The organism is Micromonospora sp. WMMD736 (assembly GCF_049179015.1).
Lineage (GTDB): Bacteria > Actinomycetota > Actinomycetes > Mycobacteriales > Micromonosporaceae > Micromonospora.
Genome location: NZ_JBMHMI010000001.1, coordinates 5920911 through 6839379, shown reverse-complemented (window position 1 = coordinate 6839379; position 918469 = coordinate 5920911). Strand labels below are relative to the sequence as shown.

Annotated in this window: 867 protein-coding genes, 7 tRNA genes, 8 pseudogenes and 3 riboswitches (2 of these 885 only partly in view); of the genes and pseudogenes, 388 read left to right on the top strand and 494 right to left on the bottom strand. The window is 71.7% G+C overall.

Translation table 11 applies throughout. The features are described from left to right. From ACN269_RS31125 to ACN269_RS31105, 5 genes and pseudogenes are all read right to left on the bottom strand, one after another. A protein-coding gene (locus tag ACN269_RS31125) for an aminotransferase class V-fold PLP-dependent enzyme (RefSeq protein WP_421475841.1) crosses the window boundary here: on the bottom strand, positions 1-406 show its 5' end (the start). 632 nt of this gene lie to the left of the window's left edge; only the first 406 of its 1038 coding nucleotides appear in the window; the start codon lies at positions 404-406; the stop codon falls past the left edge of the window. 105 nt (positions 407-511) lie between these two features. Further along, a complete protein-coding gene (locus ACN269_RS31120; protein ID WP_421475840.1) occupies positions 512-2680 on the bottom strand; it encodes an FUSC family protein in 2169 nt (722 codons plus the stop codon). A gap of 114 nt (positions 2681-2794) precedes the next feature. Continuing rightward, positions 2795-3892, bottom strand: a complete 1098-nt coding sequence (locus ACN269_RS31115) for a ricin-type beta-trefoil lectin domain protein (protein WP_421476668.1) — start codon at positions 3890-3892, stop codon at positions 2795-2797. Between the two features lie 126 nt (positions 3893-4018). Beyond that, positions 4019-5026 (bottom strand): annotated as a pseudogene (locus ACN269_RS31110) (serine/threonine-protein kinase); the annotation flags it as partial. Positions 5027-5392: 366 nt separating this feature from the next. Then, positions 5393-6778 carry a cation:dicarboxylate symporter family transporter gene (locus ACN269_RS31105; RefSeq protein WP_421475838.1) on the bottom strand — a complete coding sequence of 462 codons (1386 nt, stop codon included), beginning with the start codon at positions 6776-6778 and terminating at the stop codon, positions 5393-5395. A gap of 90 nt (positions 6779-6868) precedes the next feature. On the opposite strand from ACN269_RS31105, the gene ACN269_RS31100 reads away from it, so the two are divergent. Then, complete coding sequence (locus tag ACN269_RS31100; protein ID WP_421475836.1) at positions 6869-8449, top strand: ATP-binding protein; 1581 nt, start codon at positions 6869-6871, stop codon at positions 8447-8449. Continuing rightward, positions 8446-9141 carry a response regulator gene (locus ACN269_RS31095; RefSeq protein WP_421475834.1) on the top strand — a complete coding sequence of 232 codons (696 nt, stop codon included), beginning with the start codon at positions 8446-8448 and terminating at the stop codon, positions 9139-9141. The genes ACN269_RS31100 and ACN269_RS31095 overlap by 4 nt, the downstream gene beginning before the upstream one ends. A gap of 67 nt (positions 9142-9208) precedes the next feature. Here ACN269_RS31095 and ACN269_RS31090 read toward each other — a convergent pair whose 3' ends face one another. Together ACN269_RS31090 and ACN269_RS31085 are read right to left on the bottom strand one after the other, a co-directional pair. Then, complete coding sequence (locus ACN269_RS31090; protein WP_121654474.1) at positions 9209-9523, bottom strand: transcriptional regulator; 315 nt, start codon at positions 9521-9523, stop codon at positions 9209-9211. Then, a complete protein-coding gene (locus tag ACN269_RS31085; RefSeq protein WP_421475833.1) occupies positions 9523-9915 on the bottom strand; it encodes a type II toxin-antitoxin system RelE/ParE family toxin in 393 nt (130 codons plus the stop codon). Before ACN269_RS31085 ends, ACN269_RS31090 begins: the two co-directional genes overlap by 1 nt. Positions 9916-10191: 276 nt before the next feature. Between ACN269_RS31085 and abc-f the strand changes: the two genes are divergently transcribed. After that, positions 10192-11829 carry a ribosomal protection-like ABC-F family protein gene (gene abc-f, locus ACN269_RS31080; protein ID WP_421475831.1) on the top strand — a complete coding sequence of 546 codons (1638 nt, stop codon included), beginning with the start codon at positions 10192-10194 and terminating at the stop codon, positions 11827-11829. 54 nt (positions 11830-11883) lie between these two features. On the opposite strand, the gene dnaE is transcribed toward abc-f, so the two are convergent. Further along, positions 11884-15414, bottom strand: a complete 3531-nt coding sequence (gene dnaE, locus ACN269_RS31075; RefSeq protein ID WP_421475829.1) for a DNA polymerase III subunit alpha — start codon at positions 15412-15414, stop codon at positions 11884-11886. Positions 15415-15557: 143 nt separating this feature from the next. Here dnaE and ACN269_RS31070 point away from each other — a divergent pair, with 143 nt between their 5' ends. The 7 genes from ACN269_RS31070 to ACN269_RS31040 all read left to right on the top strand — a co-directional run bounded on the left by ACN269_RS31070 (position 15558) and on the right by ACN269_RS31040 (position 21947). Next, positions 15558-16178, top strand: coding sequence for an L-threonylcarbamoyladenylate synthase (locus ACN269_RS31070; RefSeq protein ID WP_421475827.1), 621 nt, complete (start codon positions 15558-15560; stop codon positions 16176-16178). Positions 16179-16469: 291 nt separating this feature from the next. After that, entirely contained in the window at positions 16470-16811 is a 342-nt protein-coding gene (locus ACN269_RS31065) for a PadR family transcriptional regulator (RefSeq protein WP_421475825.1), read from the top strand. After that, the gene (locus ACN269_RS31060; RefSeq protein ID WP_421475824.1) at positions 16808-17758 is read left to right on the top strand and encodes a permease prefix domain 1-containing protein; all 951 of its coding nucleotides are present in this window, start codon (positions 16808-16810) and stop codon (positions 17756-17758) included. The genes ACN269_RS31065 and ACN269_RS31060 overlap by 4 nt, the downstream gene beginning before the upstream one ends. A 102-nt stretch (positions 17759-17860) precedes the next feature. Further along, positions 17861-19198: a sensor histidine kinase gene (locus ACN269_RS31055; RefSeq protein WP_421475822.1), complete on the top strand. Its 1338-nt coding sequence runs from the start codon at positions 17861-17863 to the stop codon at positions 19196-19198. Beyond that, positions 19195-19914, top strand: coding sequence for a response regulator (locus ACN269_RS31050; RefSeq protein WP_421475820.1), 720 nt, complete (start codon positions 19195-19197; stop codon positions 19912-19914). Before ACN269_RS31055 ends, ACN269_RS31050 begins: the two co-directional genes overlap by 4 nt. 81 nt (positions 19915-19995) lie before the next feature. After that, on the top strand, positions 19996-20889 hold the full coding sequence (locus ACN269_RS31045) for an ABC transporter ATP-binding protein (protein ID WP_421475818.1): 894 nt from the start codon (positions 19996-19998) through the stop codon (positions 20887-20889). Then, the gene (locus ACN269_RS31040) at positions 20886-21947 is read left to right on the top strand and encodes an ABC transporter permease (RefSeq protein ID WP_421475816.1); all 1062 of its coding nucleotides are present in this window, start codon (positions 20886-20888) and stop codon (positions 21945-21947) included. The genes ACN269_RS31045 and ACN269_RS31040 overlap by 4 nt, the downstream gene beginning before the upstream one ends. Positions 21948-22059: 112 nt before the next feature. Here ACN269_RS31040 and ACN269_RS31035 read toward each other — a convergent pair whose 3' ends face one another. Then, positions 22060-23112 (bottom strand): peptidoglycan-binding protein, encoded by a 1053-nt coding sequence (locus ACN269_RS31035; RefSeq protein WP_421475814.1) that lies wholly within the window; start codon positions 23110-23112, stop codon positions 22060-22062. Between the two features lie 252 nt (positions 23113-23364). On the opposite strand from ACN269_RS31035, the gene ACN269_RS31030 reads away from it, so the two are divergent. Then, positions 23365-24363 carry a helix-turn-helix domain-containing protein gene (locus ACN269_RS31030; RefSeq protein WP_421475813.1) on the top strand — a complete coding sequence of 333 codons (999 nt, stop codon included), beginning with the start codon at positions 23365-23367 and terminating at the stop codon, positions 24361-24363. Positions 24364-24497: 134 nt separating this feature from the next. Here the strand turns inward: ACN269_RS31030 and ACN269_RS31025 are convergent, their stop codons facing one another. From ACN269_RS31025 to pgsA (ACN269_RS30995), 7 genes are all read right to left on the bottom strand, one after another. Beyond that, positions 24498-25250 (bottom strand): YebC/PmpR family DNA-binding transcriptional regulator, encoded by a 753-nt coding sequence (locus ACN269_RS31025; RefSeq protein ID WP_421475811.1) that lies wholly within the window; start codon positions 25248-25250, stop codon positions 24498-24500. A gap of 259 nt (positions 25251-25509) precedes the next feature. Then, positions 25510-26112 carry a pyridoxal 5'-phosphate synthase glutaminase subunit PdxT gene (gene pdxT, locus ACN269_RS31020; protein WP_421475809.1) on the bottom strand — a complete coding sequence of 201 codons (603 nt, stop codon included), beginning with the start codon at positions 26110-26112 and terminating at the stop codon, positions 25510-25512. Positions 26113-26114: 2 nt separating this feature from the next. Then, positions 26115-27053, bottom strand: coding sequence for a pyridoxal 5'-phosphate synthase lyase subunit PdxS (gene pdxS / locus ACN269_RS31015; protein ID WP_421476666.1), 939 nt, complete (start codon positions 27051-27053; stop codon positions 26115-26117). A gap of 122 nt (positions 27054-27175) precedes the next feature. Beyond that, positions 27176-27679 (bottom strand): hypothetical protein, encoded by a 504-nt coding sequence (locus ACN269_RS31010; protein ID WP_421475807.1) that lies wholly within the window; start codon positions 27677-27679, stop codon positions 27176-27178. Positions 27680-27762: 83 nt separating this feature from the next. Next, positions 27763-28923, bottom strand: a complete 1161-nt coding sequence (locus tag ACN269_RS31005) for a glycosyltransferase family 4 protein (RefSeq protein ID WP_421475805.1) — start codon at positions 28921-28923, stop codon at positions 27763-27765. 13 nt (positions 28924-28936) lie between these two features. Next, complete coding sequence (locus ACN269_RS31000; RefSeq protein ID WP_421475803.1) at positions 28937-29866, bottom strand: phosphatidylinositol mannoside acyltransferase; 930 nt, start codon at positions 29864-29866, stop codon at positions 28937-28939. Positions 29867-29888: 22 nt separating this feature from the next. After that, positions 29889-30518, bottom strand: a complete 630-nt coding sequence (pgsA, locus tag ACN269_RS30995; protein WP_421475801.1) for a phosphatidylinositol phosphate synthase — start codon at positions 30516-30518, stop codon at positions 29889-29891. Between the two features lie 251 nt (positions 30519-30769). Between pgsA (ACN269_RS30995) and ACN269_RS30990 the strand changes: the two genes are divergently transcribed. Beyond that, the gene (locus ACN269_RS30990) at positions 30770-32926 is read left to right on the top strand and encodes an elongation factor G-like protein EF-G2 (protein WP_421475799.1); all 2157 of its coding nucleotides are present in this window, start codon (positions 30770-30772) and stop codon (positions 32924-32926) included. Positions 32927-33312: 386 nt separating this feature from the next. On the opposite strand, the gene ACN269_RS30985 is transcribed toward ACN269_RS30990, so the two are convergent. Next, positions 33313-34371 carry an aldo/keto reductase gene (locus ACN269_RS30985; protein ID WP_421475797.1) on the bottom strand — a complete coding sequence of 353 codons (1059 nt, stop codon included), beginning with the start codon at positions 34369-34371 and terminating at the stop codon, positions 33313-33315. Positions 34372-34468: 97 nt separating this feature from the next. Here ACN269_RS30985 and ACN269_RS30980 point away from each other — a divergent pair, with 97 nt between their 5' ends. Then, positions 34469-34951, top strand: a complete 483-nt coding sequence (locus tag ACN269_RS30980; RefSeq protein ID WP_421475795.1) for a hypothetical protein — start codon at positions 34469-34471, stop codon at positions 34949-34951. 34 nt (positions 34952-34985) lie between these two features. Here ACN269_RS30980 and ACN269_RS30975 read toward each other — a convergent pair whose 3' ends face one another. Then, the gene (locus ACN269_RS30975) at positions 34986-35498 is read right to left on the bottom strand and encodes an HIT family protein (protein WP_421476665.1); all 513 of its coding nucleotides are present in this window, start codon (positions 35496-35498) and stop codon (positions 34986-34988) included. A 176-nt stretch (positions 35499-35674) separates the two neighbouring features. On the opposite strand from ACN269_RS30975, the gene ACN269_RS30970 reads away from it, so the two are divergent. Continuing rightward, the gene (locus tag ACN269_RS30970) at positions 35675-36403 is read left to right on the top strand and encodes a D-Ala-D-Ala carboxypeptidase family metallohydrolase (RefSeq protein WP_421475793.1); all 729 of its coding nucleotides are present in this window, start codon (positions 35675-35677) and stop codon (positions 36401-36403) included. Between the two features lie 69 nt (positions 36404-36472). Here the strand turns inward: ACN269_RS30970 and thrS are convergent, their stop codons facing one another. Continuing rightward, positions 36473-38482 (bottom strand): threonine--tRNA ligase, encoded by a 2010-nt coding sequence (thrS, locus tag ACN269_RS30965; protein WP_421475792.1) that lies wholly within the window; start codon positions 38480-38482, stop codon positions 36473-36475. Positions 38483-38679: 197 nt separating this feature from the next. On the opposite strand from thrS, the gene ACN269_RS30960 reads away from it, so the two are divergent. Then, the gene (locus ACN269_RS30960; RefSeq protein ID WP_421475790.1) at positions 38680-39606 is read left to right on the top strand and encodes a DUF1775 domain-containing protein; all 927 of its coding nucleotides are present in this window, start codon (positions 38680-38682) and stop codon (positions 39604-39606) included. A gap of 195 nt (positions 39607-39801) precedes the next feature. Here the strand turns inward: ACN269_RS30960 and ACN269_RS30955 are convergent, their stop codons facing one another. After that, positions 39802-40755, bottom strand: coding sequence for an ADP-ribosylglycohydrolase family protein (locus ACN269_RS30955; protein WP_421475788.1), 954 nt, complete (start codon positions 40753-40755; stop codon positions 39802-39804). Between the two features lie 73 nt (positions 40756-40828). Between ACN269_RS30955 and ACN269_RS30950 the strand changes: the two genes are divergently transcribed. Both ACN269_RS30950 and ACN269_RS30945 read left to right on the top strand, forming a co-directional pair. Continuing rightward, positions 40829-41518: a response regulator transcription factor gene (locus ACN269_RS30950; RefSeq protein ID WP_074318485.1), complete on the top strand. Its 690-nt coding sequence runs from the start codon at positions 40829-40831 to the stop codon at positions 41516-41518. Positions 41519-41547: 29 nt separating this feature from the next. Beyond that, the gene (locus ACN269_RS30945; protein WP_421475786.1) at positions 41548-42951 is read left to right on the top strand and encodes an ATP-binding protein; all 1404 of its coding nucleotides are present in this window, start codon (positions 41548-41550) and stop codon (positions 42949-42951) included. A 323-nt stretch (positions 42952-43274) separates the two neighbouring features. Here ACN269_RS30945 and ACN269_RS30940 read toward each other — a convergent pair whose 3' ends face one another. Next, positions 43275-44297: an adenosine deaminase gene (locus tag ACN269_RS30940; RefSeq protein WP_421475784.1), complete on the bottom strand. Its 1023-nt coding sequence runs from the start codon at positions 44295-44297 to the stop codon at positions 43275-43277. Next, complete coding sequence (locus ACN269_RS30935) at positions 44294-45088, bottom strand: trans-aconitate 2-methyltransferase (protein ID WP_421475782.1); 795 nt, start codon at positions 45086-45088, stop codon at positions 44294-44296. The genes ACN269_RS30940 and ACN269_RS30935 overlap by 4 nt, the downstream gene beginning before the upstream one ends. Positions 45089-45170: 82 nt before the next feature. Here ACN269_RS30935 and ACN269_RS30930 point away from each other — a divergent pair, with 82 nt between their 5' ends. Next, positions 45171-46154 (top strand): aldo/keto reductase, encoded by a 984-nt coding sequence (locus ACN269_RS30930; protein ID WP_421475780.1) that lies wholly within the window; start codon positions 45171-45173, stop codon positions 46152-46154. A gap of 94 nt (positions 46155-46248) precedes the next feature. Next, a complete protein-coding gene (locus ACN269_RS30925; RefSeq protein ID WP_421475778.1) occupies positions 46249-46443 on the top strand; it encodes a hypothetical protein in 195 nt (64 codons plus the stop codon). 108 nt (positions 46444-46551) lie between these two features. Here ACN269_RS30925 and ACN269_RS30920 read toward each other — a convergent pair whose 3' ends face one another. From ACN269_RS30920 to ACN269_RS30905, 4 genes are all read right to left on the bottom strand, one after another. Beyond that, a complete protein-coding gene (locus ACN269_RS30920) occupies positions 46552-46755 on the bottom strand; it encodes a cold-shock protein (protein ID WP_011905669.1) in 204 nt (67 codons plus the stop codon). 288 nt (positions 46756-47043) lie between these two features. Continuing rightward, on the bottom strand, positions 47044-47316 hold the full coding sequence (locus ACN269_RS30915; RefSeq protein ID WP_421475776.1) for a DUF4235 domain-containing protein: 273 nt from the start codon (positions 47314-47316) through the stop codon (positions 47044-47046). Then, positions 47313-47675: a DUF3618 domain-containing protein gene (locus tag ACN269_RS30910; RefSeq protein ID WP_396802475.1), complete on the bottom strand. Its 363-nt coding sequence runs from the start codon at positions 47673-47675 to the stop codon at positions 47313-47315. The genes ACN269_RS30915 and ACN269_RS30910 overlap by 4 nt, the downstream gene beginning before the upstream one ends. Then, complete coding sequence (locus ACN269_RS30905) at positions 47672-48106, bottom strand: phage holin family protein (protein ID WP_355053394.1); 435 nt, start codon at positions 48104-48106, stop codon at positions 47672-47674. The genes ACN269_RS30910 and ACN269_RS30905 overlap by 4 nt, the downstream gene beginning before the upstream one ends. A gap of 275 nt (positions 48107-48381) precedes the next feature. On the opposite strand from ACN269_RS30905, the gene ACN269_RS30900 reads away from it, so the two are divergent. Next, positions 48382-49374 carry a trypsin-like serine peptidase gene (locus ACN269_RS30900; protein ID WP_421475774.1) on the top strand — a complete coding sequence of 331 codons (993 nt, stop codon included), beginning with the start codon at positions 48382-48384 and terminating at the stop codon, positions 49372-49374. A gap of 57 nt (positions 49375-49431) precedes the next feature. Here ACN269_RS30900 and ACN269_RS30895 read toward each other — a convergent pair whose 3' ends face one another. The 3 genes from ACN269_RS30895 to ACN269_RS30885 form a co-directional block, all read right to left on the bottom strand. After that, the gene (locus tag ACN269_RS30895; protein ID WP_421475773.1) at positions 49432-50619 is read right to left on the bottom strand and encodes a mechanosensitive ion channel family protein; all 1188 of its coding nucleotides are present in this window, start codon (positions 50617-50619) and stop codon (positions 49432-49434) included. Between the two features lie 83 nt (positions 50620-50702). Beyond that, entirely contained in the window at positions 50703-51524 is an 822-nt protein-coding gene (locus tag ACN269_RS30890; protein WP_421475772.1) for a DUF1206 domain-containing protein, read from the bottom strand. 59 nt (positions 51525-51583) lie between these two features. Further along, positions 51584-51949: a hypothetical protein gene (locus ACN269_RS30885; RefSeq protein WP_421475770.1), complete on the bottom strand. Its 366-nt coding sequence runs from the start codon at positions 51947-51949 to the stop codon at positions 51584-51586. Positions 51950-52024: 75 nt separating this feature from the next. Here ACN269_RS30885 and ACN269_RS30880 point away from each other — a divergent pair, with 75 nt between their 5' ends. Then, on the top strand, positions 52025-53251 hold the full coding sequence (locus ACN269_RS30880; protein WP_421475769.1) for a cysteine desulfurase-like protein: 1227 nt from the start codon (positions 52025-52027) through the stop codon (positions 53249-53251). Further along, positions 53248-53538, top strand: coding sequence for a GNAT family N-acetyltransferase (locus ACN269_RS30875; protein WP_421475767.1), 291 nt, complete (start codon positions 53248-53250; stop codon positions 53536-53538). The genes ACN269_RS30880 and ACN269_RS30875 overlap by 4 nt, the downstream gene beginning before the upstream one ends. Before the next feature lie 2 nt (positions 53539-53540). Here the strand turns inward: ACN269_RS30875 and ACN269_RS30870 are convergent, their stop codons facing one another. Further along, positions 53541-55034, bottom strand: a complete 1494-nt coding sequence (locus ACN269_RS30870; RefSeq protein WP_421475765.1) for a glycoside hydrolase family 3 protein — start codon at positions 55032-55034, stop codon at positions 53541-53543. Positions 55035-55243: 209 nt separating this feature from the next. On the opposite strand from ACN269_RS30870, the gene ACN269_RS30865 reads away from it, so the two are divergent. The 4 genes from ACN269_RS30865 (at position 55244) to ACN269_RS30850 (ending at position 58703) form a co-directional block, all read left to right on the top strand. Continuing rightward, complete coding sequence (locus ACN269_RS30865; protein WP_355237685.1) at positions 55244-55369, top strand: hypothetical protein; 126 nt, start codon at positions 55244-55246, stop codon at positions 55367-55369. 89 nt (positions 55370-55458) lie between these two features. Further along, on the top strand, positions 55459-56409 hold the full coding sequence (locus ACN269_RS30860) for a TIGR03557 family F420-dependent LLM class oxidoreductase (RefSeq protein WP_421475762.1): 951 nt from the start codon (positions 55459-55461) through the stop codon (positions 56407-56409). A gap of 74 nt (positions 56410-56483) precedes the next feature. After that, positions 56484-58115 (top strand): RecQ family ATP-dependent DNA helicase, encoded by a 1632-nt coding sequence (locus ACN269_RS30855; protein ID WP_421475760.1) that lies wholly within the window; start codon positions 56484-56486, stop codon positions 58113-58115. Between the two features lie 84 nt (positions 58116-58199). Further along, a complete protein-coding gene (locus tag ACN269_RS30850; RefSeq protein WP_421475758.1) occupies positions 58200-58703 on the top strand; it encodes a hypothetical protein in 504 nt (167 codons plus the stop codon). Here ACN269_RS30850 and ACN269_RS30845 read toward each other — a convergent pair. Continuing rightward, a complete protein-coding gene (locus ACN269_RS30845) occupies positions 58693-60282 on the bottom strand; it encodes an MFS transporter (RefSeq protein ID WP_421475757.1) in 1590 nt (529 codons plus the stop codon). The two genes, ACN269_RS30850 and ACN269_RS30845, sit on opposite strands and share 11 nt — an antisense overlap. Before the next feature lie 79 nt (positions 60283-60361). Here ACN269_RS30845 and ACN269_RS30840 point away from each other — a divergent pair, with 79 nt between their 5' ends. Together ACN269_RS30840 and ACN269_RS30835 are read left to right on the top strand one after the other, a co-directional pair. Beyond that, positions 60362-61123 carry a TetR/AcrR family transcriptional regulator gene (locus tag ACN269_RS30840; RefSeq protein WP_421475756.1) on the top strand — a complete coding sequence of 254 codons (762 nt, stop codon included), beginning with the start codon at positions 60362-60364 and terminating at the stop codon, positions 61121-61123. A 9-nt stretch (positions 61124-61132) separates the two neighbouring features. Then, positions 61133-62161 (top strand): helix-turn-helix domain-containing protein, encoded by a 1029-nt coding sequence (locus tag ACN269_RS30835; RefSeq protein WP_421475754.1) that lies wholly within the window; start codon positions 61133-61135, stop codon positions 62159-62161. A 169-nt stretch (positions 62162-62330) separates the two neighbouring features. Here the strand turns inward: ACN269_RS30835 and ACN269_RS30830 are convergent, their stop codons facing one another. The 8 genes from ACN269_RS30830 to ACN269_RS30795 are packed head-to-tail and all read right to left on the bottom strand — an operon-like array spanning position 62331 to position 70991. Beyond that, on the bottom strand, positions 62331-63314 hold the full coding sequence (locus tag ACN269_RS30830; protein ID WP_421475753.1) for a DNA topoisomerase IB: 984 nt from the start codon (positions 63312-63314) through the stop codon (positions 62331-62333). Next, the gene (locus ACN269_RS30825) at positions 63298-64251 is read right to left on the bottom strand and encodes a glycosyltransferase family 9 protein (protein WP_421476663.1); all 954 of its coding nucleotides are present in this window, start codon (positions 64249-64251) and stop codon (positions 63298-63300) included. The genes ACN269_RS30830 and ACN269_RS30825 overlap by 17 nt, the downstream gene beginning before the upstream one ends. Next, the gene (locus ACN269_RS30820) at positions 64248-64949 is read right to left on the bottom strand and encodes an SDR family oxidoreductase (protein WP_421475751.1); all 702 of its coding nucleotides are present in this window, start codon (positions 64947-64949) and stop codon (positions 64248-64250) included. The genes ACN269_RS30825 and ACN269_RS30820 overlap by 4 nt, the downstream gene beginning before the upstream one ends. Then, the gene (locus ACN269_RS30815) at positions 64946-66448 is read right to left on the bottom strand and encodes a PfkB family carbohydrate kinase (RefSeq protein ID WP_421475749.1); all 1503 of its coding nucleotides are present in this window, start codon (positions 66446-66448) and stop codon (positions 64946-64948) included. The genes ACN269_RS30820 and ACN269_RS30815 overlap by 4 nt, the downstream gene beginning before the upstream one ends. Positions 66449-66464: 16 nt before the next feature. Then, positions 66465-67148 carry a D-sedoheptulose-7-phosphate isomerase gene (locus ACN269_RS30810; RefSeq protein ID WP_421476661.1) on the bottom strand — a complete coding sequence of 228 codons (684 nt, stop codon included), beginning with the start codon at positions 67146-67148 and terminating at the stop codon, positions 66465-66467. After that, positions 67145-68362: a glycosyltransferase gene (locus tag ACN269_RS30805; protein WP_421475748.1), complete on the bottom strand. Its 1218-nt coding sequence runs from the start codon at positions 68360-68362 to the stop codon at positions 67145-67147. The genes ACN269_RS30810 and ACN269_RS30805 overlap by 4 nt, the downstream gene beginning before the upstream one ends. Beyond that, a complete protein-coding gene (locus tag ACN269_RS30800; RefSeq protein ID WP_421475746.1) occupies positions 68347-69321 on the bottom strand; it encodes a glycosyltransferase in 975 nt (324 codons plus the stop codon). Before ACN269_RS30800 ends, ACN269_RS30805 begins: the two co-directional genes overlap by 16 nt. After that, the gene (locus ACN269_RS30795; protein WP_421475744.1) at positions 69318-70991 is read right to left on the bottom strand and encodes an HAD-IIIA family hydrolase; all 1674 of its coding nucleotides are present in this window, start codon (positions 70989-70991) and stop codon (positions 69318-69320) included. The genes ACN269_RS30800 and ACN269_RS30795 overlap by 4 nt, the downstream gene beginning before the upstream one ends. A 155-nt stretch (positions 70992-71146) precedes the next feature. Here ACN269_RS30795 and ACN269_RS30790 point away from each other — a divergent pair, with 155 nt between their 5' ends. Further along, the gene (locus ACN269_RS30790) at positions 71147-71593 is read left to right on the top strand and encodes an SRPBCC family protein (RefSeq protein WP_421475742.1); all 447 of its coding nucleotides are present in this window, start codon (positions 71147-71149) and stop codon (positions 71591-71593) included. A gap of 138 nt (positions 71594-71731) precedes the next feature. After that, positions 71732-72499 (top strand): polyprenol monophosphomannose synthase, encoded by a 768-nt coding sequence (locus ACN269_RS30785; protein ID WP_396802498.1) that lies wholly within the window; start codon positions 71732-71734, stop codon positions 72497-72499. Between the two features lie 51 nt (positions 72500-72550). Here ACN269_RS30785 and ACN269_RS30780 read toward each other — a convergent pair whose 3' ends face one another. Beyond that, positions 72551-74161: a phytoene desaturase family protein gene (locus tag ACN269_RS30780; RefSeq protein WP_421475741.1), complete on the bottom strand. Its 1611-nt coding sequence runs from the start codon at positions 74159-74161 to the stop codon at positions 72551-72553. Between the two features lie 72 nt (positions 74162-74233). On the opposite strand from ACN269_RS30780, the gene ACN269_RS30775 reads away from it, so the two are divergent. Then, positions 74234-75667 carry an aldehyde dehydrogenase family protein gene (locus ACN269_RS30775; protein ID WP_421475739.1) on the top strand — a complete coding sequence of 478 codons (1434 nt, stop codon included), beginning with the start codon at positions 74234-74236 and terminating at the stop codon, positions 75665-75667. Between the two features lie 72 nt (positions 75668-75739). Here the strand turns inward: ACN269_RS30775 and ACN269_RS30770 are convergent, their stop codons facing one another. Beyond that, complete coding sequence (locus ACN269_RS30770; protein WP_421475737.1) at positions 75740-76141, bottom strand: ChaB family protein; 402 nt, start codon at positions 76139-76141, stop codon at positions 75740-75742. 166 nt (positions 76142-76307) lie between these two features. Here ACN269_RS30770 and ACN269_RS30765 point away from each other — a divergent pair, with 166 nt between their 5' ends. The 4 genes from ACN269_RS30765 to ACN269_RS30750 all read left to right on the top strand — a co-directional run bounded on the left by ACN269_RS30765 (position 76308) and on the right by ACN269_RS30750 (position 78645). Further along, on the top strand, positions 76308-77285 hold the full coding sequence (locus ACN269_RS30765) for a YihY/virulence factor BrkB family protein (protein WP_421475735.1): 978 nt from the start codon (positions 76308-76310) through the stop codon (positions 77283-77285). A gap of 83 nt (positions 77286-77368) precedes the next feature. Then, on the top strand, positions 77369-77785 hold the full coding sequence (locus tag ACN269_RS30760; protein WP_421475733.1) for a DUF2795 domain-containing protein: 417 nt from the start codon (positions 77369-77371) through the stop codon (positions 77783-77785). 47 nt (positions 77786-77832) lie between these two features. Next, positions 77833-78294 (top strand): SRPBCC family protein, encoded by a 462-nt coding sequence (locus ACN269_RS30755; RefSeq protein WP_421475731.1) that lies wholly within the window; start codon positions 77833-77835, stop codon positions 78292-78294. 99 nt (positions 78295-78393) lie between these two features. Further along, positions 78394-78645, top strand: coding sequence for a hypothetical protein (locus tag ACN269_RS30750; protein WP_421475729.1), 252 nt, complete (start codon positions 78394-78396; stop codon positions 78643-78645). On the opposite strand, the gene ACN269_RS30745 is transcribed toward ACN269_RS30750, so the two are convergent. Continuing rightward, positions 78600-79871 (bottom strand): MFS transporter, encoded by a 1272-nt coding sequence (locus ACN269_RS30745; RefSeq protein WP_421475728.1) that lies wholly within the window; start codon positions 79869-79871, stop codon positions 78600-78602. The genes ACN269_RS30750 and ACN269_RS30745 overlap by 46 nt on opposite strands. A 157-nt stretch (positions 79872-80028) precedes the next feature. Between ACN269_RS30745 and ACN269_RS30740 the strand changes: the two genes are divergently transcribed. Further along, positions 80029-80238 (top strand): hypothetical protein, encoded by a 210-nt coding sequence (locus tag ACN269_RS30740; RefSeq protein ID WP_355053423.1) that lies wholly within the window; start codon positions 80029-80031, stop codon positions 80236-80238. A 92-nt stretch (positions 80239-80330) separates the two neighbouring features. On the opposite strand, the pseudogene ACN269_RS30735 reads toward ACN269_RS30740, so the two are convergent. Both ACN269_RS30735 and ACN269_RS30730 read right to left on the bottom strand, forming a co-directional pair. Continuing rightward, a pseudogene (locus ACN269_RS30735) lies at positions 80331-80876 on the bottom strand (hypothetical protein); the annotation flags it as partial. Between the two features lie 67 nt (positions 80877-80943). Next, positions 80944-81384 carry a hypothetical protein gene (locus tag ACN269_RS30730; RefSeq protein ID WP_421475726.1) on the bottom strand — a complete coding sequence of 147 codons (441 nt, stop codon included), beginning with the start codon at positions 81382-81384 and terminating at the stop codon, positions 80944-80946. A gap of 161 nt (positions 81385-81545) precedes the next feature. Between ACN269_RS30730 and ACN269_RS30725 the strand changes: the two genes are divergently transcribed. Continuing rightward, the gene (locus ACN269_RS30725; RefSeq protein ID WP_421475724.1) at positions 81546-81899 is read left to right on the top strand and encodes a DUF6401 family natural product biosynthesis protein; all 354 of its coding nucleotides are present in this window, start codon (positions 81546-81548) and stop codon (positions 81897-81899) included. Between the two features lie 62 nt (positions 81900-81961). Here ACN269_RS30725 and ACN269_RS30720 read toward each other — a convergent pair whose 3' ends face one another. Next, the gene (locus ACN269_RS30720) at positions 81962-82825 is read right to left on the bottom strand and encodes a mechanosensitive ion channel family protein (RefSeq protein WP_421475722.1); all 864 of its coding nucleotides are present in this window, start codon (positions 82823-82825) and stop codon (positions 81962-81964) included. A 198-nt stretch (positions 82826-83023) separates the two neighbouring features. Between ACN269_RS30720 and ACN269_RS30715 the strand changes: the two genes are divergently transcribed. The 3 genes from ACN269_RS30715 (at position 83024) to ACN269_RS30705 (ending at position 87287) form a co-directional block, all read left to right on the top strand. Next, on the top strand, positions 83024-85156 hold the full coding sequence (locus tag ACN269_RS30715; RefSeq protein ID WP_421475720.1) for a SpoIIE family protein phosphatase: 2133 nt from the start codon (positions 83024-83026) through the stop codon (positions 85154-85156). Between the two features lie 62 nt (positions 85157-85218). Then, positions 85219-85896, top strand: a complete 678-nt coding sequence (locus ACN269_RS30710) for an HAD family hydrolase (RefSeq protein WP_421475719.1) — start codon at positions 85219-85221, stop codon at positions 85894-85896. Positions 85897-86000: 104 nt separating this feature from the next. Beyond that, complete coding sequence (locus ACN269_RS30705) at positions 86001-87287, top strand: cation:proton antiporter (RefSeq protein WP_421475718.1); 1287 nt, start codon at positions 86001-86003, stop codon at positions 87285-87287. 18 nt (positions 87288-87305) lie between these two features. Here ACN269_RS30705 and ACN269_RS30700 read toward each other — a convergent pair whose 3' ends face one another. Next, complete coding sequence (locus tag ACN269_RS30700) at positions 87306-88244, bottom strand: NAD(P)/FAD-dependent oxidoreductase (protein WP_421476659.1); 939 nt, start codon at positions 88242-88244, stop codon at positions 87306-87308. A gap of 94 nt (positions 88245-88338) precedes the next feature. Here ACN269_RS30700 and ACN269_RS30695 point away from each other — a divergent pair, with 94 nt between their 5' ends. After that, positions 88339-88554: a DUF3072 domain-containing protein gene (locus tag ACN269_RS30695; protein ID WP_421475717.1), complete on the top strand. Its 216-nt coding sequence runs from the start codon at positions 88339-88341 to the stop codon at positions 88552-88554. Between the two features lie 10 nt (positions 88555-88564). On the opposite strand, the gene ACN269_RS30690 is transcribed toward ACN269_RS30695, so the two are convergent. Then, entirely contained in the window at positions 88565-89065 is a 501-nt protein-coding gene (locus ACN269_RS30690; RefSeq protein WP_421475716.1) for a metallophosphoesterase family protein, read from the bottom strand. Positions 89066-89098: 33 nt separating this feature from the next. Continuing rightward, positions 89099-90931 (bottom strand): glycoside hydrolase family 15 protein, encoded by a 1833-nt coding sequence (locus ACN269_RS30685; protein ID WP_421475715.1) that lies wholly within the window; start codon positions 90929-90931, stop codon positions 89099-89101. Positions 90932-91051: 120 nt separating this feature from the next. Here ACN269_RS30685 and ACN269_RS30680 point away from each other — a divergent pair, with 120 nt between their 5' ends. Then, positions 91052-91633, top strand: a complete 582-nt coding sequence (locus ACN269_RS30680) for a general stress protein (protein WP_421475714.1) — start codon at positions 91052-91054, stop codon at positions 91631-91633. Between the two features lie 115 nt (positions 91634-91748). Here the strand turns inward: ACN269_RS30680 and ACN269_RS30675 are convergent, their stop codons facing one another. Genes ACN269_RS30675 through ACN269_RS30665 form a run of 3 tightly spaced genes read right to left on the bottom strand, consistent with a single transcriptional unit; the run spans position 91749 to position 93016 of the window. Continuing rightward, positions 91749-91991 carry a hypothetical protein gene (locus ACN269_RS30675; RefSeq protein ID WP_421475713.1) on the bottom strand — a complete coding sequence of 81 codons (243 nt, stop codon included), beginning with the start codon at positions 91989-91991 and terminating at the stop codon, positions 91749-91751. Positions 91992-91994: 3 nt separating this feature from the next. Continuing rightward, a complete protein-coding gene (locus ACN269_RS30670; protein WP_421476657.1) occupies positions 91995-92582 on the bottom strand; it encodes a DUF1684 domain-containing protein in 588 nt (195 codons plus the stop codon). Beyond that, the gene (locus ACN269_RS30665) at positions 92579-93016 is read right to left on the bottom strand and encodes a winged helix-turn-helix transcriptional regulator (protein WP_421475712.1); all 438 of its coding nucleotides are present in this window, start codon (positions 93014-93016) and stop codon (positions 92579-92581) included. The genes ACN269_RS30670 and ACN269_RS30665 overlap by 4 nt, the downstream gene beginning before the upstream one ends. Before the next feature lie 61 nt (positions 93017-93077). Here ACN269_RS30665 and ACN269_RS30660 point away from each other — a divergent pair, with 61 nt between their 5' ends. Together ACN269_RS30660 and ACN269_RS30655 are read left to right on the top strand one after the other, a co-directional pair. Beyond that, the gene (locus tag ACN269_RS30660; RefSeq protein WP_421475711.1) at positions 93078-94085 is read left to right on the top strand and encodes a hypothetical protein; all 1008 of its coding nucleotides are present in this window, start codon (positions 93078-93080) and stop codon (positions 94083-94085) included. Then, positions 94082-94498: a VOC family protein gene (locus tag ACN269_RS30655; protein ID WP_421475710.1), complete on the top strand. Its 417-nt coding sequence runs from the start codon at positions 94082-94084 to the stop codon at positions 94496-94498. Before ACN269_RS30660 ends, ACN269_RS30655 begins: the two co-directional genes overlap by 4 nt. 64 nt (positions 94499-94562) lie before the next feature. Here ACN269_RS30655 and ACN269_RS30650 read toward each other — a convergent pair whose 3' ends face one another. Then, complete coding sequence (locus ACN269_RS30650) at positions 94563-95132, bottom strand: TetR/AcrR family transcriptional regulator (protein WP_421475709.1); 570 nt, start codon at positions 95130-95132, stop codon at positions 94563-94565. A 61-nt stretch (positions 95133-95193) separates the two neighbouring features. Between ACN269_RS30650 and ACN269_RS30645 the strand changes: the two genes are divergently transcribed. Continuing rightward, positions 95194-95682 (top strand): FBP domain-containing protein, encoded by a 489-nt coding sequence (locus tag ACN269_RS30645; RefSeq protein WP_421475708.1) that lies wholly within the window; start codon positions 95194-95196, stop codon positions 95680-95682. A gap of 11 nt (positions 95683-95693) precedes the next feature. Here the strand turns inward: ACN269_RS30645 and ACN269_RS30640 are convergent, their stop codons facing one another. Further along, positions 95694-96410 carry a hypothetical protein gene (locus ACN269_RS30640; RefSeq protein WP_421475707.1) on the bottom strand — a complete coding sequence of 239 codons (717 nt, stop codon included), beginning with the start codon at positions 96408-96410 and terminating at the stop codon, positions 95694-95696. 424 nt (positions 96411-96834) lie between these two features. After that, positions 96835-97368, bottom strand: coding sequence for a GNAT family N-acetyltransferase (locus ACN269_RS30635; RefSeq protein ID WP_421475706.1), 534 nt, complete (start codon positions 97366-97368; stop codon positions 96835-96837). A 157-nt stretch (positions 97369-97525) separates the two neighbouring features. Between ACN269_RS30635 and ACN269_RS30630 the strand changes: the two genes are divergently transcribed. Together ACN269_RS30630 and ACN269_RS30625 are read left to right on the top strand one after the other, a co-directional pair. Then, positions 97526-98008 (top strand): MarR family winged helix-turn-helix transcriptional regulator, encoded by a 483-nt coding sequence (locus ACN269_RS30630; RefSeq protein ID WP_421475705.1) that lies wholly within the window; start codon positions 97526-97528, stop codon positions 98006-98008. Between the two features lie 11 nt (positions 98009-98019). Next, positions 98020-99006: a pirin family protein gene (locus ACN269_RS30625; RefSeq protein WP_421475704.1), complete on the top strand. Its 987-nt coding sequence runs from the start codon at positions 98020-98022 to the stop codon at positions 99004-99006. 98 nt (positions 99007-99104) lie between these two features. Here the strand turns inward: ACN269_RS30625 and ACN269_RS30620 are convergent, their stop codons facing one another. From ACN269_RS30620 to ACN269_RS30595, 6 genes and pseudogenes are all read right to left on the bottom strand, one after another. Continuing rightward, positions 99105-99254 (bottom strand): DUF397 domain-containing protein, encoded by a 150-nt coding sequence (locus tag ACN269_RS30620; RefSeq protein ID WP_421475703.1) that lies wholly within the window; start codon positions 99252-99254, stop codon positions 99105-99107. Next, positions 99251-99947: pseudogene (locus tag ACN269_RS30615) on the bottom strand (DUF5753 domain-containing protein). The gene ACN269_RS30620 and the pseudogene ACN269_RS30615 overlap by 4 nt, the downstream one beginning before the upstream one ends. Positions 99948-100025: 78 nt before the next feature. After that, entirely contained in the window at positions 100026-100424 is a 399-nt protein-coding gene (locus ACN269_RS30610) for a hypothetical protein (RefSeq protein WP_421475702.1), read from the bottom strand. A gap of 56 nt (positions 100425-100480) precedes the next feature. Next, complete coding sequence (locus ACN269_RS30605; protein ID WP_421475701.1) at positions 100481-100759, bottom strand: hypothetical protein; 279 nt, start codon at positions 100757-100759, stop codon at positions 100481-100483. Positions 100760-100869: 110 nt separating this feature from the next. Beyond that, positions 100870-101178, bottom strand: a complete 309-nt coding sequence (locus tag ACN269_RS30600) for a hypothetical protein (protein WP_421475700.1) — start codon at positions 101176-101178, stop codon at positions 100870-100872. Positions 101179-101325: 147 nt separating this feature from the next. Next, the gene (locus ACN269_RS30595) at positions 101326-101916 is read right to left on the bottom strand and encodes a TetR/AcrR family transcriptional regulator (protein ID WP_421475699.1); all 591 of its coding nucleotides are present in this window, start codon (positions 101914-101916) and stop codon (positions 101326-101328) included. Positions 101917-101990: 74 nt separating this feature from the next. On the opposite strand from ACN269_RS30595, the gene ACN269_RS30590 reads away from it, so the two are divergent. Beyond that, positions 101991-102488 (top strand): GNAT family N-acetyltransferase, encoded by a 498-nt coding sequence (locus ACN269_RS30590; RefSeq protein WP_421475698.1) that lies wholly within the window; start codon positions 101991-101993, stop codon positions 102486-102488. A 115-nt stretch (positions 102489-102603) separates the two neighbouring features. On the opposite strand, the gene ACN269_RS30585 is transcribed toward ACN269_RS30590, so the two are convergent. Further along, a complete protein-coding gene (locus ACN269_RS30585) occupies positions 102604-102732 on the bottom strand; it encodes a hypothetical protein (protein WP_354973754.1) in 129 nt (42 codons plus the stop codon). Positions 102733-102861: 129 nt separating this feature from the next. Between ACN269_RS30585 and ACN269_RS30580 the strand changes: the two genes are divergently transcribed. Next, positions 102862-104451, top strand: coding sequence for a phospholipase D family protein (locus tag ACN269_RS30580; protein WP_421476655.1), 1590 nt, complete (start codon positions 102862-102864; stop codon positions 104449-104451). Here the strand turns inward: ACN269_RS30580 and ACN269_RS30575 are convergent. After that, on the bottom strand, positions 104400-105155 hold the full coding sequence (locus ACN269_RS30575) for a hypothetical protein (protein WP_421475697.1): 756 nt from the start codon (positions 105153-105155) through the stop codon (positions 104400-104402). The two genes, ACN269_RS30580 and ACN269_RS30575, sit on opposite strands and share 52 nt — an antisense overlap. A 380-nt stretch (positions 105156-105535) precedes the next feature. On the opposite strand from ACN269_RS30575, the gene ACN269_RS30570 reads away from it, so the two are divergent. Then, positions 105536-106369, top strand: a complete 834-nt coding sequence (locus tag ACN269_RS30570) for a SigB/SigF/SigG family RNA polymerase sigma factor (protein WP_421475696.1) — start codon at positions 105536-105538, stop codon at positions 106367-106369. A gap of 48 nt (positions 106370-106417) precedes the next feature. After that, positions 106418-109255 carry an ATP-dependent helicase HrpB gene (gene hrpB, locus ACN269_RS30565; RefSeq protein ID WP_421475695.1) on the top strand — a complete coding sequence of 946 codons (2838 nt, stop codon included), beginning with the start codon at positions 106418-106420 and terminating at the stop codon, positions 109253-109255. Positions 109256-109262: 7 nt separating this feature from the next. Here the strand turns inward: hrpB and ACN269_RS30560 are convergent, their stop codons facing one another. Next, positions 109263-109988, bottom strand: a complete 726-nt coding sequence (locus tag ACN269_RS30560) for a PP2C family protein-serine/threonine phosphatase (RefSeq protein WP_421475694.1) — start codon at positions 109986-109988, stop codon at positions 109263-109265. A gap of 249 nt (positions 109989-110237) precedes the next feature. Here ACN269_RS30560 and ACN269_RS30555 point away from each other — a divergent pair, with 249 nt between their 5' ends. Next, positions 110238-112847, top strand: coding sequence for a glycoside hydrolase family 9 protein (locus ACN269_RS30555; protein ID WP_421475693.1), 2610 nt, complete (start codon positions 110238-110240; stop codon positions 112845-112847). A gap of 60 nt (positions 112848-112907) precedes the next feature. Here the strand turns inward: ACN269_RS30555 and ACN269_RS30550 are convergent, their stop codons facing one another. After that, the gene (locus ACN269_RS30550; RefSeq protein ID WP_421475692.1) at positions 112908-113774 is read right to left on the bottom strand and encodes an aminoglycoside phosphotransferase family protein; all 867 of its coding nucleotides are present in this window, start codon (positions 113772-113774) and stop codon (positions 112908-112910) included. A 120-nt stretch (positions 113775-113894) separates the two neighbouring features. Then, on the bottom strand, positions 113895-114551 hold the full coding sequence (locus ACN269_RS30545) for an HAD family hydrolase (RefSeq protein ID WP_421475691.1): 657 nt from the start codon (positions 114549-114551) through the stop codon (positions 113895-113897). Between the two features lie 98 nt (positions 114552-114649). Between ACN269_RS30545 and ACN269_RS30540 the strand changes: the two genes are divergently transcribed. The 4 genes from ACN269_RS30540 to ACN269_RS30525 all read left to right on the top strand — a co-directional run bounded on the left by ACN269_RS30540 (position 114650) and on the right by ACN269_RS30525 (position 117969). After that, positions 114650-115900, top strand: a complete 1251-nt coding sequence (locus ACN269_RS30540) for a DUF222 domain-containing protein (RefSeq protein ID WP_421475690.1) — start codon at positions 114650-114652, stop codon at positions 115898-115900. Between the two features lie 113 nt (positions 115901-116013). Then, positions 116014-116208, top strand: coding sequence for a hypothetical protein (locus tag ACN269_RS30535; protein ID WP_421475689.1), 195 nt, complete (start codon positions 116014-116016; stop codon positions 116206-116208). Beyond that, a complete protein-coding gene (locus ACN269_RS30530) occupies positions 116208-117422 on the top strand; it encodes an MFS transporter (protein ID WP_421475688.1) in 1215 nt (404 codons plus the stop codon). The genes ACN269_RS30535 and ACN269_RS30530 overlap by 1 nt, the downstream gene beginning before the upstream one ends. A gap of 13 nt (positions 117423-117435) precedes the next feature. Next, entirely contained in the window at positions 117436-117969 is a 534-nt protein-coding gene (locus ACN269_RS30525) for a GNAT family N-acetyltransferase (protein ID WP_421475687.1), read from the top strand. Between the two features lie 3 nt (positions 117970-117972). On the opposite strand, the gene ACN269_RS30520 is transcribed toward ACN269_RS30525, so the two are convergent. The 5 genes from ACN269_RS30520 to ACN269_RS30500 are packed head-to-tail and all read right to left on the bottom strand — an operon-like array spanning position 117973 to position 122547. Continuing rightward, positions 117973-118230 (bottom strand): UBP-type zinc finger domain-containing protein, encoded by a 258-nt coding sequence (locus tag ACN269_RS30520; RefSeq protein WP_421475686.1) that lies wholly within the window; start codon positions 118228-118230, stop codon positions 117973-117975. After that, a complete protein-coding gene (locus tag ACN269_RS30515) occupies positions 118227-119801 on the bottom strand; it encodes a Na+/H+ antiporter (protein WP_421475685.1) in 1575 nt (524 codons plus the stop codon). The genes ACN269_RS30520 and ACN269_RS30515 overlap by 4 nt, the downstream gene beginning before the upstream one ends. Positions 119802-119848: 47 nt before the next feature. Further along, positions 119849-120814: a TIGR03885 family FMN-dependent LLM class oxidoreductase gene (locus ACN269_RS30510; RefSeq protein ID WP_421475684.1), complete on the bottom strand. Its 966-nt coding sequence runs from the start codon at positions 120812-120814 to the stop codon at positions 119849-119851. Positions 120815-120854: 40 nt separating this feature from the next. Further along, positions 120855-122270 carry an NADP-dependent succinic semialdehyde dehydrogenase gene (locus tag ACN269_RS30505; RefSeq protein WP_421475683.1) on the bottom strand — a complete coding sequence of 472 codons (1416 nt, stop codon included), beginning with the start codon at positions 122268-122270 and terminating at the stop codon, positions 120855-120857. 13 nt (positions 122271-122283) lie between these two features. Continuing rightward, entirely contained in the window at positions 122284-122547 is a 264-nt protein-coding gene (locus tag ACN269_RS30500) for a DUF6343 family protein (RefSeq protein ID WP_203149328.1), read from the bottom strand. A gap of 190 nt (positions 122548-122737) precedes the next feature. On the opposite strand from ACN269_RS30500, the gene ACN269_RS30495 reads away from it, so the two are divergent. Next, positions 122738-123589 carry a GDSL-type esterase/lipase family protein gene (locus tag ACN269_RS30495; RefSeq protein ID WP_421475682.1) on the top strand — a complete coding sequence of 284 codons (852 nt, stop codon included), beginning with the start codon at positions 122738-122740 and terminating at the stop codon, positions 123587-123589. Between the two features lie 24 nt (positions 123590-123613). On the opposite strand, the gene ACN269_RS30490 is transcribed toward ACN269_RS30495, so the two are convergent. The 3 genes from ACN269_RS30490 to ACN269_RS30480 all read right to left on the bottom strand — a co-directional run bounded on the left by ACN269_RS30490 (position 123614) and on the right by ACN269_RS30480 (position 125496). After that, positions 123614-124357: an EcsC family protein gene (locus tag ACN269_RS30490; protein WP_421475681.1), complete on the bottom strand. Its 744-nt coding sequence runs from the start codon at positions 124355-124357 to the stop codon at positions 123614-123616. 46 nt (positions 124358-124403) lie between these two features. Continuing rightward, a complete protein-coding gene (locus ACN269_RS30485) occupies positions 124404-124550 on the bottom strand; it encodes a hypothetical protein (RefSeq protein WP_355237852.1) in 147 nt (48 codons plus the stop codon). 106 nt (positions 124551-124656) lie between these two features. Continuing rightward, positions 124657-125496: a peptidase M23 gene (locus tag ACN269_RS30480; RefSeq protein ID WP_421475680.1), complete on the bottom strand. Its 840-nt coding sequence runs from the start codon at positions 125494-125496 to the stop codon at positions 124657-124659. A gap of 401 nt (positions 125497-125897) precedes the next feature. Between ACN269_RS30480 and ACN269_RS30475 the strand changes: the two genes are divergently transcribed. The 4 genes from ACN269_RS30475 to ACN269_RS30460 all read left to right on the top strand — a co-directional run bounded on the left by ACN269_RS30475 (position 125898) and on the right by ACN269_RS30460 (position 128905). Then, a complete protein-coding gene (locus tag ACN269_RS30475) occupies positions 125898-126818 on the top strand; it encodes a proteasome assembly chaperone family protein (RefSeq protein WP_421475679.1) in 921 nt (306 codons plus the stop codon). 72 nt (positions 126819-126890) lie between these two features. Continuing rightward, a complete protein-coding gene (locus tag ACN269_RS30470; RefSeq protein WP_421475678.1) occupies positions 126891-127688 on the top strand; it encodes an exodeoxyribonuclease III in 798 nt (265 codons plus the stop codon). 48 nt (positions 127689-127736) lie between these two features. After that, positions 127737-128054, top strand: coding sequence for an antibiotic biosynthesis monooxygenase family protein (locus tag ACN269_RS30465; RefSeq protein ID WP_421475677.1), 318 nt, complete (start codon positions 127737-127739; stop codon positions 128052-128054). Between the two features lie 596 nt (positions 128055-128650). Then, positions 128651-128905: a winged helix-turn-helix domain-containing protein gene (locus tag ACN269_RS30460; protein ID WP_421475676.1), complete on the top strand. Its 255-nt coding sequence runs from the start codon at positions 128651-128653 to the stop codon at positions 128903-128905. Between the two features lie 47 nt (positions 128906-128952). On the opposite strand, the gene ACN269_RS30455 is transcribed toward ACN269_RS30460, so the two are convergent. After that, positions 128953-130212 (bottom strand): hypothetical protein, encoded by a 1260-nt coding sequence (locus tag ACN269_RS30455; protein WP_421475675.1) that lies wholly within the window; start codon positions 130210-130212, stop codon positions 128953-128955. Between the two features lie 431 nt (positions 130213-130643). On the opposite strand from ACN269_RS30455, the gene ACN269_RS30450 reads away from it, so the two are divergent. Continuing rightward, positions 130644-131519 (top strand): alpha/beta fold hydrolase, encoded by an 876-nt coding sequence (locus ACN269_RS30450; RefSeq protein WP_421475674.1) that lies wholly within the window; start codon positions 130644-130646, stop codon positions 131517-131519. A 106-nt stretch (positions 131520-131625) separates the two neighbouring features. Here ACN269_RS30450 and ACN269_RS30445 read toward each other — a convergent pair whose 3' ends face one another. Then, positions 131626-132291: a class F sortase gene (locus tag ACN269_RS30445; protein WP_421476654.1), complete on the bottom strand. Its 666-nt coding sequence runs from the start codon at positions 132289-132291 to the stop codon at positions 131626-131628. A gap of 220 nt (positions 132292-132511) precedes the next feature. Continuing rightward, positions 132512-133108 (bottom strand): hypothetical protein, encoded by a 597-nt coding sequence (locus ACN269_RS30440; RefSeq protein ID WP_421476652.1) that lies wholly within the window; start codon positions 133106-133108, stop codon positions 132512-132514. A gap of 130 nt (positions 133109-133238) precedes the next feature. Between ACN269_RS30440 and trmB the strand changes: the two genes are divergently transcribed. Together trmB and ACN269_RS30430 are read left to right on the top strand one after the other, a co-directional pair. After that, positions 133239-133946 (top strand): tRNA (guanosine(46)-N7)-methyltransferase TrmB, encoded by a 708-nt coding sequence (trmB, locus tag ACN269_RS30435; protein ID WP_421475673.1) that lies wholly within the window; start codon positions 133239-133241, stop codon positions 133944-133946. Positions 133947-133998: 52 nt separating this feature from the next. Continuing rightward, positions 133999-136512, top strand: coding sequence for a DEAD/DEAH box helicase (locus tag ACN269_RS30430; RefSeq protein WP_421475672.1), 2514 nt, complete (start codon positions 133999-134001; stop codon positions 136510-136512). Here the strand turns inward: ACN269_RS30430 and ACN269_RS30425 are convergent. Next, on the bottom strand, positions 136490-137671 hold the full coding sequence (locus ACN269_RS30425) for an acyltransferase family protein (protein WP_421475671.1): 1182 nt from the start codon (positions 137669-137671) through the stop codon (positions 136490-136492). The genes ACN269_RS30430 and ACN269_RS30425 overlap by 23 nt on opposite strands. Positions 137672-137805: 134 nt before the next feature. Here ACN269_RS30425 and ACN269_RS30420 point away from each other — a divergent pair, with 134 nt between their 5' ends. Together ACN269_RS30420 and ACN269_RS30415 are read left to right on the top strand one after the other, a co-directional pair. Next, the gene (locus tag ACN269_RS30420; protein ID WP_421475670.1) at positions 137806-138450 is read left to right on the top strand and encodes a hypothetical protein; all 645 of its coding nucleotides are present in this window, start codon (positions 137806-137808) and stop codon (positions 138448-138450) included. A 506-nt stretch (positions 138451-138956) separates the two neighbouring features. Beyond that, positions 138957-139538 carry a hypothetical protein gene (locus ACN269_RS30415; protein WP_421475669.1) on the top strand — a complete coding sequence of 194 codons (582 nt, stop codon included), beginning with the start codon at positions 138957-138959 and terminating at the stop codon, positions 139536-139538. A 136-nt stretch (positions 139539-139674) separates the two neighbouring features. On the opposite strand, the gene ACN269_RS30410 is transcribed toward ACN269_RS30415, so the two are convergent. The 5 genes and pseudogenes from ACN269_RS30410 to ACN269_RS30390 form a co-directional block, all read right to left on the bottom strand. Next, positions 139675-140622, bottom strand: coding sequence for an ABC transporter substrate-binding protein (locus ACN269_RS30410; protein WP_421475668.1), 948 nt, complete (start codon positions 140620-140622; stop codon positions 139675-139677). Positions 140623-140882: 260 nt separating this feature from the next. Then, positions 140883-141671 (bottom strand): annotated as a pseudogene (locus ACN269_RS30405) (ABC transporter ATP-binding protein); the annotation flags it as partial. A gap of 20 nt (positions 141672-141691) precedes the next feature. After that, positions 141692-142780 (bottom strand): FecCD family ABC transporter permease, encoded by a 1089-nt coding sequence (locus ACN269_RS30400; protein ID WP_421475667.1) that lies wholly within the window; start codon positions 142778-142780, stop codon positions 141692-141694. Next, on the bottom strand, positions 142777-143823 hold the full coding sequence (locus tag ACN269_RS30395) for a FecCD family ABC transporter permease (protein ID WP_421475666.1): 1047 nt from the start codon (positions 143821-143823) through the stop codon (positions 142777-142779). The genes ACN269_RS30400 and ACN269_RS30395 overlap by 4 nt, the downstream gene beginning before the upstream one ends. Before the next feature lie 60 nt (positions 143824-143883). Then, on the bottom strand, positions 143884-145818 hold the full coding sequence (locus ACN269_RS30390) for a multicopper oxidase family protein (protein WP_421475665.1): 1935 nt from the start codon (positions 145816-145818) through the stop codon (positions 143884-143886). Positions 145819-145937: 119 nt separating this feature from the next. On the opposite strand from ACN269_RS30390, the gene ACN269_RS30385 reads away from it, so the two are divergent. Continuing rightward, positions 145938-146297, top strand: a complete 360-nt coding sequence (locus ACN269_RS30385) for a YciI family protein (protein WP_421475664.1) — start codon at positions 145938-145940, stop codon at positions 146295-146297. A gap of 5 nt (positions 146298-146302) precedes the next feature. On the opposite strand, the gene ACN269_RS30380 is transcribed toward ACN269_RS30385, so the two are convergent. After that, positions 146303-146788: a cytidine deaminase gene (locus tag ACN269_RS30380; RefSeq protein ID WP_421475663.1), complete on the bottom strand. Its 486-nt coding sequence runs from the start codon at positions 146786-146788 to the stop codon at positions 146303-146305. A gap of 3 nt (positions 146789-146791) precedes the next feature. Here ACN269_RS30380 and hrpA point away from each other — a divergent pair, with 3 nt between their 5' ends. Beyond that, entirely contained in the window at positions 146792-150838 is a 4047-nt protein-coding gene (hrpA, locus tag ACN269_RS30375; RefSeq protein WP_421475662.1) for an ATP-dependent RNA helicase HrpA, read from the top strand. 52 nt (positions 150839-150890) lie between these two features. On the opposite strand, the gene ACN269_RS30370 is transcribed toward hrpA, so the two are convergent. Beyond that, positions 150891-151823, bottom strand: a complete 933-nt coding sequence (locus ACN269_RS30370; protein ID WP_421475661.1) for a LysR family transcriptional regulator — start codon at positions 151821-151823, stop codon at positions 150891-150893. An 83-nt stretch (positions 151824-151906) separates the two neighbouring features. Here ACN269_RS30370 and ACN269_RS30365 point away from each other — a divergent pair, with 83 nt between their 5' ends. The 7 genes from ACN269_RS30365 to ACN269_RS30335 all read left to right on the top strand — a co-directional run bounded on the left by ACN269_RS30365 (position 151907) and on the right by ACN269_RS30335 (position 160575). Then, positions 151907-152590 (top strand): succinate dehydrogenase cytochrome b subunit, encoded by a 684-nt coding sequence (locus ACN269_RS30365; protein ID WP_421475660.1) that lies wholly within the window; start codon positions 151907-151909, stop codon positions 152588-152590. A gap of 1 nt (position 152591) precedes the next feature. After that, positions 152592-154529 carry a fumarate reductase/succinate dehydrogenase flavoprotein subunit gene (locus ACN269_RS30360; RefSeq protein WP_421475659.1) on the top strand — a complete coding sequence of 646 codons (1938 nt, stop codon included), beginning with the start codon at positions 152592-152594 and terminating at the stop codon, positions 154527-154529. Next, on the top strand, positions 154526-155287 hold the full coding sequence (locus ACN269_RS30355; RefSeq protein ID WP_421475658.1) for a succinate dehydrogenase/fumarate reductase iron-sulfur subunit: 762 nt from the start codon (positions 154526-154528) through the stop codon (positions 155285-155287). The genes ACN269_RS30360 and ACN269_RS30355 overlap by 4 nt, the downstream gene beginning before the upstream one ends. A 775-nt stretch (positions 155288-156062) precedes the next feature. Next, complete coding sequence (locus tag ACN269_RS30350; RefSeq protein ID WP_421475657.1) at positions 156063-157247, top strand: zinc-dependent alcohol dehydrogenase; 1185 nt, start codon at positions 156063-156065, stop codon at positions 157245-157247. Beyond that, on the top strand, positions 157244-158206 hold the full coding sequence (locus ACN269_RS30345) for an SDR family NAD(P)-dependent oxidoreductase (protein ID WP_421475656.1): 963 nt from the start codon (positions 157244-157246) through the stop codon (positions 158204-158206). Before ACN269_RS30350 ends, ACN269_RS30345 begins: the two co-directional genes overlap by 4 nt. Before the next feature lie 108 nt (positions 158207-158314). Beyond that, entirely contained in the window at positions 158315-159316 is a 1002-nt protein-coding gene (locus ACN269_RS30340; protein ID WP_421475655.1) for a serine hydrolase, read from the top strand. 113 nt (positions 159317-159429) lie between these two features. Further along, a complete protein-coding gene (locus ACN269_RS30335; protein ID WP_421475654.1) occupies positions 159430-160575 on the top strand; it encodes an MBL fold metallo-hydrolase in 1146 nt (381 codons plus the stop codon). A gap of 6 nt (positions 160576-160581) precedes the next feature. Here the strand turns inward: ACN269_RS30335 and ACN269_RS30330 are convergent, their stop codons facing one another. Further along, a complete protein-coding gene (locus ACN269_RS30330; protein ID WP_421475653.1) occupies positions 160582-162093 on the bottom strand; it encodes a deoxyguanosinetriphosphate triphosphohydrolase family protein in 1512 nt (503 codons plus the stop codon). Positions 162094-162217: 124 nt separating this feature from the next. Here ACN269_RS30330 and ACN269_RS30325 point away from each other — a divergent pair, with 124 nt between their 5' ends. Further along, positions 162218-164704, top strand: coding sequence for a Tex family protein (locus ACN269_RS30325; RefSeq protein ID WP_421475652.1), 2487 nt, complete (start codon positions 162218-162220; stop codon positions 164702-164704). A gap of 600 nt (positions 164705-165304) precedes the next feature. After that, on the top strand, positions 165305-165766 hold the full coding sequence (locus tag ACN269_RS30320) for a hypothetical protein (protein ID WP_421476650.1): 462 nt from the start codon (positions 165305-165307) through the stop codon (positions 165764-165766). On the opposite strand, the gene ACN269_RS30315 is transcribed toward ACN269_RS30320, so the two are convergent. Continuing rightward, on the bottom strand, positions 165702-166649 hold the full coding sequence (locus ACN269_RS30315; RefSeq protein WP_421475651.1) for a DUF389 domain-containing protein: 948 nt from the start codon (positions 166647-166649) through the stop codon (positions 165702-165704). The two genes, ACN269_RS30320 and ACN269_RS30315, sit on opposite strands and share 65 nt — an antisense overlap. Positions 166650-166875: 226 nt before the next feature. On the opposite strand from ACN269_RS30315, the gene ACN269_RS30310 reads away from it, so the two are divergent. The 5 genes from ACN269_RS30310 (at position 166876) to ACN269_RS30290 (ending at position 172453) form a co-directional block, all read left to right on the top strand. Next, positions 166876-168003 carry an aminotransferase class I/II-fold pyridoxal phosphate-dependent enzyme gene (locus ACN269_RS30310; protein ID WP_421475650.1) on the top strand — a complete coding sequence of 376 codons (1128 nt, stop codon included), beginning with the start codon at positions 166876-166878 and terminating at the stop codon, positions 168001-168003. Continuing rightward, positions 168000-169055, top strand: coding sequence for a GNAT family N-acetyltransferase (locus ACN269_RS30305; RefSeq protein WP_421475649.1), 1056 nt, complete (start codon positions 168000-168002; stop codon positions 169053-169055). Before ACN269_RS30310 ends, ACN269_RS30305 begins: the two co-directional genes overlap by 4 nt. Further along, positions 169052-169684, top strand: coding sequence for a sugar transferase (locus ACN269_RS30300; protein WP_421475648.1), 633 nt, complete (start codon positions 169052-169054; stop codon positions 169682-169684). The genes ACN269_RS30305 and ACN269_RS30300 overlap by 4 nt, the downstream gene beginning before the upstream one ends. Continuing rightward, positions 169681-170454, top strand: a complete 774-nt coding sequence (locus ACN269_RS30295) for a GNAT family N-acetyltransferase (protein WP_421475647.1) — start codon at positions 169681-169683, stop codon at positions 170452-170454. Before ACN269_RS30300 ends, ACN269_RS30295 begins: the two co-directional genes overlap by 4 nt. Before the next feature lie 199 nt (positions 170455-170653). Continuing rightward, positions 170654-172453, top strand: coding sequence for a polysaccharide biosynthesis protein (locus tag ACN269_RS30290; RefSeq protein WP_421475646.1), 1800 nt, complete (start codon positions 170654-170656; stop codon positions 172451-172453). A gap of 75 nt (positions 172454-172528) precedes the next feature. On the opposite strand, the gene wecB is transcribed toward ACN269_RS30290, so the two are convergent. The 5 genes from wecB to ACN269_RS30265 all read right to left on the bottom strand — a co-directional run bounded on the left by wecB (position 172529) and on the right by ACN269_RS30265 (position 178548). Then, positions 172529-173653 carry a non-hydrolyzing UDP-N-acetylglucosamine 2-epimerase gene (gene wecB / locus ACN269_RS30285; RefSeq protein ID WP_421475645.1) on the bottom strand — a complete coding sequence of 375 codons (1125 nt, stop codon included), beginning with the start codon at positions 173651-173653 and terminating at the stop codon, positions 172529-172531. Then, positions 173650-174888 (bottom strand): glycosyltransferase family 4 protein, encoded by a 1239-nt coding sequence (locus ACN269_RS30280; protein WP_421475644.1) that lies wholly within the window; start codon positions 174886-174888, stop codon positions 173650-173652. Before ACN269_RS30280 ends, wecB begins: the two co-directional genes overlap by 4 nt. Further along, positions 174885-176012, bottom strand: a complete 1128-nt coding sequence (locus ACN269_RS30275; protein WP_421475643.1) for an NAD-dependent epimerase/dehydratase family protein — start codon at positions 176010-176012, stop codon at positions 174885-174887. The genes ACN269_RS30280 and ACN269_RS30275 overlap by 4 nt, the downstream gene beginning before the upstream one ends. Then, the gene (locus ACN269_RS30270; protein WP_421475642.1) at positions 176006-177046 is read right to left on the bottom strand and encodes an SDR family NAD(P)-dependent oxidoreductase; all 1041 of its coding nucleotides are present in this window, start codon (positions 177044-177046) and stop codon (positions 176006-176008) included. Before ACN269_RS30270 ends, ACN269_RS30275 begins: the two co-directional genes overlap by 7 nt. Before the next feature lie 236 nt (positions 177047-177282). Then, entirely contained in the window at positions 177283-178548 is a 1266-nt protein-coding gene (locus tag ACN269_RS30265) for an O-antigen ligase family protein (RefSeq protein ID WP_421475641.1), read from the bottom strand. A 550-nt stretch (positions 178549-179098) separates the two neighbouring features. On the opposite strand from ACN269_RS30265, the gene ACN269_RS30260 reads away from it, so the two are divergent. Beyond that, the gene (locus ACN269_RS30260; protein WP_421475640.1) at positions 179099-180409 is read left to right on the top strand and encodes a hypothetical protein; all 1311 of its coding nucleotides are present in this window, start codon (positions 179099-179101) and stop codon (positions 180407-180409) included. On the opposite strand, the gene ACN269_RS30255 is transcribed toward ACN269_RS30260, so the two are convergent. After that, positions 180344-181645 (bottom strand): glycosyltransferase, encoded by a 1302-nt coding sequence (locus ACN269_RS30255; RefSeq protein ID WP_421475639.1) that lies wholly within the window; start codon positions 181643-181645, stop codon positions 180344-180346. The genes ACN269_RS30260 and ACN269_RS30255 overlap by 66 nt on opposite strands. After that, positions 181642-182772: a glycosyltransferase family 4 protein gene (locus ACN269_RS30250; RefSeq protein ID WP_421475638.1), complete on the bottom strand. Its 1131-nt coding sequence runs from the start codon at positions 182770-182772 to the stop codon at positions 181642-181644. Before ACN269_RS30250 ends, ACN269_RS30255 begins: the two co-directional genes overlap by 4 nt. A 127-nt stretch (positions 182773-182899) precedes the next feature. On the opposite strand from ACN269_RS30250, the gene ACN269_RS30245 reads away from it, so the two are divergent. Then, the gene (locus ACN269_RS30245) at positions 182900-184144 is read left to right on the top strand and encodes a glycosyltransferase family 4 protein (protein WP_421475637.1); all 1245 of its coding nucleotides are present in this window, start codon (positions 182900-182902) and stop codon (positions 184142-184144) included. Here the strand turns inward: ACN269_RS30245 and ACN269_RS30240 are convergent. From ACN269_RS30240 to ACN269_RS30225, 4 genes are all read right to left on the bottom strand, one after another. Beyond that, entirely contained in the window at positions 184141-184665 is a 525-nt protein-coding gene (locus ACN269_RS30240; protein ID WP_421475636.1) for a DapH/DapD/GlmU-related protein, read from the bottom strand. The genes ACN269_RS30245 and ACN269_RS30240 overlap by 4 nt on opposite strands. Beyond that, positions 184637-186151, bottom strand: a complete 1515-nt coding sequence (locus ACN269_RS30235; protein WP_421475635.1) for a lipopolysaccharide biosynthesis protein — start codon at positions 186149-186151, stop codon at positions 184637-184639. Before ACN269_RS30235 ends, ACN269_RS30240 begins: the two co-directional genes overlap by 29 nt. Next, positions 186151-187098 carry an NAD-dependent epimerase/dehydratase family protein gene (locus ACN269_RS30230; RefSeq protein WP_421475634.1) on the bottom strand — a complete coding sequence of 316 codons (948 nt, stop codon included), beginning with the start codon at positions 187096-187098 and terminating at the stop codon, positions 186151-186153. Before ACN269_RS30230 ends, ACN269_RS30235 begins: the two co-directional genes overlap by 1 nt. A gap of 103 nt (positions 187099-187201) precedes the next feature. After that, on the bottom strand, positions 187202-187882 hold the full coding sequence (locus tag ACN269_RS30225) for an acyltransferase (RefSeq protein WP_421475633.1): 681 nt from the start codon (positions 187880-187882) through the stop codon (positions 187202-187204). A gap of 195 nt (positions 187883-188077) precedes the next feature. Here ACN269_RS30225 and ACN269_RS30220 point away from each other — a divergent pair, with 195 nt between their 5' ends. Both ACN269_RS30220 and ACN269_RS30215 read left to right on the top strand, forming a co-directional pair. Next, the gene (locus ACN269_RS30220) at positions 188078-191179 is read left to right on the top strand and encodes a M14 family zinc carboxypeptidase (RefSeq protein WP_421475632.1); all 3102 of its coding nucleotides are present in this window, start codon (positions 188078-188080) and stop codon (positions 191177-191179) included. Positions 191180-191280: 101 nt separating this feature from the next. Continuing rightward, positions 191281-192192, top strand: coding sequence for an NAD(+)/NADH kinase (locus ACN269_RS30215; protein ID WP_421476648.1), 912 nt, complete (start codon positions 191281-191283; stop codon positions 192190-192192). Positions 192193-192341: 149 nt separating this feature from the next. Here ACN269_RS30215 and pgm read toward each other — a convergent pair whose 3' ends face one another. Together pgm and glgC are read right to left on the bottom strand one after the other, a co-directional pair. Beyond that, positions 192342-193985 carry a phosphoglucomutase (alpha-D-glucose-1,6-bisphosphate-dependent) gene (gene pgm, locus ACN269_RS30210; protein ID WP_421475631.1) on the bottom strand — a complete coding sequence of 548 codons (1644 nt, stop codon included), beginning with the start codon at positions 193983-193985 and terminating at the stop codon, positions 192342-192344. A gap of 31 nt (positions 193986-194016) precedes the next feature. Further along, on the bottom strand, positions 194017-195249 hold the full coding sequence (glgC, locus tag ACN269_RS30205; protein ID WP_278138510.1) for a glucose-1-phosphate adenylyltransferase: 1233 nt from the start codon (positions 195247-195249) through the stop codon (positions 194017-194019). Between the two features lie 72 nt (positions 195250-195321). On the opposite strand from glgC, the gene glgA reads away from it, so the two are divergent. From glgA to glgB, 4 genes are all read left to right on the top strand, one after another. Continuing rightward, entirely contained in the window at positions 195322-196527 is a 1206-nt protein-coding gene (gene glgA / locus ACN269_RS30200; protein ID WP_421475630.1) for a glycogen synthase, read from the top strand. A gap of 4 nt (positions 196528-196531) precedes the next feature. Next, positions 196532-197011 carry a hypothetical protein gene (locus tag ACN269_RS30195; RefSeq protein WP_421475629.1) on the top strand — a complete coding sequence of 160 codons (480 nt, stop codon included), beginning with the start codon at positions 196532-196534 and terminating at the stop codon, positions 197009-197011. Positions 197012-197165: 154 nt separating this feature from the next. Further along, positions 197166-199406: a maltotransferase domain-containing protein gene (locus ACN269_RS30190; RefSeq protein ID WP_421475628.1), complete on the top strand. Its 2241-nt coding sequence runs from the start codon at positions 197166-197168 to the stop codon at positions 199404-199406. After that, positions 199394-201496 (top strand): 1,4-alpha-glucan branching protein GlgB, encoded by a 2103-nt coding sequence (gene glgB / locus ACN269_RS30185; RefSeq protein WP_421475627.1) that lies wholly within the window; start codon positions 199394-199396, stop codon positions 201494-201496. Before ACN269_RS30190 ends, glgB begins: the two co-directional genes overlap by 13 nt. Positions 201497-201586: 90 nt before the next feature. Here the strand turns inward: glgB and ACN269_RS30180 are convergent, their stop codons facing one another. The 5 genes from ACN269_RS30180 to ACN269_RS30160 all read right to left on the bottom strand — a co-directional run bounded on the left by ACN269_RS30180 (position 201587) and on the right by ACN269_RS30160 (position 205374). Further along, on the bottom strand, positions 201587-202117 hold the full coding sequence (locus ACN269_RS30180; protein WP_421475626.1) for a hypothetical protein: 531 nt from the start codon (positions 202115-202117) through the stop codon (positions 201587-201589). Positions 202118-202193: 76 nt separating this feature from the next. Further along, on the bottom strand, positions 202194-203093 hold the full coding sequence (locus ACN269_RS30175) for a hypothetical protein (protein ID WP_421475625.1): 900 nt from the start codon (positions 203091-203093) through the stop codon (positions 202194-202196). An 80-nt stretch (positions 203094-203173) separates the two neighbouring features. Continuing rightward, positions 203174-203617: a hypothetical protein gene (locus tag ACN269_RS30170; protein ID WP_421475624.1), complete on the bottom strand. Its 444-nt coding sequence runs from the start codon at positions 203615-203617 to the stop codon at positions 203174-203176. 125 nt (positions 203618-203742) lie between these two features. Beyond that, positions 203743-204708: an aldo/keto reductase gene (locus ACN269_RS30165; RefSeq protein ID WP_421476646.1), complete on the bottom strand. Its 966-nt coding sequence runs from the start codon at positions 204706-204708 to the stop codon at positions 203743-203745. Between the two features lie 6 nt (positions 204709-204714). Beyond that, positions 204715-205374, bottom strand: coding sequence for an NADPH-dependent FMN reductase (locus tag ACN269_RS30160; RefSeq protein ID WP_421475623.1), 660 nt, complete (start codon positions 205372-205374; stop codon positions 204715-204717). Positions 205375-205427: 53 nt separating this feature from the next. Between ACN269_RS30160 and ACN269_RS30155 the strand changes: the two genes are divergently transcribed. Continuing rightward, on the top strand, positions 205428-206267 hold the full coding sequence (locus ACN269_RS30155) for a helix-turn-helix domain-containing protein (protein WP_421475622.1): 840 nt from the start codon (positions 205428-205430) through the stop codon (positions 206265-206267). A 125-nt stretch (positions 206268-206392) separates the two neighbouring features. On the opposite strand, the gene ACN269_RS30150 is transcribed toward ACN269_RS30155, so the two are convergent. Further along, positions 206393-207433 carry an App1 family protein gene (locus tag ACN269_RS30150; RefSeq protein WP_421475621.1) on the bottom strand — a complete coding sequence of 347 codons (1041 nt, stop codon included), beginning with the start codon at positions 207431-207433 and terminating at the stop codon, positions 206393-206395. Positions 207434-207549: 116 nt separating this feature from the next. Between ACN269_RS30150 and ACN269_RS30145 the strand changes: the two genes are divergently transcribed. The 4 genes from ACN269_RS30145 (at position 207550) to ACN269_RS30130 (ending at position 211868) form a co-directional block, all read left to right on the top strand. After that, positions 207550-209193, top strand: coding sequence for an ArnT family glycosyltransferase (locus ACN269_RS30145; RefSeq protein WP_421475620.1), 1644 nt, complete (start codon positions 207550-207552; stop codon positions 209191-209193). Between the two features lie 51 nt (positions 209194-209244). Further along, the gene (gene yaaA / locus ACN269_RS30140; RefSeq protein ID WP_421475619.1) at positions 209245-210042 is read left to right on the top strand and encodes a peroxide stress protein YaaA; all 798 of its coding nucleotides are present in this window, start codon (positions 209245-209247) and stop codon (positions 210040-210042) included. A gap of 107 nt (positions 210043-210149) precedes the next feature. Then, a complete protein-coding gene (locus tag ACN269_RS30135; RefSeq protein WP_421475618.1) occupies positions 210150-210842 on the top strand; it encodes a hypothetical protein in 693 nt (230 codons plus the stop codon). A 63-nt stretch (positions 210843-210905) separates the two neighbouring features. Next, a complete protein-coding gene (locus ACN269_RS30130; protein WP_421475617.1) occupies positions 210906-211868 on the top strand; it encodes a TAXI family TRAP transporter solute-binding subunit in 963 nt (320 codons plus the stop codon). Positions 211869-211959: 91 nt separating this feature from the next. Here ACN269_RS30130 and ACN269_RS30125 read toward each other — a convergent pair whose 3' ends face one another. The 3 genes from ACN269_RS30125 to ACN269_RS30115 all read right to left on the bottom strand — a co-directional run bounded on the left by ACN269_RS30125 (position 211960) and on the right by ACN269_RS30115 (position 214446). Beyond that, positions 211960-213387 carry a sensor histidine kinase gene (locus tag ACN269_RS30125; protein WP_421475616.1) on the bottom strand — a complete coding sequence of 476 codons (1428 nt, stop codon included), beginning with the start codon at positions 213385-213387 and terminating at the stop codon, positions 211960-211962. A gap of 9 nt (positions 213388-213396) precedes the next feature. Beyond that, entirely contained in the window at positions 213397-214053 is a 657-nt protein-coding gene (locus tag ACN269_RS30120; protein ID WP_421475615.1) for a response regulator transcription factor, read from the bottom strand. 81 nt (positions 214054-214134) lie between these two features. Further along, a complete protein-coding gene (locus ACN269_RS30115; RefSeq protein ID WP_355050324.1) occupies positions 214135-214446 on the bottom strand; it encodes a hypothetical protein in 312 nt (103 codons plus the stop codon). Positions 214447-214543: 97 nt separating this feature from the next. Here ACN269_RS30115 and ACN269_RS30110 point away from each other — a divergent pair, with 97 nt between their 5' ends. Next, the gene (locus ACN269_RS30110; RefSeq protein WP_421475614.1) at positions 214544-214882 is read left to right on the top strand and encodes a DUF952 domain-containing protein; all 339 of its coding nucleotides are present in this window, start codon (positions 214544-214546) and stop codon (positions 214880-214882) included. Between the two features lie 77 nt (positions 214883-214959). Here the strand turns inward: ACN269_RS30110 and ACN269_RS30105 are convergent, their stop codons facing one another. The 3 genes from ACN269_RS30105 to ACN269_RS30095 form a co-directional block, all read right to left on the bottom strand. Then, on the bottom strand, positions 214960-216717 hold the full coding sequence (locus ACN269_RS30105; protein ID WP_421475613.1) for a CDP-glycerol glycerophosphotransferase family protein: 1758 nt from the start codon (positions 216715-216717) through the stop codon (positions 214960-214962). 351 nt (positions 216718-217068) lie between these two features. Next, on the bottom strand, positions 217069-219165 hold the full coding sequence (locus ACN269_RS30100; protein ID WP_421475612.1) for a DUF6077 domain-containing protein: 2097 nt from the start codon (positions 219163-219165) through the stop codon (positions 217069-217071). Positions 219166-219306: 141 nt separating this feature from the next. Continuing rightward, the gene (locus tag ACN269_RS30095) at positions 219307-219945 is read right to left on the bottom strand and encodes a TetR/AcrR family transcriptional regulator (RefSeq protein WP_421475611.1); all 639 of its coding nucleotides are present in this window, start codon (positions 219943-219945) and stop codon (positions 219307-219309) included. 178 nt (positions 219946-220123) lie between these two features. On the opposite strand from ACN269_RS30095, the gene ACN269_RS30090 reads away from it, so the two are divergent. From ACN269_RS30090 to ACN269_RS30075, 4 genes are all read left to right on the top strand, one after another. Continuing rightward, complete coding sequence (locus ACN269_RS30090) at positions 220124-221017, top strand: ABC transporter permease (protein WP_421475610.1); 894 nt, start codon at positions 220124-220126, stop codon at positions 221015-221017. Between the two features lie 43 nt (positions 221018-221060). After that, positions 221061-221831 carry an ABC transporter ATP-binding protein gene (locus ACN269_RS30085; protein ID WP_421476644.1) on the top strand — a complete coding sequence of 257 codons (771 nt, stop codon included), beginning with the start codon at positions 221061-221063 and terminating at the stop codon, positions 221829-221831. A 146-nt stretch (positions 221832-221977) separates the two neighbouring features. Next, positions 221978-223486, top strand: a complete 1509-nt coding sequence (locus tag ACN269_RS30080; protein WP_421475609.1) for a D-ribitol-5-phosphate cytidylyltransferase — start codon at positions 221978-221980, stop codon at positions 223484-223486. Positions 223487-223528: 42 nt separating this feature from the next. Then, positions 223529-225199, top strand: coding sequence for a CDP-glycerol glycerophosphotransferase family protein (locus tag ACN269_RS30075; protein WP_421475608.1), 1671 nt, complete (start codon positions 223529-223531; stop codon positions 225197-225199). A 4-nt stretch (positions 225200-225203) separates the two neighbouring features. On the opposite strand, the gene ACN269_RS30070 is transcribed toward ACN269_RS30075, so the two are convergent. From ACN269_RS30070 to ACN269_RS30050, 5 genes are all read right to left on the bottom strand, one after another. After that, positions 225204-225950, bottom strand: a complete 747-nt coding sequence (locus tag ACN269_RS30070; protein WP_421475607.1) for an alpha/beta fold hydrolase — start codon at positions 225948-225950, stop codon at positions 225204-225206. Positions 225951-226084: 134 nt separating this feature from the next. Beyond that, positions 226085-226933 (bottom strand): C39 family peptidase, encoded by an 849-nt coding sequence (locus ACN269_RS30065; protein WP_421475606.1) that lies wholly within the window; start codon positions 226931-226933, stop codon positions 226085-226087. A 233-nt stretch (positions 226934-227166) separates the two neighbouring features. Further along, positions 227167-227307, bottom strand: a riboswitch (cyclic di-AMP (ydaO/yuaA leader). Positions 227308-227592: 285 nt separating this feature from the next. Then, entirely contained in the window at positions 227593-228360 is a 768-nt protein-coding gene (locus tag ACN269_RS30060) for a hypothetical protein (protein WP_421475605.1), read from the bottom strand. A gap of 165 nt (positions 228361-228525) precedes the next feature. Then, positions 228526-228990, bottom strand: a complete 465-nt coding sequence (locus ACN269_RS30055) for a hypothetical protein (protein ID WP_421475604.1) — start codon at positions 228988-228990, stop codon at positions 228526-228528. Positions 228991-229163: 173 nt separating this feature from the next. Then, the gene (locus ACN269_RS30050) at positions 229164-230363 is read right to left on the bottom strand and encodes an acyltransferase family protein (protein WP_421475603.1); all 1200 of its coding nucleotides are present in this window, start codon (positions 230361-230363) and stop codon (positions 229164-229166) included. A gap of 245 nt (positions 230364-230608) precedes the next feature. Here ACN269_RS30050 and ACN269_RS30045 point away from each other — a divergent pair, with 245 nt between their 5' ends. Continuing rightward, entirely contained in the window at positions 230609-231772 is a 1164-nt protein-coding gene (locus tag ACN269_RS30045) for a glycosyltransferase family 2 protein (protein WP_421475602.1), read from the top strand. A gap of 101 nt (positions 231773-231873) precedes the next feature. After that, entirely contained in the window at positions 231874-232926 is a 1053-nt protein-coding gene (gene pseI / locus ACN269_RS30040) for a pseudaminic acid synthase (protein WP_421475601.1), read from the top strand. Between the two features lie 283 nt (positions 232927-233209). Here pseI and ACN269_RS30035 read toward each other — a convergent pair whose 3' ends face one another. The 4 genes from ACN269_RS30035 to ACN269_RS30020 are packed head-to-tail and all read right to left on the bottom strand — an operon-like array spanning position 233210 to position 235892. Continuing rightward, a complete protein-coding gene (locus tag ACN269_RS30035; RefSeq protein WP_421475600.1) occupies positions 233210-233641 on the bottom strand; it encodes a hypothetical protein in 432 nt (143 codons plus the stop codon). Further along, positions 233625-234380, bottom strand: coding sequence for an SDR family NAD(P)-dependent oxidoreductase (locus ACN269_RS30030; RefSeq protein WP_421475599.1), 756 nt, complete (start codon positions 234378-234380; stop codon positions 233625-233627). The genes ACN269_RS30035 and ACN269_RS30030 overlap by 17 nt, the downstream gene beginning before the upstream one ends. Then, complete coding sequence (locus ACN269_RS30025; protein ID WP_421475598.1) at positions 234373-235644, bottom strand: AMP-binding protein; 1272 nt, start codon at positions 235642-235644, stop codon at positions 234373-234375. Before ACN269_RS30025 ends, ACN269_RS30030 begins: the two co-directional genes overlap by 8 nt. Beyond that, positions 235641-235892 carry a phosphopantetheine-binding protein gene (locus ACN269_RS30020; RefSeq protein ID WP_421475597.1) on the bottom strand — a complete coding sequence of 84 codons (252 nt, stop codon included), beginning with the start codon at positions 235890-235892 and terminating at the stop codon, positions 235641-235643. Before ACN269_RS30020 ends, ACN269_RS30025 begins: the two co-directional genes overlap by 4 nt. 99 nt (positions 235893-235991) lie before the next feature. Between ACN269_RS30020 and ACN269_RS30015 the strand changes: the two genes are divergently transcribed. Further along, positions 235992-236501, top strand: coding sequence for a GNAT family N-acetyltransferase (locus tag ACN269_RS30015; RefSeq protein ID WP_421475596.1), 510 nt, complete (start codon positions 235992-235994; stop codon positions 236499-236501). A 100-nt stretch (positions 236502-236601) separates the two neighbouring features. Here ACN269_RS30015 and ACN269_RS30010 read toward each other — a convergent pair whose 3' ends face one another. Next, positions 236602-238335 (bottom strand): hypothetical protein, encoded by a 1734-nt coding sequence (locus tag ACN269_RS30010; protein ID WP_421475595.1) that lies wholly within the window; start codon positions 238333-238335, stop codon positions 236602-236604. Between the two features lie 354 nt (positions 238336-238689). On the opposite strand from ACN269_RS30010, the gene pseB reads away from it, so the two are divergent. From pseB to ACN269_RS29975, 7 genes are all read left to right on the top strand, one after another. Further along, the gene (pseB, locus tag ACN269_RS30005) at positions 238690-239673 is read left to right on the top strand and encodes a UDP-N-acetylglucosamine 4,6-dehydratase (inverting) (RefSeq protein ID WP_355050345.1); all 984 of its coding nucleotides are present in this window, start codon (positions 238690-238692) and stop codon (positions 239671-239673) included. Beyond that, on the top strand, positions 239670-240827 hold the full coding sequence (locus ACN269_RS30000; protein WP_421475594.1) for a DegT/DnrJ/EryC1/StrS family aminotransferase: 1158 nt from the start codon (positions 239670-239672) through the stop codon (positions 240825-240827). The genes pseB and ACN269_RS30000 overlap by 4 nt, the downstream gene beginning before the upstream one ends. 10 nt (positions 240828-240837) lie before the next feature. Continuing rightward, positions 240838-241689, top strand: coding sequence for a hypothetical protein (locus ACN269_RS29995; RefSeq protein ID WP_421475593.1), 852 nt, complete (start codon positions 240838-240840; stop codon positions 241687-241689). Beyond that, positions 241679-243511, top strand: a complete 1833-nt coding sequence (locus ACN269_RS29990; protein WP_421475592.1) for a class I SAM-dependent methyltransferase — start codon at positions 241679-241681, stop codon at positions 243509-243511. The genes ACN269_RS29995 and ACN269_RS29990 overlap by 11 nt, the downstream gene beginning before the upstream one ends. A 203-nt stretch (positions 243512-243714) precedes the next feature. Continuing rightward, positions 243715-244437, top strand: coding sequence for a cytidylyltransferase domain-containing protein (locus ACN269_RS29985; RefSeq protein WP_421476642.1), 723 nt, complete (start codon positions 243715-243717; stop codon positions 244435-244437). Further along, positions 244434-245492: a PseG/SpsG family protein gene (locus ACN269_RS29980; protein ID WP_421476640.1), complete on the top strand. Its 1059-nt coding sequence runs from the start codon at positions 244434-244436 to the stop codon at positions 245490-245492. The genes ACN269_RS29985 and ACN269_RS29980 overlap by 4 nt, the downstream gene beginning before the upstream one ends. Before the next feature lie 158 nt (positions 245493-245650). Beyond that, positions 245651-246283, top strand: a complete 633-nt coding sequence (locus ACN269_RS29975; protein WP_421475591.1) for an alpha-ketoglutarate-dependent dioxygenase AlkB — start codon at positions 245651-245653, stop codon at positions 246281-246283. An 18-nt stretch (positions 246284-246301) separates the two neighbouring features. On the opposite strand, the gene ACN269_RS29970 is transcribed toward ACN269_RS29975, so the two are convergent. The 4 genes and pseudogenes from ACN269_RS29970 to ACN269_RS29955 form a co-directional block, all read right to left on the bottom strand. Beyond that, the gene (locus ACN269_RS29970) at positions 246302-248611 is read right to left on the bottom strand and encodes a DNA topoisomerase (ATP-hydrolyzing) (RefSeq protein ID WP_421476638.1); all 2310 of its coding nucleotides are present in this window, start codon (positions 248609-248611) and stop codon (positions 246302-246304) included. Positions 248612-249028: 417 nt separating this feature from the next. Next, a pseudogene (locus ACN269_RS29965) lies at positions 249029-249778 on the bottom strand (LAGLIDADG family homing endonuclease); the annotation flags it as partial. Between the two features lie 54 nt (positions 249779-249832). Further along, positions 249833-250090 (bottom strand): annotated as a pseudogene (locus ACN269_RS29960) (DNA gyrase subunit A); the annotation flags it as partial. 32 nt (positions 250091-250122) lie between these two features. Then, a complete protein-coding gene (locus ACN269_RS29955) occupies positions 250123-252180 on the bottom strand; it encodes a DNA gyrase/topoisomerase IV subunit B (protein ID WP_421475590.1) in 2058 nt (685 codons plus the stop codon). A 491-nt stretch (positions 252181-252671) separates the two neighbouring features. Here ACN269_RS29955 and ACN269_RS29950 point away from each other — a divergent pair, with 491 nt between their 5' ends. After that, the gene (locus ACN269_RS29950) at positions 252672-253928 is read left to right on the top strand and encodes a hypothetical protein (protein WP_421475589.1); all 1257 of its coding nucleotides are present in this window, start codon (positions 252672-252674) and stop codon (positions 253926-253928) included. 53 nt (positions 253929-253981) lie between these two features. Here the strand turns inward: ACN269_RS29950 and ACN269_RS29945 are convergent, their stop codons facing one another. Then, a complete protein-coding gene (locus ACN269_RS29945; protein WP_421475588.1) occupies positions 253982-254152 on the bottom strand; it encodes a hypothetical protein in 171 nt (56 codons plus the stop codon). A 185-nt stretch (positions 254153-254337) separates the two neighbouring features. On the opposite strand from ACN269_RS29945, the gene ACN269_RS29940 reads away from it, so the two are divergent. Together ACN269_RS29940 and ACN269_RS29935 are read left to right on the top strand one after the other, a co-directional pair. Then, complete coding sequence (locus ACN269_RS29940) at positions 254338-254967, top strand: hypothetical protein (RefSeq protein WP_421475587.1); 630 nt, start codon at positions 254338-254340, stop codon at positions 254965-254967. Positions 254968-255150: 183 nt separating this feature from the next. Further along, positions 255151-255516 (top strand): hypothetical protein, encoded by a 366-nt coding sequence (locus tag ACN269_RS29935; RefSeq protein ID WP_421475586.1) that lies wholly within the window; start codon positions 255151-255153, stop codon positions 255514-255516. A 52-nt stretch (positions 255517-255568) separates the two neighbouring features. Here the strand turns inward: ACN269_RS29935 and ACN269_RS29930 are convergent, their stop codons facing one another. Continuing rightward, entirely contained in the window at positions 255569-256516 is a 948-nt protein-coding gene (locus ACN269_RS29930) for a DUF72 domain-containing protein (protein WP_421475585.1), read from the bottom strand. Between the two features lie 139 nt (positions 256517-256655). Here ACN269_RS29930 and ACN269_RS29925 point away from each other — a divergent pair, with 139 nt between their 5' ends. Beyond that, the gene (locus tag ACN269_RS29925; protein ID WP_421475584.1) at positions 256656-257159 is read left to right on the top strand and encodes a DinB family protein; all 504 of its coding nucleotides are present in this window, start codon (positions 256656-256658) and stop codon (positions 257157-257159) included. A 103-nt stretch (positions 257160-257262) separates the two neighbouring features. Then, a complete protein-coding gene (locus ACN269_RS29920; RefSeq protein ID WP_421475583.1) occupies positions 257263-257541 on the top strand; it encodes a hypothetical protein in 279 nt (92 codons plus the stop codon). Here the strand turns inward: ACN269_RS29920 and ACN269_RS29915 are convergent. Both ACN269_RS29915 and ACN269_RS29910 read right to left on the bottom strand, forming a co-directional pair. Then, positions 257510-259582, bottom strand: a complete 2073-nt coding sequence (locus ACN269_RS29915; RefSeq protein ID WP_421475582.1) for a glycogen debranching N-terminal domain-containing protein — start codon at positions 259580-259582, stop codon at positions 257510-257512. The genes ACN269_RS29920 and ACN269_RS29915 overlap by 32 nt on opposite strands. Further along, positions 259579-260004 (bottom strand): SCP2 sterol-binding domain-containing protein, encoded by a 426-nt coding sequence (locus ACN269_RS29910; protein ID WP_421475581.1) that lies wholly within the window; start codon positions 260002-260004, stop codon positions 259579-259581. Before ACN269_RS29910 ends, ACN269_RS29915 begins: the two co-directional genes overlap by 4 nt. 229 nt (positions 260005-260233) lie before the next feature. Here ACN269_RS29910 and ACN269_RS29905 point away from each other — a divergent pair, with 229 nt between their 5' ends. Further along, entirely contained in the window at positions 260234-260407 is a 174-nt protein-coding gene (locus ACN269_RS29905) for a hypothetical protein (RefSeq protein WP_421475580.1), read from the top strand. A gap of 19 nt (positions 260408-260426) precedes the next feature. Here ACN269_RS29905 and ACN269_RS29900 read toward each other — a convergent pair whose 3' ends face one another. Further along, entirely contained in the window at positions 260427-260936 is a 510-nt protein-coding gene (locus ACN269_RS29900) for a mycothiol transferase (protein ID WP_421475579.1), read from the bottom strand. A 78-nt stretch (positions 260937-261014) separates the two neighbouring features. Between ACN269_RS29900 and ACN269_RS29895 the strand changes: the two genes are divergently transcribed. Then, positions 261015-261530, top strand: a complete 516-nt coding sequence (locus ACN269_RS29895; RefSeq protein ID WP_421475578.1) for a 2'-5' RNA ligase family protein — start codon at positions 261015-261017, stop codon at positions 261528-261530. Positions 261531-261546: 16 nt separating this feature from the next. Here ACN269_RS29895 and ACN269_RS29890 read toward each other — a convergent pair whose 3' ends face one another. Next, entirely contained in the window at positions 261547-262374 is an 828-nt protein-coding gene (locus tag ACN269_RS29890) for an SDR family oxidoreductase (protein WP_421475577.1), read from the bottom strand. A gap of 311 nt (positions 262375-262685) precedes the next feature. On the opposite strand from ACN269_RS29890, the gene ACN269_RS29885 reads away from it, so the two are divergent. Next, the gene (locus tag ACN269_RS29885) at positions 262686-262871 is read left to right on the top strand and encodes a hypothetical protein (RefSeq protein ID WP_421475576.1); all 186 of its coding nucleotides are present in this window, start codon (positions 262686-262688) and stop codon (positions 262869-262871) included. A 7-nt stretch (positions 262872-262878) separates the two neighbouring features. Here the strand turns inward: ACN269_RS29885 and corA are convergent, their stop codons facing one another. Continuing rightward, a complete protein-coding gene (gene corA, locus ACN269_RS29880; protein WP_421475575.1) occupies positions 262879-264009 on the bottom strand; it encodes a magnesium/cobalt transporter CorA in 1131 nt (376 codons plus the stop codon). A gap of 189 nt (positions 264010-264198) precedes the next feature. On the opposite strand from corA, the gene ACN269_RS29875 reads away from it, so the two are divergent. The 4 genes from ACN269_RS29875 to ACN269_RS29860 all read left to right on the top strand — a co-directional run bounded on the left by ACN269_RS29875 (position 264199) and on the right by ACN269_RS29860 (position 269045). Beyond that, positions 264199-266148 carry an amino acid transporter gene (locus ACN269_RS29875; RefSeq protein ID WP_421475574.1) on the top strand — a complete coding sequence of 650 codons (1950 nt, stop codon included), beginning with the start codon at positions 264199-264201 and terminating at the stop codon, positions 266146-266148. An 86-nt stretch (positions 266149-266234) separates the two neighbouring features. Beyond that, a riboswitch (SAM riboswitch) is annotated at positions 266235-266346 on the top strand. Positions 266347-266769: 423 nt separating this feature from the next. Then, positions 266770-267495 (top strand): ABC transporter substrate-binding protein, encoded by a 726-nt coding sequence (locus tag ACN269_RS29870; protein ID WP_421475573.1) that lies wholly within the window; start codon positions 266770-266772, stop codon positions 267493-267495. 39 nt (positions 267496-267534) lie between these two features. Further along, on the top strand, positions 267535-268305 hold the full coding sequence (locus ACN269_RS29865) for an amino acid ABC transporter permease (protein ID WP_421475572.1): 771 nt from the start codon (positions 267535-267537) through the stop codon (positions 268303-268305). Further along, positions 268302-269045 (top strand): amino acid ABC transporter ATP-binding protein, encoded by a 744-nt coding sequence (locus tag ACN269_RS29860; RefSeq protein WP_421475571.1) that lies wholly within the window; start codon positions 268302-268304, stop codon positions 269043-269045. Before ACN269_RS29865 ends, ACN269_RS29860 begins: the two co-directional genes overlap by 4 nt. A gap of 26 nt (positions 269046-269071) precedes the next feature. On the opposite strand, the gene ACN269_RS29855 is transcribed toward ACN269_RS29860, so the two are convergent. The 3 genes from ACN269_RS29855 to ACN269_RS29845 all read right to left on the bottom strand — a co-directional run bounded on the left by ACN269_RS29855 (position 269072) and on the right by ACN269_RS29845 (position 275546). Next, positions 269072-270367 (bottom strand): hypothetical protein, encoded by a 1296-nt coding sequence (locus ACN269_RS29855; protein WP_421475570.1) that lies wholly within the window; start codon positions 270365-270367, stop codon positions 269072-269074. A 137-nt stretch (positions 270368-270504) separates the two neighbouring features. Then, the gene (locus tag ACN269_RS29850; RefSeq protein ID WP_421475569.1) at positions 270505-272079 is read right to left on the bottom strand and encodes a Na+/H+ antiporter; all 1575 of its coding nucleotides are present in this window, start codon (positions 272077-272079) and stop codon (positions 270505-270507) included. A gap of 116 nt (positions 272080-272195) precedes the next feature. Next, the gene (locus ACN269_RS29845; RefSeq protein WP_421475568.1) at positions 272196-275546 is read right to left on the bottom strand and encodes a BTAD domain-containing putative transcriptional regulator; all 3351 of its coding nucleotides are present in this window, start codon (positions 275544-275546) and stop codon (positions 272196-272198) included. Positions 275547-275669: 123 nt separating this feature from the next. On the opposite strand from ACN269_RS29845, the gene ACN269_RS29840 reads away from it, so the two are divergent. From ACN269_RS29840 to ACN269_RS29830, 3 genes are all read left to right on the top strand, one after another. Further along, positions 275670-276566, top strand: a complete 897-nt coding sequence (locus ACN269_RS29840; protein WP_421475567.1) for an alpha/beta fold hydrolase — start codon at positions 275670-275672, stop codon at positions 276564-276566. A 291-nt stretch (positions 276567-276857) separates the two neighbouring features. Further along, complete coding sequence (locus tag ACN269_RS29835; protein WP_421475566.1) at positions 276858-277307, top strand: hypothetical protein; 450 nt, start codon at positions 276858-276860, stop codon at positions 277305-277307. Further along, positions 277268-277693 (top strand): hypothetical protein, encoded by a 426-nt coding sequence (locus ACN269_RS29830; RefSeq protein WP_421475565.1) that lies wholly within the window; start codon positions 277268-277270, stop codon positions 277691-277693. Before ACN269_RS29835 ends, ACN269_RS29830 begins: the two co-directional genes overlap by 40 nt. 2 nt (positions 277694-277695) lie before the next feature. On the opposite strand, the gene ACN269_RS29825 is transcribed toward ACN269_RS29830, so the two are convergent. The 3 genes from ACN269_RS29825 to ACN269_RS29815 form a co-directional block, all read right to left on the bottom strand. Further along, positions 277696-279861, bottom strand: coding sequence for a hypothetical protein (locus tag ACN269_RS29825; protein ID WP_421475564.1), 2166 nt, complete (start codon positions 279859-279861; stop codon positions 277696-277698). Positions 279862-279868: 7 nt separating this feature from the next. After that, complete coding sequence (locus ACN269_RS29820; protein WP_421475563.1) at positions 279869-281071, bottom strand: low temperature requirement protein A; 1203 nt, start codon at positions 281069-281071, stop codon at positions 279869-279871. Between the two features lie 90 nt (positions 281072-281161). Next, entirely contained in the window at positions 281162-282082 is a 921-nt protein-coding gene (locus tag ACN269_RS29815; RefSeq protein ID WP_421475562.1) for an SDR family NAD(P)-dependent oxidoreductase, read from the bottom strand. A 130-nt stretch (positions 282083-282212) separates the two neighbouring features. Here ACN269_RS29815 and ACN269_RS29810 point away from each other — a divergent pair, with 130 nt between their 5' ends. Then, positions 282213-283046 carry a helix-turn-helix domain-containing protein gene (locus ACN269_RS29810; protein WP_421475561.1) on the top strand — a complete coding sequence of 278 codons (834 nt, stop codon included), beginning with the start codon at positions 282213-282215 and terminating at the stop codon, positions 283044-283046. A 14-nt stretch (positions 283047-283060) separates the two neighbouring features. Here ACN269_RS29810 and ACN269_RS29805 read toward each other — a convergent pair whose 3' ends face one another. The 5 genes from ACN269_RS29805 to ACN269_RS29785 all read right to left on the bottom strand — a co-directional run bounded on the left by ACN269_RS29805 (position 283061) and on the right by ACN269_RS29785 (position 288058). Beyond that, positions 283061-283828 carry a TetR/AcrR family transcriptional regulator gene (locus ACN269_RS29805; RefSeq protein ID WP_421475560.1) on the bottom strand — a complete coding sequence of 256 codons (768 nt, stop codon included), beginning with the start codon at positions 283826-283828 and terminating at the stop codon, positions 283061-283063. A 94-nt stretch (positions 283829-283922) separates the two neighbouring features. Beyond that, on the bottom strand, positions 283923-285098 hold the full coding sequence (locus tag ACN269_RS29800) for a zinc-dependent alcohol dehydrogenase (protein ID WP_421475559.1): 1176 nt from the start codon (positions 285096-285098) through the stop codon (positions 283923-283925). Further along, positions 285095-285637, bottom strand: coding sequence for an SRPBCC family protein (locus tag ACN269_RS29795; protein ID WP_421475558.1), 543 nt, complete (start codon positions 285635-285637; stop codon positions 285095-285097). Before ACN269_RS29795 ends, ACN269_RS29800 begins: the two co-directional genes overlap by 4 nt. A 97-nt stretch (positions 285638-285734) precedes the next feature. Further along, a complete protein-coding gene (locus ACN269_RS29790) occupies positions 285735-287348 on the bottom strand; it encodes an MFS transporter (protein WP_421475557.1) in 1614 nt (537 codons plus the stop codon). Between the two features lie 14 nt (positions 287349-287362). After that, positions 287363-288058 (bottom strand): SDR family NAD(P)-dependent oxidoreductase, encoded by a 696-nt coding sequence (locus ACN269_RS29785; protein ID WP_421475556.1) that lies wholly within the window; start codon positions 288056-288058, stop codon positions 287363-287365. Positions 288059-288210: 152 nt separating this feature from the next. Between ACN269_RS29785 and ACN269_RS29780 the strand changes: the two genes are divergently transcribed. The 3 genes from ACN269_RS29780 to ACN269_RS29770 all read left to right on the top strand — a co-directional run bounded on the left by ACN269_RS29780 (position 288211) and on the right by ACN269_RS29770 (position 291301). Then, complete coding sequence (locus ACN269_RS29780; RefSeq protein ID WP_421475555.1) at positions 288211-289500, top strand: histidine kinase; 1290 nt, start codon at positions 288211-288213, stop codon at positions 289498-289500. Next, a complete protein-coding gene (locus tag ACN269_RS29775) occupies positions 289488-290153 on the top strand; it encodes a response regulator transcription factor (protein ID WP_421475554.1) in 666 nt (221 codons plus the stop codon). Before ACN269_RS29780 ends, ACN269_RS29775 begins: the two co-directional genes overlap by 13 nt. 86 nt (positions 290154-290239) lie before the next feature. Next, a complete protein-coding gene (locus ACN269_RS29770; RefSeq protein WP_421475553.1) occupies positions 290240-291301 on the top strand; it encodes a Gfo/Idh/MocA family protein in 1062 nt (353 codons plus the stop codon). 11 nt (positions 291302-291312) lie between these two features. Here the strand turns inward: ACN269_RS29770 and ACN269_RS29765 are convergent, their stop codons facing one another. The 3 genes from ACN269_RS29765 to ACN269_RS29755 all read right to left on the bottom strand — a co-directional run bounded on the left by ACN269_RS29765 (position 291313) and on the right by ACN269_RS29755 (position 293622). Then, positions 291313-291534, bottom strand: coding sequence for a hypothetical protein (locus ACN269_RS29765; protein ID WP_421475552.1), 222 nt, complete (start codon positions 291532-291534; stop codon positions 291313-291315). Positions 291535-292171: 637 nt separating this feature from the next. Next, positions 292172-292393 (bottom strand): hypothetical protein, encoded by a 222-nt coding sequence (locus tag ACN269_RS29760; protein WP_355050387.1) that lies wholly within the window; start codon positions 292391-292393, stop codon positions 292172-292174. A gap of 158 nt (positions 292394-292551) precedes the next feature. After that, entirely contained in the window at positions 292552-293622 is a 1071-nt protein-coding gene (locus tag ACN269_RS29755) for a hypothetical protein (protein ID WP_421475551.1), read from the bottom strand. Here ACN269_RS29755 and ACN269_RS29750 point away from each other — a divergent pair. Further along, complete coding sequence (locus ACN269_RS29750; protein WP_421475550.1) at positions 293612-294604, top strand: hypothetical protein; 993 nt, start codon at positions 293612-293614, stop codon at positions 294602-294604. The genes ACN269_RS29755 and ACN269_RS29750 overlap by 11 nt on opposite strands. Before the next feature lie 11 nt (positions 294605-294615). Here the strand turns inward: ACN269_RS29750 and ACN269_RS29745 are convergent, their stop codons facing one another. After that, positions 294616-297282 (bottom strand): AAA family ATPase, encoded by a 2667-nt coding sequence (locus tag ACN269_RS29745; RefSeq protein WP_421475549.1) that lies wholly within the window; start codon positions 297280-297282, stop codon positions 294616-294618. A gap of 86 nt (positions 297283-297368) precedes the next feature. Continuing rightward, entirely contained in the window at positions 297369-298460 is a 1092-nt protein-coding gene (locus ACN269_RS29740) for an NYN domain-containing protein (RefSeq protein WP_421475548.1), read from the bottom strand. A 219-nt stretch (positions 298461-298679) separates the two neighbouring features. Between ACN269_RS29740 and ACN269_RS29735 the strand changes: the two genes are divergently transcribed. Beyond that, positions 298680-300719: a glycosyl hydrolase family 28-related protein gene (locus tag ACN269_RS29735; RefSeq protein WP_421475547.1), complete on the top strand. Its 2040-nt coding sequence runs from the start codon at positions 298680-298682 to the stop codon at positions 300717-300719. A gap of 40 nt (positions 300720-300759) precedes the next feature. Here the strand turns inward: ACN269_RS29735 and ACN269_RS29730 are convergent, their stop codons facing one another. The 4 genes from ACN269_RS29730 to ACN269_RS29715 all read right to left on the bottom strand — a co-directional run bounded on the left by ACN269_RS29730 (position 300760) and on the right by ACN269_RS29715 (position 304872). Continuing rightward, the gene (locus ACN269_RS29730; protein WP_421475546.1) at positions 300760-301392 is read right to left on the bottom strand and encodes a CG0192-related protein; all 633 of its coding nucleotides are present in this window, start codon (positions 301390-301392) and stop codon (positions 300760-300762) included. Positions 301393-301407: 15 nt separating this feature from the next. Further along, the gene (locus tag ACN269_RS29725; RefSeq protein WP_421475545.1) at positions 301408-302496 is read right to left on the bottom strand and encodes a cellulose binding domain-containing protein; all 1089 of its coding nucleotides are present in this window, start codon (positions 302494-302496) and stop codon (positions 301408-301410) included. Between the two features lie 48 nt (positions 302497-302544). After that, the gene (locus ACN269_RS29720) at positions 302545-303591 is read right to left on the bottom strand and encodes a nitronate monooxygenase (protein ID WP_421475544.1); all 1047 of its coding nucleotides are present in this window, start codon (positions 303589-303591) and stop codon (positions 302545-302547) included. A gap of 165 nt (positions 303592-303756) precedes the next feature. Next, a complete protein-coding gene (locus ACN269_RS29715; RefSeq protein WP_421475543.1) occupies positions 303757-304872 on the bottom strand; it encodes a hypothetical protein in 1116 nt (371 codons plus the stop codon). 286 nt (positions 304873-305158) lie between these two features. Between ACN269_RS29715 and ACN269_RS29710 the strand changes: the two genes are divergently transcribed. The 6 genes from ACN269_RS29710 to ACN269_RS29685 all read left to right on the top strand — a co-directional run bounded on the left by ACN269_RS29710 (position 305159) and on the right by ACN269_RS29685 (position 312680). Next, complete coding sequence (locus tag ACN269_RS29710) at positions 305159-305626, top strand: hypothetical protein (protein WP_421476637.1); 468 nt, start codon at positions 305159-305161, stop codon at positions 305624-305626. Then, positions 305626-307017 (top strand): hypothetical protein, encoded by a 1392-nt coding sequence (locus tag ACN269_RS29705; protein ID WP_421475542.1) that lies wholly within the window; start codon positions 305626-305628, stop codon positions 307015-307017. The genes ACN269_RS29710 and ACN269_RS29705 overlap by 1 nt, the downstream gene beginning before the upstream one ends. After that, the gene (locus ACN269_RS29700; RefSeq protein ID WP_421475541.1) at positions 307014-308399 is read left to right on the top strand and encodes a VWA domain-containing protein; all 1386 of its coding nucleotides are present in this window, start codon (positions 307014-307016) and stop codon (positions 308397-308399) included. The genes ACN269_RS29705 and ACN269_RS29700 overlap by 4 nt, the downstream gene beginning before the upstream one ends. Positions 308400-308413: 14 nt before the next feature. Beyond that, complete coding sequence (locus tag ACN269_RS29695) at positions 308414-309526, top strand: ATP-binding protein (protein ID WP_357171515.1); 1113 nt, start codon at positions 308414-308416, stop codon at positions 309524-309526. Beyond that, positions 309523-312342: a hypothetical protein gene (locus ACN269_RS29690; protein ID WP_421475540.1), complete on the top strand. Its 2820-nt coding sequence runs from the start codon at positions 309523-309525 to the stop codon at positions 312340-312342. The genes ACN269_RS29695 and ACN269_RS29690 overlap by 4 nt, the downstream gene beginning before the upstream one ends. A gap of 65 nt (positions 312343-312407) precedes the next feature. After that, positions 312408-312680: a hypothetical protein gene (locus tag ACN269_RS29685; protein ID WP_421475539.1), complete on the top strand. Its 273-nt coding sequence runs from the start codon at positions 312408-312410 to the stop codon at positions 312678-312680. 78 nt (positions 312681-312758) lie between these two features. On the opposite strand, the gene ACN269_RS29680 is transcribed toward ACN269_RS29685, so the two are convergent. Further along, positions 312759-313049, bottom strand: a complete 291-nt coding sequence (locus tag ACN269_RS29680) for a flavin reductase (protein WP_421475538.1) — start codon at positions 313047-313049, stop codon at positions 312759-312761. Between the two features lie 428 nt (positions 313050-313477). Between ACN269_RS29680 and ACN269_RS29675 the strand changes: the two genes are divergently transcribed. Beyond that, positions 313478-313687, top strand: a complete 210-nt coding sequence (locus ACN269_RS29675) for a helix-turn-helix transcriptional regulator (RefSeq protein WP_421475537.1) — start codon at positions 313478-313480, stop codon at positions 313685-313687. A gap of 45 nt (positions 313688-313732) precedes the next feature. Here ACN269_RS29675 and ACN269_RS29670 read toward each other — a convergent pair whose 3' ends face one another. After that, a complete protein-coding gene (locus ACN269_RS29670) occupies positions 313733-315001 on the bottom strand; it encodes an Nramp family divalent metal transporter (protein ID WP_421475536.1) in 1269 nt (422 codons plus the stop codon). A 180-nt stretch (positions 315002-315181) separates the two neighbouring features. On the opposite strand from ACN269_RS29670, the gene ACN269_RS29665 reads away from it, so the two are divergent. Genes ACN269_RS29665 through ACN269_RS29655 form a run of 3 tightly spaced genes read left to right on the top strand, consistent with a single transcriptional unit; the run spans position 315182 to position 317486 of the window. Continuing rightward, a complete protein-coding gene (locus tag ACN269_RS29665) occupies positions 315182-315589 on the top strand; it encodes a GntR family transcriptional regulator (RefSeq protein ID WP_421475535.1) in 408 nt (135 codons plus the stop codon). Between the two features lie 20 nt (positions 315590-315609). Further along, on the top strand, positions 315610-316500 hold the full coding sequence (locus ACN269_RS29660) for an ABC transporter ATP-binding protein (protein ID WP_421475534.1): 891 nt from the start codon (positions 315610-315612) through the stop codon (positions 316498-316500). Continuing rightward, on the top strand, positions 316497-317486 hold the full coding sequence (locus ACN269_RS29655; protein WP_421475533.1) for an ABC transporter permease: 990 nt from the start codon (positions 316497-316499) through the stop codon (positions 317484-317486). Before ACN269_RS29660 ends, ACN269_RS29655 begins: the two co-directional genes overlap by 4 nt. A 58-nt stretch (positions 317487-317544) precedes the next feature. Here ACN269_RS29655 and ACN269_RS29650 read toward each other — a convergent pair whose 3' ends face one another. Continuing rightward, positions 317545-318372 (bottom strand): ABC transporter permease, encoded by an 828-nt coding sequence (locus ACN269_RS29650; RefSeq protein ID WP_421475532.1) that lies wholly within the window; start codon positions 318370-318372, stop codon positions 317545-317547. After that, entirely contained in the window at positions 318369-319334 is a 966-nt protein-coding gene (locus tag ACN269_RS29645; protein WP_421475531.1) for an ATP-binding cassette domain-containing protein, read from the bottom strand. Before ACN269_RS29645 ends, ACN269_RS29650 begins: the two co-directional genes overlap by 4 nt. 91 nt (positions 319335-319425) lie before the next feature. Here ACN269_RS29645 and ACN269_RS29640 point away from each other — a divergent pair, with 91 nt between their 5' ends. After that, positions 319426-319764 carry a hypothetical protein gene (locus ACN269_RS29640; RefSeq protein ID WP_421475530.1) on the top strand — a complete coding sequence of 113 codons (339 nt, stop codon included), beginning with the start codon at positions 319426-319428 and terminating at the stop codon, positions 319762-319764. Here ACN269_RS29640 and ACN269_RS29635 read toward each other — a convergent pair. From ACN269_RS29635 to ACN269_RS29610, 6 genes are all read right to left on the bottom strand, one after another. After that, a complete protein-coding gene (locus ACN269_RS29635; RefSeq protein WP_421475529.1) occupies positions 319761-321023 on the bottom strand; it encodes an ROK family transcriptional regulator in 1263 nt (420 codons plus the stop codon). The two genes, ACN269_RS29640 and ACN269_RS29635, sit on opposite strands and share 4 nt — an antisense overlap. Positions 321024-321135: 112 nt before the next feature. After that, the gene (locus ACN269_RS29630) at positions 321136-322242 is read right to left on the bottom strand and encodes a substrate-binding domain-containing protein (protein ID WP_421475528.1); all 1107 of its coding nucleotides are present in this window, start codon (positions 322240-322242) and stop codon (positions 321136-321138) included. Between the two features lie 51 nt (positions 322243-322293). Continuing rightward, complete coding sequence (mmsB, locus tag ACN269_RS29625; RefSeq protein WP_421475527.1) at positions 322294-323592, bottom strand: multiple monosaccharide ABC transporter permease; 1299 nt, start codon at positions 323590-323592, stop codon at positions 322294-322296. Beyond that, a complete protein-coding gene (gene mmsA, locus ACN269_RS29620; protein WP_421475526.1) occupies positions 323589-325136 on the bottom strand; it encodes a multiple monosaccharide ABC transporter ATP-binding protein in 1548 nt (515 codons plus the stop codon). Before mmsA (ACN269_RS29620) ends, mmsB (ACN269_RS29625) begins: the two co-directional genes overlap by 4 nt. 828 nt (positions 325137-325964) lie before the next feature. Next, complete coding sequence (locus ACN269_RS29615) at positions 325965-326195, bottom strand: tautomerase family protein (protein WP_421475525.1); 231 nt, start codon at positions 326193-326195, stop codon at positions 325965-325967. 29 nt (positions 326196-326224) lie between these two features. Further along, positions 326225-326941, bottom strand: coding sequence for an SDR family NAD(P)-dependent oxidoreductase (locus tag ACN269_RS29610; RefSeq protein ID WP_421475524.1), 717 nt, complete (start codon positions 326939-326941; stop codon positions 326225-326227). A 68-nt stretch (positions 326942-327009) separates the two neighbouring features. On the opposite strand from ACN269_RS29610, the gene ACN269_RS29605 reads away from it, so the two are divergent. Beyond that, positions 327010-327630 carry a TetR family transcriptional regulator C-terminal domain-containing protein gene (locus tag ACN269_RS29605; RefSeq protein ID WP_421475523.1) on the top strand — a complete coding sequence of 207 codons (621 nt, stop codon included), beginning with the start codon at positions 327010-327012 and terminating at the stop codon, positions 327628-327630. 235 nt (positions 327631-327865) lie between these two features. Here ACN269_RS29605 and ACN269_RS29600 read toward each other — a convergent pair whose 3' ends face one another. Beyond that, positions 327866-328264, bottom strand: a complete 399-nt coding sequence (locus ACN269_RS29600) for a hypothetical protein (protein WP_421475522.1) — start codon at positions 328262-328264, stop codon at positions 327866-327868. A gap of 292 nt (positions 328265-328556) precedes the next feature. On the opposite strand from ACN269_RS29600, the gene ACN269_RS29595 reads away from it, so the two are divergent. From ACN269_RS29595 to ACN269_RS29580, 4 genes are all read left to right on the top strand, one after another. Beyond that, positions 328557-329813: a ricin-type beta-trefoil lectin domain protein gene (locus ACN269_RS29595; protein ID WP_421475521.1), complete on the top strand. Its 1257-nt coding sequence runs from the start codon at positions 328557-328559 to the stop codon at positions 329811-329813. A gap of 124 nt (positions 329814-329937) precedes the next feature. Continuing rightward, positions 329938-330960 (top strand): DUF4331 family protein, encoded by a 1023-nt coding sequence (locus ACN269_RS29590; RefSeq protein WP_421475520.1) that lies wholly within the window; start codon positions 329938-329940, stop codon positions 330958-330960. Between the two features lie 115 nt (positions 330961-331075). Beyond that, on the top strand, positions 331076-331621 hold the full coding sequence (locus tag ACN269_RS29585; RefSeq protein ID WP_421475519.1) for a hypothetical protein: 546 nt from the start codon (positions 331076-331078) through the stop codon (positions 331619-331621). Between the two features lie 40 nt (positions 331622-331661). Beyond that, positions 331662-332621, top strand: coding sequence for a hypothetical protein (locus ACN269_RS29580; protein WP_421475518.1), 960 nt, complete (start codon positions 331662-331664; stop codon positions 332619-332621). A 69-nt stretch (positions 332622-332690) separates the two neighbouring features. Here ACN269_RS29580 and ACN269_RS29575 read toward each other — a convergent pair whose 3' ends face one another. The 4 genes from ACN269_RS29575 to ACN269_RS29560 all read right to left on the bottom strand — a co-directional run bounded on the left by ACN269_RS29575 (position 332691) and on the right by ACN269_RS29560 (position 337611). After that, positions 332691-333143 carry a pyridoxamine 5'-phosphate oxidase family protein gene (locus tag ACN269_RS29575; RefSeq protein WP_421475517.1) on the bottom strand — a complete coding sequence of 151 codons (453 nt, stop codon included), beginning with the start codon at positions 333141-333143 and terminating at the stop codon, positions 332691-332693. A gap of 356 nt (positions 333144-333499) precedes the next feature. After that, entirely contained in the window at positions 333500-336505 is a 3006-nt protein-coding gene (locus ACN269_RS29570; protein WP_421475516.1) for a fibronectin type III domain-containing protein, read from the bottom strand. 142 nt (positions 336506-336647) lie between these two features. Then, positions 336648-336878, bottom strand: a complete 231-nt coding sequence (locus ACN269_RS29565) for a DUF2188 domain-containing protein (RefSeq protein ID WP_421475515.1) — start codon at positions 336876-336878, stop codon at positions 336648-336650. Between the two features lie 73 nt (positions 336879-336951). Next, positions 336952-337611: a M23 family metallopeptidase gene (locus ACN269_RS29560; protein WP_421475514.1), complete on the bottom strand. Its 660-nt coding sequence runs from the start codon at positions 337609-337611 to the stop codon at positions 336952-336954. Between the two features lie 79 nt (positions 337612-337690). On the opposite strand from ACN269_RS29560, the gene ACN269_RS29555 reads away from it, so the two are divergent. The 3 genes from ACN269_RS29555 to ACN269_RS29545 are packed head-to-tail and all read left to right on the top strand — an operon-like array spanning position 337691 to position 341403. Next, the gene (locus ACN269_RS29555; protein ID WP_421475513.1) at positions 337691-340105 is read left to right on the top strand and encodes a PEP/pyruvate-binding domain-containing protein; all 2415 of its coding nucleotides are present in this window, start codon (positions 337691-337693) and stop codon (positions 340103-340105) included. Between the two features lie 28 nt (positions 340106-340133). After that, positions 340134-340823, top strand: coding sequence for a hypothetical protein (locus ACN269_RS29550; RefSeq protein ID WP_421475512.1), 690 nt, complete (start codon positions 340134-340136; stop codon positions 340821-340823). A 13-nt stretch (positions 340824-340836) separates the two neighbouring features. Continuing rightward, on the top strand, positions 340837-341403 hold the full coding sequence (locus ACN269_RS29545; RefSeq protein ID WP_421475511.1) for a TetR/AcrR family transcriptional regulator: 567 nt from the start codon (positions 340837-340839) through the stop codon (positions 341401-341403). Between the two features lie 53 nt (positions 341404-341456). Here the strand turns inward: ACN269_RS29545 and ACN269_RS29540 are convergent, their stop codons facing one another. The 4 genes from ACN269_RS29540 to ACN269_RS29525 form a co-directional block, all read right to left on the bottom strand. Next, complete coding sequence (locus ACN269_RS29540) at positions 341457-342773, bottom strand: hypothetical protein (RefSeq protein WP_421475510.1); 1317 nt, start codon at positions 342771-342773, stop codon at positions 341457-341459. 12 nt (positions 342774-342785) lie between these two features. Further along, a complete protein-coding gene (locus ACN269_RS29535; protein WP_421475509.1) occupies positions 342786-344312 on the bottom strand; it encodes an alkaline phosphatase D family protein in 1527 nt (508 codons plus the stop codon). A gap of 113 nt (positions 344313-344425) precedes the next feature. Next, positions 344426-345403, bottom strand: coding sequence for a hypothetical protein (locus ACN269_RS29530; protein ID WP_421476635.1), 978 nt, complete (start codon positions 345401-345403; stop codon positions 344426-344428). A gap of 5 nt (positions 345404-345408) precedes the next feature. Beyond that, the gene (locus tag ACN269_RS29525; protein ID WP_421475508.1) at positions 345409-346683 is read right to left on the bottom strand and encodes an MFS transporter; all 1275 of its coding nucleotides are present in this window, start codon (positions 346681-346683) and stop codon (positions 345409-345411) included. Between the two features lie 223 nt (positions 346684-346906). Between ACN269_RS29525 and ACN269_RS29520 the strand changes: the two genes are divergently transcribed. Further along, positions 346907-348283, top strand: a complete 1377-nt coding sequence (locus tag ACN269_RS29520; RefSeq protein ID WP_421475507.1) for a DUF7594 domain-containing protein — start codon at positions 346907-346909, stop codon at positions 348281-348283. A 341-nt stretch (positions 348284-348624) separates the two neighbouring features. Here ACN269_RS29520 and mmsB (ACN269_RS29515) read toward each other — a convergent pair whose 3' ends face one another. The 18 genes from mmsB (ACN269_RS29515) to ACN269_RS29430 form a co-directional block, all read right to left on the bottom strand. Further along, positions 348625-349875 carry a multiple monosaccharide ABC transporter permease gene (mmsB, locus tag ACN269_RS29515; RefSeq protein WP_421475506.1) on the bottom strand — a complete coding sequence of 417 codons (1251 nt, stop codon included), beginning with the start codon at positions 349873-349875 and terminating at the stop codon, positions 348625-348627. Further along, entirely contained in the window at positions 349872-351410 is a 1539-nt protein-coding gene (gene mmsA, locus ACN269_RS29510; RefSeq protein WP_421475505.1) for a multiple monosaccharide ABC transporter ATP-binding protein, read from the bottom strand. Before mmsA (ACN269_RS29510) ends, mmsB (ACN269_RS29515) begins: the two co-directional genes overlap by 4 nt. Before the next feature lie 82 nt (positions 351411-351492). Further along, positions 351493-352638, bottom strand: coding sequence for a multiple monosaccharide ABC transporter substrate-binding protein (gene chvE / locus ACN269_RS29505; RefSeq protein ID WP_421475504.1), 1146 nt, complete (start codon positions 352636-352638; stop codon positions 351493-351495). 211 nt (positions 352639-352849) lie between these two features. After that, the gene (locus ACN269_RS29500) at positions 352850-353845 is read right to left on the bottom strand and encodes a LacI family DNA-binding transcriptional regulator (protein WP_396802060.1); all 996 of its coding nucleotides are present in this window, start codon (positions 353843-353845) and stop codon (positions 352850-352852) included. A 401-nt stretch (positions 353846-354246) separates the two neighbouring features. Further along, positions 354247-356382 carry a family 43 glycosylhydrolase gene (locus ACN269_RS29495; protein ID WP_421475503.1) on the bottom strand — a complete coding sequence of 712 codons (2136 nt, stop codon included), beginning with the start codon at positions 356380-356382 and terminating at the stop codon, positions 354247-354249. 356 nt (positions 356383-356738) lie between these two features. Further along, on the bottom strand, positions 356739-358241 hold the full coding sequence (gene araA, locus ACN269_RS29490; protein WP_421475502.1) for an L-arabinose isomerase: 1503 nt from the start codon (positions 358239-358241) through the stop codon (positions 356739-356741). A gap of 26 nt (positions 358242-358267) precedes the next feature. Next, complete coding sequence (gene yjfF, locus ACN269_RS29485) at positions 358268-359260, bottom strand: galactofuranose ABC transporter, permease protein YjfF (RefSeq protein WP_421475501.1); 993 nt, start codon at positions 359258-359260, stop codon at positions 358268-358270. After that, on the bottom strand, positions 359257-360327 hold the full coding sequence (locus ACN269_RS29480) for an ABC transporter permease (RefSeq protein WP_421475500.1): 1071 nt from the start codon (positions 360325-360327) through the stop codon (positions 359257-359259). The genes yjfF and ACN269_RS29480 overlap by 4 nt, the downstream gene beginning before the upstream one ends. Further along, entirely contained in the window at positions 360324-361865 is a 1542-nt protein-coding gene (locus tag ACN269_RS29475) for a sugar ABC transporter ATP-binding protein (protein WP_421475499.1), read from the bottom strand. The genes ACN269_RS29480 and ACN269_RS29475 overlap by 4 nt, the downstream gene beginning before the upstream one ends. 187 nt (positions 361866-362052) lie before the next feature. Next, positions 362053-363045: an ABC transporter substrate-binding protein gene (locus tag ACN269_RS29470; RefSeq protein WP_421475498.1), complete on the bottom strand. Its 993-nt coding sequence runs from the start codon at positions 363043-363045 to the stop codon at positions 362053-362055. A gap of 121 nt (positions 363046-363166) precedes the next feature. Further along, positions 363167-363859, bottom strand: a complete 693-nt coding sequence (locus tag ACN269_RS29465; RefSeq protein ID WP_396802069.1) for an L-ribulose-5-phosphate 4-epimerase — start codon at positions 363857-363859, stop codon at positions 363167-363169. After that, on the bottom strand, positions 363856-365538 hold the full coding sequence (araB, locus tag ACN269_RS29460) for a ribulokinase (protein ID WP_421475497.1): 1683 nt from the start codon (positions 365536-365538) through the stop codon (positions 363856-363858). Before araB ends, ACN269_RS29465 begins: the two co-directional genes overlap by 4 nt. Before the next feature lie 544 nt (positions 365539-366082). Beyond that, on the bottom strand, positions 366083-366871 hold the full coding sequence (locus tag ACN269_RS29455) for an ABC transporter permease (RefSeq protein WP_421475496.1): 789 nt from the start codon (positions 366869-366871) through the stop codon (positions 366083-366085). Next, positions 366868-367836: an ATP-binding cassette domain-containing protein gene (locus ACN269_RS29450; RefSeq protein WP_421475495.1), complete on the bottom strand. Its 969-nt coding sequence runs from the start codon at positions 367834-367836 to the stop codon at positions 366868-366870. Before ACN269_RS29450 ends, ACN269_RS29455 begins: the two co-directional genes overlap by 4 nt. A 33-nt stretch (positions 367837-367869) precedes the next feature. Further along, a complete protein-coding gene (locus ACN269_RS29445; protein ID WP_421475494.1) occupies positions 367870-368712 on the bottom strand; it encodes a DUF4097 family beta strand repeat-containing protein in 843 nt (280 codons plus the stop codon). Positions 368713-368770: 58 nt separating this feature from the next. Beyond that, on the bottom strand, positions 368771-369298 hold the full coding sequence (locus ACN269_RS29440) for a hypothetical protein (RefSeq protein WP_421475493.1): 528 nt from the start codon (positions 369296-369298) through the stop codon (positions 368771-368773). A gap of 69 nt (positions 369299-369367) precedes the next feature. Further along, on the bottom strand, positions 369368-370576 hold the full coding sequence (locus tag ACN269_RS29435) for an FUSC family protein (protein WP_421475492.1): 1209 nt from the start codon (positions 370574-370576) through the stop codon (positions 369368-369370). A 95-nt stretch (positions 370577-370671) separates the two neighbouring features. Next, positions 370672-371640, bottom strand: a complete 969-nt coding sequence (locus ACN269_RS29430; protein WP_421475491.1) for an SDR family NAD(P)-dependent oxidoreductase — start codon at positions 371638-371640, stop codon at positions 370672-370674. Between the two features lie 83 nt (positions 371641-371723). Between ACN269_RS29430 and ACN269_RS29425 the strand changes: the two genes are divergently transcribed. Together ACN269_RS29425 and ACN269_RS29420 are read left to right on the top strand one after the other, a co-directional pair. Beyond that, positions 371724-372650 carry an AraC family transcriptional regulator gene (locus tag ACN269_RS29425; protein WP_421475490.1) on the top strand — a complete coding sequence of 309 codons (927 nt, stop codon included), beginning with the start codon at positions 371724-371726 and terminating at the stop codon, positions 372648-372650. Positions 372651-372802: 152 nt separating this feature from the next. Beyond that, a complete protein-coding gene (locus tag ACN269_RS29420) occupies positions 372803-374998 on the top strand; it encodes a hypothetical protein (RefSeq protein WP_421475489.1) in 2196 nt (731 codons plus the stop codon). A 12-nt stretch (positions 374999-375010) separates the two neighbouring features. On the opposite strand, the gene ACN269_RS29415 is transcribed toward ACN269_RS29420, so the two are convergent. Continuing rightward, the gene (locus tag ACN269_RS29415; RefSeq protein ID WP_421475488.1) at positions 375011-375760 is read right to left on the bottom strand and encodes an SDR family oxidoreductase; all 750 of its coding nucleotides are present in this window, start codon (positions 375758-375760) and stop codon (positions 375011-375013) included. Positions 375761-375883: 123 nt separating this feature from the next. On the opposite strand from ACN269_RS29415, the gene ACN269_RS29410 reads away from it, so the two are divergent. Further along, positions 375884-376534, top strand: coding sequence for a class I SAM-dependent methyltransferase (locus ACN269_RS29410; protein WP_421475487.1), 651 nt, complete (start codon positions 375884-375886; stop codon positions 376532-376534). Between the two features lie 5 nt (positions 376535-376539). Here the strand turns inward: ACN269_RS29410 and ACN269_RS29405 are convergent, their stop codons facing one another. After that, the gene (locus tag ACN269_RS29405) at positions 376540-377070 is read right to left on the bottom strand and encodes an adenylate kinase (RefSeq protein ID WP_421475486.1); all 531 of its coding nucleotides are present in this window, start codon (positions 377068-377070) and stop codon (positions 376540-376542) included. Positions 377071-377170: 100 nt separating this feature from the next. Here ACN269_RS29405 and ACN269_RS29400 point away from each other — a divergent pair, with 100 nt between their 5' ends. From ACN269_RS29400 to ACN269_RS29390, 3 genes are read left to right on the top strand one after another with little or no spacing between them, the layout of a single operon-like run. Further along, on the top strand, positions 377171-378529 hold the full coding sequence (locus tag ACN269_RS29400) for a hypothetical protein (protein ID WP_421475485.1): 1359 nt from the start codon (positions 377171-377173) through the stop codon (positions 378527-378529). Beyond that, positions 378526-379134 carry a hypothetical protein gene (locus tag ACN269_RS29395; protein WP_421475484.1) on the top strand — a complete coding sequence of 203 codons (609 nt, stop codon included), beginning with the start codon at positions 378526-378528 and terminating at the stop codon, positions 379132-379134. The genes ACN269_RS29400 and ACN269_RS29395 overlap by 4 nt, the downstream gene beginning before the upstream one ends. Before the next feature lie 4 nt (positions 379135-379138). Beyond that, positions 379139-379741, top strand: coding sequence for a hypothetical protein (locus tag ACN269_RS29390; RefSeq protein WP_421475483.1), 603 nt, complete (start codon positions 379139-379141; stop codon positions 379739-379741). Between the two features lie 50 nt (positions 379742-379791). Here the strand turns inward: ACN269_RS29390 and ACN269_RS29385 are convergent, their stop codons facing one another. Continuing rightward, complete coding sequence (locus tag ACN269_RS29385; protein ID WP_421475482.1) at positions 379792-382392, bottom strand: LuxR C-terminal-related transcriptional regulator; 2601 nt, start codon at positions 382390-382392, stop codon at positions 379792-379794. Positions 382393-382639: 247 nt separating this feature from the next. Here ACN269_RS29385 and ACN269_RS29380 point away from each other — a divergent pair, with 247 nt between their 5' ends. From ACN269_RS29380 to ACN269_RS29370, 3 genes are all read left to right on the top strand, one after another. Then, positions 382640-383827 carry an RNA ligase RtcB family protein gene (locus ACN269_RS29380; protein ID WP_421475481.1) on the top strand — a complete coding sequence of 396 codons (1188 nt, stop codon included), beginning with the start codon at positions 382640-382642 and terminating at the stop codon, positions 383825-383827. Beyond that, positions 383824-384483: a peptide chain release factor H gene (prfH, locus tag ACN269_RS29375; RefSeq protein WP_421475480.1), complete on the top strand. Its 660-nt coding sequence runs from the start codon at positions 383824-383826 to the stop codon at positions 384481-384483. The genes ACN269_RS29380 and prfH overlap by 4 nt, the downstream gene beginning before the upstream one ends. 88 nt (positions 384484-384571) lie before the next feature. Then, on the top strand, positions 384572-385957 hold the full coding sequence (locus ACN269_RS29370) for a glycoside hydrolase family 43 protein (RefSeq protein WP_421475479.1): 1386 nt from the start codon (positions 384572-384574) through the stop codon (positions 385955-385957). A gap of 19 nt (positions 385958-385976) precedes the next feature. On the opposite strand, the gene ACN269_RS29365 is transcribed toward ACN269_RS29370, so the two are convergent. Beyond that, on the bottom strand, positions 385977-386870 hold the full coding sequence (locus tag ACN269_RS29365) for an alpha/beta fold hydrolase (protein ID WP_421475478.1): 894 nt from the start codon (positions 386868-386870) through the stop codon (positions 385977-385979). A gap of 183 nt (positions 386871-387053) precedes the next feature. Between ACN269_RS29365 and ACN269_RS29360 the strand changes: the two genes are divergently transcribed. After that, complete coding sequence (locus ACN269_RS29360; protein WP_421475477.1) at positions 387054-387881, top strand: PIG-L family deacetylase; 828 nt, start codon at positions 387054-387056, stop codon at positions 387879-387881. Positions 387882-387893: 12 nt separating this feature from the next. On the opposite strand, the gene map (ACN269_RS29355) is transcribed toward ACN269_RS29360, so the two are convergent. Further along, complete coding sequence (gene map, locus ACN269_RS29355; RefSeq protein ID WP_421475476.1) at positions 387894-388712, bottom strand: type I methionyl aminopeptidase; 819 nt, start codon at positions 388710-388712, stop codon at positions 387894-387896. Between the two features lie 101 nt (positions 388713-388813). Between map (ACN269_RS29355) and ACN269_RS29350 the strand changes: the two genes are divergently transcribed. Continuing rightward, entirely contained in the window at positions 388814-389080 is a 267-nt protein-coding gene (locus ACN269_RS29350) for a helix-turn-helix domain-containing protein (RefSeq protein ID WP_421475475.1), read from the top strand. Positions 389081-389728: 648 nt separating this feature from the next. Then, positions 389729-391207 carry an arabinofuranosidase catalytic domain-containing protein gene (locus tag ACN269_RS29345; RefSeq protein ID WP_421475474.1) on the top strand — a complete coding sequence of 493 codons (1479 nt, stop codon included), beginning with the start codon at positions 389729-389731 and terminating at the stop codon, positions 391205-391207. A 142-nt stretch (positions 391208-391349) separates the two neighbouring features. Here the strand turns inward: ACN269_RS29345 and ACN269_RS29340 are convergent, their stop codons facing one another. Further along, positions 391350-392699: a PHB depolymerase family esterase gene (locus ACN269_RS29340; RefSeq protein WP_421475473.1), complete on the bottom strand. Its 1350-nt coding sequence runs from the start codon at positions 392697-392699 to the stop codon at positions 391350-391352. Between the two features lie 352 nt (positions 392700-393051). Between ACN269_RS29340 and ACN269_RS29335 the strand changes: the two genes are divergently transcribed. Continuing rightward, the gene (locus tag ACN269_RS29335) at positions 393052-393621 is read left to right on the top strand and encodes a hypothetical protein (protein WP_421475472.1); all 570 of its coding nucleotides are present in this window, start codon (positions 393052-393054) and stop codon (positions 393619-393621) included. On the opposite strand, the gene ACN269_RS29330 is transcribed toward ACN269_RS29335, so the two are convergent. Beyond that, positions 393587-394375, bottom strand: a complete 789-nt coding sequence (locus ACN269_RS29330; protein ID WP_421475471.1) for a phosphatase PAP2 family protein — start codon at positions 394373-394375, stop codon at positions 393587-393589. The two genes, ACN269_RS29335 and ACN269_RS29330, sit on opposite strands and share 35 nt — an antisense overlap. An 83-nt stretch (positions 394376-394458) precedes the next feature. Continuing rightward, complete coding sequence (locus ACN269_RS29325) at positions 394459-396099, bottom strand: MDR family MFS transporter (RefSeq protein WP_421475470.1); 1641 nt, start codon at positions 396097-396099, stop codon at positions 394459-394461. A gap of 176 nt (positions 396100-396275) precedes the next feature. Here ACN269_RS29325 and ACN269_RS29320 point away from each other — a divergent pair, with 176 nt between their 5' ends. Beyond that, positions 396276-396893 (top strand): TetR/AcrR family transcriptional regulator, encoded by a 618-nt coding sequence (locus ACN269_RS29320; RefSeq protein WP_421475469.1) that lies wholly within the window; start codon positions 396276-396278, stop codon positions 396891-396893. A 6-nt stretch (positions 396894-396899) separates the two neighbouring features. Here the strand turns inward: ACN269_RS29320 and ACN269_RS29315 are convergent, their stop codons facing one another. Beyond that, positions 396900-398501 (bottom strand): arabinofuranosidase catalytic domain-containing protein, encoded by a 1602-nt coding sequence (locus tag ACN269_RS29315; RefSeq protein WP_421475468.1) that lies wholly within the window; start codon positions 398499-398501, stop codon positions 396900-396902. Between the two features lie 193 nt (positions 398502-398694). Then, positions 398695-400530: an RICIN domain-containing protein gene (locus tag ACN269_RS29310; protein ID WP_421475467.1), complete on the bottom strand. Its 1836-nt coding sequence runs from the start codon at positions 400528-400530 to the stop codon at positions 398695-398697. Between the two features lie 298 nt (positions 400531-400828). Here ACN269_RS29310 and ACN269_RS29305 point away from each other — a divergent pair, with 298 nt between their 5' ends. From ACN269_RS29305 to ACN269_RS29290, 4 genes are read left to right on the top strand one after another with little or no spacing between them, the layout of a single operon-like run. Next, complete coding sequence (locus ACN269_RS29305; RefSeq protein WP_421475466.1) at positions 400829-402070, top strand: sugar ABC transporter substrate-binding protein; 1242 nt, start codon at positions 400829-400831, stop codon at positions 402068-402070. Positions 402071-402087: 17 nt separating this feature from the next. Beyond that, entirely contained in the window at positions 402088-403059 is a 972-nt protein-coding gene (locus ACN269_RS29300) for a carbohydrate ABC transporter permease (RefSeq protein ID WP_421475465.1), read from the top strand. Beyond that, the gene (locus ACN269_RS29295) at positions 403056-403880 is read left to right on the top strand and encodes a carbohydrate ABC transporter permease (protein WP_421475464.1); all 825 of its coding nucleotides are present in this window, start codon (positions 403056-403058) and stop codon (positions 403878-403880) included. Before ACN269_RS29300 ends, ACN269_RS29295 begins: the two co-directional genes overlap by 4 nt. Before the next feature lie 32 nt (positions 403881-403912). Then, positions 403913-405625, top strand: a complete 1713-nt coding sequence (locus ACN269_RS29290; protein WP_421475463.1) for an amylo-alpha-1,6-glucosidase — start codon at positions 403913-403915, stop codon at positions 405623-405625. Between the two features lie 79 nt (positions 405626-405704). Here ACN269_RS29290 and ACN269_RS29285 read toward each other — a convergent pair whose 3' ends face one another. Next, positions 405705-406718, bottom strand: a complete 1014-nt coding sequence (locus ACN269_RS29285; RefSeq protein WP_421475462.1) for a LacI family DNA-binding transcriptional regulator — start codon at positions 406716-406718, stop codon at positions 405705-405707. Between the two features lie 215 nt (positions 406719-406933). Between ACN269_RS29285 and ACN269_RS29280 the strand changes: the two genes are divergently transcribed. Together ACN269_RS29280 and ACN269_RS29275 are read left to right on the top strand one after the other, a co-directional pair. Next, entirely contained in the window at positions 406934-407383 is a 450-nt protein-coding gene (locus ACN269_RS29280) for an iron chaperone (protein ID WP_421475461.1), read from the top strand. Between the two features lie 44 nt (positions 407384-407427). After that, positions 407428-407745, top strand: a complete 318-nt coding sequence (locus ACN269_RS29275) for a hypothetical protein (protein WP_421475460.1) — start codon at positions 407428-407430, stop codon at positions 407743-407745. Positions 407746-407820: 75 nt separating this feature from the next. Here the strand turns inward: ACN269_RS29275 and ACN269_RS29270 are convergent, their stop codons facing one another. Beyond that, the gene (locus tag ACN269_RS29270; RefSeq protein ID WP_421475459.1) at positions 407821-410670 is read right to left on the bottom strand and encodes a glycosyl hydrolase family 95 catalytic domain-containing protein; all 2850 of its coding nucleotides are present in this window, start codon (positions 410668-410670) and stop codon (positions 407821-407823) included. Between the two features lie 464 nt (positions 410671-411134). On the opposite strand from ACN269_RS29270, the gene ACN269_RS29265 reads away from it, so the two are divergent. The 4 genes from ACN269_RS29265 (at position 411135) to ACN269_RS29250 (ending at position 415468) form a co-directional block, all read left to right on the top strand. Then, complete coding sequence (locus ACN269_RS29265) at positions 411135-412709, top strand: glycoside hydrolase family 43 protein (RefSeq protein WP_421475458.1); 1575 nt, start codon at positions 411135-411137, stop codon at positions 412707-412709. A gap of 31 nt (positions 412710-412740) precedes the next feature. Beyond that, on the top strand, positions 412741-413781 hold the full coding sequence (locus tag ACN269_RS29260; RefSeq protein WP_421475457.1) for a LacI family DNA-binding transcriptional regulator: 1041 nt from the start codon (positions 412741-412743) through the stop codon (positions 413779-413781). 128 nt (positions 413782-413909) lie between these two features. Beyond that, on the top strand, positions 413910-414314 hold the full coding sequence (locus tag ACN269_RS29255) for a YciI family protein (RefSeq protein WP_421475456.1): 405 nt from the start codon (positions 413910-413912) through the stop codon (positions 414312-414314). Between the two features lie 8 nt (positions 414315-414322). Further along, a complete protein-coding gene (locus ACN269_RS29250) occupies positions 414323-415468 on the top strand; it encodes an RNA polymerase sigma factor (RefSeq protein WP_421476633.1) in 1146 nt (381 codons plus the stop codon). An 18-nt stretch (positions 415469-415486) separates the two neighbouring features. Here the strand turns inward: ACN269_RS29250 and ACN269_RS29245 are convergent, their stop codons facing one another. Further along, positions 415487-416167, bottom strand: a complete 681-nt coding sequence (locus ACN269_RS29245) for a DUF6891 domain-containing protein (protein WP_421475455.1) — start codon at positions 416165-416167, stop codon at positions 415487-415489. Between the two features lie 103 nt (positions 416168-416270). Then, entirely contained in the window at positions 416271-417161 is an 891-nt protein-coding gene (locus tag ACN269_RS29240) for an SGNH/GDSL hydrolase family protein (protein ID WP_421475454.1), read from the bottom strand. A 205-nt stretch (positions 417162-417366) separates the two neighbouring features. Here ACN269_RS29240 and ACN269_RS29235 point away from each other — a divergent pair, with 205 nt between their 5' ends. Then, a complete protein-coding gene (locus tag ACN269_RS29235) occupies positions 417367-418080 on the top strand; it encodes a hypothetical protein (RefSeq protein ID WP_421475453.1) in 714 nt (237 codons plus the stop codon). A 7-nt stretch (positions 418081-418087) separates the two neighbouring features. Here the strand turns inward: ACN269_RS29235 and ACN269_RS29230 are convergent, their stop codons facing one another. Further along, positions 418088-418924 (bottom strand): alpha/beta fold hydrolase, encoded by an 837-nt coding sequence (locus ACN269_RS29230; RefSeq protein WP_421475452.1) that lies wholly within the window; start codon positions 418922-418924, stop codon positions 418088-418090. Positions 418925-419338: 414 nt separating this feature from the next. Between ACN269_RS29230 and rph the strand changes: the two genes are divergently transcribed. The 3 genes from rph (at position 419339) to ACN269_RS29215 (ending at position 423707) form a co-directional block, all read left to right on the top strand. Further along, positions 419339-421954 carry a rifamycin-inactivating phosphotransferase gene (gene rph / locus ACN269_RS29225; protein ID WP_421475451.1) on the top strand — a complete coding sequence of 872 codons (2616 nt, stop codon included), beginning with the start codon at positions 419339-419341 and terminating at the stop codon, positions 421952-421954. A 147-nt stretch (positions 421955-422101) separates the two neighbouring features. Continuing rightward, positions 422102-422458, top strand: a complete 357-nt coding sequence (locus ACN269_RS29220) for a YciI family protein (RefSeq protein WP_421475450.1) — start codon at positions 422102-422104, stop codon at positions 422456-422458. 73 nt (positions 422459-422531) lie between these two features. Next, positions 422532-423707, top strand: a complete 1176-nt coding sequence (locus ACN269_RS29215) for an RNA polymerase sigma factor (protein WP_421476631.1) — start codon at positions 422532-422534, stop codon at positions 423705-423707. Between the two features lie 16 nt (positions 423708-423723). Here the strand turns inward: ACN269_RS29215 and ACN269_RS29210 are convergent, their stop codons facing one another. The 3 genes from ACN269_RS29210 to ACN269_RS29200 form a co-directional block, all read right to left on the bottom strand. Further along, positions 423724-424122, bottom strand: coding sequence for a VOC family protein (locus ACN269_RS29210; RefSeq protein ID WP_421475449.1), 399 nt, complete (start codon positions 424120-424122; stop codon positions 423724-423726). A 91-nt stretch (positions 424123-424213) separates the two neighbouring features. After that, the gene (locus tag ACN269_RS29205; RefSeq protein WP_421475448.1) at positions 424214-425755 is read right to left on the bottom strand and encodes a non-reducing end alpha-L-arabinofuranosidase family hydrolase; all 1542 of its coding nucleotides are present in this window, start codon (positions 425753-425755) and stop codon (positions 424214-424216) included. 496 nt (positions 425756-426251) lie between these two features. Then, positions 426252-427568 (bottom strand): cellulose binding domain-containing protein, encoded by a 1317-nt coding sequence (locus ACN269_RS29200; RefSeq protein ID WP_421475447.1) that lies wholly within the window; start codon positions 427566-427568, stop codon positions 426252-426254. Positions 427569-428152: 584 nt separating this feature from the next. On the opposite strand from ACN269_RS29200, the gene ACN269_RS29195 reads away from it, so the two are divergent. Further along, entirely contained in the window at positions 428153-430273 is a 2121-nt protein-coding gene (locus ACN269_RS29195) for a glycogen debranching N-terminal domain-containing protein (protein WP_421475446.1), read from the top strand. A gap of 90 nt (positions 430274-430363) precedes the next feature. Here ACN269_RS29195 and ACN269_RS29190 read toward each other — a convergent pair whose 3' ends face one another. Then, positions 430364-431572: an alcohol dehydrogenase catalytic domain-containing protein gene (locus ACN269_RS29190; RefSeq protein ID WP_421475445.1), complete on the bottom strand. Its 1209-nt coding sequence runs from the start codon at positions 431570-431572 to the stop codon at positions 430364-430366. Positions 431573-431751: 179 nt separating this feature from the next. Between ACN269_RS29190 and ACN269_RS29185 the strand changes: the two genes are divergently transcribed. From ACN269_RS29185 to ACN269_RS29170, 4 genes are all read left to right on the top strand, one after another. Next, positions 431752-432708: an RNA polymerase sigma factor gene (locus ACN269_RS29185; RefSeq protein WP_421475444.1), complete on the top strand. Its 957-nt coding sequence runs from the start codon at positions 431752-431754 to the stop codon at positions 432706-432708. Between the two features lie 51 nt (positions 432709-432759). Continuing rightward, entirely contained in the window at positions 432760-433512 is a 753-nt protein-coding gene (locus tag ACN269_RS29180) for a GNAT family N-acetyltransferase (RefSeq protein WP_421475443.1), read from the top strand. Between the two features lie 137 nt (positions 433513-433649). Further along, entirely contained in the window at positions 433650-434105 is a 456-nt protein-coding gene (locus ACN269_RS29175) for a hypothetical protein (RefSeq protein WP_421475442.1), read from the top strand. Between the two features lie 2 nt (positions 434106-434107). Next, a complete protein-coding gene (locus ACN269_RS29170) occupies positions 434108-434413 on the top strand; it encodes a winged helix-turn-helix domain-containing protein (protein ID WP_421475441.1) in 306 nt (101 codons plus the stop codon). Between the two features lie 31 nt (positions 434414-434444). Here the strand turns inward: ACN269_RS29170 and ACN269_RS29165 are convergent, their stop codons facing one another. Further along, positions 434445-435056: a YdeI/OmpD-associated family protein gene (locus tag ACN269_RS29165; protein WP_421475440.1), complete on the bottom strand. Its 612-nt coding sequence runs from the start codon at positions 435054-435056 to the stop codon at positions 434445-434447. Positions 435057-435174: 118 nt separating this feature from the next. Continuing rightward, positions 435175-436443, bottom strand: coding sequence for a cellulose-binding domain-containing protein (locus tag ACN269_RS29160; protein ID WP_421475439.1), 1269 nt, complete (start codon positions 436441-436443; stop codon positions 435175-435177). Between the two features lie 384 nt (positions 436444-436827). Between ACN269_RS29160 and ACN269_RS29155 the strand changes: the two genes are divergently transcribed. Further along, positions 436828-438810 (top strand): GTP-binding protein, encoded by a 1983-nt coding sequence (locus ACN269_RS29155; RefSeq protein ID WP_421475438.1) that lies wholly within the window; start codon positions 436828-436830, stop codon positions 438808-438810. Here ACN269_RS29155 and ACN269_RS29150 read toward each other — a convergent pair. Beyond that, entirely contained in the window at positions 438773-439273 is a 501-nt protein-coding gene (locus ACN269_RS29150) for a YcxB family protein (RefSeq protein WP_421475437.1), read from the bottom strand. The genes ACN269_RS29155 and ACN269_RS29150 overlap by 38 nt on opposite strands. A 92-nt stretch (positions 439274-439365) precedes the next feature. On the opposite strand from ACN269_RS29150, the gene ACN269_RS29145 reads away from it, so the two are divergent. Further along, complete coding sequence (locus ACN269_RS29145) at positions 439366-439926, top strand: hypothetical protein (RefSeq protein ID WP_421475436.1); 561 nt, start codon at positions 439366-439368, stop codon at positions 439924-439926. Between the two features lie 22 nt (positions 439927-439948). Next, on the top strand, positions 439949-441169 hold the full coding sequence (locus ACN269_RS29140) for an MFS transporter (RefSeq protein WP_421475435.1): 1221 nt from the start codon (positions 439949-439951) through the stop codon (positions 441167-441169). 11 nt (positions 441170-441180) lie between these two features. On the opposite strand, the gene ACN269_RS29135 is transcribed toward ACN269_RS29140, so the two are convergent. Beyond that, positions 441181-442419, bottom strand: coding sequence for a hypothetical protein (locus ACN269_RS29135; RefSeq protein WP_421475434.1), 1239 nt, complete (start codon positions 442417-442419; stop codon positions 441181-441183). Positions 442420-442691: 272 nt separating this feature from the next. Between ACN269_RS29135 and ACN269_RS29130 the strand changes: the two genes are divergently transcribed. Then, complete coding sequence (locus ACN269_RS29130; RefSeq protein ID WP_421475433.1) at positions 442692-444215, top strand: RICIN domain-containing protein; 1524 nt, start codon at positions 442692-442694, stop codon at positions 444213-444215. 64 nt (positions 444216-444279) lie between these two features. On the opposite strand, the gene ACN269_RS29125 is transcribed toward ACN269_RS29130, so the two are convergent. Further along, entirely contained in the window at positions 444280-445404 is a 1125-nt protein-coding gene (locus ACN269_RS29125) for a glycoside hydrolase family 53 protein (RefSeq protein ID WP_421475432.1), read from the bottom strand. A gap of 25 nt (positions 445405-445429) precedes the next feature. Next, entirely contained in the window at positions 445430-446620 is a 1191-nt protein-coding gene (locus ACN269_RS29120) for a cellulose binding domain-containing protein (protein ID WP_421475431.1), read from the bottom strand. 224 nt (positions 446621-446844) lie between these two features. Between ACN269_RS29120 and ACN269_RS29115 the strand changes: the two genes are divergently transcribed. The 5 genes from ACN269_RS29115 (at position 446845) to ACN269_RS29095 (ending at position 451085) form a co-directional block, all read left to right on the top strand. Continuing rightward, positions 446845-447672: an SAM-dependent methyltransferase gene (locus ACN269_RS29115; protein ID WP_421475430.1), complete on the top strand. Its 828-nt coding sequence runs from the start codon at positions 446845-446847 to the stop codon at positions 447670-447672. A gap of 161 nt (positions 447673-447833) precedes the next feature. Continuing rightward, positions 447834-448208 carry a hypothetical protein gene (locus tag ACN269_RS29110; protein ID WP_421475429.1) on the top strand — a complete coding sequence of 125 codons (375 nt, stop codon included), beginning with the start codon at positions 447834-447836 and terminating at the stop codon, positions 448206-448208. A gap of 110 nt (positions 448209-448318) precedes the next feature. After that, on the top strand, positions 448319-448774 hold the full coding sequence (locus ACN269_RS29105; protein WP_421475428.1) for a hypothetical protein: 456 nt from the start codon (positions 448319-448321) through the stop codon (positions 448772-448774). A 157-nt stretch (positions 448775-448931) separates the two neighbouring features. Further along, on the top strand, positions 448932-449651 hold the full coding sequence (locus ACN269_RS29100; protein WP_421475427.1) for an alpha/beta fold hydrolase: 720 nt from the start codon (positions 448932-448934) through the stop codon (positions 449649-449651). A gap of 63 nt (positions 449652-449714) precedes the next feature. Next, positions 449715-451085 (top strand): carbohydrate-binding protein, encoded by a 1371-nt coding sequence (locus ACN269_RS29095; protein WP_421475426.1) that lies wholly within the window; start codon positions 449715-449717, stop codon positions 451083-451085. 62 nt (positions 451086-451147) lie between these two features. Here ACN269_RS29095 and ACN269_RS29090 read toward each other — a convergent pair whose 3' ends face one another. From ACN269_RS29090 to ACN269_RS29080, 3 genes are all read right to left on the bottom strand, one after another. After that, a complete protein-coding gene (locus ACN269_RS29090) occupies positions 451148-452251 on the bottom strand; it encodes an NADAR family protein (RefSeq protein WP_421475425.1) in 1104 nt (367 codons plus the stop codon). Between the two features lie 130 nt (positions 452252-452381). Continuing rightward, a complete protein-coding gene (locus ACN269_RS29085) occupies positions 452382-453089 on the bottom strand; it encodes a TMEM175 family protein (protein ID WP_421475424.1) in 708 nt (235 codons plus the stop codon). A gap of 107 nt (positions 453090-453196) precedes the next feature. Continuing rightward, a complete protein-coding gene (locus ACN269_RS29080) occupies positions 453197-455512 on the bottom strand; it encodes an ATP-binding protein (RefSeq protein ID WP_421475423.1) in 2316 nt (771 codons plus the stop codon). A 116-nt stretch (positions 455513-455628) separates the two neighbouring features. On the opposite strand from ACN269_RS29080, the gene ACN269_RS29075 reads away from it, so the two are divergent. The 3 genes from ACN269_RS29075 to ACN269_RS29065 all read left to right on the top strand — a co-directional run bounded on the left by ACN269_RS29075 (position 455629) and on the right by ACN269_RS29065 (position 459328). Next, on the top strand, positions 455629-456231 hold the full coding sequence (locus ACN269_RS29075; RefSeq protein ID WP_421475422.1) for a hypothetical protein: 603 nt from the start codon (positions 455629-455631) through the stop codon (positions 456229-456231). A 143-nt stretch (positions 456232-456374) separates the two neighbouring features. Next, entirely contained in the window at positions 456375-457643 is a 1269-nt protein-coding gene (locus ACN269_RS29070; RefSeq protein ID WP_421475421.1) for a prolyl oligopeptidase family serine peptidase, read from the top strand. A gap of 260 nt (positions 457644-457903) precedes the next feature. Further along, entirely contained in the window at positions 457904-459328 is a 1425-nt protein-coding gene (locus ACN269_RS29065; RefSeq protein ID WP_421475420.1) for an APC family permease, read from the top strand. A gap of 63 nt (positions 459329-459391) precedes the next feature. Here the strand turns inward: ACN269_RS29065 and ACN269_RS29060 are convergent, their stop codons facing one another. Beyond that, a complete protein-coding gene (locus ACN269_RS29060) occupies positions 459392-460219 on the bottom strand; it encodes a hypothetical protein (RefSeq protein ID WP_421475419.1) in 828 nt (275 codons plus the stop codon). A gap of 60 nt (positions 460220-460279) precedes the next feature. Here ACN269_RS29060 and ACN269_RS29055 point away from each other — a divergent pair, with 60 nt between their 5' ends. Beyond that, positions 460280-461761 carry a histidine decarboxylase gene (locus ACN269_RS29055; RefSeq protein ID WP_421475418.1) on the top strand — a complete coding sequence of 494 codons (1482 nt, stop codon included), beginning with the start codon at positions 460280-460282 and terminating at the stop codon, positions 461759-461761. Between the two features lie 47 nt (positions 461762-461808). On the opposite strand, the gene ACN269_RS29050 is transcribed toward ACN269_RS29055, so the two are convergent. The 7 genes from ACN269_RS29050 to ACN269_RS29020 all read right to left on the bottom strand — a co-directional run bounded on the left by ACN269_RS29050 (position 461809) and on the right by ACN269_RS29020 (position 470022). Beyond that, a complete protein-coding gene (locus tag ACN269_RS29050) occupies positions 461809-462732 on the bottom strand; it encodes a serine hydrolase (RefSeq protein ID WP_421475417.1) in 924 nt (307 codons plus the stop codon). Beyond that, positions 462725-463345, bottom strand: coding sequence for a hypothetical protein (locus ACN269_RS29045; RefSeq protein ID WP_421475416.1), 621 nt, complete (start codon positions 463343-463345; stop codon positions 462725-462727). The genes ACN269_RS29050 and ACN269_RS29045 overlap by 8 nt, the downstream gene beginning before the upstream one ends. 161 nt (positions 463346-463506) lie before the next feature. Next, positions 463507-464007 (bottom strand): SigE family RNA polymerase sigma factor, encoded by a 501-nt coding sequence (locus ACN269_RS29040; protein WP_421475415.1) that lies wholly within the window; start codon positions 464005-464007, stop codon positions 463507-463509. Next, entirely contained in the window at positions 464000-464881 is an 882-nt protein-coding gene (locus ACN269_RS29035) for a hypothetical protein (RefSeq protein ID WP_421475414.1), read from the bottom strand. The genes ACN269_RS29040 and ACN269_RS29035 overlap by 8 nt, the downstream gene beginning before the upstream one ends. 475 nt (positions 464882-465356) lie before the next feature. After that, positions 465357-465626 (bottom strand): hypothetical protein, encoded by a 270-nt coding sequence (locus ACN269_RS29030; protein ID WP_421475413.1) that lies wholly within the window; start codon positions 465624-465626, stop codon positions 465357-465359. Between the two features lie 207 nt (positions 465627-465833). Next, a complete protein-coding gene (locus ACN269_RS29025; protein WP_421475412.1) occupies positions 465834-469019 on the bottom strand; it encodes a penicillin acylase family protein in 3186 nt (1061 codons plus the stop codon). 259 nt (positions 469020-469278) lie between these two features. Continuing rightward, on the bottom strand, positions 469279-470022 hold the full coding sequence (locus ACN269_RS29020) for a TetR/AcrR family transcriptional regulator (RefSeq protein WP_421475411.1): 744 nt from the start codon (positions 470020-470022) through the stop codon (positions 469279-469281). 101 nt (positions 470023-470123) lie between these two features. On the opposite strand from ACN269_RS29020, the gene ACN269_RS29015 reads away from it, so the two are divergent. Further along, entirely contained in the window at positions 470124-471353 is a 1230-nt protein-coding gene (locus ACN269_RS29015) for a DUF418 domain-containing protein (RefSeq protein WP_421475410.1), read from the top strand. On the opposite strand, the gene ACN269_RS29010 is transcribed toward ACN269_RS29015, so the two are convergent. The 5 genes from ACN269_RS29010 to ACN269_RS28990 all read right to left on the bottom strand — a co-directional run bounded on the left by ACN269_RS29010 (position 471335) and on the right by ACN269_RS28990 (position 474134). Further along, entirely contained in the window at positions 471335-471928 is a 594-nt protein-coding gene (locus tag ACN269_RS29010; RefSeq protein ID WP_421475409.1) for a dihydrofolate reductase family protein, read from the bottom strand. The two genes, ACN269_RS29015 and ACN269_RS29010, sit on opposite strands and share 19 nt — an antisense overlap. 32 nt (positions 471929-471960) lie before the next feature. Then, positions 471961-472785 (bottom strand): TIGR02452 family protein, encoded by an 825-nt coding sequence (locus ACN269_RS29005; protein ID WP_421475408.1) that lies wholly within the window; start codon positions 472783-472785, stop codon positions 471961-471963. A gap of 29 nt (positions 472786-472814) precedes the next feature. Next, positions 472815-473387 (bottom strand): GNAT family N-acetyltransferase, encoded by a 573-nt coding sequence (locus tag ACN269_RS29000; RefSeq protein ID WP_421475407.1) that lies wholly within the window; start codon positions 473385-473387, stop codon positions 472815-472817. Between the two features lie 67 nt (positions 473388-473454). Beyond that, positions 473455-473916 carry an NUDIX domain-containing protein gene (locus ACN269_RS28995; RefSeq protein WP_421475406.1) on the bottom strand — a complete coding sequence of 154 codons (462 nt, stop codon included), beginning with the start codon at positions 473914-473916 and terminating at the stop codon, positions 473455-473457. Positions 473917-473921: 5 nt separating this feature from the next. Continuing rightward, on the bottom strand, positions 473922-474134 hold the full coding sequence (locus ACN269_RS28990; RefSeq protein ID WP_421475405.1) for a hypothetical protein: 213 nt from the start codon (positions 474132-474134) through the stop codon (positions 473922-473924). 71 nt (positions 474135-474205) lie between these two features. On the opposite strand from ACN269_RS28990, the gene ACN269_RS28985 reads away from it, so the two are divergent. Further along, entirely contained in the window at positions 474206-475138 is a 933-nt protein-coding gene (locus ACN269_RS28985; protein WP_421475404.1) for an aminoglycoside phosphotransferase family protein, read from the top strand. Positions 475139-475190: 52 nt separating this feature from the next. Here ACN269_RS28985 and ACN269_RS28980 read toward each other — a convergent pair whose 3' ends face one another. Continuing rightward, positions 475191-475877, bottom strand: coding sequence for a Type 1 glutamine amidotransferase-like domain-containing protein (locus ACN269_RS28980; RefSeq protein ID WP_421475403.1), 687 nt, complete (start codon positions 475875-475877; stop codon positions 475191-475193). A 92-nt stretch (positions 475878-475969) separates the two neighbouring features. After that, positions 475970-476821: a hypothetical protein gene (locus ACN269_RS28975; RefSeq protein WP_421475402.1), complete on the bottom strand. Its 852-nt coding sequence runs from the start codon at positions 476819-476821 to the stop codon at positions 475970-475972. Between the two features lie 185 nt (positions 476822-477006). Here ACN269_RS28975 and ACN269_RS28970 point away from each other — a divergent pair, with 185 nt between their 5' ends. The 5 genes from ACN269_RS28970 (at position 477007) to ACN269_RS28950 (ending at position 484139) form a co-directional block, all read left to right on the top strand. Further along, positions 477007-479859, top strand: coding sequence for a BTAD domain-containing putative transcriptional regulator (locus ACN269_RS28970; protein WP_421475401.1), 2853 nt, complete (start codon positions 477007-477009; stop codon positions 479857-479859). Between the two features lie 106 nt (positions 479860-479965). Then, on the top strand, positions 479966-480199 hold the full coding sequence (locus tag ACN269_RS28965) for a holin (protein ID WP_421475400.1): 234 nt from the start codon (positions 479966-479968) through the stop codon (positions 480197-480199). Positions 480200-480305: 106 nt separating this feature from the next. Further along, positions 480306-482576, top strand: a complete 2271-nt coding sequence (locus ACN269_RS28960; RefSeq protein WP_421475399.1) for a glycoside hydrolase family 44 protein — start codon at positions 480306-480308, stop codon at positions 482574-482576. 119 nt (positions 482577-482695) lie between these two features. Then, positions 482696-483877: a HEAT repeat domain-containing protein gene (locus tag ACN269_RS28955; protein ID WP_421475398.1), complete on the top strand. Its 1182-nt coding sequence runs from the start codon at positions 482696-482698 to the stop codon at positions 483875-483877. Positions 483878-483965: 88 nt separating this feature from the next. Next, entirely contained in the window at positions 483966-484139 is a 174-nt protein-coding gene (locus ACN269_RS28950) for a hypothetical protein (RefSeq protein WP_421475397.1), read from the top strand. A gap of 53 nt (positions 484140-484192) precedes the next feature. Here the strand turns inward: ACN269_RS28950 and ACN269_RS28945 are convergent, their stop codons facing one another. From ACN269_RS28945 to ACN269_RS28935, 3 genes are all read right to left on the bottom strand, one after another. Next, positions 484193-484855: a hypothetical protein gene (locus ACN269_RS28945; protein ID WP_421475396.1), complete on the bottom strand. Its 663-nt coding sequence runs from the start codon at positions 484853-484855 to the stop codon at positions 484193-484195. Positions 484856-484879: 24 nt separating this feature from the next. Beyond that, a complete protein-coding gene (locus tag ACN269_RS28940) occupies positions 484880-485320 on the bottom strand; it encodes a CU044_5270 family protein (protein WP_421475395.1) in 441 nt (146 codons plus the stop codon). Positions 485321-485450: 130 nt separating this feature from the next. Continuing rightward, on the bottom strand, positions 485451-486077 hold the full coding sequence (locus tag ACN269_RS28935) for a maleylpyruvate isomerase N-terminal domain-containing protein (RefSeq protein ID WP_421475394.1): 627 nt from the start codon (positions 486075-486077) through the stop codon (positions 485451-485453). A gap of 45 nt (positions 486078-486122) precedes the next feature. Between ACN269_RS28935 and ACN269_RS28930 the strand changes: the two genes are divergently transcribed. Both ACN269_RS28930 and ACN269_RS28925 read left to right on the top strand, forming a co-directional pair. Continuing rightward, positions 486123-487112, top strand: a complete 990-nt coding sequence (locus tag ACN269_RS28930) for a hypothetical protein (protein WP_421475393.1) — start codon at positions 486123-486125, stop codon at positions 487110-487112. Positions 487113-487302: 190 nt separating this feature from the next. After that, a complete protein-coding gene (locus ACN269_RS28925) occupies positions 487303-488358 on the top strand; it encodes an FUSC family protein (RefSeq protein ID WP_421475392.1) in 1056 nt (351 codons plus the stop codon). A gap of 94 nt (positions 488359-488452) precedes the next feature. On the opposite strand, the gene ACN269_RS28920 is transcribed toward ACN269_RS28925, so the two are convergent. Then, a complete protein-coding gene (locus ACN269_RS28920) occupies positions 488453-488917 on the bottom strand; it encodes a winged helix-turn-helix transcriptional regulator (protein WP_421475391.1) in 465 nt (154 codons plus the stop codon). Between the two features lie 17 nt (positions 488918-488934). On the opposite strand from ACN269_RS28920, the gene ACN269_RS28915 reads away from it, so the two are divergent. After that, the gene (locus tag ACN269_RS28915) at positions 488935-489729 is read left to right on the top strand and encodes an SDR family NAD(P)-dependent oxidoreductase (RefSeq protein WP_421475390.1); all 795 of its coding nucleotides are present in this window, start codon (positions 488935-488937) and stop codon (positions 489727-489729) included. A 182-nt stretch (positions 489730-489911) separates the two neighbouring features. Then, complete coding sequence (locus ACN269_RS28910; protein ID WP_421475389.1) at positions 489912-490562, top strand: ATP-grasp domain-containing protein; 651 nt, start codon at positions 489912-489914, stop codon at positions 490560-490562. On the opposite strand, the gene ACN269_RS28905 is transcribed toward ACN269_RS28910, so the two are convergent. Both ACN269_RS28905 and ACN269_RS28900 read right to left on the bottom strand, forming a co-directional pair. Then, positions 490559-491086, bottom strand: a complete 528-nt coding sequence (locus ACN269_RS28905) for a hypothetical protein (RefSeq protein ID WP_421475388.1) — start codon at positions 491084-491086, stop codon at positions 490559-490561. The two genes, ACN269_RS28910 and ACN269_RS28905, sit on opposite strands and share 4 nt — an antisense overlap. A gap of 127 nt (positions 491087-491213) precedes the next feature. Further along, entirely contained in the window at positions 491214-491411 is a 198-nt protein-coding gene (locus tag ACN269_RS28900) for a VOC family protein (RefSeq protein WP_421475387.1), read from the bottom strand. Between ACN269_RS28900 and ACN269_RS28895 the strand changes: the two genes are divergently transcribed. Next, positions 491393-493192 carry a hypothetical protein gene (locus ACN269_RS28895; protein ID WP_421475386.1) on the top strand — a complete coding sequence of 600 codons (1800 nt, stop codon included), beginning with the start codon at positions 491393-491395 and terminating at the stop codon, positions 493190-493192. The genes ACN269_RS28900 and ACN269_RS28895 overlap by 19 nt on opposite strands. A 93-nt stretch (positions 493193-493285) precedes the next feature. Beyond that, positions 493286-493684: a DUF2809 domain-containing protein gene (locus tag ACN269_RS28890; RefSeq protein ID WP_421475385.1), complete on the top strand. Its 399-nt coding sequence runs from the start codon at positions 493286-493288 to the stop codon at positions 493682-493684. A gap of 63 nt (positions 493685-493747) precedes the next feature. On the opposite strand, the gene ACN269_RS28885 is transcribed toward ACN269_RS28890, so the two are convergent. The 11 genes from ACN269_RS28885 to ACN269_RS28835 form a co-directional block, all read right to left on the bottom strand. Then, the gene (locus ACN269_RS28885) at positions 493748-494371 is read right to left on the bottom strand and encodes a DUF6518 family protein (protein ID WP_421475384.1); all 624 of its coding nucleotides are present in this window, start codon (positions 494369-494371) and stop codon (positions 493748-493750) included. Positions 494372-494511: 140 nt separating this feature from the next. Continuing rightward, on the bottom strand, positions 494512-494769 hold the full coding sequence (locus tag ACN269_RS28880) for a DUF6196 family protein (RefSeq protein WP_421475383.1): 258 nt from the start codon (positions 494767-494769) through the stop codon (positions 494512-494514). Then, positions 494697-495158, bottom strand: a complete 462-nt coding sequence (locus ACN269_RS28875; protein ID WP_421475382.1) for a nuclear transport factor 2 family protein — start codon at positions 495156-495158, stop codon at positions 494697-494699. The genes ACN269_RS28880 and ACN269_RS28875 overlap by 73 nt, the downstream gene beginning before the upstream one ends. Before the next feature lie 144 nt (positions 495159-495302). Next, positions 495303-495749 carry a hypothetical protein gene (locus ACN269_RS28870; RefSeq protein WP_421475381.1) on the bottom strand — a complete coding sequence of 149 codons (447 nt, stop codon included), beginning with the start codon at positions 495747-495749 and terminating at the stop codon, positions 495303-495305. Between the two features lie 244 nt (positions 495750-495993). Beyond that, complete coding sequence (locus ACN269_RS28865; protein ID WP_421475380.1) at positions 495994-496779, bottom strand: MerR family transcriptional regulator; 786 nt, start codon at positions 496777-496779, stop codon at positions 495994-495996. Positions 496780-496934: 155 nt separating this feature from the next. Next, the gene (locus ACN269_RS28860) at positions 496935-498065 is read right to left on the bottom strand and encodes a serine hydrolase domain-containing protein (RefSeq protein ID WP_421475379.1); all 1131 of its coding nucleotides are present in this window, start codon (positions 498063-498065) and stop codon (positions 496935-496937) included. 180 nt (positions 498066-498245) lie between these two features. Next, positions 498246-498998 (bottom strand): nuclear transport factor 2 family protein, encoded by a 753-nt coding sequence (locus ACN269_RS28855; RefSeq protein WP_421475378.1) that lies wholly within the window; start codon positions 498996-498998, stop codon positions 498246-498248. Further along, the gene (locus tag ACN269_RS28850; protein ID WP_421475377.1) at positions 498995-499213 is read right to left on the bottom strand and encodes a hypothetical protein; all 219 of its coding nucleotides are present in this window, start codon (positions 499211-499213) and stop codon (positions 498995-498997) included. The genes ACN269_RS28855 and ACN269_RS28850 overlap by 4 nt, the downstream gene beginning before the upstream one ends. Before the next feature lie 82 nt (positions 499214-499295). Further along, positions 499296-499547, bottom strand: a complete 252-nt coding sequence (locus ACN269_RS28845; protein WP_421475376.1) for a hypothetical protein — start codon at positions 499545-499547, stop codon at positions 499296-499298. An 11-nt stretch (positions 499548-499558) separates the two neighbouring features. Then, positions 499559-499780: a hypothetical protein gene (locus tag ACN269_RS28840; RefSeq protein ID WP_421475375.1), complete on the bottom strand. Its 222-nt coding sequence runs from the start codon at positions 499778-499780 to the stop codon at positions 499559-499561. 95 nt (positions 499781-499875) lie between these two features. Next, positions 499876-501072, bottom strand: coding sequence for a helix-turn-helix domain-containing protein (locus ACN269_RS28835; protein ID WP_421475374.1), 1197 nt, complete (start codon positions 501070-501072; stop codon positions 499876-499878). A gap of 155 nt (positions 501073-501227) precedes the next feature. Here ACN269_RS28835 and ACN269_RS28830 point away from each other — a divergent pair, with 155 nt between their 5' ends. Continuing rightward, positions 501228-501629, top strand: coding sequence for a hypothetical protein (locus ACN269_RS28830; protein ID WP_421475373.1), 402 nt, complete (start codon positions 501228-501230; stop codon positions 501627-501629). Positions 501630-501730: 101 nt separating this feature from the next. Here ACN269_RS28830 and ACN269_RS28825 read toward each other — a convergent pair whose 3' ends face one another. The 3 genes from ACN269_RS28825 to ACN269_RS28815 form a co-directional block, all read right to left on the bottom strand. Then, on the bottom strand, positions 501731-501967 hold the full coding sequence (locus tag ACN269_RS28825) for a hypothetical protein (RefSeq protein ID WP_421475372.1): 237 nt from the start codon (positions 501965-501967) through the stop codon (positions 501731-501733). A 307-nt stretch (positions 501968-502274) separates the two neighbouring features. After that, positions 502275-502346, bottom strand: a tRNA-Val gene (locus ACN269_RS28820). A 50-nt stretch (positions 502347-502396) separates the two neighbouring features. Beyond that, on the bottom strand, positions 502397-502954 hold the full coding sequence (locus ACN269_RS28815; RefSeq protein ID WP_421475371.1) for a TIGR02611 family protein: 558 nt from the start codon (positions 502952-502954) through the stop codon (positions 502397-502399). 294 nt (positions 502955-503248) lie between these two features. On the opposite strand from ACN269_RS28815, the gene ACN269_RS28810 reads away from it, so the two are divergent. Further along, on the top strand, positions 503249-503680 hold the full coding sequence (locus tag ACN269_RS28810) for an SsgA family sporulation/cell division regulator (protein ID WP_007457244.1): 432 nt from the start codon (positions 503249-503251) through the stop codon (positions 503678-503680). A 102-nt stretch (positions 503681-503782) separates the two neighbouring features. On the opposite strand, the gene ACN269_RS28805 is transcribed toward ACN269_RS28810, so the two are convergent. Next, a complete protein-coding gene (locus ACN269_RS28805; protein WP_421475370.1) occupies positions 503783-504559 on the bottom strand; it encodes a RhlG family 3-oxoacyl-ACP reductase in 777 nt (258 codons plus the stop codon). A gap of 178 nt (positions 504560-504737) precedes the next feature. Here ACN269_RS28805 and ACN269_RS28800 point away from each other — a divergent pair, with 178 nt between their 5' ends. Beyond that, the gene (locus ACN269_RS28800; protein ID WP_421475369.1) at positions 504738-505712 is read left to right on the top strand and encodes a helix-turn-helix domain-containing protein; all 975 of its coding nucleotides are present in this window, start codon (positions 504738-504740) and stop codon (positions 505710-505712) included. Positions 505713-505719: 7 nt separating this feature from the next. Beyond that, positions 505720-506175 (top strand): RrF2 family transcriptional regulator, encoded by a 456-nt coding sequence (locus tag ACN269_RS28795; protein ID WP_030333674.1) that lies wholly within the window; start codon positions 505720-505722, stop codon positions 506173-506175. Positions 506176-506179: 4 nt separating this feature from the next. On the opposite strand, the gene ACN269_RS28790 is transcribed toward ACN269_RS28795, so the two are convergent. Next, the gene (locus tag ACN269_RS28790; RefSeq protein WP_421475368.1) at positions 506180-506791 is read right to left on the bottom strand and encodes a malonic semialdehyde reductase; all 612 of its coding nucleotides are present in this window, start codon (positions 506789-506791) and stop codon (positions 506180-506182) included. Continuing rightward, entirely contained in the window at positions 506788-507348 is a 561-nt protein-coding gene (locus ACN269_RS28785; RefSeq protein ID WP_421475367.1) for a flavin reductase family protein, read from the bottom strand. Before ACN269_RS28785 ends, ACN269_RS28790 begins: the two co-directional genes overlap by 4 nt. 310 nt (positions 507349-507658) lie before the next feature. On the opposite strand from ACN269_RS28785, the gene ACN269_RS28780 reads away from it, so the two are divergent. Beyond that, on the top strand, positions 507659-507838 hold the full coding sequence (locus ACN269_RS28780) for a DUF4236 domain-containing protein (RefSeq protein ID WP_421475366.1): 180 nt from the start codon (positions 507659-507661) through the stop codon (positions 507836-507838). A 163-nt stretch (positions 507839-508001) separates the two neighbouring features. On the opposite strand, the gene ACN269_RS28775 is transcribed toward ACN269_RS28780, so the two are convergent. Continuing rightward, positions 508002-508928 carry a hypothetical protein gene (locus ACN269_RS28775; RefSeq protein WP_421475365.1) on the bottom strand — a complete coding sequence of 309 codons (927 nt, stop codon included), beginning with the start codon at positions 508926-508928 and terminating at the stop codon, positions 508002-508004. 24 nt (positions 508929-508952) lie between these two features. Continuing rightward, complete coding sequence (locus ACN269_RS28770) at positions 508953-509474, bottom strand: VOC family protein (protein WP_421475364.1); 522 nt, start codon at positions 509472-509474, stop codon at positions 508953-508955. Between the two features lie 49 nt (positions 509475-509523). Here ACN269_RS28770 and ACN269_RS28765 point away from each other — a divergent pair, with 49 nt between their 5' ends. Both ACN269_RS28765 and ACN269_RS28760 read left to right on the top strand, forming a co-directional pair. Next, on the top strand, positions 509524-509985 hold the full coding sequence (locus ACN269_RS28765) for a MarR family winged helix-turn-helix transcriptional regulator (RefSeq protein WP_421476629.1): 462 nt from the start codon (positions 509524-509526) through the stop codon (positions 509983-509985). Between the two features lie 57 nt (positions 509986-510042). Further along, positions 510043-511731 (top strand): tetratricopeptide repeat protein, encoded by a 1689-nt coding sequence (locus ACN269_RS28760; protein WP_421475363.1) that lies wholly within the window; start codon positions 510043-510045, stop codon positions 511729-511731. A gap of 12 nt (positions 511732-511743) precedes the next feature. Here ACN269_RS28760 and ACN269_RS28755 read toward each other — a convergent pair whose 3' ends face one another. Continuing rightward, complete coding sequence (locus tag ACN269_RS28755) at positions 511744-513102, bottom strand: ATP-binding protein (RefSeq protein ID WP_421476627.1); 1359 nt, start codon at positions 513100-513102, stop codon at positions 511744-511746. A gap of 71 nt (positions 513103-513173) precedes the next feature. Then, positions 513174-513830, bottom strand: coding sequence for a response regulator transcription factor (locus ACN269_RS28750; RefSeq protein WP_421475362.1), 657 nt, complete (start codon positions 513828-513830; stop codon positions 513174-513176). A gap of 97 nt (positions 513831-513927) precedes the next feature. Here ACN269_RS28750 and ACN269_RS28745 point away from each other — a divergent pair, with 97 nt between their 5' ends. Together ACN269_RS28745 and ACN269_RS28740 are read left to right on the top strand one after the other, a co-directional pair. Further along, positions 513928-515049, top strand: coding sequence for a LolA family protein (locus ACN269_RS28745; RefSeq protein WP_421475361.1), 1122 nt, complete (start codon positions 513928-513930; stop codon positions 515047-515049). 183 nt (positions 515050-515232) lie between these two features. Beyond that, the gene (locus tag ACN269_RS28740; RefSeq protein ID WP_421475360.1) at positions 515233-517524 is read left to right on the top strand and encodes a HelD family protein; all 2292 of its coding nucleotides are present in this window, start codon (positions 515233-515235) and stop codon (positions 517522-517524) included. Between the two features lie 50 nt (positions 517525-517574). Here the strand turns inward: ACN269_RS28740 and ACN269_RS28735 are convergent, their stop codons facing one another. Then, positions 517575-518000, bottom strand: coding sequence for a hypothetical protein (locus ACN269_RS28735; RefSeq protein WP_421475359.1), 426 nt, complete (start codon positions 517998-518000; stop codon positions 517575-517577). 290 nt (positions 518001-518290) lie between these two features. Between ACN269_RS28735 and ACN269_RS28730 the strand changes: the two genes are divergently transcribed. Further along, the gene (locus ACN269_RS28730; RefSeq protein ID WP_421475358.1) at positions 518291-518665 is read left to right on the top strand and encodes a hypothetical protein; all 375 of its coding nucleotides are present in this window, start codon (positions 518291-518293) and stop codon (positions 518663-518665) included. Positions 518666-518732: 67 nt separating this feature from the next. Here the strand turns inward: ACN269_RS28730 and ACN269_RS28725 are convergent, their stop codons facing one another. The 4 genes from ACN269_RS28725 to ACN269_RS28710 form a co-directional block, all read right to left on the bottom strand. After that, positions 518733-519695, bottom strand: coding sequence for a sporulation protein (locus ACN269_RS28725; protein ID WP_421475357.1), 963 nt, complete (start codon positions 519693-519695; stop codon positions 518733-518735). A gap of 183 nt (positions 519696-519878) precedes the next feature. Further along, the gene (locus tag ACN269_RS28720) at positions 519879-520907 is read right to left on the bottom strand and encodes a HEAT repeat domain-containing protein (protein ID WP_421475356.1); all 1029 of its coding nucleotides are present in this window, start codon (positions 520905-520907) and stop codon (positions 519879-519881) included. Between the two features lie 119 nt (positions 520908-521026). Next, positions 521027-521248, bottom strand: a complete 222-nt coding sequence (locus ACN269_RS28715) for a DUF397 domain-containing protein (RefSeq protein WP_421475355.1) — start codon at positions 521246-521248, stop codon at positions 521027-521029. Beyond that, positions 521245-522117: a helix-turn-helix domain-containing protein gene (locus ACN269_RS28710; RefSeq protein ID WP_421476625.1), complete on the bottom strand. Its 873-nt coding sequence runs from the start codon at positions 522115-522117 to the stop codon at positions 521245-521247. The genes ACN269_RS28715 and ACN269_RS28710 overlap by 4 nt, the downstream gene beginning before the upstream one ends. A gap of 334 nt (positions 522118-522451) precedes the next feature. Between ACN269_RS28710 and ACN269_RS28705 the strand changes: the two genes are divergently transcribed. The 3 genes from ACN269_RS28705 (at position 522452) to ACN269_RS28695 (ending at position 523582) form a co-directional block, all read left to right on the top strand. Continuing rightward, entirely contained in the window at positions 522452-522700 is a 249-nt protein-coding gene (locus ACN269_RS28705; RefSeq protein ID WP_421475354.1) for a DivIVA domain-containing protein, read from the top strand. Positions 522701-522792: 92 nt separating this feature from the next. Further along, positions 522793-523029 (top strand): hypothetical protein, encoded by a 237-nt coding sequence (locus tag ACN269_RS28700; protein ID WP_421476623.1) that lies wholly within the window; start codon positions 522793-522795, stop codon positions 523027-523029. A 52-nt stretch (positions 523030-523081) separates the two neighbouring features. Next, complete coding sequence (locus ACN269_RS28695) at positions 523082-523582, top strand: hypothetical protein (RefSeq protein WP_421475353.1); 501 nt, start codon at positions 523082-523084, stop codon at positions 523580-523582. A 7-nt stretch (positions 523583-523589) separates the two neighbouring features. Here ACN269_RS28695 and ACN269_RS28690 read toward each other — a convergent pair whose 3' ends face one another. Further along, positions 523590-524366 carry a DeoR/GlpR family DNA-binding transcription regulator gene (locus ACN269_RS28690; protein WP_421475352.1) on the bottom strand — a complete coding sequence of 259 codons (777 nt, stop codon included), beginning with the start codon at positions 524364-524366 and terminating at the stop codon, positions 523590-523592. 37 nt (positions 524367-524403) lie between these two features. Continuing rightward, positions 524404-526392 (bottom strand): beta-galactosidase, encoded by a 1989-nt coding sequence (locus ACN269_RS28685; RefSeq protein ID WP_421475351.1) that lies wholly within the window; start codon positions 526390-526392, stop codon positions 524404-524406. A 281-nt stretch (positions 526393-526673) separates the two neighbouring features. On the opposite strand from ACN269_RS28685, the gene ACN269_RS28680 reads away from it, so the two are divergent. From ACN269_RS28680 to ACN269_RS28650, 7 genes are all read left to right on the top strand, one after another. Continuing rightward, positions 526674-528002, top strand: coding sequence for an ABC transporter substrate-binding protein (locus ACN269_RS28680; RefSeq protein WP_421475350.1), 1329 nt, complete (start codon positions 526674-526676; stop codon positions 528000-528002). A gap of 21 nt (positions 528003-528023) precedes the next feature. Then, on the top strand, positions 528024-528980 hold the full coding sequence (locus ACN269_RS28675; protein ID WP_421475349.1) for a carbohydrate ABC transporter permease: 957 nt from the start codon (positions 528024-528026) through the stop codon (positions 528978-528980). Then, positions 528977-529858, top strand: a complete 882-nt coding sequence (locus ACN269_RS28670; RefSeq protein WP_421475348.1) for a carbohydrate ABC transporter permease — start codon at positions 528977-528979, stop codon at positions 529856-529858. Before ACN269_RS28675 ends, ACN269_RS28670 begins: the two co-directional genes overlap by 4 nt. Next, positions 529855-531990, top strand: a complete 2136-nt coding sequence (locus tag ACN269_RS28665; protein ID WP_421475347.1) for an alpha-galactosidase — start codon at positions 529855-529857, stop codon at positions 531988-531990. Before ACN269_RS28670 ends, ACN269_RS28665 begins: the two co-directional genes overlap by 4 nt. A gap of 95 nt (positions 531991-532085) precedes the next feature. Then, positions 532086-532487, top strand: a complete 402-nt coding sequence (locus ACN269_RS28660) for a YciI family protein (RefSeq protein WP_421475346.1) — start codon at positions 532086-532088, stop codon at positions 532485-532487. Between the two features lie 3 nt (positions 532488-532490). Then, on the top strand, positions 532491-533834 hold the full coding sequence (locus ACN269_RS28655) for an RNA polymerase sigma factor (protein WP_421476621.1): 1344 nt from the start codon (positions 532491-532493) through the stop codon (positions 533832-533834). Further along, positions 533834-534157, top strand: a complete 324-nt coding sequence (locus tag ACN269_RS28650) for a DMT family transporter (protein ID WP_421476619.1) — start codon at positions 533834-533836, stop codon at positions 534155-534157. The genes ACN269_RS28655 and ACN269_RS28650 overlap by 1 nt, the downstream gene beginning before the upstream one ends. Before the next feature lie 79 nt (positions 534158-534236). Here ACN269_RS28650 and ACN269_RS28645 read toward each other — a convergent pair whose 3' ends face one another. Beyond that, positions 534237-535631: a cellulase family glycosylhydrolase gene (locus tag ACN269_RS28645; protein ID WP_421475345.1), complete on the bottom strand. Its 1395-nt coding sequence runs from the start codon at positions 535629-535631 to the stop codon at positions 534237-534239. 375 nt (positions 535632-536006) lie between these two features. On the opposite strand from ACN269_RS28645, the gene ACN269_RS28640 reads away from it, so the two are divergent. Further along, positions 536007-536969: a TIGR03557 family F420-dependent LLM class oxidoreductase gene (locus ACN269_RS28640; RefSeq protein ID WP_421475344.1), complete on the top strand. Its 963-nt coding sequence runs from the start codon at positions 536007-536009 to the stop codon at positions 536967-536969. Positions 536970-536971: 2 nt separating this feature from the next. Then, positions 536972-537823, top strand: coding sequence for an alpha/beta fold hydrolase (locus ACN269_RS28635; RefSeq protein WP_421475343.1), 852 nt, complete (start codon positions 536972-536974; stop codon positions 537821-537823). Between the two features lie 113 nt (positions 537824-537936). On the opposite strand, the gene ACN269_RS28630 is transcribed toward ACN269_RS28635, so the two are convergent. The 7 genes from ACN269_RS28630 to ACN269_RS28600 all read right to left on the bottom strand — a co-directional run bounded on the left by ACN269_RS28630 (position 537937) and on the right by ACN269_RS28600 (position 544370). Beyond that, on the bottom strand, positions 537937-539046 hold the full coding sequence (locus ACN269_RS28630; RefSeq protein ID WP_421475342.1) for a hypothetical protein: 1110 nt from the start codon (positions 539044-539046) through the stop codon (positions 537937-537939). Positions 539047-539094: 48 nt separating this feature from the next. Then, positions 539095-539895, bottom strand: coding sequence for an endonuclease/exonuclease/phosphatase family protein (locus ACN269_RS28625; RefSeq protein ID WP_421475341.1), 801 nt, complete (start codon positions 539893-539895; stop codon positions 539095-539097). A gap of 8 nt (positions 539896-539903) precedes the next feature. Then, a complete protein-coding gene (locus ACN269_RS28620; RefSeq protein ID WP_421475340.1) occupies positions 539904-541394 on the bottom strand; it encodes a phosphatase PAP2 family protein in 1491 nt (496 codons plus the stop codon). Positions 541395-541463: 69 nt separating this feature from the next. Continuing rightward, on the bottom strand, positions 541464-542465 hold the full coding sequence (locus ACN269_RS28615) for a YihY/virulence factor BrkB family protein (RefSeq protein WP_421475339.1): 1002 nt from the start codon (positions 542463-542465) through the stop codon (positions 541464-541466). Then, complete coding sequence (locus ACN269_RS28610; protein ID WP_421475338.1) at positions 542458-543462, bottom strand: diacylglycerol/lipid kinase family protein; 1005 nt, start codon at positions 543460-543462, stop codon at positions 542458-542460. Before ACN269_RS28610 ends, ACN269_RS28615 begins: the two co-directional genes overlap by 8 nt. A gap of 93 nt (positions 543463-543555) precedes the next feature. Further along, positions 543556-544134, bottom strand: a complete 579-nt coding sequence (locus tag ACN269_RS28605) for a Clp protease N-terminal domain-containing protein (protein ID WP_421476617.1) — start codon at positions 544132-544134, stop codon at positions 543556-543558. After that, entirely contained in the window at positions 544134-544370 is a 237-nt protein-coding gene (locus ACN269_RS28600) for an HTH domain-containing protein (RefSeq protein ID WP_354820950.1), read from the bottom strand. The genes ACN269_RS28605 and ACN269_RS28600 overlap by 1 nt, the downstream gene beginning before the upstream one ends. A 170-nt stretch (positions 544371-544540) precedes the next feature. Here ACN269_RS28600 and ACN269_RS28595 point away from each other — a divergent pair, with 170 nt between their 5' ends. The 5 genes from ACN269_RS28595 to ACN269_RS28575 all read left to right on the top strand — a co-directional run bounded on the left by ACN269_RS28595 (position 544541) and on the right by ACN269_RS28575 (position 551638). Next, positions 544541-545401, top strand: a complete 861-nt coding sequence (locus ACN269_RS28595; RefSeq protein WP_421475337.1) for a universal stress protein — start codon at positions 544541-544543, stop codon at positions 545399-545401. A gap of 65 nt (positions 545402-545466) precedes the next feature. Then, positions 545467-547860, top strand: a complete 2394-nt coding sequence (locus ACN269_RS28590) for a phosphoketolase family protein (RefSeq protein WP_421475336.1) — start codon at positions 545467-545469, stop codon at positions 547858-547860. Positions 547861-547871: 11 nt separating this feature from the next. After that, positions 547872-548717 carry a universal stress protein gene (locus ACN269_RS28585; protein WP_421475335.1) on the top strand — a complete coding sequence of 282 codons (846 nt, stop codon included), beginning with the start codon at positions 547872-547874 and terminating at the stop codon, positions 548715-548717. A 151-nt stretch (positions 548718-548868) separates the two neighbouring features. Further along, positions 548869-549864, top strand: coding sequence for an Acg family FMN-binding oxidoreductase (locus ACN269_RS28580; RefSeq protein ID WP_421475334.1), 996 nt, complete (start codon positions 548869-548871; stop codon positions 549862-549864). A 97-nt stretch (positions 549865-549961) separates the two neighbouring features. Further along, entirely contained in the window at positions 549962-551638 is a 1677-nt protein-coding gene (locus ACN269_RS28575) for a GAF domain-containing protein (protein WP_421476615.1), read from the top strand. 106 nt (positions 551639-551744) lie between these two features. On the opposite strand, the gene ACN269_RS28570 is transcribed toward ACN269_RS28575, so the two are convergent. Continuing rightward, positions 551745-552383, bottom strand: coding sequence for a response regulator (locus tag ACN269_RS28570; RefSeq protein ID WP_421475333.1), 639 nt, complete (start codon positions 552381-552383; stop codon positions 551745-551747). A gap of 194 nt (positions 552384-552577) precedes the next feature. On the opposite strand from ACN269_RS28570, the gene ACN269_RS28565 reads away from it, so the two are divergent. Then, the gene (locus tag ACN269_RS28565; protein ID WP_421475332.1) at positions 552578-553552 is read left to right on the top strand and encodes an Acg family FMN-binding oxidoreductase; all 975 of its coding nucleotides are present in this window, start codon (positions 552578-552580) and stop codon (positions 553550-553552) included. Between the two features lie 3 nt (positions 553553-553555). On the opposite strand, the gene ACN269_RS28560 is transcribed toward ACN269_RS28565, so the two are convergent. The 11 genes from ACN269_RS28560 to ACN269_RS28510 form a co-directional block, all read right to left on the bottom strand. Beyond that, a complete protein-coding gene (locus ACN269_RS28560) occupies positions 553556-554206 on the bottom strand; it encodes a TOPRIM nucleotidyl transferase/hydrolase domain-containing protein (RefSeq protein WP_421475331.1) in 651 nt (216 codons plus the stop codon). A gap of 136 nt (positions 554207-554342) precedes the next feature. Then, complete coding sequence (locus ACN269_RS28555; protein WP_421475330.1) at positions 554343-556379, bottom strand: beta-galactosidase; 2037 nt, start codon at positions 556377-556379, stop codon at positions 554343-554345. Positions 556380-556450: 71 nt separating this feature from the next. Beyond that, on the bottom strand, positions 556451-557422 hold the full coding sequence (locus tag ACN269_RS28550; protein WP_421475329.1) for an acetylxylan esterase: 972 nt from the start codon (positions 557420-557422) through the stop codon (positions 556451-556453). Between the two features lie 42 nt (positions 557423-557464). Beyond that, complete coding sequence (dgoD, locus tag ACN269_RS28545; protein ID WP_421475328.1) at positions 557465-558610, bottom strand: galactonate dehydratase; 1146 nt, start codon at positions 558608-558610, stop codon at positions 557465-557467. Then, entirely contained in the window at positions 558607-559872 is a 1266-nt protein-coding gene (locus ACN269_RS28540) for an enolase C-terminal domain-like protein (RefSeq protein ID WP_421475327.1), read from the bottom strand. Before ACN269_RS28540 ends, dgoD begins: the two co-directional genes overlap by 4 nt. 55 nt (positions 559873-559927) lie before the next feature. Then, positions 559928-562150: an FAD-dependent oxidoreductase gene (locus ACN269_RS28535; RefSeq protein ID WP_421475326.1), complete on the bottom strand. Its 2223-nt coding sequence runs from the start codon at positions 562148-562150 to the stop codon at positions 559928-559930. A 21-nt stretch (positions 562151-562171) separates the two neighbouring features. Next, the gene (locus ACN269_RS28530; protein WP_421475325.1) at positions 562172-563011 is read right to left on the bottom strand and encodes a carbohydrate ABC transporter permease; all 840 of its coding nucleotides are present in this window, start codon (positions 563009-563011) and stop codon (positions 562172-562174) included. Next, positions 563008-563955 carry a carbohydrate ABC transporter permease gene (locus ACN269_RS28525; protein WP_421475324.1) on the bottom strand — a complete coding sequence of 316 codons (948 nt, stop codon included), beginning with the start codon at positions 563953-563955 and terminating at the stop codon, positions 563008-563010. Before ACN269_RS28525 ends, ACN269_RS28530 begins: the two co-directional genes overlap by 4 nt. 6 nt (positions 563956-563961) lie before the next feature. Then, positions 563962-565272 carry an ABC transporter substrate-binding protein gene (locus ACN269_RS28520; RefSeq protein WP_421475323.1) on the bottom strand — a complete coding sequence of 437 codons (1311 nt, stop codon included), beginning with the start codon at positions 565270-565272 and terminating at the stop codon, positions 563962-563964. Further along, positions 565269-566165, bottom strand: a complete 897-nt coding sequence (locus ACN269_RS28515) for an NAD-dependent epimerase/dehydratase family protein (RefSeq protein ID WP_421475322.1) — start codon at positions 566163-566165, stop codon at positions 565269-565271. The genes ACN269_RS28520 and ACN269_RS28515 overlap by 4 nt, the downstream gene beginning before the upstream one ends. Further along, the gene (locus ACN269_RS28510; RefSeq protein WP_421475321.1) at positions 566162-569347 is read right to left on the bottom strand and encodes a sugar-binding protein; all 3186 of its coding nucleotides are present in this window, start codon (positions 569345-569347) and stop codon (positions 566162-566164) included. Before ACN269_RS28510 ends, ACN269_RS28515 begins: the two co-directional genes overlap by 4 nt. 357 nt (positions 569348-569704) lie before the next feature. Between ACN269_RS28510 and ACN269_RS28505 the strand changes: the two genes are divergently transcribed. Further along, positions 569705-570406, top strand: a complete 702-nt coding sequence (locus ACN269_RS28505; RefSeq protein WP_421475320.1) for an IclR family transcriptional regulator — start codon at positions 569705-569707, stop codon at positions 570404-570406. A 66-nt stretch (positions 570407-570472) separates the two neighbouring features. Here the strand turns inward: ACN269_RS28505 and ACN269_RS28500 are convergent. Both ACN269_RS28500 and ACN269_RS28495 read right to left on the bottom strand, forming a co-directional pair. Further along, a tRNA-Val gene (locus ACN269_RS28500) sits at positions 570473-570547 on the bottom strand. Positions 570548-570594: 47 nt separating this feature from the next. After that, positions 570595-570667, bottom strand: a tRNA-Gly gene (locus tag ACN269_RS28495). Positions 570668-570816: 149 nt separating this feature from the next. On the opposite strand from ACN269_RS28495, the gene ACN269_RS28490 reads away from it, so the two are divergent. The 6 genes from ACN269_RS28490 (at position 570817) to ACN269_RS28465 (ending at position 579568) form a co-directional block, all read left to right on the top strand. Further along, on the top strand, positions 570817-571062 hold the full coding sequence (locus tag ACN269_RS28490) for a DUF6458 family protein (RefSeq protein ID WP_421475319.1): 246 nt from the start codon (positions 570817-570819) through the stop codon (positions 571060-571062). A 100-nt stretch (positions 571063-571162) separates the two neighbouring features. Beyond that, the gene (locus tag ACN269_RS28485; RefSeq protein WP_421475318.1) at positions 571163-571897 is read left to right on the top strand and encodes a GNAT family N-acetyltransferase; all 735 of its coding nucleotides are present in this window, start codon (positions 571163-571165) and stop codon (positions 571895-571897) included. Between the two features lie 88 nt (positions 571898-571985). Beyond that, positions 571986-572918 carry an ABC transporter ATP-binding protein gene (locus ACN269_RS28480; RefSeq protein WP_421475317.1) on the top strand — a complete coding sequence of 311 codons (933 nt, stop codon included), beginning with the start codon at positions 571986-571988 and terminating at the stop codon, positions 572916-572918. Then, positions 572915-573634 carry an ABC transporter ATP-binding protein gene (locus ACN269_RS28475; protein ID WP_421475316.1) on the top strand — a complete coding sequence of 240 codons (720 nt, stop codon included), beginning with the start codon at positions 572915-572917 and terminating at the stop codon, positions 573632-573634. The genes ACN269_RS28480 and ACN269_RS28475 overlap by 4 nt, the downstream gene beginning before the upstream one ends. 7 nt (positions 573635-573641) lie before the next feature. Then, entirely contained in the window at positions 573642-576815 is a 3174-nt protein-coding gene (locus ACN269_RS28470; protein ID WP_421475315.1) for an FtsX-like permease family protein, read from the top strand. After that, positions 576812-579568, top strand: a complete 2757-nt coding sequence (locus tag ACN269_RS28465; protein WP_421475314.1) for an FtsX-like permease family protein — start codon at positions 576812-576814, stop codon at positions 579566-579568. Before ACN269_RS28470 ends, ACN269_RS28465 begins: the two co-directional genes overlap by 4 nt. Before the next feature lie 97 nt (positions 579569-579665). On the opposite strand, the gene ACN269_RS28460 is transcribed toward ACN269_RS28465, so the two are convergent. The 3 genes from ACN269_RS28460 to ACN269_RS28450 all read right to left on the bottom strand — a co-directional run bounded on the left by ACN269_RS28460 (position 579666) and on the right by ACN269_RS28450 (position 579934). Further along, positions 579666-579740: transfer RNA gene (locus ACN269_RS28460), tRNA-Val, on the bottom strand. Positions 579741-579756: 16 nt separating this feature from the next. After that, positions 579757-579827 (bottom strand) — tRNA-Cys (locus ACN269_RS28455). Between the two features lie 34 nt (positions 579828-579861). Further along, a tRNA-Gly gene (locus ACN269_RS28450) sits at positions 579862-579934 on the bottom strand. A 386-nt stretch (positions 579935-580320) separates the two neighbouring features. Here ACN269_RS28450 and ACN269_RS28445 point away from each other — a divergent pair. Both ACN269_RS28445 and ACN269_RS28440 read left to right on the top strand, forming a co-directional pair. Next, positions 580321-580923, top strand: coding sequence for a TetR/AcrR family transcriptional regulator (locus tag ACN269_RS28445; RefSeq protein WP_421475313.1), 603 nt, complete (start codon positions 580321-580323; stop codon positions 580921-580923). A gap of 73 nt (positions 580924-580996) precedes the next feature. Beyond that, positions 580997-581578 carry a TIGR03086 family metal-binding protein gene (locus tag ACN269_RS28440; RefSeq protein ID WP_421475312.1) on the top strand — a complete coding sequence of 194 codons (582 nt, stop codon included), beginning with the start codon at positions 580997-580999 and terminating at the stop codon, positions 581576-581578. A gap of 20 nt (positions 581579-581598) precedes the next feature. Here the strand turns inward: ACN269_RS28440 and ACN269_RS28435 are convergent, their stop codons facing one another. After that, positions 581599-581868, bottom strand: coding sequence for a hypothetical protein (locus ACN269_RS28435; protein WP_421475311.1), 270 nt, complete (start codon positions 581866-581868; stop codon positions 581599-581601). A gap of 53 nt (positions 581869-581921) precedes the next feature. Here ACN269_RS28435 and ACN269_RS28430 point away from each other — a divergent pair, with 53 nt between their 5' ends. Next, the gene (locus ACN269_RS28430) at positions 581922-584846 is read left to right on the top strand and encodes a M36 family metallopeptidase (RefSeq protein ID WP_421475310.1); all 2925 of its coding nucleotides are present in this window, start codon (positions 581922-581924) and stop codon (positions 584844-584846) included. A 45-nt stretch (positions 584847-584891) separates the two neighbouring features. Here the strand turns inward: ACN269_RS28430 and ACN269_RS28425 are convergent, their stop codons facing one another. Further along, positions 584892-585746, bottom strand: coding sequence for a hypothetical protein (locus ACN269_RS28425; RefSeq protein ID WP_421475309.1), 855 nt, complete (start codon positions 585744-585746; stop codon positions 584892-584894). 171 nt (positions 585747-585917) lie between these two features. Here ACN269_RS28425 and ACN269_RS28420 point away from each other — a divergent pair, with 171 nt between their 5' ends. From ACN269_RS28420 to ACN269_RS28400, 5 genes are all read left to right on the top strand, one after another. Further along, positions 585918-586586 carry a class I SAM-dependent methyltransferase gene (locus ACN269_RS28420; protein ID WP_421475308.1) on the top strand — a complete coding sequence of 223 codons (669 nt, stop codon included), beginning with the start codon at positions 585918-585920 and terminating at the stop codon, positions 586584-586586. A gap of 9 nt (positions 586587-586595) precedes the next feature. Then, entirely contained in the window at positions 586596-587774 is a 1179-nt protein-coding gene (locus ACN269_RS28415) for a cytochrome P450 (RefSeq protein ID WP_421475307.1), read from the top strand. A gap of 35 nt (positions 587775-587809) precedes the next feature. Beyond that, complete coding sequence (locus tag ACN269_RS28410) at positions 587810-588649, top strand: polysaccharide deacetylase family protein (protein WP_421475306.1); 840 nt, start codon at positions 587810-587812, stop codon at positions 588647-588649. A gap of 83 nt (positions 588650-588732) precedes the next feature. After that, positions 588733-589650: an ABC transporter ATP-binding protein gene (locus ACN269_RS28405; RefSeq protein WP_421475305.1), complete on the top strand. Its 918-nt coding sequence runs from the start codon at positions 588733-588735 to the stop codon at positions 589648-589650. Then, positions 589647-590441, top strand: coding sequence for an ABC transporter permease (locus ACN269_RS28400; protein WP_421475304.1), 795 nt, complete (start codon positions 589647-589649; stop codon positions 590439-590441). Before ACN269_RS28405 ends, ACN269_RS28400 begins: the two co-directional genes overlap by 4 nt. A 31-nt stretch (positions 590442-590472) precedes the next feature. On the opposite strand, the gene ACN269_RS28395 is transcribed toward ACN269_RS28400, so the two are convergent. From ACN269_RS28395 to ACN269_RS28380, 4 genes are read right to left on the bottom strand one after another with little or no spacing between them, the layout of a single operon-like run. Beyond that, positions 590473-591156, bottom strand: a complete 684-nt coding sequence (locus tag ACN269_RS28395; RefSeq protein ID WP_421475303.1) for a response regulator — start codon at positions 591154-591156, stop codon at positions 590473-590475. Further along, positions 591156-592724, bottom strand: coding sequence for a sensor histidine kinase (locus ACN269_RS28390; RefSeq protein ID WP_421475302.1), 1569 nt, complete (start codon positions 592722-592724; stop codon positions 591156-591158). Before ACN269_RS28390 ends, ACN269_RS28395 begins: the two co-directional genes overlap by 1 nt. A 54-nt stretch (positions 592725-592778) precedes the next feature. Further along, a complete protein-coding gene (bioD, locus tag ACN269_RS28385; RefSeq protein WP_421475301.1) occupies positions 592779-593519 on the bottom strand; it encodes a dethiobiotin synthase in 741 nt (246 codons plus the stop codon). Continuing rightward, positions 593516-594652, bottom strand: coding sequence for an 8-amino-7-oxononanoate synthase (locus ACN269_RS28380; RefSeq protein ID WP_421476613.1), 1137 nt, complete (start codon positions 594650-594652; stop codon positions 593516-593518). Before ACN269_RS28380 ends, bioD begins: the two co-directional genes overlap by 4 nt. A gap of 296 nt (positions 594653-594948) precedes the next feature. On the opposite strand from ACN269_RS28380, the gene bioB reads away from it, so the two are divergent. Genes bioB through ACN269_RS28365 form a run of 3 tightly spaced genes read left to right on the top strand, consistent with a single transcriptional unit; the run spans position 594949 to position 596675 of the window. After that, positions 594949-595944, top strand: coding sequence for a biotin synthase BioB (bioB, locus tag ACN269_RS28375; protein ID WP_355051766.1), 996 nt, complete (start codon positions 594949-594951; stop codon positions 595942-595944). 1 nt (position 595945) lies between these two features. Continuing rightward, on the top strand, positions 595946-596164 hold the full coding sequence (locus ACN269_RS28370; RefSeq protein ID WP_421476612.1) for a hypothetical protein: 219 nt from the start codon (positions 595946-595948) through the stop codon (positions 596162-596164). 4 nt (positions 596165-596168) lie between these two features. Further along, positions 596169-596675, top strand: coding sequence for a GNAT family N-acetyltransferase (locus tag ACN269_RS28365; protein WP_421475300.1), 507 nt, complete (start codon positions 596169-596171; stop codon positions 596673-596675). A 67-nt stretch (positions 596676-596742) separates the two neighbouring features. On the opposite strand, the gene ACN269_RS28360 is transcribed toward ACN269_RS28365, so the two are convergent. From ACN269_RS28360 to ACN269_RS28345, 4 genes are all read right to left on the bottom strand, one after another. Then, on the bottom strand, positions 596743-599229 hold the full coding sequence (locus ACN269_RS28360) for a non-reducing end alpha-L-arabinofuranosidase family hydrolase (RefSeq protein WP_421475299.1): 2487 nt from the start codon (positions 599227-599229) through the stop codon (positions 596743-596745). A 227-nt stretch (positions 599230-599456) separates the two neighbouring features. After that, positions 599457-602354 carry a glycoside hydrolase family 9 protein gene (locus ACN269_RS28355; RefSeq protein WP_421475298.1) on the bottom strand — a complete coding sequence of 966 codons (2898 nt, stop codon included), beginning with the start codon at positions 602352-602354 and terminating at the stop codon, positions 599457-599459. 179 nt (positions 602355-602533) lie between these two features. After that, positions 602534-603610: a GNAT family N-acetyltransferase gene (locus ACN269_RS28350; RefSeq protein ID WP_421475297.1), complete on the bottom strand. Its 1077-nt coding sequence runs from the start codon at positions 603608-603610 to the stop codon at positions 602534-602536. Between the two features lie 90 nt (positions 603611-603700). Then, positions 603701-604402, bottom strand: coding sequence for an amino acid-binding protein (locus ACN269_RS28345; protein WP_421475296.1), 702 nt, complete (start codon positions 604400-604402; stop codon positions 603701-603703). A 145-nt stretch (positions 604403-604547) separates the two neighbouring features. On the opposite strand from ACN269_RS28345, the gene ACN269_RS28340 reads away from it, so the two are divergent. Further along, a complete protein-coding gene (locus ACN269_RS28340; protein WP_421475295.1) occupies positions 604548-605627 on the top strand; it encodes a phosphotransferase family protein in 1080 nt (359 codons plus the stop codon). Then, positions 605627-606838, top strand: a complete 1212-nt coding sequence (locus tag ACN269_RS28335; RefSeq protein WP_421475294.1) for an acyl-CoA dehydrogenase family protein — start codon at positions 605627-605629, stop codon at positions 606836-606838. Before ACN269_RS28340 ends, ACN269_RS28335 begins: the two co-directional genes overlap by 1 nt. A gap of 115 nt (positions 606839-606953) precedes the next feature. Here ACN269_RS28335 and ACN269_RS28330 read toward each other — a convergent pair whose 3' ends face one another. The 6 genes from ACN269_RS28330 to ACN269_RS28305 all read right to left on the bottom strand — a co-directional run bounded on the left by ACN269_RS28330 (position 606954) and on the right by ACN269_RS28305 (position 613637). Next, positions 606954-608000, bottom strand: coding sequence for a LacI family DNA-binding transcriptional regulator (locus tag ACN269_RS28330; RefSeq protein WP_421475293.1), 1047 nt, complete (start codon positions 607998-608000; stop codon positions 606954-606956). A gap of 79 nt (positions 608001-608079) precedes the next feature. After that, complete coding sequence (locus tag ACN269_RS28325; protein ID WP_421475292.1) at positions 608080-609513, bottom strand: GH1 family beta-glucosidase; 1434 nt, start codon at positions 609511-609513, stop codon at positions 608080-608082. Then, a complete protein-coding gene (locus ACN269_RS28320) occupies positions 609510-610355 on the bottom strand; it encodes a carbohydrate ABC transporter permease (RefSeq protein ID WP_355051884.1) in 846 nt (281 codons plus the stop codon). The genes ACN269_RS28325 and ACN269_RS28320 overlap by 4 nt, the downstream gene beginning before the upstream one ends. A 70-nt stretch (positions 610356-610425) precedes the next feature. Then, complete coding sequence (locus tag ACN269_RS28315) at positions 610426-611412, bottom strand: carbohydrate ABC transporter permease (RefSeq protein ID WP_421475291.1); 987 nt, start codon at positions 611410-611412, stop codon at positions 610426-610428. A 110-nt stretch (positions 611413-611522) separates the two neighbouring features. Beyond that, positions 611523-612833, bottom strand: a complete 1311-nt coding sequence (locus ACN269_RS28310) for an ABC transporter substrate-binding protein (protein WP_421475290.1) — start codon at positions 612831-612833, stop codon at positions 611523-611525. A gap of 258 nt (positions 612834-613091) precedes the next feature. Continuing rightward, a complete protein-coding gene (locus tag ACN269_RS28305; protein WP_421475289.1) occupies positions 613092-613637 on the bottom strand; it encodes a plasmid pRiA4b ORF-3 family protein in 546 nt (181 codons plus the stop codon). Positions 613638-613787: 150 nt separating this feature from the next. Here ACN269_RS28305 and ACN269_RS28300 point away from each other — a divergent pair, with 150 nt between their 5' ends. The 10 genes from ACN269_RS28300 (at position 613788) to ACN269_RS28255 (ending at position 625452) form a co-directional block, all read left to right on the top strand. Continuing rightward, complete coding sequence (locus tag ACN269_RS28300; RefSeq protein ID WP_421475288.1) at positions 613788-614534, top strand: pyrimidine reductase family protein; 747 nt, start codon at positions 613788-613790, stop codon at positions 614532-614534. A gap of 185 nt (positions 614535-614719) precedes the next feature. After that, positions 614720-616471: an ATP-binding protein gene (locus ACN269_RS28295; protein WP_421475287.1), complete on the top strand. Its 1752-nt coding sequence runs from the start codon at positions 614720-614722 to the stop codon at positions 616469-616471. A 13-nt stretch (positions 616472-616484) separates the two neighbouring features. Then, entirely contained in the window at positions 616485-617633 is a 1149-nt protein-coding gene (locus tag ACN269_RS28290) for an exonuclease SbcCD subunit D (protein ID WP_421475286.1), read from the top strand. Next, positions 617633-620107 (top strand): AAA family ATPase, encoded by a 2475-nt coding sequence (locus tag ACN269_RS28285; RefSeq protein ID WP_421475285.1) that lies wholly within the window; start codon positions 617633-617635, stop codon positions 620105-620107. Before ACN269_RS28290 ends, ACN269_RS28285 begins: the two co-directional genes overlap by 1 nt. After that, positions 620104-621069, top strand: coding sequence for a hypothetical protein (locus ACN269_RS28280; protein WP_421475284.1), 966 nt, complete (start codon positions 620104-620106; stop codon positions 621067-621069). The genes ACN269_RS28285 and ACN269_RS28280 overlap by 4 nt, the downstream gene beginning before the upstream one ends. A 14-nt stretch (positions 621070-621083) precedes the next feature. After that, positions 621084-621941 carry a spermidine synthase gene (locus ACN269_RS28275; RefSeq protein ID WP_421475283.1) on the top strand — a complete coding sequence of 286 codons (858 nt, stop codon included), beginning with the start codon at positions 621084-621086 and terminating at the stop codon, positions 621939-621941. Between the two features lie 134 nt (positions 621942-622075). Next, positions 622076-622768 (top strand): sigma-70 family RNA polymerase sigma factor, encoded by a 693-nt coding sequence (locus ACN269_RS28270; protein ID WP_355051883.1) that lies wholly within the window; start codon positions 622076-622078, stop codon positions 622766-622768. Then, complete coding sequence (locus ACN269_RS28265; RefSeq protein WP_421475282.1) at positions 622765-623547, top strand: anti-sigma factor family protein; 783 nt, start codon at positions 622765-622767, stop codon at positions 623545-623547. Before ACN269_RS28270 ends, ACN269_RS28265 begins: the two co-directional genes overlap by 4 nt. Before the next feature lie 203 nt (positions 623548-623750). Continuing rightward, entirely contained in the window at positions 623751-624401 is a 651-nt protein-coding gene (locus ACN269_RS28260; protein WP_421475281.1) for a hypothetical protein, read from the top strand. A gap of 130 nt (positions 624402-624531) precedes the next feature. Then, positions 624532-625452 (top strand): DNA-3-methyladenine glycosylase family protein, encoded by a 921-nt coding sequence (locus ACN269_RS28255; protein WP_421475280.1) that lies wholly within the window; start codon positions 624532-624534, stop codon positions 625450-625452. Between the two features lie 16 nt (positions 625453-625468). Here the strand turns inward: ACN269_RS28255 and ACN269_RS28250 are convergent, their stop codons facing one another. After that, positions 625469-625972 (bottom strand): DUF1990 family protein, encoded by a 504-nt coding sequence (locus ACN269_RS28250; RefSeq protein WP_421475279.1) that lies wholly within the window; start codon positions 625970-625972, stop codon positions 625469-625471. A gap of 87 nt (positions 625973-626059) precedes the next feature. Here ACN269_RS28250 and ACN269_RS28245 point away from each other — a divergent pair, with 87 nt between their 5' ends. Then, positions 626060-626542 carry a GNAT family N-acetyltransferase gene (locus ACN269_RS28245; protein WP_421475278.1) on the top strand — a complete coding sequence of 161 codons (483 nt, stop codon included), beginning with the start codon at positions 626060-626062 and terminating at the stop codon, positions 626540-626542. Here ACN269_RS28245 and ACN269_RS28240 read toward each other — a convergent pair. Continuing rightward, the gene (locus tag ACN269_RS28240; protein WP_421475277.1) at positions 626517-626939 is read right to left on the bottom strand and encodes an SRPBCC family protein; all 423 of its coding nucleotides are present in this window, start codon (positions 626937-626939) and stop codon (positions 626517-626519) included. The genes ACN269_RS28245 and ACN269_RS28240 overlap by 26 nt on opposite strands. Before the next feature lie 134 nt (positions 626940-627073). Beyond that, entirely contained in the window at positions 627074-627286 is a 213-nt protein-coding gene (locus tag ACN269_RS28235; RefSeq protein WP_421475276.1) for a hypothetical protein, read from the bottom strand. A 135-nt stretch (positions 627287-627421) separates the two neighbouring features. On the opposite strand from ACN269_RS28235, the gene ACN269_RS28230 reads away from it, so the two are divergent. Genes ACN269_RS28230 through ACN269_RS28220 form a run of 3 tightly spaced genes read left to right on the top strand, consistent with a single transcriptional unit; the run spans position 627422 to position 630641 of the window. Continuing rightward, positions 627422-628537: an ATP-dependent DNA ligase gene (locus tag ACN269_RS28230; protein WP_421475275.1), complete on the top strand. Its 1116-nt coding sequence runs from the start codon at positions 627422-627424 to the stop codon at positions 628535-628537. Between the two features lie 58 nt (positions 628538-628595). Continuing rightward, entirely contained in the window at positions 628596-630167 is a 1572-nt protein-coding gene (locus ACN269_RS28225) for an alpha/beta hydrolase (protein WP_421476610.1), read from the top strand. Between the two features lie 21 nt (positions 630168-630188). Further along, the gene (locus ACN269_RS28220) at positions 630189-630641 is read left to right on the top strand and encodes a GNAT family N-acetyltransferase (protein WP_421475274.1); all 453 of its coding nucleotides are present in this window, start codon (positions 630189-630191) and stop codon (positions 630639-630641) included. A gap of 482 nt (positions 630642-631123) precedes the next feature. Here the strand turns inward: ACN269_RS28220 and ACN269_RS28215 are convergent, their stop codons facing one another. The 12 genes from ACN269_RS28215 to ACN269_RS28160 form a co-directional block, all read right to left on the bottom strand. Continuing rightward, complete coding sequence (locus ACN269_RS28215) at positions 631124-631807, bottom strand: ABC transporter ATP-binding protein (RefSeq protein ID WP_421476608.1); 684 nt, start codon at positions 631805-631807, stop codon at positions 631124-631126. A 53-nt stretch (positions 631808-631860) separates the two neighbouring features. Then, positions 631861-632856 carry an ABC transporter ATP-binding protein gene (locus ACN269_RS28210; RefSeq protein ID WP_421475273.1) on the bottom strand — a complete coding sequence of 332 codons (996 nt, stop codon included), beginning with the start codon at positions 632854-632856 and terminating at the stop codon, positions 631861-631863. A 1-nt stretch (position 632857) separates the two neighbouring features. After that, the gene (locus ACN269_RS28205; RefSeq protein WP_421475272.1) at positions 632858-635554 is read right to left on the bottom strand and encodes an FtsX-like permease family protein; all 2697 of its coding nucleotides are present in this window, start codon (positions 635552-635554) and stop codon (positions 632858-632860) included. Continuing rightward, on the bottom strand, positions 635551-638736 hold the full coding sequence (locus ACN269_RS28200) for an FtsX-like permease family protein (protein ID WP_421475271.1): 3186 nt from the start codon (positions 638734-638736) through the stop codon (positions 635551-635553). Before ACN269_RS28200 ends, ACN269_RS28205 begins: the two co-directional genes overlap by 4 nt. Positions 638737-638843: 107 nt before the next feature. Next, the gene (locus ACN269_RS28195; RefSeq protein WP_421475270.1) at positions 638844-638999 is read right to left on the bottom strand and encodes a hypothetical protein; all 156 of its coding nucleotides are present in this window, start codon (positions 638997-638999) and stop codon (positions 638844-638846) included. Then, positions 638996-639211 carry a helix-turn-helix domain-containing protein gene (locus tag ACN269_RS28190; RefSeq protein ID WP_355051732.1) on the bottom strand — a complete coding sequence of 72 codons (216 nt, stop codon included), beginning with the start codon at positions 639209-639211 and terminating at the stop codon, positions 638996-638998. The genes ACN269_RS28195 and ACN269_RS28190 overlap by 4 nt, the downstream gene beginning before the upstream one ends. After that, positions 639211-639669 carry a DUF2975 domain-containing protein gene (locus ACN269_RS28185; RefSeq protein WP_421475269.1) on the bottom strand — a complete coding sequence of 153 codons (459 nt, stop codon included), beginning with the start codon at positions 639667-639669 and terminating at the stop codon, positions 639211-639213. Before ACN269_RS28185 ends, ACN269_RS28190 begins: the two co-directional genes overlap by 1 nt. 93 nt (positions 639670-639762) lie before the next feature. Continuing rightward, positions 639763-640500, bottom strand: coding sequence for a VOC family protein (locus tag ACN269_RS28180; protein WP_421475268.1), 738 nt, complete (start codon positions 640498-640500; stop codon positions 639763-639765). A 29-nt stretch (positions 640501-640529) separates the two neighbouring features. Further along, positions 640530-641276: an MBL fold metallo-hydrolase gene (locus tag ACN269_RS28175; RefSeq protein WP_421475267.1), complete on the bottom strand. Its 747-nt coding sequence runs from the start codon at positions 641274-641276 to the stop codon at positions 640530-640532. Positions 641277-641336: 60 nt separating this feature from the next. Then, the gene (locus ACN269_RS28170) at positions 641337-642563 is read right to left on the bottom strand and encodes a hypothetical protein (RefSeq protein ID WP_421475266.1); all 1227 of its coding nucleotides are present in this window, start codon (positions 642561-642563) and stop codon (positions 641337-641339) included. Between the two features lie 54 nt (positions 642564-642617). Next, complete coding sequence (locus tag ACN269_RS28165; RefSeq protein ID WP_421475265.1) at positions 642618-643868, bottom strand: DUF222 domain-containing protein; 1251 nt, start codon at positions 643866-643868, stop codon at positions 642618-642620. Between the two features lie 68 nt (positions 643869-643936). Then, positions 643937-644125, bottom strand: coding sequence for a hypothetical protein (locus ACN269_RS28160; RefSeq protein ID WP_421475264.1), 189 nt, complete (start codon positions 644123-644125; stop codon positions 643937-643939). Between the two features lie 88 nt (positions 644126-644213). Between ACN269_RS28160 and ACN269_RS28155 the strand changes: the two genes are divergently transcribed. After that, on the top strand, positions 644214-644522 hold the full coding sequence (locus tag ACN269_RS28155; protein WP_421475263.1) for a hypothetical protein: 309 nt from the start codon (positions 644214-644216) through the stop codon (positions 644520-644522). On the opposite strand, the gene ligD is transcribed toward ACN269_RS28155, so the two are convergent. Further along, entirely contained in the window at positions 644519-645541 is a 1023-nt protein-coding gene (gene ligD / locus ACN269_RS28150) for a non-homologous end-joining DNA ligase (protein WP_421475262.1), read from the bottom strand. The genes ACN269_RS28155 and ligD overlap by 4 nt on opposite strands. Before the next feature lie 47 nt (positions 645542-645588). Between ligD and msrB the strand changes: the two genes are divergently transcribed. Then, positions 645589-645993, top strand: coding sequence for a peptide-methionine (R)-S-oxide reductase MsrB (gene msrB, locus ACN269_RS28145; RefSeq protein WP_421475261.1), 405 nt, complete (start codon positions 645589-645591; stop codon positions 645991-645993). Here msrB and ACN269_RS28140 read toward each other — a convergent pair. The 3 genes from ACN269_RS28140 to ACN269_RS28130 form a co-directional block, all read right to left on the bottom strand. Further along, the gene (locus ACN269_RS28140) at positions 645959-646564 is read right to left on the bottom strand and encodes a DUF305 domain-containing protein (protein WP_421475260.1); all 606 of its coding nucleotides are present in this window, start codon (positions 646562-646564) and stop codon (positions 645959-645961) included. The genes msrB and ACN269_RS28140 overlap by 35 nt on opposite strands. Before the next feature lie 61 nt (positions 646565-646625). Continuing rightward, positions 646626-647372 carry a lytic polysaccharide monooxygenase gene (locus tag ACN269_RS28135; protein ID WP_421475259.1) on the bottom strand — a complete coding sequence of 249 codons (747 nt, stop codon included), beginning with the start codon at positions 647370-647372 and terminating at the stop codon, positions 646626-646628. A gap of 109 nt (positions 647373-647481) precedes the next feature. Further along, the gene (locus ACN269_RS28130; RefSeq protein ID WP_421475258.1) at positions 647482-647757 is read right to left on the bottom strand and encodes an isoamylase early set domain-containing protein; all 276 of its coding nucleotides are present in this window, start codon (positions 647755-647757) and stop codon (positions 647482-647484) included. Between the two features lie 154 nt (positions 647758-647911). On the opposite strand from ACN269_RS28130, the gene ACN269_RS28125 reads away from it, so the two are divergent. From ACN269_RS28125 to ACN269_RS28115, 3 genes are all read left to right on the top strand, one after another. Further along, positions 647912-648172 carry a Prokaryotic metallothionein gene (locus tag ACN269_RS28125; RefSeq protein ID WP_355051720.1) on the top strand — a complete coding sequence of 87 codons (261 nt, stop codon included), beginning with the start codon at positions 647912-647914 and terminating at the stop codon, positions 648170-648172. 47 nt (positions 648173-648219) lie between these two features. After that, positions 648220-648687 (top strand): GNAT family N-acetyltransferase, encoded by a 468-nt coding sequence (locus ACN269_RS28120; protein WP_421475257.1) that lies wholly within the window; start codon positions 648220-648222, stop codon positions 648685-648687. Positions 648688-648804: 117 nt separating this feature from the next. Next, positions 648805-649935 carry a lytic polysaccharide monooxygenase auxiliary activity family 9 protein gene (locus tag ACN269_RS28115; RefSeq protein WP_421475256.1) on the top strand — a complete coding sequence of 377 codons (1131 nt, stop codon included), beginning with the start codon at positions 648805-648807 and terminating at the stop codon, positions 649933-649935. A gap of 215 nt (positions 649936-650150) precedes the next feature. Here the strand turns inward: ACN269_RS28115 and hemQ are convergent, their stop codons facing one another. Genes hemQ through hemE form a run of 3 tightly spaced genes read right to left on the bottom strand, consistent with a single transcriptional unit; the run spans position 650151 to position 653364 of the window. Next, entirely contained in the window at positions 650151-650852 is a 702-nt protein-coding gene (gene hemQ, locus ACN269_RS28110; RefSeq protein ID WP_421475255.1) for a hydrogen peroxide-dependent heme synthase, read from the bottom strand. After that, entirely contained in the window at positions 650849-652258 is a 1410-nt protein-coding gene (hemG, locus tag ACN269_RS28105; protein WP_421475254.1) for a protoporphyrinogen oxidase, read from the bottom strand. Before hemG ends, hemQ begins: the two co-directional genes overlap by 4 nt. An 8-nt stretch (positions 652259-652266) precedes the next feature. Further along, on the bottom strand, positions 652267-653364 hold the full coding sequence (gene hemE, locus ACN269_RS28100; RefSeq protein WP_421475253.1) for a uroporphyrinogen decarboxylase: 1098 nt from the start codon (positions 653362-653364) through the stop codon (positions 652267-652269). Between the two features lie 137 nt (positions 653365-653501). On the opposite strand from hemE, the gene ACN269_RS28095 reads away from it, so the two are divergent. Continuing rightward, complete coding sequence (locus ACN269_RS28095; protein ID WP_421475252.1) at positions 653502-654077, top strand: DUF3000 domain-containing protein; 576 nt, start codon at positions 653502-653504, stop codon at positions 654075-654077. 28 nt (positions 654078-654105) lie between these two features. On the opposite strand, the gene ACN269_RS28090 is transcribed toward ACN269_RS28095, so the two are convergent. Together ACN269_RS28090 and ACN269_RS28085 are read right to left on the bottom strand one after the other, a co-directional pair. Continuing rightward, positions 654106-654870, bottom strand: coding sequence for a hypothetical protein (locus tag ACN269_RS28090; RefSeq protein ID WP_421475251.1), 765 nt, complete (start codon positions 654868-654870; stop codon positions 654106-654108). A 143-nt stretch (positions 654871-655013) separates the two neighbouring features. Then, the gene (locus tag ACN269_RS28085; RefSeq protein WP_421475250.1) at positions 655014-656204 is read right to left on the bottom strand and encodes a S1C family serine protease; all 1191 of its coding nucleotides are present in this window, start codon (positions 656202-656204) and stop codon (positions 655014-655016) included. A gap of 206 nt (positions 656205-656410) precedes the next feature. On the opposite strand from ACN269_RS28085, the gene ACN269_RS28080 reads away from it, so the two are divergent. The 4 genes from ACN269_RS28080 to ACN269_RS28065 all read left to right on the top strand — a co-directional run bounded on the left by ACN269_RS28080 (position 656411) and on the right by ACN269_RS28065 (position 662307). After that, positions 656411-657736: a ribonuclease D gene (locus ACN269_RS28080; RefSeq protein WP_421475249.1), complete on the top strand. Its 1326-nt coding sequence runs from the start codon at positions 656411-656413 to the stop codon at positions 657734-657736. Positions 657737-658083: 347 nt separating this feature from the next. Next, complete coding sequence (locus tag ACN269_RS28075) at positions 658084-659280, top strand: thiolase family protein (RefSeq protein ID WP_421475248.1); 1197 nt, start codon at positions 658084-658086, stop codon at positions 659278-659280. Further along, positions 659277-661337 carry a 3-hydroxyacyl-CoA dehydrogenase NAD-binding domain-containing protein gene (locus tag ACN269_RS28070; protein ID WP_421475247.1) on the top strand — a complete coding sequence of 687 codons (2061 nt, stop codon included), beginning with the start codon at positions 659277-659279 and terminating at the stop codon, positions 661335-661337. Before ACN269_RS28075 ends, ACN269_RS28070 begins: the two co-directional genes overlap by 4 nt. Positions 661338-661506: 169 nt before the next feature. Beyond that, positions 661507-662307 carry a hypothetical protein gene (locus tag ACN269_RS28065; protein WP_421475246.1) on the top strand — a complete coding sequence of 267 codons (801 nt, stop codon included), beginning with the start codon at positions 661507-661509 and terminating at the stop codon, positions 662305-662307. Positions 662308-662368: 61 nt separating this feature from the next. Here the strand turns inward: ACN269_RS28065 and ACN269_RS28060 are convergent, their stop codons facing one another. The 5 genes from ACN269_RS28060 to ACN269_RS28040 form a co-directional block, all read right to left on the bottom strand. Further along, positions 662369-662782 carry a VOC family protein gene (locus ACN269_RS28060; protein WP_421475245.1) on the bottom strand — a complete coding sequence of 138 codons (414 nt, stop codon included), beginning with the start codon at positions 662780-662782 and terminating at the stop codon, positions 662369-662371. A gap of 170 nt (positions 662783-662952) precedes the next feature. Next, positions 662953-664137, bottom strand: a complete 1185-nt coding sequence (locus ACN269_RS28055) for a sensor histidine kinase (RefSeq protein ID WP_421475244.1) — start codon at positions 664135-664137, stop codon at positions 662953-662955. Beyond that, on the bottom strand, positions 664134-664802 hold the full coding sequence (locus tag ACN269_RS28050; protein ID WP_421476606.1) for a response regulator transcription factor: 669 nt from the start codon (positions 664800-664802) through the stop codon (positions 664134-664136). The genes ACN269_RS28055 and ACN269_RS28050 overlap by 4 nt, the downstream gene beginning before the upstream one ends. An 85-nt stretch (positions 664803-664887) precedes the next feature. Then, complete coding sequence (locus tag ACN269_RS28045; RefSeq protein ID WP_421475243.1) at positions 664888-666174, bottom strand: PQQ-binding-like beta-propeller repeat protein; 1287 nt, start codon at positions 666172-666174, stop codon at positions 664888-664890. Further along, complete coding sequence (locus ACN269_RS28040; protein ID WP_421475242.1) at positions 666171-667448, bottom strand: PQQ-binding-like beta-propeller repeat protein; 1278 nt, start codon at positions 667446-667448, stop codon at positions 666171-666173. Before ACN269_RS28040 ends, ACN269_RS28045 begins: the two co-directional genes overlap by 4 nt. A gap of 146 nt (positions 667449-667594) precedes the next feature. Between ACN269_RS28040 and ACN269_RS28035 the strand changes: the two genes are divergently transcribed. Further along, entirely contained in the window at positions 667595-669421 is a 1827-nt protein-coding gene (locus ACN269_RS28035) for a hypothetical protein (protein ID WP_421475241.1), read from the top strand. A 36-nt stretch (positions 669422-669457) separates the two neighbouring features. Here ACN269_RS28035 and ACN269_RS28030 read toward each other — a convergent pair whose 3' ends face one another. After that, positions 669458-671503, bottom strand: a complete 2046-nt coding sequence (locus ACN269_RS28030; protein WP_421475240.1) for a hypothetical protein — start codon at positions 671501-671503, stop codon at positions 669458-669460. A gap of 156 nt (positions 671504-671659) precedes the next feature. Here ACN269_RS28030 and ACN269_RS28025 point away from each other — a divergent pair, with 156 nt between their 5' ends. Next, positions 671660-672856, top strand: coding sequence for a hypothetical protein (locus tag ACN269_RS28025; protein WP_421475239.1), 1197 nt, complete (start codon positions 671660-671662; stop codon positions 672854-672856). A 219-nt stretch (positions 672857-673075) separates the two neighbouring features. Here the strand turns inward: ACN269_RS28025 and dxs are convergent, their stop codons facing one another. The 3 genes from dxs to ACN269_RS28010 all read right to left on the bottom strand — a co-directional run bounded on the left by dxs (position 673076) and on the right by ACN269_RS28010 (position 678431). Next, positions 673076-675025: a 1-deoxy-D-xylulose-5-phosphate synthase gene (gene dxs, locus ACN269_RS28020; RefSeq protein ID WP_421475238.1), complete on the bottom strand. Its 1950-nt coding sequence runs from the start codon at positions 675023-675025 to the stop codon at positions 673076-673078. A gap of 81 nt (positions 675026-675106) precedes the next feature. Continuing rightward, positions 675107-676369 carry a class I SAM-dependent RNA methyltransferase gene (locus tag ACN269_RS28015; protein ID WP_421475237.1) on the bottom strand — a complete coding sequence of 421 codons (1263 nt, stop codon included), beginning with the start codon at positions 676367-676369 and terminating at the stop codon, positions 675107-675109. Next, positions 676362-678431 (bottom strand): APC family permease, encoded by a 2070-nt coding sequence (locus ACN269_RS28010; RefSeq protein WP_421475236.1) that lies wholly within the window; start codon positions 678429-678431, stop codon positions 676362-676364. The genes ACN269_RS28015 and ACN269_RS28010 overlap by 8 nt, the downstream gene beginning before the upstream one ends. Positions 678432-678594: 163 nt before the next feature. Here ACN269_RS28010 and ACN269_RS28005 point away from each other — a divergent pair, with 163 nt between their 5' ends. Together ACN269_RS28005 and ACN269_RS28000 are read left to right on the top strand one after the other, a co-directional pair. Then, entirely contained in the window at positions 678595-679260 is a 666-nt protein-coding gene (locus ACN269_RS28005; protein WP_421475235.1) for a potassium channel family protein, read from the top strand. A 3-nt stretch (positions 679261-679263) separates the two neighbouring features. Then, positions 679264-679953 (top strand): potassium channel family protein, encoded by a 690-nt coding sequence (locus tag ACN269_RS28000; protein WP_355053285.1) that lies wholly within the window; start codon positions 679264-679266, stop codon positions 679951-679953. Between the two features lie 24 nt (positions 679954-679977). On the opposite strand, the gene ACN269_RS27995 is transcribed toward ACN269_RS28000, so the two are convergent. The 4 genes from ACN269_RS27995 to dut all read right to left on the bottom strand — a co-directional run bounded on the left by ACN269_RS27995 (position 679978) and on the right by dut (position 682357). Further along, entirely contained in the window at positions 679978-680661 is a 684-nt protein-coding gene (locus ACN269_RS27995; protein ID WP_421475234.1) for a DUF3159 domain-containing protein, read from the bottom strand. 25 nt (positions 680662-680686) lie between these two features. Continuing rightward, complete coding sequence (locus tag ACN269_RS27990; RefSeq protein ID WP_421475233.1) at positions 680687-681067, bottom strand: OB-fold nucleic acid binding domain-containing protein; 381 nt, start codon at positions 681065-681067, stop codon at positions 680687-680689. A 116-nt stretch (positions 681068-681183) separates the two neighbouring features. Then, positions 681184-681834: a DUF3710 domain-containing protein gene (locus ACN269_RS27985; RefSeq protein ID WP_421475232.1), complete on the bottom strand. Its 651-nt coding sequence runs from the start codon at positions 681832-681834 to the stop codon at positions 681184-681186. A gap of 25 nt (positions 681835-681859) precedes the next feature. Further along, the gene (gene dut, locus ACN269_RS27980; RefSeq protein ID WP_421475231.1) at positions 681860-682357 is read right to left on the bottom strand and encodes a dUTP diphosphatase; all 498 of its coding nucleotides are present in this window, start codon (positions 682355-682357) and stop codon (positions 681860-681862) included. A gap of 85 nt (positions 682358-682442) precedes the next feature. On the opposite strand from dut, the gene ACN269_RS27975 reads away from it, so the two are divergent. Beyond that, a complete protein-coding gene (locus ACN269_RS27975; RefSeq protein WP_421475230.1) occupies positions 682443-682976 on the top strand; it encodes a DUF3093 domain-containing protein in 534 nt (177 codons plus the stop codon). 19 nt (positions 682977-682995) lie between these two features. Here the strand turns inward: ACN269_RS27975 and ACN269_RS27970 are convergent, their stop codons facing one another. Together ACN269_RS27970 and ACN269_RS27965 are read right to left on the bottom strand one after the other, a co-directional pair. Then, a complete protein-coding gene (locus tag ACN269_RS27970; RefSeq protein WP_421475229.1) occupies positions 682996-683793 on the bottom strand; it encodes a hypothetical protein in 798 nt (265 codons plus the stop codon). 120 nt (positions 683794-683913) lie between these two features. Then, positions 683914-684210: a DUF4193 domain-containing protein gene (locus ACN269_RS27965; protein WP_007075406.1), complete on the bottom strand. Its 297-nt coding sequence runs from the start codon at positions 684208-684210 to the stop codon at positions 683914-683916. A gap of 435 nt (positions 684211-684645) precedes the next feature. Here ACN269_RS27965 and ACN269_RS27960 point away from each other — a divergent pair, with 435 nt between their 5' ends. Beyond that, a complete protein-coding gene (locus ACN269_RS27960; protein WP_421476604.1) occupies positions 684646-685164 on the top strand; it encodes a LytR C-terminal domain-containing protein in 519 nt (172 codons plus the stop codon). 36 nt (positions 685165-685200) lie between these two features. On the opposite strand, the gene ACN269_RS27955 is transcribed toward ACN269_RS27960, so the two are convergent. Continuing rightward, positions 685201-686022 carry an inositol monophosphatase family protein gene (locus ACN269_RS27955; protein WP_421475228.1) on the bottom strand — a complete coding sequence of 274 codons (822 nt, stop codon included), beginning with the start codon at positions 686020-686022 and terminating at the stop codon, positions 685201-685203. A gap of 290 nt (positions 686023-686312) precedes the next feature. Here ACN269_RS27955 and ACN269_RS27950 point away from each other — a divergent pair, with 290 nt between their 5' ends. Next, positions 686313-687938, top strand: coding sequence for an RNA polymerase sigma factor (locus ACN269_RS27950; protein ID WP_421475227.1), 1626 nt, complete (start codon positions 686313-686315; stop codon positions 687936-687938). A gap of 245 nt (positions 687939-688183) precedes the next feature. Continuing rightward, positions 688184-688417, top strand: coding sequence for a DUF7455 domain-containing protein (locus ACN269_RS27945; RefSeq protein ID WP_355234582.1), 234 nt, complete (start codon positions 688184-688186; stop codon positions 688415-688417). Positions 688418-688703: 286 nt separating this feature from the next. On the opposite strand, the gene ACN269_RS27940 is transcribed toward ACN269_RS27945, so the two are convergent. The 3 genes from ACN269_RS27940 to ACN269_RS27930 form a co-directional block, all read right to left on the bottom strand. Next, positions 688704-690437, bottom strand: coding sequence for a DEAD/DEAH box helicase (locus ACN269_RS27940; protein WP_421475226.1), 1734 nt, complete (start codon positions 690435-690437; stop codon positions 688704-688706). Between the two features lie 179 nt (positions 690438-690616). After that, entirely contained in the window at positions 690617-691258 is a 642-nt protein-coding gene (locus ACN269_RS27935; protein WP_421475225.1) for a trimeric intracellular cation channel family protein, read from the bottom strand. A 40-nt stretch (positions 691259-691298) separates the two neighbouring features. Next, on the bottom strand, positions 691299-691517 hold the full coding sequence (locus ACN269_RS27930) for a DUF3039 domain-containing protein (RefSeq protein ID WP_007456912.1): 219 nt from the start codon (positions 691515-691517) through the stop codon (positions 691299-691301). 88 nt (positions 691518-691605) lie between these two features. On the opposite strand from ACN269_RS27930, the gene ACN269_RS27925 reads away from it, so the two are divergent. After that, positions 691606-692541, top strand: a complete 936-nt coding sequence (locus tag ACN269_RS27925) for a pseudouridine-5'-phosphate glycosidase (RefSeq protein WP_357393597.1) — start codon at positions 691606-691608, stop codon at positions 692539-692541. Further along, positions 692538-693440 carry a carbohydrate kinase family protein gene (locus ACN269_RS27920; protein ID WP_421475224.1) on the top strand — a complete coding sequence of 301 codons (903 nt, stop codon included), beginning with the start codon at positions 692538-692540 and terminating at the stop codon, positions 693438-693440. Before ACN269_RS27925 ends, ACN269_RS27920 begins: the two co-directional genes overlap by 4 nt. 29 nt (positions 693441-693469) lie before the next feature. On the opposite strand, the gene ACN269_RS27915 is transcribed toward ACN269_RS27920, so the two are convergent. After that, positions 693470-693829: a DUF3099 domain-containing protein gene (locus ACN269_RS27915; RefSeq protein WP_421475223.1), complete on the bottom strand. Its 360-nt coding sequence runs from the start codon at positions 693827-693829 to the stop codon at positions 693470-693472. Between the two features lie 104 nt (positions 693830-693933). Between ACN269_RS27915 and ACN269_RS27910 the strand changes: the two genes are divergently transcribed. Together ACN269_RS27910 and ACN269_RS27905 are read left to right on the top strand one after the other, a co-directional pair. Then, positions 693934-694233, top strand: a complete 300-nt coding sequence (locus ACN269_RS27910; RefSeq protein ID WP_421475222.1) for a hypothetical protein — start codon at positions 693934-693936, stop codon at positions 694231-694233. Positions 694234-694235: 2 nt separating this feature from the next. Then, entirely contained in the window at positions 694236-694547 is a 312-nt protein-coding gene (locus ACN269_RS27905) for a hypothetical protein (protein ID WP_421476602.1), read from the top strand. A gap of 3 nt (positions 694548-694550) precedes the next feature. Here ACN269_RS27905 and ACN269_RS27900 read toward each other — a convergent pair whose 3' ends face one another. Further along, entirely contained in the window at positions 694551-695135 is a 585-nt protein-coding gene (locus ACN269_RS27900) for an HhH-GPD-type base excision DNA repair protein (protein ID WP_421476600.1), read from the bottom strand. A gap of 96 nt (positions 695136-695231) precedes the next feature. Between ACN269_RS27900 and ACN269_RS27895 the strand changes: the two genes are divergently transcribed. The 3 genes from ACN269_RS27895 (at position 695232) to sigB (ending at position 698445) form a co-directional block, all read left to right on the top strand. Beyond that, positions 695232-696716, top strand: coding sequence for a DUF7059 domain-containing protein (locus tag ACN269_RS27895; protein ID WP_421475221.1), 1485 nt, complete (start codon positions 695232-695234; stop codon positions 696714-696716). After that, positions 696716-697138 (top strand): D-aminoacyl-tRNA deacylase, encoded by a 423-nt coding sequence (dtd, locus tag ACN269_RS27890; protein ID WP_421475220.1) that lies wholly within the window; start codon positions 696716-696718, stop codon positions 697136-697138. Before ACN269_RS27895 ends, dtd begins: the two co-directional genes overlap by 1 nt. A 314-nt stretch (positions 697139-697452) precedes the next feature. Continuing rightward, positions 697453-698445, top strand: a complete 993-nt coding sequence (sigB, locus tag ACN269_RS27885) for an RNA polymerase sigma factor SigB (protein ID WP_421475219.1) — start codon at positions 697453-697455, stop codon at positions 698443-698445. Positions 698446-698526: 81 nt separating this feature from the next. On the opposite strand, the gene ACN269_RS27880 is transcribed toward sigB, so the two are convergent. The 5 genes from ACN269_RS27880 to ACN269_RS27860 form a co-directional block, all read right to left on the bottom strand. Further along, positions 698527-701082 (bottom strand): GNAT family N-acetyltransferase, encoded by a 2556-nt coding sequence (locus ACN269_RS27880; protein WP_421475218.1) that lies wholly within the window; start codon positions 701080-701082, stop codon positions 698527-698529. Positions 701083-701098: 16 nt separating this feature from the next. Continuing rightward, a complete protein-coding gene (locus tag ACN269_RS27875) occupies positions 701099-702280 on the bottom strand; it encodes an acetoin utilization protein AcuC (RefSeq protein WP_421475217.1) in 1182 nt (393 codons plus the stop codon). A gap of 48 nt (positions 702281-702328) precedes the next feature. Continuing rightward, a complete protein-coding gene (locus ACN269_RS27870) occupies positions 702329-703189 on the bottom strand; it encodes a sulfurtransferase (protein WP_421475216.1) in 861 nt (286 codons plus the stop codon). 323 nt (positions 703190-703512) lie between these two features. Next, the gene (locus ACN269_RS27865) at positions 703513-703761 is read right to left on the bottom strand and encodes a flavin reductase (RefSeq protein ID WP_421475215.1); all 249 of its coding nucleotides are present in this window, start codon (positions 703759-703761) and stop codon (positions 703513-703515) included. Next, positions 703761-704036, bottom strand: coding sequence for a hypothetical protein (locus ACN269_RS27860; RefSeq protein ID WP_421475214.1), 276 nt, complete (start codon positions 704034-704036; stop codon positions 703761-703763). Before ACN269_RS27860 ends, ACN269_RS27865 begins: the two co-directional genes overlap by 1 nt. 475 nt (positions 704037-704511) lie before the next feature. Here ACN269_RS27860 and ACN269_RS27855 point away from each other — a divergent pair, with 475 nt between their 5' ends. Then, positions 704512-705306, top strand: a complete 795-nt coding sequence (locus ACN269_RS27855) for a helix-turn-helix domain-containing protein (RefSeq protein WP_421475213.1) — start codon at positions 704512-704514, stop codon at positions 705304-705306. Next, a complete protein-coding gene (locus ACN269_RS27850; protein WP_421475212.1) occupies positions 705293-705481 on the top strand; it encodes a DUF397 domain-containing protein in 189 nt (62 codons plus the stop codon). The genes ACN269_RS27855 and ACN269_RS27850 overlap by 14 nt, the downstream gene beginning before the upstream one ends. Positions 705482-705544: 63 nt before the next feature. Here the strand turns inward: ACN269_RS27850 and ACN269_RS27845 are convergent, their stop codons facing one another. The 38 genes from ACN269_RS27845 to ACN269_RS27660 form a co-directional block, all read right to left on the bottom strand. Then, on the bottom strand, positions 705545-705784 hold the full coding sequence (locus tag ACN269_RS27845) for a hypothetical protein (protein ID WP_421475211.1): 240 nt from the start codon (positions 705782-705784) through the stop codon (positions 705545-705547). 39 nt (positions 705785-705823) lie between these two features. After that, positions 705824-706024 (bottom strand): hypothetical protein, encoded by a 201-nt coding sequence (locus ACN269_RS27840; protein ID WP_421475210.1) that lies wholly within the window; start codon positions 706022-706024, stop codon positions 705824-705826. Then, entirely contained in the window at positions 706021-706377 is a 357-nt protein-coding gene (locus ACN269_RS27835) for a dATP/dGTP diphosphohydrolase domain-containing protein (RefSeq protein WP_421475209.1), read from the bottom strand. Before ACN269_RS27835 ends, ACN269_RS27840 begins: the two co-directional genes overlap by 4 nt. Further along, complete coding sequence (locus tag ACN269_RS27830; RefSeq protein WP_421475208.1) at positions 706374-706592, bottom strand: hypothetical protein; 219 nt, start codon at positions 706590-706592, stop codon at positions 706374-706376. Before ACN269_RS27830 ends, ACN269_RS27835 begins: the two co-directional genes overlap by 4 nt. Beyond that, positions 706592-706786 (bottom strand): hypothetical protein, encoded by a 195-nt coding sequence (locus ACN269_RS27825; protein WP_421475207.1) that lies wholly within the window; start codon positions 706784-706786, stop codon positions 706592-706594. Before ACN269_RS27825 ends, ACN269_RS27830 begins: the two co-directional genes overlap by 1 nt. Further along, positions 706783-707088, bottom strand: a complete 306-nt coding sequence (locus ACN269_RS27820) for a hypothetical protein (protein WP_421475206.1) — start codon at positions 707086-707088, stop codon at positions 706783-706785. The genes ACN269_RS27825 and ACN269_RS27820 overlap by 4 nt, the downstream gene beginning before the upstream one ends. Next, positions 707085-707474: a hypothetical protein gene (locus ACN269_RS27815; protein ID WP_421475205.1), complete on the bottom strand. Its 390-nt coding sequence runs from the start codon at positions 707472-707474 to the stop codon at positions 707085-707087. The genes ACN269_RS27820 and ACN269_RS27815 overlap by 4 nt, the downstream gene beginning before the upstream one ends. Positions 707475-707492: 18 nt before the next feature. Further along, a complete protein-coding gene (locus ACN269_RS27810; protein ID WP_421475204.1) occupies positions 707493-708029 on the bottom strand; it encodes a WhiB family transcriptional regulator in 537 nt (178 codons plus the stop codon). Between the two features lie 59 nt (positions 708030-708088). Continuing rightward, on the bottom strand, positions 708089-708823 hold the full coding sequence (locus ACN269_RS27805; protein ID WP_421475203.1) for a DUF2786 domain-containing protein: 735 nt from the start codon (positions 708821-708823) through the stop codon (positions 708089-708091). Between the two features lie 29 nt (positions 708824-708852). After that, the gene (locus tag ACN269_RS27800; protein ID WP_421475202.1) at positions 708853-709239 is read right to left on the bottom strand and encodes a hypothetical protein; all 387 of its coding nucleotides are present in this window, start codon (positions 709237-709239) and stop codon (positions 708853-708855) included. Positions 709240-709329: 90 nt separating this feature from the next. Then, the gene (locus tag ACN269_RS27795) at positions 709330-709650 is read right to left on the bottom strand and encodes a hypothetical protein (protein ID WP_421475201.1); all 321 of its coding nucleotides are present in this window, start codon (positions 709648-709650) and stop codon (positions 709330-709332) included. A 25-nt stretch (positions 709651-709675) separates the two neighbouring features. Then, the gene (locus ACN269_RS27790) at positions 709676-710140 is read right to left on the bottom strand and encodes a hypothetical protein (protein ID WP_421475200.1); all 465 of its coding nucleotides are present in this window, start codon (positions 710138-710140) and stop codon (positions 709676-709678) included. After that, positions 710137-710358, bottom strand: coding sequence for a hypothetical protein (locus ACN269_RS27785; protein ID WP_421475199.1), 222 nt, complete (start codon positions 710356-710358; stop codon positions 710137-710139). The genes ACN269_RS27790 and ACN269_RS27785 overlap by 4 nt, the downstream gene beginning before the upstream one ends. Continuing rightward, positions 710355-711626: an RNA ligase family protein gene (locus ACN269_RS27780; protein ID WP_421475198.1), complete on the bottom strand. Its 1272-nt coding sequence runs from the start codon at positions 711624-711626 to the stop codon at positions 710355-710357. The genes ACN269_RS27785 and ACN269_RS27780 overlap by 4 nt, the downstream gene beginning before the upstream one ends. Positions 711627-711636: 10 nt before the next feature. Then, positions 711637-712200, bottom strand: coding sequence for a hypothetical protein (locus ACN269_RS27775; protein ID WP_421475197.1), 564 nt, complete (start codon positions 712198-712200; stop codon positions 711637-711639). A gap of 2 nt (positions 712201-712202) precedes the next feature. After that, a complete protein-coding gene (locus ACN269_RS27770) occupies positions 712203-712427 on the bottom strand; it encodes a hypothetical protein (protein WP_421475196.1) in 225 nt (74 codons plus the stop codon). Further along, entirely contained in the window at positions 712424-712633 is a 210-nt protein-coding gene (locus ACN269_RS27765) for a hypothetical protein (RefSeq protein WP_421475195.1), read from the bottom strand. Before ACN269_RS27765 ends, ACN269_RS27770 begins: the two co-directional genes overlap by 4 nt. Next, the gene (locus tag ACN269_RS27760; protein WP_421475194.1) at positions 712630-712944 is read right to left on the bottom strand and encodes a hypothetical protein; all 315 of its coding nucleotides are present in this window, start codon (positions 712942-712944) and stop codon (positions 712630-712632) included. Before ACN269_RS27760 ends, ACN269_RS27765 begins: the two co-directional genes overlap by 4 nt. 30 nt (positions 712945-712974) lie before the next feature. Then, entirely contained in the window at positions 712975-713562 is a 588-nt protein-coding gene (locus ACN269_RS27755; protein WP_421475193.1) for a DUF2637 domain-containing protein, read from the bottom strand. Between the two features lie 2 nt (positions 713563-713564). After that, complete coding sequence (locus tag ACN269_RS27750) at positions 713565-714176, bottom strand: hypothetical protein (RefSeq protein WP_421475192.1); 612 nt, start codon at positions 714174-714176, stop codon at positions 713565-713567. Positions 714177-714225: 49 nt separating this feature from the next. Then, positions 714226-714855, bottom strand: a complete 630-nt coding sequence (locus tag ACN269_RS27745; protein WP_421475191.1) for a hypothetical protein — start codon at positions 714853-714855, stop codon at positions 714226-714228. An 85-nt stretch (positions 714856-714940) separates the two neighbouring features. Next, positions 714941-715267 carry a hypothetical protein gene (locus tag ACN269_RS27740; RefSeq protein WP_421475190.1) on the bottom strand — a complete coding sequence of 109 codons (327 nt, stop codon included), beginning with the start codon at positions 715265-715267 and terminating at the stop codon, positions 714941-714943. 12 nt (positions 715268-715279) lie between these two features. Continuing rightward, positions 715280-715885, bottom strand: a complete 606-nt coding sequence (locus ACN269_RS27735) for a hypothetical protein (RefSeq protein WP_421475189.1) — start codon at positions 715883-715885, stop codon at positions 715280-715282. 11 nt (positions 715886-715896) lie between these two features. Further along, on the bottom strand, positions 715897-716358 hold the full coding sequence (locus ACN269_RS27730) for a hypothetical protein (protein WP_421475188.1): 462 nt from the start codon (positions 716356-716358) through the stop codon (positions 715897-715899). A gap of 47 nt (positions 716359-716405) precedes the next feature. Further along, a complete protein-coding gene (locus ACN269_RS27725; protein WP_421475187.1) occupies positions 716406-716900 on the bottom strand; it encodes a hypothetical protein in 495 nt (164 codons plus the stop codon). A gap of 43 nt (positions 716901-716943) precedes the next feature. After that, complete coding sequence (locus tag ACN269_RS27720) at positions 716944-717189, bottom strand: hypothetical protein (RefSeq protein WP_421475186.1); 246 nt, start codon at positions 717187-717189, stop codon at positions 716944-716946. A gap of 13 nt (positions 717190-717202) precedes the next feature. Beyond that, a complete protein-coding gene (locus ACN269_RS27715; protein WP_421475185.1) occupies positions 717203-717475 on the bottom strand; it encodes a hypothetical protein in 273 nt (90 codons plus the stop codon). Beyond that, positions 717472-718317, bottom strand: coding sequence for a Ku protein (locus ACN269_RS27710; protein ID WP_421475184.1), 846 nt, complete (start codon positions 718315-718317; stop codon positions 717472-717474). Before ACN269_RS27710 ends, ACN269_RS27715 begins: the two co-directional genes overlap by 4 nt. Further along, positions 718314-718694, bottom strand: a complete 381-nt coding sequence (locus tag ACN269_RS27705; RefSeq protein WP_421475183.1) for a hypothetical protein — start codon at positions 718692-718694, stop codon at positions 718314-718316. Before ACN269_RS27705 ends, ACN269_RS27710 begins: the two co-directional genes overlap by 4 nt. Beyond that, entirely contained in the window at positions 718694-718873 is a 180-nt protein-coding gene (locus ACN269_RS27700) for a hypothetical protein (RefSeq protein WP_421475182.1), read from the bottom strand. Before ACN269_RS27700 ends, ACN269_RS27705 begins: the two co-directional genes overlap by 1 nt. Next, positions 718858-719283, bottom strand: coding sequence for a hypothetical protein (locus tag ACN269_RS27695; RefSeq protein WP_421475181.1), 426 nt, complete (start codon positions 719281-719283; stop codon positions 718858-718860). Before ACN269_RS27695 ends, ACN269_RS27700 begins: the two co-directional genes overlap by 16 nt. Next, positions 719280-719714 carry a hypothetical protein gene (locus ACN269_RS27690; RefSeq protein WP_421475180.1) on the bottom strand — a complete coding sequence of 145 codons (435 nt, stop codon included), beginning with the start codon at positions 719712-719714 and terminating at the stop codon, positions 719280-719282. The genes ACN269_RS27695 and ACN269_RS27690 overlap by 4 nt, the downstream gene beginning before the upstream one ends. Positions 719715-719728: 14 nt before the next feature. After that, a complete protein-coding gene (locus ACN269_RS27685; protein ID WP_421475179.1) occupies positions 719729-719938 on the bottom strand; it encodes a hypothetical protein in 210 nt (69 codons plus the stop codon). Further along, the gene (locus ACN269_RS27680; RefSeq protein ID WP_421475178.1) at positions 719935-720213 is read right to left on the bottom strand and encodes a hypothetical protein; all 279 of its coding nucleotides are present in this window, start codon (positions 720211-720213) and stop codon (positions 719935-719937) included. Before ACN269_RS27680 ends, ACN269_RS27685 begins: the two co-directional genes overlap by 4 nt. A 23-nt stretch (positions 720214-720236) precedes the next feature. After that, entirely contained in the window at positions 720237-720524 is a 288-nt protein-coding gene (locus ACN269_RS27675; RefSeq protein WP_421475177.1) for a hypothetical protein, read from the bottom strand. Positions 720525-720644: 120 nt separating this feature from the next. Next, on the bottom strand, positions 720645-721016 hold the full coding sequence (locus ACN269_RS27670) for a hypothetical protein (protein WP_421475176.1): 372 nt from the start codon (positions 721014-721016) through the stop codon (positions 720645-720647). A 102-nt stretch (positions 721017-721118) separates the two neighbouring features. Further along, complete coding sequence (locus ACN269_RS27665) at positions 721119-721850, bottom strand: hypothetical protein (RefSeq protein WP_421475175.1); 732 nt, start codon at positions 721848-721850, stop codon at positions 721119-721121. 139 nt (positions 721851-721989) lie between these two features. Beyond that, a complete protein-coding gene (locus tag ACN269_RS27660; RefSeq protein ID WP_421475174.1) occupies positions 721990-722844 on the bottom strand; it encodes a hypothetical protein in 855 nt (284 codons plus the stop codon). 417 nt (positions 722845-723261) lie between these two features. Between ACN269_RS27660 and ACN269_RS27655 the strand changes: the two genes are divergently transcribed. The 26 genes from ACN269_RS27655 (at position 723262) to ACN269_RS27530 (ending at position 744635) form a co-directional block, all read left to right on the top strand. Further along, entirely contained in the window at positions 723262-723465 is a 204-nt protein-coding gene (locus tag ACN269_RS27655; RefSeq protein ID WP_421475173.1) for a hypothetical protein, read from the top strand. A 25-nt stretch (positions 723466-723490) separates the two neighbouring features. Beyond that, a complete protein-coding gene (locus ACN269_RS27650) occupies positions 723491-723694 on the top strand; it encodes a hypothetical protein (protein WP_421475172.1) in 204 nt (67 codons plus the stop codon). A gap of 287 nt (positions 723695-723981) precedes the next feature. Beyond that, positions 723982-724266 carry an HNH endonuclease gene (locus ACN269_RS27645; RefSeq protein ID WP_421475171.1) on the top strand — a complete coding sequence of 95 codons (285 nt, stop codon included), beginning with the start codon at positions 723982-723984 and terminating at the stop codon, positions 724264-724266. A gap of 247 nt (positions 724267-724513) precedes the next feature. Then, a complete protein-coding gene (locus ACN269_RS27640; protein ID WP_421475170.1) occupies positions 724514-724768 on the top strand; it encodes a hypothetical protein in 255 nt (84 codons plus the stop codon). A 321-nt stretch (positions 724769-725089) separates the two neighbouring features. Next, positions 725090-725518: a hypothetical protein gene (locus ACN269_RS27635; protein ID WP_421475169.1), complete on the top strand. Its 429-nt coding sequence runs from the start codon at positions 725090-725092 to the stop codon at positions 725516-725518. Positions 725519-725524: 6 nt separating this feature from the next. Further along, positions 725525-725594, top strand: a tRNA-Ser gene (locus tag ACN269_RS27630). A gap of 16 nt (positions 725595-725610) precedes the next feature. Further along, positions 725611-727266 (top strand): terminase, encoded by a 1656-nt coding sequence (locus ACN269_RS27625; protein WP_421475168.1) that lies wholly within the window; start codon positions 725611-725613, stop codon positions 727264-727266. A gap of 10 nt (positions 727267-727276) precedes the next feature. After that, complete coding sequence (locus tag ACN269_RS27620; RefSeq protein WP_421475167.1) at positions 727277-728776, top strand: phage portal protein; 1500 nt, start codon at positions 727277-727279, stop codon at positions 728774-728776. 85 nt (positions 728777-728861) lie between these two features. Beyond that, on the top strand, positions 728862-729359 hold the full coding sequence (locus tag ACN269_RS27615; protein ID WP_421475166.1) for a hypothetical protein: 498 nt from the start codon (positions 728862-728864) through the stop codon (positions 729357-729359). A 96-nt stretch (positions 729360-729455) separates the two neighbouring features. After that, complete coding sequence (locus tag ACN269_RS27610) at positions 729456-730562, top strand: hypothetical protein (protein WP_421475165.1); 1107 nt, start codon at positions 729456-729458, stop codon at positions 730560-730562. A gap of 69 nt (positions 730563-730631) precedes the next feature. Beyond that, positions 730632-731102, top strand: coding sequence for a hypothetical protein (locus ACN269_RS27605; RefSeq protein WP_421475164.1), 471 nt, complete (start codon positions 730632-730634; stop codon positions 731100-731102). A gap of 1 nt (position 731103) precedes the next feature. Continuing rightward, positions 731104-731442 carry a phage head-tail adapter protein gene (locus ACN269_RS27600; RefSeq protein ID WP_421475163.1) on the top strand — a complete coding sequence of 113 codons (339 nt, stop codon included), beginning with the start codon at positions 731104-731106 and terminating at the stop codon, positions 731440-731442. Then, positions 731442-731855: a hypothetical protein gene (locus ACN269_RS27595; protein WP_421475162.1), complete on the top strand. Its 414-nt coding sequence runs from the start codon at positions 731442-731444 to the stop codon at positions 731853-731855. The genes ACN269_RS27600 and ACN269_RS27595 overlap by 1 nt, the downstream gene beginning before the upstream one ends. Further along, a complete protein-coding gene (locus tag ACN269_RS27590) occupies positions 731855-732349 on the top strand; it encodes a hypothetical protein (RefSeq protein ID WP_421475161.1) in 495 nt (164 codons plus the stop codon). Before ACN269_RS27595 ends, ACN269_RS27590 begins: the two co-directional genes overlap by 1 nt. 13 nt (positions 732350-732362) lie before the next feature. Then, positions 732363-733106, top strand: coding sequence for a hypothetical protein (locus ACN269_RS27585; protein ID WP_421475160.1), 744 nt, complete (start codon positions 732363-732365; stop codon positions 733104-733106). Positions 733107-733224: 118 nt separating this feature from the next. Beyond that, a complete protein-coding gene (locus tag ACN269_RS27580; protein ID WP_421475159.1) occupies positions 733225-733545 on the top strand; it encodes a phage tail assembly protein in 321 nt (106 codons plus the stop codon). Between the two features lie 107 nt (positions 733546-733652). Next, complete coding sequence (locus tag ACN269_RS27575; protein WP_421475158.1) at positions 733653-733931, top strand: hypothetical protein; 279 nt, start codon at positions 733653-733655, stop codon at positions 733929-733931. Next, positions 733931-737599, top strand: coding sequence for a hypothetical protein (locus ACN269_RS27570; RefSeq protein ID WP_421475157.1), 3669 nt, complete (start codon positions 733931-733933; stop codon positions 737597-737599). Before ACN269_RS27575 ends, ACN269_RS27570 begins: the two co-directional genes overlap by 1 nt. Position 737600: 1 nt before the next feature. Further along, entirely contained in the window at positions 737601-738485 is an 885-nt protein-coding gene (locus tag ACN269_RS27565; RefSeq protein WP_421475156.1) for a phage tail family protein, read from the top strand. Further along, positions 738485-740806, top strand: a complete 2322-nt coding sequence (locus tag ACN269_RS27560) for a siphovirus ReqiPepy6 Gp37-like family protein (RefSeq protein ID WP_421475155.1) — start codon at positions 738485-738487, stop codon at positions 740804-740806. Before ACN269_RS27565 ends, ACN269_RS27560 begins: the two co-directional genes overlap by 1 nt. A gap of 17 nt (positions 740807-740823) precedes the next feature. Further along, positions 740824-741048 carry a hypothetical protein gene (locus ACN269_RS27555; RefSeq protein ID WP_421475154.1) on the top strand — a complete coding sequence of 75 codons (225 nt, stop codon included), beginning with the start codon at positions 740824-740826 and terminating at the stop codon, positions 741046-741048. A 66-nt stretch (positions 741049-741114) separates the two neighbouring features. Beyond that, the gene (locus ACN269_RS27550) at positions 741115-741801 is read left to right on the top strand and encodes a hypothetical protein (protein ID WP_421475153.1); all 687 of its coding nucleotides are present in this window, start codon (positions 741115-741117) and stop codon (positions 741799-741801) included. Positions 741802-741811: 10 nt separating this feature from the next. Next, positions 741812-743197 (top strand): fibronectin type III domain-containing protein, encoded by a 1386-nt coding sequence (locus ACN269_RS27545; RefSeq protein ID WP_421475152.1) that lies wholly within the window; start codon positions 741812-741814, stop codon positions 743195-743197. A 7-nt stretch (positions 743198-743204) separates the two neighbouring features. Beyond that, positions 743205-743522: a DUF2746 domain-containing protein gene (locus ACN269_RS27540; protein WP_421475151.1), complete on the top strand. Its 318-nt coding sequence runs from the start codon at positions 743205-743207 to the stop codon at positions 743520-743522. A 10-nt stretch (positions 743523-743532) separates the two neighbouring features. Further along, positions 743533-744345, top strand: a complete 813-nt coding sequence (locus ACN269_RS27535) for a M15 family metallopeptidase (RefSeq protein WP_421475150.1) — start codon at positions 743533-743535, stop codon at positions 744343-744345. Positions 744346-744353: 8 nt separating this feature from the next. Then, positions 744354-744635: a hypothetical protein gene (locus ACN269_RS27530; RefSeq protein ID WP_421475149.1), complete on the top strand. Its 282-nt coding sequence runs from the start codon at positions 744354-744356 to the stop codon at positions 744633-744635. Between the two features lie 47 nt (positions 744636-744682). Here the strand turns inward: ACN269_RS27530 and ACN269_RS27525 are convergent, their stop codons facing one another. Further along, a complete protein-coding gene (locus ACN269_RS27525; RefSeq protein WP_421475148.1) occupies positions 744683-744919 on the bottom strand; it encodes a hypothetical protein in 237 nt (78 codons plus the stop codon). A 61-nt stretch (positions 744920-744980) separates the two neighbouring features. Here ACN269_RS27525 and ACN269_RS27520 point away from each other — a divergent pair, with 61 nt between their 5' ends. After that, positions 744981-745439: a hypothetical protein gene (locus ACN269_RS27520; protein ID WP_421475147.1), complete on the top strand. Its 459-nt coding sequence runs from the start codon at positions 744981-744983 to the stop codon at positions 745437-745439. 55 nt (positions 745440-745494) lie between these two features. Here ACN269_RS27520 and ACN269_RS27515 read toward each other — a convergent pair whose 3' ends face one another. Next, a complete protein-coding gene (locus tag ACN269_RS27515) occupies positions 745495-746889 on the bottom strand; it encodes a hypothetical protein (RefSeq protein ID WP_421475146.1) in 1395 nt (464 codons plus the stop codon). A 112-nt stretch (positions 746890-747001) separates the two neighbouring features. Then, positions 747002-747367 carry a hypothetical protein gene (locus ACN269_RS27510; protein ID WP_421475145.1) on the bottom strand — a complete coding sequence of 122 codons (366 nt, stop codon included), beginning with the start codon at positions 747365-747367 and terminating at the stop codon, positions 747002-747004. 321 nt (positions 747368-747688) lie between these two features. Here ACN269_RS27510 and ACN269_RS27505 point away from each other — a divergent pair, with 321 nt between their 5' ends. The 20 genes from ACN269_RS27505 (at position 747689) to ACN269_RS27410 (ending at position 757335) form a co-directional block, all read left to right on the top strand. Continuing rightward, a complete protein-coding gene (locus ACN269_RS27505; protein WP_421475144.1) occupies positions 747689-747913 on the top strand; it encodes a hypothetical protein in 225 nt (74 codons plus the stop codon). After that, positions 747913-748869, top strand: a complete 957-nt coding sequence (locus ACN269_RS27500; protein WP_421475143.1) for a hypothetical protein — start codon at positions 747913-747915, stop codon at positions 748867-748869. The genes ACN269_RS27505 and ACN269_RS27500 overlap by 1 nt, the downstream gene beginning before the upstream one ends. Beyond that, on the top strand, positions 748866-749135 hold the full coding sequence (locus tag ACN269_RS27495; RefSeq protein WP_421475142.1) for a hypothetical protein: 270 nt from the start codon (positions 748866-748868) through the stop codon (positions 749133-749135). Before ACN269_RS27500 ends, ACN269_RS27495 begins: the two co-directional genes overlap by 4 nt. Continuing rightward, entirely contained in the window at positions 749132-749605 is a 474-nt protein-coding gene (locus ACN269_RS27490; RefSeq protein WP_421475141.1) for a hypothetical protein, read from the top strand. The genes ACN269_RS27495 and ACN269_RS27490 overlap by 4 nt, the downstream gene beginning before the upstream one ends. Then, the gene (locus tag ACN269_RS27485; protein WP_421475140.1) at positions 749605-750063 is read left to right on the top strand and encodes a hypothetical protein; all 459 of its coding nucleotides are present in this window, start codon (positions 749605-749607) and stop codon (positions 750061-750063) included. Before ACN269_RS27490 ends, ACN269_RS27485 begins: the two co-directional genes overlap by 1 nt. Position 750064: 1 nt before the next feature. Continuing rightward, positions 750065-750862, top strand: a complete 798-nt coding sequence (locus ACN269_RS27480) for an AAA family ATPase (protein ID WP_421475139.1) — start codon at positions 750065-750067, stop codon at positions 750860-750862. A gap of 12 nt (positions 750863-750874) precedes the next feature. After that, the gene (locus ACN269_RS27475; protein WP_421475138.1) at positions 750875-751060 is read left to right on the top strand and encodes a hypothetical protein; all 186 of its coding nucleotides are present in this window, start codon (positions 750875-750877) and stop codon (positions 751058-751060) included. After that, positions 751057-751305 carry a hypothetical protein gene (locus tag ACN269_RS27470; RefSeq protein WP_421475137.1) on the top strand — a complete coding sequence of 83 codons (249 nt, stop codon included), beginning with the start codon at positions 751057-751059 and terminating at the stop codon, positions 751303-751305. The genes ACN269_RS27475 and ACN269_RS27470 overlap by 4 nt, the downstream gene beginning before the upstream one ends. 127 nt (positions 751306-751432) lie before the next feature. Then, positions 751433-751873 carry an endonuclease VII domain-containing protein gene (locus ACN269_RS27465; protein ID WP_421475136.1) on the top strand — a complete coding sequence of 147 codons (441 nt, stop codon included), beginning with the start codon at positions 751433-751435 and terminating at the stop codon, positions 751871-751873. Continuing rightward, the gene (locus ACN269_RS27460) at positions 751870-752352 is read left to right on the top strand and encodes a hypothetical protein (protein ID WP_421475135.1); all 483 of its coding nucleotides are present in this window, start codon (positions 751870-751872) and stop codon (positions 752350-752352) included. Before ACN269_RS27465 ends, ACN269_RS27460 begins: the two co-directional genes overlap by 4 nt. A gap of 107 nt (positions 752353-752459) precedes the next feature. Next, on the top strand, positions 752460-752777 hold the full coding sequence (locus ACN269_RS27455; protein WP_421476598.1) for a CHC2 zinc finger domain-containing protein: 318 nt from the start codon (positions 752460-752462) through the stop codon (positions 752775-752777). After that, positions 752659-753282 carry a toprim domain-containing protein gene (locus ACN269_RS27450; protein WP_421476597.1) on the top strand — a complete coding sequence of 208 codons (624 nt, stop codon included), beginning with the start codon at positions 752659-752661 and terminating at the stop codon, positions 753280-753282. The genes ACN269_RS27455 and ACN269_RS27450 overlap by 119 nt, the downstream gene beginning before the upstream one ends. 13 nt (positions 753283-753295) lie before the next feature. Next, on the top strand, positions 753296-753763 hold the full coding sequence (locus ACN269_RS27445; protein ID WP_421475134.1) for a hypothetical protein: 468 nt from the start codon (positions 753296-753298) through the stop codon (positions 753761-753763). Beyond that, positions 753760-754167 carry a deoxycytidylate deaminase gene (locus ACN269_RS27440; protein ID WP_421475133.1) on the top strand — a complete coding sequence of 136 codons (408 nt, stop codon included), beginning with the start codon at positions 753760-753762 and terminating at the stop codon, positions 754165-754167. The genes ACN269_RS27445 and ACN269_RS27440 overlap by 4 nt, the downstream gene beginning before the upstream one ends. Before the next feature lie 8 nt (positions 754168-754175). Then, the gene (gene thyX, locus ACN269_RS27435) at positions 754176-754856 is read left to right on the top strand and encodes an FAD-dependent thymidylate synthase (RefSeq protein ID WP_421476595.1); all 681 of its coding nucleotides are present in this window, start codon (positions 754176-754178) and stop codon (positions 754854-754856) included. Next, positions 754853-755368: a hypothetical protein gene (locus tag ACN269_RS27430; RefSeq protein ID WP_421475132.1), complete on the top strand. Its 516-nt coding sequence runs from the start codon at positions 754853-754855 to the stop codon at positions 755366-755368. Before thyX (ACN269_RS27435) ends, ACN269_RS27430 begins: the two co-directional genes overlap by 4 nt. Beyond that, positions 755365-756105 (top strand): ribonuclease H-like domain-containing protein, encoded by a 741-nt coding sequence (locus ACN269_RS27425; protein ID WP_421475131.1) that lies wholly within the window; start codon positions 755365-755367, stop codon positions 756103-756105. The genes ACN269_RS27430 and ACN269_RS27425 overlap by 4 nt, the downstream gene beginning before the upstream one ends. After that, positions 756102-756419, top strand: a complete 318-nt coding sequence (locus ACN269_RS27420; protein ID WP_421475130.1) for a hypothetical protein — start codon at positions 756102-756104, stop codon at positions 756417-756419. The genes ACN269_RS27425 and ACN269_RS27420 overlap by 4 nt, the downstream gene beginning before the upstream one ends. After that, the gene (locus ACN269_RS27415) at positions 756416-756946 is read left to right on the top strand and encodes a hypothetical protein (protein WP_421475129.1); all 531 of its coding nucleotides are present in this window, start codon (positions 756416-756418) and stop codon (positions 756944-756946) included. The genes ACN269_RS27420 and ACN269_RS27415 overlap by 4 nt, the downstream gene beginning before the upstream one ends. Continuing rightward, a complete protein-coding gene (locus ACN269_RS27410; protein ID WP_421475128.1) occupies positions 756943-757335 on the top strand; it encodes a hypothetical protein in 393 nt (130 codons plus the stop codon). Before ACN269_RS27415 ends, ACN269_RS27410 begins: the two co-directional genes overlap by 4 nt. A 126-nt stretch (positions 757336-757461) precedes the next feature. On the opposite strand, the gene ACN269_RS27405 is transcribed toward ACN269_RS27410, so the two are convergent. Together ACN269_RS27405 and ACN269_RS27400 are read right to left on the bottom strand one after the other, a co-directional pair. After that, positions 757462-758913, bottom strand: a complete 1452-nt coding sequence (locus ACN269_RS27405) for a recombinase family protein (RefSeq protein ID WP_421475127.1) — start codon at positions 758911-758913, stop codon at positions 757462-757464. Next, on the bottom strand, positions 758906-759163 hold the full coding sequence (locus ACN269_RS27400; protein ID WP_421475126.1) for a hypothetical protein: 258 nt from the start codon (positions 759161-759163) through the stop codon (positions 758906-758908). The genes ACN269_RS27405 and ACN269_RS27400 overlap by 8 nt, the downstream gene beginning before the upstream one ends. 30 nt (positions 759164-759193) lie before the next feature. On the opposite strand from ACN269_RS27400, the gene ACN269_RS27395 reads away from it, so the two are divergent. Further along, on the top strand, positions 759194-759892 hold the full coding sequence (locus tag ACN269_RS27395; protein ID WP_421475125.1) for a metal-dependent transcriptional regulator: 699 nt from the start codon (positions 759194-759196) through the stop codon (positions 759890-759892). A 13-nt stretch (positions 759893-759905) separates the two neighbouring features. On the opposite strand, the gene ACN269_RS27390 is transcribed toward ACN269_RS27395, so the two are convergent. Together ACN269_RS27390 and ACN269_RS27385 are read right to left on the bottom strand one after the other, a co-directional pair. Further along, positions 759906-760454 carry a hypothetical protein gene (locus ACN269_RS27390; RefSeq protein ID WP_421475124.1) on the bottom strand — a complete coding sequence of 183 codons (549 nt, stop codon included), beginning with the start codon at positions 760452-760454 and terminating at the stop codon, positions 759906-759908. Between the two features lie 88 nt (positions 760455-760542). After that, entirely contained in the window at positions 760543-760797 is a 255-nt protein-coding gene (locus ACN269_RS27385) for a DUF5522 domain-containing protein (RefSeq protein WP_421475123.1), read from the bottom strand. 50 nt (positions 760798-760847) lie between these two features. On the opposite strand from ACN269_RS27385, the gene ACN269_RS27380 reads away from it, so the two are divergent. Then, the gene (locus ACN269_RS27380) at positions 760848-761807 is read left to right on the top strand and encodes a MerR family transcriptional regulator (protein ID WP_421475122.1); all 960 of its coding nucleotides are present in this window, start codon (positions 760848-760850) and stop codon (positions 761805-761807) included. Here the strand turns inward: ACN269_RS27380 and ACN269_RS27375 are convergent. Further along, positions 761783-762718, bottom strand: coding sequence for a DUF2332 domain-containing protein (locus ACN269_RS27375; RefSeq protein ID WP_421475121.1), 936 nt, complete (start codon positions 762716-762718; stop codon positions 761783-761785). The two genes, ACN269_RS27380 and ACN269_RS27375, sit on opposite strands and share 25 nt — an antisense overlap. A gap of 138 nt (positions 762719-762856) precedes the next feature. Between ACN269_RS27375 and ACN269_RS27370 the strand changes: the two genes are divergently transcribed. Continuing rightward, a complete protein-coding gene (locus tag ACN269_RS27370; RefSeq protein ID WP_421475120.1) occupies positions 762857-763969 on the top strand; it encodes an FAD-dependent monooxygenase in 1113 nt (370 codons plus the stop codon). Positions 763970-764144: 175 nt separating this feature from the next. Here ACN269_RS27370 and pyrE read toward each other — a convergent pair whose 3' ends face one another. The 5 genes from pyrE to nrdR form a co-directional block, all read right to left on the bottom strand. Next, entirely contained in the window at positions 764145-764669 is a 525-nt protein-coding gene (gene pyrE / locus ACN269_RS27365; RefSeq protein ID WP_421475119.1) for an orotate phosphoribosyltransferase, read from the bottom strand. Positions 764670-764698: 29 nt separating this feature from the next. Continuing rightward, positions 764699-765667 (bottom strand): CU044_5270 family protein, encoded by a 969-nt coding sequence (locus ACN269_RS27360; protein ID WP_421475118.1) that lies wholly within the window; start codon positions 765665-765667, stop codon positions 764699-764701. An 18-nt stretch (positions 765668-765685) separates the two neighbouring features. Beyond that, positions 765686-766255, bottom strand: a complete 570-nt coding sequence (locus ACN269_RS27355) for an RNA polymerase sigma factor (protein ID WP_421475117.1) — start codon at positions 766253-766255, stop codon at positions 765686-765688. Positions 766256-766493: 238 nt separating this feature from the next. Continuing rightward, on the bottom strand, positions 766494-769400 hold the full coding sequence (locus tag ACN269_RS27350) for a vitamin B12-dependent ribonucleotide reductase (protein WP_421475116.1): 2907 nt from the start codon (positions 769398-769400) through the stop codon (positions 766494-766496). 35 nt (positions 769401-769435) lie between these two features. Further along, positions 769436-769936, bottom strand: coding sequence for a transcriptional regulator NrdR (nrdR, locus tag ACN269_RS27345; RefSeq protein ID WP_421475115.1), 501 nt, complete (start codon positions 769934-769936; stop codon positions 769436-769438). A 518-nt stretch (positions 769937-770454) separates the two neighbouring features. Between nrdR and lexA the strand changes: the two genes are divergently transcribed. Then, positions 770455-771240 carry a transcriptional repressor LexA gene (gene lexA / locus ACN269_RS27340; RefSeq protein WP_421475114.1) on the top strand — a complete coding sequence of 262 codons (786 nt, stop codon included), beginning with the start codon at positions 770455-770457 and terminating at the stop codon, positions 771238-771240. Positions 771241-771356: 116 nt separating this feature from the next. Here lexA and ACN269_RS27335 read toward each other — a convergent pair whose 3' ends face one another. Together ACN269_RS27335 and hflX are read right to left on the bottom strand one after the other, a co-directional pair. Beyond that, complete coding sequence (locus ACN269_RS27335) at positions 771357-773126, bottom strand: hypothetical protein (protein WP_421475113.1); 1770 nt, start codon at positions 773124-773126, stop codon at positions 771357-771359. A 50-nt stretch (positions 773127-773176) separates the two neighbouring features. After that, on the bottom strand, positions 773177-774631 hold the full coding sequence (gene hflX, locus ACN269_RS27330; RefSeq protein ID WP_421475112.1) for a GTPase HflX: 1455 nt from the start codon (positions 774629-774631) through the stop codon (positions 773177-773179). Positions 774632-774816: 185 nt separating this feature from the next. Here hflX and ACN269_RS27325 point away from each other — a divergent pair, with 185 nt between their 5' ends. After that, positions 774817-776283, top strand: coding sequence for an NAD-dependent malic enzyme (locus tag ACN269_RS27325; RefSeq protein WP_421475111.1), 1467 nt, complete (start codon positions 774817-774819; stop codon positions 776281-776283). 335 nt (positions 776284-776618) lie between these two features. Here ACN269_RS27325 and dapF read toward each other — a convergent pair whose 3' ends face one another. From dapF to ACN269_RS27310, 3 genes are read right to left on the bottom strand one after another with little or no spacing between them, the layout of a single operon-like run. Then, complete coding sequence (gene dapF / locus ACN269_RS27320) at positions 776619-777476, bottom strand: diaminopimelate epimerase (RefSeq protein WP_421475110.1); 858 nt, start codon at positions 777474-777476, stop codon at positions 776619-776621. A gap of 7 nt (positions 777477-777483) precedes the next feature. Next, positions 777484-778503 carry a tRNA (adenosine(37)-N6)-dimethylallyltransferase MiaA gene (gene miaA / locus ACN269_RS27315; protein ID WP_421475109.1) on the bottom strand — a complete coding sequence of 340 codons (1020 nt, stop codon included), beginning with the start codon at positions 778501-778503 and terminating at the stop codon, positions 777484-777486. Continuing rightward, positions 778386-779111: a hypothetical protein gene (locus ACN269_RS27310; RefSeq protein WP_421475108.1), complete on the bottom strand. Its 726-nt coding sequence runs from the start codon at positions 779109-779111 to the stop codon at positions 778386-778388. The genes miaA and ACN269_RS27310 overlap by 118 nt, the downstream gene beginning before the upstream one ends. Before the next feature lie 201 nt (positions 779112-779312). Here ACN269_RS27310 and ACN269_RS27305 point away from each other — a divergent pair, with 201 nt between their 5' ends. From ACN269_RS27305 to ACN269_RS27290, 4 genes and pseudogenes are all read left to right on the top strand, one after another. Continuing rightward, positions 779313-780521: a DUF349 domain-containing protein gene (locus ACN269_RS27305; protein WP_421475107.1), complete on the top strand. Its 1209-nt coding sequence runs from the start codon at positions 779313-779315 to the stop codon at positions 780519-780521. A gap of 1054 nt (positions 780522-781575) precedes the next feature. After that, a complete protein-coding gene (locus ACN269_RS27300; protein WP_421475106.1) occupies positions 781576-783183 on the top strand; it encodes a cellulase family glycosylhydrolase in 1608 nt (535 codons plus the stop codon). Positions 783184-783473: 290 nt separating this feature from the next. Next, positions 783474-783875 (top strand): annotated as a pseudogene (locus tag ACN269_RS27295) (cellulose binding domain-containing protein); the annotation flags it as partial. A 69-nt stretch (positions 783876-783944) separates the two neighbouring features. Beyond that, positions 783945-784844, top strand: a complete 900-nt coding sequence (locus ACN269_RS27290) for a pectate lyase family protein (RefSeq protein ID WP_421476593.1) — start codon at positions 783945-783947, stop codon at positions 784842-784844. 46 nt (positions 784845-784890) lie between these two features. On the opposite strand, the gene miaB is transcribed toward ACN269_RS27290, so the two are convergent. The 8 genes from miaB to ACN269_RS27250 form a co-directional block, all read right to left on the bottom strand. Further along, a complete protein-coding gene (miaB, locus tag ACN269_RS27285; protein WP_421475105.1) occupies positions 784891-786369 on the bottom strand; it encodes a tRNA (N6-isopentenyl adenosine(37)-C2)-methylthiotransferase MiaB in 1479 nt (492 codons plus the stop codon). Positions 786370-786444: 75 nt separating this feature from the next. Next, positions 786445-790293 (bottom strand): FxSxx-COOH system tetratricopeptide repeat protein, encoded by a 3849-nt coding sequence (gene fxsT / locus ACN269_RS27280; RefSeq protein ID WP_421475104.1) that lies wholly within the window; start codon positions 790291-790293, stop codon positions 786445-786447. Between the two features lie 30 nt (positions 790294-790323). Then, the gene (gene fxsT, locus ACN269_RS27275) at positions 790324-794199 is read right to left on the bottom strand and encodes an FxSxx-COOH system tetratricopeptide repeat protein (RefSeq protein ID WP_421475103.1); all 3876 of its coding nucleotides are present in this window, start codon (positions 794197-794199) and stop codon (positions 790324-790326) included. Beyond that, entirely contained in the window at positions 794189-795439 is a 1251-nt protein-coding gene (locus ACN269_RS27270; protein ID WP_421475102.1) for a TIR-like protein FxsC, read from the bottom strand. The genes fxsT (ACN269_RS27275) and ACN269_RS27270 overlap by 11 nt, the downstream gene beginning before the upstream one ends. Then, positions 795436-796101 carry a TIR-like protein FxsC gene (locus ACN269_RS27265; RefSeq protein WP_421475101.1) on the bottom strand — a complete coding sequence of 222 codons (666 nt, stop codon included), beginning with the start codon at positions 796099-796101 and terminating at the stop codon, positions 795436-795438. The genes ACN269_RS27270 and ACN269_RS27265 overlap by 4 nt, the downstream gene beginning before the upstream one ends. Before the next feature lie 53 nt (positions 796102-796154). Continuing rightward, the gene (locus tag ACN269_RS27260) at positions 796155-796967 is read right to left on the bottom strand and encodes an aminoglycoside N(3)-acetyltransferase (protein ID WP_421475100.1); all 813 of its coding nucleotides are present in this window, start codon (positions 796965-796967) and stop codon (positions 796155-796157) included. Then, complete coding sequence (locus tag ACN269_RS27255) at positions 796960-799290, bottom strand: FxsB family cyclophane-forming radical SAM/SPASM peptide maturase (RefSeq protein ID WP_421475099.1); 2331 nt, start codon at positions 799288-799290, stop codon at positions 796960-796962. Before ACN269_RS27255 ends, ACN269_RS27260 begins: the two co-directional genes overlap by 8 nt. A gap of 4 nt (positions 799291-799294) precedes the next feature. Continuing rightward, positions 799295-799486 carry a hypothetical protein gene (locus ACN269_RS27250; RefSeq protein WP_421475098.1) on the bottom strand — a complete coding sequence of 64 codons (192 nt, stop codon included), beginning with the start codon at positions 799484-799486 and terminating at the stop codon, positions 799295-799297. A gap of 139 nt (positions 799487-799625) precedes the next feature. On the opposite strand from ACN269_RS27250, the gene ACN269_RS27245 reads away from it, so the two are divergent. Then, entirely contained in the window at positions 799626-799880 is a 255-nt protein-coding gene (locus tag ACN269_RS27245; RefSeq protein WP_421475097.1) for a DUF2277 family protein, read from the top strand. A gap of 90 nt (positions 799881-799970) precedes the next feature. Here ACN269_RS27245 and ACN269_RS27240 read toward each other — a convergent pair whose 3' ends face one another. Together ACN269_RS27240 and selD are read right to left on the bottom strand one after the other, a co-directional pair. Beyond that, on the bottom strand, positions 799971-800450 hold the full coding sequence (locus ACN269_RS27240; protein ID WP_421475096.1) for a hypothetical protein: 480 nt from the start codon (positions 800448-800450) through the stop codon (positions 799971-799973). A gap of 216 nt (positions 800451-800666) precedes the next feature. Beyond that, positions 800667-801656, bottom strand: a complete 990-nt coding sequence (selD, locus tag ACN269_RS27235) for a selenide, water dikinase SelD (protein ID WP_421475095.1) — start codon at positions 801654-801656, stop codon at positions 800667-800669. A 194-nt stretch (positions 801657-801850) separates the two neighbouring features. On the opposite strand from selD, the gene ACN269_RS27230 reads away from it, so the two are divergent. From ACN269_RS27230 to ACN269_RS27215, 4 genes are all read left to right on the top strand, one after another. Then, on the top strand, positions 801851-802606 hold the full coding sequence (locus tag ACN269_RS27230) for an amino acid ABC transporter ATP-binding protein (protein WP_421475094.1): 756 nt from the start codon (positions 801851-801853) through the stop codon (positions 802604-802606). A 57-nt stretch (positions 802607-802663) separates the two neighbouring features. After that, positions 802664-803599, top strand: coding sequence for a glutamate ABC transporter substrate-binding protein (locus tag ACN269_RS27225; protein ID WP_421475093.1), 936 nt, complete (start codon positions 802664-802666; stop codon positions 803597-803599). Positions 803600-803680: 81 nt separating this feature from the next. Further along, entirely contained in the window at positions 803681-804337 is a 657-nt protein-coding gene (locus tag ACN269_RS27220) for an amino acid ABC transporter permease (RefSeq protein WP_421475092.1), read from the top strand. Positions 804338-804368: 31 nt separating this feature from the next. Next, positions 804369-805241 carry an amino acid ABC transporter permease gene (locus ACN269_RS27215; RefSeq protein WP_421475091.1) on the top strand — a complete coding sequence of 291 codons (873 nt, stop codon included), beginning with the start codon at positions 804369-804371 and terminating at the stop codon, positions 805239-805241. A gap of 61 nt (positions 805242-805302) precedes the next feature. On the opposite strand, the gene rny is transcribed toward ACN269_RS27215, so the two are convergent. The 7 genes from rny to ACN269_RS27180 all read right to left on the bottom strand — a co-directional run bounded on the left by rny (position 805303) and on the right by ACN269_RS27180 (position 813650). Further along, positions 805303-807069, bottom strand: coding sequence for a ribonuclease Y (rny, locus tag ACN269_RS27210; protein ID WP_421475090.1), 1767 nt, complete (start codon positions 807067-807069; stop codon positions 805303-805305). Positions 807070-807642: 573 nt separating this feature from the next. Then, positions 807643-808326 (bottom strand): regulatory protein RecX, encoded by a 684-nt coding sequence (locus ACN269_RS27205; protein WP_421475089.1) that lies wholly within the window; start codon positions 808324-808326, stop codon positions 807643-807645. 14 nt (positions 808327-808340) lie between these two features. After that, positions 808341-809387 carry a recombinase RecA gene (recA, locus tag ACN269_RS27200; protein ID WP_088990914.1) on the bottom strand — a complete coding sequence of 349 codons (1047 nt, stop codon included), beginning with the start codon at positions 809385-809387 and terminating at the stop codon, positions 808341-808343. 185 nt (positions 809388-809572) lie between these two features. Next, positions 809573-809773, bottom strand: a complete 201-nt coding sequence (locus ACN269_RS27195) for a DUF3046 domain-containing protein (RefSeq protein WP_421475088.1) — start codon at positions 809771-809773, stop codon at positions 809573-809575. A gap of 4 nt (positions 809774-809777) precedes the next feature. Beyond that, the gene (locus ACN269_RS27190) at positions 809778-811145 is read right to left on the bottom strand and encodes an MFS transporter (RefSeq protein WP_421475087.1); all 1368 of its coding nucleotides are present in this window, start codon (positions 811143-811145) and stop codon (positions 809778-809780) included. 100 nt (positions 811146-811245) lie between these two features. Then, positions 811246-812850: an FAD-dependent oxidoreductase gene (locus ACN269_RS27185; RefSeq protein ID WP_421475086.1), complete on the bottom strand. Its 1605-nt coding sequence runs from the start codon at positions 812848-812850 to the stop codon at positions 811246-811248. 110 nt (positions 812851-812960) lie between these two features. Further along, on the bottom strand, positions 812961-813650 hold the full coding sequence (locus ACN269_RS27180; protein WP_421475085.1) for a TetR/AcrR family transcriptional regulator: 690 nt from the start codon (positions 813648-813650) through the stop codon (positions 812961-812963). Positions 813651-813739: 89 nt separating this feature from the next. Here ACN269_RS27180 and ACN269_RS27175 point away from each other — a divergent pair, with 89 nt between their 5' ends. Then, positions 813740-813970: a hypothetical protein gene (locus ACN269_RS27175; protein WP_421475084.1), complete on the top strand. Its 231-nt coding sequence runs from the start codon at positions 813740-813742 to the stop codon at positions 813968-813970. Between the two features lie 26 nt (positions 813971-813996). Here the strand turns inward: ACN269_RS27175 and ACN269_RS27170 are convergent, their stop codons facing one another. Together ACN269_RS27170 and ACN269_RS27165 are read right to left on the bottom strand one after the other, a co-directional pair. Beyond that, complete coding sequence (locus tag ACN269_RS27170; RefSeq protein WP_421475083.1) at positions 813997-814692, bottom strand: UdgX family uracil-DNA binding protein; 696 nt, start codon at positions 814690-814692, stop codon at positions 813997-813999. Positions 814693-814939: 247 nt separating this feature from the next. Beyond that, entirely contained in the window at positions 814940-816280 is a 1341-nt protein-coding gene (locus ACN269_RS27165) for an aminotransferase class I/II-fold pyridoxal phosphate-dependent enzyme (RefSeq protein WP_421475082.1), read from the bottom strand. 34 nt (positions 816281-816314) lie between these two features. On the opposite strand from ACN269_RS27165, the gene ACN269_RS27160 reads away from it, so the two are divergent. Beyond that, positions 816315-817559: a bifunctional pyridoxamine 5'-phosphate oxidase family protein/GNAT family N-acetyltransferase gene (locus ACN269_RS27160; RefSeq protein WP_421475081.1), complete on the top strand. Its 1245-nt coding sequence runs from the start codon at positions 816315-816317 to the stop codon at positions 817557-817559. After that, entirely contained in the window at positions 817556-818227 is a 672-nt protein-coding gene (gene leuE / locus ACN269_RS27155) for a leucine efflux protein LeuE (RefSeq protein WP_421476591.1), read from the top strand. The genes ACN269_RS27160 and leuE overlap by 4 nt, the downstream gene beginning before the upstream one ends. 47 nt (positions 818228-818274) lie before the next feature. Here leuE and ACN269_RS27150 read toward each other — a convergent pair whose 3' ends face one another. From ACN269_RS27150 to ACN269_RS27105, 10 genes are all read right to left on the bottom strand, one after another. Continuing rightward, positions 818275-819204 (bottom strand): sporulation protein, encoded by a 930-nt coding sequence (locus ACN269_RS27150; RefSeq protein WP_421475080.1) that lies wholly within the window; start codon positions 819202-819204, stop codon positions 818275-818277. Positions 819205-819282: 78 nt separating this feature from the next. Next, on the bottom strand, positions 819283-820347 hold the full coding sequence (locus ACN269_RS27145) for a hemolysin family protein (RefSeq protein WP_421475079.1): 1065 nt from the start codon (positions 820345-820347) through the stop codon (positions 819283-819285). Next, positions 820344-821711, bottom strand: coding sequence for a hemolysin family protein (locus tag ACN269_RS27140; protein WP_421475078.1), 1368 nt, complete (start codon positions 821709-821711; stop codon positions 820344-820346). The genes ACN269_RS27145 and ACN269_RS27140 overlap by 4 nt, the downstream gene beginning before the upstream one ends. Positions 821712-821872: 161 nt before the next feature. Next, on the bottom strand, positions 821873-822256 hold the full coding sequence (gene mnhG, locus ACN269_RS27135; protein ID WP_421475077.1) for a monovalent cation/H(+) antiporter subunit G: 384 nt from the start codon (positions 822254-822256) through the stop codon (positions 821873-821875). Further along, positions 822256-822519 carry a monovalent cation/H+ antiporter complex subunit F gene (locus ACN269_RS27130; protein WP_421475076.1) on the bottom strand — a complete coding sequence of 88 codons (264 nt, stop codon included), beginning with the start codon at positions 822517-822519 and terminating at the stop codon, positions 822256-822258. Before ACN269_RS27130 ends, mnhG begins: the two co-directional genes overlap by 1 nt. Beyond that, positions 822516-823115 (bottom strand): Na+/H+ antiporter subunit E, encoded by a 600-nt coding sequence (locus ACN269_RS27125; protein ID WP_421475075.1) that lies wholly within the window; start codon positions 823113-823115, stop codon positions 822516-822518. Before ACN269_RS27125 ends, ACN269_RS27130 begins: the two co-directional genes overlap by 4 nt. Next, the gene (locus tag ACN269_RS27120) at positions 823112-824617 is read right to left on the bottom strand and encodes a Na+/H+ antiporter subunit D (RefSeq protein ID WP_421475074.1); all 1506 of its coding nucleotides are present in this window, start codon (positions 824615-824617) and stop codon (positions 823112-823114) included. Before ACN269_RS27120 ends, ACN269_RS27125 begins: the two co-directional genes overlap by 4 nt. Continuing rightward, entirely contained in the window at positions 824614-825102 is a 489-nt protein-coding gene (locus ACN269_RS27115; RefSeq protein ID WP_421475073.1) for a Na(+)/H(+) antiporter subunit C, read from the bottom strand. Before ACN269_RS27115 ends, ACN269_RS27120 begins: the two co-directional genes overlap by 4 nt. Continuing rightward, positions 825099-827930 carry a Na+/H+ antiporter subunit A gene (locus ACN269_RS27110; protein WP_421475072.1) on the bottom strand — a complete coding sequence of 944 codons (2832 nt, stop codon included), beginning with the start codon at positions 827928-827930 and terminating at the stop codon, positions 825099-825101. Before ACN269_RS27110 ends, ACN269_RS27115 begins: the two co-directional genes overlap by 4 nt. A gap of 123 nt (positions 827931-828053) precedes the next feature. Continuing rightward, the gene (locus ACN269_RS27105; RefSeq protein WP_421475071.1) at positions 828054-828440 is read right to left on the bottom strand and encodes a hypothetical protein; all 387 of its coding nucleotides are present in this window, start codon (positions 828438-828440) and stop codon (positions 828054-828056) included. 178 nt (positions 828441-828618) lie between these two features. Here ACN269_RS27105 and ACN269_RS27100 point away from each other — a divergent pair, with 178 nt between their 5' ends. Continuing rightward, positions 828619-833391 carry an Lhr family helicase gene (locus ACN269_RS27100; protein WP_421475070.1) on the top strand — a complete coding sequence of 1591 codons (4773 nt, stop codon included), beginning with the start codon at positions 828619-828621 and terminating at the stop codon, positions 833389-833391. A 315-nt stretch (positions 833392-833706) separates the two neighbouring features. Here ACN269_RS27100 and ACN269_RS27095 read toward each other — a convergent pair whose 3' ends face one another. After that, complete coding sequence (locus ACN269_RS27095) at positions 833707-834315, bottom strand: hypothetical protein (protein ID WP_421475069.1); 609 nt, start codon at positions 834313-834315, stop codon at positions 833707-833709. Positions 834316-834417: 102 nt separating this feature from the next. Here ACN269_RS27095 and ACN269_RS27090 point away from each other — a divergent pair, with 102 nt between their 5' ends. Both ACN269_RS27090 and ACN269_RS27085 read left to right on the top strand, forming a co-directional pair. Beyond that, on the top strand, positions 834418-835218 hold the full coding sequence (locus ACN269_RS27090) for an SAM hydrolase/SAM-dependent halogenase family protein (RefSeq protein WP_421475068.1): 801 nt from the start codon (positions 834418-834420) through the stop codon (positions 835216-835218). A 37-nt stretch (positions 835219-835255) separates the two neighbouring features. Then, positions 835256-835498, top strand: a complete 243-nt coding sequence (locus tag ACN269_RS27085; RefSeq protein WP_039905669.1) for a CPCC family cysteine-rich protein — start codon at positions 835256-835258, stop codon at positions 835496-835498. A 27-nt stretch (positions 835499-835525) separates the two neighbouring features. Here ACN269_RS27085 and ACN269_RS27080 read toward each other — a convergent pair whose 3' ends face one another. Further along, the gene (locus tag ACN269_RS27080; RefSeq protein WP_421475067.1) at positions 835526-836794 is read right to left on the bottom strand and encodes a hypothetical protein; all 1269 of its coding nucleotides are present in this window, start codon (positions 836792-836794) and stop codon (positions 835526-835528) included. A gap of 109 nt (positions 836795-836903) precedes the next feature. Here ACN269_RS27080 and ACN269_RS27075 point away from each other — a divergent pair, with 109 nt between their 5' ends. Continuing rightward, entirely contained in the window at positions 836904-837713 is an 810-nt protein-coding gene (locus ACN269_RS27075) for a DNA-formamidopyrimidine glycosylase family protein (RefSeq protein ID WP_421475066.1), read from the top strand. Between the two features lie 72 nt (positions 837714-837785). Next, a complete protein-coding gene (locus ACN269_RS27070; protein WP_421475065.1) occupies positions 837786-841532 on the top strand; it encodes a hypothetical protein in 3747 nt (1248 codons plus the stop codon). Positions 841533-841550: 18 nt separating this feature from the next. On the opposite strand, the gene pspM is transcribed toward ACN269_RS27070, so the two are convergent. The 7 genes and pseudogenes from pspM to ACN269_RS27035 form a co-directional block, all read right to left on the bottom strand. Then, complete coding sequence (gene pspM, locus ACN269_RS27065; RefSeq protein WP_421475064.1) at positions 841551-842336, bottom strand: phage shock envelope stress response protein PspM; 786 nt, start codon at positions 842334-842336, stop codon at positions 841551-841553. A 25-nt stretch (positions 842337-842361) separates the two neighbouring features. Then, positions 842362-843234: a PspA/IM30 family protein gene (locus ACN269_RS27060; RefSeq protein WP_421475063.1), complete on the bottom strand. Its 873-nt coding sequence runs from the start codon at positions 843232-843234 to the stop codon at positions 842362-842364. A gap of 202 nt (positions 843235-843436) precedes the next feature. Beyond that, positions 843437-843895: a helix-turn-helix domain-containing protein gene (locus ACN269_RS27055; protein WP_357122511.1), complete on the bottom strand. Its 459-nt coding sequence runs from the start codon at positions 843893-843895 to the stop codon at positions 843437-843439. A gap of 303 nt (positions 843896-844198) precedes the next feature. Next, positions 844199-844690 (bottom strand): annotated as a pseudogene (locus ACN269_RS27050) (CinA family protein); the annotation flags it as partial. A gap of 152 nt (positions 844691-844842) precedes the next feature. Next, the gene (gene pgsA / locus ACN269_RS27045) at positions 844843-845436 is read right to left on the bottom strand and encodes a CDP-diacylglycerol--glycerol-3-phosphate 3-phosphatidyltransferase (protein ID WP_421475062.1); all 594 of its coding nucleotides are present in this window, start codon (positions 845434-845436) and stop codon (positions 844843-844845) included. A gap of 77 nt (positions 845437-845513) precedes the next feature. Further along, positions 845514-847025 carry a 30S ribosomal protein S12 methylthiotransferase RimO gene (rimO, locus tag ACN269_RS27040; protein ID WP_421475061.1) on the bottom strand — a complete coding sequence of 504 codons (1512 nt, stop codon included), beginning with the start codon at positions 847023-847025 and terminating at the stop codon, positions 845514-845516. A gap of 80 nt (positions 847026-847105) precedes the next feature. Beyond that, positions 847106-848029 carry an ornithine cyclodeaminase family protein gene (locus tag ACN269_RS27035; RefSeq protein WP_421475060.1) on the bottom strand — a complete coding sequence of 308 codons (924 nt, stop codon included), beginning with the start codon at positions 848027-848029 and terminating at the stop codon, positions 847106-847108. 94 nt (positions 848030-848123) lie between these two features. Beyond that, positions 848124-848192: riboswitch (guanidine-III (ykkC-III) riboswitch) on the top strand. A 35-nt stretch (positions 848193-848227) separates the two neighbouring features. Here ACN269_RS27035 and ACN269_RS27030 point away from each other — a divergent pair. Beyond that, positions 848228-848542 carry a DMT family transporter gene (locus ACN269_RS27030; RefSeq protein WP_421475059.1) on the top strand — a complete coding sequence of 105 codons (315 nt, stop codon included), beginning with the start codon at positions 848228-848230 and terminating at the stop codon, positions 848540-848542. Positions 848543-848606: 64 nt separating this feature from the next. Here the strand turns inward: ACN269_RS27030 and ACN269_RS27025 are convergent, their stop codons facing one another. Further along, entirely contained in the window at positions 848607-851060 is a 2454-nt protein-coding gene (locus ACN269_RS27025; RefSeq protein WP_421475058.1) for a DNA translocase FtsK 4TM domain-containing protein, read from the bottom strand. 114 nt (positions 851061-851174) lie between these two features. Between ACN269_RS27025 and ACN269_RS27020 the strand changes: the two genes are divergently transcribed. The 3 genes from ACN269_RS27020 to ACN269_RS27010 all read left to right on the top strand — a co-directional run bounded on the left by ACN269_RS27020 (position 851175) and on the right by ACN269_RS27010 (position 854395). Further along, positions 851175-851645: a YbjN domain-containing protein gene (locus ACN269_RS27020; RefSeq protein WP_421475057.1), complete on the top strand. Its 471-nt coding sequence runs from the start codon at positions 851175-851177 to the stop codon at positions 851643-851645. Beyond that, complete coding sequence (locus ACN269_RS27015; RefSeq protein ID WP_421476589.1) at positions 851594-853213, top strand: YbjN domain-containing protein; 1620 nt, start codon at positions 851594-851596, stop codon at positions 853211-853213. Before ACN269_RS27020 ends, ACN269_RS27015 begins: the two co-directional genes overlap by 52 nt. A 123-nt stretch (positions 853214-853336) precedes the next feature. Beyond that, positions 853337-854395 carry an LPXTG cell wall anchor domain-containing protein gene (locus tag ACN269_RS27010; RefSeq protein WP_421475056.1) on the top strand — a complete coding sequence of 353 codons (1059 nt, stop codon included), beginning with the start codon at positions 853337-853339 and terminating at the stop codon, positions 854393-854395. 71 nt (positions 854396-854466) lie between these two features. Here ACN269_RS27010 and ACN269_RS27005 read toward each other — a convergent pair whose 3' ends face one another. The 5 genes from ACN269_RS27005 to ACN269_RS26985 form a co-directional block, all read right to left on the bottom strand. Further along, positions 854467-856155 carry a ribonuclease J gene (locus ACN269_RS27005; protein WP_421475055.1) on the bottom strand — a complete coding sequence of 563 codons (1689 nt, stop codon included), beginning with the start codon at positions 856153-856155 and terminating at the stop codon, positions 854467-854469. Between the two features lie 52 nt (positions 856156-856207). Continuing rightward, positions 856208-857134, bottom strand: coding sequence for a 4-hydroxy-tetrahydrodipicolinate synthase (gene dapA / locus ACN269_RS27000; RefSeq protein WP_421475054.1), 927 nt, complete (start codon positions 857132-857134; stop codon positions 856208-856210). A 47-nt stretch (positions 857135-857181) separates the two neighbouring features. Beyond that, positions 857182-857922: an FAD-dependent thymidylate synthase gene (gene thyX, locus ACN269_RS26995; protein ID WP_421476587.1), complete on the bottom strand. Its 741-nt coding sequence runs from the start codon at positions 857920-857922 to the stop codon at positions 857182-857184. 583 nt (positions 857923-858505) lie between these two features. Continuing rightward, positions 858506-859018: a DUF2752 domain-containing protein gene (locus ACN269_RS26990; protein ID WP_421475053.1), complete on the bottom strand. Its 513-nt coding sequence runs from the start codon at positions 859016-859018 to the stop codon at positions 858506-858508. 4 nt (positions 859019-859022) lie between these two features. Next, the gene (locus ACN269_RS26985) at positions 859023-860252 is read right to left on the bottom strand and encodes a winged helix-turn-helix domain-containing protein (protein ID WP_421475052.1); all 1230 of its coding nucleotides are present in this window, start codon (positions 860250-860252) and stop codon (positions 859023-859025) included. Between the two features lie 80 nt (positions 860253-860332). On the opposite strand from ACN269_RS26985, the gene ACN269_RS26980 reads away from it, so the two are divergent. Next, positions 860333-860884 (top strand): GNAT family N-acetyltransferase, encoded by a 552-nt coding sequence (locus tag ACN269_RS26980; RefSeq protein WP_421475051.1) that lies wholly within the window; start codon positions 860333-860335, stop codon positions 860882-860884. Here ACN269_RS26980 and ACN269_RS26975 read toward each other — a convergent pair. Beyond that, positions 860783-862057 carry a glycosyltransferase 87 family protein gene (locus ACN269_RS26975; RefSeq protein WP_421475050.1) on the bottom strand — a complete coding sequence of 425 codons (1275 nt, stop codon included), beginning with the start codon at positions 862055-862057 and terminating at the stop codon, positions 860783-860785. The two genes, ACN269_RS26980 and ACN269_RS26975, sit on opposite strands and share 102 nt — an antisense overlap. A 36-nt stretch (positions 862058-862093) precedes the next feature. Between ACN269_RS26975 and ACN269_RS26970 the strand changes: the two genes are divergently transcribed. Then, positions 862094-862687 (top strand): GNAT family N-acetyltransferase, encoded by a 594-nt coding sequence (locus ACN269_RS26970; RefSeq protein WP_421475049.1) that lies wholly within the window; start codon positions 862094-862096, stop codon positions 862685-862687. Positions 862688-862697: 10 nt separating this feature from the next. Here the strand turns inward: ACN269_RS26970 and ACN269_RS26965 are convergent, their stop codons facing one another. The 4 genes from ACN269_RS26965 to ACN269_RS26950 all read right to left on the bottom strand — a co-directional run bounded on the left by ACN269_RS26965 (position 862698) and on the right by ACN269_RS26950 (position 867035). Next, positions 862698-863582, bottom strand: coding sequence for a carbohydrate ABC transporter permease (locus ACN269_RS26965; RefSeq protein ID WP_421475048.1), 885 nt, complete (start codon positions 863580-863582; stop codon positions 862698-862700). A gap of 1 nt (position 863583) precedes the next feature. Further along, positions 863584-864705, bottom strand: a complete 1122-nt coding sequence (locus tag ACN269_RS26960) for a carbohydrate ABC transporter permease (RefSeq protein ID WP_421475047.1) — start codon at positions 864703-864705, stop codon at positions 863584-863586. A 70-nt stretch (positions 864706-864775) separates the two neighbouring features. Beyond that, entirely contained in the window at positions 864776-866023 is a 1248-nt protein-coding gene (locus ACN269_RS26955; RefSeq protein ID WP_421475046.1) for a sugar ABC transporter substrate-binding protein, read from the bottom strand. A 25-nt stretch (positions 866024-866048) separates the two neighbouring features. After that, a complete protein-coding gene (locus ACN269_RS26950) occupies positions 866049-867035 on the bottom strand; it encodes a LacI family DNA-binding transcriptional regulator (protein WP_421475045.1) in 987 nt (328 codons plus the stop codon). Between the two features lie 145 nt (positions 867036-867180). Between ACN269_RS26950 and ACN269_RS26945 the strand changes: the two genes are divergently transcribed. Further along, positions 867181-869271: a glycogen debranching N-terminal domain-containing protein gene (locus ACN269_RS26945; RefSeq protein ID WP_421475044.1), complete on the top strand. Its 2091-nt coding sequence runs from the start codon at positions 867181-867183 to the stop codon at positions 869269-869271. Between the two features lie 238 nt (positions 869272-869509). Here the strand turns inward: ACN269_RS26945 and dapB are convergent, their stop codons facing one another. The 16 genes from dapB to rimP all read right to left on the bottom strand — a co-directional run bounded on the left by dapB (position 869510) and on the right by rimP (position 886614). After that, on the bottom strand, positions 869510-870262 hold the full coding sequence (dapB, locus tag ACN269_RS26940) for a 4-hydroxy-tetrahydrodipicolinate reductase (RefSeq protein ID WP_421475043.1): 753 nt from the start codon (positions 870260-870262) through the stop codon (positions 869510-869512). Positions 870263-870310: 48 nt separating this feature from the next. Then, a complete protein-coding gene (locus ACN269_RS26935) occupies positions 870311-871708 on the bottom strand; it encodes a M16 family metallopeptidase (protein WP_421475042.1) in 1398 nt (465 codons plus the stop codon). A gap of 47 nt (positions 871709-871755) precedes the next feature. Beyond that, a complete protein-coding gene (locus tag ACN269_RS26930; protein ID WP_421475041.1) occupies positions 871756-874143 on the bottom strand; it encodes a polyribonucleotide nucleotidyltransferase in 2388 nt (795 codons plus the stop codon). Positions 874144-874370: 227 nt separating this feature from the next. Then, positions 874371-874640: a 30S ribosomal protein S15 gene (rpsO, locus tag ACN269_RS26925; protein ID WP_007456699.1), complete on the bottom strand. Its 270-nt coding sequence runs from the start codon at positions 874638-874640 to the stop codon at positions 874371-874373. Between the two features lie 192 nt (positions 874641-874832). Further along, positions 874833-875762: a bifunctional riboflavin kinase/FAD synthetase gene (locus ACN269_RS26920; RefSeq protein WP_421475040.1), complete on the bottom strand. Its 930-nt coding sequence runs from the start codon at positions 875760-875762 to the stop codon at positions 874833-874835. A 77-nt stretch (positions 875763-875839) separates the two neighbouring features. Next, complete coding sequence (gene truB, locus ACN269_RS26915) at positions 875840-876724, bottom strand: tRNA pseudouridine(55) synthase TruB (RefSeq protein ID WP_421475039.1); 885 nt, start codon at positions 876722-876724, stop codon at positions 875840-875842. 31 nt (positions 876725-876755) lie between these two features. Then, positions 876756-878078 (bottom strand): MATE family efflux transporter, encoded by a 1323-nt coding sequence (locus ACN269_RS26910; protein ID WP_421475038.1) that lies wholly within the window; start codon positions 878076-878078, stop codon positions 876756-876758. A gap of 554 nt (positions 878079-878632) precedes the next feature. After that, entirely contained in the window at positions 878633-878842 is a 210-nt protein-coding gene (locus ACN269_RS26905) for a DUF6186 family protein (RefSeq protein WP_396803935.1), read from the bottom strand. Then, positions 878842-879249, bottom strand: coding sequence for a hypothetical protein (locus ACN269_RS26900; RefSeq protein ID WP_421475037.1), 408 nt, complete (start codon positions 879247-879249; stop codon positions 878842-878844). The genes ACN269_RS26905 and ACN269_RS26900 overlap by 1 nt, the downstream gene beginning before the upstream one ends. A 112-nt stretch (positions 879250-879361) precedes the next feature. Then, entirely contained in the window at positions 879362-880420 is a 1059-nt protein-coding gene (locus tag ACN269_RS26895; RefSeq protein ID WP_421475036.1) for a DHH family phosphoesterase, read from the bottom strand. Further along, on the bottom strand, positions 880417-880911 hold the full coding sequence (rbfA, locus tag ACN269_RS26890; RefSeq protein ID WP_421475035.1) for a 30S ribosome-binding factor RbfA: 495 nt from the start codon (positions 880909-880911) through the stop codon (positions 880417-880419). Before rbfA ends, ACN269_RS26895 begins: the two co-directional genes overlap by 4 nt. A 129-nt stretch (positions 880912-881040) precedes the next feature. After that, positions 881041-881337: a DUF503 domain-containing protein gene (locus tag ACN269_RS26885; protein WP_421475034.1), complete on the bottom strand. Its 297-nt coding sequence runs from the start codon at positions 881335-881337 to the stop codon at positions 881041-881043. Between the two features lie 90 nt (positions 881338-881427). Beyond that, positions 881428-884433 carry a translation initiation factor IF-2 gene (infB, locus tag ACN269_RS26880; RefSeq protein WP_421475033.1) on the bottom strand — a complete coding sequence of 1002 codons (3006 nt, stop codon included), beginning with the start codon at positions 884431-884433 and terminating at the stop codon, positions 881428-881430. A gap of 93 nt (positions 884434-884526) precedes the next feature. Then, entirely contained in the window at positions 884527-884859 is a 333-nt protein-coding gene (locus ACN269_RS26875) for a YlxR family protein (RefSeq protein WP_421475032.1), read from the bottom strand. 16 nt (positions 884860-884875) lie between these two features. Continuing rightward, positions 884876-885919, bottom strand: a complete 1044-nt coding sequence (gene nusA, locus ACN269_RS26870; RefSeq protein ID WP_421475031.1) for a transcription termination factor NusA — start codon at positions 885917-885919, stop codon at positions 884876-884878. Beyond that, complete coding sequence (rimP, locus tag ACN269_RS26865; protein ID WP_421475030.1) at positions 885916-886614, bottom strand: ribosome maturation factor RimP; 699 nt, start codon at positions 886612-886614, stop codon at positions 885916-885918. The genes nusA and rimP overlap by 4 nt, the downstream gene beginning before the upstream one ends. A 153-nt stretch (positions 886615-886767) precedes the next feature. Between rimP and ACN269_RS26860 the strand changes: the two genes are divergently transcribed. The 7 genes from ACN269_RS26860 (at position 886768) to ACN269_RS26830 (ending at position 893257) form a co-directional block, all read left to right on the top strand. Then, the gene (locus tag ACN269_RS26860) at positions 886768-887295 is read left to right on the top strand and encodes a hypothetical protein (RefSeq protein ID WP_421476585.1); all 528 of its coding nucleotides are present in this window, start codon (positions 886768-886770) and stop codon (positions 887293-887295) included. Beyond that, a complete protein-coding gene (locus ACN269_RS26855; RefSeq protein WP_421475029.1) occupies positions 887292-887729 on the top strand; it encodes a ferritin-like domain-containing protein in 438 nt (145 codons plus the stop codon). Before ACN269_RS26860 ends, ACN269_RS26855 begins: the two co-directional genes overlap by 4 nt. Positions 887730-887781: 52 nt before the next feature. Beyond that, positions 887782-888384, top strand: coding sequence for a PadR family transcriptional regulator (locus ACN269_RS26850; RefSeq protein ID WP_421475028.1), 603 nt, complete (start codon positions 887782-887784; stop codon positions 888382-888384). Next, positions 888381-889115, top strand: coding sequence for an ABC transporter ATP-binding protein (locus ACN269_RS26845; RefSeq protein WP_396803771.1), 735 nt, complete (start codon positions 888381-888383; stop codon positions 889113-889115). Before ACN269_RS26850 ends, ACN269_RS26845 begins: the two co-directional genes overlap by 4 nt. Positions 889116-889132: 17 nt before the next feature. Next, positions 889133-891907 carry an FtsX-like permease family protein gene (locus ACN269_RS26840; RefSeq protein WP_421475027.1) on the top strand — a complete coding sequence of 925 codons (2775 nt, stop codon included), beginning with the start codon at positions 889133-889135 and terminating at the stop codon, positions 891905-891907. A gap of 75 nt (positions 891908-891982) precedes the next feature. Further along, positions 891983-892483, top strand: coding sequence for a nitroreductase family deazaflavin-dependent oxidoreductase (locus ACN269_RS26835; protein WP_421475026.1), 501 nt, complete (start codon positions 891983-891985; stop codon positions 892481-892483). 36 nt (positions 892484-892519) lie between these two features. Continuing rightward, complete coding sequence (locus ACN269_RS26830) at positions 892520-893257, top strand: nucleotidyltransferase domain-containing protein (RefSeq protein WP_421475025.1); 738 nt, start codon at positions 892520-892522, stop codon at positions 893255-893257. 7 nt (positions 893258-893264) lie between these two features. On the opposite strand, the gene ACN269_RS26825 is transcribed toward ACN269_RS26830, so the two are convergent. After that, positions 893265-893978: a VIT1/CCC1 transporter family protein gene (locus ACN269_RS26825; protein ID WP_421475024.1), complete on the bottom strand. Its 714-nt coding sequence runs from the start codon at positions 893976-893978 to the stop codon at positions 893265-893267. Between the two features lie 55 nt (positions 893979-894033). Then, positions 894034-894891 (bottom strand): type I methionyl aminopeptidase, encoded by an 858-nt coding sequence (gene map / locus ACN269_RS26820; protein WP_421475023.1) that lies wholly within the window; start codon positions 894889-894891, stop codon positions 894034-894036. A 95-nt stretch (positions 894892-894986) separates the two neighbouring features. Here map (ACN269_RS26820) and ACN269_RS26815 point away from each other — a divergent pair, with 95 nt between their 5' ends. Next, positions 894987-895301: an STAS domain-containing protein gene (locus ACN269_RS26815; RefSeq protein WP_421475022.1), complete on the top strand. Its 315-nt coding sequence runs from the start codon at positions 894987-894989 to the stop codon at positions 895299-895301. Positions 895302-895318: 17 nt separating this feature from the next. Here ACN269_RS26815 and ACN269_RS26810 read toward each other — a convergent pair whose 3' ends face one another. From ACN269_RS26810 to ACN269_RS26780, 7 genes are all read right to left on the bottom strand, one after another. Further along, positions 895319-898978: a SpoIIE family protein phosphatase gene (locus tag ACN269_RS26810; RefSeq protein WP_421475021.1), complete on the bottom strand. Its 3660-nt coding sequence runs from the start codon at positions 898976-898978 to the stop codon at positions 895319-895321. Between the two features lie 193 nt (positions 898979-899171). Beyond that, positions 899172-899723, bottom strand: a complete 552-nt coding sequence (locus ACN269_RS26805) for a pyridoxamine 5'-phosphate oxidase family protein (RefSeq protein ID WP_421475020.1) — start codon at positions 899721-899723, stop codon at positions 899172-899174. A 47-nt stretch (positions 899724-899770) separates the two neighbouring features. Further along, entirely contained in the window at positions 899771-900520 is a 750-nt protein-coding gene (locus ACN269_RS26800; protein ID WP_421475019.1) for a gamma-glutamyl-gamma-aminobutyrate hydrolase family protein, read from the bottom strand. Between the two features lie 55 nt (positions 900521-900575). Beyond that, positions 900576-901343, bottom strand: a complete 768-nt coding sequence (locus ACN269_RS26795) for a 3-oxoacyl-ACP reductase (RefSeq protein ID WP_421475018.1) — start codon at positions 901341-901343, stop codon at positions 900576-900578. Between the two features lie 5 nt (positions 901344-901348). After that, positions 901349-902704 carry an aldehyde dehydrogenase family protein gene (locus tag ACN269_RS26790; RefSeq protein WP_421475017.1) on the bottom strand — a complete coding sequence of 452 codons (1356 nt, stop codon included), beginning with the start codon at positions 902702-902704 and terminating at the stop codon, positions 901349-901351. A 122-nt stretch (positions 902705-902826) separates the two neighbouring features. Beyond that, positions 902827-904191 carry a glutamine synthetase family protein gene (locus ACN269_RS26785; protein WP_421475016.1) on the bottom strand — a complete coding sequence of 455 codons (1365 nt, stop codon included), beginning with the start codon at positions 904189-904191 and terminating at the stop codon, positions 902827-902829. Between the two features lie 115 nt (positions 904192-904306). After that, a complete protein-coding gene (locus ACN269_RS26780; RefSeq protein WP_421475015.1) occupies positions 904307-905857 on the bottom strand; it encodes an amino acid permease in 1551 nt (516 codons plus the stop codon). Positions 905858-906312: 455 nt separating this feature from the next. Here ACN269_RS26780 and ACN269_RS26775 point away from each other — a divergent pair, with 455 nt between their 5' ends. Beyond that, on the top strand, positions 906313-906702 hold the full coding sequence (locus ACN269_RS26775; protein WP_421475014.1) for a hypothetical protein: 390 nt from the start codon (positions 906313-906315) through the stop codon (positions 906700-906702). A 58-nt stretch (positions 906703-906760) separates the two neighbouring features. On the opposite strand, the gene ACN269_RS26770 is transcribed toward ACN269_RS26775, so the two are convergent. From ACN269_RS26770 to pcaF, 6 genes are all read right to left on the bottom strand, one after another. Then, positions 906761-907507, bottom strand: coding sequence for an MBL fold metallo-hydrolase (locus ACN269_RS26770; RefSeq protein ID WP_421475013.1), 747 nt, complete (start codon positions 907505-907507; stop codon positions 906761-906763). A gap of 5 nt (positions 907508-907512) precedes the next feature. Then, positions 907513-908106, bottom strand: coding sequence for an MBL fold metallo-hydrolase (locus ACN269_RS26765; protein WP_421475012.1), 594 nt, complete (start codon positions 908104-908106; stop codon positions 907513-907515). A 55-nt stretch (positions 908107-908161) separates the two neighbouring features. Further along, positions 908162-908662, bottom strand: a complete 501-nt coding sequence (locus ACN269_RS26760; RefSeq protein ID WP_421475011.1) for a DUF456 domain-containing protein — start codon at positions 908660-908662, stop codon at positions 908162-908164. Positions 908663-908726: 64 nt separating this feature from the next. Next, positions 908727-910889 carry a putative bifunctional diguanylate cyclase/phosphodiesterase gene (locus ACN269_RS26755; RefSeq protein WP_421475010.1) on the bottom strand — a complete coding sequence of 721 codons (2163 nt, stop codon included), beginning with the start codon at positions 910887-910889 and terminating at the stop codon, positions 908727-908729. 4 nt (positions 910890-910893) lie between these two features. Beyond that, positions 910894-911706 carry an SAM-dependent methyltransferase gene (locus ACN269_RS26750; protein ID WP_421475009.1) on the bottom strand — a complete coding sequence of 271 codons (813 nt, stop codon included), beginning with the start codon at positions 911704-911706 and terminating at the stop codon, positions 910894-910896. Positions 911707-911861: 155 nt separating this feature from the next. Continuing rightward, the gene (gene pcaF / locus ACN269_RS26745; RefSeq protein WP_421475008.1) at positions 911862-913067 is read right to left on the bottom strand and encodes a 3-oxoadipyl-CoA thiolase; all 1206 of its coding nucleotides are present in this window, start codon (positions 913065-913067) and stop codon (positions 911862-911864) included. 106 nt (positions 913068-913173) lie between these two features. Between pcaF and ACN269_RS26740 the strand changes: the two genes are divergently transcribed. The 4 genes from ACN269_RS26740 (at position 913174) to ACN269_RS26725 (ending at position 917431) form a co-directional block, all read left to right on the top strand. Further along, entirely contained in the window at positions 913174-914139 is a 966-nt protein-coding gene (locus ACN269_RS26740; protein WP_421475007.1) for a glutathione S-transferase family protein, read from the top strand. Beyond that, complete coding sequence (locus tag ACN269_RS26735) at positions 914132-914800, top strand: DUF998 domain-containing protein (RefSeq protein ID WP_421475006.1); 669 nt, start codon at positions 914132-914134, stop codon at positions 914798-914800. The genes ACN269_RS26740 and ACN269_RS26735 overlap by 8 nt, the downstream gene beginning before the upstream one ends. 200 nt (positions 914801-915000) lie before the next feature. Continuing rightward, positions 915001-916296: a dicarboxylate/amino acid:cation symporter gene (locus ACN269_RS26730; protein ID WP_421476583.1), complete on the top strand. Its 1296-nt coding sequence runs from the start codon at positions 915001-915003 to the stop codon at positions 916294-916296. 67 nt (positions 916297-916363) lie between these two features. Then, a complete protein-coding gene (locus ACN269_RS26725; RefSeq protein ID WP_421475005.1) occupies positions 916364-917431 on the top strand; it encodes an NADH:flavin oxidoreductase/NADH oxidase in 1068 nt (355 codons plus the stop codon). A gap of 52 nt (positions 917432-917483) precedes the next feature. Here the strand turns inward: ACN269_RS26725 and ACN269_RS26720 are convergent, their stop codons facing one another. Beyond that, positions 917484-918469, bottom strand: partial view of an ATP-binding cassette domain-containing protein gene (locus ACN269_RS26720; RefSeq protein ID WP_421475004.1) — the final stretch only. The gene runs 2623 nt beyond the window's last position; 986 of the gene's 3609 nt are visible here — the last part of the coding sequence; its start codon lies beyond the right edge, outside the window — the gene reads right to left on this strand; it ends in the stop codon at positions 917484-917486.

Here is a 918469-nt window from a genome sequence, read left to right as displayed (position 1 = left end):
CCGTGTCGGCGTCGATCGCGTCGACGAGCCCGTCCACCGGCACGGTGCGGACCGTGACGCCGCGCTCCTCCTGCACCAGCCAGGGGAACAGGTTCGAGGTGAACTCGACCTCCGGAACGACCACCGTGGCGCCGGCCGGCAGCGACGCCGCCACCGGCGCGAGCATCTGGGAGACCGTCGCGCCGACGGCCACGTCGGTGTCGGGCACCCCGATCAGACCGGCGAACGCCGTCCGGGCCCGCTGCACCGACTCGCCCCAGCCCTCCCAGGAGGTGCTGCCGACACGCCACTGGGCCAGGGAGTCCTGCAACGCCGTCCAGGCCGGCTCGGGCGGCAACCCGTACGAGGCGGTGTTCAACCAGCCGGGCTCCGGCTTCCACAACTGCTGCGCCTGCGCGATCTCCATACCATCGACGTTAGGCCTGGTCACCGCGGGTCAGCCACGGCCAATCGGCAATCGGCGGCCTGCCGGGCGGAGGAGGCCTACCGGTCATCCCCGGACCGGGCCGGCTCACGGTCGCCGTGCGTCACCGGCGTGGATCCGGGTGAGGCTGTTGGCGAGCCCGGCGAGCCACCGGTCGACCTCCACCAGGTGCCGCACCGCGGCGGCGTCGACGTCGCCGAGCAGCGGACGGAGCCGGTCCACCTCGTCGACGCAGTCGGTCGGTACGGGCATCGGCCCGGCCGGCCGACCCTGCGTCACCTCGCCGGCCAGGTCGTCGTACGCCGAGCGCAGGTGCCCGGCCGTGTCCCGCAGCAGTGCCGCGGCCGCCGGCCAGCCGGCCAGGCAACCGGGCGGGTTCCGGCGCAGCAACGACTCGGCGCCGGGCACCACGTGGTGGCCGGCGCTCAGGGCGGCGTCCCAGTTCACCCGAGCGCGTCGTGGGTCGTGGCGCTCGGAGTGGTACTGGCAGTAGGACGAGTCGACCAGGATCATCCGCCGGCCGACCCGGTCGAAGTCGTGCTCGGGTGGCCGCCCGTCGCCGAGCACCGCCTCGACGGTCCGCTCCACCGCCGTCCCACTGACCGCCAGGTAGCGGGCGGCGTTGTGCCGCAGGTCGTGGCCGGCCCCGCGCGGCCACATGGCCACCCCGGCGAGCACGCCGATCACCGCGCCGAGTCCGACGTCGACCAGCCGCGCCTCGGCGAGCCGCCACCCCTCAGGGCTGAGCTGGCTGAACACGACGGTCAGCAGCAGGGTGAACAGCGCCTGCTGCCACACCGGGCCGAGCAGGCGACCGACGCCGAACGCCAGCAGCAACGAGACCGGCAGTACGACGGCGTACACGACGGGCGCCTCGACGAGGAGCACCAGCAGGCCGCTGGCGACGACGCCCGCGATGGTGCCCAGCACGGCGGGTCGCAACGCGGTGCGGGTGTCGGCGGCCGAGGTGCGCAGCACGGTGAGAGTCGCCAGGAGCACCCAGAAGCCGTGGTTGAGGTGCAGCACCCCGGCCGCCACCCGGGCGACCGCCAGCGCCACGGCCAGTCGCAGCGCGCTGTGCAGGTGCGCGGAGCGGGGTGCGAGGTGGGCGCGGAACTGCCGCCAGTACAGCGTCCACGCGCGGTGTCGCGCGTACTCGAAGAGCCGGGGATAGGCCTCGACGTCCGCGGTGTGCGCCCCGGCGGCGATCCGGGTGCCGACGGCGAAGATCCGTACCTGGTCGGCGAGGGCCAGCGCGGTCGCGTCCCGGCACATCCGGGGTACGTCCGGCCCCTCCCCGCCGCCGGCCGACCCCGCCGGGTAGTCCGCCTCGGCGGCGCGGATCGCGGCGTCCAGGTCCCGCAGGTCCACCTGGGGCGCGTCGGAGAGCAGGCCGCGGCTGGCGGCCCGGGTCGCGTCGGCGCACGGGCGAAGCAGGTGGGCCGCCGCCAGGTCCGGGATCGGCGTCGACGGGGCGTCCGTCGCTAGCCGGTCCGCCGTGGCCAGCACCTCCCGCAGCGCCGACGCGGAGATCCGCAGCGCCCGGTCCTGGGCCCCGGCGGCGGTGGGGGCCGACTCCGGAGGGTTGCGGGCCAACCCGAGCACGGCCACCAGGTCGTACGCCCGTTCGCGCCGCCTGTCGTCGGCACCGCGACCACCCCCGGGGGCGGTCAACGCGTCGGCCGTGGCGTCGAGGAAGGCCGCGACGCCGTCCGCCGCTCGGGCGAGCATCTGCCGGTAGGAGACGGGAACCGGGTCGGGCCAGAGCACCACCTCGGCCGCGGCGAGCAGCACGATCGCGAGGGTGACCCCGCCGAGGCGCTGCGGGAGGCTGCCCGGCTGGTACGGCGGGAACGACGCCAGGATGTAGAAGAGTTGGAACGCGCTGGCCAGACCCACCAGGCGCGGGCTGCCGACCCCGGCGAACGTCACGACGAACCCGACGACCAGCATCCCGCCGGCTGCCGCCCAGGTGCTCCAGGCCAGGAGCGTGCCGGCGGCGATCAGCGCCCAGACCGCCGGCAGCGACGTGACGAGGATCCGCGCCCGCCGTGCCGCCGGCCCGGGCAGTTGCGCGAACGATCCGGCGGCGATCGTGCCGAACAGCGCGTACGTGGCGAGCAGTGGGCTGCCCGCGCCGTAGCGGCAGGCGTAGAAGAGGACCGACGCGACCAGGGTCAGCCGGGCTGCGCGTCGCAGGACGGCGTCACCAGGGTCACGGCGGCGAAGCCGACCGAGGAGGCTGGTTCCGAGCACGACCGCTCCCCCGGTTCGTCGCAGCGCCCGTGTCCGCTCCACCATTCTCCGCCGGGACCCGTCGGGGGCGACGGCGTTTCGCGACAAATCATCGCCGCGCTCATGGCACAGACCTCAGGTGGCCCGCCACTTCTGGTTGGCGTTGCCGGTGCACTGCCAGATCTGCAACCGGGCGCCGTTGTCCGGGTTCGAATCGACCACGTCGACACACCTGTCCGCCTTGGTGTTCACCAGGTCGTACGCCTTGTTGAGGGTGAACCTCTGCGACGACGCTCCGGAGCATTCGGCCAGGATGACGGCGGCCCCGTCCTGGGTGGAGTGGCCCGCGACATCCAGGCACATGCCCATGGATCGGACAGTGCCGTCCGACGGGAAGGTCCACAGCTGCTTGGCGGTGCGCCGGCAGTCCCAGATCTGCGGTCGCGCGCCGGCGTAGGGATTGCCGTCCTGGATGTCGATGCAGCGGTCACTGAGGAAGCTGGAGATCTGCTTGCCGGCGGGTGCGCTGGACTTCGTCGGAGACGGCGGCGGAGCGGACGGCTGCTGCGCCTGGTCTCCTGGTTCGGTCGTGCCGCTGCCGGTCCCGGTGGATGCCGGCGGCCCGACGCTGACCGACGGCGGCGGACCGGCGGACCGGGACGGAACGGTCGCCGCCGGTAGACCCTGGAAACCATCCGTGATCAGCGCGAACAGGGGCGCGCTCGCGGACCATTCGGCGGCGGAGGTGGTCCAGTCGATGGAGTACGCGTGCCCGTTGTGGCCGACGAACAGGCGGCTCGCCGCGTGTGTCCGCGTGTCGTCCTGGTCGGTGTACGTCCACTCCCATTCGGCGGCCCGCGCCTGGTAGCGCAGCGCCGCGAGCCGGACCGGCCGGTACTCGGCGTACCGCCCGCGTTCGGCGTCCTCGCGCTCCCGCAGGGCGGCGACCAGGTCCGCCGGGACGGTCCGAAGCTCGTCGACGACGAGCACCCGGCTGCCGCCCTGCTCGCGGAAGACGACGCGCCCGCCGCCGCGCAGCGCCTGCCAACCGTCCGGAACCGGCACGAGGAAGCGGGGATCGTCACGGTAGTAGCGCCATCCGGCGGGCGCTGGCGGCAGCACCCGGGACACCGGCGTCTCCGCGATGCTCGGGTTGGCGGTCGGGTCCGGTGATCCGACGACGCCCGCCCCGCCCAGCACTCCGCCGTACCGCAGCGCCGCCGTCACCACCATGACGAGCAGCAGCGCGGCGGCCAGCGTCCCGATCAGCCGGACCCGACGACGGCGCGGTGGCCCGGACGACGGCTCGTCGAGGACCGTCGACGACGCGCCCGGGCCGACGGTGACGAACTCGGGCACGATCGCTGGGCGGGACACCGGGTCGGTGGCGTCGCTGCCGGCCACGTCATCGGCAGCCGGCTCCGGGACGGCGGGCACCGCCGGGGCGGGCACCGCCGGGGCGGGCACCGCCGGGGCGGGCACCGCCGGGGCGGGCACCGCCGGGGCGGGCACCGCCGGGGCGGGCACCGCCGGGGCGGGGAGCGTGTCGGGGGCGGCGGCCTGACGCAGCAGTCGCTCGGCGTCGTCCGCGCCGATCCGTTGGTCCGGTTCCCGCCGCAGCAGTCCTTCGAGGAGCGGGGTCAGCCGGCCGGCTCGCTGAGCCGGCGGTGGCGGCTCGGTGGCCAGGGCCGCCAGCGTGGCGAGCGGCGACGAGCGGTGGTACGGGGTGCGTCCCTCGACGGCCGCGTAGAGGGTGGCACCGAGTGACCACAGGTCGGCGGCCGGCCCCACGTCGCCGTCGGTGGCCCGCTCGGGCGCGAGGAACGCCGGCGAGCCGAGCACCATCCCGGTCTGGGTCATCCGTGGGTCGCCGGGGAGGGTGGCCAGCCCGAAGTCGGTCAGCACCACCCTGCCGTCGTCGCCGAGCAGCACGTTGGCCGGCTTGACGTCGCGGTGCAGCACGCCGGCCCGATGTGCGGCCCGCAGCGCGCCCAGGATGCCCAGCCCGATCCGCGCGGCGCGGTCCACCCGCATCGGCCCCTCGGCTTCGAGCACCTGGTGCAGCGACCGGGACGGGACGAGCTCCATCACGATCAGGGGGTCGCCGCCCGCGTGCAGCACGTCGAAGACGCGTACCACGTTGGGGTGGCCCAGGCGGGCGACGGCCCGCGCCTCGCGCATGGACCGTTCGCGCATCTCCCGGCGTTCGTCGTCGCGCAGGCCGGGCGGTGCCACCAGCTCCTTGATGGCGACGTCGCGCTGGAGCATCTCGTCGCGGGCCTGCCACACGCGGCCCATCCCGCCCTGGCCGAGGGGACGGACCAGCCGATAGCGATCGGCAAACAATTGTCGGGGCGCATCGAGCACGCCAGCAACGTACCGGGCGAAGTTTACGAACCCCAATTCTGGGGCGAGCGAGAATGCGACAGTTGGATACGTCACACGCAAGATCGACTACTGATCGGTAGTTCATTTTCCGCTAACCTTCGGCGACTCTCGCACCGCTGTCGCCCAGCGCGATGTTACCGACACGTACGTCGGTCGAACCGCCGCCACTATCGAAACAATTCGAATTATCGGATGCCCGCATCCGCTGGAATTCGACTTTTCCGCATTAGGCGTGGCCGACCAGGAATCGTTGATGCCGGGGTTCGGGGGCGTAGGGGAACCCCGGCACCACCGATCCCGAATCGGCCACCACCACGAGCGGCCGACGGGCGGGATCGGACGACGTCAGGCCGGCGCCCCGGCGGCCGCGGCCGGCTCCTCGTCGTGCCGCCGCGACTCCGCCTCGTCGTCGTCCTCGTCGAGCATCGTGGCCTCGTCGAACGGTTCGTCGCCGCGCAGGACCCCGGCCGCCCGGTCCCGGTCGAACTCACCGGTCCAGGTGCCCACCAGCACGGTCGCCACCGCGTTGCCGGCGAAGTTGGTCAGCGCCCGCGCCTCCGACATGAAGCGGTCGATGCCGACGATCAGGCCGACCCCGTCGACGAGGTCCGGGCGGTGTGACTGGAGGCCACCGGCCAACGTGGCCAGCCCGGCGCCGGTGACGCCGGCCGCACCCTTGGACGCGATCACCATGAACAGCAGCAGCGAGATCTGCTCCCCGACCGCGAGGGGCTTGCCCAGCGCGTCGGCGATGAACAGCGACGCCATGGTCAGGTAGATGGCCGTGCCGTCGAGGTTGAAGGAGTACCCGGTCGGCACGGTGATACCGACGACCGGCTTGCTGACACCGAAGTGCTCCATCTTGGCGATCAGCCGGGGCAGCGCCGACTCCGACGACGACGTCGACAGGATCAGCAGGAACTCCCGGCCCAGGTAGCGCAGCAACGAGAAGATCGAGATCCGGGCGACGAACCAGAGCAGCGCGCCCAGCACCACCAGCACGAAGATCAGACAGGTGGCGTAGAAGCCGAGCATGATCGCAGCGAGGCTCTTGAGGGCGTCCACGCCGGTCGCGCCGACCACGGCGGCCATCGCGCCGAACGCGCCGACCGGCGCCAGCCACATGATCATCGCGAGGACCTTGAAGACGACCCGTTGGATGACGGCGATCGCGCCGAGGACGGGCTCACCGCGTCGGCCGAGCGCCTGTACGGCGAAGCCGACGAGCAGCGCGACCAGCAGCGTCTGGAGCACCTCCCCCTCGGTGAGCGCGGAGAACAGCGTCGTCGGAATGACCCCGAGGAGGAATTCCGTCGTACCGCCGGCCTCGTCTCCGGCGGCGGCCTTGCCGGCGCCCGCGAGGTCCTGTCCCAGGTCGAGGCCGGAGCCGGGGTGGATGAGGTTGCCGACGACCAGGCCGATGGCGAGCGCCACGGTCGACATGGTCAGGAAGTAGCCGAGAGCCAGGCCGCCGACCTTGCCGACCTTCGCGGCCTGCCGGACCGAACCGACGCCGAGCACGATGGTGCAGAAGATGACCGGGCTGATCATCATCTTGATGAGGTTGACGAAGCCCGTGCCGATGGGCTTGAGTTCCTTGCCGAACTCGGGGGCGACCAGGCCGACGACGATGCCGGCGAGCACGGCCACGACGACGGCCAGGTACAGGTAACGGGTACGGTCCCGGCGGGCCGACGGTTCCGCCGTGGTGGTGGATGCGGTGGTGTCCATGTCGACAATGTGAAGCGCGTCTCACCCGTTGACAGCCTTGCGGTCATTCTGTTCACCGCTGACCGGGGAAAGTCCGAGGAGGTGCCGGAGGTGGCCCGACGGCAGTGGAGCATCGCGGGGCAACTCTTCGCCCTCCAGGCGGTGGTGGTGACGTTGCTCGTACTGGCCGGCGCGGCGGGCGCTGTCTGGCTGGCCCGCTCCGACTCCCGGCAGGCCGCCCAGGAGGAGGTGCTCGCGGTGGCGCAGACCGTGGCCAACTCCCCCGACGTCCGCGCCGCCCTCACGACCGCCGATCCCGCCCGCACCCTGCAGCCGTACGCCGAGTCGACCCGGCACGACACGGGCACCGACTTCGTGGTCGTGATGGCCCCCGACCGCACCCGCTTCTCCCATCCCACCCCGGAGCTGATCGGCGAGCCGTTCGTCGGCGAGATCGGGCCCGCCCTGGCCGGCCACGCGTTCACCACCACCAACGTCGGGACGCTCGGCGAGTCGGTGCGCGCGGTCGTTCCGGTGTACGACCAGCAGCGGCGCATCGTCGGCCTGGTCTCGGTGGGCATCACCACCCGCGCGATCAACCGGAAGCTGCTGCGCCAGCTCCCCGTGCTGTTCGGTGTCGCGGCACCGGCGCTCGCGCTCGCCGCGACCGGTTCGTGGCTGCTCAGCCGCCGCCTGCGCCGCCAGACCCACGGCCTGGGACCGACACAGATGACCCGGATGTACGAGTACTACGACGCCGTCTTGCACTCGGTGCGCGAGGGTCTCGTGGTGCTGACCACCGACCGGCGGATGGCGTTGATCAACGACGAGGGCCGGCGGCTGCTGGGCCTCGACGCCGACGAGCCGGTCACCGACCAGCCGGTGGCCGACACCGACCTGCCACCGGCGGTGGCCGAACTGCTCGCGGCCGGCCGCGACGCCCTCGACGAGCCCCTGCTGGCCGGTGACCGGGTGCTGGTGGCCAACCAGCGGACCGCCCGCTTCGAGGGGGCGGCGCTCGGCACCGTGCTGACCCTGCGCGACCAGACCGAGCTACGAACCCTGGCCAGCGAGCTGGACTCGGTGCGCGCGCTCACCCAGGCGTTGCAGGCGCAGACGCACGAGTCGGCCAACCGGCTGCACACCGTCCTCACGCTGGTGGAGCTGGGCCGCGTCGACGAGGCTGTCCGGCTCGGCACCCGGGACCTCGCCCTCGCCCAGCAACTGACCGACCGGGTGGTCGACGCGGTCACCGAGCCGGCCCTGGCCGCCCTGCTGCTCGGCAAGTCCGCGCAGGCCGGAGAGCGCGGCGTGGACCTGGTGATCGAGCCGGACTGCCACCTCGACGACAGCCCGCTGCCGACCAACGACCTGCTCACCGTCGTCGGCAACCTCGTCGACAACGCCCTGGAGGCCGTCGCCGGTACGCCCCCGCCGCGCACCGTACGGGTCTTCGTCGGCACCGTCGACGACGAACTGGTGGTTCGGGTCGCCGACAGCGGTCCCGGGCTGGCGAAGGAGCGGGTGGCGGACGCGTTCCGGCGCGGCTGGTCCACCAAGAGCACCGGGCGAGGGCTCGGGTTGGCGCTGATCGGGCAGGTGGTCCGCCGCCACGGCGGAAGCGCCGAGGTGACCCGCTCGGACGCCGGCGGCAGCCTGTTCATCGTGAGACTCCCGGGAACACGGTCGTGAACGACATCCGGGTGCTCGTGGTCGAGGACGAGCCGCTGCTGGCCGAGGCGCACGCCGCGTACACCGAGCGGGTGCCCGGCTTCGCGGTGGTCGGGGTGGCACACACGGCACGGGCGGCGATGGCCGCCCTGCGCGCCAACGGCGGCGGCGACGTGGACCTCGTACTCCTGGATTTTCGGCTGCCCGACCTGCACGGCCTGGACGTCTGCCGGGCGCTGCGCGCGGCCGGCAGCAGCGTCGACGTGCTGGCGGTGACGTCTGCGCGGGACCTCACGGTGGTGCGCACCGCCGTCTCCCTCGGGGTGACGCACTACCTGCTCAAGCCGTTCACGTTCGCGGCGTTCCGCGACAAGCTGGACCGCTACGCGGACTACCGGGCACAGGCGCTCGCCGACGGCGAGGTGGCCGCCCAGCACGACGTGGACCGGATGTTCGCCACGCTGCGCGGCGCGACCGGGCACAGCCTGCCCAAGGGGCTCGACGCGCAGACCCTCACCCGGGTACGCGCCGCGCTGGCCGACGGGTCCGGTCCGCGGGTGGGGCTGTCCGCGACCGAGGTGAGCACGGCGACCGGCATCTCCCGGGTGACCGCCCGCCGCTACCTGGAGTACCTGGTGACTATCGACCGCGCCGCCCGCCACCCCCGCTACGGCACTCCCGGCCGCCCCGAGGTCGAGTACCGCCCCCGCTGAGGTCAGCGGACCTCAGCGGTGCCCGGGTGGACGTTGGCGTGGTCAGGGCATTGCTGCTGATCAACGATCAGGCGATCTGCCGCAAGTCGTCGCCGTAGTCGAAGATGATCCGCATCCGGGCACCGAGCGCGCGGGCATATCGGCTCAGCGTCGCGACCTCGTTGGCCTCAAGATCACCGTTCTCGATCTGGCTGACTCGGCCGGGCGTGACACCCATCAACTCGGCCACCTGGCGCTGGGTCAAACCCAGCCGCTTACGCTCCTCGGCGAGGTGGAACGCGCTGATCCACGCCTCCGTTCGGGCACGTTCGGCGTCGAGCGCCTCATCGTCCCCGTCGTGCAGCTCGGCCCGGATGTCATTCCAATCATGGAAGTCGCTCATCAGCCCTCCCTCCGCTTCCTCTCGAAGGCAAGCCAGCCCTCGTACGCGATCTCGGCCAGCGGAATCGCCTGGTCATACCATCGATTCCAATTCCCCGCCTTGTTGCCGGCCACCAGCAGGACGGCCTGAGACCAGGGATCGAAGACGAACAGCACCCGAACGGCGACCTCCCGCCCAGATCTCGGGCGGAGTTCCTTGAGGTTGCTGATGGCAGAGCCTCGGAGGGTGTCGACAAGTGGACGCCCGAGGCCCGGCCCGGTCTCCGCGAGCAAGTCGATCGCCACGTTGACCGACCGATACGTCGCAGGGTCGGCCTGACGCAGAGATCGCAACCAGTCGCGGACTTCCGCTGTCGTCTTGATCGCCCAGCGACGTGGCGGCTCATGAGACATGGGACAACTATAGCTCGGCCTATACACCGATCGTTGCGACCTAACCCGGTGGCGGGTCGGAGATCCGTTGTTAGACTCGGCGGCGTTGGGTCAGCGGTACGACCAGGGAGACCAGACATGGCGGGTGACGACGACATCTCCGGGTGAGACCGGACGTGTTCGGCCATAGGTTCGGCGCGCCTCTGCGCGGCCGGCGTGGCCATGTCGTCGTTCCACCGGTCCCGTTCGTCGTCGGGCGGCTTACGCACGCCCAGCCCACCCTCTGAGGTCACTCGCATGTCTGACGCTTTCATCGTCTGCTCGAACCTGTCCTTCTCCTGGCCGGACGACACCCCGGTCTTCTCCGAGCTGTCCTTCAGCGTCCCCGGCGGTCGCACCGGCCTGGTCGCGCCCAACGGCGCCGGCAAGAGCACCCTGTTGCGGCTGATCGCCGGGGAGCTGCAACCCACCGGCGGGAGCGTCACCGTCGACGGTCTGCTCGGGTACCTGCCGCAGACCCTGCCGCTGGCCGGGGACCTGGCCGTGTCGCAGGTGCTCGGCGTCGCCGAACGGATCGCGGCGCTGCACGCCATCGAGGCCGGAGACGCCAGCGAGGCGCACTTCGCCACCATCGGCGACGACTGGGACATCGAGGAACGCACCCGCGGTGAGCTGGACCGGTTGGGCCTCGGCGACCTGGCGCTCGACCGGCCGTTGCGCACCCTCAGCGGCGGGCAGGTGGTCTCCCTCGGCCTGGCCGCGCAGCTGCTGCGCCGCCCGGACGTGCTGCTGCTCGACGAGCCGACCAACAACCTGGACGTGGCGGCCCGGCACAAGCTCTACGACGTGCTCACCGACTGGTCCGGGTGCCTGCTGCTGGTCAGCCACGACCGGGAGCTGCTGGACCGGATGGACCGCATCGCCGAGTTGGAGCGCGGCGAGATCCATTGGTACGGGGGCAACTTCACCGCGTACACCGAGGCGGTGCGGGCGGCGCGCGAGGTGGCCGAGAGCAACCTGCGCAACGCCGAGCAGGAGGTCAAGCGGGAGAAGCGGGAGATGCAGCAGGCCCGCGAGCGGGCCGACCGGCGGGCCAGCAACGCCTCGAAGAACCTGAAGAACGCCGGGCTGGCCCGGATCGTCGCCGGTGGGCTCAAGCGCAGCGCGCAGGAGTCGGCGGGCAAGGCCCAGGACACGCATTCCGCGCGCCTCGGTCAGGCCAAGGCGCGACTGGACGAGGCGGGCCGGGCCGTCCGCGAGGAGGACCGGATCGTCGTGGACCTGCCGGACACCACCGTCCCGGCCGGACGGACGGTCTTCACCGGTACGGGGATGCGGGCCCGCTTCGACGACCGGGAGCTGTTCGGCGGCGACGGCGCGGACCTGGTGATCCGGGGTCCGGAGCGGATCGCGCTCACCGGGGCGAACGGCGTCGGCAAGTCGACCCTGCTGCGCCTCGTCGACGGTGACCTCGAACCGGCCGGCGGCGACGTCAAGCGGGCGGACGGACGAATCGCGTACCTGTCGCAGCGCCTCGACCTGCTGGACCTCGACCGGACGGTGGCGGAGAACTTCGCCGCGTACGCGCCGAGCCTGCCGGACGCGCGGCGGATGAACCTGCTGGCGCGGTTCCTGTTCCGGGGTGCCCGGGTCAACCTGCCCGTCGGCGTGCTCTCCGGCGGGGAACGGCTGCGCGCCACCCTGGCCTGTGTGCTCTGCGCGGAGCCGGCGCCGCAACTGCTGCTGCTCGACGAGCCGACGAACAACCTGGACCTGGTCAGCGTCGGCCAGTTGGAGAGCGCGCTGACCGCGTACCAGGGGGCGTTCGTGGTGGTCAGCCACGACGAACGGTTCCTGGCCGAGATCGGCGTGCAGCGGTGGCTGCGGCTGGCCGACGGCCAGCTTCGCGAGATCGCGGCCCCCGACCAGGACTAAGACCGGCGCGGACGCGGCCCGGCCGGACGTGCGCCGGCCGGGTCGCGCGGCCGGTCAGCTCACGTTGGCCGGGCCGAGGACGCTCTTCAGGTCACCCATCAGCGCGGTGGTCGCCGCGACCCGGAACGGTCCCAGCCGCAGGGTGGTGGTACGGCCGCCGTTGAGCAGCTTGACGTGCACCTCGGTGTCGCCGGGGTGCAGCACCAGGGTCTCCTTGAGCCGTTCCACGAGCGGTGGCGTGCACCGGTGCACCGGGATGGTGAGGGTGACCGGCTTGTTGGTGGCGCTGGTGCTGACGTCCGGCATGGACATGTCCATCGCCATGATGCGTGGGGTGTCGTCGCGGCGGTCCACCCGACCCTTGACCACCACGATGGCGTCCTCGGCGATGTACTGGCCGATCACCTCGTAGGTGTTGGGGAAGAACAGCGTCTCCACGCCACCGGCCAGATCCTCCAGCGTGGCCGAGGCCCAGGCCCGACCCTGCTTGGTGACCCGCCGTTGCACGCCGGAGAGGATGCCGGCGAGGGTGACGACCGCACCGTCGGGCACCGCGCCGTCCTCGGCCAGGGAGGCGATGGTGGTGTCGGCCGCCGCGCCCAGGATGTGTTCCAGGCCGAACAGCGGATGGTCGGAGACGTACAGGCCGAGCATCTCCCGCTCGAAGGCCAGCTTGTCGCGCTTTTCCCACTCGCTGTCGCCGATCACCGGCATCACCGTCGTGCTGCCGGTGTCCGCGTCGCCGAAGCCGGCGCCGAACAGGTCGTACTGGCCGACGGCCTCCTTGCGCTTGACGTCGGCGTACGCGTCGATGGCGTCGGCGTGCACCGCGAGCAGGCCCTTGCGGGGGTGCTCCATGGAGTCGAACGCGCCCGCCTTGATCAGCGATTCGATGGTCTTCTTGTTGCAGACCACCGCGTCCACCTTGGACAGGAAGTCGTAGAAGTCGGTGTACTCGCCCTTCTCCTCGCGGCACCGCATGATCGAGGCGACCACGTTCGCGCCGACGTTGCGGACCGCCGCCAGGCCGAAGCGGATGTCCCTGCCGACCGGGGTGAACGGCCCCGCCGAGGTGTTCACGTCCGGCGGCAGCACCTGGATGCGCATCCGGCGGCACTCGGACAGGTACAGCGCCATCTTGTCCTTGTCGTCGCCGACGGACGTGAGCAGCCCGGCCATGTACTCGGCCGGGTAGTGCGCCTTGAGGTACGCCGTCCAGTAGGAGACCAGGCCGTACGCGGCGGAGTGCGCCTTGTTGAAGGCGTAGCCGGCGAACGGCACCAGGACGTCCCACACGGCCTGGATCGCCTCGTCGGAGTAGCCGCGCTCGCGGCAGCCGTCCCGGAACGGGATGAACTCCTTGTCGAGGATCTCCTTCTTCTTCTTGCCCATCGCCCGGCGCAGCAGGTCCGCCTGGCCGAGCGTGTAGCCGGCGAGGATCTGCGCGGCGCGCTGCACCTGCTCCTGGTAGACGATCAGGCCGTGCGTCGGCGCGAGGATCTCCCGCAGCGGCTCCTCCAGCTCCGGGTGGATCGGGGTGATCTCCTGGAGGCCGTTCTTGCGCAGCGCGTAGTTGGTGTGCGAGTCGACACCCATCGGACCGGGCCGGTACAGGGCCAGGACGGCGGAGATGTCCTCGAAGTTGTCCGGCTTCATCAACCGCAGCAGGGACCGCATCGGGCCGCCGTCGAGCTGGAACACGCCCAGGGTGTCGCCGCGGGCCAGCAGCTCGTACGCCGCCGGGTCGTCCAGCGGAAGGGCCAGCAGGTCGAGCTTGAGGTTGTGGTTCAGCTCGATGTTCTTGACCGCGTCGTCGATGATCGTCAGGTTGCGCAGGCCGAGGAAGTCCATCTTCAGCAGCCCGAGCGACTCGCAGGTCGGGTAGTCGAACTGCGTGATGATCGCCCCGTCGGCGTCGCGGCGCATCAACGGGATGTGCTCGATGATCGGCTCGGCGGACATGATGACCCCGGCGGCGTGCACACCGGTCTGCCGGATCAGCCCCTCGATGCCCTTGGCCGTGTCGATCACCTTGCGGACGTCCGGGTCGGAGTCGTACAGGCCGCGGATCTCGCCCGCCTCGGCGTACCGGGGGTGCTTCGGGTCGAAGATGCCGGTGAGCGGGATGTCCTTGCCCATCACGGCCGGCGGCATCGCCTTGGTGATCCGGTCGCCGACCGCGTACGGGTATCCCAGCACCCGGGCCGAGTCCTTGATCGCGGCCTTCGCCTTGATCGTGCCGAAGGTGGCGATCTGGGCGACCTTGTCCTCGCCCCACTTGTCGGTGACGTACTTGATCACCTCGCCGCGCCGACGCTCGTCGAAGTCGATGTCGACATCCGGCATCGAGACCCGCTCGGGGTTGAGGAACCGCTCGAAGATCAGACCGTGCGGGATCGGGTCCAGGTCGGTGATGCCCAACGCGTACGCGACGAGCGAGCCGGCCGCCGAACCACGGCCCGGACCCACCGCGATGCCCTGGCTCTTGGCCCACTGGATGAAGTCGGCGACCACGAGGAAGTACGACGGGAAGCCCATCTGGTTGATGACGCCCAGCTCGTACTCGGCCTGGACGACGTGCCCCTCCGGAATGCCGTTCGGGTAGCGGCGGGCCAGGCCGGCGAAGGTCTCCTTGCGGAACCAGGACTCCTCGGTCTCCCCCTCGGGGACCGGGAAGCGCGGCATCAGGTTGTGGAACTCGAACATGCCCTTCGGGTCGACCTTCTCGGCGACCAGCAGGGTGTTGCGGCAGCCCTGCTGCCACAGCTCGGACGAGTCGACCGCGCGCATCTGGTCGGCGCTCTTGACGAAGTAGCCGCCGCCCTCGAACCGGAACCGGTTGGGGTCGTCGATGTTGCTGCCGGTCTGCACGCATAGCAGCACGTCGTGTGCGGTGGCCTGCGCCTCGTGGGTGTAGTGCGAGTCGTTGGTGACCACCGGCGGGATGTCCAGCTTGCGGGCGATCTCGGTGAGCCCCTCGCGGACCCGGCTCTCGATGGAGAGGCCGTGATCCATGATCTCCAGGAAGTAGTTCTCCTTGCCGAAGATGTCCTGGTAGCTCGCGGCGACCTTGAGCGCCTCGTCGAACTGACCCAGCCGCAGCCGGGTCTGCACCGCACCCGACGGGCAGCCCGTCGTGGCCATGATCCCCTCGGCGTGCTCGGCGATCAGCTCCATGTCCATCCGAGGCCACTTGACGTAGTGCCCCTCCATGGACGCCCGCGAGTTGAGGGTGAACAGGTTCTTCAGGCCCTGCGCGTTCTTGGCCCACATGGTCTTGTGGGTGATCGCGCCGTTACCCGAGACGTCGTCGCTCTTCTGCTCCGGCCGGCCCCACTTGACCCGCGCCTTGTGATAGCGCGACTCCGGTGCCACGTACGCCTCGACGCCCAGGATCGGAGTGATCCCGGCGGCCATCGCCTGGTTGTAGAAGTCGTTCGCGCCGTGCATGTTGCCGTGGTCGGTGATCGCCACCGCCGGCATGCCCAGCCGGTTGGCCTCGGCGAACAGGTCCTTCAACCGGGCCGCTCCGTCGAGCATCGAGTACTCGGTGTGCACGTGCAGATGCGCGAACGAATCAGCCATGCGTGGCGCCCCCCGGCGGTGTGGATCTAGGTGGTCGGAGCCGACCGGCACCTACCCTACCGAGGTGATCTCGGCGGCTCCACCGTCCGCGCCGAGGGTGGCCCGCATCTCCTGTTCGCACCGGACAGGCCTAGGCTCGACGGGTGGCCAGGTACTACGACGTACACCCGGAGAACCCGCAGCCCCGCGTGATCGGGCAGGTTGCCGACCTGATCCGTGGCGGCGGCCTGGTCGCCTACCCGACGGACTCCTGCTACGCGCTGGGCTGCCAACTGGGCAACCGGGACGGGCTGGACCGGATCCGCGCGATCCGCGACCTGGACGACCGACACCACTTCACCCTGGTCTGCCGGGACTTCGCGCAGCTCGGCCAGTTCGTCCAGATCAGCAATGCGGTGTTCCGGCTGGTGAAGGCGTCCACGCCGGGCAGCTACACGTTCATCCTGCCGGCCACCAAGGAGGTGCCCCGCCGGATGCTGCACCCGAAGAAGCGGACCGTCGGTGTCCGCGTACCCCGGCACACGGTGACCCAGGCGCTGCTCGCCGAGTTGGGCGAGCCACTGGTGTCCAGCACCCTGACGCTGCCCGGCGAGGAAGAGCCGATGACGCAGGGCTGGGAGATCAAGGAACAGCTCGACCACCAGCTCGACGCGGTGCTGGACGCCGGCGAGTGCGGCATGGAGCCGACGACGGTGATCGACCTGTCCGGCCCGGAGCCGGAGATCCTGCGCCGAGGCGCCGGAGACGTGTCCCGCTTCGAGTAGTTCGCCCGGCGCGGCGACGCCGCGCCCGCCGCTGCCCGCTGACCCCGCACCCCTCCCCCGCCGGCCGCGTCCCGCCGCCCTGCGGCGCGGCGGATATCACCATGCGCTCCTTTGCTCTGCGTCAACGGAGGCGACACCTGTGGCCCGTCACTGTCGCCTCCGTTGAAGCAGAGCAAAGGGGAAGCGACAGCAGGTCGATCCGCCCCCAGCCCGCCCCCGCCACAGCATTGCCAGCAGACACATCACTATCTCCGTAGACAACAGTGTGTGCCACACAGTATGGTGTGACACATGGTTAGCGAGGACGTTCTACGGACGCATCTGCAGGAGTTGCGTCGAGGCACCGTCGTGGTGGCCAGCCTGGTCGCGCTCCGGCGACCGGACTACGGCTACGCACTGCTGCAACGGCTCACCGACCACGGTTTCCCGGTGGACGCGAACACGCTCTACCCGCTGCTGCGCCGCCTGGAGGACCAGGGCCTGCTGACCAGCGAGTGGAACACCGAGGAGAGCCGACCGCGCAAGTTCTACCGGACCAGCGACGAGGGCGAGTCGATGCTGAGCCGGCTCCTGGACGACCTCGCCGCCGTACAGACCTCCATCAACGGGTTGATCCAAGGAGCGGACCGATGAACACCCTGACCGATCGCTACCTCGCCGCCACCCTGCGCTCGGTGCCCGCCCCGCGCCGCGACGAGATCGCCACCGAGTTGCGCGCCTCCATCGACGACATGATCGAGGACCGGACCGACGGTGGGCAGGACGCCAGCACCGCCGAGCGGGAGGTGCTCACCGAGCTGGGCAACCCCGACCTGCTCGCCGCCCGGTACGCCGACCGCCGACTGCAACTCATCGGCCCGACCTACTACCTGATCTGGCTGCGACTGCTGAAGCTGCTGCTCAGCTTCATCCCGGCGCTCGTCGGCACGATCGTCACGGTGGTCGAGGCGGCGGAAGGAAAGGGTTTCGGCGCCATCGGTCCCGGCATCGTGACGGCCATGCAGGTGGCCGTGCAGATCGCCTTCTGGCTCACCCTGACCTTCGCCGTCATCGAGCGCAGCCAGACGGCCGTGGACCTGCCGAAGTGGACGGTCGACCAACTGCCCGACGCGCCGGTGCGACGGGGCATCCCCCTCGCCGACACCATCGCCTCCGTAATCATGCTGGTGCTGACCATCGCGTACCTGCCGTTGCAGCACTACCACTCCTGGGTGAACGGCAGCGACGGCGAGAACATTGCCATCCTCGACCCGGCGCTGTGGTCGTTCTGGCTGCCGGCCCTGATCGGGGTGCTGGTCCTCAGCGTGGTCTTCGAGATCGTCAAGTACCGGATCGACCGCTGGACCTGGCCCCTGTTCGGCACGAAGGTGCTGCTCGACCTGGCGTTCGCGGTGCCGCTGGCCTGGCTGGCGCTCTCCGACCGGCTGCTCAACCCGGCCCTGGCCGAGCGCCTGAGCTGGGTGGCGGAGCCCGACAACCGGGACGGTCTCGGCCTGGCCATCGCGGTGGGCGCGGCCGCGATCGTGGTCTGGGACCTGATCGACACCGCCCGCAAGACCCGCCAGCAGACGACCGCTTGAGCGACACCGCAGACGGCGGCCCGGCGCGTACCCCGCGCCGGGCCGCCGCCCGTCCACCCGCCCGGCCGACGGGCCCGCCGAGCGACGTGGCATCGTTCCTGGATGAGCACGGCAACGCGGGAGGAGTGGGCCCGACCGGGTCCGACGGCGGAACAGCGCCGGAACGACATCTGGATCGGCCTGGGGATCACCGCGCTGGCGCTGGTCAGCCTCACCCTGGCCCGCAGCACCGGAGCGTTCCTGCTGGGTCCGCCGCCGTCCGGGCCGGAGCAGCTGTTCTGGACCGTCGCCGTGACCGTGCCGCTGATCTGGCGACGGCGGTGGCCGGGCGTGACGCTGCTGGTCGTCGCGGTGGTGTTCGTCGCCGCTCAGGCCCGTTCGGCACCGGAGACCCAGTTCTCCGCGTGGGCCCTGTTCTGCGCGCTCTACACGGTCGGCGCCTGGGGGCAGAACCGCCAGCTGGCCCGTCGGCTGCGCATCGGCGTGATCGCCGCGATGTTCGCCTGGTTGGGGATCTACTACGCGGTGATGATCGACCACATCCCGGCGGATGCCTTCGCCGACGCGGTCGGTCCGGTGCCGCCGACGCTCGCCATGATGGTCACCGGCGTGCTGCTCAACGTGCTGGTCCTCGGGTTCGCGTACTTCTTCGGTGAGACCGCCTGGGTGGCCGCCCGCCGCGAGCACGAGCTGCGCGCCCAGGCCGAGGACCTGCGCCGGTCGCAGGCCGCCGCCCGGGAACGGGCGGTGCTCGGCGAACGCGTCCGGATCGCGCGGGAGCTGCACGACGTGGTCGCCCACCACGTGTCGGTGATGGGTGTGCAGGCGTCCGCCTGCCGGCGGGTGTTCGACCGCGACCCGGGCAAGGCCCGCACCGCACTGACCGCCATCGAACAGAGCGCCCGCACCGCCGTCGACGAGCTGCGCCGGATGCTCGGCGTACTGCGGGCCTCCGCCGGCACCGACGCCGCGCCGCCGGCGGCCGGCGGCGTCGACCGGATCGGCGAGCTGGTCGAGCGGGCCCGGGCCGCCGGCCTGACGGCGACCCTCGGGGTGTACGGCGAGCCGGTCGCGTTGCCCGAGTCGATCTCCCAGACGGCCTACCGGGTGACGCAGGAAGCGGTGACCAACACCCTGAAGCACGCCGAGGCGGCTCTGCTGGACGTGCGGGTTCGGTATCTGACCCGGGAGGTGGAGGTCGACGTGACCGACGACGGGCGCGGCGTTGGCCCGGCCGGTGCGAGCGGGTTGGGCCTGCTCGGCATGCGCGAACGGGTCACCGCCCACGACGGTGAGTTGGAGGCCGGGCCACGAACCGGCGGCGGCTGGCGGGTCCGCGCCCGCTTCCCCCTCGACGGGTCGACGGACCGCACGATCAGTCCGCAGCGGGAGCCGGCCGACCGGCGTCCGGCGGCAGCCGACGCGGAGTCTCCGGCGTGAGCGCGGCGGCCCAGCACGCAGCCGACACCGGCAGCCCGACGGTCCGGGTGCTGCTCGCCGACGACCAGCACCTCGTCCGTACCGGATTCCGGGTCATCCTGGAGGTGGAGGACGACATCGAGGTGGTCGGTGAGGCCGCCGACGGCGAACGGGCGGTCACCATGACCCGGGCCACCCGCCCCGACGTCGTACTCATGGATGTGGAGATGCCCGGGATGGACGGCCTGGAGGCCACCCGGCGGATCGTCGCCGACGGCCCCAGGGCCCCCGCGGTGTTGATCCTCACGACCTTCGACCGCGACGACTACCTGTTCGCCGCGCTGCGGGCCGGGGCCAGCGGCTTCCTGCTCAAGAACGGCACGCCGGAGGAACTGGTCGAGGCGATCCGGGTGCTGGCCAGGGGCGATGGTCTCCTCGCCCCGGAGATCACCCGCCGGGTGATCTCCACCTTCGCCCGCCCCGGCGACCCGGCGGGCATCGCCCACCGGGGCCCGGACGCCGAGGCCGCACTGGCCGAGCTGACCCCGCGCGAGCGGGAGGTGCTGATGCTGGTCGCCGCCGGGTCGAGCAATGCGGAGATCGCCACGACCATCCATCTGGGCGAGGCCACGGTGAAGACGCACGTGAGTCGCGTGCTGGCCAAACTCGGCCTGCGTGACCGGGTACAGGCGGTGGTGTTCGCGTACGAGAACGGGGTGGTCCGGCCCGGCGGGTGACCGGCGTCCACCCTGCGGCGGACCCGTCCACTCAGCCGCCGGACGGACGGCGCGGCGGCGCAGTCGATCTAGCGTGAGTGCGTGACCAGAACGCTTCGTCTCGACGGCGTCGACCGCAGCTTCGGCGACCGTCAGGTGCTCAGGAACGTGTCCTTCGAGGTGTCCGCCGGCCGGATGACCGGTTTCGTGGGCGCCAACGGCGCCGGCAAGACCACCACCATGCGGATCATCCTGGGTGTCCTCGCCCCCGACGCCGGCGAGGTGAGCTGGGGCGGTACGACGCTGACCCGGCAGGACCGTCGGCGCTTCGGCTACATGCCGGAGGAGCGGGGCCTCTACCCCAAGATGACGACCCGCGAGCAGGTGACCTACCTGGGCCGGCTGCACGGGTTGGACGCCGCCGCGGCCCGGCGCTCCACCGACGCGCTGCTGGACCGGGTCGGGCTCGGTGAACGCGGCGACGACCTGCTGGAGACGCTGTCGCTGGGCAACCAGCAGCGCGCCCAGATCGCCGCCGCGCTGGTGCACGACCCCGAGGTGCTGGTGCTCGACGAACCGTTCTCCGGCCTCGACCCGCTGGCCGTGGAGACCGTCGTGGCCGTGCTGCGGGAACGGGCCTCGGCCGGCGTGCCGGTGCTCTTCTCCAGTCACCAGCTCGACGTCGTGGAGCGCCTCTGCGACGACCTGGTGATCATCGGGGACGGGGTGATCCGGGCCGCCGGCAGCCGGCAGCAGCTGCGCGACTCGTACACCGTGCCCCGGTTCGCGCTGGTCGTGGAGCACGACGCCGGCTGGGTACGCGACCAGCCCGGGGTGACAGTGGTCGAGTTGGACGGCGCGCGGGTGGTCTTCGACCTGCCGGCCGGCACCGACGAACAGCCCGTGCTGCGGGCGGCCCTGGAGCGCGGCCCGGTCCGCTCCTTCCACCCGGTCAGTCCCTCGCTCACCGAGATCTTCCGAGAGGTCACCCAGTGAACGTCACCCAGGCCACCCGGCTGGTCGCCGAACGCGAGATCCGGGTCAAGCTCCGCGACCGGACCTTCCTGTTCGGCACCCTGTTCTTCCTGCTGATCGCCGCGGCGGGCACCATCCTGCCGCCGCTGTTCTCCGGCGGGCCGTCCACGGTGGCGGCGACCGAGAGCGTGGCCGCCCCGCTGCGCGCCGCCGGGCTGGAGGTCCGGGTCGTCCCCGACGACCGGGCCGCCGAGCAGGCCGTCCGCGACGACGACGTGGATGCCGCGGTGGTCACCGGACCGGCCGTCCTGGCCATGGACGAGGCCCCCGACGACGTGGTGCGGGCCCTGAGCACCCAGCCGACCGTCCGCCTGCTCGACCCGGACGCGGTCGATCCGGTGGTGGCGTTCCTGGTGCCGTTCGTCTTCGCGTTCGTCTTCTTCCTCACCTCCCAGACCTTCGGCGTGCAGATCGCGCAGAGCGTCATCGAGGAGAAGCAGACCCGGATCGTGGAGATCCTGGTCGCCGCCGTGCCGGTGCGGGCCCTGCTGGCCGGCAAGGTGGTCGCCGGGGCCATCCTGGCGTTCGCGCAGATCGCCCTGATCGCCGTGGTGGCGGTGCTCGGGCTGCAGATCGGCGACAGCGGAGGGCTGCTCACCCTGCTCGCCCCGGCGATCGGCTGGTTCGTGCCGTTCTTCCTTGTCGGTTTCGTGTTGCTCGCCGCCATGTGGGCGGCGGCCGGCGCGCTGGCCAACCGGCAGGAGGACATCGCCGCGGTGTCGACCCCGGTGCAGCTCGCCGTCATGCTGCCGTTCTTCGCGGTGATCTTCCTGAACGACAACGCCACCGCGATGCGGGTGCTGTCCTACCTGCCGTTCTCGTCGCCCACGGCGATGCCGCTGCGGCTGTTCACCGGCGACGCGGCCGGGTGGGAGCCGATCGTCGCGCTGGTCATCCTGCTGCTGGCCGCCGGCGCGTTCGTGGTCGCCGGGGCCCGGGTGTACGAGGGGTCGCTGCTGCGCACCAACGGCCGAACGTCGCTGCGCACCGCCTGGCGGGAGCGGGAGACGATCGGTTGAGCTGGTAGGCCACCCCGGCACGGGCGTCGGTGCCCCTATCGGAGGCCGACGCCCGCTGCCGTACGGCACCGTGCGCCGCATCAGCGGCTTCGCCGAGGCGGCCGGATCCGCGTCACGGTGTCGGCGGGCAGTCCCAGTGGCGGAAGTCCCCGGTGCGCGACCAGATGTCGCGTGCCGCACCGATGTTCCAACCCGGATCCAGCGCCGTCCGGCGGTCGACACCGAGCCGGGACAGCTCCGTGTCGCTGAACTGGAACAGGCCCCAACGCCGCGACCCGTCGGCGGTCACCTCCACCCGCAGCGGGTCCAACCCGGACAGGCACCGCGCCAGCCGCACGGCCTCGGACGGGTCGTCCGGGAACCTCGCCCGGAGGTACGTGCTGATCCGGTTCTCCGTCCACCGGATGGGCGGCACCGGATCGCCCTGGAGCGCGTCGAGCACCGGCCCGTCCACCGTGCCGCTGACCTCCAGGGCGGCCAGCGCCTGGAAGGCGATCACCCGGCTGGTGGTGTCGGGTCCGAACCACCCGTCGACGGGCACGCCCAACCCAGCCGCCACCAGCCGCTCCTGGAGATCCAGCACGCAGGGGCCGTACATGCCCTGGCGGAGGACGAGGGGGCACGGGCCGCTCGACCCAGCGTCGTTCGACCTGGGGATCATGCGGTCACCGCCGGGCAGCAGCGCGCCCACGGTCAGCGCTCCCACCAGCGCCAGCGCCCCCAGTGACAGTCGGCGACGCGCCGGCCGGGTCGCCGCTCGTGGTAGGTCGGTGGAGTGGCGGGGACCGGCCGCCCCGGCGGACGCCGCAGCGGCAGGCGGCGGGGCGGGGTACGCCGGCTCGTCGGGCGTCGGTTGGCCGGTGGGACGCGTCGGCTCGTCGAGTTGCGCTTCGATGTCGCGGCGGAGGTCGAGCCACCGATCGATGTCCGGTGTGGACGTGCCGCACGCCGCCAGCAACGCCACGACGGTCCGCTCCCGGGGCAGGGTGTTCCGCCCCAGCATGGTGGCGAGTGTGCTCGGCGGGAGCCAGTGCCCGGCCGCCGAGGCCTGGCGGCTGATCTCCCGGTACGTCAGGCCGGAACGTCGCCGTACGTCCCGAAGTGATGCCACGTACTCCCCCGCGGTGGCAGCCTGCGGCACCGGATCCCGGACAGCGTCAATCATCGGATCTCCCCCGTGTCGATGATGTGTCGTGTTCGGACCGGTCCCCGGTCCGAACGCGACGGCCCGTACGCCGGTCAGCGGCGGTGGGCGTCGACGAAAACGCTAGATAGCCGGGTCGCGCGGGACAATGCCCTGATCCGGACCATGCGGTGTCCACGCAGCTCACCGTGGCCTGTCCGGGTTTGTCCGACCACCTCGGACAGACGCCCGGACGGCTTGCCCGAACGCGTGCGGGGTCAGCAGAATCGGGCGATGACCACGGGGGGACTTCGACCGGATGAGGCGGCCGACCCGGCTGCTCTCATCGACCTGCTGCGCCAACTCAAGGACCGCTCCCGGCTAACGTTCCGACAACTCGAACAGCGTGCCGCCGCGGCCGGCGACGTGCTGGCGCGCAGCACCGCCGCCGACCTCCTACGGCGATCCACCCTGCCGCGTCCCGAGGTGCTGGCGGCATTCGTCCGCGCCTGCGGCGCGTCCGACGAGGTCGACGAGTGGCTGCGGGCGCGGCACAGACTGGCCGCGGGCGCGTACGTCTCGGCCGAACCGCCCGTGGACACGTCGTCCGGAGTCGGCACGGACGACGTGCTGACCGTCGGCCCGGACGAGGCACGATCGCGCTGGTTCACCCGGCCCGCGCCGCTGGCACTGCTCGTCGTCGCCACCCTGCTCGTCGGGCTCGGTGTGTGGTTCTGGTGGCCCCAGGAGAACGAGCGTCGGACGTCGGAGAAGACGGCCGTCGGCGCCTCGGCCGACGAAACGGCGTCCGGCACCGGCCAGGGATCGCCGGCCAGCGGTCGGAGCCAGATCAGGCTCGCCCGGGACCCGCAGCTCTGCATCAGCGAGGGTCGCGATCGCAGCGCCCAGTACGAGAACGAGGTGGCGGCCCAGCGCCCCTGCGCGGGCGCCACACCCCCGGAGACCTACCTGGTGCCGGTGACCGACGGCATGTACTTCGTCAAGTGGGAGCATCCGATCAAGGGGGTCGGCTGCCTCACCGTACGCCGCGAGGACCCCGGGCAGAATCTCGTCGAGCCCCAGCACCAGTGCCGCACCGACTCCTGGGACCAGCTGTTCCGCTTCCTGCCGACCGGGTCGGCACCGAACGCGTACCGCCTACGACCTGCCGGCAGTGACCTGTGCCTCGGTATCCGCGACGACGACACGGAGGTGCCGGCGGAGATCGCCGCCGAGCCGTGCACGGGCCAACCCGACCAGGTGTTCCTGGTCGACCCGGTGCCCGCGAAGTAACACCAGTGCTCGGCGCTCGGCGCTCGGCGCGTGATCGACTCCGGTTCACGGAAGTGGGGGTGTCCACGCGCGTCGGACACCCCCACTTCCACGACATCGAGTCGATCAAGCACCCGGCGGACGAGGGCTGGACCTCAGGCGTCGACGGCGGCCATCACGTCGTCGGAGACGTCGAAGTTCGCGTAGACGTTCTGCACGTCGTCGCAGTCCTCCAGGACGTCGATCAGCTTGAAGATCTTGCGGGCGCCCTCCTCGTCCAGCGGCACGTTCATGCTGGGCACCAGGGACGACTCGGCCGACTCGTACTCGATTCCGGCATCCTGGAGAGCGGTGCGCACCGGGATCAGGTCGCCCGGCTCGGAGACGATCTCGAACGCCTCGCCCAGGTCGTTGACCTCCTCGGCACCGGCGTCGAGGACGGCCATCATTACGTCGTCCTCGCTGGTGTCGGCCTTGGGGACGATCACCACGCCCTTGCGGGAGAACATGTACGACACGGAGCCGGCGTCGGCCAGCGAGCCACCGTTGCGGGTGAGCGCGGTCCGTACCTCGGTCGCCGCCCGGTTGCGGTTGTCGGTGAGGCACTCGATCAACATCGCCACGCCGTTGGGGCCGTACCCCTCGTACATGATGGTCTGCCAGTCGGCGCCGCCGGCCTCCAGGCCGGAGCCCCGCTTGACCGCGCGGTCGATGTTGTCGTTGGGAACCGAGTTCTTCTTCGCCTTCTGGATGGCGTCGAACAGCGTCGGGTTACCGGCCGGGTCACCGCCGCCGGTCCGGGCGGCCACCTCGACGTTCTTGATCAGCTTGGCGAACATCTTGCCGCGCTTGGCGTCGATGACGGCCTTCTTGTGCTTGGTGGTCGCCCACTTTGAGTGGCCGGACATCTTCTACCTCCGTCTGTCATTGCACGCCTGCGTCGACTGCCGCACCGATTCCGCGCCGCATCCGGCGATCCGGCGGCCGGTCGGCCCCGCGGGAAGTGCCGCGCCGGGCGACGGCCCTGCCGAACCGCGGCAATCTTACCGAGGTCACACCCCGCCGTGTCACACCCGGGACCCGCCCAGGGCGGCGGCGCGGCGTGCGGGCCCGCTCAGACCAACGGCGCGGGAACCCGATCCATGCCCGCGCGGCGGGGTCGAGCGCTCAGGCGGTCCGCGCCAGCTCGACGAAGTACGCGTGCAGGCGCAGGTCGCCCGTCAGCTCGGGGTGGAAGGAGGTGGCCAGCAGGTTGCCCTGCCGGACCGCCACGATCCGCTCGGCGGCCGGGCCACCGGTCACCGTGCCGATCACCTCGACGCCCGCGCCGACCCGCTCGACCCACGGCGCGCGGATGAACACCGCGTGGAAAGGCTCGCCCGTCACGCCGGTGATCTCCACCGGCGCCTCGAACGAGTCGACCTGACGCCCGAACGCGTTGCGCCGTACGGTCATGTCGATGCCGGCGAAACCGCGCTGGTCGACGCGGCCGTCCAGCACCTCGGTGGCCAACATGATCATGCCGGCGCAGGAGCCGTAGACGGGCATGCCGTCGGCGATCCGCTTGTCGATCGGCTCGCGCATCTCGAAGATGTCGACGAGCTTGCTGATGGTGGTGGACTCGCCGCCCGGGATCACCAGACCGTCGACCGCGTCCAGCTCGCCCGGACGGCGGACCGGGCGGGCGTCCGCACCCGCCGCGGTCAGCGCCGCCACATGCTCGCGGACGTCACCCTGCAGGGCGAGGACACCGATGGTGGGCGGGTTCATCCTCACCAACCGCGCTCGGCCAGGCGGTGCGGCTGGGGGATCTCGTCGACGTTGATGCCGACCATCGCCTCGCCCAGACCACGGGAGACCTTGGCCAGCACGTCCGGATCGTCGTGGAAGGTGGTCGCCTTGACGATCGCGGCGGCCCGCTGCGCCGGGTTGCCGGCCTTGAAGATGCCGGAGCCGACGAACACGCCCTCCGCGCCGAGCTGCATCATCATCGCAGCGTCGGCCGGGGTGGCGATCCCACCGGCGGTGAACAGCACGACCGGCAGCTTGCCGCTCTCAGCGACCTCCTTGACCAGCTCGTACGGGGCCTGCAGCTCCTTGGCCGCCACGTACAGCTCGTCGGCCGGCAGCGACGACAGCCGGCGGATCTCCTGGCGGATCTTCCGCATGTGGGTGGTGGCGTTCGAGACGTCACCGGTGCCCGCCTCACCCTTGGAGCGGATCATGGCCGCGCCCTCGGTGATCCGGCGCAGCGCCTCGCCCAGGTTGGTCGCGCCGCAGACAAAGGGCACCGTGAACGCCCACTTGTCGATGTGGTTGGCGTAGTCGGCCGGGGTGAGCACCTCGGACTCGTCGACGTAGTCGACGCCCAGCGACTGGAGGATCTGCGCCTCGACGAAGTGCCCGATGCGGGCCTTGGCCATCACCGGGATCGACACCGCCGAGATGATGCCGTCGATCATGTCGGGGTCGCTCATCCGGGACACCCCGCCCTGCGCGCGGATGTCGGCGGGCACCCGCTCCAACGCCATCACCGCGACGGCGCCGGCATCCTCGGCGATCTTGGCCTGCTCGGCGTTGACGACGTCCATGATCACGCCGCCCTTGAGCATCTCGGCCATGCCCCGCTTCACGCGGGCCGTGCCGACGACGGGGGCGGTGCCGGTGGTCGAGGCGGTGGTGTCGGACACGGGTCGGCGCTCCTTGGACATGCGGTGGGCGGTGGCAGCGAAAATGCTACGCACGGCGCAACGCCGCTTCGACAGCCAATCGGAGGGCCGGTGGCCTGCTCTGTGGCCCCGCTCACGGTCCGCCGGCACCGTGTCCGGCCTGGTCAGCCGGCCGGCACGTCCGCCGGCACGACGAGCGTCGGATCGTCGATGTCGAAGTACCGCGGCCACTCGCGGCCCCGCCCCATCCGCAACAGGCGCACCAGCGGACGGCTACGCGCCGCCCGGGCGTCGCGGACCAGGTCGGTGTGCACCTGCCGGGACAACGCGAGCCGGCGGCTCGCCGCGATGACCGCCGTGCAATCCGCGTCGGCCGGATCCAACCGCACCCCTCGCAGTTGCCGGGTCAGGTCGTTCTCCGCCGCCTCCCGCTCGTCCGGCGCGGCGTCGAGCGCGATCCGGGCCGCCGCGTACAGCTCGACGCCGAACCGCCGCTCCGCCAGCACCGCGGCGGCCGCCGCCCGGCGCAACAGGTGGGCGTCGAGGGCCCGCGCCGCCAGCTCCGCGCGGGCCTGCAGCCGCTCGACCCGGCCGGCCGTCCAGATGAGGTACGCCGCAAGCACCCCCACGAGCACGCTCGCGGCCACCACCCACCACATGTGCGGCATCGTAGTGCTGCTCCGTTTCTCCTTCATCGCGCACGTCACCGCCCGTCACCGGCGTCACCAGGCGCACCACGGGTCACTCCGGTTCAGCTCAGCCCCACCCACTCCTGGTCGATGACCCGTCCGTCGGTCGCCTCGATCGCCGCTGCGTATACCTCCAGAACACGGCGGGCAACCGTGGGCCAGTCGAAATTCGCCACCACCTGATCACCGCAGGCCGTCAACGCGGCCCGTGCTCCCGGATCGTCGAGCAGCTCGGAGAGGGCGTCGCGCAGCCCCGCCGCGTCGCCGGTCGGGAACAACCGTCCCGCCCGCCCGCCGTCGAGCACCCGACGGAACGCGTCCAGGTCACTCGCCACCACCGTGGTGCCGGCGGCCAACGCCTCGGTGAGGATCATGCCGAACGACTCGCCGCCGGTGTTCGGCGCCACATAGAGGTGCACGCTGCGCAGCATCCGCGCCTTGTCCGCCTCGGAGACCAGACCGAGGAACGTCACCCGCTCCCGTAGGTCGGCGGGGAACTGGTCGTACAGGTCGTCGGGGTCACCCGGGCCGGCGACCAGCAGCCGCAGTCCCGGGCGGGTCGCCGCCAGCGCCACGAAGGCGTCCCGCAGCACCGGGAAGCCCTTGCGCGCCTCCGTGAACCGGCCCAGGAAGCCCAGCGTGCCGCCGGTGCCCGGCCCGCACTCCCCCGGCCACTCCGGCAACGGCACGGCGTCGGCGAACTTCGCCACCGCCACCCCGTTGGGGATCTCCACCGCGCCGCCGTCCATGTGCTCGACCTGCACCTTGCGGGCCAGCGCGCTCACCGCGATCCGGGCGGTGATCCGCTCCAACACGATCTGCAGCACGCCCTGCGCGGCGGCGAGGACCCGCGAGCGGGTCATCGCCGTGTGGAAGGTGGCCACCACCGGTCCGCGCGCCGACAGCACCGCCAGCAGCGACAGGCTCAACGTCAGCGGCTCGTGCACGTGCAGCACGTCGAAGTCACCGTTGGTGAGCCACCGCCGGACCCGGGCCGTGGAGACCGGGCCGAACGCGATCCGGGCCACCGACCCGTTGTACGGCAGCGGCACCGCCCGACCGGCGGACACCACGTACGCCGGCAGGTCGGCGTCCTCGTCGGCCGGAGCGAGCACGCTGACCTCGTGGCCGAGGCCGATCAGCGTCTCGGCGAGGTCCACGACGTGGTTCTGCACGCCGCCGGGCACGTCGAAGGAGTACGGGCAGACGATACCGATCCGCATGCGTCCACCCCCTTCAGGACCGACCCGAGGTCGGCACCGACAGCTCCGTGCCGCCCGCGCCGCGCTGGTCCAGCCACATCCGCTGCAACATGTGCCAGTCTTGCGGATGCCGGGCGATGCCCGTCGCCAGACGGTCGGCGATCAGCTGGGTCAGCGACCGGACCCGCTGGTCCAACGGCCCCGCCTCCGGGCCGGGCACCGGGAGCGGGCCGGAGAGCGAGGCGCACGCGGCGTCCTGCTCGTACCACATCGAGGCCACGTAGAGCGGCGCCCCGGTGTGGAGCGCGAGCAGCGCGGGCCCGGCGGGCATGCGCGTCTTCGCGCCGAAGAAGTCCACCTCGACGCCGCGGGCCGACAGGTCCCGGTCGGCCAGCAGCGGCACCACCGCGCCCGAGCGCAGTCGGTCCAGCAGCACGTCGAACGGCGGCCGCGGGCCGCCGTGGGTGGGCAGGATCTCCATGCCCAGCTTCCCCCGGAACGCCAGGAACCGCTTGTACACGCCCTCCGGCTTGAGCCGTTCCATGACCGTGCTGATCGGCCAGCCGGTGGCCGCCACCCAGGCGCCCGCCGCGTCCCAGTTGCCGGCGTGTGGCAGCGCCACCACCGCGCCCCGGCCGGCGGCGACGTCGGCGGCCAGCAGCTCCGCGCCGTCGAGCCGGAACCCGGACAGGATCTGCGCCCGGCTCAACGACGGCAGGCGGAACGCCTCCATCCAGTACCGGGCGTACGAGCGCAGGCCACGCCGCACGAGATCGTCCAGCTCGGCCTCGGGCACCTCCGGGCCGACCACCCGGCGCAGGTTGGCGCGCAGTCGAGCCGTACCCCCGCCGCCCTTGCGGTACGCGCGGTCGGCGCCCTTCGCGAACGCCGCCGCCGCCAGCGACCGGGGCAGCGCGCGGACCAGCCGCCAGCCGGCGAGGTAGCCCAGCTCGGTGAGGTTCACGCGGCCCGGCCGCCGGTCGCGCTCACGCCCGGCCGTCCGGCTGGAGCTGCTGGGCCTGGCGGTAGACGTGCGCCATGCGCTGCCCCACCGTGAAGATCGAGATGGCGGCCAGCAGCCAGAGCGCGATCTCCAGCGCCGGCTTCACGCCCACGCCGGTGAGGATGCCGCCGACGCCGACGATCAGCAGTCGCTCGGTACGCTCGGCGATGCCCACGTTGCAGGTCATGCCCAGCCCTTCGGCGCGCGCCTTCACGTACGAGACGAGCCCGCCGGCGGCCAGGCAGAGCAGCGCGGCGGCGACGCCCGAGTGGTCACCCCGGGTGGCCAGCCAGTACGCCACCGCGCCGAAGACGGCGCTGTCGGCGACCCGGTCCATGCTCGAGTCCAGGAACGCGCCGAACCGGGTGGAGCCGCCGCTCATCCGGGCCATCGTCCCGTCGAGCAGGTCGGTGAGCGCGAACACGGTCACGATCAGCGCGCCCGCGACCAGATGGCCGCGGGCACCGAAGCCGAGCGCGCCGACGAGCACACCGACGGTGCCCGCGACGGTAACGACATTGGGGGTGACGCCCGCGCGCAGCAGGGCACGGGCAATCGGCTCGACGACGCGGGTCATCCCCGCGCGGGCCGACACTTGGAAGATCTTCGCCATGGCGGTCCCCACGATAACGGTCCGCGCAGCTCCGGCCATAACGCCGGTCCCGACGACCCGCCCGGGGCAGGCTTGTGCGTGTCCGGCAACGGGTGTGAGATCGAGCCGGGAGGTGAGCCAGCTCACCCGTCCGCCCGTTGATTTCCCACATCGCAGCAGACCACCGGAGGATATCGCCGCGCACTCGCCCCGGGCCGCTTTCACCTCGCGCGGCGGTCGCCACCCACCACCGGCTGAGGGAGGTGCGCCCCATGGCGCAGAAACATCAGGACAAGGGGTCCGCCGGCGGCACGCCGGTGGTGACCGAACCCGCGCGGGTCCGCAACGTGGCGCTCGTCGGGCACTCCGGCGCGGGCAAGACCACGCTCGTCGAGGCCCTGCTCGCCGCCACCGGCACGATCGGCCGGGCCGGCAGTGTCGTCGACGGTACGACCGTGGGCGACCACGACCCCGCGGCCGTACGCCAGCAGCGCTCGGTGAGCCTGTCGTGCGCGCCCCTGCTGCACGACGGCATCAAGGTCAACCTGTTGGACACGCCCGGGTACGCCGACTTCGTCGGGGAGCTGCGGGCCGGTCTGCGGGCCGCCGACGCCGCGCTGTTCGTGGTCTCCGCCGCCGGCGGCATGGACGCGGCCACCGTGGCCCTGTGGGAGGAGTGCGCGGCGGTCGACATGCCGCGCGCCGTCGCGGTGACCCGCCTGGACGCGCCGCGCGCCGACTTCGACGAGACGGTCGCGCTCTGCCAGCGGGTCTTCGGCGACAACGTGATGCCTCTCTACCTGCCGATGCTCGGCGACGACGGCGTCTCCACCGAGGGTCTGCTCGGGCTGATCACCCGCCGGGTCTTCGACTACACCGCCGGACTGCCCGCCGACGTCCGCGACCCGGACCCGGAGCACCAGCCCGCCATCGACGAGTCCCGCAACGAGCTGATCGAGGGGATCATCGCCGAGAGCGAGGACGAGACCCTCATGGACCGCTACCTCGACGGCGAGGAGATCAGCACCGAGGTGCTCGTCGACGACCTGGAGAAGGCCGTCGCGCGGGGGCACTTCTATCCGGCGGTGCCGGTCTGCGCCGAGACCGGCGTCGGCCTGGACGCGCTGCTGGAGGTGCTGACCGCGGCGTTCCCGTCGCCGCTGGAGCACGAACTGCCGGCGGTCACCGGGGTGGACGGCTCGCCCCGCCCGCCACTGACCTGCGACCCGGACGGCCCGCTCGTCGCCGAGGTGGTCAAGACCACCGTCGACCGGCACGTCGGCCGGGTCTCGCTGGTCCGGGTCTTCTCCGGCACGCTGCGTCCCGACGACACGGTGCACATCTGCGGGCACGGCATGGCCGAGCGCGGGCACCCCGACCACGACGCCGACGAGCGGGTCGGGCACCTCTACACCCCGCTCGGCGCCACCCTGCGCGAGGTGCCGCACTGCGTCGCCGGTGACATCTGCGCGATCACCAAGTCGCCAAGCGCGGAGACCGGTGACACCGTGTCGGCCAAGGACGACCCGCTGCTGATCGCGCCGTGGGAGATGCCGGAGCCGCTGCTGCCGGTGGCGATCGTCGCCCGCAGCCGCGCCGACGAGGACGCCCTCGCCCGCAACCTCGCCCGGCTGGTCGCCGGCGACCCCACCCTGCGGCTGGAGCGCAACCCGGAGACCCACCAACTGGTGCTCTGGTGCATGGGCGAGGCGCACGCGGACGTCCTGCTGGACCGGCTGCGCGCCGGCGGCGTCGAACTGGACACCGAACCGGTGCGGGTGTCGCTGCGCGAGACGCTGACCGCCCCCGCGCGGGGACACGGCCGGCACGTCAAGCAGTCCGGCGGCCACGGCCAGTACGCGGTCTGCGACATCGAGGTCGAGCCACTGCCCCGGGGCGCCGGCTTCGAGTTCGTGGACCGGGTCGTCGGCGGCGCCGTCCCGCACAACTACATCCCGTCGGTGGAGAAGGGCGTCCGCGCCCAGATGGAACGCGGACTGGTCGCCGGCCACCCGGTGGTCGACCTGCGGGTCACCCTGGTCGACGGCAAGGCGCACAGCGTCGACTCCTCCGACGCCGCCTTCCAGACCGCCGGAGCGCTGGCGCTGCGCGACGCGGCCGAGCGCGGCCAGCCGGCCCTCCTGGAGCCCATCGACGAGGTGACCATCCGGGTGCCGGACGGCTCGGTGGGCGCCGTGCTGGGTGACCTGTCCGGCCGGCGCGGCCGGGTGCTCGGCACCGAACCGGACCCGGACGCCGACGGCCGGACCCTGGTCCGCGCCGAAGTGCCGGCCCTGGAACTGCTGCGCTACGCCGTCGAGCTGCGCTCGATGACCGCCGGCACCGGCACCTTCCGCCGCCACTTCGTCCGCCACGACCCGATGCCCACCCACCTGGCCGACCAGACCCGCAAGGAACACACCCCGTAGGACCCCTCCTCCGAACCGCGTTCGGGCTGGCCCGGTCGCCCGCGCGCCGTCTCTGACAGCCGCCGGCCGCGGAGAGCCGTCGCGAGCGGGCGAAGGGCGCCCTAGGTGTTCGCGTCCTGTCGAGCTGCCCCATATTCGGGGCACGCAGCGGACGAGGACGGCCGAAGAGGAAGGGTCCGCGCGCACATGGCGTGTGGGCCCCGGCGGGCCGAGAAGCTGTTCGCTTGTCCCACATCTGGGGCAGCTCGACAGGACGACACCAGCACAGGACCCGGCCGGCACAGGACCCGGCCGGCACAGGACCAGGCGAGGCTGGCGCGCGCCGTCACGACACGGCGGGCCGGCGGCACGCCGCAGAGGCTGGACGGGCGTGCGCTCTGGGTGGGTCAGGGGTGGGTTTGGGGGTGGGTGGGGCGGGGCCAGTGGGGGCGGTCGGCGTCGCGCAGGGCCGCGGTGCGCAGGGCGGCCAGCTGGCGTTCCACCTCGACGAACTGGTCGGGCGGCAGCGGGCCGCGGTGCAGGGCCGCCGCGTTCTCCTCGACCTGCGCGACGGTACGGCAACCCGGGATCGGGATGGCCCGCCCGCTGCGGGCCCAGATCCAGCCCAGCGCACCCTGGGCGAGGGTACGACCGTCGGCCGTCAGCGCGGCACGGACGGCGCCGACCCGGCGCAGCCACTCCGGCGCCGGCCGGCCACCCCGGAACCACTCCAGCCAGCCCGGCGTCAACCCGCGTACGTCGTCGCGGGGCAGCGTGGACGCGGCCGTGTACTTGCCGGTGAGCAGTCCCATCCCGAGGGGCCCCTGGTCGACGCTGGCCAGGTCGTACTTGTCGCAGACGGCGAGCACCTCGGGGGCGTCGCGCAGCACCGACAGGGCGTGCTGCACGGCGGCAGCGGCCGGGGCGGCCTGCCCGAGCGCGGCGGCCCGGTCGGCGCGGTCGGTGCTCCACCCGTACGCCCGGATCAGACCCTCGGCCACGAGATCCTCGCAGGCGGCGAACAACGCCTCCGCCCGGTGCACGGGCAGGTCGGCCAGGTGGAGCTGGTAGAGGTCGATCCGGTCGGTGCCCAGCCGGCGCAGCGAGGCGGTGACGGCCCGCCGCAGGTAGGCCGGTGACGCGTCCTCGCCGGTGGCCTGCCGGGTCGCCTCGTCGAACGTGTAACCCCACTTGGTGGCGATCACGGCGTCGTCCCGGTGGCCGGCGAGCGCCCGGCCCAGCACCCGCTCGCCGTGCCCCGCGCCGTACGTGTCGGCGGTGTCGAAGAGGGTCACACCCAGTTCGAGCGCGCGGCGTACGGCCCGCACCGACTCGTCGTCGTCGACGGCGCCCCAGCCCAGCGGCTGACTGCCCTCCGCCCATGGGCCGGCGATCGCCCAGCATCCCATGCCGAGGGCGCTGACCTCGATGCCGCTGCGCCCCAACACCCGTGTCGTGACTGCCATCGGCCGATCGTGCCACCTCCGAAGGGCCGGGGCGTAGCAACCAGGGACGAGGAAACGCGGTACGCCTGCGCCGACGACGTACGGCATGATCGTCGGCATGCGACGGCTGGGCGTGGACATCGGCGGGGTGCTCATCGAGCCGGCCGACGACGACGCCGACACCTCCTTCTTCGGTGCGCACTACCTGCGTACACCGATGGTCGACGGCGCGTTCGACGCGCTCGCGGCGCTCGGGCCGGCGTTCGACGAGGTGCACCTGGTCTCCAAGTGCGGCGAGTCCACCGAGCGGCGGACCCGCCAGTGGCTGGCGCACCACGACTTTCCGGATCGCACCGGGATCCCGGTCGAGCGGGTGCACTTCTGCCGGACCCGTCCGGCCAAGGCGCCGATCGCCCGCCGGCTCGGCCTGACCCACTTCGTGGACGACAAGCTGGAGGTGCTGGGTTACCTCGACTCGGTGCCGCACCGGTTCCTGTTCCGGCCCCGCCCGGCGCAGGTCGCCGCGTACGCCGCGCTGCTGCCGCTCGTACACCGGGTCGAGAGCTGGCCGGAGTTGGTTGCGCTGCTACGCGCCGACTAGCCGGACCGGCGCGGACGTCGCGCGGGCGGCGTGGTCAGGACGGCCAGGCGCGGGCGAGCAGGTCGCGGGTGTCGTGCAGCAGTTGCGGCAGCACCTTGGTGCGGCCGATCACCGGCATGAAGTTCGCGTCGCCGCCCCAGCGTGGCACCACGTGCTGGTGCAGGTGGGCGGCGATGCCGGCGCCGGCGACGCCACCCTGGTTCATGCCCAGGTTGAAGCCGTGCGCGTTGCTCACCTTGCGGATCACCCGCATGGCGGTCTGCGTGTGGGACGCCAACTCGACGGTCTCCGCCTCGTCGAGGTCGGTGTAGTCGGCGACGTGCCGGTACGGGCAGACCAGCAGGTGCCCGGGGTTGTACGGGTAGAGGTTGAGCACGACGAAGACCCGCTCGCCGCGGGCCACCACGAGGGTCTCCTCGGCGGGCAGCCCGGGGGCGAGACAGAACGGGCAGCCGGTCGGCTTCTCGTAGCCCTCGGCGGGGCGGTCCTCACCCGAGATGTAGGTCATCCGGTGCGGCGTCCAGAGCCGCTCCAGGCCGTCCGCCATGCCGCCGCTGTCCGCGTGTCGCTCCGCCCCTGTCACGAGCCGATCCTACGGAGGCAGGCCGGCGGGCCGCGACACCCGTGACCGGAAACTCCCTGCTGCAACTTCTTGACGTAGTCGAGACTCAGCCGTGAAACTTCCATCCATTCATTTCATTTGATCGATGGATGGAGAACTTCATGATCCGTCAGCTCGGCAGGATCCTCGCCGCGCTCACGCTGGCCGCCGTCACCACGGTGACCGGGGTCACCCTCACCTCCAGCGCCGCGCACGCCGACGGCTGCTACACCTGGGGTCGCACCCTGTCCCAGGGGATGTCCGGCGAGGACGTCCGGCAACTCCAGATCCGCGTCGCCGGCTACCCCGGCTACGCCGCCGTGCTCACCATCGACGGCGCCTTCGGCCCGGCCACGCGGTCGGCGGTGATCCGCTTCCAGCAGGCGTACGGGCTGGGCGCGGACGGGATCGCCGGACCGCAGACCTTCAACCGGCTCTACGCGCTCCAGGACGACGACTGCACGCCCGCCAACTTCAGCTATGCCGAGCTGAACAACTGCAACAGCACCTGGTCCGGGGGCGCGGTCTCGGCGAGCACCGCCCGCGCCAACGCGCTCGTCTCCATGTGGAAGCTCCAGGCGCTGCGGCACGCCCTCGGCGACGTACCCATCGCGATCAGCAGCAGTTTCCGCAGCTACGCCTGCAACAGCGCGGTCGGCGGGGCGTCGAACAGCCGGCACCTGTACGGCGACGCGGTCGACCTGGTCGGCTCACCGTCGTTCTGCCGGCTCGCCCAGCAGGCCCGCTACCACGGCTTCGGTCAGATCCTCGGCCCCGGCTACCCGGACCACAACGACCACACCCACGTGGCGGCGGTCGGCGGCTGGTCGGCACCGAACTGCGGCATCTGACATCAGGCGCGGCCTCCCGTGCCGCGCCGCCGGCCCCTCCCGTGCCTGCCGGTCGCCGCACCGGCCGCGCTACTCCGCGGCGGCGGAGGGACCGATGTTGGTGCGGGAGGTGACCACGTCGAGGACGTGGGTGACCGCCTCGGCGACCGGCACGCCGTTGCGCTGGGAGCCGTCGCGGTAGCGGAAGGAGACCGTACCGGCGGCCACGTCGTCGTCACCGGCGATCACCATGAACGGCACCTTCTGCTGCTGCGCCGTACGGATCTTCTTCTGCATCCGGTCGTCGCCCGCGTCCACCTGGGCGCGGATGCCCTCGGCGCGCAGCGCCGCCACGAAACCGTGCAGGTAGTCGGTGTGGTCCTCGCGGATCGGGATGCCGACCACCTGCACCGGCGCCAGCCAGGCCGGGAACGCGCCCGCGTAGTGCTCGGTGAGCACCCCGAAGAACCGCTCGATCGACCCGAACAGCGCCCGGTGGATCATCACGGGGCGCTGGCGGCTGCCGTCGGCGGCCTGGTACTCCAGCCCGAACCGCTCCGGCTGGTTGAAGTCGACCTGGATGGTGGACATCTGCCAGGTCCGGCCGATCGCGTCGCGGGCCTGCACGGAGATCTTCGGCCCGTAGAACGCCGCGCCACCCGGGTCGGGCACAAGCTCCAGGCCGGAGGTCGCGGCGGCGGTCCGCAGCGCCTCGGTGGCCTCCTCCCAGTCCTCGGCCGCGCCGATGAACTTGGGCGAGTCGTCGCGGGTCGACAGCTCCAGGTAGAAGTCGTCGAGGCCGTAGTCGCGCAGCAGGTCGAGCACGAAGCTCAGCAGCGTGGACAGCTCACCGGCCATCTGCTCGCGGGTGCAGTAGATGTGCGAGTCGTCCTGGGTCAGGCCCCGGACCCGGGTCAGGCCGTGCACGACGCCGGACTTCTCGTACCGGTAGACCGTGCCGAACTCGAACATCCGCAGCGGCAGCTCCCGGTACGACCGCCCGCGCGACCTGAAGATCAGGTTGTGCATCGGGCAGTTCATCGCCTTGAGGTAGTAGTCCACGCCCTCCAACTGCATGGGCGGGAACATGGTGTCCGCGTAGTACGGCAGGTGACCGGAGGTCTGGAACAGCTGCGCCTTGGTGATGTGCGGGGTGTTGACGAACTCGTACCCCGCCTCCTCGTGCCGTCGCCGCGAGTAGTGCTCCATCTCCCGACGGATGATGCCGCCCTTGGGGTGGAAGACCGCCAGGCCCGAGCCGATCTCGTCGGGGAAGCTGAACAGGTCGAGGTCCGCGCCGAGCTTGCGGTGGTCGCGCCGGGCGGCCTCCTCCAACAGCTTCAGGTACGCCTTCAGCTCGTCCCGGGTCGGCCACGCGGTGCCGTACACCCGCTGGAGCTGGGGGTTCTTCTCCGACCCCCGCCAGTACGCGGCGGCGGAGCGCATCAGCTTGAACGCGCCGATCAGGCGGGTGGTCGGCAGGTGCGGGCCCCGGCACAGGTCCGACCAGCAGACCTTGTCCTCCTTGGCGTCGAGGTTGTCGTAGATGGTCAGCTCGCCGCCGCCCACCTCCATCACCTCGTCGGTGTCCAGGCCCTCGCCCTTGACCTCGATCAGCTCCAGCTTGAACGGCTCGTCGGCCAGCTCGGCGCGCGCCTCGTCCAGGCTGCCGAAGCGGCGGCGACGGAACCGCTGCCCGGACTTGATGATCTCCTGCATGCGCTTCTCGAGCTTGCTCAGGTCGTCGGGCTGGAACGGCTTGTCGACGTCGAAGTCGTAGTAGAAGCCGTTCTCGATCGGCGGCCCGATGCCCAGCTTGGCCTCGGGGAAGACGTCCTGCACGGCCTGGGCGAGCACGTGCGCGGTGGAGTGCCGCAGCACGTTCAGCCCGTCCGGCGAGTCCAGGCTGACCGGCTCGACGACGGTCTCCTCGGCCGGTGACCAGTCCAGGTCACGCAGCTGGCCCTGCGGGTCGCGGACCACGACGATCGCCTTGGGGCCGTTCGCGGGCAGTCCGGCCGCGGCCACCGCGTCGGCCGCCGTCGTCCCGGCGGCGACGACGACGGGGTCGGCCACGGCGGGGGTACGGGGTGCGGACACGGTGACTCCTCCAAGCGGTACGAAACGGTGCCGGTCCTCGGCTCCTGCCGATGCTATCGGTCGCGACGTCGGCACCTTCCGGACGGCTCGCGTTGAACCCCGCACGGTCGCCGTTGAACCTTTCGCGCCCCGCATCCGAACTAGGTGGTGTGGCCGGAAACCGGTGCCGGTCGCGCCGAGACGGATGGGGGCACGAGATGGCGAGCACGCACGGCGGTGGGCGCCCGCGGCGGATCGTGGCGGTGACCGCGCTGACCGCGGCCGGGCTGCTGCTCTGGCCCACTGCGGCGGCGCAGGCCGCGGACGTGACGACCACCCCGACCCAAGCGCGGCAGGGCGACGCCGTACGGCTGGAGTTCAGCGTGCCCGAGGAGCGGGCCGGCACGGCGACCAAGCAGGTCGAGATCCGGTTGCCGGCCGACGCGCCGGTGGCCGAGGTCTACCCGATGTCGGTCGACGGCTGGGCACCGAAGATCGACTCCAAGACCCTGGACAAGCCGCTCGCGGGCATCCACTCCTCCGGGGTGAGCACCGTGACCACGGCGGTGACGTGGGTCCGCGTCGGCGCGGGTGCGACCGGCCCGGCCAAGCTGGCCCTGTCCATGGGCCCGTTGCCGCAGGCCGAGCGGCTCACCTTCGAGGTCGTCCAGACGTACGCCGACGGCACGGTCGTCCGGTGGGCGGACGCCGGTGGTGACCACCGCGCGCCGGTGCTGACGCTGCTGCCGGCGGACCCGGCGGCAGCCGGACCGGCGGCGCACGGTGGCCATGGCGCTCCGGCGGCGGGCGCGGCGAACGGTCCCGCCGCGGGCGCGCAGGGCGCCGACGGCGCTTCCGGCGGCGGTGGCACGGCGGCCGGCTCCGGCGAGGAGTCCGGCAACGCGGACGCGATGCTCGCCGCCGGCCTGCTGGCCGGCCTGGGGGGCGGCGCGGCGATCGGCTGGCTGGTCAGCCGGTTGCGGCGACGTGACCCGGCCGAGGACGCGGCCCTGGCCGAGGTGACCGGTGCCACGGAGACCGACACGGCGCCGCCGACGTCGCGGCCGGACGGCCCGGACGAGCCCACGGAACCGGCGCCCGCGGCGGAGCTCGCCTCGGCAGCCACTCCCGCCCGTACCGGCTGAGACAGCTCCGGTCGGCGGGCCTCGACTCATCGCCGGGCCCTGGCCGTCGCCCTACAGGCGTCCTTTGCTCTGCTTCAACCCAGGCAACACTCATGCCCCCACACTGTTGCGTGGGTTGAAGCAGAGCAAAGGTGTTGTGGCACCCCTGGCAGGCTCTGCGCGCGGCCGGCGCGGCCGGGCCGGGCAAGCGAGTCGTCAGGGCAGCCAGGCGGGTAGCGGCTCGCGGGCGGCCAGCCACGCGTCGGGGACGCCACCCGGGGTGCCGACCCCGGTGTACGCCGCCACCACCGCACCCGCGATGGCGGCCGTGGTGTCCACGTCACCACCGGCGCGTACGCACGCCCGGATCGCCGCCGGGTAGTCGTCGAGGTGGTTGGCGGCCACCCAGAGCGTGAACGCGACGGTGTCCTGCGCGGTCACCCGGGCGCCGTTGCCCAGCGCGGCCACCACGCGGGGCAGCGGACGGCCGAGCAGGCCGATGCCCCGGTGCAGGCCACGGTGCACCTCGGTGCCCGCGTCGAGGGCGGCGGCGACCCCGGCGAGGAGCCGGGCTGGGGCCGGTCGGTGGCCGTCGAGGCGGGCCCGGGCGGCGAGCGCGGCGGCCACCGCCACGGCGACCGCGCCGGCGATCCCCTCGGGGTGTGCGTGGGTCACCTCGGCCGAGGCACGGGCCTGCGCCGCCGCCCGAGCCGTGGAGTCGGCGAAGTACGCGCCCAGCGGCCCCACCCGCATGGCTGCCCCGTTGCCGCAGGAGCCCTGCCCGTCGAAGGCGGACGCGGCGGCCACCGGCCACGGGGTGCCGGTGCGGATCAGCCGCAGGATCAGCATCGCGCCCGCGCCGTAGCCGCGTCGCGCGTCGCAGCGCTCGGCGAACGCCAGCGCCAGCCGGTCCCGGTCGATGGTGCCCGAGGCGGCCAGTTCGGCGACGACCGAGCAGGCCATCTCGGTGTCGTCGGTCCAGGCCCACGGCGCCGGTGGCAGGATGGCCGCGCCCGACGGGCCGGCCCACGGGTCGAGCGCGTCGTCACCGGGAACGACGGCCGTGGCCGGCGGGGCGTACCGCTCGCCGAGCGCGTCGCCGGTGGAGAGGCCGGCGAGACTGTCCCGGGCGAGCGCCAGCCGAGCGTCGGCGAACAGGGTGAAGGACATCGTCGTACCAGCTTGCCCGCTTCCCAGGTACGTCGCAACGCGATCAACTTGCCAGGCCAAGTACCGTCTTGTCGTGGCCTCCGTGCTCCTGGTCGAAGACGATCACGTCGTACGCGGCGCGATGCTGCGGTCCCTCGCTGACCGGGGGCACGCCGTGCACGCCGTGGGCACCGCCCTGGACGCGCTACGACGGGTCGCCGCCGAGACACCCGACCTGGTGGTGTTGGACCTGGGCCTGCCCGATCTGGACGGCTCGGACGCGCTGCGGATGCTGCGTGGCATCACCGACATCCCGATCATCATCGCCACCGCGCGCGACGACGAGCAGTCGGTGGTCAAGCTGCTGCGCGCCGGGGCCGACGACTACATGGTCAAGCCGTTCACGGGCGCGCACCTGGACGCCCGCATCACCACGGTCCTGCGGCGCGCCGGGCGGGCCAGCCGGACGGTGCAGCCGGCGGTGCACACCGTCGGCGGGCTGCGGGTGGACGTCGGTGAGCGCAGCGCCCATCTCGACGGGGAGCCGCTGGCGCTGACCCGTAAGGAATTCGACCTGCTGGCGTATCTCGCCGCACGACCCGGGCGGGTAGTGTCCCGCCGGGAACTCTTGGAGGAGGTATGGCGGCAGCCATCGGTCGGCGAGGATCAGACCATCGACGTACACCTGTACTGGCTTCGCCGAAAGATGGGCGAGTCCGCGGCGAAGCCGCGCTACCTGCGCACCGTGCGGGGGGTCGGGTTCCGGCTGGTGGCACCGGACTGAGGACGGCGCTGGCCCTGCTCACGGCCGGCATGTGCAGCCTCGTCGCGCTCGCGTTCCTGATCCCGCTCGGGTTGAGTCTGCGGGGGCAGACCCGGGAGGAGGCGATCGCCGACGCGGCCCGACGCAGCGCACTGGTGACCGGCGCGTTGGCGGTGAGCACGGACAAGGCGGTCGTCGAACGGGCCGTCGTGGCCAGCGGCGACGACGGCGCGGCGAGACCGGTGGTGTACGGGTTGGGGCTCGACGAGTCCGCGGGCCGCGCCGGTGGCGCCGACCTGGACCGGGCCCGCGCCGACCGGCGCTCGCTGGTCACCGACGTCGACGGCGGGGTGGTCCGGCTCGACCCGGTGGTCCTCGGCGACCGCACGGCCGTGGTCGAGGTGTTCGTGCCGGACTCGACGCTGGGTGAGGGCGCCGGTGGCACCTGGTTGCTGCTGTTCGCGGTGGGCGCGGCGATGGTCGGCGCGGCGGTGCTGGTGGTCGACCGGGTGGCGGCGCGGGCGGTGGACGCCACCCAGGGGCTGGTCAAGGCCACGCTGGCCGTCGGCGACGGCGACCTGAGCGTACGCGTGGATCCGACCGGCCCCCGCGAGCTGGCGGAGGCCGGGTACGCCTTCAACCGGATGGCCGAACGGTTGGACGCGGCCCGCACCGACGAGCGCGAGTTGGTCGCCGACCTGTCGCACCGGCTGCGGACGCCGTTGACCGTGCTCCGGCTCGACGCGGAGGCGCTGGAGTCCGACGACACCAGCGTGGGCTCGTTCAGTCCGGCGGAGCTGGACCGGCTGCGGGGCATCCGCCGCATCCGACAGGCGATCGTCACCCTCGAGGGTGAGATCGACGTGCTGATCAAGACCACCCGCAAGGCGGTGGCGCACGAGGCCGGCCCGGCCAGCTGCGACGTCAGCGAGGTGGTCCGGGACCGGATGGTGTTCTGGGCGGCGCTGGCCGGTGACCAGAACCGGCCGCACCGGGTCACCGGTGCCCAGCTGCGTATCCCCGCGCCCGTACCGCGGGCAGAGCTGGCCGCCGCGTTGGACGCGGTGATCGGCAACGTCTTCCGATACACGCCGCAGGGCACCGCGTTCGAGGTGGCCGTGTCCCGCCGCGACGGGTACGTGGCGATCCGGATCGACGACGCCGGCCCGGGGATCGCGAACCCGGATCGGGCGCTGCGGCGGGGCGCCAGCGACCAGGGCTCGACCGGGCTCGGCCTGGACATCGCCAAGCGGGTGGCGTTGCAGGCGAACGGCTCGGTCAGCATCGACCGGGCCCGGCTGGGCGGCGCCAGCGTGGTGATGCTGCTCGCCGACCCGGACGCCACGCCCCGGCAGGTCAACCGGTTCGGCCTCGTGGGTCGGATGGCCCGCGACGCCCGGGATCAGAAGAGCAGCGGTCGCCGCTGGCCCCGTCAGCGCCCCACCGACGACTGAGCGCCGTCCAGCGTCGGGCGACGACCGCCCGATCGACGACCGAGCACTGTCGACCGACGGCCGAGGTCCTTCGGCCGATCGGTTGACGGGCGCGCTCCGATCGGCGGGGTGGGCCGGGGCTGTGTGGCGGCGCAAGTCTTCCTTAGATCACGGTTAACGAGCGCGGTCAGACGCTTGCGGACTGACAGGATCAGTGCACGAACCCACAAGTTCCACCGGCCAGCGCACCGCGCACCCACCGGCCGGTGGAGCCGTGCGCGCGGCGGGAGTTTCAGGTCCCCCCACACCCACGCTCCCGCCGCGCGCCCCGCTCACTCCGTAGCTCAGCCGGCGTCGGCCGCGTACGCGTCGATCTCCTCGATGATCCGCTGCTGGCCGGCCGGGTCGAGGAAGGACGCGATCACCGCGTTGCGGGCCAGCTCCGCCAGCTCCCCCGGGCCGGCACCGAGCAGTCGGGCCGCCACCGCGTACTCGTCGTTGAGGGTGGTGCCGAACATCGGCGGGTCGTCGGAGTTGATGGTGACCAGCAGCCCGGCCTCGACCAGCCGGGGCAGCGGGTGCTCGTCGAGGCTGGCCACCGCCCGGGTCCGGACGTTCGAGGTCGGGCAGATCTCCATCCCGATCTGCCGCTCGGCGAGGTAGGTCAGCAGCTCCGGGTCCTGGGCGGCGGAGATGCCGTGCCCGATCCGCTCCGCGCCCAGCTCGTGCAGGGCGTCCCAGATGGTCTGCGGGCCGGTGGTCTCGCCGGCGTGCGGCACCGAACGCAGCCCGGCGGCGCGGGCCTGGTCGAAGTAGGGCCGGAACTGCGGCCGGGGCACGCCGATCTCCGGGCCGCCCAGACCGAAGCTGATCAGCGAGTCCGGCCGCTCGTCGAGGGCGATCCGCAGCGTCTCCTCGGCGGCCGGCAGGCCGGCCTCGCCGGGGATGTCGAAGCACCAGCGCAGGTCGAGGCCGAAGTCGGCGGCGGCACGCTTGCGGGCGTCCTCGATCGCCTCGCAGAACGCCGGCGCGGGGATGCCCCGCCGGACGTGCGAGTACGGGGTGATGGTCAGCTCGGCGTACCGGACCTGCTGACGGGCCAGCTCCCGGGCCACCTCGTGGGTGAGGAGCCAGACGTCGTCCGGGTCCCGGATGAGGTCGACGACGCTCAGGTAGACCTCGACGAAGTGCGCGAAGTCGCGGAACTCGAAGTAGCCGGCGAGCGCGTCCGGGTCGGCCGGAACGGGCGTGTTGCCCTCGTGGCGGGCGGCCAGCTCGGCGACGATCCGGGGCGAGGCGGAGCCGACGTGGTGCACGTGCAGCTCCACCTTGGGCAGACCGGCGATGAAGGTGGTCAGATCGGTCACGGATTCTCCTGTGCGGGGGCGCCGGTACGGGCGACGACGAAGACGCGGCGAAACGGGAAGGACACCTGGCCGTGCCGGACCGGGTAGGCGGCGTTGAGGCGTACCCCCAGCTCGGCCCGGAAGGCCGACCAGCCGGCGGCGTCCAGCGCGGCTCGCACGGGTCGCAGCGCGGTGCCCTCCATCCAGGCCAGTACCGGGTGGTCGGCGGCGGGATCGGCCGGCAGCAGGTGCACGTAAGTAGTCTCCCAGGCGTCCACCGCGCAGCGGGCGGCGGTCAGCAGGTCGGCGTAGTCGGCCGGGTCGTCGACGGGATCGGCCCGCTGGAGCGGGGCCAGCTCGGCCCGCCAGGCCGGGCGGTCGGCGACCTCGCGCAGCGCCCGGTGCGACGGGGCGGCGAAATTGCCGGGAACCTGCATGGCGAGCCAGGCGCCGGCAGGCAGCTCGACGGCCCAGCGGCGCAGCAGCTCCTGGTGACCGGGCACCCATTGCAGCGCGGCGCTGGTCAGCACCACGTCCTCGTCGCCGGTGGGACGCCAGTCCCGCAGGTCGGCGACGGCGAACTCGACCCTGGTCGGCAGGGCCCGCGCGCGTTCGATCATCTCGGGCGCGGAGTCGAGGCCGACGACCCGGGCGTCCGGCCAGCGTTCGGCCAGGAGGGCGGTGAGGTGGCCGGGACCGCAGCCGAGGTCGACCACGGTCCGGGGCCGGACGGCGGGGATCCGGTTGAGCAGGTCGTGGAAGGGGCGGGAGCGCTCGTCGGAGTAGCGCAGGTACGTCGTCGGATCCCACATCGCCGCCTCCAAACCGTACGTCCGTCTTGTTGACGGTACGACTCGCGTGGCAGCCCGGCAACCCGATCACTAGGCTCAGGGCATGGAACAGCGCAGCTTCAACCGGCTCGGCCGGACCGTCGGAGTGGTCGGCCTGGGCGCCTGGCAGCTCGGTGCCGACTGGGGAACGGTCAGCGAGGCCGACGCCATGGCCGTGCTCAGCGCCGCCGTGGACGCCGGAGTCACCTTCCTGGACACCGCCGACGTGTACGGCGACGGCCGCAGCGAGCAGCTGATCGGCCGTTTCCTGCGCTCCCGACCGGACGCTGGGCTGACCGTCGCCACCAAGATGGGCCGGCGCGTCGAGCAGCGGCCCGAGGCATACACCATGGCCAACTTCCGGCAGTGGACCGACCGGTCCCGGGCCAACCTCGGGACGGACACCCTGGACCTGGTCCAACTGCACTGCCCGCCGACCGCCGTCTTCGCCGACGACGCGGTCTTCGACGCCCTGGACACCCTCGTCGCGGAGAAGGCCATCGCGGGGTACGGCGTCAGCGTCGAGACCTGTGACCAGGCGCTGACCGCCATCGCCCGGCCCGGCGTGGCCAGCGTCCAGATCATCCTCAACGCCGTCCGGCACAAGCCGCTGGAGCAGGTGCTGCCGGCGGCCGCCGAGGCCGGCGTCGGGATCATCGCCCGGGTGCCGCTGGCCAGTGGCCTGCTCTCCGGCCGGTACGACGAGCACACCGAGTTCCCCGCCGACGACCACCGCAACTACAACCGGCACGGTGCGGCGTTCGATGTGGGCGAGACCTTCTCCGGCGTCGACTACACCCAGGGGCTCGCGGCCGTACGCCGGCTCGCGCCGCTTGTCGACGCCGACCGCACCATGGCGCAGTTCGCGCTGCGGTGGGTGCTGGACCAGGCCGGCGTCACCGTCGTCATCCCGGGCGCGCGCGACGCCGAGCAGGCGCGGCGCAACGCCGCCGCGGCGGACCTGCCGCCACTCACGCCCGCTCAACTGAGCGGCGTACGCGAGGTCTACGACGAGCTGATCCGCCCGCAGGTGCACGACCGGTGGTGAGCCGCCGATCCCGGGTGCTCGCGTCGCGCCGTCGGTACGACGATGCTGGACGCCCGGGGCGGCGTGCCGCCCGAGGCGGCGAGGAGGGTGCGCGATGAGAGGCTGGCTGACACTCACCCTCGGCCTGCTGGCCGTGGTGATCGGTGCGGTGTGGACGGTGCAGGGCCTCGGCTTCGTCGACGGCAGCCCGATGACCGACGAGACGCTCTGGGTGGTGGTGGGCCCGATCGTGGCCGCCGCCGGGCTGGTGACGCTCTGGTTGGGGCTGCGCTCGCGACGCCGGCTGTGAGAGCCGGCCTGAGCGGGTGAGCGGTGGACGTGGAAAGCCCCGCATCCCGGAGCGGGATACGGGGCTTCACTTCAACGAGCCCTGACCGGCGGGGGCCGGCCAGCTGTGTCAGAGGGGACGGACCTGCTCGGCCTGCGGGCCCTTCTGACCCTGGGCGATCTCGAACTCCACCCGCTGGTTCTCCTCCAGCGTGCGGTAGCCGCTGGTCTGGATGGCCGAGAAGTGGACGAACACGTCAGCACCCCCGCCGTCGACGGTGATGAAGCCGAAGCCCTTGTCAGCGTTGAACCACTTCACGGTTCCCTGCGCCATGTGTATCTCCTTCTAAAACTGGCGGCCGTGCACGCCGTGCGGCCGATTGGCCGTTTTCGAGCAGCGGCGTCTGAGGCGGCCCCCACGAAGGAGACTTCTCTCAACCCACGCCATCTCGCAACAGCGTGGAACAGCAAATCACGTACGCAAAAAGTCTGCACGACCTGTCCGACGAATTTCTCCGACATGTGACCTGACGGATGCCCGAGATCGCTGGGCGGCGTTGCGAGTCGTGCGAAAGGCCCCCCTCCCGTCGATGGGGAAGGGGGCCTGACATCGATGTCCTGGTCAGTCCGGCCAGTGGCCCGTCATCCGACGGACGCCGACCGCTCCGCCCCGGTCCACGGCGGCGCGGACCACCGCGAAGATGGCCCCCTGCAACGCCGCGGCGGCCAGGATCTCGCCCCAACCGCGGTCCTCGTCGGTGGCGCTCGGCGCCTCGCCGTCGCCCGCCGTGACCTTCCAGACCTGCCGGAAGATCGCGCCGGCCACCGTACCCGCGGCGATACCCAACAACACGCCGACCGGCCGGTACGCGACCTTGCCGATGCTCCTGCTCACCTACGCCTCCCCCGCACGATCATCAGCACCACCACGGTGGCCACCGCGCTGGCGGCGATCGCCGCCCACGGCACCGGGTTGCGTCGAACCAGCTCGCTCTTCTCGCGGACCAGGCCGCCCTTGTCGTACGCCTGCGCGCGAGCCATCCCGGCGCCGCGCGCGGCCTGCCCGCGGACCCGGGCCACGGTCTGCGCCGCCTGCTCGCGCATCCGCTCCTTCGCCTGCTCGGCGGACTCCTTCAGACGGGCCTTGACGTCCGCCTTGGCGGCCAACGCCTCCATGGTCTCGCCCAGCTCCACCCGGGTACGGCGGATCTCCTCGCGCAGGGCCTCGGTGTCGCCCGTCCCGTTGCCCGTCATGCCCGCCCCCTGTCCTTCACGGCGGCGGCCACGGTGTCCACGTCGGCACGGAGGCTGCGGACCGTCGCCGCCGGCACCGGCGGGACCGCACGACTGACCTGCTTCTTGCCCACCAGCGCGAGGATGCCGGCCACCAGGAAGAGCGCCACCGCCACGATCAGCGCGGCGGCCCAGGCGGGCAGCACCAGGTCCAGCAGCAGGATGGCGGTGACGACGAGCGCGCCCAGGCCGTAGAACGCCAGCGCTCCGCCGCCGCCGAACAGGCCGATCCCGATGCCGGCGTGCTTGCCCTTCTGGGTCAACTCCGCCCGGGCCAGCGCCAGTTCGTCCCGTACCAGGCGGGATACCTGTTCGGTGGCCCGCTGCACCAGCTCGGCGGTGGAGGGCTCGCTCCCGTTGCGGGATGTGCGGGCATTCGCCACGTCAGCCATGCTGTCCTCCTTTCCTCATCACCGCGCTGTATGCCCGGAGTCGCCGCTCGTCAATCCTAAAGCGCGCCGAGCAGGCATCTGTCCGTGTCGGGCGACCGCCGCGCCGCGCATTGGCGCAGCGGTTCCCGAGAGGTGAAGAGATGCCCGGCAGCAGATCCCCCACCCAAGCCCGCCCAAACCTCTCACCCACCCCCATCGCGGCGGGTGGCACCACGACCATCGACTCCTCATCGCGGCCTGACAGGTTCCTGACATCGTTTCCGCACGATGGGCCGATGAGAAAAACGCGAGCCACGCTCTGCGCCGTGGCGCTGCTACCCGCGCTCGTCCCGGCCACCCCGGCCGCGGCCCAGCGGGCCGAGGTCACCACCCGGGACGGTGCGCTCACCGCCGGGCAGCAACGGGCGGTCGACCGGTACTGGACCCCGGACCGGATGCGGATGGCCGGCGCGCTCGTGCCGGAGATCACCCCGATGCCGCCGGACGACGACACGCCGGACGACGCGACCGTCCCGCCCGCCGACCAGCCCGACCCCGGCGCGGTGTGGACGCACGGTGGGGCGGTCACCAGGACGGTGGGACGGCTGTTCTTCACCTTCAACGACGGGTACGACGGCAGCTGCACGGCAACCTCCGTCCGCAGCCCCAACCGCAGCACGGTGGTCACCGCCGCACACTGCTTCCGGGGTACGGGGGACCCCGCCGACGCGGACACCTGGAACCACAACGTGTACTTCGTGCCCGGCTACCGCAACGGCAGCAAGCCGTACGGTGGTTTCAGCGTCCGCGTCATGTTCACGTCGAGCCGGTGGGACACCGGCACCGACTCCAGCGAGGTCGCCGTCGCCGGCTACGACACCGGGGTAGCGGTGGTCAACCCCCGGGCCGACGGCCGGCGGCTCGGCGACGCCGTCGGCAGCCAGGAGATCGCCTTCCAGCCGCCGGTGAACGGCGAGTTCGTCCACGCGTTCGGCTATCCGCACGTGCAGTCGGGTACCCAGTGGCTCGGCGCCCGCATGGTCCACTGCGCCGGTGCGGCGCGACCCGGGCCGGACGCCCCACTGCTGTTCGGCATGCGCTGCGACATGGCCCACGGCGCGAGCGGCGGCCCGCACCTCGTCGGCTTCGACCCCGCGACCGGTCACGGCGTCGTCGTCGGGGTCACCACCACCGGCAGCGACCTGGCCGGCGGCCCGGAGGAGCGTTCCTACGCCACCCGCCTGGGGTCCGCCGCGAAGCTGCTCTACGACCGCGCCGCCCGACGCTGAACCACGGTGATCAGGGGGTTCCGGTCGGCGCCCCCTGATCACCATGGCCGGCCGGGGTCAGGGGCGGGATTCCTCGGGGCCCACGAAGGCTTCGCTGCGGGCGTCGCCGTCGTCGCTGCCGCCGAAGACACGGGCGTCGTCCGGCGCCTCGGTGTCCGACGGGCGGCGTACCGGCCGCCTGGGCTGCACCCACTGCCAGGGCAGGTTGCTGGTGGCGTCGCCCAGCTCGGTCCGGACGCGGGGCATGGCGGTGGGCCGGTTGTCGCGGATCCAGCCGACCAGGTGCTCGCGGACGAGGGCGCGCAGGTCCCACAGGCTGCCCGCGTCGGCGGCGCTGACCAACGCCCGCAGCCGCACCATCCCGCCGGTGGCGTCGGTGACCTGGAGGACGCAGACCCGGCCGTCCCACAGCTCGGTGCCCTCGACCAGCCGGCGCAGCTCCTCCCGCATGGTCTGCACCGGCACGGCCCAGTCGACGTCGAACTCGGCGGTGCCGAGGACCGCCGCCTCGGTACGGGTCCAGTTCTGGAACGGCTTGCTGGTGAAGTACGAGGTGGGCAGGATCAGCCGCCGGTCGTCCCAGATCTGCACCACGACGTAGCTGAGGGTCAGCTCCTCGATCCGGCCCCACTCCCCCTCGACGACCACCACGTCGTCGAGGCGGACCGCGTCGCTAAAGGCGAGTTGCAGCCCGGCGAAGACGTTGCCGAGCAGGCTCTGGGCGGCCAGTGCGGCCACCACACCGACGACACCGGCGGAGGTCAGCACCCCGGCGCCGATGCCCCGCACGCTCGGGAACGTCATCAGCATCACGCCGACGGTCAGGATGACGATCACCGCGATGGTCAGCCGGCGCAGCATCACCACCTGCGTACGGACCCGCCGGGCGTGCCGGTTGTTGGGCACGTCGACCCGGAACCGGGCCAGCGCGGTGTCCTCGACGACGACCAGCAGCGCCGCCACCAGCCAGGCGGTGCTGGCGATCACGCAGAGCACCAGCAGGTGCAGCAGCAGTCGTCGCCAGCTCTCGCCGACGGCGTAACCGGTGCTGAAGCGGACGGCGAACTGCACGGCGAGCACCGTGGCGGCGACCTGGAACGGGCGGTGCGCGTGGTCGGTCAACTCGGTCAACAGCTGGGACCGGCGGCCGAACCGCCGGGTGATCCGGTGGATGACCTCGACCACGAAGAGGGCGACCGCCGCCGCGGCGAGCGCGGCGACGGTCGTTTCGAGATAGCTCTGCACGAGTGGGGCGCTTCCCTTCGACCGAGCGGCGGAACTTCAGGGCAAAAGCCCAATAATGCCCGACATCCTCGGTATCGACCAGTTCAGACCTTGCGGTACCGGGACTGGAGGAAGCAGTAGACGCCGAAGGCGGCGATGCCGAGGGCGACCAGGGTCAGCAGGAACGAGCCGTACGACTGCTCACGCAGGGTGTGCAGGGCGGCGTCCAGACCGCGGGCCTTCTCCGGGTCGTACTTCACCGCCGCGACGATGACCAGCAGGCCGGCGATGCCGTACGCGACGCCCTTGGCGACGTACCCGGCGACGCCGAGGCGGCGGGCCAGCTGGCGGGTCTTCGGGCTCATCTCGCCGGTCTTGAGGTGCTTCTCGAACGTCTTGCGGATGCCGTAGATGACCAGGCCGATGCCGATCGCCGCGACCACCAGCCCGGCCAGGCCGACCAGCCAGCGGCCGCCGGTGGAGGTCATCAGCTTGCCGGTCAGCGCCTCCTGGCTGTCGGCGCTGTTCGACGCGGCGTCCTTGAACACCTTGAAGGCGGTCCAGGCGAAGTAGAGGTAGACGATGGTCCGGCCGGCCGAGGCCAGCCGCTCCATGGTCCGCTCCTTGCCCCGCTCGGCGCGGTGCCCGCCCGCCGCCTCGAGGCCCTGCCAGATCGCCATGGCGAGCAGGCCGACCGCGACGGCGATGACGAGGAACTTACCGAGAGGCTGCGCGGAGAGGGTACGCAGCGCGCCGGACTGGTCGCCGTCGTCGGACGACGTGCCGAACGCGATCTGCAACGCCAACCAGGCGAAGAGGAGGTGGACGATGCCGTAGCCGATGAAGCCGGCCCGGGCGAGGAGTTCCAGCCACCGGTTGTCCGCCGTGCGGGAGGCGGTGGCTTCGGCGCTACGGGTGAGTGACATGACGTCACAATCTCCGATTCGGAAGATTCCCAAACGTCGGCCACCGCCGCCCGACGAGGTCAGCTGCCCGGGTTGCGGGAAACGCGGATCTTGACCTGCTGGTCGGTGACGCTGTCGAGGGTGACCGCGAACCCGCCGGCCTCGGTGGCCTGCTGGCCGGTGGTGAGGGTGAGCTGCTCACCGGCGACCTCGATGGTCACCTGGTCGCCCTCGGCGCCGACCAGCTTCGCCTCGACGCCGAGGATGGTGGCGCTCGCCTCGACGCCCCGCTCGAAGGTGACCGTGCAGGCGTCCAGCCCGCAGTCGGTGGAGGCGCCCTGGGAGCTGCAGCCGGCGAGCAGGGCGAGGCCGAGCGCCACGGCGGCGACCAGGCCGGCGGCACGGCGGGTGGTGGGCAGGGGGATGGTGGCGGGTCGGTTCGTCACCCCGCCAAGGGTACGAGACGGCCGCGACGACCGGGCGGGAGCGAACGCGGCAGGCGTCCCGGCTAGGGTCCGGGCATGGCCTTCGACCTCGCCCGCACCCGGGCCGCCTATCCCGCCCTGACCGAGGGCTTCGTCCACTTCGACGGCGCCGGGGGGACGCAGACCGCAGCCGGCGTGGTCGACGCGGTCACCGACGCCATGCGCGCTGCCGTCGGCAATCGCAGCGCCGCCTTCACGCCCGGTCGTCGCTCGCTGGAGCTGGTGGCGCAGGCCCGCTCGGCGGTCGCCGACCTGCTCGGGGCCGAGCCGGACGGGGTGGTGCTCGGACCGAGCGCGACCGCGCTGACGTACACCCTGGCCCGTACCCTCGGCGCGACCTGGCGGCCGGGCGACGAGGTGGTGGTGTCCCGGCTCGACCACGACGCCAACGTGCGCCCGTGGGTGCAGGCCGCCGAGGCGGCCGGCGCGACGGTGCGCTGGGCCGAGGTCGACCGGCACACCGGTGAGCTGCCCAGCGGCCAGTACGCCGACCTGGTGGGCGAGCGGACCCGGCTGGTGGCGGTGACCGCCGGCAGCAACGCCGTCGGCACCGTGCCGGACGTGCCGGCGATCGCCAAGATCGCACACTCGGTCGGGGCGCTCGTCTGCGTGGACGGCGTGCACTCGGTGCCGCACGGGCCGACCGACCTGGCGTCGCTCGGCGCGGACGTGCTGGTCACCAGCGCGTACAAGTGGTCCGGGCCGCACCTGGCCGCGATGGTCGCCGAGCCGGGCCGGTGGGCCGGGCTGCGCCCGGCGAAGCTGGTGCCGTCCTCCGACGCGGTGCCGGACCGTTTCGAGTACGGCACACCGAGCTTTCCGCTGCTGGCCGGGGTGACCGCCGCCGTGGACCACCTCGCCGCCCTGGACCCGGACGCGACCGGCGACCGCCGGGCGCGGCTGCGGGCCGGGTTGGCTGCCGCCCAGGCCCACGAGGAGGCGCTGTTGGACCGGCTGCTCGCCGGTCTCGCCGAGCGGCCCGCCGTCACGGTCTACGGCTCGCCGGCCCGGCGCTGCCCGACGGTCTCCTTCCGGGTCGCCGGGCTGTCGCCGCAGCAGACCCAGCAGGCGCTGGGCGACGCCGGGTTCTGCCTCTCGGCCGGTGACTACTACGCCTACGAGTACTTCCAGACGATGGGTCTGCGCGACAGCGGTGGCGCGGTGCGGGCCAGCATCTACCACTACAACACCGTCGACGAGGTGGACCGGTTGCTCGCCGAACTCGACGTGGTGGCCGCCGGGGCGGGGACAATGACCAGGTGAACACCCTCGTCGAGGACAATCCCGCCAAGAACCGGTTCGAGATCCTGGTCGACGACGCGCTGGCCGGCTTCACCGCCTACGTGCCGCGTGGAGAGGACGTGCTGGTCTTCACGCACACCCAGGTGGACCCGGGCTTCCAGGGCAAGGGAGTCGGCGGCGTGCTGATCCGCGCCACGCTCGATGAGGTGCGGGCCCGGGGTGGCCGGGTGGTGCCGCAGTGCCCGTTCGTGGCGGCGTTCATCGAGAAGCATCCCGAGTACGCCGACCTGGTCGCCGAAGCGCCGTAGCGTCAGCGGGTCCGGCCGGTCAACACCTCGGCGGCGGCCCGCCCGCTGGCCCGGGTGGCGCCGTGGGTGGCCAGGTGCACCGCCCCGACGACCAGCTCGGGCACGCCCAGTTCGACCACGACCGCGTCCGGCCGGTCGGCGAGGGCCCGCCGCACCGCCGCGCGCATCCAGTCGTGCCGGTGCAGGTCACGGACGACCAGGACCAGCGGACGGTCCCCGGCGTCGGCGCCCGGGTCGGCGGGCACGTCGGGCTCGGCGTGGCGGACCGTCGTCGTGCCGGGCAGCAGTTCGCCGAGCGGCCCGCCGATGCCCCACGGGGTCTCCGCGCCGATGGCGATGTTGCGCGGCGGCTCGAACTCCACCACGTGGGCGGCGCGGGTCAGGGGCAGCGCGACCGGCGCGTCCGGGCCGGTGGTGACCCGTACGGCCCGTCGGGCGGCGACCAGCCCGACGTCGGTGGCCCGGTGGGCGGCGTCCGGTCGGGCGGCGCGGGCGGCCACCGTCCAGGCGGCGAGCTGACCGACCCGCTTGGCGGCCTCGGCGAGGCGCTCCTCGGGCAGGTCGCCGGAGACGACGGCGGCCACGATCGCGTCGCGCAGTTCCCGGGCGGCCTCCTCGTCGCTGCGCTCGCCACCGACGCAGATGGCGTCGGCGCCGGCCGCGAGCGCGCGCACGGCCGCCCCGGCGAAGCCGTACCGGTCGGCGACCGCGCGCATCTCGACGGCGTCGGTCACGACCACGCCGGAGAAGCCCAGTTCGTCGCGGAGCAGGCCACCCAGGATGCGCTGACTCAGCGTGGCCGGCAGGTCCGGGTCGAGCGCGGGCACCAGCAGGTGGCCGGTCATCACCGCCTGCGTGCCGGCCGCCACGGCGGCCCGGAAGGGGGCCAGCTCGCAGGCGTCCAGGCGGGCCCGGTCGGCGGTGATGCGCGGCAGGTCGTGGTGGGAGTCGACGCGGGTGTCCCCGTGTCCGGGGAAGTGCTTGGCACAGGCGGCCACTCCGCCGCCCTGGAGCCCGCGGATCCAGGCGGCGGTGTGCCGCGCGACGAGCGCCGGGTCGGCTCCGAAGGATCGGACGCCGATCACCGGGTTGGCCGGGTTGGAGTTGACGTCGGCGTCCGGGGCGTAGTCGAGGGTCACCCCGGCCGCCGCCAGCTCGATGCCGAGGTCCAGGGCGACGGCCTCGGTCAGCGCCGGGTCGTCGACCGCGCCGAGGGCGTAGTTGCCCGGTCGGGAGCTGCCCCGGCCGGACTCGATCCGGGTGACGTCACCGGCCTCCTCGTCGATGGCCACGATGACGTCCGGCCGCTCGGCGCGCAGGGTCGCGGTGAGCGCCGCCACCTGGGCGGTGTCGACGACGTTGCGGGCGAACAGCACCACCGAGCCGAGCCCTTCGCCGAGCCAGCGGCACACCCAGGGCGGCGGCGTGGTGCCCACGAACCCGGGTTGCAGGACGGCTGCGGCCAACGTCGGAAGGTGCCCGGCCGGCGCGGTCACGCCGTCGCCTCGGAACGGTCGACGTTCCTCGTCGGCGCGGTGACGCCGACCCGCTGGTTGCGCTCGCTCATGCGGCCCCGTACCCCATCTCTCGCGCGCCCTCGGCGCACCGCCCGCGGCAGGCGGTGCTGCCATGGTCACACCGAGCGATTCAATAGTCAATAAACCTTACAGTTGCCCGGTGGGACCGTTCCCGGGAGAGTGCGGGGATGGACACCGCCCTGCTGGCCGACGCCACGAGCCCGGCCGACATCCCCGGCGTACGCCTGCTCGGCCTGGTGGTCGGCGCCCTGCTGCTGCTCGCCGCGATCCGGGCCATGTTCGGCCGACGCTGAGGCGATCGGTCCCCGACCCGTCGGTGTGGCCCGCCGCGACCGGGGTACGGCTCTGGCCAAGAGCAGGACCGCGCGCCGAAGGGGAAGCGATGAAGATCGGATACTTTCTGTCCAGTGAGGAGTACGCGCCGGCCGAGCTGCTGGCGCAGGCCCGGGGCGCCGAGGCGGCCGGCTTCGAGGCACTGTGGATCTCCGACCACTACCACCCCTGGGTCGACGCGCAGGGCCAGAGCCCCTTCGTCTGGTCGATGATCGGCGCGCTCAGCCAGGTCTGCTCGCTGCCGGTGACCACGGCGGTGACCTGCCCGACCGTACGGATCCACCCGGCCGTGATCGCCCAGGCGGCGGCGACCAGCGCGGTGCTGCACGGCGGTCGGTTCGTGCTCGGGGTCGGCACCGGCGAGGCGCTCAACGAGCACATCTTCGGCGACGCCTGGCCGTCCGCCGACGTCCGGCTGGAGATGCTCGAAGAGGCCGTCGAGGTCATGCGCGAGCTGTGGCGGGGCGACTTCGTCCACCACCGGGGCACGCACTACACGGTGGAGAACGCCCGGGTCTACACGCTGCCGGACACCCCGCCGTCGATCTACGTCTCCGGGTTCGGGCCGAAGGCCGTCGACCTGGCCGCCCGCATCGGCGACGGCTACGTGAGCACCATGCCCGACGGCGAGCTGGTCCGGCGCTTCCGGGAGAACGGCGGCGGCGACAAGCCGTGCCAGGCCGGGTTCAAGGCGGCGTTCGCGGCCAGCGAGGACGAGGGCGCGCGGATCGCGTACGAGCGCTGGCCCAACGCGGGTGTGCCGGGCGAGCTGTCGCAGGTGCTGCCCTCGCCACGCCACTTCGAGCAGGCCGCCGAGCTGGTCACGCAGGACATGGTGCGGGACGCGTTCGTCTGCGGCAACAGCGCCGACGCGCACCTGGAGATGATCGACGAGTACGCCAAGGCCGGCTTCGACGAGCTGTACGTGGCCAACACCGGCCCGCACTTCCAGGGCCTGTTCGACCTCTACCAGCGCGAGGTCCTGCCCCGCCTGCGGTGAGACGGAACGCACCCGAGCCCATGATCTCCCGAAGGTGTTTCGGTGGTCATGGGCTCGGGTACCTCCGGCCCTCGATGAAACTGTCCACGCACTCGATGACGTTGCGCCGCGCCGCGAAGAGCCTCTTCGGCTGGAAAGCGCTCCGGCCCAACCAGCTCGCCGCCATGCGCGCGGTGATGAAGCGACACGACGCCCTGGTGGTGTTGCCCACCGGCGCCGGCAAGTCGGCGATCTACCAGATCCCGGCCAGCCTGATCCCCGGCCCGACGGTGGTGATCTCTCCGCTGCTGGCCCTCCAACAGGACCAGATCGCGGCGCTCAACGAGCGGCAACGTCCCGAGCTGCGGGCGGTACGGATCAGCTCGAACGAGTCGGCCACCCAGCAGGCGGAGGCGATCGCCGAGATCCAGGCCGGGCGGGCGGAGTTCCTGTTCATCACGCCGGAGCAGTTGAGCAACCCGGACCGGATGGCCGAGGTCGCCGCGCTGAAGCCAGCGTTGGTGGCGATCGACGAGGCGCACTGCATCTCCGCCTGGGGGCACGACTTCCGGCCCGACTACCTGGCGCTGGGTCACCTCATCGAGGGCATCGGCCGACCGCCGGTGGTCGCGCTGACCGCCACCGCGTCCCCGCCCGTACGCGACGACATCATCGCCCGGCTGCGGCTGCGCGACCCGGAGGTGGTGGTCTCCGGGCTGGACCGGCCCAACCTCTTCCTGGAGGTGGCGCACTGCCCCACCGAGGACTATCGCTGGCGGCGACTGATCGCCCTGCTGCGCGACGACGAGCGGCCGGGGATCATCTACGTGCCGACCCGCCGCTCGGCCGAGGAGTTGGCCGAGAAGTTGACCAAGGCGGGGTTCCCGGCGCAGTTCTACCACGGCGGGATGCCGGCCGGCGCACGCAACGACCTGCACGAGGCGTTCCTCGCCGACCAGGTGCCCATCATGGTCGCCACCTCGGCGTTCGGCATGGGCATCGACAAGCCGAACATCGCCTGGGTGGTGCACACGGCGTTGCCCGACTCGCCGGACAGCTACTTCCAGGAGATCGGCCGGGCCGGGCGGGACGGGCAACCGGCCCGGGTGCTGCTGCTCTGGCGGGCCGAGGACGTGGGCCTGCAACGGTTCTTCAGCGGCGGCCTGCCGGACGAGAACGAGTTGCGGGACCTGGCCGCGCTGCTGCGCCGCAAGCCGGCCACCAAGACCGAGCTGCGGGAAACCACCGGCCTCGGGCCGCGCAAGCTGGGTCAGTACCTGTCGCTGCTGGAGCAGGTGGGTGCCGCGGAACCCCGCGCGCGCCAGCGCATCGGGGCCCCGCGCTACTCCCCCACACCCGTCGACGCGGCGTCGGCGGCCCTGGCCGAGGCGGAACGCCAGCAGGCGGTGACGCGTTCGCGTACCGACATGATGCGGGCCTTCGCCGAGACCACCGCCTGCCGGGGGCAGACCTTGCTGGCCTACTTCGGTGAGCAGATGACCGAGGTCTGCGCGCACTGCGACAACTGCCACCGGGGCACCAGCACCGCCGACGAGGGCGCGGTCGGTCCGTTCCCGGTGCACAGCCAGGTGCGGCACGGCGAGTGGGGGCGGGGCCTGGTGCTCAGCTACGAGGACGACAAGATGACGGTCCTCTTCGACGAGGTCGGGTACAAGACCCTGTCGGTGCGCGTGGTGTCCGAGCAGGGCCTGCTAACCCTGGACTAGCCTGACCCGGGCAGCGCACGGGCCCGGTGGATCGACGAAGCAGCACCGATTGACCACACAGAGCAGGGCGGAAGGGGCATTGCCGTGATCGAGCAGCCGGCGTACACCGGTTTCGGTTTCTCCGACGAGGAGTGGGGGCTGCTGGTCGGCCTGCCGCAGTCGGTCCTGACCGCGGCGAGCGCCGCCGAGTCCGACGGCACCCGCCGGACCATGGCGGAGAACGCGGCCGGTCTGGAGTCCATCGGTGCGGGCCGGGAGTCGGCCAACCCGCTGGTCGCCGCCGTGGCCGGCGAGATCGTGACCCGGGTCGGCGACCCCGAGGCCGGCGAGGAGCTGCCGGTCATCGCGCCCGCCGACCCGCAGGCGTACATCGACGACGTGCTGGTGCGGGCCCGTGAGGCGGCCGTGTTGCTGGCCGCCCGGGTGGACGAGGGCGAGGCCGGCGCGTACAAGCACTGGCTGGTGACCATCGCCGACCAGGTCGTGGGTGCGGCGTCCAGCGGTGGTCTGCTGGGCCTCGGTGGCGAGTCGGTCAGCGACTCCGAGCGGCGGTTCCGCGACCGACTCGCCCACGTGCTCAACGACTGACCGCGACGGCGTCCGACGGTGACGGTCCGGTCGGCTCGGCGGCCAGTGCCGCGGGGTCGGCCGGCCGGACGCCGCGCAGCGTCAGCAGCGCGGTCACCGCGCCGAGCGCCATCGCCACCATGGCGGCGATGGCGGCGAGGTGCAGCCCGTCGGTGAAGGCGAACCGGGCCGCGTGCAGCACCGCGTCGCCGACCTGGGCCGGTAGTCCCCGGGCCACGGCGAGCGCGCCACCCAGGGTCTCGCCGGCCGCGTCGCGCGCGCCCGTCGGCAGTCCGGCCGGCAGCTCGTCGAGGACCTCGCGGCGGTAGATCGCGGCCCCCACACTGCCCAGGATGGCCATGCCCAGCGCGCCGCCCAGCTCGCTGCTGGACTCGGTCAGCGCGGAGGCGACACCGGCCTGCTCCGGGGGCGCCGCGCCGAGCACCAGCTCGGTGACGAGCGACATCACCATCACCAGCCCGCCGGCGTACACGCTCGCGCCGACGAGCAGCAGCCAGAGCGGCGTGTCGGGCGTGACCCGGGTCAGTACCGCGAAGCCGACGACGGCGATCGCGAAGCCGGCGCCGATAAGGTACGCCCGCTCGACCCGCTGGGCGAGCGCGGCGGCGGCCGGGGCGACGCCGCCGACCGCGAGCGACGGGACGAGACTCCACAGTGCCGCCCGCAGCGGACTCAGTCCGAGCACCAACTGGAGGTGCTGGGTGGTGAAGATGGCGAACCCGACGAGGGCGAACATCGCGAGCAGGTTGACCGCGAGCGATCCCGCGAAGCCGTGCCGGCGGAACAGCGCCAGGTCGATCATCGGGTACGCCCGGGTCCGCTGCCGGTGCAGGAAGAGCGCCCCGACCAGCAGGCCGGCGACGACGGCCAGCACCCGTACCGGGCTGACGCCGGCGCGGGCCATCTCCTTGACGCCGTAGATCACCGGCAACAGCGTGCCGAGCGACAGCGCCGCGCTGACCAGGTCGAACCGGCCGCGCGCCGGGTTGCGGAACTCGGGCACCAGGACCGGGGCGAGCAGGAGCAGCAACAGCATCGCCGGAATGTTGATCAGGAAGATGGAGCCCCACCAGAAGTGCTCCAGCAGGACGCCGCTGAGCACCGGGCCGATGGCGATACCGCCGGTGAGCGTGGCGGTCCAGATGCCGATCGCGGTGCCCCGCTGCTTCGCGTCGTGGAACATGTTGCGCACCAGGGCGAGCGTGGACGGCATCAGGGTGGCCCCGCCGACGCCGAGCACGGCCCGCGCGGCGATCAGGGTCGCGGCGCTGTCGGCGTACGCGGCCAGCAGGGACGCCGCCCCGAAGGCGGTCGCGCCCAGCAGCAGGAGCCGACGCCGGCCGATCCGGTCGCCCAGGGCGCCCATGGTGATCAGCAGCCCGGCCAGCACGAAGCCGTAGATGTCGAAGATCCAGAGTTGCTGGGTGGCGGTGGGCCGCAGCTCCTCGCTGATGAACGGGACGGCGAAGTAGAGCACCGACACGTCCATCGAGACGAGGAGCAGCGGCAGCATCAGCACCGCGAATCCGATCCACTCCCGCCGGCCCGCGCGGGGTGCCGGTGCGGTCGTCGCTGTCATGGGAACTCCTTCTGCGTATGACGTACGCTTTAATGCGTAGACCATACGCAGAACTAGGATGGCGGGGCAAGGAGGAAAAGTGACGGAGACGAAAGACGACAGCGGCCCGGCGCTCCCGCCGGCCATCGAGAGCGCCTGGGGGCTGCGCGAGCGGGCACCGAAGGGGCCTCGACCGGGTCTCACCGTGGCCGGCATCGTCGACGCGGCCGTCCGGGTCGCCGACGCCGACGGGCTGGCCGCCGTCTCGATGAGCCGGGTGGCCAAGGAGTTGGGCGCCGCCACCATGGCCCTCTACCGCCACGTCGGCTCGAAGGACGACCTGCTGACGCTCATGGTGGACGTCGGCTACGGCCCCGCCCCGGGCTCGGCCGCGCCGGACGGCGACTGGCGTGCCGGCCTGACCCGGTGGGCCTGGGCCGAACACGACGTCCTGCGACGGCGTCCCTGGCTGCTGCACATCCCGATCGCCGGGCCGCCCGCCACCCCCCAGCAGCTCGGCTGGCTGGAGGACGGGCTGGGTTGCCTCGACGGCACCCCGCTGCCCGAGAGCGCGAAGATGTCCATCCTCCTGCTGATCACCGGCTACGTGCGCAACGAGGCGATGCTCACCAACCAGATCGCCGAGGGCAGTCGGGCCGCCGGTGTCGAGCCGGGCGAGATGATGCCGGCGTACGGCGCGATGTTGGCGCGACTGATCGACCCGGTCCGCTTTCCAGGCCTGACGCGGGTGCTCGACGCCGGGGTCCTCGACCAGGACGATGGACCGGACGACGAGTTCACGTTCGGCCTGGACCGGATCCTCGACGGCGTCGAGGCCCTGATCGCCCGCCGGACGGTGTGAGGGGCGCGGATGCTGTTGCGGAACACCATCGACACCACCGTCCTGCCGCCCGCCGAGCGGTTCGGAATGTGGCTGGACCTGGTGGCGCGCACGTCCGTGCCGTTGCGGGTCGAGTCCCCGCACACCGCCGACTTCGCCGCCCAGGCCGAATTCACCGACCTCGGCGCGATCCAGCTGGCCCGGTACCAGTACCCCTCACTCGACTGCACCCGCAAGCTGATCCGGGAGTCGGACCCGGAGCTGTACATCCTCGCCTTCACCACCAGCGGGATCGGCACGTCCAGCCAGGACGGTCGGCGCAGCGAGATCCTCGCCGGCGAGTTCACCTTCTACGACGCCTCGCGCCCGCACGACGTCTGCCACTACGCGAGCGAGCCGGGACGGACCCGGGCCACCTCGATCACGACGGTGATCCCGCACTCCGCGCTCCCGCTGCCGCCGAAGCGGATGGCCGCGCTCTACGGCGGACGGATGTCCGGCAGCGAAGGGCTCGGGGCGCTGCTGGCGCAGTTCCTGATCCAGGTGACCGGGCACCCCGAGCAGTACCACGCCGCCGACGCCGGCCGGCTCGGCACGGTGGGGCTCGACCTGGCCACCACCCTGCTCGGCCGGAACCTGGTCGCCGAGGACGCGGTGCCGACCGAGGTCCGCCGCCGCGCCCTGGTCACCCAGGTGCAGGCGTACGTCCACCGGCACCTGGGCGACGCCACGCTCGGCCCGCAGACCATCGCGGACGCCCATCACATCTCGCTGCGGACGCTGCACCGCCTGTTCGAGGCCGAGAACACCACCGTGGCGGCGTACATCCGCGAGCTTCGGCTGGCCCGGTGCCGGCGCGACCTGACCGACCCGGCGCTGCGGGCCCAGCCCGTGCAGGTCGTCGCGGCGCGCTGGGGATTCGCCGACAAGGCCCACTTCAGTCGGGCATTCCGGGCGGCGTACGGGTTGAGCCCGCAGGCGTACCGCGACGGCGACCCGGTTACGGCACGGCACGTCAACGACCTGGCGTCCAGAGTCAACTCGGGCCAGGCAGACTGACAACCGACGCGGCAGAGGCGGCGCCCGCGTACCCCCGGGCCCGCGTCGACCGCGAACGGGGGCCGTGGCGAGGCGCCCGCCGTGGCACGCGGCGGGCGGCCGCCCGGTGTCGCCCCCGGCCGAGGCTCCGGCCCCGTCGCTTCCCCCCCAGGATCGTCGGCGGGGCCGGTCAGGCCTTCTCCAGCAACTCCAACACGACCCGCTCGATCTCCTCGCGGGGGGCGCCCGGGTCGACCGGCACCACCACCCCGTCGTGGTAGAGGTCGACGACCCTCGGGTCCACGTAGGACGTGCGCGCCACGGTCGGGGTGTTGCCCAGCAACTCCGCCACCGCACGCATCACCGCCGCCACCGCCCTGCGCCGGGCGGTGACCGAGCGGGCCGGGTCGGCGGCGGCCAACTCCGCCGCCGCACGCACGGTGGCGTGCCAGGTGCGGAAGTCCTTGGCGGTCATCTCGCCGCCGCTGGCGTCACGCAGGTAGCCGTTGACCTCGTCACTGCGCACGTCCCGCCATTCCCGGCCGTCCCAGTAGCCGAACAGCCGGTCCGCCCCGCGACGACGCCGACGCAGGTTGACCAGCACCTCGCACAGCTGCGGGTCCTCGATCCGGCGCACCTGCTCGATGCCGCCCTTGGCCGGGAACTCGAAGACCACGCAGTCGCCCCGGCGTCGCGCGTGCTCGGGGCGCAGGGTCGACACCCCGAACGTCGGATCGTCGCCGGCCGCGTACTGGTCGCTGCCGACCCGGAACATGCCCATGTCGAGCAGGCGGGCCACGGTGGCCAGCACCCGGTCGCGACGCAGTCCCCGCCCGACGAGGTCCTGCCCCACCCGCTCGCGCAACGTCGGCAGCCGTCGGGCCACCTCCAGCATGCGGTCGAACTTCGCCGCGTCCTGCTTCTCCCGCCACACCGGGTGGTACAGGTACTGCTTGCGTCCGGCCGCGTCGACGCCGGTGGCCTGGATGTGTCCGTTCGCGTACGGCGCGATCCACACGTCCTGCCAGGCCGGCGGAATCACGAGGTCGTTCAGCCGCGCCCGGGTGGCCGGATCGCGAACGACAGCACCGTTCGGATCGACGAAGGTCCAGCCCTTACCGCGTCGACGTCGCCCGAAGCCGGGCCGAGCCGGGTCGCTACGCCGTAACCGCACCGGAGACCCGCACCACCCTCTCCACCTCGTCCACGGCGGCCAGCACCTCGTGCAGGCGCAGGGCCGTCAATGTCGGATGGCTTCCTACCCCGTCCCACCTGGGCCAATCCCCCTCGCCGATCCAGAGCGCCCGGTGCCGGGGCCGGTCCGGCGGCGGCCCCCACGCCGCCGGGGGCACCGGCCCGAACAGCACCACCGAGGCGGTCCCGTAGGCGGTGGCCAGGTGCGCCACACCGGTGTCCCCGCTGACCACCAGCCGCGCGTCGGCGACCAGCGCGGCCAGCGCGCCGAGGTCGGTCCGGCCCGCCAGCACAGCGGACGGCGACAGACCGGCCGCCTCGGCCACCCGCTCGGCCAACCCCCGTTCGTCGGCCGAGCCGGTGACCAGCACCCGGTGCCCCCGCTCCCGCAGCGCCCGTGCCAACGCCGCGAACCGCTCGGCCGGCCACCGCTTCGCCGGGACGTTGCTGCCCGGATGCAGCAGGGTCGCGCCGACCGGCAGGCCGGCCACCGCTGGCCGGCGCAGGCCCAGGTCCCGGCGGTCGGTCGGAATGTCGTACCAGGAGAGCAGCCGGCACCAACGGTCCACCTCGTGCTCGTCGTCGCGCCAGCGCGGGCCGTCGCCGAATCCGGCATCGGCGTTGGCGAAGGCGACGAGCCGTCCGGGACGGGCGGCGGCCAGCAGTCGGTGGGACTGCGGCCCGCGCCCGTGCAGGTTCACCGCGACCTCCGGCGCACGGCCCGGCCGCAGCGGCCCGTCCAGCCCGGTGGTGTCCACCAGCTCGTCCACGACGCCGACCAGGTCGACCAGCGGGGCCAGGCCGCCGGGCGCGGCGAGCGCCAGCTCGTGATCCGGGTACGCGGCCCGCAGCGCCCGCAGCGCGGGCACCGCGGTGACCAGGTCGCCGACGCCGAGGGCGCGCAGCACGAGGATCACGGGTACGACGTCTCCTGCTCGGCGCACACCACCATCTCCCGCACCGCACAGCCGGGCGGCTGTCGGAGCGCGAACATGATCGCCGCGGCCGTGTCGACGGGGTCGTTGAGGATGGCGTCCGGGCCCGGCTTGTACTGCGGATCGCGTTCGTCGAAGAACGCGGTGCGCATGCCGCCGGGAATGAGCAGGGTGACCCCGACCTGACCGGCCAGCTCGGCGGCGAGCGCCCGGGTGAACCCGACGACGCCGAACTTCGCCGCGCAGTACGCGGTGGCGTCGCTGACCGCCTTGACGCCCAGGGTCGAGGCGACCGTGACGATGCGCCCGGCGGAGGTCTGCAGGAACGGCAGCGCGGCCCGGATCACCGCGGCCGTGGCCAGCAGGTCCACCATCACGATCCGGTCCCACGTCTCCCCCGGCACCTCGGCGAGCTTGCCCGGCACGTCCATACCGGCGGCCGTCACCACCGCGTCCAGGCCACCGGCCTGCTCGGCGAGGTGCCGGGTGGCCACCTCGGCGGCACGGGTGTCGGCGAGGTCGCACTCGGTCCAGTCCACGCCGTCGACCGGCGGCTGCCGGTCCAGCACGAGTGGACGGCCACCGGAGGCGGCCACCGCCGCGACCACCGCCGCGCCGAGCCCGCTGGAACCGCCGGTGACCAGGACAGCGGGTCCGGCGTCGGGCCTCGTGGCGGTCATCGGGTCCGCTCCCCTGCGGTCGTGACCCCGACCGCGACGCCGACCGGCTGTGGTGGCCCGCCGTCCGTGCCGAGGGCCGGCCCGGCGGCGGCACGCGCGATGAGGTCGCTGGTGGAGCGGCCGTCCAGGTACGGCACCACCACCGTGTTCCCGCCCCACCGGCGCAGCACGTCCGCCTCGGGCAGCGGGGCCGCGTCGCCGATGCCGCTCGCGTAGTCGCCGCCCTTGACCCAGACGTCCGGACGCACCCAGGACAGCACCGCCTCGGGCGTCGGCTCGTCGAAGACGAGGACGGCGTCGACGCAGCTCAGGGCGGCCAGCAGCCGGGCGCGGTCGCCCTCGGGCAGGACGGGCCGCTGCGGTCCCTTCAGCCCGGCGACGCTGGCGTCGGAGTTCACGCAGACGATCAGGCAGTCGCCGAGCTGCCGGGCGGCCTGAAGGGTCGCCAGGTGCCCGGCGTGCAACAGGTCGAAGCAGCCTCCGGTGGCCACCACCGTGCCGCCCGCGCCCCGTACCTCGGCGAGGAGCGCGGCGACCGCCGCGACACCCACCCGCTCGGCGCCGACGCCGCTCTGGCGGCCACCGCGCACGTTCACCACGTCGACCGGGGGTGGCAGGGCCGTGGCCACTCCTCCACCCGCAACGTACGCGGAGGCCTCGGCGACGGCCGCCTGCACCGCCTCGGAGACGAGCGCGCCCTGGGCCAGCGCGAGGCTCGCGGCGGCGGCGAACCGGTCGCCCGCCCCGCAGGTGTCGCCCTCGGCGCTGCCCGACGTGGGCACCACCAGCGGCGTCGACCCGGCGTGGCAGAGCAACGCGCCGTCCCCGCCCAACGTCACCGCGACCGCGCCCGCCCGCCACCGTCGACGCAGGCCCTGCGCGCCCTGGGAGGCGGTGGCGATCCGGGACGCCCCGGGCAGCGTCGGGACCAGTTCGCGCACCTCCGACTCGTTCGGGGTGGCCAGGTGCACGCCGGGCACCGCCGCCGGCCCGCGCGGGTGCGGGTCCCAGACGACCGGCGCGCGGGTCGCGGCCAGCGCGGCGCGCAGCGCGGGCTGCCGGGCGACGCCCCGGCCGTAGTCGCTGACCAGCACCGCCGACGCGGCGGCGAGCACCCGCAGCACCTCGTCGGAGGGCTGACCCGGCTCACCGGAGGGGCCACCCCGGTCGTGGCGCAGCAGCACCCGGCCCCGGGCCCGTAGCCGGATCTTCTCCGGCGTCGCGCCGGCGAGGGCCAGCGGGTACACCCGCACGCCGGCGGCGGCGAGCAGCGCGCTGAGCCGTGCGCCCCCGGCGTCGTCGGCGAGCGCGGTGACCAGCACCACGTCGGCGCCCTGCGCGGCGGCGAAGACCGCCGCGAGGCCCGCGCCGCCGGGCCGGTCGACGGCCGAGGTCTCGTCGAGCACCGGCACCGGGGAGTCCGGGCAGAGGCGGTTCACCACCCCCTCCACGTCCCGGTCGAGCAGGGTGTCCCCGACGACCACCACGGGTCCCCTCACGCCTACCTCCTCATGCTCACGCGTCGATCTGCTGTGCGGTCGGGCCGTCGAGCACCACCTCGACCCCGGTGCGTACCGGCCCGGAGGCGAGTCGACGGGCCGTCGCCGGCTCGGCGGCGGCCAGCGCCGCGGGCAACTCCTTCTCGAGGTACTCGCAGATCAGGTGGCTGGTGACGAGATGCAGCTCCTGGACGACCTGGGTGTCGGTCGACGACACGGCGAGCACCTCGTCGCAGGCGTCCGCGAGGGGGTTGGGGGCGGGTCCGGTGAGCGCCCAGGAGGTGAGCCCGGCGTCGCGCGCGGCGTGCGCGGCGCTGAGCAGATTGCCGCTGACGCCGCTGGTGCTGAGCAGCAGCAGCACGTCGCCGGGTCGGCCGTGGGCGCGGACCTGACGGGCGTAGACGTCGGCGTAGCCGTAGTCGTTGGCGATGGCCGTCACCGCGCTGGTCTCGGCGTGCAGGGCGATCGCCGACAGCGGCTGACGGTCGTCGTGCAGCTTGCCGACCAGTTCGGCGGTGAGGTGCTGGGCCTCGGCGGCGCTGCCGCCGTTGCCGGCCACGAGCAGTCGTCCGCCGCCGGCCAGCCGGTGGGCCAGGTGCGCGCCCCAGCGCGCCAACTGCGGTTCACACCGGCGGTACGGGCCCAGTGCCGCGGCGAGGTTGGTCAGGTGCGTATCGAGCGGGCTGACCGCCGGCATCAGGCCACCACCCGGGTCGGCCGGCGGACGGTGGCGACCTCGTTGTAGACCTCGGCGAGGCGTTCGGCGGTGGCCTCCCACGAGTAGCGCGACCGGGCCCGCTCGCGGGCCGCCGTGGCGTACCGGAAGCGGCGGATCCGGTCGTCGAGCAGTCCTCGGATCGCGGCGGCGAGGGCGTTGGGGTCGCGGGCCGGCACGAGGTCACCGGTCGTACCGTCGACGACGGTGTCGCGGATGCCGCCCACGGCGGTGCCGACGACCGGCACGCCGCACGCCATCGCCTCCAGCGGGGTCAGCCCGAACGGCTCGTACCAGGGGGCGGCGACCAGCAGGTCCGCCGAGCGGTACCAGCGGCCCATCTCCTCGCGGGGCACCGCGCCGACCAGGTGCACCCGGTCGGCGACCCCGCACGACTCGGCGAGGGCCCGCAACCGCCGGGCGTACGGGTCGGTTTCCAGCAGCCCTTCGGGCGGCCCGCCGACCACGACGCACTCCGCGTCGGGCACCAGCGCCATCGCGCGCACGACCGTCTGGAAGCCCTTGCGCTCGACCAGCCGGCCCACGGTGAGGATGCGGGCGCGGCCCGGCTCCCGGTCGGCGGCCGGCCCGAGCGGGGCGAACGAGGCGAGGTTGACGCCGGAGGGCACGACCGTCATGCGTGACCGGGGCACCCCCATCCGGACCAGTTCGCCGACCTCGTCGCGGCACTGGGCGACCACCCGGTCCACCGAGCGGCCCAGCTCCCGTTCGTAGGCGATGCGCCGGGCCGGGCTGGTGTCCTGCACGCCCTGGTGGCGGCGCTTGACCGTGCCCAGCGCGTGGTACGTCTGCACCACCGGCACGCCGGTCTGCCGGCCGGCGGTCAGCGCGGCGAGGCCACTCATCCAGAAGTGCGCGTGGATCACCTCGGGCGTCCAGTCCCCGCCCCGCCACCGCTCGACGAGCCACTGGCTGAACTCGCGCATGTGCGGCAGCAGCGCGTCCTTCGCGACCGGCTCGGCCGGACCGGCGGGCACGTGCACCACGTCGTACCCGTCCGGGGCGCGGACGGTCACCGGCAGGTCGAGGGCGTCGCGGCGGGTGTAGACCCGCACGTCGTGCCCGGCGGCGACGAGCGCGGCGGACAACTCGGCCACGTGCGTGTTCTGGCCGCCGGCGTCCTCCCCTCCGAGGATGGCGAGCGGGCTGGCGTGCTCCGAGATCATCGCGATCCGCATACTTCCTCCTCCAGCAGCCGGTCCCAGTCAGCGAGGAAACGGTCGAGGCCGTATCTGTCGCGCGCGGCGGCCTGGGCCGCCACGCCGGCCTGGCGTGCGGCCGCCGGCTCGGCGATGAACCGGCGGGCGGCGTCGAGCAGGACGTCCATCCGGGTGGCGAGGGCCCCCGCCCCGGGGGGCACGGCGGTGACCGCCTCGGTGGTGGCGAGCGCGACGACCGGCATGCCGATCGCCATCGCCTCGATGAGGCTGAGCCCGAGGCTGGTCCAGCGGCACAGGTGCAGGTACGCCCGCCGACGGGCCAGCTCGGCGTGCATCCGGTCCTGCGGGACGTCGTCGTGGCTGGTGAGCCGGTCGGCGGGCAGTCCGAGGTGGTCGGCGAGGCCCGCGACGCCCATGCCGAACACGTCCAGGGGCGCGATCTCGGCGAACTGGGGCAGCAGGTCGGTGCCGGTGACCCGGCCCCGCCGCACCGGCTCGTTGATCACGACGGCGAGCCGGTCCAGTTCACCCGTGTACGACACGGCCGGCGCGACGATGCCGTGGTCGACGACGCTGGTGCGGGTCGCGCCGGTGTCCCAGAAGATCTGGTTGAAACCGGTGACGTGGGCGACGAGCAGGTCGTCACGGTCGGCCATCGGGTGCCGGGTGTTCGGGACGTCGCCCTTGGGCGTGTTGTGCTCGACGTAGATGGCGGGCAGGTCGCGACCCGGACGCCGGCCCAGCCACTGCTCGGCCAGGTCGATCTCCTCGGGACGTTGCAGGACGACCACGTCGACGTCGGCGCCCGGCAGATCGTCGGGGGTCACCTCGACGGCGCTGTCCGGCCACGGGTACGTGCGCGCCCGGCCGAGGCCGTACGGACCCCGGTCGGGCGTGGTGGGGATCAGGTAGCGGTGACCGCCGTGCACGAAGGACGTCGTCCAGGAGCCGTGCACGTGCCAGAGCAGGATGTTCATCGGACGCCACCACCGCTGGCGGTCAGTGTCCGTACCGCCTCCACCACCTCGGCCGGGTCGACGCCGCTCAGGCACGGGTGCCCGGGCACCGGGCAGCTCGCCGCCCGGGTGTCACGGCAGGGCGCGCCCGCGTCGCCGAGCCGGACGGTGGGCACCCGGTAGGGACCCCACTGCCCGAAGGGGACGGTCGGCGCGAACAGGCTCACCACCGGTACGCCCGCCGCGGCGGCCAGGTGCGCGGGCCCGGTGTTGCCGACCACCACGGCAGCGGCGTCGGCAACGAGCGCGGCCAGCCCGGCGAGGTCGGTCGTACCGCCCAGGTCGGTGCCGCCCGCCGCCGCGACCCGAGCGGTCACGGTCCGCTCGTCGGGCCCGCCGGTGACCAGCACGCGATGCCCGGCCGCGCTGAGCGCCCCGGCGATGCCGGCGGCCAGCTCGGTCGGGCAGGCCCGGCTCGACGCGGCCGAGCCCGGGTGCAGCACCACGTAGCCGGGATCACCGACGGCGGCCGGGCGGGACGCCACGACGTCGTCGCGGAGCCGCAGCACGGGTTCGTCGCCGGCCGGCAACCGGTGACCGGCCGCGGCGGCGAGGGAGAGCGCCCGCTCGGGTTCGGGGACGCCCACCGGCACCCGGTGGCGGATGTCCACCAGCGCGCCCGGATAGTCGTCGCTGATCGCGGCGATCCGGGTGATCCCGGCCATCCGCAGCAGCAACGCCAGCGGCAGGGCGGACTGGTGGAACGAGGTGAACACGACCGCCTCGTCCGCGCCGACGGCGGCGAGGCGGGCGGTCAGCCGCCGCATGTCGGCCTCCTCGACGGGCGTCGGCGCGGGGTCGATCCACGGCAGCGGGTGCTCGATGATCTCGTCGACGCCGGGCAGCAGCTCGGCGGCGGCACGCCCGCGTGGTCCGCAGAGCAGCACCACCCGTCGCGCGCCGGCCGCGACGGCCCGGATCGCCGGCCCGGTGACGAGCACGTCCCCGGCCGAGTCCGAGCGCACCACCAGCGCGGTGCCCACACCGTCGGTGGTTCGCGCGGGCTGCACGGCCCGCTGGCGGCGCAGGATCTCGTCGACCGCGGCGGGCAGGTCCGTCGCCACCCAGCCGGCGGCGGCGATCTCCTCCGGACGGGTCACCGGCGTGGGCACCAGCACCCCGGCCGCACCGGCGGCCAGCGCCGCGCCCACGTCACGCCCGATGTCGCCGACCAGCACGCAGCGCGAGGCGCTCGTGCCCAACTCCCGGGCGGCGGCGTGCACCAGGCCGGGCGACGGTTTGCGGCAGTCGCAGCCGTCGACGTCGTCGTGCGGACAGACCAGCCAGGCGTCGAAGCCGCCCAGCAGCTCCTCGACGCGGGCGTGCACCGCCCGCATCTGCTCCTCGTCGAAGTAGCCCCGGGCCAGGCCGGACTGGTTGGTCACCACCGCGAGGCGCAGACCGGCGGCCCGCAGTCGGTCCAGCGCCGCGCGGACCCCGGGCAGCGGGCGTACCTTCTCCGGGTCGCCGTTGTACGGCACGTCCTCGATCAGGGTGCCGTCGCGGTCGAGCAGGACCGCGTCGTACAAGACGCCGCCGTGCGGGGCGGCAGGCCCGCGACCAGCCCGGCCAGAACCGGCGTACACCCGGGCTGACCTGCGCTGATACGGATCCTCCTGGTCCTGTCGCACAGCCGGCGGGTTCCCGGCGCCCGAAGGAGTAAACGTCGTCGGCGGCGCCGTGGGCCGCGCCACCGGCGGTGCCCCACGTCGGCCTTACCCGCCGCTGCGAAGAAGCTAACCCGCCGGCCCGTTAGCCTCCGTCGCCACCCGGGTATGGGAGTCCAGTGGCGATAGTGGAGAAAGTGATCGACGCTCCCCCGCAGCAGGTGTTCGACGTGCTGGCCGACGGGTGGACGTACAGCGACTGGGTGGTCGGTACGGCGCACGTGCGCAACGTGGACGAGGCCTGGCCCCGGGTGGGCAGCCAACTGCACCACCGGGCCGGCCCGTGGCCGTTCTCCCTGCAGGACGCCTCGACGGTGCTGGTCTGCGAGCCGCCGCACCGGCTGGTGCTGCGGGCCGGGCTGTGGCCGGCCGGAGAGGCGATCGTGGCGTTCACCCTGGAACCGGTCGACGGGGGCGCCACCCGCGTGCGGATCGGTGAGGACTTCGCGGCCGGTCCGCTGCGCTGGGTCCGGAACAAGGCCAACGACCTCGTGCTGCACCTGCGCAACCGGGAGACGTTGGCCCGGCTCTCCGACATCGCCACCCGGCAGAAGGGCCCGCAGTGACGCGGGAGGTGGTCCGCCGCCTACGCTGAGCGCGCCGTCACCTGCGGGCGGCCCGGCCCACGGGGAGCCTTTTCAATCCGGGTCGGGCAACTGGCTACCCTCTGGGGTAGCCGTGTCCGCAAACCGAGGATGTCCGACATGATCGAGCCCGTCCAGCTGCCGTCGCCGTGGCGAGACGTACACCTGACAGTCGTCGTGCCCACCTACAACGAGGCGGGCAACCTGCCGGCGCTGGTCGAGCGGCTGCTCGCGCTGCCGCTGCCGGGGCTGCGCATCCTCGTCGCCGACGACAACTCCCCCGACGGCACCGGCGAGGTGGCCGACAAGCTGGCCATCGAGTACCCGGAGCGGATCGAGGTGATGCACCGGGCCGGCAAGGAGGGCCTGGGTCGGGCGTACGTCGACGGGATGACCCGGGCGCTCGAGGGCGGGGCCGAGTTCGTGGCGCAGATGGACGCCGACCTGTCGCACCCGCCGGAGGCGCTGCCGGGGATGCTGGGCGCGCTGCTCTCCACCCAGGCGGGCGTGGTGATCGGTTCCCGGTACGTGCCGGGCGGCGAGCTGGACGAGAACTGGCCGCTGTACCGCCGGGCGCTGAGCGGCTGGGCGAACCTGTACGTGCACACGCTGCTGCGGGTGCGCATCCGCGACCTGACCGCCGGCTTCAAGATCTGGCGAGCCGACGCGCTGAAGGACATCGGCCTGCACCGGGTGCAGTCCAACGGCTACAGCTTCCAGGTGGAGATGCACTACCTGGCCACCAAGCTGGGGCACACGATCCTGGAGGTCCCGATCCGCTTCGAGGAGCGGCGTGACGGCGTCTCCAAGATGACCACCGCGACCAAGGTCGAGAGCGCGCTGATGCCGTTCCGCCTGCGCAGCAAGCACCGCAACATCACCTCCTGAGCCCACCTCGTCGACCGAGGGGTTCGCGGCGCGAACCTCTCGGTCGACGGTTCATTTCGGCGGGTAGACGGTCCGGTGGGCCGCGGCGATGGCCGCCGCGTAGGCCGCGCCCGTTAGGACGCGGTCGCGGGCCAGGGCCGCGCGGGCCGCGTTCGCGCCCGGCGCGCCGTGCACCCCACCGCCCGGGTGCGCCGACGAGCTGGCCAGAAAGAGCCGGTCCACCGGGGTGTCCGCGCGGCCCAGGCCGGGGATCGGGCGCAGGAACAACTGTTGGTACGCGGCGGCGGTGCCCCCGCCCAGCGCGCCGCCGACCAGGCTCGGGTCGCCCTTCTCCAGGTCGGCCGGCCCGGCCACGTGCCGGCCCACGATGAGCTGCCGGAAGCCCGGGGCGGCCGCTTCGAGCACGTCCTCCATGCGCTCCACGTGTCCGGCGATGTCCTCGGCCCGCCAGTTCCGCCGGAACGGCAGGTGGGTGTACGACCAGAGCGACTCGGTGCCCGGCGGCGAGTGGCTGGGGTCGGCCACCGACATCTGCCCCACCAGCAGGAACGGGTCGCGGGGCAGTTCACCCCGGGCCAGCTCGCCGGCGTAGCGGGTCAGCCCGTCGAGGTCCGCGCCGAGGTGCACGGTGCCGGCCCCGGCGATCGCCCGGTTGGTCCACGGGACACCGGCGGAGAGCGCCCAGTCCACCTTCAGCGTCGAGCCGTCCCACCGGAAGTGCGCCAGGTCCTCCACCAGCCGCGACGGCAGGACCGCCGCACCGACGAGGTCGAGGTAGAGGGCCGGCGCCGGCACGTCGGCGAGGACCGCCCGCCGGGCCCGCCACAGGGTGCCGCCCTCGGTGCGGACGCCCATCGCCCGGCCGCGCGCGGTGAGCACCCGGTCGACGCGCGCGCCGTACAGGATGCGGCCGCCGCGTTCGGCGAGCCGGTCCACGAGCGCGTTGGTGATCCGCCCCGCGCCGCCGTCGGGCACCGGCCAGCCGACCTGCTGGCCGAGCATGGCCAGCAGCCAGCCGTACACGCCGGAACCGGCCTCCTCGGGCGACAGGTCGGTGTGCAGGGCGCAGCCGGCGAGCAGCGCGGGCCCGCCCTCGCCGTCGAACAGCTCGTCGCCCAGTTTGCGGACCGGCACCACGAGTCGGCGGGCCAGCCGGAGCGCCCCCGCGACCCGCAGCCGCCGCAGCAGACCCAGTCCGCCGCGTACCGGCGGGAACGGCGTGGTGATCGTGGTCAGCATCGGCTCGGCCACCTCGAGCCAGTCCGTGTACGCGGTGAGCCAGCGCTTCCCGTCGCCGGGGGCGAACTGTTCCAGCGAGGCGGCCGTCGCGTCCGGGTCCCGGTTGATCACCGCGGCCCGGCCGTCGGGCAGCAGGTGCGCCAGCACGTCCGGGGCGTGTCGCCAGGACAGCCCGTGGCGGCCCAGGTCGAGGCCGTCGAGCACCGGCGAGGCGTACCCGAGGGGGTAGAAGGAGCTGTAGAGGTCACTCAGATAGCCCGGCGCGGTGACCTCGGCCGACTGGACGGCGCCGCCGGGTACGGCGGTCGCTTCCAGCACGACCACGTCCCACCCGGCGTCGGCCAGCAGGTTCGCCGCGACCAGGCCATTGTGCCCGGCGCCGATGACGACGGCGTCCGCGCTCTCCGCGCCGGTGGTAGTCATCCGATCCGCCTACCCGGCGCGCAACCGGGCGAAACGCGTTTGTCTCGCCGGGACCCGGGCATCCAGCGCCGCATGTACACGGTTGCGCAGCTGGTGGGCGGGGTGTGGGGCGCGGGCGGGTCCGGCGGCGAGCTGGTCGTGCGTGATCCGGCGGACGGCGAACCGGTCACCTCGGCGCCGGTCGCCACCGCCGACGAGGTCGGCAAGGCGGCCCAGGCGGCGCGCGAGGCGGCCGACGAATGGGCGGCGACCGCGCCGGCCGAGCGCGCGGCGGCGCTGCACCGGGCCGCGGACGCGGTCGCGGCGCTCACCGACGACCTGGCGGCGGCGGTCACCGCGGAGATGGGCAAGCCACTCGCGGACGCCCGCGGCGGCGTAGAGGCGGGCATCGGCACCCTGCGACAGTACGCGGAGATCGCACCGCTGCGCGGCGGGCGGACGTTGCACGGCGCGACCGACGCGGTGGACTTCATGACGCCGCAGCCGCGCGGTGTGGTCGCCGCGATCACCCCCTGGAACGATCCGGTGGCGGTGTCGTGCGGGCTGCTCGGCGCGGCCCTGGTCACCGGCAACGTGGTGCTCTACAAGCCGAGCGAGCGGACGCCCGCGACGGGCTGGCTGCTGGCCCGGGCCCTGGACGGGGCGTTGCCGGCGGGCGTGCTGTCCCTGCTCACCGGCGGCCCGGAGGTCGGGGCGGCGTTGGCCGCGCAGGACCTGGACGTGATCGCGCACGTGGGTTCCACCGCGACCGGACGGAAGATCGCCGCCGCCGCTGCCGGCACCGGCGCGAAGGTGCTGCTGGAGAACGGCGGCAGCGACCCGCTCGTCGTCGACGCGGGTGTCGACCCCGAGTGGGCGGCGCAGCAGGCCGCGCTCGGCGCGTTCGCCAACGCCGGGCAGATCTGCGTCGCGGTGGAGCGGATCTACGTGCACCGCGACCTGGCCGACGATTTCGTGGCGGCGTTGGTGCGCCGGGCCGACGCGTTGCGGGTCGGGCCGGGGCGCGACCCGGGCACCGAGTTGGGCCCGCTGGTCGACCGGCGGCACCGGGACCACGTGCACGGACAGGTGACGGCGGCGGTGGCGGCCGGCGCGCGGGTACGCACCGGTGGGGAACTGCCGGAGGGACCCGGGGCGTACTACCCGGCCACCGTGATCGCCGACTGCCGGCACGACATGGCGTTGGTGCGCGAGGAGACGTTCGGACCGGTCGCCCCGGTGGTGGTGGTCGACTCGTTCGACGAGGCGCTGACCTGCGCGGCGGACTCCCCGTACGGGTTGGCGGCCACGGTGCTCACCGGGTCGATGAGCCACGCGCAGCGGGCCTGGCGGGAGCTGCCGGTCGGCACCGTGAAGGTCAACGCGGTGTTCGGCGGGGCGCCGGGCGGGGCCGCGCATCCGCGCCGGGCCAGCGGTCAGGGCTTCGGCTACGGCCCGGAGTTGCTGGACGAGTTCACGGCCATGAAGGCGGTGCACATCGAGGCGCCCGGCGGCGGCCAGTGGTGAGCGCTCAGCGGCGAGCGGCACGGGGCGGACGCAGGGGTGGCGCGTCCGCCCCGTGCCGAGCCTGCCCGTGGGTCAGTCGCCGCGAGCCTTGCGGGTCGCCCGGTCGTTGGCCTTCTCGATGGCCGTGACCAACTCCGACTTGGTCATGCTCGACCGGCCCGGTACGTCCAGCTTGCGGGCCACCGACATCAGGTGGTCCTTGCTGGCGTTGGCGTCCACCCCACCGGCGGTGGGGGCGCGCCGCTCGGGGCCACCGCCGGCGGCCTGGCGGTCGCTCGGGCCCTTACGGCCCTTGGGCTCCCAGTGGTCGCCCACCTTCTCGAACTGGTGCTTCACCGCCGCGAAGGCGGTACGGTGCGACCGCTCGCCCTCGCCGTAGGTCTCCACCGCCGAGTCGTGCGTCTTCTCCCAGGTGCGCTGCGCCTTGTCCGGGGAGCGTCGCAGCGTGCTGGGCATGTCCTCGCGCCCGGGCATCTCGTCCTCCTCCGCATAGACAGAGTGACTGTCAGTCTTCCCAACGAGCACGGCGGCAAACCCCGGGGCGGCCGAGCGGGTTTGTCGATTTCCCGCTCTGGGTACCGGCCGGTCCAGGCCAGACCGGACGACCGGTCATCCGGTGGCCGGGGCACAGGGAGCGGGCATGACGACCACGGACCCCTCTACGACGCTCGCCGGCACGCGATTCCCCCGCCGGATCCGGCAGTTGAGCTGGCGTACGTGGCGCGGGGTGCTGGTCCGCAGCGTGCAGAACTTCGTCAACGACAACTGCTCGGACTGGGCCGCCGCGCTCACCTACTACGGGGTGCTGGCGCTCTTTCCGTCCGCCATCGTGGTGGTGGCTCTCGTCGGCCTCGTCTCGTCGGGCGAGCGGACCCTCGACACGGTCGTCGAGCTGGCCAAGCAGGTGGGCGCCGGTTCGGTGGTGGCCGACGACGACGGCGGCGTGGTCGGGGTGATCCGCTCGGTGGTGGTCCAGCAGAGCAACGCCAAGGTGCTGCTGAGCTTCGGCCTGCTCGGCGCGCTGTGGTCCGCCTCGGGCTTCATCGGCGCGTTCACCCGCGCCTCCAACGCCATCTACGGGGTGACCGAGGGCAGACCGGTCTGGAAGCTGCGGCCGTTGCAGATCGGCCTGGCCGCCGTGACGCTGGTGCTGCTCGCGGTGGTCGCCCTCGCCCTGATCGTCAGCGGCCCGGTCACCGACGCGGTCGGCGACTTGATCAACGCCGGTGGTCTGGCACGGACGGTGTGGAGCGTCGCGAAGTGGCCGGTGCTCGCCCTGGTGATGATGGTGCTGCTGTCCCTGCTGTTCTGGATCGCCCCGAACGTGCGCCAACCGCGCTTTCGCTGGCTCACCCCCGGCGGCGCGGTGGCCCTGTTCTCCTGGGCGGTGGTGTCCTTCGGTTTCGGCTTCTACGTCGCGAACTTCGCCACCTACAAGACGACCTACGGCAGCCTGGGCGCGGCCATCGCGTTCCTGGTCTGGCTCTACCTGTCCAACAGCGCCCTGATGCTCGGCGTCCAGATCAACGCCGAGGTGCAGCGCGGCCGGCAGTTGCAGGCGGGCGAGGAGGACGCGGGCGATCCGGTGCTGCCGCCGCGCAAGGCGGCCGAGGACTGAGAAGGCACCGGATGTCCGGCCCGGGGGCCGGTTCGCGACCCGGTGCCGGTTTACCGGACGGGGTGCCGGGTAGCGCAGAAGACATGGAGCGTGGCAACAGCAAGCACGGACCGAGGATCGACGAGCAGATGAGCCAGGAGGTCAGCGGCCTCGTGCAGGGGCCGGGCACCGGCGGCTCACGGGTTGACGAGGCCCGGGTGCCCGAGCCGGCCGGCGAGGACCAGCCGGAGGCCACCACGGCCCCGGCGGGCGACCTGCGCACCGGCACCCCGCAGGGGATGAGTTCCACCGACGTGGAGCAGCGCAGCCGGCTCGGCCGGTTCATCTCGATGAGCGCGCTGCCCGGCGACCGCCTGGTGCTCATCGCCAGCGCGCGGGAGAACGAGGCGCCCGACGACATCGTGGCGGCGCTGGAACGGCTGCCCGAGGGCACCGAGTACCAGACCGTCTCCGAGGTGTGGGCCGCGCTCGGCCACAAGAACGAGACGACCCGCTGGTAGTGATCGCCCCCCGATCCGACAGACAGCGGCCGAAGGAGGATTGACCCATGAGTGGCGTTACCGAACACGTCGAGGTTTCCGTACCCGTACGGACCGCGTACGACCAGTGGACGCAGTTCGAGGAGTTCCCCCAGTTCATGGAGGGCGTCCAGGAGGTCCGGCAGCTCTCCGAGACGATGACCCACTGGACGGTGGACATCGCCGGTGTCAAGCGCGAGTTCGACGCCGAGATCACCGAGCAGCTTCCCGACGAGCGGGTCGCGTGGCGCTCGACCGGCGGCACCCAGCAGGCCGGTGTGGTGACCTTCCACCGCCTGGACGAGAGCAAGACCCGGGTCACCCTTCAGCTCGAGTTCGAGCCGCACGGTGTGGTCGAGCAGGCCGGTGACAAGCTCGGCATCGTCGACCGGCGTGCCAAGGGCGACCTGGAGCGGTTCAAGACGTTCATCGAGCGGCGCGGTCAGGAGACCGGCGCCTGGCGTGGCACGGTGGACCGCCCGCAGCCGTGACGGGCGCGTACGCGATCGACGATGGCCGCCGGGAGTCCGGCGGCCATCGTCGTTTGCCGGGTCTGTTTGCGATCATCGCGCCCGGGTACCGCTGATGTCATGACGGACGACAGGGTGTGGCGTGACGAGGAGCGGCTGCCGCTGGAGGAGTTGGAGCGCGCCGTGGCGGGTTCCAGCATCGACGGGCAGGCCGACGACGTGACCGGCAACGACGCCGGTGAGGAGGCCGCCTTCGGGCACGGGCCGGCGGCGACCGACCGCGGTGGTGAGGCCCCGGGGCGGGAGCCGACCGACCCGCAGCGCGCCTACCGCCCGTCCACGACCGGGCGTACCGGACCGGACAACGGCTGATCCACGCCGGGCGGCCCGGTCCGCCCGGCGTCCCCGGACGGCCGGCGGGCGCCCAGTTCGTAGAGCACGATCAGCGCCAGCGCGAGCACCACCAGCGCCGCACCGAGCACCTCTACCGAGACGTTGCTGATCAGCACGCCGAGCCCCGCGGGGACGAGCGCCGCGCCCAGACCGGCGGCGCCGATCTGCAATCCGATCGCCCGGTCCGCGTGCGCCGCGCCGACCCGCTCGGCGGTGGTGAGGGTGAGCAGCGGGAACACCGGCGCGGCGGCGAAACCCACCACGATCAGGCCGAGCACCGCCAGCACGGCCGGGCCGGGTACGGCGATCAGCGCCGCGCCGACGGCCATGCCGGCCAGGCTAACCCGCAACACCAGCCGAGGCCCGAGCCGTTCGGCCACCATTCCCTGCACCACCCGGCCGACGAAGAGACTCCCCCAGTACGCCGAGACGCAGCCACCCGCGACCGCCGCGCTCAGGCCGCGCCCCTGGGTGAGCAGCAGGAACGCCCACAGCCCCGCGGACACCTCGATGGCGACGTACACCACGAAGGCCAGCGTCCCCGACCAGACGACCGGCAGGCGCAGCGTGGCCAGGACGGGCACCCGGACCGGCGACGGGTCGTCCGGTGTTTCCGCGTCCGCGTCCGGGGCGGAGTCGCGGCGTCGCCACGCGCGTACGGTCAGCGCGAACGCCGTGGCGAGGGCGAGTTGGGCGGCGGCCACGATGCCGTACCCCCACCGCGAGGCCAGGCCGGCGCTCAACGCGGCTGTCATGATCAGTGGGCCGATCGCCACACCCAGGCCGAAGAAGGCGTGCAGCCAGTTCATGTGGCGCGGGCCGAACGCGCCGGCGGCGTACGCGTTGAGCCCGGAGTCGACCGCGCCGGAGCCCAACCCGAGCAGCAGCGCGCAGCCCACGATCACGGCCAGCCCGGGGCTCAGGGCGTACCCGGTCAGCGCCAGGCTGGCGAGCAGGGTGCTGCCGGCGAGTAGCGCGCCCACGCCGATGCGGGCCAGCGTGAACCCGGCCAGCACGCTGGAGGTGAGGTAGCCGACCGTGCCCGCGGTGAGCAGCAGCCCGACGGCCTCGGTCGGTACGCCGAAGTCCGCCCGGATCGAGGGCCAGCCGACGCCGAGCAGGCCGTCCGGCAGGCCGAGGCTGACGAACGCGAGGTAGGCCAGCAGGAGCAGCGCGGCGCGGGGTGGCGGGGGCGAGGTGGACATGGGACAGCATCCTGCCGCAGCGCACCCTACCGGCGACGGGGGCCGCCCGCCCGCCGCGACAAGAAGTGGTGTCCGGACGGTCGAGAAAGCGGACAGCTCAGTCAGAATCGGCCGATCGGGGGACGGCAAACGAGCGTGTTCGCGTAAGAATTTCGGGATGCATCAAGGTTCCGGAATCCTCTCCACGCGTCAGCGCCGCCTCGCCTGGCTCGGCTTCCTGCTCGCCGCGCTCCAGGCGCCCGTGTCGGCCCGGCTCGTCTCCGACGACTCGTGGCTGTTCAGCGTCTGCGTCGCGCTGATGGTGGCCACCGTGATCATCGCCGACGACGCCGCCCGTCGCCGGCCCGCCAACGCCCCCAGCGAGTAGAGCGGCCGACCGCCTGCCCGGCTAGTCCGGGTACGCGGGGTCGATCACCATCTCCCGGATCTCGAGGATGCCGGGCCAGTACGGCGAGAGCGGCGACCCAGGTCCACCCCGACCGCAGCCGCCCCGACGCGGGCCACCCACGGCTCCAACGCCTCCACGGTGCCGGCGAACGTGGTCGCCGGGACGGCGACGAACAGCCTCGCCACCACCTCGGTCTCGCCCGGCTCGATGTCCAGCGTGCGGTCGGGGGTGAGGTCGGTGCCGTGGGTCGCCCCCTCCCAGCCCAACTCCTGGCTGGCCCGGTCGATCACCAGGCGGGTGGCCGGCGGCTCGGACGGAGGCACCACGGTCTCGGCGTAGCGGACATTCGACGAGTAGACGAAGTCCTGCTCCCGCCAGCCGAAGCGGCGCAACAGGCCGGAGGCCAGGTCGTGCATGGCGCGTTCCTCGTTCACGGCGACGCGCCAGCCCGACAGCAGCAGGTCCGCGCGCTCGATGTCGACGTCCATCCCGTCGGCGCCGAGCTCGTCGGCGAGCGGGGCGTACCGACGCAGCGTCGCGGCGGTGCTCTCCGTCCCGCGCTCCAGTCTGAGCATCGCCCTCATCGTGAACGGGGGCTTCCTGTCGTTCTTCGCCACGAACGCTCCTTGTGAATGATGGGGACCGGCCCACCGGGCCCCATCATTCACGTTGGCCGGTCCGCTGTCAGTCCGGGCGGGCCTCGTGCCCCGGCTGGCCCCGGGTACGGCGGCGCTCCTTCATCTCCGCCTCGTAGAGGTGCCGTCGCCCGCCCACCAACTCGTCGCGGGCCTGTCGGTCCAGCTCCCGGAACAGCGCGTGGTACCCGTCGTCGAAGTCCTCGACGATCTGGAACGTCCACCGGCCGGCGATCACGTTGCGACCCAGCAGCTCGGTGTCGATCCGTTCGGCGATCCGGTGGTGCCCGGCGGCGCGGAACTTCTCCACCGCGTCGTCGAGCATCAGGTCGGCGTGCCCGATGAGCTGGTGCAGCGAGTACAGGTGCCCGCGGGCCCGTTCGACGCACTCCAGAGCCTCGCTGAGCTTGCCCAGCGCGGCGACCGTCTCGTCGCTCACCCCGGCCGGCCGCCGGTGCTGCTCGTCCGGCCCGTCCGCCCGCTGCCCCATGGCTGCTCCCACGGTCTGTGTCGTCCTGCGTCGTCGGGTGCCTGGTGCCCCGTCTGTGCCGGATCAACCCTCGCGGCCAGCGTCGAGGTGTCCGGTGGCACAACCCACAAGCGCCGAGCGGCCGAGGTCGGTCGATCACCGGTGGGTTAGCCTCGGTCACCATGCGTGTGCCGTTCAACCGGGTCGCCGCCCCGACCGCCGTCGAGTCGGCGCGGTCCACCCTGGCCGCCCTCACCGTCTCCGTGGGCACCGCCGGCCTTGCGGCCGCCGCCGTCCGTCCCGGGCTGCTGGCGCTGGTCGACCAGCACGCCGCCGCCGTCCGCGACAGCCTGGACGGGGACCGGCGGCCGTTGACCGCCGCGACGCTCGCCGGTTACGCCGAGGGGGTACGCGCCGCCGCGCTGGAGCACGGCTGGACCCCGCCGCACGGCCCGGTGGACTGGAGCGCGCCGGAGTGGCCGCTGGCCCGGCTGTTGGCCGTCTGCGCGCTGGCCCGTTCGCTCGACCGTTCCTGAGCACACGGAGGGCGCCCAGGCGTGCTGCGTGGACGCCCTCCCCCGGGCACGGTCGTGCCCCGTTACGGGCGGTACTGCTGGGTCTGGTCGGCCGCACCGGACTGGTACGTGCCACGCCCGCCGGACATCGTCGACTGCTCGTCGACCCGGGGCATGGCCTGGGTCCGGTCGCCGCCACGGTCGGCCATCTGCCGCTCCATGTCGCCGCGCCCCGCCGAGGTGGCCCGCCGGTGCTCCTGCACCGCCTGGGCTTCCCGGGCGGCCCGGTCCAGCCAGCCGTCCCAGCGGTTCTGCATCGGCTTGACCAGGCCACCGCCGACGCCGACGATCAGGATGCCGGCGACCGTGGCGAGGACCGCGATCAGCACCGGAGTGGTGACCGTGGTGGCGATACCCACCTGGTTCAGGGCGGCGATCACGCCGAGCGCGATGATGAAGATCGCCGTCAGGTCCGCCAGGACCTTGCCGTACGAGAGTCCGCCCAGCGCCCCGGTGACCAGATCCCGGACGGCGTTGGCGATGGCGGCCGCGACCACCACGATGACGATCGCGATGAACGCGCGCGGCAGCCAGGCCACCACGCCGCTGATCAGGTCACTGATCGCGTTGGGCCCCCAGACTCCGAAGGCGAACTGCAGGGTGAACAGCAGGACGGCGTAGTACGCCAACCTGGCCAGGATGTCGCTGGCGTCGTACTTCGTTCTCTCGAGTGCCCGTTTGATGCCTCCGCGTTCGACGGCCTCGTCGAAGCGCACCCGTTCCAGCACCGCATCCACGATCTTGAGGACCGCTCTGGCGATGAGCCAGCCGACCACGAGGATGACGATGAAGGCCACTGCCTTCGGGATGAAGAGCAGCACCGACCTCCAGGTGTCGGCGATGGCGTCGCCGATGTCGGCCTGCCGCACCGCGAGGGTTTTCAGCATGATGTCCCTCCTGTCGCGTGGACTGCGCCGGGCGCATACCCGGCCACCGGTACGGCAGTCCGGGCGGCTCGCTGCCATTTTTCCGACAAGTCGCTCAACAGGGGCCCTGACCTGCCCGAACGGCAACCACGCGAGGGCCAGCGGCGACCCGCGCACATGATCGGATGCGGCTGAGCGACGGCCGGCTAGGCTGCGAACATGCCAGGAACGGTCGGGCGAGTCCCCACGCCAGCAATTCCGGCCCCCGGCGCAACCACCGCGCCCGGTGCGGCGGCCGTGCTCGCCCACGACTGGTCCGCCACCGCGCTCGGCCCGCGCGAGGGCTGGGACCCGGCGGTCCGGGCCGTGGTGGGCGTGATCCTGGCCGCGCCGATGCCGATGGCGCTGGCGTACGGCGACGACCTGGTCCTGCTCTACAACGACGGCTACGCCGAGTTGCTGGGCAGCAAGCATCCGGCCGCCCTCGGCCGACCGGCCGCCGAGGTCCACTCCGAGGTGTGGGAGCTGCCCGGTTTCGGTGACGCGATCGAGCGCGCCTACCGGCAGGGCGTGCCCTTCCTGGAGAAGGAGTCCACGCTCTCCCTGCTCGGGGAGAGCGGCGGTGTCGAACAGGTGGTCTTCACCCGCAGCCACTCGGCCGTCCGCGACAGCTCCGGGCAGATCGTCGGAATCCTGACGGTGGCCGCCGAAACCACTCACGTCACCGAGCAGTTGCGGAGTCTCAGCGACGTGGCCGCCGCGCTCGCCGGCACGCTCACCCTCGACGACGTGGCCCGGGTCGCGCTGCGCCACACCATCGGGATGTTCGACGCCGACCGGGTGGCGTTCGTGGTCGACGAGGGTGGCGGCGGCTGGCGGATGGTGCGTCGGGTCCGCGGCGAGTTGATGGACGAGGCTGACGAGCGGCTGCCTCCGCTGTGGCGGCGGGCGCCGGCCGACTGGGAGGGTCCGGTCGCGCTGACGGCCCGGTCGGGCGAGGCCCTGTTCATCCGCGACGGTCAGCCGCTGCGCGACACCGCCGCGGACCGGCATGACCAGAAGATCCGCGCGATGGCCACGCTCCCGCTGGGCACGTCGGTGGTCCGGGGCGGGCTGACGGTCGGCTACCAGGTCGCACACACCTGGTCGGCCGCCGAGCGGGCGCTGCTGGCCGCGGCGGCGGAGCTGATCGGCCAGGCCGCTGAGCGGGCGCGACGGTTCGAGACCCAGCACGGCACCGCCCAGTTGCTGCAACGCAGCATGCTGCCCGAGCACCTGCCCGACCTGCCCCGGCTGCGGATCGCCGCCCGTTACGACCCGGGCGTGGACGGCAACGCTGCCGGCGGAGACTTCTACGACGCGTTCCTGCTGCCCACCGGCACGCTCGGCGTGGTGTTGGGCGACGTCGCCGGGCACGACGTCCAGGCCGCGGCGCGGATGGGGCAGGTGCGGGCGGCCCTGCGCGCCCTCGCGCTGGCCGATCCGACGCCGGACGCGGTGCTGACCGGGCTGGACCGGTTGGTGACCAGCCTCGGTACGGAGGCCGGCAGCCACGAACTGTTCGTCACCGTGGCGTTCGGGGTCATCGACGCCGAGCGCCGGGAACTGACCCTGGCCAGCGCCGGTCATCCCGCTCCCCTGATCCGGCGGTGTGGGCCCGACGGCCGCACACACGCCGAGTACGTGCAGGTGCCGGCCGCTCCCCCGCTGGGGCTGGGCGGGCGGCCGACCACCGTCACCGTCGCGTTCCCGCCCGGCGACACCCTGCTGCTGTTCAGCGACGGCGTGGTGGAGCGGCGCAGGCAGAGCCTGAGCGCCGGGATGGACGCGCTCGGCGACGCGGTGGCCAAGGCCGGCACCAGCGATCCCCGTGCCCTCTGCGCGGTGGCGACCGCGGCGGTGTCCGGTGGCACCGAGGACGACGTGGCGGTGCTGGCGGTCGAGCATGCCCTCAAGCCGAGCCGGTCGGCGGCGATGGAGGTGCCGGCGGAGCCGACCGCGCCCAGCCGGGTCCGGCACTGGATGACCGGTCAGCTCACCGACTGGCGGGTGCCCGAATCGGTGATCGGCGCGGCGGTGCTCTGCACCAGCGAGCTGACGACCAACGCGTTGCTGCACGCCGGTACGGCCGCCCGGGTGGAGATCGACCTCAGCCCCGAGCGCCTGCTGGTCTCGGTCGCCGATTCCGGTACGCGGGGCACCGTGACCCGGGCGCGTACCGACACGTTGAGCAGTCGCGGACGCGGACTGGGTCTCATCGAGGAGCTGAGTGACGCCTGGGGCACCGACCCGTCGGTGCGCGGCTCGACGGTCTGGTTCGAGATCCTCGTCCCTGCGGCCGAACCACACTGAGTCGTACGCACCGACCCGTGCGGGGCGAGTCAGCCGAACGCGCGAGGGGTAGGAGTGCGGCCATGGCCAACGAACAACCCCAAGGGGTGCTCTTCGACGTCGACGGAACCCTGGTCGACACCACGTACCTGCACACGGTGAGCTGGTGGGAGGCGCTGCGCCAAATCGACCGGCCGGTGCCGATGGCGACCGTGCACCGCTCGATCGGGATGGGCTCGGACAAGCTGCTGGATCACCTGCTCGGCCCGGAGCGGGACCGCGACGAGGATCCGAAGTTGCGCGAGGCGCACGACACCCTCTACACCGAGTACTGGGAACGGCTGACGCCGCTGCCCGGGGCGGTGGACCTGCTGCGCGCCTGCGCCGAGCGCGGATTGCGGGTGGTGCTCGCCACCTCGGCCGCCGAGCACGAGGTCGGCGCGTTGCGCCGGGCGCTGAACGCGGACGACGTGGTGGACACCGTCACCTCGTCGGCCGACGCCAAGGAGAGCAAGCCGGCGCCGGACATTCTCGAAGCGGCGCTCGAGCAGTCGGGGCTGGCCGCCGAGCGGGTCGTCTTCGTCGGCGACTCGGTGTGGGACGTCGCGGCGGCCGGCAAGCTCGACATCCCGTGCGTGGGGTTGACCTGCGGCGGCACGAGCCGAGGCGAACTCGCCGGGGCCGGCGCGGTGGCGGTGTACGACGACCCGGCCGCGCTGCTGGCCGAGCTGGCGGACTCCCCCCTCACCCGCCCGAGATGAGACCCACTCCGGTTCGCACGGGCGGACACGCATAGCCGCGAGTCTTCCGGGGCATCTGTGGCCACCTGCCCGCGCCGTGCGGGTGCGGCGAGAGGGTGGTGTTCGTGGAGCCGGTAGATGTGGCGTTCGCGTTGGTGGGCGTGGGCGCGCTGCTCGCGGGCATCCTGCCCCGGGTGTTGGAGCGCCGCCCGCTGTCCATGCCGATCGCGTTCCTCGCCCTCGGCATGCTGGTCTTCGTCCTCCCCATCGGACTGCCCACACCGGACCCGCTGGCCCATCCCGAGCTGGCCACCCACCTCACCGAGATCGGGGTGATCGTCGCCCTGATGGGCGCCGGGTTGAAGATCGACCGGCCGTTGAGCTGGGCCCGCTGGTCCTCCACCTGGCGACTGCTGGCCATCGCGATGCCGGTGTGCATCGCGGCGGTGGCGCTGCTCGGCTGGTGGTGGGCGGGTCTGGTGCCGGCGGCGGCGCTGCTGCTGGCCGCCGCGCTGGCCCCGACCGACCCGGTGCTCGCCGCCGACGTGCAGGTGGGCGAGCCGACCGATGTGGAGGACTCCGAGGACGAGGTTCGTTTCGCCCTGACCTCGGAGGCGGGCCTCAACGACGGGCTGGCGTTCCCGTTCGTCTACGCGGCCATCGCCATCGCCTCGACCAGCCTCGCCCCCCGCGCGTGGCTGGCCGAGTGGTTCACCGTGGACGTGCTCTGGAAGGTCGGCGTCGGGGTGGGCGGTGGCCTGCTCATCGGCTGGCTGCTCGGCAAGCTGTTCTTCCGGGCGCCCAGCGAGTTGCGGTTGGCCCGGCACGCCGAGGGTTTCCTGGCGCTGGCCGCCACGTTCCTGGCGTACGGCCTGGTGGAGGTGGCCGGCGGGTACGGCTTCCTGGCGGTGTTCGTGGCCGCGCGGGCCATCCGGGCCGCCGAGCGGACCCACGAGTTCCACTCGGTGCTGCACGACTTCGCCGAGCAGGTCGAGCGGCTGCTCACCCTGGTGTTGTTGCTGCTGCTCGGCGGCGCGATCGTGGGCGGCCTGCTCGCGCCGCTGACCTGGTCGGCGGCGGCCGTCGGGTTGGCGCTGGTCTTTCTGATCCGGCCGGCCGTCGGCTGGTTGTCGCTGCGCGGCGCGCCCGGCCGCCCGGCGGAGCACTGGGTCATCTCGCTGTTCGGCATCCGAGGCGTGGGCTCGTTCTACTACCTGGCGTACGCCACCACGAAGGCGGACTTCCGGCAGGCGGAGCTGTTGTGGGCCACGGTCGGGCTGGTGGTGCTCGTGTCCGTGGTGGTGCACGGCGTCGCGGCGACCCCGGTGATGCAGTTGCTGGATCGCGAGGGCGAGCGCACCGAGGACGCGTCCGAGTCCGAGGCCCAGCCGGTGGCCGCCGCCGGGCACTGAAGAGCGCGCCGGGGCCCCTCAGCCGAGGCGGGCGACGAGTGCGCGACCGAGGTCCCGACCGGAGCGCCAGGCGCTCTGCACGCGGGGTGTGCCGAACGCGTCGCCGGCCAGGCCGATCCCGTCCGCGTCGAGGTGGTGGGTGACGTCGGTGGGCTCGCCGGTCGGCTTGGCGTACGTCCAGCGGTGCACGTGCACGTCGGCGGCCTCGTCGGGCAGCCCGAGCAGGTCCCGGACGGCCTGCTCGATCGCCGGCCCGGCGGCGGAGGGCTGGGCCAGGTGCCCGGCGGCGAACTCCGGCACGGTGTGCGCGACCAGCACGGGCGCGTCGTCGCCGCGCCGGTCGCCGTCGTCGCAGACGAGGCTGAGCACCGGATGGTCGTTGACGAACGCGCCGCGGAAGGTCGGCCAGCGCCGGGACTCGAAGCGCAGTACCGCAGAGAGGGTCGGCGACCAGGTCTGCGCCTGCACGACGCGGGTGGCGTCGGCCAGGGCCGGATCGAGCAGCAGGGCCGCCTGCGGTCCCGGCATGGCCAGGGCGACCGCGTCGTACGCCTCGCCGTCGACCGTCGGCCCGGGTTCGACCGCGAGCACCAACCGGTCGACGGTCACCGGCACCGGTCCGGCCAGGTGTTCGACGAGCGACCGCAGCCCGCGTGGGGCGGCGTAGCGCAGCGGGCCGCGCACCTCGTGCCGGCCGTTCGTGTCGTAGGCCCAGAACGTGTCGGTCCACTCGCGGACCAGACCGGCGGTCCGCCACTCGTCGACCACGGCGGCGAAGTCCGGGTCGCTGGCGGTGAAGTACGCGGCGCCGATGTCGGCGGGCCGGCCGTCGAAGCGTTTGCTGGCCATCCGGCCGCCGCTGACGTGCCCCCGTTCGCTGACCCGCACGGGCACCCCGGCGCGGGTCAGCTCCACGGCGCACGCCACGCCGGCGATGCCCGCCCCGACCACCAGCACACCTGACGAGTTCACGCTCATCCGGTGATCGTAGGGGCATGAACCGGCGGCGATCGGGGTACTGGCACACCTGTTCGAAGAAAGGGTGATGAGGATGACGGACCGTAGCAACGACCAGGCCGACCCGCGCGGCGCGATCAAGGACCCGGACGACTGGGTCACCGGCGACGAGCCGCCGACGGCGGCCCAGGAGTCGTACCTGGCCACGCTGGCCCGGGAGGCGGACGCGACGCTTCCGGACGACCTGACCAAGGCCGAGGCCTCGAAGCGGATCGACGAGCTCCAGGCCGAGACGGGCCGGGGTCAGTAGGTCGCGCTGCTCAGCGACGCGGCAGGGTGTGCAGGCGTACGGACTCCACCCTCCCCCGGGTCGTCTCGGCCTCCAGGTAGGTGGCGTACGGCTGGGATCGACGGTCGGTGGGCGACCCGGGGTTGAGCAGGCGCAGCCCGTTGGGGGCCACGGTGTCCCAGGGGATGTGCGAGTGCCCGAAGACCAGCAGGTCGACGTCGGGGAAGCGGGCCGCGCACCGCTGTTCGCGGCCGGTGCGCGGGCCCGTCTCGTGCACCACGGCGACCCGTAGCCCGTCGAGGTCGACGCGGGCCACCTCGGGCAGCCGGGCGCGCAGCGCCGGGCCGTCGTTGTTGCCGTACACGCCGACGAGCCGCCGCGCGCGGGCGGTCAGCGCGTCGAGCAGCGATTCGTCGACCCAGTCACCGGCGTGCAGCACGACGTCCGCCGCGTCGATCGCCGCCCACAACTGCTCGGGCAGGTCCCGGGCCCGCTTGGGGAGATGCGTGTCCGCCGTGAGCACCAGCCTCATGCCGGCATCATCCCCCGGCCGCGGACGGCGCGCTCAGCGCGACGCCGGGGTGAAGAAGCCGGGCGGCGTACCCAGACTGCGCAGCGCCGAGTCTTCTTCGACGTCGCTGAGCACACCGACGGCGTTGATCAGGCCGATGTGCGAGAACGCCTGGGGAAAGTTGCCCAGCTGGTCCCCGGTCAGTGGGTCGATCTGCTCGGCGAACAGTCCCAGGTCGTTGAGTCGCGCGAGCAGCGTCTCGAACAGCTCGCGCGCCCGGTCCCGTTCGCCGGCCAGCGCCAGGCAGCACACCAGCCAGAACGAGCAGATCAGGAACCCCGCCGGGTCGCCGTCCCAGCGACGCAGCAGGCCGTCGTGGGACAGCTTGGCCTCCACGGCGCGGATCGTCGAGCGCATCCGCTCGTCGTCGGCGGGCAGGAAACCCACCAGGGGGAGCACCAGCACCGACGCGTCCAGCTCGTCGGATTCGTAACTTCCGGTGTACGCCCCGACGCGCTCGTTCCAGCCCCGTTCCAGCACCTGCGCGCGCACCTCGTCGCGGGCGGCCGCCCAGCGGGCCACGTCCTGCGGCTCGCCCAGTCGCGTGCCGAAGCGGACCGCCCGGTCCAGTGCCGACCAGCAGTGCACCTTGGAGGAGACGTGGTGGTGTTCGACGCCACGCTCCTCCCACATTCCCGCGTCCGGCAGCGCCCAGTCCCGGGCGGCCTTGTCGGCGAGGGACCGCAGCAGGTGGTAGACGTCCGGCTCCAGCGGTTCCAGCCGGTCACGCATCAGCCAGGCCGCGTCCATCGCCTCGCCGAAGACGTCGGTCTGGCGCTGCCGCCACGCGTCGTTGCCGATCATCACCGGCGGGCTGTCGCGGTAGCCGGCGAGTTGGTCCAGGCGATGCTCGGTGAGGTCCCGCTCCCCCAGCACCCCGTACATGATGGGCACCGGCTCCTCGTCGATCCGGCCCATCGCCCGGCCGAGCCAGGTGAACTGTCGCTGCACCTCGTCGAAGCAGGCCGTCCGCCACAGCGCGCGCAGGGTCAGGCTGAAGTCACGCACCCACACGTACCGGTAGTCGTAGTTCCGGTCGCCACCGAGCTTCTCCGGCAGCGACGTCGTCACGGCGGCGACCACCGCACCGCTGGGCCGGTACGTCATGCCCTGCACGATGAGCGCGCTGCGTCGCACATGCTCGGCGTACATCCCCTGGTACTCGTGCCTGCGGACCCAGGAGCGCCACCCGTCGGCCGTGTCGGCGATGGTCCGGTCGGCGTCGGGCACCTGTGGCCGGGGCGAGTCGTAGGTCGGGGCGTACCCGAGGGTGAAGTTGTGGGTGGTGCCGGCGCGGACGGTGAACGTCGCGGCGGCCTCGCCCTCGCCGCAGGTCAGCGGCACCGCCGCCACCAGGGCGAGCTGGCTGGCCCCGCCGACCGCTTCCAGGGCTCCGTCCCGCTCGACGAGGAACGGCGTGGTCCGGCCGTACTCGAATCGGGGTCGGTAGTGCAGCCGCATCGGCACCTCCCCGGAGAGACCCCGCACGCTGCGGACCAGCACCTGCGGCGAGCGGTACCCGATGTCGTGTTCGCGCGCGCCGGGCTCCAGGGCGAGCGCGTCGGTCAACTCCACCTCGCCCGCGGCGGTCCGGAAGACGGTCCGCAGTACCAGGGTGTCGTCGAGGTAGCGGCGGTCGACGGTGAAGTCGTCGGTCTCCGGCCGGATGGACCAGTGCCCGGCGTCCTGGCCGATCAGCCGGGCGAACACCGACGGCGCGTCGAACCGACCCGGGCACCACCAGTTCACCGATCCCGTCCGGTCCACCAGAGCCGCGCTGCGGCCGTCCGCGAGGAAGCCGTGGTCGCTGATCTTTGCGGTCTGCACCCGGCTGCCTACCCGGGCCGCCCCCGCGCATGCCTCCCGAGCCCGCGGCACCCCGCTGCCGGCCCGGCGTTACCGCTCGACGCTGACGGGAAACCAGGCGGCTGACGAGGGAGGATGCTCATGACCTCAGCTCCGGAGCCGACCGCCACCTGGCGGCCCGGCGCAACCAGTGGTGACGTGCTTCCGTCCGGCCCGGCAGGCCGCCCGGCGACACCCGGCGCGGACGGGCACGGGCCGGAAGGTGGCCCACCCACCGTGACGATCGGCTCGTACCCGGACTATCCGTCCGCGCAGAAGGTGGTCGACTACCTGGCGGACAACCGCTTTCCGGTGGAGCACACCGCCATCGTCGGCACGAACCTGACGCTCGTCGAGACGGTGCTCGGACGGATGACGACGGGCCGCGCGGCCCTGCTCGGCGCCGGCACCGGCGCCTGGTTCGGCCTCTTCATCGGCCTGCTGTTCGGCATCTTCACCGTCGGCAACTGGCTGGCGGTGATCCTGGTCGGGCTGGTCATCGGCGCGATCTGGGGTGCTGTGTTCGGCGCGGTCGCGCACGCCATGACCGGCGGACAGCGCGACTTCACCTCGGCCAGTTCGCTCCGGGCCGGCCAGTACGCGGTCACGGTCGACGCGCAGCTGGCCGACCAGGCAAGACAGCTCCTGGCCCGCATGCTTGGTTCAAGCCCAACGCCCCGCTGAGCCCCAGCACGCCGACGCCCCGCCGCCGATCTTGCACTTTCTGCGCTCGCATATTGGCGCAGAGCGGGCATTTCACTGACCGAAAGTGCAAGATCGGCGGGTGCCGGGGCGTGGGCTAGTAGTCGGTCTTGGCTACCTCGCGGCGGCAGACCAGGGCGAGGCTCATGCCCTTCTCGACGTCGCCCGGGTCGTCGGCCGTTCCCCGGTAGCCGTAGCTCGCCCCGTCGGGCGACAGCTCGACGTCGACACCCTTGGCCTTCAGGCACTTGACGACGGCGTACGTGAAGTCGCGTGCCTTCGGGTTGGCGGGATCCTCCTCCCAGACCCGGCGGTCACCGTCGCGATGACGGCGGCGCACCGGTCAGTCGTGGTACGCCAGCTCGCCAGCGCGCAACGGGACGTCGACCCGGTTCTCCGGCGGCGCGAGCGGGCACGCCCAGCGGTCGTCGTACGCGCAGCTGGGGTTGTAGAGGTAGTTGGCGTCCAGCCGGACCCGGTCACCGGGCAGCAGCTCGACGCCCCGGCCGAAGGTGCCCTTCACCGTGTCGGTGAGGTACCGACCCCCGCCGTACGTCTCCCGCCCGCAGGTGCCGTCGCGCAGCGGCACGAACAGTCCGCCCCCGTACGCCTCGATCCACCACAGCGTCAGCGGCCCCCAGGCCGTCTCGGCCACCGCCACCCGGCGGTAGTTCACCACCCCGTCCGGGCCGCCGGTGTCGATGCTCAACTCACCGCTGGCCGGCCGGAGCGGCGCTTCGACCACCGCGTCCGGGTTGGGTGGGAAGTACCGCACGCCCCGGAACGCGGGCCGCTCGTCGGGCGGGATGGGGCTCTGCGGGTGGGTGGCGAAGAGGTCGTCGCGGCCGGCGCGGAAACCCGCGAGGTCGACGTCGGACAGGTACAGCCGGGCCACCCGCTCCCGCCAGTCGGCCAACTCCAGGTCGGTCAGCATGCGGGGGACTCCTTGTCGAGGGACAGCTCTCCGGATCTCAGGGGCCTGCCGCACGCTTGGCAACGGACCTCGGCGACGAACACCTCGCCACAGACGTCGTGGATGAAGTCGACCTGGGGCACGTCGGCGTCGCTGTAGGTGTCGCCCCACCGCTTGAGCACGAGGATGACCTGACCGAGGTCCCGCCCCTTCTGGGTGAGTTCGTACCCGGCGACCTTGCCGTCCTCGGAGGTACGGGCCTGGAGGATGCCGGTTTCGGCCAGTTTCCGCAGCCGGGCGGCGAGGACATCCCGGGGTGCGCCGACCGCTCGCAGGATCTCGGTGTACCGCGACGCGCCGAAGGCGAGCGCTCGCACGATGTGCAGCGACCACCTGTCGTTGACGGCGTCGAGCGCGACCGCGAGGGTGTCCCGCGCCGGTTTGGAATTCAAACCAGGGGTGCTACGGTTCGTCTGGTTGGACATTCAAACCACACTACCCGAGGAAACACCCATGACGTCGTCATCCGACTCACCCACCAGGCGGGAAACGCCCGTCACCACCCAACGTGCCGCCTGGCTCTCTCTGGTGATCACCGGGCTGATCATCGGTACGGCGTTCATCGCCGTCTACGTCGGGCTGCAACGTGATCCCGCGCCGAGCCGCCTGCCGATCGCGGTCGTCGGCGACCAGCTCGCCACCGCCGCCCACGCCGGTTTCGGCGATGCCGTCACCGTCACCCCGGTCACCAGCGTCGACGCCGGCACCGCCCTGGTCCAGGACGGCGACGCCGTCGCGGTCCTCAGCCCGAGCGCGCCCGACAGCGTGCGGCTCGACTACGCCGGCGCGAGCGGATTCAGCGAGAGCGGCGCCGCCCGGCAACTCGTGGCCGGTTTCGCCCGCCAGGCCGGCATGACGGTCCAGGAGAACGACATCGTCCCGCTGGCGAGCTACGACAGCCGCGGGCTGTCCGCCTTCTACGTGGTCTTCGGGGTCACCCTCTCGTCGTTCGTCCTCGCGCAGGGGCTCACGGCGGCCACCGCGAAGGTACGCCTGCGCCACCGGCTCTACGCGATGGGCGGGTTCGCGGTCCTGATCGGCGTGGTCGCGGCCACGGTCGCCGGCCCGGTGTACGGCTCACTGACGGCGCCGTTCCCCCTGCTCGCCCTGTCGCTCATCCTGCTGTCGGCGGCCAGCGCCTTCACCACGAAGGCCCTCGGCGCCTGGCTCGGGCCGATCGGTATAGCGCTCGCCGTGCTCATCCTCACCACCATCGGCAACGCGACGAGCGGAGCGACGATCGGCGTCGACCTGCTGCCGGGCTGGGCGCAGGCGATCTCGGCGAAGCTCCCGCCGGGCGCGGCCGTCCGGGCGGTGAACAACTTCGGCTACTTCGGCGGCTCGCACACGCTGGTGCCGCTCGTGGTGCTCGCCGCCTGGTTCCTGGCGGGGCTCGGGTTCGTCCTGCTCCGACAGCGCAGCGCACCGCGACGTCCGCTCGCCGCCGAGGCCAGCCGATGACCGCCCGGGTGAGCCCGTACCTCAGCTTCGCCGGCAACGCGCGCGACGCCATGCGGTTCTACCAGTCGGTGTTCGGGGGCGATCTTCAGATCGCCACCTTCGGCGACCTGCACGGCCCCACCGAAGCGGCGACCGACGATCTGGTCGCGCACGCGATGCTCCGAGGCGCGTCCGGGATCGTGCTGATGGGCTCGGACCGGACGCCGGGCGACGATGGTCCCGGTGGCACGTCGTCGATCACGCTGGGCGGTCACGACGAGACGGAGATGACCGAGTACTGGGAGCGGCTCAGCGCGGAAGGCGCCGTCACCGTCCCGTTCGCGCCGTCGCCGTGGGGCGCCCGCTACGGCAGGTGCACCGACCGGTTCGGGACCGACTGGCTGGTGAACCTCACCGCACCGCCGACGTCCTGACCTGGGCTGGAGTCGCGGCGAACGACGGCCGGGTGAAGCAACGACCGCCATGCTCGCCCGGCCGTCACCGCTGCGGCCAGTTGCGGAGAACAGCGTCCAGGGCATCGAGGGTACGGACCCACGAGTCGTCCGTCGGACGCGGCGTGTGGCGGAAGCTGCCGGTCCGTTCCAGGCTCACGAAGCCGTGGAAGGTGCTGTGCATCATCCGGATGGCGTCGGTCTGGTCGGGCTCGGCGAGCCGGTAGCCGCGCAGGATGGCCCGGGTCATCTCCGAGTGCCGGAAACCCGCGCTCGCGGCGGCGGTCTCGGGGTCGAGGTCGATCTGCATGGCCGCGTACCGGCCCGGATGCCGCGTCGCGTAGTCCCGGTACGCGTTGGCGAATGCCACCAGCGCGTCCTTGCCGGCCCGGCCGGCGAGCGCGTCGGCAACCTGGTCGGCCAGTTCGGCGAGCGCCAGCAGGGCGATCCGGACGCGCAGGTCGTGGGCGTTCTTGAGATGGAAGTAGAGGCTCGCGTCCTTTACACCGAAGTGCCGCGCGAGGGCCGCGACGGTCACGTTCTCGACGCCCACCTCGTCGGCCAGGTCGGCCGCCACCTGGGTCAACCGCTCGACCGTCACGCCGGCACGTGCCACTCGCCACACCCCTCAAACTAGTCTCGTTAATCGCTTGCCTAGGAGAGCTAGGCTACTGCCTATGCTATCCATCACCGAATCCGACATCCGCGCCTCCTTCGTCAACGTCACGCAGGGCGAGGCGAAGCGGATGGCGCTGCCGGGCGATCTGGACACGTACCCCTGGGAGGACCTCGACTTCCTCGGCTGGCGGGACCCCGCCGCGCCGCAGCGGGCGTACCTGGTCGCCGAGACCGCCGACGGCCCGGTCGGGGTCGCGCTGCGGGTGGCGCCGCAGCAGACCGGACGGGTACGGCGCAGCATGTGCTCCTTCTGCCTGACCACCCACACCGGCGACGGCGTCTCACTGATGACCGCCCGCAAGGCCGGCCGCGAGGGCCGGCAGGGCAACACGGTCGGCGCGTACGTCTGCTCCGACCTGGCCTGCTCGCTCTACCTGAGGGGCAAGAAGGAGGCCGGACGGCGGATCGACGAGACCATCACCCTCACCGAGAAGATCGACCGCACCACCGGCCACCTGGCCGCGTTCCTGCGTCGGGTCACCGAGTAACCGGCGTCTCGCTAGGAGCAGTCGCAGAACGCGGTCGCCCGGACGACGTCCGCGACCTTCACGGTGACCGTCGGCGTCTCCGCGACGAGTCCGACGGCCTTCGCCAGGTCGTCGGACCAGACGATGAGGTCGTCGGCTCCGGGCGTCGCCCGGACGACGGAGGTCGTGAGAATCGCCTTGATCTGGAACGTGGCGTTGATGGGCGGCTTTTGAACATAGGCCAGAGCGACCCAGTCCCCACCCGGGATCTCTTTCGTGGAATCCCACTGGACGTAATACCGCGGCACGTCTCCGGGGCAACATTCGCGCGCGATCAACACATACGAATGCAGCCCGGCCGCAGCGCGCGTCCTGCCGCGCACCTCGATGGCGCAGGCGTCTTTCACGCACTCCACGGTTGCGCCATCTGTCGACGTTGGCGTGAGGATCGTGACAGGCGGTGCAGGGCTGGACGGCGGCGCCTGCGCCGGGACCGACGTCGGGGACACAGAGGTCGGGGGGCGCTCGGGCTCGGCAGACTTGTCCGACAGCACACTCGGTAGGCCGACGGCGAGCGCCACGATCACCCCGGCCGCGGCAGAGACCGCGGCCACGGCTTCCCACGGCCGCGACGGAGAGCGGGGTTGCCGGCTTTCGCTGCCTCCGGTGGCCGGTGGCGACGTGACTTCGGCGGGGACATCATCTGAATTTTCAGGTGAAGTACTTTTCTGAGCCTCTTCCTCGTTCACCCCATATCCCCCATACCACCTCAACGGTCGTCGCCGGAATATCGCGAACTCCACTATCGGCGATGGGGTCAATTGTTGGCTACGGTCGGCGTTGAGCTGCCTTATGTTGGTGTGCGCCCTGTCGAGCTGCCCCATATCTGGGCTGACCGGCGACCCGCATAACGCGGCCGACGCATCCTGCCCCATTTATGGGGCAGCTCGACAGGGCCGAACCAGAACAGGTCTCACCCTCGGTAGACGCGCCAGAGCGGTGCCGGGTGACAAAAGCTGCCAGGGCCGCCGCGAGAGGCGCGATTGTGAGGAATTGCCTGCGCGGCCCATCCCCGGCAGGGGAGGCAGCAGGATCAACGCCCGGACGATGCCGCTCCTCGGCCATGGGGGATTCGCCCGGATCAGATCGTCGGCAGCAGCACCGCAACGGGTACTAGCGGTCGGTGGCCAGGCGGGCGTGCAGGTGCTCGTCGTAGCGGCGGCCGTCGCCGTACCGGTACGACTCGCGCAGCGTGCCCTCGGCGGCATAGCCGGTCCGGTCGGCGACCCGGCAGGACGCCGGGTTGGCGACGGCGTGACACAGCTCGATCCGGTGCAGCCGCAGGTCGTCGAACGCCCACGCGGTGAGCCGGGCGACGGCCCGTGTCGCGACACCGCGCCCGCGCGCCGCCGGCATGGTCCAGTAGCCGATCGAGGCGTCGCCGTGCCGGATGTGGTGCAGCGACGCCGAGCCGAGAACTTCCCCGTCACCGGCGGCGGTCACCGCGAACGAGGCGTGGTCGCCGGCTGACCAGTCGCCCCGACGACGCACCCAGAGCAGGGCGACCTGCTCGTCGATCGGGCCGTCGCCCTGCGGGTTCCACTGGGCGATGGCCGGGTCGCGCAGGGCGTCGAGCACCGCTGGGGCGTCCGCGTCCCGCCACGGCCGCAACAGCAGGTCGTCGGCGGCCAACTCCACGTGTTCCACGAGGCCGGAGTCTGGCACACACCATGCCGGTTCCGCCGCCGGATTACCCACAGCCTTCTTCAAAGCTGTAGGAGGCGGGCGAGCAACCGGACAGACGTGACGCAGACAACCCTCAACACCACTAGTTAAATTTTTAACTAGTGCTATCGTCGTGGGCGTGACAGAGAGCCTGGACAGCACCCGAGCGGCCGCCTGGCGCGCCTACATCGAGGCCAGTCAGCGTCTGTTCACCCAGATGGAAGACGACCTGCGTGCCGACAGCGACCTCAGCTTCGCCGACTACCACGTGCTGGTCCTGCTCTCCGAAGCGCCGGGGCAACGACTCCGGATGGGCGAGCTGGCCGGCCGCCTGGTCTTCTCCCCCAGCCGCCTCACGTACCAGATCTCCTCGATGCAGCGGCGCGGCCTGGTCAGCAAGGAGCCCTGCCCGGACGACCGGCGCGGCAGCGAAGCCGTGCTCACCGCCGCCGGGCTGCTCACCCTGACCGAGGCCGCACCGCACCACCTGGCGTCGGTGCGTACCCATCTGATGGACGACCTCGACGACGACGAGGTCGCCTGCCTCACCCGGATCTTCGACCGGCTCGGCCGCCGCCTGCGGGCGGTCGGGACCACGTCGAACACCCACGCCTCACGCTAAGGAGCCCCGCGATGCCCGCGATCACCGTCGACGACGTCCTCGTCCTGCCCCGCCTGCCCAAGCTCCACAAGGCCACCACGATCCGCAAGGTCCGCAAGGTGACCACCGCGCCCAGCGGCTTCGAGGGCGAGGGTTTCCCGGTCCGCCGCGCCTTCGCCGGGGTGTCGACGACCGACCTGGACCCCTTCATCCACCTCGACCAGATGGGCGAGGTCGACTACGCGCCGGGTGAGCCGAAGGGAACCCCGTGGCACCCGCACCGCGGCTTCGAGACCGTCACCTACATCATCGACGGCGTCTTCGACCACCAGGACTCGCAGGGCGGCGGCGGCACCATCACCGACGGCGACACCCAGTGGATGACGGCCGGCAGCGGCCTGCTGCACATCGAGGCGCCGCCGGAGCACCTGGTGATGAGCGGCGGCCTCTTCCACGGCACGCAGCTCTGGGTCAACCTGCCCCGCAAGGCCAAGATGAACCCGCCCCAGTACCAGGACATCCGGGGCCGCGAGTCCGCGCTGCTCACCACCGAGGACGGCGGCGCGCTGATCCGGGTCATCGCCGGTGAGGTCGCCGGGCACAAGGGGCCGGGCTCCACGTTCACGCCGATCACCATCAGCCACGTCACCGTCCAGCCCGGCGCGCAGGTCGACCTGCCCTGGAACCCCAACTTCAACGCCCTGGTGTACGTCCTCGGCGGGCGCGGCACCGTCGGCGCCGAGCGTCGGCCGGTGCACACCGGCCAGCTCGCGGTGCACGGTCCGGGCAACGCGTTGCGCTTCAGCGCGAACGCCACGCAGGACAGCAACACCCCGGCGCTCGACCTCTACATCATGGGCGGTCAGCCCATCCGCGAGCCGGTGGCGCAGTACGGGCCGTTCGTGATGAACACCCGCGACGAGCTGCTCCAGGCGTTCGAGGACTTCAAGGCCGGCCGACTCGGCGTCATCCCCACCGAGCGCATCCCGCACACCGACGGCAAGCGCCGGCGTCCCTGACCCCGATCATGCGAAACGCCCCCGGAGCGATCCAGGGGCGTTTCGCGCAGTACCGGTCAGGCCGCCGCGTGGGCCTTCGCCATGTCGACAAACGCCCGCTACTGCACCGGACCGAAGGCCAGCGTCCCACCGTCACGGTCCTTCGTGTCGCGGACAAGGACGACACCGGGGCGATTGTCGGCGACCTCGACGCAGTCGCCGCCGTTGTTGCCACTCCTGGTGCTCTTGCGCCACCGTGCGCCGATCATGTCCATGATGATGCCGCTTCCCTGATGAGGTCCAGGGTTTGCGCTCGCGACAGGGCCTCGCCGCGAACACGTTCCCATCGTCGTTCGAGCTAACAAGTTCCGGGGTCTGATCGACGATCTGCGCGGCCGCCTGGCTGTCCACGTGCGCCACTCGCCCGCCGTCCGGCATGCCGGCGATGGTGAACGGGCCGCCGAGGCCCGGATACATGCCGGCCGAGGTCGGCACCGCGTAGAGCTGCACTGCTGGCATTGCCGACCACTCGACAAGTCGGTTCAACTGCTCCGCCATCAAGGCCCGATTGCCTCCCGAGGTGCGCCGGAACACGGACTCGTCGACAACCGCGATGAGCAATGGCGGCCGATCTCGTCGCAGGATCGCCTGTCGGCCGAGGCGAGCCGAGACCAGGTCGTCGACCTCGGCGGGGGTCAGATCCTCGCCCGCCAGCGTGGCGCGAGCGTACGCCTCCGTCTGTAGCAGGCCAGGCACCCATGCGAGCTGGTAGCTGCGCAGCGACAGGGCTTCCCGCTCAAGGTCCGTCAGAGGTCCCCTTCCTCACGCCCGAGCAAGGCTGCGACTTTGGCCCGATGGCGAGTCTGCGGGATGCGCCCGGGGTCCCGTGCGGAACGTGTAGGCGCGTCACATGCTCGATGACCGTGCTGGCCTCGAACCGGCGCGCGGGAGGCCGCCAGCAGGGCAGATCTTGGACACTTACCGTCCGCTGATGACGGTAAGTGTCCAAGATTGCCAGCGATGGCGTTCGACCACGTTGCCTAGCAGTTACGCAGGACACGCTCCACGTCCACGCTCGACGAAGTGACCACCGCGCCGGCGCGAAGTTCCTCGGGAAGGTGCCGCCGCTGCCCTTCGTGCGCGAGCAGGGCGGGGCAGCCAGGTGAAAGCACGACGGCATCCGCGAGCCCGATGAAGGTGATGAGCATGTCGAGAACCGCGCCGGTGGCGAACCGACTGATCATCAGACTGCCGAGCGTGTCGTCGGCAAGGGCGGCGTAGAGGTCTGCCGTGCCGCCGTCATCGGCGCTGATGTGCCAGTAGCGGTCTTGAGGTTCCCGGCGGTCGACGCGGGACTCAAAGACGGCCAGGAACGCATCGGCCGCCATCGGGACGGCGTCGCCCTGCTCGAACCGCTGGACGAACATCTCGTAGCTCACCTGCGCACGTTAGCGCCTTGAAGCCAGTGGCTCGGGGCGGCAGCTTCATGGTCGTATCAGACGAGCCGGAGGATCTCTACGAGCTGAGAGAAGGCCGGGGTGGCAATCCGCCATGAGCACCGCTGCGGATCGGTCCAGAAGTCGCTGGCCACGACTCGGGGGTCGGCGGCATCGGCGCGATAGTCGAGGGCCATGGCGACGTCGTCACCGTGGATGCGGTTGACCGCGATCAGCACTGCCTGCTCCGCGTCGCGCCAGGGCATCTCGACGCTGGCGTTGGCAGTGCTGCCGCGTGCCGCCCGGAACAGGTGCGACGACGGAGGGTCGTCGGTCACCTGGATGCCGCCAGCGGCCAGTGTTGAGGAGTTCGGTTATCAAGGCGGGCAGCACCAGACCGTTGACCTGCAAGGGGTCCTCCAGGGGCACTGCCGCATGTTAGCCCTGCTTAGCCATGCACGAAGGTGCGGAGGGTGTCGTAGAACGTGGTCTTCGGCCACGGCGGGGTCTCCGGGGCGGCTTTCCAGGTGAGGTGGACGAGCGCCCAGCGTTCGGGAAGCTGGACGAGGATGTCGTCCGACGCCTGCGACCGGGCAACGACCGTGGTGGGCTGGCCATGCAATGGATGGCCAGGTGCCACCTCGACGAGAAGTTCGGCATGCAGTGCCTGGCGTTGCTGTCGTTCGCGGGGATCGTCTCCGCGCAGGTCCCACCACGAATCGGCCAAGGTGGGTGTTAGCTGCCCGCTGTCATCCACGGACCCGATCCTAGGGCCGCAGGTGATCCACTCGAGTTCAGCGATGTCGGCGCTTTCCGCGCGACGGGATGCCCCGACATCGGCGATCTGGAGACGACCAAGGCGCCGGAGTCAGTCGGACCGCTCTGATCCCGCAGGGCGGCTGTCTCAGCCGAGGCCATAGGCCGCCAGGGCGGCGTCGAGCATGCGTTCCTGCTCATCCGGCGGGTAGGCAGCGGGATCCGCGGCGGCGAGAGCCGCGACTCCCTCGATCATTGCGATCAACCCCATTGCGACCGTGCCGACCCGGTCGGCCGGCCAGTCCGGGGCAGCCGCGGCGACCAGCCGCTCGGCCCGTTGCCGCCAGGCTCGGTTGTTGCGGCGGTGCATGCCGATCAGTTCGTCGTCCGCCACCGCCGCAGCCAGGAAGCCCAACCAGACGATGCTCCAGTTGGTCGTCTCCGGATCGGTCGCCATGCCCTCGCGGAGGACCGCGCGCAGTGCCGCCCGCGGCGAGGTGGCCGCGGCTTCGAGTGCCTCAACCCGCTCCCGGGTGGTCTCGTGCAGCAGTTCCCGGGCGTGCAGCAGCAATGCTCGACGGTTCGGAAAGCGGTGCATGACCAGGCCGGTCGTGCAGCCGGCCGCCGCGGCGACCGCGCGCACCGTCAGCTTCTCCAGGCCCTGCTGCGCGAGCACGTCCCAGACCGCGCGCGACAGCGCCTCGCCCTGGGCCGCCGCTCGGTCCGCGGACAGTGACACGATCTGCACCCTCCCGTAGTCTCCGTAACGAATGTTACCGTAACGCTTGTTACCGAGTTTTGGTGAGGAGCGGCATGACCTGGATCATCACGCAGCGGCCGTGGAACGACCCTGCGGGCGAGGCGTTACGTGTGGCGCAGAGAGCCGAACTCAACCTCCGCTACGGTACCGACGACCATGAGCCCGGCCCGCCGCCGACGGCCGAGAACATCGACCTGTTCCTTGTCGCGATCGACGAAGCCACCGGCCGACCACTCGGTTGCGGCGCGCTGCGCCGCCTCGACGCGGTCAGCGCGGAGGTGAAGCGGATGTACGTCACACCGACAAGCCGCGGTTCGGGGGTGGCGATCGGCCTGCTCCGAGCTCTGGAGCAGGCCGCGCACGAGCGCGGCTGGACGACCATCTGGCTGGAGACCGGCTCGGCCCAGCCGGACGCGATGCGCTTCTACGAGCGCGAGGGCTACCGCGAGATCCCGCTGTTCGGCGCGTACGTGGGCTCCGACAACTCGGTCTGCTACGAACGCGTCCTACCTGACAGAGCACCCCGACCGCAGCCCACGGCATCCCTCTGAGGTGACGCCCGGGTGATCCACGCCAGCTCGGCGATGTGGGGGCATCTCGTGGCGAGGATGCCCCGACATCGGCGATCTGGTGACGATCAAGGCGCCGACCCGCAGCGCCGCAGCCTCAGGAAACCGCGAAAATCCCGGCTACGCCCAGGATCACCATCAGCAACACCGCTACCAGCGCCCCCCGTTCGCTCTCCACCGCCGGCTCGCGGTACTCGTTCACGGGGTTCGTCGTTTCGCGGGGCATGGTGTGGCCTCCTCGGCTGTGTCGCGTGCTCGTCTGGCGTCATCCAGGTCACCGGTCGGGCGGCCTGGCATGCGGACCCGCGTCGGGGGTCCTACCGTGAGGACGTTGTCGACCTCCGGGGGGCTGGACGTGCCGTTACAGGACTGGTTCCTCACCGCGCAGGAACGCGCCAACCCGGTCTCTGGGTTACCCGTTTGGACCAGTGGAAACCTCGCCGAGCCATTGATTCACGGCGCGGCGTACTTCGACCGGCTGGTCGAGGAGGTCCAGGCGTTGACGGCCGGCGACCACCTCTTCTTCACCGACTGGCGGGGTGACCCGGACCAGCGGCTGCGCGAGGATGGCCCCACCGTGGCGCAGATCTTCGCCCAGGCCGCGCAGCGCGGCGTGGTGGTCAAGGGGCTGATCTGGCGCTCACACCTGGACGTGCTGGCGTACAGCGAGGCGGAGAACCGCAACCTCAGCGAGACGATCTCGGCGGCCGGTGGCGAGGTGCTGCTCGACCAGCGGGTCCGCCGGGGCGGCTCGCACCACCAGAAGCTGGTGGTGCTGCGGCACCTCGACGCGCCGGAGCGGGACATCGCCTTCGCCGGTGGCATCGACCTGTGCCACAGCCGCCGTGACGACGCCGCGCACGGCGGCGACCCCCAGCCGGTGCAGATGTCGTCCCGGTACGGCCCGAATCCGCCCTGGCACGACGTGCAGCTCGCGGTGCGCGGTCCGGTGGTCGGTGCGCTGGACACCCTGTTCCGGGAGCGCTGGACCGACCCCATGCCGCTGGACTCGGAGAACCCGATGGCGTACGCGCGGGACCGGTTGCGCGGCGCTGACCTGCGGCCGGACCCGCTGCCGGACCAGCCCGCCGACCCGCCCGAGTGTGGGCCGCACCAGATCCAGGTGCTGCGCACCTACCCCGCCGTGCGGCCGCGCTACTCCTTCGCCCCGGACGGTGAGCGGACCGTGGCGCGGGGCTACACCAAGGCGGTGAAGCGGGCCCGCCGCCTCATCTACCTGGAGGACCAGTACCTCTGGTCGACCGAGGTGGCGAACCTGTTCGCCCAGGCGCTGCGGGAGAACCCGGAGCTGCACCTGGTGGCCGTGGTGCCCCGGCACCCGGACGTGGACGGCCGGCTCGCCCTGCCGCCCAACATGGTCGGCCGGGAGCAGGCGTTGTCGCTGTGCGAGCGCGCCGCGCCGGAGCGGGTGCACGTCTTCGACGTGGAGAACCACGCCGGCACGCCGGTGTACGTGCACGCGAAGGTCTGCGTGGTCGACGACGTCTGGGCCAGCGTGGGCAGTGACAACTTCAACCGCCGCTCCTGGACCCACGACAGCGAGCTGTCCTGTGCCGTACTCGACGACACGCGCGACGAGCGGACGCCCACCGACCCGGCGGGCCTCGGCGACGGGGCTCGCGCCTTCGCCCGGGACCTGCGGCTACGGCTCTGGCGCGAGCATCTGGACCGCGATCCGGACGGCGCCGACGACGCCGACCTGCTCGACCCGGCCGACGCCGTCGCGGCCGTCACGGCCGCGGCCGACAAACTGCAACAGTGGTACGACGAAGGCCAGGTCGGTGAGCGTCCGCCCGGCCGGCTGCGTCCACACCGCCCCGAGCGGCTGCCCTGGTTCACGCGTGTCTGGGCGCTGCCGGTGTACCGGCTGGTCTACGACCCGGACGGCAGGCCGCTGCGCGCGAGGTTGGCCGGCACCTGGTGAGCCGGCCGGGCCGGCTCGGGCAGGCCGACCCCGCCCGGGTGCACGCTCAGCCCGCCCGGGTACGCGAACGACGAGCGCGGTGAGAAGTAGCCGAATCCGATGATCAGCGGGTTGGCGGGGCGCAGCGCGTACATCGGGTGTCGGGGTTGCAGGAACTCCACCGACTCGATCTCGAACGGCGTGACCGGTTCCGCCACGTACGGATAGACCGAGCTGAGCAGTTGGCCGTCCCGCTGGGTGAAGTAGCGGTGGTGCCCGCTACTGATCACGTGCCCGGTCTGCCCGACCCGACAGCGGGCGCGGATCAGCGGCACCCCGTCCGCCTCGGTCTCGGATTGCAGCGCTTCGCCGTTCAGTTGGATCGTGGTCCGGCCGGCGAGTACGGGAGCGCCACGCGCGGTGGCGTACTCGCGGACGACCCGACTTGAGGCCACGTAGTGGGTCCACCAGCCGCCGGGGCTGAGCCCTCCAGGGGCGTCCACGCCGGCCAGTGAGACGCCGAGGTACGTCAACGAGTACGCGCCGAAGCCGGACGTCTGCGTCTCGTCCTCGACGACGTACTGGTTGAGGAACACCTGTCGGTCGGCACGGGGACGCAGCCCGGTGGGGACCAGGGCGGCGACCGCGTCGGGATCCGCTGGCAACCAGCTGAAGTAGAGGGTGTGACTGTTCACGACGAGCTGGGGAGCGGTTGGATCGAGCATGGTGCCTCCGAACCGGGTGTCTACTCCGCGACGCTACGGCCGGTCCCGTCGGCGGGACAACGACGGATAGTCGACACCGCTGCCCAGTTGTCGGATTTCATGTTGACCGGTCGGTGGAGCCTGCTGGACCGACCGGTCGGGCCGAACGCGATGACCGGACAACGCGGGATCGCCCCGGAAAACGGGTAAGGGACCTCACAACCTGCCACCCACCGTCCACTTATGGGTGTGTTGTCACTCGACACCCCTTAAGTACATCAACCTTTCGGCTAGATTTCCGGGAGCTGATCAGGTTAAGGTGACTCCCGAACGGCCCAACTGAAGCTAAACCAAAGAGCCACCTTCTTTTTGTCCGCGGACGAGGTGCAGGGAGGACCACCATGACCGCGCCAACGATCACCGAACAGGCGAGCACCACGGCTTCCGAGCAGACCAGCACCACCAAGCTGGACCCGCGGGCGCTCACCGACAGCGCCGCCGACCTGCTCAACGCGATGGCGGCACTGCCGGCCAACCACCCGTCGCGCGCCGCGCTGCGCGACCGCGCGATCGAGGCTTGGCTGCCGCTGGCCAACCACCTCGCCCACCGCTACAGCGGGCGGGGCGAGCCGACCGACGACCTGGCGCAGACCGCCGCCGTCGGCCTGATCAAGGCCATCGACAAGTTCGACCCGTCGCGCGGCGTCGACTTCGCGGGGTACGCGATCCCCACCATCATCGGCGAGCTCAAGCGCCACTTCCGCGACCGCACCTGGGACATCCGGGTTCCCCGTCGCCTCCAGGAGCTGCGGCTCGCCATCTCCGACGCCAACAGCTCGCTGCTGCAGACCCTCGGCCGTTCGCCGACGGTCGCCGACATCGCCGCCCACCTCAAGCTCACCGAGGAAGAGGTCCTGGAGGGTCTGGAAGGCGCCCGCGCGTACAACGCGGTGTCGCTGTCCACCCCGACCGGCGACGGTGACCGGGCCACCGAGCTGGGCGACATGCTCGGCGGCGAGGACAACGAGTTCGAGCTGGCCGAGCTGCGGGTCGCCCTCGGTCCGGCGCTCGCCACGCTCGACGAGCGAGAGCAGAAGATCCTGACCCTGCGGTTCTACGGCAACCTGACCCAGTCACAGATCGCCGACCAGATCGGCGTCTCGCAGATGCACGTCTCCCGGCTGCTCGCCCGGGCCCTGACCAAGCTGCGGGGCCAGCTCGACGGCACCTACTAGGGACTTCACGATCGAGGGCGGGTCAGCGTCGCCCCGGCCCTCGATCGTGTGAACACCGGCCGGGTCGCTTCCCTTCGGGGCGGCGGCCCGGCCCTTCGCGTCCGGTCCCCCGCCGACGCGGCCCCGGCCGACGACGCGGCCCGAGGCCGGACGCCCACGCGGCCCGAGGCCGGGCCGGTACGTCGAGCCTGCCGGTGCACGGTGCGAGACTGGTCCGTGCTCTCCGACGTGACCCTGGACCTGCCGGTCCGTCCCACCCTGCCGGCGCTGCTCACCGCGCTTGACGCGGCCGGCGCGGCGGTTCTGGTCGCGCCGCCGGGCACCGGCAAGACCACCCTCGCGCCGCTGGCGGTGGCCGACCGGGTCGACGGCCGGGTGGTGATCGCCCAGCCCCGCCGGGTGGCGGCGCGCGCCGCGGCCCGACGGATGGCCGACCTGCTGGGCGAGCGGGTCGGCGACCGGGTCGGCTACGCCGTACGCGGTGAGCGGCGGGTCTCCCCGGCCACCCGGATCGAGGTGGTCACCACCGGCCTGCTGGTCCGCCGCCTGCACCACGACCCGGAGCTGCCCGGCACGGGCGCGGTGCTACTCGACGAGTGCCACGAGCGGCAACTCGACGCCGACCTGGCGCTGGCCTTCACGGTGGAGGCCCGGGCCACGCTCCGGCCCGACCTGCGGCTCCTCGCCATGTCGGCCACCCCGGACACCGACCGGATCGCCGCGCTGCTCGGCGGGACCGCCCCGGCCCCGGTCGTCCGGGCCGAGTCGGCACTGCACCCGGTGCGGCGAATCTGGACGCCGCCGGCCCGGCCGGTCGCGCCGCCCGGGGCCGGCCCGGTGGACCGCGCACTGCTCGACCACGTGGCCGCCACCGTCCGGCGGGCGCTGCGCGAGCAGGACGGCGACGTGCTGGTCTTCCTGCCCGGAGCCGGTGAGATCGCGGCGGTCGCCGGGCGGCTCGCCGACCTGCGGGACACCGTCGCGCTGCTGCCGTTGCACGGCCGCCAGCGCGGGGCCGAGCAGGACGCCGCGCTGCGCCCCCGGACCGACGACCGTCGTCGCGTGGTGCTCTCCACCGCGCTGGCCGAGACCAGCCTCACCGTGCCGGGCGTACGGACGGTGGTGGACGCCGGGCTGTCCCGGGTGCCCCGCATCGACCTGGCGCGTGGACTGGGCGCGTTGGTCACCGTGCCGGTCTCCCGGGCCGCCGCCACCCAGCGGGCCGGCCGGGCCGGCCGCGAGGCGCCCGGATGCGTCTACCGCTGCTGGTCCGAGGCCACCCACGAGCGGCTGCCCGCCCGGCCGGAGCCGGAGATCGCCACCGCCGACCTGACCGGGTTCGCGTTGGAGCTGGCCGCCTGGGGCAGCCCGGACGGCGTCGGACTGGCGCTGCCCGACCCGCCACCGGCCGCCGCGCTGACCGTCGCCCGGGACACCCTCGAAACGCTTGGCGCGGTCGACGCGACCGGTCGGATCACCGGGCGGGGACGGGCGATCGCCTCCGCCGGGGCGCACCCCCGGCTGGCCCGGGCGCTGCTCGACGCCGCCGACCGGGTCGGCCTCGACCGTGCGGCCGAGGTGGTCGCCCTGCTCGCCGAGGAGAGCGCCGCCGGCCCGGGCGACGACCTGGTGGCCGGCTGGCGTCGCCTGCGTGCCGGAGTCGACGCCGGTGCCACCGCCCGCTGGCGTGCCGAGGTGCGCCGCCTACGCGCCGCCCTCCCCGCCGCCTCGCCCGACGAGAAGCGCGCCGGTCCCGGGCGTGCCCCGGCGACCGCCGCGCCCGGCACCGCAGCACGGGCCGGCACCGCAGCACGGGCCGGCACCGCAGCGGAGGCCGGCACCGCAGCGGAGGCCGGCACCGCCGCGACTCCTCGATCCGGCGCGCCCGCTGACCGCGACCGGTTGACCGACGATCTCGCCGCCGGGCTGGTCGTCGGGCTGGCGTATCCCGAGCGGTTGGCCCGGGTGCGGCGGCCGGGCGGATCGTCGTACCTCATGACGGGCGGGACCGCCGCGGAGCTGGCGGCCGGGTCTCAGCTGGCCGGCACCGACTGGCTCGCGGTGGCGGTCGCCGACCGCCGCCCCGGCGCGCCCTCGGCGCGGATCCGCCGCGCCACGCCGCTCGACGAGGCGACCGCCCGGGAGGCGGCGGGCCCGCTGCTGTCGACGCTCCGCGAAGTGGGTTGGTCCGACGGGGACGTGGTGGCCCGGGAGGTGACCCGACTGGGTGCGATCGAGCTGGTGGCGCGGCGGCTGGACCGCCCGGACCGGGCGGAGGTCGCGGCGGCGCTGCTCACCGGCCTGCGGCAGGAGGGGTTGGGGCTGCTGCCGTGGACTCCGGCGGCGCGGGCGCTGCGCGAGCGGATGGCGTTCTGCCGGCTGCACCTCGACGACGGGTGGCCGGACGTCGACGACGACGCGCTGCTCGCCGCCGCGCCGACCTGGCTGGGGCCGGAGCTGGCGACCGGCCGGCGGCGGGCCGACCTGAACCGGGTCGATGTGACCTCGGCGCTGCGTCGACTGCTGCCGTGGGCGCAGGCCGCGCGCCTGGACGAGTTCGCACCCGAGCGCATCGAGGTGCCCAGCGGCTCACGCATCCGCGTCGACTACGCCGACCCGGCCGCGCCGGTGCTCGCGGTCAAGCTCCAGGAGACGTTCGGCTGGCCGGCGGCCCCGCGCATCGCCGGTGGCCGGGTGCCGGTGCTGCTGCACCTGCTCTCCCCCGCCGGCCGGCCGGTGGCGGTCACCGCCGACCTCGCGTCGTTCTGGCGCACCGGCTATCCGCAGGTCCGCGCGGAGCTGCGCGGTCGCTATCCGCGCCATCCGTGGCCCGAGGACCCGGACACGGCGACGCCCACCCGCCGGGCCGCCCCGCGACGGCGCTGAAAACGGGCTACTCCTCGACGACGTCGGCCACCACGACCGTGACATTGTCCGGAGCGCCCGCGTGCAACGCCAGGTCGATCAGCTTGCCGGTGCAGGCGGACCGGTCGGGGTACGCGGCGAGCACCTCGGCCAGGGTGTCCGGTCGGACGACGTTGGAGAGGCCGTCGCTGCACAGCAGCCACCGGTCGCCGGCCCGGGGCACCATCGTCGCGTACGACGGGGAGACCTCCTCGCCCTGCAACGCCTGGGTGACGACGGCCCGGCGCGGGTGGCTGCTGGCCTGGTCCGGGGTGATCACGCCCTGGTCGACGAGCATCTGCACAAAGGTGTCGTCGCGGGTGATCTGCTTGAGCACGCCCTCGCGGAACAGGTAGGCCCGCGAGTCACCGACGTGGGCGAGGGCCAGGCAGCTACCGGTACGGGCGAAGAGCAGGGCGGTCAACGTGGTGCCCATGCCCTGGCGCTCGGGGTCGTCGACGACCGCCTGCCGGATGCGGGCGGTGGCCAGCGCGATGCCGTCCTGGAGCGCGGCCACCAGGGCGTCCTCGGGTGTCTCCACGTCCAGGGGGGCGACCGCGTCGATGGTGAGCGAGCTGGCGAGGTCACCGGCGGCCATTCCGCCCATGCCGTCGGCGACGGCGACGAGCCAGGTGCCGGCGTGCAGGGCGTCCTGGTTTCCGCTGCGGATCAGCCCACGGTCGCTCGTTCCCACGGAACGCAGCTTCAGGGTCATGGGAGGCAGCCTGCCAGGCGAAGGGCGCAGTTGTCTCTAGGAGATCAGGACGACGGCGCGTGGCGCGGCCAATCTCACGTCTCGCTTTCCGCCGCGTCGCGCGCCGCCGCCCTCGTCGGACGGCAGATCCCATCCAGTCGGATCAATTGACAGGACGTACCGCCACTGGAAACATCGAGCTTCGACCTGGGAGCGCTCCCAGGTCGCCACCGCCACCTGCCTCACCTCCCGTCCCGGAAGGACTACCCCGTGACGCCATCCAAACGTCGCATCCTCCTGGCTGCGGCGACCGCCCTGGCCCTCACCGGCGCGGGCGCCGGAGCGGCCTACGCCGACCCGCCACCGGACGCCCCCGAGCAGATCGACAACGGGGACTTCAGCGCGGGCGTGAGCCCGTGGTTCTCCTACGGCACCGACTCCCTCGGGGTCACCGACGGCCAGCTCTGCGCCGCCGTCCCCGGTGGACTCGCCAACCCGTGGGACGCCGGCATCGGCCAGGACGGCGTGCCGCTGATCGCCGGTGCCGAGTACACGCTCGGCTTCGACATCACCGCCACGCCCGGCACCGCCGTCAAGGCCGTGCTCCAGCTCGGCAGTGCCCCGTACACCACGTACGCGGCCGTGGACGCCGCCGCCACCGGCACCGCCCAGCGCGTTGAGTCGACCTTCACCGTTCCGGACGACAACCAGAACGCCCAGCTCATCTTCCAGGTCGGTGGCAGCGCGCAGGCGCAGACCATCTGCCTCGACGACGTGTCGCTGCGCGGCGGCGAGCCGCCCGCGCCGTACGAGCCGGACACCGGCCCCCGGGTCCGCGTCAACCAGGTCGGCTACCTGCCGGGCGGGCCGAAGAACGCCACCGTGGTCACCGAGGCGACCACGCCGCTGCCCTGGCAGCTCCGCTCGGCCGCCGGGGCGGTCCTGGCCAGCGGCACCACCACCGCGCGTGGCGTGGACGCCGCCTCCGGGCAGAACGTGCAGACCGTCGACTTCTCCAGCTACCGCACCCCGGGCGCGGGGCTGACGCTCACCGTCGACGGCGAGACCAGCCACCCGTTCGACATCTCTGGCAACCTCTACAAGCAACTGCGCTCGGATTCGCTGCAGTTCTTCTATGCCCAGCGCAGCGGCATCGCCATCGACGGTGACCTGATCGGCGACGAGTACGCCCGCCCCGCCGGTCACCTCGGCGTCGCGCCCAACCAGGGCGACACCAGCGTGCCCTGCCAGCCGGGCGTCTGCGACTACTCGCTCGACGTGCGCGGCGGCTGGTACGACGCCGGTGACCACGGCAAGTACGTGGTCAACGGCGGCATCGCTACCTACCAGCTCCTGAACACCTTCGAGCGGACCAAGACGGCAGCCACCGCCAACGGCGGTGCCGGACTGGCCGACAGCACCCTGCGCGTGCCCGAGCGCGGCAACGGCGTCCCGGACATCCTCGACGAGGCCCGCTGGGAGCTGGAGTTCCTGCTGCGCATGCAGGTGCCGGCCGGCAAGCCGCTCGCCGGCATGGTCCACCACAAGATCCACGACAAGAACTGGACCGGCCTGCCGCTCGCACCGCAGGACGACCCGCAGCCGCGTGAGCTGCACCCGCCGTCGACCGCGGCCACCCTCAACATGGCCGCGACCGCCGCCCAGTGCGCGCGACTCTTCGCCCCGTACGACGCGGCGTTCGCGTCCCGCTGCGGCACCGCCGCGAAGACGGCCTACGCCGCCGCGAAGGCACACCCCGCGGTGTACGCCAGCCCGACCGACGGCACCGGCGGCGGCGCGTACGACGACTCGAACGTCACCGACGAGTTCTACTGGGCGGCGGCCGAGCTGTACCTCACCACCGGGGCGCAGACCTACCTGACCGACCTGACCGCGTCGCCGCACCACACCGGCAACGTGTTCGATCCGCGGGGCTTCGGTTGGCAGAGCGTCGCCGCGCTGGGTCGCCTCGACCTGGCCACCGTGCCGAACGGGCTGCCCGCCGCCGACCTGACCCGGGTTCGCGCCTCGGTCACCACCGCCGCCGACGCGTACCTCGCCGAGCTGCGCCAGCAGGCGTACGGGCTGCCGATGCCCGGGGACGCCGACAGCTACTTCTGGGGCGCGAACAGCAGCATCATCAACAACGCGGTCGTCCTGGCCACCGCCTTCGACCTGACCCGCGACGCCCGTTACCGCGACGGCGCCGTGCAGGCGATGGACTACATCCTGGGCCGCAACGCCCTGAACATCTCCTACGTCACCGGCTGGGGCGAGCACGCCGCGCAGAACCAACACAGCCGGATCTTCGGTCACCAGCTCGACGCCAACCTGCCCCGCCCGCCGGCCGGCTCCCTCGCCGGTGGCGCGAACGCGGCCCTTCAGGACCCGTTCGTGGCGCAGTTGCTCGCCGGCTGCAAGCCGATGTTCTGCTACGTCGACGACATCAACTCGTACTCGACGAACGAGGTGGCGATCAACTGGAACTCGGCGTTGGCCTGGATCTCCTCGTTCCTGGCCGACCAGGGTGACGCCGGCGCGGTACCGGCCGTCACCTGCTCGGTGAACTACGCCAACTACGGCGCCTGGCAGGGCAACACCGGGTTCACCGCGCAGTTGACCATCCGCAACACCGGGGCCACGGCCGTCGACGGCTGGACCGCCCGGTTCGCGTTCACCGGTGACCAGCGCGTCCGGGAGGCCTGGATGGCGAAGGTCACCCAGTCCGGCGCGACGGTCACCGCGAAGAACGAGTCGTACAACGCCAAGATCGCCCCTGGCGGCACGGTGACGTTCGGCTTCAACGCGACGACCAACGGCGGCGCCAACCCCAACCCGGGGCTGGTCACCGTCAACGGGAACGCCTGCGCACTGTCCTGACCGCGACCCCTGGTGGCCGCCCTTCCCCCGGGGGCGGCCACCAGGACCATCCGTGAGCAGCTACGAGGCCAGCACCAGGCGGAAGGCACGCTCGCCGATGCCGCGCATCAGCGGGTTGTCCGCCGAGTGCGTCAGGAACACCAGGGCCAGGGCAAGCGCCCACCCGCGCGCCCTGCACCAGGTCGCGTCGTCCGCGCGGTCGTACGCCCGCCGAAGGGCAGCACGCTGCTCGGCTTCGAACAGCAGCCACGCCACGGACAGATCGGTCGCCGGATCGCCCGAGGTGAGGTCGCCAAAGTCGATCACCGCGCTGATCCGGCCCCGGTCGACCAGGATGTTGGCGGGATGCAGGTCCCCGTGCAGCCACAGCGGCGGCCCGTCCCAAACGGGTGCGGCGACGGCCACCTCCCAGATCCGCAGCGCGGCGGCACGATCGGCGGGGTCGACGTGCATGAGCCCATCCAGGACCCTCGGCGCGCGCCCGAGCAGTGGAATCCCGCGCATCGGGTTGACGGGCGCATGCGCAGGAGCCGGCATGTGCAGCGCGTCCAGGAAGCCGCCGAGCGTCGCCGCCGCCGACCAGGGGTCGTCGGGCGCGGACTGCGCCACGATGCGGCCCGGGAAGAACGGCACGACACTCCACGACCAGGGGAACCGCGTCGTCGGCTGCCCGACCCGTACCGGTGCCGGCACCGGCAACGGCAGGCGGCCGGCCAACTCCGGCAGCCACCGCTGTTCGTGCGCGATGAGCTCGGCCGCGATGGCCCGCCGAGGCAACCGGACCAGTAACTCCGCACCGAGTCGACACACGAGGTTGTCCCAGCCGTTGGCCAGGATCTCGACCGGTAGGTCCGCCAGGTCGGGGTGCTGCTGGTCGAGCAGACCGCGCACCAGTTCGACCGAGACCGGAACCTCCGCGGCTGGCATCCTCCGCACGGTCACAGCGAAACCCTACGACCGCGTACCGGCCGTGGTGCGCGGCTGGGCGGCTGGGCGGCTCGGCGGCTCGGCGGCTCGGCGGCTCGGCGGCTCGGCGGCTGGGCGCGGCTAGTCGGCTGGGCGATTGTGGGCGGCGATCAGGGCCGGCAGCTCGTGCAGCGAGTCGATGCGGAACAGGCACCGGTCGGCCACGGTCGGCAGGTCGAGGATGTGCCCCCACGGCGAGCGCCGGATCAGGCATGTCTTCATTCCAGCCTCCTGGGCCGGGCGGGCGTCGTTGTCGGGCCGGTCCCCGACGTACAGGATCGACGACGGGTCGCCACCGCCCTCGGCCACGACCCGGTCGAAGAAGGCCGGCGCGGGCTTCGCCACACCCCAGGAGTACGACGTGCCGATCACGTCCACGCCGAGGTCGAGAGAGCGAAGGGTCGCCTCGGCGTGGGCCGGCTGGTTCCCGGCCAGGCCCACCAGCAGACCCTGGTCGCGCAGGGCGGCGAGGCACCCACGCGCGTCCGGGTAGAGATCCTCCGCGCCGAACGTCTCCGGCTCTCCGGCGGCGGCTCGGGCGGCGAGCTCGGCCTCAAGGTCGAAGTCGGGCCGGAAGGTGCGGAAGGTCTCCCGGTAGTCCAGCCCCCTCGCGACGACCGCGCCGAAGACCGCCGACAACGTGTGCCGTGGCACGCCGAGCCAGTCGGCCCAGGCGGCGAACTCGCGGGACTCGTCGAGAATCACCCCGCCGACATCGAAGAACACCGCATTGATCAACCCATGCCCCCGTCCCGCTGCGACCAGCGACGATCATAGGCGGCCACGTCGATGCCCATGGGCCCGAAAGTGTCGTACACCTGTTCTAAGGTTGGTCCATGTTGGAGGGCTTGGCGCAGGCAGAGGCGGCGGTTGCCGACTGCCTTGACGCCGCGGTGTGGGCTCTTCCCGAGCACGATCTCGTCGCGGCCCTCGACGCCGCGCACCGGCTCGCGCAGCGCTTGGCGGCCGTGCAACTGTCGCTGGTGCGCGAGGTGGACGGCCGGGGCACGGCCCGGGCGCAGGGCGCGTCGTCGACGGCGGTCTGGTTGCGCGAGCGCCTGCGGCTCGACGGTTCCGCCGCGCGCCGACTGGTCGATCTCGCCACAGCGCTCGATGTCGGAGCACCCGGCGTACGCGCCGCGCTGGCCGACGGAGACATCACTGTCGAGCAGGCGCGGGTCATCGGCGAGACCGTGCAGACGGTGCACACGGCCGCTGGCGCCGAGGCGGCCGACAAGGCGGTCGGCGTCCTGGTCGGGTGGGCCGGGCAGTTCGAGCCGAGACTGCTGCGCAAGTTGGGCAGCCGGGTCCTCGACCACGTGGCTCCCGAGCTGGCCGACGCCGCCGCCAGAGCGGCCCTGGAGGCCGAGGCGCGCCGGGCCGACCGCGATCGTCATGTCACGCTCTCCGAGCTCCGCGACGGCCGGCTGCGGCTCTCCGGTCACCTGGACGCCGAGGCGGCCGGTCTGCTGCGCGCCGCCCTCGACCCGCTGACCGCGCCGTCCGGTCCGGACGACCCGCGCTGCCCAGGCCAACGCCGCCACGACGCGCTCGCCGACCTGTGCCGGCTCGCCCTGCGTACCGGTGAGCTGCCCGAACACGGCGGCGAACCGGCCCAGATCGTCGTGACCACCAGCTTCGACGCGCTGGCCAGGCAGCTCGATGCCGGCACCCTCGACACCGGGCCACAGCTCACCCCGGAGACGGTACGACGCCTCGCCTGTGACGCGGCGATCCTGCCTGCCGTGCTCGGCAGCGCCGGCCAGACACTCGACGTCGGCCGGCAACGCCGACTCGTCACCGGCTCTCTCCGTCGCGCGCTGATCCTGCGCGACCGAGGCTGCGCCTTCCCCGGCTGCGACCGACCACCACGCTGGTGCGACGCCCACCACATCCGCCACTGGGCCGACGGCAGCCACACCAGCCTGACCAACTCGGTGCTGCTCTGCGGCCACCACCACCGGCACGTCCACCGTGGCGAGTGGGCCGTCCGCCTGGGCGGCGACGGCCACCCGGAGTTCGTCCCACCAGCCTGGCTCGACCCGGAGCAACTCCCCCGCCGCAACCACTACCACCGGCGGACGTGATCGGAACTTCCAGCCGCAGGCCGCAACGAGCCAGACCCTTGCATCGGTGGTGTGAGCGGACTCGCATCGTTCGGGAGCGCCGATGTCCGTCCAGCCTGCCTAACGTCGCGATCATGACGGTCAATGGCGACACGTTACAGCGGGCCACCGAGCACCACCACGCCACCACCAGGGCCCCGGCCAGGGACAGCGAACTGGTCATCGCGAGCGACCCGGCCACCAACAACGAGCTGGCTACCGTCAACGACTCAGCCTGCGACAGCGACCGGGGCATCGCTCTGGCCTCCGCCGCGTTTATCTCGCGCTGATGCGGGGCGTCTCGCCGTTGCCTCCGCCGGGGCGGTTGCGCACCCTCGCCCTCGCCACCCTGGCGAACTCGGTCGGTGCCGGCTTGTGGCTGACCGGGGCGGCTCTCTATCTCACCCGGGACGTGGGGCTGTCCGCGGTCCAGGTGGGCACCGGGCTCAGCGTCGCCGGCCTGGTCGGGCTGACCGCCAGTGTGCCGCTCGGCGCCCTGGCCGATCGGCGCGACCCGCGCACGCTTCGGGCCGCGCTCCAGGTCCTGCAAGCGGCCGTGGCGGCGACGTACCTGCTGGTCGACTCGTTCCCGGTATTCCTGGTCGTCGCGGTCCTCGAGCTGCTGCTGGCCTCGGGCAACCTCGCGGTTCGCGCCGCGCTGGTCGCGGCCGTCGCCGGCCCGCAGCGGCGGGTGTACGCCTTCGCCGCGCTGCGGGCAGTGGCGAACCTGGGCATCGCGGCCGGGGCCGGGCTGGCCGCCTTCGCGTTGGCCGCAGACACGCACCATGCGTACCAGTTGTTGGTGGTCGGCAACGCGGCCACCTATCTCGTGTCGGCGACGCTGCTTTTGCGACTGCCGGCCTACCCGCCGACGCCGCGTGCCTCGACAGGCGCTGCCCCGCGCCGGCCAGGTCCGCTGCGCGACGGCCGGTTCCTCGTCGTGAGCGGCGCGTCGGCGGTCCTCGCCCTGCACCAGACCGTCCTCACGCTGGTGGTGCCGCTGTGGGCGGTGACCGTGGTCGCAGCGCCACCGCCGGTCGTGTCGGCGGTGCTGCTGACCAACACGCTGCTGACCGTCCTGCTGGCGGTGCGGCTGAGCCGGGGCGCGGACGCCGCAGTCCCCGCGGCGGCGACGATGCGCCGTGCCGGCCTGGTACTGGGCACCGCGATGCTGCTCTACGCCGCCACGGTCGCCCTCCCGACCACGGCGGCGGTCATGCTCCTCCTGGTTGCCACCGCCGTCTACACCGCCGGCGACCTGTGGCACGCCGCTGCCGGGGCCGGGCTGGCCTACGACCTCGCCCCGCCGGACGCCGTCGGCGCGTACCAGGGGGCGGACGGGATGCTCGCCGGCCTGGCCCGCGCCGTCGCCCCGGCCCTGCTGACGCTTGTCGTCCTGGACGGTGGGACGGTCGGCTGGCTGGCCGTCGCCGGCCTGTTCACCGTGACGGGTCTGATCACCCCGACGCTGACCCGGCGGGCACTGGCCACCCGTCGGGTGTAGCAGGATGCCGGGCATGACCGATCAGTCGACCATCACCGTCCGCCTCGGCGGCCCGGACGACGCCCCGGCGGTGTTGCGGCTGCTCGACGTCGCCACCACCTGGCTCGTCGAGCGCGGCCGGACCGGGCAGTGGGGCACCCGGTTGCCGTCCACCGATTCCGGCCAGATCGCCCGCGCGAGGGAGTGGGCCGCGAGTGGCGACCTGCACCTGGCGATGCGGGGCGACCGCCCGGTCGGCGCGCTGGTGGTGGGCGCCGCCACCGAACACGTTCCGCCCGCCACCGAGCCGGAGCTGTACGTCCGGCTGCTGGTCACCGACCGGGCGTACGCCGGGTTGGGGATCGGGGCCCGGCTGTTGGAGCACGCCGCCGAACTGGCCCGGGCACGAGGGCTCGGGCTGTTGCGGGTGGACTGCTACGGCGGCGACGACCGGGCGCTCGTCCGGTTCTACGAGGGCTGCGGCTTCACCCCGACCGAACCGTTCACCGTGGTCCGGTCGGGGCGTGAGCCGTGGCCGGGGCAGCTGCTCGTGCGCCGGCTCGACTGAGCGTCAGCCGATCTCCTCGTCGACGAAGCACCAACGCCACGCCTCGCCCGGCTGCGCCGAGCGGATCACCGGGTGACCGGTGGACGCGAAGTGCTTGCTCGCGTGCTGGTTCGGCGACGAGTCGCAGCAGCCGACCTGCCCACAGCTCAGGCAGGTACGCAGGTGCACCCAGTAGGTGTTGCCGATGGCGACGCAGTCGGCGCACTCGTCGGGGGTACGGGGCTCGGCGGTGCCGGCCTCGGTCAGGTGCTGACAGCTCACTGTTCCACCTCCTGCCGCAGCAGCGACTCTTCCAGGTCCAGGTCACGATAGGCCCGCACCAGTACCTCCTCGGGGATACGACCGGAGTCCCGGGCCGCCCGGAAGACGTCGCGCTCGGCGTCGATCATCTCTTGTCGCAGCCGACCGTACGCCTGCGAGGGGGTTTCCCGCTCGTCGCCGCCGAGCCGTTCCCAGGCCATGTTGGTGCGGTCCTCCTGGACCCGGCGCAGCCGGTCCACCACGGGCGCCGGCGCGCTGTCGGCCAGTTCCTCCAGGCGGTCCCGCGCTGCCCGGCTGGCCTGCTGCTGCACGCCCGCGGCGGACAACGCGTCCTGCACGGGGTCGTCCTGGGGCAGTTTCAGGCGACGGGCGACCAGCGGAAGGGTGGCCCCCTGGCCGACCAGGGTGACCACGATCACCGCGAAGGCCAGCCAGATGAACAGGGCCCGCGGGTACGGCTCGTCCTCGGCCAGCGTCAGCGGCAGGGCCAGAGCGGCGGCGAGCGTCACCACGCCGCGCATCCCGGCCCAGCCGATGATGATCGGGATCTTCGGGGACGGGGCGGCGTCCCGGCGGCGGATCCGGGGGACCAGCCGGGCCAGGTAGGTGGCCGGGAAGAGCCAGACGAAACGGGTCAGGAAGACGGTGGCCAGCACCGCGACGGTGATCAGGGCGAGGGAGCCGGCCGGCTCGTGCAGGTCCCCCAGCACGTCCCGCAGTTGCAGCCCGACCAGGAGGAAGACCAGCCCTTCGAGGAGGAACCGCACCAGCCGCCAGAACGCCCCGACCTGCAATCGGGACGCCGCCGACAGCAGTTGCGGCAGCTTGTGGCCGAGGGCCAGGCCGGTCACGACCACGGCGACCACACCGGAGGCGTGCACGTGCTCGGCGGTGAACACCACCGCGAACGGAATGATCAACGACAGCGCGTTGTCCAGCAGCGGGTCGCTGATCCGCCGGTGCAGGAAGCCGAAGACGACCGCCCCGAGGGCGCCGATCAGGATGCCGCCACCGGTCGCGCGCAGCACCTCGACGGCCACGTCCGCCGCACCGACCGTCGAGCCGATGGTGGCCATGGTCGCGACGCGCAGCAGCACCAGCGCGGTGGCGTCGTTGACGAGGCTCTCCCCCTCCAGGATGGTGACCACCCGGCGGGGCAGGCCGACGCGGCGCGCGACCGCCGTGGCGGCCACCGCGTCCGGCGGGGCGACCACCGCGCCGAGGGCCAGACAGATCGCGAACGGCACCTGCGGCAGCAGCAGGTGCAGCACGACGCCCACCGCGAACGCGGTGAACAGCACCAGACCCACCGCGAGCAGCAGGATCGGCCGGATGTTGTTCTTGAACGCCGGCACCGACGTCTCCAGCGCCGCGACGTACAGCAACGGCGGCAGGATGCCGATCAGCACCAGCTCCGGCTCGAGGTGGATCTGCGGGAAGCCCGGAACGAAGGACAGGGCCAATCCGAGTACGACGAGCAGGATCGGCGCGAGCAGGCCGAGCCGGCGGGCCAGCGCCGCGCCCAGGGTGGCGATCGCCAGGAAGACGACGACCGGAAACAGGCTTTCCATGGGATACGAGCCTAGGGGTCGCTGTGGGTCGCCTCGTCGACGCCCGATCAGCCGGCCGGGCGCAGCTTCGGCAGCACCTCGGCGCCGAACGCGTCGATGAACCCGCGCTGCTCCTGCCCGACGTGGTGCAGGGCGATCTGGTCGAAGCCGAGCGCCAGGTACTCCTCCAGCCAGCCGACGTGCCGGCCCAGGTCCGCCGAGACGTTCACCACCTCGGCGACCCGCTGGGCGGGTACGTCGGCGGACACCTCGTCGAAGTGCTCCACGGTCTCCAGGTCCCAGCAGACCGGCGGGGCGAAGACGTTGCTGCGCCACTGGTCGTACGCGATCGCCTCCGCCTGTGCCTGCTCGGGCGCCCAGGAGACGTGCACCTGGAGGTGCAGCGGGCCACGGCCGCCGGCGTCCCGGTACGCGTCGATCATCGCGCGCAGGTGCTCCACGGGAGCGTTCACGGTGATCAGGCCGTCGGCCCACTCGGCGCACCAGCGGGCGGTGGCCACGCTGACGGCGGCCCCGACCAGCGCGGGCGGCTCCTCGGGGCGGGTCCACAGCCGGGCCCGGTCCACGCGGACCAGGCCGTCGTGGCTGACCTCCTCACCGGCCAGCAGCGCCCGGATGACGTCCACGCACTCCCGCAGCCGGGCGGAGCGGACGTCCTTGCGGGGCCACGCGTCGCCGGTGATGTGCTCGTTGCTGGCCTCGCCGGTGCCCAGGGCGGCCCAGAACCGGCCCGGGTACATCGCGCCCAGGGTGCCGATCGCCTGCGCGATGATCGCCGGGTGGTACCGCTGACCGGGGGCGTTGACGACGCCGAACGGCAGGCCGGTGGCCTGTAGGGCGGCGCCCAGCCAGGACCAGGCGAAGCCGGACTCGCCCTGCCGGGCGCTCCACGGGGAGAAGTGGTCGGAGCACATGGCGGCGTCGAAGCCGGCCCGCTCGGCGTGCATCACCGCTTCCAGCAGGGCGCGGGGGTCGATCTGCTCGTGGGAGGCGTGGAACCCGAACGTCGTCATGGGCGCACCTCCTACCCACGACGACGTCCGGTGATGCGTGCTATTCGGCGTGCGCGCCCGCGCCGGCCGACGCCGCCCCCTCGCCCACCCACACCGTCTTGGTGTTGCAGAACTCCCGCATGCCCAGCTCGGACAGCTCCCGCCCGTACCCGGAGTTCTTCACGCCGCCGAACGGCAGCTCCGGGTACGAGGTGGTCATGCCGTTGACGAAGACGTTGCCGGCGTCCAGGTCGGTGGCGAAGCGCTCCTGCTCGGCCGCGTCCCTGGTCCAGGCGTTCGACCCGAGCCCGAAGCTGGTGCCGTTGGCCACCTCGATGGCCTCGTCGTAGGACGACACCCGGTACAGGCCGGCTACCGGCCCGAACACCTCTTCGGACCACATCCGCATCTGCGGGGTCAGGTCGGTGACGACGGTCGGCGGATAGAACCACCCGTCGCCGGTGGGCAGCTCACCGCCGCAGAGCACCGTCGCGCCGTTCTCCACCGCGTCGCGTACCTGGGCGTGCACCTCGTCGCGGCCGTGCTCGCTGGCCAGCGGCCCGACGTCGGTGTCCGCGTCCATCGGGTCGCCGACGCGCAGCGCGGCCATGTTCGCGGCGAACTTCTCGGCGAACGCGTCGAAGACGTCGGTGTGCACGATGAACCGCTTGGCGGCGATGCAGGACTGGCCGTTGTTCTGGCAGCGGGCGGTGGTGGCGACTTCGGCGGCCCGGTCCAGGTCCGCCGAGGGCATCACCACGAACGGGTCGCTGCCGCCCAGCTCCAGCACCGTCTTCTTGAGTTCCCGCCCGGCGACCTGCGCGATGGACCGCCCGGCCGCCTCGCTGCCGGTGAGGGTCGCGGCGCGTACCCGGGGGTCGGCCAGGATGCGCTCGACGGCGTCCGAGCCGACCAGCAGGGTGGTGAACGCGCCCTCCGGGAAGCCGGCGCGACGGAAGACGTCCTCCAGCAGCAGCGCGGTCTGCGGCACGTTCGAGGCGTGCTTGAGCAGGCCGGTGTTGCCGGCCATCAGCGCCGGGGCGGCGAAGCGCATCACCTGCCAGAGCGGGAAGTTCCACGGCATCACCGCGAGCACCACGCCGATCGGCTGGTAGCGGATGAACGCCCGGGTCGCCTTCACGGCGGCGGCGTCGGCCGGCTCGTCGGCGAGGAAGGCCGGGGCCTTCTCGGCGTAGAAGCGGGCGGCGGTGGCGCACTTGGTGACCTCGGCCTGCGCGGAGGCGTACGTCTTGCCCATCTCCGTCGTCATGATCCGGGCGATCTCGTCCCGCTCGGCATCGAGGAGGTCGGCGGCGGCGTTCATCCACCGGGCGCGCTCGTCGACGCCTGTGCGGCGCAGTTGCCGGTACGCGAGGTCGGTGCGCTCGATGGCGGCGTCGAGCTGTTCGGTGGACATCGCCTCGTAGGTCTTGAGCACCTGACCGGTGGCGGGGTTGGTGGTGGCGATGTGCGGCATTCAGCTTCTCCTGTCACTCGAACAGCGAGTGTCGTACGCCCGGCTCCTCGCGGCGGCGGGCGGCGCGACGGCGTTGGATCACGACCAGATCGACCACGGCGACCACCGCGAAGATCGCGCAGAGCACGCCGAGCCAGGCGATCCCGGCCCAGAACGCCAGCACCGCGAAGATCACCATGATCACCAGCCCGAAGCTGGCGAGGGTGAGCCGGAGGTTGAGGGCGCTGTACGCGTGGCCGACCGTGCCACGGGCGCGCCGGGGCTGCGACCTCGTCATACCCCACGATCTACCCGCGATCGGGGGTGTTAACCGGTGACCGGCGACTCCTGGCGCGGCGGCACTTATAGCATCCCGACAGCAGGTCCGAGGCCTCTTCGCCGCATACCCGACAGCAACTTCCCGCCCGAGCGGGTCCAGCGCATAGAGTTACCGCGCTGTCGCTCTGTGCTGCGAGACAGGGGATGTCATGCCTCGACGCTGGATCGCCGCCCTGGCCTGCCTCGCCGCGCTGGTGGCACTGGCCTGCGAGGGTGGCACATCGGCGGCACCGCGCCCCACGAAGAGCACGCCGTCGTCCGGCGGTCCCGGCGGCATCGCCGCGCTCGGCGACTCGATCAGCACCGGCTTCGCCTCCTGTCTGGTCCTCACCTCCTGCGAGCGCAACTCCTGGTCCACCGGGGACGGTCTGCGGGTGGACAGCCACTACCGGCGACTGCTCGACCAGGACTCCGCGATCCGCGGCCGGGCGTACAACCACGCACGGCCCGGCGCTCGTGCGGACGCCCTCGAAGGCCAGGCCCAGGCAGCGGTACGTGACCGCGTCGACTACGTCACCGTGCTGATCGGCGCCAACGACATCTGCCGGGGCGGAGTGGACGCGATGACCCCGGTGACCACCTTCCGGACCGACGTCGACCGGGGCCTACGGGCGTTGCGCACCGGCCGGCCGAAGGCCCGGGTGCTGGTGGTGAGCATCCCCGACCTGTACCGGCTCTGGGAGGTCGGGCACGACGACGGGCGGGCGACGCGCGCGTGGAAGCGAGGCATCTGCCCGGCGCTGCTGGCCAACGCGACGTCGGACGCGCCCGCCGACAAGGCCCGCCGGGCCGCCGTCCGGGAACGGATCGACGCGTACAACGTGCAGTTGGTGGCGGCCTGCCGGGCGTACGGCTCGCGGTGCCGGCACGACGGCGGCGCCGCGCACCGGGTCCGCTTCACCCTGGATCTGCTCAACCCGCTGGACTGGTTCCACCCCAACGCCAGCGGTCAGGACCGACTGGCCGAGGTGACCTGGCGCGCTTCCGGGCTGGCCGATTGAGGTCAGCCCGCGCGAGATGGCGGATCAGGGGCGGCGGGGCTCCGGAACGGCGGTACCCCGGCGACCGTAGAGCGCCCGCGAGCGCTCGGCGAGGTCCTTCGTGGCGGACGAGTTGGCCCAGGTGCCGAGCACGATCGCCGCTCCCGGGACGATCTTGGCGACGACTCGCTTGGCCGCCCGCACACCGGCCATCTGGGCGAGCCGGACGCCGAGTTGCCACATGATCCGGCCCAGCGGACGCTGGCCACCCAGGCCGAAGAGCGCGTCGGCGCGTTCCCGGCCGGCGGCCACCCCGAGCGCCAGGCGGGCGCTCTCGGCGACCTTGTGCACCCGTTGCAGCACGAGCAGATCGGTGGCCCGGTCGCTGTGCAGCGGGTCGACGTCGTACGCGGCGGCGATGTGCAGGACCATCCGCGCCTGGGTCCAGGCCAGCACGCCGACGTCGAGGACCGCGCCGGGCAGCCCGGCCGCGCCGGAGACCGCCCCGGACAGCCGGGCGAGGTTGACGAACTTGCGGACCGCCTGGTCGGCCAGGGCCTCCGGCGAGATGCCGGGGTGGTCGTGGCGGGCCCGGGCGGCCCACTGCGCGGCCTCCGGCCCGAGTCGGCGCACCGCCTCCAGCGCGAGGTGCTCCGGGGCGTACTGCGGATCGTCACGCATCCGGTCCCACAGCCGCGCCGGCGGGCCTTCGGGCGTGGCCGGCAGGTCGGCCGACGGCTCGGGGGTGGGCGCGGCGGGTTGACCGCCGACGGGCGGGGTGTCGGTCACCGGGTCTCCCCAGGGGTGGGTACGGGCAGGACGGCCGGTGGCGCGGTCAGCGACGGCGGTTGGACAGCCGGGTGGCCAAACCCTTGAGCTTCTGCTGGTTCTCCGGCTTGGCCAGCTCGCGCCGACCCCGGTCCACCAGTTGCTGACCCTTGGGCGATCTCAGGAAGGTGCTGATCCGCTGCATCAGAGACATAACGTCCTCCTGTCGGTGATCCCTCAATCATGTGTACCCCGAACCCGCAACGGATGTACCCGGGACGCGACAGCCTCAACCCTCACCGTCCATAGTGGTCGGTAGGCTACCTCCCGGTCGGCGCGATGGCGTCGACCACCCGGGTGGCCCGCCATTCGTGCTGCTGGTAGTACTCGGGGTACGCGGAGACCTGCACCGCCTGCGCGGCGTCGGTGAGGCGCATCTGCTGCCAGCCGGGCACCTGTTCGAGCGCCGTGAGGAACTGTCGGGTCGCGAACTCGGGATCCATCAACCGGCCGACCGGACCCCAGCCGCTGCTGGAACGCTGCTGGAACAGCCCGACCGAGTCGTGGTCCCACCCGACGCCCTGGTGCGGGTAGTCCTGGGACTCCGGCAGGACACCGCTGGCGACGTTGTAGAGGTTGCTCTCCTGCATGGCGGTCGCCACGGCGATGACCAGGCCACGGCGCGGGATGCCCATCTTGCGGCCGGTACGGACGATCGCCTCGGCGTTCTCCATCTGAGTCCGGTCCAGGCCGGCGACCGGGGCCGGGCGGGTCGGCTTCGCCGGGGCGACCTTGCGGGTGCGGGGGGTGGCGTCCGGGTCGGCGGGGGTCGCGGACACCGACGGGGTCGCGGACGCAGCGCGGTCGAGCGCACGAGAGGCGGCCTGCTGCTCGGCGCGCTCCGCCAGCTCGACGCCGGCGGTCTTCTCGCGCGGCTGACCGCCGGCGTCGCTCCGGACCTGCACGGCGGCGGTCAGACCGAGGCAGCAGACCACGCCGGTGGCCAGCGCCACCTGGGCCCGACGTCGAGCGCTCAGGTCGCGGGCGTACGCCCGAAGCCGACTCGCGGCGGTTGTCCGTTCGGCTGAGGTGCCTTCCTCCGTTTCGGCAGTGGGGCCACTCGGGGCGTACGGGTCGTCGAGGGTGCCGTCGTCACGCATCAGCCGAGGCTAGGCAGACGGAAACCCCGATCACGCACGGTGATCACGTGGTCATCGCCACACAATCGGCCCCTCCCGGTGGACGAGCCGGGCCGGTCGACCCGCCCGGGGAACGAACCTCGCGTACCTCGGGAAAGCGGCGGCGGGTGCAGGTCGATACGGGTACGGACAGGCAGGGACATCGGTCCGCGCGACCCGACATGATCGACAAACTCGGCCTTTGGGCCGAACCGCCCATCGGCCGGTCGGCGGAATCGGGTGGTTCGTCCGATCGTGCCCACCGGGCGGGCGACGGATCGCCCGACGCAGGAATGCGCCAGGATGGCGGGTACGTTGCCCGAACCGGATGCTGTCCGTCGCGACGGCACCCGAACAGGCACATTCCAGGGAGGTCCGCACCGGTGCTCGACCCACACGAGCTCTACCAGCTCACCGACGATCTGCCCGAGCTCGGGCAGCCGGTCCTGATTCAGGCCCTCACCGGGTTCGTGGACGCCGGCAACGCCAGCCGGCTGGCCCGCGAGCAATTGCTCACCTCGCTCGAAGGTCGGCCGATCGCCACCTTCGACGTGGACCAGCTCTTCGACTACCGCTCCCGGCGACCGGTGATGACCTTCAACGAGGACCACTGGGAGAGCTTCGACGCGCCGAAACTGGAGCTGCACCTGCTGCACGACGACGACGAGACGCCGTTCCTGCTGCTCACCGGCCCCGAGCCGGACCTGCAATGGGAACGTTTCGTGGCCGCCATCGCCGGGCTCGCCGCACGGCTCGACGTACGGCTCACCGTGGGGCTCAACTCGATCCCGATGGCGGTCCCGCACACCCGGCCGACCGGGGTGACCGCCCACGCCACCCGTCCCGAGCTGATCAGCGGGTACGAGCCGTGGCTGCAACGGGTCCAGGTGCCCGGCAGCGTCGGCCACCTGCTGGAGTTCCGCCTCGGCGAGCAGGGCCGGGACGCGCTCGGCTTCGCCGCCCACGTGCCGCACTACGTGGCGCAGACCGAGTACCCGGCCGCCGCCGAGGTGCTGCTGAGCGCCGTCTCCCGCAGCACCGGCCTGCTGCTGCCCGGCGACGGCCTGCGCTCAGCCGCCGAGGTGGTCCGGGTGGAGATCGACCGGCAGGTCGCCCAGACCGAGGACGCCGCCGCCCTGGTCCAGGCCCTGGAGGAGCAGTACGACGCGTTCGCCCGAGGACGCGGCGAGCGCAGCCTGCTCGCCCCGGACGCCGGACCGCTGCCCACCGCCGACGAACTCGGCGCGGAGCTGGAACGGTTCCTGGCCGAACAGACCCGCCCCGGCGACACTCCCGGCAGCTGACCCGGCGACGAGCCGGCGACACGGCACCCGGCTGAGGCGGCGTCGCGGCCTCGGATACGGCAGGGTGGACGTATGCGCCTGGCGACCTGGAACGTGAACTCGGTGAAGGCCCGGCTCCCCCGGCTGCTGGAATGGCTGGCCGGCACCGGGCCCGACGTCGTCTGCCTCCAGGAGACGAAGTGCCCCGACGGCGCGTTCCCGGTGGCCGAGGTGGGCGAGCTGGGCTACACGGTGGCCAGCCACAGCGACGGCCGGTGGAACGGGGTCGCGATCCTGTCCCGGGTCGGCCTCGACGACGTCCGCGTCGGCTTCGCGGGCGAGCCGGGCTTCCCCGAGCCGGAGGCCCGGGCCATCTCCGCCACCTGCGACGGGGTGCGGGTCTGGTCGGTGTACGTCCCCAACGGGCGCACGCCCGACGACCCGCACTACGCGTACAAGCTCGCCTGGTTCGCGGCGCTGCGCGACGCGCTGGACGCGGAGCTGGCCGGTGGCCTGCCGCTGGCCGTCTGCGGTGACTTCAACGTCGCCCCGACCGACGCCGACGTCTGGGACCCGGCGGTGTTCACCCACTCCACGCACGTCACCCCGGCCGAACGGGCCGCCCTCGCCGCGCTGCGCGACCTCGGCCTCAACGACGTGGTGCCCACACCGATGAAGGGGCCGCACCCCTTCACCTACTGGGACTACCGCGCCGGAATGTTTCACCAGAACAAGGGCATGCGGATCGACCTGGTGTACGCCTCCGCGCCGTTCAGCCGGGCGGTCCGCTCGGCGTACGTCGACCGGGAGGCCCGCAAGGGCAAGGGCCCCTCCGACCACGCGCCGATCGTCGTCGACGCGGACCTGGTGCCCGCCGTCGAGGCGTTCTGACCTCCGGCGCTCGGGCCGCGGGGCGTCGGGGCTGGCTAGGGTGGACCCATGGCAGTCGTGAAGATCAACGCTATCGAGGTCCCGCCCGGGGCCGGCCCCGAGCTGGAGAAGCGGTTCGCGGCGCGGGCCGGCGCGGTGGAAGGCTCCCCCGGCTTCCTCGGCTTCGAACTGTTGCGCCCGGTGGCCGGCGAGACCCGCTACTTCGTCTACACCCGGTGGGAGAGCGACGAGGCGTACCAGGCCTGGGCCTCGGGCCCGTCGCGCCAGGCCCACGCCACCGCTGAGGGCGACAAACCCCGCCCGCCGGTGTCCAGCGGCGCGAGCCTGCTGGAGTTCGAGGTGGCCCTGCACGTACCCCAGCCCTGACCGTCCGCGCCAGCCACGTTCGATAGTCAGCGCTTCTGGAACATGACCGAAGCTACTTCCGCCGTCAGCTCGATTGCCCAATCGAGCTGCGGACAATCGTTGCGACCTCGGCACTCCAGGCACCCTCCGACTCGCCACGGTTGGTCAAGCGCCCGGGTCCAGTGAGCGTCCAAAACCCTGTTGGCCATGAACAACTCGGTCGCTCTTGAGATCGGCTCATCGATCGGCACCACGATCCCCGTTCGACCGGTAGATGGTTCCTCGAGTCACGAACGGTGGGTACTCAGAAGCCCTCTCGGTGGTCCCGGGCGGAAGATGACCTTCTCGGGGTACCTCGGAACAGGGCCGGCCGGCAGAAGCGCCACAGAGGCAACCACGCCGCCGCCACATCCCGAGGATTCGTCGTTTCGGTCCGCGCTTACTGTGATTTGCCATGATTCCGCCTCTCCGGTCGCTCTGCGATTACGTTCCGGTAGCTCTCCGCATCCTAGACACCAGGGGTGCTAGGCACCAGAGGTGCCAGAGGGGGCGGTGACGTTGAGGTCGTTTGGTGATCATGATCGAATAGAGGTTGCCCGAACCGGAGGAACCTCAACATGCCGATACCGACCGGCGGATACCGCCAGATGGTTGACGACCTGGCGTCACGCATTAGAAGCGGTGAGTATGCGCCAGGTGACAAACTGCCGTCGTACTCAGAGCTGTCGAAGCTATACGGTGTTGCGGTAACAACGGTTCAAAAGGCAATCAGGATTCTCGAAGCGCAAGGTTTGGTCATCGGCGTGACCGGGCGTGGCGTGTACGTCCGTGAGGATTTCCGCCCCGACACACCTAACGTACCTGGCAAATAAATCCCCCTTGGGGGCAGCAAGACAACGCCAGGGAACCGGTGAATTGTCTAATCAAGATCCGATACATCATCCGGTAGTGAGGTGCGAATTATCCAGCCTTCCTCACTAACGGAATCATCTCTTACAAGCCCAAAATGCTGTGGCCAAACATGCGGAACAGAAGGTTTCCACGTGGCCTTGGCCTCGCGGAAGTTGAACGTGCCGCCCACTCGAACAAATCGAGTCGGCCCCCCGAAATTTGCATGCGAAAAGTCGGACTCAATGCCGAATTCCGTCCTGTCAAACCGGGCCTGATAGTAAAACCGAGCAGCCCGGAAACGTGAATCAAGGAAGAAAGCTTTCCTGAAGTAGGCCGGACAGAAGTATTGAGTCCTTGAGAAGTCGGCGACCCCATGCGAGACTAGCGAGCTAAAAACCGCCACTCCATAAAATCTGGCGTCTTGGATCCGAATCGACGCAACAGAACAGCTTGAAAAGTCGAAGTTCGATAACACAGCACCCGACAGGTCAATTGACATCTTCGGCCAGAAGGAAGCACCCCCGTCCTCTTCTAATATCCTCCCCATTTCTAGGCTAACCGTCCCCCTATTCCGCAAGTGATCAGATAGCACCTTTTGAGCAGCCAACCGTACTTGCTCTTCTTGTTGGCGCTTCTCCTTATCTTCGCTTGCCGCCGCACCATCGTCAGGATCGAGGAACGGTGGGTTGAACGGCATCCGCAGATAGGCACATATCAAGTTGACGACCGTCTGCCTGTGCTCAGGATTGCCCTGCCCCATGCGCTCCAAGGCGTAGAGAGCGGCCATCCGTACAGGCGCTTTATCAGAACCCAACTGCTCAGCAGCTTTGGTATACAACTCGGTTACTCGGCGCTCTGCCGCGTCATGTTTGGTGTCCTCAGCGGTCCGGTTCTTATATTCTTGGTCCGCATGGTCCACGCGTTCTTTGACGTACTGCCTGCGCAAGGCGACGAAGAGTGCGATCAGGCCACCCGCACCCGCGCCCACAGCGAGAATATTCCGAATCACGTCTACCCGTAGTTGGGCTGCACGGACTGCCAGGTCTGGCGAGTTCGTAAATCTCGCCGGAACCTGAGCAGCGTCCCACATGAACCACGCGGCGACAGCGGTTACCGTTAGAGCCACGACGGCCAGCATTATCAACGTCGCAAGGTGGATGGGCTTGTAGGTCCGAGGCTTGGAAACCCTCTTAGACTTAACAAGATTCTTGGCATGGCGCGCAGACCACTTCTCTCGCAGGAAGCCAACAAGCTTGATGCGCTTATACCACCTCGAACGTTCGGGCATCCCTGGATTATCTCGCACGGTCGCAACAACGGCGTTCCCCCGTCCGAACATAGTGCGAATAAAGCAGAACCCGCCACTCCCCTAGGCTCGCTACCCTGTACATGCCGAGAATGCCGGTTATGGGGTCCGTTCGGCAATAAACCGCGGAAAAGCCAATAGTCGCAAACTTAAGGCGAACCACTCCCGGCGTAAGCGGCGTTTCCGGTGCGACACGCTCTTTGCGGGCGACGATCCGATCCCAGAAAGTCACACCTTCGTCGTCGTCGTTGAGGTGGGGCTCATAAAGAACCACATTCAACCCATGTTCCAAGTCGACTAGGCCGTACTCAGTCATGTAGTTACTGGCGGCGTCTCTCGGGAAAGACGTGAAGATTCAGCCCTGCAACGCCTAGGTCCGGAGTAGCCAGCGAGGGGTCGCGGAGGTTCCAGACATGTTCGACGGGTTCGAAGAGTTCGACATCGTCACCACGGGCGCGACGATCCACGGACGGCGCGGCGGTGACGGGCCTCCCGTTCTGCTGCTGCACGGCATTCCCGAGACCCACCTCATGTGGCACAGGGTCGCGCCCCGGCTCGCCGAGCACTTCACCGTCGTCGCCACCGACCTGCGGGGCTGGGGAGACAGCGGCACACCGCCGAGCAGCCCGGATCACGAGCCGTACAGCATGCGCGCCATCGCCCGCGACCAGATCGAGGTCATGCGGAGCCTCGGGTACGACCGGTTCCACCTGGTGGGCCACGATCGCGGCGCCCGGTGCGCATACCGCCTCGCGCTCGACGCGCCGGACGTCGTCACCCGGTTGGCCGTCCTGGACGTCGTACCCATCGGGGACGTCTACGACCGCGCCGACAGGGCGTTCAGCCTGTCCTACTGGGTCTGGTCCTTCCTGGCCGCGCCGGAGCCGGTGCCCGAGCGGTTCATCGCCGCAGCACCAGAAGCGCTCGTCGACTACATGCTCCAGAGCTGGCCGGAGGTCGAGGACTCCTTCCCACCCGAGGTACGGGCGGCCTACCTCGAGCAGTTCACCCGCCCCGACACCGTGCACGCGATCTGCGAGGAGTTCCGCGCGGCGGCGACGCTGGACTACGACCAGGACCAGGCGGACCGCGGGCGCCGAAAGATCACCTGCCCGCTGCTGTTTCTCTGGAGCCAGCACGGACAGGTCGCCACCCTCTACGACGACCCCCTCGCCATCTGGCGGCAGTGGGCCGACGACGTACGCGGCGCGCCCGTGCCGGCCGGGCACTTCATCCCGGAGGAGGCCCCCGACGAGACCGTCCGCCACCTCCTGGACTTCCTACGCTGAGTCGGGGCGGATGATCGACTCGGGTTCGGCGAAACCGGGGTGTCAGCGCCACCGGGACACCCCCACTTCACCGATCTCGTGTGGATCAACCCCGGGACGGCCCGGGTCAGGGCTTGCGGGACGACTGGAGGGTCGCGAACGCGATCACGTTTTCGGCGTAGCCGGTGCGACCGCCGATGAACTGGCCGCCGCAGGTGATGAGCCGGAGCCCCGCCGGACCCTCGTGGCCATAGATGCGCTCGGCGGGCAGCTGGTCCTTCGGGAAGCGCTCGACGGTGTCGACCTTGAACACCACCGTCGACCGGTCCGCCCGGACGATCTCGATCAGATCACCGGGCTTCAGCTTGCCCAGGTCGTAGAAGACCGACGGGCCGCTCTTGGTGTCCACGTGCCCCACGATGACGGCCGGACCCGGCTCACCGGGTGTCGGCCCACGGTCGTACCAGCCGGTCTCGTTCTGCTTCTCCAGCGGCGGTACGGCGATCGCGCCGTCGGCTGCCTGCCCGACCGGCGCCACCGGCGCGGAGACCTTGATCGCCGGGACGGTGAGGCGCACCGGGCGGCTCGCCGACAACCCGACCGTCTCGCTGCGCGCGGGACGGTCGCCGCCGGCCGGGGTCAGGTCGAGCGGACCGACCGAACGGCCCAGTCCCGCGCCGGTGGCGAAGACGCCCACCAGCACCAGCACCACGGCCAGCGGCACCGACCAGGGGCTACGCCCGGTCGGACGGCTGCGCCGGGGAGCGACAGCGGTCGGCGGACGGGCGGCCACCGCCGGCCGCTCGCCGGGGACACGCGACGCGCGGGACGTCGACGACTCCACGCCAGCGGACGCGCGGGAATCGCCGGACTGCCGGGCATCGCCGGACGGGCGTGCGACAGCGGGTGGGCGCGCATCGCCGGGCAGCCAGGCGCTGCCGGTCGGAGGCGAACCCGTGGGCGGCCGCGAGCCGTCCGGCGGCGGTGTGGGGCGGAAGATCTCCATGGCGGGCTCAGCGGCGTCCGAGGCCACGGGGTCGGCGCAGGGCCACCACGGCGATGACCAGCCCGGCGACGGTGAGCGCCGCACCGCTGGGCAGCAGCAGCCTGCCGGTCATCCCCCCGGCGCTGCCACCGAAGCCGGTTGCCGGGCCTCGACTGGGGTGCGGGGAGGGCATCTTCTTGACCACCTGCAACATGGTCGACGCCGTCTCGCCGTCGGGGCACTCCAGCTTGACCCGGTAGTTGCCGGGGCGGGTGCGCTCGCGCACCATCGGCGCGGCGGTGAGCACACCGCGCTGCGGTTGTACGCCGACGGCGCCGAACGCGTCCGAGACGACGGTGGCGCCGATCGAGTTGTCCCGGCAGCTGGCCCGGATGCCGACCAGATAGCCGGGCTGCACGGTGCTGGGGCTCACCTCGACGAAGACGTCCACCACGGGAGTGGGCTGCGGCGCGCCGCCCGGCACGCCTCCGGGCTGCGGCGCGGGCGCGGCAGCGGCGGCCGGCAGCCCAGCAGGGGCGGCGAGCGCGGGAGCGGCGGTCAGCAGGGGGATGGCGAGCATGGTCGCCACCGACAGGAGCACGCCGCCGCGGGTCACTGTCACGATGCCCCCTCTCGACGCCGTCGGACCGCGCCGGGCAGCGGACCGCCCGGCCTGCCGTACCAATCGGATCCTCTCATTCCCGGTCGCACATCACATCCGATCCGCCGACGACGTCGCGTACGCTCGGACCGCTGTGACCATCACCGACCCTGACCCCGCCGCCGTCCCGTCCACGGGCCGGACGATCCGCACCTTCCACCCCCGTCGGGGGCGGATGAGCGGCCGACAGACCGACGCGCTGGACCGGCTCTGGTCCTCCTACGGCCTGGACGTGTCGGACGAGCCCGTCGACCTGGCCGCCCTCTTCGGCCGCCGGGCCCCGGTGGTGCTGGAGATCGGCTCGGGCATGGGCGACAGCACGGCCGCGATGGCCGCCGCCGATCCGGATCGAGATTATCTGGCGGTCGAGGTGCACACGCCGGGAATCGCGAACCTGCTCGACCTGGTGGACCGCGCTGACCTGGGGAATGTGCGAGTGGCTCGGGGTGACGCGTTGGAGCTGGTCAGCGGCCTGCCGGAGGGGTCGCTGGCCGCCGTACACGTGTTCTTTCCCGACCCGTGGCCGAAGGCCCGGCACCACAAGCGGCGGATCATCCAGCCGTCGCACGTGGCGCTGCTGCGCTCCCGGCTGACGCCCGGCGGGGTGCTGCACTGCGCGACCGACTGGGCCGAGTACGCCGAGGCGATGCGGGAAACCCTGGACGCGGACCCGGAGCTGGTCGACGTGTACGGCGGCTTCGCGCCCCGTCCGGCGCACCGCCCGGTGACGAAGTTCGAACGGCGCGCGATCACGGCGGGCCGGCCGGTCGCCGACCTGATCTTCCGGCGGCGTCAGCGCTGAAATGTGAGCCGGTTGGCGCTGGAGGGCATGATCCAGGCACCATGGACACGCTATGACGCTCACCGCCGCGCTGCCGAGAAGCGCCGACCCCGACACCCTCTTCGACGCGTTCGCCGGCTGGGCGAAGGAGCGCGGCCTCGACCTCTATCCCCACCAGGAGGAGGCGGTCATCGAGATCGTCTCCGGCGCCAACCTGATCATGAACACGCCCACGGGTTCGGGCAAGAGCCTGGTGGCGATCGCGGCGCACTTCGCGGCCCTGGCCGACAACCGGACGACGTTCTACACCGCGCCCATCAAGGCCCTGGTGTCGGAGAAGTTCTTCGCGCTCTGCGAGGTCTTCGGCGCCGAGAACGTCGGCATGCTCACCGGCGACGCCAGCGTCAACGCCGACGCCCCGATCATCTGCTGCACCGCGGAGATCCTGGCCAACCTGGCGCTGCGCGAGGGCGACCGGGCCGACGTCGGCCAGGTGATCATGGACGAGTTCCACTTCTACGCCGAGCCCGATCGGGGCTGGGCGTGGCAGGTGCCGATCATCGAGCTGCCGCAGGCCCAGTTCGTCCTGATGTCCGCCACGCTGGGGGACACCACCCGCTTCGTCGACGACCTCACCCGGCGTACCGGGCGGCCGACCGCCGTCGTGCGCTCGGCCGAGCGGCCGGTCCCGCTCATCTTCTCGTACGCGATGACGCCGCTGCACGAGACGCTCGAGGAGCTGCTGGAGACCAAGCAGGCCCCGGTGTACGTCGTGCACTTCACCCAGGCCGCCGCCCTGGAACGCGCCCAGGCGCTGATGAGCGTCAACGTCTGCACCCGCGCCGAGAAGGACATGATCGCGCAGGCGATCGGCGGCTTCCGGTTCACCTCCGGCTTCGGCAAGACGCTGTCCCGGCTGGTCCGGCACGGCATCGGCGTGCACCACGCCGGCATGCTGCCCAAGTACCGCCGTCTGGTGGAGACCCTGGCCCAGGCCGGCCTACTCAAGGTCATCTGCGGCACCGACACGCTCGGCGTCGGCATCAACGTGCCGATCCGTACGGTGCTCTTCACCGGCCTGAGCAAGTACGACGGGGTCCGCACCCGCCTGCTCAAGGCCCGTGAGTTCCACCAGATCGCCGGGCGGGCCGGCCGGGCCGGGTACGACACCATCGGTCGGGTCGTCGTGCAGGCCCCCGAGCACGTCATCGACAACGAGAAGGCACTTGCCAAGGCCGGCGACGACCCGAAGAAGCGCCGCAAGGTGGTCCGCAAGAAGCCACCGGAGGGCTCGATCGGCTGGGGACAGCCCACCTTCGACCGCCTCGTGGAGGCCGAGCCGGAGCCGCTGACGTCCAGCTTCCAGGTCAGCCACTCGATGCTGCTCAACGTCATCGGGCGGCCTGGTGACGCGTTCGCGGCGATGCGGCACCTGCTCACCGACAACCACGAGGAGCCCGCCGCCCAGCGCCGGCACGTCCGCCGGGCCATCGCCATCTACCGGGCGCTGCGGGCCGGTGGGGTCGTCGAGGAGCTGCCCGAGCCGGACGAGACGGGCCGCCGGGTGCGGCTCACCGTCGACCTCCAGCTCGACTTCGCGCTCAACCAGCCGCTCTCCCCCCTCGCCCTGGCCGCCATCGAGCTGCTCGACGCCGAATCACCGTCGTACGCCCTCGACGTGCTGAGCGTGATCGAGTCGATCCTCGACGACCCCCGCCAGATCCTGTCCGCGCAGCAGTTCAAGGCACGCGGCGAGGCGGTCGCCGCCATGAAGGCCGAGGGCATCGAGTACGAGGCCCGCCTCGAACTGCTCGACGAGGTGACCCACCCGAAGCCGCTCGCCGAGTTGCTGGAAGCCGCGTACGAGATGTACCGGCAGGGCCACCCCTGGGTCGCCGACCACCAGCTCTCCCCCAAGGCCGTCGTCCGCGACATGTACGAGCGGGCCATGACCTTCACCGAGTACGTGCAGTTCTACGGGCTGACCCGCTCGGAGGGCCTGGTCCTGCGCTACCTGGCCGACGCGTACAAGACGCTGCGCCAGACCGTGCCCGAGGACGCCAAGACCGAGGAGCTGATCGACCTCATCGAGTGGTTGGGTGAGCTGGTCCGCCAGGTCGACTCCAGCCTCATCGACGAGTGGGAGCGGCTGCGCAACCCGTCCGACGTGGCCGAGGTGGCCCAGGCGCACGCCGCCCTGACCGACCGGCCACCGGCGGTGACCCGCAACGCGCGGGCGTTCCGGGTACTGGTGCGCAACGCGCTGTTCCGCCGGGTGGAGCTGGCCGCGCTGCGCCGCTGGGACCTGCTCGCCGAGCTGGACTCCGCCGACGGCTGGGACTACGACGCGTGGGCCGACGCCCTGACGCCGTACTTCGAGGCGTACGACTCGATCGGGGTGGGTCCGGACGCCCGCGGCCCGGCGCTGCTCATGATCGAGCAGGGCCGGGAGAAGTGGACCGTCCGGCAGATCTTCGACGACCCGGACGGCGACCACGACTGGGGCATCAGCGCCGAGGTCGACCTCGTCGCCTCGGACGAGGTCGGCGCGGCGGTCGTCCGGATCACCGACGTCGGCCAGCTCTGAGGTGCCGCGCCCGGTGGCGGTATCGTCCGCCGCCGGGTGCCCGCGCACCGAGCAGAGTCGCGGGACGACGCGCGGCCACGTCCTCGATCCAGCCGAACAGCAGCACCGCGCCGGCGGTCAGGAGGCACACCCCGGCCAGTCGCAGCGTGATCGAGGCGGCCGAGGTGTACGGCAGCACCGGCGCGAGCAGCACGAACATCCCGAGGCTGGCGGGAATGTGCCAGAGGTAGATGGTGACCGCCCGCGCGTTGACGACCCGCAGCACGGCGCCCGGCGGCGTCCGGCCGACGAGCCGGGGCCGCACTCTCAACAGCACGGCGACGAGGGCCATCGACCACAGTGTCGTGCCGCCCGCGATGTGGTTCCGGTCGACGGCCACGCCGGCCACCATGGCGGTGACGACCCAGGTTCCGCCGGCCACGGCCAGACCCGCCACGAGGCAGGCGTACCAGCGCCACGGCACCCGGTGCAGCACCCGGTCGTGGTGGGCGTAGCCCAGCAGCCAGCACGACAGGTAGGCGGCGACGAAGTATCCGGCGCGCAACCCGGCGAGGTGCAGGCCGATCGGCAGGGCGGCGGCGACCGCGATGCTGGGCCATGGCCAGCGACGGAACACCCGTAGCAGGACCGGCGACAACAGCACCAGCCAGAGGTACGTGACGATGTACCAGAGCCCGATGTGGAAGACCCAGGCCCAGGACGGGCCGCCCACCGGAGGCACCCGCAGGGGCAGGATCCACCAGAGCAGTCCAGCCCAGTCGCTCAGGCCCTGCGGCCGCCACCGGACGGCGAGCACCACCAGCGTGATCACTCCGAACACCCAGAACGGCAGCAGCAGCCGGCGCAGGCGCCTGCACACGGCCCGGGGACCGTCGCGATCGAGGGAAGCCGCGATCAACGTACCGGCGATGCCGAACATCAGACCCATCGCCGGCACCAGCAGGCTCAGCCAGACCCAACCGGTCACGTGGAAGAGCACGACGCGGACCAGGGCTGCGGTGCGCAACAGGTCCAGATAGCCGTCGCGAGCGGGCGCGGCACTGTCGGACCGGATGGTCCGCCTCGCAACCTCGTCGCCCGCAGTGATCGAGCGAGCAGCCCCAACAACCACAAGGCACACTAACGCCACAAGTGTCACAAAACTGGCAATTGTTGACATCTGCGGCCGCGAAAAACAGACGCACAGCGGGGCGTCCGCAGCCCGAAGTTGGCTGGGCAATGTCAGACCCGTCGATTAGAATGTATGTACTAATAGAGATCCTGACCTGCAGGATTACGACTGGGAGGACGCCCGTGACCGCGCCCACCTCCACGCCCCTGACGCCCTACGCCACCCTGCTCGGCTTCACCCGCTACGTCGACCGCACCGGCCCCACCAAGGCGACCTTCGTGGGTGGGCTGCGCAAGCAGCGCGCCAGCCGCTCCGGCTTCAACCCGCACGGCCAGTTCGTCAAGGCGCTCAAGGCCGACATCGCCTTCCACACCGGCGGCACCCACCTGGCCGGCGTGGTCGACGTGGTCAAGCCCCGCTGGCGCCCGCTCTACCAGGCGCTGGTGCCCGGCGCCACGGCCTGGCTGCACTCCCTCGGCGACCCGGCAACCCTCGACCTGGCGCAGACCCGCGACGCCCTGGCCATGCTCGGCGACCTACCCGTCAAGATCAACCCCCATTTCGGCGTACGGCACGCCGACGGTCACGCCGACGCGGTCCGACTGCACTTCGACGAGGCGCCGCCGAGCGAGGAATCCGTGCTCGCCACCCTGCACCTGATGGCCCGCCACATGGACGCTGTCCTCCCGCACGCCGAGCCCGTCCTGGTCGACGTCCGGCGCGGTCAGGCCCACCGCATGCCCGCCGATGCCAGGCCCGAGCAGATCGAGCGCTGGCTGGCCGGCGAAGCCGCCGCCTTCCGCGCCATCTGGTCCACCGCCGCCTAACCCACCCCAACCCGCACCCGCACCCAGCGCCGTCGTCGTCGTAAAGATCCGCGCAACTTCGGGGATACTGCTGCCTCCCGCGATCGGGAAGCAGCAAGAACACCGAAGTTGCGCGGATCTTGGTGCGCCTGGTCCCGTGTGAGGGTTATCCACAGGGGCTGTCGGTGGGTGTGCCCGGCCGGCAGGGTGTCGTCATGCCTGCTTCTCCACGGCGTCCGGCACGGTTGCAGGGGCGCGTCTTCCGTGGGTCCCGTGCAGTCACGGACGGTCTGCTCACCCCTGCGGAGCTGCGCAGCTCGGCGTGGCGCCCACTCTTTCGCGACGTCTATGCCGACGCCCAACTCGAGATCACCCATCGCACTCGTTGCGCCGCCGCGGCCCAACTCGTGCTACCGCCGGGTGCGGTGATCGCAGGGCGCAGCGCAGCAACGCTCTTCGGCGCAGCGTCGGTCGCCGGCAACGAGCCAGTCGATGTCCTTGTGCCCATCGGCCAGCGGTTCGGACCGGTGTCCGGGCTCGCCATACACGTTGGCACGATCGACGGGGCCGACGCCACGCTTCGACAGGGCATCCCGGCGACCACGCCGACACGTACCTGCTGGGATCTGGCCCAGTGGCTGCCAACCGAGGAGGCCGTCGCCATCGTGGATCGGCTCGCACACAAGCACCTGGTGACGCTCGCACCGCTGCGGGCAGACGCCCGGGCACGGGTCGGCGTCCGAGGATGGAAACGCATGATGCGGGTGGTCGACCTGGCCGACGCGGGTGCGGAGTCGGTATCGGAGTCCCGACTTCGCGTGCGGATCGTGCTCGCCGGGCTGCCGACGCCGATCACCCAGTTCGTGGTCGAGCGGGACGGAATTTTCGTGGCCCGTCTCGACCTGGCGTGGCCACACCTGAAGGTCGCTGTCGAGTACGACGGGCTATGGCACGACGATCCCGAGCAGTTCCACCGCGACCGACGCCGCCTCAACCGCCTGCTCGGGGAGGACTGGATCGTGCTGCACGTCACCGCGAAGCGACTCCGCGAAGACTTCGACGGCTTCCTCGCCGAACTCCGTCGAGCCCTCAATTCCCGCCCCCACTGACCCCCTCCCCCAGACCCCCACCTCCGACGCCAAGATCCGCGCAACTTCAGGGATCTTGCTGCCTCATCGGCGGACGAGGCAGCAGTTTCCCCGAACCTGCGCGGATCTTCAGGCACCGGGGGCGGGGTGCGATGCGTCAGGTGGTGGGGAGGTACTTGGCCAGGTCGTCGAGGATCTTGTTGGCCGCGCCGACGCCGATGCCGGTCATCCAGATCTCGTCGGAGACCGGGTACGCCTTGCCGGCCTTGACCGCGCCGAGGCCCTTCCAGAGGGTTCCACCGGCCACCTTGCTCTGCTCGGCGGCGGCCTTGTCGCCGTAGGCGGTCACGAAGATGACGTCGCCGTCGACCTCGTTGATGCGCTCGGGGCTGACCAGGTCGAAGCGCTTGTCCTCCTTGTTGGCGAGCATCTGCCGCTCGGGGCGGCCCAGGCCGGTGTCGCCGATGACGATGCCGGAGAAGGAGTCCGGGCCGTACACCCGGATGTTGCCCGGGATGAACCGGACGATGGACACCTTGCGGGCGGCGGGGTCGCCAAGGGTCGCGCCGAAGTCCTTGGCCCGCTTCTCGTACGCGCCGAGCAGGTCCTTGGCCTGCTGCTCGCGGCCGAGCGCCTTGCCGTCGAGGAGGAAGTTCTCCTTCCAGGTGATGCCCACCTTGTCGGTGAACACGGTCGGCGCGATGGCGGCCAGCTCGTCGTAGAACTTCTCCTGGCGGAACTTGCTACCGAGGATCAGGTCCGGCTTGAGGGCGTTGATCGCCTCCAGGTCGGGCTCGGTGAGCACCCCGACCTCCTTGATGCCGGCGAGCTTGTCCGCGCCGAAGTACGTGGGCCAGCTCTTGGCCTCGCCGGCGGTGGCCGCGCCGACGGGCGTGATGCCCAACGAGAGCGCCGTGTCGATCTTGTCGGTGTCGAGTACGACGACGCGCTTGGGTTCGGCCGGGACCTTGGTGGTGCCCATGGCGTGGGTGATCTCCCGGGTCTCCCCGGTGGCGGAGCCGGCGACCGGGTCGCTCTCACCGCAGGCGGTGAGGCCGACCCCGAGGGCGACGGCCGCGGCGAGAGCGGCGACGAGACGACGCATCAGTGTCCTTTCGAGGGGTACGTGCCGGCGAGCGGGGTGGCCGCGTCGCCATCGGCGGATCGGGCGTCCGGTACGGACGCCGTGGACGAATCGGGCTCGCCAGAGCCAGCGGCCTGCGCGGAGCCAGCGGCAGCCTCAGCAGCGGCAGGTGCCGCCGAGCCGCCCACGCCGGCAGACCCGGCGGCGCCAGCAGACCCGGCACCGCCAGCAGACCCGGCAGCGCCGGCAGACCCGGCAGAGCCAGCAGAGCTGGCAGCGTCGGGGAGGGCCGGGCCGCCGGTGTGCGCGGGCACCACCAGGGGTGCGCCAGTCACCGGGCAGGGCACGACGACGCAGGCCAGCCCGAAGACGTCCCGGACCAGCTCGGCGGTGAGGATCTCCCGGGGTGGGCCGGCGGCCACCACCGCGCCGGCGCGCATGGCGACCAGGTGGTCGGCGTAGCGGGCGGCCTGGTTGAGGTCGTGCAGGACCGCGACGACGGTACGGCCACGCTCGGCGCGGAGCCGGTGCAGCAGGTCGAGCACCTCCACCTGGTGGGCCAGGTCGAGGAAGGTCGTCGGCTCGTCCAGCAGCAGCGCCTCGGTGTCCTGCGCGAGCGTCATGGCGATCCACACCCGTTGCCGCTGACCACCGGAAAGGCTGTCCACCGGCCGGTCGGCGAGGTCGGCCACGTCAGCCAGCCTCATCGCCTCGTCGACCGCTGCGGCGTCGGACGAGGACCACTGCCGCCACCACCGCTGGTAGGGCTGCCGCCCGCGGCCGACCAGGTCGGCCACGGTGACGCCCTCGGGCACCAGCGGGCTCTGCGGCAGGACGCCGAGCCGGCGGGCCACGTCGCGGGTGGGTAGGTCACGGATGGCGGTGCCGTCCAGCAGGACGGTGCCCTGGCGCGGGGTGAGCAGCCGGGCCATCGTGCGCAGCAGGGTGGACTTGCCGCAGGCGTTGGGGCCGACGATCACGGTGAACGCGTCGGTGGGCAGATCGAGGGTGAGACCGTCGAGCACGGTCCGCTCGTCGTAGCCGACGACCAGGTCGCGGGTGGAGAGCATCACACGACTCCTTGCAGGCGTCACGACGACCGCCGCCGTCCACGAAGCAACAGGAAGATCAGGTACGGGCCGCCGATCGCGGCGGTCAGCACGCCGGCCGGCAGTTGGGTGGGCGCGAACAGCCGGCGGCCGGCCAGGTCGGCGAGGACCAGCAGGAGCGCGCCGAGCAGCGCAGCGCAGACGAGCGGAGGCCGTTCGGCGCGGACCAGCCGGCGGGCCAGTTGCGGTGCGACGAGCGCCACGAAGTCGACGGCGCCGACCTGGGCGGTGACCATGGCGGCGACGAGGACGCCGGTCCCGGCGAGCCCGATCCGGCGGGCCACCGGGCGCAGCCCGACGCCGCGCGCGGTGTCGTCGTCGAGGGCGGTGCTGTTCAGAGCCCAGCCGGCCCACGCCAGCACCGGCAGCAGCACCGCGAGGGTGCCGGCGATCCAGGCCGCCTCGGTCCAGCCCTTGCCGGCGAGGGTACCGATCAGCCAGATCTGCGCCCGCAGGCCGTCGATCGGGTCGGCGGTGAGCATGACCACCTCGGTCAGCGCCCGGAAGGCGAACGCGACCGCCACCCCGGCGAGGACGAACCGTTGCGCGGCCAGCCCGTGCCGCGCGCCGAGGGCGAACAGCAGCAACGCCGCCAGCAGACCGCCGACCAGCGCGCTGGGCGCCACCAGCACCGCCGCCGCGCCGCTGGTCAACGCCACCGTCGCGGCGAGGCCCGCGCCCTGGGTGATGCCGATGACGTCCGGGCTGGCGAGCGGGTTGCGCGCGACGCTCTGGATGAGCGTGCCGGCCACGCCGAAGGCCGCCCCGGCCACCGCCGCCAGCACGATCCGGGGCAGGCGAAGATCAAAGACCACGAGGTCGTACGGGGTGCCCGCGCCGGAGAGCGCCCGCAGCACGTCGGCCGGGGCGACGTACGGGGTGCCCAGCGACAGGCTGAGCACGACGGCCAGCAGGAGCAGCACGGTCAGTACGGCGGCCACCAGGATCGCGCGGCGGCGGATCAGCAGGCTGACCGGACCGACCCGCAGCAGCGACCGCCCGGGCAGCCGCGCCGAAGCACCGACGGTCGAGTCGGCGGGCAGGGAGACCGGCGGCCCGACGCGGGTCACGCGGTCACCACCCGGGCGCGGCGAACCAGCACGGCCAGCAGTGGCGCGCCGATCAGGGCGGTGACGATGCCGGCGGGTATCTCGCCGGGCGGGGCGACGAGTCGGCCGACGACGTCGGCCCCGAGCAGCAGCGCGGGTCCGAGCAGGGCGGAGACCGCGAGGGTCCAGCGGTGGTCCGCGCCGACCAGGGCGCGGGCGAGGTGCGGCACGGCCAGCCCGACGAAGGCGACCGGGCCGGCGGCGGCCACCGCGGCGCCGGTGAGCAGCACGGCGGCGACCCCACCGCCGAGGCGGACCAGGCCGATGCGGTGGCCCAGCCCACGGGCCACGTCGTCACCGAGGGCCAACGCGTCCAGCCCCCGGGCCACCAGTGCGGCGAGCAGCAGCCCGACGAGGACGAACGGCAGCACCTGGGCGGTGACGCCGAGATCCCGGCCGGCCAGTCCGCCCACCACCCAGAACCGGTACTCCTCGAAGGTGCGGGCGTCGATGCTGAGCAGCGCGTACACCCCGGAGGCGAGGCTGGCGTCGAGCGCCGCGCCGACCAGCGCGAGGGTGACCGGGCTGGCGCCCTCGCGGGCCCGGCTGGCGATGGCGAAGACCAGCAGGCCGGCGGCGAGCGCGCCGGCGATGCCGAACCAGACGTACCCGGCGAGCGTGCCGATGCCGAAGACGGAGATGGCGAGCACCACGCCGAACGACGCGCCGGCGCTGATGCCGAGGATGCGCGGCTCGGCGAGCGGGTTGCGGGTGAGCGCCTGGAACAGCACGCCGGCCACGGCGAGCGCGAGCCCGACGGTGAGGCCGAGCGCGGTACGGGGCATGCGCAGTTCCCGGACGATGGTGCTCGCGTCGCTGCCGTCCGGCGCGACGATGGCGTGCCAGACCGCGCCGACTCCGAGTTGCCGGCTGCCGAGGGCGAAGCTGGCCAGGACGGCGAGCAGCAGCACCAGCGCGGCGCCGACGGTGACGGCGACCCGTCGGCCGGTACGGGCACCGGACCGGCTGCGGGCCGGCGTCGGCCGGGCGACGAGGGTGGTCACGAGACTCCTGCACGTTCGAGCTTAGGTTCGCCTAACCTTAGCCGACCTGCGGAAAGTGACCTAACTGGCGTCGGTCGATGCCGCCGGGGCCGCCTGCACCGAGCCGCCGTCCCCGGCCGCCGCCGCACCGCGCGGCAGCACGTTCAGGGGGCGCATCATCTCGTTGTCCTCGTGCTCCAGCAGGTGGCAGTGCCAGGAGAAGCGGCCCGGCAGGTCGAAGCGGGCCTTGATCCGGGTCACCTCCCACGGGTACGCGAGGACGGTGTCCATCCAACCCCGCTCCCCCGGGTCCGGCTCCGCCCGGCCCGACCGGCCCCGGCCCAGCAGCTCGAACTGGGCCTGGTGCAGGTGGACGGGGTGGACCTGGCGGGTGAAGTTGCGCACCTCCCAGACCTCGGTCGCGCCGACGACGGGCTGTTCGGTGGCCGGATCGCTCCAGCGCATCGGCAGACCCCGGCCCCGCTCGTCGAGGGTGCCGAGCAGCATCACCATCGACCCGCCGGACATCCGCTCGTTGAGCGAGAGCCGCCGGACCCGCTCCGCCGCACCGAGCCGGGGGTGCTCCGGCAGTTGCAGGTGCTCCGGCGGCACGCTGGCGTCCCCGCCGACGGCATCGTCGACGACGAACCGCATTACCTGCCCGGTGGTCCGCGGGTCGGACGGCGGAAAGTCCACCCCGGGCCGGCCGCCCCGGTACGCCCACTCGGGCCCCTCGTTCACGAGGAACAGCTCGGTGCCGGCGGGCACGCCGGTGAAGTCGACGATGACGTCGGCCCGCTGGGCGGGGCCGAGGGTGACGCGGTCGTGCGACACCGGCTCGGGCAGGAAACCGCTGTCGCTGCCGATCTGCCAGATCGGCAGCACCGGACGGGCCGGCCGCGCGGTGGCGTGGGCGGCGACGCTGAGCATCAGGAAGCGGCTGTTGCAGCCGTTGAGCAGGCGGAACCGGTAACGCCGACGCTGGACCGTCAGGCTGGGCCAGGTACGGCCGTTGACCACGATGGTGCTGCCGGAGAACGCCGACGTCCACGCCGAACCGTCGTGGTGACCCCCGGGGTAGACCAGCTGGCCGTCGGCGCTGAAACTGCGGTCCTGGATGAGCAGCGGAATGTCGTGGTAGTCGGTGTCCGGCGGATCGTCGTGACCGGGCGTCGGGCCGGGCAGCACCTCCTCGGGCAGGTCGTCGCCGCCGAGCAGGTAGAAGCCGGCCGGCCCGGCGTAGACGTTCTCCCGGGTCAGGCCCAGCGTGTGGTCGTGGTACCAGAGGGTGCAGGGCCGCTGGTCGTTGGCGTACTCGAAGGTGGCCGAGCCCGCCGCCCAGCGCAGGCCGGACCCGTCGGCGAAGCGGGACCGGAACTCGCGGTACGCGCTGCCGGTCACGGCGTAGTCGGCCGGCAGGTCGCGGGCCACCGGCAGGTACCACGCCTCGGCGTGCCCGTCGCTCTCCTGCGTGCTGTGCCCGCCGTGCAGGTGGACCACCTGGGGCACCGGCCCCCGGTAGCCCCGGCGGCTGCCGTCCGAGCGGCCGTGCCGGTCCCGGTTCTCGCGGCCACCGGCCGGGTTGGCCCAGTGCAGGGTCTCATCGACGGGCAGCAGGTGCGGCAGGTAGTCGCCCCGGTCGTCGACGAGTTCGTTGACCCAGGTCACCCGGACCGGGCGGTTCACCCGGGCAACGATGCTGTGCGCCGGGTAGCCGAAGCTGTCGGGGTGGGCGGTGGAGCCGTAACCCCACACCGTCGTCCGCGGCCAGGACCGCGGCAGGATCTGCTGGCGGAACTGCCGCACCCCGATGACGTACGTGTCCCGCTCGGGATCGTTCGCCACCCGGGGCATGGCCGGGGGGATGCGCAGGGGCGCGACGTACTTCGGGATGTCGGCGGCGCGCAGCACCGTCGCGCCGGCGAGCGCGCGGCCCGCGGCCGTCGAAGCCACCGGGACCAGGACCGCGGCGCCACCGGCGGCACCGGCGACGAGCACCTGTCGTCTGCTGACCATGCCGCACCTCCACTCGTATCCGACCTCGATAAGAGAATGAGTTTCGCGGACGGGGGCAAGTGGGGTAGAAGGCGGATAACACCCGTAAGAGGTACACCGAGCGCCATAGGGTGTGAGGCATGCGATTCGACCAGCACACGGTCGTCCTGCTGACCCGACCGTCGGATCCACCGGACCTGCCGCCGGAGGCGGTGGACCGGCTACGCCACGGCCACCTGGCGCACCAGGCGGGCCTGGTGGAGCAGGGGCTGGTGCTCGCGGCCGGTCCGCTCCTGGACGTCGACGACCACGGGATGCGGGGCTTCGTCGTCCTCTCCATCGCCCCGGACGAGGTACGCGGGCTCTACGCCGACGACCCCGCCGTCCGCGCCGGCCTGCTCAGCGCACGGGTGGCGAGTTGGCTGGTGCCCGAGGGCGTCGTGCGGTTCGAGAGCGTGCCGATCCCCGTGTCGATGCTGGAGGCGGCGGCGGGCGACTGACGCGGTCAGCCGGGCAGGTCCGCGATCGGCAGCACCCGCAGGTCGTCCGGCTCGCCCAGGATGACCCGCAGCGCCGGGAAGTAGGCAGCCAGCACGGGCCGGCACCTGTCGCACGGCCCGACGACGGTACGGCCCCGGTCGGCGACCGAGACGACGGTCTCCAGCTCGGTCACGCCCTGCGTGGCGGCCGTGCCGACGACGACCAGCTCCGCGCAGGTGTCCCCGCTGTCGTGGTGCAGGTTAACCCCGGAGAACACCCGTCCGTCGGCGGTACGGGCGGCCGACGCGCCGGTGTGGTGGCGACTGCGGCACCGGAGTTTGGCGACCGCCGTGGCGGCCTGCACCAGCGCTCGGTCGGTGTCCCGCAGCTCCATTCCGGCCCCCCAGCGGCTCGACGTCGGCCGCAACTGTAGACCGCCGTCCGCGCGCCGGAGCACCCACGCGCGGTAACCCAGGGGCGGTCCACCGCCGGGCTGCCTATTCTTGGGCACGACATGCAGAATCCAGCCTCCTCCGCCGCGACCGATCCCGTCCGCGACCTGCACCGCCGCCTCAGTCCCCTGATGTTCCGCGACCAGCGCCGGCTCCAGCGACGCCTGGACGGCGCCCGCAAGCTGCGCGACCCCCAGCGCCGCGAGGCGGCCCTGACCGAGATCACCGCCGAGCTGGCCCGCGCCGAACAGCGGCTGGCCGCCCGACGGGCGGCGGTGCCGACGATCACGTACCCGGTGGGGTTGCCGGTCAGTGAGCGCAAGGACGACATCGCCGCCGCCATCCGGGATCACCAGGTGGTGATCGTGGCCGGCGAGACCGGCTCCGGCAAGACGACCCAGCTGCCGAAGATCTGTCTGGAGCTGGGGCGCGGCATCAACGGCCTGATCGGGCACACCCAGCCCCGGCGGCTGGCCGCCCGGACGGTGGCCGACCGGATCGCCGACGAGCTGGGCACCGAGCTGGGCGACGTGGTCGGCTACAAGGTGCGCTTCACCGACCAGGTGAGCGACCGCAGCCTCGTCAAGCTGATGACCGACGGCATCCTGCTCGCCGAGTTGCAGACCGACCGGATGCTGCGCCAGTACGACACGCTGATCATCGACGAGGCGCACGAGCGCAGCCTCAACATCGACTTCATCCTCGGCTACCTGCGCGAGCTGCTGCCCCGCCGGCCCGACCTCAAGGTGATCATCACCTCGGCGACCATCGAGACCGACCGCTTCGCCAGGCACTTCGCCGATGCCGAGGGCAGCCCGGCACCGGTCGTCGAGGTCTCCGGACGCACCTACCCGGTGGAGGTCCGCTACCGGCCGCTGGTCGAGGTCGCCGAGGGCGACGAGGACGGCGACGCCGACGAGGAGAACGTCCGCGACCAGATCCAGGCGATCGGCGACGCCGTCGAGGAGCTGGCCGCCGAGGGCCCGGGCGACATCCTGGTCTTCCTCAGCGGCGAACGGGAGATCCGCGACACCGCCGACGCGCTGGGCAAGCTGGTGCAGAAGAAGCGGTCGCTGCTGGGCACCGAGATCCTGCCGCTGTACGCCCGGCTCTCCGCCGCCGAGCAGCACCGGGTGTTCGCGGCGCACAGCGGGCGGCGCGTGGTGCTCGCCACCAACGTCGCGGAGACCTCGCTGACCGTGCCGGGGATCAAGTACGTGGTGGACCCGGGCACCGCCCGCATCTCCCGCTACTCGAACCGGCTCAAGGTGCAGCGGTTGCCCATCGAACCGGTCTCGCAGGCGTCGGCGAACCAGCGCAAGGGCCGCTGCGGTCGTACCTCGGACGGTATCTGCATCCGCCTCTACGACGAGCAGGACTTCCTGTCCCGCCCCGAGTTCACCGACCCGGAGATCCTGCGCACCAACCTGGCGTCGGTCATCCTCCAGATGACCGCGATCGGGCTGGGTGACCTGGCCGCGTTCCCGTTCATCGACCCGCCGGACAAGCGCAACATCACCGACGGCGTCAACCTGCTGCACGAGCTGGGCGCGCTGGACCCGACCGAGGCCGATCCCGCGAAGCGGCTCACCGCGCTCGGCCGGCGGCTGGCCCAGCTACCGGTCGACCCGCGGCTGGCCCGAATGGTGGTCGAGGGCGAACGCAACGGCTGCGCCACCGAGATTCTGGTGATCGCCGCCGCGCTCTCCATCCAGGACCCGCGCGAGCGCCCGGCGGAGAAGCAGGCCCAGGCCGACCAGGCGCATGCCCGGTTCGCCGACAAAGAGTCGGACTTCGTCGCGTACCTGAACCTGTGGCGGTACCTGCGGGAGCAGCAGCGTGAGCTGTCGTCCAGCGCGTTCCGCCGGATGTGCAAGGCGGAGTACCTGAACTACCTGCGCATCCGCGAGTGGCAGGACATCGTCAGTCAGTTGCGCCAGGTGCTGCGTACCCCGGCCGAGAACGACCGGCGCGGTGGGCGGCCGGCGCGGGACACCCCGGCCGAGGCGGACGCCGGCCGGGGTCGCCGGGGCGGCGCGGACCTGCCGGAGGAGATCGACACCCCGAAGGTGCACCAGTCGCTGCTGCCCGGCCTGCTGTCGCACATCGGCCTCAAGGACACCCAGAAACACGAGTACCTGGGGGCGCGGGGCGCGAAGTTCGCGCTGTTCCCCGGCTCGGCGCTGTTCAAGAAGCCGCCGCGCTGGGTGATGGCCGCCGAGTTGGTGGAGACGTCCCGGCTCTGGGGGCGCATCGCCGGGCGGGTCGAGCCGGAGTGGGTCGAGCCCCTCGCCCAGCACCTGGTCAAGCGCAGCTACAGCGAGCCGCACTGGGAGAAGAAGCAGGCCGCGGTGATGGCCTACGAGAAGGTCACCCTGTACGGCATGCCGCTGGTCGCGTCGCGGAAGGTCAACTTCGGGCGGATCGACCCGACGCTGAGCCGGGAACTGTTCATCCGGCACGCCCTCGTCGAGGGCGACTGGCAGACCCACCACCGGTTCTGGGCCGACAACAAGCGGTTGCTGGGTGAGATCGAGGAGTTGGAGAGCCGGGCCCGCCGCCGGGACATCCTGGTCGACGACGAGACCATCTTCGCCTTCTACGACCAGCGCATTCCCGCCGAGGTGGTCTCCGGTCGGCACTTCGACACCTGGTGGAAGAAGACCCGCCACGAGCGGCCCGACCTTTTGACCTTCACCCGCGACCAGCTGGTCAACGACGGCCGGGGCGGTGTCGACGAGCGCGACTACCCCGACGAGTGGCAGACCCAGGGGGTGACGCTGCCGCTGACCTACCGGTTCGAGCCGGGCACGGCGACCGACGGCGTCACCGTGGACATCCCGCTGCCGCTGCTCAACCAGGTGCCGGCGGAGAGCTTCGACTGGCAGGTGCCGGGGCTGCGCGAGGAGCTGGTGATCGCGCTGATCCGCTCGCTGCCCAAGCCGATCCGGCGCAACTTCGTGCCGGTGCCCGACTACGCGCGGGCCGCCCTCGCGGCGATCGCCCCCGGGGAGACGTCGCTGCTGGACGCGCTCACCCGTGAGCTGCGGCGGATGACCGGAGTGACGGTGCCCCGCGACGCGTGGGAGCCGGACAAGCTCCCCGCGCACCTGCGGGTCACGTTCCGGGTGCTCGGCGACGACGACAAACCGGTCGCCGAGGGCAAGGACCTGCCGGCCCTGCAACGTCAACTGCGCCAGGAGGTACGCCAGGTCGTGGCGGCCGCCGCGCCGGAGGTCGCCCGTACCGGCCAGCGGGAGTGGAACTTCGGCACCCTGCCGCGGACCATCGAGCAGGTACGCGCCGGCTACGCGGTGACCGCGTACCCGGCCCTGGTCGACGAGGGCACGACGGTCGGGGTGAAGGTGTTCGACTCCCCCGCCGAGGCGGAGGCCGCGCACTGGGCCGGCACCCGCCGACTGCTGCGGCTCACCGTGCCGTCCCCGGCCCGGTTCCTCCAGGGCCGGTTGAGCAACGAGGCGAAGCTGGCGCTGAGTCGCAACCCGCACGGCGGCGTGCAGGAGCTGATCGAGGACGCGGCGGGCGCGGCGATCGACCGGCTCATCGACGCCGCCGGTGGGCCGGCGTGGGACGCCGAGGGCTTCGCCGCCCTGCGCGAGAAGGTCCGCGCGGACCTGGTCGACACCGTCGTCGAGGTGATGGACCGGGTCCGCAAGGTGCTCGCCGCCGCGTACGCGGTCGAGCAGCGGCTCGGCGCGACCCGCAACCTGGCCGTGGTGGCGGCGCTGGCCGACATCCGCAAGCAGCTCGCCGGGCTGGTGCACGCCGGTTTCATCACCGAGACCGGGTACGCCCGCCTGCCCGACCTGCTGCGCTACCTCACCGCGATCGAACGTCGGCTGGACCGGCTCGGCGGCAACCCGCAGCGCGACCGCCAGCAGCAGGACCGGATCGCGGTGGTGCGCAAGGAGTACGACGACCTGCTCGCCGCGCTGCCGCCGGCCCGTCGGCAGGAGGCGGCGGTCCGGCAGATCCGCTGGATGATCGAGGAGTTGCGGGTGAACGTGTTCGCCCAGGCGCTGGGCACCCCGTACCCCGTCTCGGAGCAGCGGATCTACCGGGCGATGGACGACGCCGAGGGCCGCTGACCCGACCGGCCTGGCCGCTGCCGGGCGGTTCGCGGCGGCGGCCTCGGCCGGGTCAGCCCAGCGGCTCCACGCCCGGCGGCAGCTCGCCCCGGTCGATCGCGGCCTGGACGTAGTCGAGCAGGATCCGCCGCAGCTCGCGCCCGGCGTGCGTCGGCACCACGTCGCGGCGGCGGGCCACCGCGATGGTCCGCGTCACCCCGGGGGACGCCAGCGGCGTGATGCGTACGCCGGGCCGGCGGGCCAGCACGATCCCCGGCACCAGCGCGATGCCGAGTCCCGCCTCGACGAAGCTGAGCACCGCGTCCATCTCACCGCCGTCCACCGCGAAGCTGGGCTCGAAGCCCGCCTCCCGACACGCCGCGATGGTGGCGTCCCGCAGGTCGTAGCCTTCCCGGAACATCACCATCGGCTGGTCGCGCAGGTCGGTGATGCGCAGCTCGCCCGTCGCCGACGCGGTCGGCACCTCGTCCACCGAGGCCACCACCAGGCTCTCGCGCAGGATCGGGTCGACGCGCAGGCCCGGGTCGGCGCCCTGCGACGGCATGATGATCAGCGCCAGGTCCAGGTCGCCGCGGAGCAGGTCACGGACGAGGTCCTGGGACCCGCCCTCCTCGACGCGGAGGTCGACGGTGGGGTGGGCGTCGCGGAACCGGCGCAGCACCGGCGGGGCGAGCGAGGTGGCCAGGCTCGGGGTCGCGCCCAGGCGTACGCGTCCCCGGCGCAGGCCGACCAGCTCCTGCACCTCCCGGGTCGCGGTCTCCACGTCGGCGAGGATCCGGGTCGCCAACGGCAGGAGCACTTCCCCGGCCGCGGTGAGGGCGATGTTGCCCCTTACCCGCTCGAACAGCGGGGCACCGAGGTCGGTCTCGAGGGCGTGAATTTGCTTACTCAACGAAGGCTGGGTTATGCCGACGATGTCGGCGGCTTGGGTGAAATGTCGTACTTCGGCCACCGCAACGAAGTACCGAAGCTGATGGAGCTGCATCTACATAGCTTACGGCTATCAACGCTGCGAGTTCGATGCATTGGACGACTGATCAAAGTGCTCCTAGCGTCGGTCAGGTGGTAATGACGAAAACTCGGTCGCCCATCCGCTCGAACGTCGGCCTCAAGGCCGTCATGGCGGTGACGGGCATCCTGCTGGTGCTGTTCCTGATCGCGCACATGCTCGGGAACCTGAAGGTGTTCACGGGGGAAACCTCGTTCGACCACTACGCGCACTGGCTGCGCGACATCGGCAAGCCGCTGCTGCCCGGTGTCTGGTTCCTGTGGATCCTGCGCACCGTCCTCGTGGTGGCCGTCGTCGCCCACATCTGGGCCGCCACCGTGCTGGCGCTGCGCGCCCGCGCCGCCCGCCCGGTGAAGTACGCCCACCGCAAGAAGGTCCGGGGCAGCTACGCGGCCCGCACCATGCGCTGGGGTGGCGTGATCATCCTGCTGTTCGTGATCTACCACCTGCTGGACCTCACCACCGGCACGCTCAACCCGGTCGGCGAGGAGGGCAAGCCGTACGGCAACGTCGTCGCCGACTTCGCCCCGGAGCGCTGGTACGTCACGCTCTTCTACACCCTGGCGATCGTCACGCTCGGCTTCCACCTGCGCCACGGCGCGTTCAGCGCGTTCCGCAGCCTCGGCCAGCAGACGCCCCGGGGCGAGCGCCGGGCGCGCGCCGCCGCGCTGGTCTTCGCCGTGGTGCTCTGCGCCGGATACCTGGTGGTCCCGTTCGCCGTACTCACCGGATTGGTGTCCTGACATGGAACTCTTCACCGAGGGCGACCCGATCGCCGACACGAAGGCGCCCGCCGGCCCGGTCGAGAAGCGCTGGGAGACCCGGCGCTTCGAGGCCAAGCTGGTCAACCCCGCCAACCGCCGCAAGATGACGGTGATCGTGGTCGGCACCGGCCTGGCCGGCGGCTCCGCCGCCGCGACGCTGGCCGAGCAGGGCTACCACGTCAAGTCCTACTGCTACCAGGACAGCCCGCGCCGGGCCCACTCGATCGCCGCGCAGGGCGGCATCAACGCCGCCAAGAACTACCGCAACGACGGCGACTCCGTACACCGGCTGTTCTACGACACCGTCAAGGGCGGCGACTTCCGCTCCCGCGAGTCGAACGTGCACCGCCTCGCCGAGGTGTCGGTCAACATCATCGACCAGTGCGTCGCCCAGGGCGTGCCGTTCGCCCGCGAGTACGGCGGCCTGCTGGACACCCGTTCCTTCGGCGGCGCGCAGGTGCAGCGCACCTTCTACGCCAGGGGCCAGACGGGCCAGCAGCTGCTGCTCGGCGCGTACCAGGCCCTGGAGCGGCAAATCGGCCTCGGCAACGTCGAGATGAACGCCCGGCACGAGATGCTGGAGCTGGTCGTCGTCGACGGCAAGGCCCGGGGCATCGTCGTCCGGGACCTGGTCACCGGCGAGATCAGCACCGAGATGGCCGACGCGGTCGTGCTCGCCTCCGGCGGCTACGGCAACGTCTTCTACCTCTCCACCAACGCCAAGGGCTGCAACGTCACCGCCACCTGGCGGGCGCACCGCAAGGGCGCGTACTTCGCCAACCCCTGCTACACGCAGATCCACCCGACCTGCATCCCGGTCTCCGGCGACCACCAGTCGAAGCTGACCCTGATGAGCGAGTCGCTGCGCAACGACGGCCGGGTGTGGGTGCCGAAGGCCAAGGGCGACGACCGCAGCCCGAAGGACATTCCCGAGGACGACCGGGACTACTACCTGGAGCGGATCTACCCGTCCTTCGGCAACCTGGTCCCCCGCGACATCGCCTCCCGCGCCGCCAAGAACGTGTGCGACGAGGGCCGGGGCGTGGGTCCGACCAAGCTCGGCGTCTACCTCGACTTCGCCGACGCGATCGACCGGCTGGGCCGCAAGGCCATCGAGGCCAAGTACGGCAACCTCTTCGAGATGTACGAGCGGATCACCGGCGAGGACCCGTACGAGGTGCCGATGCGGATCTACCCCGCCGTGCACTACACGATGGGCGGACTCTGGGTCGACTACGACCTCCAGTCCAGCATCCCGGGTCTCTTCGTGATCGGCGAGGCGAACTTCTCCGACCACGGCGCGAACCGGCTCGGCGCCTCGGCGCTGATGCAGGGCCTCGCCGACGGCTACTTCGTGCTGCCCACCACCATCGCCAACTACCTGGCGTCGGGCCCCCTCGACAAGGTCGACGCCAGCCACCCGGCGGCGGTCGAGGCCCGTACCGACGTCGAGGACCGCATCCAGCGGCTGCTGGCGGTCGACGGCGACCGGACCGTGGACTCCTTCCACCGGGAGCTGGGCCAGATCATGTGGGAACACTGCGGCATGGAGCGCTCCGAGGCCGGACTGCGCAAGGCGATCGGCGAGATCCGCGACCTGCGCGAGCAGTTCTGGCAGCGGGTCAAGGTGTCCGGCACCGGCGAGGAGCTGAACCAGTCGCTGGAGAAGGCCGGCCGGGTGGCCGACTTCTTCGAGCTGGCCGAGCTGATGTGCATCGACGCCCTGCACCGCGAGGAGTCCTGCGGCGGTCACTTCCGGGCCGAGCACCAGACCCCCGACGGGGAGGCGCAGCGCGACGACGACAATTTCGCGTACGTCGCGGCCTGGGAGTTCACCGCCACCAATGAGCCCTCGGTGCTGCACAAGGAAGACCTGAAGTTCGAATACGTCCACCCCACGCAGCGGAGCTACAAGTGAACCTGACCCTGCGCATCTGGCGCCAGAAGGGCCCTGAGGACAAGGGTCGGATGGTGACCTACCCGGTCGACGACGTGTCCCCGGACATGTCGTTCCTGGAGATGCTCGACGTGCTCAACGAGCGGCTGATCCTCTCCGGCGAGGACCCGGTGGCGTTCGACCACGACTGCCGCGAGGGCATCTGCGGCATGTGCGGCCTCATGATCAACGGTGACGCGCACGGGCCGCAGCGCGGCACCACGGCGTGCCAGCTGCACATGCGGCAGTTCAAAGACGGCGACACGATCGACATCGAGCCGTGGCGGGCCAGCGCCTTCCCGGTCGTCAAGGACCTGGTGGTCAACCGGAGCGCCTTCGACAAGATCATCGCCGCCGGTGGCTACATCACCGCGCCGACCGGCAGCGCGCCCGAAGCCCACTCCACGCCGGTGGCCAAGGCCAACGCGGACGCCGCCTTCGAGTCGGCGGCCTGCATCGGCTGCGGCGCATGCGTGGCGGTCTGCCCGAACGGCTCCGGCATGCTCTTCACCGCCGCCAAGCTCACCCAGCTCTCGCTGCTGCCGCAGGGCCAGCCGGAGCGCTACACCCGGGTGATCGGCATGGTCGACGCGCACGACGAGGCCGGCTTCGGTGGCTGCACCAACGCCGGCGAGTGCACGGTGGCCTGCCCGAAGGGCATCCCGCTGAACACCATCGGCCGGCTCAACCGCGACTACCTGTCGGCCACCACCAAGGGCGGCAACACCCCGGGTTCCTGACCCTCCCGGCCAGCCCACCCTGACCGCCGCGCCCCGATCATCGGGCGCGGCGGTCAGTCGTCGGCGGCGCATGCGCACGCAGCGGTCCGACCCTGGTCTGGCCCACCCCCCGGCCCGCCCGACCGGGCCCGCGACAGACCCGGCCCGGCCCGCGGCTAGCCCCGGCCTGGCCGCGACCGGCCCGCGGGCAAGATCCACTCCATATCAGCGAGGTGGCGGTGTCCCGGCGCTGGGATACCGCCACCTCGGCGCAATGGAGTCGATCATGTGGCCGCGCCGTTGGGCGTGCGCGCCGATGCGGCGCAGCACCGTGGGCAAAAGGGGCGATGCGCGCGACTCGCACCGCTTCCCGGGCCCCGCCAACGGACAACAGGGCAAGACCAACTCGGCATGCAGGAAGTCGGCCCATCCAGGGGCCCACAACACCCCGACTTCCTGGAATCCGAGTCGATCAACAGGGCCACCCACGAGCGGCCACGCCGATCGCCCAGACGGCGACCAGCGCCGGCTGGGGGCGACCGTGCCCGGCGCAGGGATCAAGCCTGACCGCCCGGAGCCGGGCGCGGTCGCCCCCAGCCCCAACCGCAACCACCGACAAGCCGGGCACGGTCGCCCCAGCCCCAGCCCCCAACCGCAACCACCGACAAGCCCGGCACGACCGGCCAGACCACCCGTCGGCGGGGCCGGTAAGCCGGGCGACGCGCCTGTCGCGGCTGGTTCAACTCCCCCTTCCCGGGTAGCAGTCAGGGCAGGGACCGAGGGAGGGCAGCCGGACATGAAGGCGTTGACCTGGCAGGGCAAGCGGGACGTGCGGGTCGAGGAGGTGCCTGATCCCCGGATCGAGGAGCCTACCGACGCGATCGTCAAGATCACGTCGACGGCGATCTGCGGCTCGGATCTGCACCTGTACGAGGTGCTGGGGCCGTACCTCAAGCCCGGGGACATCCTGGGACACGAGCCGATGGGGATCGTCGAGGAGGTCGGCTCGGAGGTGACCGGCCTGAAGCCCGGCGACCGGGTGGTGGTGCCGTTCAACATCTCCTGCGGCGACTGCTGGATGTGCCGACGCCAGCTCTACGCCCAGTGCGAGACGACCCAGGTGACCAGCGAGGGCAAGGGCGCGGCGCTGTTCGGCTACACGTCCCTCTACGGGTCGGTGCCCGGCGGCCAGGCCGAGTACCTGCGCGTTCCGCAGGCCCACTTCGGGCCGATCAAGATCCCGCAGACCGGCGCGGACGAGCGCTACCTCTACCTCTCCGACATCCTGCCCACGGCCTGGCAGGCGGTGAAGTACGCGGACACCCCGCCCGGCGGCACCCTGGCCGTCTTCGGGCTGGGCCCGGTCGGCCAGTTCTGCGCTCGGATCGGCCGCCACCTCGGCGCCGGCCGGGTGATCGGGCTGGACCTGGTGCCCGAGCGGCTGGAGCTGGCTCGCCGGCACGGCATCGAGGTGCTCGACGTACGCGAGTTGTCCGACGTGCCGGGCGCGCTGATCGACCTGGTCGACGGGCGTGGTCCGGACGCGGTCATCGACGCGGTCGGCATGGAGGCGCACGGCTCGCCGGTGGGCAAGCTCGCCCACGCGGCCGTCGGACTGCTGCCGGACAAGCTCGCCCAGTCGATGACCGACCGGGTCGGCATCGACCGGCTGGGCGTCCTGCACGCCGCGCTCAAGGCCGTCCGGCGCGGCGGCACCGTCTCGCTCTCCGGGGTGTACGGGGGCGAGGCCGACCCGATGCCGATGATGGAGATGTTCGACCGGGGCGTCCAACTGCGGATGGGGCAGTGTCACGTGCGCCGCTGGGTCGACGAGATCATGCCGCTGCTCTCCGGTGACGACGACCCGCTGGGGGTGGAGGATCTGCGGACCCACCGGCTGCCGCTGAGCGACGCGCCGCGCGCGTACGACATGTTCCAGAAGAAGGAGGACGGCTGCATCAAGGTGGTCCTGGAGCCGTGAGTCGGGTGGTGGTGGTCGCGGGCGCGACCAGCGGTATCGGCCGGGCGACGGCCCGGGCGTTCGCCGAGCGCGGCGACCGTCTGGTCCTCGCGGCCCGCGCGCCGCAGACCCTCGCCGAGGTACGGGCGGAGTGCGCGACCGTCGAGGTGCTGACCGTGGCGACCGACGTGACCGAGTCGGGGGCGCTCGAAGCGCTCGCGCACGCGGCGATCGACCGGTTCGGCCGCATCGACGTGTGGGTGCACACCGCGGCGGTGATGGCCTACGGGCGCTTCGACGAGTTGCCGGAGCGGGTGTTCGACCAGGTGGTGCGGACGGATCTGCTGGCTGCCGCCGGCGCGGCCCGGGTGGCGCTGCGGCACTTCCGGGCCACCGGCGCCGGGACGCTGATCCTCACCGGTTCGGTGCTCGGGCACATCACCGCCCCTTACATGAGCGCGTACGTGGCCAGCAAGTGGGGTTTGCAGGGGCTGGCCCGGACGCTCCAGCAGGAGCTGCGGGACAGCCCGGGCATCCGGCTCTGCCTGGTCAACCCGGGCAGTGTGGACACACCCGTCTACCAGCAGGCGGCCAACTATCTGGGCCGCGTCGGCCGCCCACCACCGCCGGTCGCCGGACCGCAGCGGGTGGCGCGGGCCATCGTCGACTGTGTGGACAGTCCGCGTCGGGAGGTGTCGGTGGGCCGGCTGAACGTGGTGCTACGCGCCGGCTTCACGCTGCTGCCCGGCGTCTACGACGTCCTCGTCGGCCCGTTGATGCGACTCGCGGGCCTCAGTGGGCGGCCGGTCGCGGCGCACGACGGTTCGGTCTTCGCGCCGAACCCGGCCGGCGAGGCGGTCCGTGGCGGTCACCTGCCCGACCTGCGGCGGCTCGCCCGGACGGTGTCCGGACCGGCGGCGCAGCTCCGCCGGACCGCGGGCGGCGCGATCGGCGCAGCGCTGCGGCGGCTTCCCGGGTGAGACTGTTCGGGACTGTTCGGGACTTCTCCGGGGGCCATCATGAATAGATCAACTCGCCTAGCGTGGGGGGCCGGCAGACGCTCCGGCGCCCCACGACGGGAGAGACGATTGACCATCCGACTGAACCGCAGGACCGCCCTCGGACTGGGCACGGTGGCCACCGCCGGTACGGTGCTCGCCGCGACCACTCCGGCCAGCGCCGCCGAGGCGACACCGACCATCCCCGCGCAGGCGGCCCGGCGGGTCGCCGCCGTCTTCGGTCGCCACAGCGCCGAGGCCGGCGGCAACTGGCAGGCGTACGTCAGCGTGGCCGACCCGGCAGGTGCGCCGGTGGTCGCGGTGGCGACGGAGGCCGACCGGCGGATCGAGGCGTACAGCGTCAACAAGATCGCGGTCGCCACGGCGGTGTTGGACAAGGTCGACCGTGGACTGCTGACGCTGGACCAGCGGGTCGAGGTGACCGCGGCGATCGTGGTGCCGGGTGGCGACGGCATCTTCAGCCTGGACGGCACGTACCCGAGCAGCGTCACGCTGGGCCACGTGCTGGCGAACCTGCTGACCGTCTCGGACGACACCGCCGTACGGCTCTGCGGGCTGGTCGCTCCCGCCGCCGAGATCAACTCGATCCTGGTCGCCAAGGGCTTTCCGAACACCCAGGTCGAGCCGGTGGCCAACCCGAACCGGTTCTTCCTCGGCACGAGCACCCCATCCGAGACCCACGACCTGCTGCGGGCCCTGGTCGCCGGCACGCTGCTCTCGCCGGCCTCGACGGCGCACCTGCTCGGGCTGCTGCGCTCCCCGGTGGCCTTCACCGACGGCATCCGTCGCACCATGTCCTCCGACCAGCGGGCCCGCATCGCCACCAAGGCCGGCTGGTTCGCCGACGCCCGGCACGAGGCCGGGGTGATCTTCGACCGGTCCGGCGCGGCGGTGCTCACCTACGCGCTCTTCGCCGACGGGCAGGCCGACCCGGACAACTTCGGCGCGACCCATCCGGCGGTGCGGGCGCGGGCCGCCATGGGCCCGAAGTTCCTCGCCGCGGTGGACCGCCTCGGGGGCGCGGGCACCGCGTACCGGACGACCGTCCAGCGGCCCAGCAACGGCGGCTGACTCCGCTGCCGGGCCGGTCGTCGGGGGACGACCGGCCCGGTGCGGGCGACCGCCGGGGCGGGAACCGTCCGGGGGAACTACCGTGTAGTGCGGGACACGGCGGAGGGACGGCGATGACGCCAACGGGACGCACGGATGCGCAGAAGCCGCTCGGGCGACGGGTGCGGGCGACGGCGGGACTGGCCGCGCTGGCCGGCCTGGCCTGGGTGGCACGGGACGTGCCGGCGGCACTGGGCGGGCGGCTCGCCGGAGCCCGGGCCGAACGGGCGGCGCGCTCGCCGCAGTTCCGCGACGGCACGTTCCACAACCAGGCCGACGTCCGCACGATGGTCGCCGCCGAACCAGGTCGTAACCTGGTCCGGGAACTGATCTTCGGCAAGCAGAAGCGCCGCCCCACCGCGCCCGTGCCGCTGCTGCGGCCCGGCGCGTCGCCGGCCGCCGACACCGCCGACGAGCTGAACATCGTCTGGTACGGCCACGCCTCGGCGCTGATCGAGATCGAGGGCCGGCGGGTCCTGCTCGACCCGGTGTGGAGTGACCGCTGCTCGCCGTCCGGCGCGGTCGGCCCGCGTCGGCTGCACGAACCGCCGGTGGGCATCGACGAGCTACCCCCGCTGGACGCCATCCTGATCTCCCACGACCACTACGACCACCTGGACATGCCCACCGTGCGGGCGCTGGTCGCCGGGCAGTCGGCGCCGTTCGTGGTGCCGTTGGGAGTGGGCGCCCACCTGGATCGCTGGGGGGTGCCCGCCGAGCGGATCATCGAGCTGGACTGGTCCGAGTCGCACCGGGTCGACGGGTTGGCGATCACCGCCACCGCCGCCCAGCACTTCTCCGGCCGCGGGCTGCGCCGCGACGGCACGCTCTGGAGTTCCTGGGTGGTCGCCGGGGCACGGCGCAAGGTCTTCTACACCGGTGACTCCGGCTACTTCGCCGGGTACGCGGCGATCGGCGCCGAGCACGGGCCGTTCGACGTGACGTTGATGCAGATCGGCGCGTACGACCGGGCCTGGCCGACCATCCACATGTTTCCCGAGGAGGCGGTCGACGCCCACCTGGACCTGCGCGGCGGGCTGTTCATCCCGGTGCACTGGGCGACGTTCAACCTGGCCCTGCACGACTGGTCGGAGCCGGTCGACCGGTTGTGGGCCGAGGCGAAGGCGCGGGACGTACGGCTCGCCGTACCCCGACCGGGTGAGCGGGTGGTGGTCGACGACCCGCCGGCCGTCGACGGGTGGTGGCAGTCCGTCGCCTGAGACGGGTCAGAGTACGAAGGCGTCGGTCCAGAGCGCGCCGGAGCGACCGGAGAGCGCGTCGAGCATGGCCACCGCCTGGCCGTCGGTGAGCTGCGCGACGAAGTCCACGATGGCGCGCCCCCGGGCGCGACCGATCCGGTGCGGCGTGCGTGGGTGCAGCTCCGCCTCGGCCAGCTCGACCAGGTCGTGCAGCCGGCGGGGCAGCCGGGACTCCTCCTCCGGGTCGAGCAGCCACTCCCAGAGCGCCTCGACCAGGGTGCCCAGCAGCCGGGCCTGACCACGCTGGTGCAGGGCCAGGTCGGGGCGGGCCAGCACGAACCGGTGGTGGACGAACTTGAGCACCTGCACCTCGTGCCACTGCGCGCAGCCGAGCAGCACGTACCCGGAGCGCACCGACGGCTGGTCCGTCACGGTGATCGCCTCGACGAAGCGCGTGGACCAGCGGGCGGAGAACCGCGCCACGTACTGCTCGGCCTCGATCGAGCCGTCGAACGGCATCGCGAGCAGCCCGTCGACCAGCTCCTCGCGGACGTGTTCGACGGCGGCGGCGAACGCGTCGTCGTCGGCGATCCAGGCGTCCTTGCGGTGCAGTTGCCGGCGCAGCCGCTCGATGGCCGCGCCGGGTCGTCGGGCCGAGGTGGCCAACGCGGCGTCGGTGATCGCCCGGAAGTGCCCGCTCTCGCGCTGCCAGGCCATCAGCTCGGCGGACACCGCGCCCTGCTGGAGCACCCCGACGCGGTAGAAGTCCTCCACGTCGTGGATGGCGTACGCGATGTCGTCGGCGGTGTCCATGACGGACGCCTCGACGGTCTGCTGCCAGTCCGGGATGCGGCCGACGAACGGCTCCCGGGCCTGCCGCAGGTCGTCCAGCTCGGTGCGGTACGCCCCAAACTTCAACGAGCCGCTCTCCGGGTCGTCGGGTGGCGGGGTGGCGCCCCGTGGCGGCGGGTCCAGCAGGCGCGGATGGGGGTCGGGGTAGTCCAGCCGGGTCCACGGGTACTTCAGCATCGCCGCACGGACGGCGGCGGTCAGGTCCAACCCGGTGGTGGCCGCGCCCCGGATCTCGGTGCTCGTGACGATCCGGTACGACTGCGCGTTGCCCTCGAAGCCGTCGGCGAGATTGAGGCGCTGGCGGGCCAGCCGGTCGAGCACCCGCTCCCCGAGGTGGCCGAACGGCGGGTGGCCGAGGTCGTGGGCGAGCGCGGCGGCCTCCACCACGTCGGGGTCACAGCCGCCGAGTTTGTCCAGCAGGTCACGCCACCTGTCGTCGGCCGTCAACCGCTCGGCGATGGCCCGCGCCACCTGGGCGACCTTCAGGCTGTGCGTGAGCCGGTTGTGCACCAGCAGTCCGGAGCCGACCGGGCTGATCACCTGGGTGACCCCACCGAGCCGGGCGAAGAACGGCGAGCCGACGATCCGGTCCCGGTCGGCGCGGAACGGATCGGCCGCGAGGTCGCCGAGGGCTCGGGCGCTGCCGCCGAAGAGCCGCCGGGCGCGCGGCTCCGCAGGTGATTCCATGATCGCCACGCTAGCGCAGGCCCGGTAAGGCCGTCGCCGGGTCGCCCGGCCGGGTGCGGCGACAGTGGCCGGGGACGCCCGGCACAATGCAGCGGTACCCCACTTCCGAAGGCGGATCGAGATCGTGACCCAGTCTGTTCATCAGCGGATCGCCGACGAGCTCGGCGTGGCCGAGCGTCAGGTGCGGGCGGCCGTGGAGCTGCTCGACGGCGGCGCCACCGTGCCGTTCATCGCCCGCTACCGCAAGGAGGCCACCGGCCTGCTCGACGACACCCAGCTGCGCACCCTGGAGGAGCGGCTGCGCTACCTGCGGGAGCTGGACGAACGCCGGGCGGCCGTGCTGGAGTCGATCCGCGGCCAGGGCAAGCTGGACGAGGCCCTGGAAGCGCAGATCATGGCCGCCGACTCGAAGTCGCGGCTGGAGGACATCTACCTGCCGTACAAGCCGAAGCGGCGGACCCGGGCGCAGATCGCCCGCGAGGCCGGCCTCGCCCCGCTGGCCGAGACGCTGCTGGCCGACCCCACCCAGGACCCGAAGGCCACCGCCGCCGGGTTCGTCGACGAGGAGAAGGGCATCGCCGACGCCGCCGCCGCGTTGGAGGGCGCGCGGGCCATCCTCATCGAGACCTTCGCCGAGGACGCCGACCTGATCGGCACGCTGCGCGAGCAGATGTGGTCGCGGGGCCGGCTGGTTTCCCGGGTACGCGACGGGCAGGAGACGACGGGCGCGAAGTTCGCCGACTACTTCGACTTCTCCGAGCCGTACCCGAAGCTGCCCTCGCACCGCATCCTGGCCATGTTCCGGGGCGAGAAGGAGGGCGTGCTCGACCTGACCATGGAGCCGGAGGAGGCGGGCGAGGCCGACGCCGTACCGACCGGCCCCAGCCGGTACGAGGCGATGATCGCCGGCCGGTTCGGCGTGTCCGACGCCGGCCGGCCGGCGGACCGGTGGTTGACCGACACGGTCCGCTGGGCCTGGCGTACCCGCATCCTCATCCACCTCGGCGCGGACCTGCGGATGCGGCTGTGGCAGGCGGCCGAGGAGGAGGCCGTACGGGTCTTCGCCACCAACCTGCGCGACCTGCTGCTCGCCGCGCCGGCCGGCACCCGGGCGACCATGGGACTGGACCCGGGCCTGCGCACCGGCGTGAAGGTGGCCGTGGTCGACGCCACCGGCAAGGTGGTCGCCACCGACACCATCTATCCGCACGAACCGCGTCGGCAGTGGGGCGCCTCGATCGAGACCCTGGCCCGGCTGGCCGGCGCGCACGGCGTGGAGCTGGTCGCGATCGGCAACGGCACCGCCTCCCGCGAGACCGACAAGCTGGCCGGCGAGCTGATCAAGCGGCACCCGCAGCTCAACCTGACCAAGGTGATGGTCTCCGAGGCCGGCGCGTCGGTCTACTCCGCCTCCGCGTACGCCGCGCAGGAGCTGCCCGGGATGGACGTGTCGCTGCGCGGCGCGGTCTCCATCGCCCGCCGTCTCCAGGACCCGCTCGCCGAGCTGGTGAAGATCGACCCGCGCTCGATCGGGGTCGGCCAGTACCAGCACGACCTGTCCGAGGTGAAGCTGTCCCGGTCGCTGGACGCCGTCGTGGAGGACTGCGTCAACGCGGTCGGGGTGGACGTCAACACCGCCTCCGCGCCGCTGCTGACCCGGGTCTCCGGGATCGGGGCCGGGCTGGCCGAGAACATCGTGCTGCACCGGGACGCCAACGGGCCGTTCCGGTCGCGTACCGAGCTGAAGAAGGTGGCCCGGCTCGGGCCGAAGGCGTTCGAGCAGTGCGCCGGCTTCCTGCGGATCCCCGACGGGGACGACCCGCTGGACTCCTCCAGCGTGCACCCCGAGGCGTACCCGGTGGTGCGGCGCATCCTCGCCAGCACCGGTCAGGACCTACGCGCGGTGATCGGCAAGAGCGCGATCCTGCGCGGGCTGCGGGCCACCGACTTCGTCGACGACCGGTTCGGCCTGCCCACCGTCACCGACATCCTGGCCGAGTTGGAGAAGCCGGGCCGTGACCCCCGGCCGGAGTTCCGCACCGCCACCTTCGTCGAGGGCGTGGAGAAGATCAGCGACCTGACGCCGGGCATGGTGCTGGAGGGCGTGGTCACCAACGTGGCCGCGTTCGGCGCGTTCGTCGACGTCGGGGTGCACCAGGACGGCCTGGTGCACGTCTCGGCGATGTCCCGGACGTTCGTGAAGGATCCCCGCGAGGTGGTCAAGTCCGGCGACGTGGTCAAGGTCCGGGTGCTCGACGTGGACGTACCCCGCAAGCGGATCTCGCTGACCCTGCGCCTGGACGACGAGACCCCGGCCGGCGGTGGTCGGACGAGCCAGGACGGGCGCGGCGGCCCGGCACAGCGCGGCCCGCAGGGCGGTCGCGGCGGCCACGGCGGCTCCGGTGGCGGCCAGAGCGGGTCCGGGGGCCGCGGTGGCCACGGCAGGTCCGGGAGCCAGGGCGGGTCCGGGAGCCAGGGCAGGTCCGGGGGCCAGGGCGGGTCCGGGGGCCAGGGCAGGTCCGGCGGTCGCGGCGGACAGCAGCGGCAGGGTGCGCCGGCACCAGCAAACGACGCGATGGCGGAGGCCCTGCGCCGCGCCGGCTTGGCCTGATCGGTCAACCAACGCAAGGGATGCGCCCGGGAGGCCCCCCCGAGGGGGTGCCTCCCGGACCGCCTCGGACGCGCGGTGACCGGCTCGCCGGCCTCTCGGCGGGCACTGTCGAGCTGCCCCATTCATGGGGCGGACAGGCCCTCTGACCCGTCGACCCGCGAAAAGCTGCCCTGAAGTGTCGACCGGGACAAGCTGCCCTGAGCTGTCGGCAGCGACAAGCCCAAGGTGCGGGCACGAGCACAAGCACCACCGACCACCGACCACCGACCACCGACCACCGACAGTCTCGCGACCGCCCGGTCCGCGCACGGCACGGCCACGCGCCCGCAGGGCTCCCGGCTGCGGTGCAGATCTTGGACAGTTCCCGTTCGCGCCGAACGGAAACTGTCCAAGATCTGGAGTTGTCGTCCGGTGCGACCGCCCCACATCTGGGGGAGCTCGACAGGGGCAGCTCGATGGATGGCCCCTCGGCCGTCGACCTGATGCCCGGCGTGGAACCGCCTCGACGTGAGCGCGCCGGACGTACGGCAACTCGTCGACCGCGTCGCCCGGCGCACCCTGCGGGCGGCGCTCGACGGGGTCGGGGCGTACCGTCGGCTGGTGGGTGAGGACGACGGCCGGGAGTGGCGGGAGCGGCAGCAGCGGGCGGTGCGGGCGCACGCCGACGCGGAGGCCCGGCGGCGGGCCGCCGAGCAGGAGCGGGCCGCGGAGCTGGTGGCGTGGTTCGTGGCCGAGGCCACCCGGCGGGGGCTGCCGACCACGCGCCTGGTCGCGCGGGGTTACGACGGGCGCGGTCGCTACCGGACCGGGCTGACCGGTTGGTACGTCGACCGGGCCGAGACCCGGGCGGTGGACGTCGCCGGTCGGTTCCACCTGCTGACCGTGCCGGGCGGCCTACGGGCCCGGTTGTTCGGTGTCGAACCGCAGCCCAGCCCGCCTCCGCTGGTCATCGGGGCGGGCGGACGCGACGGCGAGTCGATTCCGCTACGGACGCTGCTCACCCGGCTGCTCGACGACGGGACCGCCGAGCCAGGTTCCACCACCAGAGCTGCTGCACGATGAGGGTGAGCAGGCCGGCCAGGACGATCGCGCTGAGGTTGATCACCAACTGAAGGGCTGAGCCGCCTGCCTCGTCCCACACCCCGTAGGCGGCGGCGACCGCCACGTTCGCCGCGGCCGGCACCGTGGTGACCGAGATCAGCACGCCGACCAGGCTGCCCGACTTCTTGGAGGTCAGCGAGAGCATGCCGGCCACCCCGGCGAGCAGGCCGACGACCCAGGACAGCGCGTCCGGTCGCCAGATGAAGTCGGTGAGCGGCCGCTCGGCGAGCAGCATCTCCTTGCTGACGAGACCGCTGGCGGTCAACGCCCAGGTGCTGAGCACGGTCACCACCATGGCCGCCAGGAAACCGACCGTCAGTGCCTGCACGGAACGGCCGATCACTCCGAGGCGGCGACGCAGCAGCGCCACGCAGAGCGCGGCGAGCGGGCCGAACTCGGGGCCGACCACCATCGCGCCGACGATGAGGATCGGCTGGTCCAGCAGCACGCCGATGCCGGCGATCATCGTCGCGACGATGATCAGCACCAGGTAGGTGCCGGACAGCTCGGTCTGCTCGCCGGTCTTCGCGGCGATCTCGTCCCAGACCACCGCGTCAGCCCCGCTACCGGGCGCGTCCTCGGCCGCGCGGGCGGCCGCTGCGGAGATGGTCAGCTCGACGTCGTCGGCGGCGATTCCCCCGCGCGCCTCCACACCGAGACGCTGAAGGCCCTGCAGCACACCGTCGGCGCTCTCGCGGACCACGTCGCACTGGATGAGGTCGCCGCGGGGCCGCCGGGCGGCACCGGGCAGCACCACCAGGTGGGTGACTCCGGGGTCGGCGGCCAGCAGGTCGGCCACCGCCTCCGACTGGTCCGTTGGAGCGATCACCCGCAGATGCAGCACCCACTGGCTCCCTTCGCGCGTTGAGCCCACCGGTGGGTGCGGCTCGCAGCACTGTAGCCGCCGCCGACGAGGGCTCGACGTGAAGCACCTTCCGAGTCTGGCACCCCCGTCGCGAGTGGAATATCCCGAAAACAGCCTCGAATAGCAGAAACGCAGGTATGGGAGCTGCACTGGTGGTAAAACCGGTTTGTCAGTTTAGCCCGGCGACGGCGGGAGTCACCCGAGCATGAGCAAGGTCTACCTCTCCCCGCCCGACGTCGGTCAGCTCGAGGAGTCGTACGCGCTGGCCGCCATCCGCTCCGGGTGGGTCGCGCCGCTGGGTCCCGACGTCGACGCCTTCGAGGCCGAGCTGGCGGAGCGGATCGGAACGTCGTACGCCGTGGCCACCAGCTCCGGGACAGCCGCCCTGCACCTGGCGCTGCTGGCGGTCGGCGCCGGCCCCGGGCAGGCGGTCGTCATGCCGACCCTGACCTTCGCGGCCACCGCCAACGCCGCCATCTACACCGGCGCCGAGCCGATCTTCGTGGACTGCGACCCCACGACCGGCAACATCGACGTGGGCCTGCTCGAGTCGGTGCTCGACCGGCTCGCCGCCGAGCGACGACCGGTCGCGGCGGTCGTGCCGGTGGACATGTTCGGCGTCTGCGCCGACTACGACCGCCTGCTTCCGGTGTGCGCTCGGGCCGGGCATCCGGTCATCGAGGACGCCGCCGAGGCGCTCGGGGCCACCCGCTCCGGCCGGGCTGCCGGGTCGTTCGGCCGCGCCGGCGTGCTGTCCTTCAACGGCAACAAGATCATGACCACGTCGGGCGGCGGCATGCTGCTCACCGACGACGCCGAGCTCGCGGCCCGCGCCCGGTACCTGGCGACGCAGGCACGCCAGCCCGTCGCGCACTACGAACACACCGACATCGGCTACAACTACCGGTTGAGCAACGTGCTGGCCGCCATCGGGCGGGCACAGCTGTCCCGGCTGGACGGCATGATCCGCCGCCGCCGCGAGTTGCGCGACCAGTACGCCAAACTGTTCGCCGCGTGTCCGGGGGTTCGACTGCTCGGCGACGGCGATCCCGGTGCCAACTGCTGGCTGACCACCATCGTGGTGGAGCCGGAGATCTCCGGGTGGTGGCCCGGGGAGTTGGCCGCCCACCTCGCCGCGCAGGACATCGAGACGCGTCCGGTGTGGAAGCCGATGCACCTGCAACCGGTGCACGCGGGAGCGGAGGCAGTCCTCACCGGCGCGGCGGAACGACTCTTCGCCACCGGCCTCACCCTGCCCAGCGGCTCGGCGATGGCCGAGCACGAGGGCGAGCGGGTCCGCCGGGCCATCGACGAGTTCCTGGACCGCCGGTGACCGACGGATTCGCGGTCACCGGCCCCGGCGCACCGGCCGCCCTGCTGGACGTCTCCTGCCCGGACATCTACTTCACCGCCGGCTACGGCCGGGCGGCCGCCGAGACCGAATCGGGCAGCTGGCAGCTGATCCACGAGCACGACCGGCTCATGTTGCCCCAGGTGGTGCGGGCGGTGAGCGACACCGACGCCGACGCCGCGAGCCCGTACGGCTACTCGGGCCTGCACGTCGCCGCCGGGTGCACCCCTGCGGACCTGGCCCGCTTCTGGTCCCGGGCAATCGAGTACTGGCGGGACTCCGGGGTGGTCGCGCTCTTCCTCCGCTTCTCGCCGCTGGATCCCGCCTCGGTCGAGGCGGTCCGGGGGCTCGGGTCCGTCGAGCTGACCCGCCGGGCCGACACCGTCACCGTCGACGTGTCGCAGGGGCGGGACGAGGTGTGGACCGGCATGGAAGGCCGATCCCGCACCGCGGTCCGCAAGGCCCGCCGGAGTGGCCTGACCGGCACCGTCCGCCCCGCCCGGCCGGACGACCTGCTTCCCGGCGCACCCTTTCGCCGGCTCTACGAGTCGACGATGGTCCGACTGGGCAGCCAGCCCTGGTATCTGTTCCCGGACCGCTACTACCGCCAGCTGGCCGCCGGCCTGGACAAAGGGCTGTCCATCGCGGAGATCCGCGACCCGGACGCCACAGTGGTGGCGGCCGCCCTCGTGCTGCGGCACCGCGACCGGGTCCACTACCACCTGGCCGGATCCGATCCGCTCGCCGCGCGCGCCGGTGCCAACAACCTGCTGGTCTGGAGCATCCTGGAGTGGGCCGCCGAGCACGGGTGCCGGCCGGTCCATCTCGGCGGTGGCGTCCGCGCCGACGACGGGCTCTTCCAGTTCAAGCGCTCCTTCGGCGGTGCCCGTACCCCGTTCTGGACGGGCGCCGCCGTCATCGCGCCGGACCGCTACCGGGAATTGGTCGCCGCGCAGGCCCGACGGCTGGGCCGCACGGCCGAGGAGCTCGAGTCCAGCGGCTACTTCCCGGCGTACCGGGCGGGTGCCGCATGAGCAGAGCGACCCTCGACACGCAACGTCGGATCAAACGGCTCATCGACGTCGTGGTGAGCCTGAGCATCCTGGTCGCGCTCTCTCCGGTACTGGCCGTGGCCGCGATCCTGATCCGGCTGCAACTGGGCGGGCCGGTCCTGTTCCGTCAGGAACGGACCGGGCGGGCGGGCCGCCCGTTCACCGTCTACAAGCTGCGCACCATGACCGACGAACGCGACGCGGACGGCGTACTCCTGCCGGACGGACAACGGTGCAAGGGCATCGGTCTGCTGCTGCGGCGGGCGAGCATCGACGAGCTACCCCAGTTGGTCAACGTGCTGAAGGGTGAGCTCAGCCTGGTCGGGCCACGTCCGCTGCTGCCCCGGTACGACCCGTTCTACACCGACCGGGAGCGGCTGCGTTTCGAGGTGCCCCCGGGGATCACCGGCCTGGCACAGATCCACGGACGCAACGGGCTCGCCTGGAACGAGCGTCTCGAACTGGACGTCGTCTACGTCACGAACTGGTCGCTCGGGCTGGAACTGCGGATCATCGGTCGCACCGTCCGCGCGGTCCTCACCGGCGCTGGCGTCGCGGCGGATCCGTCGGCGCAGATGCTCGACCTCGACCGGGAACGAATGCTGACGTGACGGTCCTGGTGCCGCGGTTCGGCATCGCCACCGTCGACGAGCCGACCGATCCGCACCTCGACGGGATCGTGGCACTGCTCCGTCAGTCCATACCCGCCGAGTGCGCGGGTCTGACGCCGTACCACTCGGCCACGTTCGCCGCCTTCCTCAGCGCCGCCGTCGCCCCGCCCAGCGACCTTCGTACGGTCGTGCTCCGCTACGTCCGTGACCCCGCCGGCATACGCGCGGTCGCCGACTGGCGGGTGATCGGCGGGCGACTCTTCCTCAACGGCATCGCGGTCGCCGCCGGGCACCGGGGACGAGGGTGGGGTGGGCTGCTGCTCGACGACGGGCACGACCTGGCACGCCAGCTCGGGTGCGCCGATCTCGCGCTGGACGTGTCGGTGGGCAACCCGGGGGCGCGCCGTCTCTACGAGCGACGCGGCTTCACCGACGAGTCGTACGCCCAGTGGACCGAGGTACGGCTCGATCCGGTGGCTCCCGAACCCGCCGTCCGCCTGCTCGACTGGCCGTCGTTCGCGGCGCACCACGCGGCGTACGGCTTCGGCGATCTTCGGATCGGATGGGCGACCGGCACGGCGGGCGTCCGTGTCGTCGGCGCGTCCCTGCGTCTCGCCGCGGAGGTGCCCGGCGCGGGCCTCGCCGCCGCACTGGCCCGGGTCCTACCGATCACCCGCTGCTATCGGATCGGCCCGACAGCTGAGGCCGGGACGTCCGGTGGCTTCGCCCGATTCGCCCGGATGTCACGTCCGGTCGAGCTCGGAAGCTGAGCACGGCACTCGGCGAGGCGGTACGTGAAAAAGACAAGTGATCAATAAATAGGAGGTATCACTACATAAGGCGTAAAAGCCGCCGTCCTGGCGGCCGAACGATTGGGACGAGGACACACACATGCCGCAGCGGCACATCGAAAGAGAACGACGCTCGGAAAGGGCCGGAGCGCGATGGGGGGCGGTACCCCGGGCGTGTGTGCTCCTCGCCACGGACGCCGGCGCCTGGATCGTCGGGGTTGTGCTGGCCACCTGGGCGCGTTACGAGTTCGACCTCACCACGGGCCAACTGACGCGCGCGGTGACCCTCGGCGGCCTCGCGGCGGTCCTGCACGCGGGGCTGGTTCCGGTACGGCGGCTCCGCTCGGGCCGGCACCCGGTCGGCAGCCTCCACGAGGTCCAGCACGTCGCCAGCACAGCGATCATGATCGGGTGCATCCTGACGGTGGGTCTGCTGCCGCTCGCCGAGCGACCGGTACCCGCCAGCACCCCCCTCATCGGCGGCGCCCTGGCCGTGCTGTTCATGCTCGCCGCGCGGTTCGCCTACCGACACCGCCACGATCTCGCCATGCGCCCCGACGTCCACTCGGCGACGCCGGTGCTGCTGTTCGGCATGGGCGACGCGGGCCAGGGCCTGCTGCGGGCCATGCTCGGCGATCCGCGTGGACGGTACCTGCCGGTCGGCGCGCTGGACGACGATCCGGAGAAGCGCGACCTGCGCGTCGGCGGAGTACGGGTGCTGGGCGGCCGACACGACGTCGGTACCGCCGTCCGACGCACCGGCGCGGGCGCCGTGATCTTCTCGGTCGCCAACGCCGACGCCGCGCTGATCCGTCAGATCCGCGAGGCGACCCTCGAGACGGGCGCCGCCTTCAAGGTGCTGCCGCCCGTGCGGGACCTGGTGGACCACCGGATCACCGTCACCGACGTCCGCGACGTGCAGATCAGTGACCTGCTCGGCCGTCGCCAGGTCGTCGCCGACCTGCCGCTGAGCGGCAACAGCCTGACCGGCCTGCGAGTCCTGATCACCGGCGCGGGCGGCTCGATCGGCTCGGAACTGTGCCGACAGGTCATGAAGGCCGATCCGGGTGAGGTGATGATGCTGGACCGCGACGAGACGGCCCTGCACAGCCTCCAGATGTCGCTGGCCGGGCGTGCCCTGCTCGACGGCCCGGAGCTGATCCTCGCCGACCTTCGCGACGACGAGGGCATCCGCCGGGTCATCCGGGAACGCCGGCCGGACGTCATCTTCCACGCGGCGGCGCTCAAGCACCTCACCCTGCTCCAGCGGCACCCCGGCGAGGCGGTCAAGACGAACGTCTGGGGCACCCTGTCGGTGCTCGACGCCTGCCGGGACGTGGCCAAGTTCGTGAACATCTCCACGGACAAGGCGGCCAACCCGATCAGCGTCCTCGGTTACTCGAAGCGGATCACCGAGTTGCTGACCGCGCAGGCCGCGTCACGCTTCCCGGGTACGTTCCTCAGCGTCCGGTTCGGCAACGTGTTGAGCAGCCGGGGCTCGGTGGTGACGGCGTTCCAACGGCAGATCGAGGCCGGCAACCCGCTGACCGTCACCCACCCGGACGTGACCCGCTATCTCATGACCGTCCAGGAAGCTGTCCATCTGGTCCTGCAGGCCGCGGAGATCGGCCGGAACGGTGAGGCTCTGGTGCTGGACATGGGTGAGCCGGTGCGGATCGCCGACCTGGCCCGGCAGATGGCCGACCATGCCACCAGCAGTGTCCCGATCGTCTACACCGGCCTACGGCCGGGCGAGAAGCTGCACGAGGACCTGCTCGGGGCCGGTGAAGTGGACACCCGGCCGTTGCACCCGCTGGTGTCGCACGTGACGGTGCCGGCGCTGGACCCGATGGAGGTGCGCGGGCTCGACCCGTACGCCGAGCCGGTGAAGGTCGTCGAGCAGCTCGCCCTGCTCTGCGCCCAGCCGACGATCTCCGTCGGGAACGGTCCGCTGGGCGTACCGCTGCAGTCCCGCTGACGATCGCCGACAGGGCCGGCCCCGCGGATCGCGGTGACCGGCCCTGTCGGCTGTCCGGGTGGAGCGCTGTGCAGATCAGCGGCGGATGCCCGCCCAGTCGTGGTGCCGGCGGACGGTGGAGAGGATGAAGTCGACGACCCGCCGGGAGGTGTCCGGCACCTGGTAGTCGACCGGGCAGGGGACGCCCTCCGCGGCGACCTGGGCCACGGTCACCTCGACCGCCTCGACCACGCCCTGTGGGTCGAGACCGGTCATGATGATGCCGCCGGCGTCCAGCGCCTCCGGCCGTTCGATCGACTCGCGCAACGTCACCGCGGGGAAGCCGAGGATGGCTGCCTCCTCGCTGACGGTCCCGCTGTCCGACAGCGTGCAGTACGCCCTGGTCTGTAGGTGCACGTAGTCGAGCAGGCCGAACGGCTCGTGGAAGGCGATGCCGTCCAGCGCGGTGGCGTCCGGAGCCAGCGCCTCCAGCCGTTTGCGGGTGCGCGGGTGGGTGGAGACCAGCACCGGCAAGCTCCACCTGTCGCGCACCGCGACCAGGCAGTCCAGCAGCCGGCCGAGCCGGTCGGGACGGTCCACGTTCTCCTCCCGGTGCGCGCTGACCAGGAAGTAACCGCCCGGATCCAGCTCCAACTGCCGGAGGATGGTCGAGTTGGCGATCGACGCCCGGTAGTGCTCCAGCACCTCCCGCATCGGGGACCCGGTGTGCAGGATGCGGCGCGGATGCAGACCCTCGGCGAGCAGATTGCGCCGGGCGTGTTCGGTGTAGACCAGGTTGAAGTCGGCCACGTGGTCGACCAGCCGGCGGTTGGTCTCCTCCGGCACGTTCAGGTCGAAGCAGCGGTTCCCGGCCTCCATGTGATAGACCGGCACCCGCATCCGCCGCGCCATCAACGCCGCGATGCAACTGTTGGTGTCGCCCAGCGCCAGCAGCGCGTCCGGCCGTAGCTCGGCGATCGCCTGCTCCATGCCGACCAGCACGCCCCCGAGGACCCGCCCGAGCGACGAGGTGTCGACCTCCAGGAACCGGTCGGGCTGGCGCAGCCGTAGCTCGGTGAAGAACACGTCGGACAACGTCGGGTCCCAGTTCTGGCCGGTGTGGACCAGAACGTGGTCGACCGTGTCGTCGAGCCGGGCAAGCACCCGGGACAGCCGAATGATCTCCGGTCGAGTGCCGACCACCGTCATGATCCTGGTCATGCCCGTCCTCTCTGCGCAGCCACCTTGGTCAGAATGTCCTCGAACTGGTCGACGCCCACCCGCAGCGACATCCGCTCCTGGTAGACCTGTCGGGCCCGGCGGCCCATCTCGCGCCGGGCGTCGGTAGGCAGGTCGGCCGCCGCCGCGAACTGGTCGGCGAGCGCCCGCCAGTCCTCCGGCGGGCTGACCAGACCGAGCCCGGCCGAACGGACGAGGGCCGCGGTGTCGCCGCCCGCCGCGGCGACCACGGGCATCCCGCAGGCCAACGCGGCCTGGAGCTTCGATGGGACGGCGGCCCGCAGGGCCGGCACGTCACGCAGGCACACCAACTGCCAGTCCGCCGCCGCGGACAGCTGCGCCATCTCGTCGGGGGGATGCCGACCGACGAACCGCACGTTGTCGGCGCCCAGGTCGGCAGCGAGTCGGCGGGCCGCGTCCTCGCCCGCGCCGGAGCCGACGAGCACCAGGTCCATCCGGTCCCGGACGGCGGCCGCCGCCCGGATGGCCGTGTCCAGGCCCTGTAGGAGCCCCAGGTTGCCGGCGAACATGACGGTGCACCGGCCGCGATGACCCAGCACCGCACGGGCCTCGGCGGTGACCGGCACCGGCCGGAACAGGGCGTCGTCGGTCCAGTTCCAGACCACGCGTACCCGGTCCGGGTCGGCGCCCCCCGCCACCACCCGCTCGGCCATCGTCGGTGAGATCACCACGATGGTGTCCGCCAGCCGGTACGTCGCACGCATCAGGGCGCCGACGGCCGACTCCAGCGAGCGACCTGCCCGGCCGGTGGGTGCCATGCCGGAATGCGTCACCGAGTCGGGCCACAGATCCTGCACGTGCAGCACGATCGGTGTCTGCCGGGTGGCGCGCAGCAGCGCCGCGGCGGCGATGGCCGTGGGCGGCGGGTGATAGACGTACGTGACGTCGACGTCGGCGAGCCACCGTGCCCCGGGCAGCGCGCTGCTGGCACCGAAGGACAGGAGACTCAACGCCCGCCGCAGGGCCGAGGCGTCGTGACTCGGATAGGCCGGCACCCGTCGGACCGCCACCCGCCCCTCGGTCTCCCGGTGCCCCCAGCTCTGCCGCCAGCCGGGATAGATCCGGCCGTACGGATAGCTCGGGAAGGTGGTGAGGACCCGCACCTGGTGGCCCCGCTCGGCGAGCCCGCTCGCCAGGTTGCCCGGGATGAACGCACCCTCGGGCGGATACCACTGGCTGATCAGGCCAACCTTCACGCGCCGACCGCCACCGGCGCCGTCCGGACCGCCTCCACCGGCTCGGGCCAGGTGTCCGGCCGGTCCGGGTCGAACAGCTCGTTGGTCCAGAACATCGTCACCAGGTCGTCCGGGCCGGTGTTGACCAGCTTGTGCACCCACATCGTGGGCATGTCCACCAGCACCGGCTCGGCGCCGCTGACCGGGAACCGCAGCACCTCGGTGTCGTCCACCCGGCGCAGACTGATCTCGGCCGACCCGCGCAGCACCACGAACCGTTCCACCTTCGCGAGGTGGAAGTGCTCGCCACGGGTGATGCCGGGGCGGGTGGTGGAGCAGAACGTCTGGCCGGCGCCGCCGTGCGCCTTGACCGTCTCGACCAGCTCGCCCCGGGCATCGGCCCGGCGGGGCAGCGAGATCGGGTAGTGCGCCGGGAAACAGTGCGACCGGTAGGTGTTGAACAGCCGTACGTCGTGCCGGCTCACCAGGGACGGGAACTCCCCGGTCCGGTACGTCGCGGCCATGCCGGTGAGCAGGCTGGCAAGGGCCTGCACACCGATCTTCACCGGCGGCATGGCCGGATCCCACGAGCCCCCGGCCGGCACACCGATGAGCCGGGCGGCCGCGTCGGTGACGTGCACGAGGCTCAGCTCCCGGTCGGCGTGCACCTCCGGCCGGCCGCCCTCGGCGAGCACGCGGCAGAACGTCGCCACGGCCGAGTTGTAGTACGGCCGCCCGTGCTCGCCGTACAGGTTCGGCAGCAACACGTCGTCGACCTCGATGCCGGTGGCCGCCAGCACCCGCGCGCCCGTGGCCTTCGCGTCGCCGTACGGGGTGCCGTTGCCGGCCTGCACCGAGTTCGCGTAGATCACCCGTGCCGGCGGGGTCGCACATCTCTTGAGGCCGTCGGCGAGCTGCGCGGCGAGTTGCACGTTCCCGGCTGCGACATCTGCGGGCTCGCCCCGGTTGACGCCGGCCAGGTGCAGCACCCGGTCGACCCCGGACACCTTGGCGGCGACCGCGTCGGGTTCGGTGAGGTCGGCCCGGGTGAGCACGACCGGTGCCGGCCAGTTCAGCGCCCGCAGCAGCACCCGCACGTGCCAGCCGAGGAACCCTCCGGCACCGGTGACGGCGAGCCTCAGCACGCCAGCACCGGATCCCGCAGCGCCAGCTCCGCGCGTATCTCGGGCAGCGTCCGCAACAACGCGATGATCTCGGGTACGCCGAGCTGCGGCGCGTTGGCCGAGTTGAAGTCCTCGCTCGGTCCGCCGCCGAGATCGCCCTCGGAGACGTACAGCGCGTAGTTGAGGTCGCGGGCGTCCAACGGCACCCGGAGGAACTCGCCGAAGTCCTCGGCCTGGGCGAGTTCCTCCCTGCTGGCCAGCGTCTCGGCCTGCTTCTCGCCGTGCCGTACGCCGATCACGTCGAGCTTGGCGGGTACGTCGAAGAGCTGGCACACCGCCTCGGCCAGATCGCCGACGGTGCAGGCGGCGGCCTTGCGGATGAAGATGTCGCCGGGCCGGGCGTGGTGGAACGCGTGCTCGACCAGCTCGACCGAGTCGGCGAGCGACATCAGGAACCGGGTCATCCCGGCGTCGGTCACGGTCGGCGCCCGGCCGGCCTTGATCTGTTCGACGAACAGTGGGATCACCGATCCGCGCGAGTACATGACGTTGCCGTACCGGACGCAGGAGACAGTGGTCGAGCTGTTCGGGTTGTTCCGAGCGTGTGCCTGGGCGACCTTCTCCATGAGGGCCTTGGTCATGCCCATCGCGTTGACCGGGAAGACGGCCTTGTCCGTGCTGAGCACGACGACGGACCCGACGCCGTTGCGCTCGGCGGCCTCGATGACGTTGGCGCTGCCCAGCACGTTGGTCCGGACGGCCTCCAGCGGGAAGAACTCACACGACGGCACCTGCTTGAGGGCGGCGGCGTGAAAGACGTAGTCGATGCCCCGGCTGGCCTTGAGCACCGAGTCGTAGTCGCGCACGTCCCCGACGTAGTAGCGGACCCGCTCGTCGCCGAGCAGCCGACGCATGGCGTCCTGCTTGGCCTCGTCCCGGCTGAACACCCGGACCTCGCCGGCACCACGGTCGAGCAGCCGGCGCACCATGGTCTGGCCGAAGGAACCCGTACCGCCGGTGATGAGAACACGGCGTCCGGTGGTTGCGAAATTCATTGATTCTCCCGTGTCGTCGCTACGCCGGTCCGCAAACCCGACGACTCGACGAGAGAGTCACGGGGCGCCCGCGCACCCGTCCGGAGCAAGGGCCACATCGGCCAGTTTCAGCATCCGGGACAACGAGAGGCGATCCACACAGATACGCCTTTCTTGACGAATTGACCGCAAAGCATGAATCGGCCGTTCAATGTGAAATGGGTACCGATCACGCCGATCACCGGCGTTGCGACGATCTAGCGGACCACAAAGCTGGGACCGGGCGAGGACATCCCGTGCGACGGGTCCTCATCGGCTCGGTGCCGGCCGGCCACCTGCCCCGACCTCGGCAGTAGGGACGTTCCCCTGGCCGTCCACCGCCACGTCCCCGGCGACAGCCGTGACCATAGCGCCGCGGCCAACCAACCGGCGGGAGACAGTTCCCAGTGACCGGACAGCAGGATCGGTAGCCACGCCACGATCAACACGCCAGCGAGGCATTTACCGACCTTGCCCGAGCCGGCCGGTCCGATCAGCACCGCCGCGCCGAGCGCGGCGAACAGTGCCAGCCCGACAAGGCCCAGCTCCACGGCAATGGTCAACGGGACGCTGTGCGCGCCGATGCCGGTGACGGTCGGGAACATGCCCGGCCCGATGCCCGTCCAGATGTGGCCCTCCCACAGCTGCCGGGCCAGTGCCCACAGATCGAGCCGCCCCGACATGCTGTCGTCCTTACGGGCGAAGAACTCCTGCAACCACAGCAGCCGCGAGTCTCCGTACACCCCGAACGGGATCGCGATGAGCAGGGCCGGAGCCGCTACCGCGACCGTGGTCCAGGCGACCCGGGGCGCGGCCCAGGCCGCGAGCAGGTACCCACCGATCAGGACCAGGGCCATGAGCGCGCCCCGGGTGCCGTTCCATAGCACCGCGTAGGCCAGCAGCGGGATCACCGCCAGCACCGCGAGCCGCAGCCGCCGGGACAGCCCACCGGCCAATGCCACCGCGACCGCGACCGCCGCCCCGGTGGCCAGCGAGTAGGCGGTGTAGTTCGGGTTCACCGCGCCGACCCCGACGCGGATCAGCGCCGGGTCGACCGTCGGGTCGACCCCACGGGCACTGCTGATCACCTCGACGGCCGCCCAGACGCACCCCCCGAGGTAGGCGCAGCCCACCAACGCGAGATGCGACGCGTTGGCCACCGCTTGACGCGCCGCGACGAACAGCGTGCACATCCCCCAGTACGCCCACAGCGCGTCGGCAGACGCCGGCACCCAGGTCACACTGATCGCCGCGGCGCTCGCCCAGACGGCCAACGCGACCGCGAGGAGATCTGGCCACCCGAGACGGCGCCACGCCGACGGGACAACCAGCAGCAGCGCGATCCACACATGCCGCCCCTGCACGACGGTCGGCGCGACCGGCGCCACCGCGGCGAGCACGCACACGATGACCAGCCGCAGCCCGGCCCAGAGGTGCACGGTCGGCAACCGAGGGTCCCGACGGTGGCCGAGCCGCGCTTCCATGGTCCGCACCACGCCGTTACTTCTCCCTCGTCGCGGCGGCCCCTCCCGCCGCTGCGGCCGGACCGATACCCCCTTCATCGCCCAACGCGACCAGGAGCCGGTGGGAAACTGTCGGATCGCACCCGATGACGGGAGATCTGGTGCCAGTCAGGGCGCAACGCGGTGCCCGCGTGCCGGGCAGGGTCGCCGGCAGCATTCGCGAAAGGTGCCAGATATCGGATCAAACGCTGATATAAACCCATCAACACTTGTGACACCACCATCGGGCACGCCTCGCCCGTGACGTGACCTGCTCGCGCGGCGACAGGGCTCCGGTCGATCCAAGTGCCAACCCCGCGGACCAGATCGGGGACGAGGAGAACCACCCCCGCCGGGAGGCACCCGGCGGATCGGGAACTGACGCGGGAGCACCGACCGGATGACCACGACTGCGCCGAGCACCAGACGTTGGAACGTACCGGCGCCCGCGCCCACCGAGCCCATGCACCAGCCTGGGCCCTTTCGCCATTCGCCGCGCGCCTGGTTGCCACTGCTACTGGCCGCGGGCTGGATGCTGGGGACATTCGGCTTCTTCTGGGCCGGGGCGCTGGCGCAGCAGGTTCCGAACCCCGCCAAGCTGTGCCTGTTCGTACTCAGCGCCACCGGCGCATTCGCCGCAGGTTACGCCGCGCAGCTCTACCGCCGCGGCACACCTCGACGGTCAGTCGGCGCGACGCGGTCGACCGACATCCGACGGATCCGCAGGCTCGTCCTGGCCGGCGGGATCTACCACATCGCGCTCGGTGTCGCCCTGCTGCTCGAATACGGGGCGACCGGCCCCGGCAGCATCCTCGCCAGTCTGCAGGACCCCGCGGCGGCCTACCTCAACAAGTTCACCGTCTATCAGCAGCAACAGGACAGCGGACGGACGAATCCCGTCGTCCAGGTTCTCACTCTGCTCGGCGTGCTGGGTACCGTGCTGGTTCCACTGCTCGTCGTCCACTGGCGGCGGTTGTCGAGCGGCACACGAGCCGTCGGAATCGCGGGCGTCGCCGTCTACGGTCTCTTCTTCCTCTACATCGGCACCCTCAAAGGGCTCGGCGATGTCGTGCTCATGATGGCGGCCAGCCTGCTCATCGCCGCGTCGCGTCGGCGGGGCCGGCTCGGCCGGACGAAGAAGCGTCGACGCGCGACAGTGCTGGTGGCAGTCGTCGTGGCCCTCTTCTGCGCCTATCTGGTCAACAACCAGGCCGATCGGGTGGATCAGTTCGGCACCCAGGATCGGGTCCGTGCCAATCCGACAGTGGAGCGGATCGTCGGCGAGCATGCCGCGACCGGAGTGGCCGCCATGATGATCTACCCGACCCACGGCTATCTCGGTCTCGCGTACAACCTCGACACACCGTTCGCCTGGTCGCACGGCCTCGGCAGCACCCCGGCCGTCACCTCGTACGGCACCCAGTACTTCGGCGTCGACGCGGACCGGTATCCCGCCTACCCGGCGCGTACCGAGGCCCGGACGGGGTGGCCGGCGGGTATGTACTGGGCGACGATCTACCCCTGGCTGGCCTCGGACCTCACGTTTCCGGGGACGGTCCTGTTCATGGCCGTGCTGGGCTGGTTCTTCGCCGGGCTCTGGCGGGAGGTGAACCTCGCTGGCGGCATCCTGCCGACCCTGCTCTTCGTGCAGATGTGCCTGCTCGTCATGTACATCCCGGCGAACAACCAGCTCGGTATGTCACGCCCGACGATGATCGGCGTCGCCACCCTGCTGGTGCTCTACCTGTGGACGGCCCTGACGAACGGCGCGGGCGACTCAGGGCCGGCCGAGCGGGTGCAGCGGCGACCCGCGCCCCTGCTCCGCGGCGTCCACGCCCCCTGAGCGGGGGGCCGACAGGCCGGCCAGGAACGTCCGGATGCGTCGGCCCTGCGCTGCCGGACCACGGGTCTCCCGTACGAAGGCGGCACCGGCAGCGCCGAGGGCGGCGCTCTCCCCGGGCGGCATCGCCAGCACCAGGCGCAGCGCTTCGCGCAGCCCATCGGCCGTGTCCGTCCCGGCGAAGCGCAGGTACGGCTCGTAGTCGGGCGGGATGCCCGGCAACCGTGTGGTCACCACGGGGACGCCGGTGGACAGGTACTCGACGAGCTTCGAGGGGAACGAGTAGCGGACGAACGACTGATCCACCGGCCGAGGGTTCACCAGCACCGACGCGCGGGTGAGGCGTCGCACCAGCGCCGCCCGGTCCAGCAGTTCCGGCGGGGAGATCCGGGGATCGGCCTGCGCCTGCTTCCTCGACCACTCCTCCAACTCGCCCCGGCCGAACAGCAGCAGGCGCAGATCCGGGTCAGTCATGCCGCGAAACGCCTCGACGAGGCGGTCGACACCGTACGCGCGGGTCAATCCACCCGCGTAGACGATGTCGCGGGTGGCGGTGTCCGACCTGGCCGGGACGGCAGCAGGGCCGCCCGGTGCCGCCCCGGCGGTAGGCGGATCGCAGATCCCCTCCATGACCAGGCGGGGAATCGACGGCGCGAAATCCTCGCCGAGCGCCGCGGTGAGCACCACGACTCCCGAGGCGCGGCGCAGCGCCATGCGGACCAACGCGTGGTCCAGCCGGCGCAGCGCGCGGACGATCCGCCCGTCATCGGGGAGAACCACACCGGGGGGATCGGTCAGCACCGGCACCACCCGTGCCGTGCCCCGCCACGCGACCAGGACGCCGAACCACAGGAACGGCGTGTGGACGCCGTGAATGAGCAGGACGTCGTCGCCGTGTAGGCGCAACGTCCGCGACCCCGCGCGCACGGCGGCCACGAATCGGGTCAGGTGCTTCAGTCCGAGGAGGTTGACGAAGCCGAGCAGTTCGCCGTGCACACCGTCCTGCTGGAACCGCGCCGACCGGAAGCGGACCTGCCGGTTGCGGGGGAACGTCGAGGCGGGTGCCGCCGAGAGCAGACGTACCGGACAGCCCGCCGCGCGCAGGCTCCGCACCAGGGCCCAGGCGAACGTGTGTGTCTGGGTCGGCAGGACGACGTCTCGCGTCACGATCTCCCGGAACACGTCGTCGGCGACCGTGAAGCCGAGCAGCAGTACCCGGGGACACCGCTCGTCGGTCACGCCGCGGCCCCCAGGATGCGCTGGTAGACGCCGTCGAGAGACCGGAGCATGACCGGCAGGCTGTAACCGTCGTGCACCACCTTGCGGCCCGTCTCCCCCACATGCCGACGTTCGGCGGCATCGTCGAGCAACGGCCCGAGCGCCGCGGCGAAAGCGACCGGGTCTCCCGCCGGCACGAGATGACCGCCACCCTGGCGCAGCACCTCGACGTTGCCGCCGACGGCGGAGGCCACGACGGGCAGCGCGTGCGCCATCGCCTCCAACAGGGCGTTGGACAGGTTCTCGTGCAGGGTGGGAAAGACGAAGATGTCGGCGGCCGAGAGCAGGTCCGGCACGTCGAGCCGATTGCCGAGCAGCCGCACCTCGGTGCCGGGGACGTCGGCCAGGGCCTCGGCGATGCCCGCACGGTCCGGTCCGTCGCCGGCGACCAGCAGCACCCGACGGCCCGGTCGCGGCGGCAGTCGCCGCAGCGCGTCCGCCAACACCCCGAAGCCCTTGTCCCAGTTCAGCCGCGCTACCGCGATCATGGCGACGTCCTCGGGGCCCAGGCCGAGGGCGGCACGTCGACCGTTCCGCGCCGCGCCGACGTCGACAGGGAGCGGGACCCCGTTGGGGATCACGCCGACGAACTTGTGCGCCTGCGCCCGCACGAAGTCCCGGCCGGCGGCGTACTCGCACACCGTGGCGACGTGGCTGGCCATCCGCAGGGTGGCCGGTTCCGCGCAGCCGGTCAACAGCGCTCGACGCCACCTGCGCCCGACGTGTCGCAGGTCTCGCACGGTGCCGTGCACGCTGACCAGGATTCTGGGGCAGCCGGCCAACCTGGCGGCGAGGACGCCGTGCAGACCCTCGTTCTGCAGGCCCCGGACGTGCACCAGGTCGGGCCGCACCCGTCGCAGAAGTCGGACCCATTCCCGCAACAACGGCACGTTGAGGCCGCCGTTGCCGCCGGTCTGATGCATGCGGACGAACTCGTACCGCTCGCTGAGCGCGGATTCCAGGACCCGCCCCACGGCGGTGAGTGGTCCGTTGGCGCCGGGTGTGCCGGCCGAGTGCTGCACGACCACCGGCCGCACGCGCACCGGCGGAGCGCTCGGATCGTGGTCGTCTTCACTGACTGGCTGCACTGAGGCTCCATCGTCGACCGTGGGCCACCGACGGCGCGCCCTCATCCCCGGTCATCACATCGGTGCGTACAGTAACACCGGCATTAGCCGTCAAATGCTTGAGACACGCTTTATACGAACGGAACGCATGAAAAGCGACGAGATCCTCACCTCTCCCGCTCGGTCGGCGATCAGCCCGGGCGAGCCGGTGCCACGAGTGGTCATGGTGGCGGCGTACCGGTTCCCGCACGGGGACGCCATGTCGAACCGGCTGCTCCAGCTGGCCCGCTCCGCGACTCCCCCGGGCGCGACCACCGTGATCGTCAACGACTGGCCCGGCACCGAACGCCCACCCGAACCGCTCGCCCTGCCACCCGAGCTGCGACTTATCACGCTGTTCGCCGTCGACGGGGGCGGCCGACTCCGACGCTGGGCACACCGACAGAGTCGTCCACTGCGCGTCCTCAGGGCACTGCGACAGGCGGGGATACCCAGCGGCGAGGTGACCGGCATCTGCCTTCCGCTGGGACTGTGGAACCTGACCACGTGGTTCGTGTTGCGGCTGACGATGCGCTGCCCGTTGACCGTGGACGTGCTCGAACGGCACGAGCCCGGACAGTTCCGCCACGGACGCCTGACGCCCTACTTCATCCGGCACCGGTGGCACTCGCTCCTGGCGGGACGGTTGGCGGATCGGGTCATCGCGATCTCCACGACGCTGCGAGATCGTCTCGCCCGGCCGAACCGTCCCATCCTGGTGGTGCCGCCCCAGGTCGACTGCGCCGACTACCGCCCACCGGCGCCGCCGTCACTGCAGGACGGCCTGCGGCTGCTGTACGCCGGCACCGCAGGCCCCAAGGACCGCCTCGCCGCGGTGCTGGAGGGCATCCGCCGGCTGCCGGAGCCCGATCGTCGACGGGTACGACTGACCGTGGCCGGCATGACCAGGGAGCAGGCGGCCGCCACGTCCGACCTGGACGACAGGATCGTGGCGGACCTCGCCGACCAGATCGTCTTCCTGGGCCGGGTGTCGCGTGACCGCGTTCTGGCCGAGCTGCGCAGGGCGCACTACTCGGTGCTGGTCCGACCGACCGGGGGCTACGCCGATGCGGGCTTCCCGTCGAAGGTGCCCGAGAGCCTGGCCGCCGGCTGCCCGGTGCTGCTCAACCACACCAGCGACCTGGCGACGTACATCGACGACGGGCGAGAGGGCATCGTGCTGGCGGGACCCGGCGCGGACGACGTCCGGGACGGCCTCCGGCGGGCGCTCACCCTCGACGACGCGCAGTGGTGGCAGATGAGCCACCACGCCCGGGAGCGGGCTTGCGCGTTCGACTACCGCGCCTGGGTACCGTCGGTCAGCGCATTCGTGGCCGGTCGCCCCTCTGCCTAGCTCGACACACCGTAGATCTCGCGGATCACCGCGGCCTTCTCCTGAGCCGGCAGGTGGCCACAGCCGAGCGACTTGGCCCGCATCGCGGCAAGGTACTCGTCGGTGCTACGGAGAACGCGCGCGGGCACACCGGCGGCGACGCTCCCGTCCGGAACGTCACGGGTCACGACCGAACCGGCCCCGATGATGCACCGGTCCCCGATCCGGACCCCCGGCATGATGATCGACCGGACACCGATGTAGACGTCGTCGCCGACGCTGATCGGCGCGGTCCACTCGAGATCCGGATACTCCCGGCGCAGGATGAGAGTGCCGCCGTCGTGCGTGAGGAACTGCACGCCGGCCGTGATGTAGACGTTGTCGCCAAGCGTGATCAGCCAGGGCTCGGAGCCGAACATGCTCCGGTTGACGCCGTAGAAACGTACGCGCCCGCGCAGGTTCACGCCGATCGAGCGGGCGAACCCTTCCGGGTCACGGGCCGCCGCTCGGCGATCACGCAGGGCAGCGAGGATGCTGCGCACCATCATGCTCCATCTCATCTGAATCGGACGTTGTCGCGGAAACTCCCGCCAACGCCTTCCGGTAACCGACGATGGCGGCGGGGACCACGGTCACCCCGTACGACAGCGCCGAGGCGAGTGCGACACCGGACAGACCGTCGCTGCCCGCCAGGAGGATCTTCAGCGGTACGGCGACGACCAGGCAGGCCACCCAGCCGAGGAACTGCGGCCCCAGCAGCCCGACGCTGTTCTGCACCATGAAGAGCGGCGACGCGACAGCGACGGACACCGACCACACGGCGAGCGCGACGAACAGGGGAATCGGCACCCGATCGAGGTCGTCCGACCGTACCCAGATGCGCAGGATGTCGTTGCCACCCACCACGAGGCAGAGCGCGGGCAGCGCCACCGCCGCGGCGGACAGGTAGACCATGCGTCGGGTGCTGCGCCGGACCCAGCTCACGTCGCCCCGGGCAAGGGCTTCTCCGTTGGCCGGCCAGAGCGGCAGGTTGACCAGAGTGACGAACAGTGCCAGCACGGCGAACATCCGCAGGATCACCGCGTAGTTCGCGGCCGCGTGCAGACCGAGCACCCGACCGACGAGGAAGCCGTCGATGTTCAGGGCGAGGGAGGTGAGCACGGAGAGCCCGAAGAACCGGGACCCCAGCCGGAGGAGGCCGCGCACCCTCGTGGCACGGACGTCCGTAAGACGCGGCCGGAGGTCGGGTTGCTGCCAGCCGAAGAACCAGACGGAGTTGGCCAGGCTCATCAGGGGCACGGCGAGCACCGCGGCCGCGATCACCAGGACCGGGTCGGCCTTCGCGCTGGCGGCGACGACCACCAGGCCCGCCGAGATCAGGCTGCCGGCCGCCTGCCAGAGGTTGCTCGCTCCGACCTGCTGGTGGGCGTACTGCACCCGCTGGATGAGAGCCAGCGGAATGTTGACCAGGAAGGCGCCGAAGCAGAGCAGCACGACCACGCGGGCGTCGCGGGCCACCACCGGGTCGGTCACGTTCAACACCGACGGCCAGGCCACCAACCGGACAGACGCCACGAGCACCAGCACCAACGTCCCCGCCAGCGCGCCGAGCAGGGCGTACGCGCTCGCGATCTCTCGGGCCGCCGCGCGACGGTCACCGGTGGCGTAAAGCCGTGCGAGCCGGGTGAGCAAACCGTTCCCGAGGCCGAAGTCGGCGAACAGCGCCATCGCGGTCAGGGACGTGATCGCCATCCACATGCCGTACCGCTCGGGGCCGAGGTAGCGGAAGGCGACCGGGGTGATCAGCAGTGGCGCGACCAGGCCGACGGCTTTGCCCGCGAGCGACGAGGCGATGCCGGCGACCAGTGCCCGGCCCCGCGAGCGCCGCGCCGCCGACAGCTCGTCGTCCCCGCGTACCGCCGATCCCGCCGTGGTCCGTTCGGTCGAAGCGGTGTCCGCGGGCGGGTGACCGACCGTGTCGACCAGGGCGGGTGAGGCCGCGCCGGCACCCGGTGGCCGGTCGACCATCAGGCGGGCTGCTTCAGCACATGCGCCTCGAACCACTCGACGGTGGCCCGCAGACCGTCGATCCGGGGAGTCGGCACCACCTGCGGAAAGAGCGAGCGGAGCACCCGGTTGTCGGCCTCGGAGTGCCGGACGTCCCCCGGACGTGGCGCCACGTGCCGCCGGGCGATCGGGCGCCCGATGATCTGCTCCAACTCGGACACCACGGTGTGCAGCTCCGCCCGGGCGCCGAAGGCGAGATTGACCGGCTGCGGATGGGACACCGACCGTTCCACGGCGTCGAGCAGCACCGCGCAGACCGTCTCGACGTAGGTGAAGTCGCGGGACTGCCCACCGTCGCCGTGGAGTTCGATCTCCTCGCCGCGCAGCGCCGCGTAGACGAAGCGGGGAATGACGGCCGCGTAGCCGTGGTCGTGCCGTTGGGCGGGGCCGTAGACGTTGAAGAACCGGAACGCGAGGGTGGGCAGGCCGAAGGACGTCTGGTAGGCCAGCGCGTACGCCTCGGTGGCGAGCTTGCTCACTGCGTACGGGCTGAGCGGACGGGTCCAGGCGAGCTCGGCCTTCGGCAGCGTGGGGTTGGCGCCGTAGACCGACGAGGACGAGGCGACGACGACGTGGCCCACCTCGTGCCGGCGCGCGGCCTCGAGGACCCGCAGCGTGCCGGTGGCGTTGGCGTGGTGTGAGGCGATCGGGTCACGCAGCGAACGCGGCACGCTCGGCAGCGCGGCCAGGTGCACCACCGCGTCCCGGCCGACCATCGCCCGATCCAGCGCGTCGTCGTCGAGTATCGAGCCGGGGATCGTCTCCACGTCGAGGCCGTCCAGGTTGCTCATCCGCCCGGTGACCAGGTCGTCGAGAATCCGGATGTCGGTGACGCCGCTGCGCAGGATCGCGGCACGGGCCAGATTGGACCCGATGAACCCCGCGCCGCCGGTGATGAGTAGTCGCATGCGTTCGCCTCCGGGCACCATTCAGTGGTCATCCGGTCCAACGAGCATGCACAGCGACCGTCACGTTTCGTCATCGCACGATTACAAGTCGGCCCTGATGCGCTCAGTGGAGGGCAGCCTCGGTCGAGTTCGACCGCGGCTCGGCCCCGGGCAGGTCTCCCAGCGCCGCCAGATCCGCCGGCGTCAGTCGACGCTCCGGGGGATAGAGCAGCTGTTCGTGGTCGATGATCGTCTCCACTGGCCAGCGTAGCCGGATCACGCGGGCCGGGTTACCGGCGGCGACCGCGTAGGCCGGGACGGAGCGGGTCACCACGGCGCCCGCCCCGATCACCGCGCCACGACCGATCGTGACGCCGTGCAGGATGACGGCGCGGGTACCGACCCAGACGTCGTCACCGATCGTCACCCCCCGGTCGAGGTCGCCGTCGGCGTGCCCCTTCTCGACGGCGACCATCGGCACTCCGACGCGGTCGATCCGGTGGTTGCCACCCCGGATGGTCACCTCCGGGCCGAACATGACGTTGTCACCGATCCGGATCCGGGATCGTGCAGCCATCAGGATCGGACGGTGTCCGAGATCGACGTTGCGGCCCACCTCGATCGTCCCGTAGGTGTAGACGCCGTCCGGGTCGAAGGCGAAGTTGTCCCCGTACGCGGCGAACCGGCCGACGGTCGCCACCCCTCGCACGGCCCTGCGCACCCGGGTCGCGGTGGCCCAGATGAGATCCAGGAGACGAGCGAAACCCACGATCGCGCGACCCGGGCGGCGCGAGGATACCCGCATCGACGCCCTCCCCTATCCGATGTCGTCACCACCACTGCGGACACGAGTGAGCGTACGTGCGCAATGCGGCTTCGATGGCGAAACGCTGGTTAACTCCGCTCCGGACGGCCGATCGCCACCACTCATCGACCTATTGACATCCATCCAGGCAGAACGAAGGCTCGCGCCTACAGGTCCTTCACCCAAGGAGGCGCGATGAGACCGAGACGACTGGCGACCGCCGGCGTGGTCACCCTGCTCGGAGCCCTGGCACTGGCCCCACCGGCGAGCGCGCGGCCACCGTCGGACCCCGGTGCCCGCGAGGGCCTGGAGGTGTACGTCGGCACGGTCGACGGCAAGCAGCGGGACCTCCTGCGCGAGGCCGGTGTGGACCTCGGTCACGACGCCACGGCGGACTCCACCGGACGCACCGCCGTCGAAACGGTCCTCACCCCACGGCAGGCGAAGCGGCTGATCGACAAGGGCGTACCCCTGCGGGTGAAGAAGGTCCACGGCAAGGACGCGTCGCAGGCGCTCCGGGAGCAGGCCGCCGGAGGCTGGTCGGCGTTCCGCCCGTACAGCGAACCGGGCGGCCTGCGCGACGAGCTGACCGCCACCGCCGCGCGTTTCCCGAAGCTGGCCAAGTTGGAGACGATCGGTCGAACCCAGCAGGGCAAGCCGATCCTCGCCGTCAAGGTCACCAGGGACGCGCGCAAGGTCCGTGACGGGCAGCGACCGGCGGTGCTCTACTCCGGCGCCCAACACGCCCGCGAGTGGATCACTCCGGAGATGACCCGCCGCCTCATGCACCACGTCCTCGACGGCTACGGCACCAACCGGGAGATCACCCGCCTGCTCGACACGACCGAGCTGTGGTTCCTGCCGGTCGCCAACCCGGACGGCTACGACTACACGTTCACCCCCGGCAACCGCCTCTGGCGCAAGAACCTGCGGGACAACGACGGCGACGGCCAGATCGGCCCCGGCGACGGCGTCGACCTGAACCGCAACTTCGCCTTCAAGTGGGGGTACGACAACGAGGGCTCCTCGCCCGATCCCAACAGCGAGACCTACCGGGGCCCCCGACCCTCCTCCGAGCCGGAGACGAGGGCCCTGGACGGGCTGCTGCGCCGGGTCGGCTTCGAGTTCTACGTCAACTACCACTCGGCGGCCCAACTGCTGCTCTACGGAGTCGGCTGGCAGGTCAGCACGCCGACCCCCGACGACGTCATCTACCAGGCGATGGCCGGCGACGACGCGCACCCGGCCGTTCCCGGTTACGACCCGGACATCTCCGCCGAGCTGTACACCACCAACGGCGACACCGACAGCCACGCCACCGTCAGGTACGGCACGCTCGGCTTCACCCCGGAGATGTCCACCTGCGAATCCGCCGCGGCCGTCGACCCGGACGACGAGTGGCGTCCGGAGGACTGCGTCAGCGACTTCATCTTCCCCGACGACGAGACGCTGATCGCCGGCGAGGTCGCCAAGAACCTGCCGTTCGCGCTGGCCGTGGCCAAGTCCGCGGTCGACCCGGACGACCCGGTGTCGGTGGTGGGCCGCAGCACCCCCGACTTCGTGGTGGACACCTTCGACACCTCGTACGGGCGCACCCAGCAGGTCGCCTCCATCACCCGTCGGGCCCTGAAGAACGTGCGGATGCACTACACCGTCAACGGCGGTCGACCGAAGACGGTCGGGGTCCGCGAGTGGCGCGGCGGCGAACGCTACGGCGACACCAACGACGACTACTACGCCGAACTGCGCGGCACCGTCACCGGCACGAAGCCCGGCGATCGGGTGGAGGTCTGGTTCACCGGTGTCAAACAGCGCGCGAAGGTGGTGGCCAGCGAGCATTTCACCTATCGGGTGCACACCGACATCGGCGGTGACGTGCTGGTCCTCGCCATGGAGGACGTCACCGGACTGAGCCCGGCGCAGACCGGCACCACCGCCAAGTACACCGACGAGATCGCCGCGTCACTGACCGCCGCCGGACGCACCAGCGACGTGTACGACTTCGACGCCATGCGCCGCACCGCCCCCCACCCGCTGGGCGTGCTGTCGCACTACAAGGCGGTGGTCTGGGAGACCGGCGACGACGTCATCCTGCGCTCCCCCGGCCAGGTCGCCGGCACGACGGCCAAGGCGGCGCTGGACACCGAACTGGCCGTGCGCGACTACCTCAACGAAGGCGGCAAGCTGCTGGTCAGCGGCCAGTACGCCCTCTACGCGCAGGGCGCCAACGGCGCGTACGTGTACCACCCGGACGCGCCGCCGGAGTGCACCGACGGGGACGACCCGGTCTGTCTGCCGCTGCTGAACGACTTCCAGCAGTACTGGCTGGGCGCGTACACCTACGTCAGCGACGGCGGCACCGGGGCGGACGGTCCGTACCCGGTCCAGGGCGTCGACGGGGCGTTCGCCGGCCTGTCCGGCACCCTCAACGCGCCCGGCTCGGCCGGCAACCAGGCGCACACGGCCTCGTTCCTCACCACGTCGAGCTTCCTACCGGTGGACACGTTCCCGCAGTTCGCCAGCTCCGCGCCGGTGAACTGGGTGCGGCCGGGGTCGGCGCCGTTCGACCCGCGCACCGGTGACTGGTACCTGTGGAGCGGGCAGGCCGACGAGTCGTACAAGCGGCTCACCCGCACCGTGGACCTCACCGGGGCCACGAGCGGCGAACTACGTTTCGCCGCCTCGTACGACATCGAGGCGAACTGGGACTTCCTGATCGTCGAGGCGCACGAGGTGGGCAGCGACAACTGGACCACGCTGCCCGACGCCAACGGGCACACCGGGCAGGAGACCGGGGACAGTTGCGCGTCGGGCTGGCAGACCCTGCACCCGTTCATCGCGCACTACCAGGGCGCGGACTGCTCGCCCACCGGCAGCACGGGTCAGTGGAACGCGATCACCGGAGCGTCCGGCGGTTGGCAGGACATCTCGGTCGACCTCACGGCGTACGCCGGCAAGCAGGTCGAGGTGTCGATCTCGTACGTCTCCGACTGGGGCACCCAGGGCCTGGGTGTGTTCCTGGACGACGCCCGGGTGCTCGTCGACGGCGCCACGGTCAGCGAGACCTCGTTCGAGACCGAGGACCTGGGCGGTTGGACCGTAACCGGTCCGCCCGCCGGTTCCGCCGGTAACGCCACCGACTGGGCGCGCAGCCAGCAGGCGTTCGAGGAGGGGTCGGTGGTGGTCACCGGGGACACCGTCTACCTGGGCTTCGGGCTGGAGGGCCTACCGCCGGCCGAGCGCAACGCCCTGGTCGCCCGCTCACTGACCCACCTGACCGGGCGTCCGCGCCGCTGACGGCACGGGGTGCGCCGGCGGTCCGCGCGACCGCCGGCGCACCTTCGGGTGTACGCCGGACGCGTCCGACACCGGTGTGGTGAGCTGTACGGGTGTCGGGGCTGGGTCTGGTACTGCACCCCACCCGGGATGTCACCGAGGTGGTCGGGATCATCGAACGGTGGGCGACGCGCCACCACAAGACGCTCATGGTGCGCGCCCAGGACAAGCACCGGGTACCGGCCACCGTCGAGTCCCTACCGGAGAAGGAGGTGGCCGTCCGCGCCGACGCGTTGATCAGCATCGGCGGCGACGGCACCATGCTGGGCGCGCTGCGCTCCGCCATCTCCGACCCGAAGCCGGTGCTCGGCGTCCACCTGGGCCGGCTCGGCTTCCTGGTCGAGATCGAGCCACCCGCGCTGCCGGAGGCGTTGAGCCGGCTGCTCTCCAAGGACTTCACCATCGAGTCGCACGCCTGCCTGGCCTGCGACGTGTGCGGCGACGACGTCGTGGCGTTCAACGACATCGCGCTGGTCCGGCGGCCCGGCTCGGGCTTCGTCAGTGCCACCCTCGCCATCGACGGGCAGCGCTACGGCTACTACCGCGCCGACGCCGTGGTGGTGAGTACCCCGATCGGCTCCACCGCGTACAGCTACGCCGCCGGTGGTCCGTTGATCTCCCCGGCGGCGGACGCCGTGGTCGTCACCCCGTCCGCGCCGATGGCCGGCATCTCCCGCTCGGTGGTGCTCTCCGGCGACGAGAAGATCCGGCTGGAGTTGGAGCCGCACTCGTCGTCCGTCGTGGTGGAGATGGACGGGCTGGTTTACCGCGACGCGGCGGACGAGGGGGCCGTGGAGATCAGTTACCGGCGCAACGCCGGGTTGGTGGTCCGCTTCGACCCGCTGCGCTACCAGGAGCGCAACCAGTTGAAGATGAGCCTGCTGGACCTACCCTTCCTTCCGGAGCAACTGAAGGCCCTGATCCCCAAGGAACTCCAGAACCCCAACGAAGCCGAAATCCCCCCCCGCTGCTAACCCCCCCACCCCCTACCCCCCACCCCCCACCCCCCACCCCAGACCCCGTTGATCATGAAGTTATTGCCGTCCAGCTCGGCGTGTCGTGGCAATAACTTCATGATCAACGGGGTGGCCGGAAGGGGGAGGGTCCGGGGGTGGGTGGGGGGTCAGGCCTGGGTTAGGGCTTGGTCTACCAGGGTTTTGGCTTCTTCCTGGATCTTCTTGAGGTGGTCTTGGCCCTGGAAGGACTCGGCGTAGATCTTGTAGACGTCTTCCGTGCCCGAGGGGCGTGCGGCGAACCAGCCGGATTCCGTGCTCACCTTCAGGCCGCCGATCGGCGCGTTGTTGCCGGGGGCGGTGGTCAGGGTCGCGGTGATCGGCTCGCCGGCCAACTCGGTGGCGGTCACCTGGTCCGGGTTGAGCTTCGCGAGCACGGCCTTCTGCTCGCGGGTCGCCGGGGCGTCGATCCGGGCGTACGCGGGCGCGCCGAAGCGCTCGGCCAGCTCCGCCCAGTGCTCGCTGGGGCTGCGCCCGGTGGTGGCCAGGATCTCGGACGCGAGCAGGCAGAGCAGGATGCCGTCCTTGTCGGTGGTCCAGGTGGAGCCGTCGCGGCGCAGGAACGACGCCCCGGCGCTCTCCTCACCGCCGAAGCCGACGGCCCCGTCCAACAGGCCGGGCACGAACCACTTGAAGCCGACCGGCACCTCCAGCAGCGGCCGGCCCAGGTCGGCGGCCACCCGGTCGATCATCGAGGACGACACCAGGGTCTTGCCGACGGCGGCGGCCGGACCCCAGTCGGCGCGGGTGCGGAACAGGTGCCCGATCGCCACCGCCAGGAAGTGGTTCGGGTTCATGAGGCCGCCGTCGGGGGTGACGATGCCGTGCCGGTCGGCGTCCGCGTCGTTGCCCGTGGAGATCTGGTAGTCGGCCCGCGCGGCGATCAGCGACGCCATCGCGTTCGGCGAGGAGCAGTCCATCCGGATCTTGCCGTCGCCGTCCAGGGTCATGAACCGCCAGGTCGGGTCGACCGTCGGGTTGACCACGGTCAGGTCCAGCCGGTGCCGCTCGGCGATCTCACCCCAGTACGCCACGCTCGCCCCGCCCAGCGGGTCCGCGCCGATCCGGATGCCGGCGTCGCGGATGGCGTCGATGTCGATCGCCGCCGGCAGGTCGTCGACGTAGTGGGCGAGGAAGTCGTACTCCCCGGTGGTGTCGGCGGCCCGGGCCCGCGCGTAGGTGACCCGGCGGACCTCCTTGAGCCCGGCGGCGAGGATGCTGTTGGCCCGGTCCTGGATCCACCGGGTGACGTCGGTGTCGGCCGGACCGCCGTTGGTCGGGTTGTATTTGAAGCCGCCGTCGTCCGGCGGGTTGTGCGACGGGGTGATGACGATGCCGTCGGCGAGCCCGCTGGTGCGCCCCCGGTTGTGGGTGAGGATCGCGTGCGACAGCGCCGGCGTGGGGGTGTAGCCGTCGCGGCTGTCCACCAGCACGGTGACGCCGTTGGCGGCGAGGACCTCGAGGGCGTCCACGGCGGCCGGCGCGGAGAGTGCGTGGGTGTCCCGGGCGAGGAACAGCGGGCCGTCGAGGCCCTGCTCGCGCCGGTAGTCGCAGAGCGCCTGGGTGACCGCGAGGATGTGGTCGGAGTTGAACGCGTTGCGCAGGCTGGAGCCCCGGTGACCGGAGGTGCCGAAGGAAACCTGCTGCGCCGGGTCCGCGGGGTCCGGATGCTCGGCGTAGTAGGCGGTCACCAGGCGCGGCACGTCGACCAGGTCGGCGGGCTCGGCGGGCTGGCCGGCACGGGGGTGGGTCACTGCGGGATCCTCCTCGGTGTGTGCGGTTCGGTCACGGCTCGACCTTCTGACCCTTGCCGATGACCACGATGCCGTTGTCGGAGACGGTGTAGCGCTGGCGGTCCTTCTCCAGGTCGACGCCGATCTCGACGCCCTCGGGGACGAACACGTTCTTGTCCAGGATCGCCCGTCGGACCACCGCGTGTCGGCCGATCTCGACGCCCTCCATCAGCACCGAGCCCTCCACGTGTGCCCAGGAGTGCACCCGCACCTTCGGCGACACGATCGAGTTCTCCACCAGCGAGCCGGAGATCACCACGCCCGGGGAGACCATCGAGCCGACCGCCCGGCCGACCCGCTCACCCCACTGGTGGACGAACTTGGCCGGTGGCCACGGCGGCTGCTCGGTGTAGATCGGCCAGTCGAAGTTGTAGAGGTTGAACACGGGGTGCACGTTGATCAGATCCATGTGCGCGTCGTAGAACGAGTCGAGCGTCCCCACGTCCCGCCAGTAGCCCCGGTCCCGGTCGGTGCTGCCGGGCACCTCGTTGTCGCGGAAGTCGTAGACGTTGGCCTCGCCCCGCTCGACGAGCATCGGGATGATGCTGCCGCCCATGTCGTGCTTGCTGCTCTTGTCGGCGGCGTCGCGCTCGACCGCCTCGCACAGCGCCCGGGTGGTGAAGACGTAGTTGCCCATCGAGGCGTAGATCTCGTCCGGCGCGTCCGGCAGGCCGACCGCGTCGGTGGGCTTCTCGCGGAACGCGCGGATCTTCCGGCCGTCCTCGCCGACCTCGATGACACCGAACTGGTCGGCCATCGACAGCGGCTGGCGGATGCCGGCGACGGTCACGGCGGCGCCGGAGGCGATGTGGTCCTCCACCATCTGCCGGGGGTCCATCCGGTAGATGTGGTCGGCGCCGAAGACGATCACGTAGTCGGGCTGCTCGTCGTTGATGAGGTTGAAGCTCTGGTAGATGGCGTCGGCCGAGCCGGCGAACCACCACGGGCCGCGACGCTGCTGCGCCGGCACCGGGGTGACGTAGTTGCCGAGCAGCGTGGACATCCGCCAGGTCTTGGTGATGTGTCGGTCGAGGGAGTGGGACTTGTACTGGGTCAACACGACGATCTTGAGATAGCCGGCGTTGGCCAGGTTGGAGAGGACGAAGTCGACCATGCGGTACATCCCGCCGAACGGGACGGCCGGCTTGGCCCGGTCCGTGGTGAGTGGCATCAGGCGCTTGCCCTCCCCACCCGCCAGGACGATCGCGAGCACCTTGGCAGCCATGCCCCGACGCTATCCACCCGCGTGCCACTTCACCACTCGTACGGGGAGTCTTCTGCACTAGGGTGCGGGGTCATGACGGAACCCACCCCGCTGCGCGTCGACCTGCTCACCCGCGAGTACCCGCCGGAGGTCTACGGCGGGGCGGGCGTGCACGTCGAGTATCTGGCTCGGGAACTGCGTCGCCTCGCCGACGTCCGCGTGCACTGCTTCGGCCTGCCGCGCGCCGAGCCGGGCGTCACGGCGTACTCCGATCCGCCCGGCCTGACCGGCGCGAACGCCGCGCTGCGGACGATGGGCGTGGACCTGGAGATGGCCGCGGGCGCCGCCGGCACCGACGTGGTGCACAGCCACACGTGGTACGCGAACCTGGCCGGGCACACCGCGAAGCTGCTGCACGGGGTGCCGCACGTGGTGACGGCGCACAGCCTGGAGCCGCTGCGGCCGTGGAAGGCCGAGCAGCTCGGTGGCGGCTACGCCCTCTCCTCGTGGATCGAGCGCACGGCGTACGAGTCGGCCGACGCGATCGTCGCGGTGAGCGGTGGCATGCGCAGTGACGTGCTCACCGCGTACCCGCAGATCGACCCGTCGAAGGTCCGCGTGGTCTACAACGGCATCGACACCGCGCAGTACGCCCCGGACCCCGGCACCGACGTGCTCGACCGGCTCGGCATCGACCCGGCGCTGCCCAGTGTGGTCTACGTGGGAAGGATCACCCGGCAGAAGGGCCTGCCGTACCTGCTGCGGGCCGCCCGCGAGTTGCCGGCCGACACGCAGCTCGTGCTGCTGGCCGGCGCACCGGACACCGCGGAGATCGCCGCCGAGGTCGAGGAGCTGGTCGCCGAGCTGCGGGCCAACCGTTCCGGCGTCGTCTGGGTGGCCGAGATGCTGCCCAAGCCCGAGGTGATCCAGGTGCTCACGCACGCCACGGTCTTCGTCTGCCCGTCGGTGTACGAGCCGATGGGCATCGTGAACCTGGAGGCGATGGCCTGCGAGACGGCCGTGGTGGCCACCGCCACCGGCGGCATCCCCGAGGTGGTGGCCGACGACGAGACGGGCCTGCTGGTGCCGATCGAGCAGGCCACCGACGGGTCCGGGACGCCGCTGGCCCCGGAGACGTTCGTGGCCGACCTGGCGGCGGCGATCAACACGCTGCTCGCCGACCCGGCGCGCACCGAGCGATTCGGCCTGGCCGGTCGACGGCGCGCGGTAGAGCACTTCTCCTGGGACGCCATCGCCCGGCAGACCCTGGACATCTACCGCTCGGTCATCGCGGGCTGAGGACATGCGGTACGACGAACTCGAAGCCGCGATCCTCCGGTTGGTCATCGCGGCGGGCGAGGACGACCTGCGCGCCTTCGGCCTCGACACGGTCACCCGGCTGACCCGGGAGGACCTGCTCGACACCGCCGTCGACGACGAGCTGACCGGGGACGCGTGGGCGGCGCTCGCCAGCGCCCGCGAGACCGTCCCGACGGCCGACGCGCCGGAACTGCGCGCGCTGCTGGTACGGATCGACGAGGGCATCCTCGCCGACGGTGACCTGGATCAGGGGCTCCTGACGGCCTTCACCGCGCTGGAGCACTGGACCACCTACCTGGAGGAGAACGGGCGCGGCGAGATCTACGAGCTGGCCATCCGTTCGATCGAGGAGGTCGACTTCCAGGTCTCGGCCGACCTGGACGACGTCCTGGCCACCCCGGAGATGACCGCCGAGTACGCCCGGATCGAGCGCCTGCTCACTGCCAGCCGCAGGCCGGCCTAGCGGCTCGTGAAGATCCGCGCAACTTCGGGGAAACTGCTGTCTCAACGCGCCCCGATGCAGCAGTTTCCCCGAAAGTGAGCGGATCTTGGGTTGGGTGCCCATCGGGCGGGTGCTTGGCCGCGCGCGAGCGGATCTCGCACAGTAGGTTGGCGGAGTGACAGGACGGTTCCCGATCGAAGACGTCTCCCCCGTCGTCTCGTGCGGGCGGTACCCGGCCAAGGCGGTCGTCGACGAGCCGGTTCCGGTGTCGGCGCGCGCCTACCGGGAGGGGCACGACGCGCTGGGCTGCAACGTGGTGTGGACCGGCCCGGACGGCGAACAACGGCCGTTCACCCGGATGCGCCCCGGCGAGCCGGGCCAGGACCGCTGGCACGCCACCATCGCGCCGGACGCCGTCGGCGAATGGACCTTCGCGATCGAGGCGTTCCAGGATCCGTACCTGACGTGGCAGAACGCGGTCACCAAGAAGATCGCCGCCGGGCAGGGACCGGAAGATCTTGCCAACGACCTGGCCGAGGGCACCCGGGTGCTGGCCGCCGCCCGGGACCTCGTACCGGACGCCGACCAGGGGCGCGTCGCCGACGCGTTGACCGCCCTCGCCGCCACCGACCTGCCGCTGGCGCAGCGCGTCGGGCCGGCACTCGCCCTCGCCGACCTGCTCTGGGAGCACCCGGTGCGTGAGTTGGTGACGGTCTCTGACGCGTACTCCCTCTGGGTTGACCGCAAGCGGGCCCTCTTCTCGGCCTGGTACGAGTTCTTCCCGCGCTCCGAAGGAGCGGCGGGTGGTCGCTCCGGGACCTTCGCCACCGCGACCGAGCGGCTGCCGGGTGTCGCCGCGATGGGCTTCGACGTGCTCTACCTGCCGCCGATCCACCCGATCGGCCGGGTCAACCGCAAGGGCCGCAACAACGCGCTCACCGCCGGACCGACCGACGTCGGCTCGCCGTGGGCCATCGGCGCCGCCGAGGGCGGGCACGACACGATCCACCCCGACCTGGGTACGCCGGCGGACTTCCGGGCCTTCATCGAGGCGGCGGCGGCGCAGGGCCTGGAGGTGGCGATGGACCTGGCGTTGCAGTGCGCGCCGGACCACCCGTGGGTGACCGAGCACCCGGAGTGGTTCACCACCCGGGCCGACGGCAGCATCGCGTACGCGGAGAACCCGCCGAAGAAGTACCAGGACATCTACCCGGTCAACTTCGACAACGACCCGGAGGGCATCCGGGCCGAGGTGCTGCGGGTGGTGCTGCACTGGGTGGGCGAGGGCATCCGGATCTTCCGGGTGGACAACCCGCACACCAAGCCGTTCGACTTCTGGCACTGGCTGATCGCCGAGGTCAAGAAGGTCGACGAGGACGTGCTGTTCCTGGCCGAGGCGTTCACTCGGCCGGCCATCATGCACGGGCTCGGCAAGATCGGCTTCACCCAGTCGTACACCTATTTCACCTGGCGCACGACGGCCGCGCAGATGCGGGAGTACTGCGAGGAGCTGGTCGAGTCGGCCGACTACATGCGGCCGAACTTCTGGCCCAACACGCCGGACATCCTGCACGAATCGTTGCAGCACGGCGGCCCGCCGATGTTCAAGATCCGGGCGGTGCTGGCCGCGCTGCTCTCCCCCTCCTGGGGCCTCTACGCGGGCTACGAGCTGTTCGAGCACGTGGCCCGCCCCGGCGCGGAGGAGTACCTGGACAACGAGAAGTACGAGCTGCGCCCGCGCGACTGGGCCGCCGCCGAGGCGCAGGGCCGCTCGCTGGCGCCGTTCCTGACCACCCTCAACCGGGTACGCCGCGACAACCCCGCCCTGCACCAGCTCCGCAACCTGCGCTTCCACGAGATCGACAACCCGGCGCTGCTGTGCTGGTCGAAGCACGACCCCCAGACCGGCAACACGGTCATCGTGGTCTGCTCGTTCGACTCGCGCGAGGTGCAGTGGGGCAACACCACGCTCGACATGCCGGCGCTCGGGTTCGACTGGCACGAGCGCTTCACCGTGTACGACGAGCTGACCGGCGCCAGCTACGACTGGGGGCAGCGCAACGCGGTACGCCTCGACCCGTACCTGCAACCGGCGCACGTGCTGACCGTCCGCCGCCCGACGCCGCCCGCCGTGCCCGAGCCGGCCGGCGTCGAACCGGCGGATCTCACCGTCGCCGACGTCCCGGACGAGTTGTCCGGCGGCACCGCCCCGGTGACCCCGGCGACCGAGCCGTCGCTCCCGGCCACCGAGCCGGTGAGCCCGGCCAGCGGTGCGGCGACGCCGGCCATCCTGGCGTCCCGCGCGGCGGCCCGGGCCGCTGCCGCCCAGTCCTCGGCCGGCCGCCCGGCTGCCACCCGCCCGTCCGCCTCCGCACCGACCGACGCCGCCCCTAAGGACGACCGATGGACCAGCTGATCACCGGTGTGACGCACGACCCGCACGCGCTGCTCGGGGCGCACCCGGCCGAGGGGTCGACCACGATCCGCACGATGCGCCGAGGTGCGGGTGACGTGACACTGCTCGTCGGCGACGAGCGGCACCCGATGAAGCGGGTGCACGACCTGGGCATCTTCGAGGCGCAGGTCGAGGGCAGCGTGCTCGACTACCGGGTGGAGGTCGACGGCACGGCGCACGACGACCCGTACCGGTACCCGCCCACGCTCGGCGAACTCGATCTGCACCTCATCGGCGAGGGCCGGCACGAACGGCTGTGGGACGCGCTCGGCGCGCGGGTCTTCGACGAGGGCGTGGCATTCAGCGTCTGGGCGCCCAACGCCCAGGGCGTCCGCGTGATCGGCGACTTCACCGGCTGGGGCGCGGACGACGGCTGGCCGATGCGCTCGCTCGGCTCCAGCGGGGTGTGGGAGCTGTTCGTCCCCAACGCGCGGGTCGGCGCCCGCTACAAGTACCGGGTGCTCGGCGCCGACGGGCGGTGGCGGGACAAGGCCGACCCTCTCGCGGCGTACGCGGAGGTGCCGCCGGCCACCGCCTCGGTGGTGCACCACTCGACGTACCGGTGGAACGACGCCGACTGGTTGGCCCGGCGGGCCGAGCGTCAGCCGCACCAGGAGCCGATGAGCGTGTACGAGGTGCACCTCGGCTCGTGGCGGCCCGGCCTCGGCTATCGCGAGCTGGCCGACCAGCTCACCGCGTACGTCACCGAGCTGGGCTTCACGCACGTGGAGTTCCTGCCCGTGATGGAGCACCCGTTCGGCGGTTCCTGGGGCTACCAGGTGACCGGCTACTACGCGCCGACGTCCCGCTTCGGCGACCCGGACGAGTTCCGCCACCTCGTCGACGCCCTGCACGCCGCCGGCATCGGCGTGATCCTCGACTGGGTGCCGGCGCACTTCCCAAAGGACGAGTGGGCCCTCGCGCGCTTCGACGGCACCCCGCTGTACGAGCACCCCGACCCCCGGCGCGGCGAGCACCCCGACTGGGGGACGTACGTCTTCGACTTCGGCCGCCGGGAGGTGCGCAACTTCCTGGTCGCCAACGCGCTCTACTGGTGCGAGGAGTTCCACGTCGACGGGCTGCGCGTCGACGCGGTCGCCTCGATGCTCTACCTGGACTACTCCCGCAACCACGGCGAGTGGGCCCCCAACCAGTACGGCGGTCGGGAGAACCTGGAGGCCATCGCGCTCATGCAGGAGGTGAACGCGACGGTCTACAAGCACCACGCCGGGGTCGTGATGATCGCCGAGGAGTCCACCGCGTGGCCCGGGGTCACCCGGTCCACCGCCGACGGTGGGCTGGGCTTCGGGTTCAAGTGGAACATGGGCTGGATGCACGACACCCTGCTCTACACCTCGAAGGACCCGATCTACCGCCAGCACCACCACCACCAGCTCACGTTCTCCCTGGCGTACGCCTGGAGCGAGAACTACGTGCTGCCGATCAGCCACGACGAGGTGGTGCACGGCAAGGGTTCGCTGGCCGGCAAGATGCCCGGCGACACCTGGCAGCGCCTCGCCAACGTGCGGGCGCTCCTGGCCTACATGTGGGCGCACCCCGGCAAGCAGTTGTTGTTCATGGGTTCCGAGCTGGCCGATGACCGGGAGTGGAGCGAGGAGCGCGGTCTCGACTGGTACCTGCTGCACGACCCGGCCCGCGCCGGCGTGCAGCGGCTCGTCGGTGACCTCAACCGCGTCTACCGGGGCACCCCGGCGCTGTGGGCGCAGGACACCGAACCGGCCGGCTTCCGCTGGATCGCGGGAGACGACGTCGCCAACAACACCGTCTCCTTCGTCCGGATCGCACCCGACGGTTCGACGCTGGTGTGCGTGGCGAACTTCTCCGCCCAGCCCCTGCACGACTACCGGATTGGCCTGCCGGCCGGCGGTACGTGGACCGAGGTGCTCAACACCGACGCCCACCACTACGGCGGGTCCGGGGTGGGCAACCTGGGCGCGGTGCACGCCGAGGACGTGCCCTGGCACGGTTTGGTGGCGTCGGCGGCCCTCCAGGTGCCCCCGCTGGGCGTCATCTGGCTCCGCCGCGACTGAGCGCCCCACAGTCCCATGATCACTTGATGCTCACTAGTTGCCGGGAGCCTCCTGGAACTGCTGAGCATCAAGTGATCGTCACGCCACCTGCTACCAACCCTGGGAGAGGCGAGCCAAGATCGGAATCACTCCGGCAAGGGCGGACCAGACAACAGCAAACCAGGCCAAATGGCGCTGCCAGGGAAGTCCCGAGCGAACCTCTTCGCCAGATGTCCTGGTCGCATGCTCTTTTCTGCGTGCCTCGATGAGCGCAGCCACCCGGGTGCTCCTGCGACCTCCCGCCAGCTTTCCCAGCAGAGAGCCCTGGAAGGCATAGCAGGCTACATCTCCGTAGCCCAAGACACTGACCACCAAGCCGTCGGTCGCGGCGACCGACCTGATCCGACCCCACGGCACGAGAACCTGAGCCCACGGGTTGACTATCTGCAACGATTCACGCGTCGGCTTGACGAAAGAGAACATCGTCATGAGGGCGATCACATGACAGACAACTGCGAAGAAGCTGGCGACGGCAATCAGCCCAAGCCACCCATTTGCCGGATTCAAGCCGAACATGAGCATCATGAAGCCGAACAGCATCCATATCAGGAAGCCGCCCGACCAGTTCAGCCTGTTCCTCAACCGCGCTCCCAACTCCTCCTATCGGATGTAGGGCGTCATGGGCGCCCTCCACCCGTCGCCATTTGACGACCACGCCCTACTGCACCGCGATGCGGACAATCCGCGTCCCGCCCCGGACCGACTGTGCGGTCAACACGCCGCCGTCAACCCGGGACAGCTCACCGAACCGTCCCTCGGCATGCAGGCGCACCGCATCGCCGCCGAGCGAGTAGAGCCACAGCCCGTCCCGCCCGTCGACCCGACCACTCACCGCCAATCGTTGGCCGTCGACCGTCGCCACGCCCCGGATCACCTCGAAGGGCAGATCCTGCTCGACCAACCCATCGCGGCCGTTCGTCAGCCACAGCGTCCGCCCCTGTACGACGTAGACATCGTTCGCGCCGACAGTGCCGAGGAAAAGCGGCTGGGAATCGTCGAAGCGGCATGGTCCCCGGGGCCCGGTCGCCACCTCTCTGCCGGGTTCGCTCGCGGCCTCTTTCCATGTGCCGGTCGAGCCACGGAGAAGCGTGAGGCACGCCGCCCCCGACGGTTTGGTCACGAGGATCCCGCTGCCATCAGCGGCCGATGAAACGCTGGCCACCGCAGCAAAGCCACCCCAGCGCTCCATGCTCGTGTGCGCCGGATTCAGGAGGTCGACCACCGTGCTCTCGCCGTGGCAGTAGCCGGCGGCAAGGATGTCGTCACCTCCGCGAGCGGCGATGCGCTCCGGGGTGTACCAGCCGGGACACTCCATCTCCCAGTCCCAGTAGCTCATCCGCTCGAGTTCGCCGCCGTCGCCGTGCACGCTGAACAGCGCCTGCGGCGAATCCGACGCACCACGCTCGGCCAGGAGAAAGAAGACCTCGCCGTTCGCCAGGCCGACCGGCGCGCCCAGCAGTTCGCCACGTGACGTCGGAATGAGAGGTCCGGTGGGCGTGCCGGCCAGCCGCACGTCGCCGGGGCGGATCGCGAGGTACAGGGCGGCTGCCGCCGTCACCAGCAGCAGCGGCAGTCCCCAGGCGAGAAGGCGACGGCCACCCGTTCGGCTCCGTGCGGTCTGGACCGTGTCCGGCTCGTTCAGGTGGACGCACCGCCGTCACCCGACTCGGCGGCCCTCGAACCGGGCCCGCCGAGGCCACAGGCCGCCCTGATGCGTCGTACCGTCTCGTCGCGGTAAGGAACGGCGGCCAGGGCCTGCCAGACAGGCCCCACGCCGGTCGGGAGGACGACAACGAAGGAGACGCTGTCGCCGAACCGGGAACTGATCGTCAAGCGGGCACCGGCCGCGGGTTCCACGGCCGTCACATCCTGAAGGTTCATCGACTTGGCGCGGACCCAGGACTCGCCGAAGCTCCGGAAACCCCAGACCCTGACCGGCGCGAAGAGCAACCGCCGCGTCGTGAGGGTGAGAAGGACGCCGGTCATGCTCAGGGACGTCGTGCCGAACGGGAAGTATCCGCGCTGGGTGAAGACGATCCGCTCGTCGCCAACCGAAGCGGCGCGTAGCGCAGCACCCTCCACCCCCACTCCCCGTCCACTGTTCGGGCCGGGAGGGACGATAACGCAGCGCGGCAACCGACCGCTGCCCGCCACGGCGGCGCTCGCATTCGCTCGGTATCGGCTGCGTCCTCCTCCACAGTCCCGCCTCAGAAGCCGGTTGGCTGCCGCGGAGTGTAGGGAGCGGTCAGCATCACGTGCTCCTGCCCGCTGAGGCTGACCGTCAGAGCGGCGGTGGCATCGTCGAGGTGCTGTGGTGCGCTGGCACCCACGATCGGTGCGGCAACGACCGGGTTGCTCAGGACCCACGCGAGTGCCACCTGCGCCATGGTGACGTCGTGGACGTCCGCGACGCGCTGTACCGCGTCGATGATTGATTTGTCGGCGTCGTCGAAGAACTGCCTGCCGATCTGGTCGTTGGCCGAGCGATGTGTCTGCTGGCCGTACGGTCGGGCAAGGCGGCCGGACGCGAGTGGGCACCAGGGCAAACTTGATACGGCCTGGTCGGCGAGGAGCCCGAACATCTCCCGTTCCTCCTCGCGCTGCACGAGGCTGTACTGGTTCTGCATCGAGACGAACTCGGGCCAGTACCGGAGCCGGGCAGCATGTTGCATCTTGGCGAACTGCCAGGCAGCCATGGATGAGGCGCCGAGAAAGCGCGCCTTGCCCGCGGCGACGACGTCGTGCAATGCCTCCATCGTCTCCTCGACCGGGGTCTCCGGGTCGAAGCGGTGGACCTGGTACACGTCGACGTAGTCGGTGCCGAGCCTGTGCAGCGAGGCGTCGATCTGCGTCATGATCGCCCTGCGCGACAGGCCGGAACCGGTCGGCCCATCGTGCATCGGTAGGCCGACTTTCGTAGCGATGACCACCTCCTCACGTCGGGCGTAGCGGCGCACAGCGCGGCCGAGGATTTCCTCGGAGGTGCCGTGCCCGTAGACGTTCGCGGTGTCCCAGAGCGTGATGCCCAGCTCGACCGCCCGCCGGAAGATCGGCTGCGCGGCGTCCTCGTCCAACGTCCATGGGTGCCTGTCGGTGGGTTGGGCGAACGTCATACAGCCGAGCGCGATCCGGCTCACCCGCAGGTCCGACGAGCCCAGACTGGTGTAGTCCATCAATCGTCACGCCCCACCCGGGTACGGTGCGGCGGTCCGGGCGGCACGTAGTGCCTGAGCCCACCACGAGAGTTGTTCCAGGAGTGTCTTGGCGTAGCCGGCCGCGGCGACGTCCAGCGGTGCGCCGTCCTGCCAGGCGGTGAAGTAGTTGGGGAAGGCCAGTCCGTCGCGGATCGTCACCGCGTGCAGTTCGGTGAACACGTTCTCCAGGTGCAGCACCGCGTGCCGGCCGCCGGCGGCACCGCCGTAGCTGACGAATGCCACCGGTTTGGCGGTCCACTGCGTGAAGTGCCAGTCGACGAGCGCCTTCAACGATGCTGGGAAGCTGTGGTTGTACTCCGGAGTGACGATGATGAAGGCGTCGGCCTCGGACAGCTTTCTGGTGAGGTCCCGCATGCCTTCGGGACGGGGGTAGTCGTCTCCGGCGAACTTCGGCGAATCGGCCGGCAGCGCCAGCGGAATGTCCACGCCGGCCATGTCGATGAGGTCGACGTCGAAGCCGCCGTGCGCCTGAACCTGATCGGTCACCCAAGAGGCGACGACCGGCCCGAACCTGCCCTCACGCACGCTACCGACGATGACCGCGAGTCTGCTCCTGTCGCTCATGCCGTCGACGATCTGCCGTTTCCGGGCGAGCAGCCAGACCGTGTCCAGGCTGGCCCCCACAGGGCCACCCTGAGCTCCGCCGGCCGGGTGTGCCGGGCCGTAGGCTCCGCAGCATGGGTACCCCGCTGGGAGACTTCGTCCGGGCCAAGCGTGACAGCATCCGACCGGAGGAACTGGGCCTCCCGGCAGTTCCGCGACGGCGTGCTCCCGGGCTACGACGTTCGGAGTTGGCCTCGCGGGCCGGGGTCAGCGTCGAGTACCTCACCAGAATCGAACAGGGCCGCGACCGGAATCCGTCGCGCTCGGTCGTCAACGCCCTGGCCGATGCGCTCAACCTCGACACCGCCGAACGGACGCATCTGGGCTACCTCGCCAAGATCACTGGTGGCGCGTGTGCCGGGCGCGTCCGGCCGACGCCGCCCGTGCGCACCGTGCGGCCAGCCGTGCGTCAGATCCTCACCCTTCTCGAGCCGGGCATCGCCTTCGTCACCAACCGGATCGGTGACGTGCTCGCCCACACCGACGGCTTCGGCACGGTCATGCACGACACCGGCCTGCTGGACGCCGAAGAGCCCAACCTGACCAGGTACGTCTTCACCCATCCGCAGGCCAGGACCACTTTCGTCGACTGGGACCAGATCGCCGACGAGCAGGTCTTCAACCTGTGGCTCGGGCCTTCGGCCGAGACGTTCGAATGGTTCGCGGCCGATCTCGCAACCGTGGCCGGCGCCGAGTTCACGCGGCGGCTGCACCGGCACCTCCCGCCTGCCCGAGTCCCGCTGAGGATGACCCACCCGCGCGGGCCTCAGCTGCGATGGAATCGGGAGGTCCTTGAGCTTCCTGTCTCGGACGCCCAGCAACTGATCCTTCTGCTACCCGCTGACGACGCGACGGCCGCGGCGTCGGATCACCTGCGTGAGCGCCCACTCCGCACCACCCTCCGCGCTGTCTGACGCCCGCGTGGCTCCGCCGGGCCGACCCCGGCAGCCCCATGATCACTTGATGCTGAGTAGTTCTGTGGACCTCCTCGCGACTACTCACCATCACGTGATCAAGCGAGAGCTGAGGGATCAGCGGGTCAGACCAGGCCGGCGTCGCGGAGTAGCTGCCACAGGCCGGCACCGTCGGGCGCGGACAGCCACTTCTGCCCCACCGGCCCCGAGGACGGCCGTCCGGCGGGGGCGGGCAGGCTACCGGCCAGCACCGACTGGGTCGGGGACAGCCTGCGGATGGCCACCCCGGCGACGTTCTCCGGGTGGGCGGCGGCGAATTCGCGGTAGATCTCCTGGTCGTGCTGGCCGTCGTCGCCGACCAGCAGCCAGCGCACGTCGGGGAATTCCTTGGCCAGCCGGGCGAGGGTGGAACGCTTGTGTTCCATGCCGCTGCGGAACCAGCGGTCGGCGGTCGGGCCCCAGTCGGTGAGCAGCAGCGGCCCGGCCGGGTAGAGGTGCCGGGACAGGAACCGCGTCAACGTCGGCGCGACGTTCCACGCGCCGGTGGAGAGGTAGAAGACCGGAGCGCCGGGGTGCGCGGTGACCAGCCGCTCGTACAGCACCGCCATCCCGGGTACGGCGGCGCGGGCGTGCTCGTCGAGGACGAAGGTGTTCCACGCGGCGAGCAGTGGCCGGGGCAGCGCCGTCACCATCACCGTGTCGTCGATGTCGGAGAGGATGCCGAACTTGACGTCCGGGTCGAGGATGCGCACCGGAGCGTCGACGGGCTCGGCGTCGGGGACGCTGAGGCGTACGGTGCCCCAGCCGGGTGGCAGGTCGGCCTCGACGAGCGTGTCGACGAAGCCGCTGCGGTCGGCCTGGGCATCGTGCCGCACCCCACCGGCCTCGATCTGCACCGTGACGTGCTTGGCGGGCAGGGTGGTGAAGCTGCGCCAGCCGCGGACCTTCTCCAGCCGACCCCGCTGCCGGGTGTCGGGACGGCCGAGCAGCACCCGGCACAGCACGCGTACCCAGCCGGGGCGGCCGTAGCCCGTGTAGGCGACGATGTTGATCCGCCAACCGGTGCGGCGCAGCCGGCGCTCCACGAGCTGGTGCACGGCGTCCTCGATCCGCGCGGCCCGGTGCAGATTCGGCACGGCCAGTTCGCCGGCGGGTGTGGGTGGCACCCGCCAACCCTGCCACACGCCGACGCCGACGGCCACGCGAGCCGGTCCGGCTGAGCCGATCCGCCACGGCCGGCCCGCCGTCCGTGAAACACTCCGGTCGGGACGACGACGGGGGCGTGGTCGTGTCGCATCCAGAGCAGCACCGCGGGCGGTGGCGTCCGCGACTCGACCGGCCGGCGCTCGTCGCGCTGCTGGTCGGGCTGGTCGGTGTCGGGTACCGGCTGGTCCTGACGCTGTACACCGTGCCGGTGTCGAACAGCGATGAGGCCACCTTCGGGCTGGCCGCCCTGCACATCGGGCAGGGCCGGGAACACCCCGTCTTCCTCTACGGCCAGCACTACATGGGGGTGCTGGAGTCGTACCTGGCAGCGCCGCTGCTTGCCGTGTTCGGGCCCAGTTGGCCGGTGCTGCGGCTGCCGATGCTCGCCCTGTACGCGATCTTCCTCTACCTCGCGTACCGGCTCACCCGACGGCTCTATGCACCGTGGTTCGCCGTCCTCGTGGTCGGTCTGCTGGCGCTGGGACCCGAGCGGGTGGTGCGTGACCAGCTCACCGTGGTCGGCGGCCGGCCGGAGGTCAAACCGGCGGTGCTGCTGATGCTGCTGATCGTGGTGGGGCTGGCCGTCGGGTCGGTGCGCCACCGTCGGCTGGCCGTCGCGCTGTTCGGGCTGCTAGCGGGGCTGGCCGCCTGGTCGGACTGGCTGATCCTGCCGTACCTGGCGGTCGCCGTGCTGGCCCTGGTCTGGGCGGTGCGGCGGGAGCTGCTCGGCTGGGCCGGGCTGCTGCTGGTCGCGGGTTTCGTGGTCGGGGTCGCGCCGATGATCGTCGACAACCTGCGGGCCGGGCCGGATGAGGACTCGCTGACGGTGTTCCGGGAGGTCAGCACCAAGGCCGGCCCGCTGCCGCCGTGGTCCGACCGGATCTCCGGCGGCCTGTTGGAGGGGGTGCCGCTGGCGCACGGGCTCTGCCCGGTCGACGGCTGCGGCCGCTGGCAGCAGTGGTTCGGACTGCTCTACCCAGCGCTGCTGGTGGCCGCCGCCGTGCTCGCGCTCGTCGCGTACCGCCGGGCCGTGGGCACGACACCCGCCGAGGGCACGCCACGGGCCGCGCGGGTCGGGCCGGTGGTGCAGCTCGCGCTGGTCGTCGGCGCGGCGTTGACCCTGCTGTCGTACGTGCGCAGCCCGCTCGCCGCGACCAGTCCGCTGGACAACGCCCGCTACCTGTCGGTGCTGCAACTCTCGCTGCCGGCGGTGCTCTGGCCGCTCTGGGCGGCGGCCGTGGCCGCCTGGCGGGGCACGGTGGGCGTACTCGGCCGGCTGACCGGCGCGCTGGCCACCGCCGTGCTGACGGCGCTGGCCGCGACGACGCTCGTGGTCACCCTGATCTTCGCGACCAGCGGCACGGCCGCGTCGCGCACCGAGGAGCGCCAGGCCCGGGAGTTGGCCGCCGCGCTGCGCGCCGACGGACCCCACGAGGTGTACGGGGACTACTGGACCTGCAACCGGCTGATCTTCAACACCGACGAGACGGTGGCCTGCGGGGTGCTCGACGGCGACCTGTCCCCGGGGCAGAACCGCTACCGGCCGTACTGGCGGCAGGTCGGGCGGGCCGCGCGGCCGGGCTACGTGGTGGAGGTCGACTCGCCGATGGAGCGGCGGCTGCGCCGGCTGCTCGCCGACCGGCCCGACGCCGCACCGGTGCGCGAGGTGGGTGGCTATCGCGTGTACCACCCCGACACCCCGGTGCGGCCCTGGCGGTGAGGACGGGTCGTACGCTGGCCGGGCCGCCGCCGTACCGTTCGAGGAGACCTCATGCTCATCCTGCTGCCGCCCTCGGAGGGCAAGGCCGACGCCGGCACCGGACGGCGGTGGACACCGGACAAGCTCTCGCTGCCGGAACTGAACCCGGCCCGCGAGCGGGTGCTCGACGCGCTGGTGGCGCTCAGCGCGGGGCCCGACGAGGAGGCGGCGTTGGCCGTGCTCGGTCTCAGCGACGGCCAGCGGGGGGAGCTGCGCCGCAACGCCCGGCTGCGGGAGGCGGCGACCGCCCCGGCCGAGCGGCTCTACACCGGGGTGCTCTACGAGGCGCTGGAGCTGGCCACGCTGCCCCCGACGGCGCTGCGGGCGGCCCGCCGGTCGATCCTCATCAGCTCCGGACTGTGGGGCGCGGTACGCCTCGCCGACCGGATCCCGCCGTACCGCTGCCCGATCGGCGTCCGCCTGCCGGAGGTCGGGGCGCTGTCGGCGTACTGGCGCCGGGAGTTGGGCCCGGTCCTGGCCGGCGCGGCCGGTCGGGGCCCGGTGCTGGACCTGCGCTCCGGCGCGTACGCGGCCACCTGGACGCCGCGCGGTGAGCTGGCCGAACGGACGGTCACCGTGCGGGTGCTGCACGAGCGGGAGGTCGACGGTGTGCCCATCCGCTCGGTCGTGAGCCACTTCAACAAGGCGACCAAGGGACGGCTGGTGCGGGATCTGCTCCTCGCCGGCGCGAAGCCGCGCACCGCCCGGGAGCTGGTCGGCACCCTGCGCGAGCTGAAGCACACCGTGGTGGAGGAACCGGTCGCCGCCGGGCGGGTCCGGCAGGTGGATCTGGTGGTCACCGAGCTGTAGCGGAGCGAGAGCCGCAAGATTTGCTCAAGGCTGGGCGGGACACGTTCCGTAACGACCGCGCAGGGGCCACGGTAGGGGAACCCAGACTCCGACGAGGGAGCCTCACGTTGGCCCGCGATCCCGCCCTGCTCGACCGGCCCCGCCCACCGGCGACGCCAACCCCGCTGGACTGGCTGACCCTGGGCGACGCGTTCGAGGCCGCCTGCCTGCTGCGCTGCGCCGCGCCTCCGTCCGGCGCCCGGCCGAGCGCCACGCCACCGGCGCAGGCACCGGGGGTCGAGTTCAACCGGGAGGACGCCGCGCAGCGGATGCGCCAACTGTTGGCCCGTCTCGACATTCCGGTCACCCAGGAGGCGACGGTCGGCGGACTACGTCGCCGCTACGAGCTGCACCGACTGTGGGTGCCACCGGAACACCGGAGCGCGTACGGCCGGTTGATGGATGCCGGCTGGTGGCAGGGGCGTCGGGAGCTGTTGGGCGGTCCGGTGCCCGGCGCCTCGCCGGCCCGCCGCCGATGGGTGTCCCGCCTCGCGGCGGCGGCGTGGCGGTCGGCGCTGCTGGCCGGCGGGCGGCACGTACGCCGGCACATCCTCGGTGTGCGGCTCACCGACCGGGAGTTGGCCGCCGTGCTGATCCGCGGCGCGGCCGTGCTCGACGTGCCGGCCGCGCTCCGCCCGGGAACCGGTTGTTTCCTGGTGAGCGTGGCCGACGGGCCGGACCGGGAGCGCATCCTGCACAGCGCGGCGTTGGAGCCGGCGCGCGGCTCGGTGTCGACGCCGGGCCGCCGCCTGGTCTGCTGAGCGAGGGCCCGTACGGCGGTACTGACGGGTACGGGCTTGCGCGTGCCCGTCGGAGCGCGCACAGTGCACCGCGTGAGTCGTACCTCGTCTCGTCGGGCCGGTCGACGCCGCGCGGGGGCGGCGGCGCTGGCGCTGGTCGTGGCCCTGGCCGTCGCGGGTTGCCGCGACGACCCGGGCGAGCCGGTGGAGATCCGGATCGCCACCGGCAGCCCCACCGCCGTCTACTACGCGTTCGGGCAGTCCCTCGCGACGATCCTCAACCGCGAACTGCCCGGGGTACGGGCCAGCGTGGTGGTCACCGCAGCGTCGGCGGAGAACGTCCGCCTGGTCGGCTCGGGGGCGGCCGAGCTGGGTTTCACCCAGGCCGACGTGCTGCCCGCGAGCCCGACGCAGAGCCCGTCGGTGGACGCGGTGGCCCGGGTGTACGACGACCAACTTCACCTGGTCACCACCGACGGCGGGCCGGTCCGTACGGTCGGCGACCTGCGGGGCCGGCGGGTCTCCGTGGGCGCGGCCGGCTCCGGCACCGAGATCACCGCCACCCGGCTGTTGGAGGTGGCCCGGCTCGGTGGCGACGCGGTACGCCGGGAACGGCTCGGCCTGGACGACTCGGTGACCGCCCTGCGCTCGGGACGCATCGACGCGTTCTTCTTCTCCGGTGGACTGCCGGTGCGGGGCATCGAGGAGCTGGCCGGGCGCAGCGCCACCCGGATCGTCGACCTGGGCGAGTGGACGGAGCCACTGCGCGCCCGCTACGGGCAGGTCTACGTCTCCCGGGACATCCCCCGCTCGGTGTACGGGATGAACCCGGTGACCACGGTCGCCGACCCGAACTACCTCATCGTCCGGGCCGACCTGCCGGAGCCGCTGGTCCGGGACGTGACCCGACTGCTGATGGAGCGCCGGGCCGAGTTGGGCGCGGCGCATCCGGCGGCGGGACGGATGAGCCCCCGCTCCGCGATCGCCACCGCGCCGCTGCCGCTGCACCCGGGCGCCGCCGCCTGGTACCGGGGGGCGAAGCCCTGAGCGGCCGGGCTGCCGCGTCGTGGGCTGCCGGGTCGCACGCGCCTGAGCTGCCGGGCCGCCCGCGGCGGCTGCGCCCTGAGTCCCCGGCCCGCTAGCGCGCCGGGGTGGGCCACCGGTCGGCGGCCGGGTCGCCGTCCGACGGCTCCCCCACCGGTTCGGCCGTGGGGAACCACAGGCCGGCGACCAGCCCGCGCGGGGTGCCCGCGCGCATGGTGAGCCGCCCGTCGGAGGCGTCCACCAGCACGGCGGCGATGGTCAGGCCGAGTCCGGCCCCGTCGACGTTCTGCGCGTCCGGGGCTCGCCAGAACCGCTCGGTGGCCTGGCGGAGCTGACTCTCGGTCATCCCCGGGCCGGTGTCGCGCACCTCCAACAGGACCCCGTCGTCGCGGCGGGCCACCGTCACCGTCACCGCCCCGCCGGCCCCGCTGAACTTCACCGCGTTGTCGATCAGGGCGTCCAACGCCTGGTCGACGGCGGTCGGCACGGTCCGCGCGTACGCGGGAGCGTCGCTCGTGGCCAGGCGCAGCGCGACCGACCGGTGCCGGGCCAACGGCGCCCACGCGGCCACCCGGGAGGCCGCGACGGCGGCGGCGTCGACGGTGACCCGCTCGTTCTCCTCACGTTCGGCCCGGGCCAGGGTGAGCAGCGCGTCGAGCACCAGCGCCAGCCGGTCGGTCTCCTCCAACGCCAGCCGGTGCTCGGAGCGCCCGTCCGCGTCGGTGAGGCTGGGACCCAGCTCCTCCACCCGCAGCCGCAGCGCCGTGAGCGGATTGCGCAGCTGGTGGCTGGCGTGCGCGACGAACGCGCGCTGCCGGTCCATCACGTCGGACACCACGTCGGCCATGTGGTTGAAGCTGGTCGCGAGGCGGCGTAGCTCCGGCGGGCCGAGTCGGTGCTGCACGCGGGCGCCCCGGTCGCCCTCGGCGATCTCGTGGGTGACCGCGTCCAGCTCGGTGACCGGCCGCAGCACCCATCCGGCCAGGCCGAACGCGGTGAGCACGCAGGCCAGCACGACGAGCAGGCCGGCCAGGGTGAGCAGCAGCCACCAGATGGTCACGGCCCGGCGGATCGCGCCGGCGGGTGTCACGATCACCACCGCGCCGAGGACCTCACCGCCGTCGTTGATGGGCACCGCCACCACCACCGGCCCGGCGGACCAGGGCCAGATCGACTCGGGCGCGCTGGACTGCTGCCCGGACAGCGCGACGTCCAGGACCGTGGCGGTTCCCGTCGACCGCCAGCTCGCCGAGTCGACGACGATGCCCCGGTCCCGGTCGACGACCGCCGCGCCGATCCCGTACAGCTCGTCGTAGCTGCGCAGCTCCGTGCCGATCGGGCCGGGCTCCCCGCCGCGCAGGGCCGGACCGGCCAGCGAGGCGAAGCGGGTGGCGTCGGCGAGCCGGTCGGCGCGTACCCGCTCGGTCTCCCGGCTGGCCAGGGTCACGGCGAGCGGGCTCTCCAGCGCGACGAGGACGAGCACCATCAGCAGCAGGTAACTGATCACCAGTCGGCGGCGCACGGCGTCCCCTCACGCATCGCGCAACCGGTAGCCGACCCCACGGACGGTCTCCACCAACCGCGCGTCGCCCAGCTTGCCGCGCAACGACCCGACGTGCACCTCGACGGTGTGCGGATCGCCCCAGGTGGTGCCCCAGGCGTCGAGCAGGATGCGGTCGCGGGGCACCGCCACCCCCGGCTGGCGGGCGAGCGACAGCAGCACGTCGAACTCCTTGCGGGTCAGCGTCACCGCGCGCCCCGCCACCGTGACCGTGCGGGCGGCCACGTCGATGCGCACCGTCCCCGCCTCGATCAGGTGCCGCTCGGGGGCGGCGTTCGCGGCCCGGCGCAGCACCGCCTCGATCCGGGCCTGCAACTCCACCATCGAGAACGGTTTGACCACGTAGTCGTCCGCGCCCAGGCGCAGCCCGAGGACCCGGTCGCGTTCCTCGCCCCGCGCGGTCACCGCGATGATGCCGAGCTGGCTGCTGCGCCGCCGCAGCTCCCGACACACCTCGGTGCCGTCGCCGTCGGGCAGGGTCAGATCGAGCAGCACCAGGTCGCAGGGGGCGGCGGAGAGCGCCGCGGCGACGGTGGCGGCGTGCTCGACCTGGTAGCCACGACGGGTCAGGGCGGAGGAGAGCGCGGCGGCCACCCGGCGGTCGTCCTCCACCAGCAGGATCCGCACCGTGCCCCCATCCGTCGCAGCCGTCCTGCGAATGGTGGCAGAAGCCCGCCGCGAGCGGGAGGGCCGCCTCCCGGTCGGGCCCTACAGACCGAACGTGTCGTCGGCGACGGCGTCCCGTACGCCGTCGGTGAAGCCCCGGAAACCAGGGTCGTCGTGCCGGGCGGGGACGCTGGTGACGTTGACGCCGCTGGCCTGGGTGACGGCGTCGACCAGGGGCGGAAAGTCGATCTCGGCGTCGTCGAAGGCGTCGTCGTCCGCCTCGGCCAGGTTGATCACGTGCTGCACGTCGTCGGACGGGGTGTCCGGGTCCTCGGCCCACTCGCCGCCGGCCCGGTAGCACTCGTCGTACAGCCCGCGCTGGGTGTCGGTCCAGTCGTCGTCGTAGCTCGCCATGGTCCATCCCTTCCCGGCCGGTCCACCTGAGCATGACGGGCGGCGGCCGACGTCGGCGGCGGTACGGGGAGAAACGTGGGCGACGTAGTCTGCGGAGGTGATCTACAAGCTGTTGCCGACCGTCGAGTGGGACGAGGCCCGGACCGCCGGTGTCGTCGCCGGCTCGGCCGTGGACCGCCAGGACGGCTTCATCCACCTCTCCGCCGCCGACCAGGTGGTGGAGACGGCCCGCCGGCACTTCTCCGGCGTCACCGGCCTCACCCTGCTGGGCGTGGAGGAGGACCGGCTGGGCGACGCCCTGCGCTGGGAACCGTCGCGCGGCGGGCAGCTCTTTCCCCACCTGTACGGGCCGCTGCCGCTGGACGCGGTGGTGACGGCACGGGCGTTGCCGGCGGACACCCCGGTCGCCGACGCGGTCGCTGCCCTGCTCGACTGAGTCGGAACTTCTCGCCGTCGACGCGAGCGCGCCCGGTCCGACGGGTGTCGGGCCGGGCGCGGGGACGAGGTGCGCGGTCAGCGGCAGAGCCGGGTGATCTCCTCGGCGAACCGGTCCATCGGGTTGGCCTCCGCCGGCCCCAACAGGTAGGTCTTCAGGTCGCGGCGTGCCTCCGTCATCGGGTCGTCGCCGGCCCGGGTCACCGCCACGATCTTCTCCAGCTCACCGCAGTCGGCGGAGAGCAGGTACGCGGCCCGCGCGGTCGGGTACTCCCGGCGGAACTCGTCCTCCGGCAGGCCGGCCGGGTTGGCCACCACGTACGGCCGCTGACTCTGCACGAAGTCCGACACCACACTGGACACGTCGCTGATCAGCAGGTCGGTCTGGTTGAAGCAGTCGAACAGTCCGGGCGTACGTCCGGTCACCACGAGGTGTGCGGTGCCGTCCAGGGAGGCCGCGTTGGGGTTTCCACCGGCGGCGCGGATCGCCTCGACGATCCGGTCGTGCACCGCCCTGGCCGCCTTGGACCGGGAGCCGGTGAGCGGGTGCGGCTTGTAGACCAGACGCACCCGGGGGTTGCTCGCGAGCAGGCCCTTGACGATCCGCTCACCCATCAGCACCAGCGAGGTGTGGTACGGATCGTCGTCCAGCCAGCCCTCCCAGGTGGGCGCGTAGAGCACGGTGAACGGGCGGTCCACCGACTCGGCCCCGAAGGTGTGCACGCCGGCCAACTGCGGTCGGCCGATCTCCACGATGTCCGAGTCGAGCACGCCCACCCCGGCACGGGCGTACCGCTCCCGACCGGCGAGGCCCGCCACCCAGACCTCGTCGTACACCTTGCTGTAGGGGTTGACGCTGGCCTGCTTGTCGCTGTCGCCGTGCCCCACGAAGACGTGCTTCATGCCGGGCTCGCGCAGCATGTGGATGTTCGCGCCGACGTTCGCGGCGTAGAGGGCGGCGCGGACGCTGCCGAGTTCGAGGTTCATGAAGTCCACCCCGGCCGGTACGCAGATCACCGGCAGCCGGGTGTCGGCCAGCTCGAGGAACGCCTCCCGGCTGCGCATCAGCACCACCGCGCGCTGGTTGAGGGCTTCGGTGGGAGCGAGCCACATGTTGGCCTGGTAGACGTCCTTGGCGGGACCGGCGAAGTAGAGCGCCACCTCGGGCCGGTGGGTGTCGAGCCAGCGCTGCACGGCCGGCATCAGCGGCCCCTGGCCGGAGCCCCGACCCCGCAGCCACGTCACGGCGATGATCGCGCCCACCACCCCGGTCGCCGCCACCGTCACGGCGGCGGCGACGAAGTACGGCGTCGGCTCGTGCCGCACGGCGGCGACCACCGCGGCCGGGACCAGCAGAAGGTTGAGCAGGGGCATCCGGTCCCCCGCGACGGCCGCCGCCCAGGCCGGCGGGCGCGGGGCCGAGCGCAGGGGGCCCAGCTCGATGTTGCGGACCAGTGCGGACTGGGGGTTACGACGATCGATCATGGTGGAGAGCGCGCCCGCGAAGACCGAGACGACCCACACCGCCGCCGGCAGGATCAGCAGCAGGCTCAACTCGACGCCGTCGAGCTCGACCTGGGCGGCGACCAGCAGCACGGCCGACAGGTCGCGGGTCAACTGGCGGTACGAGAAGCTCAGGCCGACCTTCTCCAGCAGCAGCTGCGACGGCGGGGACCAGCGGGCGACGGCGAACTCGCCGACCACCGCCGCCAGGCCGGCGACGGCGAACAGGCCGACCCAGCCGAAGGCGCCTGCGACGAGCATGACCAGATAGGCCAGCACCAGCAGCGCGCTGCGGGCGGCCACTCCGATGCGTCCTGTCAACGTGCCGAACAACGAGTTCGCTCCCTACTAGATCCTTGACGGGCGGGGCCCGAGGTCGGCGCGGCGGCACCGCACGCGGTTCGGTCGGGAGTCCGGGGCCCGACCCGCCCTGCCATCACCGTAAGTGACTGTCGGCGAGCTGAGCGGCCGCCGACAAGCCGGCGGCCGCATCCCAGCTCGGAACTCCCGCGCAACAGCCTGAACGGCGAAGACCCGATCCCCTCCGTGCCGCTCGTACACATGCGACCTTAACGCGAGAGGACATCGGGGTGCCGCTCGGGTATCAATGTCCTTACCGGGTCAAAACTCGCCACCGGCTCGGCCTTGGACGTGCCCGACGACCGAGCCGGTACGGAGTTCTCATCAGCGACGGAAGCAGGTCATCGCCCCCGGGCGTTTGCGGGTGGCGAACTGCTCGAAGCCCAACTGCGGCGCCAGGTCACGGGCCAGCTGGTTGCTTGAATAGACACAGATCGTGGTGACGTTGAGCCGCTCGATCGCCCCGGCCAGCTCGGGCACCGGCGCCAGGTCCGCCTTGCCGTTGGCCAGGGCGACCAACTTCAGCCGGTCCTGGACGAAGGGCGTGTCCATGCCGTAGTCCGGCAGATAGCGGTCGTTCGGGCTGACCACCCGCATCCTGCTGGTCACCATCGGGGCGGTGTGCATGAGCGTGGACGGGGCCAGGACCACGCCGTCGGGCCGGTCGAGGCGGGTCATCCAGAAGACGATCGTCTTGCGCTGCTGGGGCAGCTTCCAGACGGGCTCCTCGTGCACCGCGACGTAGCTCTTCGGCGACCACATCGGCGTACCCAGGAGCGCGAAGCAGGCAACCAGCGCCGCCGCGATCGCGACGCTGCCGAACACCCGCACCCGCGGCAGGTCGACGGTGCAGAGGATGCCGATCACCGCCGGGAGGGCGAACATCCAGGGCAGCCGCCAGAGCACGACACCGATACCGGTCAGGCTGTTGATCACTTCGAGGACGCCCGGGAAGAGCAGCACGCTCATCGCCAGGGTGCTGCCCGCGACGAGCAGCTGAGGAGTCCGACGACGGGTGGCCAGGGAGCCGAGCCACAGCGCCAGGCCACCGATCACGCCGAGCACACCGAACAGGATGGTCCGCCGGTAGGTGATCTCGGCGTCGTAGAAGGCGGCGGCCGCGTTCTCGGTGATGGGCCCGGCGTTGAGCCGCGACCAGATGGTCGCGCCAATGGGGTAGATCAGCGCCGCCGCACCGGCCAGTAGGCCGTCCCGCCAGCGACCGACGACCATCATCGCGAACGCCGCGCCGCCGACCAGCAGCGGTAGGACGATGGCCGCGGTGGTGGTGAGGCCGGTGGCCACGATCGAGAGCGCGGCGATCAGCACCAGCCCGCGCCGGGACCGCGAGTCGAACCACTCCGTCAGGTAGACCCACATGAGCGGCACCACGGCGGCGACGAACATGGTCTTGCCCTGGTGCAGCCTGGTCAGGTGGAAGGTGCCCAGGGCCGCGTCCTGGCCGGCGACCAGGTAGAGGTAGGCCACGGAGACGGTGAAGGCGAGCACGGCCCGGCGCGGCGCCCAGCGCTGCACGAGCCGCCACAGGGCCAGCACCGCCAGCACGGACATGACCGGCATCACCACGTACCACGTGGCGGAGGCGGCGTGCAGGCCGAAGACGTGCGCGAAGGCGCCGTAGAACACCTCGATCGAGGGCACCGGAGGCTGCGAGTTCATCGCGGGCGCGACGCCGTCGGTGAACAGGAAGTCCCGCAGCGGCACCTGGTCGCGTTCCGCCACCCAGACCGACTTACCGATGAAGAAGGCGTCGTCGACGGAGTTGCGGGCGAAGAAGAGTCCGGAGATCGCGGCCAGCACGGCGACGACCAAGGCGTACGCCGACGAGAGCGGGGTCGCGGCGCCGGCCGGGGCGGCGCCCACGGGAGTGCCGAGCCAGCGCCGCCGGGCCAGGTACAGGCCCCCCACCGCAGCGAGGGCGCCGAAGCCACCCGGGATCCACCACGGGATACCTGCGCCGATGCCGTCGGCGGCGGCGGTCAGCCCCGCCGTGACGGCCGAGACGGTGCCCGCGCCGACCACCAGGGCGAGCAGGGGACGCGGGTACGCCGGGGCGGCCTCCCCGACGGCCTCGCGGTCGGCAGGGTCAGCGGCGGACGCCGGACCGGACCGGCGGCGCCACCACAGCCACCCGCCGAACGCGACGACGCAACTGGCGGCCCAGATCAGGAACGTCGTGGACGGGGCCAGGTCGACCAGGAACGCCAGGTGGTAGAAGACGGTCCAGAGCGCGAACGCCAGTACACCGGCGTCGGTCAGCAGCACCGGGGCGGCGGCCACGAGGGCGCGCAGTCGCGCGCCGGGGCTGGGCCGGGACTCGGCGGCGTGGTTCTGCTTCTGCTCCGCACCTGTCGAGGTGGGCTCGGCGGGCGCGTCGGCGACCTGTTCGACCTGGGGCACGGGACGTCCTTGTCGTCATACGAACGAATTCGCGAGGAACGTTAAGTCACACGGGAGTGGCGAAATGGGGATCCGGCACAGCGGGCGCCAGCCTAGCGGAATCGGTCACGGTGCCATGTCCTCCGAGCCGCCAGGACCGGGTCAGGTGGCCACCGGGGCGTCCGGTCGGCGCCGCAGCGCGGTGTCCGCGCCGAGTCCGGCGGCCACGGATTCGACCAGGTTGTCCAGGTAGCTGTCGGTGAGCGGCAGCCGGGCGATGGCGAGCCGCCAGTAGAGCGGGCCGACGATCAGATCGACGGCGGCGTCCGGGTCGGTGTCGGCGGGCAGCTCACCGCGCTGCACGGCGCGGGCGACCAGGCGACCGCCGATCTCCTGCTGGCGGGCGCGCAGCACCTGTCGCAGGGTCTCGTCGATGGTCGGGTTGCGGGCCGCCTCGGCCAGCAGGTCGGGGATGATCTGCGAGGCCAGGGGGTGACGCAGCGCGTGCGCCACGGCCTGGAACAGCAGCGCGAGATCGCCGCGCAGCGTGCCGGTGTCCAGCACCGGCAGCTTGCCGTGTGCGGCGGCGGCGACGATCTCCACCACCAGGTCGAGCTTCGAGCTCCACCGGCGGTAGACCGCGGTCTTGCTGACGCCGGCCCGGCGGGCCACCGCCTCGATGGAGAGCCGGCCGTAGCCGACCGCCGCCAGCTCCTGCATGAGGGCGCGTCGGATGGCCGTGGTGATCTCGTCGCGCAGCACCGCCGCGCCGGCCGGTACGCGCCTTTTCTCGGTCGTCACCGAGGACTCTTCTCGCAGGTCACGCCCGCTAGAGTAGCGCAACGACGGTACGGTTGCGTCCCGACGTGTTTCGGACTACTGTCCACGCAGCGACGAGGCGGCGTCCCGCGCACAACTCCCACTAGGATTCCATCGTCGTGAGCAACCCGTCTGCACGAAAGATCGGAGTGCCATTTCCATGGCCACCACCGCGCTGGTCGACCCTGACACGGGCCTGACCCAGGCGCAGCTGGCCGCTCGGCACGGGCTACGGGTCGCCGGTGAGCGACCCACCCTCGTCGAGTACAGCCGCCGACTCTGGGCCTACCGGCACTTCATCGCCGCGTACGCCAACGCCAAGCTGGTCGCGTCCTACAGCAACGCCAAGCTAGGCCAGCTCTGGCAGGTGCTCACCCCGCTGACCAACGCCGCGGTCTACTACCTGATCTTCGGGGTGGTGCTGGCCCAGAACAGCATCCCGAACTTCATCGCGTACCTGACCACCGGGTTGTTCATCTTCAACTTCACCCAGAGCGCGGTCCTGGCCGGCACCCAGTCGATCAGCAGCAACCTGGGGCTGATCCGGGCGCTGCACTTCCCCCGGGCCAGCCTGCCGCTGTCCACCACCGTGACCCAGTTCCAGCAGCTCCTGGCGTCGATGGTGGTGCTGGTCGGCATCGTGCTGGTCACCGGCGAGCCGATCACCTGGGACTGGCTGCTGTTGGTGCCGGCCCTGCTCCTGCAGGCGGTCTTCAACGCGGGCGTGGTGCTGCTGGTCGCCCGACTGGGCTCCAAGGCCAGCGACCTCAAGCAGGTCATGCCGTTCGTCATGCGCACCTGGATGTACGGCTCCGGCGTCCTCTACAGCGTCAGCCTCTTCGAGCGGCTGCCCGGCTGGGCGACGACGCTGGTCCAGTTCAACCCGCTGCTCGTCTACATCGAGCTGGCCCGGTACGCGCTGCTCGAGCAGGCGCCACTGCTCAACGAGTCGCTGACCCAGCTCTGGCTGGTCGCCGCCGGTTGGGCACTGGTGGCCGGCATCGGTGGCTACATCTACTTCTGGCGCGGCGAACAGGAGTACGGCCGTGGTTGATTCCCTACCGGCCGCCGACGAGGCGACCGTCTCCCTGCCGACGCTGACGCCCGAGCGGATCCCCACCGTGGTGGTGGACGACGCGCACATCATCTACCGGGTCCACCAGGGCGCCACCGGTGGCACCACGCCCGTGGCGGCGCTGCGCCGGCTGGTCAAGCGCACCAACGCGCCGAACGTGCGGGAGGTGCATGCCGTCAAGGGTGTGTCGTTCACCGCGTACCGGGGCGAGGCGATCGGTCTGATCGGCAGCAACGGCTCGGGCAAGTCCACCATCCTGCGGGCCATCGCCGGCCTGCTGCCGGTCAACCGGGGCGCGATCCACACCCAGGGGCAGCCGTCGCTGCTCGGGGTGAACGCGGCGCTGCTCAACGACCTCTCCGGCGAGCGCAACGTCGTGCTGGGGTGCCTCGCGATGGGCATGCACCCCGACGAGGTCGCCAAGCAGGCCGCGGGGATCATCGACTTCTCCGGGATCAACGAGCGGGGCGACTTCGCCAGCCTGCCGATGCGTACGTACTCCTCCGGCATGGCGGCCCGGCTGCGGTTCTCCATCGCCGCCGCCAAGAAGCACGACGTGCTGCTCATCGACGAGGCGCTCGCCACCGGTGACAAGGGCTTCCGCAAGCGCAGCGAGCAGCGCGTCCGCGAGCTGCGCGAGGGTGCCGGCACGGTCTTCCTGGTCAGTCACCAGCTCTCCTCCGTGCGTGACACCTGCGAACGGACGATCTGGCTCGAATCGGGCCTTATCCGGATGGACGGCCCGACCGACGAGGTCATCCGCGCGTACGAGGCGTACGCGAACAGCAAGTAGAGTGCCGGCCAACCACCGGCATCGACACGGCAACCAGGACCGCGTCGCCCGCGTTGGGGCGGCGCGGTCCGCGCGTTAAGGTTCATTCCGTCGCCGCTCGGGCGGAACTTTCCGTTAACGCAAACCTTGAGAGTGAGGATCCGGCAATGACGCAGGACCAGACCACTGGCCCGGACGCCGCAACGGAGACCCCCGCACCGTGGCGGCCCTCGCGGACAGTGGCCGTGGTGCTGGCCGGCGGCACCGGGACCCGGCTGGGCCTCGGCATCCCCAAGCAACTGCTCAAGATCGCCGGTAAGCCGATCATCGAGCACACCCTGGCGGTCTTCGAGGCCGCGCCGGAGATCGACGAGATCATCGTGCTGATGGCGAGCGGTCACGTCGACGAGGCCCGGCAGATCGTCGAGAAGGCCGGTCTGCGCAAGGTCACCAAGGTGATCGAGGGTGGCGACACCCGCAACGCGACCACCCGGATCGCGCTCGACGCCGTCGGCCCGGCCGACTGCAACATCCTCTTCCACGACGCCGTCCGCCCGCTGCTGAGCGGCCGGATCGTCCGCGAGTGCGTCAACGCGCTGTGGACCTACGACGCCGTCGACGTCGCCATCCCCTCCGCCGACACGATCATCCAGGTGGACGAGAACGACTGCATCACCGACATTCCGGTGCGCTCCCGGCTGCGCCGGGGACAGACCCCGCAGGCGTTCCGCTCCCCCACGATCCGTGAGGCGTACCGGATCGCCGAGGACGACCCCGACTTCGCCGCCACCGACGACTGCGGCGTGGTGCTGCGGTACCTGCCGGGCACGCCGATCAAGGTGATCGACGGTTCGGACGAGAACATCAAGGTCACCCACCCGGTCGACGTGCACCTGGCGGACAAGCTCTTCCAGCTCGCGGCGGCCCAGGCGCCCCGGCTGACCGACCACCGCAGCTACACCGAGGAGCTGACGGGCCGGACGATCGTGGTGTTCGGCGGCAGCTACGGGATCGGCCACGAGCTGACCGAGCTGGCGCGGCGGTACGGCGCGCAGGTCTTCCCGTTCAGCCGCTCCACCACGGGCACCCACGTCGAGCGCGCCGAGGACGTCGAGGCCGCGCTGACGACCGCCTTCGAGGCCACCGGCCGGATCGACCACGTGGTGGTCACCGCCGGAATCCTGGAGCGGGGCGCCCTGGCCGAGATGGACGAGGAGACGATGGACCGGGTGTTGCAGGTCAACTTCGTCGGTCCGGTGACCATCGCCCGCCAGGCCCTTCCGTACCTGCAGCAGACCAAGGGTCAGCTGCTGCTCTACACCTCCAGCTCGTACACCCGGGGCCGGGCGCGCTACGCCCTCTACTCGTCCACCAAGGCCGCCCTGGTCAACCTGACCCAGGCGCTCGCCGACGAGTGGGCCGACGTCGGCGTACGGGTCAACTGCATCAACCCCGAGCGGACGGCCACCCCCATGCGTACCCGGGCCTTCGGTGAGGAGCCGGAGAACACCCTGCTGGCCGCGGAGGCCGTCGCCCAGTCCTCGCTCGACGTGTTGATCTCCGACCTGACCGGTCAGGTCATCGACGTACGCCGGGCGCCCGGTGACGGCCCGTCCGTGCCGGCGCAGGCCGGCCCGGACCGGTCCGAGACGCCGGCCGCGGCGTCGGCGAACTGACGCCAGCGGCACCGCGACACCGAGGGCGGCGAACGGAGCAACATGCGTGGTGACCTGGTCCGCAAGCTGGCCGCCCGGTGCCTGAGCACCGGGCTCGCCGTGCTGGCCTTCGTCGTGCTGGCCCTCACCGGCGGCACCGGGTGGGGCCTCGCGCTGGCCGTCGCCGCGTTGGTGGCGGCGGCCGCCGAGCAGCGGATCCGGCCGGGCGCCGACCTGGTGGCCGAGACCGCCCTGATCGCCGCGGCGGTCCTGGTCGGCTACTCCCGGCGGCTCGACGACGGCTTCGACCCGGCGCTGGCCGCCACGGCACTGGTGGTGCTGGGGCTGGTGCTGCTGGTGGGGCCGTTGCGCACCGCGGGCAACCTGGAGATCCGGGCGGCCAACCTGCCGGTACGCGCCTGGACCCCGCTGATCGCCGACCGCCTCGGCGTCGCCCTGCTGGGGCTGCTCGCGGCGGTGGCGATCGCCGCCGCGTCGACCCTGCCGGCCGTCGTGGCGCTCGCCGCCAGCCTGCTGGTGGCCGCCGGCGCAGGTGCGGTCGCGCTGGACCTGGCCCGGCGACGGTTCCGACCGAACGCCGGCGGTGGGCAGGTCGCCCGCGCGCTACGCCGGCACGAGCCGGAGTTCCTGCTGTACTTCTCCGCACCGCCCGGCTCCGAGTACCAGGTCACCATGTGGCTGCCGTACCTCGAACGGATCGGCCGGCCCTTCCTGGTGCTGGTCCGTGAGCCGGAGTTCGTCGCGCCGATCGCCGCGGCCACCGACGCGCCGGTGGTCTACTGCCCCACCCTGCGCGCGATGGACGAGGCGCTGGTGCCGAGCCTGCGGGTGGCCTTCTACGTCAACCACGGGGCGAAGAACAGCCACTGCATCCGGTTCACCCAGCTCACCCACGTCCAACTGCACCACGGCGACAGCGACAAGGCGCCCAGCGCCAACCCGGTCTCGGGGATCTTCGACCGGATCTTCGTGGCCGGTCCGGCGGCGATCGACAGGTACGCCCGCGCCGGGGTGCGGATCCCGGCGGACAAGTTCGTCGTGGTGGGCCGCCCCCAGGTCGAGTCGATCGAGGTACGCCAGGAGCCGGCGCGGGGCCTCGCGCACCCGACGGTGCTCTACACCCCGACCTGGACCGGGCACCACGCCGACGCCGACTACTGCTCCCTGCCGGTGGCCGAGGAGCTGCTGCGGCGGCTGCTGGGGCGCGGCGCGACGGTGATCCTGCGGGCGCATCCGTACACGACGCAGAACCCCGCGTCGGCACGCCAGTTGGGCCGGCTCACCGAACTGCTGGCGGCGGACCGCGCCCGCACCGGCCGGCAGCACGTGTTCGGCACGGCCGCCCGGGAGCTGAGCCTGACCGAGTGCGTCAACCGCTCGGACGCGCTGGTCTCCGACGTCTCCGGGGTGATCTCCGACTACCTCTACTCGGGCAAGCCGTACGCCGTCACCGACATGGGCGGCGAGGCTGACGGGTTCACCGAGCGCTTCCCACTGGCCGGCTCCGGCTACGTGCTTCGGCGCGACATGTCCAACGTGGACGCCGTGCTCACGGCCCTGCTGGACACCGACCCGCTGGCCGACGCGCGCTGGGTCACCCGCCGCCGGTACCTGGGCGACTTCCCGGCCGAGTCGTACGCCGAGGGGTTCCTGACCGCCGCCCGCCAGGAGTTGGCGTCGGCGCGCGCGGTACCCACGCCCGCGCCTGCCTGACCGATCAGCGGTACGGGTCCAGCAACGCGAGCACGGCCGCCGGGTCCTCCAGGTGCGCGTTGTGCCCGAGACCGGGCAACGTGGCGACCGGTACGCCGTACTCCTTGAGCTGCGCGTCCGTGACCATCGGGTCGTGCTCTCCGCGGGCCAGCACCACCGGCACGTCGGTCGCCGCGAGCAGCGCGGCCAGGTCGGGCGCGCCGACGGCGAACGCGGCGTCGTCCATCGCGAGCCGCCACCGGCCGTCGACCTGACGCAGACCGGCGTCGACCATCGGGTGGTCCGGAGGGACCAGACCGGTGAGGCCGGCGACCCGCAGATACCGGCGGGCGGCCTCGGTGCGGCTGGTGAACCAGCCCACCGGGCGGGCGGCGAGGTCGGCGGCGCGGGCCAGCTCGGCCGGTGTCCAGACGGCCTTGATGCCCAACCCCACCACCGCGTCCACCGGCAGACCGGCGGCGCGGGCCGCCAGCGCCAGGCCGACCACGCCACCGAGCGAGTGTCCGAGCACGACGAGGCGGTCGTCGGAGGTCAGGCCCTGCGCGACCCGCTGGGCGAAACCCTCGAAGGAGTACGACGCCAGCGGCGCCGACCAACCGTGACCGGCCAGATCGGGCGCCAGCCACCGGCCGGGCCAGTGCTGCTCCAGCAGTGACGCCCAGGGCAGCCACACGTCACCCGTCGCCCCCATGCCGTGCAGCAGCAACAGGATCGGCTCACGGCCGGCTTGACCACCCGATTCATCCACCACGGCCGCAGTCTCCCACGGTTCGCGGCCTGGTACGAGAGCCGTTCACCGGCGTCGCGGCCGGGCACCCAGACGCCGCGGGCGCCGACCCCTCGTGGGAGACGGCGCCCGCGGCGTCGTGGGGTGTCGCGCGTTGGTCAGGCGGAGTAACCCCGGGTGGCGATCCAGTTCGCCAGGTCGATGGTGGTGATCCAGTAGGCCGGGTCGGCGGCGTTCGCCGAGTCGGCGATCCGCACGGTACGGCCGTTGTCCTTGTAGCCCACGACGGCGATGTAGTGCCCACCGCCGTAGGAGTGGTAGCCGCCGTTGGTGTCGATGGCGTCGCCGGCGACGTTGGCCACCACGCCCCGACCATCGGTGATCGCCTTGACCACATCGGCCTGCAGACGGTCCATCTGGGCCGGGTTGGGCGTGCCCGCGAACATGCGGGTGCGGTACGGGGAGCCCTTCACCTCGGCGTTGAGCACCCGGGTGGTGTCCTCGGCCGAGTTGGTGCCCATCTCGGTGGTGCCCAGCTCGGCGCCGAGCTCCTCCTGGGTACGGTCGATGCCGCTGGCGCTGAGCGCGTTGCGGGTGGCCGCCGGACCGCAGTTGTAGTAGGTGTTCTGCGCCTCGTAGTCGTAGTCCAGGACCTTCGTCGCGGGCGGCTTGGGCGGCGTCGGCTTCCGGGTCAGGTCCGGGTTGCTCGTGGCCTTCGCGGCGGGGGACGCGGCGCTGGTGGCCGGGGCGGCGGTGCTCGGCGCGGCGCTCGCCGACGGGGCCGCGGCCCGGAGCTCGCCACGGGAGGCGACGGTGTCACTGCGCATCTCGGCGACCGTGGTCGGGGTGCGCGAGCCGGCCGGGGCGTCGTCGGCACCGGCGACCAGGGCGCCGGTGGTGGTGGCGACGACCAGGGCCGCGGCGGAGGCGGCGACGATCTGGTACGGACGCTCGGTCGCGAGGCGACGGAGCTGGCGCTTCAGGGTGTGCTTCACGAGGTCCTCCACGGTTCACAGGGAGAGCGGCACACCGGGGCTCGACCGGTATCCGGGCAGGCGTCAGCGCACGGGCCGTGGCCTGCGGATGATGAGCCGCTCAGGGGAACGCCCGGCGCGGCCGGGCGGAAAGTGCGGTGACCCGGGGGGTCAGCTCACCGTCACGAGGCGGATGAGCGGGGACACCGCTACGCCGTGGAGGCGGCGGAACAAAACGGGGGGCGCGGGATGCTGCACGAGGATGGAACTCCTTCCGTCACCGCCTACCGGGTTAGCTGACGGATTCGGGCGGGAAGATCGCCCTACCGCGGGCCGTGGCTCGCGGATTCACCCCGGACTTACTGTGGGTCCCCGGTTCGTTGATCACGATTGAGCGGGTCGGCGCGGCGTCGCCTCCTGCGATCGGTAACCGCACCGGACGGGACGACAGTACTGGCCGGTCCGAACTCTGCCAACCCATGCCGACCTGCGTAAACATCGATTGGCCCGGCAATTTCTGCGCGTTTTGCCGCTGACGTGACTCGATGGGACATCCGGTCCCGGCGGCACCTGTGGGCGACAACCGGACAGGTCGCCGGGAACGCCGCCACAATCGCGGGCGCAATGGCCGCCGATGATGCCCGCCGCCCGAATTCCCCCGCTGGTGACCCGCCTCACATAACAGATCGGGTTCAACCGGCCCGGGCCGGACGCCAGCGTGCCACCACGGCTGCACGTGACGGCCGTGTCGCCGTCTGCCGGGCGAGTGCCGGGCTCGGCCGCGACCGGACCGCCGCCGCGTACGCCTCCTCGGCGAGGGCGCGCGCCGACTCGGCGGCCACCTCGGCGTCCCGCCAGGCCGACCGCTCCCGCTCGACGGCCGTCCGGTGCTCGGCCAGCCGCGCGTCCCGGATCGCCCGGATGAGCAGCGTCTCCTGCTCGACCGGGTGCCGGCGAGGGTCCCAGCCGCGCCGGTGCCCGAACACGTCGGCGAGTTGCGCCATGGTCAACTCTTCCCGCCAGTGCGCCGCCATGGCGGCACGGTGCAGGTAGCGCTCCCGGGCCGCGTACTCGGCGGGAGTGTGCGGGGTACGCGGTGTCGGCAGCGCCCCGGCGGTGGCGACCCGGCGGGCCGCAGTGTCCGCCTCGTCGTACGCCGTCCAGGCCCGCTGCGCCTCGTCCTGAGCGACCAGCCAGTCAGCGCGCCGCCGCCGGGCGGTCCGCGCCGCCCGGGCGGCGGCCACGGCCACCTCCTCGGCGTACCGGCGCAGGTCGGCGCTCTCGGCGGCGGCCGTCTCGCGGGCGGTGGGGGTCGGCACGTGGCCTTGCTCTGGCGCGTCCCGCTCCGGGCGGGCCACCAGTACGGCGAGGACCGTCAGCGCCAGCAGGAACAGTGCCGACCAGATGGCGGCGGCCTGGGGCACCTCGGTGAGGAACTGGTAGAAGACGACGGTTTCCATGGTCGGCTCCTCGGCATGAGCACGTCAGCGATGGGATGCCGCACGGCGAGGGTGCGGGCGATGTGTCGTCAGGTGCGGTGACCGGGCGCTCAGGTCGGCGGCAGGGCGTGCTGGTCCCGGTGGGAGGATCGCTGGCCGGCGTACGGACCGCCGGCGGGTGACCCGCTAGGCCGGCGGCGCTCGGGGGGCTCGGCTGGCCGAGCCGGCGGCTCGGAGCGACGGCTCAGCGCCCGTGCCGGCCGCACTGCCGCCCATCGGCGGGCCGGGCAGGACGGCCAGCGCATCGTTCAGCGCGGGCTGTGGATCGACGGACCGCGCCGGACCGGCGTCGGCAACTTGCCCGAGAGCAGCCCAGTCGGCGACGGCACGGCCGGCGACGGCGCGGTCGGCGACGGCACGGCCACCGACGGCGCGGTCGGCGCGGACAGTGGAGAGGCCGGCGCTCGACGGTCCGAGCGGCTCCGCGCGGGCGGGCGACCCGATGGTGGACGGCGGGGCCGCACTGACCGACGCCGGCAGCAGCGCCGGGGCCGCGCCCAGGGCGAGCGACAGCACGGCGAGGCTGGTCAGAACCCGGGTCGCCCAGCGCGCCACCCACCACAGGGGACAGGTGAACGCGACCGGGAGCACAGCCTCACGCTACCGTCGGGACGGTCCCGACGCATCGGCGACGGGCGTGTCGGCCCGCGCCGCGCCGACCCCGTCCGACCAGCGTGGACACGGTGGCGGGAGTCGGCGTCGGTGGGTGCCACCGCGCCCGGCCATGATCGTTGATGTAGTGGCCCCGACCGGCCGCCGACCCACTACGACCGGGTTCGAGCGTGATCGTGCGCGGGCGCGCGAGCGGGGTCGCCGGGCACGTCGGCGTCACCGCTCCCGGCCTGCGGGGTGCGCTGGTGAGGAACAGGCGGCCGGCGGGCGGGGCGGCGTGGCGCGAGCCGGCGCATCATCGGAGTCTCGACCCAGCGGTGCAGCAACCCGGCGAGGACCAGGTTCACGAGCAGGAATCCGAGCACCACCGCCGGGCCCCGCCAACCCCGGAAGCCGGTTCCCCAGTCGCCGCTGAGCCGGAGCACGGTGGTCATCACCAGCACGTGCACCAGGTAGAAGGCGAAGGAGACCTCGCCGAGCCAGACCAGCGGACGCGAGCGCCACGGCGAGCGCCGGTCGCGCACGTCGGCGTCGGCGGCGGCGGTGATCACCAACAGGTACGCGACGGCGAGCAGCGTGGTCCACAACTCGGCGCGGATCCACTGCGCGGCGGCCACCCAGGTGCCCACGAAGATCACGGTCGCGGCGGTCAGTCCCGGCCCGCGCCACCGCCCCCGGAGCATCAGCTCGGCCGCCACCGCGCCCAGCCAGAACTCCAGGGACCGCGTCAGCGGGAAGACCTGGGTGAACCACCAGCGGCTCACCTCCGGCACCAGCTGCTGGGCCGGCCAGAGCGCGAGGATCAGCAGCGGCAGCGCGACCACGAGCGCCCAGAGCACCGCAGGTCGCGTCCGGCGCAACAGGGGCAGCGCCAGCGGCAGGCAGAGGTAGAAGAAGAACTCACAGGACAGCGACCAGCTCACCGTGTTGACGCTGTAGAACCAGCCCTGCCGAGGGTCCCACGCCTGCAACAACAGCAGGTTCTCCCCCGCGACGGCCGGCAGTACGGGATCGGCGAACCACCAGGCGACCAGCAGCGCGGCGGCCCACAGCACCAGGTGGTTCGGGTAGATCTTCGCGACCCGTCGACGCCAGAACCTCAGCCGCGAGTCCCCTGGGCGGGCCGACCAGACCAGCACGAAACCGCTGAGGATGAAGAAGAACTGCACGCCGGACAGGCCGAGGGTGAAGAGGGCGTCGACGACGGCCTTGTAGTCGGGCTCCGCGATGATCCGCATCGTCCCCGCGTGGAACCCGAAGACCAGCAGGGCGGCGATCCACCGCAGCCCGGTCAGCGACGGTAGCCGGGCGGGAGCGGACGGCGCGACCGGCGCGTCGGTGGTGCTCGTCATGCCGGAGTCCCGACGCTTCGCAGGGTCACCAGCACGTACGCCTCCTCCTCGGGCCCGCGGCGTCGGATGGCGCGACGACGCCCGCGACGGCCCGGCAGGACCGCACCGGGGCACCCTACCGGGTCACTCCCCGGTGGACCGGGCGGCCGTTGTTAACCTTCCGCTTCGCGGGTGTTCAGGGACTCCACCATCCGCGGCCACGTGTGGTTCCGGGGCTGGCCATCCGCGTCGTCGAAGGTGGCGACGTGGTCAATGAGCCGACGCACGCGCCGCTGCTGAGCATCGTCGTGCCCGTGTACGGCGTCGAGGCTTACCTGTACCAGTGCCTCGAGTCGATCCGGGCGGACATCCCGGTGGGCGAGTCGGAGGCGGTCGAGCTGATCGCCGTGGACGACGCCTCCCCGGACGGCTGCGGCGCGATGCTGCGGTCCTACGCCGCCGGGCGCGACGGCGTCCGCGTCGTACACCTGGAAGAGAACGTGGGTCTGGGCCTGGCCCGCAACGCGGGCCTCGACGTGGCCACCGGCCGGTACGTGTGGTTCGTCGACAGCGACGACTGGCTGCCACCGGGCACGATCGCGGCGGTGCTGGACCGGCTGCGGGAGCACCAGCCGGACGTCCTCATGTTGGACCACCTGCGGGTGCACGAGGACGGCCGGCGGGAGGTCGACGCGAGCAGCCACCTGCTGCGCGGGGTGCCGGGCGTGGCCCGCCTGGCCGACCAACCGCACCTGCTGCGGGTGCAGCACACGGCGTGGAACAAGGTGGTACGCCGGGCCTTCCTGGACGAGTTGGAGCTGCGCTTCTTCCCCGGCTGGTACGAGGACATCCCGTTCAGCCATCCGCTGCTGATCGGCGCGGAAAAGATCTCCGTGCTGGACCGGGTCTGCTACCTGTACCGGCAGGGCCGCCAGGGCGCGATCACCTCCACCCGCAGTGGCCGGCACTTCGACGCGTTCGGCCAGTACGAGCGGCTGATGGACTGGGTGGCCCGCCGGCACCCGGACGAGGCCCTGCGGGCCGAACTGTTCGAGCTGATGATCAGTCACTACCTGGTGGTGGTCGGCAACGACGACCGGCTGCACCCGCACCTGCGGCGTGCCTTCTTCCACCGGGTCGCCGAGCACTACCGCCGGTACCTGCCCCCCGGGGGCTACCCGATGCCGTCGGGGGTCACCGGGCTCAAGCACCGCCTGGTAGGGCGGGGTGACTGGCTGGCGTACTCGGCGCTGCGACAGGCGCACCGGGTCACGGGCCGATGGCGACGGCCCGGCCCGGCCGGTGGCGCCGACTCGTCGTCGGCCGACGACCCCTCCCGAGCGGCCCGGTCGGCGAGCAGGTCGGACGCCGGGCACACCGCTGGCATGCCGGGACGGTCGGACGCGCTGGCCGCCGGCCGCCGGCCATGAACCGTCCGGCGGGTGCCAGGGTTTCAGGTCGTCCACCCGTTCGGGGGACGGCGACAGCACCACCCGCACGTCGGTGCGGGCGTAGGGGAACAGAGGTCGGGATGACGGCGACAATCAAGATCGGACCGCACGCGGTCGGTGCCGGGGAGCGGCCCTTCGTGGTCGCCGAGATGTCCGGTAACCACAACGGCGACCTGGACCGGGCGCTAGCCCTCGTGGACGCGGTCGCCGAGAGCGGCGCGCACGCGCTCAAGCTGCAGACGTATCGGCCGGACACGATCACGATCGACGTCGACACCCCGGCCTTCCGCATCTCCGGGGGGCACGAGCTGTGGGGCGGGGAGAACCTGTACCGCCTCTACGAGCGGGCGCACACCCCGTACGAGTGGCACGCCCCGATCTTCGCGCGGGCCCGCGAGCGCGGGCTGACGGTCTTCTCGTCACCGTTCGACGCGACCGCCGTGGAGCTGTTGGAGTCGTTGGACGCCCCGGCGTACAAGATCGCGTCCTCGGAGCTGGTGGACCTGCCGCTGATCCGGTTGGTGGCCAGTAAGGGCAAGCCGATGGTGATCTCCACCGGGATGGCGACGGTCGCCGAGATCGACGCCGCCGTACGGACCGCGCGCGACGGTGGCGCGGCGGGCATCGTCCTGCTGGCCTGCACCGCGTCCTACCCGGCGCCGCCCGCCGACAGCAACCTGCGCCGTCTGCCGGTGCTGGCGGGCGCGTTCGACGTGCCGGTCGGGCTCTCCGACCACACACCCGGTATCGGGGTGGCGGTCGCCTCGGTGGCGCTGGGCGCCTGCTTCATCGAGAAGCACGTGACCCTGGACCGGGCCGACGGCGGCGTGGACTCGGACTTCTCGCTGAACCCGGCGGAGTTGACGGCGCTCGTCGAGGAGTCGGGTCGCGCCTACGCGGCGCTGGGTGGCACCGCGATCGGTCCGACGCCGGCCGAGCGGGAGGGGCTACGGTTCCGCCGTTCGCTGTTCGTGGTCGAGGACGTCCGGGCCGGCGACCCGGTGACGGCGCAGAACGTCCGGTCGATCCGCCCGGCCGGCGGCCTGGCCCCCATCGAGATCGACAAGGTGCTGGGCCGTGCCTTCACCACCGACGTCCCGCGCGGCACCCCGCTGAGCTGGGACCTGATCTGACCGCCGGGTAGCCGGCCGGGCGCGCAGTCTTCCGGCCGGCAGTGCCCTGCCGTACCACCTGCTTCCGGTCGGCAGTGCCCTGCGTACCTCCTGTCGAGCTGCCCCACATCTGGGGCGGCCCGCTATCGGTACCCACCCGCCCCAGATCTGGGGCAGCTCGACAGGCAACGCCGACACCGACCGCGCCCCACCCGCCAAGCGCGCCCCACCCGTCAGGGGGCCCCACCAGTCAGGCACGCCCCAAGCGTCAGGCGCGGCCCACCCGTCAGGCGCGGCCCACCCGTCAGGCGCGGCCGATCGGCCCGCCGACCTGCCCGGGGGCGAAGCCGACGGTGATCACCAGGTCGGCGACCCGCAGGGTGCGCCAGAGGATGGGCCCGTCCACCGGGGTGCCCAGCCCGTGCCGACGCCACCAGGTCGCGATCGGCACGTCGGCCAACTTGCAGCAACATTCGGCCCGGGTCCACCGGGCCCAGAAGTCACCGGTGCCGAAGCGGCGGGCCAGCGCCGGGGGCACCGGGGCGTCGGCGCGCTCGGCGTCGACGGCCACTCGCCAACCCGGCACCGGCGGGCCGTACCAGCCGACGCAGCGCCCGTCGTCGACGTGACTGCGGGTCGTCGCCGAGGCCAGGTCGGCGGGCGTACCGATCCGCAGGTGGCGTTCGGCGGCGGCGAGCAGCCCCGGCACGGGCCGCAGGTCAGATGGAGGCGGCACCGTCCACCACGATGACCTGGCCGTTGATGTTGGTGTGCTCGCGCAGCAGCATCCGCACCACCGGTACGACCTCCTCCGGCTCGGTCAGGTGACCGGTCGGGGTGCGGCGCACGATCTGGTCGAGCTGCGTCGGGCCGAGCACGGCGGACATCTCCGAGGCGAAGAAGCCGGGCGCGACCGCGTTGACCAGCATCCGGCCGCCGAGTTCCCGGGCCAGCGAGCGGGTGGCGGCGTCCATGCCGCCCTTGGTGGCCGAGTACGCGACCAGGCCGGGGAAGCCGCGCTGCGCGCAGATCGAGGTGATGTTGACGATCCGGCCGCGCAGTCCCTTGCCGAGCATCCGGCGGATCACCAGCCGGGTCAGTTGTAGGGGCGCGGTCAGGTTGGTCTCGATGATCCGGGCGATGTCGTCGGTGGCGGTGTGCGCGTGCAGGGAGTCCTGCCCGACGGCGGCGTTGTTGACGATGCCGTCGATCGGGCCGAGACGCTGCTCCACCTCGCGGACGAAACCCTGCGCGGCGCGCAGGTCGGTGACGTCGACCGAACCCACGTGCACCCGGTCGGGGTGCTCGGCGGCGAGCTTCTCCAGCTCGGGGGTGACGGTCCGGGCGAACGCGGCCACCCGTACGCCCGCGTCGAGCAGGTCGGTGACGATGGCCAGGCCCAGCCCTCGGGAACCGCCGGAGACGAGGACCACGGAGCTGGGGGGAACGAGCTTGCTGTCGATGGGGTCAGACATCGCTCTTCAGGGTCTCCTTGACGGGAATCTCGGTCAGCACCCGGATCCGGCGGGGCACGGCGTGCTCGGACAACCGGTCGGCGCACCAACGGACCAGCGCGGCCTCGTCGGGCAGCGGGGCGTCCGTCTGCTCGGCGGGTACCAGGACCACGTCGGCGACGACCATCCGGCCGAGCACCGGGGCGCGGCGGCCGGTGACGCGGGCCCAGGCCACGCCGGGATGCCGGGTCAGCACGCCCCGGACGACACCGGCGGAGACCTTGCTCCCACCCACGTTGATCTCGTCGGTGTCCAACCGGCCGGTGATCAGCACCCGCCCGTCGACCACCTGCACCCGGTCCCCGGTGCGGACCGGGCCGGACAGTCCGACCCCGTGATACGGGGAGGTGACGACCAGCTCGTCGTCGCGTACCGAGAGGGTGGGTCGGCCCGGGGTTTCCCGGTCCAGCCACTCGGCGGGGAACCCGGCCCGCCCGTCGTGCACCACGATGGACGCGCCGACCTCCGAGGACGCGTAGATCCAGGAGATCCGCGCGGCGGGAAAGACCTCACGGAGCTGGTCCAGGATCGCCTGGTCCACCGGCTCACCGCCGAGGGTGATCTGACGTAGCGGCACCCGGGCCAGCGCGGCGGCGTCCCGGTAGAGGGTGCGCCGCCAGAAGGTGGGCGTGCCGGACGCGGCGTCGACACCGTGCGCGGCGGCGACCGCCGGCCAGTCGTCCAGTTCGTCCGGCTCGATGACCACCAGGTGCTGACCGGGCTGGGTGAGCGACAGGGTGACGACCTGCCACCAGGCGTACGTGCCGGGGGCGTAGGGGCACAGCCAGGTCCGGTCCGGCTGGTCGGTCCGGACGGTGGTCAACGTGTCGAGGGTGTGTCCGACCCGCTTGGGACGGCCCGTCGAGCCGGACGTCAGCAGCCACAGCCGGCCGGGTGCGGCGACGCGCGGCCGGGCGGGCGCGCTGGGGTGCGCGCCGTCGTCGTCGAGGAGGGTCACGGTGAAGCCGGCGTCGTCCAGCTCCGCGCGCATCGTGGCGTCCACCCGGCTCGCGGTGCTGAGCAGCAGCTCGGTGCCGTACACGGCGTGCTGCCGTGCGGCGGCGAGCGCGTGCCGGGCGGAGTGCGCCAGCACCGCGGCGGGGTCGGGCAGCTCCGGCGTCGGCAACGTCCGCCAGGTCAGCGGGGCGCCGCCCACGACGAGGCGGTTGTCGACGCCGGCCGGTTCCGGGCCCGTCGTGGCCGGACGGGGTGTCGCGACGGTCACCGCTGCTGGAGCTCGACGAGGAAGTCGAGGACGTCGCCGACGGTGGCGATGCGGCGCAGGCCGGGAGCGTCGAAGTTGAGCTCCTCCCCCGTCTCGTCCTCCACGCGCAGGGCCAGCTCGGAGAAGTCCAGCGAGCGGAAACCGATGTCCCGCAGCTGCGCCGCGTCGTCGGCGGGCAGCTCCTTGTCCTGGTTCTTGAGCACCTGTGCCATGAGGTCGCGGATCTGCGCGCGACTCAATTCGTTCATGCGCCGGAGTCTACAACCCAACGAATGGATAACTGCTTTCCCGGTAGGCCCGGGTAAGGTTCCCCGAACGCATGTGAACAGACAGGAAAGCGGGAGCACGTGCTACGCGAAGCGACGGCGGAAGACGTTCACCTGATGTTGTCCTGGCGTAATCAGGAAACCAACCGTCAGGTCAGCAAGACCAGTCACGAGATCACCGCCGAGGAGCACGCCCGGTGGTGGTCGGCGGTGCGCGACGACCCGACGCGGCGCGTCCTGATGTACGTCCACGACGACCGGCCCTGCGGTGTGGTCACCTTCTTCGACCTGCGGCTGGACGCCCCACGTACCGGGGCGTGGGGCTTCTACCTGGACGCGGATGGGCTGGCCGGGCGGGGCGGGACGCTGCCGGCCTGGCTCGGGGTGATGTCCGAGGCCGTGGAGTACGCCTTCGACGGGTTGCACCTGACGCGGCTCGACGGCGAGGTGCTGGCGCACAACACCGTCGTGCGGCAGATGAACCGACGTTTTCGATTCGTCGAGGGCACGCCACGACAGGAAGTCTCCGACGGCCGGGAAATCACCGTCATCCCGATTTCCCTGGCCCGCGAGGATCGCCGCCAGCGCTGATTGCCGCCACCATTTTGCATGCTGGCGGAAAAGCATTAACCCGGTGGACATCCGCCGTTCACGCCATTGCGGGTGTCCACCGGGCGAAACGAATGCCGGATCAGGCCCGCCGCCAGGCCGCCCAGTGCTGCCGCTCGTTGCCGCCGAGCCGGACGAAGCCGTACTTCGCGCCGTCCCAGTCGTCTGGCTGACCGGGCGCCCAGCGGGCGAACACCACCTGCGCGGCGGCGGGTGGCTGGTCGCGGAACCACCGCACGTCGGTCCAGGTCACCTGGTGGCTCAGGTTGAACCGCAGGATGTAGTGCACGCCGGTGGAGGCCCAGACCCGCTCGCCCTGGCGTACGCCGACGTCGGCGACCCGGGGGGTCGGCGCGGTGCTCGCCGCCATCGGCCGCACCAGCCGCTGGTCGATCACCTGCATGGTGAGGATGTTGACCACGACCAGGACGCCGAGCGCCGGCAGCCGCAGCCGGGGTACCCGGACCACGGCCACCAGCAGCACGCACGCGCCGATGCCGATCAGCGACCCGAGCACCGGCCGCATCTCGCGCCAACCGTTCGTCAACGCCATCAGGTCCGGCGCGCCGAAGCCGCCGTAGCGCAGCGAATGCCCCCGGCTGGCCACGTACGCGAGGCGACCGGCGACCAGCGCGCCACCGGCGACCAGCAGGCCCACCGCGACCGCCGCCCGGCGCAGCGCCACCCGGCGCTCCGCGGTGAGCAGCACCCCGAGCCCGACCAGCAGCCAGAACGGGGCGAGCATCTGCACGTAGCGGCCGTAGATCGCATCCAACGGCTTGCCGGTGATGCCGGCCAGGATCACCGACGCGCCGCTGGCGACCCCGACACTCACCACCAGCGCCACGCCCATCGTCCAACGGGTGGCGTCACCGTGACGCGGACGCCACAGTTCCTTGACGGCGGCGGCCCAGGCGATCCCGGCCATCCCGAACGTGATCACCACGAGGTACCAGAGTTGGGTGGTGACGGCCGCCCCGACGCGGACCACCCCCTGCGCGGAGGCGACGGCGGCCACGGTGCCGCCGCCGGGGGTGCTGCCCAGCAGGTAGACCTTGTCCCCGAGGAAGCGGATGCCGGCCTCGTTGACCAGCGCCAGGGCCAGCACCGGCAGCAGCGCCGCGAGCACCGCGACGGGGGTGATCCGGCGGCGCACGAACAGCAGCAGGACCAGGCCGGCGTGCACGGCCACGATCACCAGACCACGCGAGTGCAGCAGGTGGAACGCCCCCACCAGCAGGCCCACAGTGGTCGCGGCGAGTGGGCCGGGACGCTCGATCCAGCGGTGCACGGCGAGCAGCCAGGCGACCACGAGCGGCGCCATCACCGTGTCGATCATCGCGACACCGGCGTAGAAGGCGGTGGCCGGCAACGTGGCCGCCACCACCGCGGCGAGCAGTGCCGACGCGCGGGGCAACCGGAGCACCCTCCGGCCGAGGAGGTACGCCAGCGGCAGCAGCGTCGAGTTGACCATCGCGTTGATCAGCTGGACGAGGCGGTAGCTGTCGGCGAAGTCGTGGTGGCCGAGGAACGCGGGCGAGATGAGCATGGGGTATCCGACCCGGCGCAGCAGGTCGTTCTCGCTGCTGAACCCGCCCGGACCGCCGGCGAGGGCGCGGGCGGTGTTCAGGTAGCTGTCCTCGTCGGTGTGGGCGATGGGCAGCGCGATGTGCCGCGACAGCCACATGCGCCAGGCGACGCTCAGCACCCAACCGACGAACAGCAGCAGCGGCACCAGCCACCGGCGTGCGGGTGTCGCGGGTGGTGTCCCGGCCGGAACCGCCGGCCGTTCGATCACGTCGCTGCCGGTTGCCATCAACGCCTCCTGAACTGCCGACCGGACCGGCCGCTGGGCACGCCGATCCGGCTGGTGACGCTCGGGGATGAACCGCTCGCACCGAGACGGTGCGGATGTCGGGTGAACGCGGCGACCACGACGCACCCGAGGCTGCCGGGTCGCTCGCGCGGCCACTGTAGCGGCCCGATCTGCGCTGGTCAGCCCGCTTCCCGGACGGTCGGAAATGTTCGCCTGCGCGGTGCCCGCCATTCACGACGGCAGGGGAAGCGGTTAACCCGCGAGCGCCGGTGCGTTAACCCGCCGCCGTTAGCGTCTCACCCCGGTCGGCCGGCCGAGGGCCGCCGGTTCATCCACGATCACGGGAGCACCAAATTGAGTGAGTTGAATGGATCGTCCATTCTGATCACCGGGGGAACGGGTTCCTTCGGCAGGACCTTCCTCCGGCACATCCTCACCGAGGCCGACCCCGCCCGGGTGGTGGTCTTCTCCCGCGACGAGCTCAAGCAGTACGAGCTGCGCCAGCAGCTCGGCGACGATCCGCGCCTGCGCTGGTTCATCGGTGACATCCGGGACCGGCACCGCCTCACGCGCGCGATGCACGGCGTGGACCACGTGGTGCACGCCGCCGCCCTGAAGCAGGTGGACACCGCCGAGTACAACCCGTCGGAGTTCATCGCCACCAACATCACCGGCTCGCAGCACGTGGTCGACGCCGCGATCGAGGCGGGCGTCAAGAAGGTCATCGCGCTCTCGACCGACAAGGCGTCCAGCCCGATCAACCTGTACGGCGCCACCAAGCTGGTCGGCGACAAGCTGTTCGTCTCGGCCAACCACTACGCCGCGCACCACCCGACCCGGTTCGCCGTGGTGCGGTACGGCAACGTGGTCGGCAGCCGCGGGTCGGTGGTCCCGCTGTTCCACCGGCTGGCCGCCGAGGGCAAGAGCCTGCCGATCACCGACAAGCGGATGACCCGCTTCTGGATCACGCTTGAGCAGGCCGTGCAGTTCGTCATGGACTCGTTCGACCAGATGCAGGGTGGCGAGCTGTTCGTACCCCGGATCCCCAGCATGCGCATCCTCGACCTGGTCGAGGCCGTCGCGCCGGACGCCACCACCCACGAGATCGGCATCCGGCCCGGCGAGAAGCTGCACGAGGAGATGATCGCCCCGGACGACAGCCGACGGACGCTGCGCGCCAAGGACCGCTACATCGTCCAGCCGACCATCGCCGGTTGGGGTTACCAGCCGCCGGTCGACTGCGAGCCCGTGCCGGACGGCTTCGCCTACCAGTCGGACACCAACGACGAGTGGCTCACCGTCGAGCAGCTACGCGAGATGCTCGGCCTGACCGCATGACCGGAATGCTCCCGTACGGCCGGCAGTCGATCTCCGAGGAGGACGTCGCGGCCGTCGCCGACGTGCTGCGCGGCGACTGGCTCACCACCGGGCCGCAGGTCGACGCGTTCGAGGCCGACCTGGCGAGGGTGACCGGCGCGGCAGGTGTCGCCGCCGTCTCCAACGGCACCGCCGCGCTGCACGTGGCGTACGCGGCGGCCGGCGTCGGCCCGGGCGACGAGGTGGTGGTGCCGCCCATGACGTTCGTGGCGACCGCCAGCAGCGCCGTCGCCCTCGGTGCGAAGATCGTCTTCGCAGACGTCGAGGAGGAGACCTTCTGCCTCGACCCGGCGGCGGCCGCCGCCGCCGTCACCTCGCGGACGACTGTGGTCTCGGCGGTCGACTACGCGGGCCACCCGGCCGACTACGACGCGCTGCGCACGGCCGTCGAGGGCACCGACGCCCTGCTCCTCGCCGACGCGGCGCACTCCATCGGCGGGACGTACCGCGGTCGGCCGGTCGGCTCACTCGCCGACCTGACCACGTTCTCGTTCTTTCCGACGAAGAACCTCACCACCGCCGAGGGCGGCGGGGTCGCCGCGCTCGATCCGGAGATCGTGAAGCGGGCCCGCCGCTTCCGTGGCGTGGGCATGGTCCGCGAGCGCGACGACCTGCGCCGCCCCGACGAGGGCGGCTGGTTCTACGAGGTTTCCGAGTTCGGGCTGAACTACCGCCTGCCCGACGTGCTCTGCGCCCTGGGCCGCAGTCAACTGCGCCGGCTCGCCGCGTTCACCGCCCGCCGGGCCGCGCTGGTCGCCCGCTACGACGAGGCGCTGGCCGACCTGGACGGCGTACGACTGCCGGTCCGCAAGTCGTGGGCCGACCCGGCCTGGCACCTCTACCCGATCCGGGTGCTCGACGGCCGTCGCCGCGAGGTGTACGACCGGATGCGCGCCGCCGGGATCGGCGTGCAGGTCAACTACATCCCGGTGCACTGGCACCCGGCCTTCGCCGACCTGGGTTACCGGCGCGGGTCGTGCCCGGTGGCCGAGTCGTTCTACGCACAGCAGCTGTCGCTGCCGCTGTACCCGGGACTCAGCGACGCCGACCAGGACCGCGTCATCGACGCGCTGACCGCGATCCTGCGGGGCAGCGCGGTGCGTTCCGCCGCCTGATGGGAAGCTGATGCACCACGCGAACCACTTCTACGGCCATGCCCACGTGCTGGCCCGGTACGCCGGCCTCGGCGACCGGCATCCGCCCCGGATCAACGGGTACGTGCAGCACGGCTGGAACATCGGCGACGGTCTCGCCCCGGGTCACCCGTACGCCGACCGCACGCCGAGCCTGCTCTGGTCCGAGCAGACCCGCCGCCGGGCCTGGTCGGTGGGGCGGCGCAACGTCGTCGTGATCGGCGCCCCGTTCAGCTACCTGCTGGCCATGCGTCCCGACGACCCGCCGGAGCAGGAGCGGGAGGGCACCATCTGGTACCCGTTCCACGGCTGGGAGGGCCAGCACGTCAAGGGCGACCACCGGGAGCTGATTGCGCGCATCCGCGACACCGAGCCCGGTCCGGTGACGGTCTGCCTCTACTGGCACGAGTACGGCATGCGCCACGTCCGGCGGCTCTACGAGCGCGCCGGGTTCCGGGTGATCTGTCACGGCTACCGGGGACACTGGTGGAAGGACACCGATCCGGAGTTCCTCGACAAGCAACTGACCGAGCTGCGCCGGCACCGGCGGGTAGCATCCAACCGGCTGACCAGCGCGATCTTCTACGGCATCGCGGCCGGTTGCGAGCCGGCGGTCTACGGCGACCCGATGATCTTGTCCAACGAGGACCCGACCTTCGGTGGCACCGCCCGCATCCGTCGCCAGTGGCCGGAGCTGCACGGCACCCAGGTCGACCTGCCCACCGCCGTGTCGATCGCCCGCGCGGAGCTGGGCGTCGACCACCGCTGCACCCCGGCCGAGCTGCGTGAGCTGCTCGGCTGGGCGAACCTTCCGGAAGAAGAAGAGGACGACAGTGACGACTGAGACGGCACCCGCCGGCCGGATCACCCTGCCCGGCGGCGAGATGCTGGCCTGGTCCGACCTGCCGAAGAAGCGGTTGGCCGACGGCGGGCCGCTCGCCGCGCTGGCCGCCCGCGTCGTGCCGCCCGGCGCGCGGGTCCTGCTCGCCGGGCCGCACGACCCGGCGCTGCTCGACCGGCTCGCCCACGCCGAGGTGACCTGTCTGCTGCGCAGTCACCCGGACGCGGTGGCGCTCGCCCAGCGGGCCGCCCGCGTCATCGTGGGCGGCCCCGCCGGCCTGCCCGACGACCAGACGTACGACGTGGTGATCGCCGCCGCCGGCCTGGATCCGATCGAGTCGGTGGAGGGCACCCGGCTCGGCTGGGACGGTGTGCTGACCCGGCTGGTCGCGGCGGTACGCCCCGGCGGCACGTTGCTGCTGCGCCTGGACAACCCGCTCGGACTGCACCGGCTGGTCGCCACCACCCCCTGGTACGCCGCCCGCGACGACTCCGCCTGGCTGATCGGGGGCGTGCTCGATGCGGCGCACCCCGCCAACCGGGACCAGCTCCGCCAGCGGCTCACCGACAGCGGGCTCCGCCCGAGCGCCTGCTGGGCCGCGTACCCCGCTGGCGCGACGGCGACGGCGCTGCTCGACGCCGACCAGCTCGACCGCGGCGCGGACCGGGGGCTGTTCGACGCGGTGTTGCACGGCGCCTGCGTGGGCGCGTTCGCCCCCGCCACGGTGCTCCAGGACCCGGCCCGGCTGGCGGTGGACGCCCTGCACGCCGGGCGCGCGGCCGACCTCGCACCGGCCTGGCTGATGCTGGCCCACCGACCCGGCGCAGCCACCGACTGCCCAGCCGACGGGGAGCTGCCGGTGGCGTTGGTGCAGACGGGCTCGTCCGGCCAGCCCGGGATCGGTGTGCTGGAGGTGCGCGACGGCCCGTCCGGCTGGCGGTGGGGGCACGTCGCCACCGCCGGCACCAGCGCACCGCCGTTCGCCAGTCGCGCGGCCGCGTACCGCGACCCCGCCGCGCTGACCGGACCGGTGCCGGCCGGGCGGCTGCTGCACACCCTGCTGCTCGACGCCGCGCTGCGCCGCGACCTGACCACGGTGCGGACGCTGCTGCACGGGTACGCGGGCTGGCTCGCCGACCAGGCCGACGCCGACGGACGGCTCACCGGCGCCGCCGCGCTGGCCGGCGCCGACAACATGGTGGTCGACGGGGAGCGCTTCGCGGTGCTCGACCCGAGTTGGCGGGCCGCCGACCGGCTCCCGGGCGACGTGGTGCTGGCCCGCGGGCTGTGGCGCTTCGCGGCGGCCCTGCTCACCGGCGGGTACGCCCACCCGTGGTCGTCCACCCTGGACGTCGCCGGCCTCACCGTCGTCCTCGGCGGGCTCGCCGGCCACGACCTGGACCGGACGACGGTGGCCGAGGCGGTCCGGGCCGAAGCGGCGATCACGGCCAGCCTGCACGGCCTGGACGCCGAGCACCGCACCGCCCTCACCGACGAACTCCAGGCGGTCGAACCGACCGACCCGCCGCTCGGGGCGCACAGCTACCAGCAGTTGCGCGAGGCGTGGCTGCGCCAACGCGAGGAGATCAGCCGGCTCGCGGCCCTGACCCGGTGGACCGACGAGCTGCTCACCTCCCGGGAGCGGGCGCTGCGCCGGGCCGAGGCGAAGATCGGCCTGCTCAGCGGGTCCATCAGCTACCGGGTCGGCCGGCTCGCCATCACCCCCGCCCGGCTCGCCAAGCGGGGTGCGCGGGCCGCGAAGCGGCGGGCGCGAGCAGCCCTCGCCCCGAAGCAGCTCGTCACCGAGCAGGAGGAGCAGCAGTGAGCGGCGACGACAACGAGCCCGCGACGGCGGGCCGCGCTGGCCCTGCCGCGCGACCCGACTCGACGACGCAGCCTGACCCGACGACGCGGCCCGAGCCGACGACGCAGCCCGAGCCGACGACGCGGCCCGAGCCGACCACGCGGCCCGAGCCGACCACGCGGCCCGAGCCGACGGCCGGCACGGGCGCGGCCGTCGCGCCGCGGATCGTCGGCATCGTGCAGGCGCGGATGGGTTCGTCCCGGCTGCCCGGCAAGGTGCTGCGCCCGCTCGCCGGGCGGTCCGTGCTCGGCCGCGTCGTGCGCGCCGCCCGCGACAGCGGCGTCCTCGCCGACCTGGTGGTCGCCACGAGCACCGACCCGGTCGACGACGCGGTGGTCGACGAGTGCCGCCGGCTCGACGTGCCGTGCCATCGGGGGCCCGTCGACGACGTGCTGGACCGGTTCGTGGGCGCGCTCGCCGCCCACCCGGGCGACGCGGTCATGCGGTTCACCGCCGACTGCCCGCTGCTCGACCCGGAGATCATCACGCTGGTCGCCTCGGTGTACCGGGCTGTCCCCGGGTTGGACTACGCGAGCACGTCGATCGCGCGCACCCTGCCCCGCGGGCTGGACGTCGAGATCATCCGCGCGGATGCCCTGCGCACCCTGGACCGGCTCGCCACCGGCCACCACCGGGTGCACGTGACCTCGTACGCGTACACCCATCCGGAGCTGTTCCGGGTGCTCGGGGTGACCCTCACGCCGGACCGGTCGGCGCTGCGGCTGACCCTCGACACCGAGCAGGACTGGGAACTGGTGAGCGCGGTCGCCGACCACTTCGGCGACGTCAGCGTGCCACTGGCCAAGCTCGCCGACTGGCTCGACGGGCAACCCCGGTTGCGCGCGCTGAACGCCGACGTACGCCAGAAGCGGCTGGAGGAGTCCTGAGCACGCTACGGGTGGGGCTGCGCTGCGACGCCGGGCCCCGACGCGGCGTCGGCCACCTCGTGCGCTGCCTGGCCCTCGCCGAGGAGTTCCTGGCCCGGGGCGCCCACGTCGCGGTGTTCGGCACGGTCGAGCGGGTCGGCTGGGCCAGCGCCGAACTCGCCGCGCGCGGCATCGAGCTGCATCCCGGCCCCGAGTCACCGGACGAGCTGGTCGAGGCGGCCCGACGACACGACCTCGACGTGGTGGTCCTCGACTCGTACGAACTGGACCCGGCCGGGGCCGGCGCCCTGCGGGCGGCGGGCGTGTTCACCCTCGCCGTGATCGACGGGGACAGCCGGGGCCAGGACGCCGACCTCTACCTCGACCAGAACTTCGGGGCGCGGCATCCGGCGCTGCCCGGGCGGCTGCTCGCCGGCAGCGGGTACGCCCTGCTGCGCGACTCGGTAGTGACCGCCCGTCCGGCGACGCCCCGGCCCGCCACGACGGTCGGCAGGCCCCGGGTGCTCGCCTTCTTCGGTGGCACCGACGCGGTCGGCGCGGCACCGGCGCTGACCCGGGTACTGCTGGCCACCGGCCACCCGATGGACCTCACGGTCGTCGTCGGGCGACCCGAGATCGAGGCCGAGTTGGAGGCGATCACCCCCGGGCGGGGGCAGGTGGTCCGTCCCGTACCGCCGACCGGCTCGCTGCCCGCCCTGATCACCGAGGCGGACCTCGTGGTCAGCGCCGCCGGCACCTCCACCTGGGAACTGTGCTGCCTCGGCGCGCCCGCGGCGCTGGTCTGCGTGGTCGACAACCAACGCGAGTCGTACACCCGGGTGGTGCACCACGGCCTGGCCGCCGGCCTCGGCGAACTGCCGGACCTGACCGCCACCGGGCTGCCCGGGCGGACCGCCCGGGCGACTGCGGCGCGGACGCTCAACGGGCTGCTCAGCTCGCCGCGACGCCGCGCGGCGCTGGCCGCCCGAGCCTGGGCCGCCGTGGACGGCCAGGGCCGCGCCCGCGTCGTGGACGCGGTGCTGGAGGCGGTAACCCCCACCCCCGCCGTGCCCTGACCCCACCCCCGCGATCTTGCACTTTCTGTCGCGACACATCGGGCAACTCCCCCCGTGTCGGCAACCGAAAGAGCAAGATCGACGCGGACACGGGTAGGGCCCACGGTCCGGGACGCGGGACTCGCACGGGTGTACTAACGTGCTGCTAGGGTGGCTTCATGGAGGCCGTCTATCAGCCATCGATGCTCGATCTGGCCGACACGGGGCCGACCCTGGGGTCACTGACCGGCTCGATCCGGCGGCACCAGCTGAGTCGGGGTGCCTGGGTCGACCATCTGCCCGGTTGGGTGCACGGCTCGGACGCCGTCCTCGACACGCTGCTCACCGAGGTGCCGTGGCGCGCGGAGCGCCGGACCATGTACGACAGCGAGGTCGACGTGCCCCGCCTGCTCTGCTGGTACGACGGCGAGCGGCAACTGCCGCACCCCGTCCTCACGGCCGCCCGCACGGCCCTGACCCGGCACTACGCACCCGAGCTGGGCGAACCCTTCGTCACCGCCGGCATGTGCCTCTACCGCACCGGCCGCGACAGCGTCGCCTGGCACGGCGACACCATCGGCCGCTCCGCGCACACCGACACCATCGTCGCGATCGTCTCGTTCGGCTCACCCCGACCGCTGCTGTTGCGCCCGCGCGGCGGCGGCGACAGCCTGCGCTTCCCCGTGGGCCACGGCGACCTGATCGTCATGGGCGGCTCCTGCCAGCGCACCTGGGAACACGCCATCCCCAAGACCACCCGCCCGGTGGGCCCCAGGGTGAGCGTCCAGTTCCGCCCCATCAACGTCGCCTAACAGTGCCGCCCCCGGCGGTCAGTCGCGTTCGATGAGGTGGCCCACCACCGTTGGGCCGAGCATCACGGCGAAGCCGCTGCCGTCTCGGCGGGGGTCCGCCGCCGGCAGTTCGACCGGCTCTCCGGTGGCGGTCGCGCCGACCGGGCGCGGCCCCACCCAGGCCACGGCGACGTCCGTCTCACCCTTGAGGAAGCGGTGGGCACGCACGCCGCCGGTCGCCCGGCCCTTCGCCGGGTACGCCTGGAACGGCGTGACCTTGACCGTCGCTCCGGTTGAGGTGACCACCATCGGCTCGCCGTGACCCGGATCGTCGGTGCGTACCGCGCCGAAGAAGACCACCCGCGCCCCGGCCGGCAGGTTGATGCCGGCCATGCCACCGCCCTTGAGGCCCTGCGGGCGGACCAGGCCGGCCGCGAAGCGCAGCAACGACGCCTCCGAGGTCACGAACGTCAACGTCGCGGTGTCGTCGGTCAGCCAGGTCGCCCCGACCACCTCGTCACCGTCCCGCAGGCCGATCACCTCGAACTCGTCGGAGCGCACCGGCCACTCCGGGGCGCAGATCTTGACCACGCCCTGCCGGGTGCCCAGCGCCAACCCGGGTGAGCCCTCGGCGGCGCCCCCGAGCGGGGCCAGACCGACGACGGTCTCCCCCGCCTCCAACGGCACCAGCTCGGCCGCGGACATGCCGCCGCGCAGCGACACCGTGCCGGCCTGCTCGGGCAGCACGGGCAGCGGCAGTACGTCGATCTTGAAGGCACGGCCCGCGCTGGTGACCAGCAGCACCCGGCCACGGGCCGTGGAGTGCACGACGGCGCGTACCGTGTCGTGCTTGACCCGGCCGTTGCGCCGACGCCCCTCGGCGCTCTCCTCCGACTCGGCCGCGGTCCGGGCGACCAGCCCGGTCGCGGAGAGGATCACCTGGCAGGGGTCGTCGGCGACCTCCAGCGGGCCGGCCGGCACGGACGCCGCCAACACCTCCTTCAGGTCACCGTCGACGAGCGTCGTACGCCGTTCCGTGCCGAACTGCTTGACCACGGCCGCCAGCTCGTCGGAGACCAGCTTCCTGAGCACCCGCTCGTCGTCGAGGATCGTGGACAGCTCGGCGATCTCGGCACGCAGCCGCTCCTGCTCGGCCTCCAGCTCGATCCGGTCGTACTTCGTGAGGCGACGCAGCGGCGTGTCCAGGATGTAGGTGGCCTGGATGTCGGAGAGACCGAACTGGCTCATCAGAGCGTCCTTGGCCGCCTGCGCGTCGTCGCTGCCACGGATCAGGCGGACCACCCGGTCGATGTCGAGCAGCGCGATCAGCAGACCGTCGACCAGGTGCAGCCGCTCCTGACGCTTGCGGCGACGGTAGGAGCTGCGCCGGGTGACCACCTCGTACCGGTGGGCGAGGAATACCTCCAGCAGGGCCTTCAACCCGAGGGTACGGGGCTGACCGTCGACCAGCACGAGGTTGTTGACGCCGAACGACTGCTCCAACGGGGTCAGTCGGTAGAGGTCGGCGAGCAGCGCCTGCGGGTTGACCCCGACCTTGCACTCGATGACGAGGCGGGTGCCGCTCTCCCGGTCGGTGAGGTCCTTGACGTCGGCGATGCCGGTCAGCCGCTTGGTCTTGGTGACCTCGTTCGTGATCGCCGCGATGACCTTCTCCGCGCCGACGCCGTACGGCAGCTCGACCACGGTGATCGCCTGCCGGCCCCGGCTGCCCTCGATCGGGCCGATCTCCACCTTGCCGCGCATCCGCACCACGCCGCGCCCGGTCTCGTACGCGCGGCGCACCTCGTCGAGGCCGAGCAGCACGCCGCCGGTGGGCAGGTCGGGCCCGGGGACGAACTCCATGAGTTTGTCCAGGGTGGCGTCCGGGTGGTTGATCAGCCAGCGGGCCGCCGAGACGACCTCGGCGAGGTTGTGCGGGATCATGTTGGTGGCCATGCCGACCGCGATCCCGGACGCCCCGTTGACCAGCAGGTTGGGGAAGGCCGCCGGCAGCACGGTCGGCTGCGTCAACGACCCGTCGTAGTTGGGCTCGACGTCGACCGTGTCCTCGCCCAGCTCACCGACGAGCAGCATGGCCTCGCGGGACATCCGCGCTTCTGTATATCTTGACGCAGCCGGGCCATCGTCCGGGGATCCGAAATTGCCATGGCCGTCGATGAGCGGCACGTTCAACGAGAAGTCCTGGGCGAGGCGGACCATCGCGTCGTAGATCGCCGTGTCGCCGTGCGGATGGTACTTGCCCATGCAGTTGTGGACGACGTAGCCCTCGGCGACAAACGCGTGCTCGTCACTGCCGACCTGAATGTCGTACGTGTCGTCGGGCGACACACGCTGAACCGAGGTGACCCGAAGAAACGAACTTCCCACCAACGCGTCCAGTCGGGCTGCGAGTGGCGAGCCGAGGCGGTGGAGCTTGTTGATCCAACCGTCTCGGACCGCACGCTCCAACTGGAAGGATCGATCCGCAAGTGCCACGCCATTGCGGTCCTTGCCGTACCTCACCTTGGGGCTGCCGCTCGCCGAGAGCGAGGCGCGAAACGCCTGGCCGTCCTGGTCCCGGAACCACCCGCCGCCCTGATGCGCGGCTGTGAACTCCGCGATGACCGGCCCGTACGGCAACCGGTCGTTGCCCTGCTTGCCGCTGTACTCGTAGCCGATATCGGTGACGCGCTGCAAGCCGTCGTGCTTGTATCCGATTCGCACCCAGGGCAGCAGCAGACGGGCAAGCTCCGCGGCGTCCCGCCCAGAGACCGAGAGACCAAAAAGTGAGTTACCCGCGGAGGCGCGACGGCTGGTCCAGTGATGTCCATGCAACCCAAGGTCGGCGAGCATGGCGTAGATCTGCCGTACCAGCATCTCGCTCGTGCTGACGAAGACGATCTCCCTGAAGCGCTTACGCACGTAACCGTCTCCGTCGAAGAAGCCAGCGAGGAACGGCGCCCACGCCGACCTGTTCTCGACGATGTCGCGGGGTATGTACTTGTCCCGGCTGAGCGGCTCGGTCGCCTCCAACAGCCCTTCGTGCCGACTGAAGGTCAGAATGTGCTGGTCGCGGTGGAGGTGATTGCGCGCCTCGCGCTTACCTCGCGAGACGTTCAATCCACTGGCGACGGCCCAGCCGTGAGCGACATCCAGCGGCTCGACGTCACACATGTGGATTCGGACCCGACCGTCCGCCTCGCGAGACCGATGGACAGGGAAGCCTTCGGCCACCAGCAGCCCGCGCACATAGTCGTAGACGTCTCCGGCGGCAGTCGGTAGCGCGCTGCGACGACTGCCGTAGGCCAATGTCAGTCGCCCCGCGAGATCCCGAGCCTCCACCCATTCAACCGAAAGGTCATCGGCGACCACGCGGAAGCGCTGGCCGGGCGTGACGAGCATCGTGTGCCCGTTGCTCCAGGTCACGCGCACGAGCTCGGAGGTCGGATTCCGATAGACAGCAGTCACCGGCACGGAGGCTCCATCGCCGTCGAGCACGAGGTCCCCGACTTCGATCTCCTCAATTGCCCGCAGACCGTCGGGCGTCGAGACGAGTGTGCCGGCAACGAAGCAGTCACCGACAATTCGGGCACTCTTCACGTGCCCTCGATCGGGGCGGTAGCCCTGCTCGTACATTGACCAGAGGATCCGACGGTGTACGGGCTTGAGTCCGTCACGGGCGTCCGGCAGGGCGCGGGAGTGGATGACCGAGAAGGCGTACTCCAGATAGGAGTCGGAGACCTCGGTGACCAGCGGATTGTCGAAGACCCGCGCGCCGGCCTGGTCGAACGAGGAGAGGTCGACCTTGTTTTCCTTGCGGCGTGCCATGACTCAGCTCTCCACTCGAATGAAACGTCGGCTCATGCGTCGATCGCCTCACGGTCGACCCGGTCGGCGGAGTCGATCAGCCAGTTGCGGCGCGGCTCGACCTTCTCGCCCATCAGCAGTTCGAGGATGCGCTCGGCGGCGTCCACGTCGTCGAGGGTGATCCGGCGGACCGCCCTGGTGGCCGGGTTCATCGTGGTCTCCCACAGCTCGTCGGCGTCCATCTCACCGAGGCCCTTGAAGCGCGGGATGGGCGTGACGATCTGCTTGCCGGCCTTCTCCAGCTTGCGGACCGTCGCCTCCATCTCGGCCTGGGTGTAGGTGTAGACAGTCTGCGGACTCCGCCCCTTGGTGGTGATCTTGTGCAGGGGTGGCATCGCGGCGTAGAGCCGGCCGGCCTCGATCAACGGCCGCATGTAGCGGGCGAACAGGGTGATCAGCAGCGTACGGATGTGCGCGCCGTCCACGTCCGCGTCCGCCATGATCAGTACGCGGCCGTAGCGCAGTGCGGAGAGGTCGAACGTCCGGCCCGAGCCCGCGCCGAGCACCTGGACGATGGCGGCGCACTCGGCATTGTCCAGAACCTGTTGGAGGTTGGCCTTCTGCACGTTGAGGATCTTGCCGCGGATCGGCAGCAGCGCCTGGTACTCCGATGAGCGGGCCATCCGGCTCGTGCCGAGGGCGCTGTCACCCTCCACGATGAACAGCTCGCTGCGGTCGATGCCGGTCGCGCGGCAGTCGACCAGCTTCGGCGGCATGGACGCGCCCTCCAGGGCGGTCTTGCGCCGGGCGGCGTCCTTCTGCTGTTTCTGGGTGAGCCGCACCCGGGCCGCGTCGACGATCTTCTGTAGGACGACGCGCGCCTCGGCCTTGGTGCGCCGGTCCTCCAGCCAGGACTTGACGTGCGCGTCCACCAGGCTCTGGATGACCTTGGTGATGCCGGTGGTCGACAGCTCGTCCTTGGTCTGGGAGGTGAACTGCGGCTCGGGGATCCGCACGTGCACCACGGCGGTCATCCCCTCCAGGACGTCGTCCAGGGTGGGTGGCTCCTCCTTGGCCTTGAGCAGGCCGCGGGTGTTGCGGACGGCGTCGGCGAGCGTGCGCACCAGCGCCCGCTCGAAGCCCTTGCGGTGGGTGCCGCCGTGGGCGTTGCGGATGGTGTTGGTGAAGCACTCGACGGTGCGCTCGTAGCCGGTGCCCCAGCGGAACGCCACCTCGACCTCGGCGCGGCGCTGCACGTTCGACTGCATGACGCCGTTGGCGTCGGCGGCGTTCTCCCGGTACGTCCCCTCGCCGTTGACCAGCAGGATGCCGGAGACCGGGCGGTCGCCGGCCGGCGCGAGGAACTCGACCATGTCGCTGAGCCCGTTGGGGTAGTGGAACCGCTCCTCGACGGGTGCCTCACCGGTCGCATCGCGCAGCAGGTACGTCACACCGGGGACCAGGAACGCGGTGTTGCGCAGCTTCATCCGGACCGCGTCGACGTCCAGCGCCGCGCCGGTCTCGAAGTAGCGCGCGTCGTGCCACCAGCGGATGGAGGTGCCGGTGCGCTGGCCGCGCTTCATCGCCCCGGTCACCTGCAGGCCCGGACCGGCGGTGAAGGGCGCGTCCGGCCCGGAGCCGTCGAAGATCCCGGGTACGCCGTGCCGGAAGGACATCGCGTGGACCTTGCCGCCCCGGCGGACGGTCACGTCGAACCGGCGGGACAGCGCGTTGACGGCGGAGGCGCCGACGCCGTGCAGGCCGCCGGAGGTCTTGTAGCCGGAGCCGCCGAACTTGCCGCCCGCGTGCAGGCGGGTCAGCACCAGCTCGACGCCGGAGATGCCGGATTTGGCGTGCACGTCGGTGGGGATGCCCCGGCCGTCGTCGTCGACCTGCACCGAGCCGTCGGGGTGCAGGATCACTTCGACGTGGCTGGCGTGACCGGCGACGCCCTCGTCGGTGGAGTTGTCGAGGATCTCGTTGACGAGGTGACCCACGCCACGGCTGTCGGTGGAGCCGATGTACATGCCGGGCCGCTTGCGAACGGCGTCCAGCCCCTCGAGGTGGGTGAGGTCATCGGCCCCATACAGGGTGTCAGGCTCTGCGGTCAACTGGTTCGTACTCCCCGGTCTCGGCGGTGTGGTGCGGCGTCCCAACTGTCGGTCGGCCGGCGCGCGCCGCAGCGAGCCTAGCCCGAGACTGAGACAACTCCCGGAGGACCTACGCGACCCGCCGTGCTCGACCCGGTGAACGTGAGCCATCGAACAGCGGCGCGGTGAGCAGGGAGTCACGCACAGATACCCAGGTCGGTACGATTCCGCATTTCCGGGGACGACGCACGCGGGCAGGCAGCCGGGGGCGAACAAGACGCCCCGTGACGCCCTGCGGCGCTCCCTGAGTAGCGCTCGGCGCGGCCGGTGTCACCCCTGACGTAGTCGGCGGTCCGCCGTTCATCGCCCTCCACAGTGGGCGCACGCCGCTGCGCCGACATCCACGTGTCGATCGTCGAAAGATTCTGTTACGGGCCATTGACGCCCGTTGCACGGGGGTGATCTGATCGCGCTCTCAGAGAATCTTTCATCTTTCGATGGATGGGGGCCCCATGCCCAGGTTCCGCCGTACCGCGTTCGCCGCGGCACTCACGATCGTCACGGCCGCGCTGTCGACCGCCGTCGCGCTGCCCGCCCCCGCGACCGCCGCGTTGCCCACCGCCGCCGTGGCGCTCGGCGACAGCTTCATCAGCGGGGAGGGCGCCGGGGCGTACACCCCGGTGGTCGACGCCAACGGGGTCACCCAGGGCTTCCCCGGCTGGACCGCCCCGAACAACAACGCGTTCTTCTGCCACCGGTCGGCCAACGCCTCGCTGAACCAGGCGAACCTGCCGGGCATCCAGAACCGGTTCAACCTGGCCTGCTCCGGCGGTCAGCCGCACGACATCGCCGCCGCCTCCCAGGCCCGGGCCAACGGCCGTACGGTGGCCGCGCAGCTCGACCAGCTCCGTGCCGTCGCGCAGACCCAGGACATCGACCTGGTGCTGATCGGCCTCGGTTCCAACAACAGCTCGTTCACCTTCGGCAGCGTGGCGGAGACGTGCGCGAACCGGTTCATCGCCGACGCCTGGACCGGGTGGTGGGAGTTCTGGGCGTACCTGAACGGGCCGGTGGAGCAGAAGCCGTGCAGCGACGCCGACCTGGCCACCGCCGCGCAGCTCAGCGCCGCGACCGCGGAGACCACCGCCGCCGTACGCCAGATCCTCACCACCCTCGACCAGGTGGACGCGGACGGACAGCACCGGGTGGTGTTCCAGGACTACACCAACCCGCTGCCGCTCGATCTGAACGCGGCGTTCCACGAGGAGGACGGCCGCGACGACACCCGGGACAAGTTCCGTGACCTCGGCGCCGAGCGGTACGCGGCCGGCTGCCCGATCCACCGGGCCAGCCTCGCCCCGGGACACCGCTTCTCCCAGGGTCTCGGCGGCATCGTGAAGTCCACCCGGGACACCCTGGCCGCCGAGTTCCCCAACGACGACCTGGTCTACCTGAACGTGCAGCGGGCCTTCGACGGGGCGCGGCTGTGCGAGACGACGTCCAGCCCGACCGGCGCGCTGGCCACCCCGATCCGCTTGCAGGACGGCGCGACGGGCACGTTCGTGACCAGCCTCGCCGGCAAGGACAAGATCGCCATTCAGCGGATCGCCAACACCTGCGTCAGCTACTTCCAGACCTGCCAGGAGTCGTGGCACCCCAACGCCACCGGACACCAGGTGCTCGGCCAGTGCCTGGCGGGCGCCGCCGTCACCGCCGCCCGCGCGGTGTCGTGTGTCCGCGCGAGCAACGGGACGATCTCGGTCTCCTGACCGGTTTCGCCACCGGAGGCCCCGTCATCCGACGGGGCCTCCGTCGTGTCCGGTCAGTCCTCCTGCTCCAACGGTGTCCGTTCGCCGTCGCGCTCCACCTCGATCGGCGCGTGGTCCTTGCGCGGCGCGACCTCCGCGGTGGTGCGGTGCGGATCGTCGTTCGGGTGCATGAGCACCGCGTCGGTCTTGGGGGTCTTCTCGCGGACCTCGTCCGGCTGCGACATGCCCTTCCCCTCTCCGTCGGCGTCCGCCTGACCTACCCACCGCCGCGCCGACGACTCCTGCCGAAGACGGTTCGGGCCCTCGAAGCCCGGATGTCCTCGTCGCGGGGGATCGACCGGCGGACGACGGGGTTAGCCGTGCGGGCGACGGGTAAGCCGCCTCGCCCGACACGGCGGAAGGGGATCACATGTCCGAACGACACACCGCACTGCGCTCGATGCACGATCTGGGTCTGGCGGCCTGGTTCGGCGGCTCCCTCATGGGTGCCTTCGGCGTCAACGGCGCAGCGGCGAAGATCAACGACTCGACCCAGCGGCTCCCGGTCGCCTCGGCCGGGTGGTCCAAGTGGACACCGGTCAACGCGGCCGCGATCGGCGCGCACCTCGCGGGTGCGGTCGGCGAACTGGTCACCGAGAGCCCGCGGGTGGCGGCCCAGCGTGGAGTTGGCCGCGCCAGCGCCATCAAGACGGCGCTGACGATCGGCGCGCTCGCCGTCACCGGCTACAGCCGACTGATCGGTATGCGGTTGGAGAAGGCGGGCGGACCGCCGGTGAGCGGGGCCACCGAGCCCAACCACCAGACACCGGCCAGCGTCGCCTCCTCCCAGCGGCAGATGAAGCTGCTCCAGTGGGCGATCCCGGCGCTGACCGGGTCGCTGGTCGTGGTCACCGCGTACATGGGTGAGCAGCAGAAGCCCGGTCAGGTGCTGCGCGGCCTCATGGGCCGTGCCGGCGGCATGCGCGGCGCCCCGATGGGCCTGGCGAAGATCGGCATGAGCGTCGGCGGCAAGCGTCAGATGGCGATGGCCGGACGCTGAGCGTCGGGCCGGCCGGGGCCCCGCCGGACCGTCGACGGCGGGACGCCGGCCGGTCCCGCGCACCGCACGGCACTTCGGGTGGGTCCGGTCGCGTCGGCACCGGCCCACCCCGCGCCAGGTGAAAGGCCCGGGCAAGGTGCAACCCGTCCGTCGACAGCGGCGGACCGACCGAGCGAGGTGGCCATGACGGCACACGAGGGACGCGGTGGTGACCGGCTCGAACCGGAGGCGACCAAGCCGTGGGGAACCAGCGACGGCTTCGACGCCGACGCGCCCTGGGGCGCGGACGACGACTCGCCGATGGACGAGGGCAGCGAGGAGACGGCGGTGCCGCAGGGACGGCGCGGTGAACGGCGGGCGGGCGCGCAGGCCGGGCAGAGCGGCCCGGCCGGGCGGCACGGCTTCGGCTCGGTCGAGCCTACCCGCACCACGGTGGCCGGGCCAGGCGCGCCGCCCGATCCCGCGCCCAGCGGGCGGACGTTCCCCGACGAGGCGGAGGTCACCGAGCGGTCCCAGGACGCGCTGCGCAGCCGGGGTCGCCGCTCCTAGAACAGAGGCGCCGCCCGCAGGTCCCGACGCTGAGCACGCGGGCGGCGGCCGGTCAGCCAGGCGACGTGGCGACGGCCGGACCGTCGGACGGCCGACGCGGCCCGACGGGGACCCGTGTCTCACCGAGCATGGTCTCGGCGAGCAGCTGCGCCAGCCGGGTCGCGTCCCGCTGTGCCTGACCGGCGCAGCAGTTGTTGAACAGCACGTGCAGGTCGTCGACGTCCCCGGCCAACCCGGCCAGCCGTTCCGCCCAGGCGCGTAGCTCCTGCTCGGTGTACGCGTAGCGGAACTTGTCCTGCTTGTCGCCGTCGCGCCACGCGTCACTGTGGCCGTGGAAACGCACGATCGCCGGCTCGGCCGTGCGCGCCAGCAGCGGAGGCACCGACGACGGGTGCCCCTGCGGCATGTCGACGCAGACGAGTGACAGATCGTGTGCGCGCAGCAGGTCCAGGGTCGCGGTCGTGGCCGCGCCCTCGAACCAGGACCCGTGCCGCAGCTCCACCGCCACGCGCCACGGCCGGCACCGCTGCGCCAGCTCCACGATGCGCCGTTCGGCGGCGGCGCCACGGGCCAGCCAGGGCGGGAACTGCAGGAGGACCGCGCCCAACTTGCCGGCGGCCGCGATCGGGGCGAGCGCCGCGCGGAAGCGGACCCACAGCTGCTCGTACGTCTGCTCGGGCAGGTCGCGGCGGCGGACCCGGCCGGGGCCGGCAGCCGGTCTCAGGTCGCGTGGCAGCGCGGCGACCGGCGTGGGATGCCCGGTGAAGAGACTGAACGCCTTGACGTCGAGGGTGAAGTCGTCGGGCGTCGCGTCGACCCAGCCCTGTGTCGTCTCCGGGACCGGGACGGCGTAGTAGGAGGTGTCCACTTCGACGAGCGGGAAACGGCTGGCGTAGAAGGCCAGCCGGCCGGCCGGCGTGTTCGCCGAGCGGGGATACCAGCCGGAGCGCAGCAGCGACTGGTCCGCCCAGGACGACGTGCCCACCTTGATGACACCCATGTCATTCAGTGGACAGTCCCGCACTCCGATCGGCAACCGCTGACGCCCGATGCCCCCGTCGTGTCCGACCGGGAAGTGCCGGGAAGTGTCGGTGCCCGGTCCTAGGCTGGCCGACGGACTTCGAGGAGAGGGCGACACCATGACCAGCACCACGCAGCTCACCGGGGAACGGGCCGACCTGCTGCAGACGCTGCGCCGGCACCGGGGCTTCCTCCTGCAGACCGTCGATGGTCTGACGGACGAGCAGGCCGCTGCCCGCAGCACCGTGAGCGAGCTCTGCCCCGGCGGGTTGATCAAGCACGTCGCGAGCACCGAGGAGCGGTGGATGCGGTTTGCCGTGGGTGGCGCCGAGGAGATGCAGCGGGCCGAGATCGACTGGGTCGGCCAGTTCCAGATGACGTCGGGCGAGACCCTGGCCGGGCTGGTCGAGCGGTTCCAGGCGGTGGCCGCCCAGACCGACGAGCTGATCGGGACCCTCGACCTGGACGCGGCGCATCCGCTGCCGCAGGCGCCCTGGTTCGAGCCGGGCGCGAGTTGGACGGTGCGTCGGGTCCTGCTGCACCTGATCGCTGAGACGTCCCAGCACGCCGGGCACGCCGACATCCTGCGGGAGGCGATCGACGGGGCGAAGACCATGGGCTGAGCCACGATCCGGCGGTCGACGGTCCGCACGCACATCGGGTTCCTCGTCCCCCGCGCAAAGCGGATGTGACATCGCCCGACCGGGCGGCGCTGAGGGACACGAGATGACCGCGGACCGGATGGACGGCGAGACCGCCGAGCTTCTGCTCGGCGGTCTTCCCGTCGACGAGTCCACCGGCACGGGTCCGGTCGGGCTGTTGCTGACGGCGGCCCGCGCCGCTGCCCAGCCCGGCGAGCTGGCCGGTCTGGGCGACGCCGTGCGGGGCTTCCGCCATGTCCAGGCGCAACGTCACCGCTCTCCCCCGGCCCAGCGCGAGGCGTCCGTGGCGACGGACGCGACGGCGGCTGATCTCAGGAGCGGGACGGCGACGTCGGAGGGCTGACCGGCCGGGTCGAGCGCTCGCCGGCGTACGCGTCGGTGCGGCCCCAGCGCCCAGGAACGCCGAGCAGGTCGACCCGACCGAAACCGGCCGGCAGAGCGGGCCTTACCAGCAGGTCCTCACCGGTGGGCCGCAGACCCAGCAGGGTGCCGAGCAACATCAGCAGGCCTGCCGAGGACCACGACTGCGGGCGTCCGGCCGACGGCAGCTGGACCGGATACTTCGTCAAACTCCGTTCGTAGCCGGCGATCAGCGCCGGTACCGCCCCGCCGAGGGTCTGGGCCAGGTCGAAGATGCCGTTCGCGATCCGGGCCGCGTGCGCGTCGAACCGGTAGTGCCGCAGCCCGGCGGCGATCAGGGCGTTGTCCGACGGCCACACCGCCCCCAGGTGCGATCCCACCGGGTTGTACGGGCGCTGACCGGCGGCGTACGTCCGCACGCCCCAGCCGTTGAAGAGCCGGGGTCCAACCAGGTGCTCGGCGATCGCTTCGGCGCGATCGTCCGGGACGATCCCGCTCCACAGGAGGTGCCCGATGTTCGAGGACAGGGCGTCGACCGGTTCGCCGTACGGGTCCAGTGCCAGCGCGTAGTACTCCCGGTGTGGCAGCCAGAAGTCCCGGTTGAACCGCTCCTTGAGCGCCGTGGCCTCCGCATCGAGGCGGTCGGCGTACTCCGGGTCGCCCCAGAACTCGCGGGCCAGCCGGGCGCCGCGCCGCTTCGCGTCGTACGCGTAGCCCTGCAGCTCGCAGGTGGCGCGGGGGAACTCGGGCAGCCGTCCACGCGCGTCGACGATCGCGTCCGTGGAGTCCTTCCAGGACTGGTTGACCGTGCCGACGCGGTCGTTGCGGCGCTGGTAGCGCACGTACCCGTCACCGGTCATGTCGCCGTACTCGTCGATCCAGTCCAGGGCCATCCGGGCCGGCTGGCGCAGCTCGCGGACGAGCTGCGCGTCACCGGACCAACGCTCGTACTCGTCGAGCAGCACGACGAAGAGCGGGGTGATGTCCGAGGCGCCGTAGTACACCGCGCTCGGTCGCTCATCGAAGACGCCCGACTCGCCGTAGCGGAGCTCGGAGACGATCTTGCCAGGCTCCTCCTCGCGTTCGTCGTCGAGGTGCCCGCCCTGAAGCAGGGCCAGCATCCGCAGCGTGGCCGGCGACAACTCCGGGGTGAACGCCAACGTTCCCAGGCAGGTGATGATGCTGTCCCGACCCAGGAAGGCCATCGACCACGGGAGGCCGGCGACCGGCACGCGCTCGGCGGTCGACAGTGGCCGGTACCGCAGCGCGGCCAGGTCGGCGAGGCTCCCCCGATACATGTCCTCCAGTCCGTCGCGTTCGGCCACCAACCGCGGCGCCCGGTCCAGCCAGGCCGCCAGGTCCTCCCGCATCCCGGTACGGACGGCCCGCTGGTGCGCCTGGAGGCTCTCCCGCATGTCCTGGCCGCCCTCCCCGACGACGGTCAGGACGACGTGCAGGTCGGTCTCCCACTGCCCGTGCGGGGCGACGCGGATCCGGAACGTCATGCCGCCCTCGTCGACGTCGACCGCAGCGGTGCTGCTGACCGTCGTCTCACGGACGAACCGCTGCCGCTCGTAACGCAGGGTGAGCCGTTGGCGCGCGGGGTCGACGTCGACCCGGACGTCCCGCCGCCGCAGGTTGCCGATCTCGGAGATGTCGGCGAAGTCGCTGCCCATCTCCATGCGGATGGTGAGCTCGGCCGGCTGCGGCGAGTGGTTCAGCACGGTGATCTTCTCGTGGAAGCACTCGTGGATCGAGCGGTGCCGGATGATCGACAGGTCGGCGTCGACGTAGTGGCTCGCCGCGCCGGGCACCAGGAAGAACCGGGTCTCGAAGTACGTCATGTCGTCTCGGGAGAGGGCGTTGATCCGCTCCCCGTCGACGGTCAGCACCCAGTGCGAGAGGAAACGCGTGTCGAACGCGAAGAGCCCGACGGGTGCCTGCGGATCCACCTCGACGTCACCCTGGGCGTCGCTGATGGCGAACACGTTCCCGGCGAGGACGTGCACGAGTTCCTGCCTCATGGCCGGTAGTCCCGCCCGCCGGCCGTCGCCCGCCCGGCCGGCGTGCTCCGCCGGGCCAACGCGGCCCGCCCCAGCTCGCGCGGGTGCCGCGCGCCTCGCGGGCCCGGCAGGACACGCCGCAGCACCAGCAGCAGCCGCATGTCGCCCCGCAGGGTCAGCTCGTTGCGCAGCAGCGCTGTACCCGGCGGCACCTCGCCGTTGACCAACTCGTCGAAGACGGCACGGGGCGCGCGGACGACCAGGTCCGCGTCGTCGGCCGAGCGGGTGACCCGGATGTGCTGGTCCGCCACGGTCAGGTACCAGTGCTCGGTGTGCCCGTCGTCGCGCAGGTCCAGCCGCAGCGTCCCGGCCATCACCTCGGGCAGGTCGAAAGGCTGGCCCGTGTCCAGGTGTTCCAGGTAACTCGTCGCCGTCGTGCCCATCACATCCCCTCCCGCATCCCCGCAGGCTCACCCGGGCCAGGGTGAGCGGGCCTCGCCCGAACCGGGTGAACCCGTGACGCCCAACGAACGCCGCGGACCCCGCGATCTTGCACTTTCGGTGGCGACATATCAGTCGGGAGGACGCGAATCGACAGCAGAAACTGCAAGATCGCGAGAGGACTCGTTTGGTGCGCGGTGCAGTGGGCAGGCGGCGACGGGAGGGATCGACATGCGGGCGCTGCGGTTGCGGGAGTGGCGGTCGACACCGGAGCTGGTCGAGGTCGCCGAACGACGCCCGGCCCGGATCAGGTGGATCACCACGTTCGCGCTGGAGGACGCTCTCGACGCGTACCGTCAGATGCGCGACGGGACGCTCGAAGGTCGGGCCGTGATCGTGCCGTGAGTCCGGCGTACGCCGGACGTCAGCCGCGCTCGAGCAGGCCCCGCACGTAGGCGGCCTGGCCGGCGTGCTGCGCGTCGTCGTCGGCGATGCTGACCAGCCGCACGCCGAGGCTGACCGGCGGGTCCCACGACTCGTCGACGATGCGGTCCAGGTCCGCCGGGCGCAAGCCGGCGAGGAACTTTCGGGTACGCGCCGAGACCGCGTCGAAGTAGTCGATGAGCGCCTGTGCGCTCTCCGGCCGGACCCCGGCGACCTGCGCGGGCGTGTGACCGTAGCCGGTGTCGTGCGGGTCGGCGACGAGCCCGAACCGCCCCGGCCAGTCGCCGGTGGTCCAGAGCTGCTCGGCGTCGAGCAGGTCGGCGACGTGGTGGTCCTGGACGCGGGTCAGGTGCCAGACCAGCCAGCCGATCGAGTTGGCGCCCTCGGCGGGCGCCCAGCGCAGCTGCTCCGGCGTGAGGCCGTCGACCGCCGTGCGGACGAGGTCGGGCTGCCGGTCGTACGTCTCGGTCAACAGGTCACTCACGTCCACGGGTACGCCTCCTGGTGGGTCTTGGAGCACCGTACCGCCGGCCACCGACAGCCGAACCCCGGCCGCTAACGTGATCACGTGGTCGCGGCGCTGGAGCTGTATCTGGACCCGGACGCCACGCGGCGCATCCGGGTGCTGTGGGACGCCCTGGAGGCCGAGGGTGTGCAGAGCATGCGCTCGCTGCTCCAGCAGCGCCACCGCCCGCACGTGTCCCTCGCGGTGGCGCCCCGGTTCGACCCCGAGCAGGTCGCCGAGGCGCTGCGCGGAACAGTCGTGGCGGCTCCGCTGCGCCTCGACTTCCAGCACGCCGGGCAGTTCGTCGGCCGGGTGCTGTGGCTCGGTGCGACGCCGACGACGGAACTGCTGGCGCACCACCGGTTGGTGCACGGCCGGCTCGCCGCCGCCGGCATCGGGCTGGTCGAGCACTACCAGCCGGGGCGCTGGGTGCCGCACTGCACGCTCTCCATGCGGGTGCCGAACACGCTGATGGCCGCCGCGGTACGCCGCTGCCTGGAGGTGCTGCCGCTGACGGCGACCGTGGTCGGCGCGGCGCTCACCGACCACGCCCGCGATATCGCCCACCCGCTGCCCTAGGCGGTCCGCCGGTCCCTCAGGGGAGGGTGTGGTGGCCCGCCTTGATCACCTGGTCGTACTCGCTGCGTCGGGCGTCGTAGGCGGGCTCCAGAAACGCCTCCGAGTCGGGTCCCACCGGCAGCCGCAGGGGCGGCGCGTCCATCTGCCCGAGCCGCCAGACCACATCGGCGAAGAGCTCGGGGGAGTTGATCTCCACTTTCGTGTTCATGCCCTGTAGCGCGCCGAGCATGCCCTCGCTGACCGCCAGGTAGTCCGGAATACGGCTCTCCGGCATCGCCAGATTGGCGCTGTAGTCGGTGGCGAAGCCGCCCGGTTGCAGGATGGTCACCTTCACCCCGAGGTGCCCGGCCTCGGCGGCCAGCGACTCGGCCGCCCCCTCCAGCGCGAACTTGCTCGCCGTGTACGCGGCGAGCCCCGGGAAGGGCACCGCGCCGGAGACCGAGCTGACGAAGACGGCGTGCCCGCCGCGCTGCGCCCGCCACACCGGCAGCACCGCGCGGGTGAGCCGCCACGGCCCGAAGACGTTGGTGTCGAACTGCGCGGCGATCTCCGCGTCGGACACCTCCTCGAAGGTGCCGAACTGTCCGTAGGCCGCGTTGTTGACCAGGACGTCGATGCCGCCGAAGGCGTCCACCGCCCGCTCGACCGCTGCCGCGCACTGTTCCGGGTTCCGTACGTCGAGGGCGACGGCCAGCACGTTGTCCGGATGCCGAGCCACCAAGCCGTCCAGGGTGTGCGGTCGCCGGGCCGTCGCCACCACCTGCTCACCCTCGGCCGCGAGCCGGGCCGCCAGAGCACGGCCGAGTCCACTCGAACACCCCGTGATCAACCAACGCTTTGTCATGGCCCTCGATCCATCTATCCAGTGCGTCACTTGGCGATTGCAGAGTGTCAGAGGTGGGCGGGCCGGTGAAGGGCATCGACCGTCGCCAAACTGATTCGTCAGATATTCGCCAGAGCGCTGTCGGGGCGAGTTGTCCGGTTTGGCGGGCGTCAGTCGGGAAACCGAAAACAGGGGGTGCGGACCCGGCCCGACGTGGGATGGTTCGACGTGGATGCCGTACCGGTGGCGGCCCGCGTACGCGGGCCGCCCGGCCGGGCGCGCGGGGCACACCGCGTCGCCCGCGGCGGCTTCGACGAGGAGAGGCAGGGCCCATGCAGGCTCAGCGCAGGCCACCGCGGAACGAGCGGAGCCAGACCAAGCACGACCGCACCGGCGGTGGCATGACCGGTGCCGCCACCCCGCTGACCATCTGGGCCGCCGCCGTGCTGCTCGGTCGCATCGGTGCCGGCGACGACGACCTCGAGGACGAGCGGCACATCCTGCGCGGCATCGAGTGAGCGTCGCTCACAGCCAGCCGCGACGCTTGAAGACGAGGTAGAGGGTGCCGCAGACCAGCAGCATGAGCAGGAGCGCGAACAGGTAGCCGAAGCGCCAGTTCAACTCGGGCATGTGCACGAAGTTCATCCCGTACACCGTGCCGATCAGGGTGGGGGCGAACAGGATCGCGGCCCACGAGGAGACCTTCTTCAGCTCCTCGTTCTGCGCGTAGCTGGCCGCCGTCAGGCTGCGCATCTCCTCGTTCTGCTGCTGCGACACCAGGGTGGCGTTGACGGTGAGGATGTTCTGCAGCAGGTGTCGGAACCCGTCCACCCGCTCCACCACCTGGGTGAGGTGGTCGGTGACGTCACGCAGGTAGCGGCGCAGTTCCTCGTCGGCGCCGTAGCTGCCGGCGCCGGCCGCCAGGGAGTCGAGCATGCCGAGCAGTGGGCGGGCGGCCCGCTGGAACTCGATGACCTCCCGGCTGAGCCCGTAGATGCGCCGGCTGGCGTTCGGGTCACCACCGAACACCTGGGTCTCGATCTCGTCGATGTCGTTCTCCAACCCGGCGACCACCGGCGCGTACCCGTCGACGACCTGGTCCAGGATCGCGTACAGCACCGCCTCGGGACCCCGGGCGAGCATCGGCGCGTCGGCCTCCATGCGGCGTCGTACCGCGGCCAGGTCGGGCGCCTCTCCGTGCCGGACGGTGACCACGAAACCCGGCCCGATGAACAGGTGCAGCTCGGAGAACTCCACCTCCTCCCGCAGGTCGTCGTAGCGGGCGGCACGCAGGACCACGAAGAGCGTGTCGCCGTACCGTTCCAGCTTCGGCCGCTGGTGGGCGTTGATCGCGTCCTCCACCGCCAGGTCGTGCAGCCGGAACTCGCGCGCCAGCGAGGAGATCTGGTCGATGTCGGGCCGGTACAGCCCGATCCAGGCCATCGCGTGGTCCTGCGTCTGAAGGCAGGCGTACGTCTCGGCGAGCCCGACCGGTGAGGCGAACCGGTGTCCCCGGATGTAGACGGCACTGTCGACCAGACGGCCGGCGGACGAGTTGCCCGGCTGCGCCGGCGGGACGGGCCCGACCCGCGCCTCGTGCTCGTCGAGCTGACGGCCGAAGCCGTCGCCCCGGCGGAAGCGGCGGCCACCAACCACGAGCCCGCTCCCCTCCCGGCACTGCCCGGCCCGGGGTTCGGGACGGGGGCCCTGCTTCCCCGGTGCTCCCGACCCGAAACCCGGGGCCGGGTCGCTGCTCCCGGCGGACGGGTTCCGCACACCGCCGGACGGACGTCGACCACACGGCGGATACTCGCGGTGACCATGGGCGGGACGGGGGTGACGCCGGTGGAGGTGAACAGACGTGCCGGCCGGCGGACCGACCGGTTACGACGCTGGCTGCTCGCCGACGGGTCGCGCCAGCCCACGCCGCAGGGCCTGCACGCCCACCCACAGGAGGACCGGCACCACCCGTGGTGGCGGGTGATGTGCCTGACCGGCGTGGACTACTTCTCCACGCTGGGCTACCAGCCGGGCATCGCGGCGCTGGCCGCCGGAGCGCTCTCGCCGGTGGCGACCCTGGTGCTGGTGCTGGTGACGCTGCTGGGCGCGCTGCCGGTCTACCGGCGGGTGGCGGTGGAGAGCCCGCACGGCGAGGGCTCGATCGCGATGCTCGTACGCCTGCTCAGCTACTGGCCCGGCAAGCTGTTCGTGCTGGTGCTGCTGGGCTTCGCGGCCACCGACTTCATCATCACCATCACCCTGTCCGCAGCCGACGCGACCGCCCACATCGACGAGAACCCGTTCCTGCCCAGCGGCCTCAAGGGACACGAGGTGGCGGTGACGTTGCTGCTGGTGGCCCTGCTCGGCGCGGTGTTCCTCAAGGGTTTCGGCGAGGCCATCGGGATCGCCGTCGTGCTGGTGGCGGTCTACCTGACGCTGAACGCGGTGGTGATCGGCGACGCGCTGTGGCGGGTGGTCAGCCACCCGAGCGCGGTCGGAGACTGGACGAACGCCCTGACCACCGGACACGGCGATCCGCTGCTGGTGGTCGGGCTGTCCCTGCTCGTGTTCCCGAAGCTGGCGCTGGGCCTGTCCGGCTTCGAGACCGGGGTGGCGGTGATGCCGCACATCCGGGGGGACCGTCAGGACTCGGAGGACCGGCCGTTGGGCCGCATCCGAGGCGCGCGACGATTGCTCACCACCGCCGCCGCGACGATGAGCGTCTTCCTGATCACCAGCAGCGTGACCACCACCGTGCTGATCCCGCCCGAGGCCTTCCAGCCGGGTGGGGCCGCCAACGGCCGGGCGTTGGCCTACCTGGCCCACCAGCATCTCGGCGAGGTTTTCGGCACCGTCTACGACCTCTCCACCATCGCGATCCTCTGGTTCGCGGGGGCGTCCGCGATGGCCGGGCTGCTCAACCTCGTACCCCGGTATCTGCCCCGCTACGGCATGGCGCCGACGTGGGCCCGCGCGGTCCGGCCGCTGGTCCTGGTCTTCACCGGCGTGGCGTTCCTGATCACGATCATCTTCTCCGCCAGCGTCGACGCGCAGGGCGGCGCGTACGCGACCGGGGTCCTGGTGTTGATCACCTCGGCGGCGACGGCCGTGACCCTCGCGGCGCGGCGACGGCGGCAGCGCGGACGCACGGTCGCGTTCGGTGCCATCGCGGTGGCGTTCGTCTACACCACGGTGGCGAACGTGGCGGAGCGGCCCGACGGTGTGAAGATCGCCGGCTGTTTCATCGGCGCGATGATCGTGGTCTCGGCGCTGTCGCGGGTGGCGCGGGCGTTCGAGCTGCGGGTCGACCACGTCCAGCTGGACGAGTTGGCGACCGCGATGATCGACGAGCGCTCCGGACGCCGGATCCGTCTGGTCGCGCACGAGCCGGAGCGGCGCGACCTCGCGGAGTACCGCGACAAGCTGGCCCAGACCATGGCGGACAACGACTTTCCCGACGACAGCGACGTGATCTTCGTAGAGGTCCGGGTCACCGATCCGTCGGATTTCGAGACGGAGTTGCTGGTACGCGGCAGCGTGGCGCACGACCGTTTCCCGGTGCTCAGCCTGGCCAGCTCCGCGGTGCCCAGCGCGCTGGCCGCGCTGCTGCTGGAGATCCGCGACCGCAGCGCGCGCCGCCCGCACATCTACTTCGAGTGGACCGAGGGCGGCCCGGCTCGCAACGTGCTGCGGTACCTGGCGTTCGGGCAGGGCGAGATCGCCTCGGTGACCCGGGAGATCCTGCGTCGTCAGGAGCCGGACCGGACGCGCCGACCCCACGTCCACGCCGGTTGACCAGCTCGCCGCGCGCGGGTCGGGGCTGGTGAGCGTGGTCATATCGGCTGGACGGACGACCGGTGGGCGCTGCTAGCCTCGGCGCAGGTCATGAGCGCCAGCGCGAAGCCCCGGCTCGCTGGCCGGCAACCCTCCTCCGCGGTGGGGTGCCCCGGGTGAAGACCAGGCACCGGCGGGACGTCGGTGCAAGCGTGGCCTGGCACCCAGGTCAGCACCAAGACCCGGGAGACCGCATGCACATCCTCAGCCCCACGCCACCGGCAAGCCGGCGTACGCCGGCCCTGACCCGGCGTCGCCACGTGGACCTGATGCGAATGCGCAGCGCGGCGTGTACCGCCGCCTGAAGCGCTGAGCCCCCCTCCCCGCCCCACCCCACCCTCCCGACCCTTCTTCGCGTTGATCATGAAGTTGTTGCCCGCTCGACCGGCGTGTCGTGGCAATAACTTCATGATCAACGGGGTCGACGTCACCCTTTTGGAGAATTTTGTGCGTAGTTCTGTTGGTTTGAGGATTTTTGCGGCCGCTGCTGTGGTTGTTGGTGGGTTGAGCGCCTGCGGCGGTAGCGGCGGCGGCGGGTCGGCTGGCGATGCGGGGAATCCGTACGGTCTGGCGCAGGCGGGTGTGCTGCGGGCCGGGACGCTGACGGACGCCCCGCCCAATGTGTACCTCAAGGACGGCAAGTTCACCGGCTTCGACAACGACCTGCTGACCGCCGTGGCCGGCAAGCTCGGCCTGAAGGTCGAGTTCGTCGGCACCGACTTCTCCGCGCTCCTGTCCCAGGTCAACAACCACAAGTTCGACGTCGGCAGCTCCTCGATCACCGTCACCGAGGCGCGCAAGAAGACCGTCGACTTCGGCAACGGGTACGACTTCGGCTACTTCGGACTGGACGTGCCGGCCGGCTCGCCGATCAAGGATTTCGACCAGCTCACCGGCAAGCGTGTCGTGGTGGTGCAGGGCACCGTCCAGGACGACTACGCCACCGGCAAGCAGCTCGACCCGGTCCGCGTACCCGACTACAACGGCGCGATCAACCAGCTCAAGGCGGGCACGGCCGACGCCTGGATCGCCCCGGCCGAGATCGGCGAGAAGTCCGCCGCCGACAGCAACGGCAAGATCACCGTGGCGGCCAAGCAGCTCAGTCCGGCACCGACCGCGTACGCCGTCGCCAAGGGCAGCGACAAGCTGCGCGAGGCGCTGAACAAGGCCCTCGACGAGGTCATCGCCGACGGCACGTGGAACCGGTTGCAGGCCCAGTACTACCCGGGCCGGCCGATCCCGGCCGACTTCACGCCGGGCAGCGGCACGGTCGCGGCGCCGTCGGCGTCCGCGTCGGCCGCGTCCTGACCCGGTGACGAGCGAGCAGGGCGGTAGGAGAGGCGAACGATGGATCCGTTGAGCACCCTGTGGGAGACGTTCTTCGACGTCGACGCGATGCGCGAGGCGCTGCCCGAGATGCTGACCGTCGGGCTGCCCAACACGCTGATCCTGGCGGTCTCCGCCGCCCTGCTCGGCACGGTGCTGGGTCTGCTGCTGGCCGTGGCCGGGATCTCCCGCAGCCGGTGGCTACGCTGGCCGGCGCGCGTCTACACCGACGTGTTCCGGGGGCTGCCGGCCGCGGCGACGATCCTGTTGATCGGCGTCGGGTTGGCGCCGCTGGGCATGCAGGTGTGGGGGCCGGACCCGTACCCGCTGGGCATCCTCGCGCTGTCGCTGATCGCCGCCGCGTACATCGGGGAGATCTTCCGCGCCGGCATCCAGTCGGTGGAGGCCGCCCAGCTGGAGGGTGCTCGGGCCCTCGGCTTCTCCTGGACCGACGCGATGCGGCTGGTGATCATCCCGCAGGGCATCCGGCGGGTGCTGCCCGCCTGGGTCAACCAGCTCATCGCGTTGATCAAGGACTCCAGCCTGGTGTACTTCCTCGGCCTGGTGGCCAGCCAGCGCGAGCTGTTCCGCATCGGGCAGGACTACGCGGCCACCACCGGGAACGAGTCCGCGCTGCTGCTGGCCGGACTGTTCTACCTGGCGCTGACCGTCCCACTGACACACCTCGTCAACTGGATCGACCGGCGGCTGCGCGACGGCCGGAACCCCGTCGCGCCGGACGAGGACGACGAGCCCACGCTGACCCCGGCCACGGAAGGAGACCGGCGATGACCACCGCCACCACCACCTCGGTCAGCCTGCGGGCACACGACATCCACCTGGCCTTCGGCGCGAACCGCGTACTGCGCGGCGTCGACCTGGACGTGCCCCGGGGCGCGACGGCGTGCGTGATCGGACCGTCCGGCTCGGGCAAGTCGACCCTGCTGCGGACGCTCAACCGCCTCATCGAACCCGACCGTGGCGACGTGCTGCTGGACGGACGCAGCGTGCTACGGGACGACCCGGACGCGCTGCGCCAGCGGGTCGGCATGGTGTTTCAGCAGTTCAACCTCTTCCCGCACATGAGCGTGCTGCGCAACATCACGCTGGCGCTGCGCCGGCTGCGGGGGCTCGGCCCGGACGAGGCGGCCCAGGTCGCCCGCGCGCAGCTGGAGCTGGTGGGGCTCGCCGGCAAGGCCGACGCCCGGCCCGCGCAGCTCTCCGGCGGTCAGCAGCAGCGGGTGGCGATCGCCCGGGCGCTGGCGCTGCGACCCGAGGTGATGCTCTTCGACGAGGCCACCTCGGCGCTCGACCCGGAGCTGGTCAAGGGGGTCCTCGGAGTGATGGCCGACCTGTCCGCCGCCGGGATGACCATGGTGGTGGTCACCCACGAGATGGGCTTCGCCCGGCAGGTCGCCGACACGGTGGCCTTCATGGACCGGGGCGTGGTGCTGGAAGCCGGCCCACCGGAGCGGATCTTCGAGGGGGCCGACCATCCCCGACTGCGTCGCTTCCTGGCCCAGGTGCTCTGAGGGGCCCAGTGCTCCGAGGGCGGCGCTCAGCCCGCCTGGATGCTCAGGTGCGCGGCGAACGCCTTCAGGTCGCCGAGCAGTTCCAGGATGGCGTTGCGGTAGGCCACCGACGCCCACAGGTGCAGCTCCTCGTCGTCCAGCCCGCCGAACGCGTGTGACAGGGCCTTGCGGCGACGCCGGTCGAGCACCTTGTGCGGGCGCGCGAGCAGGTCCCCCTCGCGCCGCAACGCCTGGAGGTAGGCGGCCACCGCCTCCTGGTAGTGCCGCCCGGCGACCCGTTCCAGCAGGGTGAACTCGAAGACGTTCAACGCCGCCTCGGAATCCCAGTACGCGCTGTCGCGCACCGGCGGGCTCGCCACGTGCCGACCCATGGCGTGCCGGGCCTCGTAGAGCAGCAGCACACCCCGGCCGGTGGTGCTCAGCGGCCGGCGCGGCGTCGGCAGCCGCAGCGTCCGTACCGGCGCGGCGGCGGTCAGGTCCACCGCGCCGGCGTACGTCGGCATGCGCTGCGTCGTCGACGCCGGCTCGGGCAGCAGGCAGGCCAGCTCCTGGTAGGGCACCGGGCCACCGGAGGGCAGGGCGCGTACGGTCGCCTCGTGCAGCTCGCCGAGCGACCGGTCGTCCGGGGCACGCCCCGGCGGCAGCGTGAGCACGAGACCGTTGGCGCCGGGCACGGGCACGCCCAGCACGCAGGAGTTGCGCAGGAACGCCCAGGTCGCCGCCGCTTCGCGGATGCCACTCGCCACGGCCTGCGCGTCCGCGCGCCAGTCCTGCGCGATCCGTAGCCGCCGGGCCAGGTCGGCGGCCGCCGCGCCCTCGTGCGGATACAGCTCCCGTACGGCCCGGGGCAGCGACCCGGGGCGCAGCGCCAACGGGTCACCGGTGCGAGGGGGCACGGCGTGCCTCGGGCAGTCGGCGTCGGAGTGCGGGTCACCGTCGACCGCGTGGCAGTCGCCCAGCCAGCTCGCCCCGGGTGGCCCCGCCGGACGGGCGAACGCCAGGTGGGGCAACCGGCCGGTCCGCAGGACCGTCTCGTACTGCGGCCGGGCGCGACCGGCGCGCAGCACGTCCAGTGGCAGCACGGGGGCGAGGGTCACCACCGCGGCGAGGACGACGCAGTGTGGGCAGGCGTCGCGGACGCGATAGCGGCGGAGGTGGTCGACGCCGGGCTGTTCCCACTGGACGCCGACGACTGCGCCCTCCTGCGCCATGAGGTAGAGGAACCCGGTGGCGACCCGCTCGCGGGTGACCGAGGCCACCTCGTCGAGGAACTGCCGCTCGGTGACCATCCGCGGCTCGGCCGCGCTCGCCCCGGTGGTCATGGGCCCCCCTCACCGACCGAGCGCATCGACGAACACCGAAACAGGCCTCCACCGTACCCGCCGATGAGCTGCCCGGACGCCCCGGTCGCGGACCGCGCGGTGTCACCAATACGTCAGGGGTCGGTTGCGGACCCCGCTCACTCGTCGGGTCCACGCCCCAGCAGCCGGATCTCCTCGTTGTCCAGCGCCGACTGGAGCTCCAGGAGCACCAGGTCGTCGATCTCCCGGCTGTCGCGTAGCCGGGTCAACTCCCGTCGCTTGTGGGCGAGGACGCCGAGGCGCAGTCGGCGTTCGAGTCGGCGTTCCTCGCCGGTACGTCCGCCGGTCTCGTCGAGGTCCGCCAGGTGACGCTCGTACTCGGCCCGCAGCCGGCGTACGGACTCCTTCTCGGCCCCCACCTCCGCGGCGACCCCGGGCAGGGCGTCCAGGCCGGCCTGGGTGGCGCTCCGACGGGCGCGTCGGGCCTCGTCGACGCGTTCGGGGTCGCCGGACAGCCGCGCCCAGCGCACCACCAGCGGCAGGGTGGTGCCCTGCACCAGCATGATCAGGACGATCACCAGCGCCGTGACGAAGATGATCAGATCCCGCTCGACCACCGGCCGGCCGGCGACCGTCATCGTCGGGACGGCCAGCGCGGCGGCGAGCGACACGGCGCCCCGGAAACCGGACCAGCCCGCGACCGTGCCGACCCGCCAGCTCGGCGTGCTGCGTTCCTGCTCGACCATCCGCCGCCGACGCAGCCGCGCCGACTGCGCCGTCAGGTAGACGAAGCCCAACCGGGTGAGCACGACGACGAGCGTGACCGCGAGCACGATCAGCACCGCCCGCGGCGGCGAGGTGCTGACGATCCCGCGCACCGCCCGGGGGATCTGGGTGCCGAGCAGCACGAACAGGCCACCGTTGATCAGGAAGGTGGACAGGTCCCAGAACGCGTACGCCAGCACCCGGGAGCGGGCGCGGATCACCCGTGGGCCGGCGTACGCGAGCACCAGGCCGGCGACCACGACGGCCAGCACCCCGCTCGCGTGCACCGAGTCGGCGAGCAGGAACGCGGCGAACGGCGTCAGCACACTCAGCGCGCCCTCACGCAGCGGATCGTCGAGTCGCTTGCGGATCAGCACCACGCCGGCCCCCACCAGCAGGCCGGCGACCACCCCGCCGAGGCTGGCCCCCACGAACTCCTCGCCGATGCCCAGCGCCCCCGGCTTCGCGCTCTCGGTGAGCAGACCCACGGTCACCGCGAAGACCACCAGCGCGGTGCCGTCGTTGATCAGGCTCTCCGCGTGCAGGGTGGTGAGGAGTTTGCGGGGCAGCCGCTTGGCCAGGCCGGTGACCGCGGCGGCGTCGGTGGGCGCGAGCACCGCGCCGAGCACCCAGGCGGCGGCCGGGTTCACGCCGAACGCCTGCGCGGTGAAGGAGACCGTGACCATGGTGAGCACCACGAGCACCACGGCGAGCAGCCCGATCACCGGCAGGTTGGCCCGGATCTCGCGCAGGCTGATGGTCAGGCTCTCCCGGTACAGGATCGCCGGCAGGAAGATCAGCAGTACCAGGTCCGGTTCCAGGACCACGTCGGACAGCGGCGGTGCGAGCCCGAGCAGCACCCCGAAAGCGATGAGCAGCACCGGCGGCGCGACCCGGTACCGACCGCCGAGGGTGGTGCCGATCAGGACGGTGACGCCCAGCACCACGATCAGGACGAGCGCGTGCACGGCGTACCCCCTCGATCCCTCGGCCGACGGCGCAGGCTGGTGGTTCCATCTGACCGCACGCCGGTGGCCGGTTCCCCGGGAACCGGCAAGTCGCCGGCTGCCGGGCGCGGCGTAGGTCAGGTCGGGTCGGCGGCGCGGAGGCGCGCGGTCAGCAGGCGGGCGGTCCGGCGGTGGGCGTCGGCCTCCTCGTGGTGGCCGAGCGCCGCGGCGAGATCGGCGAGGTGCCCGGCGACCGGTCCGGCGGTGAGCACGCCACTGCCGGCGGCCAGTTCGGCGGCGGCCGGCCGGAGTGCGGCGGCGGCGCGCTCGATGGCGGCCCGGTCGTCCACCGCGAGCGCCGCCCGGGCGACGAGACACAGCCGCACCTCCCGCAGCAGGTCGTGTGGCCCGTCCGGGAGGGCCCGCAGCGCCGACCCGGCCGCATCGTGGTCACCGGAGTGGGCGAGCAGCAGCGGTCGGACCCACGGCTCGTGCGGGCCCCAGTCCAGCCCCGCCCAATCCTCGTCGCCGAGTCCGTCGACCGGCTGCCCGTCGGCGGGGACCAACCGATCACCCGCCGGGTCGCCGACGGCGTCGGCCAGGCGCAGGCCGAGCAGGGCGAGCGGCAGCAGCCCCTGGGCCAGGCCCGGCATGCCGTCGGTCGGCAACCGCTCGGCGGCGGCCCGGTACGCGGTCGCCGCCGCGTCCCGGTCACCGAGCCACGCCAGGCGCAGCGCGGCGTACCAGCCGGTGAAGACACCGACGAGCGGCAGCTCGTACCGCTGCGCGAGACGGTCGGCGGCGCGCGCGTGCTCGTCCGCGCCGGTCCGGTCGGCCCGCGCGCAGCAGCTCTGGAGCAGGATGAGGTGGCCCAGCACCTCGAAGGTCACCAGGTGCCGCCGGGCGGCGAGGTCGACCAGCTCGGCGCCGATCCGGGCCCGCGCGTCGGCCAGCCCGACGCGGTCGAAGGCGTGCATGAAGCGCGCGTTCAGCGCGAAGGCCAGCAGCCCGGGGTCGTCGAGGGTCCGGGCGATCCGTTCGGCCTCCGCGGCGGCCCGGCGGCCCCGGTCATCGGTGACGCCCCGCAGTTCCAGCGCGAGGGTGCTCAGCAGCCGACTGCGTTGCGCCGATCCGGACGGGCCGAGGCCGGTCAGGGCCCGCTCGGCGGCGCGGACGATCCGCTCGGAGAGGAGGTCGTCGTCGTTGCGGGTCCAGATGGCGGGCACGTCGAAACCGGCCAGCACCTGGGCGGTCAGCCGGGCGTCACCGAGCGCCTCGGCGTCGGCGATCGCCTCGGCTCGGTGCCGCCGCGCCTCGGCCAGGCGACCGGTCACGGCCAGCGAGCGCCCGAGACCGAGCCGAGCCGTCAGCCGCTCGCGCCGCTCGGTCCCCCCGGCCCGGTCGTACGCCTCGACGACCTGCGCCCACAGCCGGCTGGCCTCGTGCGGGTTGCCGCCACGTTCGGCCCGTTCGGCGGCGGTACGGGCGTAGTCGGCGGCCCGGCGGGCGGCTGCCGGCCCCCCGGCGGACAGCAGGTGGTGGGCGAGCGTGGCGGGGTCGACGGGTTGGTGCCGCTGCAACGCCTCGGCCACGGCGGCGTGCCAGGCCGCGCGACGCGAGGCGGACAGGTCGGCGTAGAGCGTGTCGCGGACCAGGATGTGGGTGAACCGGAGCCGCCCGTCGGACGCCTGCTCGGTCAGGAAGCCGGCCTGCAACGCGCGGTCGACGGCGTCCAGCAGCGCCGCCGGGTCGTCGGTCAGCGCGCCGAGCACGGCGGGGTCGACGTCCCGGCCGAGCACCGCCGCCTGCCGCAGCACGGTACGGGTTGGTGGGGGCAGCTGCGCGAGGCGGTGCCGGATGACGTCACGCACCCCGGGCGGTACCGCCTCCAGCGCCGAACCGCCCGCCTCGGCGTACAGCTGGGCCAGCTCCCGGACGAAGAACGGGTTACCCGCGCTGCGGCGGTGGATCAGCGCGACGGCGGACGGGGTCAGTTCCGTGCCGGCGACGGCGCGGGCCAGTTCACCGGTGGCCTCCGGGGACAGGCCGGCGAGGTACTCCCGCACGGGTTCGAGCCCGGCGGCACGGGCCAGCGCGGCGGTCAACCCCCCGGTGATCTCGGTGGCCCGGTAGGTGCCCAGGACCAGCACCGGTCCGGTGGCGGGTTGCGGCCCGGCGAGCAGTGCGGTGAGCAGGTCCAACGTGTCACCGTCGGCCCGGTGCAGGTCGTCCAGGACCAGCAGCAGCGGGCCCCGGTCGGCGACGGCGGAGAGCACCGACGCCACCGCGCGGTGTCGGCGGAACCGGGCCACGGCGGGATCGTCGACGCTGTCGGCGTCCGCCGTCCCGCGCTCGGACGACACGCCGCCAGGAGCGGACGACACGCCTGAGCCGGTGAGCGCCTCGGTGATCTGGGTCCACGGCCAGGCGGCCGGAGCGCCCTCGTACTCGGGGCTGCGCCCCCACGCCGTGGTCCAGCCCTCGCCGGCCAACTGTCGCGCCAGCGCCTCGGCCAGGGCCGTCTTGCCGGCGCCCGGATCGCCGCTGAGCAGGGCGAGCGTGGGCCGCCCGGAACGGGTGGCAGCCTCGGCGGCACGTCGCAGCCGCTTTCGCTCCGCGTCCCGCCCGACGAACGGCCGCCGCGCCGCCGACCCGCCGTCGGGAACGGGGCCGGCCCGGTCCGCAACGGCCACCGTGGGCGTGTCGACGAGGTGTGGGGCCTGCGCGAGGATGTCGGCCTCCAGCCGGCGCAACTCGGGGCCCGGGTCCACCCCCAGCTCCGCCACCAGGACGGCGCGGGCCTCACGCAGCGCGGCCAGCGACTCGCCCTGTCGGCCGGCGCGGTACCGGGCCAGGGCGAGCAGCCGCCAGGCGTCCTCGCGCAGCGGATGTGCGGCGAGGTGGCCGGGCAGGTCGGCGGCGGCCTCGTCCGGCCGACCCAGCGCGAGCAGCGTCTCGGCCCGCCGTTCCACGGCGAGCATCCGCAGCTCGTCCAGCCGGTTGACCTCCGCCACGGCCCAGCCCTCGCCCACGCAGTCCGCGTACGCGGGCCCACGCCACAGCCCGAGGGCCGCGTCCAGCGCCACGAGGGCCGGCGCGGGCAGCTCCGCCGTCAGGAGCCGACCGGCCTCGCCGACCGCCGCCTCGAAACGGTCGGCGTCCACCGCGTCCGGGGTGGTCCGCAGCGCGTACCCCGAGGGCTCGGTGACCAGGAGGCCAGATGGCTGCCGGGGCGGCCGGTCGGGCTCCAACGCCCGGCGTAGGTCGGCGACGAACGTCCGGATCGCGCCCACCGCGCGCTCCGGCGGCACCTCCCACAGGTCGTCGACGAGACGTTCCATCGGCACCACCCGGCCACCGGCGATGAGCAACCGGGCGAGCACCAGGCGCTGCCGATGCCCCCGCAACGGAACCGGACCGGTCCCGGCGACGGCGGTCACCGGCCCGAGCACGCCGAACGTCACCGGTGCCGTCGGCTGCCTGGTCATGGCCTCAATCTAGCCCGCACTGATCCGACACTGACCGTCCGCTGATCACCCCCGGGCAGGCTCGATGACGTACGCCGGCGACGGGCATCCCCCCGCCGAACCCGCTCACCAGGAAGGCTCACCGTGCAGCCGAGGATCAACGGATTCGACTACCAGCGCGTCACCGTCGCCGACGGCGTGACGCTCAGCGCCGCCGTGGGCGGCTCCGGGCCACCGATCGTGCTGTTGCATGGTTTTCCGCAGACCAACCTCATGTGGCGGCACGTCGCGGCCGACCTCGCCGCCGACCACACCGTCATCTGCCCGGACCTTCGCGGCTACGGCGAGAGCGACAAGCCTGCGGACGGCGACGGCACCGCGTACTCGAAGCGGACCATGGCCGCCGACGTCGTGGCGCTGGCCCGCGCGCTCGGCCATGACCGCTTCGCCCTGGCCGGGCACGACCGGGGCGCCCTCGTGGCGTTCCGCGCCGGCCTCGACCACCCGGCGGCGATCAGCCGGCTCACCCTGCTCGACGTGCTGCCCACCCTGGACATGTGGGACGTGCTGCACGGCGCCGACGCTTCCGTCGCCTTCCACCTGTACCTGATGGCGCAGCCGCCCGGCCTGCCCGAGAAGTTGATCGGCGGGAGCCCGGACGCGTTCTTCGGCCACTTCCTCGACGTCTGGACCCGGGATCCGGACGCGCTGCCGGCGGACGTGCGCGCGGCCTACCTGCGCGCGTCCCGCGACGCGGTGACCTCGATCGTCGCCGACTACCGGGCGTCCGCGGGGATCGACGTCGCGCACGACGAGGCCGACCGGGCGGCCGGTAACCGGCTGCGGATGCCGGTGACCGTGCTTCAGCAGGACTGGGGGGCCGCGCTCGGCTACGACGCGGCGGCCGTGTGGCGGGCCTGGGCGCCGGACCTCACGCACCGGACCGTCACCTGCGGGCACTTCATGGCCGAGGAGGCGCCGGCCGTCGTGGTGGGGGCACTGCGCGGCCACGAAGAGTTGGATATCCGACACTTAATGTAACGATCGACCGAGGGGCGGCCGGGTTGCCGCAAACCGCCCGGCTGCCCCCTCTTAAACGTTCTGACCTGCGGAAATGCGACCTTACACCAGGTGGACGCAAACCGGTCGGCGGTGATACACAGGCAGATATCGGCGACCAACGACGGCACGTCGGTGCCCCTCTCGACCATCGACCGTTCCCCACCGCCCCGGCTGAGGGCTGGTGCCATCCGGCAGCAGTGCGTACGTCACCCTCACCGGGCACCGACCACGGTCGCTGGCGGACTCGGGGCCTTCGACCAGGGAGTCGCCGTGAGGTACTTGCGTATCCGTTCCCGCCACCAGCCGTACGAGGTCGCTGTACTGATCACGGCACCCCTCTGCGGCATCATGATGATGGTCCTCGACATCCGGCCGACCTCCATCCAGACGTCCATGCCGACACCCCTCCAGGCCGCCTGGGAGGTCGGTCTGATCGCGGTGGGCGTGTGCGGGTTGCTGGGCATCCTGTGGCCCGGACGGCTCTCCACCGGGCTCGGCATCGAGCTGGCGTCGGTCCTGGTTCTCGGCACGATCGCCGGCATGTACGCGGTGGCCCTGTTGGCGCTGTGGAATCAGCAGTCGCTGGTCGCCTCGTCGTTCGTCGTGGCGGTGGCGGTGGGATCGCTGTGGCGGGCCGCGCAACTCGCCGTCGACCTACGCCGCCTCGTCCGAGCGTGTGAATGTGTGAGCTACGAAGAACTACAGGGAAGTGTCCCGTGAACACCTCGCCGGCCCCTGCCGCGCCACACTGGGTGCAGGTGGCGCTCAGTGTGCTCGGCATCCTCGGCGGTTCGACCGGTCTCGCCGCGATCGCCACCGTGCTGGTGCAGCGGGGCAAGTTCAAGGCCGACGCCGCCGACACCCTCACCGAGGCCGCCCTCACCCTGGTGCAACCGTTGCAGAGCCGGATCACCGAGTTGGAGGGTGAGGCGCTGCACGCCCGCTCCGAACTCGGCACGCTGCGCGAGCAGGTCAACCAGTTGCAGTTCGTCGTCCGGGTGCTGACCCGCACGTTGGACCGGTGGCGGGCGGCGATCCGCGCGCCGGACGCCACGCTGCGCCGGGTGCGCGCGGTGGTGGCCGAGTCCGACCGGATCCCCGAGTAGCTCTACGTCGCGTCGGAGCCGCGGAGCCGGACGACGAGGTCGCGTACGGTTGCCCGGAACGCGGGGTCGGACTCGCCCGGGTGGTGCCCGCGCAGCGGCGGAGGCCGGCGCTCGCCGGGCGGCGGCAGCAGGCTCTCCGGATCCCGCAGCCGCCGGTCGACTTGACCGGCGGGGTCGGCGGGATCCGGCGCGGGATCGCCAGGTCGGTGCGCGGCGAAGATCCAGCCGCCGACGGGATCGGTGTCCCGCCACAGGTTGACCCACCGCCACCCGACGCGCTCCCCCACCGCACGCAGCGTGTGCCCGTCGAGGTACGCGGGAAAGAGCCGGGCGTAGAGGCGGTCCAGTGGGGAGCCGTAGGTCAGCAACGCGACCCGTCGGCGCGCGGCCGGCGGCAGCCGCAGCACCGCGAGCGCCAGCAACGCCGAACCATGGCTGTGCCCGCACAGCAGCACGCCGCCGTGCCGCCCGGTGAGGTGCCCGATCCGGTCCGCCAGTTCCGGCACCGCCCGGTCGGCGTAGCTCGGCGGCGCGAACGGGTGGGCGGCCCGGGGCCAGAAGGTGCCCAGGTCCCACAGGATCCCGACGTGCCGGCGGAACCACGCCGTGCGGTAGGCGAAGAGTCCGCCCGACAGCAGGGTCACCGCCACCACGGCGACCAGATAGGTGCCGCCCACCAGACCCATCCCGACGGCACCGGCCGGCAGCCCGAGAACCTGCCGGGCCACCTCGTCCGGTTCGCGCCCGAACAGTCCGAGCAGGCTCGTGGCCAGCCCGATCAGGGCGAGCACCGCGTAGGTGACGGCCAGCAGGCCCAGCCACTCGGTGAACCGCGCCCGGGCCACGGCCTTCGTGACCTCCCGCAACCGCACGGACGCCCCCGGCGGCGGCGCGGGGAAGTCACGGGTGGTGATCGCCGCCGCCGCACGGCGGCGGCGTCGCCGCGACAGGACGGTCAGCACCCCACCCAGCAGCACCGCCGCGTCGACGTGCAGGAAGAAGGCGAGCACCGTCCAGCGGTACGGCAGCGGCGGACCGCCGTCACCGCGGTATCCGCCCAGCAGTACCCCGCTCTGGTAGACCAGGCCGGAGGCGAGCGCGCCGGCCAGGCCGACCGCGATGGCCGCGATGACCGCCGCGCCCGCGCCTCCCGGCAGCGCCCGACGACCGTCGGCGTGCCCCCGGTGTCCCACCACCAGCCCGCTGAGCAGCACCAGCAACGACATCTGACCGAGCAGCGTGCCACCCGCGATCCCGGCGTAGCCGGGGAGTCCGGAGGACGACGGCCAGCCCCGCCCGTCGTTCGCGACGACGACGAGGGTCACCACGGTCAGGCCGGCCGCCACCACGGCGGTGCCGCGCGCCGCCCCGGTGGCCGTCCGCGCGGTCGCGGCCCGGTCGAGCAGACCGGGGACGGCGAGCAGGACGACGCAGACCACCAGAACCGCCACGGCGCACGCCAGCAGCAGCGTCGTCCCGACCGTCGCGCCGCCGGCCCGCCGGGCCGTGAGCAGCAGCAGGTCGAGTACGCCCAGCGCGGCCGCGACGTGGATCGCCCGTAACCGTTCCACCAGCGGCTCCACGGCCCACAGCGGGTTGCCGGCCGGGCGGGGCCGCCGGGTGCCGAGCAGTCGCAGGAGCCCCACGGCGACGATCGGCACCGACGCCAGCACGGCCAGCCGCTGCCCGACGTGTCGGTCCTGAAGCCCGAACAACGTGTCGAAGGGCGCCCGGCACGGTGTCCCGCCGAGACAGCGCCAGGCGAGCAGGTCGAGGGCGACCCCGGCGATGGACACCACGTACACCAGGGTGAGGTTGAGCGCGAGGAGTCGGCAGAGGGCGGTGACCCCTGCGGCGCGCCGGCCGGTGGGGCGCATCCACACCGCCGCGTTGCTGAGCATGAACGGCAGCAACAGGACCATGGAGAGCGTCCGGGCCACCGTGCCCGAGGGCAGATCGCCCCAGCGGTACGCCTCGAGCGTCAACCCGTCGGGGCCGTCGGGGCCGACCCCGTCCGGGCGGTAGAAGCCGCCCCGATCGTCACCCGCGACCTGACGCGCCGACGCCGAGCCCAGGACGACCGAGGGTTCCGCCCCCGACACGCCGTGCACCCGCAGTTCCACCACGTCGGCGGGTCGCGGTGGGGCACCGTGTCGCGGTGCTGGCATCGGCGGATTACCCGGGTCGCCGGGGATCGGGCGTGCCGTCCCGCATCGCTCGGTCGGCGTACCGCCGGAGGCTGGGCATCCCGTCGACCAGGACGATCAGCACCAGTACCCCGGCGACGACGGCGCTGTTGGCGACGTGCGGAAGCCGCTGGGTCGCGAACCCGCACACGATGATGGCCGGCACCCCGATCAGGCGGGCCCACGGCCGGCTGCCGTCGACCGCCCACGCCAGCAGGATCCGGGCGGTCAGGAACAGCGCGGGACCGACGATCCCGAGGGCCAGTTGTGCCGTCTCCTCGGTGCGGGGGTCCTCGATCGTCATCTCCATGGCCACCGAGGTGGCCAGCACGCCGGCGATCATGAGCAGGTGCAGGTAGCCGGCGAGCAGCGCCAGCCTGCTGCCGGGCGGGCCGGCCGCCGTGATGCTCGCGCCCAGCCGCGAGCCGGCCGGCACCAGGTAGAGCCGGGCGAGGGCCACCGCGGTGACGAACGCCAGCGCGAAGGCCAGCGTGCTCTCGACGTGCAGGCCGGAGTCGCTGTAGGCGATGCCGGCGAACAGGATCAGCTCACCCAACGCGATGATGAAGATCTGCTGGTACCGCTCGGAGAGGTGGTCACCGTTGACCTGGAGATCCGGCCAGGAGCTGCGCCCGAGCCACGGGAACGGCCAGCGCAGCCGGGCCAGGGAGTACTCCAGCACCAGGGCGAGGGTCCAGAGCACCTCCCGGGCCGGTGCGACGGCCGCGCCGACCAGCCACATCGCACCGGAAATGGCGAACCAGATCGCCACCCGCAGGCTCCGCAGTTGCAGCGGATGCCCGCGCAGCGCCGGGATCAGCAGCGCGCCCCGACCGAGGTGGATCGCCACGTAGGCGCCGGCGAAGAGCGCGGCGTGCGAGTCGAACGCGGTGGGCACGGCCGCGGCCATCAGCAGGCCGCCGAACATCACCCAGAGCAGGAGTACGACGATCAGCGGCGCCCGGGGATCGAACCAGTCCGCCGACCACGCGGTCACGAACCACACCCACCAGATCGCCGCCAGCATCACCATGACCTGGAAGCCACCGTTGACGCTGGGATCGTCGACCACCGCCCGGGACAGCCGGGTCAACGCGAAGATGAAGGCGAGGTCGAAGAAGAGCTCCAGGAACGAGGTCCGGCGCGGGTCCTCCCGCTTCTGAAGCAACCGCCCGGGAAGCGCGTTCGCCATCGCCCCCCCTTCCCGGACGTCACCTGCCGTCCCAGTCGTACCATCCGCGCGGCCCGGCCCGGGTGGGTTCGGCCGGGCCGGGCAGCACGGTCAGCGGGCCATGAGGTCCGCCGCCGTGGTCCAGAGCCGCTCGGCGTTGCCCGGGTCGAGCGCGTACGCCGCCACGCCGCTGTAGTCGGCGGGCCGCTCGGTCCGGACCGGCGCCTCGGCGCAGTCCTCGAAGTAGCGACCGCCGACGCCGTCGAGCAGCGGGGACGCGGCGAGCAGCACCGACGTGGCGGCACCCTGCTGCGGGGTCTTCTGCCGCTCCTTCGGGGTACGCAGTCCGCCGGTGTGCTTCTGCAACCCGGTGGCGATCGCGCCCGGGTTCAGGGCGTTGGCGTGGATGCCCTCGCCGGCCCAGCGGCGGTCGGCCTCGACGGCGAGCAGGGCCTCGGCGCTCTTGGACTGCCCGTACGCCAGCAGCGGGTCGTACGGCCGGAACGCGAAGTGCAGGTCGTCGAAGATCACCGGGGAGAAGAGGTTGCCGCTGGAGCTGACCGACACGACCCGGGCGCCACCGGCTGCCGCGAGGGCGTCGTGGAGGCCGACGGTCAGCGCGTAGTGCCCCATGAAGTTGGTGGCGAACTGCATCTCCCAGCCCTCGACCGTGCGCTCCAACTCGGGCAGCGCCATGATTCCGGCATTGTTGATCAGGATGTGCAGCGGCCCGTCCCAGCCGGCGACGAACCGGCGTACCGAATCCTGGTTGGCCACGTCCAGCTCGCGGACGGTGACCCGGTCCGCGTTGATGCTGGCCGCGATGTCCCGGGCGGCGTCCTCGCCGGCCGGAACGCGACGCACCGCGAGCACGACCTCGGCTCCGGCGGCGGCCAGCGCGCGAGCCGTCTCGATGCCGATACCGGCCGCGCCGCCGGTGATGACGGCGCGCTTGCCGCCCAGGTCGACTCCGGCGAGCACCTCGTCGGCGGTCGAGGCGAAACCGAATGGCGTGGTGATTCGCTCGGTCATCTCTGTCCCATCTCTCGATCACGCTTACCTGACCCACTGTCACCCGGCCGGCCGGCGACATCCGGGTTACCGGTTTTCCTGGTACTGGCAGGACCAGGCTGGCGGCGACGATCGCTCCTACGATGAGCTGGTGAGCACCGCCGGCCCGCTGGGCGAGTACCTGCGTGCGCGGCGCGAGCTGATCAAGCCGGGTGACGTCGGTCTGCCGGCACACGGCCGGCGGCGGGTGCCGGGCCTCCGACGCGAGGAGCTGGCGCTGCTGGCCGGCATCAGCGCCGACTACTACCTGCGGTTGGAGCAGGGCCGGGACCGCAACCCGTCGGCCCAGGTGCTCGACGCGCTGGCGCGGGCGCTGCGGTTGGACCCCGAGGCCACGGCGCACCTGCACCGCCTCGGCGGACACGCCCCGGCCGGCCACCCGCCACGGCGGCCGGAGCGGGTGCCGGTGGGCATCCGGCAGTTGGTGGGCTCCTGGACGCAGACGCCCGCCTTCGTGCACGGCCGACACCTCGACGTGCTCTTCGTCAATCCGCTGGCGACCGCGTTGGCGCCGATCTACCGGGTCGGGGTGAACCTGCTGCGCGAGGTCTTCCTGGGCCCGCACGTGCCGGCGCTCTACCCGGCCCCGGAGTCGGTCGCCGCGAGCGCGGTGGCCGGCCTACGCGCGCAGGTGGGGGTCGAGGTGGACGACCCACGGCTCACCGAGCTGGTCGACGAGCTGACGGCGGGCAGCGAGCTGTTCCGGCGGCTGTGGGCACGCCACGACGTCACCGTCCGCGCCGGCGGCGGGCTGCGGGTGTTCCACCATCCGCAGGTCGGCGAGTTGGAGCTGCGCTACGAGAAGTTGACGATCAGCGGCACGACCCAGTCGCTGGTCGTCTACCACGCCGAGCCGGGCAGCCCGTCCGCCCACTCCCTCGCCCGGCTCGGCGGCACCGCCGCCGCGCCCGTGGCGGACGAATAGCACCGGACGTCGGGTCAGCGGGCGCCGGCCCGCTCGGCGACCACCACCGAGATGCCGTCCAGGACGCGTTGCAGGCCGAACTCGAAGGCGTACTCCGGGCCGTAGGCGGCGCCGTGCTGCTGGCCGGCGGCGGTGCCGACCCGGGACGCGGTCGGGTAGCGCTCGGGGTTCAGGAACGTCTCCAGCCAGGGCGCGTGCGACTGCCACCACTGGCCGTCGGTCATGCCGGTCTCCCGTTCCAGGTCGACCACCTCGGAGGCGGCGCGCGCGGAGGACTTCACGTGCCCGAGCACGAGGGTGAGCACGGCGTCCATCTCGACGTCGGTGAGCCCGATGTCGGCGACCGCGCCGAGTTCGTGGTCGTACTTGGCGATCAGGTGCGGCCCGAGCACCGGCCGGGTGGTCTCGGCCCGCACCATCCACCGGTGCCGCTGGTAGAGCGCCAGGTTGTCACGGGCGATCCGTTCCAGCCGGGCCCGCCAGTCACCCTCGACGGCGGAACGCGGCAGCTCGCCGTACGCGGTGTCGATCATGACGTCGACGAGTTCGGCCTTGCCCGGCACGTACGTGTAGACCGACATGGTGCCGACACCCAGCGCCTCGGCGACCCGGCGCATGGTCAACGCGTCGAGCCCTTCGGCGTCGGCGATGTCGATGGCGGCCCGGACGATCCGGTCGACGGTAAGCCCCTGCCCGGCGCCGCGGCTGGTCGGTTCCCGGGTGCGCCAGAGGATTGCCAGGCTGCGGGCCGGGTCCGCGGTCGGCTTGCGCTCAGTCGCCATGGTGCGGCAATCCTAGCAATGCGGGCGTACCCGGTACGCCGGCCGGCCGACGCCGACGAGGCCCACGCGCGGTCCCTCGTCGGCGTCGACACCGTCACGGCTTGAGCACGACCTTCTCGCAGTCGTCCTGCTTGTTCTTGAACAGGTCGAAGCCGCGTGCCGCGTCGTCCAGCGGCATGGTGTGGGTGATCACCCGGGTGGGATCCAGCTCGCCGTTCTCGATGTGGCGCAGCAGCGGCGTCATGTACCGCTGGACGTGGCACTGACCGGTGCGCAGCGTCAACGACCGGTTCATCCAGGCGCCGGAGGGGAACTTGTCGAGGAAGCCGCCGTACACGCCGATGACCGACACGATGCCGCCGCTGCGGCAGGACAGGATCGCCTGGCGCAGCGCGTGCGGCCGCTCGGTCTCCGACCGCACGGCCTGCTTCACCCGGTCGTACGCGTGCAGGTGCGCGCTGCCGTGGCTGGCCTCCATGCCGACCGCGTCGATGCACTTGTCCGGCCCGCGTCCGCCGGTCAGCTCCAACAGCCGGGATCGGACGTCCACCTCGTCGAAGTTGATCGTGGTGTGCCCGGCCTCCTCGGCCATCCGCAGCCGGTACGGCTCCTTGTCGATGGCGATGACCGTGGCCGCGCCGAGCAGACGGGCGCTGTCCATCGCGAACTGGCCCACCGGGCCGGCACCCCACACGGCGACGACGTCACTGGGCTGGATGTCGCACATCTCGGCGCCCATGTAGCCGGTCGGCAGGATGTCGGACAGGAACAGCACCTGCTCGTCGGTCAGGTCCGACTCGATCTTCAGCGGCCCGACGTCGGCGAACGGCACCCGCACGTACTCGGACTGGCCACCGGCGAACCCACCGGTCAGGTGCGAGTAGCCGAAGATGCCGGCCACCGGGTGACCGAACATCTTCTCCACGATCCCGGCGTTGGGGTTGCTGTTCTCGCAGCACGACCACAGCTCGGCCGCACACGCCGCGCACGCGCCGCAGGCGATCGGAAACGGCACGACGACCCGGTCGCCGACCCGCAGCCGGTCCGCGTCGACGCCGTCGCCGACCTCCACCACCTCGCCCATGAACTCGTGGCCCAGCACGTCGCCGTCCTGCATGGTCGGCACGTACCCGTCGACCAGGTGCAGGTCCGAGCCGCAGATCGCGGTCGAGGTGACCTTCACGATCGCGTCCCGCCGGTTGAGGATGCTCGGGTCCGGCACGTCGCGGACCTCGACCTTGTTCCGGCCGGCCCAGGTGTTCGCCCTCATGCCGCCTCCCCCTTGGACAACTCGTCGCTGGACAGCGGCTGCGCCGGCCGCTGCGGGAACTCCCGGCGGGCACGCTTGCCCCAGGGCGCGCCGTCGGAGCGCACCACCTCGCCGGTCTCCAACACCTGCTTGAGGCGGCGCAGGTCGTCGTCGAGCTGCTGGTGCGGCTCCTCGCCGAAGTACTTCGCCACGGCCTGGCCGAGCTTGCCGCCCGGAATGTCGTAGACCAGCAGCACGTGCAGCTCGGTGCTCACGCCGTCCGGCGCGGGCACGAACCACACCTTGCCGGTGTTCGGCACGTCGGCGTCGCCGGTGGACCGCCAGCCGATGCGTTCGCCCGGCACCTCCTCGGTGATCTCCGCGTCCCACTCGACGCTGCGGTCGAACGGCGCGCTCGCCGTCCAGTGACTCGTCTTCTCCCCGGTGACGCGCACCTCCTCCAGATGGGCCATGAACGTCGGCAGGTTCTCCAGACGGCGCCAGAAGGCGTACACCTCGGCCGCCGGTTGACGGATGGTCGTCGTGGCCAGCAGATCCATGATTCCCTCCCCTCTCTCAGGCCTCACCTACCCCGACAGTCACGTCCTGCACGTACGGCAGGCAGAATTCGCCCACGAGTTGGGGCGTACGGGAGATTCAGAGCCCTTCGCGGGTGTCGGACAGCCGCGGCCCGGCGGCGGCCGGCACGAGGTGGCGTACCTGCGGGATGCCGTCGGTCAGCTCCCGGGCCCGCGCCTCGGCCTCGCGGTCCGCGCCGGTCAGCCGACCGCCGTGCTGGCGCAGGTGCTCGTCCCACGACGGCACCAGGTACACCTCGACGAACCGGTCGGTCGTCTCGGCCGGCCGGAACAGCCCCCAGCGCATCGCGCCGGTGCGCTGGCGGGCCGCGCGCACCGCGTCCATCGCCGCGAGGAACGGTCCCTCCCGCTCCGGCCGGACGGTGTACCGCACCGTCACCAGCACCGGCCCCACCCAGGGGTCCGGCTCGTGCGCCAGGTTCAGTTGCGGCCAGTAGGACGCCGGTTCACGGTTCACCGACCGCAGGTCCGGCAGCGGCCAGATCCGGCTGGTGACGGTCCCCACGAACATCGACACCGCGGCCACGAGATAGGCGGTCAGCAGCGCGCCCATCTCGGCCACCAGACCCCACAGCAGCGCGCCCACGGCCTGCCCGCCGGCGAAACACACCTGGTAGACGGCCAGGCCCCGGGCCCGTACCCAACTCGGCAGGAAGAGCTGCATCTCGGCGTTGATGTTGGCCAGCACCGTCACCCAGGCCATCCCCGCCGGCAGCAGGGCCACCAGCACCAGCGGCACCGCCCGCACGGTGCCCACCACCACCAGCGCGGCGGTGAACAGCACGCCGGAGACGAGCAGGAGCTGGTTGGCCGACAGCCGCGTACGGATCACGGCCAGCAGTACGCCGCCCGCGATGGCGCCCACCCCGAGCGCGCCCAGCAGCAGCCCGTACCCACCGGAACCCAGCCCGAGCCGCCGGGCCGCCACCAACGGCAGCAGCGTCCACAGCGCGCTGGCCGGGATCACGAAGACCAACGCGCGGCGCAGCAGCCGGCGCACGGTCGGCGAGTGGCGTACGTAGCGGCTCCCGGCGCGCAGCGCGGCGGTGAACCGCTCGGGCACCTCGACGGCGCGGGCGTTGCCGGGCCGCCAGCGCCACAGCGCGTACGCGAAGACGGCGAACGCCAGCGCGTTGAGCCCGAAGACCGGGGCGACGCCGGTCCGGGAGATCAGCACGCCGGCCAGCGCCGGTCCGATCGCCCGCGCCACGTTCACGCTGATCGAGCCCAGCGCGGACGCCGAGCGCAGTTGGTCCTGCGGCACCAGCTCCGGGATCACCGCCGACCAGGCCGGCAGGGTGAGCGCCTGCCCGACCCCGAACGCGAAGGTCAGGGTGAGCAGCAGGGCCGGGGGCATCCGGTCGGTGAGAGTGAGCAGGGCCAACGCCACCGCCACCGCCACCAGGAACAGCTGTACGGCGATCAGCAGGTGGCGACGGTCGAAACTGTCGGCCAGCACACCGGCGGGCAGCGCCAGCAGCAGTACCGGCAGCAGGCTGGCGGTCTGCACCAGGGCGACGAGCGTGGCGGCGTTGGCGTGGTGGATCAGCAGCCACTGCGCGCCGACGGTCTGCATCCAGGTGCCGACGTTGGCGGCGAGCAGGGCCAGCCACAGGTTGCGGTAGACCGCGCCGCGCAGGGGCGCCCACGCGGAGTCCGGACGGTCCCCCACGCCGGACCCCGCCGTCACCACCGCCCGTCCGCGCGCAGCACGCGCTCACCGGAGACGTAGAGGTCGTCGGGTCGCAGCAGCAGCAGTCGGACGACCTCGGTGGCGACCTGCTCGGGCAGGGCGTAGATCTCGTCGAGGAACTCGGCGCCCACGCGTTCCTGCAGCCGGGTCGGCATCGGCCCGGGATGCAACTGCATCACCTTGATCCGGTTGCTGTGCTGGGCCTCGGCCAGCGAGTCGACGAGACTGCTGCCGTAGCTCTTGGTCGCCCGGTAGACCGGTATGCCGGGCCGGGGCGCCGCCAGCGCCATCGCCCCGACGTAGACGACGTTGCCGTAGCCCTGCCGGTTCAGGTGCGCCAACGCCTCCCGCAGCAGGTACGTCGTGCCCAGCACGTTGACCTCCACGGCCCGCCGGATGTGCTCCACGGGCAGGTCCCCGAGGTCACCGCCCGCCCACATCGACGCGCACGCCGCGACCCCGTCGACGGTGCCGTAGCGCCCCACCACCTCGGCGAACGCGTCCCGGACCTGCTCGTAGGAGGAGACGTCGCAGACCGCGCCGTCGCACCCCAGTTGGTCGGTCGTCGCGGCGACCTCGGCCGGCACGTTGCCGAACACCACGACGCGGTGCTCGTCGAGCAGCAGCCGGGCCACCGCGAGGCCCAGCCCGCTGGTCCCCCCGACCACCACGAACGTCCTGGCACCCATGTCGCTCCCGCCGTCGCCACCACAGCTCACACGTCGCGCGTCCTTCCCTTTTTCGGACCCCGCACACCCCGACGCGGGTAGTGCTGGGCATACCCCGGAAAGGGGATCTGGACGGCTGGGGCGGCCCCTGGCCGGCGATTAGCGTCTGCGGCATGACCTCGGAACACCCCCGTCACCTGGCCGCGACCCTGCGAAGGCGCGACTGGCTGATCTCCGCCTGGCCCTGGCGCGCGCTGGCCTACCTGGTCACCACCGTGCCGATCGCCGGCGTGCTCACCGTCGGCCTGCTCGTCATCGGTGCGCCCCTGCTGGCCGCCACCAACGCGCTGCGACAGCACGGCCGGCCGCCGTCGATACCGCTGATGCTGTTCCTTGCGGTCGGCAGCCTCACCCTGGTGGCTCTCGCGCCGCTCGCGAGCGTCCCGGTCGCCGCCGTCGAGCGGTGGCGACTCGGACTCGTCGACGGTCGCCCCCTGCCCGCGTCGCCGTGGCCGGGGCTGGTCGCCCGCTACCGCAGCGCGGCCGGCTGGCGGGAGGTTGCGTACCTGTTCTGGCTGGGCGGTGCCGTGCCCGTCGCGTACTGGACGTTCCTGGTATTGGTGCTGCTGGACCTCGGGATGGTCACCAGCCCCTGGTTGGCCGGTGACGCCGATCCGGTGGTGATCTGGCGGCCGATCGAGACCACCGGCGAAGCGGTGCCGTACGCGATCGTGGGTGTGCTGCTCCTCCCGGTGCTCTGCTACGCGGCGGGACTGCTCGCCGCCGTCCAGGCCGCCGTCGCCCGGTGGGCGTTGACCAGCCCCGTCGACGCCGCCGCCCTGCGCGAGGTCGCCCGCTCCCGGACGCGGCTGGTCGGCGCGTACGAGGCGGAACGGCGGCGCATCGAACGGGACCTGCACGACGGTGCGCAGCCCCGGCTGACCAGCCTCACCCTTCAGCTGGGCCTGGCCCGGCTGGACGTACCGGAGGACTCCCCCGCCGCCCGGCCCCTCGCCGTGGCGCACGACCAGGCGCGCGGGCTGATGGTGATGTTGCGGCAGTTGGTGCACGGCATCCGGCCGCAGAGCCTCACCGACCTCGGCCTCGCCGACGCCGTCCGCGAGGTGGCCGACGCGTCCCCCGTCGCGGTCGCGGTGCACGCCGAGATCGACGCTGACCTGCCGGAGATCGTCGAGACCACCGCGTACTTCGTGGTGTCCGAGGCGCTGGGCAACGTGGCGCGGCACGCCGGGGCGACCCGCGCCGACGTACGCCTGACCCGGGCCGGCGGCGACCTCGTCGTCGAGGTGTCCGACGACGGCCGCGGCGGCGCCGACCCCGCCCGGGGCACCGGCCTGACCGGCCTCGCCGACCGGGTCGCCGCCGCCGACGGCCGGTTGCTGCTGGCCAGCCCTCCCGGCGGGCCCACGCTGGTCCGGGTGGAGCTGCCATGTCGCCGGTGACCCGGGTGGTGCTCGCCGAGGACGAGGTGCTGCTGCGCGAGGGCCTGGTGGCGCTGTTGACCCGCTTCGACTTCGAGGTGTGCGCGGCCGTCGGCTCCGCGCCCGAGCTGCTGGAGGCGGCCCGCGCGCTCCAGCCCGACCTGGTGCTGACCGACATCCGGATGCCGCCCGGCCGGCGTGACGACGGGCTGCGCGCTGCCGTCGCGCTCCGCGCCGAGCGGCCCGGCCTGCCGGTGGTGGTGCTCAGCCAGTTCGTGCAGACCGGGTACGCGGCGGCGCTGCTGGACAGCGGCGACGGCCAGCGGGTCGGTTACCTGCTCAAGGACCGGGTGGCCGAGGTGACCGAGTTCGTGGACACGCTGCGCCGGGTCACCGACGGCGGCACCGCGATCGACCCGGACGTGGTGCGGCAACTGCTGCACCGGCCCCGCGACCCGCTCGCCGCGCTGTCCGCCCGCGAGCGGGAGGTGCTGGCGCTGCTGGCCGAGGGCCGCTCCAACGCGTCCATCGCCGCCCGGCTGCACGTCACCGAGGCCGCCATCGGCAAACACGTCGGCAACATCCTGCTCAAGCTCGACCTGCCACCCAGCGACGACACCAACCGGCGGGTACTCGCCGTGCTCACCTATCTGCGCGCGGATCCGGTGGCCTGACCGGCGGCGGACGATGATCGGGGCGTAGATTCGACCGGCGGCACCGGTGCCACCAGGGGCGCGGGCCAGCGAGACGGGGGTACGGCATGGCGGAGGCGCTGCGGGTCGGTCTGCTGGGGTACGGGCTGGCGGGTCGGGTCTTCCACGCTCCGCTGATCGCCGCGACACCCGGGCTGCGGCTGGACGCCATCGTGACGCGCGATCCGCAGCGACGCGAGCAGGCCCGGAAGCACTTCCCGGACGCCCGCCTGGTCGACGACGCCGACGAGCTGTGGCGTACACCCGATGCTCTGGACCTGGTGGTGGTCGCGACGCCGAACCGGCAGCACGTGCCGATGGCGCGGGCGGCGCTCGCCGCCGGCCTGCCGGTCGTGGTCGACAAGCCGCTGGCCCCCACCGCCGCGGACGCGCGGGCGCTCGTCGAGGAGGCCGACCGGCGGGGGGTGCCGCTGACGGTGTTCCAGAACCGCCGCTGGGACGGCGACTTCCTGACCGCCCGCGCGCTGGTGGAGAGCGGCGAGCTGGGACGGGTGCTGCGGTTCGAGTCCCGGTTCGAGCGGTTCCGCCCGACGATCAAGCCCGGCTGGCGGGAGCTCGCCGGGGTCCAGGAGGCCGGTGGCGCCCTGTTCGACCTGGGCGCGCACCTCGTCGACCAGGCCGTGCAGCTCTTCGGCCCGGTCGAGCGGGTCTACGCCGAGGTCGACCGCCGCCGGGCCGGCGCCGAGGTCGACGACGACGCGTTCGTGGCGTTGACCCACGCCAACGGGGTGCGCTCGCACCTGTGGATGGGGGCCATCACCGCGCAGCTCGGCCCGCGACTGCGGGTGCTCGGCGACCGTGCCGGCTACACGACCTACGGGCTGGACGTGCAGGAAGCCGCGCTGCACGACGGCGGCCGACCGGACCAGCCGGGCTGGGGCGAGGTCCCGCCGGAGCGGTACGGCCTGCTCGGCGTCGACGGTGACCTGCGCCCCACGCCGACCGTGCCCGGGGCGTACCAGAGCTTCTATGCCCAGGTGGCGGTGGCGCTGCGCGACGGTACGCCGATGCCGGTGGACCCGCGCGACTCGGCCGCCACGGTCGAGTTGATCGAGCTGGCGCACCGGTCGGCGGCCGACGGCGTGGTGCTGCCGGTCCCGGCGGCCTGAGCCTGCCGGACCTATTCCGGCTCCGGCTCGGAGGGGCCCTCCTCCTGCTCGGAGCGGGCAACCCGCTGCTCTGAGAGAGCTTCGTCCTGCTCGGAGAGGGCATCGTCGGGCACGCGGGCGTCGTCGTCCGTCATCGCGTCGTCCGACGGGGCGACGAGGGCGGCGAGCCGGCGTTCGGCCTCCCGGACCTCCTCGTCGAGCCGAGGGTTCTCCTCGTTGGGCCCCTGCGACATGAGCGACCTCCATCGCGCGCGGACCGCGCCTGACTACCCGGCCTGCCGCAGGGAATGCGCCATCGGACCTGGCCAGCCGGGATTGATCCACTCCACGTCGCCGATGTCGCGCTATCCGGGGGACGCGATAACCCCACATCGGCGACGTCGAGTTGATCGTGCGCTTCTAGCTTGATCACTTGATGCTCAGCAGTTCCAGGAAGCCTCTCCGAACTGGTGAGCATCAAGTGATCAAGGACTACGAAAGGCCCGCCGATCAGGCAGGCGGCTTTTCCGCGACCCACAGGCCACGTCCGGTCGCCGACCTCTGGGCGGGACTCATCGTGAGACCGCGAAAGGTGCCCGTCATGCCGATCGACGAACCAGTCTCCAGGGCTACCGAACTGTTCACCGCCAAACGCATCCTCGACGCGCACTGGACGGATGCCCTCGACTCACCGTGGCGGGCAGGCGGATGCCTGGAGTGCAGGGGCCGGGACAACTGCCCTCAGCTTGAGTGGGCGTCGGCCCTCGCGGCGGAGGTCGCCTCGGTCATGTTCCAGAACAGTGACCTCGGGGAGCGCGAAAGGGAGGGTGGGTCGAGCACCGGGTGGGCCGGGGGGCGCGGGGGGCGTTGCCGGCCCGACCCGGTGCCGGATCAGCGCTGCTTCAGCTCGCGCCAGGATGGGTGCGTACCGCGCCAGGCGTCGGCGAGGATGGTCGCCGAAGCCCGGCTGGGGCACTGCTGCACCCGCTCACGGCCCGACGCCCCACCGATCTGGGCGCGGACCTCCCAACCTTGCCCGTCAGTACGGATGTACACGTCCCGGCGCCCGCGCGGGGTCGTGTCACCGTTCCACCAGTGTTCCTCCACCTTCATTCGCCGACCGTATAGCAATTTTCGCGCCGGGGGTACGGCGCAGGTGAGCACGTACAGGGGCAAGGAGCGCAATCCGGGCGCACTTCCACCTGTGCGGGCGACAGGGAGGAACCGCATCGGCGATTCCTCCCTGTCCTGAGCGATGGATCAGGCCCCCGTCACATACCGCTGAACACGCCCGCCAGGGTGCTGGCCAGCTTGTCCTGCCCAGAAGGGCTGGGATGCGGTGACCCACCCTCGGCGGTGATCTGGATGTCACCCGGAGTGAACGGCGGCGGGAAGGCCACCCGTACCGCCGGGTCGAACGGGACCCCCAGCTGGATCGCCCAGTTGAGGTCGCTGATCACACCCCGTACGGTGCCCACCCAGAGCGGGTCGATCAGCGGCGACAGCATCGACACCGGTTGCGGCGGTATGTACGACAGCAGGGCCGCCGGTAGGTACGCCTTGAGCTGCATCCAGGCGTACTGCCCGATGTCGATGTTGGCCGGGGTGATGTCGTAGTAGAGCATCCACACCACCTTGTCGGCGCCCGCCGCCAACAGCGAGTTGACGATGAAGGTGGCGTCGGCGGTCACGCCCGCGTACTGGCTCGGACCGTCGTAGCGGGGCACCTGCACGTTGATGTAGTAGTCCTCACCCACCGGCAGGTCGATCCAGAAGTTGCAGCCGCCCCCGTTGGTGATGATGCCGCCCTTGCCACCCACGGCCGCCCACTCGAAGCGGATCAGGCCGTACGGGTCCAGGGTCTCCGCCGCGAACTCGTAGGCCCGGCACTTCGCGAGCCGGGTCAGCACCGTCGTCCAGTTGGTGTTGTTCACGCCGCCGGTCGTCACGTGGTACGCGTCGTGCTTGTCGCTCTTCGCCTTGGCGATGCGGGCCGTGGCGAGACCGAGCGGGCTGGCCACCCGGGCCCACGCGTTGCCGCACGAGTCGGGACCGGCCCGGCCGGCGATGATGTCGCCGGTGCCGTACCCGGTCCGCGCGTAGTTGTCGTAGTCGACGATGCTGCCGTTCATGTCGAAGTAGCGCCGGGCGTAGCTGTAGACGCCGTTGTTGCCGGGCATCATGCGATCGTCGAACGAGGTGTTCGGGCAGCCGGGGCCCATGATTCCGAAGCCGAACTGGTGGTGCGACGAGCTGATCGAGTCGCCGGTGACGGTGAGCACGGTGTCGTCCTCGACGGTCTGCACCTCACGGCAGCGGATGCGGTCCTTGTTGGCGTCCACCAGGGTGGGGTTGCCGTTGACCTGCGGGCAGCCGGTCGGCGGCGGGGGTGGCGGCGACCCCGGGCCGCCGGTGGGCCAGGGCGGCCCGCCGGTGGGGTCCGTCGGGTTGCTGGGTGACGACGAGCCGCTGGGTGAGGCGCTGCTCGACGGCGAGGAGCTACCAGACGGCGACGCGCTGCCGGACGGCGAAGAACTCCCGGACGGCGACGCGCTCCCGGACGGCGAAGAACTGCCCGACGGAGACGCACTCCCCGACGGCGAAGAACTGCCCGACGGAGACGCACTCCCCGACGGCGACGAGCTACCCGACGGAGACGCACTCCCCGACGGCGACGAACTGCCCGACGGAGACGCACTCCCCGACGGCGAGGAACTGCCCGACGGTGATGCGCTGCCCGACGGTGATGCGCTCCCCGAGGGGCAGGGCGTACCGCTGGGCGACGAGCTGGGCGAACCGCTGGGCGAGGTGGGCGCTGTGGCGGTCACGGCGGGGGCGCCCTGGGCGACCGCCTGGGCCGTCACCGGCGGCCGGGTCTGTCGGCTCGGCGAGGCCGACGTCGAGGGCGACGCCGAACCGCTCGGGGTCGGGCAGTCGGCGGCCGCCATCCGGTTCTGGGTACGGATCTGCGCGAGCCGCGCCTCGACCTCCGCCGGGAGCTTCCCGCCCGGCTTGACGCACGGGTCGAGCAGCCACTTCGTACCCTCCAACTCGCGGGTGCAGGGTGCCGCGTCGGACGACTCGGATGCGGGCGCGGCGCTCGCCGGAGTGGGCGAGACGCCCCCGGCGGTCGGGGCGACCACCGCGGTGAGCGTGGCCACCGCCAGCGCCATCCCGGCGGCGAAAAGAACGTTCGGGAACGACCTGGTGGGTCGTGCTCCTGGTGGTCCGCTTGGATCCAACTGGCTCATTGCCGTCCTCCAGGGACTGAGTGCACCGGTAGGTTGTTACCGCACGGTAGGGAGGCGCGCGGTAACCCGGTAGATCAGTCGGCCTTACCTACTGTCGAGCCGGGATCGCTCGCGGTGACCATCTCCCGTACGCCCGGCCGTCTCGTGACCGAGCACGACGGCCAGCTCCCGGCGGTTGCGGACGCCCAGTTTCGTGAAGACCCGGGCCAGGTTGTTGTTGACGGTGTTGACCGACAACCCGAGCCGGTCGGCGATGCTGCGGCTGGACAGGGCGACCGCGAGCAGCGCGACGTCCCGCTCGCGGCGGGTCAGCGTCGCCTGCTCGACGCCCGAGGCGGTCGCGGCGAGCAGCGGTGTTCGTACGCCCCGGCAGGCCTCGGCCAGCGTCGCGGCCCGCTGTGCCACCGCCAGTCGAGGTCGACCCCGTCGGGCGTACGCGCGGGCGGCGACGCCGACCGCCTCGGCGGCGAGCAGGGTGTGCCCGCGGGCGACGAGGTCGTCGGCGGCTGCCTCCAGGGCCGGCCCGTCGTCGTGGAGCAGACCGTCGGCTGCGTCGGCGAGGGTCGACGCCAACCCGCCGAGCTGGTCGGCGAGGGTACGCAGCCGGTCCCGGACGGGCTCCGGGGCGCCGAGGCGTGCGCACTCGTACAGCGCCACCGCCTCGATGGTGGGCTGCTCGCTGCCCCGGGCCAGGTCGGCGGCGTGCCGGGCGGTACGGATCGCGGCGGTGCGGTCCCCCTCGGCCACCTGCACCCAGGCGCGGTTCAGCTCCACCCAGGCGTGGAAGATCCGGTTGGCGGTCCGCTCCCGGGCGTCCGCCGCTGCCAGCCAGCGTCGCGCGCCGGACAGGTCGCCGGCCAGGGCCCGCACGCCCGCCAGCTCGGCCCAGTACGTCCTGACCAGGTGGTACTGGTCGTTCTCCTCGACCAGGGCGATGGCCTCGCGCAGGTCTGCCTCGGCGGCGTCGAGCTGCCCCTGGGCCTTGCCGATGATCCCCCGGAACCCGGCCCACACGGCGACCATCCCCCGCGCGTCGCTGGCGACCGCCGCGCGGTAGCCCTCGTCGGCCAGCTCGACGGCCTCGGCCAGCTCACCGGCGGCGTACCGGGCGTAGCAGAGCCCCAGCCCGACCTGGGCCTCGTTCCAGGGCAGGTGCTCGGGCGCGGCGGCGAGCACCGCCCGGCCCCGCCGCGCCAGCTCCGCCGCGAGCCCGAGCCGGCCGAGCATGCCCGCCGCCGAGGCCGCGCCCATGGTCGCCCAGCTCGCCGCGCGTACGCCGGTGTCGGGGCGGGCGAGCACGGCCTGACCGACCGCCAACGCCGCCTCGCACCGGCCGTCGTAGAACAGCACCCACGACCGGGTGGCCTCGGCCAGGTCGTGGCCGGGCGAGCCCGCCGGCACCATCCGCAGCGTCTCGTGCGCCTCGTCGATCCGGTCCAGACCCCAGTACAGCAGCCCGGCCCGGGTGATCGCCCAGATGGCGAGCCGTTTGCTGCCCGGTGGCGGGGCCGGCGGGAGCATGTCGAACGCCTCCTGGCTGCGCGCCTGGTACTGCAACACCCGGGCCAGCAGCCACTGCGCCTCCCAGCCCGGCGCGGCGTCGTACGCCGTGCGGGCCAGCCGCTCGGCCAGGTCGATGTCGAACCGGTCGATCGCCTGCCGGGCGGCGGCCAGCGCGACACCCGGGTGCCGGACGCTGCCGGAGCGCAGTTGCCACACACCGGCGACCAGCGCGTCGTCGCGGCGGCGCAGCGGCATGCTCGCCAGCACGTCGGCGAGCTGCCCGAACACCGTCCGGGAGCGGCTGGCGGGCATGCTGGCGCGCAGTGCCTCGCCGTAGAGCGGATGGGCCATCCGCAGGGCCGTACGCGCGCCGGAGCGCTCCGCGACCGCCATGCCGCTGCGCTCGGCGGCCTCGATGGCGGTCGGGTCGACGAACCGTTCCAGCAGGGCCAGGGAGAGGGGTTCGCCGCAGGCGACCACCTCCAGCACCTGCCGGGCGGCCGGTTCGAGGGCGCGCAGCCGGGCGCTGACCAGCTCGGCCAGCCGGGGGCTGCCGGAGGCGGTGCCGCGCCAGCGCCAGACGCCCCGCACCTCGTGCAGGCCGCCGGTCTCCATCGCGTCGGCGAGCAGTTCCCGCAGCAGCAGCGGGTTGCCGTCGGCGAGCTGTCGCAGCCGACGGCGGCTCAGCGCGTCGAGCGGACCCGGCGCGGCCTCGTCGAGCAGGTGGTCCACGGCGGTGGCCGGCAGCGGGCGCACCTCCAGTCGCCGGCCGGACCCGGTCCACAGTGAGGTGAGGGCGTCCGACAGCGGTTCGCCCGCGCGGACCGTCGCCACCGCCACCGCCAGACCGTGCACGGCGAGCTGGTGCAGCAGCCCGACGGACGGTTCGTCGAGCAGGTGCGCGTCGTCAATGCCGATCATGACCGTGCGTCCGGCGCTGCGCCGGGCGAAGTCGCGCTCCACGGTGACGACCAGCCCCATCGGGTCGGCGTGCGGCCGGGTCGGCGCGGGGATGAGGTGCGAGACCGCGCCGAACGGGATCGAGCGGGCCGCGCCGGTCGCGGAGACCCAGTGGCACTCCACACCGCTGTCACCGGCGCGCGCCAACGCCTCCCGCAGCAACCGCGTCTTGCCCACCCCGGCGTCGCCCACCAGCACCAGGCCGGGCATCCGCGCCGCCACGGCGTCCTCGATGGTCTTCAGCTCGACCTCGCGGCCGACGAGTGCCCATTCCCCACGTCCCGGCATGACGACCCTCACCTCGCCCTCGGGGCAGCCCTGCCGTCCACCCTATGGGCAGTCCCGACACTTCCGCTCGACGGCGATCGATGCGGTCAGGACGAGGTGGTGAGCAGGTAGTCGTCCGCCTCCGGGCTCCACCGCAGGTCGACCGCGCCGCTGGTGGCGGCGGCCTTGCAGAACTGCAGGAAGCTGCGGTAGCCGAGTTTCTTCTCGCTGAAGTCGGGCCGGACCCGGCGGAGCTGGTTCTTCAGACCGGAGAGCGCCACCGGGTTGCCGGCGCTGCCCAGGTCGCCCACCACGCCCCGGAGCAGGCCGAACGCCACCTCCCGGTCGCCGTGCTCGGGCAGGGACACCTCGGGGTCGCCCTTGGCGGGCCCCTCGGCCAGGTCGACCACGTTGTGCTCGGCGAGGTGGCGCAGCAGCTCGCCGAAGGTACGGAAGCCGTAGTCGGACTCGCTGAAGGTGGGATCCTTGCGCAGCAGGGTGCGCTTGAGCCGGGAGGCGGTCACCTCGCCGCTCGCGCTGCCCTGCAACCCGGCCACCGTCTGGGCGACCTGCACGGCGAGCGTGTCGACGTCCCGGCCGGGCTCCTCCCCCGCCGGCGGCTCCTCCACCTCCGGCTCCCGCTGCTGCTCCGGCTCGGGCGGCCGCTGGTCGGGGCCGTTCTGCCGGGCCGGACGGGCGTGCCGGGCCCGTACGGGCGGGATGTCGACGCCCTCCAGCCGGTCGTAGTACAGGAACTCGTCGCACGCCGGTGGCAGCAACGCCGACGTGGACCCCTCCACGCCGACGCCGATGACCCGCTTGTTGAGTTCCCGGAGCTTGTGGACGAGCGGGGTGAAGTCACTGTCACCGCTACAAATGACGAAGGTGGAGATGTAGTCGCGTTCGAACGCCAACTCGATGGCGTCGACGGCCATCTTGATGTCGGCGGCGTTCTTGCGGGACGCGCCCATCCGCTGCGGGATCTCGATCAGCTCCACGTGGGACCGGGTGAGCATCCGGCGATCCTCGTCGAAGTACGACCAGTCGGCGTACGCCCGACGCACCACGACCCGCCCGCGCTCGGCCAACGCGTCGGCGATCGGCCGGAAGTCGAAGGCCGCGCCGCCACGGTGGTCGCGGGCCCCCAACGCCAGGTTCTCGTAGTCGAGGAAGAGGGCGATCCGATCTTCGTGCTCCACGCGGCTCACCCTACGCCGGCGGTACGGGGTCGGGGCGCACGCGACGCGCCGCGCCTCAACTCGACGTCCGTCCATTTCTTGCGGCTCAATAGTCGCCTCTTTTCATTCTTCGATTGGTGTCTTGCAGTGGGATGTACCGGTGCTGCATCATGACGCTCAATGTCAGGCGTCGGGGGCGCCGGGCGGACCTCCACCACCACCCACCCAGGAGGGTCACCGATGTCTCGCAGCATCCTGCCGACGCGTGGACGCCCGGGCCGCCGCCCGGTCGCCACCGCCGTCGCGCTCGCGGCCGGCCTCGCCGTGCTGGTCGCCGGACCCACCGTGGCCGCCGCCGGCCCGGCCGGGTCACCCGGCACCCAGCCGGTCGTCACCCGGGCCGCGCTCGACCCGGCGCTCGTCGCCGGGCGCGGGGCCGACGTCGACTTCGTCGAACAGGAGGCCGAGAACGCCCGCACCAACGGCGAGATCATCGGCCCGGACCGGTCCGCCTACACCCTGCCCTCCGAGGCGTCCGGCCGCCGGGCCGTCCGACTCACCCCCGGCGAGTACGTCGAGTTCGTCCTGCCCAGCGCGGCCAACGGCATCACCGTGCGGTACAGCATCCCGGACGCGCCGTCCGGTGGTGGGATCACCGCGCCGCTGACGGTCGCCGTCAACGGCAAGCACGTCCGCACCATGACCCTGACCTCGCAGTACTCGTGGCTCTACAACCAGTACCCGTTCACCAACGACCCGCAGGCCGGCCTGCTGCACCCGGACTGGTGGATCACCGAGTGCCAGTGTGTGCCGTCGGCGACCACGCCGTACCCGAGCATCGACAAGCCGTTCCGGCCCACCCACTTCTACGACGAGCAGCGCCTGCTGCTCGGGCGGACCTACCGGGCCGGCGACAAGGTCCGGCTCACCGCGCCGACCGGCACGGCCGCCGCCTGGACGGTCATCGACCTTCTCGACTCCGAATTGGTCGCGCCGCCGCGGGTACGGCTGCTCGCGGCGAACGTCCTCGCCTTCGGTGCCGACCCGACCGGCCGGCGGGACTCCGCCGACGCGATCGACAAGGCCGTCGCCTTCGCCCGCCGCGCACACCTGAAGGTATACATCCCGCCGGGCACCTACCAGGTCAACCGGCACATCATCGTCGACGACGTGACCATCGAGGGCGCCGGCAACTGGCACACCATCATCAAGGGCCGCGAGGTCGCCCTGTCGACCCCCGCCCCGGACGGCTCGGTGCACACCGGCGTCGGCTTCTACGGCCGCGACGCCGCCGACGGCGGCAGCCGCAACGTGCACCTGTCCGGCTTCGCCATCGAGGGCGACGTGCGCGAGCGCATCGACAAGGACCAGGTCAACGCCATCGGTGGCGCGATGAGCGACTCCACGATCGACGGGCTGCACCTGCGGCACACCAAGGTGGGCCTGTGGTTCGACGGGCCGATGCGCAACGTCCGGGTCACCAACACCATCGTCGTCGACCAGATCGCCGACGCGCTCAACTTCCACACCGGCGTGACCGATTCCCTCGTCGCGCACACCTTCGTCCGCAACACCGGCGACGACGGCCTCGCGATGTGGTCGGAGAAGACCGCCAACGCGCGCAACACGTTCGACCACAACACCGTGCAGTCGCCGACGCTCGCCAACGGCATCGCCATCTACGGCGGCACCGACACGACCGTCTCGCACAACCTCGTCGCCGACCCGGTCCGCGAGGGCAGCGGTCTGCACGCCGGCGCCCGCTTCGGCGCAGAGCCGTTCGCCGGGTACCTACGGTTCACCGGCAACACCACGGCCCGCGCCGGCACGTACGACCTGAACTGGAACATCGGGCTCGGCGCGATCTGGATGTTCGCGCTGGACCGCAGCATCGACGCGGCGATCGAGGTGACCGGCGACGCGTACCTGGACAGCACCTACAACGCGATCATGCTGGTCAGTGACTGGCCGGTGAAGGACCTCTACTCGATCACCAACGTACGCTTCCGCGACGTCCGCGTCGACGGCACCGGCACCTCGGTGGTCAGCGCCCGTACGGCCGGATCGGCCTCGTTCGCCAACGTGGACGCCCGCAACGTGGGTGCGGTCGCCGTCAACAACTGCGGATCGTTCCACTTCACCCCGGCCGGCTCCGAGTTCACGCTGACCGACCTGGGTGACAACGACGGCGGCTGGCTCGCGCCGTGGCTGCTGCCCAACACGATCACCTGCGACGACCGGCCGCCGGTGTCACCGCCACCGCCCCCGGCACAGTGGTGAACGCGGTGGGCGGCCCGGTCGACCGGGCCGCCCACCGCCGTCAACGCAGCCGGACGTACGCCAGCGGCATGCTCGTCGGCTGGCCGTCCCAGGCGCCGCGCAGCGTGGCACCCCGGGCGCCGCTCGCCCCGGCGACCGGCCGACGGACGACGACCAGCTCCACCGCGTCGGTGACGATGAGCGTGTCATCCTCGTCGACGACCCGCCGGACCGCGCCGACCTCCGGCACGGCCCCGCCGCCGCCGTCGACGTCGATCGTCATCGCCGGCGGTCGAACCTCGCGCCGGCCGTCGACCTCGAAGTACTGCTCGGCCTGGCCGGCACCACCCAGGACGGCGTGGGCCAGCGCCGCCGCGTACACCGGGTCGGCGCAGGCGTCGTACACCCAGCGGAGGCCGAGCACCGAATGCTCGGTGGTACCGATCAGCCACTCGTCGGCGTCGTCGAGCGGCGCGGCGCGGTAGGTCAGTGGGACCTGGTGCACGGGCCCGTCGGCGGCGGCGACCAGCATCGTCTCCACGCCGACCTCGCCGGCCGGGTCATCGAAGCGGTACGCCCCCTGGCGCACCACCTCGACGCCGGCCGGTCCCTGGTACCAGGGTCGGCCGGGCAGCCAGGTCGTCAGCAGTTCGAGCTTCGTGGGGCGCAGTGTCGCCCGGTGCAGCAGTGCCATGCGTCAGGAGCCTAGTCAGAACCCCGCGCACGGGTTGCCGCCCACCGTGCACCCCTGCGGCTCCCGGGCCTTCGGCCGGCTGTCGCGGACGTCGAAGCGGATCGTCCGCGACCCGCCCGCCGGCAGGGCCGCGCCGGTGAAAGTGAGCGCCTGCCCGTCCCGGGACCAGTCCGCGCCGTCGACGTCGTCCACGCTGCTGCCCTCGGCCAGGGTCACCACCACGACCCACTGCTCGACGGGCGCGGGCCCGGGGTTGTCGACCACCACCTCCCCCGTGTAGCCGAACAGCCGGCTGGAGTCGGTGTCGTAGCGCGCGACCAGCGGGGGCGGGGGCGGCGGCCCGGTGGGAGTCGGCGTCGGCGACGGCTTCGCCGACGGGGTACGCGTCGGACGGGCGCTGGTCGGCGTGGTGGTGCGCGACGGGCGCGCGGAGGGCGTGGCCCTGGGTTGCGTGGTCGGCGCCGCCGCCACGACACTCGGCTGCGGCGGCGTCGGGGTCGGCGACGAGGTGGGCGCGGCCGCCGGATCCGACTCGTCCGGCAGCGTCAGCCACGCCACCGCCCCCGCCGCCAGCAGCACCCCGACGAGCCCGCCGACGACCGTCCGCCGACGACGCCGCGCCGGACCACGCACGCCGATCACCGGGAGTTCGGTGGTCAGTCCGGCCTCGCCGCGGCGTAGGTCGACCTGCTGGAACGCGAGCCAGTCGAGGATGGCCGGCAGGCGTACGGTGAGCGCCTGGCGCACCTGCTGTTCGCGGGCGTCGCGCTGCTCGTCCGACCAGGCCCCATGGGTCGGCACCTCGCGCAGGGTCAGCCGACTGCCCTCTCTGGTGGCGGTGACGGTGCAGGTCAGCTCGGTGAGCCGACCAGCCTCGTCGCAGCGCAACGCCAACAGCTCCGGCACCTGCCGCTCGGTCACCTCGACCTCGACGTCGGCGTCGAAGCCGGGCAGGTCGGCCGTTTGCAGCAGCAGCCGGTCCGGTACTCCCTCCACCATGTCCGCCTCGGCGAACCAGCGGCCGAGCAGCTCCCGATCCGTCAGTGCGAGCCAGACCCGGTCGGACGGGTGGGACAGGTCGACGTACGCGCCGATCTCGATCACGGCGAGACTCTAACGGGTGGCCAGGAGACTCCGGGGTCGGAGGCCGCCTCAGCCCCAGCGGCCCGCCCGCTCGGCGGCCGTCGTGAGCGCAACCCGGGCGGCGGCGCTCAGCTCGACGACCAAATCGGCCGCCGGCACGTCCCGGGCGAGGGGATGCGCCTGCCCGGCCCACAGGTTCGCCACCGAGGCGTCGCCGTCGCGCCGGGCGGCGGCGAGCAGCGGGCGGGTCAGGTGCAGCACCTGCGGGTAGCCGACCGGCGCCTGCGCGTCGTGTGTCCGCAGGAAGTCGTTGACCACGCCACGGGCCCGCTTGCCGGTGTACGCCCGGGTCAGCGCGGTCGGCGCGACGCTGGCCACCGCCGCGCGGTGCAACGGCGAGCTGCCCGTCTCCGGGCAGCGCAGGAACGCCGTACCGACCTGCGCCGCGACCGCCCCGGCGGCCAGCGCCGCGGCCAGCGCGGGACCGTCGGCGATGCCACCGGCGGCCACCAGCGGCCGGCCGCACGCGGCGGCCAACCGGAGCAGCGGCAACAGCGCGTAGTCGTCGTCGTCCGGCAGGCCGCCACGGTGCCCGCCGGCCTCGGTGCCCTGCACGACGACGACGTCGACGCCCAGGTCGGCCGCGGCGGTGGCGGCGTCCGGTCGGGTGACCGTGGCCCACACCTCGGTACCCCGTTCCCGCAACGCGGTCACTGCGGCGCGTTCGGGCAGTCCGAAGGCGAAGGACACCACCGGCACCGGGTCCGCGAGCAGCGCGGCCAACTTCTCGGGGTACGCGTCGTCGCCGCCCACCGGATCGCCGAGCGCGACTCCGAACTGCTCGGCCTGCGGCGCGAGCCGCCGCGCGTACGCCGAGACGGCGGCCAAGTCGACCCGGCCGTCACCGGGTAGGAAGACGTTGACCCCGAACGGCCGGTCGGTGCGGGCACGCACCGCCGCGATGTCGGCGACCAGCCGCCCGGTGTCGATCATGCCGGCGGCCAGGAACCCGATTCCGCCGACGGCGGACACCGCCGACACCAGATCCGGCGTGGACGGGCCGCCGGCCATCGGGGCGGCGACGATCGGGTGGCGTAACGCGGACAGCACGGACATCCACCCATCCTCCCGCACCGCGTCGGTCCCCCGGCCGACGGTGCGGCACCCGCCCACCCGAAGGCGTCACCGGTCAACGCCGCCCCGCACCGCCGGTCGGCGACGGTCAGCGTCACCGGTCAACGCCGCCCCGCAGCGCCGGACGGCGACGGTCAGCACCGCCGGTCAGCGTCGGTCGGTGTGCCGCCGCCACAGCAGTCCGGCCACGGCGAGCAGCGCCAGCAGCGTCCCGGCGCCGGCCGCCAGCGACCACGCCTGACCGCCACCGGTACCGGCGGCCTGCGCCGCCGGGCTGGCCACGGCGGCCGACGGCGGGGCCGCCGTGGTGGACTCCGCGGGATGACCGGCCGGGCCCGCCGTCGCGGGGTACCGCAGGATCGTCGGACGGCTGCCGGCGGGTTGGTCGGCGGACTCGGAGACGGTGAGCAGCGATCGGCCGTCACGGCTGTAGGTGATCGACTCGCCCTGCGGCTCGTCGGGCAGCGGCGTGATCCGCGGGGTGCCCGAGGTCAGCGCGCCGACCAGGTCGCCACCGGACACGTCGTACTCGAACGCGTCGGCGTAGCTGCGCAGCACCACCCGGCGGCCGTCCGGCGCGCTCGCCGCGCCGGTCACGACGCTCCGGCCGACGAACGAGTACGGATTGCTGGTCGTGGTGGACGGCAGGACCACCTTGCCCACGGAGGCCAACGGCGTGGTGGCGCCCGGCTTCAGCGCGGTGGTCGGGGCGTACAGGACGACGGTGCCGCTGCCACCCTTGGTGATGATCAGCGGCCGGCCGGACCCGTCGATCAGCAGGGCCTCCGCGTCGTGCGGATTGTCCGGGTACGTCATCCGGTACAGCACCGGCCGGTCCGCGTCCGGTGCGAGCCGCCACAGCGCGATCGTCTCGCGGTTGCGGTCGTTGTCGCCGATGTCGGCCACCCAGAGCGTGCCGTCCCGGGCGACGGCCAGGTCCTCGGTGTCCCGGGGCCGGGTGGGGTAGCTGACCGCCCGCGCCACCGCGCAGCGCTCGTCGAGGAAGAAGATCCGTCGGCGGGCCTCGTCGTCGGCGCCGTCGTTGACCACGACGTACCCGTCGTCGGTGGTGACCATTCCGGAGATCTCGTTGAGCCGCTCGTCGCGGATCTCGCACACCGCGTCTCCCGCCCGGACCGCACCGGCCGCCGCCGGAGCCGCCGGTACGGCCACGGCCAGCGACGCCGCGCCCGCGAGGAGGGCCGCCAGCCGCGCTGCCGCGCGGACGTGCCGCCCCCGGGTCACCCACCCGCGTACCCGCATCTTTGTCTCCTCGCCCCGGCCGGTGGCCCGACCGTCCCGCCCATCCTGGCCGATCGGGGCCTGCGGCGGCGACCAACCGCGCGGACCCGACGCATCCGCGCTCCGGGCCTCGGCCGGGCGCGCCGCCGTGCTCGCTGCGCAGCCGGCTCTGTCGTACCCGTGGTCCATGATCGTGTCGTCGCAGCGCCGCCGACGCCGGCTCGCGCGCGCACCACCCTGGATTCTTCTCGATGTGGGAGGCCGTGACGTGACGAACGCCGACGAAGCCGACTGGCGGCGGCGCAGCGTGGTGGCGGTGCTGCCGCCCGCCCGCCCCCGGAAGCTGGCGAAGGTGCCCTTCGTCGAACTGGCCGACGGACGTCTGCAGGGCGTGGTCTCCAGCGGGTCGGACGTCGAGCGGGTCTACGTCTCGTCGGTCGCGGCCGGCACCCACGCCTACCAGTGCAGCACCAACAACAACCGACCGTGCGGTGGCTTGCGCGCCAGCGTGTGCAAGCATCTGCACGCGCTCGCGGACGAGGCCCTCCTTCAGTACGGCGTCGACCGCGTCGCCCGCTATCTGCGGGTCGACGTCGGCGACGGGGTGGCCAGCGGCGCGGAGCTGCTGGCCCGGCTGGACGGTCAGCCCGAGCCGGCGTCGGCGGCGGTGGTGTTCAACCGCTTCCTGCGTCATCTCGCCTACCTGGAGGTGCCCGCCAGCACGGCACCACTGCCCGAGCTGCACTGGTTCCCGGCCACCCGGGCAGGCCGCTGATGCGTGGCGCCCAGGTCGCGCCGCTGCGCGCCACCCCGGCCGGGTTGACCGACGCGCTCGACGTGGTGAGCGGCTTCGACGACGCCCTCGTCGACGGCTTCGGCCGGGTCGGCGAGCGGGGTGCCTCCGCACTGACCGCGTTCGCCACGGCGTTCGCCGGCACGCCGCTGGCTGATCCGGTGACCGACGCGGTCGACGCGGTCGTCGCCGGATCGGTCGCCCCGCAGCACATCGCCGCACTCGCCGGCGCGCGCTCAGCGCTGCTCGGCGCGGCACACGACGCGCTCCTCGGGCAGCTCGACGAGACGCTCGGCCGCACCCGGTCGTCGTGGACGACGCCGACCGGCCCACCTGCCGACACGCCGCCCGCGCTCGCCGCGGCACGGGCGTGGTGGCATGAGGTGGCGGTCGCCGGCTGGCGGGGCGTCGACCACGAGCTGCTCTCCGTCGCCGCCGGGGTGGTCGAGACCAGCCTCCCCGTGCCAGGGCTACGACGGACCGCGGTGCTGCTCGACGGGCTCGCCGCCGAGCTGCGGGCGTGCGTTCCGGTCGCCACCATGGCGCAGGTGCCGGCACGCCGGTGGGCCGATCTCTGGGCCCGCGGCGTTCTGCTCACCGAGGCAGCGCCACCGCCCGACGAGGTGCCACCGGTCTCCGGGCGGCTGCTGCCGCTCGGTGTGGACGTGCACAGTCACGACACGGCGGTGCAGGTTCAACTGCACGCCATCCTGGAGCCGGCGGACGGCGGGCCGGTACGGCTGGTCCGCACGGCGGTGACCGCGGCGAAGGTCGACACCATCGTCGGCCCGGCGATCTGGCGGCTGCTGTCGCACCACCCGGCGCTGCTCGGCGCGCTGGCCGACAAGCGGGCGTTGAGCGTGACCGACCTGCCACTGCGCGGCGGCGACCTGTGCTGGGTCGACGACCGGGTCCGGCTCGACGAGCCCGCCGACCCGTTCACCACCGCTCAGGTCCTGCTGCCCGCCGCGATCACGGCCGCGACCGACCCCCTGGACCGGCACCCGGCGGGTATCGCCGAGCCCGTGCTCGTGGAGGGCACCGCGATCAGGGACGACGCCGGCTCGCTCGCCGTCGAGGTGGACGGCGAACGGATACCGGTGGCCGTCGACAGGTTGCCGGCCACCGGCCCGTTGACCGCCGACCTGGTCGCCACCGCCTCCGCCTGGCTGGGTCTGCTGCGCTGGGACGACGGCCGGTGGCAGCTCCAGCCGTTGGCGGTGCGGGCCACGGTGAAACGGCGGACGGTGCAGGCGCACAACGGCGACTGGGCGTGCGGCGTCACCGATCCGAAGGTCGCCAAGGAGGAGGCGCGGGCGGGCGACGCCATCGCCGTGCTGCGCGAGCGCGCGGGACGGTTGCTGCGCCGATGACCACGCCGATTCCCACCGGCGGATTCGCCGACGCCAACCGCCGTCAGGTCCTGTACTGGCGGCTGTTGTCCCGCCTCTTCGACCGCGACGAGCAGCCGAGCCTGGAGGCGGCGAGCGTCGCCGTGGTCGACGACCTCGGGCTGCCTGCCGCCCTGTTGGACCCGGCGGTCTCGGTCGACACCATCGTGCAGCGCTTCCCGACTCTCGCGGCCGAGCTGCGCGGCCTGCTCACCCCCACCGAAGCCGAGCCCGACGCCATCGCACCGGACGACGCTGGGCCGCACGAAGGCGGGCCGCCGGGCGCGGATCCGGCCTATCGGCCCGGTGCCGCCGAGGTACGCCGCGCCGCGCTGGTGTCGAAGGTGCTGCTGAACGTGTTCGCCACCGGCTCCGGCCCGGTCAGCGCCAACCAGCTCGCCCGCTGGCAGTCCGACGCCGGCTGGTTCGAGCAGGCTCTCGGCTGCGAACCCGGCGAGCTGCGCCGCCAGCCGGGCGGACTGGGCGGCACCCTGGCCGGGTTGGAGGGTGACCTCGTCCGGCGGATGCACCTGCGAGAGGTGCTGGCCGACCCCGCGCTGGCCAGCCAACTGACCCCGAGCATGTCGCTGATCGAGCAGCTGCTGCGCGACAAGGCCAACCTGTCCGGCGTGGCGCTGGCCAATGCCAAGGCGTTGATCCGGCGTTTCGTCGACGAGGTCGCCGAGGTGCTCCGGACGCAGGTGCGGCAGACCAGTGTCGGCGCGCTCGACCGGTCGGTGCCGCCCAAGCGGGTGTTCCGCAACCTGGATCTCGATCGGACCATCTGGCAGAACCTGACCAACTGGAGCCCGGAGGACGAGCGGCTCTACGTCGACCGGCTCTACTACCGGCACACCGCGCGGCGCACCACGCCGTCCCGGCTCATCGTCGTGGTCGACCAGTCCGGCTCGATGGTCGACGCGATGGTCAACTGCACGATCCTCGCCTCGATCTTCGCGGGTCTGCCGAAGGTGGACGTACACCTGATCGCCTACGACACCCGGGCGCTGGACCTCACCCCGTGGGTGCACGACCCGTTCGAGGTGTTGCTGCGTACCCAGCTGGGTGGCGGCACCGACGGCACGGCGGCGCTGGCGCTGGCCCGCCCGAAGGTCGCCGAGCCGAAGAACACGGTGCTGGTGTGGATCTCCGACTTCTACGAGGTCAACCACCAGGCGGTCTTCGACGGGCTGCAGGCCGCGCACCGCTCCGGCGTGAAGGTCATCCCGGTCGGCTCGGTCAGCAGCTCCGGCCAGCAGAGCGTCAACCCCTGGTTCCGGCAACGCCTGAAGGACCAGGGCACCCCGGTCATCTCCGGTCACATCCGCAAGCTCGTCGTCGAGCTGAAGAACTTCCTCACCTAGGAGAGCAGTCCCTCATGTCCGAGATGTTGCGCGCCCCCGCCGAGGTCACGTACGCCGACGAGCTGGATTTTCTCGAGTCGGTCGACACCGGCCCGAAACCGTTCTCGTGGCGGCTGAGCCCGCGCATGGTCCGGCTGTTCATTCTCGGGTCGGAGCGGGCCGACGGCCTGTCCCGGGAGATCCCGCAGAAGTGGTTCGGCGACCGCAGTTTCGTCGAACGCGCCATCGTCACCCTCGCCTCGGACCGTGGCCTGCTGCTGATCGGCGACCCGGGCACCGGCAAGAGCTGGCTGGCCGAGCTGCTCGCCGCGGCCATCTGTCGCAACTCGACCCTGGTCGTGCAGGGCACCGCCGGCACGACCGAGGACCACATCAAGTACTCGTGGAACGTGTCCATGGTGATCGCGAAGGGCCAGTCCCGGGAGTCGATGATTCCCTCGCCGATCATGACAGCGATGGAGCGTGGCGTGGTGGGTCGCTTCGAGGAGCTGACCCGCTCCACCAGCGACGTGCAGGACGCGCTGATCTCGATCCTGTCCGAGAAGTACGTCGCCATCCCCGAGCTGGACCAGGACAACATCGTGTTCGCCCAACCCGGTTTCTCGATCATCGCGACCGCGAACAGCCGCGACCGGGGCGTCAACGACCTCTCCTCGGCGCTCAAGCGGCGGTTCAACTTCGTCCGGATTCCGGTGGTGACCAACAAGCGCAGCGAGGCGGAGATCGTCCGGTTCCGCACCGAGGAGTTGCTGCGCCGGCACCGCATCGAGCTGGACGTGCCGCCCACCCTGCTGGACATCCTGTTGCAGAGCTTCGCCGACCTGCGCGCCGGTGCCGCGGCGGCGACCAGCGACGAGGAGAAGCTCGAGTCGGCGCTGTCGACCGCCGAGCAGATCGGCGTGCTGGAGGACGCCATCCTGCACAGTCAGTTCTTCGGCGACCGTACGCTGCGCGCGGCGACGCTCGCCGGGTCGCTGGTCGGGTCGTTGGCCCGTCGCAGCCCCGAGGACCTGGCGATCCTCAACAAGTATCTGCACGGCGTGGTGGAGCCACGGGCGCGCAAGGACGACGACGGCTGGGCGGGTTTCCTGGACGGCGGTCGTCAGGCGATCGCGTCCCTGTCGTGACGGCATCGACGGTCGCCGGCACGTTCGGCGCGCTCCGCGAACAGCTCACCGATGCGGCGACCGCGTTCGCGGGCTCCCCCGATGCGCTCGGCGCGATCCTCGCCGGGATGGTCGACGACGTCGACCGGGCGCTCGGCGAGCGGTTGGAGATCTTCCCGGTCTGCCACCACTCGCCGGCCTCCGCGCTGGCCATGGTGCGCCGGCTACGCGCCAAGCAACCCCGGGTGATCTACCTGGAGCTGTGCGAGGATCTCCAGCCGCTGCTCGCGGAGCTGCACAACTGTCGCCTGCCGGTGGCGGTGCAGGCGTTCGCCTCGGAGCTGTCCGGCTTCCCCGCCGACTGGGGACCGCTCAGCGTCGTCGCGCCGATCACCGAGGCGTCGGCGGAGTACCAGGCCATCGCGTACACGCTGGAGACCCCCGGCGTGGAGCTGGTGTTGGTGGACCGCTCCACCGACCACGTCTTCCAGTGGTCACCACGGGCGCAGCCGACCGGCGCGAGCAGCGCGAACGGGCCGACCGCCACCGCTGCGGACTCGGGACTGCACGGCGACGCGGTCGGGGTGGAGATCGGCGACCTGCGGCCCCGATTCGCGGAGTTGGAGGCGTACCTGCTGCATCACGGCAAGGTGCGGCACTGGTCGGAGTGGTGGGACCAGTACGTGGAACGCCCGCTGGCCGACGCCGACCACGACACCTACCGGCAGGTGATGGTGTTGATCGGCAGCCTGTTCCGGCGGCTGCGTCCGGCCGGCGCGGACCGGCTCGATCGCGACGAGGACCGCGAGCGGTACATGTGGACGCGGATGCGTCAGCACCTGGCCGTCTCCGGCGTCGACCCGGCGGACTGTCTCTACGTGTGCGGCGCGTTCCACGCCGCCAGCCGCGTCGAACAGTTCGGCCTGGGCTCGACCGCCGACGATTTCGAGATCACCCCGCGCACCGACACCCGCTGGCGGTACGGCCTGATCCCGTCCAGCCACTCGGCGATCGAGGCGCAGTTCGGCCTGGCCCCCGGCTCGGTGTCGATCGCGGCGGCCACCTGGACCAAGGAGGTGCGCCGCCACGGGCTGTCCCCGTACCGGCTGGACGGCCACGCGGTCGTCCAGCAGCGACGCGGCCGGACCACGACGGTCCCCTCCCCCACCGCGCCGGTCGGTGACCGACTCAGCGGCTTCCTCGCGGCGCCGCCGCAGCTGGACGGCCTGGACGAGGCGGAGCTGCGCGGCTGGTGCGTCGACATCGTGCGGCTCGCCCGCCGCAACGGATACCTGGCCAGCACCGCCGACGCGATCGCCGTCTTCGAGACCTCGGTTCTGCTGGCCGGCCTGCGTAACCGGGCCCGACCCACCCCGTACGACTTCGCCGACGCCGCGGTCACCTGCATCGAGAAGGACGTGGTGCCCGGCCGGCGCGACGTCCGGCGGCTCTGCGAGATCCTGCTGGGCGGCGACCGGATCGGTCAGGTCGGCTACGACGCCCTGCCGCCGCTGGCCCGCGACGTGCTCGACCGGCTCGAGCCGCTCGGCCTGGCCCTGGAGAAGCGGACGGTCCAGCGGGCGCTACTGGACCTGAGCGCCGAGCCGGCGCTGGCCCGCTGCTCGGATCTGCTGTGGATCCTGCGGCACCTGCTGCCGCCGGCCGCGGTCCGGCCCATCATGGGTGAGCGCCGGCTCGGCCACCGCTCGGTCCAGGAGAGCTGGGACCTGGCGCTCGGTCGCCACCAGCGGTCGCTGATCGAGCTGGGCTACGAGGGTGTCACCGTCGAGCAGGTCCTGGAGCAACGACTGCGTCGGGCGGTACGCGGCCCCGACGCCACCGCCGCCGGTGCCCTCGCCGCCGTCGAGGACGCGATCCGGTTGCTCGACAGTCCGCGCCTGGTCGACGAGTTGGGGACGCGGGCGGTGGAGCTGCTCGCCGCCGCGCGCACCGTCGACGACGCGCCCGACGTCCTGCGTCGCATCCGGCGGTTGCTGGCGCACCACCGGGCCACCGCGCCGACCCTGCCGGCCTGGTGCGAGGCGTTCGTGACGACCGGGTACGCGCACTACTGCACCCTGCTGCCGACCGCCATCGCCAGCGACGAGACCGACGTACGGCAGGTCGGCGCGATGCTCGGCTTCCTGTTCTCGATGGAGGGTCTGGCGCTGTCGCTGGGCTGCGACCGCTCGCAGCTGGAGCTGGCCGTGGCGCAGTCGCACCCGACCGCGCCGGCGAAGGTCGCCCTGCTCTGGGCGGGCCGACACCAACTCGGCCTGCTGTCGGCGGCCGAGCTGCGGGCCCGGTGCGCCGAGCTGCTGGCCAACCCGTTGGTGGTGCCGGCCTTCCCGCAGTACCTGGCCGGGTTCGTGCACGCGCTAGAACCGGTGCCCGGGCTCGCGCCGTTCGTCGTCGAGACGATGTCCACGGCCTTCGCGCAGCTGCCCGACCCGGTGCTGCTGCCCTGGCTGCCGACCCTGATCACGACCCTGCGGGACCAGGGCCCGGAGCTGGTCCCGCTCCTGATCCGCGAGGCCGGGCGCACCTTCCCGGAGGCGCTACCGGAGCTGGACGCCTGGGTCCCGCCGTGGGTCGCGTCCCCGCCTCCTGCTCGGGTGGACGACCAGCGCGCCGTCGCCGCGCCGCAACGGCAGGTCAACGTCCTCCTCCGTACGCATCCGGAGGCGGTCGACGCGATCTCCGGTCTGCTCGGATACGACGGCGGTTGGTTGCCCGCCGACGAGTCTCCCGCCGACCCGAATGGGGCGGCTGCCCTGCTGGCGAGGCATCCCGACACGGTCGATGCCGTCACCGCACTCCTGATACGCCAGGCGTGAGGACGACGGCGGCGGGTAGGCAGCGGCCCGGCGTCATGTCGACATCCGCCGGGCAGGAGGCTTCGATGAGCACGTACCGGGACGAAGAGGGCGGTGGGTTCCCTCTTCCGGAGGCGGACGCCGCCGAGCAGCGGCAGGACGCGTTCGACGTGGGACCGCCGGACCGGGTCTCCGGTGACGTGGACCCGGAGGCGTCCGAGGCCGACCTGGCCGAGCAGGGCGCCCTGCCGGCGGGCGTCCTGGAGGAGGCGACCTCCCTTCCGGCCGACGCCAACCCGGCGGACGCCCTGGAGCAACGGCAGGAGATCCCCGCCCGCGACGAGGGCCGCCGCACCTGAGCGCGCCGGTCGCGACGCTTTCGCTATTGGGGACCGCCTGCTGGCGGTGCCCGGATCCCACGGGCGGGGGTACGTCGCTTAGAACCAGTGGAAGTGACCGGAGTCGCGGGGTCGGTGGGCGGCCAAGGCCTGCTTGACCCAGCCTAAGAACCGGCGGTAGTGCTCCACCGGGTCGGGTGCGGTCCGGTACAGGTCGGTCAGGTCCCGGCTGGCCTCAGTCAGGCAGTCGACCAGGTCCACCCCGAGCAACTTCGGCTCGCCCGAGTAGTCGGCCACGAGTTCGACTTTCGCCTGCTCGCATGGCCAGGGATGCACGCAGGACGCGCAGAACCAGAACGGCCGGACCGGGGCGTGCCGTTGGCCACTCACTGCTGACTCCCGTGGTAGCGGACCGGCGACCATCGGCCAGGTCGGCGCAGGGTCGACGACTGGCGGTGGATGACCGAATTGACCATTCCGAAGATGACGCCGGGTGCTCGTTGGACCCGTTCGAGGTCATCGGTCATTCGCGCAATGGCGGCCAGCCGACCGCGGACATCGAACAGCTCTCGCCGGGCACTCCGGAGAGACGCCTCAAGCTGGCGCACGCGATCGTGTAGCCGCTCTACCTCTTGCTCCTGTTCCACTCCAGCCTCCGGGCGTGGGTTCGAATGGGGCGCCCGCCGTCGCTGGGCTCCACCTCCAGCGGCGACGAGGCGTAATCGATCCCACCCCAGGCGCCACACCCCTGTCAACCTTGGCGCGCAAATCTAAGCGCGCTCATGTTGACCTGCTACCGGCGGTCTACCTTCGTTCGCATGGCAGATGGACCGGGCGAACTCGTCGCGGCGGGCGAGGTCCTGGCGATGCTCGGGGTGGGCCGCTCACGGTTCCGCCAGATCCAGCAGTCGCCGCACTTCCCGGCTCCGTACGCCCGACTGTCGGTCGGTTCGATCTGGCTCAAGGCTGATGTAGAGAAGTACATTGCCGAGCACCGACGCCCCCGCCCAATAGACGAGGAAGAGTAGCCCCGTCCGTCCCCGTGGCCGCCGGCGGCGTCGCCCCCGGCCGGCTCAGCCGGCGACGACCTGCCACAGCAGGAAGGCGTTGAGGGCGACGACCAGGGCGGCGACTGCGGACGCGGCGGCCGTGGTCAGCGGGTGGTTGACGAGGTTGCCCATGAGGTCCCGCCGACGGGTGAAGGCGACCACCGGGATCAGCGCGAACGGGATGCCGAAGCTCAGGATGACCTGCGACAGCACCAGGGCGCGGGTGGGGTCGAGGCCGATGGCGAGCACGGCCACGGCGGGGACCAGGGTGACCAGCCGGCGCAGCAGCAGTGGAACCCGGCGGCGCAGGAAGCCCTGCATGATCACCTCACCGGCGTAGGTGCCGACGCTCGTGGAGGCGAGCCCGGAGACCAGCAGGGCGACGGCGAACCCGAAGGCGGCGGCCGTGCCGATGCTCTCGCCCAGGCCGGCGTGCACCCCTTCCAGGCTGTCGGCGCCCACCGGGCCGCCGCCACGGAAGCTGGCCGCCGCGATCAGCAGCATGGCGAGGTTGACCGCGCCGGCCGCCGTCAGGGCGAGCAGCACGTCGGTGCGTTGACCCCGGAAGAGGGTACGGCGTTCGGCGTCGTCGGTCGCGGGGATGCGGTCGCGGGTCAGCGCCGAGTGCACGTAGATGACGTGGGGCATCACCGTAGCCCCGAGGATGCCGGCGGCCAGCAGGACGCTGTCGGTGCCCTGGAGCCGGGGCACCAGACCGGCCATGGCCGAGCCCGGGTCGGAACCGGCGGCGAGCAGGTTCGCCGCGAAGGCCAGGACGATGACGCCGAGCAGCACGGCGATGGCGATCTCGAAGGCGCGGAACCCGCGCGAGCGCAGGGCCAGCACGACGAACGCGGCAGCGCCGATGATCAGCCCGCCGGGTAGCAGCGGTATGCCGAAGAGGAGGTAGAGGGCGACCGCTCCCCCGATGACCTCGGCCAGGTCGGTGGCCATCGCGACCAGCTCGGCCTGCACCCACATCATCCGGTTGAGCGGGCGGGGCAGCCGCTCGCGGCACAGCTCGGGCAGGCTGCGGCCGGTGGCCAGGCCCAGCTTGGCGGTGAGCGTCTGCACCAGCATGGCCATCAGGTTGGCCACCACCACGACCCAGACCAGCAGGTACCCGTAGCGGGCGCCGGCCGCCGAGTTGGTGGCGAAGTTACCCGGGTCGACGTACGCCACGGCGGCGACGAACGCCGGGCCGAGCAGGATCAGCCGCCCGCGTACCCGGCCCCGGGCGCGGGCGATCTGCAGCGGTGTCGCCGCCGTCGCCCTGAGTTCGTTGGTGACCATCGAGCACCTCCCCGTCCGGGTACGGATCGCGTGCCTGTTCCCTTCCCGGGCGGCTGACCCGTCGGTGCCAGTCGGTGGCCCACGGGTGCCACGGCCCCGATGCGCTTGACAGGTGCCGTCGACGCGGCCAAGCTGTCTCATAGTCCTACTGTCGTAGGACAACAGGAAGGATCATCACGAGTGATCGAGTTCGTGCTCGACAGCCGGTCGAAGGTGAACACCTACATGCAGCTCGTGCAGCAGGTGAAGCAGGCGCTGCGCGTCGGTCTGCTCGCACCCGGCGATCAGCTGCCGAAGGTTCGGGACGTCGCCCAGTCGCTGGCGATCAACCCGAACACGGTGCTGAAGGCGTACCGGGAGTTGGAGATCGAGGGTCTGGTCGGCGGCCGACCCGGGGTGGGCACGTTCGTCCAGCGCACCCTGGCCGGCGCGTCCCTTCCCAACCAGGCCGAACTCCGCGACGACCTGGTGGCGTGGCTGCGCCGGGCCCAGGCCGCCGGCCTGACGGCCGAGGACGTCGTCGCCCTGGTGGAGACCACGCTGCGCGCCACCCTCACCGACGACACCGCAGAGAAGGAACCCGCGTGAGCGGTACGAGAGGACAGAGGATGGAGATGGTCTTGGAGGCCGACCGGCTGGGCAAGCGGTACGGCAGGACGTGGGCGCTACGGGATTGTTCGCTGCACCTTCCGGCCGGCCGGATCGCCGCCCTGGTCGGGCCCAACGGCGCGGGCAAGAGCACCTTGCTGCACCTCGCGGTCGGCCTGCTCAAGCCCGACGCGGGTTCGGTACGGGTGTTCGGCAGGACGCCGTACGGCGACACGGAAGGGCTGGCCGACATCGGTTTCGTCGCCCAGGACACCCCGCTGTACCGGGACTTCACCGCCGCCGAACTGGTCGTCGCCGGCGGCAAGCTGAACCACCGCTGGGACGCCGCGCTGGCCCGTAACCGGCTGGCGCAGCTCGGCATCCCACCGGATCGCCCGGTCGGCAAGCTCTCCGGCGGGCAACGCGCCCAGGTGGCGCTCGCTCTGGCGCTGGCCAAGCAGCCCCGGCTGCTGCTGCTCGACGAACCGGTGGCCAGCCTCGACCCGCTGGCCCGCCGGGAGTTCCTCCAGTCGTTGATGGGCAGCGTCGCGGACTCGGGTACCACCGTCCTGCTCTCGTCGCACCTGCTGGCCGACCTGGAACGGGTCTGCGACTACCTGATCGTGCTCAACGCCGCCCAGGTGCAGCTCAGCGGCACGGTCGACGACCTGGTCGCCACCCACGGGCAGCTCGTCGGGCCGCGCCACGACGGTGGCGCGATCGGCGGCGTCGCCCACGTGGTCCGGGCCAGCCACACCGACCGGCAGTCCACGCTGCTGGTGCGCACTGACGGACCGATCACCGATCCATCGTGGACGGTCCGCGACGTCAGCCTGGAGGACATCGTCCTGGCCTACCTGGCCGACGGCGTCGCGCAGACCAGTCACAGCGAGTGGGGAGTGGCGGCATGATCTGGCTGACCTGGCGGCAACACCGCAAGCTGGCCTTCTACACCCTCCTGGGCTTCCTGGTGCTCGCCGCGGTGCTGGTACCGATCGGCATCACGATGCGGAACACCTTCGCCGACCTCGGGCTGGCCGACTGCGTGCGACAACTCGCCGACCCGAACGTGGCGATGACGACCCGGGAGACCTGCGACGCGAGCTTCAACCGCTTCAGCAACCGGTACGACAGCCTCAACCTGGTCGCGGTACTGCTGATCACGCTCCCGGCGCTGGTCGGCCTGTTCTGGGGCGCACCGCTGGTGGCCCGTGAGGTGGAGCAGGGCACCCACCGGTTCGTCTGGACCCAGGGCGTCGGCCGCACCCGCTGGGCGCTGGTGAAGTTCGGGCTGGTCGGCGGTGCAGTCGTGCTCCTCGCGGTCGGCTACGGACTGGGCATGTCCTGGTGGGTCGAACCGCTCACCCAGGCCGCGCACGAGGGTCGACTCGGCGTGATCGTCTTCGACCTGCAGGGCATCGTGCCGATCGGGTACACCCTCTTCGCCGTGGCGCTCGGCATCTTCGCCGGCACCGTCTGGAAGCGGATGCTGTCCGCCATGGGCATCACCCTGGCCGGGTACATCGGCGTACGGGCGGCGGTGGAGATCCTGGCCCGACCGCACTACCAGCCCGCGCGCACCCAGACCTTCCCGATCCAGGGGGGCGGGATTCCGGAGGGTGACCGGGGCAACTGGGTTCTCGCCGTGGGCATCCGCGACGCCGACGGGACGATGGTCGCGGAGAACACCCGCATCCAGTGCCCGCCGAGCGGCAAAGGCCCGGACGGCCGAGTCTGCGGTGCCGATCTGGGCCTCGGGCCGGGCGCGTACAACTGGGAGATGTACCAGCCGGCGGACCGGTTCTGGCTGTTCCAGACCATCGAGACGGGCATCTTCGTCGCCCTCGCCGCCCTCCTGCTCTACGTCGCGGTGCGCCGCGTTCGCCGGATCGCGTAGCGGAAACGGGTGATCGCCGGAGCCACGGGGGCACCGGCGATCACCCGTCAGCGCAGGCTCAGCGGCCCAGCCGCCGGTACCGGGCGACGGAGAGCGGCAGGAAGATCCCTACCAGCACGAGGGGCCAGAGCACCGCCAGCCACGGGTAGTGCTGCGCCGCCCACGAGTCGCCACCCCAGCCCGGGTTGCCGAACAGCTCCCGGGCGGCACCGACGGTCGCCGACAGCGGATTCCAGGCGGCCACCGCGCCGAGCCAGGACGGCATGGTGGACGGCGCGACGAACGCGTTGGAGAGGAAGCCGAGCGGGAACTCCAGGGTCTGCACGGCGACGACGGCCGTCTGACCACGGGTGACCAGGCCCAGGTAGATGCCCACCCAGACCAGGGCGAACCGCAACAGCAGGACCAGTCCCACCGCGCCCAGCGCGGCACCGGCTCCGCCGTGTGCCCGCCAGCCGACCGCGAGGCCCGTACCCAGCAGCACCGCCAGGGTGACCAGCGCGAACAGCAGGTCGGTCACCGCGCGGGCGACCAGCGGAGCGAATGGCGCGACCGGCATCGACCGGAACCGGTCGGTCACGCCACGTTCCAGGTCGTCGGCGACGGCGATCGTGGTGAGGCTGATGCCGAACACCATGGTCATCACGAACATGCCGGGCATCAGGAACTCCCGGTAGCTGCCCCCGTCGGGAACCTGCATCGCCCCGCCGAACAGGTAGGCGAAGATCAGCACGATCAGGATGTTGAAACCGAGTGAGGCGACCAGGGGCCCAGGGTCACGTCGCCACCGGGCCAGGCCGCGCCAGACGAGGGTGCCACTGTCGGTCAGGGCGGTGGGTCGACCGGGTGTCAGGTCCACCGTCGAGGGCGGGTAGGTCGCGCTCACGCGGACACCTCCGTCTCGACGCGGTGGCCGGTGACGTGCAGGAAGACGTCGTCGAGGGTGGGTCGACGCAGGGCGATGTCGGCCACCGTGACCTGCGCGGCGTCGAGTGCCCGGAGCACCTCGACGAGCGCACCAGGGCGGTGCCCGACACCGACGCTGACCGCGCGCCGGTCCACGTCGACGGTGGGTTCGTCGTCGACGACCCGGCGTACCTGCGCGACGGCGGTCGCGAGGTCGGTGGGCTCCCCCACGACCAGTTCGATCCGATCGCCGCCGAGCTGCGCCTTCAGCTCGTCCGGGGCGCCTTCGGCGATCACCCGCCCGGCCTCGACCACCGAGATCCGGTCGGCGAGCTGGTCCGCCTCGTCGAGGTGCTGCGTGGTGAGCAGGACCGTGGTGCCCGCGCGGACCAACTCGCGGATCGACTCCCACACCTCGTTGCGGCCGCGGGGGTCCAGCCCCGTGGTGGGCTCGTCCAGGAACAGCACGGCGGGGGCCAGGACCATCCCGGCCGCCAGGTCCAACCGGCGACGCATCCCCCCGGAGTACGCGCTGACCGGCCGCTCGCCGACGTCGGCCAGGCCGAACCGTTCCAGCAACTCGACCGCGCGCCGCCCGGCCCGCCGACGCCCCAGGCGGCACAGCAGGCCGAAGAGCACGAGGTTCTGCCGGCCGCTGAGCGCCTCGTCGAGTGCGGGGTACTGCCCCACCAGGCCGATCCGGTAGCGCACCTGGTCGGGCTGGCGGCTCACGTCGAACCCGGCGACCTCGGCGCGGCCCCCGTCGAGCCGCAGCAGGGTGGACAGGATCCGTACCGACGTGGTCTTGCCGGCCCCGTTCGGGCCGAGCAGGCCGTACACCGTCCCGCGTTTCACCTCCAGGTCGAAGCCGTCCAGCGCGACCTGCTCCCGATATCGCTTCCGCAGCCCTTCCGCGACTATCGCCGTACCGCTCGTCGTCATGCCGATCCCCTTCCCGTGGCCTCAGACCGGGCTCCACCGTACACGGTACGGTACCGGATACGACACTCATTGATCGACTAGCCTCGGTGGCATGACGATCTCGTTGGACGGCCGGCGGTTCGCCGCCGTGGCAGACGTGGTGGCCGGAGAAATCGGCACCGAGACGGTCTTCAGCTACCACGAGCGGGCGGGTGAGGTGTGGGCCGAGTACGCCGGCGGTTCCATCCGGCGCGGCTGCCTCGTCGGCACCCGCGACGGCGACCGGCTGGACTTCCGCTACGTCCAACTCAACGCCGAGGGCCAGACGTCCTCCGGGCACTGCGTCACCGAGGTGCGTGTGCTGGCCGACCAGCGCCTGGAGCTGCACGAATCCTGGACCTGGGAGTCCCGGCAGGGCAACGGCACCAGCGTGGTGCGGGAGATCCCCTAGACCGGGTCGGGGGAACCCGACTGACCGGCGACGCCGACGTTGAGCGGGTCGGCCAGCAGTTTGTCGAAGGCCAGCTCGGCGGCCCCGATCAGGACGGCGTCCCGGCCGAGAGCCGCAGCCCGCAACCGCAGGTGCTCACGGGAGGCCGGCAGCGGCATGGCGTCCAGCCGCCGCCGCACCGTGTCCGCTCCGGCGATGAAGATGTCGCGCAGCGACCCACCGAACACCACGGCGTCGGGGTTGACCACGTTGACCAGGTTCGCGACGCCGAACCCGAGCCAGTCGGCGACCCGCTCGACGGCGGCGCGGGCGGTCGCGTCGCCGTCCGCCGCGGCGCGTAGCACGTCGGCCACCGCGGCGCGGTCGTGCGGGTCGCGGCCGGCGTGCCGCAGCAGCGCGGCCTCGGAGATCTCGGTCTCCCAGCAACCACGGGAGCCGCAGCCGCACGGGAGGCCGTTCGGGTTGACCACCATGTGGCCGACCTTGCCGCTGTGGCCGCGGTGGCCGATCATCAGTCGGCCGCCGACCACGATACCGGCGCTGATGCCGAGGTCGCCGTGCAGGTAGATGAGGTCGTCGATGCCGGGGGCCACGCCCCGGATGTGCTCCGCCAGGCCCGCGATGTCGGCCAGGTCCCCGGCCACGAACCCGGGGCAGTCGGCCAGCTCGGCTTCGAGGGCGGCGCTCAGTCCCTCCTCGACGCCGACGATCCGCAGGCCGCCGTCCGCGTCGCGGGTGGTGTCGGTGACGGCGACCGCGCCGCCGACCAGCAGCGCGTCGGCGGCGACGCCGCGCTCCATCCCGCGTACGAGGTCGGCCAGCGGGCGGACGGCGTCGACGGCCGACATGCCACCGGGACGGGGTGCCTCCCGCAGGTCGAGGATGCGACCGCCGAGGCCGATCCGCGCGGCCCGCAGTCGGTCCGCGTCGATGCTGAGCGCGTGCGCGTAGACCCGGTCGGAGCGGGGGCTGACCACGAGGGAGGGCCGGCCGGCGCGGCGGGTCGTGGTCGGCGCCTCCTCGGTGACCAGACCACTGGCGGTCAGGTCGGCGGCGAGGGCGCCGATGGTGCTGCGGTTCAGGCCGAGACGGCTGGTCAGCTCGGCCCGCGATGTCGGCCCGTGCAGGTGCACGTAGCGCAGCACGGCGCCGAGGTTCTGCCGTCGAATCTCCTCCTGGCTGGCGCCGGGGACCGGGGGCAGTGGGGTGTCGACGGTACGGCCGGCGCCGGCTGGCCTGGACCGCACGGGTGTTGCCACGGTCAGACCTCCTTCACGGATCGGTGCCGGCTGGACGATGGGGCACGGACGACGATGGGTCCCGGAAGAGGAGACCCGGGACCCATCGGCGGTGCTGCTTACCGTGCGGTGATTACTTGGTGAGCGGCGCGAGCTTCGGGTCGTTGGCGTACGCCTCGACCACGTTCGCCTTGGTGACGGCGACCGGCGGGAGCAGGAACGTGTCGACGACCTTGCTGCCGTTGTTGTAGGACTTGGTGTCGTTCACCTGCGGGGCGTTACCGGCCTGGAGAGCCTTGACCATGTTGATGGTCTCCTTCACCAGGTTGCGGGTGTCCTTGTTGATCGTCATGTACTGCTCGCCCTTGACGATCGACTTGACCGACTCGACCTCGGAGTCCTGACCGGTGACCACCGGGATCGGCTTGCCGGCGCCCTTGACCGAGGTCAGGATCGCGCGGGCCAGGGTGTCGTTCGGGGAGAGGACGCCGTCCAGCTCCTTGTTGCCGTAGGTCGAGGTCAGCAGCTGGTCCATGCGGGCCTGCGCACCCTCGGCCTTCCAACCCTGGATGGCGGTCTGCTTGACGTCCTTCTGACCCGAGGCGACGACGACGTTGCCCTTGTCGATCTCCGGCTTGAGCACGTCCATCGCGCCGTTGAAGAAGACACCGGCGTTGTTGTCGTCCGGCGAGCCGGAGAACAGCTCGATGTTGTACGGGCCGTTCGGCTTCTTGGCCTTCATGCCGTCCAGCAGGGCCTGACCCTGGAGCTGGCCGACCTTGAAGTTGTCGAACGCGACGTAGTAGTCGAGGTCCGGCGTGTTGGTGATGAGCCGGTCGTACGCGATGACCTTGGCACCGGCGGCGTGCGCGGCGGCGACCTGGGTCGACAGCTGCGCGGCGTCGGTCGCACCGATGACGATGACCTTGGCGCCCTTGGTGGTCATGGCGGTGATCTGGGCCTGCTGGTCGGCGACCGTGGTCGACGCGCCGGCGTACTGCACGTCAGCCTGGAAACCGGCCTCCTTGAGGCCGTTGGTGAACAGGTCACCGGCGAGAACCCAGTTCTCCGAGGTCTTGGCCGGCAGGGCGACACCGATCAGGGAGTTCGCCGCGAAGCCCTTGGCGTCGCCGCCCTTGGAGCCCGCGTCGTCGCCGTCGCGGCCGGAGCCGCAGCCGGCCAGGGCCAGCATGGCGGCGGCGCTGATGGCCACCACCGACGAGCCGAAGATTTTACGCATGGTGAGGACTTGCCTTTCTGGAGGTGAGACGGGTGGTGAGGTCGGTGGCCGTCAGCCGGACACCGCTGCCTTGGCGGGCTCGCGCTCCGCGTCCGGCGGTGAGGCGGATGGGGCGGAGTCGTCGCGGCGGAACGGCCGCATCAGGCTCCCGATGATGGAGAAGCGCCCCTGGCTCTTGTTGTAGACGTCGATCGCGACGGCCAGCAGCAGGACCAGGCCCTTGATGATCTGGACCCGGTCGGTGCCGACGCCCATCAGCTGCAGACCGTTGTTGAGCACGGCCATGACGAGACCACCGACGATCGAACCGCTGATGGTGCCGATACCGCCGGAGACGGCCGCGCCACCGATGAAGACCGCGGCGATGGCGTCCAGCTCCCAGCCGTTGCCGTCCTGCGGGCCGGAGGCCGCCGAGCGGGCCACGAAGATCATGCCGGCCAGCGCGGCCAGGACGGACATGTTCATCATGACGAGGAAGTTGACCCGCTTGAGCTTCACGCCGGACAGCTCGGCCGCCCGGGAGTTGCCGCCCACCGCGTAGATGTGTCGGCCGCCTGCGGTGTTGCGGGTGTAGAAGGAGTACGCGATGACCAGCGCCACCAGGATGATGCCCGAGATCGGGAAGCTGGTGCCGACGCGACCGCTGGCGAAGCGCAGCGCGGCGAAGGCGATCACGCCGACCATGACGGCCATCCGCAGGATCGAGATCCACACCGGGGCCGGATCGGCGTCCATGGCCTTGCGGGTCTTGCGGGCCTGGAGCTCCCGCCACACCACGGCCACCGCGGCGGCCAGGCCGAGCAGCAGCGTCGCGTTGTTGTAGCCGGTGTTCGGCCCGAACTCGGGCAGGAAGCCCGAGCCGATCTCCCGGAAGCCCTCCGGCACCGGGATCGTGTTCGCGTTACCGATGAACTGGTTGCCACCGCGGAACAGCAGCATGCCGGCCAGGGTGACGATGAACGCCGGCACCCCGATGTACGCCACCCAGAAACCCTGCCAGGCGCCGATGATCGCGCCGATCGCCAGACCGAACAGGATGGCGAGCGGCCAGGGCAGGTCCCACTCGGTCATCGACTTGGCGACCAGGATGCCGGCGAACGCCGCGACCGAGCCGACCGAGAGGTCGATGTGCCCGGCAACGATCACCATGAGCATGCCGATGGCCAGGATCAGGATGTACGAGTTCTGCTGGAACAGCGCGATCAGGTTGTCCGACCGCAGGGTGAGCCCGTCGGTCAGGATCTGGAACAGGACGACGATCGCCACCAGGGTGAAGATCATCCCGAACTGGCGGGCGTTGGAGGTCGTACCTCCGAACAGGTTCTTCTGAAGGTCCTTGATACGACTCATCGGGTGGCCAACTTCTTCGTCGAGGTCATCTGCTTCATGAGGGTCTCCGGGTCCGCGTCCGCCCGAGCGATCTCGCCCGTGATGGCGCCTTCGAACACGGTGTAGATGCGGTCGCAGAGCCCGATCAGCTCAGGCAGCTCAGAGGAGATGACGATGACGCCCTTCCCCTGGTCGGCGAGCCGCTGGATGATGCCGTAGATCTCGTACTTCGCGCCCACGTCGATACCGCGGGTCGGCTCGTCGAGGATCAGCAGGTCCGGGTCGGTGAACATCCACTTGGCCAGGACGACCTTCTGCTGGTTGCCACCGGAGAGCTTGGCGACACCCTCGTCGACCGTCGGGGCCTTGGTCCGCAACTCCTTGCGGTACGCCTCGGCCGCCTGGTACTCCTCGACCTCGTCGAGCACGCCGTGGTGCGTGATCTTGGAGAGCTTGGCGGCCACCGTCGACGTCTTGATGTCGTCGAGCAGGTTGAGGCCGATCGCCTTGCGGTCCTCGCTGACGTACGCGAGCCCGTGGTCGATGGCGTCCGCCACCGACTTCAGCACGATCTCCTTGCCGTCCTTGATGATCGTGCCCGACTCGTACACCCCGTAGGAGCGGCCGAAGACGCTCATTGCGAGTTCGGTGCGGCCCGCACCCATCAGGCCGGCGAAGCCGACGATCTCGCCGCGGCGCACCACGAAGCTCTCGTTCTTGCAGACCTGCCGCTCGGCCGAGATCGGGTGCCGCACGTTCCAGTTGCGCACCTCGAAGAAGACGTCGCCGATCTTCGGGGTGTGGTCCGGGAAACGGCTGTTCAACTCGCGACCGACCATGCCCCGCACGATCCGGTCCTCGTCGACCCCGTCGGCCTTGACGTCCAGGGTCTCCACGGTCTTGCCGTCGCGCAGGATCGTGATCTGGTCCGCGATCGCCTCGATCTCGTTCAGCTTGTGCGAGATCATGATCGAGGTGATGCCGCGCGAGCGGAAACCGCGCAGCAGGTCCAGCAGGTGCCGCGAGTCCGCCTCGTTCAGGGCGGCCGTCGGCTCGTCGAGGATGAGCAGCTTGACGTCCTTGGCGAACGCCTTGGCGATCTCGACGAGCTGCTGCTTGCCGACGCCGATGTCCTTGACCAGGGTGTCCGGGTCTTCCTCCAGGCCGACCCGGGCCATCAGGTCGAGCGCCATCCGGTTCGCGGCCTTCCAGTCGATCGCGCCCCGCTTGCGCGGTTCGTTACCGAGGAAGATGTTCTCGGTGATCGACATGCCGGGAATGAGCGCCAGCTCCTGGTGGATGATCACGATTCCGGCGCTCTCGCTCGCCCGGATGTCGGAGAACTTGCTCTCCGACCCCTGGTAGACGATCTGGCCGTCGTAGCTGCCGTACGGGTAGACCCCGCTGAGCACCTTCATCAGCGTGGACTTGCCCGCACCGTTCTCGCCGCAGATGGCATGGATCTCGCCGGCGCGAACCACCAGGTTGACGTCGGAGAGGGCCTTGACTCCGGGGAACTCCTTGGTGATGGAGCGCATCTCAAGGAGGGTCGGCACGTTGCTCATCGCTCGTACCACCTCGCCAACGTCATCGGTTGCCTCCGGAAGGTTGAACCTTCACTTGGTTTTGTTGTTGACGGCAACGTATTGCGGTGAGCAGGCCATCCGCAAGGCGAGGCGCTGTTGAAAATGTAACAATCCGGCAATATAGACGAAGCAGAGTATTCGCCCGTCACGCTCGCCCCAACAGTCGCTGGTGGCACCATGACGTGCCCCTGGCAACGTTGTCAAATGGAAGATGGGCCCGCGATCGGCTCCGGTCACCGTCGGAGGGCCCCCACCAGGCATGTTCCGCCGCGAGGCGGGGTCGGCGCGGTGCCAGGTGCGCTCGCCCCCATCCAGTGATCTTGATCCAACCGCAACGCCGACGCCCCCTCACGACCACACCGCAAACCCCGATCAGCGGTGTGACCCACGCCTCCACCCGCAGGCAAGATCGACGCTGATCGCCCAACAAGGGGCCCCGCACCAGCAGACGAACATAAGACTGAACGTCCCTTTTGGGCGAGATCAGCCCCTTCGCCCCCGCCCCGCCCGGACCCGCCCCGTCGCGCCCCGCCCCCGTCGCGCCCCGCCCCGTCGCGCCCAGCCCCGTCGCGCCCCGCCCGCTTCGCCCCGCCCCGTCGATCATGGAGTTGCGGTGGGCGACAAAGCGCCCGCAAGACGACAAGACAGGCACCACAACCCCATGATCGTCGAGCCCAGGCCCCATGACCGCGCCGATCTTGCAGTTTCGGTTGTCGACATGGGGCGATACGGCACGTATGTCGGGACAGAAACCGCAAGATCGACGCGGACCTCAGGGCGCGGGGCGGGGCGGGGCGGGGCGTCGGCTTACTCGGGTGCCTGCCGTTGGCGGAACTGGTCGACGGGGAGGCCTCCTCGACCCCAGTTCTCGGTCTCGACCTCGTCGATCACCACGAAGGTCGACGTCAACGGCTTGTTCAGGACGTCGCGCAGCAACTCGCTCACCCCCTTGATGAGGGCGGCCTTCTCCTCAGCGGTCGCCGCGGACGCGCCCGCGGTGCTGCCCTCACGGGTGATCTGGATGGTCACGATCGGCATCGCCTGCTCCTCTCGGCTGTCGGGTGGAGTCAGTGACCAGCGTTCTGCCCACCGTCGACGTGCAGGACCTCGCCGGTGACGAACGGGGCGGACTCGAGGTAGAGCACGGCGTCGACCACGTCGCTGGTCTCGCCCATCCGGCCCACCGGGTGGAGACCCGCGAGCGTCTGGTGCGTCTCGACCGGGTGCATCGGGGTCTTGATGACGCCGGGCGCGACGGCGTTGACCCGTACGCCGCGACTCGCGTACTCGATGGCCAGCGACTTGGTCGCCGAGCTGAGACCGCCCTTGGTCAGTGACGCGAGCACCGACGGGACGTTCGAGTTGGGCTGGTCGACGAAGCTCGTCGTGATGCTGACGATGTGACCGGCACCGCCGGCCAGCAGGTGCGGCATGGCGCGCTGGGTGAGGTGGAAGAACCCGGCGAGGTTGATCCCGGTGACCTGGGCGAAGTCCTCGGCAGTGTAGTCGGTGAACGGCTTGGCGACGAAGACGCCCGCGTTGTTCACCAGGGTGTCGATCCGCCCGAACCGGTCCAGAGCGGCGCGGACCACCCGCTCCGCGGTGTCGGCCTCGGCGATGTCGCCCTGGACCGTGACGATCTCCGGGTCGGTGGACGCGCCGATCGAGCGTGAGGTCGCCACGACGCCGTACCCGAGCTTGCGGTAGGCGTCCACGAGGCCGGCCCCGATGCCCTGGGAGGCGCCGGTGATGACAACGACCTTCTGACCCTGAGTGCTGTTCATGAGAAAACCACCTTCACTAGACGACTGGTCTACTAAAAGCTAGCCGACCGGTCGTGTATCGTCGAGGCATGGGGCGGACCAGTGACGCGAAGAACAAGATCCTCGAGGCGGCCGCCGCGCTGATCGAGCAGCGCGGCTACACGGCGCTGGGCGTGGCCGAGATCTGCGCGGTGGCCGGCGTGCCGAAGGGCAGCTTCTACTACTTCTTCGAGTCCAAGCAGGCGCTCGCCCGCACCGTCATCGACGAACACTGGGCCACCCAGCGCCGCCAGTGGGAGCAGTTGCTCGGCAGCGAACGCGACCCACTACAGCGGCTCCGGGACCTGTTCGAGGCCACCGAGGAGGTCCAGCGCGCCGGCCAACAGAAGGCCGGCGTGGTCGCCGGCTGTCTGTTCGGCAACCTCGCCCTCGAACTCAGCAACCAGGCCGAGGAGATCCGCGCTCGGCTCCAGGAGATCTTCGAGGAGCAGATCAGCCTCATCGAGCAGGTCGTCACCGAGGCGAAGGAGCGCGGCCTGGCGGGCTCGTCGGTCGACACCCGGGAGGCCGCCCGATCGATCGTCGCCCAGATCGAGGGGCGGGTCCTGCTCGCGAAGTTGCTCAACGATCCGACCCAACTGGAGACGCTGTGGCGCAACTGCCTGGACCTTCTCCAGGTGCCGGCGCAGGAGCGGACCAGCACCGACTGAACGGGCGACCGTCGCCGACCGTCCACTCCGGGCGCGCTGCGCGGTCGCTCAGTGACGTCCACGAGGCGTGACGTTCAGGGCGCTGGCGCTGCCGACCGGCGGCGCGGTACGGGTGCCGTTCGGGCCAACCTCCACGGCGGCCGACGCCGAACGCGTCGTCGCCTTCGTGCGATCGTCCTACCTGGACCGGGACCGTGGTTTCGGGCCGCCGTCGCCGCCCGACTACGACGCCGAGCTAGCCGACCTGGGCCACCGGCGCCGGGCGGTGCTTGATCTCCTCCATGAACGCGAACCGGGCGGTCAGCTCGGCGAGCGTCGCCCCCTCCCGCCAGGCGGCGGCCACCTGGGCGACCTGGAGCAGGTCCATGCAGTCGCCGCGTGCGAGCACCTCGCCCGCCGAGCGGACGTCGATCATGAAGTAGCGGGCCTGCGAGCCCAGCCCGACGCAGACCACACCCTGATCGGAGTGCAGTTCGGCGCAGGTGAACCGGGCGCGCCCCTGCTCGGGCGCGGTCACCCGGCCGATGTCGAGCCGGTGGCGGGCCGCGGCCTCGATGAGCGCGGGGGCCAGGCCACCCGGCTCGACCAGGTCCGGGTAGAGGCGCACACCCAGCGCCGTCGACGCGTCGCTCATGACTGACTCCCACTTCCTTGTGACAGAGACCAGCAGCACGCAGGTTACGGGGAGGTTTCCTGCGGACCTCGCCATCCTGTCCCGGGTGGACGCTCCACGGCAATAGGAAGTGTCGATTCGACCGCTATCGAGGGATGCGATCGGGCGGTAACGGACCGTCGCGGTATTGGAAACACTCTTGACAGAAAGACGACTATATCGACATGCTTCGTTTGGAGAGCGCTCTCCACGCATCTCCGACGCGCCGCCTCCGACGCGCCGCCGCCACTGTCATCCCGCCGAGGAGCCTCCCGTGTTCACAGCCCGACGCACCTCCCGAAGCCGCCCCCTCGCCCTCGCGGCGGTCGCCCTCGTCACCACCCTCGCCTCCCTCACCCTCCCGGGTCAGTCCGACCGCGCCGAGGCCGCCATCGGGCCGATCACCTGGCAGGACGAGTTCAACGCCCCGGCCGGCACGCCCGTCGACGCGAACAAGTGGCGCTTCGATATCGGCGGCGGCGGTTGGGGCAACAACGAGCGGCAGTACTACACCAACAGCACCAGCAACGCCGTACACGACGGTCAGGGCAACCTCGTCATCACGGCCCGCCGGGAGAACCCGGCCAACTACCAGTGCCACTACGGTCGCTGCGAGTACACCTCGGCCCGGCTGCTGACCGCCGCGACCTTCACCCAGACGTACGGTCGCTTCGAGGCCCGCATCAAGATTCCTCGCGGCCAGGGCATCTGGCCGGCGTTCTGGATGCTCGGCACCGGCGGCGGGTGGCCCGATGCCGGCGAGATCGACGTCATGGAGAACATCGGCCGGGAGCCCAACACCGTCTACGGCACCGTGCACGGCCCCGGCTACTCCGGCAGTGGTGGCATCACCGGCAGCCGCACGATCGGCGGCCCGCTCGCCGACGGTTTCCACGACTACCGGGTGGACTGGGAACCGGGCGCGATCACCTGGTACCTGGACGGGGTGCAGTACCACCGGGTCGACCCGGCCCGCCTCGGCGGCAACCGGTGGGTGTTCGATCACCCGTTCTTCATGATCCTGAACGTGGCGGTCGGCGGGAACTGGCCCGGCTACCCGGACGGCTCCACTCAGTTCCCCCAGCAGATGCTCGTCGACTACGTCCGGGTGTCGAGCTACACCTCCGACGGCGGCAACCCGACGCCCGGCACCACCCGGATCCGGGGAGCGCAGAGCGGTCGTTGCATCGACATCCCGAGCGCCAACCCGGTCGAGGGCGCCAAGTTGCAGATCTGGGACTGCAACACGACCGCGGCGCAGGCGTGGACCTTCGCCTCCGACGGGACCGTCCGGGCGATGGGCAAGTGCATGGACCCGGCCTGGGCCGGCACGGCCAACGGCACCGAGGTCAACCTGGTCAGCTGCAACGGCAACCCGGCCCAGCGCTTCACGCTCAACAGCGCGGGCGACCTGGTGAACCTCAGCGCCAACAAGTGCGTCGACGTACGGGAGGCCAACCCCAACAACGGTGGCAAGCTGCACCTCTGGGACTGCCTCGGCGCGTCCAACCAGAAGTGGTCCCGCTTCTGACGAGACCGGTAGGGGTGAACGGGCCGTCCGGGCGCAGCCCCGGACGGCCCGAACCCGAATCGCGACCACACCGCGACCGCTATGTTCGGTTTAGTCCGGATATAGCTATCACGGGAGTGAACTCATGTCGCACCACCTCGACACCCCCCTCGCCGCCCAGGGAGGTCAGCTCTACATCGACGACCTGTACGTCTTCGACGGCGACCGCGCCACGGTGTTCGTCATGGACGTCAACAGTTCGGTGACCAGGGCCGACATCAAGCGCGGCTTCCACGCCGAGGCCCGCTACGAGTTCAAGGTTCACTTCAACGGGGCGGACACCGAGGAGCTGACCTACCGGTTCGCGTTCGGCGAGCCGGACGGCAACGCCGTACAGGCCCTCCAACTGTACGAACTCACCGGCGCCGACGCCCGCGACGACGCCGCCATGGGCACGCCGATCGCCGAGGGCAGGACCGGCGAGGTGACGACCGGGCAGCGCGTCCGGGTCTGGGCCGGTCGGATCACCGACCCGTTCTACATCGACCTCGACGAACTCGCCACCATCAACGGCGCGGTCAAGAACGGCGCGAAGGTGGACCGCTCGGCGTGGCGGGCCGACCAGGCGAAGAACAGCTTCGCCGGCACCACCGTCGAGTCGATCGTCCTGGAGGTCTCCCACGACGAGCCGCTGCTGCGTGAGGGCACCGAGATCGGCGTCTGGTGCCGGACCCTGCTCGCCACCGACGCGGGCGGGTGGCGGCAGATCAACCGGGCCGGCCACCCCATGATGTGGCCCGTGTTCTGGCCGCACGACACCGACTTCTCGGACCCGGCGAACTTCCGCCACCCCCGCCAGGACCTGCCCGAGGGCGGGGAGGAGATCGCCAAGGCGATCGCCGGGGTGGTCGCGGCGAACGGCACCGCGCCGGACCCGCAGGCGTACGGCTGGAGCGTCGCCCGCGCGCTCTACCCCGACGTGCTGTCGTACACGGTGGGCACGGCCGCGAACTACGGCTTCGCGGTGCGCAACGGCCGCACCATGGCCGACAACGCGCCCGAGGTGATGTTCTCGCTGGTCCTCAATACCGGCACGACTTCGGGCCTCACCGCCGACGTCACGAAGGCGGCCCGAGCCGACGCGTTCCCGTACGTCGTTCCGGCCTGACGTCGGCCCGAGCGGACCCCACCCGGGTGACAGACATACGGTTTGACCGTTTCATGCTTGTTTGCGCAGTTAGCCTCTGACTCGCATCCGTTGGGCGACTCAGATAGGAGACTTGATGCGCAGGAAGCTTCTCGCGGGCGTGGCCGGCATCGCCGCCACCCTCGCTCTCGCGGGACCGGCCGCCGCCGACACGACGGGCGACACGATCGTGACCCTCACCGTCGACGCCGCCGGTGGTCTCTCGATCACGGTGCCGGCGACGGCGAACATCGGACACGGCGTCGAGGGTTCGACGGTCACCGGCCAACTCGGCCCGGTGACCGTGCTGGACCAGCGCGGATCGCTCACCCCCAACTGGAACGCCACCGTCATCTCCACCGACTTCACCACCGGTGGCGGCACCTCGGGCGAGACGATCCCGAACATCAACGTCCTGTACTGGTCCGGTCCCGCCACGGCGACCGCCGGTGGCGGCACCTTCACGCCGGGACAGCCGACGGCGGCCCAGCAGGTGATCATCAACGTCCCACGGACGGCGATGAGCCACACCGGCGGAACGGGCAACAACTTCGCCACCTGGAACCCGACGCTGGTGGTGAACATCCCGGTCGGCACCGTCCAGGGTGTCTACACGGGGACGGTGACACATTCGGTGTTCTGAGCCGCTCGGCCGGCTGGCGCTGCTGGCCTCCGTCGCCCTCGTGGCGCTCGGGGTCTCGGCAGCGCCAGCCGTCGCCGTGCGGGAGCAGCGACAGGATCCCGCCGACGACGCCGCGATCAGCATCCGCATGCTGGACATCCCCGCGAGTCGGGTGCAGGACCCCCGGGCCCAGGTCTACATCGTGGACCACCTGAATCCGGGTACGACGATCCACCGCCGGGTCGAGGTGCAGAACACCTCGGACGAGACGCAGAAGGTCGACTTCTACTCCGGGGCGGCCTCGGTGGAGAACAACACCTTCGCCGTGCCCGAGGGACGTACGGGCAACGAACTCAGCGGGTGGATCCGGCTGAAGACCGCCACGCTGGAACTGGACCCGGGCGAGCGCCGGCCGGTCGAGGTCGAGATCGCCGTCCCGAGGAAGGCGTCCAAGGGCGAGCGGTACGCCGCGATCTGGGCCCAGGTCACCAGTTCGAAGGAGCGCACCGGCAACGTCACCCAGATCCACCGGGTGGGCATCCGGGTCTACCTCGACGTCGGCCCGGGCGGTGAGCCACCGACCGACTTCCGCATCGACGGGCTGGCCGTCGTACCCGGAACCGGTGAGTTCCCCGTGGTGACCGCCAGGATCACGAACACCGGCCAGCGCGCCCTGGACATGACCGGCACCCTGTCGCTGCGCAAGGCGGCGGTGCAGGCCGGCCCGTTCAAGGTGACGAACGGCGTGACGATCCTGCCCGGCCAGAGCGGCCAGGTTCGCGTCGAGGTCAACCAGTCCCTGCCCGCGGGCACCTGGGAGGTGCACGCGAAACTCGCCAGCGGCACCGTCGAACGCACCGCGACCGGCACGATCGTGCTGCCCGTCGCCGCGCCGATGGCCGTCACGACGACCACCGGGCCGAGCTGGCTGGTCTATGCGGTCGGCGGGCTCGCCGTGCTGGTCCTGGTGATCCTCGGTGGCTGGTACCTCGTCCGCCGGCAACGGACCCGGCTGGCCTGACCGGCAAGCGCGCGAGACGCCCGGCCGTTCCCAGGGGGAACGGCCGGGTGAGTCGTCCCGGCACAGCCCTCAGACCAGCCACCGACCGCCGCGCATCAGGTCACGGCCGGCGGCCTCGGCCTCGTTCCGCCACGCCTGTATCCGGCGCGGTGTCACCCGGAAGAACGCGTAGCGGGTCTGGCCGACCCGCGCGTCCCAGAACTTCGCGGCGAACGCGTCCGCCAGATCGAGGGGCACGGTCTCGCGTGCGAACGTCTCCACGGTCCCCTCGATGATGACCACGTCGCGCGTCTGACCGAGGGCCATGCGCACCCGCCTCGAGGTACGCAGGTTGCGGGCGGTCGGAGTCGTCTCGGCGGTGGCCAGGGTGAGCGCCGCACCATCCCAGAGAAAGGAGAGCGGTACCAGGTGGGCGTTGCCCTCCCGGTCCGCCGAGGCGACCCACGCATCCATGTCGCGGTCGAGCCGGGCCAACGTGTCCTGCTTGCGTCGCGTCGGACTGCGCGGTGGTTCGGGCTGCACGTCTGCACCATCCTTCCGGTGGCCGTGACGGCACGACCATCGCGCCCCGGGCAGTCTCGCTGTTGAAGCCCGCTTCACCGCAAGAGCCCGCCAGATCGCCGATGACCCGGCGGCAGCGCCGCGCCCCGCCTCCGGTAGGGAGCGAGGACTCAGGTGAGCGTGATGCCTCTGAGTCATCAAGATGACTCAACGGCATCACGTTCACCGGGGGAAGGCACGCCGCCGCGAACAACGACGGGTGGCGGGGGATATTCGCCTCGGCCAGCAGTTGGGCGGGAACGAGGCGTACCAGCCGGGCCGCCAGCGGAGCCGCGGTGAGCCCGCCGATCAGGCGAGGCGCCGCGATCCCCGCCGCGCTAGATGACCGAGTGCGTCACGACCGCCTGGTAGTCGCCGACCACCAGCCCGTCCGGAAGCCGCACCAGAAGCGTCGGGTTCCAGGTGGCGGAGTTCGCGCCGCCGGTCTGGCCGGACCAGCCGGCGGCCGTACGCGGTGTGTCCAGTACGGCGCCGGGCTGCGGGAGGAACGTTCCGTCACCGGTGGTGGCGATAGCCGCTCCCGAGGCGTACGTGATGTTGCTGTTCGGAATGGTCTGGCCCGGCGTGCCGGACCCCGTGGTGAAGTTCGTTGTCGAGACGACGCTGACCCACCGTCCGGAGAAGGGGCCGCGATCGTCGGTCACGGTGACCGGGCCGAGTTGGCCGGACACGCCGGTCGCGGCCGAGGTGACGGTGCCGAGTGAGGAGATCGTCGGGACACTGATGGACAGGCCGCCGAGCGGACTGATGACCAGTTGGACGCCGCGGGTGTCGGACTGGTCGAACGAGTCGGTCACCCGGACGCTGAACGGGAATGTCCCGGACGCCGTCGGTGTGCCGGCGAGCAGGCCGGTGACCGGGTCGAGGCTCAGGCCGGGGGGCAGGGTTCCCGAGCTGACCGACCAGACGAAGGGGCTGGTGCCGCCGGCCACCGTGAGCTGGTACTGGTACTCGACGTACGCCTTGCCCGGCGGCGGGGGCGCGAAGGTCAGGGTCGGCGGCGGGTTGACCGTCACCGGCGCGGAGGGGGCCGACTGGGGGCCGGTGCCGGCCGCGTTGATCGCAGCCACCCGGAAGGTGTAGGTGGCGCCGCCGGTCAGCCCGGTGACGACCTGGGTCGTTGCGGTCCCACTGAAGGTCTGGGCGGTCTGCGCCACTCCGTTGAGGTAGGGCGTCACCGTGTAACCGGTGATCGGTGAACTCCCGTTGGCCGGGGTCGTCCAGCTCAGCCTGACGGCGGTCGTCCCCGCGCTGACCGAGGTGATCGTCGGAGCGCCCGGTAGGGTGTACGGGACCACCGCCGCCGAGGCGGGGCTTGCCGCGCCGGTACCGAACGCGTTCACCGCGGCCACCCGGAAGGCGTACGACGAGCCGGCGGTGAGCCCGGTGAGGGTGCGGGTGGTGGTGGAGGCATCGAACGTGAGCGTCGGTTGGGTGACGCCGTCCCGGATCGGCGTGACCAGGTAGCTGGTTATCGGACTGCCGTTACTCGCGGGCGCGGTCCAACTCACGGTGGCGCTGGTGACGCCGGCCACGGCGGTGGGCGCGGCCGGAGTACCCGGGGTGGACGCGTAGGTGTAGTTCGCCGAGCCCGCCGAACCCCGGGTGACCACGGTGACGGTGACCGTCGCCGAGCTGGACCGGGCTGGCATCGAGGAGATGCCGAGGGTGCCGTCGGGGTTCACGGTGAAGCAGCCGGCCGCCGGGCCGGAAGCGCAGGGCAGCAGTACCACCGACGTGCCGGCCTGCTGTTCGGCGGCCGTACCGATGGTGATGGCGGTGGCGCCGGTGAGGTTGCTGCCGCCGACGGTGACCGCGCCGCCCCCGGAGATGGAGCCCTGGGCGGGGGCGACCGTGATGCCGCTGGGCGCGATGGCGGGTACGACGGGCGTGGTGGAGGTGGACAGGCCGGGGTTCGCGTCGATCGACGACGACGTCGCCACGGTCGCGGTCTGGATCAGCGCGGGTGTCACGCCGCTGCCGGTGACGGTGGCGACGACCGTGATCGGTGGCAGCGAGGTGCCCCCGGCGAACGGGCCGTTGCTGTTGGTACAGGTGATGGTCTGGCCGGACGGAGCGCCGCAGACCCAACCGGTGCCGAACGCGCCGCGTGGCGTGACACCGGCGGGGACGGTCTGGGTGACCGAGATCGGCGCTGTCTCGGCGGTCCCGGCATCGACCCCCGCGGTGATGGAGTAGGTGACCGGGTCGCCGAGCTGCGGGGCGGCGCCGACCGAGCTGGTCTGCGACACGTTCAGGTCCGGCACCTGGTTGAAGGTCACCGCCCGAGCTTCGTCGACCTCGTGGAAGTCGGTGACCGAGCCGGTCGAGCCGACCCAGCCGAAGGCGAGTTGCCGGGGGTAGCCGTTGGCGTTCAGCCAGGTCGGTGACGGGTACAGGCTCGGTGACACGACCGGGAGCGCGCCCTCCAGGGTCCGCGCGGACCCGCCGACCGGGGTGAACCGGACCCGGTACTGACCGGCCGGCACGGTGATCCCGGTGTCGGTGGTGTACGGGGAGGCGGTGGTGTTGATGACGACCTCGACCGGCACCACGGACGCTGCCCGGGTGCTGGCCCGCAGCGCCAGGGCGGGGGCCGAGGTGCTGCCGGCGGTGCTGTTGATGGCGCAGTAGCCGACGCCGTTGCGGCCCGGACCCCGGACCACGACCTGCCCGGGGACGCGTCCCCCGGTGGTGGAGATGTACGGCGGGTTCGTGCAGCCGGTGCCCTGGTAGGTGCTGCTGCTGAAATTGCCGAAGACGTCCAGCCCGATGCCCAGGTAGCCGTTGGACAGGCCCGCCGACACGCCGTTGAACGCCGCCGAGTAGCCCAGCGAGCCTCCCGTCTGACCGAGGGTCGCCGGGGATCGCGGGTTGGCGGGGTCGACGGCGGCCAACGCGAAGGCGAGGCCGTCCGCGCCCGGGGTGGAGCCGCCGTACTGGTAGGTGTTGAAGGTGAGGTGCAGCCCCTGCGAGGTGGGCACACTGACCGCCCCGAACACCCCGCCCTGGCGGTTGATGGTGGCGGGGGTGAGGCGCAGCTTGCCCGCGCCCTGCGGGTCGGTGGAGGTGGTGCAGCTCAGCAGCGGGCCGGTGGTGGAGTTGCCGGCCGCGCTCAGGCACGCGGCGTTGGTGGCGAGGACGCCGGGCACGGCGGGCACCGCCACCGCGCCGAGGCCGTTCGCGGTGTTGTTGTGGAACGGCTGGTCGAACAGCACCGACCCGGCCGCCGACGCCGGTAGCGGTGTGAGCGCCAGCGACCCCACGGTCATGGCGACCACGACCACGGTGATCGTCGGACGACGCCACCTCCGAAACGTCATGTCCACTCCCAGCTGCCACTCCAGTCCCGAACCGGACTATATCCGGCAAAAGCGCCCGAAAGTCCAGCGTCTGGGAAAGCCGTGGAAGCGGAACGGCCCCCTCGGTAAGTCCGAGGGGGCCGGCCCGAAGGCAGGTGGATGATCAGCCCGCGATGTCGCGCGGGTCGCGGCTGCGCGGGTAGGTGTTCTTCTCGCCGATCGTGCCGTCCTGCTTCTTGATCACGTGCTCGACGCCGCGGTCGGCCGCCATCTCGCGGCCCTGCGCCTGCGCGTCGGCCTTGGTGTCGTGCGTGCTGCTGGCCCGGTCGTTGCCCTCCGGGCGGTTCTTCCACTGCCCGTTCTCCTGGTAGGTGTCGACATCGCCCTTGGTCATCGCCAGCTCCTCCCCTGCGTCTGCGCGGTCACCCTCTTCAGTGCCCCGAGCAGGGGCAGGCAAACCGGCGTCCTCAGGGGACGGCCGGGCAGTTGTTGCTCACCCGGCGGAGGATCTGCTCCCGATCGTCGGTCGTGATGCCCGACGGCGTGCCGTCGAAGTGGGTCTCCACCTTGTCCCACCCTCGGCGCTGCTCGTAGTGCAGGTGCGGCGCCCCCGAGTTGCCGGTGCTGCCGAGCCGACCGATCTGTTCACCCTGGGCGACCTTCTGACCCACCCGGACCAGCGGCGGTTCGAGCAAATGCAGGTACTGCGTCTCCCACTTGCCGCCGTGGTCGATCTTCACCCAGTAGCCACCACCGCGTCCGCGCGGACCCTCCGGGTTCTCCGGGGTACGCCCACCCAGCGAGCCGTTGATGCCGGCCACCGTGACCGTGCCGCCGTAGGAGGCGAGGACGGGACGCCCCCACGACTCGCCCCCGATGGGGAAGAAGTCGACGTCGTAGTCGTCGTGGCCGGGGTAGGTGCTGAGCTGCCAGGTCTCCCCGCAGGTGACGGGCATCTGGAAGAGGGGGCGTGGACCCGCCGGTCGCAGCATCGGTACGGCGACCACGGCGACGGCGGCGACGGCCGCCGCGGCGACAAGCGTGAGCAGGATGACGAGGATCCGTCGGCGGGGGCGGCGATGGGTGCGGGCTCTGGTGGGGCGGCCGGTCGTCACCGGTCCGAGCATGGCAGACGCGGGCGAGCCGCACCACCTTTGCGTTGCAGTTGCATCGTAAAGGCGCTACGGTCGACGCGATGCAGTCGTATTGCAACTGGGGGTCGGCGTGTACGTGCTCGCGTTGTCCGAGGTGACCGCCGACATGGGCGACCTGGTCGGCGGGAAGGCAGCCGGGCTGGGCGCGCTGATCCGGCACGGCGAACGCGTCCCCGACGGGTTCTGCGTCACCACCGAGGCCTACCGGCACGGCGTGGTGCCGGCGGCGGAGATAATCGAGGCGTACCAGCGGCTCGGGGGCGGACCGGTGGCGGTCCGCTCCAGCGCCACCGCCGAGGACCTGCCGGACGCCAGCTTCGCCGGGCAGCAGGACACCGTCCTGGGCGTCACCGGTACGGCCGAGCTGATCGCCGCCGTCGCGAAGTGCTGGGACTCGCTGCACAGCGACCGCGCGACCGCCTACCGCCACGCCCACGGCATCGACCAGCGCGGGGTGGCGATGGGTGTCGTCGTGCAACGCATGGTCACGCCCACGGTGGCCGGGGTGCTCTGCACCGCCAACCCACTGACCGGCCGCCGCGACGAGATGGTGGTCGACGCCGCGCCGGGACTCGGCACTGCCGTCGTGGACGGCGCGAGCGCCGTGGACCACTACGTCCTCGACGGCGTCGCGCGGGACGACACCGGGTGCCTGACGTCCGCGCACCTGGACCGGCTGCGGGCCGTCGGCGAACGGCTGGACCGGCACTTCGGCTACCCGCAGGACGTCGAGTGGGCAATCGACCCGGACGACGTGCTGTGGTTGCTGCAGTCGCGCCCGATCACCAGTCTGTTTCCCCTGCCGCCGGCCACCGGCAAGCCCCTCCCCCGCGTCTTCGTGGAGTTCGGGCACGTCCAGGGCATGCTGCGGCCGGTCACCCCGATGGGCATGGCGACCCTACGGGCGCAGGTCACCGCCATGCTCGCGGCGCTCGGTGTCCGGGTGGAGATCGTCGACATCGGTGGCCGCCTCTACGGCGACCTGACCGACCTGGCCCGGAGCAGGTCGTCGCGGCGACGACTGGTCAAGCTCATGGCCGTCGACTTCGGCCCCCGGGCGCAGGCGGTCATGCAGCACGTCCTGGCCGACCCACGGTTCGCCCCGACCAGCGCCGGGCGCGGCGCGGCCCGGCCGGCGGCGTCCCTGCGCACCGCCGGCCGGGCGGTGGTGGGCATCGTGCGCGCCCTGGCCCGCCCGGACGCGGCACGCCTACGGATGTTCGCGGCGATCGAGCAGCTGCGGGTCCGTTCGGTGGCCCCCGACGACCTGCGGACGACCGCCGACCGGCTGCGCTACGTCGAGGCACGCGACGACACCGACCACAGCGACGCCATCATGTGGCCGATCGTCGCCGGCATGCTCGCCGCCGCGCTGCCGGCCGCGCTGCTCAAGGGCATCGCCGGTCCGGACGAGATGCACGCCACGCTGGGCGGGATGCCGCACAACGTCACCATCGAGATGGACCTCGCGCTGTGGCGGCTCGCCCAGGACGTCGGTGCGCACCGACGACTGCTGCTCGACACCCCACCGGACGAGCTGGCCGCCCGCCACCTGCGCGGCGAACTGCCCGACATCGGTATGGGCGGCTTCCTCGACGCGTACGGCCACCGGGGCGTGGCCGAGGTCGACCTCGGGGTGCCGCGCTGGGCCGAGGACCCGACACCGGTCTTCGCCGCGCTCGCCAACTATCTCCGGGTCACCGACCCGGAGCAGGGCCCCGACCAGCGCTTCCACCGGGCCGCAGCGGCTGCGGAGACGGCGCTGACGGAGCTCACCGTGCGGGCTCGCCGACGACGGCCGGTGCGCGCGATGATCGCCGGGTTCCTGCTGCGCCGCGCCCGTTCGTTGGCCGGCCTGCGCGAGGCCGGCAAGTTCGCCGGGCTGTACCCGCTGCGGGAGACCCGCCGACAGTTGCTGCTGATCGGCGCAGACCTGGCCGACGCCGGGCTGCTGGACCAGCGCGACGACATCATGTTCCTGAACCTCGACGAGGTGCGGGCCTCCGTACACCAGGGTGTCGACCACCGCGACCTGGTCGCGTCCCGGCGCGCCGTGCACCGCCGCGAGCTGCGTCGCCGGTCGGTGCCGGTGGCGTTGCTGTCCGACGGCACCGACGTCGAGACCGTCCTGGCCCGGACATCCGGCGGCGACGGGACCCTCGTCGGCGTGGGGGCGTCCGCAGGCCGGGTCACCGGGCCGGCCCGGGTCGTGCACGATCCGGCCACCGCGTACGTCGAGCCCGGCGACGTCCTGGTCGCCGCGACCACGGACCCCGGTTGGACCCCGCTGTTCCTCACCGCCGCCGCCCTGGTCACCGAGACCGGCGCGATCATGGCGCACGGCCCCACGGTGGCACGGGAGTACGGCATTCCGGCCGTCATCTGCGTGCCGAACGCCACCCGCACGATCACCACGGGCCAGCTCGTCACCGTCGACGGCGGCGCGGGCGTCGTGACCGTCCACTGACCACCACCCCTAGCCGAGGACGAGGACGATGACCGAGACGAGGACGCCGACCAGGGCGACCGTGGGACCGCTGCTGCGCCGGGCCGCCGTGAGCGAGGCCGCGATGTGGCGCAGCCTCTACCTGTGGGCGCGTCGCCGTCCCCTGCCGCTCGAGCCGGGCGACGAACCGTTCGGCTACCTCGGCGTGGTCAAGCCGATCCTCGGGATCTTCATCGCCCTGTCGGCCGTCGAGATACCGATCTTCGACCTGATCGTCACCCACGTGGTCCCCTGGCAACCGGCCCGCTGGATCGTGCTCGGCCTCGGCATCTGGGGTCTGCTCTGGATGGTCGGCCTCTGGGCGAGCATGACCATCCACCCGCACGTCGTCGCCGACACCGGGCTGCGGGTACGCAACAGCTCCGGCATCGACATCTGGATCCCGTGGGCGGACGTCGCCGCGCTCCGCAAGCGCCACCGCTCCCTACCGTCGAGCAGGACCGTCCAGGCCGAGCAGGAGGGTGACCGCCAGATCCTGCACATCTCGGTCGGCAGCCAGACGAGCATCGACGTCGTGCTGCGTCGGCCGACGACCTTCGACCTGCCCCGGGGCCGGTCCGCGCCGACGCACGAGCTGCGACTGTACGCCGACGACCCCGACGGTCTGCTGCGCAGCGCCCGGGGCACGCCCGCCCCGGCGACCGACCGCCACGCGGCGGCTCCCGGCCACCCCCTGTGAAACGATCGAGGCCATGCCCAAGAAGGTCGATCACCAGCAGCGACGCACCCTCATCGCGGACGCGTTGATGCGGGTCGCCGCGGATCAGGGCCTGGAAGCCGTCAGCCTCCGCCACGTCGCCACCGAGGCGGGCGTGTCCGCCGGAATGGTCCAGCACTACTTCCGGACCAAGGACGAGATGATGGCGTTCGCGTTGAGCGTGGTCCGCGAACGCAGCCAGATCCGGGTCACCGAGGCGGTGGCGCGACTCGGCGCGGACCCCTCCCCCCGGCTGCTGCTGCGGACGATGATCGCCGCCCTGCTGCCGCTCGACGCGCACACCCGCGACGACGGTCGGGTGGCGCTCGCGTTCCTGGCCTATACGGCGGTGCGCCCGACGGCCGCGACCAGCCTGCGCGAGGGCACCGCGCAGCTCACCGCGTTCATCACCAGCGTCCTGCCGGCCGGGCGTGGCGAGGCCGACGCGCGGGGTCTGCTGGCGCTCATGGAGGGGTTGGGCGTCCACCTGCTCGGCGGCCAGTACACCGCCGAGCAGGCCCTCGCCGCCCTGGACGCCCACCTCGACCTGCTCTTCGGCTGAGCCGACGGGCCGTGACTCCCACGTCGAGTCACGGCCCGTCGTCGCCGACCCGCTCAGCCCATCCGGGCGGCGGCGCGCGCCTTGCGCTGGCGCAGTTCCTCGGCGGTCATCAGCCAGCTGGAGTTCGACGCCCCGAGCCCGAGGAGCACCTGGTCGAAGGCGTTGCCGTCGTTGTCGTCGGTGTAGCAGAGGCTCACCTCGCCCCAGGGGGACGAGGCGACGGCCAAATGCTCCTGCCGACCGGTCGTGGTCTGGCTCAACGCCTGCGCCGCCAGCCGACCCGTGGTGCTGCCGTCCGGGTTGAGGCCACGCGCCCAGACGTCCGGGTTGGCGCCGGACACCGTCCAGCCCACCACGACGTTGCCCTCGTCGTCGATGCCGACGCCGGGGGCGACCGCCCCGGTGCCGGTGGACACCTGCACCTCGTCGTGGCGGGCAGTGCCAGTGGCGGTGAACGAGCGCGCCCAGACGCCCATCGTGCCGGTGTGGTCCGACTCCCAGCCGACGGTGAAGTCACCGGAGTAGGTCGCCGCGACCGACGCCCGCCGCTGCTGGCCGCCGCTCTGCGCGTTGGCCGTACGCCGGGACAGCACCACCGCGCCGTTCGACCGGGCCAACCGGGTCAGCCCGATGTTGTACGAGCCGTTCGCGTCGGCGTCCTCGTCCCACACCACGAGCGCCTCCCCGGAGGCGGACACCGCCACGTCGGGGCGGTGGTGCGAGCCGGTCGTCTGCGAGGCCGTCACCTCGTACCCCTTGGTGGTGGGGCCGGTGAAGCCGGCGGCCTTGACGGTGGCCGGCGCGGTCCCCTGCACGTCCTCCCAGACGACGGTGAAGCCGACGGCGGCGCTGGTGGGCGCGCCGTCCGGGTCGACGGCCACCTTCGGCCAGATCTGCTGGCCGGCGTCGCTGGCGTTGGCCTGCCCGGAGCCGAGGATCGCGCCGGCCGGGGAGATCACCCGGTACTGGATGTTGTAGACCCCGTTGCCGTCACCGTCGGCGGCCCAGACCACCACGGCGTTGCCCCGGTCGTCGAGCCCCACGTCGGGACTGATGTGCCGCCACGCGGCCCCACTGGTGCCGCCGCCGGAGAGCTTCAGCTCGTAGCCGGGCGTGCCGTCGCGGAACAGGCGTACGTAGATCTCGCTGTGGGTGTCGTCCTCCGGGGCGGTGCTGTCCCGGTCGTCCTCCCAGGCGACCGCGACCTGACCGGCGCGGTTCATGGCGATGGCGGGCAGGTCCTGGTCGCCGGTGGCCACGCTGTTGGCGGTGGTCCAGGTGACCGCGTCGGCGGTCATGGCGGTCGGCGCGGGTGCCACGGCGGTCGGCAGCAGCAGGGACGCGGTGAGCAGTGTCGTGAGTGCGGTCATCGTGTGCTCCTTCTACCCGGCCTGCAGGCCGGGCTGGCCGTCGAGGATGACGAACGAGCGCACCGTCGACGCCGCCGCGCCGTGCTCGGTCACCGTGTTCACCGCACGGAAGTCCGCCCGGACCTGGCTGCGGCTGATCGTCGTACGGACGTAGCCGCGCCGGTCGGAGTAGAACTTCAGGTGCGGGTTGGTGGCCGCGTTCGGGATGGTGGTGCTGCCGGTCCCGTTGCCCGTCGACGTGATCGAGGTGCAGACCAGCTCGGTGCCGATCGTGGCGGACGACGGGTTGGCGTAGTCGGCCTTCAACTCGTTGGCCCACGACTTGTGCACGTCACCGGTGAGGACGAGCGGGTTGCGCACGCCGCGCTGCTGCCAGCCGGTCTGGATGCGGCTGCGCGACGCCCGGTAGCCGTCCCAGGCGTCCATGTTCGCCGCCCCGCTCGCCTCGAACTGGCGCGCGAAGAACACCTGCTGGCCGAGGATGTCCCAGGTGCCGTAGTGCTGGGCGAGCCCGTCGAGCAGCCACGCCTCCTGGGTCGCGCCGGTCAGCGAGCGGGAGGCCAGGTCGGCGTCCGCGCAGACCTTCCAGCCGTCACCGCACGCCTGGTCGTCGCGGAACTGCCGGGTGTCGAGCATGTGGAAGGTGGCGAGCTGCCCCCACCGGACCCGGCGGTAGAGCGGGATGCTGTTGCCGCTCGGCGCGGAGGCCGGGCGCAGCGGCATGTTCTCGTAGTACGCGCGGTACGCGGCGGTACGCCGGGCCGTCCACTGGGCGGCGGTCAGCGTCGGGCTGCTGTCGGCGCGGACCATGTTCGCGTAGTTGTTCTCCACCTCGTGGTCGTCCGGCACCACCAGCCAGGGTGCCGCCGCGTGCGCCGCCTGCAGGTCCGGGTCGGACTTGTAGAGGGCGTACCGGCGGCGGTAGTCGGCCAGCGACACGATCTCCGCGCCCACGTGCTGGCGTACCGCCGAGGTGTTGACGCCACCCTCGTAGATGTAGTCGCCCAGGTGCAGGATCAGCCCCGGGTTCTCCTCCGCCATCCGCCGGTACGCCGTGTAGTAGCCGGCCTCGTAGTGGGCGCAGGAGGCGAACGCCATGACCAGGTCGCGGCCGAACGTGCCGGCCGCCGGTGCGGTCCGGGTACGCCCGACCGGGGAGATCTGCCCCTGGGCCCGGAAACGGTAGTAGTAGTCGGAGTCGGCCGCCAGGCCACCCGCGACGACGTGCACCGAGTGGGCGTCGGCGTACCGGGCGACCACCGAGCCCGACGCGACCAGCGACGAGAAGCGGTCCGTGGTGGACACCTGCCACTCGACCGTCACGTCGGCGTCGGCCATGCCGCCCTGCCCGTCGGAGTTGAGCGGTGCCGGTGCCAGCCGGGTCCACAGGACCACGCTGTCGGCGGCCGGATCACCCGACGCCACACCGAGTTTGAAGGGGTACGGCGCGGCGGCGCGGGCACTCTGCCCGGCGGTCACCGTGGCACCGGCGGCGGCGAGTCCACCGAGGACGAATATGCGACGACTGAGCCTTGTCATGGTCAATACCTTCGAGGCCGTCGATGAACGGCGAAGGCTGTGGCGCGGAAGCCGACATGACGGGACGTTGGCCGCGTCAAGGCCGTCAGGTGTCGCGCCGGGCGGCCGGGTCGTCAGGTCAGTGGCGACGGCGACTCGGCGTTGGGGATCAGCAGTTTCGGCGTACCGGAGCCGTCGGCGGGGACGCCGAAGACGTCCGGCCGGCCGTCGCTCTGGCGCAGCGTGTAGGCGAGCGTCGCGTCGTCGAGCCAGGCCGCCTGGTCGTCCACGCTGGCGGTCTCCGCCGTCGCGGTGATCCGCCCCGAGGCCAGGTCGAGGACCGACAGCCGCCAGCCCTTGCGGGGGTCGGCGTCGATCGCCTGCTTGAAGGCGATCCGGGTGCCGTCGGGCGACAGCGAGGGGCACTCGACGTTCTCCCGTAGCGTCGCCACGGTCCGGGCGGCCAGGTCGCCGCGTACCAGGTAGCGCTTTCCGCCGGTCGACATGGTCGCGTAGAACCGGTTGTCGTCGGCGGTGAAGGTGACGCCCCAGTAGTTGACGTCCGGGCTGCGGTAGGCACGGCCGTCCCGCGTGACGGCGAAGCCCTCCAGCGACGGGACGGTCGCCCCGGTGACCGTGTCGAGGATGCCGGTGCGGGTGGAGAAGCCGCTCGCCGTGTAGGAGTCGCCCCCGACGAACGTCGTCCAGGAGACCATCCGGCCCGACGCCGACACCCGGGCCCGGTTGGGCAGGCCCGGCACGCTCAGCGTCCGCTTCTGGTTAAGCGCCGCGTCGAGCACCACCACCTGGTACGACCACGCGGTATCCGGCTTCAGGCAGACACCGGTGCCGGCCGCCGCGTACACCCGCAGGCATTCCAGACCCGAGACGGTACGCGGCCCGGCGGGGTCGGCGGTGGCGACGCTGGAGACGTACCGGTCGGTGACGGCCAGCAGGCGCGGACCCGGCGTCAGCGTGACCGCCCGGTCCCCGGCGGCGGCCGGCGGCGGGGTCGGGGGCGGCTCGGCGGCGATGGCCGCGTAGCCCACCGCCCCGCCGGCCAACAGCACCGCCGAGGCGGCCACCACGCCGAGCTTCGCCCGGGTCGACATCGCGGTCACGAGGACACCTTCCGAGGGATCAGACGGGACGGGGAAGCCAGCAGGAGCACGGTGACCACCAGGACACCGGCGACGGCGACGGCCGCCGCCCGGACCGCCGTCTGCGGCCCCCAGGCCTGCCAGGCGAGACCGAACAGGATCGAGGAGACGAGGTACGCCAGCGCCTGCCCGGTCTGCACCAGCGCGATCCCGGTGGTGCGCAGCCGCGGTGGCAGCACCGGCCCGGCGAGCGCGATGAGCACGCCGTCGGTGGCCGCGTAGAACGCGCCGTAGAGCGTCAGCGTGAGCACGAGCGCCGGCCAGCCGTGCAACGGGCCGGACAACAGCAGGTAGGTCGCGCCGAGGGCGACGTAGCCGCCCACCACCACCGGCAGCCGCCCGATCCGGTCGGCGAGGACACCGAGCGGGGCGGCGAGCAGCAGGTACGCGAGGCTGGTGCCCACCGCCAGCAGGGGGAACCACCGCAGACCCAGGTCCTCGCGGCGTTGCAGCACCAGGTAGACGAAACCGTCGCCGATGGTGGCCAGGCCGAGCATCGTCGCGGCCAGCAGCAGCCGACGGGCCGGACGGCTGCGCAGCAGGCCCCACGCCTCGCCGACGGAGACCCGGGGCTCGTCCGGTGCGTCATCCGACCTACCGTCCGGGCGCTCCCGGACGAACAGCACGAGCACGACGACCGCCAGGGCGGCGACGCAGAAGCTGGTGACGAAGACCGCGTCGTACGACTGCCCGACGGCCAGCAGGACGGCGAACGCGGCGAGCGGCCCGAGGAACGCGCCGACGCTGTCCATGGCCCGGTGCACCCCGAACGCCCGACCCAGCGCCTCGGGCGGGGTGGAGAGCGTGATGAGCGCGTCCCGGGGCGCACTGCGCACGCCCTTGCCGAGCCGGTCGACGGCGATGACCGCGCCGATGGCGGGGACCGACCGGCCGGCGAGCAGCAGGCCGAGCTTGGCGACCGCCGAGAGCGCGTAACCGACACCGGCGACGAGTTTGCGCCGCCGGAACCGGTCGGCGACGAAGCCGCCGACGACCCGCAGCAGCGCGGTCGCACCGGTGTGGACGCCGTCGAGCACACCGAAGGCCACCGGGCTGAGTTGCAGGCCCAGCACCAGGTAGAGCGGCAGGACGGCGGCCACCATCTCGGCCGAGACATCGGTGATCAGGCTGACCGCGCCGAGCGCGACCACGTTGCCGCTGACCAGGGCGAGCCGGCGGCGGCGCGGCCCGGGTGGGTCGGTGACCGGGCGGGAGACGGTCGACAGGTACACGCGCATCTCCTGGACATCGGTGGGCGACGGTCAGCCATCGTGACGATCCGTCCCGGCGGGCCACAAGACGGTGCCGGCGGCGGGCGGGCATGCGGCGGGTGAACATCACGCAAACATCGAGATGTTTCGCTGTCTGAGCGTACTGTTCACCTGGCGGCAGTGCGCCGGTTCATCGACCTTTCTACGTTCCTTGCGCTCTCCACCCGCAACGAAGGGGTCCTGGATGGACATTCGAATCGCCCGCCCACCGGTCACGGTCGGCACGGTCGCGGTGCTCGTCGCCGCCACCGCCGCCGTCGTCCTGACCGGCTCGGGCACCGCCTCCGCGGCGAGCGTGACGTTCACGCCGGTCGCCGACACCTACGTCCAGAGCGACACGGCAGCCACCAACTACGGCACGTCCACGCAGGTCGTGGTCGACAACTCGCCCGCCCGGCGCATGTTCCTGCGCTTCACGGTGAGCGGGGTCAGCGGCACGGTCACCAGCGCCAAGCTGCGGCTGCGCACGATCAGCGGCAACAGCGGCAGCGACGCCGGTGGCACGTTCCGGAGGATGTCCAGCACCACCTGGTCGGAGACCGGCACCACCTGGAACAACCAGCCGGCCATCGACGGCGCCACCCTGGGGACGCTCGGCGCGGTCGCCGGCAACACCTGGTACGAGGTCGACGTCACCTCGGCGGTCACCGGCAACGGCACGTACAGCTTCGGCGCCACCTCGACCAGCGGCGACGGCGCGTACTACGACACCCGCGAGAGCGGAGCCGACGCGCCGCAACTGGTCGTCACGACCGGGACCACGACGCCACCCTCCGGCGACCCGATCCTCGTCGGGGCCGGCGACATCGCCACCTCCGGCTCCGGCGACACGGCCACCGCCGCGCTGCTCGACACCATCTCCGGCACGGTCTTCACCACCGGCGACAACGTCTACGACAGCGGCACGGCGGCGCAGTTCGCCAGCTACTACGAGCCCACCTGGGGCCGGCACAAGAGCCGTACCCGTCCGTCGCCGGGCAACCACGACTACAACACGTCGGGCGCCACCGGCTACTACAACTACTTCGGTACGACCGCCGGCCCGAGCGGCCGGGGCTACTACTCCTACGACCTCGGCAACTGGCACGTCGTGTCGCTGAACTCGAACGTCAGCATGTCGGCCGGCTCCGCCCAGGAGCAGTGGCTGCGCGCCGACCTCGCGGCCAGCACCAAGCCGTGCACGATCGCGTACTGGCACCACCCGCTCTTCACGTCCAGCTCCGACCATGCGCCGTCCACGTCGACGCGCCCGCTGTACCAGGCGCTCTACGACTACAACGCCGACGTCGTGGTGTGGGGCCACAACCACGTGTACGAGCGGTTCGGCCCGATGAACCCGTCCGGGAGCTACGACGCCAGCCGGGGACTGCGCAGCTTCGTCGCCGGCATGGGCGGCGCGGACCACTACGGCTTCGGCACCATCCAGCCCAACAGCGAGGCGCGCAACAGCTCGGCGTGGGGAGTCCTGAAGTTCACCCTGCACGCCGGCAGCTACGACTGGCAGTTCGTGCCGGTCGCCGGCCAGACCTACTCCGACAGCGGCACCGGCAACTGCCACTGACGCTCTGATCCCGCTGCACCAGGGGGTGGTGCAGCGGGATCCCGGCGTGGCCCGGCGGGCGGGAATTACCTGACGCGCTCGCTGTCGAGCTGCCCCAGATGTGGGGCACAGCACGGGGGCCGGCTGGTGGGTCTCATGCCGGGACCGTCCAGGCATCCGATCGCGGCGCGGACGGACGCGCGGCCCATATCTGGGGCAGCTCGACAGCAACCCACCACACATGGGGCGACCCACCCCGACAAGGCCGACAAACAGCGGGCCATCCACCCGCACCACTCGCCAACGACGTGTGCCCCCGCCCGTTGATCGGGCAGGGGCACACGTGCGTGTCGTCCAGGGCGTCAGCGGGTGCCGGCCGCCCGGCGCTTGTTGTAGACGTCGAACGCGACGGCGACGAGCAGGACGAGCCCCTTCACCACCGACTGCGTCGACTGGTCGACGCCCATGAGCTGCATGCCGTTGCTCATCACCGCCATGATCAGACCACCGACCATCGCGCCGACCACGGTGCCCACGCCGCCGGTGACCGCCGCGCCGCCGATGAAGGCCGCCGCGATCGCGTCCAGCTCGAACATGTTGCCGGCCGCGGGCTGCGCGCCGTTGGACCGCGACGAGTAGATGACACCCGCCACGGCCGCGAGGAAGCCCATGTTGACGAACATCCAGAAGTTGACCGTGCGCACCTTCACGCCCGACAGCGCCGCCGCCGAGAGGTTGCCGCCGATCGCGTAGACCTGACGGCCGAAGACCGTCCGCCGGGTGAGCAGACCATAGACCAGCACCAGCACCGCCAGGATGATCAGCACGATCGGCAGGCCCCGGGCGTGCGCCAGCTGCCAGGCGAAGTACATGATCACCGCGCCCACGACGACGACCCGGGCCACGAACAGCGGGAACGACTCGACCGGCTGCTGGTAGCGGATGCGCGCCAGTCGGGTGCGGAAGCCGCTCACCGCGTACCCGGCCACGGCGATCGCGCCGATCAACAGCGTGAAGGCGTCGAAGCCGTTACCGCCGAGCAGGCCGTTGAGGAAGCCCGCCGCCACCTTCTGGTACTCGGCCGGGAACGGCGACAGCGAGATGTTGTCGAGCACCCGCAGGGTGAGACCACGGAACAGCAGCATGCCGGCCAGGGTCACGATGAACGCCGGGATGCCGGCGTACGCGACCCAGAAGCCGTGCCACGCGCCGACCGCGATGCCGACGGCCAGCGCCGCGAGAACACCCAGCCACCACGGGTGGCCCTGCTGGATCACGAGGACTGCGGACACCGCCCCGGTCAGCGCGACCACCGACCCCACCGACAGGTCGATGTGCCCGCCGATGATCAGGATGACCATGCCGATCGCGAGGACCAGGATGTACGAGTACTGCAGGACGATGTTGGTGATGTTGCCGGGGCTCAGTGACACGCCGTCGGTCAGGACCGCGAAGAGCGCCACGATGATGACCAGGGCGACGTAGATCCCGCTCTGCCGGAGGTTGTTCAGCACCAGGGCCCGCAGGTCGCTCGTCCCCGTGTGCAGAGCGGCGGCCGGCGCGGTGTCCGACGGTGTCGGGCGCTCCGTCGAAGGGGTTTTGATGCTGGTCATCCGACGAGCTCCTTGTCCTTTGTCATCAGCTCCATAAGGCTTTCCTGGGTCGCCTCGCTCACCGGCTTCTCACCGGTGATCCGGCCCGCGGCGAGGGTGTAGATGCGGTCACACATTCCGAGCAGCTCCGGCAGCTCGCTGGAGATGACGATCACCGCCTTGCCGGCGGCCACCAGCCGGTTGATGATCGTGTAGATCTCGAACTTGGCCCCGACGTCGATCCCGCGCGTCGGCTCGTCCAGGATCAGCACGTCCGGGTCGGTGAAGAGCCACTTCGACAGCACGACCTTCTGCTGGTTGCCGCCGGAGAGCTTGCCGACCACCGCCATCACGCTGGTGGTCTTGATGTTCATGTCCCGCCGGCTCGACTCGGCGACCTTGATCTCCTCGTTGCCGTTCACCCAGCCGTACCGGGCCAGCCGGTCCAGGGCGGCCGCGGAGACGTTGCGCCGGACGTCGTCGATGAGGTTGAGGCCGTACCGCTTGCGGTCCTCGGTGACGTACGCGATGCCGTTGTCGATGGCCTCCGCCACCGTACGGGCGTTGACCTCCCGACCGTGCATGAAGAGCTTGCCCTTGATGTCGCGGCCGTAGGAGCGGCCGAAGACGCTCATCGCCAGCTCGGTCCGGCCGGCGCCCATCAGCCCCGCGATGCCGACCACCTCACCGGCGCGCACCGACAGGTTGACGTCCTCGACGACCATCCGCTCCTGGGTCGGGTGCCGCACCGACCAGTCCTCGATCCGCAGCACCTCCTCGCCGGGCGACGATTCGCGGTCGGGGTAGAAGCTCTCGATGTCGCGGCCGACCATGCCCCGGATGATGCGCTGCTGACTGACGTCGTCGGCGCGCATGTCCAGGGTCTCCACCGTACGACCGTCGCGGATGACGGTGGTCGAGTCGGCGATCGCGGTGATCTCGTTGAGCTTGTGCGAGATCATGATGCAGGTGATGCCCCGCTCCTTGAGCTGTCGGAGCAGGCCGAGCAGGTGCGCCGAGTCGACGTCGTTGAGGGCGGCCGTCGGCTCGTCCAGGATGAGCAGGCGCACCTTCTTGGACAGCGCCTTGGCGATCTCCACGAGTTGCTGTTTGCCGACGCCGAGCTGGATGACCGGGGTCACGGGGTTCTCGTGCAGCCCGACGGACGCCAGCAGCTCCGCCGCCTCGGCGTTCGCCCGGTTCCAGTCGATCAGGCCGGTACGGCCCCGCCGCTCGTTGCCCAGGAAGAGGTTCTCGGCGATCGACAGGTAGGGCACCAGGGCGAGCTCCTGGTGGATGATGACGATGCCGTTGGCCTCGCTGTCCCGGATGCCCCGGAACTGCATCGGCTTGCCGTCGAAGAGGATCTCGCCGTCGTACGAGCCGGATGGGTGGACGCCGGAGAGCACCTTCATGAGGGTGGACTTGCCGGCGCCGTTCTCGCCGCAGATGGCGTGGATCTCTCCCCGGCGTACCGCGAGGTTGACGTCCTCCAGCGCGGTCACTCCGGGGAAGGTCTTCGTGATACGACGCATCTCGAGGATGGTGTCGTCCATGGTCACTGTCCTCTGTCAGTCTGGACGTTGCTCGATCACGGCGTCGGGCTCGGCGGTCGCCCGCCGAGCCCGACGAGGTGACCTACTTCTTGGCCTGACCGGCGGCGACCTCTTCCGCCGTCCAGTAGCCGGAGTCGATCAGCGTCGCCTTGATGTCGTCCTTGTAGACGGTCGCGATCGGCAGCAGGTACGACGGGACGACCTTGACGCCGTTGTTGTACGTCTCGGAGTCGTTGGCCTGCGGGGTCTTGTCCTGCAGGAACGCCTCGGCGGCGTTCGCGGCCTGGTCGGCCAGCAGGCGGGTGTCCTTGAAGACGGTCGAGTTCTGCACACCGTCGTTGATCAGCTTGATCGAGGCGATCTCGGCGTCCTGGCCGGTCACCACGGGCAGCTTCTTGTTGCCGGTAGCGCTGTAGCCCGCGTTCTGCAGGGCGGTGATGATGCCCCGGGAGATGCCGTCGTACGGCGAGAGGACCCCGTTGACGACCGAGCCGTCGTTGTAGCTGGAGGTGAGCAGGTCCTCCATGCGCTTCTGCGCGGTCTCCTGCTGCCAACGCAGGGTGGCCACCTGCTCCTTGGTGGTCTGCTTCGACTTCACCTTCAGCGTGCCCGCGTCGATGAACGGCTTGAGGGTGTCCATCGCGCCGCCGAAGAAGTACTGCGTGTTGTTGTCGTCCAGCGAGCCGGCGAACAGCTCGATGTTGAACGGACCCTTGGCCGTGCCCTTCGAGCCGTCCTTGTTCTGCAGGCCGAGCCCGACCAGGAGCGCGGTGGCCTGCGCCACGCCGACCTTGTAGTTGTCGAAGCTGACGTAGAAGTCGACGTTCTTGCTGCCGCGGATGAGCCGGTCGTACGAGATGACCGGGATCTTCGCGTCGGCCGCGGCCTGCAGCTGACCGCTGAGCGCGGTGCCGTCGATGGCCGCGATGATCAGGACGTCCGCGCCCTGGGTGATCATCTGGTCGACCTGCTGCGACTGGGTCGGGATGTCGTCGCCCGCGTACTGCAGGTCGACCTTGTAACCCTTGGACTCCAGCTTCGACTTCACCGCGTTGCCGTCGGCGATCCACCGCTCCGAGGTCTGCGTCGGCATCGCGACGCCGATCGTCAGGTCCCCCGGCTTCTTGTCGCTGGTGTTGTCGCCGCTGCCGGCGCCTCCACCACTGCACGCCGCCAAGCTCAACGCCAACGCCGCGCTACCGAGAGCAACCAGGAATTTCCTGCTCACGGGCGTCTCCTCTCCCGATTTCCCCCCGCCGACCGCCGGGGCCACCTGTCATCTTTCGGGTAGTGTTAGCGCTCACATAGGGCACGTCAACACTTGATCCGAAATACCGGTGTCACGGTCTCGTAACGGAGACTTCCCCACTCGCACGATCTCGCGCAACCCCTCCCGGCAGTTGATCGGCCGCCGCAGGTCATGAGGCCTCGACACGTGCTCAGCGGCGCGGCGGAGCGACACTGTCACGGGCGACAAGTGTCGGCGCGATGGTCTGGCGCAGGGCTCCGCCGCCATTGCCGTTGCCCGACTCGATCTGGGTCAGCAACATCTGCAGACTCGCCCGCGCCACCGCGTCGAAGTCCGGCCGGACGGTGGTCAGCGGCGGGATGAAGTACGCCGCTTCCGGCACGTCGTCGAAACCCACGACGCTGATCTCGGCGGGCACCTTGCGCCCGAACTCGTGCAGCGCCCGCAGCACGCCCAGGGCGAGGTGGTCGTTGGCCGTGAAGATGGCGGTCACCTCCGGCATCCGGGCGAGCATCTGCCCGCACCGGTAGCCCGATGCCGCCGACCAGTCCCCGTGCATGAGGGGCGGTGGCTCCACCCCCGCGGCGAGCAGCGCCGCACGCCAGCCCTCGATGCGACCGGCGCTGTCGAACCAGTCGGACGGCCCCGACACGTGCCACACCGTGCGGTGCCCGGCGTCGAGGAGATGCTGGGTCACCGCCCGCGCGCCCGCCACCTGGTCGACCGTCACCAACGGCACCGGGCGGTGCGGATCGCCGTCGACGGTCACCAGTGGAACGTCCTTGGGTAGCCGCTCCAACGCTTCGCCGGCCGACTCCACCGGTGCGATGACCACGATGCCGGCGACCCGGTGCGCCAGGTGCCGCTCGACCGCGGCCGAGATGGAACGGTGGTCCAGGTCGCGCACGCTGCCGACGCTGACGGCGAAGCCCTCCGCCGCGGCGGTCTGCTCCAGGGCGGCCAGCAGCGACGCCGGACCGTAGAGGGTCGTGTTCTGTGCCACCACACCGATGACCTGGGACCGGCCGGTCACCAGGGCGCGCGCCGCGCCGTTCGGGCGGTAGCCGAGCTCGGCGATCGCCGCCCGCACCCGTAACCGGGTCTGCTCACGCACGTTGGGGTGCCCGTTGAGCACCCGCGACACCGTCTGATGGGAGACACCGGCCAGACGAGCGACATCTGTCATCGCGGGACCGTGGACGGCCATTTCACTCCCCCCGCCTCAACCCGACCCGCGGCCCGTCGACGTTGACTGGAGCGGCCCGGCCCGATCCCCCTCGCTCAGCCACCACGCCGGTGCTGAATCGCAGGTGACCAGCGCTGGATCGCCGACAGTCTACGCCAGCGACCGCCCCGGATACGGGACGGCTGAACGCGAACGACACGGCGTGTGCCAGCTCGCGCCGGAGTTCCGCCCGGACGTGCGCGCCGGGAACCCCGGTCGGACGTGGCCGCGACGGGCCGCCGCCCCGCTCCACACTCCTGGACAGAGCGTGGAACAGGGCGGCGGCGGGTCTGCTGTGACGACGCGAGCCCTCCCCGGGCGGGGTGGGTGACGCCGTCACCTCACTCATAGTGTGACCGGCGTCACGGTGTGGTCAGGTCGAAACGGCGGACGCTGACCGAGCCACCGAGCGCCTGGGTGGCGTGGTTGAAGATGGCGAACCGGTAGCCCATGAAGAACTGCCAGTTGTTCGCCAACGTCAGCGCGTTGCCGAAGGACGTGAAGTTGACGCCGTCGGTGCTGTACGAGAAGCGCGCCTGCCGGCCCGAGCCCGGTCTGATGTCGGCGTTGGCGCGCAACCAGATCCGTCCGCCGGAGATGGCGGTGCTCGCCGCCTCGCTGCCGGTGCTGGTGGTGTTCCAGTTACCGTCCATCGTGAGCCCGTTCTGCATCACCAGGCGCGTCGATCCGTTGTCCCGCTTGATGCCGATCCACGCGGACGAGTTGCGCAGCACCGCCAGGCCGGTGCGGTCACCGTCGCGCATCGTGGAGTAGTCGAGTTCGATGGTGGCGGTCGAGGTGGGGCCCTGGATCCGGTGTGTCAGCGTGTTGCGGGCCGCGTACAGGTCGCCGGTCACCGTGGCGGTCTGCAGGTTCAGTCCGTTGTTGACCGACCACCGGCTGTTGTCCGGGTTGTGGTTCCACTCCCACTGCGGGCCCAGGGTGGTGCCGGCGAACGTGTCGGTGCCGGTCAGCGGCTTCACCGCCCGCGGCGGAGCCGGCAGGTTCGGCTTCGGGTAGGAGCTGCCCCACGCGCCGTTGACGGTCTGCAGCACCGGCCAGCCGTCGCTGGTCCAGGTGATCGGCGCCAGGGCCGGCATCCGACCACCGGGGTACGCGTCGACGAACGACATGTAGTACCAGTCGCCGTTCTGGGTCTGCACGAGACCGCCCTGGTGCGGCACGCCGCCGCCCGAGATGGGACCGGGCAGGTTGAGCAGCACCTGACGCTGCTCGTACGGGCCGAACGGGCCGTTGGTCGACTTCAGCACGTACTGGCCGTTGGCCGGCCGGGTGAGCCAGATGTAGTAGGCCCCGTTGCGCTTGTAGAACCGGGCGCCCTCCAGCGTGCCGATGCTCGACGGGGTCTGGTACACCTGCTGGGCGCGTACCTGGGACTTCCCGTCGGCGGAGAGCTGCGCGACGCTGATCGTGGTGTTGCCGTACGCCACGTACATGGTGTCGTTGTCGTCGATCAGCATGCCGGCGTCGTAGTAGCAGTTGGGGATGGTGGTGTGCTTGCTCCAGGTCCCGTCGACGGCCGACGCGGTGTAGATGTGCGTCTGCGCGAAGTCGATGCACCCGGCCCAGTAGTAGGTCCGGTTGCTCGGCCGGTAGTTCAACGTCGACGCCCAGATCCCGTCGACGTACGCGTTGCCACCGCTCATGTCGTACTTCGAGCCGAACTCCAACCGGGGTACGGCGTGCCCGGCGTACTCCCAGTTGACCAGGTCGTACGAGCGCAGCACCGGAGCGCCCGGCGAGTAGTGCATGGTGGACGACGTCAGGTAGTAGACGTTGTCCACCCGGATGATGTCGACGTCGGCGAAGTCCTGCCAGATGGCCGGGTTCGAGAACGTGCCGTTCGACGGGGGCGGCGTGGTGGGGGGTGGCGTGGTCGGTGGCGGCGTGGTCGGGTTGCCCCCGCCGTCGACGCGCACGAGCTGCCACTGCTGGTTGGTGCCGTTCCAGTCGTCGTACTGCACGATGTTGCCACCGTCGGCGGTCGAGGCGCCCTGCACCTCCATGACCTTGTTGCTGTTGCGGTTGATCAGACGCACATAACCGCCGTCGGAGTCGGCGAGGCGGAACTGCTGGTTGGTCCCACCATTGTCGGACCACTGCACGATCGCCCCACCATTGGCGGTCGACCGGCCCGAGACGTCCAACACCTTGCCCGACAACCGCGACTTGACCCGGTAGTACCCACCACCGGAATCCACGAACTGCCACTGCTGCTGATTACCGTTGTTACGCGTCCACTGCGTGATCCGCGCACCGTCGTTCGTGGCCAGGTTGTAGACATCCAACGCCTTGCCACTGTTGCGATTCACCAGGACGTACCACGCGCTGGTGTCGACCGTGGCCGCCGACGCGGGTGCCGCGGCCACCGCCACGGCCGCACCACCGACCACCAGTGCCGTCGCGGCGACGGCCAATCTCGACAGCCAGTTGCGCCGGCGTGGCGCACCCCGGGGAACCCGACCGATGGAAAGCATGATCCTCCTCTGCTGACGCGAACCGTGCGGTCTGGGCCGGCGTCCGCGGCACCGGGCGGGGCACCGAGCTGACCACGCCCGGCCATGTGATCGCTAACAGCGCGCCCCGGGCGTCCCGGCAGCACGATGCCGATGACGAGGGGTTAGGACGCGCGCACGGCCGGACCAGGCAACGACATCGACCACCTTGGTTATAGACTGTGAGCGATAACATGCTCTTAGTCAAGGCGTAACACAACCGGCCTGCGGGCCTGCTAATGCACGCGGCAGAGCCCGGACGCAAACCCGAACGGGTGGTCCACCCCGGCCCGCAGGCAGGGGTGGACCACCCGGTTCAGCAGAGGCTTCGGCGCAGGTCAGAAGCCCCGTGCCAGTCGGTAGTAGGCCTGGTTCCAGCGGATCTCGTCGGCGAAGCGGCGCGTCGTGGTCTCGGCGTCGATCACCACCAGCTCGGTCCGGCTCATCTCGGCCAGGTCGTGCAGCTCCTCGGCACCCACCGCCTGCGACAGCACCGTGTGGTGCGGGGCGCCGGCGGTGATCCAGGACTCGGCGGAGACCGGCAGGTCCGGTCGCGGCCGCCAGACGGCGCGCGCCACCGGCAGCCGGCGCAGCGGCTGGGGCGGCGGCACGACGTCGATCTCGTTCGCCACCAGGCGGAACCGCTCCCCCATGTCGGCCAGCCCCAGCACCACCGCCGGACCGGGCGCGGCGTCGAACACGAGCCGCACCGGGTCCTCGCGCCCACCGATGCTCAGCGGGTGGATCTCGACGTTGGGCACGTCGGACGCGATGGTCGGGCAGACCTCGAGCATGTGCGCGCCGAGCACCAGCTCCTGGCCCGGGGTCAGGTCGTAGGTGTAGTCCTCCATGAACGACGTGCCGCCCGGGACGCCCACGGACATCGCCTTGATGGTGTGCACCAGGACGGACGTCTTCCAGTCGCCCTCGCCGCCGAAGCCGTAGCCGTCCGCCATCAGCCGCTGCACGGCGATGCCGGGAAGCTGACGCAGGCCGCCGAGGTCCTCGAAGTTCGTGGTGAACGCCCGGAACCCACCGGCCTCCAGGAAGGCACGCATACCCAGCTCGAGGCGGGCGGCGTACCGCAGCGAGTCGTGCCGCTCGCCGCCGGGGAGCAGCTCGGCGCCCACGCGGTACGTGTCGCCGTACTCCTTGACCAGCTCGTCGACGTCGGCGTCGGCGACCTCGCCGACCACCTCGACCAGGTCGTTCACGCCGTAGGTGTTGACCGACACCCCGAAGCGCAGCTCCGCCTCGACCTTGTCGCCCTCGGTGACCGCGACGTCGCGCATGTTGTCGCCGAAGCGGGCCAGACGCAGCGACCGCATCGCCGACCAGCCGGTCGCCGCGCGGGCCCAGGCGCCGACCCGGGCGGTCACCCGCGGGTCGCTGACGTGCCCGGCGACCGTCTTGCGGGCCACGCCGAGGCGGGTCTGGATGTACCCGAACTCACGGTCGCCGTGCGCGGCCTGGTTCAGGTTCATGAAGTCCATGTCGATGTCGTCCCACGGCAGCAGGACGTTCGACTGGGTGTGCAGGTGCAGCAGCGGCGTCTGCAACGCGTCCAGTCCGGCGATCCACATCTTCGCCGGCGAGAACGTGTGCATCCACGCGATGACCCCGATCGCGCCCTGGGCGGCGGCCTCCCGGCAGACCCGCAGGATCTCGCCGCTGTTGGTCAGGACAGGCTTCCAGACCACCCGGGCGGGAATCTGCGGCGAGTCGTCGAGCGTGGCCGCGATCTGGCGGGACTGCTCGGCGACCTGCCGGAGCGTCTCCTCGCCGTACATGCCTTGGCTGCCGGTGAGGAACCAGATCTCGGGTTCGGGGTGTGGTGCCATGGGGTTGCCTTCCGCGAGAGGGGCGGTCACTTGTAACGGATTCCGATGAGTCGCTGCAGGAGGATGAACGCGAAGAGCAGGCCGCCGATCACGATCTTGGTCCACCAGGAGTTGAGGCTGCCGTCGAACGTGATGAGGGTCTGGATCACACCCAGGACCAACACACCGAGCACGGTGCCGAAAATGTAACCCGAGCCGCCGGTGAGCACCGTGCCACCGATGACGACGGCGGCGATCACGTCCAGCTCCATGCCGACGGCGATCAGCGGCGCGCCCGAGAGCGTGTAGAACGACAGCAGGATCCCGCCGATCGCGGAGCAGAGCCCGCTGATCGTGTAGACGGCGATCCGGGTACGCCCCAGCGGCAAACCCATCAGCAGCGCCGACTGCGGGTTGCCGCCGATCGCGTACACGTTCCGCCCCAGCCGGGTGTACGCCAGCACGTACGCGGCGACGAGCACCACGGCGAAGGCGATCAGCACGCTGATCGAGACGAAGTTGCCCCGGGGGTCGCCGATCCGCTCCTGCGACATCCTGGTCCAGAAACCGTCGGTGATCGGGATCGACGAGTCCGAGATGAACGTGCACATGCCCCGGGCGAAGAACATCCCGGCGAGCGTGACGATGAACGGCTGGATGTCGAAGAAGTGGATGACGCAGCCCATCAACAGGCCGAGCGTCGGCCCGATGAGCAGTGCGATCACGAGTACGAGCGCCGCCGGCAGGCCCTTCTCCAACAGCGACGCCGACACCATCGCCGTCATGGCGACGACGGACCCGACCGAGAGGTCGATGCCGCCGGTGAGGATCACGAAGGTCATGCCCACCGCGACGACGAGCAGGAAGCCGTTGTCGATGAAGACGTTGAAGATGACCTGCACGTTCGAGAACGCCGTGTACTGGGACACGCCGATGCCGTACATGACCAGCAGCAGGGCGAGCGTGGCCAGCACCGGCACCTGTCGCCGGGGCAGCCGGAACCGGGTACGGCGGGGGGCGGTGAGCGATCCGGTGGTCATGCCGGCACCTGCTCCTTCGGCTTGTCGGCGACGGGGCGCGGCGGCGGGGTGCTCTTCCGTCGCCGGCTGAACCGGGCGCGGAAGGCCGGCGCCTGGATGAGGCATACGGCGATGACGACCACTGCCTTGAACAGCAGCGACGTCTGCGGCGAGATGTTCATGGCGTACACCGTGGTGGTCAGGGTCTGGATGATCAGCGCGCCGAGGATGGTGCCGCTGAGGTAGAACCGCCCACCGGCGAGGGACGTACCGCCGATGACGACCGCGAGGATGGCGTCCAGCTCCACCCAGAGGCCGACCGCGTTGCCGTCGGCGCTGGACACGTTGGCCGTCATCATGAAACCGGCGATCGCGGCGCAGGCGGCGCTGAGCACGTACACGAGGAAGATGACCCGGTTGGACCGGATGCCCGCCAGTCGACTGGCCTCGGCGTTGCCACCCACCGACTCGACGATCATGCCGAGCGCGGTGCGACGGGTGAACGCGGCGACGAGCAGCGCGGCGGCGAGCGCGATGAAGATGGCCAGCGGCAGGGTCAGCAGGTGACCCAACCCGATCGCCCGGAACGGCCCCGAGTTGATGGTGATGATCTGGCCCTGCGTGATGAGCTGGGCGAGGCCGCGACCGGCCACCATCAGGATCAGCGTGGCGATGATCGGTTGGATACCGATCACGGCCACCAACACCCCGTTCCAGGCGCCCAGCACCAGGGAGATACCGAACGCCATCGCGAGGGCGGTCAGCACCACGGCGAGGCTGTTCTGGTCGGGCTGCTTGCTGATGTACATGCAGGCGACCGCGCCGCTGATCGCGCAGAGGGAGCCGACCGACAGGTCGATGCCGCCGGTCGAGATGACCAGCGTCATGCCCAGCGCCACGAGGATCAGCGGGGCGCTCAGCCGCAGGATGTCGATCGGAGTGCCGTAGAGGTGCCCGTCCTTGAGCTCGATGGACAGGAACCCGGGCCGGTAGATCGTGTTCGCGGCGAGCATGACCACCAGCACGGCGACGGGCCAGAACAGCCGGTGACCGATCAACGTCCGATAGCGGCCCTTGGTGTCGTTCATCGGTCCGCCTCCTCCCGGTGGGATCCACTCGCGATCGTCTGCATGATGCGCTCGGCGTCGAGGTCCTCGTTGTTGGCCAGCTGCGCGACCATCTGCCGGTCCCGCATGACCGCCACCTTGTGGCTGAGGCGCAGCACCTCCTCCAACTCGGCCGAGATGAACAGCACCGCCATCCCACCGTCGGACAGTTGCGCCACGAGCCGCTGGATCTCGGTCTTCGCACCGATGTCGATGCCGCGGGTCGGCTCGTCCAGGATCAGCAGCCGCGGTTCGGTGATCAGCCAGCGGGCGAGGAGCACCTTCTGCTGGTTGCCGCCGGAGAGGTTGCGGACCGGCACCTCCGGGTCCGCCGGACGGATGTTGAGCGCCTTGACGTACTTGTCGACCAGTTCGTCCTGGCGGCGGCGCGGGATGGGCCGCAGCCAGCCCCGGGCCGCCTGCATGGCGAGGATCATGTTCTCGCGGACCGACAGGTCGGGGACGATGCCCTCGGCCCGACGGTTCTCCGAGCAGAACCCGACGCCCTGGTCGATGGCCTGCGCGGGGGTACGCAGACTGCTCGCCGTGCCGTCGATCGCGACCTGCCCACCGTCGGCCCGGTCGGCGCCGAAGAACAACCGCGCCACCTCGGTACGCCCCGAGCCCAGCAGACCGGCGAGGCCCACCACCTCACCCGGGTGGATGGTCAGGCTGAACGGCTCGACCGCGCCCGCCCGGCCCAGCTTCGACACCGCCACCAGGGGGGTGCCCTCCTCGACCGCGGCCAGGTCGCGCCGGGAGTGCTCCTCGATCCCTTCGAGGACGTCGAGCTCCTTGCCGATCATCTTCTCGACGAGGCTGAGTTGGGGCAGCTCGGCGGTCAGGTACTCGCCGACGAGCCCACCGTTGCGCAGCACCGTGATCCGGTCGGCGATCTCGTAGACCTGGTCGAGGAAGTGCGTCACGAACAGGATCGCGATGCCCTCGTCGCGGAGCTGCCGCATGATGCGGAACAACTGCGCGACCTCACCCGCGTCGAGACTGGACGTCGGCTCGTCCAGGATCAGCACCCGGGCCTGGATGTCGATCGCGCGGGCGATCGCGACCATCTGCTGGATCGCGAGGGAGTACGAGCCCAGCGGCGCGCTGACGTCGAGGTCGAGGTCGAGGCGGCTCAGGAGCGCGCGGGCGCGGCGGCGGACCTCGCCCCAGCGGACGGCGCCGAACAGCCTCGGCTCACGTCCGATGAAGATGTTCTCCGCCACCGAGAGGTTGGTGCAGAGATTGACCTCCTGGTAGACGGTGCTCACCCCGGCGGCCGTCGCCTGCATCGGCCCGCTGAAGGACACCGGCTCGCCGTCGAGGGTGATCGTGCCGTCGTCGGTGTCGTAGACGCCGGTCAGCACCTTGATGAGGGTCGACTTCCCGGCGCCGTTCTCGCCCATCAGGGCGTGCACCTCGCCGGGGAAGAGCCGGAAGTTGACGTCGTGGAGTGCACGCACCCCGGGGAAGGACTTGCTGATCCCGGTCATCGTCAGGACCGGACGGCTATCCGTCATCCCATCAGACCTCTTCTGGGGGTTGTCGACGCGGATGGGCCGTTGCGCTCCCACCGCGCCCGCCCGGCCCTTCACCTGGGCTCGGGCGGGCGTGGCGCGGGTCGTCGCGGGTCATGCCCGGTCCGTTCGGGTTTATGGGGCGACGCGGCGGGGCCGCCACGCGAGCGCGGCGACCCCTTGACGTCGATCAGTACTTGCGGTTGGGCAGAGCCTCCTTGGCCTGCTCCTGGGTGAAGGTGGTCTCCTCGGTCTCGATCCGGGCGGGCACCGTCTCACCCGCGTGGACCTTCTTGGCGAGGTCCATCAGCTGTGGGCCGAGCAGCGGGCTGCACTCCGCGATGAAGTTGAACTTCCCGTCGGCGAGAGCCTGCATACCGTCCTTGACGGCGTCGACCGTGATGATGGTGATGTCCTTGCCCGGCACCTTGCCGGCCGCGGTGATCGCCTCGAGAGCGCCCAGGCCCATGTCGTCGTTGTGCGCGAACAGCACGTCGATCTTCGGGTTGGCCTTGAGGAACTGCTCCATGACCTGCTTGCCGCCCGCCCGGGTGAAGTCACCCGGCTGCGAGGCGATGATCTTCAGGTTCGGGTTGGCGGCGATCGCCTCGCCGAAGCCCTTCTTGCGGTCGTTCGCCGGAGCGGCACCCGTGTTGCCCTGCAACTCGACGATGTTGACCGGGCCGGTGGCGCCCTTCTTCTGCTCGACCAGCCACTCGCCGGCCAGGCGGCCCTCCTTGACGAAGTCCGAGCCGAGGAAGGTCTTGTAGAGGCTCTTGTCGGCCGAGTCGACCGAGCGGTCGGTCAGGATGACCGGGATGCCGGCGTCCTTGGCCTCCTTGAGCACGGTGTCCCAACCGGACTCCACCACCGGCGAGAAGGCGATGACGTCCACCTTCTGCTGGATGTAGTTGCGGATGGCCTTGATCTGGTTCTCCTGCTTCTGCTGCGCGTCGTCGAACTTCAGCTCGATGCCCGCCGCGGCAGCCGACTCCTTGATCGAGGTGGTGTTCGCCGTACGCCACCCGCTCTCGGCGCCGACCTGGGAGAAGCCCATCGTGATCTTGCCGTCGTCCTTGGACCCGCCGCCGCCGGTGTCGCTGTTGCCGCAGGCCGCCACGCCGCCGATGAGCAGCACACTGGCGAGGACCGCGATAGCGCGCTGCGTTCGCATCTTTCTCATCAGATCTCCTTGGCTGGGTGTGGTGGGGACCGCGTGAGCCGCCGAGGTGCGAGGGGTGGCGTACGCGGGTGGTGCGTGCTGGTGCGTCTGTGGAGCAGACCGGCGGGCCGTGTGGAGACGGTCAGGAGCCCGCCGGTGCGACTGGTTGTTGGCCGTAGACGTTCTGGTAACGGTGGTAGAGGGCGTCGATGTCGGCCTGCGCGATCGGCACGGGCTGCCCGAGGGTGCGCGCCAGGTACGAGGTACGGGCCACGTCCTCGCACATGACCGCGGCCTTGACCGCCGCGCGGGCATTCCGGCCGATGGTGAAGACGCCGTGGTTGCGCATGAGCACGGCGGGTGAACGGTGCCCGGAGAGCGTGGCGACGATGCCCTTACCGATGTCGTCGCCGCCGATCAGCGCGAACGGGCCCAGCGGGATCTCCCCGCCGAACTCGTCGGCCTGGGCGGTGAGGTGGCAGGGGATCGCCTCACCGCAGGCGGCCCAGGCGCTGGCGTACGAGCTGTGCGTGTGCACCACGCCGCCGACCTCGGGCATGGCGCGGTAGACGTAGGCGTGGGCGGCCGTGTCGCTGGACGGCGCCAGGTCGCCCTCGACGAGGACGCCGTCGAGGTCGCAGACCACCATCGTCTCGGCCGTGAGGTCGTCGTAGCCCACGCCGCTCGGCTTGATGACCATGAGGTCCTGGCCGGGTACCCGCGCGGAGACGTTGCCGGACGTCCAGGCGACCAGGTTGTACCGGGTCAGCTCGCTGTGCAGGCGGGCAACGGTCTCGCGCAGTTCACCGATCTGCCGGCTCACCTCTGCGTTCATGCGACGACCTCCAGCGTGGCCTCGTTGGTGGCCGCGGCGGCCTCTACCGCCGCGTTGCGGATCGCCCGGAGGCGGAGCATGACGTCGTTGCCGCCGCGACCGAAGTGGTCGTGCAGCGCGCGGTACTCGGCGTACAGGCCGTCGTAGGCGCGGGCCCGCTCCGGGTCCGGCGTGTAGACGGCCTCGTGCACCCGCCCCATCGCCTGGGACGCCTCGTGGATCGACGGGTACGCCCCGGCGGCGACGGCGGCGTGGATCGCCGAGCCGAGCGCCGGCCCCTGCGCGGACGCGATGATGTTCAGCGGACGCTTGGTCACGTCGGCGTAGATCTGCATCAGGAGCTTGTTGTTGGTCAGGCCACCGGCGATCACCAGGTCGTTGACGGGCACCCCGGCCTCGACGAACGCGTCGATGATCATCCTGGTGCCGTACGCCGTGGCCTCCAGCAGCGCGCGGTAGACGTCCTGCGGGCGGGTGGCCAGGGTCATCCCGACGATCATCCCGCTGAGGTCGTGGTTGACCAGCAGCGAGCGGTTGCCGTTCCACCAGTCCAGCGCGACCAGGCCGTGCGCGCCCACCGGCTGGCTGGCGGCCAGCTCGGTGAGGCGTTCGTGCGAGTCGAACCCGGTCGGCGCGCCGTGCTCGACGAACCAGCCGAAGATGTCACCGACACCGCTCTGGCCGGCCTCGTAGCCCCACGCGCCGGGGCTGATGCCGCCGTCGACCACGCCGCACATCCCGGCGACCTCGGCCGCGTGTTCGCCGTTGACCACGTGACAGGTGGACGTGCCCATGATGGCGACCAGCCGGCCGGGCTGCACGGCCTGGGCGGAGGCCGCGGTGACGTGCGCGTCGACGTTGCCGACCGCCACGGCGATCCCCTCCGGCAGGCCGGTCCACGCGGAGGCGCGGGCGCTGAGCGACCCGGCCCGCGCGCCGAGCGGCAGCAGCGGACCGTCGAGCTTGGCCACGAAGTCGCCGAAGTCGGGGTTGAGCGCGGTCAGGAAGCTCTCGGACGGGTACTGCCCGTCCTGCAGGATGCCCTTGTAGCCGGCCGTGCAGACGTTCCGGGTCTCGCTGCCGCAGAGCTGCCAGACGATCCAGTCGGCGGCCTCGATGAACCGCTCGGCCCGGTGGTAGATCTCCGGGTCCTCCTCCAGGATCTGCAGACCCTTGGCGTACTGCCACTCGGCGGAGATCTTCCCACCGTACCGACCGATCCACGGCTCCGACCGCTCGTGGGCCAGCGCGTTGATCCGGTCGGCGTGCGGCTGCGCGGCGTGGTGCTTCCACAGCTTGACCCAGGAGTGCGGCCGGTCGCGCAACTCGGGATCCTCGCAGAGCGGGGTGCCGTCGGCGCGCGTCGGGAGCACCGTGCAGGCGGTGAAGTCGATGCCGATGCCCACCACCGCCGCCGGGTCCACCCCCGCCGCGGCGACCGCGGCCGGAACGGCGTGGCGTAGCACGTCGCGGTAGTCGTCCGGATTCTGCAACGCCCAGTCCGGGGGCAGCGACCGACCTCCGGGCAGCGTCTCGCTGATGACCCCGTCGCCGTACTCGTGCACCGCGGTCCCGAGCTCGGCACCATCAGAAACCCGGACCACCAAGGCCCGCCCGGAGAGGGTGCCGAAATCGACGCCCACGACGTAGCTTTCGGCAGCTCCGCCCACACGCTCCATGTTCACCTCCACCGTTAACGGGGATAGTGTTAACGCTCACATCCAGCCTCGTCAAGACATCTACCTGCAACAGCTCCGTAACGGAACGCGGAGGCGGAAGCGACTCGGCCGCGTCGATACCGACCGGCACGCCGCCCGCGTCCCGAAGGTGGCGGCGGCCAGCCGCCGCAGCGCGCGGATGTCAGCGATAACATCGACAGCCTTACCACCGCCGGCATGATCGGACCCACAGAACGGGTTTCCGCCCCGCCCCGGCCCCATGACCCCGCACTCCGACGCCAGCGGTCGCGGCACAACACCGGCCGACATCCAATGTTATCGATAACACTCGATGCCCCCAACTGCGGCCGATGCGCGTCGATCATGGAGTGGTGGTGGGGGACCAAGCGGTTGAGTCACCCCAATCCAGGCACCACGAGTCCATGATCGGCCCGTTCGGGGGGCGGGGGGCAGGTCGATGAGCCCGGCCGGTGCCGACCCGGCACGCCGACAGCCGACGGCCCGGCCCATCGGGGCCGGGCCGTCGGTCGTCGGAGGAGCCGGTTCAGGCCGTTCGGGGGCGGTTGTAGAGCGCCTTGGCCCAGCAGAAGCAGCCGACCGTGATGACGGCGCACCAGGCGACCGCGAGCAGCCCGTTGACGCCGATTCCACCGCCGAGCAGCAGGCCACGGAGCGTCTCCATGACCGGGGTGAAGGGCTGGTAGTCGGCGAACAGGCGGACCGGCGTCGGCATCGAGTCGGTGGGAACGAACCCGCTGCCGAGAAACGGCAGCAGCACCAGCGGCATGGGCAGGTTGCTGGCCGTCTCCACGCTCCTGGTGACCAGGCCCAGGGCCACCGACAGCCAGGTGACGGCGACGGTGACCATGGTGAGCACGCCGATCGCGGCGAGCCACTCGACGGCGTCGGCGGTGGGGCGGAACCCGACGAGCAGCGCCGCGCCGGTGACGGCCGCCAGGCTGACCATCGTCTGGAGCACGCTGCCCACGACGTGGCCGGTGAGGACCGACGGTCGGAAGATCGCCATGGTACGGAAACGGGCGATGACGCCCTCGGCCATGTCCATGGCGACCGAGATCGCGGTGCCCTGCGCCGCGCTGGCCACCGTGATGAGCAGGATCCCCGGGGTGACGTAGTTGGCGTACTCGGCCCGGCCGCCGGTCGGCCCGAGGCCGGCGCCGAGCGTGCCGCCGAAGACGTACACGAAGAGCAGTAGCAGGATGACCGGGATGCCGACGAGCATGAGGGTCAGCGACGGGTAGCGGCGCATGTGCAGGAGGTTGCGCCGCAGCATGGTGGTGGAGTCGCGCATTGCGAAGGTGAGGGTGCTCATCGCGCGGTGGCCCTTTCGCAGTTGGCGGAGGCGTCGGGTTGGCCGGTGAGGGCGAGGAAGACGTCGTCGAGGTCCGGGGTGTGCACGGCGAGACCGGCGACGGTGATGGCGCCCCGGTCGAGGTCGTCGAGGAGGGACCGCAGCGAACCGACCCCGCCGTCGCTCGGCACCTGGAGGGTCAGCGCGGCGTCGTCCCGGGTGGCCGTCGCGAACGTACGGGCCGCCGAGTCGAGTCCGTCCTGGTCGGCGAAGCGCAGGACCACGTGACCGCCCGGAATGAGCCGCTTGAGCTCGTGCGGGGTGCCCTCGGCGATCAGTCGGCCGTGGTCGAGGAAGGCGACGCGGTCGGCGAGCTGGTCGGCCTCTTCCAGGTACTGGGTCGTCAACAGGATGGTGACGCCCTCGGCGGCCAGCGCCCTGATGATGTGCCACATGGCGCGGCGGCTGCGCGGGTCCAACCCGGTCGTCGGCTCGTCGAGGAAGATGACGCGGGGATCGCCGACGAGTGTCATCGCGAGGTCGAGTCGACGGCGCGTGCCGCCGGAGTACGTCGCGGCCGGCTTGTCCGCAACATCGGTCAGGTCGAACTGGTCGAGCAGGTCGACGATCCGGCGGCGACCCGCCGCGCGGTCCAGGTGACACAGATCCGCCATGAGTCGCAGGTTCTCCCGGCCGGTGAGCAGGCTGTCCACGGCGGAGAACTGGCCGGTGACGCCGATCAGCCCGCGTACCGCGTCGGCGTCGCGGGTCACGTCGTGGCCAAGGACGCGGGCGTGGCCGCCGTCGGCCGGAAGGAGGGTGGAGAGGATCTGCACGGTGGTGGTCTTGCCGGCGCCGTTGGGACCGAGCAGCGCGAAGATCGTTCCCTCGGTGATCATCAGGTCGATGCCGTCGAGCACGACCTTGTCGCCGTAGGACTTGCGCAGCTCGGTGGTAACGATCGCGGCTCTGCTGTTGCCGGACATGGTCTCCTCATTCGCAGGTGGGGTCGGGACGCGTCAGGCCCGGCGGATGGTGATGTCGCCGTAGGAGGTGTTGGCGCGGATCTCGACCGTCTCGTCGGTCTCGGCCGGGCTGTCGGTCGCTTCGAGGGCGTTGTGGACGCGGCCGTGTCGGGAGCTGACGTCGAGCCAGGCGGCGGTGCCCCGCCGGACGCCGACCTCGATCGCGCCGTAGGAGGTCTGTGACTCGATCGACCCGCGCACGACCTCACCCAGCCGGACGTTGCCGTAGGCGGTGCGCGCCGCCACCGACGCGGTCGACGCGTCGACGGTGATGTCGCCGTACGCGGTGTTGATCCGGGCGTCGCCTCCGCTGCGGCCGATCCAGCAGTCGCCGGAGGAGTTCTTGATCTCCGTGTTGCCGTCGACCGCGCCGAGGCGCACCTTGCCGGAGGACGCCTTGACCCGGGCCGAACCGGTGACCCGCGCCACGGTCACCTCGCCGTGGCTGCTGTCGATCTCCAACGGCCCGGTCTCCTCCAGCTGGATGGCGCTACCGGTCTTGATGTGGCACTCACCGAGCCGTCCCTCGCCCCGGAAGGCCGCCCACCCCGCCTCGGCGTGCAGTCGGGTACCGCTCGGCACCTCGATCAGGACGTCGACCGAGGGTCCGGAGCCGAAGCCGTACCGACGCCAACTCTTCGGCACCCTGATCCGCAGCTGTCCGGCGGCGAAGTCGACGGTGGTCTGCTCCGCCGCGGTCACGTCGGCCTTGCTCGACGGGTCGCGGGGCCGCACCCGTACCACGGTGTCGGTGCGGTCGGTCGCGGCGATCCAGGCGTCGCCGACGGGCAGCTCGACCTGGACGGAGATGGGTTCTGGGGTTTCGAAAACAGGCATGGTGGTCTCCCGGGAGGGTGTCGGCGGAGCGGAAAGAGAGGTGGGGCAGGCGCGCGGGTCAGCGCGCCCAGCCGGTGACGTGCTGGCCGGACCTCGGGGGCTCGGGCCGGCGTGGCGGCTGTCGGTCGGCGCCACCGGCCCCGACGGCGCTGGCGACGGCGCGCACCAGCCAGGCGTTGACGGAGAGCCCGGCGCGACTCGCGGCCTCCTCGACGTTGGCCTTGAGGTGGTCGGGAAGGCGGAGGTTGATCCGGGACGTGCCGCCCTCGTCGCCCTCGGGGGGCAGCAGGGGCGCGGGGGCCGCAGGTGGTTCGGTGACCGCGCCCGGCCCGTCCGTGGTCGGGGTGGCGGGCGACACCACGAAGTCCGGCTCGCGTCCGCGCAGCCGGACGTGCACCGACCCGGGGGCGAGATCGCGGGTGATCTCGCCGGCCGCGTCGGACAGCGCCTCGAGCAGCGTGAGGTGGGTCGCCGCTTCGAGCTGGGTGAAGAGCCGTTCGGCCAGCACCCGACCCTCCGGGTCCACGCCCTCGGCAGCCACGGCGAACTCGTTACGCAGGTTCTCGACGTACGGCCTCAAGTCCATGGCATCATCATGGCACCACTTTGGCTCTACATGCAACACCAGTGGCTCACATTGCTGCCATGATGGCCATCAGTGCTGGTCGGCAGGGGTGTCAGCGGTCGCGAACGCGCGGCGCACCAGCCGGTTCGCGACCTCCTGACTCAGCCCGGTCGCCACCAACAGGTCGCTGGCGGTCGTCCGGACCTGCGCCACCACGACTGCCCCGGAGAAGCCAACCCCCTCCCGGTAGGCCGCACCGGCGGCGCAGACCGCCCGCAACGCCCGCTCGCGCGCCTGCACGGGTTCCTGGCCGGCCGCGAACTGCCGCTGGAGCAGCCGTACCGTCTCGGCCAGGTCGGCGACCGCCGGGGGCATGCGTTCCGGCACGGGCTCGCCGTCCTCGATCAGGGTCACCGCCCGACGGATCAGCGTTCCCGAGTTCCGCATCGCCCGGTCGATCGGCGCCGCGGTCTGCGCGTACCGGGCCACCGGCCCCTGCCGCTGGTGCCAGTGCACCGGCGAGAGGGTGCTGGCCTCCCGGGCGCCCTGCGTCGCCTCGATGAGCGCACTCAGCTCGCCCTTGTTCTCCCGCAACCTCGCCCGGGCGCCCAGCGCGCGATCGATGTCCCGGTCGGCCAACGCGCTGGCGGTGGCGTCGAGCTGGCCGCTGAGCAGGTCCAGCGCCGGTCGCGCGGCCCGGTTGAGCACCCGCAGCGGACTCAACGGCAACAACACGGCGGTGACCAGCAACGCCACGGCGCCCCCGACGAGCGCGTCCACGAAGCGGGGAATCTCCAGGTCGCGCACGGAAGGGCTCAGCGTGGCGATGAGTACGGCGGTGGCGCCCGCCTGGATCACCACCGCCGCGCTGCCGACGAGGAACAGCGCGACGAGGATCGCCAACACGACGATGAGGGCGAGCTGCCACCATCCGGTGCCCATCACCCCGAGCAGCAGGTCACCGACCAGCACCCCGACGGTGACCCCGATGATCAGTTCGATGGTGCGCCGCAGGCGTTGCCCGACCGACGCCGCGAGGGTGGAGACCGCGGAGATCGGCGCGAACACCGGCTGCGAGACGTGCAGCACCTCGCGCACCACCAGCCAGGACAGCGCCGCGGCCAGGCCGGCCTGTAGGGCCAGCCCCCCGATACCCCGAACCCGCCGCGCTCGATCCCGCAGCGTGCCCGACAGCTGGCCCCGCAGCCGCGCGACGGCCGATGCCGGGCCGGACCGTGCCGACGCTCCGGCGTGCGCCGGAGCGTCCCCGTCCGTACCGGGCCGACCGGCAGCGACCATGGCGGGCGGCTACCCCGCCGTACCCCGATCAATCCTGGACGCCGGGCGCGGCCACGCGGGCCCGCGCCGCGCCCGGCGCCGGACGGCGCTCGCGCTCAGCGGGCGGCGAGCGCCTTCTCGGTGTACGCCCAGAGCTGGTCCGCCGCCGCCGGGTCCATCGCGTGGTCCGCGACGCCGTCGGTGGCGTCGGGGCCGCCAGGAACCACTGGCATCTCCTGGTTGTCGACGAAGTACCGGCCGCCGATGCCGTCCAGCAGGGGCGAGGCGGCGAGCAGGACCGTGGTCGCCGCCCCCTGGGCCGGCGTCTTGTAGTAGTCCGGCACCACGAGGTTGCCCGCCTCGTCCATCGCGCCGAGCGCACGCATGGTGTCCTCGTCGACGTAGCGCTGGAGGTTGGTGTGGATGTACCCGGGGTTGAGCGCGTTGGCGGTGATGCCGTCCGCCGCCCACCGCCGGCTGATGCCCACCGCCAGCAGGACCTCCGCCGTCTTCGCCTGCCCGTACGCCTGCCACGGGTCGTACGGCCGCCGCTCGAACTGGGGATCCTCGGCGTCGAACGGGGCGCTCAGGTGCGCGCCGGAGCTGACCAGCACGACCCGCGCCGCGCCGGCCGCCCGCAGGTTGTCGTGCAGCCCGACGGCCAGCGCGAAATGCCCCAGGTAGTTGGTCGCGAGCTGGAGCTCCCAGCCCTGCGTGGAGAGCTGCCGGGTCGGCAGCGCCATGATGCCGGCGTTGGCGACGAGCACGTCGAGCGGGCCGTCCCAGGCCGCGACGAACGCGTCGACCGACGACAGGTCGGCGAGGTCGAGCGGGGCCGCCCGGACGCTTCCCGGCGCGGCGTCGCTGGCGAACTCCTCGACGAGTCCCGCTGCGCGATCCGGGTCGCGGACCGCCACGGTGACCTCCGCGCCGGCACCGGCGAGGGCGCGAACGGTCTCGACACCGATGCCGGACGCGCCGCCGGTGACGATCATCCGACGCCCGGTCAGGTCCACCCCGTCGAGGATCTCGGCGGCGGTGGTGCGGGCGGTGAACGGGGTGGTGAGGCGTGTGTGCGCTGTCATGTCCACCACGCTACGTAGCGTCGCTCTGGACTGCCTATAGTTTGGAATCCCTCATACTTTCGCGAGAGTCCAGGACGGTGCGGATGGATCCACTCGAGGACGTGCTGGCACTGCTCGGTGCCACCGCGCACCTGTCCGCCGGTCTCGTCGCGGGCGGGCGCTGGGCCGTCCGGTTCGATCCGCCGGCCGGCGCGAAGTTCAACGCCATCCGGCGCGGCAGCTGCCACCTCCGTGTCGAGGGCGAGGCGGAACCGATCGCCCTCGCCGAGGGCGACTGCTACCTGTTGACCCGGCCGGTGTCGTACACCCTCTGCAGCGATGCCGACGTGCCGGCCCAGCCGGCGTTCCCGCTCTTCGCCGCGGCCGGCGACGGCGTGGCACACGCCGGTGAGGGTGCCGACCTGTTCCTCATCGGCGGCGCGTTCTCCCTGGGCGACCGGGGGCGCAGCCTGCTGCTGGACGGCCTTCCGCCGGTCATCCACGTGCCGGCCGACGCACCCGAGGCTGCCACCATCCGGTGGGCCCTCGACCAGATCGACATCGAGCTGCGGCGGCCTCAGCTCGGGTCACGGCTCGTCGCCGAACACCTGGCGCTCGTCCTGCTGATCCAGGTGCTGCGGGTCCACCTCGCCCGCGACCCGCAGCACACCTCCGGTTGGCTGGCCGGGCTCGCCGACCCGGTGGTCGCCCCCGCGCTACGGGCGATGCACGACCGGCCCGCGCAGCAGTGGACGGTGGACGCCATCGCCCGCACCGCCGCCGTCTCCCGCTCGACGCTCGCCGCCCGCTTCCGGAAGGTCGTCGGCGTCGGTCCGCTGGAATACCTCACCGGCTGGCGGATCGAACTCGCGGCAGACCGCATCCGGCGCGGCTCCGACTCCGTCGCGGCCATCGCCCGCGCCGTCGGATACGGCTCGGAGAGCGCCCTCAGCGTGGCCTTCAAACGGGTCACCGGCGTCTCACCACGCGCCTACCGCCAGCAGGTGGCCGGGAGCGTCCCAGGCGGGTAGACGACGCGGTGGGGCAACCTCCGGACGATTGGGTGCCTCCCGGCGGGGTAGACCCCGGTCCGCCACACCGGTGGTGGGCCACCCACGGGCCGATCGCCGGCACCGGGGCGGTCGGGGTGTCCCGGAGGGCGGTGGCGGATGGATCAGCGCGGGTGAGCGGCCCCGACACCGCCTCCGACATCGTGGAGCTGCGGGTTCACGGCGTCTCCGGCGCGAGCACCGAGCAGGTGCTCGGCCTGGCGCGGACGGTGCAGGTCGCCGGCGACCACATGGGCGGCTTCGTCCGGGTCCGGCCGCGCTGGGCGACCCCCGAGGCGCGCGGTGTGACGCTGGAGGCGTACCGCTGGGGCGACCTGCCCTCCGGAACCGTCGCCCGCACCCTGGCGCTGGTGCTGCTCCTGCCGTTCCTACTGGTCAACGTGGCGATCTGGATGCGGCCGGCGAACCCCCGCTCGGAGAGCGTGGTGAAGTCCCTCTGCCGGGTGCTGGCACTCACCCTCACCGTGCTGTACGTGCTCGCCATCGCCGGCGTCGCCCTCGACCTGCTCGCCTGGCACTGCCTGAACTCGCCCCGCTGCCTGGCCGGCCGCAGCTGGCTGTCCTGGTTCAGCGGTCAACCCGTCGGGCGACGACTGGCGGTGTTCGCGCTGGTTCCGGCCGCCGCGATCGGCCTGGTGTGGCGGCTCAGCAACCGGCCCGGGCGGTCGTTCGAGGCATTCCGCGCGCCGGACGAGGAGGTCGCCGGGCATCGGCTCGGCACGGTCGGCTCGTGGGACGCGGAACCCCTGGTGGGGCGGCTGCGGTCCGTGCACGTCGCCGCGGCGTTCGGGACGTTGAGTCTCGTCCTGCTCACCGCCCGCGCCGCGCGGGGCGCCTCGGTCGCGACCATCGCGCTGGCGGTGGTCACCGGCGTGCTCCTGGTGGCCTGCGTGGCGCTACTCTGCGCGCCGGCGCTGATCGACAGGTCCCCCGCCGATCGACGGCTCGACACGATCACCACCGCCCTCCGGACGACCGCGACGGTCCTGGCCGTCGTGGTCGCCGCCCACGTGGCGACCAGCCCCGCCGGGTGGCGCGAGGACGGCGCTCTGCCCGGCTACGACAGGACGCTGGTCTGGCTGTTCGCCACCCAGACGATCCTGCTGGCCGCCCTCGGCGTGATCCTGCTCTGGCGGCGCAGGGACAGCCCCCTTTTCGGGCTGGGAGCGCTGGTCATCTCGGCCGCGGCGCTCAGCGGGGCGGTGGGGTACTCCGCCGAGCTGGTCTACCGGGTGGCGGACTACCTCGACCGCGACCTGCCAACCGGGGAGGCCATCGCCACGGGCCCGCCGCGGGCGTACACCTGGGCGATCTTCGGTTTTCTCCGCACCGGGCTGGTCACGCTGCTCGTCGCCGTGCTGGTCGTCGCGTTCTCCCGCCCCGGCCGTCGCCGCCGGGCGGCGGCGATCGTCGCCCGCGACTACCCGGACGCCCCGACGGAGGCCCGTCCCCGGCTGCGACAGGTACGCGACGCGGTGGCCCGAGCCAGCTTCACCGAACGCCTGGTGCTGCTGGGCGTGATCTTCGGCTGTCTCGCCGGGGTCGGCTCCGCCACCACCACCCTCGGCCTGTTGGGGGTCTTTCCGGGCGACGTCGTCGAGCGGTTCACCCGGTTGCCGGCCGGTGCCATCACCTTCAGCATCGCGTTCACCAGTTGGGTGAAGGCGGTGGGCCTTCTCGGCCTGGTCCTCGCCGGCATCTTCGCCTACCGCACCACCAGCTTCCGGCGGCACATCGGCGTCATCTGGGACCTCGGCACCTTCTGGCCCCGGGCCGCCCACCCGTTCGCGCCGCCCTGCTACGCCGAACGGGCCGTGCCGGAGCTGACGCGGCGGATCACCTACCTGGTGGAGCGCGGCGACCGCGTGCTGCTCTCCGGGCACAGCCACGGCTCGGTCCTGCTCGCCGCCGCGGTGCTCCAGTTGCCACCCCGGATCGGCGACCGGGTCGCGCTGCTCACGCACGGGTCACCGCTGCGCCGGCTCTACGCGCGGCTCTTTCCCGCCTACCTCGACGACGCGGTGCTGCGCGAGATCGGGAACCGGGTCGGCTGGCGGTGGATCAACCTGTGGCGTGACACCGACCCGATCGGCGGCCGCGTCTTCCCCGAGCGGGGGCCCGGGGGGTCCGACGGCGACCCGGCCGCCGCGGTGGACCGCCGGGAGGTCGACCCCAGTGACGTGGTTACCCCGCCCGGCGACAGCGTTCCGCCGCCGATCCTCGGGCACTGGCCGGCCGAATCCGACGAACGGTTCGCGGCGGCGGTACGCGAGTTGGCGCACCGCCTGCGGCGCGCACCAGCCGGGTGAGGCGGTGGTTGGTTATCCCGCCACCCGGGCCCGCCACTGGTCGAGGCGGGTACCGGCGATGCGGGCGCCGTCGGTCGGAACGAGCGAGCGCTCGCCCAGCGTGCTGCCGAAGTAGCGAGCTTGCGGGTCGGACACGACCGAACGGGAATCGTGCCCCGCGGCGAGGACGGACCGCCCCAGCTCGTCGAGACGGAACTGCTCCGGGCCGGCGATCTCGACGACGCCGTTCGTCGGCGCGTCGAGCGCGACCGCGGTCACCTCGGACGCGACGTCGTCCGCCGCCATGGGTTGGATGAGCACCGGCGCCAGCCGTGCCGTGTCGCCGTCCGTGGCGGCGTCGACGATGCCCTGGAGGAACTCGAAGAACTGGGTGGCGTGGACCAGCGAGTACGGCAGGCCGGACGCGGCGACGAGGTTCTCCTGTGCGACCTTCGCCCGCATGTACCCGCTCTCCGGTAGCCGGTCGGAGCCCACGATCGAGAGCGCCACGTAGTGCCGTACCCCGGCGGCGGCGGAGGCGGCGAGGAGGTTCCGCGTCGACGTCTCGAAGAACTCCCGGACGGCGTTGTCCTCGAACGACGGGGAGTTCGACGTGTCCACGACGACAGCGGCACCGTCGAGCGCCTCGGCCACCCCGTCGCCGGTCAGCGTGTTCACGCCGGTCTTCGGGGATGCCGCCACCGCCTCGTGGCCCTGCCCGCGGAGGTTCTGCACGACCTTGGAGCCGATGAGGCCGCTTCCGCCGACGACGACGATCTTCATGATCGAACCACTTCCGGTACGCGGAGTCACCTGACGATCCCAGCCTACGGAGCGCGGCGGAGCGGCGCGGTTGACATCGCGACCCATGATTGTGGTCGCCGTCCGCGAACCCTGGAGGTCGACGTGGCCGCTGTCTCCCACCCGGTGTTCGCGCGGGTCTACGAACGGCTCAGCGTCGCCATGGACCGGGCCGGCACCGCCGAGTTCCGCCGGGACCTGGCCGCTGGCCTGACCGGCCGGGTGATCGAGGTCGGCGCCGGCAACGGCCGGATGTTCGGCCACTACCCCCGCGCCGTGACCGAGGTCGTCGCGGTCGAACCGGAACGCCGCCTACGCGCCGCCGCCGTCCGGGCTGCCCTCGGCGCGCCGGTGCCGGTCACGGTCGTCGACGGCCTGGCCGAGGCGCTGCCCGCCGCCGACGGCAAGTTCGACGCGGCAGTGGTCGCGCTGGTGCTCTGCACCGTGCCCGACCAGGCGACAGCGCTCGCCGAGATCCACCGCGTGCTGCGTCCCGGCGGGCAACTGCGCTTCTTCGAGCACGTGGCGGCCGATGAATCCAGCCGTCTGCGCCGGGTGCAACGGATCTCCGACGCCACGCTGTGGCCGAAACTGTTCGCCGGCTGCCACACCGGCCGCGACACCACGGCCGCCATCGAAGCGGCAGGTTTCGCCGTCGAGGAGTTGCGACGCCTCCGGTTCCCGACCGGCAGCTCCAGCCCTTCCTCGCCGTGCGTCGTGGGCCGGGCGACCCGGGTCGACAGGCGGCCGGGCTGAGCGTGTCACCGGGTCGGCAGGCTCGACAGCCAGTCGTCCAGGGCCGCGGGGTGCGTGAACAGGAGGACCGGCGGTCCAGCCGGATCGGCCTGCCAGGCGCGCATCCGCCGCCGGGCGCGGCCGAACGCGGTGACGTGCCACAGCAGGATCGAGTCCCGGGACAGCACACTGCCGAGAGATTCCCGGTTGCCGTTGCAGATCACCTCACGCGTGCCCAGGCGGCGCAGCGTACGACGCAGCAGCCGCCCGAACGAGCGCCACCGCGGGTAGTCCAGGGCCACCACCAGGTCGGCCCGCGCCAGCGGCACGTCCCGCCACCCGTGGTACGCGCCGTCGAGGATCCAGGCGTCCCGGCGGCAGATCGTCTCGATCCGGCTGCGCTGCTGGGCGACCGGCACCTCGACCCAGCCCGGTAGCCACAGCAGGTCGTCCACCGGATACCACGGCACGTCGAGGCGCTGCGCCAACCGCGCGGCGAGCGTGGACTTGCCCGCGCCGTACACGCCGTAGACCAGGATGCGACGTGGTGCGGCCATCGCGGCAGCGTACGCCGGCCGGCCGCTACGTAGTCGGGTGGACCGATGTACGTAGTGACTGCGGACGCCCGACGACCCGGCTCGCGGCTGCAATGGACACATGACCAGCAACGAGGCCGCGAAGGCCAGCAACCCGGACAGCGCCGAGGCGATCGCCCGGCCCATCACCGCACCCACCACACCGCCGCAGCGAACCACGCCGGACGACGCTCCGGCCCGGGCGGACGTCGCCCCGCCGGCACCGCCGCCGGTCCGGGCACCCGCGCCGGCCCGCGAGGTCGAGCAGGCGCAGCGCGCCGACGGACCACCCGCCACAACGACACCGGCAGCCAAGGGTGACGCCCAGGCGGCACCGGCCACGCCGACGGCGACACCGCCGACGACCATCACCGCCGACACCGTCGCCGCCCGGGCCGTCGTGCTCGACGGCAAGGACAACGCTCTCGTGCTCACCAACTTCACGACCCGCGCGTACACGATCGGTATGAACGGCGGCACCAGCACCATCAGCCTGGCGAACGACAAGCGCGCCTACACGACGGTCCTGGACGGGCAGAACGGCAACCTGTGGGCCGCCAACAACGTCAACAGCCGGAGCTTCAACGCCAACCAGGTCGACCTGGACGGCCCGGGCAACCACATCAAGTTCTGCCACAGCAAGACGCGCACGTACACCATCGGCATCGACGGCGAGCACAGCTCGATGTCCTTCGCCCACCCCGACACCCGGCAGTACCGGCTGCTGCTCAACGGCACGACGGGCGAGGTCTGGGCGGCCAACAACGTGAACAGCCCCAGTGTCACGGCGGCCAACGTGTCCGCGACCACTGTGTCCGCGACCAACGCGGTCAACTCCAAGGTCGTCGCGGCGAACGAGGTCGACCTCGACGGCGCCAACAACCACATCAAGTTCTGCCACAGCAAGACCCGCACCTACACGGTCGCGATCAGTGGTGACCAGAGCTCGATGTCCTTCGCCAACCCGGACACCCGGGCGTACACGGTGGTCATCGACGGCGTGCACGGTGACATCTCGCTCAGCAACGCCGACCTGGCCGAGGAGTTCGACGTCGCCGCCGGTCACCTGCCGTCGGCGATCCCGGGGGCGGTGCTCGTGATCGGCGGGACCGGCGCGCTGGAACTGGCCGACAAGCCGTACGACACCGCGGTGGCGGGCGTGGTGTCCGGCGCCGGCAGCTTCGCGCCGGCGATGGTGCTGGACCGGCGTCCGGACAGCGACCAGCGTCGCCCGCTGGCCCTGGCCGGCAAGGTCTACTGCCTGGTCGACGCGACGCACGGCGCGGTGCGCCCCGGCGACCAGCTGACCACCTCCCCCACCCGGGGACACGCGATGCGGGTGGCCGACCCGCTCAAGGCGGTGGGAGCGATCCTGGGCAAGGCGCTCGGGCCGCTGCCGACCGGTCGGGCGTTGGTGCCGATCATGGTGACCACGTCATGACCAGTCTGCGTCAGGCGGCCAACAAGTACCTGCGGTTCGAGGCACCCGTGACGGTACGGGAGGTCGGCACGGAGGTCGGCCACCCCACCGGATCGACCCGACGGTTGCTGGCGCAACTCGAACAGACCTCGGTCGAGTGGTTCTCCGGGAGCCTGCTGCCCTCCAGCGTCAAGGGGTCGGCATCGCTGCGGCTGTTCAGCGACGGCGGCTACATGTTCGACGGGCATGTGCACGAGAACGGCGCCGTCACGCACAAGTGGTCGCTGGTGGCCACACCGGCGTTCGTGGACGACGACGGCAACGCCTTCGTCTTCGCCCAGAGCGGCACGGTGTCGGACAACTCGAGCACCGACACCTTCGCCGAGCACGGGCAGGATCCGAGGATCGGTCAGTACTGGGATCAGCTCAGCACCGCCACCGTGAACTTCCGGCTGAGCGTGAAGATGAACGTGGGAGAGCTGATCGGCAACATCCTGAAGTGGATCCCGGAGGTGCTCCTCGGCGTGGTGATCGTCGGGTGGGCCCTGTTCCTCGGCCAGCCCGGCAAGGTGCACGCGTACAAGGACGAGAACGGCACCGCGCACTTCTGGAAGTCGCGGGAGTGAGGTCATGACCAGCGTCCGTACGGCCGCCGCCGAGTACCTCGACATCCGGGCGCCGCTGACCCTGCGACAGGTGGGCACGCAGGTCGGGCATCCAGCCGGGTCGACGAGGGTGGTGATGGACCGGTTGGAGCAGCAGTGGAGCGAGACGTTCTCCGGCAGCCTGTTGCCGTCGAGCGTCAAGGGCAGCGCCTGGTTGCGGATGGCCAGCGACGGTCACTACTGGTTCCAGGGGCACGTGCACGAGAACGGCTTCCTCAGCCACAGCTGGAGCTTCGCCGCCGGGCCGAACGTCGCCGACCAGGACGGGAACGCGTTCGTGGCCATCGCCACCGGCCGGGTGACCGACGACCACAGCAGCGACGACTTCGACATCAGCGGGCAGGACCCGCGCATCGCCGAGTTGTGGGAGCAGATCCGGTACGCGCCGGTCAGCTTCCGGCTCGACGTCACGGCCAACTTCGCCGAGGTGGCCAAGAAGGTGGGCGTGGCGATCCTGACCGGGTTGGGTTTCACCGCCCTGGTCGGCTCGATCAACATCCTCGGCGCCAAGGGCGCGGACTGTCGCGAGGATTCCAACGGCCGGGTCACCTGTTACACGAAGAACTAGTACAGCGGTGGCCGTGGCGCGACGTCGCGCCACGGCCACCGCCGGTGGCCTCAGCCGGCCGGCCGCAACGCGTCCGACAGGTCCCGCCGCGAGGTCACCGCCAGCTTGCGGTAGGCCCGTCCCAGATGTGTCTGCACGGTACGCACCGACAGCACCAACGCCTCGGCGATCTCCCGGTCGGACAGGCCCCGGGCGGCGAGCCCGGCGATCTGCCGCTCCCGCGCGGTCAGCCCCGCCACCCGCGCGGGGTCGTCCCGTACCGCCGATCGCAGCCGGGCGCGCAGGTCGACGGCGAGCCGGACGGTGTCGGTGGCTCCGGCCCGCCGACCGACCTCGCCGGCCACCTTCAGCGCCTCGCCGGTCATGTTCATGTCCACGAGGCGGTGCGCGTGCTGAAGGATCACGGTGGGATCGCGTCCGGCCAGCGCGATCACCGCCCGGCCGGCGGCGACGAGCCGCTCGGCGTCGACGTGCCCGATGGCCTCGGCGATGCGGTCCGCGTAGCGGGCCGGGCCGGCGACCGGGTCCAGATGCGCGGCGTAGATGAGATAGCCCAGCTCCACCAGCCAACTACCGGAGGCGTGCGCGACGACGATCGCCTCGTCCATCAGCTCGCCCGCCCGACCCCGCCGGCCGGTCGCCGCGGCGACCGCCGCCAGCGCCCACGGGCGCAGTCCCGGGACCAGCGCGACCGCGTCGACGGGATGCTCCCGTAGCACCGTCTCGGCCTCGTCCGGGCGGCCGTCCTCGGCCAGGGTGACGGCCAGCCAGCCGGTGGCCTCGGCGCGGAACATGCCGTTGCCACCGGCCTGTTGGGCAACGGCGTCCCGGAGCCGGCTGATGGCGCCCGTCCGATCCCCGCTGACCCGCAGGGCGTACCCGTCGAAAAGGGGCCAGGCGGTGGGCGACAGACCGGAGACGAGCGGGTCCGGGGGCAGCGGCCACCGACCGGTGGCCGGGTCGGTGACCGGACCGGTCGGGGTGGGCTGACGCCACAGCTCGGCCAGGGCCAACGCGGCCCCGGCCATGCCACGGATCTGCGGCAGGGCCGACGAGCCGGACCGCTCGACCGCCTCGACCACCGTGCGGCCCACCCGTACCGCCTCCTCGGTGCGGCCGGCGAGCACCAGCGCCGCGACCGACGCCAGCGTGACCCGCAGCCGCGCGCCGCGCGGGAGCGACTCGTCCAGAAGCTGACGAGCGCTCGCCAGCGCCCGCGCCGCCTCGCCGCTGAACAACTGGACCAGTACGCCCAGCGCGGCCAACTCCGCCCGGCCGGGCAGGTCACCGGCCGCCTCGGCGTCCACGTGCAGCCGCCGCAGGTCGTCGTACGCCTGCCGTGGTTCCCGCCCGACCCAGAGGCGGTACGAGGCCAGGGCCACGCCCACCGTCACCCGGGCGGTCGGGTCACCGGCCGCCTCGGCGTCCCGCGCGGCGGTGCACAGCGTCTCGTACGCCTCGGCGGCGCGGCCCTGCTCGACGAGGGCCGCGCCGAGCGCGACCGCCGCCGACGCCCCGCCACCCTCCTGCCAGGCCCGCCGGGCCAGCTGTTCCGAGGCGGCCGGGTCGGCGTACAGGCAGAGGCCGGCCGACCGTACCAGCTCCGGCGGGTCGACCGGTTGTCCGGCGTGCACCGCCCAGAGCGCGCGGGCCACCGCGTGCGACCCGTGCGGCGTGGCCTGCCGCGTGCCGGCCAGCAGCGCGGCGGCGACGCGGCGGCGACGGGCGGGTGACATGCGTCGGCGTACCGCCGCGCCGAGCATCGGGTCGCGCAGCCGCACCAGGACCTCGTCGCCGCGCTCCTCGCTGCGGACCATGCCGAGCTGTTCGAGGTCGGCGAGCAGTTCCGGCGACGCGGCGGCCTCCGCGACGGGCATCGGCAGGGGGCCGCCGAGCGCCATCGCGGCAAGCGCCTCCTCGCCGGGGCGGCCGACGCGATCCAGCTCCCGGTCGAGCAGGTCGGCCACCTGTGTCGGCACCGCCAGGCCGGCGCGCCAGCGCCACTGGTCGTTGTCGCGCGCCAGCGAACCGACCGCCTGCCCGTGGTCGAGCAACGCCACCGCCAGATGCGGCAGTCCGCCGGTCCACTGCCACAGCAGGTGCGTGGTGGAGCGGCTGACCGGCCCCGCCAAGCGCTCCGTCGCCAGCGCGCCGATCTCGGCCTCGGTCAGGGCGGGTACCACCAGCCGGGACAGTCCCACGTCCTTCCACAGCGCGACGACGGCGTCCGGCGCCGGGACCCCCGACCGGACGGTGACCAGGGCCCGGACCGCTCGGGCCTGCACGAGGCCGAGCAGCACGCCGGCGGAGGGCCCGTCGAGGAGGTGGGCGTCGTCGACGACCAGCACGGGCGTACGGGCGCGGCCGCACCGCTCGACCAGACTGGTCAGCACGGTGCTGTGCACCAGGGCCGGGTGCAGCGCGGGGTGGCCGCCGGTGAGGAGTTGACCGAGAGCCCCGAAGGGCACCGCCTTGCTCGCCTCGGTGGCGGTGATCCACACCGCGGCGAACACTCGCGACGGCAGCTCGGCGACGACCGCTCGGGCGAGGGCCGTGCGACCCACCCCCGCCGGACCGATGAGGACGGCGCCGTCGGCCCGCACCAGCGCGGCGCGGGCCTCGGCGAGCATGCCGTCACGCCCCGTCAGCATTCCCGGATGATGACGGGCCGCCCGCGTCCCGGGCCATCACCCATCCGACAGATGGCAAGCGGCGTCAATCGTGTGCCAGGTCGAAGCGCCCCGCCGATAACCGGTTGCCGTGCGCCGCGGACATCGCCACAGTGGTGCCCATGACGTACTGACGGACACCACCTGAGCACCGCGCCGAGGCCATTGCACGCTGCCCGGCGCCGTACCGCCGTCCGTCCACTTGCGATTGCGCGAGAAATGAGCGTCGTTGTCCCAGCACCACTTCCCTCGGGAAGCCTCGTCCCCGTCCACCCCCGCCACCGTCACCGTGTTCGCGTCCCCCGCGAGCTGGATCGAGTCCGCCGCGCTCGACCAGTGCCGGCAGGTGGCCGCCCTCGACGGCATGGTCCACGTCGCCGGCATGCCGGACCTGCACCCGGGCAAGGGCGCCCCGATCGGCGCGGCCATGGCGTCGACGGTCCTGTACCCGTTCCTGGTCGGCTCCGACATCGGCTGCGGTATCGCCGTCTTCCCCATCCGACTCCGGCGCGTCGTACCCGAACGACTGGCCGCCCGGTTCCCCGACCTCGACCGCGCGCTGGACCCGGAGCGGGACGCCGACGACCCCGCCTGGGCCGTGCTCGCGGGCGATGTTCCCGCCGGTCATCTGGACGGGCTCGGTACGGTCGGCCGCGGCAACCACTTCGTCGAGCTGGCCCGCGTCGACACCGTCTTCGCGCCGGAGCACGCCCACCGTCTCGGGCTGGCAACCGGTGACCTCGTCCTGGTAGTGCACAGCGGCTCGCGGGGCCTGGGTGAGCGGATCCTGCGGACGCACACCCAGACGCACGGAGCGGGTCCCGCGCCGGACCCGGCCGACTACCTGGCCCGACACGACGAGGCGGTGCGCTGGGGCTCGCTCAACCGGCGGCTGCTCGCCGCCCGGGTCGCGTACGCGCTGGGGGCCGAGCCGACCGAGCCGGTCGTCGACCAGTGCCACAACCTCGTCGAGGTGCGCGACGGCGGCTACCTGCACCGCAAGGGCGCGGCGCCGGGTGACGGTCGCGACGTGCTGGTCGCCGGCACGCGCGGCACCGCGTCGTACCTGGTGGCCGCCCACGCCGGGGCGGACGCCAACCACTCGGTGGCGCACGGCGCGGGTCGGAAGATGTCCCGCGCCGACGCGCTGCGCCGCGGCCGGGCCAAGCACACGGTCGAGGAGCTCCGGCGTACCCCGGTGGGTTCGCTCGTGGTGTGCGGCGACCGGCAGTTGCTCTTCGAGGAGGCGCCGACGGCGTACAAGCGGATCGAGCAGGTGATCGGCGATCTCGTCGCGCACCAGCTCGCCACGCCGGTGGCCACCACGATCCCCCTGGTCACCTACAAGACGCCGGACGTCGGGGCCGCGCCCCGGTCGGACCGGCGGGACCAGCGCCGCGGACGGGGTCGGTCGTGAGCCGGCAGCTGTTGCTGTCCGCCGGCCGTGGGCCGCGGGAGTGCGCGTGGGCGCTGTTCCACCTGCTGCGCCGTCTGGAGGGTGACGCCACCCGGCAGGGCGTGGCGGTCCAGCGGGTCGATGTGGTGCCCGGCGACCGACACGGCACCTACCGGTCGGTGCTGATCCGGCTCTCCGGGGTCGACGTCGAGGCGTTCGCCGCCTCCTGGACGGGGACGTTGTGCTGGCAGGCGCCCAGCCCGTACCGGACGAGCGCGGGTCGGAAGAACTGGTACGTGACGGCGCAACCGCCGCCGAGCGACGCTCCCCCGACGACGTTCGACGAGGCCGACGTCGACATCGTGGGCTGCCGTACGGGCGGTCCCGGCGGCCAGCACCGGAACAAGGCCAGCACGGCGGTACGCGCCACCCACCGCCCGTCGGGCCTCGTCGTGGTGGTGGACGACGAACGGCAGTTCAGTCAGAACCGGCGCATCGCCCTGGACCTGCTGCGCCAGCGAGTCGAGCGCGGCGACGAGGCGGCCCGCCACGCGGTCACCACGGCCCGGTGGCGCATCCACGACGACCTCGTGCGGGGCGACCCGACCCGCGTCGAGCGCCCGCATCCGATCTCGACGCAGGGTCGATTGCGGCGCGGGCGGCCGGCCGCTGAGTAGTGCGAGGTTGCGGGCCTGCCGCCGACATCGTATGTTCACGATCACATCGATGGTTCTAGATGCAAGACTCGCCGAAAGGTCGCCGACCGTGCCTCTGACCCGACGCGCGTTCACGCTGGGCGCGCTGTCCACCGCCGCTGCCGCCACCGGCGCGCTGAGCCTGCCCCGCATCGCCCTCGCCGCCCCGAACACCTCGTACGCCATGGCGTACTTCACCGAGTCGCCGCAGGGCCTGGGGGCGGACTACGGGCTGCACCTCGCCGTCAGCCGTGACGGTCTCAACTGGACGCCGCTGAACCAGAACAACCCCGTCGTCACGCCGACCGCCGGGCAGTTGGGCCTGCGGGATCCGTTCGTCTTCCGCAAGCAGGACGGCACCTTCGTGGTGCTGGCCACCGACCTCAAGGGCACCAACTGGAACCAGACCAGTCAGTACCTGCACATGTGGGACTCGACCGACCTGACCAGCTTCACCGGCTACCGCCGGATCCGGATGCACACCCTGGACACCCACACCTGGGCGCCGACCGCCTTCTGGGACGCGGCACGCGGGCAGTACGCCATCGTCTACTCGGCGAACAACGGCCAGGACGTCTTCCTGGTCAACTACACCAGCGACTTCCGTACGGTCAGCTCGCCGCAGGTGTTCTTCAGCCCGGGCTTCGGCGTCCTCGACGGCGACATCGTCGTCGACGGCGGCACCACGTACCTGTACTACAAGAACCTCGCCAACGGGAACCTGTACGGCGCCCGGTCCAGCACCGCCGCTCCGAACAGCTTCACGACGTACACGTCGGGACTGCTCCAGGGCAGCGGCATCGAGGCGCCACTGCTGGTCAAGGCGGTCGACGGCAGCGGCTGGCGGTTGTGGGGCGACTCGTACAGCCCGGTCAACAACGACTTCTACGCCTGGTCGACCACCGCCATCGGCGGCAGCTCCTGGACGCCACTGAACCAACGCGACTACACCCCGCCGTTGAACTCGAAGCACGGGTCGATGGTTGGCATCACCGACGCCGAGTACGCCGGTCTCGTCGCCCGGTGGGGTACGCCGAACTGGGTCCGGCTGAAGGTCTCCAACCTGCCGGACCGCTACGTGCGGCACTACAACTACGTGGCCCGCGTCGACACGTACCCGTTCGACCCGTACCAGGACCAGCTGTGGCGGATGGTTCCCGGCCTGACCGACTCCGCCGGGGTGTCGTTCGAGTCGGTGAACAAGCCCGGGTACTTCCTGCGCCACTACAACTACGAGGTACGGCTGGAGGTCCCGGACAACACCTCGGTGTTCCGGGCCGACGCGACCTTCTACCGCACCGCCGGGCTGGCCGATGCGTCCTGGACGTCGTTCCGCTCCTACAACTACCCGACCCGCTACCTGCGGCACTACAACTACTTGCTGCGCATCGACCCCTTGAGCTCCAGCTCAAGTGTCACCGAGCGGCAGGACGCCACCTTCCGGATCACCTCGTAGGGCGCCACACGTCCCGGCCTCACACCTCCAGGACCGCGTCGGCGAACGCCCGCGGCGCCTCCTGGGGCAGGTTGTGCCCGACGCCGCCACCGACGGTCCGGTGCTCGTACCGGCCGGAGAACTGCTTGCCGTAGACGCTGGGGTCCAGGTGGGGCGCGCCGTTGGCGTCACCCTCCAGGGTGATGCTGGGCACGGTGATCTTCGGCTTGCCGGCCAGGCGCTTCTCCACCTCGTCGTACTGCGGTTCGCCCTCGGCCAGGGCCAGCCGCCACCGATAGTTGTGGATCACGACGTCGACGTGGTCGGGATTGTCGAACGCCGCCGCGCTGCGGTCGAACGTCGCGTCGTCGAACGTCCATTTCGGCGATGCCGTCTGCCAGATCAGCCGGGCGAAGTCGCGGCGGTTGCGGTCGTACCCCTGCCGGCCGCGCTCCGTGGCGAAGTAGTACTGGTACCACCAGGAGAACTCGGCCTTCGGCGGCAGCGGCACCCGGCCCGACTCCTGACCGTCGATCAGATAGCCGCTCACCGACACCAGGCCCGAACAGCGCTCGGGCCACAACGCGGCCACGACGTCGGCGGTACGCGCTCCCCAGTCGAATCCGGCCAGCTTCGCGCTGTCGATACCCAGGGCGTCCATGAGGGCGATGAGGTCGAGCCCCATGGCGGCCGGCTCACCGTTGCGGACGGCATCGTCGGCGAGGAACCGGGTCGTGCCGTAACCCCGCAGGTACGGCACGACGACCCGGTGGCCGGCGTCGGTGAGCAGCGGCACGACGTCGACGAAGCTGTGGATGTCGTACGGCCAACCGTGCAACAGGATCACGGGCGGCCCGTCCGGCGGCCCGGCGTCGACGTACCCGACGTTCAGGACCCCGGCGTCGATCTGTCGCACGTCATCGAAGACCGCCATGGAACCGGTACCCTTCGTCGAGGCTGTTGGCGCGTGGCGAGGGCTGTGCCGCCGCCCCCGACAGCGTAGGAAACCCCGAGCACCCCGAAAGCGCGTTGAGCGAAGAGGCCAGGGCCGGCCGGCGAATGGCTAGGATGCGTCGCGGGGCCCTTCGAGGTGTGCCGCTGGTCGTAGGGTGATGACATGGCTGAGCGTTCCCTGACCCTGATGGCGGTGCACGCGCACCCTGACGACGAGGCGACGAGCACCGGTGGCATCCTCGCCCGGTACGCCGCCGAGGGCGTCACCACGGTCCTCGTGACCTGTACGGACGGGCGGTGCGGCGACGGGCCCGGCGGGGTCAAGCCCGGCGAGCCCGGTCACGACCCGGCCGCCGTCGTGGCGATGCGGCAGGCCGAGCTGGAGGTCAGCGCGGCCACCTTGAAGGTCACCCACCTGGAGACGCTCGGCTACGCCGACTCCGGGATGATGGGTTGGTCGACGAACGACCAGCCCGGCTCCTTCTGGACGACGCCGGTGGCGCAGGCCGCGGACCGGCTCGCGGAGCTGATCCGCCGGTACCGGCCGGACGTCGTCGTCACCTACGACGAGAACGGCTTCTACGGCCACCCCGACCACATCCAGGCGCACCGCATCACCACGGCCGCCGTGGCGCAGACCGACATCCCCGCGAAGGTCTACTGGACGACCGTGCCCCGCACGGCGTTCGAGGAGTTCGGCCGGGTCATGAAGGAGCTGGGCGTCGAGTGGGCCGACCCGGACGAGTCGTCGGACATGCCCGAGCTGGGTCTCCCCGATGACGAGATCACCACCTGGGTCGACACCCGCGCCCACGGTGCGCAGAAGTTCGAGGCCCTGGCCGCGCATGCCAGCCAGACCGAGAACATCTTCTTCCTCCAGCTGGGCCAGGAGCGGTTCACCGAGTTGATGGGCGTGGAGACCTTCGTCCGGGTGCGGGACACCACCGACGCGCCCGTTCCCGAGGACGACCTCTTCGCCGGGCTGCGCTGACCCGTGCACCGGTCAGGACGACGCGGCGGCCCGTCCGCCGGGGCTGCGCTCCTGCGCCACCTGCTCCGGGCGGAGGGTGAGCACCCGGGGACCGGACTCGGTGACGGCGACGGTGTGCTCGGAGTGGGCCGAGCGTGACCCGTCCGAGGATCGGATCGTCCAGCCGTCCTGGTCGAATTTGATCTTGTCGGTGGTACGGCAGAACCACGGCTCGATCGCGATCGTCAGGCCGGGCTTGAGCGTCATGCCCCGGCCGGGACGGCCGTCGTTGGGCACGTGCGGCGCCTCGTGCATGGTGCGGCCGATGCCGTGCCCACCGAACTCGTTGTTGACCCGGTAGCCGTAGCGGTGGGCGACCTCGCCGATGGCGGCGGAGATGTCGCCGAGGTGGTTGCCCGGTCGAGCGGCGTCGATGCCAGCCTCCAGCGCGACCTCGGTGGCCTCGATCAGCTTCAGGTCGGCCGGGGCGGGAGCGCCGACGACGAACGACAGCGCCGAGTCGGCGGCCCAGCCGTCGATCTCGACCGCCATGTCGATGCTCAGCAGGTCACCGTCGCGCAGGAGGTAGTCGTGCGGCAGTCCGTGCAGCACCGCGTCGTTGACCGAGAGGCACAGGACGTTACGGAACGGCCCGCGACCGAACGACGGCGTGTAGTCCCAGTAGCACGATTCGGCGCCACGCTCGGCGATACGGCGGCGGGCGTGCTGCTCGATCTCCATCAGGTTGACACCGACGGCGGCCACCGCCCGCAGCTCGGCCAGCAGCTCGCCGACGAACTGGCCGGTCACGGCCATGCGGTCGATCTCCGCGGCAGACTTCAGCTCGATCACGACGAACCCTCCCCATCCGGTGCGGTATATTTATACCACGCCCTGCGCGGGTCCGGCGGGTCGACATTGCCGGCCCCCGAGGGCGGAACTATCCTGCTCACATGGTTCGGCCACCGCTCACACCGGAGCAGATCGCCGCGGGGCAACGCCTTGGCGCGGCGCTGCGGGTCGCGCGCGGCAGCCGCAGTCTCGTCGAGGTCGCCCTCGCCGCCGGCATGTCACCGGAGACCCTGCGCAAGATCGAGGTGGGTCGACTCCCGGCGCCCGCCTTCGGCACCGTGGTCTGCCTCAGCGAGGTCCTCGGCGTCGCGCTCAGCGACCTCGCCGACGTGTGGCTCGCCGACCCGCGCGTCCGCGAGGCATCCTGAGCGCTCGGCCCGGGCACACCGACGGGCCCGCGCCGCGCGAGCACCCGGACCGGCACCTCGCCCAACCCCGAACAGGGGTGGCGACACGCAGAGCCGACCGACGGTCGGAACGGCCACCGACAGCCGTCTATGGACAGGGCCGCCTGTTAACGCTAACGTAACGACGGCCGTCGATAACTGACCGTCACCGGTGCCTTCCAGCTGCTGGCCCGGCCACGGTCGACGTCGTTCGCGGCGCGGGCGGGTGGAGCGTGGCCGACACGGGACGGCCCGAACTCACCACCGGGCGACCCGTGCCGAGGGCCGGACGACGGATGCCTGACCACCGGTGCCCGCGGGTCGGCATCACCTCGACCGGCCGGAGCCGTGCCGTCGATCGGCCTTTCCACGATCGCTCCAGAACACCGCCACCGTCACCGCGACCCTGGGCCGGGTCGCGGGCGGCGACCGCACTGCCGCGTACCCGTCGCGCCTGGTCCGCCGACCACACCGTCCGCACGTCGATCCCGCGCCGGACGGTTCCGGCGACGCCGTACGCGCCCGCGGACCGGGCCCCGTCCCGTCGTCCCCCTGCTCAGAGTCCGGGCCCGAGCAGGGTGAACGGGGCGGGGCCCGCACACCGCCAACTCCCACCCATGAGGAGACAACGTGCGACCCCAACACATCAGCCATCGGCGGCCGGCGCTCATCGCCGCGGCCGCCACCCTCGTGCTCGTCGGCGCCGCCGCCACCCAGACGGGCGCCTCGGCGGCCGCAGCCGGCTGCCAGGTCACCTACGCGGTCAGCTCCCAGTGGCAGGGCGGCTTCGGCGCCAACGTCACCATCACCAACGTGGGCGACGCCGTCAGCGGGTGGCAACTGACCTGGAACTTCGCCGCCGGTCAGACCGTCACCCAGCTCTGGAACGGCAGCTTCACCCAGGCCGGCGCCCAGGTGACCGTCACCAACGCCCCGTACAACGCCAGCATCCCCACCAACGGCAGCACCAGCTTCGGCTTCAACGGCAGTTGGACCGGCAGCAACCCGACGCCGACCTCCTTCGCCCTCAACGGCACGACCTGCAACGGCGTGGTGGACCCGACGACGCCCCCGCCCACCACGCCGCCGCCCACGACCCCGCCACCGACGACGCCGCCACCCACCACACCACCGCCCACCACTCCCCCGCCGAGCACGACACTGCCCTGCGACATCTACGCGGCGGGCGGCACGCCCTGCGTCGCGGCGCACAGCACCACCCGCGCCCTGTACGCCTCCTACAACGGATCGCTCTACCAGGTACGCCGATCGTCGGACAACACCACCCGCGCCATCGGCGTCCTCAGCCCCGGCGGACGCGCCAACTCCGCCACCCAGGACAGCTTCTGCGCGAACACCACGTGCGTCATCACGGTCATCTACGACCAGTCGGGGCGGGGCAACAACCTCGGCTACCAGGGGGCCGGCGGCATCGGTGGCGCCGTCCAACCGGCGGTCGCGACCCGGGAGTCGTTGACGGTCGGCGGGAACAAGGTCTACTCGCTCTACATCAACGGCAACAGCAGCTACTGGCGGGACGGGCACCTGACCGGCGTGCCGACCGGTGCCGCGCCGGAGGGCATGTACATGGTGACCAGCGGCACCCACGTCAACAGCGGCTGCTGCTTCGACTACGGCAACAGCGAGACCACCCGCCGGGCCGACGGCGCGGGCGCGATGGATGCGATCTACTTCGGCACCAGTTGCTGGTTCGGCGGCTGCTCCGGCTCCGGCCCCTGGGTGCAGGCCGACTTGGAGTACGGCCTCTACCCCGGCGGCAGCAGCTCCTGGAACCCGAACCAGCGGGCGTTCACCAGCAAGTTCGTCACCGCCACCCTGAAGAACAACGGCACCTCACGCTTCGCCATCAAGGGCAGCAACGCCCAGTCCGGCGGCCTCTACACCCTCTATGACGGGTCGCTGCCACGCGGGTACAGCCCGATGAGGAAGCAGGGCGCGATCATCCTCGGCAGCGGCGGCGACTGCTGCATCGACAACTCCAACCAGAGCGTCGGCACCTTCTACGAGGGCGCGATGGTGGCGGGCTACCCGTCCGACGCGACCGAGAACGCGATCCAGGCGAACATCGTCGCGGCCGGCTACCGCTGACAGCGGCTGACCGCCGCCCCGCGGCGACGGCGGCGGTCACGAAGGTCCCGCGCGACGGCGGGTGGCCCGACCCGGGGGTGTCCCGGGCCGGGCCACACCGGTGGTTCAGGCCGCGTTCCGGCTCACCACCATCGGGTACGCCTCAACCGCGCGTCCACTTCTGACCGTTGCCGCCGTTGCAGGCCGCGAGCACCACCTGGGTGCTGTTGGCGGTTCCACCGCCGTTCGGCGCGAGGCACAGCCCGGACTGCACCCCGGTGACGGAGCCGTCGGTGTTGAGGTTCCACAGCTGGTTCGCACCCCCGGTGCAGTCCCAGATGATCACCCGCGTCCCGGCCGACGTCGCGGCGCCCTCGGCGTCCAGGCACTTCGTTCCGTACACCTGGAGTTGCCTGCCCGCGGTCGCGGCCCACTGCTGGTTCGCGCCGCCGTTGCAGTCCCAGAGCGCGACCTGGGTGCCGTTGGTCCGCGACTGCGCCGGGACGTCCAGACAGCGGCCGGCGGCGGCGTTGCGCAACGCCCCGGTCGTGCCGCCCGGGGGCGGCGTCGTCGGAGGCGGCGTCGTGCCGCTGGTGGTGTCGAAGCCGAGGAACCGGATGGCCTGCGCGGCGTCGAACGGGATGGAGTGGCCGTACCCCTGGAAGCTGATCGCCTCGACCGGCGCGGTGCCGCCGGTGCCGCCGTACCGCGTCCTGGTGGCGCTGGACTGCGGGTAGTCGGTGTAGCTGGGGGTCTGGGAGACGCCCTGCACGTTGGTCCACTGCTTGATCTGCTCGCCGAAGTTGACGTAGCTCAGCGTGGTGTCCGTGGTGCCGTGCCAGATCTGGAAGCGGGGACGTTTGCCGGTGTAGCCGGGGTACGCGTTGCGCACCAGATCACCCCACTGCTGGGCGGTCTTCACGATCCGCCCGCCGGAGCACTCGCTGTTCCACTCCGCGCCGTTGGTGGTGGCGAAGCAACCGAACGGGACGCCGGAGGAGCTGACGCCGGCGTTGAACAGGTCGGGGTAGAGGCCGACCATGACGTTGGTCATCATGGCGCCCGAGGAGAAGCCGGCGACACCGATGCGGTCCGGGTCGACCGGGTAGCGGCTCCGGACGTAGTCGATCATCGACTTGAGGCCGACCGGGTCGCTGCCGCCGTCGCGGCGCAGCGCCTGCGGGGAGGAGACGTCCCAGCACTTGCTGCTCCGGGTCACGGACGGGTAGATGACGATGTAGCCGTAGCGGTCGGCCAGCGAGCTGAGCCCGAAGCCGGTGTGCACGGCCGGGCCGCTGCCGGTGCAGTAGTGCAGGGCGAGCAGGAGGGCCGGACGCGCCGCGACCCGGTCCGGCACGTACAGGTGCATCTGCAGGTTCGTCGGGTTGGTACCGAAGTTGGTCACCTGGGTGAGCGTCGCGGCCGACGCCGGGGTGGCGACCGTGACCACGGCCGTCATCGTCGCCAGCGCCGTCGCCAGGGCGGCGGCCAGCAGTGCGAACCTTCTTCTCATGGCGGATCCTTCTCGGTCGGTGGTGGCGGCGGGTGGGAAGAACGTCGGACCGGTCGTCCGGGGAGACACCCTGGCGGGCACGCGACATCCGCCGCGCGTCGCTGGCGGCTGGGTGACAGGTCCTGATCGCGACGTCCGCCTGCCCTCGGGGGACGCCTTTCGATGGTGCGGGCCCGAGGCGGACGGCTCGCCCGGTGAGCCGTGGGTGCCCTCACCTCGACATCGACTGTGAGCGATAACATGCCGTTCGTCAAGCCGTGTCGGAGCAGGCCGACGAGGCGCGCACCGGACGGCTCCGGACAGCATCCGAACCCGCGCGGCGACGCCAGGCGGCGGCAGGCATCATGTCCGCGTGAACTCAACCCTGGCCGCTCTGCTCGGCTCCGCGATCACCGCCTGCGCCTCACTCCTCGTCGTGTGGACGCACAGCCGGGTCAAGCGACGCCAGCGCGAGCGGGCCGAGCTTCAGCGGGCGTATGTCCTGGTCCTGTCCGGCGCGCTACGCCTGGCCCACAAGGTCGAGGCGTTGCGACAGACCAGGTACTGGCGGTCGGGTCTGCCGGAGGCGGGCAACGACCTGCTCGGCGGGCACAAGCCGCTGGGGCCGATGGGGCTGCACGACTGGCTGGCCCGCGACATGGTCACCGTGGAGGCCGCCTGGTCGGAGATCTGGACGCGCGCGGACCAGGACGGCATCGCGCTCGCCAACGGGCTGATGAGCGCGTACAACGCCGTGCTGGCCGCCGCGCTCCAGGCCAGCGGGAGGGAGCCGTTCGAGGCGTCCGACGAGATGACGACCGCGAGCGGCCGCCTCGGCGAGGCACGTCGGCAACTCGCCCTGCACGCCCGCAGGGTCGCCAAGCTGGGGCCCCGGGACGTCGACCTGTTCACCGAGCGGGAGTACCGAGTGCCGGTGAGCTGATGTCGGGCTCGGCGTCGGTGTGGGGTGCCGACGCCGGCAGCGCCAGCTGGACGACGCCGAGCATCACCGCCGCCACCACGCCGTCGAGCCAGTAGTGGTTGCCGGTGGCGACGACGACGAGCAGGGTGACGAGCGGGTGGGCCAACCACAGCCACCGTAAGCGTCCACGGGTCACCGCGACGAGCGCGACGGCGACGGCCAGCGCCCACCCGACGTGCAGGGACGGCATGGCCGCGTACTGGTTGCTGAGCGCGTCGGTGTCGGGCGGCCCGTAGACGGCGGGCCCGTACCGGCTGCCGGTGTCCACCATGGCCGTCAGCGTGGTCAGCCGGGGTGGCGCCAGCGGGACCACGACGTGTACTGCCAGGGCCGCCGCGGTGAGCACGGCGAGCGTACGGCGCGTGCGCAGGTAGCGCGCCGGGTGCCGTACGTAGAGCCAGACCAGGGTGAGCGCCGTGGCCGGGAAGTGCACGTACGCGTAGTAGCCGTTGGCCAGGTGGGCCAGCAGGGTGTGCGAGAGCACGGGGTGCTGGACGACGGCCTCGTCGGGCAGGCGCAGCAGCCGCTCCAGATGCCAGACCGACTCGCCGTTGGCCAGCGCGGTCGACACCCGACCGGCCACCACCATCCGCGCGCCCTTGTAGAGCAGGAACAGCGTGGCGACCAGGAGCAACTCCCGCATGGCCCGGCGCGCGGCAGCGGCCCGCCGGCCGGGCGTGACCGGTCGCGACGCCGTGAACTCGGCGATTTCCACAGGCGTCTCGATCTGCTCTCTCTCGACCAGGGGCCGCCACTGTCCGTGACGGTGGCGGCCCCTGGTTCTGTGCTCTGGAGACGTCAGCGCCGCTCGGGCGCCCCCTTCGCCGTGGTGTCGGCGGCGATCTGGTCGAAGGCGGGCGCCCCGTCGACCGCGTCGGCGGCCACCGCCGTCGCCGTGGCGGCGTCCGGCAGGTCGAGGCTGGTCCGCAGGGTGACCGGCCTCAGCAGGAGCGCGGCGATGACGCCGACCACCCCGATGGCCGCGGAGATGAGGAAGATGTGGCCGGTGGCGTCGCCGTACGCGGCCCGCACGATGTGCTGGACCCCCTCCGGCAGCGCGGTGATGTTGAGGTTGCTGTCGCCACCGCTGCCGGAGGTCGGGATCCCGGCGGCGGTCAGGTCGCGCGTGATCTGGTCGGTGACCCGGCGGGCGAGCACGGCACCGAGCACCGAGACGCCGATGGTGCCGCCGAGCGACCGGAAGAACGCGACGCTGGAGCTGGCCGCGCCGATGTCCTTGAGGGCCACCGTGTTCTGGACGGCCAGGACGAGGTTCTGCATGGTCATGCCGACGCCGGTGCCGACGATGAACATGCCGATGCCGACGAGCACCAGGGACGTCTCGTGGTCGATGGTGCCGAGCAGGCCGAACCCGACCACCAGGGTGATCGACCCGATGACGATGTACGGCTTGATCCGCCCGGTCCGGGTGATCAGCCGGCCGGCGACGATCGAGGAGCCGAGGACTCCGGCCATCATCGGGATGGTGAGCAGTCCGGCCTCCGTCGGGCTGTAGCCCCGGCCGATCTGGAAGTACTGGCCGAGGAAGACCGCGCCGCCGAACATGGCCATGCCGACCGCGAGGCTGCCCAGGATGGCCAGGGCGGTGGTGTGCTCGCGCACGATGGCGAGCGGGACGACCGGCTCGGCCGCCAGCGACTCGACCCAGACCGCGAGGGCGAGCAGGAGGAGCGAGCCGGCCACCATGGCCGCGGTCTGCCACGAGACCCAGGCGAACGAGCTGTCGACGAAGGAGATCCAGATCAGCAGCACGCTCACGCCGGCGGCGATCAGGCTCGCGCCCAGGTAGTCGATCTTGACATTGTCCCGCCGGAACGTCGGCAGGTGCAGGGTCACCTGGAGCAGGATCAGCGCGACGACGGCAACCGGCACGCCCACGAAGAAGCACCAGCGCCAGCCGAGCCAGGACGTGTCGACGATGAGGCCACCGAGCAGCGGACCACCGACGGTCGCCACCGCCATCACGCCGCCGAGGTAGCCGTTGTAGCGACCCCGCTCGCGCGGCGGGATCATGGCGGCGATCGCCACCTGGACGAGAGCCTGCAGGCCGCCGACCCCGATGCCCTGGAACGCGCGGGCCGCGATGAGCTGGCCGGCGCTCTGCGAGAAGCCGGCGATGACGGAGCCCAGCAGGAACACCACGATGGCGACCTGGATGAGGATCTTCTTGTTGAACAGGTCGGCGAGCTTGCCCCAGATCGGCGTGGTGGCCGTCGCCGTGAGCAGGGTCGCGGTGACCACCCAGGTGTACTGGGTCTGTGAGCCGTTCAACGCGCCAATGATCTTGGGTAGCGCGGTCGAGACGACGGTGCTGCTCAGCATCGCGACGAAGAGCACCAGCAGCAGGCCGCTGAGCGCCTCGAGGGTCTGCCGATGGCTCATCGGCTCGGCGCCGGGCGTGGTGGTGGGTGCGCTCATCGCGCGACCTCCCGCTTGTCGTGGGGTTCCAGGACGACAACCAGGCGTACGCGGCGGGTTCCGGAAACGGACATCCGCGCGCCTGAGTTGGTTGCCTCACGCAAGCATCTACCGATCTTGCCCAGTCGGCAAGTTTGCCCATTGAGAAGCCGGTCACTCGACGTACGCTGACGGCGATGGACGAGATCACCGGCCTGCGGGAGCGCAAGAAAGCGGCCACCCGCCTGGCCCTGCACGAGTCGGCCCTGCGCCTCGCGGCCGAGCAGGGCCCCGACAGCGTGACCGTCGAGGCGATCGCCGATGCCGCCAACGTCTCCCGGCGGACGTTCTCGAACTACTTCTCGAACAAGGAGGAGGCGCTCTTCTACGGCGACACGGTGCGCCTGCGCCGCCTGTTGCAGTTGGTGCGGGAACGGCCGGGCGGCGAGCCGCCGTGGACCGTGCTGGGCCGGGCGGCCGAACACCTCACCGCGGAGTCGTCCCGCGACCGCGACCACGACTGGCTGACCCGACGCCGGCAGTTGCGCGGGCACCCGGGCCTGGCCGCGCACCAGGTCGCGGCGTACACCGCGATCGAGCGCGAGTTGGCGGCCGAGCTCGCGCATCGTCTCGACGGCGCCGACGTGGCGCTGCGCGCCCGACTGCTGACCGCGACCTTCCTGGCCGCCCTGCGCGTCGCCATGCAGCACTGGATCGACCACCCGGGCCACGACCTGCTGGAGATCGTACGGGTCGCGCTGAGCGAGGTCGGTCCCCCGCCGACCGTGCGGCCGGCGGGGGACACGACGTCCTGATCGTCGTCAGCGGTAGCCGGCGCTTACCACGTTGGACTGGACCGCGTTCTCGGTCGCGTCGGACGGGTAGCCCGCCACCATGGCGCCCTCGTAGAACGTGCCGGCGCTCAGGTTCGCGCCGCCGTCGGGCTTGCAGCAGTCGCCGCCGCTGCCCAGGATGATCGCGCCCTGCTTCTTCATCGGGCTGTAGCCGGGCGGGAGCGAGCCGTCCCACAGCGTGTAGAGGCTGCCGGACTGCGCGTCACTGCCCTTGATGGCGAAGCGGGACGTGCCGTTGTTCTTCAGCGTCGCGGTGACGAACTTGCTGGTGAACGCCCGCTGGTTCGGGTTCCACGAGCTGCTGCCACCCGGGAACAGACCCCACTCCAGGTCGGCCTGCACCCACGGGCCGGTACCGGAGCAGCCACCGAACCAGCACTGCTTGCCGAAGTTGATGGCGTCCATCGCCCCGGCGGCGTCGGCCTTGCGCGTCGTCTCACTGTTGCCGTAGTCGAAGCAGCAGCCGCTGTTGACGTGGGTGCCGCTGGTCACCATGTACATGCCCTCCGGGGCGGCGCCGGTCGGCACGCCGGTCAGGTGCCCGTCGCGCCAGTAGCTGTTGCCCGGGTTGATGTAGAGCGAGTAGGCCTTGGCGCCGCCCACCGTCAGCGACTCCGAGGTCGCGGTGGCCGGCCTGCTCTGCGGGGAGCCCGGAACCACGCTCGACCCCTGGTACCAGAGGTCGTTGCCGCGCCCGGACTGGTCGAAGACCACCGTGATCACGCACGTCGTGCCGGCGCAGAACGAGTCCTGCGTCGACGCGTTCGCGGTGCCGCCCGTACCGGTCAGCCCGATGTTGCGGGTCGTGTTGTCCGACGAGCGCCGGACCTGGTACAGGTTGCCGGCGTACGTCCCGTACAGGGCCCGCGTCGTGCTGTGCGCCGCCACGCACGGGGTGCCACCGGAGGCGTAGATGTCGCACGGGCGCGCGCCGCCCGGCGGCGGGGTGGTCGGCGGCGGGCCGGTGGTCGGCGGGGCGCTGGTCGGCGGCGTGCTCGGCGAGGCCCACTGCTGGTTGGCGCCGCCGTTGCAGGCCCAGAGAATGATCTTCGTGCCGTTCGCGGTGCCGGCCCCGTTGGCGTCGAGACACAGCCCGGACTGCACTCCGGTGATGGTGCCGTTGCTGTTCACGTTCCACTGCTGGTTGGTCTGGCCGTTGCAGTCCCAGATGATCGCCTGGGTGCCGTTGGTGGTGCCGCGGCCGGAGGCGTCCAGGCACTTGTTGCCGTACACCGAGAGCTGTTTGCTCGACGTCCAGGTCCAGGTCTGGCCGGCCGCGCCGTTGCAGTCCCACAGCTGGGTCTGGGTGCCGTTGGTGGTGCTGGAGTTGGGGACCTCAAGGCACCGACCCGAGGCCGCGCCGACGATGGTGGTGCTCTGTCCCGGCGCGATGGCCGCCGCCATCGCCGCGGCCTCGGCGGCGGACGACGAGGCACCGGCCGTGGCGCCGACGGTGACGAGGACGAGGGCGCCGGCCAACGCGCCGGCCAGCATGGCCAGGCGGCCGGGACGACGTCTCGGGATGGGATCGCGGGCCAGGCCGGGCCCGGCGGGGGACGGGGTACGCACGGGGTGGCTCCTGAAGAGTCGTGGCAGCGCACGGGGTGTGCCGACGCGCCGCAGGGGTGGTGGCGGGGCGGGCGAATCGATTCGTAGCGATGGTAGGAGCGGATTTTGATCAGTGTCAATGAAAGCCCGGTCGGCGGGAATCCGGCGGTGGCCACCCGTGCCGGCGGCCACCGCCGGACGTCACGCGCGCCGCCTACCGCCCCCAGATCCGCCAGGTCTGGTTCAGCGGGCTGCCCTGGCCGACCGCGTTGCAGGGCCACTGGATGACCGTCGCGCGGGCCGCCGTGGACACCCCGTTGACGTCGACACACTTTCCGCTGTGCCGGGCCACGAGCTGGTAGTCGTGCGAGTCGTTGCCGGAGTAGGTCACCTTCCGCAGGGTGAACTGCTGGTTCGTCCCGTTCTGGCAGGTCCACTGGGTGACCGCGGCGCCATTGGCGGTGGAAGCGCCGCTGACGTCGAGGCACTTGCCGCTCTGCTGGTTGACCACCGTGTACGTGTTGGCCACGCCGGCGACCGGCCGGAAGTTCCAGAGCTGCTGGTCACCGCCCTCGCAGTAGAACTGCTGCTGGGCGTTGCCGTCGGCGGTGCCCAGGTTGGTGTTGTCCAGGCACTGCTGGGAGTGCTGGGCCACCGCCACCGACTGGAAACCCGCCTCGGAGGGTGGCAGCAGGGTCACCGTGTACGTGTCGTTCTGGTTGCCGTACGGCAGGTTCACGGTGGCGTTGTTGTTCGACACGGTGACGACGCTGTTGGAGACCGTGACCGGCCCCTGGACGGTGCCACCGTTGTTGTACGGGATGCGCTGCGTGAGCACCCGCACCTGGTTGTTCTGCACCAGGCCGCTCGTCGCGTCGAGGCGTTGCAGGTTGACGGCCAGGTTGCCGGTCGTCCGACCACCACCGACCAGGACCTTCGCCACCCCGCTCGCCTTCGTGGCGTACGCGTCGTAGGACTGGCTGCCGGTCACCGCCACGATCTCGCCGGCCTGGGAGGCGTAGTAGCGGTAGACCCACCACTCCCCCTTGGGCTGGTGCTGCCCGGCCGAGTTGCGGACCAACAGGTTGCCGAGGTCGTTGTGCAGGTTGCCGGCGCTGGCCCAGTTGGCCCGCAGGCCGTCCGCCCGGGCCCGCTCCAGCCGCGAGATGTACCAGGCGCCGTCGGCCGGGTTCTGCTCGTTGGTCGCCCCGTACTCGTTGATCTGGTACGGGCGGGGATGCGGGATGCCGCGCGGGTCGAGGGTGGCGTTGGCGGCCGCCACGTTGGCGACCGGGTCACCCGGCAGGGAGTGCCAGCTGATGATGTCCGGCACGGTGTTCGTCGAGCGCACGAAGTCCAGGTACTGGTTCCAGAACGCGTGGTTGGTGGACGGCACGCACGCGCAGCTCGGCCCGACGATGAGCTGGTTGGGAAACTCGGCGCGGAGGCGCTGGTAGGTGCGCCGCCAGAGTTCGAGGTACTGGGAGATCGGCCGGTTCCAGAAGATGGTGATGTTGGGTTCGTTCCAGATGTCCCACTGGACCGACAGCCCGGACGCCCGGACGTCGCCGATGAGCCGGGTCAGGAAGTTGTCGTAGTCGGCCCAGTTGCCGTTGTCGCCGGGGAAGCGGGAGATGCCCGCGCCGTCGGCGCCCCACAGGTCGTGCGGCAGGATGATGAACTGCCCGCCGAGGGCGACCGTCCGGCGGGCCTGGGCCAGGGTGGAGTTCCAGCGGCGGTCGTAGTTGCCGCCGACCCAGCCGCTGCCGGGAAGCTGCGCGCCGCCGGCGCGCATGTACTGGAACTTGACGTCGCGGTAGAAGTGGTCGGGCGGGCCGCTGGCGTTCTCGGTCATGCCGTAGATCCAGCCGGAAGCGCGGTAGGTCGGTGTTCCGGTGGTCGTGGAGAAGTTCACGCTGATCGACTCGTCGGCGGCCTGGGCGGGGGACGCGGCGACGGTGACGGCCGTGGTGGCGGCGAGCAGGCCGACGACGAGTCGGGCGACGAGCGCGTGGGCTCGGCCGGGCCTGCTGCGGGACGGGGTTTTCACGGGCGGCTCCTTGGTGGGGCGCGGGGGACGCTCTCCGGAGGGCTGCGCTTGCGAATCGATTCGCAGGGATCGTAGGTCGGGGACTCATTCATGTCAATGAAGTGACGATCCGGTGAAGCGGGCGTTTCCCAGCACTCGTCACCAGGCACGCGATCAACCCTTGACCATCGGACACGGGCGGTCCTATCTTCGTGCGAACCGGTTCGTCGAATCGGTTCGCCTCATGGTCGGACCCGGTCCGGCCCGCGACGGTCAACCCACGACCCCACCACCCGATCGAGTTGAAGTGAGGCAGCAGATGACCCGACTCCACCGACGGCGGCGACTGGCCGCCGTCGCCGCGATAGCACTCGCCGCCGTGACGGTGAGCGCCTGCTCGTCGTCGTCCGGGGACTCCGGTGACGACGGTGGCGCGTACCTCGTCTGGGACCCGTACCCCCAGTTCGCCGACGACTCGGACTGGGTCGCCCTGCTCAAGAAGTGCGGAACCTCGGCGGGCGTGACGGTCGAGCGGACCGGCTACGACACCACCGACCTCACCAACAAGGCGCTGCTCGCCGCCCAGCAGGGCAACTCGCCGGACGTGCTGATCGTCGACAACCCGGTCATCTCCACCCTGGCCGAAGCCGGCGCGCTCACCACGACCGAGGAGAACAAGCTGGACACCTCGAGCATGGCGCCGAACCTGCTCGGCGCCGGCCAGAGTGGCGGCAAGACGTACGGGGTGCCGATCGGCGCCAACACGCTCGCGCTCTACTACAACAAGGACCTGCTCACCGCCGCCGGTGTCGACCCGGCCTCGGTCACCGACTGGACGTCGCTGACCACGGCGCTCACGAAGGTCAAGGCCAAGGGCAAGAAGGGCATCACCTTCTCCGCGATCGGCACCGAGGAGGGCAGCTTCCAGTTCCTGCCCTGGTTCTGGGGCTCCGGCGCGCAGCTGACCAGCCTCGACTCGCCACAGGCGATCTCCGCGCTGACCCTGTGGACCGACTGGCTGAAGCAGGGTCTCGCGCCGAACTCCGTCATCAACAACACCCAGACCACCAGCTGGCAGGAGTTCGCCACCGGCGACTTCGCGTTCGCCGAGAACGGCACCTGGCAGCTCGCGAACGCCGAGAAGCTGGGCTTCTCGTACGGCACCATCGCGATCCCGGCGCGCGCGGGCGGGCCGGCCCCGGCGCCGACCGGCGGCGAGTTCGTCTCGATCCCGGTGCAGCGCAAGACCGGCCGGTACGCGACGTCGCAGCAGCTCGTCACCTGCCTGACCAGCGCCGACAACCTCCTGACCACCGACACCACGCTCTCCTACGTCGCGCCGGTGGCCGCCGTCCAGGACCGGCAGACGACCGAGAACCCCAAGCTCAAGGTCTGGGTGGAGGCGGTCCGGGCGGCGAAGGGCCGTACCGGCGACAACCTCGGCACGAAGTACCCGAAGATCTCCGAGCCTCTGTGGACCGCCATGCAGGCCGCGCTCAGCGGTGGGAAGTCGCCCCAGGAGGCACTGACCGCCGCGCAGGCCACGGCCGCGAGCAAGTAAGCGCGCCGAACGACGACATGACCCCCACGACACAGACCACCCGCACCACGCGGGGCCACGGTGGGGCGGCGGACGCCGCCCCACCCGGGCCTGCCGCGCGCCGTACCCGCCGAACCGGCCGATGGGCGGCGTGGGCCTTCCTGGCACCGACGGTCGGCTACCTGCTGGCCTTCTACGCCTACCCGCTCTACCGCAATGTCGAGCTGAGCCTGCGCGAGTACACCGTCCGGTCCTTCGTGCAGGGTGGCGCGCCCTTCGCCGGCCTGGACAACTACCGCGCCGTGCTGACCGATCCGACGTTCTGGCCGACGTTGACGCACACCCTGGTGTTCACCGGCGCGTCGCTCGTCTTCCAGTTCACCATCGGCATGGCCCTGGCGCTCTTCTTCCGCCAGCACTTCCCGCTGTCGGGCACCCTGCGAGCGCTGATCCTCGTACCGTGGCTGCTGCCGCTGATCGTGTCCGCCTCGACCTGGTCGTGGCTGCTCAACAGCGACTCGGGCCTGGTCAACGCCGCGCTCGGCGTCGTGGGGGTCGACCCGGTCAACTGGCTCACCTCGCCGACGTGGTCGCTCACCTCGGTGATCATCGCCAACATCTGGATCGGCATCCCCTTCAATTTGGTCGTGCTCTACAGCGGCCTACAGGCGATCCCGGTCGAGGTGTACGAGGCGTCCGCGCTCGACGGCGCGACCGGCTGGCATCGGTTCTGGTCGATCACCTTCCCGCTGCTGCGCCCGGTCTCCGCGATCACGCTGCTGCTCGGGCTGATCTACACGCTGAAGGTCTTCGACATCATCTGGATCATGACCAGGGGTGGCCCCAGCGGCTCCTCCGCCACGCTCGCCACCTGGTCGTACCGTCTCGGCTTCGGCAACCTGCTGCCCGAGTTCGGGCCGGGCGCGGCCGTCGGCAACCTGCTCATCGTGCTGGCGCTGGTCGCCGGGCTCGGCTACATCCGGTTCCAACGGAGGCAGCACCTACGATGACCACGTCACCGCGCAGAGTCTGGTGGAAGACCCTCGTCGGTCTGGCGCTGACCGGGCTGATGCTCTTCCCCGTCTACTGGATGATCAACGTTTCGTTCACCCGTGACCAGGACATGCGGGCCAGTCCGCCGCACCTGTTCCCGACGAACGGCACGCTGGACGGCTACCGGGCCGTCCTCGACCAGCAGCTTCCCTACCTCGGCACCAGCTTCGTGGTCGGCCTCGGGACGGTGGCGCTGACGGTGGCGCTGGCCGCCCCCGCCGGGTACGCGCTCGCGAAGCTGCGCCCACCCGGCGGCCCGGTGCTGAGCTTCGTGCTGCTGATCGCCCAGATGATCCCCGGGATCATCATGGCGATGGGCTTCTACGCCATCTACCTCACGCTCGGCGTCCTCAACACGCTGCCCGGCCTGATCCTGGCCGACACCACCCTGGCGGTGCCGTTCGCTGTACTGATCTTCACCGCCTTCATGTCCGGCATCCCGGACGAGCTACTCCAGGCCGCCGTGGTCGACGGCGCGGGTCGGCTGCGCACCTTCTGGTCGATCGTGCTGCCGGTCAGTCGCAACTCGATCGTCACGGTGTCGCTGTTCGCCTTCCTGTGGTCCTGGTCGGACTTCATCTTCGCCTCGACCCTCGCCGGTGGCGGCGACCACCAACCGATCACCCTCGGCATCTACCACTACATCGGCAACAACAACCAGCAGTGGAACGCCATCATGGCCACCGCTGTCGTCGCCTCCGTCCCCGCAGCCGTCCTGCTGATCCTGGCTCAGCGGTACGTCTCGATGGGCGTGACCGCCGGCGCCGTCAGGGACTGACCACCCGCACCACAGAAAGGCAGCCGCCACCCATGACTGTCGCCCCGTCCGGTCCGGAGTTCGCCATCCAGGACATCCCGTTCAGCTACCGGGGATCCTGGCTCAACATCTCCCCCGTGGTCGCCGAGAAGACGTACGCCGACGACCTGCACCTGGTGTCACACCAGACCGGGCTGCACCCGGTGCTCCGCCTCCGCCCCGACGCCCCGGACGCCACCGTCGTCGCCACGCCCGCGCTGCTGACGTGGCGTGCCGGTCCCGGTCGGGTCGAGGCCGTCTTCGACGGACCGGACACGCTGCGGATCCGGGGTCGGCAGCTCGGCCTGCGGATCGCCGCGGCCGCGGACACGCTCACCCCGTTCAGCGGCAGCTACCTCTACCGCGACCCGGTCGACGGCTCGTACGTGTTCACCTCGTACGAGACCGGGCGTCGCTACCGGGTGACGGTCCTCACCGGCGCGCTGCGCCGCGCCGACGGCGTCGAGGCGCTCGGCACCGCCGACCGGTCCCTGGACCTCGCCGCCGACGAGCCGTGGGAGATCGCCGTCGAGGAGTACGCCACCGCGCGCCGGCCCTACGCCACGGCCGTCCCCTTCGACCAGGTGTGCCACCAGCGCAGCGCCGAGTTCGCCGCGTTCGTCGACGCGGTCGCGCCCTGGCGCGGCGAGGACACCCCGGCCGCCGAACTGGCCGCGTACGTGCTGTGGTCCGCCACCGTCGACCCGGCGGGCTTCGTCACCCGGCCCGCCGTCCTGATGTCCAAGCACTGGATGGACAAGGTGTGGAGCTGGGACCACTGCTTCAACGCGATCGCCCTCGCGGCCGGCGAGCCGGAGCTGGCCTGGCACCAGTTCCACCTGCCCTTCGACCACCAGGACGCCGCGGGCGCGCTCCCCGACTCGGTCACCCACTCCGAGGTGCTGCACAACTACGTCAAACCCCCCATCCACGGCTGGGCGCTGCGGCAGCTGCGCCGACGTCTCCCCCACCCACCGGACCGGACGGCGCTCGCGCAGACGTACGACCGGCTGGCCCGCTGGACCGGCTTCTGGTTGGACGCGCGCCGCGCACCCGGTGCGGCCCTGCCGCACTACCAGCACGGCAACGACAGCGGCTGGGACAACGCCACCACGTTCGACGAGCACCGGGTGCTACAGACCGCAGACCTGGCGGCGTTCCTCGTCTCGCAGTTGGACTGCCTGGCCGACCTCGCCGTCGAGCTGGGCGAGCCGGCCGACCGGTGGCACCGGGAAGCCGACCGGATCCGCACCGCGATGTTCCGGGAGCTGTGGGACGGTGAGCGCTTCGCTGCCCGTAGCCCGCACACCGGGCAGCGGCGGACCAGCCGCAGCCTGCTCGACCTGATGCCCGTCGCGCTCGGCGCGGACCTGCCCACCCCGATCGCCGAGGCGCTGGCCCGGGGCGTCCAGGCCCACCTCACCACGCACGGGCTGGCGACCGAGCCGACGGACTCGGCCCACTACCTCGCCGACGGCTACTGGCGGGGTCCGATCTGGGCGCCCTCCACGGTGCTGGTCGAGGACGGTCTGCGGCGGGCCGGGCACACCGCGATCGCCGACGACATCAGCCAGCGCTTCCTCGCGCTCTGCGAGAAGTCGGGCTTCGCGGAGAACTTCGACGCCGAGACCGGCGCGGGGCTGCGCGACCGCGCGTACACCTGGACCGCCAGTAGCTACCTCATCCTCGCCGCCGCCCACCAGGAACGCCGGGCCGCACGGCGGTGACCGGGCCGGCATGGCCGCGCGGCTGCGTGGCCGATGTGGTCGGCAGCGTGGTCGCGCGCGGCCGGCGCAGCGGTCCGGGTCAGCGGACCCGGACCGGTCCGGTGCTGGATCGCAGCGAGATGGGTGGGCTGTAGAGGCGGTGCCGCGGCACGCTGCCGGGGGCCGCGATGATCTCCAGCAGCAGCGACACCGCCTCGGCGCCCATCTCCCGCATGGGTACGTCCGCTGCGGTCAGCGGCGGCCGGAAGTCCTCCGCCCAGTGCTGGGCGGCGACGCCGGTCACGGAGAAGTCCGCCGGCACGGCCAGCCCGGCACCGGTCAACGCGCGCTGCATCCCGGGCAGCGCCGCCTCGTTGATGGTGGCCACCGCCGTGACCTCCGGATGAGTGACGAGCAACTGCTCCACGCAGGCCTCGCCGGAGGCGGAGTCGTCGCCGCAGCAGACGTCGGTGCCGATGAGGCCCCGCTCGGCCACCGCCGCCTGGAAGCCGGCCAGGGCGCGATGACTGGGGCCGTAACCCGCCGCCACCAGTTCGGCAGAGCGGTTCACCAGGGCCACGTGGCGGTGCCCCAGGTCGGCCAGGTGGTGCACGCAGCGCGCGATCAACCCGGCGTAGTCGATGTCGACCCAGCTCATGCCGTGTGCCTCGGCCGTACGGCCGATCGTGACGAACGGTAGACCGGTGCGGGTCAGCCGGGTCACCCGGTCGTCCTCCAACCGGATCTCCATCAGCACGACGCCGTCGACGCGACGCCCGCTGACGATCCGCTCGAACGAGCGGTCGTGGTCGCCTCCCGACGGGGACAGCAGCACGTCGAGGTCGTGTCGGGCGGCGGCCTCGACGACGCTGGCGACGAAGCCCAACTGCATGTCGGTCAACCGTTGGCTGGCCGGTGGGATCACCAGCCCGAGGGTGCGGGTACGCCCCTCCTTGAGCGCGCGGGCGCTGGCGTTCGGCCGGTAGTCCAGCTCGTCGATGACCGCCTGGATCCGCTGCCGGGTCGCCTCCGACACCGTCCGCTTGCCGCTGAGCACGTACGACACCGTGCTGCGGGACACCCCCGCCCGTCGGGCGATCTCCCCGATGTTCATCCGCCGCCCTCGACTCGATCCCTGTCCGGCCGGGACGCGCCCTGACCCGGGTTCCGAGCATAAGCGCTCCGCGAGCCGACCCGGGACGTCCCGCCCGGCGCACCCGGCCACCGAGCCGGTCAGGAATCAAGAAGCTTGGCCGTACCGTCCGGGCCTAGCCTTTTCCCAGGTGGCCGGCACGACGCCGGACCACGACGAGCGAGAGGGAGCCTGACATGTCCGCGAAGTCCTCCACGACCGGTTCCGACGGCTTCAGCGCCGAGGAGCGCGCCGCCATGAAGGAGCGTGCGGCCGAGCTGCGCGCCGAGGGCAAGAAGGGCGCCAAGAAGGCCGACGGGTTGCAGGCGGTCCTCGACCGGATCGCGCAGATGGCACCGGACGACCGCGCGCTCGCCGAGCGGGTGCACGTGGCGGTCACCACGGCCGCGCCCGAGCTGTCGCCGAAGACGTGGTACGGGATGCCGGCGTACGCGAACGCCGCCGACAAGATCGTCGTCTTCTTCCAGGACTCCGGGAAGTTCAACTACCGGTACTCGACGCTGGGCTTCCAGGACCCGGCCAACCTCGACGACGGCGACCTCTGGCCGGTGGCGTACGCCCTGCGCGCGTGGAGCCCCGAGGTGGAGAAGCGGGTCGTCGAGCTGGTGCGCGCGGCGGTCTCCTGACGCACGCTCTGGTGCGCCCTGCGCCCGCCAGCGATGATCGGCACGTGTCGTTCTGGGAGTTCGTCACGGACGTCGGCGTACCGCTGCTCCTCGTCGGCGGCGCCGCGGTCATCGCGGTCGGCGCGTTCACCGACCCGCCGCAGGATTTCTCCTGGCCGCGCGGCTGGGAGTGGGCATGGGTCGTCGGGGTGTGGGTCATGGCGAGCGGCGAGGCGGCGTTCGGCACCGACCGACCGTGGTGGGAGCGCGCCTGGAAGGGCGCGGCGGCCCTGCTCCTCGCGGTGGCCTGCGTCGTCGCCGTCTGGCGACGGTGGCGATGGCGCAGGCGGGTCCGAGGCGCGGACGGTGGCGCGGCGGGGTAGGCGACGAGTGGGCGGCACGCCCCGGCCCGCCGCCGACGACGCGCAGCCGGCGGCGGCGGGCGGGAACGAGCCGGGTCAGGTGGTGGTGCAGGTGATGTCGGTCGGCGGGTTGTTGGTTCCCGTCGCGGAGGCGAGGAAGCCGAAGGTGGTGGAGCCACCGGCCGGCAACGACCCGTTGTAGTCGACGTTCGTCACCCGCACACTGGCACCGCTCTGGGTGTGCGTGCCGCCCCAGATCTGGGTGATCGCCTGCCCGTTGGGGAACGTCCAGGCGACCGTCCAGCCCCGGATCGCCGTCGCGCCGGCGGTCACCGTGACCGAGCCCTGGAAACCACCCGACCACGAGTTCGTCACCGTGTACGTGGCCCGCGCGCCGGACGGCGAGGGTGTGCTCGACACGGTCGGCGTCGGCGTCGGGATCGGGCTCGGTGTGTCGGTCGGACTCGGGGTCGGCGAGAGGGTGGGCGAGGGCGTGGCGCTCAGCGTCGGTGACGGTGTCACACCGGGCCGCGCCGCCCGGTACGTGTGACCGGCGCGGACCGCGAGTTGGACGACGTCCGTCTCGGGTCGGGTGGTGCTGGGCGTGCTGCCGTCGGCGACGTCGACGAGGGTGAAGGACCCGGTGAAGAGGCGGGCACGCAGGCGTACGGTGCCGTCCCGGTCGGCGCGGACGCTGATCTCGTCGGCCTGACCGCTGGTCCAGGCCACGCCGACGGTGTACCCGCCCCGCCCGCGCAGGCCCGCGACCTGGCCGGTGGGCCAGGCGCTCGGCAGCGCGGGGAGCACGTGCAGCTCGCCGTTGTGGCTGTGCAGCACCATCTCGGCGATACCGGACGTCGCGCCGAAGTTGCCGTCGATCTGGAACGGTGGGTGCAGGTCGAACATGTTCGGCGCGAGCCGGTCGGTGCGTACCAGGTCCTTGAGGAGCTTGTGGGCGCGGGCACCGTCCTCCAGACGGGCCCAGTAATTGATCTTCCAGGCGAGGGACCAGCCGGTCCCGTCATCGCCACGCAGTTCCAGCGTCCGGCGGGCGGCCTCGTAGAGCTGCGGGGTGCCGCGCTTGGTGATCTGGTTGCTGGGGTGCAGACCGTACAGGTGGGAGACGTGCCGGTGGTTCCGCTCGGTCTCCACCCAGTCGGCGAGCCACTCCTGCACGTTGCCCCGGGAGCCGACCTTCATCGGCGCGAGCCGGTCCCGCGCCGTCCGCACCTGGGAGCGGAACGTGGTGTCCACGCCCAGCACCTCGCTGGCCCGGGCCACGGCGTCGAACAGGTCCCGCAGGATCTGGTTGTCCATGGTGGGGCCGGCGCAGACACTGGCGTTCGAGTGGTGCGGCAGCTCCGGCGAGTTCGACGGGTTGGTGACCAGGTAGCCAAGGGTGGGGTGGGCGACCAGGGTGTCCAGGAAGAACTGGGCGGCACCCTTGAGCGCCGGATAGTTGGCCGCCAGGAAACCGGCGTCGCCGGTGAACAGGTAGTGCTCCCAGATCAGCGTGGCCAGCCAGGCGCCGCCGGTCTGCCACATGCCCCACAGCGCCCCGTCGACGACCGAGGCGCCCCGCCACGCGTCGGTGTTGTGGTGGGTGACCCAGCCGCCCGCGCCGTACTGCGCCTGGGCGACGCGCGCCCCGGTGGCCGTCAGGTCTTTGATCATGTCGAAGACGGGCAGGAAACACTCGGCCAGGTTCGTGGTGTCGGCGGGCCAGTAGTTCATCGGCAGGTTGGCGTTGATCGTGTACTTCGAGTCCCACGGCGGCGTCATCGAGTCGTTCCAGATGCCCTGGAGGTTCGCCGGTTGGGTGCCCGGACGCGAGGAGGAGATCAGCAGGTACCGGCCAAACTGGAACAGCAGGGCCGAGAACTGCGGATCGTTGGTGCTCGCGTGCTGGGCGATCCGTACGTCGGTCGGCTGGTCGGCCGCCGCCGTACGCCCGAGGTCGATGGTCACCCGGTTGAACAGGGCCTGGTAGTCGGCGAGGTGACGGCTGCGCAGCTGGTCGTAGCTCGCCCCGCGGGCGGCGCTGAGGCGGGTGCGCGCGATGCCCTGGTAGTCACCGTTGACCGTGCGGTAGTTGACGTAGCTGGACCCGATCGAGATCAGGACGGTCACGCTCGTGGCTCCGGAGACGCGCAGGGTGCCACCCGAGCTGCTGACCGTCCCGCCCGTCGCGGCGGCGTGGGCCAGCGCGAGGAAACGCACCGACCCGTTGACGCCCTCCATGGCCCCGGAGATGCCGTCGACCGCGATCGTGGTGGCGTCGGGGCTCGACATCGTCGTCCGTTGCGGACTGTCGAAGGTGGCGTTGAACGTGATCGAGTTGGCGCGGTCGGCGGTCAAGCGGAGCACGATCACCCCGTCGGGCGCGCTCGCGAACACCTCACGCTGGTATCGCACCCCGTTGAGCACGTACGTCGTGGTGACGGTGGCGGTGGTCAGGTCGAGTGTCCGGTTGTACTGCGACGCGCCGCTGGCGGAGCCGAAGGCGAGACGCAGGTTGCCCACCGGCTGGTAGGCGAGCTGACCGCCCGGGTTCCCCATCATCGTCTGGTTGATGAGGTCCTGCGCCGACGTCCACTGGTCGGCGAAGACCCGCCGCCGGATCTCGGCCAGGTTGGCCGCGCCCCGGGTGTTGGCCGAGTCGTACGGGCCGCCGGCCCAGACGGTGTCCTCGTTGAGTTGCAGCCGTTCGGTGTCGACGTTGCCGTACACCATGGCACCGAGACGCCCGTTGCCGATCGGCAGCGCGCGGAGCCAGTCGGTGCCCGCCGGCTCGTCGTACCACAGAGCCATGTCATTGGCGGCGAGCACCTGCGGCGGCGCGACCGAGCCGGCGCGGGCGACGGCGGACCACGCGACCGGTAGCAGCGCGGCGCCGGCGCCCACGGCACCGGCGCGCAGCACGTTTCTTCGAGTCACTTCGGACATGGTCTCTCCAATCTGCGCAGGCCAGATGCCTCACGCAGGTGGGGACGGCGCCGCTGGAGGCGCCGCCGGAATTGGCGCTATGGCGGGGGACGTGTCCACGGCCGGTGTACCGATCGAGTCCTGGCGGGGACGCTCGGCGGCGGCCGGGGACGCGTGGTGGGGCGGTGGCTGTTAGCGCTAACAGATGCGGCCCGCTCGCACCGTTGGGCAACGTTCACAGCCAGGGGCCCGGCGCACCGGGCTCCCGGCGGCGCGCCATGCGTCCTCCATAGACCTTCGTAGATGGCGGCGCTGCGCGTCAATAGGTGTCGGTCATGTTTCGGATCGCCGCGCAGGGGCGCTCCGACGACGGGCCATCCGGACACCTTGCCATCGACGTGGCTCGTTCGTAACATCCATGGGCACGAGATGTTATCGCGAACAAATCGCGACATCCCGACAGCGACCGCCCGGAGGTGGCAACCGTGACCTCAGGCTCGTCGGCCGTTGCGGGCTACCACAACCCGGTCGTACCCGGCTTCTATCCCGACCCGAGCGTCTGCCGGGTCGGCGAGGACTACTACCTCGTCTGCTCGAGCTTCGAGTACTTCCCCGGAGTGCCGCTCCTGCACAGCCGCGACCTGGTCCACTGGCGACAGATCGGTAACGTCCTCGACCGTGCCAGCCAGTTGGAGCTCCCACCCGACGCCGACGCCTCCCGCGGCATCTTCGCACCGACCATCCGCCACCACGACGGCCGCTTCTGGGTGATCACCACGAACGTCAGCCTCGGCCGGCATCTCATCGTCACCGCGGCGGATCCCACCGGCCCCTGGTCGGAGCCGGTCTACCTCGACCTGCCGCACGTCGACCCATCCCTGGCCTGGGACGATGACGGCACCTGCTGGCTGACGACCTCGGGAGTGGACGGCTACCGGATCGACCCGGACACGGGCCGGGTGTTCGAGGGTCCGATCGCGCTCTGGTCCGGCACGGGCGGGCAGTACCCGGAGGCCCCGCACCTGTACCGGATCGGCGAATGGTGGTACCTGCTGCTCTCCGAGGGCGGCACGCACACCGGTCACGCCGTCTCGGTCGCCCGGTCCCGTACCCCTCGGGGGCCGTTCGAGCCCGCGCCGACCAACCCGATCCTCACCCACCGGAGCACCGACCTCCCCGTCCAGGCGGCCGGGCACGCCGACCTGGTGCAGGCGGCGGACGGCAGTTGGTGGATGGTCCTGCTGGGGATCCGGCCCAAGGGTCAGTGGCCGCCCTTCCACGTGCTCGGACGCGAGACGTTCCTCGTGCCGGTCCGCTGGGTCGACGGCTGGCCCGTGGTCGACCCCGTCCGGGAGATCACCGCCGCACCCGCCGGCAGCCCGCCGGCCCTGGCCGCCCCACCCGATCCGGGCGCGCACCGCGACGACTTCGACTCGACCAGCCTCACACCCGGGTGGGTCTCGCCCCGCTCCCGCCCCGACGCGGCCTGGTCGTTGACCGAGCGGCCCGGATGGCTCACCCTGCACGCCACCGGTACGACGCTGGACCGCGCCGGCGCGACGATCGTGGCGGCCCGCCAACGCCACCACGACTGCCGCGCCAGCGTGCGGGTGGATCCGGGCGGTGGCACCGCCGGGCTCACCCTGCGGATCGACGAGGCGCACCACTACGACATCGAGGTCCAGGACGACGTCGTCCGCGTCGTCGGCCGGGTGGGACCGTTCCGGCAGGTCTTCGCGACCCTCGACGTACCCGGTGGTCCGCTCGTGCTGACCATCACCACCCGGACCCACGATCTCTACCCGCCGACCGTGACGTCCGCCGCCGACCTCACCGCCACCGACGAACCCTTCGGGGTACGCCCCGCCACCAGCGACATGATCGCGTTCGAGGTGGAGACCACCGATGGTCACGTGCTGCTGGCCGAACTCGACGGGCGGTACCTCTCCACCGAGGTCGCCGGCGGCTTCACCGGTCGGGTCATCGGCATGTACGTGACCGACGGCGTCGCGGCCTTCGACTGGTTCGACTACCGTCCGGTGGCGCGTCCGCCCGACTGAACGACCGGTGCCGCGACCGTAGACTCGCCGTGTGAGCGACGAGAGCCGGCGGCGCCGCCCCCGCAAACCGCAACGGGGTGACCTGCCCGTCGCCACGATCGCCGAGCTCGCCGGAGTGTCCCCTCCCACGGTGTCCAAGGTCCTCAACGGCCGCGCCGGGGTGGGCGAGCAGACCCGGCAGCGGGTGGAGGCACTGTTGCGCGACCATGGCTACCGCCGACTGGAGGACGCCGCCAGAACCCGCTGCGTCGAGGTGCTCTTCCACCACATGTTGCCCTCGATCGCGCTGGAGATCCTGCGCGGCATCCAGGAGGTCGCCGACGCGCGGCGCTGCACCGTCGGGTTCGTCGACCTCCGGCACCGCGTGACGGCCGGGCTGCCCTGGATGGAGCCCCTGCTGCTGCGGCATCCGACCGCCGTCATCGCGGTCTGTTCGCTCGTCACCGCCGAACACGGCCGACAGTTGGCCGCCATGGGGATACCCCTGGTCGCCATCGACCCGGGCGGCGAACTCTTCCCCACCCCCGCCGTCGGGTCGAACAACTGGAGCGGCGCCCTCGCCGCCACCCGGCACCTTCTCGACCTCGGCCACCGGCGGATCGGGGTACTCACCGGACCGGTGCAGGACCTGGCGGCGCGAGCCCGCCTGGACGGCTTCCGCGCCGCGCTGGATCATGCCGGCATCGGATTCGACGACAGCCTCGAACGGCAGGGGGTCTTCAGCTTCGTGGCCGGCCGGGACCTCGGCCGCGAGTTGCTGACCCTGCCCGAACCACCCACCGCCGTCGTCTGCGGCAACGACCTGCAGGCCCTCGGCGTCTACGCGGCGGCCCACGACGTCGGTCGGCGGATCCCCGAAGACCTCAGCGTCGTCGGGTTCGACGACGTGGACCAGGCGACCTGGACGTCACCACCACTGACTACGGTGCGACAACCGTTCACCGAGATCGGGGCCACCGCCGCCCGCCTCGCGTTGACGCTGGCCGACGGTCACGCCCTGCCCCAGGAGCGGTACGAACTCAGCACGGCGCTCGTTGTCCGGGGCAGCACCGGGCCACCCGGGGACCGGTAGCCGCGCCCGAACGGCGGGTCCCGACGTCGCCAAACTTTTTTCGGCGACCATGTCGAGAAACCACACCCGGCGTCGTCCCCGGGGTGAACGCGACCGGAAGGGTCGCGCCAGCGAGGAGGAACACGACGATGAAGTACCTGCTGCTGAAGCACTACCGGGGCGGTCCCGCGGCGGTGAACGACGTGCCGATGGACCGGTGGACGCCGGAGGAGATCTCCGCGCACATCCAGTACATGCACGACTTCGCCGCCCGGCTGGAGAAGAGCGGCGAGTTCATCGAAGGCCAGGCGCTCGCCCCCGAAGGGGCCTGGGTCCGCTACGACGGAGAAGGACGCCCGCCGGTCACCGACGGCCCGTTCGCCGAGACCAAGGACCTCATCGCCGGTTGGATGGTGATCGACGTCGACAGCTACGAACGCGCCGTCGAGCTGGCGGGCGAGCTGTCGGCCGCGCCGGGCGCGGGCGGAAAGCCGATCCACGAGTGGCTGGAGGTGCGCCCGTTCCTCACCGAGCCGCCCACCATCACGGAGTGACGTCCGCGATGGACCAGGCACTGCTGCGGAGCCTCACCCCGAGCGTGCTCGCCGTTCTCGTCCGCCGTGGAGCTGACTTCGCGGCGGCCGAGGACGCCGTGCAGGACGCGCTGGTGGAGGCCGTTCGCGTCTGGCCGGCCGATCCGCCGCGCGACGCGAAGGGCTGGCTGATCACCGTGGCGTGGCGTCGGTTCCTCGACACCGCCCGCGCGGACGCCGCCCGCCGCCGTCGTGAGGACGTCGTCGACACCGAGCCGACACCCGGGCCCACGAGCGAGGTGGACGACACCCTCGCGCTCTACTTCCTCTGCGCCCACCCGTCGCTGACGCCGTCGTCGGCCGTCGCGCTCACGTTGCGCGCCGTCGGCGGGCTGACCACCCGGCAGATCGCCCAGGCCTACCTGGTGCCCGAGGCGACCATGGCGCAGCGCATCAGCCGGGCCAAACGCACCGTCTCCACCGTACGGTTCGACCAGCCCGGCGACGTGACCACCGTCCTGCGCGTGCTCTACCTGGTCTTCAACGAGGGCTACACCGGTGACGTCGACCTCGCCGCCGAGGCCATCCGGCTCACCCGGCAGCTCGCGGTCGCGATCGATCATCCCGAGGTGGCGGGGCTGCTCGCCCTCATGCTGCTGCACCACGCCCGTCGTGCCAGCCGGACCGCGCCCGACGGCAGTCTGGTGCCGCTCGCGGAGCAGGACCGCAGCCGATGGGACACGACCGCCATCGCCGAGGGCGTCGGCGTCCTCCAGACGGCCCTCGCCCGCGACCGGCTCGGCGAGTTCCAGGCCCAGGCCGCCATCGCGGCGCTGCACGCCGACGCTCCCTGCGCCGAGGAGACCGACTGGGTGCAGATCGTCGAGTGGTACGACGAACTCGCGCGGCTGACCGACAGCCCGGTCGTCCGGCTCAACCGCGCCGTGGCGGTCGGCGCGGCCGACGGCGCCCGGGCCGGGCTGGCGGCCCTCGCGGGGCTCGACGACTCGCTGCCCAGGTACACGGCGGTGGCCGCGTACCTGCATGAGCGCGACGGTGACCTGGCGACGGCGGCGCGGCTCTACGCCGAGGCGGCTCGGAAGGCCGCCAACCTCGCCGAGCGGGACCACCTGACCCGCCAGGCCGCCCGCCTCAACGACCACCGGCGGCGGTGAGGGCTGGCGCGACCTGCCTCAGACGCTCGGCAGGGGCGCGTACCACTGCGCGCCGGTAACCCGGATCCGCTGCGACTGCTTGCGGTTCCACTCCACCCGCATGCCGTGCCGACGCAGCACCGGGAAGGCGACCTCGTCCAGCAGGCGTTCCAGGTCGGTCTGGTAACGGGCCTGCTGCTCGGCCTCCGGCAGGGCCGAGTAGGCGGCCTCGTCGAAATCCGCCGCCGGATAGACGCCGTAGCCGAGGTAGACCTCGCCGTCCTCACTGGCGAGCAGCGACTCGGTGTCCTGCTGGTGGTACCACAGGTAGCCCTGCCAGTGCCGCGAGTCGTCGCGCTCGTCGTGGATCTCGGCGGACGCGCAGGTGCCGCAGCAGCTGAAGTTCTCCCGGGCCACCACACCCGCCTCGGTGAGCTCGGCGAACGCCCGGGTCAGGTTGCCGCGCACCGCGCCCCACGCCTGCTGCTGCGCACGCCGGGTGGCCAGCGCGCTCTCGTACGCCGACCGGAGGTCGTCGTCGGTGGCGCCGTGTCGGTCGTCGTCCCCGTCGAGGTAGTCCAGGAATTCGTCGGGGTCGTCGTACCCGCGCACGACCCAGTCCCAGATCTCGGCTTCGATCTCGGCGCGACCCGGCTCGGCGACCCGCTCGGTCAGGAAGCGCACGCCCTCGGGGCGGTCGTTGTACGTCCATCCATCCATGGCGAGGATCCTGGCACGGGCCTCCGACAGTCTCCGACGGTGGCGGGACGGACGATCCGGCCCCGCCGTACGACGGCGGGGCCGGCGCTGACGACCGTCCCGGTCAGCTCAGGGTGGCCAGCAGCGCAGTGCTCATGCCCTGCTCACCACGGGCGTTCGGGTGGAAGGGCGCGGCGGAGTTCTGCGGCACCAGACCCTCGACCCAGCGGGTGCCGCTGCCCTTGCACGCGTCCCGACCGATCGACGGCGTGTAGACGTCGGCGTAGGTGGCGCCGTTCGCGCCCGCGGCACTGGCCAGCATGGCGTTGAGCGACTTCTCGATGCCGCGCAGGTACGGCACGTCCTGGTAGGCGATCGGCACTACCGGCCAGCAGCCGTACCCGCTGTCGGGCAGGATCGCCGGATAGCCGAGGACGACGACGCGCGCGCTCGGCGCGGCCCGGCGGATCGCCTGCAGGACGGTGGTCACCTTCGGCACCGTTGCCGCGATCCGGGCCTGCAACTGGTCGGTGCCACCGGCCGTGTACCGGTTCTTGCACGGCGACCCGAGGGGACTGCTGAGGCTCGCCTCCGCGCACTCGCTGATGATGCCGGAGAAGCCGATGTCGTTACCGCCGATCTGCACCGTCACCAGCGAGGTGCTCGACGTGACCGCGTTGAGCTGCGGCGGCAGGTTGATGCCCAGTTGACCACTGCCGCCGTAGAGGATGTCGTCGGTGGTGGCCCCGGAGCAGCTCACGTCGGCGAACGACGCCGAGCCGGCGGCCACGGCCACCAGGGAGGGATAGTTGCGGTTCGACCGCAGACAGTTGAGATCCACCTGGGTCGGGATCAGGGGACCAGCGGTGTACGAGTCGCCCAGCGCGACGTAGCGGCCGGAGGGGACCGCGGCGCTGGCGGGTGTGGTGACGGCGAGCAGGACACCGACGGCGGCCGTGGCGAGTACGGCCAGTCGGGCGGCTGCCCGCGGGAGCGGCAGGCGGGGACGGGACATGACGCCTCCCAAGGGAGATCGCGGCGATGGTGGTGGTGCCGAGATCCTGTCCCTTAACGAAGGCTAACGTCAATATCGATGAACCTCACTAAATGACAGCCTGGAATGTGGATTCCGCCGTTACCGCGCACCCCTGCGACACGCGATGATCCCCCGGCGCATAGCATGGCGACAGTTCGGGACGGCTCTGCTGAAACGAGGCGACATGCGTTGGCTCCAGCGGCTGCTGGGCGGCGGGCGGATCCAGCTCGACCCGGAGCGGCAGCAGACGCTGCTGCGAGACCTCCAGCACGGGTACGGCCCGCAGGCGCGGACCCCGTTCTCCGCGCAGGTCGAGGCGGCGACCGGGATGCTGAGCGGGGACGACGGCCTGGTGGTCGCGGCCCGGGTCCTGCACCAGGTCGCCGAGGAGGCGCACCTTGATCTTCGGGCACAGGCCCAGGACATCCACCGTCGGACGGGCCGACGACTCCTTGTACACCGGCGCAACTACCGGCAACTGTGGTCGGAGGCCGGTCCCGGACTGCGCTGGCCACTGTTCGCGCTGCCCTGCGGCTTCCACCCGTACGCGCAGGTGACCGCCGCCGTCGCGGTGGTCGGCGGTCGCGCGGCCCGGCTCGACCGGGTGACCGATCCGGCGCCGCTGGTGACCCACATGTTCGAGGTGCTCGACCTCACCACCGCCGCCTGGGAGTACGGCCGGGTGCGGGTGGACACCGACGGGGCAGCCCTGGTCGATCGACTGATCGCGAGCGCCGCGCAGATCCTCGCGGCAATGGACGACCCACCGCGACTGCCGCCGCCGGTCCGCGCGATGATGCGCCGCAACAACAGCCTGGACGTCCACGATCCGCACGCCGGGCGTCCGGTGGGACGGATCAACCTGGGCGCGCGGATGCGGGAGCAACTGCTGGCCTGACCGCCGATCAGGCGCGGGCGTGCGCGCCCAGGAAGGCGAGCAACAGGGTCAGCACCTCGTCGGAGTACTGCACGTGCGGGTAGTGACCCGCGCCCTCGACCAGCTCGAGCCGGCCCAGCCCGGCTGGCAGCGCGGCCACGATGGCCGCGCCCTCGGCGCGCGGGTCGGCCCAGTCCGGGTCGAGCGTGCCCTCGACGATCAGGACCGGACAACGCACGTTACCCAGTTGTGCCCCGGCGTCGGTCGGCGCCGACCGACCCATCGTGCGCATCGCCGCCATACGGCCGGGTTCGCGCATCATGGCGTCGATCCGGGCCGTACGGGCGGACCAGTCGGCCGGCTTGCGGCCCGGGTAGGCCACGTCGAGATAGCTGCGCCAGAGCCGGACGCTGCCGAACAGGCCGGTGCCGAGCAGCCGGGCGATGCCCCTGCGGTAGCGGGCGATCCGTAGGTCGCCCAGCTTGATCGACTGCTTGCGGGTGAAGGGAGCCAGTTCGACGATCCCGGTGACCGCCTCGGGCGCCCGGGCGGCGGCGATGGTGGCGGCCCCGCCGGAGACCGAGTGGCCGACCAGCACGGCCGGGCCGCCGAGGTGGCGGACGACCGCGAGCAGGTCGCCCGCGATGTCGGTGCGACTGTAGGAGCGCCATCCGACGCTCGACTCGCCACAACCGCGCAGGTCGACCGCGGCCACCCGGTAGCCGGCGGCCGCCAGGCGCGGCGCGACGAAGCGGTACGCCTCACGGCTGTCACCCATGCCGTGGGCGAGCACGACGAGCGGGCCGGAGGAGCCGGTCACCTCGTACGCGAGGGTGCCGCCGTCCACGTTCAGGTACTCGGTCATCGAAGCCTCCAGGCTAATCATCTTAGCTTAAGGCTAATACGATTAGCCGCAGACGTCAAAGTGAGGTCCGACGCCGTGGCCGGCGAGGTCGGTCGGCGTAGGGACGCGACGCCCCGGCACCCTCGACGAAGAGAACCTGTGTGGACCGCTGTCGCGGCAGCTCCCTCTCGCGCGCCGTCAGCGGAGGCCGTGCCGCGTTTCGTGATTTCGGTTCATGGCGTTCCCTGCGTGGCCGGAAAACGCCACCGGTAACCGCTCCCACTTCAACGTATATCGCGACCGGGGCCTTGCCGCAAGACCCTGGTCGTGGCGCAGAATCGTCGGCCGGAGACGGGAACGATGCGAAGAATCGGGGCACCACGTGTTGTGTAGGACGCGAGAATTCACGCCGGTCGTCCGGGTCGGGGTGGCGCGATGACGGACCGGTACGTGTGGGATCTCGACGAGGTCGACGAGACACAGGTCGCGATCGTCGGCGGCAAGGGCGCCCGGCTGGGGGCGCTGACGCGGATCGAGGGCGTCCGCGTACCGCCCGGTTTCTGTGTGACGACCGACGCCTACCGGCGGGTGCTGGCCGGGGCGCCCGCGATGGCGGATCACCTCGACCACCTGTCGCGCCTGGCGGTGGACGACCGGGAGACGATCCGCGACCTCAGCGCGGAGATCCGCCGACTGATCGAGGGAATCGTCCCACCGGACGACGTGGTGGCGGCGATCGGCGCGGCCCTGCGCCGGCACGGCACCGACACGGCCTACGCCGTCCGGTCCAGCGCCACCGCGGAGGACCTCGCGACGGCGTCCTTCGCCGGCCAGCAGGACACCTACCTGAACGTTCGAGGCACGGAGGCCGTCGTCACGCACCTGAGCCGGTGCTGGGCCGCACTCTTCACTGAGCGGGCCGTCACCTACCGGCTGCGCAACGGCATCGACCACCGAACCGTCCACCTCGCCGTCGTCGTGCAGAAGATGGTCTTCCCGCAGGCGGCCGGCGTGCTGTTCACGGCCGACCCCGTCACGTCCAACCGGAGGGTCGCCGCCGTGGAGGCCAGTTTCGGTCTCGGCGAGGCCCTGGTCTCCGGGCTGGTGAACCCGGACGCCTACCGGGTGCGCGACGACGCGATCGTCGACAGGTCGATCGCCGTCAAGCGCCTCGCCGTCGACGCCCTGCCGGGCGGTGGCACCGCCCGGCGGGAGGTCAGCGCGGACCGGCAGGGCCAGCCGGCGCTGACGGACGACCAGGTCCTGCGACTGGTACGGGTGGGGCGGCGCATCGAGGCGGCCTTCGACTGCCCGCAGGACATCGAGTGGTGCCTCGCCGACGACGACATCCAGATCGTCCAGAGCCGGCCGATCACCACGCTCTTCCCCGTACCCGCCACCGCCCGGGACGGGGCGAACCACGTCTACCTCTCCGTGGGGCATCAGCAGATGATGACCGACGCCATGAAACCGCTGGGGCTGTCCATGTGGCAGCTCACGGCGATGGCGCCGATGCACGAGGCCGGTGGGCGGCTCTTCGTCGACGCCACCGCGATCCTGGCGTCGCCCGCAAGCCGCGCCGGCTTCCTCCAGATGGCGGGCAGGTCCGATCCGTTGACCCGGGACGCGCTGGAGACCCTCCTCGCCCGCGACTTCGTACCGACGCTGACCGACGACGCACCCGGTGTCCCGCGGCTCGGTGGCGCGCCGACCACGATCGAGAACGATCCCGCCATCGTCACCGAACTGGTCGAGCGCAGCCGTACGGCCCTCGCCGCGCTACGGCATGACATCGCGACGGTGACCGGACCGGCGCTGTTCGACGTCCTGCTCGCGGCATTCGAGGAGCACAAGCGGCTGCTCGCCGACCCGTTGAGCATGCAGGTGATCATGGCGGGTATGGAGGCCACCTGGTGGCTCAACGAACAGCTTGCCGGATGGCTGGGTGAGCGGAACGCCGCCGACACCCTCACCCTGTCGGCCTCCGGCAACGTCACGTCGGAGATGGGCCTGGCGCTGCTCGACGTCGCGGACGCGATTCGTCCGTACCCCGAGGTGGTGGCCTTCCTGCGGGACGTCGACGACGACGGCTTCCTCGACGAGTTGCCGAGGCTGCCGGGCGGCGTCCAGGCACGCGACGCCCTCCGGGCCTATCTCGACCGGTACGGGATGCGCTGTGTCGGCGAGATCGACATCACCAGGCCACGCTGGGTCGAACGCCCCACCACGCTCGTACCCCTGATCCTCGACAACGTCAGGCTGCACGAGCCCGGCGCGGCCGCGCGGCGCTTCGCGCAGGGGCGCGAGGAGGCCCAGCGCAAGCGCGACGAGCTGCTGGAACGCCTGCGCGCCCTGCCGGACGGGGAGCGCAAGGCCGACGAGACCGCACGGATGATCGACCGGGTCCGCACCTTCATCGGATATCGGGAGTACCCGAAGTACGCGATCATCAGCCGCTACCTCGTCTACAAGCAGGCCCTGCTCCGGGAGGCGGAGGCCCTCGTCCAGGCCGGCGTGCTGCGCCAGGTCGACGACATCTTCTACCTCACCTTCGCCGAGCTGCACGACGTGGTACGGACGCACCGGATCGACGACCACCTCGTCGAGCGGCGCAGGGAGGCGTTCCGGACGTACCAGACGCTGACCCCACCCCGGGTGCTCACCTCCGAGGGAGAGGGCATCTCCGGGGCGTACCGACGCGACGACCTGCCGACCGGTGCGCTCGTCGGTCTCGGCGTCTCCGACGGGGTCGTCGAGGGTCGCGCCCGCGTCCTTCTCGACCTGGCCGAGGCCGACCTGTCCCCGGGCGACATCCTGGTCACCGCGTACACCGACCCGAGCTGGTCGCCGCTGTTCGTGGCGGTCGCCGGGCTGGTCACCGAGGTGGGTGGCCTGATGACCCACGGCTCGGTCATCGCCCGGGAGTACGGCCTACCGGCCGTCGTCGGCGTGCCGGACGCGACCAGGCTCATCCGTGACGGGCAACGGATCCGGGTACACGGCGCCGACGGCTACGTCGAGATCCTGTCGGACGAGGGCGCTCAGTGGTAAGGCATCGTCGGCAACCAGCCGCAGCCCGATCGCCGCGAAGCCCAGGCCCGAACTTCTCGGCGCGGCTGTCGATCTACCGCCCGCGCGACCCGTCGTACTGTAGAGGCCACCACGAGAGGCGGCCGGCACACGGACGGGACCTGAGCCATGGCCAAGTACATGATTCTGATCTACGGCGACGCCCAGCAGTGGGACGCGATGACCGCCGAGCAGTGGAAGGCGCACGACGCCGCGCACGCGGCGTTCGCCGAGAAGGCCGGCAGGCAGATCATCGACGGGCAGCAGTTGGAGATGTCGCCCACGGCCACCACGCTGCGCTCGGACTCCACGGGCCAGATCAAGACGACCGACGGGCCGTTCCTGGAGACCAAGGAGGCGCTCGGCGGCTACTACCTGATCGAGGCCACCGACCTGGACGAGGTCCTGTCGTTGGCGGCGCTGCTTCCCGAGGTGCACGCATCGCACAGCGGTGTGGAGATCCGCCCGGTGGTCGACCACGGTTGACGTGACCGACCCACGGACGAAGGACGAGGTCGTCGCGGCGGTCGCCCAGGCGCACCGCCGCGACTGGGCCCAGGTGTTCAGCACCACGGCCCACCTGACCCGCGACCTCGACCTGGCCGAGGAGTGCACACAGGACGCGTTCGCGCAGGCCCTGGAGACCTGGACGAAGGCTGGCATTCCGGACCGGCCGGGGGCCTGGTTGACCACCACCGCGCGCAACCGGGCGCGCGACGTCCTGCGCCGCGAGTCGGCGTTCCGTCGCCGGATGCCGCTGCTCGTGGCCGACGAGACCACGCCGGGTCCCGAGGACGGTCTCGTCGACGACCGGCTGCGGCTCATCTTCACCTGCGCACACCCGGCGCTGGCCCAGGACGCCCAGGTCGCCCTGACGCTGCGCCTGGTGTGCGGGCTGTCCACGCCCGAGGTGGCCCGCGCGTTCCTCGTGCAGCCGGCCACCATGGCCGCCCGCATCACCCGGGCCAAGAAGAAGATCGCCGCGGCCCGCATCCCGTACCGGGTGCCGGGCCCGGACCAGCTCGACGAGCGGGTGAGCGCCGTCCTGGAGGTCGTCCACCTGATCTTCACCACCGGCCACACGGCGCCGCTCGGCGCCGAACTGGTCCGCGAGGATCTGGTGGACAGCGCGATCGGGCTGGCCCGCATGCTGCACCTGCTGATGCCGACCAACGCCGAGATCAGCGCACTGCTCGCGTTGCTGCTGCTCAACGCCGCCCGCCAGCGCACCCGCAGATCGGCGGACGGGCGGCTGGTGCTGCTGTCCGAGCAGGACCGCTCGCGCTGGGACCGGCAGCTCATCGCCGAGGGCCGAGCCCTGGTCACCGACGCGCTGCGTCGTCGGCCTCCGACACGGTACGCCTTGGAGGCGGCGATAGCCGCCCTGCACGCCGAGGCGCCGCGCTGGCAGGACACCGACTGGGCCCAGATCGTCGCGCTCTACGACACCCTGTTCCGGATCTGGCCCTCTCCCGTGGTCGATCTCAACCGGGCCGTCGCGATCGGTCTGCGCGACGGCCCCCGGGCCGGCCTCGACGCGCTGAACCCCCTGCTCGCCGACCCGGCCCTCGCCACGTACGGATATCTGAGTGCCGCCCGGGCCGACTTCCTGCGCCAGTTGGGGCAGTGGCGGCAGGCCCGGACGGCCTACGAGGAGGCCTTGACCCTCACCGACAACGACGTCGAACGGACCTTTCTCAGCGAGCGGCTCAGCGAAGTGGAACGGCATCTGTGAGCGCCGGCACCACCGGTCAGACGTCGGCCTCGATGGCGAACGTGTTGCCGTCCGGATCCTGGAACCAGGCGACACGCCCGCCGCCGGCCCGCGCGGTGATCCCCTTCGGGTCGTGCTCGAACTGCTCGTACCGCACGAGGTCGACGCCGGCGGCCACGAGTTCGTCGACGATCTCGTCGAGGTCGTCGACGTACCACGTCGCCAGCGTCGCCTCGGTCGTCCCGGCGGTGACCGACTGGTACACGTTCAGGGCCGGTCCGCCGCCGGAGGCGTAGATGCGGCTGCCGTCGACGATGTGGGCGCTGGGCGCGGACCGCAGCGCCCGTAGGCCCAGTTTGCCTTCGTAGAAGGCGACCGCCCGCGCGATGTCGGAGACGGCGACCGATGTTCTGAGGTGGTGCGCGCTCAAGGGCATGCCCCCAGCCTGGCAGAGGCGGGGGCCGGTGGACGTGACGCGGGGCGGGCTCGGCGTGGTGCCGGGCCCGCCCCGCGGGCGGTGGGTCAGGTCAGCGTTGCAGGGTGAGCAGGCCCGGGCGGTAGGGCAGCAGGCCGTAGTCGACGCCGTTGGAGGAGGGCGATCGGCCTTGGTAGAGCAGTTGCAGGTTGCAGGGGTCGACGGTGAAGGTCTGGTCGGCGCTGGTGCGGATCAGCTCGCCGTGGCTGATGTCGTTGGTCCAGGTGGCGCCGCTGTTGGCCTTGCCGGCGAAGGGGTTGCTCTCGGTGGCGGCCTGGGGGGTCCAGGAGCCGTTGAGGCTGGTGGCGGTGAAGGAGCGGAAGTAGCGGCCCTGACTGCCGATGGCTTCGACGATCATGAGGTAGCGGTTCTGGCCGCGGAGTTTGTACACCTGGGGTGCTTCGAAGAGGTTGTTGGTGGTGTCGCTCATGATGGTGGTGTAGTTCGAGCCGAAGCTGCTGGGGAAGTTCCCGATGGGCATGCTGGCGCGGTAGATCTTGCCGTTGTCGCCGGCGAAGAAGAGGTACATGTTCTGGTCGTCGGCGATGAGGGTCTGGTCGATGGGGCCGGTGCCGGAGCCGGTGATGCTGCCGGTGAACAGGGTCTGGGCGGCGGACCAGCCGTTGGGGTTGGTGGGGTCGGTGGAGGTGCGGTAGGAGAAGGCCGGGCCGCCCCACTGGTAGGCCAAGACCCAGATGTTCTTGGGTGCGAAGTAGAACAGCGTGGGTGCGACGGTGCCGCTGTTCATGGTGTTCTGGCTGGCCGAGCCCATCTGGGACCAGTTGGTGAACAGGCCGAAGTTCATCGAGCCCCACGACGAGCCGAAGTCGTGGGTGGTGGCGTAGACGAGCTGCTGACCGTTGAAGGGGGCCACGGTGAAGTCCTTGAGGGAGACCCAGCCCGACTTCGGCTGCGCCAACGCCCCGGTCGACGACCACCGGTACGACGACGGCAGGTCACAGGTGCCGCCCGGGGGTGGCGTGGTCGGTGGCGGCGTGGTCGGGTTGCCCCCGCCGTCGACGCGCACGAGCTGCCACTGCTGGTTGGTGCCGTTCCAGTCGTCGTACTGCACGATGTTGCCACCGTCGGCGGTCGAGGCGCCCTGCACCTCCATGACCTTGTTGCTGTTGCGGTTGATCAGACGCACATAACCGCTGTCCGAGTCGGCGAGGCGGAACTGCTGGTTGGTCCCACCATTGTCGGACCACTGCACGATCGCCCCACCATTGGCGGTCGACCGGCCCGAGACGTCCAACACCTTGCCCGACAACCGCGACTTGACCCGGTAGTACCCACCACCGGAATCCACGAACTGCCACTGCTGCTGATTACCGTTGTTACGCGTCCACTGCGTGATCCGCGCACCGTCGTTCGTGGCCAGGTTGTAGACATCCAACGCCTTGCCACTGTTGCGATTCACCAGGACGTACCACGCGCTCGTGTCGACGCTCGCCGCGGCCGCGGGCGACGACACCGCCATCGCGGCGGCGCCCGCGACCACCACCGCGGCCACACTGGCGGCTGCCGCTCGTACCAACCACGCTCGCCGCCGCGAGCGCGGCGCTGTCCCCGGGGACGTACCAATGGCGGACATGTTCCTCCTCAATCACAGGGAGCCGAACGGCTACCCGAAGCTGGGCGCACCACGACACGCGACCGGACGCACACGGCGGGATGTTCGCGTTAACACGACCCCGGTGTGCTGCGGACACAGTCGGATTGACGGTCGACGAAGTCAGCCGGCGGCGCATCGCATCCGACGTCGTCCTTGACCATCGACTGTGAGCGATAACATGCTGTTCGTCAAGACGTAACATCCGCGTAAAGCGGGGCCGGTCCGTCGGGTTCAACCATTGACGCCGGTCACGCGCCTGCCAACCGGCCACGCACCGTGCCGCACCCGGGCCGGCACGCTCGGCAACTCTGAAATGACTGACGCTAACATCGACATTCGCGCATAAAGCACCGCGACCCCCCCCGACGCCGCCGCGCTCGCGACGGCCCGTCAACCGACCTCCGGCCGGGGCGACGCCGCATCGGTCCTGGCGCCCGGGTCCGGATGCGCTGGCTCCGGACCCGGGCACCCGTGCTCAGGAGCTGGTGCAGGTGACGTTGCTGGGCGGAGTGGCGCCGTCTCCGTTGGCGGTGAAGCCGAAGGTCGTCGAGCCGTTCGGCGCGAGCGTGCCGTTGTAGGCGGCGTTACGAACGGTGACGTTGCCGGTGGTCCCGGTGTTGATGCCGCTCCACAGGCTGCTGATGGCCTGGCCGTTGGCCAGGGTCAGACCCACCGTCCAACCGTTGATCGTGCTGGTGGTCCCGTTGGTGACGGTGACCTCGGCCTGGAAGCCACCCGGCCAACTGTTGATCGCCCGGTAGGTGGCGGCGCAGGTGCCCGGCTCGCCGGTCGGCGGCGGGGTGGTCGGCGGGGGCGTCGTCGGCGGCGGGGTGGTCGGCGGCGGAGTCGTGGGCGGGGGCGTCGTCGGCGGGGGCGTGGTGGGCGGAGTCGTGGACTGGAACTGGCTGAAGAACCGCCAGATCTCACCCGAGGTCCAGGTCCGCGAGTCGTTGGGGCTACCCGACCCGTCGACCGGGCTCGGCGTGTGGTCGCCGTCGAACGCGGCCCACTGCACGGGATACCCGGCGCGGCAGCCGGAGTAGGTGGTGGTGATGTGGGTCAGGCTGCCCCGGCTGGGCTCCCGCGGGCTCTGCGCCGTGCAACCGTTGTTCCTGACGAACGTGTCGCGCAACGCCCGACCCTGGGAGATGTTGAGCACGCTGTCGTAGATGCCGTGGATGCCGAAGTACGGAACCGGCTGGGTGCCGCCGTTACAGCCACTGAGGTTCGCGCCGGACAGCACGGCGACCGCGCGGATGACGTTCGGTCGGGCACAGGCCACCGCGTAACTCATGGCTCCGCCGTAGCTCCAACCGAGGGCGAAACGCTGCGTCGTGTCGACGCAGAGGTCGTTCTCGACCTGCCGGGAGATGTCGTCGAAGAGGGTCAGGTCCCGGCCGTTGGTGTTGGCCCAGCCGGCATTGATGCCCTGCGGAGCGACGAAGATGGTGCTGTTGTTCGACAGCGGCGCGAGCCCGTAGTAGCCGGCCGAGGCGACGTTGTTGGCCGAACCGTTCAGCCAGTGGAAGCCGAAGACCAGCCGGTACTGACGATTCCGGTCGTACCCGCTCGGGATCTGCAGGATGTAGGTGCGGCTCTGGCCGCTGCTGGTGATCGTGCGGGTTCCGCTGCTCAGCGTGGGCGCCTTACCGCAGCCCGCGGTCGCCGCCAGGGTGCCGTTCGTGGCGGCCACCGCCTCGCCGCGGAACCCGGCGGTCAACGCACCGCCGGTAGCCACGACGAGAGCCGCCGCGGCCGCGACGATCGTCAGTAGTTGTCTCCGTCTGACCATTTGCTCGACTCCTTGCCGTTGATCGTGCGTACGACGTGCACCTCGATCCGGTTCGTGCCGGTGGGGGGTGCTCGCCCGCCTGGGCGGGACGAGGGCCGACCGACGAGGTGCCGTGACAGGACGTCCTTTCCGTTGCGGGCCGGCGTGCTCGTGCGGCCGGTGCGGCGTACACGGGTCGTGTACGGGCCGTACCGTCGCTGCCGGGTTGTCCGCGACGGGGCATGGAATGCGGGGAATGCGGCCGGACCGGGAGGCGTCCGACGACCGCGCGGTCGCCTGGCAGTGGCGGAGCGGCCCGGACTGGTCACCGATCGGTGCGGCGGCGCGAGGGCGAGCCCTCGGCATGCCTGCGCCGACTGACTGCGGTGACAGGGAGCGTGCCCTTCACTCCCCGCGCCGGAACATAGCATGTTATCGATAACATGCTCAACCAACCGGGTGCCGCGCACGCGACCGACATGGTCGGCCCGACGACTGGCGCACGCCCTGCACCAGGCAATACAGCAGCGAGATCGCCCTTTGGGCTCCTAGACTGCGAGCGTGTACGGCGGGCCGCGGCTGCCCACCGGGGAGGTGCGGGTGCCATGAATTCTCGGCCGACGAAACAGCAGGAACGCCCGCACGGCGGCGCCAACCGTGACATGCCTCCGGAACTCGGCCCCGATTCCGTCGGCATATTCGAGGGTCGAACCTTCATGTTGTCCAATTCGGTCGGCGACGTGCCGGCCGATTCCATCGCCGGACTCGTGCACGACGACACCCGCTACCTCAGCCGTTGGGAGATGACCCTCGACGGACACGCCCCGCTGGTGCTCAGCGCCGGCACCGTCGACGCCTACTCCGCGGCCTTCTTCCTCGCCAACCCGGAGCTACCGAACCTGCGAGCGAACGGCATCGGGCTGCGCCGGGAACGGTTCGTCGGAGACGGCATGTACGAGCGCATCGAGTTGCAGTACTTCGGCGTCGAACCGGTCTCCGTACGTCTGCGGCTGGACGTCGGGGTCGACTTCGCCGACCTCTTCGAGATCAAGCGAGCGGGACGGAGCCGGCTGGCCGACATCCGACGGGACCACCGGCGGGACGGTTCCGCGCTGCTCTTCTCCTACCGGAACTCGCGCTGGTCGGCCGGCACCACCGTCGAGGCCGCTCCCCCGGCCGACCGGGTTGAGGGTGACTCGCTGGCCTGGGACGTACGCCTGGAGCGCGGCGACACCTGGGGCTGCGAGGTGCGCGTGCTGTTGAACTGTCAGGGTATCGACTTCCAGCCGACCAGTCGGGTCTTCGGCGAAGCACACACCGCCGACGCCGACGACGCGGCGACGCAGTGGACCGCCAACAAACCGGACCTCAGCGCGGAATCGGAGCTGTTGCGCAACGTCTACCACAAATCAGCCGTCGACCTGGTGTCGATGCGCATCGTCAAGGAGATCAACGGCCAGCAGGTCGTGCTGCTGGCCGCCGGCATGCCCTGGTTCCTGACCGTGTTCGGCCGGGACACGCTGATCACGGCGTACCAGAGCATCACCTGCGGGCCGGACGTGGCCCGCGGGGCGCTGGTCACCCTCGCCGCGCACCAGGGCACCGTCGTCGACGACTTCAGCGACCAGGACCCCGGCAAGATCCTGCACGAGTTCCGCTCCGGTGAGCTGACGCAGCTCGGCATCGAGCCCTACGGCCCGTGCTTCGGTGCGGCCGACACCACCCAGCTCTGGCTGATCCTGCTCTCCGAGTACTGGCGGTGGACCGGCGACGACGCGTTGGTGCGGCAGTTGCGGCCCAACGTCGACGCGGCGCTGCGGTGGATCGACGAGTTCGGGGACCGCGACGGCGACGGGTATGTCGAGTACGGCACGCGCTCGCCGAACGGCATGCGCAACCAGTGCTGGCGCGACTCGCCGGACGGCGTGCAGTTCGCCGACAGCAGGCTCCCCGACCTGCCGGTCGCCACCTGCGAGATCCAGGGCTACACCTACGACGCGAAGGTACGCGTCGCGGAACTCGCCGACGGGCCGTGGGCCGACGCACCGTTGGCGCGACGGCTGCGGACCGAGGCCACCGATCTGCGTGAACGGTTCAACCGCGACTACTGGCTGCCGCAGCGCGGTGGCTACTACGCGATCGGCCTGGACGCGGAGAAACGTCCCATCGATTCGATGACCTCGAACATGGGCCACCTGCTGTGGAGCGGGATCGTTCCGTCCGAGCGGGCGGCCGTGGTGGCCCGGCACCTGATGTCCGACGAGATGTTCTCCGGCTGGGGCGTACGGACGCTGTCGACCGCCGACGTGGGGTTCAACCCGATCGGCTACCACCTCGGCACCGTGTGGCCGCACGACAATTCGATCATCGCCGCCGGGCTCGCCCGGTACGGCCACCGGGACGAGGCCAACCGCATCGCGATGGCGATGCTCGAAGCGGCGGCCCACTTCGACTACCGCCTGCCCGAGGCGTTCTCCGGGTACGACCGGTCGCTGGGACGACGACCCGTGCCCTACCCCACCGCCTGCAACCCCCAGGCGTGGGCCAGCGGGGCACCCCTGCTCTTCCTGCGGACGATGCTCGGGCTCGACGTCAGCGACGGCGTCCTCGCCACCGATCCGCACATCCCCGAGACGTTGGGGGGCATCCGGTTGACCGGGGTCAACGTGCACGGCGCGAAACGGACCGTCGACGCCTCCGGTTCGCGGTTGCGCTCCCCGGCCTGAGCTGCCCGGCGACCCCGCGCGGTCAGGCTGCCTGGCGGCTCGTCCGCAGGTGTGCGGCGCGCCAGGATGCGGGCGTCGCCGCAACCGTCCTCAGGTGGCGCGCAGGGCCACCTTGAGCCAGCCGGGGCTGCGCAGGTCGAACTCCCGGTACGCGCCGACCGCGTCGGTGAGCGGCTCGTGCTCCGTCACCACGTCCTCCGGCCGGACCTGACCCGAGGCGACCATGGCCGCCAGCTTGGGGATGTACCGGGGGTGGTTGCCGTTGCCGGCCCGGATGGTCAGGTTGCGCCCCATCGTCGTGCCGATCGGGAAGTACCGGTCGCCGGGCGGGTAGACGCCCACGATGCCCAGGGTGCCGACCTTGGCGAGGCTGTCCACCGCCCAGGTCTGCGCCTGACTCGGCGCGTCACCCGGCTTCCAGTGCCCGTCCTGGCCCTGCGGGTCGAGGTTGGGCGAGAGCGTGCGCTGCTCCTCGGCGTTGCGCTCGGCGTCCTTACCGGCCGCCGGCCCCGACGTGGCGCTCTCGCTGTCCACGCCGACGGCGTCGATCGCGCAGTCGGCCCCGATCCCGTTCGTCAACTGCATGATGGCGTCGACCGGGTCGTCCTCGTTGAAGTTGATCACTTCGGCACCACGGCTGCGGGCGTGGTGCAGCCGGTCGGCGTGTCCGTCGACCGCGATCAGCCGGGACGCGCCGCGCTGGTACGCGGAGAGGATGGCGAACTGTCCCACCGGGCCGCAGCCCCAGACGGTGACGATCTTGCCATCGTCGGCCTCGGCGAGAACCGCTGCGAAGTAGCCGGTCGGGTAGATGTCGGACAGCGTGATCGCCTGGGACTCGGTGACGTTCTCGGCGAGGGAGATCAGGTTGGTGTGCGCGAACGGGACCCGGGCGTACTCCGCCTGTAGGCCGTTGAACGGACCCTGCATCTCGGGTGAGCCGGGCGATGCCGTACCGGTCCTCGGCCCGAGCGGGTTGGCGTTGTCGCACTGCGCGAAGAGGCCCCGACGGCAGTACCAGCAGGACCCGCAGCCCAGCACCGCCGAGATCACCACCCGGTCACCCGGCCGGAAGTTGTGGATCTGCGAACCGACCTCCTCGACCACCCCGACGCCCTCGTGGCCGAGGACCTTGCCCGGCTTCATCCCGGGCATGGTGCCACGGACGAAGTGCAGGTCGGTGCCGCAGATCGCCGCCGTGGTGATCCGGACGATCGCGTCGGTGGGTTGTTCGATGCGGGGCTCGGGCACGTCGTCGACCCGAATGTCACCGATGCCGTGGAAAACGACGGCCTTCACGCGTACTCCCATCCGCGCTGGCCGCTCTCGTCGCGCCAGCACTCGACAACGGCACACCTCGTGCCCGGAACGGAATCCGGCTTCCCCGGCCGGGCGGCGACAAACCGCGCGGGCAGTCCCGCCCCTCGGCCGACAGTCCCGGGCGCGGATCTTGCCGATTACCGAGCTAGCGTTTCCGGATGCTCTCCCCGACCTCGGCGTACGTGTCGGCCGGCGACCCGGTCGAGCAGGTCCGGAGCGCCCAGCGGGGCGACCCGGCCAGCTTCGCGTTGCTCATCGACCGTCACTACGCCGGCATGCTCGCCGTGGCCCACCGGCTGTTGGGCTCCCGGCCCGACGCCGAGGACGCCTGCCAGGATGCGGCGATCACGGCGTTCGGCCGCATCGGTGAGCTGCGCGACCCCGGCGCCGCGCGGTCCTGGCTACACGCCATCGTGCGCAACAACTGCCGGACGATGCTCCGCGCCCGCGTCCCCGTTCCGGTCGGCGTGGCCGGCGAGAATCTGCTCGCCTCGGAGCTGGACGACCCGGTCGCCCGTATCGAACGCAGCGCCCTGCGGGACTGGGTCTGGCACGCGATCCAGCAGTTGTCGCCGGCCGCGCAGACGGTGGCGCTGCTGCGGTACTTCACCGACCACAACTCGTACGAGCAGATCGCCGAGATCTGTGGTACGCCGGTCGGCACCGTCCGTAGTCGCCTGAGCGAGGCCCGCCGACAGTTGGCCGAGGTCCTCCCCCGGGTGCACGACGAGCGGCACGGCGAAAGCGTGGCGCTACGCGCCGAGCGACAGCAGGAGGCGGCGACGATCCTGTCGGCGGTGCCGGACGGTGCCAGGCTGAACGAGGTGGCCGCCCGCTGGGCCGAGGACATGACCTTCTGGTGGCCGAGCGGCATCCGGACGATCGGCCGGGAAGCGGTCTTCGGCGTCATGCGGCAGGACTACGAGTCCGGCGTCGCGGCGAAGATCACCGGAGTGCTCGCCGGGTCCGGCGTCACGATCTGGGAGAACGCCTTCATCAACCCGCCGGAGGATCCGTACCACTGCCCACCCGGGGCGACCTGGTTGTTGAGGGAGAAAAAGGGCCTGGTGCGCGAGGTGCGCCTTCTGCACACCCCACGTCCACCCCGGTTCTAGCGAATCCGCCGCGGAATCGAACTTCCGCCCGCCGAACGAAGTCCTGAGGGTATGACCACGTACTCCATCCACGACCTGGAACCGCAGCTCGCCGCGAACCGCACGTACTGGTGCGGTTGGGCCGGCACCGAGCCCGACACCGACCTGCCGACCTATCGGACCGACATCCCGCACCCGCTGCTCAACGGGGTCCTGCGGGTACGCGGGCGGCAGCTCGACGACGCGATCACGGAGGCGCGCAAGCACCTGACCGGCTCGACCTGGGGCTGGTGGGTGGGCGCGGACAGCGACGAGGGCACCGCCGAGGGCCTGCTCGCACACGGTGCGAAGCAGATCTCCGACATGCCCGTCATGGCGGTCGACGTGACCACGCTGGCCGAGGTCGAGGCACCCCGCGACCTGCGGATCCAGGTCGCGGCCACGCCGGCTGAGATGCGCGAGTACGTCGAGGCGTACGCCGGACCGCTCGGCCTCTCCGGCGATCTCGGGCTCGTCGTCGACCGGGAGCTGTCCTTCGCCTACCCGGACGTGGTCCGCCTCGCCGGCGTCGTGGACGGCCGCACCGTGGGCACGTGCACCCTGTCGCTCGGCACCGACGTCGGCGCTCTGTACTGCATCGCCACCCACCCCGACCACCGCCGCAGGGGCATCGCGAGCGCCCTGACCCGCGAGGCGCTGCGCATCACCCGCGCGGCCGGGCTGCGGATCGCCACCCTCCAGGCGAGCAGCGAGGGCGAACCGGTGTACCGGCAGATCGGTTTCGACACGGTCACCCGCTACCGCCTCTACCAGCTCCCGGAGTGAACCCGGCGCTGCCGGCCGGGTCGTACGGCGGGCCGGCCGGCAGCGCGTGACCGATCTGGCAACAACTTGCTCGTACGGAAAGTGAATGTTAACTTTCCGTACGAGCAAGTACTTTCCCTAGCTCAAGGAGGGGCACGATGGGCACCACACCGACCCCGGAAGAGGCACGGCAGGCTCTCGAGGACGTCGACCGACGCCGGGACCAGACGGCAGCGGCCGCCGGCCGCTCACGGTGGACCTGGCTCGCGGCCGGAATCCTCGTCGCGGCGTACGGGATCGTGGCCGACCGGTACCCGGACTTCGTCCGCACCTACGGCACCACCATCGTCATCCTGCTGCTGCTCGCCTCGATGGCCGCCAACACCCGCTGGGGAGCGGCGTTACTGCGGCGGCCGGTGCGTCCCCGTGCCACTCCCGACACGTCGAGCCTGCTGTGGTCGGCCCTCGTGCTGGCCCTCCTGATCGGTGGCGCGGCCCTGGCCACCGCCCTGGACGTCCCCCATCTCTGGGTGTGGTTCGGCCTGGTCGGCGGTGTCCTGCTGAGCGTCGCCGGGCCGTGGTGGCAGCGTCACGTCCTCACCCGCCCGGCCTGACCGTGGCGGCCGATCCGAAGTTGGACCCGGCCCTGCTCGATCCGACCCGGCTGGGCATCCTGGCGCTGCTGGCGGGGAGTGAGTGGGCCGAGTTCGCGTTCGTCCGCGACGCCATGGACCTCAGCGATTCGGCCCTGTCCAAGCGGATCTCGAACCTGAGCGACGCCGGTTACGTCGAGGTGCGCAAGGGCTACGTGGGCAAGCGCCCCCGGACGTGGATCAACCTCTCCGCGGCCGGCCGGGCGGCCCTGAGCGGCCACATCGCCGCCCTGCGGGAGATCGCCGCCCGCGTGGACGGCGCCGACTAGCTTGCCGTTGCCCCGTCGCCACCCGCCAGGCTCACGACGACGGCGGGCTGGACGGCCGGGCCTTCTGCGGATAGGGGGTCTCGTGGCGGGCCAGCATGGCGACGAATTCACTGATCTTGCGCGCGCGGGTCTCGGCCCGCTTGACCGCGTTGACGCGGTGGATGAGCGAGAATCGGTTGGTCTTGGTGAGCACGTCGAACATGGCCTGGGCCGCGGGATCGGCGGCGATGGCGGCGAGCAGGTCGGCCGGCACCTCGGCTTCCGACGGCGGGGCGTACGCGGCCGCCCACCGCCCGTCGGCCTTGGCGGCCTCCACCACGGCCCGGCCCGCGGGCGTCATCCGCCCCTGCGCCTCCAGCCGCTCCACATGCGCGACGTTCCGCTGCGACCAGATGCTGCGCGGGCGGCGGGGGGTGTACCGGATCCAGGAAGACTCCTCGTCCCGCTTGCGGGCCTGCCCGTCGATCCAGCCGAAACAGAGCGCCTCGTCGACGGCCTGCTGCCAGGTCAGCGTCGTGACCGTGCCGCCCTTCTTGGTCAGGGCCAGCCAGACGCCGGGCGACGTGGTGTGGTTGGCCGTCAGCCACACGCGCAGCGCGTCGGCGTCCGCAACGATCAACTCCTGGAGTTCGGCGCTCGCCATGACAGCAGGCTAACGTCGCGCCCGTCGGCCAGCCTCCACCAGGTGGGCCGTTCCGGCACCGGACGACGGCGGGAGTGCGGCACGTCGACCGTGCCACACCCCCGATCCCGTGCGACGGTCAGCAGCCGATCCGGCTGGCCCCGACCGCGACGTCGTCGTACCAGAGGGTGTCGGACCCGTTGCCGTAGCTCTCCCAGCCCAGCTTCAGGTCGGTGAGCTGCGGTCGCCAGGTGCGGTTGTACCACTGCCCGTCGATGTCGTGGGTGGGTACGCCGTCCGCGGTCAGCCCCGCGATGGCGGTGCCGTCCAGCCAGGTACGGAGCTGACCGGACGAGCCGTCCACCATGAACTCCAGGCAGGTCCACCGGTTGGTGGGCAGTGGCACGCTCTGCGCCACCCCGGCCGGGCTCTGCTCCGGCAGGGTCGCGTCGTCAGAGGCGCGGTTCCACTGCAGGGCGCCGTTCTGGCCGCCCATCCGCAGGTCCCGGTTGCCGTCGGCGGCGTCGGTCATCGCCATCATCGTGGTGTGGTCGGTGGGCTGGGCGGTGGTGTGCCGGACCCAGATCCGGCCGTACCGGACGCTGCCCACGCTGCCGAGGTTCTTCGTGGACCTGATGAAGACGTGGTTGCAGTACCCCGCCGCGCCGTTGATCCGGACGGCCCGGCTGCCGCTGTGCGTGGTGGTCGTGTCGATGGTGGCGGTTCCGGCGCCGGAACAGTCCGGGCTCACCACGGCCCAGTCGCCGGACGGTGTCGAACCGGTCTGGCTCTCGAAGCCGTCGCAGAGCACCGCCCCGGCGCAGCCGACCGGCGGCGGCGTGGTGGGCGGGGGCGTCGTGGGCGGCGGGGTGGTGGGCGGCGGCGTCGTGGGGGGCGGAGTGGTCGGGGGCGGAGTGGTCGGGGGCGGCGTGGTCGGGGGCGGCGTGGTCGGCGGCGGCGTGGTCGGCGGCGGCGTGGTCGGCGCGACACCGTTGCACGGAACGCCGTTCAGGCTGAAGCCGGTCGGCGCTCCACCGCTGGTGCTGTACGTGCCCTGCACGCCGAACTCGGTGGCGCCGCCGGCCGGGATGCTCCCGTTGTACGACATGTTGCGGGCGGTCACCGTCGATCCGGACTGGCTGACCGTGGCGTTCCAGCCGCTCGTGACGCGCTCGTTTCCGGCGTACGTCCAGGTGACGGTCCAGGCGGAGACGGCGGTGTCCCCGGGGCTGACCTTGACGCTGGCGGTGAAACCGCCGGGCCACTGGTTGGGCGTGTAGTCGATCCGGCAAGCCTGGGCGGCCGCGGCCGGCGCGACGAGCAGGGTCGTGCCGGTCGCGGTCACGGCGGCGGCCAGCGCGGCGACGACCGCGAGGGTCGGGGCGGGGCGGGCACGGAGAATGGTCATGGGAAGTCCTTCTGCCATCGAGCGGGAGAGGCCGGCGCGGCAGCGCGTCCGGAGCGGACGCGGTGATGCGCCGGGTACGGCGCGGCGATGCGCCACAGCGAGTGGTCGATGCGTACGACCGACGTGCCCGGCTCGAGGTCAAGCTGTCAGTCACCGCTTCGGATCGTTGCCCGAAGCCCGGTGACGCCCACCCTCAATCTATTGACAGAGCACTATCTAAGCAAGCGCAGGTAAATGGGTGGCCCGACGCCGCCGGCCGTGCCAGCCTGGCCGAAGAAGGACCGGGCCCGCACGGCCCGGCAGCACCGGCAGACAGGAGCACGGCGATGCGAGGACTCGAAACCCCGCCCATCCGGACGCGAGCTTTCGAGGACCTGATCGCCTGTGCAGACCGTCAACCTTGGTATCGTCGCCCACGTCGACGCCGGTAAGACCAGCCTGACCGAACGCCTGCTGCACGCCACCGGGTTCATCGACCAACTCGGCAGCGTCGACGCGGGCACCACCCAGACCGACACCGGTGAGATCGAGCGTCGGCGGGGCATCACCATCCGCAGCGCCGTCGCCGCTTTCACCGTGCGCGACCGCCAGGTCAACCTGCTCGACACCCCCGGGCACAGCGACTTCGTGGCCGAGGTCGAACGCGCGCTCGGGGTGCTCGACGCGGCCGTGCTGGTGCTGTCGGCCGTCGAGGGGGTCCAGCCACACAGCCGCCGGATCATGGGGATCCTCCGGTCGCTCCGGCTGCCCACGCTGATCTTCGTCAACAAGATCGACCGGGTCGGGGCCCGCGTCGACGAGCTGGTCGCGGACACCCGCCGGCTCCTCGCGCCGACCGTCGTCCCGCTGGGCACGGTCCGCGCGCCCGGCACGCCCGAGGCCACCTACCGGCCGCACCCCCGGGGGTACGACCACCGCCTCGCCGAGATTCTCGCCGAACACGACGACGAACTGCTGGCCGTCCTCGTCGACGACCTGCCGCCCGACCCCGACCGCGTCGACGAGGCCCTGCGGGCGCAGGTCGCGGCGGGGCAGGCGTACCCGCTGCTGTTCGGCTCGGCGCTGTCCGGCGCCGGCGTACCGGAGCTGCTGGACGCCATCGCGGCCCTGCTTCCGCCCGCACCTCCGGCCGAACCCGACCCGCGAGCGCGGGTGTTCGCCATCGAGCGCGACCCCTGCGGCGAACGGGTGGCCTACCTGCGCTCGTACGGCGGACAGTTCCGGGCGCGGGAGCGGGTCACCGCGTACCGTCGGGAGCCGGACGGCCGGACCACCGCGACGCGCGGGCGGATCACGCGGCTCGACGTGGTCGGCGCGGCCACCGACCGGGCCGCGCTGACCGCCGGCCACATCGCCCGGGTCGGCGGCCTGACCGGGGTACGCCTCGGCGACCAGCTCGGCAGCCCGGCCGGCCTCGACGGGCGGTCGTACTTCCCGGCGCCGACCCTGGAGGCGGTGGTACGACCCCGCGACGCGTCCCGGACGGTGGCGCTGCACGCCGCGCTACTGGACATCGCGGACACCGACCCGTTCCTGCGGACCCGGGTGGCCCCCGACGGCGGCACGAGTGTGCTCCTCTACGGCGAGGTGCAGCGTGAGGTGCTGAGTGCCACGCTGGCCGAGAGGTACGGGATCGAGGCGGAGTTCGGGCCGGCACGGCTCGTGCACGTCGAGCGGCCGACCGGCACGGGTGCCGCCGTGGAGATCATCGGGCACGGCTTCTTCGGGACGGTCGGGTTCCGGGTCGAACCCGGCGTCGGCGTGGACTACCGACGGGAGGTCGAGCTGGGCTCGCTGCCGCTGTCGTTCCACGCGGCCATCGAGGAGGCCGCCCGCGCCGCCCTCGACCAGGGCTGTCACGGCTGGCCGGTGACCGACATCCGGATCACCCTCACCCACAGCGGCTACTGGTCGCCGATCACGACGGCCGGGCACTTCCGGGACCTCGCGCCGTACGTCCTCATGCAGGCGCTCGCCGAGGCCGGCACAAGGGTCTTCGAGCCGTGTCGCCGCTTCGAGGTGGAGGTGCCCGCCGACCGGCTCGGCCCGGTCACGTCGTACCTGGGCGGGCTCGGCGCACGGGTCGACGGGGTCGACGACGTCGCCGCCGGCTGGCGGATCAGTGGCGTGCTGCCGGCCCGGCTCGAAGTCGAGGCGCAGCGGCGGCTGCCGGACCTGTCCAGCGGGGAAGGGCTGTGGTCGTCGACGCCCGGCGGCGACCGACCGGTGTCCGGCGAGCCGCCGCGCCGGGCCCGCACCGACGGCAACCCGTTCGACCGGGCGGCGTACCTGCGCTTCCTCGCCCAGCCGAAGAACCGGACCCTCGCCGTCAGGGACGCGGACCCAGCAGGCCCCGGTCGGTCATGAAGACGCGCAACGTCTCGGCGTCCTCGGCGGACATCAGCCACCGGGGGATCACGGTCGCCGGCATCCGGCCGACGAACACGACCCAGAACTCCGGGGTGTCCTGCACCCGCGCGACCCCGTCCCAGGCGATACCGCCGGACTCCGCGCCGCTGCGCATCATGATGTTGTCGTCGGTGATCTCGTACGCGCCGTCGACGGCGTAGTCACCCGAGCGGCGGCGGGCCCGCGACCGCACCCAGGGCAGGTACAGCATCGACAGCACGCCGCCGAGCACCAACGTCAGCCACAGCGGGGACGCGCGCTCACCCCAGCCCAGCCCGCGCGCGAGCACCAGGCCGACCACCCCGATCGCCACCAGCACCGCGCCGATGTAGCTGAACCGACGCAGCCGGACACCGGCGAGGGTGGCCGCCACACGAGCGGGATAGGCGGGATCGGCGGGTACGTCGAAGCGGATGCGCACCCCAGAACGATAGTGCCTGCACCGGCCGGGGACGCGGGGACGCGGGGACGCGGACGTTTCGGCCGGAGTGGCTTTCGGGTAGCGGATGGCGCATGAACCGCGATCTCCTCAAGGCCGTTCAGGTGGCGTGGGGGCTCCCGGAGTTCCGCGACGGGCTCCGACACCTCATCGACCTCGACGAGGTGTCCGTGCTGCTGGCCACGCTGGCCGTGCCGGACCACGACGGTGCGGTCGAGCGCAGCCTGGTGGACCTGCTGCGCTCCGGCCTGGAGACGGTCGAGATCCGGGAGGCGGTGTTGCTGCTGCTGGAACGGGACGAGGTGCGCCGGCCGCTCGTGGCGGCGGCGGTGGAACCGCTCGCCGACCGACCGGGCCTCGCCGCCGCCATCGCCTCGGCCGCCGAGGACCCCGCGGTACGACGTGCGGTCCGGGCGGCGCTGGACAGCGCCAACGTGCGCGAGCTGATCTGGCAGGCGATGGAGAACCAGCTCAGCGACCACCGGTTCGGCATGATCCGCCGAGCGGCCGCGCTGTTCGTACGGCACCCGAGCGTGCGGCGTCTGGCGTGGGCCGCGCGCCGGCACGGCGTGCTGCGCGAACTGCGGCGCGGTCCGCTGATCGACCAGGGGCCCTCGGCCGGCAGGGGGCTTTGACACACGCCCTTAGCGTGGCGGGGTGGCCGCGCCCCGCCCGGCACCGCCCCCGCACCTGAGCCGCCCGCTGACGTTCCTGTTCGCGCTGGCGGCCGGCGCGGCCGTCGCCAACCTGTACTGGGCGCAGCCGCTGCTCGGCGTCATCGCCGACGACCTGGACACGCCGACGTCCACGGCCGGCTGGCTCGTCACCGCGACGCAGATCGGGTACGCCGTCGGCGTCCTGCTGCTCGTACCGCTCGGCGACGTCCTGGACCGCCGCCGCTTCGTCCCGCTGATGTTCCTGGCCTCCGCCGCCGCGCTACTGCTGTGCGCGCTGGCACCGTCGATCGGCGTGCTCCTGGTCGCGCTCGGCGTGCTGGGCGTCACGACGATCTCCGGGCAGATCCTCACGCCGCTCGCCGGAGACCTGGCCGGTGACGCCGACCGTGGTCGGGTCGTCGGTGTCGTCGGATCGGGGACCCTCACGGGCATCCTGGCCTCCCGCACGATCAGCGGACTCGTCTCCGGCACCGCCGGTTGGCGTGCGACCTACGCCCTCGCCGCGGTCGTCGCCGCCCTGCTCGCGGTCCTGCTCCACCGCGCGACGCCGCCGCTGCCACCGCGGGCACGCATCCCGTACCCACGGCTCCTGTTCTCGGTCGCCGCGATGGTCCGGCGGGAGCGGGCGGTCCGGTGGACGCTGGTCCTCGCCGCCACCGGCTTCGCCGCCTTCTCGCTCTTCTGGACGGCGCTGACGTTCCTGCTCAGCGGTCCACCGTTCCACTACCCGCCGACGGTGATCGGGATGTTCGGGTTGGTCGGACTCGCCGGTGTCCTCTCCGGCCTGCGCGGTGGTCGCCTGCACGACCGCGGCTGGTCCCTTCCGGCCACCGGGGCGGCCTGGGCCCTGGCCCTGGGGGCGTTCGTCGTCGCGGCGTTCGGCGGCCGGTCCCTCGTGCTTCTCGTCACCGTGGCCGTCGTGGTCGACGTCGCCTTCCAGACGCAGGCCCTGCTCAACCGGGCGCGGTTGTTCGCCCTCGCGCACGAGGCGCGCAGCCGGCTCAACACGGCTCTGGCGACCAGCAACTTCATCGGCGCCGCCGCCGGTTCCGCCGCCGCGAGCACGCTCTGGTCCGTGGGCGGCTGGTCAGCTGTCACGATCGCGGGAGCGGGCCTGGGCTGCCTGGCGCTCACCGTGTGGGCGCTGGGACGGCGCGGCCCACTCGTCGTCGTCCGTGCCGAACCAGACCCCGTCACCTGAGGACGAACGGGTCAGCGTGCCTGCGTCTGGTCGACGATCGGGAACGCCCGCCGCACGGCCGCCAGGACATCGTTCCGGCGGGAGGCGTAGGTGCTGACCGCCGCCCACAGCGCCTCCAGTGCGGCCTGCAGCGGATCCGACTCCCCGGCGGCCACGAGGGCCGGCAGGGCCATCGCGACCGGGTCCACCGGGCTGTCGAGCGCCGTGCGCAGCAGGTCGGTCGGCGCGGCATCCCTGCGGCGCAGCGAGGCGACGGCGATCGTGACGGTCGGCCTGCCCGGTATCCGCGCCCTGAGGGCCGTCAGGTCGGTGAATTCGGCCGGCAGGGGCCCACCCCGTTCCAGCGCCGTCCACGCGGGCCGCATCCAGTCGAGATCCGCGATGCCGGCCAGGGCGCACGCCTGCCGCGCCGCCCAGACCGCGATCTCGCGTTGGGTGACGGCGTCGGCATCGGCCACGCCGTCGACCAGGTCCCGGTCCAGCAACAGCATGCCGTGGACATTGCCGCGTACCTGTCGGAGTCGCTCGCTCGGCAGACGCCCGCCCCAGCGCCGCAACTCTGCGCGCCGCCGGTACTCCTCGTTGCGGCGGTCCTCCTCCGCCCGTCTGCGCAGTTCGGCCTCGACCTGCTCCTCCAGCGTGAGCGGGGCCGGCAGTCCACGAGCCCAACCGTGCCAGTACGCCGCGTTGCCGCTGCTCTGGCGCAGCACCGCGTCGGCACGGACGACGCCGTCACCCGGGCCGCCGCCCGCGCTGGCCTGCGGCCAGAAGCACAGCAGGTAGCGGTCCGGTCGTCGGTCCAGGTAGGTGTGGTCGTACTCGTCGATCTCGTCGGGGTCGAGCCCGCCGAACGGATCGCGCCCCTCGTCCATCCCCGCCGCGCAGTACCGCACGCGGTAGACCGGCAGTCGGCCGCCGTCACTGTCCTTCGACGTCAGCGGCAGGTGGGCCAGCGCCCCATCGCCCCACGGGACCAGGTCGACCACCGGGGCCCTCGGCTGGAGCGACACCTCCACCACGTCCTCCCACTCGGCGGCTGCGGGCGGCGGCTCGGCGTCGTGCAGCTCGATCCGGAAACGGACCCGTCCGGAGTGGGTACCGGTCATCAGGAACAGCACACCCGGGTGACCGGCCCCGCACAGGCCGTTCGTCTGCCCGGCGAACGCCTGCTGCATGTCGGGCAGCTCGCGGCTCGTCACGTAGATCTGCCCATAGTCGACCGGCGCCGGGCCGTCGAAGAGAACGCGCACCGAGCGATCCTGTCATCGACCGATCGACATTCGCTGCCCCGTGACGAGGCGGGCGACGACCTCGTCAGCGAGAAGCATCGATGCCTTGACACTCCACATGCGGTCGCTAACACTTGGCTGCAACACGCGCTTAACACGCCGAACACACGCTGTCCGCTACCCGGTGAGGTGCCGGATCCGCCTGGGCGGCACGTCAATCACGCCGCGATTCGATCAATCATGTCCGCGGTTTGTGTTAGCGCTAACACATTCACGACGGCCTCGGAGGCATCATGGTCACACCATCCGCCGACCGCGCACCTGATTCGACGCGCGATCCTCGCCTGTTACGACGGACGCTCGTCGCTCTGGTGGCCGCGTTGACGGCGTTTGTCGGTGTTGTCGCGGTGCGGCCCGGGCCGGCTGTTGCCGCTACCAGTCAGTTCCGGGGGATGAACTGGGCGGTGTTGGGCGACAACTTCAGCACTGGTCCTTTGGTCGTGCAGGGTTTGAGCATGTCGGACAGCAACGCGACCGTGCGGGCCAAGGCCAATGCCCTGTATGACGACATGGCGGCCACCCTGGGTGTCAATACCGTGCGGTTGCCGATCAACACGCACACCGTCGGGACGGCGTGGTGGGAGGCGTACCGTGGTGCCATCGACGCCGCCACCGCCCGTGGGTTCAAGGTGATCCTGGCCTACTGGGAGGACGGCGCCGCCTCCGGCGGCAGGATCACGAACCTCGCCGCGTGGAACGCGATGTGGTCCACGGTGACCAACACGTACGGCGCGAACACCAACGTCTACTTCGAGCCGATGAACGAGCCACACGGCTACAGCTCGGAACAGTGGCGTACCGTCGCGGCCAACTGGCTCACCTCCCACTCCTCGGCCCCACCCGGCCGGGTGCTCATCGGTGGTACCGGCTTCAGCCAGGACCTACGCGACATCTGCAACGACAGCCGCTTCAATGCCACCCTGCTGTCCTTTCACTACTACGCCTTCTTCTACGGCGCGATGACCTACGACGCGTTCCGCGGCCACATCCAGACCCGCCTGGGCACCTGCGCCTCCCGGGCGGTGGCCACCGAGTTCGGCGCGCCCATGAACGACGGCCGGAACTACGCCGATGCCAACAGCACCGACAACTTCGTGCGCTACATCCGCGCCATGGCCCAGGTCATGCGCGACAACCAGATGGGCGGCACCTACTGGCCCGCCCTCGGCGGCAAACCCGGCACCATCGGCTACGACTGGTACTCCATGTACGCGCTGGGCGGCAGCGGCACCGACCTCACCCTCACCGTCCGCAACACCTCCGGCGCGGACCGGCTCCGCTACGCCTGGGGCGACACCATCGGCGGCGGCGACCCCACGACGCCTCCCCCGACCACGGGGACCTTCTACCGGGTCGACGTGCGGCACAGCGGCAAGAGCATGGACGTCCAGTCGCCGAACATGAACAACGGCGCCCGCGTCGGCCAGTACACGTACGGCGGCAACGCCTGGCAGCAGTGGCAGTTCCAGGACGCCGGCAGCGGCTACTGGCGGATCATCAGCCGCAACAGCGGCAAGTGCCTCGACGTGACGAGCGCCTCGACCGCCGACGGCGCCGAACTCATCCAGTACACCTGCGGCAGCGGCACCAACCAGCAGTTCCAGATGGTCACCAACGGCGGCTACTTCCAACTCCGCGCCCGACACAGCGGCAAATGCGTCGACGTACCCGCCGCATCCACCGCCGACGGAATCATCCTCAAGCAGTACACCTGCAACAGCGGCGCCAACCAGCAGTGGTCCCGTACGGCCGTCTGACGGTCCGCCCGACGGCGCCCCCGCTCATCGCCGCGACGATGGGCGGGGGCGCGTCCCGCGAAGGTCAGGGCGTCCAGCGTACGTTCGGGTTCACCCGCCCGAACCAGTCGAAGACGGCCATGTTGTCCCACTGGTTTCCGGTGCCGTTGATGTTGGCCGGGTCCCAACCGTTGCCGATCACCGCGTACCAGGTCGGTTCCCAGTAGAAGACACCGATGGCGCCGGCATTGCGGGCGGTGTTCTGTACCCAGTCGAACTCCTGGGCCTGCCCCGACCAGGTGGCGCTGATGCCGTCGCACGTCGCGTCGCCGATGGCGTTCGGCTCGCTGTCCGCGTTGTTCCGGGTGAAGGGGTACGCGGTCTCCGCGATCACCACCGGCCTGCCGTAGCGACCGCGCAGGTCGACGATGTTGTTGTAGAGGTTCGCCAGGCTGCCGTGCCACATGCAGTAGTAGGACAGTGCCGTGATGTCCCACTGCACGCCCTGGGCGCGGATGCCGTCGTAGAACCACCGGGCGTTGGCGTTGCTGTCGGCGTTCGCGGTGTGGATCATCACCGGAATGCCCCCGCCGCACGCCTTGGTGGCGTTGTAGCCCTGCTTCAGCAGACCGGCCAGCGGGGCGAAGTCGTTGTTGACGACCTTGCCCTCGTTCCACAGCATCCCGACGTTGATCTCGTTGCCGATCTGCACGCTGTCCGGCAGGGTGCCCTGCCCCCGCAGGGCGGCGCAGACGTCGTAGGTGAAGGTGTACACGTCGGCGCCCAGTTGGCTGAGGGTGTGGCCGACCCACGCGGCGGGCTTGTACTGCTTGCCGGGGTCGGCCCAGGTGTCGGAGTAGTGGAAGTCGATGAGCACCTTGAGGCCCTTCGCCTTCGCCGCCCTGGCCTGCGCCAACACCTTGCTCTTGTTGTTGTAGCCGCTCCCCGGGTTGTTCCAGACACGCAGTCGGACGTAGTTCACGCCGACGGACTTCAGGATGTCCAGTGGGTCACGGGCGACGCCGTCGGCGTCGTAGTACCGCGCGCCCACGTCGAGGCTGCGCTGCAACGAGGAGACGTCGGCGCCCCGCATGGTGAGCGTGTTCGCGGCGGAGGCGGGCGCGGTCGGGCCGCCGAGCGTGGTGGAGACGACGAGGACGCCGGCCAGGACGGCCCCGGCCAGGACCCGGCGACGGTGGGTTGTGCTCACGAGACTCCTTGTCGAGGGGACGCGCTCAGCCCGTGGCGCACGGCACGCCGTTCAGCGTGAAGGTGGTGGGCGGCGCGTCGCTGGCGATCCACCGCCCCTGGATGCCGAAGGTCGCGGAGCCGTTCGGCGGCAGGACGCGGTTCCAGTCGACGTTGCGGGCGGTCACCATCGCGCCGGTCTGGCCGACCGTGGCGTTCCACGCCGAGGTCACCTGCTGGTCCCCAGGGAACGGGAACGTGACGATCCAGCCGTCGACCGGCGCGGAACCGAGATTCTGCACCGTCACAGTGGCCACGAATCCGCCCTGCCACTCGGACTGGTTCCGGTAGGTCACCCGGCATGTCGAGGGCGGCGGAGGCGACGGCGTGGACGTCGTGGGCAGGGTGACGGTGTTGGACGCGATCGACACGTTGCCCGCCGCGTCCCGGGCCCGGACGTAGTAGAGGTTCCGCAGCGGCGTGGACGCGGGCAGCGGCGTCGTGTACGTCGTTCCCGGCACGGTGGCGATCAGCGTCGAGCTGAACCAGCCGTCGAAGCGGTAGACGCTGTAGCCGAGCACGCCGACGTTGTCGGTCGACGGCGACCAGGACAGCGTGCCGTCCGAGGCCGTCACCTCGGTGACCGTCAGGTTCTGCGGGGCGCTCGGCGGCGTGGTGTCCCCACCGGTGTCCGTCACCGGCGTGACCACGGTCAGCGTGTCCGTGGCGGTCGACCGGTGCCCGAGGGTGTCCCGGGCGGCCACCCGGAACGAGTACTGCTTGCCCGGCCCGATGTACGAGGTGATCGTGGTGCTGGTGACGGCGCCGACGCTGGCGCTGTAGATGACGTCGTCGAACGCCTGGTAGTACGTGATGTCGTACCCGACGATGGCGCAGCAGCCGGGCTTGGCGGCCGTCCAGGTGAGGGTGACCGAGCCGGTGCGTACCTCGCTGGCGGTCAGGTTGGTGGGCGGGCTCGGCGGGAACGGCGAGGTACCCGGCGTGCCGGGTGGCGTGGTGGGTGGCGGCGGCGCGGTCCCGGTCGGTTCGGCGGCGGGCATCGCGCCGCCGCGCGGCGCCGGGGCGACCCCGGGGTACGCGGCGGGGGCGGCGGTGCCGGCGTCGGCCGCGGGCGCGATGCCCGCGACGGTCACGACCACCGCCGTCGAGAGCATGGCGGCGACCAGCAGACCCGGACCCAGACGGCGGAACAGCGAGGACGACGAGACGCCTGTCATACGTCGACGATGCGGCCATGATATTGATGATCGCCAACGTGTCTCATTACTCGGTCGGTTCCCCTTCGACGCGTCACCCCCGGAGCGCCCAGGCGCGGAGACGACTCACTGGGAGCGATACCAGCCGGGGCGGAATTCTGTGGGCCCGATCGCTACACTCGCCCCAATGCCGGCACCGTCCACAGTCCTCAGCCAGCGCTGATTCGTATCGAATGGAGACGCCTGTGACCCGCGACAAGGCGGCACCCCCGGGCATCGACCCCCGCATTCCCAGCGTGGCCCGGGTCTACGACTTCTTCCTGGGCGGCAAGGACAACTTCGAGGCGGACCGGCAGGTCGCCGAGCACGCCCTGCGGATCACCCCGGACGGGCCGGCAGCCGGCCAGGCGAACCGGGCCTTCCTGCGTCGGGTGATCCGCTTCTTGGTCGCCGACGCGGGGATCGACCAGTTCCTCGACATCGGATCGGGGCTGCCCACCCAGGGCAACGTGCACGAGGTCGCCACCGAGCAGAACCCGAAGGCTCAGGTGGTCTACGTCGACAACGACCCGATCGTCCTGACGCACGGCCGGGCACTGCTCGCCGCGGACGGCACCGCGACGGTGATCCAGGCGGACATCCGGACACCGCAGGAGATCCTGCACCATCCGGACGTGCGGCGGTTCCTCGACTTCGACCGTCCGGTCGGGCTGCTCCTCTTCGCGATCCTGCACCATCTGGGCGACGACGAGGATCCGCGCGCGGTGGCGGCGGAGCTGATCGACGCGCTGCCCTCGGGCAGCTACGTGGCGATCTCGCACTTCCGTGACCCGGGCGAGCGGGACCCGGAGGGCTCCCGCAAGGCGCGCGAGGTCGAGCGGGTCTTCAACGAATCGCTGGGCACCGGCCGCTGGCGTACGGACGAGGAGATCCTCTCGTTCGTCGACGGGCTGGAGGTGCTGGAGCCGGGGCTGGTGCCGCTGGCCGAGTGGCGGCCGGAGCCGGGCGCGTCCGCGCCGCAGCAGACCGACACCTATCACACCTTCGTCGGGCTACTCGCCCGCAAGCCGTAGGTCCACCGCGCGTCCGTCGGCGGGAGCACCCCGCCGACGGACGCGTCACGCCGTTCGGGCTTCACCGACCCCTGAAACGACTCACCCCCAGTTATTGACGACGCAAATTTCCACCAGTAGCTTAATTGCATATTGATAGTTGTCTATCAAAGGGGTCAGCCATGCACTGGAAGTCCATAGCCGTCACCGCGTCCGTCGCGGCCGTCCTGGCCACCGCCCACGCCGCCCCCGCCGCGGCCTCCGGTGTCTGGGGACCCGGCAACTGCCCGCAGGGCTCGTTCTGCGCCTGGCCCAACTGGGACCACCCGGCCCAGGGCCCGACGGCACCTCCGTCCCTGGTGACCAGCGGCGAATGGTCGGGCAACGCCCCGGTCTTCAACTACTACAACCACACCTCCCGGAACGCCGAGATCACCTGGTCCTACACGTACCTCGGCACGCCACTCACCGGCACGGAGTGCGTCCGCCCCGGCGACGGCAACTTCTACGTGCCCATGTTCGTGACGAAGGTGACCTGGCAGACCCGCACCTGCTGACACAACCATTCGTGCGGGGCGGGTGCCCCGGCATCCGCCCTCGCGGCTGCCGCGGCGAATCGGTCCCGGCAGGGACAGCGGCGAATGGGCGCCCCTGCCAGGATCGTGCCGTGGGAATCCTCTGCGACTACTTCCCGGCCGCCTCCGACGAAGCCGCCGCTGCCGTGATCGACGTCCTCGGCGGGCCACGGGCCGCCACCGACCCCGAACTCGACGTGCTCGAGTTGAAGGGCCTCGAACCCTCCGTTTTGATCGGGCAGCTGGAGGGGTTGCTGAGAGGCCTCGACTACGACGCGGTGACCGAGAACCCACGGTGGAGTCACATCGTCGCGGGCCGCGACGACGGCAACCAACTCGTCATCGCGTTGACGGACGAGGTGCAGACGGCGCTGGCCACCTCGTCGGAGGCGGACCTGCGTCGGGTGGCGGTGCCGTGGTCGCAGGTCGAGGAGATCCGGGGGCAGTGCGAGCCGTCGGACCTGGCGGAAATCCTGATCGAGCTGGCCGCGCTGGCACGGTCGGCGACAGCGCGCAGCGAACGCCTGTACTGCTGGGTCTCCGTCTGACAGCGACGCGCGACGCTTCGCGCCGTCGGCGCGACGAACACCGCCACGCGCGGTCGAAGCCTCCGCGTTTGCGCCTCCACCGGGGCCAGCTTGGGCAAGAGTGTCGGAGAGGCGTTGCTGTGCGCCGACGATTCCGCGTATCGCGTAGGAGACTCCGATGGCCGCTGGACCCCGGGGCGAATCCGCCCGCAACGTCGTCCTGGTGCACGGCGCGTACGCCGACGGCTCCTCCTGGTCCGACGTGATCCCGCTGCTCCAACGGGCCGGCCTGACCGTCACCGCCGTGCAGAACCCGCTGACCTCCCTCTCCGACGACGTCGCCGCCACCCGCCGGGCACTGGACCGCCAGGACGGGCCGACGGTGCTCGTCGGCCACTCCTGGGCCGGCACGGTCATCACCGAAGCCGGAGACCATCCATCGGTGACCGCCCTGGTGTACGTGGCGGCCCGCGCGCCGGACGTCGGCGAGGACTACACCGCGCTTGCCGCGAAGTTCCCCACGCCGCCAGCGAACGCGGGCCTGGTCCACAACGACGGGTACGCCCAGCTCAGCGAGAGCTCCTTCCTCGACGACTTCGCCGGCGGCGTCGACGAGGCCCGTGCGCGGGCCCTCTACGCCGTCCAGGGGCCGATCGCCGGCGACCTGTTCACGGCCCGCACCACGAAGGCCGCCTGGCGGGACAAACCCTGCTACTACTCCATCTCGCGGCAGGACCGTACGACCGCGCCCGAGCTCGAGCGGTTCCTGGCCGTGCGGATGAACGCGACGACGATCGAGGTCGACTCGTCGCACCTGGCCATGGTCACCCATCCGGACGCGATAGCCGACCTCATCGTCATGGCCACCCACGGCACCGTATCTGTAAACAACCCTTGATATTAAACGTCACGAACGTCAATATGTGGAGGTCGCGGGTCGTCGAAGCCTGGGGAGTGAGCCATGAGAAGCCGTCGCATCGTCGCAGCGCTGGCCGGGGCGGCGATGTCCGTCACGGCCGCCGTCGCCTTCGTCCCCAGCAGCATGGCCGCCGTGTCCTCGGCCAACGCCGTCGCGCTGGTCGCCTGCACCGCGCCCGCCTGGGCCGAGGGCACCACGTACCAGGTGGGCGCACAGGTCACCTACGGCGGCCGGCTCTACCAGGCGCTGGTCACCCACACCGCGTACGTCGGCGCTGGCTGGAACCCCGCTTCCACCCCGTCGCTCTGGCGTGATCTGGGGGCCTGCTCGGGAAGCACTCCCCCACCCACCACTGCCCCACCCACCACCGCCCCGCCGACGACCGCGCCGCCCACCACGGCACCACCGACCACGGCTCCCCCCACCACGGCTCCCCCCAGCACGCCGCCGCCGACCGGGGGAACCTGCGCGGTGAAGTCCCGGCCGACCGGCAAGGTGTTGCAGGGGTACTGGGAGAACTGGGACGGCGCGTCCAACGGCGTACACCCCGGCCTCGGCTGGATCCCGATCACCGACAGCCGGCTCCCACAGCACGGCTACAACGTGATCAACGCGGCGTTCCCGGTGATCCGCGCGGACGGCACGGTCCTCTGGGAGAACGGCATGGACGCCGGCGTGAAGGTGGCGACCCCGGCCGAGATGTGCCAGGCCAAAGCTGCCGGCGCCACCATCCTGATGTCGATCGGCGGAGCCGCCGCGGGCATCGACCTGAGCTCCACGGCGGTCGCCGACCGGTTCATCGCGACGATCGTGCCGATCCTCACGACCTACCACTTCGACGGCATCGACATCGACATCGAGACCGGCCTGACCGGCAGCGGCAACATCAACACCCTGTCGACGTCGCAGGCGAACCTGATCCGGATCATCGACGGCGTGCTGGCCCGGATGCCGTCGAACTTCGGCCTGACCATGGCGCCGGAGACCGCCTACGTCACCGGCGGCAGCGTGGTCTACGGCTCGATCTGGGGCTCGTACCTGCCGATCATCAAGAAGTACGTCGACAACGGCCGGCTCTGGTGGCTCAACATGCAGTACTACAACGGCAGCATGTACGGCTGCAACGGCGACTCGTACCCGGCGGGCACCGTGCAGGGCTTCACCGTGCAGACGCAGTGCCTCAACAACGGCCTCACCATCGGGGGCACCACCATCCGCGTCCCGTACGACAAGCAGGTCCCCGGCCTGCCCGCCCAGCCCGGCGCCGGTGGCGGCTACATGACCCCGTCGCTGGTCACCCAGGCTTACAACGCGGTCCCGAACATCAAGGGCCTGATGACCTGGTCGATCAACTGGGACGGCTCCCGCGGCTGGACCTTCGGCGACAACGTGAAGGCTCGCCAGGGCCGCTGACCCGACGCACTGACGATCACCGGCCCGGGCCGTCCCCGGGCCGGTGATTACGTCAGGGGGTCCTACTGTCGGGTGGCCAGCTCGGACCGGGCGAGTTCCAGCAATCGCCCCAGCCAGTTGGCGCCGCTCGAGCTCCAGAACTTCGAAGCCCAGTCGTTGTAGAGCAGCCGGTTGTCACCGGTACCCAGCAACGTCGCCGCCATCGCCGGGTGGCGCTCGAACTTGTCCCGCAGCAGGGCGGCCATCGCGCCCAGCCGGGCCGCCGGCCAGCCCGGCCGCCGGGGTGCATCCTGCCCGAGTGTCCGGGCGTCGAGACCACGGCTGGCGGCGGCGATACGATCGTGCCAATCGGGGTCGTCGGTGGATAGCGCCCAGTAGGCGTGCATGACGCTCGCATATTCCCGGCCGCCGTGTGTCACCGCCGCCGGATAGTCGATCTGCAGGACCTCCAAGCCCGCCGGGTCCGGCCAGCCATTCGGGTAGACGTGCCCGCCGACGACCAGCGGCACGGTAGTCTCCGGCCCGTCCGCCACCCGCTGCGCCTGGGCCCGGGCGACACCGGCCGCACTGCGGCGGAAATAGTCGAGCGCCTGCTCTCGGGCTCCCGGGGTCACCGTGAGCGTCTGGCCCGGGCGCCGGGCCGGGATCGTCTCGCCCACCTCGGCGAGCAGGATCCTTACCGGAACGTCGTTCTGGTCCATGTCGCCGAGCATGTAGATTCGGCGGTGCTCCGGCACCGCGTGATACAACTCGCGGACGACTTCCAAGTTGGCCCCAGTCGGATTCGCGGCATACGCCAGAAGCGCGTTCCAGCAGCGCCGGGAGGAATCCGGCCGATCGTTGAGATCGTCCACCTCGTCGGCGAGTTCGCCGATCACCAGTTCCGGAGTCAGCCACGACTCCAGCGCCGGCACGGTCCCGCGTGCTGTGCCCGTGATGACCAGCGATGCGCCCTCGGGCGGTGTCAATCTCAGCGTGCCGTCATCGAACGCGGCGCGGAGACCGTCGAGATCAGTCGATCCGAACCGCCAGAGGACGACGCCGTCCGCGAAGACGCCGAGTGTGCTGAGCGTGTAATGATCACCCTTGTTGACAAAGACGAGGCGTTGCCGCCCCTCGATGACCTCGTCGCCGACCGTGCGCGACGTTGAGGTGCTGTCCGGCATGCGGGCGAGCCTAACGGCACGTGCTGCCGGATTCGATGTACGGCTGCTCCGGCGACTCGTACCCGGCCGGCAACGTCCCCGGCTGCCCGCGCAGGTCGGGGCAGGGAGGCCGGCTCGGACAGGACCGGGTTCAGGGCGGGCCGCTCGCGGCCTGGGCGCGAGTACGTCTGATGCTGGCGATCTCACCGTTGATCGGTAGCCAGTAGAAGGGGACGAACGCCGCGACCGCGATCAGGCCGGCGACCGGGTGCACGACGCAGAGCGCGGTTCCGACGGCGATCCAGACGGGGGCGGGTCGAAACCGCCTGCTGATCGCCCTGGCGGTGGCCTCGTCGGTGGTGGACGTCAACAGACGGTGGCCGCTCTTGGCGTATTCCCAGATGACGTTGAAGAGGATGGCGGCGGTGCCGTAGACGATGCCGTAGAAGACGAGCGCGGTCCGTTTGCCGGGGCCTTCCGCGAAGGCGCGGGCCAGCACCGACGAGACGAACGGCAGAAAGGCGATCACCATCAGGAGCAGCGTGTTCAACAGCAGCAGGAGGCGGTCGGCGGACCGGATGTGGTCGAACATGACGTGATGGTTCACCCACATCTGGCCGATCAGCAGGAAGGTGACGCCGTAGGCCAGGTAGGACGGCCACAGGTCGAGGAGCCCGCGCATGAGGTGTTCGGTGTCCTCGGGCGGCCTGATCTCCAGGACGAGAAGGGTGATGGCGATAGCCGTGACGGCGTCGCTGAAGGTGACCACCCGGCTCGGGTCGCGTTCGGCTCCGATCGGCTTCCGGGATCTGGTCGCCCCGTTCGAGGTGGCGCCGCGGGACGCCCGGATCCTACGCATCAGCCTCCTCCACCCGGCCCCGACTGCCGCCGGAGCGCTGCCGGGCAATCCCCGCAGCACAAGGAGCTAAACCGGGACCCGCACCATCGTCTGGTCGGCGCGCACACTCACCGTGCCTGCAACCTGGCGCGGACGGCGTCGGCGTCCGGGTGGTCCAGGGCTGTGAAGATGTCAAGTGCCCGCTGCCAGTCGGCTCGGGCGGCGGCGGGGTCGCCGAGCGCGAGGCGGGTGTCGCCCAGCCGGCTGAGAGTGTCCGCCTCGCCCCAGAGGTCGCCGAGGTCCCGGGTCAGGTCGAGCGTGCGCTCGTAACACTCCACGGCCCGGTCGTACTGGCCGAGGTGGTGGTGTGCGTAACCGAGGCTGTCCCAGGTCGCGGCCTCGCCCGCCCGGTCGTCGAGCTGCTGGAGCAGGTCGAGCGCCTGCTCGCAGTAGGCCAGGGCCGCGAGGTGGTCGCCGAGCTGGGCGTGGCACCAGCCGACGGCGTTGAGCGCGTCGGCCTGGGCCCTGCGGTGGCCGGCGGCCCGGGCCAGGACGAGGGTCCGCGTCGAGTGCTCAAGGGCCAGCCGGGGCTCGCCCTGACGGTCCCAGAGCGAAGCGAGGTTCTGGTGCGTACGCGCCTCGCCCTCGGTGTCACCACTGACGACGTACAGGTCGAGGGCGCATTCGAGGTGGCGGTGGGCGTCGGCGTACCGGTTGACCACGGTGTGGGCGCCGGCCAGGAAGCGGTGCGCGACGGCCTGGGCGAGCGGGTCGCCGAGACGTTCGGCGGCGCGCAGGGCCGCTTGGCAGGCCTCGACGCGGTCGTGCCAGTGCCCCTGCCGGTCCAGGAACGTGTCGAGGGCCCGCCCCAACCGCCAGGTGTGGGCGTCGAGCCCGCTGCTCGCGGCCAGGCGTTGGGCGGCGAGCAGGACCGGGTGTTCGGCGGTCAACCATTGCAGCGCTTCCGCGTGCGAGGTGGGTCGTTCGGGGCGTACACCGGCCGCCGCCGGGGCCATCAGGTGGTCGACCGGGTCGCTGTGCGGGCGCAGCAGGGCGTCGGCGGCGTGGGTGGTGTGGGTGTAGTGATCGAGGAGCCGGATCGTGGCGGCCCTGCGGTCGGAGACGGGATCGGTGCCGTCGCTGAGTTCGGCGGCGTACGCGCGCAGGAGGTCGTGTGCGGTGAACCGGCCGGGCCGGTACTCGGCCAGCAGGCTCGCGCGGGTCAGTTCGGTCAGCAGCCGCCGGGTGTCGTCCACCGGCCGACCGGACAGGCTGGCCGCGGCGGCCACCGTGATGTCCGGGCCGGGGTGCAGGCCCACCAGCCGGAACAGCCCGGCGGCCGGCACGCTGAGCGCGTCGTACGACCAGGAGAACACCGCCCGCACCTCACCGACCGCGTCCCCCGCGTCGAGCACCCCGAAGCGCTGACCGGCCGTGCCCAGCTCGGCCGCGAGGGTGGCCAGCGGAAAGCCCGACTGCTGCGCCCGGGCGGCGGCGATGCTCAGGGCCAGCGGCAGTCGGGCGCAGGCGGTGATGATCGCCTCGGCGGCTTCCGGCTCGGCGGCCACCCGTTCCACACCGAGCCGATTGGTGAGCAGGTGAGCGGCCGCGTCGCGGCTGAGCAGGCCGAGCGGGAGCGGGTGCGCGCCGTCCAGGCTGACCAGCGAGGTGAGCTGGCTGCGGCTGGTCACCAACACCATCGTGGTGGGCGTGCCGGGCAGCAGCGGGCGGACCTGTTCGGCGTCCCGGGCGTTGTCCAGCACGACGAGGATCCGCTTGCCGGCCAGCGCGCTGCGGTACAGGGCGGCCTGGGCGTCGAGGTCGGCGGGCACCCGGGTGGCCGGAACGCCGAGCGCGTCCAGGAAGCCGTGCAGCGCCTTCGCCGGGCTCACCGCCTGCCCACGCGGGTCGAAGCCGCGCAGGTTGACGTAGAGCTGACCGTCGTCGAAGCGATCGGCGACACGATGTGCCCAGTGCACGGCCAGCGCCGTCTTGCCCACCCCCGCCGTGCCCGAGATGGCGGCCACCACGACGGAGGTGGGCGCGGCGACGAGCTTGTCGAGGACGGCCACCTCGTCGTCGCGGCCGGCGAGGCTGGCCACGTCGGCGGGCAGTTGCCGGGGTACCAGCCGGCCCGCCGTGCGCGGCGCCCGGCGACGACTCTCCTCGATGCGGTCCCGGGCGGTGGCCAACGCGCCCTGCTCGGCCGGCGTGGCACCGAGGAGCCGGACCAGGGCGTCGAGGCGATCGGTGGGCGGCAGCGTCTTACCGGTCAGGTACTCCGCGATGGCGGTGTGCGACCAGCCGGTCCGGGCGGCCAGCTCCCGATAGGTCAGCTCGCCGTCGCCCCGTTGGCGTGCGTGCCTGCGTCGCAACGCCCGCAACAGGCCGGCGAGGTCGTCAGACGTCTGCGCCCCCGCGGCATCCAGTGCCCAGCCCCCCACCGTCGACAATAGACGTTCGTCAGTGTACGGCGGTGTACGGAATCCCGGCCAGAGCCCGATCCGATCCGCGATCCTGCTCCTGCGCAGAGCGCACCGATCCGATCGATGGAGGTCATGTGTCCGTACATCTCAAGCCTCTGGTCCTGGCCCTGACCGTGCTCGCGGCGACGCTCGCGGTTCCGGCGGCGGCCGCGTCGGCGGCGACGCCCGGCCCGGCCATCTGCACGACGAAGACGGCCTGCGTCGACGGCGGTCTCGCCGCGACCTCGACGCACAAGGCGGCCCGCGCCATCGGCGGCATCGGGACCAACGTGATTCAGGTTCCCCCGCCGCCCGCCTTCCCGCCCGGCACCCCCTGCTACCGGGAGGAGGTCTCCGAGCAGGTCTACGAGACCGCCACCTACAGCACCATCTACGAGCTGTACTTCCAGGCGAGTGTCTGCGTGTTCCCCAACGAGATCGTGCTGTACGGCCTGGACACGTCCCTGTCCTTCCCCAACGACGTGCAGGACCCCCGACTGACCTCGATGCAGTTCGTGACGCGGGACGAGGTGTACGCCCACAGCCCGACCGAGAAGGACGGGTACTCCGAGCTGTGGGTGACCTTCTGCACCAACCCCGCGCAGCCGAACACCTGCCAGCGGTACCTGCACCGACTGGGGCTGATCTTCACCCAGGCCTGGGTCTACCCGTTCTCGGTGTTCGAGCGCCTGAGCTGACCGTCCGGACGTGATCGATCAGGGCGCCCTTCCGGGATCACCGGCCTCGGGCGTCCTGAGCGCGCGACCGCATCGGTTGCCACTGGATTTCCGCGCCGTTACGGTGGGGTGCCATCGACGTTTGTCTACAAACGGGGGGCCGTATGTCCACGCCTGTCACTCGCCGTACCGTGCTGGCCGGTGGGGCCGGCGCCGCTCTCGGTCTCACCCTGCCGAGTGCCGCCGCCCAGGCCGACGACCGGCACCAGGCGGCCGGCGTGGTCTTCACCCTCGACGCGCGGACGCTCGACGGTGGCGAGCAGGTCACCTCGGTCACCCTCGACACCCGTCGGCTCGGCCCGATCGACCCGGCCGGGCTCACCCCCGACACGTTCACCGTGCGCGCCAAGGCCACCAGCCCGATCCCGATCGCCCCCGGCGACCTGATCTTCAGCGAGTACGACCTGGACCGCACGGTGACCGCGGCCCGACTCGACCGGCACGGCAACATCGTGCTGGAGCTGAGCCACGGCGAGGGTCAACCCGGCGGCGGCACGCTCGGCTACATCCTGAGCCGAGGCCGCAACGTCCGGCTGGACCTCGTCTACACCATCACGCAGAACACCCCGCTCACGCGCCGCCACGGCGCCCCGCTCACCATCACGCGCTTCGTACAGGGGCGACTGTCGAACCCCGAGGTGGACGCCTTCACCCACCACGTCTCGGCGTCGGGGATGAAGTACCGGTTGTACTCCCCGGAGCGTCCGCCCCGGCACGGCCGGCGGCCGCTGATCCTCTGGCTGCACGGTGCCGGCGAGGGCGCCTCCCTGCCCGACGACTACTACGACAACGAGACCACGCTGCGTGCCAACCGCGGCGCACTGGGCTTCGCCACCCCGGAGGCGCAACGGATCTTCTCCGGCGCGTACGTCGTGGCGCCGCAGAGCACCTCCTACTGGATGGAGGACGGTCCCCGGTTCGCCCCGCTGATCCGCGAGATCGTCCAGGATCTCGTCCGTCGCGAGCGCGTCGACCCCGACCGGATCCACGTGGTCGGTTGCAGCAACGGCGGCTACATGTCGCTGAAGATGACCGTCGCGTATCCCGACCTGTTCGCCGCGTCGGTGCCGATCTGTGGCGTCGTCGAGCCGCTCGGCGGGGAGGGCCCGCCGCTGATCACCGACGCGGAACTGGCGGCGATCCGGACGCCGACCTGGCTGGTCACCTCGCTCGACGACGACACCGTGCCGCCCGAGACCAACACGGTCCACGCCCACGACCTCATCCGAGGATCGCTGGTCACCCTGTACGACCACGTCGTCTTCAACGGCTACCAGTTCCCCGGTCACTGGTCCTGGATCTACGTGGCCCGCAACGACCCCAGCCACCACGGCACCCACATCTGGCAGTGGATGGCCCGCCGTCGCCGGTGAACCACGCGGGCGCGATGCCGTTTGTCCACATCAGACGGCATGTGTCGATCCCCCCTGCGGTGGCACCGTTTCGCGGCGCTTAATTCTGCTACCCGCTGCTCCCAGTAACGGCGAGATCACCTGTAAGGTCATCGAGTCCCGTCCCTGACCTATCGCCTAGAACCTGGGGAGGTTCAGTTATGGTCACGCCTTCGGTGACCCCCCTGACGGTGTCCGCCGAGCGGGGACTGGCACGCAAAACTCTGCGAACGAGTTCGTTGGTGACCTTCGGGGCGACCGCGTCGTCGCCGATGGCGGTTCTCGTCGGCGGTATCGTCGCCACCTATGCGGCGACCGGCAACACCGCTGTGGCCTCCAGTTTCCTGCTGTTGACGGCCGTCATGCTGCTGTGGGCGCCGGGGTACATCGCCATCGCCCGTTACGTGCAGCCCAGTGGAATCTTCTACACCGCCCTCGCCGCCGGCCTGTCCCGGCTCGTCGGGGTCGCGGGCGCGCCGGTCGTGCTACTGGCCTACAACACCATTCAGATATCGCTGTACGGGCTGCTCGGTTCGGTGGTCAGCGGCCTGGTCGGCGGACCGTGGTGGCTCGGCGCGCTGCTCGCGTGGGCCATCGTCGCGGCGTTCGGTCTGCAACGCACCGGCGTCAGCACCGCCATGTTCGGCACCATCCTGATCGTCGAGGTCACGTTGCTCCTGGTGTTCGTGCTGGTCGGCCTGGCCCACCCGGCGGGCGGTCAGCTGACCTTCGCGGCGCTGAACCCGACGCAACTGTTCGACGCCGGGGTGGTGGCCGGGCTCGCGGTACTCCCCCTCGGCTTCGCCGCGTTCTTCGGCACCGAGACCATCGCCGCATACGGTGCGGAGGCGCGCACCCCACGGGCGGTGTCCCGCAGCATCATCTACGTGATCCTGGGCCTGGGCCTGCTCTACGCGCTGTGCGCCTGGGCGATGGCGGCGACGGTGGGCGCCGACCGGGTCGTCGACCTGGCCCGCGACCCGGCGGCGCCGCTGCCGTTCGAGGTCTTCTCGGGCTCCCGCGCCGGCAGTGCGGGCGTGCTGCTGGTGGCGCTGGGTGGCCTGCTGCTGGTCAGCAGCGTCCTCGCGGCGATGATCAGCTTCCACAACAGCGTCGCGAGATACCTCTTCGCGCTCGGCAAGGACCGGCTGCTGCCCGCTCGCCTGGCGACCATCCGCGAGGGTGGGTCGGGTGCGCCGCTCGGTGGCTCGGTCACCCAGTCGATCACCGCTCTGATCGTCATCCTGCTGTTCGTGGTGAGCGGCGCCGAGGCGTTGACGATGTTCACCTGGCTGAGCAACATCGCCGCAGTCAGCCTGATGCTGTTGATGACGGTGAGTTCACTCGCCACCGTCCGCTACTTCGCCCGCGGAGGCGGACGCAGCGAGTCGCTGTGGGCACGGGCGATCGCTCCCACGCTCGGTGGTATCGCGATCGCGGTGATCCTGCTGGTCACGCTGGTCAACATCAGCGCCGCGCTCGGCACGCCACCCGGGTCCCACACCGCCTGGCTGGTGCCCGGGACGGTCGGCGTCTTCGTCATCATCGGCGTGCTCTGGGCGATCAGCGTTCGGGCCCGCCGGCCGGACCTGCTCACCGGCATCGGCGAGCGGGAGACCAACCCGACGCGGCAGGTCGACGAGGACCTGAGTCACCTCACGCTCTGAGCCGCGTCCACCGAACGGAGCAGGCGGCGGCGCTTCGGCGGCGCCGCCTGCTCCTCGTTTCGGCTACGTCGCGCCCCTGGTCGGGTTGATCCGCTGCGCACCGAGGTGCACCAGCGTCGCCAACTGGGCGATCCCCGTCCAGATAGGAGTGTCGCCCGCGTAGCTCTGCAAAGGCCGCCACGACTCGTGGAGCGGCGTGGTGGACTGGATCAGTGGTCTCTCCCACGGATCGGTGGGCCGGTCGACGACGATGCGCGTCTCCTCGGGGTCCATCAACTGGATGTAGAAGCGGCCGGGGATACGGTCCTCACCCTCCACCCGGCGCATCGTCTGCTCCCAGGTGCCGAGCGGACCGTCGAGCGAGCTGACCGCGAGCCCGATGAACGTCGACTCGGCGGTGATCCGCTCGTCGACGCGGTTGCACATCTGCGGGGGCTGACGTGGATCCAGGCCGCCGTTGTCGAGGTAGTGCCGCGCCGTCTGCGCGAGGTCGTACAGGAGCCGGGGCAGGTGTGAGACGTCCTCGCCAGCCTTGTCGAGACGCGTCGCCGCTCCCACCTCGAAGACCGAACGGTCCGGTGTGGAGCCGACGACCGGTGTCGCGTAGAGGAAGGCGAAGCCGTAGGGGCAGAGCGGATTGCGTCGACGCTGTGCCCACGCGTGTCGGCCGTGCATGGTGTTCATCAGCCCGATCCGGCTCAACGCGGAGGACCGCAACGACGCCCAGATCCGCCGCGTCTCCGGATCGCTGATCGGGGGCGCGGGGGGCGCCTCGCGCGGGGCCGGCGACGGGTCCACCGGTGGCGGCGCGTACGCGGACGGCGCGGGCTGCCAGGGCACCGGTGGCTGCTGCTCGACCGCGGGGGACGGCATCGCTGCCGTGGGCGCCACCCAACCATGGCGTCCCACCGCCGGCACCGGCTCGGGAGGTAGGGACGACTGGCTGCCCGAGTGCTGGTCCCAGGGGACCGCTGTCGTCCTTCCGGCACTCGCCGCCGCTCTCCAATCGTCGGCGTCCCTCTCAAAAGGACCCGAGCGGGTTCCTGGCCTGTCGTACGCCACGGTGTCAGTCCCTCCAAAGACGTCGCTACAGCCTCTCATCGCACACACACCGCGATCAACCATGCACCGCCAGTCGGCTTGATCGCGATTCGGAGACGGTTGCCTGCACGTCGGCGTCATGGTCCACTCTTCGCTGAGTCGCCTATCAACGGAGAGCCCGTGACCTCCCCCACAAGCGTTCCCGACGACCTTTCCCTCACCGCTGAGATCGAGCAGTTACGAGCTGCTCTGTCAGCCCGCAGGTCGATCGGCTTCCCGGCCGCAGTGGACATCGACTATGGACCCGTGACCTCACTGTTCGGACTGTTGATCAACAACGTCGGCGATCCGGAGACCGACCCCGACACCGGTCACACGAAGGCGTACGAGCGGCAGGTCATCGACTGGCACGCCAACCTCTTCCGCGCCCCCGCCGACGATCGGTGGGGATATCTGACCAGTGGTGGCACGGAGGCGAACCAGGCGGCCATCCTGCTCGCCCGGGACCGGTTCGCGGGCGCGAGTCCCGTGCTCTACTACAGCCAGGCGACCCACGACTGGATCCGCAAGACCGCCAGCATGCTGAACCTCCCCGAGGTCGTCATCCGCACCGACGTCACCGGTGAGGTCGACTACGATGATCTGCGGGGCGAGTTGGCCCGGCGTAGAGACCGGCCGGCCATCGTCGTGGCCAACGCCGGCACGACCGTGACCGAGGCGGTGGACGACCCGGCCCGGGTGCGTCGCGTCCTGTCCGAGCTGGCGATCCGCAACGCTCACCTGCACGTCGACGGAGCGCTCGCCGGTGTGCCGTTGGCCCTGCTGCCGGACCGGCCCGTGGCCATCGACCTCGGCGGCGTGGTCGACTCCGTGGCGATCTCCAGCCACAAGTTCTACGGCACCACCGTTCCCGGAGGTCTGGTGGTGACGCGCCGCTCGCTGCAACGGGCAGCGCGGCGGATCTCCTACACCGCCACGACCGACAGCACCATCAGCGGCTCCCGCTGCGGCCAACTCGCCGTCCAGATGTGGTACGCGCTGCGGCTGCTCGGCGAGGACGGGCATCGTGAACGCGCCGAGCGGGCCCGCGAGACGGCCCGGTTCGCCCACTCGCTGCTGGCCAGCGTCGGCTGGCCCGCCTGGCGCAACGTCCACGCCTTCACGGTGTACTTCACGACGCCGCCACCGCCGATCTCCCGCCGCTACGGCCTGTCGAACGCCGACGGCGGCATCAGCCACCTGATCTGCATGCCGGGCGTCACCCGCCAACAGATCGAGGCGCTCGCGGCCGACATCGCGACCGTCCGGGGCACCGAGCAGCCCAGCCCGAGCCGGGGCGTACGGCGACTCGTGCCGGTCGCACACCTGCCCGTGGCCGCCGATCGGCCCTGAATCGGCGGCCACAGCCGACGGGTGACACCCGCCTCCGGGGCGACGGCCTACTCCTGCGCAGGGCCGTCGCCCGTGGTGGCGGCGCGCAACTCCTTGAGGACGAAGGTGGCGGCCTTCTCCACCACCTTGATGCCCGCTTCCTGGCTGACGTGATGGTCGGAGAGCACGGCGATCAACCAGTCGTGACGGTCCTCGACGATCCGCCCGATGCTGTTGACGAGCCAGCGCCCGCCGTCGACGTCCGCGGTGTCCCAGCCGTTCTTGACGTACACCGCGGGGTTGCCCGGCTCCCGCGCGGCGGTGACTCCCCAGCGCTGCTCGGGGATCACCTTCTTCATGAGGCCCATGACGAAGGTACGGTCCTGCGGCGTCAGCGGCCCCTTCGACGACGTCAGCGCCGTCAGCAGACGGATCTGGTCGGCGACCGTGGTCGTGGTCATCCCCCAGTGCTTGTTCGGCCTGGTCTCGCGCAGACCGAGTTCGCGGTTCGCGGCGGTGAGGCCACCCGAGCCGTCGATCTTCTGCCAGAGGGCCACCGCCGCGGCGTTGTCACTGGACACGATCATGGCTTCGGCGAGCCGTCTGGTCTCCGAGCTCAGGGCCTTGCCGGGCGGTGTCTGGCGCAGCAGAAGCGCGGCGAGGATGTTGACCTTGACGATGCTGGCGGTCTGGAAGCGGGTGGTGCCGGCCGTCACCGCGGCCGTACTTTGTCGATCCAGTGCCGCGACGGCGAGATGACCGTCGTACCGGTCGACGTAGGCCTCGATCCGTGCCCGCGCCGGCTTCAGTCGGTCGACGGCTGGCGTCGTCGGAACCGGACTGGCCGGCGAACGACCGGGTGACGCGTCAGCTCCGCCACCGTCGCGGACGTGTGTGGCGCCGTACGCGGCCGTCGCGACGCCGGCGAGAGACACGGTGACCGCGGAGACGACCCAGCGGCGTGGCAGCCCACGACCTCCCCGCTCAGCCAAGGCGGGCCACCGCCTTCGCCGCGATCGTATCCACCGCAGCCTGGTTACCCAGGTCGGGCAGGCTGACTGTCGAGACCGTCTCGTCCCGTTTCACCATGACGAAGTACCTAGCGGTAGTAGGGGTGTCGGCATGTGCGATGCGGCCCCGGACGAGCAGACCGGCATCGCTCAGGTAGTGCGGGTCGATGATGTCGAACGAGACTCGTGATCCGTGCACCAGGTAGCTCGCGCATCGCCGGAGGACCTGACGGACGTCGTCGACATTCCGCGCCGCCCATCCGGGCTCGTAAGTCTCCACGACGTGGTGGGCTGGCGACGACCCGTCCGGCAGCCGGTAGTAGCGCTGAACGGCAGAGCGTCGGTGTGACTTCGCGGTGTAGTCGCTGCTGCGGTAGTCGGGGCAGTCGTCCTGCTCCCACGGCCAGGGTGGCAGACCGGGCCGCGCGTCGTCCGCAAGCCAACCCGCGCCCAGGTCGCCTGCTACCAGCAGCATGCCCAGACCGCTGCGCTCGACGTTCACCGTGGGTGATGCCTCGGGCCGGCCGCCCGGATCCGCCCGCTGACACCCCGCGACCAGCAGCACCAACGCCGACAGGGCCAGCGGCACGACCACGGCCGGGACTCGGCTCCGGCCGCGAACCGGGCCTCGGCCGACCCTGCTGCTCGACAACGACACCGAACCTCCCACACTCGGATGACTGCCCCCGCGGACCGCGTCGTCGCGGACGATGCGTGTTGGCATCCGCCCCGCCTGCGCGGGGCAGGCGCGGCCGGTCAATGACGCTCCTCGGCGAACAACTCGGAGCGGGTCTCGCCGAGCAACTCGCGCAACCGGCTGAGGGAGCGCATGCTCTGGCTCTTCACGACGGCCGTGGAGACGCCCACGACCTCGGCGGTCGTCTCCACGCTCAGGTCGTCCCAGTAGCGCAGGACGATGATCGCCCGATCGCGCAGTGGCAGGGTGGCGACCGCGTCGAGCAACGTCATGCGCAGCTCAGCCGGATGCTCCTCGCCCTGGTCGGGCGGCGTCGACATGGCCAACTCGGTGCTGGAGCGACGCCGCTGCTGATCGATCACGCAGCGCAGCAGCACCTTGCGGGCGTACGCGTAGGGGTCGTCGACCCGTCGGACCCGCCCCCAGTTGGCGTACATCTTGGCCAGCGCGGTCTGGGTGAGGTCCTGGGCGAGATGCCAGTCGCGGCACATCAGGAACGCGGCGTCACGCAGGCGACCGACGGCCGCCTGCGCGAACTCCACGAAGTCCTCGTCAGCCATCCGACCTGGCCAGGGTCGGGAATCTCTTGGCACCGCTCCTGACGTACTCGGCCGGCAGTTTCGTCCCCCAATTCGGGTTCGCGGCGATGGCGATTGCCTCGTCCACCGACAGAACGGCCGGCGCGGGCGAATTTCCCTTGCCACCCCAGGCCAGACAGGTGGCGATCAGCACGTCGATCTGGAGGCCGTCCCGGTGGTACACCGTGATCATCTTGTCCTGCACGCAGTTGCCGGGCACCTCGGTCAGCTCCACCGTCCCCGGGACCGGATCGCCGCCGAGGTCGTCCTGGTAGACGGAGAGCCGCACCATGCCGGGCCCGTCGCCCCGATCAAGGAAGATCTGGACGTACGGCATGCCGGGGCCCGCCCCGCTGCTGCCCAGGTTCGCCTCACCGCTGGTCTCCCCCTTGGGCAGGAGCCGCATCAGCAAATCCAGGGCGCCCTGCGGCGTGGTCGTCAGCAACGCGCCGTCCGGCCCCGGCCCGATCCGCACTGTGTCGATCACCGTCGTCGTGGGGGTCGGCGACGTGCCCACTCCCGGCGCCTCGGCTGCGCCCGGCACGAACCCGCCGCCCGGGGCGTCGTCGGAGGTCTCCGCCGGGGACGGTGTGGGGCTGTCGACCGCCTCACCGGGCGCACCGATGCCCCACGTTCCGGGCTGACCGACCTGGTCGTCACCGCCGAGGCGGGGCCCGAACGCCAGGCCGATCAGGAGCAGCACCGCCAACGCCGATCCGCCCGCGCCGACCTGCGCCAGCCGACGCCGGCGGCGCAGCCGACGACCCTGCACCATCGACTGCTGGACCAGATCACCCAGTGGCGGGGCGACGTGTCGGGCCAGTTCGTCCCGCATACGCCCACGCACGTCCCCCACGTCCCTTACCCTCCTTGGCCGCCCCGCCGGCCGTGACCATCCGTCACCTAAAAGACGTGCGAGGGGGCCATTTTGGTCGCACTTATCCGGCACGAATTTCGGTCGACTGCCGCGCCTGCGATGTGCGCTTTCAGCACGTGGTCGACTACTTCCGGAGCGTCAAATCCGGATGGCGAATTGCTGCGAAATGACCGAGTCGCCATGGCGTTTGACAGCGAGCTTCGATCTCACGAATCCCCGTGGTGATTACCGAACGCAATGGGGGCCGCCGTCGGATCGGGCGGCCGGCGGGCGACTGCCCCGGCGGGTCGCCCATCCGGTCGAGCTCGTCTGGGTCCGACGATCGTCATCGACGCGGCCGCACCGACGCCACCGAGGCGATCCGGATCGTCAAGGCGGCCCTGGGCCAGACCTCGACGCCATGACCGTCCCGGCCGACCTGACGGGAGGCCGCGCCGAGGGGAGCCGGCGCTTGTCAGTCCTCGGCAGCGGATCGGCGGTGCACCACCAGCTCGCCGATCTCCAACCGGCCGACGCGCAACTCCCGCACCACCGCCCGGCGGATCGCCAGCCGCCCGATCACCAGCGCCCCGACGGCCACCGCTCCGACCGCCACCGCCCCCAGCGCCAGTGCACCGAGCGATGCCGCCCCCGCCGCCCGCGCGCCGGTGGCTACCGCGCCCGTCGCCACCGCGCCGTCCACGCGCGTCCCGGTCAACCGCCCCAGCCGAACCTCTCGTCTCATCGCTCCATTGTCCGCACACCATCGGCCGAACACCGCCCCCTCACCGAGCGTCAGCCACGGCAGTGGTCGTCGCCCGGCAAGCGAGACTGACGCCCGCCGCCGCACTGCCCACCATCGGGCGGCTACGGCAGCGCTGCCAGGCACTGGCCTGCTCGACAGAGCCCGCGTAGAGGCCGGCAACGGATCGGCCGGCCCCTACCGGGCGGGTCACCGTCCGTACAGCTCGAATTCGTAGAGTGAGAATCCGTACGAGGTGGCCCGCTTGAGGCCGTACACCCGCACGTAGCGGGCCGTGACCGGGGCGAAGGTGGCGTTGTCGACGCCGCCGTTGCCGGCGGCGGTGGTGAACACCGGCGTCCAGGAACTGCCGTCGCCGGAGACCTCGATCCGGTACGAGGTGCCGTAGGCCGACTCCCAGCGCAGCACCGCCCGGCTGACGGTGCGGGCCGCGCCGAGGTCGACGCGGAGCCACTGGTTGTCGTTGTAGCTGCTGGCCCACCGGCTGCCGAGGCTGCCGTCGACCGCCTTGTCCGGGGTGTAGCTGGTGAGGAACTGGGTGCTCGACGCGGTCGCCGGGCGGCCCTGGGCCAGGTTGGTGACGTCGTCGCCCCGACGCGCCGGGAACGAGACGACCTGCTGGTAGGTGGGACGGTTCTGCCAGGCGATCACCGGGTGGGTGATGCCGCCGAGCCCGGAGTGGGCGATCGAGTCGGCGCACCACTGGTCGCCGGCACCGCAGGACTTGTCGCCCGGATAGACCGTGGTGGCCGGCACCGCGGCGGCCTGGCCGAGCGTGTCCAGCAGGGACTGCCGGCACGCGCCGAGGTTGCCGTTGCCGCAGTACGCGCGGCCCAGCCCGCCATTGACGGAGTCGCCGAGCACGGTCCGCAGGTCCTTGTCGACGTAGCCCCACCAGCCGTGCTGGAACGACGAGCCCTTGTGCGCCTGACCTTGCGAGGCCCAGCTGACGGTGCCGTCCCGACCGCCGTTCTGGCCGCCCGACGGCGCCTCGTTGACCTCGATGGCGTCCACCAGCGCGGCGTAGAGGTCCGGACCGAGGCCGGGCCGGAACTCGGCCGACGCCAGCAACGGCCACCAGGCGTCGAAGATCCGGATGGCGTCGGCGTGCTGGTAGACCTTGGAGCCGGCGGCCGTCTCCACCCGACGGGCGCCCGCCTGCTGCCAGGCGCGCAGCTTGCCCACCGCATCGGCCAGCCCCGGGTCGGTGACCGGAGTGCTGTCCAGCACCCGCAACAGCTCGCCGAGGACCTGCTGGCCGCGCAGGTCGGTCACCGCCGCGTCCGCCATGATCTTGACGACGTCGGAGCGGCCGAGCTTGCGCTGGGCGATCGCCGTCCGCACCGGCCCGTCGAGCAACTGACCCCGGTGTACGGAGCCGAAGCTGAAGTTGCCGTCGGCCGCCCCGAAGTCCCGTGCCTGCTTGTTGTTCCAGCTCACGTAGTAGTCCTGGTTGACCGACTGCGGGTGGGCCGACGCCGACGTGTACGTGGCGTCGTTGGTGTCGGGGTTCCAGCCGACCCACTCGTACGCCGGCTCGGCCTTCGCCGGAAGGTTCGGGTCGGTGCCGGACGACCGGACCGGGTTCGAGCCGGAGTTGAAGTACGCGGCCTCGGTCGAGTTGACGTAGAACCAGTTGAACGCGTACCCGACGCTGGCGGCGGAGCCCTGGAAGGCCGCCGCGCTGCCCATCGCCGCCGGGTCGTTGAAGGCCTGGAAACCGATCGCCGAGTCGGCCTCGTGCCGGTAGGTGGAGCGCAGCTTGGTGAAGGCGGTCGGCTGCCCGTTCACCAGTCCGCGGTAGGAGACCAGCCCATACTTGGTGCGGAGCGCACGCAACGTGTACGAGCCGGCGGGGGTGGAGTCGGCCAGCGTGGGCGACCAGGAGTTGCGCTGCTCCAACGCCTCCATCGCGAGGCACTGCCCGTGGTAGAGGTAGCGGTTGGACCGCAGCGTCGGCGCGGTGCCGTCGGTGGTGCACAGCGGCACCGCGTACGTGTCGGTGAGGTCCTGGGAGGCGGAGGTGGCGCTCCACGCGTAGTCCTGGCCGCGACCGAGCAGCACGTAGAGGTTCAGCCCGGCGAACGCGGCCCCTCGCGCGCTGATGCCCGGCCCCTGCAACTCCTGGAGCATCAGCAGTTGCGGCGCGAAGTAGCCGGTCTGCGGACCGAACACGGCGACCGGGTTTCCGGTGGTGGTGTGCCGCCCGGAGACCACGACGGCGTTGGACATGCCGTGCGCGCGCAGGTTCGCCAGCCCGCCGATCAGCTCCTGGGTAGCGGCGCTCGCGCCGGTACGGGAAGCGGCCCCGCCGCTGGCGTCATAGGCGAGCGGCTCGGCGACCACGGTCCCGGCGTCGGGAAGCACCGCGCTGGTCGCGCCCGGAGGTGTCCCCCCGTACGGGAAGCTCTGCCCGTCGTGCAGGGTGAGCACGGTCTCCGGGTCGTTCTGCGACCGGAACGCCGCCCACACCTTGTCGCCCTCGGTGACGCCGTACTTGGCCCGGGCGGCCACCCGGACCAGGGCGGACTGGATCTCGCTGCCGCCGCCCCCGCCGAACAGACCGCCGATCACACCGGCGGTGGCGATCAGGTCGGTCATGGTGAAGTGCTTCGGCTTGCCGGCGCCGGCGAGCACGTACTCCCCCGGGTAGTTGTCGTCGGCGATCGACTTGTCGATGTAGGCGTTGATGCCGGCGATGTAGTCGGCGACGTCGGTGTAGAGCTGCTGACCTCGGGCGCCCTTGGTACGCAGCGCCTCCACCTGGGCCTGGAGGTCCGCCTCGGTGTAGGGCGAGTTGGCCCAGACGCTCTGCTCCAGCTCACGGTTGCCGGGGGCGCCGCCGGCGAACGAACTGACGTTGCCGCGTCCGACGTGCCGCAGCAGGTCCATCACCCAGAGCCGGTCCTGCGCCCCGGCGTAGCCGGCGCCGAACATGGTGCCGCCGCGGGTGGTGCCGGTGACGTGCGGGACGCCGGTGGCCTTGTCCCGCACGATGGTCACGTCCGCGCGCGGCGAGACGGTGCTCTCGACCTGCGCGGCCGGCACACCGAACGAGGCGTCGTTGTAGAAGTGGGCGATCTGCTCGTCGGTGAGCCCGGCGTAGTTGTAGACCAGGTTCGCGTACTCGTCGAGCTGGTCGCTGGAGTGCGCGGGGCGGGTGCCGAGCGCCTGGTGCGCCAGGATGGCGACCAGCGTGGCGTTGCCGTTCTGTCCCGGGGGCAGGATGTCGGAGCACTGGCCCAGGCAGTAGTCGTTGGCGGTGAAGGTGGTGGCGGCGAGCGCCGGTGACGGCGGGGTCACCGTCAGGACACTCGCGGTGAGGGTGGCGGCGGTGAACGCCGCGAGCCAGGTGCGGACAGCGGGACGGGGCATGGCGATCCTCCGGGGACGCGGAGTCGGGCCGTTCGGTCACGCCCGGCTTCCGGTGCCGACGTCTCGCCCTCCGTGCCCGGGCGCTCCACCCGGAGGTGAGAATGACTCACGTCGATCTCCGGGCAATGATCGGCGCTGAACCGTCGTTAGGGATACCCGTTGTTCACCACACGCCAAGGCCGACGTTTCATCGCTTTCTCGTCGAAGACCGACACGCTGGAGCCACCGGAGTCTGTCCGGTTGGCACGATCGTCCGCCCTCAGTCGCGGGCGCTGCGGGCGACGAGCGCTTCGATGCCGTCCAGGAGCAGATCGAGCCCGAAGGTGAAGTCGGCGTCGTCGATCCACTCCTCGGCGACACCCAGGGCATTCGCGCCGACGGCCGAGGCCAGCTCCGGGTAGGCGTCCGCGTCGAGTACCTGCCCGAGGATCTCGCCGTACTCGGCCAGTCCGGCGATCGAGTCGTCGGTGGCGGCCGGACCGGCGCTCAGCGCGTGGGCCAGGGCCGCCTGCTGGGCAGCGTAACCACTGAGAACGGTGGCGATGTTGATCCGTGCACCGTAAGCGAGCCCGGTACCGGCGAGCGCGGCGAGCGCGCGGTCCAGCCAGCGCAGCAACCGGGGCCCGGTGGGCGGGGTGCGCTGGTCGAGTGCCAGCAGCCACGGTCGGGCGAGCAGGAAGTCCCGGTTGGCCCGGGTCCAGTCGGTCAGGTAGTCGCGCCACACGCGCCCGTCGAGCGCGGGCGGCTCGGACGCTGCGGCGTCGGCCATCATGACCAGCAGTTCGTCCTTGCTGCCGACGTAGCGGTACAGGGACATCGCCGCCACCCCGAGCTGGGTCGCGACACTGCCCATCGTCACCCCCGCCAGACCCTCGCGGTCGGCGATCCGGATCGCGGCGTCGACGATGCTGCCCAGTTCGAGGCTGGGCCGGGGGCCGTGCCGGGAGCTGGTCTCCTTCCCCCACATCCGGGCCACCACTGCCGGAAGCCTCCGTTCCGCCACGTCCGGTTCCCCTCGCTCTCCACCGTCGGGTCTTGCCTGCACTCTAGATCTCGGTAACTCTGTACCTAGTACTCTGTATGTCGTACACAGATGGGAGTGTCGTGACCCCACCGACTCCGGGCGGACGTCTGCACGACGTCGACGCGATCCGAGGGTTCGCCCTCCTCGGCATATTCGCTGTCAACGTCACCTTCATGGCATCCGGCTATCCGGGGAACCTGGTGACCGACCCGGACTTCGGCTCGGGGCTCGACGACGCCGTTCGCACGTTCTCCTCGGTCTTCGTCGACATGAAGTTCTACGTGCTGTTCTCGTTCCTCTTCGGCTACAGCTTCACCCTCCAGATGACCGCGGCGAGCAGGGCCGGCGCGGCGTTCCCGGCACGCATGCTCCGCCGGATCGGTGGCCTCTTCGTCCTCGGCGCCCTGCACACCGTGCTCCTGTACGGCGGCGACGTCCTCACCACGTACGCGGTGGCGTGCCTCGCGCTGCTCCTGCTGCGCACAGTGGCCGACCGTACGGCGCTGCGGATCGCGGCGGCGCTGTACACGCTCGTGCTGGTCAGCCTGGTCACCAGCGCGCTCCTCGTGGACCGATCGGCGTTCCTGCCCGGCGAGGCCGAGGCGCTGGCCAACGGCGAGGACGCGACGCAGGCACTGCTCGGCGGCTGGACGGCGAACATCGGCGAACACCTCGCCGGCCTGCCCCTGCTGGTGCTCCAGGCGGTCACCCTGCAGGGCCCGACCGCCCTGGCCCTGTTCCTGCTCGGCATGGTCGCCGGACGTCGGCAGTGGCTGAACCGCGTCTCCAGCAACGAGGCAGTGCTACGCCGCATCCAGTGGATCGGGTTTCCGATCGGACTGCTCGGGGCGGCCGTCTACGCGGCCAGCGGTGGCAACGGCAACCCTCTCGGCGTCGCGGCCAGCGTCTCGACAGCCCCGCTGCTGGCCGCCGCCTACGTGGCGACACTGCTGCGGATCATGCACAACCCGCGTACGTCGGTGGTCCGGGCCGCGCTCGCCCCGGCCGGCCGGATGGCCCTCACCAACTACCTTGCCCAGTCGGCCGTCGGCCTGATCGCCTTTACCGGCATCGGCTTCGGCCTCGCCGGGACGTTCTCCCCGCTGGCCCTCTTCGCCTTCGTTGTGGCGGTGTTCGCGGCCCAGTTGGTGGCAAGCGCACTCTGGCTGCGACGGTTCCGCTACGGCCCGGTCGAGTGGGCGCTGCGCTGGCTCACCAACGCCCACCGCCCAGCCTTCCTCGACCGGGCCGATCGTGTGCACGCTGCCGAGGACGGCGCACGGCGGCCCGATCACGCCTCCTCGGCGTAACGGACGGCGTACCTGTGCAGCGTGACCCCCTCGGCGAACGACTTCTGTTCGAGCAGGTCCAGCTCGACCGTCCGCTCATGCTCGTCGAACAGCGGCCGGCCCGCGCCGAGGATGACCGGGTGGGTGAAGAGCAGAAGCTCGTCCAGTAGACCCGCGCGGAGCAGGTGGGTGGCCAGCGTCGCGCCGCCGACGCCGATGTCGCCGTCCTGCTCCTCGCGGTAGCGGGCGAGCAGTTCGACGGCGTCGCCGCCCGCGCCGACGGTCCGGGTGTTGTACCCGGCCTCGGTACGGGTGCGGGACACGAGCACCTTCGGCTTCGTCGTCCAGATCTCGCCGTACTCACGCATGAAGTCGGGGAGTTCGTCATCGTCCCGCGCGGCCGGCCAGAACCCCTCCATCGTCTCGTAGATCGTGCGCCCCTGGACCATCGACGTCAGCGCCCGGGCCCGCGCGTTGAACTCCCGGTGCAGCGGCTCGCCGATGCGCAGCCAGTTGCCGGCGCCCTCCTCGCCCGGGGCATGCTCGATCCGGAGATCGAGAGAGACGTTCATCCAGTACACGAAACGGCCCGACACGTGCCCTCCCGGTGATCGCGGTCTGCACCCACCTAACCCGACGTTGGCGAGTCCTCGGCATATCCCGTCAGGCGTTTCGCGAACGCGCCGTACACGGGGGTGCCCGGCAGGCCATCCCGGATGGCGAACACCACGCGGTCGAACCGATCGACCGCGTGCAGAGCCTCAGCGAACGCGCCGGCCACCGCAGCGGGATCGTTGCGGAACACCCCGCAACCCCAGGCACCCAACACGATCGACCGGTCCCCGTGCGCGGCGGCAACCTCCAACACCCGCCGCGCGCGCCGGGCCAGCACGGCCGGCACGTCCGCCGCGTGCGCCGGCTGGTTACGCGCCATCGCGCCGAGGTTCGGCGCCGCGGCGGTCAGGAACGATGTCGGGTACGGCTGCTCGAGCAGGTTCCCCTCGTCGTCCCGGAACACCGGCACGAGCGGGGAGTAGATGACCCGGTCGCTGTAGCGCAGATCCTGCTGCGCACGGTGGAACGCGTAGAACTCCGGCGCGGCACGAAGACACGGGTAGAGCGCCGACGACCGAGCGATGCTCTCCTCCTGCGCCTGCGCCCCGTTCAGGAAGCCGCCACCCGGGTTCCTCGCCGACGCGAACACCAGGCACGCCGCACCGGGTCCGAGCCGGTACGCCGCCTGCAACGTCGACTCGTGCGTCACCTCCACCGCCGCGACGCCGGGCACCGCGTCCCGCACCGCGAGCACCTCGTCCGGCAGGTGGTGACGGGTACCGGCGACCGCGGCGCGTACCGCCGCGCCGACGAGGACCTCGACGCCGTCGTCATTGCGGTAGCGCCCCGACTCGACGATCTCGACGGTCTGCCGGGCGATCTCCCGCAGTCCGCTCACGTGTCCACCCGGGGACCTGGCGGACCGGGTCACAGGGGTGACGGGTCGTCGCGCAGCCGGCTGTAGAGCCACCCGTCCCGCCAGGCCCCCGCCCGGAACTCACAGGCTCGGACGACACCCTCCAACTGGAAGCCGGCCTTCTCCAGCGACCGCTGCTCGGCGGCGTTCTCCGCATGGGTGCTGGCCTGGATGCGCTGCGCCGGGGTGTGACTGAACAGGTAGTCGCAGAACAGCGCCTGTGCCCGCCAGCCGAAGCCCTGGCCGCGCCACTCGGGCAGCAGCACGATGCCGATCTCCCAGTAGGGCGCCCGGCCTCCGTTCTGGCGCTGGAGGTAGCTGACGTAACCCGCGCGCGAGTCGGCCGACGGTTCGACCTGCACGATCAGGCCACCGATCTGCTCACCGAGATAGCCGTTCTCGGCGAAGCGACGGGCCGGCGCGGCGGCGTCCCGGAAACCAGCCCAATCGAGCCCGATCAGCCCGGGTTCGACCGCGAACCGGCGCATCATCTCCAGGTCGTCCTCGGTCACCGGGCGCAGCCGTACGGTCGAGCCGGCCATCTGGTGCGCGATGCCGACCACCGTCGGCTCAGAACCGTTCATCCTGACGACCGTAGCGACGGGCCGGGCGGCTCGCTGTCCCGCTACGATTCGTGCCGGCGGAGCGCCGTCAGGCCGCGAGGTGACCGGTTGCCTCCAGTAGCGCCCGGGTGAACCGGTTGAGCTCGGCGCCGCGCAGCTGCGTCGAGGTGAACCAGTCCAGCTCGCTGATCTCCTCCTGGTCCGGGGCGGGTGTCCCGTCGACGATCACCGCCTCGTAGACGGCGGTGACGTACGCGACCTGGTCGCCGTTGGAGTAGGTCACCTCGTAGGCCGACCCGCCCAGCACGTCCAGCAGCCGCAGCCCGCCGATCTGGACGCCGATCTCCTCACGGACCTCGCGCACGGCCGCCTGGGCCGGCGATTCGCCGATCTCCACCGCGCCGCCCGGCAGACCCCACACGTCCGGACTTTCGGTGTGGCGTACCAGCAGGAGCCGTTCGTGTTCGTCGACGAGGATGACCGACACCGACGGCAACTGGATCAGCTCGGGGCCGATCACCGCCCGCAGCCGGGCCAGACGCGCGGACATGGCCATCAGAGCGGCCCCGTTCGACCCGAGCCGGAGAGCCGATTCTTCCGCCGACCCCGCAGACCTGCCACGACCATGGTCGCGCCCGCCGTGCCGAGGATCGCTTCGTTGAACGGCCCCGGTTGGTCGACGTACCCCGCCGCGACCAGGAGTCCGGCCACCATCACCGACACGCCCGCGACCGGCAGAACGATACCGAGGAGGAGACGGGTACCCACGCGACAAGTAAAGCAGGACCGGGAGGCCGCTACGCTCAGCCGCCTCGAACACCTGACGAAGGATTACTGTCGTGCCAGCCACTCCCCTGTCGCCGGACGTGCCGATGCACGAGGGCCAGCTCACGGTCTCCGTCGACGTCGTACGCGGGCTGGTGGACGCACAGTTTCCCCAGTGGCGGGGCCTGACTCTCCGGCGCGTCGCCTCGCAGGGAACGGTCAACGCCATCGTCCGTATCGGTGACCGCCTGACCGCCCGATTCCCCCTCCAGCCCCAGGAGGTCGACGTGGCGCAGGCCTGGCTGGAACGCGAGGCGGGAGCGGCCCGGGAACTGTTGGGCCGTACGCGATTTCCCACTCCCGAGCCGGTCGCCATTGGTCGACCGGGTGCGGGCTACCCGCTCCCCTGGTCGGTGCAGACGTGGATACCCGGAGTCGTCGCCACCGACGAGGACCCCGGAGACTCGGTCGCCTTCGCGCACGATCTCGCCGAGTTCGTCGACGGCGTGCGAGCCATCGACACACGTGGCCGCGTGTTCGCCGGGCAGGGTCGTGGTGGCGAGCTGCCGGCACACGACGAGTACCTCCAGGCCTGTTTCCGGCACAGCGAAGCGTTGCTGGACGTCCCTCTGCTCCGCCGGTTCTGGGCAGTGATGAGGGAACTGCCGCGGGGTGAGGCCCCGGACGTGATGAACCACGGCGATCTCATACCGGGAAACGTCCTGGTCGCCGCCGGGCGGCTGGCCGGGGTTCTCGACGTGGGTGGGCTGGGCCCGGCCGACCCTGCCCTCGACCTCGTCGGTGCCTGGCACCTGCTGGAGCGGGAGCCACGCCAGGCGTTCCGGCAGCGACTCGACCGCGACGATCTCCAATGGGAGCGGGGTAGGGCGTGGGCGTTCCAGCAGGCAATGGGATTGGTCTGGTACTACCAGCGGACCAACCCGACGATGAGTCTGATCGGCCGACGCACCCTCGCGCGTATCAGTGCCGACCCGCCAGCAGCCTGAGCGAGGAGGACGGCGGGTAACCGAGGCCGTCAACCGTCAGGGCCGGTGCCGGTCAGGGGTTGAGCAGTCTCCACTCGCCTTCGGAGATGACGTCGACGGTGCCATCGACCACCGTGATGGCGGTGTCGTCGTCGATGGCGTAGGTCGGGACCTGGATACCGGCCGCCCACTTCTCGATGGTGGACAGCGTGGCGTCTGCCATGTCCGGATGGTCGAGGTGGGGGTACAGCGTGAAGTCCACCAGGCCCAGCGCCCGGTCGGCGTCCTGCGCCATGTCGCTGCCGTCGGGGACGAATCCCAGGTCGAATTCGGCGTCGCAGTTGTACGGGGTGACCGCGATGCTCCCGGCGCTGACCCCCACATAGACCGTGTCACTCAGCGACGGCAGGAGATCGGCCAGGCCCGACCGGCGCAGCCAGTAGGTCAGATACAGCACATCGCCGCCCCGGACGAGGAGGGCATCGGCCTCCCGGACCGCCGGTACCCAGTTCTCCGACCGAACGGTCGGCAGCGCCGTGAGTTCCAACAGCCCCACGGACTTCCAACCGAGCTGGGTCAGCGGGATCGAGGCGTGGCCATGAACTGCCTTCCACGCCTTCTCGGCCCCGCCGGGAAAGGGATGGACCCCGGTGGGGATGAACACTGCCGTGGACTCGGCGATCGGCTTGCCCAGCAGCTCGACGAGCGCGTCGGAGATGCTCGGGTTGCTGATGCCCCCCGACGTGAGAAGGAACTTCATGACATCCGCCCTCCCGGTCATCATCCGACGACGATCATATTGCCCACGAGGACCAGCGGCCGGGGCTGCCAGCGGCAGCCCCGGCCGGAGAATCAGCTCCCGCAGATGCCGTATCCGTTGAGACTCCACGAGCCCGCGAAGCCGTCGGCGTCCTCGTCCGCCCGTACCCGAACGGTGTTCCCCCCGGTGATGTTGATCGCGCTCAGCAGCACCTGGCCGTTGCCGGCGTTGATGTCGGCACCCGCGCTGTAGAGGTCCTTGCCGGCCGGGCACGCCTTGACGGCGTGGTCCGACGAATTGCTCGCGCTCGTCCCGGTCAACGCGACCCGCTCCAGCCCTGCGGGCCCGTTGGCGCAGACCGCGATCGAGGTGGCGCTCCAGCCGGCCGGCGAGGTGCCCTGCACGGCGACCGCCCGGACGGTCACCGACGACAGGTCGAACGACGGCACCACCTGGTCGAGCACGACGTCGCCCAGGCCGCTGTTGACCCGCCCGCCCATGCCGATGACCTTCTTCGTTCCGCAGCTCGCCGTGACGTACTCCGTCCCGACCGCCCCGGTCGTGGCCACCACCTGGTAGCCGGCCGGTGTGGTGGCGCACTGGGCGACGGCCTGCAACCCCCAGTCCCCGGCGAAGTTGACCGGGCCCGCCTCCCGCATGGTCACGAAGAACCCGGTGCCGTTGGCCAGCGGCTCCAGCCGGTCCAGCCCGACCCGCCCGGCCGCCGACGAGCCGGCGGTGAGAAACCCGCCGCCCCCGGTGACCACCTTGCCCGCCGGGCAGGACGCGAACGCCGACTTGTCCGCGCTGCTCTCGGCCGCCGACTGGGTGACCGTCTCCAACCCCGGCACCGCCCAGGCCGGTGCCGCCCAGCCCAGGCCCGCCACCACGGCGGCCGTCGACACGACTGCCGTCAGCACGCCCCGTCCCCTGGTTACTCGCATGTCGCTCTCCCTGTCCACAGTGGCCGGACGAACCGGCCCGCCTCCCCCCGGACCTGCGGATCCGGCGGCTGAGCAAAGCCTGGGCGAGGCCGCTTGGCGTCCGCTATCCGACCGCTTGGCGTGGGCCGCACCGGTCCCGCCATCCATAGACTGTGCTCGTCCCATCACGACTGACGAGGAAAGCCATGCGGTGGTCAGTCCTCGGCCCCGTCCAGGTGACCGCCGACGGGCGGGTCCTTCCCATCGACCGCCCCCAGCAATGCGCGGTGCTCGCGCTGCTGGTCCTCAACGCCGACCGGCTGGTGCCTCTCGGGCAGATCGTGTCGGCGCTCTGGGCCGACGACCCGCCGGCCAGCGCCCGGACCCAGGTGCAGGTCTGCGTCTCCCGGATCCGGGCGGCCCTGCGCGAGGCGGGCGCGGCCGACCTGCTGACCACGCAGAGCGGCGGCTACCGGCTCGCCGTGGGCGGGACCGAGCTGGACCTCACCGAGTTCACCGCGGCGGTCGAGCGGGCCCGCGTCGAGGAGGCGGCCGGCCGGCGGGTCGAGGCGGCGCGGCTGCTGCGGGACGGCCTGGCGCTGTGGCGGGGTCCGGCGCTGTCCGGTGCGGCCGGCGCGTTCGTCGACGCCGCCGCCGCCGGGCTGGACGAGCAGCGACTGCTCGCGTACGAGCGGCTGGCCGCCGTGGAACTCGATCTCGGCCGGTACGCCGCCACCGCGCGTACGCTGCGCCCCCTGGTGGTCGAGCATCCGCTCCGGGAGCCGCTGTTGGCCGGTTACCTGCTCGCCCTGGCCGGCTGTGGCCAACAGGCCGCCGCCCTGCGACTCTACGCCGAGACCCGCCGCCGTCTCGTCGACGAGTTGGGCGTCGAGCCCGGCCCTGAGTTGAGCGGGGCACACCTGCGCGTGCTGCGGGGGCAGACGACGGCCGAGCCCGCACCCCCGGGGCCCGTCGGGCCGCCACCGGCGCAGCTTCCCGGCGACCCCGCCTGGTTCACCGGCCGCACGGCGGCCCTGCGGCAACTGGACGCGCTGCTGCCCGCCGACCCGGCGCGGGTCGGCGGAGACGGCGTCCCGGGGTCTCCGTGCCGGGCGGTGGTCATCTCCGCCATCGCCGGCACCGCCGGGGTCGGCAAGACCACCCTCGCCGTGCGGTGGGCCCACCAGGTCGCGCACCGCTACCCGGACGGGCAGCTCTACGTCAACCTGCGCGGATTCGACCTCGACGGCCGGGCCGTGCCGCCGGGCGAGGCGCTGCGCGGATTCCTGGAGGCGCTGCACGTGCCGCCCCAGCGCGTACCCACCGACCTGGCCGGACAGGCGGCCCTGTTCCGGACGCTGCTCGCTCACCGCCGGGTCCTGGTGCTGCTCGACAACGCCCGCGACGACGAGCAGGTGCGGCCGCTGTTGCCGGGATCCCCGGGCAGCCTGGTCGTGGTGACCAGCCGTAACCGGCTCACCGGCCTGGTGGTCAACGCCGGAGCCCGCCCGGTGACGCTGGACCTGCTGGGACCGGCCGAGGCTCGGGAGCTGCTGATCGCTCGGCTCGGTCGCGGCCGTGCCCGGCACGAGGCGACGGCGTTGGACGAGATCGTCCGATGCTGCGCTGGCCTGCCGTTGGCCCTGGCCGTCGTCGCGGCCCGCGCGGTCGGGCAACCTGACGTGCCGCTGGCGGTGCTCGCGGGCGAACTTCGAGACGGCGTCACGGACCGGCTCGGTCCACTGACGACCGGTGACCCGATGACCGACGTACGGGCGGTCTTCTCCTGGTCGTACCGGGCCCTGGACGCCGACGCGGCCCGCTTGTTCCGACTGCTCGGGTTGCACCCCGGCCCGGACACCGGGCGGACGGCGGTGGCGAGCCTCGCCGGCCTGCCGCCGGCCCGGGTCGGCCCGCTGCTGGCCGACCTCACCCGGGCGAACCTGCTCACCGAGCGCGCCGCCGGCCGGTACGCGATGCACGACCTGCTGCGCGCGTACGCCTCGGAGCTGTGTCACGACACCGACCCCGAGACCGAGCGGGAGGCCGCCCGACGCCGCCTGTTCGACCACTACCTGCACGCCTCGCACGCGGCGGACCACCTGCTCGACCCGTACCGGTTGGCGCGGCCGGCCGCGCTGCCGACGCCGGCGACGGGAGTGACGGTGGGCGACCGTCCGGAGCACGCCTGGGCGACCGCGTGGTTCGTCGCCGAGCACCACGTCCTGCTGGCGGGTGTGGAACAGGCGGCGGCCACCGGCCTGGACCGGCACGCGTGGATGCTGGCGGCGGCTCTCACCACGTACCTCGATCGCAGCGGGCACTGGCCGGAGCTTGCCGCCGCGCAGCGGACCGCACTGGCGGCGGCGCGGCGTCGGGGTGACCTGGCCGGTCAGGCCCAGGCGCACCGCGGCCTCGCCATCGCCTGCACCTGGTCGGGCGATCACGAGGCGGCGCACCGGCACTACCGACGCGACCTGGAGCTGTACCGCGAGCTGGGCGACGACACCGGACGGGCGCACACGCACCTCGGGGTGAGCTGGGTGCTCGCCCGGCAGGGCCGGCTGCGGTCGGCCCTGGACGAGACGCGGGTGGCCCTGGACCTGTACCGGGCCGCCGACTACCGGGTCGGGCAGGCCAAGGCGCTCAACAATCTGGGTTGGATGCACGCCCGGCTCGGCGAGCCAGGGCCGGCGTTGCAGTGCTGCCAGGCGGCCCTGCGGCTGCACGAGGAGACCGGCGACCGGCACGGCGCGGCGCTGACCTGGGACAGCCTGGGGTACGTCCGGCACGGCCTCGGCGACCACGACGAGGCCGCGGACTGCTACCGACGGGCGCTGGCCCTGCACCGGGAACTCGGCGACCGGTACGACGAGGCGGAGGTGCTGGACAACCTGGGTGACAGTCTGCGGGCCGCCGGTGACCTCGACGCCGCGCGCCGGGCGTGGCGGGAGGCGCTGACGATCTTCGACGAGCTGCGGCATCCGGATGCCGACCGGCCCCGGGCCAAGCTCACCGCCCCCGTCCCGATGGCGTCCACGGGCGGTGGCGAGCTTTGAGCCCGGCCGCCGTGGACCGACGCCAACTCGACAGGCATCAACCCCTCCTGACCAGGCATTCTTGGCGTATGGACCGTTCCACGAACCTGGCTCTGGAGGTACGGACATGTTCACCACGAAGTTCTGGAAGGCCGCCGCCGAACGGGCGGTGAAGAGCGCCGCGCAGGGTCTGCTCCTCTACTGGGGCGCCGACGTGGTGTTCGACGCGTGGCAGGCGGACTGGGCGGCGGCGGGTGGCATCGCGTCCGGCGCAGCGGTGCTGTCGGTGCTCACCTCGCTCGTGAGCGCGCGGGTGTCGGGCGAGGGTGATTCGCCCAGTCTCGTGGGCGGCGAGCAGTAGCACCAGCTCAACCGGAAGCCCTTCGGCGTCGAATTGACTCGGCGGCACGAAGGCGCGACGCTGTGGCAGCGCTCCCATCGACGGGCTTCTCTCGAAAGGAATGCTCGTGCGTCCCACCACCGCTCTACTTCCGGTCGTGCTCGCCACGGCCCTCGGCGGTCTGGCCCTGCCGGCTCCCGCCCTGGCCGCGACCGGCCCGGCGCTCGCCGTGGACACCACCGCCGCCCGGCACCAGATCAGCCCGTACATCTACGGCATGAACTTCGCGGACGAGGCTCTCGCCCGCGACCTGCGGCTGCCGGTGAACCGCTACGGCGGAAACGCCACCACCCGTTACAACTTCCGGGCCGACACCACCAACCGCGCGGCGGACTGGTACTTCGAGAACATCCCCAACGACAATTCGAGTCCGGAGGACCTCCCGAACGGCTCGGAGAGCGACCGGTTCGTGCAGCGCAACAAGGCCACCGGCACCGGCACGGTCATGACGGTGCCGCTGCTCGGCTGGATCGCCAAGGACCGGTCGCGGGCCTGCGGCTTCAGCGTCGCCAAGTACGGTCCGCAGGAGTCCACCGACCCCTGGGCGCCGGACTGCGGCAACGGCAAGAAACCGGACGGGTCCTTGATCACCGGCAACGACCCGGAGGACACCAGCGTCGCGGTCGGCCCGGAGTACGTCGCCGACTTCGTCGACCACCTCAAGGGGCAGTTCGGCGCCGCCGCCGACGGCGGCGTGCAGTTCTACAACCTGGACAACGAGCCGGACCTCTGGCAGTCCACCCACCGCGACGTCCGACCGACGGGCATGGGCTACGACGAGCTGCGCGACCGCACCTACGCGTACGCTGCCGCGATCAAGGCCGCCGACCCCGGCGCGAAGACGCTCGGTCCGGTCGGCTGGGGCCTGAACTCGATCATCTACTCGGGCCTCGACCAGGACACCTGCTCGCGTACCGGCTGCTGGTCGAACCCACCGGACAAGGCCGCGCACGGCGGCCAGGACCTCGGCCCGTGGTACCTGGACCGGATGCGCGAGTACGAGCAGCAGCACGGCACGCGCCTCCTCGACTACTTCGACGTCCACCTGTACCCGCAGCAGTCCGGCGTCTTCGGGGACGCGGCCGGCGACGCCAACACCCAGGCGCTGCGGCTGCGCTCGACCCGCCAACTCTGGGACCCGACCTACGTGGACGAGAGCTGGATCAACAGTCCGGTCCGGTTCATCCCGCGGCTGCGCGAGCTGGTCTCCCAGCACTACCCCGGCACGAAGATCGCGATGACCGAGTACAACTGGGGTGCCCACGGTTCGCTCAACGGCGCGCTCGCCCAGGCGGACGTCCTCGGCATCTTCGGCCGCGAAGGGCTCGACATGGCCGCCCTCTGGACCGCGCCCGCCGCCGACCAGCCGGTGGCCAACGCCTTCCGCATCTACCGCAACTACGACGGCTCCGGCGGCGCGTTCGGCGAGACCTCCATCCAGGCGACCAGCGCCGACCAGGGCAAACTGGCCGTGTACGCGGCCGAGCGCAGCGCCGACAAGGCACTCACCGTGGTCGTCGTGAACAAGACCGGCGACGACCTGACCAGCCCGCTCAACCTCACCGGCGTCTCCGCGAGCACCGCCCAGGTCTACCGGTACAGCGGGGCGAACCTGGCCGGCGTCGTCCGGGAGGCCGACCAGCCGGTGACCGCCGGCGGTCTCACGACCACCTTCCCGGCCAACTCGATCACCCACCTGGTGCTGCCGCGCGCCACCACGCCCGGCGACACCCAGGCGCCGACCGCCCCGGGCAAGCCGACCGCCGGCACGATCACCAGCGACAGCATCGCGCTGGCCTGGACCCCGTCCACCGACGACACCGCCGTCACCGGCTACGACGTGCACCGGGTCGACACCACCGGCACCGTGAAGGTGGGCAGCGCCACCGGCACCACGTACACCGTGACCGGGCTGACGCCGGACACTCCGTACACCTTCGTGGTGACCGCCCATGACGCGGCGGGGAACGTCTCGACGGCCTCGCCCGGCCTGACCGTGCGGACCGCGCCCACCGCGCCCACCGGCCGATGCACGGTCGGCTACACGGCGAACAGTTGGCCGGGCGGCTTCACCGCGACCGTCACGATCAAGAACACCGGCACCACCGCGATCGACGGCTGGAAACTCGGCTTCGACTTCCCCACCGCCGGCCAGAAGGTCAGCCAGGGCTGGTCGGCCACCTGGAAACAGAGCGGCACGAGCGTCACGGCGGACAGCATGAGCTGGAACGGCAAACTCGCTGCCGGCGCGTCCACGAGCATCGGCTTCAACGGGACGTGGAGCGGCACCAACCCGGCGCCGACCGCCTTCACCCTCAACGGTCAACGGTGCGGATGACCTGAGAGCGGTACTCCATCCGCGGGCCGCAGGGGTTCGGGGCGCAGCGTCGCCCCGGACCCCTCGCCCGCGGACGACAGGTCACCGTCGCGTCTGGGGTCGTATGGCAGGGTGACCGGATGATCGACAGCCGTGGGGCGCTGGAGGCCGTGGTCCGGCACGCCGTGGAGCTTGAGGACGATTACGACGACATCGCGCCAACCGTCACGGCGCTCGCGACGAGCGGGGACATCGCTCTGGTACCCCGACTACGGGAAGCACTGGACCGGTTTCTCGACGAGGGCAACTTCTACGGTCGGGACCTGATCGCCGGTGTCCTGGCGGGCATCGACGGCGCGGCCGCCCTACCGGTGCTGCTCCGCGCCTCGGCGCGCGACCTCGGGGACGACCAGGACGGTCTGCAGAGTGAGATCATCGAGCTGCTGCGCGCGGACCCTTCGACCAGCCTGAACGTGGTTTCTGAACTCGCCACGAACGACCGGCCGGAGCTGCGCCGGGTGGGGCTGTGGGCGCTCGGTTTCATGGCCGAGACACCGAACGTCGAGCTGCTGGCCGCGGCCCTGACCGACACGGACCCGGAGATCAGGTCCATGGCGGTCGGCTCGATGCCCGACCCCGCTGGTGACGACCGGGCTTTCGGCGCGCTGGTGCTGGCGCTGCGCGACCCGAACCAGCAGGTACGAGTGTCGGCCGCCAGCAGGCTGGCCCACGCCGGCCGGGTTGACGCGGTCGCACCGCTCGTCGCCCTCGCCACCGATCCGGAACCGCGGGTACGGTCCATGGTTGCCTGGGCGCTCGGGCGGCTCGGCAATGACGAGGCGACGCCGGCCCTGCAACGGCTCCTGCACGATCCCGATCGACACGTGCGCGAGAGGGCGGCGGAAGCCCTCGGCGCGGTCGGAGGGCACGCGGCGGTGGACACGCTCCTGATGCTGGCGGTTGACCGCGACCCACAGCTGCGCGTCCAAGCCGCCAAGGCGCTCCCGAAAGCGGCCGACGCGGATCCCCGGGTGGTGCCGCAACTCACGGTGCTGGCGAGAGACGGCGAGGCCGCGGTACGGGCAGCCACCCTCAGCGGACTCGCCAGCGCTGATGGCACCTCCCGCCGGGGAGATCTCCTCGTCGAACTGGCGGACGACCCGGATCCGATGGTCCGTCAGCGGGTCGCGGTCGTGGCACGACATGTCGCGCCCGACGTTGCCCCGGACATCCTCCGGCGCTACACCCGCGACCCCGACCAGACCCTGCGGGAACTCGCCGCCATCGAACTGCGTCGGCTGACCGACCCCACCGCTCGCTGACCCGTGATCCGCTGTCCTGGCAGGTGTCGATGCTCCGACCACCGGCCAGCCTATGCTCTCGCGCGTGGGCTATTGGGGGACGGTCGTTGTGGCGCGACCACAGGGGTTGCTGGTCGACCAGGACGACATCAGCGGGTTCGGCCACCAGCATTACTGGTTGCGTGAGCTGGGCGACGGCTGGCAGCTCGTGGAGACCAGCGGATGGAAGGATCCACCGGACCTCCTCGAACCAGCGGCGGCGCTGGTGGGCCTACGACAGTGAGCACCCCGACAACGAGATCCGGTGACGCTTGGTCGACCCGCCAGCCGCCGCGGTCACTTCTGCGGCGGGCGCCGCTTCGCCGTCTCGCTGCCGGTCGGCCATATCGCTGCCAGGCCGCGGCCGGTGTCATAGAACAGGTACGGCCGCAGCTCAGGGGCGTGTTCCAGGTCGCGACGCAGCGCGTACGGGCGAGCTGACCTCGCGGCCAGGATCGGTTGGGCGGCGAGCAGGCCCCGGAGGTCCCCGAACCGCCAGTCCACGCCCAGCAGCTTTCTTGCCCGTACCAGCAGCTCAACTCCGTCGAGCGGAATGTTGCCGAGATAGACGTCGGCGGTTGGCGGCAGGTCTGGCTCCGGAGCGGCGGGCAGGGCGAAGCCGGATCGCCGCCACCCCTCGAAGGCAGGGGCGACGACGTCGAGATCGGCTTCGCCGAGACCGCCCAGGTCGGCCCGGAACACCGGGCCGTCGCCGTCGTCACACCGAAGGAAGAATCCCCGATCGCCGTCCTGGCCGATCATCAGGTAGCCCGCGAGCCACTCCCCGATTCCGTAGGTCGTGTTGCGCTCCGGCAGGGATTCCCGGCAGTACATGACGACGTGATCGGCGACGACGTCGTCGGTGAGCGACGCCAACCAACGCCGGTAGGCGGCGTCCGTCCGGGAAATGAGCCGCTCGACCATCTCGACCTCCGGCTCCTCGCTGTCGCTCCGCACCACCTCGTCACCCCGACACCCGCGCAGCTATCCCTCTGGGCGCTCTCCGAGGTCCGACACCACTGCTCGCTGCAACACCGCGGTCGTGGCCAGCACCGTACCCGCCGGTCCGTCGGCGGTGTCGGCCACGAGGTAACTACGCTCGCCAAGATATTCGTACGTCTGCTCGTCGAAGATCCACTCATCGCGCCGGCTCCGCTCGGTGTACCCGACAGCCACTCCCCGCCGCCCGGCCGCATCCTCGACCCCGCGGACCACCTCGACCCCCGGAATCTTCGCCACCGCCCGGTAGAGCGTGGCAGTCGTCTGTGGCGGTACCAGCGACTCGCGCAGGATGTCGCCGATCGCGGTGAACGCCGCGCCGTCACGGCTGTTGCCGCCGCCCCGCTCACCGCGCTCCCGATAGAGCTTCTCCAGCAGGGCATGGGCGAGGAAAGGCAGAGCGTCGTCAGGCGGACAGCCGGTCACCGGCCATGCATCCGGCCTCGGATGCCGCGACCGACGCAACGGCCGCACTCAGCGAGGCTCAGGTCGGCTGCGCACCATCAGCGGCGGGTGAGCGCGCGCTGTCGCGGCCAGGAACGGGAGTCTCCGGCATTCAGAGAGCGGCGATCGAGGTGGGTGCCCGTTCTTGGCGGGCGAGTGCGCGGATCACGTTCAGGGCGCCGTGTCGCCAGGCGGCGAGGCTACTCAGCAGCTGGATCGACGCTTTGGTCGCTGCCGCTGGCATCGGGGGCGTCGGCAAGCCGAGGCTGACGGCCAGGTCGTCGACGTGCACCACCAGCTCCACGACACGGGTCAACAGGAAGTCGTCGACCCGCAGACCCCACTCGCCGAGATCGACGATGCGGTCGAGGGGCTGTGCGGGCACTACCGCCCGCAGCTCGGTCAACGCGACATCGACGGTGTCCGCCAGGGCAGCGGCGGTCGTCGACGCGGCCGCCTGCTCGCTGCGGCGTCGGATGCCGATGTTGTCAGCACTGCCGACGCCCGAGGTCACCCAGGTGTTGCCGGTGAAGTGCTCCAGCACCGGGATGGCCGACTGTCCGGGCGCGGCGTCAAGGAAGGTCACCGTGTGAGTCACCTGGTAGGCAAGGTGACGAGCCAGGCCGCCGGTCGAGAAGTCGGGCAACGCGCTGGGCGTGGGCCATCGCTCGGCCAGTATCGGTTCGCGCAACAGAGCCGCCGCGATCTGGGCGGCATCGAGGAAGGCAGATCGGATCATTGAGTGCACCCTATGCCGCGTGTGCGGGCCATAAGATCCACCACCATGGTCCGCACCACGCCTCCGCGTCCTCTGGACATCGCCGCAGTCTTTCCCGAGCTGCGAGACCATTCCACCACGGCCACCCGCCTGCATCCCCGACCCGGCGCTCCGACCGTCAGGGACAGCTCGGTCGGTGGACCACTGCTGTGGCCCGCCGACGAGGTATGGCCGGTCTGCGACGACAGCGGGGCGCACGAGCCGTGGAACCTCACGACCCCGGCCGCCCTACGCCGCAGGCGGGCGATCCTCGCGACCGCGGAAGCCCGGGAGCCGTTGCCGGGTGGGGACTTCCTGACCGTGCAGGAGCGGGCGGAACTCGACGCCGCCGACGATCTGGACCTGGGCGACCTGATCGAGGATCCCATCCCGTTGGTTCCGGTCGCGCAGCTGTACCGACGTGACATCCCGGACTACGCCGGTCCGGACGGCACCGACCTGCTCCAGGTGCTGTGGTGCCCCGTGGACCACTCGGACCGGCACTACAGCCCCCGTGTCTTTCTCCACTGGCGCGACAGTTCGACCATCGGCCCACTGCTCGACGCGCCTCCCGAGCCGCCGGTGATCAGCGACATGTATCTGCCGATCCCGTGCCTGGTGCACCCCGAGCAGGTCCGCGAGTACCAGTACGCCGATCTGCTCCCCGATGACCTACGCGACCGGCTCGATGAGTGGGATGACGACGAGGACGAGAGCCGTCCGCACTATCAGAGCGACTTGTCGCTGGCGCCGGGATGGAAGGTCGGCGGGTACGCGAACTGGTCACTGACCGATCCGTACCCGATGGACTGTGCTGCCTGCGGCACCAGGATGACCCTGATCTTCACCGTGGATTCGGGCGACTGGAACGGCATGCATTGCAGCTGGCGCCCGGCCGAGGAGGACCCGACCGCGTCCCCCGACATCGTCGGCGTACAGATCGGGCGCGGCTACTCGCTGTACACCTTCCGCTGCCCGGAGTCATTCGATCACCCCCCGGCCACCGCCGTGCAGTGACGTGGCCTTCCGCCATGGTCTGCCGACCCGGGTGCCCCTCGCTACTCGGCGATTGAGCAGGTCACGGGCGGGGTAGTGCCCGTCCTCGCAGAAGATCAATCGGCGGCCGTCCCCGGTCCGCTGGGCGGAAGGGGTACCACCGGTGCGGACGTGGGGACGCGACGCCGTCGCACGGTTACGGGGTGACGGGATGACCGTGGTCGAGCTGACCGCCGCCGCGGTGGTCGCCTGGATCGTGGCGGCGGTGGTGATCCGTCACCCGGATCCGTTCTACGCCCCGACCGCCGCGCTCGTCGTGCTCGGTGAGTCGCGCGGGCGACGGCTGCGGCAGACCGTCGAGATCCTGCTTGCCGTGGCCGCCGCCGTGCTCGTCGCGGAACTACTGGTGTACGCGCTGGGCCCAGGCACCGGCACGGTCCTGCTGGTCCTAGTGCTCACCACCACGACGCTGGTGGTGATCGGGGCACGCCGTGCCCTGGTCGTGCAGGCCACCGTCTCGGCCATGTACCTGGTCGTGGTCGCCGCGCCGCACGGCACGCTGATGCCGTTCCGCTTCGTCGACGCGCTCATCGGCGGCGCGGTGGCATTGGCCGCCAGCCAGCTGATGGCCGCCCGCGACCCGCTGGCACCGCTGGTGGCGCAGGCCCGGCGCAGCTACACCGACCTGGCCGACCTGCTCGACGAGGTGAGCATGGCGTTGCAGGGCTGCGACGAGGACGCCGCCCGCGCCGCGCTGGATCAGGCCCGGCAGGTGGACGACTGTGTCGCCCAGCTACAGACGGCCGTGCTCGCCACCGGTGAGACGCTGCGGCTGGGACTGCGCCGCCGGCACCTGGGCAAGCTCGCCGACGTGGAAGCGACCGTGCGGCAGCTCGACTACGCCGCCCGCAACATCCGGGTGCTGGCCCGAGCCGGGGTGACCCTGACCCGCCGGCACACCGCCACCCCGCCGGAGTTGGCCGCCGCGATCGGCGCGCTGACCACCGCCGTACGGTCGGCCGGGGAGGCGCTGGCCAGCGACCTGAGCGGTGCCGATGCCGAGCGGCACGCGCAGCGGGCCGACGCGGCGGCACTGGAGGCGGTCCGGATCGCCGCCGGCCTGCTGCGGTCCGGTCCGCCGCTGCCGGTCACCATGATCGTCGGGCAGATCCGGGCGACCGCCATCGACCTGCTGCGCGGCGTCGGCCACGACGACGTGACGGTGCTGGACCGGGTGGACGAGGCGCTCGGTCTGAGCCGCGCGTGACGCCCGGTCAGTCGACGGTGCCGACGAGGCGCTAGGCGTCCGCCGGAGCGTCGTGCGCGACCAACTGCGGACGAGTGCCGCGTCGCGTGGCGTCTCAGCTAGCTCGCTGACGAACCGCAGCGATCTCGGCGTGGTGGTCGACCGCCCAGTCGGCCAACGCGGAGAGCGGTTCCAGAAGGCTCACGCCGAGCGGCGTCAGCCGGTACTCGACGCTCGGCGGCAACGTCGGAAACACTTCTCGCGCAACGAGGCCGTCGCTCTCCAGTGTGCGCAACGTTCGGGTGAGCATGCGAGGGCTGATGCCCTCCACGGCCCGATGCAACTCGTTGAACCGGTACGGCTGCCGGCCGAGCAGGGTGATCAGCAACAGCGTCCATTTGTCGCTCACCCGGCGCAGCACATCGGTGACCGGGCAGCGCTCGTACTCGCCGACCGGAACGGGAATCGGCAGGCGATGGTCAGACAGTGAGGCACTCACATCGATGTTACTTATGGACACGAAAATGCCTTCTTTCGCCTCCGTCGGCGGGCTGCCCAAGATGAGCACGTCGATGAGCAACGATAGTGGGGGACGATATGGGCGTCGTGATAGTCAGTGGCGGCACCAACGGGATGGGACGTGCGTTCAGCCTGAAGCGGGCCGAACGCGGCGACCGTGTCCTGGTGCTCGGCCGCAACCGTGAACGCGGCGAGGCCATGGCCGGGGGCCCCATCACCTTCCGTCGTGTCGATCTGTCCAGCGTGGCCGAGACGCGGCACGTCATCGAGCACATACTTGGCGAGTACGAGGTCGTGGACGCGTTGGCGCTGTTCGCCAATGCTGTCGCGCCAAGACGCATCGTGACAGCCGAGGGTCTGGAGCGTACGTTCGCGCTCTACTACCTCAGTCGTTATCTGCTCAGCTTCGGCCTGCGTCCTGCCCTGGACCGGGCTGCCGCGCCGGTGATCGTGAACGTCGCCGGTGTCGGTGTCACCAGAGGCCGGCTGCACTGGAACGACCCGCAGCTGACGTCGGGCTACTCGGCCATCACGGCGCAACTGCAGGCCGGTCGAGCCAACGACCTGCTCGGCGTGGGATTCGGCCAGCGGTCTGGCAGCCGCGCCCGTTACGTGCTCTACCATCCCGGCTTCACCAAGAGCGGCGATCGAAGCTCACTCCCTCCGGTGGTCCGCGGCCTGCTCGCGATGGCGGCGCTGGCGGCCCGACCTGTCGCGGACGCGGTGGCCCCGATCCACCAGTTCCTGGATGCGCCGCCGGCCGCGCCGGTGACCGCTGTGGACCGGGACAAGCGACTTCCGGATAGCTTCCCGACCCTCGACCCGAGCGACGCCGAGCGGTTGATGGACCTCACGGAGAAGCTTCTGAACTGAGTCGCCGCGGCGTTGGCGAGCCTGATATCCGCTGTATCGGGCGCGCGCGATGGGAGAGGATCATCGGCCGTGACACTCGTCCTGCCGCCACGCCTGACCGCCTCGGCGCAGAGCCTGCGCGACGCCGCCCACCGACGGGGGCTCCGCACGGTTCAGCTCCACACCTTCGACGTACCCCCGGCGTGCGCGCCGACCACCTGCACGCGGGACCGAGCTTCGCCGACGCCGTCGCACCGCTGCTCGGGATCGCACCGCTGGAGGCTGACCCCGGCTGGCTGACCGGCCTCCCTCGGGAACTGACCCGCCGGGATATCACCATGGTCGACATCGGCGAGGCCTACGAGCTCCGTCGACCAGCGTTCATCAAGTCACCCAACGACAAGAGCATCCCGGCGATGATCTACACCGACGGCTCCCGCCTGCCCGGTCCCGACGCTGTCGACCGGGGAACTCCCGTGCTCGTCAGCGACATCGTCGATTTCACCGCCGAATACCGGTTACACCTGCTCGACGGTGTCGTCCACACCGGCAGCCAGTACGCCGCGCACGGTCGGTTGCACCTCGGCCCTCCGTCGACGGACGCGCAGGCCTTCGGCACCGACCTCCTCGCCGGATACGGGCACACGCTGCCGTCTGCCATCGTCGTGGACGTAGGACTGCTCGACGGTCACTGGGCAGTGATCGAGGCGAATGCAGCCTGGGCCAGCGGCGCCTACTCAGCCGAGCCCGAGCTGGTGCTCGACGTCGTTCTTCGCGCGGCCAGCCCCACGGCCTCGCTCACCGCCCGCGACCGACGGTTCATCCGACGGCCCCAGCCGACCACCGCGATCTAGGGCAGCAGTGCGTCCGCGTCGTACGCCGAAGCGAGTGAGAGCTTTTCGCCCAGCTCCTTCCGCAGTTGGTTCACCAGCTTGCGTTCGAGTTCCCAGAAGATCAGCAGTTTCTGGCTCAGCTGCGGGTCGTGCTCGGCGGCGGCCACCGCGATCCTGCGGGCGGCTCGCGAGACCAGGTGGGCCTGGTTGACGGTCTCCTGTTCCGCCGCGACCAGTTGCAGTGCTGTGTAGGTCGTCTCGACCGCCTCACGAACGTCGTGGCCTCGACCGGTGAACGACGGCCGCGCGGGGTTGCCGCCCTGGCCGCGAATGACGGAGATCTCTCCGGCATGGGAGGTGACGTACACCAGGTAGGCACGAAGCGCGGTCAGGTGGCTCACGTACGCCGCCCGCTTGACCTCTGCGGCCTGACGTTCCTGGTCCTGACGCATCGCACGGTCCTGCGCCCGGGCACTCATCATCGTTCCCAGCCATACCCCCAGCAGGGCGCTGATCGGACCACTCAAGGCAAGTACCAGGTTCATGCATTCAGCCTGCTGGTTCGACGCAAGGTCCTACCTGGGCGGGACGATCGGCAGGCCGGACCGGACGCGCAACGGGCCGCTGGCCGTTCGCCAACTGCCGGCCTTTCGCGCGTCCTTGGCTGGCCTGCTACTCGCGTCCGACCCAGGTCGCGACGCATGCCTCATTACCCTCGGGGTCGGCCAGCACCCACCACTTCGGCGCGTGCGTGTCGGAGACGACGCGCCCGCCGGCGGCCACGGCGGCGGCGATGCGGTCCTCCGCTTGATCGTGCGGGACCGCGATGTCGACGTGCATCCGATTGCGTTGTGGTCGCGCCGTCTCCATGGATTGCAGCCCGAACCCGGGCCCCGTCGCGCCGGATCGGCCAGGTAGTCCTCACCGATCTGCTGGTATCCCAGCAGCGCCTGCCAGAACGGCAGCACGTCCGGCTTCACCAGGGCATCGAGGGTGATATTGATGAGCTGCACCGCCGTGGGATCGGCGGGGATGCCCAGCGCCCGAGCAGCGGCCGATATCCGTCGCGCCAATGCGATGTCACGCCGGGACAGCGACACGGTGACACCCGCGTGGCGCAGGTCCACGGTGAGATGCTCCTGCTCGTCGCGGCCGGCGAGCCGGCCGATCTCGTCGACGAACGCGATCCCCGCCGACAGCGAGCCAGTCCGAAAGTAGGCCGAAACCAGGTGGTAGAGACACCGCCAGTCTTCGACACCGTCCGCCGCGTGGAAACGCCCAGCGGTGATCCGCATCGTCACGTCTGCGAACCTAACATCGACGCGCGACACCACGGCCCTCTGCTCGCGGGTGCGATACTCGCCGCCGTGAGTTCGCCGCTGCAAGCCTTCGCCGGGCTGCTCGACCGCTCCATCCGCGAGATCACCGCCCTGGCCACGGACGCCCGAGGTTTCGACGCGGCGCGGATCGGCCGCATCGCCGACATCTGGGACAACAACGCCGTACCCCTGGTGGGCGCGGCATGTGCTCCCCGGCCGCTTCGGTCCAGACGAGCCCGCGCCGGCCTACGGTGGATGGCTGACCTCGGTGCCGACCGACGCCGGCTGATGGTCGACCTGGACCCGAGCCTGGACACGGTGCTTCCCACCGCACAGCCGGACCGTTGCGTCCACCGGGACTACCAAGGGCGCGTCTTTCCGGGCGTCTGCCGGTTGACCTCGAAAGTCGTCGACGCGCTCGCCCACGACTACGACCTCGCCGCCGGCAGCGTCCGCTCGCTCACCGCCCGACCAACGGATGCGGGACTGCGGGTACAGCTCACCCTGGCCACTCCGCGGCGGTTCACACCCAGTACCGGACGCGTCTCGCGGGACGGCTCCCAGAAGCCCTGGCCGGCCGCACCGCTGAAGTTCACCTTCGACGAGGTCACCGATCTGCGGTTCGACGCCGAGGACCGGGTCGGGATGACCGTGAGCCGCACCGACGCCGGGTGGGGGGTGGCGATCGGGCGCACCGGGCGCCTGCGGGCGACCGAGGCTTCGGTCTGGAACGACGACCCACGATGGTACGAGTCGACGGCCGGCCGCGCGGCTGACCTCGTTACCCCGCACACACGGCCGCAACGACGAAAGCCGGTTCGGACGTCGAGCCTGACCGCACCGCAACGGGCCGCCGCTGAAGCGCTCGTCATGTTGCTGAACCACGCTCGGCTCGTTCACCACCATCCAAAGCTGGCCGCCGGCGTGCCGATCCTCGACATCTGTCGTATCGCGGCCGACGCGGGCAGCGGCATTCTCGCCGCGAGCAGGCGTCGTGGCGCCGAGCGCCAGACGGCCTTCGCGGAGCTTGCCCGGCACTGGCGTCACGTGCCACCCAGGGTGCCGCCTGAGACGATCCGCTCCGGCCCGGTCGTGCTGCGTCACGTACGGTACGACGAGCCCCACGCCGACGACGTCGTCCCTCAGCACGGCGGTGTCGTCCTCCTCGCCGCCGTGCCCGGCGCAGACCCCGGCCGACCGTGGGCCCTGGCGAGTGAGGAGATCGCCGAGCCGTCACGATTCCGGATAGCCAGCACCGCGTTCGACGACGGCCAGCACATCGATTGCGCTGAAGGGGCCTTGAGGATGGGCGACGCGCTCGTCGTCCGTTGAGGCGTGGACGAACACGAGGGGGCGCGACATCTCGCCATCCTCACCCGAGGCGAAGCTCAGGTAGCGCTCCGGTACTGGGCTACCGTAGCGGGAATGTCGATCAAGCCCCGTACGGTGCGGTGGCTCATGCCCTTGGCCGCGCTGCTGTTCCTGGGCCTCGCACTGCTGATCCGCGCCTTCGACGGCGGGGCGCTGCGACAGTACTCCGGAACCGCGCTGTACGCGTCGATGGTCTGGGCGGCGGTGATGTTCCTGCGGCCACGGATGGCGCCGATGCCCGCCGGGACTATCGCCACGGTCTTCTGCTGGGTGGTGGAGCTCGCACAGCTGACTGGGGTGCCAGCCGAACTGTCGGCGCGGAGCCTCGCCGCGAGGCTCGCGCTGGGTGTGCAGTTCGACCCCGTCGACCTGGCCTGGTATCCGGCGGGCGTGGTCCCCCTGGTGGCGCTGCACCACCTGGTACGCGCCCGCCACCGCGCAACCAACGCGTGACATCGTGTCTCAGCCACCCCCAGTCGGCCAGCCACTCCCGCACCCCCTGTTCCGTCGTGCGCGCTACTTCGACCGGAAGGCGGTAGCGGTCATGAGTAGGTAGCCGACGCCAGACACCGGAACCGCGTACGCCAGGGCGAGTGCGCGGTCCGGCCAGGTCCGCGCCACGGCCAGGGGACTCAGGACAGCCAGGGCAACCAGGACGAGTACGTACTGGACGATGTCCGCGGTGTTGTAACTTGGCTGGCCGATCCTCGGCAACTGCAGGATCGCTTCGGCAAACAGGACCGCAGCCGCCAACCCGAGGGCCGGCCGCCGGAGCGGCCCAGGTTGGCGAGCTACCACGCCCCCGAATCCGAACACGAGCCCAGCGATCACTCCCAGCACCATCCACTGCCTCGCGGCGACGCCCCAGACCGTCGACCAGTCGTCGTGCTGGATGAGCGCTGCGGCGATGTAGTAGCTGGGCACGGCGATGAGCAGCATGATGACCGCTGCGGCGACGGCCCGGACCGCTGGCCATCGGAGGAAGAACGCGAGCAGGAACGCCGCCACCGCCCATACCGCGATCGAATTGCCGAGGCCGCCGAAGTGCGCCGGTACGAATTTGATCCAGACGAAGTCGAGGAATCCGAGTAGCAGACCCGCGACCGGTGCGATGACGGAGACCCGTCGGGTGATCGACATAATGAGGAAGCGTAGGAAGCCCGCAAGGACCTGCCATCGGGCTCGAGACAGAGCCCTGGGTGCTCCAACCGGCCGAAAGGCGTAGGCCGCTCGCGGCGGCGGATCCGGAGACCGGCACCTGGGCACTGAGGGGTACGTCGTCAGCCGCCATGCTTCGGAGACCACCGCCGCTCCGGTCTACCGGCCCCGGCTCGCAGCTCACCCAGGACCTGTACAACCTCGGCGCGGACCTGCGCTTGGCAACCCCAGTAGTCGTAGATGCCACCGCCGTCGCCGTTGTGACCACAGATGACGACCACCCCGGTACCCAGCCGACGCTCCAGGGTCAGGTCGTGCCCTCGATGGTGCTGCTTGTCTGCGGACGGAGTGCGGTCAACAGGCTGTCGAGTTGACCCCACGCCCGCGCGCTGGCGACGTGGTCGATGTAGTCCCGGGACTCGATGATGAGCCCATTGCGGATACGCATCACGAAGACGCATGGCACGGTGAAGGCCTCACCTGTCTCGGCGACCACCCCCTGGTAGGCGAACTCGGCGACGATCACCTCCGGGTCCGCGGTTTCATGAATCCTCACGTCGACCGGCTTTCGGTGCAACGTCCGGCCAACCGGAGGCGTCGCGGTGAAGTGCTCGTGCAGTTCGCTGCGGCTACGCAGCGGTGGCGGGTCGAGCGGGTGAAACGGATGCGTGACATGGGTTTGTTCGCCGTACAGGTCGGCCAGGTCTTCGTACGGACCGTCGCAGACGCCGTTCACCAGTCGGAGGAAGGTTTCGCGGGGACCAGTCATGCCGAACTCCCATCTCGTGCGTACGCCGTGGTCGTGGCGACCGAAGCCCGGCCGGCCCGCTCGTTTCAGGCCGTCGGACTCGGCAGGCGTGGGACAGGTTTCCGAGTGCGCCGACCGCGCGTCCGTCCAGCCACGAGGCAGCCCTTAGTCACCAGAGAAACCCCAGAAGTAGATCTCGCTGGGATTGCCCTCAGCGTCATGCAGGACCGCGCACCGGCCGAACCAGCGTCGCTCAGCGAGAGGTTCGAGCGCGTCCACGTGCGACCGGGTCAGCTTGCGGGCACCCAGGCGCTCGAGCGCCTCCGCCTCGACCACCGGCTGGATCGTCCCGTAGTCAGGCTCTTCTCCGTCGGCCAGGATTCGGGACATATCCAATATCGAGTGTGTGCCGGACTCCTGGACGGACTCGTCCGCCCATAGCTCCGCCTCCGTCGTCGGCCGATTCGGAAAGTCCGCCGCCGATTTGCCGTACTCATACGGCACTGCCCACCAGTAGTCACCGGTTTCGAAAACCTGCCGCCGCAGTCCGTCCAGCGCGACTTGGAGATCCGGCTGATATGCGACGTAGTAGCTCCACCCGGACGCGCCCACGTTGACCCCCTTGATCTTGAAGCAAGATAGCCGGACGGCAGCCTCGCGTCCATCCCCGGCAGCAGCACTGAAGTTCGATCAACTTGATTGCCGCACGGCGCGGTGCCCGGATGGCTCCAAGGCGACGAGAGGCCCGGGAGCGAAGAGCCGGTAGCGGATCAGCGGCGATCTCGATCATGGGGTGCATGTTTCGGATCTTGTGCACTCGTCACGGCTGAGCGGGGAAGCCCTGCCAGTGCAGCAGTTAGTAAGAGTCTGGCCCGGGGATGTGGATGCCGGCGGAGCGGAGTTTGGTCTCGACGAGTGCGACCAGTTGGGCCGAGGCCGGTGCCTGTTCTTCGCCGTGGTGGGCGATCAGTTTGTATCGGGTCGCGGCCTCGTTGCGGGCTTGCAGGCCGGTCACGATTTTCAGGTGTGCGGGGTTGGCAAGGTAGTGGTCGGCGATGGCGGTGGCGAGTTCGTCGATGCGGGGGTCATCCGGTGCCCAGGTCGCGGTTTCGGCAGCGCGCTTGCTCAGGGCGACGAACCGGGTGTCCTGCAGGGCGTGCTCGACGTGGGTGAGGTAGTCGTCGAAGCCTTCGGGGACCAGGGCCTTGGCCAGCACTAAGCTTTCCCGGGCGGCCGCCACCTCGTCGGCGGTGAAGCCCAGGCTGGGCATCCGTTCCAGCAGCGCCACGGCACGGTCAGGCAGCAGCGCCCGGTTGCCATCGGCGATCCGGTGCAGAGTGTCACGCCGGGCGGTCAACTCCTCGATCCGTTCGGTGAGCTGCCGCTCGACGTCGGCGATAGCGTTGGCGAACACGTCGGCGTCGGCGTCGATCAGGGGCCCGATCTCGGCCAACGGCACGCCCGCCCCGGCGAGGGTCCGGACCTGCACCAGCCGTAACAGGTCGGCCGATCCGTACCGTCGGTAGCCGGAGCTGTCACGTTCGGGCTCCTCGACCAGGCCGAGCTTGTGGTAATGCCGCACCGTCTTGACCGTTACGCCGGCAAAGGCCGCCGCCTGCCCGATCGTGACTCCATTCCTCATCTGCTCAGCCTGCCTTGTGCCCTACCTCGGCCACGAATTGGCAGACGTACGGCCGAGCATGCGACCGGCCACGCCGAGCTCGACGAACCCGGCGTGGCCCCGTTTCGGCTCCTACCTGATGGACCGCCGGAAGCGGTTATATGAGGCACAGGTGCTCAGCGCGTCGGCCGAGCCGGATCGGCCTGCCCAGCGCAGAACACCTCGTTGACGAGCCGCTGCGTCGCCTGCTGGAACGGCACGGCCAGCGACAGCGCGGCGTCGTCCACATAGTTCAGCGTGGCGGTCAGGGTCTTGCTGCCATCGGGTGTGCTGTACATCAGCGCCGCGTGACCCGCGATGCCGCCGTTGTGCGTGATCACGGTGCCGCCCAGGCCGGTGTCCTGCACAAATACTCCAAGGCCATAGCCCATGTTCGGGATGGGCGTCGGGTGCGGAGTGCACATTTCGGTCAGCAGTTCGGCCGTCAGGAGCTTGCCGCCCACCAGCGCGGAGATGAACGTGTGCAGATCCTGGGTGGTCGAGATCATGTCACCGCCGCTGGAAATCCAGGAGGGGTTGTGGCGGGTGACGTCGACGGTCTTCTGCTCGCCGTCGTCCTCGTAGCGGTAGTACGCGTGGGCGTGCGGCTCGGAGACTTCGGTCTGGGTGGTCGGCGCCACGGTGCCCGTCAGTCCGAGCGGCCCCAGGATCAGTCGCTGCATCTCCTGGGCGAACGGGCGGCCGGTGACCCTCTCGACCAGCAGCCGGGCCAGCACGTAGTTGGTGTTGGAGTAGCTCCAGTCCGTACCCGGTTCGAACCGTGCGGGCTTGGACAACGCCAGCCGTACCAGGTCCTCCGGTGGGTAGGTCGTGAACCGGTTGTCCACCCACTCCTTGCCCGCAGTGGTGGCGGGGATGCCCGGAGTGAACGTGCCGTCGGCGTAGTACTCGCCGGTGAAGTTGAAGACTCCGCTGGTGTGCTGCAGCAGCATCCGCACCGTGATCCGCTCGTCGAGTCCGAGGTCGGGCAGGTAGTCGGCGGCCGGGCTATCCAGAGCGATTTTGCCCTCGGCCACCAGTTGCAGGACCAGGCTCGCGGTGAAGGTCTTGGTGTTGCTGCCGATCCGGACATGCCCGTTCGTCGGCGGCTTCGCGGTCCCGCCCAACTCGGCAACCCCAGCGCTGCCGACCCACTCGCCCCGCTCGTCGTGCACGCGCAGCGTGATCCCGGCGATACCGGAATCCACGATCTCTTCGATGACCTTCTGCAATTCCGGGCGGTCCTGCTCGGCCAGGGTGATGGACATGATCGTTCGCTCCCTTGAGTCTGTCGTTCGGCGCACCCTTTCGGCGTGCCGATGCAGGGAGCGTGCACCCTGACCCAAGGTCAACCTCAACCATGACCTGTGTCACTGCTTTTCGGCCTCTCGCTTGGTAACCGGCGAGATCAACGACATAGCTGGTCAGAGCAGTTGCCGCGGACGGATCTATGCCGGCTCGCGCACGCCGCCCGCGTTGCCACCATCGTCTGGCATCGGTTCGGTCGGGGCTTCGGGCAATTCGTCCGGCGTGTCAGGTAGCAGGACGCCCGGGTCGTCGGGCACCGGCTCACCTGGGTCGATGGGCGGATACTGCTCGGGGTCGAGATCCGGTCCAGTCATCAGGCGAGTATCCGTCGTCTTCCGCGCTGCCGCTCGTCGAGCGCGCGAAGGCTCAACGGTCGACGCCTCGCGCTGGATCTGCTCGAATTCGGCGGCCATCGCGGCAGCCAGGGCCTGCGCGGCGGACAGCGGACGAACCATGACCGTGAATTCATCGATCAAGCCGCTCTCATCCAGATGCAGGAAGTCGCAGCCCTCGACAGCGACCTCACCCATCCGTGCCTCGAAGACCAGCGCGTGATCGCGAGCGCCCTCGCCGCTCAACTCGCGGACGTACCGGAAGTCCTCGAACACCCGCAACACACCCCGCAGGATCGCAGCGGTGATCGCCTTGCCCACATAGGGCTTGAACGCCACCGGGCTGCGAAACACCACGTCGTCGGCCAGGGCCGCCTCAACGGCATCGAGGTCACGTGCTTCAACCGCCACCCGAAAGTCGATCACCGCCCCAGCGTACGGGCACTGCCACCGAGTCTGTTCGTCCCAGACCTCCTGGTCGTATTCCGGGTCCGGTGGGATCCACATGTGCGAGCCGTCGCTGTAGTGGAACTTCTCGTCGCTGGGCCGCAGGGTGCTCACCGGAGCCAGCCGAGGAAGCGTCTGTGCAGCGCACCCGCCGGCACCCAGGTCAGATCCTGGGTGGCCCGCACCAGTTGGGAACCCAGGTAGAGCGCCAGGGAGATCGGAGCGTCGTCGAACTCGGCGAGCAACTCGCGCTGCCGTGTGCGGCAGGGCCAGGGCGCAGCGCAGCCGCCGCAGCTCCAGATCGGCAGCACCGGGCCGTGCGTGGTCATACGCGACCTCCGCGCAGCGCCGCCGCGAGGGACCGCGCCCGCCGGCTGGTCCCCGAGGCCACCTGCCAGCATGGGTACGTGGTCACGGCCGCTGCCCTGCGGCGGTGGCGGCCAGGACGTCGACGCTGACGAGCACCTCGAAGCACCATGGGACGGCGCAGTCCGCCGTGGGCCAACTGCAGTCCGGGCCGTGGCCGTACACCCAGGCGAACCGCGGGTCGTGGGACTCGTGGACCTTGACGATGACGATGTCGTGGCTGGTCTGGCCCTCGATGCCGGGGCTGGGCTGCCACTGGCCGGGCCGCACCGACACCCGCGTGCCGGGCTCGGGCATCCGCCGGCCGCTCACCGGACCGGCCCGTCGGGGCGGCTTGCGCGCCGGTGCCCCTGCTCCATGGTCCGGGCGCTGGCCAGGACCCGCCGCTTGGCCGCTTCCTGCTCGGCGGCCTGGATACGCTGGCCGGTACCGGGCGGAACAGGCGGCGGGGCGGGCGTGAGCAGCCGCCACAGCCTCTGGACGATGTGCAATGTGTCGCCTCCCCAGGTCAGGGGCGCGAAGATCTTCACTACGACGCTGCATTCGATCCGCGCCCGACTCAGTAACCAGGGACGCTATGTACGACCACGCAACGCGACGGGGACAGACCGTCCCCCTGGCACGGTTACCCCTCGACGCCGATGGCGAGCGCCAGCTCGCGCGCGTCTTCCCCGACGGTTCCCGGACGCGAAGACAACTCGAAGGCGGCGCTCCGCGAGTACGGGTTGTGCCGGACCGTGTCGACGCTCTCGCGTAGCGCCCGGCCAAGCAGGTGCACAGCAGCTACTTCCTCGCGGCGCAGCAGGTGCGCGCGGGCCGCGTCGATCAGATGACCTGCGCGGCGGGTACGCGAGGGAAGCGCGCTGTAGTTCGTCGAGTCGGCTCGCCGAACGGCCTCCCCCGCGTGGCACAGGTCCGTCTCCAACGTCACCGCGTACGCAGCGCAGGCGGCCGGACCGAACATGAGCCACGGGTGGGCGTAGCCGGCTCCGAGGCGGCCAGCGGCGGCGTCAGCGGCGTCCCACGCGCGCCACGCCTGCCCGGTGCGGCCGGCCTTCGCGTGACCGAGCGCGCGCCCCAGTTGAAGCTGGGCCCACCGCGCGTACTGTTCGGCTCCCGCTTCCCTGTCGACGAGCCGCTCGGCGTCGGCGAGCACCAGCTCGGCCGCGTCGACCTGGTTCGCCGACCGGTAGACGTGTGCGTAGTACCACGCCGCCGCGGCGATCGCGTTCGGGTCGTCGGCGTCCTGCGCGGCGCCCATGGCACGGTCGGCGGCCAGCCACACCAGCTCCGGGTAAGGCTGGTGAGCGACGTACAGCTGCGCCAGGTGGTAGACGCGCGCCAGCTCGGCCAGCGCCGCCCGCCGGTCGGTGCCGTCGAGTCGTCTCACCGAGCGGCGGGCGTCGTCGAGCAGGCCGGGCAACACCGCAGCCACGGCGGTCCGTTCGGTGCTGGACCGGTGCCACAGCATCCATGCCTGGTCGACCAACCCGCGCAGGACGCCAACGGGCGTCGGCTCCCCGGCGGGGACGGTGGTGCGCTGCATGGCGGCGGCGACGTTGTCGACGGCCGGGTGCCCGGCCCGGGTCACCGACGCGACCGGCAGGGACTGGTCGCCGGTCAGCTCGGCCAGGTCCGAGACGTCGAGGACCTCGGCCAGGCGCAGCAGCATGGGCAGGCGCGGCGTGAGCAGCCGCCCGGACTCCAACGCCTTGACCCAGTCGGCGCTTCGACCGACCAGGCCACCCAGAACAACGCGCGTCTTCCCCGCTCGTTCGCGGTGGGCGCGTAGGCGGGCACCGAATGACGTTGGCTCGGTCATGGCCGCTCCCAGGTAGAGGACTGGGCGGCGGCACCGCCGGCCTCTACACCAGCGGGGCCGCCATGTCCGACGGTACCGCGCTGCCCGTTCATCGGTCATCGACGACGGCTCCAGCCGCGAAACCACAACCCCCCGCCATCTGACACGCTGAGGGGATGCGAACCCTGGGGTGGTCAGCCGAGTTCCGCGAGAAGCCCTGGCACACCATCGCGGCACGCCTGCACGGTGCCCTCGACGACAGCGCCACCTACGAACCGGTGCTGGACATAGTCGACAGCATCATCGCGTCCGAAACGGAAGCACTCCTGGCAGGCACGACCTCGATGTTCGACCTCGTCGTCACGCGCAAACCCGTCACACCACCACCAGTCGACGTCGTCACGGTCCGCTCGGCCTACGGCTGGATCACGATCGAGCACATCACCCACACCGGCCGAAACGACCGGATCCAGAGACCCGCCCAGGACGCAGTCGCTCTGTTCTGGCGGTTCATGATCGAAAAGTTCGGCATCCATCCCACGCCAACCGGCGCACCACCCGAGCGGCCGTTTGCGTGACGGCGAGGAGCAACTTCTCGCAGCGCAAACACGAGAGTCCGTAGCCTGGATCGCAAAGATCGGCTAGCAACCGATGGCGCGGCTCGCGGCATGGATGAGTGTCAGGGGCGACCGTCGGTCCGCCGCCAGCGGTGTCGCTCGGGGATCCAGGCTAGAGAGTCGGCTGTGGTCGGCTCCGTCAGAGCGACTACGGATTCGTCGAACAGGTGCCACTCGTGCCGGGAATACGCTTCGGCGGCAATGAGCAACGTCGACGCGTGGTCGCCGTGCAGCAAGACCTCACTCACGAGCCCCGCATCGCGACGGCCCTCGACAACGGTGTCGTAGACGACTTCCACCTGGTTGATGGGGCCGCGTACGAGTGGAATCGCTCGGCGGGACCGCAGTGGGCCGGAGTCGAAGTCCGGCAGCCGCTCCGGCTGGTGAACTCCCAGCCCAGGCCGTCTCGGGCGCTCACATCGCTGGCGACAACCGCATCCCACAGCGAGTGCCAGTCGGTCATCAGTCAGCTCCTTCCGGGTGTCATGGCCTGTCGCCGGCCCTCGTCCACTCCGACCCGCTCGGCCACCGCCGGAACTGCCGTATCACAGCAGAAAGGCCACCTCCCGAACCGGGAAGCGGCCTCTGATCTGCAAGAACTGAGAGTGGGCGATGCTGGTATCGAACCAGCGACCTCTTCGGTGTGAACGAAGCGCTCTCCCACTGAGCTAATCGCCCTCAGCGCCGTTGACTCTACCCGATCGTGGAACCAGACCAAAAATCCGGGGTCAGCGTGCCGCGAGGTACTGCCTCGCCTCGGCCACCACGTCGATGCCGAGGCTGAGCTTGAGGGAGAGCCAGACCACCGCGCCGACGAAGACCAGGCCGACGGCGCCGAGGACGAAGCGCAGCGGCAGTGACTGTCGTCTCACCCAGCGCGTCCAGCCGTGGACGTGCCGGCGGGTGAAGCCGAGCAGTCGGCGGGCCCAGTGGAATTCGACGGCCCAGATGCCGAGGCCGGCGATGACGAGCAGCCAGCCGGGCCCGGGCAGCGGGATGAGGGCGATGCCGATGGTGACCACCAGCGCACCGGCGATCGCGATGAAGATCTTGAGGGCGATCCGGCCGGTGGGGTTGGCCCGGATCAGGTCGAGGGTGGTCGAGATCCGCTGCCGCCAGTGCGGGCGGCGCGGTGGTTCGCCGACGACGAGGACGCCACCGTGACGGCCCACGTCGGGCGTCGACCGTCCGGGTCGCTCGGGCTGCTCCATCGGCACGTCGTACCCCCGCTTTTCGGTTGCTCGGACCGCGACGTTCGGCGGGCCCGGCGCGGTCACCGGATCCACTGAGGATCGGTTCGTGACCATTTCACCCCCCAGTGTCGCTCGGGCCCGTCACTGCAACGGCCGACTGGACGTTACCGGAGTAAGTCGACGACTGAGCCACCCGACGCCGGGCGGCATCACGCACTGGGCAGAACCGGAAATCCTACATGAATGTTCACATTCACGAGGCGCTTCCGTCCCCCTTCCCACCACTGGGTGAAGTCAGCGTATGGCGGAGCGTAGCCAGGAGTAGCACCTGAGTATGGGAAAAGCGGGACACGCGCGTTCCGCAGCGGTGCCGGGGGGAGAACGTCCATGAGTGTCATCCGACCGACGACCGTAGAGGTCGAGACGTCGCTAAGGCTCGTCGCGCCTGACGCCACCGCCTTGCCGGTGCGTGCCAGTCTGCGTTACGACCCTGCTGACCCGTATGCGGTCCATGTCCTGTTCCACGCCGAATCGGCCGGCGGCGAGGCGGTGAGCTGGTCGTTCGCTCGCGAGCTGCTGGTCACCGGCCTGGACGAACCGGCCGGCATCGGGGATGTGCGGGTCTGGCCCTGGGCCACACCGCGCGGCGACTTCGTCGCGCTGGCCCTCTCGTCACCGGACGGCAACGCCCTCTTCGAGGTGCCGCGCAGTGTCCTGGTGCGTTTCCTTCGACGGACGTACGTCGTCGTCCCGCGCGGCCGCGAGGCCGAGCACCTGGACGTCGACACCGCGGTGAACCGGCTGCTCGCCGGCCGCTGAGACAGAGCAACACCGGGGCCGCGCGGATCTGCCGAGTCCGCGCGGCCCCGGCACACCCACCCCAGGGAGTACGACCACAGCCCGACCCGGGCTGGCCGGTGCTCAGCCGTGCGTGGTGATGCCGCCGTCGACGGGGATGACCGCGCCGGTCAGGTACGCGCCGGCCCGCGACGACAGGTAGATCGCGGTGCCGGCCATGTCCTCGGGGCGGCCGATGCGGCCCAGCGGCACCTGCTGTTCGATGGCGGAGCGGCCGGCCGGGTCGTCGAGCGCGAACGCCATCATCTTGCTCTCGAACGGGCCGGGCGCGATCGCGTTGACGGTGATCTGCTCACCGGCGAGCTGGTGGGCGAGACTGCGGGTGAGCATGTGCACGGCGGCCTTGGTGGCCGAGTACGCGTACACCTCCATGAACGGCACCCGGATGCCGTCGATGGACCCGATGTTGATCACCCGGGCCGGGTCGTCGGCGCTGGCGGCGGTGCGTAGCGCCGGCAGCAGCGCGGTGGTGAGCCGGAAGACGGCCTTGACGTTGACCGCCCAGAGCTTGTCGAACGCGGCCTCCGGGTAGTTCTCCAGCGGCGCTCCCCAGGTGGCGCCGGCGTTGTTGACCAGCACGTCGAGGCGGTCGACGCGCTCGCGCACGGCGGCGGCGAGGGCCTGCGCTCCGTCGTCGGCGCTCAGGTCGGCGGGGATGGCCTCGCACCGGCCCTCGGCGGAGAGTTCGGTGGCGACCTGCTCGCAGACGTCCGCCTTGCGGGACGAGATGATCACGCGGGCGCCGGCCCGGACGAAGCCCTGGGCGATCATCAGCCCGATTCCCCGGGATCCGCCGGTGACCAGGACCGTCTTGTCTTCGACCGAGAACAGCTCCGTCATACCCATCCCATCGCGAGTCGGCGTGGTCCGCCGCCCGACGGGCGCCGGACGAACCGGGACCGGACGGCGCTACCGCCGGGTAACGTAGCCCGGCCGTGGGGGCCGCGACAAGCCTCGACGCCGTCACGTACGCCGGTCGGGATGCGGTGACCTGCGGTTCGGGCTACCGTCGCAGGCGATGGTCTCCACCGATCCCTCCCCCGCGCCATCGATCGGAACGGCATCACCCGTACCCGACGAGATCGCCACGTTCGCGCTGGCCGACCTGGCCGGTGACCCCGGCTGGCGTCGGCCGGTGTTCGTCGAACGGGAGCTGCTGATCCTCACCACCCGCGGCCACGGCGACGCCGAGCTGGATTTCCACCTCCTGCCGTGCCGGCCCGGCACGCTGCTGCGGGTCCGCGCCGGTCAGGTGCTGCGCTGCGCCGGCCCCCAGTTCGACGCGTCGGTGGTCGGCTGGACCACCGATGCCCTGCACGGCCTGGCCGTCGACGAGGACGCGGCACCGACCTGGCGACAGTTGGCCGGCGAGGACGAGGACGCGGTGATCAACGAGGTGAGCCAGTTGGCGGTGGACTGCCAGCGGCACGGTGACGGCCCGGCCGGCCGCGCGCTGCTGCGGCACCAGCTCGCCGTACTGCTGCTGCGGTTGGCGCTGCCCGACGCGAACCCGGCCGGGCAGCGCAACGAGGCCGAGACGTTCCAGCGGTTCTGCCGCGAGGTGGAGCACGGCTACCAGGTGTCCCGGCGGGTCGAGGACTACGCCGCCGCGCTCGGGTGCTCGGTGCGTACCCTGACCCGGGCCTGCCTGGCCGTCACCGGCCGCAGCGCCAAGCAGGTCATCGACGAACGGGTGGCGTTGCAGGCCGCCCGACTGCTCGCGGCGAGCGACGAACCGATCGCGCGGATCGGCCGGGGGCTCGGCTTTTCCGAGCCGACCAACTTCGGCCGGTTCTTCACCCGGGAGATCGGGGTCAGCCCCGGCGCGTTCCGGGCCGCCAGCGACCAGCCGGCCGCCGGCCGGGTGGTCCGACCCCGGCCACCGGTCGAGCCGACGGGCCCCAACGGTGGGCGGTTCCACTCCGGGACAGCCGGCGCACCCGGCAACTCAGGGCGGCCCGGTGGCTCGGGGATCCCGAGCGGGCGGGCATGATGACGGGGTGCAGATCTCCGCGCGCGGCGACTACGCGGTACGGGCGGCGCTGAGCCTCGCGACCGCGTACCCCTCGCTGCTGTCCACCCAGGCCATCGCGGCGGAGCAGGACATGCCCCGCAAGTTCCTGGAGGCGGTCCTGGCGGATCTGCGCCGGGCCGGGATCGTTCGCGCCCAACGCGGCGCGGAGGGCGGTTACACCCTGGCCCGTCCGCCCCGCGAGGTGACCGTCGGCGCGGTGCTACGCGCGGTGGAGGGCCCGCTCGCGGGCGTCCGCGGCCTGCGCCCGGAGGAGACCCGCTACGAGGGTTCGGCGGAGAACCTGCCGGGCCTGTGGGTGGCGGTGCGCGCCGCCGTGCGGCGGGTGGTGGACGAGGTGAGCCTCGCCGAGATCGTCAGCGGTCGGCTTCCCGCGCACGTCCGAAAGCTCACCGCGCTGCCCGACGCATGGGAGCCACGCTGACGCCTCACCGGGCGTGCACCACCTCGTCGGTGTCGAGTCGGGGCAGCCGGTCGCCCCAGGCGTCTGGACCGGGATGGCCGACGTTCAGCAGCAGCAGCGCCTCGTGCCGGCCGTCGGGAAAGAACTCCCGGGTCACCCCGTCGGCGTCGAACCCGGCCATCGGGCCGGCGGCCAGCCCTGCCGCGCGTATCCCCAGCAGCAGGTAGCCGATCTGGAGGGTGGCGTTGAATCGGGCCTGTTCGGCGCGGGCCGTCCGATCACCCAGCCACTCCCGGGCCTGCGGTCGGTGCGGGTACAGCTCGGGCAGCCGCTCGTGGAAGTCCACGTCGGCGGCGAGCACCGCCGCCAGCGGCGCGCTGGCCGTCTTCGCCCGGTTGCTCGACGACACGTACGGCAGCAGCCGGGCCCGGGCCTGCGGCGAGCGCAGCAGCAGCACCCGCAGCGGCTGGCCGTTGTACGCGGTCGGCCCGTACCGGATCAGGTCGTGGATCGCGGCCACCTGGGCGTCGGTGACCGGCTCGTCGGTGAACGTGTTGGCGGTGCGGGCCGTCCGGAACAGCAGGTCCTGGGCGGCCCGGTCCAACACGAGGAGGTCGGCCGTGACGGGTGTGCTCACCAGCCGGCCGCCGTGGTGTAGCCGCCCCGGTGGTGCACGAGTGGAGGACCGTCGCCGCCGTCGCCCAAGGCGAGCGGTTCGGCGATGACCAGGGTGTGGTCGCCGACCGGCGCGCGGTGCACCACCCGGCAGAACAGTCGGGCCAGCACCCCGGTCAGTAGTGGCACCCCGAACGGCCCGGTCGTCCAGTCCGGGTAGGCGGCGAACCGGTCGATGCCGCTGGTGGCGAAGACGGCGGCTGCCTCCCGCTGCCCGGCGGCCAGCAGGTGGACCGCGACGTGTTCGGCACGGGCCAGCACCGGCCAGCTCGACGACGCCGTGCCGAGGCAGAACGAGACGAGCGGCGGTTCCAGTGAGACCGAGGTGAACGAGGTGGCGGTGAACCCGGCCCGGATCGGTTGACCGATCCCGCCCAGGCAGGCCGGGTCGGTGGACCGGGCCACGGCGGTGACCACGGTGACGCTGGTGGCCTGCCGGCGCAGCAGCGCGCGGAACAGGTCCCGGTCGACCGGTCGCAGGTCGGTCGCGTCCGTCGTCGGACGCTCCACGGTGGTCACGCCGACACCAGGGCCGGCGCGGTGTGGGCGATGAGGAGAAGCTCATTGCGCGGCAACATGAAACCCATGCTGCCGACGGCGCGAACGGCCGGTCAACGGTCTTCCACAAGATGAGACTTGCATCGCCGACGATGTTACGAGGCACCCCCAGCAGCGTTTACCGCAGCGCAACACCCATCTGTTGGATAGGAATTCGGGTGTCGTGGCGGCACACCGTCCACCCGGGACGCCGAGGGGGTTTCGGAATTCGCCGGTCCGGGAATGTTCGATGCCGACACGGCAGGGAACGGTTGACGAGGGGAGTGCTCCGATGGGCCTCATGTTTCGCAAGCGCAAGAAGTTTGGTCCGCTGATCCTGAACTTCACCGAGAACGGCTTCTCCTCGTGGAGCATCAAGATCGGCCGTTGGTCCTGGAACTCGAAGGCCCGGGCACACCGCGTCGACCTGCCGGGACCGCTGTCCTGGAAGCAGGACAAGGCCCGGTCGTAACGACCCGGGAGTCGAGCGGGGCGCCGGTGATGCACCGGCGCCCCGCTCGGCGTCTGCGCCCACCCGCTCGTCGATCTTGCACTTTCGGTTGCCGTTACACGCGGGATGTCCCTTGTGTCACCGCAGAAAGTGCAAGATCGCGGGGAAGGGTCGCGGGGAAGGGTCAGGGGGTGGGGGTGATCAGCTCGTCGCCGGCCAGGCGACCGGACTCGCGGTCACGGGTTGCTTTGCGCTCCTGGAGCAGGGTGTGGAGGGCCTGGTTGGCGTCGGTTGCGCGGTAGATGGTGTTGGTGAGGGTGTGTCGGCGCAGGTCGGTGACCGGGCGTGGCCCACTCCGGCGCAGCTCGGCGAGCAACTCACGGGCCAGCGGGTCCAGGGAAGCGCCTCCGGTCACGTCCACTGGCGGGGCCGTCGGGTGGGCGGGGTCGCGGTAGCGCACGCCAAGGTCCGCGCCCACCGTCCAGAGCGCGTCCCGGACCGCCTCCAGGCTCCGGTCCGACCGGCTCCCGAACGCGATCACGCCGGCCGCCTCGTCGTCCACGTCGGCCGAGGCGTTGCCCGCTCCCCCGTCCGCCCCCAGCACCGGTGCCACCTCGGCGACCAGCGGGAAGCCGGCGCTGACGAGGGCCGGGCGGGCGCTGGTGGTGGCGTGCAGCAGCACTTCGCCGTTGCGACCGTTGGCGCAGGCGCGCAGCACCTCGGCGTACGCCGGGCCGGACAGGTCGACGAAGCAGAACAGCGGCGCCCCGGCCGCGGAGGCCGCCTTGAGCGCCACCGGCAGCCGGGTGGGGCCGCCGGGTAGCAGATGCACCGTCACCTCGGGCGGCAACTCCGCCTCGACCGGCCCGAGCCGGGACGGCAGGTCGGTGGCCTCGTCGGCCAGGACCAGGACCGTCACCTGCCGGCCGCGTACCTGCGCGGCGTGACCGACGACCGCCCGTAGTGCCGCCTCCGCGCCGCCACCGTCGGCCCCGGCCCAGGCCAGCGCCACGGTCACGCGGCGGGAGCGGTGCAGGGCTACCGGCAGCCAGGTGGTCAGGTGGCGGACCAGCAGTTCACGGAGGACGGCGGCGGTCCGGTTGGTTGGCATCGGTCCGTTCTACCCCATGGCCGTTCAGGCCGGGACGGAGATCCCCACGCCGCCGCGCGTCTGCCCGCCGTACCGTTGCCGCTCGGCGGCCAGGTCGAGCCGGCCGATCCGCTTGCGGGCGGCCAGCGTGTCGTCGTTCAGAAGGTTGGCCGGGACCAGCCAGACCACCTCGAACTCCAGCCCGTCCGGGTCCTGCCCGTAGAGGCTCTTGGTCGTGCCGTGGTCGGACGTGCCGGCCAGCGCCCCGGCCGCGGCGAGCCGCTCGGCGGTGGCGGCCAACTCGTCGAGGGTGTCGACCTCCCACGCCAGGTGGTAGAGCCCGACGGTGGCCCGGCCGGCGGTCGAGCGCCCGGCGCCCGCGCCGATCTCGAACAGGCCGAGGTCGTGGTCGTTGGTGGAGTCGGGGGCCTGGAGGAAGGTCGCGCCCCGGAAACCGTCCGGGGTCATCTCGACCGGGGTGAAGCCCAGCACGTCGCGGTAGAAGGCGACGCTGCGGGCGAGGTCACTGACGTAGAGAACCGCGTGGTTGAGCCGATGAATACCCATGACCCCACCGTAGCGTCAATTTGTTGAGCGTTCAACCATTGGGGGTATGATGGTCGTCATGACCCGCTGGCTTAACCCCGACGAGCAGCGCACCTGGCGGGCGTTCCTCGCCTCCTCCCGGGCGCTGATGGACACGCTCGACCGTGAGCTGCAACGTGATGCCGGTATGCCGCACGCCTACTACGAGATCCTGGTCCGGCTCTCCGAGGCGCCCGGTCGACAACTGCGGATGAGCGAGTTGGCCGACGCCGCCGGGTCGTCGCGCAGCCGGCTCTCGCACGCGGTGGCCCGCCTCGAGGAGGCAGGCTGGGTGCGCCGCGAGGACTGCCCCACCGACCGGCGCGGGCAGATCGCGGTGCTCACCGACGATGGTTTCGCCACCCTCGCCGCCGCCGCGCCCGGCCACGTCGAGGGGGTACGCCGGCACCTGTTCGACGCGCTGAGCCCCGCCCAGGTCGACCAGTTACGCCGGATCAGCGAGACGTTGGCCGAGCATCTGAGCAGATCCTGACCGATCGACACCGGCGCGGGTCTTGTACTTACCGTCGTCGGATGAGCACGATGGGGCGTGTCCTCCGGCTTCGACGAGTTGACTGACCAGGCGCACCACCTCGTGTCCGCTGGCGACATCGCCGGTGCGCAACGGCTGCTGTCCGACGCGCTCACCGACGCCGACCCCCGCCCGGCCAACGCCACGCCGGAGTTGGCCGAGGCGGCCAGCCTCCAGGCGCGGGTGCTCGTGGCCCTCGGTGAGCCGCACTCCGCCCGCGGTTGGGCCGCCTTCGCGTACGCGGCCACGACCCGGTTGCACGGCCGCGCCGACCCCCGCACGGTGGCCGCCGCCGCGACCCTGGCCGCCGTACTGCACCGGGTGGGCAGTCACTCCCGGGCCGCCCGGCTCTACCAGGACGTGATCATCGAGCTGACCGCGCAGGACGGTCCCGAATCGCTGCGGGTGCTGGCCGCACACGCCGACCTGGCCACCGTCGAGTACGCCCGGGGCCAGTGCACGGTGGCCCGCGACCGCCTCCAGGACGCCTGGGAGTTGCACCGCGAGGTGTACGGCGACGGCCACCCCAGCGGCATCAAGATGTTGGCCCGGCTCGGCTCGATGCAGCGCGACTGCGGGCAGTTCGCCGAGGCGCACGACAACCTCGCGCTGGCCCGCGAGTTGTGCCGGCAACATCTGAGCGCCGACGACCCCCTCGCCCTCCAGGTGGCGGCGCTGGCCCGGGCAGCGGCCAACCCCGACCACGTCTGCGCCGACGACACGTCCGCCACCCCCGAGGCACCGGTGGTGCCGGCCGCGCGCACCCCACCGCAGCCCGACCAGCCGCTCAAGGCCGCCTACCATCCGCCGACCCCTCCGGCCGCGGCTCCTGCCGACCGCACCGACGAGGGCCTCGCTGGTGCCGGGGTCGCCAGCGGCGGCGCGGTGCCGAATCCACGGGTACCTGCCGACGAACCGGACGGCTCCCCGGACTTCCGCTGGCCGCCGGCCGACGACGCGGAGGGGCCGTCGGACGTCCGCTGGCCGCCCGCCGACGAACCCGACTTCCGCTGGCCGCCGGACCGGACGGACGAACCCGTCCCGCACCCCACCGTCGCGCCGGTGCCCCCGTCGGTGGCCGGGTTCACGGGCGGCACCGAAGAGTCGTCCGGCGTGTACCGGCTGTACCGCCCCGGAGCGTCGTCCGAACCGGAGCGACCGTCGGCGCCGCTGACCCCGTACACGCCGTCACGGTTGCTGCCGGTGCCCGTGCACCGGGCGCCGACGCCGGCGCGCAACAGGCTGGTGCCGGTGCTGGTGGCCGGCGTGGTCGTGGTGCTGCTGGGCACGGCGGCGGTGATCGCCGGCGTGGCGCGCGTCGGCGACGGGGACGACCCGAAGTCCGGGCCGGCACCGAGCGTCGGCCCGACCGGCACGGCCCCGTCCCCGACCACCGGCACCCCGGCCGCCGGCACGACCGCGCCGGCCGCCGCACCAGGCACCCCGCCGGGCGCGGTGTCGGTGCGCGACAACCGGGACAACATCACCCTGCGCTGGACGTACCCGGCCGGCGGCGAGGGGCCGGTCATCGTCTCCGCCGGCCGGGCCGGGCAGGAGAAGACCGCGATCGCGACGCTGCCCGCCGGCACCGACAGCTACATCGTGTACGCGCTGAACCGCGCCAACGACTACTGCTTCACCGTCGCGGTCGTCTGGTCCACCGACACCGTGGCGAGCGCCGACCAGGTCTGCACCCGCCGCCGCTGACGTCCGCCACGCTCACGGGCGGGCGACCAGCGGTGGCGACTCGGGTCCGGTCGGCGTCGCCGGAAGCAGCAGGCGTACCCGCAGGCCGTGCGGGCCGTCGGCGTCGGTCAGGGTGATGACGCCGCCCGCACGGCGGACCAGCTCCCACACGATGGCGAGGCCGAGCCCCGCGCCGCCGTGGTCACGGGCGCGGCCGTCGTCCAACCTCGTGAACCGGTCGAAGACGCGGCCGCGATCGGCCGCCGCGATGCCCGGGCCGTCGTCGGTCACCGTCACCAGGTGGTACGCGGTCTCGTGCGGCTCGACCGCGAGGACGACGCTGCGGTGCGCGTGCCGGACCGCGTTGTCGACGAGGTTGGCCAGCACCCGCCGTAGCTCGGCCTCGTTGCCGGCCGTCCACAGCGGCCCCGGCGACGGTGCCACCCGCACCGGCGGCGACGGATACCGGGCGGCGACCTCGCTCACCAGGGTCGTCAGATCGACCGGGCCGGTGCCCCGCGCCGCCGGCATCTCGTCCAGGCGGGCCAGCAGCAGCAGGTCGTCGACCAGCAGGCTCAACCGCTCGGTGTCGGCGAGCAGGTTGGCGGTCACCGCCGTCCAGTCCGTCCGGTCGGCGAGCCGCTGGGCCACCTCCAACTCGGTACGGATGTTGGCCAGCGGGCTGCGCAGCTCGTGCGCGGCATCGGAGACGAAGGCCCGCTGCCGGGCCCGGGCCGACTCCAACCGGTCCAGCATCCCGTTCAGGGTCACCGCCAGCCGGTGGATCTCGTCGGCGGAGGCGGGCACCGGAAGTCGACCCGCGCCGGCCCGACCGGTGATCTCCTCCGCGCCCTGACGCAGCGCCTCCACGGGACGCAACGTCGCGCCGACCACCCGCCACGCCACCCCGGCCAGGACCACCACCAGCAGCGGGAACGCCACCAACAGAATGGTCCGCACCACGTGTGTGCTCTGCCGCACGTCGGCCATCGAGCGGGCGACCAGCACGGTGAGCGGCTCGGCCCCCGTGCCGGCGGGTACGGCGACCACCCGGACCGGCCCGCGGAGCCCGACCCGCTCGGCGGGAACGTCCAGGCGTTGCCGCTGGCCGGCGTCCAACCACTCGGGGCGGGCCATCGGGACCAGGCGGTCCGCGTCGATCGAGGCCGCCCGGACCCGCCCCTGCGCGTCGATCACCTGGACCCGGACCTGCCCGCCGGCCACCGGCAGCGGGTCGGGCAGCGCGTCCTCGGCGGCGAGCAGGGCGACCGCGTCGGCGGTCCGGAACGCCTCGGTGTCCACGTTGCGCTGGAGCACGAAGCGCAGCGCGCCGAGCAGCACCACCCCACCGAGGGCGAGACCGATGGTGAGGCCGAACACGCCGAGCGCCAGGAGGCGGCCCCGCAGCCCCAAGCCGTGCAGGCCCCGGCGGGGCGACCAGCCGCGCGGCGGGTCGGTCGACGTCACGTCGCCAGCCGGTAGCCGGCGCCCCGGATGGTCTCCAACCGATCCCGGCCGAGCTTGCGACGCAGGTAGCCGACGTACACCTCGACCACGTTCGGCGCCGTCTCCAGGCTGGCGTCCCATACGTGGTCCAGCAGCTCGATCTTGGAGATGACCTGGCCGGGGCGGCGCATCAGATAGTCCAGCAGGGCGTACTCGCGCGCGGTCAACGTCACCTCGGCGTCGGCCCGGGTCACCCGCCGACGGGCCGGATCGAGCCGCAGGTCGCCGACCGCCAGCACGGCGGGCCGCTCCGGCGCTCCCCGGCGCAGCAACGCCCGCAGGCGGGCCAGCAGCACCACGTACGAGAACGGCTTGGTCAGGTAGTCGTCGGCGCCGCAGTCCAGGCCGTCGGCCTGGTCGTACTCGCCGTCCTTGGCCGACAGCATCAGCACCGGCAGCCAGTGCTGCTCGGCGCGCAGCCGGCGCACCACCTCGTAGCCGGAGAGCCCGGGCAGCATGACGTCGAGGATCATCGCGTCGTACCCGCCGTGGCGTGCCGCGTCCAGGCCGGCGGGGCCGGTCGCCGCAACGTCGACCGCGAACCCCTCCGCCTGCAGGCCGCGTTGCAGGGCATCCGCCAGCCGGGCCTCGTCCTCCACCACCAACAACCGCACGCCTCAAGGGTGCCACCCGGGTCACAACTCGCGGTTCGGCGTCCTCAGCGCACTCACAGCGCCGACCGGGCAGGATGTCGGGCAGGAGGTGTGCACCATGTCGATCCTGAGAAGTCGTCCCGTCCTGCGGTGGCTGGTCCCGGTGGCCGCCGGCGTCGCCGTCATCGGTGGCGGCGCCGCCGTCGGCACGTTCGCCGCAGAGGCCGAGCCGAGCCTGCCGCCGCGTACCGCCGCCCAGCTTCTGGTGGACCTCCAGACCTCCTCCCTGGAGGGGTTGTCCGGGACGGTCGTGCAACGCGCCGACCTCGGCCTGCCGCCGCTCGTCGGGCTGCTGCCCGGCAACGACCTGACGGCCCTGCTGAGCGGCACGCACACCCTGCGGGTGTGGTACTCCGGCCCGGATCGGCAGCGCGTCGCGCTGGTGGACACGCTCGGCCAGCGGGACATCATCCGCAACGGTCGGGACGTGTGGACCTGGGAGAGCCGCGGCAACACCGCCCGCCACCGCGCCCTGGGCGAGGCGACGGGCACCGCGAAGCCCGACGCGACGCCGAGCCTGCCGGCCACTCCCCGGGAGGCCGCCGACCTGGCGTTGGGCGCGATCGATCCGAGCACCGAGGTCAGCGTCGGCCGCTCGGCCACCGTCGCCGGTCGGGACGCCTACGAGCTGGTGCTCGCGCCGCGTGACCGTGACTCGCTGGTGCACCAGCTCCGGATCGCCATCGACGCGAAGCAGCACGTGCCGCTGCGCTTCGAGGTGCTCGCCGCCGGCAGCGACCAGCCGGCCTTCGAGATGGCGTTCACCCAGGTCGACTACCGCCGCCCCGACGCCGACCAGTTCGCCTTCAACCCGCCCCCGGGCGTGCGGGTCACCGAGGAGAGCGCCGAGCGGCCGACCACCGGCCGGCCGGCACCCGTCGCGCCGGGTCGGGACCCCCAGGTGCGGACGGTCGGCGACGGCTGGACCACCGTCCTGGTCGCCCGCGTCGACGCAGCCTCGGGCCAGAAGCCGGCCGTCGCAGCCCCGGGCCAGAAGTCGACCGCCGCGCCGGACGCCGACCTGTCGAAGCTGCTCGGTGGCCTGCCGAGGGTCAGCGGCGACTGGGGCAGCGGGCGGTTGCTCACCGGCAAGCTGTTCAGCGTGCTGCTCACCGACGACGGGCGGGTGCTCGCCGGAGCCGTCACCCCCGAGCGGCTCTACCAGGTGGCTCGCGGCTGAACTCCGCACACACGTACGCCGGGTCGACCACGCGGTCGGCCCGGCGTATCTGTGTGACCCGGATCGGCCCGGTCGGCTTGGTGACAGCGGGCCGGCCGCGCTATCTTCGACAATTCGAGGGCACAAAAAAGAACGGCATTAAATGCCGTTCTAGCATTGGATTCTAACGTTTAGGGAGACGGCTTGTCAAGGCACTCCGGCGGTACCGGTGAATTGCCGGTCGACGAGATCGGCCGCGAGCAGGAGTACGTCTCGATGCTCTACGACCGGCTGGACGGGTTGCGTGAGCAGGCCGCCCACCGGCTCACCGCCGAGCTGCGCAACACCGGCGGCACCCTGCAGGACCGCTCCCAGCGCGACAGCTCCGTGGCCATGTACGCCGACCAGGTCGAGCAGTTCTCCGCCGTGGAGAATGGCCTCTGCTTCGGGCGGCTCGACGGCGACGACGACTCCCGCCGCTACATCGGCCGGATTGGGATCTTCGACACCAGTGGCGACTACGACCCGCTGTTGATGGACTGGCGTGCCCCGGCCGCGCGGCCGTTCTACCTCGCCACCGCCGCCAACCCACAGGGCGTACGCCGCCGCCGACACCTGCGTACCCGCCAGCGCAAGGTGACCGGGCTCAACGACGAGGTCCTCGACATCGACAGCGCCTCCCCCGGCGGCCACGAGGAGCTGACCGGCGAGGCGTCCCTGCTGGCCGCGCTCAACGCCGGTCGGACGGGCCGGATGCGCGACATCGTGGAGACCATCCAGGCCGAGCAGGACCGGATCATCCGTGCCGACCTGCCCGGGGTGCTGGTGGTCCAGGGCGGCCCCGGCACCGGCAAGACCGCCGTCGCGCTGCACCGGGCCGCGTACCTGCTCTACACACACCGACGCGAGCTGTCCAGTCGTGGTGTGCTGCTGGTCGGACCGAACGCGACGTTCCTGCGCTACATCTCCCAGGTGCTTCCCACGCTGGCCGAGACGGGCGTGCTGCTGCGTACCCAGGGTGACCTGTTCCCCGGGGTGAGCGCCCAGCGCGACGAGTCGGCCCAGGCCGCGGCGCTCAAGGGCCGCGCCGTGCTCGCCGAGGTGCTGGCCCTCGCCGTGCGGGACCGGCAGTGGGTGCCGGACGAGCCGCTGGAGATCGAGGTGGAGCGCGAGGTGCTGACCCTCGACCCGGAGACCGTGCGCGTCGCGCGGGACCGGGTACGCCGCACCGACCGTCCGCACAACCTGGCCCGGGCGCTGTTCGACGTGGAGATCGTGCACGCGCTCGCCGACCAGGTGGCCGAGCGGATCGGCGCCGACCCGCTGGGCGGCGACAACCTGCTCGACGAGGCCGACCGCGCCGAGATCCGTCGGGAGCTGCGCGAGGAGACGGAGATTCAGGCCGTACTCGATCGGTTGTGGCCGGTGCTCACCCCGCAGCGCCTGCTCGCTGACCTGTACGCGGACCCGGACCGGATCGCCGCCGCCGCGCCGATGCTGACCGACGACGAGCGGGCGCTGCTGCACCGCGAGCCGGGCGGTTGGACGCCCGCCGACGTGCCGCTGCTGGACGAGGCGGCCGAACTGCTCGGCGAGGACGAGCGGGCCGCCGCCGCCCGGCGCGAGCGCATCCGCCTCATGGAGCGGGAGTACGCCGAGGGCGTGCTGGAGATCGCCCGCGGCTCCCGGTCGATCGACGTGGAGGACGAGGCCGAGGGCGGCGAGATCCTCGGCGTGACCGACCTCATCGACGCGGACCGGCTGCTGGAACGGCAGGAGGAGGCCGACCGGCTGACCACCGCGCAGCGCGCCGCCGCCGACCGCACGTGGGCGTTCGGCCACGTCATCGTGGACGAGGCACAGGAGTTGTCGCCGATGGCGTGGCGGCTGCTGATGCGCCGCTGCCCGAGCCGGTCGATGACGATCGTCGGGGACGTGGCGCAGACCGGCGCGCTCGCCGGAACGCCCTCCTGGGCGGACGCCCTCGCCCCGTACGTGGCACAGCGGTGGCGGCTCACCGAGCTGACGGTCAGCTACCGCACGCCCGCCGAGATCATGGCGGTCGCCGCGGAGGTGCTCACCGAGATCGACCCGGCGCTGCGGCCACCCCGCTCGGTGCGGGAGAGCGGCGTACCGCCGTGGGACCGGGCGGTGCCCGACGGGCAGCTACCCGCCGAGTTGGTGGCGGCGGTGGCCCGCGAGGCCGCGGGGCTGACCGAGGGCCGGGTCGGCGTCATCGTGCCGGCCAGCCGGGTCGACGCGCTCGGCTCGGCGCTGACCGCCGCGCTGCCCGAGGCCACGGTGGGCGAGAACCCGGAGCTGGAGAGCCGGGTGGTCGTGCTGACCGTCGCCCAGGCCAAGGGGCTGGAGTTCGACTCGGTGCTGGTCGTCGACCCGGACCGGATGGTGGCCGAGTCGCCGCGCGGGCGCAGCGACCTGTACGTCGCGCTCACCCGGGCCACCCAGCGTCTGGGCATCCTGCGCCCCTGCCCCTGACCCGCCCACGTCGCCCCCGCCGACCGGTCGGCCGGCGGGGGCGCGGCGGGTCACCGCCGGTCGGTCGAGCGGTCCCGGATGGACTTGGCTGGGCCGGTCGCCGACGTGGACTGGTCGCTGGTGCCGCCGCCCGTCGGGGTGCTCAGGCCGCCGGTGGTGGCGTCGCCGGTGGTCGTCGGTGCCACCTTGCCCGGGTGTCGCTCGGGCTGGCGGGCGACCCGGCGTACGCTCGCCGGCCCGGCGGTGCCACCGGTGGTGGTCACCGCGCCCTGGCCGCCGACCGGGCCGCCGTCGTGCAGCACCCGCGGGTCGACCCGTTCGTGCGCCGGGTCGAGTGGATCGTCACGTTGGAGTTGGGTCTCCACATCGGTGGGGGGCACCGTCACCTCGTCGAGGGCGCCCTCGCCGTACACGCCGCCGGTGATCCGGTTCTCGGCCTGGCGGGCGGCCTCCTGCCGCATGTCGTCCTCACGCACGTCCATCACCTCGCAGAAGCTGGTGGAACCGACTGCGTGCCCGGCCACCCGTCGACCAAACCCAAAGCGCCCGCGCGGCGACCCGGAACCGGACATCCGCCCCGACCGGTCGTGTTGCGGGCGCCGTCACGCCTCGTCGATGCATTTTTCGAGGTAGGGGTGTTACCTGCTCGCGGCCGTCGGGTAGTCGGGGGGCGTCCCCGCCGTGCAAGCGAACCGTGCCGTGGCCGAAACGCGGTAGCGGGGCGAGGGAAGGCAGGTACGACTCATCGCATCCTGAGGAGGACCAGATGAGCACGCAGGCTGCTTCCACCAGGCCGATGAACCGGCCCATGAACGACCCGCAGAACCCCGCCATGATGCGGGACACCCAGCAGATGCCGGCCATGCGCGACGGACATCGTGAGCCCGTGCCGGCGCCGGGTACGGAGACCAAGCAGGCGTTCCTGACCACGGAATTCTGGGTCTACGCCGCCGCCGTCGCACTGCTCGTGATCGCCGCGTTCTGGAAGGGCACCACCGCCAACGGGTTGAACATCAACAACCCGAGCCAGACGTGGCTGTTCCTGAGCATCCTGACCGGTGGTTACCTGGTCAGCCGGGGCCTGTCGAAGGCCGGCTCCGAGCGCCGGTCCGGCAAGGAGCGGAGCATGCGCGGGCGCTGACGCGCCGCACGTGAAACGGTGGCCTCCGGGAGAGTTCTCCCGGAGGCCACCGTCGTGCGTACGGGCGTTACTCGTCGCCGCCGAAGTCGCCGAAGTCGCCCTCGAAGGCGTCCTCGATCATCTCGCCGGCGATCATGCCGCCGGCGACACCGAGCGCCGCACCGGCGACCATGCCACCCACACCCATGCCACCACGGCCGTGACCGTGGCCCGGACCGTAGCCGTGACCGTGGCCGTACTGGGACCGCAGGCTGCCGTAGCGGGACGTCGTCTCGCGCAGCCAACCGTCGACGACCTGCGCCCAGTCGACCCGGTCGACGTCGGCGTGCGACACCTGGTAGCGACCGAACGCGTCGTGCCCGGCGCTCAGGAAGCCGCCGCGCTTGTCGCACTCCAGGATCACGTCGACGCCGTACTGGTTGGTCACGAAGGTCAGCTCGACCTCGTTGATCGTGCTCGCGTACTGCGGGGACGCGAAGAACTCGATCTCCTGATAGAACGGCAGCGTCTGCTGCACGCCCCGGATGTGACCGCGCTCGAGGTCAGCGGACTTGAACCGGAAGCCGAGCCGCTGGAACGCCTCCAGGATCCGCTCGTGCACCGGCAACGGGTGCACCGCCACGTGGTCCAGGTCGCCCTTGTCGACCGCGCGGGCCACCGACAACTCGGTCCGCAGGCCCATCGTCATGCCGTGCAGGCGCTGGCCGTACACGTCGGTGATCGGGGTCTCCCACGGCACCGGGAGCTGGAACGGGATCGACATCTCCTGCTTGGGCGCGAGCTGGAACGCTCCGCTCACGGCCATCCGGTGGAACTCCATGGTGCCGGCGTACTCCGTGTCGTGGCCCTCGACCTCGACCCGGGTGACCAGGCCGATCACCACCTGCTCGATGGCCGCCGGGTTGTCCCCGCCGACGATTCTGACCTCACCGTCGAGGGTCAGGCCGGGTCGGGTGTTGGGGTTGGTCAGCACAGTGTCCACGCTGGGACCACCCACACCGAACGCGCTCAACATCTTCTTGAAGACCATCGGAACTCCTGTGCGACAGCCGACCGCTCCACCATGGAGTCGGACGTTGACTCACCGCGCACCCTATCCAGACCCCCTGTGAGATCGCTGTGAGCGCGCCGACCGCGCTCGATCGACTCGGGTTCCTGGAAGTCGGGCTGTCACCCTGACCGGGACGGCCCGACTTCCGCAAAACCGAGTCGATCAGCGTCCGACGTCCGCGATCGCCAGGTCCGCAGCCCGATCCGCGTCGTTCCCGGCCCGGCGCAGCAGCGCATCCACGAACCAGTGGCCGTCGAGGCTCGGGCCACCGATGACATCGAGGTACAGGCCGAGGTCGCACCGCTCGCCGAAAAGGGTGACCCCGAGGTCGGGACATCGACGGTGGATGGCGTCGAAGAGCCGCCACGCCGACTCGTCGCGACGGGCGCGGCGGACGGGATCACATTCGACCAGCGCCTCGGCGACGCCGTCCGCGTCGGGGTTGAAGCCGTCCAGCAGCGGCAGCAACGACGGGTCCGCCAGGTAGGCGGCGGCCTGGACGGTGAACTTGTGGACCTCGTCCTGGGCGAGCAGCTCGCGTACCAGGGGAAGTGCCCGGGCGTCCCGCCGCCGGGCCAACCCGCGGGCGCCTTCCGCGCGTACCTCCGGGTCGACGTCGCGGGTACGGTCCCACAGCGCCTGCCGGACGGCGTTCCCGTCTGCGGTGCTCAGCCAACCGAGCCCGAACGTCGCCCACTCCCGCACCCGCGCGTCGGGGTCGGTGCAGAGGTCGATCAGCACCGCCTCGCCGGCCTCGGCCGGCGGATCATCGAGCACCATCGGCACCGCGACGGCGACCTGGAACCGTACGTCGCTGTCAGGGCTGCCTGCGAGGATGACCAGGGTCGGCAGGGCGCGCGGGTCGCAGGTGGAACCCAACGCACGGGCGATCGACCAGTGCACCTCGGGATCGGTCTCGGTGGCGGCCAGCGAGATCAGGGCCGTCGCGGCGTCCGCGCGCAGGTCGTCCCCGTGCACCTCGCTGGCGAAGCCGAGCAGGTCACACGCCGCCGCGCGCACCACAGGGTCCGGATCGCCGAGCCGCCCCACGGCCAACCGCGCGGCCGGGGCACCCGCGTCGGCCGCCTGCCGGAGCAGCGTCGACCCGTCGTCGGAGTCGCCTTCGGCGACGGTACGCCGCGACCGCTGCACCGCCTGGTCGAACAGGTCCGCCATCTCGTGCGCTTCCACGGCCCCGATGGTGCCCGCCGGCCAATGGATGCCGCCACCGAATACTGATCGACTCGACTTCGCCGAAGTCGGGCTGTCAACCCGACCGGGACACCCCCACATCGGCGATGTCGAGTCGATCACGGGTCGGTGCGCGCGAATGTGCCGTCCTTGACCCCGTTGACGAACGCGGTCCAGCCGCTGACGCCATAGAGGAGGGTCGCCGCCGCGCGGTCCTTGCTGTCCCGCACCGCCACCCGGCCGGAGCCGTCCAGAACAGGCCCCGCCTCAACACAGTTACCGCCGTTGTCGGGGCTCCTCGTGCTGATGTGCCAGGCGACATCAGGCGTGGACTCGCTCATGACAGCTCCTCCGCGAGTGCTGTGATCAGCTTCGCCGACTCAGTCGCACTGAGTGCGGCCTCCCGGAGGCGATCGTACGCGCGGACGTAGCGCGAGGCATTGCCTGATTCCAGGAAGAGACGCCCACCGAGGGTTTCGGCATGGGCGACGTCTGAGTAGGGGGCAGGCATCCTGAAGAGCCAGAAAGTGCCGTCCAAGTCGGCGTGCAGCCCGAGGGTCAGCGGGAGTACACGGATCTCGACCGTCGACTTCGCGGTGGCGCGCGCCAGGTGGGTCAGTTGAGCGGCCATGACGCTTCTACTCATGACGGGCCGCCGCAGGGCCGCCTCTTCGATGATCACAACGAGCCTCATTGGCGAAGGACCATCCAGCATCCGCTGCCGGTCCATGCGCAGTTCGACCCACTTCCGGATCTCGACCTCGCTCGCCGAGCTGGGCTCGGCATTCCTGATGACCGCCTCGGCGTAGTCGCGTGTCTGAAGCAGACCAGGTATCAGGTATGCTGCGTAGGTACAGACTTCATCGGCTCTCGCTTCCAGCCAGGGAAAGTCGATGAACGAGTTGTCGTAGATCGTTGTGTCGAAGCCGTTGTCCCAGCGGTCGACGCGCCAGGCGTCCTGCGCGAGCTGGACGAGCCGATCCCTCTCCCGCTCGTCGTAGACGCCGTAAAGATCGAGCAACGCCACCACCAGATCTCTCCGGAAGGGCCACTCCGCCCGCTCGTACCGCGCCAGCGACGAGAAGTCGCGCTCAAGATACTGCGCGACGTACTTGAGGGTGAGCCCCCGCCTCTCGCGCAGCTCACGCATCTGCTGGCCCAGCCATTGGGCACGAAGGGTTCTGACGAACGGCTCTCTGCTCGCGGCCATGCTCACCTCTCAAGGGCACCCGAAGAAGGATTCCGTTGGTGTCGTTGCACCAATGCCGAGGCCACTGGAAACGTGACCTGCGGGTGAGGGTGATCGCCGGCCCCCGGGGATACCCGGTGCAAACACGGCAACCGCGGCTGTGCCAACAGCCGAGAAGGTGACGAGAGACGGCTTCGCGAGTGGCAGTCGCATACCGGCTCTCGTCGGGTCTCAACTAGAGCGTCGGGATACACAGAATCCCGGCTCCGAACCGACTTGGACGAATACGTACCACGAACAAGGGCGCTCTCGCGACCCCGACGCACCCATCGACCGACGACGACAGAGGTGACCGATGACGAGAGGCGCGTTCCACGACGGCGGCCGGCTGCATCCGCGGCACGTACGCGACCATCAGTTCGCCACCGTGGGCTTTGGCCGGCGAGGCCTCGACCCCCGGGAGGTGCGGCGGTTCCTGCACCGCGTCGCGCTCGACCTGACCGCGCTGCACCACGATCTGGCGCTGCTCAGCGAAGAGAACGCGCGGGTCAAGCGGGCGCTGCGGGCTCGGCAGGGCAACTGGCCCGATCGGCGGCAGTGGTGATCCCACCGGACCGCGTTTTCGTACCGCTGCCTCGGGCCGCCGTGTTCGCCTTCACGGAGCCGACCGACGCGGCCGAACCGCCACCTCGGCACGTGATCCACCTGCCGGTGGCGGTGGCGGACCTGGCCGGTGCGCTGGAGTTCGCGCGTACTCTCGCCCGGTCACTGGCCACGACACCACAGGTCGACGTAGGCGGCATCACCGTGTCGGCCGAGGACGCGCAGCACGTACGACAGTGGGTTTTCTGCGACCGCATCATGCCGGATCGCCGGCGGTGCGCGCGGCCGGCCGACCACGACGGCGTCTGCTCGCCTGTCGACGATCCCTGACCGATCTCTATCCTCGTCGACTATGAGAGCGGGGAGGCGCGCACGCGCCGCCGTGCTCGCGACGGCGATCGTGTTGCTGGCCGTGGCCGGGTGCGACACGGCAGCGGTTGACGGGACGCGTGCATGCGAGGAGCAGCGGAAGGCCGATGAGGCGAAGGTCCGGGTCGACCGCTGGGAGCCACCGGAGGACCTTCCGTTTGTCGGCGACTATTCGGAGGTTCACTGGCAAGCCCGCGCGCTGGGCAATCCGTGTTCACGGATGCCGGGCCCGACGGACTGGGAGTACCAGGGCGTCATCGTGCTACGTCCCGAGGACGCCAAGAGAATGGCCGAGCGATTCGAGTTCGTTCCGTTCACCTCTGTCGACCCGGCTGAACTGACCAGCTCACACGCGCCCGCGGACGTGCGACCGGACCTCGTACCGTTCCTCCCGCCCGAACCGCAGTGGCTGCACAGTCAGACCTACAACGAGGCGTCACCGTCGACACGCTGGCGCGTGGTGTTCCTGGACCTGAAGCGCCACACGCTCCTGTTCATGCTCAACGACCACTAGGAGAGCCTTAGCCGGGCTCCACGACGACCAGCTCGCCGACCTGTTCGCCGATGGTGGTGCGGGCCTCGGCGGGTAGGCCGACGTCGGTGATCAGCACGTCGGCCGCCTCCAGCGGGGCGATGGTGGCGATGCCGATCGTCTCCCACTTGGTGTGGTCGGCGAGCACCACCAGCCGACGGGCAGCCCCGATGAGGCAGCGGTTGACGCCGGCCTCCAGCAGGTTCGGCGTGGTGAAGCCGGTGCGCGGGCTGAGGCCGTGCACGCCCAAAAAGAGCAGGTCGACGTTGAGCGCGCTGATCGCCGCCTCGGCGACCGGGCCGGTCAGCGCGTCGGACGGGGTACGGATGCCGCCGGTCAGGACGACGGTCTGGTCGGCGCGCGGATTCTGGTAGAGCGCGTCGGCCACCGGGATCGAGTTGGTCACCACGGTCAGCCCGTGCACGTCGGACAGCAGGGTGGCCAGCGCGGCGGTGGTCGTACCGGCGGAGAGCGCGATGGCCATCCCCGGCTCCACCATCGTGGCCGCCCGCTCGGCGATGGCCCGCTTCTCCGCCTGTTGACGGATCGACTTCGCGGCGAAGCCGGGCTCGTCGGCCGAGCCGGGCCCGGCGAGCGTCGCGCCACCGTGGACCTTGTCGACCAGGCCGCGCTCGGCCAGCACCTCCAGGTCGCGCCGGATCGTCATGTCGGACACGCCGAACCGGCTGACCAGGTGACTCACCCGTACCCCGCCGCGCTGGCGGATCAGGTCGAGGATCGCGCTCTGCCGCTGCTGGGCCAACATCTGGGGAATCTCCTTCGAACCGTGGCCGCCGCCCGGATCAGAACCGGTCCTCACGGACCACCGCCACCTCACCGGCCGGCACGGTCAGCTCACCCGTACACCGTGTCCCGGTCAACAGCTCGACACCGGTCGCCGAGACCCGTACCTCCGACGAGGTGTGGTTGATCGCGAACAGCCAGGTCCGCTCGCCGTCGCGGCGGCGGACCACCTCCACCCCGCTCGGCGCCTGCGCCGCCGGACGGACGCCGGCCTCGTCGAGCAGCCGGGCGACCAGCCGGTCGGTGGCCGGTTCGTCGAGCCGGGTGCCGACGTACCAGGCGGCGCCCGCGCCGACCGGCCGCCGCGTCAGCGCCGGCACGCCCGGCAGGGGCCCATCGGTGTACGACGTGAGCACCTCGGCGTCGTCAGCGTGCAGCCACTCGGTCCACACGTCGACGGTGCCGCCGTCGTCGAGTCCGACGCGTTCGCCCTCGCGCAGGGGGAAGAACTCCTCGGTGCGGACGCCGAGCAGGTCGCGGTACGCGCCGGGGTAACCGCCGAGGCGGATGTGGTCGTTCTCGTCGACGATGCCGCTGAAGTAGGTGACCGCCGCCGTGCCGCCGGCCGCCACGAATCGGCGCAGCGCCTCGACGTCGGCGTCGCGGACGAGGTAGAGGGTGGGCACCAGGACCAGCCGGTAGCCGCTGAGGTCGGCCGACGGGTGGACGATGTCGGCGGTCACGCCGGCCCGCCACAGGGCGCCGTACAGCGCGTTGAGGCGGTCGGCGTACGTGACGTCGGCGCTCGGGTGGGAGTCCAACTCGACCGCCCACCACGCCTCGTAGTCGAACAGGATCGCCACCTCGGCGTCGACCCGGCTGCCGCGTACCTCGGCGAGGGCCTTCAGGTCCGCGCCGAGCCGGCAGACCTCGCGGAACACCTTGGTCTCCGGGCCGGCGTGCGGCACCAGGGCGGAGTGGAACTTCTCGGCTCCGGCCCGGGAGGCCCGCCACTGGAAGAACAGCACCCCGTCGGCGCCCCGGGCGACGTGGGCCAGGCTGTTGCGGCGAAGCTCGCCGGGGAGCTTCGCCACGTTGCGCGGCTGCCAGTTGACCGCGCTGGTGGAGTGCTCCATGAGCAGCCAGGGCTCGCCACCGGCGACGCCCCGGGTGTGGTCGGCGGCCAGCGCCAGCCCGAGGTGGGCGCGCGGGTCGGCGGCGGTCAGGTAGTGGTCGTTGGAGACGAGGTCCACGTCGCCGGCCCAGGAGTGGTAGTCCATGTGCTTGGCCATGCCGACCATGAAGTTGGTGGTGACCGGCTGGCGGACCAGCGTCGTCAGCGTCTCGCGTTCGGCGCGTAGTTGGGCGCGCTGCTCGTCGGAGGAGAAGCGCAGGAAGTCGAGCTGCTGCGTGGGGTTGGCGAACGTCGGTGCGGTGCGCGGCGGGTTGATCTCGGCCCAGTCGCCGTAGCGCTGGCTCCAGAACGCGGTGCCCCACGCGTCGTTGAGCCGGTCCAGGTCGCCGTAGCGCTCGCGCAGCCACCCCCGGAACGCCTCGGCGCTGACGTCGCAGTAGCAATGCACGTTGTGACAGCCCAGCTCGTTCGAGACGTGCCACATGACGACGGCGGGGTGCTCGGCGTACCGGCCGGCGACCGCGCGTACCAGCTCCAGGGCGCGCTCGCGGAACACCGGCGAGCTGGGACAGTACGCCTGCCGTCCACCCGGCCAGAGGATCGCGCCGTCGGCCCGTCGGGGCAGCGTCTCCGGGTGCGCGCGGGACAGCCAGGGCGGTGGAGTGGCGGTGGCGGTGGCCAGGTCGACCTGAATGCCCCCGTCGTGCAGGAGGTCGAGCACCCGGTCCAGCCAACCGAACTCGAACCGGCCGGGGTGGGGTTCCAGGCGTGCCCAGGAGAAGATGCCGACGGAGACCAGGTTGACCCCGGCCCGTCGCATCAGCTCGACGTCCTCCGACCAGGTCTGCTCGGGCCACTGCTCAGGGTTGTAGTCGCCGCCGAAGTAGATGCCGTCGCCCTGCCATCGCCGCATGAGAGGTGAGGGTGCACCGGCCATCCACCGAAGTCAACAGTTTCCAACATCGACTTCGTTTCCAACGTTTACCTCGTAACAGCCGTATCACGACTGGGTTATCAGAGGCGAAAGGACCTCTTGACAGCGGCCTATGGAGGGGTAGCTTGAGGCCCCAACTGGCTGATCGTGTTCGCCAATGTGGATTCTCGGTGGATCACGACGTGTATTTGCCAGGCTGGACCGCTCCTCACCACACCCGACCCTTGGACGCAGCACCTCTTCATCCGCAGGAGGCACCGATGTCCCGTCCCCGATCGCAGGCCGAATACCTGGCCCGGCTCGTACCACCCTCCGTCGCCGGCATCAACCGACGGTCACTGCTGGCCGGCGCGGCCGGCACGGGCGCGCTGCTCAGCACCGGCCTGCTCGCCGGTTGCGGCGACGACTCCGGCTCCGGCGAGTCCAGTAAGGACGTCACGCTCGGATCGAACCAGTCCGACCCGAAGCCCAAGGACGTCCTCGCCAAGATCACCGATTCGTTCAAGACCTCGTCCGGCGTGCAGGTCGCGACCAACACGGTCGACCACAACACGTTCCAGGAGAACATCAACAACTACCTGCAGGGCAAGCCGGACGACGTCTTCACCTGGTTCGCCGGCTACCGGATGCGCTTCTTCGCCCAGAAGGGCCTGGCCAGCGACATCAGCGACGTGTGGGGCAAGCTCTCCGGCTTCTCCGACGCGTTCAAGAAGGCGTCCACCGGCGACGACGGCAAGCAGTACTTCGTCCCGGCGACGTACTACCCGTGGGCGGTCTTCTACCGCAAGTCGGTCTGGAAGCAGTACGGCTACCAGGTGCCGACCACGCTGGACCAGTTCACCACGCTCGGCGCGCAGATGAAGAAGGACGGCCTCACCCCGATCGCCTTCGCCGACAAGGACGGCTGGCCGGCGATGGGCACGTTCGACATCCTCAACCTGCGGATCAACGGCTACCAGTTCCACGTCGACCTGATGGCCGGCAAGGAGGCCTGGACCTCCGACAAGGTCAAGAAGGTCTTCGACACCTGGGCCGGCCTGCTCCCCCTGCACCAGCCGGACAGCCTCGGCCGCACCTGGCAGGAGGCCGCGCAGTCGTTGCAGCAGAAGAAGAGCGGCATGTACCTGCTGGGCCTCTTCGTCGGCCAGCAGTTCAGCAACGAGGAGCAGGACGACCTCGACTTCTTCACCTTCCCCGAGATCGACCCGGCCATCGGCGCGAAGGCCCTGGACGCCCCGATCGACGGCTACATGATGGCGCGCAAGCCCAAGAACGAGGACAACGCGCGCAAGCTGCTGGAGTACTTCGGTGGCAAGGCCGCCGCGGACATCAACCTCAAGAACGACCCGGCCGTCCTCGTCGCCAACAGTGGCGCGGACGTCGGCGGCTACACGGCGTTGCAGAAGAAGGCCGCGGAGCTGGTCGGGTCGGCCACCGAGATCGCCCAGTTCCTCGACCGGGACACCCGACCGGACTTCGCCTCGACGGTGATGATCCCGGCGATCCAGCAGTTCATCAAGAACCCCAAGGACATTGACGGGCTGACGTCGTCCATCGAGAACCAGAAGAAGTCGATCTTCACTGACTGACGGCGGAAGGGGGAGGACATCGTGTCCGACCTACCCCTGATCCAAGCGGATCGCGCCGTGCCGCCGCCGGCCGCGACCACCTCCACGGGTGGTCGTCGCCGGCGGCTACGGCTCCTGTCCCCCACCGACCGCGTGGTCATCACGCTGATGGTGCTCGTCCCACTGCTGCTCGTCACCGCGCTCGTCTGGCTGCCGGCCCTGGCGACCGTGGTGCTGTCCGGCACCGACTGGGACGGCATCGGTCCCCTCAACGAGATCGAGTTCGTCGGCGGGCGCAACTACAGCGACGTGGTGAACATCTACCCGCCGTTCGTGCCCGCGATCCAACACAACCTGCTCTGGCTGGCCGTGCTGTTCGTGGTCGCCACGCCGTTCGGCATGTTCCTGGCCGTGCTGCTCGACAAGGAGCTGCGCGGCAGCCGCTTCTACCAGACCGCGCTGTACCTGCCGGTGGTGCTCTCGCTGGCGCTTATCGGCTTCGTCTGGCAGCTGCTCTACTCCCGTGACCAGGGTCTGATCAACGCCGTCCTCGGCACCCAGACCGACTGGTACGGCGACTCGAACGTCAACATCTGGGCGGTCATGGTCGCCTCCGGGTGGCGACACGTCGGCTACATCATGCTGCTCTACCTGGCCGGACTGAAGGGCGTCGACCCGTCGCTGCGCGAGGCGGCCGCGGTCGACGGCGCCTCCGAGGTCCGGACCTTCTTCCGGGTCGTGTTCCCGGTGCTGCGACCGATCAACATCATCGTCCTGGTGGTGACCGTGATCGAGTCGCTGCGCGCGTTCGACCTGGTCTGGGTCGTCAACAAGGGCCGCAACGGCCTGGAGTTGATCTCCGCGCTGGTCACCCAGAACGTGGTGGGTGAGGCGAGCCGGATCGGCTTCGGCTCGGCGCTGGCGACGATCATGCTGGTCGTCTCGCTGGTCTTCATCACCATCTACCTGGCGACCGTGATGAGGGAGAACCGGGAATGAGCGTCGACACCCCGAACCGCCGACGCAGGCTGACCCCGCTGCGGATGCTGCTGCACGGCTTCCTCATCGCCGTGGCGCTGATCTGGCTCTTCCCGATCGCCTGGGCGGTCCTGACGTCGTTCCGCTCCTACCAGTACACCGCCGCCAACGGCTACGTCTCGTTCGGCGGCTGGACCATCGACAACTACGTCACGGCCTGGGACCAGGCGGAGTTCGGCAAGCACTTCCTCAACTCGGTCTACATCACGGTGCCGGCGGTGCTGCTGACGCTCTTCCTCGCCTCCTGCGTCGCGTTCGTCATCGCCCGGTTCAGCTGGAAGACCAACCTCATCCTGCTCGGGGTGTTCACCGCCGCCAACCTGCTGCCGCAGCAGGCGCTGCTCATTCCGCTGTTCCGGCTGTTCACCGAGGTGCCGCTGCCGGAGTTCATGAGCGACTCGGAGCTGCTCTACGACAGCTACTGGGGCCTGATCCTGATCAACGTGGCCTTCCAGTGCGGGTTCTGCGTCTTCGTGCTCAGCAACTACATGAAGGCGCTCCCGCACGACCTGTACGAGGCGGCGATGGTTGACGGCGCGAGCGTCTGGCGGCAGTACTGGCAGATCACCATGCCGCTGTGCCGGCCGGCCCTGGCCGCGCTGGCCACCCTGGAGGTGACCTGGATCTACAACGAGTTCTTCTGGGCCACCGTCCTCATGCGTACCGGCGACAAGTTCCCGGTGACCAGCTCGCTCAACAACCTGCGCGGCCAGTTCTTCACCGACAACAACCTGGTCTCGGCGGGCAGCGTGCTCGTCGCGATCCCCACCCTCGTGATCTTCTTTATGCTCCAGCGGCACTTCGTCCGGGGCCTGACCTTGGGAGCCTCCAAAGGATGACGATCCTGCACCTGCGCCGCGGGCGGACCAGCCTGGTACTCGACGCGCGCGGCCCGGGGCTGCCCCGCGTGGCGCACTGGGGCGGCGACGTCGGCGACCTGGACGACGAGGGCCTGCGCCACCTCGTGGACGCCACCGTGCCACCGGTGGTGCCGAGCAGCTTCGACGAGCCACCCGTGCTGTCGCTGCTGCCGGAGGCGAGCGCCGGTTGGAGCGGCCGACCGGGGCTGGCCGGGCACCGCGACGGGCGGGACTGGTCCACCGCGTTCCGGCTCGACGGTCTCGCCGTCGACGAGCCGGCCGACGCCCCGGCCCGGGTCACGGTACGGGCGTCGGACGAGGCCGCCGGGCTGTCCCTGACCATCGAGATCACGCTCGACCCGTACGGCCTGCTGACCATCCGGCACCGGCTCCGCAACGACGGTGCCGGCGCGTACGAGGTGCGGGAGCTGACCCCGGTGCTCCCGGTGCCGGCGGTCGCCACCGAACTGCTCGACCTGACCGGCCGCTGGTGCCGCGAACGCTCGCCGCAGCGGCACCCGTGGCAGCACGGCGCGTGGGTCCGCGAGGGTCGGCACGGTCGCACCGGGCACGACGCCACGCTGCTGCTGGTGGCCGGCACCGCCGGGTTCGGCTTCGGGCACGGCGAGGTCTGGGCGGTGCACACCGCGTGGAGCGGCGACCATCTCACCGTCGCCGAACGCCGGCCCACCGGCGATTCCACCCTCGGCGGCGGGGAACTGCTGGCCCCCGGCGAGATCCGGCTCGCTCCCGGCGAGGCGTACGAGACTCCGCTGCTCTACGCCGTCTGGTCCGACGAAGGGCTGGACGGGCTCAGCGACGTACTCCACTCGCACGTGCGGGCGCGGCCCGGACACCCGCGATCCCCGCGCCCGGTGACCCTCAACGTCTGGGAGGCGGTCTACTTCGACCACGACCTGGACCGGCTGCGGGCCCTCGCCGACCGCGCCGCGCAGATCGGCGTGGAACGGTTCGTGCTCGACGACGGTTGGTTCCGCGGCCGGCGCGACGACACGGCCGGGTTGGGCGACTGGTACGTCGACGAGGGCGTCTGGCCCGACGGTCTGCAACCGCTCATCGACCACGTGACCGGCCACGGCCTTCAGTTCGGTCTCTGGGTGGAACCGGAGATGGTCAACCCGGACTCGGACCTGTTCCGCGCGCACGCCGACTGGCTGCTGACCCTGCCGGGGCGGCTGCCGCCGGCCTGGCGCAGCCAGCAGGTGCTCGACCTGGGCCGGCCCGAGGCGTACGACTACGTGCTGGAACGCCTCGACGCGCTGCTCACCGAGCATCCCGGGATCAGCTACCTCAAGTGGGACCACAACCGGGACCTCACCGAGGCGGGTCACCACGGCCGGCCCGGGGTGCATGGGCAGACCCTCGCGGTCTACCGCCTCCTCGACGAGCTGCGTCGACGCCACCCCGGCGTGGAGATCGAGAGCTGCTCGTCCGGTGGCGCCCGGGTGGACCTGGCCATCCTGGCCCGCACCGACCGGGTCTGGGCCAGCGACTGCAACGACGCCCTGGAACGGCTCGGCATCCAGCGCTGGACCGGGCTGCTGCTGCCACCGGAACTCGTCGGCACGCACATCGGGCCGCAGCGCTCGCACACCACCCACCGCGTACACGACCTGGGTTTCCGGGCGGCCACGGCGCTCTTCGGTCACCACGGCATCGAGTGGGACATCGCCTCCATCAGCGCCGCCGAACAGGCCGAGCTGACCGCCTGGGTGGCGCTGCACAAGCGGCTGCGTCCGCTGCTGCACGCCGGGCGGGTGGTCCGGGTCGACCACCCGGACCCGGCCGTCTGGGCGCACGGCGTGGTCGAGAAGGACAAGACCCGAGCGGTGTACGCGGTGGCCCAACTCGCCACCTCGGCGGCGCAGAGTCCGGGCGCGGTACGGCTGCCCGGCCTCGACCCGGCGCGGCGCTACCGGGTGCGGCCGGTCCCGGACGTGCCGCCTCCGGCGACCATCGAGCGGTCCGCACCGCCCTGGCTGGCGTCCGGTGTCACGCTCAGCGGAGCGGCGCTGGCCCGGGTGGGCGTGCAGCTACCCGCGCTACACCCGGAGCAGAGCCTGCTGTTCGAGGTCGACGAGGTCGGCTAGAAATTTCTTACCTCCGGGGTGTCGAGAACGGTGTCGTCGGCTTCTACCTCAGGGTGAGAGCACCGACCACGGTGCGCGGCGTGAGGAGCGAGACGATGAAGTACATGCTGTTGATGCAGTTCAGCGCCACCGGGACCGACTTCCCGGGCATCGACACCTGGACCCAGGACGAGGTCCGGGCGCACGTGGCGTTCATGGGTGAGGTCAACGAGAAGCTGGCCGCCGACGGCGAGTGGGTCGACGCCCAGGGCCTCGGCGGCCCGCAGCAGGCGCGGATCGTGCGCGCCGGCGAGGGCGGTGCACCGGTCGTCACCGAGGGCCCGTTCGCCGAGACGAAGGAGTTCCTGGCGGGCTTCTGGATCGTCGACGTCGAGAGCCCGCAGCGGGCGGTGGAGTTGGCCGCGCACATCTCCACCGCGCCCGGCCCCGGTGGTCGGCCGCTGAACATGCCGATCGAGGTGCACCCGGTGATGTCCGCTCCGTCGCAGGAGCTGTGAGCGCTGACCACCGACCGTCGCATCGAGGACCTGCTGCGCGAACTGGCGCCGCAGGTCCTCGGCGTGCTCACCCGTCGGTTCGGTGACTTCGCCACCGCCGAGGACGCCGTACAGGAGGCGCTGCTCGCCGCCGCCAGCCAGTGGCCGGCCGACGGGTTGCCGACGAACCCCCGGGGCTGGTTGATCCAGGTCGGCTACCGCCGGATGATCGAGTTGGTCCGCGGCGAGCAGGCCCGGCGTCGCCGCGAGGACCTGGTCACCCGTCAGGACCCGGACGACCGGCGGTACGCGCCGGCCCCGGACGAGGAGCTGTCCGCCGAGCGGGACGACACCCTCGTCCTGCTCTTCCTCTGCTGCCATCCGGCACTCGCCCCCACGTCGGCCGTCGCGTTGACCCTGCGCGCGGTCGGCGGTCTGAGCACCGCCGAGATCGCCCGCGCGTTCCTGGTGCCCGAGGCGACCATGGCGCAGCGGATCAGCCGGGCAAAGCAGCGGATCCGCACGTCCGGGCTACCGTTCCGGATGCCCGAGGAGGCGGAGCGGGCCGATCGGTTGGCCGCCGTCCGACAGGTGCTCTACCTGATCTTCACCGAGGGGCACACCAGTACCGCGGGCCCGGACCTACGCCGTGTCGACCTGGCGGCCGAGGCTATCCGGCTGACCCGGGCGCTGCACGTACGCCTGCCCGACGACAGTGAGACCGCCGGACTGCTCGCGTTGCTGCTGCTCACGGAGGCGCGCAGCCCGGCACGAACCGGGCCTTCCGGAGAGCTGATCCCACTGGCCGAGCAGGATCGCGGACGCTGGGACGCGGCGGCCATCGCCGAAGGCGTCGCACTGGTCACGACGGCGCTGCCGCGCGGCCCGGTCGGCCCGTACCAGGTGCAGGCCGCCATCGCCGCGCTGCACGACGAGGCTCCCAGCACCGATGCGACCGACTGGCCCCAGATCCTGGCGCTGTACGAGGTGCTGGATCGGTTGGCCGGCACCCCGGTGGTGGCGCTCAACCGGGCCGTCGCGACCGCCATGGTGCACGGGCCCGCTGCCGGCCTCACCGCCCTCGACGCGCTGACCGACGATCCCCGGCTGGCCGGACACCACCGGCTGCCCGCCGCCCGGGCGCACCTGCACGAGATGGCCGGCGACCGGAAACGGGCCATCGCGGACTACCGGGATGCCGCTGCCCGCACGAGCAGCCTCCCCGAACAGCGCTACCTCACCATGCGCGCCGCCCGGCTCGCCGCCGACAGCTCCTCTGCCGAAGTTGTCAATCTCGGACAGTTTCCGTCAGCGGGGAACGGAAACTGTCCAAGATCTACCCAAACCACGGAGGACGGCGAGTGCTGATGGCGTACGTGCTGTTGGGGATCGCGATCCTCGCCGAGGTGGTGGCGACCAGCCTGATCAAGAGCACAGCCGGCTTCACCCGCCTCTGGCCGACGGTGGGCTGCCTGGTCGGCTACGCGCTGGCGTTCCTCCTGCTCGCACAGGCCGTCAAGGAGATACCGGTCGGTGTCGCGTACGCCCTCTGGTCGGGCCTGGGCACCGCGGCCATCGTGGCGATCGGCGCGGTGTTCCTGGGCGAGTCGGTCGGGCCGGTCAAGCTCACCGGCATCGCGCTGATCATCGCGGGCGTGGTCATCGTGAACCTGACCGGCGAGCAGCACTGAGCGCGCTCGGGCTCACGACGGACGCGGTGGCCGGGCCCGCACCGGGCCCGGCCACCTGGCGTTGGTCGCCGTACGTTGCTCAACCGGCGGTGCAGCTCACCTGCGGTGTCGGGTTGGTGCCGCTCCAGCCGCCGAGGAAGCCGAAGGTGGCGCTGGCCCCGGCGGCCAGCCGGCCGTTGTAGTCCGCGTTCCGCGCGGTCACCGTGGAGCCGCTGCTGGTGACCGTCGCGTTCCAGGACTGCGTGACGCTCTGGCCGTTGGCGAGGGTCCACCGGGTGGTCCACCCGGTGATCGCCGACGCGCCGGCGGTCACGCGTACCTCGCCCTGGAAGCCGCCCTGCCACTGGTTGGTGATGGTGTACGTCGCCGTGCAGCCACCGGCGGGCGGCGGCGTGGTCGTCGGCGGGGGCGTGGTGGGAGGGGGCGTGGTCGGCGGCGGGGTGGTCGGCGGCGGGGTGGTGGGAGGAGGGGTGGTCGGCGGCGGGGGGCCGCCGAAGACGGTGGCCTCTCGGGCGGTCTGCCGGATGCCGTTGACGCCGTTGAAGACCCGCTGCCCCCAGGTGGTCAGGCTGGCCGGGTTGAACGCGGTGGCCATGTCGAGATACTCGACCCCGCCGCCGTTGCCGCTCCACGACCAGCCGAGCCAGCCGATCCCGTTGGCCTGGCTGTAGGCGAGGATGCTGTCCTCGTCCGGGTCCCCGTCGGAGTGGTTGAAGCCGAACTCACCGACCACGATGGGCAGTCCCGCCGTCCGGAACCGGCCCAGGTAGTCGCTGATCTCGGCGGCGGTGTCGAAGACGCCGTACATGTGGATGGAGAAGAGCGTGTTGCGGGCCGGGTCGGCGGCGAAGACCGACGCGGCGTTGTCGCGCATCGTGAATCCCCAGTCCTGGCCCCAGTTCGGCGCGTCCACCATGATGGTGTGGGTCAGGCCGCCGGCCCGCAGCCGCTTGACCGCGTTGGCGCTGTCGGTGGCCCACGAGCCGTAGTTGTAGTTGCCGTACGGCTCGTTGCCGATGTTGACGATGACGTACCGCTCCTGGCCGACCAGCACGTCCTTCAGGCTGAGCCAGTAGTCGACGGCACGGTCCAGGGTGATCGCACCGCTCTGCTCGCCGTAGCCGGTGGTGTCGTGCACCTCCAGCACACAGATCAGCCGGTTGGCCTTGCACAGCGAGATGACGTTGGCGACGTCGGCGTTGGTGTTCCGGGTCCACCGGTCACCGCTGGAGAGCACCACCCGCACGGTGTTCGCGCCGAGCGCCTTGACGTTCGCGAACGAACTGGTCTGCTGCGGGTACCAGGTGTGCGCGTGGTTGACGCCGCGCATGACGAATTCGGCGCCGTTGGCGTCGTACAGCTTGCCGCCCGCGACGGAGAAGCCGGCCGCGGCGTGCGCCGGTTGACCGAACGCCAGGACGGCGAGCAGCAGCGCGAGCAGGGCGGCGCCGACGGCGGAGAGTCGAGTCTTCATGGCCTTCCTCAGGGAGGACCCCCGATGCCCGGCAGGGGTGGGGTGCGACAGGGGAAGGCGGCTGCAGCCCGACAGCCGCCGCCCGACTCCCGGCGGCGCGCATCAGCCTAGGGCGATGGATCAGCTCTCGCAACCGGTTCAGTAGAGGGCGCGAAGGGGCGGGCGGCCGTGACGGCCCGCGCGGACGCGGGCCGTCACGGGGCGGTCATCCCCACCACAGGATGTGCGCCACACCGAGGGTCTTAACCGGTTAAGAGGACCGTAGGCGCGTCCACGGCATCCGTCAAGCATCGCTCGGGCGAACCGGACGGGAGGGTTGACCGTTGCTGACCTGGGTATCCCGGGACGAACCGTCGGCGAGAAGGAGATACCGGGATGGTGAGCGTCGGCTACACCCTGATGTGCGAGCAGACCGGACCTAAGCGACTGGTGGACCACGCGGTGCGGGCCGAGGCGGCCGGCTTCGACCAGCTGGTGATGTCCGACCACTACTACCCGTGGCTGGACTCGCAGGGCCACTCCCCGTACGCCTGGTCGGTGCTCGGCGCGGTCGCGCACGCCACCTCCCGCGCGGAGCTGATGTCCTTCGTGACCTGCCCGATCCGCCGCTACCACCCGGCCGTGGTCGCCCAGAAGGCCAGCACCATCGGCGCGCTCTCGGACGGGCGGTTCACCCTCGGCTTGGGCGCCGGCGAGAACCTCAACGAGCACGTGGTCGGCGGTTGGCCGCACGTGCAGCAGCGCCACGAGATGTTCGAGGAGGCGTTGCAGATCATCCGTCCGCTGCTCAACGGCGAGACGTTGACCTTCTCCGGGAACCACTTCGACGTACCCGACGCCTACGTCTGGGACCGGCCCGAGCGGCCCGTCCCGATGGCCATCGCCGCCTCCGGCCGGCAGTCCGCCACGCTGGCCGCCGAGTACGGCAACGGCCTCGTCGCGACCGAGCCCGACCGGCACATCATCGAGATGTACGACGACGCGGGCGGCGCCGGCCAGCCCCGCTACGGGCAGGTGGCGATCTGCTACGGCCCGGACGAGGCCGAGTGCCGCAAGATCGTGCACGACCAGTTCCGCTGGTTCGGCATGGGCTGGAAGGTCAACGCCGACCTACCCGGGCCGGAGTCCTTCGCCGCCGCCACCCAGTTCGTCCGCGAGGAAGACGTCGCCGAGGGCATCTCCTGCGGTCCGGACGTGGACGCGCACGTCGAGGCGTTCCGCAAGTTCGTCGACGCCGGCTTCACGCACGTGGCGATCATCCAGGTCGGCGGGGAGACCCAGCCGATGTTCCTGGACTGGGCGCAGGACCAGCTACTGCCGCGGCTGCGTCAACTGTGAGGGTGACGGCGTCCGGCCGGTTCGGGTTGGCCGAGCTGCGGCTCGCCCTGGCCGCTCCCCGGCCGGACGCCGCTCTCACCAGCGACTGGCGGCTCGTCGGCGGCGTGCGCACCCACACCCGACGAAGCGGCGGACCGGACGCCGGGGCGACGCCCGTGGTGCTCGTGCACGGCCTCGCCGTCTCGCACCGCTATCTCACCCCGCTGGCCGTCGCGCTCGCCGGCACCCACCCGGTGTACGTGCCGGACCTGCCCGGCTTCGGCCTGAGCGACCACCCCCGGAGCGCGTACGACGTCGCCCGGCACGCCGACCACCTGGCGGCCTGGCTGGCCGCGTACCGGCTGCCGCCGGTCTGCCTGGTGGGGCACTCGTTCGGCGCGGAGGTCGCCGCCGCGCTCACCGCGAACCACCCGGACGCGGTACGCGCGCTGGTGCTCGCCGGGCCGACAAGTGACCCGGTCGCCCGGTCCCGACGCGCCCTGTTCGCCCGATGGCTGGTGGACACGCTGCACGAGGCCCCGATGCAGGCACCCATCCTGGTGCGGGACATCTGGGACGCCCGGCCCTGGCGGGTCTTCGCGACGCTGTCGCACTCGGTGCGCAACGCGATCGAGACCGACCTCGTGCGGATCACGACGCCGACCCTCGTGCTGACCGGCGGTCTCGACCCGGTGGTCCCGGCGCGGTGGCGCGAGCAGGTGACCCGGCTCGTGCCGGACGCCGACCTCGCCGTCGTACCGGGTGCCGCGCACAACGTGGTCACCACCGCGCCGACGGCGGTCGCGGACGCGATCCGTGCTCTGCTCAGCCACAGCCCGCACTCACGGACAGGTGAACGTCATGCGCTTCGGTAACACGGAGATCCGGCCGCTCGGTGGTGGCCTCGGCTGCCTCCTGATGATCCTCTTCTCGATCCTGGCCTCGGTGGTGCTGACCGTCCTGCTCAACCTGGTGCTCTGAAACGTCCTCAGCGGCGCAGGCCCAGTGCGTTCAGCACCTCGCGGGACGCCACCCGGGCCGGGTCGAGCACCGCGCGGCGGGTCCACCGCGCCGCCGGCGTGACGGTGGCCCGCCAGGCCGCGCGCAGACCGCGCGCCGCCGGCACGACCGTCACCGACCAGACCCAGCGGATGCCCGACAGCAGCGGACGTACGGTGTGCCGCCACAACCAACGCAGCGCCAACCCGATCGGGCGCAGCAGCAGTCGGTAGACCCACCGCAGCAGCCAGCCGGCCGTTCGCCACGCCCCCACCAGCGCGGCCACGACCAGCCGACCGAAGCCGACGACGAGCCACCAGACGCCGCGCGCCAGGCCGACCACGACCCACCGGACTCCGCGCGCCAGCGCGACGAGCGCGACACCCACCGCCCCGGCGAGCGCGGCGACGCCCCGCCACAGCAGCCGTCCGGCGGGGGCGAGGGCCGCGCCCAGCAAGCGCAGCGGCCGCACGACGAGGTGCTCGGCGAGCCAGGCCAGCACGCGACCGAGGGCCACCAGCGGCGGGCGCAGCCCGTGCCGGGCCAACCACACCAACGGCAGCCAGACGAGCGTTCGGGCCACCCAGGCAACCCCCCGCGCCAGCCACACCAGCGGCAGCCACACGAGATTGCGGGCCACCCACACCAGCGGCACCCACACGAGTGTCCGCGCCGCCCACGTCAGGCCGCGCCCCAGCCAGACCAGCGGCAGCCACACGAGATTGCGGGCCGCCCAGCGCAGCGGACGCCACAGTAGATGGTCGGCGCACCAGAGCAGCGGACGCCACACCAGATGGTCCAGGGCCCAGACCAGCGGGGCCAGCAGCCAGTCGCGCAGGAGCCGCCCGACCGGGGTGAGCAGGTACCGGCGCAGCAGCCGGCCGGCAGCCGCGATCAGCTCCCAGAGCAGGCGTACCGGCAGCACGAAGACCAGCGCCACACCGCGCGCGACGGCCGCGACGAGCGGAAGCGCGTCGCTGGCCGGCTCGCCCGTGTGGACGGTCGACGGCATTCGGCCCGCGAACGTCACCGTCGGCGCAGCCGGGCGGTCGGTCGACGGCGCGGGCAGTGGCGGGCGGAGGGTGGGACGGTCGGTCACGGTGGGCACGGTAGCCCGGCGACGCCATCCGGCGGGGCCCCGTGCGGGTCACAGGTCGATGGTGGCCAGCAGTGGATAGTGGTCGGAGGCGGTGTCCGTCGTCGCGTCCCGGATCACCTGGCAGCCGCGCAGCCGCTCGGCCACCGCGCGGCTGCCCAGCAGGTAGTCCAGCCGCATCCCGGCGAACTCCGCTCCCCCGAACCGGGTGGGTACGGTCAGACCGGCGGTCTCGGGCGTGCCGGTGTTGGCGGACGGCCACAGGTCGACCAGGTCGGCGGCGAGCAGCCGGGCGACCGCGCGGGTGTCCACCGCACCGCCGCGCCGGCGCAGGTGCCGTCGCTGGTAGAGGGCGGGCAGGCCGGCAAGCCGGGCGGTGTGGTCGACCGTCGGGTCGAGCGAGTTGAGGTCACCGGCGACCAGGGTCAACGGCCCGGGGGCGCGGCGCAGGGCGGCGACCAGCCAGTCGGCCTCCATCCGTCGGCGGCCACCGGAGTACGGGTACAGGTGGGTGCCGAGCACGGTGAGCGGTCCGGCCGGGGTGGACACCACGACGCGGGCGGCGGCGTGGTGGAACGGCCGGCGCAACGGTCCCGCGGCGAGCACCCGGTACGGCGGCCGGACCAGCACCGCCACCGGCTGCCCGAAGCAGGACCGGGCCAGGTGGGGCGTCATCCCGACCCGGTCCGCCACGGTGGCCATCAGCCCCGCCCGATCGAAGCCGCGCAGCTCCTGCAACACCAACACGTCCGGCGTCTGCCGGTCGACGACCTGGACCACCCGATCCAGCCGGTCGGCGCCGCCACGGTCCCGACCGCCGGTGCGGATGTTCCAGGTCATCACCCGCAGCATCGTGGTGCTCAGTCGGCCCGGCCGGCGCGCGCCAGCTCGTCGTCGAGGGTGTCCACGTCCTCCGACTCGATGGCCGGTCGGTTGCCCTCCGCCAGGTCGGCGTTGGGGCGGATCACGAGGTAGAGCAGGCCGATCCAGAGCGCGGAGAGCAGGATCGCGCCCATGAAGTCGGTCGGGTGGTGCATCCCCCGGTACATCCGGGAGGTCGCCACCCCGACCGGCATGATCACGGCCAGCGCCACGAAGATCCACCGCCACCAGCGGTCGGTACGCGGGAACACGATCAGCGTGATCGCCAGCCAGACGCAGATCGTGGCCGCGATGTGCCCGGACGGGAACGAGGAGGTGGGCATCTGCCCGTCCAGGTTCTCCACCGGCGGTCGCGGCCGGTCGACCACGTGCGCCGAGGCGAGGAAGAGGGTCAACTCACCGACCATCGCCAGCACCACGAACAGCACGGGTCGCCACCGGCGCCACACCGCGAGCACCAGCGGGCAGAACACCAGCGAGATGAGCAGGATGGCGTGGGTGTCACCGAACTTGCTCCACCACCAGCTCAGGTCGGTCAGCGCGTCGGTGTGCCGATCGGCGAACCAGCGCGGGACCTCGGTGTCCAGGGTCGCGAAGAAGGTGCCCTTGGCGTGGTAGCTGACGAACGTGCCGAAGCCGTACAACGCGCCGAACACGAGCACCCAGCCGACCAGCAGCTCGGCCACCGCCGAGCGGGGGTGGGCCAGCACCCGCTCCTCGGCCGGGGCGATGGCGATGTCGTGCCCCGCCTCCGGCTCCAGGCCCTCGGTCAGCGGCGGCACCGGCTTGCCGCGCTCGCGCCGCCACAGCCGGAAGGCGTACGCGGTGACGCCCAGCCAGGCGGCCCCGAGCAGCCAGGCGCCCAGCACGTCGGAGACGAAGTGCACGCCCAGCGCGATCCGGGTCAGCCCGATCAGCGCCACCAGCACACCGACGCCGACGATCGCGGGCTTGCGCCAGCGGGGCGCCATCGCCGGCAGGAACACCAGCAGCAGCGCCCCGTACGCGACGATCGAGCCGAGCGCGTGCCCGCTCGGGAAGCTGTTGCCGGGCGCGCTGGCGACCGGGATGTCCACCACCGGGCGGAGTCGACCGACGAGGTTCTTGAGCGACGGGTCGAGGATCAACCCGCCGACCCCGGTGACGATCAGGTAGACCGCCAGCCGGGGCTGCCGCCGGATCAGCAGGCCGATCGCCGGAATCGCGACCAGCCAGATGAGGATCGGTCGGCCACCCAGGTCGGTCACCGCCTGGAGCACGGTGACCAGCGGGTGGTGTGGGGCAACGAGCGAGTTGAACCACTCGGCGAGCGCGTGGTCGGCGTCCTGCAACGGGCTCCACTTGAAGCGGACGAGCAACAGCAACAGCCCGAACGCCGCGCCCGCGCCGATGACGGCGACCAGACCGGCGATGCTCCGTTCGGCGAAGTGACCGATCGGACGCCGAGCCACCTCTTTGACCGCGGTCACCCCGCACCTCCCTTGTCGTACCTGGCGAGGCGAGGTACCCGATCCGGGTCCGGCGTACACCCGGCGCGCTCAGAGCGCGGTCATGTCCCCGGTGTCGAACAGTTCGGCGCGGTCGGCCTCGGGTTCCCACAGGTCGGGCTGCGCGGGCTCCTGCACACCGATCCGCAGCGCCTCCAACTGGGCGGCGAAGGCCAGCCCGCCGAAGAGCGCCATGCCGGTCAGGTTGGCCCAGAGCAGCAGCGCCATCATGCCGGTAAGCGCGCCGTAGGTCTGCCCGAAGCCGTCGCTGAACTTGACGTACGCGGCGAGCAGCAGGCTGGCCAGCCACCACAGGGCCGTGGCGATGCCGGCGCCGAAGAACAGCCAGGACAGGCCCGGCTGGTTGCGGCGCGGCGCGTGCCGGAACAGCACCGCCACGGCGAGCACGGTCAGGCCGAGGCTCAACGGGAACCGGATCACGTTCCAGATGATGTTGGCGGTCTCGCCCCACTCGTAGTGCTCGCGTACCGAGTCACCCATCGCCCCGCCGCCGACGAGGATCAGGAAGCCGGCCAGCGCGGGCAGGCCGGCGGTGACGGCCAGCACGGCCGCCCGCAGGTACTTCCAGAACGCCGGGCGGTCCCGTTCGACGCCGTAGATGCGGTTGGCACCCCGCTCGATCTGGGCCATCGTGGTGGTCAGCGCGACCAGGCCGGTGAGCAGACCGAGGGTGAGCGCCAACTCCCCCGCGTCCTCGACGCGTTCGCCCTCGCCGAGCAGTTCGCCGACGACCTCGGCGCTCTGACCGGGGGTGAGCGCCAGCACGGTGTCGGCGACCACCCGGCCGCCCTCCTCCACGCCCAACTCGCTGATCAGACCGGTGAGCGCGATGAGGAACGGCACCACGGCCAGGCAGAGCTGCAACGCGAACGCGCGGGAGTGGCTGAACCCGTCGCCGTAGCGGAACCGGATGAACGCGTCCCGCAGCAGATGCCAGCCGCCCTTGCGGCGCAGTGTGTGCCAGGCGTCGTCGGCCGACAGCTCCTCGTCGGCCATCAGCCGGGTCTCCGGCACGATCCGGGTGCTACTCACGGCGCGCTTCCTCGATCAGCTGCTCGCCCCGCTCCCCGGCGGCCTGCGCGTCGACGGACAGGTCGGGGGCGTCCTCGGGCTGCGGGACGCAGAGCCACAGCGCCTGCGGCCGGATCTCGGCGCGGAGCTGCCGTCCGGGGGCGATGAGGTCGCCGTCCAGCTCACGTGGCTGCGGCCGGTTGCTGGTGACCACCACCGTCCGGCCGCGGAAGATCTCCAGCTGTGGCACCTGGCCGCTGCGGCGGACCACGGCCCAGCCGAGCGCCAGCCAGTGCCGCAGGTTACGCGGGGTGAGCACGGCGACGTCGAGCCAGCCGTCGTCCGGCTCGGCCTCGGTCAGCAGGGTCACGCCGCCCTGGAGCCGGCCGACGTTGGCGATCAGCACCGAGCGGGCCCGGCGGCGCACCGGCGGGCGGTCGTCGATGCGGATCTGCACCCGCATCGGCCGGTCGCGCAGGTGCTTCACGGCACCCATCACGTACGCCGGCCAGCCGATGCGCGCCTTGGTGGTCTCGTTGGTGGCGTCGAGCATCTGGGCGTCGAACCCCATGCCGGCCATCACGGTGAAGTACTGGTCCTCCACCGCACCGACGTCGAGCAGCCGTCGGCCGCGCTCGACGGCGACCTGGAGCCCCGCCGCGAGGTCGGTGGAGAGGCCGAGGTTGGCGGCGAGCAGGTTGCCGGTGCCCTGCGGCAGCACGGCGAGCGCCACGTCGGTGCCGACGAGCCCGCTGACGCAGGACATCACGGTGCCGTCGCCGCCGCAGGCGAAGACCAGGTCGGCGCCGGCCTTGACGGCCTGCTCGGTCTGGCCCCGACCCGGATCGTCGACCGTGGTCTCGAACCACTGCGGCTCGGGCCACCCGGCGGCGGCCAGCGCGTCGTTCACGGTGCGGCGCAGCTCGTCGAGATCGGCGACCTTCGCCGGATTGACCACCACGGCGGAGCGCAGCCCGCCGTCCCCACCTGAGGGGCGCCTGTCCTGTCCAGCATCCACGGCGACAGTGTGCAGCACGCCGCCGCCGTCAGCGACCCGGCGAACCGTCGGCGTCGGAAGTGCCACAGACAGGTTTCAACACGTACGTGGCCGTCACGCCGCCGTACGCAGTGCCGCCTCCACCCGACGGCGCAGATCGTCGAGGTCGACTCCGGCCTCGGTGAGCACCAGCGCGCCCAGTCCCTGGCCCTCACGCAGCACCCCGAGCAGGATGTGTTCGGTGCCGATGTGCCGGTGCCGCAGCCGCAGCGCCTCGCGCAGCGACAGTTCCAGGGCCTTCTTGGACCGGGGCGAGAACGGGCCGCCCAGGTAGCGGCGACGCCCCCAGCGGCGACGCGGCGCCGGCACCGCCTCGCGCAGCGCGTCGGGGCCGAAGGACTGCTCGATGCGGGCCACGATCGCGGCCAGGTCGATGCCGATCTCGCGCAGCGCCGCCGCGTCCGCGTCGCCGAGACCGGCGCCGCCGCTGACGGTGTGCCGCCGGACCCGCTCGCGCAGGTCGTCGGCGCGTACCCCGGCGTCGGCCAGTACCCGCCCGGCCAGGCCTTCCTCGTCGGCGAGGAGGGCGAGCAGCAGGTGTTCGGTGCCGACCGGCCGCCGCCCCTCGACGCGCGCCTCCTCGATCGCCCGCCGGACCACGTCCCGTGCCCGGTCGGTGAACCGTTCGAACATCACGCCTCCCAGGATGAGTTGACCGCCGGTCGCCCGGCGTGCTTCTTGTGCACCGCCTGCCGGCTGACCTCGAGCGCGTCGGCGATCTCCTGCCAGGACCAGCCCTGTCGGCGGGCGTTGTCCACCTGGACCACCTCGAGTCGCTCGAGCAGCCGACGCAGCGCGCGGACGGCGCGGAGCCCGACCCGGGGGTCGGTGCTGCCGGCTTCGGCCGCGAGTTCCGTTGCCTGACTCATGGTGTCAACATACGTTGACAGCCGGCGTGTGTCAACACACGTTGACAGCAGGGGTCCGGGCTCGACGCACCCCGTGAGTCGATCCCACCCACACGGAGCAGTCATCCGACTACCCTCGGTGCAGGGACAGCGTGGTCGTGCCGGGCGCGACGCCCGGGAGGTGGTATCGGATGGCGGCATCGGCCGACGCGGCGGTGCTGGTCGGCCTCGGCTCGAACGGGGACCTCCCGGTCGTGGAGCAGGCCGCCCAGGAGGCCGCCGGCCACGGGCGGCCCCTGCACCTGGTACACACCTTCGACTGGCAGGCCGCGTTCGCCGCGGACACCGTCGCCGCGCCCCGCGACCAGGCCGAGTCTCTGATCACCCAGGCCGCCCAGCTCGCCCACCAGGTCGAACCCGGCCTGACCGTACGCGGCGAGATCGTCGAGAGCGCCATGCTGCCCACCCTCATCCGCCGCTCCGAGACCGCCTTCCTGCTGGCGGTCGGCGACAGCGGAATGGCCGGCAGCGGTCAGTGCGTCCCGGCCGACACGCCCGCCGTGCAGCTGGCGGCGCGGGCCAACTGTCCGCTGCTGGCGGTCCGTCGCGAACCCCCGCCGCAGGGCCCGGTCCTGGTCGGGGTGGACGGCTCGCCCAGCTCCCACCTCGCGCTGCGGTGGGCCGTCGAGTGCGCCGCCCGGCGCGACGCGCGCCTCGTGGCCCTGCGGGTGGTGGAGAGCGACGAGGACACCGACGCGGTCACCGAGCAGCTCGGCGAGGCGCTGGCCCGGCACGTCGACCGGCACACCGGCGTGCCCACCGAATGCCGGGTCGTGCGCGGCGACCCCGCGCAGGTGCTCATCGACACGTCCCGATCGGCCCAGGTGGCGCTGGTCGCGGCCCGCGGCGACGAACCGGGACGCGCCATGCTCGGCGCGGTCGCCCAGTCCCTGCTCTACCACTCCCCCGCCCCGGTGGTCGTCGTCCGCGGCCTCGCCGAGGTCCCGCTCACCGGGCCCGACGCCCACCCGACCCGGGACCAACGACCCTGACCGAGCACGGCCGCAGCGGCGAGGCTGGACGCCGGACCCACCCCCTAACCGCGGGAGGCAGCATCATGGACACCGCTGAAGACGTACAGCGCGCACTCACCGACGAGGAGCTGCGCCGGCTGGACGCCTACTGGCGCGCCGCGAACTACCTCACCGTCGGGCAGATCTACCTGCTGGGCAACCCTCTGCTGCGGGAGCCGCTGACCGTCGACGACATCAAGCCCCGGCTGCTCGGACACTGGGGAACCAGCCCCGGGCTGAACCTGATCTACGCCCACCTCAACCGGGTGATCGTCGCGCGCGACCTGAACGCCATGCTGGTCACCGGCCCCGGACACGGCGGCCCGGCCATCGTGGCCAACACGTGGTTGGAGGGCACCTGGTCCGAGCGCTACCACGACGTGGCCCGCGACGAGACCGGCATGGCCCGGCTGTTCCGGCAGTTCTCCTTCCCCGGCGGCATCCCCAGCCACGTCGCAGCGGACGTGCCGGGTTCGATCCACGAGGGCGGCGAGCTGGGGTACGCCCTGAGCCACGCCTACGGCGCCGCGTTCGACCACCCGGATCTCGTGGTCGCCTGCGTGGTGGGCGACGGTGAAGCGGAGACCGGCCCACTGGCCGGCAGTTGGCTCTCCAACGTCTTCCTCAACCCGGCCCGGGACGGCGCGGTGCTGCCGATCCTGCACCTCAACGGCTACAAGATCGCCAATCCCACCGTGCTGTCCCGGATCCCCGAGACGGACCTGCTGGATCTCATGCGGGGCTCGGGTTACGAGCCGTACGTGGTGGCCGGCGACGACCCGGGCATGGTGCACCGCACGCTCGCGGCCACCATGGACCGGGCGCTGGACGAGATCGCCACGATCCAGCGCCGGGCGCGCTCCGGCGGCGTCGTCGAGCGGCCCCGCTGGCCGATGATCATCCTGCGGACGCCGAAGGGCTGGACCGGACCGCGCGAGGTCGACGGCACGGAGGTGGAGGGCACCTACCGGGCGCACCAGGTGCCGCTGTCCGGCGTACGCGACAACCCGGCGCACCTGGCCGAGCTGGAGCGCTGGCTACGCAGCTACCGACCCGAGGAGCTGTTCGACGCCACCGGCGCACCGGTCGACGAGCTGCGGACCCTGCCGCCGAGCGGCGACCGGCGGATGAGCGCCAACCCGGTCACCAACGGCGGAGTGATCCTGCGCGACCTGGACCTGCCCGACTTCGGCGAGTACGGCGTCGACGTCCCCGAGCCGGGCCAGCCGATGGCCGGCGCGACCGGGGTGCTCGGTCCGTGGATCCGCGACGTGATCACCGCCAACCCGCAGACCTTCCGGCTGTTCGGCCCGGACGAGGTCGCGTCCAACCGGTTGGGTGCCGCCTTCGAGGCGACCGACCGGGCCTGGATGGTCGCCACGGTCCCCGGCGACGACCACCTCTCCCCGGACGGCCGGGTCATGGAGGTGCTCTCCGAGCACCTGTGCCAGGGCTGGTTGGAGGGCTACCTGCTGACCGGCCGGCACGGGGTGTTCACCAGCTACGAGGCCTTCATCCACATCGTCGACTCGATGGTGAACCAGCACGCCAAGTGGCTGAAGGTGACCCGCGCCATCCCCTGGCGACAGCCGATCGCCTCGCTGAACTACCTGCTGTCCAGCCACGTCTGGCGGCAGGACCACAACGGCTTCTCCCACCAGGACCCGGGCTTCATCGATCACGTGGTCAACAAGAAGGCCGAGGTGGTCCGGGTCTACCTGCCGCCGGACGCCAACACCCTGCTCGCCACCATGGACCACTGCCTGCGCAGCCGGCACTACATCAACGTGGTCGTGGCCGGGAAGCAGCCGGCGCCCAACTGGCTCACCGTCGACGAGGCGATCCAGCACACCCGCCGCGGTCTGGGCATCTGGGAGTGGGCCAGCACCGACGGCGACAGCGAGCCGGACGTCGTCCTCGCCTGCTGCGGCGACGTACCCACCCTGGAGACGCTGGCCGCCGCCGACCTGCTGCGCCGGCACCTGCCGGAGCTGAAGGTCCGGCTGGTCAACGTCGTCGACCTGATGCGCCTGCAACCGGACACCGAACACCCGCACGGCCTGCCCGACAAGGAATTCGACACCATCTTCACCCCGGACCGACCGGTCATCTTCGCCTACCACGGATACCCGTGGCTCATCCACCGCCTGACCTACCGCCGGTCCAACCACGACAACCTGCACGTACGCGGCTACAAGGAGGAGGGCACCACCACCACCCCGTTCGACATGGTGATGCTCAACGACCTGGACCGGTTCCACCTCGTCATCGACGTCATCGACCGGGTGCCGGGCCTGGGAGCGCGCGCCGCGCACCTGCGCCAGCGGATGGTCGACGCCCGGCAGGCGGCCCGCGACTACACCCGCCGGTACGGCGAGGACGACCCGCAGGTCGCCGAGTGGCGGTGGGTCCGCGAGACCGACCCGACCAACCCCTGAAGGAGGACGACGTGCGGGACGCGGAGATCCTGGTCGGCTACGACGGCTCGACCGACGCGTCGGTGGCCCTGGACTGGGCGCTGGACGAGGCCGAACGCAGCGGTCAGCCGGTGCGGCTGGCGTACATCTTCGAATGGCTGACGGTGGCCAGTTGGGTCGGTCCGGGCGTGGCGCCCGGCATCTGGCCGGACGACACCGCCCGACGGCAGGTGGACGACCTGGTCCGCAACGCCGCCGCGGACGCCGCCGCCGCGCATCCCGGCCTGACGGTCACCGGCGAGGTGTACGACGGACCGCCCGCCCTCGTGTTGCAGGAACGCTCCACCGACGCGGGGATGCTGGTGCTCGGCAGCCGGGGTCACGGCGGGTTCGCCGGGCTGCTGGCCGGGTCGACGGCGGTGTCGGTCGCCGCGCACGCACACTGTCCCGTCATCGTGGTCCGCGACGGCACCACCCACGGCCCGGCCGACGCCGTGACGGTCGGGGTGGACACCTCCGAGCCGTCGCTGGTGGCACTCGGCTTCGCGGCCGAGCGGGCGGCCCAGCGTCGGGTACCGCTGCGTGTGCTGCACGCCTGGACGCCGGGCCCCGGTGGAGCGGCCGGGACGCCCGACGAGCGGGCGGCCGTCGAGGAGGCGGTCGAACCCTGGCGGCGGACGTTCCCCGAGCTGGAGCTGACGGTCGACCTCGTGGCGGGCAGTCCGGCGGCGACGCTGATCGAGGCGAGCCGGTCGGCCCAGTTGGTGGTGGTCGGCAGCCGGGGCCGGGGCGGGCTTGCCGGAATGCTGCTCGGCTCGGTCAGCCAGCAGCTCATCCAGCACGCCGGCTGCCCGGTCGCCGTCGTCCGGGAGCGTTGAGACGGCCGACCGTCGTTCTGGGCCGACCGGCCCGGGTCCCGGGACCTGTGGCCCCTGCGCGTGGCCGGCCGAGGCCTCAGGATGGAGCGGCAACACACCGCGCGACAACGCCGGGTCAGGCACGATGGGCAGAGACGGAAAGGTCGTGACGATGAGTCAGGAAAGCCAGCTGACCACCGCGCTGGCGGAGGCTGCCACCACCGCCGGCCACGCCCCCTCGGTGCACAACACGCAGCCCTGGCGTTGGCGGGTCCTCTCCGATGCGCTGGAGCTGCACACGGCCGCCGACCGGCAGCTCCTGGCCGGCGACCCGGAGGGACGACTGCTGGCGGTCAGCTGCGGCGCAGCCCTGCACCACGCCCGGGTGGCGCTCGCCGCCGAGGGCTGGCGCGCAATGGTGCAACGCCTCCCCGACCCGGGCGACCCCGGCCTGCTGGCCCGCCTCTCCGACCTGACCCGGACCGAGCCCGACCCTGATGCCATGCGCCTGGTGCAGTGCATGTCGGTGCGGCACACCGACCGACGGCCGGTCAGCGACGAGCCGGTGCCCACCGCCGCGATCGGGGAGATCACCCGGGCGGTCACCGCCGAGGGCAGTCGGCTCCAGATCCTCGACCGCGACCAGGTGTTGGAGCTGGCCGCCGCGGCCGGGCACGCCGGCGCGGTCGAGGCCGAGGACCCGGAGCTGCGCGCCGAGCTGGCGTACTGGACGAGTCGCGCCGACACCGGCACCGGCCTACCCGCCGACGTGCTGCCCGCCGAACCCACGCAGACCACCGTCCCGAGCCGGGACTTCGGCCGTCCCGGAAGCCTGCCGATCGGCCCCGGCCACGACCACGCTGCGGTGTACGCGCTGCTGCACGGCGACGAGGACGAGCGGGACAGCTGGCTCCGCGCCGGTGAGGCCCTCTCCGCCGCCTGGCTGACCGCCACCCGGCTCGGTGTGTCGGCGGTGCCGCTGAGCGCGGTGGTCGAGGTCGAGGGCACCCGGCAGACACTGCGTCAGGTGCTCGCCGGCATCGGTTTCCCGTACCTCGTGCTGCGCCTGGGGATCGCGGACCCGGCCCACGCGGGACCGCCGCACACCCCGCGACTGGCCGGCGAACAGGTGGTTGACACCTCCGCGGTGCGCGGCGACCGGCGCTGACGGGTCGATCGTCGCGAATCGTCGGCGCTACGATCGCGCGGTGACCAGCAGCGTCCCGCAGCCCCGTCCGGAAACCCCGGTCACGCCGTCGCTCGGGCTGAGCCCCCTGTCCCGGGTCCGCCTCGACGAACTGCTCCAGGAGATGCTGGACCGGGTCGGCGAGGTGATGACCAGCCGGGAACGGCTACGGGCGCTGCTCGACGCGGTCGTCGGCATCGGCACCAACCTGGATCTACGCACCACCCTGCGGCGCATCGTGCAGGCGGCCTGCGAGCTGGTCGGCGCCCGGTACGGCGCGTTGGGCGTGGTCGGCCCGGACCGGCTGCTGCACGACTTCATCGTGCACGGCATCACACCCGAGCAGCACGCGCGGATCGGCGACCTGCCACACGGGCGGGGCGTGCTCGGCCTGCTCATCGACGATCCCCGCCCGCTGCGCATGCCGGACATCACCCAGCACCCCCGCTCCTACGGCTTCCCCGCCAACCACCCGCCCATGCACAGCTTCCTCGGCGTGCCGGTACTCATCCGGGAACAGGTGTTCGGCAACCTCTACCTGGCCGAGAAGCAGGGCGGCGCCCAGTTCACCGAGGACGACGAGGAGATCGTCGTCGCGCTCGCCGCCGCCGCTGGCGTGGCCATCGAGAACGCCCGCCTGTACGCCCTCGCCCACCGGCGGGAACGCTGGCTCGCGGCGACCGCCGAGATCACCACGGTGCTGCTCGGCGAGGTGCGTCGCACCGACGCGCTGGCACTCGTCGCCCGCCGCGCCCGGGAGGTCGCCGAGGCGGAGTTGGCGCTGGTGCTGCTGCACGACGCCGACACCGCGCAGTTCACGGTGGAAGTGGTCGACGGTGTGGACGAGGGGGCCCGGGCGCTGGTCGGCGCGGTTCTGCCGGCCGCCGAGACCAGCTTCGGCGCGGCCGTGGCGCAGGGGCGGCACGACCAGGTGGACGACCTCGCGCACGCCGCGCCCTGGCCGGCGCTGCTGCACACCGGGCCCGCGATCGTCTCGCCGCTGGCCACCGCGGAGACACTGCACGGTGTGCTCATCGTGGCGCACCGGCCGGAGCGTGGCGGCGGTGCCAGCGAAGAGGACGTGGCGCTGCTGGGCAGCTTCGCCGGCCAGGCGGCGCTGGCCATGGAGCGGGCACGTGGTCAGGAGGAGCGCGAGCTGTTGGTGGTCCTGGAGGACCGCGAGCGGATCGCCCGTGACCTGCACGACGTGGTGATCCAGCGACTCTTCGCCACCGGCCTGCAGTTGCAGAGCGCCGCGCCGATGATGGCCCGCCCCGAGGTCGCCAAACGGATCAACGCCGCCGTCGACGACCTCGACGACACCATCCGCGACATCCGGCGGACCATCTTCGAGCTGCGCACACCGATGACCGCCGCGCTGCGCACCGAGATCCGCGAGGCGATCGAACTGGCCGCCGAATCCCTTGGCTTCAAGCCGCACCTGGAGCTGACCGGCCCGGTGGACAGCGCCGTCCCCGACACCATCCGCCCGGAGCTGGCCGCCGTGCTGCGCGAGGCGCTGTCCAACACGGTCCGCCACGCGCGGGCCACCCGCGTCGACGTGGCCGTACGCGTCGACGGCGGTCAGGTGAGCGTGACGGTGACCGACGACGGGGTGGGCTGCGACCCAGGTACGGCCCGAGGCGGCCTGGTCAACCTGCGCGAACGCGCCGACCGCCTGAACGGCACCTTCACCATCAACCCCGCGGACCCCCACGGCACCGAGCTCCGCTGGTCAGTGCCGCTCGGCGACTGACCTGCGCGGAGAGTCTCGCCGATCTTGCAGTTTCGGTGAACGGTATGCGCCTTCGGGTCGGTTTTGTCGGCGCAGAAAGTGCAAGATCGCGGAGGTGAGGGGGGCGTCAGGGGGTCTTGCCGAGCAGGCGGGTTGCCAGGACCGCGGCCTGGGTGCGGCGTTCCAGGCCCAGTTTGGCCAGCACGCTGGAGACGTAGTTCTTCACCGTCTTCTCCGCGAGGAACATCTTTCCCGCGATCTCGCGGTTGGTCAGCCCTTCGGCGACGTACTCCAGGATCCGCCGTTCCTGCTCGGTGAGCGACTTCAGCTCGCGCGGCTGTTCGACGCCGTTGCGGATCCGGTCCAGCACCCGCGTGGTGATCGCCGGATCGAGCAGGGACTGCCCGGCCGCGACCCGGCGCACCGCGTCGACCAGGTCGGTGCCACGGATCTGCTTGAGCACGTACCCGGCGGCACCCGCCATGATCGCGGCGAACAGGGCCTCGTCGTCCTCGTACGAGGTGAGGATCAGGCCCTTGATGGACGAGTCGACGGCCCGGACGTCGCGACACACGTCGATGCCGTTGCCGTCGGGCAGCCGGGCGTCGAGGATCGCCACGTCGGGCCGCAGCGCCGGGATGCGACGCGACGCCTCCTGCGCGGAGCCGGACTCACCGACCACCTCGATGTCACCGCTGCTCTGCAACAGGTCGGCCAGGCCACGGCGGACGACCTCGTGGTCGTCGAGGAGGAAGACGCGGATCATCCCTCGTTTCTACCGGTGCCGCACGACGGGTGCACGGGCCGAAGGTCCCGACCCGAGGTACCGACGGTCGCTGGGGCGGTCGGGCCCGGTGGGTCGGGACGTCCGGCCCTGCTCGTCGCCGTCCGATCGGCGGACCGTGAGGGGTGCGCCAGCCGTCCCGGCTCGACGACCGGCCCAGGGGAAGGAGCACCGCCATGAACATCGGCTACACCGGCGACCACCTGCGGGCCGCCGCCGCCAGCGCGGTCCGGGCGCCGTCGCTGCACAACACGCAGCCGTGGCGGTTCCGGCTACGCGACGGCGGCATCGAGGTGCTGGCCGACCCGTCACGGCGGCTGCCGGCGACCGATCCCAGCGGCTGGGGCGTGCGGATGGCGTGCGGCGCGGCCCTGCTGAACCTGCGGATCGCGTTGGCCGTGGCCGGCGTTCCCGCCCGGGTGCGACTGCGCCCGGACCCGGTCGAGCCGGACCTGCTGGCCCGGCTGGTGCCGGACCTCCCGCGCCGGCCCAGCCCCACCGAGCAGAGCCTGTACACCGCCATCCCCCGCCGGTTCAGCAACCGGCTGCCGTTCTGGCCGGACCCGGTGCCGTCCGACGCTCGCTGGCGGCTCGGCGAAGCGGCCCGCGCCGAGGGGTGCTGGCTGGAACTGCTGGTCGGGGTGAGCGCCGTGCACGCGTTCGGCGAGATCGCCCGCGGCGCGCACCGGGTGCTGGAACGCGACCCGACGTACCGCGCCGAGCGGGAGCAGTGGCTGCGTCACGGGCCCGCGCCGGACGGCGTAGCCGCCTCGGCCGGCGGCCCGCAGCACGAGCCGCAGGACGTGCTGCCGGCGCGCGGCTTCGGCGGACGCGACCGCGCGCCGGGACGGGACTTCGAACCCGAGCCGCTGGTCGGCGTGCTCGGCTCGGTCGGCAACACCGCCGTCGACCAGGTGGTCGCCGGGCAGGCCCTGCAACGGGTGCTGCTCACCGCCACCGACGCCGGGTTGGGCGTGTCGATGTTGTCCCAGCCGATCGAGGTGCCGACCGCGCGGGAGCAGCTACGCGTGTCGCTGGGACGCTTCGGCACCCCGCAGATGGTGCTGCGCATCGGGTACGGCCAGCCGGGCCGACCCACCCCGCGCCGCACGGTCGACGACGTGCTGGAGCTGCCGGTCGTGCCGGCGTGAGACTCAGTCGGCGAGCAGTCGGTCCAGCGGGCGGGGCACGCGATCCGGGTCGAGCGCCCGCACGAGCGCCTCGGCGTAGCGGGCCTTGCGCCCACTCATGGTGCCCAGGAAACGACGCAGTTGGCGCTCGATCGACCGTCCACGTTGGGCGGGTTGGTTCTGGAAGATGCGCAACCGGGCGAGGTCCCCCTGGTCCGCGATGACCCGCTGCACGCCGTCGCTGCCCAGCGCACGGATCAACTCGTCCTCCAGATCGGCCACGCAGACCCCGAACCCGAGCGCCTCCAGCGCAGGCCGGTCCAAGGCGGCACCGAAACCCGCCTGTTCCAGGCCACGGCGGAAGAAGCCCTCCTCGGCCTCGTCGCACAGCCCCCGTACCGTGACGGCGAGGCCCTGCGGTCCGAACAGCCGCAGGTACCGGCCGACGCTCATCGCGCCGCCGAGCGGCACCACGCAGACGCCCTCACCGGCGAGGTCACGGTGCCGTCGATCCGCGAGTGCCTCCACCGCGCGCTGGTCGCTGGCCCCTTCGACGAGGACGACCGCACGCAGGCCGACCGCCGACTTCCGGGCCGCGTCGGCGGCCGTCGCGGCATCGGGACCGCCGGCCGCCCAGACGTGTACGGCGGCGCGGAAGCGGTCCGGTTCGGGCACGGGACCGAGTCTCGCAACGGTTGGTCCACCAACGCCACCGGATTCGCGACGGTCGGCCGGCGGCTGCCAGCTGTCCGCAGGTCGACGGCCGTGCGGGCCGCGACGTCCAGCACGCCGAGGTCGGCGCGGGTGAGCATCACTGACCCGCCTGGTCCGCGACAGCGGCGCGACGCAGGACCGCCACGGCGTGCGGTGCCAGGACGGCGGTCCCGGAACCGAGCCGTTCGCCCTCGACGGCGGAGATGTCGAGGGTCTGCCCGGTACGGTTGATCAGGAACCAGTACGGTCCGCGTACGGCCAGTTCGACGCGGCCGCGCAGGCCCGGCGGAAGTTCGCTCTCGATGCCGGCCCACCGCGCCAGGTCGGCCAGGACGACGGTGAGCCCAGCGGGCCGCAGACGGGTGGAGACGTAGGCGGCGGATCCGGACCCGACGGCCCGACGGGTGATGGCCGCGCGGCCATTCTGGCCGCCCTGGCGGTACCGGGCCAGGACCTCGGTCGCGGGGTCCGCCAGGTCGATGCGGTCGGTCCACAGGGTGCCCACCGCGTCGTTGTCGAGCTCGACGCTCTGCTCGTCGGTCAGGGGAGCGAACTCTTCGATCCTGATGCCGAGCAGATCGCGCAGGGCTCCCGGGTAGCCGCCGAGCCAGACATGGTCGTGCTCGTCGACGATGCCGGAGAAGTAGGTGGTGACCAGGTGGCCCCCACGGGTGACGTAGCCGCGTAGCCGGTCGGCGAGCGCGCCGGGTACGACATGCAGGATCGGGGCGACGAGCAGACCGTAGCGATCCAGCGGCGCGCCGACGGGAACCACGTCGACGCGGATACCGAGTTCGAGAAAGGCCGTGTACCAGTCGAGGGCCTCCTGCCGGTAGCGGAGCCGGTCGCTGGGGTGCGCGTCGTGTTCGGCCGTCCACCAGGACTCCCAGTCGAAGACGATGGCCGCGCCGGACGGCCGACGCGTCGTGCCGGCCACCTCGGCGAGATCGCGCAGCGTCGCACCGAGATCGGTGACGGCGCGGAAGACGGTGCTGTCGACGCCGGCGTGGGGCAGCATCGCCGAGTGGTACTTCTCGGCGCCCGCCGCGGACTGCCGCCATTGGAAGAAGCAGACCGCGTCGGCGCCGTGGGCGACGTGCGTGAGCGAGTCCCGGGCCATCTCGCCGGGCCCTTTCGCGACGTTGATCGGCTGCCAGTTGAGCGCGCTGGTGGAGTGCTCCATGAGATACCACGGCCGCCCGCCGGCCAGGTTCGAGGTGAGGTTGGCGGAGAACGACAGTTCGTCGTGCGCCTGCGGGCCCGGCGTCGTGTAGTGGTCGTTGGCGACGAAGTCGACCTCGGCGGCCCAGTCGGCGTAGTTGAGGGCCTTGGACCAGCCCATGACCATGAAGTTGGTGGTGACGGGAACGTCCGGGGTCACTTCGTACAGCACGGATCGTTCGGCGCGCAGGTGGTCCTTGAGCGCGTCGGAGGAGAACCGCTTGAAGTCCAGTTGCTGCGTCGGGTTGGGGTGTGTGGCCGTCCGCCGCGGTGGCAGGATCTGCGTCCAGTCGCTGTATTGCTGCGACCAGAACGTGGTCGCCCAGGCCCGGTTGAGGGCGTCCAGGGTGCCGTACCGGCGGCGCAGCCAGTCCCGGAACGCGGTCGCGGCGTCATCGGAGTAGTCGTAGGCGTTGTCACCGCCCAGTTCGTTGTTGACATGCCAGGCGGTCAGCGCCGGGTGGTCGCGGTACCGCTCGGCGAGTGCGCGGGTCAGGCGGAGCGCGTGCCGTCGGAAGATCGGCGAAGTCGGCCGCCAGTGCTGCCGGGCCCCGGGCGAGATGGTGTGGCCGTCCCGGTCGACGGGCAGGATCTCCGGGTGCATCGTGGTCAGCCAGGGCGGCGGGGACGCGGTCGCCGTGGCCAGGTCGACGGCGATGCCGTGGGCGTGCAGCAGGTCCATGACGTCGTCCAGCCACCCGAAGTCCCACACGTCCGCCTGGGGCTGGATCCGGGCCCAGGAGAAGATCGCCAAGGAGACGATGTTCACGCCGGCCACCTGCATGGCCCGGACGTCCGCGTCCCAGACGTGACGTGGCCACTGCTCGGGGTTGTAGTCGGCGCCGAACGCGAGGCGGCGCCGGGACGGGTCCGATGGCCAGCGCAACCATCGATGATCGTGCTGCGGCTGCATGCCGGCTCCTCCTCCGCGGTGCTGTTGATGGTGACGTGGGGCCGGTCGGCGCCGGCTCGGCTGCGCTCCGCTCACCCGCTGAGCGGCTTGGCGGCGAACCTCAGCTTTTCGATCTCATGGAAGGCCTGGCCCCCTTCGTGGCCGTTGAACGGGTAGACGCGGATCTCCTTCGGGCCGGCGTAGTGGTTGTACGAGGCGTACACGGTCGAGGGCGGGCAGGCCTGGTCCATGAGCCCGACGGAGTACAGCGCCGAGGCGCTGGCCCGCTTGGCGTGGTTGGCCGTGTCGAAGTACGAGAGCGTTCGCATCACCTGGTCGCGTTGGTCCCGGCGGACCTTCAGATAGCCGGTGATCTCGGCGTACGGCGAGGCGTCGGTGATGGTCAGCGCGCGGGCGAAGTCGGCCAGGAACGGAACGTCGGGCATGGCGGCCACCAGGCCCGAGGCGAGGCCGGCCACGGCGGTCGCGATTCCACCGCCCTGGCTGGTTCCGGTGACGGCCACTCTGGTCGCGTCCACCTCGGACAGCTCCCGTACGGCGTCGACGGCACGGACCCCGTCGGTGAAGACCCGGCGGTAGTAGTAGCTCTCCGGGCTGGCGATGCCCCGGGTGGTGAAACCCGCGATCGCGGGGTCACCAAAGGGGTCCGGATCAGGGGTGTCCCCCTTGGGGCCCTTCGCGCCTTGACCCCGGGTGTCCATGATGAGGTGGGCATATCCGGCCATGGCCCACAGCGGTCTCTCATGCGGCAGGCCGCGGCCACCGCCGTATCCGACGTACTCCACCACGGCGGGCAGTGCACCGGTGCGGGTGACGGGCAGGTGCAGCCATGCCTTGACCGGGTTGCCGTCGTAGCCGGCGAAGGTGACGTCGAGGGTGTCGATCAGTGCGAGGCCGTTGTCGACCGGCGTGGCGGTGAGATCCAGCGAATGGGCGCGCGCGTCCTGGAGCGTCGCGGTCCAGAAGCTGTCGAAGTCCTCCGGCTCCGCGATCGCGGGCCGGTAGCTGCGCAGCAGGTCTTCGGGCATGTCGAACAGTGCCATGGCATCTCCAGGGTGGCTGGTTGGTCGGGGGGCGAAGGGTGGTCACCACTCGGTGAAGGCGCCGTCCGGGCCGCGCCAGACGGGGGAACGGAAGCGGTGCCCCCGTGCCGCCGCCGCCCGCACCGCGTTCTCGTCGACCTCGATGCCGAGGCCGGGTGCGCCGAGACGCTCCACGTGCCCGTCCCGCAACCGCAGGACGTCGGCGTCGACGAGGTAGTTCAGGCCGTCCTGGCCGTTGTTGTAGTGGATGCCCAGGGCCTGTTCCTGGATGAGGAAGTTGGGAATGGCCAGGTCGATCTGCAGGCATGCGGCCAGGGCGATGGGGCCGAGCGGGCAGTGCGGGGCCAGGACGGCGTCGTACATCTCGGCGACCGCCGCGATGCGCCGGACCTCGGAGATGCCTCCGGCGTGCGAGAGGTCGGGTTGGACGACGGCCACTCCGGCGTCCAGGACGTCCCGGAACTCGCGCCGCGTGTAGAGCCGCTCGCCGGTGGCGATCGGCAGTGTGGTCGCCGTGACGATCCGCGCGATGTCGCTGGAGTACTCCGGCCGCAGCGGTTCCTCGACGAACAGCGGCACGTACGGCTCCAGCAGTGACAGGAGGCGGCGGCTGGCGGCGATCGAGGCCCGGCCGTGCAGGTCGATCGCGACATCATTGTCGGGGCCGACCGCATCGCGGACCTTGGCCAGGAGATCGACGACGGAGCTCAGGCCCGCGAGTGTGTCCAGGAACGCCATCGGGCCGGGCGGTGCGATCTTGACGGCGGTGTATCCGGTCGCGATCGCCGCCGCGGCGTTTTCGGCGACCTGTTCGGCGGTCTCGCCGTACGCCCAGCCGTACATCCGGACGCGGTCGCGTACCGGCCCGCCGAGCAGTTCGTGGACCGGCGCCCCGCGGACCTTTCCGGCGATGTCCCACAGCGCCTGGTCGATGCCGGCGACGGCGCTGGAGAGTACGGGGCCGCCGCGGTAGAAGCCACCGCGGGTGAGGACCTGCCAATGGTCTTCGATGCGCATCGGATCGCTGCCGACGAGCAGGTCGGACAGCTCGCCGACGGCGGCCTGGACGGTCTCGGCGCGGCCTTCCACGACCGGTTCGCCCCAGCCGACGACACCGTCATCGGTGGTGATCTTCAGAAAGAGCCAGCGGGGCGCGACGAGGAAGGTCTCCAGACGGTCGATCTTCACGGCGCCACGATCCCGCCGTCGAGGTGCCGTACCTGGGCCGACCACCGTTCGTGGAGGTGCTCCACGGGCGGGTACTTGGCCGCCTCCGCCTCGTCGAGATCGATGCCCCAGCCGGGCGCGTCCGACGGATAGAGGAAACCGTTGCGGGGTGCGAGCGTGCCCGGGAACACCGCGTGGACGTCGGGCGAGTACTCGTGCCCCTCCTGGACGACGAACGCCGCGCTGGTCACGTCGAGCGCGACGTTGGCCGCCGCGCCGACCGGGGACACGTCCGTCGGCGCGTGCCAGGCGGTGCCGACACCGTGGAGTTCGCACAGGGCGACGAGCTTGCGCGCCGGGCTCAGGCCGCCGATCGAGGAGATGTGCAGGCGCAGCAGATCGACGCCGCCACCCGTCACGAGCCGGGCCGCGTCGGCCACCGACGCCACCTGCTCGCCGACGGCGATGGGCATGGGTGCGGCCGCGCGGACCTCGCTCAGCCGGTCGTAGAACTCCGGGGCGATCGGATCCTCCAGGAAGAACAACCGGTACTCCTCGAGCTGGCGGGCCAACCCGACGGCCTGCTTGACGGTCAGCCGGGAGTGGACGTCGTGCATCAGGTGCGGCTCGGGCCCGAGGGCCGCGCGGGCCTGCGCGAACAGGTTCGGTGTGTCGCGCAGGTAGCGGTGCACGTCCCACCCGCCGGGGTGCGGTGTTCCGGGGTAACCGCCGGACGTGGCCGGAGCGCCGTAGGTGCCGATGCCGGGGCTGCCGACCTGGAGCCGGACGTGTCGGTAGCCCCGGTCGAGCAGGGCGCGGGCCTGCTCCAGGGTGTCGTCGACGGTGGCCCCGCCGGCGTGCAGGTACGTGTCGGCCGCCGCGCGGACCCGCCCGCCGAGCAATTCGTAGACGGGCATGCCGGCCCGTTTGCCGGCGATGTCCCACAGCGCCTGGTCGACGCCGGACAGAGCGTTGTTGGTGACCGGCCCGCTGCGCCAGTACGACGAGAAGTGGACCATTCGGAAGATGTCCTCGATGTCGGCCGGATGGCGGCCAACGAGCAGCGGCGCGACATGACGGTCGACGGTGGCGGCGACCGCGTGGAAGCGCTGGGTGAACGTCGCGCAGCCGAGCCCGTACAGGCCGGGATCGTTGGTGTCGACCCGGACGACGACGAGCGGCACGCCCTCCGGGGCGGTGACGATCGACCGGACGCCGGTGATGCGCAGCCGGTCTCGGCCGGGCCAGGGTGCCTGCGTCTCCGGCATGGGATTGAGGGGCACGAACGTGGTCTCCTGTTCGGGGATCGTTGCGTGGATGGACTGCGACGGCGGGCCGTCAGGCGTAGGCCCGTACGGCGATCAACTGGGCCGAACCGGTGCCGTTGGTAGCGGTGACGACGACCCTGATCCGGTCGGTCACGATCGGGTCCGCGAGGCGGTGCGTGCGGTGCCGCTTGCGGTTGTCGGCCACCGACACGAGCGGTTGCCAGCCGGCCCCGGCGACGCGGGCCTCGATCCGGTAGTCGCGCACGAGCGTCGGCATGAGCGTGAACGGCATCCGGTGATGGGGCAGGTTGATCAGGTCCTCGTTGACGTCGTCGTTGGCGATGATCTCGACCCGGCTCACCGTCACCGGCTCGGCCCAGGCCAGTTGCAACCACGGCTCGCCGTCCGTGGCGAGGGTCCGCGACATCCACAGGTGCGGTCCGGCGAAGGGGCGCAGGTACCCGTCGACCACCTTGTCGGCGGAGTAGGCCGCCGTCGGACCGGTGCGCAGGCAGAAGGTCCGGCGGCGCAGGGCCGCGCTCTTCCATTCGAGCACCGGTTGCCGCTCCGTGCGGCCCGCCGTCGGCGGCACGTGCGACAGGGACAGGATGCCGGGGACTGTCGTGTCCGCCACGTGCAGGGTCACGGCGCGGTTGGCCCGTACCCGCAGGAAGGCGTTGCGCGCGGTGGATGGCGTCCAGGCCAGCGGGAGGCGGACCCATTGCCGCACGCCCACTCCGACCGGGACCTGCACGGTGTCGATCAGCGCTCCCGGTACGTAGTTCTGTCCGAGGCCGGTGTCGTAGAGGTCCACCACGAGCGTCGTGGCCTCGGCCGCGTCGACGAGGAGTTCCGGCCCCGCCAGGGCGGGGTCGACCGGCAGCACGATGCCGGCGTCGGCGGTCAGCGGCCACCTCTCACCCGGTTCGGTCACCTCGATCCCGTCCAGCGTCGAGGACGCCGTCACCAGCGCCGAGCGGGCCTGATCGGTGGGATCGGCCGCGGCCACGCCGATGAGCGACGCGTCGGAGCGCAACAGGGTCTGCTGGAGGTGGCCCGCGTCGAGTTCGCGTGGGGCCACCTTTGCGTCGAGGCACAGGGCGGCGGCGGTTCCCGCCGCCTGGCCCAGCGTCGCGCAGGTGGCCATCACCCGGGTCGACCCGAACGCGATGTGGCTGGCCGAGACGTTACGCCCGGCGAACAGCAGGTTGGTGGTGTTCACCGAGTACAGGCACCGGTAGGGAATGGGGTAGACGCCGTCCGGGTGCAGGTGTTTGGAGGCGGCCTCCGTCGCGTACATGCCCTGCGGGGGATGCATGTCGATGGACCAACCGCCGAAGGCTATCTGGTCGGGGAAATCCCGCTGGCCCATGATGTCGTTCTGGGTCAGCACGTGGTCGCCGATGAACCTCCGGTACTCCCGCTTGCCGGGGACGGCCCCGACCCATTCCAGGGTCATCGTGTCCGCGTCGAACCGGCCCGAGTTCTTGATGTGGTCCCAGATGCCGTAGATGACCGACCACAGTTCGTCCCGGATGACGTCGTTGTCGTGGACGGTGTCCAACTCCCCGCCGTACTCGATCCACCAGTACGCGGTGCCGTTGTCACCGGCCCGGATGATGCGTCGCTGCGGGATGCTGGTCTGCGTGATGTCCTTGGCGAACGACGGCGGCACGTAGGTGACCGGCTCACCGGCGTCCTTGGTGTAGAAGAGCAGGGTGCTGCCGAGGGTGATGTCGTCGGCCTCGGCGGGCGCCCAGGGTTCGCCGTACTGGTCGCTGGCCTCGCGGCCGATGCGGTACTCGGCGCCGGCCAGGTGTCCGACCAGTCCGTCGCCGGTGCAGTCGAGGAAGATCGGCGACGAGAAGTGGATGAGCCGTTCCGAGCCCATCATCCATCCGGTGACGGAGTGGATCTGACGCGCCTCGGGCGGCCCGTCCGCCTCGACGTCCCGGACGTCGGTGTTGAGGTACAGGGAGATGTTCGGTTCCGCCCGCACGGCGTCGAGCACGACCGTGTCCCACACGTACGGGTTGCCCTGCGGGTTGCGGTACTGGTTCTCCACGAACAGCTCACCCATGATCCCGCCTTCGCGGGCGTAATGGTTGTCGCCGTGGCTCGTGGCGCCCACCACCCAGACCCGCACCTCGCTGCTGGAGTTGCCCCCCAGCACCGGCCGGTTGTTGATCAGCGCAACCGTCCGGCCGAGGCGGGCGGCGGCGATCGCCGCGCACACACCCGCCAGACCACCGCCCACCACTGTGATGTCGTGTCCGGCGTGTTCAACACGCATGGTGATGAGCCTCCGTCGGTGTCACTTGAGCCCCGTGCGGCTCAGTGCGGACAGGAACTGGCGCTGGAACACGAGGAACACGATGATCATCGGTACGACCGAGGAGGTGGCCGCGGCCATCGACAGGCCACCGGCGAGACCGCCGTCGCCGTCGACGAACCGGGTCAGGCCGACGGGAAGCGTGTAGTTCTCGTCGGTGGAGAGCATGATCAACGGCGTCTCGTAGCTGTTCCACGACCAGACGAAGCCGAGGATCGCCAGTGCCGCGAGGACGGGCTTCGCCATCGGGAGGTAGATGCGCCAGTAGATCGACCATTCGCCGGCACCGTCGATGCGTGCGGCCTCGGCCAGTTCCCCGGGTACCGCGGAGAAGTGCTGGCGCATCAGGAAGGTGCCGAAGACGGTGAACATACTCGGCAGGATCAGCGCCCACAGGGTGTCGTACAGGCCGACGGCCTGGAAGAACATGAACCGGGGCACGAGCAGCAACTGGGTCGGCACGATCGAGGTCGCGATGTAGAGCAGGAACAGGCGGTCGCGACCCTTGAACCGCATGCGGGCGAAGGCGTACCCGGCCAGGGAGGACGTGAACAGCTCGCCGGCGACGGCGACGGTCGCCACGATCAGGGAGTTGGCGAAGTATCGCATCAGGGGTGGGTCGCCGGCCCAGACGTCCGCGTAGTTGACCCACCGAACGGGGTCGGGAATCCACGTCACCGGAAGCGTGAACACGTCGATGTTGCGTTTGAGCGAAGCCGAGATCATCCACAGCAGCGGGAGGGCGAAGAGCACGGCGATCGCCCACATGAGGACGCTCAGCAACCAGGTGCGCAGGGTCCGGTCAGTACGGCTGCGGGTCATGTGTAGAGCCCCCGTCCCTTCTGGAACCGCCACAGCACCAGCGTCAGCAGCAGTACCGCAGCGAACGTGACGACGCCGATCGCCGCGGCGTAGCCGAACTTGTAGGCCTGGAATCCGGACTGGTACATGTAGTAGGCCAGCACGGTGGTGGACTCCCCTGGGCCGCCGCCGGTCAGGAAGGCGATCAACCCGAACCCCTGTGACGTGCCGATGAACGACGTGATCGCCAGGAAGACGGTGGTCGGCATGAGGCTCGGCCAGGTGATGGTGCGGAACCGGCGCCACGCGCCGGCGCCGTCGATCATCGCCGCCTCGTGCAGGTCCTGGGGCAGTTCCTGTAGAGCGGCCAGGTAGATCACCGCTTGGTAGCCCATGCCGGCCCACACCTGGATGAGCACGAGTGCCGGCAGAGCCCAGTTCTCGGACACCAGCCAGGTCGGCGGCTCGGACAGACCCAGGAACCGCAGGGCCTGGTTGAGCAGCCCGGCGCTGGGGTTGAGCACGAGCAGCCAGACCATGCCGATGGCGACCGTGTTGACCATGCTGGGTACGAAGAACACGACCCGCAGCGCGGCCCGGCCGACCAGCGGCCGGTTGAGGGCCAGCGCGAGCAGCAGGCCGAAGGCGATCGACAGCGGAACGCCGAGGCCGGCGAAGAACACCGTGCGGCCCAGGGCCTTCCAGAACTTGGGGTCGGCGAACAGCTCCGCGAAGTTGTCCAGGCCCACCCACTCGATCCCGCCCAGGCCGGACAGCACGTTCCAGCGGGTGAACGCGATGCCCAGCCCGGCCAGCATCGGACCGAGGGTGAAGGCGATCAGTCCGATGAGATTGGGAGCGATGAACAACCACGGCAACCAGGAACGGACCCCGGCGGGCCGGCGCTTCTGCTCCCGTACGACGGGCGGTACCGGTGACCGGGCCGACCCAACCAGAGTCTGCATGTGTCTCTAGGCCGCCTTCTTGATCGCGGCGTCGCACTGTTCCTTGGCGGTCCGGGCCCACTGGTCGATGCTGATGTTCCCGAGCAGGACCCGCTGGTTGAGCCCGTTCATGATCGTGGTGATCTCCGCGTGCGCGGTCTGGATGGCGTCCACGGGGATCCGCGCGTCCGAGGTCAGCAGGTTGGTGACCAGCGACTGCTCGTCGAACAGCTTCGCGGCGTCGGGGCCGCCCAGATCGGCGGCCAGTTTGGCGGTGTCGCCCCCGGGCAGCGACGGGAGCCGGCCGCCGGGCACCATGTGTGCCGCGCCTTCGCCGAGCCAGAACTGCAGGAGCGTGAAGGCGGCGTCCTGGTGCTTGGACTTCTTGGTGATCGCCACGTTGTCGCCGTAGGCGCCGGTGTTCCAGAACTGCGCGCCCTTCTGCGGCGCCGGCATCGGCAGCAGCACGGTCTTGAAGTCGTGCGGATACTCCTTGGTGTCCTTGATGTAGCGCATGACGAACGGCTGAGAGATCCACATCGCGACCTTCCCCGTGAGGAACGGGGTCTGGGCGAACGCGTCCCACTTCTGGGCGACGATCTCGGTCATCGGAACGGCGGACTTCTCGGCCATCATGTCCAACCGCAGTTGGAAGTTCTCCCGGAACGCCGGGTGGTCGAAGTTGGACTCGCGGCCGCCGGCCTTGTAGGTGAAGTCCGGACCGAGCTGCTGGCGGGCCAGGTCCGGCGGGATGAGACACCCGTACACGCCGTTGCCGGAGAGCTGCTTCGCGATCGCGCGGAAGTCGGCGGTCGTCCAGTCCGTCGGGACGGTCACTCCGGCCTTGTCGAGCAGGCTCTTGTTCGCCAGCACCGTCTCCACGCTGCGGCTGGCCGGAGCGGAGTACGCCTTGCCGTCGAAGAAGTAGTTGCTGGCCGGATTCGCCCCGGGGGCGAAGACCTTCAACACCGGGTCACCGGCGAGCCGGTCGGTGAGGTCGGTGAGCAGACCCGCTTCCACGCGCTTGGCCAGGGCCGAGCGCGCGTACGAGACGACCACGTCGATGTCGAGACCGCCCTGCAGCGCGGTGTCGAGCTTGAGGTTGCCCTGATCGTCGTTGACGAAACGGGTGTACTTGACCTTGATGTTCGGGTGCTTTGCGGTGAACGCGGCGAACAGGGCGTCGGGTCCGTTCTCCGCAGGGACGCCGCCCCAGACGTTGAGGGTCACCGTGCCGTCGGCACCGGAATCGTCCTTGCCGCAGGCCGCGAGGAGGGCGGCGGAGCCCAGTCCGGCCGCGCCCGCGAGCAGGCGTCGGCGGCTGATCGTACGTGTCATGACGTCACTTCCTGAGGTGTCGATGGTGGCTGTCCGGGTGGGGACAAGGGATGGAGGTGCTCGGGGGTGAAGCCGAGCAGCCGCGTCGCTCGACCGGTGTCGATGGCGACGCCCCGGCCGGTCAGTCGCGTCCGCCGGGGCACCCCCGGCAGGTGTTCGTCAAGCAGTGCCTCCGTGTCGGTGGCGCTCAGGGTGTCCGGGGCGGCGACGAACATCGGATGGAATCCCGTCAGAGGGGCGGTGAGGGCCAACAGGCCGGCGCGGGCGGCGTCGCGGGTGTCCAGGTACGCCCACATTTCCTTGGCCCCCCACTCCGGGTGTTCGGCGTAGTAGCGGGCGTAGGTGTCGAACTGGTCGCCGGGACCCCCGAGCAGGGGCAGGCGCAGTGCGACGACGGTCATGTCGTGCCGGCGGGCCATCATGGCGCCGATCGCCTCGTCGGTCTGCTTCGACAGCGCGTACGGGTCGGCCACCTGCAACGGCAGATCCTCGTCGAGGGGCAGGTAGGCCGGTGTCTGCGGATACGGCGACCAGGGCAGGCCGGTCACCGACAGGCTGCTGGCGAGCACGGCCCGCCGGACGCCCCGTTGCGCCGCCTCCTCCAGCACCGTGAACGTCGCCTGGGTGTTGGTGGTGAACACCTCGTGCGGTGTACCGAGGGTGGGCGCGGGGATGGCCGCGCAGTGGAAGACGGCGTCGACCTCCGCGAGGGCGTCGCGTACCACGATCGGGTCCCCGGCGGATCCGGTCACCATCCGGCCCGCCCGGGTGTCGCCCGGGTCGTGCAGGTCGAGACCGGTGGTGGGGATGAGGCGGTCGGCGAAGAGCGTCAGGGCCGCGCGGCCCAACCGTCCGGCCGCACCGGTGACCAGGACCCGCCGGGGCCCGCTCATGGCGTCATCACCTGCACCGGCCGGAACTCCGCGGTGTTCTTGGCCAGGACGATGCCGCCGCCCCACTGGATCCAGCCGGCCCGGCCGATGCCGTCGTCGTCATCGTTGACCACGAAGGACAGGGCGATCGGTGCGGTGGGCGGACCGCTGAGCCCGAGTGCCGACCAGGGCACCGACACGCGGTAGGAGGTGGTGGTCCCGTTCCGGACGATCGCCGCCGTCGCGCCGGGCGTCGCCCCGGCCACTCCGCCGGCCGGTGGCGTGAAGGTGTACACGGCCGGACCGGTGCCCAGCAGCGCCGCGCCGATCTCGACGCGGGCGGTCGACCGCCCCGGAAGGTCGGGGCTGACCGCCAGTTGGATGGAGTCGCCGTCCCACATGCTGCCGGCCGTCTTCGTCTGGGCGTGGACGTTGTCGGTCACGTCGGCCGTCAACCACAGGGCGTCCGCGGTGCGGGTGAGCTTGACGGTGCCCGACAGGTCCGCCGTGCCGCCGTAGGGAACGCGCCGGTAGTCGACCGCGCCGTCGGCCGCCAGATTCACCGGTACGACGGCGTTCTGTCCGTCGGCCTCGATCGGGTTGAAGCCGACGGTCCCACCGGCCCGGAACGCGCCCAACTGGGCCGTGTCGACGCGCACCGACATGTCGTAGGACTTCCACGGGACGATCCCCGCGACCGGTATGTCGACCGAGGTGACGGAGTTCGGCGGTACCGGAGCGACGCCGCTCACCGTGCCGCTCTGCGTCCCCACCGTCCAGGCGATCTGTGCCACGTCCAGAGCCGTCGCCGACTTGTTGTTGGTGATCTTCACCCGCAGCGACCCACCGAGCGGCCCGACGGACGTCACGATCGGATCGACGGTCGCCACGACCGGGTCGGTGATCATCGCGTCGTCGCGCAGCACCATCGACGCCGATCCGCCGGACCCGGCCCGCACGTGCACTGTTCGCGGGCCCTTCACCGTGCTACCGGGAACGGTGACGGTCTTCGTGCCCACCTGCCCGGCCGGCGCGTACACCGCGTAGGTGCTGTCCTCGATGTGGAAGTTGGTCCACGTGCCGCCGCCACCGTGGGTCCGGTCCACCTTCAGCGTCACCGGGATGTCGTCGCCGACGGCGACCGTGTCCGGAACCGAGACGGAGTACACCTCCGGGTTGCTCACCGCGAGGGCCGTCGGCTTGCCCCTGGTGAAGACCGGGTGCTCGGTCAGGTCCAGCGTCACCTTGCCCTGCAGGGGTTCGAGGGTGTTCGACCGGCCGTAGGCGTTGGTGACCGTGACGGGAGTGGTGGTGCTCAGCTCCACCTGGGTCGGTGTGGTCGCCCACATCACCCGGACCGGCGTCTTGCCGGCCCCGCCGGCGAACTCGTACGAGTAGACACCCGAGCCCAGGTTGTCGGCGGCACGGAAGTTCAGACCGGCGAGTTGCCGGATCAGGACCGACTGCGTGACCAGCGCCGGCTTCGGGGCGTAGGCGTTCATCCCGAGGTATCCGGGACGGCGCATCACGCCGAAGTTGTACTCCTGGTTCGACGCGGTCGTACCGTCGTTGAGGAAGTCGTACCAGTAGTAACGGCTGGCCCCGTTGGCCACGGCCAGGCTCGCCGTGCGGACCAGGTAGTCGCCCTGCTGCAGTTCGGTGACGCCGCCGCTGGTGTGGGTCGGGTATCCGTTCTCGGTGATGTCGATCGGCATGTCACGACCGTTGTTGTAGCGGCGGATCAGGTCCTTGAACGTCGGGATCATGGTCACGCCGCGGACCTCCGGCGGCGCCGGGAAGCCGTAGAGGTGCGCGCTGAAGCGGTCCATGTACCGCAGGCCGCCGATCTGGAACAGCTCCTCCCACCACGCGGGTCCGCCGCCGGCCGGCGCGACGACCTCGGCCTGCGGGTGGTCGGCCTTGACCTTGGCGTAGGTCGCCTGCAACAGAGGCAGGTAGCACTCCGGGGTACGACCGCACAGGCCGTTGTTGAAGCCGCCGTCGAACTCGTTGTACACCTCGACCTTGTTGGTGCCGGAGAGGGTGAGCATCGCCGAGGCGTAGGCGGCGAAGGCGGCGTGGCCCTCCGGCGTGCTCGGCGTCTTGCCACCGTCGTAGAGCGGGTTGGCGAACGCCGCGACCAGCAGCGGCTCCATGCCGTTGGCGGCCAGCCCGTTGAGGAACGGGGCACCGTAGGTGGGCATGGTGTAGGTGCCGGTGGTCTTCTCCACGTGCTGCCAGGACAGGGCGTCACGGACGTGGGTGTAACCGACCTTCGCCATGGTGGGAATGAGACTGGCCGGGTCGCTCTGGGAGAAGTGGGTCCCGACCCCCCAGGGCGCGCCGGGCCGCCGGGCGTCGGCGGGAAGCGCGTCCAGCAGCGCCACCGGCGTGTACCGGGTGACCGGGAGTCCACCCACCTCGGCCGTGACGCCGAGGGTGTAGTAGCCGGGCTTGACCGTGGCGAGGTTGACCGTCGCCGTGCCACCGGACACCGCGGCCATGCCACTGGCCGCCGGCACCCCCTGCTCGTCGGCGACCGCCCAGCTCACGCTGGCCGCGCTGGAGGTCACCGGGATGGTCCGCGGCTCGGATCCGCTGAAGACCAGGTTCGTCGCGGTGATGCGCACCGCCTCGGCACTGCTGAAGCTGACCGAGACGTCGGAGACGCACAGGTCGGTGGCCGACCGCCCGAGCCGGCTGTCCCAGGAGGCGATGCGGAAGTCGGCGCCGGACGGCAGGTCGCCCTTGAACTCGGCGTCGGCCAACTGGAAGACGTAGGAACGCCAGACGTTCCCGCCGGTCAGCGGAACGGAGTCGCCGGCCCGGTTCTGCCCCGTGCCGTCGTACTGGATGGTGAAGTGTCCGGGGCCGGCGTCGAAGTAGCTGACCTTGACGAACGCGTACCCGGTGGTGGCGGGCTGCCGGGCGGCATCGACCCGGAAATACAGGAAGTCATTGGTGATCGGCGTCTGCGTGGTGGTCCAGCAGGGGCGGCCGCCCCGTTCGGTGGCCGCCGCGGAGATCTGGCCGGAGGCGTCGCCGGGGTTGCCGGCCATGCCGTTCCACTGTGGAGTGGACGAGAGCACCGCGGAGGCCGCGGCGGTGTCGGCGAACGCGGGAGGCGCGACGCCGATCATGGGTAGACCGATGAGAACGGCCAGTCCGGCCGCGACGTGCGTCCGCCACCTGTGGCGGCGCACGTTCGAGGGTCGTATCAAGTTCGTCACCTCTCGGCTCAGCCACGGTCCGCGCGCTGGCGCATCGTCGTCCCGTGACGTGGGCGCGTGGCGAGCCGACCGGCTCGCCACGGTTCACAGCATGTGGCGCCTTTCCGTCCATGGCGGCAACCCGCCGGACCCACCCCGTGATGTCAGAAGCCGACCAGGACAGCAGTCATCGCCCCTGCTGGAGCAGGGTGACTGCGGCGACCGGGCGGGATCGTTGGTCAAGTGCGGCGAGCGTAATGGTGCAGTAATAGCACCGTCAAGACACGTCGATGAAACCCGAGCGACACGAGCCCGTAGCGCTCCGCAATGGATTGATGCTATAAATGCAACATGCTGCCGTCTCAGCCGAACAAGTCGCTCCAGGATGGGCTCGACTGCCTGCAGTTGCTGGCCAGCTCCGCTGAGTCCCTCGGCTCACGCGAGGTCGCACGACGGCTCGGGCTGGAACCCTCACGCGCGAACCGGCTGCTCAAGACCCTCGCGCACATCCGGCTGATCGAACAGGACGAGCGGCGTCGCTATCGCCCCGGCCCGGGAATCCATGCCCTGGCCGCGCAGAGCCTCTTCGGATCGGGCCTGATCCGCCGCGCGCTCGGGCCTCTCGGCGAGCTGCACGTCCACGGTCACACCGTGGCCATGGGTGTGCTCTGGCGCGACCAGATGTCGTACCTGTACCACGCCGACCCGGGCATGGACACCAGCACGGCCCTCGGCCGGATCGGCCTGTTCCCGGTCGCCCGATCCGGGCTCGGAATGGCACTGCTGGCCTCCCAGGACGACGAGAACGTCCGCGAGATGTGGGCGACCAGCGCGAACGAGACCCCGGTCGAGCAGGTGCTCGCCGATCTCGCGGAGATCCGCGAAGCCGGTTTCGCCCTGCGCACCGGCAAGACCGAACGCACCGTCGCCGTCACCGTCGGCTCGGCGCCGTACGCCGCGATCGGCATGTCCGGCCGGTTTCCCGACGCGCACATACCCGAGCTCGTCAGCGCACTGCGCCACGCGGCGGAGAAAATCGAGAAGAAGGGCTGAGGCGGAGCAGAAACAAGACGCCCGTTACCGGAGATCCGGTAACGGGCCAAGTGACCTGCTCATGAATGGTGGGCGATACTGGGTTTGAACCAGTGACCTCTTCCGTGTCAAGGAAGCGCGCTCCCACTGCGCCAATCGCCCGTGGTGCCCGCCCGATCCGGCAACCATGCCGGCCGAGGCGAATCGCGAGCGGACGACGGGATTCGAACCCGCGACCCTCACCTTGGCAAGGTGATGCGCTACCAGCTGCGCTACGTCCGCACGTCCCCGGCTACCGCCGGCAACGGAGCAAACTCTACCCGATGCCAAGATCGGCCGGCGCGGCACCCTCGGGCGACCGCGATTGCGCTGCTCGACAGCGGGGTACTGATGAACCTCGACAGCGCACCACACCCCCTAAGGAGGCTGTCGTGGGTATCGGCACCAGCATCTTCCTGATCGCGCTCGGCGCGATTCTCACCTTCGCCCTCGACGCCAGCGTCGGCGGCATCAACCTCGACGTGGTCGGCTGGATCCTGATGGGCGCCGGCGTCCTCGGTCTGATCATGACGACGTTGATCTTCCAGCGCCGCCGCGGCGCGGTCGTGACCACCACCGAGCAGCCCGTCGAGTACCGCCGGGTCGAGGAGCGGCGGGACATCGCCCCGCCGCTGTGAGGGGCTCGGGTGAACGGGCCGGCGACCTCCCCGCGAGGATGCCGGCCCGTCACGTTTCCCCTGGTGAGAGCAGGTAATTGCCCGCGTTACGATCCAGCTCATGGAGTCCCTCGACACGGTGCTGGCCGCCCACCGGTGGTACCTGCTCGGTTGGAACATCGGCACCGGCGGCGGCCCGGACCTGCCGACCTACCGCAGTGACGTGCCGCACGCCCCTCTCAACGGCGTACTGCGGGTGGCCGGGCCGACGCCCGGCGAGGCGCTCGTCGAGGCCCGGCGACGCCTGCGGGGCGTACCCCGAATCTGGTGGGTCGGGCCGGACAGCGACGCCGGCACCGCCGACGGCCTGGTCGCCCTCGGAGCGACCGAGGTCGCCCGCATGCCGATCATGGCGGTGGCGCTCGACACGGTGGCCGAGGCCCCGACGCCCGCCGGCCTGCACATCGCCGAGACCGACGACCTCGACGCCTTCGTCGCGGCCTACGCCCGGGTGTCCGGCATCCCCACCGAGGGTGTCCCGGCGACGATCGAACGGGAGAAGGCGTTCAGCGGCGACGGCACGGTGATCCGGTTGGCCGGTCGCCGCACCGACGGCCGGATCGTCGGCACGGCTGTCGCCTGGCTCAGCCACGGTCTGGTCACGCTCTACTTCGTGGGCACGCAACCCGAGCAGCGCCGGCAGGGCATCGGCGCGGCCATCACCCGGGCCGCGCTCGACCTGGCCCGGCAACGGGGCGCCCGTACGGCAGCCCTCACCTCGTCTCCCGTCGGCGAGGGAATCTACCGCCGGCTCGGCTTCCGGCCGGTGGGCGCGTTCCGGCTGCTGACCTTCTGACCGTTCGACGACAGATCCTCGTGCCGAACGCGAAATAACCGCACGAGAGGCATGGTCAACGAGGCCGCCGGTTGCGAGACTGCTGGGAATGTCCACCACCCCGCTGTCCCTGCCGCAGCCGTCCGCGCGGGCACCCGAGTTCGGCCGGGACGCGCTCATCGTCTGCGAGAACCTGGTCCGGATCTACCAGACCGGTTCGATCGAGGTGCAGGCACTTCAGGGACTGGACCTGGCCGTGGAGAGCGGCGAGATGGTCGCCGTCGTCGGCGCCTCCGGATCGGGCAAGTCGACACTGCTGTCCATCCTGGCCGGCATCGACGCCCCCACCGCCGGCCGGGTCCGGGTCGACACGTGGAACCTGCTGGCCATGTCCCGCGCGGACCGGGTGGACTACCGGCGGCGCACCGTGGGGTTCGTCCGGCAGCAGACGGCGAGCAACCTGATCCCGTACCTGACCGCGCGGGAGATGGTGGACCTGCCGATGACGGCGGCCCGAACCCCGAAGAAGGAGCGGCAGGAGCGCGCGGCCGAACTGCTGGACAGCCTCGGCGTCGCCGACTGCGCCGACCGCCGCCCCGGCCAACTCTCCGGTGGACAGCAGATGCGGGTGGCGATCGCGGTGGCCCTGGCCAACCAGCCACGGGTCCTGCTCGCCGACGAGCCGACCGGCGAGTTGGACGCTGCCACGTCCGCCGAGGTCTTCGGCGTGCTGCGGGACGTCAACCGGCGCTACGGCGTCACCGTCGTCGTGGTCACCCACGACCCGGCGGTCAGCGGCCAGGTCGAACGAACCGTCGCGATCCGCGACGGTCGCACCAGCAGCGAGGTGCTGCGCCGCGCCACCACCGACGCGGAGGGTGACACGCACATGATCGCCGAGGAGTACGCCGTGATGGACCGTGCCGGACGGGTCCAGGTGCCCCGCGAGTTTCGCCAGGCGCTGGCGCTGACGCGACGGGTCCGGCTGGCCCTGGAACCCGACCACATCACCATCCGCTCCGACTCGCGCAGCGGCGAATGAGCGAGCCGTTGCTGCGGGTGCGGGACGTACACCGCAGCTTCCACACCGGGCCGACCGTCGTGCACGCCCTGCGCGGCGTGTCGTTCGAGGTGGCCGCAGGTGCCATGGTGGCCCTCGTCGGACGGTCCGGCTCGGGCAAGACCACCCTGCTCAACGTGATCGGCGGCCTGGACCGTCCGGACGCCGGCACCGTGCACGTCGACGGCACCGACGTCACCGCGCTCGACGAGGACGGCCTGTCCCGGCTGCGGCGCGAGAAGGTCTCGTACGTCTTCCAGAGCTTCGGGCTGATCCCGGTCCTGTCGGCCGCCGAGAACGTCGCCGCGCCGCTGCGGCTGGCCCGCGTCGCCCCGCCCGAACGCGAGCGGCGGGTCGAGTTGCTGCTGGAACTGGTCGGCCTGGCCGACCACGCCCAGCAACGGCCGGCCGAGATGTCCGGCGGCCAACAGCAGCGGGTGGCGATCGCCCGCGCGCTGGCCGCCTCGCCCCGGCTCCTGCTCGCCGACGAGCCCACCGGCCAACTGGACGCCGAGACGGGCCTGGCGGTGATGGCCCTGCTGCGCGGGGTGGCGGAGTCCGAGGGCGTCACCGTTCTGGTGTCGACGCACGACGCGGTGATGATGGCCCTGGCCGACCGGGTGATCCGCATCCACGACGGGCACCTCGACGAAGAGCCGGCCGGGCAGGCGTACGAGCCGGTGCGGGACGCCAGGTGACACGACGATGCTGAGGCTCGTCCGCCGACGCGCCCGCGCGCAGTGGCCGTTGCTGGCGGCCCTCCTCGGGGTCGTCACCATCGGCGCGACCCTGCTGGGCACCTGCACGCTGCTGGTCACCCGCACCGCCGAGCGGGCCCTGGAGGTCGCCCTGGCCCGCGCCGATCCCGCCGCCGTCGACGCGACCGTCTACACCGGCACCGTCGACGGCCCCGACGCGTCGTCCGTCCTCGCCGACACCCGCGCCGGGGTGACCTCCGCGCTCGCGCCGTTCCCGGTGACCACCGCCGCGCGGGCGTCGACGGTGCTGCGGGCACTACCGCCCGCGCTCGCCCCGGGCACCACGGTCGGCGCACAGGCCTACCTGTCCGGGCTCGACGACCTGCCGGCCCGGGCCGAGCTGGTCACCGGACGCTGGCCCCAGCGCCCCGGCGACGCGGTGCTCCTGGAGTCGACCGCCCACCTGCTCGGCCTCACCCCCGGTAGCCGGGTGCGCCTCGGCGCCGAGCTGGCCCACCCACCCGTTGCGGCCATCGACGTGACCGTCGTCGGCGTCGTACGCCCGCTGTCCGGGCGCGGTTGGGACCGCGACCCGCTGGCCGCCGCCGGATCCGCCACCGGCTACCGGGACGGTCGTTTCCTGCAACCGGTCAACGCCTACGGCCCGTTCCTCGTCGACCTCGCCGACCTGGTCACCACCGGTGCCACCGTCGATCGTCTGGAGGTCACCGCCCATCCCGACCTGAGCCACGCCGACCGTCGAGACCTGGACACCGTGGCCGGTGGCATCCGCGACGCGGACCGCCGGTTGGCCCGCACCCTCGGCGACCGCGTCCAGCTGGCCCGCGTCGCCACCGACCTGTCGGCGACCCTGCGGTCGGCCGACGATCAACGGCACGTCACCGCCGCCGTCGTGCTCGCGATCGCCGTCCTCGGCGGGGTACTGGCCGCGACGGCGCTCGTCCTCGCCGGACGCCTCACCGCCAGCATCCGCGCCGACGAGACCGCCCTGCGGTCCGCACTGGGCACCAGCCGTCGTCAGCTCGCCGCCACCGCGACACTCGAGGCCGGGCTCGTCGCGGCCGTCGCCATCGCGCTCGCGATACCGGCCTCTTCGGCCCTGCACGCCGGCCTGACCCACCTGCCGCCGCTGGACGACGCCGGCCTGACCGTCGGGCCGGCCATCACCGGCGTCCAGGTCCTCGCCATCGCCGGGGGCGCGCTGGTGCTCGCCGTCGTCCTCACCGTCCTGGCGATCCGTCCCGTCCCGGCGGCCGGCGAGCGGCGCACCCGCCGCGAGCTGCTGGCCCGCTCCGGCGCGGACGTGCTGCTCGCGGTCTTCGCCGCCGTCGGCTGGTGGCAGCTGTACGCGCAACCCACCGCCGCCAGCCCGCGCGCCGACGCGGTCCGGGTGCTCGCTCCGGCGCTGCTGCTCACCGCCGGCGCCGCCCTGGCGCTGCGGGTGGTGCTGCCCGCCCTGCGCGGCGCCGACCGGCTGGCGTACCGCGCCCGCGGCCTGGCGCTCCCGCTGGCGGTCGCCGAGAGCGCCCGCCGGCCCCAGGCGGTCGCCGCCGGCCTGCTCGTCGGGCTGGCCTGCGCCGCCGGAACCTTCGGCCTGGCCTTCGACACCACCTGGCACCAGTCGCAGCGCGACCAGGCCGCGCTCTCGGTCGGCACCGACCTGGCGCTCACCCTCAGCACGTCGCCCTCGGCCGGCGAGGGCGCGATCGTCAGCACGGCCACCGCGGGCGCGGTGAGTCCGGTCCTCGACCGCGGTACCGCCATCGGTCAGTGGCTCGGAACCTCCGGCGAAGCACCTCGCCTGGTCGCCGTGGACACCACCCGCGCCGACGCGCTGCTGCGCGGGCGGCTGGACGGCGACCGCGAATGGGCCCACGTGGGCGCCGCACTGGCCCCCCGCACCCGGGTCGGCGGCCTCGACGTTCCGGCCGGCGCCCCGCTGGTCCTGAGCGGAACGGCGGCCGGCGAGACCCCGCTCGCCGTGACCCCCCGGCTGCTGCTGCAGGACGGCACCGGCCTCCGCACGTCCTGCACCGGTCCCGCCGTACCGCTCGACGGCCGCGAAATCCGGCTGCCCACCTGCGCGCCGGTCGACGGGCTGCGCCTCGTCGCGGTCGCCCTACCGGTCACCGCCGACACCGACGACGAACCCATGGCAGCCGCCGGGCCCGTGGCCGTAGCCGTCACGCTGACCGTGCCAGCGGCGGCCGCCACCGACGGATCGGACTGGACCGCCACGTCCGCGCCTCCGGTACCGAGCAAGCTGACCGACCTTGACCTCCGGCTCTCCCCCACGCCCACGGGAACCGCGCTACGGATGGCCGCGACCGTCGAACTCGGCGGCGCCGACGACGCCGCCCGGACCCTCGTCGCCACCGCCTTCCCGGCCCCCGGCGACGTGCCGGTCGCCGTCTCCGCCCGCTTCGCCGACGAGGCCGACGTCCACACCGGCAGCAAGCTCAGCGTCACGGTCGGCACCACACCCGTTCCGGTCGTCGTCACCGAGGTCGTGCCGGCCGTACCGGCCGCCCCCGGGGCCGTCGCCGTCCTGGCCGACCTGGACGCGCTGTCCCGCGCGCGCGTCGTCGCCGGTGACCTCACCTTCCCGGTCGACGCCTGGTGGGTCGGCCACCCGGCCGGCCCCGACGCCGCCGAGCGGGCCACCGCCCTGCACCTGGGCGCCGTCACGACCCGCGAGGCGGAGACCACCCGCCTCATCGGCGGCCCGCTGCGCGCCGAACTGCCCGGCGCGCTCCGGCTCGTCGTACCGGCCGCGGCCCTGCTGCTGCTCGCTGGCGTCGTCCTGCACGTCACCTGCGACCTACAGCTCCGCGCCGTCGAGGTGGCGCGGTTACGCGGCCTGGGGATGTCCCGGCGCGGTATCCGGGCCGTGCTGCTCGGCCAGCACGCCGGCGTCCTGCTGCCACTGCTCGCGGCGGGAGCGGCCGTCGGCGCGCTCGCCACCCGCCTCGTCGCTCCCCTGCTCGTCCGCTCCGACACCGGTGCCGCGCCCGTCCCGGCCGCCCAGCCACACTGGCCGTGGCCGGCCGAGGTCGCACTGCTCGCCGTACTGCTGGCCGGGTGTCTGCTGGCGGTCGCCATCGTGGTCGGCATCCAGGTCCGCCGGGCCGACGCCGCGCACCTGCGGGTGGCGCCGTGAAGCAGTTGACCCGCCGGTTCCCGGCGCCGCACTGGCCCAGCGTCCGTGGTCGTGGCCGGGCCGACGCCGGCCCGCTGCTGCTCTCCGCAGCCGTCATCGCCGCCGTCGCGCTGCTCGCCGGGGCCGTACCGGTGCTGCTCCGGACCGCCGCCGACCGGACCGTCCAGGACACCGTCCGCCACGCCGGTCAGGACGCGGACGTCCTCGCACACGCCGACTGGGAGCGCGACGACGGCCCGACCGGCGGGCGCGTGCGGATGGCCGACCTCGCCAAGGCGGTCGACGACTTCCGCGTGCGGGCGACGTACGCGCTCGGGCCCGACCTCGACGCCGCGCTGCTCCCGCCCGTCGCCGTCGTCGACGGCCCGGTCCTGAACATCACCGACGGCACCACGCCGCGGACCTTCCAGTTCACCTACCTGGCCGACGACACCGACGGCCCGGAGGTGGCCTGGGTCGCCGGTAACGCTCCCCTCGCCGCCGTCCCGGACGAGTACATCGAAGTCCCCTACAAGGGGCCACCCTGGCCGGTGCAGGTCGGTCTCTCCGAGGCGGACGCCGCCGCGCTCGACCTCGGCCCCGGCGACCGGATCCGGGCAAAGGACAGCCGGGGGCGCGAGGCGGACCTGCGGATCAGCGGGATCTACCGACCCGCGGACACCGCCGATCCCGCGTGGCGACTCGCCCCGGCGCTCCTGCGCCCCGTGCCCGGCGCCGACGGCGTGGGGATCACCCGGTTCGCCGGTCTGCTGTCGCGCGACTCGTTGCCGGACGCCCGCCTCGCCGTCGACGAGGGCCAACTGCGGCGCACCGTCCACTTCGTTCCCGATCCCGACGCGCTCACCTGGGCCACCAGCGCGGGCCTGGTCAACCAGGTGGTCACGCTCAAGGCGGCATCCGGCTCGTCCGGCGCGCGCGACGACTCGCTGAAGTGGGAATCGCAGCTCGACGCCACCCTGCGCGCGACCCGCGCCCGGGTCAGCGCCGTACGGGCGCAGGCGGCCGTGCTGCTCACGGGTGTGCTGACCGCCACGGTCCTGGTCCTGCTGCTCGCCGCCGACCTGCTGGTCCGCCGCCGAACCCTGGCGCTGAGCGCCGCCCGGCACCGGGGGGCGGCGCTATCCGACCTCGGCACGGAACTGGCCATCGAGTCCACGGTGGTGTCCCTCTCGGCCGCCGCGGTCGGGCTCGCGCTCGCCCGTGTGGCAGCGCCGGGCGTCTCGTGGAGCTGGGCCATCCCGGTGGTCCTGGCCGGCGCCGTCGCCGGGCCGGCGTTCGGTACCCTCGCCGCCGGCCGGGCCAGCCAGGATCGGCGTCAGCCCGCAAACCCGGCCGCTCGGCGCTGGATGCGGGCCACCGGGCAGCTACGCCGCGCCGCCGTGGAGGCCGCTGTCCTGATCGCCGCGGTCGCCGCGCTCGTCACTCTGCACCAGCGCGGGCTCCTGCCCGTCACCGCCGACGGCGACACCGGTGCGCCGACCAGCGACGTCATCCTGCCGGTCAGCGCCGTCGCTCTGGGCGCGCTCGTCGGCGCGCTCGTCCTGATCCGACTACTCCCGCTGGGCGCACGGTTCGCGCTGCGCCAGGCCCTGCGCTCGCCTCGCCCGCTGGCCGTCTTCGGTGCCGCCCGGGCGGTCACGACGGCAGGGCGCGCGCTGCCGCTGCTGGTACTGGTGAGCGCCACGGCGCTCGCCTCGTTCGCGCTCATCCTCGGCGCCACCGTCACCCGGGGTCTCGCCGACGGCGCGTGGAACGCCGTCGGCGCCGACGCCCGCCTCGACGTCGCCGCGGACGCCAAGGCCGCCACGCCCGCCATCGCCGAACGGATCGCCGCCGCCGCGGGGGTGGGGCAGGTCGTCGTCGCGCAGGTCACCGACTCGGCGCGCGTCTTCACGGACTCGACACCGTTCACCCCGCGCCTGGTCATCGTGGACGCCGAAGCGTTCCAGCGCCTGTTGGCCACCACCCCGCTGCCCGACGCGCCCGAGCTGGCCCGGCTCACGACGCCCGGTCCCGGTCCCGGAGAGGTCCCCGCGCTGGTCCGGTCGAGCGACGGCGAGCTGCCGGCCGGTACGCGGTTGCAGCTACCCCGGGACGATGGCCCGGCCATCCACCTCGCCGTGGTCGGTACCGCGCCCTCGGTCGGCGGCGTCGACGACGTCGTGATCGTGGACGCCGCCGCTCTCGCGGACGCCGGCCTGGCCGCCGTTCCGAACACGGTCTGGGTGACCGGTCCCGGCGCGGCGCGGGCGGTGTCGAACAGCGGCGTCTCCGCCGACGTCGTGTCGCGCGCCGACGTGCTGCGGACGCAGCGAGCGGCTCCGCTGACCGCGGGGCTCCTACGGCTGGCGTGGGCCGCCGCCGCAGTGCTGCTGGCACTGGGGCTCCTCGGCCTGGCGCTCGCCGCCGCCGCGGGGGCGTCCGAACGGTGGCAGACCCTGACCCGGCTGCGGACCCTCGGGCTGCGGCCACGCGACGCCCGCTGGGTCGCCGCCGGAGAGCTGCTGCCGCCGGTCGTGGTCGTCGCGGTGTGCGGTCCGCTGCTCGGGGCCCTGCTCGCCCGAGTGACGCTCGGCCCCCTCGACCTGCGGCTGCTCACCGGCCAGGCCGACAACCCGGCGGCGATCCTGCCGTGGTGGCTGCTCGTCCTGCTGGGCGCGGCGCTGCTGGCGGCGGCCGCCACCGTCGTACCCGTCGAGTCGGCGCTGCGGCGACGCGACCGGTTGAGCGAGGTGCTCCGTGCCGGTGAGTAGGGTCTGCTTCCTGAGGGCGGCCAGCCGGTTCTCCTGGAACAGCGTCGAGGCCCGTCACCGGAACCGGTGACGGGCCTCGACGTTCACGTCGTACAACTGGTGGGCGATACTGGGTTTGAACCAGTGACCTCTTCCGTGTCAAGGAAGCGCGCTCCCACTGCGCCAATCGCCCGTGCTCTTTCTTGCCGAGGTGGGGACGGGATTTGAACCCGCGTACACGGCTTTGCAGGCCGTTGCCTCGCCTCTCGGCCACCCCACCGAGGTTGCCCCCGTCATGCGTGGCGGCAGCTCCGAGCGGACGACGGGATTCGAACCCGCGACCCTCACCTTGGCAAGGTGATGCGCTACCAGCTGCGCTACGTCCGCACGCCCCCGGCTTTCCCGGGTGACGGATGAGAACTTTAGCCGAGTCGGCGAACGACTGCCAAATCGGGGTCCGCGTCGGCGCGTCCCCTCCGTCCGACCGGGTGGTCGGGGGCACGGAGCGCGTGCGTCCTAGTCAGCTGACCTGATTCGCATTTGACTCGCACTCGTCACACTCCGGCATCATCCAGCGACTGGCGTCGATTCGTGCGAGACACCCTCCGTCCGCCGCCGACACACCTGGACAGCGAGCCGCCCACCTCAGCGGACACCGTTAGGAGAACGAGCCATGACATCTCCCGGAATTGTCTGACTTCCGACTCTTACCCCACGAATCGGACGGCATCGGTAACTGTTCGTGTTCGTGTCGATGGGCTACGGTAACGGTCGTGACGAGACGTGCGGCCGAGATCCGCCTGGATGCCCTGCTGCGCACGGCCTGCGACGTGATCGTGGAGCGCGGTCTGGCCAACACCCGAACGGCCGACGTGGCGCAGGCCGCCGGGGTGAGCCAGGCACTGGTGTTCTACCACTTCGCCACGAAGGAGCGGCTGCTCGCGCAGGCCTTCGCGTACGCCGTCGAGCAGGACCTGGCCCGCCTGGACGCGGTCACCCGCTCCTCCGCACCGCCGCTGACGAAGCTCCGCCGGATCCTCAAGCTCTACACCCCGGCCGGCCGCGCGACCTCCTGGTCGATGTGGATCGACGGTTGGTCCGAGTCGCTGCGGACCCCCGAGCTGGAGAAGGTGTCCCGCCGGCTCGACCTGCGGTGGCGACAGGATCTCGCCGCCGTGATCTCCACCGGGGTCGCCGACGGCACCTTCCAGTGCGCCGACCCGGACGGGGCCGCCTGGCGGATCAGCGCCGTGATGGATGGCCTCGCCGTGCAGCTCGCGGTGCACGACCGGGTCATCTCCCGGCGACAGTTCGGGGAGTGGGTACGCCTGGTCACCGCCCGCGAGCTGGGTCTGGACCCGGCCGTACTGGACTGAGCGACCCAGCACGCCGCACGCCAGGGCGGGCAAAACGGCTCGGGCCGGCGTGCCGAAGAGAACAATCGACGGCATGGATCTGCTGGAGGCGTACCGCCGGAGCCTGGCCGAGTTTGTCGACCGGGTGGACCAGATCGGGCCCGGTCAGTGGTCCGATGAGACCCCCTGCCCCGACTGGGACGTCCGGACCCTGGTCAACCACATGGTCGGCGAGGACCGGTGGAGCGTCCCGCTGCTCGCCGGCCGCACCATCGAGGAGGTCGGCGACCGCTTCGATGGCGACCAGCTCGGCGCCGATCCGGTCACGGTGGCCCGGGAGGCGGCCGCGCAGGCCGAGATCGCGGTCACGCATCCCGGCACGATCGACCGGACCGTGCACCTGTCGGCCGGTGAGACTCCGGCCGCCGAGTACGTCCAACAGCTCCTCGCCGAACACCTGATACACGGCTGGGACCTGGCGGTGGCGATCGGCGCCGACCCACGGTTCGACCCGGACGCGGTGCACGTGTGCGCGCAGTGGTTCGCCGGCCGGGTCGACGACTACCGACGCGACAAGCTGATCCGGGACACGGCGCGGGTGCCCGCCGATGCCGACGAGCAGGATCACCTGCTGGCCGCCTTCGGCCGCGACCCCGACTGGGCGCCCGGCGACTGAGCCGCCCGCCGACTGAGCCGTCACCGCCGGGGTCGCGTGTCGGCCAGCGTCCGGCCGCCGCCGTAGTGGGCGAGCAACCGGTGGTCCATCACCCGCCGCCGGAGCGGTGAGCTGTCGAAGCTGCGCAGCGTCCGGTAGCGGCGCAACGGGTTCGCGTGGTGGTCGCCGTGCCGCTGGAGTGGGAAGAGGAAGACGTCGGTGACCGTGCGGTCGCTGTCTTGACGTGCCGATCGACTCGGGACCTTGCCGCTTCCTCGATCGACTGATATCCACAGATGCGCATGCGTCACCGCGCATCGTCGGTCGGCAGCCGCCGGCCATCCCGCTCCCACGAGGAGGTCCCGTGCCACAACCGGAGTGGTCACCCCCGATGAGCCGGCCTCGACGCCGGCTCATCGCCGTCCTGGCGACGACGGCGACCCTCGCCGCGCTGCTACCCACCGGCGCGAGCAACGCCGCACCCACCGCCGCTCCCGCCGAGCGCACGTCCGGGCCGTTCGCCGAGGGACACCAGCCCGCCGACCTCGACAACCGCACCGGTACGGCGGCACCCGACGCCCGCCAGCGCGGGCTGGCCCGCGCCGCGGACCCCGACGCGCGGTGGAACCGGCTCGGCACGCCCCAGGCGCTCGGCCCCGGTCGTACCCCGCTCGCCACCGGACTGCCCGCCGACCCCGAGGCCGCCGCGCGCGCCTACCTGAGCGCGAACCGCGACCTGTACGGCATGGACGCCGCGACGGTCGCCGACCTGGACCGGGTGCTGGTCCGGCCGATCGGCAGCGGCACGGTGGTGACGCTGCGGCAGCGCTTCGGCGACCTGCCGGCCGGTCACGACGGCCTGGTCACGCTCGCGGTCAGCGGCGGCTCGGTGCTCGCCGTCAACTCCTCCCTGGCCCGGGACACCCGCGCGCCCGCGCCCGCCACCCGCACCGCCGAGCAGGCGTACGCCGACGCGCTCGCCGACGCCGGGCTGAGCCCGTCGGCCGTGGCCAGCCACTCCGTGCGTTCCGTGGCCGTGCCCACCCCGCTGGACGGTCCCCGCGCCGCCTACGAGGTGACCATGATCGGCGCGGACGCCGACCACCCGGTGGCGTTCACCAGCTACGTGGACGGCGGCACCGGGAAGGTGCTGGTCCGCGAGGATCTCGTCGACTTCGACTCGGACAACCCGAGTTGGGCGGTCTTCCCGGCCACCCCGCCCCGGGACCTCGCCGCCGGCCAGGACCCCCGGGTGCGCTGGTGCGGCGACCCGTCCCCCAACTGCCAGGCGGCGTTCCGCGACCCGGCCACCGGGCAGCCGTGGGACGTCGACGCGGCCACCGGCACACCCACCTTCACCTCGCGCGGCAACTCGGCCAACACCGTGCTCTCCTGGGGAAACAACACCCCGGTGGTCCCGGCGGCCCCCAGCGCGGACCGCCGCTACGAGTACCCGTTCACCGACCAGTGGCACCAGGCGAGGTGCAACCCGGAGGTGTTCACGTCCGCGCAGCGCAACGACGCGGACGCGGCGATCGCCAACCTCTTCGTCATGCACAACCGGATGCACGACTGGGCGTACCAGCTCGGCTTCACCGAGTCGGCGTGGAACCTCCAGGCGGTGAACCTCACCCCGTCCGGGCTGGGCGGCGACGCCGAGCAGGGCCGCGCCCAGCAGGGCGCGCTCACCGGCAACCGCAACAACGCCAACCAGGGCACCCCGCGCGACGGTCTGCCGCCGACCACCAACATGTACCTGTGGCAGCCGCAGGCCGGTGGCCCGTACCCGCCGTGCGTGGACGGCGACTACGACATGACGGTGATCGGCCACGAGTACACCCACGCCATCACCAACCGGATGATCGCCGGCCCGGACAGCGGGATCAGCGGCCACCAGGGCGGCGCGATGGGCGAGTCGTGGGGCGACCTGATGGCCGCCGAGTACCTCTACCAGAACGGCCTGCGCGCTCCCGGCGAAACGCCCTTCGTCACCGGCGGCTACGTCACCGGCAACCTGGTCAGCGGCATCCGCAACTACGACCTGAGCCGCAGCCCGCTGAACTACTCCGACATCGGCTACAACACCGCCGGCCCGGCCGTGCACGCCGACGGGGAGATCTGGGGCGCCACCAACTACCGGGTACGCGCCGCGCTGGTCAAGCGGTACGGCCTGGGCACCCCGCAGCGGCAGCGGGAGTGCGCGCAGGGCCTTGTTCCGGCCGACAAATGTCCGGGCAACCGGCGCTGGTCGCAACTGGTCTTCGACTCGTTCCTGCTCCAGGCGGCGAGCCAGGTCAGCATGCTGGACATGCGGGACAACATGCTCACCGCCGACCTGCTGCGCTTCGGCGGCGCGAACCAGGACCTGATCTGGGCCGAGTTCGCCCGCTCCGGGATGGGCCGGGACGCCGCCACCAACGGCGCCGCGGACACCGACCCGACGCCGAGCTTCGCCTCGCCCCGAGGCGGCAACGCGACCCTCACCCTGCGCCCGCGCGGGGACAGCGCCGACGCGCCGATTCGGGTGTACGTCGGGGCGTACGAGGCGCGGGCCGTACCGATCGCCGACACCGACCCGGCGACGCCGATCCCGGACACGGTGGAGATGGTCGCCGGCACGTACGACCTGCTGGCCGTCGCGCCCGGCTTCGGGCACCAGCGACTCAGCGTGGTCGCCGACGCCGGCAAGGCTGGCTACGTGGATCTGCGGATGAGCCGCAACCTGGCGTCCACGACGTCCGGCGCGACGATCAGCGGTGACGGGGTCAACCTGGACCGGGTCGCCGACGACACCGAGGCGACGAACTGGGCCTCGCTGGACGGGGTGGCCGGCAGGCAGCTCACCGTCGCGCTGGCCGGTGACGCCCCGCAGGTGGTCAAGCGGGTGAACGTCAGCGCGATGCTGCGACCCGCGATCGTCGGGGACGCGGACACCGGCAGTCAGAACGCGCTCAGCGCGCTGCGCTCGTTCGCCGTGTCCGCCTGCGACGCGACCACCACCGACTGCGCCGACCCGGCGCGCTGGCGGCGCATCTACACCAGCGCGGCCGACGCGTTCCCCGGCGGGGCGTACCGGGCGTACAGCCGCGACATCAACCTGCGGACGTTCGCGGTGCCCACCACGGTCGCCACCCACCTGCGGTTGGAGGTGCTGGCCAGCCAGTGCACCGGCGGCCCGCAGTACGCCGGCGAGCAGGACGACGACCCGGCCACGACGACCGACTGCGCCACGGCCAGCCCGTCCCGTGCCCAGGTCAGGATCGCCGAGTTCCAGGCGTTCGCGAAGTGACACCGTCGGGGCCGGCGGGGAACCGCCGGCCCCGACGACCCCCGATCAGCGGCGTGCCGGGTGCCAACGCCCGGTCGGCGCGGGCCGCTCCCAGAGCCGGTCCACCGGTGGGTCCTCGGCCTCGTCCTTCGCGGCGCGGGTGAGGTGGCGCAGTCGCAGCAGCAGGCCCACCCCGAGTGAGAGCAGCAACCCGCCGAGCAGGAACGCCGCCTGCACCACACCGAACCCGCCGGTCTGGGCGACTTGGCGGTTGGCCGGCGGCGGCGCCGCGTCGACCGGCTGCTCCGCGAGCGGTTCCTCGGCCGGGTCGCTCTCCAGCGCCGGTTCGCTCGGCGGGTCGCTCGGCGGCGCGGGGGTCGGGCTCGGCGTCGGCGTCCGGGTCCTGGTGACGCCCGCTCCCACCACCGAGCGGGTGACGGTCTGGCGGGACAACAGGCGCAGGTTGGCGTCGTACGCCTCGGCGGCGAGGGTGACCCGCCCCTGCGTGACGTCCTCGGCGAAGGCCACCCGGTAGCGGGCGGTCACCGTGCGACCCGGGCAGAGGGTGCCCGGGTCGAGTTGCCGGTCGGTCAACCGGGCCACGTCACCCTCGGTCCGGATCTCCACCGGGAAGTCGCCGTTCTCCTCCACCCGGTCCATCTTCACCTGATCGAGCCGGATGCCCTGCACCCGGAGCACCATCGACCAGCGCACCTTCGCGCACCCGCCGCGCCGGTCCGTCTGCGAGACCACCGCGGAGATCGTGCGCACCTGGTCGCCGGCGGTGAACCGGGCCGGCAGGCCGCTCATCTCGGTGGCGAAGGCCGCCTGCGCCGGTGCGGCCAGGGTCAGCACCGTCCCGGCCACGCCGGCAACCAACGCCCCGAGCCGCAGCGCGTACCGCCACACGATCACCACCACCTCACTCCTTCTCGTCCCTGAAGGGAAACGGTAGGAGGAAGCGGGCGGATCACACAGAGGGGTGTCTTCGCACCGGACGCCAAGGATGAGGGGCTATTTCACCGACAGTGGTGAACCGGTCACCACTCCCCCGCGACACGCCGCACGACGGGCCACTGGGAGAATCGCCGGGTGTCCGAGCTCTCCAGCACGTTCGTCCGGCTGCACGCCCGGCTGACCCCGGTCGCCTTCGTCCCCGAGGTGCGCCTGCACCAGGCGGACGAGCCGATCGGGCTCTGGGAGCTGACCGAGGGCCAGTTCTCCACCGACCGACCGCCGCCGTTCTGGGCCTTCGCCTGGGCCGGCGGGCAGGCGCTGGCCCGCTACGTCACCGACCATCCGGACCTGGTCGCCGGCCGGCGGGTGCTCGACCTCGCCTCCGGCTCCGGCCTGGTGGCCATCGCCGCCGCCCGGGCCGGCGCGGCCTACGTGCGCGCCGTCGAGGTCGACGAACTGGCGGTCGCGGCCGTCGCGCTCAACGCCGAAGCCAACGGGGTACGCGTCGACGCCGAGTACCGCGACATCCTCGACGGCGACGCGGGCGACGCCGAGGTGGTGCTCGCCGGGGACGTCTTCTACAGCGACGCGATGGCCCGACGGGTACTGCGGTTCCTGCTGCGCGCCACCCGGGCCGGGGCGCCGGCGCTGGTCGGTGACCCCGGCCGGGCGTTCCTGCCCCGGGACCGCTTCGACGAGCTGGCCAGCTACGACGTGCCGGTGCCGGAGGCCCTGGAGAGCGTACGGGTGAAGCGCACCACCGTCTGGCGGTTGCGCCCCGGCCTGCCCGGAGCCGCCGGCTAGCGTGTCGGCGTGCTCTTCTCCGGCTGGACGTCCGCCGTCGAGGCACCCTGGCCGGACGTCGCCGAGGTGACCGACCACGTCGGCGTACGCCACCTCGTCGTCACCCGGCACGCGCTGGTCCGCCAGGTCCTCGCCGACCCGGAGCGCTACCGGCCGGACAACGCCCTGGACGCGGTGACCCCGATGCCGGTGACCGCGCTGCGGGTGCTCGCCGGGCACCGGTTCCGGCTGCCGCCGACCCTGGCGAACAACTCCGGCGTCAGCCACCCGCAGATCCGGGGCATCGTGGCGGACGCGCTGCACCCCGCGAAGGTGGCCGCGCAGCGTCCGTGGCTCACGGCCCTGGTGCGGGAGCGGGTGGCCCGGCTACGGGCCTCGCTCGACGCCGGAGCGCCCGTCGACCTGTACGCGGACCTCGCCGCCGACCTGCCCCTGCTGGTGCTGGCCCGGCTGGTCGACCTGCCGGACGCGCCGGTCGGCGCGGTCAAGAAGTTCGCCCGGGCGGCGCTGGAGCTGTTCTGGGCGCCGCTGGACGACGACCGGCAGGTGGCGCTCGCCGCCGAGGTGGGACGCTTCCACCACGTACTGCGGGAGTTCGCGGCCACCGGCGGCGGCCTGGCCGCCGAGCTGCGCGCCGCCGGGCACCCGCCCGACGTGGTGGTCGGCGCGCTCTTCTTCCTGCTGGTCGCCGGACAGGAGACCACCTCGCAGTTCCTCACCCTGCTGCTGCACCGGCTGGCCGGCGAGCCGGCGGTACGCGCCGGGCTGCGCGCGGGCGACGTCGCGGTGACCGACGTCGTGGAGGAGGGCCTGCGCCTCGAACCGCCGATCGTCACCTGGCGGCGCGTCGCCGCGGCGGACGGCGTTCTCGGCGACACGGCCGTGCCGGCGGGCACCAGCATCGTGCTGTGGCTGGCCCGCGCCGGTCGCGACCCGGCGGTCGTCGGCACGCCGGACGGGTTCGTTCCCGGGCAGCGCGGGTCGCGGCGGCACCTGGCGTTCGGGGCGGGGGCGCACCGCTGCGTCGGTGACGTGCTGGCCCGGATGGAGGCGGCCGTCGTGGTGGCCGAGGCCGCGCCGCTGCTCGACGGGGTGGACGTGGTACGACCGCCGTGGTGCCCGGACAACCTCACCTTCCGGATGCCGGACGCCTTCGTGGTGCGTCGGCCATCGGGCACAGCGGGCTGACCGGATCCTGACAATCGCCCGGTATGTTTCCGGGCGTGTCCGTCACCCCCACCCGTCGGATCATCTCCGCCACAACGCTCCTGGCCCTGTTGGCGCTGAGCGCCTGCGCAGCCGGACCCGCCTTCCACGCCCGGCAGATCGCCGCACAGCCGAGCCCTTCCGCGGCGTCGCCCACCCCGTCGGCCTCGCCGTCCCCGACCGCGCCGCCGGCACGCGGGACCCTGGACTGGTACGTGTCGCAGGTACCGGTCTTCCCCGCAGCGCCACTTCCGGAACCGGTGCCGCTGCCGACGACCGGCCCGATCCCTTTCTGGCACCGCCTGCCGACCACCCAGAAGGTCGCCTTCATCACCATCGACGACGGCGGCCTGGCCCGCCCGCCCGCGGTGCCCGACTTCATCGCCCGCGCGCACATCCCGGTCACCATGTTCCTGAACTCGCCGGCCGCCGAGGAGCACGACGTCTACTTCCGCCAGATCCAGGTCGCCGGTGGTGTCGTCGAGAACCACACCATCCGGCACAACTCCCTCGCGGGCCGGTCGTACGACTACCAGAAGCAGGAGATCTGCGGCGCGGCGGACAAACTCCAGGCGCTGTTCGGCCAACGGGCGACCCTGTTCCGCCCACCGTTCGGCGAGCGCGACAGCACCACGCTGAAGGCCGCGCGGGACTGCGGCGCGAAGGCGGTCCTGCACTGGTCGGAGACGGTCCACGAGGGCAAGGTGCGCTACCAGACCCCGGAGAAGGTGGTCCAACCCGGCGACGTGCTGCTGATGCACTTCCGGCCGGCGCTGATGGACGACCTGCTGGCCGCGTTGAAGGCCATCCACCGGGCCGGACTCACCCCGGCGCTGCTGGAGGACTACATCCGCTGACCCGGGCGGCCTGACGAAAGTCAGTGCCGGTGGGTGCCGTTCGGGCGCGGCGGGCCGGGGCGGCCGGAGCCTAGCGTCAACGCATGATCACTTTACGTGGGTTGACGAAACGGTTCGGGGCGGCCGTCGCGGTCGACGCCCTGACCGTCGACATCGCGCCCGGCCGGGTCACCGGCTTCCTCGGCCCCAACGGCGCCGGCAAGTCCACCACCATGCGGATGATCCTCGGCCTGGACCGGCCCACCGCCGGGCAGGCGCTCGTCGCCGGCCGGTCGTACCGGGAGCTGCGACGACCGTTGCACGAGGTGGGCGCCCTCCTCGACGCCCGGGCCATCCACCCGACCCGGTCCGGGCGGGCGCACCTGCTGGCCATGGCGCGCAGCAACGGCATCCCCACCCGCCGGGTCGACGAGGTGCTCGACACCGTGGGGCTGGACGGGCGTGCCGCCGGCAAGCCGGGTCGCGCCCTCTCCCTCGGCATGGGACAGCGGCTCGGCATCGCCGGAGCGCTACTCGCCGATCCACCCGTGCTGATGTTCGACGAGCCGGTGAACGGCCTCGACCCGGACGGGGTGCGCTGGGTACGTCAGCTCATGCGCTCACTCGCCGACGAGGGCCGGACGGTCTTCGTCTCCAGTCACCTGATGAGCGAGATGCAGCTCACCGCCGATCAACTCGTCGTGATCGGCCGGGGACGACTCCTCGCCGATGCCCCGGTCGGGGAGGTGATCGCGGGCAGCGCCGTCGTCGTACGGGTCCGCAGCCCACACCGCGAAGGGCTCGCCACCCTCGCCGCACGTCTCGCCGCGACCGGCGGCACCGTCGAGGAGGCCGGGCCGTTCGAGCTGACCGTCAGCGGCAGCACGGTGGAGCGGATCGGCGACCTGGCGTACGAGCTGGGGGTGCCGTTGCACGAGCTGAGCCCGCACGGCGCGTCGCTGGAGCAGGCGTTCATGGAGTTGACCGCCGACAGCGTCGAGTACGCCGGGGGTGCCGCATGAGCACGCAGACCGTCTCCGGTACCCGTGCCGGCGCCTTCCGCGGTGCGCTGGCCGCCGAGTGGACCAAGCTGTTCTCGGTACGCAGCACCTGGTGGACGCTGCTGGCCGGAGTGCTCGTCATGGCCGCGAGCGCCGGCCAGCTGGCCATCTATGCGGCCAACGCCAACACCAACGACGACCCGGCCGACGACCTCGGCGTCGTCACCGCCGGCACCGTGCTGATCGACGCGATCGAGCTGACCCAGTACGCCGTACTGGCGGTGGGCCTGCTCGCCATCACCACGGAGTTCACCAGCGGCACCATCGCCACGACCCTGCAGTGCACCCCGGCGCGCGGTCGGGTGCTGCTGGCCAAGGCCGTCGTGACGGGCGCCGTCACCTTCGCCCTCGGTCTGCTGCTCGGCGGTGTCGGCGTCCTCGTCGCCCGCCCGGTGCTCGGCGACTGGGGCAGCGCGCCCACCGCCGAGACGATCGGCGACATCGTGGCGGTCGCCACCTACCTGGCCCTGGTCGGCGTCCTCGCGCTCGGCCTCGGCGCGGCACTGCGCAGCGCGGTCCTCACCATCATCGTGCTCTTCGCCACCCTGACGATCGTGCCGCTGTCGCTCCAGGAGCCGGACATCGCCGTCCTGAACCGGATCGCCGACGTGTTCCCCGGCGTGGCCGGTGTGCACTTCCTCGACGGCGACACCGACCCGTACCCCGCGGTGGTCGGGTTGCTGCTGCTCGCCGGCTGGGCGGGCGCCGCGCTGCTGCTCGGCCGGGCCATGCTCCGCCGTCGCGACGCCTGAAGCGGTGAGCGGGGGCTCTTGCGGCCCCCGCTCACCGCTCGACCAGCCCCGCCTCGTACGCGAGGATCGCCGCCTGCACCCGGTTGCGCACCTCCAGCCGGGTGAAGATGCTCGTCAGGTAGCTCTTCACGGTGCCCTCCACCAGGTGCAGCCGGCGAGCGATCTCCGCGTTGGACAGACCCGCGCCGACCAACGCCAGCACCTCGCGTTCCCGCTCGGTCAGCCCGGCCGTCCGATCCCGCGCGGCGGGCCGACGCGCCAACCGCCCGGCGCCCAGCTCGATCACCCGACGTGCCACCCGCGGCGACAGGTACGCCCCGCCGTCGGCGACCGCGTGCACCCCGGCGATCAACTCCCGTGGATCGCCGGCCTTGAGCAGGAACCCGCTCGCGCCGTGCCCGAGCGCCCGGGCCACGTGGTCGTCCTCACCGAAGGTGGTCAGCATGACCGTCGCCGTGGCCGGCGCCAGCCGGTGGATCTCGGCCGCCGCGGCCAGGCCGTCCAGCCGGGGCATCCGGATGTCCAGCAACGCCACCCGTGGCCGGTGCGCGCGGACCAGCTCCACCGCCGCCCGCCCGTCGGCGGCCTCGGCGACCACCTCGATACCCGGGTCGGCCGCGAGGATGGCCCGCACCCCGGCCCGGATCATCGCCTCGTCGTCGGCCAGGACCACCCGGACGGGCGCGGTCGGGACCGTGTCGGTGTCGGTGTCCACTACGCGATGCGCTCCTTGCTGACCAGTCGGCCGTCGGTGAAGCAGAGCCGCCACGTCGCCTCGGCGAGCGGGAAGTTGCCGTCGGTGTAGTACTCGCAGCCGGGCTCGGCGGCACCGAGCGGCGGGGCGAGCTGCCGGCGGGGCAGCCCGGGCAGGTCGGCCCGGGCCGTCCCGGGCCGCATCCGGTCGTACGTCGACTCGTCGAGCACCGTGCCGGCCGTGGCGAACGGGTAGTAGACCAGCGACAGGGCCAGCCCGAAGCCGGCCGGCGCGGCGAGCGCCGTCAGCAGGCTCCGTCGCGCCCGACGACGAGCCTCGCGCAGCTGGCGTTCGGCGTCGAGCGGCCGTTCCGAAACGCCCCTGGACGCGGGGACGTCGTCGACCGTCCCGCTGGCGGCGGCCACCACCGGCAGCCCCGGTTCGGCGGCGAGCGGTAGCCGGGCACGCAGCGCGAATCCGCCGTCGGGGCACGGACCGGCGTCCAGCACTCCGCCGGCCAGGCGTACCCGCTCGGCGAGGGCGACCAGGCCACTACCCGAGGAGGCCGGCCGGGGCAGCGGACCGGCCGGCGGCGGGGCGTTGCGCACCCGCACCTCGACCCCGTCCACGTCGGACGCCAGGCTCACCGTCACCGGTGCGCCCGGGGCGTACCGGGCCGCGTTGGTGAGCGCCTCCCGCACCACCTGGTGGGCGGCGGCCCCGGTCATGCCGGGCAACCGCAGGGTGTCCGGCCGCGCGTCCAGCCGTACCGCCATCCCGGCCTCGCGAGCCCCGGTCACCAGGTCCACGACGGTCTCCCCCACCGGTCGGACGCCGGCCGGGCCACCCTCCTCCCGCAGCACCCCGATGATGTCGTGCAGCCGTTCGGTCGCCGCCGCCACGCTGGACCGCAGCTCCCCCACGGCCGTCCGGTGGGCCGGAGCGAGGTCGTCGGCCAGCTCCAACGCGGCGGCCCGCACCGCGATGAGACTGAGATCGTGACCGAGCGAATCGTGCATCTCCTCGGCGATACGCGCCCGCTCGCGAAGCCGGATCCGCTCCGCGACGCCACGCCGCTCGCGTGCCACCGCCTCGACGTGCCGACGGCCGGCGTCGGTCAGCGCCTGCTGCTGCCGGCGGTACCGGCCCACCAGCCAGGGGAACACCCCGCCGAACAGCAGCACCGACGCCAGCAGGAACCAGGTCGCCGCCCCGGTGCCGAGCAACCCGAGGTTCAGCACCGAGCCGCCGACGGCGATCACGCCGAACAGCGCGGCCGCTGGCGTCGCCGTCGCGCTGCGCCGGCCGCTCAGATAGCTGAACACCGGGATGGCGAAGACGAAGTTGCCGTCCACCAGCGAACCGAGCACCACCACCAGCAACCCCACCAGCGGCCACCGTCGCGCCGACGCGACGGCGACCGCGAGCAGCGCCAGCGCGCCGAGCAGCAGCGCCACACCGAACCGTGGGTACGGCGGGGTCACCCGCGCGGCCGCGATCGGCGCGGCCACCAGCGCCCAGAGCGACACGTCCAGGACGGGGCGTCGCCACCGGGACGCCCGGGACGTCGACGGCTCCAGGATCCTCACGGCGGCCACGCTACCCACGCCCGACCTGCCCGGACACCGACGAAAGTCAGCTGTTTAGCTGCTCTCCTCGGCCCAGACGCGCCAGTCGTCGAGCACCCCGTGCAGTGCCGGGGTGAGCCACCCCGGCGCCGACCGTCGGAACACCCCCGGGTCGATGGCGCCCGCCCCGGCCGGCACCGCGCCCAGCAGGTTCGGCACCAGGTCGGTCAGGTTGGTCCAGTGCACCAGCTCCGGCGACGCCGGCCAGGCCCCGATCACCACTCCGGCCGGGACCGCCCGGCGGTCCAGCGCCTCCAGGGTCAGCGCCGTGTGGTTGAGCGTGCCCAGCCCGGCCCGGGCGACCACCACCGCGGGCGCGCCGAGGGACACCGCCAGGTCGGCCATCGTCCACGGCTCGCCGGACGGGCGCAGTCCCATCGGCACCAGCAGACCGCCGGCCCCCTCGACGAGGACCAGGTCGTGCTTGTCCGCCTCCTCGCGGACGGCGTCCACCGCCGTGTACAGCTCCAACGGCGGCAGGTCCGCGACCCGGGCCGCGGCCAGCGGCGCGAGCGGGTCCGGAAAGCTCGCCAGGGTGCGACCGGTCAGCGGGGCCGCCAGCCGGTTGACCGCGTCCACGTCACCCGGCTCGCCACCGGCCGTGCCGGTCTGACCCGGCTTGACCACCGCCACCCGCAGGCCAGCGGCCTGCGCGGCAGCCGCGATCGCCGCCGTGACCACCGTCTTGCCCACCTCGGTGTCGGTGCCGGTGACCAGCACCGGCCCCGCCCACGCCGTATCGCTCCTCGCGCTCATGGGGCACAGTCCACGATGACGTCCAACGCCCGCTCGAAGTCCGCCCGCGGCACCCCGGCGCTGACGGTGAGGCGCAGCCGGGAGCGGGTGTCCGGGGTCGACGGGGGCCGGAAGCAGCCCACCGCGACGCCCCGGTCCCGGCAGTCGGCCGCCCAGGCCGTCGCGGCCTCCGGACCGGGCGCCGTCACCGAGATCACCGCCGCGTCCGGCGCGGAAACGGTCAGCCCGGCCGCGCCCAGTCGACCGACCGCGAGCGCCACCCGGTCGGCAAGCTCGGCACGAACGTCGTTCCCGGCCCGGGCCAGCCCCAGTGCGGCGTGCACCCCGGCCGCCACGGCCGGCGGCAGCGCGGTGTCGAAGATGAACGTACGGCTGGTCTCGACCAGGTGCCGGACGAACTCGGCCGGACCGGCGACCACCCCACCCGCCCCGCCGAGCGCCTTGGACAGGGTGGCGGTGACCACCACGTCCGGCTCGCCGGCCAGCCCGGCGGCGGCCACCGCACCCGCTCCGGACGGACCGGTGACGCCGAGCCCGTGCGCGTCGTCGACCAGCAGCAGCGCGCCGTAGCGGCGGGCCACCGCGTGCAGCTCGGCCAGCGGTGCGAGGTCGCCGTCGACCGAGAAGACCGACTCGGTGACCACCACCGCCGGTCGTCCCGGCGCCACCGCCAGGGCTGCGGCCACCGCCGTCACGTCGGCGTGCGCGCTGACCACCGTCTCGGCGCCCGAGATCCGGCAGCCGTCGATCAGCGAGGCGTGGTTGTGCGCGTCCGAGACGAGCAGAGTCCGGGGCTGCACGAGAGCCCGCAACGCGCCCAGGTTCGCCAGGTAACCGGAGGAGAAGACGAGCGCCCGATCGGTGCCCAGCCACTGCGCCAGGTCGTCCTCCAGGGCGTGGTGCGCGTCGGTCGAGCCGCGCACCAGCCGCGAACCGGTCGCGCCCAGCCCGTACGCCGACAGCGCCGCCACGGCCGCGGCCGTGACCTCCGGATGGGTGGCCAGCCCGAGGTAGTCGTTGCCGGCGAGGTCGGTCATCCGGTCGTCGGCGGGACGCGGGTGCAGCCGCCGGGTCAACCCGGCCTTCGCCCGCAACTGCGCGCGCCGATCGAGCGCCGCCAGCCAGTCCGCCACCGTCACCCCTTCACCGCCGTCCGCGCCGGTCACGCCGACGTCCGCCGGGCGAAATTACCACCCGCGCCCATCGGGCAGACGAATCCACTCGGTACGCGGGGCACGGCGGCGGCGAACACAGCCCCGGCGAGATCGAACACCACTTAGCGTCATGTCGCCGTCACGTTCGGGCGCCACGCGGGAGAACGCGTCGCCCGACCCGCACGGCCGGCGATCGGGGCCGGCCCCGCCGGATCGCGCGGACCCCGGCGGCAGGTCATACCCGCCCTGAGCGAGGGCCTTGTAGGGTACGAGCCATGCCAGAAATCCTCGACCAGGCCCGCACCCAGGTCCTGGGTGACGGCGTCGGCCTCGACCAGGCCGGCGTCCTCGCCGTGCTGAACCTGCCCGACGAGCACCTGCCCGCTGCCCTGCAACTCGCGCACGAGGTACGGATGCGGTGGTGCGGGCCCGAGGTCGAGGTCGAGGGGATCGTCTCGCTGAAGACCGGCGGGTGCCCGGAGGACTGCCACTTCTGCTCCCAGTCGGGTCTGTTCACCTCCCCGGTGCGCTCGGTCTGGCTGGACATCCCGTCGCTGGTCGAGGCCGCGAAGCAGACCGCGAAGACCGGGGCCACGGAGTTCTGCATCGTGGCCGCCGTGCGCGGCCCGGACGCGCGGCTCATGAAGCAGATGCGCGAGGGCGTCGCCGCCATCAAGGCCGAGGTCGACATCCAGGTCGCCGCGTCGCTGGGCATGCTCAGCCAGGAGCAGGTCGACGACCTGGTCGACATGGGCGTGCACCGCTACAACCACAACCTGGAGACCTGCCGGTCGTACTTCCCGAACGTGGTCACCACCCACTCGTGGGAGGAGCGTTGGGAGACGCTGCGGATGGTCCGCGACTCCGGCATGGAGGTGTGCTGCGGCGGCATCCTCGGCCTCGGCGAGACCGTCGAGCAGCGCGCGGAGTTCGCCGCGCAGCTCGCCGAACTCGACCCGCACGAGGTGCCGCTGAACTTCCTCAACCCGCGCCCCGGCACCCCACTCGGCGACCGCCCGGTCGTGGAGGGCAAGGACGCGCTGCGGGCCATCGCCGCGTTCCGGCTGGCCATGCCCCGCACCATTCTGCGGTACGCGGGCGGCCGCGAGATCACCCTCGGCGACCTGGGCACCCGCGACGGTCTGCTGGGCGGCATCAACGCGGTGATCGTCGGCAACTACCTGACCACGCTGGGCCGGCCGGCGACCGCCGACCTCGACCTGCTGGACGAGCTGAAGATGCCGGTCAAGGCCCTCTCCGCGACCCTCTGAGCTGATCAGTGAGGACGACGTGACCGAGCTGGTGGCAACGCAACGCTGGTGTGACCGCTGCGGCGAGGACGCGTCGACCGCCGGGCACGAGTCGTGCGCGGCGGCGCGGCAGTTGGAGCCGCCGCGCTACTGCGCGCGCTGTCGACGCCGGATGAAGGTGCAGGTGCTGCCGGTCGGCTGGTCGGCAGTCTGCGTCGAGCACGGCGAGATCCGGGGCTGAGCCGATGCTGCGCGGGCGGGCGGTGACCCTGCGACCGGCGACGGTCGCGGACGTGCCGGCCCTCGCGGCCATCCGGGCGCACCCGGAGGTACGCCGCTGGTGGCGCGGCGGCGACGACCTGACCGCGGCGGTCCACGCCGACCTCGACGACGACGACCTGACGCTGTACGCCATCGAGCACGACGGCCGGGTGATCGGCGCGATCCAGTGGTACGCCGAGTCCGACCCGGACTACCGGCACGCCAGCCTGGACGTGTTCCTCGATCCGGAGTCACGCGGCGCGGGCCACGGTGGAGACGCCATCCGCACCCTGGCCCGGCACCTGATCGACGAGTACGGCCACCACCGGTTCACCATCGACCCGGCGGCGGCGAACAGCGCCGCCATCCGGGCGTACGCGAAGGTGGGTTTCCGGCCGGTGGGCATCATGCGCCGCTACGAACGCGGCGAGGACGGCCGCTGGCACGACGCCCTGCTGATGGACCTGCTCGCGGACGACCTCACCGACTGAGATTGAACGGGCGTGCCCGGCACCGCGCGGTGCCGGGCACGCCCTGGTTCGTTAGATCAAGTGACGCCTAGCGCTGGAGGGTCAGTACGCCCGGCCGCCACGGCAGCCGGTTGTAGTCGCCGCCCGCACTCGGGTCCTTGCCCTGGTACAGCAACTGCAGGTTGCAGGCGTCGACGGTCTTGGTCTGGTCGGGGTTGGTGCGGACCAGGTCACCGTGGCTGATGTCGTTGGTCCACGTGGCGCCGCTGTTGGCCTTGCCGGCGAACGGGTTGCTCTCGCTGGCGGCCTGCGGGGTCCACGAGCCGCCCAGGCTGGTGGACGTGAACGACCGGAAGTAGCGTCCCTGACTTCCGATCGCCTCGACGATCATCAGGTACTGGTTCTGGCCCGCCACCTTGTAGACCTCGACGCCCTCGAACAGGTTGTTGGTCGAGTCGGTCATGATCGTCGTGTAGCTGGAGCCGAAGCTGCCCGGGAAGTTCCCCAGCGGCATGCTGGACCGGTAGATCTTGCCGTTGTCCCCGGCGAAGAAGAGGTACATGTTCTGGTCGTCGCCGATGAGGGTCTGGTCGATCACCCCGTACGGAGCGTCCGGGAGGGTGGCCGTGGACAGCGTCTGCGCCGAGGACCAGCCGTTGGCGTTGGTCGGGTCGCTCGACGTCTTGTAGCTGAACGAGGTCGGTCCCCACTGGTACGCCAGCACCCAGATGTTCTTCGGGGCGAAGTACAGCAGCGTGGGCGCCACCGTGCCCTGGCTCATCCCGTTCTGGCTGGCCGAGGCCATGTCGGACCAGTTGGTGAACGTGCCGAAGTTCATCGAGCTGTACTGGCCGCTGCTGTTCACGTACGACCCGTAGACCAGGTGCTGGCCGTTGTAGACGACGTTGGTGAAGTCCTTGAGCGAGAGCCAGCCGTTCTTCGGGCTGGTCAGCGCGCCGGTCGACGACCACCGGTAGGTCGACGGGAGCGCACAGCCACCCGTCGGAGGCGGCGTGGTGGTCGGCGGGGCCGAGGTCGGCGGCGCGGACGTCGGCGTGGTGCCACCGAAGTCGGTCCGCCACTGCTGGTTGGTCTGCCCGTGGCAGTCGTACAGCTGGACCTGCTGGCCGTTACCGGTGCCCCAGACGTCCAGGCAACGGCCGGACTGCACACCGCTGATGGTGCCGTTGGAGTTGATGTTCCACTGCTGGTTCGTCCCGCTGTTGCAGTCCCAGATGATGATTCCGGTGCCGTTGGCGGTGGCCGCGCCGTTCGCGTCCAGGCACTTGCTGCCGTAGACCCGCAACTGCTTGGTGGAGGTGTAGGTCCACTGCTGGTTCGACTGACTGTGGCAGTCGTAGAGCTGGACCCGGGTGCCGTTGGTCTGCGTGGCGTTGGGTACGTCGATGCACCGGCCCGACTGCACCCCGACGATCCGACCCGAACCGCCGCTCGGCGGCGGGCTCGTGGTGGGGCTCACCGTCGGGCTGACGGTCGGGCTCACCGTCGGGGTCCCGGTCGGTCCCGAGGTCGGCGGGGCCGCGTTGAGCGCGTTGAGGACGGAGTTGTAGGCGGCCTTCTTGTTGCCGTTGCCGTCGAAGAGCAGCGGGCTCTCGTTGGAGCGCCAGGAGTCGCTGTCGCGTACGCCCCAGACGGTGATGCCGATGCAGCGCGGCACGTTCAGGCACGCCTGGGTCAGCCCGGCGTACTGGGTGGTGGAGGCGTTGGTGACGTCGACCTCGGTCAGCGCCACGTCCACGCCGAGCGCGGCGAAGCTGGAGAGCGTGGTCTGGAAGTTGCTCGGCAGCGAGCTGCCGCCGGTGAAGTGGGTCTGCAGGCCGACGCAGTCGATCGGCACGCCGCGGGACTTGAAGTCCTGGATCATGCGGTAGACGCCCTGCGTCTTGCCGTACGACCAGTTCTCGATGTTGTAGTCGTTGTAGCAGAGCTTGACCGACGGGTCGGCGGCCCGCGCGGTGCGGAACGCCACCTCGATCCAGTCGTTGCCGGTGCCCTGGAGGTTGGAGTTGCGGCGGCTGCCGTCCTCGTTGAACGCCTCGTTGACCACGTCCCACGCGGCGAGCTTGCCCCGGTAGTGGCCCATCACGCCGTTGATGTGGTCGATCATCGCCTGCCGCAGGGTGCTGCCGCTCATGCTCTGCATCCACTGCGGCTGCTGCGCGTGCCAGGCCAGGGTGTGCCCCCGCACCTTCAGGCCGCGCTGGGTCGCCCAGTTGTAGATCTGGTCACCGGAGTTGAAGTTGAACTGACCCCGCTGGGGCTGCGTCGACTCCGGCTTCATCTCGTTCTCGGCCGTGATCATGTTGAACTCTTGGGCCGCGATCGTGCTGTACTGCGAGTTGCTGAGCCGGCCCGCCGCGATGGCGGTGCCGAAGTACCGGCCCGACTGCGCGGCGGCCGCGCCGAGCGTGCTCGCGGCGGCGTTCGCCGAGGGCATCATCACCGCGACGGCGGCCACGGTCACGACGCTGAACGTGCCGGCGAGCAGCGCTCGGACGACCGGCGATCGCCGCCGCCGGGTCCCGCCGCGAGGAACGGGTGGTGTCATTGCCATCTCTGCCTCCCTACTGGCCTGAACCCGGGCCGCCGAGGCGGGGACGACCAGACATCTCAGTTGAATATTTATTTCAATCGATGTTCATATCACGCGACCAGCCCGAACGACCGAGGTTTCGGAAAAGTTTCGGAAATGTGTTGGGCCGGCGGCGGCGTGACGCGGCCGGTCACGCCGCGTGCCGGTCACCTCCGAGACGGTGACCGGCCGCGACGACTGGCCCCGCCTCAGGCGACGGCGCAGGTGGTGTTGTTGACGGTGAAGGCGGTCGGCCTCGGATTGCTGCCGCTGTGCGTGCCGTTGAAGCCGAAGCTCACCGACGCGCCCGGGGCGATCGTGCCGTTATAGGACAGGTTCGTCGCGGTGACCGCCGCGCCGGACTGGCTGACGGTCGCCGACCAGCCCTGACTGACGGTCTGCCCGCCCGGGAAGCTGAACCGCAGCGTCCAGCCGTTCAGCGCGGTGGTGCCGGTGTTGGTGATCGTCACCGTCGCGGTGAAGCCGGTGTTCCAGTCCGTCGTCGCGTACCCCACCGAGCAGGTGCCGCCGACCGGCGGCGCCGCCGTGGTGACCGCGACCGGCGCGGACGCCGCGGAGGTGTTGCCGGCCGCGTCGACGGCCACCACGTAGAACTGGTACGCCGTGGAGGCGGTCAACCCGGTCACGGCGAGGGTGCTACCGGTCGGTGACCCGACGAGTACGTCGGTCGCGCCCGCCTCGCGGTAGACCCGGTAACCGGTGACGCCCACGTTGTCGGTGGACGGCGTCCAGGCCAGGGTGAGGCCGGTGGCGGTGACCGCCGAGGCGACCGGCGTGCCGGGCGTGCTCGGCGGTGTCGTGTCGGTGGAACCGGTCGGCGGCGTGGTCACGGTGAGCACCGGCGACGCCGCCGAGGTGTTGCCCGCGCCGTCGCGGGCCACCACGCTGAACTCGTACGACGTCGCCGGCAGCAGCGTCGAGATGGTCAGCGTCGTGCCGGTGACCGGCCGGTTCACCACCGTGTCGCTGCCGACCTGCACCTCGCGGACCTCGTAGCCGGCCAGACCGCTGCCGCCGGTGTCGGTGGACGCCGCCCAGGTCAGGGTGACCGAGCGGGACCCGAGATTCGACGCCACCGGCTTGCCCGGGACGCTCGGCGCGGTGGTGTCCGGCACGACCGGCCCCGGCTCCTCACCCCAGACGCGGGTGCTGCCGGCGTAGAGCGGAACCTTGCGGTTCGGCCCGGCGGTCGCCTGGTACGACGGGTCGTTGGTCGGATCCCAGGTGCCGCCCTCCGGTACGCCGATCTTGAACTGGACCTCCATCCGGTGCTGCGACTGCCCGGCCGGAGCGATGGTGTAGCCGGCGCAGTCCACCTCGACGTACCAGATGTCGCCGCTGAACTGCTTGGCGCTGCTCGGCGACGGGCAGCCCTGGGTGTAGCCGGAGGTGACCTGCACCGGGCCGCTGCCGTCGGGCCGGAAGTAGTACCGGAACTTGCCGTTGGTCAGCGCGCGGGCCGGGAACGCCGACTTGTTGTAGACGATCGCCTTGAGCCCGGTGGCCCGGGGCTCGGCCTGCATGACAGTGGTCTCCACGGTCATCTCGTCCATGTCCGGCGTCTCGGCGACCGGGAAGTTCGCCAGCGGGGTGCCACCGTACTCGGAGGTCAGCCGGACCAGCGCGGACGTGAAGCCGGCGTTGTAGTCGGTGGCCACCTCGTTCATCACGTAGTCCGACCGGCTGTCGCTGTACGCGTCGTTGGCCGAGGACGGGCCGCCGACCAGCGCGCCGTAGAGGGTGTGCCGGGTCTCGACGGGCACGGTCTGGCTGTCCCACCAGGAGCCGTGCGCGGTGCGGTGGTGCGGGTTCTTCGGCGCGTTGGTGCCGAACCCGATGACGTAGCTGGAGTTGCGCGGGTTGTCGCCGAGCGCGTAGTTGATCTGCCGGACGGCGAAGTCGTGGTACCGCGCCTTGCGGGTGGTGTCGGTGGTCTTGTCGCTGTAGACCAGCGCGGCGAAGGAGGTGTTGGCCGCGTAGCGCAGTGCCCCCCAGGAGTCGAGCACCGCCATCCCGCCGGGCGAGTACGGCACCCGCTGCCCGTTCACCCCGACCGTCCAGTAGTCCAGCCAGCGGTTGGCGTCGTCGACGTACTTCTGCTTACCGGTCAGGTTCGCCAGCAGCACGTACGCGCCGAACTGCTTGTTGTCCCAGGCGATCGTCCACTTGTAGGAGCGGGTCGTGGACTGCGGCTCGGTGCCGAGCTTGTCGTACTCACTCTCGGCCTTGGTCAGGTAGCTGGCGTCACCGGTGGCCCGGTAGAGCCAGATGGCGGCCCACACCAGCTCGTCCTGGTAACCGCTCCACGACTTGTAGAACGAGGCCGCGTCGGTGATGCACTCGCTGTAGGCCTTCCGCACGGTGTCGGCGAACGTGTAGAGCTGCCGGGCGTGGGTGAGCAGCTTGTCCGCGTAGGTCGCGTCGGTGGGCCGGAACACCATCGACGAGGCGGCCATCGCGGCGGCCGTCTCCCCCGCCAGGTCCGCGCCGCCACAGCTCGCATCGATCTTGTACGCGGGCCGCGCCATCGGCAGCACCTCGGCCGGGCCCCACCACTTGTGGTCGTCGTCGCCCTTGCCGACCTGTCCGTAGAGGACGTTCGCCGACGGGTGCGCCTTGATGAAGTAGTCGTTGACGAAGCGCAGGTTGTTCAACAGGTGCGGCAGCTGCCCGGAGGAGGCGTAGCCGCTGCGGTACTCCACCGCGCCCCAGGCGAGCATGGTGGCGCTGAACGCCATCGGGAAGCCGAACTTCACATGGTCGCCGGCGTCGTACCAGCCACCGGTGAGGTCGACTCCGGTACCGGCGCCGTCGGTGAGGGCGCTGTCGCCGCGCCAGGAGACGCGGTTCCAGTCGGGCAGTTGGCCGGACTGCTGCGCCTCGTAGAACAGCAGGGACTTCTGCAACGCCTCGGCGTAGTTGAAGGAGGGCGCGGCGGACGCGGGCCCGGGAGTCGGCGCGGCGACCGCGAGGGACGCGCCGGTGAGCAGGGCGACGCCGACGGCCAGCAGCCGCCGGGGCCACGGTTGGTCGGCGACGGGCGACCGGCCGGGGTGGCCGGTGGACGGCCGGGTCAGGTGGCGCATGACGGGCTCCTGTTAGCCAGGGGCCGCCGGCGGTCGCACCGACGCGGGACGGCGTGGGGGCGGCACGGCCACCGGCGACAACGGGGTGGCGGTGTGACCACGGGCCGTGGAAGCGCTCCCATGGATATCCGACAATGTAATGTGCACCACGCCGATTGGGAAGCCCACGCCGCTCGCCGTCAGATCCGCTGCTGACCACCCGACGCCACAGCGCTCCGGCCCGCAGCCCGCACCGGAACCCCGAGCGGCATGGTCAGGGTGAGCAGACCGCCGTCCCGCTGCACCGAGTTGGGCCGGTCCAGTCGACGCAGCGTCCGCAGCATCGGCGCGTTGTCCGCCTGGACGTGCAGCACCAACGCCGCGTACCCGGCCCGGTCGGCGTGCGACACCATCCGGCGCAGCAGGGCCGAGCCCAGGCCACGGCGCTGCCAGTCGTCGCGTACCAGTAGCGCCACCTCGGCCTCGTCGCCCTCGCCCAGCAGGTTCGCCATGGCGACCACCGCGCCGTCGGTGTCGGTGGTCGTCGCGACCAGGGTCAGCCCTCGACTCGGCTCCAACAGTCGGCGCAGTCGGGCCGGCCGTGGCAGCGCGGCGCCGCTCAGGTAGCGCCGCTCCCGGCTGCGCGGCGAGCACGCCTCGTGCAGCTCCACCACACCCGCCAGGTCGTCCGCGCACGCCGGACGTACCGCCACCTCGACACCGTCCGGCAGCACCAGGCTGACCTGCTCGGCGGCCCGACGGGTCACGGTGCCGGCCAGCTCGACCAGGGCCTGCGCCCGGGCGTACTCCGCCGGGGTGAAGGCGGGCGCGGCCCGGTGCAGGGCGAACGCACCGCCCGCCGGGTCGGCCAACACCATGCTCGTGCCGGTGCTGCCCTGGTCCGCAGCGGTCGCCGCCGGACGCCAGCTCACCGAGTCGGCGCCGAGCAGCGTACGCAGCGCCTCACCCGTCGCGTCCGGGTCGCGCACCAACCGGTTTGCCAGGCCGAGCACCCGGGTCGGTTGGTCGACCAGGCCGCGTGCCTCGCTGCGCGCCACCCAGCAGTCCCGCCCGCGCCCCCGTTCGACGGCGGCGATCAGCCCGGCCTCGTCGAGCGCGTCCGGCGCGTCGACCAGGAAGTCGTCCACCGCGCCCTGCTCGGTGGGCTGCACCTGCACGGCGAGGATGTTGACCCCGCGCAGCGCGAGGCTCGCCGTGAGGACCGACAGATAGCCGGGTCGGTCGTCCACGGTCGCTCGGATCCGCCACAACGTCATGATTGGCTCCCTTCCCCACCTCCGAGCCTCGACCGCGGCTGTTGCCGCCCGGTTGCTCGCCGGTGTCGACCCGGGAACTCCTCGCGTCGGTCAGGGACCGGTGACCACCGGGGGCGCACCGACCAGGTCCAGTCGGTCGCCCAGGATGACCGCGCTGGCCCGGACGAGTTGGGTGAGCCGGTCGACCTCCGTGCTGTGGAAACCCGCGGCGCAGAGGGTCTCGTTGTGCTCGCGGGCCACCACCAGCACCAGACCGGCCCGCCCGAACGGGGCGATCGCGTAGTGGGTGCCGTCGGGCGCGGTCATCGACCGCCCGCGCAGCGGGGTCACCTCCGGCAACCGCGGCGGTACGGGAGCGCGCCAGCTCGCGTGACCGATGGTGGCCCCGCCACCCCCCGTACGCGACGCCCAGTCCGCCGGGACCACGGCCGCCACCGCCCAGTCGGCCGCCAGCAGCCCCGGTACGGCATCCACCAGGGTCGCCAGCCCGTCAGCCGGGTTCGCCGCGACCTGGGCCAGCAGCTCCGCGTCCTGGCCGGTGGTGGTGGGCGCGCCGATCGCCCGCCACACACCGTCCACCCGCACGCCCGGGATCGCCGCGAGACCGGCCAGCAGACGCTCGACCCGCGCCGCGCCGGGCCACACCACCGTGAAGTCGTCCACCGCGCGCCCGCCGAGGCGCTCGAGGACCACGACCTGCACGATGTCCGCGCCGGAGACACCCAGCGTGCGGGCGACCTGACCGAGGGTGCCCGGACGGTCCGGCAGGGTGACCCGAACTCGCAGCAACATGTCTGTCCCTCCGCTCGGCGGGCCGGCGACGGCCGGCAGGCTGACAACAGCCTGGTGGTTGACCATTTCGTCCCTGTTGCAGAGGCATGTCCCGAGGGGAAAATCTGACCTTGACAACGTGAGCGGGCTGCCATCAACTAGTCGGATGACCGATCCGGCCGCCAGCGCGCTCCGGCCGGGCGCCGTCCCCGCCACCCCCGCCGGCATCGACCTCGATCGGCTCGCCGACCACCTGGCGACGCACCGACCCGAGCTGGCCGTGGGGCCGATGCGGGCCCAGTTGATCGCGGGCGGCAAGTCCAACCTCACCTACCTGCTGCGCCTCGGCGAGCGCGAGGTCGTGCTGCGTCGCCCGCCGCTGGGGCACGTGCTGGCCACCGCGCACGACATGGCCAGAGAGTTCCGGGTCATCTCCGCGCTCGCGCCCACCGAGGTGCCGGTGCCCGGCGCGCTGCTGCTCTGCACCGACACCGAGGTTCTCGGCGCACCGTTCTACCTGATGGAACGCATGCCCGGCGAGGTGTTCCGCGCCCGCGCCCAGACCGACCCGCTGGGCGACGAGCGTCGCCGGGCCCTCGCCATGGCGATGATGGACACCCTCGCCGCGCTGCACACCGTCGAGCCGGCCGCCGTCGGGCTCGCCGACTTCGGCCGCCCCGAGGGCTACCTGGCCCGGCAGGTCCGCCGCTGGGCGGGGCAGCTGGACCGCTCACGCGGCCGTGACCTGCCCGGCATCGACGAGCTGCGCGACCGGCTCGCCGCGACCGCACCCGAGGGCGCGAACGCCGGCCGCATCGTGCACGGCGACTACCGGCTGGACAACCTCCTCGCCTCGGCCGACCCGGTGGCCGTACACGCCGTCCTGGACTGGGAGATGGCCACCCTCGGCGATCCCCTCGCCGACCTGGGGCTGCTACTGACCTACTGGGACGTGCTGGGCGACAGCGACACGGCCGCCGGCAACCCCGTCGCCGACGGCCTCGGTCCGCGCGCCGGCTTTCCCACCGGCGCCGAGCTGATCGAGCGGTACGCCGGGCGCAGCGACGTCGACGTCGGGCCGCTGCATTGGCACGTGGCGCTGGGCTGCTTCAAGCTCGCCGTCATCTGCGAGGGCATCCACTACCGCCACACGCTCGGGCAGACGCTCGGCGAGGGCTTCGACCGGATCGGCGAGATGGTGGCACCGCTGGTCGCGCACGGGCTGACCGCCGCCAGGGAGCGGTGATGGACTTCGCGTACGACGCCCGGACCGAGGAGCTGCGCGACGAGCTGACCCGGTTCCTGACCGAGCACGTCTATCCGGCCGAGCCGGTGCACGCCGAGCAGGCGGCCACCGGCGACCCCTGGTCGCGTACCCCAGTGTTGACCGAGCTGAAGGCGGAGGCCCGCAAGCGCGGCCTGTGGAACCTCTTCCTGCCCGACCCGCGCTACGGCGCCGGCCTGACCAACCTCCAGTACGCGCCGCTCGCCGAGCTGACCGGGCGCAGCCCGCACCTGGCGCCCGAGGCCGTCAACTGCGCGGCTCCGGACACGGGCAACATGGAGCTGCTGGCCGAATTCGGCTCGGACGCCCAGCGCGAGCGCTGGCTCATGCCGCTGCTGGAGGGCGAGATCCGCTCGGCCTTCTGCATGACCGAGCCGGAGGTGGCCTCCTCCGACGCGACGAACATCGCCACCCGGATCACCCGCGACGGCGACGAGTACGTCATCAACGGCCGCAAGTGGTGGTCGTCCGGCGCGATGGACCCGCGCTGCGAGATCTTCATCGTGATGGGCAAGACCGACCCGGACGCCGACCGGCACCGCCAGCAGAGCATGGTGCTCGTCCCCCGGGACACGCCGGGCGTGACCGTCCGCCGGGGCATGCACGTCTTCGGCTACACCGACGGCACGCACGGCGGGCATGCCGAGATCGACTTCACCGACGTACGGGTGCCGGCCGACAACCTGATCGGCGCGGAGGGCACCGGCTTCGCCATCGCCCAGGCACGGCTCGGCCCGGGCCGCATCCACCACTGCATGCGTTTGATCGGCATGGCCGAGCGGGCGTTGGAGCTGCTCTGCAAGCGGACGCTGGGACGGGTCGCGTTCGGCCGCCCCCTCGCCGAGCAGGGTGTCGTGCGGGAGTGGATCGCCGAATCGCGGGTCCGCATCGAACAGGCCCGCCTCCTGGTGCTCAAGACGGCCTGGCTGATGGACACCGTCGGCAACAAGGGCGCGCACACCGAGATCCAGGCCATCAAGATCGCCACGCCGACGATGGCGGAGTGGGTGATCGACAAGGCCATCCAGGCGTACGGCGGCGCGGGCGTCAGCCAGGACACCCCCCTGGCCGCCCTCTGGGCACAGACCCGCACCCTGCGCCTCGCCGACGGTCCCGACGAGGTCCACCGCAACTCCCTGGCCAAACGCGAACTCCGCCGCTGGCAACCCTAACCCCACGCCCCCACCCGGACAGCGCGCCGATCTTGCACTTTCTGTCGACGGCTTGCGGGGAACGTCCCGTATGTCCCCGCAGCAAGTGCAAGATCGGCGGGGAGAGGGGGTGGGGTCAGGCGCTGGCTCGGTGGACGAGTTGGGTGTCCAGGAGGATGTGCGGGGCGGGGAGGTCGTCGCCGCGGATGCGGGCGACCAGCAGTCGGGCCATCTGCCGGCCCATCTCCTCCACCGGCTGGAACACGCTCGTCAACGGTGGGTCCGCCTGGCGGGCGACCGGCGCGTCGTCGAAGCCGATCACGGCGACGTCCTCCGGGACACGCCGGCCGGCGTCGCGCAGGGTCCGCAACGCGCCGAACGCCATCAGGTCGGAGGCGACGAAGACGGCGTCCAGGTCCGGGCAGGCGTTCAGCAGTCGGCGCATAGCGGTCGCCCCGCTGTTCTCGCTGAAGTCGCCGTACGCGATCAGGTCCGGGTTGACGCCGACGCCGGTGGCCTTGACGGCCTCGGTGTAGCCGGCCAGTCGGGCCAGGCCAGCGCCCATGTCCTGCGGGCCGGCGATGGTGGCGACGCGCCGCCGCCCCTGGCCGGTCAGGTACTCCACCGCCTGCCGTGCGCCGCCAACGTTGTCGACGTCGACGAACCACGCCGGCTGGGCCCCGGGTTGCAGCATCCGGGCCGGTCGGCCACCGAGCACCGCGGGGAGGCCACGCTCCTCCAGCAGGGTGGGCAGCGGATCGGAGTCGTGCAACGACAGCAGCAGTACGCCGTCGACGTGCTGGTTGGTGAGGTGGTGCTCGACGCGCTCCCGCTCGACCGGCGACTGGGCCATCGCCAGCCAGAGCTGCATGGGCGTCTCCAGCAGGCCGGAGCTGATCCCCCGCACGATCGCCGCGAAGAACGGCTCGGTGAAGACCCGCTCCCCGGATTCGGACACCACCAGGGCGACGGAGTCGGTCCGCTGGGTGACCAGCGCGCGGGCGGCACGGTTCGGCACGTACCCCAATTCGGCGATCGCCTGTTGGACCGCGGCCCGGGCCTCCGGGCTGACCTGGGGCGAGCCGTTGACCACGCGCGAGACCGTGCCCCGACCCACGCCGGCGCGCGCCGCGACCGCGTCGAGGGTCGGGCGCCCGAGCGAGCGGGTGCGCTGCGTTGTCATCGTCTGCTCCTCCGACGGCGGGCGGACCCGGCGCCACGCAAGGGTGGACGCCGGGGCCGCCCTGATGGCTGGCCCGAGCCTATTGTGCGGCCAGACCGTTGCGTCGGATCACCGAGGCGTACCACCTGGCGCTGGACTTGGGGATGCGAAGCTGGCTGTCATAGTCGACGTGGATCATGCCGAAGCGCTTGGTGTAACCCCAGGCCCACTCGAAATTATCCATCAATGACCAGGCGAAGTATCCCCGCAAAGGCACGCCGGCGTTGATCGCTTCGTGGCAGGCCCGCAGGTGGGCATCGAAGTAGGCCAGCCGGTCGACGTCGTCGACCTGCCCGTCGACGACGGTGTCGACGAACGCGGAGCCGTTCTCGGTGACGTACAGCGGCAGGTCGGTGTACTCGTCGTGCACCCGCCGCAGCGTCTCCACCAGGCCCGGGGCGTCGATCTCCCAGTTCATGTCGGTGACCGGGACACCCCGGGTGACGAACCGGACGTCCTCGCTGCCCGGCCAGCAGGAGGGTGCCCGCCAGTACGGCTCGGGCTCGGCGCCCTCGATCGGCGCGGCGACCACGTGCCGGCTGTAGTAGTTGATTCCGACCAGGTCCAGCGGCGTGGAGATGGTCGCCAGGTCACCGTCGTGCACATGGTCGAAGTCGGTGACCTCGCGCAGGTCGGCCACCAGATCCTCCGGGTACGACCCGCGCAGCAGCGGGTCGAGGAAGAAGCGGTTGGCCAGCCCGTCGATCCGGCGGGCCGCGTCGACGTCGGCGGGCGCGTCGGTGGCCGCGTCGACCGGGTACAGGTTGACGGTCACGCCCACCTCGGCCGTGGGCCGGGCGGCCCGCAGGGCCTGCACGGCCAGGCCGTGCCCGAGCATCAGGTGGTGACCGGCGCGCACCGCGTCCGCGCCGTTGGAGCGGCCCGGGGCGTGCACGCCGGAGCCGTACCCGAGGAACGCCGAGCACCACGGCTCGTTCAGCGTGGTCCAGTAGCGCACCCGGTCGCCGAGCGCGTCGGCGACGAGCGTGGTGTAGTCGGCGAATCGGGCGGCGGTGTCCCGCGACGGCCAGCCGCCGGCGTCCTCCAACTCCTGCGGGAGGTCCCAGTGGTAGAGGGTGAGCCACGGCTCGATGTCGTGGGCCAGCAGCTCGTCCACGAGCCGCCGGTAGAAGTCCAGGCCCTTCGGGTTGGCCGCGCCCGTGCCGCCGGGCTGCACCCGGGGCCAGGAAACCGAAAAACGGTACGACTTGAGACCCAGCTCGGCCATCAACGCGACGTCGTCACCGAGCCGGTGGTAGTGGTCGCAGGCGACGTCGCCGGTGTGCCCGTTGACCACCCGGCCCTCGGTGTGGCTGAAGGTGTCCCAGATCGACGGGGTGCGGCCGTCCTCGGCCGCCGCCCCCTCGATCTGGTAGGCCGCGGTCGCGGCTCCCCACAGGAAGCCGGGCGGAAAGGTCAGCCCGGAACGCTCGTCGAGGAGGTCGACGGCGGATGGGCTGGCGGGGTTGCTCACGACTTGACGGCACCTTCCATGATCCCGCCAATGATCTGGCGGCCGAACAGAACGAAGACGATGAACAGCGGAAGGGTCGCGATGAGCGTACCCGCGAAAATCTGAGAATTGTCCGCGAAGTACGCGGTGTTCAGACTGCGCAGCGAGATCTGCACGGTCGGGTTCGCCGGGTCGGCGAGCACCACGAAGGGCCAGAAGAACTGGTTCCACTGCTCCATGAAGGTGAGCAGCCCGAGCACGGCCGCGGCGGGTCGCAGCGCCGGCACGACCACGTGCCAGTAGACACGCCAGGTGGAGCAGCCGTCGACGCGGGCCGCCTCGATCAGCTCGTTGGGCACCGCCTGCTCGGCGTACTGGCGCATCATGAAGATGCCGAAGCCGCCGATCAGGAACGGCACCGTCACCGACGGCATCGTGTTCAGCCATTCCAGCTTCGCCATGAGGATGTACAGCGGAAGCACGCCGAGCTGAATGGGGATCATCATCGAGGCCAGGATGATGAGCAGCAGCGCGTTCTTGCCACGGAAGCGCAGTTTCGCGAACGCGAATCCGGCGAGCGAGCCGAAGAACACGGTCGCCACCGTGATCGTGCCCGACACCAGGAACGAGTTCATCAGGCCCTTGACGATGTTCGCGTCGCCGTTGTCGAGCACCCGCTGGATGTTCTCGCCCAGCTTGCCGCCCGGCAGGAACGGCGGCGGCCAGGAGTTCGCGGCGTCGCTGGTCCGCGAGGCGATGACGATCATCCAGTAGAACGGGAAGAGCGACAGGATCACGCCGAGGACGAGCCCGAACCAGGTGAGCGGGCTGGCCGTCCAGAGCTTCTCCGCGCTGTGGCGGATGCCGTTGCGTCCGGCCGGAGGCCGGACCGACGGCGGTCGCAGAGTGGTACTGGTCATGGGTGGGCCACCCTCACTTGTCGGAGCTGATGCGGCGGGCCAGCAGGTAGTTGATGAACGAGACGGACGCGATCAGCAGGAACAGCACCAGGGCGACGGCGCCCGCGTACCCCCACCGGAACCGCTGGTTCATGACGTCCAGCAGGTACATCGTGATCGTCTGGAACTGCCCCTCCGTGCCGCCGGAGAGCGCGCCCGAGCCGCTGGTGAACATCAGCGGCTCGGTGAAGAGCTGCAGACCGCCGATGGTCGAGATGATCAGCGTGAAGATGATGGTGGGGCGCAGCTGCGGAATGGTGATCGACCAGAACTGGCGGCGTTGCGAGGCGCCGTCGAGGGCGGCCGCCTCGTACACGTCCTTGCTGATCGACTGCATCGCGGCGAGGTAGATGAGGGCGTTGTAGCCCACCCACCGCCAGTCGACCATCGTGGCGATGGCGAACCAGGAGGCGAAGCGGTTGGCCCGCCAGTCGATGGGGCCGACGCCGACCAGGTCGAGCAGCCAGTTCATCAGGCCGAAGTCCCGGGCGTAGATCATCGAGAAGATGAGCGCCACGACGGCGGTCGAGGTGATGATCGGCATCGCGATGGCCAAGCGGAAGAACATCTGGCCGCGGATGCGCCGGTTCAGCGCGTTGGCCAGCATCAGCGCGATGAGCAGCTGCGGGATGGTGGAGAGCGCGAACATCCCGAAGGTGTTCACCACCGCGTTCCAGAACTGCGGGTCGTTCGTGAACAGCTCGACGAAGTTGTCCAGACCGACGAAGCTGATCGTCGCGTTCATCGGTGACCGGTCGGTCATCGCGATCCAGAACGTGTAGACGATCGGGTAGACGCCGAAGATCGCGAACAACACGAAGAACGGCAGGACGAAGACGTACGGGGTGAAGCGCAGGTCCAGCCGGTTCAGCTGCCGGCGGCGCGCTGTTGAGTGCCGCGGCGCCGGGCGCGGGCCGCGGGCCGAGGCGCCCGGTGGCGCGGGGGTCTTCAGGGAGCTCATGAGCGGTCCTTCACACTCGGCGGCGCCTCGTGGGGCGCCGCAGCAGGGCGTGTCGACGCGGGTTCACGGGTGGTGCCGGAGCGGCACCACCCGTGAGCGCGTCGCAGCCGTTACTTGCCTGCTGCCTGGCCGTTCTTCACCGCGTCCTGCCAAGCGGCGTCGGCGGCCTTACCCTGCTCGATGCTGCGCAGCGCGTTCTCGACCGCGTCCCGGACCGCCTGGTTCTTCGGGCCGAGGTAGACCGGCTTCAGCTCCTTGGCGCCAGCGGCGAAGATCTTGCCGATCGGGGCACCGCTGAAGTACTCGTTGGTGGCGGCGAGCACGGCCGGGTCCTCAAGGGCCTGCGGCGACGAGGGCAGGTTGCCGACCTTCTTGAACGCCTCGGTCTGGCTCTTGGCGCTGGTCAGGAACTTGGCCAGCTCAGCGGCTTCCTTCTGGTGCTTGCTGGACTTCGGCACGGCCAGCCAGGAACCGCCCCAGTTGCCGCCGTTGCCCGGCGCCTTGGCGACGTCCCACTTGCCGGCCGCCGCGTCGCCGGCCTGACCCTTGATGACACCCGTCATCCAGGCCGGGCAGCCGATGGTGGCGAAGCTGCCGTTCTTGAAGCCGGCGTTCCACTCGTTGGAGAAGCTCCGCAGGTTGTTCGACAGACCCGCGCTGATCATCTTGGTGGTCTGCTGGAACGCGGACTGCACGTCCGGGTTCTCACCGACGACGAGCTTGTTGCTCTTGTCGAAGTAGGTGTAGCCGTTGCCGGCGCCCGCCGTCTGCATCAGCACGATGTTGTAGAAGTTGGTGGCCGAGTCGACGAACTTGTGCTTCTTGTCGGCGGCGGCGAACTTCTGACCCTGCTCGATGAACGCGTCCCACGTCGGCCAGAGGGCGCCGACCTGCTCGCGGTCGGTCGGCAGACCGGCGGCCTTGAAGAGGTCGCTGCGGTAGCAGACGGCCATGCCACCGACGTCGGTGCCGAGACCGAGCACCTTGCCGTCCGGCGTGAGGCCACCCTCCCACTTCCAGGGCAGGAAGTTGGCCTTGAGGTCGTTGGCGCCGTGGTCGGCCAGGTTCACGAACTTGTCGGCCTGCGCGAAGAACTGCACGATCGTGCCCTCTTCGAGGGCGACGACGTCACCGGCACCGGCACCGGCGGTGATCTGCTGCGTCAGCCGGGTGTTGTAGTCACCCAGGCCGAGGCCCTTGCCGCGCTCCTGGATCGTGACGTTCGGGTGCTCCGTCTGGTACTGCTTGTAGAGCTCCTCGTAGCCGAAGCCCTGGTCGCCGAAGACGTCGACGACCAGAGTGACCTTGCCGCCGTCCGAATCGGACGACGAGTCGCCGTCGCCGCAGGCGGTCGCCGCGGCGAGCACGGCGACGGACGCGAGCGCGATCGCCGCAAAACGGCGACGTGAGGTGACGCTCATCCTGACCCCTCTCAAGTGGTGAGGCTTGGTGTGTCGTGCGTGGTGGGGGGTGCTGTAGCGCCCCGCGCCACCCGGCCGGTGACCGAGGGCGTCCGGGGAGCGTGGTGAAGGAGACTTCCGCCACTCCCCCGGGAGCGCTCCCATGAGATTGCCGGGGCGCTACCAGGGTGTCAATAGACCATTGGGAGCGTTCCCAGATCGTTACCGCCCTGTTTCAGAGCGGCGCACCGGGCACTTTCCCCAGCCTGACCGGCCCGGTCAGCAGAAGCGGCGCAGCAGCGTGGTGGCGACGGCGGGGTCGAAGGACGCCGGGTCGAAGCCGCCGGTGACCCAGCCGCTCAGCAGAGCCCGCTCCGGATGAGCCGGATCGGCCAGCGCCGCCAGCAGCGTCTGGTAGCCCAGCGGGCCACCGATGCCCTCCGGCGGGCACGCTCGCTCACCGTCCAGGCAGAGCGGGTACCGCTCGTCCCGGTCAGCGGTGAGCGCGTCCTCGACGACCAGGTCGTGCTCCCACCAGTCGCCGAAGTCGTACTGGTAGGAGAACCTGCTGCCCTTGCCGAGCACCGCGTCCAGCCGGACGTCCAGCTCGTCGTGCAGCGCCAGGCCCTCGTCCGGGTCGGGTTCGCCGTAGGTCACCGTGTCGATCTCGAACGAGTGCAGGTGGCAGTCCCGCCAGCCCATCGCGTGCTGCGCGACCCGGTGCAGCCGGTCCAGCGTGTAGCCGGCCGGGACGAGCACCCGACGCCAGATGGGCGGGCGGACACCGGCGAGGGACATCTTCAGCTGGAAGATCTGACGCGGCATGCTGTCCTGTCCTTGAGCGGCTTAGGCTGCGAGCATGATCTGCCGAGCGTGCCGGGCCCGGCGGCACGACGACTGCCCGGGCCGGAACTGGTGCGACTGCCAGCACCGTACCGCCGAACCGACCCCTCCGGTCACCGGTCCGGCCGGCGAATGACGGTCGGAATTCCGATCCGGCGGCTCTGGCCCGACCCGTCCGTCGAGCCGCTCGACGATGCGGCGTTGACCGCCCTGTACGGCCGCGCCGACCGGCCTCGACTGCGGGTCAACTTCGTCTCCAGCCTGGACGGCGCGGTCACCGTCGACGGCTTCTCCGCCGGCCTGTCGGGCGAGCCGGACAAGCGGGTGTTCGGCCTGCTGCGGATGGCCTGTGACGCCCTCGTCGTGGCCGCCGGCACCCTGCGACACGAGGGGTACCGGGCCGTCCGCCTGGACGAGGGCCGCCGCGCCTGGCGCAGGGCGAACGGGCTGGCGGCGTACCCGACGTTGGTGGTCGTCTCCGGCACCCTCGACCTGGACCCGGCGCAGGCCGCGTTCGCCGACGCGCCGGTCCGGCCGATCGTGCTCACCCACTCCGACGCCGAGCCACCACCCGGCCTCACCGACGTCGCCGACGTACTGCGCTGCGGTACCGGCCGGGTCGACCTCGCCGCCGCCCTGGCCGAGCTGCACGGCCGTGGACTGGCGCAGCTGCTCTGCGAGGGCGGCCCGCACCTGCTCGGCGCGCTCACCGCGGCCGACCTGGTCGACGAGCTGTGCCTGACCGTCGCGCCGCTGCTCGCCGGGCCGGGCCCGGGGCGGATCACCGCCGGCGACGCCAGCGCGCCGAGACACCTGCCGCTGCGGCACGTGCTCGCCGCCGACGACGGCGTACTGCTGCTCCGCCACGCCCGCGACTGACGGCCTCCGCACGACCACTGCCGAAAGCGGCGCGTCACGGGCCGTCGCTCGGCCGCACACCCAGCGTCGCCGGTGTGACCGACCATGGTGTCGTCCGCCGCGTCGCGTGGCGACCTGTCGTACTCCTCGTGCAGGATGCACGTCATGCTTCCCGATCGCGCTGCCCGACCGACACGAGTCGTCCGATGAGCGACGCCGACCTCGACGGCCCGGGCGAGCTCGTCGGCCGGGTGCTGGGCACCGCCGACGCCACGCCGTTGCAGTTCTGGACGGCCGTGGCCCCCGGCAGCTACCTCCAGCTCGACGACGTGGTGGTCACCCGTCGTGAGCTGCCCGACCGCGAGCCGGTGACGATCGCCGGGGTGGTCACGCAGGTCCGGGCCCGGCACGAGGGCGCCCAGTTCGACTCGGACGTATTCGCCATCGCCGACGGCACCCTGCCCGCCCAGGTGCAGGAGGCGGCCGAGGTCACCACCACGCGGGTCGACCCGGAGCTGTACGTGCCGCCGACCCCGGGGGCCGTGGTGCACCGGGCCGAGGGCGACGCGCGGGCCCGGGCGCTGCACTTCGACCGGATGGAGCGGCGCATCCCGATGGGGATGGGCCGCGACGGCGTGCCGGTCTACCTGAACGCCGACTTCCTCGACGGCAGCCGGGGCGCGCACGTCTCCATCTCCGGCATCTCCGGGGTGGCCACCAAGACGAGTTTCGCGACCTTCCTGCTCTACTCGGTCTTCCGCTCCGGCGTCCTGGGCGGCGACGCGGTCAACGGCAAGGCGCTCATCTTCAACGTCAAGGGCGAGGACCTGCTGTTCCTCGACCACCCCAACACGCGTCTCGACGAGCCGACCCGGGCGGCGTACGCCAAGCTGGGCCTGAGCGCGGGCGCCTTCCCCGACGTGCGGGTGTACGCCCCGCCCCGGGTCGGTGACGCGGCCGGCACGCCGGACGTGAGCAGCCGGTTGACCGGCGTGGACGCCTTCTACTGGACGTTGAGCGAGTTCTGTTCCGACCGCCTGCTGCCGTACGTCTTCGCGGACGCCGACGACGAGCGCCAGCAGTACACGATGGTCGTGCACTCGGTCGCGGCCCACCTGGCCCGTTACGCGCAGCCCGCCGACGGTGGGGTGAGCATCGACGGGGTCCGGCTGGGCTCCTACGGCGACCTGGTGGACCACATCGTCGATCAGCTCAACGACGACGAGACGCGCTCCGACTGGGCGGGCAGCGCGGTCGGCCTGGGCACCGTCAACGCGTTCGCCCGGCGGCTGATCGGCAGTAAGAAGGACCTGGCCCGGCTGATCCGGGGCGACCTGGCGGTGCGCCGCCCGCACTCGATCAACACCAGCGAGTCCGCACAGGTGACCGTCGTCGACCTGCACAACCTCCCGGATCGGGCGCAGCGGTTCGTGGTGGGTGTGACGCTCAAGAGCGAGTTCGAGCGCAAGGAGAAGGCCGGCACCGCCAAGCCGCTGCTCTTCGTCGTCCTCGACGAGCTCAACAAGTACGCGCCCCGGGAGGGCTCCTCCCCCATCAAGGAGGTGCTGCTCGACATCGCCGAGCGCGGTCGCTCGCTCGGGGTCATCCTGATCGGCGCCCAGCAGACGGCGAGCGAGGTGGAGCGCCGGATCGTCACCAACTCGGCGATCCGGGTGGTCGGCCGGCTCGACCCGGCCGAGGCGTCCCGCCCGGAGTACGGCTTCCTGCCACCGGCCCAGCGACAGCGGGCGCTGCTCGCCAAGCCGGGCACGATGTTCGTCAACCAGCCCGACATCCCGGTGCCGCTCTGCCTGGAGTTTCCGTTCCCGGCGTGGGCCACGCGGGTCTCCGAGGCTGGCCGCGCCCCCTCGGAGACGCTGCGCTCGATCACCCAGTCCGCCGACCCCTTCGCCGTGGTGGGCTCGGGCGGCGGCAGCGACGACGACATCCCGTTCTAGGGGGCCGGCAGCTATGAAGATCCTGCACACCTCCGACTGGCACGTGGGCAAGGTGCTCAAGGGGCAGTCCCGGGCCGAGGAGCACAAGGCCGTCCTGGCCGGGGTGATCGACATCGCCCGCGCCGAACAGCCGGATCTGGTGATCGTCGCCGGTGACCTCTACGACACGGCCGCACCGACCTCGGAGGCGACCCGGCTGGTCACCCGGGCGTTGACCGCGCTGCGTCGGACCGGCGCGGACGTGGTCGCGATCGGCGGCAACCACGACAACGGGCCCGCGCTGGACGCGCTGCGCCCGTGGGCCGAGGCCGCGGGCATCACGCTGCGCGGCGGGGTACGCGAGAATCCGGCCGAGCACATCATCGACGGCACCACGGCCGGCGGGGAGCGGTGGCAGCTCGCGGCGCTGCCGTTCCTGTCCCAGCGGTACGCCATCCGCGCGCTGGAGATGTACGAGCTGACCGCCGCCGAGGCCAACCAGACGTACGCCGACCACCTGGGTCGGGTGCTAGGCCGGCTCACCGAGGGGTTCACCGAGCCGGACCGGGTGCACCTGGTCACCGCGCACCTGACGGTGACCGGCGCGGCGGCGGGCGGCGGCGAGCGGGACGCGCACACGGTGCTCGGCTACGCGGTGCCGGCCACCGTCTTTCCGGCGACGGCGCACTACGTGGCGCTGGGCCACCTGCACCGGGCGCAGCGGGTCGAGGGCCCGTGCCCGGTGCGGTACAGCGGCAGTCCGCTCGCCGTCGACTTCGGCGAGCAAGAGAACGTCCCGTCGGTGACGGTCGTCGAGGTGACCGCCACCACGGCTGCCCGGGTGCGGGAGGTGCCGGTGACCGCGGCGAGCGCGCTGCGGACGGTCCGCGGCACGCTGGCCCAGCTCGCCGAGATCGAGACGCCGGACGCCTGGCTGCGGGTGTTCGTCCGGGAGCACCCTCGCGCGGGCCTGCGCGAGGAGGTCCAGGAGCTGCTGCCCCGGGCGCTGGAGATCCGGATCGACCCGGAGCTGCTGGCGGCGCCGGGCAGCGGCACGCGGATCGCGCAGCGGTCGGGGCGTTCTCCCCGGGAGCTGTTCGGCGACTACCTCGACAGCCGGGGCCACGACGACGAGGGCGTCCGCGAACTCTTCGACGAACTCTTCGAGGAGGTCGATCACTGATGCGACCGATGCGGCTGGACATGGCGGGGTTCACGGTCTTTCGGGACTCCACGACCGTCGACTTCACCGACGCCGACTTCTTCGCGCTGATCGGGCCGACCGGCTCGGGTAAGTCCACCGTGCTGGACGCCATCTGCTTCGCGCTCTACGGCACGGTGCCGCGCTGGGGTGGCGCGCGGGGATTGGCCAACGCCCTCGCGCCGTCGGCGACCGAGGCCCGGGTCCGGCTGGTCTTCGAGTCCGGTGGCGCCCGGTACGTGGCGACCCGGGTGGTGCGCCGGGACGGCCGGGGCAACGTGAAGACCGCGAACGCCGGATTGCAGGTGATGCCGGCCGGCTTCGACGTGACCAAGCTCGACACCGGGTTGAGCCCGGACGACCTGGGCGAGGTGGTCGCCGGTACGCCCGCCGAGATGGAACAGGCGGTGCTGGAGGCGGTCGGACTGCCGTACGAGCAGTTCACCAGCTGCGTGGTGCTGCCGCAGGGGCAGTTCGCCGACTTCCTGCACGCCAAGCCGGCCACCCGGCAGCAGATCCTGGTGAACCTGCTGGGCCTCGGCGTCTACGAGGACGTGCAGAAGAGGGCCACGGCCCGCGCCGCGCAGGCGGAGGCCAAGCTGGACGCGGTCGACCAGGTGCTCGCCGGGCTGACCGGGGTGGACGACGAGGCGGTGGCCGAGGCCGACGCCCTCGTCGAGGAGATGGTCGAGTTGGCCGGCGCGGTGACCGGGGCCATGCCGGAGCTGGCGGCGGCCCGGCAACGCGCGCGGGAGGCGGCGGCCGCCCTGACCGCGCTCGACGACGAGCTGAGCGTGCTGTCCGCCGTCCGCGCCCCGCACGGGGTGGCCGAGGTGGCGCGCGCCGTGGCCGCGGCGCGGGCCGAGGCCGACGCGGCTGCCACGGCGGTGTCGTTGGCCGAGGAGCGCGAGGAGAAGCTGCGCGGTGAGCTGGCCGGCGCCGGTGACGAGAGCGCGCTGCGGCTGCAACTGCGGGCGTACGACGATCGGGATCGGCTGACCGGCGAGGCCGACACGGTCCGCGCGGCGGTGCGTACGGCGGACGCGGAGCACGCGACGGCGGTGGCGGCGCTGGCCGCCGCCCGCGCCGAGGCCGAGCGGGCCGACGCCGAGTTGGAGGCGGCCTTCCGGGCGCACGAGGAGGCCAAGGCCACCGACCTGGCGGTCGGCCTGCGGGCGCACCTGCATCCGGGCGGGCCCTGCCCGGTGTGCGAGCAGCCGGTGGCGCGGGTGCCGGCGGTCCCGGCGGATTCGGCGGTGGCCGCCGCGACGGCGGCCGGCAAGGCGGCGCGGGCCGCCACGAAGGCGGCGCAGGCGGCGGTGCAGCAGCGCGACGCCGCAGCGCGGGAGCTGGAACGGCTGCTGGTGCAGGCCCGCGCCCGGCAGGAGCAGGTGGACGCCCGGCTGGCCGAACTAGACGGTCAGCTCGCGGGCGCGGCGGAGCCGGCGGTGCTGCGCCGCGAGCTGGCCGAGCACGCCCGACTGCGACGTGCCCTGGACGAGGCGGCGACCGCCGTACGGGCGGGCCGGGACAGCGCCCGCCAGGCCCGCGCCGGTGTGGACGCGGCGCAGGAGCGGCTGCGGGCGACCTGGCAGGGCTTCGACACGGCCCGCGACGGGCTGGCCCGGTTCGGGCCGCCGGCCGCCGACCGGGACGACGTGGCGGCCTCCTGGGCGGCGTTGACCGACTGGGCGACGGCCGAGGCGGAGCGCCGTCGCGCCGACCGGGCCGGCCGCGCGGCGATGGTCGCCGACGCCGAAGCGGCGGCCGACGAGGTGCAGCGGCGGATCGCGGACATCTTCGCCGCCGCCGACGTGCCGGTCGGCGACGACCCGGTGCACGCCGCGACGGTGGCCGTCGAGCGGGCCGAGGCCGACCGACGCCGGCTGCACGAGCGCCGCGAGCAGGCTGGCACATTGCGCGAACAGCGGGCCGGGCACGAGCGCGAGGCGCAGGTGGCGCGGGCCCTCGCGGGGCACCTGCGGGCCAACAACTTCGAGCGGTGGCTGCTGGCGGAGGCGTTGGACCTGCTGGTCGACGGCGCGTCGGGGATCCTGCGGGAGCTGTCCTCGGGGCAGTACGAGCTGGTGCACGACAAGGGCGAGTTCTTCGTGGTCGACCACCACGACGCCGGGCTGCGCCGGGGGGTGCGGACGCTCTCCGGCGGCGAGACGTTCCAGGCGTCGCTGGCGCTGGCGCTGGCGCTCTCCGAGCAGTTGGCCGGCATGTCGACGACGGCGGCGAGTCTGGAGTCGATCGTCCTGGACGAGGGTTTCGGCACGCTGGACGCGGCCACCCTGGACACGGTGGCCGCCACCCTGGAGAACCTGGCCGCCCGGGGTGACCGGATGGTCGGCGTGGTCACCCACGTCGCGGCGCTGGCCGAGCGGATTCCGGTCCGCTTCGAGGTGCGCAAGGACGCCCGCTCGGCGCGCGTCGAACGGACCGGCCGGTGAGCGTGGGCGACGCGGCGTTCTTCGTCGACGCGTGGGACCCGTCGTACGGGGCCTCCTTCGAGGCGGCTGCCACCGGCCCGGCCACGCCGAGCAGCACCCAGGTCGAGGTCGACGTGGAGTTGCCGGCCGTCGACTGGCGGGCGATCGGCGTACGCGCCGACGTGCGGGCGCCGGACGTGGTGCTCCTGGTCGACGGGGTCCGCCGGGTCGACGCGAGCATCTGGACGGCGGAGGAGGACGGCGGGTCGTTTCCGGGCCTCGCCGCGTCGTACGCGGCCGGGGTGGTCCGCTGCGACCTGGGTCGGGGCGCGGCGCAGTTGGCCGGCACGCAGGTGGGCCGGGGTCTGTTCACGGCGAGCCCGTCGGCGCGGGACGTGGTGGCGGGCGCGGTCCGCTACCCGGTGCACCGGGTGGGCGGCACCGGCGAGTTGGCGAAGCTGCCGGCGGCCGTGCAGGGCCCGTTGACCGCGTTGGAGGTGGCGGTGTCCGACGCCGCCCGGGTCGACGGCGATCTGCTGGTGGTGGACGGTCCGCTGCGCAGTCGCCACCATCTGCCGCGCACGCTCGGCTACATCAAGACTCAGCACAGCCAGTACCTGGACGCCCGGCTGACGGCGGTGGTGACGGGCCTCGCGCCGGGTGAGCGGTCGCCGGTGTTCCGGTTGGGCACCCCCTGGGGCGGCTGGTCGTGGTATTTGCGGCTGCCGGTGGCCGTGGGCGCGCCGTGGGCCGGCATCGTCCGGGTGGAGTGCTCCACCGAGCTGCCCGTCGAGGCGGCGATCGACCTGGCCGACCTGTCGCTGGTCACGCTGCCCCGGTTCGCCTCGACGCCGTACAAGGACCCACGGGCCCCGCAGAACCTGATCCCGATCGCCGGTCTGGAGCGCCGCCTGCGCGCGCTGCTCGGCGACTCCCGGCTGCTGCACCGCGCGTTGACCAGCGCGGCGCGGGCCGGTCGCTGAGCGGGCGGGTCGCGGTGGGACGTAAACGAGCGGGTGACCGGGTGGTCGAGCAGGTGGACACCGGTCTGGCCGAGCTGGTGCCGTCGGCGGACCGGCCCGGTTCGTGGACGTTGCTGCTGGACGGCGCACCGCAGTCGCACGTCGACCTGAGTGACCCGACGCACCTGGAGTTCGAGTACGTCCGACGGCTGGCCGCCGCGCTGGACCTGATCGCGCCTCCGGGCGAGCCGCTGCGGGTGCTGCACCTGGGCGGCGGCGCGCTGACCCTGCCCCGGTACGTGTCGGTGACCCGCCCCGGCTCGACCCAGCGGGTGTCCGAGGTGGACGGCGCCCTGGTGGAGCTGGTGCGTCGGGTGCTGCCCTGGCCCGCGGACGCCCGGCTGCGGGTCCGCGTGCAGGATGCGCGGGCCGTGCTGACCTCGACGCGGGACGCCAGCTACGACGTGGTGGTCGCCGACGTCTTCGCCGGTGCCCGTACCCCGGCACACCTCACGTCGGTGGAGTACGCCGCCGAGGTGGCCCGGGTGCTCCGCCCGGCGGGCTGGTTGTTGGCGAACCTGGCCGACGGCCCGCCGCTGCGGTACGCCCGCAGTCAGGTCGCCACGGTGCGCTCGGTGCTGCCCCAGGCGTGCCTGGTCGGCGACGCGGGGGTGCTGCGCGGTCGCCGGTACGGCAATCTGGTGCTGGTCGCCGGCCGGACGACTCCCCCGCTGCCCGGTCTGACCCGGCGGGCGGCCGGCGACTGGTTTCCCGGTCGGGTGGTGGCCGGTGACGAGCTGGAGCGCTTCGCCAGCGGGGCGGCGGTGGTACGCGACGCGGATGCCACCGGCTCGGATCCGCCACCGCCGGGGCTCTTCTCCGTCCGCCGCTGACCGTCCACCGTGGACCGTGACCGCGTTGCCGGAAATTTTTTCGGGCTTCGTTGATCCGCTCGGGGCGTCGCTGCGTACCACCGGGCGGCCCGCCTCGTGGGCCGGCGTTGGTCACGGACATCCCGGAGGTCTGCATGCATGCGGTGGCGGCCGGTTGGCATGGCGACGCGGTTGGTGCGGACTGGTTGTCCGCGCGGTCGTCGTCACGGTCGACCTCGTCTGCCCGGGGGGTCGACGCCCGAGCGACGTCTCGCCAAAATGGTCCGGTGACGCCCCGACCGGCGCCCGGACGCCACCAGGCGACGACAACCGAGGCCAGCCACTCCGACCAGTTGATCCGGCTGCTCTACGCCGAGCACGCCGGCCCGTTGCTGATGTTCGTCATGCGGCTCACCGGGGGGGACCGGCAGCGCGCGGAGGACATCGTCCAGGAGACGCTGCTGCGGGCCTGGCGCAACGCGCACCGCCTCGGTGCACAGGGGCAGGGTTCGCTGCGGCCCTGGCTGGTCACCGTGGCACGTCGGATCGCCATCGACGAGCACCGCAGTCAGGAGGCCCGGCCGCCGGAGACGTACGACCGGGACCTGACCGCGTTCGCCGAGGCGGACAGCACCGACCGGGTGCTGCGCACGATGACGGTGGCGGACGCGCTGCGTACGCTCAGTCAGTCGCATCGGGAGATCCTGATCGCGACGTACTTCCGGGGGCGGACGGTGCCGGAGGCGGCGGAGGAGCTTGGCCTTCCGTTGGGCACCGCCAAGTCGCGGGTCTACTACGCGCTGCGCGCCTTGCGCACGGCTCTGCAGGAGCGGGGGGTGACAGAATGAGCCGGCCGGACCACATGGACGTCGCCGCGTACGCGCTCGGCGTGCTTGACGAGCAGGACACCGAGCGGTTCGAGGAGCATCTCGCCGCGTGCTGGGCGTGCGCGGCCGAGCTGGAGACGATGGTGCCGGTGGTGGGCCTGCTCTCCGGCATCGACGGCGAGACGATGATGGCCCTGGAGCAGACCGCCACGGATCCGGCGCTGCTGGACCGGACGTTGGTCGCGGTCCGGGCCGACCGGCGGCGCACCAGGTTTCGTCAGATGCTCGCGACCGCCGCGGCGGTGGTGGTCTTCGGCGGGTTGACGGGCTACGGCTTCGTGAGCGTGGCCGGGGACGAGACGCCGGGGAATCTCGCGGAGCCGTCGACGAGCGCCGGTGTCAACGACCCGCCGACGAGCGCGCCGACCGCGCCGCCGAGCGGTCCGGGCGTCGGCGGCACCGAGGAGGAGGGCGACCAGGTCGACGCCACCGACCCGACGACCGGCGTGCAGACGACCATGTTCCTCATCGAGCGGGAGTACGGCACCCGCATCAACTTCAACCTGCGCAAACTGCCCGGCCCGCGGATTTGCCGGTTGGTGGTGGTGCGCGAAAACGCCACCACGGAGGTGATTTCGACGTGGTCGGTGCCCGAGGGTGGCTACGGGACGAACAATCGCCCGCAGGGTCTTGAGCTGAGCGCGTCCACGTCGGCGTCGACGAAGGACATCAAACAGCTCCAGGTGCAGTCGGTCGACCGTAACGGTGTGGCAAGCCCGCTGGTCACGGTCCCCATGTAGGTTCGCGTACCATCGTCGACGCCGGCCATTACCCAATGGTCGGCGTCGATTTTTGTTCCCGTCGGACATTCCGCGTGGGGCCGTACGGATCAACGCTCGCTACGGTTCAATCAAAACCCGTGAAATTGACCACTGTTACTTCTTCAACCTTGACAGCCCGTTCGCCGTACCTATGGGTGAACTGCCAAGAATGAGGAGGGCACGTGGCACAGATGAAGCGGACCGTCATCGTCGCGAGCGCGATGGTCGCACTAACGGCCTGCGCTCCCGCAGGTTACGACGGGGCGAACTCGAGCGCGGCCGAGCCGGTCGCCGTCGCCGCGGCCGAGCCCAGCGCGTCGGCGGAGCCCGAGGCGTCGGCAGCCGCGGAGGCGCCGGTCGCCGACGCGCCGCCGCCCGCGAACGTCGACCTGACCGAGCAGTTGATCGGCAAGAGCGTGGCCCGGATGGGCAAGGTCGTCACCGACCAGGACGGCTGGATCCTGTACCGCTTCGACAAGGACACCGCCGACCCGCCCGCGTCGAACTGCGTCGACAAGTGCGCGGAGGTCTGGCCTCCGGCACTGACCGACGGGAACCCGCAGCTCACCGGCGTCTCCGACGACAAGGTCGGCAGCGTGACCCGGCAGGACGGCACCCGCCAGCTCACCGTCGGCGGCTGGCCGGTGTACCGCTACATCGGCGACAAGAAGCCCGGCCAGTGGAAGGGCCAGGCCGTCGGCGGCACCTGGTTCGTGGTGCAGCCCGACGGCAAGAAGAACCTGAGCTGCCTGCCCACCTCGACGCCGAAGGCCGTCGCGCCGCCGGCCGACAGCGGGTCGAGCGATGCCGGCGGTTCGGGCTACTCGTACTGATCGCGGTACCACCAGGACACGGCGGTGGCCGGTCGCAGCCTCAGCGGGCGCGACCGGCCACCGCCGTGTCCGAAGCGTTTCGACGGACGGCGGCGACCGGCACCACCGCCGGACCTGGCAGAGTGGCAGGGTGACCGAGACCGAACCCGCCGCGACCAGGGTGCTGCACCCGCCGGTCGGGTACCGGCTGGCCGCGTCGGTCCGCGCGCTGACCTTCAGCCCGTACGACCCGTGCGCGCGCATCGCCGCCGGCACCTTCTGGTGGGCGACGCGCACCCCGCAGGGACCGGCCACCCTCGCTCTGCGGCCGGCAGGCGGTGACCTGCTCGCCGAGGGTTACGGACCGGGCGCCGAGCATGTCGTGGCCCACGCCGACGGGATCGCCGGGCTGCGCGACGACCTGACCGGCTTCGCCGAGTTGGCGGCGGCGCACCCCCTGGTCGCCCGGCTGGCCCGGGAGCACCGGGGACTGCGCATGCCCACCACCGGGCAGGTCTTCCCCCGACTGCTGCGGGCGGTCTTCGAGCAGAAGGTCACCGGCAAGGAGGCGTACCGGGCGTACGCGGCGACCGTGCGGCACTTCCGCGAGCCGGCTCCCGGCCCGTTCCAGCCGCTGCTGCTGCCGCCCGAGGCCGCCGCGGTGGCCGCCACCCCGTACTGGGTGTTCCACCCGTTCGGCGTGGAGCAACGCCGGGCGGACACGCTGCGCCGGGCCGCCGCGCTGGCCGACCGCCTGGAGCGCTGCGCCGACGCGGCGGAGGCGACCCGCCGGCTGACCGCCATCGCGGGCATCGGGCCGTGGACCGCCGCCGAGGTTGTCCGGATCGCGTACGGCGACCCGGACGCGGTGAGCGTCGGTGACTACCACATCCCGAACACGGTGTCCTGGGCGCTGGCCGGCGAGCCGAGAGGCGACGACGCGCGGATGCTGACCCTGCTGGAGCCGTTCCGGGGGCATCGGGGTCGGGTGTGTGTGCTGCTGGAGGCCGCCGGCATCCAGGCGCCGAAGTACGGCCCACGCGCGCCGATCCGCTCCTTCGCCCGCTTCTGACCGCTCGTGGCGGCGCTCAGCGCCCCGCGCAGAGGCGACGCAGGGTCCGGCCGAGCCACCACGCGTACGCGTGCTGCACGGCCCGGACCGCCGGTCCCCCGGCGCGGGTGAACCAGCGGTCCGGGAGGCTGAACGCGCGTACCTCGAACCAGACCGCGCCGGCGTCGTCCCGGACGACCTCGAACGCCTCCTCACCGCGCTCCGGGTGCCCGGGCAGCGTGCCGTAACCGAAACCGGCCCGGCTGGGGGAATCTCTGGTCCAGACCACCTGGCACGGCCCCCAGAGGCGAGCCGGCCCGAGGCCCAGACCCACGGTCACCAGCACTCGCTCGGTGGCCCTTGGCGCGTCGGTACGCATCCGGACACCGGCGGCACGGTGCAGCCGCCAGCTCAGCACCGCGTCGGCCGCGACGTCGAAGCAACCGTCCGGAAGCCGATACCGGTGGTCCAGGTGGTGGTACCCGCCGGGCAGCGGCCCGTGCCGGGTCGACCCCACCTCCGGGTACGTCAGCTCGGACATCGCACCCCCACGACCTCGATCGGACACCGGCCAGGGTACGGCCGGGCCGCCCTGCGACGTCCACGGCGGCTGTGGTGTGCTTCCCCGATGAGCATCGTTCCCGCGGTCGTCGCGGACGCCGGCGAGATCCTGACCGTGCAGCGCGCCGCGTACCTGAGCGAGGCGCAGCACTACGGCGAGCCCTTCCTGCCGCCCCTGACCGAGACCCTGGACGAGGTCACGGCCGTGCTGGCCGGTCCGGACATCGTGCTCGTCGCCCGCTCGGGGCACCGACTGGTCGGCTCGGTGCGCGCCCACCTGGTGGGCGACACGGCACACATCGGGCGTCTCTCGGTCGCCCCCGACCAGCAGGGGCGGGGTGTCGGAGCGGGGCTGCTCACCGCGATCGAGGCGGCCTGCGCCGGACGCGCGGCCCGGTTCAGCCTCTTCACCGGCGCGGACAGCGCCCGCACCCTCACGCTGTACCAGCGGTACGGCTACCGGATCGTGGCGCACCGCCCGGACCCGAACGGCACCCCGTTGGCCGTGCTGGAGAAACCGGCCGTCAGCTCCGCTCACAGCGACGCCTGAGCCCGTCGGCCTCCAGCCTGACGTAGCGGCGCAGCAGGCCGCCGTACAGCCGGCCGACCAGACCGGCGAGCGGTCCGGCCTGGTCGACGGCCACCTCGACCCGGGTACGCCCGTCGGGCAACGGCACCAACCGGTGCTCGCCACGGGTGTGCACACCCGGGACGTCGGAGACCCAGGTGAACTCCCGCCCCTCGGTCAGCTCGACCACCCGCCAGACCGCGGGGCGCAGTTTCGGTTGGGTCAGGCGGGCGGTCGCGCCGACCGCGAAGGGCCCCGGCTCGCCCCGCTCGGCCCGGGTCACCGAGGCGGTCCACTCCGGCCACCGCTGGACGTCCACCAGCACCGCCCAGACCCGCTCGGCATCCGCGCCGATCTCCGTGTCCGCTTCGAACCGCATCGCGTCCCCTCCCCCGGTGGCGTCGTCCGGCACCGCCACCTACTGCCGACGACGCTGCCCGGCGGATGCTGACTGCGACATCCTTCGGCCGGTCCGATCCTCGACCGGGCCACGGGTCCGCCGGCCGCACCCGCCTAGGCGGCTTCGCGCAGGTCGGCCAGGCTCAACGGGGTACGCCGCCGCAGCAGCTCTTCCAGCTCGGACACCGTGGCGACCTCGCCGAGCACGTCCCGGCCGCCACCGAACCGCTGCGGATATCGACGGGTCAGCCGGTAGCGGTAGCGGCCCCGGACCAGCTCGACGCTGACCCGCCACCGCCCGCAGCAGTCACAGACCCACTCGACCATCCCGTGAAACTAGCGCTGACCTGCGGTTATCCAATTCGCCCGGGCGGGACGAGGGGCGCGCGGGCGGACACGCCACCCCCGCACCAGCGGTGATCTGCCTCACGGCTGTCGGTGCGGTCTGATTGACTGGTCGCCGTGGACCTGCCGATCAACCCTCCGGTCGAGCCGATGCTGGCCAAGAGCGTCCCCAAGCTGCCCACCACACCCGGTGTGACGTACGAGCCCAAGTGGGACGGGTTCCGGTGCATCGTGTTCCGCGACGGCGACGAGGTCGAGCTGGCCAGCCGGGGCGGCAAGTCGATGACCCGCTACTTCCCCGAGGTGGTCGAGCAGGCCCGCCGGCAGCTGCCCGAGCGGTGCGCGGTCGACGGTGAGCTGATCGTGATCCGGCGGGACGGGCCGTCCGGTCAGCCGAGGCTGGACTTCGAGCTGCTGGCCCAGCGCATCCACCCGGCGGCGTCGCGGGTCAAGCTGCTGGCCGAGACCACGCCCGCCGACTTCGTCGCCTTCGACCTGCTGGCCGTCGGTGACGAGGCGTTGCTCGACCAGCCGTACCCGCACCGCCGGGAACGGCTGGTGCAGGCGCTGGCCGACGTGCGCCCGCCGGTGCACGTCACCCAGGTCACCACCGACCCGGAGACCGCACGCCGCTGGTTCGACGTCTTCGAGGGCGCGGGGTTGGACGGGTTGATCGTCAAGCCGGCCGACCTGCCGTACGAGCCGGGCAAACGGCTCATGTTCAAGGTCAAGCACGCCCGCACCGCCGACGCGGTGGTGGCCGGTTTCCGCTGGCACAAGTCCGGCCCGGTGGTCGGCTCGTTGCTGCTCGGCCTCTACGACGACGAGGGCGTCCTGCACCACGTCGGGGTGAGCGCGTCGTTCAGCATGGCCCGCCGCGCCGAGTTGCTCGACGAGCTGGCCCCCTACCGGGACACCGGCGGGGAGCACCCGTGGGTGCACGGCGACCACGAACGCGGTCAGCGCATCCCGGGCGGGGTGAGCCGGTGGACGGGCACCAAGAACCTGGAGTGGGAGCCGCTGCGCCCGGAGCTGGTCGTCGAGGTGGGTTACGACGCGATGGAGGGCGACCGCTTCCGGCACACCGCCCAGTTCGTCCGGTGGCGACCCGACCGCGATCCCCGCTCCTGCCGCTACGACCAGCTCGACCGTCCGATCCGCTTCGACGTCGACCAGGTGCTGCGCGGCGATCCGACGGTCACCCTGGATCGGGCCGCCGCCGGTCCGGCGTAGCCTGACCGTCGACCCGACTCCGGAGGATCACGTGAGCCGCACCGCCGACCACCCTCGGATGGCACCCGGTCGCCGGGTCCGTCACCGCCTCGTCGCCCTCGCCGTGGCGGCCCTGCTCACCGCCGGCTGCACGCTACCGGCGTTCGCGCCGCGCACCGAGGTGCAGGGTGAGGCCGCCCCGGCCGGCTCGTCGGCCACCTGGCGGCCCTGCCCGGAGGTGGCCGAGGATCTGGTGGGGCGGGGCGCACCGGACATGCGCTACGAGTGCGCCCGGATCGCCGTGCCCCGGGACTGGGGCACCGGCAGCGGGGCCACCGTCGGGCCCGGCGCCGGGCAGACCTTCGAGATCGCCCTGCTGCGGGCCCGCTCGACCCGGCAGCGGGACCGCATCGGCTCGCTGGTGGTCAACCCCGGCGGCCCCGGCGGCTCCGGTGTGGACACCGCCGTCTACCTCTCGTTCGGCACCCAGTTCGGTGGGTTGCCCGCCTCGATCACCGAGCGCTTCGACATCGTCGGTTTCGACCCACGCGGCGTGTCCCGGTCCAGTCCGGTCAAGTGCATCTCGGACGCCGACCTGGACGCGAGCTTCGGCTACGACCCGGATCCGCAGAGCCAGGCGTCGTTCGACGGCTTCGCCGGGTTGAGCCAGCGGATCGGGCGGGGTTGCGGGGACCGCTACGGCGACCAGCTGCCCCTGTACGGCAGCGAGCAGGCCGCCCGGGACATGGACGCGGTCCGCGCCGCCGTCGGCGACGACAAGCTGACCTACCTGGGTTACTCCTACGGCACGCTGCTGGGTGCCATCTACGCCCAGCTCTACCCCCAGCGGGTACGCGCGTTGGTGCTCGACGGCGCCGTCGACCCGCAGCAGCGGTTGGTCGCCGGCTCGGAGAGCCAGGCCCGCGGGTTCGAGCGCGCGTTCGACAACTTCGACCGCTGGTGCGCCGCCAACGCGGCGCGCTGCCCGATCGCCCCGGACGCCCGCGCCGCGGTGACCTCGGCCATCGACAAGGCCAGGGTCTCCCCGGTCCGGGGCGACGACGGGCGGGAGGCCACCGCCGGCTGGGTCTTCTACGCGGTCATCTCGTCCCTCTACACGGAGTCCGGTTGGCAGGAGCTGGCGCGGGCCATCGACCGGCTGGCCGAGGGGGACCCGAAGGACGTGTTCCGGCTCGCCGACTCGTACGCCGGGCGGGAGAGCGACGGGCACTACTCGAACCTGTTCGACGCCAACCTCGCCATCAACTGCGCCGACGAGACCGAGAAGCCGAGCCGGGAGCAGATCCGCCAGTTGCAGTCCCAGTGGCGCGCGAAGTACCCGCTGTTCGGTCCGGCGCTCGCCGTGGGCATGCTGAGCTGCGTCGAGTGGCCGGGCGGCCGGGACCCGTACCCGACCGGTCGGGCCAACGGCGCGCCGCCCATCGTGGTGGTCGGCACGACCGGCGACCCGGCGACGCCGTACGAGCAGACCGGCCGTCTCGCCTCGATGCTGGGCGTGGGCCGGGTACTCACCTGGGAGGGCGAGGGGCACACCGCGTACCCGCAGACCTCCTGCATCACCCAGGCCGTCGACGCGTACCTGCTCGAGCTGACCGTTCCCCGCGAGGGCCTGCGCTGCCCGGCCAAGTGACGCTGTGCCAGGCTGACCGGCATGAGCGACATGATCTTCCGGGAGGCGGTCCGCGCGGACCTGCCCGCCATCATTGCCCTGCTCGCCGACGACGTCCTGGGCAAGGCACGTGACTTCACCCAGGTCGACGCGGCGTACGAGCGGGCGTTCGCCGACATCAGCGCCGACCCACGCAACGTCCTGGTCGTCGCCGAGCAGGATGGCGACCTGGTCGGGTGCCTCCAGATCACCTACATCCCAGGGCTGGGCCGGCACGGCGCCGAGCGATCCCTGATCGAGTCGGTCCGGGTACGTTCCGACCGGCGCGGCCAGGGCCGCGGCCGGGAGCTGATGGAGTGGGCCATCGACCAGGCGCGGCAGCGGGGCTGCGCCCTGGTGCAGCTCACCACCGACAAGTCCCGTACCGACGCGCACCGCTTCTATCTGAACCTCGGCTTCACGGCCAGCCACGAGGGCATGAAGCTCCCGCTCTGACCCGCCGGGTCACCCCAGCTAGTCCCTGGCACGCCGACCGTCGACAGGTGGCCGACGGCGCCGGTCCGAGGTTGCCAACGGACGCCTGTCGAGCTGCCCCAGATCTGGGGCGCAGGCGATCCACGCCGACGCCAACCACGTCGATGGCCGACCCCCACCCACCAACGCCAACCACGTCAATGGCCGACACCGCACCCGCTGACGCCAACGGCGGGCACAGGCACCCGCCCCACGCCAAAGCGCGCGCCCCATATCTGGGGCAGCTCGACAGGGAGTGGACAGACCTAGTGGTCCTCCGTGACCGAGCCGACGGCCCAGCCCACAAGCGACCGGCCACCGGCCACCGGGCCACCGGCTACCGGCCACCCGGCCACTGGGCCACCGGGCCACCCGGCCACCCGGCCACCGGACCACCGGGCCACCCGCTACCCGGCCACCCGCTACCGGCAGCCGCCCAGGTCGGCGCAGGCGGCGGGCACCGGTCAGCCGTCGACGAGGCGGCCGTCGCGCAGGACGAGGACCCGGTCGGCGAGGTCGATCAGGGCCGAATCGTGCGTGGCGACCAGGGCCGTCATGCCTCGGGCGTGCACCACCGCGCGGAGCAGATCCATGATGGACCGCCCCGTCTCCGAGTCGAGCTGACCGGTGGGCTCGTCGGCGATGAGCAGGTCCGGTTCGTTGGCGAGCGAACGGGCCAGGGCGACCCGCTGCTGCTGGCCGCCGGAGAGCTCGTACGGACGCTGGGCCGCGTGCCCACCCAGGCCCACCAGCTCGAGCAGCACCGCCACGCGCTCCTCGCGCTCGGCGGCCGGCACCTGCGCCAGCCGCAGCGGCACGCCGACGTTCTCGGCGGCGGAAAGAATCGGCACCAGCCCGAAGGTCTGGAAGACGAACCCGATCGTGCCCCGGCGCAGCCGCAGCAACTCGGCCTCCCCGGCCGAGGTCACCTCGTGCCCGGCCACCATCACCTGGCCGCTGTCCGGCCGGTCCAGTCCGCCGATGAGGTTCAGCAACGTGGTCTTGCCGGCACCGGAACGCCCCCGGATGGCGATCAGTTCACCACGGTCGGCGGTGAACGAGACGTCCCGCACCGCGTGTACGGCGTGCTCACCACGGCCGAAGGTGCGACTCACCCCGCTGACCCGGACCACCTCGGTGGACGGCACACCCGGTCCGCCAACAGTCGAGGCCGCTCCCGCGACCGCCGTGTCCTGATAGTTCACGCCCGTGCCTCCCGCTCCTCCGAGACCCGGTCACCGGGCCGTACCTGCACATGGTCGGGCTCCAGATCGAGCCGGACCCGCTCCTTCAGCGACAGCGCGTCGACGAACGCGGCCGGCAGCTGCATCCGGCCGTTGCGGTCCAGCACCGCGTACTCCTCGCTAACCAATTCGGTGTTGCCGTCCGCGCCGACGCGCGCGGTCCGGCGTACCTCGGAAGCGGTTCGACCGTCGCGGATCGCGACGGTCCGGCGGACCTGCGTGGCGACGGCGTGGTCGTGGGTGACGACCACGATGGTCACGCCCAGTTCGGCGTTGATGGTGCGCAGCGCCCCGAAGACCTCCGCGCCGGTGGCCTCGTCCAGCTCACCGGTCGGCTCGTCGGCGAAGAGCACCTCCGGATCGTTGGCCACGGCCACCGCCACCGCCACCCGCTGCTGCTCACCGCCGCTGAGCTGACCGGGCCGCCGGTCCGCGCCGTAGCCCACACCGACCAGGTCGAGCAGTTCCCGCGCCCGCTCCCGGCGGGCCCGTGCCGAACGCTTGCCCGCCAACTGCATCGGCAGCTCGACGTTCTCCAGCGCGGTGAGGTACGGCAGCAGGTTACGGCCGGTCTGCTGCCAGACGAACCCGACCAACTGCCGTCGGTAGCTCAACCGACGCTTCGCGGAGAGCGAGAGCAGGTCGTAGTCGGCCACCCGGGCGATACCGGCGGTCGGCGTGTCGAGGCCGGAGAGGATGTTGAGCAGGGTCGACTTACCCGAGCCGGACGCGCCGACGATCGCCACCAGCTCGCCCCGGTCGATGACCAGGTCGAGCCCCTGGAGGGCGACCACCTCCACCCCCTCGGTCTTGAAGATGCGCACCAGGCCGTCACAGACGATGTGGCCACGCAGGCGGTCCTGCCCGCCGGCCCGCTCGGCGGCGCGTTGCGCGGCCCGCTGCTGTAGGGAAGCCAGGTCGGGCACCAGGTCAGTCTGGGCGGTAACGGTCATCTCAGCTCTCCTCTCCGAGCCGCAGCACCTCACCGAGGCGCATCCGGCGGTTGTTCAGGGCCTCGACGGCTACCGCGAAGCCAAGGGCGATCGCGCCGAGCGCGACCACCGCGACGACCAGCCCGGGTTCGAAAGCCACCCGGACCGGCACTCCGCCGGTGAACGCGGACAGGCCGAGCACCGGATTGAGCACCAGGGGAAGCACCGCACCGACCAGCGCCCCGGTCAGCACCGACACCCCGACCAGCGGCGTCAGCTCGACCAGCAGCAGCCCTCGCCACTGCCGGCGGGACAGCCCGAGAGTGCGCAGCCGGGACAGCACCTGCCCCCGGGCCCGCGCCCCGGCCAGCACGGTGAACGCGATGGCCAGCAGGCCGAGGACCGTGCCGCCGGCGGCACCGGCCACGAACCCGAAGACCAGGACGCCGTTCGCGCCGCCGTCAGCGAGCTGGTGTCGTACGCCCGCCCGGGTGTCGACGGTGACTCCCAGTGGCCGTTCCCGACCGGTGACCGCCCCCTGCTGCTGGAAGCGCAGCTGGCCCTCGTCACCGGCCTGCCGTAGCGCCTCCGCGTCGAGCCGGTCGCCGGCGACGAGCAGGCTGGTGGGCGCCGGTTGGGTGGCCCGCGGCGGCAGCGCCTGCCAGGGCAGGATGACGAACCGGGCGGTGTCCGCCGGCAGCAGCGGGAAGCCGTCCTGCGTGTCGGCCACCCGGAACTCGTACCGCTGGCCCTGCACCAGGATGAACGCCGAGTCCCGCAGCCCCGCCCGCGTCAGGTCGGCGGCGACGGCCGGTGACACGATCGCGGGCAGCGCCCCCGCTTCGGCGCGGGCCGTGCGCAACGCCTCCGGCACCCGCACGTCCACCCCGGACTCGCCGGTCACCGTGGCCAGACCGGGACCGTCGACGAGCAGCACGGTGGTCTGGCCGATCCGCGCGTCGGTGCCGACCTCGTCGGTCGCCAACCGCTGGTCCGGCTCGATGAGCACCGGCGTGGCGGCCTCGACGCCGGGCAGGCCGTTCAGCGCGTCGACCGTGTCCGGGGCGAAGCGTTCCCCCCGGATCAGCGCGTCGGCGGGAACGACCTGTGCGGCCGCCCGGCCCCGGCTCGCGTCGACGCCACCGGCGACGACCGCGCAGAAGGCCGCCGTGCCGATCGCCAGCACCACGACGACCAGCGGCGCGGCGACCGTCGATCGGCCGGCCCGTGCGGTGCCGAGGAAGGCCACACTGCCGCGGCTCCGCGCGGCGAGCCGGCTGACCAGCAACAACGGCCACGGGTACGCACGCAGCGCGACCACCGCCGCGGCGACCGCGAGCAGCACCGGCACCGACACGAGCAGCGGGTCGACCTCACCGAGGATGAGCCCGCGCCGACGCAGCAGCACGGCGGTGAGCCCGGCCAGCAACAGCAGGAAGACCTCGACGGTCAGCCGCCGGGTCGACGGACGCATCCGGATCAGGTCCCGGCGGGCAGCTCCGGCGCCCTGCACCGTCAGGGTCGCCAGCGGCAGTGCCAGGGTGACCAGCACGGTCGCCACGGCGGCGTACGGCATGGTCGGGTCGGGCGTACCCGGGAACAGCGTGCCCAGCCACCAGCCCACCGCTGCGGCGACCGGCACCACCAGCAGTGCCTCGGCGAGGCTGCGGCGCGCGCCGGCGGTGGCCGCGCCGCCACGGGCCCGGATGAGCGCGAACTCCGAGCGGCGTCGGCGGGTGGACAGGGTCGCCGCGAGCAGGATCAGCCCGGCCAGGGTGGCCAGGACTCCCGCACCGACCACCGCGAGCAGGGTCCGGGCGGAGTTCACCTGGGCGGCGAACGCGCGCAGCGGGATGTCGACGGCCTGCGTCAACGTGAGACCGGGCGGGACGTGTCGCTGCAACTGTTGCAGGCCGTCGATCGTCTGGTCGAGCTGGCGCGCGTCGATCCGGTCCACGCCGAGCCGGTAACGCCACTGCGTGCGCACCAGCCAGCCGGCCGCGGCCCCCTTGTCGAGGACCACCGGGGCGACCACTCCGACGGCGATGGAGGGCTCGCCGTCCCCCAACGGCTCGACGACCTGGAGCACCTGCGGCAGCCCGCCCCAGGCGCCGCTCGCGCGGTCGACCGGCCGGAACAGCCCGACCACCACCATGGGGCTCGGCTTGGCACCGTCGTCGGGCCGACCACGGTCGAGCCGGCTACCGACGCGCAGGTTGAGCTTGCGCGCCACGTCCGCGTCGAGAGCCAGCTCGATGGGCCGGCCGGTCACGTAGGTCTCGTTCGGCCAGGCGCCCTCGACGAGGGTGCTCTCCTGCTGGATGCTCGGCATGGCGCGCAGACCGAGGTGGACCAGCAGGTTACGGGCCTTAAGGTCGGGACCGACCACCAGGTTCGGCGGGGTGTCCACGCTGAACCAGCGCTCGGTGACGGCGGACCGTACCGGCGGTGGCATCTCCTCGACCAGGCTGTCGAACTGCTTGCGGGCTCCGGGCATGACCGGCGCCGCGCCGGTGTTGACCTCCCCCGTGGCGTAGTTGAGATCCCGACGGTCAGCCGACTCGCTGTTGAGCTGCGCCCGCAGGCCCTCCTCGGCGAGCCGGTTGACCAGTCGGGGCACCCCGCTGACCAGCAGCGTGACCACCAGGGTCAGCACCGCCAGAAGCAGGAACTGCCCGCCGTACGCCCGGACCCGGCGGGCGGCCGCGCCGACGCTCATCGTTCTCCCCCGATTCGCAGCTGCACCGCCGCCACCCGCTGACGGATGCCGGTGGCGATGAACGCGCTGAAGGCGAGCGCCGCCAACAGCAGGCCGACCGCGGTCAGGCCAATGGGCACCCAGGGCAGCGCGAACGCCGCCGGGGGCACCGGCCGACCGGCGGCCGGGGTCAGGATGACCAGTGGAGCCATGGTGGCCCCGACCAGGGCGCCGAGCAGCAGCCCGACGCCGACACCGATGCCGGCCAGGAAGGTCTGCTCGGCCAGCAGCGCCCGGGCCAGCAGCCGGGGCGTCGCGCCGAGGGTGGTCAACACCGCGAACTCGCTCAACCGACGTCGTGCGGTGGCCCACACGTCGACCATGAGGCCGACCAGGGCGAGCAGGACCGCGCCGAGCGCGGCGGCGAGCATCCCGGTGCGCGAACCCCGCCAGTACGGGTCGTCGGCGGCGGCCTCGATCTCGGCACGCCGGTCGAAGACGGTGACGCCGGTCAGTTCACCGGCGGCACGGGTGGCGGCCGCCGGGTCGGCGGCACCGATCCACCACTCGGGTGTGGTCCGGACGGTTCCACCACCGCGGATCAGCGCGTCGACCGCCGCGGGAAGGTCGAGCAGAATGCCCTCTCCCGAGGTGGTCGGCACGGAGCTCAGCTCGCCGACCAGCCGGGCCGGCACGGATGCGCCGGAGAGGGCCAGGGCGAAGGTGTCGCCGGTGTGCAGGCTCATCGCGTCGCGCACACCGGGCGTCATGAGGACCGGAACGGGTGCGATCTGCCCGGCGGGCACGATGGCGAACCGGGTGGGCGGGTGGTAGGCGTATTGTCCACCGGGAATCGCGTCCACCGGATAGTCGGCGACGACACCGCGCGCGCTGGATCGCGCCGGGACGGGCGGGCTGCCGTCGGCGGTGGTGCTCCAGGCCCCGGTCAACTCGGCGGGCCGGTTGGCGCCGTCCGGGCCGACCAACGTCAGCCCGTCCACCTGGAGCCGGTACGAGTTCCCGGCGTCCGCTCCACCGTCGGCCTCGAATCCGGCCAGCCGCAGTCGCGCACCTCCCGCGTCGGGTAGCCGCACGGTGAACCGCGCGGCCCGTCCGTCGCTGGTGGCGTCGACGGCCGGGAGTCGGAAGGCTGACCCGTCGCTGCTGGTGACCAGCAGCGACACGGCGATCTTCAGCGGCCGGATGGCGTGGTTAACCGGGGTGCGGGCCGTACCGGTGATCGCTCGGGTGCCGGCGGGCAGGTCGAGGCCGGCGGGAGCGCCCCGGGCGGCGGTCATCCGCTGGTACTGCGTCGACACCGGATCGGCGCTCAGCCGGTCGGCGAGCCGGACGACACCCGGCGCGTCGGCCGTGTCGAAGCCGATCACGGTGACGGGCAGGTCTCCGCGCCCGACCCGCACCTCGTCGCGCCACACCGGCAGCGCCCGGCGCACGCCCGGCATGGCGGCGAGCTCACCGGCCCGGGTCACCGGGGCGGCACCGCCGCGCTCGGTCACCCGCAGGTCCGCGCCGACCGTGTGGCCGGCCTGCTCGACCTGGGACCGTTCCCCGGTGCTGACCAGGGACCAGGCGAGCGTGCTGCCGCCGACGGCGAGAGCGAGCAGCAGCACCGGCCCGGCGTGCGGACGCCGACCGGCCTGCCACATGCCCAGCATGGTGGCGGTCCACGGTCGCCGGTCGACGAACCGTTCGGCGAACCGGGTGAGCGGCGGGAGCACCCGCAGTGCCAGCACCGCCCCGGCCAGCACGCCCAGGGTCGGGGCGGCGACCAGCAGCGGGTCGAGTCCGAGTCGGCCGTTCGAGCCGGCGAGCGGTGACGCGTACCGACGCAGCTGCACCCAGGCGAGCACGGCGAGGGCCACGAGCACCAGGTCGACGCTCGCGCGCTGGATGCTCGCCGACCGGTTCGGCCGGGATCGGGCGGCCATGTCGGCGACGTACGTGCCGGAGCCGCGCAGGGTCGGCGCGACCATGGCGACCAGGCAGCCGGCCGCCGTCGCGGCGGCCGCAGCCCAGATCAGGGTGGTGTTGCCGGCGGCGGTGGAGAGTTCCGCCGCGCCGCCGGGTCGGACGAAGCGCAGCGCCTCTCCGGCGATCACCGGCCCGAGCAGGGCAGCCGGCGCCACCACCAGGGTCGCCTCCCGGGCGGCCAGGCCGGCCAGTTGGCGGCGGGCGGCGCCACGGGCGCGCAGCAGCGCGGTCTGCGGGCGACGGTCCTCGTGCAGGAGCGCGGCGACCAGCACCAGCGCGTAGCCGCCGAGCACCAGGATGAGCAGCAGCGGGGTGGCCAGCGCGGAGCGGCCCACCAGGTCGGCTCGGGCGATCCGGTCCAGCAGTCGGTCGATCTTCGTCGTGACCTGCCCCGAGCTGCCCAGTTCGGCGGCCTCGGGCACTGCGACGGCGGCCGCGCTCGCGGCGGCCCGTACGGCGGGCAGGTCAGCGGTGTCGACACTGCCGAGGTCGGGTTCGGCCAGCCAGGACGCCGTCACCGAGCCCGGAAAGAGGGTCGCGAAGTCGGCCGGGTCCAGCACGAACGGCCCGTACGAGGTGGCCGAGGCGACGCTGCCCGTACCCACACCGGGAGCCAGCAGCCAGTACGCCTCGGCCGGGTCGCGCGGCCGCCAGGTGCCGGCGAGCACCACCGCGCTGGCCTTCTCGGTGGCGCGGTCCCGCAGCGGAATCCGGTCGCCGACGGTCAGGCCGAGGGTCGTGGCGACCCGCTCCGGCAGGCTCACCTGGGCCGGCGTCGCTCCGGGGCGGGGCCAGGCTCCGTTGGTCAACTCGGCGTGCGCGGTCAGGCCGTCGAGGGTCGCCAGGTTGGCGAAGATGGGATCGGTGCCTTTGCGCGGCACCGAGCCGAGATCGCCGGTCAGTTCCCGGCCGGTGCCGTACCGCGCGGCGGAGACGGCGACCGGCACCCCGGCCAGCCCGTCGGCGAACTGTGCCCGCGCCGCGCCGTCACGCTTGGCGAACTCGGCGGCGTCGCGGCCACCGGACCCACTGAACAACAGGCCGCGTTCCTCGACCGGTGACGCCGCGACCAACGCGCGCTGTCCGGCGTCCACGGCGCGTCGGTTGTAGTCCGCCAGGCCGGTGACCAACGCTACGGCGACCAAGGCGGCGAGCACCGCAGCAAACAGCAGTCCCCGCGCCTCGCGGGCCCGCCTCCACACCAGCTTCATCCGACGCCTCCCCTGGCCCTGGTGGGCCGACGACCTTCAAGACAGGTCACCTACGGGGAAAGGTTCGCGCCCGTTACATGATCGTTATTAGGAGTACGGTCGGTGGTTCACGCGCCGCGCCGGGCCGCCCGTACGGCGAAGGCGATCGCGCCCACGACGAGCAGCGCGCCGATGAGCTGGAGGCCCGGCGAGTCGTCGGCCCCGCCGTACACGACGGCGGCGACGCCGAGGGCGACGGCCGCGATGGCGACGACGTACCTCATGCGGTCTCCTCCTCGACCCATTCGAGCAGGTCTCCGGGCTGGCATTCGAGCACCCGGCACATCGCTTCGAGGGTGCTGAAACGGACGGCCTTGGCGCGGCCGTTCTTGAGCACCGCCACGTTCGCCGGGGTGAGCCCGACGCGCTCGGCGAACTCGCCGACGCTCATCTTGCGCTTGGCCAACTCGACGTCGATCCGGACGACGATGGGCATCAGATCACCGCTTCCATGTCGGTCCGCAGCGTGGTGGCCTGCCGCAGCAGGGCGCGCATGACCACCATCAGGAGCCCCAGCACGGTGACGCCCACCGTCAGCAGGAACAGCAGGAGCGGCAGCCCGGGGTCGTTCGCGTTGAACCCGACGTAGAGGAAGACTCCCACCAGCACCAGCCACGCGGCGGCGATGGCCCAGACGATGGCGTCGACCCACTTCAGCGACGCCGCGGTGAAGATGCGGTCGTTCTTGACCAGGCTGAGCAGCTGCCACGTCGCGACGATCACCACCTGGACGCAGAGCACCCAGAAGACCGTCACGATCGTCGCGGGCCACCGGAGGTACGCGTCCTGTGGCGACTCCTTCGCCATGTGCGCGAACTGCCCCGGCAGCGACATGGTCTGGAAGAGGACCAGGACCCCGAACAACACCACGAGGAATACACGGAGAGCGGACACCGCTCGACGTTCAACAAACATGCATCGAGTTTCGCTCACTACCTATCGAAAGTCAATCGGTATGGCGATCGGCGCGCGGCGCTGGCGTGTGGATCACTTCGGGGTGAGGAGACAGAACTCGTTGCCCTCCGGGTCGGTGAAGACCTTCCACGGGATCGTGCTGTCGCCCAGGTCGATGTCGGTGGCGCCGAGGGCGCGCAGTCGCGCCGCCTCGGTCTCCAGGTCGTCCTCCGGGTACGGACGCAGGTCGAGGTGGACGCGGTTCCACCCGGCCTTCACGTCGGGCGTCCGCAGGAACTGCAGGTACGGACCCACGCCCCGGGACGAGCGCAGGACCGCGCTGTCGTCGGTCACCTTGTGCACGGTCCAGTCCGTCGCCTCGCCCCAGAAGCGGGCCATGGCCCTCGGGTCCGCGCAGTCGACCACCACGGAGGCGATCGGGCCGGTGTCCTGGTCCGGGTCGTGCCAGTCCAGCACGCAGAACTCGTTGCCGTCGGGATCGGCCAGGACGGTCCACGGCACGTCCCCCTGACCCACGTCGACGGGCGTCGCGCCGAGATCCCGCAGGCGCGCGACGACCGCGGCCTGGTGCGCCGCCGAGGTGGTGGCCAGGTCGACGTGTACGCGGTTCTTGACGGTCTTGGGCTCGTCGGTCACCACGACGTCGATGCAGACGGCGACCGGATCGGGATAGACGAAGTCCTTCGGTTCGAGGTTGACCACGCCGGGCCCCTCCCTGGACATCTCCCAGCCGAGCACCTCGGCCCAGAACGCGCCGAGCGCCGCCTCGTCGCGGGCCTTCATGTTGATCTGCACCAGCCGGGTCGCCATGGCGGTGATGCTATCGACGATCGCGCGCCCTACGCCGTCCTGCTCAGGTAGGCGGCCGCCAACTGGCGCAGGCGCGTCCGGTCGAAGCTGTCCCCGTGCCCGGGGTGGACGACGGCCACGTCGAGGTCGGCAAGGAACTCCATGCTGCGCCGGTAGGCCGCCACGTCGGAGTTCGGCAGGTTGTCGATCAGCCAGCCCTCGTAGACGACGTCGCCGGAGTAGAGGGTGCCGGTGCGCTCCTCGAACAGGGCGATGCTGCCCGGCGTGTGACCGGGGAGGTGCAACACGGTCAGCTCCCGTCCGCCCAGGTCGACCCGGTCACCGTCGTCGAGCACGCGGCTCAGGGCCATGGGCTCGACGCGGTAGGCGGTCGGGTCGTAGCCCGGGTCCGGCAGGGCGTCGAGCAGGAGGTCCGGGACCGGCTCCCCCGCCGCGTCGATGCCGAGTTTGTCGTAGAGGTCCGCGCCGTACAGGCTCGCCGGCACCCCCGCCGCCAGCACCTGCGCCTCGGCACGATGGGCAGCGCGGTCGACGAACTCGGACGCCCCACCAACGTGGTCGAGGTGCGCGTGGGTGAGCAGGACCAGTGGATCGCGGGCGAACATGCCCGGGACCGCCTGTCGCAGGGCGACCACGCCGAGCCCCGCGTCGATGACGATGTCGCGGTCGGTGCCGCGCAACCACCAGAGGTTCGCCGACAGGAGTTCGTTGACGTGTGGCTCCCCGACGCGGATGACGCCCGGGCCCACCTCGACCTGCGTGAACCAGTCGACCATGGGCATCAGTGTGCCAGCGATGCCAGTTCGGCACCGTCCCCGTTGGAGGGTCCGCACCCCTCACCCGCCGGAGACCCGACCCGGGTTGTTCATCTGGCGACGGAACGCGAGGTACGCGGTCAGGTTCGCCAGCAGCATCACCACCCCGATCGCCGAGGCCAGGAGCCCGACGTCGAGGCTCGGCAGCGCCACGAAGGTCAGCGCGGCGAGCACGATGGCGAAGATGTTGAGGAAGGTGAAGGCCAGCACCAACTCGTTGAGCAGGCGGGACCGCCGGTCCTGGAGGCGACCCACCAGTTGCTGGTGCAACGTACGGACGAAGTCGAGCCGCTCGTCGAGCGTGGTGAGCACCAGCCGGAACTTCCACTGCTGCTCCAGCGCGTTCCACACGGTGCCGCCCGCCGCGTCGAGGTGCGCCTCCACCGACGAATAGCCGAGCCGGAAGAGGCGGATGCGGTGGTAGCCACTGAGAATGCGCTTGGCCTGGTCTTCGAGAGCGCTCATGGACAGGCCGGCACGCCCCGGGTCGATCTGGGACAACTCCGCCGAGAGCACCGCGTCATAGCGTAGGGCCGCGGCCCAGCAGACGTGGTGCACCCCGGTCAACCGCGCCAACAGCAGGGCCGGGCGCGAACCGAAATCACTGACCACCGCCGTGGTGTGCGAGCCGACCCGCAACACGCCATCGGAGATGCCGTCGGGCGTGCAGTCCACGCCGTCCGGGGTGAACTGCACAGCGATGGCACGTCGGCGCGCCGGGTCGCAGTCCGGGTGCACCCGCACGGCGAAGGTGGTGTTGGCCCAGAGGACGAAGACCTCGTCCGTACCGGCCGGCACCGGCAGGACGGCGCGCAGGAGTCGCGTCGCCGCGGGCACCATCCGCTGGACCGGCGGCGCCACCTCGGCCACCACGTCGTCGGTGCCGTCGACGATGCCGTGCGGCAGCTCGTACGTCACGCACAGCAGGCCACAGTCGACGTTCCAGATGCTGATCCGGGCCGAGACCACCTGCCATGCGCCGGATTCCGTGGTGGGCAGCAGCGCGGGATCGATCTCCTGCCCGGCCGCCCGCAGGACCTCCACGCCACCGCTGATCTCCATCGTCGGCCGGGGCATGCTGGCGAGCAGTTCGTCGAGGAGTCGTTGACCGTAGGGCTGCAACGCCAGGTCGTCGAGGCCGTCGGTGACGCGCCACCCCGAGGGCACGTCATCGTCGAGACCGGGCGGCGCGGAGAGCTGACACGGGAAGTAGGCGAGCACCCGTACCGACGTGACGTCCTTGAGCATCAGCCACCTCTCCCCCGACGAGCCCTCGCAGGGTATCGACAATGTCAACTGCCCCTACGTCCGCCGATGGAATTCGTTGCGGCGCGGGAGGCGGTCGGGGTCGAGCCAGGCCGGCGGTATGAACTCCGGACGGCCGTCGTCGCCCAGCCGCACCACCCAGTCGGCCTGGTGGACGTGCCGGTGGTGGTGGCCGCAGAGCAGGACGGCGTTGTCGAGGCTGGTCGGCCCGCCGTCGGCCCAGTGCCGGATGTGGTGGGCGGCGCACCAGCGCGGCGGCCGGTCGCAGCCCGGGAAGGCGCAGCCCCGGTCACGCAGCACCAGTGCCCGCCGCAGCGGCCCGGTGACAAGGCGGCGTTGCCGGCCGACGTCGAGGACCTGCCCGGCGCCGCCGAGCACGGCCGGCAGCACGGCGGCGTCGCAGGCGAGCCGGCGCACCGTGTCAGGAGTGAGTCGCAGGCCGACGTCGAGCGCCCCGACGCCCAACTGCCGGGTCAGCCCATCGAAGCTGGTGGTCACGACGAGCTGCGCGGGGTCGCCGCCCGTCTCCGGCAGTTCGCCGGTGCGCAGCGCCAGCCGGCACACGTCCGCGAGGGCGTCGTGGCGGCGCTGCCCGGCGCAGCGGGTGTCGTCCGGCCCGGAGGGCGCGCTCAGCGGATCGATGGCGGCGCGCAGCAGCGCGGCGGTCTCGGCGTCGAGGATGCCGCTGAGCCGGAGCCGCCCACCGGTCTGCTCGGAGACGGTGACGTGCCGGTCGCGGGCTTCCCGGGCGGCCTCGGCGGCCAGGGTTGCCGCGTCGGCGGCATCGGCGAGGTCGGGGGCGACGTGGTCGAGGATCCGGGTGCCCATCCGCCGCAGCAGCGTCGGCTCGAACTGCCCCGCCCACTCGACGAGCATCCCGACCGCCCTGTCGGCCACCTCCGTACCCGCCACGGCCGACACCGTGGCGGCCGTGTCGGCGATGACCCGGGCCTGCTCCACGCTGACCGCGCCGTCCGCCAACGCCTGCCGCACGGCGGGTGGCGCGACGTCGACCGAGGCCGCGAGGGCGACCAGCCGGCGCGCGGCACCGATGTCGAGTCGCAGCCGCCCACGCAGCCACACCGCCGTCGAGGACGCGCCCTGCGCGACAGCCGTGCCCCGACCGTCCAACTCGCGCACGAGGGCCAACTGCACCGCCGCCAGCCGCTGCGCAAGCCGGTGGGTGGCGTCCAACGCCGCGATCAGATCGGGCTCGGCGAGGGCCCAGACGGCGGTGTCGGCGCACGCCGCCACCGCCCGATCCGCCCGCGCCAACTCATCGATCACCAGCAAATTCTAGAACAGGTGTACGACAAGACTCCGCTGCCGCAGTCGCGGCGCGTGCCGCTGATCGGTCAGCTCGTCGTGGCTTCCGGACGGTGCTTTTTGATCCAGGCCTCGACGTCCGACCTACGCCAGACCTTGCCCATGGCCAGCACGGCGACCGGCTCCGGGAAGTTGCGCTGGTTGGCGATGACCGACGCGCGCTGCCGCGACACGTTGCCGAGCATCACCCGGATCTCCGCCACGCCAACCAGGTCCACACGTTGACGATGACAGCGGCGATGTCCGCTCACTCCGACAACTACGCAGACTATTGACACTGACAATAGCCTCACCCACGATGGGGTGATGCCTTCGCCGAACGAGCCGCGCGTCCCGCACCACCAGCGGAGGGCGATCCGCCCGCACACTCCGATGCGCCCCCTGTGGCTCTGCCGCGTCTGTGCGGCCGCCTGGCCGTGCCCGCCGGCCCGACTGCTGCTGGCCATGCAGTACCGGCGGGATCGGGTGGGGTTGTCGGTCTACCTGGCGAGCCAGCTGTTCGAGGCGACGGCCGACCTGCTGAAGCTGAACCCGGACGCGGTACCCGACCCTCGGGAGCTGTTCGACAGGTTCGTGGCGTGGACTGCCCGGCCGCCCTCGGGACAGCGGAGCTAGGGGGTGCGCTTGGCGCGGCTGGGTTGCACGCGCTTGGGTTCGCCGGGCATCTTCGGGTGGTCCGGCGGGTACGGCAGGTCGCCCTGGCCGGCGGCGGCGTCGCGGTCGGCCCACTCCAGCAGGGGCGTGATGTCCCACGGGGTGTCGTCGATGCCGGCGTGCGGGTCGCCCTGCTCGGCCAGTCGGGCCGGCACGGTACGCAGGTCGAAGTCGTCCGGGTCGACGTCGGGCAGCTCGTCCCAGGTGACCGGGGTGGAGACGGTGGCCCGGGCGTTGGCGCGCAGCGAGTACGCGCAGGCGATCGTCCGGTCGCGGGCCATCTGGTTGTAGTCGACGAAGACCCGGCTGCCGCGCTCCTCCTTCCACCAGGCGGTGGTCACCAGATCGGGGTTGCGGCGCTCGACCTCGCGGGCCAGGGCGATGGTGGCGCGGCGCACCTCGGTGAACGTCCAGCGGGGTTGGATGCGCAGGTAGACGTGCACGCCGCGCCCGCCGGACGTCTTCGGCCAGCCGGTCGCGCCCAGCTCGTCGAGGACGGCGCGCACCTCGGCGGCGGCCCGGGCCGCGTCGGCGAAGTCGGTGCCGGGTTGCGGGTCGAGGTCGACGCGCAGCTCGTCCGGGCGGTCGGTGTCGGCGGCGCGTACCGGCCACGGATGGAACACGATCGTGCCCATCTGCGCCGCCCAGGCCACGTGCGCCAGGTCGGCCGGGCACAGCTCGGCCGCGCCGCGACCGCTCGGGAAGGTGATGTCGGCGGTGGTGATCCAGGGCGGCACACCCCGGGTGGGCACCCGCTTCTGGAAGAACGCCTCACCCTCGACGCCCTCGGGGAAGCGCTGCAGCGTGGTGGGCCGGTCCCGCAAGGCGCGCATGATCCCGTCGCCGACGGCCAGGTAGTAGTGGAAGACGTCCGCCTTGGTGAAGCCCCGCTGGGGGAAGATCACCCGGTCGGGGCTGCTGAGCCGTACGGTGTGCCCGGCCACCTCGACCTCGGCGACCGCTGCCTTGGTGCCACCCATCCCGCGACCTTATGCCACGCCCCCGACGTTCGACGTACCGTTGACGGGTGAGTCTCGACGACAACAACCTGCCCACCACCGAGGACGAGTGGCGCGTGCGCCTGACCCCGGAGGAGTTCCACGTCCTGCGGGAGCACGGCACCGAGCGCCCGTGGACCGGCGAGTACGTGGACACCAAGACGCCGGGCGTCTACCACTGCCGGGCCTGCGGTCTGGAACTCTTCTCCAGCGACACGAAGTTCGACTCGCACTGCGGGTGGCCGAGCTTCGACGACGCCATCCCGGGTCGGGTCAAGGAGATCGAGGACCGCAGCCTCGGCATGTCCCGTACGGAGATCCGCTGCGCCCGCTGCGACAGTCACCTCGGGCACGTGTTCCACGGCGAGGGTTTCACGCCGAAGGACACCCGGCACTGCGTCAACTCGATCTCGGTGCGCCTGGAACCCCGCTGACCTGATCGTCGTACCCGCTGAGTAGCTGGACCTCGGCGGACCGGGACTGTTCGATCCGCCGGGCCAGGTCGCGGACCCGCTCGTCGCGGCCGACGCCGACCTGGGCCCGGGCCAGGTCGGCGGCGGCGCGCTGGTGGTCGGTGAGGACCTCGCGCAGCACCCGGTCGACGTCGGCGTTCGACGCGGCCCGCAGCCGGTCGAGCGCCGCGTCGTCGCCGTGTCCGGCGTGGTCGTGGCCGACGGTGACGTCGACGCCCGGTCCGCTCGTCGGCAACCACCCACGCATGGTCGACAGCTCGTCGGCCTCGGTCACCTCGATGGCGGCGGCCAGGGTGCGCAGCGCGTCGTCGCGCAGCCGGTCCCGGGCGAGCCGGACGATCTGGAGGGTGCGTTCGCTGTGCCCCGCCATGGTGCTCAGGAACACCACGTCGATGCCGCTGAGCTCGACGGCGGCCGGCGCGGAGTCGGCCACCACCGGGGACGCGGGAACCGGTGGGCGCGGGGACGGCCCGGCGCAGCCGGCGAGCAGCGACGCGGCGACCAACCACGCCAGAGGGGTTGCGCGGGGCATGCCGGGGCTCCGATCGGGTGGGGGTGGCGACGCGGGTGCGGCCGGGACCGCACCCGCGCGGTCAGACCTGCTGCCAGAGCGCCGGTACGTTCGGCGGCTCCCAGCCGGAGATCGCCGTGTGCGCCTGCCGGCAGCGGTACGTGAGACCGCCGTAGGTGACCTGGTCACCGACCTGGTACGCCCGCCCGGCCGTCCAACTGCCACCCGCCGGGGGTGGGGTCGTCGGCGCGGCGGTCGGGCTGGTGGTCGGCCGCGGCGTGGGTGAGGTGGTCGGCGCGGGGGTGGGCGTCGACCCGCCGCCGCCGATCTGCACGTCGATGCAGGAGTAGAAGGCGTTCGCGGTGTCGGAGATGTTCCAGACCGCGAGGATCTTCTGTCGCCCGGAGAAACCGCCCAGGTTGACGGTGTGCGAGACCGTCGCGCCGGGCTGCTGCCCGTTGCCGTTGACCACGCCGACCCGGGTGTTGCCGATCCAGTACTCCCAGTTGCTGGTGGCGTGCCGGGCGGTGTTCACCCAGGTGAAGGTCAGCGAGCTGCCGACCGACGTGGCCGGCCAGCCCCGGCTGTCGTCGTTGAGGACGGCGAACTGGCTGATGCCGGCGTTGCAGCTCTTGAGGCCCTTGGGCCCTTCGACGCTCTGCGGCTCGTACTTGATCTGCCCACAGTCGGGCACCTTGCCCTGCGCGCAGAGCGCCTGCCGGCTCGGCGGGGCGGAGACGTAGCCGTGCGCCTGGGCGGGCGCGGCGACGGTGAGGGTGGCGGCGACAGCGCCCGCCGCCACCAGCGGGACGGTGATTCTTCGACGCATGGGGGCAGCTCCTTCTGCAGGTGCGGTGAGGTGCCCCCAAGGTAATTTAAACTTTATTAACAGTAAAGAGCATCACCGATAAATGCATCGATGGTGACGAGTTGACCTCTCAGAGTCGCAGCAGGCTGCCGCCGCCATCGATCCCGTCGGCCGTCTCGTCGTCGAGCCAGACGCCACCGGTGGCGAGGTAGCGGAAGCGGTACTCCCCCGGACCGAGCCGTACGGTCACCGTCCGGGTGCCGTCGCGGCGGGCCACCAACTCGTGCCGGCCGGGCTCCCAGTCGTTGAACGAACCCACGACACTCACCGGACCGGGCGGCGCATCCCGGGGAAGGCAGAAGGTCACCCGGGTCTGGCTGCCGAACAGCTTGTTGCGTTTGATCATGGCGATCCTCCGGGGTCACGGCGGTTCACCTGGCCTAACGCACGACACGCCGACGCCGACACGCCGCCCAGGCCGGCGGACTGGCGGTAATTCGCCCGCCGCCGTCCCACCCTGAGGCACCCTGAGGTCACATGTCCTGATACGGGGGGTTCCTGTGGCAACGTGCGAGGTCTGCGGCAACGACTACTGGATGGCGTTCGAGGTGCACACGGTCAGCGGCGACGTGCACACCTTCGACTCCTTCGAGTGCGCGATCCACCGCATGGCGCCCATCTGCGAACACTGCCAGGTCAAGATCGTCGGGCACGGCGTCGAGGTCAACGGCCGGTTCTTCTGCTGCGGGCACTGCGCCCGGGCGGTCGAGGGCGCCGAGGGCGCAGAGATCCGCGACGCCGTCGGCGCGCGTCCCGCCTGACCCCCCGGCGCGTACGCCCCCCGAACCGCCCGACCTAGGATCGGTGGGTGCCCCAGCAGACCACCGAGATCCGGACCGCCCTCTTCGCCGACTTGGACGCCCGCACCTTCCACGACCTGCTCAAGCTGCGCGTCGACGTGTTCGTGGTGGAGCAGAACTGCCCGTACCCGGAGCTCGACGGGCGCGACGTCGAGCCGGGCACCCGACACGTCTGGCTGACCGACGGCGACGCGCTGCTGGCGTACCTGCGGATCCTCGCCGACCCGGACGGCCTCGCCCGGATCGGCCGGGTGGTGGTCGCCCCGGCGGCCCGGCGTGGCGGGCACGCCGGCCGGCTGATGGCCGCGGCGCTGGACCTCATCGGCGACCGGCCCAGCGTGCTGGAGGCCCAGTCGCACCTGGTCGCGTTCTACGCCCGATACGGTTTCACGGTCAGCGGCCCGGAGTACGTCGAGGACGGCATCCCGCACACCCCCATGCGCCGCGACCCGCGACCGGTGGCCATTGACGTCTGACGATCAACCTGGCATCGTGCCGGGTAGAGCCATCGCGGGAGCCAGCGAGTAGGCACGGGAGCGGGCAACTCCCGGCAGTCCGGGTGTCGTCGTCCGACCTCATCCCCCGGGGGCTCCATGTCCACAATCGCCCGAACACCACGCGTGCTCCGGCCGCTCGCCGTCGCGGCAGCCGCCACGCTCCTGTTGACCACGGCGCTCAGCGTCTCGCTGGTCCCATCCGCCTCCGCGCACGGCTCGGTCGTCGACCCACCCTCGCGCAGCTACAGCTGCTGGCAGCGCTGGGGCGGTGACTTCCAGAACCCGCGCATGGCCACCGAGGACCCGATGTGCTGGCAGGCCTGGCAGGCCGACCCGCAGGCCATGTGGAACTGGAACGGCCTGTTCCGGGAGGGCGTGGCCGGTAACCACCAGGGCGCCATCCCGAACGGCCAACTGTGCAGCGGCGGACGCACCCAGAACGGCCGCTACAACGCCATGGACACGGTCGGCGCCTGGAAGACCACGTCGGTGGCGAACAACTTCCGGCTGCGCTTCTTCGACCAGGCCAGCCACGGCGCCGACTACATCCGGGTGTACGTGACCAAGCAGGGCTTCAACTCGGCCACCCAGCCGCTGGGCTGGAACGACCTGGAGTTGGCCGGCCAGATCGGCAACACCCCGGCGTCGCAGTGGACCAGGGAGGCCGATGGCGTCTCCATCCAGATCCCGGTCAACGCGACGGGACGGACCGGCCGGCACATCGTCTACACCATCTGGCAGGCAAGCCACCTGGACCAGTCGTACTACCTGTGCAGTGACGTGGACTTCGGTGGCGGCTCGACCCCGCCGCCGCCCACCACGCCGCCGCCGACGACGCCGCCGCCCACCACTCCCCCGCCCACCACCCCGCCGCCGACCACTCCGCCGCCGACGACTCCCCCGCCGAGCACCCCGCCGCCGGCCGGCGCCTGCACGGCGACGTACCAGGTCACGGGCCAGTGGACCGGAGGCTTCCAGGCCGAGGTGAAGGTCACCGCCGGTGGCTCACCCACCAGGGGCTGGTCGGTGAGCTGGAACTACAACAACGGTCAGCAGGTCGCCTCGGTGTGGAGCGCCACCGTCACCACCAACGGCACCCTGGTCACCGCGCGAAACGTCAACTACAACGGCACGCTTGCTGCCGGGCAGAGCACGACATTCGGTCTGCTCGGCTCGGGGAACGCCAGCGGCCAGGTTCCGCTGGTCTCCTGCACGGTGACCAGTTGACCTCCGGCCGGTGCCGCACCCGGGCGGGGGCGCGGCACCGGCCGGCAGGAATGCGGTGGTGCCCGGCGATCCGTCCGGGCACCACCTCCGCATGATCGAGGAGGTCGGCGGGCAGCCCGGTGCGTCGATCTTGCACTTTCGGTTGCCAGATCGCGGCCTATGCCCCTTTCGTCGCGACAGAAAGTGCAAGATCGCGGGGCAGGGGCGGGGCGGGGTCAGACGAGGCAGTTGACGATCTCGGCTACCGAGCGGCGGCGGCCCGTGTAGAACGGGACTTCCTCGCGGACGTGCCGGCGGGCCCCGGAGGCGCGCAGGTCCCGCATCAGGTCGACGATCCGGTGCAGCTCGTCGGCCTCGAACGCGAGCATCCACTCGTAGTCGCCAAGCGCGAACGAGGCGACCGTGTTGGCGCGTACGTCCGGGTAGCCGCGCGCCATCTTGCCGTGCTCGGCCAGCAGCTCACGCCGCTCGGCGTCCGGCAGCAGGTACCACTCGTACGAGCGCACGAACGGGTAGACGCACAGGTAGGGGCGGGCCTCCTCGCCGGCCAGAAACGCCGGGATGTGGCTCTTGTTGAACTCCGCCGGCCGGTGCAGCGCCATCTGCGACCACACCGGGGTCAGCGCCCGGCCCAGCGTCGTCCGGCGGAACCGCAGGTACGCGTCCTGGAGGGCGTCGCTCGACGCCGAGTGCCACCAGATCATCACGTCCGCGTCGGCGCGCAGGCCGGCCACGTCGTACACGCCCCGGATCACCACGTCCTTGCCGGCCAGCTCGTCGAAGAGGGACTCGACCTCACCGGTGACGTTGTCCCGCAGCGACGGCAGCGGTCCGCTGGCCCGGAACACCGACCACATCGTGTAGCGGATGCTGTCGTTCAGCTCCCGCAGCCGGGCCGCGTTGGTCTGCTCGGTCATCTCGCCGATCCTCCCAGTGCTGTGATGATCTCGTCGGCCGCCGTCTCGCCGGAACGGACGCAGACCGGTATGCCGACGCCGTCGTAGCCGGCGCCGGCCAGGACCAGGTTGGGGTGCGCGGCCCGCAGCGCCGTCCGCGCGGCGGCGACCCGGTCGGCGTGCCCCGGGGTGTACTGCGGCAGCGCGCCGCCCCACCGCTGCACGTGCCCGTCGACCGGCGCGGGCAGCGACGTACCGAGCACCGCCGACAACTCCCGGTGCACGGTCGCGGCCAGGTCGGCGTCCGGGCGCTGGAGCTGCGCCTCCTCGCCGTACCGGCCCACCGACGCGCGCACCAGCGCCAGCCCGTCCGGTCGCCGCAGGTGTCCCCACTTCGTGGTGAAGAACGTCGCCGCCTTGATCAGCAGCCCTTCGGTGCTCGGCACCAGGAAGCCGGACAGCTCGGGCAGCGCCGGCTCCGGCAGCGCCAGGGTGACCAGCGCGACGCTCGCGTAGTCCAGCTCGCCGACGACCGAGGCGGCCTGCGGGGCCGGGCCGGCGAGCAGCCGGGCCGCCGGCCGGGCCGGCACCGCCAGCACCACGGCGTCCACGTCGATGCGCTGCGGATCACGCGTCGGGCCGACGGTGAGCCGCCAGCCGCTGTCGGTCCGGGTCACCTCGCGCACGGCGGCGTCCCGCCGGATCGTCGCCCCGCTGGCCGTCACCGCCGCCTCGACGAGGGTGCCCAGCCCGCCGGTCAGGGTGCCGAAGACCGGGGCGCCGGGGGCGCGCGGGGCGGCTGCCTGCGCGGCCCGGACCGCGCCGATGAGGGTGTGCTCCACCCGCGCCGCGCGGGCCAGCGCCGGCATCGTGGTGACCAGCGACAGGTCGTCGGCGCGGCCCGCGTACACGCCGCCGAGCATCGGGTCGACCAGCCGGTCGACCACCTCGTCGCCGAAGCGGGAACGGACCAGCGCGCCCACCGAGACGTCCGCGTCCGGCCCGACCAGCGGCCGACCGCCGTCGGTGTCGGCGTCCGCCGCCGGCCGGGCGACCGTCGTCACCCGGTCCAGATCCCCGGGTACGCCGACAAGCGTGCCGCCCGGGATGGGGCGCAGCCCGCCGTCGACCACCAACGCGGCCTGCCCGACGGTGGGATGCACGATCCGCTCGGCCAGCCCGAGCCGGCGGGCCAGCGCCACCGCCGGGCTCTCGGCTCCGGTGGGGTCGCGCATCAGGAACGACTCGGCGCCGAACTCCACCGGTCCACCAGCCAGCGATCCGGTGCGCAGCTTGCCGCCCAGCGCGCCGGACTGCTCGTACACGGTGATCTCGGTGCCCTCCGGCGCGCGGTCGCGCAAGCGGACCGCGGCGGCCAACCCGGCGATCCCGCCGCCGACCACCGCCACCCGCCAGGGCTGTCGCATCGGCCCGGTCAGCCCTCGTCGGCCCGGCGGCTGGACACCTCGTGCACCAGCGCGACGACCCGGGTCAACACGTCCGGGTCGGTCTCCGGCAGCACACCGTGGCCGAGGTTGAACACGTGCCCGGGGGCCGCCTTGCCCTGCTCCAGGATACGGCGTACCTCGGCCTCGACCACCGGCCACGGCGCGAGCAGCACGCACGGGTCCAGGTTGCCCTGCACCGCCTTGTCCGGCCCGATCCGGCCGGTGGCCACGTCCAGTGGCGTACGCCAGTCGACGCCGACCACGTCCGCGCCGGCCTCGCCCATCGCGCCCAGCAGCTCGGCGGTGCCCACGCCGAAGTGGATGCGCGGCACACCGGCGTCCGCCAGCCCGCTGAGCACCTCCGTCGAGTGCGGCAGCACGTAACGGCGGTAGTCGGCCTCGGAGAGCGCGCCGGCCCACGAGTCGAAGAGCTGCACGGCGGACACCCCGGCCTCGATCTGCACCCGCAGGAAGGCCAGGGTCACCTCGGCCAGCCGGGCGCAGAGCGCGTGCCACAGCTCGGGGTCGCCGTACATCAGGGCCTTGGTCTTGGCGTGGGTCCGCGACGGGCCGCCCTCGACGAGGTAGCTGGCCAGCGTGAACGGCGCCCCGGCGAAGCCGATCAGCGGAGTGTCGCCCAGCTCGACCACGAGCTGGCGGACGGCCTCGTCCACGTACGGGACGTCGTCGCGGGTGATCAGGCGGATCCGCTCCACGTCGGCGGCGGTCCGGATCGGCTCGGCGACCACCGGGCCGGTGCCCGGCACGATGTCCAGGTCGATGCCGGCCGCGGCGACGGGCACCACGATGTCGCTGAACAGGATGGCCGCGTCCACCCCGTGCCGGCGCACCGGCTGGAGGGTGATCTCGGTGACCAGCTCCGGGCGGCGGCAGGACTCCAGCATCGGCACGTTGGCCCGGATCTCCCGGTACTCCGGAAGGGAGCGCCCCGCCTGGCGCATGAACCAGACCGGGGTGTGCGGGCCGGGCCGATGCCGACACGCCCGGACGAAGGGCGAGTCAGCCGGGCCGCCGGGGCGCGGGTGTCCGTCTCGGGCGGCAATGCCCGTGGTATCCGTGGTCATCGCCGCAATCGTGCCACGCCGCCCGCCTCGGACCGGGTGGGGGTGAGAGGAACGGCACGTTCCACACACCGGTGCCCCTCGGCGAGTGTCGGCGCGCCGTCGAAGCGGGCGACCACACGGCGGCATAGGCTGCCGGCATGGCCCCCCCGATCGCGCTCCCGGAGACCTTCGCCCGCGCGGTCGCCGGGCTGCGGTCGCCGGCGCCCCGGCCGGAGATCACACTGGAGGAGGTCGGCGCGCCCCAACGGCTCGCGCCGTACACGTTCGCGCTCTCCGCGACGGTGCTGCGCGACGACGACGAGGTGGCCACCGGGCGGCTGATCCTGCTGCACGACCCGGCCGGGCACGAGGCGTGGCAGGGCACCCTGCGGTTGGTCACCTACGTGACGGCCGAGTTGGAGGTCGACCTCGCCGCCGACCCGCTGCTTCCCGGGGTCGGCTGGACGTGGCTGACCGACGCCCTCGATACCCAGGACGCCCGGCACCGCGCGATCGGCGGAACGGTCACCCAGACCATGTCGACCCGGTTCGGTGACCTGGCCGGCCCGCCGACCGCCGGCGACATCGAGATCCGCGCCTCCTGGACGCCCCTCGACGACGACCTCGCCCCACACCTGCTCGGGTGGTGCACCCTGCTCGCCTCGACGGCCGGCCTGCCCCCACCCGGGGTCACCGCGCTCGCCGACCGCCGCCCGGCCGCCACCGCCGGATAGCTGCGGTGGCGGCGGACGGCACGGCGGATCAGAGGTAGTTCTCGGCCTCGTCGCAGACCTTGTCGAGGCCCTTCATCGCCGCGTCGTACTTGCCCTTGTTGCCGGCCGCCGCCGCACCCAGCGCCGTGGTCAGCTTGTCCAGGCAACTGGCGATGACCTTCTTCTGCCGGGCCTGCTCGTCACGGTCGTTCCGGGTACCGGTCAGGTCCTGCTCGGTGTTGTCGAGCTTGTCCTGCATGGCCTGCAGTTCGGTCTTGAGCCGACCGATCTCGGTGGTGTTGGCCGCGATGGTGCCGTCCCGCTGGCTGACCTGGGCGTTGAGACGCTTCTCGGTCCGGTTCAGCTCGTTGTTCTTGGTCACGAACAGCCCGGTCATCACCCCGCTGACGAGGAAGAGCAGCGTGGCCACCAGGGCCAGCACCAGTACGGCGCGGCTGCGCCGAGGGGCCGGCACAGCGCCGTACGGCGCCATACCGGGCGGGCCCGACATGGGCTGCCCGTACGCCGGGCCGGAGACCGGCGGCGCGGACATGGGCTGCCCGGCGTAGGGCGGGGCGCTGGCCGGGTAGGCCGGCTGGCCGGCGTACTGCGGGGCAGCCTGGCCCGGGGCGTACTGCTGCGGGGCGGGCTGACCGACCGGGTACTGCGCGGTCGGTTCGGTGCCGGTCGGCTGGGGCGCCGCCGCGTGCGGCACCGTCGCGTCGGCGTCGGGCGGACCGGCCGGCGGGGCGGCGGGCGTCGGCGTCGGGCCGGCGGGCGGGAGGCCCTCCGGGCCGGTCGGTGGCTGGGACATGTTCTTCCTCCAGGTGAGCAGGTCCACCGCCGGGGGCGCGCGACGGACCGGATGCGGCGACAGGATCGTCGGGGCCGAGGGCCCGGACGAGGGTTGGGACGGCCGGGAGGGCCGTGCGTGGCACGAGCGGCCGGAGCCGCGGGTCAGCAGATCTTGAAACCGTCGCAGGCGACCTTGATCGGTACGGCCAGCCCGATGCCCTCGGCGTCGCGGGCCTTGGCGGTGGCGATGCCGACCACCTGCTTGCTGCCGTTGATGACCGGGCCGCCGGAGTTGCCGGGGTTGATCGGCGCGTCGAACTGGATGGCCGGGCCGGAGCCACCCTGGGCGGCGCGTAACGCGCTCACCACACCGGTGGTGACGCTGTCCTCCAGGCCGAGCGGAGCGCCGACGACGACGATCTGCTGGCCGGACTTCACGGCGGTCGGCGCGGTGACCAGGCCGGTGAACTTGCCGGTGGTTCGCAGGTGCGCCACGTCGTTGGTCTTGTCGACCTTGACGATGGTGGCCGGGAAACGCTGGTCGGTGCGCTCCAGGAAGACCTCGCGTCCGCCGCCCTCCCACACCGACTCGACCACGTGGAAGTTGGTGAACAGGTTGGTGCCGCCGCCGGCCGCCGGCTTGCCCACCGCGAACGCGCTGCCGGTGAACTGGCCGGCCCGTACCCGGAACACGCTGGGCAGCACGGCGCTCGCCACCGCCTCCGGGTTGAACGCGGCGCCGGCCTGCTTCTCCAGGGCGTCGGCGCGCTTCTCCAGGCCGTCGAGGCGGGCGCCGTCGCCGTCCTGGGCCTGCGCGAGCCGACCGTCGGTGGCGGTGAGCCGGTCACCGAGCCGGTCGAGCTGGTACGCCTGCACACCGACCACGGCGGCCAGCGCGACGACGAGCACCGTGGCCAGCACGACCGGCCAGCGGCGTCGGGTGGGTCGCACGGGTGGCGGGGTGACACCCGGCCAGCCGGGCTGACCGCCGGGGTACGGCGCGCTGGCCAGGTCACCGGCGGGCGGGTAGCCACCGCCGTACGACGCGGGAGCGGCCGGGGCGTACGGCGCATAGGGAGCGGCCGGTCCAGGAGGTGCGGCGGGCGGGTTGGCCGGGGCGGGACCCTGGCCCCACTGCCCGCTGTTCGGCGGGGCCGACCATCCGGTACGGGGCGTCGGGACGGCGGTGGGTTGCTCGGTGCCGCCCGGCGTGCCGGACCAGGTGACGCCGGCCGGTGGATGCGGTTCGATGCGCGGGGGTAGTGGACCGGGCCGCTCGGCGGTCGAACCACTCATGCCGTCCGGGTCGGCGTCCATCGGTCGCCCGTCGCCCGCACCGAAACCAGCCGTCATGATCGTGTTGCCCTTCCCCGTGGTCTCCCCGTGCGGCCGTCATCCCGGATGTCACCCGGGGCCGACGGCTCGATGGACCGTACCTGCGCGAACGGGCTTTGTCTTCCCCGATGTCCGGCATCCGAAAGGACACCTTGCGGACACCTGGCCGACACACGCCGGACCGGCTGCGCACGCGGGATCGGTGCGCGCACTAGGGTTGGCAGGTGACCGACGAACCACCCCTGCGCCGTCGGCCCACCGCAGAACCTCCGGGACACGCACCCCAGCACCCGCCGTCGGCCCAGCCGCAGCCGGCGGGCGAGGGGCCCGACCCGACCGACGGTGGGCCCGTTCCGCTGACCGCCCCGCGTGACGGCACCCCCGAACCGGTGACCACCCCGGCCGAACTCGCCGAGGTCGTGGCCCGGTTCGCGGCGGGCACCGGCCCGGTTGCCCTGGATGCCGAGCGCGCCTCGGGCTACCGCTACAGCCAACGTGCGTACCTCGTGCAGCTCCGCCGCACGGGTGCCGGCACGGCGCTGATCGACCCGCTGCCGCTGCCCGACCTCAGCGCGCTGGACGCGGCGATCGGCGAGGCCGAGTGGGTGCTCCACGCGGCCAGTCAGGATCTGCCGTGTCTGGCCGAGGTGGGGCTGCGCCCCCGCCGGCTGTTCGACACGGAACTGGCCGCTCGGCTGGCCGGGTTCGAGCGGGTCGGCCTGGCCGCGCTGACCGAGCAGCTACTCGGCTACACCCTGGAGAAGCACCACTCGGCAGCCGACTGGTCGAGTCGTCCGCTGCCCGAGTCGTGGCTGACCTACGCCGCGCTCGACGTGGAGATGCTCACCGACCTGCGCGACGCGCTCGACGCCGAACTGGCCCGGCAGGGCAAGTCGGCGTGGGCCGCCGAGGAGTTCGCCGCCCTGGTCCGGACCGGCGCACGCCCACCCCGGGTGCGCGCCGAACCGTGGCGTCGGACGTCCGGCATCCACCGGGTACGAGGTGCGCGGGCCCAGGCCCGGGTCCGCTCCCTGTGGTACGCCCGGGACCAGATCGCCGCCCGACGGGACGCCGCGCCCGGTCGGGTGCTGCCCGACTCGGCCATCGTCGCGGCGGCCGAGCTGGACCCGAAGGACGAGAAGACGCTGCTGACGCTGCCCGGTTTCGGCGGCCGATCGGTCCGCCGGCTGGCCCGCACCTGGCTGGCCGCGCTCGACGACGCCCGGGAACTGCCGGACGACGCCCTGCCGGTCACCCCGACGGTGGAGGGTCCGCCCCCGCCGCACCGGTGGGCCGAGCGGGACCCGGTCGCGGCCGGTCGCCTGGCCCGCTGCCGGGAGGTGGTGGTCCGTCTCGCGGGCGAGCACAACCTGCCCCCGGAAAATCTGATCACCCCGGATTCGGTACGTCGCCTGGCCTGGACTCCTCCAGAGGAGATCACCGAGGCCACGGTGGCGGAGGCACTGCGCGGCTTCAACGCCCGCGAGTGGCAGATCGGCCTGCTCACCGCACACCTGACCGAGGCACTGGCCCCCAACCCCATCCCCTGACCCCGCCCGGCCGCCCGGCGTCCCGGCCGCCCGGCCGCCCGGGACGCCCGGGACGCCCGGGACGCCTGGGACGCCTGGGACGCCGTTGATCATGAAGTTATTGCCACCGGCATCGGCGTGTCGTGACAACAACTTCATGATCGCGAACCGATGGGGCGGACCGGCCGGGGGGAGGGTGGGGGGAGGGTGGGGCGGGTTGTGGGATGGGCCACAGCGGGGCATCGGGACGGGGTTGGTTACTGACGAGTAGCATTCCGGGTGACGTGCCCCGCCCGGCCGACGCTCGTTCGGTCCGGAGCGCCGCCCAGCGGCGCGGAGGCCGAATTGTGGTCGATAAGGAGGCTCAAGTGCCCCGTGAAGTTCGGGATGTCGTCTTCGTCGACGGCGTCCGCACCCCATTCGGCAAGGCGGGTGGCATGTACGCCAACACCCGCGCCGACGACCTGGTGATCCGCTGCATCCGGGAACTGCTGCGCCGCAACCCGCAGCTCCCGCCGGAGCGGGTCGAGGAGGTCGCCATCGCCGCCACCACCCAGATCGGCGACCAGGGCCTCACCATCGGCCGTACGGCCGCGCTGCTGGCCGGTCTGCCCAAGACCGTGCCCGGCTTCGCCATCGACCGGATGTGCGCCGGCGCGATGACCGCCGTGACCACGGTGGCCAGCGGCATCGCCATGGGCGCGTACGACGTCGCCATCGCCGGTGGCGTCGAGCACATGGGCCGCCACCCGATGGGTGAGGGCGTCGACCCCAACCCGCGCATCATCGCCGAGAAGCTGGTCGACCCTTCCGCGCTGGTCATGGGCGCGACCGCGGAGAACCTGCACGACCTGGTCCCGCACATCACCAAGGAACGCACCGACGCGTTCGCGCTCGCCTCGCAGCAGAAGACCGCCAAGGCGTACGCCAACGGCAAGCTCCAGGACGACCTGGTGTCGATGTCCATCCGCGACACCGAGGGCGGCTGGGGTCTGGCCACGGTCGACGAGGCGCCCCGGGACACCTCCATGGAGAAGCTCGCCACCCTGAAGACCCCGTTCCGACCGCACGGCAAGGTCACCGCGGGCAACGCGGCGGGCCTGAACGACGGCGCCACCGCGAGCCTGCTCGCCGACGAGGCGACCGCCCGCGAGCTGGGCCTGCCGGTCGCCATGCGGCTGGTGTCGTTCGGTTTCGTCGGCGTCGAGCCGGAGGTGATGGGCGTCGGCCCGATCCCATCGACGGAGAAGGCGCTGCGCCTTGCCGGGCTCAGCATCGACGACATCGGCCTCTTCGAGCTGAACGAGGCGTTCGCCGTGCAGGTGCTCGCCTTCCTCGACCACTTCGGCATCGCCGACGATGACCCGCGGGTCAACCCGTGGGGCGGCGCGATCGCCATCGGCCACCCGCTCGCCTCGTCCGGCGTACGGCTGATGACGCAGCTGGCCCGCCAGTTCGCCGAGCACCCCGAGGTCCGCTACGGCGTGACCGCCATGTGCATCGGCATCGGCATGGGCGGCACGGTCATCTGGGAGAACCCGCACTGGGAGGGTGGCGACAAGTGAAGGCAGCGAACGAGGTTGTCACGAAGGCGCTGCTGCGTCAGGTGAACGTGCCGGGGCTGGACCGGCCCGCCGCCCTGATCACCCTGGACAACGGCCTCGACCACACCAAGCCGAACACCTTCGGCCCGGCCGGTCTGGCGAGTCTGGACGAGGCGATCACCGCCGCGCTCGCCGCCGACCCGGCGTTCATCGCGGTCACCGGCAAGCCGTACATCTTCTGCGTGGGCGCGGACATCGTCGGCCTGCCGCAGCTCGCCGACCGCGCGCAGGCGCTGGAGATCGGCCGGCTCGGTCACCGGGTCTTCGCCCGGCTCAAGGACAGCACCGTGCCCACGTTCGCGTTCGTCAACGGCGCGGCCATGGGCGGCGGCCTGGAGCTGGCGCTGCACTGCCACTACCGGACGCTCTCGGGTGGCGCGGCGGCCCTCGCGCTGCCCGAGGTCTCCCTCGGACTGGTGCCCGGCTGGGGTGGCACGCAGCTGCTGCCGAACCTGATCGGCATCCCCGCCGCGACCCAGGTGATCATCCAGAACCCGCTGATGCAGAACAAGATGCTCAAGCCGAAGCAGGCTGCCGAGATGGGCATCGCGGACGTTCTGCTGGAGCCGGCCGACTTCCTGGAGCGCTCGCTCGAGTGGGCCGCCGGCGTGGTGCGGGGCCAGGTCACCGTGACCCGTCCCGAGGTCGACAAGGACATGTGGGCGGGCGTGCTCTACTTCGCCCGGGAGACGCTGAACCAGCGGCTGCACGGCGCGGTGCCGGCCGCGTACAAGGCGTTGGACCTGCTGGAGACGGCCAAGGACGCCGACTTTGCCGCCGGCACCGCCGCCGAGGACGAGGCCCTCGCGGACCTGGTCTTCTCCGAGGAGCTGCGCAGCGGCCTGTACGCCTTCGACCTGGTGCAGCGGCGGGCCAAGCGGCCGGCCGGCGCACCGGACAAGGGCCTGGCCCGCCCGGTCACCAAGGTCGGGATCGTCGGCGCCGGCCTGATGGCCAGCCAGCTGGCGCTGCTGTTCGCCCGCCGCCTCCAGGTGCCGGTCGTCATGACCGACCTCGACCAGGCCCGGGTGGACAAGGGCGTCGGCTACGTGCACACCCAGATCGAGAAGGCCGTCACCAAGGGCCGGATGGACAAGAACACCGCCGCCAAGCTGTACGGCCTGGTCAGCGGCACCGTCGACAAGAGCACGTTCGCCGACGCGGACTTCGTCATCGAGGCGGTCTTCGAGGACCTGGGCGTCAAGAAGCAGGTCTGGGCCGAACTGGAGAAGATCGTCTCCCCGGAGGCGGTGCTCGCCACCAACACCAGCTCGCTGTCGATCACCGAGATGGCGGCGGAGCTGGAGCACCCGGAGCGGGTGGTCGGCTTCCACTTCTTCAACCCGGTGGCCGTGCTGCCACTGCTGGAGATCGTCCGGGGCGAGCGCACCGACGACGCCACCCTCGCGACCGCCTTCGCGGTGGGCAAGCAGCTCAAGAAGTCGAGCGTGCTCGTCAAGGACGCCCCGGCGTTCGTGGTGAACCGGCTGCTCACCCGCTTCCTGGGCACCGTCTTCGCCGCCGTGGACGCCGGCACCCCGCTGGACGTCGCGGACAGCGCCCTGGACCCGCTGGGCCTGCCGATGCGGCCGCTCGCCCTGCTCCAGCTCGTCGGGCCGGCGGTGGCGTACCACGTGGGAGGCACCCTGCACGCCGCCTACCCGGACCGGTACGGCGTCAGCGAGAACCTCAAGCGGATCGCCGACTCGGGTCAGCCGCTCGTCGTCGACGACCAGGTCAACGCCGAGGTCGCCAAGCTGCTGGTGGTCGGCGACCAGCCGCTGACCGCCGAGCAGGTACGGCAGAACGCGCTCGACGCGCTCGCGCAGGAGATCCGGCTCATGCTGGACGAGGGCGTGGTCGCCGAGGCGCAGGACATCGACCTGTGCATGATCCTGGGTGCCGGCTGGCCGTTCCACCTGGGCGGCGTCACCCCGTACCTGGACCGCACCGGCACCTCCGAACGGGTCACCGGCCGGCGGTTCCTGCCGCGCGGAGCGGCGAGCCTGCCCGCCTGACCGATCAGCTCCACCCGTCGTGGTGGCCGGACCGTCCCTGGTGGACCGGGCCGGCCACCACGGCCGTTTCCGTGCGGTCCCGGGTGGGCCGCGAGACCCGGCGGGTGCCGCACGGTTGCCCTCGCCGGGTTACGATCACGCGTTTCGCACCCCATCCTGGAGCTGACTGATGTCCCAGCCACCGGCCAACCCCTTCGGGCCGCCGCCGCACGACTCCCCCATCCCGTCGCAGCAGCCGGGCCAGCCGGCAGCGCCGTACCAGCCGGGGCCGCCGGCAGCGGAGCAGCAGCCCGGCCCGCCGCAGCCCGGTTGGCCACAGCAGCAGGGCTTCCCGCCCGCGCAGCCGGGGCAGCCCTACGGGGGTCCGCACCTGGCCGGTCCGCCGCCGAAGAAGTCGAACGTCGGCAAGATCATCCTGATCGTGCTGGCCGTCGTGCTCGTGCTCTGCCTCGGTGGCGCGGGGATCACCTGGTTCGCGCTCAAGGACGAGTTCGGTGACGTCGTCGACGCCACCAAGACCCGGGTCGTCGCGCCGGCCACCCTCGCCGGCCGAGCGAAGAACACCGACCCGCAGTTGCAGACGGTCGCCGACCAGATGGTCACCCAGATGAAGACCGAGGTGCAGAACGAGACCAGCACCGTCGGCGCGTTCTACGGCGATCCGACCAAGCAGGACCTCATCCTGATCGCCGCGGTGTCCGGCGTGATGGCCGACCCGAAGAAGGAGCTGGACGAGGCGGTGACCGGGCTCTCCAGCGAGCTGTCGGTCACCAACATGACGGCGGTCGAGGCGGGGCCGCTGGGCGGCGACGCGCGCTGCGGCGACGGCAAGGCCGCGAGCGTGCCGCTCGGCGTCTGCGTCTGGGCCGACCGGGGCAGCGTGGGCCTGGTGGTCATGTACTTCAAGACCGCCGCAGAGGCCAAGGCGGAGTTCGTCGGCGTTCGGGGTCAGATCGAGCAGCGCTCCTGAGGAAGTGCACGACCGGGCCCCGGCCACCCGAGGGTGGCCGGGGCCCCGCCGTACGCCGGCACTAGGCCGACGGCGTGTCCGGCCCCGCCGGTGTCGCGGCCCGCTCGGCGGCGCTGCGCAGCACGCAGAACTCGTTGCCCTCCGGGTCGGCCAGCACCACCCAGCCGCTGCCGTCGGCGTTTCGGCGGTCGACGACCAGGGTGGCGCCGAGCCCGAGGACCCGCTCGACCTCCTCGTCCCGGCTGCGACCGGCCGGTTCGAGGCAGATGTGCAGCCGGTTCTTGACCACCTTGGGCTCCGGCACCTGCTGGAAGAACAGGTGGGGAGCGGCGGGGTCGACGGCCGGCAGGACAGCCTCGGGGTCACCGGGACGGTCGTCCGGATGACGGTCGGCGCCCAGCACGGCGGACCAGAAGCCGGAGAGGGCGTACGTGTCGTGGCAGTCGAAGCTGACGTTGTGGATCCGTGGATACACGGCTTCCTCCATTACCTGTGGAGGCGCCCCGCGTAGATATGGGTCAGCCGGCGGTGCGGGGCGCGGTCGACATGACGATGGACATCGGTCGCACCCCCTTCCTCGCCTTCGAGCTGACCGGGTGATCTTCGCACCGGTCGGCCGGTGCGGCAACCCCGGGCGGGCGGCGGTCAGTGCACCGGGTCCCGGACGTCGGTCACCGCCGGCACCGCGTGCGCCGAGGGCAGGGTGACGGTCACCTCCAGGCCGCCGCCGGGTTGGGCGACCACCCGGACCGTTCCGCCGTGCGCCTGACAGACCGCACGGACGATGGACAGCCCCAGGCCGGAGCCGCGTGCCCCGGTACGTTCCCGGCCGCCGCGCCGGAACGGTTCGAACAGCCCCGGTACGTCGGCCTGGTCCACCTCGAAACCGGTGTTGCCGACCACCAGCCACGAGCGGTCGCCGTCGGTGCCCGTCCGTACCCAGAGCCGCCCGTGCAGGTGGTTGTAGCGGACGGCGTTCTCGATCAGGTTGCCGGCCAACCGGTCGAGCAGGCCCGGGTCGCCGACCACCGGCGCGGACTCCAGTGACGTCTGCACCCGCAGGCCGATCCGCTCGACCTCGCGGCGTATCGCGGACAGCGCGTTGGCGGTGCCCGTCGCCAGGTCGCACTCGCTGCGCCGGCCCAGCCGCCCCCCGGCCTGCGCCTCGCTGCGGGCCAGCACCAGCAACGCGTCCACCAGGCTGTTCGCCCGTTCCGAGGCGTCGCGCACGACGGTCGCCATCCGGCGGTACTCGGCGGCGTCCGCGTCGTCGTCGCTGAGCGTCACGTCGATCTCGGTCCGCATGACCGCGAGCGGGGTACGCAGCTCGTGCGAGGCGTTCGCCACGAAACGCTTCTGCGCCTCGAACGCGGACGCGATCCGGTCCAGCATCGCGTCGAACGTCTTCGCCAACTCGGCCACCTCGTCGTCCGCGCCGGAGTAACCGATGCGCTGGTCCAGGGTGGCCTCGCCGAGTCGCTGGGCGGTCGCGGTGACCTGGTGCAGGGGTCGCAGCGCCCGGCCGGCCACCGCGTACGCGCCGGCGACCCCCACCACGCTGATCGCCAACAACGCGACCAGGCCCTTGGCCAGCAACTCCCCGGAGGCGGAGTCGACGAGTTCGCGCTGCCACTGCGCCGCGTCCATCCTGCCGCCGTCGGAGAGCAGCACGGTCGTGCCGGGCAGCAGCTCGTCGGTGGGTCGCAGCGCGTCGCGGACCAGCAGCCAGGCCAGCAGCACCAGGATCGCGCCCGCGCCGACCAGCAGGACGCCGTTGAGCAGGGTCAACCGCAGCCGCAGGGTGGGCCGCAACCGTCCCGGCCGGCTCACGGCAGCACCTCGGCCGTGCGGTAACCCGCCCCCACCACCGTCTCGATCAACGGCGGATCGCCGAGCTTCTTCCGCAACGTCATCACGGTCACCCGGACGATGGTGGTGAACGGGTCGGTGTTGGCGTCCCAGACCCGCTCCAGCAGCTCCTCGCTGGACACCACCGCACCGCGCGCCTTGAGCAGCTCGCTGAGCACGCCGAACTCCTTGTTTGTCAGGTCGATCGGCGCACCGGCACGGGTGGCGACCCGGCGGGCCGGGTCCAGCACCAGATCGGCCAGTTCGAGCACCGGCGGCGCGGCCGGGGTGGCCCGCCGGCCCAGCGCCTGCACGCGGGCGACCAGCTCGTCGAACGCGAACGGCTTGGGCAGGTAGTCGTCCGCGCCGAGTTGCAGTCCCTCCACCCGGTCGGCGACGGTTCCGCTCGCCGTCAGCATGAGCACCCGGGTCAGCGCCCCGGAGGCGGCGAGGTCGGCGCAGATCTGGTCGCCGTGCACGCCGGGCAGGTCGCGGTCGAGCACCACCACGTCGTACCGGGTGACGAACGCCGCCTCGTGGCCGGCGTCACCGTCGTACGCCACGTCGACCGCCATGCCCCGCTTGCGCAACCCGCGTGCGATCGCGTCGGCGAGGTTGCGTTCGTCCTCGACCACCAGTACCCGCATCCCGGCCTCCTCGCTGCTGACCACCGACAACCTAGTGCCGGCGGGCAACCATCCTCCCTCGCCGCCGCGTCGTGTCCGCCGCTGGTCAGGTCGGCAGCCGCCACAGCCCGAAGTCGGCGTCCCGACGGCGACAGAGCAGCAGGCCGGTAGCGGCCCGGCACTCCCCGGCGGCATCCGGCAGCACGTCCAGCACGCGCACCGTGCCGCCCCGGACGTCCAACTCGGCCACGAGCAGACCGCCGTCGGGGTGTGGGCGTACGCCGATCAGCGGACCATCGGAGTCGTACTGGGCGACCTCCCAGCGACCCAGCCTGGCCAACACCCTGCCGGTCGGCGGATCGAGTACGACCAGATCCTGCGCGCCCGGCCCGGCGCTGCCCTGCGCGGTGGCCACCAACCGGTCGGCCTGCGGCCACACCCACCCCCAGCGGTCGTCCTCCCACCGTGGCTCACCGGTCGCGGCATCGATCGTCCGCCGTCCGCCGGCTTCGTTCTCCAGGCAGAGCACGACCCCGCAGTCGGACACGTACGTCGCTCCGGCTGCGCGGGTCCGCCAACGCTGGTCCAGATGGTCCAGTCCGTAGGCCGTGATGACGGACGGAGCGCCGTCGACGGTGACCAGCAGGTCGCCCACCACCCGCACGACGCGGGGCGTCAAGCCCGGGGACGAGGGCAGGTCGGCGCGGGCCAGCACCGCTCCGGTGGCCGTGTCACGGACCTCGACCTGTCCGTTGCCGCGTAGGAGCACCAACCGGTCCACCCCGCGGGCGTCGTCGCGCAGGGTAAGGTCCGCGGCCGCCGCGACGGACACCTGCCAGCGCACCGTGCCGCAGCACGGGTCGACGGCCCGCAGGGCGCTCACGGCCTCGTTCTCGGCGGACCACAGCAGGATCGCACCGTCGGGCAGTACGACGGGTCTGCCCGGCTGCTGCCAGCGGTACGCGCCGGTCCGGGGGTCCAACGCGATGGTGAGCGTCCCGCCGCCGTCCGGACCGGTCTCGTACCCGATGGCCAGCAGCGTCTCGCCGGACCGGGCGACTCCCCAGTACCGGCCCTCGGCCGGCAGCGACGTACGCCAGAGCGGCTCGCCGTCGGGCAGTCGGGTGGCGGTCAGCCTCCGCTGCCTTGTCGCCCCGAGCGGCTCGACGAGGAAGAGGACGTCGTCGAAGACGACCGCGTCGGCGCCGGCGGTGGCCGGCAGCGTCACCCCCACGCGCCGCGGGTACGGCGTCGACGCGGCAAGGCCGACGAGCACCAGCAGCGCGACGAGCGCGGCGCGGGTCCGCCGGCCCCGGGCCGACGGTGGGCGGGGCAGCGGATCGGGGTCCGTTCCGTCCCGCAGCTCCCCGAGGTCGATCACCGCGTCGCTCACCGGGACAACCTCCAGAGGCCGGTCGAGCCGTCGAGCCGCCGACAGAGCAGGACGGGCAGCGCCGACTGACACCCGCCCGCCACCGCCGGCAGGACGTCCAGGATCCGCGTCCGGCCGGCGGTGAGGTCGAGTTCGGCGACGACGAGCCGACCGTCGGATGTCGGGCGTACGCCGAGCAGCGCGTCCTCCTGACGTACCTGGTTCACGAGCTGCCACCGGCCCAACTCGGCGCGTTCCCGTCCGGTCCGCGCGTCGCGCACCGCGTACCGCTGCTCGGACGTGGCCACCAGCAGCCTGTCCCGCCGGACGTCCACCAGCATGTCCGGCCCCGGATCCGACCAGCGGACGGCGCCGGTGGTGGGTTCGATGGTCTGGATGCCGCCGGTCTGCTGGACGGCGCACAGCAGGTCCGCGCACGAGACCGCCCAGGCCACCAGCGGCACCGGCGACGTCCACACCCGCTCCATCGTGGGCAGGCGGAAGGCGACCAGCTCGGTGCTGCCGGGTGGCACGAGCAGCACCAGGTCGTCCACGACCTGCACCCGCTGGAACGCCGACCGGTCACCGGGCAACGTGTCGACGCTGTGTCGCAGGTCTCCGGTGTGCGCGTCGTACACCTGCACCTCACCGGTCGGCTGGACGAAGACGATCTGGTCGACCTGTCCGTCCCGCCGGTGGAATCCGGTGCCACCGAACGGAACCGGCACCGACCAGAGGAGGCGGCCGGTGTCGGGGGTCACCCGGCTCACCGTGCCCAGCGCGTCGCCCGTGTCGTTGGCGAGGAGCATGCCCCCGTCGGTCGCCCGCTGGGCGATCCCCGGGTGACGCCAGCGCCGCTGGCCGGTCTGTGCGTCGTAGGCGGTGGTCTCCAACACACCGCTGGCGACGCTGACGCCCACCGCCAGCAGCATTCCGCGTTGGACCCACACGGCCATGTAGTCGCCGCTGCGATCCAGCGCTGCCCGCCACCGACGCCGTACGCCGTCCCCGCCCGTCGGCCCGGGCTGGTCGTAGACGCTCAGGTACCGGTCGCCGGTGGGCGTCGACGCGTCGACCACCACGACGCCGTCCTCGGTGAGGTACGCCGAAGCGCCCGGCGCGATCGGCACCGACGTGCTGACGCGGTGCCGGACGGCTGTCGCACCACCGAGCGTGACCAGGGCAAGCAGGAGCACAGCCACGCTACGCAGCGGGCGGCCGACGGCGCGTGGCGGACGAACCGGCGGCAGCGACGAGGGCTCGTCCCGGATCTCGCCCAGCTCGATGATCGACAAGGACCGTCCCTTCATCGCCGACGCGACCGACCGGGTGCGGCCCGGCAAACCGGCCGTGGGCGTACCGGCCCGGCAAAAGCGACGCATCCTCGCCTGTACGATGGCGCGTCGTGGCTGTGCCGGTGGTAGACCCCTCGCTGAATTCCGTGACCGACGCCGAGCCGGCCGAGGTCGAGCCGACACGGCGGCCCCGACGCCGCCCGGCCCGAGCCGACCTGTTGGCCCTCGGAGCCTATGTGCTGCTGGGCGTCTTCGTCTGCCTCAACTACTGGGGGGACGTGACCGGCCGGGTCTCGTCGCACCTGCCCACCGACCACAGTTGGTTCGAATGGCTGTTCGCCCACGGCGCGTACTCGGTGCGGCACCTGGAGAACCCGCTGTTCACGGCCCGGCAGAACGCCCCGGACGGGGTGAACATGATGGCCAACACCTCGCTGCTCGGGGTGACCCTGCCCCTGGCCCCGCTCACCATGCTGCTCGGCCCGCAGGTGATGTACGCCCTCTACCTGGGCGGTGCCCTGGCCGCCACCGCCGGCACCGCGTACTGGATGCTCTCGCGACACCTGGTGCGCTCGCGGGCGGCGGCCTTCGTGGGCGGCGCCTTCCTCGGCTTCGCGCCGGGCATCATCCACCACGCCAACGGCCAGCCCAACTTCGTCTCCAACTTCCTGCTCCCGCTGATCGTGGTGCGGGTGCTGCGCCTCGGCGAGCCGGGCCGGTGGCGGCGCAACGGTCTGGTGCTCGGCGCGCTGGTCGCGTACCAGATCTTCATCAACGAGGAGATGCTGCTGCTCACGGCGCTGGCCTGCCTCGTCGTCGTGCTCGCGTACGCGGTGCAGCGGCCCCGGGCCACCCGCGCCATGGCCGGGACGTTCCTGGCCGGCCTGGGCGTGGCCGGAGGGCTGGCCCTGACGCTCACGGCGTACCCGATCTGGTTCCAGTTCGACGGCCCCCAGTCCTACCGGGGCCTACAGGGTGGCGTCTTCCACAACTGGGGCGAGGACCTGGCCGCGTTCGTGACCTTCGCGCGGGACACCTGGGCGGGTACCCCCGAGGTGGAGAAGACGATCGGGCTGACCGAGCAGAACACCTGGTTCGGCTGGCCGCTGGTGCTGCTGTCCCTGGTGGCTCTGGTGCTGCTCGTCCGCCGCTCGCTGCCCGCCCGGATCCTCGCGGTGCTCGTCGTGGTGTTCACCGTGGCGTCGATCGGGCCGTGGGTGCGCTTCGACGGGGTGGAGACCGACATCCCCGGCCCGTGGTCGTACGTGTCGGACGACCTGCCGCTGGTCGAGATGATGATGCCGACCCGGCTGGCCCTGGTGGTCGCCGCCGCGGTCGGCGTACTGCTGGCGCTGTTCTGCGACGCGGCGGCCCGGCAGGCCCGCGCGGGCCTCGCGCCGGCACCGCGCGCCGGGGAGCCGCCCGCCGCGCCGGCCGCGCCGCGCCGCCGGTGGCTGCGCCCGCTGGGGTACGCGGCGGCGGCCCTCGCCCTGCTGCCGCTGTTCCCCCGGCCGCTGCCCGCGCAGCAGATCGACCCGCCGCCGCACTTCATCACGGCCGGCGGCTGGCGGCCGTACGTGCCGGCGGGCCGGACCCTGGTGCCGGTGCCCATCCCGAGCAACGTGCACGGTCTGCCGACGCTGCGCTGGAGTGCCCTGACCGGGCAGGAGTTCCCCATTCCGGGCGGCTACTTCATCGGCCCGAACGAGCTGGGCGAAGGTGTCTTCGGCGCCCCGAACCGACCGACCAGCAGCCTCATCTACTCCACCATGGACGCGGGGACGGTGCCCGCGCTCACCGACGAGAACCGGCGGCAGGCCGTCGAGGATCTGCGGTTCTGGCGGGCGTCGGTGGTGGTGCTCGGCGCCCACCCGCGTGAGGCGGTGCTGCGCGAGCTGGTCACCGCGCTGCTCGGGCCGCCGCAGCGAGTCGACGACGTCTGGGTCTGGGACGTCCGCGCCCTGGTCGGCTGATCAACCGGCGCGTCGTCGACGGCGCCGTTCCCGTGGTCATCCGACCGAGCGGTCGGTCAGCGCCCGGACGTCCCACACCCAGACGTCCAACTCCTGACGACCGGGTCCGACCAGCTCCTCGACCGTACGCCGCAGCGGCTCGGCGTTCTGCTGGCGGACCGGCAGCACGAGGATCGCCGCCCGCCAGTGCCGTAGCTCGTCCGTGAAGCGCCGACGCTGCCGGTCGTCCAACTTGGAGGTACGACCGGTGGTCGCCACCTCCTCCAGCAGTTGGCCCACCCCGCTGGGTCGGCCACCGAACCGGCCCGGGTCACCGGTGTTGCCGTTGCGGGGGGCGAGGAAGTAGCCACCCGGGATCTTGAAGTCGAGGTTGGTGGCCGCCGCCCAGCGCATGCCGTGCGTGTTGCCCATGCTGGGCACCGGAATCGGTACGAGCGTCTGGTCGGGACCGACGTACGCCCGCCACCGGTCGGCGGTGATGAACTCCGGCACCGGCGGCCGGGAGACCATCCGTAGCGGCATCGGAGCGATCGGCAGCAGCGCGAACGCCAGGCCGGCGGCGGTGAGCGTCCGGACGGTACGCCGGTCGGCCGGCCGCAGCGCCCAGGCCCGCTCGACGGCGATCGCGAGCAGCAGCCCGATGACCACCGTGGTGATCAGACCGAATCGGGTCGGCACCACCGCGTCCAACAGGGGCAGGTGCACCAGCAGCTCCCACGGCCCGGTGATCAGGTCCCGGTGCCACCAGGAGATCTGCTCGCCGAGCGAGAGCAGGGCGAAGAACGCGCCGGTCGCGGCGAGCGCCCGGACGACCATCTCCCGACGCAGCCAGACCACGACGCCGACGGCGAGCATCGACAGGCTCCAGCCGAAGAACGCGTTCTCCTCCGAGTAGTTCGGCGCCAGGTTGACGTTGGCCCGCTGGTTGCCACCGAGGGTGGCCGAGCCGGGCGCGAAGAAGGCGGCGATGTCGTTGCCGTAGTCCTGCACCGCGTCACTGAGCCCGTGGTACGCCATCGGTCCGGCGAACTGCACGTACAGCGGGTACGCCAGCAGCGCCCCGGCAAGCACCGCGCAGGCGGCGAGACCGGCGGCCAGCGGCCGCCACGCTCCCCGCCAGCGGGCCGGTTCCTGGACCACCACCGCGATCAGGAAGATCCCGCAGGCCAGCGCCGTGAAGAGCAGAATCTCCTCGTTGATGAACGCCTGCGCGGTGACCAGCAGGGCCAGCAGCACACCGTCGCGGACCGGCCGGCGCGAACGGGTCAACACCAGGACCCGCCAGACGATGAACGGCAGCAGGAACTGGCTGATGATGTTCGGGTGCCAACTCGCGTGCGAGAGCATCGCCGGGGAGAAGCCGCAGAACCAGCCGCCGACGGCCGCCGCGAGCGGCGTACGCACGATGTGCCGGCGGAGTACGAGGTACCAGGCCATGGCGGTGCCGGCGAGGCCGAGCGTCACCAGCACCACGAAGGACACCGCCGGGCCGAACAGCAGGGTCACCGGCACCATCGGGATGCCCAGCGCCAGCACCGCCGTGTTGGCCATCAGGTTGACGCCGTCGGGGTAGTTGAACTGCTCGGTGTAGAAGGGGTACTCACCGTGCAGCACCACCCGTACCGAGTGGGCGAGGAAGAACTGCACCTGGGCCGGGTCACCGGTGTAGAGCGACGCCACCCGGCCCGCCGGGTCCAGCCAGATCCGGCTGGTCACCCAGAGGGCGGCGAGCAGGAAAAGCGCGCCGACCGCCAGGTGCTGCCGTCGCCGGGTCCAGCGGGCCCAACGGCGCGACCTCGGCCCGGACGCCGGGACCGTCCCGTCCGGCGCGGTGGTCCCCGCCTCGGCCGTGTCCCGTGCGGTCTCGTGCGGATCGACCTGGTCCGGCGCGACCTGGTCCGGCGCGACCTGGTCCGGGACGGTCTCGCGCGGCGCGGTCGGGACCGGCAGAGTCGTCTCGGACACGGTCGAGGTCGGGGTGGCCGGGGCGGTGTCGACGCGGTCGGCCGGAACGGCGGAGTCGCTGGGCGCCCCGACGGACCTGGCCCGGGAAACGAGGGCGCGGGACTCGGCAGGCGTCACAGTCGGCGGAGTCTACCCGAGCGGCGAAAAGGGCACTAAAACCGCGGTGATGTCCATTGTGGCGGACGAGGATCCGGCCAACGGCGGCGTCGCTTCGGACATCTCGTACTATGGCGCTTTCCGACAGCGACGGCGAGGCGAGCGGGGGCGGATCAGGTGACTCCGGGCCGCCGGCACGGCAGGACGCTCGCCGCCCTGCTGACGGCGTTGTTGGTCAGCACCGCGTGCGGTCCCGTCGCGGACCGCGCGCCTCGCGACCTGCGGGTGGGGTACGACAGCCTCGACGGCACGTTGGCCGTGTGGCCGCCCCGGGGCGATCTGTCCGCCGACGCCGCGGCGACGACTGCGGTCACCAGGGCGGTACGGGACTGGCGGTCACCGGACGACGACCGGGCGCATTTGCCGTCGTCCGGCATCCTCTTCTCCGGACGGGTCGACGGCGCCCCGGTGGCCATGGTCGCGGCCGACGTGCCGGGAGAAGGCGCGTCCTGGCTGCTGCAACTCACCGACGACGGCGGCCGATACAGGATCACCCGCGCCACCGAGTACACCGACCCCGGCTACCTGGTCTACTCCGACGTGCTGCCGGTGCAGACGGCCGGCGGCCGGCGCTACCTGGTCTCGGCCCGGGTCCAGCAGTTGCTCGGGCCGCAGGGGCGGGCGTTGGCGGTCACCGACGGCCTCAGCGCGTCGGTCGACGTGCCGGCCTGCATGGCGGTCGGCGTGACGGCGACCCTGCGCCCCACCGAGTCACTGCCCCGTGGGCGGGCCGCCGAGCGCCTGCTCGACCTGGGTACCGGCACGACCGACCCGCGCTATCCGCTGGTCCGCGACGAGTCCGGCGCGGGCAAGCGGGCGCTCACCGGTCTGGACACCTGCGTGCTGGCCGGCGAGCGGGGCCCCTTCGGCAGCATTCCGCGCCGGATCGGCGACCGGGACGCGCCGAAGTCGGTGCCGACGTCCTGGCCGATGGCGAAGCTCTCGGTCCGGTCGCTCGGCGAGGTGGCGCTCGGTGGCGGCGAGCCGGCCGAGTTGCAGCAACTCAGCTGGGACACCGACGCCGGCACGATGACCGCTGTCGTGTACCGGCCGGCGGACGGGAGCGCGCCGGTGGTGTCGCCGGCCGACCGGGCGACCCCGTTGCAGACGTACCAGCTTCCGGTCCCCGACCAGCCACTGCTGGTGCTCAGTTGGCGGGCCACCCGGGACAGCTCGCTCTCCGTACCGCCCGGCACCCCGCTGCTGGTGGAACGCCCCGGCCTGGTGGTCGTGCCGGAGCCCACCCGCACCCAGACCTACAGCCTGGCCAACACCGACAAAACCCACTACCGCTCAGTAACCCCCCACCGCTAACCCAGCCCCAGCCCCGGCCCCAGCCCCGGCCCCGGCCCCGGCCCCGGCCCCGGCCCCGGCCCCGGCCCCGGCGATCTTGCACTTTCTGCGGCGACATACGGCGCGAAAGGCGCGTTGCGACAACCGCAAGTGCAAGATCGGCGCGGATATGCACCAGCACGTAGCGACGGCGGGCGCGCCCCGGAGAGGGGCGCGCCCGCCGTCGGGGCGTTCCAGGGGCTAGTTCTGAGCTGCCGTGTTGCTGGTGGGGGTGAGGTGGTCCGGGGTGGCGTCCAGGCGGGAGATCCAGCCGGTGACGTCACGGGCCACGTCCTGCGCGGTCAGGCCGAGGTCGGCGAGGATCTGCGCGCGGGTGCCGTGCGGGTGCCAGTCGGCCGGTACGCCAAGGTCCTTGAGGGGCACCCGGACGTCGGCGTCGCGCATCGCCTGGCCGAGAGCGTCACCGACACCGCCGACGCGGACGCCGTCCTCGACGGTGACCACGAGCCGATGGCGGGCGGCCATGTCGACCAGCTCGGCCGGGACCGGACGCACCCAGCGGGGATCGACCACCGTGACGCCGTAGCCGTGCTCGGCGACCCGGGCGGCGACCTCCATGCCCAACTGGCCGAAGGAGCCGACGGCGACGAGCAGCACGTCGGTACGCGTCGACTCGGCCAGCACGTCGACGGTGCCGACCCGGCGCAGCGCCGGAAGGTCCGCGGCGACCGCGCCGGTCGGGAAGCGCAGGACGGTCGGGCCGTCGTCGGTGGCCACCGCCTCGCGTAGCTCCTCGCGGAGCGTGGCGGCGTCCCGGGGAGCGGCGATCCGCAGACCCGGCACAACACCGAAGACCGACATGTCCCAGATGCCGTAGTGGCTGGGGCCGTCCGGGCCGGTGATGCCCGCCCGGTCCAGCACGAAGGTCACCGGCAGCTTGTGCATCGCCACGTCCAGCAGGACCTGGTCGAAGGCGCGGTTGAGGAACGTGGCGTAGACGGCGACCACCGGGTGCAGGCCACCGAGCGCCAGGCCGGCCGCCGAGGTGGCGGCGTGCTGCTCGGCGATGCCCACGTCGTACACCCGCTCGGGGTACTTGCGGGCCAGCTTGGCGATGCCGGTCGGCTCGGCCATGGCCGCGGTGATGCCCACCACGTCGGGCCGGTCGTCGGCGATGGCCAGCAGCTCGTCGGCGAAGACGTGGGTCCACTTCACCGAGGGGGCGGCCAGCAGTGTGCCGGTCTCCACGTCGAAGGCGCTGCTCGGGCCGTGCAGGCAGTCCGCCTCGTCCTCCTCGGCGGGACGGTAGCCGTACCCCTTGCGGGTCACGGCGTGCACGATCACCGGGCCACCGAAGTTCTTGGCCGCGCGCAGCGCCGACTCCACGGCCGCCACGTCGTGCCCGTCCACCGGGCCGACGTACTTGATGCCCAGATCCTCGAACATGGCCTGCGGGGCGACCGCGTCCTTGATGCCCTTCTTGACCGCGTGCAGCACCTCGTACATCGGCTTGCCGACCAACGGGGTGGAGCCGAGGGCGTCCTTGACCGTGTCGAGGACCTTCTCGTAGCCCGGGTTGAGCCGCAGCGAGGAGAGGTGGTCGGCCAGCCCGCCGATGGTGGGCGAGTAGGACCGGCCGTTGTCGTTGACCACGATGACCAGCGAGTTGCCGGCGGTGGCGATGTTGTTCAGCGCCTCCCAGCACATGCCGCCGGTCAGCGCGCCGTCGCCGACCACGGCCACGACGCTGCGCTGCTCACCCCGCAGGGCGTACGCCTTGGCCAGGCCGTCGGCGTAGGAGAGCGCGGTGGAGGCGTGCGAATTCTCGATGAGGTCGTGCTCGCTCTCCGCCTGGCTGGGGTAGCCGGACAGGCCACCGCGCTGGCGGAGCTTGTCGAAGCCGGCCTGACGCCCGGTGAGGATCTTGTGCACGTACGCCTGGTGGCCCGTGTCGAACAGGAGCCGGTCCCGGGGGGAGTCGAAGACGCGGTGCATGGCCAGCGTCAGCTCGACCACGCCGAGGTTGGGCCCGACGTGCCCGCCGGTGCGGGAGACCTTGGCGATCAGGAAGTCCCGGATCTCGGCGGCGAGCACATCCAGCTCCTCGCCGGACATCCGCTTGACGTCCTGCGGACCGCGTACCGTCTCCAGCAGCCGACCGTGGTTGGCCGTGTCCTCTTCAACGCTCATGACCGGAGAGTCTATCGGCCGCCCGGTACTCCGCAGCCTGGCCCGAGCCGCTCACCCCGGACCAGCCCGCTGAGCAGCTGGTCAGGCCGGTGGCAGCAGCAGTCCGACGCACTCGACGTGCTGGGTCATCGGGAACAGGTCGAAGCCGCGCAGCGCCGCCAGCCGCCAGCCCAGCTCGGCGAAGGTACGCACGTCCCGGGCGAAGGCCGCCGGGTCGCACGCCACGTACGCGACCGCCCGTGGGCCGGCGGCGGCCAGGGCGCGCACCACCGGGGCGCCGGCGCCGGAGCGCGGCGGGTCGAGCACCACCACGTCGACCGGACCGGTGATCCGTCGGCGGGCCAGCGCGGTCTCCACCCGCGCCGACACGACCTCGACGCGGGGCAGGTCGGCCAGGTTCTCCCGGGCGGCGGCGACACCCTGGGCGGAGGCCTCCACCAGCGTCACCCGACCGGACGCGCCGACGCGGGCGGCCAGCCCGGCGGCGAACAGCCCGGCACCGCCGTAGAGGTCCCAGGCGACCTCGCCCGGCCGCGGGTCCAGTAGTTCCAGCACGGCCGTGTTCAGCGTGTCGGCCGCCGCCGGGTGCACCTGCCAGAAGGCGGACGCGGGCAGCTCCCAGTCCCGCCCGGCGGCCACCTCACGAACCTCGGTGGGCCCGCTCACCGGCGTGACGACCCCGTCGCGGACCTCGGCGACGCTCACGTCCCCGCCGCCGCTGGCGACGGTCTCCACCGCATCCGCCGCCGGCCAGCGCGCGCCGGTCGGGGTGAGCACCGCGAGCTGCTGGATGGCCGGGTGGGCGATGCGGCAACGGTCGATCGGCACGACCTCGTGCGAGCGGTGCTTGAGCAGGCCGGCCCGGTCGGCGGCGTCGACCGCGTAGCGGACCCGGGTCCGCCAGCCGAGCAGCCCACCCGGCAGCGCCTCGACCCGGACGCCGAGCCGGTCCAGCTCGGCGTCGGTGAGCCCACCCAGGCGGGCCAACTGCTCCCGCACCACGGCGGTCTTCCAGGCCAGTTGCGCGTCCGGGGCGACGTGTTGCAGGTCGCACCCGCCGCAGGCACCCGGCTTCGCGTACGGGCAGGGCGGCTCCACCCGGTCCGGCGACGGGTCCAGCACGGTCACGGCGTCGGCCCGGACGAACCCCCGGTGCACCTCGGTGACCTCGGCGATCACCCGTTCCCCGGGCAGCGCGTGGCGGACGAACACCACCTGCCCGTCCACCCGCGCGACACAGTGCCCGCCGGGGGCCACCGCGTCGACGGTCAACTCGACCCGCTCCGCCTCGCCGAGGCCCCGCTCGACGGTCGGGGTTCCACCCGGGGTCGTACGCTCAGTCACGGCCGTCCCCCACCGTCTCGCCGCCCGCCGGGCCGCTCTCGCCGGGTGCCGGCGCGGCCACCGCCACCGGCACCGTGCCCCGGGGTCCACGCGCCGGCGTGTTGGAGAGCGTGGCGTCCAGCCGGTCCAGGTTCTTGCTGGCGGTCGAGGCGAGCTGCCACGGCACGCTGACCACCATGACCCCCGGTTCGAACAGCAGCCGGCCCTTGAGGCGCAGCGCGCTCTGGTTGTGTAGCAGGTTCTCCCACCAGCGCCCCACCACGTACTCGGGGATGAAGACGGTGACCACGTCGCGCGGCGACGTACGGCGGGTGGAGGCGACGAAGTCCAGGATCGGCCGGGTGATCTCCCGGTACGGCGAGTCGACGACGGTGAGCGGGATCGCCATCTCCCGCCGTTCCCAGTCGGCCTGCAGGTCGCGGGTGTCCTTCTCGTCCACGTTGACGGTCACCGCGGTCAACGTGTCCGGGCGGGTGGCCCGGGCGTACGCGATGGCCCGCAACGTCGGCTGGTGCAGCTTGCTGACCAGCACGATCGCGTGGTTGCGGGCGGGCAGCACGGCCCGGCTCTCGGCCGGCGGGGTCAGCTCGGCGGCGACCCGGTCGTAGTGCCGGCGGATGGCCAGCATCAGCGCGTAGATCACCGCCATCGCGGCGATCGCGATCCACGCGCCGAGCAGGAACTTGGTGATCAGGACGATCACCAGCACCGTGCCGGTCAGACCCATGCCGAACGTGTTGATGGCCCGGGAGCGGTGCATCCGCTTGCGGGCCGCCGGGTCCCGCTCGGTACGCAGCCGCCGGTTCCAGTGCCGGATCATGCCGGCCTGGGAGACGGTGAACGAGACGAACACCCCGACGATGTAGAGCTGGATGAGGCGGGTCACCTCGGCCTGGAAACCGACGATCAGGACGATCGCGAAGAGGGCGAGGAAGGTGATGCCGTTGGAGAACGCCAGCCGGTCGCCCCGGGTGTGGAACTGGCGGGGCAGGTAGCGGTCCTGGGCGAGGATCGAGCCGAGCACCGGGAAACCGTTGAACGCGGTGTTCGCGGCCAGGAAGAGGATGAGCGCGGTCATCCCGGCCACCACGTAGAGCAGGATCGAGCCGGAGCCGAAGACCGTCTCGCCGAGCTGGGTGGTGACCGTCTTCTGCACGTACCCCTCGGGGCCGGAGACGATCTGCAGGGCCGGGTCCTCGACGAACTGCAGGTGGGTCAGCCGGGCCAGCCAGATGATCCCGACCAGCAGGCTCACCGCGATCGCGCCCAGCAGCAGCAGTGTGGTGGCGGCGTTGCGGCTCTTCGGCGCCTTGAAGGCGGGAACGCCGTTGGAGATCGCCTCGACGCCGGTGAGGGCGGCGGCACCCGAGCTGAACGTCCGCAGGAGCAGGAAGACCAGCGCGAAGCCGGTCACGCTGTGCTCGGCCTGGATGACCAGGTCGGCGCTGGGCGCGCGGAGCTCGTCGCCCAGGACGAAGACGCGGAACAGCCCGGTGAGCAGCATTCCGCCCATCACGATCACGAACCCGTAGGTGGGGATGGCGAAGGCGGTACCGGACTCGCGCAGCCCGCGCAGGTTGACGGCGGTCAGCAGGATCACCGCGAGGACCGCGATCATGACCTTGTGGGTGGCCACGAACGGGACCACCGAGCCGAGGTTGGCCACCCCCGAGGAGACGGACACGGCCACCGTGAGCACGTAGTCGACCAGCAGGGCGCTGGCCACCCCGATGCCGAACTTGGGGCCGAGGTTGACCGTGGCCACCTCGTAGTCGCCGCCGCCGGAGGGGTAGGCGTGCACGTTCTGCCGGTAGCTGGCCACCACCGTGAGCATCACCACGACGACCGCGAGGGCGATCCAGGGGGAGAACAGGTAGGCCGACGCCCCGGCGATCGACAGGGTCAGCAGGATCTCGTCGGGCGCGTACGCGACGCTGGACAGCGCGTCGGAGGCGAACACGGGCAGCGCGATGCGCTTCGGCAGGAGGGTGTGCTGCAGGCGGTCGGACCGGAACGGTCGACCGAGGAGCAGCCGCTTCAGCAGCGAGGTGGGACTGGCCACGAACGCCAAGGGTACGACCACCACGGTGCGAACGCGGGGGTGGGCGATCATCGCCACGCACGGCGGCGGGGTACCGTCGGTCCCCGCTTCCGACCGTGACGTGGCAGGCTCGCACTCGAAGACCACCGGCAGCGGGGATGGTACGTACCTTGGGAGGGACAGCGTGCACGTCGTGATCATGGGATGTGGGCGGGTCGGGTCGACCCTCGCCCACAGCCTGGAGTCCCGGGGGCACTCGGTGGCGGTGATCGACCAGGACGCCGACGCCTTCCGCCGGCTCGGCCCCGACTTCGCCGGGATCACGGTGACGGGGGCCGGCTTCGACGGCGAGGTGCTGCGCCAGGCCGGCATCGAGCGGGCGGACGCCTTCGCGGCGGTCTCCAGCGGCGACAACTCCAACATCATCTCGGCGCGCCTGGCCCGCGAGACGTTCGGCGTGTCCCGGGTCGCGGCCCGGATCTACGACCAGCGCCGGGCGCAGGTGTACGAGCGCCTCGGCATTCCCACCGTGGCGACGGTGCGTTGGACGGCCGACCGGATGCTGCGGCACCTCGTGCCCGAGGGCAACGTGGAGATCTTCCGCGACCCGACCAGCACCGTGTCGATCGTCGAGGTTCCGGTGCACCGCGAGTGGATCGGTCACCGGGTGCACGTGCTGGAGCAGGCCTCGGGCGCGCGGGTGGCCTACCTGATCCGCTTCGGCATCGGCACGCTGCCCACCGCGTCCACCCTCGTGCAGGAGGGTGACCAGGTGTTCATGCTGGTCAGCGACGACATCGTGGCCACGGTCACGGCGGTGGCGGCGACGCCGCCGGAAGGAGGGCACTGAGCCATGCGGATCGCCATCGCCGGCGCCGGCAACGTGGGCCGTTCGATCGCCCAGGAGCTGATCGAGAACGGCCATCAGGTGATGCTGATCGAGCGTCAACCGAAGATGCTCCGACCGGACCGGGTGCCCGCCGCCGAGTGGGTGCTCGCCGACGCGTGCGAGGTGGCCAGCCTGGAGGAGGCCAACGTCGCCGGTTGTGACGTGGTGGTCGCCGCCACCGGCGACGACAAGACCAACCTGGTGCTGTCGCTGCTGGCCAAGACCGAGTTCGCGGTGCCCCGCGTGGTCGCCCGGGTCAACCGGGCGGAGAACGAGTGGCTCTTCACCGAGCAGTGGGGCGTCGACGTCGCGGTGAGCAAGCCCCGGGTGATGGCCGCCCTGGTCGAGGAGGCGGTCACCGTCGGCGACCTGGTCCGGCTCATGACCTTCCGGCAGGGCGAGGCGAACCTGGTCGAGATCACCCTGCCGCCGACCGCCCCGTACGTCGGTCAGCCGCTACACGCGGTGCCGCTGCCCCGCGACTCCGCCCTGGTGGCGATCCTGCGCGGCAAGCGTGTCCTGGTGCCCAGCCCGGACGACCCCATCGAGGCCGGCGACGAGCTGATCTTCGTGTGCACGGCCGAGGTGGAGGACGACGTGCGCGCGGTCATCCTCGGCCCGGACAGCGTCGAGCGGACCCGCGGCTCACGCTGAGCCGGCTCGGCGGCGCGGGCCCTCTCAGGCGCCGGGCAGCGGGGTGGGCTGCGGCTCCCGGGTGACCCGGCGCACCGTCCAGACGGTGATGAGCAGCAACAGCGCGTACGGCGGATAGCCCAGGGCCAGCCGGGCCACGCCCAGCGCGGTGTCCTGGTGGGCCAGGTAGAGCCCGGCCTGCACGCCCACCTTGGCGAGCCAGACCACGCCCCAGAGCACGGTCAGCCGGGTGAAGGTGCGCACCAGCTTCGGGTCGGTCCGCCATTCGGAGCGGCCCTTGGCGACCAGCACCGACCAGATCCAACCGACCAGGGGCTGTCGGACGGCCGCCGAGATCAGCAGGGCGACGCCGTAGCCGATGCCGTAGAGGATGCCGGGCAGGTAGAAGTCACGCTCGTCGCCGGTGCGCCACGCGATGGCGGCGCCGATGCCGACGCCGAACAGCCCGTTGACCGCGTGCCGGATCGGCCGGCGCTGGGCCAGCCGCAGACCGGCGATCAGCAGCGCGACGGCCACCGAGGCGATCACGGCGGGCCGCAGGTCACCGATGATGTTGGCGACCACGAAGACGACGACCGGGATGCTCGACTCGACCAGCCCACGCCAGCCGCCGAGCTGGTCGGCCATCTGCTCGGCGATCGTCGGCAGTGCCTCGTCGTCCTCCGCAGGAATCTCCGGCTGTGCCGCCCGGTGCTGTCCCGTCGTCATGGCCGGCCTTCCGTTCGCGGCGCCGTCACTTCGGCGAATCCAGCTCGTAGTACGGGTTGTAGATGACCTTGCGGTCGTCGCGCATCGCCACCCGGCCACGAGCGGTCAGGTGCCGCCCCGGCTCGATCCCGGAGATGTGCCGCCGCCCCAGCCAGACCAGGGTGACGACGTCGCTGCCGTCGTACAGGTCGGCTTCGAGGGTGGGCAGGTTGGTGCGGGGCGTGTAGACGACGGTGCGCAGGCGGCCGGCGACCGAGACCAGTTGGCCCCGGGCACACTGCTGGGCCAGGACGCCCCCGCACTCGGCGCTCTCCTGCCGCAGCTCCTGCGCGTCGATCTCGGCCTCGCTGGCGGTGAACCGTTGCAGGATGCGCCGCAGCGACACCTTGCTCTCGTCGGTCGTCATGACCTCCGCGTCACCCTCTCCACGCTCGCCGGGACCGGCCCGGCTCCGGCGACGCCGGAACCGTCCCGCCAGCGTACGCCGACGGAGCCGGTTCCGGCGGGCCGGGACGTGGTCGTTCAGGCCTGGCGGGGCTCGCCGGACGCGCCCTCGGCCTGGTCGGCCATCTCGCGGGGCAGTCGCAGCGGGAGCGGCTCGCGGACCGGCTTCGCCTCCTGGCCACGGTCGACCACCAGGCCTTCCAGGCACTCGGCGAGCGGACCCGAGCTGGCCGGGTCGGTGGCCGCCGGGCCCTGGAAGACGCCGCGGACCATCCAGCGCGGTCCGTCGACGCCGACGAACCGCAGGTTGGTCGGGCCGTCCGGGGTCCGCACCTGGGCGTGCAACTCCGTGCCGTACTCGCCGGCGACCTCCTGCGCGGAGGCGCCGTCCCGCAGCAGCGACTGCCGGATCTCCTCGCGCACCTCGTCCCAGATCCCCTCGGACCGGGGGGCGGCGAAGACACCGAGCTGCAACGCGTTGTCCCCGTGCACCAGCACGACCTGCTGGATCACGCCCTGCGGGTCGGCCTGCACCCGCACCTCCACCTCGGCGACCGCCGGAATGTGCAGGCTGCCCAGGTCGAGCCGCTGCACCTCGTCGTCGACCTCGGAGATGTCGTACGGCCCGCGCACCAGCGCCGACGCCGCGCCGCCCTCGTCGAGGACCTCGGTGGCCCGCTCGTCGCGGGTGTGCCGCCCGGCATCGGCCCGCTTTCGGGAGAAGATCACTGCGCCCACCCTCCGCTGTTCACGATCACCCTGCCACTTCTTCCGTCTGCCCGCCGGCCGACGACGGCACCAGCTGAGCGTGCCCGCCGGTCGAACCGTGCCCACCGGTCCCCCGTGCGGACCCGGGCAGCTCGGCCACCGGCTCGAACCGCGCCCGTGCCACCCGCTGGATCACGAGCTGGGCGATCCGGTCGCCGCGAGAGATCTTGGCGGGCGTGTCCCGATCATGGTTGATCAGGTTGACCATGATCTCACCCCGGTAGCCGGCGTCGACCGTACCGGGCGCGTTGAGCACCGTCACGCCGAGCCTGGCCGCCAGGCCGGACCGGGGGTGGACCAGGCCCACGTAGCCGTCCGGCAGGGCGACGGCCACGCCGGTGGGCACCAGGGCCCGACCGCCGGGCGGCAGCTCCACGTCCGCGGCGGCCACCAGGTCGGCCCCGGCATCGCCGGGATGGGCGTACGTGGGCATCGGCAGCTCGGCATCGAGCAGCCGTACGGGCACGGGTACGACGTCGGTCACGGGTCCCCTCTTCGGTCCGGTTGTCTCCGGTGACCCTGCCATCCTGCCGGTTGGCCGGCCCGTCGTGCGCCGTACCCTCGCAGGAGTGAGCATGTCGCCCTCCCCGTCCGCCGATCGGCCAGCGGTTCCGGCCCGCCCGGCGTACGCCGAACGGCTGGACCTGCCCTGGTGGCTGTGGCTGATCAGCCTGGTGGCCGCCGGGCTGCTGGCGGTCGAGATCTGGATGGGTGGTTCCGGCGCCCGCGCCTGGCTGCCCTTCGCGGTGCTGCTACCGGTCACCGCCGTCGGACTGTGGTGGCTGGGCCGGATCAGGGTGGCGGTCGTCGACGGTGAGCTGCGGGTGGACGACGCCCGGCTGCCGGCTCGCTTCGTGGCCGACGTGGTCCCGTTGGACGCCTCCGGTCGCCGTGAGGTGCTGGGTGTGGGCGCGGACCCGCTCGCCTTCGTGGTGCAGCGGCCGTGGATCAGCGGCGCCGTGCAGGTGGTGCTCGACGATCCGGCCGATCCGACCCCGTTCTGGGTGGTGAGCAGCAGGCGTCCGGTCGAGTTGGCCGAGGTGCTGCTGGCCGCGCGGGACGCCGCCCGGCCCGCCGACTCCACGGCCGGCGAGCCGGGCTGAGGCGACGCCCAGGGCCCGCTCAGGTGCCCGTGGGCGGGCCGGGCAGGGCCGTCGGTGGTGCCGGCCGGGCGATGCCGCGACGACGCAGGTCCGCCTGGAGCTGGTCGGCCATCTGACGGGTGGCCCGGCGGTTCAGGAAGCTGGCCACCGCCGCGCCCGTGAGGAACGGCCCGAGGGTGGTGAGGTTGCGCCCGAAGCGGCGCAGCAGCATGTCCCGCATCTCCTTGCGGGCGGCGGTGCCGAGCACCGCGCCGACGCCCACGCCGGGCACCATCGGGTTGACCCCGCGCTGAGTGGCCCAGGAGTGCACCAGGGCCACCGCCCGCTGGCCGCCGGCACCGGGCAGCGACACGCCGTGGATCTCGTGCAGCTCACCGATCAGTTTCAGCTCCACCGCCACGACCGCCACCGTCTCGGCGGCGAGCAGCACGGGCGCGGAGAGCAGCGTGGGCGCCACCGTCCACTCGACGGCGGCGACTCCCCCGCCGGCCGCGCCGATCCCGGCAGTGGTGCGGGAGGCGTTGCGGATCAGTCGCTCGGCCAGGGCGGCGTCGTCCAGGCCGGGAAAGTGTCGACGCAGGGTGTCCAGGTCCCGCACCGGCACGTGCGGAGCTATCTCGGCCACCGTGTCGACCATCCAGCGCACCGCGGCACGGGGCTTGAACAGGTCGGAGATGCCCCGGCTGCGGGCCTGGGACACCATCCGGGTGAGCAGTTGGCGTCGCCGGGCCGGCGCGATGTCGTCCTCGGTCAACGCCGCGACGGTGGCGCCGAGGTCGTCCGCGCCGCCGTCGGTGGTGTCGCCTCGATCGCTCATGGGTGGAACCTCCCGGTGCTGTGGCTACCCGCTACGAGTCAAGCAGGTACCCACCGGCGTCGCACGCCTACACCGGTAGCGGCGGCCCCGATCAGGAGGCCGCCGCCGGTGTCGTGCGTGTCAGACGCACTCTCGGCAGATCAGCTCGCCGTTGCGCTCGACCGCCAGCTGGCTGCGATGGTGGACCAGGAAGCAGCGGGCACACCGGAACTCGTCCTGCTGCATCGGTAGCACCTTGACAGTGAGCTCCTCGTCGGCCAGGTCGGCACCGGGCAGCTCGAAGCTCTCGGCGACCTCGGCCTCGTCGACGTCCACCGCGCCCGACTGTGAGTCGACGCGCCGGGCCTTGAGCTCTTCCAGGCTGTCCTCGCCGAGGTCGACCTCGTCGCGACGCGGGGCGTCGTAGTCGGTGGCCATCGGATGTCACTCTCCCATATCGATGTTGTCGCTTCCGGTTGTAACGCCGGACGACGCTGTTTCGGTTCCGCTGGCCGGCAACCACTTGTGTCGGGCACCCGACCCGCGGGACCGTACGGGTCGGGACCGCTGGGGCCACTCCCCTGCGAGCGCGGAACCTTACCCCCCGTTGGGCGAGGCATGTATACCGCCCTCGTGGCTGAGATGTACGCCCCCGCACGCGAAGTTGTTCCCAATGTGATTCAGGCGACACGAAGATAGGGGTAGTAGTACCCGGTTCACGGTCGGCGCGCCGGCATGTCGGACTGTTTCCACGCGACGGCCGGACAACCGTTAACCTCAGCGGCGTATTCGACGGCCGGCGGTCAGTGCGATCGAGGGCGGCCGCCGCCACCCACCTCAGCTCCGGGGAGCGCCCAGATGAGTTTTGCGCGAGTGCGAGCACTCGTCGTCGTCGGCCTGCTGGGGGTCCTGGCGCTGGCGTTCGTGATCACCGCGATCGTCCGGGACAGCCAGAGCGAGGCCGGCGCGGCGGGCGGCTGCCCGGACGGCTGGCCGCTGGCCGACGTCACCCTGCACGAGACCAAGGACGTCAAGATCAACGTCCTGAACGCGACCGACGAGCCGGGCCGGGCCGGTGCGGTCGCCGACGACTTCCGGAACCGCAAGTTCCAGGTCAAGAAGGTCGGCAACGCGCCCAAGGGCATCGACGACGTGGCCGTGCTGAAGTTCGGCCCCAAGGGTGTCAGCTCCGCCCACCTGCTCAAGGCGTACTTCCTGAACAACGCCGAGCCGGTCTACGACCCCAAGCGCACCGACGACACCGTGGACGTGGTGCTGGGCAACGGCTTCCAGCAGCTCGCCACCACCACCGAGGTCAACCAGTCCCTCGGCGACCTCGGCCCGCCCGTCGCGCCGGCGGGCTCCTGCCCGTCCCCCGCCCCGAAGAAGTGACGGCCTGACCGGCACGGCCGGGCCGGCCTACCGGCGTCAGGGGCCGCCGGAGGCGTCCAGGGCGGCCAGCCGGTCGTGCAGCCCGGCGAAGAGGGCCGGCGGAGCCGCGATCACCAGGTCGGGGCCGGCCGGGCGGCCGGCCAGGCCGGCCACCCGAGCGCCCGCCTCGGCGGCGATCAGACCTCCGGCGGCCTGGTCCCAGGCCGACAACCCCTTCTCGAAGTACGCGTCCAGCCGCCCCTCCGCGACCATGCAGAGGTCCAGCGCGGCGGCGCCGAGGCGGCGGATGTCACGTACCGAGGCGATCAGCCCGGCCACCACCGACGCCTGGTGCGCCCGGCGGCCGGCGTCGTAGCCGAACCCGGTGCCGACCAGCGCCTGGCCCAGGTCGGTCTCCGCCGAGCAGCGCAGCCGGACGCCGTCGCGCCACGCCCCGCCACCGGCCGTCGCGGTCCACTCCTCACCGGTGTGCACGTTGCGCACCACGCCGGCGACCACCGCGCCGTCCACCTCGGCGGCCAGCGACACCGCGCTGTACGGCAACCCGTAGAGGTAGTTCACGGTGCCGTCGATCGGGTCGACGATCCACCGCACCCCGCCGGGCGCCACCGGACCGGTGTCCGTCGTGCCGTACTCCTCGCCGAGGACCGCGTCCCCCGGTCGCAGCCGGCGCAGCGCGTCGAGGACCTGACGCTCGACGGCCCGGTCGGCGGCCGTGACCACGTCGGTGACGGTGCTCTTGGTGGCCGCCACGGAAACGCCCTCGACGCGCATCCGGTACGCGGTCGCCGCGGCGTCCCGCGCCACCTCGATCGCGATCGCCAACAATTCCCGCGGTGGCGGTGCCGAACGGTCCATTCCAGGGTCCCCTTCCGGCACGACCGGGGCATTGCGGGCCGTGCGCGAGTATCATCCTTACAAAGTCCACATCTGCGCCGAATCGGCGGTCCCGCCGCCGTTACGCCGTGCGGCGCAGGATGATCGCCGCAGACGGCGTTACAATTCACCCCTGCCCACGCGCCACGGACCGCCGAGACCCCGGCCGGCCCGGGACACGGGGGTCCCTCAACCACATCGCCCGGCCCGGTTGACCCACGCCGTGCCGGACGACCCGGCCGTGCCCGCTCTTCGCCTCCGGAAGGTCATTCGTGACAGAACCCCGCCAGCCCGGCGCCGACGTTCGCTCGCTCACCGACACCCTGATCGCCCATGCGCAGAGCGCTGGCGGTCAGCTCACGTCGGCTCAGCTCGCGCGCACCGTCGAGACCGCCGAGGTGACTCCGGCCCAGGCCAAGAAGATCCTGCGGGCGCTCTCCGAGGCGGGAGTGACCGTGGTGGTGGACGGCTCGGCGAGCACCCGCCGCCGGGTCGCCGCAGCTCGCTCGACGACCCCCGCGTCCCGAGCCACCACCGCCAAGACGACGAAGAAGGCCGCCGCGCCCGCCCCGAAGCAGGCGCCCGCCGCCGACGAGGCGCCGACGACGCCCGCCCCGCGCAAGGTGGCCGCACGTAAGGCCGCCGGCAGCACCGCAGGGGTCGCCGCCGCGGCAGCCGCGCCGGCCAAGGCGACCAAGTCCACCCGCGCGACCAAGGCCACGGTGGCCGCGGCGGCCGGCGCCAAGCCGGTCAAGGCCGGCGGCAAGGCCAAGGGCGAGGGGGCCGAGGGCGCCGAGGGCGAGATCGACCCGGAGGAACTCGCCGCCACCATCGAGGACGTGGTGGTCGAGGAGCCGGCCGAGCTGGCCCAGGCCGCCGAGACCGACGCCGCCGCGTCGGCCACCGACAACGACTTCGAGTGGGACGACGAGGAGTCCGAGGCGCTCAAGCAGGCCCGGCGCGACGCCGAGCTGACCGCCTCCGCCGACTCCGTCCGGGCGTACCTGAAGCAGATCGGCAAGGTCCCGCTGCTCAACGCCGAGCAGGAGGTGGAGCTCGCCAAGCGGATCGAGGCCGGGCTCTACGCCGCCGAGCAGCTGCGCGCGGCCGACGAGGGCGAGGAGAAGCTCGCCCGGGAGATGGTCCGCGACCTGGGCTGGATCTCCCGCGACGGTGAGCGCGCCAAGAACCACCTGCTCGAGGCGAACCTCCGTCTGGTCGTGTCCCTGGCCAAGCGGTACACGGGACGCGGCATGGCCTTCCTCGACCTGATCCAGGAGGGCAACCTCGGTCTCATCCGGGCGGTGGAGAAGTTCGACTACACCAAGGGCTACAAGTTCTCCACGTACGCCACCTGGTGGATCCGGCAGGCCATCACCCGCGCCATGGCCGACCAGGCCCGCACCATCCGTATCCCGGTGCACATGGTCGAGGTCATCAACAAGCTCGGCCGCATACAGCGTGAGCTGCTCCAGGATCTGGGCCGCGAGCCCACCCCGGAGGAGCTGGCCAAGGAGATGGACATCACACCCGAGAAGGTGCTGGAGATCCAGCAGTACGCTCGGGAGCCCATCTCGCTGGACCAGACCATCGGCGACGAGGGCGACAGCCAGCTCGGTGACTTCATCGAGGACTCCGAGGCCGTGGTCGCCGTCGACGCCGTCTCGTTCTCGCTCCTGCAGGACCAGCTCCAGCAGGTGCTGCAGACGCTCTCCGAGCGGGAGGCGGGCGTCGTACGGCTGCGCTTCGGCCTGACCGACGGTCAGCCGCGGACGCTGGACGAGATCGGGCAGGTCTACGGGGTGACCCGGGAGCGGATCCGTCAGATCGAGTCCAAGACGATGTCCAAGCTCCGGCACCCGTCCCGGTCACAGGTTCTCCGGGATTACCTGGACTGAGCCTGTTTCGTCAACCGAACGTGTCGTTTTGACCACCTGGCGTGCAACGCCAGATGGTGATCGTCCGGATGCACGAATGTGATCGTTGACGTGGCACCCTGGGTTCACGGCACACTGTCCCTGCCATGTGTGACCTCGGTCCCCCGCGGGCACACAGGGAAGGCAAGGCCCAGCACGGGTGTTGCACGATAGGTGAGCAACGACCGAAGAGATTGTTCATCGGTGACGACCAGAGGAGGAAGGCGATGACCCCGACCCTCACGCCGCCGCCCGAGACGGTGGCTCCCCCAGCCGCCGATGAACGGTGCGACCGCTGCAATGCTGCCGGCAAGCTCCGGATCACTCTCTCGGGTGGGAGCGAGTTGGTGTTCTGTGGGCACCACGCGAACAAGTACGCGGAGGATCTCGTCAAGATCACCGTACGGTTCGCGACGGACCCCGAGTTCAGCTGGCGTGGCGCCGATCTGATGGCGAACTAAGTCCGCAACCGACATAGCCGACCGGAGGTACCCCACACGGGGTGCCTCCGGTCGGCTTTTTCCTACCCAACCCAGCGGGCAGCCACCATGATCTGCACAACTTCGGGGATGTTGCTGGTTCCGACGCCCGAGAGGCAGCAACATCCCCGAAGCTGCGCAGATCTTGAGCGCTCTGCGCCCTCCGCGTCCCTCGGGCCGCGGGTCCGTGTGCCTGGAGTGCGGCTAGTGGCGGGTACGTCCGGGCCTGGGTGCTGAGGTCGTTCGTCGCGTGCGTGGGTACGTGGGGTCAGAGGGTCTGCACGGTGGCTATGCGTTCCTCGAGCTGCTCGATGGTGGCCTGGGCGCTCGGCGGCCCACCGCAGAGCCGGCGCAGCTCGGCGTGGATCTTGCCGTGCGGCTGGCCGGTGCGGTGGTGTCGGGCGGCCACCAGAGCGTTGAGTTGACGCCGGAGGGCCACACGACGCTGGGCGGCACTCAGGGGTACCGGCGGCGCCGCTGACGGCGCAGCGGCCGGCTGAGCGGTCCGCTCGGCCGTCCGGCGGCGCTGGGCGGCGAGCTGGTCCGCCTGCCGTTTGGTCAGTAGCAGGGAGACCTGGTCGGCGGTGAGCAGACCGGGCAGGCCGAGGTACTCCTCCTCCTCGGGCGTACCGGCCTGGGCGGCGGTCCCGAAGGACGCGCCGTCGAAGATCACCTGATCCAGTTCGGCGGTGGCCGAGAGCGCGGCGAACCGCTTCTCCAACTCCCCGCTCGCCTGGTCGTCGCGCTGCGCGCGTTCCAGCAGGTCGTCGTCGAGGCCGTCGGACTCCTTGGGCTTGCCCAGGACGTGGTCCCGCTCGTTCTCCATTTCGCTGGCCAGGCCGAGCAGGTGCGGCACGCTGGGCAGGAAGACCGAGGCGGTCTCGCCGGGGCGGCGGGCCCGCACGAACCGGCCGATCGCCTGGGCGAAGTAGAGCGGCGTGCTGGCGCTGGTGGCATAGACGCCGACGGCGAGCCGGGGGATGTCGACGCCCTCGGACACCATCCGCACCGCGACCAGCCACCGCTGGTCGGACGCCGCGAACGTCGCGATCCGCGCGGAGGCGCCCTGGTCGTCGGAGAGGACCACGGCGGCCTTCTCACCGGTCACCTGCTCGATCAGCTTGGCGTACGAGCGCGCGGTCTGCTGGTCGGTGGCGATGATCAGGCCACCGGCGTCGGGCATCCCCGCGTTGCGCAGCACGGTGAGTCGGGCGTCGGCGGCCCGCAGCACCTGCGGCATCCAGTCCCCCGCCGGGTCCAGGGCGGTACGCCACGCCTGCGCCACCAGGTCCTGGGTCATCGGCTCGCCGAGGCGGGCCGCCAGCTCGTCCCCGGCGTTGGTACGCCAGCGGGTCTCCCCCGAGTACGCGAGGAAGAGCACCGGCCGGACGACCCCGTCACGCAGTGCGTCGGCGTAGCCGTACACCGAGTCGGCGCGCGAGCGCAGCAGCCCGTCACCGCCCCTCTCGTACTCGACGAACGGGATCGGGTTGTCGTCGGAGCGGAACGGCGTGCCGGTGAGCATCAGCCGGCGGACGGCCGGCTCGAAGGCGGCCTTGACCCCGTCGCCCCAGGTACGGGAGTCGCCGGCGTGGTGGATCTCGTCGAGGATGACCAGGGTGCGCCGGGTCATCGTGCGGCGCCGGTGCACCTGCGGGGCCATGCCGACCTGGGCGTAGGTGATCACCGCACCGTGGAAGTCGGCGGCGGAGTGCACGTCGGCGTTGCGGAACGCGGCGTCGAGTTGGATGCCCACCCGGGCCGCGGCCTCGGCCCACTGGGTCTTCAGGTGCTCGGTGGGGGCCACCACGGTGACCGCCTCGACGGTGCCGTCGGCGAGCAGTTCGGCGGCGATGCGCAGGGCGAAGGTGGTCTTGCCGGCGCCCGGGGTGGCGACCGCGGTGAAGTCGTCGGTACGCCGGCGCAGGTACTCCACCAGCGCCTTGCGCTGCCAGGCACGCAGTGCCGGGAACGTCTCGAGCACCGGCGTCCGGGCTGCCACGCGAAGCTCCTCTCCGACCGCACGAGGGCGGACACCGGGCGAGGGCCACGAGTACCGCCGCCCATGAAAACGCCTCCGCGCAGTAGCTGCCGCGAAGGCCGACTCAGCATAACCAGCGCGCGCCCGCAGGCCCAGGCGACGCCACGCTGGTCACATCCGCGACAGCGGCGGGACGGGCGTCACCAGGGGTCGCCGGTGCGCGGCGGCCGCACCGTCGCCACCGGGGCGGACCAGCGGCGGCGCAGCGCGACCAGGCGTAACCCGAACACCCCGACGGCAGCTGCGGTGAGCGGCACCGGACCGGTCTGGTCGGTCAGGTACAGCAGTGCCACCACCACCGAGCCGGCCAGCGCGGCCACCGCGTAGATCTCCCGGCGCAGCACCACGGGGATCTCCGCGGTGAGCAGGTCCCGGCCGAGCCCGCCGCCGATCGCGGTCAGCATGCCGATCAGGCAGGCGCCGACGGCCGGCACCCGGGCGTCGAGCGCCTTGAGCGTGCCGGTCACGGTGAACAGCGCGAGGCCGGCCGCGTCGAGCACCAGCACGGTGGTGCGCAGCCGGGCGAGTTGCGGGTGCAGCCAGAACACGGCGACCGCGGTGATCGCGGCGGTCGTGGCGTACCGCCAGTCGGCGAAGGCCAGCGGCGGCACCTCGTCGATGACGAGGTCGCGGAAGATGCCGCCGCCGAGCGCGGCCACGAAGCCGACGAACGCGACACCGAAGAGGTCGAGCCGTTTCGCCACCGCGGCCGAGGCCCCGGAGGCGGCGAACACCGCGACACCGGTCAGGTCGGCGAGGAGCAGGGCGGTGGAGGTGGTCACCGCCGCAGGCTACGTCGCCGGCCGGAGGACCGGCCGGGGTTCACTCCCGGTACGAGTCGTAGATCTCCTTGCACTTGGGGCAGACCGGGGAGCCCGGCTTGGCCGCCTTGGTGACCGGGAAGGTCTCGCCGCAGAGCGCCACGACGAAGGTGCCCATGACGGCACTCTCGGCGATCTTCTCCTTGCGGACGTAGTGGAACATCTCCGGACCGGTGTCGGCGTCCTTCAGCTCCGGACGCTCGAGAACCTCTGTGCTCACGTCTGCACCTCCAACCGACAAGTTTGGCAGGTCATCACGGCCGGGTCCACTTGAGGCCGGCCGGCGTAAGACCCCGTACGGTGCCCGTGTGACTGACTTTCGCATCAGCTATGGCACCGAGGTAGCCGCAGCCCTGCGCGACGGCCGACCCGTCGTCGCCCTGGAGAGCACCATCGTCTCGCACGGCCTGCCCCGTCCGCAGAACCTGCGGGTGGCGCGGGAGATCGAGCAGGCGGTCCGGGACGCCGGGGCGGTTCCGGCGACGATCGGCATGATCCGTGGCGAGCTGGTGGTCGGTCTGGACGACGCGCAGCTGACCCGACTGGCCACCGTCGATGGTGTGACGAAGCTCTCGGTGCGCGATCTGGCCGTGGCGGCGGCCACCGGCGCGGACGGCGCTACCACCGTGGCCGCGACCAGCGCGGTGGCCGCGGCGGCCGGGATCGGGGTGTTCGCGACCGGCGGGTTGGGCGGGGTGCACCGGGAGGCGGAGCACACCTTCGACGAGTCGGCCGACCTCGTCACCCTGGCCCAGACACCGATCACGGTGGTCTGCGCCGGAGTCAAGTCGATCCTCGACGTGGGCGCGACCCTGGAGCGCCTGGAGACCCTCGGGGTCGCCGTGCTCGGCTACCGCACCCGACGGTTCCCCGGCTTCTACCTGACCGACGCCGGCTTCGACCTGGACTGGTCGGTGGACTCGCCGGAGCAGGTCGCCGCCGTACTGGCCGCCCGGGACGAGCACGCCGTGCACACCGGCGCGCTGCTCGTCGCCAACCCGCTGCCGGTCGACGAACAGCTCGACCCCGAGCTGCACGACCGGACCCTCGCCGACGGCCTGGCCCTGCTGGAGCGGGACGGGGTGACCGGCAAGGCCGTCACGCCGTACCTGCTGGCGCACTTCCACTCGGCCACCGAGGGCGCGAGCCTCGCGGTCAACATCCGCATCATCCTGCGCAACGCCGACCTGGCCGCGCGCATCGCGGTCGCCACGGTCGCCCGCGCCTCCGCCGTCCCGGCATGACCCCTGGGACCCGCGTGATCGTCGTCGGCGACGTGATCACCGACGTGGTCGCGGTGCTCAGCGGGCCGCTCGCGGCCGGCACGGACACCGACGCCGAGATCAGCCTCGGCGGCGGCGGGCAGGCGGCCAACACCGCCGCCTGGGTGGCCGCCCAGGGATTCGCCGTCACGCTCGTCGGCGCGGTCGGCGACGACGACGCGGGGCGCGACCGGGTGGCCGAGTTGGCCCGCGCGGGCGTGGACTGCGCCGTCGAGCGGGTGCCGGGCGTACCCACCGGCACGGTGGTGGTGCTGACCGCCGACGGCGAGCGGACCATGGTCACGTCGCGGGGCGCGAACCTGCGGTTGAGCGCCGGGCACGTCGAGAAGGCCCTCGCGGCGACGCCCGACGCGGGGCATCTGCATCTGTCCGCGTACACCCTGTTGGATGCCGCGTCGCGCGCGGCGGGCCTGCGCGCGTTGGCCGCCGCCCGCGAGCGCGGGCTCACCACCAGCGTCGACGCGGCCTCCGCGGCGCCGCTGCAGCGCGTCGGCGCGCGGACCTTCCTGGGTTGGGTACGCGATGTCGACCTGCTCCTGGTCAACGCGGACGAGGCCACGGTGCTGGCCGGCGGGCTGGACCCGGCGGCGCAGGGGCGGGTGTTGTCGGCGACGGCCCGGCGGGTGGTCGTCAAACGCGGGGCGGCGGGCGCGGTGTGGGTGGAGGGCCGAACCGCCACGGTGAGCGTGGCGACGGCCCGGCGGGTGGCGGTGGTGGACGTCACCGGGGCCGGCGACGCCTTCGCGGCCGGCCTGCTGACCGCCTGGCTCGGCGGTGCCACCGCGACCGGGGCCCTGGACCGCGCGACCGAACTGGGGGCGCTGGCCGTCTCCAGCGTCGGCGCCCGACCACCGGCCTGAGGCGTCGGAGCCCTGGCCCGCGGGGCGGGTCAGGGCTCGGCGTCGATGATCTTGTGGGGTCGTTCGTCGGCGGTGAGGCTCATCGGTGGGGCCGCGTCCCGCCGCCGGGGGTGGAACCGGTTGGCCAGCCGGTGCTCCTCCTTGGGCGGCCGGTCGTTGGCCAGCAGCACGGCCAGCCACGGGATGAGCACCATGCCGAGGGCGCACAGCGGCAACCAGAGCCAGAGCAGCGGAGCCTTCGCGCCGACCAGGATCGCTCCGGCGACGATGCAGGCCACCCGGATGCCCATCATGAGGACATAGCGGCGCTGACGGCTGGTGAGCTGATCCTGCTGGCTGCGCGAGGCATCGGTGATGAGAATCGGCTCGTACGCCTGACGCTTCACCATGGACCTCCTCGAGGGGATTACGCCCCATCCTGTCACCACGGAGCCGTGATCAGCCAATATCGAGTCATCCCGGTACGTGTTACGTACGTGGTACGCTGCGTCTCGTGGGCAGCAGGTTCAGCTTCACCGACGAGGCGTTGGCCAACCTGAGGGTCTACGACGTCACGCCCGGGGAAGTCTGGGAGGCGCTGCACAGCGCGCGACGGGTCATCCGCCACCTGGGCGACGACGTGATGGTGGTCTACGCCGCCGCCCGCCGGGGCCGCCGCCTGGCGGTGCTGCTCGCCGAGGCCGATGGCACCGACAACGACTGGGACATCCTCTCCGCCCGCGAGCTGAGCGACGTCGAGTCCAAGCGCTACGACGAGGCCGTGCGGAGAGATCGCCGACGAGGGGGGCCGTGACGATGCACCGTGACGACGCGACGAAGCAGTTCCACAGCGGCGACGACCGGCTCGCCGACCTGATCGACGAGAGCCCCGCAGTGGACCTGCCGACACCCGACACGGACGTGCCGATGGTGAGCCGGTCGGTCCGGCTGCCGCTGGAGACCTACGAGCGGGTCCGCGCCGCCGCCGACGCCCGCGGCATCGGGGTAACCACGCTGATGCGGCAGTGGATCGAGGCCGGCCTCGCCGACCTCGACGACTCGGCCACCGTCTCGCTGGCCGACGTCCGGCGCGCGCTGGCCTCGCTGGCCCACCCCACCGCCGCCTGAACGTCAGCCCTTCTCGGCCTTCGCCGCAGCCTTCATCTGCTGCTTGTACTCCCGCACCCGGCGCAGCGAGTCGGCGTCGGTGACGTCCGCCACCGACCGGTACGCGCCGGGGTCCCCGTACCCGCCGGCCGCCGTCCGCCAGTCCTGCGGGGTCACCCCGAACCGCTTGCCCAGCAGCGCCACGAAGATCTGCGCCTTCTGCTTACCGAAGCCGGGCAGGTCGGCGACCCGCCGCAGCAGTTCCGGCCCGTCGGCGACGTCCGACCACAGCAGCGCCGCGTCGCCGTCGTAGCGCTCCACGAGCGCCCGGCAGACCTCCTGCACCCGGGTCGCCATCGCCTTCGGGAACCGGTGCAGGGCGGGCGGGGTGGCAAAGATCGCGACCAGCGCCTCGGTGTCGTAGCCGGCCAGCTCCGCCGCGTCCAGGTCGTGACCGAGCCGCTGCGCCAGCACGTACGGCGACGAGAACGCCTTCTCCATCGCGACTTGTTGATCGAGGACCATGCCGACCAGCAGGGCCAGCGGGCTGCGCTCCAGCAGACGGTTGGCCTCGGGGTCGATGGGGAGCACGAGCGTCATGGCCACCATCCTGCCCCGCCCACCGACGCGGTCGGACACCGACGCTCCGACGTCCGTCGGCGGGTGCCGCCGACCGCGGGACTCGACGCGGGGCAGGATGGCGACGTGGACGAACACGACATGCTGCTCTCCCCCGCCGGCGTCGACGCCCTGCGGACCGCGCTGACCCGGGCCGGGTTCACCAGCAACGGCATCGCCGAACGGCTCGGTCCGCAGGCCACCGCCTCGGTCGCGCGCAACGACTACCGGGCCGCGCTGCGCGGCACCGAGGACCGCGACCCGCTCGCCACGCTGATCCGGCTGTTCATCTGTGACCAGACCGAGCCGGAGACCGCCGTCGCCGCCGCGCTGGCCCCGCTGGGGCTCGACGAGGCGCTGGCCGGCGGGCTCGTCGAGCGGTACGACGAGGGCCTGCGCGCCGGTGTCGACCTGGAACCGTACGGCGACGACTGGTGGGTGCTCGCCGACGTGCCGGCCAGCGCCAGGCCGGGTCGACCGCTGCACGCCGAACACGTGCTCGGCATCGGCGGGGCCACCCACACCCTGATCGGGGCGACCGTACGCCGGCCGGTCGGCGCCGCCCTGGACCTGGGCACCGGCTCCGGCGTGCAGGCTCTGCACCTGGCCACCCACGCCGACACGGTGACCGCCACGGACCTCTCCGAGCGGGCTCTGCGCTTCGCCGCGACCAACGCCGCCCTCAACGGCCAGGACTGGGAGCTGCTGCGGGGCGACATGGTCGCGCCGGTGGCCGGCCGCCGATTCGACCTGGTGGTGAGCAACCCGCCGTTCGTGGTGGGCCCCGGCACCACCACGCACGTCTACCGCGACTCGGGTCGGGTGGGCGACGCCATCGCCGCCGAACTGGCCGCCGCGGCCCCCGGCCTGCTCACCGAGGGCGGCACGATGCAGTACCTGGCGAACTGGGTGCACGTCGCCGGCGAGGAGTGGGACGAGCGGGTGGCCGGCTGGTTCGCCGGCACCGGCCTGGACGCCTGGGTGATCCAGCGCGAGGTCGCCGACCCGATGGCGTACGTCGACCTGTGGCTCACCGACGTGGGTGAGGGGGCCGACCCGCAACGGGCGGCCGTCTGGCTGGACTGGTTCGACCAACACAAGATCGAGGCGATCGGCTTCGGCATCGTGTCGCTGCGCCGCGGCGGTCAGGCCGATCCGGTGGTCCGCGTGGAGGACCTGCGCCAGCGGGTCGCGCCGCCACTGGGCGACCAGATCGGCGCCTGGTTCGACCGTCAGGACTTCCTGCGGGTACGCGACACCGAGGCGTTGCTCGCCGAGCGCTACCGGGCCGCCGACGGTCTCCAGCTCCGCCAGGAGGCCACCATGGGTGACGAGGGCTGGGCGGTCGACCGGCAGGTGCTCGCGATGCCGCACGGCCTGCGCTGGACCGAGGAGATCGACCCGTTGGTGCTGGCGCTGGTCGGCGGGGCGGACGGCCGCCTGCCGCTCCGTGATCAGCTCGCCCTGCTCGCGGCGGCACACGACGTGGAACCCGACGAGATGGCCGAGGCGGCCGGCCCGATCGTCGCGCACCTGGTCGAGCGCGGCTTCATCGAGCCGGTGACGGGCTGATGCGGGCCGTGGTGCAGACGGTCGGGCGGGCCAGCGTGACGGTGGACGACGAGGTGGTCGGCGCGATCGAGGACGGCCTGCTGGTGCTGCTCGGGGTGACACACACCGACACCGCCGAGACCGCCGCGACGATGGCCCGCAAGGTGCACGAGCTGCGCATCCTGGACGACGAGCGGTCCGCCGCCGACGTCGGGGCCCCGATCCTGGTGGTCAGCCAGTTCACCCTCTACGGCGACGCCCGCAAGGGCCGCCGTCCGAGTTGGACGGCAGCGGCCCCCGCCGAGGTGGCCGAGCCCCTGGTCACTGCGGTCGTGCAAGCGCTCCGCGACCGCGGCGCGAAGGTCGAGACCGGCCGCTTCCGCACCCACATGCTCGTAGAAAGCACCAACATAGGCCCCAAGACCATCCTCCTAGACCTCTAACCCCCCTCCCCCTCCCCCCTCCCCCACCTCCCACCCCTCCCACCCCGTTGATCATGAAGTTATTGCTCGCCGGACCGGCGTGTCAGGGTAATAACTTCATGATCAACGCGCGGAAGCCGGGGAGGGCCACCGCCGGAACTTGTTCGGGTGGTCGCAAGTGGTCTGGTGACAGATTTCGGTGGCAATCCTGCGGGATTGCTGTCGGGTCCGCGATCAGCTCACTCCCGTTTCACGTCCCGCCCGCCAAGCTGTGTCTCACACCGGCACCACTGGGCCGGAGACACGGCACAGACGTGGGATACGGGGAGACAGAGATGACGGAACACCGGACGCGCCCAGCCACCAGCACCGAGACCGACGCCCTCACCGACCTGGACGCCACCGACGAGCGCGGCATCTCCACCGACCTGGTCCGGGCGTACCTCAACGGCATCGGTCGGACGAAGTTGCTGACGGCCGCGCAGGAGGTCGAGCTGGCCCGGCGGGTCGAGGCCGGGCTGTTCGCCGAGGAGAAGCTCGCCACCTGCACTCCGGTCTCGGAGGAGCTGCGGACCGACCTGGAGCTGATCGTGGTCGAGGGTCGCGCCGCCAAGGACCACCTGCTGGAGGCGAACCTGCGGCTGGTGGTCAGCATCGCCAAGCGGTACACCGGACGCGGCATGGCCTTCCTCGACCTGATCCAGGAGGGCAACCTCGGTCTCATCCGGGCGGTGGAGAAGTTCGACTACGCCAAGGGCTACAAGTTCTCCACGTACGCCACCTGGTGGATCCGGCAGGCGATCACCCGCGCCATGGCCGACCAGGCCCGCACCATCCGGATCCCGGTGCACATGGTCGAGCAGGTCAACCGGATGGTCCGGTCCCGCCGCGAGCTGGCGGTGACGCTGGGCCGCGAGCCCACCGTGGCGGAGGTCGCCCGAGCCCTGGAGATCCCCGAGTTCCAGGTCATCGAACTCATCTCGTACGACCGGGAGCCGGTCAGCCTGGACCAGGCCGTCGGCGACGACGGGGAGAGCGCGCTCGGTGACTTCGTGGCCGCGGTGGACCCGCGTACCGACCCGGGCGAGGGGGCCGCGCACGGCGAGCTGCGCAACGAGGTGAGCATCGTGCTGGCCACGCTGTCGCAGCGGGAGCAGGCGGTCATTCGCCTCCGGTTCGGGCTGGACGACGGCCGGCAGCGCACCCTGGACGAGGTCGGCCGCGAGTTCGGCCTGTCCCGCGAGCGCATTCGGCAGATCGAGAAGGTGACGCTGCTCAAGCTGCGCGCGCCGGAGCGGGCGCAGCGCCTGGAGGCGTACGCCTGCTGACGCGCCTCAGTAGGACGGAAGGCCCTGGCGGTTCGCCGGGGCCTTCCCCGCTGTCGAGGAAACGATCCCCCGAGGGCGCCCTCAGAGGCGGCGGGGGCCGGTGTCCGGACGGGCGGCCACGCCGCCGACGCGTACCTGGGCGTGCAGGACCGAGATGCCGTCCGGGCGGGCGAGCACCGGGTTGAGGGTGACCGCCCGCACCCGGGGCTGTTCGTCGGCGAGCTGACCGACCCGCAGCAGCAGGTCGGCCAGGGCCGCGCGGTCCACCGGCGCGGCGCCCCGGTGCCCCCGCAACAGCGGTGCGGCGCGCGGCTCGTCCACCAGTTCGGCGGCGTCGGTGTCGGTGAGCGGCACCGCCCGCCAGGCCCGGTCCCCGAGCAGGTCGGTGGCGACTCCGCCGAGACCGAAGCCGACCACCGGCCCGAACGCCGGATCCTCTACCAGCTCCACCACGCAGGCCACGCCGGGCGGGACCATCGGCTGCACCAGCACGTCCGCGCCGAAGCCGGCGGCCAGCTCGGTGTACGCGTGGCGCACGGCCGCCTCGTCGCGCAGGTCGAGACGAACCGCGCCCAGGTCGAGCCGGTGCCGCAGCCCCGGATCGGCGGCCTTGAGGGCCACCGGGAAACCCACCCGCGCCGCCGCCTCGGCCGCCGCGTCGACCGTGTCCACGAGCGTCGACGGCACGGTCTCGATGCCGTACGCGGCCAGCAGCGCCCCCGCGTCGACAGGGTCGGCGCGCAGCGCGTGCTGCGCGGCGTCCCGGTCGATGCGGGGCAGCTGGGGCGTCACGCCGGGTGGGCGGTCCAGCCACCGCGCGTACCGGTGCACCCGGGCGAGGGCGCGGACGGCCTCCTCCACCCCGCCGTACGCGGGCACCCCGGCCGGCAGCCGGCCGACCAGGAACGTCGCCACGGTCGGCTTGCCCAGGGCCAGGGCCGCCGGAAGGGCCGCGGTGACGTCCGCGTCCACATCGGTGCGTTGACCGGGCAGCGGTGGGGCGAAGACCACCACGAGGGCATCCACCCGGTCGTCGCCGGCCGTCTCGGCGAGGGCGGTGGCGAACTCGGCGGCGCCGGCGCTCGGCCCGACGTCACGCGGGTAGCCGTCGGCCACCGTCAGGCCCTGTCCGACGCAGGCCGTGGCCGCCAACCCGGTCAGCGCCGACGAGTTGCCGACCACGCCGACCCGACCGCCGGTGGGCAGCGGCTGGTTGGCCAGCAGGACCCCCACGTCGAGCAGCTCCGCCACGGTGTCCACCCGGATCACCCCGGACTGGGCGAAGAGCGCGGCCACCGCCACCTCGTCCGGGCCGGCGGCCGCACCGACCCCGGGTGGGCGGGCCGGCGAGGCGAGCGCCACCACCGGTTTGCCGCGGCCGATCCGCCGGGCCAGCCGGGCGAACTTGCGCGGGTTACCGAACGTCTCCAGGTACAGCATGATCACGTCGGTGCCCGGGTCGTCCTGCCAGTACTGCAACAGGTCGTTGCCGGAGACGTCGGCCCGGTTGCCGGCCGAGACGAAGCTGGACAGGCCCAGACCGCGCCGGTCCGCCTCAGCGAGCAGCGCCACCCCGAACGCGCCGGACTGGCTGAAGATGCCGACCCGGCCGGCCGGCGGCAGCGCCGGTGCGAGCGTGGCGTTGAGGCGTACCGTCGGATCGGTGTTGGCCACGCCCAGACAGTTCGGGCCGACCACGCGCATGCCCGCGGCGTGGGCCGCGCGGACCAGCGACCGCTGGATGGCCGCGCCCTCACCGCCGGCCTCGGCGAAGCCGGCCGAGATCACGACGAGGCCGTGCACCCCGGCGGCGGCCGCGTCGGCGACCACCGCGGTCGCCGCCTCCGGCGGGACCGCCACCACCGCCAGGTCCACCGGCAGCTGGGCGTCGACAGCACTCGGGTACGCGGGCAGCCCGGCCACCGTGGACGCGCTCGGATGCACCGGCACCACCGCACCGGTGAAACCGCCGTCGCGCAGGTGCCCGAGCACCGCCGCGCCGACGCCCTGCCCGGTGGCGCTCGCGCCGTAGACGGCGATGCCCCGTGGGGCGAGCAGCCGGGCGATCGACCGTGCCTCGGTGCGGTGCTCCCGGCCGCGCTGCACCTCCAGGGTGGCCTCGGTCGGGGCGATCGGGAAGCTCAGGTGCACCACGCCGTCGGCGTACGCGCGCTGGACCTGGTAGCCGAAGTCGGCGAAGACCCGCAGCATCGTCCCGTTGGCCGGCAGCACCTCGGCGACGAAGCTCATGATGCCGTTGCGCCGGGCGGCGTCGGCCAGGTGCTCCATCAACACCGAGCCGATACCCCGCCCCTGGAAGGCGTCCTCCACCACGAAGGCCACCTCCGCCTCCGGAGCCTGCGGGCCCAGGCGCTCGTACCGGCCGACCGCGACGATCCGGTCGGCGGCCAGCACCACGAACGCCTCCCGGTCGTGGTGGTCGACCGTGACGAAACGGATCAGGTCGCGTTCCGGGATGCGCGGGTACGGCGAGAAGTACCGCAGGTAGCGGGTGCGCTCGGAGAACCGGCTGTGCATCGCCACGATGCCCGGCGCGTCGGTCGGGTCGATCTGCCGCAACTGGACGGTGCTGCCATCGCTGAGCAGCACGTCGACGGTCTGGTCCACGCTCGTCACCGCAGGACGGCCCGGTTCAGTCCCGCGGGTCGTACGGGTCGAGGCCGAGCAGCGGGAAGACGGTCTTGCGGGTCGCCGCGATGGCCCGGTCCACCGCGTTCGGCTCACCCGTCGGCTGCCACGGCTCGTACGACGGGTCGGCGTCGTCGGTCATCCGCAGCGGGATGTCCCGGCCCGGTCGCCGGGCCGCCGCCAACTCCCGCCAGGCGAGCGGGGTGAGCGTCGCCGGGTCGATCGGGTCGCCGGTCGCCACGGCCAGCAGGTGCGTCCACGCTCGCGGCACCGCCTCGACCAGCGCGTACCCGCCACCGCCGGTGGCGACCCAGCGGCCCTCGCACAACTCGTCGGCGAGCGCCCGCAGCGCCAGGTAGGTGGCGCGCTGCCCGTCCACCGTCAGGTTCAGGTCGGCGAGCGGATCGAGCCGGTGCCCGTCCGCGCCGCACTGGGTGACGAGCACCTGCGGCCGGAACGCGCGCAGCACCGACGGCACGATCGCGTGGAACGCCCGCTGCCAGCCGGTGTCGTCGACGCCGGGCGGCAACGGCAGGTTCACCGCGCTGCCCTGCGCCCCCGGCCCGCCGGTCTCGTCGGGGAAGCCGCTGCCGGGAAAGAGCGCGAGCGGGGTCTCGTGCAGGCTGACCGTGAGCACCCGCGGGTCGTCCCAGAAGATGTCCTGCACCCCGTCGCCGTGGTGCACGTCCACGTCGACGTACGCGATCCGCTCGGCGCCCAGGTCGAGCAGCCGCGCGATGGCCACCGCCGGGTCGTTGTAGACGCAGAAACCGGACGCCCGGGCGCGCATCGCGTGGTGCAGGCCACCGGCCACGTTGACGGCCCGACGGGCGTCCCCCCGCCAGACCGCCTCGGCCGCGGCAACCGTCGCGCCGGCGATCAACGCGCTGGACTCGTGCATCCCCTCGAAGACCGGGTTGTCGGAGGTGCCCAGCCCGTACCCGGCGAACAGCGGGTCGCGCGGCGCGGCCCGCACGGCGGCCAGGTAGGCCGGGTCGTGTACGCGGGTCAGCAGGGCGTCGTCGGCGGGCTCCGGCTTGACCACGCGCACACCGGGTCGGGTCAGGACGCCCAACTCCTGGGCGAGCGCGACGGTCAGCTCCACCCGGACCGGGTCGAGCGGATGGTCACCCAGGTTGTAGGCGAGCAGCGCGGGGTCCCACACCACCACCGTGTCGTCGGACATGAGCCCATCGTCGCACGAGGACCGTCGCCGGCCCATCGCACGCGCTGGTCAGCGCTCCGGTGTCGGTCCGGTGGCGACCGGCCGGGAGGCGTCGGCGACCCAGTTGCTCCACGATCCGACGTACAGCGCCGCGTCCGGCCGGCCGGCCAGGTGCAGCGCGAGAACCGCCTGCGCGGCGGTCACGCCGGAGCCGCAGTACGCCCCGACCTGCCGCGCCCCGTTCACGCCGACGGCGGCGAACCGGTCCCGCAGCACCTCGGCGGCCGGGAAGCGCCCGTCGGCGCCCACGTACTCGCCGCCGGGCAGGTTCGCCGCGCCGGGCACGTGACCGGCGACCGGGTCGATCGGTTCGACCTCGCCCCGGAAGCGCGGTGCCGCGCGTACGTCGAGCAGCACGGCGTCGTCGGCGGCGGCCAGGGCGGCGGCGTGCCCGGCGTCGAGCACCGGGAGAGCACCGGGGTGCACCTCGACGTCGCCGGGGCGCGGGGTGGGCGCTTCGGTGGAGACCGGCCGGCCGGCGGCGACCCAGGCCGGGAAGCCCCCGTGCAGCAGGCGCACCGACTGGTGTCCGGCCCACCGCAACGTCCACCAGGCGCGTGCGGCGGCCAGGCCGTCGCCGCCGTCGTACACCACCACGGGGTGACCGGAACGGACGCCGGCGGCCCGCAGCGCCCCCCGCAGCGCGCCCGGGTCGGGCAGCGGGTGCCGACCGCCGACGCCGGGCGGCCCGCACAGCGCGGTGTCCAGGTCGAGAAAGACCGCGCCGGGCAGGTGGCCGGCCAGGTAGTCGTCGTGGCCGGGCGGGCCGGTGAGCCGCCAGCGGACGTCGAGCAGGGTGGGCGGGTCGGCCTGGTCGAGCTCGGCGGTGAGCCGGTCGACCTCGACCAGCAACTCCTCGGTACCGGACATGGCGACCATCCAACACCATCCGGGTCACCACGACGCGATTCGGCAGCGGTCGCTCGCCGCGCGGCAGGGTAGCATCGTGCATCGGAGGGCCGCTTACCTTATGAAGTCTCACGATCTGGTCGACACGACCGAGTCAGTGATTACCTTCAGCGGGGAGAGTACCGGAGCTGTCGGAACAGGACAACTAGGTACAGGAGCCCACGATGAGCAACCTTCCGCAGAGCGTCCGCGACCACTTCCGCAACCTCGGCCGCCAGTACGGCCGGCAACTGGCCGAGCGGGAGCGGCAGAACGAGAAGCCGAATCAGGGGTCGCGCTGAACGTCAGCCCCGGGGGCGTGCCCAGGCAAGGAACCGCTCGGTCAGGTCGGGCATCTTGTCCGGGTTGAGCTGGTGGAGCTGGTCACGCGCCTCGACCATCTGCTGCGCGAGGTAGATGATCAGCCCGGTCCGATTCCCCTGGTACTCGCTGAGCAGAGACAGCTTGGCCGGCTGGCAGGGCCACTCCACGCCGCAGCCACGGCAGCGCCAGAGCGGGCGCATCGGCAGGTGAGGGCGGCCGGGGCGAGGCATCAGCGCATCCTCTTCGCGATGGCCCGAGCCTCGTCGTAGCTCAGCGGCAGCCACCAGACGAAACGCCTCACGATGGCGATCGGGTCCGGCCCGTCGAGTCGGCCGCGGAGATCCCGGATGGCGGACGGCAGGATGGACGCCATCAGCGACAGGTAGGTGTGCGCGTCTTCGCGGGGGATGATCCGCATCTCGGCGCAGGGCCACGGCTCGCCGCATCCCTGGCAACTCCACGTCGGGCTCTCCGCGACGTGACCCCGGATCTCGATGGTGATCATCAGCGGCTCCCGCTCGCCCGCATTGACTGCCCGGCGGTGACCAGTTCGGCCGCGAGATGCCACAGGATCTCGGTCGGCCCGCTGTCGGAGTAGGGCGGATAGCTGAACGGCGGGGCGGGGGTGGCCGGCTCGGGCGTCGGAGCGGGCCGCCGACGCCCACCCCTGGTCGCGCGGCGCTCCGAGCAGCACGCGCAGTGCCGGCCACGATGAGACTTCCGGTGCCACCCTCCGCGATGCCTCACGTCTACCCCACCCCGCCAGTCTGGGAGGGGGCCGCTCCACCACGGGGGAAGCGGAGCGACCCCTGCGACCCAACCCCGTCCCACACTGGATGGGAGCCGGATCGCATGGGTGACAGTCTGGTTAGGACGGGACTACTGTCGGAAGGCGTTACGGCAGGTTGCGGCGCTACTCTGGACGCCCGGTGCGAGTCCTGGCGACGGCCTGGTGATCTTCGCGAGATCCTGGAGGACGCATGGAAAGCGAGCAGACCGCCGAACTCATTCGCGTGCAGCTCCGCAAGCTGCGAGCCCTACAGGGCATGAGTCAGGACGAATTCGGCCGACGCGCCTCCTACTCAGGCTCGACGGTCTCCGCGGTCGAGACCGGCACTCGGCCCATGGACCTGGCGTACGCCGAGCGGGCGGACAAGGTGCTCGATACCGGCGGGCTGTTCGTGTCACTGCTGGAGATGGCGCAGAGCGCCGGCCAGCCAAGCTGGTTCAGGCCGTGGCTCGACGCCGAGCGCGTCGCCATGCAGCTCAGGTACTTCAACCCGACCCTCATTCCGGGCCTGCTCCAGACGGCGAACTATGCCCGCGCGGTGCTCCGCTTCGACGACCTGCGGCCGGAGTCCGAGGTGGAGAACCAGGTGGCTTCCCGGCTGGAGCGGCAGGAGATCCTGACCCGCGAGCGCCCCCCTCAGGTCGTGGCCGTGATCGACGAGGGCGCCTTGCGACGCCAAGACGCGATCATGAGCGAACAGCTCGCCCACCTGGTGAAGATGGCCGAGCTGCCCCACATCCACATTCACGTCATCCCCCGGGACGCCGGGTTGCACGTCGGCCTGTCCGGTCCGCTCGCTCTAGCTAGGTCGTCGGATGGCAACTGGGTGGGCCACCTGGAGAACCAGCTTGCGGGTCTTGTCGTGGATGGCGAGGATGGGATGGCTACGCTTCTGGCTAGATGGGAAGGCGTGAGGGGCGTTGCCCTCCCGCAAAGCCTGTCAATCGCCCTGATGAAGGAAGTAGAGAGCCATGGACCTCAGTAACGCCCAGTGGCGCAAGTCGACCCGTAGCGGCACCAGCGGGGGTGACTGCGTCGAGGTGGCAGACAACCTGCCCGGCGTCGTGCTCGTTCGCGACACCAAGAACCGCGACGGCGGAACGCTCAACTTCACCCCGCAGACGTGGGGTGCCTTCGTCGACTTCGCCAAGAAGCACTGACCCGGAAACGCAAGAAGGCCCGGCTCCCCGAGATGGGGGGCCGGGCCTTCGTGTTTCGCGTCTCTACCGTGCAGGTCGACCGTCGCGCACCAGCAGCACGAGAGGCCGCTCGGGATAGGTCTCTTCGACGGACCCCTCGGGGCCTGGCAGGCTCGACGGGTTCATCGGCGCACCATCAGGCGCGTACGCCCACGGCCAGCCCTCGGCGATGCTGTCCCGGTCGGCCCGGACGAACAGCCGGCCCTGGGCGTCGATGACCAGGTCGTTGTCAAGCCACTCCTCGTCGGGGAACTCCTCGCTCATGCCAGCGAGAGTACCGATCCCCACCGACACCCCCTGGTGTCACTTCGCCGGTGGCGACACCACGGTCACGGTGTCGTCGATCTGGTAGACGTCGACCCGTAGCGTCCCGTCGCCCGGGGTGGTGAAGGCGATCAGTCCCCCGCCGGCCGGCGAGCTGAACTCGATGATCCGCTCCATGGGGCCGGCGTAGTTGTTGGCGACCGGGCTGGTGTTCACTTTGACGTCGTACCTGCGGCTCACTGGGCCTCCCCCATCTGGTAGTTCACGAACTCGCCGAGCATCAGGTTGAACACGACAGCGGCGGCGTGGTCCTCGTCGCGCTCGCCGCACATCCACTGGATGAGGTGGCGCATGGCGCTGGCCTTGGCGCGTGCCAGCTCCTCGCCCCCTCGGGCCTTCTCCCAGTTGCGCTCGCCGTACTTGACGGCTCCGCGCTGTAGGAGTTGGGCCAGGCGGGTCAACATCTGCTCCTCGTAGGGCAGGTCGGCCGCGAGGATCAGGTCGAACCGCGGCTTGCCCTCCTGGATGTCGCGCACCATCCCGGAGTCGTACTGGGCGCGCTCGCCGGAGTCCTTCGTGACGTACGCGCTCACAGCGTCTCCCTGTGAATGACCATGGTTTCCGACTCCCTGAACTCGATCCGCCTGCGCTCTTTGCGGATCTTCCGGCGGGCGCCCCATTCGGTGTCCGTGCCGCCGATGTACTTCGCCCGCAGGTGCTTCTCGTCAGCGCCAACGGGAACCAGGTAGACCCCGTAGGCGAAGATCCTTCCCGGCTCGCCTCGCCGGTCGACGATGATGAACTCCATCAGGCGGTGACCTCCTTGGTCAGGGCTGCCAGCAGGCCGGCGGCACACGGGGCGCAGATGTAGAGGCGGATCGGGCGGTGGCCGCCGACGACGCTCTCGCGGGTCTCTATGAGGACGAAGTGCCCTTCGCCTGGCTTGTTGGGGCACGCCAGGTTGGCGCACGCCATCGGCAGGCCGATGTGCTGAAACGTCATCGCGAATCCAGGATGCGGCCGTCTTCGGACATGCAGAGTTGGCCTCGGTGAAGGGTGGTCGGCTCGCCCCCGATGTCTCGGCAGCGCTGATCCCAGTCCTCGCGGTCCCACTGGACGAGCAGGAGCGCGCCGACGAGCGTGAGCGTCGCGAGAATGGCGGCGAGGATCAGCAGCCCGAGTTGCGTCGACTCCCTCGTGCGGGCACTGGGAGCCGGCGTGGGTCGCATGACGGTGCGGCGGCGCGGGCGGGTGTGGTGGGTCTTGAAGCTGATCGCCCGGCGGCGCTTGTGCATCTTGCTCATGCGGTCACCAGGTTCCACGCCTTCTCGGCCTGGGCCTGGTCCTCGGGGTCCAGGGCCTCGATGATCCAGGGCTTCGTGCCGTGGGTGGTCATCGCGCCCTGGGCGATGTAGCCGGGGAGCACGCCGCCCTGGTCGAAGGTGCGGACGAGCTGCTTGTAGATGACGCCGACGTTCACGATGGTGTCCGGCAGCACGCGCGTCGGGGTGGCGGCGTCGAGCGATTCCTCGGTATCGAAGATGACGGCCGAGCACAGCACCTCGGGCTTGCCGTCAGCGCCGGTCGGCATGATCGCTCGCGGCTTGAGGACGACGGCGATGGCGTCTTCGTACTCGGCGGGGCGGAAGTAGTGGGCGGCTACGGACGTCGGGCTGATGAAGTTGGTCATCGAATACTCCTTAGCAAGTTACGCTGGAATGTTGTCGTACTTGTCGCTCAGGTACCGCTGGACGCTGCGCCTGGTGGTGCCCAGCTCCTCGGCGATGCCGTCCATGTCGACCCCGTCACGGAGCAACTGGCGAGCCCGCTGCGCGAGGCGCTGGGCTCTGAGCTGGTGGATCGTGGGGATCGCGACGACGTTCGACCCCGGTTCCGCCGGGGGCCGCGTGTAGGGCAAGCCGGCCTTCTCCGCCCGCTTGCGAGCGCGGGCCTCGCGGTTGGCATCGCTCGACCGCTGGCGGTCGCGCTCCAGCCGGGCGGCTTCGGTAGCCGCGTCGGCCCTGACCTCGGGGTCGGGGTGGTGCTCGGCCAGCCAGTCGAGGCGGGCTCTCGGGGTCTCACCACCCCAGACCCCATAGAGGTGCCCCTCGGCGCGGGCCAGGTCGCGGCACTGGACCATGACCTGGCAGTCGATACAGATGTCGATCGCGTCGTTGGCGCGGCGGGCGTCGAAAAACGTCTCCGCGTCGTCCGTCGTGCATTGCTGAGCGATGGTGCTGATCATTGCGTTTCCTTGACTACTAGGTGCTGCGGTACGTGGCGGCTCGGTGTCGGGCGCTGGCGCTAGGTCCCGATCGCCGCGCCTGCCGCCGTGGAGACCCGGTCGCCTCCGAGGTCGGCTCGCTGCCCGGCCAGGCGGCCGGCACCGTAGCCGGTGCTGCTGATCTTCGCTTTGGGAAGCGTCCTCAACTTGGGGTAGACCTCGGCCGCCCTGCTGTCGACGGCCGACTTGCGGTTGGCGAGCACCAGGTCGGTCGACGGCCCTTCGTGCTCACCCTTGGCGCGCTGCTCGGCGGCGGTCAGCCGCGCCCACACCTCGTGTCCGAACCCGCGCAGCCACGCCCTGCGGTAGCTGGTCGGGCTCTCGCCCTGGAAGATGGGGCGGGCCGTGATGATGCCGTGCGACGCCTGCACCAGCAGGGACGTGAACAGCAGCTCGACGCGCTCCAGGTCGGACGGGAAGCCGAACAGGTGCACGGTGTAGCCGACCCGGCGCGGCGTGGTGCGCAGGCGAACGGTGTGCACGTTCAGCGGTTGCGCGACGAGGTGCAGTAGCGCCGACTTCTCGGTGGAGTACGGCGCCGGCACAAGAATCTGCCGGTCAGCGACCGCCTCCCTCTGGGCCTCGGGCATGGCCGCGTTGAGCAGGGCCTTCTCGATGCCGTACCGGGCGATCAGCTCGGCGGCCTTGGCGGTGAACGCCTTGGATTCGGCCGGCGTACAGGCCGGGTCTTCGGCCTGGGCCAGCAGCTTGCGGACCTTGCTAAGCATGTCGGGGCTGGTACTGTCGTTGCTCATTCGCGTTCTCCTCGTGCAGTGTTTATACCTTAGCAAGTGCGGGCGGAGCCCGGTAGCGGCAGGCCGTAGTTGGCCTGCCAGTCCTGGCAGTGCTCGACGCACCACGGCTGACCCGGCGCGGCCGGCTCGTCGCAGGTCTCCGTCCACGGCAGCCCGTAGGCCGTCTGCCAGTCGCACTTGAGCGCCTTGACCAGCGCGTGCGGGCCGAAGATCACCCACCCCTCAGCTCCGGTGTCCGCCCGGGTCGCCCAGTAGCGGATCATGTCGCGGCCAAAGATGTCGCTGCACGGCTGCTGTTCGCCGAGCACGGTCACGATGACGTCCTCGTCGTCGCCCGTCTCGGTGTTGTAGGCGGTCCGGATGTAGCGGTCGCCCGGCTTGAGCGCGGACGCTTCCCGGATCGGCAGGTCTTCCATGATGTCCCCTTCGATGTTGGCCCTGTCCGTGCGACAGGTGGCGGCGGCCGGACCCGCGAGCCCAGCCACCACCATCAACGCACGGCCATACTACTTAGCAAGTCCGGGCCGCGTGGCCGGGGTGCAGGGGATCGTCGAGATCCCCGAGGGCAGCGTCGTGAAGTCCTTGTTGCCGGACTCCCAGATGCCCCGGCTGGTGACGAACACCATGTAGCAGGCGCCGTCCTTCGTGACGTACTTGGTGACCGCCACGTTGCGGAACCCGTCCGGCATCCGGATGACCTGCGTCCCGGTACCGTCAACGATGTTGTCCGGCGTCGGCTCGGGCGCGTCGGTCTTGGTCTCGGCCTGGCAGCCGGCGAGCGCGAGCGCGGCGACGATGGCGGCGGTAGCCGCGGTGACCTTCTTCATGAGCACTCCTTGCTGGTGGGGGTGGTTAGCTGAGGATGTAGCGGGCGATGGTGACGCCGGAGCCGCCCGACATGTCGACGGGGCTGCCGTCGTCGTCGGGGTCGAGCTGGTGGTAGCGCAGCAGCAGCCCGGAGAACGCCGACTCCGACAGGTGGGCGTGCCACCCCTGCATCCACTCGGGCAGGCCGGCGCCCCGGGTGATCCCGGCGTCGCGGCTGAACTCGGTGATCGGGTAGAGGTCGCCGCAGTGACGGACGAACTCGGCGTCCATCAGCTCGTCGTACTCGTCCTCGGACAGACCGCGAGCGAACCCCTCGATCTCCTCCGGGGCCAGGTCGTAGGCGGCCCACACGCTGCCGCTCTCGGCGTTGGTGATCCACACGAAGCTCTCCCGCGTGGCGTACTCCGCGAGGGTCTGCCTGGCGGTCGGCAGGTCGCCGGCCTCGACGACCAGCGTGTCTCCGTGCATGGTCAGCGCGACGTCACTCATTTGAACCTCACCTTCACGATCTGGGCCGCCTCGAACGCCTGCACCGAGTTGCCGACGAGACGCCAGAGGGCGCGCAGCTCGTCGTCTCGGTTGTCCCCCTGGGCGGCTTCGGTGGCCGCGTTCACCAGGTCGTGGAACTCCGCGACCCGGTCCGCCGGGACCAGGTACACGCGCAGCAGTTCGCCGGACGCCGAATCTATCTTAGCAACTTGGGTCACAGGGCCGCCTCCGCTTCCATGTCCAGCTCGCCCTTGTCGAGCATCTTCGTCTCGTGCCGAAGGAACTCGGGCGACTTCCCCTTGAGCACGAGCGGCGTCATGCCCTCGACCCGCAGGCACACGCCCTCGTCGACCATCACGTTGTCCGTGGGCAACGGGTCCTCGTTGTAGAGGATCGGCCGGTCGGCGAACCGCCGGTCGAGGAACCCCTCCACATAGAAGTCGTTGATGCCCCGCCGGGTCGCCAGCTCGGGCACCGTGTCCACGCCGATCGAGGCGCAGAACTCCTTGACCGCCGGCCAGCTCAAGTCGACCGACCGCCCGTCCTCGTTGATCACGGCGACGCGGTAGACGTAGAGCTTCGCCACGCCCTCGGGGATGCGGTAGGTGTAGTCGCGCTGGATCGGCCTGTCCGAGTCCGGCACCCAGCCCACGATCTCGCCGTACACGACGTAGCCCTTGGGCAGCAGCCCCTTGAGCCGGGAGCCGACCTCGGTGTAGATGTCGCGGCCGTAGAACTCGGTCCCCCACGGGTTGTCCGGGTCCTTGGTCACGTTGCGGGAGCCGTAGACGTACGCCCACTCCCGCTCGACCACGCTGGCACCGAAGAACCGGGCCACCTTGTCGCGCCAGCGCAGCTTGCGTTCGACGAGCGTGTGCCCGGCCCGGACCGACGTGCCGTGCAGCTTCTGCGTGACGACTACGTGATCATCGCTGCCGATGGCACCGGGCGCCCGGAAGAAGCTGCCCGTGTCGAAGTGCTTCGGGAACAGCTTCTCGTCGACCCGCTCTCGTCGCGCCGGCCCGACCACCTTGGCCGAGCGCTGACCCGGCTGCCGCAGCAGGTACTTCTGGCAGATCGGCTGCCCGTTGATCTCGTCGAACGTGTCGCCCTCGCGGAGCTGGTGCGGGTCCTTCATGAAGGGCGCCAGGCTGTCGAGCGGCATGAACAGGGCGTCCGAGCGGTGGCCGCGGAACTTCAACGCCTTGACGCGGCGGTTGTCCTCCAGGTAGCCGGTCAGCGCCGGGTCGACGTTCAGGTACGCGTGCCGGTGCAGGTTGTTCGCGGCGGCGTACGCCACGCTGAGCTGCGTCTCGGCGGTGAACAGCACGCCCAGGTCGCCGACCTGCGTGTCCTTCGAGACGATCGCCTGGTAGCCCAGCAAGGGCACGCCCACCACCCTGTCGCAGTTGGCCAGGGTGTTGATGTGCCGCACCCGCACGACGACGGCGGCGTAGTTGACGTTCTTCGGTTCCTGCAACTTCACGGTCTTCCCCTCAGTTCGCGTACTCGAACGCTTCGGTCGCGGCCTCAACCGCGTGCTCGTATCCGATGTAGCCGCCGCAGGAGTCCTCGTGCTCCCACGTCTTGCGCCGGATGCCGAGGTCGTCCAGCCGCGCCCACTCGACCAGGCGCTCGACGACGTAGCTGTAGACCTCGCCGTCCTCCCACTTGCGGATGGTGTCGACGCCGCTGACGAGGTCGCTTCTCAGTACGTCCTTGTCGACGGTGCCGCCCGCGTCTTCCGGCAGCAGGTAGAACGTCCGCCGGCCGACCGTCTCGACGACACCGCCGTGCACGATCTCGACGTACCGGCGGAACACCTTGGCCACCCAGTCCTGCGGGTCGTCGCGCCACCAGCTCCGCCGCAGGAACCAGGCGTACTCGTCGAACAGCGGGCCGCCGACCTCTCGGGCCTCCCTGCGGTCCCGGCCGTAGCTGTGCGGGTCGAACTCCCGCAGCTCGTGCGGCAGGCCGTCCAGCTCGGCGCGGATGTCGCGGTGCAGCTCGTCGGGCAGCAGGCGCACCCGCAGGTCGCCCTTCTCCAGCAACGTGTCCATGCCTACAGCTCCTCGATCTCAATGTCTTCGCGGACCAGGCCGTCGAACGCCTGGTCGCTGTACTCGGACAGCTCGTCAGCGAGGCTGTTCCCGGAGTCGTCGATCGCCTGGTCGATGTCCTCCTCGACCTCCTCGACCGTGCACCCCAGCAGCGCCGCGATGTCCTCGGCGGTCAGCTCGGTCTCGTGGTCACTGATCTCGCGCCACCGAACCGTGTAGGTCTTCATGCGTTCACCAGCTCCTCGCAGGTCAGCTCGTGTTGAGCGATCGTCTTCTTGGTCTCGGCTTTGCGGGCCTTCATCCGCTCCACCTGCGCGAGCTGGTAGGCGGTCGGCCGGTTGATGGCCTTACGGACGGCGGCGGCGAGGTCGCCGTTCGCCTGGCCGATCTGGACTCGCAGGTTGCGGCAGGTCTGGCAGCTCGCGGCGGTCATCCGATGGCCCACTCGGGGTGGCCGTGCCAGCGGACGTCCGTGCAGCCGGCCCAGCCGGTGCCGAAGTCGTCGAGCGGGGCGGCGCAGTGCTCCTCGCTGCCCATGTCGCCGGTCGTCAGCAGGCGCCCGGTGTAGTACCGCTCGCCGTCGCCGTCGTAGAGGTAGAAGGTGTGGCCTTCGCCGGCCTTCACCCGCTTCAGCAGGTCGTCCGGCGCGAGGCGCGGGCCGGCGATCCCCTCGTCGGATTCCTCCTCCGGCGGGGTGATGTGGTCCTTCGTGATGACCCAGGCGTAGTCCGCCATGACATCCATCTCGATACTCCTTAGCAAGTTGGGGTGTGGTTACGCGGCGATCAGGTCGGACTCGGCCGGCTGGGTGGTGCGGCTGGCCTCGACGTCCTCGATGGGGGTCACCTTCGTGCGACCGCGCGGGCCGGTGGCACGCGAGCGTTGCGGCCTGACGGCCGAAGCGACGGTCTCCTGGCCACCCTCGACAGGCGGGGCCTTCTCGACCCGCTTGGCCTTGGCGGGCTCGCGCGCCGGCTTGCGGGCAACGGCGCGACGCGCTCGGGTCCGGGAGGCGACCGCCTCGGCACCGAGGTAGATCACGACGCACCACACATGGGCGACGCGCTGGATCACGTTCTCCCCGGCGTAGCAGTTGGCCACGATGCTCACGGAGCAGGCCGTGATCAGCACGACCCACGCCCGCCTGCGGGCCTCCGGCGCGACGCCGGCCGAGTTGATGATCAGCGAGCACATGATCACCGCCAGGTCGACGGTGATCGGGATCGCGGTGGCCGACAGAAAGTCCGCGTCGTGCCTGAGCAGCAAGTCGCGCTGCGTCCAGTAGGACACGACAGCGGCGACCACCGCGATCCCGACCAGCGCCCAACGGCTGATCTTCAGAGTCCGGTCAGCCTGTTCCATGCTCAGGCCGCCGCCAGCGCCGGCACGTCCACCGCACCCTCGTGAACGACGAACCGGCAGTCGACCCGCTTGCCGTGGTGCTTGCCCTCGCACTCGATGTCGACCAGCCTGCGCTGCGGGTCGGCCATCCTGTAGCGCAGCTCGGCCTGCGACTCGTCGATCTGCGAGGCGAACAGCTTCTCGTAGTGCACCCGCTGCGCGGCCTGCTCGACGGTGAGCGGGTGGGTCGGGAACGCCTTGGCCCATAGGCGGAAGTACAGGCCGGCGCCGGCACCGTGCATCGGCACCTTCTGGCTCACCTCGGCGCACATCACGGACATCTCCGCGTACGTCGCCGGCCGCAGGTCGGCACCCGAGACGACCCGGCCCAGCAGCTCCCGGACGTGCGAGAGGTAGACGAACTCGGTGTACATGCCCTCCCCGATGTCGCGGGGCTGGAGCAGCTTGAACGAGTGGTACAGCTCGTCGCGGTGGGCGGGGTGGCGCTGTTGCATGCTTCGGATCTCGTCCTCGGCCATGTCGATGCGCTCGAAGATGCCCGCCAGCTCGGACGCGACGGCCCCGAGCAGTCTGGCCATGCCGGCGTTGATGGTGGTGATCTCGTTGTTCGACATTCGGCTGGTTCCCTTCAGATCGATCGGTTTGTTAGCAAGTGGGGTTAGGTCAGGCGGGCACCTTGCCGAGCGCGGCCAGGACGTCGCGCATGTCCTCGATGTCGCCGTTGGTCTCGATCCGCACGTAGCCCCCGGGTCGGATCTCGACGCTGGTCATGCCGCGCCCCTGGTGGTGCCGGCGGAAGTACACGCTGTGCAGGGGGTTGGAGGGCTCGCCCGCACCGAAGCGCTGCACGCCCAGCAGCTCGGCCGCGGTCCGAGCCACGTCGTCGCGCTCGGCCCGATCCCGCAGGGCGTTGGTGGCGAGCTTGCGGGCCGTCAGCAGGATGTCCCGGTAGTCGGGCAGCAGCCGGCGGTTGATCTCCTTCGCGATGGTCACCGCACCGCGTCGCAGGGCAACGGAGATTTCCGGGGTGCGGAGCCCGTGGGTGTCCGCGCCGGAGGCGTGGATCTCCCGGGGTAGCCGGCTGTCGATGTCGACGCGCTCCGGCGCGTGGGAGTCGATGTTGATCATCAGCCACTCGCCGTCCGGCCCCTTCAGGTCGAACCACCGCGTGTGCTCGTCGTGCGTCGCCTGCCATCCCTCCCCCAGCTCGCGCGCCACGGTCGCGGCCAGCTCCGGCAGGCCCTTGCGCGCCTCTTCGGCCAGCTCGAAGTTGCTCATGAACTTGGTCGTCATCTCTGGTCCTCCAGGTGATCGTGTGGTTGACGACTAGTGCCGTCGCCCGGCGTTCGGACGGCGAGCCCGAACGCCGGAGGTCGCACTAGGCAGCGGCCTCACTTAGCAAGTGCGGGAGCGGATAGAGGGGGATGGTCATGGTCGGCATGTCGTCGCGCCACCCGGGCGCCCACCCGTCGAGCCGCGCGTCCAGGGAGTCCGACCACTCGGCCACCATCTCGTCGATGCGGACACGCATTGCCAGCACGTCGGCCGCGATCTCGCGGTGGTCGGGGTTGATGAGGTCGAGCGAGTGTTCGATGATGATCCGCTCGATCCTCGGGTCCTCGGCGATCTCCTGGGCCGGCGACCAGTCGAGCGTCGCGCCGACCGGCTCGGGTTCGCGGTCTCTCCAGAATGCCAGGCTAGCCATGGTGCTCCTTTTTTAGCAAGAGGCGGCGAACAGGACGGTGGCGGGAGTCTCCCGCAGGAAGGAGATGTACTCGTCGGGCGACTCGCGCAGCGGGTCGACGAGCTTCGCGAAGACCGTGCCCGGGGTGTAGTCGATGGCCTCCACCAGGACGGGCCACGCGATCCCGTCGACCTTCAGGATCTTGTCGCCCTCCACCAGGTCCCCGGCGGTGATCTCGTGCGACACGGCCACGTTCAGGTACTCGGGCGGGCTGTCCAGCTTCTCGGCGATCACCCGGTGCGAGTCGTGGCCGCCGCCCCCGCACACGTCGCAGGACAGCCGGGTGAACCCGCCGGAGTGGTGCCCGTACTCGTGCGAGTGGCCGAACAGCGCGTCCTCGTCGTTGGGGTCGTCGCAGTCCTCGTACACGCACATCCATCGGTGCTCGGAGTCGCAGCCGTCGCCCCCGCAGTCCACCCACATGTGGTAGTCCTGCCACTTCACGTCCAGGGCCTCGGCCGACCGGGCGTCGAGCACGTCGTTGATCTCGCCGCTGCCGCCCACCGCCCAGTAGCAGGTGCTACACACGTCGAGGATGATCCAGGTGTCGATGTTGATGTCGAGGGTCGTGATGGTCATCTGTAGGCCCTTCAGTGGTTCCGGATGCGGATGTCGTTCAGCTCGGCGTAGGTCGCGTCCGGGTTGTCCCGCAGGTAGTCCCGCATCGCCCGCAGGACGCGCAGGGTGTTGGAGCCGGCGAACAGGGCGTCCGCCTGGTCGTCGCTGATGCCCAGGCGCTTCCGGGCGAACGTGGCGACGTGCACGCCGTGGCGCGAGTCGAGCTGCCCCGTCTCGGGGTTGACGTCCCAGTACGGGATGTCCCAGGCCCCCATGAAGTAGTCGTAGATCGGCTTGGGGACCTCGGCGCCCGCGCGGATGGCGACGAACCCGGCCAGGCACATCGCGGTGCCGCACGGGTGGTCGGGCTCCTCGTGGGGGCTCACCACGGCCACCCAGTTGCTCTGGTCGTGCTCGTACCCGTGGGCTCCCGTGGCGGCGTCCTCGATGCCGGCGTCGAGCAGGTCGAAGTTGATCGTCGTGTTCGTGGTCATTGCGTTGCTCCTGAAGGGGTGAGGTGAGGCGGGGTCGGTTGCCGGGATCAGTTCGAGCAGTAGTCGCAGCAGTAGTCGCTGTCCGCGCGCAGCGTGATCAGGTCGGTGTAGTTCGCGTCCGGGTGCTCCCGCAGGTGGTCCCGCATCGCCCGCAGGTCGTCCAAGGTGTTGCTGCTCTTGAACAGGGCCTTCGACTGCCACTCCCTCAGCCCCAGGCGCCGCCGGGCGAACTCGCTGACGTGGACGGCCCCGTCCAAGTCCTCGCCATCGGTGACCGTCTGCCCGGTCTCCTCCTCGACCCACCAGCGCGGAATCCACCAGAAGTTCTCGCTCGGGTAGCGGCGCGGCTTGGGCACCGTGGCACCCGCACGCACGGCGGCGAAGCCGGCCAGGCACAGCCCGGTCTCGCACAGCTCCGCGCTGCCGGCTTGCGGGTTCATCACGGTCGCCCACTCGCCCTGGTGGTGCAGGAAGTCGCCGTCCTCGTTCGCGGCGTCCTCGATGGCGGCGTCGAGCAGGTCGAAGTTGATGGTCATGGTCATGCGGTCCTCCATGGTTGATCGTTTTCCATCTGGAAAATCCGGGTCACGGGTTGCTGGGAAGCGAGATCGTGCGGCCGGTGCCGTCGATGACGAAGCTGATGCCCCGTCCGTTGCCTCGTTCGGTGGCGCGGTAGTAGCAGGGCTCCCCGGCGACAGCCGGCGAGTCCTCGGTGGCGCAGGGCCGCATCGGCTGCGCCGGCTGTAGGCCGCGCACACCCCACCCGACGAGTCCGCCGAAGAACGCGGCGAGCAGCACCACGAGCGACGTGGCGAGCAAGGTCTTCTTCACGGTCTCCCCCTGCCTAGAAGGCGCTGTTGATCGCGTCGGCCTGCCGGTCAGCCCACACCGACACCGAGGGCCGGAACTCGTCGACCGCCTCGGCCTCGGTCATGCCCTCGCGCAGCTCCTTGGCGATCTCGGCCGGCTCCCAGCACTCGGCGATCACGTCCCAGCCGCCCTCGCTGTAGTGCTCGTCGGCGTGGTCGTAGACCGCCTTCACCAGGTCGACCATGCGATCGGACATGCCGGCGAAGTGGTCGGTGATGCTGCGCTGGTACACCTCGAACGTGCTCACGCAGACCTCCGGGTCTTCGTGGCGCCCCGGGCAGACCGGGCCGCGGTGATGGGTATCGGCTCGCTGTCGCGCCTGGCTTGCGCCGCCTGCACCGACGCCGTGAGCGCCGCGATCAGGTCGACAGCCGGCGCCTGCTCGATCGCCGCAGGCTGAACGACCTCCCGGCCCTCCACTTTGGCGTCGACGACCTCCTGCACGGCCGCCCGGTAGTCATCGGTGAAGGCGTCCGGGTCGAACTCCCCCACCATCGACTCGATCAGCGCGCCGGCCATCGCCAGCTCGGCCGGGCGGATGTCCGGGCTCTCGTTGAGGATCTGGAACTCCGGCTTCCGCACCTCGTCCGGCCACAGCATCGTGTTGAGCAGCAGCAGCCCGTCACGCACCCGCAGCGTCGCCAGGTGCTCCCGCTGACGCAGGGCCACCTTCACCACCGCGACCCGACCGGACTCCTCCAGGGCGTCGCGCAGCAGCACGTACGCCTTGCTGTTCGCCTTCTCGGCCGGCGTCAGGAAATACACCCGGTCGTAGAGGATCGGGTCGATCTGCTCGGCCGGCACGAACTCCAGCACGTCGATCACCCGAGACGTCGCCAACGGCAGGTCCGCGAAGTCCTCGTTCGTGAGCACCACGGGGGCTCCACCGTCCACGTCGTAGCCCTTGGCGATGTCGGCGTACGCCACCTCATCGCCGCAGTCCGCGCAGACCCGCTTGTACCGGATGCGACCGCCGTCAGCCTGGTGCACCTGGTGGAAGCGGATGTCCTTCTCCTCGGTGGCCGAGAAGACCTTCACCCCAACCGAGACCAGGCCGAACGAGATCGTGCCCTTCCAAATCGCCCTCACTGGGCCGCCGCCATCTCCCGCAGGTGCGCCTGGTACCACTCCTCGGCCACGTCGTACGAGTCCCCCCAGGTCGCGCCGTTGTCCTGGTGGATCTGCGCCTTCCGCAGGTACCTCTGCGCCACCCACGAGAAGCCGTGACGGGCGGCCAGGTTGTCGGCGGAATCCGTCTCGCGCGGGTCCACCTCGATGCCCGCCAGGGCGAACACCGCGCCCACCATGCAGGGGGAGGTCGCTCGCGGGTCGTCTTCCGCGAACATGTCGGGGCGCGGCGCGTAGTAGCAGGCCAGCCCGTTCGCGTCCTTCGGGGCGTAACGGAAGTCCCGCCCCTTCTCCTCGACGACCCGGCGCAGCAGCTCGCGCGTCTCCTTGATGTCCATCAGTTCTTCCCTTCGCTTACGAACTTGAGCGCTTCCTTGATCCACGCGTCCGACGCGTGGTAGCCGCACAGAACGACCGGGTCCGGCTTGCCGTGGTACACCCGCACCCGGTCTCGGGAGTGGTGCGAGACGGAGGTGAACGCGCAGGAGGCGCGCTTGGCCTTCACAGGTAGGCCCACGCGGCACTCATCTGGCTGCAAGTGCAGTCGCACGCGTCCGGGTCGTCGCCCTGCCAGTGCCAGACGTGGACCGGCCAGAGAAAGAACTCCCCGTCGTGCCAGCCGAACACGAAGCCCTCGGGTGCGACGTGGTCGTTGAGCCACGCCTCCGCCTGGTCGGCCAGGCCGCCCTGCTCGTACAGCGCCTCCCAGTCGCCGTCGCTAGCCTCCGGGGACGAGGGGCTGCCCGCGCTGACGTGCAGCCGCAGGAAGATCGCGTCGTCCTCGTCGCTCAGGCGCCAGCCGCGCTCGACGGCCAGGCTCATCAGCCGCACGGTCGCGTACTGGCCCCAGTGCCCGTCGATCCAGCAGCCGGCGTCCGACGCGAACGCAGGGGTGATGTTGGGATCTACGTTAGCAAGTGCGGTCATAGTTGAATTTCGTCCTCGTCCTCGATGTATGCCACGGCCCAACCCGTGATGTCGTGCAGGTCGCAGGGGCCACCCTCGCCGGCCGCCCGGCAGTGCTCGCAGTCCTCCACCGGCTCACTGGTGGACGCCAGCAGGCTCACGTACAAACCCGGCTGGCCCAAGATGTCCAGAGCCATCCGCCCACCGATGGACTCGCTCTCGTGCATCACGGGGCCGCGGTAGCTCCACTGCCCCGAGTAGCCGTTCATCAGCCGCCAGCCGGTCGGCTGACCCTCGATGTGCGCGAACTCGCCCAGCACGTCGTCGTTCAGCTCCGGCGCCCACACGTCGTGCGGCTCCGATACCGTGCCGTCCGGGTGCACGCGGATGACGTGACCGAAGTCCATCAGCGCGTTCAGGTTGTCCGGCTCCACCGCCGGCAGCGTCGCCACGCTCACTCCGTCACCTACTCGTCCTCGTCGTGCACGAACACCAGCTCGTCGGGCAGGTGCTTCCCCCAGGACAGCTCGGTGACCTGGATGCCGTCCTCGGTCTCCAGGGCGTACGGCTCGAAGCCCTGCATCGCGCGGATCATGTCGGCCGCCTGCTGCGCGCTCTCGGCCACGACTCGCGCTGTGAAGGTGGCGATCCCGTCGAACACGTACTCCTGCGTCACGCCGGCACCGCCGCCGGCTCGGTCGGGGTGAGCCCGGCCGGCTGCGCCGGCTGCCCTTCCCCGGCCCGCTTGCGCTCGACGAAGTCGTCCCAGGCGCTGAGGATGCTGGGCAGGCTGTAGCGCCGGCCCTCGTTGTAGTCCCGCTGCATCTTCTCCTGATCGCGGGCGAACTCCCACCCGTCGTCGAGCACCAGGGCGCCCGCGTGCGCGCCGGAGTCGATCTGCCCCCAGGCGTACCAGAGGGCGGACAGCCGCCGGTCGTGGTCAGTGGTCACTTCAGCTCCATCTCTTACTGCTGCTAGTCGTTGACGATCTGGATTCGCGGTCCGCCGTACTTGGTGAAGTCGAACGTCACCGACTCGCCGGAGCCGTACCGGGGCGCGGCCTGCCCCTGCCTGACACCCTGGTAGGTGGCTCGGTAGAAGCCGCAGGCGCTGTACCGCAACAGCACCTCACCCACGTACGCCTCGTAGTCGCCGGAGTTGTAGTCGTTCGATGGGTTGTAGATGGTCACGGGCGCGGCGACCGAGATCGCCGGCTCCCCGTCTACGGACACCCGCATGTGGTGGGTCGGAACATGGACCACCCCTCCTCCTTTCGTTGGTCGACCCGCGGATTTTCCATCTGGAAAACTCGCGTAGGCTCACTTAGCAAGCCATGGCCGCCACCAGTTCTCCCCTCATGAACTGGTGGCGACTAAGGCGTGCTAGCCGAGCGGGCAGCCGTAGATCCTGCGGTGCGACACGGTGCGGAGTCCGCACTCGCACTCCAGCACCTTGCAGCCGTGGTCGCACTCGTCGGTGAGCGCCACCTCGACCATGCGGTGCTGTCCGTACGCCGCCACACTATAGCAAGTGATGGTCGGTTCGAGCACGGCACCCACCAGCGACGCCATGCGAGGCGCCTGCATCTGCTCCCACGCGGTAGCCGTGGGGTCCGGTGCGACGTCAAACTCATCCTTCCGGCGGTGCTCACGGTTCAGGGTGTTCGCAGCCAGCACAGCCGCCGCGTACGGGACGGCCAGCGACCCGGCGATCCGCTGGCCACCCCGGGTCACGCAGTACATGGAAATCGTCATAGCACTACCTCCTGGTTGCATCTGATTACGGATTGCTGGTGGTGCGTGCCTGCGTCAGGTCTCGCTCCCATGCCGCCCATGTCGGCCACGCAGGCTGTCTGGTCATGCCGCCGCGGACAGCTCCGACAGCGCCTCGGGCGTCGTGAGGGTGCCGCGCCGGTAGAGCCTCAGCACCTCGTTCACGGCGTCCTTACTGGCCCCCGCATCGATGGCACCCTCAGCCGCAGTGAGCAGCACGTCGAAGCCGTCCACCGCGTCAACCACGGGAGCCGCAGGCCGGGGCCTGGCCGGCTCGGTGGTCACGGGCGTCAGCTCGGGCTCACCCACGCACCCGAAACTCAGCGCGTGACTGCGCCACCGAGCCGACCCACGCACGAACCGATTGGTGTGCTCCCGGCAGTCACACGAGGTGGGCAGGGAACTCTGCGGCGTGGGAGTCACCGGAGTCACGGGAGCGCGACGCGTCGCCGACTTCACCACCGCTCGGTACGAACTCAGTGGCAAGTCATGCAACGTCACGTCCGGGTCATGCAGGACGTCAGTCTTGCGAGTCACGACGGGCCGGATGCGCTGGTGCGTAGGCGCGCTGAAGTTGCGACGCACGCCCCCGGCGGGGGTCTTGCCGTGATCCGCCTTCAACTTGCGGGCCACCACCGTTTGCGCCTCCCCGAGCACGTCGGGGTTGCGAATCGGCTTCCATGTGAGCGTGCCGACCGTCCGCACGAATTCGAGGCTGGCGAACGTCCACTTCCCCTCGAAGAACTGCATGAACAGGGCGACCGCTCGCGTGCCGTGCTCGTTGACCGTGATCCGAATGTCTTTGACGTAGCTCATAACTAACTGCTTTCGTTGTGCGACTTTCCATTTGGAAAATCCGGCCGGCTGATCAATTTTCCATTTGGAAAATCGGGGCGAACATGGGCACGACGAACGCCCGACAGGCCGAAGCCTGCCGGGCTCTCCCGCGCGGGTCCTAGCCCTGTCCGCCCCGGTTGTTCGTGTCGACCCCACCGGGCAGACCCTTGCGGGCCGCCACCATGAGCAGGGTCAACCGCGTGATGAATTCCTCCGACGTCGCGTCGTCGCGCTTGAGCGCCTTAGCCAAATCGGCCTCAATCTTCTTTAGCAAGTCGACGCCGGATGCGGCAGGCTTGACCTCACCGTCGGTCGCACCGTCACCCGTACCCGGGTCCGTCTCATCGGTCGCCTTTTCGTGGCGGTTGACCGTGCCGACACCGATACCAAGAACGGCCGCAACATCTTCCGTGGTGATCTTCCCACCGTTGCGGGCAGGGTCACGCAACTGCTTGACCAACGTCTGCGCATCACCGCGCGTCAGAACCTTACCGACACGCTGTGCACCGATCTCGGGCTGAAGAACGGCCTTCCATTCCTTAGCCGGAATACCGGCGCACAGCGTGAGCACATCCGCCAAGAGCAGCGTCGAGTTTTCCCGGATGGTGCCCGCGTAGCCCTTGATACGCGCCACGATCGCGGCACGTTCCGGGTTGGCCTGGTTGCGCTCGATGCTGTCCGGCTTGACGTCCAACAGCGTGGCCTGCGTGGTGCTGTCCGGGGTGCTGTCCGGGGTGGCCTTTCGCGTGCGCGTGGCGCGCGGGGTGGTCGGCTTGGCAGCGTTGTTAGCCATGCTCTCTACTCCATTTTCCATTTGGAAAATTTCCGCTCCCTGCCGGACGGCAGGCACGGTCACAACGGGCACGACGGACGCACCGGACACCACCTGATTTTGGGCAGGCTCCGCCCCCGGCCGGAGCTTTCCGGCTTGCGCGCGGGCCGCGCGCGGGGGGAGGGGGGGCGTCGTCGTCATGCGTCAATCATAGCAAGTCAGGTACGATAGCAAGATGACGCAAGTCACATTGTGGATAGCATCACAATCTATTGACTTTGATGTGTGATTGTGTTTCGCGCACGTGTGAGGGCACAGTTGAGCGCGCATGTCAAGTGTTTGTGATGTATTACATAAAGCCTTGACAAGGGGGGGTATGCACCCCTTTCGATGCGTGGCGGCGGAGGGACTGTACCCGCCTCTCGTTACGCGCAGGTTTTCAAGTCGATCAGAGGCCCCGTTTGAGGCCCCTGGCGGCTCGCTGGAGCGCCTAGCGGGCCGCGCCAGGCCGTTGGGGCTGGGTAGCCAGACGCCCTGCTCCCGGGGGCTCTGAGCGGGCCTGGGCCGGCTCCTGGCGTGTCACTCTGGCGGCTTGTGCGCGCCGCCTAGCATGGCGGAATGAAGACCCGCCACCTGCAACTCCTCCTCGGAGCGGGAGCCGTCCTCGCCGTCCTGGGCGTGTGGCTGTCCAATCCCGCCATCGCGGCCGGGGTTACCTGGCCGGTGGCGTTTTTGCTGGCCGTGATCGTGGTCAGCGCGGCCGGGCTGGCGGGGTGGGCGCTGTACCTCCGGAACCGCTACACGGACGAGCCGGAAGACTGAGCCCGGCGCCAAGTACGGTCGGCCGGTGACGCGCTTCCGGAAGACCCCCGCCGGCTGGGCCGAGATCCCCGAGGTGTGCCAGGTCGGGCACCGCGACCCTGACGGCAACCCGCGCACCACTCCGGCGCATGGAGCCTGCCCGCGCTGCGGCGCGATGGGTCGCCAGTGGCGGTGCCAGGAGCCCGACTGCGGCCGAGTCGTGCAGCACGAGCACCGCTGCGACGACTAGGTTGGTGTGAACCCGGTCACAAACCCTTGCCAAATCGCCAAGTCGCGTCCTCTTACAAGTAGGGGGGTAGGGGGGGTAACCCAGTAACCCGGTAACCCACGCCCTAAAGGGCGTGAGAGAACCCCTGTTACCCAGTTACCGGGTAACAGGGGTAGGTAGCCCCATGATTCCGCTCCGGGTTAGCGATAGGTACCTGAGTACCTGTCACCGAAACGCTACCGGAGTTCAGCGTTCCCTCAAGCTACAGAGCTTGCGCCCCCTAAAGGGGCGCAGAGAGAGAGCCTGTAGTGAGTTGGAGCAGTTCACCTCGAAGATCCGAGTTACCGAGTAACTGGGATCAGATCCGGGCAGATGTCCTCGAAGACGAGGAATACTCCTGCCGCCGGTGTGGCGAATACGCCAACCAGGTCGACCACATCAACGACCGGCACGACCATTCCCGAGACAACCTCCAGGCGCTTTGCGCCAGGTGCCACGGCAAGAAAACGGCGCTGGAGGGAAAGATGGCTCGCTACCGCCTGGCCCCCATCCGGGGAAAGCGGTGGGAACCCCACCCTGGAATGAAGACGTAGGCGAGCTGCCGTCGCTACCCGGCCAGCTCGCCGTTCCGGTGATGCGCAAGGCATAAACCGCCTGCTGCTCCCGGCCGGGGCGCTCTTAGCGCCCTCTCCGCGGAGAGCGCCCCCACGACTTGCCTCGCTTTGACCACTGGGAAACCGCACGGCCGGACGCCCCGGTGCAGCGGGAGGAATCGTCGATCAGGGCGAGAGGTGCGTTCCCGCCATGGTGGGAGAGGCACGCCCCTGGAATGGAGGCCCCGTGCTGGACGTGTTGACGCGCTTTCTGCCTCTGCGAGCCGTACTGAAGGTTGGCCCGCTGCATTTCGAGGCCGCGCTGTTCGACATGGACGACGAGGTCGACGACGAAGAGGTCTCCAACACGACGACGACGATCGGATTCGCCCTGCCGGAGAGGGTCGACGAGGTGAATCCCCGACTTGACCCCCTGGAGGACGACGATGCCGCCCCGGAAGACCGCCGCCACGCCCCGCACGAGGGCCACGCGCGCCCCTGAGACCGCCGCTGCGGCCCCTGAGACCGCTGTGGAGGTGCCTGAGCATGACTCAAATGCTCCTGACCCTGCTGCTGACGATCGCGGGCCTCTCGCTGGCGTATCTGGTTTCCTTCCTGGTGCCGCCGTACGACTCCCCGACCGAGGAGAAGCCGTCTTCGTAGGCCAGGCCGGCGATCACGCCCTCCTGAGGGTCGGCACGACCCATCCGGCGCCCGTCAGGGTGCCCCTGGACGGCCTGGAAGCGGTCTTCATTGCCTCGGAGACCGAGCGCCACGCCAAGTTCCGCTCCGACGCGCTGCGCCGGGGCGAGATTGGGTCGTAGTGGGCACCCGTGGACCCGTTCCGAACCGCTCGGATGACCTGAGCCGCGATCGGGACGCCAACCGGGGCGACAAGGCACCGATCACCAAGGGCAAAAGCCGTCCCGCAAGGGTTCCCGAGGCCGATCCGGACTGGCACCCGATCGCGCGACTGCTCTGGGACGCCACGTTGGAGTCCGGGCAGGCCGATTTCTACGAGAGCAGCGACTACGCGTTCCTGTACTCGATCTGTGACGACGTCTCTTACTACAAAACGATGGGCAAGCGCTCCGGCCAGATGCTCGCGAGCATTTACAGCGCCATGGAGAACCTTCTCGTGACCGAGGGCGCCCGACGCCGTGTTCGCGTCGAGCTGCAAGACGAGGTCGAGGAGGAGGCCGAAGTGGTCGACATGGATGCGCGCCGGAGGGCGCTCGGCCTGGTCGTCTAGCGCATAGGCGGTAAGCGTGCGGCCACGCGCCGGCATAGAGAGCCGGGATCAGGGGTGTTCGAGTCCCCCGCCGTCGCAGAAAGGGGGCAGAAATGGCTGCCCCCGCTACGAAGCTCACGCTTGAGCAGATCGAGGCCCTGGAGCCGTACTACATCGGCCCTACGTGGCAGCGCGGCCCGCTAGGAACCTACGCGGAGCCGGAGCTGACCATCGGTTGGCAGGTCATCTTTTGGTGCGAGGAATACCTCAGCGGAATGGATGGCGGCTCGTGGAAATTCACGCCCGAGCAGGCCCGGTTCATCCTCTGGTGGTATGCGGTCGACGAGAATGGCGAATTCACCTATCGGACGGGCTGCCTACAGCGCCTAAAGGGGTGGGGGAAAGATCCACTAGCCGCAGTGATGTGCATGGTGGAGTTTGTCGGCCCGTCGCGCTTCAGTCACTTTGACGCGAACGGCAATCCGGTCGGGAAGCCGAATCGCCGAGCCTGGGTTCAGGTCGCCGCGGTGAGCCGCGATCAGACGCGGAACACGATGACGGTGTTCCCGTCGATTATCTCGCAGAAGTGCATCGACACCTACGGGATCAAGGTCGGCGCTGAGATTATTCGGGCGCATCGGGGCAGATGCCGAATAGAGGCGGTTACATCCTCGTATAGGGCGCTCGAAGGTGGTCGCAGTTCCTTCGTGATCTTGAACGAGACGCACCACTGGGTGCGCGGCAACAACGGCGACAAGATGTACGAGACGGTTGACGGTAATGCGACGAAAATGAACTGTCGCTATCTGGCAATCACGAACGCTTACCTCCCCGGTGAAGATTCCGTCGCCGAGAAGATGCGGTTCGCGTACGAGCTGATCCAAGAGGGCCGCGCCGACGACATTGGCTTTTTGTACGACTCGATCGAGGCTCACGAGAAGACGCCGCTGACGCCCGAGGCGCTGCGCATCGTCATCCCGAAGATCCGGGGCGACGCAACGTGGCTGCGCGTCGAGGCGATCATCAAGTCGGTCCAGAACACCGCGATCACCGCAGCTCGCAGCCGACGCATGTGGCTCAACATGATCGTCGCCGACGAGGAGGCCCTGTTCGGGCCGGACCAGATCAAGGCGATCACTCGTGACAACGCCACGCTGGCGCCTGGCGACGAGATCGTGCTCGGGTTCGATGGCGGCCGGTATGAGGACAGTACGGCCTTGGTGGCGATTCGCATCAAGGACCGCACGACGTTCCTCCTCGGCCTGTGGGAGCAGCCGCACACCTGGAACGAAGAGGAGCGCGGACGCTGGCAGGTCGACACGCAAGCCGTCGATAGCGCGGTGCGCTCGACCGTGCGCCAGTTCAAGGTCAAGGCGTTCTTCGCCGACGTGAACCTGTGGGAATCGTTCATCACCGACTGGACGAACGATTTCGGGTCCGGCCTGGCCGTGAAGGCTCGCCAGGACGCCGCGATTGCGTTCGACATGCGTAACCGGCAGCAGGAAACGACGCGCGCACACGAGCGCCTGATGTCCTCGATCGTCGAGGGCAAGGTGTTCTTCGACGGCGACCTCTCGCTGCGCCGGCACACCATGAATGCTCGCCGGTTCGTCAATAACCACGGCAACTACTTCCGCAAAGAGTCGCAGGACTCGAATCGGCGCATCGACGCCTACGCGGCCTGGATGTTGGCGCACGAAGCGCTGCATCGCTGTCTAACCAATCCCAAGCAGGAGCGCATCGGCTCCGGTGATGGCTGGTTCCTGTGAGGAGGTGGGCATGACGCAGCCCGTCGATACGAGCGCCAAGGGCCTCGCCCAGCTCCTGCTGGGCATCATCGACGCGGACCGCGAGCGGTTCGACATCATCGACCGCTACGTTTCCGGCGACCACGACGACCCGTACATGCCCGAGGGCGCGGACGCGGAGTACAGGCTTCTCGCCAAGCGGTCGGTGACGAACCTGATTCCGCTGCTGATCGGCACGCCGGCTCAAGCCCTGTTCGTCGACAGCTTCCGGCGCGGCGACCAGGACCGCGCGGACGCCGACCAGACCACTCCCCCGGAGTGGAAGCACTGGCAGGCCAGCCGGCTCGATGCCCGGCAGGGTCCGATCTACCACGGCGCGCTGAAGTACGGGCACTCGTTCGCGTTGACCGAGAAGGTCAAGAACCGGGTGCTGACGAAGGGCTTGAGCGCGTACAACACCGCTGCGGTCTACGTCGACCCGGCGAACGACGTCGACCCGTACGCGGCGCTGACGATCGTCCGTGAGCCGGACGCGAAGGCGAAGACGTCGGCCGCGCGCAAGGGCCTGGCTCGACTGTGGGACGGGGAGTACGAGTACCGGGTGACCTACGGGTCGCTGGGCGACCTCGACTCCGTCACCGTCGACAAGGGCTTCAGGCACGGGCTGTCCGAGTGTCCCGTGACCCGGTTCGCGGCCTCCGTGGACCTGGAGGGCCGGACGGTCGGCGTCGTCGAGCCGAATAAGTCCAACCAGGACCGCATCAATCAGACGATGTTCGATTTGCTCGTCGCGCAAACCTATGGGTCTTTCACGATCCGCACTGTGACGGCAATGGCACCGCCGATGAAGCGGTGGACGAAGTCTGCGGTTGATAGCGGCCAGGCCCCGAGCGGCACCGAGCCCGGCGACCCGGTTATCGACCCGGAGACGGGCAAGCCGGTTCCTGAGCCCATCAACTTGAACGCCCGGCGCTGGTTCTTCGCCTCCGACCCGGAGACGAAATTCGACACGCTGCCAGGCACGCCGCTCGACGGCTACATCAAGTCGCTGGATATGAGCCTGCGGCAGCTCGCCGTCATCACGCAGACTCCACCCCACTACTTGCTAGGTGAGATTGCGAACCTGAGCGCGGAAGCGCTCCAGGCCGCGGAGACCTCGCTGTTGCGCAAGGTGGAGCTGTACCGCAAGGGCTTCGGCGAGTCGTGGGAGCGCGTGTTCAGGATCGCCGGGGAGCTGTCGGGTGACAGTTCCGTGGCCGAGGACTACGCGGGCGAAGTGGTGTGGCGCGATACGCAGATGCGGTCGCTGTCGAACGTCGCGGACGGCCTGGTGAAGCTCAAGGAGCTTGGCATCCCCGGCGTCGGTCTGTGGGGCCGCGTGCCCGAGGCGACGCGCACCGAGATCCAGGAGTGGATGCGGCTGCGCGAGGAGGAGCTGAAGCGTCTGCGCGAGGAGCAGGCGGCCCTGGTGGCTGCTGGCGCCTACACCGAGCAGGGCCAGGTCCGCGTCGACCGCGAGATCGTCGAGTAACCCCCTCTCTTTTCTGACTTTCCCTTTGGCGGCCCTGGTGGTCGCTCGATCATCCATGTCCGCAAGCGTCCAGGAGGCGTGAGCAATGCCCGAAAGCACCGAAGGCACCGAGTCGACGGGGACCGAACAGACCCCGCAGACCAACCAGCAGAACGGCAGCACCGAGTCCACCGAGCAGTCGCCGAAGACGCCCGAGTGGTACGAGAAGGAGCTGTCCAAGACCCGCCAAGAAGCCGCCGGCTACCGCACCAAGCTGCGTGACGCCGAGGCGAAGCTCAGCACCGCGAAGACGGTCGAGGAGTTCGAGACCGCGCGCAAGGAGCTGGCCGACGCGAACAAGGCGCTGGAGCGGGAGCTGATGGTGGAGCGCGCTGGTCGCGGTCTGCCTGACGAGCTGCGTGCCGTGCTGAAGGGCGACACCGAGGCGGAGCTGAAGGCTCACGCCGAGGTGCTGAAGAAGTTCGCTCCGGTGCAGGAAGCACCGCCCGAGCGGCTGAGTGGCGGCCTGAACGCAGGCGCCGGCTCGGATGACGGCTTCGACGTCAAGGACGTCGCTCGCAAGGTCCGGCTTGGCCGGCTGTAGCCGTCGCAGTTCTTTCCCATCACTTGCTATGTTGCGCGACCCGGGGCGCTAGACGCTCCCGCGCGCTGCATGGCTCACCCTCCTAGGAGACAAGCAGTGGCACTCAACTCTGTGGTGAAGCCGCAGAAGCTCGCCGCCGTCGCGGCCGAGGTCATCGAGCAGAGCCTCACCATTCCCGCGCTGTTCCAGCGCCAGGGTTTCGACCAGTTTCGGGGCGCGGAGAACGACACCGTCTACATCCGGGTGCCGGGCATCCTGCCGGCCCGGGAGATCGCGGACTTCCGCGCCGAGCGGACCACGCCGATCACCTTCGACGCGTTCCAGGACCGGAAGATCAGCCTGACCCTGTCGGGCAACACCTACTCGGCCACCAAGCTCCAGGACGAGCAGAAGGACTGGGACTCCATCCAGTGGAGCCGGGTCATCGGTATGCAGGCGCAGGCGGTGGCGCGGTCGCTGAACCAGAAGGCGATCAACAAGCTGACCGGCGCTCCGTACCTGGCGACCATCGCGGGCGCGAAGGCGAACCGGACCCTGCGGGCCTCGCTGATCGAGCTGCGCCGGATCGCGAACGCGTTCCGGATGCCGATGGAGTCGCGGACCCTGGTCGTCGGTACCGCCGTCGAGGCGGCGATCCTGAACGACCCGACCCTGACCCTGGCACAGAACGTCGGTGACTCGGTCGCCGAGGGCGTGCTGCGCGAGGCGTTCATCGGCCGCGTGTTCGGCATGAACATCATCGTTGCGCCCGAGCTGGCCGCCGACAAGGGCTACCTGATCGTCCCGAGCGCGTTCGCGATGGCGACCGCCGCGCCGGCTGTGCCGCAGTCCGCCGTGGGCGCTACCGCTTCGGCCGGCGCGAACGGCGTGGGCGGCGTCGCGGCCCGGTGGGTGCTCGACTACGACCCGACCATCCTGGCGGAGCGGTCGGTGGTCAACCTCTACAACGGCGTCATGAACGTGACCGACGTCTTCGAGGGCCTGGACGGCACCGGCAAGCCGAACGGCGCGATCGTGGACGGCACCGGCAAGGTCGGTGAGTTCTTCATCCGGGGCGTTGCCTTCGATGTGGACGCGACGGCTGACGCGCTTCCCGACGCGAAGCTCAACGCGAACGCCTCCGGCACTGGCGGCACCCCGGCCACCGGCTCGCTGCTCGACCAGTTCGTCAAGGCGACCGGCGTCGGCACCATCTTCTCCTAATCCAACCGGGCGAATGGGGAGCTGTCCTGCGGGACGGCTCCCCTGCCGTGCTTTCAGAGGGGGTACCCCATGGGGCCGTTCGCCCAGGTACAGGACGTGCAGCGCCGGCTGGACTTCACGCTCAGCGAGCAGGAGAGCCAGGCCGTCGACATGGCACTGGAGGACTTGTCCAACGAGGCCCGGTTCATCGCCGGCCGCGAGTGGAGCGACGTCGACAACCTGCCCAACCCGGTACGCAACACCGTCATCAAGGCGGTCGCCCGCTGGGCACGGAACATGAACGGCTACGTGCTGAGCCGGGCCGGCGACGAGGCGTTGCAGTGGGCCAACCTCGGTGACGAGGCGGGCGCCGCGGAGTTCACCGACAAGGAGATCAAGCTGATCCGCGCGGTCGGCGACGCCCGCACGGGACACTCGTTCTTCGGCTCCGTCGAGACGTACGCCTACATCGCACCGCGCCAGGTCGACGACCACTACGTGCCGGTCGACGGTGGCGGACTCAAGCCGTTCCCGTTCAACCAGCCCGGTGGGGGCTGGTGACGTGAGCCATCAGCGCAGGCGCGGCCAGGCCGCGATCGTCTACCCCACGAAGGTCTACACCGACTCGCGGGGCAGTCGCGTCGAGACGGCGGACATGGACAACCCCATCCCCGTGACGGCCGTGTTCGTGCCGCAGCGCTCGTCGCGCGCCGAGGTCGCGGGTCAGCAGGACATCGACGTCACTCGCATGATCGTCAGCGCCGACGTCCAGGGGATCGACTCCTGGTCGCGGGTGTTCTGGAACGGCTCGATGTGGGACGTGGTCGTCCCGCCGGCCTACCACCACGGCACCCGCCACACCCGGCACTACACGATGGACATCCGCCGGAGGCCGAGCTGATGGCCGAGGTCTACAAGTACGTCAACGGGCAGACGCTCGAAGGCGCTATCGCGGACATGGTCGGCGTCCAGCGGTCCCTAGGTAAGTACGCCTTCGAGATCAAGGCGTACGCCGACGCGTACCTGATCGAGGCCCGCGACCACTCCGTGTCGATCGGTCGACGCATCGACTGGGACGCCTTCATCGAGGTGTTGCGGTGGCGCGGAGGCCGCGGTGGCGGGTCCGGCTGGGACGTCGTGCTCAATGACACCCTCGGCGACGGTGCCGCCTACAACATCGAACGCGGCCGGCGGGTCGAGTTCTACGACGACGAAACCGGCCTCCCCCTCGGGGAGATGGAGGGCCTGTTCCTCCTGGAGCGCGCCGTGCAGGTCGTCGCTGACCGCCACCGCTCCGAATTGAGGGGGCGATAGTGGCGAACCTCCCCCCGATCACCGCCTCCCTGGCCGAGCGGGTGCCGATCGAGGACGTCCTGCTCGCCGTGCTGCGCGAGGCGCTACCCGACATCGAGGTGGTAACGCAGGTCCGCAAGGACCAGGAGTTTCCCCTCGTGCTGTGCCGCCGGCTGCCCACCTTCTATTTCTTCAGCGGAGACGAGCGGTTCCTTGAGCAGGCGGACATCGCTGTCCACACCTTCGCGGCCGACCCGGACGGAGACCGAGACGCGGCGATCATCGCCGACGCGGTCCGGGTGGCCCTGCGTGACGCGGCGGCCTCCAACTGGGGCAACGCCGACATCGGCTGGCTGAGCTACTTCCAGACGCTCTCGCCCGCACGCCGGCAGCCGGACTGGGCGACATCGGCCGGTCCCGTGCAGTACGCCGACCTGCCCAGCAACACCTGGCGCTACGAGGGCCGCTACCGGCTGACCGTCCGTAAGCCCACGAACCACCCGTACCCCCTGTAAGGAGACGGCCTGAATGGCTAAGAACGACAACGCGACCCTGGTCGTGGGCAGCGGTAACTTCTTCACCGCGCCCGTTGGCACCCCGATGCCGGCGTCCCTCGATGTGGCCCCTGCCGGCCCGTGGGAGGCTGTCGGCCACACGAGCCTGGAGGACATCTTCTCCTTCAGCTCCGAGGGCGGCGACGCGACCACCCTGGGCACGCTTCAGTCCAAGAGCCTGCGGACCACGTACGCCCCGCGTACCGAGTCCTTCGCGCTCACCGTGAACCAGTTCGACCGCAAGTCGCTTCGGCTCTACTACGGCGCGAACGCGCCCCTGCTGCCCGATGGCACGCTGGGCATCCCGCAGTCGCCGGAGCCGACCGAGTGCGCGTTCCTGGCGATCTTCGTCGATGGCGGCAACTCCTTCGGCCTCTACACGCCGCGCTCGGAGATTTTCCGGGGCGACGACGTGGCCGTGGCCGACGCGGAGTCGCTGGTCGGCCTGCCGCTGAACATCAAGCCGCTGATCTACTCGACCAACGAGTGGACTTACGCCATCACTCCGCTCGGCGGGGTCGTGGCGACCGGCGCTACCGCCGGCACCCCCGGCACCTACACCCCGGCTGGCGCTGACCTTCCGGCCGCGCTCAGCGCGATGACCGGCGTTGTCACCGCGTCGCCGACCACCGCGTGGACGTCGGGCCAGTACGTGCTGCTCGACGACGGCTCGCAGGTCCACTGGACCGGCACCGCCTGGGCCACGGGTGCCGCGTAACCGCACTTGCTAAGAAAGACCACCCCTGGCCCGGCTGCGTGGCGGACCCGGCCGGGTCAGGGGGTTCCACCCCTCTTCACCAGCGTCCGCCGCCCTGACTTTTGGAGGTTCGCCACCTATGAAGCTCGATGACATCCGCGAGGCCGCTGAAGCCAAGTACGGCCACCTGCCCGTCGAGGTCGGAGACCGCACCGTTCGCCTGCTCAACCCGCTGCGCCTGCCCAAGACCAAGCGCGACGAGATCGCGAAGCTCCAGGAGCGCCTGAAGGAGGAGGGCGCCGACCAGGAGGCGATCATGCGCGACATGATCCGCGTGACCGCCGACACGAAGGCCGGCGCGGACGTGCTGCTCAAGGCCATCGGTGACGACCTGACGGTGCTGGCGGAAGTGCTCGGCGAGTACGGGCGGAAGACCCGCGTGGGGGAAGCCTCGGCCTAGCACGGCTCGTCGACGAGTACGGGGAGGGGATCTACCCGGATCTGCGGCGCTACTTCGGCATCGACCTGGTCGACGTCATCGAAGGCCGCGGACCGAATCCCGTCCTCGTGCTCGCTGCTGTGCAGGCCCTTCCAGACGACAGCCTGACCGCCGCCCTTTCCGCCGGGGGCCGCGAGCACTACGGCTGGGGCGCGACTCGCCATCTGCTGGCGAACCTCTACGACGCCTTGAGCCTCAACACGCGCGCATCCGGCAACTGGGGCAAGAAAGGCCCCCCGCGCTTGCCGGACTATCCGCGCCCCAAGTCCAAGCCCGCTGAGTCTGCCGCACCCGAGAAGAAGGTGACGGCGCGGCAGGCGATTTTGCGCATGATCGGGAAGGGCTAATGGCGGACGACAAGACGATTGGCCAGGTCTCAGTCAGGGTTGTGCCTGACGCCTCGAAGCTCCCTTCGGAGGCCAAGGCCGAGCTGGAGAAGGCGGAGAAGCGCCTTCCCGAGCTGACGGCCAAGCTGGGCGTCGAGCTGGAGGACGGCGCAGCCGCTCAGGCGGCGGCCGACGCCAAGAGCGTCCAGGAGGCCGCGGAGGCGGCCCTCAAGGACATCACGCTCAAGATCAACGTTGACGATGCTGGCTCGCTTCAGACGGCACTGGCGCGCATCAACCGCGAGCTGATGAATCTCGACGCGATCGAGCTGCCGGTCAGCCTGAACGAGGCCGACCTCAACGCCGCCAAGGATCTGTTGCAGGAGCGGATCGGCCAGGTCGGTATCGACCTCAACATCGACCTGGACGACAACGGCAGCATCGAGCGGGCCATCGCCAAGCTCGATGCCGAGCTGGCGAACGTGCGGGCCGATTTCCTGCTCAACGTCGACCTCAACGAGGCGAGCCTTGAGGCCGCCAAGGACGAGTTGCAGGCGTTGCTGGACGCGTCGACCGCTGCGGAAATGCGCGTGCGGGCGGAGCTGGACCAAAAGCAGTTCGCGGATGTTGTGGCTCGCGCCAAGGCGCTGCTGCGCTCCGAGGAGATGCTGCTCGGTGTGCGGCTGGACCGCGACAAGTTCAACCGCACCGTCGAGGAGATCGCGCTCCTCATGAAGGCGCGCGACGACATCAACGCCAAGATCGGCGCCGAGCTGGACCCGTTCGCCCAGCTCAAGCTGGAGCAGAAGCTACGCACGATCGCGGCGCAGATTACCGCCAAGGTGCAGGGCATCCACCTGCCGGTCGAGCCGGAGGTCACGACGGGGTCGAAGGCCGCGCTCAGTGCCGCGCTGGCGGTGATCACGCGTGCTCGCGACATCCGCATCGATCTTGACTTCAAGGGCGCGCTGGCGCAGGCCGGCTTGTTCTTCGCCACGCTCTCGACGTTCAAGGCGTTCAACGACAACCTCTCGCAGGGCCGTCAACTGCTCGCCGGGTTGTTCACCAACCTGCCGAACTTCGCCGCAGCCACCACCGGCATCCTCGCGATGTCCGGCGCGGTCATCTCCCTGACGTCCAACCTGATCGGCCTGGTCGGTGGGCTGGCGCAGCTCGCCCCGCTCCTGCTGACGGTGCCCGGCATCGCGATCGGCGTCGCCACGACGGTCGCAGCCCTGAAGGATCTGCCGCAGCAGCTCCCGGCCATCGCGGAGGGCTTCAAGGGCCTTCAGGCCACCATCAGCGAGTCCTTCTGGGCCGTCGCGCGTGGACCCATCAGCGAACTTGCTAACAAAGCTCTGCCGCTGATCAGCACGGGCCTGGAGGGCGTCTCCGGCAAGATCGGCGGGTTCTTCTCGGCCCTGTCGGGCAGTCTGACGACCTCGCTGCTGCCGGCATTGCCGGGCATGTTCGGCAACCTGTCGGAGTCCATCAGCAGGTTCTCGGCCTTCACTCCGGCCATTGCCAACATCATCACGATGTTCGGCCAGCTCGGGTCGGCGATCCTGCCGCCCCTGGCGACGCTGGTGGGCCAGATCGCGACGCAGTTCTCGGCATGGTTCCAGCAGAACGTTGCCGGCGAGAAGTTGAACAACACGGTCACGACGGTGATCACTACGCTTTCCGCCCTATTCGAGATCATCAAGTCGGTTGCCAGCATTTTCGGCACGCTGTTCTCGGCGGCGGCAGGTGCCGGGATCTTCACCGCCCTGAGCGAATCCCTCGGCGGGTTCGCCGAAACGCTGAAGGGTCTTCAGCCGACGCTCACCGTGTTTTTCTCGGCCGCGTCGCAGATGTTCAGCGTCTTTTTCGACACCGCGCAGGGCGGATTCAAGGACGCCTTCACCGGCATCACCGCGATCCTGTCGTCCGTTCTGCCGACGATCGGGAGCATTCTGGGCCAGGTCGTCAACGTCCTGGGCGCCCTGCTGAACGACCCGGCCATGGTCCAGGGGTTTTCGTCGCTTGTCGGCGGCATCGCGGCCGGGGTCAACGCCCTGGCTCCAGCGATCCAGCCGGTCGCCGAGCTGATCGGCGCCCTCGGCCCGGTGCTCGGCGTCCTCGCGACGCAGATCGGGCAGACGTTCGCGGCTCTCGCGCCGTCGTTCGGGGGGGTCCTTCAGGCAATCTTGCCGCTGATCAACGTGCTCAGTGGCGGCTTCCAGACGGTGCTGGTGGCGCTGTCGCCGGTCATCACGAAGCTCGCGGAAGCACTCGCGCAGGCATTCTCGTCGCCGGCACTGATGGCCGCGATCGACGCCATCGTGAACGCACTCGTCGCGCTGATGCCGGCCCTGTCGCCGGTTATTGACGTGGCCCTGGCGCTGTTCAACGTCCTGGCGGGTGCCCTGGCGACCGTCCTGACGCCATTGGCGGGCCTGTTCACGCAGCTCGTCCCGCTGTTCCCGATGCTCGCTACGGCATTTACGAGTATCTTCGCCGCGCTGACCCCGCTGATCCCGATGCTCGTCAACCTGGTCGTGCAAATCCTGACGCCGCTGATCCCGGTGTTGCTTCAGCTCGTCGAGGCGATCCTTCCGCTGCTTCCGCCAGTGCTCCTGCTGGTCTCGAACAGCCTGTCGGTCGTCATGACCGTGCTTCAGCTCCTCCTGGCGGTCGTCCTGCCGCTGATCGTCTTCAGCCTTGAGGGTGTAGCCAGGGGCTTCGGCTTCGTGGCCGAGGTCATCTCGGCCGTCATGCTGCCGGCGCTGGAGTGGGTGCAGGACGGCATCGGCAAGCTCCAGGAGGGCATCGCCGGGTTCGCCTCCTGGTGGGAGGGCATCTGGACCAAGATCGGCGACTTCTTCCAGGGCGTCTGGGAGGGGCTGATCGCGTGGGTCAAGGATTTCCTTGGTATCCACTCCCCCTCGCGCGTCTTCATCGAGATCGCGGAGAACCTGATCGCCGGCCTGCTCAACGGGCTGACGGCCGGGTGGGGCAAGGTCACCTCGTTCTTCTCCAATGCCCTGAGCTGGATCAAGGACACCACGCTCGACGCCATCACCGCGGTCGTCGGCTACTACGCCGGCCTCTGGGCGCGGGTGACGAGCGCGATCGGTGACCTGGCCGGCAAGGTGCGGTCGTTCTTCTCGGCCGCCTGGGGCAAGATCCAGGAATCCCTGACGTCGCAGTGGTCCACGACGAGCAGTTGGCTCGTCGGGCTCGGCGGCCGGGTGATCAGCGCCATCGGCAACGTGAACAGCCTGCTACTGGGCATCGGCCGCTCGATCATGAGCAGCCTATGGGACGGCCTCAAGGCCGTCTGGGGCGACGTGGCCGGCTGGCTGGGCGGCATCGGCGACAAGATCAAGAGCCTGAAGGGTCCGGAGGACTACGACGCTGTCCTGCTGGTTCACGCGGGTGAGCTGATCATCCAGGGCCTCCTGGAGGGCATGGAGTCGCAGTACGACGCGGTCCGCAAGTCGCTCAGCGGCTTCACGAGCGAGATCGGCGGCACGCGGTTCGGTTCGCCGGCTGTCGCCCTCGGGGTGTCCGCCGGCTCGTACTCCGGCTCCGGCGCGCAGAGCGCCGGTAACACCCTCATCTATCACGCGGCGCCCGGCAACTCGCTCGGGGCCGAGGAAGACCTGTTCAGCGCGGTCGGTCGCGCTCGCGCATTCGGGTGGTGAGATGCCTTACCTACGTTTCGAGACTGCGGACGATTCGCTTGACCTGAACGGGGTTTCCCTGACTGGCTACGGCGTGGAGGCCCTGTCCGGTGTAACCGGGCTCGGCCTCCCGCCCGTGGCGGTCAACTGGATCGAGGGTGCCGGCGACGGTGCCACCTACCGTGGCGAGCGCATTCAGCCGCGCGACGTCGACATCCCGTTGTACGTGCGTGCCCCCGACCGGGGTCAGCTCGAAATCACGCTGGCCCGTCTTGCTAAAATACTGACCCGCGAGGTGATGCTCTGGTGGGTCGAGGATGACGGCCAGGAGTGGGGCCTGACGTGCCACCGCATGGGCGGCGGCGTCTACGCCTACGGCAAGGACACCCTCGGGGAGACCGAGCTTCAGACGATCGTGACGCTGCGCGCCGGCAAGCCACTCTGGCAGGCCCGGTACCCGATGAGTCGGGTCATCGTGTCGTCCTCGGCGGGCCGGGGCCTGCTCAAGGGCACCACCTCGCTGTCGATGCTGCGCCTGTCCGGCAGCACCGCTGACGGGGCGATCCTGTTCGAGAACCCGGGCGACGCCAGCGCGTATCCGATCTGGACCGTGCAGGGGCCGATCGCCGGGGACTCGACGCACAGCGCGCTCCAGGTGACCGCGCCCAGCGGCGAGCAGTTCATCTGGGACGGCGTCCTGACCGCTGGCGAAACGCTGACGATCGACACCGCCCGCGCACGGGTCACCGACCAAACCGGCGCCAACAGGTACGGCGATCTACTGCCAGCGCCACGGTTCTGGCCGATCCCGCCCAAGGACTCTCAGGCAACGGTCGTTGCCTTCGGCACGTCAGCCGCCACGCGGATCACGGCGACCTGGTACCCCCGGAAGTGGGCGGTGATCTGATGGACATCACGCACCTGACGGTCGAGGTCCGCGACAAGAACCTCAACCGCATCGGCCAGATCCCCCCGGCGGACCTGACGCTGACGATCGAGGACCAGTACCGCAACGTCGGCTCCTGGACGCTGCGGCTGCCCAGCGAAAGCCCCCTGGCGGCCGTGCTGCGCCAGCCGGGCTCGGGCATCCTCGTAACGCTGGAGAACGGCGACGTCCTGATCTCCGGGCCGACCGTGAAGGCGGAGGACGCGGCCACCTCCACGGACCCCAACGGCACGCTTCAGGTCGACGGCCTCACGGACAACGTGCTGCTCGCCGACCGGCTCGCCTTCCCCAACCCGGCCAACCTGGACCCGGCCAACCAGCCGCAGACGCACGACGTGCGTACCGGCACGTGCGAAGACCTGATGTACGCCTATGTCAACGCCAACATCGGCCCCGGCGCACCGATCAGCGCGGACCCGAACCTCGGCTCCCGCCGCGAGACGCGGCTCCAGCTCGGCACCAACGGCCACCGTGGTCCGGTCGTCACCAAGCGCGCCCGCTACGACGTCCTGGGCGAGCTGCTGGCCAACCTGGCGGCGACCGCCAACATCGGCTTCCGCGTCGTGCAGGTCGGCTCGAAGCTGGAGTTCCAGACGTTCGCCGTGACCGACCGCAGCCAGAGCATCCGACTCGACATCCGCAACAACATGCTGGCTGGTCACAAGGTCGCCTCCGCTCCCCCGTCCATCACCCGCGCGATCGTCGCCGGCCAGGACGTCGAGCGCAACGAGGGCGCCACCGACGACGAGTGGCTGACCGAGCGGCAGTTCGTCGCGGTCAGCAGCCCTGAGTCCCGGGCCGGCGAGAGCCAGTGGGGGCGACGGGTCGAGGTGTTCGTCGACCGCCGTCAGCAGGACGGCAACGACGAGCTGGTCCAGGCCGGGCAGGAGGCGTTGCAGCAAGGCGGCTTCTCGCAGGTGTCCGTGCAGGTGGTCCCGATGGAGGACTTCTACGCGGCCCTGGGCGTCGACTGGAACCTCGGCGACCTGATCTCCGTGGTCGTCCAGGGCGTCGAGATGCAGGCCGTCATCACCGGCTACGTCCTGAAGTACGACAGCGCCGGCTTCCGCATGGGCGTGACCCTCGGCGACCCGGCGGCCATCGACCGGGCTCCGGCGGCGAAGGTGCAGGCACTCGACTCCCGGGTGTCGAGCCTGGAGCGCAGCAGCGTCACCCCTGCGGCGATCACCGCCGCGAGCGAGAAGGCCGGCGACGACATCGCCGCGCTCGACGGCCGGCTCGACATCCTGGAGGGTGCGCGCAAGCTGCCGAACAACTCGATCGCCATGACCACGTCGCCGAGCGCCTACCCGCTCGGCGTTTCGGTGTACTCGGTCGGGACGGGGAGCGGCTGGACGCCGGCTGAGGTCGGCACGATCGTCACGTACAACTGGGACAGCACCTCGCGGGTCAGTCAGGTCTTCCACTCGAACACCGGCTGGAACATGTGGAAGCGCAGCTTCCATAGCGACAATCCCGGCTGGTCCGCCTGGCACAAGCTCGCCTTCGACGAGTCGGACACGTACACCAGGAGCGGCGCTCTCACCGCCGGAACCTGGTACCGCATCGGCACGATCATCGGGCAGCAGGGCGTGATCAACGCGAAGGCTTCGGCCGAGTTCGTGATCAGCACCAACGCCCCTAGCCAGCACGCGCAGATCCGGCTGAAGGCCAGCTACGGCTACAACTTCCAGCAGGGCGCACACCTGTACCTGGAGGAGTGCGCCGGCTACAGCGCCGGCACCTACGGCTCGCCCTTCAGTCAGGCTCGCCTGGTCCCGATCGGCGGCACCTACGACGGCGTCCACCTGGAGGTCAGGGCCGCCGCCATGCCCACCGACTTCTCTGCCACCGTCACGATCAAGCACGACGATTGGCGATCCGGCACCCGCTGGACGCCGGTCAACTTCGTGTCGAACGGAACGGCCGACATCGACTGGAACACCATCGGCCTGTACTGGACCGGGCGCTGGTCGACGCTATCCCTCGCCACCGGCTGGACGCGCTTCAGCGACGCGAACTACGCCAGCCCGGAGTTCAAGATGCACCCCGGCAGCCTGGTGGAGGTGCGCGGCCTGGCGTCGGGGCTCGGGTCTGGTGCCACCAGCGTCATGGGCGTCCTGCCGGAAGGGTGCCGCCCACGCTTCCGGCTGATGTTCCCGTCCCTCGCCAACAACGCCCTTGGCCGCGTGGATATCTCGCAGACCGGCTCGCTACAGAGGCAGCTCGGCCCGCTCGACCTCGTCACCCTCGACAGCATCCGCTTCACCGCGGAGCAGTAGCCCTCGGAGGCACAGCAGTGAATCTTGTCAACATCTGGGCCAACCGATGGCTCCTGGACACCGACACCGACGAGGTGGTCATCGACGCCTACGAGCCCGACCCGGACATCCCATGGCAGCCCGGCGGCCTGCTCGTCATCCGCATCCCGGTCAACAGCATCCGCCGAGCGGCCCTGGACGAGCCCTCCCCGGTCGAGCGGGTTCCGGCCGGCGAGCCGCCGGTCGACGAGCCGACCGCCTGACCCCTTCTCCCTGGAGCCCCCTGAGTCCCGCGACTCGGGGGGCTTCGTCATGCCAAGGAGCCGCCAGTGGCTATCACCGCTTTCCCCTTCGACACTCAGGACACCTCGGAGTCGGACTACTCGCGTCTCATGGGCGAGGCAGTCGACGATGGCATCGTCGGCTCGCACGGCAGCACGGGCTTTCAGGTGTCCGCCGGCTCCGGCATGACGGTTGTGGCTGCCGCCGGCACCGCCGCGCTCCGCGGCTTCATGGGCTACTCCACGGACACCGAAGGCCCGGTCGCCGTGGCCAACGGTGACGCCAGCTACGGCCGGGTGGACCTGGCCATCCTGCGGCTGGACCGCGCCAACAACAACATGATCTTCACCGTCAAGCCGGGCACCGCCTCCGCGACGCCGACGCCGCCGGCACTGACGCAGACCGACACCGGCATCCATGAGATCGCGCTGGCCCGCCTGGACATCCCGTCCGGCGCTGGAGCTATGCAAGCCGGCTACATCACCGACCTGCGGCAGTTCATCGGCTCCACCATCGGGGCCTGGACCACTGCCGGCCGCCCGGCGAACCCCCGCAAATACAAGCTCGGGTTCAACGCGACGCTCGGCAAGTGGGAGTACCACAACGGCTCCGGGTGGGTCGACCTCCAGCCGACCACCGCCCCGAACGCCAGCAAGTGGAACAACTACAGCCTGATCGTCCAGTCGGCGCAGCCGGCCGCAGCGCCGAACACCATCTGGATTCAGCCGCTCTAAGGAGGCACCCTTGGCGACCTCCGGCACCGTCCGACCGTCGTCGAACGGCATCTACGTCACCTGGTCCCTGTCCAGCCAGAGCATCGCGAACAACACGTCGACCGTGCACGTCACCTTCGGCTGGGGCTTCCACTCCAGCCCTCTCGACCGGCAGCTCGACAACGGCACCTGCCAGGTCAACGGCGTCACGGTCTACTCGAACAGCGGCAGGATCAAGGACTACACCGGGGACCTGCGCGACCGCGACCACGCCGTGTGGTCCGGCACCCGCACGATCGCGCACAACAGCTCCGGTGACGCGAACATCAGCCTGTACGGGATCATGACCGGCTACAGCGGTGACCGAATCTCGGGCAGCGGCACCTGGGCACTCCCCCGCATCCCGCGCCTGCCTGGCACCCCGGGTACCCCATCGGTCAGCGGCCACACGGACTCCGACCCGACGACGGCCTCGTTCTCCTGGACCGCGCCCAGCAACGTCGGCGCGGGACTGGACCGGCGGCAGTTCATCATCAAGACCGACACGAACATCTTCGCCGGCCCGTACATCGTCAACGACGTGGCGAACTGGGGCACCACCTACAGCGCCACCGGGCTACCCAAGGGCACCACGATGTACGCGACCGTGCGCGCCATCAACGACGACGCCGGCTGGGCGGACTTCTCCGGACTCCGGACCTTCACCACGGGCACCACCGCCCCGAGCGCGCCGGGCACGCCCAGCGCCTCCGGCATCGGTGGCACGTCCATGACGCTCTCCTGGGCAGCGCCGGGCGACGATGGCGGCGCTGACATCAGCTCGTATGAGGTGCAGCGGGCCGACAACAGCTCGTTCAGCGTGGGCCTGGTGTCGTCGTCCCTGCCGGGCAGCTCCCGGTCGCTTCAGGTGACCGGCCTGACGCACACCAAGGCGTACTTCTATCGGGTTCGAGCCACCAACACGGACGGCAAGCAAGGCCCGTTCTCCGCGACGGGCAGCGCCACCACCGCCGCGACACCCCCGACGCAGCCGCTCTCCCTGGCGGCCGGCGACCGCAAGCCAACCGAGGTGGCGGTCTCCTGGGACGTGCCGGAAGATCCCGGCGGCGCGACCATCACGGATTACGACTTGCAGTGGTCGACCTCATCCAGCTTCACCGCTGCGGCATCGCTCAACTCGACGACGATGGCGCGCAACATCGGCGGCCTCGCTCCCAGCACCACCTACTACTTCCGGGCGCGAGCGAACAACGCGGCCGGCGCGGGTGCGTGGAGCGCGACCCTGACGACCCGAACCACCTCCGGCCTACGCGTGGCCAGCAGCGCCGGCACTGACTGGCTCGAAGCTGACGTGTGGGTCTCGGTGGCCGTTCCCGGCGGCTACGAATGGCGCCGCTGCCTTGTGAAACCGCTCTAGGAGCCCAGTGGACCCGATCGTTCAAGCCGCCATCGTTTCCGGCGGCTTCGGCCTGGCGACCATCGCGGTGTCGCAGGTGATGCAGAGGCGGCAAGGCCGCCACCTCAACCAGATCCGGGACCAGGTGGCCAACTCACACGAGACGAACCTGCGCGACGACGTTGACCGCGTGCTGGAGGGCGTCGAAACCCTCGTGCAGGGCCAGCGCCAGCACAGCAGGGAGATCGCCGGCCTCCGTGAAGACCTGCGGGTCGAGCGCATGGAGCGCGCGGCGGGTGACGCCCGGCTCGACGACCACCTGCGTACCCAGCGCCCCACTTGCTAAGGAGTATTTGTTGAGCACTTCCCAGAACGGCTGGCACGCCGGCTCGAAGACCGAGATCCGCATCGTGTCCCCGAAGGTCCCCGGAACGAACGTCGACTTCCCGCAGGGCGTCCTGGCCGGCGACGTCGAGACCGTCCTGATGTACGTAGCGGCCGAGTTCCACCGCACCGTCGAGCCACTGAAGGACGGTGAATGCTGGGGCTACTTCTACAAGAACATCGAGGGCTCGAAGGAGCTGTCGAACCACGCCTCCGGCACGGCGATCGACCTGAACGCGCCGGCTCACCCGATGGGCCGGGCGAACACGTTCAGCGCCGCGAAGGTGGCCGCGATCCGCAAGATCCTGGCCTTCTGCGAAGGCGTCGTGCGCTGGGGCGGCGACTACTCCGGGCGCAAGGACGACATGCACTTCGAGATCAACAAGGGCGCGTCCGAGGTTGCTCGGATCGCCCGGAAGATCCGCGGCTTGTCGGCCCCGAAGCCGCCGAGCACCCCGAAGCCCCCGGCCCAGCCGGCGAAGCTCGTGGTCGACGGCAAGTTGGGTCCAGCCACCATCAAGCGCTGGCAGCAGGTCATGGGCACGCCGGTCGACGGCAAGATCAGCGAGGTTAGCTCCCTGGTCAAGGCCGTCCAGCGCCTCCTGCGCAGCAAGGGTCACAAGATCGACGTGGACGGCAAGGGCATTCGCCAGGACGGCCGCTACTACCTCACCACGTACGCCCTTCAGGGCTACCTGGGCACCGAGCGGGACGGTCGCATGTCCGCCCCGGTCTCCGAGCTGGTCAAGGCCATTCAGCGCCGGCTCAACACCGGCAAGTTCTAAGGAGTTCAGTGACCAACGACCTTGACGCCCGGCGGCGTCGTATCCGTACCGCGTTCCAGGCGTTCGTGTCGGCATGCACGGTTCTGCTGGTGATCGTTCCGATCGCCATGGTCGAGTTGGAGGGCGCGCTCCCTGCCAACATGTACGCCTACCTGACCGGCGCGGCTGCCGCTGTCGTGGCGGGCGCCACCCTGGTAACCCGGGTAATGGCGCTGCCGGCGGTGAACGCGTTCATCGACAGGTTCGTGCCGTGGCTGTCGGCCAGCTCGTCCGAGGGCTCGGACGCCTAACTCAGCCCAGACGGTGACCCCGGCTGCCCCTCGCGGGTGGCCGGGGCTTATCGCTCGTTGGGCACCCTGGCGGCCTCGACCTCGTCCATGCTGGCGACCCGGCTGCCGCGCCGCCTGGGCCTGGGCCTGGGCGGCGGCGTGCCCTCGGCGATGGCCTTCAACTCGGCCCCGTGGGGGCCGCAGCGGTCGGTCGTGCCGGTCTTGTCGCCCACACTGACCGTGTACGTCGCGACTTGCAATGTAGGGTCTTTGCAGACGTCGCAGACACGAACCTCAATCTTCAACTTGCTATCCTGTCTATGTATCGCTTAGCATCAACCTTAGTGTCCGATTTTAGGAGGTGCCGTGACCGTCAGCAAACTCGTGAACAGGGACGAGTTCATTCGGTGGTACGAGAACGAGCGCAAGCCGTACTCCTGGATCATCAGCGAGTACAAGCGCAAGTACGACATCGAGATCGGTAACGGCACCATCTCCAACTGGCGCTCGCAGCTCGGCCTGGAGAAGCGCGCCGTGCGCGACGCCTCCCTGATCCCGTGGGCGGTCAAGCGCGAGCACCGGCTCAACCACATGCTCCAGATGCTGCGCACCGAGGCCCGGCGTCGGGCCGGTCAGCCGATCCCGGCCGAGCGGATGAAGCAGCTTGAGAGCTGGCTCCGGAACGTGCGCGAGGAGGATGCGGTCGTTCACTACGACCCGGACACCCCACAGGGCTGGTGGCTGGTCCCCCGCCGACCAGGGATCGACAACGACCTGATCCGCGTCCCCGAGAAGGTCACCCGCGCACGCGGGTCACGCGAGTAACCCAGCGAGCTAAGCGGAAGCCCCCGGCCTGACGAGCCGGGGGCTTTCTCGCGTCTCAGGCTGCGGCGCGCAGCATCTCGGCGTAGATCGGCGGAGCCGGCGGGTTGGCCACCTCGTCGTGGATCGGGGTGGGCGTGTCGTCGGGGACGTCGACCGGATCGTTCAGCGGATCGTCCGGCTCGCTCTCGTCCGGGGCCTCGTCGACCGGAGCCTCATCATCCGGCGACTGCGCCGGCTCATCCTCTGGCGACTGCTCCGGCTCGTCGGTGGGCTGCTCCGAGGTGGGCGGCTCGGTCGGCTGCTCGGTTACGGGAGGGATGGGTGGCTGCTCGGTTACGGGCGGCTTGGCCGGCTCGGTTGGTGCTGTAACCGGCGGCTTGGCCGGCTCACTCGGCACCGTCACTGGCGGCGTCACTGGTGGCGTCACTGGCGGCGCTGGCACTGACGGCACCACGGGTCCGATAGTTGGCGGCAGCGGAACGGCTGGCGGCACCGTTGCGGGCTCGCCCAGGGGCTCCAGGTCGGCGCGCGAGAGCGTGGTGTCGCCGACGATGATGCGTACGGCCTGACGTTGGACCAGGTCGCCCACGGTCAACGGCTTGTCGGTCGGGGCCGGCTCTCCTGGCGGGGTCAGCAGCTTCATCGCGAACGCCGCCTCCGCCATGTCCGCCGGCAAGACCACCTTCTCGTCCAGCCCGCGAGCCCACCGCATGATTCGGGTCTTATCGGTGCCGTAGAGCGCCCACCGCTCTCCCTGCACGAGGCTCGGGCGCATCGGCCCGATATCGCTTGACCCGATCGTGGCCCTCCAGCCTTCGAGCCCTTCGGGCGAGCTGAACACCCGCAGGATGTTGCGCTGGCGCTTCCCGTTCGCGTCGGTGTAGATGAACGAGAAGGTCAACGAGTCCGGGCCAACGGACGCCTCGACGCGTATCTGAGTGCCGTCCGACGCGACGCAGGCCGCGGTGAGGTCTGCGCTTTCGACGTCCGCGCAATGAAGGTCCGAGCCTGACTGGATCGACTCGAAGACCGGGTTGTCCCAGGCGGCGGCAGCAGAGACCGGGTTCACGCCCTGGCCAGAGAGCATCGGCGTGAGGATCGCGCCGATCAGCGAGGCGGCGACCAGCGATGCGACGCGAACGCCGACCTTGGCCACCTTGCCCCCAAGTTGCCGCCGCTCGCGGTGGTGGCGGTGGCGTCCCGGCTTGAGGCTTGCCGGCGGTGTGTGTCGGTACTGGCGTGCGCCCGGCGGCAGCATGACCGCTGCCGGCGGGATGGTGGGGAGCACTGCCTCCACCCAGTGCTCGATGGCGTCAGGATGGGCGCCGGGCAGGACCGCCCTGATGGCGTTGACTGCTGTGTCGTGGCCGATGCCGGGGTCGACGAGAATTACTCCCAGGTCTGGGACGGGCACAGCCGTGGCTCCGGTGTGCCGTTGCACGATCTTCACACTGCGTTCCTTGTTGCAGAGAGGCTGGCGGGTTCTCGCTGGTCAGGTGTGGTGCCGGTCGATGCTATGGGTGGATCTTGCCGTCAAACAGTGGCCGAATGGTGAGAATTTTTCAGAGGTCCAGCGAGCGCAGGTGATGCTCGACGAGCGCGGCGACGGACGCCTGCTGCTCGGGCGTCAGCTTCTCGATGTTCGCGATGAGGATGCGGGTCTTCGTGTCGGGCGTCTCCGTCTCGTAGGTGTGGTAGCCGGCCGACCTCTCCGCAGCGCGCAGCACCACGTCCTCGGGCAGCTCCAGGGCTACCGCGAGGGCCGTGATCTGTTCGGGCTTCGGCATCGCCGGCCGCTCGATGGTGGCCAGCTTGTGGACGTAGGACTTCGAGATGTCGTCGCCGCCCCGTTCGGCGATGGTCTCGAAGGATTCCCCCTTGTCCCGGCGTCGGTCGTTGATGAGCTTCGCAAGCTCATGATCAGGCAAAACGTGCTCCCAAACTCGTCGTGCGGGGCGTGGCGACCATAGCCGTCCCGCGACAGCCGCGTCCACCAGGGGGGATGCTTCGTCCACGGATGTGGACGGGCGGCTGCCGGTTCCAACCGTTCGTCCATACCTGTGGGTAACTCGTCCACGGCTGTGGACAGCATGTGACGCCCGCCTCTACCGTCATGCCCCTGAATCACTGATCAACAACGGGGGCACGGCATGAGCACGGACTTCGCGACACCTCTGGGCGGTCCCGCGACACCTGTCGGATTCGGCTGTTACGGTTTTCTAGCAAGTCACCGAGAGGTTGGTGGTGCGATGAAGGACCTGGTCGAGCACGTGAGTGTCGACCTCGATCACGAGGGGGGCGAAGGCTGGATGTTCGTTCATCCTGACGCCAGCGCGGACGAGATCCGCGACGCCCTGGCCCTTGTGGACGAGGCGGGATTCGAGGAGCTGGACCCCGATGAGACCGGCGACGAGTTCGGGGAAGACGAGCAGGGGCGCTACATGGTCCCGCTGGCGCGAAAGGGCGGCTGGTAATGGCCCTGGTCAAGCTGGACGCTCACAAGGAGCGGGCGCGCGGGGCCGGCGGCAACCGCGACGTCCCGCGCAACGGCAGACAGCAGCCGTTGATCATTCCGCTGGGCGAGGACGGTCAGCCGGACCTGGACGCCAAGCTCAAGGCGTACACCCGGATGACGACCTGGATCGACTGCCTGGAGGACAAGAGCAACCTTCAGAAATGGGGGAAGCGACTCGTCCTGGTCGGACTTGCTATGTTGCCTGATGGCAAGCGGGACGACCTGGTGGCGGAGGTGCTGCGGGCGGACGCCGCTGGCGACAAGGCCAAGCTCAACGCCATCGCGGAGCGGTTGCACAAGGTGGCCGGAGGAAACGCCAAGGCCGAGCAGGGCGACTGGCTGCACGAGCTGAGCGAGTACGCCGACAAGGGCGAAGCGCTCCCCGACAAGGCCACCGCCGAGGATCGGGCCGACATCGCCGCGTACGTGCTGGCGACGCTCGACCTGGAGATCAAGGAGATCGAGCACTTCGCGGTGCTCGACGAGTTCAAGGTGGGCGGCACCCCGGACCGGATGAGCTTCTATGCCGGCCCGGACCCGGACGGCCTGGAGCCAGCCGGCCACCTGATCACGGACCTCAAGACGGGCCGGGTCGACTACGGCGGCCTGAAGATGGCGATGCAGCTCTCCGGCTACGGCCACGGCGAGATGTACGACCCGGCGACCGGCGTTCGCACGCCGTGGCCGGACGATCTGAACCTGAACTGGGGGCTGATCATCAACGCGCCGGCTGGCACCGGCACGTGCGAGGTGATGTGGGTGGACCTGCGGCTCGGCTGGGACGGCTTCCTGCTGGCCCGGGAGGTCAGGGCTATTCGGACCCGGGGGCGCAAGGCGTTCCGTCCGTACCCGTCTCCTACGGGCTCACTTGCTATGCGGTACGAAGCTGCCGAGGAAGGCGAGGACGACGAGTGAGCGCACCTGCGACGACCTTTCGCGAGGTCACGGACATCACTGCCGACGAGCTGCTGGCGGCCCTGCGCGACGGGGGTCACTACGGGCCTCAGCGCGCCGTGCGGCAGGTCGAGCTGTTCCGGCGCCTCGGTGGCGACCCGGATGACCACCGCTACGCCTACCTCTCCTTCCGCACGAGGGAGCTGAGGCGGCGAGGCATCCCCATCGGGTCCAGCCGGCGCATCGGCATCTGGCTCAAGGACAACGACACTGAGGAGAACGAGTGACTGACACTCCCTGGCAGGACGAGGGCGGCTCGCATGTCGTCACGTTCAAGGCGGGCAAGGGCTACGAGGAGCCCTGGCTGATCCTGCGCGGCAGCTCGGCCGCGATGCTGCGGGACCGGATCGTCGAGGCGTTCGGCCTGGAGGGCGATCTCACGCTGGTCGAGGCGATCCACAACGCCAACCAGCTCTTTCGCGCGATGGCCAACGTCGGCCGTGAGCTGGGTGGGCGCGTCGTGCGCAGCACCTCGGCGCCGGCCGAGACGACTGGAAACGACCCGTGGATCGCGGCTGCCGCCGCCACCGCGGACCAGGCTCCGGCGGACCCGAACAGGGCCCTGCTGGACCAGATCGAGGCCGCTACGTCGGTCGACCAGCTCAAGCGTTTCTGGGTGGAACACAACCCGCTGAACGAGGTCGTGGACGCGGCCTGGCGGGCGAAGGGTAAGTCTCTCAAGGAGGGTGGCAACTAATGGCACTTGCTAAGAAGGATTCGGTCGGCGGCAACCTCCCCCCGTTCTTCAAGCCGGAGAACCACGGCGCGGACCCCGCGCTGCTGTTCGAGCCGCTGGGCATCCGCGAGGGCGTGCAGGGCAAGTTCGGCCCGCGCGACCACATCAAGACCAAGGTCACCGTCTTCCGCACCCAGGAGGCCCTGGACAAGGGCGAGCCCAGCTCCGTCGAGGTGGTGGAGATCAACGCCACCGTCCTGGCCCGGGACCTCAAGGAGCTGATGGAGGAGGCCAAGAAGACGGGCGACAGCTCGCCGGCCCTGATCGCCACCCTGCTGCACTACCAGCCCAAGGGCGGCGGTAACAAGAGCTGGGTCTTCCGCCAGCCGCGCGACGCCGACTACGACAAGGCGGCGGCCTACTACGAGGCGCGCGAGGCCAAGCTCCAGGCCGCCCTGTCGGCGGTGCCGGACTTCTGAGTTGCTGACGCCCGGCAGATCGCTCAGCCTGCACGCTGAGTCGGGCCGCGAGTTGCCCCGGGTGCCGGACCTCCAACCCTTGTACGACATGGGGGTCCGGCCCCGGCACGGCGAAGTGGTAATGATCGCCGGCCGCAGTGGCACTCAGAAAAGCGGCTTCGCGCTCTGGTGGGTTGCCCAAATGGGCCTTCCCACGCTCTATTTTTCGGCCGACATGTCGCCATTCACCGCGTCGTCTCGAATCGCGAGCATGTTCCTCGGTGAGACGACCGAGTCCATCGAGATTCGGATGCTCAGCGGTGGCCGGGCGCGACAGGAGGCCCTGGACGCTATCGAGTCCGTGCCTATCACGTTCGCCTTTGGTCAGCTCGACTGGCAGTCGGTCGACCAGGAGCTTGAGGCGTACGTGGAATTGCACGACAGCTATCCGCAGGTGGTCGTCTACGACAACCTGATGGATTTTGAGGGCGCTGAGGCCGATTACACGGTCCAGATGAACGTCATGAGCAACGCCACGGCGTTCGCCCGGGAAACCGGCGCCACCACGGTCCTGCTGCACCACGCGTCGGACAAGTCATGGGACGCCAAGCAGGCGCCCTACGACCCGCCAGGGCGAAACGAGGTCAAGGGCGGGCTTTCGGAAAAGCCGGAGCTATCGCTTTCGGTGGCCCTGGACCCGCACACCCTGGCCTACAAAATCGCCTGCATCAAGCAGCGAATGGGGCCGAGTGACCCCACGGCGAGAAGCTACGCGATTCTGCGCGCAGAGCCGGATCTGACCCGCTTTCACGCACGGTAGAGAGGACACACCTTGAGCGTCGTTCTCAAGTTCTCGGCCTTCTCCAACATCACCTATGGATACGAGTACGACACCGGCTACTCGCGTGACGAGTGGAATTCCATGGACGACAAGACGCGGGACTGGGAAATGAACCAGGCCCTCTGGAACGACATCGACTGCTGGGACGAAGACGGGCCGGAGGGGGACTGCGAATGAGCGGCAAGCCGAAGACGCGGACCTATGTCGTCACCTTCGTGAAGAAGGTGTACGCGGACGTGGTGGTCGAGCTGCCCGAGGAGGGGTTCTCCGCAGGGTTCGCCGTCGAGACCGCTTTCCACGACATCTCTCCGCTGGACGTCAGGGCCGCCGTGGTGGACGACGCGGTCACCCGTGAAGGCGACTGGCAGTTCGACAGCGTCGATCTGGCCGTCGGCGACGACCTCTTCTCCGTCATTCTCTGAAGGGACTTGCTATGGAACCCAACAAGCCGACCAAGGCCGACATGGTGATCGCGCTGAGCGTCCTGGGGGCCGTCGCCGTCCTGGGCCTCCTGTGCGGCGCGGGCAGCGCGGCGCTGCTCCTGCTGCGGTGACCGACTGCGTCGTCTGCGGCGGGCTGCTCACGGGCCGCCAGAAGAAATATTGCTCGGCGATCTGCCAGAAGCAGGCCGGCAGGGCGGCGTGGATCGCGAAGGTCTACGGCATCACGCTCGCCGAATGGGACCGGATTCTTGAGGAGCAGGGGGGCGGGTGCGGGATCTGCGAGCGCAAGCCGCGGACCAAGCCTGACGGCTCCGAAGAGGTCTTCCACCTGGACCACGAGCACGCCAAGGGCCAGGCCGGGCCAGTGCGGGGCATCCTCTGCCCCTACTGCAACACCCGCCTCATCGGCCGGCTCAAGGACCACACCAAGGCGCAACGGATGGCCGACTACCTACGGGAGCCGCCGGCCACACGAGCGCTGGGCCGAACCGTCATCGCCCCCGGGCGACCGAAGGTGAAGCGCAGGCCGAAGCGGAGGCAACCGTGAGGTTCACCCCCCGCAAGGAGGAGGTTCAGCCGGTCATCGACCTGCTGGAGTCTGACGACTTCGACAGCGCCGAGGACATGGCCAAGGCCCTGATCCGCGAGGTCGTGGACATGCTCTGGTTCCGCGACTGGTACGTGCTGGGGGTTAGCACAGGGGACGGCTCGCTGGCGTTCGGACCGTTCGCCAGCGAGCCCGAGGCCAAGGCTCTCGGCACCAAGTGGCAGGGCTCTCTGCTCCCGAGTGACCCCGCGAGGTGGGGTGTCGTGAAGGTCAGAGGGCTCGGCGGAACGGTGGACGAGCGGGCCGGCGGCGGCTTCGGCTTCTGCACCACCGAGGGGTGTGGCCACCCCGCCTACGCACACAGCATGGAGGGCTCCGCCCGGGGCTACTGCGTCGTGTGCGGTCGGCACGGGGCGTGCGGCAAGTACGCACAGGCCAAGCCGAAGGCGAGGGCGACCCGGAAGAAGGAGTCGTCGTGACCGCCTGGCGACTGCGAGCCAGGGAGGAGCCGGCCGACGATGACCGGCCCTCCCTGGAGGCGGTGCTCGAACACTACGGCGTCACCGTCAAGCCCAAGACGAGGCAGATGGTCTGGTGCCCGATCCACGAAGAACAGGGCAGCTCGAAGACGCCAAGCTGCTCGGTTCGCCTGGACGAGGGCCTGTGGAACTGCCACGGCTGCGGCGAAGGTGGCGACGTCTGGACATTGATCATGCTGAAAGAGGGGGTGACCTTTGGCCGAGCGCGATCCATTGCGGCCGACCTCGGACTCGCAGCGGGAGGCGCTGGACGAAGCGATCAGCCGGTATCAAGCGGCTCTTACTTCGGACGCCGCAGCGTTCCTCCTGCGAAGGGGAATAAGCCGGGAAACGGCAGCTACAAACCGTCTTGGCGTCGTCGTTGACCCGGCGCCGGGCCACGGGCAGTACGCGGGCTGGCTAGCGATCCCGTACCTGCGCCACGACTACCAGGCAGTCAGCGTCCGCTTCCGCTGCCTCAGCCCCCGGTGCAACGTCGGGGTTCCGGGCGTCAAGGAACAGCACGACCACGGCAAGTACATGTCCCTCGAAGGCGAGCCGAACCGGGTCTTCTACGTCCCGGCCATCCACCTCGCCGACGACGAGATCCATGTCTGCGAGGGCGAGTTCGACGCGATGATCCTCAACCAGGTCGGGCTGCCTGCGGTGGCCATCCCTGGCGCGTCTGGATGGCAGAACCACCACCGCCGGATGCTCGCCGGCTTCAGTCGAGTCTGGGTCTGGGGAGACCCCGACGACGCGGGCGCCCGGTTCACCGCGCAAATCACCCGAGCGATGCGGCAGGCGCGCGGCGTCCAGCTCCGCATCGGAGACGTGACCGAGACCTACCAAGCACAGGGCGCGGCCGGGCTGTACGCCCTGGTCGGATGAGAGGGGCACCATGATGCGAATCTTCGAGTACACCGACAACGACGGCGACTGCCTGACCGTCGAGGACTACGGCTCCAGCGACCACCCCGACGTCGCGTTCGTGACCCGGGAGGGAGCGGGCGATGTCTCGGCCGTCTACCTGCCGCCAACGCAGGTGGCCGAGCTGGTTGCCGCCCTTCGCCCGCTCAGCCCGGCTGCGGCCGACGACCTGGCCCAGGCGTACCAGAACGGGCGCACCGACGCGATCGACGACCACCAGCTCGTCACCCGCGAGGAGCACGAAGCCGCGTTGACGGCTGCCGCTCAGCCGGGCGCGCTCGACCCGGCCCGGGTGGAGGCACTGAACCTCGCGGCTGCCGTCGCCAAGGATCTGCGCTCGTCCGGCCCCCTGGTGAGCGCGGGTGCTGTCGGGCACGAGCCCGTGCTCGCGTACGCGCTGTTCCTGCTCGACCTGCTGCCGGTCCCGGTGGCGCAGCAGTGAGCAGACCCGACTGGGACGACTACTTCATGGGCATCGCTCAGGCGGCGCTCCGGCGAGGTGACTGCACCCGCAGTCAGGTCGCCGCGGTTCTGGTGCGAGCCAACCGCTCCATCTGCGGCACCGGCTACAACGGCGTCCTGCCGGGCAAGCCAGGCTGCCTGGAGGGCGCCTGCCCCCGGGGTCAGCTCAGCTACGACGAGTGCCCGCCCTACACGCCGTACGACAGCGGGCCGAGCGAGTGCATCGCAACGCACGCCGAGATGAACGCCCTGCTGTTCCTGCCCGACACCGAGCAGGCCGTCACTTGCTATGTAACCCGGCAGCCGTGCCACGACTGCCAAGCCGCGCTGATGCTCCACGGCGTCGAGCGGATCGTCTGGCCCGAAGGAGAGTGGACCGCCTGATGCGAGTCATGCTGATCGCCCGCACCATCATGGTTGACGACATCCCCGGCTACCAGCCGCACGCCCCGTTCGACGTCACCGACGCCGACGACCTGGGCGAGCAGGGCGGCCGGCTGTGCTACCTGTCGTGGAACCGGCCCAACCCGGCGACCGCCACGAACCAGGGCTACCTGGCCAACATCCTCGGACAGGGTCACTACTCGGTGCTGGAGCACTCCAGCGCGTCGTTCTACATCGACGGCGTCACCCGCAACTTCACCCACGAGCTGATCCGGCACCGGCACCTCAGCTTCAGCGAGGTGAGCCAGCGGTACGTGGACGCCCTCGGCTTCGTCGCGCACCCCGGGTTGGCGAGCGTCACCCGTCCGGCGCGCTATTGGATGGACGAGGTCGTCGAGGACGCCCAGGACGCCTACGGGACGCTGGTCGACAACCTGACCGAGCAGGGGCAGGGCCGCAAGCAGGCGCGTCAGGCGGCCCGTCACGTCCTGCCCGGCGGCACCGAGACGAAGATCCTCGTCACCGGCAACCTGCGCGCCTGGCGCGACTTGCTAACAAAGAGGTTGGCCACCAACGCCCAGGGCGAGCCGCTGGCGGACCTGGAGTTCTACGAGGTGGCCAAGCGCATCCTCGTCGAACTGAAGCGGGTCGCCCCGAACACCTTCCAGGACTTCGAGGTGCCCGCATGAGCGAGCAGCAGTTGCTAACCGACGTGGCCGGCAACGTCATTGCGCCGGGCGACATCGTGGTCTACCCGCAAATGTCGGGCCGCTCGGTGCAGATCGTGCTCGGCAAGCTGCTGTCGTACAACGGCAAGACGGCGAGCATCGAGCGCATGGAGGGCGCCCGGTGGGGCGCGAGCTACCAGCGCACCCGCTACCGCGACAAGCGGACCGGCAAGGGCATTGACCCGTACGCTAGCGACAAGCACTGGGAGGTCGAGCGGGGCTCCATCTACACGCACCGGGAGACCGGCGAGGTGTTGACGCAGAGGGAGCTGGACGAGCGCCACCCGCTCGTCGTCACCTGGAGCGCCTACTCTTACCGAGGTGAGAACGACGCGGCCTGGGCTGCCCGCAACCAGTACAAGGCGTCGTATCGGCAGGGGGTCCTGAAGGACTACGTCGAGGAGTACGAGGCCGCGACGCCGCCCGTGACGATCCACAACGTCAAGAACATCGTGCGGGTGGTGCCGGCGTGAAGACCCTCTACATGGACATCGAGACGTCGCCGAACCTGGCGTACGTCTGGAGCCTCTGGCGGGAGAACATCCCGCTGGAGCGGCTGGTGGAGACCGGCCAGGTGCTCAGCGTCTCCTGGAAGTGGCGCGGCGAGAAGAAGGTCACGTTCGTCAGCGACCACTCCCCGGGTCACCGCGGAATGCTCGACGAGACGCACGCCGCGCTGAGTGCCGCCGACCTGGTGGTGCACTACAACGGCAAGGCGTTCGACATCCCGCACCTCAACCGGGAGTTCGTGCTGAACAGCATGAAGCCGCCGGCCCCGTACGCGCAGCTCGACCTGCTCACTCAGGTGCGCAAGCAGTTCCGCTTTCCTAGCAACAAGCTGGCGCACGTCAGCGAGGCGCTGGGCCTGGAGGGCAAGGTCAAGCACGCCGGCTTCAACCTCTGGGTTCGCTGCATGGCGAACGAGGCGTCGGCCTGGGCGGAGATGGAGCAGTACAACAAGCGGGACGTCGTGCTGCTGGAGGAGCTGCACGACCGGCTGAGCGGCTGGCTCCCGGGTGCGCCGAACGCGCGGCTGCACAGCGAGGGCAGCGACGAGAAGTGCCCGCAGTGCGGGAAGGACGACCTGCGGCGCGAGGGGCACGCGTACACGCAGCTCGGCAAGTACCAGCGGTGGCAGTGCCGGGCGTGCGGCGCCTGGTCCAGGTCGAGTACCCGAGTTTCCGGTACCCAGGTGAGGAGCGCATCGTGACCGAACTTGCTAACAAAGGACGTGCTAACGAAGCCGACTGGGACTCGGTCCTGGAGCCGGCCACGGTCGCAGCGATCGAGGCGGCGGCACGCATCGTCGCCGGCAAGTACGGCGACAACGCGGTGAACATGCTCGCCGAGTACGAGGACATGCGCCAGGAGGGTTTCATCCTCGTCGCCACCAAGGAACGGCTCCAGGGGCTCGACCCCCGGCTGCTGACGTTCCGGCTCACGCAAGAGCTGAACGGCCGGGTCAAGTACGGGGCGTCGCGCGCAAGCGCCACCGTCTACCTGTCCGCGCTGGAGCGCGCATGAGCGTCGGGGTTCCCGGCTCCTACCGATCCCTGGATTGGAGGGGCCGGTACTCCCCCGAGCTGGTCGCGGTGATGCTCCCGACTGCGTTCGGGCACGCCGCGTGGACCAGCCGGGAGGCAGCCGCGGATCGCTGCCGGCGCGGAGTCGGCACCTGCACGCACGACTGCGAGACCGACGAGTTCCGCGAGGGCTGCACGGTCGACGGCGAGCACAAGGTCTGTGAGCACCGCCACGGCGGCCACGACCAGTGCGGGCGGTGCGCCTGCACCAACCCGGCAGCACGCCAGAGCAGCAACACCCGCGAGACCGACGCGCACGTGATGGCCCTGGACCTCGCGAGGGCCTGGAAGGCCACGTTCGCGCACCGCCAGGACGTCATCGCACAGGCCCTCAGCCTGCGCCACAACTTCGGACTCACCCAAGGAGAGATCGCCCTGTTGCAGGGCGTCAGCCGGCAGGCCGTGGGCCTGCGCCTCCGGGCGGGACACCTCGCCATCGCCGACTACCTGAACGGACAGAGCGCATGACTGACCAGCTTCCCCCGGAGATCATCGGCCACCTCGCCGGAGTCACCGGCACCAACGAGCCGATGGAAGCCTGCAACTCCTGCCAGAGGGCGATCATGTATGGCGTCATGGCCCACGTCACGTCGGCGGCCAGCGCTCTCGACGCGGGCTTCGGCAGCCGGGCCACGGCCATCGGCCACCTGAAGGTCGCGCTGCGCTTCCTGCTCGACTACGTGAAGGTCGACTTCCTGAGCGTCGCCCCGGACGCCGAGGACATGACCGACGAGGAGTGGGCGCTCGCCGTCATGGCGTTCTTCGAGGCCCGCATCGAGCACTACTGCGACATGGAGACCGGGGAGATCATCTTCGAGCCCCACGACGACGACGACCCGGCTGCGGCGCCCCTGTGAGCGAGATCCCTGAAAGCGTCCGAGCCCACTTCCGCCAGCTTGGCCGGGAGTGGGCTCGGAACCACCCTGATCCTCAGCGAGACGCCGAGGTGACTGCCTTGCTTCGAGCCATCCGCAGGGACAGGCTCAGCCGCGAGGCACGATAACCACCGCGTCAATCGGCGGCCCGTCAACCCCGTTGCTGCCGCCCTTCCCGACTGGCTTGACGATGATCCGCTTCACGTAGCGCCCCAAGATCGCGATGCGCTCGTACAAGCTCTCCGGATCATCGTCAAGCCAGTCTTCTAGTTCCTCTTCCCTGTCGACCGGGATCAGCGCGGCCTGCTTGGCAAGGTCCCCCTGCTCGGAACGCAGCGCCTGGATCTGCTGCCGCATCGGGATGATTTCCTCAAGGGCCTCGTCGTCGGTGTAGATGCCCTTACGCTGCCCGCCCTGGACCCGCTTGATCTCGGCCTCAAGCTCCCGGATCTTCGCCTCCAGGGCTGGGTTAGGGTCGGTCCCTTCTTCGCCTTCAGGGACGCTCAGGCGGCCCTCAATGGCACCGCACACCCACTCCCGGACCACGGCGTCCAGCCACGGAAGCTGACGGGAGACCTGGCCGCATCCACCCCGCTGTTTGATGCAGATGTAGCGGCTGTAGCCGCCGGACTTGCCCGGCGGGGGGATGTAGACCTGCGCGGACATCGGGTTGCCACACACGCAGAAGATGAACCCCGTCAGCAGGTACTTGCGGGCCTTCGGCGGCCCACCCTTGCCCTTCGCGCCCCGCGTGCCCAGAGCCGCGACGATGGCCTCGTGCTCGGCTCGGGTGAAGATGGCGGGCCAGTTGCCCGGCCCGACGATCTCGTCATCGTGCGCCACCAGGCCGGCGATGCGGGGGTTACGCAGGGTCCGGGCCACGTTGCCGTCGTTTTCCCACTCCTTCCCGAAAGGAGTGAGGACGCCCATCTCCTGCCAGAGCTTGCGGACCTTGGACACCTTGCCGGTCCGGAGCAGGACGTCCTTGCCCGCATGGAGCGCCTTCTCGGCAAGCGGGTCAATCTCCTGGCAATAGCCGAGCGGCGACTTGTGCACGTAGCCGAACGTCCGCGCGCCACCGTGCAGCTCGCCGGCCTCCCGACGCCGCCTGGCGGCCCGCGCGACACGCTCTCCGGTCCGCTCAGCCTCCGCAGCGTCCACCGCCGCCTTGATCCGGGCCACCATCCGCCCATCGGCGGTCGAGAGGTCGTCGTTGCCGCTCTTGACCGTGTAGAGCAGCGTGCCCCTGGCGTCGTGCAGCGTGATCAGCCGCTCAAGCTCCATGGGCCGCCGCGTGAACCGGCTGTTGCTGAGCGAGACGAGCACGTCGAGCACGCCGGCCTCAGCCTGGCGCATCATCTCCTCGAACCGCGGCCTGATCTTCTTCGCCTTCGTGCTGGCCGACAGGTCGTTGTCGATGAAGACGTCGACCACCTGCCACCCGAGCGACGCCACCAGCTCGCGGCAGTCGGCCTCCTGGTCGGTGACGCCCTTCTCTTCGGACTCCCGGTCCTCACTGATCCGGCAGTAGATGCCGCACCGCAGGGGCACGTCACCCACGGTCGTCCTCCGGGTCGTCGTCCTCGGTGTAGATGTCGACGGGGAGTCCGTTCTCCAGCATGAAGCGCTCGGCCGCCTCCTGCTGCGTCAGCAGATCAGCGGCCTCGCCCTCGCGGGCCGGGCGCCACTCGTAGCCGTGCTCCCATGCCGCCAGCGCGGTGGCGTCCTGCTGGGCCTCCAGGCCCTCGGGGGCGCTGTCGTCCATGGCCGGGCGGGTGTAGTGGATGATGCGGGGTCGCTCGTGCGACACTGGAGCCTCCGGTTCGTTCCTCGCTGACAGGTGATAAAGATAAACAGCCACTCACTCGTCGACACGACCGAGATGTACCTGCGCACCATCCTCGAGCTGGAGGAGGAGGGAGTGCCGCCGCTGCGTGCCCGGATCGCCGAGCGCCTCAAGCAGAGCGGCCCCACCGTCAGCCAGACCGTGGCCCGGATGGAGCGCGACGGCCTGCTCACCGTCGAGGGCGACCGGCACCTGACGCTCACCGCGCTCGGCCGGGGCACCGCCGTCTCCGTGATGCGCAAGCACCGCCTCGCCGAGCTGCTGCTCGTCAACGTCATCGGGATGCCCTACGAGGAGGCCCACGAGGAGGCCTGCCGCTGGGAGCACGTGATGAGCGACGCCGTCGAGAAGCGGGTGTACGACCTGCTGAACCGGCCGACCCGCTCGCCGTACGGCAACCCGATCCCGGGCCTGGAGGAGCTGGGCTCTCCCGAGGCCCCGGCCAGCGAGGCCGGCGAGGGCGAGCGCAACCTGGCCTTCCCCGGGCTCTCCGGGCCGGTCGTGGTCCGCCGGATTTGCGAGAGCGTGCAGACCGACTCCGACGTGCTGCGCCAGCTGCACGCCGCCGGTGTCGACCCGGGGGCCACGGTGACGGTGGCCCAGGAGCGCGACGGGGTGTCGATCGACCGCTCCGGCGACCGGGTGCGGCTGCCCCGCGAGGTCGCCTCCCGGGTCTTCGTCGCCGCCAGCTGACCGGACGCGGGCGTCACAGCGCCCGGGTGTCCACCTTCTTGGCCAACGCGACGAGGTTGTTGGCCATCTTGTCCGCCGCCGCGCGCTCGGTCCCCCGGGCGCCGGTCCAGGTCAGGCTGGCCAGACGTCCGTCGCCGGCCAGCCAACCGACCTCGGCTACCGGCCCGTAGCCGCCGGTCGCGGCGACGGTACGCCGGTACGCCAGCTGGCCCAGGCCGGTGACCTTCGTCGCCTTGGCGGGCACCACGTCGGCGCTGAAGGTGGACTTGTCGATGCCGGTCTCGGACACGCTGAGCATCAGCTCCGGCAGCGCCGCGCGCTCGGCCCGGACCACGCAGGTGTGGGTGTCGTTCCGCTCGCTGGCCGCCGCCACGTCGAAGCGCGCCTTGACGGTCTGCTCGATCACCGTGAAGTCCAGCAGCCGGCAGGCCCCACCCGACGAGGCCGCCGCCACGTCCAGGGCAACCGGCGCCGGTGGTGGCACCGCCACCGGCTCGGCCTCGGCGGCACAGCCGCTCACCAGCAGGCCCGCCAGCCCGGCGAACACGATCCGCCCGCGCACGTTTCACCCTCTCCCCGACCGACGGCGGAAGGGGCCCGCCGGATGTCCGTCGGAAACCGTACGGGGTGTCCGGGTCTGGCGAAAGTCCTCATTCCGAGGGTGGATCGTCCACGTACGGGCAGTGCCGGCACCCCCGTCCGCAGCACGTGCCGCGACGGGCCAGGAAGGCGGCGCTGAGCACGAACAGACCCGTCACCGGGTCGGGATAGCCGGCCTGTCCGGCGGCCAGTGCGGCGTCGTGCGCCGCGATGATCCGGGCCCGGTCCGGGTGCTCCGGCGGCAGGCGGGACGGGTGCGGCTCGGTGAGCGGCCGGCCAGCCAGGGGTCGTCGCTCTCCGCTCACCGGGCCAGTCTGCTTGAGTCTCCCGTGGCGGGAGACGTGAGGGTGGGGGCATGAGCGGCGACGAGCGGTACACCATCGGCGAGCTGGCCCGGCGCACCGGACTGAGCGTCAAGACCATCCGTTTCTACGCCGACCACGGGATCGTCCCGCCGAGCGACCGGAGCCCGGCCGGCTACCGGCTCTTCGACGCCGCGGCGGTCGCGCAGCTGGAACTCGTCCGGACGTTACGGGAGCTGGGCGTGGACCTGGCCGCCATCCGTCGGGTGGTGGATCGCCAGGTGCCGCTGCACGAGGTGGCCGCCACGCACGCCGAGGCGCTGGCCGCGCAGATCCGCGTGCTGCGACTGCGTCAGGCGGTGCTGACCGTTGCGGCGAGGCGCGGGGCGGGCCCGTCCGAGGTCGACGACCTACACCGGTTGGCCCAGCTCACCGCCCACGAACGGACGCAGCTGGTGGACGACTTCCTGGACAGCGTCTTCGCCGGCGACCCGCCGACATACCCCGGGGTGCTCGTCTCGATGACGCCGGAGCTGCCCGACGATCCCAGCGCCGAGCAGATCCAAGCGTGGATCGAGCTGGCCGAGCTGTGCCGCGACCCCGCCTTCCGGGCGAGCATGCGGCGGCTCGCCCGCCAACACGCCACCGACAACGACGTACCCGGTCTCCCCCGCCCGGACGCCGTCGCCCTGGTCCGGCACGGGGCGGCGGCCGCCCTGGCCGCCGGTCTCGATCCGAGCGGAGACGAGGCCGAGCCGGTGGTCGCGGCGGTCACCGACCGGTACGCCCGCCTGCACGGCCTCGCCGGCGACGCCGACCTGCGCCAGCGGTTGCTGGACCGGCTGGTCCTGGCGAACGACCCCCGCCGGGACCGTTACCTCGACCTGCTGTCGGTGATCAACGGCTGGTCGGGTGGGAGCCCGGTCGCGCCGGCCGTGGACTGGTTCGTCCGGGCCCTGCGTGCCCGAATGTCGTTGGCGGCGGGCTCTCAGCCGAACCAGGTCATCGCCTGACCATGGCCCCGGGTCCAGGCCAGCGGCTTGCCGTCCAGCGCGAGCACGTTGTGCAGCGTCGCGTCCGGCGAGTCGGGCAGCCCGCCGTGGGGCAGCACCTCCGGGGCCTCGTTCGCGATCCAGTGCCCCGGCAGCTCACCGACCAGCCGCACGAACGCGTCCCGACGCGCGGCGGGCACCTGGTAGAGCACGGACGTGTGAAAGATGACGAGCGTCGCGTCGGCCGGCGCACGGGCCGCCAGCGCCGGCAGGTCGTCCACCAGGTCACCCCGGACCAGCAGCGGCGGGTCGGCGGCGGCAACCGCCGCCGCCGCGCGCAGCCGGGCCCGCCGGTGCGCGTGCTCCGGCCAGATCAGGGCGTCCAACCAGGACACGTCGTCGGGGTCGGTCACGTCGAGCGGGTTCAGGTCGAGGCCAGCCCGCCACACCACCCGGGGTACGCGCCCAGGTGGCGTCAACCCGCTGACCGTGCACTCCAGGACGGGCACACCGTCGCCGACCTCGTGCCCGCCGTACCGGTAGGCGTACCGGTCGGGGTAGAGGCAGAGCCCGGCGGACGCGCCGACCTCCAGCAGGGCGAGGGGCTGCGGCAGCGCGGCGAGCACCGGCAGCAGCACCGCGCACCGGCCCGCCTCGTTCGTCTGGGTGGCCCTGCTCAGCAACTCGGTCTCGATGGCGGGCCAGTGCGTCCGCACGTACTCGTGGAACGCGCCCGGATCGTCGACCGGGCCGCCCAGCCAGCGGACCACGCCGTACAGCAGGTTCGGCTGGCGCTTGGCGGGCGGGAGCCCGTCGAGCAGGGCGAGCAGGTCGTGGTCGTCGGCGACGGCGTACGACAGCCGCTCGTACGTCGGTGAGACCCCGTGTGCCTCGCGGCGGGCGAACTCGACGTACGCCTCGGCGGTTGTCATGGCCTCATCGTCGCAGTCCATTGGCCGGTCGTTCAGCCCCCGTACCCGTGCGCCGACTCACCCTCCTTCTAGAGTGCTGCGGCGGCCGAGGTGTTGAGCAGCAGCTCAGCCGGCCTGCGCAGCGGAAGGGAACATGTCGTGCGGGGTAACGATGTCCGGGTACTCATCGTCGGCGGGGGCATCGCCGGGCTGGCGACGGTCGTCGCGTTGCGCGGTTGGGGGGCGACGGTCGACGTGGTCGAGCGGACGCCCGGGCCGACCGCCTCGGGCACCGGCATCTACCTCACCGGCAACGCGACCCGGGTGCTCGACGTCCTCGGTCTGCGCGAGCAGGTCGCCGACGTCGCCGTGGAGATCACCCGGCAGCGCAGCGCCAACCAGCGCGGACGTCGCCTCTTCGACATCGACGTGACCGCGCTCTGGCAGGGCGTCGGCCCGTGCCTGTCGCTGCCCCGGGCCGGACTGCACCGGGCCCTGGTGGCCGGCGTCGGAGACGCCCCGATCCGCTGGGGTCGCCACCCGATCGCGTTCGACCCGGAGGGTGACCGGGTCGCCGTCGGGTTCGACGACGGCAGCACCGAACGGTACGACCTGGTGATCGGCGCGGACGGGGTGCACTCGACGGTGCGTCGGCTCGCCTTCGACGGTCAGGCGGCCCGCGACCTGGGCCAGTACGCGTACCGCTGGGTCGCTCCCCGCATCGACGACGAGCCGTTCTGGTCGGTGCAGTTGGGTCGGGGCAGGCAGTTCCTGACGATCCCGATCAGCGCCGAGCAGACGTACTGCTACTACAACGACGGCCCGGTGGCCGACCGGCCCGGCTGGCGCGACGACGTGGCCGCGTCGTTCACCGAGCCGGCGGCCATCATGCTCAAGGCCCTCGACCACGACGACAGCACCCTGCACGCCGGCCCAAACCAGGAGGTCGTCCTCGACTCCTGGTCGCGGGGTCCGGTGCTGCTGATCGGCGACGCCGCCCACGCCACCTCGCCGAACATGGCCCAGGGCGCGGCGATGGCCCTGGAGGACGCGGTCGTGCTCGCCTCCTCCTTAACCGCCGCCGACTCCATCACCGAGGCGCTGCGAGCCTTCGAGGCGCGTCGGCGCCCGCGCACCGACTGGGTGCTCAGCCAGACGCACCGCCGGGACAAGGCCACCGGCCTCCCGCCCGCCCTGCGCGACCTGGTGCTGCGCCGCCTCGGCGAGCAGATGTTCCGGTCGAACTACGGCCCCCTGTTCGCGCAACCCTGACCCCGCGAGGGGGTTCCTCAACACGAGGTCGGCGAGGTGGCGGTGTCAGGCCCGCAGGACACCCCCACTTCGCCGATGTCGAGTCGATCACCAGCCCGCGGACGGTTCCACTCGTCGTCCTGCCGGGGCGGGTCCGACAGCGCCACGGGGCATCGCAGCCGACTTGTCCGACGACTCAGCCCGGGAGGGAGGATTCGAGGTCACGACGGGTGAGTGCGGCATCCAACCGCAGCCCTTCGGCCGCCAAATTTTCCCGTCCGCCCTGCTCCCGGTCGATGGCGCAGACCACCGAGTCGACCTTCGCGCCGGCGGCCCGTAGCTGCCGGCACGACGCCAGCAACGCGCCGCCGGTGGTCACCACGTCCTCGATCACCACGACCCGCCGGCCGTCGACCGGGCTGCCCTCGGCCGCCTTGCCGGTGCCGTACTCCTTCGCCTGCTTGCGGACGAACGCGGTCGGCAGCCCGGTCAGCTGCGACATCACGGTGGCGATCGGGATGCCGCCCATCTCCATTCCCGCCAGCACGTCACACTCGGGCAGCAGGACGACCATCGCCTCGGCCACCTCCCGCAACAGGCCCGGCTCCGCCTCGAACAGGTACTTGTCGAAGTACTCGTCGCTCGTCTGACCGGAGCGCAGGAGGAACGACCCGGTCAGGTGGCACGTTTCGTAGACGCGATCCGCAAGGGGAGAAGTCATACCGTCAGCCTCGCAAAGACCCGTACGGGTCAGGGCAGTTGGCCCGGTCGGTCGACGATGGCGATACGCAGTACCGCGATTGCGGCGTACATCGACTCCTTGCCGTTGCGTACCAACGATGTTCGGGTGCCGAGAAAGGCATGGGTGTCCCGGTCGAAGAGGAAGTCATCGTTACCACCGATCACACCGGGCATCCGAATCGCCACCCCGTGCCGACCTGCGGCGTCCACCACGTCGCCTGATATGACGACTGCCCCCGGCTGCCGTGCCAGCAGTTCGAACAGTGCCGCTCGCGCTCGGGGCGGCACGTAGCCGCCGTAGAGCATCGACCGCGCGGTCGTGTACGGCATGCTCTCGCTCCCGTAGACGGCCTTCTCGTCGGCCCCTTCGGGTAGATGCAGGTCGACCGGGTGTTCCCGAAGGTAGCGAAGCAGCTCGTCCGGATCGGTGGGCAGGTCGCCGTGGTACGCCGGCGGCGGAAACGCGTCGAGTTCCTTCTCCGGGTCGGCCGGATCCTCCTCGCGGAGGACCGTGAGCTCGCCCCATCCGTTCGGGTCGCTCTCCGGTCGATAGCGTGCCTGCGTATACGCGACGCCACCGGCCGACTGCCACAGTTGGTTCCGGGTCGTCCGGTACGGACCGCTGTCCGGCAGGTCGCGGATCGTCGCCAGGGACTCCATGAAGACGTACTGCTCGGGGCGGGCGGTGAGCTCCGGCTGCTGCCGGGCGGCGTCGGCCGCCAGGTGGAAGATCTCCGACGCGCTGGCGCTGGGCGGCGACTGGTCGCCGAACCTCATGGTCTGGACCGCCAGCGCACCGGCGGTCAGCGTCACCGCCATCCCGGCCGCTCCGGCCAGACGCCAACCACGCAGGAATCGGGTACGGCGTCCGGCCGTACGGCCCGCCGACGCCAGCTCGGCCCGTTGGGCGACGTGTGCGCTCAGGTCCCGGAGAAGCTGCTCCTCGAAACCCTGCGGCGACCGTTCAGTCGTGTTCATCGTCAGCTCCGTCTCAGCTCAGGCGAGGGTGGTGACCGGGCGGGCGAGCACCGCGCGGACGAGGCGGCGGGCGCGGTGCAGCCGGACCCGAGCGGCGACCGGCGACATCCCGAGCGCTGACGCCGCCTCCGCGACGGTGAGGCCGTCCACGGCGACGAGTTCGACGAGCGTCCGGGTGCCCTCGGGGAGTTCGCTGAGTGCCCGGTGGGTGCGGCGGGCCGCCGACTCGGCGTCGATCCGCTCCTCGATGCGCGCGATGTCGTCGGGGTTGAGGTCCCGTCGTCCGGCCAGTCGGCCGGTCACCCGCAGGCGTTGGGCGGCCCGTCGCCGCTCGTCGCCGATGACGTGGCGGGCCACCCCGTACAGCCAGCCGATCTGGCTACCGCGGTCCGGCCGGTAGCCGGCCGCCGACTCGATCACCGCCAGGAACACGTCGGCGGTCAGGTCGGCAGCGAGATGTGGGTCGTCGACCCGCCGCGCCACGAAGCGGCCCACCGCCTCCAGGTGCCGCCGGTAGAAGACCTCGAAGGCCGCTGGATCAACCCCGATCGCGGAAATGTCGTCATCGGCTCGGCTCGGCTCGTTCACAGGCCGTCCTCCCTCGCGCGTTCACACCTCTTCTTCGTCCGGCGAAGCACGGGCGTTACCAAACGGCGCGAGCCAACAGCCCCGGTTTCGCGCCGCCGCCATGATCACCTGATGCTGAACAGTCAGCGTGGCTCATCCACAACTACTGAGCATCAAGTGATCGAGCCGGCGTGGTAGGAAAAACGGCGCTGCCCCGACCTCACGAAGGAGGCCGGGGCAGCGCCGCGTTACGTGTACGTCAGCTGCAGCCGCTGGTGGAGCCGCAGCCCTCGCAGACGTAGCAGCTACCGGCCGGGCGCATCTTCGTACCGCAGGTGAAGCAGAGCGGCGCGTCGGCGGCCTTGCCGATCACGGCCTCCAGCAGCTCGGTGCTGGAACCCACGCTCGTCACCGGCTTGGCGGCGGCCACGTCGGCCATCTCCTGGGCCGGCTGGGCGACCGCCTCGGGCTTGGCGGGAGCCTCCACCGGAGCGGACGACGCCATGGCGGTGAGGTCGGCACCGCTCACGGCGGCGGCCTCGGCGTCGGCCTCGGCCCGCAGCTGGGCGGCCCGCTCGCCGGCGGTGAAGATGCCCAGCTCGGCGCGGCGCTCGTAGGGCAGGAAGTCGAGCGCCAGGCGACGGAAGATGTAGTCCATCACCGAGGCCGCCATCCGCACGTCCGGGTCGTCGGTCATACCGGCCGGCTCGAAGCGCATGTTGGTGAACTTGCTGACGAACGTCTCCAGCGGCACGCCGTATTGCAGGCCGATGCTGATGGCCACCGAGAAGGCGTCCATCACGCCGGCCAGGGTCGAGCCCTGCTTGGACATCTTGAGGAAGACCTCGCCGAGGCCGTCGTCCGGGTAGGACGACGCGGTGAGGTAGCCCTCGGCGCCACCGACGGAGAAGCTGACCGTCTCGGACGGGCGCTTCTTCGGCAGGCGCTTGCGCACCGGCCGGTACTCGATGACCTTCTCCACCGCGGCCGGCGCGGCGGCGGCGATCTCGACGGCGGCCGGCTCGCTGGCCTTGTTGTTCTTGGCGACCGAGAGCGGCTGGCCGACCTTGCAGTTGTCCCGGTAGATCGCCAGGGCCTTGAGACCGAGCTTCCAGCCCTCGAAGTAGATCTTCTCGACGTCCTCGACGGTGGCCGCCTCCGGCATGTTGACCGTCTTGGAGATGGCGCCGGAGACGAACGGCTGGATGGCCGCCATCATCCGCACGTGGCCCATCGGGGCGATGGTGCGCTCGCCCATGGCGCAGTCGAAGACCGGGTAGTGCTCCGGCTTGAGGCCGGGGGCGTCCACCACGTGGCCGTGGTCGGCGATGTGCTCGACGATCGCCTCGACCTGCTCCTCGGGGTAGCCGAGGCTGCGCAGGGCGCGGGGCACGGTCTGGTTGACGATCTGCATCGAGCCGCCGCCGACCAGCTTCTTGAACTTGACCAGCGCCAGGTCCGGCTCCACGCCGGTCGTGTCGCAGTCCATCATGAAGCCGATCGTGCCGGTCGGCGCGAGGACGCTCGCCTGCGCGTTGCGCCAACCGAACTTGTCACCGATCTTGTTGCCCTGGGTCCACTGCTTGGTCGCCTCACGGACGATCGCGGTAGCCACCGGGCTGGTCGGCTTGATCTCGTCGTTGGCGGCGGCGTGCTTGCGCATGACCCGCTTGTGCGGCTCGGCGTTGCGGGCGTAGCCGTCGTACGGGCCGACCACGCCGGCCAGCTCGGCCGAGCGGCGGTACGCGGTGCCGGTCATCAGCGACGTGATGGCGGCGGCGACCGAGCGGCCCTGCTCCGAGTCGTAGGGCAGACCGGACGCCATCAGCAGGGCGCCCAGGTTCGCGTAGCCGATGCCGAGCTGCCGGTAGGCGCGGGACGTCTCACCGATCTTGTCGGTCGGGAAGTCCGCGAAGCAGATCGAGATGTCCATCGCGGTGATGACGAACTCGACGGACTTGACGAACTTCTCCACCTCGAAGCCGCCGTCGGCGCGGAGGAACTTCATCAGGTTGAGCGAGGCCAGGTTGCACGAGGAGTTGTCCAGGTGCAGGTACTCCGAGCAGGGGTTCGACGCGGTGATCCGCCCGGTCTCCGGGCAGGTGTGCCAGTCGTTGATCGTGTCGTCGTACTGCAGGCCCGGGTCGGCGCACTCCCAGGCGGCCTGGGAGATGGCACGGAAGAGGTTCTTGGCGTCGACGGTCTCGATCGTCGCGCCGTCGAGGCGGCCGCGCAGGTCGAAGCCCTTGCCGTTCTCGACCGCCGACATGAACTCGTCGGATACCCGGACGGAGTTGTTGGCGTTCTGGTACTGCACGCTGACGATGTCCGAGCCGCCGAGGTCCATGTCGAACCCGGCGTCCCGCAGCGCGCGGATCTTGTCTTCCTCGCGCGCCTTGGTGACCACGAACTCCTGGATGTCCGGGTGGTCGACGTCGAGGATGACCATCTTGGCCGCGCGTCGGGTGGCGCCGCCGGACTTGATGGTGCCGGCGGAGGCGTCCGCGCCGCGCATGAAGCTGACCGGGCCGGAGGCGTTGCCACCGGAGGAGAGCAGCTCCTTCGACGAGCGGATCCGCGACAGGTTGACGCCGGAGCCGGAGCCGCCCTTGAAGATCAGCCCCTCCTCCTTGTACCAGTCCAGGATGGAGTCCATCGAGTCGTCGACGGCCAGGATGAAGCAGGCGCTGACCTGCTGCGGCGACGGCGTGCCGACGTTGAACCAGACCGGCGAGTTGAAGCTGAACACCTGGTGCAGCAGCATCCAGGTCAGCTCGTGCGCGAAGATCTCGGCGTCGGCCGGGCTGGCGAAGTAGCCGTACTCCTCGCCCGCGGTGCGGTAGGTGGTGACCACCCGGTCGATGAGCTGCTTGAGCGACCACTCCCGCTCCGGGGTCCCCACCGCGCCCCGGAAGTACTTGGTGGTCACGATGTTCGCCGCGTTGACGCTCCACGACTCCGGGAACTCCACGCCCCGCTGCTCGAAGTTGATCGAGCCGTCCCGCCAGTTCGTCATCACGACGTCCCGGCGCTCCCACGAGACCTCGTCGTACGGGTGGACCCCCTCCGTCGTCCACACGCGCTCGATCTTCAGCCCCGCGCCTGCCTTGTTCCGTGAACGGCTCGTTGTCACGCCGTCGCCCCCCTCGTCTGCGCGGTCACCCACCGCGCGTCCTGATCTCTCGGAAAAACAGTGAAGTCTCAGTTGCTCCGGCCGGCGGCCTCGACCGCGTCGGCCGGACCCTGCTCCCGGGCCCGTGCCGCAGCCCGCAACGTCTCGATCTCGCGCTCGAAGTCGGCGAGCGAGTCGAAGGAGCGGTAGACGCTGGCGAACCGCAGGTAGGCGATCTCGTCCAGGTCGCGTAGCGGACCCAGGATCGCCAGGCCCACGTCATGGCTGGGGATCTCGGCGGCCCCCTTGGCCCGGACCGTCTCCTCCACCCGCTGCGCGAGCAGCGCGAGCGAGTCGTCGTCCACCGGCCGGCCCTGGCACGCCTTGCGCACCCCGCCGATGATCTTCGTACGGCTGAACGGCTCGGTCACCCCGCTGCGCTTGACGACCGCGAGGACCGCCTCCTCGACGGTGGTGAACCGCTTGCCGCACTCCGGGCAGGAACGTCGCCGCCGGATGAGCTGACCGTCGTCGGCCTCCCGCGAATCGACCACCCGGGAGTCGGCGTGCCGGCAGTACGGACACCGCATCGCGGACCCCCTAATCATGATCAATCACGTCGTACCGGACACACCCGGGCACAGGCCGCCGCAACGGTGCCATGCGCTCATGGCGCCCGCTGTGGTCGACCCTACGGGAGTGCGGTCGGTAGTCAGACCCAACCTGTGGGCAACTTACGCCCGTGTCACTACTACATCTAGGGGTCGACCGTATGTCGCTGACGAACCCGGGTCAAGTTGACCGGCGTGTCCGGCGCGTCACGGACGATCGGCGTCGTCCACCCCCGCGAAACCAACGCCGACACCCCCTCCGGGTTACCCGCCACCCGCCCGAACCCGATCGCGAATCCGTCGGCCAATCGAACACGCGTGCTACTCGACGTACCATTTATCAGAACATCCGTACGAGGAGAGTGGTTTTTCACCCCGACACGCCGGTGAGAGGTCGTACAGATGTTTGAAAATGACCGATCTCACCTATACGGTCAGGAACAACCGCACGCACCACGAGCCGACGAGGCACCCAGCGCCGACCAGGGAGGACGGACGTGACCGAGGACCGGGCCAGCCGGCCGAAAAGCCCGCAGCAGATTACCGAGGCGGGCCCGCCGGCCACCCGACGCCGCACCGCCGCACGCAGCCGGACGGGTCAGCCCGCCGTGCGCCCGGTCACGCCGGTGGTCAGCGCCTTCCCCGACCCGGCGACGGTCGACCTGACCGCCCGCCAGCGCCGCATCCTTGAGTTCATCCGCACCTGGGTGGAGCGGCACGGCTATCCGCCGAGCGTCCGGGAGATCGGCGAGGCGGTCGGCCTGGTGTCCCCGTCGAGCGTCGCCTACCAGCTCAAGGAGCTGGAGAAGAAGGGCTTTCTGCGCCGCGACCCCAACCGGCCGCGTGCCGTGGACGTCCGCGCGCCCAGTGAAGCCATCGACGACGAGCTGTCGCGCGCCCAACGGCCCGCCCCGGCGTACGTGCCGATGCTCGGCCGGATCGCCGCCGGTGGGCCGATCCTCGCCGAACAGGCCGTGGAGGACATCTTCCCCCTCCCCCGCGAGCTGGTGGGCGAGGGCGAGGTGTTCATGCTCCAGGTCAAGGGCGACTCGATGCTCGACGCGGCCATCTGCGACGGTGACTGGGTCGTCGTGCGGCAGCAGCCGACCGCCGACTCGGGCGAGATCGTGGCCGCCATGCTCGACGGCGAGGCGACCGTCAAGACCTACCGTCGCCGCGACGGGCACGTCTGGCTGATGCCGCAGAACCCGGCCTTCGACCCGATCGCCGGTGACGACGCCACCATCATGGGCCGGGTCGTGGCGGTACTCCGCCGGATCTGACCGACACGCGGGTGGGTGCCGTCGGCGCTCACCCGCGTCGCTCGACCGTTCGCACGTCACTGACCTGGCCGGGCCATCGCTCTCGGTGCGGCCCAGGTGACGCCGGTCGCGTCGCGTCAGTAGCGGTCGCCCCGTGGGCCACGACCCCCGCCGGGGTACTGCCCGTACGGATCGACGGGCGCATCATCCTCACGTCGGCGACCGGGCCGCTGAGCCCGGTAGTCCGGTTCCTGGCCGCCACCGCGCCGTGGCGGCTCGGCCCGACCACCGCCGGCCCGACCACCGCCGGGCTGGCCACCGCCGGGCTGGCCACCGCCGGGCTGGCCACCGCCGCCGTACACGCCGCCGCCCGGTCGGCCACCACCGGACCGACCACCGCCGCCACCACCGGACCGACCACCGCCGGCACCGCCGGGACCGCCGGAACGACCGCCGCCGTACACACCGCCGCCGGCCGGAGCGCCGCCGCCACCCCCACCGGGCCGGGCACCGCCGTAACCGCCTCCCGCCGGGCCGGCCGGACGCCCACCTCCGGTACCGGCCGGTCGTTGACCCCCGCCGCCCGCGCCGCTGGGGCGTGCGCCGCCACCGCCGTAGACGGCACCGCCAGCGGGAGCGGGGCCACCCCGGCCGGAGCCGCCGTAGACCCCGCCGCTGGCTGCCGCGCCGCCGTACACGCCGGCGTTGGGACGACCGCCGCCCGGCGGAACACGGTCGGCCCCGGACGTGCCAGCGCGGTCGTCGGCGCCATCCGCCGAATCGTCGTCCTTGGGGGGCCGTCGGCGGGCGAGCACGATGCCGATGATGCCGGCACCGACGAGCAGCAGACCGAGTACGCCGACCGCGCCCACCAGATAGGTGATGTCGGTGAAGCTGAGCCCGTCCATCCAGGATCCCTTGGCCGCCGGCTTGTCGCCCGTGGTCGCCGCCAACGGCGCCGCCGCGCTGGTGGACGGCGTGTAGCTCAGGATGTCGACCGGCTCGTCGGCGGCGAACTGACCGGCGTCGGAGACCGTGACGAAGGACTTGCCGTCCGGGGTGTAGGAGATCGCCTCGCCGAACGGGTCGGCCAGCGGCGTCACCCGCGGCTTGCCGGTGGTGAGCGCTTCGACGATGTTGTCGCCGGTGACGTCGTACTCGAAGGCGTCCGCGTAGGTGCGGACGACGACGCGGGTGCCGTCCGGCGAACGGGCCGCGCCGGTGATCGCGAGCCGTCCGTAGACGCTCAGCGGGTTCTCGGTGGTGGTCTTCGGCAGCTTGATCTCGCCGACCTTCTTCATCGGCACCGGCGGGGTGTCGCCGTTCCTCAGCTTCGCCGTCGGGGTGAAGATCTCCGAGTTGCCGTTCGCCACCTTGGTGATGATCAGCGGCAGGCCGTCGGCCCCCACCAGCAGCGCCTCCGCGTCCCGGGGCTTGTTCTCCGGGTAGGAGAGCCGGTGCAGCACCGGCGGCTTGTTACCGGCGATCGGCATCGTCCAGACCGCGATCCGGGTACGCCGGTCCTTGCTGGTGGCGTTGTCGCCGATGTCACCGATCCACAGGGTGTCGCCCTTCGGCGAGACCGCGAGATCCTCGGTGTCGAGTGGCGAACTCGGGTAGCGGACCCCCTCCTTGACGACCTTGCACTTGCTGTCGAGAAAGAAGATCCGCTTACGCGATTCGACCTCGGTGCCGTCGTTGATGACGATGTAACCGCTCTTGGTGGCCACCAAGCCGGACAGCTCCCGCAGCCGCTCGTCGGTGACCGTGCAGCGCTTCTTGCCGGCGGCCGCGGCGAGCGGCTGGGACGACACGGGAGCGGGAGCGGCTACGGCGACTCCGGCCAGCGCCACGGTTGCCCCGAACAGGCCGAGGGCAACCGTGACCGAGGAAACAACGCGGCGCATTCGGCCAGTGTCGCATGCCGCGCGTTTCCGATGGATGACGCCGGGGCCGCTCAGGGGCGGCTGCCGACCGCTTCGCCCTCGCGCGTGACGTCGTACGGCGCCAGCTCGGCGGCGAGCGCCGCGCTGACCCGGACGTGCAGCAGAGTGCCTTCGGCCAGGTGCGACGTGCTGAGCACCTCGCCCGACCGGTGCACCCGGGACACCAGGTCGCCGCGGTCGTACGGCAGCACGGCCCGCACCTCCACGGCGGGCTGCGGGAGCCGCTCCTCGATCGCCGTGCGCAACCCGTCGATGCCCCGACCGGAGTGCGCCGAGACGAAGATCGCGTCCGGCCAGAGGCGCTTGAGCCGCAGCAGGGTGTCCTCGTCGGCGGCGTCGGTCTTGTTGACCACCAGCAGCTCGGGGAGCCGGTCCGCGCCCACCTCGGCGAGCACCTCGTGTACCGCCCGCACCTGCTCCTCCGGATCCGGGTGGGTGCCGTCGACGACGTGCACCACCAGATCGGCCTCCGCGACCTCCTCGAGCGTCGAGCGGAACGCCTCGACGATCTGGTGCGGCAGGTGCCGCACGAAGCCGACCGTGTCGGAGAGCGTGTAGAGCCGCCCGTCCGAGGCGGTGGCCTTGCGGGTCGTCGGGTCCAGCGTGGCGAAGAGCGCGTTCTCCACCAGGACGCCCGCGCCGGTCAGCCGGTTGAGCAGGCTGGACTTGCCGGCGTTGGTGTAGCCGGCGATGGCCACGGCGGGCACCGAGTTGCGGGTACGACGGGCGCGCTTGGTGACGCGTACCGTCTTCATGCTCTTGATCTCGCGACGCAGCCGGGAGATGCGGTGGCGGATGCGCCGCCGGTCGGTCTCCAGCTTGGTCTCACCGGGACCACGGACACCCACGCCGCCGCCGGCACCGCCGCCGCGACCGGAACCACCGGTCTGGCGGGACAGCGTCTCACCCCAACCGCGCAGCCGGGGCAGCAGGTATTCGAGCTGGGCCAGCTCGACCTGCGCCTTGCCTTCCTTGCTCTTGGCGTGCTGGGCGAAGATGTCCAGGATCAGCGCCGTCCGGTCGACGACCTTGACCTTGGTGCGCTGCTCCAGGTTGCGCAGCTGCGACGGGGACAACTCGCCATCGCAGATGACCGTGTCGGCGCCGGTGGAGAGCACCACCGCGCCGAGGTCGTCGACCTTGCCGCGCCCGATGTAGGTGGCGGGGTCGGGTCGGGTACGACGCTGGATCAGCCCTTCGAGCACCTGCGAGCCCGCCGTCTCGGCGAGCGCGGCCAGCTCGGTCAGGGAGTTCTCCGCGTCGGTCACCGTGCCCTCGGTCCAGACGCCCACCAGGACCACCCGCTCCAGCCGCAGCTGGCGGTATTCGACCTCGGTGACGTCGCTGAGCTCGGTGGAGAGGCCGGGGACGCGCCGGAGAGACTGCCGCTCCGACAGGTCCAGCTCGCCGGTGGTGACATCGTCGAACTCGTCCTCGACGGGGACGAAGTTCTCCTGGTCTCGCAAGCGGTTCTCCTGTCCGTTTTGATAAGTAGAACGTAATCCTGACACGTCACAACGCCCAGCGCACCTGCTATATGCCCGTGCTGGAGGTCGCCAAAAGCGGGGGCGAATACCAGTCGACCTCCACAACCCGGTAGAAATGCTCAGGCGGCGGCCGACCGGCCGCACAGCCGTGACGGAGGGATCCCGTGGCCATCACCCGACTGCCGAGCGCCGGATTTTCGATCACCATTCGGATCGCCGTGACCGCGGACGCCTCCTCGATCGGTCGGCTCACCACCTCCGTCGGGGAAGCCGGGGCGATCGTCACGGCGCTGGACGTGGTGGACTCGGACCCGACCCACGTGATCGTCGACCTGACCTGCGACACCGCCGACGCCAAGCACGCCGACCAGGTGGTCGACGCGCTCCGGGCGCTGGACGGCGTGGACGTGCGCAAGGTGTCCGACCGGACGTTCCTGCTGCACCTCGGCGGCAAGATCGAGGTGACCTCGAAGGTCGCGCTGCGCAACCGCGACGAGCTGTCCCGCGCGTACACCCCGGGGGTGGCCCGGGTCTGCATGGCGATCGCCGAGAACCCGGCGGACGCCCGGCGGCTGACCATCAAGCGCAACACCGTCGCGGTGGTCAGCGACGGCTCGGCCGTGCTCGGCCTGGGCAACCTGGGCCCCGCCGCCTCGCTGCCGGTGATGGAGGGCAAGGCGGCGCTGTTCAAGCGCTTCGGCGGGGTGGACGCCTGGCCGGTGGTGCTGGACACCCAGGACACCGACGAGATCGTGCAGATCGTCAAGGCCATCGCGCCCGCGTACGGCGGGATCAACCTGGAGGACATCGCCGCGCCGCGCTGCTTCGAGATCGAGGCCCGGCTGCGCGAGGCGCTGGACATCCCGGTCTTCCACGACGACCAGCACGGCACCGCGATCTGCGTGCTGGCCGCGCTGACCAACGCGCTGCGCGTCGTGGGCAAGCAACTCTCGGACGTCCGGGTGGTCGTCTCCGGCGCGGGCGCGGCCGGCACCGCGATCATGAAGCTGCTGCTGCGTCAGGGCGTCGGCGACATCATCGCGTACGACCGGCAGGGCGCCCTGCACCGCGGCCTGGCCGACCTGAACCCGGCCTGGCAGTGGCTGGCCGAGAACACCAACAAGGAGAACTACTCCGGCGACCTGCCCGGGGCGATCCGGGGCGCCGACGTGTTCATCGGGGTCAGCGCCCCGAACCTGCTCACCGGCGACGACATCGCGCAGATGGCCAAGGACGCGATCGTCTTCGCGCTGGCCAACCCGGACCCGGAGGTCGACCCGCGGGAGGCGCGCAAGTACGCCGCGGTGGTCGCCACCGGCCGCTCGGACCAGCCGAATCAGATCAACAACGTGCTCGCCTTCCCGGGCGTGTTCCGCGGGATGCTGGACGCGCACGCCGAGGAGTTCACCGAGGAGATGGCGATCGCAGCGGCGCGGGCCATCGCCGACGTCGTCGGCGAGGACAAGATCAACCCGACGGTGATCGTGCCGAGCGTCTTCGACTCTCGGGTGGCCCCGGCGGTCGCCGCCGCCGTCCGCGCCGCCGCGCACAACCCGAGCCCTCTCCCGGCCGCCGACCCCGGCCCGGCCGATCTCCCCGAGATCGCCGCAACCGCCAGCGCCACCCCCTGACCGCCTGACCGGCGCGTTACCGGGTGCCCGCGCGTTACCGGTGCCCGACGCATTGCCGGGCGCCCGGCGTATTGCCGGGCGCCCGGCGTATTGCCGAGTGCCCGGCGCGTTGCCGGCTGCCTGGCGCGTTGCCGCGTCGAGAGCGAGGAAAGCGCGGGAGGCGACCCTGATCGCCTCGTGCCCTTTGCTCTGCTTCAACCGACGCAACAGCTCGCTGTCCGATAACCGGACACCGGGTGTTGCGTGGAGTGAAGCAGAGCAAAGGACCAACAACAACCGACGGCAGCCGGCGAGCGGAAGTCCTTCAGCAGGGGGCGCGGCCCGAGCGAGCGGCGTCAGCGCCGAGCCTCAACGGGCAGGGCGGAGAGGTCGACCTCGCCGGTTGCTACCAGGACAGCCGGGCCGGAGAGCCAACAGGAGTCCGGGGTGACCGTGACCGTGACACGGCCGCCCGGGACGTCCACGGCCACCACACCGGTGTCTCGGCCCTCGTCGCGCAGGGCCACCGCGCCCACCGCGCACGCGCCGGTGCCGCAGGACAAGGTCTCGGCGCTGCCGCGCTCGTAGACCCGCATCAGAGTGTGGCCGTCCGTGCCGTCGACCGGGTCGCCCGGCGTGATGAACTCGACGTTCACGCCGGCCGGGAAGACCTCCGGGTCGAAACCGGGCGCGACGGTCAGATCGAGCCCGGCCAGGTCCACGCCGCTGGGCAGGACGCACACCAGATGCGGGTTGCCGACGTCCACGACCGTGCCGGACAGGGTCAGACCGCCCAGGGTGGCACTCGACTCGTCGTACATCCGGGGTCTGCGCATCTCGACGGAGACCGCGCCGCCCTCGACCAGCGCGCGCACGACGCCGGCGCGGGTGGCCACCGGCAACGCCGCGCCGGAGGGCGTGGCGAGCCCGGTGTCGAGCAGGTAGCGCACGAAGACCCGGGCGCCGTTGCCACACATCTCGGCGAACGAGCCGTCCGCGTTCCAGTAGTCCATGAACCACTCGGCCTCGCCGGCCTGTCCGGCGCCGTCGGGATGCTTGGCCGAGCGGACCACCCGCAGGACGCCGTCCGCGCCGATGCCGCGACGCCGGTCGCAGAGCGCCGCGACCAACTCCGGGGTCAGCTCGAGCTGACCGTCCGGGTCGGGCAGGAGGACGAAGTCGTTGCCGGTGCCGTGCCCCTTGGTGAACTCCACGACCCCATCATCGCGCAGCGGCCGGCACCAGACGCACGGCGGCCTCGATCAGGTCCGGCGCGGCGGAGTCCAGCCACTGGATGCGGGGGTCACGCCGGAACCAGGACCGCTGCCGGCGGACGAACCGCCGGGTGGCCCGGACCGTCTCGTCGTGCGCCTGCTCCTCGGTCAACTCCCCGTCCAGCAGGCGCAACACCTGCTGGTAGCCGAGCGCCCGGCTCGCCGTCCGCCCCTCGGCCAGACCCCGGCCGACCAGTTCGCGGGTCTCGTCGACCAGCCCGTCGGCCCACATCCGGTCCACCCGCAGTGCGATCCGCTCGTCCAGTAGCCCGGTGTCGAGGTCGACGCCGAGCTGCACCGACGGGTAGTACGGGGTGGGCTGCGGCAGCGACGCGGTGAACGGCGCGCCGGTCAGCTCGATCACCTCCAAGGCCCGGACGATCCGCCGGCCGTTGCCCGGCAGGATGCCCTCGGCGGCTACCGGGTCGACGGCACGCAGCCGGGCGTACAGCGGCGCCGGACCGACCTCGGCCAACTCGCGTTCCAGCCGTTCGCGCAGCGCCGCGTCGGTGCCCGGGAACTCGAAGCGCTCCAGCACCGCCCGCACGTACAGCCCCGAGCCACCCACCAGCAGCGGCACCCGCCCCCGGGCCAGGATGTCGTCCACCGCCGCGCGGGCCAGCCGCTGGTACTCCGCGACGCTGGCCGGCTCGCTCACCTCCCAGATGTCGAGCAGGTGGTGCGGCACGCCGTCCCGCTCGTCCGTGGTCAGCTTCGCGGTGCCGATGTCCATGCCCCGGTAGAGCTGCATCGAGTCCGCGTTGACCACCTCACCATCGAGGGCGTGCGCGAGCGCGATGCTCAACGCCGACTTGCCCGCCGCCGTCGGCCCCACCACCGCAACGACTGTCACATTCGCTCCCAGGACGCCACGAAGTAGGCCACCCCGTAGGGCGCCGACTCGTGCAGCAACTCGCCGCGCCACCCGCCGCCGCTGGCCCCTGCCGCGTCGGCGAGCACCTGCCACGCCGCCCGGCCGGCGACCTTCAACTGCGCCGACACACCGGGGTCCAGGTCGCGCAGGGCGTCCAGGTCCGCCTCGGCGAGGGCCGTGGCGACCCCTTCGTCGTACGGGAGAGCGCGCTGGTCGTCGTACCCGGGGGCCTGCTGGCCCCGGCAGGCCGATCCGTCCCCGAGTACGAGCAGCGCCACCCGGTCACCGGCGGCGGCGATCTCGGCGGCGAGCGCGGCCACCTCGACCGGCCCGGCGTCGGCGGTGACCTGCACGGCCTGCTGCTTCGACGCTGCCGGCAGCGGGACGTGCCGGGACAGCAGCCACGCGCCGATGGTCAGACTCAGCGGCAGCACGGCGCCCCGGTCCGGCTGGCCGGGGACCAGGGGCACGTCCAGGTCGACGCCCCACGGTTGGAGCGAGCCGGTGGCCGGAGGCCGGACCGGACCGGTCACCGGGCCGACGCCGAGCAGCACCACCACGTCCGGGCCGGTCGCCAACAGCCGACCAACGGCGAGATCGCAGGCCGATCGCAGGTCGTCCAGTTCGCTGGCGGCGGCACCGGCCACTTCGGGCACGAGCAGGGGCGGATGCGGGCAGACGGCGGCGGCGACCAGTGGCACCCTTTCACCGTAGCGGGAATCCCCGGTGCGTCTCCGCCGCGATCCGGTCAATCGGGCCCTAGGACACCGTATGGTCACGGTCGGCGATAGGCGCTCGACGCGGACCGGGTCGGACCTGTGACAATGCCGGAAGCAAGTTGGCTGCGCCGTGGCGGCGACGGGGGACGGCTCCCTCGACGCCGGGAGAACGAGGATGGGCACATGAGCGACTGGACTGCCTTCGGACGGGTGGACGCGGACGGCACCGTCTACGTCAAGACCGCCGAGGGCGAGCGGGTGGTCGGATCCTGGCAGGCAGGAGCGCCGGAGGAAGGGCTCGCGCACTTCGCGCGCCGCTTCGCCGACCTGGTCACCGAGGTGGATCTGACCGAAGCGCGGCTCAACTCGGGCGCGGCGGACGCCGGGCACTCGTTGAGCACGATCCGGCGGATCCGCGCCACGCTGCCGGAGGCCCACGTGGTCGGCGACATCGACGCCCTGACCGCCCGACTGGACAAACTGGCGACCCTCGCCGAGGAGAAGGCCACCGAGGCACGCGCCGCCCGGGACGCCGCCCGCGGTGAGGCTCTGGCCCGCAAGACCGCACTGGTCGAAGAGGCCGAGAAGCTCGCCGCGGAGTCGACCGGTTGGAAGACGGCCGGTGACCGGCTCAAGGAGATCCTCGACGAGTGGAAGACCATTCGTGGGGTCGACAAGAAGGCCGACGGCGAGCTGTGGAAGCGTTTCGCCGCCGCGCGGGACGGCTTCACCCGCCGCCGGGGCGCCCACTTCGCCTCCCTGGACGCGCAGCGCAAGCAGGCGCAGACCGTCAAGGAAGAGCTGGTCGCCGAGGCTGAGAAGATCCAGGACTCCACCGAGTGGGCGGCCACGGCCAACCAGCTCAAGGAGCTGATGACCCAGTGGAAGGCCGCGCCCCGCGCCTCCAAGGAGGCCGAGCAGAAGCTCTGGGAACGGTTCCGGGCCGCGCAGGACGCCTTCTTCACCCGGCGCAGCGAGGTCTTCTCGGCACGGGACAACGAGCAGCGCGGCAACCTGGAGCGTAAGCAGGCCCTGCTGGCCGAGGCCGAGGCCCTGGACATCGACGCCGACCCCAAGGGCGCCCAGGCCAAGCTGCGTGAGATCCAGGCGCAGTGGCACGAGGCCGGCCGGGTGCCGCGTGAGGCCGCCGCCGGCCTGGAGCGCCGGTTGCGCGTCATCGACGACAAGGTCCGCGAGGTGATGGACTCCGCGTGGCGGCGTACCACCAAGGAGGACAACCCGCTGCTCGCCCAGATGCGGGCCCAGGTGGCGGAGGCCGAGGAGCGGCTGGCCCGGGCGCAGAGCGCCGGGGACGCCCGGCGCATCAAGGAGGCCGAGCAGGCCCTCGCCTCGAAGCGGCAGTTCCTCCAGCTCGCCGAGCAGGCCGGCTGACCCGACGCAATCCGCGAGCCCTCGGTGCCCGAAAGGGACCGAGGGCTCGCGCGCATCCCACGCCCGCACGCCAAGATCGTCGTAACTTCGGGGAAGTTGCTGCCTCAGACGCCCGGGAGGCAGCAACTTCACCGAAGTTGTGAGGATCTTGGGGCGGTCTGACGCGGTGGGCGCAGGCAGGCGGCTTTGGGCCCGTGCCCATCGACATGATCACGCTCGATCCTGGATGTGTCATTGATTTAGTGGTGTCAGCGCCGTGACACCACTACATGCAGGACAACCGTTGCGTTAGGGCGATTGGCTGTTCGTCAACCCGCACTGCTTTGTCGATCATGGAGTTGTGGTGGGTGACAAAGACCCCTCATGGCCACCAAACCAGGCACCACAACTCCATGACCGACGAGGCCTTCTTCGCGATCTTGCACTTCCTGTCGTGACATAAGTGGGCATTGCCGCGCATTTCGGCGACCGAAAGTGCAAGATCGGCGCGGCGAGGCGTTCCCAGAGTGACGAACCCGGGGTGTCGGCAGCTCGCCGCACCCCTTGGCCCAAGCAACCGATCGCTAAGGCAACGGCGTTGACATGCAGAATCGAGCACGATCTTGTCCGAGCGCCCGGCGTGACGCGGGACCACGCAGGGCGGCGCGGCGCGGAGAAGCAGCGCAGGGCGGCGCGACGCTGGGCGGGGTGGGCGGAGCGACGCGGCGGGCGCAAGGGCGAGGCGACGCGGGCACGCAAGACCCGAGGGCGAGGCGACGCGAGACCCGGAGGCCGGGCGGCGCGCGGGTGGGAGCGGGACTGTGCGATGCGTCCAGTTGACGCATTGAGGTGGGCTGATGAGAATGGGCGACGGAGTCAGGTAGGGCCACCGGGCCGAGGGCGCCGACGGCGAGCATCGCCGTCGAGGATCGGCCGGTGTGCTGCCGCGAGTTTCCCGTCCGCGTGACATGGGCCGTCGCGCACTGTCCGCGTACCCCCAAGGGGCCGTGATGTGCGCACGGCCGCCTGCCGGCGTCGTCGATGGACGGCGTCGCGCATCCGAAGTGGAGCTCGAATGACCCGTACGAAAGCTCTCGGCGGCGCGCTGACCGCGCTCGCCACCGCCGCGGCCGGCGTGTTCCTCGCCGCCACCGTCAGCACCACCCCGGCTTCCGCCGCGGGCACCGGCACCGGCTATCTGCACACGAACGGTAACCAGATCGTGGACAGCACCGGGGCCACGGTCCGGTTGACCGGCATCAACTGGTTCGGCATGGAGACCGACAACAAGACCTTCCACGGGCTCTGGTCGAGCAATCCGTGGCGGGGTCAGCTCGACACGATGGCCCGGCTGGGCTACAACACGCTGCGGGTGCCGTACTCGAACGACTCGATCAAGGCCGGCGCGACCGCCACCGGCATCAACGATTTCGTGAACCCGGACCTGGTGGGCCTGTCACCGTTGCAGATCCTGGACAAGGTGATCGACTACGCCGGCAGCAAGGGGATGCGGATCATACTGGACCGGCACCGGCCGACGTCGGCGGGACAGTCGCCGCTGTGGTACACGTCGACGGTTTCCGAGGCGACCTGGATCAACGACTGGAAGATGCTCGCCCAGCGGTACGCGGGCAATCCGACGGTGATCGGCGCGGACCTGCACAACGAGCCGCACGCCGAGGGCACGAACCCGGCGGCGACCGGCGCGTGCTGGGGTTGCGGCGACACGAACCGGGACTGGCGGCTCGCCGCCGAGCGGGCCGGCAACGCCATCCTCGGTGTTCAGCCCAACTGGTTGATCTTCGTGGAGGGGGTGAGCTGCCCGAGCGGTGGTCTCTCCAACGTCTGGGACAACGACCCCAGCAACGACGAAGACTGCGGCTGGTGGGGCGGCAACCTGTCGAAGGCGGGTCAGTACCCGGTACGGCTGAACGTGGCGAACCGGCTGGTCTACTCGCCGCACGAGTACGCGACGTCGGTGTACCGGCAGACCTGGTTCGACGCCCCGGACTACCCGGCGAACCTGCCGGCCATCTGGGACAAGTACTGGGGTTACCTCTACAAGCAGAACATCGCCCCGATCATGATGGGTGAGTTCGGCAGCACCCTGGCCGACCCGAAGGACCGGGTGTGGCTGGAGAAGTTGATGGCGTACACCGGCACCGGAGTGACCGGAATGTCGTTCACCTACTGGTCGTGGAACCCGAACTCGGGTGACACCGGCGGTATCGCGCTCGACGACTGGACCAACGTCAACACCACCAAGCAGGCCATCCTGCAGCCGTACCTGATCGCCCCGAGCGGGGGTGGCCCCACCGGTGGCCCCACGGGCGGGCCGACCGGTGGCCCCACGGGCGGGCCGACGAGCGCGCCTCCGGGCGCCTGCACGGCCACCTACCGGCAGGTCAACGCCTGGCAGGGCGGCTTCCAGGGTGAGTTGACCCTGAAGAACACCGGCACTGCCGCGGTGAATCCCTGGTCAGCCACCTGGACCTGGCCGTCCGGCGTGACGCTGGGCAGCGGGTGGAACGCCACCGTCACGCAGTCCGGTACGACGGTCACGGCCGCCGCGCCCAGCCACGCGCCGTCTCTGGCGGCGGGCGCCTCGGTCACCGTGGGCTTCACCGCCAACGGTACGGCCAGCGCCCCGGCGACCGTGAAGCTCAACGGCGCGAGCTGTTGAGCAACCGAGGTGGTCGACGCCCACGCCGAGGGCGTCGGCCACCTCGGGCCGGGCGCGCACCAGCTCACGTGCAGGGCGAGCGCGGCCCGGCCGCACGGAGCATTTACATCCAGATACTTCTATGTTTCCATCGGGAAAGCGCTTGCCTCCGCCGCGGCCGGCGCGAGCGCGGGAGCCGCTCTCCGCACCGAATCGCACCGGCGGACCCGGGACGTGAGATCCCGGCCCACCTCGCCGCCCACGGGCATGGGCGTCGCGACGGTGTGTCCGCCTCACCGAAAGGAAGCAGCATGCGCACAGCACAGCGTCGAATGACGCTGCTCGCCACCACCGCCGCCGCAACCGCCGCGCTGGTCACCGGCGGTCTCCTGACGGCCGTATCGGCCCAGGCGGCAGCCGGCTGTCAGGTCGCCTACTCGGTCGCCAGCCAGTGGCCGGGCGGATTCACCGGCAACGTCACGGTCACCAACCTCGGCGACCCGGTCTCCGGGTGGACGCTGCGCTGGTCGTACGGGGCCGGCCAGCAGGTCAGCCAGGCGTGGGGGGCCACCGTCACGCAGAGCGGCGGCGAGGTGTCCGCCGCCAACGTCGACTACAACGGCAACCTGGCCACCAACGGCAGCGCCTCGTTCGGCTTCAACGCGAGTTGGAACAACTCCAGCAACCCCGCCCCGACCAGCTTCACCCTGAACAACGTGGCGTGCACCGGCGGCACCACCACACCGACCACCGCCGCACCGACCACCCCCGGCACGCCCACCATCTCACCGATCCCCAGCCAGTCGCCCCCCAGCGTCCCGCCGCAGACCGGCCTGGTCGGCTGGGCCACCCAGAACGGCGGCACCACCGGCGGAGGTGGCGCACCGACGACCACCGTCACGAACGCCTCGGCGCTCACCAGCGCGCTGAACGCGACCGGATCGGCGGTGATCCGGGTGTCCGGCACCATCTCCTGCTCCGGCATGCTGCGGGTCCGGTCCAACAAGACCATCCTCGGCAACTCCGGCGCGACGATCGTCGGCTGCGGGCTCAACGTCAGCGGTGACCGCAACGTCATCATCCGGAACCTGACCTTCCGGGACTGGAACGACGACGCGATCAACGTGCAGGAGTCGGCCACCAACGTCTGGATCGACCACAACACCTTCAGCAACGGGTACGACGGCGCGGTCGACATCAAGCGCGGCTCGGACTTCGTCACGGTGTCGTGGAACCGGGTCTTCAACCACGACAAGACCATGCTGCTCGGGCACAGCGACGACAACGGCGCCCAAGACACCGGGCACCTGCGGGTGACGTACCACCACAACTGGTTCGACGGCAGCAAGCAGCGCAACCCCCGGGTGCGCTTCGGCAACCCGGTGCACGTCTACAACAACTACTACCGGGCCAACACCGGCTACGGCGTGGCCTCCACCGAGAACGCGGGTGTGCTCGTCGAGGGCAACTACTTCGAGAACGTCCCCGACACGTACCACCTCGGCGAGGCCGACTCCGGGCCGGGCCGACTGGTCGCCCGCAACAACCACTTCGTCAACTCGCCCGCCGGCCAGACCGGTGGCAGCGTCGCCAGCATCCCGTACTCGTACCAACTGGACACCGCGAGCAACGTCAAGTCCATCGTGACGGGCGGCGCCGGCGCGGGTCGCATCACGGTCTGACCGTGCGTCGGTCGGGGTCCGCCGGGCCGGCGGGCCCCGACCGGGGTCAGTGCGCGGCGCAGCCGGTCGTCGGCGCGGGCGTCGCGGCCGGGGCACCGACCGTGGGCAGGCCAAGCAACACCCCGGGGGTACGCGGGGAGCGGCCGGCCTCGGCGGCGTCACCGGCCCGGGTACGGCGGTGCGACCGGGGCGCGCCGTCGGCGTTGAGGTGGTGCGGCGCGGCGTACGTGATCTCGGTGTGCACGATGTCGCCGGGGCGGATCGCCCCCGCGAAGCTGCCGGCGTCGAAGTGCACGAGACGTCCGTCACGGGCCCGGCCGGACAGCCGCCCGGTCCGGTCGTCCTTGCGGCCCTCGCCGACCGCGACCAGCACCTCGACGGTCTCCCCCACGAGGCGCTTGTTCTCCGCCCAGGTGATCTCCTCGACGGTGGCGATCAGCCGCTCGTAGCGCTCCTGCACGACCTGCTTGGGCAGTTGGCCGTCCATGGTCGCGGCGGGCGTGCCGGGGCGCTTGGAGTACTGGAAGGTGAAGGCCGACGAGAAGCGGGCCTCGCGCACCACGTCCAGCGTGCGCTGGAAGTCGGCCTCGGTCTCGCCCGGGAAACCGACGATGATGTCGGTGGTGATCGCCGCGTCCGGCATCGCCGCCCGGACCTTCTCGATGATTCCCAGGTACCGCTCGGAGCGGTACGACCGGCGCATCGCCTTCAGCACGTCGTCGGAGCCGGACTGCAACGGCATGTGCAGCGAGTGGCAGACGTTCGGGGTCTCGGCCATCGCGGCGATCACGTCGTCGGTGAAGTCCTTCGGGTGCGGGCTGGTGAACCGGACCCGCTCCAGGCCGTCGATCTCACCGGTCGCGCGCAGCAGCTTGCCGAACGCGTACCGGTCGCCGAACTCGACGCCGTACGAGTTGACGTTCTGCCCGAGCAGCGTCACCTCCAGCACGCCCTCGTCGACGAGCGCGCGCACCTCGGAGAGGATGTCGCCGGGGCGCCGGTCCTTCTCCTTGCCGCGCAGGGCGGGCACGATGCAGAACGTGCAGGTGTTGTTGCAGCCCACCGAGATCGAGACCCAGCCGGCGTAGGTGGACTCGCGGCGGGTCGGCAGCGTGGACGGGAAGACGTCCAGCGACTCCAGGATCTCCACCTCGGCGGCGGCGTTGTGCCGGGCCCGTTCCAGCAGGACCGGAAGCGCGCCGATGTTGTGCGTGCCGAAGACCACGTCCACCCAGGGCGCCTTGCGGACGATCTCGCCGCGGTCCTTCTGGGCCAGGCAGCCGCCCACCGCGATCTGCATCCCCGGGTGCTTGTCCTTCACCGGGCGCAGACGACCGAGGTTGCCGTAGAGGCGGTTGTCGGCGTTCTCCCGCACCGCGCAAGTGTTGAAGACGACGATGTCCGGGGTCTCGTCGGCCTGGGGGGCGCGGACGTAGCCGGCCTGTTCGAGCAGGCCGGAGATGCGCTCGGAGTCGTGCACGTTCATCTGGCAGCCGTACGTCACGACGTTGTAGGTCCTAGCCACCCTCTTGGTGCCCCTTCCCCTCGGGCTACCAGAGTAGCGGCAGGGTACGGGGGCCTCGCCGTGCCGCCCGCCCGATCAGAGCAGGTGCGGATCGATCATCCGGACGACCAACCGCCGCTCCCGCAGGGTCCGCACGCTGGGATGCTCCTCGCCGATCACCACGGCCAGCCGGTCGGCCACCGCGCTCACGTCCCCGGCGGGGGCGTCGGCGCCCACCTGGCTCGACACCAGCGCGAGATCACCGAGGCAGCGCAGCGTGTCGGGGTGATCCGCGCCGAGCACCAGTGACAACCGGTCAGCCGTTTCCCGCAGCCGCTCCCGCGCCCGCTCCCACTCGCCCTCCTCGGCGAGGCACACCGCCCGGTTCACCTCCGCCGCCAGGGTGTGCGGATGATCGGGGCCGAGCACCTCGCGCAGTCCGCCGGCCGCCCGCACCGCCGACGCGAGCGCCGGCGACCGGCGACCGACCGCACGTTCGGCGACGGAGAGGTTGCTCAACGTCACCAGGACGTGCGGGTGCTCGGCGCCGAGGCGCAGGTCCGTCTCGTACGCCCGGACGACTGCGGTCAGCTCGGTCAGCGCCCGTCCCGCATCGCCGAGGGCCAGCAGGTTCCCCGCCCGGCTCGACCGGCATGCCAGCGTGCCCGGGTTGACCGGCCCGAAGCCCTCGTCGAGCCTGAAGTGGGCGGCCTCGAACATCGGCGCGGCCGCACCGGCCCGACCGGCGCTGCCCAGCGAGACCGCCAGGTTGACCTGCGCAGTGACGGAGACGCCGTCGTCGGGCCCCAGCACCTCGCAGGACGCGGCGTGGACGGTGCGCAGCAGGGCGGCCGACTTCTCGTACTCGCCGGCCTCGCGCAGATCGCTACCCAGGTGCACGGCGGAGACCAGCGTGGCCGGGTGGGTGGGGCCGAGCACCAGTCGCTTCCGCTCGTGCACCTCCTCGTCCCACCGGCGGGCCGACCGGTGGTCGCCGACCAGCCGGTACGAGACGGCGAGGTCGTTGGCCGCGCCCAACGTCCGGGGATGGTCCTCGCCGAACACCTGGAGCCAGGAGGCGTAGGTGGACCGGTCCCGTTCCAGCGCCTCGGCGTAGCGGCCCAGCGCGCGCAGGTCGGCGGCGAGACCCCCGACGGTCAACAGAGTGTGCGGGTGCGACGGACCCAGCAGCCTCAGCTGCTCGGCCAGCACCGCCTCGTTCAGGTCGCGGGCCTCGACGAACCGGCCCAGGCTGCGCAGGATGTTCGCCCGGTTGAACCGCAGGTGCAGCAGCTGTCGGCCCAGCGCCGCTGCGGCACCCTCCTCATCGAGGTCCCGCAGCCGCGCCGACCAGGTGTCGTCCACCTGTTGGCTGAACGCGTCGGCCTGCTCGAGGCCGCCGCGCTGCCACAGGTAGCGGACGCGGTCGATCAGCAGCTGGCGCACCGCCTCGTCGGGGCAGGTCACCGCCTCGGAGACCGCCAGGTGCGGCCAGAGCATGCGCAGCCGGGGCCAGGTGGCCGGATCGTCCACGTCGCCGGGCGGTCGGGAGGCGGCCAGCACCAGGTGCACCTGGTGCTGGGCCGTGGCGATCTCGTCGTCGGTCATCCGCTCCCGGACCACCGCCTGCAACAGCCGGTGCACCTGGATCCGACCGCCCTGAACGTCCAGTTTGAGCAGCGCCAGCCGGTTGACCTGCTGGACCAGGGCGCCGCGCATGAGCCGTTCCGACACCGACGGGTCGAACGGCACGAGGGCAGCCGCCATCTCGTCGCTGTAGATCAGGTCGAGGGCGATCTCCGGAGCCAGCACCGAGCAGAGCTGCAACAGTCGGTAGGCGGCGGGTGCCTGCTCGTGCAGCCGGTTCAGCGACAGGTCCCAGGTGGCCTCCACGGAGAGCACCTCGGGGCCGTGCCGCTCGATCTGTCGCAGGTAGTTGGCGACCGCGGTCCCGGTGTCGGCGAGCCACGCGCCCGCGGCGGCCACCGCGATCGGCAGGTCGCCGAGCGCCTCCGCCACCCGGTCGGCCTCCTGCGTGCTGATCGTGGGCACGCGCTGGACGAGGTGGGCGACGCTCTCCGTCCGGTCGAAGACGTCGACCTGGATCGGGTGCGCCCGGTCACCCCAGGCGCGGTCGCGGGAGGTCAGCAGGACGTGCCCGGGCCCCCGGGGCAGGAAGGGCTCGATCTGGTCGAGATGCCCGGCGTCGTCGAACACGACGAGCCACCGCTCGAAGGGCTCGCCCCGGCCCAGCGCCTGGAACACCGCGCGGACGGTGTCGGGCAGGGTGGGACCGGCGGCGATGCCGAGCCGGGTCGCCAGGTCGGCCAGGGCGGTGTCGATGAACTGCGGTGGGTCCGCGACGATCCACCAGACGACGTCGTAGGCGGCCTTGAACCGGTGCACGTACTCCAGCGCGACCTGCGTCTTGCCGACGCCGCCCATACCCTGCAACGCGACCGGCAGCACCACCGCGCTGCCTTCGCCGCGCAACCGCGCGCGCAGTTGCGTCAGGTACTCCTCGCGTCCGGTGAACCGGGCGTTGCGGTTGGGCGCATGGAAGATCAGCGGCTCGTTCCCGGGATAGCGGGCGCCACCGTCCGCCGGGCCGTCCCTGGGCGAGGGCACCGGCCGGCCGACCAGGCGCAGCACCCGCTGCACGGCCGTCGCGGCGCTCACGTCGACCAGGGTGGTCGTGGTGTGGGCCGGGAACTCCGCCAGTGGGCGCAGGTCGGCGACGTACACGGCGAGGGCGGTGGAGCCGGTGCTGGTGTCGCGGGCCGGCCGGGCGCGGGGCAGCGTCGCCACGTAGGCCGGCGAGACCACCGTCAGCGTGCGCGGGGCGGGCGTGCCGGCGGCCGACGCCGGGTCCACCACCTGCACACCCGCCGAGCTGAGCACCCGTTCCAGCCACTCGGCCCAGATGGCGTCCTCCGGGGCGCAGCGGAGCAGGATCCGACTGTCGAACGTCTCGCTACCCCGGTGGTAGCGGACCTTGATCCGCTCACGTACCGCCTCGTCCATCACCGGCAGCGCGGTCACCGCGCCGTCGGTGAGGATCCCGGTCAACGTCTCGAACGCGGACAGCAGCGACGTCGGCGAGCCGGGCGGATCGACGAACGTCGCCAGTTTCTCCTCGAACGCGTAGTACGGCCGGTAGGGGACCTCCACCTCGGCCCAGTACCGGCGCCGCTGCGCCTCGGTCATGCCGGTCGGCAGACCGGCGAACCGGCGTACGGCCAGCAGCCGACCCGCCTCGGCCTGCTCCTTCTCGGCCTGGTCGACCCGCATCGGCACCGGCAGGACCCGGATGTCGCGCTGCCGCGAGCGGTCCCGCACCAGGTGGGCGACCCCGGCCGCACCGTCGATGCCCTGGTCGCTGAGGGTGAAGCAGGTGACCAGGGTGTCCGGCAGGTGCAGGGTGCAGATGCCCGCGACGTCGCTGAGCCCCGCTCGGCTGTCGATCAGGGTGAAGTCGTACCGCCGCTTCATGTCCGCCCGCAGCGCCTCGAAGAACTGCGCCCCGCCCAGCCGGTTGTAGAAGTTGTCCCAGTCCAGCCCGCTCACCGACACGGCCTGGTCGCTGTTGCGCCGGCCGGCGGAGAGGAAGTCGAGGCCGCCGCCGTCCGGGAAGTTCCACCGCAGCGGGAGCGCGTGGCGGCCGACCCGGACGGACTGCTCCGACCGGTCGCCGACGCGGGAGGTCTCCCTCTCGAATTCGTGGATCATGTCGATCACGCCGCTGGCGTCCCCGATCGTCCCGGCGTCGAGGAAGGGGTGGAAGAAGCGGTGCAGGCCGGGTGATTCGAGGTCCCAGTCGGCGACGAGCACCCGCCGGCCGCTGGCCGCGAGGATCCAGGCCACGTTGGCCAGCGCCATCGTCCGACCCGTCCCACCCTTGTACGAGTAGAAGGTGACGACCTGCCCTTCGCGGTCGGTCTCCATGACGTCTCTCCGATCCCGACGTCGCGTCGGTCAGAAGGGGTGGGGATCGACGATCCGGGCGACCAACCGCCCTTCCCGCAACGCCCGCACGCTCGGGTGTTCGGCCGCGACCACCCCGCCCAGTTCCACCACCTGCGTGGTGATCGTCGCGGAGGGCCGGTCGCCGCCGCTCTCGCGCGCGACGAGCGCCAGGTTCGCCAGGCAGCGCAGAGCGTCCGGGTGGCGCGGACCGGAGGTGGCCGCCCAGCGGTCGGCGACAGCACGGAGGCGTTCGGACGCGCCGTGCCGGTCCCCCTCCTCGGCGAGGCAGATGCCGAGGTTCTCCTCCGCGGCGAGGGTGTGCGGGTGGTCCGGGCCGAGCACCTCACGCAGCGCGGTGGCCGCCCGTTCGGCCGTCGCGCGCGCCTCAGCCACCCGGCCCACGGCCCGCTGCGCCGCCGCGAGGTTGCTCAGGGCGCCCAGCGTGTGCGGGTGCAGGACCCCCAGCCATTGCTCGTAGATCCTCGCCACCTGCTCCGCCTCGGTCACCGCGCGAGCGGTCTCGCCCAGCGCCAGCAGATTGGCCACCAGGGCGGCACGGCAGATCAGGGTTTCCGGGTTGTTCCGTCCGAACTTCTCCTCCAGCACCGGGTACGCCGCGTCGAGGAGCCCGGCCGCCTCCGTCGCGTGGCCCGCGCTGCGCAGCGACACGGCGAGGCTGACCTGGGCGTTCAGGGTGTCCCCTGCCTCGCTGCCGATCTCCTTGAGGTTGGCCAACTGGTGGTGCACGGTACGCAACAACACGACGGACTTGTCGTACTCGCCGGCCTCCCGCAGGTCCCGTGCCAGCTGCGCGGCCGAGTGCAGGGTGTACGGATTCTCCGCCCCCTGCACCGCCCGGCGGAGCTGGAGCACGGCCTCGTCCCGAACCCGCGCCGATCGGAAGTCACCCACCAGGCGGTAGGAGTGGGCGAGGTTGTTGGCCGCGGAGAGCGTACGCGGATGCTCCTCGCCGAGTTCCTCGCGCCAGGCGTCGTACGTTTCCCGATCACGTTCGATCGCCTTGGCGTACCGGCCAAGAGCCCGTAGGTCGGCGCCCAGGCTGCCGGCGGTCATCAGGGTCTGCGGGTGCCGGTCGCCCAGCAGCGCCCGCTGCTCGTCGAGGACCTGCTCGTCCAGGGCGAGCGCCTCGTCGTAGCGGGCGAGTGCCCGCAGCACGTTCGCCCGGTTGAAGCGCAGGTGCAGCACCTGTCGACGTAGGGTGGCCAACTCGTCGGTGCCGTAGAGGCGGTTCAGTCGCTGCGACCACACCGCGTCGACCTCTTCAGCGAACGCGTTCGCCAGGTCGAGCTCACCCTGACGCCAGAGATACCGCACCCGGTCGATCATCAGTTCCCGGGCCGACTCGTCGTGGCAGCGCACGGCGCCGGACGCCTCGATGTGCGGCCAGAGCGTCCGGAACCGGTCCCAGGTCTGCGGATCGTCGGCGTCGCCGCGGGGCCGGGACGCCGCCAGCACCAGGTGGACCTCGTGCCGGGTTTCGGCGACCTCGTCCGCGGTCATCCCCTCCCGGACAACCGCCTGGAGCAGACGGTGCACCAGCACCCGCCGCTTCGGCATGTCCATGGTGAGCAGGGCCGACCGGTTGATCCGCTGGACCAGCGCCCCACGGACCAGACGTTCGGAGACCGACGAGTCGAAGGGCGCCAACGCCTGAGCCATCTCGTCGCTGTGCAGCAGATCCAGGTCGATCTCCGAGGCCAGCACGGAGCAGAGCTGCAACAGCCGATAGGCCGCCGGCGACTGCGTGCGCAGTCGCGCCAGGGAGAGATCCCAGGTGGCCTCCACGGACAGCGCGCTGGGACCGTGCCGCTCGATCTGCTCCAGGTACGCGTCGACCGAGGTGCCGGCGTCCGCCAGGTACGCGCCCGCGGCGGCTACCGCGACTGCCAGGTCTCCGAGCGCGTCGGCGATCCGATCCGCCTCCTCGTCGGTGAGGGAGGGTACCCGGCGTCGCAGGTGGACGACGCTCTCCGCGCGGGCGAAGACATCGACCTGGATCGGGGTGGCCCGGTCCCCCCAGGCGGGGTTGCGGGAGGTGAGCAGCACGTGCCCGCCGCCGCGCGGCAGGAAGCGTTCGACCAGGTCGACCTCCTCCGCGTTGTCGATCACCAGCAGCCATCGCCGGGCCTCACCCCGCCCGAGCGCGTCCAGGATCGCGTGCACGTCGTCCACCCGGTTCGGATGGCCACCGACGCCGAGCCGCGTGGCGAAGGCCGCCAGCGAGTTCTCCACGTCCGCGCCGGCCGAGTCCGTCGCGCCGACGGTGATCCACCAGACCACGTCGTACGCGGACTTGAACCGGTGCACGTACTCCAGGGCGAGTTCGGTCTTGCCGACACCACCCATCCCCTGCAGAGCGACCGGCACGGCGGCAGCCCCGCCGCCGGTCAGGTGCCGGCGCAGGATGGCCAGCTCACCTTCTCGGCCGGTGAACCGCGCGTTGCGGTTCGGGGCCTCGAAGACGGCCGGCTCGGCGGCCGGAAAGCGCAGGCCGGCATCGCCCGGACCGTCGGTGCGCAACGGGGGTGGCCGGTCCACCAGCCGGAGCAGTCGCTCCGCCGCGGTCGCCGCGCTGACGTTGACCAGATGGGTGGAGGAGGCCACCGCGAACTCCGCGAGCGGCCGCAGGTCGCTCACGTAGACCGCCAGCGGGGTGGTGCCGGCGGCCGGGTCCCGCGGGGGCAACGCGGCGGGAGGCAGGGCCACGTAGGCGGAGGAGAGGATGGTCAACGTACGGGCCGGTGGCGGGACGGCGGGCTCGGCCGGCTGGGTCCAGTCGACGACCCGCACGCCGGCGGAGCTGAGCACCCGCTCGATCCATTCCGCCCAGACCGCGTCCTCCGGGGCGTAGCGGAGCATGAGGTCATCGTCGGGGAGTTCGTGGCGGCGCCGGAAGCGCGCCTTCTCCCGCTCGCGCACCGACTCGTCCATGGGCGGCATCGCGCGTACCGCCCCGTCGGTCAGCTCCGCCGTCAGCGTTTCGAACGCCGCCAGCAGCGAGGTAGGCGAGCCGGGCCCGTCGCCGAACGTCGCCAGCGTCTCCTCGTACGCGTAGAACGGCCGGTATGGCACCTCCACCGCCGCCCAGTAGCGTCGGCGGTCCGCCTCCGTCATGCCGGTGGGGAGCCCGGCGAAGCGGCGCATCGCAAGCGCCCGCCCGGCGTCGGCCTTCTCCTTCTCCGCCTGGTCCACCCGCATCGGCACCGGCAGGATCCGGATATCGCGGCGCGGATAGTGGTCGGCGACGGCGCGTGCGACCTGAGCGGCACCCTCGATGCCCTGGTCACTGAGGGTGAAGCAGTCGACCAGGACGTCCGGCAGGTGCAGTGTGCAGATGTCGGCGACGTCGCTGAGCCCGGTCCGGCTGTCGATCAGGGTGTAGTCGTACTCGCGCTTCATGTCCGCGCGCAACGCCTCCAGGAACCGTTCGCCGCCCAGCCGGTGGTAGAAGGTGTCCCAGTCCAGGCCGCTCACCGAGACGGCGTAGTCGCTGTTCTGCCGACCGGCGGAGAGGAAGTCCAACCCGCCAGCGCCCGGGAACTCCCAACCCAGCGAGAACGCGTACCGGTTGACCCGGGCGTACTGCTCGACCCAGCCCTCCGGCCGTTCCGCGTTGCGCATCGTCTCCGACTCGTAGTCGTGGATGAGGTCGATGACCCCGCCGGTGCTGCCGACCGCGGCCACGTCGAGGAACGGGTGGAAGAAGCGGTGCAGGCCGGGCGATTCCAGGTCCCAGTCGGTGACCAGCACGCGCTTGCCGTTGGCAGCCAGGATCCACGCGACGTTGGCCAGCGCCATCGTCCGGCCCGTTCCGCCCTTGAACGAGTAGAAGGTGACTATCTGACCGTCGCGCTCATTGCTCATCGGGCATCTCCGGGGCTTCGAACGATGACGAGACCGAGGTGCGCAGGCTGGGTGGCCGGGTGCTGGGCACCGCTGCCGGGAACACCGCGCCGTGCTTCAGGTACAGCCGTCGGGCCTCGGTCACCACTGCCGGTACCAGTCCGGCGAACTCGTCCATCCGGCCGACCCACCGGGGCCGCGGTACGCCGGCGTCCTGCAACACGCCCAGCGCCAGCCGCGCCAGGTCCGCGCCGCGGTGCGCGTCGCGCGGCTCGTCGGCGTCGGTCACCAGCAGCGGCACCGCCCACGGCGGAAGCGCCCGCGCCGCAGCGCGCAGGGTGGCCACGCCGCCGGGACGCTGGGTGATCCACGGATCGATCAGGATCAGGCCGGGACGGACCTCGAGCAGGTCCTCGGCGTCGGCGAAGTCGGTGGTACGCGCCGGCAGACCGAGTCGCTCGGCGGTGCTCGCGGCGTAGTCGGCCAGGGGAAGTTCCTGTCGTGCCCCGAACGGACGCCACAGCCGGCTGCGGTCGGCGTACGAGGACGCCTCCCGTCCCTCCGGCGGCTGGTCCCGCGTGGGCGCCAGCACCGCGACCACGAACGCCGGGTCGGCCGAGGTCTGCCGCGAGACCTCGTCCAGCGCCGGCGCCCGGGATGGGCGCAGCCAGAACCGTCGGGTGGGCTCCACGATCCGCCGCGCCAGGCGTCGGAGCAGAAGCTGATACTGCTCCCGGTAGGCGCCAAGCATGCAGAGCGCGCGCATGCCGTTCTCGGCGTACGCGGGGACGTCCCGTCCCAGGTCCAGCGCGCCACCGAGTTCGGGATGGTTGTCCCAACTGGGAACCGGGATCCAGAGGACCGGCACGACGTGTTCGGCCGGCACGACGGGGGGCACCGGTTCCGCGTCCGCGACGGTGCCCAACCGGGCGAGGAAGGACTCCTGCTCGCCCAACGCCCACGGCCGGTTGAAGTAGCCCGGCGAGTAGAGCGGCACGAACACCTGGGCCGCGCCCAGGGCACCCGCCAGGGCCGCCTTCACGTCGGCGCCCGGGGGTATGTGCTGGTCGATGAAACCGATCTCCACACCGGGCCGTGGCGCCGCCAGGCGACCCACCTCGCCCGACAGGTCGGCGAAGAACCGACCGACCCAGACGTCGGTGTCGGTGCGGGCGCTCTGCATCGGCGCGGAATGCGCGTAGCTCAGGAAGAAGTAGGTCTCACGCGTCGGCGCCGTCCCGGCGGCGGTGCGCGGCATCATACGGCGGCCTCCTCGTCGAAGAGCGTGCGCAACTCGTCGACGCCCTTGGGCACCATCGGGTGTACCCGGTAGGCCCGATGGATCGCCACCACCCGCTGGGCGAGACGCCACACCACCGCGCGGTACGCCTGCTCCATCTGCATGGTCAGCAATCCGTAGACCCCCTCCTGCTCGTACAGGCGCGCAACGGTGTTGTCGTCCGGTATCGCGGTCGGTGAGAACCGTTGGATGGCACGGATACTCGGCGGCAGTGACGCCTCGGCGGTCGGTGACCAGTTGACGGGCACGATCGCCGTCTCGTGCGCGGAGACGCCCGGACTACGCGGTTCGATCCGGCGTCGCGCGAAGGCGTGCCACTCCATCGCACACCATGCGCTGCTGAGGAAAGAGCTGGACACCAACGGGATGAAAACCTGGCAGGTGCCGGCCGCGTTCAGCAGTTCGGGGGTCCATCGCTCACCGCCGGAGAGCGTGCTGTCCATGAAGCCGGGATCAACCCCGGTCGGCAGCCCGACCAGCTCACTGACGTGGGTGGAGAGGTCGTCGAAGAATCGGTAGACGTACTCCTGGGGATTGTTGCCGGCCCGCCGGACCGTCGGACGGGAATAGCTCAAGAAGAACAGCGGGGACTGCGAGTCAACGACCGATACCGCTTCGCTCACCGTCGTTCCTCCGCCGTCCGGAAAGCGACCGGGATCTCAGCGTAAGGCGTTCGTCAATGGCGCGGGCTGATCCGGTTGCTGACGAACCACTTTACGGCGAAGTCCACTGTGGGGGGTATGGGCAGCAATCGGGCGACCGCCCGCCCGACCGTGCCACGACGCACGAACGGCTCGTCGTCCAGGCACGCGCCGAGGGCGCCGAAGTCGCTGTCGTCCAACTCCGGTGCGACGAAGTCGCAGCGCAGTCGCCTCCCGCCCACCTGACGGTAACAGCGGTAGGCCTGGGTCGGAACGTTCGGCAGCCGGTATTCGGCGAGGTGCAGAGCGCTGCACGCGTCGTACCCGACCCCGAGGAGCAGCACGTGGCCCCCGGTGTCGTACATCCGACCCACCGGGGACCGCTGCCCCAGGTGGGAGTGCAGGACATGGTCGGCGGTCAACAGGTCCGCCCGGCGGCCGACCGCGGCGAACGAGGTCTGCGGATGTGCACTGCGGACGGCTCCCGGCAGGAGACGCACGTACTCGGCGAACGTGCCGACGCCCTGCGCGGGCGTGCGCCCCCGGTCCCAGCCCGGCATGGTCGCCTCGTACCGCAGCCGCTCGTCGGCGCTCATTCCCCGGGTCGCCTCGTGCCACGTACGCGAGGTCGTCGAGTTGCCCGCGTTGTGTGTCGGTACGACGAGCGTGCCCTCCGGGCCGAGCACCGCGTGCAGCGCCTCGGCCAGGGTCTCCGCCCCCTTCGCCAGTGGGCCCACCCGGCGCAGCGACGAGTGCACCAGGACGTCCTGCCCGGCGGCGAGGCCCACCGCACGCAGGTCGGCGGCGACGGTGCCGACGTCGAGCGGGGGCGTCGGCGACTCAGCCACGAACCAGCTCCGCCAGCCCCCGCCCCATGGTCGCCACGAAGCGCTCACCGGCTTCGGTCAGCGAGCCGCTCGCCGCCAACGCGTCGAGTGCCTGGCCCGTCCAGTCGCGGAAACGGTCGGCGTGAGTGGCGGCCATCGGATCGGTGGGTCCGTCGGCGACGACGCGGGCGTGCCACACCTCGGCCACCGCCAGATGCGCATACGCGCCCTGGAGCACCGCCTCCGCCGGCCGTGGATCGGGGCGCCAGCCCACCGGCAACCGTACGGGCGATCCTGGTTCGACCAGGTCGTACAGGTCCAGCACCGCCCCGAGCTTGGAGTGCTGCCACTCGTGCACGAGCAGCACCGCGAGCGCCTCGGGGACGGCCACCGGTCCCGCCGCCACGGCTCCGAAGGCGTCACGGGCGGTGGCACTGCTCAACGCGGTCGTGGGTGAGGGGTCCAGCGGAACGATCGCTCGCATTCCTCGGCTCATCCCCTCCGCGTGGTGGGGGACGTCCCGTTCGACGAGCCGCCATGCCTCGGTGACCGTCTGGGCCAGAGCGACCGCCGGCTGCTCCGCCAGGCGCTCCCGCACCGGCTGCCCGTAACAGTCCCTTGCCGGGTCGAGGTCCTCGATGATCAGCCCGTGGCCGGGCAGTCCGCTTCGCCGGGTCGGCCGCCAACCCGAGGGCCAGGTGCCTGGCTCATCCAGGCTCACGTCGTACGTTTCGGACCCGGCGAGCAGCCGGAAGCCGCCGGCACGGGCGGTGAGCACCACCGCCTCCATTCCCGTCGACGGCAGCCGGAACGCGCCCACCGTGGGCAGGAAGACCTGGCCACCGACGACGGGGAGTCGCACGTCGGCGGCGATCCCCCCACGGACGGCGATCGCCGCGGCGATCGGGGCGAACGGGTCCGGTTCGGGGGAACGGGGCACGGATGACCCGGCATCGTGTCGCAGCAGCCGCATCATGCGGGGGCGGAGAAACGGATGTGTCAGCACGGTGCGGGCCGTCTCCGGCGCTGCGGCGTCCAGGTGGACGAGGAGGTCCCATCCGGGGCCGGGGCTGGACACCTCCCGGACGGCGGCGAGCAGCGCGCGGTCGATGGCCAGCTGGGAGTTCACCAGGAACTCGATGGACTCCGGGCCACCGTGGCCGCTGGCGAGGTCGTCCAGCATCCACTGCGTGTCGGGCGACGCCAACGCGGGTCCGGCCGGGTGCTCGTCCATCGTAGAGATCAACTTTCGGAGATCGGCACAGTAGACCGACGGGTTGTCGAAGCCGGCCCCGGTCCGGTAGCGGTGCGCGTACAGGCCGCCGCCGCAGCGGGCGACCACCGGGCACGATCGGCAGATCGCCGAGAGGCCCGCCAACCCCGTCTGCCGCACGGCCACACCGGGATGCCGCGCCGCGTCGTCCACCGTGTGGTCGAAGACATTCAGGTCGGTGGCGGCGGCGCCGTCGTACGCCACCTTGAGCGAATCCGCCTGCTCCCAGGCGCCGTCGGTCTCGACCACCACCAGGTCCGCCGGCAGGAGGCCGACCGCCTCGGTACCCGCGGTCGTCCCGCCCGGAAGCAACGCCTCGAACAGACGGATCGACACCGGACGACCGTCGTCGACCCACCGCCGGTAGATCCGGCCCAGCCAGTCGGCGTAGGGGGTCGGGACGCCGCCGGGCCGGGGCGGCGGATGGTCCCACGTGTGGTGCGGTAGGAGCAGGTCGATCCGGGGTGGCTCCTCGGCGAGCAGCGCGGCGTAGACCGCCTCCGGGTCGTTGGCCACGTCGACCGTGCAGAGGATGCCGGCGTAGCAGGCGCGGTATTCCGGGCGTCGGAGCAGGGCAAGGGCTCGCCGGACCGGATCGTGGCTGCTGGCGCCGTTGGCGAAACGACGGTGCCGGTCGTTGGCGACGCGGTCACCATCCAGGGAGACCCCCACCTTGACGTCGTACTCGACGAAGAGGTCGCAGAATGCCGCATCGAGCTGGACGCCGTTGGTCTGCAACCGCAGATCGAGCGGGACGATCGGGTCGATCGCCGTCCGCAGCCCGCTGAGGATCCGCCGCATCCGCACCGGACCGAGCAGCAAGGGTTCGCCGCCGTGCAGCACGACGTGGACCACCGGCAGTCCGTGCGCCCCGGCATGGTCGGCTATCCGGGACGCGGCCGCGTCCAGCGTCTCCGCCGTCATCTCGCGCGGTCGGCCCCGCCAGGTCTGGTCGGCGTGCTCGTAGACGTAGCAGTGATCGCAGCTCAGGTCACAGCGGCTGTGCACCTTCAGGACGTACTGGCCGATCGCGGCGCTGGGCCGAGTCGGCGCGGTTCGCCCAGCCGTCATAGGGTCAGATGGCCGAGTTGAACGCGGCGACGGGCACGGTCGTCTCCGCCGGTCCGGTGACCGGAGGTAGGACGCGGCGCAGGAGCACGTCGACCGTCTCGGGGTGCTCGGTCGCGACCTGGTCGAGCCGAGTCCTCAGGATCGACGCGATCGGGTCGGGACTCCGACCGGCGGGCGGTGCGGGCTTCTGGTCCACAGTGAGTCTCCGGGTCCCGTGGGCACGCCACGAGAGGTGTGATGGTCGGCCCGAGGGCCCTGACGCGCCACCAGAATAGGCAACAGCCCCAACGATGTCATCGTTGGTCAAGTAGCGCACGAGACGTGAAGGAGCGCACATGTGCCGGAGCATCAAGACGTTGCGGGAGCCGTTCACCCCGCAGGTGACCGACGCCGACATCGAGGCGGCGGCGTTGCAGTACGTCCGGAAGATCTCCGGCTTCCGCGCGCCCGCGGCACACAACGCCGCCGCGTTCGAGGCCGCCGTGGCCGCCGTGACCGAAGCCACCCGCACCCTGCTCGACCAGTTGGTCGTGCGGGGTGGGTCGAACGCCGCCGATCGACCGGCCGCCACCGCCAGCGGGCGCGGCTGACGCCCCGGCCGGCTCGGCTGAACGGCCGACCGCCTCGGCTCGCGTCCTCCGGCCGGCTCGGCGTGCGCCGCCCGAGCTTCCCGCTGGTGGTCAGGCCGCGGCGAGGACCGGCGCGACGGTGTCGGGCGCCCAGCGCGAGCGGTGACACTGCGACCAGCCCCGGCAGCCCGGGTCGCCCAGCGAGCAGAGCCGCCGCTTGCTGAGCACCTCGCCGTCGTCGGTGTCCCGGACGTCGAAGTGCACCGGGCGGACCGTGCCGTCCGGTGCGACGAGCAGGTGCCGGCTGGCGTCGAGCGTGTCGTCCCGCAGCAGGCAGTCCCGGCCCAACAGCCGGGCCAGCGCGGCGATGCTGGCGTGCTCGGAGAGCCGCTCGGGCACCCCGTAACAGTCGATCACCGTCGGGAACTCGCCCGGCGCCTGCCAGACGTCACACACCACTGCGTACGCCGGCAGCCGCGCCGGGTCCGCCGCGGCCAGCGGCATCACCACCCGACCGAGCGCCTCGGCCAGCGCCGGGTAGACCTCCACGGGTCGCACCCGGTCGATTCTCCAGTTCCACAGCTCGGTCATTCCGCCTCCTCGCTGCGTTCGTCCCACCGGCCTCCGGATCGGGCCTTACTGACGATGGTGGGGGGCATATGACCTCAGCCGGGGGCAAGTTACCGGTCTGTGACCATTCCGGGCAAAATTTCCCTGAGCGGCATTGCTCGGAGTAGCGGGAAGGTGACAGTTTATCGGGTATCGTGCGCCGGCCGGTACCACCGGGCCAGCGTGTCCCGCCACCGGTCAGCGCAGGACGACCAGGTGCTCCCCGCGGGGCAGCAACTCCCCCACCACCGGTGCGCCCGGCAGCTCACCCGCGACCAGCAGACCTCCGGACGTCTGCGCGTCGGCCAGCAGCAGCCGCTCCCCCTCGTCGGCCGCGCCGAAGTCCGTCCACGGGGTGACCCACTCCAGGTTGCGCCGGCTGCCGCCACTGACGTACCCGTCGCGCAGCGCCTCCCGCGCGCCCGCCAGGTACGGCACCCGGGCCGTGTCGATGGCCACCGTCAGCCGGCTGGCGCGGGCCAGCTTCGAGGCGTGACCGAGCAGACCGAACCCGGTCACGTCGGTGCCGCACCGGATGCCGGCGGCGACCGCGGCGCGGGCCGCGTCCCGGTTCAGGGCACTCATCGAGGCGACCGCCTCCGGAAAGCTCTCGCCGGTGGACTTGTGGCGGGTGTTGAGCACGCCCACGCCGAGCGGCTTGGTCAGGGACAGCGGTATCCCGGCCCGGCCGGCGTCCAGAGTGATCAGCTCCTCGGGACGTACGGTGCCGGTGACCGCGAGGCCGTACTTCGGACCGTCGTCGTCCACGCTGTGCCCGCCGGCCAGGTGACAGCCTGCCTCCCGGGCCACGTCCTGGCCGCCGCGCAGCACCTCCCGCGCCAACTCCAGCGGCAGCACGTCCCGCGGCCAGCAGAGCAGGTTCAGCGCCACCAGCGGGGTACCGCCCATCGCGTACACGTCGGACAACGCGTTGGCCGCGGCGATGCGCCCCCAGTCGTACGCGTCGTCGACGACCGGGGTGAAGAAGTCCGCGGTGCTGACCACGCCCGTGCGCTCGTCCAGGCGGACCACCGCGGCGTCGTCGCCGTGGTCCAGGCCGACCAGCAGCTCGGCGGTGCCGGTGGCCGGGCCGAGACCGGCCACCATGGCCTCCAACTCACCCGGCGGGATCTTGCAGGCGCAGCCGCCGCCGCGCGCGTAACGGGTCAGCCGTACGGGTTCCGTCATCCCCCCATGATCTCGGCAACCCCGTGCCACCGCCACCGTCGCGGCCCAGCGCTGACCGAAACCGGACCCCCGACGACGATCGTGACCGGTGTTACCGCTCCGTGACCAACTGGGTTGCGTTCTGCCACATCACGCCGCCTACAGTTGCCCAACCAGGGGTCGACCGACCCCGGTCCGGGGAGACGACAGGGACGGTGGACGACGTGACGACGGGCGAACCGCTCATCGTGCTGGACGCGGTCAACAAGTGGTTCGGACCGCTGCACGTGCTGGACGACGTCTCGCTGTCGGTGGGTCGGGGCGAGGTGGTCGTGGTCATCGGCCCGTCCGGCTCCGGCAAGTCGACGCTGTGCCGCGCCATCAACAGACTGGAACCGATCAACTCCGGCACCATCACCTTCGACGGTCAGCCGCTGCCCGCCGAGGGCAAGCCCCTCGCCCGGCTGCGCAGCGAGGTGGGCATGGTGTTCCAGTCCTTCAACCTCTTCGCCCACAAGACCATCCTGGAGAACGTCACCCTCGGGCCGATCAAGGTCCGCAAGGAGAAGCCCGCGGTGGCCCGCGAACGCGGTCTGGCCCTGCTCGACCGGGTCGGCATCGCCAACCAGGCGGACAAGTTCCCGGCGCAGCTCTCCGGCGGTCAGCAGCAGCGGGCGGCGATCGCCCGGGCGCTGGCCATGCAGCCCAAGGCGATGCTGTTCGACGAACCCACCAGCGCCCTCGACCCGGAGATGGTCGGCGAGGTCCTGGACGTGATGACGTCGCTGGCGCGTGACGGCATGACGATGGTCGTGGTCACCCACGAGATGGGCTTCGCGCGGCACGCCGCCAACCGGGTCATCTTCATGGCCGACGGCCAACTGGTCGAGGACGCCCCGCCCGCGGAGTTCTTCGCGAACCCGCGCAGCGACCGGGCCAAGGACTTCCTCTCCAAGATCCTCACGCACTAGGCGTCCGTAGTGGAGCGCGCCGCACAGGGGCGGGCTCCGTCGAAGAAGGAGAAGAGTATGCGTATGACGCGCGTGGCGGCGGTCGCCATGATGGCCTCCCTCGCCCTGTCCGCCGCGGCCTGCGGCAAGGAGGGTGAGCCGACGCCGAGTGCCGGTGGAAACGCCTCCGGCGCCGCCCAGGGTGACACCTGCAAGAGCTCCGGCGCGACCTTCACCCCGAAGACGGACGCTGCCGTCGCCGGCAGCCCCACCTTCGACAAGATCAAGGCGGCGGGCACGGTCTCCGTCGGGGTCAAGTTCGACCAGCCGAACCTCGGCTACAAGGACGCCCAGGGCAAGCGGTGCGGCTTCGACATCGAGATCGCCCAGTACGTCGCGAGCACGCTCGGCATCGACCCCGCGAAGATCCAGTACAAGGAGATCGCGTCGGCCAACCGGGAGACCGCGATCAAGGGTGGTGAGGTCGACTACTACGTCGGCACCTACTCGATCACCGACAAGCGCAAGAACGACATCTCCTTCGCCGGCCCGTACTTCGTCGCCGGTCAGGACCTGCTGGTCCGCAAGGACGAGTCGTCGATCACCGGCAAGGACACCCTCAAGGGCAAGAAGGTTTGCTCGGCCACCGGCTCGACGCCGATCCAGAAGGTCCGCGACGAGGGTCTGACCGAGGCGAACAACATCGTCGAGTTCAAGACCTACTCGGAGTGCGTGTCGCAGCTGCTGGACAAGAAGGTCGACGCCGTCACCACCGACGACGCGATCCTCAAGGGCTACGCGGCGCAGGACCCGGAGGGGCTCAAGGTCGTCGGCCAGCCGTTCAGCACCGAGAAGTACGGCATCGGCCTGCCGAAGGACGACAAGGCGCTGCGCGACTACGTCAACGACCAGATCGAGGCCGCCTTCACCAACGGCACCTGGCAGAAGATCTACGACGGCACGCTCGGCCTCTCCGGCTCGGCGGGCACCCCGCCGAAGGTCGAGCGCTACTGATCGACCGGCTCGACACGAGTAGCGGCGCCGGGCGGGGCTCGTCCCCGTCCGGCGCCCGTGGAGAGGGACTGAGAGCGAGGCATGGGCGAGTTCTTCCGCGTACTGACGGACAACGGGCAGCTGTTCGTCGAGGGGTTCACCAACACCGTCAAACTCTTCCTGATCGCCGCGGTCGGCAGCCTCGTCCTCGGCACGCTGCTCGGCGCGATGCGGGTCTCGCCCGTACCGGCGCTGCGCGCGTTCGGCGCCACGTACGTCAACCTGGTGCGCAACACCCCGCTGACGTTGGTCTTCGCGTTCCTCGTGTTCGCGGTGCCGAAGCTCGACGTCAACTTCGAGTACGACACCAGCGCCGCCATCGCGCTGACCGTCTACACCTCGGCGTTCGTCTGCGAGGTGATCCGCTCCGGCGTCAACACGGTGGCCGCCGGGCAGGCCGAGGCGGCCCGCGCCCTGGGCATGACCTTCGGGCAGGTGCTCACGCTCATCGTGCTGCCGCAGGCGCTGCGCGCGATGGTCCCGCCGATGGTCAGCGTCTTCATCGCCATGCTGAAGAACACCACGATCGCCGCCGGCTTCTCGGTGCTGGAGGCCGGCGCGATCCCGGCGTACATGGCCGAGCGGGGCGAGCCGCAGTTCGCCGTCCTGCTCTGGATCACCATCGGCTTCCTGATCCTGATCCTGCCGCTGGTGGCGTTGCAGCGGTTCCTGGAGCGCAAGTGGCGAGTGGCCCGATGAGCCCCGCAGTCGCGAACGAGAGGTGGCTGAGTTGAGCCAGGCATCGGTCCTCTACGACCTGCCCGGACCCCGCGCCAAGCGGCGCAACGCGATCCTGGGCGTCGTCGCCACCGCCGGCATCATCGCGCTGGTCGCCTACATCGGCTACAAGTTCACCGACACCGGCCAGTTCGAGGCCCGCAAGTGGGAGCAGTTCCAGTACGCCTCGGTGCAACGCGAACTGCTCGGCGGCCTGTGGGCCACGCTGAAGGCCGCCGGCATCGCCGCGGTCCTGGCGCTGCTGTTCGGCGCGATCTTCGCCAGCGGCCGGCTCAGCGACAAGTGGATCCTGCGGGCCCCGTCGACGTTCGTGGTGGAGCTGTTCCGGGCGATCCCCCTGCTGATCCTGATCTTCTTCGGCTACTACGTGCCGCTGCAGTACGGCTGGTCGATCGACAAGCTGTGGGCGCTGGTCATCGGGCTGATGCTCTACAACGGCTCGGTGCTCGCGGAGATCTTCCGGGCCGGCATCAACGCGGTGCCGTACGGGCAGACCGAGGGCGCGTACGCGATCGGCATGCGCAAGAACCAGGTGCTGCGGCTGATCCTGCTGCCGCAGGCGGTGCGGTCGATGCTCCCGGCGATCGTCAGCCAGCTCGTCGTGCTGCTCAAGGACACCGCGCTGGGCTTCATCATCACGTACCCCGAGCTGCTGTTCGTCGGTAAGCAGATCGGCGGCCGGTTGCCGTTCGGGCTGCCGTACGTGCCGACGTACCTGATCGTCGCGACGATCTACATCGCCATCTGCGGCGCGTTGTCGATCCTGGCCTGGTGGTTGCAGAAGCGGATGGGCCGGAGCCGGCGAACGGCCGCTGCGGTGCTGCCCACCCAGGAGACCGGCGAGGAAGCCCCCCGCATGGTGTGACCGGGAGCGGAACGAACGACGGGCGGGTGGCCGAGGCCACCCGCCCGTCGCGTGTCGCAGGTCAGCGGGCGATCTCGGTGACCCGGGACTCGCGGACCACGGTGACCCGGATCTGACCCGGGTAGGTCAGCTCCTCCTCGATCTGCTTGGCCACGTCGCGGGCCAGCACGGCCGCGCCGATGTCGTCGACGTCGTCCGGCTTGACCATCACCCGGATCTCCCGGCCGGCCTGCATGGCGAAGACCTTGTCCACGCCGAGCTTGCCGGCCGCGATCTCCTCGATCCGCTCCAGCCGCTTGACGTACGCCTCGAGGCTCTCCCGCCGCGCCCCCGGCCGGCCGCCCGAGCAGGCGTCCGACGCCTGGGTGAGGACGGCCTCGATGGTCTGCGGCGGCACCTCGTTGTGGTGCGCCTCGATGGCGTGCACCACGTCCTCGTGCTCGCCGTACTTGCGGGCCAGGTCGGCGCCGATGATGGCGTGACTGCCCTCGACCTCGTGGGTGAGCGCCTTGCCGATGTCGTGCAGGAACGCCGACCGCTTGATGGTGGGCACGTCGAGCCGCAGTTCGGCGGCCATGATGCCGGCGATGTGCGCGGTCTCGACCAGGTGCTTGAGCACGTTCTGCCCGTACGAGGTGCGGTAGCGCAGCCGGCCCAGCAGGGTCACCAGCTCGGGATGGATCTCGGTGATGCCCACCTCGACCAGGGCGTCCTCGGCGGCGCGCAGACAGAGCTGCTCCACCTCCTGGCGGGCCAGGTCGTAGACCTCCTCGATCCGGTGCGGGTGGATCCGCCCGTCCAGCACGAGCTTCTCGAGAGTGAGCCGGCCGACCTCGCGGCGCACCGGGTCGAAGCAGGAGAGCAGCACCGCCTCGGGGGTGTCGTCGATGATCAGGTTGACGCCGGTGACCGATTCGAAGGCACGGATGTTGCGGCCCTCGCGGCCGATGATGCGGCCCTTCATCTCGTCCCCGGGCAGATGCAGGACGCTGACCACGCTCTCCGCGGTCTGCTCGCTGGCGACCCGCTGGATCGCGTCCACCACGATGTGCCGGGCCCGCTGCTCGGCGGTGTTGCGCGCGTCGGACTCGATGTCGCGGACGAGGAGCGCCGCCTCCCGCTTGGCGGACGTCTCGATCGCCTCGATCAGCTCCAACCGGGCGGACTCGGCGGTGAGGCCGGCCACCCGCTCCAACTCCCGGCGGCGCAACTCCTCGGCCTCGGCCAGCTCGGTCTCGCGCTGGGCGAGCGCGGACTCGCGGGCGGCCAGGGCGGCACCGGCCGCGGTGAGTTGTCGCTCCCGCTCGGCGAACCGCTCCACCTCCTCGGTGTGCAGCCGCTCCCGCTCGTCCATCCGGGCCGCCCGCCGCTCCACCTCGGCGGCCTGTTCGCGGGTCGTGGCGGCGAGCACCGCGACCTCCCGCTCACCGCTGCGGCGCGCGGCCGTGCGGAGCTGCTCGGCGTCCGCCTCGGCCTGCTTGTGCGCCCGTTCCAGCACGGTGTCCGCCTCGGCGCGGGCGTCGTCGAGCACCCGGCGGGCCTCGGCCCGGGCCGCCTTCGCCTCGGCTTTGGCCGCCGCGGCTTCGGCGCGGGCCGCGGAGGCGGCGGACTTCGCCACGTCGATCGTGCTGTTCGCCTGGTCGGCCGCGTCGCGCAGGGCGGCCAGGGACTGCTGCTGACGGTCCTTCTCGGCGATGAAGGCGGGATCCTCCGGGGCGGGCGTCGAGCCGATCCGCCGCAGTGTCCGGATGCCGACCAGCACCGCCGCGACCACGACCACGGCGAGGATCAGGACGGCGGCGAGGAGCACCACGTCGAGGGCGTTCATGCCGGAACCCCGCGAGGTCCGTCCGTGCGCCTGTGCCGCCGCCCCGCCATGGCCGCCTCCCCTGAACGTCATGACCGCAGCGACTGTGCCCAGGGCACACTCCTGCGGCTGTGGACGCCCGACCGGAGCGGCTGGCCGTAGATAGCTCTCTCCGCCGGCGGTGCCCTCAGGCATCGTCGGCGACCGGGTGCAGTTGTCGCGGCGTCCCGGACCGGCCAGTCCGGAACTGCCGCCAAAGGCCGTGGAGCCGGCCAAAGTGATGCTGTTCTGTTACGAGATCTATGTTGTGCGCTTAGCCTGCGATGGTCGGGCAATGTGAGCCTGTATGGCGAGGCTAGGTCTCCGAGGGCGGTCTGGTCAAGGACTCATGATCAAACCCCCCGAACGGAGAGAAGTTGCAGCGTCACGCAAAGCTGATGTCGTGTCGGACACGGGGGGACAAAGACGACGAGCCGACGTCTGCATTCGGTCGTCATGCCTGTTCAGCGACCGCACAGGTGCGGCCCACGGCTCTCCGATGTGACGCCTGCGACCCACGGGCGTCGTCGTGCACGTCCGACCGCGCGAGTCGCGTCAGCGACTGTCCCGCTCCAGCTCGCCCTCGGCGTCAGCCAGGGCGTCGGCGTCGATCTGCTCGGCGAACTCGGCCGCCTCGGCGCTCTGCGCGGCGAGCGCCTCCTTCACCGCCCGGATGGCCACGCCGGGCGGGTAACCCTTGCGGGCCAGCATGCCCACCAGCCGGCGGAAGACCGCGTCCGGCTCACCACGGGCGGTACGCAGTTTGCGCTCCACCAGGGCCCGGGCGGTCTCTGCCTCGGTCTCCTCGTCCAGCTCACCCAGCGCCTCGGTGGCCACCTCGCCGTCCACGCCCTTGCGGCGCAGCTCGTTGGCGAGCGCCCGGCGGGCGAGACCGCGCCCGGAGTGTCGACTCGACACCCAGGCCCGGGCGAAAGCGGCGTCGTCGATGATGCCGACCTCGTCGTACCGGTCGAGCACCTCGGCCGACACCTCCTCGGAGATGCCCCGCTTGGCCAGCGCCCCGGCCAGCTCGGCGCGGGTACGCGGCCGCACGGCGAGTTGGCGCAGACAGATCTCGCGAGCCAGCTCGGACTCGTCGCGCGGTGTGGACGACTGCTCGTCGTCCGGCGACTCGGCCCCACGCCCGCCGCGGCGGGGGCGCGGCGGATCGGCGGCGTCGCCCGTACGAGGCGGACTGGCATCCCAGCCCCGCCCCGTACGGGCGCGTCGTCCTGCCATCGGTCAGCGACCGATCAGAAGTCGACCGGCGGCAGCTCCGGGCCACCGGCGGCGTCGCCCGCGCCGACCCCGACGCCGAGCTTCTCCAGGATCTTCTTCTCGATCTCGGCGGCCACGTCCGGGTTCTCCTTCAGGAACTCCCGGGCCTTCTCCTTGCCCTGGCCGAGCTGGTCGCCGTCGTACGTGTACCACGCACCGGACTTGCGGATGATCGCCTGCTCCACGCCGACGTCGATCAGCGAGCCCTCACGCGAGATGCCCTTGCCGTACATGATGTCGAACTCGGCCTGCTTGAACGGCGCGGCCACCTTGTTCTTCACGACCTTGACCCGGGTGCGGTTACCGACCACGTCGGTGCCGTCCTTGAGGCTCTCGATGCGGCGCACGTCCAGCCGGACCGAGGCGTAGAACTTCAGCGCCCGACCACCGGTCGTGGTCTCCGGGCTGCCGAACATCACGCCGATCTTTTCCCGGAGCTGGTTGATGAAGATCGCCGTGGTGCCGGTGTTGCTGAGCACACCAGTGATCTTGCGCAGCGCCTGGCTCATCAGCCGGGCCTGGAGACCCACGTGGCTGTCGCCCATCTCGCCCTCGATCTCGGCGCGGGGCACCAGGGCCGCCACGGAGTCGATCACGATGATGTCCAGAGCGCCGGAGCGGATCAGCATGTCCGCGATCTCCAGCGCCTGCTCGCCGGTGTCCGGCTGGGAGACCAGCATCGCGTCGGTGTCGACGCCGAGAGCCTTCGCGTACTCCGGGTCAAGCGCGTGCTCGGCGTCGATGAAGGCGGCGATGCCGCCGTTGCGCTGGGCGTTCGCCACGGCGTGCAGGGCCACCGTGGTCTTACCGCTGGACTCGGGGCCGTAGACCTCGATCACCCGACCGCGCGGGAGACCGCCCACACCGAGCGCCACGTCGAGCGCGATCGAGCCGGTCGGGATCACGGCGGTCTGGACGACCGGCCGCTCTCCCAGCCGCATCACCGAGCCCTTGCCGAACTGCTTGTCGATCTGAGCGAGAGCAAGGTCGAGTGCCTTCTCCCGGTCAGGCCCTGCTGCCATGGTTGCCACCCCTGCCTTCGCCGGCGTCTTTGCTGAGCTTCGCGTCACGCGGGACACGCTAGGCGCTAGGTCCGACAGAAAACCAGCCGACGGGCCGTGAGCTGTGGACGAGCACCCCGCTGTGGACAATAGCCGAACAGGTGTACGACTCGACAAGCGACACGCGGAACCGGCGAAAACGCTGCTCAGCGTAGTCGCGCGGGTACTCGGTCGGGATACGCGGCGCAGACCGCCCGCCACACCACGCTCGTCCGCTCCCCCGCCGACAACGCCTGCTCGATGGTCCGGCCGCCAAGCTGGGACAGCACCTGATCCCGGGCGATGCTGGCCGCATAGCCCGGCCCGAACGCCTCCTCCAACCGCGCCCAGAAGTCGGTCAGCCGCACGTGATCAATCCTCCTCACCCGGCGCCCCGGTCGGCACCGGGCGCAACGCTAGCGCCACCAGGGGCACGGTCGCGACCGCCGCGAGCAGGGTGAGCACCGGATAACCGGCCACCTGCATGACAAACCCGCTGAGCACCGCGGCACTCGCGCCCGCCAGCCCCATGATCATGTCGGAGAACCCCTGGACGCTCGGTCGCACACCGGCCGACACCGACTCGGAGAGCAGCGTCGAGCCGGCCACCATCGTCCCCGACCAACCCAGCCCGAGCAGGACGAGGCCGACCGAGAGCCGGGGCGTGTGGTGCCCGGCGGTACCGGCCACCGCGCAGGCGGCCAGCAGCAGCCCGACCCCGCCCAGGATCACGGCCCGCCGACCGAGCCGGTCGGTGAGCCAGCCGACGACCGGGGAGAACGCGTACATGCCGGCGATGTGCAGACTCAGCACGATCCCGACCAGCCGCAGCACGTCGGCGTCGGCGTGCGACTCACCGAGCCGCACCGGGGTCATCGCCATCACCGCCACCATCACCAGGTGACCCACCGCCACCGCGGCGATGCCGAGCCGGGCGGCGGGCTGTGCGCGTACCACCGACCAGGCCGCCCGCATCCCGGCGCCGCGCGGCGCGCGGGCACCGACCGGCGCGGCGGCCGGCCCGACGCCACCGCCCGCCGGCACGGCGGCGACCGGCCCGTGACCGTCGGGCACGGATGCGGCGTCGGCCGCCGCGAGTCGCCGCGCGGTGAGCAGTGGGTCGGGCCGCAACAGGCCGAGGAGTACGACGGCAGCCAGCACGAACGCCGCCGCGCTGAACGCGAACGGGCCGGCCAGGGCGGGCAGCCCCCAGCCGGTGGTCACCCGGTCGGCCAGGGCGGCGAAGTTCGGCGCGGCCACCGCGCCGATGGTGGTGGCCCAGACGATCAGCGAGAGCTGGCGACCTCGACGGGCCGGCTCGGCGAGGTCCACGGCGGTGTAGCGGGCTTGGAGGTTGGCGGCGGTGCCGCCACCGAACAGCAGCATGCCGAGAAGGAGCAGCGGCACCGAGCGGGCGGCCGCCGCCAACACCACGAGGACGCCACCGACGGCGCCCACCGCGTACGCCAGCACCAGGCCGGGTCGGCGACCGTGCCGGGCCATGATCCGGGTGACCGGGACGGCGAGCAGCGCCGCACCGACCACCCCGGCACTCTGCGCGACGCCGGCCAGCGCGGTGCCGGCGACCCGGGCGGCGAGCAGCGCGCCGACGGAGATGCCGATGGTCACGCCGATGCCGCCGATGATCTGGGTGCTGAAGAGCAGCCGCATGGTGCGCCGCTGGATCGGCGCGACGTCGAGTCGGGCGGCGGTACGCGGCTCGGTCAGGTCGGTGGCCATCGGCGCTCCTCAAGGACGGGGACGCCCCCATCCTCGCGCACCCACTCCGGCCCCGACGCCCCGCGCCCGCCGACCGGCAGGATCGGCGGGCGCGTGGACGTCAGCCGGTCATCACCCGCTGGTGCAGGGACGACACCGCCGCGCGGGCCGCCACGAACGCGCCGTGCTGCCAGGCCACCTCGTGACTGAGCCAGTCCCCGGCGAAGTAGACCCGCCCGGCCGGCTGGAGCAGCAGGTCGTATCCGGCGGTGCCGTACCGGGGCGAGGTCCACGCGCCCTCGATGTAGCGGGTCCGGTCCCAGGCGTGCGAGTACGAGGTGACCAGCTCGCTGCGGTACTTGTCGCCGTGGATCTTCACGCCCTGGCTGACCGCCCGCTCCCGGCGCAGCTCGGGGGTGAGCCCGCTGTACGCCCGAGCGTTCGCCCCGGTGTTGTAGTAGCCGACGACCAGGCCCCGCTTGCCGTGGAAGCCGTAGGACGGGTACCAGATGTGCGACAGGTCCAGGTCGGTCTCGGTGATGCCGCCGTAGATCCGCTGGTCGGTCTCCCACCAGCGGCTGCGGTACTCCAGGCCGATCTTGCCGGCGGCGGTGACGGGGAAGTCGGCCAGCGCGGCGGTCACGTCGACGCCGAGGTTGTGCGGCACCCGGGCCATCAGGTGCGGTGGCAGCGCGGCCACGCAGTAGTCGGCGGTGATCTGCGACAGCCGGCCGCCCTGGCGATAGGTCACCTCGACCCGGCTGCCCCGGTCCGTCACTCCGGTCACCTCGGCGTTGAGGCGGATCCGGTGCCCGCCGACGGCCTTGGCGAGGGCGCGCGGGATCTGGTCCATCCCGCCGACCGGTTGGAACATCAGCATCGCCTGGTCGTAGCCGAACTCGAAGGAGAAGTACCGGCCCACGTTGCTGGCGAAGACGTCGGCGAGCGCCGGTGGCGCACCGAGCACGCTGCCGACGTCGTTGCCCGCGCCGGGGTACGCGGCGAAGCCGCGGCGACTGGTCCCGGTGTACGCCCAGTCGCTGGCCCGTCCGCCGATCGCGCCGAAGCTCTGCAGGAACGACAGCAGCCGCTCCCGGTCCTCGGCGCTGAGCCGCGCGTCCAGCGCACCCTGGTCGGTGGCCTTCGCGAGCAGTTCGGAGACGTAGCCGTAGACGTCGGCCTTGGCGGTGCGGTAGCGGACCGGTTCGGTCATCCCGGCGGACTCGTTGTAGATCCAGGCGTCGGCGTTCTGGTTGGTGAAGACCTCGACGGGTACGCCCAGCTCCCGGCAGTAGTCCATGGTGACCATCCACTGCGCGATCCGCCCCGGGCCGGCGTTGAAGTAGACGCCGTCGGAGAAGCCGGCCCGTTGGGTGTGCCCGTCGAGGTCGGTCTCGACGTCGCCGCCACGGATGGTCAGGTTCCGCCCGCCGACACGGTGCCGCGCCTCCAGGACCGTGCAGTGGTAACCCGCCTTGCCCAGCTCGTACGCGGTGGTGAGCCCCGCGATGCCACCGCCCAGCACGACGACGCTGGCACCCGGCCGCCCGGACAGCGTGAAGTCGGACGGTTCCGGCGCCCGGAAGGCCGGGGTCGTCGACGCGGCGGCACTGGGCGCGAGACCCATGGCGCCCATCGTGGCGAGCATCGCGCCCGCCCCGCCGCTGACCCCGACCGCGCGCAGGAATCCACGCCGGCTCACCGTCGACTGCGTCTGATCGCTCATGAACGCCTCCCCTACAAGATCGACTCATCTGAGTCTGTGGAGGGCCTGTTACAGCGTTCACGCAACGCCGTTTCCGGTAGGTATCAGGCGTCCGGGCCGGGTCGGGACACTCAGGACGGTGGGCGTCGCGCCACCGAACGGAGCACGCCGTCCAGACCCTCGTCGAACAGCAGGTCGTCGCCCCACCGGGAGTCGTCGAGGTGGCCGGAGGCGTTGAGGGTCGGGTAGTCCTCGGCGTGCGCGGTGACCCGGTCGCGGGCGGCGGCCCGCGCCTCCGGGTCGGCGCTGCTGCGCCACGTGGCTTCGGTGAGCGAGGCACCGATGACGTAGTTGGCAAGTGTTCGCGTGGCCACCGCGAGGTGGCGGCCACGGCAGCCGCCGCGCACCAGCGCCGCCTGGAGGAACTCGGTGCGGGCCAGCACGTTGGGGCCGAGCATCGGACGCCCGACCAGGCCCGGCGCCCAGGGATGCCGGAGCATGGCGGAGCGCCAGCCGCGGACGAGGACGCGGATGTCCTCCGGCCAGTCGTCGGTCGCGTCGGGAATCGGCACGTCGCCGAAGATCTGGTCCATCGCCAGGTCCAGCACGTCGTCCTTGGTCCGCACGTGCCAGTACAGCGCGGTCGCCGTCACGGTGAGGCGTTGGGCGAGGCTGCGCATCGTGAGGCCGTCGACGCCGTGCTCGTCGAGCAGGTCGACGGCCGCGGCCACGATCCGGTCGATCGTCAGTGGTGGCCGGCGCGGTGCCCGGGAGGGCGCCGGGCGTAGCCACACCGACGAGGGAGGGCGGCGCTCTGTCATGCGGTCACCCTAATACGGGTGGACAGGAAATTTAACATCGGTAAGCTGCCTGAACACGCGTACATCCGCCCTCGCACGGAGGTCCCCCCATGCCTCTTCTGCGCGTCCACGTCGACAGCGACCGGAGCACCGCTCGGCGCGTCCTGCAGCTGCACCAGGAAGGCAGGAGCCATCACGAGTCGCGGGAGGCGGCCCGGGAACAGGCGTGGCGGCAGGGCCGCACCCCGGCCGGGGAGCCGGTCTTCGTGGGCGTCACTAACGGCCGCCGCAACGTCCAACTGCTCTACGACGTCGAGGTCTACTCCGACACCGCCGGCTGACGCCCCGCTCGACGCGAGCCGGGCGGTTATCCGGCGAGGGCGCGGGCGGCGACGGTGAGGTCGGCGACCAGCCCCGCGTACGCGGCGTCCTGGTCGTCCGCGCGCAGCACCGCGGACGGGTGGATGGTCGCCAGCAGCCGGGTCGACGGGGCGTCGGTCACCGTGCCGGCGCTGTCCACCGGGACCCGCTGGAACTCCTCGGGATGCTGGGCCGACGCGGGCCAGGGCAGCAGTTCACCGCGCTGCCTCGTCACCCGGAAGGACGGGCCGAGCAGCGCCTTGGCGGCGGTGGCGCCGAGCACCACGACGACCGCCGGGTCGAGCCGGGCGAACTCGGCGATCAGCCAGGGACGGCAGGCGGCGATGTGGATCCGGTCCGGCGTCTGGTGGATGCGCCGCTTGCCGCGCACCTCAAAACGAAAGTGCTTCACCGCGTTCGTGAGGTACAGCGCGGCCGGGTCGAGGCCGGCGTCGTCGACGGCCCGGCGCAGCAGCCGACCGGCCGGACCGACGAAGGGCAGACCCTTCTGGTCCTCCATGTCGCCGGGCTGCTCGCCCACCAGCACCACGCGGGCGCTCTCGTCACCCCGCCCGAAGACGGTCTGCGTGGCGTCCCGGTACAGCTCGCAGCCACGACAGCCGCCCGAGGCCGCACGCAACTCGTCGATGGTGTCGGCATCGGGAGGGATGAACCGTTGGGCACCGGGGGCGTCGTCGGTCATGCCGACTGTTATATACCCGTTCGGTACGTGGTGCCGGGTACGGTCCCGACGAGGATCGGGCCGACTGCCTCAGTAGCCGCCACCCCCGCCGCCACCACCGCACGACGCGAGCGCGATCAGCACGATGATGATCACGATGACCGCGACCGCGACCCCGATCCAGAGCCCTCGATTGCCGCCTGAAGCCATGTCAGCCACCTCCACCGGCGCGCATACCCGTCACGCACCCGGCAAACCTCTCGACCGGTCAGGTGGCGAACCCGGACGGTGGACCGGGGTGGGCCGCGCGCGCCAGGGCGGCGGCCAGGGGCGTCAGGTCCTCGACGGCCAGCGAACTGACGGTGACGCGCACGGCGGGCGGGGCGGCGATCCGGTAGAGGGCGCCGGGCGCCACCACCCAACCCGCATCGCGTAACGCGGTCACCGCGCTGGTCTCGTCCGGCACCGGCAGCCAGACGTTGATGCCGCTGTGTCCATGGGCGGGCAGGCCGTGCTCGGCGAGCGCGGCCACCAGCCCTTCGCGCCGCAGCTCGTAGCTCTGCGCCGCCCGGCCCACGAGGTCGTCGACCGCCGGATCCCGCCACAGGGCCAGCACCAGCCGTTGCAGCACGGTGGACACCCAGCCGGCGCCGACCCGTGTCCGGCCGGTCACCCGGGCCACGGTCGTCTCGTCGCCGGCCAGCACCGCCAGTCGCAGGTCCGGGCCGAAGGGCTTGCTCACCGACCGCACGAAGGCCCAGGTCGCGGTCGCGCCGGCCAGCGGGTGCAGGGGTACGCGGGCCAGCTCGGCGGCGTGGTCGTCCTCGACGAGAAGCAGGTCCCGCCGCCCCGCGAGCAGCGCGCGCAGCTCCTCGGCGCGGGTGGCGGAGACGGCCGCGCCGGTCGGGTTCTGGGCGCGGCTGGTGACCACCAGCGCCCGCGCCCCGGCGGTCAGCGCGGCCGCCACCCCGGCCGGAAGCGGCCCCTCGTCGTCCAGCGGTACGCCGATCGGTCGCAGCCCGAGGGCGGCGACCAGGTCGAGCAGGTTGGCCCAGCCGGGGTCCTCCACCGCGACCGCGTCGCCGGGGCGCAGGTGGGCGCCGAGGAGGCGTTCGATGCCGTCCAGCGCGCCACCCGTGAGGGTGAGGTCGTCAGCGGGTACGCCGTCGGCGCGCAGCCGGGCGCGGGCCAGCTCGGCCAGTTCCGGGAGCACTCCGGCCTGCGAGTAGCCGATCGGCGGGCCGGCGTCGGCGGCGAGCGCGGCCAGGTGCGGGCCGATCGGGGGCAGCAGCCGGGGGTCGGGTTCGCCCCGGGACAGGTCACGGGCGCCGGACAGGGGCGCGGGGCGCAGCGCGGAGCGACGGGCGGCCACCGGCGGGCGGGGGCGGACGCGGGTGCCGTGCCGGCCGGCGGTGACGAGCACGCCCCGCTGGCGCAGCTCCTGGTAGGCGCGGGCGACGGTCGCCGGGCTGACGGCGAGTTCGGCGGCGAGGGCCCGTACCGGCGGCAGGGCCGCGCCGGGTGGCAGCGTGCCGGTACGGATGCCCGACTCGATGCTGGCCGAAATCGTGGCGGCCGTCGTCCCGGTGAACTGATAGCGTGCTGACACAAATACAGGATTGTACTAGAACAAAGGGGCGCGCATGTATCCACCCACCGCCCGGACCACCGCCACCCGCTCCCGCGAGCGGATGAGCTACGACCGCGAGGCGGCACACGCCATCCTCGACGAGGCGTACCACTGCGCGCTCGGCTTCACCGTGGACGGCGAGCCCCGCGTACTGCCCACCCTGCACGTCCGCGTCGGCGACACCCTCTACCTGCACGGCTCCACCGGCAGTCGCCCGCTGCTCGCCGCCCGGGGCGAAGGGCTGGCCGTCTGCGTCGCGGTCACCCTGCTCGACGGGCTGGTCTACGCCCGCTCCCAGTTCCACCACAGCGCCAACTACCGCTCGGTGGTCGCGCACGGCACCGCCCGACTGGTCACCGACGCCGCGGAGAAGAGCGCGATGCTCACCGCGCTCGTCGACAAGGTGGGCGCGGGCCGCAGCACGGACAGCCGCCCGCCGAACCGGCGCGAACTGGCCGAGACCGCCGTGCTGGCGCTACCCCTGCACGAGGTGTCCGTCCGGTCGCGCACCGGCGGCGTCCGCGAGGACCAGGCCGACCTGCACCTACCGCACTGGGCCGGCGTCCTGCCACTGCGACTGACCGCCGGGCTGCCGGAGTCCGCCGCCGGGATCACCGCGCCGCTGCCGCCGTACCTGCGGACGATCCGTACGCCCTGGCACGACCCGGTGCCGCTGAACGGCGAGCACGTCCGGCTGGAACCGCTGGACCTGACACACGCCGACGACCTGCACGCCGCCACCGCCGACGACGACGTCTGGCGGCACCTGACCGTCCCGCGCCCCACCGAGCCGGCCGGGACCGCCGCGGTGATCGCCGCCGCGCTCGACGCGCAGCAGCGCGGCGAGCGGGTGCCCTGGGTGCAGCGCTGCGCGGCGACCGGGACGGTGGTCGGCAGCACCTCGTACTACGAGATCGACCCGGAACGGCGGTCGGTGGCGATCGGACACACCTTCCTCGGCCGTCCGTGGTGGCGTACCGGAATCAACACCGAGGCCAAGCTGCTGCTGCTCGGCCGGGCCTTCGACGAGCTGGGCGCGGTACGGGTGGCCTGGCACACCGACATCCGCAACGTGCGGTCCCAGGCGGCCATCGAACGGCTCGGCGCGACCCGGGAGGGGGTGCTGCGGATGCACCGCCAGCGTCCGGACGGCTCGTGGCGGGACACGGTGCAGTACGCGATGACCGTCGACGAGTGGCCGAACGCACAGGCCACGCTGCGGAAAAGGCTTCGCCGGACGGCACCGGCGGCCGGATGATGGCGGGCGTGCTGGGGATCACCGACATCTGGACGTACGTGCTGGGCACCGTGGCCATCATCCTGCTGCCCGGGCCGAACTCGCTCTTCGTGCTCTCCACCGCCGCCAAACGGGGCGTGGGGGCCGGCTACCGGGCGGCGGGCGGGGTGTTCGTCGGCGACGGGGTGCTGATGGTCCTCTCCGCCGCCGGGGTGGCGTCGCTGCTCAAGGCGTACCCACCGTTGTTCCTGGTGATCAAGTACGCCGGTGCCGCGTACCTCGGCTATGTCGGGCTGACCATGCTGCGCGGCGCCTGGCGGCGCTGGCGCGACCGCAACGACCCGACCACGCCGCGGCTCATCGACGCCGCCGAGCCGGCGCAGCTGCGCAGCCCCTTCCGCAAGGCGCTGGTGATCAGCCTGCTGAACCCGAAGGCGATCCTCTTCTTCATCTCGTTCTTCATCCAGTTCGTCGACCCCGAGTACGCCTGGCCGGCGCTGTCGTTCCTGCTGCTCGGCCTGATCGCCCAGGTCACCAGCGCGCTCTACCTGACCGCGCTGATCTTCGCGGGCACGTTCCTGGCGGCCCAGTTCCGTCGCCGCCGTCGCCTGGCGGTAGGCGGCACCACGGCAGTGGCAACGCTCTTCCTGGCCTTCAGCGTCAAACTAGCCACCGCCACCGCCGGCTGACCCACCCCGACCCCGCCGCGGGCGCGCGAGGGCGAGGATCGGGGGCTTCAGGTGCCGTCGCCGCCGCCGGAGCCGCCGCCCACGCCGGCTCCTCCTGCTGTGCCGCCGAGGCCGTAGCCGGGTTTGATCGGGGCGTCGGGGTGGCGGCTCACGTGGGCGGAATGGCCGATCTGGGCGGACCAGTCGGCGTGGGCGGCGGCCGCCGCGTGGCGGTTGATGGCGTGGCGCAGCCAGCCGTCCACGGTGGCGACCCAGTCCCGCTGTCCGGCGTCGGCGTGCCAGATGCGGAACCGGCTGATGCTCTGGTGGGTGATGCCGGCCAGGGCCAGCCGCCGGTCCATCCAGGTGATTACCTCGATGCCCACCGAGTTCGTTACGAAGATCAGCTCCAGCTCGGTGATCGGCCCGGCGTAGAGCGGCCCCACCCAGTAGCCCCACCGCTGGTGCAGCGGTAGAGCGTGCTCCACCCCGGGCAGGCCGCCCTCCACCAGCCCGGCCTGGCGGATCGAGAAGCCCAGCGTGTCCAACGCCGCCAGCACGTGCTGCTGGGTGGGGACCGGGTGCACGAAGACCGGCACCATGGCGCCCTGGTCCAGGTCCGGGTCGACGGACACCTCGGTCCGCAGACCCATCCGCAGACTGAGCAACGGCACCCCGCCGAAGGTGGTCACCGGGGTCTCCCAGGGCAGCGGCAACGCGAAGTCCACCGCCCGGCGGCGCCCCGCCGGGACCACGAACCGCCCGGCGATCGGCAGCTGGAAGAACTGCATGAGGCGTCGGGGGGCCGCCGGGTCGTCCGGCTCGACCGTCGTGACCAGGCCGAGCCGGATGTGGCGTACGAGCACGTCGTCCGGACCGGCGGCGAGGGTCACCCGACCGGGCAGGCGCAGGCCCGGACGGGTGCTCGGGTTTCCCAGCGTGGTCTGCACGGACAGCCCGGTCCAGCCGGACTCCCGAGACACCCCCGTCAACCGCATCGCGCCCCCCGCCAGGTCACCTCAACTCTCGCCGACCTGGCGGGGGGTCACCCGGAACTTGCGGAAAGTGCGGTCTGCCTAGCGCAGCCGCCGGCCGCGCGGCACCGTGTCGGTCTCGTCGTCGAACTCGCCGATGACCTCCTCCAACAGGTCCTCCAGCGCGACGAAGCCGATCGGGCGGGCCGGGCCACCACCGTTGCGCACCAGCGCGAGCTGCGACTGCCGGGCGCGCATCGCGGCCACCGCCTCGGTGACCGAGGACGTCGCCGGCAGGGTGAACGCCGGTGTCATCAGCTCCCCGGCCGTCGCGGCCCGGCCGGTGGTGACCACCCGTACCGCCTCCCGGACGTGCACCAGACCACAGACGTCGCCGCCGGAGTCCAGCACCGCCAGCCGCGACCGGCCGCTGTCCCGGCTGACCTGCTCGATCCGCTCGGCCGGGTCGTCGCGCCGGACGGTGACCATGGTGGCGAACGGCTCCATCACCTGCGCCACCGACGTGCCCTGCAACTCCAGCATGCTGGTGAGCAGTTGGTGCTGCTCCGCGCCGAGCAGCCCGTGCTCGCGGGACTGCTCCAGCAGGATCCGCAGCTCGTCCGGGCCGTGCACCTGGGCCAACTGGTCCTGCTGGTGGACGCCGACCAGGCGCAGGATCGAGTTGGCCAGCGCGTTCAACGCGGACAGCACCGGCCGGGACACCCGGGCGAAGGCCCGGAACGGCAGCGCGAGCAGCGTCGCCGAGCGTTCGGCGTCGGTGATCGCCCACGACTTCGGGGCCATCTCCCCCACCACCAGGTGCAGGAAGGTCACCAATCCGAGGGCGAAGACCAGGGCGATGACGTGACTGGCCGCGTCGGGCAGCCCGACCGCGTGCAGTAGCGGGCTGACCAGGTGCTCGATCGCCGGCTCGGCCAGCGCACCGAGGCCCAGGGTGCACAGGGTGATGCCGAGCTGCGCCCCGGCCAGCATCAGCGACAGCTCGCGGACGCCGTCCAGCGCGGCCCGGGCCGCCCGGCCACCACTGGCCGCCGCCTGCTCCAGCCGGTACCGCTTGCTGGCCACCAGCGCGAACTCGGCGGCCACGAAGAACCCGTTCAGCCCCAGCAGGACGCCGGAGCTGATCAACGCGATGCCGGGGCTCATGCGGACACCTCGCGTCGCTCGCCACGGTCGGTGAGTTGCAGCCGTACCGAGTCGGCGACGTGCCGGTCCACGGCCAGCACCTCGACCAGCGCGCGGGGCTCCGCCTCGTCCTCGTCGGCCTCGACGCCCTCGGGCAGCAGACTGATCTCCAGCCGGTCGCCGACCTCCGGCACCCGGCCCAGCTCCCGCATGACCAGCCCGGAGAGCGTGTCGTACTCGGGCGCCTCAGGCAGCGCGATGCCGGTGCTGTCGGCGACCTCGTCGATCCGCCAGCGGGCCGGCACCACCCAGGAACCGTCGTCCTGGCGGGCGGGCGCCCGCTCCGGCGGGTCGTCCTCGTCCCGGATCGGACCGACCAGCTCCTCGGCAATGTCCTCCAGCGTGATCACACCGGCGAAGCCGCCGTACTCGTCGACCACGCAGGCCATCTGCCGGTGCCCGGAGCGCAGCCGGTCCAGCACCGTGGGCAGGGGCAGGGTCTCCGGTACGAGCAGCGGCGGCCCCGCCACCGCGCTGACCGGGGTGGTGGCCCGCTCGGCGGGCGGTACGCCCAACACGTCGGCGATGCCCACGATGCCGAGGAGGTCGTCGACGCCCTCGGCGCCGCGCACCGGGAAGCGCGAGTGGCCGGTGTCCAGCAGCTCGACCACCCGGCTCACCGGCTCGTGCCCCCGGACGGTGTGCACGTCGACCCGGGGCACCATGGCCTCACCCGCGGTCAGCTCACGGAAGTCGAGCCCTCGGTCGAGCAGCGTGGACATCTCGGCGTCCAGGCTGCCCTCCTCGCGTGACTCGGCGATGATCTGTTCCAGGTCGGCGGGGGTAGCGCCGCTGGGCAGCTCCTCGATCGGTTCGATGCCCACCCGGCGCAGCAGCCGGATGGACGCCCGGTCGAAGAGCCGGATCACCGGACCGGCGATGGCCAGGTAGACGAGCGTGGACCGGCTCAGCGCCCGGGCCAGCGGTTCGGCCCGGGCGATGGCGAGGTTCTTGGGCGCCAGCTCGCCGAGGACCATCTGCACGACGGTGGCGATGATCAGGGCCAGCGCCACCGACAGCGGCAGGCTCACGGACTCGCTGACGCCGGCGACGCCGAGCAGGTCGGCGAGGCCGCCACCGAGGTACGGCTCGGCGACGTAACCGACCAACAGCGCGGTGACGGTGATGCCGAGTTGCGCGCCGGAGAGCATGAAGGAGAGCCGGCTGGTGACGGCGAGGGCCCGGGCGGCGGCCTGGTCGCCGTCGTCGGCGAGCTGGCGCAGCTTGCCCCGGTCCACGGCGACGTAGCCGAACTCCTGCGCCACGAAGTAACCGGTGGCGGCGGTGAGCACGATGATGAGAAGAAGACCGACGACGATCAACACGGGACGCTCAGGGCTCCCGGGGCCGTCGGGACGGGGATATGCCGGGCACGACCCGGCTGGCTACTGCTGCCCTCCTGGGCAGAGGAGTCGATCATGCCGTCATTTTATCGACGTTGCCTGGGACTCCGCTGAGGGTGGGCCGAAGGAGTCGTTCGTCCTGTTCAGCCCGGCCGGGACCGGCCGTCGCCGCGCCCACCGGTCGACTCTGCCCCGGCCAGTTCGTCGGCGTCGAGCAGGCCCCGATCGAGCCGGCCGGACCGGTACGCGGCGCGGCCGATCATCTGCGCGGCGACCGGGGCGGTGGCCAACTGGAAGACCCCGACCAGCAGGATCATGCCCAGGTCCGCCAAGGACCGCAGCCGCAGCGCGATCCCGAGCAGCAGCAGGAGTACGCCGAGCACCTGGGGCTTGGTGGCCGCGTGCATCCGGGACAGGGCGTCCGGGAAACGCAGCACACCGATGCCGGCGCAGAGCGCGAGCAGCGCTCCGGCGACCAGGCAGGCGGCGCCGAGCCAGTCGGCGATCGTCGCGAGTACGCCCGACATCAGGAGCGTTCCCGGACGGCGAAGCGGACCAGCGAGACCGAGCCGACGAAGCCGAGCAGGGAGAGCACCACCAGCACGGGCAGCGTGGTGGCGTGCCGGTTGACCGCCGCCTCCGCGCCCACCGCGCCGACCATGGTGGCGAGCAGCATGTCCGCCGCGATCACCCGGTCCAGCAGCGCGGGTCCCCGGTAGAGCCGGATCAGCACGAGCAGCGCGGTCACCGACAGCAGGACGGTGAGGACGACGGCCAGGAGCGTGATCATTGAGCAGTTCCCTTCTCGGCGGGACCGTTTTCCACGCGGCGCAGTTCGTCGGCGCTGCCCACCGCCCGGATGATGCGTCGTTCGACGTCGAGGGCGCGGTCCCGGGCGAGCGCCAGGTCCGCCGGGCCGTGGGTGTCCAGCACGTGCAGGTAGAGCACCCCCGGCTCGCGGTCCACCTTGAGGATCAGTGTGCCGGGCACCAGCGAGACCACCTCGGCGGTGAGCGCCAGGTTCAGATCCGTACGCACCCGCAACGGGACGGCGATGATCGCGCCGCGCGGTCGGTAGCCGGGTTGCACGGCGATCCGGGCGATGTGCAGGCTCGCGGTGACGAGTTCGACGACGAACCGACCGGCGAACGCCAGCAGCGCCACCGGTCTCAGCCGCCCGCCGAAGCTGACCGACGGCAGGGGGAAGAACATCAGGACCGCGCCGCCCACCAGCAGGCCGCCGACGATGTTCGCCAGATTGATCTCACCCCAGAGCAGGTTCCAGACCAACACCAGCCAGCCCAACGCCAGGGCCTGGTCCCGCCACCGCCCCGGCCCGCCTTTCGTGGCGGCGTCCGTCGGGGGCGCGCCGCGCGGGCCCGTCACGGCACGCCGCCGGGCAGGACAGCGCGCACGTACGGCGTACGCGAGAGCAGGTCGGTGGCCGCGTCGGCGGTGACGTCGAACAGCGGGCCGGCCAGCACGGTCAGCGACACTCCCAGGGCGACCAGGGCGACGGTGGCGCCGACCGTCAGGGCGGGCAGCCGGACGATGGGTTCGTTGGTGTCGATCTTCGGCGCCCGCCAGAACGCGATGTTCCACACCCGGGAGGCCACGTACAGGGTGAGCAGGCTGGTGAGCGTCCCGGCCGCCACCAGCGTCGCGGGCAGCGCCCCGCCGGCCGCCACCCCGGCCTGGAGCAGACCGAGCTTGCCGAGGAACCCGGAGAACGGGGGCACCCCGGCGAGGTTCATCGCCGGGACGAAGAAGAGGACGCCGAGCAGGGGCGCGACCCGGGCGAGCCCGCCGAGACGGCGCAGGTCGGTGCTGCCGGCGCGCTCCTCGACCAGCCCGGCGACCAGGAACAGGGTCGTCTGGATGGTGATGTGGTGCACCACGTAGAAGATCGCCCCGGCGAGCCCGGCGGCGGTGCTCAACGCCACCCCGAAGATCATGTAGCCGATGTGGCTGACCAGGGTGAACGAGAACAGCCGCTTCATGTCCGACTGCGCCACCGCGCCGAGGATGCCGACCACCATCGTCAGGCCGGCGACGACCATGAGCAGCTCGTCGACCTCACCACCCGGGAAGAGCAGCGTCTCGGTACGGATGATCGCGTACACGCCCACCTTGGTGAGCAGCCCCGCGAACACGGCGGTCACCGGAGCCGGAGCGGTGGGGTAGCTGTCCGGCAGCCAGGCCGAGAGCGGAAAGACCGCGGCCTTGATCGCGAACGCGAGCAGCAGCATCAGTTGCAGGGTCACGCGGACGTTGTCCGGCAGGTCGTCGAGACGTTGGGCCAGCTGCGCCAGGTTGAGCGTGCCGGTGGCCGCGTACACCAGCCCCACCCCGGCCAGGAAGATCATCGAGGAGAGGACGCTGACCACCACGTACGTCGATCCGGTACGGATGCGCGCCTCGGTGCCACCCAGCGTGATCAGCACGAAGCTGGCCGCCAGCAGGATCTCGAAGCCGACGAACAGGTTGAACAGGTCACCCGCCAGGAACGCGTTGGTGACGCCCGCGGTGAGCACCAGGTAGGTCGGGTGGAAGATGACCACCGGCGCGCTCTCGCTGGTCTCGCTGCGGCCCTGGCCGATCGAGTACACCAGCACGCACAGGGTCACCGCGGAGGACACCACCAGCATCAGCGCCGCCAACTGGTCGGCCACCAGCACGATGCCGACCGGTGGCGGCCACCCGCCGACCGCGAGCACCACTGGCCCGTGCCGGTACGCCTGCACGAGTAGCACCACCGCCACGGTGAACGTCACCGCCAGGCAGAGCACGCTGACCGTACGCTGCACCCGGGGTCGGTCGGCCAGCAGCAGGGTCAGCGCCGCGCCGAGCAGCGGCACCACCACCGGCAGCGGCAGGAGCCGGCTCACGACGCACCGTCCCGTCGACCGCGTCGGAGTCGGCGGCGGGCCGGCTCCGGGTCGACCTGCTCCGGATCGCCGTTCGGGCCCTCCCCGCCACGGTCGACCGCGCCCACCTCGTAGTGCTCCGCACGGCGGATGATCTGGCGGTCCTCCAGGTCGTCGGGCACCTCGTCGTCACCGGTGAGATACCAGCTCCGGTACGCCACGGCGAGCAGGAACGCGGTGAACCCGAACGTGATCACGATGGCGGTCAGCACCATCGCCTGCGCCAGCGGATCACTCATCCGGTCCAGCGGGCCGGTGCCCACGACCGGAGCGCCACCCGACCGGCCGCCCAGCAGGATCAGCAGGTTGACGCCGTTGCCCAACAGGATCACGCCGAGCAGGATCCGGGTGAGGCTGCGCTCCAGCAGCAGGACCACCCCGCACCCGACCAGCGCCGCGACGGCGAGCACCAGCACCAGCGTCGGCCCGGGGTTGCCCGCCGTCATTGCCGGCCGCCCTTGTCGACGGCCAGACCGCCGCCCGGCGTCCCGGTGGCCTCGATGTGCCGGTCCACCTCGGCGCCGAGGCTGCGCAGGATGTCCAGCAGCAGCCCGATCACGATCAGGTACACGCCGATGTCGAAGAAGAGCGACGTGACCAGGTGGACGTCGCCGACCAGCGGTAGCGACACGTCGAGCTTCGCGCTCTCCAGCACCGACCCACCGGCCAGCAGCGCCACCGTGCCCGTACCCACCGCCAGGGCCAGCCCCGCGCCGAGGATCAGGCCGGCGCCCACCGGGGCGGCGTCGGTCAACTCGTACCTGCCGCCGGCCAGGTAGCGGACGACCAGCGCGAGCCCGGCCACCAGCCCGCCCGCGAATCCGCCGCCCGGCGCGTTGTGCCCGGAGAAGAGCAGGAACAGCGAGAACAGCACCACCGTGTGGAAGATCAGTCGGATGACCACCTCCAGGACGATCGACCGCTGCTCCTCGTAGAGGGTCGGGCCGCCCCGCAACCAGACCGGACGGTCGGACCCGAGCGTCCCGGCGGACTCCGGCCGGCGCGGCCTGGGCCCGGTACGGGACCGTTCGAAGATCAGGCTGGCCACTCCGGTCGCGGCCACCACCAGCACGGACACCTCCCCCATGGTGTCCCAGGCGCGGATGTCGACGAGGGTCACGTTGACCACGTTGCGGCCGTACCCCTCACTCACGGCGAGGGCCGGGAAGACGGTGGAGATGTCCGGCGCGCGGCGGGCGCCGGCCGCGACGAGCGCGAGCCCACCCGCCACCACGCCCATCGCCACGCCGATCGCCCGACGCGTCCACCGGCTCCGGCGCAGCGGCCGGGCCGAGAACCGCTCCGGCAGGCGGCGCAGCACCAGCACGAAGACCGCGATGGTCGCGGTCTCCACCAGGAACTGGGTGAGCGCCAGATCCGGCGCGCCGTGCAGGATGAACAGCATGGCGGTGCCGTAGCCGGTGACGCCGACCAGCAGCATCGCGGTCAACCGTCGGCGAGCGCCGACCGCGAGCAGCGCGGCCACCGCGATGACCACCACGACCACCGGTTGCAGCGGGTTGTCCCAGAGCGGGAGCCGGGCCCGCCACGGCGCGGCGGCGAGCATCGCCCCACCGGGCAGCAGCACGAGGGTGACGAGGATGACGCCGAGGTACTGCGGCAGGGAGCCACGCTGTGTCGCGCCGGTGACCCCGATGGCGAACCGGTCGAACCGGCCCACGACCCACTCGTACCCCTGATTGCCGCCCACCGGCGACCGGAGCCGGGCCAGCGCGGGGGCGAGCGGCCCGCGCAGCGCGAAGAGCAGGACGCCGCCGGCCAGCGCCAGCACGGACAGACCGAGCGCCGCTGTCGGTCCGGGCCAGAGCGTCAGGTGCGCGTCGAGGCCGCCCAGCAACTCGGCGTACGGACTCAGCAGGCCGTCCAGCACACCGGCCGCGGGACCGGCCGCCAGCCCGACGACGGCGAGCGCTGCCGGTGGGAGCAGCATCGACGCGGCGATCGGCGCGGGTGGGACCGGTTCGACGCCCGGCCGGTCGGCGAACGCGCCCCAGAGGAAGCGGGCGCTGTACGCGACGGTGAGCACGGTTCCGGCGACGAACCCGGCGAGGACCACCGGGTCGTCGGTGAACGCCGCGAACACCGCCTCCTTGGCGACGAACCCGACGAGCGGCGGTACGCCCGCCATCGACGCCGCCGCCAGCACCGCGACCCCGAACAACGGCCGGGACCAGCGGCGCAGCCCGGACAACTCGCGCAGGTCCCGGGTCCCCGCGCCGTGGTCGATGACGCCGACGACCAGGAACAGCGACGCCTTGAACAGGGCGTGCGCCAGCAGCATCGCCACGCCGGCCAGCGCGGCGTCTGGGGTGCCCGCGCCGGTCACCGCGACCAGCAGGCCCAACTGGCTGACCGTCCCGTACGCGAGCAGCAGCTTGAGGTCGTGCTGTCGCAGGGCCGCCCACCCGGCGACGAGCATGGTCGCCACCCCGGCGACCTGTACCACCGGTCGCCACGGGCCGACCGTGGCGAGCACCGGCGCGAGCAGCCCGACCAGGTAGACGCCGGCCTTGACCATGGCGGCCGCGTGCAGGTACGCGCTGACCGGGGTGGGCGCCGCCATCGCGACCGGCAGCCAGGAGCTGAACGGGAGCACCGCCGACTTGGACAGCGCCCCGGCCAGGATCAGCAGCACCGCCGTGACGAGGTAGCCGCCGCCGGGCAGCGGGTGGGTGACGATCTCGGACCAGCGGTAACTGCCAGCGTGCTCGCCCAGCAGGATGAACCCGACCAGCATGGCGAGCCCGCCCAGCGTGGTGACGGTCAGCGCCTGCGCCGCCGCCCAGCGGCTGGACCGACGTTCGGTGCTGTGCCCGATCAGCAGGTACGAGAAAATCGTGGTCAACTCCCAGCCGACGTAGAGCAGCAGCAGGTCGTCGGCGAACACCAGGACGAGCATCGCGCCGGCGAAGGCGACCAGGACGGCGGCGAACTGGGCCATCCCGGGCGAGCCGGCGTCGAAGTACCGGGCGCTGTAGACCAGCACCAGCGCGCCGACGCCGCCGACCAGCAGGGTCATGAGCCAGGACAGCGTCGTGAGGCGCAGCGCGATGTCGAGGCCCAACTGCCCGATCCACGGGTACGTCTCGACCACCGCGCCGCCATGCCCGACGGCCGGGGTACGGGCCAGCGCCCAGCCGAACGCGGCGGCCGGCGCGAGCGCCAGCGGATAGCACGCGCGCGGACCCCACCAACGGACGAGAAGCGGCGCGACGAGGGCCGCCACGAGGTGGAGGATGAGCAGTACCAGCACTCGCGCTCCCGATCGAGGTGGCCGACACCCGCACAGCGGTGGTGTCTTCAGCGATCAGACGCCAGATCCCCGACCCTCGGGCGGTTTTACCGGAATTGCCCCGCTATGGAGAGCAATGTGCGATCAGCGCAGCAGCGCGTCGCCGACCGGCAGCGCGTCGTCGAGATCCTGGTGACCTCGGCGCAGGTCGGCCAGCAGGTCGACGCGGCCGAGCTGGAGGGCGACCTTGGCGACGACCCGCTCCGCGACGGCGAGGGAGCGCATCGAGAGCAGCCGACCCCGGCTCTCCCGGCGCAACACGAAGTAGTGCACCGCGACACGGACCTGACCCCGGTCGGCGGCGCTGGCCTGGGCGGTGGAGACGACCAGCTCCCGTAGGCAGCCGGCGAGACGCTCGGCGAGCTCCAGCTCGGGCCCGTGCAGACCGCCGCGGAGCGCGGCGAGGTGGCTGTCGACCTTGCGGATCAGCACATCGGTGCCGGGCTCGACGTGTCGCGGCTCGCCGGTCATCCGATCCCTCCCACCCGATTCGCGTTGCGGGTGAAGTTACTTTATGTTGCTCCTTACAAGCAAGCAGTTAAGTGAGACTTAACGTATTAAAGGTGCATCGTGCGCAATTTCCACGCAGCGCGGCACGATCCGACGTGGGTCGCTCGTGGTTGTCGTACCGGCGGGGCACGATGGACCAGTGAGCGGGGCAGACGCGGGTAGGGGCGGGGTGTTGGACGGGTTCGGCCCGGCCACCCGTGCCTGGTTCGACGCCGCCTTCGCCGCTCCCACCGCCGCCCAGACCGGCGCCTGGCAGTCCGTCTCGGCCGGCCGTAATGCCCTGGTCGTGGCACCCACCGGCTCCGGCAAGACACTCGCGGCCTTCCTCTGGTCGCTGGACCGGCTGGCCCGCGAGCCCGCGCCGACCGAGGCACGGCAGCGGTGCCGGGTGCTCTACGTCAGCCCGCTCAAGGCCCTCGCCGTCGACGTCGAACGCAACCTCCGCGCGCCGCTGGCCGGCATCCGGCAGGCGGCCACCCGGCTCGGCGTCCCGCCACCCGACATCACCGTCGGGATGCGCACCGGTGACACGCCGGCCGACGAGCGCCGGGCCTTCGCCCGCACCCCACCCGACATCCTCATCACCACGCCCGAGTCGCTGTTCCTGCTGCTCACCTCGGCGGCCCGGGATTCGCTGCGCGGCGTCCAGACGGTGATCGTCGACGAGGTCCACGCGGTGGCCGGCAGCAAGCGCGGGGCCCACCTCGCCCTCTCCCTGGAACGCCTCGACGAGCTGCTGCCCACGCCGGCACAACGGATCGGCCTCTCCGCCACCGTCCGGCCGATCGACGCCTGCGCCCGGTTCCTCGGCGGCGCCCGGCCGGTCGACGTCGTGCAGCCGCGCACGGCGAAGACGATCGAGGTCAGCGTGCAGGTGCCGGTGGAGGACATGACCCGGCTCGACGAGCAGGAGCAGCCACCCGAGGACGCCCTCGGCGGGCCCGGCCCGCGCCGTGCCTCGATCTGGCCGGCCGTCGAGGAGCGGGTCTTCTCGCTGATCGGGCAGCACCGCTCCACCATCGTCTTCACCAATTCCCGCCGCAGCGCAGAGCGGCTGTGCGCCCGGCTCAACGAGCTGGCCGCCGAGGAGGTGGCCACCGCCGCGGTCGCCTCCGCGTCGGGCGAGGGCGCGATCGTCGTACCCCCGGGGTCGTCGGCGGACGACGAGCCGGCGGCCGACGACGACCCGGCGTCCGGCGCGCAGCGGTGGGGTGGCCCCGCAGGCCCGGCGCGCAACCGGCCACCGGCCCACGGCGGCTCGGCGCCCGGTCCAGGCAGCAACGGCCTGCCGGCCCACGGCGGCTCGGCGCCCGGTCCGGGCAGCAACGGCGTGCCGGCGCAGGTGATGGCCCAGTCCGGCGCGGCGGCCGGGGCCGCGCCGGTGATCGCCCGTGCCCACCACGGCAGCGTCTCGCGGGAGGAGCGCAAGCACATCGAGGAGGCGCTCAAGTCCGGCCAGCTCCCGGCGGTGGTGGCGACCTCCAGCCTGGAGCTCGGCATCGACATGGGCGCGGTCGACCTGGTGGTGCAGATCGAGGCCCCACCGAGCGTCGCCGCCGGCCTGCAACGCGTCGGCCGGGCCGGGCACCAGGTCGGCGCGGTGTCCCGCGGGGTGGTCTTCCCGAAGCACCGGGGTGACCTGCTGTCCTGCGCCGTGGTGGCCGAGCGGATGACCGACGGCGCGATCGAGGAGCTGCACTACCCGCGCAACCCGCTGGACGTGCTGGCCCAGCAGATCGTCGCCATGGTGGCCCTGGAGCCGTGGCAGGTGGCCGATCTGGCGGTGCTGGTCCGGCGGGCCGCGCCCTTCGCCGAGCTGCCCGACTCCGCGCTGCACGCCGTGCTGGACATGCTCTCCGGTCGCTATCCGTCCACCGCCTTCGCCGAGCTGCGTCCCCGGCTGGTCTGGGACCGGGCCAGCGACCAGCTCACCGGCCGTCCCGGCGCGCAACGGCTGGCGGTGACCAGCGGCGGCACCATCCCGGACCGGGGCCTGTTCGGGGTCTTCCTGGCCGGTGCGGAGCGGGCCGCCCGGGTCGGCGAGCTGGACGAGGAGATGGTCTACGAGTCGCGCGTCGGCGACGTCTTCCTGCTCGGCTCGTCCTCGTGGCGCATCGAGGAGATCACCCCGGACCGGGTGCTGGTCTCCCCCGCGCCGGGGCAGGCCGCGCGGATGCCGTTCTGGAAGGGCGACCAGCTCGGCCGCCCGGTGGAGCTGGGTCGGGCCATCGGCGCGCGGGTCCGTGCCCTGCTGCGCCAGAGTGACGAGGCGGCGCTGGCCACGCTGCGCGAGGGCGGCCTGGACGACTGGGCCGCCAGTAACCTGATGGCCTACCTGCGCGACCAGCGGGAGGCCACCCGCTCCCTGCCCGACGACCGGACGGTCGTGGTCGAGCGCTTCCGTGACGAGCTGGGCGACTGGCGACTCGCCGTGCACAGCGTCCTCGGCGCGCGCGTCAACGGGCCCTGGGCCCTCGCCGTGGGCCGCCGGCTGGCCGAGCGGTACGGGGTGGACGCCCAGGTCATGCCCTCGGACGACGGCATCGTGGTACGCCTGCCGGACACCGCCGACGAGCCACCCGGCGCCGACGTCGTCGTCTTCGAGCCGGACGAGATCGCCCAGCTCGTGCAGGAGTCGGTCGGCACCTCGGCGCTCTTCGCCGCCCGGTTCCGGGAGTGCGCCGCCCGGTCGCTGCTGCTGCCCCGCCGCGACCCACGCCGCCGTCAGCCGCTCTGGCAGCAGCGGCAACGCGCCGCGCAACTGCTCGACGTCGCCCGCGAGTACGCCGACTTCCCGGTCACCCTGGAGGCCGCCCGGGAGTGCCTCCAGGACGTCTTCGACCAACCGGCGCTGGCCGAGCTGATGCGCGACCTGGCGGCCCGCAAGGTCCGCCTGGTCGAGGTGGAGACGAGCGCGCCGTCGCCGTTCGCCCGGTCGCTGCTCTTCGGCTACGTGGGCGCGTTCCTCTACGAGGGCGACGCCCCGCTCGCCGAGCGCCGGGCCGCCGCCCTCGCCCTGGACTCCACGCTCCTCGGTGAGCTGCTGGGCCGGGTCGACCTGCGCGAGCTGCTGGATCCGGAGGTGCTCGCCGAGACCGACCGGCAACTGCGCTGGCTGACCGAGCAGCGCCGTCCGCGCGACGCGGAGGACGTGGTCGAGCTGCTGCGGGTGCTGGGCGACCTGAGCGACGTCGAGCTGACCGAGCGGGGCGTGCCGGAGAGCTGGCTGACCGAGCTGGAGGCCGCCCGCCGGGTGCTGCGGGTGCGGATTGCCGGCGAGCAGCGCTGGGTCGGCATCGAGGACGCCGCCCGGCTGCGCGACGCGCTCGGCGTGGCGCTGCCCGTCGGGGTGGCCGAGGCGTACCTCGCCCCGGTGGCCGACCCGCTGGGCGACCTGGTGGCCCGGTACGCCCGCACCCACGGCCCGTTCGCCGCCGCGACCTGTGCGGCGCGCTTCGGGCTCGGCGTCTTCGTGGTCGAGCAGGCGCTGCGCCGCCTCGCCGCCACCGGTCGCGTCGTCTCCGGTGAGTTCACGCCCGACACGGCCGGCGCGCAGTGGTGCGACGCCGAGGTGCTGCGCATGCTGCGCCGCCGCTCGCTCGCGGCGCTGCGCCGGGAGATCGAGCCGGTGCCGCCCCGGGCCCTGGCCACGTTCCTGCCCCGCTGGCAGCAGGTCGGCTCGTCCGCCCGGGGTGTGGAGGCGCTCGCGGCCACGGTGGAGCAGTTGCAGGGCGCGGCGGTGCCCGCGTCCGCGCTGGAACGGCTGGTGTTGCCCGGCCGGGTCGCCGACTACTCCCCCGCCCAGCTCGACGAGCTGTGTGCCAGCGGGGAGGTGCTCTGGGCCGGGTCGGGGGCGATCTCCGGGGGCGACGGCTGGGTCACCCTGGCGTACGCGGACGCCGCGCCGCTGCTGCTGCCGCCGCCCGACGAGGCGTTGACGCGTACCCCGCTGCACGACGCGGTGCTCGACGCGCTCGGCGACGGGCAGGCGCTGTTCTTCCGCGCCCTGGCCGACCGGGTCGGCGCCACCGACGATGCCGCGCTGAGCGGTGTCATCTGGGACCTGGTCTGGGCCGGGCACCTCACCAACGACACGCTCGCCCCGCTACGGGCAGTGCTCGGCGCGGGTGGGGCGCACCGGTCACGCCCGTCCGCGCCGCGCACCCGCTACCGGCGGCCCGGCCGGGTGGCGCTGCCCACCCGTAGCGGTCCACCGACCGTCGCCGGCCGCTGGTCGCGGCTTCCGGACCGGGACCTCGACCCGACCAGGCGGGCCGCTGCCCTCGCCGACGTCCTGCTGGAACGGCACGGGGTCGTCACCCGGGGCGCGGTCATGGCCGAGCAGGTGGTCGGCGGGTTCTCGGCGGTCTACCCGGTGCTGTCGGCGCTGGAGGAACGTGGCGCGGCCCGCCGGGGCTACTTCGTCGAGGGCCTCGGCGCGGCACAGTTCGCGGTGCCCGGCGCGGTGGACCGGCTACGCGCCCTGGCGGAGCCGACCGACGGCGCGCGGGGCCGCGGCGGACCGGCCACCGTCCTCGCGGCCACCGATCCCGCCAACCCGTACGGCGCGGCACTGCCCTGGCCGGACCGCGCCGTCGACTCCGGTGACGGGGCCGCCACCGCGACCGGACACCGGGCGGGCCGCAAGGCCGGCGCCCTGGTGGTGCAGGTCGGCGGCGACCTCGTGCTGTACGTGGAGCGCGGTGGCCGGACGCTGCTCTCCTTCACCGACGACACCGAGACGCTCGCGGCGGCCGGCAAGGCGCTGGCCGACGCCGTCCACTCCGGAGCGTTGGGCGCGATGTCGGTCGAACGGGCCGACGGCGACGCGGTGCACTCGTCGCCGCTGCGTGACGCGCTGACCGCCGCCGGCTTCCGGGCCACCCCGCGCGGCCTACGCCTACGCGGCTGACCCGTCACCCGGCCCAGGACCGCCGCGGCTCGCTCAACCGGTAGGTGCTCCACCTACGCGGTCGGCCGACCGCGCCCGGCGTCCTGTGCGCGTTACCGGCTTCCCGCGTGACGGCCATTCGGGTGGCAGACCACTCGCCCGCGACACCCTCACGCGATCCGGCAGCTCTCCCCCGCCGCAGGGCCAGCACCACTGCTGAGGCGTTGATGCCTGTGCGTCATCTTGATGACGCACAGGCATCACAGGCACAACAGCCATGCGCGGCCGCAGCCGCCCGACGGCAGCGCAACGGGACGGCGGCGCACCGGGGCAGCCTCAGCGGAGGCTGTCGAGGGTCTTCTCGTAGCGGAGGCGGTCGGCTGCCGGTGTCTTCGCCTCAAGGTAGTTGAGCACCACGGCACCACGCTGGTACGACTGCCCACCCCAGGTCTCGGCGATGTCGCCGGCGCTGGTCTCGTCGGGGAACACGTAGACGGTGACGCCGTCGGTGGCCACGATCTCGGAGCAGCCCAGCCCGAGACCGTCCGGACCACAGTCGACCGAGCGGTTCTTGGGGTGCGTGACCCGCAGACCGGCGGCCTTGAACGCATTGATGACCTGCTGGGCGCTGGGCGCTCCCGCCGGGCGCGGGGGCAGAACCACCGGCGGCGGACTGGCCGGCCGACGCTCGACCGGTCCCTGCGGTGGCACCGACGGCACGGTGGGCGGCGTGGCGGCCCGTGCTGGTGGCACTACGGCGGAGTCGGTGGCGGACGGAACCGCCGAGGGATTCGGCAGGCTCGGCAGATCGGTGGCCTGGACGGCCGGGGACGAGACACCGGGGGCGGCACTCGACGGCTCGGCGTCGTCACCACGGCCGCAGCCGGCGACGACGACGGCGGCGATCAGCAGGACCCCGACGACGGGCAGGCTCCGAAGTGTCACAGGCGCAGTCTGCCCAACCACGCTGGGCGGCGCGAGGGGCCGGTCGGCCACCGCGCTGTCCACTATCCGCCACCGCGGGCGGCGGGGCGTTAGCCTGCGGGGGTGTCTGGTGCACCGTGGATCTCGTTGACCACCGACTACGGCCTCGACGACGGCTTCGTGGCCGCCTGCCACGGAGTGATCGCGCGGATCGCGCCCGCCGCCCGGGTCATCGACGTGACGCACCTGGTGCCGCCGGCGGACGTCCGGCGCGGCGCCGCCGTGCTGGCGCAGACCGTGGCGTACCTGCCGGTGGGCGTGCACGTGGCGGTGGTCGATCCCGGGGTCGGCACCACCCGCCGGGGCATCGGGCTGGCCACCCCGGGTGGGCTGCTGGTCGGCCCGGACAACGGGTTGCTGCTCGACGCGGCCACCGCGCTCGGCGGGGTCGGCGCCGCCGTGGAGCTGACCGACCCACGGTGGCTGGCGGCCCGGGTGTCCGGCACGTTCCACGGCCGGGACGTCTTCGCCCCGGTGGCGGCACGCCTGGCGCTCGGGGCGCCACTAGCCGAGGCCGGTCCGGCGGTCGACCCGGACGACCTGGTCCGGCTGCCGACGCCGGTCGTGACCCGTGACGCCGACGGCTTCACCGCCGAGGTGCTGACCGTCGACCACTTCGGCAACGTGCAACTGGCCGCGCCGGGTGAGGTGCTCGCCGCGCTCGCCGCCACCGTCCGGGTCGGCCCGTCCGGGCAACCGCCGTCCCACCCGGCGGTCCACGGACGGACGTTCGGCGACGCGCCACCTGAGGCCCTGGTGGTGTACGTCGACTCGGCCGACCTCGTGGCGGTGGCGGTCAATGGCGGTCGGGCCGTGGACCTTCTCGACGTACGCCCGGGTGACCTCCTGCGGGTGGCCGGCTGACATTCGACTGTGGAATGCTGCCCCGGTGGGTGAACCGGTGGGTGAACACGTAGTTCCCGTGGGCTGTCCCTGTTGTGCTTCCCGGACCGGCGGCGGGACCTGCCCGGTCTGCTTCTGGACCGACGACGGCCAGAGCGACGCCGATGCCGACGCGGTGCGGGGCGGCGCCAACGGCGACCTGAGCCTGTCGCACGCCCGGCTCAACTACGCCGTCTACGGGGCGAGCCACCCGCGTTACCAGGACATGGTGCGTCCCGCCCGCCCCGACGAGCGCCCCTGACCCGGCGCCCGCCGAAGCGAGGTCGTCTCAGCAGGCCGGTACGGTGCCGCCGTACACGGCGGAGACGTACGCGTAGCTGACGTACTGCCCGGTGGCCAGGCGGTTCCACCTGGTGGTGGTGCGGTACGGGCCGGCGACCGACTGGCCGGTGACGTAGCACTGGACCGGTACGTTGGCGAACCGCGCGGCGAGGCCACGGACCGCGTACGAGGTGCCGGGCCCGCTGCGGATGTTGAGCGGGCCGTCACCCACCACGGCGCGCGGCCCGCCGCCGGTCCACAGGTACGCGACCTCCACCCAGGCGTTGGTGGTGAGTTGCAGACCGTCCCAGAAGGTGCCGTCGGCCAGGTCGATGCCGGCCGGGTTCAGCACCGTACGCCCGAACTGGTCCTTCCCGCCGTTGTAGCCGGACTGGTAGGCGGCCTGTGCCTCGGGCCGGCCCTGCGGGAGGTTCTTCCAGTTCTCGCGTACGGCGGACGGGTTCCAGTAGTCGTCGCGGGTGTTCCACGGTCCGACGTCCCAGACCGGGGCGTACTCGCAGCGTGCGCCCGTGGTGGTGCAGACCCGCACGGTGTAGTCGCCGGTGTTGAGCGGGGAGAGGCCCCGGCGCGACGGTAGCGCCACGAAGTGGTCGCGCGGCTGCACGGTGCGGCCGTTGGCGGTCAGTTCGCCGACCAGTCCGATCCGGGTGGCGTACACCCGGTAGGTGAGGCCGGGCGTGGCGGCGGAGACGGCGGCGGTCGCGTCGGCGGTGAGCTGGACGCCGCGTACCGTCGCGGTGGCCCCGCCGGCCCGCGCGGTCAGCACCACCCGGGTCTGTACGCGGCTGACCGGCTGGTCGAAGATCGCGCCGACGGTCGCGGCCCGCCACTCGGTCCAGCCGTCGAGCCGCCAGCCGCGTACCTGCGCCTCCACGCTCGCGCCTGCGGGGACGTCGGCGGTGACCTCGGCGCGGACCCGGGTGGCCGGGCGGGCGAGGGTGCGCGGGGCGCTGAGGAGCATGCCCTCGGCGAGCGCGCTGTGCGGGCTGCGCGGGCTGCGTCCGGCGGCGTGGGCCTCGCGCAGCCGCAGTCCGGCGGCGGTGCGGCGGACGTTGACGTCGTCCCGGTCGATGACCGACAGGTCGGCGCTCCACCGTTCCCCGGCCGGCGCGGCGGCAGCCAGGGTGAGTGGACCGGCGGTCGCGGGGGTGGTGGTCCGGGCGGCTCTGGTGACGGGTACCAGGGCTGCGGTGAGCGCGAGAGCGAGGATGGCGGCGAGGACGGAGGGTCGGATACGACAATGACGTCGAGTCATGGGCATTCTCCTCAGAACTCCCTGACCATCGCATGTCAGGAGATCATGAGGAACCTGGCTACAAATAGCGACACATGCGAATCTTGCTCGAAAGAGGGAGGATGGCAGCGTGCCCGAAGGTGACACCGTCTGGAACACCGCCCGCGTGCTGCACCGCGCGCTGGCCGGTGCGCGGCTGACCGCCTCCGACTTCCGGGTGCCTCGGCTGGCCACCACCGACCTCACCGGCTGGACCGTCCGCGAGTCGGCCAGCCGGGGCAAGCACCTGCTGCTCCGCCTCGCCGCCCCGGACGACGCGCCGTGGACGCTGCACTCCCACCTGCGGATGGACGGCGCCTGGCGGGCGTACGCGCCGGGAGAACGGTGGAGCGGCCGGCCCGCGCACCTGATCCGGGTGGTGCTGCGCAGCTCCGGCGCGGTGGCGGTGGGCTACCACCTGCACGAGCTGGCCCTGGTGCCCACCGCCGGGGAGGACACCCTGGTGGGCCACCTCGGGCCGGACCTGCTCGGCCCCGACTGGGACGCCGCCGAGGCGGTCGAGCGGCTCTGGGCGCATCCCGAGCAGACCATCGGCGAGGCCCTACTCGACCAGCGCAACCTGGCCGGGGTGGGCAACCTCTACAAGTGTGAGGTGCTGTTCCTGCGGGGCGTGTCACCGTGGACGCCCGTGCGGGCGGTGCCCGACCTGCCGGGCATGGTGGCCCTCGCGCAGCGGCTGCTGGCCGCCAACCGTGGCCGCTGGACGCAGAGCAGCACCGGCTCGCTGCACCGGGGGCAGACCAGCTACGTGTACGGCCGCCGCGCCCAGCCGTGCCGCCGCTGCGGCACCGCCATCAGCAAGGAGGAGCTGGGCGAGCGCGTCACCTACTGGTGCCCGGTGTGCCAGCCCGAGCGATCGGGCAGCCCGCCGCCGGGTTGACCGCGCGTTGTGGATCGAGGTCATCCCAGATACGGACGATTGGGTAATTCCTAACCGACCCCTCGACGTCGCATGCTGCGGTTGGGTGCTCACCGCCTGTCAGCAGAGTGCCGAGGGCCGCCACGCCGGGGTGGCGTTCCTCGTGCCCCGACCCCGGGGAGAGTCATGGCGATCTTCCGCAGACTCCGCTCCACCTTCTTCTACCGGACCGCCCCTGACGGCCTCGGTCGGACGGCGTCCGTTCCCACCGCGCGTACCGCCGAGGAGGCGGGGCCCACGGCGAGCCTGGACCCGTCCGCCGAGCCACGCTGCTTCGGACCGGTGCCGAACGTCGCGTACAGTCCCCGCCCGACGCGTGACCCCGACGGCCGGCTGGTGCCGGGCACCGGCCTGCGCAAGTTCGTCGACGCGCTGCCCGTACCCGGCGAGCAGGCGCTGCCCGTGGCGGTGCCCGACACGATCAGCTACCCGGGCTGCGACTACTACGAGATCGGGCTCCAGGAGTACGCGCAACGCCTGCACCGGGATCTGCCCGTCACCCGGCTGCGCGGCTACCGGCAGCTCAACCTGGGCACCGATGCGTCGGGCCACAACACGGTGGTGCCACCGGAGCGGCCCTGGCACCTCGGCCCGATGATCCGCGCCCGGCGAGGCCGACCGGTCCGGGTGAAGTTCATCAACCAGCTTCCCACCGGCCGGGCCGGCGAGCTGTTCCTGCCGGTCGACGAGACGGTCGAGGGGGCCGGCCTCGGGCCGCTGGACGGGCCGGCGCCGTACCCGCAGAACCGGGCGGTGCTGCACCTGGCGGGGGCGCAGACCGGCTGGACCAGCGCGGGCAACCCGGGACACTGGATCACCCCGGCCGGGGAGATCACCCCGTACCCGACCGGAACCGGCCTCACGCCCGTGCCGGACATGCCGGTGCCCGGCACGGGCGCCACCACGCTCTACTTCCCCAACGAGCAGAGCGGCCGCCTGCTGTGGTTCCACGACAACACCCTCGGGCTGGCCCGGCTCACCGTCTACGGTGGGCAGCTCGCGCCGTACCTGCTCACCGACCCGGTCGAGGACGAACTCGTCGCCGAGGGGGTGTTGCCGGCCGAGCAGGTGCCCCTGGTGATCGAGGACAAGACGTTCGTGCCGGACGACACCCAACTGGCCGCCGAGGACCCGACCTGGGACCGGGAACGCTGGGGCGCCCGGGGCAGCCTGTGGTACCCGCACGTCTACCAGCCCCGGCAGAACCCGTACCGGTCCGGCGGGCGCAACCCCACCGGTCGGTGGGACTACGGTCCCTGGTCGCGTCGTCCGGCGCCGGACGACGGTCGGGACGACAGCGGACCCACCGTGGACGGTTGGCCGATGGCCGAACGGATCGCGGGTGAGCCACCGCTGACCGGTCCGGGGCCGGTGCCGAACCCGCACCACGACCCCGTCGGCGGTGGCACCGAACCACCGCTGCGCCCCGGGGTGCCGCACCCGTCCGCGGTGCCCGCCGCGTACGGGGACACCCCGCTGGTCAACGGTGTCGCCTACCCGTACCTGCGGGTGCGGCCCGCCGTCTACCGCCTGCGCATCCTCAATGCCTGCCTGGACCGCAGCCTCAACCTCCAGCTCTACCGGGCCTGCTCGGACGCCCCGATGTGGTCCGCCGACGGCAGCCTGGCCGACGCGGACGCCGGTGAGGTGCCGATGGTGCCCGCCGTGCGGTCGGCGGACCGGCCGGCCGGTTGGCCGAGCGACGGGCGCGACGGCGGGGTGCCCGACCCGCGCGCCGCCGGCCCGGAGTTCGTCCAGATCGGCAACGAGGCCGGGCTGCTGCCCGCCCCGGTGGTGCTGCCCAACCGGCCGATCGGTTACCGCTACGACCGGCTCGACCCGACCGTGCTGAACGTCGACGGGCACACGCTGCTGCTCGCCCCGGGTGAGGCGGCGGACGTGCTCGTCGACTTCTCCACCGTGGAACCGGGCAGCACGCTGATCCTCTACAACGACGCCCCGGCACCGCTGCCTGGCTTCGATCCGCGCTACGACCAGCACACCGACGCGCCGGACCGCACGGCCGAGGGCGGTCCGCCGCCCACCGAGCCAGGGTACGGCCCGAACACCCGTACCCTGGTGCAGTTCCGGGTGTCCGGTACGCCCGAGGGGCGGTACGACCTGGACCGGCTGCGGGAGCGGCTGCCGGTGGCGTACGCGGCCAGCCAGCGCCCGCCGATCGTGCCGCAGCCGGCGTACGACCCGGCGTTCGGCAGCCGGACCACGGCCGGGACGGTCGTCTCGGCGCACGCCGACACGGTGACGTTCACGCCGCTGGCGGGCACCGGTCCGGTGACCCTGCCGATCGAGGTCAAGTCCGCGCAGCAGGTCTTCGAGCCCGGTCACGGCCGACTGGCCGGGCGGCTCGGGGTGGGCCACCCGCACACCGGACCGCTCGCCCCGGCGACGCTGCCGCTCGGGCCGACCGACCCGGTGACCGAGGTGCTGTTCGCGGCCGACCCGGCCACCGGAGTGGGCGCGCCGACCGACGGCACGCAACTGTGGCGGATCAGCGGCAACGTACGGCAGACCGAGCCGCTGCGCTTCGGCGGCTGCGACGTGCAGGTCGTCAACCGGGTCGGCTGGGACGGCACGCAGCGCCCGCCGCACCCGGCGGAGCTGGGCTGGAAACAGGTCGTCCGGGTCAACCCCCGCGAGGACGTGGTGGTGGCGCTGCGCCCGGTCGCCCCGGCCCTGCCGTTCAAGCTGGGCGACAGCGTGCGGCTGCTCGACCCGGGTCGTCCGGCCGGCGCGCGGACCGGGTCGACGCCGGTCAGCCCGACCGACGGGCGACCCGCCGTGGTGGTCAACCAGATGGTCAACCTGGGTTGGGAGTACCGCTGGCACAGCCAACTCGCCGGCCACCGTGACCTGGGCATGACCCGGCCGCTGGTGCTGCGGGTGACGCCGCGCGCGCCCACCGGGCTGACCGCCACGCCGGTGCCCGGCTCGGCCACCGCCCTTCCGGCGATCGCCCTGGCCTGGACCGGCAACGGCGGACGCCCGCCCGCGACCAGCCACCTGCTGCAACGGGCCACCGACGGGTCCTTCGGCGGCGACGTCACCACGATCACCGTGGCGGCGACCGCGACCCGCTACACCGACGCGACGGTGACCCCCGGTGTCACGTACCACTACCGGATCCGGGCGGAGAACGACGTGAGCTACTCGTCCTGGTCGAACAGCGTCCCCGCCTCGGTGCACCTCGCCGCGCCGGGCGGTCTGATCGCGGCGATCCCGCCCGCCGCGCCGCTGCGGGTGGCGCTGCGCTGGACGAACCGCTCCTTCGCCACCGGCATCGACGTGCAGCGGGCCACCAACCCGACCTTCACCAGCGGGCCGGGCACCACCGCGATCGGGGTGGGCGACAACCACCTGGACACCACGGCCGCACCGGACACCACGTACTACTACCGGGTCCGCACCACCTATCTGGGTGCCGCCTCGGCGTGGTCGACGGTGGCCGCGGCGAGCACCCCACCCGCGCCGAGCACCCCCGGCGAGGTGACCGCGATCGCGAGCGCGCCGGGCCCGGACACCGCGACCGTGGCGCTGGTGTGGACGGCGAACACCCCGGTCGGCCCGGGGGCCGGCTTCATCGTGCAGCGGGCGGTGGACCCGGCGTTCGCCCACGAGGTGGCGACCTTCACGGTCACCGGTCGCGGTTTCACCAACACGGGCCTGGCCCGGGGCGTGACCTACCACTACCGGATCCGGTCGTTCAACGTCGTGGGCAGCTCGCCGTACACCGGTCCGATCCCGGTGACGACGCCACCGTGACCGGCGGTCGGGCGCGGCTCAGCGGGTCGGCGCGCGCAGGCCGGCGCCGCCGGCACGCAGCTCGGCCAGGGCCGACGCCACGCCGTGCAGCAGGTCGGTGGCCTCGGTGAGCCGATCGGCGGCGGGGTGGGTGGGCTCCGGGCGGGCGTCCTCGGCGAGGTAGCCGGCGGCGGCGACCACCAACCGCTCGTAGGCGGCCACCCCGCCCTCCAACTGCGCGGTCAGGGTGGCGTGCGCGTCGGCCAGCGGCGCCCGGGCGTCGGTCGGCGCGAGCCGCAGGGCCCGTTCGACGCTGGCCACCCGATTCGCGAGTTCCCGCAGCGACCGGTCGGCGTCGGCGGCCTCCCGCACGGCCGGCTCGGCGAGCCCGGTGAGCCGGGGCGCCATCCCGGCCAGGGTGAGCGAGGCGCGGTCCAGTCGCGCCCACTGCTGTCCGGCGGTGGTGCCGCGCAGCGCGACCCGGCTGCGCACCCGGCGTACCTCGGCCAGCACGCCGGAGCCCACCGGCAGCCGCTCGACGGCGGCCACCAGCCGGGCCCGGGACCGGGCGGCGGCCTCGGCCGGGTCCAGCGCCGGGGGCGCGGGCCGGGCGGCCAGCGCCCGCAGGTCGATCCAGCGCCAGGCGGCCAACGCCACCGCGCTGCCCGCGGCGCCGGCCCAGGCCGCGTCCGGCAGACCGAGCCCGGCGTACGGCGTCAGCACCGCCGCGGCTCCGCCGAGCCCACCGGCCAGGACGCTCCACCGCCGGGCGGACCGGCGCAGCCGACCCAGTTGACGGAAGTAGCGTGTGCGCTCGTCTGCCACCGGAAGACCCCCTCGGACCGGTCGTTCAGCCGGCGGCGGTCGGGTCGCCGGTGCCCCGCTCGCGGGCCATGCTGGCGCGCAGCTCGTCCAGCCGGGCGGCGGCGGTCGGGTCGCTGCCCGGGCCCGCCTGCTCGGCCTGTGGGACCGCCGGGCGCTGCGCCGTGCCGCCGAGCTGCTCCCCCGCCATGCTGGAGCGGATCTGCTCCAGCCGCGCCGAACCGGCCGAGTCGATGGTCGCCTTCTGGATCTCCAACATCCGACCCTCGACGGAGTTGCCGGCCAGCTCGGCGCGGCCCATGGCGTTGGCGTACCGCCGCTCGATGCGGTCCCGCACCTCGTCCAGGGAGGGGGTGTTGGTGGGTGCGGTCAGCGACGACATCGACTCCAACGAGCGGGCCACGGTCTCCTGCATCTTGGCCTGCTCGAGCTGGCTGAGCAGCTTGGTGCGCTCGGCGAGCTTCTGCTGGAGGATCATGGAGTTGTTCTCGACTGCCCGGCGGGCCTGCGCGGCCGCGCCGAGCGCCTGGTCGTGCAGGGTCTTCAGGTCCTCGGCGGCCTGCTCGGCGGAGACCAGCTGAGTGGCCAGGGCCTGGGCGGACTGCTCGAACCGCGCGGCCTCGGCCTCGTCGCCCTTGGCGCGGGCCTGGTCGGACAGCACCAGGGCCTGCCGGGCGTTGCCCTGGAGCCGCTCGACCTCGGACATCTGCCGGGACAGCTTCATCTCCAGCTGACGTTGGTTGCCGATGACGGCCGCTGCCTGCTGGACCAGCGCCTGGTGCTGCCGCTGGGCATCCTCGATGGCCTGCTGGATCTGCACCTTGGGGTCGGCGTGCTCGTCGATCTTCGCGCCGAAGAGCGCCATCAGGTAGTTCCAGCCCTTGACGAACGGGTTCGCCATCTCCGCGGTATCCCCTCAGTAGCGTCGCTCCACCGCGGTCGGGCCGGATTGCGCCGACCGACCGCGACCCGGCCGGTCTCCATCGTCCCAGCAGAACGCCAGCGCGGCATCCGTACCGGGTGCACGACGGGCACCGTCGGCTCCTGCGGGCAACCCTACGCGGCCAGCGCCACGTCGCCCACGGGCAACGGACGCACGGTGCTCAGGCGGCGCAGACCACGTCCCGGTCGCGCTCGGTGGGCCGGACCCGGGTGCTGCGCAGCGTCGCCCGCAGCGGAGAGTCCTGCCGGACCGACACCGCGACCTTGCCGTCGGAGGTGACCTGGCGGACGCCCCGGTTGGCGGCCTTGCGGACGGCGGCCGGCGCGACGGGCGCGGCCTCGGCCGGCTCGTCCTGCATGCCGACGAGCACCCCGGCGGGCATCTGCTCGGCGAGCGCCACGGTGTCGCTCACCTCGCGGAGAAGTTCGGAGAGGCGGGCGCCGAGCGCGTCACAGATCGCGGCCAGCAGTTCGCTGGACGGCTCCTTGTGCCCCCGCTCGATCTCGGAGAGGTAACCGAGGCTGACATTGGCGGCGGTGGACACCTCACGCAGTGTGCGCTGCTGTCCCTGCCGGCGCGCCCGCAGTGCGTCACCGATCACCCGGCGTAGCAGGACCATCGCACCTCCCCCTGAGGGATACCTCACGCCCGGCGGCAGGCAGCCGGCCGCGGCGGACCGCGCCGACTCCAAGCGTCGGAGCCTTCCCGCAACCGTACCCGCTGCGCGCCCCGGCGACATCCCACCCCGCCCGTCGGATCCTGGCGGGACGACTCACCGACGCCCCGCGCCGGCCGTACCGAGACCGCCCCGGGCGTTGTCGGCGGCCGTTCCCGTGCCGTTCCCGGTGGCGCCGCCACCCGTCCCCGCGCTGGCGGGGGTGCCTGCGTCCGCCGGCCCCAGGCCGTCGAGGGCGGCCTCGTCGGCGGCGTGGATGCGTTCGGCGAGCAGCCGCAGCGCCTCGATCACGGCGACCGAGCGGACATGGTCCCGCCCGCCGTCGAGGTGGAGTTCGCGGACCTCGACGCCGGTCGGGCCGGCGACCGCGACGTAGACCAGGCCGACGGGCTTGCCGTCCTGCGGCTCCGGGCCGGCGACACCGGTGGTGGCGAGCCCCCAGTCCGCTCCGCAGCGCCGCCGACCGCCCTCGGCGAGCGCCGCCGCCACGTCGGGGTCGACCGGTCCGCGCTCGGCCAGCAGGTCGGACGGTACGTCGGCGAGCGTGGCCTTCAGTTCGGTGGCGTAGACGACCAACCCGCCCCGGTAGATCCCGCTGACCCCGGCGATCTCCACGATCGACGCGGCCAGCAGCCCGCCGGTGAGCGATTCGACGGTGGCGAGGGTCTCGCGCCGCTGCGACAGGCTGTGCACGACACCCGCCGCCGCGCTACCCGTCGCGTTCTCTTCCCGCTGCATGATCCCGTCCTTCCCCACCCGCCAACCCCCAACCCTCCCGGCCCACCCTCCCGGCCCACCCTCCCGGCCGAACCCCGTCGATCATGAAGTTATCGCCCCGACACGCCGATCCGGACGGCAACAACTTCATGATCACCGGGCCCAGAAGGGGGTCAGGGGCGGGGGCGGCGGAGGCGGAGGGCCTGGAGGATGTAGTCGAAGCCGGTGGCGACCGTGACCAGGACGGCAGCGCCCATGATCCACGGGCCGACGGCGGCGAGGGCGGCCGGCATCGGCCAGAGGTACCAGGCGATGGCCAGGATCTGCAACGCGGTCTTGATCTTGCCGCCACGGCTGGCCGCGATCACCCCGTGCCGGATCACCCAGAAGCGCAGCCCGGTGATGCCCAGCTCACGGACGAGGATCAGCGCCGTCACCCACCAGGGCAGCCGGTCGTACCAGGAGAGCAGCACCAGGGCCGCGCCGGTGAGCGCCTTGTCGGCGATCGGGTCGGCCACCTTGCCGACCGAGGTGACCAGCCCGAACCGGCGGGCGATCCAACCGTCCACCAGATCGGTCGCCGAGGCCACCGCGAAGATCAGGCAGGCCGCCATCCGCCAGCCCGCGTGGGTCATCCCCGACACGATCACCGAGGCGGCGAAGACCGGCACCAACACCAGCCGCAGCGCGGTCAGGGCGTTGGCCGCGTTGAGCACGGGCACCCGCGCGACCACCCGGGCCGGCGTCGACTCCGTCGCCCCGGTCACCGTCTCGCTCCGCTCGGGCCGCCGTGGCGTTCCCGACACCACACCACCTGGCTCCCCCGCTCCGTCCGGGCCCGCCGTCACCGTGCCGCGCCGGGCGCCGCCGAGATCATCTCATCCGGCACCGCGAGCAGATCCACCCCTTCGGTGCCGGTCACCGTGGCCCGCACCAGGTCACCCGGGCGCAGCGCGCTCAGGTCGACCCCGCCGTCGACCGGCGCGACCAGGGTGGTCGATCCGTCCACCTCCGGCGCCTGGTGCGCGGCCCGGCCCTCCACCACGCCGTCCACGATCGCGTCGACGAGCACCTCGACGGTCGAGCCGAGCCGGTCCTCGGCCCGCTGCGAGCAGAGCTCGTCGGCGAGCGCGCTGAGCCGGTCGTACCGCCGCTTGATGGTCGCGGCGGAGACCTTGCCGGGCAGGCCGGCGGCCTCGGTGCCGTCCTCGTCGCTGTAGTCGAACATGCCGATCGCGTCGAGCCGGGCCTCGGTGAGGAAGCGGATCAGCTCGTCGACGTCGGCGCGGGTCTCGCCGGGGAAGCCGACGATGAAGTTGCTCCGCGCACCCGCCTCCGGCGCGAGCGCCCGGGCGCTGGCCAGCAGCTCCAGGAACCGATCGGTGGAGCCGAAACGCCGCATCCGGCGCAGCACGGGCTCGCTGGAGTGCTGGAACGACAGGTCGAAGTAGGGGGCCACCCCGGGCGTACCGGCGATCGCCTCGACCAGCCCGGGCCGCGTCTCGGCCGGCTGGAGGTAGCTCACCCGCACCCGGACGATTCCGGACACCGCAGCGAGCTGCGGCAGCAGCTTCTCCAGCGCGCGCGGGTCGCCGAGGTCCTTGCCGTACGAGGTGGAGTTCTCGCTGACCAGCACCAGCTCCCGTACGCCGGTCTTGGCCAGCCACTCCGCCTCGGCGAGCAGCTCGTCGGGGGTACGCGAGACGAATGCCCCACGGAACGCCGGAATGGCACAGAACGCGCAGCGCCGGTCGCAGCCGCTGGCGAGTTTCAACGACGCGACCGGGCCGGTGTCCAGTCGACGGCGCAGCACCTGACGCAGGTGGGCCGGGGTGTGCTCGTCCGTGTCGACGGCCGCGCGCGCCACGGTGCCGTGCCCGGGCAGGGACACCCCACTGTCGCGGCGCCGCACGGGCGTGAGCGGCAGCAGCTCGCGGCGGTCACGCGGGGTGTGCGCGGTCACCTGCTCACCGGCGACCACGGCGTTGAGCCGGGCGGCGATGTCCGGGTAGTCGTCGAAGCTCAGCACCGCCTGCGCCTCGGGCAGGCTGTCGGCCAGCTCCTTGCCGTAGCGCTCGGCCATGCAGCCGGCGGCCACCACCTTCGCGCCCGTTCCGGCGGCGGCGAGCAGCGTCTGGATCGAATCCTGCTTGGCCTTCTCCACGAAGCCGCAGGTGTTCACGACCACCACGTCGGCGCCCTCGCCGTCGGTGCTCACCTGCCAGCCGTCGGCGTGCAGCCGGGCGGCCAGCTCCTCCGAGTCGACCTCGTTGCGGGCGCAGCCCAGGGTGAGCAGGGCGACGCGACGGCCCTCGGCGTTGTCGGAAGCGGAAGGAGAGGTGGTGGCAGACACCATCCGAGGGTACCGGGCCGCTCGCGGTAGCCCACGCACGCGGGCACGCTGGTCGGCCGGGACGTCCCGCCCGCGTGGGTCGGTCACCGGGTCACGGCGGTCGCCCGGGTCAGGGCGTCGAGCAGGAAGACCTCGGTACCGGCCAGCCCCGTGCAGCAGAAGACGGAGACCTGGTCCGCCGTGGTCCGGCCGGGAACCGCGCCCGCCAGGATGCCGCCCAGGTCCCGCAACCGTCCGGCGTACGCGGGGAGGGCCGCGAGCATCGGCGGCCGGTAGTCCGCCGCCTGGGCCGGCGAGTCGGTGACCAGCAGGTCGGCGGCGTCCAGCAGGTCGGTGCCGAACTCGCTGCGGTCGTGCTGCTTGAAGCCGACCGTGTTGACGTGCGTGCCGGGGCTCACGTCGGCAGCTAGCAGCACCGGCGTGGGGCTCGTGGTGGCGAGCACCACGATGTCCCGCCCGGTGACGGCGGCGGCGGGGTCGCCGACCGCGCGTGCTGGCACGCCGAGTTCGGCGCGTACCCGGGCGGCGAAGGCCTCCCTACGCGCCCCCGAACGGCTGTGCACGACCACCTCGCGCAGCGGGCGCACGGCTGCGGCGGCCCACACCTGGGTCCACGCCTGCCGCCCGGAGCCGATCACGCCGAGGGTGGTCGCGTCCGGCCGGGCCAGCGCGTCCACCGCGACGCCGCCCAGCCCACCGGTACGACGGGAGCCCAGCTCCTCGCCCACGGCGACGGCCCGCACCGCCCCGGTGTCGGCGTCGTGCAGCACGACCAGTTGCTCGCCCTGGGGGTGGCCGAACGTGTCGTACGACCGGTAGCCGTACCACTTGCCGACCAGGTGCCCGGCGGTGAGCACCATCCGCCCGCCGGCGAGCGGGGCGGCGGCCCGGGGTGGGGCGACCAAGCGCCCCTCGTACGCGGCCACCAGGGCGGCCCGCATGGCGTCGACGGTGGTGGCGGCGTCCAGGGCGGCGGCGACCTCGGGGTCGGCGTAGAGCAGAGCCATGCCCGCATAGTGCAAGTTGAAGCGAAGTAGAGGTCAATGCGTGGTGGCGTGGGTCACCATCCGCGGCCGCCGGCCGGTGCTAGCGTCGGCGGTGGTGACGCCCGACGTGGCGGTCACTCCGGACGAGCGGTGGGCGTACCCGGTCAGGCCAAGACGCCCCGCAGTGTGCAGACCCGACTCGTCCTCGTGAGGTGAACGATGGCCTGGCTCGTACTCGTGATCTCCGGACTGCTGGAGACGGCCTGGGCCGTCGCTCTGGACCGCAGCGCCGGCTTCAGCCGGCTGCTCCCCTCGGTGGTGTTCGTGCTGGCCCTGGCGCTGAGCATGGGCGGCCTGGCGTACGCGCTGCGCGACATTCCGGTCGGCACCGGGTACGCGGTCTGGGTCGGTATCGGCGCGGTGGGCACGGCGCTGGTCGGCATGGTGGCGCTCGGCGAGTCGGTGAGCCTGCCCCGGATCTTCTGCCTGCTGCTGGTGGTAGCCGGCGTGGTCGGCCTGAAGATCTTCCACTGACGACCACGCGTGGCGAGGCCCGCCGGACACCGGCGGGCCCGTCAGGTCCGGGGGTCGCGAGTGGTCAGTCGACGTCGCCGCGCAGACCGGCCAGGACCTCCTCCAGCTCGTCCGGCTTGACCAGCACGTCGCGCGCCTTCGACCCCTCGGACGGCCCGACCACCCCACGGGTCTCCATGAGGTCCATGAGGCGACCGGCCTTGGCGAAACCGACCCGCAGCTTGCGCTGGAGCATCGAGGTGGAGCCGAACTGTGAGGTGACCACCAGCTCCACGGCCTGCACCAGCAGGTCGAGGTCGTCGCCGATGTCCTCGTCGATCTTCTTCTTGTTGTCCTGGGCGGGGGTCAGCACGTCCGGGCGGAACTCCGGCTCACGCTGGTCCTTGCAGAACTTCACCACGTCGCTGATCTCGCGCTCGGTGACCCACGCGCCCTGGATGCGCACCGGCTTCGACGCGCCCATCGGCAGGAAGAGCCCGTCACCCCGGCCGAGCAGCTTCTCCGCGCCCGGCTGGTCCAGGATGACCCGCGAGTCCGCGAGGGACGAGGTGGCGAACGCCAGCCGGGACGGCACGTTCGCCTTGATCAGACCGGTCACCACGTCGACCGAGGGCCGCTGGGTGGCCAGGACCAGGTGGATGCCGGCGGCCCGGGCCAACTGCGTGATCCGGACGACCGAGTCCTCCACGTCACGCGGCGCGACCATCATCAGGTCGGCCAGCTCGTCCACGATCACCAGCAGGTACGGGTACGGGCGCATCTCCCGCTCGCTGCCCGGCGGGGCCTTGATCTCGCCGTTGCGGACCTTGCGGTTGAAGTCGTCGATGTGCCGGACCCCGTTGGCCGCGAGGTCGTCGTAGCGCATGTCCATCTCGCGCACGACCCAGTCCAGCGAGTCCGCCGCCTTCTTGGCGTTCGTGACGATCGGGGTGACCAGGTGCGGGATGCCCTCGTAGCCGGTCATCTCGACCCGCTTCGGGTCGATCAGCAGCAGCCGCACCTCGTCCGGCGTCGCCCGGGTGAGGATCGACACCAGCAGGGAGTTCAGGCACGAAGACTTGCCCGCGCCAGTGGCGCCGGCGATGAGGATGTGCGGCATCTTGGCGAGGTTGGCCACCACGTAGCCGCCCTCGATGTCCTTGCCGAGCGCCACCACCATCGGATGGTGGTCGCTCGTCGCCGCCCGCGAGCGCAGCACGTCGCCGAGCGACACGTTCTCCGGGTCCGTGTTCGGGATCTCCACGCCGACCGCGCTCTTGCCCGGGATCGGGCTGAGGATCCGTACGTCCGGCGACTTCACCGCGTAGGCGATGTTGCGGGAGAGCTGGGTGATCCGCTCGACCTTGACGCCGTGCCCCAACTCCACCTCGTAGCGGGTGACCGTCGGACCACGGGTGAAGCCGGTGACGGCGGCGTCCACGTCGAACTGGTCGAAGACGCCGGTCAGCGCGGCGATCACCTCGTCGTTGGCCTTGCTGCGGGTCTTGGGGGCGGCCCCGCTGCTGAGCATGTTGGCCGGCGGCAGGGTGTAGTCGCCGGCCAACCCGGTCAACGCGAGCTGCTCGGCGCGGGTGGGCGCGGGCGAGTGCTCCGGCGGCTCGGCCGGCTTGCGGCTGGCCGGCACCTTCGCCGGGGCCTTGCGCGGCAGGACCATGGTCTCCTGGAGGTCCGCGCCCTCGATGTCCTCGAAGTCGTCCGGGTCGATCGGTGGCGGCATCCGCTTCGCCGGCCGCTTGCGCGCGGGCCGGGCAGCCGGCTCGTCGTCCTCCTCGGTGGCCTCCGGCGGCGCGACGAGCCCTCCGGCGAGCAGACCCAGCCGCTCCGGGATCTTGTTGATCGGCGTCGCGGTGACCACGAGCAGGCCGAAGAGCAGGAGCAGGACCAGCAGGGGTACGGCCACCCACGCGGTGACCGCCCGTTCCAGCAACCCGCCCACACCGGCGCCGACCAGGCCGCCCGCGAAGTCACGCTCCACGGTGTCCACCGGGTCCTGGCCGATCTGGAGCAGCGCCGCGGTCGACACCAGCAGCGAACCCCACCCGATCAGCCCGCGACCCCGGTGCTCCGGATCGGCCGGCTGACGCATGAGCCGCCACGCGCCGATCATCAGCAGCACCGGCACCACCACGGAGATCGCGCCGAGGAACAGCCGGACCGTGTCGGCCAAGCGGGCGCCCACCGGGCCCGCGCCGGAGAACCACAGCGCCACGGCGCTGAGCAGGGCCAGCCCGAACAGCAGCAGACCGGCACCATCGCGGCGGTGCTCCGGATCCAGGTCGCGGGCGGAGGCGGCCTGTCGGCCGGCGGCCCGTACCGCCCACCCCATCCCGTGCGCCAGCCCCATCCACAGTGCACCGACAGCGCGGCCCACGTAGACGGCCGGGCCCGGACGGGCGGGTGTGGTGCGTCGCCGTACCGGTGCCCGGGTCTTCTTCGCCGGTTGACGGGCACGGCTGTTGGTGCCACCGCGCGGCGACGCGCCGCGTCGCCGGCTCGCCTGAGAGGTACGGCCCGCCATAGAGTCACGGTAACGGTGGGGCCGGGCAGATCGCCGCTTTTCCGGGTCGTGTCCGCGCGTCGCAACACGGACCCCGCCGCCGGTCGTGATATCCGCCTCAGAAAGGGATGCCCGATGGCGTCGCCGGGAATCGAGGACGATCCGCTGGCCGGGCACCCCGGTGCGGTACGCCCGCTGACCGGTGAGCTGGTCGCCGCGGTGCTCGCCGCGCGCGGCCGCCCGGTCGGTCGTGCGTCCAACGGCGACCTGGTGGGTCGCTTCGACGACAACCTGATCTGGTTCCTGCGCCTCGGCGCGGCCGGCGAGCTGCTCCAGGTCCGCACGATGGTCACGCCGACCTTCGGGATCGAGCGGGTGCCCGACCTGTACGCGTTCTGCAACGCGTGGAACCACGACCGGCTGTGGCCCAAGGCGTTCGTGCACGTCGACGACGCCGGCCGGGCCCGGATCCACGGTGAGGTGATCACCGATCTGGAGCGTGGCGTCACGCCGCACCAGCTCGACCGGCTGCTCGACTGTGGCATCACGACCGGCTGCCAACTCGCCGTCGCCGTCGGTCGCCTGCCCGGCGCGGTGCCGGCGTGACCGTCCACCGCGATCCGGCGCTGGTCCACGCGCTGGCCGACGCACGCGACCTGCCCGACGGGCCGGACCGCCTCCTCGCCCTCGAACGCCTCGCCGAGCGCGCCGACACCGCCGGGGACCTCCGGTCCGCCCTGGACGCCCGATTCGCGCTCGTCGAGGCGTACCTGCTTCGTGGTGAACGGTGGCGTCTGGTCGAGCCGGTACGCCGGTGCCGGGCCGCCGCCGACTACCGTCCGGAGCTACTCACCGAGGAGGAGGGCCGGCTGCTGCTGCGCCTGCAGCGGTACGCCGTGGAGGCGCTGTTCGGCACGCCCCGGGTGGGGCTGGACCAGACCCGGTCCCTGCTGGACGACCTGGCCCACCGGATCGGGTCGGACGGCCCCGACGCGTCGACCGTCGCCGAGCTGCGTTGCCGGATGGCCGACCACCTGGGCGACGAACCCACCGCCCGGCACTGGTACCAGCGGTGGGCGGGAACGACCGCCGGGCCGTCCGGTGGGTGCCCGGGTTGCGCCCCGGCCCGCCGGGCCGAGCTGCTCGCCGGCTGGGGTGCGTGGCGGGCCGCGCTGGACGAACTGGCCGGGCCCACCGACGACGCGGCGGACTGCACGGACCAGCCCGAGCGTTCGCTCGTGGCCGGGTTGCTGCCGGAGCTGCGCCTCGGCGAGCCGGAGCGGGCCGCCGCGGGGCACGTCCGGGCGTACCGGCGGCACCGGCGCGAACCCGCGGCGTTCCCGTACCTCGCCGCGCACCTGCGCTTCTGCGCCCTGGGCGGACACCTGGACCGGGGCCTGGCCATCCTGGCCGAGCAGCTGCCCCGGCTGGACCGGCCCACCGACGACCTCGCCGCGATGGAGTTCGCCGCCGCCGGCGCGCTGGTCTGCACGCTGGCCGTCGAGGCCGGTCTCGGCGTCCGCACCGTGCACCGGCCGGCGTACGGCGGGCGACCGGCCACCGACCTGGATCTCGCCACCCTCGGCGCCCTCCTGCTCGCCATCGCCAACGAGCTGGCCGGCAGCTTCGACGCCCGCAACGGCTCCGGTCACCACCTGGGCCGGATGGCCGCGTGGCTGGCCGAACGCCCGGTGGCGACGCCGGTTCCCCTGCCCACCGACGACGAGCCCAGCGACGACGACTCCGCGCCCGACGGGGACGACGAGCACGAGCTGGCCACGCTGACCATCGGCATGATCACCGCCGCCCTGGACCGACGCGGCGACCGGTACGTCGTGGACGAGGGCGCGACCGTGGTCGGCCGGTGGGGCGAGGTGGTGATCCAGTTCCGGCGGGCCGGTGAACGCGGCGAGGTGCTGCACGCCCGCGCGATGGCCGCCCGCCGGCTGCCGGCGACCCGCCGCGCCGAGGCGTACGCCTTCTGCAACGCCTGGAACCACGACCGGCTGCTGCCCAAGGCGTACGCGCACGACCTCGGCGGGGAGCTGGTGCTGGCCGGCGACGTCGCCACCGACCTGGCGTACGGGGTGGCCCCGGAGCAACTCACGGTGCTGGTGGACGCCGCCATCGCCACCGGCGTCGCCTACGCCGAGGCGGTCGCCGCGCTCCCCTAGGTCGCGGACAGGGCAGTTGGTTGCAGGCGGGGGCGCGACTGTGCGACATCCGACAACACGCAACCGGACGCGCCGCGGAGATGTGCTACGGCCATCACCGACCGCGAACCCCCGGGAGTCGTCATGAACCGCCTGCTCCGCTCCGGCCTCCTCGCCGCTGCCCTGCTCCTCGTACCCGTCCTCGCCGGACCGGCGGTCGCCGCGCCGGTCCTCGCCGCGCCAACCGCGAGCACCGCACCCACGATCACCGCTCGGGGCGACATCGTCTTCCTCGGCGGGGACCCGTGGGCGCCCTCCGGCCCGCTGGGGGTCACCGTCCGGAACACCGGCAGCGCCGCCGCGAAGGGCTTCTTCGTGCTGCGCCTCCCGGTCGACGTCGACCTGCTCCGGGGCGAGGACTGTGAGATCGTCCGGGGCACGCCGCGTACCTGGCTCTGCGGCGGTGCGGAACTGCCCGCCGGGGGCGAGCGGGTGTACCGGTTGACGATCGGCTCGTCGGCTTCGGAGCCGGTCTTCGGGGTGCCGGCGTGGGGCGCCGTCGCCGGCCGGGACGCCGCCGGGGTCACCGACAGGTTCACCGACTTCCGGGTCAACTGGCCGGACCGCACCTCGTTGCGGTTGCGGGCCACCGCCGACCCGGTCGTCCACGGGACGACGACGGTGCGGGTACGGGTCACCAACGCCGGCACCTTCGACATCGGCGGTTACTCGTTGTTCGTCACCACCCCGGCCGGGGTGCGGGTGGCCGCCCCGACCTGCGCGGACCGTGGCCGGATGGTCGGCGTCGCCTGCGAGGTCCTGCGGCCGAACGTGCTCGGCGACGGCGTCACCGACAGCTTCGACGTACGGCTGACGGTCACCGGGGGCACGAAGACCGTGCAGGTGTCGCTCGCCCCCACCAACCGCTACACGAACAAGGACACCGTGACGACGCTGCGCCTGAACGGCTCGGGCGGATCGGGTGCCGGTGACGCCACCACGCCGTCGCCCACCGGTACGGCGCTCACGCCGAGCCCGACCGCCACCGCGCGCCCGACGGTCGGCGTGACCTCGTCCACCCCGGGCGCCGTGCAACTCCCCCGCACCGGACCGTCCGGCGGGGCGTACGCCCTCGTCGGCGCGGCGTTGCTGGCCCTCGGCGCCGGCCTGCTGGTGCTGCGGCGGCGACTGTCGCGGGGCTGAGCCGGAACAGGCTCCGGGCCGGTCACCGACATCCACGGGGGACGTCGGCGACCGGCCCGGTCACGCGTGCGTCAGACCTCGACGACGGTGGGCACGATCATGGGCCGCCGCCGGTACGCGTCGTTGACCCACCGCCCCACGGTCCGCCGGACGATCTGCTGGAGCTGGTGCGGGTCGGTGATGCCGTCCGCGGCGGCACGGTTGAGCGCCTCGGTGACCAGCGGGATCACCGGGTTGAACGCCTCCGGGTCCTCGGAGAAGCCCTTGGCCGACAGCGTCGGACCGGCGACCACCTTGCCGGTGACCGAGTCGACGACGACGGTGGTGGCGATGAAGCCGCCGTCGCCGAGGATCCGCCGTTCGGTGAGCAGCGACTCGCTGACGTCGCCGACGGCGAGACCGTCGACGTAGACGTACCGGCTCTTCACGTGCCCGACCAGGCTGGCGCGGCCCTCGACCAGGTCGACCACGTCACCGTCCTCGCAGATGACCACCCGGTCGGGGGCGACCCCGGACTCGATGCCGAGCCGGGCGTGCGCCCGCAGGTGACGCCACTCTCCGTGCACGGGCATCAGGTTGCTGGGCCGGACCACGTTGAGCAGGTAGAGCAGTTCGCCGGCCGGCGCGTGCCCGGAGACGTGCACCTTCGCGACGTCCTTGTGCACGACCACCGCCCCGGCGCGGGCGAGCCGGTTGATGACCCGGTAGACCGAGGTTTCGTTGCCCGGCACCAGCGACGACGCCAGCACGACGGTGTCGCCCGGCGCGATGGTGATGTGCCGGTGGTCGCCGCTGGCCATCCGGCCGAGCGCGCTCATCGGCTCGCCCTGCGACCCGGTGGACATCAGCACGATCTGGTCCGGAGGCAGGGTCGTCGCCTCCTCGATCCCGATGACCAGGCCGGCCGGGATGTTGAGCAGGCCGAGGTCGCGGGCGATGCCCATGTTGCGGACCATGGACCGGCCGATCAGGGCGACCTTGCGGCCGTGCTCCAGGGCGGAGTCGAAGACCTGCTGCACCCGGTGCACGTGCGAGGCGAACGAGGCCACGATGATCCGGCCCTTGGCCTTCGCGAAGATCGAGTCGAGCACCGGCCCGATCTCCCGCTCCGGGGTGACGAAGCCGGGGATCTCCGCGTTGGTGGAGTCGGAGAGCAGCAGGTCGACGCCCTCGGCACCAAGCCGCGCGAAGCCGGCCAGGTCGGTGATCCGGCCGTCCAGCGGGAGTTGGTCCATCTTGAAGTCGCCGGTGTGCAGCACCAGACCGGCCGGGGTGCGGATGGCCACCGCGAGCGCGTCCGGGATGGAGTGGTTGACCGCGAAGAACTCGCACTCGAACGGCCCGAGCCGCTCCCGGCCGCCCTCGCGCACGGTCAGCGTGTACGGCTGGATCCGCCGCTCGGCCAGCTTTGCCTCGACCAGGGCGAGGGTGAACTGCGAGCCGACCAGCGGGATGTCCGGCTTGTGGGCCAGCAGGTAGGGCACCGCCCCGATGTGGTCCTCGTGGCCGTGGGTCAGCACGATCGCCTGCACGTCGGCGAGACGGTCCAGGATCGGGCCGAAGTCGGGCAGGATCAGGTCCACGCCCGGCTGCTCGACGTCGGGGAAGAGCACCCCGCAGTCGACGATCAGCAACTTGCCGTCGTACTCGAAGACGGTCATGTTCCGACCGATGGCGCCGAGCCCGCCGAGCGGGATGATCCGCAGGCCACCTTCCGGCAGCGGCGGGGGTAGTTCCGCCTCGATGTGCGCCTCGGTCACTCGTCCACCTCATTCTGCGACGCCGTCACCCGGCGCCCGTCGTGTCGTTCGATCATTCGGGTAGCTCCAGGCCCGCTGCCGCGAAGTCCGCGCGCAGCTGGGCGATCTCGTCGTTGGTGGCATCCACGAGCGGGGGTCGCACCGGGCCGGCCGGCAGGCCCAGCGCTGCCAGGCCGGCCTTGACCAGGATGGTGCCCTGCGTGCGGAAGATGCCCGTGAACAGCGGCAGCAGCCGCCTGTGCAGGGTCAGCGCGGTGGGCATGTCCCCCGCGTCGTACGCCTCGATCATCTGTGCGGTCAGCGCCCCGGTGAAGTGCGTGGAGGTGCCGACCACGCCCACGCAGCCGACCGCCAGCGCCGGCAGGGTGAGCGCGTCCTCGCCGCTGTAGTAGGCGAGGCCGGTCCGGCTGGTCACCCAACTGGTGGCGATCAGGTCGCCCTTGGCGTCCTTGACCGCGACGATGCGGCCGTGGTCGGCGAGCCGGACCAGTGTCTCGGTGTCGATCGGCACGCCGGAGCGGTGCGGGATGTCGTACAGCATCACCGGCAGTCCGCTGGCGTCGGCCACGGCGGTGAAGTGTCGCAGTAGTCCGCTCTGCGGCGGCTTGTTGTAGTACGGCGTGACCACCAGCAGGCCGTGCGCGCCGGCCTTCTCGGCGGAGGCAGCCAGCTCGATCGTGTGTCGGGTGTCGTTGGTGCCGACACCGGCCACCACCCGGGCGCGGTCACCGACGGCCTCGACCACGGCGCGGATCAGGAGTTCCTTCTCCGCGTCGGTGGTGGTCGGCGACTCGCCGGTGGTGCCGTTGACCACCAGCGCGTCGTTGCCCTGTTCGTCGACCAGGTAGCTCGCCAGTCGGGCGGCGCCGTCGAGGTCGAGTGAGCCGTCGGCGGTGAACGGGCTCACCATGGCGGTGAGCACCCGCCCGAACGGGCGGGACACCGGTCGGGCGGCGGCGTCGGGGTGGTCCTGCGTCATACCCTCCAACCTAGCGGACGACCAGCCGGAGCCCGCCGGGGAAGGGCTCAGGACGCCTCGTGCGGGCTGGCCGCCACCTCGGTGCCGTCCGGCAGGGTGGAGATCGCGAAGTCGGCGAAGACGTTCGGGGCGACTCCCTGGAGCTGACGCAGGCACTCCACGGCCAGCTCGCGGATCTCCACGTCGGCGTGCTCGGTGGCCCGCATCGCGATGAAGTGCCGCCAGGCCCGGTAGTTGCCGGTGACCACGATCCGCGTCTCCGTGGCGTTCGGCAGCACCGCCCGGGCCGCCTGCCGGGCCTGCTTGCGGCGCAGCGTCGGGTTCGGCTCGTCGGAGAAGCGCTGCTCCAGACCCTCCAACAGCTCCGTGTACGCCCGCACGCTCGCCTCGGCGGCCTCGACGAACTTCTTGTGCAGCTCCGGGTCGTCGGCGATGACCGCCGGCTCGACCATGGCCGCGTCCCGCTCGGGGACGTACCGCTGCGAGAGCTGGGAGTACGAGAAGTGCCGGTGCCGGATCAGCTCGTGGGTGAAGGAGCGGGACACCCCGGTGAAGTAGAAGGTGACCGAGCCGTGCTCCAGCACGCTCAGGTGACCCACCTCGAGGATGTGCGCGAGGTAGCCGGCGTTGGTGGCGGTGGCCGGGTTCGGCTTCTTCCACGACTGGTAGCAGGCCCGCCCGGCGAACTCGGCGAGCGCCTGGCCGCCCTCGGCGTCGGTCGACCACGGCACGTCGTCCGGGGCCGCGAACTGGGTCCACGCGATCAACTTGACCTGGGGCTGCACCATCTCCGGCATGCCTGGGACTGTAGTGGCCGGCGGCCCGTTCCCGAATCACCGGGGGCCTGTCGGTGTTCAAGATCTCGACAGCCGTCCTCGGGCTCCGCCGGTCCGTGGGTCTTCCTCGTGGCCTGTCGAGCTGCCCCAGATGTGGGGCAGGAGCCACGCCGCCAAGGGCTTCCTCCCGCCGACCGAATCGGTGCCCGCCAGCGCACCGGGCCCACAACGCACCGGGCCGACAACGCGCTGGAGCGACAACACACCGGCCCAACAACACACCGGCCCAACAACACACCGGGCCGACAGCGCACCGGCCCGGCAGCGCCGACCTCCACCCCAAGCGTCGACGCCGCGCCCGCCCGCGACGCGCTCGTCCACGCCTGGCGAGGGTCGTCCGCCCCGCGTGACGGGTGGTGCCGTCCCTGACGTCCTTTGGCGCCCCACATCTGGGGCAGCTCGACAGGGAGACCCCACCAGGTCCTGCCCCCTGGGGGAGCAGGCATAGCTCGGGTCGCGTCAGGCGGCAGCACCGCCAGACGAAGAGCAGCGCGGTCAGACGAAGAGCAGCGCGGTCAGACGAAGAGCAGCGCGGTCAGACGTAGAGCGAGGTGAACGGCGCCCAGGGCAGGTTGCGCACCACCGTGAACGCCAGCCAGGCGGCCATGAAGCCGCTGATGACCTTGGGGCTGATCCGCAGCTCGGGCAGCCGCCAGCCGAACGCCTGGTTGCCCGCCCAGGCCACGAAGAGGTACGCCAGGAAGGGCAGCGAGAAGACGAACAGGAAGTGGTGTCGGGCGGCGGCCGGCAGGTCGGCGTGCAGCACGTACCAGAGTGCGCGGGTGCCGCCGCAGCCCGGGCAGTCGAACCCGGTGGTCAGCTTCATGATGCAGGTGGGCGCGGCGTCCGGGTCGGCGTGGGTCGGGTTGCTCACCAGCGCGTACCCCATGCCGAGCCCGACGCAGCCGAGCGCGGCCAGTGGCGCGGCCCAACGCGGCGAACGCGCGTGGATCCGCAGGACGAACCGGGTGAGCCGGTCGGGCTGGGGCGCCGGGTAGTGGTAACCGACAGGCGGTGACTGGTCGACCGGTCCGGGAGCGCTCGTCACGCGTTCACGGTACACCTGACACGCTCGCCAGCGCGGCCGTGAGCGGACCCGCCAGGTCGCCGGCGGCGGGCGGCGCGACCGCGTCCAGCCCGAGCCAGCCGGCCAGCCGGTACAGCTCGGCGGCGAGCGCCACGGCGGTCTCCCCCGCGTCGGCGCCCGGCTCGAGCCAGGCGGCCGGCACCAGCAGCACTCCGGCCCTGCGGTCGGCCTTCAGGTCGACCCGGGCGGTGAACCGGTCGCCCTGCAGGAACGGCAGCACGTAGTAGCCGTACACCCGCTGCGGCGCCGGCACGTAGATCTCGATCCGGTAGCTGAAGTCGAACAGCCGCTCGGTGCGGGCCCGTTCCCAGATCAGCGGGTCGAACGGGCTGACCAGCGTGTTGCCGCGTACCCAGCGGGGCAGCCGCGCGGAGGTGTGCAGCCAGGCCGGCTGCCGCCAGCCCGCCACGGTGACCGGCACCAGCTCGCCGGCCTCGGCCAGCTCGGCGACCGCCTGGCGGGCCCCGGCGACCGGCAGCCGGAAGTAGTCGCGCAGCTCCGGCTCGGCGGCCACCCCGAGCGCGCGCGCGGCCAGGGCCACCAGGCCGCGGTACGCCTCGGCGTCGGTCGGGGTGGGCGCGGCCAGCGCGGCCGCCGGCAGCACCCGCTCGGGCAGGTCGTAGCGGCGGGCGAAGGAGGTGCTGCGCTCGGCGGCGGTCACCTCACCGGCCCAGAAAAGGAACTCCAGCGCCTGCTTGACGGCCGACCAGTTCCACCCCCAGTTGCCGGTCTGCCGGGGCGCGTCGTGCTCGATCTCCGCGGCGGTCAACGGCCCCCGGGCGGCCACCTCGTCGCGTACCCAGGCGACCAGGTCGGGCTGCTCCTGGGCGATGCGCCGCATGCCGCCCCAGGCTTCGCTGCGCGCCCGGGCCATCCGCCAGCGCAGCAGCGGGTGCAACCCGACCGGTACGAGGGAGGCCTCGTGGCCCCAGTACTCGAACAGCTCCCGGGGGCGGCGGTAGGCGGCGTTGTCCAGCAGGGTCGTCGGGTACGGACCGAGTCGACTGTAGAGCGGCAGGTAGTGCGCCCGTTGCAGCACGTTGACCGAGTCCATCTGGATCAGGGCGACCCGGTCGAGGACCCGGCGCAGATGCCGACGGGTGGGCACGCCGGTCGGCGACGGGTCGGCGAAGCCCTGGGCGGCGAGCGCCACCCGTCGGGCCTGGGCGAGCGAGAGTGATTCCAGTGCGGCCATCGTCGGCGACGATAAATCATCGGTACGACGTCGGTGCGGGAAGCTGGACTCCGACCGTCACGGGGGCATAGAACGGTGCAATGCTGACCATCCGCCGGGAGGAGCCGGACGACGCCGAGGCGATCGCCCGGGTGCACGTGCACGGCTGGCAGTCTGGTTACGCCGGTGTCATGCCGGACGAGGTGCTCGGTCGGCTCAACGTGGCGGCCTGGGCGCAGCGCCGCCGTGAGGTGGGCACCGCCGACCCGGAGCACCCGTTCACCACTCTCCTCGGCGAGGTGGACGGGCTGGCCGTCGGCTTCACCACCTTCGGGCCGTACCGCCGCAACCAGGACCGGGACGACCTGGACCCGAGCGTCGGCGAGGTGCTGGCCCTCTACGTCGAGCCGGCGTTCTGGGGGGACGGGACGGCCACCGCGCTGTTCGCGGCGGCCCGCGCCGGGCTCGTCGAGCGGGGCTGGACCGGCTACCGGCTGTGGGTGCTGGCCGACAACGGGCGGGCCCGTCGGTTCTACGAACGGGCCGGGCTGTCACCGGACGGTGAGCGGTCGACCTACCAGGTGCCGCTCGCCGGAGGGCGTGGCCCGGTCGGGCTCGTCGAGCTGCGGTACGCCGGACGCCTCGACGACTGACCCGCCCGGCGTGAGCCACTTGCGGGTCGGCAGGAAGGCCAGCAGGGCCAGGCTGATCCAGACGTACGCGTTGCTGCCGAGGAAGCCGTCGACGCCGGTGAAGTCCTTCTCCCAGAACCAGACGGTCCGGCTGATCAGCAGCGCGTACCCGATGGTCGCGGCGATCAGCAGGACCCGCCGGCGGCGGCCGGCCGGCGCGGCCATCGCGTTGTCCACCAGCAGGATCAGCGCGGGCAGCAGCCAGACCAGGTGGTGTACCCAGGTGACCGGGCTGACCAGGCACATCACCGCGCCGGTCAGGGCCAGACCGGTCTCCTCGTCGCCGGCCGCGACGGCCGCGCGGGACCGCCAGGCCCAGAGCGCCAGGGTGCCGAGGACCAGCAGCAGCCAGAGCAGGGTGCTCGGGTGTTGCGGGTCGAGGCGGGCGACCACGCCGCGCAGCGACTGGTTGGAGACGAAGGCGAGCTCGCCGACCCGCCCGGTGTTCCACAGCGCCTCGGTCCAGAACTCTCGGGAGGCGTCCGGGAAGAGCGCGCCGGCCAGCACGGTCACCCCGGCGGCGGCGCCGCTGGCGGTGAGCGCCGCACGCCATCGCCCGGTGACCAGCAAGTAGACGATGAAGATGCCCGGGGTCAGCTTGATCGCGGTGGCCAGGCCGATGCCCACGCCCGCCCACCGGCTGCCGGCGGGCAGCAGCCGGAGCAGGTCCACCGCCACCAGGAAGAGCAGCAGCGTGTTGACCTGCCCGAAGTTGACCGTCTCGCGCATCGGCTCGAAGGCGGCGGCCAGGCAGAGCGCGACGGCGAGGGCGAACCAGCGGGTCCACCCGGCCCGCCGGGCGATCGGGTCGACGAACCACCAGATCAGCACGGTGGTGGTGGCCACGCTGGCGAGCACGCTCACCACGATCGCGGCCGTCCACGGCAGGTACGCCATCGGCAGCATGACCAGCGCGGCGAACGGCGGGTAGGTGAAGCCGTACTGGGTCCTGGGCTTGAGGTAGTCGTAGATCTCCCCGCCGTCGTGCACCCACCACGTCAGCGCGCCGTAGTAGACCTTCAGGTCGAAGAAGCCGTGCCGTACCGCCGCGACGGAGAGGAACGCGGTGACCGCCGCGGCGAGCACCACCACCCCGACGACCTGCGCGGCCGTCCTGCTGGCACCCTGCGCCACCGTCGCCTCCCTGGCCCTTGAGTAGGCTTCCGTCCCATGGCTCTCGGGTACGTCCGCCCGGCGCGTCCCGAGGACGCCGGCGAGATCGCACGCATCCAGCTCGCGACCTGGCGGGTCGCGTACCGCCGGATCCTGCCTCGGCACGTGCTCGACAACCTGGACGAGGCGTTCCTCGCCCGGCGGTGGAGCGCCGCGGTGCTGGAGCCGCCCTCGGGCGCGCACCGGGTGCTGGTCGCCGTCGAACAGGCCGAACAATCGTATCTGGTGGGGTTCGCCGCCTCCGGCCCGGCCGACGGGGAGGCCCTCGCGCCGGGCGAGCCGGCCGATGCCCTGGGCCCGGACGTGGCGGCGGTGACCGACCTGCTGGTCGAGCCGCGCTGGGGTCGGCGGGGGCACGGCAGCCGACTGCTCGCCGCCACCGTCGACCTGTGGCGCTCCGACGGGATGAGTCGGGCGGTGGCCTGGGCGTTCGACGGCGACGAGGCGACCCGCAAGTTCCTCACCAGCACCGGATGGGAGCCCGACGGCGCGGCCCGGGCGCTGGACGTCGACGACATGCTGGTGCCCCAGGTGCGCCTGCACGTGGCGGTGCCGACCGAGCCACTCGCCGGGGACCGCCCCGGCGAGTGACCCGACCGGGTCAGCCCTTGTCCGAACCGTCGTTGGCGTCGCGGACGAAGTAGCGCTGGAACACCACGAAGATGATCGCCACGGGGATGGTGGCGAGCAGCGCCGCGCCCAGCTTCAGCGGGTACTGGGTGCCGCTGCCCAACGATCCGCTGACCAGGTCGGCGAGGCCACGCGGCAGGGTGAACAGGTCCGGGTCCTGCACCGACACGAGGCTGTGCGGGAACTCGTTCCAGGAGCCCTGGAACGACAGGATGGTCAGGGTGATCAGCGCCGGCTTCGCCATCGGCAGCACCACCGACCAGAAGGTCCGGAAGACGCTCGCCCCGTCGATGCGGGCGGCCTCCTCCACACTCACCGGGATCGACTCGAAGAACTGTTTCATGATGAACACGCCCGCCGCGTCGGCCAGCAGCGGCACCACGAGGCCGGCGTAGCTGTTGTAGATGCCGAGCTGATTGAGCACCAGGAACTTCGGGATCAGCAGGACCACCCCGGGGACCGCCATCACGGCGATGATGGCCGCGAACAGCCCGCCGCGCCCGGTGAACCGCAGCCGGGCCAGGGCGTACCCGGCGAGCGAGTCGAAGAACACCCGCCCGACGGTGACCAGCACGGTCACCAGCAGCGAGTTGCCCAGCCAGAGCGGGAAGTTGGTGCCCGCGAAGATCCGCTCGAAGCCGGCCAGGGTGAGCGGGTCCGGGAACGGCGACAGCGGGTTGGCCGCCGCGTCCGGCTCGGTCTTGAGCGAGTTGCCGATCTGGATGACGAACGGATAGAGGAACACCAACCCGAAGAAGACCAGCGTCGCGTACCCCAGGAAGCGGGTGGCCAGGGTGCGGGCCTCGCGCTGGTCACCGCGCGCGGGCCCCGCCGGGTGGTCGGTGCGCACGGCCATCTCAGGACCTCTCCGGTACGCGCCGACGCCGCCACCCGCGACGCGGCCGGTCGGTGTCCCGCTCGGCCAGCGCACGACGCTGGATCAGCGTGAGCACGATGATGATCAGGAACAACACGAACGAGATCGCCGCGCCGGAGCCGTAGTCGAAGTCCCGGAAGGCGGTCCGGTACGACAGGTACGCCGGGGTGAGGGTGGTCTTGGCCGGGTCGCCCTGGCTCATCACGTACACCTGGTCGAAGACCTGCCAGGAGCCGATCAGGCCGAGGGTGAGCACCAGGAAGGTGGTCGGCCGGATCATCGGCAGCGTGACGTGCCGGAAGCGCTGCCAACGGGACGCTCCGTCGAGGCTGCTCGCCTCGTCGAGAGTCACCGGGACGTTCTGGAGCCCGGCCAGGAACATCAGCATGAACGTGCCGGAGGTCGTCCAGACGACCAGCGTGATGATCGAGGTCATCGCGACGCTGGGGCCGGCGAGCCAGTCCCACCAGGTCAGCCCGAACGGGCCGCCGTCGGTGAGCGCCGCCGGGGGTGTGTCGACGCCGACCGCGCCGAGGAGCAGGTGCAGGACGCCCCGGGAGTCGGCGAACCACTCCGGTCCGTCGATGCCGAGGAAACCGAGCAGCGCGTTCACCGCGCCGGAGTTGGCGAACAGGAAGAGGAACACCACGCTGATCGCGACCGAGCTGGTGACCGAGGGGAAGTAGAAGGCGCTGCGGAAGAAGCTCTTGCCCTTGAGCATCCGGTTGTTGACGATCAGCGCCAGCCCCAGCGCGAGCACGGTCTGCGCCGGCACCACGATGACCACGTAGTAGATGTTGTTGCGGATGCTGGTCATGAAGTCGCGGCGGGCCAGCCCGTCCTCGGTGAACAGCTGGGTGTAGTTGTGCGCGCCGACGAACGGGACGTCGCCGGTGAACGGGCTGCCCTGGCCGTTCCAGTCGGTCAGACTGACCCAGAGCGCCATCAGGATCGGCAGCACCAGGAACAGCCCCAGGATGACGATCACCGGCGCGACGAACAGCCAGCCGGCGAGGTTCTCGTTGCCGCGTACGCCACCACGGCGTCGGCGGCGGCCCGCGCCGGGCGCGGTGGCCGCGGCGGTCAGTGTCTCGGTTGCCATCTCCCCTCCCTTCCTCTCTCGGGTCGACGTGCGGCGGGGGCCCCTGGTCCGTGGGGCCCCCGCCGACTCGTCAGCTGCCGCCGAGCGCGGCCTTGGCGTTCTTGTCGAAGTTCTGCAGCACGGTCTTCGGGTCACCGTTGGCGAGGCCCTGCAGGCCGGTGTCGAGGTCCTTGAGGACGCTGTCCATCTTCGGCGCGTTCACCGGGCCCTGGGCGTACGCGGCGCCGTCGATGAAGACCTTGTCGGCCGGGAAGGCCGCGGTGTACTGGTCGCGCACCGACTGGCGGGACGGCATGACACCGAACGCCGTGGCGAAGGCCATCTGCTGCTCGCCGCTCGTCATCGCCTCGACGAACTTGATCGCCTGGTCCTTGTACTTGCTCTTCGCCGCGACGCCCCAGCACTGGGTGAAGGAGAGCGTGCCCTGGCCCTTCGGGCCGGCCGGCAACGCCACCACCTTGTACTTCACGTTCGGGAAGTCGTTCTGCAGCGCGCCCTTGATCCAGTTGCCCTCGATCGTCATCACGGCCTTGCCCTTGCCGAACGCCTCGCCGGACCAGCCCGAGTCGAGCTGCTTCGGGTACTTGGCCAGGCCGGAGGTGAGCATGGTCTTGACGTACTCCAGGGCCGCCAGGTTCTCCGGGGTGTCGGCGGTCGGCTGCTTGCCGTCCTTGCTCACCAGCCAGCCGCCGTTCTGCACCAGGAACGCGCCGATGCGGTCGCGGGTGTCGCCGAGCGCCAGGGCGACCTGCCCCTTCGCCTTGATCTTCTGGGCGGTCACGGTGAGCTGGTCCCAGGTGGTCGGCACGTCGGCGTCGGTCAGCCCGGCCTTGGCCCACAGGTCGGTGTTGATCTGCAGGGCGAGGGTGGAGAAGTCCTTGGGGGCGCAGTAGAGCTTGCCGTCGTACGTGAACGTGGTGCGCAGGCTCTCGTAGAAGTCGCTCGTGTTGGAGATCTTGTCGCCGTACGGCTCCAGCGCGCCGACGCTCGCGTAGTCGGCGAAGCGGGCCGCGTCGACGTAGAAGACGTCCGGCGGGGTGCCACCGGCGAGGGCCTGGCCGAGCTGCTGGGTGAGATCCTGCGCCGGGGTGACCGTCGCGGTGTTGCCGGAGCTGCCGGCCCACTTGGCGGCGGCGTCCTGGACGGCCTTGGTCTCGGCCTCGCCGGAGGAGCCGATGAGGATCTGCAGGTTGGCCGGGCCGCTGGACTGGGCGGCGTCGCCGGAGTCGTCGAAGCCGCTGCCGCAGGCTGCGGATCCGAAGAGCGCGACGGCGGCGAGGCCGGCGACCGCTGCCCGGGTGAGGGTTCTGGGTGCCATGGGTTTCTCCTGGTGAGGGGGTGGGTTACGCGGTGTGCCGCAGGGCCAGCGAGGGCGCCAGCAGCACGGGGGTGGGTGTCTGGTTGCCGTCGAGGACACCGGTGAGCAGGTCCACGCAGCGGGCGGCGGCCTCGGCGAGGGGTTGACTGACGCTGGCCAGGCCGATGGCGGCGGCGACCGGCGTGTCGTCGAAGCCGATCACCGACACCGGCGGGTCGAGGTCACGGACGGCTTGGAGGGCGCCGAGCGCGAGCGAGTCGCTGGCGCAGAGCACGGCGGTCGGCGTCGTGGCGGCGAGCAGGTCGCGGGTGAGACGTTCGCCCTCGGCGACGCCGTCCTCGGTCTCCCGGTGCAGCCCCGCCGGGTCGACGCCGGCCGCGTGCAGGGTGTCGTACCAGCCGGCACGTCGGTCGTCGCCGACGCCGGAGCCGCTCGGCCAGCCGATGAAGGCGATCCGTCGGTGCCCGGTGTCCAGCAGGTGGCGGGTGGCGGCGGCGGTGCCGGCCGCGCCGTCGACGTCGACCCAGGGATGCGCGTCGAGCGCGTCCCACGGCCGGCCGAACGTCACGAAGGGCACCCCCCGGTCGGCGAGCCAGGCGGTACGCGGGTCTCCATACTTGGTGCCGACCAGCACGAACGCGTCCAATTCGTACGTGCCGAGTAGGTCGTCGTAGGTGGCGATCTCCCGCTCGTCGTCGGCGGCGGTGTAGAGCAGCACCCGGTAGCCGGCGGCGTCGGCGGTCTCGGTGAGCCCGTGCAGGAAGCGGTCGAGCACGGAGCCGTTGATGCCGTCGCGGGTGGGTTCGATCCGGGCGGCGATGAGTCGGGACCGGCCGGTGCGCATCTGCCGGGCGGCCTGGTTGGCCCGGTAGCCGAGCGCGTTGATCGCGTCCTCGACCCGCTGGCGGGTCTCCTGGCGCACGATGTGCGGGGCGTTGAGCACGTTGGAGACCGTCTGGCGGCTCACGCGGGCGTGCCGGGCCACCGTTGCGATGGTTACCTTTTCAGGCACTTAATCCCTCTCGCCGTCTTGAACGATCCAATTCGGATAGTGCAGGATTAGATCGTTCAAGTTTCTGGAATGTTTCGCACTTTGCACCGCCCGGGGCGCGTTGTCAAGACATCCGCCCCGCACCCCGATGATCTGGAGCCGCACCGTGACCGAACGCCAGCTGCAACCCCTTCTGCACGAGTTGGTGGGGGCGGTGCTCGCCCCCACCAGCGCGCTGGGGGACGCGACCGGGCAGATCCGCCCGACCGGCGTCCAGGGGGTCTTCCACGCCGACGCCCGCGTGCTCTCCCGGGCCGAGCTGCGGGTGGACGACCAGGAATTGGAGGGTCTCACCCACGGCCAGGACGGCCCGCACGGCGCCCGCTTCGTGGGGCTGGCCCGCTGGCTCGGCGACCCGACCCCCGACCCCACCGTCCGCGTGGAGCGTTCCCGCCGGGCCACCCGCAACGGCCTCACCGAGGAGCTGCGGATCGTCTCCACCGCCACGGTCGGCGTACGGGCCACCGTCACCGTCGACCTCGCCTGCGATCTGGCACCCATCGAAACCGTCAAGTCCGGCGGCGCTGCCGACGCGCTGGAGGCGAAGACCGGCCAGCCGGGCGTGCTCACCTGGGCCGCCGACGGGATCACCGTCACCGTGACCGCGCCGGACGCCGACGTGCTCGCCACCGGCGAGCGGGCCACCGCGCCCCGGCTGACCTGGCCGATCGACCTGCCCCCGGGCGGCGGGACGGTGCTGCGCTGGCAGCTGGCCGTCACGGACCCCCGCGCCGTGGTGGTCGGCCCGACCGGCGAGCCGGAGTGGGCCCGGCCGGCGGTGACCGCCGACGACCGGCGGCTGGTCCGGCTCCTCGACCGCAGTCTGGACGACCTGCGCGGGCTCCGCCTGGCCGAGACCGGTGCTCCCGGGGACGTCTTCCTGGGCGCCGGCGTCCCCTGGTTCCTCACCCTGTTCGGTCGGGACAGCCTCTGGGCCGCCCGGATGATGCTGCCCCTCGGCACCGACCTGGCCGCCGGCACCCTGCGCGTCCTGGCCCGCCGCCAGGGCACCCGGCACGACCCGGCCACCGGCGAGGACCCCGGCAAGATCCTGCACGAGCTGCGCCGGCACGAGTTCGCGGTGCCCGGCAACGGCCTGCACCTCCCGCCGGCCTACTACGGCACCGTCGACGCCACCATGCTCTGGGTCAACCTGCTGCACGACGCGTGGCGCTGGGGCCTCGACGCCGAGCAGATCGCGCCGTTGCTGCCGCACCTGGAGGCCGCGTTGCGCTGGCTCGGCGAGCACGCCGACCCGGACGGTGACGGCCTCGTCGAGTACGTCGACACCACCGGTCACGGCCTGTCCAACCAGGGCTGGAAGGACTCCGGCGACGCCGTACGCTTCCACGACGGCAGCCTGGCCACCGCGCCGATCGTGCTCGCCGAGGTGCAGGCGTACGCGCACGAGGCGGCGGTGAACGGCGCCGCCCTGTTGGACGCCTTCGGCCGCCCCGGCGCGGACCGGTGGCGCGAACACGCCGCCGCCCTGGCCCGACGCTTCCGGGAGCGCTTCTGGGTCGACGGCCGGTACGGCCCGCAGCCCGCCCTGGCCCTAGACCGGGACAAGCGGCCCGTCGACTCGCTGACCAGCAACATCGGTCACCTGCTCGGCACCGGTCTGCTCGACGCCGACGAGGAGACGCAGATCGCCCGCCTGCTCACCACGGACGCCATGGCCGGTGGCTTCGGGCTACGGACGATGTCCACCGACGACGCCGGCTTCAGCCCGCTGTCGTACCACTGCGGTTCGATCTGGACCCACGACACCGCGATCGTGCTCGCCGGGCTGGCTCGGGCCGGGCACTCCGAGGCCGCGCTCGGCCTGGCCGAAGGGCTGCTCACGGCGGCCGAGGCGTTCGACTACCGGATGCCCGAACTGTACGGCGGCGACGACCGGACACTACTGGGCCGTCCGGTGCCCTACCCGGCGGCCTGCCGTCCACAGGCGTGGGCCGCGGCGGGCGCGGTCCTGCTGCTCCAGGCCGCGACGGGCCTCTACCCGGACGTGCCCGGCGGCACGGTCCGCGTCGCCCCGCTGGCCGGCCCCGACTTCGGCGCGGTGCACGCCACCAACCTCCGGGTAGCCGGCAAACCGGTGAGCGTCACGGTCAACCAGGCCGGCGAAGCCGAGATAACCGGCCTCCCCGCTCCCCTGACCGCCCCAACCCTCCCCACCCAACGCACCCCGAGCTAACCCCGCCCCTCCCACCCCGTCGATCATGGAGTTGTGGTGGGCGAAAGCTCCACACCCGCCCGAAATACGGGGCACCACAACTCCATGATCGACAGCGACGGAGAGGCGAGGTGAGGCCCGCCGCCGCCCAGCCCTCCGCGATCTTGCAGTTTGTGTTGCCGAGATCGGCGGTAATGCCGCCTTTGTCGCGACAGGAACTGCAAGATCGCGGAGGGTGGCGCGGCGGCTGCGCGCCGGCTCAGCCGAGGAGGGGGTCCAGGCCGATGGTCAGGCCGGGGCGGCTGCGGACGGCACGGACGGCCAGGAGGACGCCGGGCATGAAGGACACCCGGTCGTACGAGTCATGCCGGATCGTCAGCGTCTCGCCGGTGCCGCCGAACAGCACCTCCTGGTGGGCAACCAGTCCGGTGGCGCGTACGGCGTGCACCCGTACCCCGTCGATGTCGGCCCCCCGCGCGCCCGGCACCTCGTCCTTCGTCGCGTCCGGCACCGGGCCGAGGCCGGCCTCGGCCCGGGCCCGGGCGATCTGCCGGGCGGTGTGCGTGGCGGTGCCGCTCGGGGCATCCAGCTTGCGCGGATGGTGCTGCTCGATGATCTCGACGGACTCGAAGTGCCGGGCGGCCCGCGCGGCGAACTGCATCATCAGCACCGCGCCGATACCGAAGTTCGGGGCGATGACCACGCCCACCTCGGGTCGGTCGGCCAGCCAGCCGCGCACCTGCTCGAGCCGCTGCTCGGTGAAGCCGGTGGTGCCCACCACCGCGTGGATGCCCTGCCCGATGGCCCACTCGAGGTTGTCCATGACCACGTCGGGCGTGGTGAAGTCGACGACCACCTGGGCGGCGGACGCGGCGTCGAGGCCGTCGCCCTGGTCGATCGCGGCGGCCAGTTCGAGATCGTCAGCGGCGTCGACGGCCTTGCAGACCTCGACACCCATCCGACCACGGGCACCGAACACACCGACCCGGGTCTTCCCTTGCTCGTCAGTCACGGGGCACAACCTATCCCAATCGGGACGCGGCGGGTCAGGCGGAGGCGGTCAGCCGGAGAAGTCGCCCTCGCCGAACGGACCGACGACGGCCAGCGACATCGGCCGACTCAGCAGCTCCACGGCGAGGACGTTGACCTCCTCGACGGTGACCCCGTCGACCCGGCGGAGCAGCTCGTCCACCGGCATCAGGTCGCCGTAGAGCAGCTCCCCCTTGGCCAGCCGACTCATCCGCGAGCCGGTGTCCTCCAGACCGAGCACGAAGGAGCCCTTGCTCATGCCCTTGCCCCGGGCCACCTCGGCATCGGTCAACCCGTCGGCGGCCACCCGGGCCAGCTCGGCCCGGGTCAGGGCCAGCACCTCGTCCACCTTGCCCGGCGCGCAGCCGGCGTAGACGGCGAACAGGCCGCTGTCGGCGTACTGGCTGGCGTAGGAGTAGACCGAGTACGCGAGGCCGCGCTGCTCGCGGATCTCCTGGAAGAGCCGACTGGACATGCCGCCGCCCAGCACGTTGTTGAGCACCCCGAGGGCGAAGCGCCGGTCGTCGGTGCGGTCGATGCCGGGGCAGCCGAGGATGACGTGCGCCTGCTCGGTCTCCTTCGGCTCGACCAGGGTGGTGGCCGGCTTGGTGCGTACCGCCGGGTTGGCCGCACGGTGCGTGGCCGGCGCGGCCGGGTCGCTGTCCAGCGGCGTGCCGCGCACGGCCTGGCGGACCAGCTTCACCACGGCGGCGTGGTCGAGGTTGCCGGCGGCGGCGATGACGATCTGTGGGGCGGTGTAGCGGTTCCGGTAGAAGCTCTGAATCTGCCGGCGGGTCATCGGCGTGACGGTCTCCTCGGTACCGGAGATCAGCCGACCCAGCGGGTGGTCACCGTAGACGGCCCGGGCGAAGAGGTCGTGCACCTCGTCACCGGGCTCGTCGTCGTGCATGGCGATCTCCTCGAGGATCACGCCCCGCTCGGTCTCCACGTCGGCCGGCTCGATCAGGGAGTCGGCGACCAGGTCGCACATCACGTCGATCGCCAGCGGCAGGTCCTCGTCCAGCACGCGGGCGTAGTAGCAGGTGTATTCCTTCGTGGTGAAGGCGTTCGTCTCACCACCGACCGCCTCGATCTGCGAGGAGATCTCCAGCGCGGTCCGCTTGTGGGTGCCCTTGAAGAGCAGGTGCTCCAGGAAGTGCGCGGCACCGGCCTGCGGACGGGTCTCGTCCCGCGAGCCCACCGCCACCCAGATGCCGAAGGAGACGCTGCGCATGGCCGGGATCGCCTCGGTGAGCACGCGCAGGCCGCTGGGCAGCACGGTACGTCGTACCGTGCCGCCCAACGGGTCGTCGCTGAGCGTCCGGGTGACCGCGCGGGCGGTGCCGCCGGAGCGGCCCGCCGCGGTGTCCCGAGACGGTGCCACCCCCCGTCGATCCGGTGGAAACGGCGCACTGAAGGCCCGACTCACGTGGTGCTCCCGGTTCGACGAGGGGTGGGTGTTGCAGGTGCTGGTGGTCAGCTGTGCCGGGTCCGGCGACGCGGGCGCTCGCCGCCCTCGCCACCACCCTCGCCGCCGCCCTCGCCACGGTCACCGCGCTCCGGGCCACGCCCGCCGCGGTCACCGCCACGCTCGCGGTCACCCCGGTCCCGCGGACCACGGTCGCCCCGGTCGCGGCCGGACGGACGGTCGCCACCGGCGGCCTCACCGGCGGCCGGCGCCTCGGCGCCCTCCGGACGAACCTTGTCCAGGTAGATCTTGCCGCGGGCGTCGATGTCCGCGATCTCGACCTCGACCCGGTCGCCGACGTTGAGGAAGTCCTCCACGCGCTCGACCCGCTTGCCGTCGCCCACCTTGGAGATGTGCAGCAGGCCGTCGCGGCCCGGCAGCAGCGAGATGAACGCGCCGAACGCGGCGGTCTTGACCACCGTGCCGAGGAACCGCTCGCCCTGCTTCGGCAGCGTCGGGTTGGCGATCCCGTTGATCCGGTCGACGGCCGCCTGGGCCGACGGGCCGTTGGTGGCGCCGACGTAGATCGTGCCGTCGTCCTCGATGGAGATCTCGGCGCCGGTCTCGTCCTGGATCGCGTTGATGGTCTGGCCCTTCGGGCCGATCACCATGCCGATCTTGTCCACCGGGATCTTGACGGTGGTGACCCGCGGCGCGTAGTCCGACATCTCGGCCGGCGCCTCGATGGCCGCCTTCATCACGCCGAGGATGACCTGCCGGGCCTCGTTGGCCTGCTGCAACGCGGCGGCCAGCACGTCCGACGGGATGCCGTTGAGCTTGGTGTCGAGCTGCAGCGCGGTGACGAACTCCGGCGTGCCGGCGACCTTGAAGTCCATGTCGCCGAACGCGTCCTCGGCGCCGAGGATGTCGGTCAGCGTCACGTACTCGGTCTTGCCGTCCACCTCGTCGGAGATGAGGCCCATGGCGATGCCGGCGACCGGCGCCTTCAGCGGCACACCGGCCGAGAGCAGGCCCAGTGTCGAGGCGCAGACCGAACCCATCGAGGTGGAGCCGTTGGAGCCAAGCGCCTCGGAGACCTGCCGGATGGCGTACGGGAACTCCTCGCGCGACGGCAGCACCGGGATCAGCGCCCGCTCGGCGAGCGCGCCGTGGCCGATCTCGCGACGCTTCGGCGAACCGACCCGGCCGGTCTCACCGGTCGAGTACGGCGGGAAGTTGTAGTTGTGCATGTAGCGCTTGCGGTTCTCCGGGGAGAGCGTGTCCACCATCTGCTCCATGCGGAGCATGTTCAGCGTGGTGACGCCCAGGATCTGGGTCTCGCCGCGCTCGAACAGCGCCGAACCGTGCACCCGGGGCAGCACGCCGACCTCGGCGCTCAGCGGCCGGATGTCGCGCGGGCCACGGCCGTCGATGCGGACCTGCTCGCGCAGCACGCGGCTGCGCACCTCGGACTTGGTGAGCGACCGGAAGGCGGCGGACAGCTCCTTCTCCCGGCCCTCGAAGCGGGCGCCCAGCTCCTCGGCGACCCGGGCCTTCACCCGGTCCAGGGCCTCCTCGCGGTCGGCCTTGCCGGCGATGGTGAGCGCCTCGGCGACCTCGCCACGGGCCAGGTCGGCCACCGCGTCGAACACGTCGTCCTGGTAGTCGAGGAAGACCGGGAACTCGGCGACCGGCTTGGCGGCGACCTCGGCCAGCTCGGCCTGCGCCCGGCACAGCTCGCGGATGGCCGGCTTGGCGGCCTCCAGACCGCTGGCGACGACCTCCTCGGTCGGCGCGGTGGCGCCGCCCGCGATCAGGGTCACGGCGTTCGGGGTGGCCTCGGCCTCGACCATCATGATCGCGACCTCGCCGTCGGCGAGGGTACGGCCGGCCACGACCATGTCGAAGGTGGCGCGGGCCAGCTCCTCCAGGGTCGGGAAGGCCACCCACTGGCCGTCGATGTGCGCGACACGGGTCGCGCCGATCGGGCCCGAGAACGGCAGGCCCGAGAGCTTGGTCGACATCGAGGCGGCGTTGATCGCCACGACGTCGTACGGGTGCGCCGGGTCGAGCGCGAGGACGGTCTCGACGACCTGGACCTCGTTGCGCAGGCCCTTGACGAACGACGGGCGCAGCGGCCGGTCGATCAGGCGGCAGGTGAGGATGGCGTCCTCGCTGGGCCGGCCCTCACGGCGGAAGAACGAGCCGGGGATGCGGCCCGCGGCGTACATCCGCTCCTCGACGTCGACGGTCAGCGGGAAGAAGTCGAACTGCTCCTTCGGCTGCTTGCCGGCGGTGGTAGCGGAGAGGACGACCGTCTCGCCCAGCTGGGCGATGACGGAACCGGCGGCCTGGCGGGCCAGCCGACCGGTGGAGAAGGTGATCTCGCGGGTGCCGAAGGACCCGTTGTCGATCACGGCGGTGCGGGATTCGGTGCCGAGTTTGGTCTCGGTCATGTGCTGTCGTGCTCCTTCGCGTCGTGGGCCCACGACGTCGGGGAGCTGCTCAGCCGGCCGGTCTTCGATCGAAGCGCCCGGGTGGCCGGCGTGCTGCCGGGTTCCCGGGGGCCACTACCGGAGACCGGTACGCTGACCGGCTCCCTCTCGGGTGGTCGCGCGGCCCGTGTTTCTTTCAGGTGGGACGCGGATCGGGGGAGCGGCCGTCCGGCCGCTCCCCCGTCACGTCACCGGCGCAGACCGAGCCGCTCGATGAGCGTCCGGTAGCGGGCGATGTCCTTCTTCTGGACGTAGTTGAGCAGCCGACGGCGACGGCCGACCAGCAGCAGCAGCCCACGGCGGCTGTGGTGGTCGTGCTTGTGCACCTTCAGGTGCTCGGTCAGCTCGGCGATCCGCTTGGTGAGGACCGCGACCTGCACCTCCGGCGAACCGGTGTCGCCCTCGGCGGTCGCGTACTCCGCGCGGATGCTGGCCTTGGCTTCCTGGTCGAGCGCCATGTTCTCCCTGTTTCAGTGGGTTGATCAAGTGGGTGTCCGTCGTCCCGATCGGGACCGGGAACGGACCGGTTCCTCGCACCCGCGGCGTCGAGCAGGCACGCGAGGCCCCACGCCGGTCACCCGACGTCCCCGCAAGACTACCAGCACCCGCCGGTAACACCCGGCCAAGGGCCGGCGCGGCCCGGCGGATGATCAGCTCAGTGCGCGCCGGGTGCGCTCGACGTCCTCTTCGATCTGGGCGATCAGCGGCTCGATCGAGTCGTACCGGACCTGCCCGCGCAGGTGCGTCACGAAGTCCAGCGCCAGCCGCTCGCCGTAGAGATCACCGGAGAAGTCCAGCGCGTACGCCTCGACCCGCCGCTCCCGGCCGGAGAAGGTCGGGTTGGTGCCCACCGACACCGCGGCCATCAGCGGCTCAGGCTGACCCCGGCGGATCATGCGGGCCGCGTACACCCCGTCGGCGGGTACCGCCGCGTACCGGTGGCAGAGCAGGTTCGCGGTGGGGAAGCCGAGCACCCGGCCGCGCTGGTCACCACGGACCACCACGCCCTCCACCCGGTGCGCGCGACCCAGCGCGTCCGCCGCGGTGCCCACGTCGCCCGCGTCGACGCAGGAGCGGATGTACGTGGAGGAGAAGACGGTGCCGTCCGCGGCGATCAGCGGACTGCCCTCCACCCCGAAGCCGAAGGTCTGACCCAGCCGCTCCAGCAGCGCCACGTCGCCGGCCGCGCGATGCCCGAAGCGGAAGTTGTCGCCGACCACCACCAGCGCCGCGTGCAGGTGTTCGACCAGGATGTCGTGGACGAACTGCTCGGGCGGCAGCCGCGAGAACTCGGGAGTGAACGGCACCACGCAGAGCACGTCCACGCCGAGTGCCTCGATCAACTCGGCCTTGCGACCCGGCTCGGTGAGGATCGCGGGGTGTGAGCCGGGGCGGACCACCTCGGCCGGGTGCGGATCGAACGTGACCACCACGGACTGCACGCCCAGCTCCCGGGCGCGGGCCACGGCGTGCCCGATGGTCGCCTGGTGCCCCTTGTGCACGCCGTCGAAGACGCCGATGGTGACGACCGAGCGCCCCCATCCTCCGGGCGCCGCGTCGTACCCCCGCCACCGCTGCATGCCAATCCTCCCCTGCTGTCCCGCCCGTCGGCGGGTCGACTGCGCCGGCCGAGGGCCGGCGGACCTGCGTCCCGCCGTCAGGCCGGGGCGAGCACGATCTCCGCGCGGGCCCGGCCGTCCCGCTCGCTGACGATAGCGATCAGACCTCCGGCGGGGCCGAAGACGGCGTACGGGCCGGCGATGCCGGCCGGGTCCAGCGGCCCGCCGTGGCCGAGCACCTTCGCCTCGTCGGGGGTCGCGTCCCGGCGGGGGAAGAACCGGTCGGCCGCGGCGTCGAGCGGCAGGTTCACCACCTCCGGAGCGCGCTCCTCCAGCTGGTCGAGGGTGGCCGCCTCGGCGAGAGCGAAGCCACCCACCGCGGTCCGACGCAGCGCGGTGAGGTGCCCGCCGACACCGAGGGCCAGGCCCGCGTCCCGGGCGATGGCCCGGATGTACGTGCCCGAGGAGCAGGTCACGTCGATGTCGACGTCCACCACGTCCGGCTGCTCCCGGCGGATCGCCAGCACCTCCAGCCGGGAGATGGTCACCCGGCGCGCGGGCAGCTCGACGCTCTCCCCGTCCCGGACCCGCTTGTACGCCCGCTGCCCGTCGATCTTGATGGCGCTGACCGCGCTCGGCACCTGGTCCACCGCGCCGGTCAGCGCGGTCAGCGCGGCGTGGACCGCCTCGTCGGTGACGTGTCCGGCCGGGGTCGTGGCGATCACGTCGCCCTCGGCGTCGTCGGTGACGGTGGCCTGGCCCAGCCGGATGGTGCCGGTGTAGCTCTTGCCCGCGCCGATCACGTAGGTCAGCAGCCGGGTGGCCCGACCGACACCGATCACCAGCACTCCGGTGGCCATCGGGTCGAGGGTGCCGCCGTGCCCGACGCGGCGGGTCTTCGCCAGTCGGCGGATCCGCGCGACCACGTCGTGCGACGTCATGCCGCCGGGCTTGTCGACGACGATCAGACCATCGGTGCTCACGTCGCCCAAGCCTGCCAGACGCCGGCACCGGTCAGCGGACGGCCCCGACCACCGCCCAGCCGCCGGAGCGCACCCGCAGCAGCAGGGCGACCAGTCGGATCACCACGAACAGGGTCAGGCCCGCCCAGATGCCACCGAGTCCCAGGTTGAGCACGTACGCCAGCCAGATGGCCGGCAGGAAGCCGCCGAGCGCCGCCACGATGGTGAGATTGCGCAGGTAACGGACGTCACCGGCGCCGATGAGGACGCCGTCGAGCGCGAACACCACCCCGGCCAGCGGCAGCATGGCGACGAACCAGGGCCAGGCGACCATCGCCTGCTCGCGTACCTGCCCGTCGGAGCTGAACCAGGACGGCACCACGCCCGCGCCGGCGGCGATGACCAGGGCGAAGGCGACGCCGCAGAGGCCGCCGAGCAGCCCGATCCGGCGGGCCAGCGCTCGGGCGCCCGCCGCGTCGCCGGCCCCCAGGGCCGCCCCGACGAGGGACTGCGCGGCGATGGCGAGCGCGTCGAGCACCAGCGCCGTGAAGAACCACAGTTGCAGGGCGATCTGGTGGGCGCCGACGGCGGCAGCGCCGAACCGGGCGGCGACCGCCGTCGCGGAGAGGAAGCTGGCCTGGAACGCCAGACCCCGGATCAGCAGGTCCCGGCTGAGCACCAGCTGGTCGCGGATCAGGCGCGGCCGGGGCCGCAGCGACAACCGCTCGGCGACCAGCGCCCCGGCGAAGAGCACGCCGGAGAGGGTCTGCGCGACCGCGTTGGCGACCGCCGAGCCGGTCAGGCCCAGGCCGGCGGGGTAGACCAGCAGCGGGCAGAGCAGGGCGGAGACCAGGTTGGGGCCGAGCACGAAGTACAGCGGACGGCGGGTGTCCTGCACGCCGCGCAACCAGCCGTTGCCGGCCGCGGCGAGCAGCAGGCCGGGGGCGCCGAGCGCCGCGACGCGCAGCCACTGCGCGGCCGCGCCGGCCACGTCGCCACCACCTCCGGCGAGGGTACGCGCCAACGCGCCCCCGCCGATCTGCATGCCGATCGCGACCAGCAGTCCGACGCCGAGCGCCAGCCAGGACGACTGCACTCCCTCGGCCACCGCCGCCGCTCGGTCGCCGGCGCCGAAGCGACGGGCGGAACGCCCGGTGGTGCCGTACGCGACGACCGTCCCGAGCCAGGCGGTGAGTGTCATCACCGTGCCGCCGACGGCGAGCGCGGCCAGCGGCACGCGACCGAGGTGCCCGACGACGGCCGTGTCGACGAGCACGTAGAGCGGCTCGGCGGCGAGCACCACGAGCGCCGGCAGGGCGAGGCTCGCGATCCGGCGTGGTGAGGCGGATCGGTCGACGGTGGCGGTCTGGCTCATCGCCGCCGATCGTGACACGCCGGCAGTAAGGACTGCAAGCGCGCCGATGGCTTACCTACACGCAGCACCCGTGGCCGCGCCCCACCTCGTCGATCGCGCACGTGGTGTTGGTGAATTGCGGCATTGCGCCGACCTTGTCACCACAGCAACTGCACGATCGGCCGACCGGTGGGGTCTGGGCTGGGCTGGGTCGGGCTTACTGGCGGGTGTCCATCGACGTCTGGAGCGCGCGGCGGGCCTGCTCGCGGGCGTCGTCGGTGGTCTCGGGCTTGGGCTTGTTCGGCATGGTGGGCTCCTTCCAGGGTGCGAGCCACCGGCGCGCGGCGGCCCTCACGGGCGGTAGTGCTGAGCGCCCCACGGCGGTCCGGGGTTACCGGAGCAGCCGACTGGGCAGCGAGAGCCCGGGTCGGTCCGACCCTGGAGGGAGGCGGCGCGAGGTGTGACACCCCCACCCACGACCTGCACCACGACGTGGCGTCGGCCACTTCCCAAGTTATCGTTCAGGTCCAGATGCTGCCCACGGTTCCCGCCATTTGGACCATCGACCACCCGCCTCACCGGGCCAGGAAGTGCCAGCCCAGCCACCACCAGAAGCCGAACAGACCGATCCTGCCCACGGGCACCGACCCGACCTCGTAGCGCATCACGTACGCGCACACGTCGCTCATCGTGGGGATCCGGGAGCCCTCCCGGCGGGCCAGCACCTCGATGACGGCGAAGAGGACGAGCGCGGCAAGGAAACCGCCGATCGCAAGGGCCCGCATCATCGCCGCACCAACCCCCAGAACGCGGCCAACCAGGCGAACCAGGCCGCCGACCGGGTTAGATGATCCTCCAGTAACGGGTCGGCGAGCCGGGAGAAGGTGGGAAAGTCGTCGCCCACGGCGAGCACGAAGGTCGCGCCCTCGAAGACCCCGAAGATCACCACCGGCAGGGCCCACCACGCCGCCCCCGCGCCCAGCCGGGGCGGTGCCGGACGCCGGGGCACCCGGTTGCTCAGACCGAGCCAGATCAACACGCCGCCGGTGCCGAGCGTGTAGAGGTTCGCCTCGGTGGAGAACGACGCGAACCGACCGCCGACGAGGGACAGGCAGAGGAGAACCGGAACGGAGACGGCGGGCCGGTCCCAGGCTCGGGGGGCCTCCACGGTGAGATCGTGCGGCTGCTCCATCCCGCAATTCTTCCCGGTCTCACGCAGCGCGGGAAGGCCAACACTCCCCGGAGCTGACCCTGAACTTGCCGCTCCTACCGCAGTGCCAGCGCGGCGGACGGGCCGCGAGGGGTCAGCCGACGTTGGAGATCAGCGCCGCGCCCAACTCACCGCGGATCGCCTCGACGACCTGCTCGGTGCTCCCCCGGCCGGTGAACCCGGCCGCGAACCTGTGGCCACCCCCGCCCAACGCGACCGCCACGCGGCTGACGTCCACCGCGCCCTTGCTACGCATGGACACGGCCCACTCGTCGGGCGCGGTCTGCTTCAACACGCAGCTCACGTCCGCCTCGGCGGTGCACCGCACCGAGTCGATGAGCGCCTCCAGCACGTACGGCCGCTGGTCGTGCCGAACCAGGTCGTCGAGGGTGGCGAAGGTCCACACCAGTCCCCGACCCTCGGCGGCCGACGGTTCCAGACGAGCGCGGCCGAGCACCTCTCCGAAGAGTCGGACCGCGCCGAAGGGCCGGGTGTCGAAGACGCGCCGGGAGATGTCACCGGGCGAGATGCCGGTGGCCAGCAGCCGGGCGGCCATCTGATGTACGGCCGGAGTGGTCGCCTCGAAGCGGAACGACCCGGTGTCCGTGGTCAGCGCCACGTAGAAGCACTCGGCGATGGCCCGGTCCGTCGTCACGCCCAGCCGCGCCAGGAGCCGATCGGCGACCACCGACGTCGCGGCGGCTGTCGGGTCGACCAGGTTGACCGTACCGAAGCCCGGATTCGAGGCGTGGTGGTCGAGCACCAGCGCGGCACCCGCCGTCGACAGCCGGTCGGCCAGCTCACCGAGGCGCGACTCGCTGGCCGCGTCGAAGCAGATCACCAGGTCCGGTGCCGGGTCCGCGTCGCCCGGCGGGACCAGAAGCGCCATCCCGGGCAGACCCCGGAACGGTTCGGGCACCTCCGGCGGCCCGGGAAAGGTCGCCTGCACCCGGTGTGCGCCGAACTGACGCAGGCCCAGACCGAAGCCGAGCATGCTGCCCAGCGCGTCACCGTCCGGGTTGACGTGGCAGATCAACAACACCCGGCCGGTCGACGGGAGTGCGCGGATCAAGGTCTCGGCCGCCGCCCAGTCCGCCTCGGACGGGCCGACGTCGACCGTCGCGGCGAGTTGGGCACCGGCGGCGCCCGTCACCGCGCTGCCCCACCCCGGGGAGTCTCGGTGGCGTCGGCGGCGGCGTCGGCCTCCTCGTCCGTCTCGTCGTCCTCGTCCTCGACGCGGTACGGCTGCGCGTCGCCCGCGTACTCGGCGCGGGCGGCGAGCCGCTGCACCTCCGCGTCGGCGTTGCGGGCGGCGGCGAGCAGGTCGTCGATGTGCTTGACCTGGTCCTGCACGTCGTCGAGGACGAACGTCAGCGTGGGCGAGTGCCGCAGCCCGAGCGCCTTACCGACCGTGCTGCGCAGCATTCCCTTGGCGCTCTCCAGAGCCGCCGCGGTGTCCGCCTGGGCCACCGCGTCACCCAACACCGTGTAGAAGACCGTCGCGTCGCGCAGGTCGGCGGTGATCCGGGCGTCGGTGATCGTGATCATGCCCAGGCGCGGGTCCTTGATCTGGCTCCGCACCACCGAAGCGACCAGCTCACGCACTCGTTCCGCGTGCCGGCGTACCTTGGCCGGATCAGACATCTCGCCACCTCCACGGCGTCCCGCTCCCGGCCGGCCCGGACGGCCCTGGAGGCCGCCGGCCGACCGGCCAACATCTCGAACACTACCTTCGCGGTGGCGACGGTCGCCGGGCACCGCCGGCCCCGTGGGTCAGTCGTCGTCCACGCCGTACAACCGGCGTCGAACCGACAACAGTTCGACCTCGGGGCGGGCGGCCACCAGGCGCTCGCAGGAGTCGAGCACCTCGCGGACGTGCGCCGCCTCGGCGGCGACCACGGCCACCGCTATCTCCGCCCGACCATGCAGGTCGAGCGCACCCACCTCGGCGGCCGACACCTCGAAACGGCGCAGGGCCGCCACGATCGGCCGTACATATGATCTCTTGGCTTTGAGCGACCGGGAGTCGCCCGGCAGCAGCAGGTCGAAGACCGCGGTTCCGGTAAACATCGACCCGGACGATACCGCCAACTGACCCCGCATGATCAAGGGGTTTACGCCGGCCGGCGTAAACCCCTTGATCAGCGTGTCACTGCCGGATCAGGCGCGAACCTTCTCCCGCATCTCGAAGGTCTCGATGACGTCGCCGACCTGGACGTTGTTGTAACCACCCAGGGTCAGACCACACTCGAAGCCCTCGCGGACCTCGGTGGCGTCGTCCTTGAACCGCTTGAGCGAGGTGATCGTGAGATTGTCCGCCACGACCGTCCCGTCCCGAAGCAGCCGAGCCTTCGCGTTGCGCCGGATGATGCCCGACCGGACGATGCAACCGGAGATGTTGCCGATCTTGGACGAGCGGAACACGTCGCGGATCTCCGCGGTGCCCAGCTCGGCCTCCTCGTACTCCGGCTTGAGCAGGCCCTTGAGCGCCGCCTCGATCTCCTCGATGGCCTGGTAGATGACCGTGTAGTACCGGATCTCCACGCCCTCGCGGTCGGCCATCTCGCGGACCTTGTTGGAGGCCCGCACGTTGAAGCCGATGATCGTGACCGGCTCGGACGAGGCGCTCGCGAGCATGACGTTGCTCTCGGTGATCGCGCCGACGCCCCGGTCGAGGACCTTGAGCTGGACCTCCTCGGGGATGTCGAGGTTGAACAGCGCGTCCTCGAGGGCCTCCACCGAACCGGAGACATCGCCCTTGAGGATGAGGTTGAGCGACGTCTTCTCGCCCTCCTTGAGCTGCTCCATGAGCGTCTCGAGGGTGGCCCGACCACGGGAGTTGGCGAATGCCGCCGCCCGCCGCCGCGCCTGGCGCTGCTCGGCGATCTGCCGCACCGTGCGGTCGTCCGCCGCGGCGAGGAACGTGTCACCCGCGCCGGGCGGCGCGGTCAGACCCAGCACCATGACCGGACGCGCGGGCCCGGCCTCGGAGACCTGGTTGCCGTTCTCGTCGAGCATGGCCCGGACCCGGCCGTGGGCCCCACCGGCGACGATCGAGTCGCCCGCCCGCAGGGTGCCCTTCTGCACCAGCACCGTGGCCACCGCACCGCGACCCTTGTCCAGGTGCGCCTCGATCGCCACACCCTGCGCCGGCCCGTCGATCGGAGCGGTCAGCTCCAGCGACGCGTCGGCGGTGAGCAGGACGGCCTCGAGCAGCTCCTCGATGCCGATGCCCGGCTTCGCGGCCACGTTGACGAACATGGTGTCGCCGCCGTACTCCTCGGCGACCAGGCCGTACTCGGTCAGCTGCTGGCGGACCTTGTCCGGGTTGGCCTCCGGCTTGTCGACCTTGTTGACCGCGACCACGATCGGCACGTCGGCCGCCTTGGCGTGGTTCAACGCCTCGATGGTCTGCGGCATGACGCCGTCGTCGGCCGCGACCACGAGGATCACGATGTCCGTCACCTGGGCACCACGGGCACGCATGGCGGTGAACGCCTCGTGACCCGGGGTGTCGATGAAGGTGACCGCGCGGTCCTCGCCCTCGTGCGGGACGTGCACCTGGTACGCACCGATGTGCTGGGTGATGCCACCCGCCTCACCGGCCACCACGTTCGCCTTACGGATGGCGTCGAGCAGCTTGGTCTTACCGTGGTCGACGTGACCCATGACGGTCACCACCGGCGCACGGCTGACCAGGCGCTCCTCGGCCACCTCGGCGTCGAGGTCGATGTTGAACTGCGCGAGCAGCTCGCGGTCCTCGTCCTCCGGGCTGACGATCTGGATGTCGAAGCCCAGGTGCTCACCCAGCAGCTGCAGGGTGTCGTCGGAGCAGGACTGGGTCGCGGTGACCATCTCGCCCAGGTTGAACATCTCCTGGACCAGCGAACCCGGGTTGGCGTTGATCTTGTCGGCGAAGTCCGACAGCGAGGCGCCACGGGAGAGCCGGACGACCTGACCCTGACCCCGGGGAGCACCCGAGCTCATGGTCGGAGCCGACAGGTTGTCGAACTCCTGTCTGCGCTGCTTCTTGGACTTGCGGCCACGGGTCGGCCGACCACCCGGACGCCCGAAGGCACCCGCGGCGCCGCCGCCACGGCCACGACCACCGGCACCCGGACGACCGCCGCCGCCGGAGGGAGCACCCGGACGGAAACCACCGCCGGGAGCGCCACCGCCACCACCGGGGCCACCCCGGTAGCCACCGCCACCGGCACCGCCGCCGCCACCCGGGCCGCCGCGGTAACCGCCGCCGCCACCACCGGGACCGCCACGGAACCCGCCGCCACCGCCACCGGGACGGCCCGCGCCGCCACCGGGGCGACCCGCGCCACCGGGGCCGGGACGACCGGCGGCCGGACGCTGACTCGGCATGGACGCCGGGCTCGGCCGCGGCGGCATGGAGTTCGGGCTCGGCCGCGGCGGCATACCCGCCGGGCTGTTCGGCCGGGGACCACCCGCACCGGCGGCCGGCGGCCGCTGCTGCTGCTGGCCGCCCTGGATGCCGAACGGGTTGTTGCCAGCGCCGCGCGCCGGCGGACGACCGCCCGGCCGGGCACCCGGACCGGGAGCCGGCGCGCTCGGCCGAGCGGCCGGCGAACCGGGACGGGGCGGCATCGCCGCCGGACCCGGCCGAGGACCGGGCCGGTTGCCGTCGGCCGGAGGCTCCCGGCGGACGGGGTTCTCCCGCTGCTGCTGACGGGCGGCCTGCGCGGCCTTGACCGCGGCCTCCTGCTCAGCCTTCAGCGCGGCGGCACGCGCCTCCGCGGCCGCCACCTCGATGTCGTGGGCACTCGCCGGCTTGGCGACCGGGGCCGCCGACTGCGGCGCACCGGGCACCGGACCCTTGGGCTTCGGACCGGGCACCGGCGCGGCCGGCCGCCGAGGCGGCATCGGCTTGGCCGAGACCCGGGGGGCGCCCGGGGTCGGGGACGGCGTCGGGGTCGGCGTCGAAGCCGGCGTCGGCGCGGGCGCCGACGGGGCGGCCGGCGCCGGAGCACCGGCGGACGCGACGAATGCGTTCCTCAGCCGTCGGGCGACGGGCGCCTCGACCGTGCTGGACGCGGACTTGACGAACTCGCCCATCTCCTTGAGCTTGGCGAGAACGGTCTTACTCTCGACCCCGAGCTCTTTTGCAAGCTCGTGTACGCGGGCCTTGCCTGCCACTGCACTCCTCACTCCGAGGTCGTGCGGGCAGCACCCGCAGCGACCTCACTCGTGCACTTGAAGCCTGGTCATTTCAGGGACTTCATCGTGTGCTCATGTCGGTCGTCCTACCCTGCTAGCGACCCTCGCCCGGTCGGGCTGACCGGACGTAGTGGTTGGCGCATCGACGTGCTCTGCCAGCACACCGTGGTCGAGGACCTCGGTGATGCGCAGCGCTCGCCCGAAGGCGCGGCGCCGCACCGCCAGCGCGAAGCAGGCCGGATCCGGGTGCATGTTCGCTCCCCGACCCGGCAGCCTGCGGCGCGGATCAGGCCGGAGGCTGTGACCAACCTCGTCTCTGATCGCGACGATCCGCAGCAATTCGCTGGCCGGCGCACGTTTCCGGCAGCCCACACAGGTGCGCTCCGGCTGCGCGCGTCGTACCACTGGAAGAAGTCTACCCCTAGCTGCCCGAGATCGCGCCGCCCGGCTCCGGCACGTGATCCGCCGCCCCCCGCGCCGCCGGGGCGGTCTGCTCCGCGTCGGACCGAATGTCGATTCGCCAACCGGTCAACCGGGCAGCAAGGCGGGCATTCTGCCCCTCGCGGCCGATGGCGAGCGAGAGCTGGAAGTCGGGAACGGTCACCCGGGCAGCCCGACCAGCCAGGTCCACGACCTCGACCCGCAGCGCCTTGGCCGGCGACAACGCGTTTCCGACGAAGGTGGCCGGGTCGTCCGACCAGTCGATGATGTCGATCTTTTCGCCGTGCAGCTCGCTCATCACGGCTCGCACCCGCTGACCCATCGGACCGATGCAGGCGCCCTTGGCGTTCACGCCGGGGGTGGTGGAGCGGACGGCGATCTTCGTACGGTGACCTGCCTCACGCGCGATCGCGCCGATCTCGACGGTGCCGTCGGCGATCTCCGGCACCTCCAGCGCGAACAGCTTCTTGACCAGCGCCGGGTGGGAGCGGGACAGGGTGATCTGCGGCCCGCGCATGCCCTTGGCCACGTGCACCACCACGCACCGCACGCGCTCACCGTGCGCGTACTGCTCGCCGGGCACCTGCTCGGACTGCGGCAGGACACCCTCCAGCTTGCCCAGGTCGACGCTGACGATGCCCTTCTCGGTACGCGTCTCGTGCGCCTGCACCACGCCGGTGACCAGGTCACCCTCGCGGCCCACGTACTCGCCGAAGTGCACCTCGTCGGTGGCCTCCCGCAGGCGCTGGAGGATCACCTGCTTGGCGGTCATGGCGGCGATCCGGCCGAAGTCGTGCGGGGTGTCGTCCCACTCCCGCACCAGCGAGCCGTCGTCATCCATCTCCTGCGCGTACACCAGGGCCGCGCCGGACTTACGGTCGATCTCCACCCGGGCGTGCGGCTCCGCGCCGTCGGTGTGCCGGTAGGCGGTCAGCAACGCGGTCTCGATCGCCGCGAGGATCGTGTCGAACGGGATCTCCCGCTCGCGCTCGAGTGCGCGCAGCGCCGCGAGGTCGATGTTCACCTCTCCTCGTCCTCCACATCATCATCGTCGTCGATGTCGTCTGCATCGTCGTACTCGTCGGTCTCGTCCGCGTCGTCGAACTCGTCCGGCTCACCCAGCTCGGCGAGGCGGGTGAACTCGACCTGCACCCGGCCCGGGCCCAGCTGGGCGTACGCCCACCGGGCCTCGCCGCCGTCGGTCTCCAGTCGTAAGCCCTCGTCGTCGGCCCCGAGCACCCGACCGGTCACCTGACGGTCGCCCGAGGGCTGCTCGCCGCGTTGGCCGGGCAGCGCCGCGGCGCCCCGGACGGTGACCTTGACCAGTCGGCCCACGTTGCGTCGCCAGTGCCGGGGCAGGGTGAGCGGCCGGTCCACACCGGGCGAGCTGACCTCGAGCTGGTACTCCCCGGCGACGATGTCGCCGTCGGCCTCCTCGGCCGCGTCCAGCGCCTTCGAGACCGCGCGGGAGACGTCCGCGACGGCGTCCAGGTCGATCCCGCCGTCCGCGTCCACGATCACCCGTACCACGTGCCGGCGTCCGGCTCGGGAGACCGACAGGTCCTCCAGGTCGTAGCCCACACCGGTCACCACCGGCTCGATCACGGTCCGCAAACGGGTGCGCCGGGCCGCGAGATCACCGCCGCCGCGTGGAGCGCGGGGACCCGCGCCGTCGCGGGGTCGACCCGTCGACCTGGTGGCACGGCCACGCTGCGTCATGTACGCACCCTTTCCCTGGTCGATCGGGACGTCGTCCCGCCATGCCGGCACGCCACCGGAGCGGACGCGCCGGTGGCTGCGCAGAGCGTAACGCGCCTGCCGGGCGGTGGACCGGGCGGCGCACCGACGCCGGTGACGCCCGGACCGGACCCGATGGTGTTGACTTGCCCGGTGGGGATCGGCAGAACGACTCAGCGCGACCAAGTATTCCGGCATTCCCGGCGAAAGCTCCTACGGGCCGGCGCTCTCCTGGCGCTCGGCGGCGCGGTGGCGCCCCTGACAGGCTGTGATCTTTTCGACCGCGACGACGAGCCGACGCCACCGCCGGACCCGCTGCGGTCGATGGTGGACGAGGCGCTCGGCCTCGCCGCGGCGTACCGGGCGAGCGCCGCCGCCCACCCGGACCTGGCCGACCGCCTCAATCCCATCGCCGAGACGCACACCGCGCACGCCACCGAACTCGCCCGGGTCGTCGGCATCACCCTGCCGTCCGCACCCGCCGTCGATCCGAGCGCCACCGCGGCCAGCGAGCCGGCGGGCGCGCTCGCCGACCTCCGCGCCCGGGAGAAGGCCGCCCAGCAGTCCGCCACCGCCGCCTGCGCCGCCGCGCCCGCCGCAAGGGCCGCGCTGCTCGGATCGATCGTCGCGGCGCGGGCCACTCACCAGGAGGCACTGAAGTGAAGCAGCCCACCGCCGAGGAGGCGCTCGCCGCCGCGCTCAGCGCCGAGTACGCGGCCATCTACGCGTACGGGCGGATCGGTGTCCGACTCACCGGCGCGGTTCGCGACGCCGCCCACCAGGCAGAGGCCGCGCACCGACGCCGACGCGACGCGGTGGTGGTGCAGTTGAGCGGTGCCGGGGGCACCGTTCCACCCGACCGGGCCGGCTACGCGCTGCCGTTCCCGGTCACCAACCGGGCCAGCGCCCTCCGGCTGGCCATCGAGGTGGAGGAGCGCACCGCGGCGCACTGGCGGGCCGCGTTGGCGTCCACCACCGGCGCCGACCGGAACCAGGCGCTGGCCGCCCTCGTCGAGTACGCCGTACGGGCGACCAAGTGGCGCAAGGCCGCCGGGGTGACGCCACCCACTGTCGCATTTCCCGGCCGTCCGACCTGAACCGATCCGCCCCGGTTGCGGAGCCCATACCAGGTATGCATACTCCGTTGCCATGTCCATCCGTCACGGGCTGCTCGCCCTCCTCGAACGCGGCCAGATGTACGGCTATCAGCTCCGCGCCGCTTTCGAGGAGTCGACCGGCTCGACCTGGCCGCTGAACATCGGGCAGGTCTACACCACGCTGGCCCGGCTGGAACGGGACGGCCTGGTGCGCCCGCTGCCCGAGAGCGAGGCCGGACAGCGCCCGTACGAGATCACCGACGCCGGCCGGGCGGACCTCGCGCTGTGGTTCGCCACGCCGATCAGCCGTACCGACCGGCCGCGCGACGAGCTGGCGATCAAGCTGGCCCTGGCGCTCACCACCCCCGGCGTGGACGTCCGCTCGGTGGTACAGGCCCAACGCAGCGCGACGATGCGCGCGTTGCAGGAGTTGACCCGGTTGAAGTACGGCAGCGACCGACCGGAGGACCTGCCATGGCGACTGGTCCTGGACTCGATGGTGTTCCAGGCCGAGGCCGAGGTGCGCTGGCTGGATCACTGCGAGAGCAGTCTGGTACGGCACCGGCCGGCCGACGGGCCGCCGCACCCGCCCCGACCGGCCGCTGGTGACGCGTCCGACGCCGTACGGTGGGCCGACGAGGAGGCGCGACGGTGAGCGGATCGGACGACGCGGTGCTCGATCTGCGCGCCGTCCACCGCACCCACGGGGTCGGCCCGGCCGCGGTGCACGCGCTGCGCGGCGTCAGCCTCGTCGTCCGGCCGGGCGAGTTGGTCGCCGTGATGGGTCCGTCCGGGTCCGGAAAGTCGACGCTGCTGGCCCTCGCCGGCGGCCTCGACCGCCCGACTCGGGGCGACGTCCGGGTGGAAGGGCAGCCGCTCGGCGCGCTGGACCGCCGCGGACTGGCGCAGCTACGCCGACGCCGCATCGGCTACATCTTTCAGCACCTCAACCTGCTGGGCAGCCTGAGCGCGCTGGAGAACGTCGCGCTCCCGCTGGAACTCGACGGCGTCGGCGGCCGGCGCGCTCGGGCGGCCGCCCTGGCCGCGCTGACCGAGGTGGGCCTGCCGGCGCTGGGTGACCGCTTCCCCGACCAGCTCTCCGGTGGCCAGCAGCAGCGGGTGGCCATCGCCCGCGCGCTGGTCGGCGAACGACGGCTGGTGCTCGCCGACGAACCCACCGGAGCGCTCGACTCGCAGACCGGCGAGGCGGTGCTGCACCTGTTGCGCCGCCGGGTCGACGCGGGCGCCGCCGGCATCCTGGTCACCCACGAGGCGCGGCACGCCGGTTGGGCCGACCGGGTGGTGTTCCTGCGCGACGGCGTGCTGGTCGACACGACCGCGCCGCTGGGCAGCGTCGAGCAACTCCTCTCCGGTAGCGACCGTTGACCCTGCGCCGGACGCCGGTGACCCGCGGTCGCGTCGACGCTCCGGTCGGGCCGCCGACACCGGTCCAAACCGGGCGGCGGCAGCGGTTCGCCGAGCTGACCGGCTCGTGGCGGGCAGCGCTGCGGATCGCCCGCCGGGAGTCGCGACGGGCGCGGCGGCGTACCGCCCTGGTGCTGGCGATGATCGCGCTTCCGGTGCTGGTGCTGGCCTTTCTGGCGGCGAGCTACGACATGGCCGAGCTGACACCGCAGGAACAGCTCGACCGGCGGCTCGGCGTCGCCGACGCGGAGCTGCGCTGGTTCGCCGACACCCCGGTCGTCCAGGACGAGAGGGGCGACACGTGGTACCCCCGTGACAACGGCCAGTCGGCGATGAGCCGTCCGACCACCGCCGACGAGGTGACCGCGTTGCTCGGCCCCGGTAGCCGGGTCACCGAGATACGCGCCGGCAGCCCGGTGACGGTGCGGGGCCCGCGCGGCGACGAGACCCTCCGGGCGTGGATCCTCGACCTCACCGACCCGCTGGCCCGCGGTCTGGTGCGGTTCCGCTCGGGGCGGGCGCCGCAGCAGCCCGGAGAGGTCGCGTTGAGTCCGACAGCGCTGCGTCGGCTGGACGGACGCCTCGGCGAGTCGGTGCCCACCGCCGACCGGACCCGGACGTACACGGTGGTCGGTGTGGTCGAGTTCCCCGACGACCTCGGCCCGGTGATCGCGCTGCACCCGGCGGCCGTCGGCCGGGCCGATGCGCAGCCGGACAGTCGGTGGCTGATCGACGTGCCCGGCGCGGTCGACGCGAGGATGGTCGCCCGGCTCAACGAGCACGGAGTGGTGGTGGCGCCTCGCCACGCGCCGGCTTCGACGACGTCCTCCCGGAGCTTCATCGGGTACGTCGGGCCCGACAACGCCAGCGACCTGAGCACGATGGTGCTGATCGCCGGGCTGGGGTTGCTGGAGGTGGTGCTCCTCGTCGGGCCGGCGTTCGCGGTGGGGGTGCGCCGTCGACGCCGGGACCTGGCGCTGGTCGCGGTGGCCGGCGGTGACGCGGCCCACCTGCGCCGGGTCGTGCTCGCCGACGGGGTGGTGCTGGGATCCCTGGGTGCCGCGGCCGGTCTGCTGCTCGGGGTCGGCGCGGCCTTCGCCGGACGTCCCGTCATGGAGCAGTACGTGTTCGGCACCCGCTTCGGCGCGTACCGCTGCTGGCCGCTGGCACTGGTCGTGCTCGGCGGGGTCGCGGTGCTGGCCGGAGTGCTGGCGGCGTTGGCGCCGGCCTGGACGGCGGCCCGGCAGGACGTCATGGCCGGGCTCGCCGGTCGACGGACCCCTCCCCCGCCCCGGGCCCGGGCGCTGGTCAGCGGATTGGCGCTGGTCGTCGGCGGGGCGGCGCTCGCGGCGTTCGGGGCCAGTCGGACGTCCCCCGCCGTGATCCTGGCCGGTCTGATCCTCGGGGAGTTGGGCCTGGTCTGTTGCACGCCCACCCTGATCGGCGGGCTCGCCCGGCTCGGTCGGGTGCTGCCGCTGGCACCGCGGATCGCGCTGCGCGACGCGAGCCGTAACCGGGCCGCCGCGGCGCCGGCCATCTGCGCCGTGATGGCGGCGGTGGCCGGCAGCGTCGCGCTCGGCGGCTACCTGGCCAGCGACGCGGTCCGCGACGCCCGTACCTATCGACCGCTGTTGCCCACCGGTCACGCCCTGGTCATGCGCGATGACGTGGCGCTGCGGCCGGAACCGACGGTGGAGCAGGTCACGAGCGCCGCCCGGGAACACCTCGGCGCCAGTGCCGTCGCCCTGGTGCAGGCCACGGCCTGCCTGGCGGCCGACGGCCCGGCCAGCTACTGCAACGTCGGGCCGGAACTCCCGCCGGATCGTGTCTGCCCCTTCCAGCCCGGGGACGACCTGTCGACCTCCCAACGTCGGCAGGCGCTGGCGGACCCGCGCTGCCGGGACCGCGCGGCGGACTACTTCGGGAGCTACGTGCAGACGCTCGTGGACGACGGCAGCGCGTTGCCGCTCCTCACCGGCGCCGACCCGGCTACGACCACCGCCGCCACCGCCGTGCTGCGCGCCGGGGGCGTGGTGGTCACCGATCCGCGCTACCTGCACGACGGCCTGGTGACCGTGCAGGTGGACGAGTTCCGCAGCGGGCAGGACGAGGCGCGGAGCACCCGACGCGATCTGCCCGGGTACGCGCTGGCGTCGACGGCCGGCCAGCCTCGCCTCCTGCTGTCCCCGACGGCGGCCCGGCAGCTCGCCCTGAGGCCGGTGTCGAACGGCTGGGTGGTCGACACCTCGACGCCGCCCAGCCAACGTCGCCAGGACCGGTTCACCGCCGACCTGCGGGCCTTCGGAGCGTTCTCCCTCCAGGTGGAACAGGGCGCCGCCCCCCGCGACGACTCCCCGCTGCTGCTGCTGCTCGCCGCGGCGGCCGGAGTGATCACGGTGGGCGCGGCCGGGATCGCCACGGCGCTCGCCGCCGCCGAGGGCCGCGCCGAGCTGTCCACGCTCGCGGCGGTCGGTGCGGCCCCCGCCGTACGCCGGCTGCTGGCGATCTGTCAGGCCGGGGTGATCGCGGGTCTCGGCTCGGTGCTCGGCATCGTGGCCGGTCTCGGGACGGCGGCGATCGTGCTGTTCTCGGCGAACCGGGAGTACGCGACGGCCTGGCCGGTGATGGAGCCGTACCCGTACCTGGTGCCGTGGCCGGCGCTGGGCGTCCTGGTGGTGGTGCCGGTGGTGGCGATGCTCGGCGCGGGCCTGTTCACCCGGGCCCGGCTGCCGATCGAACGTCGCCTGGACTGACGTCTCGACCGCGGGCCCGGAACCCGGACCGTCCGGGGGTGCCGCCGGGGCGGGGCAACCGGCAGACTGATCCGCGTGTCAGCGCTCACCACCCTCACCCGCCGACTCGGCCACCACCGCTGGTTCGGGGCCGCCGCCCGCCTGCTGGTACCGGCCGACCGGATCGTCGGCCGGCTCACCCGCGGACGGGTGGTCGCGCTCGGTCTGCTGCCCTCCCTGGTGATCACCACGACCGGCCGCCGGTCCGGCAAGCCGCGCAGCAACCCGCTGCTCTACGTGCCCGACGGCGACGCCTACGTGGTGATCGGTTCCAACTGGGGGCAGACCCACCAGCCCGGTTGGGCGATGAACCTGCTCGCCGACCCGGCCGCCGAGGTGGACGTGAAGGGTCGCCGGTTTCCGGTGCGCGCCGACCTGGCGTCCGGGGTCGAGCGGGACCGACTCTGGGACCTGCTCGTCGCCCAGTGGCCGGCGTACCGCACGTATGTCGAGCGGGCCGGCGGGCGCGAGATCCGCATCTTCCGGCTGGTGCCGACCGGGCGCGGCGGGCCGGACGACCCGCCGTCGGCTGGCTAGGCTGACGCCAGTCGCCAAAGGGGAGGTTTGTGACCCGTGAGCGCCAGCGACGAGCGGTCCGGTCTCGATCTCGGCGGTGGCGACCGACGGTGGTCGGTGGCGGAACGGGTGGCCGAGGCGATCCAGCGACGTTTCCCCGCCGACGCGCTGGCGATCGCGGTCCACGGGCCCCTGGCGCACGGCGACGACGATGGTGGCGGGAACGGCGAGGTGGGGATGCTGGTGGTCACCTACCGGACGGGTGGCGGGCCGCCGCCGGCGACCCGGCGGGTGGACGGCGTGCTGGTCGACCTCACCGTGGCCGGCGCCGACGACTACCTCGGGCAGGCCCGGTTGCTCTCTCCGTTGTGGCCGCTGACGGCCGACCGGTACGTCACCACCCGGTCGCTGTTCGACCCGACGGGCTGGCTGCGGACGTTACGCGACGAGCACCTCGGTCGACTCGCCCGGGCCCGGCCGGCGGAGTTCAGCGCGGCGGCGCGGCAGGCCTGGTACCGGGGCAGCGCCGCGCACGCGCGGGCAGCCCGACTGGCCGAGTGGTACGAGACCGACCAGGCGCTGCTGATGCTCGGCGAGGCGCGGTTGGCCGCCGCGACCGTGACCGGCCTGCTCGGCCGCACCTACTTCCGTGATCCGGGTGACGCGGTACGGCGTACCGGTCTGGCCGGCGCGGACATGACCGAGGTCGGTGCCGTACTGACCCGGCAGGCCGAGGAACTGGCGGCGCGCGGCCGCCCGGTCGACGGCACGATCGACGATCTGCTCGGCGGTTGAGCGGGCGTCACAGGCCGCCCTGCACCCCGATCAGCGCACCGACGAGGTAGGTGGCCCCGGCCGCCGCGGCGCCCAGCACGAGTTGACGCAGGCCACTGGTCCACCAGGGTCGGTTGGTGAACCGGGCCACCACCGCGCCGGCGGCGAACAGCCCGAGCCCGCCCACGGCGAGCGCCAGCCAGAGTTCGGTGGCGCCGAGCAGGTACGGCAGCAGGGGGATCAGCGCCCCCAGCGAGAAGAACACGAACGAGGAGATCGCCGCCGCCCACGGGCTCGGCTGGTCGTCGGGGTCGACGCCCAACTCCTCGCGGACGTGCACCCGCAGCGCCTCCTCCGGGTCGCGGCGTACCGCCTCGGCGACCTGCATGGCGAGGTCACGGGGCAGGCCCCGGGCCACCCAGGCGTCGGCCAACTCGCGCGCCTCCGCCTCGGGGTGCCGTTCCAGCTCGCGCCGCTCCTTGGCGACCTCGGCGGCGACCTGCTCGTTGGCCGAGCGCACGCTGGTGTACTCGCCGAGCCCCATCGAGATCGCGCCGGCCACCAGGCCGGCGGTGCCGGTCAGCACGATGCTGTGCGGCGAGACGCCACCGCCGCCGACGCCGGCGATGAGGGCGATGTTGGTCACCAGGCCGTCCATCGCGCCGAAGACCGCCGGACGCAGCCAGCCACCGGAGACGTCCGCGTGGTGCGCCTCGCGCAGGGCGGCAGGGGTGTCGGTCACGGCGCCTGTCCTTCGTTCGCGACTGCGGGACTCCGCTTCGCTGCGTTCCTCGCGCTCACGGGAGGGTCAGGATCTCGTGGCCGTCGTCGGTGACGACGATCGTGTGCTCGAACTGGGCGGTCCATTTGCGGTCCTTGGTGACCACGGTCCACCCGTCGTCCCACATGTCGTACTGGTAGGTGCCGAGGGTGATCATCGGCTCGATGGTGAAGGTCATCCCCGGCTCCATGACGTCCGTCGGCCGGGGACTGTCGTAGTGCGGCACGTAGAGCCCGCTGTGGAAGGTCTCGCCGATCCCGTGGCCGGTGAAGTCGCGGACCACGCCGTAGCCGAACCGCTTGGCGTACGACTCGATGACGCGGCCCACCACGTTGATCTGGCGACCCGGCGCGACCGCGCGGATGCCGCGCATCATCGCCTCGTGGGTGCGCTCGACGAGGAGCTGGACCTCCTCGCTGACCTCGCCGACGCAGAAGGTGGCATCCGTGTCACCGTGCACACCGCCGATGTACGCGGTCACGTCGACGTTGATGATGTCGCCGTCGGTCAGCACTGTGGAGTCCGGGATGCCGTGGCAGATGACCTCGTTGAGGCTGGTGCAGCAGGACTTGGGGTAGCCCCGGTAGCCGAGCGTCGACGGGTACGCGTCGTGGTCGCAGAGGAACTCGTGCACCACGCGGTCGATCTCGTCGGTGGTCACGCCGGGCTTGCAGTGCTCACCGGCGAGCTGCGTCGCCTGGGCGGCCAGCCGGCTGGCGATCCGCATCTTCTCAATGGTCTCCGGCGTCTGCACGTGCGAGCCGCGCCACGGCTGCGGGGCCTTCTTGCCCACGTACTCCGGGCGGGGAATGTGAGCGGGCACCGGTCGCATCGGGGAGAGCGTGCCGGGGGTCAGCGGCGCACGGACGGTCATGCGCCAAGCCTATCGCCGTGCACGTCGGTGACCCGCGCCACGGCCGGTCGGGTCCGATTGTTGCCCTGCCAGGTCGGCTGTGCCATCGTGTCTGCGTGGATCAAGGGGGAGCACCACCCGTCTTCTCCGCCCGCGCGGAGATCGACGGAGAGCACCTCCACGTCGTGGTGGCCGGCGAGGTCGACATGGCGACGGCCGACACGATGGTGCAGACCGCCCTGCGCGAGCCCGCCAGCCGGCTCACCCTCGACCTGCGGGCGGTGACCTTCTTCGACTCGGCGGCCATCCACGCGGTAGTCCGGCTCGCCCAGCAGTTCTCCGGCACGCTGACCGTGCTGCCGTCGCGGCAGGTACGCCGGGTGCTGGAGATCTCCGGCCTGGGCGACCAGGACTGGCTCGACCCGGTCTGAGCCCCGACCGCGCGCCGTCACCCCTGCAACTGCCGGCGCAGCGTCACCTCGGTCCCCCCATCGGTACGCCGCACCATCAGGTCACCCAACGCCTTGATCAGCGACAGTCCGCGCCCCCGGAAGCCGGAGTCGCTGGATTCCCGCCACTGCCCGGTGTCCCGCACGGTGGCGATCACCGTCCGGTCCTCGATGGCCACCTCCACGGTGATCACCGCCTCGGCGGGCTGGACGGGGTGCTCGATGGCGTTCGCGGCGGCCTCCGAGACCGCCACGGTCAGGTCGAACAGGTCCGTCTCGCCGACGTTGTGCGCGACGAGGAAGTCCTCCAGGCGCTTGCGGAGCACGCTCAGTCGGGTCGGGTCGGCCGGCAGCCGCAACGCGAACCGGTTCAGCTCCGCCGCCTCCACGGCGAGCACCGCCACGTCGTCGCGACGCGGTCGCCCGGTGACCCGCTCGACGACCGTGTCGACCAGATCCGCCACGTGGTGGCCCGGCGCGGCGGCGTCGACGCGCAACTGTGCCAGCGCGGCGTCGATGCCCATCTGACGGTCCTCGATCAGCCCGTCGGTGTAGAGCAGCAGCCGGCTGCCCGCGGGCAGCTCACCCTCGACGGTCCGGTAGGTGGCGCCGGGAATGGCGCCGACCGGCGGACCGAGCGCACGGTCGTGCAGGAACGCCACGTCGTCTCCTCGGATCAGCAGGGGGGACGGGTGGCCGGCGCTGGCGTAGCGCAGGCGACCGGTACGGGGGCTGAACAGCAGGCAGACCACCGTCGCGAACGACGACTCCTCGGTGGACACGACCAGCCGGTTGAGCCGGGTGAGCGACTCGCCCGGGTCGAAGCCCTCCAGCAGGTACGCCCGCAGCGCGTTGCGCAGCTGACCCATGGCTGCGGCGGCCTGGACGCCCTTGCCGACGACGTCGCCGATGACCAGCACCAGGTTGTCGCCGTCGAGCGCGAGCACGTCGTACCAGTCCCCACCGACCTCGACGTCGGCGCTGCCCGGCAGGTAGCGGCTCGCGACGACCGCGCCCGGCAGTTGGGGCAACGACCTCGGCAGCAGACTGTGCTGCAACGTGGTGGCGATGTGGTGTTCGGCCTCGTAGAGCTGGGCGTTCTCCAGTCGGACGCCGACCAACCGGGCCAGTTGGGTGAGCGCGGCCTCGTCGGCCTGCGCGTCGTCGTCGGCGGCCCGCCAGACCCGCAGCTCGCCGAGCTGCTCGCGGCTGATGCCGGTCAGCGGGGCCACGAAGGTCGGATCGGCGGCCGTGTCACCGCCACCGTCGGCCTCGAACCGGGAGCCGGCGGCGCTGACCACGACCCGGGCCGCCTCGGCGAGGCTCAGCGCGTGCCGAGCGGCGACCTGGAGCACGTCGCCGGTGGACCGGGCCGTGTTGACCGCCACCGCCGCGTCGGCCAGCGCCCGCAGACGACGGATGATCTGGCCGCGTAGCTGGCCCAGCTCGACGTTGGCCCGGACCCGGGCGATCAGCTCCTGCCCGGAGAACGGCTTGGTCAGGTAGTCGTCCGCACCGACGGCGAGGCCGGCGACCGACTCCGCGGAGCCGGCGCGGGCGGAGAGCAGCACGATCGGCACATCACGGGTACGGGGGTCCGCGCGCAACGCGCCGACCAGACCGAACCCGTCCAGTCGCGGCATCATCACGTCGCTGAGCACCAGGTCGAAACCGCCCGCACGGGCCAGCGTCAGGGCCTCCCGACCGTCGCTGGCGGTGACCACCTCCCAGGTCGGCGAGAGCAACCGGGTGACGTGCTCCCGCAGGTCGGCGTTGTCGTCGACGACCAGGATCCGGCCGCTCGGGGCGGCGTCGGCCGGCTGCTGCCCGGCCTCGCCGGTGGCGTCCCCGGCGGCCCACAGGGCGGTCTCCGCCACGAAGAGCCGGGCCTGCTCGGGCTCGCCCGTCGGCAGGGGGGCGAACGCGACCACCCGGTCGGCGGGCAGGTGATCGGAGGAGAACGGGATGGTCACCGTGAAGGTGCTGCCCTCGTCGACCTGACTGGTCAGCCCGACCGTACCGCCGTGCATCTCGACCAGCTCGCGGACCAGTGCCAGCCCGATACCGGTGCCCTCGTGGGTACGGGCGCGCGCGCCGGGCACCCGGTGGAACCGCTCGAAGACGTGCGGCAGTTCGTCCGGCACGATCCCGACGCCGGTGTCGACGACATCCAGCCGGGCCATGCCGCCGTCGGCCCGGATCCGTACCCGGATCTCGCCGTGGAAGGTGAACTTCACGGCGTTCGACACCAGGTTGAGGACGATCTTCTCCCACATGTCCCGGTCGACGAAGACCGGCGCGGGCAGCGGCGGGCAGTCCACGACCAGCCGCAGGCCGGCGCGTTCGGTGGCCGAGCGGAAGGTGCTGGCCAGTCGGGCGGTGTAGTCGGCCAGGTCGGTGGGTTGGTAGCGGGCCGCGAGCCGGCCGGATTCCAGCCGGGAGAAGTCGAGCACGGTGTTGACCAGCTTGAGCAGCCGCAACGCGTTGCGGTGCATCACGACGAGTCGGTCGGTGTAGGCGGCGGGCAGCTCCGGGTCGGCCAGCATGTCCTCCAGCGGGCCGAGCACCAGCGTCAGCGGGGTACGGAACTCGTGGCTGACGTTCGCGAAGAAGTTGGTCTTCGCCCGGTCCAGCGCGGCCAGCTCGGCGGCCCGGGCGCGCTCCTGCTCGTACGCCCGCTGGGTGCCGACCGCCCGGGAGATCTGCGCGGCCACCAGGTCGAGGAAGTCGCGGTACTCGTCGCCGAGCGGCAGGAGGCGGGCCACGCCGACGACCAGCGCGCCGACGGTCTCGTTGGTCGCCTTCACGGGCAGCACGAGCGCCACGTCGGAGGCGTCGGCCGGTCGCTGCGCCAGCAGGTCGCGCACCTGCACGGTGGTGGAGGCACCCTCGGCGACCAGTTCGGCGAACGTCGCCGACGGGGCGTCGACCGCCGCCGGATCGACGCCGCTGGCCCCGGTCAGCCGGAACTCGCCGGTGTCGTCGGCGAGGTAGATGAGCGCGAAGGGCACGTCGGCGCAGTGTCGGCCGAGCACGTCGGCGGCGGTCCGGCCCAGCTCGCCGGCGCTGTTCACGTCGGCCAACTCGGCACCCAGTTCGGACAACGCCCGCAGGCGCCGTTCACCGACCACCCGGCCGGTGGTCTCGTTGACGATGCAGTAGACGCCGCTGACCGAGCCGTCGACGTCCCGGATCGGGTCGTACGAGACGTCGAAGTAGGTCTGCTCGACGAAACCGGAGCGGTCCAGCAGGAAGGGGTGGTCCGCGCCACGGTAGGAGAGCCCGGTGCGGCGGACGCCGTCGAGCAGCGGGCCGAGGACGTCCCACGTCTCGGCCCAGTTGTGCCGGGCCGGTCGCCCGAGCACGTGCGGGTGCTTGCTGCCGATGGTCGGCCGGTACGCGTCGTTGTAGAAGGCGAGCTTGTCGTCGCCCCAGAACATGACGATCTGCGCGCTGGAGGAGAGCATCATGCCGACGGCGCTGGCCAACGCGGCCGGCCACTGCGACGGCCCGCCCAGCGGCGCCGTCGACCAGTCGAAGGCGCGGAGGCGTTCGCCCAGCTCACCGCCGTTCGCGAAGGCGGCGGCCAACAGCGGGGGGATCTCCTGGCCGTCGGCGAACGGACGTCCCGCGTCCGCGCCCCCCTGGGCCGAGCTCATGCAACCTCCCCGCCTCGGCCGTACCCCGCAGCCGTTGATCTTCAAGCGCCGTGCTCGGACTTGTACCCCGGCGGACCAGCAACGTAACGCATGCCGACCGGCGGACGCTGGTTAGTGGCGCTCCGGTCGTCGGTGACCTGACAGCACGGGACGGACCGGGCCCACCGGCGAGGACCCGGTGGGCTCTGAGCACTCAGAAGACCGGCAGGCCGTCGATGCTCGCGGCGTTCTTGGTGGCGCGGTAGGTCACCAGATCATCGGCCGCACGACGGGAGTGTGAGGTGAGTAACAGGTCGCGTTCGGCGCGGAAGTCCATCAGCGGCACGGCGTAGCCACAGGAGTCGCTGACCCGCTGCACGTCGACGGTGATGACGGCCCGTACGGCGTGCACGTCCGGTGGAGCGGGAAACTCGGCGAGCCGGTCGGCGAAGCCCGCCTCGGTCACCGCCACGCTGTGGCCCCTGCCGTGCAGGCGCACGATCTTCGGCGGCCCGTCGAAGGCGCAGAACATCAGCGTGATGCGGCCGTTGTCCCGCAGGTGCGCGATGGTCTCCGCACCGCTGCCGTGATAGTCGAGGTAGGCCACCCGGTGCGGGCCGAGGATGACGAAGGTGCCCGTCATGCCCTTCGGTGAGACATTGACATGCCCCTCGGGACCGGACGGCGCGGTCGCCACGAAGAAGACCGGCTGGGCCGCGATGAACTCCCGCAGGCGACCGTCGATCTCCGGATAGACCTTGCCCATGCGCTGATCCTCCCACCGCCGGACCCGCGCGACGGGGGCGACCTGCGTCACAGCGCCGGTGACCCCGCCACGCGTACCCCCTCGTCGTGATCGTCTACCGGCGGTCCGGACCCTCGGGCGGCCCGGACCAGCGCGGTGATCGGGAGGGGATCCGGCTCGTTCTCCGGATGCCACTGCACGCCCAGCACGAACGTACGATCCGGATCCTCCACCGCCTCGATCACGCCGTCGGCCGCCCAGCCGCTCACCCTGAGTCGGCCCGGGGTGGCGACCGCCTGGTGGTGGTACGAGTTGACCTGCTCGACTCCGACCAGGGTCCGGGCCGCGAGGGTGCCGGGCGCGAAGCGCACCGGGTGAGCGCCGTAGACGCCCGGCGCCGGCCGGTGCGCCTCGGAGCCGAGCACGTCCGGCAGGTGCTGGTGCAGGGTGCCGCCGTAGGCGACGGCGAGCAGCTGCATCCCCCGGCAGACCCCGAGCACGGGCAGGTCGGCGGCGAGGGCGGCTGCCAGTAGCGTCAGCTCACCGGCGTCCCGGTCCGGCCGGTCCTCGGTACGCGGGTGCGGCTGCTGGCCGTACCGCCCCGGGCCCACGTCGGCGCCCCCGGCCAGCAGCAGCCCGTCGAGGACCGTCAGCACGTCGGCGTCGGCGTCGTCCGGGGGCAGCACCACCGCCCGGCCCCCGGCGGCGGTCACCGCCCGCACGTACGCCTCGGGCACCAGGACCGCCCGCACCCCCCGCCAGACGGCCCAGTCGGCGGGCTCGACGTACGCGCTGATCCCGATCAGGGGCCGCCTCACAGCACCGGCACCGTTCGCGACTGCGGGGCTCGCAAACCCGGCTCACTCCTCGCGCTCACAGTGGAGTGACGTACGCGCCGGTGATGCCGCCGTCGACCACGAACTGCGCGGCGGTCATGAACGAGGCGTCGTCGCTGGCCAGGAAGGCCACCGCGGCGGCGATCTCCTCGGGCTGCCCGAAGCGGCCCATCGGCACGTGCACCAGCCGGCGGGCGGCCCGCTCCGGATCGGCGGCGAACAGTTCCAGCAGCAGCGGGGTGGCCACCGGGCCGGGGCAGAGCGCGTTGACCCGGATGCCCTCGCGGGCGAACTGCACACCCAACTCCCGGGTCATCGCCAGCACGCCACCCTTGCTCGCGGTGTACGCGATCTGCGACGTCGCCGCGCCCATCAACGCCACGAAGGAGGCCGTGTTGATGATCGACCCCTTGCCCTGCCTCCGCATGTGCGGAATCGCGTACTTGCAGCACAGGTAGACGCTCGTGGTGTTGACCCGCAGCACCCGCTCCCAGGCGTCCAGGCCGGTGTCCAGGATGGAGTCGTCGTCCGGCGGGGAGATGCCGGCGTTGTTGAACGCGACGTCCACCCGGCCGTGCCGGTCGGCCACCCCGTCGAACAGGTCACGGACGGCCGACTCGTCGGCCACGTCGGCGGCCACGAACTCGCCGCCACACTCCTGCGCGGCCCTTGTGCCGGCCTCCGCGTCGATGTCCACGCAGACCACCCGGGCACCCTCGGCGGCGAAGCGCCGTACGGTGGCCAACCCGATGCCGCTGCCCGCTCCGGTGACCACGGCCACCCGGTCCTGCAACCGACCCTGCACTGGCCTCACTCCTTCGTCGCGATGAACACGTTCTTGACGTCGGTGAAGGAGTGCAGCGCGTCCGGGCCCAGCTCACGGCCGAGTCCGGAGCGCTTCATCCCGCCGAACGGGGTCCAGTAGCGCACCGAGGAGTGCGAGTTGACGCTGAGGTTGCCCGAGTCGACGGCACGTGCCATCCGCAGCGCGCGGCCGACGTCCCGGGTCCAGATCGAGCCGGAGAGGCCGTACTCGGTGTCGTTGGCGAGCCGCACCGCGTCGGCCTCGTCGTCGAACGGCAGCACCGAGACCACCGGCCCGAAGATCTCCTCCCGCCAGTGCCGGTCGGCCGGCGAGTCGGCCAGCAGCACGGTGGGCGCGTGCCAGAAGCCGGGTCCGTCCGGGCACGAGCCGGTGAAGGCGACAGTCGCCCCGGTCACGTAGCCGGCGACGCGGTCCCGTTGGGCGGCGGAGATCAGCGGACCCATCTCGGCGGTGTCCCGGGACGGGTCCTCGACCCGTACCGCGCGTACCGCTGGTTCGAGCAGTTCCAGGAACCGGTCGTACACCGGTCGTTGGACCAGGATCCGCGACCGTGCGCAGCAGTCCTGGCCGGCGTTGTCGAAGACCGCGCCGGGCGCGGTCGCGGCGGCGGTCTCCAGATCGGCGTCGGCGAACACGATGTTGGCGCTCTTGCCGCCCAGCTCCAGCGTGAGCCGCTTCACCTGGGCGGCGCAGCCGGCCATGATGCGCGTGCCGACCTCGGTGGAACCGGTGAAGCAGATCTTGCGGACGGCCGGATGGCTGACGAACCGCTCCCCCACCACCGACCCCTGACCCGGCAGCACGGTGAACACGTCGTCGGGCAAGCCGGCCTCGCGGGCCAGCTCGGCCAGGCGCAGCGCGGTGAGCGGGGTCAGCTCGGCGGGCTTGAGCACCACCGTGTTACCGGCGGCGAGGGCCGGGGCGAACCCCCAGGCGGCGATCGGCATCGGGAAGTTCCACGGCACGATCACACCGACCACGCCCAGCGGTTCGTGGAAGGTGACGTCCAGACCGCCGGGTACGGGGATCTGCCGACCGGTCAACCGCTCCGGCGCACCGGCGTAGTAGTCCAGCACGTCCCGGACGTTGCCGGCCTCCCAGCGGGCGTTGCCGATGGTGTGCCCGGAGTTACGGACCTCCAACGCGGCCAGCTCGTCCAGGTGCGCGTCGACGACACCGGCGAACCGCCGCAACAACCGCGCCCGATCCCCCGGCGCGACGCCCCGCCACGCGTCGAAGGCGGCAGCAGCCCGCGAGATGGCCGCGTCGACGTCCTCCGTCGGCGCCGCTGGCACCTCCCGAAACCCCGCCCCGGAAGCCGGATCAACAAGAACCGTCACGCGCCCCACCCCTCACCCAGTCCCCGCCGATCTTGCACTTTCTGTGCCGACATAAGCCGTGAGTTATCCCAGAGCAATGACAGAAAGTGCAAGATCGCGGCGCGGCGGAGGGCGACCCGGGGCTAGAGGCGCTCGAAGCCACGGGTCAGCTCCCAGTCCGTCACCGCCGCGTCGAAGGCGGCCAGTTCCACCCTCGCCTGGTTGGCGTAGTGGGCCACCACCTCGTCGCCGAAGGCGCTCCGGGCCACCTCGGACTCCTCCCACAGGGCCAGGGCGTCGCGCAACGTGGTGGGGACGCGCTCGGCCTCCGGGTCGTCGTACGCGTTGCCGGTGCACTGCGCGCCCAGCTCCAGCCCCTGTTCGATGCCGTGCAGCGCGCCCGCGACCAGCCCGGCGATCGCCAGGTACGGGTTGACGTCGGCACCGGGCACCCGGTTCTCCACCCGCATGCCCTGCCCGTGCCCGACCACCCGCAGCGCGCAGGTGCGGTTGTCGACGCCCCAGCGCAGAGCGGTCGGGGCGAACGAGCCCGGCTGGTAGCGCTTGTAGGAGTTGATGTTCGGGGCAAAGAGCAGGCTGAACTCCCGCATGGTGGCCAGCAGCCCGGCGAGCACCCGCTGCCCGGTCGACGACAGGTGCGCCGGCCCGTCCCCGAGCATTGCCGACGAGCCGGACGAGTCCCGCAGCGAGAAGTGGATGTGGCAGGAGTTGCCCTCCCGCTCGTTCGGCTTGGCCATGAAGGTGATCGACATGCCTTCCTGGGCGGCGATCTCCTTCGCGCCGTTCTTGTAGATGACGTGGTGGTCGGCGCAGGCCACCGCCTCGTCGTACCGGAAGGCGATCTCGTGTTGGCCGAGGTTGCACTCACCCTTGGCGCTCTCCGGGGTGAGCCCCGCGCCGGCCATCTCGGTGCGGATCCGGCGCAGCAGCGGCTCCACCCGGGCGGTGCCGAGCAGCGAGTAGTCCACGTTGTACTGGTTCGCCGGGGTGAGGTCGCGGTAGCCGCGCCGCCAGGCGTCCTCGTACGAGTCGCGGAACAGCACGAACTCCAGCTCGGTGCCGGCGTACGCGGTCAGCCCGTGCTCGGCCAGCCGGTCCAGTTGCCGGCGCAGGATCTGCCGGGGTGAGGCGACCACGTCACCGGAGCCGTCCAGCCAGGCGAGGTCGGCCAGCAGCATCGCCGAGCCGGGCTGCCAGGGCACCCGACGCAGGGTGGCGAAGTCCGGCACCATGGCGAAGTCGCCGTAGCCGCGCTCCCAGCTCGACATCGCGTACCCGTCGACGGTGTTCATGTCGACGTCCACCGCCAGCAGGTAGTTGCAGCCCTCGCTGCCGCCCTCGACGACCTGGTCGAGGAAGAAGGGCGCGTGGAAGCGCTTGCCCTGCAACCGGCCCTGCATGTCGACCAGGGCCAGCACCACGGTGTCGATCTCGCCCTCGTCGACGGCGACCCGCAGTTGTTCCAGCGTGAGCGGCGCATTCCTCATGAGCGGGCCTCCATCACCAAGGTCTACTGGCAAACCGGATCACCGTCAATGCCCCCTGCGACGCGGGCGGCAAACCCGGCGGGACGGCCGCGAGGACCATCCCGCCGGGCGCGGGTCAGGCCGGGCCGTCGGCGGCCGCCGGGTCGGTCGCCGGTGCGCGTTCCTCGACGGTACGGACCGGGCCGGTGAACCACTTGCGGGCCGAGGCGTACCACCAGACGGCCACCACCAGCAGCACCCCGCCGACGGCGAGCGGTGCGTAGTTCACCGCCGACCAGGTGAACTCGTCGTCGCCGGGCACCCCTGCCGGCACGATGGGCAGCACGAAGTACACGGCGATGACCGCGATCTCGATGACCGCGATCCAGCCGAGCAGCTTGTACTTGCGTCCCAGCGTCCACGGGCCGGGTACGAACCGCTCGCCCATGCGCAGCCGCAGCGCGATCGGGATGAGGAAGGACAGGTAGAGGCCGAGCACCGCGACGGAGACCACCGCGTAGAAGGCGACCGGAATGCCGGCCGAGCTCTCGTAGAGGGCCGGCAGGGTGAGCACCAGGCCGGCGATCGTGGCGCCGATGATCGCGTTGACCGGCGTGCCGTTGCGGTCGACCTTGGACCAGAGTCGCCAGCCCGGCACGGCCCGGTCGCGGCTGAACGCGTACGCCATCCGACTCATCGACGTCACGCAGCTCATCCCGCAGAAGAACTGCCCGATGGTGGAGATGATGATGACGATCTTGAAGAAGACCGGGGTCAGCGCCGACTCGAAGATGGCGCCGGAGAAGCCGCCGGCGGCGTTGACCGCCTCGACGTCGGTGGCCGCGAAGAGGAAGGCCAGCAGCAGGACCCAGCCGCCGACCGCCGAGTAGAAGATCGACTGCCAGAGCCCCTTGGCGGCGGCCTGGGATGCCCCCCGGGTCTCCTCGGACACGTGCGCGCAGGCGTCGAAGCCCGTGATCGTGTACTGGGTGAGCAGGAAGCCCAGCGGCAGCACGTAGAACCAGAACGTCAACCCGCCGGTGTCACCGTCACCGAAGCCCGAGTTGTTGAACCGCTCGGTGAACACGAACTGGAAGCTCTGGTGGTTGTCCGGGACGAACACCAGGATGGCCACCACGACGGCCGCGCCGGCCACGTGCCACCAGACCGAGACGTTCTGAAGTACGTCGATGATCCGGTGCCCGTAGATGTTGATGAGGCCATGCAGCGCCAGGATGATCACGAACAGGACGAACGCCTGCCGCAGCGTTCCGGCCCAGCCGTCGAAGAGCGCCGACAGGGTGAGGTTGAGGAAGGTCGCGCAGCCGTAGTCGACCGACGCGGTGACCGCCACCAGGCCGATCAGGTTCAACCAGCCGGTGAACCAGCCGTGCGCCGGGCGACCCATGGTCGCCGCCCACCAGTAGATGCCACCCGCCGTCGGGTACGCCGACACCAGCTCGGCCATGCAGAAGCCGATGATCAGGATGAACAGTGAGATCAGCGGCCAGCCCCAGGAGATGGCGACCGGCCCGCCGTTGTTCCACGCCTGGCCGAACGTGGTGAAGCAGCCGGCCAGGATCGAGATGATGGAGAACGAGATGGCGAAGTTGGAGAAGCCGCTCCACTTGCGGCGCAGTTCCTGCTTGTAGCCGAGTTCGGCGAGACGCCGGGCGTCGTCGTCCATTGGTTGCTCTGCGGTCGGAACGGGCGTCGTGGCCACTGCGCACCTCCCTGAGGTGGTTCCGTCAACGAGTGCGCAAAGTGTCGTCCCGATGATCAGGGGCGGTCAATACGTCGCGGCTGTCGTCGCGCTAATCCCGTTGCCGCCGCACCTGGACGACCGCATGCTGTAACCCGTGACCAGGCCCGATCGCGACGGGCTCCGTCGGGCGCTCGGAAACGTCCGGCACACGGTGGTGCGGGGCGCCGCCTCTCTCTCGCGTACGGCCTCCCGCCGTATCCGACGAAGGCGCCCCGCGCCGCCGCGCCCGACCCCAGCAGGGCTGTTCGGAACCGTCCCGAACGCCGTTTCCCGTTGCCCCGGTCGATCCGGCGTCCCCATCGTGGAGCCATCCGGCCGACCTGATTCCGGCCGGTCCACGATCGAAAGGACGCCCAGTGCTGCGAAGGACCTCCACCATGGCTCTGGCCACGCTCATGCTGTTGCCCGTCGGGGCGACCGCGGCCCAGGCGGCCACGACCAGTGCCGACCGGAACGCCGCGATGTACGAGATCGTCGTCGAGACCACGAACGGGTCCGCGACGGCGTACCTGGACGTCTACAACGCTTGGGAACTGTCGGTCTGCGACGACGCGAAGGACGGCTACCGCGCGCGGGCGGAGATGCGGAACCTCACCACGGGCAGGGTCATCGCGACCGCCGAGGACGCCAACGGCTCCTTCAACGCCTGCGACGAGGGCAACCACGCCTATCCCACCCCGAAGCTGAGCGACACCGTCCGGGTGACCGTGTGGGTGCAGGACGGCGCATCGGGCAGCCGCCGGTACACCGACTACCAGGACTACTAGGACGGCACGGGGTGCCCGGTCGACCGGCCGGGCACCCCGCGCCCGTCCGGCCCCGACGTCAGCCGGGCAGGTCGACCACCACGCCCGATCGGGCCACGGCGACCGGCCCCGCGTACGCCTGCCGCGTCGCGGCGACCGCCGCCGCCGGGTCCGTGCCGGGCCACAGGTGGGTCAACAGGACCGCCCGGGTCCGTGCCGCACCGGCGTATCGGCCCACCTCGGCGGCGCTCGACAGGAATCCGACCTGCTCGTCCGGGACCTCGTCGACGTACGTCGCCTCGGCGATCAGCAGGTCGGCGTCGCGGGCCAACTCGACCAACGTCGGGTCCGGTCCGGTGTCCCCGGTGTACGCCAGCACCGTCCCGCCCGCGGTGAAGCGGGCCCCCGCGTTGGGCAACCAGTGCGGCAACGACCAGGTCCGCACGGCGAACGGACCGACGTCGAAGGCGTCGCCGGGGGTGAACCCGTGCGGCCGGTACGCCGCGTCGACGAGCCCCGGATCGTCGATCGCGAGCAGCGCGTCGAGGCTGCCGGTGGGCGCGTACACCGGCAGAGCCGGGGCGGGTCGGTCGGCCAACGCCCTGGCCCGCAGCAGTGGTTGGAGGTCGGCGCAGTGGTCGGGGTGGCCGTGGCTGACGTACACGGCGTCGACCGCCGCGGCGGGCAGCCGGGTCAGCAGCGGTTGCAGGGTCGCGTAGCCGGGGTCGATCAGCAGCCGGAAGCCCCCGTGCTCGACCAGGAAGCCGGCACAGCCCTGCTCGGCCGAGGGCCAGGCGCCCAGGCCGCCGAGCACCACGATGCGCACCGCGATCAGAGGACGGCGTGGTCGCCGACGGGAATCCGCCGGTATTCCGTTGCGCCCTTGAACTCCATCCAGCCGTCGAAGTTCGCGTAGCCGACGTCCGCCGACAGTGCCCGATCGTGGATGGGAAACGCCCGCTCCGGGGCGATGGCACGCGTCATGTCGATGGCGTCACGGTGCCTGCCCCACGGCGCCGCGGCCGGCACGAGGAGCGTCGTCACCCGCTGGCGAGGTACGAAATACGAGTCGCCGGGGTGGTAGACCCCTTCGACCACATAGCCGAGGTTGACGCAGCCCGGCAGTCCGTCGTAGATCTCCGCGTGCTCACCACCGACCGCCGCCACCTGGAAGCCGCCGGCCCGGAACTCGTCGCCCGCCGCGACCACGGTGACCGCCGCCGCCAATCCGCCCTTCTCGGCCAGTTCCCGAACCGGCTCCGGCGCGTAGAGGCGTACCGGACGGGAGGCCGACACCTCAATGACCCGCTCAAGGTCGAGGTGGTCGTCGTGTTCGTGAGTCACCAGGATGTCGGGATCGATGAGCAGTCGCCGCTCGGCGTCCTCGAGGCGGACACAGGCATGGGTGAACTTGACCAGTCGCACCTGCTCACCCTACGGCTCCGCTGAACGCGGCGAAGTCGTCGGACCGGGCGGCGGATCAGGTCAGCAGCAGACCGCCGACCCAGAGGGCACCGATGGTCAGCCCGGCCAGGAACTCCACCAGCATGGACAGGCCGACCGCCTTGAGGGCCTGCACGGTGGATGGCCAGGCGAGCCGGTTGCTGCCCAGCCGCAACCGCTCCGCCGCCCACACCCCCGCGACGAAGCCCAGCAGCAGGCCGACCACGGGGATCACGAAGAACCCCACCAACCCGAGCGCGCCCCCGACCAGCAGGGACGACGTCGGCACACCGGTCCGCTTGAGGTTCCGCCCCGGCCAGAGATACTTCACGACCATCCCGCCGACCGCGACGAGCGTGGCGGCGGCGAACACCGCCCAACCCGCGAGGCCGGCCCCGCCGAAGATCGCCCAGACCAGGACCCCGCCCCAGCACAGCGGCAGCGCCGGCAGGCCGGGCACCACCACACCCGCCAGCCCGGCCAGGATGGCCAGCGCCGCCACCACGGTCACCACCGTCTGCGAATCGTTCAGGCTCACGCCGTCGCCTTCCGTCGGCACCAACGGGACCACCCCGACCGCAACGATCCCCCGCTCGCGCACATCATGCCGAAGCGCCGCGCAGCCGAGCCGTGATGTCCTGCGCCGGGACCGGCGCCCCGAAGTACCGGCCCTGCCCGGTGTCGCACCGCAGGGCCCGCAGCCGCTCCGCCTGCACGCCCGTCTCCACCGCCTCGGCCGTGACCCACAACTCCAACGCGTGCGCCAACCGGACCAACGCGTCGACGATCCGCTCGTCGCGGTGGTCCGCCGCCTCGTCCGTACCGTCGGCGCGGATGCCCTCGACGAACGGGCCGGCCAGCTTCAGGCAGTGGATCGGCAGCCGCCGCAGGTACGCGAGGTTGGAGTAGCCGGTGCCGAAGTCGTCGACGGCCAGCCGGACGCCCAGCGCCGCGAGCCGGTGCAGGCTGCGCAGCGGCTCGCCCGCGCTGCCCATGACGGCGCTCTCGGTCAACTCCAGTTGCAGCAGCCCCGCCGGCAGACCGCTGGTGGCGAGCGCGTCGGCCACCGTCGCGACGATCGCCGGGTCGTCGGCCTGCCGGGCGGCCAGGTTCACGCTGACCACGACCCGCGCCCCGGGGAACTCCCGCCACCAGCGTTCGGCGTCGCGGCAGGCCCGCCGCAGCACCCACTCACCCAGCCGGACGATCAGACCGGTCTCCTCGGCGAGGCCGATGAAATGATCCGGGCCGAGGAGGCCCAGCTCCGGGTGCTCCCACCGGACCAACGCCTCCACGGCGAGCATCGTGCCCTCCAGCAGCGACACGATCGGCTGGTAGTGCAACACGAACTCGCCCCGGTCCAGCGCGGCCGGCAGGCCGGCGACCAGCGCCGACCGGGCGAGGTCACGGGCGCTGCGCTCCGGGTCGTACACCGCCCACCGGCCCCGCCCGGCGGCCTTGGCCCAGTAGAGCGTCGTGTCGGCGGCCTTCATCAGCTCCGAGGCGGTGGTCTCCGCGGCCGGGCAGTCCACGATCCCGACGCTGGCGGAGACCGCCAACTGCTGGTCGCCGACGTGGACCGGCGCGGCGACGGCAGCCAGCGCGGCCTCCGCCACGGCCACCGCGTCCGCGACCCCGCCACCGCCGTCGACCAGGATGACGAACTCGTCGCCGCCCATCCGGGCGACCAGGTGACCCCGGTCGGCCACACACTCGGCGAGCCGCCGACCGATCGTCACCAGCAGCCGGTCGCCGAGGTCGTGGCCGAGGCCGTCGTTGATGGCCTTGAAGCCGTCCAGGTCGAGGAAGCACACCCCGACCCGCTGGCCGGGGTCGGCGGCGTCGAAGACCCGGCCCAGCGTCTCGAAGAACAGCGTCCGGTTGGGCAGCCCGGTGAGCGGATCGTGCAGCGCCTGGAAGCGCAGCCGCTGCTGGAGTTCGTACCGCTCGGTGATGTCCTCGATCATCGCGACGGTGAACCGTGGCCGGCCGTCGTCGTACCGGATCAGCGACACGGCCAGATCCGTCCAGACGACGCTGCCGTCCTTGCGGTAATAGCGCTTCTCCACCCGCGCGGAGTCCTGCTTGCCCTCGATCAGCTCCTGGTACAGCTCCCACATGCCGGCGGCGTCGTCGGCGTGGAACAGCGTCGCCACGTTGATCCGGCGCAACTCCTCGATCGAGTAGCCGAGCATCTCGGCGAACGCCGTGTTGACGTCGATGATCTGCCCGTCCACCCCGGCGATGCCGATACCGATGGCGGCGCCCGTGAAGACCGCCCGGAACCGCGCCTCGCTGTCGCGCAACGCCTGTTCAACCTCGTCGCGCGCCTGCCACGCCGATCGGGCGATGCGCTCCTGTTGGGCGAAGGTGCGGTCCCGCAGCGCACGGGCGAACCCGGCCGCCAGCGCGCCCTGCGTCGCCGCGATGCGGTCGCGCGGAGCGGCCGGCCGGTCGTCGGCCGCCAACACCCGGGCGGGGAAGTCGTCACCGAGCGCGCGCAGCGACCACTCCAACGCCCGGGGCTCGGTCAGGTGCGCCTCCACCAGGGCCCGCCCGACCTCCTCGGCGGGACGGGCGTCGAACGGCTCCGCGCGCACGATCTCCGCCAGCCGGACGGTGTGCAGCAGCAGCAGCCGCTCGGTCTCGGCCGCGCTGAGCGGCACGAACCCGATGCGGCGTACGGCACGGGCCCAGTCAGCGGCGTACGCCTCGGCGCCGGTCCGGCCGACGTCGACCCCGGTGGGGTCCGGGACGGCGGCCACGGGGTCAGCCGGCGGGCTGGTCGTACCGGGCGACGCCGCCGAAGGCGCCGAACCGCTCGGGGTGCTCGTCGACGTCCTCCGGCGCGTCGGGCCGCCACAGTGGCATGTGCACGACGCCCGGTTCGAGCACCGTCCAGTCGCCGAAAAAGCCGGTGACCTGCGCGCGGGAGCGCAGGGTGATCTCGGTGTCGGTCCGGGAGGAGAGGCGCTGGGCGTCCAGCATCTCCTGCGGCTGGTCCTCGAAGGTGGAGTGCGAGACGACCAGGAAGCTGCCCGGCGCGGCGGCGGCCCGCAGGGTCGCCAGGATCTCGTCGGGATGGTCGGCGTCCGGGACGAAGTGCACCACCCCGGCGAGCAGGATGCCCATAGGACGCGCGAAGTCGATCAGACCGAGCCGCCGGGTCTCGGCGAGGATGCGCTCCGGGTCACGCAGGTCCGCGTGGATCACCCCGGTCAGGTCGTTGCCCGCGAGCAGTTCCCGGCTGTGCGCGACCGCCACCGGGTCGATGTCGACGTAGACGACCCGGGCCTTCGGGTTGGCCGCCTGCGCCACCTCGTGCACGTTGCCCACGGTCGGGATGCCGGAGCCGATGTCGAGGAACTGGTCGATACCGGCGTCGAGCAGCACCCGGACGGCCCGGCGCAGGAACTCGCGGCCGGAGCGCATGGTGGCCGCGAGGTTCGGGGTCATGCTGGCGATCTGCTCGGCCAACTGCCGGTCGATCTCGAAGTTGTGCGCCCCGCCCAGGAAGTAGTCGTACACCCGGGCCGCGCTCGGCCGGGTCAGGTCAATCTCGGTCGGCAGTGCGTCCGGCATCGGTGTGTCCCCCAGTTCGTTGCCGCGGCGCGAGGCGGCACCGGCGTCGACGGGCGTACGCGGCCGCCGGCCGACCCCGCGGGTCGTGTGGTGTGGACCACTCTAGGCCGCCGGCCGCCGCGTACGGGAGATCCCCTCACGTAACTTTCCCGCACTCAGGCGGCAGACTCCAGCAGCAGCGAGATGCCCTGCCCGACACCGATGCACATGGTGGCGAGCGCCCGCCGGCCGCCGCGGCGGCGCAGTTCCAGGGCGGCGGTCAGCGCCAGCCGCGCACCGCTCGCGCCCAGCGGGTGCCCGAGCGCGATCGCGCCCCCGTTGGGGTTCACGTGCTCGGCGTCGACGGGCAGTCCCAGTTCACGCAGCACCGCCACGGACTGCGCGGCGAACGCCTCGTTCAGCTCGACGACGTCCACCGCGGCCAGGTCGACGGCGGTCCGGTCGAGCAGCTTGCGGGTGGCCGGCACCGGGCCGATGCCCATGATCCGGGGCGGCACGCCGGCCGTCGCCGCGCCGACGACGCGGGCCAGCGGGGTGAGGTCGTACCGCCGCACCGCGGCCTCGCTGGCCACCAGCAGCGCGACCGCACCGTCGTTGACGCCCGACGAGTTGCCGGCGGTCACCGTGCCGCCGTCGCGGAACGGGGTGGGCAGCGCGGCCAGCTTCTCCAGCGACGTCTCGCGCGGGTGCTCGTCGACCTCGACCAGTCGGGTCTCCCGACGGCCGGCGGGCACGGAGACCGGGACGATCTCCTCGGCGAACCGGCCGTCGGCCTGCGCCTTGGCGGCACGCTGCTGCGAGCGGTACGCGAAGGCGTCCTGGTCGGTGCGGTCGACGCCGTACTCGGCGGCCACGTTCTCCGCCGTCTCGGGCATCGAGTCGATCCCCCAGCCGTCGCGCATCAGCGGGTTGACCAGCCGCCAGCCCAGGGTGGTGTCGTGCAGCTCGGCCGAGCGGGAGTACGCCGAGGTCGCCTTCGGCACGACGAAGGGCGCCCGGCTCATGCTCTCCACCCCGCCCGCGACCACCAGCTCGGCGTCCCCGGCCACGATGGATCGGGCGGCGGTGGCGAGGGCGTCCAGGCCGGAGCCGCAGAGTCGGTTGACCGTGCTGCCCGGCACCTCTTCGGGCAGCCCGGCGAGCAGCGCCGCCATCCGGGCCACGTTGCGGTTGTCCTCACCGGCCTGGTTGGCGCAGCCGAGCACGACGTCGTCGACGCGGGCCCAGTCCACCGACGGGTGGCGGGCGACCAGCTCACGGATGACGTGGGCGGCCAGGTCGTCGGGGCGGACGCCGGCCAACGCGCCCGCGTACCGGCCGATCGGGGTACGGACACCGGCCACCAGGTATGCCACGGTCATCGCGAGTCCTTCAGGGGTGCAGACGGCGGGGGTGGGGCACGCCCACCGGATCGCGGGGGCTGCCGGCCGCCAGGATATCCGCGCCGGCAGCGGATAGGTTGACGGCATGGCCCGGGCCCAGTTCAGCGCAGAGACCAGCCGTGGCGGCGCGTTCGTCCGTCAGCCCAACCGGTTCACCGGTCGGGTCACCGCCGACTCGACCTCACCCCCGGGCGGCGGTCCGGACGAGCAGGACCGCTGGCCGTTGGAGGCCGGCCGCTACCGGCTCATCTGGTGCCGCGCGTGCCCGTGGGCGCACCGGGCGCGGATCGTGCGGGGCCTGCTCGGCCTGGACGACGCGATCTCGCTGGGCACCGTCGACCCGATCCGGGACGAGCGGGGTTGGGCGTTCGCGCTCGACCCGGACGGCTTCGACCCGGTCCTCGGCGTCCGTTTCCTCTCCGAGGCGTACCTGGCCACCGACGAGGACTACACCGGCCGGGTGACCGTGCCGGCGCTCGTCGACACCGTGACCGGCCGGGTGGTCACCAACGACTACCCGCAGCTCACCCTCGACTTCTCCACCGAGTGGCGGTCGCTGCACGCGCCCGACGCCCCGGATCTGTACCCGGTCGCGCTGCGTCCCGAGATGGACGCGCTGATGGCCGAGATCCACACCGACGTCAACAACGGCGTCTACCGGTGCGGCTTCGCGACCTCCCAGGAGGCGTACGACGAGGCGTTCCGGGCACTCTTCGCCCGGCTGGACGTGCTCTCCGAGCGGCTGGCCGGCCAGCGTTACCTGATGGGGGACGCGATCACCGAGGCCGACGTGCGGCTGTTCACCACGCTGGTCCGCTTCGACGCGGCCTACCACGGGCACTTCAAGTGCAACCGGAACAAGCTGACCGAGATGCCGGTGCTCTGGGCGTACGCCCGGGACCTGTTCCAGACGCCGGGTTTCGGCGAGACGGTGGACTTCGACCACATCAAGCGGCACTACTACGGCACCCACCGGGAGATCAACCCGACCGGCATCGTGCCGTTGGGGCCCGACGAGTCCGGCTGGACGACGCCGCACGGACGTGGCTGAGCCGGGTCGGGCCGGCACCGCCACGAGGCCTACCGGCGACCCGGGCGTGGCCCGCCGGGTCGCCGGGTCGGCCGCCGCCGGCTTCGCCGTGGCCGGGGCGGTCGCGGTGACGGTAGCGGTGGTCGCCGGTCCCGGTCCGGGCTTCACCGGGTACGTGAGCGAGGCCGGTATCGCCGGCAGCGCGCACGCCGTGACGTACCGGATCGGGGTTCTGGCTCTTGCCGGCGCGTTGCTGCTGATCGCCGCGGCGCTGCCGCCCGGGGTCCGGGTCGCGCCGGCGCTGCTCGCCGGCGGCGCCGTGCTCACGGCGGTCTCCGGGGCGGTGACCTGCTCCGCCGGATGCCCGCTACCGCCGTTCGAGCGGACCACGGTGGCCGACCTGGTGCACGGCGGCGCGAGCATCGCGGCGACGGCGGCGGTGGTCCTCGCCATGGTCGCGTTGGCCGTGTCCGGGCCGGCCGGGCCGGTGGTACGCCGTCTGGCGGCGGGGACGGCGGCGCTCGCCCTGCCGCTGTGCGCCACGATCGGCCTGGCCATGCTCGTGGTGGGCCGGGGCTCGCTGGTCGGCGTGGTGGAACGGGTGGTTATCGCGTTGGCGGTGCTGTGGGGCGTGGCCACCGGCACGGCCCTGGCCCTGACTTCGCACCGGCGAAGCCTGTAAGGAGCGTCACGCGCATCGCGCCTTGCAGATCCGGTGGATCAGCGTATCGTCGGCGAACGATGACCAATGTCTGGGACCTCACCGTCCGCCTGTATGTCGATCTCCGACTACAGGCCAGCGGTGTCTGTCCGGGGTAGCCGAGCTTTCACACGCCTACCCCGCCCGGACGACCCACAATTGGACATCTCATGCCCTTCGGCCTGCGCAAAATTCCCTTCTCCGTGCAGATCCTGCTCGGCCTCGTGCTCGGCGTGGCGCTCGGCTTCCTGGCCCGCGCCAACGACGTGAGCTGGCTGACCAGCACCCTGCACACCGTCGGCTCCCTCTTCGTCCAGCTCCTCAAGCTGGCCGTACCGCCGCTGGTCTTCACCGCCATCGTGGTCAGCGTGGTCAGCCTGCGCGGCGTGGCCAACGCCGCTCGGCTCGCCCTCAAGACCCTCATGTGGTTCGGCATCACCGCGCTGATCTCGGTGACCATCGGCATCGGCCTCGGTCTGCTCGTCGACCCCGGCCGGGGCGTGACGCTCGACCTGGGCGGCGCGACCGCCCCCAAGAAGACCGGCTCCTGGACGGACTTCCTCACCGGCATCGTGCCCACCAACCCGGTCGGCGCGTTCGTCGAGGGCAACGTCCTACAGATCGTCTTCCTCGCCGTCGTCATCGGCGCGGCGGCCCTGCTGGTCGGCGACGCCGCCGAACCGTTCGTGGCGCTGAACCGCTCGCTGCTGGAGATCGTGCAGAAGGCCCTCTGGTGGGTCATCCGGCTCGCCCCGATCGGCACGCTCGGCCTGATCGGCAACGCCGTCGCCTCGTACGGCTGGGACCTGCTGGCCCCCCTCGCCAAGTTCACCACCGCCGTCTACGTCGGCTGCGCCATCGTGCTGTTCGTGGTCTACCCGCTGGTGCTGATCCTCGCCGGCCGGCTCAACCCGCTGCGTTTCTTCGCCGGGGCCTGGCCCGCGATCGAGCTGGCCTTCGTGTCCCGCTCCTCGGTGGGCACCATGCCGGTGACCCAGCGCTCCGTCGAGCGCCTCGGCGTCCCCCGCGAGTACGCCTCGTTCGCGGTGCCGTTCGGCGCCACCACGAAGATGGACGGCTGCGCCGCGATCTACCCGGCACTCGCCGCGATCTTCGTGGCCCAGGTGTTCGGCGTACAGCTCGGCCTCACCGACTACCTGCTCATCGCCTTCGTCTCGGTGGTCGGCTCGGCGGCCACCGCCGGCCTGACCGGCGCGATCGTGATGCTCACCCTCACCCTGAGCACGCTGGGCCTGCCGCTGGCCGGGGCCGGCCTGCTGCTCGCCATCGACCCGATCCTGGACATGATGCGCACCGCCACCAACGTGGCCGGGCAGGCGCTGGTGCCGACCGTCGTCGCCGCCCGGGAGGGCACCCTCGACCGGGCCGCGTACGACTCGGCCGGCCGACGTGACCTCACCGACCCGGAGACCGAAGTTGCGGACACCCGCCCGGAGCTGACCCCCGTACCCGCCTGACCTGTTCTTCCACGACGACGGACCCCCTCGACAGCGGGGTCCGTCGTCGTACCGAGAGGATGAGCACATGAGTTCCCTGTTCACGCCGCTGGCCCTGCGTGGGGTCACCCTGCCCAACCGCGTCGCCATGGCGCCGATGTGCCAGTACTCCGCCGGTCCGGACGGCCTGCCCACCGACTGGCACCTCGTCCACCTCGGCACCCGCGCCATCGGCGGTGCCGGACTGGTGCTGACCGAGGCGACCGCCGTACTCCCGGAGGGTCGGATCTCCCCGCAGGACACCGGGCTGTGGTCCGACGCGCACGTGGACGCCTGGCGTCCGGTGACCGCGTTCGTCGCCGCGCACGGCGCGGTGCCGGCCGTCCAGCTCGCGCACGCCGGGTTCAAGGCCTCCACCTACCGGCCGTGGGACTCGGGCAACGGCGGGGTGCCGGACGCCGAGGGCGGTTGGACGCCGGTCGGCCCGAGCGCCGAGCCGTTCAGCCCCAGCTACCGGACGCCGACCGTGCTCGACGCGGCGGGCATCGCGGGCGTCGTCGACGCGTTCGCCGCCGCCGCCGAGCGGGCCCTCGCCGCCGGCTTCGCCGCCGTGGAGGTGCACGCCGCGCACGGGTACCTGCTCAACGAGTTCCTGTCGCCGCTGACCAACCACCGCACCGACGCCTACGGCGGTGACCGGGCCGGCCGGATGCGGCTCACCCTGGAGGTCGCCCGCGCGGTACGCGCCGCCGTGGGCGAGAGCGTGCCGGTGCTCACCCGGATCTCCGCCACCGACTGGGTCGAGGGCGGCTGGACCGTCGAGGACAGCGTGGTGCTCGCCGGCGAGCTGGCCGCCGTGGGCGTCGACCTGGTCGACACCTCCTCCGGTGGCGTCAGCACCGAGCAGCGCATCCCGCAGCTCGGCCCCGGCTACCAGGTGCCGATGGCCGCCCAGATCCGCCGCGAGGCCGGCGTACCCACCGGCGCGGTCGGCCTGATCGTCGAGCCGGAGCACGCCGAGCAGATCGTCGCCAGCGGCGAGGCCGACCTGGTGCTGCTCGGTCGGGAACTGCTGCGCGACCCGTACTGGCCGCGCCGTGCCGCCGCCAAGCTCGGCGTCGCGTACAGCGGCCCCGCCCAGTACGCCCGCGCCTGATCCGAACCGGTACGGGCGGCTGCCGTTCCCGACAGCCGCCCGGACCCGGTTCTCAGCCGGCGAGGTGCGACCAGTCGCCCTCCAATTCCCGCCAGGTGCCCTGCGCCGCCACCGTGCCCGCCTGAAGGACGACCACGTGGTCGGCGCGGACCAACGCGGCACGCTTGGCGGTGGAACCCACCACGGTCACGCCGTGCGCCCGCAGCGCCTGCCACAGCGCCAGCTCCGTCGTGACGTCCAGGGCCGACGACACGTCGTCCGCGACCAACAGTTCGGTACGCGGCGCCAGCGCCCGGGCCAGGGCGAGCCGCTGGAGCTGCCCGCCGGAGAGCCGGGTGCCCTTGTGCCCGATGAGCAGACCCAGCCCACCCCCGGCGGCGGCCAGGTCGTGGTCGAGCTGGGCCGTGCTGACCGCGTCGGCCGCGTCCACCTGGTGGCCGAGCGCGATGTTCTCGACCACCGTGCCGGAGAGCACCCGGGGTAGCTGGCCGACGTAGCCGACCTGGTTGGGGCGCAGGAACAGCTCGGGCTCGGTGACCCTGTCACCGTTCCACCGCAGCTCGCCGGTGTGGTGCACGATGCCCGCGAGGGCCCGCAGCAGCGAGGACTTGCCGGCTCCGACCGGCCCGACGACCAGCACCAACTGACCACGCTGAACGGTCAGGTCCACGTCGCGCACGGCGAGCGTGCCATCGGAGTGCACCACCGAGAAGCCGCGCAGCTCCAACCGGCGCAACGGCCGTCGGGGCGGCGGCGTCGGCGCGGGCGCGGTCCCGCCGGCCAGGTCGACCGCCGGAACCCCCACCGAGTACGCCCCCACGCCCGTCATCGCCACCGTCCGCCGGGTCCACACCCGCGCCGACGGCAGTTGGGAGATCAACGACGCGGTGGTCCAGGCGAACCACCGGGCCGCGCCCAGCGTGGAGACGGCCACCAGCACCGCGCCCGCCGACAGTTCGCCGCCCAGGTACAGGGCCCACGCGCCGATCGGCAGCAGCCCGCTGACCACCGCCGGGGTCGACCGGGACCACACCTGCA

Bases quoted from the DNA above. Each gene is read 5' to 3' on its own strand.
- ACN269_RS31115 (WP_421476668.1), bottom strand. From the start codon at position 3,892: ATGGTGGTGACGGCGGCGCTGCGGTACGGCGGAGTGCTGGGCGGGGCG.
- ACN269_RS31105 (WP_421475838.1), bottom strand. From the start codon at position 6,778: ATGGACACCACCGCATCCACCACCACGGCGGAACCGTCGGCCCGCCGG.
- ACN269_RS31090 (WP_121654474.1), bottom strand. From the start codon at position 9,523: ATGAGCGACTTCCATGATTGGAATGACATCCGGGCCGAGCTGCACGAC.
- ACN269_RS31085 (WP_421475833.1), bottom strand. From the start codon at position 9,915: ATGTCTCATGAGCCGCCACGTCGCTGGGCGATCAAGACGACAGCGGAA.
- abc-f (WP_421475831.1), top strand. From the start codon at position 10,192: ATGTCTGACGCTTTCATCGTCTGCTCGAACCTGTCCTTCTCCTGGCCG.
- dnaE (WP_421475829.1), bottom strand. From the start codon at position 15,414: ATGGCTGATTCGTTCGCGCATCTGCACGTGCACACCGAGTACTCGATG.
- ACN269_RS31065 (WP_421475825.1), top strand. From the start codon at position 16,470: ATGGTTAGCGAGGACGTTCTACGGACGCATCTGCAGGAGTTGCGTCGA.
- ACN269_RS31060 (WP_421475824.1), top strand. From the start codon at position 16,808: ATGAACACCCTGACCGATCGCTACCTCGCCGCCACCCTGCGCTCGGTG.
- ACN269_RS31055 (WP_421475822.1), top strand. From the start codon at position 17,861: ATGAGCACGGCAACGCGGGAGGAGTGGGCCCGACCGGGTCCGACGGCG.
- ACN269_RS31035 (WP_421475814.1), bottom strand. From the start codon at position 23,112: ATGATTGACGCTGTCCGGGATCCGGTGCCGCAGGCTGCCACCGCGGGG.
- ACN269_RS31030 (WP_421475813.1), top strand. From the start codon at position 23,365: ATGACCACGGGGGGACTTCGACCGGATGAGGCGGCCGACCCGGCTGCT.
- ACN269_RS31025 (WP_421475811.1), bottom strand. From the start codon at position 25,250: ATGTCCGGCCACTCAAAGTGGGCGACCACCAAGCACAAGAAGGCCGTC.
- pdxT (WP_421475809.1), bottom strand. From the start codon at position 26,112: ATGAACCCGCCCACCATCGGTGTCCTCGCCCTGCAGGGTGACGTCCGC.
- pdxS (WP_421476666.1), bottom strand. From the start codon at position 27,053: ATGTCCAAGGAGCGCCGACCCGTGTCCGACACCACCGCCTCGACCACC.
- ACN269_RS31010 (WP_421475807.1), bottom strand. From the start codon at position 27,679: ATGCCGCACATGTGGTGGGTGGTGGCCGCGAGCGTGCTCGTGGGGGTG.
- ACN269_RS31005 (WP_421475805.1), bottom strand. From the start codon at position 28,923: ATGCGGATCGGTATCGTCTGCCCGTACTCCTTCGACGTGCCCGGCGGC.
- pgsA (WP_421475801.1), bottom strand. From the start codon at position 30,518: ATGGCGAAGATCTTCCAAGTGTCGGCCCGCGCGGGGATGACCCGCGTC.
- ACN269_RS30990 (WP_421475799.1), top strand. From the start codon at position 30,770: ATGGCGCAGAAACATCAGGACAAGGGGTCCGCCGGCGGCACGCCGGTG.
- ACN269_RS30985 (WP_421475797.1), bottom strand. From the start codon at position 34,371: ATGGCAGTCACGACACGGGTGTTGGGGCGCAGCGGCATCGAGGTCAGC.
- ACN269_RS30980 (WP_421475795.1), top strand. From the start codon at position 34,469: ATGCGACGGCTGGGCGTGGACATCGGCGGGGTGCTCATCGAGCCGGCC.
- ACN269_RS30975 (WP_421476665.1), bottom strand. From the start codon at position 35,498: ATGGCGGACGGCCTGGAGCGGCTCTGGACGCCGCACCGGATGACCTAC.
- ACN269_RS30970 (WP_421475793.1), top strand. From the start codon at position 35,675: ATGATCCGTCAGCTCGGCAGGATCCTCGCCGCGCTCACGCTGGCCGCC.
- ACN269_RS30960 (WP_421475790.1), top strand. From the start codon at position 38,680: ATGGCGAGCACGCACGGCGGTGGGCGCCCGCGGCGGATCGTGGCGGTG.
- ACN269_RS30955 (WP_421475788.1), bottom strand. From the start codon at position 40,755: ATGTCCTTCACCCTGTTCGCCGACGCTCGGCTGGCGCTCGCCCGGGAC.
- ACN269_RS30945 (WP_421475786.1), top strand. From the start codon at position 41,548: ATGTGCAGCCTCGTCGCGCTCGCGTTCCTGATCCCGCTCGGGTTGAGT.
- ACN269_RS30935 (WP_421475782.1), bottom strand. From the start codon at position 45,088: ATGTGGGATCCGACGACGTACCTGCGCTACTCCGACGAGCGCTCCCGC.
- ACN269_RS30930 (WP_421475780.1), top strand. From the start codon at position 45,171: ATGGAACAGCGCAGCTTCAACCGGCTCGGCCGGACCGTCGGAGTGGTC.
- ACN269_RS30925 (WP_421475778.1), top strand. From the start codon at position 46,249: ATGAGAGGCTGGCTGACACTCACCCTCGGCCTGCTGGCCGTGGTGATC.
- ACN269_RS30920 (WP_011905669.1), bottom strand. From the start codon at position 46,755: ATGGCGCAGGGAACCGTGAAGTGGTTCAACGCTGACAAGGGCTTCGGC.
- ACN269_RS30910 (WP_396802475.1), bottom strand. From the start codon at position 47,675: ATGACGGGCAACGGGACGGGCGACACCGAGGCCCTGCGCGAGGAGATC.
- ACN269_RS30905 (WP_355053394.1), bottom strand. From the start codon at position 48,106: ATGGCTGACGTGGCGAATGCCCGCACATCCCGCAACGGGAGCGAGCCC.
- ACN269_RS30900 (WP_421475774.1), top strand. From the start codon at position 48,382: ATGAGAAAAACGCGAGCCACGCTCTGCGCCGTGGCGCTGCTACCCGCG.
- ACN269_RS30890 (WP_421475772.1), bottom strand. From the start codon at position 51,524: ATGTCACTCACCCGTAGCGCCGAAGCCACCGCCTCCCGCACGGCGGAC.
- ACN269_RS30880 (WP_421475769.1), top strand. From the start codon at position 52,025: ATGGCCTTCGACCTCGCCCGCACCCGGGCCGCCTATCCCGCCCTGACC.
- ACN269_RS30865 (WP_355237685.1), top strand. From the start codon at position 55,244: ATGGACACCGCCCTGCTGGCCGACGCCACGAGCCCGGCCGACATCCCC.
- ACN269_RS30860 (WP_421475762.1), top strand. From the start codon at position 55,459: ATGAAGATCGGATACTTTCTGTCCAGTGAGGAGTACGCGCCGGCCGAG.
- ACN269_RS30855 (WP_421475760.1), top strand. From the start codon at position 56,484: ATGAAACTGTCCACGCACTCGATGACGTTGCGCCGCGCCGCGAAGAGC.
- ACN269_RS30845 (WP_421475757.1), bottom strand. From the start codon at position 60,282: ATGACAGCGACGACCGCACCGGCACCCCGCGCGGGCCGGCGGGAGTGG.
- ACN269_RS30835 (WP_421475754.1), top strand. From the start codon at position 61,133: ATGCTGTTGCGGAACACCATCGACACCACCGTCCTGCCGCCCGCCGAG.
- ACN269_RS30820 (WP_421475751.1), bottom strand. From the start codon at position 64,949: ATGACCGCCACGAGGCCCGACGCCGGACCCGCTGTCCTGGTCACCGGC.
- ACN269_RS30805 (WP_421475748.1), bottom strand. From the start codon at position 68,362: ATGCGGATCGCGATGATCTCGGAGCACGCCAGCCCGCTCGCCATCCTC.
- ACN269_RS30800 (WP_421475746.1), bottom strand. From the start codon at position 69,321: ATGAACATCCTGCTCTGGCACGTGCACGGCTCCTGGACGACGTCCTTC.
- ACN269_RS30785 (WP_396802498.1), top strand. From the start codon at position 71,732: ATGATCGAGCCCGTCCAGCTGCCGTCGCCGTGGCGAGACGTACACCTG.
- ACN269_RS30780 (WP_421475741.1), bottom strand. From the start codon at position 74,161: ATGACTACCACCGGCGCGGAGAGCGCGGACGCCGTCGTCATCGGCGCC.
- ACN269_RS30775 (WP_421475739.1), top strand. From the start codon at position 74,234: ATGTACACGGTTGCGCAGCTGGTGGGCGGGGTGTGGGGCGCGGGCGGG.
- ACN269_RS30770 (WP_421475737.1), bottom strand. From the start codon at position 76,141: ATGCCCGGGCGCGAGGACATGCCCAGCACGCTGCGACGCTCCCCGGAC.
- ACN269_RS30765 (WP_421475735.1), top strand. From the start codon at position 76,308: ATGACGACCACGGACCCCTCTACGACGCTCGCCGGCACGCGATTCCCC.
- ACN269_RS30760 (WP_421475733.1), top strand. From the start codon at position 77,369: ATGGAGCGTGGCAACAGCAAGCACGGACCGAGGATCGACGAGCAGATG.
- ACN269_RS30755 (WP_421475731.1), top strand. From the start codon at position 77,833: ATGAGTGGCGTTACCGAACACGTCGAGGTTTCCGTACCCGTACGGACC.
- ACN269_RS30750 (WP_421475729.1), top strand. From the start codon at position 78,394: ATGACGGACGACAGGGTGTGGCGTGACGAGGAGCGGCTGCCGCTGGAG.
- ACN269_RS30745 (WP_421475728.1), bottom strand. From the start codon at position 79,871: ATGTCCACCTCGCCCCCGCCACCCCGCGCCGCGCTGCTCCTGCTGGCC.
- ACN269_RS30740 (WP_355053423.1), top strand. From the start codon at position 80,029: ATGCATCAAGGTTCCGGAATCCTCTCCACGCGTCAGCGCCGCCTCGCC.
- ACN269_RS30730 (WP_421475726.1), bottom strand. From the start codon at position 81,384: ATGGGGCAGCGGGCGGACGGGCCGGACGAGCAGCACCGGCGGCCGGCC.
- ACN269_RS30725 (WP_421475724.1), top strand. From the start codon at position 81,546: ATGCGTGTGCCGTTCAACCGGGTCGCCGCCCCGACCGCCGTCGAGTCG.
- ACN269_RS30720 (WP_421475722.1), bottom strand. From the start codon at position 82,825: ATGCTGAAAACCCTCGCGGTGCGGCAGGCCGACATCGGCGACGCCATC.
- ACN269_RS30715 (WP_421475720.1), top strand. From the start codon at position 83,024: ATGCCAGGAACGGTCGGGCGAGTCCCCACGCCAGCAATTCCGGCCCCC.
- ACN269_RS30710 (WP_421475719.1), top strand. From the start codon at position 85,219: ATGGCCAACGAACAACCCCAAGGGGTGCTCTTCGACGTCGACGGAACC.
- ACN269_RS30695 (WP_421475717.1), top strand. From the start codon at position 88,339: ATGACGGACCGTAGCAACGACCAGGCCGACCCGCGCGGCGCGATCAAG.
- ACN269_RS30690 (WP_421475716.1), bottom strand. From the start codon at position 89,065: ATGAGGCTGGTGCTCACGGCGGACACGCATCTCCCCAAGCGGGCCCGG.
- ACN269_RS30680 (WP_421475714.1), top strand. From the start codon at position 91,052: ATGACCTCAGCTCCGGAGCCGACCGCCACCTGGCGGCCCGGCGCAACC.
- ACN269_RS30660 (WP_421475711.1), top strand. From the start codon at position 93,078: ATGACGTCGTCATCCGACTCACCCACCAGGCGGGAAACGCCCGTCACC.
- ACN269_RS30655 (WP_421475710.1), top strand. From the start codon at position 94,082: ATGACCGCCCGGGTGAGCCCGTACCTCAGCTTCGCCGGCAACGCGCGC.
- ACN269_RS30645 (WP_421475708.1), top strand. From the start codon at position 95,194: ATGCTATCCATCACCGAATCCGACATCCGCGCCTCCTTCGTCAACGTC.
- ACN269_RS30625 (WP_421475704.1), top strand. From the start codon at position 98,020: ATGCCCGCGATCACCGTCGACGACGTCCTCGTCCTGCCCCGCCTGCCC.
- ACN269_RS30620 (WP_421475703.1), bottom strand. From the start codon at position 99,254: ATGATCGGCGCACGGTGGCGCAAGAGCACCAGGAGTGGCAACAACGGC.
- ACN269_RS30590 (WP_421475698.1), top strand. From the start codon at position 101,991: ATGACCTGGATCATCACGCAGCGGCCGTGGAACGACCCTGCGGGCGAG.
- ACN269_RS30585 (WP_354973754.1), bottom strand. From the start codon at position 102,732: ATGCCCCGCGAAACGACGAACCCCGTGAACGAGTACCGCGAGCCGGCG.
- ACN269_RS30575 (WP_421475697.1), bottom strand. From the start codon at position 105,155: ATGCTCGATCCAACCGCTCCCCAGCTCGTCGTGAACAGTCACACCCTC.
- ACN269_RS30570 (WP_421475696.1), top strand. From the start codon at position 105,536: ATGACCGCGCCAACGATCACCGAACAGGCGAGCACCACGGCTTCCGAG.
- ACN269_RS30560 (WP_421475694.1), bottom strand. From the start codon at position 109,988: ATGACCCTGAAGCTGCGTTCCGTGGGAACGAGCGACCGTGGGCTGATC.
- ACN269_RS30550 (WP_421475692.1), bottom strand. From the start codon at position 113,774: ATGCCAGCCGCGGAGGTTCCGGTCTCGGTCGAACTGGTGCGCGGTCTG.
- ACN269_RS30540 (WP_421475690.1), top strand. From the start codon at position 114,650: ATGTTGGAGGGCTTGGCGCAGGCAGAGGCGGCGGTTGCCGACTGCCTT.
- ACN269_RS30535 (WP_421475689.1), top strand. From the start codon at position 116,014: ATGACGGTCAATGGCGACACGTTACAGCGGGCCACCGAGCACCACCAC.
- ACN269_RS30530 (WP_421475688.1), top strand. From the start codon at position 116,208: ATGCGGGGCGTCTCGCCGTTGCCTCCGCCGGGGCGGTTGCGCACCCTC.
- ACN269_RS30525 (WP_421475687.1), top strand. From the start codon at position 117,436: ATGACCGATCAGTCGACCATCACCGTCCGCCTCGGCGGCCCGGACGAC.
- ACN269_RS30515 (WP_421475685.1), bottom strand. From the start codon at position 119,801: ATGGAAAGCCTGTTTCCGGTCGTCGTCTTCCTGGCGATCGCCACCCTG.
- ACN269_RS30510 (WP_421475684.1), bottom strand. From the start codon at position 120,814: ATGACGACGTTCGGGTTCCACGCCTCCCACGAGCAGATCGACCCCCGC.
- ACN269_RS30505 (WP_421475683.1), bottom strand. From the start codon at position 122,270: ATGCCGCACATCGCCACCACCAACCCCGCCACCGGTCAGGTGCTCAAG.
- ACN269_RS30500 (WP_203149328.1), bottom strand. From the start codon at position 122,547: ATGACGAGGTCGCAGCCCCGGCGCGCCCGTGGCACGGTCGGCCACGCG.
- ACN269_RS30495 (WP_421475682.1), top strand. From the start codon at position 122,738: ATGCCTCGACGCTGGATCGCCGCCCTGGCCTGCCTCGCCGCGCTGGTG.
- ACN269_RS30485 (WP_355237852.1), bottom strand. From the start codon at position 124,550: ATGTCTCTGATGCAGCGGATCAGCACCTTCCTGAGATCGCCCAAGGGT.
- ACN269_RS30480 (WP_421475680.1), bottom strand. From the start codon at position 125,496: ATGCGTGACGACGGCACCCTCGACGACCCGTACGCCCCGAGTGGCCCC.
- ACN269_RS30470 (WP_421475678.1), top strand. From the start codon at position 126,891: ATGCGCCTGGCGACCTGGAACGTGAACTCGGTGAAGGCCCGGCTCCCC.
- ACN269_RS30465 (WP_421475677.1), top strand. From the start codon at position 127,737: ATGGCAGTCGTGAAGATCAACGCTATCGAGGTCCCGCCCGGGGCCGGC.
- ACN269_RS30460 (WP_421475676.1), top strand. From the start codon at position 128,651: ATGCCGATACCGACCGGCGGATACCGCCAGATGGTTGACGACCTGGCG.
- ACN269_RS30455 (WP_421475675.1), bottom strand. From the start codon at position 130,212: ATGCCCGAACGTTCGAGGTGGTATAAGCGCATCAAGCTTGTTGGCTTC.
- ACN269_RS30450 (WP_421475674.1), top strand. From the start codon at position 130,644: ATGTTCGACGGGTTCGAAGAGTTCGACATCGTCACCACGGGCGCGACG.
- ACN269_RS30430 (WP_421475672.1), top strand. From the start codon at position 133,999: ATGACGCTCACCGCCGCGCTGCCGAGAAGCGCCGACCCCGACACCCTC.
- ACN269_RS30425 (WP_421475671.1), bottom strand. From the start codon at position 137,671: ATGTCAACAATTGCCAGTTTTGTGACACTTGTGGCGTTAGTGTGCCTT.
- ACN269_RS30410 (WP_421475668.1), bottom strand. From the start codon at position 140,622: ATGCGTCGTCTCGTCGCCGCTCTCGCCGCGGCCGTCGCCCTCGGGGTC.
- ACN269_RS30390 (WP_421475665.1), bottom strand. From the start codon at position 145,818: ATGGTCAGCAGACGACAGGTGCTCGTCGCCGGTGCCGCCGGTGGCGCC.
- ACN269_RS30385 (WP_421475664.1), top strand. From the start codon at position 145,938: ATGCGATTCGACCAGCACACGGTCGTCCTGCTGACCCGACCGTCGGAT.
- hrpA (WP_421475662.1), top strand. From the start codon at position 146,792: ATGCAGAATCCAGCCTCCTCCGCCGCGACCGATCCCGTCCGCGACCTG.
- ACN269_RS30370 (WP_421475661.1), bottom strand. From the start codon at position 151,823: ATGCAGCTCCATCAGCTTCGGTACTTCGTTGCGGTGGCCGAAGTACGA.
- ACN269_RS30365 (WP_421475660.1), top strand. From the start codon at position 151,907: ATGACGAAAACTCGGTCGCCCATCCGCTCGAACGTCGGCCTCAAGGCC.
- ACN269_RS30360 (WP_421475659.1), top strand. From the start codon at position 152,592: ATGGAACTCTTCACCGAGGGCGACCCGATCGCCGACACGAAGGCGCCC.
- ACN269_RS30350 (WP_421475657.1), top strand. From the start codon at position 156,063: ATGAAGGCGTTGACCTGGCAGGGCAAGCGGGACGTGCGGGTCGAGGAG.
- ACN269_RS30335 (WP_421475654.1), top strand. From the start codon at position 159,430: ATGACGCCAACGGGACGCACGGATGCGCAGAAGCCGCTCGGGCGACGG.
- ACN269_RS30330 (WP_421475653.1), bottom strand. From the start codon at position 162,093: ATGGAATCACCTGCGGAGCCGCGCGCCCGGCGGCTCTTCGGCGGCAGC.
- ACN269_RS30310 (WP_421475650.1), top strand. From the start codon at position 166,876: ATGAGCAAGGTCTACCTCTCCCCGCCCGACGTCGGTCAGCTCGAGGAG.
- ACN269_RS30300 (WP_421475648.1), top strand. From the start codon at position 169,052: ATGAGCAGAGCGACCCTCGACACGCAACGTCGGATCAAACGGCTCATC.
- wecB (WP_421475645.1), bottom strand. From the start codon at position 173,653: ATGACCAGGATCATGACGGTGGTCGGCACTCGACCGGAGATCATTCGG.
- ACN269_RS30270 (WP_421475642.1), bottom strand. From the start codon at position 177,046: ATGAATTTCGCAACCACCGGACGCCGTGTTCTCATCACCGGCGGTACG.
- ACN269_RS30265 (WP_421475641.1), bottom strand. From the start codon at position 178,548: ATGGAAGCGCGGCTCGGCCACCGTCGGGACCCTCGGTTGCCGACCGTG.
- ACN269_RS30260 (WP_421475640.1), top strand. From the start codon at position 179,099: ATGCTGGGGACATTCGGCTTCTTCTGGGCCGGGGCGCTGGCGCAGCAG.
- ACN269_RS30245 (WP_421475637.1), top strand. From the start codon at position 182,900: ATGAAAAGCGACGAGATCCTCACCTCTCCCGCTCGGTCGGCGATCAGC.
- ACN269_RS30235 (WP_421475635.1), bottom strand. From the start codon at position 186,151: ATGGTCGACCGGCCACCGGGTGCCGGCGCGGCCTCACCCGCCCTGGTC.
- ACN269_RS30230 (WP_421475634.1), bottom strand. From the start codon at position 187,098: ATGCGACTACTCATCACCGGCGGCGCGGGGTTCATCGGGTCCAATCTG.
- ACN269_RS30225 (WP_421475633.1), bottom strand. From the start codon at position 187,882: ATGCGGGTATCCTCGCGCCGCCCGGGTCGCGCGATCGTGGGTTTCGCT.
- ACN269_RS30220 (WP_421475632.1), top strand. From the start codon at position 188,078: ATGAGACCGAGACGACTGGCGACCGCCGGCGTGGTCACCCTGCTCGGA.
- glgC (WP_278138510.1), bottom strand. From the start codon at position 195,249: ATGGCTGCCAAGGTGCTCGCGATCGTCCTGGCGGGTGGGGAGGGCAAG.
- glgA (WP_421475630.1), top strand. From the start codon at position 195,322: ATGACGGAACCCACCCCGCTGCGCGTCGACCTGCTCACCCGCGAGTAC.
- ACN269_RS30195 (WP_421475629.1), top strand. From the start codon at position 196,532: ATGCGGTACGACGAACTCGAAGCCGCGATCCTCCGGTTGGTCATCGCG.
- glgB (WP_421475627.1), top strand. From the start codon at position 199,394: ATGGACCAGCTGATCACCGGTGTGACGCACGACCCGCACGCGCTGCTC.
- ACN269_RS30165 (WP_421476646.1), bottom strand. From the start codon at position 204,708: ATGGACTACACCAGTCTGGGCTCGTCGGACCTGCGGGTGAGCCGGATC.
- ACN269_RS30155 (WP_421475622.1), top strand. From the start codon at position 205,428: ATGGGTACCCCGCTGGGAGACTTCGTCCGGGCCAAGCGTGACAGCATC.
- yaaA (WP_421475619.1), top strand. From the start codon at position 209,245: ATGCTCATCCTGCTGCCGCCCTCGGAGGGCAAGGCCGACGCCGGCACC.
- ACN269_RS30115 (WP_355050324.1), bottom strand. From the start codon at position 214,446: ATGGCGAGCTACGACGACGACTGGACCGACACCCAGCGCGGGCTGTAC.
- ACN269_RS30090 (WP_421475610.1), top strand. From the start codon at position 220,124: ATGGCCACCACCGCGCTGGTCGACCCTGACACGGGCCTGACCCAGGCG.
- ACN269_RS30080 (WP_421475609.1), top strand. From the start codon at position 221,978: ATGACGCAGGACCAGACCACTGGCCCGGACGCCGCAACGGAGACCCCC.
- ACN269_RS30075 (WP_421475608.1), top strand. From the start codon at position 223,529: ATGCGTGGTGACCTGGTCCGCAAGCTGGCCGCCCGGTGCCTGAGCACC.
- ACN269_RS30060 (WP_421475605.1), bottom strand. From the start codon at position 228,360: ATGGAAACCGTCGTCTTCTACCAGTTCCTCACCGAGGTGCCCCAGGCC.
- ACN269_RS30050 (WP_421475603.1), bottom strand. From the start codon at position 230,363: ATGACGAGCACCACCGACGCGCCGGTCGCGCCGTCCGCTCCCGCCCGG.
- pseI (WP_421475601.1), top strand. From the start codon at position 231,874: ATGACGGCGACAATCAAGATCGGACCGCACGCGGTCGGTGCCGGGGAG.
- ACN269_RS30030 (WP_421475599.1), bottom strand. From the start codon at position 234,380: ATGTCTGACCCCATCGACAGCAAGCTCGTTCCCCCCAGCTCCGTGGTC.
- ACN269_RS30020 (WP_421475597.1), bottom strand. From the start codon at position 235,892: ATGAACGAATTGAGTCGCGCGCAGATCCGCGACCTCATGGCACAGGTG.
- ACN269_RS30010 (WP_421475595.1), bottom strand. From the start codon at position 238,335: ATGGCAACCGGCAGCGACGTGATCGAACGGCCGGCGGTTCCGGCCGGG.
- ACN269_RS30000 (WP_421475594.1), top strand. From the start codon at position 239,670: ATGACCGGAATGCTCCCGTACGGCCGGCAGTCGATCTCCGAGGAGGAC.
- ACN269_RS29995 (WP_421475593.1), top strand. From the start codon at position 240,838: ATGCACCACGCGAACCACTTCTACGGCCATGCCCACGTGCTGGCCCGG.
- ACN269_RS29975 (WP_421475591.1), top strand. From the start codon at position 245,651: ATGGAGGCCGTCTATCAGCCATCGATGCTCGATCTGGCCGACACGGGG.
- ACN269_RS29950 (WP_421475589.1), top strand. From the start codon at position 252,672: ATGCCCAGGTTCCGCCGTACCGCGTTCGCCGCGGCACTCACGATCGTC.
- ACN269_RS29945 (WP_421475588.1), bottom strand. From the start codon at position 254,152: ATGTCGCAGCCGGACGAGGTCCGCGAGAAGACCCCCAAGACCGACGCG.
- ACN269_RS29940 (WP_421475587.1), top strand. From the start codon at position 254,338: ATGTCCGAACGACACACCGCACTGCGCTCGATGCACGATCTGGGTCTG.
- ACN269_RS29935 (WP_421475586.1), top strand. From the start codon at position 255,151: ATGACGGCACACGAGGGACGCGGTGGTGACCGGCTCGAACCGGAGGCG.
- ACN269_RS29930 (WP_421475585.1), bottom strand. From the start codon at position 256,516: ATGGGTGTCATCAAGGTGGGCACGTCGTCCTGGGCGGACCAGTCGCTG.
- ACN269_RS29925 (WP_421475584.1), top strand. From the start codon at position 256,656: ATGACCAGCACCACGCAGCTCACCGGGGAACGGGCCGACCTGCTGCAG.
- ACN269_RS29920 (WP_421475583.1), top strand. From the start codon at position 257,263: ATGACCGCGGACCGGATGGACGGCGAGACCGCCGAGCTTCTGCTCGGC.
- ACN269_RS29915 (WP_421475582.1), bottom strand. From the start codon at position 259,582: ATGAGGCAGGAACTCGTGCACGTCCTCGCCGGGAACGTGTTCGCCATC.
- ACN269_RS29910 (WP_421475581.1), bottom strand. From the start codon at position 260,004: ATGGGCACGACGGCGACGAGTTACCTGGAACACCTGGACACGGGCCAG.
- ACN269_RS29905 (WP_421475580.1), top strand. From the start codon at position 260,234: ATGCGGGCGCTGCGGTTGCGGGAGTGGCGGTCGACACCGGAGCTGGTC.
- ACN269_RS29890 (WP_421475577.1), bottom strand. From the start codon at position 262,374: ATGACAAAGCGTTGGTTGATCACGGGGTGTTCGAGTGGACTCGGCCGT.
- ACN269_RS29885 (WP_421475576.1), top strand. From the start codon at position 262,686: ATGCAGGCTCAGCGCAGGCCACCGCGGAACGAGCGGAGCCAGACCAAG.
- ACN269_RS29865 (WP_421475572.1), top strand. From the start codon at position 267,535: ATGGATCCGTTGAGCACCCTGTGGGAGACGTTCTTCGACGTCGACGCG.
- ACN269_RS29860 (WP_421475571.1), top strand. From the start codon at position 268,302: ATGACCACCGCCACCACCACCTCGGTCAGCCTGCGGGCACACGACATC.
- ACN269_RS29855 (WP_421475570.1), bottom strand. From the start codon at position 270,367: ATGACCACCGGGGCGAGCGCGGCCGAGCCGCGGATGGTCACCGAGCGG.
- ACN269_RS29845 (WP_421475568.1), bottom strand. From the start codon at position 275,546: ATGACCAGGCAGCCGACGGCACCGGTGACGTTCGGCGTGCTCGGGCCG.
- ACN269_RS29830 (WP_421475565.1), top strand. From the start codon at position 277,268: ATGTGTGAGCTACGAAGAACTACAGGGAAGTGTCCCGTGAACACCTCG.
- ACN269_RS29825 (WP_421475564.1), bottom strand. From the start codon at position 279,861: ATGCCAGCACCGCGACACGGTGCCCCACCGCGACCCGCCGACGTGGTG.
- ACN269_RS29820 (WP_421475563.1), bottom strand. From the start codon at position 281,071: ATGGCGAACGCGCTTCCCGGGCGGTTGCTTCAGAAGCGGGAGGACCCG.
- ACN269_RS29815 (WP_421475562.1), bottom strand. From the start codon at position 282,082: ATGACCGAGCGAATCACCACGCCATTCGGTTTCGCCTCGACCGCCGAC.
- ACN269_RS29805 (WP_421475560.1), bottom strand. From the start codon at position 283,828: ATGGCGACTGAGCGCAAGCCGACCGCGGACCCGGCCCGCAGCCTGGCA.
- ACN269_RS29800 (WP_421475559.1), bottom strand. From the start codon at position 285,098: ATGAGGGCGAACACCTGGGCCGGCCGGAACAAGGTCGAGGTCCGCGAC.
- ACN269_RS29795 (WP_421475558.1), bottom strand. From the start codon at position 285,637: ATGGATCTGCTGGCCACGACGACCATCCGTCAACCGGCGGCCGAGGTG.
- ACN269_RS29785 (WP_421475556.1), bottom strand. From the start codon at position 288,058: ATGGGTGCCAGGACGTTCGTGGTGGTCGGGGGGACCAGCGGGCTGGGC.
- ACN269_RS29780 (WP_421475555.1), top strand. From the start codon at position 288,211: ATGACCTCGGAACACCCCCGTCACCTGGCCGCGACCCTGCGAAGGCGC.
- ACN269_RS29775 (WP_421475554.1), top strand. From the start codon at position 289,488: ATGTCGCCGGTGACCCGGGTGGTGCTCGCCGAGGACGAGGTGCTGCTG.
- ACN269_RS29770 (WP_421475553.1), top strand. From the start codon at position 290,240: ATGGCGGAGGCGCTGCGGGTCGGTCTGCTGGGGTACGGGCTGGCGGGT.
- ACN269_RS29765 (WP_421475552.1), bottom strand. From the start codon at position 291,534: ATGTCGCAGGGGCCCAACGAGGAGAACCCTCGGCTCGACGAGGAGGTC.
- ACN269_RS29760 (WP_355050387.1), bottom strand. From the start codon at position 292,393: ATGAAGGTGGAGGAACACTGGTGGAACGGTGACACGACCCCGCGCGGG.
- ACN269_RS29745 (WP_421475549.1), bottom strand. From the start codon at position 297,282: ATGCCGGGACGTGGGGAATGGGCACTCGTCGGCCGCGAGGTCGAGCTG.
- ACN269_RS29735 (WP_421475547.1), top strand. From the start codon at position 298,680: ATGTCTCGCAGCATCCTGCCGACGCGTGGACGCCCGGGCCGCCGCCCG.
- ACN269_RS29730 (WP_421475546.1), bottom strand. From the start codon at position 301,392: ATGGCACTGCTGCACCGGGCGACACTGCGCCCCACGAAGCTCGAACTG.
- ACN269_RS29720 (WP_421475544.1), bottom strand. From the start codon at position 303,591: ATGTCCGTGCTGTCCGCGTTACGCCACCCGATCGTCGCCGCCCCGATG.
- ACN269_RS29715 (WP_421475543.1), bottom strand. From the start codon at position 304,872: ATGCGGGTACGCGGGTGGGTGACCCGGGGGCGGCACGTCCGCGCGGCA.
- ACN269_RS29705 (WP_421475542.1), top strand. From the start codon at position 305,626: ATGCGTGGCGCCCAGGTCGCGCCGCTGCGCGCCACCCCGGCCGGGTTG.
- ACN269_RS29700 (WP_421475541.1), top strand. From the start codon at position 307,014: ATGACCACGCCGATTCCCACCGGCGGATTCGCCGACGCCAACCGCCGT.
- ACN269_RS29695 (WP_357171515.1), top strand. From the start codon at position 308,414: ATGTCCGAGATGTTGCGCGCCCCCGCCGAGGTCACGTACGCCGACGAG.
- ACN269_RS29685 (WP_421475539.1), top strand. From the start codon at position 312,408: ATGAGCACGTACCGGGACGAAGAGGGCGGTGGGTTCCCTCTTCCGGAG.
- ACN269_RS29675 (WP_421475537.1), top strand. From the start codon at position 313,478: ATGGCAGATGGACCGGGCGAACTCGTCGCGGCGGGCGAGGTCCTGGCG.
- ACN269_RS29670 (WP_421475536.1), bottom strand. From the start codon at position 315,001: ATGGTCACCAACGAACTCAGGGCGACGGCGGCGACACCGCTGCAGATC.
- ACN269_RS29660 (WP_421475534.1), top strand. From the start codon at position 315,610: ATGGAGATGGTCTTGGAGGCCGACCGGCTGGGCAAGCGGTACGGCAGG.
- ACN269_RS29655 (WP_421475533.1), top strand. From the start codon at position 316,497: ATGATCTGGCTGACCTGGCGGCAACACCGCAAGCTGGCCTTCTACACC.
- ACN269_RS29645 (WP_421475531.1), bottom strand. From the start codon at position 319,334: ATGACGACGAGCGGTACGGCGATAGTCGCGGAAGGGCTGCGGAAGCGA.
- ACN269_RS29640 (WP_421475530.1), top strand. From the start codon at position 319,426: ATGACGATCTCGTTGGACGGCCGGCGGTTCGCCGCCGTGGCAGACGTG.
- ACN269_RS29630 (WP_421475528.1), bottom strand. From the start codon at position 322,242: ATGCGTAAAATCTTCGGCTCGTCGGTGGTGGCCATCAGCGCCGCCGCC.
- mmsB (WP_421475527.1), bottom strand. From the start codon at position 323,592: ATGAGTCGTATCAAGGACCTTCAGAAGAACCTGTTCGGAGGTACGACC.
- mmsA (WP_421475526.1), bottom strand. From the start codon at position 325,136: ATGAGCAACGTGCCGACCCTCCTTGAGATGCGCTCCATCACCAAGGAG.
- ACN269_RS29615 (WP_421475525.1), bottom strand. From the start codon at position 326,195: ATGCCGATCGTGACCATCCAGATCACCCGTGAGGGCAGCACCGCGGGC.
- ACN269_RS29610 (WP_421475524.1), bottom strand. From the start codon at position 326,941: ATGAACAGCACTCAGGGTCAGAAGGTCGTTGTCATCACCGGCGCCTCC.
- ACN269_RS29605 (WP_421475523.1), top strand. From the start codon at position 327,010: ATGGGGCGGACCAGTGACGCGAAGAACAAGATCCTCGAGGCGGCCGCC.
- ACN269_RS29600 (WP_421475522.1), bottom strand. From the start codon at position 328,264: ATGAGCGACGCGTCGACGGCGCTGGGTGTGCGCCTCTACCCGGACCTG.
- ACN269_RS29590 (WP_421475520.1), top strand. From the start codon at position 329,938: ATGTCGCACCACCTCGACACCCCCCTCGCCGCCCAGGGAGGTCAGCTC.
- ACN269_RS29585 (WP_421475519.1), top strand. From the start codon at position 331,076: ATGCGCAGGAAGCTTCTCGCGGGCGTGGCCGGCATCGCCGCCACCCTC.
- ACN269_RS29570 (WP_421475516.1), bottom strand. From the start codon at position 336,505: ATGACGTTTCGGAGGTGGCGTCGTCCGACGATCACCGTGGTCGTGGTC.
- ACN269_RS29565 (WP_421475515.1), bottom strand. From the start codon at position 336,878: ATGACCAAGGGCGATGTCGACACCTACCAGGAGAACGGGCAGTGGAAG.
- ACN269_RS29560 (WP_421475514.1), bottom strand. From the start codon at position 337,611: ATGCTCGGACCGGTGACGACCGGCCGCCCCACCAGAGCCCGCACCCAT.
- ACN269_RS29550 (WP_421475512.1), top strand. From the start codon at position 340,134: ATGACCGAGACGAGGACGCCGACCAGGGCGACCGTGGGACCGCTGCTG.
- ACN269_RS29545 (WP_421475511.1), top strand. From the start codon at position 340,837: ATGCCCAAGAAGGTCGATCACCAGCAGCGACGCACCCTCATCGCGGAC.
- ACN269_RS29540 (WP_421475510.1), bottom strand. From the start codon at position 342,773: ATGACCGCACTCACGACACTGCTCACCGCGTCCCTGCTGCTGCCGACC.
- ACN269_RS29535 (WP_421475509.1), bottom strand. From the start codon at position 344,312: ATGACAAGGCTCAGTCGTCGCATATTCGTCCTCGGTGGACTCGCCGCC.
- ACN269_RS29530 (WP_421476635.1), bottom strand. From the start codon at position 345,403: ATGTCGACCCGGGCGAAGCTCGGCGTGGTGGCCGCCTCGGCGGTGCTG.
- ACN269_RS29520 (WP_421475507.1), top strand. From the start codon at position 346,907: ATGGACATTCGAATCGCCCGCCCACCGGTCACGGTCGGCACGGTCGCG.
- mmsB (WP_421475506.1), bottom strand. From the start codon at position 349,875: ATGACCAGCATCAAAACCCCTTCGACGGAGCGCCCGACACCGTCGGAC.
- mmsA (WP_421475505.1), bottom strand. From the start codon at position 351,410: ATGGACGACACCATCCTCGAGATGCGTCGTATCACGAAGACCTTCCCC.
- ACN269_RS29500 (WP_396802060.1), bottom strand. From the start codon at position 353,845: ATGACAGATGTCGCTCGTCTGGCCGGTGTCTCCCATCAGACGGTGTCG.
- ACN269_RS29495 (WP_421475503.1), bottom strand. From the start codon at position 356,382: ATGCTTTCCATCGGTCGGGTTCCCCGGGGTGCGCCACGCCGGCGCAAC.
- araA (WP_421475502.1), bottom strand. From the start codon at position 358,241: ATGGCACCACACCCCGAACCCGAGATCTGGTTCCTCACCGGCAGCCAA.
- yjfF (WP_421475501.1), bottom strand. From the start codon at position 359,260: ATGACCACCGGATCGCTCACCGCCCCCCGCCGTACCCGGTTCCGGCTG.
- ACN269_RS29480 (WP_421475500.1), bottom strand. From the start codon at position 360,327: ATGAACGACACCAAGGGCCGCTATCGGACGTTGATCGGTCACCGGCTG.
- ACN269_RS29475 (WP_421475499.1), bottom strand. From the start codon at position 361,865: ATGACGGATAGCCGTCCGGTCCTGACGATGACCGGGATCAGCAAGTCC.
- ACN269_RS29470 (WP_421475498.1), bottom strand. From the start codon at position 363,045: ATGAGAAAGATGCGAACGCAGCGCGCTATCGCGGTCCTCGCCAGTGTG.
- ACN269_RS29465 (WP_396802069.1), bottom strand. From the start codon at position 363,859: ATGAACGCAGAGGTGAGCCGGCAGATCGGTGAACTGCGCGAGACCGTT.
- araB (WP_421475497.1), bottom strand. From the start codon at position 365,538: ATGGAGCGTGTGGGCGGAGCTGCCGAAAGCTACGTCGTGGGCGTCGAT.
- ACN269_RS29455 (WP_421475496.1), bottom strand. From the start codon at position 366,871: ATGAGCACCCTCACCTTCGCAATGCGCGACTCCACCACCATGCTGCGG.
- ACN269_RS29450 (WP_421475495.1), bottom strand. From the start codon at position 367,836: ATGTCCGGCAACAGCAGAGCCGCGATCGTTACCACCGAGCTGCGCAAG.
- ACN269_RS29445 (WP_421475494.1), bottom strand. From the start codon at position 368,712: ATGCCTGTTTTCGAAACCCCAGAACCCATCTCCGTCCAGGTCGAGCTG.
- ACN269_RS29440 (WP_421475493.1), bottom strand. From the start codon at position 369,298: ATGGACTTGAGGCCGTACGTCGAGAACCTGCGTAACGAGTTCGCCGTG.
- ACN269_RS29435 (WP_421475492.1), bottom strand. From the start codon at position 370,576: ATGGTCGCTGCCGGTCGGCCCGGTACGGACGGGGACGCTCCGGCGCAC.
- ACN269_RS29430 (WP_421475491.1), bottom strand. From the start codon at position 371,640: ATGACAGCGCACACACGCCTCACCACCCCGTTCACCGCCCGCACCACC.
- ACN269_RS29425 (WP_421475490.1), top strand. From the start codon at position 371,724: ATGGATCCACTCGAGGACGTGCTGGCACTGCTCGGTGCCACCGCGCAC.
- ACN269_RS29415 (WP_421475488.1), bottom strand. From the start codon at position 375,760: ATGAAGATCGTCGTCGTCGGCGGAAGCGGCCTCATCGGCTCCAAGGTC.
- ACN269_RS29405 (WP_421475486.1), bottom strand. From the start codon at position 377,070: ATGGCCGCACCACGTCGCATCCTGGTCTACGGCGTGTACGGCGCGGGC.
- ACN269_RS29400 (WP_421475485.1), top strand. From the start codon at position 377,171: ATGACCAGCAACGAGGCCGCGAAGGCCAGCAACCCGGACAGCGCCGAG.
- ACN269_RS29395 (WP_421475484.1), top strand. From the start codon at position 378,526: ATGACCAGTCTGCGTCAGGCGGCCAACAAGTACCTGCGGTTCGAGGCA.
- ACN269_RS29390 (WP_421475483.1), top strand. From the start codon at position 379,139: ATGACCAGCGTCCGTACGGCCGCCGCCGAGTACCTCGACATCCGGGCG.
- ACN269_RS29385 (WP_421475482.1), bottom strand. From the start codon at position 382,392: ATGCTGACGGGGCGTGACGGCATGCTCGCCGAGGCCCGCGCCGCGCTG.
- ACN269_RS29365 (WP_421475478.1), bottom strand. From the start codon at position 386,870: ATGGCGGTCTTCGATGACGTGCGACAGATCGACGCCGGGGTCCTGAAC.
- ACN269_RS29360 (WP_421475477.1), top strand. From the start codon at position 387,054: ATGGCTGAGCGTTCCCTGACCCTGATGGCGGTGCACGCGCACCCTGAC.
- ACN269_RS29350 (WP_421475475.1), top strand. From the start codon at position 388,814: ATGGTTCGGCCACCGCTCACACCGGAGCAGATCGCCGCGGGGCAACGC.
- ACN269_RS29340 (WP_421475473.1), bottom strand. From the start codon at position 392,699: ATGAGAAGAAGGTTCGCACTGCTGGCCGCCGCCCTGGCGACGGCGCTG.
- ACN269_RS29325 (WP_421475470.1), bottom strand. From the start codon at position 396,099: ATGAGCGCACCCACCACCACGCCCGGCGCCGAGCCGATGAGCCATCGG.
- ACN269_RS29320 (WP_421475469.1), top strand. From the start codon at position 396,276: ATGGACGAGATCACCGGCCTGCGGGAGCGCAAGAAAGCGGCCACCCGC.
- ACN269_RS29305 (WP_421475466.1), top strand. From the start codon at position 400,829: ATGACCCGACTCCACCGACGGCGGCGACTGGCCGCCGTCGCCGCGATA.
- ACN269_RS29300 (WP_421475465.1), top strand. From the start codon at position 402,088: ATGACCCCCACGACACAGACCACCCGCACCACGCGGGGCCACGGTGGG.
- ACN269_RS29295 (WP_421475464.1), top strand. From the start codon at position 403,056: ATGACCACGTCACCGCGCAGAGTCTGGTGGAAGACCCTCGTCGGTCTG.
- ACN269_RS29290 (WP_421475463.1), top strand. From the start codon at position 403,913: ATGACTGTCGCCCCGTCCGGTCCGGAGTTCGCCATCCAGGACATCCCG.
- ACN269_RS29285 (WP_421475462.1), bottom strand. From the start codon at position 406,718: ATGAACATCGGGGAGATCGCCCGACGGGCGGGGGTGTCCCGCAGCACG.
- ACN269_RS29280 (WP_421475461.1), top strand. From the start codon at position 406,934: ATGTCCGCGAAGTCCTCCACGACCGGTTCCGACGGCTTCAGCGCCGAG.
- ACN269_RS29270 (WP_421475459.1), bottom strand. From the start codon at position 410,670: ATGTCCGAAGTGACTCGAAGAAACGTGCTGCGCGCCGGTGCCGTGGGC.
- ACN269_RS29255 (WP_421475456.1), top strand. From the start codon at position 413,910: ATGAAGTACCTGCTGCTGAAGCACTACCGGGGCGGTCCCGCGGCGGTG.
- ACN269_RS29250 (WP_421476633.1), top strand. From the start codon at position 414,323: ATGGACCAGGCACTGCTGCGGAGCCTCACCCCGAGCGTGCTCGCCGTT.
- ACN269_RS29245 (WP_421475455.1), bottom strand. From the start codon at position 416,167: ATGGATGGATGGACGTACAACGACCGCCCCGAGGGCGTGCGCTTCCTG.
- ACN269_RS29240 (WP_421475454.1), bottom strand. From the start codon at position 417,161: ATGTCCCGTCCCCGCCTGCCGCTCCCGCGGGCAGCCGCCCGACTGGCC.
- ACN269_RS29235 (WP_421475453.1), top strand. From the start codon at position 417,367: ATGCGTTGGCTCCAGCGGCTGCTGGGCGGCGGGCGGATCCAGCTCGAC.
- ACN269_RS29230 (WP_421475452.1), bottom strand. From the start codon at position 418,924: ATGACCGAGTACCTGAACGTGGACGGCGGCACCCTCGCGTACGAGGTG.
- rph (WP_421475451.1), top strand. From the start codon at position 419,339: ATGACGGACCGGTACGTGTGGGATCTCGACGAGGTCGACGAGACACAG.
- ACN269_RS29220 (WP_421475450.1), top strand. From the start codon at position 422,102: ATGGCCAAGTACATGATTCTGATCTACGGCGACGCCCAGCAGTGGGAC.
- ACN269_RS29210 (WP_421475449.1), bottom strand. From the start codon at position 424,122: ATGCCCTTGAGCGCGCACCACCTCAGAACATCGGTCGCCGTCTCCGAC.
- ACN269_RS29205 (WP_421475448.1), bottom strand. From the start codon at position 425,755: ATGTCCGCCATTGGTACGTCCCCGGGGACAGCGCCGCGCTCGCGGCGG.
- ACN269_RS29200 (WP_421475447.1), bottom strand. From the start codon at position 427,568: ATGGTCAGACGGAGACAACTACTGACGATCGTCGCGGCCGCGGCGGCT.
- ACN269_RS29195 (WP_421475446.1), top strand. From the start codon at position 428,153: ATGAATTCTCGGCCGACGAAACAGCAGGAACGCCCGCACGGCGGCGCC.
- ACN269_RS29185 (WP_421475444.1), top strand. From the start codon at position 431,752: ATGCTCTCCCCGACCTCGGCGTACGTGTCGGCCGGCGACCCGGTCGAG.
- ACN269_RS29180 (WP_421475443.1), top strand. From the start codon at position 432,760: ATGACCACGTACTCCATCCACGACCTGGAACCGCAGCTCGCCGCGAAC.
- ACN269_RS29175 (WP_421475442.1), top strand. From the start codon at position 433,650: ATGGGCACCACACCGACCCCGGAAGAGGCACGGCAGGCTCTCGAGGAC.
- ACN269_RS29165 (WP_421475440.1), bottom strand. From the start codon at position 435,056: ATGGCGAGCGCCGAACTCCAGGAGTTGATCGTTGCGGACGCCGACGCG.
- ACN269_RS29160 (WP_421475439.1), bottom strand. From the start codon at position 436,443: ATGACCATTCTCCGTGCCCGCCCCGCCCCGACCCTCGCGGTCGTCGCC.
- ACN269_RS29145 (WP_421475436.1), top strand. From the start codon at position 439,366: ATGAACCGCGATCTCCTCAAGGCCGTTCAGGTGGCGTGGGGGCTCCCG.
- ACN269_RS29130 (WP_421475433.1), top strand. From the start codon at position 442,692: ATGGTCACACCATCCGCCGACCGCGCACCTGATTCGACGCGCGATCCT.
- ACN269_RS29120 (WP_421475431.1), bottom strand. From the start codon at position 446,620: ATGACAGGCGTCTCGTCGTCCTCGCTGTTCCGCCGTCTGGGTCCGGGT.
- ACN269_RS29110 (WP_421475429.1), top strand. From the start codon at position 447,834: ATGCACTGGAAGTCCATAGCCGTCACCGCGTCCGTCGCGGCCGTCCTG.
- ACN269_RS29100 (WP_421475427.1), top strand. From the start codon at position 448,932: ATGGCCGCTGGACCCCGGGGCGAATCCGCCCGCAACGTCGTCCTGGTG.
- ACN269_RS29095 (WP_421475426.1), top strand. From the start codon at position 449,715: ATGAGAAGCCGTCGCATCGTCGCAGCGCTGGCCGGGGCGGCGATGTCC.
- ACN269_RS29090 (WP_421475425.1), bottom strand. From the start codon at position 452,251: ATGCCGGACAGCACCTCAACGTCGCGCACGGTCGGCGACGAGGTCATC.
- ACN269_RS29085 (WP_421475424.1), bottom strand. From the start codon at position 453,089: ATGCGTAGGATCCGGGCGTCCCGCGGCGCCACCTCGAACGGGGCGACC.
- ACN269_RS29070 (WP_421475421.1), top strand. From the start codon at position 456,375: ATGTCCACGCCTGTCACTCGCCGTACCGTGCTGGCCGGTGGGGCCGGC.
- ACN269_RS29040 (WP_421475415.1), bottom strand. From the start codon at position 464,007: ATGGCTGACGAGGACTTCGTGGAGTTCGCGCAGGCGGCCGTCGGTCGC.
- ACN269_RS29030 (WP_421475413.1), bottom strand. From the start codon at position 465,626: ATGAGACGAGAGGTTCGGCTGGGGCGGTTGACCGGGACGCGCGTGGAC.
- ACN269_RS29025 (WP_421475412.1), bottom strand. From the start codon at position 469,019: ATGCCCCGTCCCGCTGTCCGCACCTGGCTCGCGGCGTTCACCGCCGCC.
- ACN269_RS29000 (WP_421475407.1), bottom strand. From the start codon at position 473,387: ATGAACGGTTCTGAGCCGACGGTGGTCGGCATCGCGCACCAGATGGCC.
- ACN269_RS28995 (WP_421475406.1), bottom strand. From the start codon at position 473,916: ATGTCCGCGCGTCTGGCCCGGCTGCGGGCGGTGATCGGCCCCGAGCTG.
- ACN269_RS28980 (WP_421475403.1), bottom strand. From the start codon at position 475,877: ATGAAGTTCCTTCTCACGTCGGGGGGCATCAGCAACCCGAGCATCTCC.
- ACN269_RS28975 (WP_421475402.1), bottom strand. From the start codon at position 476,821: ATGCGAGTAACCAGGGGACGGGGCGTGCTGACGGCAGTCGTGTCGACG.
- ACN269_RS28970 (WP_421475401.1), top strand. From the start codon at position 477,007: ATGCGGTGGTCAGTCCTCGGCCCCGTCCAGGTGACCGCCGACGGGCGG.
- ACN269_RS28965 (WP_421475400.1), top strand. From the start codon at position 479,966: ATGTTCACCACGAAGTTCTGGAAGGCCGCCGCCGAACGGGCGGTGAAG.
- ACN269_RS28955 (WP_421475398.1), top strand. From the start codon at position 482,696: ATGATCGACAGCCGTGGGGCGCTGGAGGCCGTGGTCCGGCACGCCGTG.
- ACN269_RS28935 (WP_421475394.1), bottom strand. From the start codon at position 486,077: ATGATCCGATCTGCCTTCCTCGATGCCGCCCAGATCGCGGCGGCTCTG.
- ACN269_RS28930 (WP_421475393.1), top strand. From the start codon at position 486,123: ATGGTCCGCACCACGCCTCCGCGTCCTCTGGACATCGCCGCAGTCTTT.
- ACN269_RS28925 (WP_421475392.1), top strand. From the start codon at position 487,303: ATGACCGTGGTCGAGCTGACCGCCGCCGCGGTGGTCGCCTGGATCGTG.
- ACN269_RS28915 (WP_421475390.1), top strand. From the start codon at position 488,935: ATGGGCGTCGTGATAGTCAGTGGCGGCACCAACGGGATGGGACGTGCG.
- ACN269_RS28905 (WP_421475388.1), bottom strand. From the start codon at position 491,086: ATGAACCTGGTACTTGCCTTGAGTGGTCCGATCAGCGCCCTGCTGGGG.
- ACN269_RS28900 (WP_421475387.1), bottom strand. From the start codon at position 491,411: ATGGAGACGGCGCGACCACAACGCAATCGGATGCACGTCGACATCGCG.
- ACN269_RS28890 (WP_421475385.1), top strand. From the start codon at position 493,286: ATGTCGATCAAGCCCCGTACGGTGCGGTGGCTCATGCCCTTGGCCGCG.
- ACN269_RS28885 (WP_421475384.1), bottom strand. From the start codon at position 494,371: ATGTCGATCACCCGACGGGTCTCCGTCATCGCACCGGTCGCGGGTCTG.
- ACN269_RS28875 (WP_421475382.1), bottom strand. From the start codon at position 495,158: ATGACTGGTCCCCGCGAAACCTTCCTCCGACTGGTGAACGGCGTCTGC.
- ACN269_RS28865 (WP_421475380.1), bottom strand. From the start codon at position 496,779: ATGAGGAATGGAGTCACGATCGGGCAGGCGGCGGCCTTTGCCGGCGTA.
- ACN269_RS28860 (WP_421475379.1), bottom strand. From the start codon at position 498,065: ATGTCCATCACCCTGGCCGAGCAGGACCGCCCGGAATTGCAGAAGGTC.
- ACN269_RS28850 (WP_421475377.1), bottom strand. From the start codon at position 499,213: ATGACCACGCACGGCCCGGTGCTGCCGATCTGGAGCTGCGGCGGCTGC.
- ACN269_RS28845 (WP_421475376.1), bottom strand. From the start codon at position 499,547: ATGCCCGAGCCCGGCACGCGGGTGTCGGTGCGGCCCGGCCAGTGGCAG.
- ACN269_RS28835 (WP_421475374.1), bottom strand. From the start codon at position 501,072: ATGACCGAGCCAACGTCATTCGGTGCCCGCCTACGCGCCCACCGCGAA.
- ACN269_RS28830 (WP_421475373.1), top strand. From the start codon at position 501,228: ATGCGAACCCTGGGGTGGTCAGCCGAGTTCCGCGAGAAGCCCTGGCAC.
- ACN269_RS28810 (WP_007457244.1), top strand. From the start codon at position 503,249: ATGAGTGTCATCCGACCGACGACCGTAGAGGTCGAGACGTCGCTAAGG.
- ACN269_RS28805 (WP_421475370.1), bottom strand. From the start codon at position 504,559: ATGACGGAGCTGTTCTCGGTCGAAGACAAGACGGTCCTGGTCACCGGC.
- ACN269_RS28800 (WP_421475369.1), top strand. From the start codon at position 504,738: ATGGTCTCCACCGATCCCTCCCCCGCGCCATCGATCGGAACGGCATCA.
- ACN269_RS28780 (WP_421475366.1), top strand. From the start codon at position 507,659: ATGGGCCTCATGTTTCGCAAGCGCAAGAAGTTTGGTCCGCTGATCCTG.
- ACN269_RS28775 (WP_421475365.1), bottom strand. From the start codon at position 508,928: ATGCCAACCAACCGGACCGCCGCCGTCCTCCGTGAACTGCTGGTCCGC.
- ACN269_RS28770 (WP_421475364.1), bottom strand. From the start codon at position 509,474: ATGGGTATTCATCGGCTCAACCACGCGGTTCTCTACGTCAGTGACCTC.
- ACN269_RS28765 (WP_421476629.1), top strand. From the start codon at position 509,524: ATGGTCGTCATGACCCGCTGGCTTAACCCCGACGAGCAGCGCACCTGG.
- ACN269_RS28745 (WP_421475361.1), top strand. From the start codon at position 513,928: ATGTCGATCCTGAGAAGTCGTCCCGTCCTGCGGTGGCTGGTCCCGGTG.
- ACN269_RS28730 (WP_421475358.1), top strand. From the start codon at position 518,291: ATGAGCACGCAGGCTGCTTCCACCAGGCCGATGAACCGGCCCATGAAC.
- ACN269_RS28725 (WP_421475357.1), bottom strand. From the start codon at position 519,695: ATGGTCTTCAAGAAGATGTTGAGCGCGTTCGGTGTGGGTGGTCCCAGC.
- ACN269_RS28715 (WP_421475355.1), bottom strand. From the start codon at position 521,248: ATGAGCGAGTCCACGCCTGATGTCGCCTGGCACATCAGCACGAGGAGC.
- ACN269_RS28710 (WP_421476625.1), bottom strand. From the start codon at position 522,117: ATGGCCGCGAGCAGAGAGCCGTTCGTCAGAACCCTTCGTGCCCAATGG.
- ACN269_RS28705 (WP_421475354.1), top strand. From the start codon at position 522,452: ATGACGAGAGGCGCGTTCCACGACGGCGGCCGGCTGCATCCGCGGCAC.
- ACN269_RS28690 (WP_421475352.1), bottom strand. From the start codon at position 524,366: ATGTTGGCCCAGCAGCGGCAGAGCGCGATCCTCGACCTGATCCGCCAG.
- ACN269_RS28685 (WP_421475351.1), bottom strand. From the start codon at position 526,392: ATGCGGCGATGGCAGGGCGACGGCATCTACTTCGGCGGCGACTACAAC.
- ACN269_RS28680 (WP_421475350.1), top strand. From the start codon at position 526,674: ATGTCCCGTCCCCGATCGCAGGCCGAATACCTGGCCCGGCTCGTACCA.
- ACN269_RS28670 (WP_421475348.1), top strand. From the start codon at position 528,977: ATGAGCGTCGACACCCCGAACCGCCGACGCAGGCTGACCCCGCTGCGG.
- ACN269_RS28665 (WP_421475347.1), top strand. From the start codon at position 529,855: ATGACGATCCTGCACCTGCGCCGCGGGCGGACCAGCCTGGTACTCGAC.
- ACN269_RS28660 (WP_421475346.1), top strand. From the start codon at position 532,086: ATGAAGTACATGCTGTTGATGCAGTTCAGCGCCACCGGGACCGACTTC.
- ACN269_RS28650 (WP_421476619.1), top strand. From the start codon at position 533,834: ATGGCGTACGTGCTGTTGGGGATCGCGATCCTCGCCGAGGTGGTGGCG.
- ACN269_RS28645 (WP_421475345.1), bottom strand. From the start codon at position 535,631: ATGAAGACTCGACTCTCCGCCGTCGGCGCCGCCCTGCTCGCGCTGCTG.
- ACN269_RS28640 (WP_421475344.1), top strand. From the start codon at position 536,007: ATGGTGAGCGTCGGCTACACCCTGATGTGCGAGCAGACCGGACCTAAG.
- ACN269_RS28625 (WP_421475341.1), bottom strand. From the start codon at position 539,895: ATGCTGCGGGTGATGACCTGGAACATCCGCACCGGCGGTCGGGACCGT.
- ACN269_RS28605 (WP_421476617.1), bottom strand. From the start codon at position 544,134: ATGTTCGAACGGTTCACCGACCGGGCACGGGACGTGGTCCGGCGGGCG.
- ACN269_RS28600 (WP_354820950.1), bottom strand. From the start codon at position 544,370: ATGAGTCAGGCAACGGAACTCGCGGCCGAAGCCGGCAGCACCGACCCC.
- ACN269_RS28595 (WP_421475337.1), top strand. From the start codon at position 544,541: ATGGCGGCATCGGCCGACGCGGCGGTGCTGGTCGGCCTCGGCTCGAAC.
- ACN269_RS28590 (WP_421475336.1), top strand. From the start codon at position 545,467: ATGGACACCGCTGAAGACGTACAGCGCGCACTCACCGACGAGGAGCTG.
- ACN269_RS28580 (WP_421475334.1), top strand. From the start codon at position 548,869: ATGAGTCAGGAAAGCCAGCTGACCACCGCGCTGGCGGAGGCTGCCACC.
- ACN269_RS28570 (WP_421475333.1), bottom strand. From the start codon at position 552,383: ATGATCCGCGTCTTCCTCCTCGACGACCACGAGGTCGTCCGCCGTGGC.
- ACN269_RS28565 (WP_421475332.1), top strand. From the start codon at position 552,578: ATGAACATCGGCTACACCGGCGACCACCTGCGGGCCGCCGCCGCCAGC.
- ACN269_RS28555 (WP_421475330.1), bottom strand. From the start codon at position 556,379: ATGCAGCCGCAGCACGATCATCGATGGTTGCGCTGGCCATCGGACCCG.
- ACN269_RS28550 (WP_421475329.1), bottom strand. From the start codon at position 557,422: ATGGCACTGTTCGACATGCCCGAAGACCTGCTGCGCAGCTACCGGCCC.
- ACN269_RS28535 (WP_421475326.1), bottom strand. From the start codon at position 562,150: ATGCGTGTTGAACACGCCGGACACGACATCACAGTGGTGGGCGGTGGT.
- ACN269_RS28530 (WP_421475325.1), bottom strand. From the start codon at position 563,011: ATGACCCGCAGCCGTACTGACCGGACCCTGCGCACCTGGTTGCTGAGC.
- ACN269_RS28525 (WP_421475324.1), bottom strand. From the start codon at position 563,955: ATGCAGACTCTGGTTGGGTCGGCCCGGTCACCGGTACCGCCCGTCGTA.
- ACN269_RS28520 (WP_421475323.1), bottom strand. From the start codon at position 565,272: ATGACACGTACGATCAGCCGCCGACGCCTGCTCGCGGGCGCGGCCGGA.
- ACN269_RS28515 (WP_421475322.1), bottom strand. From the start codon at position 566,165: ATGAGCGGGCCCCGGCGGGTCCTGGTCACCGGTGCGGCCGGACGGTTG.
- ACN269_RS28505 (WP_421475320.1), top strand. From the start codon at position 569,705: ATGCTGCCGTCTCAGCCGAACAAGTCGCTCCAGGATGGGCTCGACTGC.
- ACN269_RS28485 (WP_421475318.1), top strand. From the start codon at position 571,163: ATGGAGTCCCTCGACACGGTGCTGGCCGCCCACCGGTGGTACCTGCTC.
- ACN269_RS28480 (WP_421475317.1), top strand. From the start codon at position 571,986: ATGTCCACCACCCCGCTGTCCCTGCCGCAGCCGTCCGCGCGGGCACCC.
- ACN269_RS28475 (WP_421475316.1), top strand. From the start codon at position 572,915: ATGAGCGAGCCGTTGCTGCGGGTGCGGGACGTACACCGCAGCTTCCAC.
- ACN269_RS28470 (WP_421475315.1), top strand. From the start codon at position 573,642: ATGCTGAGGCTCGTCCGCCGACGCGCCCGCGCGCAGTGGCCGTTGCTG.
- ACN269_RS28440 (WP_421475312.1), top strand. From the start codon at position 580,997: ATGGATCTGCTGGAGGCGTACCGCCGGAGCCTGGCCGAGTTTGTCGAC.
- ACN269_RS28405 (WP_421475305.1), top strand. From the start codon at position 588,733: ATGATCACTTTACGTGGGTTGACGAAACGGTTCGGGGCGGCCGTCGCG.
- ACN269_RS28400 (WP_421475304.1), top strand. From the start codon at position 589,647: ATGAGCACGCAGACCGTCTCCGGTACCCGTGCCGGCGCCTTCCGCGGT.
- bioD (WP_421475301.1), bottom strand. From the start codon at position 593,519: ATGAGCGCGAGGAGCGATACGGCGTGGGCGGGGCCGGTGCTGGTCACC.
- bioB (WP_355051766.1), top strand. From the start codon at position 594,949: ATGCCAGAAATCCTCGACCAGGCCCGCACCCAGGTCCTGGGTGACGGC.
- ACN269_RS28365 (WP_421475300.1), top strand. From the start codon at position 596,169: ATGCTGCGCGGGCGGGCGGTGACCCTGCGACCGGCGACGGTCGCGGAC.
- ACN269_RS28360 (WP_421475299.1), bottom strand. From the start codon at position 599,229: ATGGCAATGACACCACCCGTTCCTCGCGGCGGGACCCGGCGGCGGCGA.
- ACN269_RS28355 (WP_421475298.1), bottom strand. From the start codon at position 602,354: ATGCGCCACCTGACCCGGCCGTCCACCGGCCACCCCGGCCGGTCGCCC.
- ACN269_RS28350 (WP_421475297.1), bottom strand. From the start codon at position 603,610: ATGACGTTGTGGCGGATCCGAGCGACCGTGGACGACCGACCCGGCTAT.
- ACN269_RS28345 (WP_421475296.1), bottom strand. From the start codon at position 604,402: ATGTTGCTGCGAGTTCGGGTCACCCTGCCGGACCGTCCGGGCACCCTC.
- ACN269_RS28340 (WP_421475295.1), top strand. From the start codon at position 604,548: ATGACCGATCCGGCCGCCAGCGCGCTCCGGCCGGGCGCCGTCCCCGCC.
- ACN269_RS28335 (WP_421475294.1), top strand. From the start codon at position 605,627: ATGGACTTCGCGTACGACGCCCGGACCGAGGAGCTGCGCGACGAGCTG.
- ACN269_RS28330 (WP_421475293.1), bottom strand. From the start codon at position 608,000: ATGACAACGCAGCGCACCCGCTCGCTCGGGCGCCCGACCCTCGACGCG.
- ACN269_RS28315 (WP_421475291.1), bottom strand. From the start codon at position 611,412: ATGAGCTCCCTGAAGACCCCCGCGCCACCGGGCGCCTCGGCCCGCGGC.
- ACN269_RS28310 (WP_421475290.1), bottom strand. From the start codon at position 612,833: ATGAGCGTCACCTCACGTCGCCGTTTTGCGGCGATCGCGCTCGCGTCC.
- ACN269_RS28305 (WP_421475289.1), bottom strand. From the start codon at position 613,637: ATGCCGCGTCAGATCTTCCAGCTGAAGATGTCCCTCGCCGGTGTCCGC.
- ACN269_RS28300 (WP_421475288.1), top strand. From the start codon at position 613,788: ATGACGGTCGGAATTCCGATCCGGCGGCTCTGGCCCGACCCGTCCGTC.
- ACN269_RS28295 (WP_421475287.1), top strand. From the start codon at position 614,720: ATGAGCGACGCCGACCTCGACGGCCCGGGCGAGCTCGTCGGCCGGGTG.
- ACN269_RS28290 (WP_421475286.1), top strand. From the start codon at position 616,485: ATGAAGATCCTGCACACCTCCGACTGGCACGTGGGCAAGGTGCTCAAG.
- ACN269_RS28285 (WP_421475285.1), top strand. From the start codon at position 617,633: ATGCGACCGATGCGGCTGGACATGGCGGGGTTCACGGTCTTTCGGGAC.
- ACN269_RS28270 (WP_355051883.1), top strand. From the start codon at position 622,076: ATGCATGCGGTGGCGGCCGGTTGGCATGGCGACGCGGTTGGTGCGGAC.
- ACN269_RS28265 (WP_421475282.1), top strand. From the start codon at position 622,765: ATGAGCCGGCCGGACCACATGGACGTCGCCGCGTACGCGCTCGGCGTG.
- ACN269_RS28250 (WP_421475279.1), bottom strand. From the start codon at position 625,972: ATGTCCGAGCTGACGTACCCGGAGGTGGGGTCGACCCGGCACGGGCCG.
- ACN269_RS28245 (WP_421475278.1), top strand. From the start codon at position 626,060: ATGAGCATCGTTCCCGCGGTCGTCGCGGACGCCGGCGAGATCCTGACC.
- ACN269_RS28240 (WP_421475277.1), bottom strand. From the start codon at position 626,939: ATGCGGTTCGAAGCGGACACGGAGATCGGCGCGGATGCCGAGCGGGTC.
- ACN269_RS28235 (WP_421475276.1), bottom strand. From the start codon at position 627,286: ATGGTCGAGTGGGTCTGTGACTGCTGCGGGCGGTGGCGGGTCAGCGTC.
- ACN269_RS28225 (WP_421476610.1), top strand. From the start codon at position 628,596: ATGGCACCCGGTCGCCGGGTCCGTCACCGCCTCGTCGCCCTCGCCGTG.
- ACN269_RS28220 (WP_421475274.1), top strand. From the start codon at position 630,189: ATGAGCGACATGATCTTCCGGGAGGCGGTCCGCGCGGACCTGCCCGCC.
- ACN269_RS28210 (WP_421475273.1), bottom strand. From the start codon at position 632,856: ATGACCGTTACCGCCCAGACTGACCTGGTGCCCGACCTGGCTTCCCTA.
- ACN269_RS28205 (WP_421475272.1), bottom strand. From the start codon at position 635,554: ATGAGCGTCGGCGCGGCCGCCCGCCGGGTCCGGGCGTACGGCGGGCAG.
- ACN269_RS28200 (WP_421475271.1), bottom strand. From the start codon at position 638,736: ATGAAGCTGGTGTGGAGGCGGGCCCGCGAGGCGCGGGGACTGCTGTTT.
- ACN269_RS28195 (WP_421475270.1), bottom strand. From the start codon at position 638,999: ATGAGGTACGTCGTCGCCATCGCGGCCGTCGCCCTCGGCGTCGCCGCC.
- ACN269_RS28190 (WP_355051732.1), bottom strand. From the start codon at position 639,211: ATGCCCATCGTCGTCCGGATCGACGTCGAGTTGGCCAAGCGCAAGATG.
- ACN269_RS28180 (WP_421475268.1), bottom strand. From the start codon at position 640,500: ATGGCGACCCGGCTGGTGCAGATCAACATGAAGGCCCGCGACGAGGCG.
- ACN269_RS28175 (WP_421475267.1), bottom strand. From the start codon at position 641,276: ATGGTCGACTGGTTCACGCAGGTCGAGGTGGGCCCGGGCGTCATCCGC.
- ACN269_RS28170 (WP_421475266.1), bottom strand. From the start codon at position 642,563: ATGCTCAAGGACGTCACGTCGGTACGGGTGCTCGCCTACTTCCCGTGT.
- ACN269_RS28155 (WP_421475263.1), top strand. From the start codon at position 644,214: ATGCCTTCGCCGAACGAGCCGCGCGTCCCGCACCACCAGCGGAGGGCG.
- ligD (WP_421475262.1), bottom strand. From the start codon at position 645,541: ATGGGTGGCACCAAGGCAGCGGTCGCCGAGGTCGAGGTGGCCGGGCAC.
- ACN269_RS28140 (WP_421475260.1), bottom strand. From the start codon at position 646,564: ATGCCCCGCGCAACCCCTCTGGCGTGGTTGGTCGCCGCGTCGCTGCTC.
- ACN269_RS28135 (WP_421475259.1), bottom strand. From the start codon at position 647,372: ATGCGTCGAAGAATCACCGTCCCGCTGGTGGCGGCGGGCGCTGTCGCC.
- ACN269_RS28130 (WP_421475258.1), bottom strand. From the start codon at position 647,757: ATGATCAAACGCAACAAGCTGTTCGGCAGCCAGACCCGGGTGACCTTC.
- ACN269_RS28115 (WP_421475256.1), top strand. From the start codon at position 648,805: ATGTCCACAATCGCCCGAACACCACGCGTGCTCCGGCCGCTCGCCGTC.
- hemQ (WP_421475255.1), bottom strand. From the start codon at position 650,852: ATGACCGAGCAGACCAACGCGGCCCGGCTGCGGGAGCTGAACGACAGC.
- hemG (WP_421475254.1), bottom strand. From the start codon at position 652,258: ATGCGACAGCCCTGGCGGGTGGCGGTGGTCGGCGGCGGGATCGCCGGG.
- hemE (WP_421475253.1), bottom strand. From the start codon at position 653,364: ATGACCACGGATACCACGGGCATTGCCGCCCGAGACGGACACCCGCGC.
- ACN269_RS28095 (WP_421475252.1), top strand. From the start codon at position 653,502: ATGGCCCCCCCGATCGCGCTCCCGGAGACCTTCGCCCGCGCGGTCGCC.
- ACN269_RS28090 (WP_421475251.1), bottom strand. From the start codon at position 654,870: ATGTCCCAGCCACCGACCGGCCCGGAGGGCCTCCCGCCCGCCGGCCCG.
- ACN269_RS28085 (WP_421475250.1), bottom strand. From the start codon at position 656,204: ATGACGGCTGGTTTCGGTGCGGGCGACGGGCGACCGATGGACGCCGAC.
- ACN269_RS28065 (WP_421475246.1), top strand. From the start codon at position 661,507: ATGTCCCAGCCACCGGCCAACCCCTTCGGGCCGCCGCCGCACGACTCC.
- ACN269_RS28050 (WP_421476606.1), bottom strand. From the start codon at position 664,802: ATGCGGGTACTGGTGGTCGAGGACGAACGCAACCTCGCCGACGCGATC.
- dxs (WP_421475238.1), bottom strand. From the start codon at position 675,025: ATGAGCGTTGAAGAGGACACGGCCAACCACGGTCGGCTGCTGGAGACG.
- ACN269_RS28000 (WP_355053285.1), top strand. From the start codon at position 679,264: ATGCGGATCGCCATCGCCGGCGCCGGCAACGTGGGCCGTTCGATCGCC.
- ACN269_RS27995 (WP_421475234.1), bottom strand. From the start codon at position 680,661: ATGACGACGGGACAGCACCGGGCGGCACAGCCGGAGATTCCTGCGGAG.
- ACN269_RS27990 (WP_421475233.1), bottom strand. From the start codon at position 681,067: ATGACGACCGACGAGAGCAAGGTGTCGCTGCGGCGCATCCTGCAACGG.
- ACN269_RS27970 (WP_421475229.1), bottom strand. From the start codon at position 683,793: ATGAGCGATCGAGGCGACACCACCGACGGCGGCGCGGACGACCTCGGC.
- ACN269_RS27965 (WP_007075406.1), bottom strand. From the start codon at position 684,210: ATGGCCACCGACTACGACGCCCCGCGTCGCGACGAGGTCGACCTCGGC.
- ACN269_RS27955 (WP_421475228.1), bottom strand. From the start codon at position 686,022: ATGGACCGTTCGGCACCGCCACCGCGGGAATTGTTGGCGATCGCGATC.
- ACN269_RS27945 (WP_355234582.1), top strand. From the start codon at position 688,184: ATGACCCCGACCCTCACGCCGCCGCCCGAGACGGTGGCTCCCCCAGCC.
- ACN269_RS27920 (WP_421475224.1), top strand. From the start codon at position 692,538: ATGACCCCTGGGACCCGCGTGATCGTCGTCGGCGACGTGATCACCGAC.
- ACN269_RS27915 (WP_421475223.1), bottom strand. From the start codon at position 693,829: ATGGTGAAGCGTCAGGCGTACGAGCCGATTCTCATCACCGATGCCTCG.
- ACN269_RS27905 (WP_421476602.1), top strand. From the start codon at position 694,236: ATGCACCGTGACGACGCGACGAAGCAGTTCCACAGCGGCGACGACCGG.
- ACN269_RS27900 (WP_421476600.1), bottom strand. From the start codon at position 695,135: ATGGTGGCCATGACGCTCGTGCTCCCCATCGACCCCGAGGCCAACCGT.
- dtd (WP_421475220.1), top strand. From the start codon at position 696,716: ATGCGGGCCGTGGTGCAGACGGTCGGGCGGGCCAGCGTGACGGTGGAC.
- sigB (WP_421475219.1), top strand. From the start codon at position 697,453: ATGACGGAACACCGGACGCGCCCAGCCACCAGCACCGAGACCGACGCC.
- ACN269_RS27875 (WP_421475217.1), bottom strand. From the start codon at position 702,280: ATGTCCGACGACACGGTGGTGGTGTGGGACCCCGCGCTGCTCGCCTAC.
- ACN269_RS27870 (WP_421475216.1), bottom strand. From the start codon at position 703,189: ATGTCCGGTACCGAGGAGTTGCTGGTCGAGGTCGACCGGCTCACCGCC.
- ACN269_RS27865 (WP_421475215.1), bottom strand. From the start codon at position 703,761: ATGCCTCGCCCCGGCCGCCCTCACCTGCCGATGCGCCCGCTCTGGCGC.
- ACN269_RS27860 (WP_421475214.1), bottom strand. From the start codon at position 704,036: ATGATCACCATCGAGATCCGGGGTCACGTCGCGGAGAGCCCGACGTGG.
- ACN269_RS27855 (WP_421475213.1), top strand. From the start codon at position 704,512: ATGGAAAGCGAGCAGACCGCCGAACTCATTCGCGTGCAGCTCCGCAAG.
- ACN269_RS27850 (WP_421475212.1), top strand. From the start codon at position 705,293: ATGGACCTCAGTAACGCCCAGTGGCGCAAGTCGACCCGTAGCGGCACC.
- ACN269_RS27845 (WP_421475211.1), bottom strand. From the start codon at position 705,784: ATGAGCGAGGAGTTCCCCGACGAGGAGTGGCTTGACAACGACCTGGTC.
- ACN269_RS27830 (WP_421475208.1), bottom strand. From the start codon at position 706,592: ATGGAGTTCATCATCGTCGACCGGCGAGGCGAGCCGGGAAGGATCTTC.
- ACN269_RS27825 (WP_421475207.1), bottom strand. From the start codon at position 706,786: ATGACGTTTCAGCACATCGGCCTGCCGATGGCGTGCGCCAACCTGGCG.
- ACN269_RS27820 (WP_421475206.1), bottom strand. From the start codon at position 707,088: ATGAGCAAGATGCACAAGCGCCGCCGGGCGATCAGCTTCAAGACCCAC.
- ACN269_RS27815 (WP_421475205.1), bottom strand. From the start codon at position 707,474: ATGACCAACTTCATCAGCCCGACGTCCGTAGCCGCCCACTACTTCCGC.
- ACN269_RS27810 (WP_421475204.1), bottom strand. From the start codon at position 708,029: ATGATCAGCACCATCGCTCAGCAATGCACGACGGACGACGCGGAGACG.
- ACN269_RS27805 (WP_421475203.1), bottom strand. From the start codon at position 708,823: ATGAGCAACGACAGTACCAGCCCCGACATGCTTAGCAAGGTCCGCAAG.
- ACN269_RS27800 (WP_421475202.1), bottom strand. From the start codon at position 709,239: ATGGAAGACCTGCCGATCCGGGAAGCGTCCGCGCTCAAGCCGGGCGAC.
- ACN269_RS27795 (WP_421475201.1), bottom strand. From the start codon at position 709,650: ATGAAGAAGGTCACCGCGGCTACCGCCGCCATCGTCGCCGCGCTCGCG.
- ACN269_RS27790 (WP_421475200.1), bottom strand. From the start codon at position 710,140: ATGAGTGACGTCGCGCTGACCATGCACGGAGACACGCTGGTCGTCGAG.
- ACN269_RS27775 (WP_421475197.1), bottom strand. From the start codon at position 712,200: ATGGACACGTTGCTGGAGAAGGGCGACCTGCGGGTGCGCCTGCTGCCC.
- ACN269_RS27770 (WP_421475196.1), bottom strand. From the start codon at position 712,427: ATGAAGACCTACACGGTTCGGTGGCGCGAGATCAGTGACCACGAGACC.
- ACN269_RS27765 (WP_421475195.1), bottom strand. From the start codon at position 712,633: ATGACCGCCGCGAGCTGCCAGACCTGCCGCAACCTGCGAGTCCAGATC.
- ACN269_RS27760 (WP_421475194.1), bottom strand. From the start codon at position 712,944: ATGGATGTCATGGCGGACTACGCCTGGGTCATCACGAAGGACCACATC.
- ACN269_RS27755 (WP_421475193.1), bottom strand. From the start codon at position 713,562: ATGGAACAGGCTGACCGGACTCTGAAGATCAGCCGTTGGGCGCTGGTC.
- ACN269_RS27750 (WP_421475192.1), bottom strand. From the start codon at position 714,176: ATGTCGAACAACGAGATCACCACCATCAACGCCGGCATGGCCAGACTG.
- ACN269_RS27745 (WP_421475191.1), bottom strand. From the start codon at position 714,855: ATGACGACCAAGTTCATGAGCAACTTCGAGCTGGCCGAAGAGGCGCGC.
- ACN269_RS27740 (WP_421475190.1), bottom strand. From the start codon at position 715,267: ATGGCTAGCCTGGCATTCTGGAGAGACCGCGAACCCGAGCCGGTCGGC.
- ACN269_RS27735 (WP_421475189.1), bottom strand. From the start codon at position 715,885: ATGACCATCACGACCCTCGACATCAACATCGACACCTGGATCATCCTC.
- ACN269_RS27730 (WP_421475188.1), bottom strand. From the start codon at position 716,358: ATGACCACGAACACGACGATCAACTTCGACCTGCTCGACGCCGGCATC.
- ACN269_RS27725 (WP_421475187.1), bottom strand. From the start codon at position 716,900: ATGACCATGACCATCAACTTCGACCTGCTCGACGCCGCCATCGAGGAC.
- ACN269_RS27705 (WP_421475183.1), bottom strand. From the start codon at position 718,694: ATGGACATCAAGGAGACGCGCGAGCTGCTGCGCCGGGTCGTCGAGGAG.
- ACN269_RS27695 (WP_421475181.1), bottom strand. From the start codon at position 719,283: ATGACCGCACTTGCTAACGTAGATCCCAACATCACCCCTGCGTTCGCG.
- ACN269_RS27670 (WP_421475176.1), bottom strand. From the start codon at position 721,016: ATGACGATTTCCATGTACTGCGTGACCCGGGGTGGCCAGCGGATCGCC.
- ACN269_RS27665 (WP_421475175.1), bottom strand. From the start codon at position 721,850: ATGAGCTACGTCAAAGACATTCGGATCACGGTCAACGAGCACGGCACG.
- ACN269_RS27660 (WP_421475174.1), bottom strand. From the start codon at position 722,844: ATGACGACGACGCCCCCCCTCCCCCCGCGCGCGGCCCGCGCGCAAGCC.
- ACN269_RS27655 (WP_421475173.1), top strand. From the start codon at position 723,262: ATGAAGACCCGCCACCTGCAACTCCTCCTCGGAGCGGGAGCCGTCCTC.
- ACN269_RS27625 (WP_421475168.1), top strand. From the start codon at position 725,611: ATGGCTGCCCCCGCTACGAAGCTCACGCTTGAGCAGATCGAGGCCCTG.
- ACN269_RS27620 (WP_421475167.1), top strand. From the start codon at position 727,277: ATGACGCAGCCCGTCGATACGAGCGCCAAGGGCCTCGCCCAGCTCCTG.
- ACN269_RS27615 (WP_421475166.1), top strand. From the start codon at position 728,862: ATGCCCGAAAGCACCGAAGGCACCGAGTCGACGGGGACCGAACAGACC.
- ACN269_RS27605 (WP_421475164.1), top strand. From the start codon at position 730,632: ATGGGGCCGTTCGCCCAGGTACAGGACGTGCAGCGCCGGCTGGACTTC.
- ACN269_RS27595 (WP_421475162.1), top strand. From the start codon at position 731,442: ATGGCCGAGGTCTACAAGTACGTCAACGGGCAGACGCTCGAAGGCGCT.
- ACN269_RS27585 (WP_421475160.1), top strand. From the start codon at position 732,363: ATGGCTAAGAACGACAACGCGACCCTGGTCGTGGGCAGCGGTAACTTC.
- ACN269_RS27580 (WP_421475159.1), top strand. From the start codon at position 733,225: ATGAAGCTCGATGACATCCGCGAGGCCGCTGAAGCCAAGTACGGCCAC.
- ACN269_RS27570 (WP_421475157.1), top strand. From the start codon at position 733,931: ATGGCGGACGACAAGACGATTGGCCAGGTCTCAGTCAGGGTTGTGCCT.
- ACN269_RS27565 (WP_421475156.1), top strand. From the start codon at position 737,601: ATGCCTTACCTACGTTTCGAGACTGCGGACGATTCGCTTGACCTGAAC.
- ACN269_RS27560 (WP_421475155.1), top strand. From the start codon at position 738,485: ATGGACATCACGCACCTGACGGTCGAGGTCCGCGACAAGAACCTCAAC.
- ACN269_RS27505 (WP_421475144.1), top strand. From the start codon at position 747,689: ATGAAGGACCTGGTCGAGCACGTGAGTGTCGACCTCGATCACGAGGGG.
- ACN269_RS27500 (WP_421475143.1), top strand. From the start codon at position 747,913: ATGGCCCTGGTCAAGCTGGACGCTCACAAGGAGCGGGCGCGCGGGGCC.
- ACN269_RS27485 (WP_421475140.1), top strand. From the start codon at position 749,605: ATGGCACTTGCTAAGAAGGATTCGGTCGGCGGCAACCTCCCCCCGTTC.
- ACN269_RS27470 (WP_421475137.1), top strand. From the start codon at position 751,057: ATGAGCGGCAAGCCGAAGACGCGGACCTATGTCGTCACCTTCGTGAAG.
- ACN269_RS27455 (WP_421476598.1), top strand. From the start codon at position 752,460: ATGGTCTGGTGCCCGATCCACGAAGAACAGGGCAGCTCGAAGACGCCA.
- ACN269_RS27445 (WP_421475134.1), top strand. From the start codon at position 753,296: ATGCGAATCTTCGAGTACACCGACAACGACGGCGACTGCCTGACCGTC.
- thyX (WP_421476595.1), top strand. From the start codon at position 754,176: ATGCTGATCGCCCGCACCATCATGGTTGACGACATCCCCGGCTACCAG.
- ACN269_RS27430 (WP_421475132.1), top strand. From the start codon at position 754,853: ATGAGCGAGCAGCAGTTGCTAACCGACGTGGCCGGCAACGTCATTGCG.
- ACN269_RS27415 (WP_421475129.1), top strand. From the start codon at position 756,416: ATGAGCGTCGGGGTTCCCGGCTCCTACCGATCCCTGGATTGGAGGGGC.
- ACN269_RS27410 (WP_421475128.1), top strand. From the start codon at position 756,943: ATGACTGACCAGCTTCCCCCGGAGATCATCGGCCACCTCGCCGGAGTC.
- ACN269_RS27380 (WP_421475122.1), top strand. From the start codon at position 760,848: ATGAGCGGCGACGAGCGGTACACCATCGGCGAGCTGGCCCGGCGCACC.
- ACN269_RS27375 (WP_421475121.1), bottom strand. From the start codon at position 762,718: ATGACAACCGCCGAGGCGTACGTCGAGTTCGCCCGCCGCGAGGCACAC.
- pyrE (WP_421475119.1), bottom strand. From the start codon at position 764,669: ATGACTTCTCCCCTTGCGGATCGCGTCTACGAAACGTGCCACCTGACC.
- ACN269_RS27360 (WP_421475118.1), bottom strand. From the start codon at position 765,667: ATGAACACGACTGAACGGTCGCCGCAGGGTTTCGAGGAGCAGCTTCTC.
- nrdR (WP_421475115.1), bottom strand. From the start codon at position 769,936: ATGCGGTGTCCGTACTGCCGGCACGCCGACTCCCGGGTGGTCGATTCG.
- ACN269_RS27335 (WP_421475113.1), bottom strand. From the start codon at position 773,126: ATGCGCCGCGTTGTTTCCTCGGTCACGGTTGCCCTCGGCCTGTTCGGG.
- ACN269_RS27305 (WP_421475107.1), top strand. From the start codon at position 779,313: ATGAGCGACTGGACTGCCTTCGGACGGGTGGACGCGGACGGCACCGTC.
- ACN269_RS27300 (WP_421475106.1), top strand. From the start codon at position 781,576: ATGACCCGTACGAAAGCTCTCGGCGGCGCGCTGACCGCGCTCGCCACC.
- fxsT (WP_421475104.1), bottom strand. From the start codon at position 790,293: ATGGAGACCGACCGCGAAGGGCAGGTCGTCACCTTCTACTCGTACAAG.
- fxsT (WP_421475103.1), bottom strand. From the start codon at position 794,199: ATGAGCAATGAGCGCGACGGTCAGATAGTCACCTTCTACTCGTTCAAG.
- ACN269_RS27270 (WP_421475102.1), bottom strand. From the start codon at position 795,439: ATGATGCCGCGCACCGCCGCCGGGACGGCGCCGACGCGTGAGACCTAC.
- ACN269_RS27255 (WP_421475099.1), bottom strand. From the start codon at position 799,290: ATGACGGCTGGGCGAACCGCGCCGACTCGGCCCAGCGCCGCGATCGGC.
- ACN269_RS27245 (WP_421475097.1), top strand. From the start codon at position 799,626: ATGTGCCGGAGCATCAAGACGTTGCGGGAGCCGTTCACCCCGCAGGTG.
- ACN269_RS27240 (WP_421475096.1), bottom strand. From the start codon at position 800,450: ATGACCGAGCTGTGGAACTGGAGAATCGACCGGGTGCGACCCGTGGAG.
- selD (WP_421475095.1), bottom strand. From the start codon at position 801,656: ATGACGGAACCCGTACGGCTGACCCGTTACGCGCGCGGCGGCGGCTGC.
- ACN269_RS27225 (WP_421475093.1), top strand. From the start codon at position 802,664: ATGCGTATGACGCGCGTGGCGGCGGTCGCCATGATGGCCTCCCTCGCC.
- ACN269_RS27220 (WP_421475092.1), top strand. From the start codon at position 803,681: ATGGGCGAGTTCTTCCGCGTACTGACGGACAACGGGCAGCTGTTCGTC.
- rny (WP_421475090.1), bottom strand. From the start codon at position 807,069: ATGAACGCCCTCGACGTGGTGCTCCTCGCCGCCGTCCTGATCCTCGCC.
- ACN269_RS27205 (WP_421475089.1), bottom strand. From the start codon at position 808,326: ATGGCAGGACGACGCGCCCGTACGGGGCGGGGCTGGGATGCCAGTCCG.
- recA (WP_088990914.1), bottom strand. From the start codon at position 809,387: ATGGCAGCAGGGCCTGACCGGGAGAAGGCACTCGACCTTGCTCTCGCT.
- ACN269_RS27190 (WP_421475087.1), bottom strand. From the start codon at position 811,145: ATGGCCACCGACCTGACCGAGCCGCGTACCGCCGCCCGACTCGACGTC.
- ACN269_RS27185 (WP_421475086.1), bottom strand. From the start codon at position 812,850: ATGAGCGATCAGACGCAGTCGACGGTGAGCCGGCGTGGATTCCTGCGC.
- ACN269_RS27180 (WP_421475085.1), bottom strand. From the start codon at position 813,650: ATGACAGAGCGCCGCCCTCCCTCGTCGGTGTGGCTACGCCCGGCGCCC.
- ACN269_RS27175 (WP_421475084.1), top strand. From the start codon at position 813,740: ATGCCTCTTCTGCGCGTCCACGTCGACAGCGACCGGAGCACCGCTCGG.
- ACN269_RS27170 (WP_421475083.1), bottom strand. From the start codon at position 814,692: ATGACCGACGACGCCCCCGGTGCCCAACGGTTCATCCCTCCCGATGCC.
- ACN269_RS27160 (WP_421475081.1), top strand. From the start codon at position 816,315: ATGTATCCACCCACCGCCCGGACCACCGCCACCCGCTCCCGCGAGCGG.
- leuE (WP_421476591.1), top strand. From the start codon at position 817,556: ATGATGGCGGGCGTGCTGGGGATCACCGACATCTGGACGTACGTGCTG.
- ACN269_RS27150 (WP_421475080.1), bottom strand. From the start codon at position 819,204: ATGCGGTTGACGGGGGTGTCTCGGGAGTCCGGCTGGACCGGGCTGTCC.
- ACN269_RS27145 (WP_421475079.1), bottom strand. From the start codon at position 820,347: ATGAGCCCCGGCATCGCGTTGATCAGCTCCGGCGTCCTGCTGGGGCTG.
- mnhG (WP_421475077.1), bottom strand. From the start codon at position 822,256: ATGTCGGGCGTACTCGCGACGATCGCCGACTGGCTCGGCGCCGCCTGC.
- ACN269_RS27130 (WP_421475076.1), bottom strand. From the start codon at position 822,519: ATGATCACGCTCCTGGCCGTCGTCCTCACCGTCCTGCTGTCGGTGACC.
- ACN269_RS27115 (WP_421475073.1), bottom strand. From the start codon at position 825,102: ATGACGGCGGGCAACCCCGGGCCGACGCTGGTGCTGGTGCTCGCCGTC.
- ACN269_RS27105 (WP_421475071.1), bottom strand. From the start codon at position 828,440: ATGACCGGCGAGCCGCGACACGTCGAGCCCGGCACCGATGTGCTGATC.
- ACN269_RS27080 (WP_421475067.1), bottom strand. From the start codon at position 836,794: ATGACTCGACGTCATTGTCGTATCCGACCCTCCGTCCTCGCCGCCATC.
- ACN269_RS27070 (WP_421475065.1), top strand. From the start codon at position 837,786: ATGCTGCGGTTGGGTGCTCACCGCCTGTCAGCAGAGTGCCGAGGGCCG.
- ACN269_RS27060 (WP_421475063.1), bottom strand. From the start codon at position 843,234: ATGGCGAACCCGTTCGTCAAGGGCTGGAACTACCTGATGGCGCTCTTC.
- ACN269_RS27055 (WP_357122511.1), bottom strand. From the start codon at position 843,895: ATGGTCCTGCTACGCCGGGTGATCGGTGACGCACTGCGGGCGCGCCGG.
- rimO (WP_421475061.1), bottom strand. From the start codon at position 847,025: ATGGTGTCTGCCACCACCTCTCCTTCCGCTTCCGACAACGCCGAGGGC.
- ACN269_RS27035 (WP_421475060.1), bottom strand. From the start codon at position 848,029: ATGGCTCTGCTCTACGCCGACCCCGAGGTCGCCGCCGCCCTGGACGCC.
- ACN269_RS27030 (WP_421475059.1), top strand. From the start codon at position 848,228: ATGGCCTGGCTCGTACTCGTGATCTCCGGACTGCTGGAGACGGCCTGG.
- ACN269_RS27025 (WP_421475058.1), bottom strand. From the start codon at position 851,060: ATGGCGGGCCGTACCTCTCAGGCGAGCCGGCGACGCGGCGCGTCGCCG.
- ACN269_RS27020 (WP_421475057.1), top strand. From the start codon at position 851,175: ATGGCGTCGCCGGGAATCGAGGACGATCCGCTGGCCGGGCACCCCGGT.
- ACN269_RS27010 (WP_421475056.1), top strand. From the start codon at position 853,337: ATGAACCGCCTGCTCCGCTCCGGCCTCCTCGCCGCTGCCCTGCTCCTC.
- dapA (WP_421475054.1), bottom strand. From the start codon at position 857,134: ATGACGCAGGACCACCCCGACGCCGCCGCCCGACCGGTGTCCCGCCCG.
- thyX (WP_421476587.1), bottom strand. From the start codon at position 857,922: ATGGTGCAGCCCCAGGTCAAGTTGATCGCGTGGACCCAGTTCGCGGCC.
- ACN269_RS26985 (WP_421475052.1), bottom strand. From the start codon at position 860,252: ATGGCCGCACTGGAATCACTCTCGCTCGCCCAGGCCCGACGGGTGGCG.
- ACN269_RS26980 (WP_421475051.1), top strand. From the start codon at position 860,333: ATGCTGACCATCCGCCGGGAGGAGCCGGACGACGCCGAGGCGATCGCC.
- ACN269_RS26970 (WP_421475049.1), top strand. From the start codon at position 862,094: ATGGCTCTCGGGTACGTCCGCCCGGCGCGTCCCGAGGACGCCGGCGAG.
- ACN269_RS26965 (WP_421475048.1), bottom strand. From the start codon at position 863,582: ATGGCCGTGCGCACCGACCACCCGGCGGGGCCCGCGCGCGGTGACCAG.
- ACN269_RS26960 (WP_421475047.1), bottom strand. From the start codon at position 864,705: ATGGCAACCGAGACACTGACCGCCGCGGCCACCGCGCCCGGCGCGGGC.
- ACN269_RS26955 (WP_421475046.1), bottom strand. From the start codon at position 866,023: ATGGCACCCAGAACCCTCACCCGGGCAGCGGTCGCCGGCCTCGCCGCC.
- ACN269_RS26930 (WP_421475041.1), bottom strand. From the start codon at position 874,143: ATGACCGAGACCAAACTCGGCACCGAATCCCGCACCGCCGTGATCGAC.
- rpsO (WP_007456699.1), bottom strand. From the start codon at position 874,640: ATGGCGCTCGACCAGGAAGCCAAGGCCAGCATCCGCGCGGAGTACGCG.
- ACN269_RS26920 (WP_421475040.1), bottom strand. From the start codon at position 875,762: ATGCAGCGGTGGCGGGGGTACGACGCGGCGCCCGGAGGATGGGGGCGC.
- ACN269_RS26910 (WP_421475038.1), bottom strand. From the start codon at position 878,078: ATGAGCCAGACCGCCACCGTCGACCGATCCGCCTCACCACGCCGGATC.
- ACN269_RS26905 (WP_396803935.1), bottom strand. From the start codon at position 878,842: ATGCGGGCCCTTGCGATCGGCGGTTTCCTTGCCGCGCTCGTCCTCTTC.
- ACN269_RS26900 (WP_421475037.1), bottom strand. From the start codon at position 879,249: ATGGAGCAGCCGCACGATCTCACCGTGGAGGCCCCCCGAGCCTGGGAC.
- rbfA (WP_421475035.1), bottom strand. From the start codon at position 880,911: ATGTCTGATCCGGCCAAGGTACGCCGGCACGCGGAACGAGTGCGTGAG.
- ACN269_RS26885 (WP_421475034.1), bottom strand. From the start codon at position 881,337: ATGTTTACCGGAACCGCGGTCTTCGACCTGCTGCTGCCGGGCGACTCC.
- rimP (WP_421475030.1), bottom strand. From the start codon at position 886,614: ATGACGCAGCGTGGCCGTGCCACCAGGTCGACGGGTCGACCCCGCGAC.
- ACN269_RS26860 (WP_421476585.1), top strand. From the start codon at position 886,768: ATGGTGTTGACTTGCCCGGTGGGGATCGGCAGAACGACTCAGCGCGAC.
- ACN269_RS26850 (WP_421475028.1), top strand. From the start codon at position 887,782: ATGTCCATCCGTCACGGGCTGCTCGCCCTCCTCGAACGCGGCCAGATG.
- map (WP_421475023.1), bottom strand. From the start codon at position 894,891: ATGACCGTCCGTGCGCCGCTGACCCCCGGCACGCTCTCCCCGATGCGA.
- ACN269_RS26810 (WP_421475021.1), bottom strand. From the start codon at position 898,978: ATGAGCTCGGCCCAGGGGGGCGCGGACGCGGGACGTCCGTTCGCCGAC.
- ACN269_RS26805 (WP_421475020.1), bottom strand. From the start codon at position 899,723: ATGGGCAAGGTCTATCCGGAGATCGACGGTCGCCTGCGGGAGTTCATC.
- ACN269_RS26785 (WP_421475016.1), bottom strand. From the start codon at position 904,191: ATGAGGAATGCGCCGCTCACGCTGGAACAACTGCGGGTCGCCGTCGAC.
- ACN269_RS26780 (WP_421475015.1), bottom strand. From the start codon at position 905,857: ATGGACGACGACGCCCGGCGTCTCGCCGAACTCGGCTACAAGCAGGAA.
- ACN269_RS26775 (WP_421475014.1), top strand. From the start codon at position 906,313: ATGGCTCTGGCCACGCTCATGCTGTTGCCCGTCGGGGCGACCGCGGCC.
- ACN269_RS26750 (WP_421475009.1), bottom strand. From the start codon at position 911,706: ATGCCGGACGCACTGCCGACCGAGATTGACCTGACCCGGCCGAGCGCG.
- pcaF (WP_421475008.1), bottom strand. From the start codon at position 913,067: ATGACCGTGGCATACCTGGTGGCCGGTGTCCGTACCCCGATCGGCCGG.
- ACN269_RS26740 (WP_421475007.1), top strand. From the start codon at position 913,174: ATGGCCCGGGCCCAGTTCAGCGCAGAGACCAGCCGTGGCGGCGCGTTC.
- ACN269_RS26725 (WP_421475005.1), top strand. From the start codon at position 916,364: ATGAGTTCCCTGTTCACGCCGCTGGCCCTGCGTGGGGTCACCCTGCCC.